678 protein-coding genes, 12 tRNA genes, 1 other RNA gene, 4 pseudogenes and 2 riboswitches are annotated in these 763784 nt (G+C 67.0%); of the genes and pseudogenes, 444 read left to right on the top strand and 251 right to left on the bottom strand.

Annotated features, from left to right (window positions below):
- The first annotated feature begins 279 nt into the window (after positions 1-279).
- Positions 280-687: a VOC family protein gene (locus tag AC1DDO_RS08205; protein WP_390204198.1), complete on the top strand. Its 408-nt coding sequence runs from the start codon at positions 280-282 to the stop codon at positions 685-687.
- 166 nt (positions 688-853) lie between these two features.
- Here the strand turns inward: AC1DDO_RS08205 and AC1DDO_RS08210 are convergent, their stop codons facing one another.
- The 4 genes from AC1DDO_RS08210 to AC1DDO_RS08225 all read right to left on the bottom strand — a co-directional run bounded on the left by AC1DDO_RS08210 (position 854) and on the right by AC1DDO_RS08225 (position 4350).
- On the bottom strand, positions 854-1756 hold the full coding sequence (locus AC1DDO_RS08210; RefSeq protein ID WP_476971735.1) for a DUF427 domain-containing protein: 903 nt from the start codon (positions 1754-1756) through the stop codon (positions 854-856).
- Between the two features lie 63 nt (positions 1757-1819).
- Complete coding sequence (locus AC1DDO_RS08215; protein ID WP_441409731.1) at positions 1820-2425, bottom strand: TetR/AcrR family transcriptional regulator; 606 nt, start codon at positions 2423-2425, stop codon at positions 1820-1822.
- A gap of 31 nt (positions 2426-2456) precedes the next feature.
- Positions 2457-3782, bottom strand: a complete 1326-nt coding sequence (gene paaK / locus AC1DDO_RS08220; protein WP_476866811.1) for a phenylacetate--CoA ligase PaaK — start codon at positions 3780-3782, stop codon at positions 2457-2459.
- 16 nt (positions 3783-3798) lie between these two features.
- Positions 3799-4350: a hotdog fold thioesterase gene (locus AC1DDO_RS08225; protein WP_476971736.1), complete on the bottom strand. Its 552-nt coding sequence runs from the start codon at positions 4348-4350 to the stop codon at positions 3799-3801.
- Between the two features lie 91 nt (positions 4351-4441).
- Between AC1DDO_RS08225 and pta the strand changes: the two are divergent.
- From pta to AC1DDO_RS08240, 3 genes and pseudogenes are all read left to right on the top strand, one after another.
- Positions 4442-6413 (top strand): annotated as a pseudogene (gene pta / locus AC1DDO_RS08230) (phosphate acetyltransferase).
- Between the two features lie 8 nt (positions 6414-6421).
- Positions 6422-7591 carry an acetate kinase gene (locus AC1DDO_RS08235; protein ID WP_476866809.1) on the top strand — a complete coding sequence of 390 codons (1170 nt, stop codon included), beginning with the start codon at positions 6422-6424 and terminating at the stop codon, positions 7589-7591.
- Positions 7592-7651: 60 nt separating this feature from the next.
- A complete protein-coding gene (locus AC1DDO_RS08240) occupies positions 7652-8215 on the top strand; it encodes a GNAT family N-acetyltransferase (protein WP_476866808.1) in 564 nt (187 codons plus the stop codon).
- A gap of 31 nt (positions 8216-8246) precedes the next feature.
- On the opposite strand, the gene AC1DDO_RS08245 is transcribed toward AC1DDO_RS08240, so the two are convergent.
- The 7 genes from AC1DDO_RS08245 to AC1DDO_RS08275 form a co-directional block, all read right to left on the bottom strand.
- On the bottom strand, positions 8247-8873 hold the full coding sequence (locus AC1DDO_RS08245; protein WP_476866807.1) for a dihydrofolate reductase family protein: 627 nt from the start codon (positions 8871-8873) through the stop codon (positions 8247-8249).
- 274 nt (positions 8874-9147) lie between these two features.
- Positions 9148-11706: a hypothetical protein gene (locus AC1DDO_RS08250; protein WP_476971737.1), complete on the bottom strand. Its 2559-nt coding sequence runs from the start codon at positions 11704-11706 to the stop codon at positions 9148-9150.
- Between the two features lie 7 nt (positions 11707-11713).
- Positions 11714-12481 carry a peptidoglycan-binding protein gene (locus AC1DDO_RS08255; protein ID WP_476866805.1) on the bottom strand — a complete coding sequence of 256 codons (768 nt, stop codon included), beginning with the start codon at positions 12479-12481 and terminating at the stop codon, positions 11714-11716.
- Between the two features lie 382 nt (positions 12482-12863).
- Entirely contained in the window at positions 12864-13304 is a 441-nt protein-coding gene (locus AC1DDO_RS08260; protein ID WP_476866804.1) for a hypothetical protein, read from the bottom strand.
- Positions 13305-13617: 313 nt separating this feature from the next.
- A complete protein-coding gene (locus AC1DDO_RS08265; protein ID WP_476866803.1) occupies positions 13618-15846 on the bottom strand; it encodes a S9 family peptidase in 2229 nt (742 codons plus the stop codon).
- 27 nt (positions 15847-15873) lie between these two features.
- The gene (locus AC1DDO_RS08270; RefSeq protein ID WP_476866802.1) at positions 15874-16995 is read right to left on the bottom strand and encodes an LCP family protein; all 1122 of its coding nucleotides are present in this window, start codon (positions 16993-16995) and stop codon (positions 15874-15876) included.
- 76 nt (positions 16996-17071) lie between these two features.
- Positions 17072-18139 (bottom strand): LCP family protein, encoded by a 1068-nt coding sequence (locus tag AC1DDO_RS08275; RefSeq protein WP_476971738.1) that lies wholly within the window; start codon positions 18137-18139, stop codon positions 17072-17074.
- A 500-nt stretch (positions 18140-18639) separates the two neighbouring features.
- On the opposite strand from AC1DDO_RS08275, the gene AC1DDO_RS08280 reads away from it, so the two are divergent.
- On the top strand, positions 18640-18894 hold the full coding sequence (locus AC1DDO_RS08280) for a hypothetical protein (RefSeq protein WP_476866800.1): 255 nt from the start codon (positions 18640-18642) through the stop codon (positions 18892-18894).
- A gap of 84 nt (positions 18895-18978) precedes the next feature.
- Here the strand turns inward: AC1DDO_RS08280 and AC1DDO_RS08285 are convergent, their stop codons facing one another.
- A complete protein-coding gene (locus AC1DDO_RS08285; RefSeq protein WP_476866799.1) occupies positions 18979-19215 on the bottom strand; it encodes a hypothetical protein in 237 nt (78 codons plus the stop codon).
- A 325-nt stretch (positions 19216-19540) separates the two neighbouring features.
- On the opposite strand from AC1DDO_RS08285, the gene AC1DDO_RS08290 reads away from it, so the two are divergent.
- Complete coding sequence (locus tag AC1DDO_RS08290) at positions 19541-20824, top strand: M23 family metallopeptidase (protein ID WP_476971739.1); 1284 nt, start codon at positions 19541-19543, stop codon at positions 20822-20824.
- A gap of 13 nt (positions 20825-20837) precedes the next feature.
- Here the strand turns inward: AC1DDO_RS08290 and AC1DDO_RS08295 are convergent, their stop codons facing one another.
- From AC1DDO_RS08295 to AC1DDO_RS08310, 4 genes are all read right to left on the bottom strand, one after another.
- The gene (locus tag AC1DDO_RS08295; RefSeq protein ID WP_476971740.1) at positions 20838-22187 is read right to left on the bottom strand and encodes a permease prefix domain 1-containing protein; all 1350 of its coding nucleotides are present in this window, start codon (positions 22185-22187) and stop codon (positions 20838-20840) included.
- Complete coding sequence (locus AC1DDO_RS08300; protein ID WP_476866796.1) at positions 22187-22549, bottom strand: PadR family transcriptional regulator; 363 nt, start codon at positions 22547-22549, stop codon at positions 22187-22189. Before AC1DDO_RS08300 ends, AC1DDO_RS08295 begins: the two co-directional genes overlap by 1 nt.
- Before the next feature lie 70 nt (positions 22550-22619).
- Entirely contained in the window at positions 22620-23900 is a 1281-nt protein-coding gene (locus AC1DDO_RS08305; protein ID WP_476971741.1) for an amidohydrolase, read from the bottom strand.
- Between the two features lie 111 nt (positions 23901-24011).
- Positions 24012-25241, bottom strand: coding sequence for an FAD-dependent oxidoreductase (locus AC1DDO_RS08310; RefSeq protein ID WP_476971742.1), 1230 nt, complete (start codon positions 25239-25241; stop codon positions 24012-24014).
- Positions 25242-25351: 110 nt separating this feature from the next.
- Here AC1DDO_RS08310 and AC1DDO_RS08315 point away from each other — a divergent pair, with 110 nt between their 5' ends.
- The 8 genes from AC1DDO_RS08315 to galU (AC1DDO_RS08350) all read left to right on the top strand — a co-directional run bounded on the left by AC1DDO_RS08315 (position 25352) and on the right by galU (AC1DDO_RS08350) (position 31887).
- Entirely contained in the window at positions 25352-25819 is a 468-nt protein-coding gene (locus tag AC1DDO_RS08315; protein WP_476866793.1) for a MarR family winged helix-turn-helix transcriptional regulator, read from the top strand.
- A gap of 104 nt (positions 25820-25923) precedes the next feature.
- Positions 25924-26955: a 1,2-phenylacetyl-CoA epoxidase subunit PaaA gene (paaA, locus tag AC1DDO_RS08320; RefSeq protein WP_476866792.1), complete on the top strand. Its 1032-nt coding sequence runs from the start codon at positions 25924-25926 to the stop codon at positions 26953-26955.
- Positions 26952-27311: a 1,2-phenylacetyl-CoA epoxidase subunit PaaB gene (gene paaB / locus AC1DDO_RS08325; protein ID WP_476866791.1), complete on the top strand. Its 360-nt coding sequence runs from the start codon at positions 26952-26954 to the stop codon at positions 27309-27311. The genes paaA and paaB overlap by 4 nt, the downstream gene beginning before the upstream one ends.
- Positions 27308-28255, top strand: a complete 948-nt coding sequence (gene paaC / locus AC1DDO_RS08330) for a 1,2-phenylacetyl-CoA epoxidase subunit PaaC (protein WP_476866790.1) — start codon at positions 27308-27310, stop codon at positions 28253-28255. Before paaB ends, paaC begins: the two co-directional genes overlap by 4 nt.
- A gap of 11 nt (positions 28256-28266) precedes the next feature.
- Positions 28267-28839 carry a 1,2-phenylacetyl-CoA epoxidase subunit PaaD gene (paaD, locus tag AC1DDO_RS08335; protein ID WP_476866823.1) on the top strand — a complete coding sequence of 191 codons (573 nt, stop codon included), beginning with the start codon at positions 28267-28269 and terminating at the stop codon, positions 28837-28839.
- Between the two features lie 15 nt (positions 28840-28854).
- On the top strand, positions 28855-30081 hold the full coding sequence (paaE, locus tag AC1DDO_RS08340) for a 1,2-phenylacetyl-CoA epoxidase subunit PaaE (RefSeq protein ID WP_476866789.1): 1227 nt from the start codon (positions 28855-28857) through the stop codon (positions 30079-30081).
- Between the two features lie 38 nt (positions 30082-30119).
- The gene (locus AC1DDO_RS08345; protein WP_476866788.1) at positions 30120-30899 is read left to right on the top strand and encodes an enoyl-CoA hydratase/isomerase family protein; all 780 of its coding nucleotides are present in this window, start codon (positions 30120-30122) and stop codon (positions 30897-30899) included.
- 97 nt (positions 30900-30996) lie between these two features.
- The gene (gene galU, locus AC1DDO_RS08350) at positions 30997-31887 is read left to right on the top strand and encodes a UTP--glucose-1-phosphate uridylyltransferase GalU (protein ID WP_476866787.1); all 891 of its coding nucleotides are present in this window, start codon (positions 30997-30999) and stop codon (positions 31885-31887) included.
- Here galU (AC1DDO_RS08350) and AC1DDO_RS08355 read toward each other — a convergent pair.
- Positions 31884-32348 (bottom strand): Lrp/AsnC family transcriptional regulator, encoded by a 465-nt coding sequence (locus AC1DDO_RS08355; RefSeq protein WP_476866786.1) that lies wholly within the window; start codon positions 32346-32348, stop codon positions 31884-31886. The two genes, galU (AC1DDO_RS08350) and AC1DDO_RS08355, sit on opposite strands and share 4 nt — an antisense overlap.
- 159 nt (positions 32349-32507) lie before the next feature.
- On the opposite strand from AC1DDO_RS08355, the gene pdhA reads away from it, so the two are divergent.
- From pdhA to AC1DDO_RS08370, 3 genes are read left to right on the top strand one after another with little or no spacing between them, the layout of a single operon-like run.
- On the top strand, positions 32508-33755 hold the full coding sequence (gene pdhA, locus AC1DDO_RS08360; protein WP_476866785.1) for a pyruvate dehydrogenase (acetyl-transferring) E1 component subunit alpha: 1248 nt from the start codon (positions 32508-32510) through the stop codon (positions 33753-33755).
- Positions 33752-34864 carry an alpha-ketoacid dehydrogenase subunit beta gene (locus AC1DDO_RS08365; protein WP_277526417.1) on the top strand — a complete coding sequence of 371 codons (1113 nt, stop codon included), beginning with the start codon at positions 33752-33754 and terminating at the stop codon, positions 34862-34864. Before pdhA ends, AC1DDO_RS08365 begins: the two co-directional genes overlap by 4 nt.
- Positions 34865-34866: 2 nt before the next feature.
- On the top strand, positions 34867-36480 hold the full coding sequence (locus AC1DDO_RS08370; RefSeq protein ID WP_476866784.1) for a dihydrolipoamide acetyltransferase family protein: 1614 nt from the start codon (positions 34867-34869) through the stop codon (positions 36478-36480).
- A gap of 47 nt (positions 36481-36527) precedes the next feature.
- On the opposite strand, the gene AC1DDO_RS08375 is transcribed toward AC1DDO_RS08370, so the two are convergent.
- Entirely contained in the window at positions 36528-37205 is a 678-nt protein-coding gene (locus tag AC1DDO_RS08375; RefSeq protein ID WP_476866783.1) for a TMEM175 family protein, read from the bottom strand.
- 231 nt (positions 37206-37436) lie between these two features.
- Between AC1DDO_RS08375 and AC1DDO_RS08380 the strand changes: the two genes are divergently transcribed.
- From AC1DDO_RS08380 to AC1DDO_RS08395, 4 genes are all read left to right on the top strand, one after another.
- Positions 37437-38252, top strand: coding sequence for an MBL fold metallo-hydrolase (locus AC1DDO_RS08380; protein WP_476971743.1), 816 nt, complete (start codon positions 37437-37439; stop codon positions 38250-38252).
- Positions 38253-38369: 117 nt separating this feature from the next.
- Positions 38370-39659, top strand: a complete 1290-nt coding sequence (locus AC1DDO_RS08385) for a MinD/ParA family ATP-binding protein (protein WP_476866781.1) — start codon at positions 38370-38372, stop codon at positions 39657-39659.
- Between the two features lie 49 nt (positions 39660-39708).
- Positions 39709-40446, top strand: a complete 738-nt coding sequence (locus AC1DDO_RS08390; protein ID WP_476866780.1) for a GAF and ANTAR domain-containing protein — start codon at positions 39709-39711, stop codon at positions 40444-40446.
- 38 nt (positions 40447-40484) lie between these two features.
- Positions 40485-41699, top strand: coding sequence for an MFS transporter (locus AC1DDO_RS08395; protein ID WP_476971744.1), 1215 nt, complete (start codon positions 40485-40487; stop codon positions 41697-41699).
- On the opposite strand, the gene AC1DDO_RS08400 is transcribed toward AC1DDO_RS08395, so the two are convergent.
- Positions 41693-42715, bottom strand: coding sequence for a phosphatase PAP2 family protein (locus AC1DDO_RS08400; protein ID WP_476971745.1), 1023 nt, complete (start codon positions 42713-42715; stop codon positions 41693-41695). The genes AC1DDO_RS08395 and AC1DDO_RS08400 overlap by 7 nt on opposite strands.
- A gap of 376 nt (positions 42716-43091) precedes the next feature.
- Between AC1DDO_RS08400 and AC1DDO_RS08405 the strand changes: the two genes are divergently transcribed.
- The 4 genes from AC1DDO_RS08405 (at position 43092) to menD (ending at position 50012) form a co-directional block, all read left to right on the top strand.
- Positions 43092-44156: an o-succinylbenzoate synthase gene (locus AC1DDO_RS08405; RefSeq protein WP_476971746.1), complete on the top strand. Its 1065-nt coding sequence runs from the start codon at positions 43092-43094 to the stop codon at positions 44154-44156.
- Between the two features lie 54 nt (positions 44157-44210).
- Complete coding sequence (locus tag AC1DDO_RS08410; protein ID WP_476866776.1) at positions 44211-46307, top strand: PhoX family protein; 2097 nt, start codon at positions 44211-44213, stop codon at positions 46305-46307.
- Positions 46308-46461: 154 nt separating this feature from the next.
- Positions 46462-48285: an arginine--tRNA ligase gene (argS, locus tag AC1DDO_RS08415; RefSeq protein WP_476866775.1), complete on the top strand. Its 1824-nt coding sequence runs from the start codon at positions 46462-46464 to the stop codon at positions 48283-48285.
- Positions 48282-50012, top strand: a complete 1731-nt coding sequence (gene menD, locus AC1DDO_RS08420; RefSeq protein WP_476971747.1) for a 2-succinyl-5-enolpyruvyl-6-hydroxy-3-cyclohexene-1-carboxylic-acid synthase — start codon at positions 48282-48284, stop codon at positions 50010-50012. Before argS (AC1DDO_RS08415) ends, menD begins: the two co-directional genes overlap by 4 nt.
- An 81-nt stretch (positions 50013-50093) precedes the next feature.
- Here menD and AC1DDO_RS08425 read toward each other — a convergent pair whose 3' ends face one another.
- From AC1DDO_RS08425 to AC1DDO_RS08440, 4 genes are all read right to left on the bottom strand, one after another.
- Positions 50094-50870 carry an amino acid ABC transporter ATP-binding protein gene (locus AC1DDO_RS08425; protein WP_476866773.1) on the bottom strand — a complete coding sequence of 259 codons (777 nt, stop codon included), beginning with the start codon at positions 50868-50870 and terminating at the stop codon, positions 50094-50096.
- Positions 50867-51838: an amino acid ABC transporter permease gene (locus tag AC1DDO_RS08430; RefSeq protein WP_476866772.1), complete on the bottom strand. Its 972-nt coding sequence runs from the start codon at positions 51836-51838 to the stop codon at positions 50867-50869. Before AC1DDO_RS08430 ends, AC1DDO_RS08425 begins: the two co-directional genes overlap by 4 nt.
- 35 nt (positions 51839-51873) lie before the next feature.
- On the bottom strand, positions 51874-52827 hold the full coding sequence (locus AC1DDO_RS08435) for an ABC transporter substrate-binding protein (protein ID WP_476866771.1): 954 nt from the start codon (positions 52825-52827) through the stop codon (positions 51874-51876).
- Between the two features lie 277 nt (positions 52828-53104).
- The gene (locus AC1DDO_RS08440) at positions 53105-54487 is read right to left on the bottom strand and encodes an isochorismate synthase (protein ID WP_476866770.1); all 1383 of its coding nucleotides are present in this window, start codon (positions 54485-54487) and stop codon (positions 53105-53107) included.
- Positions 54488-54639: 152 nt separating this feature from the next.
- Here AC1DDO_RS08440 and AC1DDO_RS08445 point away from each other — a divergent pair, with 152 nt between their 5' ends.
- The 4 genes from AC1DDO_RS08445 (at position 54640) to AC1DDO_RS08460 (ending at position 59340) form a co-directional block, all read left to right on the top strand.
- Positions 54640-55434: a demethylmenaquinone methyltransferase gene (locus AC1DDO_RS08445; RefSeq protein WP_476866822.1), complete on the top strand. Its 795-nt coding sequence runs from the start codon at positions 54640-54642 to the stop codon at positions 55432-55434.
- Between the two features lie 12 nt (positions 55435-55446).
- Complete coding sequence (locus tag AC1DDO_RS08450) at positions 55447-56853, top strand: geranylgeranyl reductase family protein (protein ID WP_476866769.1); 1407 nt, start codon at positions 55447-55449, stop codon at positions 56851-56853.
- Positions 56850-57950 carry a polyprenyl synthetase family protein gene (locus tag AC1DDO_RS08455; RefSeq protein ID WP_476866768.1) on the top strand — a complete coding sequence of 367 codons (1101 nt, stop codon included), beginning with the start codon at positions 56850-56852 and terminating at the stop codon, positions 57948-57950. Before AC1DDO_RS08450 ends, AC1DDO_RS08455 begins: the two co-directional genes overlap by 4 nt.
- A gap of 568 nt (positions 57951-58518) precedes the next feature.
- Positions 58519-59340, top strand: coding sequence for an endonuclease domain-containing protein (locus AC1DDO_RS08460; RefSeq protein ID WP_476866767.1), 822 nt, complete (start codon positions 58519-58521; stop codon positions 59338-59340).
- A gap of 166 nt (positions 59341-59506) precedes the next feature.
- Here the strand turns inward: AC1DDO_RS08460 and AC1DDO_RS08465 are convergent, their stop codons facing one another.
- A complete protein-coding gene (locus tag AC1DDO_RS08465) occupies positions 59507-59935 on the bottom strand; it encodes a hypothetical protein (RefSeq protein WP_229995872.1) in 429 nt (142 codons plus the stop codon).
- A 20-nt stretch (positions 59936-59955) separates the two neighbouring features.
- Positions 59956-60621 carry a trimeric intracellular cation channel family protein gene (locus AC1DDO_RS08470; RefSeq protein WP_476866766.1) on the bottom strand — a complete coding sequence of 222 codons (666 nt, stop codon included), beginning with the start codon at positions 60619-60621 and terminating at the stop codon, positions 59956-59958.
- A 60-nt stretch (positions 60622-60681) separates the two neighbouring features.
- On the opposite strand from AC1DDO_RS08470, the gene AC1DDO_RS08475 reads away from it, so the two are divergent.
- From AC1DDO_RS08475 to AC1DDO_RS08530, 12 genes are all read left to right on the top strand, one after another.
- A complete protein-coding gene (locus tag AC1DDO_RS08475) occupies positions 60682-61428 on the top strand; it encodes a sirohydrochlorin chelatase (protein ID WP_476866765.1) in 747 nt (248 codons plus the stop codon).
- Between the two features lie 131 nt (positions 61429-61559).
- Positions 61560-63299, top strand: coding sequence for a nitrite/sulfite reductase (locus AC1DDO_RS08480; RefSeq protein ID WP_476866764.1), 1740 nt, complete (start codon positions 61560-61562; stop codon positions 63297-63299).
- Positions 63296-64039 (top strand): phosphoadenylyl-sulfate reductase, encoded by a 744-nt coding sequence (locus AC1DDO_RS08485; protein WP_476866763.1) that lies wholly within the window; start codon positions 63296-63298, stop codon positions 64037-64039. The genes AC1DDO_RS08480 and AC1DDO_RS08485 overlap by 4 nt, the downstream gene beginning before the upstream one ends.
- A complete protein-coding gene (cysD, locus tag AC1DDO_RS08490; RefSeq protein ID WP_476971748.1) occupies positions 64036-65103 on the top strand; it encodes a sulfate adenylyltransferase subunit CysD in 1068 nt (355 codons plus the stop codon). Before AC1DDO_RS08485 ends, cysD begins: the two co-directional genes overlap by 4 nt.
- Positions 65103-66527 carry a sulfate adenylyltransferase subunit 1 gene (locus tag AC1DDO_RS08495; RefSeq protein ID WP_476866761.1) on the top strand — a complete coding sequence of 475 codons (1425 nt, stop codon included), beginning with the start codon at positions 65103-65105 and terminating at the stop codon, positions 66525-66527. Before cysD ends, AC1DDO_RS08495 begins: the two co-directional genes overlap by 1 nt.
- Before the next feature lie 281 nt (positions 66528-66808).
- The gene (locus tag AC1DDO_RS08500; RefSeq protein WP_476866760.1) at positions 66809-67984 is read left to right on the top strand and encodes an ABC transporter substrate-binding protein; all 1176 of its coding nucleotides are present in this window, start codon (positions 66809-66811) and stop codon (positions 67982-67984) included.
- Positions 67985-68031: 47 nt separating this feature from the next.
- Positions 68032-68757 carry an ABC transporter ATP-binding protein gene (locus AC1DDO_RS08505; RefSeq protein ID WP_476866759.1) on the top strand — a complete coding sequence of 242 codons (726 nt, stop codon included), beginning with the start codon at positions 68032-68034 and terminating at the stop codon, positions 68755-68757.
- Complete coding sequence (locus tag AC1DDO_RS08510; RefSeq protein WP_441407731.1) at positions 68747-69697, top strand: ABC transporter permease; 951 nt, start codon at positions 68747-68749, stop codon at positions 69695-69697. Before AC1DDO_RS08505 ends, AC1DDO_RS08510 begins: the two co-directional genes overlap by 11 nt.
- Positions 69698-69877: 180 nt before the next feature.
- Complete coding sequence (locus AC1DDO_RS08515; RefSeq protein WP_476866757.1) at positions 69878-70174, top strand: putative quinol monooxygenase; 297 nt, start codon at positions 69878-69880, stop codon at positions 70172-70174.
- A 162-nt stretch (positions 70175-70336) separates the two neighbouring features.
- Positions 70337-71620 carry a uroporphyrinogen-III C-methyltransferase gene (gene cobA / locus AC1DDO_RS08520; RefSeq protein ID WP_476866756.1) on the top strand — a complete coding sequence of 428 codons (1284 nt, stop codon included), beginning with the start codon at positions 70337-70339 and terminating at the stop codon, positions 71618-71620.
- An 88-nt stretch (positions 71621-71708) separates the two neighbouring features.
- Positions 71709-73175: an FAD-dependent oxidoreductase gene (locus tag AC1DDO_RS08525; RefSeq protein WP_476866755.1), complete on the top strand. Its 1467-nt coding sequence runs from the start codon at positions 71709-71711 to the stop codon at positions 73173-73175.
- 147 nt (positions 73176-73322) lie between these two features.
- Positions 73323-74324 carry a DNA topoisomerase IB gene (locus tag AC1DDO_RS08530; RefSeq protein WP_476866754.1) on the top strand — a complete coding sequence of 334 codons (1002 nt, stop codon included), beginning with the start codon at positions 73323-73325 and terminating at the stop codon, positions 74322-74324.
- A 15-nt stretch (positions 74325-74339) separates the two neighbouring features.
- Here AC1DDO_RS08530 and AC1DDO_RS08535 read toward each other — a convergent pair whose 3' ends face one another.
- The 6 genes from AC1DDO_RS08535 to AC1DDO_RS08560 form a co-directional block, all read right to left on the bottom strand.
- Complete coding sequence (locus AC1DDO_RS08535; RefSeq protein ID WP_476866753.1) at positions 74340-75200, bottom strand: DUF1206 domain-containing protein; 861 nt, start codon at positions 75198-75200, stop codon at positions 74340-74342.
- 85 nt (positions 75201-75285) lie between these two features.
- A complete protein-coding gene (locus AC1DDO_RS08540; protein ID WP_476866752.1) occupies positions 75286-78054 on the bottom strand; it encodes a cation-translocating P-type ATPase in 2769 nt (922 codons plus the stop codon).
- Between the two features lie 29 nt (positions 78055-78083).
- Positions 78084-78914, bottom strand: coding sequence for a polyphosphate kinase 2 (gene ppk2 / locus AC1DDO_RS08545; RefSeq protein ID WP_476866751.1), 831 nt, complete (start codon positions 78912-78914; stop codon positions 78084-78086).
- 420 nt (positions 78915-79334) lie between these two features.
- The gene (locus tag AC1DDO_RS08550) at positions 79335-80015 is read right to left on the bottom strand and encodes a FadR/GntR family transcriptional regulator (protein WP_476866750.1); all 681 of its coding nucleotides are present in this window, start codon (positions 80013-80015) and stop codon (positions 79335-79337) included.
- On the bottom strand, positions 80012-81304 hold the full coding sequence (locus AC1DDO_RS08555; RefSeq protein ID WP_476866749.1) for an MFS transporter: 1293 nt from the start codon (positions 81302-81304) through the stop codon (positions 80012-80014). Before AC1DDO_RS08555 ends, AC1DDO_RS08550 begins: the two co-directional genes overlap by 4 nt.
- A gap of 103 nt (positions 81305-81407) precedes the next feature.
- On the bottom strand, positions 81408-82850 hold the full coding sequence (locus AC1DDO_RS08560) for a PucR family transcriptional regulator (RefSeq protein WP_476866748.1): 1443 nt from the start codon (positions 82848-82850) through the stop codon (positions 81408-81410).
- A gap of 148 nt (positions 82851-82998) precedes the next feature.
- Between AC1DDO_RS08560 and AC1DDO_RS08565 the strand changes: the two genes are divergently transcribed.
- Together AC1DDO_RS08565 and gabT are read left to right on the top strand one after the other, a co-directional pair.
- Positions 82999-84429, top strand: coding sequence for a gamma-aminobutyraldehyde dehydrogenase (locus AC1DDO_RS08565; protein WP_476866747.1), 1431 nt, complete (start codon positions 82999-83001; stop codon positions 84427-84429).
- A gap of 98 nt (positions 84430-84527) precedes the next feature.
- A complete protein-coding gene (gene gabT, locus AC1DDO_RS08570) occupies positions 84528-85883 on the top strand; it encodes a 4-aminobutyrate--2-oxoglutarate transaminase (protein ID WP_441407742.1) in 1356 nt (451 codons plus the stop codon).
- Positions 85884-86041: 158 nt separating this feature from the next.
- Here the strand turns inward: gabT and AC1DDO_RS08575 are convergent, their stop codons facing one another.
- A complete protein-coding gene (locus AC1DDO_RS08575; protein WP_476866746.1) occupies positions 86042-86812 on the bottom strand; it encodes an AMIN-like domain-containing (lipo)protein in 771 nt (256 codons plus the stop codon).
- A 191-nt stretch (positions 86813-87003) separates the two neighbouring features.
- Between AC1DDO_RS08575 and AC1DDO_RS08580 the strand changes: the two genes are divergently transcribed.
- On the top strand, positions 87004-87876 hold the full coding sequence (locus tag AC1DDO_RS08580) for a universal stress protein (RefSeq protein WP_441407744.1): 873 nt from the start codon (positions 87004-87006) through the stop codon (positions 87874-87876).
- Here the strand turns inward: AC1DDO_RS08580 and AC1DDO_RS08585 are convergent.
- From AC1DDO_RS08585 to rarD, 4 genes are all read right to left on the bottom strand, one after another.
- Positions 87873-88787, bottom strand: coding sequence for a class I SAM-dependent methyltransferase (locus tag AC1DDO_RS08585; RefSeq protein WP_476866745.1), 915 nt, complete (start codon positions 88785-88787; stop codon positions 87873-87875). The two genes, AC1DDO_RS08580 and AC1DDO_RS08585, sit on opposite strands and share 4 nt — an antisense overlap.
- A complete protein-coding gene (locus AC1DDO_RS08590; protein ID WP_476866744.1) occupies positions 88784-90322 on the bottom strand; it encodes a putative bifunctional diguanylate cyclase/phosphodiesterase in 1539 nt (512 codons plus the stop codon). Before AC1DDO_RS08590 ends, AC1DDO_RS08585 begins: the two co-directional genes overlap by 4 nt.
- Positions 90309-90713, bottom strand: coding sequence for a DUF7793 family protein (locus tag AC1DDO_RS08595; protein WP_476866743.1), 405 nt, complete (start codon positions 90711-90713; stop codon positions 90309-90311). The genes AC1DDO_RS08590 and AC1DDO_RS08595 overlap by 14 nt, the downstream gene beginning before the upstream one ends.
- A 93-nt stretch (positions 90714-90806) precedes the next feature.
- Complete coding sequence (gene rarD / locus AC1DDO_RS08600) at positions 90807-91841, bottom strand: EamA family transporter RarD (RefSeq protein ID WP_476866821.1); 1035 nt, start codon at positions 91839-91841, stop codon at positions 90807-90809.
- Between the two features lie 120 nt (positions 91842-91961).
- On the opposite strand from rarD, the gene AC1DDO_RS08605 reads away from it, so the two are divergent.
- The 9 genes from AC1DDO_RS08605 to AC1DDO_RS08645 all read left to right on the top strand — a co-directional run bounded on the left by AC1DDO_RS08605 (position 91962) and on the right by AC1DDO_RS08645 (position 102522).
- Complete coding sequence (locus tag AC1DDO_RS08605; RefSeq protein WP_476866742.1) at positions 91962-93398, top strand: FAD-dependent oxidoreductase; 1437 nt, start codon at positions 91962-91964, stop codon at positions 93396-93398.
- Between the two features lie 77 nt (positions 93399-93475).
- Positions 93476-94246, top strand: a complete 771-nt coding sequence (locus AC1DDO_RS08610) for an ion transporter (RefSeq protein WP_476866741.1) — start codon at positions 93476-93478, stop codon at positions 94244-94246.
- 247 nt (positions 94247-94493) lie between these two features.
- Positions 94494-95945: an amidase gene (locus AC1DDO_RS08615; protein WP_476866740.1), complete on the top strand. Its 1452-nt coding sequence runs from the start codon at positions 94494-94496 to the stop codon at positions 95943-95945.
- Positions 95946-95981: 36 nt separating this feature from the next.
- Positions 95982-96272 carry a hypothetical protein gene (locus tag AC1DDO_RS08620; RefSeq protein WP_476866739.1) on the top strand — a complete coding sequence of 97 codons (291 nt, stop codon included), beginning with the start codon at positions 95982-95984 and terminating at the stop codon, positions 96270-96272.
- A 113-nt stretch (positions 96273-96385) separates the two neighbouring features.
- Positions 96386-97765 carry a GAF domain-containing protein gene (locus AC1DDO_RS08625; RefSeq protein WP_476866738.1) on the top strand — a complete coding sequence of 460 codons (1380 nt, stop codon included), beginning with the start codon at positions 96386-96388 and terminating at the stop codon, positions 97763-97765.
- Between the two features lie 146 nt (positions 97766-97911).
- Positions 97912-99435, top strand: a complete 1524-nt coding sequence (gene exaC, locus AC1DDO_RS08630; protein WP_441407754.1) for an acetaldehyde dehydrogenase ExaC — start codon at positions 97912-97914, stop codon at positions 99433-99435.
- 137 nt (positions 99436-99572) lie between these two features.
- Entirely contained in the window at positions 99573-99980 is a 408-nt protein-coding gene (locus AC1DDO_RS08635) for a DUF779 domain-containing protein (RefSeq protein WP_476866737.1), read from the top strand.
- A gap of 174 nt (positions 99981-100154) precedes the next feature.
- The gene (locus AC1DDO_RS08640; RefSeq protein WP_476866736.1) at positions 100155-101723 is read left to right on the top strand and encodes an amino acid permease; all 1569 of its coding nucleotides are present in this window, start codon (positions 100155-100157) and stop codon (positions 101721-101723) included.
- A gap of 193 nt (positions 101724-101916) precedes the next feature.
- Entirely contained in the window at positions 101917-102522 is a 606-nt protein-coding gene (locus tag AC1DDO_RS08645) for a TetR/AcrR family transcriptional regulator (RefSeq protein ID WP_476971749.1), read from the top strand.
- 45 nt (positions 102523-102567) lie between these two features.
- On the opposite strand, the gene AC1DDO_RS08650 is transcribed toward AC1DDO_RS08645, so the two are convergent.
- From AC1DDO_RS08650 to AC1DDO_RS08660, 3 genes are all read right to left on the bottom strand, one after another.
- Positions 102568-103203, bottom strand: coding sequence for a DUF2461 domain-containing protein (locus AC1DDO_RS08650; protein WP_476866734.1), 636 nt, complete (start codon positions 103201-103203; stop codon positions 102568-102570).
- 138 nt (positions 103204-103341) lie between these two features.
- The gene (locus AC1DDO_RS08655; RefSeq protein WP_476866733.1) at positions 103342-104841 is read right to left on the bottom strand and encodes a catalase; all 1500 of its coding nucleotides are present in this window, start codon (positions 104839-104841) and stop codon (positions 103342-103344) included.
- A 22-nt stretch (positions 104842-104863) separates the two neighbouring features.
- Positions 104864-105331, bottom strand: coding sequence for a Fur family transcriptional regulator (locus tag AC1DDO_RS08660; RefSeq protein ID WP_441407760.1), 468 nt, complete (start codon positions 105329-105331; stop codon positions 104864-104866).
- 101 nt (positions 105332-105432) lie between these two features.
- Between AC1DDO_RS08660 and AC1DDO_RS08665 the strand changes: the two genes are divergently transcribed.
- Both AC1DDO_RS08665 and htpX read left to right on the top strand, forming a co-directional pair.
- A complete protein-coding gene (locus AC1DDO_RS08665; protein ID WP_476866732.1) occupies positions 105433-106704 on the top strand; it encodes an MFS transporter in 1272 nt (423 codons plus the stop codon).
- 68 nt (positions 106705-106772) lie between these two features.
- Positions 106773-107642, top strand: coding sequence for a zinc metalloprotease HtpX (htpX, locus tag AC1DDO_RS08670; RefSeq protein WP_476866731.1), 870 nt, complete (start codon positions 106773-106775; stop codon positions 107640-107642).
- A gap of 146 nt (positions 107643-107788) precedes the next feature.
- On the opposite strand, the gene AC1DDO_RS08675 is transcribed toward htpX, so the two are convergent.
- Positions 107789-108280 (bottom strand): YajQ family cyclic di-GMP-binding protein, encoded by a 492-nt coding sequence (locus tag AC1DDO_RS08675; protein ID WP_018773569.1) that lies wholly within the window; start codon positions 108278-108280, stop codon positions 107789-107791.
- Positions 108281-108477: 197 nt separating this feature from the next.
- Between AC1DDO_RS08675 and AC1DDO_RS08680 the strand changes: the two genes are divergently transcribed.
- From AC1DDO_RS08680 to AC1DDO_RS08690, 3 genes are all read left to right on the top strand, one after another.
- Positions 108478-108732, top strand: a complete 255-nt coding sequence (locus tag AC1DDO_RS08680; protein WP_476866730.1) for a hypothetical protein — start codon at positions 108478-108480, stop codon at positions 108730-108732.
- Between the two features lie 150 nt (positions 108733-108882).
- Positions 108883-108964 (top strand) — tRNA-Tyr (locus AC1DDO_RS08685).
- Between the two features lie 500 nt (positions 108965-109464).
- Positions 109465-111522, top strand: a complete 2058-nt coding sequence (locus tag AC1DDO_RS08690; RefSeq protein WP_476866729.1) for a hypothetical protein — start codon at positions 109465-109467, stop codon at positions 111520-111522.
- A gap of 147 nt (positions 111523-111669) precedes the next feature.
- On the opposite strand, the gene AC1DDO_RS08695 is transcribed toward AC1DDO_RS08690, so the two are convergent.
- Positions 111670-112239 (bottom strand): LysM peptidoglycan-binding domain-containing protein, encoded by a 570-nt coding sequence (locus tag AC1DDO_RS08695; RefSeq protein WP_476866728.1) that lies wholly within the window; start codon positions 112237-112239, stop codon positions 111670-111672.
- Between the two features lie 120 nt (positions 112240-112359).
- Between AC1DDO_RS08695 and AC1DDO_RS08700 the strand changes: the two genes are divergently transcribed.
- From AC1DDO_RS08700 to AC1DDO_RS08715, 4 genes are all read left to right on the top strand, one after another.
- Positions 112360-112959, top strand: coding sequence for a DinB family protein (locus tag AC1DDO_RS08700; protein ID WP_476866727.1), 600 nt, complete (start codon positions 112360-112362; stop codon positions 112957-112959).
- Between the two features lie 70 nt (positions 112960-113029).
- Positions 113030-113407 (top strand): META domain-containing protein, encoded by a 378-nt coding sequence (locus AC1DDO_RS08705; RefSeq protein WP_476866726.1) that lies wholly within the window; start codon positions 113030-113032, stop codon positions 113405-113407.
- 135 nt (positions 113408-113542) lie between these two features.
- The gene (locus tag AC1DDO_RS08710; RefSeq protein WP_476971750.1) at positions 113543-113719 is read left to right on the top strand and encodes a DUF1059 domain-containing protein; all 177 of its coding nucleotides are present in this window, start codon (positions 113543-113545) and stop codon (positions 113717-113719) included.
- Positions 113716-114867 carry an EAL domain-containing protein gene (locus AC1DDO_RS08715; RefSeq protein WP_476866725.1) on the top strand — a complete coding sequence of 384 codons (1152 nt, stop codon included), beginning with the start codon at positions 113716-113718 and terminating at the stop codon, positions 114865-114867. The genes AC1DDO_RS08710 and AC1DDO_RS08715 overlap by 4 nt, the downstream gene beginning before the upstream one ends.
- Before the next feature lie 16 nt (positions 114868-114883).
- Here AC1DDO_RS08715 and AC1DDO_RS08720 read toward each other — a convergent pair whose 3' ends face one another.
- Positions 114884-115369, bottom strand: coding sequence for a DUF1810 domain-containing protein (locus tag AC1DDO_RS08720; protein WP_476866724.1), 486 nt, complete (start codon positions 115367-115369; stop codon positions 114884-114886).
- A gap of 143 nt (positions 115370-115512) precedes the next feature.
- Between AC1DDO_RS08720 and AC1DDO_RS08725 the strand changes: the two genes are divergently transcribed.
- The 6 genes from AC1DDO_RS08725 to AC1DDO_RS08750 all read left to right on the top strand — a co-directional run bounded on the left by AC1DDO_RS08725 (position 115513) and on the right by AC1DDO_RS08750 (position 120375).
- Complete coding sequence (locus tag AC1DDO_RS08725) at positions 115513-116457, top strand: ABC transporter ATP-binding protein (RefSeq protein ID WP_476866723.1); 945 nt, start codon at positions 115513-115515, stop codon at positions 116455-116457.
- On the top strand, positions 116450-118042 hold the full coding sequence (locus AC1DDO_RS08730) for an ABC transporter permease (protein WP_476866722.1): 1593 nt from the start codon (positions 116450-116452) through the stop codon (positions 118040-118042). Before AC1DDO_RS08725 ends, AC1DDO_RS08730 begins: the two co-directional genes overlap by 8 nt.
- A gap of 155 nt (positions 118043-118197) precedes the next feature.
- Positions 118198-118929 carry an MgtC/SapB family protein gene (locus AC1DDO_RS08735; protein WP_476866721.1) on the top strand — a complete coding sequence of 244 codons (732 nt, stop codon included), beginning with the start codon at positions 118198-118200 and terminating at the stop codon, positions 118927-118929.
- Complete coding sequence (locus tag AC1DDO_RS08740; RefSeq protein ID WP_476866720.1) at positions 118913-119365, top strand: DUF1801 domain-containing protein; 453 nt, start codon at positions 118913-118915, stop codon at positions 119363-119365. Before AC1DDO_RS08735 ends, AC1DDO_RS08740 begins: the two co-directional genes overlap by 17 nt.
- Before the next feature lie 48 nt (positions 119366-119413).
- Positions 119414-119956 (top strand): GNAT family N-acetyltransferase, encoded by a 543-nt coding sequence (locus AC1DDO_RS08745; protein ID WP_476866719.1) that lies wholly within the window; start codon positions 119414-119416, stop codon positions 119954-119956.
- Positions 119956-120375, top strand: a complete 420-nt coding sequence (locus AC1DDO_RS08750) for a VOC family protein (RefSeq protein WP_476866718.1) — start codon at positions 119956-119958, stop codon at positions 120373-120375. The genes AC1DDO_RS08745 and AC1DDO_RS08750 overlap by 1 nt, the downstream gene beginning before the upstream one ends.
- A 12-nt stretch (positions 120376-120387) precedes the next feature.
- Here AC1DDO_RS08750 and AC1DDO_RS08755 read toward each other — a convergent pair whose 3' ends face one another.
- Positions 120388-120822, bottom strand: a complete 435-nt coding sequence (locus AC1DDO_RS08755) for a DUF7144 family membrane protein (RefSeq protein WP_441407776.1) — start codon at positions 120820-120822, stop codon at positions 120388-120390.
- 134 nt (positions 120823-120956) lie between these two features.
- Between AC1DDO_RS08755 and AC1DDO_RS08760 the strand changes: the two genes are divergently transcribed.
- The 3 genes from AC1DDO_RS08760 to trxA all read left to right on the top strand — a co-directional run bounded on the left by AC1DDO_RS08760 (position 120957) and on the right by trxA (position 122769).
- Positions 120957-121685, top strand: coding sequence for a Type 1 glutamine amidotransferase-like domain-containing protein (locus AC1DDO_RS08760; RefSeq protein ID WP_476971751.1), 729 nt, complete (start codon positions 120957-120959; stop codon positions 121683-121685).
- Positions 121686-121731: 46 nt separating this feature from the next.
- Positions 121732-122277, top strand: coding sequence for an acyl-CoA thioesterase (locus AC1DDO_RS08765; protein WP_441407778.1), 546 nt, complete (start codon positions 121732-121734; stop codon positions 122275-122277).
- 78 nt (positions 122278-122355) lie between these two features.
- The gene (trxA, locus tag AC1DDO_RS08770; protein ID WP_018773584.1) at positions 122356-122769 is read left to right on the top strand and encodes a thioredoxin; all 414 of its coding nucleotides are present in this window, start codon (positions 122356-122358) and stop codon (positions 122767-122769) included.
- A gap of 131 nt (positions 122770-122900) precedes the next feature.
- Here the strand turns inward: trxA and AC1DDO_RS08775 are convergent, their stop codons facing one another.
- On the bottom strand, positions 122901-123179 hold the full coding sequence (locus tag AC1DDO_RS08775; RefSeq protein WP_390203660.1) for a putative quinol monooxygenase: 279 nt from the start codon (positions 123177-123179) through the stop codon (positions 122901-122903).
- A 111-nt stretch (positions 123180-123290) separates the two neighbouring features.
- Between AC1DDO_RS08775 and AC1DDO_RS08780 the strand changes: the two genes are divergently transcribed.
- Entirely contained in the window at positions 123291-124967 is a 1677-nt protein-coding gene (locus AC1DDO_RS08780) for an AMP-binding protein (RefSeq protein WP_476866716.1), read from the top strand.
- Positions 124968-125003: 36 nt separating this feature from the next.
- Here the strand turns inward: AC1DDO_RS08780 and AC1DDO_RS08785 are convergent, their stop codons facing one another.
- A complete protein-coding gene (locus AC1DDO_RS08785) occupies positions 125004-125984 on the bottom strand; it encodes a DNA-3-methyladenine glycosylase family protein (protein ID WP_476971752.1) in 981 nt (326 codons plus the stop codon).
- A gap of 163 nt (positions 125985-126147) precedes the next feature.
- On the opposite strand from AC1DDO_RS08785, the gene AC1DDO_RS08790 reads away from it, so the two are divergent.
- Positions 126148-126570 (top strand): VOC family protein, encoded by a 423-nt coding sequence (locus AC1DDO_RS08790; protein ID WP_476866714.1) that lies wholly within the window; start codon positions 126148-126150, stop codon positions 126568-126570.
- Between the two features lie 58 nt (positions 126571-126628).
- Here AC1DDO_RS08790 and AC1DDO_RS08795 read toward each other — a convergent pair whose 3' ends face one another.
- A complete protein-coding gene (locus AC1DDO_RS08795) occupies positions 126629-127762 on the bottom strand; it encodes an SLC13 family permease (RefSeq protein WP_476866819.1) in 1134 nt (377 codons plus the stop codon).
- A 142-nt stretch (positions 127763-127904) separates the two neighbouring features.
- On the opposite strand from AC1DDO_RS08795, the gene AC1DDO_RS08800 reads away from it, so the two are divergent.
- From AC1DDO_RS08800 to AC1DDO_RS08825, 6 genes are all read left to right on the top strand, one after another.
- Positions 127905-129290: a cystathionine beta-synthase gene (locus tag AC1DDO_RS08800; RefSeq protein WP_476866713.1), complete on the top strand. Its 1386-nt coding sequence runs from the start codon at positions 127905-127907 to the stop codon at positions 129288-129290.
- 17 nt (positions 129291-129307) lie between these two features.
- On the top strand, positions 129308-130516 hold the full coding sequence (locus AC1DDO_RS08805; protein WP_476971753.1) for a cystathionine gamma-synthase: 1209 nt from the start codon (positions 129308-129310) through the stop codon (positions 130514-130516).
- A gap of 93 nt (positions 130517-130609) precedes the next feature.
- Positions 130610-131137 (top strand): winged helix-turn-helix transcriptional regulator, encoded by a 528-nt coding sequence (locus tag AC1DDO_RS08810; protein WP_476971754.1) that lies wholly within the window; start codon positions 130610-130612, stop codon positions 131135-131137.
- Positions 131134-132519 carry an MFS transporter gene (locus AC1DDO_RS08815; protein ID WP_476866710.1) on the top strand — a complete coding sequence of 462 codons (1386 nt, stop codon included), beginning with the start codon at positions 131134-131136 and terminating at the stop codon, positions 132517-132519. The genes AC1DDO_RS08810 and AC1DDO_RS08815 overlap by 4 nt, the downstream gene beginning before the upstream one ends.
- Before the next feature lie 101 nt (positions 132520-132620).
- A complete protein-coding gene (locus AC1DDO_RS08820) occupies positions 132621-133979 on the top strand; it encodes a glycosyltransferase 87 family protein (RefSeq protein ID WP_476866709.1) in 1359 nt (452 codons plus the stop codon).
- A gap of 63 nt (positions 133980-134042) precedes the next feature.
- A complete protein-coding gene (locus tag AC1DDO_RS08825; protein ID WP_476866708.1) occupies positions 134043-134804 on the top strand; it encodes an SDR family oxidoreductase in 762 nt (253 codons plus the stop codon).
- An 88-nt stretch (positions 134805-134892) separates the two neighbouring features.
- Here AC1DDO_RS08825 and AC1DDO_RS08830 read toward each other — a convergent pair whose 3' ends face one another.
- A complete protein-coding gene (locus AC1DDO_RS08830) occupies positions 134893-136092 on the bottom strand; it encodes an acyl-CoA dehydrogenase family protein (RefSeq protein WP_476866707.1) in 1200 nt (399 codons plus the stop codon).
- 131 nt (positions 136093-136223) lie between these two features.
- Here AC1DDO_RS08830 and AC1DDO_RS08835 point away from each other — a divergent pair, with 131 nt between their 5' ends.
- From AC1DDO_RS08835 to AC1DDO_RS08865, 7 genes and pseudogenes are all read left to right on the top strand, one after another.
- Positions 136224-136877: an MOSC domain-containing protein gene (locus AC1DDO_RS08835; protein WP_476866706.1), complete on the top strand. Its 654-nt coding sequence runs from the start codon at positions 136224-136226 to the stop codon at positions 136875-136877.
- A gap of 410 nt (positions 136878-137287) precedes the next feature.
- A complete protein-coding gene (locus AC1DDO_RS08840) occupies positions 137288-139432 on the top strand; it encodes a DEAD/DEAH box helicase (protein WP_476971755.1) in 2145 nt (714 codons plus the stop codon).
- A 233-nt stretch (positions 139433-139665) separates the two neighbouring features.
- Positions 139666-139737 (top strand) — tRNA-Thr (locus AC1DDO_RS08845).
- Between the two features lie 62 nt (positions 139738-139799).
- A tRNA-Met gene (locus AC1DDO_RS08850) sits at positions 139800-139873 on the top strand.
- Positions 139874-140103: 230 nt separating this feature from the next.
- Positions 140104-140892, top strand: a pseudogene (gene yidC / locus AC1DDO_RS08855) (membrane protein insertase YidC); the annotation flags it as partial.
- 20 nt (positions 140893-140912) lie between these two features.
- The gene (locus AC1DDO_RS08860) at positions 140913-141566 is read left to right on the top strand and encodes an NAD(P)H-binding protein (protein WP_476971756.1); all 654 of its coding nucleotides are present in this window, start codon (positions 140913-140915) and stop codon (positions 141564-141566) included.
- Between the two features lie 141 nt (positions 141567-141707).
- Entirely contained in the window at positions 141708-143279 is a 1572-nt protein-coding gene (locus AC1DDO_RS08865) for a Na+/H+ antiporter (RefSeq protein WP_476866703.1), read from the top strand.
- Between the two features lie 55 nt (positions 143280-143334).
- On the opposite strand, the gene AC1DDO_RS08870 is transcribed toward AC1DDO_RS08865, so the two are convergent.
- Complete coding sequence (locus AC1DDO_RS08870; protein ID WP_476971845.1) at positions 143335-144516, bottom strand: ROK family protein; 1182 nt, start codon at positions 144514-144516, stop codon at positions 143335-143337.
- A 104-nt stretch (positions 144517-144620) separates the two neighbouring features.
- On the opposite strand from AC1DDO_RS08870, the gene AC1DDO_RS08875 reads away from it, so the two are divergent.
- From AC1DDO_RS08875 to AC1DDO_RS08895, 5 genes are all read left to right on the top strand, one after another.
- Positions 144621-146327: a glycoside hydrolase family 13 protein gene (locus AC1DDO_RS08875; RefSeq protein ID WP_476971757.1), complete on the top strand. Its 1707-nt coding sequence runs from the start codon at positions 144621-144623 to the stop codon at positions 146325-146327.
- A gap of 74 nt (positions 146328-146401) precedes the next feature.
- Entirely contained in the window at positions 146402-147346 is a 945-nt protein-coding gene (locus AC1DDO_RS08880; RefSeq protein ID WP_476971846.1) for an aldo/keto reductase, read from the top strand.
- 168 nt (positions 147347-147514) lie between these two features.
- On the top strand, positions 147515-148381 hold the full coding sequence (locus tag AC1DDO_RS08885) for an HpcH/HpaI aldolase/citrate lyase family protein (protein WP_441407794.1): 867 nt from the start codon (positions 147515-147517) through the stop codon (positions 148379-148381).
- Between the two features lie 28 nt (positions 148382-148409).
- A complete protein-coding gene (locus AC1DDO_RS08890; RefSeq protein ID WP_476971758.1) occupies positions 148410-149357 on the top strand; it encodes a DUF2797 domain-containing protein in 948 nt (315 codons plus the stop codon).
- 128 nt (positions 149358-149485) lie between these two features.
- Entirely contained in the window at positions 149486-149710 is a 225-nt protein-coding gene (locus tag AC1DDO_RS08895) for a DUF3188 domain-containing protein (RefSeq protein ID WP_476866700.1), read from the top strand.
- Here AC1DDO_RS08895 and AC1DDO_RS08900 read toward each other — a convergent pair.
- Positions 149700-151397 (bottom strand): SulP family inorganic anion transporter, encoded by a 1698-nt coding sequence (locus tag AC1DDO_RS08900; RefSeq protein ID WP_476971759.1) that lies wholly within the window; start codon positions 151395-151397, stop codon positions 149700-149702. The genes AC1DDO_RS08895 and AC1DDO_RS08900 overlap by 11 nt on opposite strands.
- On the bottom strand, positions 151394-151819 hold the full coding sequence (locus AC1DDO_RS08905; RefSeq protein ID WP_476971760.1) for an ArsR/SmtB family transcription factor: 426 nt from the start codon (positions 151817-151819) through the stop codon (positions 151394-151396). The genes AC1DDO_RS08900 and AC1DDO_RS08905 overlap by 4 nt, the downstream gene beginning before the upstream one ends.
- A 186-nt stretch (positions 151820-152005) precedes the next feature.
- On the opposite strand from AC1DDO_RS08905, the gene AC1DDO_RS08910 reads away from it, so the two are divergent.
- Genes AC1DDO_RS08910 through AC1DDO_RS08925 form a run of 4 tightly spaced genes read left to right on the top strand, consistent with a single transcriptional unit; the run spans position 152006 to position 155420 of the window.
- Complete coding sequence (locus tag AC1DDO_RS08910) at positions 152006-152497, top strand: FAS1-like dehydratase domain-containing protein (RefSeq protein WP_476971761.1); 492 nt, start codon at positions 152006-152008, stop codon at positions 152495-152497.
- A gap of 2 nt (positions 152498-152499) precedes the next feature.
- The gene (locus AC1DDO_RS08915; protein WP_441407800.1) at positions 152500-152952 is read left to right on the top strand and encodes a MaoC family dehydratase; all 453 of its coding nucleotides are present in this window, start codon (positions 152500-152502) and stop codon (positions 152950-152952) included.
- 45 nt (positions 152953-152997) lie between these two features.
- Positions 152998-154296 (top strand): MFS transporter, encoded by a 1299-nt coding sequence (locus tag AC1DDO_RS08920; protein WP_476971762.1) that lies wholly within the window; start codon positions 152998-153000, stop codon positions 154294-154296.
- 56 nt (positions 154297-154352) lie between these two features.
- A complete protein-coding gene (locus AC1DDO_RS08925) occupies positions 154353-155420 on the top strand; it encodes a UDP-N-acetylmuramate dehydrogenase (protein WP_476971763.1) in 1068 nt (355 codons plus the stop codon).
- A gap of 54 nt (positions 155421-155474) precedes the next feature.
- Here the strand turns inward: AC1DDO_RS08925 and AC1DDO_RS08930 are convergent, their stop codons facing one another.
- Positions 155475-156014, bottom strand: a complete 540-nt coding sequence (locus tag AC1DDO_RS08930; protein WP_476971764.1) for a hypothetical protein — start codon at positions 156012-156014, stop codon at positions 155475-155477.
- A 115-nt stretch (positions 156015-156129) separates the two neighbouring features.
- Here AC1DDO_RS08930 and AC1DDO_RS08935 point away from each other — a divergent pair, with 115 nt between their 5' ends.
- Positions 156130-157236, top strand: a complete 1107-nt coding sequence (locus tag AC1DDO_RS08935; protein ID WP_476971765.1) for a winged helix DNA-binding domain-containing protein — start codon at positions 156130-156132, stop codon at positions 157234-157236.
- A 14-nt stretch (positions 157237-157250) separates the two neighbouring features.
- Here AC1DDO_RS08935 and asd read toward each other — a convergent pair whose 3' ends face one another.
- The 10 genes from asd to AC1DDO_RS08985 form a co-directional block, all read right to left on the bottom strand.
- Entirely contained in the window at positions 157251-158393 is a 1143-nt protein-coding gene (gene asd, locus AC1DDO_RS08940) for an aspartate-semialdehyde dehydrogenase (protein WP_476971766.1), read from the bottom strand.
- 54 nt (positions 158394-158447) lie between these two features.
- Positions 158448-158666, bottom strand: coding sequence for an NF038396 family protein (locus tag AC1DDO_RS08945; protein WP_390203629.1), 219 nt, complete (start codon positions 158664-158666; stop codon positions 158448-158450).
- Positions 158666-159253 (bottom strand): dihydrofolate reductase, encoded by a 588-nt coding sequence (locus tag AC1DDO_RS08950; RefSeq protein ID WP_476866691.1) that lies wholly within the window; start codon positions 159251-159253, stop codon positions 158666-158668. Before AC1DDO_RS08950 ends, AC1DDO_RS08945 begins: the two co-directional genes overlap by 1 nt.
- Positions 159250-160053 carry a thymidylate synthase gene (locus AC1DDO_RS08955; RefSeq protein ID WP_441407807.1) on the bottom strand — a complete coding sequence of 268 codons (804 nt, stop codon included), beginning with the start codon at positions 160051-160053 and terminating at the stop codon, positions 159250-159252. Before AC1DDO_RS08955 ends, AC1DDO_RS08950 begins: the two co-directional genes overlap by 4 nt.
- Before the next feature lie 34 nt (positions 160054-160087).
- Positions 160088-160519 (bottom strand): GntR family transcriptional regulator, encoded by a 432-nt coding sequence (locus AC1DDO_RS08960; protein WP_476971767.1) that lies wholly within the window; start codon positions 160517-160519, stop codon positions 160088-160090.
- Entirely contained in the window at positions 160516-162183 is a 1668-nt protein-coding gene (locus AC1DDO_RS08965; RefSeq protein ID WP_476866688.1) for a hypothetical protein, read from the bottom strand. Before AC1DDO_RS08965 ends, AC1DDO_RS08960 begins: the two co-directional genes overlap by 4 nt.
- A gap of 78 nt (positions 162184-162261) precedes the next feature.
- Positions 162262-163239, bottom strand: a complete 978-nt coding sequence (locus AC1DDO_RS08970; protein WP_476971768.1) for an NUDIX hydrolase — start codon at positions 163237-163239, stop codon at positions 162262-162264.
- An 11-nt stretch (positions 163240-163250) separates the two neighbouring features.
- Entirely contained in the window at positions 163251-165515 is a 2265-nt protein-coding gene (locus AC1DDO_RS08975) for an RNA degradosome polyphosphate kinase (RefSeq protein ID WP_476866686.1), read from the bottom strand.
- Positions 165516-165653: 138 nt separating this feature from the next.
- Complete coding sequence (gene mshD / locus AC1DDO_RS08980) at positions 165654-166628, bottom strand: mycothiol synthase (RefSeq protein ID WP_476971769.1); 975 nt, start codon at positions 166626-166628, stop codon at positions 165654-165656.
- A gap of 315 nt (positions 166629-166943) precedes the next feature.
- A complete protein-coding gene (locus AC1DDO_RS08985; protein WP_390203621.1) occupies positions 166944-167642 on the bottom strand; it encodes a winged helix-turn-helix transcriptional regulator in 699 nt (232 codons plus the stop codon).
- 244 nt (positions 167643-167886) lie between these two features.
- Here AC1DDO_RS08985 and AC1DDO_RS08990 point away from each other — a divergent pair, with 244 nt between their 5' ends.
- From AC1DDO_RS08990 to AC1DDO_RS09020, 7 genes are all read left to right on the top strand, one after another.
- Entirely contained in the window at positions 167887-168621 is a 735-nt protein-coding gene (locus AC1DDO_RS08990; RefSeq protein WP_476866684.1) for a permease, read from the top strand.
- A 167-nt stretch (positions 168622-168788) separates the two neighbouring features.
- Complete coding sequence (locus AC1DDO_RS08995) at positions 168789-169403, top strand: nitrobindin family protein (RefSeq protein WP_441407814.1); 615 nt, start codon at positions 168789-168791, stop codon at positions 169401-169403.
- Positions 169404-169540: 137 nt separating this feature from the next.
- Entirely contained in the window at positions 169541-170218 is a 678-nt protein-coding gene (locus AC1DDO_RS09000) for a flavodoxin family protein (RefSeq protein WP_476866816.1), read from the top strand.
- A 22-nt stretch (positions 170219-170240) separates the two neighbouring features.
- Entirely contained in the window at positions 170241-171323 is a 1083-nt protein-coding gene (gene ygfZ, locus AC1DDO_RS09005) for a CAF17-like 4Fe-4S cluster assembly/insertion protein YgfZ (protein WP_476866683.1), read from the top strand.
- Complete coding sequence (locus AC1DDO_RS09010) at positions 171320-171793, top strand: ankyrin repeat domain-containing protein (RefSeq protein ID WP_476866682.1); 474 nt, start codon at positions 171320-171322, stop codon at positions 171791-171793. Before ygfZ ends, AC1DDO_RS09010 begins: the two co-directional genes overlap by 4 nt.
- 109 nt (positions 171794-171902) lie before the next feature.
- Entirely contained in the window at positions 171903-172466 is a 564-nt protein-coding gene (locus AC1DDO_RS09015) for a PadR family transcriptional regulator (protein WP_476866681.1), read from the top strand.
- An 86-nt stretch (positions 172467-172552) separates the two neighbouring features.
- Entirely contained in the window at positions 172553-174133 is a 1581-nt protein-coding gene (locus tag AC1DDO_RS09020; RefSeq protein ID WP_476971770.1) for an MFS transporter, read from the top strand.
- 17 nt (positions 174134-174150) lie between these two features.
- Here AC1DDO_RS09020 and AC1DDO_RS09025 read toward each other — a convergent pair whose 3' ends face one another.
- The 5 genes from AC1DDO_RS09025 to AC1DDO_RS09045 all read right to left on the bottom strand — a co-directional run bounded on the left by AC1DDO_RS09025 (position 174151) and on the right by AC1DDO_RS09045 (position 178319).
- Positions 174151-174861, bottom strand: a complete 711-nt coding sequence (locus AC1DDO_RS09025; protein WP_476866679.1) for a GNAT family N-acetyltransferase — start codon at positions 174859-174861, stop codon at positions 174151-174153.
- A gap of 117 nt (positions 174862-174978) precedes the next feature.
- Positions 174979-176004 carry a 6-phosphofructokinase gene (locus AC1DDO_RS09030; protein ID WP_018773638.1) on the bottom strand — a complete coding sequence of 342 codons (1026 nt, stop codon included), beginning with the start codon at positions 176002-176004 and terminating at the stop codon, positions 174979-174981.
- 178 nt (positions 176005-176182) lie between these two features.
- Positions 176183-176437, bottom strand: a complete 255-nt coding sequence (locus AC1DDO_RS09035; RefSeq protein WP_390203610.1) for a PspC domain-containing protein — start codon at positions 176435-176437, stop codon at positions 176183-176185.
- Between the two features lie 3 nt (positions 176438-176440).
- Entirely contained in the window at positions 176441-176704 is a 264-nt protein-coding gene (locus AC1DDO_RS09040) for a hypothetical protein (RefSeq protein ID WP_441407821.1), read from the bottom strand.
- Between the two features lies 1 nt (position 176705).
- Complete coding sequence (locus AC1DDO_RS09045; protein WP_476866677.1) at positions 176706-178319, bottom strand: PspC domain-containing protein; 1614 nt, start codon at positions 178317-178319, stop codon at positions 176706-176708.
- Positions 178320-178443: 124 nt separating this feature from the next.
- Between AC1DDO_RS09045 and AC1DDO_RS09050 the strand changes: the two genes are divergently transcribed.
- Positions 178444-179841, top strand: coding sequence for an ATP-binding protein (locus AC1DDO_RS09050; RefSeq protein WP_476866676.1), 1398 nt, complete (start codon positions 178444-178446; stop codon positions 179839-179841).
- Positions 179842-179906: 65 nt separating this feature from the next.
- Positions 179907-180539: a LuxR C-terminal-related transcriptional regulator gene (locus tag AC1DDO_RS09055; protein ID WP_390203688.1), complete on the top strand. Its 633-nt coding sequence runs from the start codon at positions 179907-179909 to the stop codon at positions 180537-180539.
- 83 nt (positions 180540-180622) lie between these two features.
- Here the strand turns inward: AC1DDO_RS09055 and AC1DDO_RS09060 are convergent, their stop codons facing one another.
- Positions 180623-181840: a pyridoxal phosphate-dependent aminotransferase gene (locus tag AC1DDO_RS09060; protein ID WP_476866675.1), complete on the bottom strand. Its 1218-nt coding sequence runs from the start codon at positions 181838-181840 to the stop codon at positions 180623-180625.
- A gap of 278 nt (positions 181841-182118) precedes the next feature.
- On the opposite strand from AC1DDO_RS09060, the gene AC1DDO_RS09065 reads away from it, so the two are divergent.
- The 10 genes from AC1DDO_RS09065 to AC1DDO_RS09110 all read left to right on the top strand — a co-directional run bounded on the left by AC1DDO_RS09065 (position 182119) and on the right by AC1DDO_RS09110 (position 191148).
- Positions 182119-182191, top strand: a tRNA-Trp gene (locus tag AC1DDO_RS09065).
- 79 nt (positions 182192-182270) lie between these two features.
- Positions 182271-182555 carry a preprotein translocase subunit SecE gene (gene secE, locus AC1DDO_RS09070; protein WP_441407825.1) on the top strand — a complete coding sequence of 95 codons (285 nt, stop codon included), beginning with the start codon at positions 182271-182273 and terminating at the stop codon, positions 182553-182555.
- A 113-nt stretch (positions 182556-182668) separates the two neighbouring features.
- Positions 182669-183523: a transcription termination/antitermination protein NusG gene (nusG, locus tag AC1DDO_RS09075; protein ID WP_476866674.1), complete on the top strand. Its 855-nt coding sequence runs from the start codon at positions 182669-182671 to the stop codon at positions 183521-183523.
- Between the two features lie 129 nt (positions 183524-183652).
- Complete coding sequence (rplK, locus tag AC1DDO_RS09080; RefSeq protein WP_018773647.1) at positions 183653-184084, top strand: 50S ribosomal protein L11; 432 nt, start codon at positions 183653-183655, stop codon at positions 184082-184084.
- 184 nt (positions 184085-184268) lie between these two features.
- Positions 184269-184976, top strand: a complete 708-nt coding sequence (rplA, locus tag AC1DDO_RS09085) for a 50S ribosomal protein L1 (protein WP_091251962.1) — start codon at positions 184269-184271, stop codon at positions 184974-184976.
- Between the two features lie 179 nt (positions 184977-185155).
- Positions 185156-186364, top strand: coding sequence for an N-acetyltransferase family protein (locus tag AC1DDO_RS09090; RefSeq protein ID WP_476971771.1), 1209 nt, complete (start codon positions 185156-185158; stop codon positions 186362-186364).
- A 186-nt stretch (positions 186365-186550) separates the two neighbouring features.
- The gene (locus AC1DDO_RS09095; RefSeq protein WP_441407828.1) at positions 186551-187660 is read left to right on the top strand and encodes a GNAT family N-acetyltransferase; all 1110 of its coding nucleotides are present in this window, start codon (positions 186551-186553) and stop codon (positions 187658-187660) included.
- Positions 187661-188014: 354 nt separating this feature from the next.
- Positions 188015-188608: a 50S ribosomal protein L10 gene (gene rplJ / locus AC1DDO_RS09100; protein ID WP_441407829.1), complete on the top strand. Its 594-nt coding sequence runs from the start codon at positions 188015-188017 to the stop codon at positions 188606-188608.
- A gap of 77 nt (positions 188609-188685) precedes the next feature.
- Entirely contained in the window at positions 188686-189063 is a 378-nt protein-coding gene (gene rplL, locus AC1DDO_RS09105; protein ID WP_441407830.1) for a 50S ribosomal protein L7/L12, read from the top strand.
- Between the two features lie 231 nt (positions 189064-189294).
- Positions 189295-191148: a bifunctional metallophosphatase/5'-nucleotidase gene (locus AC1DDO_RS09110; RefSeq protein ID WP_476971772.1), complete on the top strand. Its 1854-nt coding sequence runs from the start codon at positions 189295-189297 to the stop codon at positions 191146-191148.
- Positions 191149-191273: 125 nt separating this feature from the next.
- Here AC1DDO_RS09110 and AC1DDO_RS09115 read toward each other — a convergent pair whose 3' ends face one another.
- Together AC1DDO_RS09115 and AC1DDO_RS09120 are read right to left on the bottom strand one after the other, a co-directional pair.
- Positions 191274-191762 (bottom strand): aminoacyl-tRNA deacylase, encoded by a 489-nt coding sequence (locus AC1DDO_RS09115; RefSeq protein ID WP_476866671.1) that lies wholly within the window; start codon positions 191760-191762, stop codon positions 191274-191276.
- Positions 191763-191823: 61 nt separating this feature from the next.
- The gene (locus AC1DDO_RS09120; protein WP_476866670.1) at positions 191824-193023 is read right to left on the bottom strand and encodes an acetyl-CoA C-acetyltransferase; all 1200 of its coding nucleotides are present in this window, start codon (positions 193021-193023) and stop codon (positions 191824-191826) included.
- 450 nt (positions 193024-193473) lie between these two features.
- Between AC1DDO_RS09120 and rpoB the strand changes: the two genes are divergently transcribed.
- The 7 genes from rpoB (at position 193474) to AC1DDO_RS09155 (ending at position 206297) form a co-directional block, all read left to right on the top strand.
- Positions 193474-196989 carry a DNA-directed RNA polymerase subunit beta gene (rpoB, locus tag AC1DDO_RS09125; protein ID WP_476971773.1) on the top strand — a complete coding sequence of 1172 codons (3516 nt, stop codon included), beginning with the start codon at positions 193474-193476 and terminating at the stop codon, positions 196987-196989.
- Positions 196990-197106: 117 nt separating this feature from the next.
- Positions 197107-201006, top strand: coding sequence for a DNA-directed RNA polymerase subunit beta' (locus AC1DDO_RS09130; protein ID WP_476866669.1), 3900 nt, complete (start codon positions 197107-197109; stop codon positions 201004-201006).
- 548 nt (positions 201007-201554) lie between these two features.
- Positions 201555-201929 carry a 30S ribosomal protein S12 gene (gene rpsL, locus AC1DDO_RS09135; protein WP_018773658.1) on the top strand — a complete coding sequence of 125 codons (375 nt, stop codon included), beginning with the start codon at positions 201555-201557 and terminating at the stop codon, positions 201927-201929.
- A gap of 1 nt (position 201930) precedes the next feature.
- Positions 201931-202401 carry a 30S ribosomal protein S7 gene (gene rpsG, locus AC1DDO_RS09140; protein ID WP_011692813.1) on the top strand — a complete coding sequence of 157 codons (471 nt, stop codon included), beginning with the start codon at positions 201931-201933 and terminating at the stop codon, positions 202399-202401.
- Between the two features lie 69 nt (positions 202402-202470).
- A complete protein-coding gene (fusA, locus tag AC1DDO_RS09145; RefSeq protein WP_441407836.1) occupies positions 202471-204585 on the top strand; it encodes an elongation factor G in 2115 nt (704 codons plus the stop codon).
- A gap of 265 nt (positions 204586-204850) precedes the next feature.
- Positions 204851-206041 (top strand): elongation factor Tu, encoded by a 1191-nt coding sequence (tuf, locus tag AC1DDO_RS09150; RefSeq protein WP_441407837.1) that lies wholly within the window; start codon positions 204851-204853, stop codon positions 206039-206041.
- Between the two features lie 130 nt (positions 206042-206171).
- Positions 206172-206297, top strand: a complete 126-nt coding sequence (locus tag AC1DDO_RS09155) for a hypothetical protein (protein ID WP_476866668.1) — start codon at positions 206172-206174, stop codon at positions 206295-206297.
- A gap of 17 nt (positions 206298-206314) precedes the next feature.
- Here the strand turns inward: AC1DDO_RS09155 and AC1DDO_RS09160 are convergent, their stop codons facing one another.
- Complete coding sequence (locus tag AC1DDO_RS09160; protein WP_476866667.1) at positions 206315-207739, bottom strand: GH1 family beta-glucosidase; 1425 nt, start codon at positions 207737-207739, stop codon at positions 206315-206317.
- A 406-nt stretch (positions 207740-208145) separates the two neighbouring features.
- Between AC1DDO_RS09160 and rpsJ the strand changes: the two genes are divergently transcribed.
- The 23 genes from rpsJ to map all read left to right on the top strand — a co-directional run bounded on the left by rpsJ (position 208146) and on the right by map (position 221377).
- Positions 208146-208454 carry a 30S ribosomal protein S10 gene (gene rpsJ / locus AC1DDO_RS09165; RefSeq protein ID WP_003803825.1) on the top strand — a complete coding sequence of 103 codons (309 nt, stop codon included), beginning with the start codon at positions 208146-208148 and terminating at the stop codon, positions 208452-208454.
- A gap of 17 nt (positions 208455-208471) precedes the next feature.
- On the top strand, positions 208472-209122 hold the full coding sequence (gene rplC, locus AC1DDO_RS09170) for a 50S ribosomal protein L3 (protein WP_476971774.1): 651 nt from the start codon (positions 208472-208474) through the stop codon (positions 209120-209122).
- 4 nt (positions 209123-209126) lie between these two features.
- A complete protein-coding gene (gene rplD / locus AC1DDO_RS09175) occupies positions 209127-209747 on the top strand; it encodes a 50S ribosomal protein L4 (protein WP_476971775.1) in 621 nt (206 codons plus the stop codon).
- On the top strand, positions 209744-210049 hold the full coding sequence (gene rplW, locus AC1DDO_RS09180; protein WP_018773664.1) for a 50S ribosomal protein L23: 306 nt from the start codon (positions 209744-209746) through the stop codon (positions 210047-210049). The genes rplD and rplW overlap by 4 nt, the downstream gene beginning before the upstream one ends.
- Before the next feature lie 29 nt (positions 210050-210078).
- Positions 210079-210918, top strand: coding sequence for a 50S ribosomal protein L2 (gene rplB, locus AC1DDO_RS09185; protein WP_390203585.1), 840 nt, complete (start codon positions 210079-210081; stop codon positions 210916-210918).
- A 12-nt stretch (positions 210919-210930) separates the two neighbouring features.
- Positions 210931-211212, top strand: a complete 282-nt coding sequence (gene rpsS, locus AC1DDO_RS09190; RefSeq protein ID WP_018773666.1) for a 30S ribosomal protein S19 — start codon at positions 210931-210933, stop codon at positions 211210-211212.
- A gap of 38 nt (positions 211213-211250) precedes the next feature.
- Positions 211251-211616, top strand: coding sequence for a 50S ribosomal protein L22 (gene rplV / locus AC1DDO_RS09195; RefSeq protein WP_003803798.1), 366 nt, complete (start codon positions 211251-211253; stop codon positions 211614-211616).
- Positions 211617-212450, top strand: coding sequence for a 30S ribosomal protein S3 (gene rpsC / locus AC1DDO_RS09200; protein ID WP_441407840.1), 834 nt, complete (start codon positions 211617-211619; stop codon positions 212448-212450).
- Positions 212451-212867 carry a 50S ribosomal protein L16 gene (gene rplP, locus AC1DDO_RS09205; protein WP_018773668.1) on the top strand — a complete coding sequence of 139 codons (417 nt, stop codon included), beginning with the start codon at positions 212451-212453 and terminating at the stop codon, positions 212865-212867.
- A 2-nt stretch (positions 212868-212869) separates the two neighbouring features.
- Entirely contained in the window at positions 212870-213199 is a 330-nt protein-coding gene (rpmC, locus tag AC1DDO_RS09210; RefSeq protein ID WP_066436863.1) for a 50S ribosomal protein L29, read from the top strand.
- A complete protein-coding gene (gene rpsQ / locus AC1DDO_RS09215) occupies positions 213196-213507 on the top strand; it encodes a 30S ribosomal protein S17 (protein WP_441407841.1) in 312 nt (103 codons plus the stop codon). Before rpmC ends, rpsQ begins: the two co-directional genes overlap by 4 nt.
- Before the next feature lie 581 nt (positions 213508-214088).
- Positions 214089-214457 carry a 50S ribosomal protein L14 gene (rplN, locus tag AC1DDO_RS09220; protein ID WP_003803789.1) on the top strand — a complete coding sequence of 123 codons (369 nt, stop codon included), beginning with the start codon at positions 214089-214091 and terminating at the stop codon, positions 214455-214457.
- Positions 214458-214460: 3 nt separating this feature from the next.
- Positions 214461-214820 (top strand): 50S ribosomal protein L24, encoded by a 360-nt coding sequence (rplX, locus tag AC1DDO_RS09225; RefSeq protein ID WP_024366125.1) that lies wholly within the window; start codon positions 214461-214463, stop codon positions 214818-214820.
- The gene (gene rplE, locus AC1DDO_RS09230; RefSeq protein ID WP_018773672.1) at positions 214820-215401 is read left to right on the top strand and encodes a 50S ribosomal protein L5; all 582 of its coding nucleotides are present in this window, start codon (positions 214820-214822) and stop codon (positions 215399-215401) included. Before rplX ends, rplE begins: the two co-directional genes overlap by 1 nt.
- 94 nt (positions 215402-215495) lie before the next feature.
- Complete coding sequence (rpsH, locus tag AC1DDO_RS09235) at positions 215496-215894, top strand: 30S ribosomal protein S8 (RefSeq protein WP_441407842.1); 399 nt, start codon at positions 215496-215498, stop codon at positions 215892-215894.
- An 18-nt stretch (positions 215895-215912) separates the two neighbouring features.
- Positions 215913-216449 carry a 50S ribosomal protein L6 gene (gene rplF, locus AC1DDO_RS09240; RefSeq protein WP_011692797.1) on the top strand — a complete coding sequence of 179 codons (537 nt, stop codon included), beginning with the start codon at positions 215913-215915 and terminating at the stop codon, positions 216447-216449.
- Between the two features lie 2 nt (positions 216450-216451).
- Positions 216452-216835, top strand: coding sequence for a 50S ribosomal protein L18 (gene rplR, locus AC1DDO_RS09245; protein ID WP_018773674.1), 384 nt, complete (start codon positions 216452-216454; stop codon positions 216833-216835).
- Between the two features lie 26 nt (positions 216836-216861).
- Positions 216862-217542 carry a 30S ribosomal protein S5 gene (gene rpsE, locus AC1DDO_RS09250; RefSeq protein WP_377985280.1) on the top strand — a complete coding sequence of 227 codons (681 nt, stop codon included), beginning with the start codon at positions 216862-216864 and terminating at the stop codon, positions 217540-217542.
- A 3-nt stretch (positions 217543-217545) separates the two neighbouring features.
- Positions 217546-217752, top strand: a complete 207-nt coding sequence (gene rpmD, locus AC1DDO_RS09255; RefSeq protein WP_160664304.1) for a 50S ribosomal protein L30 — start codon at positions 217546-217548, stop codon at positions 217750-217752.
- A complete protein-coding gene (rplO, locus tag AC1DDO_RS09260; RefSeq protein ID WP_441407843.1) occupies positions 217753-218244 on the top strand; it encodes a 50S ribosomal protein L15 in 492 nt (163 codons plus the stop codon).
- A gap of 187 nt (positions 218245-218431) precedes the next feature.
- Positions 218432-219742 carry a preprotein translocase subunit SecY gene (gene secY / locus AC1DDO_RS09265; protein ID WP_441407844.1) on the top strand — a complete coding sequence of 437 codons (1311 nt, stop codon included), beginning with the start codon at positions 218432-218434 and terminating at the stop codon, positions 219740-219742.
- A 5-nt stretch (positions 219743-219747) separates the two neighbouring features.
- Entirely contained in the window at positions 219748-220317 is a 570-nt protein-coding gene (locus tag AC1DDO_RS09270; protein WP_441407845.1) for an adenylate kinase, read from the top strand.
- 232 nt (positions 220318-220549) lie between these two features.
- Positions 220550-221377 (top strand): type I methionyl aminopeptidase, encoded by an 828-nt coding sequence (gene map, locus AC1DDO_RS09275; RefSeq protein WP_476866666.1) that lies wholly within the window; start codon positions 220550-220552, stop codon positions 221375-221377.
- Positions 221378-221499: 122 nt separating this feature from the next.
- Here the strand turns inward: map and AC1DDO_RS09280 are convergent, their stop codons facing one another.
- From AC1DDO_RS09280 to AC1DDO_RS09290, 3 genes are all read right to left on the bottom strand, one after another.
- Positions 221500-222846: an ABC transporter substrate-binding protein gene (locus tag AC1DDO_RS09280; RefSeq protein ID WP_476866665.1), complete on the bottom strand. Its 1347-nt coding sequence runs from the start codon at positions 222844-222846 to the stop codon at positions 221500-221502.
- A gap of 88 nt (positions 222847-222934) precedes the next feature.
- Positions 222935-223795, bottom strand: a complete 861-nt coding sequence (locus tag AC1DDO_RS09285; protein ID WP_476866815.1) for a carbohydrate ABC transporter permease — start codon at positions 223793-223795, stop codon at positions 222935-222937.
- Positions 223796-223875: 80 nt separating this feature from the next.
- Positions 223876-224826, bottom strand: coding sequence for a carbohydrate ABC transporter permease (locus AC1DDO_RS09290; RefSeq protein WP_476866664.1), 951 nt, complete (start codon positions 224824-224826; stop codon positions 223876-223878).
- 231 nt (positions 224827-225057) lie between these two features.
- On the opposite strand from AC1DDO_RS09290, the gene AC1DDO_RS09295 reads away from it, so the two are divergent.
- From AC1DDO_RS09295 to AC1DDO_RS09330, 8 genes are all read left to right on the top strand, one after another.
- Entirely contained in the window at positions 225058-226014 is a 957-nt protein-coding gene (locus AC1DDO_RS09295) for a P1 family peptidase (RefSeq protein ID WP_476866663.1), read from the top strand.
- A 188-nt stretch (positions 226015-226202) separates the two neighbouring features.
- A complete protein-coding gene (gene infA, locus AC1DDO_RS09300; RefSeq protein ID WP_009358723.1) occupies positions 226203-226424 on the top strand; it encodes a translation initiation factor IF-1 in 222 nt (73 codons plus the stop codon).
- Between the two features lie 69 nt (positions 226425-226493).
- The gene (gene rpmJ / locus AC1DDO_RS09305) at positions 226494-226607 is read left to right on the top strand and encodes a 50S ribosomal protein L36 (RefSeq protein WP_009358722.1); all 114 of its coding nucleotides are present in this window, start codon (positions 226494-226496) and stop codon (positions 226605-226607) included.
- 173 nt (positions 226608-226780) lie between these two features.
- A complete protein-coding gene (rpsM, locus tag AC1DDO_RS09310) occupies positions 226781-227155 on the top strand; it encodes a 30S ribosomal protein S13 (protein WP_003803743.1) in 375 nt (124 codons plus the stop codon).
- Between the two features lie 52 nt (positions 227156-227207).
- Positions 227208-227609: a 30S ribosomal protein S11 gene (rpsK, locus tag AC1DDO_RS09315; RefSeq protein WP_066436904.1), complete on the top strand. Its 402-nt coding sequence runs from the start codon at positions 227208-227210 to the stop codon at positions 227607-227609.
- 133 nt (positions 227610-227742) lie between these two features.
- A complete protein-coding gene (locus AC1DDO_RS09320) occupies positions 227743-228753 on the top strand; it encodes a DNA-directed RNA polymerase subunit alpha (protein WP_018773683.1) in 1011 nt (336 codons plus the stop codon).
- 77 nt (positions 228754-228830) lie between these two features.
- A complete protein-coding gene (rplQ, locus tag AC1DDO_RS09325) occupies positions 228831-229397 on the top strand; it encodes a 50S ribosomal protein L17 (protein WP_476866662.1) in 567 nt (188 codons plus the stop codon).
- Positions 229398-229428: 31 nt separating this feature from the next.
- The gene (locus AC1DDO_RS09330; protein WP_476866661.1) at positions 229429-230319 is read left to right on the top strand and encodes a tRNA pseudouridine synthase A; all 891 of its coding nucleotides are present in this window, start codon (positions 229429-229431) and stop codon (positions 230317-230319) included.
- Between the two features lie 133 nt (positions 230320-230452).
- Here AC1DDO_RS09330 and AC1DDO_RS09335 read toward each other — a convergent pair whose 3' ends face one another.
- The gene (locus AC1DDO_RS09335) at positions 230453-232222 is read right to left on the bottom strand and encodes a sensor histidine kinase (protein WP_476971776.1); all 1770 of its coding nucleotides are present in this window, start codon (positions 232220-232222) and stop codon (positions 230453-230455) included.
- Between the two features lie 179 nt (positions 232223-232401).
- On the opposite strand from AC1DDO_RS09335, the gene AC1DDO_RS09340 reads away from it, so the two are divergent.
- Entirely contained in the window at positions 232402-233163 is a 762-nt protein-coding gene (locus AC1DDO_RS09340) for a response regulator transcription factor (RefSeq protein ID WP_476866659.1), read from the top strand.
- 55 nt (positions 233164-233218) lie between these two features.
- On the opposite strand, the gene AC1DDO_RS09345 is transcribed toward AC1DDO_RS09340, so the two are convergent.
- The 19 genes and pseudogenes from AC1DDO_RS09345 to AC1DDO_RS09435 form a co-directional block, all read right to left on the bottom strand.
- Positions 233219-233734 (bottom strand): Hpt domain-containing protein, encoded by a 516-nt coding sequence (locus tag AC1DDO_RS09345; protein ID WP_476866658.1) that lies wholly within the window; start codon positions 233732-233734, stop codon positions 233219-233221.
- A gap of 132 nt (positions 233735-233866) precedes the next feature.
- Complete coding sequence (locus AC1DDO_RS09350) at positions 233867-234751, bottom strand: type II secretion system F family protein (protein ID WP_476866657.1); 885 nt, start codon at positions 234749-234751, stop codon at positions 233867-233869.
- Positions 234752-234758: 7 nt separating this feature from the next.
- The gene (locus AC1DDO_RS09355; RefSeq protein ID WP_476866656.1) at positions 234759-235694 is read right to left on the bottom strand and encodes a type II secretion system F family protein; all 936 of its coding nucleotides are present in this window, start codon (positions 235692-235694) and stop codon (positions 234759-234761) included.
- Positions 235695-235701: 7 nt separating this feature from the next.
- Complete coding sequence (locus AC1DDO_RS09360; protein ID WP_476866655.1) at positions 235702-237255, bottom strand: CpaF family protein; 1554 nt, start codon at positions 237253-237255, stop codon at positions 235702-235704.
- Positions 237256-238446: a CpaE/TadZ family protein gene (locus tag AC1DDO_RS09365; protein WP_476866654.1), complete on the bottom strand. Its 1191-nt coding sequence runs from the start codon at positions 238444-238446 to the stop codon at positions 237256-237258. It lies immediately after the preceding gene.
- Complete coding sequence (gene cpaB / locus AC1DDO_RS09370) at positions 238443-239207, bottom strand: Flp pilus assembly protein CpaB (RefSeq protein WP_476971777.1); 765 nt, start codon at positions 239205-239207, stop codon at positions 238443-238445. The genes AC1DDO_RS09365 and cpaB (AC1DDO_RS09370) overlap by 4 nt, the downstream gene beginning before the upstream one ends.
- A 2-nt stretch (positions 239208-239209) precedes the next feature.
- The gene (locus AC1DDO_RS09375; protein WP_476866652.1) at positions 239210-240172 is read right to left on the bottom strand and encodes a pilus assembly protein TadG-related protein; all 963 of its coding nucleotides are present in this window, start codon (positions 240170-240172) and stop codon (positions 239210-239212) included.
- Between the two features lie 5 nt (positions 240173-240177).
- On the bottom strand, positions 240178-240552 hold the full coding sequence (locus tag AC1DDO_RS09380; protein WP_476866651.1) for a TadE/TadG family type IV pilus assembly protein: 375 nt from the start codon (positions 240550-240552) through the stop codon (positions 240178-240180).
- A gap of 71 nt (positions 240553-240623) precedes the next feature.
- Positions 240624-240761: pseudogene (locus AC1DDO_RS09385) on the bottom strand (Flp family type IVb pilin); the annotation flags it as partial.
- Positions 240762-240810: 49 nt separating this feature from the next.
- Entirely contained in the window at positions 240811-241023 is a 213-nt protein-coding gene (locus AC1DDO_RS09390; protein WP_476866649.1) for a Flp family type IVb pilin, read from the bottom strand.
- A 276-nt stretch (positions 241024-241299) separates the two neighbouring features.
- On the bottom strand, positions 241300-242700 hold the full coding sequence (locus AC1DDO_RS09395; protein ID WP_476866648.1) for a pilus assembly protein TadG-related protein: 1401 nt from the start codon (positions 242698-242700) through the stop codon (positions 241300-241302).
- Between the two features lie 53 nt (positions 242701-242753).
- Positions 242754-243209: a TadE/TadG family type IV pilus assembly protein gene (locus AC1DDO_RS09400; protein WP_476866647.1), complete on the bottom strand. Its 456-nt coding sequence runs from the start codon at positions 243207-243209 to the stop codon at positions 242754-242756.
- Positions 243210-243284: 75 nt separating this feature from the next.
- Positions 243285-244166, bottom strand: coding sequence for a type II secretion system F family protein (locus tag AC1DDO_RS09405; RefSeq protein ID WP_476866646.1), 882 nt, complete (start codon positions 244164-244166; stop codon positions 243285-243287).
- 12 nt (positions 244167-244178) lie between these two features.
- A complete protein-coding gene (locus AC1DDO_RS09410; protein WP_476866645.1) occupies positions 244179-245123 on the bottom strand; it encodes a type II secretion system F family protein in 945 nt (314 codons plus the stop codon).
- 5 nt (positions 245124-245128) lie between these two features.
- Entirely contained in the window at positions 245129-246577 is a 1449-nt protein-coding gene (locus AC1DDO_RS09415; RefSeq protein WP_476866644.1) for a CpaF family protein, read from the bottom strand.
- Positions 246574-247767, bottom strand: a complete 1194-nt coding sequence (locus AC1DDO_RS09420; RefSeq protein WP_476866643.1) for a CpaE/TadZ family protein — start codon at positions 247765-247767, stop codon at positions 246574-246576. Before AC1DDO_RS09420 ends, AC1DDO_RS09415 begins: the two co-directional genes overlap by 4 nt.
- On the bottom strand, positions 247764-248492 hold the full coding sequence (gene cpaB / locus AC1DDO_RS09425) for a Flp pilus assembly protein CpaB (RefSeq protein WP_476866642.1): 729 nt from the start codon (positions 248490-248492) through the stop codon (positions 247764-247766). The genes AC1DDO_RS09420 and cpaB (AC1DDO_RS09425) overlap by 4 nt, the downstream gene beginning before the upstream one ends.
- A gap of 149 nt (positions 248493-248641) precedes the next feature.
- Positions 248642-248848 carry a Flp family type IVb pilin gene (locus tag AC1DDO_RS09430; RefSeq protein ID WP_476866641.1) on the bottom strand — a complete coding sequence of 69 codons (207 nt, stop codon included), beginning with the start codon at positions 248846-248848 and terminating at the stop codon, positions 248642-248644.
- Between the two features lie 269 nt (positions 248849-249117).
- On the bottom strand, positions 249118-249819 hold the full coding sequence (locus AC1DDO_RS09435; RefSeq protein ID WP_476866640.1) for a prepilin peptidase: 702 nt from the start codon (positions 249817-249819) through the stop codon (positions 249118-249120).
- A 319-nt stretch (positions 249820-250138) separates the two neighbouring features.
- Between AC1DDO_RS09435 and rplM the strand changes: the two genes are divergently transcribed.
- Positions 250139-250582 carry a 50S ribosomal protein L13 gene (rplM, locus tag AC1DDO_RS09440; protein WP_015937805.1) on the top strand — a complete coding sequence of 148 codons (444 nt, stop codon included), beginning with the start codon at positions 250139-250141 and terminating at the stop codon, positions 250580-250582.
- Between the two features lie 36 nt (positions 250583-250618).
- Positions 250619-251128 (top strand): 30S ribosomal protein S9, encoded by a 510-nt coding sequence (gene rpsI / locus AC1DDO_RS09445; RefSeq protein WP_018773707.1) that lies wholly within the window; start codon positions 250619-250621, stop codon positions 251126-251128.
- A gap of 81 nt (positions 251129-251209) precedes the next feature.
- Here rpsI and AC1DDO_RS09450 read toward each other — a convergent pair whose 3' ends face one another.
- Positions 251210-253057 (bottom strand): glycosyltransferase family 39 protein, encoded by a 1848-nt coding sequence (locus AC1DDO_RS09450; protein WP_476971778.1) that lies wholly within the window; start codon positions 253055-253057, stop codon positions 251210-251212.
- Between the two features lie 74 nt (positions 253058-253131).
- Complete coding sequence (locus AC1DDO_RS09455) at positions 253132-254487, bottom strand: bifunctional glycosyltransferase family 2/GtrA family protein (RefSeq protein WP_476971779.1); 1356 nt, start codon at positions 254485-254487, stop codon at positions 253132-253134.
- 79 nt (positions 254488-254566) lie between these two features.
- On the opposite strand from AC1DDO_RS09455, the gene glmM reads away from it, so the two are divergent.
- Positions 254567-255928: a phosphoglucosamine mutase gene (gene glmM, locus AC1DDO_RS09460; RefSeq protein WP_476866637.1), complete on the top strand. Its 1362-nt coding sequence runs from the start codon at positions 254567-254569 to the stop codon at positions 255926-255928.
- 237 nt (positions 255929-256165) lie between these two features.
- On the opposite strand, the gene AC1DDO_RS09465 is transcribed toward glmM, so the two are convergent.
- Positions 256166-257107, bottom strand: a complete 942-nt coding sequence (locus AC1DDO_RS09465; RefSeq protein ID WP_476866636.1) for a M15 family metallopeptidase — start codon at positions 257105-257107, stop codon at positions 256166-256168.
- 5 nt (positions 257108-257112) lie between these two features.
- Positions 257113-258078, bottom strand: a complete 966-nt coding sequence (gene coaA / locus AC1DDO_RS09470) for a type I pantothenate kinase (protein ID WP_441407875.1) — start codon at positions 258076-258078, stop codon at positions 257113-257115.
- Between the two features lie 180 nt (positions 258079-258258).
- Here coaA and glmS point away from each other — a divergent pair, with 180 nt between their 5' ends.
- The 8 genes from glmS to AC1DDO_RS09510 all read left to right on the top strand — a co-directional run bounded on the left by glmS (position 258259) and on the right by AC1DDO_RS09510 (position 271119).
- Entirely contained in the window at positions 258259-260151 is a 1893-nt protein-coding gene (gene glmS / locus AC1DDO_RS09475) for a glutamine--fructose-6-phosphate transaminase (isomerizing) (RefSeq protein ID WP_476971780.1), read from the top strand.
- Positions 260152-260155: 4 nt separating this feature from the next.
- Positions 260156-260503, top strand: a complete 348-nt coding sequence (locus AC1DDO_RS09480) for a holo-ACP synthase (RefSeq protein WP_306915841.1) — start codon at positions 260156-260158, stop codon at positions 260501-260503.
- A 68-nt stretch (positions 260504-260571) separates the two neighbouring features.
- Complete coding sequence (locus tag AC1DDO_RS09485) at positions 260572-262113, top strand: NAD(P)H-hydrate epimerase (protein ID WP_476971781.1); 1542 nt, start codon at positions 260572-260574, stop codon at positions 262111-262113.
- Between the two features lie 89 nt (positions 262114-262202).
- On the top strand, positions 262203-264665 hold the full coding sequence (gene glgX / locus AC1DDO_RS09490) for a glycogen debranching protein GlgX (protein ID WP_476971782.1): 2463 nt from the start codon (positions 262203-262205) through the stop codon (positions 264663-264665).
- Positions 264662-266986, top strand: coding sequence for a malto-oligosyltrehalose synthase (gene treY / locus AC1DDO_RS09495; RefSeq protein WP_476971783.1), 2325 nt, complete (start codon positions 264662-264664; stop codon positions 266984-266986). The genes glgX and treY overlap by 4 nt, the downstream gene beginning before the upstream one ends.
- Positions 266987-267031: 45 nt before the next feature.
- Complete coding sequence (gene treZ / locus AC1DDO_RS09500) at positions 267032-268804, top strand: malto-oligosyltrehalose trehalohydrolase (protein WP_476866631.1); 1773 nt, start codon at positions 267032-267034, stop codon at positions 268802-268804.
- A gap of 27 nt (positions 268805-268831) precedes the next feature.
- A complete protein-coding gene (gene mgrA, locus AC1DDO_RS09505) occupies positions 268832-269869 on the top strand; it encodes an L-glyceraldehyde 3-phosphate reductase (protein WP_476971784.1) in 1038 nt (345 codons plus the stop codon).
- 164 nt (positions 269870-270033) lie between these two features.
- Positions 270034-271119: an inositol-3-phosphate synthase gene (locus AC1DDO_RS09510; protein WP_441407882.1), complete on the top strand. Its 1086-nt coding sequence runs from the start codon at positions 270034-270036 to the stop codon at positions 271117-271119.
- 95 nt (positions 271120-271214) lie between these two features.
- Here AC1DDO_RS09510 and AC1DDO_RS09515 read toward each other — a convergent pair whose 3' ends face one another.
- From AC1DDO_RS09515 to mshA, 3 genes are all read right to left on the bottom strand, one after another.
- Positions 271215-272132, bottom strand: a complete 918-nt coding sequence (locus AC1DDO_RS09515) for a DUF559 domain-containing protein (RefSeq protein ID WP_476866628.1) — start codon at positions 272130-272132, stop codon at positions 271215-271217.
- A gap of 132 nt (positions 272133-272264) precedes the next feature.
- Positions 272265-273998 (bottom strand): formate--tetrahydrofolate ligase, encoded by a 1734-nt coding sequence (locus tag AC1DDO_RS09520; protein ID WP_476866627.1) that lies wholly within the window; start codon positions 273996-273998, stop codon positions 272265-272267.
- A gap of 77 nt (positions 273999-274075) precedes the next feature.
- Complete coding sequence (mshA, locus tag AC1DDO_RS09525) at positions 274076-275341, bottom strand: D-inositol-3-phosphate glycosyltransferase (protein WP_476866626.1); 1266 nt, start codon at positions 275339-275341, stop codon at positions 274076-274078.
- A gap of 148 nt (positions 275342-275489) precedes the next feature.
- Between mshA and AC1DDO_RS09530 the strand changes: the two genes are divergently transcribed.
- A complete protein-coding gene (locus tag AC1DDO_RS09530) occupies positions 275490-276107 on the top strand; it encodes an N-acetyltransferase family protein (RefSeq protein WP_476866625.1) in 618 nt (205 codons plus the stop codon).
- Between the two features lie 58 nt (positions 276108-276165).
- Here the strand turns inward: AC1DDO_RS09530 and AC1DDO_RS09535 are convergent, their stop codons facing one another.
- Entirely contained in the window at positions 276166-277596 is a 1431-nt protein-coding gene (locus AC1DDO_RS09535) for a family 4 glycosyl hydrolase (RefSeq protein WP_476866624.1), read from the bottom strand.
- An 81-nt stretch (positions 277597-277677) separates the two neighbouring features.
- Here AC1DDO_RS09535 and AC1DDO_RS09540 point away from each other — a divergent pair, with 81 nt between their 5' ends.
- The 6 genes from AC1DDO_RS09540 to tsaD all read left to right on the top strand — a co-directional run bounded on the left by AC1DDO_RS09540 (position 277678) and on the right by tsaD (position 283201).
- Positions 277678-278769, top strand: a complete 1092-nt coding sequence (locus tag AC1DDO_RS09540) for a carbohydrate kinase family protein (RefSeq protein WP_441407888.1) — start codon at positions 277678-277680, stop codon at positions 278767-278769.
- 209 nt (positions 278770-278978) lie between these two features.
- A complete protein-coding gene (gene alr, locus AC1DDO_RS09545) occupies positions 278979-280199 on the top strand; it encodes an alanine racemase (RefSeq protein WP_476866623.1) in 1221 nt (406 codons plus the stop codon).
- Positions 280196-280897, top strand: coding sequence for a tRNA (adenosine(37)-N6)-threonylcarbamoyltransferase complex ATPase subunit type 1 TsaE (tsaE, locus tag AC1DDO_RS09550; RefSeq protein WP_476971785.1), 702 nt, complete (start codon positions 280196-280198; stop codon positions 280895-280897). Before alr ends, tsaE begins: the two co-directional genes overlap by 4 nt.
- The gene (gene tsaB / locus AC1DDO_RS09555; RefSeq protein WP_476866621.1) at positions 280897-281568 is read left to right on the top strand and encodes a tRNA (adenosine(37)-N6)-threonylcarbamoyltransferase complex dimerization subunit type 1 TsaB; all 672 of its coding nucleotides are present in this window, start codon (positions 280897-280899) and stop codon (positions 281566-281568) included. Before tsaE ends, tsaB begins: the two co-directional genes overlap by 1 nt.
- Positions 281569-281621: 53 nt before the next feature.
- Entirely contained in the window at positions 281622-282089 is a 468-nt protein-coding gene (rimI, locus tag AC1DDO_RS09560; protein WP_476866814.1) for a ribosomal protein S18-alanine N-acetyltransferase, read from the top strand.
- Complete coding sequence (tsaD, locus tag AC1DDO_RS09565; protein ID WP_476971786.1) at positions 282086-283201, top strand: tRNA (adenosine(37)-N6)-threonylcarbamoyltransferase complex transferase subunit TsaD; 1116 nt, start codon at positions 282086-282088, stop codon at positions 283199-283201. The genes rimI and tsaD overlap by 4 nt, the downstream gene beginning before the upstream one ends.
- Before the next feature lie 68 nt (positions 283202-283269).
- Here the strand turns inward: tsaD and AC1DDO_RS09570 are convergent, their stop codons facing one another.
- Positions 283270-284421, bottom strand: coding sequence for a glutamate--cysteine ligase (locus tag AC1DDO_RS09570; RefSeq protein WP_476971787.1), 1152 nt, complete (start codon positions 284419-284421; stop codon positions 283270-283272).
- Positions 284422-284717: 296 nt separating this feature from the next.
- Between AC1DDO_RS09570 and AC1DDO_RS09575 the strand changes: the two genes are divergently transcribed.
- Positions 284718-285551, top strand: a complete 834-nt coding sequence (locus tag AC1DDO_RS09575; RefSeq protein WP_476866618.1) for a shikimate 5-dehydrogenase — start codon at positions 284718-284720, stop codon at positions 285549-285551.
- Positions 285552-285593: 42 nt separating this feature from the next.
- Here AC1DDO_RS09575 and AC1DDO_RS09580 read toward each other — a convergent pair whose 3' ends face one another.
- Positions 285594-286826: a class I SAM-dependent methyltransferase gene (locus AC1DDO_RS09580; protein ID WP_476866617.1), complete on the bottom strand. Its 1233-nt coding sequence runs from the start codon at positions 286824-286826 to the stop codon at positions 285594-285596.
- A gap of 66 nt (positions 286827-286892) precedes the next feature.
- Between AC1DDO_RS09580 and AC1DDO_RS09585 the strand changes: the two genes are divergently transcribed.
- The 4 genes from AC1DDO_RS09585 to AC1DDO_RS09600 all read left to right on the top strand — a co-directional run bounded on the left by AC1DDO_RS09585 (position 286893) and on the right by AC1DDO_RS09600 (position 292096).
- Complete coding sequence (locus tag AC1DDO_RS09585; RefSeq protein ID WP_476866616.1) at positions 286893-287327, top strand: hypothetical protein; 435 nt, start codon at positions 286893-286895, stop codon at positions 287325-287327.
- A 452-nt stretch (positions 287328-287779) separates the two neighbouring features.
- Positions 287780-288076 (top strand): co-chaperone GroES, encoded by a 297-nt coding sequence (gene groES, locus AC1DDO_RS09590; RefSeq protein WP_028275747.1) that lies wholly within the window; start codon positions 287780-287782, stop codon positions 288074-288076.
- An 80-nt stretch (positions 288077-288156) separates the two neighbouring features.
- Complete coding sequence (groL, locus tag AC1DDO_RS09595; protein ID WP_223980133.1) at positions 288157-289767, top strand: chaperonin GroEL; 1611 nt, start codon at positions 288157-288159, stop codon at positions 289765-289767.
- 250 nt (positions 289768-290017) lie between these two features.
- On the top strand, positions 290018-292096 hold the full coding sequence (locus AC1DDO_RS09600; RefSeq protein WP_476866615.1) for an acyltransferase family protein: 2079 nt from the start codon (positions 290018-290020) through the stop codon (positions 292094-292096).
- Between the two features lie 47 nt (positions 292097-292143).
- On the opposite strand, the gene AC1DDO_RS09605 is transcribed toward AC1DDO_RS09600, so the two are convergent.
- A complete protein-coding gene (locus tag AC1DDO_RS09605) occupies positions 292144-292365 on the bottom strand; it encodes a DUF389 domain-containing protein (RefSeq protein ID WP_476866614.1) in 222 nt (73 codons plus the stop codon).
- A 679-nt stretch (positions 292366-293044) separates the two neighbouring features.
- Here AC1DDO_RS09605 and AC1DDO_RS09610 point away from each other — a divergent pair.
- From AC1DDO_RS09610 to AC1DDO_RS09620, 3 genes are all read left to right on the top strand, one after another.
- Positions 293045-295135 carry an acyltransferase family protein gene (locus AC1DDO_RS09610; protein WP_476866613.1) on the top strand — a complete coding sequence of 697 codons (2091 nt, stop codon included), beginning with the start codon at positions 293045-293047 and terminating at the stop codon, positions 295133-295135.
- Positions 295136-295349: 214 nt separating this feature from the next.
- Entirely contained in the window at positions 295350-296861 is a 1512-nt protein-coding gene (gene guaB, locus AC1DDO_RS09615) for an IMP dehydrogenase (RefSeq protein ID WP_476866612.1), read from the top strand.
- Positions 296862-297030: 169 nt separating this feature from the next.
- Entirely contained in the window at positions 297031-298881 is a 1851-nt protein-coding gene (locus AC1DDO_RS09620; protein WP_476866611.1) for an ABC transporter ATP-binding protein, read from the top strand.
- Here AC1DDO_RS09620 and AC1DDO_RS09625 read toward each other — a convergent pair.
- Entirely contained in the window at positions 298868-299500 is a 633-nt protein-coding gene (locus tag AC1DDO_RS09625; RefSeq protein WP_476866610.1) for a hypothetical protein, read from the bottom strand. The genes AC1DDO_RS09620 and AC1DDO_RS09625 overlap by 14 nt on opposite strands.
- Positions 299501-299554: 54 nt before the next feature.
- On the opposite strand from AC1DDO_RS09625, the gene AC1DDO_RS09630 reads away from it, so the two are divergent.
- The 7 genes from AC1DDO_RS09630 to AC1DDO_RS09660 all read left to right on the top strand — a co-directional run bounded on the left by AC1DDO_RS09630 (position 299555) and on the right by AC1DDO_RS09660 (position 310868).
- Complete coding sequence (locus AC1DDO_RS09630) at positions 299555-300691, top strand: GuaB3 family IMP dehydrogenase-related protein (RefSeq protein ID WP_476866609.1); 1137 nt, start codon at positions 299555-299557, stop codon at positions 300689-300691.
- Between the two features lie 92 nt (positions 300692-300783).
- Positions 300784-302535, top strand: a complete 1752-nt coding sequence (locus tag AC1DDO_RS09635; protein WP_476971788.1) for a glycerol-3-phosphate dehydrogenase/oxidase — start codon at positions 300784-300786, stop codon at positions 302533-302535.
- An 89-nt stretch (positions 302536-302624) separates the two neighbouring features.
- On the top strand, positions 302625-303113 hold the full coding sequence (locus AC1DDO_RS09640) for a PTS sugar transporter subunit IIA (RefSeq protein WP_441407904.1): 489 nt from the start codon (positions 302625-302627) through the stop codon (positions 303111-303113).
- Between the two features lie 76 nt (positions 303114-303189).
- A complete protein-coding gene (locus tag AC1DDO_RS09645) occupies positions 303190-304125 on the top strand; it encodes an SURF1 family protein (protein ID WP_476866607.1) in 936 nt (311 codons plus the stop codon).
- Positions 304122-304631 carry a DUF3817 domain-containing protein gene (locus AC1DDO_RS09650; RefSeq protein ID WP_476866606.1) on the top strand — a complete coding sequence of 170 codons (510 nt, stop codon included), beginning with the start codon at positions 304122-304124 and terminating at the stop codon, positions 304629-304631. The genes AC1DDO_RS09645 and AC1DDO_RS09650 overlap by 4 nt, the downstream gene beginning before the upstream one ends.
- A gap of 141 nt (positions 304632-304772) precedes the next feature.
- Positions 304773-306362 carry a glutamine-hydrolyzing GMP synthase gene (gene guaA / locus AC1DDO_RS09655; protein ID WP_476866605.1) on the top strand — a complete coding sequence of 530 codons (1590 nt, stop codon included), beginning with the start codon at positions 304773-304775 and terminating at the stop codon, positions 306360-306362.
- 315 nt (positions 306363-306677) lie between these two features.
- Complete coding sequence (locus AC1DDO_RS09660; RefSeq protein ID WP_476866604.1) at positions 306678-310868, top strand: AAA family ATPase; 4191 nt, start codon at positions 306678-306680, stop codon at positions 310866-310868.
- A gap of 13 nt (positions 310869-310881) precedes the next feature.
- Here AC1DDO_RS09660 and AC1DDO_RS09665 read toward each other — a convergent pair whose 3' ends face one another.
- The 3 genes from AC1DDO_RS09665 to AC1DDO_RS09675 all read right to left on the bottom strand — a co-directional run bounded on the left by AC1DDO_RS09665 (position 310882) and on the right by AC1DDO_RS09675 (position 312977).
- On the bottom strand, positions 310882-311793 hold the full coding sequence (locus AC1DDO_RS09665) for an RcpC/CpaB family pilus assembly protein (protein ID WP_476866603.1): 912 nt from the start codon (positions 311791-311793) through the stop codon (positions 310882-310884).
- A 138-nt stretch (positions 311794-311931) separates the two neighbouring features.
- Positions 311932-312186 (bottom strand): FmdB family zinc ribbon protein, encoded by a 255-nt coding sequence (locus AC1DDO_RS09670; protein WP_476866602.1) that lies wholly within the window; start codon positions 312184-312186, stop codon positions 311932-311934.
- A 155-nt stretch (positions 312187-312341) separates the two neighbouring features.
- Positions 312342-312977 (bottom strand): 5-formyltetrahydrofolate cyclo-ligase, encoded by a 636-nt coding sequence (locus AC1DDO_RS09675; RefSeq protein WP_476866601.1) that lies wholly within the window; start codon positions 312975-312977, stop codon positions 312342-312344.
- A 106-nt stretch (positions 312978-313083) separates the two neighbouring features.
- Between AC1DDO_RS09675 and galU (AC1DDO_RS09680) the strand changes: the two genes are divergently transcribed.
- The 7 genes from galU (AC1DDO_RS09680) (at position 313084) to AC1DDO_RS09710 (ending at position 318678) form a co-directional block, all read left to right on the top strand.
- Entirely contained in the window at positions 313084-314001 is a 918-nt protein-coding gene (galU, locus tag AC1DDO_RS09680; protein WP_476866600.1) for a UTP--glucose-1-phosphate uridylyltransferase GalU, read from the top strand.
- Positions 314002-314006: 5 nt separating this feature from the next.
- Positions 314007-314627 carry a GNAT family N-acetyltransferase gene (locus AC1DDO_RS09685; RefSeq protein ID WP_476866599.1) on the top strand — a complete coding sequence of 207 codons (621 nt, stop codon included), beginning with the start codon at positions 314007-314009 and terminating at the stop codon, positions 314625-314627.
- A gap of 142 nt (positions 314628-314769) precedes the next feature.
- Entirely contained in the window at positions 314770-315771 is a 1002-nt protein-coding gene (locus tag AC1DDO_RS09690) for a hypothetical protein (RefSeq protein ID WP_476866598.1), read from the top strand.
- 107 nt (positions 315772-315878) lie between these two features.
- Positions 315879-316691: an SDR family oxidoreductase gene (locus AC1DDO_RS09695; protein ID WP_476866597.1), complete on the top strand. Its 813-nt coding sequence runs from the start codon at positions 315879-315881 to the stop codon at positions 316689-316691.
- Between the two features lie 46 nt (positions 316692-316737).
- Positions 316738-316810, top strand: a tRNA-Ala gene (locus AC1DDO_RS09700).
- A 617-nt stretch (positions 316811-317427) separates the two neighbouring features.
- On the top strand, positions 317428-317955 hold the full coding sequence (locus tag AC1DDO_RS09705) for a hypothetical protein (RefSeq protein ID WP_476866596.1): 528 nt from the start codon (positions 317428-317430) through the stop codon (positions 317953-317955).
- A gap of 108 nt (positions 317956-318063) precedes the next feature.
- On the top strand, positions 318064-318678 hold the full coding sequence (locus tag AC1DDO_RS09710) for a GNAT family N-acetyltransferase (RefSeq protein ID WP_476866595.1): 615 nt from the start codon (positions 318064-318066) through the stop codon (positions 318676-318678).
- Positions 318679-318693: 15 nt separating this feature from the next.
- Here the strand turns inward: AC1DDO_RS09710 and AC1DDO_RS09715 are convergent, their stop codons facing one another.
- Positions 318694-319197 carry a hypothetical protein gene (locus tag AC1DDO_RS09715; protein ID WP_476866594.1) on the bottom strand — a complete coding sequence of 168 codons (504 nt, stop codon included), beginning with the start codon at positions 319195-319197 and terminating at the stop codon, positions 318694-318696.
- A 177-nt stretch (positions 319198-319374) separates the two neighbouring features.
- Between AC1DDO_RS09715 and AC1DDO_RS09720 the strand changes: the two genes are divergently transcribed.
- The gene (locus AC1DDO_RS09720) at positions 319375-321048 is read left to right on the top strand and encodes a phosphodiester glycosidase family protein (protein WP_476866593.1); all 1674 of its coding nucleotides are present in this window, start codon (positions 319375-319377) and stop codon (positions 321046-321048) included.
- Positions 321049-321072: 24 nt separating this feature from the next.
- Here AC1DDO_RS09720 and AC1DDO_RS09725 read toward each other — a convergent pair whose 3' ends face one another.
- A complete protein-coding gene (locus tag AC1DDO_RS09725; RefSeq protein ID WP_476866592.1) occupies positions 321073-321933 on the bottom strand; it encodes a glycosyl hydrolase in 861 nt (286 codons plus the stop codon).
- Positions 321934-322221: 288 nt separating this feature from the next.
- On the opposite strand from AC1DDO_RS09725, the gene AC1DDO_RS09730 reads away from it, so the two are divergent.
- From AC1DDO_RS09730 to AC1DDO_RS09750, 5 genes are all read left to right on the top strand, one after another.
- A complete protein-coding gene (locus AC1DDO_RS09730; RefSeq protein WP_476866591.1) occupies positions 322222-322605 on the top strand; it encodes a hypothetical protein in 384 nt (127 codons plus the stop codon).
- 25 nt (positions 322606-322630) lie between these two features.
- Positions 322631-323101 (top strand): GatB/YqeY domain-containing protein, encoded by a 471-nt coding sequence (locus AC1DDO_RS09735; RefSeq protein ID WP_476866590.1) that lies wholly within the window; start codon positions 322631-322633, stop codon positions 323099-323101.
- Positions 323098-324690, top strand: coding sequence for an ABC-F family ATP-binding cassette domain-containing protein (locus AC1DDO_RS09740; protein ID WP_476971789.1), 1593 nt, complete (start codon positions 323098-323100; stop codon positions 324688-324690). The genes AC1DDO_RS09735 and AC1DDO_RS09740 overlap by 4 nt, the downstream gene beginning before the upstream one ends.
- A 167-nt stretch (positions 324691-324857) precedes the next feature.
- On the top strand, positions 324858-325661 hold the full coding sequence (locus tag AC1DDO_RS09745; RefSeq protein WP_476866588.1) for a hypothetical protein: 804 nt from the start codon (positions 324858-324860) through the stop codon (positions 325659-325661).
- A gap of 57 nt (positions 325662-325718) precedes the next feature.
- Positions 325719-326042 carry a hypothetical protein gene (locus tag AC1DDO_RS09750; RefSeq protein WP_441407924.1) on the top strand — a complete coding sequence of 108 codons (324 nt, stop codon included), beginning with the start codon at positions 325719-325721 and terminating at the stop codon, positions 326040-326042.
- A gap of 34 nt (positions 326043-326076) precedes the next feature.
- Here AC1DDO_RS09750 and corA read toward each other — a convergent pair whose 3' ends face one another.
- A complete protein-coding gene (corA, locus tag AC1DDO_RS09755) occupies positions 326077-327072 on the bottom strand; it encodes a magnesium/cobalt transporter CorA (protein ID WP_441407925.1) in 996 nt (331 codons plus the stop codon).
- A gap of 7 nt (positions 327073-327079) precedes the next feature.
- Positions 327080-327619 (bottom strand): Lrp/AsnC family transcriptional regulator, encoded by a 540-nt coding sequence (locus AC1DDO_RS09760; protein WP_441407926.1) that lies wholly within the window; start codon positions 327617-327619, stop codon positions 327080-327082.
- A 176-nt stretch (positions 327620-327795) separates the two neighbouring features.
- Between AC1DDO_RS09760 and AC1DDO_RS09765 the strand changes: the two genes are divergently transcribed.
- A complete protein-coding gene (locus AC1DDO_RS09765; RefSeq protein ID WP_476866587.1) occupies positions 327796-329037 on the top strand; it encodes an MFS transporter in 1242 nt (413 codons plus the stop codon).
- Between the two features lie 18 nt (positions 329038-329055).
- Here AC1DDO_RS09765 and AC1DDO_RS09770 read toward each other — a convergent pair whose 3' ends face one another.
- Positions 329056-329553 carry an Lrp/AsnC family transcriptional regulator gene (locus AC1DDO_RS09770; RefSeq protein WP_476866586.1) on the bottom strand — a complete coding sequence of 166 codons (498 nt, stop codon included), beginning with the start codon at positions 329551-329553 and terminating at the stop codon, positions 329056-329058.
- A 133-nt stretch (positions 329554-329686) separates the two neighbouring features.
- On the opposite strand from AC1DDO_RS09770, the gene AC1DDO_RS09775 reads away from it, so the two are divergent.
- Complete coding sequence (locus tag AC1DDO_RS09775; protein WP_476866585.1) at positions 329687-330850, top strand: trans-sulfuration enzyme family protein; 1164 nt, start codon at positions 329687-329689, stop codon at positions 330848-330850.
- A 48-nt stretch (positions 330851-330898) separates the two neighbouring features.
- Here the strand turns inward: AC1DDO_RS09775 and AC1DDO_RS09780 are convergent, their stop codons facing one another.
- Positions 330899-332266: an MFS transporter gene (locus AC1DDO_RS09780; RefSeq protein WP_476866584.1), complete on the bottom strand. Its 1368-nt coding sequence runs from the start codon at positions 332264-332266 to the stop codon at positions 330899-330901.
- A gap of 91 nt (positions 332267-332357) precedes the next feature.
- Between AC1DDO_RS09780 and AC1DDO_RS09785 the strand changes: the two genes are divergently transcribed.
- Positions 332358-333386, top strand: coding sequence for a LysR family transcriptional regulator (locus AC1DDO_RS09785; RefSeq protein WP_476866583.1), 1029 nt, complete (start codon positions 332358-332360; stop codon positions 333384-333386).
- A 159-nt stretch (positions 333387-333545) separates the two neighbouring features.
- Here AC1DDO_RS09785 and AC1DDO_RS09790 read toward each other — a convergent pair whose 3' ends face one another.
- Positions 333546-334607 (bottom strand): nitronate monooxygenase, encoded by a 1062-nt coding sequence (locus tag AC1DDO_RS09790; RefSeq protein WP_476971790.1) that lies wholly within the window; start codon positions 334605-334607, stop codon positions 333546-333548.
- An 87-nt stretch (positions 334608-334694) separates the two neighbouring features.
- Between AC1DDO_RS09790 and AC1DDO_RS09795 the strand changes: the two genes are divergently transcribed.
- The 9 genes from AC1DDO_RS09795 (at position 334695) to AC1DDO_RS09835 (ending at position 343724) form a co-directional block, all read left to right on the top strand.
- Positions 334695-335597, top strand: a complete 903-nt coding sequence (locus AC1DDO_RS09795; protein WP_476866813.1) for an N-acetylglucosamine kinase — start codon at positions 334695-334697, stop codon at positions 335595-335597.
- Positions 335598-335632: 35 nt separating this feature from the next.
- Positions 335633-336088 (top strand): NUDIX hydrolase, encoded by a 456-nt coding sequence (locus AC1DDO_RS09800; protein WP_476866581.1) that lies wholly within the window; start codon positions 335633-335635, stop codon positions 336086-336088.
- 426 nt (positions 336089-336514) lie between these two features.
- Positions 336515-337630 carry a ribosome small subunit-dependent GTPase A gene (gene rsgA / locus AC1DDO_RS09805; RefSeq protein ID WP_476971847.1) on the top strand — a complete coding sequence of 372 codons (1116 nt, stop codon included), beginning with the start codon at positions 336515-336517 and terminating at the stop codon, positions 337628-337630.
- A 238-nt stretch (positions 337631-337868) separates the two neighbouring features.
- Positions 337869-338972: an ABC transporter ATP-binding protein gene (locus AC1DDO_RS09810; protein ID WP_476866580.1), complete on the top strand. Its 1104-nt coding sequence runs from the start codon at positions 337869-337871 to the stop codon at positions 338970-338972.
- Positions 338972-339712 (top strand): ABC transporter permease, encoded by a 741-nt coding sequence (locus tag AC1DDO_RS09815; protein WP_476971791.1) that lies wholly within the window; start codon positions 338972-338974, stop codon positions 339710-339712. The genes AC1DDO_RS09810 and AC1DDO_RS09815 overlap by 1 nt, the downstream gene beginning before the upstream one ends.
- Positions 339709-340455 carry an ABC transporter permease gene (locus AC1DDO_RS09820; protein ID WP_476866578.1) on the top strand — a complete coding sequence of 249 codons (747 nt, stop codon included), beginning with the start codon at positions 339709-339711 and terminating at the stop codon, positions 340453-340455. Before AC1DDO_RS09815 ends, AC1DDO_RS09820 begins: the two co-directional genes overlap by 4 nt.
- A complete protein-coding gene (locus tag AC1DDO_RS09825; RefSeq protein ID WP_441407314.1) occupies positions 340452-341417 on the top strand; it encodes an ABC transporter substrate-binding protein in 966 nt (321 codons plus the stop codon). Before AC1DDO_RS09820 ends, AC1DDO_RS09825 begins: the two co-directional genes overlap by 4 nt.
- A gap of 162 nt (positions 341418-341579) precedes the next feature.
- Positions 341580-342800, top strand: a complete 1221-nt coding sequence (locus AC1DDO_RS09830) for a pyridoxal phosphate-dependent aminotransferase (protein ID WP_441407315.1) — start codon at positions 341580-341582, stop codon at positions 342798-342800.
- A 69-nt stretch (positions 342801-342869) separates the two neighbouring features.
- Positions 342870-343724, top strand: a complete 855-nt coding sequence (locus AC1DDO_RS09835) for a polyphosphate kinase 2 family protein (RefSeq protein WP_476971792.1) — start codon at positions 342870-342872, stop codon at positions 343722-343724.
- Between the two features lie 48 nt (positions 343725-343772).
- Here the strand turns inward: AC1DDO_RS09835 and AC1DDO_RS09840 are convergent, their stop codons facing one another.
- Positions 343773-344003 carry an exodeoxyribonuclease VII small subunit gene (locus tag AC1DDO_RS09840; RefSeq protein WP_441407317.1) on the bottom strand — a complete coding sequence of 77 codons (231 nt, stop codon included), beginning with the start codon at positions 344001-344003 and terminating at the stop codon, positions 343773-343775.
- 75 nt (positions 344004-344078) lie between these two features.
- Complete coding sequence (xseA, locus tag AC1DDO_RS09845; RefSeq protein WP_476866576.1) at positions 344079-345362, bottom strand: exodeoxyribonuclease VII large subunit; 1284 nt, start codon at positions 345360-345362, stop codon at positions 344079-344081.
- 258 nt (positions 345363-345620) lie between these two features.
- Between xseA and AC1DDO_RS09850 the strand changes: the two genes are divergently transcribed.
- Both AC1DDO_RS09850 and AC1DDO_RS09855 read left to right on the top strand, forming a co-directional pair.
- Positions 345621-346481, top strand: coding sequence for a hypothetical protein (locus AC1DDO_RS09850; protein WP_476866575.1), 861 nt, complete (start codon positions 345621-345623; stop codon positions 346479-346481).
- A 9-nt stretch (positions 346482-346490) separates the two neighbouring features.
- Positions 346491-347579 (top strand): 4-hydroxy-3-methylbut-2-enyl diphosphate reductase, encoded by a 1089-nt coding sequence (locus AC1DDO_RS09855; RefSeq protein ID WP_441407320.1) that lies wholly within the window; start codon positions 346491-346493, stop codon positions 347577-347579.
- Between the two features lie 123 nt (positions 347580-347702).
- On the opposite strand, the gene AC1DDO_RS09860 is transcribed toward AC1DDO_RS09855, so the two are convergent.
- Positions 347703-348941, bottom strand: coding sequence for a DNA recombination protein RmuC (locus AC1DDO_RS09860; protein WP_476866574.1), 1239 nt, complete (start codon positions 348939-348941; stop codon positions 347703-347705).
- Positions 348942-349142: 201 nt separating this feature from the next.
- Here AC1DDO_RS09860 and ychF point away from each other — a divergent pair, with 201 nt between their 5' ends.
- The 4 genes from ychF to AC1DDO_RS09880 all read left to right on the top strand — a co-directional run bounded on the left by ychF (position 349143) and on the right by AC1DDO_RS09880 (position 355227).
- Positions 349143-350228, top strand: coding sequence for a redox-regulated ATPase YchF (gene ychF, locus AC1DDO_RS09865; protein WP_441407322.1), 1086 nt, complete (start codon positions 349143-349145; stop codon positions 350226-350228).
- 338 nt (positions 350229-350566) lie between these two features.
- The gene (locus AC1DDO_RS09870) at positions 350567-352348 is read left to right on the top strand and encodes an ABC transporter family substrate-binding protein (protein WP_441407323.1); all 1782 of its coding nucleotides are present in this window, start codon (positions 350567-350569) and stop codon (positions 352346-352348) included.
- Between the two features lie 177 nt (positions 352349-352525).
- On the top strand, positions 352526-354067 hold the full coding sequence (locus AC1DDO_RS09875; protein ID WP_476971793.1) for an ABC transporter permease: 1542 nt from the start codon (positions 352526-352528) through the stop codon (positions 354065-354067).
- A gap of 26 nt (positions 354068-354093) precedes the next feature.
- Positions 354094-355227: an ABC transporter permease gene (locus AC1DDO_RS09880; protein ID WP_476971848.1), complete on the top strand. Its 1134-nt coding sequence runs from the start codon at positions 354094-354096 to the stop codon at positions 355225-355227.
- Between the two features lie 25 nt (positions 355228-355252).
- Here AC1DDO_RS09880 and AC1DDO_RS09885 read toward each other — a convergent pair whose 3' ends face one another.
- Positions 355253-355882 carry a PH domain-containing protein gene (locus AC1DDO_RS09885; RefSeq protein WP_476971794.1) on the bottom strand — a complete coding sequence of 210 codons (630 nt, stop codon included), beginning with the start codon at positions 355880-355882 and terminating at the stop codon, positions 355253-355255.
- Between the two features lie 77 nt (positions 355883-355959).
- On the opposite strand from AC1DDO_RS09885, the gene AC1DDO_RS09890 reads away from it, so the two are divergent.
- The 5 genes from AC1DDO_RS09890 to AC1DDO_RS09910 all read left to right on the top strand — a co-directional run bounded on the left by AC1DDO_RS09890 (position 355960) and on the right by AC1DDO_RS09910 (position 363711).
- Positions 355960-357786, top strand: a complete 1827-nt coding sequence (locus AC1DDO_RS09890; protein WP_476971795.1) for an ABC transporter ATP-binding protein — start codon at positions 355960-355962, stop codon at positions 357784-357786.
- A 410-nt stretch (positions 357787-358196) separates the two neighbouring features.
- Entirely contained in the window at positions 358197-359837 is a 1641-nt protein-coding gene (locus AC1DDO_RS09895; protein ID WP_441407327.1) for a peptide ABC transporter substrate-binding protein, read from the top strand.
- A 223-nt stretch (positions 359838-360060) separates the two neighbouring features.
- On the top strand, positions 360061-360990 hold the full coding sequence (locus tag AC1DDO_RS09900) for an ABC transporter permease (RefSeq protein WP_476869489.1): 930 nt from the start codon (positions 360061-360063) through the stop codon (positions 360988-360990).
- On the top strand, positions 360980-361978 hold the full coding sequence (locus AC1DDO_RS09905; RefSeq protein WP_476971796.1) for an ABC transporter permease: 999 nt from the start codon (positions 360980-360982) through the stop codon (positions 361976-361978). Before AC1DDO_RS09900 ends, AC1DDO_RS09905 begins: the two co-directional genes overlap by 11 nt.
- 11 nt (positions 361979-361989) lie before the next feature.
- Positions 361990-363711: a dipeptide ABC transporter ATP-binding protein gene (locus tag AC1DDO_RS09910; RefSeq protein WP_441407330.1), complete on the top strand. Its 1722-nt coding sequence runs from the start codon at positions 361990-361992 to the stop codon at positions 363709-363711.
- A gap of 255 nt (positions 363712-363966) precedes the next feature.
- Here the strand turns inward: AC1DDO_RS09910 and AC1DDO_RS09915 are convergent, their stop codons facing one another.
- Positions 363967-364869 (bottom strand): SGNH/GDSL hydrolase family protein, encoded by a 903-nt coding sequence (locus AC1DDO_RS09915; RefSeq protein ID WP_476869487.1) that lies wholly within the window; start codon positions 364867-364869, stop codon positions 363967-363969.
- Positions 364870-365151: 282 nt separating this feature from the next.
- On the opposite strand from AC1DDO_RS09915, the gene typA reads away from it, so the two are divergent.
- The 3 genes from typA (at position 365152) to AC1DDO_RS09930 (ending at position 368587) form a co-directional block, all read left to right on the top strand.
- Positions 365152-367080, top strand: a complete 1929-nt coding sequence (gene typA / locus AC1DDO_RS09920; RefSeq protein WP_441407332.1) for a translational GTPase TypA — start codon at positions 365152-365154, stop codon at positions 367078-367080.
- 48 nt (positions 367081-367128) lie between these two features.
- Entirely contained in the window at positions 367129-367485 is a 357-nt protein-coding gene (locus AC1DDO_RS09925; RefSeq protein WP_476869486.1) for a hypothetical protein, read from the top strand.
- A 292-nt stretch (positions 367486-367777) separates the two neighbouring features.
- Positions 367778-368587, top strand: coding sequence for a type IV toxin-antitoxin system AbiEi family antitoxin domain-containing protein (locus tag AC1DDO_RS09930; protein WP_476869485.1), 810 nt, complete (start codon positions 367778-367780; stop codon positions 368585-368587).
- Between the two features lie 415 nt (positions 368588-369002).
- Here AC1DDO_RS09930 and AC1DDO_RS09935 read toward each other — a convergent pair whose 3' ends face one another.
- A complete protein-coding gene (locus AC1DDO_RS09935) occupies positions 369003-369251 on the bottom strand; it encodes a putative acetyltransferase (protein WP_476869484.1) in 249 nt (82 codons plus the stop codon).
- Between the two features lie 152 nt (positions 369252-369403).
- On the opposite strand from AC1DDO_RS09935, the gene fdxA reads away from it, so the two are divergent.
- The 6 genes from fdxA to AC1DDO_RS09965 all read left to right on the top strand — a co-directional run bounded on the left by fdxA (position 369404) and on the right by AC1DDO_RS09965 (position 373988).
- Positions 369404-369730 (top strand): ferredoxin, encoded by a 327-nt coding sequence (gene fdxA, locus AC1DDO_RS09940; RefSeq protein ID WP_026266493.1) that lies wholly within the window; start codon positions 369404-369406, stop codon positions 369728-369730.
- A gap of 12 nt (positions 369731-369742) precedes the next feature.
- A complete protein-coding gene (dapC, locus tag AC1DDO_RS09945; RefSeq protein ID WP_476869483.1) occupies positions 369743-370891 on the top strand; it encodes a succinyldiaminopimelate transaminase in 1149 nt (382 codons plus the stop codon).
- A gap of 228 nt (positions 370892-371119) precedes the next feature.
- Positions 371120-372403, top strand: a complete 1284-nt coding sequence (locus AC1DDO_RS09950; protein WP_441407337.1) for a citrate synthase — start codon at positions 371120-371122, stop codon at positions 372401-372403.
- Between the two features lie 26 nt (positions 372404-372429).
- A complete protein-coding gene (locus AC1DDO_RS09955; RefSeq protein WP_476971797.1) occupies positions 372430-372648 on the top strand; it encodes a hypothetical protein in 219 nt (72 codons plus the stop codon).
- A 9-nt stretch (positions 372649-372657) separates the two neighbouring features.
- A complete protein-coding gene (locus tag AC1DDO_RS09960; protein WP_476869482.1) occupies positions 372658-373329 on the top strand; it encodes a TetR/AcrR family transcriptional regulator in 672 nt (223 codons plus the stop codon).
- A gap of 47 nt (positions 373330-373376) precedes the next feature.
- Positions 373377-373988, top strand: coding sequence for a hypothetical protein (locus AC1DDO_RS09965; RefSeq protein ID WP_441407339.1), 612 nt, complete (start codon positions 373377-373379; stop codon positions 373986-373988).
- Positions 373989-374008: 20 nt separating this feature from the next.
- Here AC1DDO_RS09965 and AC1DDO_RS09970 read toward each other — a convergent pair whose 3' ends face one another.
- The gene (locus AC1DDO_RS09970) at positions 374009-374860 is read right to left on the bottom strand and encodes a hypothetical protein (protein ID WP_476869481.1); all 852 of its coding nucleotides are present in this window, start codon (positions 374858-374860) and stop codon (positions 374009-374011) included.
- Between the two features lie 111 nt (positions 374861-374971).
- On the bottom strand, positions 374972-375982 hold the full coding sequence (gene dapD, locus AC1DDO_RS09975; protein WP_476869480.1) for a 2,3,4,5-tetrahydropyridine-2,6-dicarboxylate N-succinyltransferase: 1011 nt from the start codon (positions 375980-375982) through the stop codon (positions 374972-374974).
- A 134-nt stretch (positions 375983-376116) separates the two neighbouring features.
- On the opposite strand from dapD, the gene dapE reads away from it, so the two are divergent.
- Entirely contained in the window at positions 376117-377283 is a 1167-nt protein-coding gene (gene dapE, locus AC1DDO_RS09980) for a succinyl-diaminopimelate desuccinylase (RefSeq protein WP_476869479.1), read from the top strand.
- Between the two features lie 99 nt (positions 377284-377382).
- Here dapE and AC1DDO_RS09985 read toward each other — a convergent pair whose 3' ends face one another.
- The 4 genes from AC1DDO_RS09985 to AC1DDO_RS10000 all read right to left on the bottom strand — a co-directional run bounded on the left by AC1DDO_RS09985 (position 377383) and on the right by AC1DDO_RS10000 (position 380664).
- The gene (locus AC1DDO_RS09985; RefSeq protein WP_441407343.1) at positions 377383-378219 is read right to left on the bottom strand and encodes an amino acid ABC transporter permease; all 837 of its coding nucleotides are present in this window, start codon (positions 378217-378219) and stop codon (positions 377383-377385) included.
- Positions 378216-378866 carry an amino acid ABC transporter permease gene (locus tag AC1DDO_RS09990; protein WP_441407344.1) on the bottom strand — a complete coding sequence of 217 codons (651 nt, stop codon included), beginning with the start codon at positions 378864-378866 and terminating at the stop codon, positions 378216-378218. The genes AC1DDO_RS09985 and AC1DDO_RS09990 overlap by 4 nt, the downstream gene beginning before the upstream one ends.
- A 98-nt stretch (positions 378867-378964) precedes the next feature.
- On the bottom strand, positions 378965-379849 hold the full coding sequence (locus AC1DDO_RS09995; RefSeq protein WP_476869478.1) for a glutamate ABC transporter substrate-binding protein: 885 nt from the start codon (positions 379847-379849) through the stop codon (positions 378965-378967).
- 59 nt (positions 379850-379908) lie between these two features.
- Positions 379909-380664: an amino acid ABC transporter ATP-binding protein gene (locus AC1DDO_RS10000; protein ID WP_090575726.1), complete on the bottom strand. Its 756-nt coding sequence runs from the start codon at positions 380662-380664 to the stop codon at positions 379909-379911.
- 202 nt (positions 380665-380866) lie between these two features.
- On the opposite strand from AC1DDO_RS10000, the gene AC1DDO_RS10005 reads away from it, so the two are divergent.
- The 4 genes from AC1DDO_RS10005 to AC1DDO_RS10020 all read left to right on the top strand — a co-directional run bounded on the left by AC1DDO_RS10005 (position 380867) and on the right by AC1DDO_RS10020 (position 383946).
- The gene (locus tag AC1DDO_RS10005) at positions 380867-381736 is read left to right on the top strand and encodes an LOG family protein (RefSeq protein ID WP_476869477.1); all 870 of its coding nucleotides are present in this window, start codon (positions 380867-380869) and stop codon (positions 381734-381736) included.
- A 63-nt stretch (positions 381737-381799) separates the two neighbouring features.
- Positions 381800-382153 (top strand): DivIVA domain-containing protein, encoded by a 354-nt coding sequence (locus AC1DDO_RS10010; RefSeq protein ID WP_441407347.1) that lies wholly within the window; start codon positions 381800-381802, stop codon positions 382151-382153.
- A complete protein-coding gene (locus tag AC1DDO_RS10015; protein WP_476869476.1) occupies positions 382150-383523 on the top strand; it encodes a hypothetical protein in 1374 nt (457 codons plus the stop codon). The genes AC1DDO_RS10010 and AC1DDO_RS10015 overlap by 4 nt, the downstream gene beginning before the upstream one ends.
- Positions 383524-383778: 255 nt before the next feature.
- Positions 383779-383946, top strand: coding sequence for a DUF3117 domain-containing protein (locus AC1DDO_RS10020; protein WP_079550332.1), 168 nt, complete (start codon positions 383779-383781; stop codon positions 383944-383946).
- Between the two features lie 72 nt (positions 383947-384018).
- Here the strand turns inward: AC1DDO_RS10020 and AC1DDO_RS10025 are convergent, their stop codons facing one another.
- Positions 384019-384651, bottom strand: a complete 633-nt coding sequence (locus AC1DDO_RS10025) for an O-methyltransferase (RefSeq protein WP_476869475.1) — start codon at positions 384649-384651, stop codon at positions 384019-384021.
- A gap of 271 nt (positions 384652-384922) precedes the next feature.
- On the opposite strand from AC1DDO_RS10025, the gene sigE reads away from it, so the two are divergent.
- The 3 genes from sigE to AC1DDO_RS10040 all read left to right on the top strand — a co-directional run bounded on the left by sigE (position 384923) and on the right by AC1DDO_RS10040 (position 387291).
- Positions 384923-385573, top strand: coding sequence for an RNA polymerase sigma factor SigE (gene sigE, locus AC1DDO_RS10030; RefSeq protein WP_441407349.1), 651 nt, complete (start codon positions 384923-384925; stop codon positions 385571-385573).
- Positions 385574-385692: 119 nt separating this feature from the next.
- On the top strand, positions 385693-386820 hold the full coding sequence (locus tag AC1DDO_RS10035) for an anti-sigma factor (protein ID WP_476971798.1): 1128 nt from the start codon (positions 385693-385695) through the stop codon (positions 386818-386820).
- 81 nt (positions 386821-386901) lie between these two features.
- A complete protein-coding gene (locus AC1DDO_RS10040; protein ID WP_441407351.1) occupies positions 386902-387291 on the top strand; it encodes a twin-arginine translocase TatA/TatE family subunit in 390 nt (129 codons plus the stop codon).
- A 27-nt stretch (positions 387292-387318) separates the two neighbouring features.
- Here AC1DDO_RS10040 and AC1DDO_RS10045 read toward each other — a convergent pair whose 3' ends face one another.
- Genes AC1DDO_RS10045 through AC1DDO_RS10055 form a run of 3 tightly spaced genes read right to left on the bottom strand, consistent with a single transcriptional unit; the run spans position 387319 to position 390540 of the window.
- On the bottom strand, positions 387319-388446 hold the full coding sequence (locus AC1DDO_RS10045) for an Mrp/NBP35 family ATP-binding protein (RefSeq protein ID WP_476868639.1): 1128 nt from the start codon (positions 388444-388446) through the stop codon (positions 387319-387321).
- Between the two features lie 11 nt (positions 388447-388457).
- Entirely contained in the window at positions 388458-389264 is an 807-nt protein-coding gene (locus AC1DDO_RS10050) for a DUF1003 domain-containing protein (RefSeq protein WP_476868638.1), read from the bottom strand.
- Positions 389257-390540, bottom strand: coding sequence for a magnesium transporter MgtE N-terminal domain-containing protein (locus AC1DDO_RS10055; RefSeq protein WP_441407354.1), 1284 nt, complete (start codon positions 390538-390540; stop codon positions 389257-389259). The genes AC1DDO_RS10050 and AC1DDO_RS10055 overlap by 8 nt, the downstream gene beginning before the upstream one ends.
- 77 nt (positions 390541-390617) lie before the next feature.
- Here AC1DDO_RS10055 and AC1DDO_RS10060 point away from each other — a divergent pair, with 77 nt between their 5' ends.
- Positions 390618-391505 carry a YflT domain-containing protein gene (locus tag AC1DDO_RS10060; RefSeq protein WP_476868637.1) on the top strand — a complete coding sequence of 296 codons (888 nt, stop codon included), beginning with the start codon at positions 390618-390620 and terminating at the stop codon, positions 391503-391505.
- Positions 391506-391636: 131 nt separating this feature from the next.
- On the opposite strand, the gene AC1DDO_RS10065 is transcribed toward AC1DDO_RS10060, so the two are convergent.
- A complete protein-coding gene (locus AC1DDO_RS10065) occupies positions 391637-393220 on the bottom strand; it encodes an aminopeptidase P family protein (protein ID WP_476868636.1) in 1584 nt (527 codons plus the stop codon).
- Between the two features lie 113 nt (positions 393221-393333).
- Here AC1DDO_RS10065 and AC1DDO_RS10070 point away from each other — a divergent pair, with 113 nt between their 5' ends.
- The gene (locus AC1DDO_RS10070; protein ID WP_441407357.1) at positions 393334-394179 is read left to right on the top strand and encodes a PHP domain-containing protein; all 846 of its coding nucleotides are present in this window, start codon (positions 393334-393336) and stop codon (positions 394177-394179) included.
- 95 nt (positions 394180-394274) lie between these two features.
- Here the strand turns inward: AC1DDO_RS10070 and AC1DDO_RS10075 are convergent, their stop codons facing one another.
- The 3 genes from AC1DDO_RS10075 to AC1DDO_RS10085 form a co-directional block, all read right to left on the bottom strand.
- Complete coding sequence (locus AC1DDO_RS10075; protein WP_476868635.1) at positions 394275-395147, bottom strand: DNA-methyltransferase; 873 nt, start codon at positions 395145-395147, stop codon at positions 394275-394277.
- A gap of 8 nt (positions 395148-395155) precedes the next feature.
- Positions 395156-396904, bottom strand: a complete 1749-nt coding sequence (locus AC1DDO_RS10080) for a DEAD/DEAH box helicase (RefSeq protein WP_476868634.1) — start codon at positions 396902-396904, stop codon at positions 395156-395158.
- A 339-nt stretch (positions 396905-397243) separates the two neighbouring features.
- The gene (locus tag AC1DDO_RS10085) at positions 397244-398782 is read right to left on the bottom strand and encodes an RNB domain-containing ribonuclease (protein ID WP_476868633.1); all 1539 of its coding nucleotides are present in this window, start codon (positions 398780-398782) and stop codon (positions 397244-397246) included.
- Between the two features lie 41 nt (positions 398783-398823).
- Between AC1DDO_RS10085 and AC1DDO_RS10090 the strand changes: the two genes are divergently transcribed.
- Positions 398824-399495 carry a ferritin-like fold-containing protein gene (locus AC1DDO_RS10090; protein ID WP_476868632.1) on the top strand — a complete coding sequence of 224 codons (672 nt, stop codon included), beginning with the start codon at positions 398824-398826 and terminating at the stop codon, positions 399493-399495.
- Positions 399496-399565: 70 nt separating this feature from the next.
- Here AC1DDO_RS10090 and AC1DDO_RS10095 read toward each other — a convergent pair whose 3' ends face one another.
- The gene (locus AC1DDO_RS10095) at positions 399566-400273 is read right to left on the bottom strand and encodes a thiamine phosphate synthase (protein ID WP_476868631.1); all 708 of its coding nucleotides are present in this window, start codon (positions 400271-400273) and stop codon (positions 399566-399568) included.
- Positions 400274-400299: 26 nt separating this feature from the next.
- Positions 400300-400420, top strand: a riboswitch (TPP riboswitch).
- On the opposite strand from AC1DDO_RS10095, the gene thiO reads away from it, so the two are divergent.
- From thiO to AC1DDO_RS10115, 4 genes are all read left to right on the top strand, one after another.
- Positions 400414-401739 (top strand): glycine oxidase ThiO, encoded by a 1326-nt coding sequence (gene thiO, locus AC1DDO_RS10100; protein ID WP_476868630.1) that lies wholly within the window; start codon positions 400414-400416, stop codon positions 401737-401739. (Overlaps the previous riboswitch by 7 nt.)
- Positions 401736-401972, top strand: a complete 237-nt coding sequence (thiS, locus tag AC1DDO_RS10105) for a sulfur carrier protein ThiS (protein ID WP_390204050.1) — start codon at positions 401736-401738, stop codon at positions 401970-401972. Before thiO ends, thiS begins: the two co-directional genes overlap by 4 nt.
- A gap of 5 nt (positions 401973-401977) precedes the next feature.
- Positions 401978-402802 (top strand): thiazole synthase, encoded by an 825-nt coding sequence (locus AC1DDO_RS10110; protein ID WP_441407364.1) that lies wholly within the window; start codon positions 401978-401980, stop codon positions 402800-402802.
- A 101-nt stretch (positions 402803-402903) separates the two neighbouring features.
- Complete coding sequence (locus AC1DDO_RS10115; RefSeq protein ID WP_476868629.1) at positions 402904-403575, top strand: 4a-hydroxytetrahydrobiopterin dehydratase; 672 nt, start codon at positions 402904-402906, stop codon at positions 403573-403575.
- A 3-nt stretch (positions 403576-403578) separates the two neighbouring features.
- Here AC1DDO_RS10115 and AC1DDO_RS10120 read toward each other — a convergent pair whose 3' ends face one another.
- The 3 genes from AC1DDO_RS10120 to AC1DDO_RS10130 form a co-directional block, all read right to left on the bottom strand.
- A complete protein-coding gene (locus AC1DDO_RS10120) occupies positions 403579-403881 on the bottom strand; it encodes a hypothetical protein (protein ID WP_476868628.1) in 303 nt (100 codons plus the stop codon).
- A gap of 100 nt (positions 403882-403981) precedes the next feature.
- Positions 403982-404206, bottom strand: coding sequence for a DUF3107 domain-containing protein (locus AC1DDO_RS10125; RefSeq protein ID WP_441407367.1), 225 nt, complete (start codon positions 404204-404206; stop codon positions 403982-403984).
- A gap of 61 nt (positions 404207-404267) precedes the next feature.
- Positions 404268-404915, bottom strand: coding sequence for a TetR/AcrR family transcriptional regulator (locus tag AC1DDO_RS10130; protein ID WP_476868645.1), 648 nt, complete (start codon positions 404913-404915; stop codon positions 404268-404270).
- A gap of 187 nt (positions 404916-405102) precedes the next feature.
- Here AC1DDO_RS10130 and moeB point away from each other — a divergent pair, with 187 nt between their 5' ends.
- Positions 405103-406326 (top strand): molybdopterin-synthase adenylyltransferase MoeB, encoded by a 1224-nt coding sequence (gene moeB, locus AC1DDO_RS10135; protein ID WP_476868627.1) that lies wholly within the window; start codon positions 405103-405105, stop codon positions 406324-406326.
- 30 nt (positions 406327-406356) lie between these two features.
- Complete coding sequence (locus AC1DDO_RS10140) at positions 406357-407391, top strand: SDR family NAD(P)-dependent oxidoreductase (RefSeq protein WP_476868626.1); 1035 nt, start codon at positions 406357-406359, stop codon at positions 407389-407391.
- Between the two features lie 82 nt (positions 407392-407473).
- Here AC1DDO_RS10140 and AC1DDO_RS10145 read toward each other — a convergent pair whose 3' ends face one another.
- A complete protein-coding gene (locus AC1DDO_RS10145) occupies positions 407474-408847 on the bottom strand; it encodes a glutamyl-tRNA reductase (protein WP_476868625.1) in 1374 nt (457 codons plus the stop codon).
- A gap of 170 nt (positions 408848-409017) precedes the next feature.
- On the opposite strand from AC1DDO_RS10145, the gene hemE reads away from it, so the two are divergent.
- The 10 genes from hemE to hemL all read left to right on the top strand — a co-directional run bounded on the left by hemE (position 409018) and on the right by hemL (position 420362).
- A complete protein-coding gene (gene hemE / locus AC1DDO_RS10150; protein WP_476868624.1) occupies positions 409018-410187 on the top strand; it encodes a uroporphyrinogen decarboxylase in 1170 nt (389 codons plus the stop codon).
- 4 nt (positions 410188-410191) lie between these two features.
- Positions 410192-411697 (top strand): protoporphyrinogen oxidase, encoded by a 1506-nt coding sequence (hemG, locus tag AC1DDO_RS10155; RefSeq protein WP_476868623.1) that lies wholly within the window; start codon positions 410192-410194, stop codon positions 411695-411697.
- Positions 411698-411938: 241 nt separating this feature from the next.
- Positions 411939-412715 (top strand): hypothetical protein, encoded by a 777-nt coding sequence (locus tag AC1DDO_RS10160; protein WP_476868622.1) that lies wholly within the window; start codon positions 411939-411941, stop codon positions 412713-412715.
- A 173-nt stretch (positions 412716-412888) separates the two neighbouring features.
- On the top strand, positions 412889-413635 hold the full coding sequence (hemQ, locus tag AC1DDO_RS10165; protein ID WP_476868621.1) for a hydrogen peroxide-dependent heme synthase: 747 nt from the start codon (positions 412889-412891) through the stop codon (positions 413633-413635).
- Complete coding sequence (locus tag AC1DDO_RS10170) at positions 413632-414927, top strand: ferrochelatase (RefSeq protein WP_476868620.1); 1296 nt, start codon at positions 413632-413634, stop codon at positions 414925-414927. Before hemQ ends, AC1DDO_RS10170 begins: the two co-directional genes overlap by 4 nt.
- Positions 414924-415922, top strand: coding sequence for a hydroxymethylbilane synthase (hemC, locus tag AC1DDO_RS10175; protein WP_476868619.1), 999 nt, complete (start codon positions 414924-414926; stop codon positions 415920-415922). Before AC1DDO_RS10170 ends, hemC begins: the two co-directional genes overlap by 4 nt.
- 20 nt (positions 415923-415942) lie before the next feature.
- Positions 415943-416899, top strand: coding sequence for a uroporphyrinogen-III synthase (locus AC1DDO_RS10180; RefSeq protein WP_476868618.1), 957 nt, complete (start codon positions 415943-415945; stop codon positions 416897-416899).
- Positions 416896-417879 carry a porphobilinogen synthase gene (gene hemB, locus AC1DDO_RS10185; protein ID WP_476868617.1) on the top strand — a complete coding sequence of 328 codons (984 nt, stop codon included), beginning with the start codon at positions 416896-416898 and terminating at the stop codon, positions 417877-417879. Before AC1DDO_RS10180 ends, hemB begins: the two co-directional genes overlap by 4 nt.
- Complete coding sequence (locus AC1DDO_RS10190; RefSeq protein ID WP_441407379.1) at positions 417876-419000, top strand: LLM class flavin-dependent oxidoreductase; 1125 nt, start codon at positions 417876-417878, stop codon at positions 418998-419000. The genes hemB and AC1DDO_RS10190 overlap by 4 nt, the downstream gene beginning before the upstream one ends.
- Positions 419001-419030: 30 nt before the next feature.
- Complete coding sequence (hemL, locus tag AC1DDO_RS10195) at positions 419031-420362, top strand: glutamate-1-semialdehyde 2,1-aminomutase (protein ID WP_476971799.1); 1332 nt, start codon at positions 419031-419033, stop codon at positions 420360-420362.
- A gap of 78 nt (positions 420363-420440) precedes the next feature.
- Here the strand turns inward: hemL and AC1DDO_RS10200 are convergent, their stop codons facing one another.
- From AC1DDO_RS10200 to AC1DDO_RS10215, 4 genes are all read right to left on the bottom strand, one after another.
- Positions 420441-421178, bottom strand: coding sequence for an amino acid ABC transporter ATP-binding protein (locus AC1DDO_RS10200; protein WP_476868615.1), 738 nt, complete (start codon positions 421176-421178; stop codon positions 420441-420443).
- Positions 421175-421939 carry an amino acid ABC transporter permease gene (locus tag AC1DDO_RS10205; RefSeq protein WP_476868614.1) on the bottom strand — a complete coding sequence of 255 codons (765 nt, stop codon included), beginning with the start codon at positions 421937-421939 and terminating at the stop codon, positions 421175-421177. Before AC1DDO_RS10205 ends, AC1DDO_RS10200 begins: the two co-directional genes overlap by 4 nt.
- Before the next feature lie 3 nt (positions 421940-421942).
- Positions 421943-422878 carry an ABC transporter substrate-binding protein gene (locus tag AC1DDO_RS10210; protein ID WP_476868644.1) on the bottom strand — a complete coding sequence of 312 codons (936 nt, stop codon included), beginning with the start codon at positions 422876-422878 and terminating at the stop codon, positions 421943-421945.
- Positions 422879-423326: 448 nt separating this feature from the next.
- On the bottom strand, positions 423327-424037 hold the full coding sequence (locus AC1DDO_RS10215; RefSeq protein ID WP_476971800.1) for an exonuclease domain-containing protein: 711 nt from the start codon (positions 424035-424037) through the stop codon (positions 423327-423329).
- A gap of 96 nt (positions 424038-424133) precedes the next feature.
- Between AC1DDO_RS10215 and AC1DDO_RS10220 the strand changes: the two genes are divergently transcribed.
- The 3 genes from AC1DDO_RS10220 (at position 424134) to AC1DDO_RS10230 (ending at position 431520) form a co-directional block, all read left to right on the top strand.
- Positions 424134-424550, top strand: a complete 417-nt coding sequence (locus tag AC1DDO_RS10220; protein WP_476868612.1) for an MGMT family protein — start codon at positions 424134-424136, stop codon at positions 424548-424550.
- Positions 424547-427900 carry an ATP-dependent helicase gene (locus tag AC1DDO_RS10225; RefSeq protein WP_476868611.1) on the top strand — a complete coding sequence of 1118 codons (3354 nt, stop codon included), beginning with the start codon at positions 424547-424549 and terminating at the stop codon, positions 427898-427900. The genes AC1DDO_RS10220 and AC1DDO_RS10225 overlap by 4 nt, the downstream gene beginning before the upstream one ends.
- A 122-nt stretch (positions 427901-428022) precedes the next feature.
- Entirely contained in the window at positions 428023-431520 is a 3498-nt protein-coding gene (locus AC1DDO_RS10230; RefSeq protein WP_476868643.1) for an ATP-dependent helicase, read from the top strand.
- Here AC1DDO_RS10230 and AC1DDO_RS10235 read toward each other — a convergent pair.
- Positions 431517-433004: a macrolide 2'-phosphotransferase gene (locus AC1DDO_RS10235; protein WP_476868610.1), complete on the bottom strand. Its 1488-nt coding sequence runs from the start codon at positions 433002-433004 to the stop codon at positions 431517-431519. The two genes, AC1DDO_RS10230 and AC1DDO_RS10235, sit on opposite strands and share 4 nt — an antisense overlap.
- 187 nt (positions 433005-433191) lie before the next feature.
- On the opposite strand from AC1DDO_RS10235, the gene nudC reads away from it, so the two are divergent.
- The 3 genes from nudC to AC1DDO_RS10250 all read left to right on the top strand — a co-directional run bounded on the left by nudC (position 433192) and on the right by AC1DDO_RS10250 (position 437277).
- Positions 433192-434292, top strand: coding sequence for an NAD(+) diphosphatase (gene nudC / locus AC1DDO_RS10240; protein WP_476868609.1), 1101 nt, complete (start codon positions 433192-433194; stop codon positions 434290-434292).
- A 202-nt stretch (positions 434293-434494) separates the two neighbouring features.
- Positions 434495-436597: an ATP-dependent DNA helicase UvrD2 gene (locus tag AC1DDO_RS10245; protein WP_476868642.1), complete on the top strand. Its 2103-nt coding sequence runs from the start codon at positions 434495-434497 to the stop codon at positions 436595-436597.
- The gene (locus AC1DDO_RS10250; protein ID WP_476868608.1) at positions 436597-437277 is read left to right on the top strand and encodes a M48 metallopeptidase family protein; all 681 of its coding nucleotides are present in this window, start codon (positions 436597-436599) and stop codon (positions 437275-437277) included. Before AC1DDO_RS10245 ends, AC1DDO_RS10250 begins: the two co-directional genes overlap by 1 nt.
- 20 nt (positions 437278-437297) lie before the next feature.
- On the opposite strand, the gene AC1DDO_RS10255 is transcribed toward AC1DDO_RS10250, so the two are convergent.
- Positions 437298-438824, bottom strand: coding sequence for a zinc-dependent metalloprotease (locus tag AC1DDO_RS10255; RefSeq protein ID WP_476971801.1), 1527 nt, complete (start codon positions 438822-438824; stop codon positions 437298-437300).
- Between the two features lie 251 nt (positions 438825-439075).
- Here AC1DDO_RS10255 and AC1DDO_RS10260 point away from each other — a divergent pair, with 251 nt between their 5' ends.
- The 4 genes from AC1DDO_RS10260 (at position 439076) to AC1DDO_RS10275 (ending at position 444013) form a co-directional block, all read left to right on the top strand.
- On the top strand, positions 439076-440224 hold the full coding sequence (locus AC1DDO_RS10260) for a YlbL family protein (RefSeq protein WP_476868606.1): 1149 nt from the start codon (positions 439076-439078) through the stop codon (positions 440222-440224).
- A gap of 215 nt (positions 440225-440439) precedes the next feature.
- Positions 440440-443439, top strand: coding sequence for a UPF0182 family membrane protein (locus tag AC1DDO_RS10265; protein WP_476868605.1), 3000 nt, complete (start codon positions 440440-440442; stop codon positions 443437-443439).
- 174 nt (positions 443440-443613) lie between these two features.
- Positions 443614-443687, top strand: a tRNA-Met gene (locus AC1DDO_RS10270).
- A 249-nt stretch (positions 443688-443936) separates the two neighbouring features.
- Positions 443937-444013 (top strand) — tRNA-Met (locus AC1DDO_RS10275).
- A gap of 179 nt (positions 444014-444192) precedes the next feature.
- Here the strand turns inward: AC1DDO_RS10275 and AC1DDO_RS10280 are convergent.
- The 3 genes from AC1DDO_RS10280 to AC1DDO_RS10290 all read right to left on the bottom strand — a co-directional run bounded on the left by AC1DDO_RS10280 (position 444193) and on the right by AC1DDO_RS10290 (position 448795).
- Positions 444193-445617 carry a cryptochrome/photolyase family protein gene (locus AC1DDO_RS10280; protein WP_476868604.1) on the bottom strand — a complete coding sequence of 475 codons (1425 nt, stop codon included), beginning with the start codon at positions 445615-445617 and terminating at the stop codon, positions 444193-444195.
- 173 nt (positions 445618-445790) lie between these two features.
- On the bottom strand, positions 445791-446582 hold the full coding sequence (locus AC1DDO_RS10285; protein ID WP_476868603.1) for a PspA/IM30 family protein: 792 nt from the start codon (positions 446580-446582) through the stop codon (positions 445791-445793).
- 161 nt (positions 446583-446743) lie between these two features.
- A complete protein-coding gene (locus tag AC1DDO_RS10290; RefSeq protein ID WP_476868602.1) occupies positions 446744-448795 on the bottom strand; it encodes a TPM domain-containing protein in 2052 nt (683 codons plus the stop codon).
- 296 nt (positions 448796-449091) lie between these two features.
- On the opposite strand from AC1DDO_RS10290, the gene AC1DDO_RS10295 reads away from it, so the two are divergent.
- The 6 genes from AC1DDO_RS10295 to AC1DDO_RS10320 all read left to right on the top strand — a co-directional run bounded on the left by AC1DDO_RS10295 (position 449092) and on the right by AC1DDO_RS10320 (position 455809).
- Positions 449092-450858 (top strand): S1C family serine protease, encoded by a 1767-nt coding sequence (locus AC1DDO_RS10295; RefSeq protein ID WP_476868601.1) that lies wholly within the window; start codon positions 449092-449094, stop codon positions 450856-450858.
- Between the two features lie 343 nt (positions 450859-451201).
- A complete protein-coding gene (locus AC1DDO_RS10300) occupies positions 451202-452002 on the top strand; it encodes an electron transfer flavoprotein subunit beta/FixA family protein (RefSeq protein ID WP_476868600.1) in 801 nt (266 codons plus the stop codon).
- Positions 452003-452017: 15 nt separating this feature from the next.
- Entirely contained in the window at positions 452018-452971 is a 954-nt protein-coding gene (locus AC1DDO_RS10305; RefSeq protein WP_476868599.1) for an electron transfer flavoprotein subunit alpha/FixB family protein, read from the top strand.
- A gap of 4 nt (positions 452972-452975) precedes the next feature.
- Positions 452976-453755, top strand: a complete 780-nt coding sequence (locus AC1DDO_RS10310) for a PIG-L deacetylase family protein (protein ID WP_476868598.1) — start codon at positions 452976-452978, stop codon at positions 453753-453755.
- 75 nt (positions 453756-453830) lie between these two features.
- A complete protein-coding gene (locus AC1DDO_RS10315) occupies positions 453831-454361 on the top strand; it encodes a gluconokinase (RefSeq protein ID WP_441407399.1) in 531 nt (176 codons plus the stop codon).
- Between the two features lie 53 nt (positions 454362-454414).
- Positions 454415-455809 (top strand): GntT/GntP/DsdX family permease, encoded by a 1395-nt coding sequence (locus AC1DDO_RS10320; protein ID WP_476868641.1) that lies wholly within the window; start codon positions 454415-454417, stop codon positions 455807-455809.
- 155 nt (positions 455810-455964) lie between these two features.
- Here the strand turns inward: AC1DDO_RS10320 and AC1DDO_RS10325 are convergent, their stop codons facing one another.
- The 4 genes from AC1DDO_RS10325 to AC1DDO_RS10340 all read right to left on the bottom strand — a co-directional run bounded on the left by AC1DDO_RS10325 (position 455965) and on the right by AC1DDO_RS10340 (position 459257).
- On the bottom strand, positions 455965-456849 hold the full coding sequence (locus tag AC1DDO_RS10325; protein WP_476868597.1) for an anti-sigma factor: 885 nt from the start codon (positions 456847-456849) through the stop codon (positions 455965-455967).
- A 10-nt stretch (positions 456850-456859) separates the two neighbouring features.
- A complete protein-coding gene (sigK, locus tag AC1DDO_RS10330) occupies positions 456860-457465 on the bottom strand; it encodes an ECF RNA polymerase sigma factor SigK (RefSeq protein ID WP_441407401.1) in 606 nt (201 codons plus the stop codon).
- A gap of 325 nt (positions 457466-457790) precedes the next feature.
- On the bottom strand, positions 457791-458258 hold the full coding sequence (locus tag AC1DDO_RS10335) for a tRNA (cytidine(34)-2'-O)-methyltransferase (RefSeq protein WP_441407402.1): 468 nt from the start codon (positions 458256-458258) through the stop codon (positions 457791-457793).
- Between the two features lie 24 nt (positions 458259-458282).
- Positions 458283-459257 (bottom strand): J domain-containing protein, encoded by a 975-nt coding sequence (locus AC1DDO_RS10340; RefSeq protein WP_476868596.1) that lies wholly within the window; start codon positions 459255-459257, stop codon positions 458283-458285.
- 141 nt (positions 459258-459398) lie between these two features.
- On the opposite strand from AC1DDO_RS10340, the gene AC1DDO_RS10345 reads away from it, so the two are divergent.
- A complete protein-coding gene (locus AC1DDO_RS10345; protein WP_476868595.1) occupies positions 459399-460298 on the top strand; it encodes a diacylglycerol/lipid kinase family protein in 900 nt (299 codons plus the stop codon).
- A gap of 18 nt (positions 460299-460316) precedes the next feature.
- Here the strand turns inward: AC1DDO_RS10345 and AC1DDO_RS10350 are convergent, their stop codons facing one another.
- Positions 460317-460742, bottom strand: coding sequence for a hypothetical protein (locus AC1DDO_RS10350; RefSeq protein ID WP_476868594.1), 426 nt, complete (start codon positions 460740-460742; stop codon positions 460317-460319).
- Between the two features lie 91 nt (positions 460743-460833).
- On the opposite strand from AC1DDO_RS10350, the gene AC1DDO_RS10355 reads away from it, so the two are divergent.
- Positions 460834-461583: a helix-turn-helix transcriptional regulator gene (locus AC1DDO_RS10355; RefSeq protein WP_476868593.1), complete on the top strand. Its 750-nt coding sequence runs from the start codon at positions 460834-460836 to the stop codon at positions 461581-461583.
- Here the strand turns inward: AC1DDO_RS10355 and AC1DDO_RS10360 are convergent.
- Entirely contained in the window at positions 461525-462445 is a 921-nt protein-coding gene (locus tag AC1DDO_RS10360) for a DMT family transporter (protein ID WP_476868592.1), read from the bottom strand. The genes AC1DDO_RS10355 and AC1DDO_RS10360 overlap by 59 nt on opposite strands.
- A gap of 140 nt (positions 462446-462585) precedes the next feature.
- On the opposite strand from AC1DDO_RS10360, the gene AC1DDO_RS10365 reads away from it, so the two are divergent.
- Complete coding sequence (locus AC1DDO_RS10365) at positions 462586-463827, top strand: cysteine desulfurase family protein (protein WP_476868591.1); 1242 nt, start codon at positions 462586-462588, stop codon at positions 463825-463827.
- Here the strand turns inward: AC1DDO_RS10365 and AC1DDO_RS10370 are convergent.
- Entirely contained in the window at positions 463824-465062 is a 1239-nt protein-coding gene (locus tag AC1DDO_RS10370; RefSeq protein WP_476868590.1) for an NAD(P)/FAD-dependent oxidoreductase, read from the bottom strand. The two genes, AC1DDO_RS10365 and AC1DDO_RS10370, sit on opposite strands and share 4 nt — an antisense overlap.
- 222 nt (positions 465063-465284) lie before the next feature.
- Here AC1DDO_RS10370 and mnmA point away from each other — a divergent pair, with 222 nt between their 5' ends.
- The 7 genes from mnmA to AC1DDO_RS10405 all read left to right on the top strand — a co-directional run bounded on the left by mnmA (position 465285) and on the right by AC1DDO_RS10405 (position 473873).
- Positions 465285-466397, top strand: a complete 1113-nt coding sequence (gene mnmA, locus AC1DDO_RS10375; protein ID WP_476971849.1) for a tRNA 2-thiouridine(34) synthase MnmA — start codon at positions 465285-465287, stop codon at positions 466395-466397.
- A gap of 311 nt (positions 466398-466708) precedes the next feature.
- On the top strand, positions 466709-468337 hold the full coding sequence (locus tag AC1DDO_RS10380) for an ABC transporter substrate-binding protein (RefSeq protein ID WP_441407410.1): 1629 nt from the start codon (positions 466709-466711) through the stop codon (positions 468335-468337).
- 134 nt (positions 468338-468471) lie between these two features.
- On the top strand, positions 468472-469563 hold the full coding sequence (locus AC1DDO_RS10385) for an ABC transporter permease (protein WP_441407411.1): 1092 nt from the start codon (positions 468472-468474) through the stop codon (positions 469561-469563).
- Between the two features lie 2 nt (positions 469564-469565).
- On the top strand, positions 469566-470579 hold the full coding sequence (locus AC1DDO_RS10390) for an ABC transporter permease (RefSeq protein WP_476868132.1): 1014 nt from the start codon (positions 469566-469568) through the stop codon (positions 470577-470579).
- On the top strand, positions 470576-472279 hold the full coding sequence (locus AC1DDO_RS10395; RefSeq protein ID WP_277522784.1) for an ABC transporter ATP-binding protein: 1704 nt from the start codon (positions 470576-470578) through the stop codon (positions 472277-472279). Before AC1DDO_RS10390 ends, AC1DDO_RS10395 begins: the two co-directional genes overlap by 4 nt.
- 131 nt (positions 472280-472410) lie before the next feature.
- Entirely contained in the window at positions 472411-472827 is a 417-nt protein-coding gene (locus tag AC1DDO_RS10400; protein WP_476868134.1) for a chorismate mutase, read from the top strand.
- Positions 472828-472829: 2 nt separating this feature from the next.
- Positions 472830-473873, top strand: coding sequence for a uroporphyrinogen decarboxylase/cobalamine-independent methonine synthase family protein (locus AC1DDO_RS10405; protein ID WP_476971802.1), 1044 nt, complete (start codon positions 472830-472832; stop codon positions 473871-473873).
- 38 nt (positions 473874-473911) lie between these two features.
- On the opposite strand, the gene AC1DDO_RS10410 is transcribed toward AC1DDO_RS10405, so the two are convergent.
- Positions 473912-474619 (bottom strand): DUF4166 domain-containing protein, encoded by a 708-nt coding sequence (locus AC1DDO_RS10410; protein ID WP_476971803.1) that lies wholly within the window; start codon positions 474617-474619, stop codon positions 473912-473914.
- A gap of 181 nt (positions 474620-474800) precedes the next feature.
- Here AC1DDO_RS10410 and mtrA point away from each other — a divergent pair, with 181 nt between their 5' ends.
- The 7 genes from mtrA to secA all read left to right on the top strand — a co-directional run bounded on the left by mtrA (position 474801) and on the right by secA (position 485385).
- Positions 474801-475475 (top strand): MtrAB system response regulator MtrA, encoded by a 675-nt coding sequence (gene mtrA / locus AC1DDO_RS10415; RefSeq protein WP_026538469.1) that lies wholly within the window; start codon positions 474801-474803, stop codon positions 475473-475475.
- A gap of 64 nt (positions 475476-475539) precedes the next feature.
- Entirely contained in the window at positions 475540-477612 is a 2073-nt protein-coding gene (gene mtrB / locus AC1DDO_RS10420; RefSeq protein WP_476971804.1) for an MtrAB system histidine kinase MtrB, read from the top strand.
- On the top strand, positions 477609-479333 hold the full coding sequence (locus AC1DDO_RS10425; protein WP_476868138.1) for an LpqB family beta-propeller domain-containing protein: 1725 nt from the start codon (positions 477609-477611) through the stop codon (positions 479331-479333). The genes mtrB and AC1DDO_RS10425 overlap by 4 nt, the downstream gene beginning before the upstream one ends.
- Positions 479334-479401: 68 nt before the next feature.
- A complete protein-coding gene (locus tag AC1DDO_RS10430; protein WP_476971805.1) occupies positions 479402-480400 on the top strand; it encodes a ComF family protein in 999 nt (332 codons plus the stop codon).
- A 170-nt stretch (positions 480401-480570) separates the two neighbouring features.
- A complete protein-coding gene (gene hpf / locus AC1DDO_RS10435) occupies positions 480571-481296 on the top strand; it encodes a ribosome hibernation-promoting factor, HPF/YfiA family (protein ID WP_441407420.1) in 726 nt (241 codons plus the stop codon).
- A 32-nt stretch (positions 481297-481328) separates the two neighbouring features.
- Positions 481329-482543, top strand: a complete 1215-nt coding sequence (locus AC1DDO_RS10440) for a winged helix-turn-helix domain-containing protein (protein ID WP_476868140.1) — start codon at positions 481329-481331, stop codon at positions 482541-482543.
- 103 nt (positions 482544-482646) lie between these two features.
- Complete coding sequence (gene secA, locus AC1DDO_RS10445; RefSeq protein WP_476868141.1) at positions 482647-485385, top strand: preprotein translocase subunit SecA; 2739 nt, start codon at positions 482647-482649, stop codon at positions 485383-485385.
- 173 nt (positions 485386-485558) lie between these two features.
- On the opposite strand, the gene AC1DDO_RS10450 is transcribed toward secA, so the two are convergent.
- Together AC1DDO_RS10450 and AC1DDO_RS10455 are read right to left on the bottom strand one after the other, a co-directional pair.
- Entirely contained in the window at positions 485559-486041 is a 483-nt protein-coding gene (locus AC1DDO_RS10450; protein ID WP_476868142.1) for an Rv3235 family protein, read from the bottom strand.
- Positions 486042-486181: 140 nt separating this feature from the next.
- Positions 486182-487009 (bottom strand): LysM peptidoglycan-binding domain-containing protein, encoded by an 828-nt coding sequence (locus tag AC1DDO_RS10455; protein ID WP_476868143.1) that lies wholly within the window; start codon positions 487007-487009, stop codon positions 486182-486184.
- 281 nt (positions 487010-487290) lie between these two features.
- Here AC1DDO_RS10455 and AC1DDO_RS10460 point away from each other — a divergent pair, with 281 nt between their 5' ends.
- Positions 487291-487860 (top strand): hypothetical protein, encoded by a 570-nt coding sequence (locus AC1DDO_RS10460; protein ID WP_476868144.1) that lies wholly within the window; start codon positions 487291-487293, stop codon positions 487858-487860.
- Between the two features lie 25 nt (positions 487861-487885).
- Here the strand turns inward: AC1DDO_RS10460 and AC1DDO_RS10465 are convergent, their stop codons facing one another.
- Positions 487886-488107, bottom strand: a complete 222-nt coding sequence (locus AC1DDO_RS10465; RefSeq protein WP_018775212.1) for a helix-turn-helix domain-containing protein — start codon at positions 488105-488107, stop codon at positions 487886-487888.
- 153 nt (positions 488108-488260) lie between these two features.
- Here AC1DDO_RS10465 and AC1DDO_RS10470 point away from each other — a divergent pair, with 153 nt between their 5' ends.
- From AC1DDO_RS10470 to AC1DDO_RS10485, 4 genes are read left to right on the top strand one after another with little or no spacing between them, the layout of a single operon-like run.
- Positions 488261-488905 (top strand): CpaB family protein, encoded by a 645-nt coding sequence (locus AC1DDO_RS10470; protein ID WP_476868145.1) that lies wholly within the window; start codon positions 488261-488263, stop codon positions 488903-488905.
- Positions 488902-490236, top strand: coding sequence for a CpaE/TadZ family protein (locus AC1DDO_RS10475; protein ID WP_476971806.1), 1335 nt, complete (start codon positions 488902-488904; stop codon positions 490234-490236). The genes AC1DDO_RS10470 and AC1DDO_RS10475 overlap by 4 nt, the downstream gene beginning before the upstream one ends.
- Positions 490237-490293: 57 nt before the next feature.
- Complete coding sequence (locus tag AC1DDO_RS10480) at positions 490294-495168, top strand: NAD-glutamate dehydrogenase (RefSeq protein WP_476868147.1); 4875 nt, start codon at positions 490294-490296, stop codon at positions 495166-495168.
- 35 nt (positions 495169-495203) lie between these two features.
- Positions 495204-496673 (top strand): sensor histidine kinase, encoded by a 1470-nt coding sequence (locus tag AC1DDO_RS10485; RefSeq protein WP_476868148.1) that lies wholly within the window; start codon positions 495204-495206, stop codon positions 496671-496673.
- A gap of 88 nt (positions 496674-496761) precedes the next feature.
- On the opposite strand, the gene AC1DDO_RS10490 is transcribed toward AC1DDO_RS10485, so the two are convergent.
- Positions 496762-497010, bottom strand: coding sequence for a WhiB family transcriptional regulator (locus tag AC1DDO_RS10490; RefSeq protein ID WP_003804966.1), 249 nt, complete (start codon positions 497008-497010; stop codon positions 496762-496764).
- A 428-nt stretch (positions 497011-497438) separates the two neighbouring features.
- Here AC1DDO_RS10490 and AC1DDO_RS10495 point away from each other — a divergent pair, with 428 nt between their 5' ends.
- Positions 497439-497834, top strand: a complete 396-nt coding sequence (locus AC1DDO_RS10495) for a hypothetical protein (protein ID WP_476868149.1) — start codon at positions 497439-497441, stop codon at positions 497832-497834.
- On the opposite strand, the gene AC1DDO_RS10500 is transcribed toward AC1DDO_RS10495, so the two are convergent.
- Positions 497802-501944, bottom strand: a complete 4143-nt coding sequence (locus tag AC1DDO_RS10500; RefSeq protein ID WP_476971807.1) for an FtsK/SpoIIIE domain-containing protein — start codon at positions 501942-501944, stop codon at positions 497802-497804. The genes AC1DDO_RS10495 and AC1DDO_RS10500 overlap by 33 nt on opposite strands.
- A 215-nt stretch (positions 501945-502159) precedes the next feature.
- Here AC1DDO_RS10500 and glf point away from each other — a divergent pair, with 215 nt between their 5' ends.
- The 6 genes from glf to AC1DDO_RS10530 all read left to right on the top strand — a co-directional run bounded on the left by glf (position 502160) and on the right by AC1DDO_RS10530 (position 509748).
- Positions 502160-503347, top strand: coding sequence for a UDP-galactopyranose mutase (gene glf, locus AC1DDO_RS10505; RefSeq protein ID WP_476971808.1), 1188 nt, complete (start codon positions 502160-502162; stop codon positions 503345-503347).
- A complete protein-coding gene (locus AC1DDO_RS10510) occupies positions 503344-505335 on the top strand; it encodes a glycosyltransferase (RefSeq protein WP_476868152.1) in 1992 nt (663 codons plus the stop codon). The genes glf and AC1DDO_RS10510 overlap by 4 nt, the downstream gene beginning before the upstream one ends.
- Positions 505336-506205: an ABC transporter permease gene (locus AC1DDO_RS10515; protein WP_476868153.1), complete on the top strand. Its 870-nt coding sequence runs from the start codon at positions 505336-505338 to the stop codon at positions 506203-506205. It begins immediately after the preceding gene.
- A 1-nt stretch (position 506206) separates the two neighbouring features.
- Positions 506207-506959, top strand: a complete 753-nt coding sequence (locus tag AC1DDO_RS10520; RefSeq protein WP_476868154.1) for an ABC transporter ATP-binding protein — start codon at positions 506207-506209, stop codon at positions 506957-506959.
- A 274-nt stretch (positions 506960-507233) separates the two neighbouring features.
- Entirely contained in the window at positions 507234-509036 is a 1803-nt protein-coding gene (locus tag AC1DDO_RS10525; protein WP_476868155.1) for a hypothetical protein, read from the top strand.
- Between the two features lie 10 nt (positions 509037-509046).
- Positions 509047-509748: a hypothetical protein gene (locus AC1DDO_RS10530; protein ID WP_476971809.1), complete on the top strand. Its 702-nt coding sequence runs from the start codon at positions 509047-509049 to the stop codon at positions 509746-509748.
- Here the strand turns inward: AC1DDO_RS10530 and AC1DDO_RS10535 are convergent.
- Complete coding sequence (locus AC1DDO_RS10535; protein WP_476868157.1) at positions 509745-511814, bottom strand: DUF6541 family protein; 2070 nt, start codon at positions 511812-511814, stop codon at positions 509745-509747. The two genes, AC1DDO_RS10530 and AC1DDO_RS10535, sit on opposite strands and share 4 nt — an antisense overlap.
- A 78-nt stretch (positions 511815-511892) precedes the next feature.
- Positions 511893-512762 (bottom strand): glucose-1-phosphate thymidylyltransferase RfbA, encoded by an 870-nt coding sequence (gene rfbA, locus AC1DDO_RS10540; protein WP_390203977.1) that lies wholly within the window; start codon positions 512760-512762, stop codon positions 511893-511895.
- Positions 512763-513014: 252 nt separating this feature from the next.
- Here rfbA and AC1DDO_RS10545 point away from each other — a divergent pair, with 252 nt between their 5' ends.
- Positions 513015-514019, top strand: a complete 1005-nt coding sequence (locus AC1DDO_RS10545) for an acyltransferase family protein (protein ID WP_476868158.1) — start codon at positions 513015-513017, stop codon at positions 514017-514019.
- Between the two features lie 32 nt (positions 514020-514051).
- Here the strand turns inward: AC1DDO_RS10545 and AC1DDO_RS10550 are convergent, their stop codons facing one another.
- The 7 genes from AC1DDO_RS10550 to AC1DDO_RS10580 all read right to left on the bottom strand — a co-directional run bounded on the left by AC1DDO_RS10550 (position 514052) and on the right by AC1DDO_RS10580 (position 520455).
- Positions 514052-514945: a glycosyltransferase gene (locus AC1DDO_RS10550; protein WP_476868159.1), complete on the bottom strand. Its 894-nt coding sequence runs from the start codon at positions 514943-514945 to the stop codon at positions 514052-514054.
- 17 nt (positions 514946-514962) lie between these two features.
- Positions 514963-516057 carry an NAD-dependent epimerase/dehydratase family protein gene (locus tag AC1DDO_RS10555; protein WP_476868160.1) on the bottom strand — a complete coding sequence of 365 codons (1095 nt, stop codon included), beginning with the start codon at positions 516055-516057 and terminating at the stop codon, positions 514963-514965.
- A 24-nt stretch (positions 516058-516081) separates the two neighbouring features.
- A complete protein-coding gene (locus AC1DDO_RS10560; protein WP_476868161.1) occupies positions 516082-516969 on the bottom strand; it encodes a glycosyltransferase family 2 protein in 888 nt (295 codons plus the stop codon).
- Position 516970: 1 nt separating this feature from the next.
- Positions 516971-517462, bottom strand: a complete 492-nt coding sequence (locus AC1DDO_RS10565; protein ID WP_476868162.1) for a DUF2304 family protein — start codon at positions 517460-517462, stop codon at positions 516971-516973.
- 2 nt (positions 517463-517464) lie between these two features.
- Positions 517465-518214 (bottom strand): glycosyltransferase family 2 protein, encoded by a 750-nt coding sequence (locus tag AC1DDO_RS10570; RefSeq protein WP_476868163.1) that lies wholly within the window; start codon positions 518212-518214, stop codon positions 517465-517467.
- Positions 518215-518291: 77 nt separating this feature from the next.
- Complete coding sequence (locus AC1DDO_RS10575) at positions 518292-519233, bottom strand: glycosyltransferase (RefSeq protein WP_476868164.1); 942 nt, start codon at positions 519231-519233, stop codon at positions 518292-518294.
- On the bottom strand, positions 519220-520455 hold the full coding sequence (locus tag AC1DDO_RS10580; RefSeq protein ID WP_476971810.1) for a polysaccharide biosynthesis protein: 1236 nt from the start codon (positions 520453-520455) through the stop codon (positions 519220-519222). The genes AC1DDO_RS10575 and AC1DDO_RS10580 overlap by 14 nt, the downstream gene beginning before the upstream one ends.
- An 87-nt stretch (positions 520456-520542) precedes the next feature.
- Between AC1DDO_RS10580 and AC1DDO_RS10585 the strand changes: the two genes are divergently transcribed.
- A complete protein-coding gene (locus tag AC1DDO_RS10585) occupies positions 520543-521295 on the top strand; it encodes a glycosyltransferase (RefSeq protein WP_476868166.1) in 753 nt (250 codons plus the stop codon).
- A 22-nt stretch (positions 521296-521317) separates the two neighbouring features.
- Here the strand turns inward: AC1DDO_RS10585 and AC1DDO_RS10590 are convergent, their stop codons facing one another.
- Positions 521318-523147, bottom strand: a complete 1830-nt coding sequence (locus AC1DDO_RS10590) for a GH25 family lysozyme (protein WP_476971811.1) — start codon at positions 523145-523147, stop codon at positions 521318-521320.
- A gap of 151 nt (positions 523148-523298) precedes the next feature.
- Here AC1DDO_RS10590 and rfbB point away from each other — a divergent pair, with 151 nt between their 5' ends.
- Together rfbB and AC1DDO_RS10600 are read left to right on the top strand one after the other, a co-directional pair.
- Entirely contained in the window at positions 523299-524297 is a 999-nt protein-coding gene (rfbB, locus tag AC1DDO_RS10595) for a dTDP-glucose 4,6-dehydratase (RefSeq protein WP_476971812.1), read from the top strand.
- 3 nt (positions 524298-524300) lie between these two features.
- A complete protein-coding gene (locus tag AC1DDO_RS10600) occupies positions 524301-525725 on the top strand; it encodes a sugar nucleotide-binding protein (RefSeq protein WP_476971813.1) in 1425 nt (474 codons plus the stop codon).
- A gap of 132 nt (positions 525726-525857) precedes the next feature.
- Here the strand turns inward: AC1DDO_RS10600 and AC1DDO_RS10605 are convergent, their stop codons facing one another.
- The gene (locus AC1DDO_RS10605; protein ID WP_476868170.1) at positions 525858-527531 is read right to left on the bottom strand and encodes a DUF2142 domain-containing protein; all 1674 of its coding nucleotides are present in this window, start codon (positions 527529-527531) and stop codon (positions 525858-525860) included.
- Positions 527528-528532: a substrate-binding domain-containing protein gene (locus tag AC1DDO_RS10610; protein WP_476868171.1), complete on the bottom strand. Its 1005-nt coding sequence runs from the start codon at positions 528530-528532 to the stop codon at positions 527528-527530. The genes AC1DDO_RS10605 and AC1DDO_RS10610 overlap by 4 nt, the downstream gene beginning before the upstream one ends.
- Before the next feature lie 296 nt (positions 528533-528828).
- Here AC1DDO_RS10610 and AC1DDO_RS10615 point away from each other — a divergent pair, with 296 nt between their 5' ends.
- Complete coding sequence (locus tag AC1DDO_RS10615; protein ID WP_476971814.1) at positions 528829-529275, top strand: GtrA family protein; 447 nt, start codon at positions 528829-528831, stop codon at positions 529273-529275.
- Here the strand turns inward: AC1DDO_RS10615 and AC1DDO_RS10620 are convergent.
- A complete protein-coding gene (locus tag AC1DDO_RS10620) occupies positions 529272-530798 on the bottom strand; it encodes a DUF2142 domain-containing protein (RefSeq protein WP_476868173.1) in 1527 nt (508 codons plus the stop codon). The genes AC1DDO_RS10615 and AC1DDO_RS10620 overlap by 4 nt on opposite strands.
- Before the next feature lie 476 nt (positions 530799-531274).
- Between AC1DDO_RS10620 and AC1DDO_RS10625 the strand changes: the two genes are divergently transcribed.
- The 15 genes from AC1DDO_RS10625 to AC1DDO_RS10695 all read left to right on the top strand — a co-directional run bounded on the left by AC1DDO_RS10625 (position 531275) and on the right by AC1DDO_RS10695 (position 543185).
- Positions 531275-532498 (top strand): CpaF family protein, encoded by a 1224-nt coding sequence (locus AC1DDO_RS10625; RefSeq protein ID WP_476868174.1) that lies wholly within the window; start codon positions 531275-531277, stop codon positions 532496-532498.
- Positions 532498-533352 carry a type II secretion system F family protein gene (locus AC1DDO_RS10630; protein WP_476868175.1) on the top strand — a complete coding sequence of 285 codons (855 nt, stop codon included), beginning with the start codon at positions 532498-532500 and terminating at the stop codon, positions 533350-533352. Before AC1DDO_RS10625 ends, AC1DDO_RS10630 begins: the two co-directional genes overlap by 1 nt.
- 8 nt (positions 533353-533360) lie before the next feature.
- On the top strand, positions 533361-534290 hold the full coding sequence (locus AC1DDO_RS10635) for a type II secretion system F family protein (protein ID WP_476868176.1): 930 nt from the start codon (positions 533361-533363) through the stop codon (positions 534288-534290).
- Positions 534291-534478: 188 nt separating this feature from the next.
- Positions 534479-534730 carry a hypothetical protein gene (locus AC1DDO_RS10640; RefSeq protein WP_476868177.1) on the top strand — a complete coding sequence of 84 codons (252 nt, stop codon included), beginning with the start codon at positions 534479-534481 and terminating at the stop codon, positions 534728-534730.
- A gap of 39 nt (positions 534731-534769) precedes the next feature.
- A complete protein-coding gene (locus AC1DDO_RS10645; protein WP_476868203.1) occupies positions 534770-535159 on the top strand; it encodes a TadE family protein in 390 nt (129 codons plus the stop codon).
- On the top strand, positions 535140-535589 hold the full coding sequence (locus AC1DDO_RS10650) for a hypothetical protein (RefSeq protein WP_476868178.1): 450 nt from the start codon (positions 535140-535142) through the stop codon (positions 535587-535589). The genes AC1DDO_RS10645 and AC1DDO_RS10650 overlap by 20 nt, the downstream gene beginning before the upstream one ends.
- Entirely contained in the window at positions 535586-536032 is a 447-nt protein-coding gene (locus AC1DDO_RS10655; RefSeq protein WP_476868179.1) for a pilus assembly protein TadG-related protein, read from the top strand. The genes AC1DDO_RS10650 and AC1DDO_RS10655 overlap by 4 nt, the downstream gene beginning before the upstream one ends.
- Before the next feature lie 140 nt (positions 536033-536172).
- Positions 536173-537288: a peptide chain release factor 2 gene (gene prfB, locus AC1DDO_RS10660; RefSeq protein ID WP_018775243.1), complete on the top strand. Its 1116-nt coding sequence runs from the start codon at positions 536173-536175 to the stop codon at positions 537286-537288.
- A 192-nt stretch (positions 537289-537480) separates the two neighbouring features.
- Positions 537481-538302, top strand: a complete 822-nt coding sequence (gene ftsE, locus AC1DDO_RS10665) for a cell division ATP-binding protein FtsE (RefSeq protein ID WP_476868180.1) — start codon at positions 537481-537483, stop codon at positions 538300-538302.
- On the top strand, positions 538299-539213 hold the full coding sequence (gene ftsX / locus AC1DDO_RS10670) for a permease-like cell division protein FtsX (RefSeq protein WP_390203939.1): 915 nt from the start codon (positions 538299-538301) through the stop codon (positions 539211-539213). The genes ftsE and ftsX overlap by 4 nt, the downstream gene beginning before the upstream one ends.
- 26 nt (positions 539214-539239) lie before the next feature.
- Positions 539240-540643, top strand: a complete 1404-nt coding sequence (locus AC1DDO_RS10675) for a peptidoglycan DD-metalloendopeptidase family protein (protein ID WP_476868181.1) — start codon at positions 539240-539242, stop codon at positions 540641-540643.
- A 112-nt stretch (positions 540644-540755) separates the two neighbouring features.
- A complete protein-coding gene (gene smpB / locus AC1DDO_RS10680) occupies positions 540756-541226 on the top strand; it encodes an SsrA-binding protein SmpB (protein ID WP_090581234.1) in 471 nt (156 codons plus the stop codon).
- 103 nt (positions 541227-541329) lie between these two features.
- Positions 541330-541699, top strand: a transfer-messenger RNA (tmRNA) gene (gene ssrA, locus AC1DDO_RS10685).
- Between the two features lie 489 nt (positions 541700-542188).
- Positions 542189-542479 (top strand): hypothetical protein, encoded by a 291-nt coding sequence (locus AC1DDO_RS10690; RefSeq protein WP_476868182.1) that lies wholly within the window; start codon positions 542189-542191, stop codon positions 542477-542479.
- Positions 542460-543185 (top strand): site-specific integrase, encoded by a 726-nt coding sequence (locus AC1DDO_RS10695; RefSeq protein ID WP_476971815.1) that lies wholly within the window; start codon positions 542460-542462, stop codon positions 543183-543185. The genes AC1DDO_RS10690 and AC1DDO_RS10695 overlap by 20 nt, the downstream gene beginning before the upstream one ends.
- Before the next feature lie 31 nt (positions 543186-543216).
- Here the strand turns inward: AC1DDO_RS10695 and AC1DDO_RS10700 are convergent, their stop codons facing one another.
- The 4 genes from AC1DDO_RS10700 to AC1DDO_RS10715 form a co-directional block, all read right to left on the bottom strand.
- On the bottom strand, positions 543217-543459 hold the full coding sequence (locus AC1DDO_RS10700) for a hypothetical protein (RefSeq protein ID WP_476868184.1): 243 nt from the start codon (positions 543457-543459) through the stop codon (positions 543217-543219).
- Positions 543460-543811: 352 nt separating this feature from the next.
- Positions 543812-544192, bottom strand: a complete 381-nt coding sequence (locus tag AC1DDO_RS10705) for a hypothetical protein (protein ID WP_476868185.1) — start codon at positions 544190-544192, stop codon at positions 543812-543814.
- Positions 544185-544667, bottom strand: coding sequence for a hypothetical protein (locus tag AC1DDO_RS10710; RefSeq protein WP_476868186.1), 483 nt, complete (start codon positions 544665-544667; stop codon positions 544185-544187). Before AC1DDO_RS10710 ends, AC1DDO_RS10705 begins: the two co-directional genes overlap by 8 nt.
- Positions 544668-544799: 132 nt before the next feature.
- The gene (locus AC1DDO_RS10715; RefSeq protein ID WP_476868187.1) at positions 544800-545816 is read right to left on the bottom strand and encodes an ATP-grasp fold amidoligase family protein; all 1017 of its coding nucleotides are present in this window, start codon (positions 545814-545816) and stop codon (positions 544800-544802) included.
- Positions 545817-546903: 1087 nt separating this feature from the next.
- On the opposite strand from AC1DDO_RS10715, the gene AC1DDO_RS10720 reads away from it, so the two are divergent.
- Entirely contained in the window at positions 546904-547056 is a 153-nt protein-coding gene (locus AC1DDO_RS10720; protein ID WP_476868189.1) for a hypothetical protein, read from the top strand.
- 77 nt (positions 547057-547133) lie between these two features.
- On the opposite strand, the gene AC1DDO_RS10725 is transcribed toward AC1DDO_RS10720, so the two are convergent.
- From AC1DDO_RS10725 to AC1DDO_RS10795, 15 genes are all read right to left on the bottom strand, one after another.
- A complete protein-coding gene (locus tag AC1DDO_RS10725) occupies positions 547134-547496 on the bottom strand; it encodes an SHOCT domain-containing protein (protein ID WP_476868190.1) in 363 nt (120 codons plus the stop codon).
- 38 nt (positions 547497-547534) lie between these two features.
- On the bottom strand, positions 547535-548005 hold the full coding sequence (locus AC1DDO_RS10730; RefSeq protein WP_476868191.1) for a DUF6325 family protein: 471 nt from the start codon (positions 548003-548005) through the stop codon (positions 547535-547537).
- Between the two features lie 197 nt (positions 548006-548202).
- Complete coding sequence (locus AC1DDO_RS10735) at positions 548203-548337, bottom strand: hypothetical protein (RefSeq protein ID WP_390203933.1); 135 nt, start codon at positions 548335-548337, stop codon at positions 548203-548205.
- Between the two features lie 47 nt (positions 548338-548384).
- Positions 548385-548756, bottom strand: coding sequence for a hypothetical protein (locus AC1DDO_RS10740; RefSeq protein ID WP_223979876.1), 372 nt, complete (start codon positions 548754-548756; stop codon positions 548385-548387).
- Between the two features lie 58 nt (positions 548757-548814).
- Complete coding sequence (gene crcB / locus AC1DDO_RS10745; protein ID WP_476868192.1) at positions 548815-549183, bottom strand: fluoride efflux transporter CrcB; 369 nt, start codon at positions 549181-549183, stop codon at positions 548815-548817.
- Positions 549183-549632 carry a fluoride efflux transporter FluC gene (locus AC1DDO_RS10750; protein ID WP_476868193.1) on the bottom strand — a complete coding sequence of 150 codons (450 nt, stop codon included), beginning with the start codon at positions 549630-549632 and terminating at the stop codon, positions 549183-549185. Before AC1DDO_RS10750 ends, crcB begins: the two co-directional genes overlap by 1 nt.
- A 12-nt stretch (positions 549633-549644) precedes the next feature.
- A complete protein-coding gene (locus AC1DDO_RS10755; RefSeq protein WP_476868194.1) occupies positions 549645-550361 on the bottom strand; it encodes a metal-dependent transcriptional regulator in 717 nt (238 codons plus the stop codon).
- A gap of 16 nt (positions 550362-550377) precedes the next feature.
- Complete coding sequence (locus AC1DDO_RS10760; protein WP_476868195.1) at positions 550378-551664, bottom strand: Nramp family divalent metal transporter; 1287 nt, start codon at positions 551662-551664, stop codon at positions 550378-550380.
- Positions 551665-551808: 144 nt separating this feature from the next.
- Positions 551809-552582 (bottom strand): class I SAM-dependent methyltransferase, encoded by a 774-nt coding sequence (locus AC1DDO_RS10765; protein ID WP_476868204.1) that lies wholly within the window; start codon positions 552580-552582, stop codon positions 551809-551811.
- Positions 552583-552752: 170 nt separating this feature from the next.
- A complete protein-coding gene (locus AC1DDO_RS10770) occupies positions 552753-554186 on the bottom strand; it encodes an aminotransferase class V-fold PLP-dependent enzyme (protein ID WP_476868196.1) in 1434 nt (477 codons plus the stop codon).
- Between the two features lie 34 nt (positions 554187-554220).
- A riboswitch (SAM riboswitch) is annotated at positions 554221-554334 on the bottom strand.
- Positions 554335-554410: 76 nt separating this feature from the next.
- Positions 554411-555778, bottom strand: a complete 1368-nt coding sequence (locus AC1DDO_RS10775) for a glutamyl-tRNA reductase (RefSeq protein WP_476971816.1) — start codon at positions 555776-555778, stop codon at positions 554411-554413.
- Between the two features lie 116 nt (positions 555779-555894).
- The gene (hisN, locus tag AC1DDO_RS10780) at positions 555895-556707 is read right to left on the bottom strand and encodes a histidinol-phosphatase (protein ID WP_476868198.1); all 813 of its coding nucleotides are present in this window, start codon (positions 556705-556707) and stop codon (positions 555895-555897) included.
- 76 nt (positions 556708-556783) lie between these two features.
- Positions 556784-557899 (bottom strand): ribosome small subunit-dependent GTPase A, encoded by a 1116-nt coding sequence (rsgA, locus tag AC1DDO_RS10785; protein WP_476868199.1) that lies wholly within the window; start codon positions 557897-557899, stop codon positions 556784-556786.
- A complete protein-coding gene (gene aroA, locus AC1DDO_RS10790; protein WP_476971817.1) occupies positions 557883-559286 on the bottom strand; it encodes a 3-phosphoshikimate 1-carboxyvinyltransferase in 1404 nt (467 codons plus the stop codon). Before aroA ends, rsgA (AC1DDO_RS10785) begins: the two co-directional genes overlap by 17 nt.
- 7 nt (positions 559287-559293) lie before the next feature.
- On the bottom strand, positions 559294-559809 hold the full coding sequence (locus tag AC1DDO_RS10795) for a DoxX family protein (protein WP_441407466.1): 516 nt from the start codon (positions 559807-559809) through the stop codon (positions 559294-559296).
- A 248-nt stretch (positions 559810-560057) separates the two neighbouring features.
- Here AC1DDO_RS10795 and AC1DDO_RS10800 point away from each other — a divergent pair, with 248 nt between their 5' ends.
- Together AC1DDO_RS10800 and rsrA are read left to right on the top strand one after the other, a co-directional pair.
- On the top strand, positions 560058-560795 hold the full coding sequence (locus tag AC1DDO_RS10800) for a sigma-70 family RNA polymerase sigma factor (RefSeq protein WP_441407467.1): 738 nt from the start codon (positions 560058-560060) through the stop codon (positions 560793-560795).
- Complete coding sequence (gene rsrA / locus AC1DDO_RS10805) at positions 560792-561052, top strand: mycothiol system anti-sigma-R factor (protein ID WP_390203920.1); 261 nt, start codon at positions 560792-560794, stop codon at positions 561050-561052. Before AC1DDO_RS10800 ends, rsrA begins: the two co-directional genes overlap by 4 nt.
- Before the next feature lie 127 nt (positions 561053-561179).
- Here the strand turns inward: rsrA and AC1DDO_RS10810 are convergent, their stop codons facing one another.
- The 5 genes from AC1DDO_RS10810 to AC1DDO_RS10830 all read right to left on the bottom strand — a co-directional run bounded on the left by AC1DDO_RS10810 (position 561180) and on the right by AC1DDO_RS10830 (position 567516).
- Positions 561180-561254, bottom strand: coding sequence for a 50S ribosomal protein bL37 (locus AC1DDO_RS10810; RefSeq protein WP_104061284.1), 75 nt, complete (start codon positions 561252-561254; stop codon positions 561180-561182).
- A 117-nt stretch (positions 561255-561371) separates the two neighbouring features.
- A complete protein-coding gene (locus AC1DDO_RS10815) occupies positions 561372-562025 on the bottom strand; it encodes a PadR family transcriptional regulator (RefSeq protein ID WP_476868201.1) in 654 nt (217 codons plus the stop codon).
- Positions 562025-562855: a DUF4097 family beta strand repeat-containing protein gene (locus AC1DDO_RS10820; RefSeq protein ID WP_441407469.1), complete on the bottom strand. Its 831-nt coding sequence runs from the start codon at positions 562853-562855 to the stop codon at positions 562025-562027. Before AC1DDO_RS10820 ends, AC1DDO_RS10815 begins: the two co-directional genes overlap by 1 nt.
- 149 nt (positions 562856-563004) lie before the next feature.
- The gene (locus AC1DDO_RS10825; RefSeq protein ID WP_441407470.1) at positions 563005-563604 is read right to left on the bottom strand and encodes a GDSL-type esterase/lipase family protein; all 600 of its coding nucleotides are present in this window, start codon (positions 563602-563604) and stop codon (positions 563005-563007) included.
- A gap of 111 nt (positions 563605-563715) precedes the next feature.
- Positions 563716-567516: a multifunctional oxoglutarate decarboxylase/oxoglutarate dehydrogenase thiamine pyrophosphate-binding subunit/dihydrolipoyllysine-residue succinyltransferase subunit gene (locus AC1DDO_RS10830; protein ID WP_476971818.1), complete on the bottom strand. Its 3801-nt coding sequence runs from the start codon at positions 567514-567516 to the stop codon at positions 563716-563718.
- 307 nt (positions 567517-567823) lie between these two features.
- Between AC1DDO_RS10830 and AC1DDO_RS10835 the strand changes: the two genes are divergently transcribed.
- From AC1DDO_RS10835 to AC1DDO_RS10860, 6 genes are all read left to right on the top strand, one after another.
- Positions 567824-569296: a GuaB1 family IMP dehydrogenase-related protein gene (locus AC1DDO_RS10835; RefSeq protein ID WP_476971819.1), complete on the top strand. Its 1473-nt coding sequence runs from the start codon at positions 567824-567826 to the stop codon at positions 569294-569296.
- A gap of 328 nt (positions 569297-569624) precedes the next feature.
- Complete coding sequence (locus AC1DDO_RS10840; protein ID WP_476869815.1) at positions 569625-570998, top strand: hemolysin family protein; 1374 nt, start codon at positions 569625-569627, stop codon at positions 570996-570998.
- Positions 570995-572059, top strand: a complete 1065-nt coding sequence (locus AC1DDO_RS10845; RefSeq protein WP_476971820.1) for a hemolysin family protein — start codon at positions 570995-570997, stop codon at positions 572057-572059. The genes AC1DDO_RS10840 and AC1DDO_RS10845 overlap by 4 nt, the downstream gene beginning before the upstream one ends.
- Before the next feature lie 146 nt (positions 572060-572205).
- Positions 572206-573165, top strand: a complete 960-nt coding sequence (locus AC1DDO_RS10850; protein ID WP_476869817.1) for a metal ABC transporter solute-binding protein, Zn/Mn family — start codon at positions 572206-572208, stop codon at positions 573163-573165.
- A gap of 49 nt (positions 573166-573214) precedes the next feature.
- Positions 573215-574030, top strand: a complete 816-nt coding sequence (locus tag AC1DDO_RS10855) for a metal ABC transporter ATP-binding protein (RefSeq protein ID WP_441407476.1) — start codon at positions 573215-573217, stop codon at positions 574028-574030.
- Entirely contained in the window at positions 574031-574906 is an 876-nt protein-coding gene (locus tag AC1DDO_RS10860) for a metal ABC transporter permease (protein ID WP_441407477.1), read from the top strand.
- Positions 574907-575040: 134 nt separating this feature from the next.
- Here AC1DDO_RS10860 and AC1DDO_RS10865 read toward each other — a convergent pair whose 3' ends face one another.
- A complete protein-coding gene (locus AC1DDO_RS10865; RefSeq protein WP_476869822.1) occupies positions 575041-575520 on the bottom strand; it encodes a Fur family transcriptional regulator in 480 nt (159 codons plus the stop codon).
- A gap of 133 nt (positions 575521-575653) precedes the next feature.
- Between AC1DDO_RS10865 and AC1DDO_RS10870 the strand changes: the two genes are divergently transcribed.
- A complete protein-coding gene (locus tag AC1DDO_RS10870; protein WP_476869818.1) occupies positions 575654-576310 on the top strand; it encodes an MBL fold metallo-hydrolase in 657 nt (218 codons plus the stop codon).
- A 55-nt stretch (positions 576311-576365) separates the two neighbouring features.
- On the opposite strand, the gene AC1DDO_RS10875 is transcribed toward AC1DDO_RS10870, so the two are convergent.
- Positions 576366-577523: a PLP-dependent cysteine synthase family protein gene (locus AC1DDO_RS10875; RefSeq protein WP_476971821.1), complete on the bottom strand. Its 1158-nt coding sequence runs from the start codon at positions 577521-577523 to the stop codon at positions 576366-576368.
- Positions 577524-577570: 47 nt separating this feature from the next.
- Between AC1DDO_RS10875 and AC1DDO_RS10880 the strand changes: the two genes are divergently transcribed.
- Positions 577571-578470 (top strand): sulfurtransferase, encoded by a 900-nt coding sequence (locus AC1DDO_RS10880; RefSeq protein ID WP_476869820.1) that lies wholly within the window; start codon positions 577571-577573, stop codon positions 578468-578470.
- Positions 578471-578755: 285 nt separating this feature from the next.
- Here the strand turns inward: AC1DDO_RS10880 and AC1DDO_RS10885 are convergent, their stop codons facing one another.
- Complete coding sequence (locus AC1DDO_RS10885) at positions 578756-580369, bottom strand: HNH endonuclease (protein ID WP_476971822.1); 1614 nt, start codon at positions 580367-580369, stop codon at positions 578756-578758.
- A 433-nt stretch (positions 580370-580802) separates the two neighbouring features.
- Between AC1DDO_RS10885 and AC1DDO_RS10890 the strand changes: the two genes are divergently transcribed.
- Both AC1DDO_RS10890 and AC1DDO_RS10895 read left to right on the top strand, forming a co-directional pair.
- A complete protein-coding gene (locus AC1DDO_RS10890; RefSeq protein WP_476867790.1) occupies positions 580803-581993 on the top strand; it encodes an NAD(P)-dependent alcohol dehydrogenase in 1191 nt (396 codons plus the stop codon).
- Positions 581990-582418 (top strand): HIT family protein, encoded by a 429-nt coding sequence (locus AC1DDO_RS10895; protein WP_476867789.1) that lies wholly within the window; start codon positions 581990-581992, stop codon positions 582416-582418. The genes AC1DDO_RS10890 and AC1DDO_RS10895 overlap by 4 nt, the downstream gene beginning before the upstream one ends.
- A gap of 53 nt (positions 582419-582471) precedes the next feature.
- On the opposite strand, the gene hrpA is transcribed toward AC1DDO_RS10895, so the two are convergent.
- Together hrpA and AC1DDO_RS10905 are read right to left on the bottom strand one after the other, a co-directional pair.
- Positions 582472-586512, bottom strand: a complete 4041-nt coding sequence (gene hrpA, locus AC1DDO_RS10900) for an ATP-dependent RNA helicase HrpA (RefSeq protein WP_476867788.1) — start codon at positions 586510-586512, stop codon at positions 582472-582474.
- A gap of 193 nt (positions 586513-586705) precedes the next feature.
- Entirely contained in the window at positions 586706-586873 is a 168-nt protein-coding gene (locus AC1DDO_RS10905) for a hypothetical protein (RefSeq protein ID WP_476867787.1), read from the bottom strand.
- A gap of 93 nt (positions 586874-586966) precedes the next feature.
- On the opposite strand from AC1DDO_RS10905, the gene AC1DDO_RS10910 reads away from it, so the two are divergent.
- Entirely contained in the window at positions 586967-587932 is a 966-nt protein-coding gene (locus AC1DDO_RS10910; RefSeq protein ID WP_476971823.1) for a GlxA family transcriptional regulator, read from the top strand.
- 8 nt (positions 587933-587940) lie between these two features.
- On the opposite strand, the gene AC1DDO_RS10915 is transcribed toward AC1DDO_RS10910, so the two are convergent.
- The 6 genes from AC1DDO_RS10915 to AC1DDO_RS10940 form a co-directional block, all read right to left on the bottom strand.
- On the bottom strand, positions 587941-588240 hold the full coding sequence (locus AC1DDO_RS10915; RefSeq protein WP_476867785.1) for a protealysin inhibitor emfourin: 300 nt from the start codon (positions 588238-588240) through the stop codon (positions 587941-587943).
- A gap of 59 nt (positions 588241-588299) precedes the next feature.
- On the bottom strand, positions 588300-589373 hold the full coding sequence (locus AC1DDO_RS10920; protein WP_476867784.1) for a M4 family metallopeptidase: 1074 nt from the start codon (positions 589371-589373) through the stop codon (positions 588300-588302).
- A 195-nt stretch (positions 589374-589568) separates the two neighbouring features.
- A tRNA-Arg gene (locus AC1DDO_RS10925) sits at positions 589569-589641 on the bottom strand.
- A gap of 160 nt (positions 589642-589801) precedes the next feature.
- A complete protein-coding gene (locus AC1DDO_RS10930) occupies positions 589802-591361 on the bottom strand; it encodes an FAD-dependent oxidoreductase (protein ID WP_476867783.1) in 1560 nt (519 codons plus the stop codon).
- Entirely contained in the window at positions 591358-592230 is an 873-nt protein-coding gene (locus AC1DDO_RS10935; protein ID WP_476867782.1) for an FAD:protein FMN transferase, read from the bottom strand. Before AC1DDO_RS10935 ends, AC1DDO_RS10930 begins: the two co-directional genes overlap by 4 nt.
- A gap of 36 nt (positions 592231-592266) precedes the next feature.
- Positions 592267-592704 carry an FMN-binding protein gene (locus AC1DDO_RS10940; RefSeq protein WP_476867781.1) on the bottom strand — a complete coding sequence of 146 codons (438 nt, stop codon included), beginning with the start codon at positions 592702-592704 and terminating at the stop codon, positions 592267-592269.
- 206 nt (positions 592705-592910) lie between these two features.
- Here AC1DDO_RS10940 and argS (AC1DDO_RS10945) point away from each other — a divergent pair, with 206 nt between their 5' ends.
- The 10 genes from argS (AC1DDO_RS10945) to AC1DDO_RS10990 all read left to right on the top strand — a co-directional run bounded on the left by argS (AC1DDO_RS10945) (position 592911) and on the right by AC1DDO_RS10990 (position 605820).
- Positions 592911-594575: an arginine--tRNA ligase gene (gene argS, locus AC1DDO_RS10945; RefSeq protein WP_476867780.1), complete on the top strand. Its 1665-nt coding sequence runs from the start codon at positions 592911-592913 to the stop codon at positions 594573-594575.
- 5 nt (positions 594576-594580) lie between these two features.
- Positions 594581-596065: a diaminopimelate decarboxylase gene (gene lysA, locus AC1DDO_RS10950; RefSeq protein WP_476867779.1), complete on the top strand. Its 1485-nt coding sequence runs from the start codon at positions 594581-594583 to the stop codon at positions 596063-596065.
- Positions 596066-597382, top strand: coding sequence for a homoserine dehydrogenase (locus AC1DDO_RS10955; RefSeq protein ID WP_476867778.1), 1317 nt, complete (start codon positions 596066-596068; stop codon positions 597380-597382).
- The gene (gene thrC, locus AC1DDO_RS10960; protein WP_476867777.1) at positions 597383-598489 is read left to right on the top strand and encodes a threonine synthase; all 1107 of its coding nucleotides are present in this window, start codon (positions 597383-597385) and stop codon (positions 598487-598489) included.
- Between the two features lie 2 nt (positions 598490-598491).
- Positions 598492-599478, top strand: a complete 987-nt coding sequence (gene thrB, locus AC1DDO_RS10965) for a homoserine kinase (RefSeq protein ID WP_476867776.1) — start codon at positions 598492-598494, stop codon at positions 599476-599478.
- Positions 599479-599801: 323 nt separating this feature from the next.
- On the top strand, positions 599802-601955 hold the full coding sequence (rho, locus tag AC1DDO_RS10970) for a transcription termination factor Rho (protein WP_476867775.1): 2154 nt from the start codon (positions 599802-599804) through the stop codon (positions 601953-601955).
- A 228-nt stretch (positions 601956-602183) separates the two neighbouring features.
- Positions 602184-603257: a peptide chain release factor 1 gene (gene prfA / locus AC1DDO_RS10975; RefSeq protein ID WP_476867774.1), complete on the top strand. Its 1074-nt coding sequence runs from the start codon at positions 602184-602186 to the stop codon at positions 603255-603257.
- 16 nt (positions 603258-603273) lie between these two features.
- Complete coding sequence (gene prmC, locus AC1DDO_RS10980) at positions 603274-604161, top strand: peptide chain release factor N(5)-glutamine methyltransferase (RefSeq protein ID WP_476867797.1); 888 nt, start codon at positions 603274-603276, stop codon at positions 604159-604161.
- Positions 604162-604207: 46 nt separating this feature from the next.
- Positions 604208-605050: an L-threonylcarbamoyladenylate synthase gene (locus tag AC1DDO_RS10985; protein WP_476867773.1), complete on the top strand. Its 843-nt coding sequence runs from the start codon at positions 604208-604210 to the stop codon at positions 605048-605050.
- Positions 605047-605820 (top strand): WecB/TagA/CpsF family glycosyltransferase, encoded by a 774-nt coding sequence (locus AC1DDO_RS10990; protein ID WP_476867772.1) that lies wholly within the window; start codon positions 605047-605049, stop codon positions 605818-605820. The genes AC1DDO_RS10985 and AC1DDO_RS10990 overlap by 4 nt, the downstream gene beginning before the upstream one ends.
- Before the next feature lie 72 nt (positions 605821-605892).
- Here the strand turns inward: AC1DDO_RS10990 and AC1DDO_RS10995 are convergent, their stop codons facing one another.
- On the bottom strand, positions 605893-606789 hold the full coding sequence (locus tag AC1DDO_RS10995) for a glycosyltransferase (protein ID WP_476867771.1): 897 nt from the start codon (positions 606787-606789) through the stop codon (positions 605893-605895).
- Positions 606790-607094: 305 nt separating this feature from the next.
- Between AC1DDO_RS10995 and AC1DDO_RS11000 the strand changes: the two genes are divergently transcribed.
- From AC1DDO_RS11000 to AC1DDO_RS11065, 14 genes are all read left to right on the top strand, one after another.
- Entirely contained in the window at positions 607095-608219 is a 1125-nt protein-coding gene (locus AC1DDO_RS11000; protein WP_476867770.1) for an MraY family glycosyltransferase, read from the top strand.
- Positions 608220-608336: 117 nt separating this feature from the next.
- Positions 608337-608822: a hypothetical protein gene (locus tag AC1DDO_RS11005; protein WP_476867769.1), complete on the top strand. Its 486-nt coding sequence runs from the start codon at positions 608337-608339 to the stop codon at positions 608820-608822.
- Positions 608815-609177, top strand: coding sequence for a hypothetical protein (locus AC1DDO_RS11010; RefSeq protein WP_441407504.1), 363 nt, complete (start codon positions 608815-608817; stop codon positions 609175-609177). The genes AC1DDO_RS11005 and AC1DDO_RS11010 overlap by 8 nt, the downstream gene beginning before the upstream one ends.
- Before the next feature lie 91 nt (positions 609178-609268).
- Positions 609269-610069: a F0F1 ATP synthase subunit A gene (gene atpB, locus AC1DDO_RS11015; RefSeq protein ID WP_441407505.1), complete on the top strand. Its 801-nt coding sequence runs from the start codon at positions 609269-609271 to the stop codon at positions 610067-610069.
- 125 nt (positions 610070-610194) lie between these two features.
- Entirely contained in the window at positions 610195-610413 is a 219-nt protein-coding gene (atpE, locus tag AC1DDO_RS11020) for an ATP synthase F0 subunit C (protein WP_091559519.1), read from the top strand.
- Between the two features lie 48 nt (positions 610414-610461).
- Positions 610462-611013 carry a F0F1 ATP synthase subunit B gene (locus tag AC1DDO_RS11025; protein WP_441407506.1) on the top strand — a complete coding sequence of 184 codons (552 nt, stop codon included), beginning with the start codon at positions 610462-610464 and terminating at the stop codon, positions 611011-611013.
- On the top strand, positions 611013-611837 hold the full coding sequence (locus AC1DDO_RS11030) for a F0F1 ATP synthase subunit delta (RefSeq protein ID WP_441407507.1): 825 nt from the start codon (positions 611013-611015) through the stop codon (positions 611835-611837). The genes AC1DDO_RS11025 and AC1DDO_RS11030 overlap by 1 nt, the downstream gene beginning before the upstream one ends.
- A gap of 87 nt (positions 611838-611924) precedes the next feature.
- A complete protein-coding gene (gene atpA, locus AC1DDO_RS11035; RefSeq protein ID WP_441407673.1) occupies positions 611925-613562 on the top strand; it encodes a F0F1 ATP synthase subunit alpha in 1638 nt (545 codons plus the stop codon).
- 76 nt (positions 613563-613638) lie between these two features.
- Positions 613639-614532 carry a F0F1 ATP synthase subunit gamma gene (locus tag AC1DDO_RS11040; protein ID WP_441407508.1) on the top strand — a complete coding sequence of 298 codons (894 nt, stop codon included), beginning with the start codon at positions 613639-613641 and terminating at the stop codon, positions 614530-614532.
- An 82-nt stretch (positions 614533-614614) separates the two neighbouring features.
- Positions 614615-616069, top strand: a complete 1455-nt coding sequence (gene atpD / locus AC1DDO_RS11045) for a F0F1 ATP synthase subunit beta (protein WP_441407509.1) — start codon at positions 614615-614617, stop codon at positions 616067-616069.
- Between the two features lies 1 nt (position 616070).
- Positions 616071-616355 (top strand): F0F1 ATP synthase subunit epsilon, encoded by a 285-nt coding sequence (locus AC1DDO_RS11050; RefSeq protein ID WP_390206215.1) that lies wholly within the window; start codon positions 616071-616073, stop codon positions 616353-616355.
- Positions 616356-616365: 10 nt separating this feature from the next.
- The gene (locus tag AC1DDO_RS11055) at positions 616366-616797 is read left to right on the top strand and encodes a DUF2550 domain-containing protein (RefSeq protein WP_476867768.1); all 432 of its coding nucleotides are present in this window, start codon (positions 616366-616368) and stop codon (positions 616795-616797) included.
- Positions 616798-616802: 5 nt separating this feature from the next.
- Positions 616803-618209: an alpha/beta hydrolase gene (locus AC1DDO_RS11060; RefSeq protein WP_476867767.1), complete on the top strand. Its 1407-nt coding sequence runs from the start codon at positions 616803-616805 to the stop codon at positions 618207-618209.
- Entirely contained in the window at positions 618206-620791 is a 2586-nt protein-coding gene (locus tag AC1DDO_RS11065; RefSeq protein ID WP_476867766.1) for a bifunctional lysylphosphatidylglycerol flippase/synthetase MprF, read from the top strand. Before AC1DDO_RS11060 ends, AC1DDO_RS11065 begins: the two co-directional genes overlap by 4 nt.
- 215 nt (positions 620792-621006) lie before the next feature.
- Here the strand turns inward: AC1DDO_RS11065 and AC1DDO_RS11070 are convergent, their stop codons facing one another.
- Positions 621007-621210, bottom strand: a complete 204-nt coding sequence (locus AC1DDO_RS11070; protein ID WP_011692441.1) for a cold-shock protein — start codon at positions 621208-621210, stop codon at positions 621007-621009.
- 287 nt (positions 621211-621497) lie between these two features.
- Positions 621498-622193 (bottom strand): endonuclease NucS, encoded by a 696-nt coding sequence (nucS, locus tag AC1DDO_RS11075; protein WP_026266819.1) that lies wholly within the window; start codon positions 622191-622193, stop codon positions 621498-621500.
- Positions 622194-622264: 71 nt separating this feature from the next.
- Here nucS and AC1DDO_RS11080 point away from each other — a divergent pair, with 71 nt between their 5' ends.
- Positions 622265-622645: an ATP/GTP-binding protein gene (locus AC1DDO_RS11080; protein WP_476867765.1), complete on the top strand. Its 381-nt coding sequence runs from the start codon at positions 622265-622267 to the stop codon at positions 622643-622645.
- A gap of 36 nt (positions 622646-622681) precedes the next feature.
- Positions 622682-623491, top strand: coding sequence for an alpha/beta hydrolase (locus tag AC1DDO_RS11085; RefSeq protein WP_476867764.1), 810 nt, complete (start codon positions 622682-622684; stop codon positions 623489-623491).
- 3 nt (positions 623492-623494) lie between these two features.
- Here the strand turns inward: AC1DDO_RS11085 and AC1DDO_RS11090 are convergent, their stop codons facing one another.
- Positions 623495-624664 carry an AI-2E family transporter gene (locus AC1DDO_RS11090; protein ID WP_441407674.1) on the bottom strand — a complete coding sequence of 390 codons (1170 nt, stop codon included), beginning with the start codon at positions 624662-624664 and terminating at the stop codon, positions 623495-623497.
- Positions 624665-624998: 334 nt separating this feature from the next.
- On the opposite strand from AC1DDO_RS11090, the gene AC1DDO_RS11095 reads away from it, so the two are divergent.
- From AC1DDO_RS11095 to AC1DDO_RS11130, 8 genes are all read left to right on the top strand, one after another.
- A complete protein-coding gene (locus AC1DDO_RS11095) occupies positions 624999-626957 on the top strand; it encodes a hypothetical protein (RefSeq protein ID WP_476867763.1) in 1959 nt (652 codons plus the stop codon).
- Positions 626958-627014: 57 nt separating this feature from the next.
- Positions 627015-627986 (top strand): co-chaperone YbbN, encoded by a 972-nt coding sequence (locus AC1DDO_RS11100; protein WP_476867762.1) that lies wholly within the window; start codon positions 627015-627017, stop codon positions 627984-627986.
- Positions 627986-629086: an NADH:flavin oxidoreductase/NADH oxidase gene (locus AC1DDO_RS11105; protein WP_476867761.1), complete on the top strand. Its 1101-nt coding sequence runs from the start codon at positions 627986-627988 to the stop codon at positions 629084-629086. The genes AC1DDO_RS11100 and AC1DDO_RS11105 overlap by 1 nt, the downstream gene beginning before the upstream one ends.
- A gap of 154 nt (positions 629087-629240) precedes the next feature.
- Positions 629241-630053, top strand: a complete 813-nt coding sequence (locus tag AC1DDO_RS11110) for an ABC transporter ATP-binding protein (protein WP_476867760.1) — start codon at positions 629241-629243, stop codon at positions 630051-630053.
- Positions 630035-631606 carry a transporter gene (locus AC1DDO_RS11115; protein WP_476867759.1) on the top strand — a complete coding sequence of 524 codons (1572 nt, stop codon included), beginning with the start codon at positions 630035-630037 and terminating at the stop codon, positions 631604-631606. The genes AC1DDO_RS11110 and AC1DDO_RS11115 overlap by 19 nt, the downstream gene beginning before the upstream one ends.
- Before the next feature lie 85 nt (positions 631607-631691).
- Positions 631692-632474, top strand: coding sequence for a glucosamine-6-phosphate deaminase (nagB, locus tag AC1DDO_RS11120; protein WP_476867758.1), 783 nt, complete (start codon positions 631692-631694; stop codon positions 632472-632474).
- Positions 632475-632534: 60 nt separating this feature from the next.
- Complete coding sequence (locus AC1DDO_RS11125) at positions 632535-632852, top strand: DUF3039 domain-containing protein (protein WP_370122952.1); 318 nt, start codon at positions 632535-632537, stop codon at positions 632850-632852.
- Positions 632853-633094: 242 nt separating this feature from the next.
- On the top strand, positions 633095-634879 hold the full coding sequence (locus tag AC1DDO_RS11130; protein ID WP_476867757.1) for a DEAD/DEAH box helicase: 1785 nt from the start codon (positions 633095-633097) through the stop codon (positions 634877-634879).
- A gap of 121 nt (positions 634880-635000) precedes the next feature.
- Here the strand turns inward: AC1DDO_RS11130 and AC1DDO_RS11135 are convergent, their stop codons facing one another.
- The 3 genes from AC1DDO_RS11135 to AC1DDO_RS11145 all read right to left on the bottom strand — a co-directional run bounded on the left by AC1DDO_RS11135 (position 635001) and on the right by AC1DDO_RS11145 (position 637482).
- Entirely contained in the window at positions 635001-635348 is a 348-nt protein-coding gene (locus AC1DDO_RS11135) for a hypothetical protein (protein ID WP_441407522.1), read from the bottom strand.
- Positions 635349-635469: 121 nt separating this feature from the next.
- Positions 635470-636153: an isochorismatase family protein gene (locus AC1DDO_RS11140; RefSeq protein ID WP_476867756.1), complete on the bottom strand. Its 684-nt coding sequence runs from the start codon at positions 636151-636153 to the stop codon at positions 635470-635472.
- Positions 636154-637482 (bottom strand): nicotinate phosphoribosyltransferase, encoded by a 1329-nt coding sequence (locus tag AC1DDO_RS11145; protein WP_476867755.1) that lies wholly within the window; start codon positions 637480-637482, stop codon positions 636154-636156.
- A gap of 154 nt (positions 637483-637636) precedes the next feature.
- Between AC1DDO_RS11145 and clpS the strand changes: the two genes are divergently transcribed.
- The 6 genes from clpS (at position 637637) to rdgB (ending at position 641988) form a co-directional block, all read left to right on the top strand.
- The gene (gene clpS, locus AC1DDO_RS11150; RefSeq protein ID WP_390204619.1) at positions 637637-638002 is read left to right on the top strand and encodes an ATP-dependent Clp protease adapter ClpS; all 366 of its coding nucleotides are present in this window, start codon (positions 637637-637639) and stop codon (positions 638000-638002) included.
- Positions 637995-638561: a DUF2017 domain-containing protein gene (locus AC1DDO_RS11155; protein WP_441407525.1), complete on the top strand. Its 567-nt coding sequence runs from the start codon at positions 637995-637997 to the stop codon at positions 638559-638561. Before clpS ends, AC1DDO_RS11155 begins: the two co-directional genes overlap by 8 nt.
- A gap of 85 nt (positions 638562-638646) precedes the next feature.
- On the top strand, positions 638647-639699 hold the full coding sequence (gene murI, locus AC1DDO_RS11160) for a glutamate racemase (protein WP_476867754.1): 1053 nt from the start codon (positions 638647-638649) through the stop codon (positions 639697-639699).
- Complete coding sequence (locus AC1DDO_RS11165) at positions 639696-640493, top strand: MBL fold metallo-hydrolase (protein WP_390204622.1); 798 nt, start codon at positions 639696-639698, stop codon at positions 640491-640493. The genes murI and AC1DDO_RS11165 overlap by 4 nt, the downstream gene beginning before the upstream one ends.
- A 47-nt stretch (positions 640494-640540) precedes the next feature.
- Positions 640541-641299, top strand: coding sequence for a ribonuclease PH (rph, locus tag AC1DDO_RS11170; RefSeq protein WP_377985165.1), 759 nt, complete (start codon positions 640541-640543; stop codon positions 641297-641299).
- Positions 641296-641988 (top strand): RdgB/HAM1 family non-canonical purine NTP pyrophosphatase, encoded by a 693-nt coding sequence (rdgB, locus tag AC1DDO_RS11175; RefSeq protein WP_476867753.1) that lies wholly within the window; start codon positions 641296-641298, stop codon positions 641986-641988. Before rph ends, rdgB begins: the two co-directional genes overlap by 4 nt.
- Positions 641989-642099: 111 nt before the next feature.
- Here rdgB and AC1DDO_RS11180 read toward each other — a convergent pair whose 3' ends face one another.
- Positions 642100-642867 carry a VTT domain-containing protein gene (locus AC1DDO_RS11180; RefSeq protein ID WP_476867796.1) on the bottom strand — a complete coding sequence of 256 codons (768 nt, stop codon included), beginning with the start codon at positions 642865-642867 and terminating at the stop codon, positions 642100-642102.
- Positions 642868-642983: 116 nt separating this feature from the next.
- Between AC1DDO_RS11180 and AC1DDO_RS11185 the strand changes: the two genes are divergently transcribed.
- Together AC1DDO_RS11185 and AC1DDO_RS11190 are read left to right on the top strand one after the other, a co-directional pair.
- A complete protein-coding gene (locus AC1DDO_RS11185; protein ID WP_476867752.1) occupies positions 642984-644000 on the top strand; it encodes a 3'-5' exonuclease in 1017 nt (338 codons plus the stop codon).
- A 133-nt stretch (positions 644001-644133) separates the two neighbouring features.
- On the top strand, positions 644134-644730 hold the full coding sequence (locus AC1DDO_RS11190) for a DUF4395 domain-containing protein (RefSeq protein ID WP_476867751.1): 597 nt from the start codon (positions 644134-644136) through the stop codon (positions 644728-644730).
- Between the two features lie 655 nt (positions 644731-645385).
- On the opposite strand, the gene AC1DDO_RS11195 is transcribed toward AC1DDO_RS11190, so the two are convergent.
- Entirely contained in the window at positions 645386-646561 is a 1176-nt protein-coding gene (locus tag AC1DDO_RS11195; RefSeq protein ID WP_476867750.1) for an ADP-ribosylglycohydrolase family protein, read from the bottom strand.
- A 185-nt stretch (positions 646562-646746) separates the two neighbouring features.
- Between AC1DDO_RS11195 and AC1DDO_RS11200 the strand changes: the two genes are divergently transcribed.
- The 6 genes from AC1DDO_RS11200 to AC1DDO_RS11225 all read left to right on the top strand — a co-directional run bounded on the left by AC1DDO_RS11200 (position 646747) and on the right by AC1DDO_RS11225 (position 654683).
- Positions 646747-647103, top strand: coding sequence for a YidH family protein (locus tag AC1DDO_RS11200; protein ID WP_390204633.1), 357 nt, complete (start codon positions 646747-646749; stop codon positions 647101-647103).
- Positions 647100-647441 carry a DUF202 domain-containing protein gene (locus tag AC1DDO_RS11205; RefSeq protein ID WP_441407532.1) on the top strand — a complete coding sequence of 114 codons (342 nt, stop codon included), beginning with the start codon at positions 647100-647102 and terminating at the stop codon, positions 647439-647441. Before AC1DDO_RS11200 ends, AC1DDO_RS11205 begins: the two co-directional genes overlap by 4 nt.
- Positions 647442-647680: 239 nt before the next feature.
- Complete coding sequence (locus AC1DDO_RS11210; RefSeq protein ID WP_476867749.1) at positions 647681-648745, top strand: aquaporin; 1065 nt, start codon at positions 647681-647683, stop codon at positions 648743-648745.
- 92 nt (positions 648746-648837) lie between these two features.
- Positions 648838-650019, top strand: coding sequence for an exonuclease SbcCD subunit D (locus AC1DDO_RS11215; RefSeq protein ID WP_476867748.1), 1182 nt, complete (start codon positions 648838-648840; stop codon positions 650017-650019).
- The gene (locus AC1DDO_RS11220) at positions 650016-653105 is read left to right on the top strand and encodes an AAA family ATPase (protein WP_476867747.1); all 3090 of its coding nucleotides are present in this window, start codon (positions 650016-650018) and stop codon (positions 653103-653105) included. The genes AC1DDO_RS11215 and AC1DDO_RS11220 overlap by 4 nt, the downstream gene beginning before the upstream one ends.
- 108 nt (positions 653106-653213) lie before the next feature.
- Complete coding sequence (locus AC1DDO_RS11225; protein WP_476971824.1) at positions 653214-654683, top strand: MFS transporter; 1470 nt, start codon at positions 653214-653216, stop codon at positions 654681-654683.
- 117 nt (positions 654684-654800) lie between these two features.
- On the opposite strand, the gene AC1DDO_RS11230 is transcribed toward AC1DDO_RS11225, so the two are convergent.
- Complete coding sequence (locus AC1DDO_RS11230) at positions 654801-655517, bottom strand: IclR family transcriptional regulator (RefSeq protein WP_476867745.1); 717 nt, start codon at positions 655515-655517, stop codon at positions 654801-654803.
- A 220-nt stretch (positions 655518-655737) separates the two neighbouring features.
- Here AC1DDO_RS11230 and AC1DDO_RS11235 point away from each other — a divergent pair, with 220 nt between their 5' ends.
- The 3 genes from AC1DDO_RS11235 (at position 655738) to AC1DDO_RS11245 (ending at position 659312) form a co-directional block, all read left to right on the top strand.
- Complete coding sequence (locus AC1DDO_RS11235; RefSeq protein ID WP_476867744.1) at positions 655738-656271, top strand: flavin reductase family protein; 534 nt, start codon at positions 655738-655740, stop codon at positions 656269-656271.
- A 91-nt stretch (positions 656272-656362) separates the two neighbouring features.
- Positions 656363-657817 carry a 4-hydroxyphenylacetate 3-monooxygenase, oxygenase component gene (hpaB, locus tag AC1DDO_RS11240; protein WP_476867743.1) on the top strand — a complete coding sequence of 485 codons (1455 nt, stop codon included), beginning with the start codon at positions 656363-656365 and terminating at the stop codon, positions 657815-657817.
- Positions 657818-657977: 160 nt separating this feature from the next.
- Positions 657978-659312 carry an MFS transporter gene (locus AC1DDO_RS11245; protein WP_476867742.1) on the top strand — a complete coding sequence of 445 codons (1335 nt, stop codon included), beginning with the start codon at positions 657978-657980 and terminating at the stop codon, positions 659310-659312.
- Positions 659313-659405: 93 nt separating this feature from the next.
- Here AC1DDO_RS11245 and AC1DDO_RS11250 read toward each other — a convergent pair whose 3' ends face one another.
- The 5 genes from AC1DDO_RS11250 to AC1DDO_RS11270 form a co-directional block, all read right to left on the bottom strand.
- Complete coding sequence (locus AC1DDO_RS11250; RefSeq protein ID WP_476867741.1) at positions 659406-660233, bottom strand: alpha/beta fold hydrolase; 828 nt, start codon at positions 660231-660233, stop codon at positions 659406-659408.
- 4 nt (positions 660234-660237) lie between these two features.
- On the bottom strand, positions 660238-660567 hold the full coding sequence (locus AC1DDO_RS11255) for a biotin/lipoyl-containing protein (protein WP_091559612.1): 330 nt from the start codon (positions 660565-660567) through the stop codon (positions 660238-660240).
- Positions 660560-661543 (bottom strand): alpha-ketoacid dehydrogenase subunit beta, encoded by a 984-nt coding sequence (locus AC1DDO_RS11260; protein ID WP_476867795.1) that lies wholly within the window; start codon positions 661541-661543, stop codon positions 660560-660562. Before AC1DDO_RS11260 ends, AC1DDO_RS11255 begins: the two co-directional genes overlap by 8 nt.
- Positions 661544-661643: 100 nt before the next feature.
- On the bottom strand, positions 661644-662693 hold the full coding sequence (locus AC1DDO_RS11265; RefSeq protein WP_476971825.1) for a thiamine pyrophosphate-dependent dehydrogenase E1 component subunit alpha: 1050 nt from the start codon (positions 662691-662693) through the stop codon (positions 661644-661646).
- A 106-nt stretch (positions 662694-662799) separates the two neighbouring features.
- On the bottom strand, positions 662800-664218 hold the full coding sequence (locus tag AC1DDO_RS11270; protein WP_476867739.1) for an amino acid permease: 1419 nt from the start codon (positions 664216-664218) through the stop codon (positions 662800-662802).
- A gap of 183 nt (positions 664219-664401) precedes the next feature.
- Here AC1DDO_RS11270 and AC1DDO_RS11275 point away from each other — a divergent pair, with 183 nt between their 5' ends.
- On the top strand, positions 664402-664878 hold the full coding sequence (locus AC1DDO_RS11275) for an Lrp/AsnC family transcriptional regulator (RefSeq protein WP_476867738.1): 477 nt from the start codon (positions 664402-664404) through the stop codon (positions 664876-664878).
- On the opposite strand, the gene AC1DDO_RS11280 is transcribed toward AC1DDO_RS11275, so the two are convergent.
- Complete coding sequence (locus AC1DDO_RS11280) at positions 664875-665519, bottom strand: maleylpyruvate isomerase N-terminal domain-containing protein (protein WP_476867737.1); 645 nt, start codon at positions 665517-665519, stop codon at positions 664875-664877. The two genes, AC1DDO_RS11275 and AC1DDO_RS11280, sit on opposite strands and share 4 nt — an antisense overlap.
- A gap of 232 nt (positions 665520-665751) precedes the next feature.
- Here AC1DDO_RS11280 and AC1DDO_RS11285 point away from each other — a divergent pair, with 232 nt between their 5' ends.
- From AC1DDO_RS11285 to AC1DDO_RS11305, 5 genes are read left to right on the top strand one after another with little or no spacing between them, the layout of a single operon-like run.
- The gene (locus tag AC1DDO_RS11285) at positions 665752-666468 is read left to right on the top strand and encodes an NUDIX hydrolase (protein WP_476867794.1); all 717 of its coding nucleotides are present in this window, start codon (positions 665752-665754) and stop codon (positions 666466-666468) included.
- Positions 666465-667778: a quinolinate synthase NadA gene (gene nadA / locus AC1DDO_RS11290; RefSeq protein ID WP_476867736.1), complete on the top strand. Its 1314-nt coding sequence runs from the start codon at positions 666465-666467 to the stop codon at positions 667776-667778. Before AC1DDO_RS11285 ends, nadA begins: the two co-directional genes overlap by 4 nt.
- The gene (locus AC1DDO_RS11295; RefSeq protein ID WP_476867735.1) at positions 667775-669604 is read left to right on the top strand and encodes an L-aspartate oxidase; all 1830 of its coding nucleotides are present in this window, start codon (positions 667775-667777) and stop codon (positions 669602-669604) included. The genes nadA and AC1DDO_RS11295 overlap by 4 nt, the downstream gene beginning before the upstream one ends.
- Positions 669601-670572, top strand: coding sequence for a carboxylating nicotinate-nucleotide diphosphorylase (gene nadC / locus AC1DDO_RS11300; RefSeq protein ID WP_476867734.1), 972 nt, complete (start codon positions 669601-669603; stop codon positions 670570-670572). Before AC1DDO_RS11295 ends, nadC begins: the two co-directional genes overlap by 4 nt.
- Positions 670573-670580: 8 nt before the next feature.
- The gene (locus AC1DDO_RS11305; protein ID WP_476867733.1) at positions 670581-671738 is read left to right on the top strand and encodes a cysteine desulfurase family protein; all 1158 of its coding nucleotides are present in this window, start codon (positions 670581-670583) and stop codon (positions 671736-671738) included.
- A gap of 73 nt (positions 671739-671811) precedes the next feature.
- Here the strand turns inward: AC1DDO_RS11305 and AC1DDO_RS11310 are convergent, their stop codons facing one another.
- Both AC1DDO_RS11310 and AC1DDO_RS11315 read right to left on the bottom strand, forming a co-directional pair.
- Complete coding sequence (locus tag AC1DDO_RS11310; protein WP_476867732.1) at positions 671812-672297, bottom strand: GtrA family protein; 486 nt, start codon at positions 672295-672297, stop codon at positions 671812-671814.
- Between the two features lie 4 nt (positions 672298-672301).
- Positions 672302-672976: a DUF1684 domain-containing protein gene (locus AC1DDO_RS11315; RefSeq protein WP_476867731.1), complete on the bottom strand. Its 675-nt coding sequence runs from the start codon at positions 672974-672976 to the stop codon at positions 672302-672304.
- A gap of 112 nt (positions 672977-673088) precedes the next feature.
- On the opposite strand from AC1DDO_RS11315, the gene AC1DDO_RS11320 reads away from it, so the two are divergent.
- The 3 genes from AC1DDO_RS11320 (at position 673089) to AC1DDO_RS11330 (ending at position 676293) form a co-directional block, all read left to right on the top strand.
- A complete protein-coding gene (locus AC1DDO_RS11320; protein ID WP_476867730.1) occupies positions 673089-674525 on the top strand; it encodes a M20/M25/M40 family metallo-hydrolase in 1437 nt (478 codons plus the stop codon).
- 39 nt (positions 674526-674564) lie between these two features.
- Positions 674565-675413, top strand: a complete 849-nt coding sequence (locus tag AC1DDO_RS11325) for a hypothetical protein (protein WP_476867793.1) — start codon at positions 674565-674567, stop codon at positions 675411-675413.
- Between the two features lie 76 nt (positions 675414-675489).
- Positions 675490-676293 carry a transglutaminase-like domain-containing protein gene (locus tag AC1DDO_RS11330; RefSeq protein ID WP_476867729.1) on the top strand — a complete coding sequence of 268 codons (804 nt, stop codon included), beginning with the start codon at positions 675490-675492 and terminating at the stop codon, positions 676291-676293.
- A gap of 57 nt (positions 676294-676350) precedes the next feature.
- On the opposite strand, the gene AC1DDO_RS11335 is transcribed toward AC1DDO_RS11330, so the two are convergent.
- Together AC1DDO_RS11335 and AC1DDO_RS11340 are read right to left on the bottom strand one after the other, a co-directional pair.
- Positions 676351-676812, bottom strand: a complete 462-nt coding sequence (locus AC1DDO_RS11335) for a MarR family winged helix-turn-helix transcriptional regulator (RefSeq protein WP_476867728.1) — start codon at positions 676810-676812, stop codon at positions 676351-676353.
- A complete protein-coding gene (locus AC1DDO_RS11340) occupies positions 676812-677933 on the bottom strand; it encodes an LLM class flavin-dependent oxidoreductase (RefSeq protein ID WP_476867727.1) in 1122 nt (373 codons plus the stop codon). The genes AC1DDO_RS11335 and AC1DDO_RS11340 overlap by 1 nt, the downstream gene beginning before the upstream one ends.
- A gap of 209 nt (positions 677934-678142) precedes the next feature.
- Here AC1DDO_RS11340 and AC1DDO_RS11345 point away from each other — a divergent pair, with 209 nt between their 5' ends.
- The 4 genes from AC1DDO_RS11345 to AC1DDO_RS11360 all read left to right on the top strand — a co-directional run bounded on the left by AC1DDO_RS11345 (position 678143) and on the right by AC1DDO_RS11360 (position 687109).
- Positions 678143-679600 (top strand): MFS transporter, encoded by a 1458-nt coding sequence (locus AC1DDO_RS11345; RefSeq protein WP_476867726.1) that lies wholly within the window; start codon positions 678143-678145, stop codon positions 679598-679600.
- Between the two features lie 439 nt (positions 679601-680039).
- On the top strand, positions 680040-681311 hold the full coding sequence (ectB, locus tag AC1DDO_RS11350) for a diaminobutyrate--2-oxoglutarate transaminase (protein WP_476867725.1): 1272 nt from the start codon (positions 680040-680042) through the stop codon (positions 681309-681311).
- Between the two features lie 192 nt (positions 681312-681503).
- The gene (locus AC1DDO_RS11355) at positions 681504-682787 is read left to right on the top strand and encodes an aspartate kinase (RefSeq protein ID WP_476971850.1); all 1284 of its coding nucleotides are present in this window, start codon (positions 681504-681506) and stop codon (positions 682785-682787) included.
- 59 nt (positions 682788-682846) lie between these two features.
- Complete coding sequence (locus tag AC1DDO_RS11360) at positions 682847-687109, top strand: Pls/PosA family non-ribosomal peptide synthetase (RefSeq protein ID WP_476867724.1); 4263 nt, start codon at positions 682847-682849, stop codon at positions 687107-687109.
- A gap of 27 nt (positions 687110-687136) precedes the next feature.
- Here the strand turns inward: AC1DDO_RS11360 and AC1DDO_RS11365 are convergent, their stop codons facing one another.
- The 6 genes from AC1DDO_RS11365 to bcp form a co-directional block, all read right to left on the bottom strand.
- Entirely contained in the window at positions 687137-690364 is a 3228-nt protein-coding gene (locus tag AC1DDO_RS11365; protein ID WP_476867723.1) for an efflux RND transporter permease subunit, read from the bottom strand.
- A 121-nt stretch (positions 690365-690485) separates the two neighbouring features.
- A complete protein-coding gene (locus AC1DDO_RS11370; RefSeq protein WP_476867722.1) occupies positions 690486-691988 on the bottom strand; it encodes a malate:quinone oxidoreductase in 1503 nt (500 codons plus the stop codon).
- 78 nt (positions 691989-692066) lie between these two features.
- On the bottom strand, positions 692067-693722 hold the full coding sequence (locus AC1DDO_RS11375; protein ID WP_476867721.1) for an ABC transporter substrate-binding protein: 1656 nt from the start codon (positions 693720-693722) through the stop codon (positions 692067-692069).
- 243 nt (positions 693723-693965) lie between these two features.
- A complete protein-coding gene (locus tag AC1DDO_RS11380) occupies positions 693966-694640 on the bottom strand; it encodes a fasciclin domain-containing protein (protein ID WP_441407562.1) in 675 nt (224 codons plus the stop codon).
- A gap of 227 nt (positions 694641-694867) precedes the next feature.
- A tRNA-Leu gene (locus AC1DDO_RS11385) sits at positions 694868-694949 on the bottom strand.
- Between the two features lie 114 nt (positions 694950-695063).
- On the bottom strand, positions 695064-695537 hold the full coding sequence (gene bcp / locus AC1DDO_RS11390) for a thioredoxin-dependent thiol peroxidase (RefSeq protein ID WP_476867720.1): 474 nt from the start codon (positions 695535-695537) through the stop codon (positions 695064-695066).
- A 100-nt stretch (positions 695538-695637) separates the two neighbouring features.
- On the opposite strand from bcp, the gene AC1DDO_RS11395 reads away from it, so the two are divergent.
- Entirely contained in the window at positions 695638-696147 is a 510-nt protein-coding gene (locus AC1DDO_RS11395) for a MarR family winged helix-turn-helix transcriptional regulator (RefSeq protein WP_476971826.1), read from the top strand.
- Between the two features lie 19 nt (positions 696148-696166).
- Here the strand turns inward: AC1DDO_RS11395 and AC1DDO_RS11400 are convergent, their stop codons facing one another.
- The gene (locus tag AC1DDO_RS11400) at positions 696167-696796 is read right to left on the bottom strand and encodes a DUF2510 domain-containing protein (protein ID WP_476867719.1); all 630 of its coding nucleotides are present in this window, start codon (positions 696794-696796) and stop codon (positions 696167-696169) included.
- 120 nt (positions 696797-696916) lie between these two features.
- Positions 696917-697114, bottom strand: coding sequence for a hypothetical protein (locus tag AC1DDO_RS11405; RefSeq protein ID WP_476867718.1), 198 nt, complete (start codon positions 697112-697114; stop codon positions 696917-696919).
- A 184-nt stretch (positions 697115-697298) separates the two neighbouring features.
- On the opposite strand from AC1DDO_RS11405, the gene AC1DDO_RS11410 reads away from it, so the two are divergent.
- On the top strand, positions 697299-697490 hold the full coding sequence (locus tag AC1DDO_RS11410; RefSeq protein WP_476971827.1) for a hypothetical protein: 192 nt from the start codon (positions 697299-697301) through the stop codon (positions 697488-697490).
- Positions 697491-698286: 796 nt separating this feature from the next.
- On the opposite strand, the gene AC1DDO_RS11415 is transcribed toward AC1DDO_RS11410, so the two are convergent.
- From AC1DDO_RS11415 to AC1DDO_RS11445, 7 genes are all read right to left on the bottom strand, one after another.
- Entirely contained in the window at positions 698287-698967 is a 681-nt protein-coding gene (locus tag AC1DDO_RS11415) for a hypothetical protein (RefSeq protein WP_476867717.1), read from the bottom strand.
- A gap of 89 nt (positions 698968-699056) precedes the next feature.
- Positions 699057-699899, bottom strand: coding sequence for an oxygenase MpaB family protein (locus AC1DDO_RS11420; RefSeq protein ID WP_476867716.1), 843 nt, complete (start codon positions 699897-699899; stop codon positions 699057-699059).
- A 25-nt stretch (positions 699900-699924) separates the two neighbouring features.
- A complete protein-coding gene (locus tag AC1DDO_RS11425; RefSeq protein WP_476867715.1) occupies positions 699925-700890 on the bottom strand; it encodes a hypothetical protein in 966 nt (321 codons plus the stop codon).
- Complete coding sequence (locus AC1DDO_RS11430; RefSeq protein ID WP_476867714.1) at positions 700887-701372, bottom strand: hypothetical protein; 486 nt, start codon at positions 701370-701372, stop codon at positions 700887-700889. Before AC1DDO_RS11430 ends, AC1DDO_RS11425 begins: the two co-directional genes overlap by 4 nt.
- Before the next feature lie 261 nt (positions 701373-701633).
- Positions 701634-701709, bottom strand: a tRNA-Lys gene (locus tag AC1DDO_RS11435).
- Positions 701710-701826: 117 nt separating this feature from the next.
- Positions 701827-702888, bottom strand: a complete 1062-nt coding sequence (locus AC1DDO_RS11440) for a PQQ-dependent sugar dehydrogenase (protein WP_476867791.1) — start codon at positions 702886-702888, stop codon at positions 701827-701829.
- Positions 702889-702982: 94 nt separating this feature from the next.
- Complete coding sequence (locus AC1DDO_RS11445; RefSeq protein WP_476971828.1) at positions 702983-704020, bottom strand: sunset domain-containing protein; 1038 nt, start codon at positions 704018-704020, stop codon at positions 702983-702985.
- Positions 704021-704149: 129 nt separating this feature from the next.
- Between AC1DDO_RS11445 and AC1DDO_RS11450 the strand changes: the two genes are divergently transcribed.
- From AC1DDO_RS11450 to AC1DDO_RS11525, 16 genes are all read left to right on the top strand, one after another.
- Positions 704150-705088 carry a LysR family transcriptional regulator gene (locus AC1DDO_RS11450; RefSeq protein ID WP_476971829.1) on the top strand — a complete coding sequence of 313 codons (939 nt, stop codon included), beginning with the start codon at positions 704150-704152 and terminating at the stop codon, positions 705086-705088.
- Positions 705089-705217: 129 nt separating this feature from the next.
- Positions 705218-706939 (top strand): dihydroxy-acid dehydratase, encoded by a 1722-nt coding sequence (ilvD, locus tag AC1DDO_RS11455; RefSeq protein WP_476971830.1) that lies wholly within the window; start codon positions 705218-705220, stop codon positions 706937-706939.
- 454 nt (positions 706940-707393) lie between these two features.
- Positions 707394-709292, top strand: a complete 1899-nt coding sequence (locus tag AC1DDO_RS11460; RefSeq protein WP_441407574.1) for an acetolactate synthase large subunit — start codon at positions 707394-707396, stop codon at positions 709290-709292.
- Positions 709293-709294: 2 nt separating this feature from the next.
- On the top strand, positions 709295-709807 hold the full coding sequence (gene ilvN, locus AC1DDO_RS11465; protein ID WP_018773531.1) for an acetolactate synthase small subunit: 513 nt from the start codon (positions 709295-709297) through the stop codon (positions 709805-709807).
- 94 nt (positions 709808-709901) lie between these two features.
- Complete coding sequence (gene ilvC, locus AC1DDO_RS11470) at positions 709902-710927, top strand: ketol-acid reductoisomerase (protein ID WP_441407575.1); 1026 nt, start codon at positions 709902-709904, stop codon at positions 710925-710927.
- A 135-nt stretch (positions 710928-711062) separates the two neighbouring features.
- Positions 711063-712658 (top strand): phosphoglycerate dehydrogenase, encoded by a 1596-nt coding sequence (serA, locus tag AC1DDO_RS11475; RefSeq protein WP_476869497.1) that lies wholly within the window; start codon positions 711063-711065, stop codon positions 712656-712658.
- Between the two features lie 206 nt (positions 712659-712864).
- On the top strand, positions 712865-715651 hold the full coding sequence (locus AC1DDO_RS11480; protein ID WP_476869498.1) for an ABC transporter permease: 2787 nt from the start codon (positions 712865-712867) through the stop codon (positions 715649-715651).
- Positions 715648-716415: an ABC transporter ATP-binding protein gene (locus AC1DDO_RS11485; protein WP_414645550.1), complete on the top strand. Its 768-nt coding sequence runs from the start codon at positions 715648-715650 to the stop codon at positions 716413-716415. Before AC1DDO_RS11480 ends, AC1DDO_RS11485 begins: the two co-directional genes overlap by 4 nt.
- Before the next feature lie 9 nt (positions 716416-716424).
- Positions 716425-717984 (top strand): methionine--tRNA ligase, encoded by a 1560-nt coding sequence (gene metG / locus AC1DDO_RS11490; protein WP_476869499.1) that lies wholly within the window; start codon positions 716425-716427, stop codon positions 717982-717984.
- A 137-nt stretch (positions 717985-718121) separates the two neighbouring features.
- Entirely contained in the window at positions 718122-719174 is a 1053-nt protein-coding gene (locus tag AC1DDO_RS11495; protein ID WP_476869500.1) for a 3-isopropylmalate dehydrogenase, read from the top strand.
- 164 nt (positions 719175-719338) lie between these two features.
- Positions 719339-720451: a branched-chain amino acid aminotransferase gene (locus AC1DDO_RS11500; RefSeq protein ID WP_476869501.1), complete on the top strand. Its 1113-nt coding sequence runs from the start codon at positions 719339-719341 to the stop codon at positions 720449-720451.
- Between the two features lie 128 nt (positions 720452-720579).
- A complete protein-coding gene (locus AC1DDO_RS11505) occupies positions 720580-720954 on the top strand; it encodes a DUF1304 family protein (RefSeq protein WP_476869502.1) in 375 nt (124 codons plus the stop codon).
- Positions 720955-721026: 72 nt separating this feature from the next.
- Positions 721027-721818, top strand: a complete 792-nt coding sequence (locus AC1DDO_RS11510; protein WP_476869503.1) for an MBL fold metallo-hydrolase — start codon at positions 721027-721029, stop codon at positions 721816-721818.
- A 57-nt stretch (positions 721819-721875) separates the two neighbouring features.
- The gene (locus AC1DDO_RS11515) at positions 721876-722652 is read left to right on the top strand and encodes a fumarylacetoacetate hydrolase family protein (RefSeq protein WP_476869504.1); all 777 of its coding nucleotides are present in this window, start codon (positions 721876-721878) and stop codon (positions 722650-722652) included.
- Between the two features lie 129 nt (positions 722653-722781).
- Positions 722782-724320: a glutamate--tRNA ligase gene (gltX, locus tag AC1DDO_RS11520; RefSeq protein WP_476869505.1), complete on the top strand. Its 1539-nt coding sequence runs from the start codon at positions 722782-722784 to the stop codon at positions 724318-724320.
- Entirely contained in the window at positions 724304-725035 is a 732-nt protein-coding gene (locus AC1DDO_RS11525; protein WP_476869506.1) for an HAD family hydrolase, read from the top strand. Before gltX ends, AC1DDO_RS11525 begins: the two co-directional genes overlap by 17 nt.
- A gap of 28 nt (positions 725036-725063) precedes the next feature.
- Here AC1DDO_RS11525 and AC1DDO_RS11530 read toward each other — a convergent pair whose 3' ends face one another.
- Positions 725064-726449, bottom strand: coding sequence for a hypothetical protein (locus AC1DDO_RS11530; protein WP_476971831.1), 1386 nt, complete (start codon positions 726447-726449; stop codon positions 725064-725066).
- Positions 726450-726795: 346 nt separating this feature from the next.
- Between AC1DDO_RS11530 and AC1DDO_RS11535 the strand changes: the two genes are divergently transcribed.
- Positions 726796-726867, top strand: a tRNA-Gln gene (locus AC1DDO_RS11535).
- Between the two features lie 130 nt (positions 726868-726997).
- Positions 726998-727070, top strand: a tRNA-Glu gene (locus AC1DDO_RS11540).
- Between the two features lie 92 nt (positions 727071-727162).
- Here the strand turns inward: AC1DDO_RS11540 and AC1DDO_RS11545 are convergent.
- Positions 727163-727699, bottom strand: coding sequence for a DUF1697 domain-containing protein (locus tag AC1DDO_RS11545; protein WP_476869508.1), 537 nt, complete (start codon positions 727697-727699; stop codon positions 727163-727165).
- 47 nt (positions 727700-727746) lie between these two features.
- Positions 727747-728466, bottom strand: coding sequence for an IclR family transcriptional regulator (locus AC1DDO_RS11550; protein WP_390204725.1), 720 nt, complete (start codon positions 728464-728466; stop codon positions 727747-727749).
- 133 nt (positions 728467-728599) lie between these two features.
- On the opposite strand from AC1DDO_RS11550, the gene leuC reads away from it, so the two are divergent.
- Together leuC and leuD are read left to right on the top strand one after the other, a co-directional pair.
- A complete protein-coding gene (gene leuC / locus AC1DDO_RS11555) occupies positions 728600-730054 on the top strand; it encodes a 3-isopropylmalate dehydratase large subunit (protein ID WP_476869509.1) in 1455 nt (484 codons plus the stop codon).
- 73 nt (positions 730055-730127) lie between these two features.
- Positions 730128-730730, top strand: a complete 603-nt coding sequence (gene leuD / locus AC1DDO_RS11560) for a 3-isopropylmalate dehydratase small subunit (protein ID WP_476869510.1) — start codon at positions 730128-730130, stop codon at positions 730728-730730.
- 139 nt (positions 730731-730869) lie between these two features.
- Here leuD and AC1DDO_RS11565 read toward each other — a convergent pair whose 3' ends face one another.
- Positions 730870-731904 (bottom strand): Lrp/AsnC family transcriptional regulator, encoded by a 1035-nt coding sequence (locus AC1DDO_RS11565; RefSeq protein WP_476869511.1) that lies wholly within the window; start codon positions 731902-731904, stop codon positions 730870-730872.
- Positions 731905-732032: 128 nt separating this feature from the next.
- Here AC1DDO_RS11565 and AC1DDO_RS11570 point away from each other — a divergent pair, with 128 nt between their 5' ends.
- The 6 genes and pseudogenes from AC1DDO_RS11570 (at position 732033) to AC1DDO_RS11595 (ending at position 739280) form a co-directional block, all read left to right on the top strand.
- Entirely contained in the window at positions 732033-733454 is a 1422-nt protein-coding gene (locus AC1DDO_RS11570; protein WP_476971832.1) for an MFS transporter, read from the top strand.
- A 50-nt stretch (positions 733455-733504) separates the two neighbouring features.
- Entirely contained in the window at positions 733505-734659 is a 1155-nt protein-coding gene (locus tag AC1DDO_RS11575; protein ID WP_476971833.1) for an amidohydrolase, read from the top strand.
- Between the two features lie 179 nt (positions 734660-734838).
- Positions 734839-736164, top strand: coding sequence for a UDP-N-acetylglucosamine 1-carboxyvinyltransferase (gene murA / locus AC1DDO_RS11580; protein WP_028278332.1), 1326 nt, complete (start codon positions 734839-734841; stop codon positions 736162-736164).
- A 10-nt stretch (positions 736165-736174) separates the two neighbouring features.
- Positions 736175-736912, top strand: a pseudogene (locus AC1DDO_RS11585) (lysophospholipid acyltransferase family protein); the annotation flags it as partial.
- 167 nt (positions 736913-737079) lie between these two features.
- Positions 737080-738132, top strand: coding sequence for an NAD(P)H-dependent glycerol-3-phosphate dehydrogenase (locus tag AC1DDO_RS11590; RefSeq protein WP_476869515.1), 1053 nt, complete (start codon positions 737080-737082; stop codon positions 738130-738132).
- A 2-nt stretch (positions 738133-738134) separates the two neighbouring features.
- Positions 738135-739280 (top strand): D-alanine--D-alanine ligase family protein, encoded by a 1146-nt coding sequence (locus AC1DDO_RS11595; protein ID WP_476869516.1) that lies wholly within the window; start codon positions 738135-738137, stop codon positions 739278-739280.
- 7 nt (positions 739281-739287) lie between these two features.
- Here AC1DDO_RS11595 and AC1DDO_RS11600 read toward each other — a convergent pair whose 3' ends face one another.
- Entirely contained in the window at positions 739288-739788 is a 501-nt protein-coding gene (locus AC1DDO_RS11600) for a DUF3515 family protein (protein ID WP_476869517.1), read from the bottom strand.
- Between the two features lie 199 nt (positions 739789-739987).
- Here AC1DDO_RS11600 and AC1DDO_RS11605 point away from each other — a divergent pair, with 199 nt between their 5' ends.
- The 13 genes from AC1DDO_RS11605 to AC1DDO_RS11665 all read left to right on the top strand — a co-directional run bounded on the left by AC1DDO_RS11605 (position 739988) and on the right by AC1DDO_RS11665 (position 758026).
- Positions 739988-740638, top strand: a complete 651-nt coding sequence (locus AC1DDO_RS11605; RefSeq protein WP_476869518.1) for a hypothetical protein — start codon at positions 739988-739990, stop codon at positions 740636-740638.
- A gap of 5 nt (positions 740639-740643) precedes the next feature.
- On the top strand, positions 740644-741903 hold the full coding sequence (locus AC1DDO_RS11610; RefSeq protein WP_476869519.1) for a glycosyltransferase family 4 protein: 1260 nt from the start codon (positions 740644-740646) through the stop codon (positions 741901-741903).
- A complete protein-coding gene (locus tag AC1DDO_RS11615; protein ID WP_476869520.1) occupies positions 741903-743639 on the top strand; it encodes a glycosyltransferase family 4 protein in 1737 nt (578 codons plus the stop codon). The genes AC1DDO_RS11610 and AC1DDO_RS11615 overlap by 1 nt, the downstream gene beginning before the upstream one ends.
- Positions 743636-744529, top strand: coding sequence for an ABC transporter permease (locus tag AC1DDO_RS11620; protein ID WP_476869521.1), 894 nt, complete (start codon positions 743636-743638; stop codon positions 744527-744529). The genes AC1DDO_RS11615 and AC1DDO_RS11620 overlap by 4 nt, the downstream gene beginning before the upstream one ends.
- Positions 744516-745406, top strand: a complete 891-nt coding sequence (locus AC1DDO_RS11625) for an ABC transporter ATP-binding protein (RefSeq protein ID WP_476971834.1) — start codon at positions 744516-744518, stop codon at positions 745404-745406. The genes AC1DDO_RS11620 and AC1DDO_RS11625 overlap by 14 nt, the downstream gene beginning before the upstream one ends.
- A 66-nt stretch (positions 745407-745472) precedes the next feature.
- Positions 745473-747332, top strand: coding sequence for a CgeB family protein (locus AC1DDO_RS11630; protein ID WP_476971835.1), 1860 nt, complete (start codon positions 745473-745475; stop codon positions 747330-747332).
- Between the two features lie 6 nt (positions 747333-747338).
- The gene (gene wecC / locus AC1DDO_RS11635; protein WP_476971836.1) at positions 747339-748649 is read left to right on the top strand and encodes a UDP-N-acetyl-D-mannosamine dehydrogenase; all 1311 of its coding nucleotides are present in this window, start codon (positions 747339-747341) and stop codon (positions 748647-748649) included.
- Positions 748650-748662: 13 nt separating this feature from the next.
- The gene (locus tag AC1DDO_RS11640) at positions 748663-749478 is read left to right on the top strand and encodes a hypothetical protein (RefSeq protein ID WP_476971837.1); all 816 of its coding nucleotides are present in this window, start codon (positions 748663-748665) and stop codon (positions 749476-749478) included.
- Positions 749479-749482: 4 nt separating this feature from the next.
- Complete coding sequence (locus tag AC1DDO_RS11645) at positions 749483-751396, top strand: glycosyltransferase family 2 protein (RefSeq protein ID WP_476971838.1); 1914 nt, start codon at positions 749483-749485, stop codon at positions 751394-751396.
- 12 nt (positions 751397-751408) lie between these two features.
- Complete coding sequence (locus AC1DDO_RS11650) at positions 751409-753703, top strand: glycosyltransferase family 2 protein (RefSeq protein WP_476971839.1); 2295 nt, start codon at positions 751409-751411, stop codon at positions 753701-753703.
- A complete protein-coding gene (locus AC1DDO_RS11655; RefSeq protein WP_476971840.1) occupies positions 753700-754611 on the top strand; it encodes a hypothetical protein in 912 nt (303 codons plus the stop codon). The genes AC1DDO_RS11650 and AC1DDO_RS11655 overlap by 4 nt, the downstream gene beginning before the upstream one ends.
- 584 nt (positions 754612-755195) lie before the next feature.
- The gene (locus tag AC1DDO_RS11660) at positions 755196-757331 is read left to right on the top strand and encodes a glycosyltransferase (protein ID WP_476971841.1); all 2136 of its coding nucleotides are present in this window, start codon (positions 755196-755198) and stop codon (positions 757329-757331) included.
- Positions 757328-758026 carry a hypothetical protein gene (locus AC1DDO_RS11665; RefSeq protein ID WP_476971842.1) on the top strand — a complete coding sequence of 233 codons (699 nt, stop codon included), beginning with the start codon at positions 757328-757330 and terminating at the stop codon, positions 758024-758026. The genes AC1DDO_RS11660 and AC1DDO_RS11665 overlap by 4 nt, the downstream gene beginning before the upstream one ends.
- Before the next feature lie 1565 nt (positions 758027-759591).
- Here AC1DDO_RS11665 and AC1DDO_RS11670 read toward each other — a convergent pair.
- Positions 759592-760617 carry a glycosyl transferase family 90 gene (locus AC1DDO_RS11670; protein WP_476971843.1) on the bottom strand — a complete coding sequence of 342 codons (1026 nt, stop codon included), beginning with the start codon at positions 760615-760617 and terminating at the stop codon, positions 759592-759594.
- A gap of 858 nt (positions 760618-761475) precedes the next feature.
- On the opposite strand from AC1DDO_RS11670, the gene AC1DDO_RS11675 reads away from it, so the two are divergent.
- A complete protein-coding gene (locus AC1DDO_RS11675; RefSeq protein ID WP_476971844.1) occupies positions 761476-762453 on the top strand; it encodes a glycosyltransferase 61 family protein in 978 nt (325 codons plus the stop codon).
- Positions 762454-763784 lie beyond the last annotated feature (1331 nt).

The following is a 763784-nucleotide window of genomic DNA, read 5'->3' on the forward strand; positions in this document are numbered from 1 at the left end:
CCACACCCCCGAGGACCTCCGGCTGGTCGCCGCGAAACTCAACCGCCGGCCCCGGCCCACCCTCAACCTCGAAACCCCAGCCAGCCGGCTGAACCAGCTGCTGCACGCAGCCTAAACCCCGGCGTTGCTCCCACCAGTTGACTTTGCCGTCGAAATGGCAGCCACAAGTGATAGCTCAACCGGAGAGGGGCCGGGGCGGGCGGCACGTGTCTGCGGGCCAATTTGCAGGCTCTTTCCACCCCGCTGCGGCGTAAAATCTTGCTCGTAGGAGGTGGCGAAATGACCCTAGTACTCAACAAAGCCACAACAGTCCTGCCAGTCGATGATGCCGAACGCGCCCGGCGTTTCTATGCCGAGACGCTCGGCCTCCCGCACCGGGGAGTGGCAGAAGACGGAAGTGAATTGTTCGGCTCGGCAGGCGGCCCCATGCTGCAGCTCATGCCAGTCAAGGATGGTAAGCATTCAGAGCACACCACCCTGAGTTTCGAAGTCAGCGAGATCGAACGCACCGTACAGGAGATGGAAGCCAAGGGAGTCATGTTCCAGGACTACGACCTCCCGGATCTCAAGACCGAGAACCACATTTGTACGACGGATTCCGAGAAGTGTGCCTGGTTCATGGACTCCGAGCACAACATTCTGTGCGTGCACGAGGACATCACCACGGCGGCCGACTACCAGCTCTGAGCCCAGCCCTGGGTGGTCTGCCACAGAAGAAGCGCCACAGAAGTAGCGCCACAGGAGAAGCGCCCCSGCGAGAGCCGGGGCGCTTCTTCTCTGCCCGAGCCTGCCGGGCGGGGCCACATTGACGCGGACACGCCGATGTTTGCCGGCGAACAGCGGGCAGCAGTCGTCAAAGTGCCCCCGGACCGCCCGGACCGCCCGGACCGCCCGGACCGCCCGGACCGCCCGGAGTGTCCCGGCGGGACCAGGGCGTCACGGGGCGGGGCTGGAGGACGCCGTCGACCCTCAGGTCCACGCGCTCGTTGAAGAAGCTGATGAGGCCGTGGATCTGGGCGGCGTCGCGGTACCGGCGGTCGTAGCTCCACGCGACGTTCCGGCCCTCCACCGACCCCGGGAAGCTCCAGTAACTCGCCTGGCCTTTATAGGGGCAGACGGTCCGCTTTGCGCTCTCCTCCATCAGATCCAGCCGCACGTCCGACGGCGGGATGTAGTACCGCACCGGCAGCAGCGTCTCGTAGAGGAACTGTGCGCCGGTCGTCCGGGCGAGCGTCACGCCGTCGAGCGCCACCTCCACATCCAGGCCCGACGCGCGGATATCGACGCGGTGGAACGGGTCCCGGGGGTGGCCGATGATTTCCTCATCGTCTTCCAGCCAGTCGAAGGCGGAGAAATCCAGCACGACGTAGCCAGCCAGGTCCGGGTCCTCGGGCCGGAAGCCTGCCCGGGGGGCCGTTGCCTTCGCAGTCACGACGTCGAGTTCCTCGCCGGCGCAGGTGTGTTTGCCGAACTTCGTTCCGGGGTCCAGGGAGGTCCGTGCCTCGCCTTGCCGGAGTGCGAAGGCATGCTCCTGCACCGCGGCAGCCGGGAGGGCCGGTGGGGCGAGTTCCGCCAGCAGGTCCTGCTCCGGCACGGCGAAGATGGGGGTGACCCGGTGCGGTTCCCAGACCAGCCATGCCTGTGTCGTGTCGACGAGGGGGGTCCCGTCCAGGCTCGCGCGGATCCTTTTGGCAGTGGGTTCGTAGCGCAGGTGGGGGAAAGCGCCAATAAGCACCTTCGATAATCTGGTGGCCATCCTCACAGCGTGGACCCGGGGCGCCGCGGCGTCAATGCGACTCCGTGGCGCCACGGGCCAGGGTCAGCCGGGGACGTGGAGGCCGTGGAACGCCATGGTGATGACGTCGTCGGCCAGCTTCTCCGGGGAGAGCGAACCGCCGGGCTTGTACCATTCGACGATCGAGTTGATGGTGCCGAAAAGCAGGCGTGTGACCGTGCGGGGGTCGATGTCCTGGCGCAGCGAGCCCTCGTCCCGGGCCTCGGAGATCAGGGCGGCGACCTTGTGGTCGAAGGTGCGCCGGCGCTCCAGGGCGTTGCGCTCGATTTCGGTGTTTCCGCGCAGCCGCAGCAGCAGCGTGACGAACGGCAGGCGTTCCACCAGGACCGAGATGGTCTGGCGCACCACGAATTCCAGCCGGGCATCGGCCGAGCCGGTCTGCGCCTCGGGCCGGTCCAGGATGGCCTCAAGACCGCCGAGGGCGTGGTCCAGGGCGAGCTTGAGCAGATCGCCCTTGGACGGCACGTGGTGGTAGATCGCGGACTTGGAGATGCCCAGGTTCTCGGCGAGGATGCCCATCGAGGTGGCGTCGTAGCCGTGGCGGTTGAAGACGTCGACGGCGATCAGCAGGACCGATTGCTGGTCATAGCCGGGACGGCCGCGCTTGGTGGTGGGTGCTGTGGTGGGCATACTCGCTAGTTTCTCATGGTCAGGTGGTCACTCAGCCCTTGGGGCGCATGTCGTAGATCCGCCGCAGCTTGCCGTTGGACCGCTCCAGCGAGCCGGGGTCGACGACGTCCACGGCGCAGGAGGAACCGACATGGATCTTGATCTGCTGCTGCAGGACCTTGGCGGCGGCCGCCGCGCCCTCGACCGTGACGGCGTCGCGGCGCTCGATCTTGACGGTCATCTGGTCCATCCGCTGGCCCTCGGGCCGGGTCAGCTCCAGCTGGAAGTGCGGGCTGAGCTCCGGGATGCGCAGGGCGATCTCCTCGATCTGGGACGGGAACAGGTTCACGCCGCGCAGGATGATCATGTCGTCGCTGCGGCCGGTGATGCGGCCCATGCGGCGGTGCGAGGGGCGTGCGGTGCCCGGCAGCAGGCGGGTGAGGTCCTTGGTGCGGTACCGGATGATCGGCAGCGCTTCCTTGGTGAGCGAGGTGAAGACCAGCTCGCCCGGTTCGCCGTCGCCCAGCACAACCGAGGGGTCGAAAGCGTCGATGATCTCGGGCCGGAAGTGGTCCTCCCAGATGTGGCTGCCGTCCTGCGTTTCCACAGCTTCGCCGGCGACGCCCGGGCCCATGACCTCGGAGAGGCCGTAGATGTCGCAGGCCTTGATGTTCATGGTCACTTCGAGCTCGTGGCGCATTTCCTCGGTCCACGGCTCGGCGCCCAGGACCGCGTACTTCAGCGACGTGGAGGCCGGGTCGATGCCCTGCTTCATCATCGCGTCGGCAATGGTCAACAGGTACGTCGGAGTGGCCAGGATGGCGTCCGGCTTGAAGTCCTGGATCAGGGTGATCTGGCGCTCGGTCTGGCCGCCGGAGATCGGGATGACGGTGCAACCCAGGGCCTCCGCGCCGGCGTGGGCGCCCATGCCGCCGGTGAACAGGCCGTAGCCGTAGGCGTTGTGGACCTTCATGCCCGGCCGGACGCCGGAGGCGCGCAGCGAGCGGGCCACCAGCTTGGCCCAGTCGGCGAGGTCCTTCTTGGTGTAGCCCACCACGGTGGCGCGGCCGGTGGTGCCGGAGCTGGCGTGGATCCGGGCGACCTCGTGCTGCGGCACGGCGAACATGCCGAAGGGGTACTCGAGCCGCAGGTCCTCCTTGGTGGTGAAGGGGAACTTGGCGAGGTCCGAGAGTTCCCGCAGGTCTGTCGGGTGGACGCCGGCCTCGTCGAACTTGCGCTTGTACAGGGGAACGCGGTCATAGGCATAGGCCACGGTGTGCTGCAGGCGGCTGAGCTGGAGCGCCTCGAGCTCGTCGCGGGAGATGGTTTCCTCGCGGTCCAGGACAGCATCAGTGGTGGCGGCAGTTTCTTGGATCATCTGTGGTTCCCTGCTTCTATTTCTTGGAGATGGTGCGGCTGCGGCCGCGGAACTCGGCGATGAGTTCCCACGTGGGGGCGTCGGTGGCGGTATCGGTGGGGAGCTGGCCCGGGAGTGTGGCCGCGGGGGCCGCGCCTGCCGGTGCCGACAGCGGTGCCGCGGGTGTGGCCGCGCCGGGGTCGGCGGCATAGATCTGGATGTCGTACAGCCCGCTGCGTCCGGTGCTGGCGCGGCGGTTCGCGACGGCGGTCAGCATCTGTCCGCGGAAGGCGGGCTTCAGGAAATTGATGTCGACGCCGGCGGCAACGGTGATGGTGTCTGTGTTCATCCCGGCTGCGCCGGGCTGCGGGTTGGCCGGGTTGCAGGCCAGGGCGAAGGCTGTGTCACCGAAGGCGAAGATCATTCCGCCGTGGGCCATGCCGAAGCCGTTGAGCATTTCCTGCCGCAGCGTCATGCGGATCGTGGCATGCCCGTCGTCCAGTGCCAGGACTTCGATGCCCATCCATTCCGAGGCGTAGTCGTCTTTCAGGATGGGGTGGGTGACCCCGGAAACCGTCAGTTCAGCCATGCCTCGTTGCCTCCAGCTTTATTTACCGAATGTTCATTAGGTAATCCCATCTGGGTGCCCGCTGTCAAGGGGTGTAAGTATGCTGGGACACATGGCCAAAGGAATCTACGTCAGCGCGACCACCCCGGGCTCCGGCAAGTCCCTCATAGCGCTGGGCCTGGCGGACACCCTGCACCGGCACGCGGACCGGATCGGATTCTTCAAGCCTGTGGTGCATGGCAACGACGCCGCGGCGGACCCCATGGTGGCCCTGATGAAGGCCCGATTCGACCTCGATGACGAGCGCTGCCGCGGCGGCCTGACGTTTGCCGAGGTCCGGGCGCTGCTGGCCGAGGGGAACAGGGCGGAGATCGATTCCCGGTGCGTGGAGATCTTCGCCGAGATGTCCCGCCACTGCGACGTGGTGATCGTGGAGGGAACGGACCTTACCGGCCAGGACGCCGCCGTCGAGTTCGACCTCAACGCCCGCCTCGCGAACAACCTGGCGGCCCCCATCGTGGCCGTGGTGGGCGCGAAGGGGCTCACGGTCGCGGAGGCCGCCGACGCCGTCGAGGTTGCCCGCAAGGAACTGGCTGCGGAACGCTGCAGCCTCCTGGCGATCATGGTGAACCGTGCCGACCCGGAGAACGTGGACGGGATCGCAGCCGCCGTGAAGCCCGGCGCGTCCGGCCGCCCCGTGTACGTCTTCCCGGAGCTGGAGGACATCGCCCGGCCCACCACCGGCGAGGTGGCCTCGGCACTCGGGATCCGCCAGGTCGCCGGCCGGCCGGACATGGAACGCGACGTCCATTCCATCAAGGTGGCGGCCATGAACGTGGCCAACTTCCTGCACGTGCTCGACGACGGCGCCCTGGTGATCGTCCCCGGCGACCGTGCGGACGTGATGGTCGCGTGCCTCGCGTCCTCCTTCTCGCCGGAGTTCCCGGTGCCGTCGGCGCTCATCCTCACCGGTGGCCTCGGCCGTGGGGCTGTGGGCTAAACGCGTGGACGAGGCCGAGCTGGTGGAGCGGCTGCACCTGCCGCGGCTGGAGCGGATGACGCCGCTGCGGTTCCTGCACGACCTCATCGAGCGGGCCCGGCTGCAGCGCCGGCACATCGTCCTGCCCGAGGGGAACGACGTGCGGATCCTTCGGGCCGCCGAAATCCTGCACCGGCGGGACGTCTGCGACCTCACCATCCTGGGCAATGAGTCCTCGGTCCGGGAGCTGGCGTCCACCCAGGGCATCGACCTCTCCGGCATGAACATCGTTGACCCCGCGACGTCGGAGCTGCGCCAGCAGTTTGCCGAGAAGTACGCGGAGCTGCGGGCGCACAAGGGAGTGGACCTGGCCCGGGCATTGGAAGTCATGCTCGATGGCAGCTACTTCGGCACCATGATGGTCCAGCTGGGCGTCGTGGACGGCATGGTCTCCGGGGCGGCGCACACGACGGCACACACGATCAGGCCGGCCCTGGAGTTCGTCAAGACCCGGGACGGCGTGAAAATCGTTTCCTCGGTGTTCCTGATGCTGATGCCGGACCGGGTGCTGGTCTACGGCGACTGTGCGGTCAATCCGGACCCGAACGCCGAGCAGCTGGCGGATATCGCGCTGGCCTCGGCCGAGACGGCCCATCAGTTCGGCGTGGAGCCGCGGGTCGCCATGCTGTCCTATTCCACCGGGGGGTCCGGCACCGGGGAAGCGGTGGACAAAGTGCGGCAGGCCACCGAAGTTGTGAAGACACTCCGGCCGGACCTCGCCGTCGAAGGCCCCATCCAGTACGACGCCGCCGTGGACGCCGCGATCGCCGCGTCCAAGATGCCGGGCTCGTCCGTGGCCGGGCAGGCGACCGTGTTCATCTTCCCGGACCTGAACACCGGCAACAACACCTACAAGGCAGTCCAGCAGTCCTCGGGTGCTGTCGCCGTCGGGCCGGTGCTGCAGGGCCTGCGCAAACCGGTCAATGACCTCTCGCGCGGCTGCACGGTGGAGGACATCGTCAACACCGTGGCCATCACCGCCATCCAGGCCCAGTCGGCGGAGGACCAGCCGGCATCCGAACAGCCCGTCGAAGCCAAGGCTTAGGAGGCCCCATGCTTGTGCTCGTCATCAACTCCGGCTCGTCCTCGCTCAAGTACCAGGTGCGCGATGTCGAGGCCGGCAGCGTGCTCACCGAAGGCCTGGTCGAAAAGATCGGCATGGGGACCGGTGGTGAGGGCGACGGCCAGCCCGAGGGCCCGCGCGACCACGCGGAGGCGCTGGAACAGGTGGACGCGGCCATCCACGCAGCGCTGGGGGACCGGGTGCTCGACGCCGTGGGCCACCGGGTGGTGCACGGCGGGGAGCGCTTCGCCGAGCCGGTGCTGGTCAACAACGAGATCACCCGGGCCATTGAACGGCTGAACCCGCTCGCGCCGCTGCACAACCCCGCCAACGTCCTGGGCATCCGCGCGATCGCGAAGAAGTGGCCCGAGCTGCCGCAGGTGGCCGTGTTCGATACCGCCTTCCACCGCACCCTGCCCGAGCACGCCTGGCGTTATGCGGTGCCGGAGGAGCTCTACACGAACCACGGGATCCGCCGCTACGGCTTCCACGGCACCTCGCACGAATACGTTTCGCACCGGGCGGCGGCACTGCTGGATGTTCCGGTGGAGGAGTTCGACGCCGTGATCGCCCACCTGGGGAACGGTGCCTCGGTCACGGCGATTCGCGGCGGCCAGTCCATCGACACCTCCATGGGATTCACGCCCCTGGAGGGTCTGGTCATGGGCACGCGTTCCGGCGACCTCGATCCGTCCATCCTGGTGTTCCTGGGCCGGACCGGCTGGTCTCCCGAGGACCTGGATTCGATGCTGAACCGGCAGTCCGGGCTCAAGGGCCTGGCCGGGAACAACGACATGCGCTCGGTGGTGGAGGCCGCCGAGGAGGGGGACGCCAAAGCGGCGATGGCCCTGGCGGTCGCGTCCTACCGGCTCGCGAAGTACATCGGCGGCTACCACGTGGCCGTGGGCGGCGCGAAGGCCCTCGTGTTCACGGCCGGGATTGGCGAGAACTCGCACCAGTTCCGCGCCCTGGTGGCGCAGCGGCTCGGTGCCCTCGGCGTCGAGCTCGACGCGGGGCTGAACCGGGAGCGGTCCAGGGAACCCCGGGTCATTTCCACGCCGACGTCGGCCCTGCCCGTCCTGGTGGTCCCCACCGACGAGGAGCGGGCCATCGCCGAGGCGACCGCCGCCGTCGTCGCCCGGGCATCGGTTGCCCCCTAACGGCCCTTCTGGCGGCCCAAAACGGCGCGCATGGAGCAATCGATGGGTAGCGTTGGGGGCATGACCGAACCCAAACCCCTTCCCCCGCTGCCCCTCCGCACCGAACGACTGGTGCTGCGGCGCTTCGAAGCCTCCGACCTCGATGCCTTCCACGCCTACCACTCGCTGCCCGAAACCGCCCGATTCCTGCCTGGGGAAGCGAAGAGCTACACCAAGTCCATGGAAACCGTGGGACGGTACGCCAACTTCGAGTTCGAGAAGGAGGGCGACTGGGTGGCCCTGGCCATCGAGGCCGCGGACTCGCCCGGGCTGCTCGGCGAGGTGGTGCTGAAGTGGCTGGAGGGCAGCGGGCAGGCCGAGATCGGCTGGAGCCTGGCCCCGGAGGCGCGCGGAAAAGGGTACGCAGCGGAGGCCGCCGCGGCGATCCTCAAGCTCGGCTTTGAGGACCTGGGCTTCCACCGCATCGACGCCAAGCTCGATGCCCTCAATACCGCCTCGGCCGCGCTCTGTGAACGGCTCGGGATGCGGCTGGAATCACGGCAGGTGGACAAGTGGCACTACAAGGGCGAATGGGCCACGGAAGTGGTGTACGCCCTCATCGCGGACGAATGGAAGGCCCGGTAACCGGCCGCACCGGCCCGGAGACTCGACAGACTTAGCCGCGGGAGGAACCCGGGTCATAGGTCCCGTACGTCGGCTGCCCCGCCGACTCGTACACAAGAATCGCGAGACCGCCCGGCGTCGCCTCGGTGCGGACCAGGCGCAGGCCCGCCGGGGCGCCGCCCGCCGGAAACAGCCGCCTGCCGTGGCCCACCACCACCGGGGCGACCACCAGCCGCAGTTCGTCGATCAGCCCGGTGCCCAGCAGCGACTGGGCCAGCCGGGCACTCCCGTGGATCTGCAGCTCCCTGCCGGGCTGCCGTTTCAACTCAGCGACCTGTGCGGGGACATCCCCTGACAGGATGGTCGTCGGTGCCCAACCGGCCTCCGCCAGGCTGTGCGAGGCCACATACTTCGGCAACCCGTTCATCTTCCCGGCGAACGGATCATCCGGGTCTGTGATTCTGGGCCAGTCCCTCGCGAAGTTGACGTAAGTCCGGCGGCCGAACAGTAACGCATCCGCCGCACCGAGCCAGTCCGCCGCCCGCTGGATGAAATCCCCGTCCAGGTAGGGGACGAACCAGCCTCCTTGTGAGAAGCCGTCGCTGGTGTCCTCCTCAGGCGATCCGGGGCCCTGCGCCACGCCGTCCAATGTGAGGAACTCCGTCAGCGTCAGTCTCATCGTGTTGCCTCTCCCTGTTGGGGGCCGGTCCCCAACAACCTGGCCCGGCCTGCGCCTGGAATCACTGCAGGTCGAAAAATGGCACACCAAAGGGCGAATGGGCCACGGAAACGGTGTACACCATTCCCGGGGGTGAACGGAAGGCCCGCTGTCCCGCGTCCCAGAGCGGGCGCCGCGGGAACGCCGATCTGAGGTAGCGCCGATGTGACGCAGATGGCCGGAATGAGGTCTTTATTCCGGCCATCTGCGCCCGATCGCCGTTCGGGTCCCCGCGCTAGGGAGCCGGGGCCGGCGGGGTGGTCGCCGCGGGAACCGGCGTGGCAGTCCCCGCGGCCGGTGCCGTGGAGCCGGCCGGTGCCGTGGGCTGCCCTGCCGGCGTCGTGGCGCCCGAGCCGGTGCCTTCACCGGACGACGCCGTACCGCCGGCCGGCGCGGTCTGCCCGGCGCCGTCGGACGGCGCGGTCGTGCCGGAAGTCCCCGTGGCACCGCTGCCTCCCTGCGACGGCGCCTGCGTGGCGCCGGGGGAGGCGGTGCTGGCGGCCCCGGACGACGCACCCGGAGTGGCTTCGGACGACGCACCCGGAGTGGCGCCGGATGTTGCCGCCGGTGTCGGGCCCGCTCCGGAGGACCCGGCCGGTGTGGCGCTGGGATCGGCCTTGATGAGCGCCATGATCTGATCCCTGTACGCGCTGAGCCGGCCCTGGATCTCCGAGAGCGGCTGGTTCCGCAGATCCTTGCCGTAGGCGGCGATCTCCTGCCACAGCGCGTTGAGCCTGGCCGTGCCGTCGCTGCTCAGGGGCCCGTCGAGGGTGAGTACCAGTTGGCTGGCCAGGGCGTAGGTCAGGCACCGGAGGCAGTTGTAGTTGGCCGAAGCGGAGAGGTTTTCCGGGACGATTACATTGGTTTGGCCCACGATCAGGACCACCTGGAAGCCCACCGCCACGGCGGCGCAGTCCGCGCAGCTGGCAAAGGCGTAGGCCTCATTCCTGGTGTCCACGGTCCCGCCGTCGTCCGCCCAGACCAGGGCGAAGGCAACGTCGTAGACCACGGAACCGTCGGTGGTGTTGACCGCGAGGGACTGGTTGCCGTCGCCGTCGGGGGCGGCTGGCCTGTCGAAGGGAAACACCCAGGAAGGGGCAGTCGGCGCCACGGCGCCGGTCGTGCCAGGCGTGTCGGCCGCCCGGGGCACCAGGACCATGCTCAGCTGCGGCTCGTCGCGGGTGGGTTTCCGGGCGCCCTCCGGCCACAGGGCAACGGTCCGTCCCGGCCGGCCCTCTGCCATCCGGGCCGTGGACGCGGCCGGGAAGACCACCGTCGTGGCGTCTGCCAGGGTGCCGCGCTCGTAGGACTGGATCGGCCGGTAAGTGTCGGCGCCGGGCCACCAGGCCCAGGCGAGACCGGCCGCCACAGCCGCGACCGCAACGATTGCGGTAGCGCGCTGCAAAGCCTTGCCGCGGGTCTTCTGCCACAGCCCGGTGGCCAGCTGGCGGACCAGGCGCAGCAGAATGTAGAAGACGCCCAGCACCGGCAGTGCCAAACAGGCGATCGCGAGCACCCGCACGGCGGCGTCGGCGAAGTCGCCGGCGCCAATGCTGTGGGAGAGCATGGCCTGCTGCTTGAGGCCGTTGTCCCAGGCGGTGCCCAGCACGCGCGGCAGGGTCAGCACCATGGTGGCCATGCTGAAGAGCAGCAGGGGTACCGTGACCAGCACCCAAACGGTGACCACGGCCCGCGCCCACGGTTTCAGGAGCCTGGCTTCGGGGGCTGTCTTTCGCCAGGGCACCAGTGCCAGCAGGGTGGGTTTGATGCGCTGGAACAGGTCCGGGACACCGGTGGCGTCGGCCAGGATGTGATAGCCGTCAAACCGGACCAGCGGCATCAACTGCCGGACCATCTGCAGGATCTGGGTAACCACCACCAGCAGCAGTGCATCGAAGCCGGTGGCCCACCAGATGCCCATGATCGCGACGGCCACGATCGCGTTGAAGTACAGCCCGCCAAGATCGGTGCGCAGGCGGCCGCCCCGCCCCAGCCGGTAGGAATCGGTGACATCGGTGTAGAAGGCCGGCCACATCAGGTACAGGCCGGTGCCCATCGCGCCGGGTGTGGCTCCGCCGCGACGGGCGGCGGCGGCGTGGCCGAACTCATGGAACCCGGCCGAGAGCACCGTGACCAGCAGGATCAGAAGCACCAGTCCGGGGTTGGCGAACGCTTCATGCGTGGCGGAGGCCAACCCCTTGACCATCAAAACCCACCAGCACGTGGCCAGGAACGCGGCGGTCACAGCCACCACAATCAAGGGGTTGAACAACCTGGCGAACGGCGCCGTGAGCTTCCGGGTACGGTCCGGATCGGTCACCGAGTAGCGGAAACGCATCCCCAGCAGCGGATTCGATTTCTTCACCGCGGGCTCGGACCCGTCCGCCAGCCGCAGAAGGCCCAGGGGGAGCAGCTGGGAGCTGATCAGCGTCCTGACGTTCCCGGCACTTACCAGCCGTCCGAAGCTGTTGCTCACATGCCCGGCGATTTCTTCGGCGCCCCGCCGGCCGTCGATCGCCTCAAGCACCAGGTACAGCAGCCGGGTGAGCTGGATGGTCTGGCCGTCGGCGCGGCGCACCAGGGACGGCGGCTCCTTGTAGCCGGATCCCTTCGCCTCGCCGATCAGCTGGACGCCGGTGGCCAGCACCGGAACGTCCTGCACCGGAACGTCGTGAATGCTGACGGCAACGTTCGACGCCGGGCCGGCAGCTTCGGCGGCTGTGCCGACTCCGCTGGCGGCGGGCGGGACCGGAGGGCCGTCCTGCCCGGACGGCCCTCCGTGCGCACTGATCATCTGGGTGTTACTGCTTCAGGCCGGACTGCTGGTCAGCCGACGCCGTGGCATCGCCATGGATGTCCTGGTTGATGATGGCATCCTGGTGGGCGACGGCGAACGCGTTGCTGTCGATTGAGCCGATGTTGGCGCCGACGGCGGCGTCGATCGGTGCAGCCACGTTGGCGTTGGCGGCCACCGCACCGTTGATGGGCGCGGCGATGCCCGCATTGGCGTCCAGGTTCACGTCGACGTTGAGCAGGTTGCCGTTCAGGGCGCCGGCTCCGGCGGCAGCACCGGCTGCATCGGTGGGCAGCGCGCCGCCCAGGTCCGGGGCCGTGCCGCCGGGCAGGATGCCGCCGTCGGTAAGGGGGCCGGAAGCCGGGGCCGTACCCGCGGCGGCGGGCGCGGCGGTGGACGCTGCGCCGGGATCCGATGCAGCTGCGGCATCCGTGCCGGTGCCCTGGTCAATGACACTGTCCTGGGTGGAATCTGCTGTGGCGTCTCCAGTGACGCCCTGGTTGATGATGGTCCCCTGATCGGCGAGCGCCTGTGATTCGGACCCAAAGGAGAGAACGTTTGCCGACGCAGCCGCGTCAATCGGGGCAGCAACGTTGGCGTTGGCCGCGATGCCGAGGTCGATCGGCGCGGCGGCGCTGATGCCCAGGTTCAGGTCTGCGTTCAGGTCCAGGACGGAGGCGACCTCCTTGTCCGGGAGGGCCGTGCCGCCCTGCGCCATCAGCTCATCATCGGTCAACGGGGTCATTCCCTGCTCAACGCCCACAATAAACTCCATCTCCGGCACCCTGTGCCCGGTAAAAGCCTTCAAACGCCCCGCCCCCAGCGGACGGGTTCCACGTCGAATGCCCATCATGCCAGTAAATAGTAAGCATGATGACCAATTTTTCGGTAGAGGGCTCCCAGATGATCCGGGATGCGCCGCCACACCGCGTCCGCCCCCCTCCCGCCTCGAAGCCGCGTCCGCACCGATTCGACAAACTTGGCCGCCAAGAGGGTCTCATAGCGGCCATCCCTGTCGAATCGGTGAGGCGAATGGGTGAACGGGCGAGCCACCCGGCCACCCGGCGACCCGGCGACCCGGCGCGCCCGCGCGCTACTTCAGCGGGCTCCCGGCAGCAGTTCGGTGGGCGTCATCGCCGCAGCTCATCGCTTCGGGATCACCGTAGGCCAGGACCCCGCTTCTCCCTGGACAACCCGATCCCTATGACGATGATGACCGTCGTCGCCAGCAAGGGCGCAATGAATGTGGCGCTGTAGACCCCAAAGCCAAAGGCGACGATGAAAGACACCATGAGTGCGCATGAGCTCCAGCCCAGCAGCAAGACGGGCGCCGCGCGGAGCCGTTCGCGCCGCTTGACCAGGAGCAAGATAGCGGAGGCGAGCGTGCCGATCGCGGCCATCAGGAATAGGAAAGGAGCGAAGCCGGCCCCAACTGAGATGCCGGTGAGGAACAGCATGAAGAGCCAGACTCCCAACACGATCGCCACAATACTCGAGGCGACCCGGTAGTCGGAGGACCTGGGCTCCGTGGGGCCGGCAGGAACCCATTGGCCTGCCGGCGTGAACTGCTGTGCGGACGGGTAGGGAACGTACTGCATCTGCTGGTGGTTCGGCTGCTGACCGTACCCTGGCGGTGCATAAGGCGGGGCAAATGGCTGCGGCGCCGGCTGCTGACCGTACCCTGGCGGTGCGTAAGGCGGTGCGTAAGGCTGCGGCGCCGGCTGCCCATACCCCGCCGGTGGCTGGACTGGGTTCTGCGGTGCCGGTGGTGCCGGCGGGACCGGCGGTATGTTCTCAGTCAATGGTGCCCCCATGGTCATCGATCCGGTCGCCACAGGCTACACCAGGCCCTCGTCGGGAAACAGGCCACCATTGTGCGCCGTGAGGACCGGACGAGGACAGGGAACCGTTTTACTTCAGCCCGGCTCCGGGCAGCAGCTCGGTGGCGCCCACGGAATCGGCGACGAACGCGTAGTCCCAGGCCCGTTCACGCCACTGCACGTAACGGCCCGAGGCGCCGCCGTGGCCGCCCTCCATCTCGATCTTCAGGACGATCGGGTCGCTGCCGGTGTTCACCTCGCGCAGCCGCTGCACCCATTTGGCCGGCTCCACATAGAGCACCCGGGTGTCGTTGAAGCTGGTGACCGCGGCGATCTTCGGATAGGCCACGGCACGGACGTTCTCGTACGGCGTGTAGGACTTCATGTACGCATAGACCTCAGGGTCCGTGATCGGGTTGCCCCACTCCTCCCACTCCAGTGCGGAGAGCGGCAGTTCGGGGTCCAGGATGGTGGTCAGCGCGTCCACGAACGGAACGGCCGCAACAATTGCCGCGTACTTTTCCGGTGCCAGGTTGGCGACGGCGCCCATCAGCAGGCCGCCGGCGGAGCCGCCCATGGCCGCGATCCGGTCCGGGGCCACCCAGCCGGATCCCGCGAGCCAGTCCGTGGCCGCGATGAAGTCGGTGAAGGTGTTCTTCTTGTGCAGTTTCTTGCCGTCGTCGTACCAGTGCCGGCCCAGCTCGCCGCCGCCGCGGATGTGGGCGATCACGAACACGATGCCGCGGTCCAGCAGGGACAGCCGGGGGATCCCGAAGCCCGGATCCATGCTCATCTCGTAGGAGCCGTACCCGTACACCAGGCCGGCCGCCGTCGAATCCTGCCGGACGGAGGCGTGCCGCAGCACTGAGAGCGGAACCTTCGTGCCGTCCGCGGCGGTGGCCCACTCCCGGGTGGCGACGTAGTCCGACGGCGAGTAGCCGCCCAGCACCGGGCTCTCCTTGCGCAGCAGGAGTTCACCGGCCGGACGTTCCGGGGTGGGCAGCACGAAGTCGTAGACCCGGGACGGGGTGAAGTAGGAGGTGTAGCCCATCCGGATTACCGGGGCCTCGTAGTCGGAGCCCGCGACGCCGGCAGTGTAGAGCTCCTCGTCGAACGCGGGTTCCACTGCGGCGCCTTGCTCCGCGGTGCCGAGGCCGGCCAGGGGCAGGACCTGGACGCGTTCGATGGTGTCCTTGCGGATGGAGACCACCGCGTGGGTGGAGGTGACTCCGGCGCCGTTGACCCGGACCTGGTCGGAATGGGCGATGACGGTGTCCCAGTGCTGCTCGGCGATCGGCTTGTCGAGTTCGGCCGGGTCCACCAGCGAGACCATGGAATTGATGGCGTCCTTGTTGTGGGTCAGCAGGACCCGTTCCCGGCCAGCGATAGAGCCAGTGCCCTCGGCGTCCGCCAGCAGGAACGGTTCGGCCTCGTACAGGATGCGCTCATCGCGGGAGATCACGGTGCGCAGGCCGGCGTCGGGGTCATCGAAGCGCAGCAGGCGGGTTTCGCTGAACTCAGAGCAGCCGATGCTGAGCACCAGATGGCGCCGGTCGGCCGAGAGCTCGAAGCCGAGCCACATGGCGACGTCGTCCTCCTGGAAGATGACCCCGTCCTCGCTGACGGGTGTGCCCAACACATGGGACTTCACCTGGTACGGGCGCCAAGAGTCGTCCACCACGGTGTAGAAGATCCGGCTGCCGTCGGGGGAGAAGGAGATGCCGTAGAAAACGTTCTCGATCACGTCCGGGAGCAGTTCGCCGGTGCGCAGGTCTTTGATGCGGAGCGTGAAGCGCTCGTCGCCGGCGTTGTCCACGGCGTAGGCGTAGAGCGTGCCGTCGATGGTCGTGGCGGCCCCGCCCACGGCGAAGAACGGCTTGCCCTCGGCCTCGAGGTTGCCATCGAGCAAGACCTCCTCGCCGGGGATGGCGACGCCGGCCTCGACGGCCGGGGGAGTCCAGTCCGCGACGCGGTCCGCGGTTTCCTGGCCGCGGACGCGGCAGTGGATGCCGTACTCCTTGCCCTCGACCGATCGGGTGTAGTACCACCAGCCGTCCTTGCGGTTCGGGACGGAGAGGTCTGTTTCCTGCGTGCGGCCCTTGATTTCCTGGAAGATGGACTCGCGCAGCGTTTCCTGGTGCGCGGTCACGGCCTCCTGGTAGGTGTTCTCCGCCTTGAGCAGGTCCACGACCTCCGCGGATTCCTTGTCCCGCAGCCATTCGTAGTTGTCCTCGAACGCGTCGCCGTGGTGGGTGCGCACCGAGGGAACTTTCCGGGCGACGGGGGGCTGCGGGGAGGGCTGCGCGGGAGTCTGGGTCATGGACCCAATCTACCCAAAAGCGGCGCCTCAATTGCCGTTCTGCAGATTGTTGGCCGCCACGTACCCGGCGAGCGTTCCCGAGCCCAGCGCGGCGGAGACCGCGGCGGTTGCGGCCGGGGCCTGCAGGACAATCGACTGGCCGTCCCGGCTGAACCCGGTGCCGGCGGTCGGCAGTGTGAAGAAGGCGCCGCGGCCGGGGGCTGTGCTGCGGAGGCTGAGGGCGAGGTTTTCCAGCGACGCCAGGGTGAAGCTCGCGTCCAGTGTCACGTGCGGCAGCACCGTGGTGACGAGTTTCCGGACGGTGGCGTGGTCCGCCAGCGCGCCTTCGGAGGACAGCTTGGCGATGACGGCTTTCAGGAAGGTCTGCTGGTTCCGGACCCGCTGGTAGTCGCCGTCGGCGAAGGCGTGGCGCTCGCGGACGAAGGCCAGGGCCTGCACCCCGTTGAGCCGGTGGACGCCCGCCGGAAAATGCACCCTGTCATCCACCGTGCCGGTGAACGGCTGCTTGATGTCGACGTCGACTCCGCCGAGCGCGTCGGTCAGAGCCGCGAACCCCTGAAAATCGAGCATCACCGTGTGGTCGATGCGCTGGCCCAGGAGCGCGCCCACCGTCTGCGCCATCAGCGGCAGGCCGCCGAGGGACAGAGCCGAGTTGATCTTCGCCTGGCCGTGGCCGGGGATGTCCACCCACAGGTCCCGCATGATCGAGATGCCATAGACGCTTTGCCGGTCCGCAGGGAGGTGGATCAGCACCAGGGCGTCCGCACGCTGGTCGGAGACGCTCCCGGCGGCCGCCGCCGCACGCTGGTTGTCCCGGCTGTCGCTGCCGACCAGCAGGATGTTAAGCGCGACGGCGGGTGGTTCCGGCGTGGGAGTGGGGCTGGGCGGCGTCGAGGGCGTGGGTGCAGTCGACGGCGCGTGGCTGGCCGCCGCCGCGGGCGCGGCAGCCGGGGCGGCGGTTCCCGCCGGTACTGGGTCCGCGGGCCGCGGCCGGGAGAGGACATAGGCCGAGGCCCCGACGGCGACAGCGACGGCGAGCAGCGCCGCCAGGAACAGGATTATGCGACGTCGACGGCCGTGCGCAGGAGCCGGGGGAGGGGGCGGGGACGCCGCGGAAGCCGCGGCTGCTGGCTCCGGAGCGTTCCCCATGAACGGACGCTACCACCACTGCCCGCCCCGGAGGATGGGTCCAAGGGCCCGCTCCGGGGCGCACACGTGGCGGGAATCAGTTCCCGTTCTCGAACTTGTTCGCCGCGACGTACTCGCCGAGGGAGTCCGAGGCCATGGCTGCGGAGATGGCCTGGATTGCGGCGGGGTCGGTCAGCACGATCGACTGGCCGTCCGTGGACGTTCCGATCCCGCCGGTCGGCAGCGTGAACATCAGCGTGTTCTGCGCCCGGATGTCCTTGAGTTCGAGCGCCAGCCCTGCCACGGCTCCCGAGTCCAGGGTCTTGTCGACCGTGACGAACGGCGAGACGGCGCCCACCATGTTGTTGATTGTGATCGGGTTGCTCAGCGTCTGGCCGGCGATCGACTTCTTGATGATGGCCCGGAGGAACTCCTGCTGGTTGCGGACCCGCTGGTAGTCGCCGTCGGCGTAGGCGTGGCGTTCGCGCACGAAGGCCAGGGCCTCGGTGCCGTTGAAGGTGTGCTGGCCCGGGGCGAAGGACTGGCCCGGCAGCGCGGTCGAGGTGAACGGCAGCTTGAGGTTCACGCTCACCCCGCCCAGCGCGTCCGTGAGGCCCTTGAAGCCCTCGAAGTCGATCATGGCCACGTGATCGATGCGCTGCTGGAAGATCGACTCGACGGTCTGCACCATCAGGGGTGTGCCGCCCAGGGCCAGCGCCGCGTTGATCTTCGCTTCGCCGTGCCCGGGGATGTCCACCCAGAGGTCACGCATGATGGACATGGTGTAGATGTTCTTGCGGTCCGCCGGGATGTGCATCAGCATCAGCGTGTCCGCCCGCTGGCTCGTGGGCGTGCCGGCCGCCGAGTCGGCCTCGGTGGCGCCGCGGCTGTCGCTGCCCATCACCAGGATGTTCATCGCCGTGCCCGTTTTCTTCGGGCGGGTGGACTCGTCCGGGAAAGCCTGGTCAATCTTGCTGGAACCGGAGTCGAAGGTGTGCGCGAGGTTGAAGAGGTAACCGCCGGCAACAACCGCAACAAGCGCCACCACCACGGCGACGGCGATCAGCACCGTGCGGCCCCGACGCTTCTGCACGGGCCGCGATGGCCGGCGCTCGCGGAATTCCGTCCCGCGGACGTCGTCTGGGCTGTCGAAGGGGTTTGTCATGAGTTCCTCTACGTCGGCCGGGCCTGGTTGCCCGGTATCTAGGTGTCAGTATTTAGGCTGGCCACACCGGGGTTTTAGGCGCGAAACGCAGCACGGACGGGATGGTCGGCGCTGGCGTGTCCTGCATCCGGTGGCACAGATCCTCGCCACGGCGTTAGGGGGGCCGCAATGTCGCTCTCCGTTGCGTCCTGGACAAATGCCAAGTGCCGGAAGGTCGTCGTAGGGCCTCCTTTACAATACACCGGGCCCGCCGATCAACACTTTTCGGCGAACACACCGGCACATAACGCGAGGTTTCCCGGATATGAAGCGCACTGTTGCCTGCATCACACTCTCTGCCTAGGCTGGGATGCGGTCGCAGCGTCGCGGCCAAACCGGCCGCAGCGTCGCGGCCAAGCGGTACATGCACGAACAGGGGAATCGTTTTGAACCACAAACTCCGGGTTCTTGTCAGGCTTGACCTCGATTGCGGTCAGGCGGAAGTAGCAGCACAGGGACATGTGACGGCGCAGAGCCTCCAGGCCCTTTACGTGGTGGTCAAGCGGGCAAACCACCTGAAAGAAGGACTCCACCTCGTCCTGGATGTCAGCCACGCTGTCGTGGAGCCGGCAGCCATGGAGCAGCTGCGGGAATGCTCGGCCTCGCACCACCTGCCGGCAGCCATTGACCCGTTTCAGTCAGAATGCCAGCTCAGTATCGTGGCGCCGCTGGAAACGGCTGCGGTTCCCCGGGTCCGTCGGCTGGCGGCGGCGTAGGATCCATGTCACGCGTCCCGCAGGTGACGCCCGCATCGGTTGTCGTCAAGCAATGTTGTGACCCTTAGTTGCCCGGGCTCGTGCCTATCTGTGAGCCGCCGGATCTTCGCGCCGTTCGAGTGTCTGCCCGTAGGGGACATCCCTGCTGACGGCGACGGTGTAGGTGGTGTATCCGTGCTGGGTCACGAGGATGCCGTGGCGGCAATCCTTCATGGCGTGTTCGCGGGCGATCTCTTCGGCGGCGTTCAGGTCGTTCTCGACGGTGTCCGGGTCGTGGGCGGTGACTTCCAGGACGACATCTGAGTGGCGCTTGATCATCATGGTCTCTTTCTCGGCGGGATGTGCCGGGACTCTCGGCGGTGCGGGCTTCCGGGGCCGGTGCAGCCGGCGAGGCGGAAGCGGTGGTTCGAGAGGGGGTGCCCGGCATTCTCTGATGGGGCGGCAGGCCGGCCGAAGTGTCTGGCGGGCTGGATCGGCGGAAGGAATATCCTGCGGATCTGTAGTCAGTCTGGAGGATAGTCGGGGCAGGCGCAAGACAAAGGCCGAAAAATAGTCAGTGCCAGTGCCAGTGCTGGTGCCGCGCCCGACGTCGATGGGCAAGATCCGGGCAGGCCCCGGCAGCACCGCTAAGGACTAAACTTTCTCCATGGATGCGTCCGGCCGGCGCCGAATCATCGCCTTCGTGGCGGCGATCGGCGTCGCACTGGCGGTCGTTCTCCTTCTGGTCTCCTCTGGATCCGACCGGCCAGCCACTCCAGAGACGCAACATGGTCCGGACTCGAAGTCGCTCGAGGTCCCGTCCGCCGCTGCCGACGAATTCTCACCGATTACGGCCACCACCCTGGGCTCCTCGAGCACGGCGGTGCTTGGAACCGACGAGCGGTGGCACGTGGTCTACGAGCTTCAACTGACGAACGTCCGGCCGCAGCCAGCCACCCTGGCGGGCATCGACGTCGTCGACGCCGCCAACGGGAGCCGGATTGTCGAGGCATATTCGGGAGCTGACCTCCAGCACCGGTTGCGGACGCTGGGCTCGAGGCCCACGACGAACCTGGCGCTCGAGCCGAACGGAGCGCGCCTGGTGCTCATTGAACTCGACTTCGACCGGCGCGCGGACGTTCCGGGCGCGCTGGTGCACCGCCTCCATGTCCTCACGGCACCGGTCGACGGCGGCAGCGCTTCTGCTCCAACTGCCTACACTGCTGCGCCCTTCCCGGTCGACGGCGGCGCCACCGAGGTCGGGCCCCCACTGGTCGGCGGGGGCTGGGTGGCCGGGAATGGCTGCTGCTCCACCGACGGCGTGCACCGTGCCACGGTGCTGCCGATCAACGGAGCCCTGCACGCCGCGCAGCGCTTTGCCATCGACCGGATCCGCCTCGACAGCCAAGGCCGGCTGGTCAACGGCGACCCGGCCGATGTGGGCAGCTACACCGCATATGGTGCGGACATCGTTGCTGTTGCGGCCGGCACCGTGGTGGACGCGCTGAATACCCTCGACGACCAGGTCCCGGGCCGGCTGCCCGATCCCGGCACGATCACACTCGGAAACGTCCTTGGAAACCACGTCACGGTACGCCACAGCGATGGCCGGTACGCCACGTACGCCCACATGCAGAAGGGCTCGGTGGCCGTCGGGGTGGGCGGGAATGTTCTGCCTGGCCAGACGCTCGGCAGGATCGGCAACACCGGTAACACCTCCGCGCCGCACCTGCACTTCCAGATCACGGAAGGCAGATCGGTGCTCGGCTCGGACGGACTGCCGTTCGTCGTCGACCGCTTCAGGCTCCAAGGCCGCATGGACGCGCAGCGGTGGGCGGCTGCCACGACGCTGGAGGGCACATGGAACGAGGGGCTGCTCCCGAACCCGAGCCCGCGCAGCGCCGAGATTCCGCTCGACGTCGACATTGTGGACTTCGGGGACCGCCGCTGACAGCGACGATCGACTAGACGAAGCCGAAAAGGGGCGGGAAGGTCACCACCACAACTGTTGCCCAGACGCCGTAGACCGGCAGGTAGCGTGTTTGCCAGCGCTCGACCGCGGCGAAGGGACGGTGCCCGCGCAGGAATCCGACGGCGAGCCAGGCCGCACGCAACAAGTGCACCAGCAACAGCAGGTTCAGCCCGAGCGCGGCGATCTTATTGGGGCTGAAGCCGAACTCGGCGATGCGGGTCAGCATTGCGGTCAGCATCACGGCGTCGACCGCAAGGGCCGCGATGACCAGGGCCAACTGCACAGCATCGAACAATCCGGGCGGGGCGAGCGGGTCGCGGGCGGAAATCGAGTAGAGCAGCAGGCAGAGGACCAGCACGAGGATCGCGTCCATGAGGATCAGCAGGTTGCGGTCGATCCCGGCGAACCCGCCCGCGGTGGCAAGCACGGCCAGAAGGACCAGCAGCATCGCAACGGTCAGCGGCGTGAACACGCGGGTGAGGACGGGCGCAATATTTTCCACCACCTGCTGCTTGGCTTCGACCAGCCAGGTGGCGACCACGAGGGCGCCGGGCACGGCGAACGGCAGGACCCAACCGTCCAGGACCGGCTGGAAATCGGTTCCAACAACCCGGAGCGTCGCGAGGGTGAGCGCGATCAGGACTGCGCCGCCGAGCGCCAGCAGTGTGTAGTAGATCGCGAGCTCGCCGGTAAACCGGACAAAATCCATGCGCCGCTTGTCGGACCGCCATCTCCCACCGACATAGGCCATACCGGTCAGTACCCACAGGATGACCGGGGCGTGCAGGGCGGCGAGCATCCCGGTGGCACCGTCCGGGGCGAACGGGTAGAGGTTGAGCACCAGCGCAAGGGCGGCAAACGGGATGATCAGGGCCGCCGCAACCGCGCCGGTGAAACGCCGCTTCCACGCGAAATACGCCGCTACGAAGGGGAAAACGAGCAGGCCCAGATTGCGCAACAGGGCCGCGCCGTCCTCGATCCAGGCAGTGCCGGCCTTGACCGCCACTCCGGACCCGACGGCGAGCGCGAGGACGACGGCCAGCTCGCGCCATCGGGAAGTGTTGGCGTCCTCGGCGCCCTCCGGCACCAGGACGAGCTGCTTCCACAGCCGCTCGGAGTGCTCGCGGGCAAACTCGCGTGAGACGGCGTCCAGGTTGCCCAGCCGCTTGATGGCCACGAGGAAGGCCTCCTCGTCATCGAGGCCGGTCGCCTGCCGGTCGGCGATCTGCTCGCGCAGGTGGTCCTCCAGCTCGTCGACGTCGGCGGGGGAGATCGCCCGGTTGCGCTGGACGTATCCGCGCCACCGGTCGATCTGGGCCTCCAGCTCAGCGTGCGGCGCCATCACGCCCATCCCTCAGCCGGGGCCGCTGGTCCCTGAGCGGTCTGCCACACTTGGCGCAGCGCGTCCGCGACGACGGTCCACTGCTCCTGGCGGTCGGCCAGGGCGTCCCGGCCCGCCGGCGTGATGGTGTAGTGCTTGCGCCGGCGCCCGGCCTCGGATGTACCCCACAGCGAGGATACGTAACCGAGCCGCTCGAGCCGGTGCAGCAGCGGGTAGAGCATCCCGTCGGTCCACTGCATGCCGCCGCCCGAGAGCTCAGCGACCCGCTTGAGGATTGCGTAGCCGTACAGGTCGCCCTCGGCCAAAATGCCCAGCACCAGAGGTGTGGCCGAAGCGGCGACCAGGTCCTTGTCAATGCGCACCGCGCCTCCTATACCTAGAGCTGAAGGGTATCAGGCCTAGCAGCTCTAGGTATAGGAGGCGCGGCAATCTTCAGGACGTGGTGTCCTGCGGCGAATTGTCGGGGCGCAGCCAGGCGAGGGCTGCGGCGACGAGGGCTTCGGTTCCGGTCTGGAGGGTGGGCTGGAGGACGGGCAGGAACATCGGCGAGTGGTTCGCCGGAATGTCCTCCTGCACGCGGCCGGCCCGTACGGCGGCGCGGTAGGTTTCCGGGTCCGTTCCGCCGATGCCCCAGTAGGTGTAGGGAATGTTGCCGGCCCGCGGAATATCGCTGAAGTCCTCGCTGGCGGTCTGGAGCTCCAGGCTGCCGGCACGGTCGCCGAAATAGGCGCTGAACGCCCCGGCGACGCGCGTTGTTGCCGCGTCGTCGTTGACGGTGAGCGGGAAACTGTCGAAGATCTCGAATTCCGGTTCCTTGGGGGAGCCGCTGGCGGCGCACTCGGCCTGGACAATGCGCCGGACAGAGTCGAGAATCCGCTGCCTTGTGGCCTCGGTGTAGGTGCGCAGGTTCAGTTCCATCACTGCCGCATCGGGGATGATGTTGCTTTTGGTTCCGGCGTGAAGACTTCCCACGGTGAGGACGGCGGGCTCCGTAGGCGGGACTTCGCGGGAAATGATGGTCTGCAGTCGAACGACGATCACGGCGGCCAGGACCACTGGGTCCACCGTGTTCTGCGGCGTCGAGCCGTGGCCGCCGCGGCCGTGGACCGTGATGCGGATGCTGTCGGCGCTGGACAGGACCGGGCCGCTCCGGGTGGCGACGTGGCCCGCGGCGCCGGGCAGCACGTGCTGGGCGAGGGCGACGTCGGGCGCGGGGATGCGGTCAAGGAGGGCGTCGGCGAGCATGCCGCGGGCTCCGTCGCCGGTCTCCTCCGCCGGCTGGAACAGGGCCACGAGCGTGCCGCGCCACCGGTCCCGATGATCGGCGAGCAGCCGGGCGGCGCCCAGCAGGCATGCGACGTGAATGTCGTGTCCGCAGGCATGCATGACCGGCACGCGGTCCCCGCCCTGGTCCTCGGCTGTGACGGTGCTGGCGTAGTCGGCGCCGGTCCGTTCCCGCAGGGGCAGCGCGTCCATGTCCGCACGAAGCAGGACCGTTGGCCCGTCGCCGTTCTGCAGCACCGCCGCGACTCCCGTTCCTCCGATCCCGGGCTGCATCTGGAAGCCGTAGGAACTAATGCTGCGCGCCACCTTGGCGGCAGTGCGGTGTTCCTGGTGGGAGAGCTCGGGGTTTTGGTGAAGGTCCCTGTAGAAGTCCTCCTGTTCCGTGCGGATTGACTCGTAGTGCTGCAGTATCTGTGCGGTCGCGTCCACGGGGTCCACTTTCATCCGGCTCGAACGTCCTGCCCTGGCTCCTGCCCCAACCTACGCCGGGACGGGGCGGCCCGCCAGGAATTTCCCGGCCGCCTGTCGGGCCCTGCCGGATCACTTGGACTGTGCGACTGCTTCGCCGTGCGAGGGGCCCCATGCAATGTGGTGGCCGTAGACCCAGTCGAAGCTGTCGGCCGAGCCGCGCGAGAGCGAGCGGAAGACAATTCTGAGCGCCACGTCCTGGAAGACCCTCTGGAACTGGCCCCTGATCTTCGGTGCCGCATTCCGGCGCCCCCATTCGACTACCGCCTCGGCCCTGCCGCGGCGCTCCGCCTCGTAGCGGGCCAGGGCCGGGGCAATGTCGTCTTCCGCCGTGGCGCCCAGGAGGCCGCGGCCCAGCGTGACGGCATCCTCGATTGCCATGGAGGCGCCCTGGCCCGACGACGGCGATGCCGCGTGGGCGGCATCGCCCACCAGGACCATGCGGTCCCGGTGCCAGCGCGGAATGGTGGGAAAGTCATAGGTCATATACGGCGCGATGATGTCCTCCGTGGCTTCAATAATCTGCGCCATCGGCGTGCGGTCCCCGGCCGCAAGGCCCATCAGCCATGCCTTCAGTGCCGGAGCATTCAGCTCGGCAGGACTGCCGGAGGAGCGCTGCAGCGGGTTGGCGAACCACCAGATCCTGCCGTCCGGGTCCGGCATGTAGCAGTAGAAGCAGCGCTTGCCGAAGACCATCTTCATCCGGCCCGGCTGAACGTCCAGCGTTGGACCGAGGCCGGCGGGCACGATTCCGCCGGTATTGAGCAGGGGAATGCTCCTGGGCTGCGGGGAGGAAGGCTCAATGAGCGGCCGGACAGCGGAACGCAGTCCGTCGGCGCCGACCAGGAGGTGGCCGGAAGTGGAGGTGCCGTTCTCGAAACGGGCGCTCACGTCGTCGGGCCGTTCCTCAACCGACTGCAGGCGCCTGCCGTACTCGATCCGGGCGCCCCGCTCCAGCGCCTCGTTGCGGAGCAGGGTGTAGAGCTCCGCGCGGGTCATGGTGCGGGCGGTGGTTCCATCTGCCAGCGTGCCGCCGTAGTCGAAGTCAATGAGGTGCCTGCCGGAGCTGCCGAGATACATCGCCATACCGGGCGTGCTGAAGCCCAGGCGGCGGGCCGCGTCCTTGAGCCCGAGTGTGTCCAGGGCGTCGAAACCGTTGACGGCGAGCGTAAGGAATCCGCCCACGCCGTCGGACGGTTCGGGGTAGGCCTCGTAGACCGTGGCTGCATGTCCTGCTTTCTGCAGGGCCAGGGCGGTGGCGAGCCCGGAGATGCCGGAGCCGATGACCAGGCAATTCAACATGGCGATCCCTCTCAGGAAATTTATTTCGTTCGGATGAAAGAAATATAATTCCTTGAACACCGACGGTCAATCCCTTCGGTCAGGCGAAATAGTTTTGCTAGCCTCGGGGCATGGAAAGTGAGCAGCGAGAAGCCCTGTTGGCCGCGGTGTACGAGTCGGGCCGGGAGTTGTCGACGGCGGCTGTCATGTTCCACACCGTGCTGTCCGAACTGCGCGGACTTTCCGCCACGGAAAGCAAGGCGATCGACATCCTTATGCGGTTCGGCCCCATGACAGCCGGTGAGTTCGGTGAGCATTCCGGGCTCGCGCCGGCATCAGTGACCGGCCTGATGCAGCGGCTGGAGAGCAAGGGCATCGCGCGCCGGGTCCGGCACGGGGCGGACAAGCGCAAGGTCCTGATCGAGCTCGTGGGTGACCAGGCGGCCGCGGCGGCACCGTACTTTGTGGACTTCATGGGCGCACTGGCGGCGCTCCTCGAGGGGTACAGCGACGATCAGCTGCGCACGATCGCCGACTTTTCCACCCGGGCCGCCCGGATCCAGCAGGAGGCCGCCGGCCGGCTGGCCACATCACCCTAGGCGGGGACGGTGGTCTTGGAACCGTCCTTGACGCATCTCGGGCCTTCCGCATATCCTGAACGAACGGTCGGTAATTATTTATCGGAAATTCACTAGGAGCAACCATGGCATCGCAGACCCTGCAGTCAGTGCCCGCCGAGCCATCGCCGGAACGGCACGAACCGAGCCCCGAGAACGCGGCCCGGCGCGACGCCGAGGGCCAGGCCTACTTCGACAAGGTCATGGCCGAAGATTCCCGGATCGAGCCGCGGGACTGGATGCCCCCGGCCTACCGCAAAACGCTCCTCCGCCAGATCTCCCAGCACGCCCACTCGGAGATCATCGGCATGCAGCCGGAGGCCAACTGGATCTCCCGCGCCCCGAGCCTGAAGCGCAAGGCCATCCTCATGGCCAAGGTCCAGGACGAGGCAGGCCACGGCCTCTACCTCTACTCCGCGGCCGAGACCCTCGGCCAGCCGCGTGATGCGATGATGCAGGACCTGATGGACGGCAAGGCCAAGTACTCCTCCATCTTCAACTATCCGGCCCGCACCTGGGCGGACATGGGAGCCATCGGCTGGATGGTCGACGGCGCCGCGATCGCCAACCAGGTGCCGCTGTGCCGCGCATCCTTCGGCCCCTACGGCCGGGCCATGGTGCGGGTCTGCAAGGAAGAGTCCTTCCACCAGCGCCAGGGCTTTGAGATCCTGCTGGAACTCTCCCACGGCACCCCCGAGCAGAAGCAGATGGCGCAGGAGGCAGTGGACCGATGGTACGCCCCGGCCCTGATGATGTTCGGCCCCCCGGATGACGATTCGCCCAACTCCAAGCAGTCCATGGCCTGGAACATCAAGCGGTTCAGCAATGACGAGCTGCGCAACCGGTTCGTCGGCATGATGATGGAGCAGGTCAAGGTCCTCGGGCTGACGCTGCCGGACAAGGACATCCGGTTCAACGAGGACACCAAGAAATGGGAGCACGGGCCGCTGGACTGGGCCGAATTCCACGAAGTCCTGGCCGGCCGCGGCCCCTGCAACGCCCAGCGCCTTGAACGGCGCCGCGAGGCACACCAGAACGGCGCCTGGGTGCGCGAAGCCGCAGCGGCTTATGCCGAAAAACAGAGCCGCAAGCAAGCAGAAAAGGTATCCGCAGCATGATCCCCAACGACTCCCCAACCTCGCAAGCTCGGCCGGGGACCCCTGTCGCCGTGGCCCCCACCGAAACCCACGCAGGCAACGTCTGGCCGATCTGGGAAGTATTCGTCCGCTCCAGCCGCGGGCTGTCCCACGTCCACGCGGGATCCCTGCACGCACCGGACGCGGCCATGGCACTGCGCAACGCCCGCGATCTGTACACCCGCCGGAACGAAGGCGTTTCCATCTGGGTGGTCCCGGCCGACGCCATAGCCTCCAGCGACCCCGATTCCAAAGGTTCCTTCTTTGAATCCCCGCAGGGCAAGGACTACCGCCACGCCACGTACTACACCAAGAGCGAGGGCGTGAAGCACCTGTGAGCACGACACCTGAAAGTGCGGCCCCCGCAGAACCAGTAACAGACGGCCACGGCGAGATCTCCGTCGGTGTATCCGGTGCCGGCGCCAGCGGCGATGGCACCGCCAGCGCCACGCGCATCACCCCCGGCAACGCCCTGCGCCCCGAAGACATCGCGCTGTCCGTCAGTCGCGGCACCGCAAAGCCGAGCGAGGACGCCGCGGAGTTCGCCCTGCGCCTGGGCGACGACGCCCTGGTCCTGGCCCAGCGCCTGGGCCACTGGATTTCCCGCGCGCCCGAACTCGAAGAGGACGTCGCCCTGGGCAACATCGCCCTGGATGAGCTCGGCCACGCCCGGTCCTTCCTCAGCTACGCCGGCGGCGCTCTCGGAGAGAACGGCACAGCCCGAAGCGAAGATGACCTCGCCTACTTCCGCCGCGAGCACGAGTTCCGCTCGGCGGCCATCTTCGAACAGCCGAACGGAGACTTCGCCGTCACGATCGCGCGGCAGTTCGTGGTCAGCTACTACCAGTTCGAGCTCTACCGCCGGCTGGCGTCCTCCACCGACGCCACCCTGGCCGGCATCGCCGCCAAAGCGGTCAAGGAAGTGGACTACCACCGGGACCACAGCGCCCAGTGGGTCCTGCGCCTGGCCCTCGGCACCGACGAATCGCGCCAGCGCATGATCCATGCGTTCAAAGTCATCTGGCCCTACGTGGACGAACTGTTCCGCGACGACGAGCTCACCGGACGCCTCAGCGAAGCCGGCGCCGCGCCGCAGCCGTCCAGCCTGCGAGAGGACTTCGACAGGCTCACCGGCGAGATCCTGGCCGAAGCGGAGCTCGAGGTCCCCAACGTGCAGCCCTCACCGGGCGGAGGCCGCCGCGGCCTGCACTCCGAACACCTCGGCTACCTCCTCGCCGAAATGCAGGTGCTCGCCCGCGAGTACCCCGGAGCCAGCTGGTAGGCATCATGGAAATGTTCGTCTCGGACCCGGAAACCGCGGAGCGCCGCAACGCCGCCCAGGGCAACACCGCCCAACAGAAAGCCTGGGCGGTGGCGGCCACAGTCTGCGACCCCGAAATCCCGGTCCTCACCATTGCGGATCTCGGCATCCTGCGCGACGTCCAGGTTTCGAAGGAACCAAGCACCGACGACGACGGCATGGTCCCCGCGGTCCAGGTCACCATCACCCCGACCTACTCCGGCTGCCCCGCCATGGACGCCATCCGGGATGACCTCACCACGGCTTTCCACCGTGCGGGGTATCCGAGCGTCCGGGTCGACCTTGTGCTCTCCCCGGCCTGGACCACGGACTGGATGAGCGAGGCCGGCAAGGCCAAGCTCGAGCAGTACGGGATCGCCCCGCCGTCTGGCAACTCGGCTGCCACCCGGCACGCCGGGCCCGTCCGGCTCTCGCTCGCCGTCAAATGCCCCCAGTGCTCATCGCTGAACACCAAAGAACTCACCCGCTTCGGTTCCACCTCCTGCAAGGCCCTCTACGTCTGCCAGGACTGCAAAGAACCGTTCGACTACTTCAAAGTTTTGTAAGGAACAGGTGCCTCCATGAAGGTTGTCCGCCAGACCGCCGCGGAGTCGGCCACAGCCACCGGCCGCCGTCGTGCGTCCTTCCACACCCTGAGCGTGGACGAGGTCCGCCGGCTCACCGACGACGCCATCGAAGTGACGTTCGGGGTCCCGGCCGAACTCGCCGGCCAGTTCGACTACCTGCCGGGCCAGTACGTCGCGCTGCGCACCACCCTGCCCGACGCCGACGGCCAGCCGCACGAGATCCGCCGCAGCTACTCGATCTGCGCCGAACCGCGCAGCTTCGCGGACGGCTCCAGCGAAATCCGCGTGGCCATCAAGAAGGACCTCGGCGGACTGTTCTCCACGTGGGCCAACGCCGACCTGAAGGCCGGCGACGCCCTGGACGTCATGAGCCCCATGGGCGCTTTTGTCTCCAAGCACGGCCGCGACGGCAAAGCGGTGGAACAGAATGTCATGAACTCCATGAACCATCCGGAAGAGCTCGCGGGGGAGCCCGGCTCATTCGTGGCGATCGCCGCCGGCTCCGGCATCACCCCCGTGATCGCCATCGCCCGCACCCTGCTGGCGGCCCACCCGGAGACCCGCTTCGACCTCATCTACGCCAACAAGGCCGCCATGGACGTGATGTTCCTCGAGGAGCTCGCGGACCTGAAGGACAAGTACCCGGCCCGGCTGGCGCTGCACCACGTGCTCTCCCGCGAACAGCGGATCGCGCCGCTGCTCAGCGGCAGGATCGACGCCGAGAAGCTGCAGGCGCTGCTGGGCACCGCCATCCACGCGGACGACGTCGACGAATGGTTCCTCTGCGGCCCGTTCGAGCTCGTCCAGCTGTGCCGGGACACGCTCGCCGCCCGCGGCGTCGCCCCGGAGCATGTCCGCTTCGAGCTGTTCACCTCCGGCAAGCCGGACCGCCCCGAGGGCAACATCGGCCGGCCCGTGATCGAGGACGAGTCCAAGGAGACGTACAAGATCACGTTCAAGCTGGACGGCCTGCAGGGCGAAGTGTCCAGCCCCACCCACGCCCGTGAATCCATCCTCAACGCAGCCCTCCGGGTCCGTCCTGACGTCCCGTTCGCCTGCGCCGGCGGCGTCTGCGGCACGTGCCGGGCCAAGGTGGTCACCGGCAATGTCACCATGGACGAAAACTACGCCCTGGAACAGGACGAACTGGACAAGGGCTACGTCCTGACCTGCCAGTCCCACCCCACCACCCCGGAAGTCACGGTCGACTTCGACGTCTAGGTTATTTCGACGCCCGCCTTTCGAATCCAAGGAGTCCCATGATTTCCCTGTCCATCGCCGACGGCGTCGCCGAGGTAGTGCTCGACGCCCCGCACAAGCTGAACTCACTCGACGAGCACGCGCTGGCGGATTTGTCCCGGGCGTACGACGACGCCGCTGACGCCGCCGCCCGCGGCGAGGTCCGGGCACTGCTGCTCCGCGGCGAGGGGCGCGCCTTCTGCGCCGGCCGCGACATTGCCGGCGTGACCCCGGAGAGCGACGACGCGCAGGCCTACCTGGGTGGCCTCGTCCAGCCGCTGCTCAAGAAGATGAGCGCCTTTCCGGCGCCCACGTTCGCGGCGGCCCAGGGCGCCTGCCTCGGCGTGGGGCTGGGCCTGCTGCTGGCCACGGATGTGGTCTACGTGGCGGAGAACGCCAAGTTCGGCTCCCCGTTCGCCAAGCTCGGCGCGACCCTCGATTCCGGCGGGCACTGGTACTTTACCGAGCGCCTCGGCATGCACCGGACCCTGGACCTGGTCTACACCGCGGAGCTCATGAGCGGCGCCGACGCCGTGGCGCAGGGCCTGTTCAGCCGCGCGATGCCGGCGGCGGAACTGCTCGAGGCCACCCGGTCGATCGTCGCCAACGTTGCCACCGGCGCCACGGGTGCGTTCCGGGCCAGCAAGGAACTCGTTGCACACATCCGGGACCAGCGGCTGGGGCTGTGGGAGGCGATGGCTGAGGAGAACGCCGAGCAGGCACGGCTGTGCAAAAGCGATGACTACGCCGAGGGTTTCCGCGCCTTCCAGGAAAAGCGCAGCCCGGTTTTCAAGGGCTGAGGGGCGATCCCGCGGGGGTCCGCGGCGCGTAATACCCGTGTACTCGTCTTTGCCTCGCGCCATTCTCATTTCCGGAACCCGCTTGTAAAGTTCGGTTATGAGTCTGGGGAGATCTGTAACTAAAGCTGTCATACCCGCCGCCGGACTGGGAACGCGCTTCCTGCCCGCCACCAAGGCAATGCCGAAGGAAATGCTGCCGGTGGTCGACCAGCCGGCCATCCAATACGTTGTGGAAGAAGCCGTGCGGGCAGGGCTGACCGATCTGTTGATGATTACCGGGCGGCAGAAGCGCGCGCTGGAGGACCACTTCGACCGCGAACCCGCGCTCGAAAGCGCCCTCGAACGCAAGGGCGATGTTGACCGGCTGGAGGCAGTACGCCACGCCTCCAGCCTGGGCCCGCTGCACTACGTGCGCCAGGGCGACCCCAAAGGTCTCGGCCATGCGGTCCTGTGCGCCCGCCAGCACGTCGGCTACGAACCCTTCGCCGTCCTGCTGGGCGACGACCTGATCGACGAGCGGGATGAACTGCTGATCGACATGATGGACGTCCAGGCCCGGACCGGCGGCTCCGTCGTGGCCCTGATCGAGGTGGATCCGGCGGAAATCAGTGCCTACGGCTGCGCCGACATTTCGGCGATACCGGGCGAGGACCACGTGCGGGTCAACCGGCTCGTGGAGAAACCCGACGTCGCCGATGCCCCGTCCAACCTGGCCGTGATCGGCCGGTACGTCCTCCACCCGGAGATTTTCGACGTCCTGGAGGACACCCCGCCCGGCCGCGGCGGGGAAATCCAGCTCACCGACGCCCTGCAGACCCTTGCGGTGTCCGACTGCGAGGGCGGCGGTGTCTACGGCGTGGTTTTCCGGGGCCGCCGGTACGACACCGGGGACAAACTGAGCTACCTCAAGGCAGTCATCTCGATCGCCTCCGACCGGGTGGAATTCGGCGAAGAGCTGCGGGCCTGGATGAAAGAGTTCGTCAGCTAGCGCGTATCCACGTCTTCGAACACCAGGAACGTCTGGGTGTCCAGGACCCCGGGCATGGACTGCAGCTGGTCGAAGATCACCCGGCGCAGGTCGATGTTGTCCACGGCGCGCACCAGCAGGATGACATCGAAATCCCCGCCCACCAGCGCGATGTGGTGGACCTCCGGGATGGCGCGCAGGAGTTCGCGCAGCTCGCGCCAGGAATGCTGGCGCACCTTCAGCGTGACGTAGGCCGAGGACTTCAAGCCGGCTTTGATGGGATCCACCAGGGCCGTGAACTTGGTCAGGACCCCTTCGCTGGTGAGCCGGGCAATCCTGGTGTAGGCGTGGGCACGGGAAATATGGACGTTCTCGGCCACCTGCGTCACGGACATCCGGCCGTCCCGGGTCAGCTCCGAAATGATGTTCCGGTCCACATCGTCCAGCGGCACCGCCACCTGGCCCGGCTCACGCTCTGCCATTCGTCTACAACCCCCGCCGGTAATCCAGCTCACACTTACGATTTGTCTACAAGATTAGGGCAAATTTGTGGACTTCTCCACGATTCGCGGTTGAGGTGGATACGAAACATCGGCTGGCGGCATACTGGGAAAGACTAGTGGCTACAGAAGGACGGACCAATGACGATCTCCGCAGACCACGCTGCGCATCAGCCCGCGACAGCGGAGCCGGGGCAGGCGACACAGCCGGCCGCGCAGCAGGATCCAGCCAGCGAGGCCGTGAGCAAGTTCGGCATCACTGTTGAGGACTACATGCTCCCGGCCCGCCATCAGATCCAGATGGTCGGCCCGGACGGCACCCTGAATCCCCACACGGAGCAGGGCACCCAGCCCGGGCACGAATACAGCCTGCCTTCCGAGGCCGAACTGCTGGCCGCCTACGAGCAGCTCGTCGTCGGCCGCCGCGTCAACGACCAGAACTCCGCGCTGGTCCGTCAGGGCCGCATGGCCGTCTACCCCTCAAGCCACGGCCAGGAAGCCTGCCAGGTTGCCGCCGCGCTGTGCCTTGCCGAGGGCGACTGGCTGTTCCCCACCTACCGCGACTCCGTGGCCGTGATGGCCCGCGGCGTTGACCCCGTCCAGACCATGACGCTGTTCCGCGGCGACTGGCACGGCGGCTACGACCCCGCCAAGAACAAAGTCGGCATCCAGTGCACGCCGCTGACCACCCAGCTGCTGCACGGCGTCGGCGTTGCCCACGCCGCCAAGCTGCGCGGCGAGGACACCGTGGTCCTGGCCATGTGCGGCGACGGCGCCACGAGCGAAGGCGACTTCCACGAGGCCCTGAACTTCGCCGCCGTCTTCCACCTGCCCGTGGTCTTCTTCGTCCAGAACAACCAGTACGCGATCTCCGTGCCGCTAGCGCACCAGTCCGTCGCGCCGTCGCTGGCCCACAAAGCCGTGGGCTACGGCATGGCCGGCGAACGCGTGGACGGCAACGACGTCGTCGCCCTGCTCGCCGTCCTCGGCCGGGCCGTCAAGCTCGCCCGCGAAGGCTCCGGGCCGCTCCTGGTGGAGGCCCACACCTACCGGATGCAGGCGCACACCAACGCCGACGACGCCACCCGCTACCGGCAGGACAGCGAAGTCGCCGAATGGGTGGCCAAGGACCCCCTGAGCCGCATGAAGACCTACCTGACGGACCGCGGCCTGCTCGACGACGGCCGCGCCGCCACAATCGCCGAAAAGGCGGAGGCGGTTGCCACGCAGCTGCGCGAAGGCCTCGGCGAAGAGGTTCCGGTGGAGCCGCAGGACCTCTTCAGCTACGTCTTCTCCACCCCGACCCCGCAGCTGAAGGAACAGTCCGCCATGCTCGCCGACGAACTGGCCCGCGACGCCGCATCCACCGCAACGGAGGCCGGCAAATGAGCCCCACCATCACCACGTCCTCCGAGGCGAACGGCAACGTCAGCGCCGCGACCGCCCGCGCCGCCGCCAAGGCTGCTGCCACCGCGGAGCTGACCGGCCCGCAGACCATCACGCTGGCCAAGGCCCTCAACACCGCGATGGCCGACGCCATGCACGCGGACCCCTCAGTCCTGGTCTTCGGCGAGGACGTCGGCATGCTCGGCGGCGTATTCCGCATCACCGACGGGCTCACCAAGACCTTCGGCACAAGCCGCTGCTTCGACACCCCGCTGGCCGAATCCGGGATCGTCGGCATGGCCGTGGGCATGGCCATGAACGGCATGCGCCCGGTCATCGAAATGCAGTTCGACGCGTTCGCCTACCCGGCCTTCGAACAGATCGTCAGCCACGTCGCCAAGATGCACAACCGCACCAAGGGCGCCGTCAAGCTGCCCATGGTCATCCGGGTCCCGTACGCCGGCGGCATCGGCGGAGTGGAGCACCACTGCGACTCCTCCGAGGCCTACTACGCGCACACCGCCGGCCTGAAGGTCTTCACCCCCGCCACCGTGGCGGACGGCTACCGGATGCTCCGCGAAGCCATCGACTCCGATGACCCCGTCATGTTCATGGAGCCCAAGAAGCTGTACTGGTCCAAGGACCAGGTGGACCTGGACGCGCTGCGCGCCGAGCACGCCGCGAACACCGAGCGCGGCACGTCCTCCGAGGGCCGGGCCGCCGTCGCCCGCCCCGGCACCGACGCCACGCTGATCGCCTACGGGCCGTCCGTCCCGACGGCGCTCGCCGCCGCGGCCGCCGCCGCCGAGGAAGGCCGCTCGCTCGAAGTGATCGACGTCCGCTCGATCGTCCCTTTCGACGACGAAACCGTCTGCGCCTCGGTCCGCAAGACCGGCCGCGCCGTGGTCATCGCCGAGGCCCACGGCTTCGCGTCCGTGGCCTCTGAAATCGTCGCCCGGGTCCAGGAACGCTGCTTCCACCACCTCGCCGCACCGATCCGCCGCGTCACCGGCTTCGACGTGCCTTACCCGGCGCCGAAGCTTGAGCACTACTACCTGCCCGGCGTGGACCGCATCCTCGACGCCGTTGACGACCTCCAGTGGGAAGACTGACCATGAGCGAACCGAAAGTATTCCTCCTCCCGGACCTGGGCGAAGGCCTTACCGAAGCCGAACTCGTGAACTGGCTCGTGGCCGTGGGCGATGAGATCCGCGTTGACCAGCCGATCGCCGAAGTGGAGACCGCCAAGTCCATGGTGGAGGTGCCCTCCCCGTACGCCGGCACAGTGGCCGTGCTGCACGGCGAGCCGGGCCAGACGCTCGACGTCGGCAAGCCGCTGATCTCCGTGATGCCGGTTGGTGCTTCCTCGTCCGCCCCCGGTGGTGCCGGCACGGATGATGCCGCCCCCGCCCCTTCGCCGGACGGCATTGCTGCAAGCAGCATGCCGTCCGGCTCCGACAGGCCCGATGCCACTCCCGGGGCGGCATCATCCGCGCCGGCTGGTTTCGCTTCTGGCTCACCGGCATCGCCTGGTGTTGTTGCTGACACCCCGGCCGCTGCCGCGGCTGAGGCGTATCGCGAGGAGGAGAAGGCTGGGTCCGGGAATGTCTTGATTGGTTATGGGACTCCGGGCGGGCATGGGGTTGCCCGGCGGACTCGGGCTCCTAAGCGGGCCGCCGCCGCTTCTTCAGTCGCCGAGTCGGTTTCCGGGGTGTCGGCTGCCGAGAAGGCTGCCGATGACCTGGTGCTCATGCGGACCCGCGTGCCGGGGAAGTTGGGGGCCGTTATTTCTCCGCTGGTTCGCCGGATGGCGCGCGATCATGGGGTTGATTTGGGGGGACTCCAGGGGTCGGGGGCCAGCGGGCTCATCATGCGGCGGGATGTGGAGGCAGTGATCAAGCCGTCTCCGGTGGCGGAGCGGGCGGTGGCGGAGCCTGCCGCTCCTGCTCCTGTTCCTGCCGCTCCTGCCGCGGCGTCTGCTCCGTCTGCTACGGATGCGCGGACCGGGCTGGGTATCTCCGGGCGTACCGCCGTGCGGGGCGTGCGCAAGGCTGTGGCGGCGAACATGACGCGCAGCCGGTCCGAGATCCCGGAAGCAACCGTGTGGGTGGACGTGGACGCCACGGCGCTCGTGGAGATGCGTGCCGCGCTGAAGAAGGCCGACCCGCACAACACGCCGGGGCTGCTGGCTTTCATCGCACGGTTCGTCGTCGCGGGGCTGAAGAAGTACCCGGAGCTGAACACCAGGATCGTAACCACCGAGGACGTCGCCGGCGGCGCCATGCAGGAGATTGTGGCCTTCGACGGCGTCAACCTCGGGTTCGCCGCGCAGACCGACCGCGGACTGATGGTCCCGTCCGTGCGGAACGCGGACAAGCTCAGCGCCCGCGAACTGGACGCGGAGATCCGCCGCCTCACCGCCGTCGTGCGCGAGGGCAAAGCGACCCCGGCGGAACTGGGCAGCGGCACGTTCACGCTGAACAACTACGGCGTGTTCGGCGTGGACGGATCCGCCGCGATCATCAACCACCCCGAGGTCGGGATCCTCGGCGTCGGGCGCATCATCGACAAGCCCTGGGTGGTCAACGGCGAGCTCGCGGTCCGCAAGGTCACCGAACTGACCCTCACATTCGACCACCGGGTGTGCGACGGCGGCGCGGCCGGCGGTTTCCTGCGCTACGTGGCCGACGCGATCGAGAACCCGGGGTCGGTGCTCGCGGACATGTAAGGCGGGCGGGGACCGCACGGCCAGTTCTGTTAGTTCTGTGCGGTCCCCTAATTCTGTGCGGTCCCCGGCCTCCGCTCCGTATTTTTCTCCGCTTTTTTCGCAGTCTCCTTTTCTGCTTTCCGCGCCGTGGAGGCCGAAAGCCGCCCCGCCAGCCACGATGCCGGCAGGAGCAGCAGCCAGAAGAACGGCGTGTAGGAGTTGAGGGCGAATGCCGCCGGAATCGAGAGCAGGAAGACCAGCGCCACGGCCAGCCGCGCGTTGAAGATACGGCCGTGGACGTGGGTGGCCATCTCCCGGGCCATCAGTCCGGCATGCTTCGCATAGCCCCAGATGGCGGCCAGCATCAGGTAGACCGCACCAATGTTCGCGGCGTACAAAATGCTTGGCCACGGCGTGGGGTCGTCGCCGTAGTCGCTGAGGATCGAGGTCGGACCGGGCAGCATGGCGATGAAGAACAACAGGGCCAGATTCAGCCAGGCCAATTTCGCGTTGAAGCGGCGGATGAGGGCAAAGTCCGAGTGGTGGGACATCCAGGTCTTGGCGATGATGACGAAGGACAAGGCGTAAGCCAGCAACTGCGGCAGGGCCGCGACCAGGGCTTCGTCCACCTGATCTGCGGGGATGCCCTCGGGCAGTTTCAGGTCCAGGGCCAAAAGGGTCAGGGCGATGGCGAAGACGGCATCGCTGAAGAACACCATCCGCTCCAGGGAAGTGCCGGAATTCAACGGGAGCCACCCCCAATCGTTCGGTGGAGCCACTGGCTCAGCGATGGAAGTTGCCCACAGGCTACACCGCGGCGGGAGCCAAGACGAGGGCATCCCGGTACATCAACTGCCTGGACCGCACGGGCACGCTCCCCGGGAATTGCCAGCAGGCATGGGTAGAATCGAGGCCTGTACAAAGCACCAACTCCACCGCACTACAACGCCGGAAAGCGTCGGAAATACGGAGATTCAATGTCACGATGGCTCGAGGTCGGTCCGGACAACTACGTACTGACAACTCAAGGTTCCCTGCTCAACACAGGCCTGGTGGTCGGCACCGAGCGCGCCATGGTGATCGACACCGGCGGCGGCCCCCGGCAGGGCCGTGAGATCCTGGCCGCCGTGCGGGAAAAGACCGGGCTGCCGCTGGTGGTGGTCAACACGCACGCCCACTACGACCACTTCTTCGGCAATGCCGTCTTCGCCGACGACGGCGTCACCGAATTCTGGGCGCACGAGAACTGCGCAGCGGAAATCGAGGAGAACGGCGACGAGCAGCGCCGGCTCGTGGTCTCGGATGAGCCGGAAATGGCGGCAGGGCAGGGCACCGACGCTGAGGTGGTGGTACCGAATGCGATCGTGAAAGATCAGCCGGTACTGGTGGACCTTGGCGGGCAGAGCGTGACCTTGTTCTATCTGGGCCGCGGCCACACCGACGGCGACCTCCTGGTCGGCTCGGCCAGCACCCTCTACGCCGGTGACCTCGTGGAGCAGGGTTCACACCCATCGTTCGAGGACTCATTCCCGGAAGACTGGGCCGACGCCCTCCGCCACCTGTCCGCGCTGCGGCACCGCTACGAATTCCTGATTCCCGGCCACGGCGAACCGTGCTCGGACCAGTTCGTCAAGACCATGGCCAACACCATGACCACCGCGGTCCGGCAGGCTATCCAGGCCACCCGGGAAACCCCGGACGACGCGACGAAGGCCATCCCGATTTTGCCGTACGGTCCAGAGCAGTCGCGCTGGTTCATCAAGCGCCTGCAGGACACGCAGGCCAACCGCTAACCCAGGATTTTGGTGGCTGAGCGGCAGTGTGCCCGTCCCTGCCCCTAGACTTGTGCCTTGAACGATGTCAATCGAGCACTGCAGCGGTCTGCGCTGTGATCCCTGGGGGGAACAAACATGCCAGAACCGGTCGAGAACAAGACCGCCAACGCCCTCGCTGAAGCTGAAACAGCTGCAGAGCAGGGCCAACTCCCGCGCCGGAGAGACCGCCGCCGCGGTGATGACTCCGACGCCTGGACAGGAACCATGCCCATTATTTCCAGCAACCAGGCCGAACAACGCCCGACAGCACCCAGCAGTTCCTGGGCGGAGGCTGCCGCCGCCGCCGACGCGCCGCCCGCGCGGCCCCAGCCTGCAAAACCGTCCAAGGACCCTGCCATGAAGCCGCCTGCCCCCCAGGCCGCTCCCGCCGTGCCGGCCCAGCCCACCCGTTCCACACGCTCGGCCAGCAAGGCAGCCGCCCTGGCGGACGCCCCGGTGCCCGATTTCATCAGTTCCCCGGGTCTTTTTGTCCGCGAGCAGAAACCCCGGCCCGTCGGCGGTTTCCGCGGGGCCCTCTACAACCTGACCGGCGGCGGACTGAACCTGGGCCCGAGTGCCCGGCAGCGTGAAGAAGACGAGCTGGCACGGCGCATCTCCCGCCAGCTCCAGGGCAGCTACAACACGGCGGTCCTGAGCCTGAAGGGCGGCATCGGCAAGACCTCCACCACGGTCGGCGTCGGCCTGACCCTGGCCGAGTTCCGGGGCGATCCTCCCTGCGCGATCGACGCCAACCCCGATTCCGGGGACCTTGTGGAGCGTGCCCTCGGCGAGGGGATCTACCAGCAGCAAAGCCCGCGCACCATCACGGACCTGCTCAAGAACATCGAGTCCGTCGATTCCCTCACGGCGCTGGCCCGCTACATGCACCATGCCGGCCGGCTCCACCTCATTGCCGGTGAACAGGATCCCGAGGTATCGGATTCGCTGACGGCCGAGGCCTACCTGCGGATCCGCAAGCTCATCGCCGGCTACTACTCTGTGGCCCTGATCGATTGCGGCACGGGCGTGACGCACAACGCCATGAGCGGGATCCTGCAGTCGGCGGACAACCTGATTATCGCGGCCGGCTATGCCGTCAGCGGCGCTAAGCGGGCCCGCAGCACCCTGCACTGGCTGGCCAGCCACGGCTACGAAGACCTGGCCCGCAACGCCGTCGTGGTCATCACTGACAAGGACGAGGTGTCCACCCGGGTGGACAAGGACGCCATCGAGGAACACCTGTCCGGCATCTGCCGGCAGCTCATCGCCGTTCCTCACGACCGCGGAGTGGCCGACGGCGACCTCGTCACCCTGGACGTGCTGCGCCCCGATACACGGCGGGCCTACCGAGAGATCGCCGCGGCAATCGTCGACGGGTACAGCTGAGCCGTCCGGCCGGGCCGCCGCACCAGATTAGGGCGCGGTAGATTAAGGCATGGCCAACAACTTCATCGGGGATGACGCCGCACGCCACCTGCAGGACCTGCTTTTGGGGACCGACAACGTCGAGGACTTCCTGAACCGCCTCGCGGAATTCTCGGCCGCCACACTGAGCCACACCACCGGCGCCGAGGTTGAGTGCGGCGTCACGCTGCAGCGCCGCAAACGGACCATGACGGTCGCGGGCAGCAGCCCCCGGGCCGTGGTGCTGGACCGCATCGAACAAAGCCTCGGTGCTGGCCCCTGCATCGAGGCGCTGCGGACCAAAACCGTCATCCTGCTCGCGGATGTCGACGCCGACTCCCGCTGGCCCGACTACCAGCTCCAACTCGCAGCCAACGGCTGTCGCAGCACGCTCGGCGTCCCACTGGAAATCGGCGAGGACGCCGCCGCGGCACTGAACTTCTTCGGCGCGGACACCGGACTGTTCACCGAGGACATCATTGCGGAGGCGGCCGGATTCGCCGATCTCGCCGGTCGTGCCCTGCGGTTGGCCGTGCGGATCGCAACCGCCCAGTCCCGGGCGGAGGACATGCAGGCCGCCATGGAACGCCGGACCTCCATTGACCTCGCCTGCGGTGTGATCATGGCGCAGAACCGCTGCTCCCAGGACGAGGCCATGGCCATCCTGACCCGGGTGTCCAGCAACCGGAACCAGAAGCTCCGTGATGTGGCCGCTGACGTGCTGCGCAACCTCACCAGCGAAGAAGTCCGTACCCACTTCGACGCCTAGGCAAAGTTCGGCCGCGGAGGATGCCTAGGATGAACGGGATGACAACCACACGCCTCGCCCCCTTCAGCCTCCGCAGCATCGCCGTTCCCGCGTTCGGGCCGGCCCTCATGTTCAGCCTGGGTGAAGGTGCCATCCTCCCCGTGGTTGCCCTGTCCGCCCGCGACCTCGGGGCCTCCGTGGCCGGCGCTGCGTTGATTGTCACGCTGATCGGACTCGGATCCTGGTTCTTCAACTTGCCGGCGTCCCTGATCACGCTGAAGTTCGGTGAACGCTGGGCGATCGTAGGGGCCGCTGCCGCCAGCGCGTTAGCCCTCGCCGCCGCGGCCGTCGCCCCGCTGTTCTCCGGCGGCCTCTGGGTGCTGGCTGCGGCGATGGTGGTGGTGGGGATGGCCGCCAGCGTTTTCAGCCTCGCCCGGCAGAAATACCTGACCGAGGCCGTCCCGGTCATGGTCCGGGCCAGTGCACTGTCCACGCTCGGCGGCGTCAACAGGATCGGGATCTTCATCGGCCCGTTCATCGGCGCCGTCGTGATGCAATTTGCCGGCATCAGCGGAGCCTACTGGGCCGGCGTCGTGGCCATGGCCGCCGCCGCGGCGGTATCGGTCACCATCCCCGACCTTGAGGCGAAGCCGCTGCCGTCAAGCGACGTGGCGCAGCAGCAGCCCACCCTGCGCAGCATCGCGGTGTCCCACGCGGGGGTCTTCCTGAGTGTGGGCGCGGGGGTCCTGCTGCTGAGCGCGCTGCGGGCCTCCCGCCAGGCCGTCATCCCGCTGTGGGCCGATCACCTGGGCATGGACCCCACGCAGGCTTCCCTTATCTACGGCATTTCCGGGGCGATCGACATGCTGGTGTTCTACCCGGCAGGCAAGCTGATGGACCGCAAGGGCCGGCAGTGGGTGGCCGTGCCGTCCACGATCATCATGGGTACGGCCATGGTGCTGATCCCGCTCAGCACGGGCTTCGTCTCGCTCATGCTGGCGGCGCTCCTGATCGGCTTCGGCAACGGGATCAGTTCCGGCCTGAACATGACGCTCGGGGCCGACTTCTCGCCGGACAACGGACGTGGCCAGTTCCTGGGCATCTGGCGCTTCATGGCCGACGCCGGGTCAACCGGCGGGCCCGTGCTGCTGTCCGCCGTTACCGCCGTCGCCTCCCTGGGGGCCGGGGTTGCCGCGACCGGCGTGATCGGCTTCGCCGCCGCGGCAGTGTTCGCCGTGACGATTCCGCGCCTGAAGCACCGCCGGAACTACTGAACCCCAGAACTCTTGACGGGTCGGGCGGCCAGGCCGAACAACCACACGCCTGCGACGGTGGCGAGGTAGCCGGCAATAATGATCAGCGACGTTCCGGCCCAGAAATAACTGATGGTGCTGATCTGCCCGCCCGGGCCGATGCTCAGCAGGGCATAGGCGGCCACCGCGGCAGCTGCAAGGCCGGTGAGCACGGGAAGCGCCACCCACAGCCTGGCCGAGGCCCAGTGCGTGTTGTAGCCCTCCCAGACGTTCCAGCGGGGACCCCGGCGGATGATCAGCCAGCCGGCCGGGATCATGAAGGCTCCCACCACCAGGAAGGCTGCCACCACGTCGGCCGGCCGGTGCCACTGGTTGATCAGGGTCGAAACCCCCGTGGCGACGGCGAAGCTGCCGCCCAGGAACCCAGCCAGCGGCCGCCAGCGCGGCGAGACCATCAGGAACACGGCAGCCGCGGCGGAGGCCGCCATGGTGGTGTGGCCCGAAGGCAGCGAATTCAGTTCCAGCGTCTCCACACCCCGGTACGGCCGGACCGGGAGCAGGTCCTTCAGGATCTGCGTGGCCACATTGGCGCCCACGCAGGCCGCAATCGCAATCGCGGCCGCAGACCAGCGGCGCCGCAGGATGGTGACAAAGACCACCACGATCGAGGCGATCACCATGGAGAGCGCCGGCAGCCAGTCCAGCAGTTTGGTTGCGGCCTTGCCCGCGGTGCCGCTGAGCTCCACCGCCTCCACGAGGGCGGATTCGTCAATGAACTGCCCGGCGGTGGTCCGCACGAAGAACACATAAGTGGCGGCCAGTGCGGCGACGCAGAAAAGCGTGGCCAGCACGAACAGTGCGGCCGTTCTCTTGCCGGGGGACCGCCGCGCCTTCGGATCCGCCCGCGGATCCTGGACTTGGGATTCCGGGACCTGCATCTCCGGGACTTGGATCTCCTGGACCTGGGTCTTCGGAGTTGGGGTTTTCTGAATCTGGGCAGACGGGTCCCATAGGGTGCGTTCCTGCCGAAAAGTCATGCCATTAAGGGTCCCACAGAACCCTGCGCGCCAGCTGAAGGGCCGGTGCAGGGCCCGGCGCGGCGGGGAGTAGCGGCCGCCGAAAAAGCAGGTACCCACTACTCGTGCGGCTCCGGAAGGGAGTTCGTAGAGTCGGGTGTGCCGGCGTGGCTTGTCCCCGGCACTACGCTCCTTGAGCGGGGCCGGCGGAGACGAGTTTCCTGGAACAGGGACTCACCCCCAGTCGACGCCGGCCCAATCAAGGACCTTCGCCCCAGCTGACACTGCCTCCCTGTGCCACATCCCCATGCAGCTTCCCTGTGCAACATTCCCATGCAGCTCCCCATGCAACCTCCCCATGCAACATCCCGATTCGACACCCCAGTACAGTGGCACCATGCCCGCCCTCCCCACGCACCCCCCGGCACCCCTCGACACACCCCTGCCCGGCCTGGATGAGCTCCTGGCCGGCGCCTATGTTGTGAGCCTGCCGATGCGCGTGAAGTTCCGCGGCATCCTGCAGCGCGAGGCCCTGCTGCTCCGCGGACCGCTGGGCTGGGGAGAATTCGCCCCCTTCCCCGAGTACGGCGACGCCGAGGCCTCCCGCTGGCTGGGTGCCGCTGTCGAAGCTGGCTGGTCCGGGTTCCCGGCGCCGCTGCGGGACAGCATCCCCGTCAACGCCACAGTCCCTGCCGTGCCGTCGCACCAGGTGCCCGAAGTCCTGGCCCGTTTCGGCCGGGTAGATGCGGTCAAGATCAAGGTTGCCGAACGCGGCCAGACCCTGGACGAGGACGCCGCCCGGGTTGCCGCCGTCAGGGAGGCGCTGCCGGACGCCGCCATCCGGGTGGACGCGAACGGCGGCTGGGACGTGCCGGGCGCCGTCGCGGCACTCACACGGCTCGCCGCCGTCGGGCTCGAATATGCCGAACAGCCCGTGCCGGAGATCGCTGGCCTCGCCGAGGTTCGGCGGCAGCTCCGAGCTGCCGGAGTTCCCGTACTGATTGCCGCGGACGAGAGCGTGCGCAAAGAAGATGACCCCCTCAAAGTGGCGCGCGCCGGCGCCGCGGACCTGATCGTGGTCAAGGTCGCCCCGCTCGGGGGAGTACGGCGTGCCCTGGAGATCGTGGCGCGGGCCGGGCTGCCCGCCGTCGTGAGTTCGGCGCTGGACACCTCGGTGGGGATCCGCGCGGGGCTGGCCCTCGCCGCCGCCCTGCCCAAGCTGCCGTACGCCTGCGGCCTCGGCACAGTGTCCCTTCTCGCCGCCGATGTCACGGAAGATTCCCTGGTTCCCGACGACGGCGTGATCGCCCTCCGCGACGTCCGCCCGGCGCCGGAACTGCTGGCCGCACACGCAGCATCCCCGGACCGCCGGGACTGGTGGCTGGACCGGCTGCGGCGGGTGCATGCCGTGCTGGAGCTGAGCCGTTCATCGGATCTTCACCCGGGGGACGGGTCCGCGTAGTCCGCGGCTGGAAGGGTGGGCGCGACCGCAACTCACCCCATGGAAGGTCTCTCCATGTCTGTCTCCTCCGGACGCACGTTTTCCCTGCTCCCCATGCTCGGCCACACCAAAGGCAAGCGGAGCCCCGTCACCTGCGCGCTGAAATGCGACAACGCCTGCTCTGGCGAGGTCTGCAACACCAGTAGCAACAGCTACTTCCGTGACATCGCCTCCGCCACGATGTCCCGCCGTGCCGCCCTGGGCTTCGGCGCCGCCGGCGCTCTCGCCGTCGCGTTCGGGAACGCCGTGACCTCGGCCGGACCCGCCGTCGCCGATGGCGGGCCGGGCCTCGCGGCCGCCGCCAAGGACGGGTTTGGAAAGTCCAAGCTGCAGTTCACCGCCATCGCTCCGGTGGACGCCGCCGTCGACCAGCTCACCGTCCCCGCCGGGTTCACCTGGCAGCCGGTCATCCGCTGGGGCGACCCGCTCTTCAACGACTCGCCGGCCTTCGACATCGACCACCAGAGCGCCGCGGCGCAGGCCCGCCAGTTCGGCTACAACAACGACTACACGGACATCCTGCCGATAGATGGCTCCAAGGACCGCCGGGCCGTGCTCTTCACGAACCACGAATACACGAACGAGAACATCATGCTGCCGGCCGGGTTCGACGCCGCCGAGACCCGCGCGATCGGCCGGGCCGCCCATGGCCTGACGGTGGTCGAGCTGGAGCGCAAGAACACCAACAAGCCCTGGAGCTACGTCCGCGGCGCCGGACTGAACCGCCGCTTCCTGACGGACACCACCTACGAGCTCGACGGCCCCGCCGCCGGATCCGCGCTCCTGAAGACAGTCGCCGACCCCTCCGGCCGGGCCATCAAGGGCACGCTGGGCAACTGCTCCGGCGGAACCACCCCGTGGGGCACCATCCTGTCCGGCGAGGAAAACTTCAACGGCTATTTCGCCACGCCCGGAACCTCCGAGTCGGACAAGCGCTACGGGCTGACCAGCAAGCCCACCGCCCGCCAGTGGGAACTTGATGACCCGCGCTTCGACACCCGCAACCCCGGATACGGGAACGAGGCCAACCGCTTCGGCTGGATCGTGGAAGTGGACCCCTTCGACCCCTCCTCCACACCGCGCAAGCACTCGGCAATGGGCCGCTTCAAGCATGAGGGCGCCAACGTGATCATCGCCAAGTCCGGCCACGTGGTGGCCTACATGGGCGACGACGAGCGCTTCGACTACCTGTACAAGTTCGTCTCGGCCGGCACGTACCGGCCCGGCAAAACGGCGGCGGACCGCAAGAACAACCTCACGCTGCTCTCGGAGGGTGACCTGTACGTCGCCAAGTTCACGGGCAACTCCCCGGCGGCCGGGTTCGACGGCACCGGGAAGCTTCCGGCCGACGGAGCCTTCGACGGCGCCGGCGAGTGGCTGCCACTCGTGGTGGGCGGACAGTCCAAGGTGGCCGGGATGTCCGTGGAAGAAGTGCTGGTGTACACCCGCCTCGCCGCGGACAAGGTGGGCCCCACCAAGATGGACCGCTGCGAGGACGTCCAGCCCAGCCTGCACACCGGCAAGGTCTACGTGGTCTGCACCAACAACGCGGACCGCGGCAAGCCGGGCAAGGAAGGGGCCACCGAGGTCAATCCCCGAACCCTGAATCGTGACGGCCACATCGTCGAAATCACAGAGACCGGGGACCAGACCTCCACCACGTTCGGCTGGAACCTGCTGATGGTCTGCGGCGATCCGACCAAGAACTCCGCCGCGTACTTCGCCGGGTTCCCCGCCAGCCAGGTCTCACCCATCTCCTGCCCGGACAACGTGGCCTTCGACTCCGTGGGCAACCTCTGGATCTCCACCGACGGCGCGCCTTCCAGCATCGGCTACGCCGACGGCCTCTTCAAGGTGACCCTGGACGGTGCCGAACGCGGCCGGGTGGAACAGTTCCTCGCCGTCCCGCGCGACGCAGAGACCTGCGGCCCGGTCATCCACGACGAGGAACGCACCGTGTTCGTCGCCGTGCAGCACCCGGGCGAGGAAGGCACGTTCGCCGAACAGCACTCCTACTTCCCGGACTACGTCGGCGCGGGCACGACGCCGAAGCCGGGCCAGGTGCGCGCCCCGCGTCCGTCCGTGGTCCAGGTGTTCCGCACCAACGGCTAGCCAGCCGCCACAGCACCACGGCACCGCGGGGTCACTTCGCGCCCATGACTTTGGGGGCTCTGGATGGGCGCGATCTGACCCCGCGCTGCTTGTGCGGGCGGGCGGAGGGGCTGGGGAGGGCAGGGGGTGAGGCCCGAACTGATAATTTGGGACTGTGAATAATCCGGCCGAATTGGTTGTCCCCAGAGTCCAGGCTGCAATTGCCACCGCGTTCGGCGAAGAGTTCCGGCAGGCGGACCCGGTGGTCAGGCCCTCCCAGTTCGCCGACATCCAGATCAACGCCGCCATGGCCCTGGCCAAGAAGGCCGGCCTGCCGCCGCGGGACGCCGCCGCAAAGATCGTGGAGGCCCTGAACCTGGACGGCATCTGCACCAGCGTGGAAATCTCCGGGCCCGGCTTCATCAACCTGAGCTTTGACGGCACGTGGATCGAGGAACTGCTCAACGCAGAGTCGGTCCGGGCCGCGTCCCCGGCCACGGCAGTCACGCCCGCCGCGACACCGCAGCGCGTCGTCGTCGACTATTCCTCCCCGAACGTGGCCAAGGAAATGCACGTCGGCCACCTGCGCACCACAGTGGTGGGGGACAGCCTCGTCAAGGTGCTCGAGTCCCTCGGCGACACCGTGATCCGGCAGAACCACATCGGGGACTGGGGCACACCGTTCGGCATGCTGATCGAGCACTGGCTCGAGATCGGCGAGGACTCCCCGGAGGCGGCGCTGCTGGTGGAGGACCCCAGCGCGTTCTACCAGGCCGCGCGGGCCAAGTTCGATGCCTCGGCCACGGACGCGGAAGGCTTCGCCACCCGGGCCCGGCTCCGCGTGGTTGCCCTGCAGGGCGGCGACGCCGAGACCTTCGCCGTCTGGCAGCGGCTCGTCGCCCAGTCCAAGCGCTACTTCAACGCCATCTACTCCACGCTGGGCATCAGCCTCACCGACGACCACATCGCGGGCGAAAGCTCCTACGACGCGCATCTGGCACAGCTGTGCCAGGAGCTCGAGGACCGCGGGCTCGCCCGGATCAGCGACGGCGCCCTTTGCACCTTCCCCGAGGGCTTCAGCGGCCGCGACGGGCAGCCGCTGCCGCTGATCATCCGCAAATCCGACGGCGGCTACGGCTACGGCACCACCGACCTCGCCACCATCCGCTACCGCGTCCGCGATCTGGCCGCCAACCGGATCCTCTATGTCGTGGGCGCCCCGCAGAACGTCCACCTGCGCATGGTCATGGCCAGCGCCCGGGACGCCGGCTGGCTGCCGGACACGGTCGAGGCCGTGCATGTGCAGATCGGCAACGTGCTCGGCGAGGACGGGAAGATCCTCAAGTCCCGGTCGGGTGCCCCGGTGAAGCTCATGGCCCTGCTCGAGGAGGCCGTGGACCGGGCCCGGGCCGTCATCGACGCGAGCCGGCCCGAGCTCAGCGAGGAGGAACGCGCCGTGACCGCCCGCCAGGTGGGCATCGGCGCCGTCAAGTACGCCGACCTCTCCACCGGCCACGACACCGAGTACGTCTTCGACTTCGACCGCATGCTCGCCCTCAGCGGCAACACCGGACCCTACGTGCAGTACGCCGCGGCGAGGATCCGCTCCATCCTTCGCAAAGCCGGGGTGCTGGAGCAGATCACCAGCGGTCTCGACGGCGGCACGCCGGCATCCGCAGCTGCGGCGGCCGGCGCCACCGGCGAAAACGGGCCCGCGACGGCGATCGCCGTCGTCGAACCCGCAGAACGTGCCCTGGCCCTGCATCTGCTGGAGTTCGACGCGACGCTGAACAAGGTCCGGGAGGCGCTCGAGCCGCACCGGCTCTGCGGCTACCTGTTTGAGCTGGCGCAGCTGTTCACGGCCTTCTACGACCAGTGCCCGGTGCTCAAGGCCGAGGAATCCGTGCGGGACTCGCGGCTGGCCCTGTGTGCGCTGGCGCTGCGCCGCCTGTCCGGCGGCCTGGAGCTGCTGGGCATCGAAACGCCGGAGAACATGTGAGTCCGGCGGATTCCGCGCCGGCCTCGTCCACGCCAGGCCTTGCCGCGGTGGAGGCCGCACGGATCGCCGTCGACACCCTGCTCGAAGCCGGTGTGCGCCAGGTGGTGGTGTCCCCGGGCTCGCGTTCGGCACCCATGGCCTACGCCCTGGCCGAGGCAGAGGCCGCCGGACGGGTTGAGCTGCTGGTCAGGATCGACGAACGTTCGGCCGGTTTCACGGCGCTGGGCGTGGCCTTGTCCACCGGCGCCCCCGCCGCCGTCCTCACCACCTCCGGGACCGCCGTCGGCAACCTCCTGCCGGCCGTCATGGAAGCCAACCACGCCGCCGTGCCGCTCGTGGTCATCTCCGCCGACCGGCCCGAGGAACTGCGGGGGACCGGCGCCAACCAGACCACCGTGCAGCTGGACCTGTTCGGCGAGCACGTGCGGTTCGCCGCCGACGTGCCCGCGGGCAGCGATCCGCGGCGCGCCGTGGATACGGCCCTCAGCGCCGCCACCGGGGCCTTCGAGGACGCCCCTCCCGGTCCTGTCCAGCTCAACCTGGCCTTCCGTGATCCGCTGGTCCCGGCCGTGGGCGACGGGCTTCCCGCCGCGGCGGGCCGGAGCGTATACCGGGCCGCCCGGAACCCCCTGGCGCTGGACTTTCCGGCCGCGTCGGCGGCCCTGCCGGAGCGGCGCACCGTGGTGCTGGCCGGGCACGACGCCGGCCCGGTCGCCGAGGCGTTCGCCCGCGCGCACGGCCTGCCGCTGCTTGCCGAACCGTCCTCCAACGCCCGATTCGGACCCAACGCCGTGGGCCCCTACCGGCTGCTGATCGACCACTTCGGCACGGATTCGGCACAGCCGATCGAGCGCGTGGTCCTCTTCGGCCGGCCGACGCTCTCCCGGCCGATCAGCGCTTTGCTGGAGCGGGCGGATGTCCCCTCGGCCCTGTACCAGCCCGTCCCGGTGGCCTGGTACGAACCCGGCCGCCGCACCGAACTGCCGCTGGAATCCCTGGCGGACCTGGCCGAGTTCGCCGGCCGCGGAGCCGCCTCGTGGCTCGATGCCTGGCTGCTGGCAGGAGCCGCCGCGCAGCACGCCGTGGACCTCATCCTTGCCGCGTCCCCTGCCGCGACCGGACCGTCCGCGGGCGCCGAGATCTGGAAGCACGCCCGCGGACAGCTGATGCTGGGCTCCTCGAACGGGATCCGCGACGTGGACCTGGCCGGGGCACCGCCCGCGGAACCGCAGGCCACCATGTTCGCCAACCGGGGCCTGGCCGGGATCGACGGCACCACGTCCACCGCCACGGGGATCGCGCTGGGCGGGCGCCAGGAAACCACCGTTTTCATGGGGGACGTGACGTTCCTGCACGACGCCGGTGGACTCCTGCTCGGCGCCGGGGAGGCCGAACCCCAGCTGCGGATCGTGGTGCTCAACGACGCCGGCGGTGCCATCTTCGGGCTCCTGGAGCACGGCGCAGTGGCCGCGGCGGGGCGCTACGGCGACGCCGTCGAACGCCTCTTCGCCACCCCGCAGCGGGTGGACGTCGCAGCCCTGGCCGCGGCATACGGCGTCGGGCATCAGGCGGTGGGCACGACGGCGGAACTCGCCAAAGCGCTGTCCCAGCCTTTGGAGGGCCGCAGCATCATCGAAGTGCGCACGGACCGGCACCGGCTCGGGGAACTGCACCGCGCCATCCGGGCCGCCGTGGCCACGGCCGTGGAAGGCCTCCCGCGGACGTAGCCCAGGTTTCCGCTACAAAAAAGGACAGCCGCTACGTGGATCCACGTAGCGGCTGTCCTTAGTCGGTGCGGCATACCGGAATTACAGCACCCGGCTCAGGAACTCCTTGGTGCGGGGATGCTGCGGGTTGGCCAGGACTTCGCGCGGGTCGCCGGATTCCACAACCACGCCGCCGTCCATGAACGTCAGGCGGTCGCCGACCTCGCGGGCGAAGCCGATCTCGTGGGTCACCACGATCATGGTCATGCCGGACTTGGCGAGGTCCTTCATCACGTTCAGGACATCGCCCACGAGTTCCGGGTCGAGCGCGGACGTGGGCTCGTCGAACAGCATGAGTTCGGGGTCCATGGCCAGGGCCCGGGCAATAGCGACGCGCTGCTGCTGGCCGCCGGAGAGCTGGTTCGGGTAGTGGCCGGCGCGGTCGCCGAGCCCCACGCGGTCCAGCAGCTCCAGTGCCCGCTTCCGGGCCACGGCCTTCGACTGGCCCTTGACCTGGATCGGGGCTTCCATGATGTTCTGCATGGCCGTTTTGTGCGGGAACAGGTTGAAGCGCTGGAACACCATGCCGATCTCGCGCCGCTGGGCTGCGATTTCCTTGGTCTTCAGGTCATGGAGCCTGCCCTTGACCTCGCGGTAGCCGATCAGCTCGCCGCCCACGGAAATGCGTCCAGCGCTGATGGTCTCGAGCAGGTTCACGCAGCGGAGCATGGTGGACTTGCCGGAACCGGACGGGCCGATCACCACCGACACCTCGCCCTGGTTGACGGTCAGGTCGATGCCGCGCAGCACGTGGTGGTGGCCGTAGTACTTGTGAAGGCCCTCGATCTGGACCAGTGGTTTCTCAGTGGTGATCGTCATTTCGCCTCCTCCTCGGGGAAGTCCATTTTCAGGTCCGGCTCGGCCTCGGCGCTGGTAGCCACCGCCGCGGAGGCCTTGGCTGCCGCGGGGTTGATTGCCGCCGGAACCCGGTTGTCCACGCCCTTGCCGTAGTGCGCCTCAATGAAGTGCTGGCCCACCATCAGCAGGCTGGTCACCAGCAGGTACCAGAAAGCAGCAACAATCAGGAGCGGAATCGGAAGGTAAATGCGGTTGGCCAGGGCATTGGTCGCGAAGGTCAGGTCCAGCGTGAACGGTACAGCCAGAACCAGGGAAGTGGTCTTCAGCATGCCGATGGTCTCGTTGCCGGTAGGCGGAACGATGACGCGCATGGCCTGCGGCAGGATGATCCGCCGCATGATCTTGCCCTTTGTCATGCCGAGTGCCTCGGCAGCCTCACTCTGGCCCGTGTCTACGGACTTCAGGCCGGCCCGGAAGATCTCCGCGAGATACGCGGACTCATTCAGGCCCAGGCCAAGGATGGCCGGGATCAGGCCGTGCGTGGGATCCGAGGTCACCCAGGTGACGGTTGCAGGACCAAACGGGATTCCGAGAACGATCGTCGGATAGAGAACAGTTGCCAGTCCCCAGAAGAGCAACTGGGTGTACACCGGGGTGCCGCGGAAGAACCAGACCCAGGTCCAGCTGGACCAGCGGAACACAAAGTTCTCGGACTGCCGCATGAAGGCCAGGAGGATGGCCAGGACGATCGCCAGGACCATGGAGGCAAACGTCAGGAACAGTGTCCACATCACGCCCTGGACCACCTTGGTGTCCAGGATGTAGGTGCCCACGACGTCCCAGCGGAAGTTGGGGTTCGTGAACAGGCTCTGCAGGAAGGCGACAAGGAACCCGACGATGATGATGGCGCTGATCCAGCGGCCGGGGTGCCGCACCGGTACTGCGTTGTTCAGTACCGGTGCTGCTTCAGCGTCCTGATGGCTGTCCATCTGTTCCCCTGCTGTTGGTGGGGTTGAGGAGAGGCTCAAGATGTCGCCGCCGGGTTGACCTGGGACGTGGTGATGGCACCGTCAGCGGCGCCCCAGCCCTCAAGGATCTTCTTGTAGGAGCCGTCCTGCATCAGTTTGGTGACGGTCTTCTGGATGACGTCGGCCAGGGCCGTGTCGGACTTGGCGACGGCGATGCCCTGGGGTGCGGCGTCGTAGACCTCGCCGAGCTTTTCGAGCTGGCCGTTGGTCTGGGTCAGCGCGTAGCCGATGATGGGCGAGTCGGCGGCCATCGCATCGATGCTGCCGTTGACCAGGCGGGTGGTGATATCCGTCTGGGTCTTGAGCGTCACGATGTTGATGGGCTGCTTGCCCTCGGCCAGGCACTTCTTGTTGCGGCCGGAGAGGTCCGGGTCCTCCTGGATGGTGCCGGTCTGCACGCCGATGGACTTGCCGCAGAGGTCATCCAGCGAGACCTTCTTCGGGTTGCCCTTCTGCACGGCCCAGCCGGTGCCGGCCTGGTAGTAGCTGACCATGTTCACCGCGGCGAGCCGCTCCGGGTTGATCGTGAAGGAAGAGATTCCGAGATCGTACTTCGGGCCCAGGGCCGGAAGGATGCCCGTGAATTCGGCCGTCTGGACCTGGACCTTCAGGCCCAGCGCGGCGCCGATCGCCTTGGCGATGTCGACGTCGTAACCCACGGCGGTCTGGCCGTCGGTGCCGAGGAATTCCGCAGGGGCATAGGAGGTATCCGAGCCCACCGTCAGGGTGCCTTTGGACTTGACCGCTTCAGGCAGCATGGCGGCCAGCGCGTCGTCCTTCTGGACCGTGCTGGGGTCAAAACTGGCCGCGGCACTGCCGGAAGCGGTGGCCGCGCCGCCGGTCCCGGTCTCGGAGGCGTTCGTGCAGGCCGTGAGGGCCAATGCGCTCACGGCGAGGACCGTGGCGGCCTTGAGTGCGGGGTTGCTCAGGAGCGAACGGGAGATCTGCATTTTCTTACCTTTTTGTTGCAGGAGGGATGCGTATTCAAGTCGATATAAAAAGTGTATCGCCGACAAAGAGATGTACGTCACAGAAAACTAAGTTTCACTATTGGATAACTAAACCAGACCCGAATGCAATATCTCCAATACCCGATGTGTCTGTAATCCCGGATTCCTGCCGGTTCGGCGGCCTCTGCGGGCCCTGCCGTTTGGGCGTCACGGCCCCCGCTGGCCCCGCAGGCCTCCCGGGCCTCCCAGGCCCCGCAGACCCCGCGAGTCCCGCGAGCTAGCTGCTGATTCCCAGCGACTCCAGCATGGGGCGGAACTTCGCCCACGTCTCGGCGAGCTCGGTCTCGGGCACCGAGCCATCCACCACGCCGCAGCCCGCGTACAGCCGGACCGTCTGCGGGGATTCGATGACGGCGCCGCGCAGCGCGATGCCCCACTCGCCGTTGCCTGCCGCGTCCAGCCAGCCGACCGGGCCGGCATACGGGCCGCGGTCCAGGTGCTCAAGCTTGCGGATCAGGGCACCCGCCACGGTGGTGGGGGTGCCACAGACCGCGGCGGTCGGGTGCAGGGCGTTGATCAGGGCCAGGCAGGTGGGGACGTGGCCTTCCACCTCGGCCAGTTCGGCCTTCACATCCGAGGCCAGGTGCCACACGTTGGGCAGTTCCAGGATGAACGGTTCGCTGTGCGCGTTCATGGCCTCGGAAAACGGGGCCAGTTGCGTGGTCAGTGACTGGATGGCGATGTCGTGCTCGTGCCGCTGCTTCTCGGAGCCGGCCAGCACGCGCTCGGCGAATTCCAGCGGGGAGCCGTCCATGCCGTCGGCGTCCCGGCGGTCCAGGGTGCCGGCCAGGACGCGGGCCTGGGCAGTGCGGCCCTCCACCTGGATCAGCATTTCCGGCGTGGCCCCCACGAGTCCGTCCACGCCGTAGGTCCAGCACTCACGGTAGCGGGCGGACAGTTCACGCAGCACCTGGGCGGCATTGACGCCGGTGGGGACGGTGGCCACGATGTCCCGCGCCAGCACCAGTTTCTCCAGGGCGCCGGTCCGGATCTCCGCCACGCCCGCGGCGACGGCGGCCATCCAGGCTTCCTCAGTCAGGGAACCAGTGTGCAGGGTTGCCCCTGCAGCCAACGTCAATGGGCGTACGACGGCGCCACCCGCCTGAGCGGGCACCGGCGGCGGGTCGTCCACCACGGTGCTGCCTGCGCCGGCGCCGGCAGTGGCGCCGGCGCTGCCCAGCCACCGGTTCAGGGCGGCGCGCGCGCCGGCCTCGGTGAGTTCGCCGTCGTCGAAGGTCAATTGGGTGAGCCAAGCCTGGCCGTCACGGAGCCCCACAACGATCTCGGGGACCAGCAGGCGTGACTCGTGGGCGGAGGCTTTGGAGAAGGCGAACGAGCCAAAAGCGACCGGACCCGTGCCGGGACAGTCCACGGCGTCCTCGATGTCCGCCTCGAGAACCAGGTGACGCCACCAGATGTCGGCCTCAAGGAAGCGCTCGGCGCCGGTGGCGGTGAACCGGGCGATCTCGCCGAAGCCCACGAGTCCGGCCTCGCGGCGGGTCCAGCAGTGGACATCGTCCCGGACCAGAAACGACGGCAGGCCCCCGGGGAAAGTTTCGGCATCGAGGGGGACTGTCAAGGTGCGGAACGTGCTCGTCATGATGGCATAACACTAGCCCGTGATCGCCCCGCCGTGGATAATCACCGGCCGGCAGGGGCTGCGCGCGGCGGGCCCGTCCGTTGCCGCAGGTGAAAGCGGCGTTGATTGGCGGCCCGTTCGTGGGCGAGCCGATCATTTGAGACAATGGCATGGTGAACCGAGCATCCTTGGATAAGCGTCCGGACGAAGTAGCCACGATGTTTGACGACGTCGCACCCAAATACGACGTCGTCAACGATGTCCTGTCGATGGGGCAGACGCGGCGTTGGCGCAAAGTGGTGGTCGACGCCGTGGGCGTTTCGGCCGGCCAGCGAGTGCTGGACCTGGCTGCCGGCACGGGCACCTCCAGCGAGCCGTATGCCGACGCCGGCATCGACGTGATCGCCTGCGACTTCTCCCTGGGCATGCTCAAGGTCGGCAAGCGCCGCCGCCCGGACATCGACTTCATCGCCGGGGACGCCACGCGCCTGCCGTTCGCGGACAACACCTTTGATGCCAGCACGATCTCCTTCGGCCTGCGCAACGTCAACGAGCCCAAGAAGGCCCTGGCCGAGATGCTGCGCGTCACCAAGCCCGGCGGCCGGCTGGTCATTGCCGAGTTCTCCCAGCCCGTGGTGCCGCTCTGGCGCACCATGTACACCGAATACCTCATGCGGGCCCTGCCGGCCATCGCCGTCAAGGTCTCCTCCAACCCGGACGCCTACGTCTACCTGGCCGAGTCCATCCGTGCCTGGCCGGACCAGGACCACCTGGCGGCCTGGCTGCAGGAAGCCGGCTGGGAATCCGTCACCTACCGCAACCTCAGCGGCGGAATCGTCGCCGTGCACCGGGCCCAGAAACCGCTGGCCGGCCCCACAGGTGATCCCGCCAACGGGGCGGCAGCGCTGGCCGCCCACACCGGACCCGTGGCCAAGCTGCGCCGCAACATCACCCGGCCCGGGCGTTAGCCGATACGCGTCGTGAAAGTACTGATCGTCGGAGCGGGGCCGGCCGGTTCCACTGCCGCCTACTACCTTGCCAAAGCCGGCATTGACGTCACGGTGCTGGAGAAAACCAGCTTTCCCCGCGAGAAGGTCTGCGGCGACGGCCTGACTCCGCGCGCGGTCCGCGAGATCCAGAAGCTGGGACTCCCGCATCCGGAAACCGAGGGCTGGCGCCGCAACAAGGGCCTGCGCCTGATCGCCGGCGGCCGCACCATCGAACTGCCCTGGCCCGAGGTCTCCGACTTCCCGCAGTACGGGCTGATCCGGACCCGGCTCGGCTTCGACGAAGAACTGGCCCGGCATGCCCGGTCCGCGGGCGCCGTCGTGCTGGAACGCCACAGCGTCACCGAGGCGCTGCGCTCCGAGGACGGCCGGGTGACCGGCGTCCGCGCCGCGCTGCTGGACGAGTCCGGGCGCAAGACCGGCGAAACGCGCGACTTCAGCGCCGACGTCGTCCTCGCGGCGGACGGCAACTCCACGCGTACCGCCGTCTCGCTGGGCATCAGCAAGCGCGATGACCGGCCGCTCGGCGTTGCCGTGCGTACCTATTTCACCAGTCCCCGGCACGAGGACGACTGGATGGAAGGCTGGCTGGAGCTTCCCGGCCGCGACGGCAAACTGCTGCCCGGCTACGGCTGGGTTTTCGGCGTCGGCGACGGCACCTCCAACGTGGGCCTGGGCATCCTGAACTCCTCGAAGGACTTCGGCAAGCTGGACTACAAGCAAGTGCTGCGCGAATGGACCGCCGGCATGCCCGCCGACTGGGGCTTCGCTCCCGAGAACCAGGTGGGCGAGATCCGCGGCGCCGCGCTGCCCATGGGCTTCAACCGCACGCCGCACTACTCTCCTGGCCTGCTGCTGCTCGGCGACGCCGGCGGCATGGTGTCCCCGTTCAACGGCGAGGGCATCTCCTATGCCATGGAGTCCGCCCGCTTTGCGGCCGAATTCATCATCGACGGCGCCGCCCGGTCCGCGTCGGCAGGCTGGGGCTCCGGAGCGGAGGCCACCAGAGCCGCCGACGCGCACCTTTCCCGGTACGCCGATCATGTCCGGGAACAGTGGGGCTCGCACTTCACGCTGGGCCGGGCGTTCGCCGCCCTGATCGGCAAGCCGGCCGTCATGAAACTGGCCCTGCGGACGGGCATGCCCATCCCGGTGCTCATGCGTTTCGTGGTGCGGATGCTGGCCAACCTCACAGATCCCGCCGCCAAGGGCTTCGAGGACCGGGTCATCCGCGTCCTGGAATCCCTGGTTCCTGCAACTTCGAATCAGGCACCCTCGAAGCAGGCAAAGTCCAATCAGGCCACGCCCACCACGGACAGCGGTCCGCACACCGGCGCCAACTCCGCGGATTCCGCAACAAAAGTTAGGGTTAACCCGTGACCAACTCTGCAGACCAAAGCTGGACGCACGCCGGACACGGCCTGCCGAGCTCTGAACCCTCCCTCAACACCACGGCGATCGCCACGGGCCTCCAACTGCCGGCAGGCTTCGCGGCCATTGCCGGCGACCCCGAGCTGGGCCCCGCGCTGACCACCAACCTGGCCCGCGTCGAGAAAAGGCTGCGCGAAGCCATCGCCAATTCCGATCCCCTGGCTGATGCAACGTCGCGTCACCTCGTGGAAGCCGGCGGCAAGCGCATCCGTCCGCTCCTGACCCTGCTGTGTGCCCACCTCGGCGACGCCTCCCTGCCCGCCGTTGTGCAGGCCGCCGTCGTCGTCGAACTGACGCACCTCGCCACCCTGTACCACGACGACGTCATGGACTCCGCGCCGTTCCGCCGCGGGGCGCCGACGGCCCACGAGGTCTGGGGCAACTCCGTGGCCGTCCTGACCGGTGACCTCATCTTCGCGCGCGCGTCCATTCTGGTCTCCGAGCTCGGCTCCCGTGCGCTGGGCATCCAGGCGCGGACCTTCGAGCGGCTCTGCCTCGGACAGCTGCACGAGACCGTGGGACCCCGCCCTGACGAGGACCCCCTGGCGCACTACCTGTCCGTCATCGCCGACAAGACCGGCTCGCTCGTGGCGGCCTCCGGCCAGCTGGGTGCGATCTTCTCCGGCGCCGACGAGGCCTACGAGCCCATGCTGGTCGAGTACGGCGAAAAGGTGGGCGTGGCCTTCCAGCTCGCCGACGACGTCATCGACGTCACCGGGATCAAGGTCAAGTCCGGCAAGTCCCCGGGAACCGACCTGCGCGAAGGCGTCCCCACCCTGCCCGTGCTCCTGCTCCGCAACGCCGCCCGCGACGGTGACCAGTCCGCCGTCGAACTGCTCACCCTGATCGACGGTGACCTCAGCTCGGACGAGGCCCTGGCCGCGGCCGTGGCCGGACTCCGCGAGCACCCCGTCACGGCAGAGTCCTGGGTGGTGGCGCGCGCCTGGGCCGATGAGGCCATCGCCGCGCTTGCCCCGCTGCCCGAAGGCGTCGTCAAGGCCTCGCTGACCAGCTTCGCCCACGCGGTAGTGAACCGCAGCAGCTAACCTGCCGGCCTGGTTCTTGGGCCGGCCTCGGCGGGTTCGTTCGGCAATTCCGGCCGTGCCCCCGGCCGGTGCGTCAGGGCTGGCGCGGCGGCTGATCTTGCCTGGTTGGCCGTGCCGGGCTGATCTCGCCGGCTGATCTCGTCAGGTGGCCGCGCCGGGCTGATTTCGCCGGCCCTGCTGATTCTTAAACGGAATGGCCCCGGTTCCTCACAACGTTCGAGTCTTCCGTTGTGCCGAACCGGGTCCATTTCTCCGTTCGCATCAGATCCACCGGAGGCATTTGGTGAACCCAGAAATGACTCTATGACAGTTGTGTCATAGAGTCCAGCCCTTTCTGTTATTTTCTTGTCATAAAATTCTCAGGTCCATGCCAGCGTTGTCGCGCCGAGTTTCCCCACCTTTGGCCGGGCAGCTGCCGGACACGCCGGCCCGGCGGCGGGACACGCCGTCGGACGCCGTCAAAACTGGGGAAAGTCGGCGCCAAAGCCCGGGGGTGCCGGCGCCGGAATTTTCCACATAGATGCCAACAAGGCTGTTGGTGCGCTCGGGCCGGGACTGTGCTGGGCCCATGGACCTCACCACTTACCTCAAATACGCCGGCTCCGTGGCCCGGACGGGGACGCTGTTGCAAGCAGGCTTCTCCGAGCGGAGCATCAGGAATGCCGTGGCTGTGGGGGAGATGTCACGGCTGCGCCACGGAGTCGTGGCCCTGGAGGGCGCCAGGCCTGATCTGGTGGCCGCCGTGCTCGCGAACGGCACACTCTGCTGCGCCTCCGCCGCGCCGTTCCACGGCATATGGCGCCTTCATGAGCCCGAACGGCTGCACCTGCTGTGCGCGCACGGATCAGCGACCGGCGCCGTCATCCACCGCGGTACTGTAGTGCCCCCGGTGTTCCCGTTGCCGGTAGCCGGTCTGACGGACACCCTGCTCCATGCGCTGCGGTGCCTGCCCGCTGTCGAGGCCGCCGTCATGGTGGAAAGCGCCCTTCTCCAGGGCCGCACCACCCTCGACTACCTGCGGGAGCGGCTGCCGGGAAACCGGAACGGCGCCGCCCGCGCAGTCCTGGAGCTGGTCGACGGCACGGCGGGTTCAGCCATCGAGGTCGTTGCGAGGCTGCTTTTCCGGAGCCAGGGTATTGGCACCCAGACACAGGTGGCGCTGCCCGGGATCGGCATTGTGGATTTCCTGCTGGAGGGATTCCTGATCGTGGAGATCGACGGGAGCACCCATCTTGAGCAGGCGCAGGTAAGGAAGGACCGCGGGCGGAACAACGCCAGCACCCTGACGGGCTATGCCGTGCTCCGCTACGGGTATCAGGACGTGGTCCACACCCCGCAGAAGGTGGTTGATGAGGTGTGGCAGGTGCTCCGCGGCCGGATCATCCGCTGAGTTTCCCCAGGTATGACCGTCCGACGCCGAAAATCACCGGCGGTTTGCCAGGACACTCCGTCGGGGGAGGCCAATCATGGGGAGAATCCGCCGCGGGGCAGACAGCGCAGCAGGGCAGGCAGTGCAGCCGGCCGGGGAAGGCTGGAGGCGGGCGGCCAGCCCCGGCCTAGTCTTCGTCCTCGTCGTTGAAGGCCCACTCGAACATGTCGAAGACGAATTCGGAGAAGGTCCCCTCTTCGCTTTTCCACTGGCCGCGGGCGTTGTTGCGGCGGTAAACGATGGGATCGGGGATGCTGAGGTCCCCCACGCGGAAGCCCCAGGTGAACTGCTCCTCCTCGTCCTCGAGGAACATGAGGAAGCCTTCGTCGTCGACTTCGAGCTCTTCGGGGTCCCAGAAGTAGTGGTAGGCCTCCATGATGTCCTCGCACCCTCCGACGGCGAGGTAGAACTCGCGCAGGACCAGCGGGACTTGGAACTGGTGTTCGGCGAGGGCGGCGTCGAGCTCGTCGGCCGCCAGGCCATCTTCTTCCTGCCATTCGTCTTCGAGATACTTCGGGACAAGCGCGCGGAATTTCTCGAGGAACATGTCAGTCATGGTCTTATCCTAGCTAATCCTCAGCGGTCGTTTTCCGCCGGGTCCAGGCCCAGCCGGTGCCAGCCGCGGACGGCCAGCGGAACGTACCAGTGGCGCCGCCAGGCCGTGACCCGGAAGGCGAAAACGACGGCGGCGACAGCGCCGGCACTCACAGCTGTGAAAGCCCCCGTCAGGGACAGGATCACGGTCGATGCCGCCCCCGCGAACGCCGGCAGCGCGTACAGGTCCTTGGGGTCGAATAGCTGCGGCACCTCGTTCGCGGTGATGTCCCGGAGCAGGCCGCCGCCCACCGCCGTCGTGACCCCCAGCAGCACGGCCGCCACCGGGTTCATCCCGGCGGCCATGGCCTTCAGGGTGCCGGTGATGCAGAACAGGGCCAGCCCGCCGGCGTCGAACAGGACCAGCAGCGACGTGAAGCGCTGGACGCTGGAGAACAGGAAATACACCAGCACCGTGGCGAACAGGGGAGGCGCCAGGTAGGCCGGGTTGGTGAACGCTGCGGGCGGGCCCGCGTTGATGATGATGTCGCGGATGACGCCCCCGCCAAGGCTCACCAGCGAGGCCAGGAGCAGCGAGCCGATGATGTCGAACTGTTTCCGCGCCGCGAGCAGTGAGCCCGAGACCGCAAAGAAGAAGACGCCGGCAAGGTCAAGCCAGACCAGGACAAGGCTGAAAGAGAAGGTCATGAAGCGTCCCGGTCGATAACAAGGGGTGGATGGGGCGGCTCCAAGGTTACGCTAACGGCTATGAATAGCCCCATCCTGATCGCCTGCGCCCATGGCACGTCCAGCCCGAACGGAGCCGCGGAGGTCAACGCGCTCCGGGACGGGATCGCCGGGCTCCGTCCGGGACTGGACATCCGCGAGGCCTACGTCGACGTGCAGGATCCGGACCTGCCGGCCGTCGTCGCGGGGCTCCCGGCTGGGGAGCGCGCCGTCGTGGTTCCGCTGCTGCTCAGCGTCGGCTACCACGTCAAGGTGGACATCGCCCGGGCCGTGAAGAGCCGGCCGGACACCCTTGCCGCCGCGCCGCTGGGCCCGGACCCGCGCCTCGCGGCGCTGCTGGACCAGCGCCTGCGCGAGGCCGGCGTGACGGACAACGACGCCGTGGTCCTCGCCGCCGCCGGTTCCTCCGATCCCAACGCCTCGAAGAACGTCGAGGAGCTCGCCGACCAGCTCCGGGCGCTGCGGTCCAACCGGATCGTGGCGGGGTATGGCGCCTCGGCCAAGCCCTCGGTCCCCGAGGCCGTTGCCATGCTCCGCGAGGAGGAGGCCGGCGGCGCGGGTGCGGGGGAGTCGGCCGGGGCGGTGGACCTGGGCGGACGGGTGGTGATCGCCTCCTATCTCCTGGCGCCCGGCTTCTTCCATGACCAGCTGGCCAAGGCCGGCGCGGACCTGGTGACGGCGCCGCTCCTGCCCTCGCCCGTCCTCGCCGAAATTGCGCTGGAACGCTACGACGCGGCGCTGGCGGCAGCCTCCCAGCCACCGGACTGACCGTCCCCGCCGATGCACAGGCGCCCGGATCGATCAATGCTTTCGGGCGGTTCGTGACGAAATGTTTCCCTAGGTGACTTCCCGTTTCCGACCCTTTGTGACGGCATTACGGCCACCCCTACAGTCGATGCATGACTGATACAGCTCTAGCCGGAGCGTCCACGGACAAGCCCTCGCGCCCGGCCCGTGCCTCCCGGCCCGCCGCCAAGCCCCACGGCCAGTGGAAGGTCGACGGAACCACGCCGCTGAACGCCAACGAAACCTGGAAACAGGAAGACGACGGCCTCAACGTCCGCGAACGTATCGAGTCCATCTACTCCAAGGACGGCTTCGACTCCATCCCGGGCCAGGACCTGCACGGCCGCTTCCGCTGGTGGGGCCTGTACACCCAGCGCAAGCCCGGGATCGACGGCGGCAAGACCGCCACGCTTGAGCCGCACGAGCTCGAAGACAAGTACTTCATGCTCCGCGTGAGGATCGACGGCGGCGCGCTCACCACCGAGCAGCTGCGCGTCATCGGCAACATCTCGGTCGACTTCGCCCGCGACTCCGCCGACCTCACCGACCGCCAGAACATCCAGCTGCACTGGATCCGCGTGGAAGATATTCCCGAGATCTGGAAGCGGCTCGAAGGCGTGGGCCTGTCCACCACCGAAGCCTGCGGCGACGTTCCCCGCGTCATCCTCGGCTCGCCCGTGGCCGGCATCGCGAAGGACGAAATCATCGACCCCACCCCGCTCATCGCCGAGCTGGGCGAACGGTTCATCGGCAACCCGCTGCTGTCCAACCTGCCGCGCAAGTACAAGACCGCCATCACCGGCCACCCCAGCCAGGACGTGGTGCACGAGATCAACGACTTCGCCCTCGTCGGCGTCAAACACCCCGAACTCGGCATCGGCTACGACCTCTGGGCCGGCGGCGCCCTGTCCACCAACCCGATGCTGGGCAAGCGCCTCGGCGCCTTCGTCACCCCCGAGCAGGCTGCCGACGTCTGGCTCGGCGTCACCAGCATCTTCCGCGACTACGGGTACCGCCGCATGCGCACCAAGGCACGCCTGAAGTTCCTCATGGCCGACTGGGGCCCGGAGAAGTTCCGCCAGATCCTCGAGGACGAGTACCTCGGCTACAAGCTGGCCGACGGTCCCGCCGCGCCCAAGCCGTCCACCCCGGGCGACCACGTGGGCGTGCACGAACAAAAGGACGGCAAGTTCTTCATCGGCGCCACCCCCATCGCCGGCCGCCTCTCCGGCAGCCAGCTGGTGAAGCTCGCGGACACTCTCGAGGCCCGCGGCTCCCACCGCCTGCGCACCACCCCGCACCAGAAGCTCGTGGTGCTGGACGTGCCCAAGGACGAGGTTGAGCCGCTCGTGGCAGAACTCGACGCCCTGGGCCTGTCCGCCCGGCCGTCCGTCTTCCGCCGCGGCACCATCGCCTGCACCGGCATCGAGTACTGCAAGCTGGCCATCGTGGAGACCAAGGTCACCGCGGCCACCGCCGTCGCCGAACTGGAACGCCGCCTCGCCGACCTCGCGGACAGCGGCCAGCTGCCCCACGCACTGTCCCTGCACATCAACGGCTGCCCCAACTCCTGCGCCCGCATCCAGACCGCGGACATCGGGCTCAAGGGCATGATGCTCCCCACGCCCGACGGCGACCCCAGCCCGGGTTTCCAGGTCCACCTCGGCGGCGGGCTGGCGTCCTCGGACCGCGAAGAGGCCGGCCTCGGACGCACCGTCCGCGGACTCAAGGTCTACGTTGCGGACCTGCCGGACTACGTGGAACGCGTGGTGCGGAAGTTCGTGGCGGACCGCGCCGAAGGCCAGACCTTCGCCGAATGGGCCCACGCGGCTGAAGAGGGTGATCTGCAGTGACCGAGGCTCAGCCGCTGGCAGGCGGTGCCGCCCCCGTCGCACTCCGCTCCCATGAGGAGCTCAAGGCCCTCGCCGAGGCCGGCTCCGCCGAGCTCGGCTGGGACGCCCCGGCCCGTGACGTCATCGCCTGGGTGGCCCGCAACTTCGAGCTGCCCGCCGTCGCCGTCGCCTGCTCCATGGCCGACGCCGTCCTGCCGGCGCTGGTCGCGGACCAGCTTCCCGGCGTCGACGTCCTGTTCCTGGAGACCGGCTACCACTTCCCGGAGACGTACGCGACGCGCGACGAGGTCGCGGCCAACCTGCGCGTCAACGTCGTGGACGTCCTCCCGGAGAACACCGTGGAACAGCAGGACCGGCTCCTGGGCAAGGACCTCTTCGCCCGCGACCCCGCCCAGTGCTGCGCCCTGCGTAAAGTCGCGCCCCTGCGCCGCACCCTCGCCGACTACGAGCTCTGGTTCACCGGAGTCCGCCGGGACGAGGCCCCCACCCGCACCAACACCCCGCTGATCACCTGGGACGAGGCCAACGGACTGGTCAAGGTCAACCCGGTGGCGGCCTGGACGTTCGACCAGCTGGTGCAGTATTCCGACGACAACCTCCTGCCCGTCAACCCGCTGCTTTCACAGGGCTACCCGTCCATTGGCTGCCAGCCTTGCACCCGCAAGGTAGCGCCCGGCGATGATCCCCGCGCCGGCCGCTGGGCAGGAACCGACAAGACAGAATGCGGACTACACGTATGAGCACCCAAATCACCAACGAGGACCTGGAGCTGTCTGTGCTGGACAACGACGCTGCTGAGACGCCGATTGCCGCCCAGGGAGTGGCATCGGGCCTGTCGGAGCCGCGCGCTGGGCTGATCGAAGATCAGCCCAGCGGCGAAGGGGCGGGGGCGGCAATCGGCGACTCAAGCTCACGCCTCTCCAGCCTGGACACCCTCGAGTCCGAGGCCATCCACATCATCCGCGAGGTGGTCGCCGAGTTCGAGAAGCCGGCGCTGCTGTTCTCCGGCGGCAAGGATTCCGTGGTCATGCTGCACCTGGCCACCAAGGCCTTCTGGCCCGGCAAGGTGCCCTTCCCCGTGCTGCACGTGGACACCGGCCACAACTTCCCCGAGGTCATCGATTTCCGCGACCGCACGGTGGAGCGGCTGGGCCTGAAGCTGGTTGTCGGCTCCGTCCAGGAGTTCATCGACTCCGGTGAACTGGCCGAACGCGCCGACGGCACCCGCAACCCGCTGCAGACCGTCCCGCTGCTGGACGCGATCCAGCGCAACAAGTTCGACGCAGTCTTCGGCGGCGGCCGCCGCGACGAGGACAAGGCCCGCGCCAAGGAACGGATCCTGAGCCTGCGCGACGAATTTGGCCAGTGGGACCCCCGCAACCAGCGGCCCGAGCTGTGGAACCTGTACAACGGCCGGCACACCGTGGGCCAGCACGTCCGTGCGTTCCCGATCAGCAACTGGACCGAACTGGATGTGTGGCGCTACATCGAGCGCGAAGGCATCGAACTGCCCGGCCTGTACTACGCCCACGACCGCGAAGTCTTCGCCCGCGACGGCATGTGGCGCGCAGTCGGCGAGGTCTCCCAGCCGCGCGAGAACGAGGAAGTCATCACCAAGACCGTCCGGTACAGGACCGTCGGGGACATGTCCTGCACCGGCGCCGTGGAATCGGCCGCCGCCACCGTGCAGGATGTCGTCATTGAGGTTGCCGCCTCGACCATCACCGAACGTGGCGCCACTCGGGCCGATGACCGCATCTCCGAGGCCGCCATGGAAGACCGCAAGAAGGACGGCTATTTCTAATGAGCACGGAAACGTTTCTCCCGGACCCGGACCTGGTGTCCGCGGCGCTGCCCACCACCCTGTTCCGCTTCGCCACTGCTGGCTCGGTCGATGACGGCAAGTCCACGCTGGTGGGCCGGCTCCTGCACGACTCCAAGGCGATCCTCGCCGACCAGCTCGACGCCGTCGCCCGCACGTCCGCGGACCGCGGCTTCGGCGGGGCCGGGGCCACCGGCACGAAAGCGATCGACCTCGCACTGCTGACCGACGGCCTGCGCGCCGAGCGCGAGCAGGGCATCACCATCGACGTCGCCTACCGCTACTTCGCCACGGACCGCCGCAGCTTCATCCTGGCGGACTGCCCCGGTCACGTGCAGTACACCAAGAACACGGTGACCGGCGCGTCCACCGCGGACGCCGTCGTCGTGCTCATCGACGCCCGCAAGGGTGTCCTGGAGCAGACCCGCCGGCACCTGTCCGTGCTGCAGCTGCTGCGCGTGGCGCACGTGATCGTGGCCGTGAACAAGATCGACCTTGTGGACTTCAGCGAGGACGTGTTCCGCGAAATCGAGGCGGACGTCCAGCGGGTCGGGCGCGAGCTCGGGCTGGGGTCCGACGGTGTCGCCGATCTCCGGGTCATCCCGGTGTCCGCGCTCGACGGCGACAACGTGGTGGACGCGTCGGAGCGCACCCCCTGGTACACCGGGCCGGCGCTGCTGGAAGTCCTGGAGACGCTGCCGGCCGCCGACGAGCTCGAAAGCCACCTGGAGAGCTTCCGCTTCCCCGTCCAGCTGGTCATCCGGCCGCAGGGCGCGCTGGCGCCGGACGCGATCGCAGCCGGGCTCGACGCCGAGGCGTACCGCGACTACCGCGCCTACGCCGGGCAGATCACCGAAGGTTCGGTCAAGGTGGGGGACCAGGTCAGCATCCTGACCCCGGGCCAGGCCCCGCGCACCACCACGGTCACCGGGATCGACTTCGCGGGCAGCGAGCTCGCCGAGGCGGCCGCCCCGCAGTCCGTAGCACTGCGCCTGGCCGACGAGTTCGACGTCGCCCGAGGCGACACGATCGCCGCTGCCGGCACCGTGCGCGAAAGTAGCGCGGACCTGTACGCCGCCCTGTGCTGGCTCTCGCCCAAGCCGCTCCGCGAGGGCGCCAAGGTGCTGGTCAAGCACGGCACCCGCACGGTCCAGGCCCTGGTCCGGAATGTGACAGGCAAGGTGGACCTCGCCAGCTTCGGCCTGGAACCGACGTCCACCCTGGAGCTGAACGACATCGGGCACGCGCAGCTTCGGCTCGCCGCCGCGCTGCCGCTGGAGAACTACCTGCACCACCGCCGCACCGGGGCGTTCCTGGTGATCGACCCGCTCGACGGCAACACCCTTGCCGCCGGCCTGGTCAATGACCACCCGGGAGACCACGAGGACGAGCGCTACGCGATCTGACGCCCCTCCTCACGGGTGCAGCCTGTTTCCTTGCCCGCAGCAATTGCCGCGGGCCAGGAAACAGGCTGCAGTCTTTTTCGGCCGAATATGACGCTGCATGAACTTGCGTGACCCCCGGTTTCCGGGCCATTGAACCGCGTTTATGACACTCCCTATGGTGAATGAATGACGACGACGGAACGGTTCCACGGTCTTGTCGACGGGGATCTTCGGGGGCGATGTCGCCGGCGCTGACCACCCCGCCCGGCCTTTCCGCACAGACCCAGAACAGGATTCAGCCCATGTCACCCACACCCGAAAACCGTGAGCCCACGCAGCCCGGCACAACCCGGATCGTCGCCGGCGAGACCGGCAAACCCAAACGCAAGCGCACCCTGGAGATCGCCCTCGTAGCGGGACTCGTGATCCTGATCGGCGCCGGCGCAGCCGTGGCATCCTCGCTGTCCCGCGCCCCGGAAACCGCCCCGGCAGTGGCCGCCGGGGACACCAGCCCGGCCACCGAACTGCGGCTCGGCTACTTCAACAACATCACCCACGCCCCGGCCCTGGTCGGCGTCAGCAAGGGCCTCATCGCCAAGGACCTTGGCGCAACCAAGCTCACCACGCAGACCTTCAACGCCGGCCCCGCCGCGATCGAGGCCCTGAACGCCGGCGCCATCGACGCCACCTACATCGGCCCCAACCCGGCCATCAACTCCTACATCAAGAGCAAGGGCGAATCGGTCAGCATCATCGCCGGCGCCGCGGCAGGCGGAGCCCAGCTGGTGGTCAAGCCCGGCATCAACTCACCGGCCGATCTCAAGGGCAAGACGCTCGCGTCCCCGCAGCTTGGGGGCACCCAGGACGTGGCCTTGCGTGCCTGGCTCGGCCACCAGGGTCTGAAGACCTCCACCGACGGCGGCGGTGACGTCGCGATCAACCCGACCGAGAACGCCCAGACCCTGAAGCTGTTCCAGGACGGCAAGCTTGACGGCGCGTGGCTGCCGGAGCCTTGGGCCTCCCGCCTTGTCCTGCAGGCCGGCGCGAAGGTCCTGGTGGACGAGAAGGACCTGTGGGACAAGGGCGAGTTCATCACCACCGTCCTGATCGTCAACAAGAAGTTCGCGGCCGAGCACCCGGCCACCGTGCAGGCGCTCCTGAAGGGCCATGTTGAATCGGTCAACTGGCTCAATGCGGCGCCCGCCGCCGAGAAGGCCACCGTCCTCAACGACGCGCTCAAGGCAGCGGCCGGCTCGCCGCTTCCGGCCGATGTGATCGACCGGTCCCTGAAGAACATCGCCTTCACCACGGACCCGCTCGCCGGGACGTACAAGAAGCTGCTCCAGGACGGCGTCGACGCCGGAACCACCAAACCGGCCGACATCAACGGGATCTTCGACCTCACAGCGCTCAACAGCGTCCTGGCTGAGACTGCGGCGGGCCAGAAGATTTCCGCCGAAGGACTGGGCAAGGACTAGCTCCTTAGCCTCCAGCCGCCACCCGCAACAACAGTTAGGACCTGACCATGCCAGTCGTACTGGAAAACCTGGGCAAGCGCTTCGGCGACGGCGCCCCGGTGCTGGACGAGGTCAACGCCACCATCGGGCAGGGCGAGTTCGTCGCCCTGCTCGGTGCGTCCGGCTGCGGCAAGTCCACCCTGCTCAACATCATGGCGGGACTGGAGGCACCGACGTCGGGGGCCCTGGAAGTGCCCAGCGACGGCGCCGCCTTCATGTTCCAGGACTCAGCACTCTTCCCGTGGCTCACTGCCCGGGAAAACGTGGAACTGGCGCTGAAGCTGCGCGGGCTCGGGAAGGCCGAGCGGCGGACCAAGGCCGGCGAACTGCTCGACCTCGTGCACCTGGGCAGCGCGGGGGACAAACGCCCGCACGAGCTCTCCGGCGGCATGCGACAGCGCGTGGCCCTGGCCCGTTCCCTGGCCCAGGACCGGCAGCTGCTGCTGATGGACGAGCCGTTCGCCGCCCTGGACGCCATTACGCGCGACCTGCTCCATGACGAGCTGGAGCGCATCTGGAAGGAAACCGGCCGCACCATCGTCTTTGTCACCCACAACGTCCGCGAGGCCGTCCGGCTTGGCCAGCGCGTGCTGCTGCTCTCCTCCCGGCCCGGCCGGGTGGTGCAGGAATGGCACGTCACCGAAGAGCACCGCACCGACGCAGGCTTGGCCGGCCACCTGACCGGCGTCATCACCGCCCGGCTTCGCGAGGAGATCCGCCGCCATGCCAAGTAACCAACTACCCGTAGCCGAAGCTGTGGCGGACGCCCCCGCCGAGACCCGCAAAGTCCACGCGGCCCTGACCCGTTCCTCCACCGGCAAGGAAGACCTGCGGCAGCTCGAATCCGGGCTCGATTCGCTCCAGTCCGATGCTGTACGCAAGGCCGGCATCGACTGGAGCCGGATCCTGCTCCCGGTGGCTGCCCTGGTGGTGCTTGTCCTCATCTGGCAGGTGTACGTCTCCCTTGGCTACAAACGCCGGGACATCGTGCCCGGGCCAATGGATGTCGTTGGGCAGATCGGCACCCTGTGGGGTGAGGGCAAGCTGCAGCAGGCCGTCTGGACCTCGCTGCAGCGCGGCGTCGTGGGCTTCCTGATCAGCGTGGTCGTCGCGACTCCGGTGGGGCTCCTGCTGGCGCAGGTGGCCCCGCTCCGGCGCGCCTTCGGTCCGCTGATCTCCGGGCTGCAGGTCCTGCCGTCCGTGGCCTGGGTGCCCGCGGCCATTCTCTGGTTCGGCCTGACCGACGCCACAGTGTATTTCGTGGTGTTCATGGGCGCCATCCCCTCCATCATCAACGGGCTCATCTCCGGCGTGGACCAGATCCCGCCGCAGTACCGCAGCGTCGGCAAGGTCCTCGGGGCGTCCCGGCTGCAGCTGGCCCTGCAGATCATCCTCCCGGCGGCCCTGCCCGGATACCTCAGCGGCCTCAAGCAGGGCTGGGCGTTCTCCTGGCGCTCGCTCATGGCAGCGGAGATCATCGCCGTCGGCGGCACCATCGGCTTTGGCCTGGGCTCCATGCTGGACCAGGGCCGTGCCCTGTCCGACATGACCGTCGTGATGTCCGCGATCCTGCTGATCCTCGGCGTCGGCATCCTGATCGAACTGCTCGTGTTCGCCCCGATCGAAAAGCGGCTCCTCCGCCGCCGGGGCCTCCTGGCGGGCAGCACCCGCTAAGGCACACCACACCACCAGCAGGGCCCGACGGCGACCACCGCCGTCGGGCCCTGCTGCGTTCCCGGGAGGCATCCGGGACCTCCCTGTCGGGACCTCCTTGTCGGGGTTCCGGCAGGGGCCTACACTCACGCCTATGGGCCGGGTTGTGCCCATTCCACGACTGACTCCAAGGAGGTCGCTGTGGCAGCAAAATTTGGCGTGCTGGCCCTGCTCGAAGCCAAGGCGGGGAAGGAACAGGACGTCTGGGACTTCCTCAACGGGGGCCGCGAGATCGTGCTCAACGAGCCGGGAACCCGTACCTGGTACGCCTTCCGGGTCAATGAGAACACCTTCGGCATCTTCGACACCTTCGATACCGAGGAGGACCGTCAGGCCCACCTCACCGGCGCCATCCCCGCCGCCCTCGGCGAGCACGGTCCTGCCCTGCTCGCCAAGGACCCGGACATCAAACTGATCGAACTCATCGCAGTGAAATAATCGCAGTGAAATAATCCCAGTGAAATAGCAGTGACATCACCGTGAAATAGCGGCGCAGGGTCCCGGAATGGCCCGGTCCCCAATGTGACGTGGCGTTACCTTGCGTGAACTGGTGTTTCCGCACCGTTGTTCCGCAATGTGACGCCGCCCTATCGTCGATGCATGGCAATTCAGGACATTTACCCCACGGCGCTGCGCCTCCTCGGCCGTCCCGTGCTGGTGGTCGGGGCAGGACCGGTGGCCGCCCGGCGCACCAAGGGGCTGCTCGACGCCGGAGCCCGCGTCACCGTTGTGGCCCCGGTTGCCTGCCCGGCCCTGGCTGAACTTGCCGACGCCGGCCTCGTGAACTGGGAGCCCCGCCACTACCGCCCCTCCGACGTCGACGGCGTCTGGTTCGTCCAGACCGCCACCGGCGACGCCGCCGTGGATGCGCAGGTTTCGGCCGACGCCGAGGCGCAGCGCATCTGGTGCGTCAACGCCTCCGACCACGAAGCGTCCGCGGCCTGGACGCCCGCCGTCGCCGTGGTGGACGACGTGAAGATCGCCGTCAACGCCGGCGGGGACCCGCGCCGCGCCATGGCCCTGCGCGACGCCGTCGCCACCGCACTGGACACCGGGGACCTGCCGCTGCGCAGGCGCCGTGTCTCCGGCGCAGGCGCCACCGGATCTGTTGCCCTCGTGGGCGGCGGTCCCGGCGACACCGGACTGATCACCGTGCGCGGCCGCCGGCTCCTGGGCCAGGCCGACGTCGTGGTTGCGGACCGGCTCGGCCCCCGCGAACTGCTCAACGAACTCGCCCCCGACGTCCGCGTGATCGAGGTCGGCAAGAATCCGGGCCACCATCCCGTCCCGCAGGCGGAAATCAACCGGATCCTGGTCGATGAGGCCCTGCAGGGCCACCGCGTGGTCCGGCTCAAGGGCGGCGACCCGTACGTTTTGGGCCGCGGCGGCGAGGAAGCCGAATTCTGCCGGCAGCACGGCGTCGAGGTGGAAGTGGTTTCCGGCGTCACGTCGGCCATCTCCGTCCCGGCCGCCGCGGGCATCCCCGTCACGCACCGCGGGCTCGCCAAGGGCTTCAGCGTGGTCACCGGCCACGAGGAACTCTCCGAGGTCCCGGCCCGCGCCGACCACACTGTGATCCTGCTCATGGGCGTGGGCCAGTTGCGCGATTCCGCAGCCTCCTTGGCCCGCGCCGGTTTGCCTCCGGAGACGCCTGTTGGCATCGTAGAGAATGGATACCTGCCCAACCAGCGGGTGACCATTGGAACTCTCGGGACCATCGCGGATCAGGCGGAGGCCGCCGGCGTCGCGAACCCCGCCGTGATCGTGATCGGCGACGTGGTCCGCGTCAGCCCGTTCGCGCCGTCGCACTTCAGGACCGCGGACTACAGCACCACCTCCCCGAACGCTCCCCGCACCACCAAGACCCGCGTACTGACCCCGTAAAGTCCGTCGATTGCTCCATAACTGCCGTTATCAAGCCTCAAAAGGGCGTTTGTGGAGCAACGGATGCAGAAGAAAAAGGAACACAGCCGTGTCAACGAACACCCCTGTAGGAACTGCCGCCCGCCCGCTGCGCGTCGCCGTCGTCGGCTCCGGTCCCGCCGGCGTCTACGCCGCGGACATCCTGACCAAGAGCGAGGCCGTCAAGAGCGGCGAGCTCACCGTCAGCATCGACCTCTTCGACCGCTACCCGGCACCCTACGGCCTGATCCGCTACGGCGTTGCCCCGGACCACCCCCGCATCAAGGGCATCGTCAACGCGCTGCACAAGGTCCTGGACCGCGGCGACATCCGCTTCTTCGGCAACGTGGACTACGGCACCGACCTGTCCATCGATGACCTCCGCACCCACTACGACGCCGTCATCTTCGCCACCGGCGCCATCAAGGACGCGGACCTGAACATCCCCGGCATCGAACTCGAGGGCTCCTACGGCGGCGCAGACTTCGTCTCCTGGTACGACGGCCACCCCGATGTGTCCCGCGAATGGCCGCTGGACGCCAAGGAAATCGCCGTGATCGGCAACGGCAACGTGGCCCTGGACGTGGCCCGCATGCTCTCCAAGCACGCCGACGACCTCCTGGTCTCCGAAATCCCGGACAACGTCTACGCCGGCCTGAAGTCCTCGCCCGTCACGGACGTGCACGTCTTCGGCCGCCGCGGCCCGGCCCAGGTCAAGTTCACGCCCCTGGAACTGCGCGAACTCTCGCACTCCAAGGACGTCGACATCATTCTCTACGCCGAGGACTTCGAGTTCGACGCCGAGTCCGACCGGCAGATCCAGAGCAACAACCAGACCAAGACCATGGTGGGCACCCTCACCAACTGGATCGCCGAGCAGCCCGAGGACCTCTCCGAGCTCAAGGCCTCCCGCCGGCTGCACCTGCACTTCCTGCACAGCCCGGTGGAGGTGTACGACGGCGCCGAGACTCCCGGCCGCGTCGCAGGCATCAAGTTCGAGCGCACCGAACTGGACGGCACCGGCAACGCCCGCGGCACCGGCGAGTTTGTCGACTACCCGGTCCAGGCCGTGTACCGCGCCATCGGCTACTTTGGCTCCGCACTGCCCGAGGTCGAGTTCGACCACAGCAAGGGCGTTGTCCCGAACGACGGCGGCCGCGTCCTGGATGCCGCCGGCACCCACGTCCCGGGGATCTACGCGACCGGCTGGATCAAGCGCGGGCCGGTGGGACTGATCGGCCACACCAAGGGCGACGCCCTCGAAACCGTGACCTACCTGCTCGAGGACCGCGCCAACCTGCCGCTGGCCGCGGCGCCCGCCCCGGAGAAGATTGTCGAACTCCTGGAGGGCCGCGGCATCCAGTACACCAGCTGGGAAGGCTGGCTGGCGCTCGACGCCCACGAGCGCGGCCTCGGCGAGACGGCGACGGCGGCCGGCCCGTCCTTCGGGGTCGAGGTCACCCGTGAGCGCATCAAGGTGGTCCCGCGCGAGGAAATGGTGGCGATCTCCCGCGGCGGAGTGGCCGCGGAGGTCTAGCCTCAACAGCACAGCGCCCGAAGCGCACCAGCACAGAGCAACGCGGGGTCACTCCGCGCCCTTCCCGGACGGGATTATGGGCGCGGAATGACCCCGCGTTGTTTGTTGTGCGTGGAAACCCGGGTGATAGTCAGTAGGCTTACCGTCATGAGGCTCCGTCACAGCAACGCGTCCGGCCGCGGGTACCGCCGGGTACCCGCCGGGACCGGCTTCAGCTACAAGGATTTGGACGGGTCCACCCTGCCGCCGGGTCCCGTGCGGGACCGGCTTGAGGGCATCGGGATCCCGCCGGCCTGGACCGACGTCTGGATTGCCCCGTACGACAACGGGCACATCCAGGCCACGGGACTCGACGCGGTGGGCCGGCGGCAGTACATCTACCATCCGGGCTGGCGGGAGCGGAAGGACCGGCTGAAGTTCGACCGTTCGCTCCAGCTGGCCGAGACCCTGCCGGCCGCACGCCGCCTGGTGACCATGGACCTGCGCTCCGAGGGGCTGACCCGGGAACGCGTGCTGGCCGCCGCCTTTCGGATGCTCGACAGCGGGTCGCTTCGGGTCGGCTCCGAGCGCTACACCAACGAAAACGGCAGCCGTGGCCTCGCCACCCTGCTCTGCGCCCACGTCACGGTCCACAAGGACGAACTCCGGCTCAGTTTCCCGGCCAAGAGCGGCAAGACCTGGGAGTCGCGGATCGACGACGCCGACCTCGCCGCCGTCGTGCGCCAGCTCAAGCGGCGCGGCGGCAAGGCACGGCTGCTCGCCTACAAGGCCGGCCGCCGCTGGCATCCGGTGTCCAGCGCGGACATCAACGAGTACGTCAAGGAGCGCACGGGGGAGGACTTCACGGCCAAGGACTTCCGCACCCTGCGCGGGACGGCGACGGCGGCCGTCAGCCTGGCGCGCAGCGGCCCGCAGGCGAAGAAATCGACCCGGAAGAGGGCGGTCAGCCGCGCCATGGTTGACGCGTCCGCGGTCCTTGGCAACACACCGTCGATCGCCCGGAAAAGCTACGTGGATCCGCGGCTGCTGGACCACTTCGCCGCAGGGGAGACGATCGATGCCAGGCGGCTGGATTCCGCCGAATCCGAAATCCGGGCCCTGCTCTACCAGGAAGGCGACGTGGTTCCGCTGCGGAAGGCCGCAGGCTAGCCGCACCTGAAGAGGCTACATCCGGCCGAAGCGCGCCCGCACCAGGGCGAACGCGCCGTAGGCAATGAAGCCCGTGCCGATCGCCAGGAGCAGGTACGGGCCGAACGGGTGGTCCCGCAGTGCCTTGAGGCTGCCGTCCAGGCCGGTGGACGAACCGGGGTTGTTGGTGGCCGCGGCGATCACGAACAGCAGCCCGGTCAGGATCAGCGCCAGCCCTTTCGCGACGTGCCCGGCGACGCCGAGCATACTGATCAGCCTGCCGCGGCGGGTGCCCTCGAAATGGTGCAGCTCCTCCTTGAACTTCTTCCCGAGGCCCTTGGCGATGAAGTACACGCCGATCCCGATGATGACCAGGCCCAGGCCGACCAGGGCCGGAACCCCGAACGGGGACCGGACCAGCGCCGTGCTGAAGTCCCGCGTGGAGTCGCCGGAATCGCCGCGCTGGCCGAGCGCGAAGCCGGCGAAGCTCAACCCAACGCTGCCGTACGCGACGGCCAGGAAACCGGAGGAAATGAGCTTGCCCAGCCGCTCGCCGCGCGGCAGGTGCCGGGCCCGCAGGGTGGCCTCGCTCAGCTGCCAGAGCGAAAGCCCGGCGCAGGCCGCGCAGGAAGCCCACATGACGGCAGGACCCCAGGGGTTGGCCGCGAGTTGTTCGATAGCGCCGGTGGGGTCGGCCTGTCCGGGGACCCCCAACACCAGGGCGATGGCGATGGCCCCGATCACGATGTGAAGCAGCGCCATCACTGCGAAACCCGACCGTGCGGCGACGTCGAGCCAGATGCTGTTCGACGCCGCCTCGGCGGCGTCCGCGGCGCCGTCGATGACGGAATCGCTTCCTGACTTTTCCTCTGCCGTAGCGATGCCGCTTAACCTCATCCGGTCCGGTGAAACTCTCTTGTGCCCACGGCGCTGCCCACGGCGTTGCCTGTGGCCCTGATTCTACGCGCGGAGGCTCACAGCGTCAGGCAGGAACGGCCGGCGCCAGGACCTTGGCCCTGTCAGCACTATGCCGGGCCCGCAGGATCACCTTGAACAGTTCGCCCAGGAGCAGCAGCACCACGGCCGGCACCAGACAGATCAGCCACTGCGCCCCGTTGAGCTGCACGGTGGCGAACAGGTCCTGCAGCACGCGCATCTGGGTGATCAGCATCGAGCCGACCACTGCCCAGCCGAACGCCCAAAGCAGCTTCGGGTTGGACACGGTGGACGGGCCGAACGCGCTCTCCTCGGGGAATCGCAGGTTGAGGGCCACGGTAATGTTCATCAGCCCTAGGCCAACTATGGCCATGGTCTGCCCTACCTCCAGCGAACCGTAGCTGGCCTTGCCGATCTGCACGAGGACCAGGGTGGCGGCCGCCATGAACAGCCCGACGACGAACAGGCGCACCATCATCGACCGGACGATGATCGGCTGATTGAACGGACGGGGCTTCCGGTCCATGATGCCCGGCGTCGCGAGGTCCAGGCCCATCACGGCGCCGATGGGGGCGACGATCGCCATGTGGATCCACAGCACCTGGGCCGGGCTGAGCAGCGCGGTGCCGGCGATCGCGAACGCCGACGAGCCGATGAAGGCCAGGATGAACATGAACAGGTTGGCGACCTGGATACGGATGAACTTCTGCAGGTTGTCGTACACGAGCCGGCCCTGCTCGACCGCGGTCACGATCGTGGCGAAGTTGTCGTCGGCGAGGATCATTTTGGCCGCACCCTTGGCGACGTCGGTGCCGGTGATGCCCATCGCGATCCCGATGTCGGCCGCCGCGATGGCCGGCGCGTCGTTGACGCCGTCGCCGGTCATGGCGACGACGTTGCCCTTGCGCTTGAGCACTTCGACCAGCCGGACCTTGTGCTCGGGCGCCACCCGGGCGATCACGCCGATCCCATCCACCTGGCTGTCGGCCTCGGAATCGCTCATGGCCGCGAACTCGGCGCCGGTGACCGCGCGCCCCCGGATGCCGAGCTCGTCGGCGATCGCGGCCGCGGTGATGGCGTGGTCGCCGGTAATCATCCGGACCCGGATGCCGGCGTGTTTGGCCTTGGCGATGGCGGCCACGGCTTCGGCGCGCGGCGGGTCCACCTCGCCGATCAGCGCCGAAATCTCCAGGTCCTGCATCAGCGCCATGAGGTCGCCCGAGGGCTGGAACGTGGCCGGGTCGAATTCGCGCTGGGCCAGGGCGAGCACCCGCCGGCCCTGGCTGGCGATCCGTTCATTGGCGGCCAGCACCTTCCCGCGCATTTCCTCGGTGAGGGTCTCCGCCCGTCCGCCCGGCATCCGCCCGGACGAGGACCTGTTGAGGACGACGTCGGGTGCCCCCTTCACGTACGCCCGGATCACGGGCTTGCCGTCGGCGCCCGGCATCAGGTGGAACGTGGCCATGAACTTGTAGTCGGAGTCAAAGGGCACGGACGCCACCCGCGGGTTGTTCCTGCGGAACTCCCGGACGTCCACGCCGCCCTTCTGCGCGAGCACGTACAGCGCCGCCTCGGTGGGATCGCCGATGACCTCGCCGTTTTCGATATCGGAGTCGTTGCACAGCGCACACGGGAACATCACGTAATCCAGGTCGCGTTCGGCGTCGCCGGTGGTCCGCTGGATCTGGCCCTCGAAGCTGTAGCCCTCGCCGCTGACCGTGTAATGGTGCTGGACGGTCACGACTTCCCGCACCGTCATCTGGTTCAGGGTCAGGGTGCCGGTCTTATCGGAGTTGATGGCCGACGTGGAGCCGAGGGTCTCCACCGCGGGCAGGACCTTCATGATGGCGTTCTTCTTGGCCATGTTGACCGAGCCCACGGACAGGATTGTGGTGACGACGGCGGGAAGCGCATCCGGGATCGAGCCGACCGCCAGGGCCACGCCGATCCCGAACAGCACCGCGAAGCTTTCGCCCTGGGCCAGGCCCATCACCACGATCGCGACGAAGGCGAAGAGGGCCGCGATGATGATGAAGATCGTGAGCCGGTCCACCTGCTTGGTGAGCGGGGTCTTCTCCTCCTTCTGGCCAGAGAGCATGTGGGCGATGTGGCCGACTTCCGAGCCCATGCCCGTGGTGGTCACGAGGATCTCGCCGTGGCCCCGGGTGACGTTGGTGTTCATGAATGCCATGTTCACCCGGTCGCCGATGCCGACGTCGTGCCGGCTGATGGCCCCGACTTCCTTCTCGACGGCGACGCTTTCGCCCGTCAGCGCGCCCTCTTCGATCTGGAGGGTCGCGGCCAGAATCACCCTGCCGTCGGCGGGGACGCGGTCACCGGCGTCGACCACCACGATGTCGCCGGGCACAATCTGCTCGGAGGGGATCTCCGCCATGTCACCGTCGCGGCGCACCTTGGCCATGGACTTCATCATCTGCCCCAGGGAAGCGGCGGCCGCCTCGGCCTTGCCTTCCTGGTGGTAGCCCAGCCACGCGTTGAACAGCGTCAGCAGGGCAAGCCCGATCGCGGTCCCGTACTCCTCGATCAGCAGGCTCACCAGGGCGGCGACGACGAGCACGATCTGCATGTAGTCCCGGTAGTGCTTGAAGAACCGCTTCCAGACCGGCTCCTGCTTCGCGGCGGCCAGGGCGTTGGGGCCGTACTCCTGCAGCCGCTGCTCGGCCTCTGCCGCGCTCAGCCCGCTGGCCGGGTCCACCCTCAGCTCGGACGCCACGTCCGCTGGTGCCATGGAGTACCAGGTTGCGTCCGCTTCGGCCGCGGCCAAGTCTGCTGCTGCTCCGGGATTGTCGGTCATGACTTTCCTCCTCGTGGCCGGGACGGTGCTCAGAAAGGTGTCGGGATGTGCCGGACGGCCAGCGTGGGTTCGCGGTAGTCGCCGGCCTTCTGGCGCTTGGGGAGCTCGACGTCGAGGCCCGGGAACGGCTCATAGGGCACCTGGCTGAGCAAGTGGCTGATGATGTTGAGCCGGCCCCGCTTCTTGACGTCGTTGTGCACGACGTACCACGGCGCCCAGGCGGTGTCGGTCGCTTCGAACATGGCGTCCCTGGCCCGGGAGTAGTCGTACCAACGTTTGTACGACTTCAGATCCATGGGGGAGAGTTTCCAGGTCTTGCGGGGATCATCTATCCGGCTCTCCAGGCGCCGGGTCTGCTCGTCGGCGCTGACCTCGAGCCAGTACTTGATCAGGATGATTCCAGCATCGACCATCGCCTTCTCGAAGATCGGCGTCATGTTCAGGAACCTTTCGGTCTCCTCCGGGGTGCAGAAGTTCATCACGCGCTCCACACCGGCACGGTTGTACCAGCTGCGATCAAAGATGACCACCTCGCCGCCCGCCGGAAAGTGGGACATGTAGCGCTGGAGGTACATCTGGGATTTCTCCCGCTCCGTCGGGGTGGGGAGCGCCACCACCCGGAACACCCGGGGGCTCACCCGCTCGACGATGCGCTTGATCGTGCCGCCCTTGCCGGCCGTGTCGCGGCCTTCGAAGACGATGCAGACCTTGGCTCCCGTGGACTTCACCCACTCCTGCATGGCGACCAGCTCGCCTTGCAGGACGGCCATCTCCGCCTCGTACTCCTTGCGGGGCATTTTCTTCCGGGCCCGCTCGTCCTGTCCTTCGGCGCGCCTGGCCTTTTTCTTCTTCTTGCCCACCTTCGACCTCCTCGCGGCGTACTTGCTGAGGCAAAGCACAGCAGGCACCGCCGCACGCGGCGAGGCTGTCATCCGGCCGGACTGTCATCCGGCGAGACTGGCACCTTTGTCCGGGGACTGGGGTGCAAGCAGGTGACCCTTTTTCGGGCACCCTCGTGCAGCGTCCTACCACTCTTAGTGTTGACCGTGGCCGGGGCCCGGTCTACGGCACTAAGACCCTATTGACGGGCCGCTGAGCCCCCGCCGAAGTCGAGCCGGCCCCTGCTGCTGGGCGCAGGGACCGGCCGTCCGGACTCGGCGTTGAGGCCGACGGTGACGCGAATCCGCGTGCCCGCGGGCCAGGCTGTGAGGCCGGTGCGCGAGTGGCGGGCGCCACTGAGACAGAGCATCTTCCGGCCACCTTGGGAAAACCCTCGGCAACTACTCCTGCAGCCATTCGGCGCAGGAATTCAGGTTCCGCGTGACGCTCTCGACGGCGGCCGCCTCGTCGCCGGCGGCAATCGCGGCCACGAGTTCGTCGTGGCCCTCAAGCGGGAGGCCGTTGAATCCTGCTCGCCGCTGCTGGCGGAGCAGGTCATTGTGGAAAACTCCGCCGAAGCTGACATACAGCTCATGGAGCAGCGGGTTGGCGGACGCCTGCGCCACCCGCGCATGGAAGTCCCAGTCGGCGCGGGCCCAGGCTGCGTAGTCTCCGGCCAGCCAGGCGTCCCGGCGTGCCGTGAGCAAATCGCGCAGGGCACTGACGTCCTCGGCCGTCGCGTGGCGGGCGGCAAGGCGGGCGGCCTGGGTGTCCAGTCCGACCCGGACCTCGAGGATGTGCTCCTGGGAGTGGTCCTGGTACATCCGCTGCGTGGCGCCGGCGATCTCGCTGGTGGCGCGGACGTACGTGCCGTCCCCGCGCCGGACCTCAAGCATGCCGCTGTGCGCGAGCGCCTTGATGGCCTCGCGCAGGGTGCCGCGGGAAACCCCGAACGCGGCCATCAATTCCGGTTCGGCCGGAATGCGCTGCTGCAGTGGCCACTCGCCCGAGTGGATCAGTTCCCGGAGCTTGGCGGTGATTTCCTCCGCCAGCGGGGGCCGGTGCGAGGCGGTAAGAGTCATGGCCGGGTCCTTGCCTCGGAGCGCAGTTCGGCGGAGCGCCGTTCGGCGGCCCGCCGTTCCTTCTCGCGCATCTCTTTCGGCCCGGCCGACAGGAGATGGCCCACCACGATCTGGCCGAGGGCCACGGCCAGCAGCAGCGCCAGGGGCAGGGTCCAGGAGTTGGTGGCGCTGTGCAGCAGGCCCATGCCGAACGGCCCCAGCGTCGCCAGCAGATAGCCGGCGGACTGGGCCACGGTGGACAGCGCGGTGGTCTCGGCCGTGGTGCGGCCGCTGCGGCTGATCATCACCATGACCAGCGGGAAGATGCCGAGCCCGAAGCCCAGCAGCACCGCGGTCAGCGGAGCCCAGGTAGCCGGCAGGACCAGCATGGCCAGGACGCCGAGGGCCATGGTGACGGTGGCCAGGTAGAACGCTGTGCGAAGCATCCGGGGGCGCGAGCCGATGGCCACCAGCACCATGCCGGCGGGGACGGAGACGAGCTGCATGAGTCCGAACATGAGCCCGCTGTCAGAGGCGGTGAGGCCCATCGTGGCCAGCATGTAGGGGAACCAGCTGAGCACGGCGTAGGCCAGGAGCGCCTGCACGGTGAATCCGAGGGTAATCAGCGCGCCGGTGCGGGTCCGCAGCAGGGGCCACGGGGAAACCCTGGCGGCCTTGCCGGCGGTTGCGTTGCGGTGGGCGTGGACCGCGATCGGCACGAAGCCGAGGCAGGCGCCCAGGGCAAGGAGGCCGATTGCGCCGACGCCCGCCGATGGAGAGCCCAGGGCGGTGGCCATCGGAACGATCAGCACGGCGGTGACCGTGGCACCGGTGGTCATGGTCAACGTGTAGACGGCGGTCATGAGGGAGGTGCGGTCCGCGAAGTGCACCCTGATGAAGGACGGCATGGCCACGTTGCAGATAGCGAGCCCGGACATCCCCGCCACGGTCCCGGCCAGGAGCATTCCGGTGGACGGAACGCCGCGGAGCAGCAGACCCGCGGCCAGCATCACGAGGGAGAGCAGGATGGCTTTTTCCAGCCCCAGCTGCCGGGTGAGCCAGGACGTGGCAGCCCCGGCCACCGCGAAGCACAGCGTGGGGATCGAGGGGAGCAGGGCCGCGATGAAAGGCCCGTAGCCCAGGACGGCCTGCAGGTCGTGGAAGAGGGCGGCTGCGCCGGTGATCCCTGCGCGCAGGTTGAGCCCGATGAGCACGAGCGCCACGACGCCGGCCACGATCACCCCGCGCGGACGGCCGGCACCGGGTGGAGCTGTCTGGGAAAGTGCGGAAACCGCCGTGCTGCTAGCCATATCTAAAGGTTAGACGTTTGATGTTTGAGCGTCAGCCTTTAGTGGCGAATATCTCTGCGAGTGACAGCGGCTTGGGGGCCGGGGTCGAGCGGGGCGGTGTGCGTCAGCGCGGCTGCCGGGCGCTGAGCCGCTGCACCGCCAGCGCGAGCCAGAGCTGCACCCGGTCCGGTGTCTGGGCCGGGTCGTAGCCGGTGAGTTCGGTGATCTGCGCCAGCCGGTAGCGGACCGTATTACGGTGCAGGGTGAGTTCCTCGGCGACAGCCGCCACCGAGCCGTTGTTGACGAGGTAGCTCTCCAGCGTGGCCATGAGTTCGGCGCCGTGGGCTGCGTCAAAGGCCCGCAGCGGGTTCAGCGATTCGTTGGCCATGTCCGCCAGCGGGACGTCTTCACTGGCCAGCAGCAGCGAAGTCAGGCTCAGCCGCTCCGGCTCGTTGACCGGCAGGCCGTGGCTGGACGCGTCGCGGGCCTCGAAATAGCTCCAGCGCAGGCCGTTGGGTTTCGTGTAGGCCCCGCCAATGCCGATCGTGGCGTGGATCCCGGCTTCGGCCAGATGGTCGCTGAGGCTGCGGGCCAGGGCGCTGGCGCCGCTGCCGTCGTCGGGGATCACCACCACGAGGTCCTTCCCGACGGCGGCGCTGACCGCCGCCTCGAGCGGCTGGGGCAGGGAGGAACTCCCCAGCTGTTTCTGGTGGGCGGCCGACTCGGCGAGCAGGACCACGTTCTTGCGGGTGCTGTTGATCCCGACGCCGGCGAGGCGCCGGGTGGCTTCGCTGGACTCCAGCGTGCCGTGGATGACGTCGTCGAGGACCTGTCCGGCCAGGGCCCGCTGCGCCTGCCGCTGCTTGACCATGTTGTTCAGTTCAACGCTGATCAGGTTTTGGGCGTAGCCCACGATGCCCGAGTCCTCAAAGGGCTGCTTTACCCACAGCGTGCAGGCGTCGCGGCGGCCCGTGGGGATGGGGTAGGATGCCCAGCCCTCGGCCTTGGGCGCCGGGTGGCCGGGCACGCTGTTGTACAGCTGGGCGGTGAACTGGGTCAGGACGATCTCGGTCCGCAGCATCGAGCCCAGGTGCTTCAGGAGTTCGGCGAGGCCGCCACCGGTCAGCAGGGCCCGGGCCAGGATCTGGTGCCCGGCGATGAGCCGCTCAAGCTTCACCAGGTGGTCCGCGGACTGGGCGTCGGCCACGAGCTTACCGATCGCGATGAACGGCGTCTCGTAGGGCACTTCCACCACCGGCAGCCCCCACCGGTTGGCCTCGGCGATAAGGGCCGGAGGTACGGCGTCGTGCGTCAGTCCTACCCCGAACCCGATTCCCACGGCCCCGGCCCGCTGGACCTGCCGCACGAAGCGGCGCTGTTCGGCGGCGCTCTTGAGCCGCATTCCGGTGGTCAGGATCAGTTCGCCGCCGTTGAGGAACCGCTGCGGGTCCTCCTGTTCGGTGACGGCCACCCAGAGGATGTCCTGGTGCCAGGTGGTTTCGGCGAGGCCGGCCTTGGTGAGATTCAGGGAGGGAACTCCCAGCAGGGCAGCGAGTGAAATGGCCATGGATTCAGGATAGCCGGGTGCTGGTCAAGCGCACTAAACTCTTGCTGGCAAGGTGTGCAGGTGCCTATTCCCTGGCTTGCCCGGCTGGCATAGGCTCGTGACCAGTCACACACATCCGTCATTGGCAGTAAGAAAGAGGTTGTACACCGTGGTCCAAACCTTGCAGAACTTCATCAACGGCGAGTTCGTCACCCCCGCCGGCACAGGGATGCTGCCCATCGTCAACCCCACCAACGGCGACGTGGTGGCACAGTCGCCGATCTCGGTGCAGGCCGACGTCGACGCCGCCATGACGGCAGCCAGGAACGCCTTCAAGACCTGGAAGCACACCACGCCGGGGCAGCGGCAGCTCATGCTGCTCAAGCTCGCGGATGCCGTCGAGGCCAACAGCGACGAGCTCGTGGACGCCCAGCACCGCAACACCGGCCAGGTCCGCTCCCTGATCGCCTCCGAGGAAGTCGCCGCGGGCGCCGACCAGCTGCGCTTCTTCGCCGGCGCGGCCCGCATCATGGAAGGCAAATCCGCCGGCGAGTACTTCGAAGGCCACACCTCCTACGTGCGCCGCGAGCCGATCGGCGTCGTGGCCCAGGTGGCCCCGTGGAACTACCCGTTCCTCATGGCCATCTGGAAGATCGGGCCCGCCCTGGCCGCCGGCAACACCGTGGTCCTCAAGCCCTCGGACACCACCCCGGAGTCCACCCTGGTGCTGGCCCGGCTCGCCGGCGAGATCTTCCCGGCCGGCGTCCTGAACGTTGTCCTGGGCACCGGCGAGACCGGCGCCATGATGGTCGAGCACAAGGTCCCCGGCCTGGTCTCCATCACCGGTTCCGTCCGCGCCGGCATCGCCGTCGCCTCGGGCGCCGCCAAGGGACTCAAGCGCGCCCACCTGGAACTCGGCGGCAAGGCCCCGGCCATTGTGTTCGCCGACGCCGACATCAAGAAGAGCGCCGCGGCGATCGCCGAGTTCGCCTTCTTCAACGCCGGCCAGGACTGCACGGCGATTACCCGCGTCCTGGTCCAGGATTCGGTGCACGACGACGTCGTCGCCGCCATGGTCGAGCACACCAGGACCCTGCACACGGGCTCGCAGAACGATGAAGACAACTACTTCGGTCCGCTGAACAACGTCAACCACTTCAACGCGGTCACCTCCGTCGTGGAGCACCTGCCGGCGAACTGCAAGATCGAGACCGGCGGCCACCGCGCGGGCGAGAAGGGCTTCTTCTTCGAACCCACCATCGTCACGGGCGCCAAGCAGACCGATGACATCGTCCAGAAGGAAACGTTCGGCCCCGTCATCACGGTGCAGAAGTTCAGCACCGAGGACGAGGCAGTGGAACTGGCCAACGACGTCGAGTACGCCCTGGCGTCCAGCGTCTGGACGACCAACCACGGCACCGCCATGCGCCTGAGCCGTGACCTCGACTTCGGCGCCGTCTGGATCAACACCCACATTCTCCTCACCGCCGAAATGCCGCACGGTGGCTTCAAGCAGTCCGGCTACGGCAAGGACCTGTCCATGTACGGCGTGGAGGACTACACCCGCATCAAGCACGTCATGAGTGCGCTCGACGCATAACGCCGTCGCATAAACGCGGATGCAGAACACAGCAGCCGCATAACTCAACCTGACGCATAACTCGCGCGCCTCAACCGCACGCTTAGGAAGGCCTTCCCATGACCACCACCGCACATGACATCACCTACCGGCTCGAGCAGAAGCGCCGCGTCCAGGCCGACTTCCCGGGCCCCAAGTCCGTTGCCCTGACCGAGCGCCGCAAGGCGGTCGTCGCGGCTGGTGTCGCGTCCAGCGTCCCGGTCTTCGTGGCCGACGCCGACGGCGGCATCATCCACGACGTCGACGGCAACTCCTTCATCGACCTCGGCTCCGGCATCGCGGTGACCAGCGTCGGCGCCTCGGACCCCGCCGTCGTCGGTGCCGTGAAGGAAGCCGTGGAGCACTTCACCCACACCTGCTTCATGGTCACGCCCTACGAAGGCTATGTCGCCGTCGCCGAGCAGCTGAACCGCCTCACCCCGGGTGACCACGAAAAGCGCACGGTGCTGTTCAACTCCGGCGCCGAGGCTGTCGAAAACGCCGTCAAGGTTGCCCGCCTGGCCACGGGTCGGGACGCCGTCGTCGCGTTCGACCACGCCTACCACGGCCGTACCAACCTGACCATGGCGCTGACCGCCAAGGCCATGCCGTACAAGACCAACTTCGGCCCGTTCGCGCCCGAGGTCTACCGCATGCCGATGAGCTACCCGTTCCGCGAGGAAAACCCGGAGATCACCGGTGCCGAGGCCGCCAAGCGCGCCATCACCATGATCGAGAAGCAGATCGGCGGCGAGCAGGTTGCCGCGATCATCATCGAGCCCATCCAGGGTGAGGGCGGCTTCATTGTCCCCGCCGATGGCTTCCTGCCCGCCCTGGCTGCCTGGGCCAAGGACAAGGGCATCGTTTTCATCGCCGACGAGGTCCAGTCCGGCTTCTGCCGCACCGGCGAATGGTTCGCCGTGAACCACGAGGGTGTTGTCCCGGACATCATCACCATGGCCAAGGGCATCGCCGGCGGCATGCCGCTCTCCGCCATCACCGGCCGCGCCGACCTCCTCGACGCCGTCCACCCGGGCGGCCTCGGCGGCACCTACGGCGGCAACCCGGTAGCCTGTGCAGCCGCGCTGGCCTCGATCGGCTCGATGGAGCAGTACGACCTCAACGCCCGTGCCAAGCACATCGAGGAGATCGCCCTCGGCAAGCTCCGCGAACTTGCCAACGAGCAGTCCGTGATCGGTGACGTCCGCGGCCGCGGCGCCATGCTGGCCATTGAACTCGTCCAGGCCGGTTCCAAAGAGCCGAACCCGGAGCTGACCAAGGCCGTCGCCGCAGCCTGCCTCAAGGAGGGTGTCATCATCCTCACCTGCGGCACCTACGGCAACGTCATCCGGCTGCTGCCGCCGCTGGTGATCAGCGACGAGCTGCTGCTGGACGGCCTTGCGGTCCTGGCCGCGGCCATCAAGGCCAACGCCTGATCCACCCCTGAAACAAGCCGCCGGGAGGGCGATCCCTTCCCGGAGGCCGGCCTTCCGGTAGACAACGCAGGAGCCGCGGACACACCGTCCGCGGCTCCTGCGTTGTCTTATTTGGTCCCGCGTCTTCCGGCCCTGGCCCCGGGCTGGAATCTGCGGCGCTATTTCCAGGCCGACGAGTCCAGCTGGATCGCCACCACGTACAGGTGCTGGCCCTGCTCGATCTTTTCCACCTCAGAGACGCGAACCTTCGTCTCCGGGACCGTGTTCATCTGACGGCCGACGCCGATTCCGTAGCTCAGCACGCCCTCGAAGTCCCCGGCCGGCGCGTAGCTGGTGAGCGCCTGGTATCCGATTGCCGGTGGCGGCGCGCTGGTCACGGTGCTGGCCGTGCCGTCCGCAGTGTGCGACTGGGCGCCCCGGAACGTTACCTCCAGGATGGTGCCCGTACCGGGCATCGGAATGGGCAGGCCGCTGCCGTCGGCGACGAGTTCGGGGACCACTTCGAGGTCGTAGCTGGGGAATCCGCCGGAGAACCGGAAGCTCAGCTGGTCATACGGCGGGGTGTCGGAGGGGTGCTGGCCCGCGCCGATCGCGTAGAGGGCTGGCAACGGGGACGCCGGCGGAGGCGCGATAGGCACCGGGTTCTGGTGGTCCGTGTGGATCGGTGTGGTCGGCCCGGGCACCGACCAGTCGTGGGCGACCGTCGAGGAAATCACCTTGTCGCCAGGTTGCGGCGGTGCCGTTTCGTCAGCGTCGCCGGTCGGCAACGGCCTCGCGGTGGCCGTGGTTGTCGGGGACTGCGACGGCGGCGGGCTGCCGGCCGCGGGCTGCGGGGCCGGCGTCGTGCAGGCGGTCAGGACCACCAGGAGCGCCAGGGTTCCCAGCCCCGCTGTCCGCGACCCGGTCCTGCGGTTGCGGATGGCGTTCATGGTCCTCTCCCCTCGACCATCCCAGCGTAGGCGCGGAAGATTGTGCTGCTCAGGGCCATTGGTCACCACCTTTCGGGGGGCTGCTGGACTAGAGTCATCCATATCCACTGCAGGAACGCAGACCGGCCGACGTCGCCCGGAACCCCCGGGGCGCAGCTGGCATCTGCCACAGACCCATAAGGGGTTCATACATGCGATACGTAGTCGGCTATACCCCCACCGAACGCGGCGCGGACGCCGTTGCCCTGGCGTCGGCCATGGCCCGGGCGCAGGGAGCGCATCTTGACCTGGTCTATGTGGTGGACCGGCACACGCCCTATGTGGCGATGAATCCGGAAGGCAGCCGGGTCAGCACCGCCGAGCAGCAGGTTATCTCCGCGGAACGCCAGGGAATGGAACTGGTCCCCGAGGGACTGGAGGCACACTTCCACGTCCGCCAGGCGGAATCCTTCGCCGCAGGCCTTATCGACGCCGCCCTCGAATACCGGGCCGGCCTGATCGTGGTGGGGGCAGCAAGCAACGGGCTCTTCAAGCGGCACACCGTGGGCAGCGTGGCCAGCGCCCTCCTGCACGCCGCCCCGGTCCCGGTGGCACTGGCGCCGCGCGGTTACCGCCGGACCGAGGCCGTCACGCGGCTGACCCTCGCCGTGGGCCAACGCGTCGGAGCGGAGGCAGCGATCGACGTCGCGATTGAATCCGCCCAACGCCGCGGAGTGCCGCTTCGGCTGGTTTCCCTGGTGGAACTCGACGTGGAGGGCGACGGCGGGGAAAACGTCAACGCCGCCCACATCCACGCCAACACCGTCCTGGCAGCGGCCGCTCAGCGTCTGCCCGAAGGCCACCACGCCAGCGTGGAGGTGGCCCACGGCCGCTCGATCGAGGAAGCAATCGACGACCTGGAATGGGACGACGGCGAGGTCATGATCGTGGGGTCCTCCCGCCTGGCGGAGAAGTACAAGCTGTTCATCGGCAGCACTGCCAACAAGGTGCTGCGGGCACTCCCCGTCCCGATGGTCGTGGTTCCGCGCGACTACCAGCGGGTGGACACCTTCCCGGAGGTCTAGGTCCCGGAGGCCTGGGGCCGCGGCGCAAGGACCGCCCAGTACGCCGGAATGCTGCCGGGCGGTCCGCCGGGTTCCATCGGCACTGTCCTCAGGACGGTGGAGCCCTCAGCGATGAGGCTCCACCGGTCAGCGGGGAACACCCGCGCGCGCTGCCCGGCGCCGAAATGGCCCGGTTTTGGCAGGGCGGAAATGGCTTGGCGGAGAGGTCCCGGGATCTGCCCGCCCGTGGCGCCGAGGCCCCTGAGGTAACTTAGCGCGCCGCCCGGGACGTTCGTCTCGACGAGGTAGACCCGTCCCCGGGCGCCGAGGAGGGCTTCGATGGAGCCCGCCAGGCGGGCCTGCCGTCGCCGGCCCAGGACGTGGAACACACCGCGCACAAAGACGTTGGCGTCGCCGAGTTCGCGGGCCAGCGCCGCCGCTGCGGCCGGCCGCGTGGCATCCAGGCTCCGAAAACTGAGGCCGGGGATGTCCGGGTGCGCGGATTGTGCTGCCGCCACGGCCCCGGGGGAGACGTCCACGCCCAGGACCGCGGGGAAGATTTCGGTGAGCCGCCGGGTGATGGCGCCGTTCCCGCAGCCGAGATCGATCACCGGAAGGCCGGTGTCCATTGTGCCGGCCATCGTCTGCAGATGGTGCCGGACCTCCTCGTTGCCGTCGCCGGGGGCCGCATCCCAGATGATCGCTTCCGTGAGGGATCCCTGAGACACGCCGTGCCAGAAGGCGTCCCAGCGCCGGTCCGGGCGCCGCGGACTGTGCAGGGACAGGGCGGCGACCCTGGCCGCGAGCCGGATTGTGTCCGCAGCCCTGCCTATGGCGTTCCCGGTTATGCCCGTCCCGTGCGCGCCCGACCCGTGCGCGCCTGACTTCTCGGTGCCTGACTTCTGGACGCCCGTCTTCTCGGTTCCGCTCACGCGACGGCGCCGTCCCGGTGCGCCAGCAGATCCGTCATACCCTCGACGGGCAGCGGACGGCTGAAGAAGTATCCCTGGCCGAATTCGCAGTTCAGCTGCCGGAGCCTGTTCGCCTGCTCACTGTCCTCGATGCCCTCGGCGACGGCACCGAGGCCGGCCGAATGGATCAGTTGCAGGATGGCCGCGACGAAGGTCTCCTGTTGCCGGTCGGTGGTCAGCCCGTCGAGCAGGGACTTGTCGATTTTGGCCTGCGTGACAGGCAGCGTGCGCAGGTAGCTGATGGACGAATAGCCTGTGCCGAAGTCGTCAATCTCGATCCGGACGCCGAGGTCATTGAGCGATTTCATCGTGGCTGCCACTTCCGGACCGCCGCGCATGATCGCGGTTTCGGTGATTTCGATGGAGACATTGCGGGGTTCGACGCCGTGCCGGGCCAACAGGGTTTCGACGTAGGGGGCCAGGTCGACGTGGTGCAGGTCCGCCGGTGAGAGGTTGATGTGCGTGCTGAAGCCCGCCGGAAGCCCGGGTTCGGACTTCCATCTGCCGGTTTGGGCGATGGCGTTCCGGAGCACCCAGTGCCCGATTTCCACCGTGAGCCCAGCCTCGTCGGCGGCGTCGAGGAAGGTATCGGGCGCCAGCAGGCCCAGGGCGGGGTGCCGCCAGCGGATCAGGGCCTCGGCGCCGGCGATGGTGCCGGTGCGCAGATCCATGATGGGCTGGTATTCCAGTTCGAGCTGGTCCGTAGCGAGCGCTGTCCGCAGTTCCGCCACCTGGTGGACCCGCTGCTTGGCGGCCTCGTGCATCGCCGCGGAAAACACCAGAAGGGTGTCGCGGCCACGTTTCTTGGCCTCGTGCATGGCGATGTCGGCATCCCGGATAAACTCCTCGCTGCGCAGGCCAGGTTCCCCCAGCCGGACCCCGGTGCCGGCCGTGAGGGCGATCGCGACGCCGCCGGCGACGATTCTGGCCTTCAGCGATTCGCCGAGCCGGGCCGCGATCTGCAGCACGGCCTCCGGATCCTGGTCCGCCACGAGCACGGCGAACTCATCGCCGCTCAGGCGTGCGATCAGGTGGCCGGGCCCGGCCGCAGCGCTCAACCGCAGCGCCGCCTCCCGCAGCACGGCGTCCCCCGCGCCGTGGCCGAGGCTGTCGTTGATGAGCCGGAAGGAGTCGAGGTCCAGCAGGATGAGGGCCGGCTGGTGTCCGGCGCCGGTCTGGGCTCCGGCTACGGCCTCGGCCGCTTTTTCCTGCAGCAGCGAGCGGCTGGCCAGTCCGGTCAGCTCATCGGTATTGATGACGCGCCGGAGTTCGGCCTTGGCCGCTTCCAGCAGCGCGGTCCGTTCGGCGACCCGGACCTCCAGGTCTTCGTACATGCTTTGGAGTTCTTCGGCCAGCAGGTTGATGCCGGTCGTTACGGCGTCAATGCCGTCCCGTGCCGGGGACACCGGCAGGCGGTTCGACAGATCGCCCGAGGACAGTACGACGATGCCGTCCACGAGTTCCTCGAGGCGGCGGTCATCATCATTCCCCGTCATGGCCCTGCGAGGTCAGCCAGCGGACCGCCTCATCGCCGTTGGTGAAAAAGCGTGTCGGAACCGGCGCGGAATTGACGCCCAGGAAGAAGTTGGCCAGCACCCGGTCCACGGCGGAGGAGCCAAGGAGCGCGATGGCCGAGGCGTCGCAGCGCTTGGCGAACACGGCCCGGGCGGCCCGGCTGACGGACTGCGTGGTGGCCATGTCGATCAGCAGCGGCGTGGGCCGGCCGCCGCACAGTTCATTGACCCGGTCCATGGCCAGCTGTGCGTTGGGCGCATCAATCACGACGTCCCGGGCCCACTCCAGGCGCAAGATGCCGCTGTTGTCGAAGTCCAGGGACGAGATATCCCGTCCGCCTGGAGTTCCACGATCCTCTACTGGCACCAGCAATCCTCAATTCCGCCCCAAAGTGTCCATTCATGATGACACTAGTGCACGGCGGGCGTGGTGTGCAGGACGCCGGCCGGCGGAGTTGGGTACCGCCTACGCGGCGGCGCGGGCCCGTTTCCGGGTCACGGAGTTCTTCCGGGCAGTGAGCAGCATGTCCACGGTCAAGATCAGCAGGGCCAGCCAGACCACGCCGAAGCCGATCCAGCGGTCAAGTGTCATAGCTTCCTTGAACACGACGAGCGCCACGATGAACTGCAGGACGGGTGCGAAGTACTGCAGCAGGCCAATCGTGGTCATCGGCAGCCGGCGGGCGGAGGCGCCGAAGAACAGCAGCGGCACTGCGGTGATGACGCCCGATGCCACCAAGAGCCAAAAATGCCCGGCACCGTTGGAGGCCAGGCTTGCCGCCCCGCTGACCGCGAGGACGATCATGGTGGCCGCAGCCACCGGGGCCAGCACGATCGTCTCCACCGTGAGGCTGGTGATGGCGTCCGCTCGCGGGCCAACGCGTTTCTTGACGAATCCGTACAGGCCGAAGCTGAACGCCAGCGTCAGGGCGATCCAGGGGAGCTTGCCGTAGGAGACTGTCAGCACTCCCACGGCGATGAAGCCGATTGCGACGGCGGCCCACTGCAGCGGCCGCAGCTTCTCCTTCAGGACAAAGACCCCCAGCAGGACCGAGACCAGCGGGTTGATGAAGTAGCCCAGGGAAGCCTCGACGGCCTGGCCGGTGGTCACGCCGTAGGTATACGTCAGCCAGTTCACCGCGATCAGCGCCGCGGCGATGGCCAGCGGGCCGATCACCGTCCGGTTCCGGAACGCGGCGCCGAGCACCCGCCAGGACCGGGTGACGGTGATCAGCAGGATGCAGAAAATCAGCGACCAGACCACCCGGTTCGCCACGATTTCGACCGCGCCGGCCGGATGCAGGACGTAGAAGTACAGGGGCAGCAGCCCCCAGAGCCCGTAGGCGCCGATGCCGAACAGGATCCCCGCCGTCGTGTCCTTGTCTACCGGTGCCGGTCCCGCCGGCCGGACGGGGCCGGGGCCTGCGGCAGCGGCGGGGACGGGCGGCGCCGTCAGCGGGGCGGGGGAGAAGGATCCTTCGGGATTAGGCACAAGACCAATAACACCATCTGCGCTGCGCCTATTCCTGCCAATTGGGCGCAGGCGAGCCGGCGACATTTAGAATAGGGGCCTGTGCGCTGTATCTACTGGCGCTGTCCCTAAGGATCAGAAGGGCTCCCGGTGTCCAACTCGGCCGAATCCACATCCACCCGTCCCCTCCGCGTCGCGATTGTTGGCGCCGGTCCGGCCGGCGTCTACGCCGCGGACATCCTGACGAAGTCCAATGAGGTCAAGGACGGCGACTTCCAGGTCAGCATCGATCTCTTCGAGGCCTACCCGGCCCCGTACGGCCTGATCCGCTACGGCGTGGCCCCCGACCATCCGCGGATCAAGGGAATCGTCAACGCGCTGCACAAGGTCCTGGACCGCGGCGACATCCGGTTCCTCGGCAACGTCACGTACGGCCGGGACCTGACGCTCCATGACTTCCGCGCCTTCTACGACGCCGTCATCTTCTCCACCGGAGCCATCAAGGACGCGGACCTGGACATTCCCGGGATCGGCCTGGAGGGTTCCTTCGGCGGGGCAGACTTCGTCTCCTGGTACGACGGCCACCCGGACGTGCCGCGGGAGTGGCCGCTGGAGGCCAAGGAGATTGCCGTGATCGGCAACGGCAACGTGGCCCTGGATGTGGCCCGCATGCTGGTCAAGCACGCCGATGAACTCCTGGTCACCGAAATCCCGGACAACGTCTACCGGGCGCTGAAGGATTCCCCGGTCACCGACGTCCACGTCTTTGGCCGCCGCGGTCCGGCCCAGGTGAAGTTCACGCCGCTGGAGCTGCGCGAACTCAGCCACGCCAAGGACGTGGACATCGTCCTGTATCCGGAGGACTTCGAGTTCGACGAGGCCTCGGACGAGGCGATCCGCAGCAACAACCAGATCCGGACCATGGTCAACACCCTGACCAACTGGCTCGTCGAGGAGCACGCCGAGGCGGAGGAACCGTCCTCGCGCCGGCTGCACCTGCATTTCCTGCACAGCCCGGTGGAGGTATACGACGACGCCGCGAACCCCGGCAAGGTCGCGGGCGTCAAGTTCGAACGCATGCAGCTGGATGGCACCGGAAACGTCAAGGGCAGCGGAGAGTTCCTGGACTACCCCGTCCAGGCCGTCTACCGTGCGATCGGCTACCACGGCTCGCCGCTGGATGAGCTGGAATACGATGCCCGCCGCGGCGTTGTCCCCAACGAAGGCGGCCGCGTGCTCGACGCCGAGGGAAACGCCGTCCCCGGGATCTACGCGACCGGCTGGATCAAGCGCGGGCCCGTCGGGCTGATCGGCCACACCAAGGGCGACGCCCTGGAGACCATCGGCTTCCTGCTGGAGGACCGGCTGACGCTGCCCCCGGCGCAGAACCCGGACCCGCAGGCCATCATCGACCTGCTTCAGGAGCGCGGCATCGAGTACACCACGTGGGAAGGGTGGATCAAGCTCGATGCCCACGAGCTCGCCCTCGGCGCAGAGTGGTCCGCGGCGGAGTCCGCGAAGGGGATCGAACGGGAGCGCATCAAGGTGGTGCCGCGCGAGGACATGATCGAGATTTCCCGAGGCTAGGCATGCCGCCACCTTCCGCCGTGTGATGGCTGGAAAAAAGTGTCGGCACACAGACGCCTGCGTGCCAGAATCCTCACATGACCAAGGAACGCAGTGAACTGAAGAGCACCGGATACGAGATCTTCATCGGTATCCTCTCGATCCTGTCGATCGTCAACCTCGTGCTCCTGTATGTCGTGCAGGACGCGTCGCTCGATACCGTGCTCACCGTGATGAACGCCATCTTCAGCGTGATCTTCCTCGCCGACTTCCTCTACCGGATCTTCACAGCGCCCTCGGCGGGTGCCTATTTCTTCAAGCACTTCGGCTGGGCCGACCTGTTGGCCAGCGTGCCGGTTGCCCAATTCAAGATCCTGCGGATCTTCCGGCTGATCCGGGTGTACCGCCTGCTCCGCGAGGTCGGCGTCGGGACGATCCGCCGCGCGCTGATGAAAGACCGGGCCGGCAGCTCCCTGTACGTCCTGCTGCTCATGGGCATTTTGGTCCTGGAATTCGGAAGCTTTACGATGCTCCGCGTCGAGCAATACGCCCCAGGGGCCAACATCACCAGCGCCTCGGACGCCATCTGGTACACGATCGTCACGATCTCGACAGTTGGCTACGGCGACCAGTACCCGGTCACCGATCTGGGCCGTGCCATCGGGTCGGGCATCATCGTCCTCGGCGTCGGTATCTTCGGCACGTTCACTGGTTACCTGGCCAACTTCTTCCTGGCGCCCAAGGCTCCCGCGCCGCCCGTCGATGCGGCCGACACAGGTACGGCGACGGTGGAGGGACTCCGCCTGCGCCTGGATGCATCCGAAGCCAAGCTCACCGAAATCAGAAAGCTGCTCGTCGAGCCGATGTAGTGGCCGAACCAACCCAGTGAACGCCTGGTCCCTCCGGGATCCTGCCGCGGGCTCGATCCCTTCGAGGCACCTGAGGGGTCCCGAAGGGACCCGGCAAGGCCTGTCCCCGCCAGGGGTCCGGACGTAGAATCTTCACGGACACCGACGCTCGCGGCGGGCACCGGGCCGCCGCGATTCCCGCGCATAGTCCCGCGCCGTTCATGCCGTGCCGTTGGTCCCGCCCAGTTAGTCGCTTCGGGAGGTTGCCGTGGACGAACAACTCCGCTGGATGGATGCCACCGAACAGGCGAACCTGGTCCGCTCCGGCCAGGTCAGCGCCGCCGAACTCCTCGCTGAGGCGCGGGAGCGCGTCAGGGAAATCAACCCCGCCGTGAACGCGGTGATTGCCGAGCTGGACGGCAACTCCCCGGTTACCGGCAGTCCGGACGACGGCGCAGCGGCCGTGGCGGCCGATGACCTCCCTTTTCCCGGCGTGCCGTTCCTCGTCAAGGACCTTGCCCTGGAAATCGCCGGGACACCGTTCTCCGAAGGCTCCCGCTGGCTCGCCGGCAACGTCTCACAGCGCGACCAGGAGCTCGCGAGCCGCTTCCGCCGGGCCGGGCTGGCCATCATCGGCAAGACCAATACGTGCGAGTTCGGCCTCAGCCCCCACTGCGAACCGCTGCTGTACGGAGCCACGCGCAACCCCTGGGACCTGTCCCGGTCCACGAGCGGATCGAGCGGCGGGTCGGCCGCCGCCGTGGCAGCCGGGATCGTCCCGATGGCCCATGGCAACGACTTCGGCGGGTCGCTGCGCTATCCGGCGGCATGGTGCGGGCTTTTCGCCCTCAAACCGACCCGGGGACGGGTGCCAATGGGTCCGGAATACGGTGATGTGGTCGGCGGCCTCGCGGCCGAATTTGCCCTGACCCGGACAGTGCGCGACGCCGCGGCGCTGCTGGACGCCGTCGCCGGCCCGGCTCGCGGGGACCCCTACTGGGCACCGCCGCAGCAGCGCCCGTACGTGGCCGAAACCGCGACGCCGCCGGGACGGCTGCGGATCGCCGCCACGGCCACGCCCAACAGCGGCCAGAGCGTCCATCCCGACTACCTTCGGACCTTCGACGCCACCGTGGAGTTGCTGGGCAGCTTGGGCCACGACGTCGAAGAGGCGCACCCCGAGCCCCTTGACCAGGCCGGGCACCGGGCCATCCGTGCGGTCTACGCCGCCGCAGCCGCCTGGATCGAGGGGTACTGGACACGGCGGTTGGGCCGCGGGCCGGATCCTGGCGAGCTGGAACCGCACACGGAGGTCCTGTTCGGGCGCGGCCGGAAGGTCAGTGCCGGAGACTACCTTCAGGGCGTGGAGGAACTGCAGCGGTTCAGCCGCCGGGTAGCCGGCTTTTTTCGGGTCTACGATCTCTGGCTGACGCCGACGGTGGGTTGGCCGCCGGTGCCGCTGGGCACCCTGACGCCGACGGCGGAGGACCCCGTCCGCGGGGAACGGGAGGCCGGCCGCTTCCTGATGTTCGACGGCGAGTACGCCAACATCACGGGCGGCCCGGCCATGTCCGTCCCCCTGGGCGCCGATTCGGCGGGACTTCCCGTGGGCATGTCCTTCCTCGCCGGCTTCGGCGCCGAAGCGACCCTCTTCCGGCTCGCCGCCCAGCTGGAACAGGCCAGGCCGTGGGCCGGACGGCATCCCGTGGTGCCTGTATAGCGATATCGCGCAGCGTAGTCGATGTGAAGGAGAGCGATGATGTATTTGGGAATGTACAGCTTCCGCGGTGACCCGGCAGAGCTTCTGGCCGGCCACGACCGCATGCTGGCCCTCTTGCCGGCCGGCCAGTTGGACGTACACCTGTGCGTGCAAACGGAGGCGGGCATCGCCGTCCTGGACACTTGCCCTAACCGGGAGATCTTTGACCGGTTCAGCAGCGGCCGGGAATTCCAGGAGCTGCTCACGGCCGCCGGCCTGCCGCATCCCGATATCCGGCACCTGGGCGAGGTCAAGAGCTACGTCCTGCCGCCGGGAGCCGGCGCCTGAGCCGCCCGCAGGCTTGTACAGGCCGGTGCGTTTCCAAACTCCCCGGGCGGAACTAGACTGGGCCGGACGAGGCGGCCTTCGGCACGCCGTCGAGCCCGTCCGGTGGGAGTTCAATGAGGAATCTGGTCCATCCGGCAGCGCTGTTCCCGCCAGCTGGCGGGGTCACAGCAGCGCTGCGGCAGCAGCATGCCAGCGCCGGGCACGAGGAACTGGACTCGCGTGGACTCGTTTCCCCGGAGGCGCTCCAACTGCCCGGACTCAGCAGCCTGATCCAGGAGTCGTGGCGGCGGTCAGCCCAACTGCACGCCAACCCTGACAACCCCGAGGCGCCGCTGGCCCTGGACCGCGAAGAACTCGAAGAATACCGCCGGCAGCACCCGCTGGCCGCCATCATGCCCGTGATCCATAAGCTCCTGGTCCTGCCCAGCCATGACAGCGGCATGCTGGTAGCCGTGGGGGACGAGGTCGGCAGGCTGCTCTGGGTGGAAGGCGACGCCGAACTGCAGCGCCGGGCGGAAGGCATGATGTTCGTCCCCGGCGCCGACTGGTCCGAGGCGACAGTCGGCACAAGCGCCCCCGGCACCGCCCTGGCCCTAGGCCGGGGAATCCAGATCTCCGGCGCCGAGCACTACAAGCGCTCGGTGCATCCGTGGAGCTGCACGGCTGTGCCCTTCCACGATCCCGATTCCGGCGCGCTGCTGGGGGTCGTGGACATCACCGGCACCGAGTCGGCCGTGGCCCCGCACACGCTGTCGCTCGTTGAGGCCACAGTCGCCGCGGCCCAGGCCCACCTGCGGGTGGAACGGCTGCAGCTGGCCGCCGCCCGCGAGTCCTCGCCGTCCCGGCGGCGCAGCTCGGCGCCCAGACCGTCCGGGGCGCCGGCCGCCAACAGCCTCTACCGCGACAGCCTCCAGCTGCTCGGCCGCGACCAGGCCCTGCTCAGCATCGACGGCCGCACCGTTGCACTGTCCGCCCGGCACAGCGAGATCCTGGCGCTGCTCAGCACGCACCCCGCAGGGCTGAACGCAGAGGAACTCTGCGCCCTCCTGTACCCGGGGGACGCCTCCACCATGACGCTGCGCGCGGAGATGGTGCGGCTGCGCAAGGTACTCCACCAGCTCAACCCCGGCGCCGTCCCGGAGTCACGCCCCTACCGCCTGCCGCTGGACCTCGTTCCCGACGCCGGACAGGTGCTGGACTGCCTGCAGCGCGGCGCCCACCGGATAGCGCTGGAACTCTACCGCGGCGCCGTGCTGCCACGCTCCGAAGCGCCCGGCATCGTGGAGTTGCGGGGCAGGGTCTCCGCGCTGATGCGCGAGGCCCTGCTGACGGACGGCAGCGCCGAATCGCTCCTGAAGTACGCTGCGCTGCCCGAGGCAAAGGACGACGTCGAGGTCCGGATCGCCGCGCTGAAGCTGCTGGCGCCCCGCTCGCCCAAGCGCGCCGCCGTCGTCGCCGATCTGGAACGGCTGGACAAGGAACTGAGCGCCTGACCCCGGCGCGGGAAGCCAGGACGCCCGACAGGTGACCTGGCTCACTTAGGTTGCAACCTGATTGCAACCTATGCGCGCCTACGCTGGGTGCAACGGGGGCCGGAAGCGCCTTGCTGCCCCCCTCTTGCACAGCAAAGGAGCTAGCAATGACTGTTTACGCCCAGCCCGGTACCGAGGGCTCGAAGGTCACCTTCAAGGACCGCTACGAAAACTGGATCGGCGGCGAATGGGTTGCCCCGGTCAAGGGACAGTACTTCGAGAACATCACCCCGGTGACCGGCAAGGCGTTCTGCGAGGTGGCCCGCGGCACCGCCGAGGACATCGAGCTGGCACTGGACGCCGCCCACAAGATCGCACCGTCCTGGGGCAAGACCTCCGTGGCCGAGCGCGCCGCGATCCTGAACAAAATCGCCGACCGGATCGATGAGAACACCGAGATGCTAGCCGTCGCCGAGTCCTGGGACAACGGCAAGCCGATCCGCGAAACCCTCAACGCCGATATTCCGCTCGCCGCCGACCACTTCCGCTACTTCGCCTCCGCAGTGCGCGCCCAGGAGGGCCGGCTGTCCCAGCTCGACGACGACACCACCGCCTACCACTACCACGAGCCCCTCGGCGTCGTGGGCCAGATCATCCCCTGGAACTTCCCGATCCTCATGGCCGTCTGGAAGCTCGCCCCGGCCCTGGCCGCCGGCAACGCCGTCGTCCTCAAGCCGGCCGAGCAGACGCCGTCCTCGATTCTGGTGCTGATGGAACTCATCGGAGACCTCCTGCCCGCCGGCGTGGTCAACGTGGTCAACGGCTTCGGCGTCGAGGCCGGCAAGCCGCTGGCCTCCAGCTCACGGATCCGCAAGATCGCGTTCACCGGTGAAACCACCACAGGACGGCTGATCAGCCAGTACGCCAGCCAGAACCTGATTCCGGTCACCCTGGAACTCGGCGGCAAGAGCCCGAACATCTTCTTCAACGACGTCGCCGACACCAGCGACGCGTTCTACGACAAGGCCCAGGAGGGCTTCACGCTCTTCGCCTTCAACCAGGGCGAGGTCTGCACCTGCCCGTCCCGGGCCCTGGTCCAGGACGGCATCTACGATTCCTTCATGGCCGACGCCATCGCCCGGGTGGAGAAGATCATCCAGGGCAACCCGCTGGATACTGAGACACAGCTCGGCGCCCAGGCCTCCAACGACCAGCTGGAGAAGATCCTCTCCTACATCGACATCGGCAAGCAGGAGGGCGCCAAGCTGCTCACCGGCGGCGCGCGCGCCGAACTGCCCGGTGACCTTGCCGGCGGCTACTACGTGCAGCCCACCGTGTTCGAGGGCCACAACAAGATGCGGATCTTCCAGGAGGAGATCTTCGGCCCCGTGGTGTCCGTGACCCGCTTCAGTGACTACAACGACGCCATGGGGATCGCCAACGACACCCTGTACGGCCTCGGCGCCGGCGTCTGGTCCCGCAACGGCAACGTCGCCTACCGTGCCGGCCGCGAGATCCAGGCCGGCCGCGTGTGGGTCAACAACTACCACGCCTACCCGGCCGGCGCGGCGTTCGGCGGGTACAAGTCCTCCGGCATCGGCCGCGAGAACCACTCGATGATGCTGGACCACTACCAGCAGACCAAGAACCTCCTGGTCAGCTACAACGAGAACAAGCTCGGCTTCTTTTAAGCCGCATTGACCCGGGCGGGGCGGATCGGCAGTGATCCGCCCCGCCCGCACCATTTCCCGCCAGCCCCGATTTCCGCCCGCCCCGACTTCCGCCAGCCCCGACTTCCGCCCCACCGACTTCTGAGGGAGTACTTCCCATGTCCCAGGCCAGGCTCGACGCCGCCATCACCCGCAACGGCGAGGACTTCTCCCGCGTGGCGCTCACCCCCGAGTCCGTCGAGTTGCTGCGAAAGCTCTGGGCACTGCACGGTCCACTGATGTTTCACCAGTCAGGTGGCTGCTGCGACGGCTCCTCGCCGATGTGCTACCCGGCAGGGGAGTTCATCACGGGGGACTCCGACGTCCAGCTGGGCCTGTTCGACATCTCCGACGGGTTGCAGCCCCAACCGCTGGAATTCTGGATGTCGCGGGAGCAGTTCAACTATTGGAGCCACACTCACCTGACCGTCGACGTCGTTCCTGGCCGGGGGAGCGGGTTCTCGGTGGAAGCGCCGGAAGGCAAGCGATTCCTGATCCGCTCGACGCTGATGGACTGGCCCGTCTAAGGCTCATCCGTGGCCCGTCTGAGGCTGATCAGGGTGGGATTTGAGGCTGCTCCGCGGCCGCTCCCACTCGCTGCAGCGTCTCACTATGTGGGACAAATCTGGCCGTCCAGTGGATGGACACTACGATAGATAGGTCTGTTTCCAAACCTGTTATCGAGATTGCGGACTTTCCTAATGAATCTTTTCCGGACCAAATCCATCGAGCAGTCCATGTCTGACGCCGATGAACCCGGACGTAAGCTGAAACGCTCGCTCAGCACGTGGGACCTCATGATCATGGGGGTCGCCGTTGCCGTGGGCGCCGGGATCTTTTCGGTCGGCGCCAAGGCCGCCGCGAATTTCGCCGGCCCCGCCGTGACCATCTCCTTCCTCGTGGCCGCCGTCACCTGCGCGCTCGCCATCATGTGCTACGCCGAGTTCGCGACAGCCATCCCTGTGGCAGGCTCCGCCTACGTCTTCACCTACGCCACCATGGGCGAGATCCTGGCGTGGATCATCGGCTGGAACCTGATCCTCGAACTCTTCACGGCCGGCGCCGTGATCGCGAAGTACTGGGGCATCTACCTCAGCAAGGTCTTCGCGCTCATGGGCGTGGACATTCCGCCGTCGATCTCCCTGGGCGGCATCGACCTCTACTGGGGCGCCTTCCTGATCGTTGCGATCTTCACCGTGCTGCTGGTCCTCGGAACCAAGCTCTCTGCCCGCGTGGGCAACATCTTCACGCTCATCAAGATTGCCGTGGTCCTGTTCGTGATCGTGGTCGGCTTCACGTACATGAAGGTCGAGAACTACGCCCCGTTCGTCCCGGCGTCCGAGCCGACCGGAGGCACCGGAACCGCGGATGTCCTCAAGCAGTCCTTCTTTGGCTTCCTGACCGGTGCGGCCCCCGCCCAGTACGGAACCCTCGGAATCTTCGCCGGCGCGGCCCTGGTCTTCTTCGCCTTCATCGGCTTCGACGTCGTCGCCACTTCGGCCGAAGAGGTCAAGAACCCGCAGAAGACGCTGCCCCGCGGCATCTTCGGTGGCCTGGCGATCGTCACGGTGCTGTACATCCTGGTGTCGCTGGCACTGACCGGCATGGTTTCCTACACGCAGCTGGCCGAGGCCAAGAACCCGACGCTCACCACCGCGTTCGAGGCCGTCGGCAATACCGACGCCGCCAAGATCATTGCCTTTGGCTCCCTTGTGGGCCTCACCACCGTCATCATGGTGCTGCTCATGGGCCTCTCGCGCGTGGTCCTGGCCATGAGCCGCGACGGCCTGCTTCCGCGTTCGCTGTCCAAGACCAGCACGGTGCGTGCGACGCCGGCCCGCCTCCAGATCATTTGCGGCGCCGCAGTGGCCCTCGTGGCCGGACTGACCAACGTGGACCTGCTGGAGGAAATGATCAACATCGGCACGCTCTCCGCCTTCGTGATGGTGAGCCTGGGCATCCTGGTGCTCCGCAAGAAGCGCCCCGACCTGAAGCCGGCCTTCCGCGTCCCGTTCGGCAAGGTGCTCCCTGTCGTCTCGGCTGTGCTGTGCCTGTACCTGATGACCAACCTCGCCGTGGAAACCTGGATCTTCTTCGCGATCTGGCTGGTTATCGGCATCGCGATCTACTTCGCCTACGGCCAGCGTCACTCCCGGCTGAACGAAAAGTTCGCGGAGGCACGGGCCTCAGTGAATGGCCCCGGTCAGGGAAGCGCCGCCACGACGGCCGGACCGGCTGCCATGGATGACGAGGACGCGCTCACCCGCTGACCGCACTGCCGGTTCCCGATCGGGACCGTCGGGTTCTGGGATGTCCAAGTCGCCGGAGCCGTGCGAAGTCGCTGGAAATTTCCGGGGGCCTGGCACGGCTCCGGCGATTTCGGCGTTGTCCGGGAAGGAGCCGGCGCGGGTTGGCCTCCGGCTGCGGACGCGGGAGGGGCGGGCTGCTCCCTAAGATGGAGGCATGGCCCGCCCCGCACGACCGGAACGCAAAACAGAGTTGTTGTCCGCGATTCTCGATTACCTGATGGACAAGTCGCTGGCGGAGCTCACGTTCCGGAGCCTCGCCGACGGGCTGGGCGTCAGCAGTTACGTCCTGGTGTACCACTTCGGCCACCGGGAACAGCTGATCAACGAGATCATCCGCGGTATCGAATCCCGGCTGGACAGCATTCGTGCCACGGACGTCCGGGACATCGACAGGGACGCGTGGCGTGCCTTCCTCCTTGAGTCCTGGCAGTGGACCATGGCGCAGCGCAACCGGCACCTGGCCCGGCTTGAATTTGAGGCCACAGCGCAGGACGTGGTGGCGGCGGTACCGCGCGGCACCGCCCAGGAGCACTTCCGGATGCTGCACGAGAAGTCCCGGGACTGGCTCGTCCTCCAGGGCATCCAGCCCGAGTTTGCCGACACGGACGCCCGCCTGTTCACCGCCGCCTTCTATGGGCTGCAGTTCGATTTCGTCGTCAACAACCAGCCCGAGGAAGCCAGCGAGGCCTTTGAGCTGATGATGCTGGTCTTCTTCAACAACCTCGACAGGCGCCTGGCCACCGACGGCCAGCACATCTGATTCGCAGGAAGCGGCTGATGCCTAGGGAGCGGCGCAGCTGACCCTTCAGGGAGCGGCGTAGCGGCCCTCCCATTCCACAAGGGGACGCAATTCCTCCCAGCGCTGTGCCACTTCCTCCACCGCGCCGGGGCCGGCAAGCCAGTCCGGCTGGCCCACGTTGACCCCGGCCGTGAGCGATTTGTGCTTGAGCAGCTCCGCCCTGGGATGGTCCTTGTCGAAGCCCCGCGGCACCGTCTTGAGGCGTTCGCCCTCCACCGCGAACCCTGCTGCCTCGACTTTGCGCACGATCTCCCTCAGGGCCTCGCCGCTGGCGGGATCATCCACCGCACCGCGAAAGCGCGCCAGCTGGGCCGGGGTGTAGGTGTGGCAGCCGCCGCCGATGAGCAGGCCGTCGGCGCTGAGCTGGATATAGAAGCCCAAGCCCTCTTCCAGCTCGGCGAAGGCGCCCTGGGCGGTCTTGTAGGGCGACTTGTCCGGCGAGAACCGGACGTCCCGGTTGGGGCGGAAGATCTTGGCCGGGCCGAAGCGTGGCTCCAGCTCGGCCAGCAGCTGGGTGAGCGGGCCTTTCACGGCAGCGTCGTAGACCGGCTTGTGCTCCAGCCACCAGTCGCGGTTGTTGTTCTGTTCAAGATCTGCGTAGAACCGGAAGGCGTCATCCGGAATGCCTGCAAATGCGGTCATGCCCAAATCCTACGGATCCGCTGTCCGTGGAGGCGAGGGGCACGCGCACGCATGTGGATAACGCACAACGCCCCGCCACGGAGATCCGTGGCGGGGCGTTCACCGTCGAGCTGACGGCGCAGGTCGACTCAACCGGGACTAGACCTTGTTGGCGGCCTCGGCGTCGGACTCAAACTGCCCGGCACCCAGGTTGGCGCGCAGCTTGGCGCCGAAGTCGGCGTCGACGTTGGTCCAGTACGCGATGGCGCGTTCCTTGATGTCGGCGCTCTTCACGCCGCCGACGGCGCCGGTGACGGTCTCCAGCAGGCGGGCCTTCTCGCCGTCGTTGTAGACCTCGCGGTACAGCGCGCCGGCCTGGCCGAAGTCGCTGTCCTCGGCGTGCAGGGAGTGCGCGGAGAGCGTGAGCTCGCCGTCGTTCTCCCAGCCGCCGCCGGCAACGGCGGGCTCCACGGCAGCGGGGCCGGCGACGGAGTTCGGTGCGTAGACCGGAACGGACGGAGCGTTGAAGTGGAAGCGTCCGGCGCCGTCCTGGCTGTAGTTGTTGACCTGGCTCTGCGGTGCATTCACCGGGAGCTGGGCGTGGTTGGTGCCAACGCGGTAGCGGTGTGCGTCCGCGTAGGAGAAGATGCGGGCCTGCAGCATCTTGTCCGGGGAAGCGGCGATGCCCGGCACGAAGTTCGACGGCGCGAAGGTGGCCTGTTCGATCTGCGCGAAGTAGTTCTCCGGGTTCTTGTTCAGCTCCATGGTGCCGACCTTGATCAGCGGGTAGTCCGCGTGCGGCCACACCTTGGTCAGGTCGAAGGGGTTGAAGCGGTAGGTCTTGGCGTCCTCGTACGGCATGACCTGCACGTGCAGGTCCCAGGACGGGAAGTTACCGGCGGCGATGTTCTCCTGCAGGTCGCGGATGTAGAAGTCCGCGTCCGAGCCGGCCAGTGCCTCGGCCTCATCGCCCGTCATGGACTTGACGCCCTGGTTGGACTTGAAGTGGTACTTGACCCAGAAGCGCTCGCCCTCGGCGTTGATCCACTGGTACGTGTGCGAGCCGTAGCCCTGCATCTCACGCCAGGAGGCCGGCAGGCCGCGGTCGCCCATGAGCCAGGTGACCTGGTGGGCGGACTCGGGGGAGAGGGTCCAGAAGTCCCACTGCATGTCGGCGTCGCGCAGGTGGGTGCCCGGGAGGCGCTTCTGGGAGTGGATGAAGTCCGGGAACTTGATGCCGTCGCGGATGAAGAAGACCGGGGTGTTGTTGCCGACGAGGTCGTAGTTGCCCTCGGTGGTGTAGAACTTCACGGCGAAACCGCGGGGGTCGCGCCAGGTATCGGGGGAACCGTTCTCGCCGGCGACCGAGGAGAAACGGATGAGCATGTCCGTCTCAGCACCGGGCTGCAGGAACGCGGCCTTGGTGTACTTCGAGACGTCCTCGGTGGCCTTGAAGGTGCCGAATGCGCCGCCGCCCTTGGCGTGCACGACGCGCTCCGGGACGCGCTCGCGGTTGAACTGCGCGAGCTTCTCGATCAGGTAGTGATCGGTCAGGATGATCGCGCCGTCGGCACCGACGGACTTGGAGTGGGCGTCGGAAGTGACGGGAGCGCCGGACTGTGTCGTGGACACTGCGGGCGCAGAGATGTTCTCGGTCATCGTTCTCCTTTGGTTGGATTTCTTAGTTTCGTTCGGAAGGAAGCTGTTGGGTGCGCTGACAGTCCTGGCAGATGCCCTGGTACAGCACATCCGCGATCTGGATGGTCATCGGCTTGGCGTCCGCGTCCCAGTGCGGGGTCAGGCAGGGCGCATGGCCCACGGCGCATTCGACGTCCTCCACGCGGCCGCAGCTGATGCACACTGCGTGGTGGTGGTTGTCTCCGACCCGGGTCTCGTACAGCGCGGGGGAGTGCGGGGGTTCGAACCGGCGCAGCATGTGCAGGTCGGTGAGGTCCCCCAGGACCACATAGACGGACTGGGCGGTCAGGTCCGGCAATTCCTGCCGGGCGGCGGCAAGGATTGCCTCGGCGGGGGAATGCGGGTGATGTTCGACGGCGGCCAGCACGGCCAGGCGCTGCTTGGTCACCCGGCGGCCGTGGGCACGCAGGGCGGCTGCCCATGCATCGTGGGTGCCCGAGGAATCCGTCATACCCTCATTGAAGCACTTATTATGACTGTCTCACAATAAGGCAGGGCTAAGAATGTCCGTCCGTGTCACAGCCCGTCCCCGGCCGCCGCTAGAGTTGCCCGGTGGAGAATCTTCTGGCGGACATCACCCCCGTGCGCGAAAGTCCCGCCTTCCGCCGCCTGTGGCTGGGCTCAGCCGTCTCCGCGCTCGGCAGCCAGCTAACACTGGTGGCCGTCAGCCTCGAGGTCTACCGGCTGACCCAGGACAGCCTCTACGTCGGGCTGCTGAGCATCTTCGCCCTCGTCCCCCTGATCTTCGGCGGCCTCCTGGGCGGCTCGATCGCGGACGCCCACGACCGCCGCACCGTGGCCCTGCTGGCCTCGTCCGTGCTGTGGCTGAGCACCGCCGCGCTGGCCCTCCAGGCATGGCTGCAGGTGGGCAATGTGTGGCTGCTGTACGCGATCGTGGCGGTGCAGAGTGGAGCCCAGGCCATCAACCAGCCGGCCCGCAGCGCTATCATCCCCGCCCTGGTGCGCAAGGAACTGCTTCCGGCCGCCAACGCCCTGAGCATGATGACCTTCGGCCTGACCATGACGGCCGGTCCGCTGCTGGCCGGCGTGCTCGTGGCGTGGATCGGATTCGGCTGGACCTACACGATCGACCTCGTCACCTTCGCCTTCGCTTTCTGGGCGCTACTCAAGCTGCCGCCCATGCCTCCCGGGCAGCATGCCAAGCCGGCCGGACTGCGTTCGGTGCTCGAGGGCTTCCGATTCCTTGGCACCCGGCCCAACGTCCGCATGACCTTCGTGATCGACCTCGTGGCCATGATCTTTGCCCAGCCGCGGGCCTTGCTGCCCGCCATCGCTGCACTCATGATCGGCGGCGGCGAGGCAACCGTTGGCATCCTGCTGGCCTCCACGGCCGTGGGTGCCTTCCTGGCCGGATTGTTCTCCGGGCCGCTGGGCGGTGTCCGCCGCCAGGGGACCGCCGTCGTGTGGTCCGTGATGGGCTGGGGCGCCTCAATCGCGGCGCTCGGCCTGGTGGTGGTCCTCGCCGGTCAGTCCGGCGGCGGTGGCGCGACGGTGTGGCTGCTGCCCGCGGCCCTGTGCTGTGCACTCGCCGGGATCGCGGATTCCGTCAGCGCCGTCTTCCGGACCACCATCCTGCAGGCCTCCACCCCGGACCACCTGCGCGGGCGCCTGCAGGGCGTGTTCGTGGTGGTCGTCGCGGGCGGGCCCCGGATCGGAGACATGCTGGCCGGCGGCGCGACTAAACTTTTGAACGAGGGATGGGTCCTGCTGCTCGGCGGGGTGTTGTGCATTGCCGTGGCCTGGACGCTGGCCCGCCGACAGTCCGGATTCCTGCAGTATGACGCGCGGAACCCGGTACCGTAGCGGTTCGTTTTTATGGGTACGTATCGAGGTTCGCGACATCCGGAAATACAGGGCATATAGGAGGACCAGTGCACCAGCATCACAACGGACTGAAAACCGCGGCCCTGTTCGGAGTCCTGTGGGCAGTCCTGCTGGGCCTCGGGGTGTTCATCGCCGCCGGGACGCGCAGTGCCGCGCCCATCGTGATCATGGCCCTGATCGGCGTCGCCACCACGGCCTACGGCTACTGGAACAGCGACAAGATCGCCATCCGGTCCATGCAGGCCTACCCCGTCACGGAGGCCGAGGCGCCCCAGCTGTACCAGATCGTCCGCGAGCTCTCCGCCCGGGCCAACCAGCCGATGCCACGGATCTACGTCTCGCCCACCATGGCGCCCAACGCCTTCGCCACCGGCCGGAGCCCGAAGACCGCGGCAGTGTGCTGCACCGAGGGCATCCTGAGGCTTCTGGACGCCCGCGAACTGCGCGGCGTGCTTGGCCATGAGCTGATGCACGTCTACAACCGGGACATCCTGACCGCGTCGGTGGCCGCCGCCGTCGCCGGCGTCATCACCTCGGTGGGGCAGATGATGCTGCTGTTCGGCGGCGGGGACCGCCGCAACGGCAACCCGTTCGCCGCGATCGCCATGGCCCTGCTGGCCCCGTTCGCCGCCTCCCTGATCCAGATGGCCATCTCGCGCACACGGGAGTACGACGCCGACGAGGACGGATCCTCGCTCACCGGCGATCCGCTGGCGCTCGCCTCCGCCCTGCGCAAGATCGAGCAGGGTGTCCAGCTGGAGCCGCTGCCCCAGGACCAGCGGCTCGTCAACGCCTCGCACCTGATGATCGCCAACCCCTTCCGCGGGGCGGGCGTGGCCAAGCTGTTCTCCACCCACCCGCCGATGGCCGAGCGGATCGGCCGGCTGGAGCGGATGGCGGGCCGTCCGCTCAGCTAGAACGCTCACGGCTTGGCTGGCGCCGGGCGGCTTGGCTGGCGACGCGGCATTTGCTCCGCGACACGCAAAAGGGACGGCGACACCGGAATTCCGGTGTCGCCGTCCCTTTTGCGCGTCGCGAGGAAGCGTCCGCAGCGGACGGGCCGCTAGCTGCGGAAGTTCACAAACTGCAGGTCGGCCTCGTCGAAGCCCTTGAGCAGGTTCATGGTCTCCTGGAGGTCATCGCGGGATTTTGACGTCACCCGGAGTTCGTCCCCCTGGATCTGGGACTTGACGGACTTGGGGGCCTCGTCCCGGATCAGCTTGTTGATCTTCTTGGCAAGGTCCTGGGCAATGCCCTCCTTGATGGAGGCCTCGAGCCGGAACTCCTTGCCGGAGGCGTAGGGCTCGCCGGTGTCGAGGGACTTCAGCGAGATGCCGCGGCGGATGAGCTTGGACTGCAGCACGTCCAGGACCGCCAGGACGCGCTCCTCGGAGTTGGCCTTCATGAGGATCTTCTCGCCGCTGAAATCAACCTCGGCGCCGACGCCCTTGAAATCGTAGCGCTGCGCAATTTCCTTCTGCGCCTGGTTCAGCGCGTTGGCGACTTCCTGCTTGTCTACCTTGCTGACGACGTCGAACGTGGATTCGCCTGCCATGACTGTCCTCCTGGTGGTTGCCGGGGGCCTCAGGTGAGGCCGGGATCTCTGCATTCCAGCCTAGTACGGATGCCCCGGATGTGGCGGCCGGCAGGTGCGGCTACGTTTCACAGTCCGCTCATAGCTCAATCATGGCGGGAACGAAGCCGGGGCGCCCAGAGTTGCAAGGGTTGGAACCCCCGCTGAAAGGCAAGAACATGCACCACAAGGCCGTCCGCTACGTCACCCGCACCACCGCCGCCGCTGCCAGCACCCTGGCGACGACGGCGAGCTCCGTTGCCGCCGCTGCCCTGGCGGCCTCCATCATCCTGAGCCCGACCGCCGATGCGTCAGCCCGCATGGACGGTGTCCACGCCGACCTGGCCCGCGCCGTCCAGCTGAACCAGGTCACCGCGGAGCAGGCAGCACGATTCGAGGAACGCCTGGCCGGACGCATTCTCGGAGAGGCCTGATTTTCCGGGGATTTCGGCCCTCTCCGGCGCCGATTCGATTCTTCGGCAGAAGTTCTGTAAAGTTGTCTTGCCCGCGGGTGCTGGAAGCGGAACGGACTGGAAACAGGCGTTCTGGGACTGGAAACCGCGAGTGATCTTCTTTTGAAGTTCGGCAGATTACCCGAGCGGCCAAAGGGGGCTGACTGTAAATCAGCTGGCAACGCCTACGGGGGTTCGAATCCCTCATCTGCCACCCTTGCAAAGGGCTCTATTTCCTAGCAGTAGCTAAGGAAATAGAGCCCTTTGTTGTTTTCTCGAGAATCCTGTCTGGGCACATTTTGAACACACTTGAGTGTGAAACGGCTCGATCCAGTGTGCGGCCGCCCCGTCCAGATGCTCATCCACCAGGACCGCGTGGATGTCCAGAGCGAGGCTCCCGTGTTTGCGCGCAATGGTGCCAGCCATATCAGGGCCCCGTGAGCACCGTTCTGCGTGCCGCAACAACCAGGCCGCGCCGTCGACCGCGTTTCGTGCTGCCTCGCCCGCCCCGCGCGCGTATAGTTCCCGCGTGTCGGGCAACGCCTCTACCTAACGTCCTCGATCCTGGCCCAAGTGCCCAAGGCCCCGAGATTCTCGCCAACGAGCATTGCGGAGCCTTTGAGTAGCGCCGGGCGACGGATCTGGCCGTCCCAAGGGCAGGCACAACCGACGACGCCTACACCGACGAGCCATGAATCACGCAAAGGACTTCCATTGGGGACAGAGACAACACTGCGCGGCCTTAAGACGCCTGACGAGAACGAACTGCTTCGCGGCGGCAGTCACGTCATCCCGGCTAACGCCCAGAAGGCCCAGCAGGAGAACAACCTCGCCCAACTATTGGACCCACTGCGACACAACCTGCTGGCACGCACCCGCCCCATGCCCTCCGGCAAGTGCTTCCTCCGCCGCACGTCAAAGTACAAGTACTGGATGGGCTACCAACTGGATTCGCTGCGGTGGATGGTTCACACCTTCAGTAACTCCCCAAACACTGACGGCGGCGCCGAGGCCAGGCAACTCGTGCAGTTGAACAATTTCGCCGCCTACCGCGCCGGCCTGTACACGAACTGGGACGCGGCGGACTGGACGTGGAAGGGGGCGAGCTGGGAGGACTCCACCCCGTTAGCCGGGCGTCGGGCAAGGACCCGCAGGGAATACGCCCGGTTCACCTTGCCGGTGGGCAGCCGCGCGGCCCTAATGCGCTATACCGCGCACTCGTCCAACGGGATTGCCGAAGTCCGCATGACGGATGATCTGGGCATGACACACACGCCGTCTGATCTGCTGTCGGGCCGGGAGATGCTGGAAGCCGGACTGGTCACGCAGTGCGATATCGATGCGGGGAACATCAGTACCAGCGCCTACTACATCAGCCAGCACACGTATGGGGTGAGCTGCCTCGCGGACCGTGTCCTGTCCACGAACCTCGACACGCAACGGACCTACACCGTGACCGTTCTGGGGACAGGCGTGCAGAGAGCCGGTTCCATCCCGGTCCACCTGGTTGGCAATCCGTCGGCCGAAGTGGAATTTTCGGAGGGCGAAGCAACAGGCGCCTCACTGTCGAGGGTGGCAGGCGCCGCTCCGGCCCAGGGCGGTGCATACTACCGACTGACCGTCACGGACAACACTGCTGGTACCCACAACCAGCAGGTGGATATTTCGCCTCGCGTTACAGTTGTCCCCGGTCTGCCACACACCATGTCTGCCTACGTTCGGGCGTCTGGAAATGTAGGCGTATCCCTGCAGATGTCCTTTTACGATTCTGCCGGGGCCGCAATCGGCAACAGTTCCTCATCGCCCACCATCACCGGCGCTACTTTTGCCTGGACTTCCGTAACTGCAACAGCCCCAGCCGGGACAGTAAGCATGCTTCTTCGGATCGGCAATGCTGACGCTGCTGCCGTCGGCGACACGATTGACTTTGACGGCGTGGTGCTCGAGCAGTCGGACATGCCAGGCCCCTGCGCCGAAGGGGTGCCGGCGCCGTACGTGACGGTGGCCGCCATCGGCCGCGACCACCCGACCCCGAATAGTCAGACGACGTGGGTCCTTGATGAGCAGTTGGGCGGCGCTGGACGGAGCGACCCGTCGGCGTGGGAATACGCCTTGGGTGTTGCCATCGGCGGCACTGACGCGTTCATCGGCAACCAGCACGGTTACGACCGCCCTGCGTCTTGGAAGGTTTACGCCGAGGGCAAGACTCTCACTCCGCCAGTGGACTCCATCTACACCTCGAACGGGTTCACGATCGAGCGGCTGTCGGATCTTTACCACCCTGGCAGCGAGAGCAAGGTGGGGACCGCGCGGGTCGTGTACAGCATGACTGCAGCGGGAGGATTGCACGTTCACCGAAAAATCACGTGGGCGACAGACGGCTGGTACTACTGCCCCTACATGGTGATGTGGCCGACCACGCTGCAGCGAGTGTCGTGGGTCGGGGCCAACCAGACCTGGACCGCGGACCAGAATCTCGGCAAGGCGCCTGGCGGCCAACTCGGCAAACTCCCGTACCAGTTGTGCTATGCCTGGAACCCGGACGGGAACTATGTTGCCCTGTGCGACTCCGGAATTGAGGGCTTCCGCTCCTTCGCATCGGGGGCAGCCTACGCGTACTACGAGGACCGCAGTGCCACCCTGAAGAAGCTCTACGTCGCCCCGATCACGGACGGTGCACGGCACCAGTTCATCGCCGGCGACACCTGGGGAGCTGCCAGCACGTATTCGGCCGGCAGGGTATCCAGCCCGGAGGTAACGCTGAAACGCTAGCATCCGCTTCGGAGACGGGCTCCGAAGCCTCCTGAAGGACCGTGCGTGCCTTTCGTCCGGTTACTCCCTCGGGGGGCCTCCGGAACCAATCAGTTCCGGAGGCCTTTTCTTTCCCCGCCGTTCTGTAGTCCCCAAGAACGCCGCGGCTCAGTTGGTCGTTGGACTCGGGATGGTGACCGTGGTGCCGGCGGGCGGTATCCACTCGTGGCCGGTCAACAGGTTCAGGTTGGCTATCCGCAACGCATAGAGCGGGACTCCGTAGCGGCTCGCGATCCCAGAAGGGGTGTCTCCTGCGATCGTCTCGTACAGGAGCCGCCCCTGCCCGTCCTGGCCGGTCACGCTTCCGCCGGCCCCCAGCTGCGGCACGGCCACGCCTCTGAGGTCGATGACTTCTCCCGCGGTAATGGACACCGCTTCGTTGAAACTCCTGAGGATCTCGGGAGTCATCCTGAAGTGGGCGGCGATGCCCTCCCAGGTGTCTCCGTCGACAGCCGTGTAGCGCATCGGCTGGAAGAACCCGTTCGTTTCGGTCGTCCCCTGCAGGCCCCCGGCCGCCGGGGTCGTTGCAGGGGCAGCGGCCGCGGGGGATTCGCCCTGGGCTGCCGCGCCTGATTCGCAGGCTGCCAGCAGGACGGCGAGGACTGCAGCCAGAAGAACCACGGCCAGAAGAACTGCGGCGGCTGGCGGGACGCGCTTTACACCGGAACTGTGACTCACGTTGGGTGTCCTGTCAGTCGGGGCCTCCCCCCGAGGCCCGTTGCCGCTGATTATTCCATACGTTTTATGAAACCGAGATTTCCGCAGGCCGCAGCCCGGGGGTTCGGTATAGTGCCGGTCATGGATGAAAAGGCGATCTTGCACACCTACCTGCGCACCCGAAGGGCCAGCCTGCTGGCAAAGCTCGACGGGCTCAGCGAGTACGACGCGCGCCGGCCCCTCACGGCCACGGGCACCAACCTGCTGGGCCTGGTCAAGCATGTGGCCAGCGTAGAGCTCGGTTACTTCGGCGAGGTCTTTGGCCGGCCCAGCGACCTGGAACTGCCATGGTTGGCCGAGAATGCGGAGCCCGACGCTGACATGTGGGCTGCCCCCGGCGAGACGCGGGAGCAGATCGCAGAGCTCCACCGCGTCTCTGCCGCGCACAGCGACGCCACCATCGAGGAGCTCGCCCTGGACGCGCCCGGCGTGGTGCCTTGGTGGCCGGACGAGCGCAAGCACGTGACCCTGCACCAGATTCTTGTGCACATGTGCGTGGAAACAGCCCATCACCTCGGCCACGCGGACATCCTGCGCGAGCTCATCGACGGCAGCGCTGGCCAGCGCCCGGGGGATCCGAACTTGTCGGTGCGTACGCCCGAAGAGTGGGCTGTCCACCGGGCCCGGATCGAGGCGGCCGCCGTCGCCGCCGAAGCGGGGGCACCGGCTGCCGGCCGCTAGGAGTCCGAAGGCGACCCGGAGAGGCGGAATGATCCTTCCGTCCGGGAGATAGCTCAACTAGCATGGCGGCATGAGTCGGTTGCGCCGAAGCGGTCTGCTGGTTGTTGCCATGCTGGTTGCCGGCATGGCGCTGGCGGCACTCACGGGGTGCTCCGGTCCGGCCCTGAAATCGTTCGCCGGAAGTTGGGGGCAGACCGTCAAAGGTCAGCCCAACCTCACGATCACCGACGACGGCTCCTTCCAGGGAACGGACGGCTGCAATCGTTTGACGGGCAAAGGATCGATTTCGGCCGATTCCTTCGACTTCGGCCCGATCGCATCCACCATGATGGCCTGCAGCGACGTCGACACGTGGCTGTCGCAGGCGCACACCGCCAAGGTGGACGGGACTGTGCTTGTCGTCTACGGCAACAGCGGTAGCAAGATCGGGACCCTGGCCAAGCAGTGACATTGCCGGCTTCGCGCTCTGTTGGCGTTCGTGTTCCGGCAACACCCCGCTTTTCTGCGAGCAAAATCTCAGTTTTCGAGGCACCGCCATCGTACTGTTGTCCGGTCCGCTGTCGAAGAAGTAAAGGGAGAATTCGTGAAGTCGTTTGCCTGTGGTGATGTGGTTCCCGGTTGTGAAGCACGCTGGGTGTGCAGTACGGAAGATGAAATTCTGGTCAATGTCGCCGCTCACGCTGCGTCTTCGCATGGGCTGGAGGAGCTGCCGGCCGACGTCGTGCAGGCCGTCCACAGAGCCATCGTTCCCGTTAGTTGATTCACGAGGCAGGCGGCCTCCGGCCCCACGCCGGGGCCGTTCCCGGCCCGGACTGGAACGAGCAGCTGGCGGCCGCCTGCCGGGGTGTCGGCCTTTCCGCGGCCTACCAACCCATCGTTGATACTGCCCGCGGAACGGTGGTGGGCTACGAGGCCCTGGCGCGATTTCCGGGGTTCGCCGAAAAGAACCCCGAAGTGTGGTTTGCCGCAGCGCGCACTCATGGCCTGGCGGCCGAGCTTGAGGCTGCTGCCTTGCGGGTTGCCCTCGCGGCACGTCCCACCCTGCCTGCGAACTGCTTCCTGACCCTCAACGTCTCGCCGGAGCTGCTGCTCACGGACGATATCCGGGAGATCTGGCGCCGCCAGGGAAACCTTGGCGGACTGGTGGTTGAGCTGACGGAGCAAACCCCGATCGACTCCTATCTGGAGCTCGAGCCCGACCTCAACCAGCTGCGCGCCGCCGGCGCGCTGATCGCCGTCGACGACGCCGGAGCCGGCTATGCGGGGCTCCGCCACCTCCTGGCGCTGCGGCCCTCGCTGATCAAGATCGATCGCGAACTCGTCCAGGACCTCGACCGTGACGAGGCCAAACGGGCCCTGATCTCCATGCTCGGAACCTTTGCCAGTCGGGTCGACGCCTGGATCCTGGCCGAGGGAGTGGAACGGGTGGAGGAACTGGACGCCCTGGTGGCCCTCGGCGTGCCGCTTGTCCAGGGGTATTGCCTGGCCCGGCCGGGACCGGCCTGGGTGCAGATCGATCTTGACGTCGCCCACCGCCTGGCGTCCAAACCCCCGGTGACGCAGCGGAGCACTATTCGGGACATCGCGGAACCCGCGACAACGGCCACCACGACGGCGACGGCGGCTGCCGCCTTTGATGCCAACCCCGCCCTTCAGTCCGTGGTGCTGATGGAGGAACACCTGCGGCCGGTCGCGGTGCTCGATCCCGTCGCGGCGGCCATGGGCATGGTGAGCCCGGGAATGCGGGTCAACCTGGACACGCCGATCGGCGAGGCGCTGGCGCGTTGCATGACGCGGACTCAGGGCAACAGGTTTGACCCCCTTCTGGTGACGGACAACGCCGGCCGCTTTGCCGGCGTCGCGCGCATGGAGCGGATGATCACCGCCCTGGCTGCGCCGGACAGCTAACCGTCCGCCCGGACGGCTAACCGTCCGGATCGCCTGGCTGGTCCGCGTCGCCGGACTGCCCCGCCGGCAGCTGTCCATCCAACAACTGTCCCGTGCCGGGGTCCTCCCTGCCCTCGAAGTAGCGGTCCAGGACATCGCGGAACACGGATTCACCCGGGTCTGCAAGCCGGAACAGCGTCATGGACGAGTGCAGCTTCCGCGCGTCGATGCTGCCAAAAATCTGCACCGCAGACCGGCCCTCCAGGGAGGCCACTGTGGCGGCAACTTCCCGCAGGCGGGGACCAAGGAGGTCGTGCCGAATGTAGGCCCGGGCCTCGTCCAGGGAGGAGATGGCATATTTGCGGGCGGTTTCGCTGTGGCCCAGGCCTGCGAGCTGGGGGAAAACGAACCACATCCAGTGGCTCCGCTTCATGCCCGACCTCACCTCCGCCAGGGCGTGCCCATAGGTTCCGCCTGCATCTTGGGCGACCACGAACCGTTCAAGATCGTAGGGGTCTTCCATGTTCGTTAGGCTACGTCGCCGGATCGCGAAGCGACAGGTCCGTGGAAGCGACAGGGCCGTGACAGGGCAAAGGCAGCGTGCCCTGAGGTGACAGGCCTTTCGGCTGGGATCAAATTGTCGGTCTCAGGCGTATTGTGTCCCCCATGGCGAGCGTGGTGGAGATGGCCGGGGTTGTAAAGCGCTTCGGGCCGGTGGTTGCCCTGAACGGGTTGGACTTTTCAGTTGAGGCCGGCGAGGTGCACGGGTTCCTAGGCCCGAACGGTGCGGGCAAATCGACAACGATCCGCCTGCTGCTGGGCATGCTCCGGGCCAACGCGGGTTCCATCCGGGTGCTGGGCCTGGACCCGTGGCGCGACGTCGCGAGCCTGCACCGGCGCCTGGCCTATGTTCCAGGGGACGTGGCGCTCTGGCCCAACCTGACCGGCGGCGAGGTGATCGACCTCCTCGGCCGGCTCCAGGGCGGCCAGGACGTGGACCGGCGGGACCGGCTCCTTGAGGCATTCGACCTCGACCCCACAAAGAAGTCCCGGGCGTACTCCAAAGGGAACCGGCAGAAAGTTGCCCTGATCGCGGCACTGTCCACCGACGCTGAGCTGTTCTTGCTGGACGAGCCCACCAGTGGCCTGGACCCGCTCATGGAGGACGTTTTTCGCGGCTGTATCCGGGACCTGCGGAACCAAGGCCGCACGGTGCTGCTGAGCAGCCACATCCTCAGCGAGGCCGAGGCGTTGTCCGACCGCGTCAGCATCATCCGGGCGGGCCAAGTGGTGGACTCCGGGCGGCTTGAGGAGCTCAGGCACTTGACCAGGACCACCGTCACGGCCGACGTCTCAGCGGTGCCGCCGGGTTTGGACATCCTGCCGGGGGTCCACGACGTCGTCATAACAAACCACCGCGTCAGCGCGCAGGTGGAACCGTCCGGCCTGGCCCCGCTCATGCGTGCGCTGACCGACGCGGGCCTCCTCGCGCTGACCAGCCAACCGCCAACCCTCGAGGACCTCTTCCTCCGCCACTATGGCTCAGCGGTCCCCGCGGCCGCGGCAGTGTCCGCAGCCGAGTCCGGCAATGGGCGGTCCGGTGATGCGTGAAACGTTGGCGGGTACAACGGTCCTGGTCCGGCTCGGACTCCGGCGCGACCGCTGGCTGCTGCCGGCATGGATCGCAGGATTCGCCCTAACGACCTATTCCACCGCCGCAGCCGGCGCCGAACTGTACCCCGACGTCGGGAGCCGGGTCGAAGCCGCGACGGCCCTGAACGCCACGGCCTCGCTCGTGGCGCTATTCGGCCGGGTCTATGACCCCACATCCCTGGGAGCGCTGTCCCTCATCAAGTACACAGCCTTCATGGCAGCCATCCTCGCCGTCCTGATGGTGAGCATCACCGTCCGGCACACCCGCAGCGACGAAGAGTCGGGGCGGCTGGAGTTGCTCGGGGGAGGGCGGCTGGGTCGCGACGCCCCACTCGCAGCCGCCCTCGCCATCAGCTTCGGATCGAGCCTGGTCCTCGGACTGGTAACGGCGTTGTCCCTGGCCGCCGGCGGACTTCCTGCCGCCGGGTCACTGGCGTTCGGACTCGGCTGGGCCGCGACCGGCATGGCGTACAGCGCCGTGGCCGGGGTCACCGCCCAGGTCACCGCCAGTGCGCGGGCCGCCACCGGAATGGGCGTCGGCGTCGTGGCAGTGACCTATGCGCTGCGGGCCGTGGGGGACCTCGCCGAACCCGGGCCGTCCGCCATGTCCTGGCTTTCACCGATTGGCTGGAACCAGCAGATCCGGGCCTTTGCCGGGGACCAATGGTGGGTGATCGCCCTGCCGCTGTCACTGTGCGTTGTCCTGGTGCCAGTGGCCGTCGGCCTCCGCGCCCGCCGTGACCTTGGCTCGGGTCTGCGGGAGGAGCGCCCCGGCCCGGCGCGAGGTTCCCTCCGCGGTGTCTGGGACCTCGCCGTGCGGCTCCAACTAAGAATGCTTGCAGCGTGGGCGGTGGCGTTCGTGGTGTTCGGCGTGGTGATCGGATCGCTGGTCGGCAACGTCACGGACTTGCTGAGTTCCCCAAACGCCCAGGACCTGATCAAGATGCTGGGCGGAACCCAGGCCATGACGGACGCCTTCATTGCCGCGGAGATCAGCATTATGGGGCTGCTGGCCGCCGCCTACGGGCTCTCGGCGGCCAGCCGGCTCCGCGACGAGGAGACAGACGGCCACGTCGAGGCTCTGCTGGGCACGGCCACCACCCGGCCGCGCTGGGCCACCAGCCATTTCGCCCTGGCGCTCGCCGGCGTCGCCGTGCTCATGCTGCTGGCCGGGTTGTCGGTCGGAGCCGGCGCAGCGGCGGTGCTGGCCGACGGAAACCAGCTTGGACGCGTCACCGTGGCCGCCGCCGCCCAGATCCCCGCGGCCTGGGTCATGACATCAGCGGTACTGGCCGTGTTCGGCTGGGCACCCCGGCTCACCGGGGCTGTCTGGGCCCTGCTGCTGTTGTTCGTGGCCCTGGGCGAGTTCGGCGTACTGTGGAACGCCCCGGAGTGGCTGATGGAACTCTCCCCGTTCCGGCATTCGCCGCTGCTTCCGTTGGATTCCGGCGCCGTGGGGCCGTTGCTGGGACTCACCGTGACGGCTTCTGCGCTCGCCGTAGTGGGCTACTCCGGCTGGCGCCGCCGCGATCTCGCGGCCTGAGCGGAACAGACCCGCCCCTGTTCGCCGCCCCCTACTCCCAGCAAGGGGGCGGCGGTACGATCAACATCAAGGGAGTCGTTGGCGTACCTCAGAGTTGGCCGGAGCCGCCGGCGTCCGGAACGGGGCGCCACTCTCGGGCCGGGCCGGAGAGCGGGATGCAGGACGCATATGGGATATATACCCCAACCACACTGGTGGAAATCGGGCTGCTGCTGGCGACATTTGTCCTCTGTTCCCTGATTGGTACCGAGCGGCAGGTCCGGCAAAAGGTCGCGGGCTACCGCACCCACGTACTCGTCGGTCTGGGATCGTGCACCTTTACTCTGATCTCCGCCTACGGTTTCGCCGCCGCTCAGCCCCCCGGGGGCACCATGGACCCGGCCCGCATTGCGGCCCAAATTGTCAGCGGCATCGGCTTCCTCGGAGCCGGCGTGATTTTCAAGGGGCGGAACGTTGTCCGGGGCCTGACGACGGCCGCGAGCATTTGGGTTTCGGCCGCCGTCGGCATGGCGTGCGGGGCCGGAATGCTGTCCCTGGCCGTTTCACTGACTGTTTTCCACCTCATCACGTTGTACGTCGTCTCTCCCTTCATCAGGAAGATACCGACCCCGGACGCCCACCGGGTCCTGCATCTGGGCTACGACGACAACCAGGGCGTGCTGCGGCAAGTGTTGGAGATCGCCACCAATATGGGCTTCAGCTCGTCGATCCTGAGCACCAACAAATCGGGAACCGAGCAAAAACCGATCGTCCTCATGGACATCCGCTTCCACGGGCATCTTCCGCTGCGGGACCTCGTCCCCTACCTTCTGGATGTGCCCGGCGTGAAGAGTGTCACCGTTCGCGGCGCCGACCCGAACGAGGAGGACGATGACTCCAGTTCCTGAAAACCCGCAACGGGACCCCCGAGTGGACGCCTTCATCGCGGCGCTGCCGGAATGGCAGCAGGATGTCTGCGCCCAGGTGCGTGAACTGGTCCATGCCGCCGACCCGGCGGTTACCGAGACCATCAAGCGCACCACGCAGCCCTATTTTGTCCTTGACGGCAACATCTGCGCGTTCCTGGCGGCCAAGGACCACGTCAACGTCTTCCTGTACGACGGCGGAATAGTCCCGGATCCGGAGGGCATCATCACGGGCGGGCACGACAACAAGACCGCGCGCACCGTCGCCTTCACCCAGGGAGAAGCCATCCCCGCCCTGGCCCTCACGGCGATGTTCCGGCAGATCATTGCGGACAACCGGGCCGGTGGCTGGCGGAAACTCAAGCCGCTCCGATTGAGTCAGGCCGCTCAAGCCGGGCCGATCGATCCAGGCCCCTGAAGCTGGCCTCTGATTGAAGCCGTTCCGGATGACCGTTAGAGTCTGCGGATGACCGAGAACAGCGCCGCCTTGACGGATACTGTGCGGGTGCGGGTGCTGCGCAGGCCCGACGCCAGCGCCCTGGCCGATGCCTACCTGCGGAACCGGGAGCACCTGGCGCCCTGGGAGCCCCTGCGGTCCGAGGATTTCTTCACCGTCAACGGACAGTCCGCCAGCATTGAGTCCAAGCTCGGGCTGTTCATCGCGGGATCGGACGTGCCATGGGTTCTTGTGGAGGGCTCCCGCATCGTCGGGGTGATGAACCTCAGCGGGATTGTCCGGGGGCCCTTCCTCAGTGCCCACCTCGGCTACTGGGTGGATAAGGACATGACCGGGCGGGGGATTGGCTCGGCAGCGCTGGAGTTCGCAGTCCAAGCCGCGCGGTCCGAGCTGGGCCTGCACCGGTTGCAGGCCGCCACCCTCCCGCACAATACCGCGTCACAGCGGATCCTGAAGCGGGCGGCTTTTGAGGAGATCGGCCTGGCGCCACGGTACCTTCAGATCGCCGGTTCATGGCAGGACCACGTCCTTTTCCAGCGGATCCTCTTCTGATGGCAGCTGTTCCGGATACGCCTGCGGACTTTGGTGCGCTGCACCATGTTGAACTCTGGGTGCCGGACCTGCAACGCGCCAGGGACCAGTGGGGCTGGCTGCTGGGCCGGCTGGGCTACGAGCCTTACCAGGACTGGGCCCACGGATGCAGCTGGCGTCGCGGGCCAACCTATATCGTCGTCGAGCAGTCCCCGGCCCTCAGCGGAACCGAACACCAGCGCACGGCTCCCGGCCTGAACCATCTGGCCTTCAGCGCGGGGACCCGGGAGCACGTGGACGCCATGGCGGCCGAGAGTCTGAGCCACGGCTGGGCCGAGCTGTTCCCGGAGAAATACCCGCACGCGGGCGGTCCAGGCCACTTCGCCGCCTACCTTGTCAACACGGACGGCTACGAAGTGGAGCTGATCGCTGCGGACTGAGCGCCCGGCGGCCTACGGATTGCTTGCCGGAGGTGCTTGTTCAGCCTTCAATTCCTCGCCGTGGGCGATGATCGCGTAGATGATCAGCACGTTCATGGCGATGACGATGAAGGCCCACCACGGCTGCTGCGGGATGAGCATCAGCTGCACCACCGCGCTGATGCCGGCCAGGACGACGCCAACCACCCGGGCCCACATTGCGCCTGAGAAGAGCGCGACGCCGGTGAGAATCAAGAGCACTCCGATCGCCAGATTCCACCAGCCCCACCCCTTCGCATCGAAGAGGAACAGGCTTCCCGGCGTCGATAGGTAGTAGGTGTCCGGTCCGGTGAGCGCGACGAGTCCTTGAAGACCACTGAAGACGCCGTTGATGATCAGAATGACTCCGGCGAAGCGGACCCAACCGGTCCAGCCAGTCGAAGCGACAGGATGATGGACAGTGCTCATAATGCCGACCGCTTTCCGTTTGAATGCTCTGCCGTCGGCCTCATGGTCGGCGCAGTCGTGTCACGAAGCTAGTACCGATTCCGATTATGTTCCTCACGCTCAGCGCCGGTCAATCGCTGCGGGTACTTTGAAGCATGACCATCTTGCTTGTCGGCGGAGGCCCGGACACCGTCACCACTCCCGTCGTCTTCGACCGGTTCGTCAGGGAACTCCGGTTCCGGGCCCCTGGGAGGGTTCCGCGCGTCGCCGTGGTTCTCTTTGACCATGAGGGCAGCTCGGAATATTTCCTGCCCGCCTATCTGGAGCCGCTGGAATCCCGAATCGCCTGCGAGGTGGTCCCGGTCCTTCTCCGCTTTGACAAGGGCGCGGCTGGTGCCGCGTTCGACCACGTCGATGGGATCGTGGTGGGCGGCGGCCCGACGCCGGGCTACCTGGAAGGTCTCCTGTCGTCCGCGGAGGCCATCCGCCGGGCAGTCTCCGATGGTGTGCCGTATATGGGGTTCTCTGCCGGGGCGATGGTGGCGCCGGCGAGGTCGATCGTGGGAGGCTACCGCATCCGCGGCACCGAGGTATGCCCGGTGGATTGGTCGGAGGGTCTCGAGGAAGTGGAGATCCGCGACGGGCTCGGATTGGTGCCCTTCGCTGTCGACGTCCACGCCGCGCAGGCCGGGACGCTCAGCCGGGCCGTCGCCGCGGTGGCGAAGGGCCTCGTGGACCGCGCGGCTGCCGTGGATGAGAACACTGCCCTGGTCCTGCACCACACGGACCTGGACTCCGTGGAGGTGATCGGCATTGGGAACTGCTGGACGATTCGCGGCACCGGCCCCAAGGCCACGGTCTCGGTCCTGTCGGCGCATGGCTAGCCCGCCCCCCTTGGCACGAGTTGTTACTCGCGAGTAACATTGCCTTATGCACCTTCTGTTCCGCACCCTCCTGCTGCTGTTCACGTCCTCGCGCCGCTCGCCGCTGAGCATTTGGGACAACTCATCGCTGCCCTTGCGGGTCCTGCCCACTGACATTGACATCGCCATGCACGTCAACAACGGCATGTACTTCTCGCTCATGGACCTGGGCCGCTTCGACCTCATGGCCCGCAGCGGAACGTGGAAGAAGATGCGCCGCCGGGGCTGGACCCCGGTGGCGGCGGGGGAGACCATCGCCTTCCGCCGCTCGCTGCAGCTTTGGCAGCGGTACACCATCGAATCGAGGATCATCGGGCTCGACTCGAAAGCAATCTACTTCGAGCAGCGGATGGTGGTGGACGGCGAGGTCTATGCGCGTGCGTACATCGCCACCCGGCTGGTCAGCAAAGGCAAGCCCGTCAGCCAGGAGGAAATCATCCGCGAGTTCGGCGCCCCGCCGGCGGATCTGGAACTGCCCGGGTGGATCCATGAATGGCGCGAAACCAACGCCCTGCCCGGCGCCAGGCGCCCGGCTCCGCACGCCTGGGCGTGACCTCCGTACCCGCCTGCCCGGATGTGCCAACAGCGTAATGCCGGGGACAATCCGCGCCTGCTCCCGTACCGTTGACTCATGGCTACCGTAGACATCACAGGTGAACAGTTCGCATCGACAGTCGAGGATAACGACATTGTCCTCGTCGATTTCTGGGCCGAATGGTGCGGCCCGTGCAAGCAGTTTGGCCCCACGTACTCCGCGATCTCAGAGAAGCACCCGGACGTCGTCTTCTCCAAGGTGGACACCGAGGCTGAGCAGCAGCTCGCCGCCGAGGCCGGCATCACCTCGATCCCCACGCTGATGGCCTTCCGCGAAAAGGTCCTGGTGTTCTCCCAGCCCGGCGCCCTGAATGCCCAGCAGCTGGAGCAGGTGGTCGACGCCGTCAAGGCCCTGGACATGGAGGAAGTCCACGCCCATGTGGCCCGGTCCCAGGCCGAGGCCGCCGCAGCGGCGGCCAAGCAGGACGGGACCCAGATTCCGGAAGCCTGAGGCTCCACGGCCTCCTCGGAAACTTAAAGTAACGCGGGGTCACTCCGCGCCCATGAATCCCTCGCAGGATGGGCGCAGAGTGACCCCGCGTTGTTGTGGCGTTCTTTGTGGCGTTGTGGAGGGCGGGGCGCCTAGAGCGTTTCCAGTTTGACCGGCTCGGCCAGCAGTGCGCTGAGGGATTCGTTCAGGTCCTGGACGGCCGTGCCCTTGGAGTGCTTGTCCAGGTCTGCCTGGCTGGCCCAGCGTTCGGTCAGGACGAGCTTGTCCTCGCTGGCCTCCGTGAGCTCGTAGCGGATACAGCCGGGCTCGTTGACTACCTCGTCAATCGCGATATCCAGGGCGAGCTTCACGCGGAAGAATTCGCCGTCGTTGGGGATGAATATGGCCTGAAGGTCAACGGGTGCAGTCATGGCAATTACCCTACCGGGCCGCTGCGCAGCGGCCGGAAGATGACCCAAGATTTCATAGGACTTCCAAGCTTTGCTCTTCTTTTGCCCCCGGTCAGTTGGTAGCGTCACTTCATGCGTGCTTACACAGCCGGGGACACTGACGTCCCGCTGCTCGAGGAAACCATTGGTGCGAACTTCGAACGGATCGCGGCGCGGTTCCCGTACCAGGACGCCCTGATCGAGGCGGCCGCGGTGCCCGGCGAAGAGGCCCGGCGGTGGAGCTACACCAAGCTGAACGACGACGTCGACCGCCTCGCGCGTGCGCTCCTCGCCTTGGGCGTTGCGAAGGGCGAGAGGATCGGCATCTGGAGCCCCAACTGCGCCGAATGGACCATCCTGCAGTACGCCACCGCGAAGATCGGGGCGATCCTGGTCAACGTCAACCCTGCCTACCGCAGCCACGAGCTCGAGTTCGTGGTCCAGCAGAACGGCATGCGCATGCTGGTCACCGCGCCCTCGGACCGGAACAGCGACTACACCGGGATGGCGCGGCAGGCATTGGCGGCGTGTCCGGAGCTGCGCGAGCTGGTCTTCCTCCCCGATGCCGGTCTGGCCGGGCTGAGAGCCGGCGACCCCGGCAACGAGTCGGAGCGCACGTACGCCGAGCTGCTCAAGCGGGCTGACGACGTCGCACATTCCGCCCTGAAGGCGCGCATGGCGGACCTGGACGCGCACGATCCCATCAACCTGCAGTACACCTCGGGCACCACGGGTTTCCCCAAGGGCGCCACGCTGACGCACCACAACATCCTGAACAACGGCTACTCGATCGGCGAGCAGCTGGGGTATACCGAACACGACCGCGTGGTCATCCCGGTGCCGTTCTATCACTGCTTCGGCATGGTGATCGGAAACCTGGCGGCCCTTAGCCACGGCGCCGCCACCATCATCCCCGGCCGGGCGTTCTCACCGGCCGCGGCGCTGGAGGCCGTGCAGGACTTCGGCGGGACCTCGCTGTACGGCGTGCCGACCATGTTCATCGCCGAGCTCGCCCTGCCGGACTTCGCCTCCTACGACCTCTCGACACTGCGCACAGGCGTCATGGCCGGATCGCTGTGCCCGATCGAGGTGATGAACCGGGTCATCGGCGAGATGAACATGAACGACGTCGCCATTTGCTACGGAATGACCGAGACCTCGCCGGTGTCCACCATGACCCGGAGCGTGGACCCCATGGCCCAGCGGACCGAGACTGTCGGCCGGAGCATGCCCAACCTGGAGAGCCGGATCGTGGACCCGGTGACCGGGGATGAGCTGGAACGCGGCGGGATCGGTGAACTGTGCACGCGCGGCTACGCCGTGATGCGGGGGTACTGGAACCAGCCGGACAAGACCGCCGAGGCGATCGACGACGACGGCTGGATGCACACCGGGGACCTCGCCCGGATGGACGCGGACGGCTACATCGTGATCGAGGGCAGGATCAAGGACATGGTGATCCGTGGCGGCGAGAACATCTATCCGCGGGAGATCGAGGAATTCCTCTACACCCACCCGGACATCCAGGACGTCCAGGTGATCGGCGTCCCGGACGCCAAGTACGGCGAGGAACTGATGGCCTGCGTCATCCTCAAACCCGGCGCCGCGCCGCTGGACGCCGCCGGCCTGGCCGAGTTCTGCCGCGGCAAGCTGGCGCACTACAAGATCCCGCGCTACGTGGACGTCCGAGAAAGCTTCCCGATGACCGTCTCCGGCAAGATCCGCAAGGTGGACATGCGCCAGGAGGCCGCGGCCCGGCTGGGCCTCTAAAAAACCGACGCCTGACGGCAACGCGGGCAGGGCGGGTCAGTGGCGGCGGTGGTCCTGGATGGTCATGCGCGGGCCGAAGGTCGGTTTGCGGAAGCCGCTCAGGCCGATCATCCGGACCACCCGCTGCCGGTGCCCTGCCCAGGGGGCCAGCAGGGAGAGCATGCCGGCGTCGTCGGTCCGGCGGCCGGTCAGTGCCGCGCCCACGTAGGCCGCAAGGTGGTAATCGCCCACGGCGATCGAGTCCGGGCAGCCGTGCGTGCGTTGGACCACCTCCGCCGCCGTCCACACCCCGATCCCGGGAAGGGTCTGCAGCTTGGCCCCCGCCTCCACTGCGGGGAGGGCGGCGAGCCGTTCGAGTGCGACGGCGGACCGCAGGGCCCGCATGACGGTTGCCGAGCGCTGCGGGCCCACGCCGGCCTGGTGCCATTCCCAGGACGGAATGTGCAGCCACTGCGCGGCCGTCGGCTGGACCAGCAGATTGGCGGGAGCGACCGTGCCGGCCCCCGGCGCCGGCGTCCCGAAGCGGTACATCAGGTAACGGTAGCCGCGGCGGGCCTCGATGACGGTGACCTTCTGCTCCAGGATGGTCGGCACCAGTGAGTCGATGATCCGGCCGGTGGCGGGCAGGCGCAGCGCGAGGTTCCGGTGTCGGGCTTCAACCACCATGCGCGGGAGCGTGGCATGGAACGCGGGCTCATCGAACCCGGACCAGTCGTCCTCGCTGCCGAGCATGCGCGGGACGGAATCGATGGCGTCCACTGCCCCGGGCCCCCAGGCCTGTGCGTCCACTGCCGGGTCCGCCCGCGGCCCCGCCGTCGCAAGGCGCAAAGTGGCCGGGCCGTGCGGTGTTGTAAACGCGAGCCAGACCCCGTCCGGGGCGGTGCGGATGGCCGGGTCGCCGTGGCCGCGCAGGAGCGGGCCGATGGTCTGCATCAGGTCGAACGGACCACCCGGGTGCCACCGCAGTGAGGCGTCCGCCGCGGCGGCAAGGCCTGCGGGGACGTCGGCAACGGTCATTCAAACATGTTCCCACGGCCCCCTGACGGCGGCCGCATCAGCCGGCGCGGAGCATGGGCCATAGGGCCCTTAACCTCCCGGGCTGCGGGGGCTAGACTCCGGCTGGGGCGTGGCGCGCCGGCGCCCGGATCGTGGCCCGAATCCTTGTTCTTGGGAGAGTGTGATGGCTGGTGGAGTTGTACATTTTGAAATCCCCGCGGACGACGAGAGCCGCGCACGGGAGTTCTACAGTTCGGCGTTTGGCTGGCAGGTCAGCGTCATGCCGGAGATGAGTTACTCCATGATCAAGACGACGCCGACGGATGCGACGGGCATGCCCTCCGTTGCGGGCTCCATCAACGGCGGCATGTTCCACCGCGAAGGAGACCTCACGTCCCCGGTGGTCACCGTGGATGTCGATGACATTGACGCGGCGCTGGAGAAGATCAACTCCTTGGGCGGCACCACGGTCCTGGCGCGGCAGGAGGTCGGCACCATGGGCTGGGCCGCCTACTTCAGGGACACCGAAGGCAATGTGGTCGGTCTCTGGCAGAGCGCCCCGCGTGAGGGTGGCGCCGACGCATCGGCGGATGACATCGGCGCCTGAGGAGCTGCCTGGGACCGGCGCCCGACACCTGCGTCGTCCCCCTTCCACGCACCAGGAATCAGGGCATCCCCGTGGTGAGCCACAGTGCCACCACCGCCAGCGGGACCGTGAGGACGACGGCGACTACGCCGGCCAGGGCGAAGCCTCCCCAGCGGATCTCCACGTTGAGGGCGCGGAGCCGTTCGTGCCACAGAAGCGTGGCCAGGGACGCCCACGGCGTCACCAGCGGGCCCAGGTTTACGCCGATCAGCAGGGCGGCCAGCCGGGCCGGGGAGCCGGCCACCGGTTCCAGGGCCAAATAGGCCGGCAGGTTGTTGACGGCGTTGGCTGCCCCTGCGCCCAGGCCGGCCAGCTGAAGGAGCGCCGGAAGGCTCTCGCCCGTGCCGGCGATCCCGGACAGGAACCCGGCGAGGCCATTGGCGTGCAGGGCCTCCACCACCATGAAGAGCCCGGACGTAAGCATGAGCGGGCGCCAAGGAATCATGGAGCATCGCAGCACGGAGCGCCGCCGCCAGAGGAACAGCAGGAGCAGGGCCGCGGCCGCCGCGATCGCGGGGATCTGCACCGGAACTCCGGAGACCAGCGCCGGCAGCAGGACCACCATGACGCCGGATGCCGCGTAGAGCAGCACCCGGTCCCGCACCTTATGGACCGGCTGCGGGCCGTACTTGCCCCGCAGATCCTTCCGAAACGCCAACCACAGGAGCACCAGCGGCACCAGGATCCCCACCAGGGCAGGCGCCCACACCAGGGCGGCGAACGCGGCGGGGCTGAGCTTGAGCCGGTCCTGTGCCAGCAGGTTGGTCAGGTTGGAGACCGGCAGCAGCAGCGAGGCCGTGTTCGCCAGCCACACCGTGGTCAGCGCGAACGGCAGCGGCGGGATGCGGGCGTGAATGGCCAGCAGCACCACGACGGGAGTCACCAGCACCGCCGTCGTATCCAGTGACAGGAACACCGTGGAAACGGTAGCGAGGGCGATCACGAGGAACCACAGGAGCAGGACCCGGCCGCGGCCCAGGGCGGCCAGCCGCTCGGTGACCACCCGGAAGAGCCCGGCCTCATCCACGAGCTCGGTGACCAGGGACATCGCCACCACGAACGCCAGCACCGGCACTGTCCGTGCCGCGAGTTCCTGGAAAGCCGGCACGGGCAGGAGCCCGGTCGCCAGGGCCACGCATCCGGCCAGCAGCATGCCCCCGGGCAGAGCATAACTCTTGAGCTTCTTGAGCCGGGCGATCCACTTCACCGGCTAATCCTCGCACCCGCCGGAGCGGAACGAGGAGCCGTGGCCCCGTCGACATGGCTGCCGCGCCGGAGACGGTAACTTAGTACCCATGAAGTACGCCCAGTCCATCCTGGACCTCATCGGCCATACGCCGCTCGTCAAACTCAACCACGTGACCGACGGCATCGCAGCCACCGTCCTCGTGAAACTCGAATACCTGAACCCCGGCGGTTCGATCAAGGACCGCATTGCGGCCAAGATGATCGAGGAGGCCGAACGCACCGGCAAGCTCCTGCCCGGCGGCACGATCGTGGAACCGACCTCGGGCAACACCGGCGTGGGCCTGGCGCTCGTGGCGCAGCAGAAGGGCTACCGCTGCATCTTCGTGGTTCCGGACAAGGTCGGCGAGGACAAGCGGGCCGTGCTCCAGGCCTACGGCGCCGAAGTGGTGGTCACACCCACCGCCGTCCCGCCGGACAGCCCGCAAAGCTACTACGGCGTCTCCGACCGGCTCGTCACCGAGATCCCGGGCGCGTACAAGCCAGACCAGTTCTCCAACCCTGCAGCCCCGGCGAGCCACTACGAATCCACCGGTCCCGAGATCTGGAACGACACCGACGGGCTCATCACGCACTGCGTGATCGGCGCCGGGACCGGCGGCACGATCACCGGCACCGGCCGGTTCCTCAAGGAAGTTTCCGCCAAGCGGCCCCAGGCCGAGGGCGGCGTCGTGAAGATCATCGGCGCGGACCCCGCGGGCTCGGTGTACTCCGGCGGGACGGGCCGGCCCTACTTTGTCGAGGGCGTCGGCGAGGACATGTGGCCGGCCAACTATGACAAGTCCGTCCCGGACGACGTCATTGCCGTCAGCGACGCCGATTCCTTCGCGATGACGCGCCGGCTGGCCCGCGAGGAAGGCCTGCTGGTGGGCGGGTCCTCGGGCATGGCCGTCGTGGCCGCACTGGAGGTCGCCAAAGACCTCCCGGCGGACGCCGTCGTCGTGGTCATCCTGCCGGACTCCGGCCGCGGCTACCTCGCGAAGATCTTCAACGACCAGTGGATGCGCTCCTACGGCTTCCTGGCCAGCGGAGACGAGGCGTCGGTCGGCGAGGTCCTCAAGGCCAAGACCGGCGAACTCCCGGACCTCGTGCACATCCACCCCAACGAGTCCGTCCGCGATGTCATCAACATCATGAACGAGTACGGCGTCTCGCACATCCCCGTCCTGTCCCAGGAACCGCCCGTGGTCATGGGCGAGGTGCTGGGCGCCGTGGACGAACGCACCCTCACGGCCAAGCTCTTCCGCGGCGAGGCCAAGCTCTCGGACAAGATCTCCGAACACATGGAGGCACGCCTCCCCGTGATCGGCTCGCTCGAATCGATCTCGACCGCCCGCGAACTCCTCTCCGAGACCGACACCCTCATGGTGACCTTTGTCGGCGCTCCGGTGGGGATTCTGACCCGCCACGACCTCCTCGCCTACCTCAGCAACTGACCAGTTCAAGGAGTCCCATGTCCCAGCCAGAAAACTCTTCCTCGTCCAGCCAGGGGTTCAACACCCGCGCCATCCACGCCGGCCAGGCCTTTGAGCCCCGCACCGGCGCGGTGGTGCCGCCCGTGCACTTCTCCTCGACCTATGCCCAGGACGGCATCGGCGGGCTGCGCGCCGGGTACGAATACGGCCGGGGCACCAACCCCACGCGCGACTCGCTGCAAGAGCAGCTGACAGCACTGGAAGGCGGGACCGCCGCGTTCTCCTTCGGCTCCGGCCTGGCCGCCGAGGACTCCATGATCCGCGCCCTCACCCGCCCCGGGGACCACATTGTGCTCGGCAACGACGCCTACGGCGGAACGTACCGGCTCATCAGCCGGGTTCTGGGGGAGTGGGGCATCGGCAACACCCCGGTGGACATGTCCGACCTCGACGCCGTCGCGGCAGCCGTCGCGGCAGGCGGCGCGTCCGACGGCGGCGGCAAGACCCGCCTCGTGTGGGTCGAGACGCCGTCGAACCCGATGATGAAGATCACCGACATCGAGGCACTCGCCAAGGTGGCGCACGACGCCGGTGCGCTCCTGGTGGTGGACAACACCTTCGCCTCGCCGTACCTGCAGACCCCGCTGGCACTCGGCGCCGACGTCGTGGTGCACTCCACCACCAAGTACATCGGCGGCCACTCCGACGTCGTCGGCGGCGCGATCGTCGTCAACGACCCGGAGCTGGCGGAGAAGATCGGCTTCGTCCAGTTTGCCGTCGGCGCCGTGTCCGGGCCGATGGACGCCTTCCTGACCACCCGCGGCCTGAAGACCCTCGGCGTGCGCATGGACCGGCACAGCGACAACGCCCAGGCTGTGGCCGAATGGCTGCTGGAGCGCCCCGAGGTCGAGGCCGTGCTGTACCCGGGCCTGCCTTCCCACCCGGGCCATGAGCTGGCCAAGAAGCAGATGAAGAAGTTCGGCGGCATGATCTCCGTGCAGTTCAAGGGCGGCGAGGCCGCGGCGCGCAAGGTGGCCGAATCGACCTCCGTCTTCACGCTGGCCGAGTCCCTGGGCGGGATCGAATCGCTGATGAACTACCCCTCGGAAATGACGCACGCCTCGGTCAAAGGCACCGAACTGGCCGTCCCGGTCAACCTGATCCGGCTCTCCTGCGGCATCGAGGACGTCGAGGACCTGATCGCGGACCTCGACGCCGCGATCTCCTCCCTGGATGCCGGCAGCTAAGCGGCAGCCAGCTTTACCCGGCGCAGGCGTCATCTGCGCTGCATTCATCCGGCCACCCTAGCTTTCTCTAAGAGAGTCAGCTAGGGTGGCCGCATGGCACTCCGATCAGACTGGTCCCAACGGACCTGCAGCATGGCCCGCGGCCTCGACATCCTGGGCGATCCCTGGAGCATGCTCGTCCTGCGCGAGGTGTTCTTCGGCAACGGCCGCTTCGACGCCATGAAACAGAGGCTGGGGGCGGCCGATTCCGTGCTCACCAAACGGCTCGCCGCGCTCCTGGACGCCGGTCTCCTCACCCGGCGGCCCTACGACGACGGCGGCCGCACCCGCCAGGAATACGTCCTCACCGCCAAAGGCGAGGATGCCCTCCCTGTGCTCAACGCCGTCGTGATCTGGGCCGAAAAGCACCTCCCGGCTCCTTCCGGGCAGGCGCACATGTTCGTCATTCACAGCGGCTGCGGGGAAAGGACCTCCTCGGCCGACACCTGCACGGCCTGCGGGGAACCGCTGACGGCTTCGAACACGAGCTGGCACAGCCTCACCCGCACCGCGGACCCCGTGCCCCTGGCCTCCGCCGGCACGGAAGCCCCTGCCCACCCCCAGAACGGAACCGCCGCATGAGCGCCCCCAAAACCACCATGACCCCCGCGCCCGTCCGCCGCCGGATCCACCCGGCATGGATCGTCGCCGCCGTGGCCTTCCTCGCGCTGGTCGGCGCTGCCGGGTTCCGCGCCGCGCCGGGCGTGCTGATGGTGCCGCTGCAGAACGAGTTCGGCTGGTCCACCACCGTGCTCTCCGCCGCGGTCAGCATCAACCTCGTGCTTTTCGGGCTCACGGCACCGTTCGCGGCAGCCCTCATGGAACGCTTCGGCATCCGCGCCGTCACGGCCGTGGCCCTCGTGCTGATCGGCGCGGGCAGCGCCCTGACAGTCTTCGTGACCCAGTCCTGGCAGATCCTGCTGACCTGGGGACTGCTGATCGGGCTCGGTACCGGATCCATGGCGCTGGTCTTCGCCGCTACGGTCGCCAACACGTGGTTCGCCAAGAGCCGGGGCCTGGTGATCGGCATCCTCACCGCCGGCAGCGCCGCCGGGCAGCTCGTGTTCCTGCCGTTCATCGCCGTCCTGGCCCAGGACGCGGGCTGGCGGCAGGCCTCGCTCCTCATCGCCGCCGGCGCCCTGGCCGTGGTGCCGATGGTGCTGATGTTCCTGAAGAACTCACCGGCCGACGTCGGTGTGCTGCCGTACGGGGCGACGCCGCTGGCCGCGGAAGCGGTCACGGAAGCAGCCACGGAAGCGGCCCCCGGGGCGGCCGCCGGGGCAGCGGCCACCGGGCCGGCAACAACCGGGCCGGCAACGGCGGAGCCGCGCCGGAATGCTGCCGTCCGGGCCCTGCAGGTCCTCAAGCGGGCCAGCAAGGTCCGTACCTTCTGGGCCCTCGTGGCCGGTTTCGCGATCTGCGGCGCGACGACCAACGGGCTGATCGGCACGCACTTCATTCCCTCCGCCCATGACCACGGCATGCCGGAAACCACCGCGGCGGGCCTGCTCGCCGTCGTCGGCCTGTTCGACATCGTCGGCACCATCGCCTCCGGCTGGCTGACGGACCGCTTCAACCCGCGGATCCTGCTTGCCGTCTACTACCAGTTCCGCGGGATCGGGCTGCTGGTCCTGCCGCTGCTGCTCAGCGCCACCGTCCAGCCCAGCATGATCGTGTTCGTGGTCATCTACGGACTGGACTGGGTGGCCACGGTGCCGCCGACCGCCGCGATCTGCCGTCAGGTGTTCGGCGCCGACGGGTCCGTCGTGTTTGGCTGGGTCTTCGCGGCCCACCAGCTCGGCGCGGCCGCCGCGGCACTGGCAGCCGGGGCTGTCCGCGACGCCACCGGCCAGTACACCTACGCCTGGTTTGCTGCCGCCGCCATGTGCACCATCGCCGCCGTCATCAGCGCCACGATCCGCAAAGACGCCCGGAAGCCGGAGTCCATCCCGGTCCCGGCCTAGCTGTTCGGTAGACTGACCCGACAGCGAGGGCGCGTTTCCGCCGCCCCGGACGGAACCGACCAAACGGCCAGCGTCTCACCAGCAGCCCGATTGGGGAATTCATGTCAGTGCTCGATTCCGACCGCAGCCCGGCGCGCCCGTCACCCCTCCCGCAGCTGATCCGGCTCTCCGCGCTCCTGGCTATCGCCGGAGTGGGCTACTTCCTCTGGGTCTCGCTCGGCGTCTGGGCCAAACAGGGCCTGGACTTCAGCGTCTACTGGTACGGCGGGAAGATCCTCAATGACGCCGGCGCGGCGCCGTCCCAGCTGTACGCGGGTAATGTCGACTGGGCCGGCGGGCCGAAGCTGATGTTCACCTACCCGCCGTTCGCCGCCATGGTCTTTGGCCTGTTGGCGCGGCTGCCCCAGACTGCGGCGCTGACCCTGTTCAACGCGGCCGGAGCCGGCGTGGCGGTCCTGACCACGGTCCGCGCGGTCCGGTACTGGAACTCCAAGACCAGTTGGCGCGCCACCTTCCGGGCTCCCGGCAACGTCTGGGCCGCCGCCGTCCTGGTCCTGGCGGTGCTCAACCTCGGCCCGTGGCGCGAGACCCTCGTGTTTGGCCAGATCAACGCCCTGCTGATGGGCCTGATCGCCGTGGACCTGCTGGCCCGCAACCCGCGCTGGACCCGCGGATTCCCCGGCAGCGGCTTCCTGGTGGGCGTCGCGGCCGGCATCAAGCTGACGCCACTGGTGTTCGGACTGTACTTCCTGGTCCGCAAGGACTGGCGTGGACTGGGCAACATGGCTGCCGGCTTCACCGCCACCGTGGTGGTCGGCTGGCTGCTGCGCCCCGCCGAATCCCTGCAGTTCTGGCTCGAGATGCTGCCGGACACCTCCCGGATGGGGGGAGCCGGCTATGTGGACAACCTGTCGCTGAAGGGCGCCCTGCTGCACTTCGGCGTCCCGGAGGCGCACGTCACCGTGCCGTGGCTGGTGCTGAGCCTGGCGGTGGTGGCCCTGGGCGCCGGCGTAATCAAGGCCGCCAGCGATCAGGGCGCGCGCGTGGTCGCGGTGTCGGCGACGGCGCTCACCATGCTGTTGATCAGCCCGGTCTCCTGGTCCCACCACTGGGTGTGGGTCGCGGCCGTCTTCCCGGCCTTCGCCTGGACCTTGCGGGAAGCCCCGCGCCGCTACGCCGGGATGCGCTGGACCATGGGTGCGGTGCTGGGCATCTCGATCCTGGTGTTCTTGTTCTCGCCGAAGACCATCGGCACGGCCCTGGGCGCGGAAAACCTCGATATCCAGACGCCCGGCCTCTGGATCATGGCCTCCAGCGCCGGCGTCTTCTGCGCCCTGGCCCTGCTGGTGTGCTGGCTGGTGGCCCTGCGGCGGGACTCGCTGGCGCCGGGGCTCGACCTCACGTCCGGGCCGGTAGCCGCACAGGACGCCCGGGCCGCCGTCTCCGCTACCTCTTCCTAGGCGCCTCTTCCCGGGTGCGGCTTCTCAGATGCCGTGACGGCCGCCACCGCTAGGCTGGTCGGCATGACTTCCTCAACTCCGCGCAAAACCGCCCTCGTCACAGGTGTCGGCCGGCTCGCCGGAATCGGCGCCGGCATCGCGCGCCGCCTCGCCGCCGACGGCTGGGACCTCGTCCTGACGTACTGGCAGGACTACGACGCGAGGATGCCGTGGGGAGTCCAGCCCGACGACGTCGAACGCCTCACCGCCGAGCTGCAGGCGATCGGCGCCGCCGTCGTGGCCCTGCCGGCGGATTTCGAAGATCCGCAGGCCGTGGACCGGCTGATGGCCGCCGCCGCGGCGGAAGCCGGACCCCTGCAGGGCCTGGTGCTCAGCCATTGCGAATCCGCGGACTCCGGCATCCTGGACACGACCCTGGAAAGCTTCGACCGGCACTTCGCGGTCAACACCCGTGCCAGCTGGCAGCTGATTGCCGCCTTCGCCCGGCAGGCAGGTCCCGACGGCGGGGCCATCGTGGCCCTCACCAGCGACCACACCGCCTTCAACCTGCCCTACGGCGCATCCAAGGGCGCCCTGGACCGGATCGTGATCGCCGCGGCCCGGGAACTCGGCCCGCTCGGGATCAGCTCCAACGTCCTGAACCCGGGACCGGTGGACACCGGCTGGATGGACGGGCCGCTCCGGGACGATCTGGCCCGTCGGCACCCCGGCGGCCGGCTGGGCACCCCGGCGGACGTGTCCGGCACGGTCGCGTTCCTGCTCTCGCCCGAGGGCCGCTGGATGTCCGGCCAGCTGGTCAAGGCCGACGGCGGCTTCTCCGCCTGAGCCGGAACTTCCACCCGGAACCCCGTCGAGAAGGCACATCACGGCAGTGTCGGCGGCAAACACTGCCGCGACGTGACATCTCGCGCCGCTAGCGGAAGGCGGGGAGTCCCGTGATGTGCTGGCCCAGGATCAGGGTGTGGACCTCGTCGGTGCCCTCGTAGGTCCGGACGGATTCCAGGTTGGCGGCGTGCCGCAGCGGGGAGTAGTCCAGCGTGATGCCGTTGCCGCCCAGGATGGTGCGGGCCTCCCGGGCAATCCCGATCGCCTCCCGCACGTTGTTGAGCTTGCCGAGCGAGATCTGCTCCGGACGCAGCCTGCCGGCGTCTTTGAGCCGGCCCAGGTGCAGTGCCAGCAGGGTGCCCTTCTGGATTTCCAGGAGCATGTTCACGAGTTTCTCCTGCGTCAGCTGGTATCCGGCCAGCGGCTTGCCGAACTGCAGCCGTTCCTGGGCATAGGCCAGGGCAGCCTCGTAGGAATCCCGGGCGGCGCCCATCGCGCCCCAGGCGATCCCGTAGCGGGCCTCGTTGAGGCAGGAGAAGGGTCCGCGCAGCCCCTGAGCCGCGGGCAGCAGCGCCTCCGGGCCCAGCCGGACGGCGTCGAACGTGATATCGCACTGGATCGAGGCGCGCATTGAGAGCTTCTGCCCGATCGGCGTCGCGGTGACCCCCGCGGTGCCGGCCGGGACCAGGAATCCGCGCACGCCGTCCTCGGTCATGGCCCACACCACCAGCACATCCGCCACGGACGCGAGCCCGATCCAGCGTTTGGCGCCGTCCAGGATCCAGCCGGCGTTGGCGCCCGTTCCGTCGGGGCGGGCAAAGGTTTTCATGGACGCCGGATCGGATCCGGCGGTCGGCTCGGTCAGCGCGAACGCGCCGATCAGCTCGCCGGCGGCCATCCGGGGGAGCCACTCCTGCTTCTGGTCCTCGGAGCCCCACTTGTGGATGGCCGTCATGGCGAGGGAGCCCTGCACGGAGACGAACGTGCGGACGCCCGAATCGCCGGCCTCCAGTTCCATGGCGGCGAGGCCATATTCGACGGCGGAGCGGCCGGGGCACCCGTAGCCCTCCAGGTGCATGCCGAGCACGCCGAGCTCGCCAAGTTCCGGGGCAAGGTCCAGGGGGAACACGGCGTCCTCGTACCAGCCGGCGATCCCGGGCCTGATCCGCTGGTTGGTGAAGTCGCGGACACGCTCGCGCACGGCCAGCTCCTCCGCGCTCAGCAGCGAATCGATCGCCAGGACATCGGAAACGTCGGAAACATCGGACAGGCCGGCCTCATTGCTCATGCCAGCATCCTACGGCCGCACCCGCAGTGCCGCGCCCCGTGCCGGGTGCGGTGCCGCGGCCCGTGGCCGCCCTGCGCAGGGTGGCCGCGCCTGGTCCGGTGCCCGGCGGGCGGCAGGCCTACACTGGTGCCATGGAAACCGCATCTGTCCTTGCTGTCTGCAGGGTTCACCAGCTGCTCGAGGATCCCGGCAGCGTTGGGGTCACTGCGATCGACAAGCGCGCCGTGGACGGACCGGTCCGGGTCCACAAACTCGGCCTGCGCGGTGATGTCCAGGCCAGCAGGATCGACCACGGCGGCGAGGACCAGGCCCTCTACGCTTACTCGCAGGACGACGCCGACTACTGGGCCGGTGAGCTCGGACGGGACATGCCGCCGGGCATCTTCGGCGAAAACCTGCGGATCACTGGCCTCAACGCCTCCACCGCCGTGATCGGCGAACGCTGGAAGATCGGACTGGACGTGGAGGTCGAAGTCACCTCCCCGCGCGTGCCGTGCGCCACGTTCCAGCGGCGGATGGGGGAGCCGCACTGGGTCAAGAGGTTCACCGAGGCGGGCAGGGTGGGCACTTACCTCCGGGTGGTCCGGACCGGCAGCATCGAGGCCGGCGACCACATCCACCTGCTCTTTGTCCCCGCCCACGGCGTGACGATTGCCAAGTGGTTCGCTGATCCCTCGCTGGAGGACATAGAGGCCCTGCGCGACGCCGACGCCGACGGCCAGATCCGCCTCCAGCCCGAGTACCACCAGCGATTCGAGCAGCTGGAGCGCCGCCTCGGCGTCTAGCCGTACGGCGTCGGAATGCACCGTCCGGTGCGCCGGTGTGCGCAAGCTCACCGGCCGCCGTCGGCCTCTCAACTACCACTGTTCTGTTCCATGCCCTACACTTGAAATATCCCCCACTCCGGAAATCCCTTATTCCTGCCCAATTCTTGAGGCAGGACTGGTAAGTGTTGGGGCCCGCAAATGTGATGCGGGCATTTTCATAGGGAGAGCCGGCAAAAGAAAACGCTGTACAGACTGCTGGGATAGCAGCCAAGAGATGCAGCGGGAAGTCCTGCCACGGGATTGCGAAAGCGCCGGACTTCTGTGACCCGCCGGTCAACCGTACGCCCGGCATTTCGTGTCACGCGTACTGCGGCTCCGCTCACCTCGGGTTGTGCCGCTTGGCCCCTATGGATGAGGAAATTTCACCTATGCCCGAAAATCAGAACAACTCCGTCGACACCGAACTCGCCACCGAGCACAGCCAGGCCGACGTCGAGACTTCTGAAACGGCTGCCCCCGCAGCCGGCTCCGCCCCGGAATTCACCGAGGCTCCTGCGGACTTCGTAGCACCGGCGGCTGTTGAAGCCGCTGCCGAGGCTGCCCCGCAGGCCGACACCAAGACCGAGGCGACTTCCGCCCCGGCCAAGGACGACGACGCCGAGGAAGAAGGCGTGAAGTTCGCCGATCTCGGCATCGATGGCCGTGTCCTCGCCGCACTGCAGGACGTCGGCTACGAGAAGCCGTCCCCGATCCAGGCAGCAACCATCCCGCTGCTGCTCGAAGGCCGCGACGTCGTGGGCCTGGCCCAGACGGGCACCGGTAAGACTGCAGCATTCGCAGTACCGGCGCTGTCCCGCCTGGCCGAGCTCCACGACCTAAACGGCCCGTCCCGCAAGACCCAGGCCCTGGTTCTCGCCCCGACCCGCGAGCTTGCGCTCCAGGTTGCCGAGGCCTTCACCTCCTACGCCAAGCACATCGACGACTTCACGGTCCTCCCGGTGTACGGCGGCTCCGCCTACGGCCCGCAGCTCGCCGGCCTGCGCCGCGGCGCCCAGGTTGTTGTCGGTACCCCCGGCCGTGTGATCGACCACATCGCCAAGGGTTCCCTGGACCTCTCCGAACTTCAGTACCTGGTGCTGGACGAGGCCGACGAAATGCTCCGCATGGGCTTCGCCGAAGACGTGGAGCAGATCTTCCAGCAGACCCCGTCGGACCGCCAGGTCGCGCTGTTCTCGGCCACCATGCCGAGCCAGATCCGCCGCATGTCCAAGCAGTACCTGAACAACCCGGCCGAGATCTCGGTGAAGTCCAAGACCACCACCGGCGCCAACACCCGCCAGCGGTACCTGCAGGTCATGGGCCCGCACAAGCTGGACGCGCTGACCCGCATCCTCGAGGTCGAAGAGTTCGACGGCGTCATCGCCTTCGTGCGCACCAAGATGGCTACCGAGGACCTGGCTGACAAGCTGAAGTCCCGCGGCTTCCAGGCCGCCGCCATCAACGGTGACATCCCGCAGCAGCAGCGCGAGCGCACTGTCGATGCACTGAAGGAAGGCCGCATCGATATCCTCGTGGCCACCGACGTGGCGGCCCGCGGCCTGGACGTTGAGCGCATCAGCCACGTGGTCAACTACGACATCCCGCACGACACCGAGTCCTACGTGCACCGCATCGGCCGCACCGGCCGTGCAGGCCGTTCCGGCGACGCGATCCTGTTCATGACGCCGCGGGAGAAGTACCTGCTGCGTTCCATCGAGAAGGCGACCCGCCAGCCGGTGGAGCAGATGCACCTGCCCACGGCCGAGACCGTCAACACGCTGCGCCTGGGCAAGTTCGCCGAGCGCATCACCGAGACCCTCGAGTCCGAGGACGTCGCCGCGTTCCGCGACCTCATCTCCTCCTACGAGGAAGAGCACAACGTCCCGGCCTCGGAGATCGCCGCAGCACTGGCCGTCATGGCCCAGGGCGGACAGCCGCTCCTGGTCAAGGAACTGCCGGCCGCTCCCGAATTCCAGAAGCGCGAGCGCTCCAAGGACGGCTTCGGCTCACGCGGCCCGACCCGCACCCTGACCGAGGGCAACGCCACCTACCGGATCGCCGTCGGACGCCGCCAGCGCGTCATGCCCGGTTCGATCGTTGGCGCCATCGCCAACGAAGGCGGCATCTCCTCGGCCCAGATCGGCGGCATCGACATCCGCTCGGACCACTCCCTCGTGGAGCTCCCGGCGGACCTGAGCCCCGATCAGCTGAAGGCCCTGTCCCGCACCCGGATCGGCGGCGAGCTGATCCACCTCGAGCTGGACAACGGCCGCAAGCCCTCGGGCGAGCGCGGCGCGTACCAGGGCAACCGCGGCGGCGACCGCGGTGGGGACCGTGGCGGCTACTCCGGCGGCAGCGGCAACTTCAAGGGCAACGGCGGCTTCAAGCGCGAATTCCGCAAGGGCGACGGCGAGCGGTCTTCCGCTGACCGTGGCGGCCGCTCCTTCAGCGAGCGCTCCGAGCAGCGGACCTTCGGCGCGGACACCCGCAAGCCGCGCCACGAAGGCGGCTTCAAGCCCCGCAACAAGTGGTAACCACTAGCATTTCCTGAGAACGGGCCGGCTCTTGAGCCGGCCCGTTCTTGCCTAAGCATTTCGCCAGCGTGTTCCCTTCGTCACAGCGGCGGCGGGCGGGCCTCCCCGGGGAGCCTGTTTTGGCATCCCGGACCCTGCTGGGAGCCCGGATTTGCGCTGCTTTTGGCGGGTCCGGCGTCGTCCGGCCGCCGATTTGTTGGTGGGCGAATCTTCCGGTAGAGTATTTACTCGTTGCCCCCCTAGCTCAGTGGTAGAGCGCGTTCTTGGTAAGAACGAGGTCACCGGATCGATTCCGGTGGGGGGCTCTGAATGAGGGCCTGTGTCAAGGCGGTTTTTGACCGGCTTAGCGCAGGTTTTCCTCATTTATGGCGGTGTAGCTCAGTTGGTTAGAGCGCACGACTCATAATCGTGAGGTCGGGAGATCGAGCCTCCCCACCGCTACAGGCAAGACCCCCGGAATCCGCAAGGTTCCGGGGGTCTTTCTGTTTCTCCCCTCATCTGGATTCCCAGCCACCGGACCACCCGTTGCCCTGTCACTTATGGTCCTCATCGAGGCCTGATGGCAACCAAGAGTGATAGCGCAACCGGGTGCGGGGCGCGCTGCAGGCCGCGCCCGTGACAAGCGGCCCGTTTCGCCGTAGTTTTGCCTCACCTGACAGATGGGGATATCAGTGGACTTCTTGGGCACCATCATGGCCCCGTTCAAATGGTTGGTCTCGGCCATCATGGTGGGCTTCCACGACGGACTCAGCGCCCTCGGCATGCCGCCGGCCAGCGGCTGGACCTGGACCCTGTCCATCATCGGGCTGGTGCTCGTGATCCGTGCCGCCCTGATCCCGGTTTACCTGAAGCAGGTCAACGCCCAGCATCGCATGGGGCTCTTGCAGCCGGACCTGAAGAAGCTCCAGGACAAATACCGGGGCAAGACCGATCCGCTGTCCCGCCAGGCCATGGCCCAGGAACAGATGGCGCTGTACAAGGCGCACGGCACCAACCCGTTCTCGGCCTGCCTGCCCCTGCTGATCCAGACGCCCTTCTTCTTCGCCCTGTTCCAGGTGCTCTCCGGCATTAGCGCGGCGGCCAGCCAGGACCAGGGCGTCGGCGCCATGAGCGCCGAACAGGTCCGGCAGTTCGACGAATCCACCATTTTCGGCGCCCCGCTTTCGGCGTCGCTGCTGCACGGCGGGGGCAACCAAACGGCCGTCTGGATCCTGTCCATCACGATGATCCTGGCCATGACGGCCGCACAGTTCATGACGCAGCGGCTCATCATGCAGCGGCAGATCACGGCCATGAACACCTCCGAAGAGGCCCTGGCGAACCCTTTCATGCGCCAGCAGAAGATGATGCTCTACATCCTGCCGGTCGTGTTCGGTGTGGGCGGCATCGTCTTCCCCATCGGCGTCCTGATCTACTGGACCACCACCAACTTCTGGACCCTGGGGCAGCAGTACGTCATCCAGTGGGACAGAATGGGTCCATGACGCGAATCGCAATCATCGGCGGCCACGGCAAGGTGGCTTTGGAACTGTCCAGGATCCTCGCAGCGGACGGGCAGGACGTCACGTCCTTCATCCGCAACCCGGAGCAAGCGGCCGACGTCGCGGCCACTGGAGCCACGCCGTCGCTGCTGGACGTGGAGAACGCCACGACGGCGCAGATCGCCGATGCCCTGCGGAACCACGACGCTGTGGTGTTCTCTGCCGGGGCCGGCGGCGGCAGCCCCGAGCGCACCTACGCCGTGGACCGGGACGCGGCCATCCGTTCGATGGACGCCGCGGCTGAAGCCGGCGTGGGCCGCTACATCATGGTGTCCTACTTCGGCGCGGGCCCCGACCACGGGGTCCCCGCGGACAACGGCTTCTTCGCCTACGCCGAGGCCAAGGCCGCGGCGGACGCGTACCTGCGCGGCTCGGGCCTTGACTGGACCATCCTGGGGCCCGGCACGCTGACGTCCGGTCCGGGCAACGGGATGATCGACGTCGACCCCGCCGACACGTCGGAGGGCACCGCTACCGCCCGCGCCAACGTCGCCCTGGTGGCGGCCGCGGTCCTCGGCCTGCCCGCCACGATCGGGCGCACCATCGAGTTCCGGGACGGCACACTGCCGCTCGCCGCGGCCCTGCAGCCATAGACCCAGGTCCCTAAGCCCAGGCCCGGGCCTCAGTCCCGCAGCCCAGTCCCGCAGCCCAGGCACCGGGCCGATAGGGTGGTGGGGGGCGGTCCGTGCATCCACCCGGGATGCAACAGGTCCGCCTCCGGGGAAAGCAGGCACATGGACCAGTTGGCGCTCATCGTTGGACTCCTGCTGGCCACTGTGGTGGCCGTGGGCCTGGGCGACCGGCTGAGGCTGCCGTACCCGGTGCTGATGCTGCTGCTGGCCGTGGCACTGACGTTCATCCCGGGCTTCCCGGAGGTCCAGATCGCGCCCGAGCTGATCCTGCCCATCTTCTTGCCGCCGCTGCTCTTCGCCACGGCCCAGCGCAGCTCGTGGGCCGTTTTCCGGGTCCGCTGGCGCACGCTGCTCATGCTGGCCGTCGCGCTCGTGGTGGTCTCCACGGCCGTGGTCGCCGGCGCGGCCTGGCTCATGATTCCGGGCATCGGCATTCCGGCCGCGATCGCCCTGGGCGCCATGGTGGCCCCGCCGGATCCCGTGGCGGTGGACTCGATCGCCAGCCGGGTCCACATGCCGCGGCGGCTCATCAACGTGCTCCAGAGCGAAGGCCTCTTCAACGACGCCGCCGCCATTGTCATCTTCCAGGCGGCCGTGGCGGCCGCCGTCGCCGGCACCAAGATCGCCTCCGACGTCGTCCTCCAGTTTGTCCTCGGAGCCGCGATCGCGGTGGTCGTGGGCATCGGCATGGGCTGGCTGACCAGCCTGATCACCCGCCTCGTGAGCTCCATGGTGGCCCGCAGTGCCGTCACCCTCGTGGTGCCGTTTGCCGCCTACATCCTGGCCGAGGAAGTGCACGCCTCCGGGGTGATCGCCGTCGTGGTCACCGCCCTGGAAATACAGCGCCACTCCCGGCCCGAGGACGCCGCCGAGCGAGTCACCCGCACCGCCTTCTGGGACGTCGTGGAGCTGCTGATCACCGGCCTGGCGTTCGGGCTGGTGGGGCTGGAAGTCCGGCAGGTCATCCATGACGAAGGCACCGGCGTGTTCGGCATGATCGGGACGGCCGCCGTGGTCTGCGTGCTCGTCTTCGCGGCACGCTTTGCCTGGCTGGCCATGATGTCCGGCCTGTCCCGGGCCAGGAAGGACGTCCTGCGCCCTACCTCGGCCAAGGACGTGCTGATCCTTACCTGGTGCGGCATGCGCGGCCTGGCCACCCTGGCATTGGCGCTGGCCCTTCCGCTGACCATCGCGGACGGCACGCCGTTCCCTGCCCGGAGCGAACTGCTGGTGATCGCCTGCGCCGTCCTGCTGGCCACCCTGGTGCTGCCCGGGCTGACGCTGCCGTGGCTGATGCGGGTCCTGAAAGCGTCCGAGGACGGCACCGAAGAACGCGACGCCGCCCGCGTGCTGGCCCGCCGTGCCCAACAGGCAGCGATTGCCGCGCTCAAGGACAACGAGCTGATGAAGGAACTCCCGGCCGAGAAGGTGGCGCTGGTGAAGGAGAAAATGACCCGGCTGCACGCCGAACTGCTGGACGGGAGCCTGCGGAACGAGAGCCCCGGGGAGAAACGCCAGCGCGGCCGCGAACTGGCCATCGCGGTGCAGACGATCGCCCTCGACGCCGCCCGCCAGGAAGTCGTGGCCGCCCGGAACGAGCCGGGCATGGACCCGGAAGTCGCGGACCGGGTGCTGCGGCAGCTGGACCTGCGCACCATGATCATGCCGGAATAGGGACCACGTAGCGGGTGGGCCCGAATTTCACGCAGCGGTTAGGCCCGAATTGGGGTCAGGCCGGCGCGGGCAGGACCAGCTCCAGGGCATTCGCCTCGACGTAGTCCAGGGCGTGCCGGACCGCGCCGGCCGTGACGATTCCGTCGCCCAGGGGCGAGACCGTCACCCGCGGGGGAGTCGCGGTGAATCGGGGGAGCAGCGCCGTGATGCCTGGCAGGAGCGCCCCGGCGGACTCGGCGACGGCGCCGCCGATCACCACCTGTTCGGGGTTGATCAGGCTCGCGATCGAGGCGATGACGCGGGCCATGCGCTCCGAAATCCGGTCCAGGATTGCCAGAGCCGTCGCGTCTCCGGCCTCCGCATCCGCAAAGACCCGCGGCGCACTGGCAGGTCCGCCCGCGGACGGCCCGCCTTCTGCCGCGGACCACTGCCGCACCAGGGCCGCGATGCCGTCGCTGGAGCCGACGCCTTCCATCATGTCCAGGTAGCCCATCTCGCCGGCGGCGCCGCCGCGGCCGTGCAGGAGGCGCCCGGATTCCATCACCCCCGCGCCCAGGCGTTCGCCGGCCAGGAGCACCACGAGGTCGTCGACGCCCGTTCCGGAGCCGCGCCAGCGCTCACCGAGCGCGGCCAGGTTGGCGTCGTTTTCCAGGAGCACGGTCCAGCCGTGCAGCTCCTTCAGCGCGGAGCGGAGCCCGACGTCGAACAGGCTCCAGAACCGCTGGGTCACGAGGACGTTGCCCTCCCGGTCCACGGGGGCGGCGATCCCGGCGCCGACGGCCAGGACCTTGCCCGGGTCCGTGCCCGCGGCGTCCAGTGCCTGGCGGCAGGCGAGATCGATGACGGCGATCCGCTCCTGCGCCGGGATGTCCGCCGCGCGGAAGCTCTCGCTGGACCGGCCGATGACGGTGCCGCGGAGGTCGGCGACGGCGGCGATGGTGGTCGCGGCGCCGATGTCCAGGCCCAGCACGACGCCGGCCTCCCGGTTGAAGGCGAAGCGCCGGGCCGGGCGGCCCTTGCGCGGACTGGCGGGGTCCGCAACGGGCTGGTCCGGCTCCACGATCCAGCCCCTGCCGATCAGGTCCTCGCAGACGGCGATCACCGAGGCCCGGGTGAGCCCGGTCAGGGCCATCAGCTCGGTTCCGGTGGCGACGTCGGCGTCGCGGACATGGCGCAGCACGGCCTGGGCGTTGACGCGGCGCAGCAGCTGCGGCGTGGCGGCGGCTGCGTGCTGCATCACTTCTTGACCTCTTCTGTCCTGCGGACCCATAATTGTTCAGGCAATATATTTAGCTTGTATCTAAAATACCAGAAGCCCTCCCAGACCCGAAGGAATCTCCTTTGACCAACACCGCCACTCTGGCAACCCTGTCCGGTTCCGACCTCGCCGCCGACCCCAACTGGTGGCGCCAGGCATCGGTGTACCAGATCTACCCGCGGAGCTTTTCCGACTCCAACGCGGACGGCCTGGGCGACGTCAAGGGCATCACGGCCAAGGTCCCGTACCTGAAGGAACTCGGCATCGACGCCGTCTGGCTCTCCCCGTTCTACCCCTCGGCGCTGGCTGACGGCGGCTACGACGTCGACGACTACCGCGACGTGGACCCCAAGCTGGGCACCCTGGCTGACTTCGATGAGATGTCCGCCGCGCTGCACGCCGCCGGCATCAAGCTCATCGCCGACATCGTCCCCAACCACTCCTCGAACCGGCACGCCTGGTTCCAGGAAGCCCTGGCCGCCCCGCGCGGCTCCGCCGCCCGCGAGCGCTACATCTTCCGCGACGGCCTTGGCGACAACGGCGAGATCCCGCCGTCGGACTGGGAGTCCGTCTTCGGCGGCCCGGCCTGGGAGCGCATCACCGAGCCCGACGGCACGCCCGGCCAGTGGTACATGCACATCTTCGCGAAGGAGCAGCCGGACCTGAACTGGGCCAACCGGGAAATCCGCGACGACTTCCTCAAGACGCTCCGCTTCTGGTCCGACCGCGGCGTGGACGGCTTCCGCGTCGACGTCGCGCACGCGCTGACCAAGGACCTCACCGAGCCGCTGATCTCCAAGGTGGAGCTCAGCGTCGCCAACACGGGCACCGACGGATTCCCGGACGGCTCGCACCCGTTCTGGGACCGCGACGAAGTCCACGAGATCTACGCCGAATGGCGCGAGGTGTTCAACGAGTACAACCCGCCGCGCACCGCCGTCGCCGAAGCCTGGGTGCACGCCACCCGCCGCGCCCGGTACGCCAGCCCGGCGGGCCTGGGCCAGGCGTTCAACTTCGACCTCCTTCAGGCCGACTTCAACGCCGTCGAGTTCCGCGAAATCATCACCCGGAACCTCGCCGAGGCCACGGAATCCGGCGCCTCCTCCACCTGGGTCTTCTCCAACCACGACGTCGTCCGCCACGCCACCCGCTACGGCCTGCCCCAGGGCGGTGGCAAGCACGCCAGCGGCCAGGACGGCAAGGGCTGGCTACTGGCCGGGGCGCCGGCCGAGGAACTCGACGCCGAACTCGGCCTGAGCCGGGCCCGCGCGGCGACGCTCCTGATGCTGGCCCTGCCGGGATCCGCGTACCTGTACCAGGGCGAGGAACTGGGCCTGCAGGAAGTCACGGAAATCCCCGACGCCGAGCGCCAGGACCCCACCTTCTTCCGCAACAAGGGCGTGGAGATCGGCCGCGACGGCTGCCGCGTGCCGCTGCCGTGGGCCCCGGAGGGCACCTCCTTCGGCTTCGGCGCCGGCGGGGCACACCTGCCGCAGCCGGCATGGTTCAGCCGCTTCGCTGTGGCAGCCCAGGACGGCGTGGAGGGCTCCACCCTGGAGCTCTACCGCACGGCCCTGAAGCTGCGCCGCGAACTGCAGACCTCGGAGGAACTGCAGTGGCACGAATCCGGCAGCGCCGATGTCCTGCACTTCAGCCGCCCCGGTGGCTGGCAGACGGTGACCAACTTCGGCGACGCACCGGTTGACCTGCCCGCCGGCGAGGTGCTGGTCAGCAGTGGCCCGCTGGTTGGCGGACTGCTGCCCGCCAACACCACCGTCTGGCTGCGGTGAGCCCCGCCTTGAAGGATCTGTCCGGAACGCCCGCCCCCGACGTGAACAACGGCGTGAGCCCCAACGGCGCCGGCCTGGCCCAGGAACTCGTCTACGGCTGCATGGGCCTGGGCGGCGGCTGGACGGCGGAGCCGTACTCGTCCGCGCATGTGGACGAGGCGGCCGCCGCCGTCGACGCGGCCCTCCAAGCCGGCATCACGCTCTTTGACCACGCGGACATCTACACCAACGGCAAAGCCGAGGCCGTCTTCGGCGAGGTCCTGGCCCGGACACCGGGGCTGCGGGAGAAGATCCGGCTGCAGACCAAATGCGGCATCCGGCTGAACGAGCAGGGCCTGGAGGCGTACTACGACCTCAGCCGGGACGGCATCCTGGAGCGCGTCAACGAAAGCCTGGCCCGGCTCCGGACCGACTACGTGGACGTGCTCATGCTGCACCGCCCCGACCCCCTGATGGACCCGGCGGAGGTGGCGTCCGCCGTCGGGCAGCTCATGGCCGAGGGCAAGGTGCGCGCCGTGGGCGTGTCCAACATGTCCGGCCCGCAGATCGAGCTGCTGCAGGACCGGCTCGAGGCGCCTGTGGTGGCCAACCAGCTCGAAATGAGCCTGTTGAAGCGTGCCTGGCTCGAAAGCACGGTGCTGGTCAACCATGCCGAGGGCACGGACTACAGCTTCCCGCACGGCACCGTGGAGCATTGCGTCCGGAACGGCATCCGGCTGCAGGCGTACGGGTCGCTGGCCCGTGGCCTGTACACCGGGGCGCCGGCCGCCGCGCCGACGCCGGCTGAGGAGGCCACCGCCGCCCTCGTCGCCGGCCTGGCCGCCGCGAAGGGCACTACGGGGGAGGCGATCGTGCTCGGCTGGCTCATGAAGCACCCGGCCGGGATTGCGCCCGTGATCGGCACCGCCAACCCGGACAGGATCCTCGCCTGCGCCGGCGCCGCCGAGGTCGCCGCGGCGATGACCCGCGCCGAGTGGTACGGCCTCTGGGTCGCGGCCAGGGGAAGCAACATCCCCTAGCCGCTCCCACCGCCCCACCCAGCTGGCTGGCAGCTGAGGCCGTTTTGAGCGCTGAGAACGGCTTCTGCTGCCAGTTAGTTGGGTGCGGAGGTGATTTTGGTCGTAATGGTCACCCCTGAGGGCCGAATCGCTTAGCGGCAAGTGCCTCCGGGCGGCTAGCGTAGATGCATGACCTCTACAACCACCACCGCCGAATCACTTCGGCCCCAGCGCAAAATCCCGGCCGACATCGCCCGCTCCTGGCTGCTGGTCAATGCGATGAAGACCGACCTCTTCGACCAGTCCGCCGTCTCCCGGGCCGATGCGATCATCCTCGACATCGAAGACGCGGTGGACCCCTCCCAAAAGGACAAGGCCCGCGGCAACGTCGTGAACTGGCTGACCGCCGGCGGCAGCGCGTGGGTGCGCATCAACGATGCCACCAGCCCGTTCTGGGCCGACGACCTCGCCGGCCTGCGCGGCACCCCCGGACTGCTCGGCGTCATGCTCGCCAAGACCGAGTCCGCCGACCAGGTCACGGAGAGCTTCCACCGGATGGACGGCAAGACCCCGGTGATCCCCCTGGTCGAGTCCGCCGTCGGCATCGAGGAAGCCAACAACATCGCCAAGGCACAGGGCGCCTTCCGCCTGGCCTTCGGCTCGGGCGACTTCCGCCGCGACACCGGCATGGCGGCCACCGCCGAGGCTATGGCCTACCCGCGCGCCAAGCTGGTGGTGGCCAGCCGCGTCGGCAACCTGCCCGGCCCCATCGACGGCCCCACGGTCGGCACGAACCACCCGATCCTGCGCGAACAGACCGGCATCACCGTGATGATGGGGATGACCGGCAAGCTCTGCCTGGCGATCGACCAGACACCGGTCATCAACGAGGTCATCAGTCCCACGCCGTCCGACGTCGCCTGGGCCACGGACTTCATGGCAGATTTCGAGGCCAGCGGCCGCGTCATCCGGGACGGCTCCGACCTGCCGCGCCTGGGCCGCGCCGAGAAGATCATGAAGCTCGCGGTAGCCTTTGGGGTGCAGCCGGCCCTGTAGCCACACCCGTACCAGACCAGGAGACCCCGTGACCGATACCCGCTATATGGTCCACGGGGTCTTTTGGGATGGTCCGGCGCCCGCTCCCGACACCGCATCTGGACAGGGCGGGCTCCCCGTGATGCGCCTCCAGGACCCTGACGGCACGCTCACCGAACTAGCGCTCGACGCCGGAACCCGGCTCGGATTCCGGCTCGCTGCCGAGGGGAAGTCCTGCCTCGGCCACCACAGGGTCCACGGGCCCGCCGACCGAGACCACGTCCTGTGTCCGGCGCTGGCACCGGCCGTGAAGGGCAGCCAGTGCGAGCGGTGCTTCGTGCTGGACGATTCCCGGCTCATCCACGACTTCCACCGCGGCGGCCGGGTTCCGCCGGGCCTGCGCGCCTACCTTATGCAGCCGCACTGGCTCTATGTGGCCACATTCGCGGGCGGAGCCAGCAAGGTCGGAACCGCGTCCCACCTGCGCAAATGGAACCGGCTCGCCGAGCAGGGCGCCGTCGTCGCCCGGTACGTCGCCCGCGCGGGGGACGGCCGGGTGGTCCGGATCCTTGAAGACATGCTCACCCGCGACGCCGGTCTGCCGCAGCAGGTCCGTGCGGCCGCCAAGGCGGCCGCGCTCGTGGCTCCGGCAGCCGCCGTCGAACTCGATGCCCTGAACGCACAGCTGGCCGAACACGCCCGGACCCTTCTGGCCGGTGCCGGCGGGGAGGGGTTCGAAATCGTGGACGAGCGGTGGGCCCGGCCGCAGCTCTCCGCCGGCGCCTGCGCACAGGCCACCCGGCACGCCTACCCGCACGACCTCGGTACCGGAACGCACGGGTTCCGGATCGACTCGCTGAGCGGCAGCATTGCGCTCGCGGCACTGGACGGCAGCGACCTGGAATTCGTGGTGAACCTCGGACAGCTCAAGGCCCGCGTGATCGAACTCGGTGACCACGGCTCGGAGGTCCCGGCGGTGCAGGAATCCCTGTTCTGACGCTGGAAAAGCCCCGCGACGCGGAAAATACCGGACGCGCCCGTATTCCGGTAGCGCCAGGTAGTTAGCGTGTCGCCAGGGATTTAGCGGCTCGCAGCGTTGCCGGCGCGCCCCGGTAGACTGGCACGGTGCTGAATGAATTCTGGGCCACCGCGTCAACCACCTACAAGGTGCTCGTCTTCAGTGCCATGGGCCTGATCGCCCTCGGGATCGTCCTCAACGTGGTGGGCAACACCACCGGCAACCAGGCACTGGCGCTCGCCTCGCTGCCGGTGATCGGGCTCGGCCTGATCCTGCACATCGCCGGGCTTGTGGTCCGCGGCCAGACGATCCGGAAGAACCTCAAGCGCTAGCGGTCGCGTTCCGCAGCACATGGCTCCGGGCATGTTCCACGGCGTCCGGGAGGGACGTGAACAGGTGCTTGTGATGCCGCAATGAGCGGATAACCCCCACGTTGGTCACGAGCTCCAGATGCTGCGGCTGGACCCCTTTCAACAGGACCGTGACGCCGCGCAGCTCCAGCGCGGAGATCACCTCGACGAGCATATGGGCGCCCGTAGCGTCCAGCATCCGCAGCTGGGAAAGCCGGATGATGGCCACCTGGACGTCCTTGACCTGGCTGATCTCCTGCAGGACCCGCTCCGCGGCGCCGAAGAACATGGCACCGTCCAGCCGGAAAATGGCTATGTGCTCGTCTCCCGGAACCGGCGCCCCGGGGATGTGCTCGCGCCGGACTCCGCTCAGGGACGCGAACGTCCGCAGCGCGAACACGGCAGCCGCGGCGAGTCCGATCTGGATGGCCACAATGAGGTCGAAGGTGACCGTGATGAGGGCCGTGATCACGAACACCGCGGCGTCCGCCCGGGTGGACCGGAGGATCGCCGTCACCGTGTGCCGCGAGACCATGCGGGTGGCCGTGACCATGAGGATGCCGGCCAGCGCCGCCAGGGGAATTCTGCCGACGAGTCCCGCCGCCAAGTAGATGATGGCCAGCAGCACGAGGGCGTGCACCACCGCGGAGAGTCGGGTCTTGGCCCCTGAACGGACGTTCACGGCGGTCCGGGCAATCGCGCCCGTGGCGGGCATGCCGCCGAAGAAGCCGGCAGCGATCGAAGCCAGTCCCTGGCCGGTGAGCTCCCGGTCCGGGCTGTACGGGCCGGACGGACGGCCGTCGGGACCGACCATGCCGGCGGCCACCCGGGCCGAGAGCAGGGATTCGATGGCGGCGAGCGTCGCGATGGAGATGGCGGGCATCAGCAGGCCGCCCAGTGCAGCCGGATCCACAGAAGGCATGGCGGGGGCCGGCAGGGAGTGCGGAAGTGCGCCGATCCGGGGTATGTCCAGCGCCAGCAGCTCTGCCGCCACGGTAGTGAGCAACACGGCGATGAGGCTCGCGGGCAGGGACTTATTGAGCCTGGGCAGCACATACATCAGGGCCGCGACGGCCGCCACCACCGCGAGGGTCTGCAGCACGGTGGGCACGGTTGCCTGCGATGCGCTCTCGACGGCGGCCAGGAGTGTGTTGTGGCCCGGTATTCCCGCGGTACCGGTGGCCAGGGGAACCTGCTGGAGGAAGATGATGGCGGCAATGCCGAGCGTGAAACCCTCCACGACCGGCCAAGGGATGAACGCGACGGCCCGGCCCAGCCCGCTAGCTCCCAGAACCATGACGAGCAGCCCGGCCAGGACCGAGACCAGGGCAATGCTGGCGACGCCGTGGGTGGCCACCACGGGGGCCAGTACCACCACCATGGCGCCTGTCGGGCCGGAAACCTGGACGTTGGATCCGCCCATGACGGCGGCGACCAATCCTGCCACCACCGCGGTGATGAGTCCGGCCTCCGCCCCGACACCGGAGCTGACCCCGAAGGCCAGCGCCAGGGGGAGCGCCACGATGCCGACCGTGATGCCGGCGAACAGGTCAGTCTTCCAGGCGGACCGCAAGAGCTCGTAATCGCGGCGGGACGGCACGAACCGGGCGAGGCGTGTCCGGAGCGTGTCAGGCGCCCCGGCCGGACTTAATGCCTGGGCCGCGCTCACGGCGCAGTGTTGTCGAGATGGCCAGTGTTGTCGAGGTGGCCGGTGCCCTCGAGGTGGCCCTCGAGGTGGCCGGCCGGCAGCTCCTGCGCTATCCGGAGCTGTTCGCTGGAACCGGCCAGCGTGTCCAGCAGGAAGGTCCGGGCGATCGCGAGAAGCTCTTTGATCTTGGGATGAGCCAGCCGGTAGGTCACCACATTCGCAGTCCGGACCGACGTCACCACTCCGTGCCGGCGCAGCGTCGCCAGATGCTGGGACAGATGCGAGGGCTCCAGCCCCGTCTCGGCGAGCAGGTAACTGACCGGGGCTTGCGTGTCCGGCGCGGCGGCCAGAAGCTCGAGGATCCGGATTCGGGCCGGGTGGGCCAGGGCCTTGAACAGGTTGGCCTTGATTTCGTACAGGGGGGTCTGCGCGGCGGAGATCATGGCAGGAGGACACTTTCTCGCATCCGCTCGCGGTGCGGCCCGGCGGGACAGCGCCGCCCTGCGGATTGATGAATTGATGTTTTCATCATATCGCGCGAGTCAAGACCAGTACATCAAGACCGGCCCGGGCCCGGTGCGAGTTGTCACGAAGCCGGACGGCCCGGGGCGTGGCGATAGGCTGGAACCATGACTATCAATCCGGACCTGCAGGGGCGCAGCTACCCTGCCGCAGAGGTGTATGACGTCGGCCGCGAGAAGATCCGCGAGTTCGCGCGCGCGGTCAAGGCCACCCACCCCGCCCACTTCGATGTCGCCGCCGCCGAGTCGCTCGGCCACAGCGACCTCGTGGCGCCGCCGACCTTCGCCATCATCGTCGCCCAGCGCGCCGACGCGCAGCTGATCGAGGATCCGGATTCCGGCATCGACTTCTCCCGCGTGGTCCACGCCGACCAGCGGTTCACCCACCACCGCCCCATCGTCGCCGGCGACCGGCTGGTCGCCGAGCTGCACGTCGACGGCGTCCGCGCCATGGGCGGGGGAGCCATGATCACCACCCGCTCGGAAATCTTCGCGCTTGCCCCCGGCGTCGCCCCCGGCGCTGCCGGTGACCCAGCCGGTGTCCGCGAACCCGTCGCCACCGCCACGTCGTCCATCCTGGTCCGCGGAGAGGGACAGTAGCCATGAGCACTGCATCTTTTGCTCCCAAGTTCGCGGATCTCGCGGTGGGCCAGGACATCGGCAGCCGCAGCATCACCGTCACCCGCACCGACCTCGTCAAGTACGCGGGCGCCTCCGGTGACTTCAACCCGATCCACTGGAACGAGGCGTTCGCCACCGGCGTCGGCCTGCCGGGCGTGATCGCCCACGGCATGTTCACCATGGGCGCCGCCGTCCAGCTGGTGACCGACTGGGCTGGTGACCCCTCCGCCGTCGTGGACTTCCAGACCCGCTTCACCAAGCCGGTGCCGGTCGCTGACACCACGGGCACACCCGAGTCCGGGGCCGTGATCGAGGTCAGCGGCGCCATCGGAGCGCTCGACGCCGACGCCGGCACCGCCCGCGTGGACCTCACGGTCGTCTCGGCCGGCCAGAAGGTCCTCGTCAAGGCCCAGGCCGTCGTCAGGCTGGCCTAGCCCCATGGCGCTGCAGTGAGACGAACGGCTGCGAGGCGAACGGCTGTGAGCAGGGATGTCTTCGTCCCGGCCGCCGAGATCACGCACTGGCGGAACGCGGTGGTGGTGGCCTACGCCGCCAGCGGCATCGCGTTTTCTACGTGGGTGTCCCGGCTGCCCGCCATACGCGACGGCCTGGACCTGACCCCGGGCACCATCGGGGTGCTCCTGCTCTGCCTGACGGCGGGGTCCTTCGTGTCCGTGTCCGCCTCGGGCCTGATTGTCCTGCGGCTAGGCTCCAAGCGCACCATCCGGATCGGCGCCATCATGGTCGGGTTCGGCCTGGTCCTGGCAGGCTTCGGCACCTCCGTGCTCGCCAACCCGGTGGCGGTCGCCGCGGGAATGGCGATCATCGGGCTGGGCACGGCCAGCTGGAACACCGCGTCCAATGTTGAGGGCGCCGCCGTGGAACGCGCCGTCCGGCGGCACATCATGCCCCGGCTGCACGGCTCCTTCAGCCTGGGAACGGTGGCAGGAGCCGGGCTGGGCGCCTGGGCTGCCGGCGCCGGAATCCCGGTCCTCTGGCACTTCGCCGCCGCCGGCCTACTGGTGGCCGGCTCGGTGACCATCGCTGCGGCGTGGTTCCGCGCCGACATCACGCCGGTCGAGGGCGAACGGCCCTTCAAGGCATCCGGGACCGATACCTTCGAAGATCCCTCCACCGGGCCCATCCCCATCGTCCGGCAGACGGACGCGGTCCCCGAACAGCCGCTGGACAACAAACGCCAGATCGCCCAGGCCTGGCGCGACCGGCGCACGCTGCTCCTGGGCGTGCTGGTCCTCGGACTCGCCCTCGCCGAAGGCGCCGCGGGGGACTGGGTAGCCCTCGCCCTGGCGGACGGCCACGGCCAGACCGACGCGGCCGGAGCCGCCGGGTACGGGCTGTTCGTCACCTTCATGACCATTGGCCGCTTCGCCGGCACCCTGGTCCTGGACCGTTATGGCCGCGTCCCGGTGATGCGCTGGTGCGCCGCACTGGCTGTTGTGGGCCTGGGCCTGTTCGTCTTCGCCCCGGTCCCGTGGCTGGCCTACGTTGCCCTGGCCATCTGGGGACTCGGCGCCTCGCTCGGTTTTCCGGTGGGCATGTCCGCCGCGGCCGACGATCCCGTCAAGGCCGCCGCCCGGGTCTCCGTGGTGTCCACGATCGGGTACGGAGCGTTCCTGTGCGGGCCGCCGCTGCTGGGCCTGCTGGCCGAGCACGTCGGCATCCTCCACTCGCTGCTGGCCGTCATGGTGATGCTGATCGCCAGCTTCCTGCTCTCCCCGGTGGCACGCAAACTCCCCTCGCCCGTCCGGGCGAGCTAGAGGAGTGCAGGTAGTCCCGGCTTAGCCGGGCCGATGATCCCGGCTAGGCTGGTCAGGTGACCCAGATTCAGCTCTCCGCCCTGACCACCTCCGCTGTCGGCGGGCCCGCCGGCAGCTACATCGAGGCCAACAGCGAGGCCGGGATCATCGACGCCGTGCGCACGGCGGACGCCGCCGGCCAGCCCCTGCTGATCATCGGCGGAGGCTCCAACCTACTGGTCTCCGACGACGGGTTCCCCGGTACAGTGTTGAAGATCGCCTCGGAAGGGTTCACAGTCAACGCCGAGGACTCCTGCGGCGGCGTGGCGGTGGTGGTCCAGGCCGGCCACAACTGGGACGCCTTCGTCGATCACGCCGTGAAGCACGCCTGGTCCGGCGTCGAGGCGCTCTCCGGGATCCCCGGCGCCACGGGCGCCACTCCCGTGCAGAATGTCGGCGCCTACGGAGCCGACGTGTCGCAGACCATCGCCGCGGTGCGCACCTGGGACCGGGAACGCAATGCGGTGAAAACCTTCACGAATTCCGAACTCGGGTTCGGCTACCGCGACTCCATCCTGAAGCAGACCACCGTCAACGGCTCGCCGCGCTACGTGGTGCTCACGGTGGAATTCCAGCTCCCGCTCGGCCGGATGAGCGCCCCGATCCGCTACGCCGAGCTCGCCCGGTCCCTCGGCGTCGAGCAGGGCCGGCGGGCCTACTCCAACGACGTCCGGCGCGAAGTGCTCCGGCTGAGGGCGTCCAAGGGCATGGTCTGGGATGCGAAGGACCGTGACACCTACTCCACGGGATCGTTCTTCACGAACCCGATCGTGTCCCAGGACGTCGCCGCACGGCTGCCGCAGGAGGCCCCCCGCTACCCGGGTGGGGCGGATGGGCTGACCAAGCTCTCGGCGGCCTGGCTGATCGACCAGGCCGGGTTCGCCAAGGGCTTCGGGCTGGAGCCGGGCAGCGTCTCGGGCGGCCGGGCATCGCTTTCCACCAAGCACACGCTCGCCATCACCAACCGGGGAGGGGCAAGCACCGCGGACATGCTGGCCGTCGCGCGCGAGGTGCGCCACGGCGTCGTCGAACGTTTCGGCATTGAACTGCACCCGGAACCGTTGCTGATCGGCGTCGCCCTCTAAGGGGAGCCTTCTCGGAAGGCTAGTTCTCCAGGAAAAGCGGTCCGTCAGCGGGGCCTAGCTGCCGTGGCGGGGGGTCACCTTGCTGAAAAGCATGAAGGTGAAACCGGACGCGGCGGCCCCGAGCAGGAAGACCTGGCAGAACGCCACGGACTGGACGCTGGGACCGCTCTGCAGGACCAGTCCGGCGCACGCAAACGCTATGGCGCCGGCGAGCAACACCAGCGAGCCGAGCAGGAACGCCTGTACGGTGGCCGGAAATTCGCCCGCGTAATCGAAGTGGAGGTCCCGGCCGCGGGGGGCACCGCTTCCGCGGTTCACGTTCTCCTGCGTCAGTGTTTGAGAGCGTGTTTGAGAATGTGCCTGGGACCGTGCGCGCGGCTGCAGCGCCGCGGCCATGACAAAGCTGGCCACAGACACTGCCATGCACAAGCCGGCCACCAGCTGCAGGGTACTCATCATCGGCGAAAGCCGGGTCCCGCTGGCGATGGCGACGGCGAGACCGGCAGCCATGCCGGCGGCGCTGGAGGCCCAGCCCAGCAGGGCCAGCTTCCGGCACAGGGGCCGCAGCTGCGGCCACACCTCACTCATCGTCATGCTTCAAGGGTAGGCAGGCCCGCTGGAAGACGGCTGGGAACAGCCGGGCAACAGCCCGACAACTGGCGCGCCGCCCGCCATGTGCCTCTTGCTGTGGGCGTCTTACCATGGGTCCATGGCAACAACGTCAGGCATCCGGCTGAGTCCCGGGATCATCGGCAGGCTGCGGCTGGCCTCGCAGGGGCTGCTGGGAGACGGGTTTGAGTCCGTCCCCGAAGCGGTCCGCACCATGACGGCGATGCAGGCCCAGGACCTGCAGGCCGCCCTCTGGGCTGTCGGCCAGCGCGTGCCCGGTGCCCGGGTTGGCGATGTCCGCGGGGCGCTGGACCGGGCCGAGATCGTCCGCTCGTGGCCCATGCGCGGCACCCTGCACGTGCTGGCCCCGGAAGATTTGAAGTGGATGCTGTCGATTACCTCTGATCGGCTGATCCGTGGCATGGCCGGGCGCCACCGGGAGCTGGGCATTGCTGCCCGGGACGTCGAAGCAAGCCGTGACGCGGCCCTGGAACTCGTCCAAGGTGGCCGGTCGGCGACACGCCAGCAGCTTTTCGCGGCCTTCGAGGCCGCGGGGCAATCGACGGCGGGCCAGCGCGGCATCCACCTGCTGGGGATGCTGTGCCAGCGGGCCTGGCTGGTCCAGGGACCGCTCGAGGGGAACCAGCAGCTCATCAAAGCGTTCGACGAATGGATTCCGAAATCGCGCGAACTGGACCGTGCCGAAGGCATCGCCGAACTGCTGCTGCGGTACATGCTCAGCCACGGCCCCGCCACGGAGCGGGACTTCGCCTGGTGGTCGAACACGCCGCTGACGGAGGTCCGGACCGCCCTGGCCCGGGTGAGGGACCAGCTGGTGGGGCTGGAGTTCGGGGGAGCCACCTACTGGTTGTCGCCGTCCACCGCGGCGCTGCTCGAGGACGCGGTGCCCGGGCAGCGGACCGTGCTTGCCCTGCCGGGGTTCGACGAGTTCCTGCTCGGTTACACGGACCGGTCCCTCGTGCTGCCGCCCGAGCACGCCGAGAAGATCGTCCCGGGCGGCAACGGCATGTTTAAGAAGACCATCGTCTCCGGCGGCCAGGTGGTTGGCACCTGGGCGCGGGCGGGCGCCGGGCGGGCTGCCGCCGTCGTGCCTGAACCGTTTGACACGGTTAACGGGCTGCGGCCTGCCGCCCAAAAGTCCTTTGAGCTGCAGGCCGCGAAGTACCTAAAATTCTTAGGCGGCTGAGGATCCCGGTAATCCTAGAGATTGCCCGTGGCGATGCGGAGCATGCGCCGCAGCGGCTCGGCGGCGCCCCACAGCAGCTGGTCGCCCACCGTGAACGCGCTGATGTACTCCGGACCCATCTCCAGCTTGCGGATGCGGCCCACCGGAATGTCCAGGGTGCCGGACGCCGCCACGGGCGTGAGCTCAGCCATCGAGGCTTCCTTGGTGTTCGGCACCACACGGGCCCACTCGTTGTCCGTGGCGAGGAGCTTCTCGATCTCGGCCACCGAGAGGTCTTCGCGCAGCTTCAGCGTCAGGGCTTGGGAGTGTGAGCGCATGGCACCGATCCGGACGCACAGGCCGTCCATGATGACCCGGTTCCCCGCCGAAGTGCCAAGGATCTTGTTGGTCTCCACCCCGGCCTTCCATTCCTCCTTGGACTGGCCGTTGCCGAGGTCCGCGTCGATCCAGGGGATCAGCGAACCGGCCAGCGGAACGCCGAACTGCGTGGCGTCGACTCCGGTGCGCTGGTGCGCCAGGACCTTCCGGTCGATCTCCAGGATCGCCGACGCCGGGTCGTCCAGTTCGCTGCTGACCTCGGCGTTGAGGCTGCCGAACTGGTTCAGCAGTTCACGCATGTGGCGCGCGCCGCCGCCGGACGCCGCCTGGTAGGTCATGGAGGTGCCCCACTCGACGAGGTCGTTCTTGAACAGCCCGCCGAGTCCCATCAGCATGCAGGACACGGTGCAGTTGCCGCCGATGTAGTCCTTCACGCCGCCGGAGAGCCCGGCGTCGATGACGTCACGGTTGATGGGGTCCAGCACGATGATGGAGTCATCATTCATGCGCAGCGTGGAGGCGGCATCGATCCAGAGGCCGTCCCAGCCGCGGCTGCGCAGTTCGCCGTGGACCTGCTTGGTGTAGTCGCCGCCCTGGGCGGTGACAATAATGGGCAGCTTCGCCAGGGTCTCGAGGTCAAATGCGTCCTCGAGCTTGCCGGCGGCGCCCGCGGCAGCGCCGGCAACGGCGGGGGCGGCACCGCCCGCGTTCGAGGTGGAGAAGAAGACCGGGTTGATGTTGGCGAAGTCGCCCTCGTCCTGCATGCGCTGCATCAGGACGGAACCGACCATGCCGCGCCAACCGACGAGGCCGACAGACGGGGTAGCTGCTGTAGTCATGGGCCCAGTTTAGACTTCACGGGCCGTCTGACGCAGTCGGTTACGTCACTTGCGCTAGTCGCCGCGCGGCTCTTCCAGCAGCGCGGACTTCCGCCGGCGCAGCGCGAAGACCGCCCCGAAGGTGAAGACCTGGGTCACCACCACCAGCACAATCGCGCCGATGATCTTGTTGCCGCCCAGGATCATGGTCAGTCCCACGATGGCCGAGAGCAGGGCGAGCAGGGGCAGGAGCATGTACCCCAAGACAAAGAGAGTCTCGGGCTTGCGCAGCATTACTTGGCCTCCGTCCGGCGCCACATGGTGAACCGGTAGCGCGTTCCGCTGGCGGACGTGAGCCAGCCGGTGGCCGGCTCACTGGCTGCCAGCTTCCATTCGTAGGTCAGTTCGGGCGCGTAGGTGTCGCCGTCTGTTTCGGAATCGATGAACGTCACCACCGCGACGTCGGCGATGTCCAGGGTCTGCGCAAAGATTTCCCCGCCGCCGAGCACCCACACGGTCTCGTGGCCGGGAGCGAACTGGGACTCCAGCAGCGCGTCGTCGAGCGACTTCACTGCCAGTGCTCCCTCCGCCTCGGAGGTATCGCCCCAGCCTTCCTGCCTGGTGACCACAATGTTGGTGCGCTCCGGCAGCGGACGGTACTTGTCCGGGAAGGACAGCCAGGTCTTGCGGCCCATGATCACCGGATGCCCGGTGGTCAGCCTGGTGAAGTGCTTCATGTCTTCGGGAAGGTGCCACGGCATGTCGCCGTCCTTGCCGATCACCCCGGCCGTGGTCTGCGCCCAGACCAGGCCAAGGCCGGTGGTGCCGGCAGCGATTTTCTCGGTGAAGGCCATGGGATCCATGGCGTCGTCGGTGCTCATACGGCTATCGGGGCCTTAATCGTCGGGTGGTGCTGGTAGCCGACCACTTCGAAGTCCTCGAGGGTGTAGTCGAAGATGGAGTCCGGCTTGCGGGTGATGTTCAGCTGGGGGTATTCGTAGGGTTCGCGGGCGAGCTGCTTGAGGACCTGGTCCATGTGGTTGTCATAGATGTGGACATCCCCGCCGGTCCAGACGAATTCGCCCGGTTCCAGCCCGGTCTGCTGCGCGATCATGCGCGTCAGCAGGGCGTAGGAGGCGATGTTGAACGGCACTCCCAGAAAGGTGTCCGCCGAGCGCTGGTACAGCTGGCAGGAGAGTTTGCCGTCCGCCACGTAGAACTGGAAGAACGCGTGGCACGGGGGCAGCGCCATGTCCTTGAGCTCGGAGACGTTCCAGGCCGAGACGATGTGCCGGCGCGAGTCCGGGTTGGACTTCAGGTTCTCGATGAGTTCGGCGATCTGGTCGATGTGGCCGCCGTCGGGCGTGGGCCAGGAACGCCACTGCACCCCGTACACGGGACCGAGTTCGCCGTCGGCGTCGGCCCATTCGTCCCAGATCGTCACGCCTTGGTCCTGCATCCATTTGACGTTCGTGTCGCCACGCAGGAACCACAGCAGCTCCACGGCCACGGACTTGAAGTGCACCCGCTTGGTGGTGATCAGCGGGAAGCTTTTGCTCAGGTCGAAACGGAGCTGGCGGCCGAAAACGCTGATGGTGCCGGTGCCGGTGCGGTCCGATTTGTGCGTGCCGTGTTCAAGGACGTCGCGCAGGAGGTCTTCATAGGGCGTAGGAATGCTCACGGTTCCAGTCTACTGAGTAGTCGCTGGCTCTCCCTTATCCGTCTTGCTGGCTGAGCTGAGCGCGCAGGACCGCCAGCAGGGCAGCGTCGTCCAGTCCTGCTGCGCGGCCGACAGCAATGTAGCGGTCGACGGCGGCGATCACCTCCGCGGGAGCCGCCTGTGCGTCCGCTTGCCCCGCCGGGGTTTCCGGGACTGCCGCGGTTGCGGGGACTGGCCGGGCAGTTGTCCCCGCGACCACTGTGCCGTTGCGCCGCCGGGTCTCGACCAGTCCCGCCAGTTCGAGCTCCTTGTAGGCCCGGGCCACGGTCCCGGCCGCCAAACCCAAGTCCGAGGCCAGGCTGCGGACGGTCGGCAGCCTGGTTCCCGGTGCCAGCGTCCCGGCGGTGATCAGGGAAGCGATCTGCGCCCGGATCTGCTCGAAGGGCGGAACGGGGGAGCGCAGGTCGACGGAGAGCCCCGCCGTCACGTGGCGGGTTCCTTGTCCGGCCGCGGAGCTGGCGTGGGCCGGTCCCGGGCCAGCATGCGGACGGGGATCACGGCGATGACCACGGCGACGCCGCCCAGGACGGAGCCGGCCAGGGTCGCCGGCCACCAGAATCCGGCGGCCGGCGGGACGCCAGCACCGAAGGCGTCCGGCCCCAGCACCGCCGCCCACACCTGGCTTTGGGTGAGCAGCAGGACCGCGGCCTGGGCGGTGAGGGCAGCCGCGAGGGTCCGCACCACCCTGTGGACAGTGATGGCGCGCAGGGCCGTGTCCACCCCCGCGGGAAGGCCGGGCACCCCCTGCCGGCGCCGGGCAACAAGGAGTGCAGGCACCGAAGCGGCCGCTGTGCCGGCCATGAACAGGGCGGCCGGAACCCAGTCCCGCTCCTCGGCCGGGAGTGCGGACCCCGCGGCGGTGACACCTAGGACGGCCAGGAAGACCAGCAGGGCCAGGACAGCCGTGGTCAGCAGGGCGGGGCTCACCGCTTGCCGGGGCCAGCGGCGCGGCGCTTCCGGACTTCCGTAGTTGCGCTGCAGGAGCAGCTCACCGCCGGTGATGGCCAACAGCACCGCGCTGGCCATCAGGGCCACGACTACCGCGAGGCCCAGGCTGGCGGGCGCCATGACCACAGGGGTGAGGAAGATGCCGGCCACGAGCGGCAGGGCAGCCGCGAGGCCAAGGAGTGCTCCGAGCGAGGCGATCAGCCGTACCGCCGGGTGCCGGGGTCCGGCGGCGAGCCCGGCTTCGGGCCGGTTCCGCACGCCCAGGCCGGCAGCCGCGAGCCGAGGGGGCCGCCACCACCACATGACCAGGAGGACCGCGGTTGCCGCGATGCCGGCGTAGTTCGTCCACGACGTCAGCCCCTGGGACGGATCGGGACGGGCGGCGAAGTTCCCCGCGATGACGGCAAGCCCGGCAGCCACTGTGGACACCGTGCGCAGCAGCCGGTTCATCGCGATGCTCCGCAGCACGGCGTTGTCGGCGGCGTCGAGGGACTCCAGCTGGCGGCGGCGGGCAATCAGCCACAAGACCAGCCACGTGCCGACGGCCAGCACCAACAGGGCGCCCCCGAGCCAGGCGGCCTCTTCCGGTCCGGGGATGCGGCCCTCACCGCCGCCGCTGTTGTAGCTGTAATCACCGTGGTTGATGGTCGAGGGGGCGACGGCCGCGAATCCGGGCAGCGTGGCGGCCCGGGCGATGGCCGCCGCGGCCGAGACGAAGATCGCAGCCGTGGTCACTGCCAGCCGGCGGGGAAGGAAATCCCGGATCCGCCGCACCGACAGCACGGCCTGGCGCCGCATTCGCCGCGGACCCGGGTAACTGACCTGGCCCAGGGCGTGCACGGCCAGGCAGCCCAGGACCGGCCATCCCAGTGCGGGGATAATCGCCTCGGCGCTCACGACGGCGCTCACCCCAGCACTGCTGGCCGACGGGTTGGCCGGGATGATGCCCAGGGTCATGGCGCCCTGGAGGGAGCTCGCCAGCCAGCCGATCACGCCTACCCACAGCCCGTGCTCGGACACGCTCTGTGCCGTCGTTCCCGTCCCGGGGGCCCAGATCACCCACCGCAGCACGGCATAGACCAGCAGCGCCGCGATCGCCGGACCCAGCAGCAGCATGGGCGGAACGTAGAACTGGACCGGCATGAAATCCCCCAAGATTCAGCAGTTATGTATCAAGCTTTTGATACAAACTAGTGGCTTGGGACTTCGAGGGTCAAGGTGTCAGTCGTCGAAGGGCTTGAACCGCTCCACGGCAACCACCTTGTTCTTGGTGCCGCGCGCCACATGGCAGACCACGATCTCGCCAGGCGCGAGATAGGGGTCCGAGGACGGCAGCAGATCCCGCAGGCGGGAGCTCATGTGCTTGCCCAGCTGCTTCAGCACGGTGGGCAGTGCCGGGCGGTGCGTGCACACGGCCACGGCCCGCTGCTTGTCGAACAACGCCTCGACGACGGCCGCCGTCTTGTGCGGGCTGCGGCCGTGCCGGTGCTCGGTCAGGGCCTCGTTGAGCTTCACCTTCGCGTCGGCCGCCTTGGCGTACGGTGCGATGGTGGCCACGCACCGCAGCCACGGGCTTGAAACGATCCGCGCGGGCTTCCACGCCTGCAGGAGCCGCCCCACCGCCTGGGCCTGCCGGGCTCCGGTGGCCGCGAGTGGGCGGTCACCTTCGGCCTTCGTCCACGAGGAGCGCGGTTTGGCCTTCGCATGGCGCACGATCAGCAGCGGCCAGGTTGCCAGTTCGCCGCGGTCGTGGGCGTTCACCAGGTGCTGCAGCGGTTCGATGTCGCCGGGGTTGCTCAGGAGGCGGGCGGCCTTCTCGGGCGGGCACCACATGACGCTGTCGACTTCCGTGCCGTCCGGCACCAAGGCGGCGCCATCGACGTCGACCGCCCAGTAGTGGACCACCTTCAAACCAGCCGGCACGTGGTAATGGATGGGCGGAAGCGGGATTCCCAAGGGAGCGGTGAGGCCGATCTCCTCCTCCACCTCGCGGACGGCGCACTCCGGGATGGTCTCGCCGGCGTCGATTTTTCCCTTCGGCCAGGACCAGTCGTCATACCGCGGGCGGTGGATCAGCAGGACCTCGAGCTGGTCCTTGTTGGCCGAATTGAGCCGCCAAGGGATGGCGCCCGCTGCCGTAACGGCAATCTCTTCGTCCGGACGGTCGGTCTGATCCTCTACCAGTGCATCGCTGCTCACACTCACGGTCCCTACCGCAGGGTGGTCGAGCGCTGACGCGAACGGGAGGCGAGCAGCCAGGACTGGACGTCCTGGAGGTTCCCGCCATCTTCTGCCAGGTGATGGCGGGTCCATTCGCCCTGCTTGTCCAGGTGCCAGCTGGCGGTTTCCGGAACCATGTAGCGGTCCAGCAAATCCAGGACATAGCTCGTGTCATTGCCGCTCGCCAGCTGCACCAGGGCCTCCACCCGGCGGTCGAGGTTGCGGTGCATCATGTCGGCCGAGCCGATGTACACCACCGGGTCGCCGGCGTTGGCGAAGGCGAACACGCGCGAGTGCTCAAGGAAGCGGCCCAGCACGGAGCGGACCGTGATGTTCTCGCTGAGGCCGGGAACACCGGGACGCAGGGAGCAGATGCCGCGGACAATGACGTCCACCCGCACTCCGGCCTGGGACGCACGGTACAGGGAATCGATGATGGCCTCGTCCACCATGGAATTGACCTTGATCTGGACGCGGGCGGCGATGCCGGCCTTGGCGTTCCGGATCTCGGTTTCGATCCTGTCGATCAGTCCGGACCGGACCGAGCGCGGCGCCACGAGCAGCCTCTTGAACGTGGACTTCGGCGCGTAGCCGGAGAGCTGGTTGAACAGCTTGGAGAGGTCCTCGCCCACTTGCTCGTTTGCGGTCAGCAGGCCCAGGTCCTCGTAGTAGCGGGCCGTGCGGGGGTGGTAGTTGCCGGTGCCGATGTGGCAGTAGCGGCGCAGGCCGTCCACTTCCTGGCGGACCACGAGGGAGAGCTTGCAGTGGGTCTTCAGGCCCACGATGCCGTACACCACGTGTACGCCGGCCTGTTCCAGTTTCCGGGCCCAGGAGATGTTGGCCTGCTCGTCGAAGCGGGCCTTGATCTCCACGAGGGCCAGGACCTGCTTGCCGGCCTCGGCGGCGTCGATCAGCGCATCGACAATCGGGGAATCCCCGGACGTGCGGTAGAGGGTCTGCTTGATGGCCTGGACCTTCGGGTCCGCGGCCGCCTGTTCCAGGAACGCCTGGACGGAGGTGGAGAAGGAGTCATACGGGTGGTGCAGGAGGATGTCCCGGCGCCGCATGGCGGCAAAGACGTTGGCCGCCTTGGAGGTTTCCGATTCGTTCAGGTACCGGGAGGTGTGCGGGACGTGCTTCGGGTAGTGCAGGTCTGCCCGGTCGATCCCGGCAATCACCGACAGGCCGCGCAGGTCCAGCGGGGCCGGAACGGAGTAGACCTCGGATTCCTCGACGCCGAGCTCGCGGATCAGCAGGGCGCGGATGTTCGGGTTGATGTCGTTGGTGACCTCAAGCCGGACGGGCGGGCCGAACCGGCGGCGCAGGAGTTCCTTCTCCAGCGCCTGCAGGAGGTTCTCGGCGTCGTCCTCTTCGACCTCGACGTCCTCGTTGCGGGTCACGCGGAAAATGTGGTGCTCCAGGACCTCCATGCCGGCGAACAGCTGGTCCAGGTGCACGGCGATCACTTCTTCGAGCGCGATGAACCGTGCCACCCGTCCGGCGACGGAGCCGGCGCGGGCGCCGTCGATGGAGATCAGGCGCGGCAGCTGGTCCGGGACCTTGACGCGGGCGAAGAGCTCCTTGTCGCTGACCGGGTTGCGGACCACCACGGCCAGGTTCAGGGACAGCCCCGAAATGTAGGGGAACGGGTGGGCCGGGTCCACCGCCAGCGGGGTCAGGATCGGGAAGACCTTCTCCGCGAACATGGCGCTGAGCTGGTCCTTGGCCTGCGAGTCCAGCTCCTCCCAGTGCATGAGGTGGATGTGCTCGTAGGCCAGCGCCGGGCGGATCTGCTCGGCGTAGACCCGGGCGTGGCGCTGCTGGAGCCGGTGGGCCTCCTCGCCGATTTGCTCCAAAACCTGCATGGGGCTCAGCCCGGCCGGGGAGGGGACCGCGAGGCCGGTGGCGATGCGCCGCTTCAGCCCGGCCACCCGGACCATGAAGAACTCATCCAGGTTGGAAGCGAAGATGGACAGGAAGCTGACGCGCTCCAACAGGTACAGGTTGGGGTCCTCGGCGAGTTCCAGGACCCGGGCGTTGAAGGAAAGCCAGCTGAGCTCCCGGTCCAGGAACCGGTCGGGGCTGATGTCGCCTTCCGGTTCCAGGTTCGGCGCGAACTCCGGAATGTCGATCCGGTCCTGGGTGGCGCGTGAGGCCGGCACCTCGGAGGAGCCAAAGCGGGCTCGTACCGGACGCGCCCCCTTTTCCGACGTAGCTGGTTCAGACGTGGATGTCCGGGCAGTATCCCGTGGCATGGTGTCTCCTCAATGCTGGCGCGATGTAGGTTCAACCTTACAAGCAATCGTGGCCAGATGACCCCAGATTGCGGCCCGGGCGGGACGGTCATCCGCCGACTTGACTAACGGCCGTCGAAGGGGTCCCGCGGCGGCCGGTCAGTGCTGCTGCGGCAGCGGCGCGTACATCACGTCGACATCCCAGCGGGTGAATCCGAGCCGCCGGTAGAGGGCCACAGCGGGGGCGTTGTCAGCATCGACGTAGAGCATGACGGCGCGGAGGCCGAGGCCTTGGAGGTGCGTTATTCCGGCGACGGTGAGCGCCTTGCCCAGCCCGGAGCCCTGGGCCTCCGGGGTTACGCCCACCACATAGACCTCGCCGATCGCGGGGTGATCGCCGTGCCGGGGGTGCACCTTGGTCCAGTGGAACCCCAGGAGCCGGTCCGCCGGGTCCACGGCCAGCAGGAAACCTGCCGGATCAAACCACGCTTCGGCCATCCGGGCGTCCAGGTCGGCGCGCGTCATGTTGCCCTGCTCCGGGTGGTGGGCGAAGGCGGCCCTGTTGGCGGCCAGCCAGGCGTCCTCGTCCCGGCCGGGCTCGAAGGCGCGGAGCCGCACGCCCTCCGGGAGCCGGACCTCCGGCAACGCCGCCGCGGCCGTCATCAGCCGCATCTTCCAGAGTTCGCGGACGGCGCCGTAGCCGTAGCGGGCCGCAAGGTCCGCGGCGGCCTCATGGTTTCCGTGGGACCAGGCCTTCAGGCCGGCGAAGCCGCGGACGCTCTGCAGTTCGCCCACCAGGCGGTCGCCGACGCCCTGGTTGCGGTAGCTGGGGTGGACGGCGACTTCCAGGACGCCTGTGCCGTCGGGTTCTTCGATCACGACGGCGACGCCGGCCAGGTCCTGCGCGGTCGCCGGATCCAGCTGGTCGTCGGGGGCGTACAGGGCGAGGGCCAGCACCGAATGCTCGCCCGCGTCGGCGGCGCGCAATGTGACAAGGGTTTGTTCGGACAGCGGCGGATTGCCGTCGGACTCTTCTGCCGCAGCCACAAGGGCGGCGACGTCCCGCAGCAGCCTGCTGTCCACGGTTCCTTTGACGGCGAGTACGGGCCAGTTTTCCGGGTGCGCAGGGCTCATGGTGCAAGGGTATCGGGTTGGGGCAAGGCTATCCGGTGCCCGGGTGTCAGCGGCCGATTTTGTTGAACTCCGGGCGTCGGCGTATAGTCGATATCTCGTCCGGCGTTGAGCCAGATGCGAGGGGGATCCACCACTGGGGTGGCCTCGATACGTTCGACCCGTATGTCCTCCACCAATAAACAGCAGCACTGAATACCGCAGCATGAAGGCCCCGGACTCTGGATTCCAGAGTCCGGGGCCTTCCGCGTTTGGTGCAAATGTCGTTCGGTACCCAAGTGCCCGTTTGCCCGGACGCTTCTGTCTCGGGCGCGCCGGTCAGGCCTCGGTGAGTTCGTCCTCGGGCTGGCGGACCAGGGTCAGGCGGTAGCCCACGTTGCGGACCGTGCTGATCAGGTTCTCGTGGTCGGCGCCCAGTTTGGCGCGGAGCCGCCGGACGTGGACGTCCACGGTGCGGGTGCCGCCGTAGTAGTCATAGCCCCAGACTTCGGTCAGCAGCTGCTGGCGGGTGAACACCCGTCCGGGGTGCTGAGCCAGGTATTTCAGCAGTTCAAATTCCTTGAAGGTCAGGTTCAGCGCGGCGCCGTTGACCCGTGCGGTGTAGCTGGCCTCGTCAATCACGACGCCGGCGGCCCGGATTTCGGTCGGGACATCCTCCTGCTCGGGAACGGCGCGCGCCACACCGAGGCGGATCCGGGCTTCGACTTCTGCCGGGCCGGCGGATTCGAGGAGGATGTCGTCCACGGCCCACGCCGAGGACACGGCAGCCATTCCGCCTTCGGTCAGGATGAGCATCAGGGGAGCGCTGAGGCCGGTGGCCTTGAGCAGTTGGGTGAGGGAACGTGCGCCCACCAGGTCCTTGCGGGCATCCAAAAGGACAATGTCGCAGGGGTCGGTTTCGAGCAGGGCCGTGGGCTCGGCCGGAAGAATGTGCACCCGGTGGTTCAACAGTTCCAGAGCAGGCAGGACGTCCACGGATGTTCCGGTGCTGTTCGTCAAGAGCAGGATGTGCGACATTGTTCCTCCAAGGGGTGTCCGCGCATCATTGGGCGTCTGTGTTGCTGATCATGAGTATACCTAAAGGCCCCTTTCCGGCCATGGTCCCGTCACCTCCGGCCGGTCCATTTGCGACACATACCGTTCATATAGGGCAGGATTGAACAGTCAGGGCCCGCGGCCCGTCGAAATTGAGCCGAGTCGAATTGGGGTCCGCAGTGAGCGAAGGTACGACCATGGCGGGTCTGCCGATGGCGAGCCAACGGTGAAGCCGTGGAGCGTCGGGATCATTGGCCTGGCCGGTCTGGTGGCCATCGTTGCCGGTGCCTATGTCTCTCCTGAGGCCCTCCTTGCCGTCGGGGCCCTCAGCGCCGCCGGCATCGGCATTGGCTGGCCCTATTTCCTTGGCATCCCCGCCAAGAAGACCCTCGCGGTCCTGATTGGCCTGCCCGGCGTCGGGTCGGCGGTGGCGGCGACCTATCTTCCGGCTCCCGGTTTCCTGGACTGGACGCCGTCGTTCATGGCAGTCGGGGTCATGGCCATCTTCGTCATGCAGCTGATCCGGGGCACCGGCCAGGCCCAGCGCCTCGAATCCACCCTGGGCTCGTGCTCGGGGGTCCTGCTGTCCTGCCTGGGTGCCGGCTGGATTGCGAGTTCTCGCCTCAACGGGGTCCGCGAAATGATCCTCGTGGCCGCCATCAGCGCGGCGATCGCCCTGATGGCGGGGCTGATCCGCTGGCCCGACCGGATCGTGGCGCCGCTGGGCATCGTGGCCGCGGGGCTCGCCGGGCCGCTGGCCGGCCTGGTGTTCTCCGACATCGCCGTGATCCCGGCCGCCCTCGTCGGCGTCGTGGTAGGCGCGGTGCTGGTGAGCTTCCGCCGCCTGGTCATTCTCAATGGCGAGGGTCTGACCGTTTGGGCGGCCGTGGGCATGGGCATTGGCCCGGTGTCGGCCGTCGGTTCCCTGGCCTACTTCATAGACAAACTACTCATCTACTAGGCGTTAGGATGGCATCATGTCCGTACTTGCATATGAGATTTTCTTCCTTGTCCTGCTCGGCGTGGCCAGCCTGTCCATGGCGTGGTTTGCCGGCTTTGTCGTGTACCGCCTCTTCAAAGGCCAGAAGTAACACGTTCCAGAACCCGTAGCTTCCAGAGGTAGATGCTGTGCCGATTGAAATCCCTACTGATCTGACCCCCGAAATCGTTCCGCTGTCCTGGCTCATCGGTGAGTGGGAGGGCAGCGGCCGGCTGGGAGCCGGGGACGAGGACTCCGAGCACTTCGTGCAGCACGTCTCGTTCACGCACAATGGCCTGCCGTACCTGCAGTACCGCGCCGAGAGCTGGCTGACCGACGACGAGGGCACCAAGCTGCGTCCCCTGACGGTCGAGACCGGCTTCTGGGCGCTGGAGCGCAAGCAGCGCGAGGAAGACGGCGGCCCCGGCCTGATCCCGGCCGACATCGTCCCCGTGCTCAAGAGCGCCGACGAGGTCGAGGCCCTGCGCAACAGCGACGGCGGCTTCGACATCTCCGTCTCCATCGCCCACCCCGGCGGGATTTCGGAGCTGTATTACGGCCAGATCAAGGGTCCCCAGATTCAGCTCAGCACCGACATGGTGATGCGCGGCAGCCACTCCAAGGAGTACACCGCGGCCACCCGGATCTTCGGGCTTGTCGAAGGGAACCTGCTGTGGCGTTGGGATGTGGCCACGGGCAAGGGTTCGACGGCGGGCGGCGGCTTGGAAGCCCATGCGTCGGCCATCCTCGCCAAAGTAGGCTAACCACACGGTCTCACTGATTTTTCCGTTGTCTGCATCGACCAAGGAGAAACCCCGTGAATGACTCAGCCACCGGTACGGGCGCCGGCACCGACGCCAGCAACGACGCCGGCAAGACCAGCTACGCCGACCTCAAGGCCGTGTACTTCAACGGCACCCTCAAGAAGTCCCCGGATGTCTCCAACACCGAAGGCCTGATCGAGGTCAGCCGCCGGATCATGGAGAAGCAGGGTGTCACCACCCGCGTGATCCGCACCGTGGACCATGACATCGCCAGCGGCGTCTACCCGGACATGCGCGAACACGGCTGGGCCACGGATGAATGGCCGGAACTTTACCCGGCCGTCCAGGACGCGGATATCGTGGTCGTCGCCGGGCCGATCTGGCTGGGGGACAACTCCTCCCAGACCAAGAAACTCATCGAGCGCCTCTACGCCCACTCCGGGCAGCTGAACGCGAAGGGCCAGTGGGCCTACTATCCGAAGGTGGGCGGCTGCCTGATCACCGGCAATGAGGACGGGATCAAGCATTGCGCCATGAACGTCCTGTACAGCCTCCAGCATGTCGGCTTCACCATCCCGCCGCAGGCCGATGCCGGCTGGATTGGCCCCGTCGGGCCGGGGCCGAGCTACCTTGACGAGGGGTCCGGGGGCCCCGAGAGCGATTTCACCAACCGCAACACCACCTTCATGACCTGGAACCTGCTGCACCTGGCACGGATACTCAAGGACGCAGGCGGCATTCCGTCCTACGGAAATCTCCCCGAGGCCTGGAAGGCCGGCACCCGCTTCGACTTCGAAAATCCGGAATACCGCTAAAGCTAAGGACGTTCCCTTCAGTATGACTATCACTAGCCCCCTGTTGTCGCGCCCGGCCGCCGTTGAAGCCGGCGGCGCCGACGCCGGCGTCGCCGCCCACTACGGCGAGCCGCTCCGGGAGCAGCGGGCGCTGGCCGCCGGCACCGCCGTCGTCGATCTCTCCTGCCGCGGCGTGGTCACGGTCAGCGGACCTGACCGCCTGAGCTGGCTCAACACCCTGTCCTCCCAGCAGCTCACTTCCCTGGCCCCCGGCCAGTCCACCGAGCTGCTGTTGCTGAGCGTCCAGGGCCGGATCGAGTTTGATGCACGCGTGGTGGACGACGGCGCCACCACCTGGCTGATCGTCGAAGGAGCCGAGGCGGCACCCCTGGCCGAATGGCTGAACAAGATGAAGTTCATGCTGCGGGTCGAGATCGCCGACGTCTCCGCCGACTGGGCCGTCCTCGGTTCCACCCGGCGGATCCCGGAATGGACCGGGCTGCAGGTCTGGGAAGATCCCTGGCCGCACGTCGGCGCCGGCGGCTACTCCTATGCGGTAGTGGGCGAGGACGCCCACCCCGGACTGGAGCGGCCGTGGTTCGAGTACCTTGTCCCCGCGGCTGAGCTGGTCGCGACGGTGGGGGACCGTGCCCTCGCCGGCACCCTGGCGTCCGAAGCGCTGCGGATCGCCGCATGGCGGCCCCGGTGGGGCGCGGAAACCGACGACAAGACCATCCCGCACGAGCTCGACCTCCTCCGCACCGCCGTGCATCTGGCCAAGGGCTGCTACAAGGGCCAGGAGACGATCGCGCGGGTCCACAACCTGGGCCACCCGCCGCGGCGGCTCGTGTTCCTCCAGCTCGACGGTTCCCAGCACACCCTGCCGGCGGCCGGCAGCGAGGTGCGCGCAGGCGACCGCAAGGTGGGCTCGGTGACCTCCGTGGCGCAGCACTACGAAATGGGCCCCGTGGCCCTGGCAGTGATCAAGCGTTCGGTCGCCCCGGAGGACGTCCTGACCGTTGTTGACGGCGACGAGCCCTATGCCGCGGCCCAGGAGGTCATTGTGGCCCCCGACGCCGGCCAGGTAGTGGGCCGCCAGACCGGCTTCCTGCGGGGGACCCGATGACCGGTTCTTCCCCGCTGGGTTCTTCGGCACCGGATTCATCGGCACAACAATCTTCCGCCGAGGATTCCTCCGCGCCTGACAACGCGGGAGCGGCGCCCCACGACGAGACGCTGGCGCTGGCCCACGTGCTGTTCGGCGCGGCCCGCGAGGGCAACTCCGAACTGCTGGGCGGCTACCTTGCCGCCGGCGCCCCGGCCACGCTGACCAATGCCTCCGGCGACTCGCTGGTCATGTTGGCGGCCTATCACGGCCACGCCGCCACAGTCCGGCTGATCCTCACGCACGGCGGCGACGCCAACATGCCTAATGACCGCGGTCAGACGCCGCTGGCCGGCGCCGTCTTCAAGGGTTACACGGACGTCGCCCGGGAACTGCTGGCAGCCGGGGCCGACCCCGACGCCGGCACCCCCTCCGCGCGGGCCGCCGCCGAAATGTTCGCCCGCACGGACATCCTGGCGCTCCTCGGCTGACCCGGCCTGCCGTCGGCCGGCGCAGGATTCGGGAACAATTGCGGCCAAATACTCCACGTGGAATAATCGGTGTGGAGTAAGAGCAATTTAGACCGCAGAGGACAGCACCATGGCCCGGGCAACCGCATTGACACCGCTGGGTGTCGCCGCACTTTCCCTGCTCGTGGAGGAACCCATGCATCCCTACGAGATGTACCAGCTCCTGATCGCCCGGCACGAGGACCGGCTGGTCAAGGTCCGGCCGGGAACGCTCTATCACGCCGTCGGGAGGCTCGAAGAGCAGGGTCTCGTCGCGGCAACGGGAACCGACCGGGGAGGCAACCGTCCGGAGCGCACCACGTACACGATCTCGGCAGCCGGCCGCGAGGCGTTCACGACGTGGCTCCAGGACGTGCTCGCCACCCCCGTCAATGAATACCCGTCCTTCCCGCTGGCCATCTCCGAGGCCTACAACCTGCCCGCCGACCTCGTCGTCGAACTCCTGGACCGGCGCCTCCAGGCATTGCGTGAACAGCTCGCCTTCCTGCTCTCCGGTGAGGAACTGCTCAAGACCAAGGGCGTGGACCGCAAGTACTGGGTTGATGTCCTGTACCAGCAGAGCATGATGCAGGCCGAAATCGCCTGGATCGACGGCCTGCAGGACCAGCTCCGCTCCGGCGAACTGCCGTGGTGACGCCCAAGCACAACCGGCGGCCGGACCCTGGCCGCCAACGAAACATCGACCATCCAGCATTCACGCACCAGACCCTAAGGAACCCCATGGAAAACGTAGCCCGGCCATGGCCGGCACTCTGGTCCCTGGTGATCGGCTTCTTCATGATCCTGATCGACACCACCATCGTCTCGGTGGCCAACCCGAGCATCATGAAGGGCCTCAACACTGACATCAACGCGGTCATCTGGGTCACCAGCGCCTACCTGCTGGCCTATGCCGTGCCGCTGCTCATCACGGGCCGGCTCGGGGACCGCTTCGGGCCGAAGAAGCTCTACCTGTCCGGCCTGGTGGTCTTCACCCTGGCCTCGCTGTGGTGCGGGCTCTCCGGCAACGTCGAGACCCTGATTGCGGCCCGCGTGGTCCAGGGCCTGGGCGCGGCCATGATGACGCCGCAGACCATGGCCGTCATCACCCGGATCTTCCCGCCGGACCGGCGTGGAGCGGCCATGGGCATCTGGGGCGCCACGGCCGGCGTCGCCACCCTGGTCGGACCGATCCTCGGCGGTGTGCTGGTGGACGGCCTCGGTTGGGAATGGATCTTCTTCATCAACGTCCCGGTCGGCATTGCCGGCTTCATCCTCGCGATGCGGTTCGTCCCGACACTGAGCACTCACCCGCACAAGTTCGATATCCCCGGCGTGCTGCTCAGCGCCCTTGGCCTCTTTCTGCTGGTCTTCGGCATCCAGGAGGGTGAGACCTACGACTGGGGCACCATCGTCGGCCCCATCACCGTTTGGGGCCTGATTATCAGCGGCATCGCCGTGCTGGTTGTCTTCGTCCTGTGGCAGAAGTTCAACAAGGGTGAACCGCTGCTGCCCCTGTCCCTGTTCAACGACCGGAACTTCTCGCTCGCCAACATCGCGATCACCACCGTCGGCTTCACCGTCACGGCGTTCACCCTGCCGCTGATCTTCTACTACCAGATCGTCCGCGGCCTGACCCCCACCGAGTCCGCGCTCATGATGGTGCCGATGGCGCTGATCTCGGGCGGCCTGGCCCCCGTCGTCGGCCGGATCATCGACAGAGTCAACCCGAAATTCATCACCGCGACGGGACTGGTCCTGATGTCCGTGGCGTTGTTCTGGAACTCGCTGCTCATGCACCCGGACACACCCATCTGGCTGTTCCTGCTCCCGAGCGCGGTGCTGGGCTTCGCCAACGCGGGCATCTGGGCCCCGCTGAGCTCCACGGTCACGCGTAACCTGCCGCCGCGGCAGGCCGGCGCCGGCTCGGGCGTCTACAACACCACCCGCCAGATCGGCGCGGTGCTCGGCAGCGCCGCGATCGCCGTTCTCATCCAGTCGCGGCTGGCGGCCGAGCTTCCCGCCCGTCCCGGGGCAGGCGGAGATGCCAGCCCCATGGGCTTCGGCGGAGCGCTGCCCGAGGCACTGCGTGAGGGGTTCTCGACGGCGATGGGCCAGTCCATCCTGCTGCCGGCGGCCGTCATCCTGCTCGGCGCCGCCGTGGCGCTCTTCTTCGCCAAACCCAAGCCGGTCCAGGGCTGGGGCGCACCGGACGACGTTGCCGCGTCAGAGGCGGCGGAAGCCGCAGGCATGTCCGGCACGGCTGCCGGCACGGACCAGGCCATCGGCCGAACGGACAACGCTGCCGCGGAGCGGCGCTAGACCGGCCGGCATCCGGGTCAGCCCAGCAGCACGCTGGTCTGGATGCCGCCGGCGGAGAAACCGAGGCTGCGGGCCAGCGCCAGCGACCCCTTGTTGCTGACTTCGGAACGCCACTGCAGCGTCAGCCCGGCGGCTAGGGCCTCGTGGGCGGCTATTGAGGCGGCCAGCTTGCCCAGCCCGCGGCGCCGCCACTCCGGCGCAACCAGCACGCCCAGATGCGCCAGGAGCCCCTCCCATTCGGCGTAGGCCCCGCAGGCCACGGGCGTCCGGCGTCCGTCTTCCACATGCAGGACAGTGAAACGGTGCTCGAGGTCCGCGAGGCCCACCTCGTTGACGTCATCGGGCGGGCAGAACGACTCCAGCTCGATTGCTTCCGGATTCCCGTGCGAGACGGTCAGCTCCTCGGAAGGCTGCTGCAGGGGAAGGTCGTCGGCGAAGAAAAGTGCGGCGGCGCCTAGCCCGTGGCCACCGTGCGCGCGGGTGATGGTCAGAAGCGTCACGTGCTGGGCCAGTTCCTCGTCGGCGAGGCCTTCGGCGGCGTCGAGCGCCCATTGCGGGCCCACCAAGGCGGAGTTGCCGAACAGGCGGACAAACTGCACGGCCCGGGCCGTCTCGTCGGCCCGGGTGAGCCGTACCCCTGCCGCGGCCGCGAAGGCGCCGTCGTCGAACCCCAAGCGGCGCGCCCACGCGAGCTGGACAATTTCAGCGGAACCGGGCTCAAGAGTCATGAAACAACCCTACCCACCGCCGGACCGCGGTTCCGGTCACAGCCAGCAGGCGCAGCCGGCAGACACAGCCTGTGGGCACCGCCCGCGGGCGGTGCGCACGTTGCCCAGGAGACCTCATTAGCCGAAGAGGACTGCGGCCTCGTCATAGCGGCTCTGCGGTACGGACTTGAGGTTGCCCAGGGCGGCGTCGAAGCCCACATGCACAATGTCCGTGCCGTGCAGCGACACCATCGTGCCCCAGCGCTTCTCCACCACCGAATCGATGGCCGCCATGCCCAGCCGGGTGGCCAGGACGCGGTCGAACGCTGTCGGGACACCGCCGCGCTGGATGTGGCCAAGGACCGTCGCGCGGGTCTCGATGCCGGTGCGTGCTTCGAGCTCGGGCGCCAGCATTTCTGCGATGCCGCCGAGGCGGGGGCGGCCAAACGTGTCCAGTCCGCGCTCCGAGTGCGGGGACTCCTGGCCCTCGGGCACGAACCCCTCGGCGACCACAAGCAGCGGGGCACGGCCACGGTCATGGGCGGAGACAACCCACTCGGCGATCTGTTCCATGGAGGCCTTTTGCTCCGGGATCAGGATGGCGTGGGCGCCCGAGGCCATGCCGGCGTGCAAGGCGATCCAGCCCACATGCCGTCCCATGACCTCGGCGATCATGCAGCGGTGGTGGGACTCCCCGGTGGTGCGCAGCCGGTCAATTGCCTCGGTGGCGATTTCCACGGCAGTGTCGAATCCGAAGGTGTAGTCCGTGGCGTCGAGGTCGTTGTCGACCGTCTTGGGCACGCCCACGATCTTCAGGCCGGCGTCGGTGAGGCGCTTGGCGGCGGCCAGGGTGCCCTCGCCGCCGATGGCGATGATGGCGTCGATCCCGAGCCGGTCCATGTTGGCCTTGATGACCTCGGGGCCGCCGCCGTTCTCAAAGGGGTTGGTGCGGGACGTGCCGAGGATGGTGCCGCCCTGCTTGGCGATGCCGCGGACCATGGTGCGGGGGATCTCCACGATGTCACCCTCGACAACGCCGCGCCAGCCATCCTTGAACCCTACGAACTGCTGGCCGTGGACCGCGATTCCCTTGAGGACGGCGCCACGGATGACGGCGTTCAGTCCGGGGCAGTCTCCGCCGCTGGTGAGGATTCCAATTTTCATATCTTGGCTCAAATCCTGGTTTGAAGGGGTACAGGCAGAGCGCCACGCTGAGCTCACCTAGAGTCTAGTGGCGGGTGTGGGGCAGGACACAAACGGTTACAAAAATGCCCCCGCCGTGAAGGCAGGGGCATTTTTGCGTGATGTTGGGCGGGGCCTGTGGCCAGCGTCAGGGTCGGAATCAGGGCCGGGAAGAACGCTTCGAGAGGAAGCTCTGGAGGACGATTGCGTTGCGCTGGTCCGGGAGGAGCAGCCACGCGGCAAGGTAGACCACGAACGCCGGTCCCGGGAGCAGGCTCAAAAGCAGGTAGGCGATCCGGACATAGGCCACATCAACATTGAGTTTGGCGGCGATTCCTCCGCAGACCCCGCCAAGCCAGCGCTGCGGACCACGTTTCAGGCCGAAGCCCCGGATGGTGTCGAAGAATTTATCCATGGTTCAAGACTTCCCTGTTGTGGGGTTCTTGTCACGCCTGCGGGCCGAGACCAGCCCGCCGATGATCAGGGCGGCACCCGCCCCGATCATCAGGCCAATCAGCACGTACGTGCCGTTGAGGGCCACGATGCCGAGGCGGGAAATGATGAGCAGCGCGGCCAGGGCCACCACTATCAGCCCCCAGACCACCGTGCCTACCCGGGCCGGGGAACCGGCCTGTTCAAGGTCCTGCCCAGCGTCGGGCCGGGAGTCGTCATAGCTGCTCATGTCAGTTTCCTTCCTTGATGGTCACGTTGCTCACGGTGCCGGAGACCTGCAGGACCAGCCGGGCGCCCGGCTTCGAGGTGTTGTAATCGCTTTGCTGCTTCGTGATGCCGCCGCGGTCCTGATTGCCGTCGTGGAGGCTCCCCATGGTCATGTCCGCCTGGACCTGCACGGGGACGGTAGTGGGGATGACGACAGTGAGGTTGCTGGCCGTCGCGTCGATCGGCACAACGACGTCGGAGCCCAGCGGCGGATTCAGCGCCAGCTTGGTCAGGTCCACAGTTCCGGCGCCGCCGGTGATCTCGAAGCCGCCGCGGGCCTGTTCAATGCTGGCCGGTGTCCAGTCCGCGTTCTGGAAACGGAACCGGTCCCCGTGCGGAACCACACTGAAGATTCCACCGATCAGCAGCGCCACGACCGCGAAGAAGCTCAGGATCCCGGAGGTCCGGCCCCGCAGCCCTGCAAAGAGGATTCCCAGGCCCAGGATGGCCGCGCCAATAGCCCAGACCAGGGCATTGCCGGCGTCGCCGAGGTCGATCACGTGGGCGGCGTCGAGGGCCTTGATGCCGCCGCCCACCAGGAGGGCGGAACCGACTGTCACGGCAACTGCCGGAGCGCCGGGACCAAGATTACGGGGCGCAGCCGGTGGAGGGGGTGTTGCACCGGGCCCATAGCCGCCGGGGGGAATGGGGCCGGTGGGGCCGGGCGGGATGGAGCCCGACGGCGGAGGCGGACCCCAGACGGGGCCGGCGCCGGAGACTCCCGAGCCGCTGACGGGCTGGCCATAGGCCGGGCCGCCGGACTGGGCGAATCCTCCGGTGGCGAAGCCTGCATCGGATTGCTGACCGGCGTCAGTGCGGGAGGTGCCCGCAAAGGCCGCCGTGCCGGCCGGACTGCTGTAGTCGTAGCGCGTTGGCATGGGAGTGGCTCCGTTCCGGGTCTTGTTGCGTTGGGTCAGGTAGTAGACGAGGTAGATTGCGCCGCCCACCCAGAACACCGTCCAGAGGAAGGCGCCAAAGCCGTAACGGTCCCAGCCCCAGACGCCGGTGCCGAGGCTGGGGAAACCGATGACCGTGGCGATGAGGGAGCCGGTCATGCCGGCCGTCCACCGGCCGGCGGCAGCCTCCTGGACGTGAATGCGGCCGTCAGGCTCTGGCAGCAGTGCCCAGGCCAGACCGTAGGCGAGCACGCCGATTCCGGCGAAGACAGCCAGGACGATCAGGACACCGCGAATGATGAGGGGGTCGACGCCGAGCCGGTGGGCGATGCCGCTGGCCACGCCGCCGACCCACCGGTCCCGTCCCCGGTAGATGCGATGGCCCCGGATCCAGTCGAAGAAGTTCTGGGACTGGGGCGCGGGGAGCGGTCCGTCCGGGGCCGGGTAGAGCCGCGGCGGCTCCGGCTGCTGCCCGCCGGCCGGTCCGGCGTTGACCGGCTCGGAACCGGCCGGCAGGGCGTTGAAAGGCTCGGAGCCGGCCGCAGCGGAGGCAGGCTGGCCCGTGCCGGAAACGTCGGTGTCAGGGTTTTCTGTGCCGGGACGTTCCGTGTCTGGATTGTCCGTGGCCGGCCGGACTGCGGAGGCCGGGCCTTCATCGGGGTGCGGAGTGTGCGGATTCATACTTCGATCCTTCCCGTTCCCGGCGCCGGGCTCTACTGGGGAACACCCTGAATGGTCCCTGAGTGTCCCCCGGCCGGGCCCCGAAACGCGTCCGGGGAACCCCGATCCATGCTTGGATTGATGCATGAGTACCCCACCCGCCCGCCCGCCGCTGGTCCGCAGCAGCGACCGCGTGATTGCCGGCGTCTGCGCGGGCCTCGCCAACCACCTGGGCTGGCCGGTGCGCATGGTCAGGATCGGCATGGTGGTGGCTGCGCTCGCAGGCGGCGCGGGGGTGGCCTTTTACGCCTGGCTCTGGATCATGGTCCCCACGGCGGACGAAAGCGCCCGGCGCAACGCCCGCCGCCCGGCGTCGCCGATCGCCCCGGCGGTAAGCCTCCCGGACGCCCCCGGAGCCACGGGCACCGCGCGGGCTCCCGGCACGCCCGGAACCCCGGGCAGGCCGGGATCCCGAGGCGCGCGCGGCATGGCACCGCAGGGGTCCTGGTGGTCCAAGGTGCCCGGCATGCCGTTCGGCAAGGAGATCCTGCTGGGCGCCGGCTTGTTGCTGGCGGCCGGGATCCTGATCGCCCGGCTCCTCGGTGTTGACGTCCCGCTGGGCACCCTGATTCCCGTGGCGGCGATCCTGGGCGGTGCCGCGATCGCCTGGATGCAACTGGACGAGACCCGCCGGGCCGGGCTCGTGGACAAGACCAAGGCGGACCAGGCCGGCGGCTGGGCGCGGCTCGCGGCCGGGCTTGCCCTCGTGGTGGCCGGCGTGCTGGTCATGGTGTCCGGCTCGGGGTCCTGGGAACAGACCTGGCTGGCCCTGCTGGCCTCGGTGGCGGTGCTCGGCGGCGTGGCCCTGGTGCTGTTGCCCTGGGGGCTGAAGTTCTGGCGTGACCTGGAGACCGAACGCGCGGGACGGGTGCGCGCCACCGAGCGCGCCGAGATCGCAGCCCACCTCCACGATTCCGTGCTGCAGACGCTCGCCCTGATCCAGCGCCGTGCCGGCAACGAGCACGACGTCATCCGGCTTGCCCGCGCACAGGAGCGCGAACTGCGGGGCTGGCTGTACCGGGATGCCGGCAAGGAGTCCGGCCAGCTGTCTGAGGGCATCATGGCCGCCGCCGCAGAGGTCGAAGACTCATTGGGGCACGCGGTTGAAGTGGTCAGCGTCGGGGACTGCGCCATGACCCAACGCCATGAGGCCCTCGTCCAGGCGGCCCGCGAAGCCATGCTCAACGCCGCCCGGCACGGAGGCGGAGCCGTGTCCGTGTATCTGGAAGTCACCGACGCCGCCGCAGAGGTTTTCATCAAGGACCGGGGCCAGGGCTTCGACCCGGAGTCGGTTCCGCCGGACCGGCTCGGTGTCCGGGAATCGATCATCGGGCGGATGAACCGCCACGGAGGCACCGCCGCCATCATCAGCAGCCCGGACGGCACCGAGGTGCGGCTGCGGCTGCCCGCCGTCGCCACGCCCGCATCTGGCGGACCCGCGGCGGCTGCCGCCAACAACGTCAACGGAGAGGCCAAGCAGTGACCAGCCCAGCACCAGGAACCCCGGCGCACGACAACCAGTCACCAGGAAATGCGGCCCACGTTCGGGTGGTGATCGTCGACGACCACGCCATCTTCCGTTCCGGGCTGAAAGCGGACCTGGACCCGGACATCGTCGTCGCGGGGGAGGCCGGAACCGTGGAAGAGGCGATCGCCGTCATCGCAACGCAGCGCCCCGACGTCGTGCTGCTGGACGTCCATCTCCCGGGCGGCCGGGGTGGCGGCGGGCGCGAAGTCCTGGCCGGCTCGGCGCCGCTGCTGGGCACCACCCGGTTCCTGGCGCTGAGCGTCTCCGACGCAGCGGAGGATGTGGTCTCCGTGATCCGGGCGGGTGCGCGCGGCTATGTCACCAAGACAATCTCCGGCGCGGAAATCAGCGGCGCCGTCCGCCGCGTGGCCGGCGGCGACGCCGTCTTCTCGCCCCGGCTGGCGGGCTTCGTGCTCGACGCGTTCGGCACGGCCCCGGCGGACATCGCCGATGACGAACTGGACAAGCTCTCGGCGCGCGAACTCGAGGTGATGCGCCTCATCGCCCGCGGCTACAGCTACAAGGAAGTGGCCAAGGAATTGTTCATCTCGATCAAGACCGTTGAAACCCATGTCTCGGCCGTGCTGCGCAAGCTCCAGCTCTCCAGCCGCCACGAGCTGACCCGCTGGGCCGCCGAGCGCCGCCTGCTTTAACCCAGCGATGCGCTATCACTTGGGGTCCTCTTGCCGGGGGCAAAGCAACCACAAGTGATAGCGCATCGGGGGTTTGGGGCGGGCTACTTCGCCTTGCCGAGGAAGTCCTGGAGGCGGGCGACGCCTGTGGCCAGGTCCTCGTCGCCGAGGGCATAGGACAGGCGCAGGTACCCGGACGGGCCGAACGCCTCGCCGGGAACCACTGCGACCTCCACCTCATCCAGGATGAGCGCCGCAAGTTCGGCGGAGGTGGCCGGCCGCACCGGACCGTTCGCGGACGGGAATTCCTTGCCCAGCAGCGCGCGGACGTCCGCGTAGACGTAGAACGCGCCCTTCGGCGTCGGGCAGTCAACGCCGTCAATCGCGTTCAGGCCGGCGACGATCGCCTTGCGGCGGCGGTCAAAGGCCACCTTCATCTCGTCGACGGCGGTCAGCGGCCCGGAAACGGCGGCGAGAGCGGCCATTTGGGGAATATTGGAGACGTTCGACGTCGCGTGGGACTGCAGGTTGGTGGCGGCCTTGATGACGTCCGCCGGTCCGATCATCCAGCCCACCCGCCAGCCGGTCATGGCATAGGTCTTGGCGACACCGTTGAGGATGACCACCTTGTCGCCCAGTTCCGGTGCTGCGGTGGCGATCGAGGTGAAGGGCGCGCCGTCGTAGGTCAGGTGCTCATAGATCTCGTCGGTGACCACCCATAGGCCCTTGGACGCCGCCCACTGGCCGATCTCCTTGACCTGCTCCGGGGAGTACACGGCGCCCGTGGGGTTGGAGGGGGAGACGAACAGGAGGATCTTGGTGCGCTCCGTGAGCGCGGCTTCCAGCTGCTCCACTGTGACCAGGTAGCCCTGCTCCGGGCCTGCGAAAACCTCCACGGGCACGCCGCCGCTCAGCCGGATGGCCTCGGGGTACGTGGTCCAGAAGGGGGTGGGAACAATGACCTCGTCGCCCGGATCCAGGAGCGTCGCGAAGGTGTTGTAGACGGCCTGCTTTCCGCCGTTGGTCACCAGCACCTGCGCTGCCGTGGCCTTGTATCCGGAATCGCGGAAGGTCTTGTCCGCGATGGCCTGCTTCAGTTCGGGAAGGCCGCCAGCGGGGGAGTAGCGGTGGTACTTCGGCTGGCTGGCGGCCTCGATGGCTGCCTGCACGATGTAGTCGGGAGTCGGGAAATCGGGTTCCCCGGCGCCGAAGCCAATGACCGGCCGGCCGGCTGCCTTCAGCGCCTTCGCCTTGGCATCGACGGCCAGAGTGGCGGATTCGGCTATGGCGGAAATGCGCCGGGAAATGCGGGCAGAAGACATGGGCGGGTCCGTTCTTCGCTTGCAGCTGGAAGGCTGAATATGGGAATCGACGAAATCTACTCTATGCTGTTCACCGGATCCTCCGGGGTGCCTGAACGCAAATGTGACTGACTGCTGTCAGCCCGTTTGCGCAGGTCCGCAGGGGTCCGGAAGAGGGCCGGTTCGACGTAGGCGCAGTTGTTGCGTAGACTGGTTCTCCGGTGTTGAAAACACGATGATGGTCTGCGCCTCAGGGAAGCCTGGGGAAAAACGTCGGCCGGAGCGGATTTTCGCCCCGAAGGGTAGTGGCGCAATTGGTAGCGCAGCGGTCTCCAAAACCGCAGGTTGCAGGTTCGAGTCCTGTCTGCCCTGCGCATGCTGTTCCGGGAATTCCGGGACCAGCGCAGCAACCATGGTTCAGTTCAGAGCCGGGTATCCGATCATTGCGAGGATGAGTGAGGACCAGGTGACCGAAACAGCTGCCAGCAGCTCCAAAGGCCGCCCCGCCAAGAATGCCGTCAAGCCCGGCTTCTTCGCTCGCATCGCGATCTTCATTCGCCAGGTCATTGGCGAACTGAAGAAGGTCGTCGCACCGACCCGTAAAGAACTGATCAACTACACGCTCGTGGTGCTAGTGTTCGTGACCATCATGATGGTGATCGTCACCCTGCTCGACTTGGCCTTTGGGACCGCGGTCGGCTGGGTCTTCGGCGGCAGCGGCCCCACGGACCGCTAAGGGGACCGGTCCGCAGACTGCGTGGATGCCCCGGGAAACCGGAGGTTCCGCGGAGTGTGCGGAATTGAGTCATTTAAATAGGCATGTTAGGCAATGAGGAAGCAGGAGACCAAGTGTCTGAGCAGGAGCTCGAGGTAACTGAGACTGAGCTGGATAAGCGCCAGGACGCCGCGGTGGAAGCCACGGAAGAGTCCGAGGCCGCGTCTGCTGCGCCCGAATCCGACGTCGCTGACGAGGCCGTAGTCGCGGAAGAAGACGCCGAAGCCGGCGACGCTGAAGATACCGACGCTGAAGATACCGACGTTGAAGACGCCGAAGAATCCGACGAAGATACCGACGCGCTGGCAGCCGCGGCCGCCAAGGCCGAGGTCGACCCTGCCGAGGAATTCAAGGGCAAGCTGCGCCGCCAGGAGGGTGACTGGTACGTCATCCACTCCTACGCAGGCTACGAGAACCGCGTCAAGGCCAACCTTGAGACCCGCATCCAGACCCTGGACATGGAAGATTACATCTTCGAAATCCAGGTTCCGATGGAGGAAGTCGTTGAGATCAAGAACGCTCAGCGCAAGGTCATCAACCGCGTCCGCATCCCCGGTTACGTCCTGGTCCGCATGGACCTGACGGACGCCTCCTGGGGCGCCGTCCGCCACACCCCCGGCGTCACCGGCTTCGTGGGCAACGCCCACAACCCGGTCCCGCTGCGCCTCGATGAGGTCTTCTCCATGCTCGCCCCGGTCTTCGAGGAAGAGCAGGCCGAGAAGGGCAAGCCCGTCAAGCACGCCGCCGCCCAGGTCGACGTCGACTTCGAGGTTGGCGAGTCGGTCATCGTCAAGGAAGGCCCGTTCGAGACCCTCCCCGCCACGATCTCCGAGATCAAGATCGATTCCCAGACCCTCGTGGTGCTGGTATCCATCTTCGAGCGCGAGACTCCGGTCACCCTGGCGTTCAACCAGGTCAGCAAGATCTAGCTGTTCCCACAGAATTCGCCCCGGACTGCCCGCTTAGCAGTCACGGAGCGGCCGGCCGCCTTGCCATGGCGGCCACCAACCTGAGGCACGCTCCTGTGCCCCAGGACGTATTTGAGAGAAGGACCTACATTGGCTCCCAAGAAGAAGGTCACCGGCCTCATCAAGCTGCAGATCCAGGCAGGTGCCGCTAACCCGGCCCCGCCGATCGGTCCTGCGCTTGGCCAGCACGGTGTCAACATCATGGAATTCTGCAAGGCGTACAACGCTGCGACGGAAGCCCAGCGCGGCAACGTTATCCCCGTGGAGATCACGGTCTACGAAGACCGTTCATTCACGTTCATCACCAAGACCCCGCCGGCTGCAGAGCTCATCAAGAAGGCTGCAGGCGTCGCCAAGGGTTCGGCTACCCCGCACACCGTCAAGGTTGCCAAGCTGACCCAGGCCCAGGTCAACGAGATCGCCACCACCAAGATGGAAGACCTCAACGCCACGAGCCTCGAAGGCGCAGCGAAGATCATCGCCGGCACCGCCCGCTCCATGGGTATCACCGTCGAGGGTTAATTCCCGTCCGCTGATGGGCCGGGTTCGGGTACCCGATCACGACGCCGTCAGCACCGCCGGCCAGCCGGCACCACCTAAACATTGAAAAGCGGAATTCCGGAACAGATAATCCAGCCGGGATACCGCCTGTGGCAGGGCCCAGCGCGGTCCGCAGACCACAACTGCACAAGGAGAAATAAGCAGCATGGCAAAGCGCAGCAAAGCATATGAGGCAGCCGCCGCCAAGATCGACGCGGAGAAGTTCTACGCGCCGTTCGAGGCAGTGACGCTCGCCAAGGACACCAACCCGTCCAAGTTCGACGCCACCGTTGAGGTCGCTTTCCGCCTGGGCGTTGACCCTCGCAAGGCCGACCAGATGGTCCGCGGCACCGTCAACCTGCCGCACGGCACCGGTAAGGTCGCCCGCGTCCTCGTCTTCGCAACGGGCGACAAGGCTGAGGCTGCAATCGCAGCCGGCGCCGACTTCGTTGGCTCCGATGACCTGATCGAAAAGATCGCCGCCGGCTGGACCGACTTCGACGCCGCCGTCGCCACCCCTGACCTCATGGGCAAGGTTGGCCGCCTCGGTAAGGTCCTGGGTCCGCGTAACCTGATGCCGAACCCGAAGACCGGCACCGTGACCGCTGACGTCGCGAAGGCTGTCAACGACATCAAGGGCGGCAAGATCGACTTCCGCGTCGACAAGCACTCGAACCTGCACTTCATCATCGGCAAGGTTTCCTTCGACGCCATCAAGCTGGCCGAGAACTACGCGGCAGCACTGGAAGAGGTCCTTCGCCTCAAGCCGTCCGCTTCCAAGGGCCGCTACATCCAGAAGGCCACCGTCGCCACCACGTTTGGCCCGGGCATCTCGGTTGACCCCAACGTCACCAAGGTCCTGACCGAGGTCTAGTCCTCACCGGATCCACGGCGCCACCAGCCCCACGGCGCCTCCAGTTCCAAACGAAAGGCCGTCCCGCACCAGCGGGGCGGCCTTTCGCCGTTTCGGCGCCCGGGAACCCCCGCCGTCCCGGACTCATTAGCCGTCCCGGAGCCCTTGGAGCGGCCGGACTTGCCGGTTAGGCTGTCCCGGTGACTACGCCGTCGTACCTTATCGAGCCCCTTTCCCTGCCTGCAAGCCTTGACGGCGCCCGCGTTGATGCCGACGCAGCGGACTTCCTGGAATTCATGGCACTCTCCGATGAGCTCGTGCTGCAGACGTGGGGCAACCTTGACCGGGCCACGTCCCCGGCAGCGCGTCTTCAGTACTGGCGGGACAGTCCCTACACCCGGGTGCGGCTCTTTTTCGTCCGGGTCGACGGACGCATGGTGGCCAGCTCCTGGGTCCGCTTCGAATTGCAGGACAACCTCAGCAGCGCGCTTCTGCACGTGAGTGTCCTGGATGCCTTTACCGGCCGGGGGATCGGCCGGGCACTGCTGGAGCACGCCGAAGCGGTTGCAGCTGCCGACGGACGGACCATACTGCAGACCTTCACGGAGCACCCGGCCGATTTCGACGTCGACGGCCCAAACGTCATCAGGCCCGCCACGGGCACCGGGGCGCTTCCCGCCGCCGCGCCCGGCGTCCGGTTCGCCGGACACGCCGGCTACCGCCTCGAGCAGGTGGAACGGTTCAGCTCCCTCGACCTCCCGCCCACCGCCGACACCAACGCAGAGGACCCCAACACAGCGGACCTCAACACCGCGGACCTCAACACCGCGGACCTCAACACCGCGGACCTGGACGTTCTGGAACGGGATGCCGTGGCCCACGCGGGGGACTACGAGCTCCTGCACTGGTGGGATGCCTGCCCCGAGGAACACGCCGCCGGGCTCGCGGTGCTGATGTCCCGCATGAGCACCGACGCCCCCAGTGGCGCGCTGAGCTACGAGCCGGAGACCTGGGACGTCGCCCGGGTCCGCCACGTCGAGGACATCTGGCGGCGGGCCGGCCAGTCCTCCCTGGTGGCGGCGGCACGGCACCGGGCCACCGGGGAGCTGGCCGCCTACACGGTCCTCCAAACTGAACCGGACAAACCCTGGCTGGCCAGCCAGGACGACACCCTGGTCGCGGCGAACCACCGCGGCCACCGGCTCGGCATGCTCATCAAGATCCTCAACCTGCGCCAATTGCGGGAACAATTCCCTGCGGTGCGGCGTGTGCTGACCTACAACGCCGCGGAAAACGATCACATGCTCAGCATCAACATCGCACTGGGCTTCAAGGCGGCCGGTTACGACGGCGAGTGGCAGCGGACCGCGGCCCCCGCGGGCGCAGCTGGTCGCGGCGGCCGGAACTGACCTCCCGCGGCGGACGGGAAGCCACTGGAGCGAAACCGTCCGCGTCACCAACGGACCCGCGTCACCAACGGACCCGCGTCACCAATGGAAGAGTGGCCCAAACCGGCATATGCTGGCGGTTGAAGGCCCGGTGTGAGCCGGGCCGGACCGATGGTGGATGGCACAACGGCTGGGAAGATGCCCTCTATGGCAAACGAAGTACGGATTGAGCAGCTGTGGATCCCCGATTCCCTTGACGCGCCCGATGCCGCGGATTTTCTGGCCGCCGTCGAGGTGGGAAGAAGAGTCCGGATGCAGACCTGGGGCACCGACGACCTCGCCTATGCGCCGCAGGAGAAGCTCCTCGAGATGGCGGACCCCTACGAACGCCAGGTGATCCTTGTCGCCAAGATCGACGGCGTGATTGTCGGGACGGCGGACATCGCGCTGCCGCTCGTGGACAACCTCGACCTCGCCGAATTCACGCTGGACATCCTGCCCGAATTCCGGCGCCAGGGCGTGGGGCGGCAGCTGCTGGAGGCCGCGGAGCACCTGGCCCGGGACGAGGGCCGCCACACCATCCTGATCGACACCAACCACCCGGGATCCACCCTGAGGGACCCGGAAGCCGAGCAGCTCGTGCCCGGCAGCGGCGTCGGATTTGTCCCGCTGGGAAGCCGCGACGTCGAATTTGCCCGTCACACCGGCTACACCCTGCAGCACATCGAACAGTTCAGTTCCTGCGCACTTCCGCTGGACAGCAAACTCGTCGCCGAACTCGAGGCCGAGGCCGAGGAAGCCAATGGCGGCCGCTACCGCCTTCACCACTGGACCGACCGGTGTCCTGACCAGTGGCTCGAGGCTGTCGCCGCCCTGGAGAACCAGGCAGGCGAGGACGAAGTGCCCGGCCCGGACGCCCAGGAGATGGTGTTCGACGGCGGAATCCTCCGGGAGGCGGAAGAGGTCACCATCGCCCAGGGCCGCCGGACTGTGGTCACCGCCGTCGAGCACATCGCCAGTGGAACGCTCGTTGGCCTGACCACCATCAGCGTCCTGGCGCTGCGCCCGGATGTCGTCTTCCAGGATGACACCGTGGTGCTGCAGGAACACCGCGGCAACAAGCTCGGGCTGCTGATCAAGGTTGCCAACATGGAGCGGCTCAGCGAACAGTTCCCGGACGCCCGTGTCCTGTACACCTGGAACGCCCCGGAGAACCGCTACCTCCTGAAGGTCAACCAGCAGCTCGGATTCACGACGGCGGGCGTCACGGGCCTCTGGCAGAAAGAGCTCCCCGACTTCGGCCCGAGCGTCAGCTGAGGGACAGCGGACTCTTTCGGCCGGGCCTGTCCGGCCCTGTCCGGCGGGCTCCTGCCCGCCCGATTTGGAACCCGCGCCCGGTGTCCCGTAAGCTGGCATGACCAAAGACCGTCGGTTGTTGGAAATCCACTCTCCCAAGCAAGACTCAATTCTGCAGTCGCGCCGGGAGAGCGCAGTGGATTTCCGGACGAAGGACCCTGAACATAGGGCGGCCGGCGCAGGTGAACGAAGCAAAGCTCCGTGGTCATGGACCGCGTCGAGACAAGCCCCGTGCATCTGCGCGGGGCGTTTTTTAGTTTTAGCTCTCTTGAGCGGGGCCCCGGACATACCGGCACTATCCCCGGAAGGAGGGTTATGGCAACGCCTAGCAAGGTTTCAGCAGTAGCTGAGATCACTAACGATTTCAAGGAATCGAACGCCGCTGTCCTGACCGAATACCGTGGGCTCACCGTTGCACAGCTCAAGCAGCTGCGTGTTTCTCTCGGCCAGGAAACCAAGTTCTCGGTCGTCAAGAACACCCTGACCGCCATTGCAGCCAAGGAAGCTGGTGTCGAAGCATTCGACGGTCAGCTTGCCGGCCCCACTGCAATCGCGTTCATCAAGGGTGACGCAGTTGCCGCTGCCAAGAGCCTGACGGATTTTGCCAAGGCCAACAAGCAGCTGGTCATCAAGACCGGTTACTTCGAGGGCAAGGCTCTGAACGCCACCGAAGTTGCTGCCCTGGCAGCACTCGAGTCCCGTGAGCTGCAGCTCGCAAAGGTTGCAGGCATCCTCAAGGCTCCTGCTGCCGCTGCTGCACGCATCATTGACGCACTGCGCCTCAAGCTTGAAGAAGAGAACGGTGCCCCGGCAGCAGCCGAAGCACCCGCCGCTGAAGAAGCTCCCGCAGCAGATGCAGCAGCCGAGGCCGAAGCACCGGCCGAAGCCGCAGCCCCCGAAGAGAACTAGTCCTCTTCTCCATAAGACTCCGGTGCGACAGCGAGCCTCAGGCCCGCCGGGCACCACTATAGGAAGGACGCCACACCATGGCGAAGCTCACCAACGAAGAGCTCATTGAAGCTTTCAAGGAACTGACCATCATCGAGCTCTCCGAGTTCGTCAAGCTCTTCGAAGAGACCTTCGAAGTTACCGCTGCTGCTGTTGCCGTTGCCGGCCCCGCCGGTGGCGCTGCCGCTGAGGAAGCCGAAGAGAAGACCGACTTCGATGTCATCCTCGAAGCTGCTGGCGACAAGAAGATCGCAGTGATCAAGGAAGTTCGCGCCATCACCTCCCTGGGCCTCAAGGAAGCCAAGGACCTGGTTGACAGCGCACCCAAGGCTGTTCTCGAAGGCGCCACCAAGGAAGCTGCCGAGAAGGCAAAGGCTCAGCTCGAAGAAGCTGGCGCCCGCGTTACCCTCAAGTAACTCCTGCCGTCCGGATCCATCGCGATCCGCACTGCTCGAAGGAAACCCCGTCCACTCAGGTGGGCGGGGTTTCCTGCATTCCCGGCCCGGGCATACACATCCCGGGGGCGCGGGTGAACGGCGCCCAAGGATTTGGCAAAGTTTTTCTGATACCCCTGTCGCACTTGATGGCTCGACCCTAGACTTTGGATTTGTGCCCACCGGCCCCCAACGTTCAGGAGTTCACCCACAATGACGGACCCAAACACTTCCCCCTCCCGCCGCGCCATGCTCACGGCGGCCCTCGTAGGCGGAGGCGCAGCCGCCGCCGCGCTGGCCGGCAGCCCGGCAGCACAGGCGGCCGGCGAACAACCAGGAGGGGGCCAGCCCGGCAGCAAGAAGCAGTTCACGCTGACGGTCCTCGGCACCACGGACCTGCACAACAACGTCTTCAACTGGGACTACTTCAAGAACACCGCCTATGCCGACGCCGCCGGCAACAGGATCGGTATCGCGCAGGCCGCCACGTTGATCAACGCCATGCGGGCCGAGCGCGGCGCGGCCAACACGCTGACCATCGACGCCGGGGACACCATCCAGGGCACGCCCCTGGCCTACTACTTCGCCAAGATCAAGCCCATCTCGGCAACGGTGAAGCACCCCATGGCGCTGGCCATGAACGCGATCGGCTACGACGCCGTGGGGCTGGGCAACCACGAGTTCAACTACGGCATTCCACTTTTGCGGACCTGGGAGAAGCAACTGGATTTCCCGCTCCTGGGCGCGAACGTCCACGACGCCGTCTCGGGCAGGCGCGCCTTCACGCCCTACGTCCTGAAGCGGATCAAGACGGACAGCGGCTGGCTGATGGTCGGCCTGGTCGGCTTCGTGACGCCCGGCTGCGCACTCTGGGACCGCGACAACGTCCAGGGCAAGCTCGACTTCAACGGCATTGTCGAGGAGGCCAAGACCGTCATCCCGCAGGTGAAGGCCGCCGGGGCCGACGTCGTGATCGTCACCAGCCATTCCGGGGCGACGCCCGGATCCTCCTACGGCGACGCCCTGCCCTTCCCCGAGAACGCGTCCACCCAGCTCGCCGAGGAAGTCCCCGGCATCGACGCCATCCTGGTCGGGCACGCCCACCTGGAGATCCCGGAGCGCTTCGTCACCAACAAGGCCACAGGCAAGCAGGTGCTCCTGACCGAGCCGCTCAAGTGGGGCATGCGCGTATCGGTCATGGACCTCGGACTCGCCAAGGAAAAGGGGAAGTGGAGCGTCACCTCAGCGCATTCGCTCCTTTTGGACGCCAAAACCGTCGACGCCGATCCCGCCGTCGTCCGGGCCGTGCAGGCCGGGCACGAGGCCACCGTGAGCTACGTCAACGAGGTCATCGGGACCTCCACCGCCCCGCTCAGCACGGCCACCGCCTGCTGGGAGGATTCCGCCGCGATCGACGCCATCAATTACGTCCAGGCCAGCACCATCAAGGCCGAGCTCGCCAACGGTCCCGCGGCCGGGCTGCCCGTCCTGTCCATTGCAGCGGCCTTCTCCCGGGCAGTGGACGTCAAGGCCGGACCGCTGACCATCCGCGATGTCGCCGGACTGTATATCTTCGACAACACGCTGCTGTCCATCAAGGTCACCGGGGCGCAAGTCAAGGCCTACCTCGAGTGGTCCGCGCAGTACTTCAAACCGGTGACCTCCACCACGGCCAGGGCCCAGGACGTCACGAACGCCGTCACGGCCGCGGCCCCGAACGGCACCCCGGACTACAACTATGACGTCGTCTACGGCCTGGACGCGCCGCTGGACTACGAGATCGACCTCGCCCGGCCGGCGGGGGACCGGATCGCCAACCTCAGCTACGGCGGCCAGGCGCTGCGGCCCGAGCAGGAATTCGCCCTGGCCATCAACAACTACCGGCAGAGCGGCGGCGGCAATTTCCCGGCCGTCAAGAGCGCACCGGTGCTCTCGAACAGCCAGCAGGAGATCCGGCAGCGCATCATCGACTACGTCGTGGACCGCGGCACCCTGGACGTCGCCACCTTCAGCCAGGCCAACTGGCGGCTCACCGTCAACGGGGCGCCGCTGACCGTCACGGCCTAGCACTCCCGCCACCCCAACACGCACACCAAGGAACGCGGGGTCACCTGCGTCCCATCCTGACCGCCGGATGGGCTGTAAGTGACCCCGCGTCGCTTTTAAGAGGTGTTGGTTTTAACCCGCGCGGGCTAGTTGGGTTCGGTGATGTCCGCCCTGACGGCGCCAAGGGCCGCCGTCAGGGCGTCGGCGTCCACGAAAGCGCTGTAGCCGTGTTCCCCGGCACCCATGGAGATCCGCCGGCCCGTGATGGTCCGGTCGGCGTAGACCGGCCAGGGGCGGATGCTGCCCAGCGGCGTAATCGTGCCGCGCTCGTACCCCGTGGCCTCGAACGCGGTCTCCGCCGCCGGGAGCGAGAGTTTGTTGACGCCCAGCAGCGCCCGCAGCTTGGGCCAGGAGATCTGGCGGTCGCCCGGGACCAGGGCGAACAGGAAGCTCCCGTCCTTGTGCTTGACCACCAGGGACTTCACGATATCCGCGGGTTGGATTCCCAGGATTCCGGCCGCCTCCTCAAGGCTCCTGGCGGCGAGGCGTTCCACGATCTCGACGTCCAGGCCGCGGGCCGCGGCGTCGGCCAGGAACCGCTCGCGGCCGCCGCTGGTTGTCCGTTGTTCCACCATCCGCGTCAAGCCTTTCCTGCTCCTGGTCGTTGCCGGTTCTCTTGGGTCTGCGGGTGGCGGTTCAGTCGCGGTACAGCAGCAGGGCCTCGCCCTGTCCGCCGCCGCCGCACAGGGACACGGCCGCCTTGCCGGTGCCGCGGCGTTTGAGTTCGTGGGCCGCGTGCAGGGCCAGTCGGGCGCCGGAGGCCCCGATCGGGTGGCCCAGGGCGATTGCACCGCCGTGGATGTTGCACTGCTCCAGCGGATAGTCGAGGTCCTTCAGGGACTGGACCGCCACGGAGCCGAATGCCTCGTTGATTTCGATGAAGTCGAGGTCGGCGACGGACCAGCCGGCCTTGTCCAGGGCGTTCTTGATGGCGTTGGACGGCTGGGAATGCAGCGAGTTGTCCGGACCGGCGACCTGGCCGGGCTTGCCGACGACGGCGAGGTAGTCCAGGCCGTTGTCCTCGGCGAACTTCCGGCTGGTCAGCACCAGGGCGGCGGCGCCGTCGGACAGGGGAGAGGAGTTGCCGGCTGTGATGGTTCCGTCCGTGACGAACGCGGCCCGGAGACCGGCCAGCGATTCGACGCTGGTCTCCGGCCGGATGCCCTCGTCGGAGGTGACGGCGATCGGATCGCCCTTGCGCTGCTTGACGCTCATCGCGGCGATCTCGCCGTCGAAGACCCCGTCCTTGGCGGCCCGCGCCGCACGCTGGTGCGACTGGGCGGCCACCCGGTCCTGGGAAGCCCGGTCGATGCCGAGGGTCAGGTTCTTGCTCTCGGTCGAGAGCCCCATGGACTGGCCGTCGAAGGCATCGGTCAGGCCGTCGTGCGCGGCCACGTCGAGGGCCTGGACCGTGCCGTACGCCCAGCCCTGCCGGGACCCGGGCAGCACGTGCGGTGCGCGGGTCATGGATTCCTGGCCGCCGGCGACCACCACCGTGGCGTCACCGCTGCGGATCATCCGGGCGGCGTCGATCACCGCGGTGAGGCCGGAGAGGCAGACCTTGTTGATGGTCACGGTGGGGACGTTCCAGCCGATGCCGGCGCCGATCGCGCTCTGGCGTGCCGGGTTCTGGCCCGCCCCGGCCTGCAGGACCTGGCCCATGATGACGCTGTCCACCTGGTCGGCTTTGACGCCGCTGGCGGCAAGGGCCGCCCGGATGGCGTGGCTGCCGAGCTCGACGGCGGTGAAGCTGGCCAGCTGCCCGTTCAGGCGTCCCTGGGGGGTGCGGGCGGCGGAGAGGATGACAACATCGTTGTTGTCTGCAGGATTGCTCATGGTTTTTTCTTCCGATCTACGTCGACTTATGTCTACGTTATCGTGAGCCCCGTCACCTATCCATTCGGCCCGGTCCCGGCCCTCGCCGCCGCCGACTGGCGAGACTGAGGCAGCGCTGCAACAAGACTCAACAGAACCCCCAGTAGATCCCTGCCGGATCCCCGCCGGAACTTTGTGCTTGCAATCCCGGCGGAAGTGGGGTAGACAAGTAGGTTGCTTTGCCGTATCGTAGATATTTGCGTCTTCCCTGTTTACCTTCAGCCTTCATATAGCGGTGGGCTTAGCCTGACAGCTGTTCTATCAATGTGCCGTCAATAACGTGCACCAGCATGGACAGCGCGGGTCCCGGGTCATATAGCGGAACCGGACTGGTAGCGCTGCGGAGTCATTCTGCAGAGTGCATAACGGGGGAGATCTGACAACGCCTGAAGGTCTGTGGAAGGATCCCTCTTGGTCGCCTCGAGCACCTCTAATGTAAACAACGCTACCGCTATCAATGCCGACAGCACCGACGGTGCAACCCGCCGGCTCTCATTCGCAAAGATTCACGAACCCCTTGATGTTCCGAATCTGCTCGCCCTGCAAACCGACAGCTTTGACTGGCTGGTCGGAAACGAACGCTGGCAGGCGCGCGTTGCGAAGGCCGTCGAAGAAGGCGACCTCAGCGTCGCCACCTCCTCGGGTCTGTCCGACATCTTCGAAGAGATCTCCCCGATCGAGGACTTCCAGGGCACCATGTCCCTGAGTTTCTCCGAGCCGGAGTTCGCTGACCCCAAATACACCATGGCTGAGTGCAAGGACCGGGACGCAACGTACTCGGCTCCGCTGTACGTCAAGGCCGAGTTCATGAACAACAACACGGGCGAAATCAAGCAGCAGACCGTGTTCATGGGTGACTTCCCGCTGATGACCGAGAAGGGCACCTTCGTCGTCAACGGCACCGAGCGTGTCGTCGTCTCCCAGCTGGTCCGGTCCCCGGGCGCCTACTTTGAGCGCACCGCCGACAAGACCAGTGACAAGGACATCTTCACCGCGAAGATCATCCCGTCCCGTGGCGCCTGGTTCGAACTCGAAATCGACAAGCGCGACCAGGTCGGCGTCCGTCTTGACCGCAAGCGCAAGCAGTCCGTCACCGTGCTGCTGAAGGCCCTCGGCTGGACCGAAGGCCAGATCCTCGAGGAATTCGGCCAGTACGACTCCATGCGCGCGACGCTGGAGAAGGACGCCACCGAGACCCGCGAAGACGCGTTGCTGGACATCTACCGGAAGCTGCGACCGGGCGAGCCGCCCACGGTTGAGGCTGCCCAGTCCCTGCTGGACAACCTGTACTTCAACTCCAAGCGCTACGATCTGGCCAAGGTTGGCCGTTACAAGATCAACCGCAAGCTTGGCATCGACCGCTCCCTTGGCGACAAGGAAGCTTCGGTCCTGCACGTTGAAGACATCGTGGCCATGATCAAGTTCCTGGTTGCGCTGCACGCCGGCGAGAAGACCCTCACGGGTAAGCGCGACGGCCAGGACCACGAGCTCCGCGTCGAGATCGATGACATCGACCACTTCGGCAACCGTCGCATCCGCGCCGTCGGCGAACTCATCGAGAACCAGGTCCGCACCGGCCTGTCCCGCATGGAGCGCGTCGTCCGCGAACGCATGACGACCCAGGACGTCGAGGCCATCACGCCGCAGACCCTGATCAACATCCGTCCCGTCGTGGCAGCCATCAAGGAGTTCTTCGGAACTTCCCAGCTGTCCCAGTTCATGGACCAGAACAACCCGCTGTCGGGTCTGACCCACAAGCGCCGCCTGTCCGCGCTTGGCCCGGGTGGTCTGTCCCGTGACCGTGCCGGCATGGAAGTTCGTGACGTGCACCCGTCCCACTACGGACGTATGTGCCCCATCGAAACTCCTGAAGGCCCGAACATTGGTCTGATCGGTTCGCTGGCATCCTACGGACGCATCAACCCGTTCGGTTTCATCGAGACCCCGTACCGCCTTGTTGCCGAGGGTGTCGTCTCCGATGAGGTCAAGTACCTCACGGCCGACGACGAGGCCGAGGTCCTGATCGCACAGGCCAACGCCCCGCTCGACGAGAACAAGCGTTTCGCGGAAGAGACCGTCCTGGTCCGCGCCCGCGGTGGTGGAGGCGAGCCCGTGCTGGTTCCCGCCGCCGACGTCGAGTTCATGGACGTTTCCCCGCGCCAGATGGTGTCCGTGGCTACCGCCCTGATCCCGTTCCTCGAGCATGACGATGCCAACCGTGCACTCATGGGTGCCAACATGCAGCGCCAGGCCGTGCCGCTGGTCCGTTCCGAGGCGCCGTTCGTCGGTACCGGCATGGAACGCGCCGCAGCTGTCGACGCCGGTGACGTCACCATCGCCAAGAAGGCCGGTGTGGTTACCGAGGTCTCCGCTGAGCTGGTCATCATGCTCAACGACGACGGTACGGAAACCAACTACCGCATCAACAAGTTCGCCCGCTCCAACCAGGGCAACTGCTATAACAACCGTGTCCTGGTTAACGAAGGCCAGCGCCTGGAAGTTGGCGGCATCATCGCTGACGGCCCGGCAACGGACCAGGGCGAGCTCGCCCTCGGTAAGAACCTGCTTGTGGCATTCATGTCATGGGAAGGCCACAACTTCGAGGATGCCATCATCCTGTCCCAGCGCATCGTGGCCGAGGACGTCCTGTCCTCCATCCACATCGAGGAGCACGAGATCGATGCCCGCGACACCAAGCTTGGTGCCGAGGAAATCACCCGTGACATCCCCAACGTGTCTGAGGAAGTCCTGGCAGGCCTGGACGAGCGCGGCATCATCCACATCGGTGCCGAGGTTGAAGCCGGCGACATCCTGGTCGGTAAGGTCACCCCCAAGGGCGAGACCGAGCTGACCCCGGAAGAGCGCCTGCTGCGCGCCATCTTCGGTGAGAAGTCCCGCGAAGTGCGCGACACCTCCCTGAAGGTTCCGCACGGCGAGTCCGGCACCGTGATCGGTGTCCGCGTCTTCGACCGCGACAACGACGACGAGCTGCCCCCGGGCGTGAACCAGCTGGTGCGCGTCTACGTGGCTGCCAAGCGCAAGATCACCGACGGCGACAAGCTCGCCGGCCGCCACGGCAACAAGGGTGTTATCTCCAAGATCCTTCCGATCGAGGACATGCCCTTCCTTGCCGACGGTACCCCCGTTGATATCGTCCTGAACCCGCTGGGTGTTCCGGGCCGTATGAACGTCGGCCAGGTGCTCGAAACGCACCTCGGCTGGGTTGCCAAGACCGGCTGGAAGATCGAGGGCGAGCCCGAGTGGGTCAAGCAGCTGCCGAACCTGCCGCGCGAGAGTGGCCAGACCACTGTGGCGACGCCGGTCTTCGACGGTGCGCGTGAACTGGAAATCACGGGCCTGCTCGATTCCACCAACGTCACCCGCGACGGCGACCGCCTGATCAACTCTTCCGGCAAGACCCGTCTGTTCGACGGCCGCTCCGGCGAGCCGTTCCCGGATCCGATCTCGGTCGGCTACATGTACATCCTGAAGCTCCACCACCTGGTGGACGACAAGATCCACGCCCGCTCCACCGGCCCGTACTCCATGATCACGCAGCAGCCGCTGGGTGGTAAGGCACAGTTCGGTGGCCAGCGCTTCGGTGAAATGGAAGTGTGGGCGCTCGAGGCTTACGGCGCCGCCTACACGCTCCAGGAGCTCCTCACGATCAAGTCGGATGATATCCACGGTCGTGTGAAGGTCTACGAAGCCATCGTCAAGGGCGAGAACATCCCCGAGCCGGGCGTTCCTGAGTCCTTCAAGGTCTTGATCAAGGAAATGCAGTCGCTGTGCCTGAACGTGGAAGTGCTTTCCACGGACGGAACCACAATTGAAATGCGTGACTCTGATGACGCAGTCTTCACGGCTGCGGAAGAACTGGGCATCGATCTGTCTCGTGCAGAGCCCAGTTCCGTAGAAGAGGTCTAGCAGAGCGCCCGGAGAAAAGCAGCCGGCCCCGCCGCGCTGACTTTTCTCCGGGCCTCTCGGCCTCTTCCCGTAACCCAAGACTTCAGAATTTAGAGAACAAGAGAGAACAGGGACCATATGTCCAGCGAATCCTCCTTCGGCCTCATGCAGATCGGCCTCGCTACCGCGGAAGACATCCGTGGCTGGTCGTACGGCGAGGTTAAGAAGCCGGAAACCATCAACTACCGCACGCTCAAGCCCGAGAAGGACGGCCTCTTCTGCGAGAAGATCTTCGGACCGTCCCGCGACTGGGAATGCTACTGCGGTAAGTACAAGCGCGTGCGCTTCAAGGGCATCATCTGTGAGCGGTGTGGCGTTGAGGTCACCCGCGCCAAGGTCCGCCGTGAACGCATGGGCCACATCGAGCTGGCTGCCCCGGTCACGCACATCTGGTACTTCAAGGGTGTTCCGTCCCGCCTGGGCTACCTCCTTGACCTGGCACCGAAGGACCTCGAAAAGGTCATCTACTTCGCCGCCTACATGATCACGAGCGTCGACGCCGACAGCCGCCACGAAGAACTGCCCAACCTCCAGGTTGAGCACGACATCGAGAAGAAGCAGCTGATCGACAACCGCGACTCGGACATCGCCACGATCGCCCGCGACCTCGAGAACGAGCTTGCCCGTCTCGAAGGCGAAGGCGCCAAGGCTGCCGACAAGAAGAAGGCCCGCGACTCCGCCGACCGCCAGATGGCGAACGTCCGCAAGCGCGCCGACGCCGAAATCGAGCGCCTCGAGCAGGTCTGGGACCGCTTCAAGAACCTCAAGGTCGCTGACCTCGAAGGTGACGAGGGCCTGTACCGCGAACTGCGCGACCGCTACGGCATGTACTTCGAAGGCTCCATGGGTGCCGAGGCCATCAAGAAGCGTCTTGAGAACTTCGACATGCAGGCCGAGTCCGACATGCTGCGCGACGTCATCGCCAACGGCAAGGGCCAGCGCAAGACGCGTGCCCTGAAGCGGCTCAAGGTGGTCAACGCGTTCCTGACCACCAACAACAGCCCGCTTGGCATGGTTCTGGACGCCGTCCCGGTGATCCCGCCGGAACTGCGCCCGATGGTCCAGCTGGACGGTGGCCGCTTCGCGACCTCCGACCTCAACGACCTCTACCGCCGCGTGATCAACCGCAACAACCGCCTCAAGCGCCTGCTTGACCTCGGTGCTCCGGAGATCATCGTCAACAACGAGAAGCGCATGCTTCAGGAAGCTGTTGACAGCCTCTTCGACAACGGCCGCCGCGGCCGTCCGGTCACCGGACCGGGCAACCGCCCGCTGAAGTCCCTGAGCGACATGCTCAAGGGCAAGCAGGGTCGTTTCCGCCAGAACCTCCTCGGCAAGCGCGTCGACTACTCCGGCCGTTCGGTCATCGTCGTCGGCCCGCAGCTGAAGCTGCACCAGTGTGGTCTGCCCAAGCAGATGGCCCTGGAGCTCTTCAAGCCGTTCGTGATGAAGCGCCTGGTTGACCTCAACCACGCACAGAACATCAAGTCGGCCAAGCGCATGGTGGAGCGTTACCGTCCGCAGGTCTGGGACGTCCTCGAAGAGATCATCACCGAGCACCCTGTGCTGCTGAACCGTGCACCTACCCTGCACCGCCTCGGCATCCAGGCGTTCGAGCCGCAGCTTGTTGAAGGCAAGGCAATCCAGCTGCACCCGCTGGTTTGTGGCGCCTTCAACGCCGACTTCGACGGCGACCAGATGGCAGTGCACCTGCCGCTGAGCCCCGAAGCCCAGGCCGAGGCCCGCATCCTGATGCTGTCCTCGAACAACATCCTGAAGCCGTCCGACGGCCGCCCGGTGACCCTGCCTTCGCAGGATATGATCATCGGTCTCTACCACCTGACCACCAAGCGTGTCGGTTCAGCTGGCGAAGGCCGGATCTTCTCCTCCGTCGCGGAAGCCATCATGGCCTACGACCTTCACGAGCTGCACCTGAACTCCAAGGTCAAGATCCGCCTCGAGGGCTTCGTGCCCTACGCCGGCTGGGAAGCCCCGGAGGGCTGGGAGCCCGGTCAGACCACATTGGTCGAGACCTCCCTCGGCCAGGTCATCTTCAACCAGACGCTGCCCGCGGACTACCCGTGGGTTGAGAACGTTGCCGACAAGGGCGAGCTGTCCACGATCGTCAACGACCTCGCCGAGCGCTACCCGAAGGTCATCACGGCGGCAACGCTGGACAACCTGAAGGATGCCGGTTTCTACTGGGCCACCCGCTCGGGCGTCACGGTTGCCATCTCCGACATCGAGGTGCCCACGGACAAGCCGCGGATCCTCGCCGGTTACGAGACCATGGCCGCCAAGATCCAGGGCCAGTACGACAAGGGCCTGATCGACGACGACGAGCGTCGCCAGGAACTGATCGAGATCTGGAACAAGGCAACCAACGAGATCGCCCAGGCGATGCGTGACAGCCTGTCCCCGATGAACACCATCAACCGCATGGTGTCCTCCGGCGCACGTGGTAACTGGATGCAGGTCCGTCAGATCGCGGGTATCCGTGGCCTGGTGGCCAACCCGAAGGGTGAAATCATCCCGCGTCCGATCAAGTCCTCCTACCGCGAGGGCCTGTCGGTGCTGGAATACTTCATCGCCACGCACGGTGCCCGTAAGGGTCTGGCTGACACCGCCCTGCGTACCGCCAACTCGGGTTACCTGACCCGTCGTCTGGTGGACGTCTCGCAGGACGTCATTGTCCGCGAAGAGGACTGCGGTACCGAGCGCGGCCTGATGACCGCGATCGCCGTGGCCGACGCCAACGGCGTCCTCGTCCTGGACGAGAACGTCGAGAACAGCGCCTACGCCCGCACCCTGGCCGTGGACGTCGTCGACTCCGCGGGCAAGGTCCTGGCAGCGGCCGGCACTGACTGCGGCGACGTCGTCATTGCCGAACTGTTCGCAGCCGGCATCACCGAGGTCAAGGTCCGCTCCGTACTCACCTGTGAGTCCAGCGTCGGCACCTGCGCCCTGTGCTACGGCCGTTCGCTGGCCACTGGCAAGACCGTCGACATCGGTGAGGCCGTGGGCATTATCGCCGCACAGTCCATCGGTGAGCCGGGCACCCAGCTGACCATGCGTACGTTCCACACCGGTGGTGCAGTTTCGGCCAGCGGCGGCGACGACATCACCCAGGGTCTGCCCCGTATCCAGGAGCTCTTCGAAGCCCGTACTCCGAAGGGTGTCGCACCGATTGCTGAAGCAGCCGGCCGCATCACCATCGAAGAGTCCGAGCGCCAGATGCGCCTGGTCATCACCCCGGATGACGGATCTGAAGAGATCGCCTACCCGGTGCTGCGCCGTTCACGTCTCCTCATCGAAGACGGCGATCACGTCAGCGTTGGCCAGAAGCTCATCAACGGCCCGGTCGACCCCAAGCAGGTGCTGCGCATCATGGGCCCCCGTGCCGCGCAGAAGTTCCTGGTGGACGAAGTCCAGGGCGTGTACCGCAGCCAGGGCATCGGTATCCACGACAAGCACGTCGAGGTTATCGTCCGCCAGATGCTGCGCCGCGTCACGGTCATCGAGTCCGGCGAATCGGACCTGCTGCCCGGCGAGCTCGCCGAACGCAGCCGCTTCGAAGAGGCCAACCGCCGCGTTGTGTCCGAGGGCAAGACGCCGGCTTCCGGCCGTCCCGAGCTCATGGGCATCACCAAGGCGTCCCTGGCGACCGAGTCCTGGCTGTCCGCAGCTTCCTTCCAGGAGACCACCCGCGTCCTGACGCAGGCGGCCATGGAAGGCAAGAGCGATCCGCTGCTCGGCCTCAAGGAAAACGTCATCATCGGTAAGCTCATCCCGGCCGGCACGGGTCTCCCGCGCTACACCGAGGTCACGGTGGAACCGACTGAAGAAGCGAAGGCCAACCTGTTCACCGGCCCGAGCGCATTCAGCGACTTCTCCTACGACACGCTGGGCGGCGACGGAGCTCCTGAGTTCCACGCCATCCCGCTGGATGACTACGACCTCGGCAGCGACTTCCGCTAACGGGCAGGGCGGGCCCTTTCGTGTCGCGTTCCGCGCCACGTAGGGACCCGGCCGCCCTGCCCTTGCAGCTCGACGTCGGGCCCCGTCACCACTCTGCTTTTCAGCGGAGCGGGGGCGGGGCCCTTCCTTTTGACCCCGTTCAACGATCGATTGCTGAGCTATGGCCCTTTAGACCCTTCAGAAGGGCCGTACCTCAGCAATGGACGGGAATCCGCGCCGATTAAGGGCTGGGACCCGTCCGTGTTAGACTTGAGACTAATTGTTATTGTGGCAGTGGATGAGTGCGCCGGTCTTAGTTAGACAGCTTGCAGCTGTAGGGCTTGACCAGGACGACGTTTCCGGTTTGCAGGGTTCTTGTGCAACGTATGCCACATTTTCGCATGCCTAGGGGCAGTTCAGGTCGAAAGTCCTTGGACCCCGGCGTGCGGTCCGACTATTAAGGCTTCGCCTCAGCTGCTCTGGAGAGAACTTCAAAGCTCGGGCGGCGAGGCGCAGCGACAAGAGAGCGGCCGCCAACGGCCGCTCCGGATAAAACGGAGAACACGAGAGTGCCTACGATTAACCAGCTGGTCCGCAAGGGCCGCACGCCGAAGGTCAAAAAGACCAAGGCCCCCGCGCTTAACGGCAGCCCCATGCGCCGCGGTGTCTGCACCCGCGTGTACACGACGACCCCGAAGAAGCCGAACTCGGCTCTGCGTAAGGTTGCTCGCGTGCGCCTCAACGGTGGCATTGAAGTCACCGCTTACATCCCCGGTGTAGGCCACAACCTGCAGGAGCACTCCATTGTGCTCGTTCGCGGCGGCCGCGTGAAGGACCTTCCGGGTGTCCGCTACAAGATCGTCCGTGGCGCCCTCGATACCCAGGGTGTCAAGAACCGTAAGCAGGCTCGCAGCCGCTACGGCGCAAAGATGGAGAAGAAGTAATATGCCTCGCAAGGGTCCGGCCCCCAAGCGGCCGCTAGTTCTAGATCCCGTTTACGGCTCCCCGCTGGTCACCCAGCTCATCAACAAGGTGCTGGTTGACGGCAAGAAGTCCACCGCAGAGCGCATCGTTTACGGTGCACTCGAGGGTGCTCGCGCCAAGTCCGGCGGCGACCCCGTTGCAGCCCTCAAGAAGGCCATGGAGAACGTCAAGCCTTCGCTTGAGGTCCGCTCCCGCCGCGTTGGTGGCGCCACCTACCAGGTTCCCGTTGAGGTCAAGCCGGGCCGTTCCACGGCCCTCGCCCTCCGCTGGCTGGTTGGCTACTCCAAGGCCCGCCGCGAAAAGACCATGACCGAGCGCCTCCAGAACGAAATCCTGGATGCCTCGAACGGTCTCGGTGCCGCTGTGAAGCGTCGCGAAGACACCCACAAGATGGCCGAGTCCAACAAGGCCTTCGCACACTACCGCTGGTAATACTTCCCGGACGCCGCCGGCTCGAAAGAGCCGGCGGCGAACGTGCAGTCCATCCGAAAGGGAGACACCGTGGCACAGGACGTGCTTACCGACCTTAGCAAGGTCCGCAACATCGGCATCATGGCCCACATCGATGCCGGCAAGACCACTACTACCGAGCGCATCCTGTTCTACACGGGTGTGAACCACAAGATCGGCGAAACGCACGACGGCGCTTCGACGACTGACTGGATGGAACAGGAAAAGGAACGCGGCATCACCATCACGTCTGCCGCCGTGACCTGCTTCTGGGAAAACAACCAGATCAACATCATCGACACCCCCGGCCACGTTGACTTCACGGTCGAGGTTGAGCGCTCCCTGCGCGTCCTCGACGGCGCTGTCGCCGTGTTCGACGGCAAGGAAGGTGTGGAGCCGCAGTCCGAGACTGTTTGGCGCCAGGCCGACAAGTACAACGTTCCGCGCATCTGCTTCGTCAACAAGATGGACAAGCTCGGCGCTGACTTCTACTTCACCGTCGACACCATCATCAGCCGCCTCGGTGCCAAGCCGCTCGTCATGCAGCTGCCGATCGGCGCCGAGAACGACTTCATCGGCGTCGTCGACCTCCTGTACATGCGTTCGCTGGTTTGGCCCGGCGACTCCAAGGGTGACGTCACCATGGGTGCCAAGTACGAGATCCGCGAGATCCCGGCTGACCTCCAGGCGAAGGCCGAAGAGTACCGCGCAACTCTCGTTGAGACTGTTGCCGAGGCCTCTGAGGAACTCATGGAGAAGTACCTCGAGGGCGAAGAGATCAGCATCGATGAGCTCAAGGCCGGCATCCGCAAGATGACGATCAACTCTGAGCTGTACCCGGTCTTCTGTGGTTCCGCGTTCAAGAACCGCGGCGTCCAGCCGATGCTCGACGCCGTCGTGGATTACCTGCCGAACCCGCTCGACGTCCCGCCGATGATCGGTCACGATCCCCGCGACGAAGAGAAGGAACTCACCCGCAAGCCGTCCTCTGAAGAGCCCTTCTCCGCACTGGCCTTCAAGATCGCCGCGCACCCGTTCTTCGGTCAGCTCACCTTCATCCGCGTGTACTCCGGTCACGTGGAAGCAGGCTCGCAGGTGGTCAACTCCACCAAGGGCAAGAAGGAGCGCATCGGCAAGCTGTTCCAGATGCACGCCAACAAGGAAATGCCCGTCGAGGGCGCTACCGCCGGCCACATCTACGCAGCGATCGGTCTGAAGGACACCACCACGGGCGACACCCTGTGCGATCCGTCCAACCAGATCGTCCTCGAGTCCATGAGCTTCCCGGAGCCCGTGATCTCGGTTGCGATCGAGCCGAACACGAAGGGTGACCAGGAGAAGCTCTCCACGGCCATCCAGAAGCTCTCCGCTGAGGACCCGACCTTCCAGGTCTCCCTCAACGAGGACACCGGCCAGACCATCATCGCCGGCATGGGCGAGCTCCACCTGGACATCCTGGTGGACCGCATGCGCCGCGAATTCAAGGTTGAGGCGAACGTTGGCAAGCCGCAGGTTGCTTACCGCGAGACCATCAAGCGTGCTGTAGAGCGTCACGACTACACGCACAAGAAGCAGACCGGTGGTTCCGGCCAGTTCGCAAAGATCCAGATCGCGATCGAGCCGCTGGACACTGCGGAAGGCGAGCTGTACGAGTTCGAGAACAAGGTCACTGGTGGCCGCGTTCCGCGCGAGTACATCCCGTCCGTCGACGCCGGCATCCAGGATGCGCTCAACGACGGCGTCCTGGCCGGTTACCCGGTTGTCGGCATCAAGGCGACGCTGATTGACGGCGCTTACCACGATGTTGACTCCTCGGAAATGGCGTTCAAGATCGCCGGCCGTATGGCTTTCAAGGAAGCCGCACGCAAGGCGAACCCTGTTCTGCTCGAACCGCTGATGGATGTCGAGGTCCGCACCCCTGAGGAATACATGGGTGAAGTTATCGGTGACCTCAACTCCCGCCGTGGCCAGATGCAGTCCATGGAGGATGCCCAGGGCGTCAAGGTTATTCGCGCGCACGTCCCGCTGTCCGGCATGTTCGGCTACATCGGTGACCTGCGGTCGAAGACCCAGGGCCGCGCTGTGTACTCCATGACGTTCAACAGCTACGCCGAGGTCCCGAAGGCAGTTGCCGACGAGATCATCCAGAAGAACCGCGGCGAGTAGTCCCTAGGACGCATCGCAGCAACGAAAACTCGGATGGGCCTCCGCCAGCGGAGATTCATCTGGTGCAGGCGGCCGGACTCCGGTCAGCTGTAGTCCGGCCAGGCCGGAGTGCGGCCGTCTGCACGAACAGGCTCTAGGCACTAGCATTAGTACCTGAATCTGCAATTTCACCAATCCAAAGCCCCCCAAGTAGACTTACTGGAGTTTCTGTCGCGACAAGCGCGGCCGAAGGGTAAGTCATTTGAAAACGTTCTAGGAGGAACCTGTGGCAAAGGCAAAGTTCGAGCGGACTAAGCCGCACGTTAACATCGGTACCATTGGTCACGTTGACCACGGTAAGACGACGCTGACGGCCGCCATTTCCAAGGTGCTGTACGACAAGTACCCGACTCTCAACGAGAAGCGTGACTTCGCGTCGATTGACTCTGCTCCCGAAGAGCGTCAGCGCGGCATTACCATCAACATCTCCCACGTTGAGTACCAGACCGAGAAGCGCCACTACGCACACGTAGACGCTCCGGGTCACGCTGACTACATCAAGAACATGATCACCGGCGCTGCTCAGATGGACGGTGCAATCCTCGTGGTTGCCGCCACTGACGGCCCGATGGCACAGACCCGTGAGCACGTTCTGCTCGCCCGCCAGGTTGGCGTTCCCTACCTGCTGGTCGCGCTGAACAAGGCTGACATGGTCGATGACGAAGAGCTCCTCGACCTCGTCGAAATGGAAGTTCGTGAGCTGCTCAGCTCGCAGGGCTTCGACGGCGACGAGGCTCCCGTTGTTCGCGTTTCCGGCCTGAAGGCCCTCGAAGGCGACCCCGTCTGGGTCAAGTCCGTTGAGGACCTCATGGCAGCAGTCGACGAGTCCGTTCCGGACCCGGTACGCGACCGCGACAAGCCCTTCCTGATGCCGATCGAAGACGTCTTCACGATCACCGGCCGTGGCACCGTTGTTACGGGCCGCGCCGAGCGTGGAACCCTCGCGATCAACTCCGAGGTCGAGATCGTCGGCATCCGCCCGGTCCAGAAGACCACGGTTACCGGTATCGAGATGTTCCACAAGCAGCTCGACGAAGCATGGGCCGGCGAGAACTGTGGCCTCCTGCTCCGCGGTCTGAAGCGCGACGATGTCGAGCGTGGCCAGGTTGTCGTCAAGCCGGGTTCCATCACCCCGCACACCGACTTCGAGGCTAACGTCTACATCCTCTCCAAGGACGAAGGCGGGCGTCACAACCCGTTCTACTCCAACTACCGCCCGCAGTTCTACTTCCGCACCACGGACGTAACCGGCGTTATCACCCTGCCGGAAGGCACGGAAATGGTTATGCCCGGCGACAACACTGAGATGACCGTTGCGCTCATCCAGCCGATCGCAATGGAAGATGGCCTCGGCTTCGCTATCCGCGAAGGCGGCCGCACCGTTGGTTCGGGACGCGTCACCAAGATCATCAAGTAGTACTTGCTGATCATGGTTATCCTGGCCGGTTGACGGTCACGGAAAACCAAAGAACAGCCCCGCTGCACACGCAGCGGGGCTGTTCTTTTTAAGTTCCTGATACCTTTACAGGAGGGGAAAGGAGCTCACCATGGGCTGGTTCATTTTTCTGCTCATCGTCGTCGCGGCAGTCGTCGTGTTCTTTTGGGCGAAGCGGCACTTCCGCCAGGAGATAGAGCGCGCCAAGCGCATCAACCGGGCGAACCGCAACCAATAACCCTGCGGGGGAGGAACTCAGGCGCGCCGGGCCCGCGCAAGCGCCTGGTACCAGTAGTACGAGTCCTTGGGCGTGCGCTGGAGCGTCTTGAAATCCACATGCACCAGGCCGAAGCGCTGTGAGTAGCCCGCCGCCCATTCAAAGTTGTCCATGAGCGTCCAGACGTAGTAGCCGAGCAGGTCGACGTCGTGGGCTATTCCGCCGGGTGAGGTGGCGTCCACCGCCTGGGCCAGGTGTGCGGCGAGGTAGCTGATCCGTCCGGCGTCGGGGATGGGGCCGGTGACGTGGTCCGGTTCGGGGAAGCTCGCGCCGCTCTCGGTGATGTAGAGCGGCGGCAGGGCCTCGCCGTATCTGTCCTTCAACTCCCGCAGCAGGATCCCCAGATGGTCCGGGGCGACCGGCCAGCCGAATCCGGTGCGCTCGTACTCCGGGAACGCGGCGAGATGGAACGGGATCTTCAGCAACTCCTCCACGGTTCCCGAGGGGGTGTTGACGCCGCGCCCCGTGGCCACCTTCACGGGGTAGTAGTAGTTCAGGCCATAGAAATCCAGCGGCTGGTGGATCGTGGCCAGGTCCGCATCGGAGACTCTCCCCAGGGACCGGAACCACGGCCGGGCGATCAGCGGCGGCTTGGGAAAGCGGCCCAGGAGGATCGGGTCCGCGTAGAGACGGTTCAGCACGAGGTCGAACACCCTGGCCAGCAGCCGGTCCGTCAGCGACCCGGAAGCCGGCCGGACGGGGGAATGCAGGTTCGTCACGCCGACGCCGCCGCGGACCCCCGCCGCCCGCAGGGCCTGCACCGCGAGGCCATGGCCCAGGAGCTGATGGCGCACTGAGGGCAGGGCATCGAAGAGCAGGCCGCGGCCGGGGGCATGGATGTCCATGGCGTAACCGTTGAGCGTGACCGAGGCCGGTTCGTTCAGCGTCACCCACTGCGCGACGCGGTCGCCGAACCGCTGGCCTGCCGCCGCACAGTACTCGGCGAACCGCTCCGCCGTCGAACGGTTCATCCAGCCGCCCCGGTGCTCGAGGGGGAGCGGGGTGTCCCAATGGTAGAGGGTGGCCATGGGGGAGATGCCGGCGGCGAGCAGCCGGTCGATCAGGCGGTCATAGAAGTCCAGGCCCGCGGCGTTGAACCGGCCGGTGCCCGCAGGCTGGACCCGCGGCCATGAGATCGAGAAGCGGTAGGAGTCGATTCCGAGCTCGCGCATGAGCCCGACGTCTTCGGCCGCCCGGTTGTAGTGGTCGCAGGCGACGGCGGGGGAGTGGCCGTGCAGGATGTTCCCCGGCTTCTCGGCAAAGGCATCCCACCCGGAGGGCCCGCGGCCGCCGGCCGCGAGGGCGCCCTCGATCTGGAAGGCCGCGGAGGCAACTCCCAGGGTGAACCCGGGGCTCAGGCGTGCGGCGAGAGCCTGAACTGCTACAGAGTCCTGCACAGTCATGCCCCTATCATCCATTCGATGGCGGTTCAGGACAACGACCCAAGGTCAGCTGCCTGCAGTGACTGCACTGCCGTGCAGCGCCCTGATTCGCTTCTGCCCATAAAATCCGGCATACTAGATGAGTTGTTCAAGCGCTCTTTCGCGTCCCGATCCGGATAATGCCGGGTGCCAGGGTCCAGGTAAGAGACCAAACATAACCCACTCCCCACGGAATTGCGGACGAGTACGTGTGAAAACGTGCGACACGCCCGACCGCGGGGGTCGGTTACGCCGGCAGGTTGAGGAACCCGGATTTTTCCGGATTCAGCTTGTGCGGCGGGTGGTAGTCACGACTTCAAATGCTTCGGCAGCCACATACAACAGGTAAGTAAACAGAGCAGCATTTACTGAAAGAGAGTCAGGCGACATGGCGGGACAAAAAATCCGCATCCGGCTGAAGTCATACGACCACGAGGTCATTGACGTTTCAGCACGGAAGATCGTTGAGACGGTCACGCGCGCAGGCGCAACGGTAGTCGGCCCCGTGCCGCTGCCGACGGAGAAGAACGTTTACTGCGTTATCCGCTCTCCGCACAAGTACAAGGACAGCCGCGAGCACTTTGAAATGCGCACGCACAAGCGTCTGATCGACATCATCGACCCCACGCCCAAGGCTGTTGACTCGCTTATGCGTCTCGACCTGCCGGCCGACGTGAACATCGAAATCAAGCTGTAGGGAGGTGCTGAGAGACTATGACCGCAAACCGTAACGTAAAGGGCCTGCTGGGCACGAAGCTCGGCATGACCCAGGTCTGGGACGAGAACAACAAGCTCATCCCCGTCACTGTGGTCCAGGCTGACTCGAACGTCATCACGCAGCTGCGCAATGCAGAAACTGATGGCTATGTCGCCGTTCAGATCGGCTACGGCCAGATCGATCCCCGCAAGGTCACCAAGCCGCTGGCTGGTCACTTTGAAAAGGCAGGCGTCACGCCTCGCCGCCACGTCGTAGAACTGCGCACTGCAGATGCTGACTCTTACGAGCTGGGCCAGGAGCTCTCCGTTGAGCTCTTCGAAGCCGGCCAGAAGATCGACGTCGTTGGCACCACCAAGGGTAAGGGCTTCGCCGGTGTTATGAAGCGTCACGGCTTCCACGGCGTTGGAGCTTCCCACGGTGCCCACAAGAACCACCGTAAGCCCGGTTCAATCGGTGGCGCATCCACCCCGAGCCGCGTCTTCAAGGGCATGAAAATGGCCGGCCGCATGGGCGCCGTTCGTCACACCACGCTGAACCTCACGGTCCACGCGGTTGACGTCGAGAAGTCGCTGCTCCTTATCAAGGGCGCCGTTCCCGGTGCCCGCGGCCAGGTCGTACTCGTACGCACCGCCGTGAAGGGAGCCTAGTTCAATGACTAGCACTGTCAAGGTTGACCTGCCTGCAGAGATCTTCGACGTACAGACCAACGTGCCGCTGCTGCACCAGGTCGTCGTTGCCCAGCTCGCTGCTGCTCGCCAGGGTACCCACAAGACCAAGACCCGCGCCGAGGTTTCCGGTGCAGGTCGCAAGCCGTTCAAGCAGAAGGGCACCGGCCGCGCCCGTCAGGGTTCCATCCGTGCTCCTCACATGACCGGTGGTGGCGTTGTCCACGGCCCCACGCCGCGTGACTACAGCCAGCGCACCCCCAAGAAGATGATTGCTGCTGCACTGCGCGGCGCACTCTCGGACCGCGCCCGCAACGGCCGCGTCCACGTCGTTGCTGACCTGGTTGCCGGCTCCAAGCCGTCCTCCAAAGAAGCACTGGCAACCCTGCGCGGAGTTTCCGAGCGCAAGAACCTGCTCGTTGTCATTGAGCGCGCCAACGACGTTGCTGCACTGTCCGTGCGCAACCTCCAGGAAGTTCACGTTCTGTACGCAGACCAGCTGAACACCTACGACGTGCTCGTTTCCGACGACGTAGTCTTCACCAAGGCTGCCTACGAAGCATTCGTTGCTGACAAGGTTGCAAAGAACGAGGAGGATGCCAAGTGAGTGCAGCCACCATCAAGGACCCGCGCGACGTCGTGCTTGCACCCGTTGTCTCGGAAAAGAGCTACGGCCTGATCGATGAGGGCAAGTACACCTTCCTGGTGGACCCCCGTTCGAACAAGACCGAGATCAAGCTGGCCGTGGAGAAGATTTTCTCCGTCAAGGTCGAATCGATCAACACCATCAACCGTGCCGGTAAGCGCAAGCGCACCAAATTCGGCTGGGGTACCCGCAAGAACACCAAGCGTGCCATTGTGAGCCTCAAAGAAGGCACTATCGACATCTTCGGCGGTCCGCTTTCATAGCGGAGACCACTTTAACGAGGAAATAAATTATGGGAATCCGTAAATACAAGCCGACTACCCCGGGCCGTCGCGGCTCGAGCGTAGCGGACTTCACTGAAATCACGCGGTCGACGCCGGAAAAGTCGTTGGTACGTCCCCTCCCGAAAAAGGGTGGCCGTAACAACTCCGGTAAGATCACGACCCGTCACAAGGGTGGTGGACACAAGCGCCAGTACCGTCTGATCGACTTCCGTCGCCACGACAAGGACGGCGTCAACGCCCGCGTTGCCGAAATCGAGTACGACCCGAACCGCACGGCTCGGATCGCCCTCCTGCACTACGTTGATGGCACCAAGCGTTACATCATCGCCCCGAACAAGCTGTCCCAGGGCGACTTCGTAGAGGCCGGCGCCGACGCTGACATCAAGCCCGGCAACAACCTTCCGCTGCGCAACATCCCGGTCGGTACCGTAATCCACGCAGTCGAACTGCGTCCGGGTGGCGGCGCCAAGATGGGCCGCTCCGCCGGCGCATCGATCCAGCTCGTTGCAAAGGAAGGCCGTTTCGCCCAGCTGCGTCTGCCTTCCGGCGAAATCCGCAACGTTGACGTGCGCTGCCGCGCAACCGTCGGCGAGGTCGGCAACGCCGAGCAGTCGAACATCAACTGGGGCAAGGCTGGCCGTATGCGCTGGAAGGGCGTTCGCCCGACCGTCCGTGGTGTCGCCATGAACCCGGTCGATCACCCGCACGGTGGTGGCGAGGGTAAGACGTCCGGTGGACGTAACCCCGTCAACCCGAACGGTAAGCGCGAAGGCCGCACCCGCCGTCCCAACAAAGAGAGCGACAAGCTTATTGTTCGTCGCCGTCGTACTGGCAAGAACAAGCGATAGGAGCCTGGACACATGCCACGCAGCCTGAAAAAAGGTCCTTTCGTTGACCAGCACCTCTTTGTGAAGGTAGCCAGGGAAAACGAAAAGGGCACCAAGAACGTCATCAAGACCTGGTCCCGCCGCTCGATGATCGTCCCCGACATGCTCGGCCACACGATCGCCGTACACGACGGACGCAAGCACATCCCCGTGTTTGTCACTGAGTCGATGGTCGGGCACAAGCTCGGCGAATTCGCTCCCACGCGGACATTCCGCGGCCATGTCAAGGACGACCGTAAGGGCAAGCGCCGCTAGGCGCCTGCACTTACGTCAAAGACGAGAGAAGGAAAGCAATGGAAGCCAAGGCAATTGCGCGTCACATCCGCGTAACGCCTATGAAGGCCCGGCGCGTCGTCAACCTTGTTCGTGGTAAGCAAGCGAATGAGGCTCTGGCAATTCTGAAGTTTGCCCCGCAGGCAGCTTCGGAGCCGGTATTCAAGGTAGTTCAGTCGGCAATCTCCAACGCCCGGGTCCTCGCGGACCGCGACGGCGTGGCGTTTGACGAAGGTGACCTCATCATCAGCGAAGCGTTTGTTGATGAAGGCCCGACCATGAAGCGGTTCCAGCCGCGAGCCCAGGGTCGTGCATTTCAGATCAAGAAGCGCACGAGCCACATCACCGTGGTAGTCGCTACCCCGGAGAAAGAGGAGGCTCGCTAAGTGGGACAGAAAGTTAACCCGCACGGGTTCCGACTCGGCATCACCACCGATCACGTATCGCACTGGTTTGCTGACAGCACCAAGGCCGGCCAGCGGTACAAGGACTTCGTTCGCGAAGACATCCGTATCCGCCAGCTCATGTCCACGGGCATGGAGCGCGCCGGTATCGCCAAGGTCGAAATCGAGCGCACCCGCGACCGTGTCCGCGTGGATATCCACACGGCACGTCCGGGCATCGTCATCGGCCGCCGCGGCGCTGAAGCAGACCGCATCCGCGGCGAGCTCGAGAAGCTCACGGGCAAGCAGGTACAGCTGAACATCCTCGAGGTCAAGAACCCCGAGATGGAAGCCCAGCTTGTTGCCCAGGGCGTTGCAGAGCAGCTGACTTCCCGCGTGGCGTTCCGCCGTGCGATGAAGAAGGCCATGCAGTCCGCACAGCGTGCCGGTGCCAAGGGCATCCGGATCGCTTGCTCGGGTCGACTGGGCGGCGCAGAAATGTCCCGCTCGGAGTTCTACCGCGAAGGCCGTGTGCCCCTGCACACCCTGCGCGCGAACATCGACTATGGCTTCTACGAGGCCAAGACCACCTTCGGCCGCATCGGCGTGAAGGTTTGGATCTACAAGGGCGACGTCACTGCCAAGGAACTGGCTCAGCAGGCAGCTGCTGCTCCGTCCCGTGGCCGTGCCGGCGACCGCCCGGGCCGCCCGGGTGGCGCCGACCGTGGTGACCGCCGCCGTCGTCCCGACCGCCCCGCAGCTGAGGCAGCTCCGGCTGCCGCCGAAGCTCCGGCAGTTGAGGCTGCACCTGCTGCAGTAGAAGGAGGACAGGCTTAAATGCTTATCCCACGTCGAGTCAAGCACCGTAAGCAGCACCACCCGGGTCGTTCCGGCGCTGCTACGGGCGGCACCCAGGTCTCCTTCGGTGAGTGGGGCATCCAGGCTCTGAGCCCGGCCTACGTCACGAACCGTCAGATCGAATCTGCCCGTATCGCGATGACCCGCCACATCAAGCGTGGCGGAAAGGTCTGGATCAACATTTACCCGGACCGTCCGCTGACGAAGAAGCCTGCTGAAACCCGCATGGGTTCCGGTAAGGGTTCTCCGGAATGGTGGGTCTCAAACGTCAAGCCGGGCCGGGTTCTCTTCGAACTCTCCGGTGTCAGTGAAGAGGTAGCTCGCGAGGCCCTGCGCCTGGCAATCCACAAGCTGCCGTTGAAGGCACGCATTGTGCGTCGCGAAGGTGGTGAGTAGAAATGGCAGTAGGATCCAAGGAACTTGCATCCGCACAGCTGGACGGTTTCGACAACGAGCGTCTCGTTGAAGAACTCCGCAAGGCCAAGGAAGAGCTGTTCAACCTGCGTTTCCAGTCCGCCACCGGTCAGCTGGAGAACCACGGTCGTCTGCGCGCGGTAAAGAAGGACATCGCCCGCATCTACACCGTTCTCCGTGAGCGCGAGCTGGGCATTCGTGCCGAGGTTGCCGCACCGGTTGTGGAAGCCAAGGAAGAGAAGAAGTCCAAGAAGGCTGCAACCAAGAAGGCCGAAAAGGCTGAAACGGTTGAAACCGAGGAGGATGCCAAGTGACTGAAAAGAAGGACGAGAACGTGACGGAAACTGTTTCCGACGCAGCCAAGGCTGACGAGCGCGGTTACCGTAAGACGAAGCGCGGCTACGTCGTCTCGGACAAGATGGAAAAGACCATCACTGTCCAGGTCGAAGACCGCGTGAAGCACGCCCTCTACGGCAAGGTCATCCGCCGCAACGCCAAGATCAAGGCTCACGACGAAGAGAACAGCGCCGGCATCGGCGACCTCGTGCTCCTCGCCGAGACCCGCCCGCTGTCCGCTACCAAGCGGTGGCGCCTGGTCGAGATCCTCGAAAAGGCCAAGTAGCACCTGCAGCTTTGCTGCTTGTTGATACAGCAGAAGCCCTCGTTCCCCTTTGGGGAGCGGGGGCTTCCGCGTTGCCGGGGACTGCCCAGAGTGGCGGTACCGCCGGTGGCGTCACGCTGGGCAGGCTTTGAGGAGGCGTACGACGCCGTCTGGGCGGGTTTCCGGGGGCCACCCGCGGCCGGTGGGCCCAAAGACTGTCCTGCGTGACGCCGTCGGGCGCTGGCGGACGGCCGCAGCGCATGGCGCGGCGTGCCGGCGCCATAGACAGGCCCCGGCTGGCGTGTGCCGGCGGCAAGGCTGTGATATGGGGATACGCCCAAAACGTGCTAAGATTTTGAGTTTGTATGGCGCCTTTTGCGCGCCGTCATCAACCTCGTAAACAATCGTGCCACGGCATAGTGCCCCCTTGCGCCCCGACTCGTCGGAAACCGCCTGGGAAGCAAATGTTTTTGGCACGGGCGTTTAGGCCTGGTCTGGCAAAATCCAGGCAGGTCAAGAGACACCCCGATCAACCGTTCCGCAAGGCTCATCCCGTAGGAATAATTTCGGTCTGAGAACCAGCGCGACGCAAGGAGTAAATAGTGATTCAGCAGGAGTCGCGACTCAAGGTCGCCGACAACACGGGTGCTAAGGAAATCCTTACCATTCGCGTTCTCGGTGGATCTGGCCGTCGCTACGCAGGCATTGGCGACGTAATCGTCGCTACCGTCAAGGACGCAATTCCGGGCGGCAACGTAAAGAAGGGCGACGTCGTCAAGGCTGTCATCGTCCGTACCAAGAAGGAACGCCGCCGTGCGGATGGTTCCTACATCAAGTTTGACGAGAACGCAGCCGTCATCCTGAAGAACGACGGTGACCCCCGCGGTACCCGTATCTTCGGACCGGTTGGTCGTGAACTTCGCGACAAGAAGTTCATGAAGATCGTTTCTCTGGCTCCGGAGGTGCTCTAGTCCATGGCTAAGATCAAAAAGGGTGACCTCGTTCAGGTCATCACTGGCGCCAAGGCTGAGCGCGGCGGCGACAAGGGCAAGCAGGGCAAGGTTCTGCGCGTCTTCCCCGAGACCAACCGCGTGTTGGTCGAAGGCATTAACCGCGTAACCAAGCACACCAAGGTCGGTCAGTCGCAGCGCGGCACCAAGACCGGTGGCATCGAGGTCGTCGAGGCTTCAATCCACATCTCCAACGTGGCTCTGGTTGACCCCTCCACCAAGAAGCCCACCCGCGTCGGTTTCCGCACCGAGACCGTTGAGCGCGATGGCGTGAAGCGCGAAGTGCGCGTCCGCGTGGCCAAGAGCTCAGGGAAGGACATCTAATGACTGAGACTCTCGAGACTCCGGCAAGCAAGATCGTTCCTCGTCTGAAGACCAAGTACGCCGATTCCATCAAGAACACGCTGACTGAGGAATTCAAGTACCAGAACGTCAACCAGGTTCCCCGCCTGGTCAAGGTCGTTGTGAACATGGGTGTTGGAGATGCCGCCAAGGACTCCAAGCTGATCGACGGCGCTGTCCGCGATCTGACCCTGATCACCGGCCAGAAGCCGCAGGTCACCAAGGCACGCAAGTCGATCGCTCAGTTCAAGCTGCGCGAAGGCATGCCGATTGGTGCACACGCAACCCTGCGTGGAGACCGCATGTGGGAATTCCTGGACCGTCTGGTCACGCTGGCCCTGCCGCGTATCCGCGACTTCCGTGGCCTCAGCGGCAAGCAGTTCGATGGCAACGGCAACTACACCTTCGGTCTGACCGAGCAGGTTATGTTCCACGAGATCGACCAGGATTCCATCGACCGCGTTCGCGGCATGGACATCACCGTCGTGACCACTGCCAAGACCGACGACGAAGGTCGCGCGCTGCTCAAGGCGCTTGGCTTCCCGTTCAAGACCGAAGACTAATCTAGCTACGTAAAAGGTCCGTCCGCGCTGGTCCCGAATTCTGTTCGGATATGCAGCACGGCGGAAACCGTTATGAGGAAGGGCAAGAGCCCACATGACAATGACAGATCCCGTCGCAGACATGCTTACGCGTCTGCGCAACGCTAACTCGGCATACCACGACTCCGTGACCATGCCGTACAGCAAGCTCAAGGCACGCGTTGCCGACATCCTGAAGGCTGAAGGTTTCATTGCCTCCTGGAAAGAAGAAGACGCTGAGGTTGGCAAGAAGCTGACCCTCGAGCTCAAGTTCGGTCCGAACCGCGAGCGTTCAATCGCTGGCGTTCGTCGTATTTCCAAGCCGGGACTGCGCGTTTACGCAAAGTCCACCAACCTGCCGCACGTGCTCGGTGGCCTGGGTGTCGCAATCCTGTCCACCTCTTCCGGCCTCTTGACTGACAAGCAGGCCGGCAAGAAGGGCGTGGGCGGCGAAGTCCTCGCTTACGTCTGGTAACGGGAAAGGAAGAGAATAATGTCACGTATTGGACGTCTCCCCATCACCGTTCCTGCCGGCGTTGAGGTCAAGGTTGACGGCTCTGTCGTCAGCGTCAAGGGTTCCAAAGGCGAGCTGAGCCACACTGTGGCCAGCCCGATCGAGGTTTCCCTGGAAGATGGCACCCTGACTGTCGCCCGCCCGAACGACGAGCGCGCCTCACGTTCGCTGCACGGCCTGACCCGCACCCTGATCGCCAACATGATCCAGGGTGTCACCGCAGGCTACGAGAAGAAGCTTGAGATTGTCGGTACCGGTTACCGCGTCCAGGCCAAGGGTTCTGACCTGGAGTTCGCTCTGGGCTACAGCCACCCGGTTAACGTCTCGGCACCGAACGGCATCACCTTTGCAGTTGAGACCCCGACCAAGCTCTCTGTTTCAGGTATCTCCAAGCAGCAGGTCGGCGAGGTTGCTGCCAACATTCGCAAGCTGCGGAAGCCGGACCCCTACAAGGGCAAGGGCATCCGTTACGCAGGCGAAGTCATCCGCCGCAAGGTCGGAAAGGCTGGTAAGTAACCATGGCGATCGCAATTAACAAGAAGCGTACGAACAAGAGCAAGTCTGCCCAGCGCAGCCGCCGCCAGCTTCGTATCCGCAAGCGCATCTCCGGTACGGCTGTACGCCCTCGTCTGGTCGTCAACCGCTCCGCACGTCACGTATTCGTCCAGGTTGTCGATGACACCAAGGGCCTGACCGTGGCAAGCGCCTCCACATTGGAAGCCGACCTTCGTGCATTCGACGGTGACAAGACCGCCAAGGCCAAGCGCGTTGGCGAACTGGTCGCCGAGCGTGCCAAGGCTGCCGGTATCGAAGCAGTTGTCTTCGACCGCGGTGGTAACAAGTACCACGGCCGGATCGCCGCCGTCGCTGACGGCGCACGTGAAGGTGGGCTGGCACTGTGACCGAAAATAACGAAAAGGACATTCAGGTGACTGAAGCTGTAGCTGCTCCGGCAACTGAGACCGCTGCGCCTGCTACCACCGACGACCGCCGTGGTGGCGCCCGTCGTGGCGAGCGTGGCGACCGCGGCCAGGGCCGTGGCGACCGTGGCGGCCGTGGTGGCCGTGACGGCGGCCGCGAAGCCGAGAAGAGCCAGTTCGTAGAGCGCGTTGTAACCATCAACCGCGTTTCCAAGGTCGTCAAGGGTGGTCGTCGCTTCAGCTTCACCGCCCTCGTCGTCGTCGGTGACGGCAACGGCATGGTCGGCGTTGGCTACGGCAAGGCTAAGGAAGTTCCTGCCGCTATCGCGAAGGGCGTTGAAGAGGCCAAGAAGTCCTTCTTCCGCGTTCCCCGCATCGGCAACACCATCCCGCACCGCGTTCAGGGTGAGGCCGCCGCAGGCGTCGTCATGCTGCGTCCGGCTTCCGCCGGTACCGGTGTTATCGCCGGTGGCCCGGTCCGTGCAGTACTGGAGTGCGTGGGCATCCACGACATCCTCTCCAAGTCGCTCGGTTCCTCCAACGCCATCAACATCGTTCACGCGACCGTTGATGCCCTGAAGCGCCTCGAAGAGCCGGCAGCAGTGGCAGCACGCCGCGGCCTCCCGCTCGACGAGATCGCTCCGCCGGCAATGGTGAAGGCTCTCCTGAACCAGAAGGCAGGTGTCTGAGTCATGGCTAAGAACGTGCTTGTTTCCGACGCTCAGTTGGAGATCACTCAGATCAAGTCCGCCATTGGCGGCAAGCAGAACCAGCGCGACACCCTTCGGTCCCTCGGCCTGAAGCGGATCGGACACACCGTTGTCCGCACCGCCGACGCCGTGACCGTTGGAATGCTCAACACGGTTCCGCACCTGGTAAAGGTAGAGGAGGCGAAGTAAATGGCAGAGAAGAACACCGCCGAAAAGGCACAGGGCGCCGCTGAGAAGCAGAACGCACTGAAGGTTCACCACCTGCGTCCCGCCCCGGGTGCCAAGACCGCCAAGACCCGTGTTGGTCGTGGTGAAGGTTCCAAGGGTAAGACCGCTGGTCGCGGTACCAAGGGTACGAAGGCCCGCTACCAGATCAAGGCTGGCTTTGCCGGCGGCCAGCTGCCGCTGCACATGCGCCTGCCGAAGCTGCGCGGCTTCAAGAACCCGTTCCGGGTCGAGTACCAGGTTGTAAACCTGGACCGGCTCAACGAGCTGTTCCCGGAAGGTGGCGCAGTCACCGTGGAGAACCTGGTCGAAAAGGGTGCCGTTCGCAAGAACCAGCCCGTCAAGGTGCTGGGCACCGGCGACATCACCGTCAAGGTTGACGTCACCGTCCACGCATTCTCGGCCAGCGCCGCAGAAAAGATTGCCGCAGCAGGCGGAAGCACCACCGCCCTCTAACGAGGCGGCGGGGCAGTTGCCCGTTGTTGAAACTCCCGGTATCAGGGGCTCAGGCCCCCGGTGCCGGGAGTTTTTTTCATTTTCCGGGCCCCGCCGATTGTTCGCCGCACGCATCCACCGGTTAGACTCGGTTGTTGGGTTTATTTGACCTATCTCACACGACTTTACTTATTACTCAGGAGGACGCTTGCTTAGCGCATTTGGCCGGGCCTTTCGCACGCCTGATCTGCGACGCAAGTTGTTGTTCACGCTGGGAATCATCACAATCTTCCGCTTGGGTGCCTTCATCCCCTCGCCGGGTGTGAGCTACCAGAATGTCCAGCAATGCTTGCAGAACGGTCAGACCTCGGGCGGCATCTACCAGCTCGTCAACCTGTTCAGCGGCGGTGCATTGCTGCAGGTCTCCATCTTTGCCCTCGGCATCATGCCGTACATCACCGCCAGCATCATCGTCCAGCTGCTCCGGGTGGTCATTCCCCGCTTCCAGCAGCTGTACGAGGAGGGAGCATCCGGGCAGTCGAAACTGACCCAGTACACGCGCTACCTCACGATCGCCCTCGGCCTGCTCAACGCCACCACGCTGGTGTCGCTGGCACGCTCCGGGCAGCTGCTGCCTAACTGCCAGCTGCCGATCATTCCGGACAGCTCGATCGTCACCACGGTCCTGATCATCATCACGCTCACGGCCGGCACCGGCCTGATCATGTGGATGGGCGAGCTCGTGACGGAGAAGGGCGTCGGCAACGGCATGTCCCTGCTGATCTTCACGTCCATCGCGGCAGGCTTCCCCGGCTCGCTCGGTGCGATCTGGAAGGCCCAGGGCCCCGGAACCTTCTTCCTGGTCCTGATCATCGGCCTGCTCACCGTGGGCCTTGTGGTCTTCGTGGAGCAGTCCCAGCGCCGGATCCCGGTGCAGTACGCCAAGCGCATGATCGGCCGCCGCACCGTCGGCGGAACCAGCACGTACATCCCCATCAAGGTGAACATGGCCGGCGTCGTGCCCGTCATCTTCGCCTCCTCCATGCTGTACCTGCCGGGGCTGATCTCACAGTTCAACCAGCCCAAGGCCGGCGAACCGATGCAGCCCTGGGTTGAGTGGATCAACAACAACCTGACCAAGGGTGACCACCCGATCTATATGGCACTGTATTTCGCCATGATTGTGTTTTTCACCTACTTCTATGTTGCGATTACTTTCAACCCTGAAGAGGTCTCGGACAACATGAAGAAGTACGGCGGCTTCATTCCGGGCATCCGCGCCGGTAAGCCGACGGCGGACTATCTTCAGTACGTCCTATCCCGGATCACCCTGCCCGGAGCCTTCTACCTCGGCTTCGTGGCACTGATCCCGCTGGTTGCACTCGTCCTGATCAACGCGAACCAGAACTTCCCGTTCGGCGGCACCTCGATCCTGATCATGGTGGGCGTCGGTCTGGAGACCGTGAAGCAGATTGATGCGCAACTACAGCAACGTCACTACGAAGGGCTTTTGCGATGACGAGAATGTTGATTATCGGACCTCCCGGCTCCGGCAAGGGAACGCAGGCGGAACGCATTTCGGAGCGCCTCGGCGTCGTTGCGATTTCCACCGGCGACATCTTCCGCGCCAACGTCAAGGGTGAGACTCCGCTCGGCGTCGAAGCCAAGAAGTACATGGATGCCGGCGACTTCGTCCCGGACAGCGTCACCAACAAGATGGTGCGCGACCGCCTCAGCGAGGACGACGTCGAAAACGGCTTCCTGCTCGACGGCTACCCCCGCACCACCGCGCAGGTGGACTACCTCGATGCGATCCTCGCCGACGCCGACCAGAAGCTCGACGTCGTCCTGCAGCTCACCGCGGACGACGAAGAACTGGTTACGCGCCTCCTGGGCCGTGCCAAGGAAACTGGCCGCAGCGACGACAACGAAGGTGTTATCCGTCACCGGCTGGACCTGTACCACGAGCAGACCGAACCCGTTGTGGCCAAGTACGCCGATCGCGGCATCCTGACCCAGGTGGACGGCATCGGCGCCATCGACGACGTCACCGAGCGCGTCATGGAAGCGATCAAGTCGGCCCAGACCGCCTGAGCCATTCCGGCTAAGGCACTCTTGCCGACGCACTTCTGAAGGGCGCGTTCCGTACCATCGTGTACGGGACGCGCCCTTCGCTGTTGGGTGGCGTTGGCTTTCCTGGCGGCGGCCCGTTCGGGGCTGCTGTGCCAGTGCGGGAGAATAGAGCATGAAGACGTGGGTTGAAAGCCCATGGTGGAGGCCCGGGCTGAAGTGCACCCGGTCCGCGAGAGAAGATTCTGAGGTTCAGATGGCATTCGGCCAGGCACGCACTGAATACAAGACCAACGCCCAGATGCGCACGATGCATGAGGCCGGGCTTGTCCTGAGCCGGGCACTGGATGCGGCCGTTGCCGCGGCCGCCCCGGGCGTCACCACGGCCCGGCTGGACGAGGTCTTCGCCGCGGTGCTGCAGGACGCCGGCGCCAAGTCCAACTTCCTCGGCTACCACGGGTTCCCGGCGACAATCTGCACCTCGGTGAACGAGGAAGTTGTCCACGGCATCCCCGGCGGCCGGGTACTGCAGGACGGCGACATCATCTCGATCGACGGCGGCGCGATCGTGGACGGCTGGCATTCCGACTCCGCGCGGACCGTGATTGTCGGAACCGCCGATCCCGAGGACGTGCGCCTGTCCGACGTCACCGAGGAAGCCATGTGGCGGGGCATCGCCGCCCTGGCCACCGGCAAATTCGTGGGCGACGTCGGCAACGCGGTGGACGACTATGTCTCCTCCGTGCCCGGCAAGCCGCTGGGCATCCTGGAGGACTACGTGGGCCACGGCATCGGCTCCGAGATGCACATGGCCCCGGACGTGCTGAATTACCGCACCAGCCACCGCGGGCCGAAGATCCGCCCGGGGCTGTGCCTGGCCATCGAGCCCATGCTGGTCCGCGGCAGCATCGACACCGCGATCCTCGAGGACGACTGGACCGTTGTCACCACGGACGGCAAGCGCTCCTGCCAGTGGGAGCACTCCGTTGCCGTGCATGAGAAGGGCATCTGGGTCCTTTCCGCGCCCGACGGCGGCGCGGCGAAACTTGCGCCGCTTGGCGTCGTGCCCGTCCCGATTCCCTAAACCCCGGTACGCGGCGACTCGCAGGTTTTCCGGCGACACGCAAAATCCCTGGCGACACGCAAAATCCCTGGCGACACCGGAATTCCGGTAGCGCCAGGGATTTTGTGTGTCGCCAGTGGAAGCTAGCTCTTCAGCTTCGGCTTCACGTCCTTGGTGTAGATCCCCTCCAGCGTTGCCTTGAGGCCCGTCATGGTGGCCTTGACGTCGCCCTGCTGGGTCAGGATCGCCGCGGCGGCCTTGGCCATCTCCTGGTCCGCGCCGGGCAGGAAAACGCGGGCGTTGTCCTGGACGCGGGTCACGGCGAGCTGGTCCATGGCGGTCTTGATCTGCGGGGTCTTGGCCAGCACGGCGCCCATGTCAGCGGACACGCGAGTGGGCATGTAGCCGGTGGCCGCGGAGAACGCCGCCGTGTTTTCCGGTTCCGTCATGAACTTCAGGAACGTGGCGGCCGCCAGCTGGACTTCCTTGCTCACACCGCTGGGAATGCCGAGCCCCGCTCCACCCGTGGGGCAGACGCCGGTCTCCGACTTCGGGCCGCCGGGGAGGTAGCCGACGCCGACGTTGAACTTCGCGGACTTCAGGACGCCGAGCAGCGATCCGGTCGAGGAGATGGTGGTCGACGTGATGCCGGCGGCGAAGTCGTCCGCGGCTTCCTTGGAGGACACCCCGGCCCACTTGTCCTTGTAGATCGAATCCTGGACCCACTGCAGGGCCGCGACCGACTCGGCGGAATCGCACGTGAAGGTCCACCCGTCCGACCAGCTGCCGCCCCATCCCCACAGATTGTTCTGCAGGGTCCAGCCCGCGTAGCCGGCCAGCGCCGGGTACATGTAGGCGTACTCGGCCCCGGAGCTGGCCTTGAGCTTGGGCGCCCACTCGCCGAACTCCTGCCAGGTCTTGGGGGCGCGGTCCGGCAGCCCCGCCGCCTTGAAGTGGTCCTTGTTGTAGTAGAACAGCGGCGTGGAGCGGCCATAGGGGAGAGCCCACTGCTTGTTGGCGTACTGGTAGTCCGCCACGAGTGACTTCTGGAAATCGTCCACCTTGATCTCGAGCTGCTTGATCAGGCCGTCGAGCGGAATGATGTTGCCGTTGGTGAAGTAGCGGAACCACCAGACATCGGAGAGGACCACCAGTCCGGGAAGGGCCGACTTCGCGGCCTGCGAGGTCTGGAACTTCTGCGCGATTTCCTCGTAGTTGGCTCCCGCGGTCACGAGGTTGACCTTGATGTCGGGGAACTTGGCGTGGAACTTCTCGATCACCGACTGCTCCACGTCCTGGGATTTCCCGGGGTGGTTCGTCCAGAAATCGAACTGCCCGGCGGCCTTGACACCGCTGAAGTCGATGTCGGCGGCGCCGGTAGCGGCGGCCGTCCCGGCGGTCGACGGACCGCCGCACGCGGCCAGGGTAGCTGCTCCTGCGCTGGCGCCGGCCAGGCCCAGGAAATGCCTGCGGTCAAGATTGATTGCCACGATGGATCCTCTCAAAGGTACGAAATTCGTTGGTTCTGATGACGGAGATGATGGACGGGAACTGAACGGGCCCAGCGCAGGGGCAGACTCAGCCCGTGACGCTGCCCTGGGTGAGGCCGGCCACGATGTAGCGCTGCAGCGCCGCGAAGACCAGCAGGATGGGGACGATCACGAGGACGGCTCCGGCCATCAGGATGCCCCAGCCGGAGCCATTGCCCTCGGAGTTCTGCAGCAGGGTCAAGCCGACTGGAAGGGTCATGGTCTCGGGCCGGTCGGTGATGATGAGCGGCCAGATGTAGTCGTTCCACTCGCTGACCACTGTCACCAGGGCGACGGTGGCGATGGAGGGAACGGAGACCGGCACCACGACCTGCCAGAGCCGGCGCCAGTGGCCCGCGCCGTCGATTTCGGCCGCCTCGAGGATGGAACCGGGCAGCGTCCTGAAGTGCTGGCGGAGCAGGAACGTGCCGAAGGCGGTGCCCAGTCCCGGGAGGATGATTCCCCACAGGGTGTTCTTGCCGCCCATCCCGGCGATCAGGATGTAGTTGGGCAGGATGGACACCTGCGGCGGGACCATGAGGGCTACGAGGATCAGCACGAAGATGGCGTTCTTGAACGGGAAGCGGACAAACACGAGGGCGTAGGCCGTCAGGACGGCCAGGATCACCTTGACGGTGGAACCCACCGCCGTGACGATCAGGCTGTTCAGGAAGAACTGGCCGAACGGCACCGTGGTCATGGCCGTCCTGTAGTTCTCCAGGTTCACGCCCTCCGGGAGGAGCTTCAGGTCCATGGTGATGATCTCGCCCGGCTGCTTGAAGGAGCTCAGGAGCATCCACAACAGGGGCAGGAACACCACCAGGGTGGCGAGAACCAGCGGGACGTAGCCGCCGGCGATCGTCTGGACCAGGTTGGTGCGCGAGAACGGAGCAGGGCGCCGGGGCGGCACCTCGGGACCGGAGCCCGCGGCGCCGTCGGAAGGGGGAGTGCCCGTGACGCCGGGACCGGGACTGACGGGCAAGAGCGTGCTCACGAGTAGTGCACCTTCCGTTCGACGAACCGCAACTGGAGGACGGTGATGATGAGCAGGATTGCGAAGAGGACCACGGAGATGGCGGCTGAGTAGCCGGCCCGGTTGAAAGCACCAAAGGCCTGCAGGTAGGCCTCGTAGATCAGGGTGCTGGTGCCGTTGCCCAGCGGCGTCATGATCCGGATCAGGTCGAAGGCCTGCAGCGAGCTCAGCATGGTGGTGATGAGCAGGAAGAACGTGGTGGGCGAGAGCAGGGGCAGGGACATGTTCAGGAAGCGGCGGAAGCCGTTGGCCCCGTCCAGGGAGGCCGCTTCCATGACGTCCTGCGGCAGGGACTGAAGGCCGGCGAGGTAGACCACGGCGCAGTAGCCGAGGTTTTTCCAGATGTAGACGACGATCACCATGACCAGGGACAGTTGGGGATCGTTGATCCACTGCGGGCTGGCCTGGCCGATGCTGCGCAGCAGCCATGCCAGGACTCCATACCCCGGGTCGAAGATGAAAAGCCAGACGAGGCCGACGCCCACGCCGCTCAGTACGTAGGGCGCGAACACCGCCGAGCGGGCAAATGTGGTGCCGCGTACTTTGGAATTCAACGCCAGGGCCACCAGAAGGCCCAGCACCATGGACCCGCCGACGGTGACCACGGTGAAGACGGCGGTGGTGCCCAGGACCTTCGCGGCGTCGGGGCTGGTGAAGAACGTGGCGTAGTTGCCCAGGCCCACCACGGTGGCGGAATCGGAACCGAGGGTCCAGTCCAGTGTGGAGTAGTAGATGTTGTTGATCAGCGGCAGGTACGTGAACACCGCGATCAGCGCGAGGTTGGGCAGGGCGAGGGCCAGGAAGACGAAGAAGTCCCTGCGGGTTCGGCCCGACCAGCGGGGCCGCTGCGGATGGGCGGTGCGGGCGTGGGCGACGGCGGTCGGCCGGTCAGCCAGTTGTCTTGTCATTCGGGTCTCTAACGGATCCGGGCCGGCCAAAGGCAGCAGGCGGATTGGTGGGGGTTCAGGGGTGGGGGTACAGGCAGGGGGTCCAGTCACACTTCACCACAGGCCAGAGGCGTGAAATCCCGCATCTGGGCCGTCCCGGAAATTGTTGCCGGAGGCTTCTGCGGCCGTTCACAGCAAGTTCGCCGAAGGATTCCATAACGTTTGTTTTGCGGGGGAGCGCACAATGGAGCCATGACAGCAACAGGGGCGATCACCGACGTCGCCGGGATCCGGGTAGGACACGTCCAGAAGACAGGCGACGGCTGGCTGAGCGGGGTGACGGTCATTCTTCCGCCGCCCGGCACGGTGGGCTCCGTCGACGTCCGCGGCGGCGGCCCCGCAACGCACGAGACGGACTCGCTGGATCCCACCACATTGTCCTCGAACGTGGACGCCGTAGTCCTGACCGGGGGGAGCGCCTACGGCCTGGCAACGGCGGGCGGGGCCATGCGCTGGTGCGAGGAGAACGGCCGAGGGTTCGCCGTCCCGGGCGGCCTCGTTCCGATCGTTCCCGCGGCCGCAATCTTCGACCTGGGCCGCGGCGGCGACTTCGCGGCCCGCCCCGGCGAGGAGATGGGCTACGCGGCCACAGTGGATGCCGCGTCCCGCCAGGAAGGGCACGACGTCGAACGCGGCAACGTCGGCGCCGGCACGGGAGCAGCAATCGGCCGTGGCACCTACAAAGGGGGAGTGGGCACAGCCTCCCTCACCCTGGACAATGGGGTCACAGTTGGCGCCATTGCAGTGGTCAACGCGCTGGGGCTACCTTTTGGCACATCGGGCGAGCCAGAAACAGGAGCGAGCACGCGGAGGGTTTCGGATTTGCCGCCCTTGAACACCACTCTGGTCGTCGTGGCGACTAATGCCGTCCTGGACACGTCCGACTGCAAGCGCACGGCCTCGGCCGCCCACGCCGGACTGGCCCGGGCCCTGAACCCCAGCCACACCCTTGCCGACGGAGACACCGTGTTCGCGCTGGCGACGGGCGCCGTCGCGCTTGACCGCAGCACCCCGACGGCCCGGCAGATAAGCCTCATTACGCTGCAGAGCGCAGCCGCCGACGTCGTCCGGCTGGCCATCCTCGACGGGATCGCACAGGCGGAGGCGGTGACGACGGCGGCGGGCACGCTAGGTGCGTACGGACGCTGAGTGCGCTACGATGGCTGGATTTAACTCTCGATTTAACAATCTCGCCGCAATGGCGTAGTGTTGTCTGTTGGTTGTCTGCCCCGTTGTGCCCTTTTGTGGTCGGGTGGCACCAACCAACCAATCAAAAACGTCCGCGGTCATGACCGGTGCAAACCGGGAGGCTGCGGCAACAACAGTTAGCGGAGGGTATGGCCAAGAAGGACGGGGTCATTGAGATCGAGGGCGTTGTGACCGAGGCGCTGCCTAACGCGATGTTTCGCGTTGAGCTCACCAACAAGCACATCGTTCTGGCACACATCTCTGGAAAGATGCGCCAGCACTACATCAGGATCCTCCCCGAGGACCGCGTAGTGGTGGAGCTGAGCCCTTACGACCTGACACGTGGTCGTATCGTCTACCGCTACAAGTAAACACTGGGCGGCCAGGGCAATAGCCAAGGGCCGGTCCAGCTGACCAACTGCAACACGCAAAGGAACGCCATGAAGGTCAAGCCGAGCGTCAAGCAGATCTGCGAAAAGTGCAAAGTGATCCGCCGTAATGGCCGGGTCATGGTGATCTGCGAGAACCCGCGCCACAAGCAGCGCCAGGGCTAATTTCCTTCACAGGAAATCCTGGGTTGCTAACCCACGCAAGTAAATAAAGGCAGCACAAGCTGAATTGGGACGTATGGGCCCGGACAGCTAACCCCTGGTCGGAGGCTGGGGCCGCACTGAAAGTGCGGGTGTACTGCCTACGACCTCCGGTTTATACAAGGAGTACTGCCAATATGGCTCGTCTCGCTGGCGTAGACATTCCCCGCGAAAAGCGGCTGGAAATTGCGCTTACTTACATCTACGGCGTGGGCAAGACCCGTGCACACGAAACCCTGGCTGCTACCGGCATCAGCGCTGACGTTCGGGTCAAGGACCTGACCGACGCACAGCTGGTTGAGCTGCGTGACTACATTGAAGGCAACTACAAGGTTGAGGGTGACCTTCGCCGCGAGGTAGCCGCTGACATCCGCCGCAAGGTTGAGATCGGCAGCTACGAAGGCCTGCGTCACCGCAAGGGCCTGCCCGTACGCGGACAGCGTACGAAGACCAACGCCCGTACCCGCAAGGGCCCGAAGCGTACCGTCGCCGGCAAGAAGAAGGCCCGTTAATCCCTGAGGGATTAACTCGGTTTTCCCCCGATAACTTTCTGTAGGAGAAAAAATGCCCCCGAAGACTCGTGGCGCGGTTCGCAAGCCGCGTAAGAAGGACAAGAAGAATATCGCGCTGGGCCAGGCGCACATCAAGAGCACCTTTAACAACACCATCGTGTCCATCACGGACCCGAGCGGTGCTGTCATCTCCTGGGCTTCGTCCGGTGAGGTTGGCTTCAAGGGCTCGCGTAAGTCCACCCCGTTCGCTGCCCAGATGGCCGCCGAAGCCGCCGCAAAGCGTGCACAGGAGCACGGCATGCGCAAGGTTGACGTGTTCGTCAAGGGACCGGGTTCCGGACGCGAAACCGCCATCCGTTCGCTGCAGGCCGCTGGCCTCGAGGTTGGCTCCATCCAGGACGTCACCCCCAGCGCCCACAACGGCTGCCGTCCGCCGAAGCGCCGCCGCGTCTAAGGCTTTCCAGCGCCCAGGAGCTTGCCCGGACCCTTAACGGTCCGGGCAGGCCCGGCCGCGTTAAGTCTTCAGACCGATCTTTCCACCACCTGTGTTGCGTCATATAGCGGATGCTCGCCGAAAGGAAACCTAAGTGCTCATTGCACAGCGCCCCACCCTCTCCGAAGAGGTCGTCTCCGAAAACCGCTCCCGGTTCATCATCGAACCGCTGGAGCCGGGCTTTGGTTACACCCTCGGAAACTCCCTCCGCCGTACCCTGCTCTCCTCCATCCCCGGTGCCTCTGTAACGAGCATCCGGATCGATGGCGTGCTGCATGAGTTCACCACGGTTCCGGGTGTCAAGGAAGATGTCACTGAGATCATCCTGAACATCAAGAACCTGTCGGTTTCCTCCGAGCACGACGAGCCGGTTGTTGCTTACCTGCGCAAGCAGGGCCCGGGAGTCGTCACCGCCGCGGACATCGCTCCGCCGGCCGGCGTCGAATTCCACAACCCGGATCTGCACATTGCCACGCTGAACTCGAAGGGCAAGTTCGAACTCGAACTGACCATCGAGCGCGGTCGCGGCTACGTTTCGGCAGCTCAGAACAAGTCCGGCGATTCCGAGATCGGCCGCATCCCGGTCGACTCGATCTACTCGCCGGTCCTGAAGGTTACTTTCCGCGTGGAAGCTACCCGTGTTGAGCAGCGCACTGACTTCGACAAGCTCATTGTCGACGTCGAGACCAAGCAGGCAATCGCCCCGCGCGACGCCGTTGCTTCGGCAGGTACCACCCTGGTGGAACTGTTCGGTCTGGCCCGCGAGCTGAACACCGCAGCTGAAGGTATCGAGATCGGTCCGTCGCCGACGGACGCTGCCCTGGCAGCGGACATGGCTCTGCCGATCGAGGATCTGGACCTGACGGTCCGTTCCTACAACTGCCTCAAGCGTGAGGGCATCCACACCGTGGGTGAACTCGTTGCCCGCTCCGAGGCTGACCTCATGGACATCCGCAACTTCGGCGCGAAGTCCATCGATGAGGTCAAGGCCAAGCTGGTCGAACTGGGCCTGTCCCTCAAGGACTCCCCTCCCGGTTTCGATCTTGCAGCACGTGCCGCAGCCATCGAAGAGGACGACGCCGCGTTCAGCGACGACGAGCTCTAACCAACAGATCTTGGCCGGCTGGCTGGATGCACCATGGTGTGCGCAGCCCAACGGCTTCCATATGAGGAGAAACTATTATGCCTACCCCCGCTAAGGGTCCGCGCCTCGGAGGCGGAGCGGCTCACGAGCGTCTTATGCTCGCGAACCTGTCCGCCGCACTTTTCGAGCACAAGCGGATCACCACCACGGTGACCAAGGCCAAGCGCCTGAAGCCGTACGCCGAGCGCCTGGTGACTTTCGCCAAGCGTGGCGACCTGGCTTCCCGCCGCCGTGTACTCGGCCTGATCAGCAACAAGGGCGTCGTCCACGAGCTGTTCACCGACATTGCACAGGCAGTGGAGAACCGCGATGGCGGCTACACCCGCATCACCAAGATCGGCAACCGCAAGGGCGACAACGCTCCCATGGCTGTCATCGAACTGGTTCTCGAGCCGGTTTCCGCGAAGCAGGCCGTTGTAGCCGAGGCTACCTCCGCTGCCAAGAAGGACGCAGAGAAGAAGGACGCCGCCAAGGCCGAAGCAGCTCCGGTTGCCGAGACCGAAGAGGCTCCCGAGGCTGAGGTCGTTGAGACTGAAGCCGTAGCAACCGAAGAGGCTCCGGCCGCTGAGGAAGCAGCCGTCGAGTCCGAGAAGGACGCGAAGTAATTCGCTAAAACCTTCTTATAGACTTAAGTCTATGAACGAGCTCAAACCCGCTGCCCCCGTCTTGGGGGGCGGCGGGTTTTTGCGTATCCGGATGGATGTGGCGTACGACGGCGGCCCCTTCAGCGGGTGGGCGGTGCAGCCTGAACTGCGCACGGTCCAGGGCGTCCTGGAGGAGGCCCTCGAACTGTTGATCCGCCGCCCCGTCCGGGTCACGGTGGCCGGCCGCACGGACGCCGGCGTGCACGCCCGCGGCCAGGTGGTCCACCTGGACCTGACCGAGGCGGAGTGGCTGGGCCTGAACCGGGGCGCTGAACTGGATCCCGCCGTCGCCCTGCTCCGCCGTATCCGCGGCGCCCTGAGCCGGGGCCTGGGGGACCTCAGCGGGGCGATCGAGGTGCACAGGGTGAGCGTGGCGCCCGTTGGGTTCGATGCCCGCTTCTCGGCCCTCTGGCGACGCTATTCGTACCGGATCGCGGACGGCCCCGCGCTGTGGGATCCGCTGGGCCGCGCGTTGACTCTCTGGCACAAGGTCCCGCTGGACGTCGGGCTCCTCAACGAGGGCGCCGCGCGGCTGCTGGGGCTCCAGGATTTCCGCTCGTACTGCAAGCCCCGCGAAGGCGCCACGACCATCCGTGAACTGCAGCGCTTCGAATTCGCGCGCGGCACCGACGGGGTCATCGTCGCAACCGTCCAGGCCGACGCGTTCTGCCACAACATGGTCCGGTCCCTGGTGGGCTCGGCGCTGTACGTCGGGGAGGGCGTGGAGGCCGCGGGCTGGCTCTACGACCGGCTGCTCGCCCGGCAGCGCGACGCCAAGTCCGTGCTGGCTGCCCCGCATCCGCTGGTGCTTGAGGAAGTGGCCTACCCAACGGACAGCGGCCTGCTGGCCCGCGCCGAACTGACCCGGGCACTGCGCGCCTAAGACCGCCGGTCTTCCCCAGTTTCGACGACACGAGACCGCTGGAAGGCGGCGGTTCGGAGCGACACGTCGGCCGGGGCTTCCGAAGGTGGGGAAACTCCGGCGCAGCCGGCAGCTGGTGACGGCGAACGTAACGCTAGGAGGCGGCCGGGTGCCCGTCGGCGGGAAGCTCAAGTGTGAACGTGCTGCCGTGTCCGGGCCGGGTGCGGCAGGAGATGGATCCGCCGTGCCGTTCCATGATGGCTTTGGTGATGGACAGTCCCAGGCCCGCGCCGGGAATGGAACCGTCGCGAACGGCCGGGCTGCGGAAGAAGCGGGTGAAGACGCGGTCGGCGTCGGCGGCTGTCATGCCCATCCCGGTGTCCTCGACGTGGAGGCGCACCAAGCCGTCGCCGGTAGTGGCGGAGACCCGCACCGATCCGCCGTCGGGTGAGTACTTGATCGCGTTTGAGACGAGGTTGTCCAGGGCCTGGCTGATCCGGAGCGGATCCACGTGCGCCCAGAGCGGGCCCCGCACTTCCATGGCGAGGGAGACGCGGGACGCCTGGGCGTGGGGCTGCGCCGAGCCGAGGCTCGCCTCCACCAGCCCGGCGAGGTCGGTCCTGCGGGGGTGGACATGGAGGGCGGCGCTGGCGGACATGAGCAGGTCCGACACCAGCGCCAGCAGCCGTTCCGCGTTGCGCTGCGCCACTTCGACGCGGCGCACCACCGGGCTGTCCAGGCCCTCCGTGTCGGCGAGCACCAGATCCAGGTTGCCAATGATCGAGGTCAGCGGCGTGCGGAACTCGTGGGAGACAGTGGAGACCACCTCGTCTTTCGCCGCGAGGGCGTCCACCAGGCCGGTGACCTCATTGAAGACCACCACAGCGCCTCGGAAGTCATCGGCGTCGTCCTTCAGGGGCCGGGCCCCCGTTGAGACGACCCGGCTGGCCGGCCCCTCGCCGAAGCAGACCAGGTAATCGGCGAAGGACTCGCCGCCCAGCGCCCGGCGGATAGGGCGGCGCTCCAGGGGCAGCGGCGTGTTTCTGTCCTGCCCGGTCAGCACGAGCCGGCCTTCTTCTTCCGGCACTGCGTCCAATGGCGACGCCGACGGCGGGTGCGCAGCCGCCGGCACGGCCACCGGCGCGGCCGCGGTGGGGTGGGGCGCGGAGGCCGCGGACTCCTCCAGCTGGGCCTGCCAGCTGTTGGTCAGCAGGCGGCGGCCGTCGGCGTCCACTGCCACGATCCCGACGTCGACGGTGTCAAGAATCGTATTCAGAAGCCGCTCACGCTCGCGGCTGTCCGCAAGCAGGACTTCCAGTTCGGCTTCCTTGGACTTGATCCGCCACTGCTCGTGCCGCAGCCGCGCTCGGGCGAAACGCATGGCCAGGGAGACCGCAAGCATCATCAACGGCACCAGCACGGCGTCGGCGATGCGGGCCGCAACCGGTGCACCCCGGTCCGCAAGGAGCCAGGGCGCGGCGGCCAGCAGCGGGACCGTGAAGCTGAGCCAAAGGCTCGCGGGTGCGGACAGGCTGGACGCCGAAATCCACACCACGGGCAGCACAGAGAGCACACCGGGATCCGGCAGGCCAGCCGAACTGCCGTCACGAAGGAGCCCGATCGCGACCAGGTCCAGGACGGGGATGGCGAGCGGCGCCAACCGCCCGAGGCGCTGCCAGGGAACGGCGACGCAGGCCACCAGGAGCGCGGCCTGCAGGCTCAGTGCATACCGACACAAGGTGCTGTCCGTAAGTCCGGGCCAGGCGGCGGGGGCAGCGAATACGACGGAGGCCATCATCACTGCCAGCGGCAACTGGCACACAAGGACCCGGGCGCGCGGCCCCAGGGCCTTGCCGTATCGATCCACACCGCGGATCAGCCGCTGTCTAAGCAAAGACGCCGCGCTCCCTTCCCGTTGACCCATTTTTACACCTTGTGTCACGCAAAATTGACACAAATCGAAGTTTTACCATTTGTCTTAGCTGGCAGCGCAGAATTTGCCCCGTAGGGTGGGTATTCTGACAATGCCGGCTGGGGCCGACGGGATCAGTGTTGCCGCCGCATCCGCGGGCGGCAACGTAGCGTGCCACGTGAGGGGGGGCCATGACCGACCTTGGAGTCGCCGTCGTCGTAGAAGACGACGAGGATGTTCGGAACCTTGTCGAAGCCGTATTGAGCCAGGCGGGTTTCGAAGTTCATTCCGCGGCCGGCGGCCGGGAAGGCGTCGACGTCGTCAGGGCGCAAGAGGCGAACGTGGTCACCCTGGATGTCGGGCTGCCCGATATCGACGGTTTCGAGGTGCTGCGCCGGATCCGGCAGTTCAGCGACGCATATGTGGTCATGTTGACGGCGCGCACCGATGAACTCGACACCTTGACGGCATTTCACACCGGAGCCGATGACTTCCTGGCGAAGCCTTTCCGGCCCCGCGAATTGCGCGCCCGCGTGGGCGCCATGATGCGCCGGCCCCGGTACGACATCCGGGCCGGGCAGGCATCCAATCCTGAGGCTCCCGCCGCCGTGGAAGCGACCCTCAGTCCCGTGCTGCGCCACAACGGGCTGGACCTGAACCCCGAGACGCGGACCGTAAGCGTCGACGGCGTGGCTGTCAGCCTGACGCGCAGCGAGTTCGACCTCCTGCAGGCCCTCCTCAAAGGCGCCGGTGCCGTTCGGTCCAAAACCGAACTGGTGCGGGTGGTCCGCGGCGATTACTACCGGGCGGATGCCTTCATCAGCGAATCCGACGAACGCGCCGTCGAGGTGCATATCGGCAACCTTCGGAGGAAACTCGGCGAGGACCCGGTGGAACCGCGCTGGCTGCAGACCGTCCGCGGCGTGGGCTACCGGTTGGCGCCGCAGCGGTAGCACGCCCGCTCTCGGGCGTGCGGGCGGCCTGACGGGGCCGGTGGTCCGGGTGGAGCTAGCTGTCCCACAGGACATAGCTGAACTGGAGCTCGTCGACCGTTTCGTCGCCGCGCTCGGCAACGTCGCGCAAGAGCACCAGGGCATGGCCCATGTCGCCGGCCCTGAGGGCAGTCTCCAGTTCGCCGGCGAGCTGGGCCAGGCGCAAGCCGCCGACCATTTCGGAGGATGTCTTCAGGCTCAGTACCGCGTCCATGGACCGTGCAAGGTCCCCGTTCTCGAGGGCTGAGGCCAGCGTTTGGTAGCGCTGGTCCCACATCTTGGTGTAATCCCTGGCAAATCCCTTAGCCACGGCCGGGCTGTCGAGTTGGGCACCCAGGTCCTGGAGCGCGGCCGGATCCACAAGCGGTGGCGCCGTCGGAAGGGCTGTGGGGTCCACCGTGGGGTCCGCGAACGGAGTGGGCGCAGCAACACTGGCCGCCGGCAGGACAGTCTCCGGCTGTCCGGGAGTGTCCGTGTGAGCGAGGACGACGCTCGCATTGCTCTCGTCGGGGCTGGCACTGGGTAGAGGCATGGGACCACGCTACTTGCTGATATGGCCGATGCCTTGCAGCCCGGCCTATCCTGCGGAAACCCTGAGGCTTTCCGAAGGGGAACCAGCCACGCCCGCTATTGCCAGCCATGGACTCGGCTGTGATGCCGGCCGCTACTGGCCGCTGAACGTGTCTATTGCGTTGATGACAGCCGGGCCCAGGATGGCGATGAAAAGCACAGGAAAGATGAAAAACAACAAGGGGAACAAGATGGTGACGGGCAGCTTCATGGCCTTCTCCTCGGCCCGCTGCCGGCGTTTGACCCGCATGACCTTTGCCTGCACCCGCAGCACCCGGCTGATGGCGATGCCGTAGGCGTCGGCCTGGACCACCGCCTGGACGAAGCTGCGCAGCTCAGGCACGTTGGTCCGTTCCGCCAGCGCAATATACGACTCGCGCCGGCTGCGACCCACCTGCATGTCCTGCAGGGTCCGGATCAGTTCGTCTGCAAGCGGGCCCTTGCCGTTTTCGCCCGCCCGGGCCATGGCCCCCTCGAAGCCCAGGCCGGCTTCCACGGAGATGAGCATCTGGTCCAGAGTGTTGGCCAGTTCCAGCTGCATCGTCTTCTGGCGCTCCTGCCCCTTGCTGTAGAGCAGGAGGTCAGGGATGAAGTACCCCAGCAGGAACACAAAAATACCCACGAGCTTGAGGATCGGCGTCGGGCCGTTGGCGCTGATCCAGAAGCCCAGGAGCGCGCCCACCAGACCAAGGAGCGGCTTTGTCGCGAGCACCCTGCCCAGCGGCAGCGAGGCGGGGCGCCCGGCGAGGGACAGCAGCTTGTCCAGCCTGCGGATGTACGCCTTGGGCGTCAGCCGGCGCCCGACCGCTTCCAACAGGCCACTGCGCGCCCGCTGGGTGAGTTCGGCGGGGCCGGTGCCCAGGGCGAGCAGCTCCCGGAGGGCGCGCTGTGATTTGCGGTCGACGGAGAGCAGGGACCACACAAGATAGCCGAGCGGCAAGGCCACCAGGAGCATGGCAAGGAGAACAGCAGGTGCCATGGCTGCCTCAGAACTTCAGGTCGATGATCTTGCGCATCCACAGACCACCAATGGTCATCAGGATGACGGAGGCGACGATCATGACCCAGCCCAGCAGGTGCGTGAACATGACGTTCATATAGCCGGGGTTGACCAGCATCAGCATCACGACAATTCCGATCGGCATGGCCATGAGGATGTAGGCGGAGAACTTGCCCTCGGCAGCGAGGGACTTGATGTGTCCTTTGATCTCGCTGCGCTCGCGGATGGTCTCGTTGACCTGGTCCAGGACTTCGGCCAGGTTCCCGCCTACCTCGCGGTTGATCTGGATGGCCTGGGCGATCCAGACAAAGTCCTCGTTCCGCATCCGGCCTGCGGTGTCGCTAAGGGAAGCCAGCAGGTCGCGGCCCAGGCTGGTCTCGGTAACCACCCGGCGCATCTCCTCCGACGTCGGGCTTTGCGATTCGGTGGCTGCGGCGTCGATGGCGCGCAGGATGCTGTGCCCGGCCCGGAGCCCGCCGGAGAGCAGTTGCAGGGTGTCGCCGAGCTGCTGGTCGAACTTGCTCCGGCGCTTGCCGGTCAGGTAGCCGATCACGAGGTGCCCCACCACCGGTGCCAGGAGTACCAGCAGGATCGCCAGCAAAGGTCCAGCGACGACGAAACCCGCGAGGCCCCCGGCAAAGGCACCGGCCAGGAGCAGGACGTAGAAATCGGCCTGGCCCAGGCGCAGGCCGGCCTGTTCCAGCGACTCACGGCTGAAGAGCCGGACCTTGCGGGCCGAGAAGAATCCGTCCACCAGGTGCACGGCCGAGCCGGCGAACCGAGTGAGCTGCGAGTCTGGCTGGCGCTGGACTGGCCTGCGCCGGTCCAGGGGGACGTTCACCCCGCCAGGGGCGAGCAGCACGATCCCCAGGACCACCACTGCAATGAAGAGCAGGCCGACGCCGATGGACAGCAGGGTCATAGACGGATCACGCCCTTCCGGCCGACATCAGCGGCGCGGCAAACACCGCGGGGGAGACATGGATGCCCAGGTCCTCGAAACGGTCGATGAAGCGCGGGCGGATGCCGGTCGGGACCGGCCGGCCGAGGAACCGGCCGTGGGCATCGACGCCGGCCGCGTAGTCAAACACGAAGGCGTCCTGGAGCGTCACAATGTCTCCCTCCATGCCCTGGACCTCGGTCACGTGGGTGATGCGCCGGGTTCCGTCCCGCAGCCGGGAGATCTGGATGATCAGGTTGACGGCCGAGGCGATCTGTTCCCGGATGGCGCGCAGCGGCAGGTCCATCCCGGCCATGAGCACCAGCGTCTCCAGGCGGGCCACGGCATCGCGCGGCGAGTTGGAGTGAACGGTGGAGAGCGAACCGTCATGGCCGGTGTTCATCGCCTGGAGCATGTCCAGCGACTCCCCGCCGCGGACCTCGCCCACCACGATCCGGTCCGGCCGCATACGCAGCGAATTGCGGAGCAGCTCGCGGATGGTGACCTCGCCCTTGCCCTCGGTGTTCGGCGGCCGGCTTTCCAGCCGCACCACGTGCTCCTGCTGGATCTGGAGTTCGACGGCGTCCTCGATCGTCACGATCCGCTCGTCGTGGGGCAGGAAGGAGGACAGGACGTTGAGCAGCGTCGTCTTGCCGGTGCCCGTGCCGCCGGAGACGATGATGTTGAGTTTGGCCTTCACACAGGCATTGAGCAGTTCCGCCATTTCCGGGGTCAGCGTGCCGAACTCGATGAGGTTCCGGACCGTCAGGGGCACCTTGCTGAACTTTCTGATGGTCAGTGACGAACCGCCGACGGCGAGTGGCGGGATGACGGCGTTGACGCGGGACCCATCCTCGAGGCGGGCGTCCACCAGGGGCGAGGACTCGTCGATCCGCCGGCCCACCTTGGAAACGATGCGCTCGATCACCTTCCGGAGGTGGTCCTCGGAGCTGAAACGCGACTCCGTCAGGGTCAATTTCCCGTGGCGTTCCACGTAGATCTGGTCCATCCGGTTGACCATGACCTCCGTGACGGCGGGATCGTCGAGGAAGCGCTGCAGGGGCCCGTAGCCCAGTACGTCGTCGGCCACGTCGCGGACCAGCCGGGAGCGCTCTTCGACGGACAAGGGGACCTGTTCGGCGTCGATGATGCGGGTCAGTTCCTCCCGCGCGGACGTGCGGAGGTCCTCTTCCTTGGTTGCCGAATCGTTGAAACGGGTTCCCAGGCGTTCGAACAATGCGGTGGCTGCGCGCTCTTTGAGGGCCGCGAAGGCATCCACGGGCTGCTGGCCCCGGGCTCGGGCTTCGTGGGGCTCCGTGAAACCCGGCAGGGGTGTGGGGCTGCTCTTTTCGAGCACGACGGCGGCCGGCAGCGCCGCCGTCGTCCCGCTTCCCCGGATGGGGGAGCCGGGCAGCGGTGCGGCGTGCAGGGTGGATGCGTGCAGGGTGGATGCGTGCTGGGTGGATCCGTGCTGGGCGGATCCGGCGAGGGTGGCGCCGCCGGGTGTTCCCTCGGCGGAGCGGAGCCGTTCGGAGAGTTTCACCTAGACCACCACCCGCCGGTGGAGTTTCCTTTGGGCAGTGGCGCGCCAGGCGGGATCAAACCGGTTGACGAGCTGTTTCAGTCCCTTGATGGCCGGGTCCTTGCGCCCGTCCTGGAGCACCGGAATTCCGCGGTTGGTGGAGATGGCGACTGCCTTGGACCGGGGAATGCTGACGTCCACGGGCGCCCCGATGGTCGCCTCGACGTCCTGGACGCTCAGCCCGGACTTGGAGTCGGCCATGTTCAGGACCACGTGGCGGGTCTCGGGCAGCAGGTCCAGCCGCCGGAGGATTTCCAGGCCGGAGCGCAGCCCGCGGATGCTGGGCACGTCCATGGCGGTTACCCAGACGGCGTCCGTGCATTGCTCCAGGGCGGCGAGCCCGATCTCCGGGAGCCCGGGCGCCGTGTCGACCACGACGTACTGGAACTGTTCGGCCAGTTGATCGAGCAGCCGGGTGACCTGCTGCGGTGTGATGTCGTCAGCCTCCTCGGGCGTCCTGGGGGCGCAGAGGGCGTAGATGTTCCCGGGGTGGACGGTGAGGAAGGCTTTGAGCACGAGGGAATCGTGGCTGGCCGAGGTCGAGACGGCGTCTGTTACGGTGTGCTCCGGGTTCAGGTACAGGCCCGAGGCGACGTCCCCGAACTGCAGGTCAAGGTCCACGATCACCACGCCCATGGGCGCGACTTTGCCGAGCCCGATCGCTATGTTGGTGGCAATCGTCGTCTTGCCGACACCGCCCTTGGGGGAGAAGACTCCGATCACCAGTCCCTTGGCGCTGTCCGGCTGGCTGGCGGCCGAGGTCCGGTTGCGGGTGGCGAACGACTGGCAGGCCCGCTCGAGCAGCACCCGGATCTGGGCGGGGTCCGCCGCCGGGCTGAGGATGTCGCGGATGCCGGCCCGCATGGCCAGCAGGACGAAGTCCGGCTCAGCCTCGCCAACCAGGATGACGCTCAGTTCGGGAAGCTGGACGTCGAAGACCGTCGCCAGGCGCAGGGCGTCCTCCACCGGGACATCCGGTCCCAGGATCAGGACTTCGGGCCGTTCCTGGTTGAGGTTCGCGAAGAGCTCCGCCGGGTTCGCGGGATTGACGAATGCGAAGGTCTGCAGGCCGCCCGGGAGGCCCCCGGCCAGTGCCTGGCGGACGCGGGCATCGAAGTCCGTGTTCGGGGAAATCAGGACAAAGCGGCTCACTTGTACACCTCTGGTCTCGTCATGATTCCGGGCCGGCCGCTGTCCTTGGCGTTGAGCGGTTCCTTGCTCAGCCAGATCTTGGCGAATTCGGCAGCGTAGACAATCTTGGTGGCATCCACATCGTTGACGGCGACTGTCAGCAATAGCGACCCGGTTGGCAGCGACGTGTCCTCAGCCGTGGCGGCAGCGCCGGCCGTTGGTTGCGGAGACGGTTCGGTCGAAGGCGCCCGCTGCACCGAGGTCACGAGGACCTTGTGAATTGTCAGCTGAGTGGTTTGTTTGTCCGGTTTGGCTTCGAGCCCTTCTTTATCAAGGTTGATGAAGACCCCGACGTGGTCGCCGGCGGCGATCCGTCCGCCCACGACGCGCTGCGGTTCCAGCTGGAAGGACACCTCCTGGAGCCCCACCGGGATGTCCACCGATCCGCTGGTTTTCAGTTCTTCGGGGGCGATCAGGCGCTCCGCGACGAGCTGTTCGCCGGGGAGCAGGTCGACGGCGGTGACCTTGTCGGCCAGCCCGTCCAGGTTCTTCAGTGCGGTCTTGGCGACGGCCGTGCCCGGAAGTTTTTCGGTGGCGAGGAAGGGCTGGAGGGTCTCCACGGACGTGCCGGCGGGTATGGCTTTAGACACCACGAGAACGTCCTGGGGATCCAGGCCCTGCACGGCCCGTGCGTCGGCTCCTTGCGCGTAGCTGACCACCAGGACGGCTCCGACGACGGCCAGCACCAGGGCCGCGATTCCTGCCAATAAGCGTGACTTCACTGTTAGGGCACTCCAATGGTTAGGCGGACAATTGAGGTCCCGTAGTCCGGTGCTGCGCCGAGTTCGAAGGCGTCGGACAGAGAAACGTATCGGACGAAATAGCCCTTGATGGTCTTGTTCTTGAGCGTTCCGCTCAATGACCAGCTGTAATTGGAAAACCGGTAGCCAGTGACATGGAAGGCGGCAAATCCCTTCACGTAGTACTTGCCGCTGGAGCCGTTACCGGTGGCCACGTCGTACAGCGGGAAAAGTACTGTTTGGTCATTCATCTTGCTCATGTCCGCAGCCGTGCACTCGCTTGGTGCGCTCGCGCCCGTGTTGCTGGTGAACCATGCGCCAGCACTGTTTGCCTGTCCGGCGGTCAGGGTGACTCCGCATTTTGCATCGCTATCGGAAATCCAGCCGAAGCCACCCGGGATCTCGCCACAGCCGCCAGAATCCATGTCAAGGACCTGTTCGGCGCCGGCCAGCGAGCCTGGCGTCAGGTTGAGTTTGCATTGGGCAATCGCCAGAGGCAGAAGGATCGTACCCGTGGACGGCGTCCCCCACTCCACCCGGGACGTGGCTGTTACTTCCGCGCTTGAAAAACCCAGGGCACGGGCGAAGAAGAGGGAAACCCTGTTGGGCGTCTTACCTGCTTCCTGGGCCCCCACCGTGACTTTCACCGTGCGGGCGGTTTTGTCCAGGACGAGGTCAGCGATGTTGCTCGCGCCGTCGCCGGCGTTGCCGTTGGCGAGGCTTCGGGCGAGTGTGGAAGTGGTGGAGCAGTCGGCGTCGTTGATGTCGCGGGCACATTTCTGGGCAATGGCAATGGCCGCGGCATCGGCCCCGTTACGCAACTGGGTCCGTTCTGCATAGAGGACCCCCGTGTCGACGGCGAGGGCTGCGAAACCCAAGAGGACCACCACTAGGATCGCGACCAGCACGCTGACCGCGCCGCGCTCGCCGTTTCTATCCGCGCTCACCTTGCCTAGCCGCCGCATACCATCACTCCCTTGCCTTGCATCGGGAAGGGCCCGGCTATGCCTGTCATCGTGGAGAGGGTGTAGGTGATCGTAAAAGTCACTTGCACTCCGGTGGAACACGTGGCTGGACTGACGGTGATATTGGCGTCCGTCAAGGTGGGCTTCAGAGCCGTGGCCACGTTCTTAGCCGCAGTACGCGCGGCCGCGGTGTCGTTGCCAATTGCCATCACGCGGACGCCCTCGCGGGCTGCGCTGGAGAGCGAAATCTGCACGTTGTAGGCACGGCCAAATTCCATGATGCCCAGCAGCAGCATGACAAGAACCGGAGCCAGGAGTGCGAACTCCACGGCGACGGCCCCCCGTTCTTTTGTCGTGGACATAGGGGCGCCTTTCTACCTGTGGCTTGCCGGAGATGGCCGTGTGGTGGCGGCTCAGAGCCGAACGTGTCATGCAAGGTGCCTCCGAGGAGCGTGACGGCCGCGATGATCACGACCGCTATCAACGAGACCATGATCCCGTATTCGACGGCGGTAGCGCCGCGCTGGTCGCGGCAAAGACGGGCAGCGATGTTACTGAAGAACGAACTCATGAATGCCTCCTGAACGGACTTGCTAGCGGAGAAGTACCTTGGCGGGGTGCTACGCGCAAGTCGACGTAGCTGCTGTCCAGGTCTTACCCGAGACTTGGCACTGCACCTGGCTGAACGTGTTCTTCATCGTGGTGCCGAGGAGAGTCACGGCGACGATGATGACGACCGCGATGAGGGAGACCATGATGCCGTACTCGACGGCGGTGGCGCCGCGCTGATCTCGGCGAAGGCGGGCTGCGAAGCTGGAGAAAATAGAACGCATTGGTGACTCCTGAGCGAGTTGGGAGGCTGGCCCTGCACCAGCACTGAGAGGAACTTAGCAACGGACGACACGCCGACGATTCGCCTTTGACGCATCCTGTGCTAAGGCTTCCCAAACTGCACGTTTCCTGTACATTCCCTGCGCTCATCTTGCGCTTGAAATGCAACATTGCTGTCGCCGGGCCCAAGGAAGGACCCCCTTGGCTCTGGTCCAAGGGGGTCCGGTTTCTGGGGCACGAGCCGCGGTTGGCGGCTTCCTGCGCGGCTGATCGAAGGGTCAGCCGGGAATACGTATCAGCCGGGAGTTCGAGCTGATCGCATTGATCGCTGAGACAAATATCGGACCGAGGTCCGCTCCGTTTGACGCGCAGAAGAAGTAATCCCCGTCGGAGTTCTCCGCCGCCGCGAGAGCCGGCGTTGAACAATCGTTGCTGGCAGTGCTTGGGACCCCTGTGGATTTTTCGGAGGCAGCGGCAGCGAGGACGTCGCGCACATACGCTGAACCGCTGCCGCCGCATCGGGCTGACGTTGCTGCGTTGTACGCGACAGTGACGATCAGGATGTTCCGCGCCTTTGCGTCGGCTGCAACGGCTTTCAGATTGTTGCAGGCAATCACCGGGTCTGAGTTCTTGACGTCGGCAGGATCACTCACCGAGGTGGTTCCTCCGGTGCCCGTCTCGTTTGGTTGACCATCCGTCTCCAGGACAATGGCCTTGCGGGGTGTTCCTGAGCGGGCCGGCAGGCTCCCCAGGTTGTTGGCATCCATGCCAAGCAGATACCGGGCCGCGGCCTTCATGGGCGAGGCCAAATACGTGCCGCTGCCCGAGTGCGCCAGGCATTGCACACCCTTGACGAGTGCGCTGCTGTTGTTGAGCGCAGGCGGTGTGCCTGTGGTGGTGTAGTCATTGGAGAACGGGACGGGAATCCAAGGGCCACTCGTGGCCGAGCCCGAAGGGTTGGTGACGCAGCCGCTGGTGGGGCTGCTCCGGCCGATAGTTCCCAGAGCTACGTACTGCTGGTCCTTGGTCATGGTCTTGAGCGTGGTCTGAATGGCGGTTTTCATACTGGAAAGGTCAGTGTCGCTCATACTGCCGGTCCGGTCGGCCACCAGTGCGACGTCCATGGGGTTCGGTGTCTGGGAGCCGCAGGAGCCCTTGCAGGCATCTGACGCCAGCGAGCCGGTGTTGCCGCTATTGATCCCGATCACGGGCGCGAAGCTGAATGCTACGTCCTTATCGTCGGTCACTGTGATCGAATTACAGGCGATACTACCCCCTGGGATACAGGGGATTGCGCAGATGGTTTCGTTGCATCTGGCGCCGGCGATTGTTCCGGGATTGCAGACGCTCGGAATCTGGCTGGTGACCACAGTCCTGCCCGTACCTGTTGACGCCACCACGCACCAGAAGGTGACCGTGGGTGCCGCTTCCGGGTCGTTGGCCCGGGCGAATGATGCCGCTGCGTTGCGGGCAGCCACCGGGTCGCCGGGGAGGTATGACGCGCCAGCCAGCGCGGCGGCGTCCAGGGCGTTGCTCAGGTGCTGGCGCTCATAGACCAACTTGCCGACGTCGAGCGCCATCGCAAGGGCTCCGAAGAGCACAGGAACCATCAAGGCGAAAATGACGGTCGCCGCCCCGCGCTGCCGGAGTGCTTTGCTGCGCTTGTTCTTGCGGTTCACTGGCTCCTGGTTGCTACGGACGCGACGTTGCCGCTTAAGGAACGATCCTGATGTCAAGGCGTGCATGATCCTCCGGTCCAACGCTGTGCACCCGAGGCCACGGCGGCCGGGCTTTCCATTTTCATGACGGCTTTTGCTTCGAAAACGCCCCCGAGCGCCCACGAATAGAAACCGGTCAGGGACGACTGGGGGTAGCGCAGGCACACGACCATGAGCCCCGGGGCCCCTGCTGACGTGTCGACGGCAAATCTGACTTGGAGCTGGCTGGTGTCCAGCGAACCTCCGGCGCGGTTGGCGGAGGCAATGACGTCACCCTGAGTCACCCCCTGCCTGGCGCTCTCGCGGGCCGCTCCCTGCAGACTGACGCTTTGCCCGAAGGCCATCCCAAAGTCGATTACGCCAAGCAGCATGGACACGAGCAAGGGAAGCACCAAAGCAAATTCAACAGCCGTGGCACCGCGCTCCCGGCCATCCCGAACCGTTCGACGTCCCGTCCTGGACCTAAACATCTGTTGCTCCTTCAATCTTGGGATTCCTGCCCACTCCGGCGAGGTGAGGGATGAATTGCGTGCCGACTAGATGCGTTACCGGCCCGAAAAGGTGGCGATTGCGTTGATAACAGCGGGACCAAGGATGACGATAAACAGCGGTGGAAAGATAAAGAGAAGCAACGGAAAAACCACGGCGACCGGAAGCTTCATTGCTTTTTCCTCTGCCCGAAGACGTCTCTTGATTCGCATCTGGTCTGCCTGGGGTTTTAGGACCCGGGCCACTGAAAGGCCCTGCACATCGGCCTGGATGACAGCACCTACGAAACTCTTCAAATCCCTCACCGTGGACCGGGCGGCCATGGCCTTGTAAGCCTCACGGCGGGTACGGCCGGCCTGGATGTCCTGCAGCGTGCGTACCATCTCTTCCGCCAGCGGACCCTTTCCACTCGTGCCCACGCGAGCCATGGCAGTTTCAAAACCGAGGCCGGCCTCGACTGAGATGAGCAACTGGTCAAGGACATTGGGCAGATCCAGTTGCAACCTCGCCTGGCGTTTTGTTCCGCTGTTGTAGATCAGCAGGTCAGGGAGGAAGTAGCAGGCTGCCGTAAAACAAACTGACAGCAGAGCTGCCTGAGGACTCTTTGTTCCGCCGAAAAGAAGCGCCAGGACAACCCCGCCAAGGGCCGCCAGAGCTTTCAGGCTCAAGAGGCGGTCCAACGGCATTGAGGCCGGCCGTCCGGCGTTCCCGAGCATCCGGTCCAGACGGGACACATAGGACGTCGGCGTGAGCCTGCGTGCAAGACGGACCAGCCAGTGCGGTCCGGCAGACGAGACATCCGCTTGCGGGGCCGAAGCGGCAGCCAGCCTCGATTGGATCAAACGGCCGGAAGCTCTGTCGACGCCGATCAGGGACCAAGCGAAGTACGTCAAAGGAAGGATGATAGTGGCGATCAGCAGCCAGACTGTGGTGTTCATGTCCTCAGCTCCTCAGAATTCGATCTTGACCATGCGGCTGATCCAGAAGGACCCGATGGCCATCATGACCACGCTGGCTGTGATGAGGACCCAGCCCAGCGCCGTGGTTGTCAGGACCGACATGTATCCCGGATTGACGAGATTGATGAATAGTGCGACGAAGAACGGCAGCGCAATCAGGATGTATGCCGAGAACTTTCCTTCTGCCGCCAATGCACGGACCTGGCCCTTGATCTGAGCCCTTTCGCGCACGGTCTCTGCAACGTGGTCGAGAACCCCGGCCAAATCGCCGCCAACCTCTCGGTTGATCTCAATCGCTTGGCTGAGCCACTGGAAGTCCTCGCAGCGCATCCTATGACCCACCTCGGCCATAGACTCCGACACGGGTCGGCCAACTCTTTCCTCATTGACGATCCTGGCGAGTTCCTCGCCCATCGGAGCCGGCATCTCGACGCTGGCCGTGTGCATGCTCTGGGCGATGCTGTGGCCTGCGCGCAGGCTGCCAGAGAGGGACATAAGCATGTCGCTGAGCTGCTCGTCGAATTCGGCTCGCCGGCGCCCGGTCTTGAAGGAGAGCAGCGCCCTCGCGCCCACCGGACCAATGGCCGCGAACACGACGGCGAGAAGCCAGCCCTGTAGCACGTAGCCCACCAGGCCCAGAACGAAGGAAGCAACCAAGATCAGGACGACGAATTCGGAGGGCCGGACTTTCAGTCCCGCCCCGCCGAGTGCGTCGCGGCCAAAGGGGCCGCCACTTCCTTGTCCGACTCGACGCTCAACGACCGCGACGGTGACGCCGCTCAGCTTCGAAATCATGGAGGAGTTGGACTCCGCCTGAGGCCTTCTCCGGTCGACATGGATGTCGGTGTACCGGGGCCTGAACGCAACGAAAAGGGCGAGAGACACGGCGAGCAGAATGAGAACGGTTCCGGCCAGCAACGCCGAATCATGAGTCATGGTGCTCACCATCCCGATTTGGGGGAAGCAGGGACGAAGATTTCGCCGGGAACGCTGATTCCCAGGTCGGCGAACCGTTCGACGAAGCGTGGGCGGACACCAGTGGGAATGGGCTTGCCGATGAATCGACCATCCTGGTCAACGCCCGCCGCGTAGTCGAAGACGAAAGCATCCTGTAGCGTCACGACGTCGCCCTCCATGCCGAGGACTTCGGTGATGTGGGTGACTCTTCGGGTGCCGTCCTTCAGCCTGCTCAACTGGACGATCAGATGGACTGCGCTGGCGATTTGTTCACGGATGGCCCTTAGCGGAAGATCCATGCCTGCCATGAGGACCAGGGTCTCCATGCGGGCTATGGCGTCCCGGGGCGAGTTTGAATGCACCGTGGAGATGGATCCGTCATGGCCGGTGTTCATGGCCTGGAGCATGTCCAGGGCTTCCCCGCCCCGGACTTCGCCCACCACGATCCTGTCCGGCCGCATACGGAGAGAATTTCGCACGAGGTCGCGGATGCCAACGGCGCCGCGGCCTTCGATGTTTTCCGGCCGGCTTTCCAAACGGACCACGTGCTCCTGCTGCAGTTGCAGTTCCACGGCGTCTTCAATGGTGACGATGCGTTCATCGTCCGGTATGAACGAGGAAAGAACGTTGAGCAGTGTGGTTTTTCCAGTGCCGGTACCGCCCGAGACGATGATGTTCAGGCGTGCCTGGACGCAGGCGTGGAGCAGCTGCGCCATGGCCGGTGAGAGAGAGTCGAACCTGATCAGGTCCTCGACGGTCAGCGGTACGGCGGAGAACTTTCGGATAGTCAACGACGGGCCGTCCACCGCGAGGGGCGGGATGACGGCGTTGACTCGCGAACCGTCCTGGAGCCGCGCGTCTACCAACGGCGAGGACTCGTCGATACGGCGCCCCACCCGGGAAACGATCCTCTCGATGACCCTGCGCAGGTGGGAATCCGAACTGAATGTTGTGCCGGTCAAGTGCAGCCGGCCGCCGCGCTCCACATAGATTCTGTTGGCGCCGTTGACCATGATTTCGGACACCAGCGGGTCGTCCAGGAGCCGCTGTAGCGGCCCAAGGCCCAGGACTTCGTCCACGATCTCCCGGATAAGGCGCCGCCTTTCTTCCGGCGTCAGGGGGACCTGCTCGTCATCGATGAAGGAGCCAAGGGCCTCGCGCACCATGCGCCGCACGTCGCCTTCGTCGAGGCTGCTGTCAGTGATGCGATTGCCAAGACGGGCTGTCAGTTCTTCGGCCGCGCGCTTCTTGATCCCTGCCAGGGCGTCCGAGGAGGCGGCTTGAGGTGCCACGGCCAGGGTCCCCAGCAGATTTTTGCCGGCGGGTTCGGCCGCCGGGACAACGGAAACCGGGGCGGTGCCGGGCGTGTGATCCGGCTGGGTGGGGCCGTCCGTGGCCATCCGGACGACTTCAAGTCGGTCTACGAGACTCATGGCATTTCGCCCCTTCGGTTCAGGTGCTTATTGGCGGCGGAGGACGAATTTGGCCCCAAGAGCGCGATTAGGCTTTTCAACCCTTTCAAGGCCGGATCCCGGCGGTTGTCCTGGATCAGCGGGACGCCGGCATTCGTTGAAAACGGCAATGTGCGGGACCACGGCAGGATGATGTCCACCGGCAGACCAACCGTGGCTTCCACATCCTGGACAGTTAGTCCGCTGCGCTTGTCGGCGAAGTTGAGGACAATCGTGTTCGACGGGGGCATGAGGTCCAGTTGTCGCAGCACGTCCAGTCCGTGGTTGAGGCCCCGGATGCTGGGAATGTCCATTCCGCAAACCCAGACGCCGTCGGTGGCCAGTTCCAGGACGGCCAAGACCTCTTCCCCGAGACCTGGCGATGTATCCAAAATGACGAACGGGAACTCCAATGACAGCTGGTTGATCAAAGTTGTCACGTGCGCCGGCTTGATGAGGTCGGCATCTGCCGGACGACGCGGCGCACACATGGCGTATGCCCCGGACGGATGCCGGCTGAGGAACGCCTTCAGCACCATGGCGTCACTTGAGGCGGCACCCGAAACTGCATCATTGATGGTGTACTGCGGCTCCAGGCCCAGCCCCGAGGCCACATCTCCGAATTGAAGGTCGAGATCGACAATCACAGCGCCCATCGGTGCCAGTTTGGCCAAACCAACAGCCAAATTAGTGGCAACGGTGGTCTTCCCCACCCCGCCCTTCGGGGACATCACGGAGATCACCCGCCCGCGGACCCGATTCTGGCTGGCATCATCGGATACAACCTGCTTGCGGCTCCTGGACGTTTCCGCAGCGTATTCCAATGCCTCACGCAGGAGTCGGGCCTCCGTGTCCGGCGGCAGGACATCGCGGATGCCGGAACGCATGGCGGCCAGAGTGAGTTCGGGTGTCACGACTGCTGCCAGCACGAGCACTACATCCGGGAAAGCGTGCTCCAGGCCTGCCGCCAAGGCGAGCATCTGCTCGGTCCGGACGTCGGGGCCCAATACCATCACATCGATGGGCCCGCCCAGATTTTGGGCCATCAGATGGCCCGGGCTGCCGCCCGCGGCTTCGGAGGCAAGGACCTGGATCTCGTGCGCGTCTCCCAGAGCTGCCGCGAGATGCTGCTCGAACTCAGGGGTCGACGTCAGGACTAGGAAGCGGCTCATTGGAAGATCCCGCTGGTGGTGACGGCTGTGCGTTGGCTTGCGGGTGTCTTCGCCGTCTGTTTGGTCAGCCAGATATTGCCCACACGGGCACTGAGAATGATTTTGGCGGAGTCAGTGGAATTGCGGGCCAGGGTCACAAACGAGGAACCGGTGGGAACAGCAGATGTTCCATCCGCCGTGTTTCCATTGCTGGGCGGCGCCTGCTGGATTGCAGTCACCAGAACCTTGTCGAAGACCAGTTGGGTGCTCATGACTTGCGGAGCCGCAGGATCTCCCTGGGTGACGTAGAGTCCCACGAGGTCTCCGGCACGGAGCGTGCCGCCGACCACACTTTCCGGGGGCAGCAGAATGGTGACTTCCTGCATGCCGGCGGGGACCTCCACTGCACCCGGGGTAACCCGTTGGGACGGGTCCACCAGCCGGCTTGCCAGCAGCTGTTCCCCCGGTTCCAGGGCGACGGCCGTGACCTGACCCGTGAATCCGTCCAGCGAGGACAGAGCGCCGTCGGCCTTGGCCGCATCCGGAATGGACCGGAGCCGGACGTGCAAACGGAGGTCTTCCACAGCGGTACCGGCAGGAACCGCTGAATCGATCACGACGACGTCGACGGGCTGGAGGGATTCCTGTGCCCGGCGGTCTGCATTCGACACGTAATTTACCAACATCAGGGTGCCGGCGATCGCCAGGACGAGCGCAGCCAGCCCAGCGATTAAACGAGATTTCATGACTAATTCCTCACCTCTTGGAAAACCTCAAGATTGCTTGAGCGCACATTAGAGCGTCAGCGTGGGCGCGGCTTGCCGCTGCCGAAACACTCCTGCCGGCTGCCCGGTGTTTCGGACAGCCGGCAGGAGAGCGAGCGGTTAGCGAGGAATTAGGCCGGCGGCGCGAGGTGGGTGGTTACGCCAGTGAAGACGTCGCGGAGGCTTGTCCCGAAGGCGGTCACGGCGCCGATAATGACGACCGCGATCAGAGCGACCATGATTCCGTATTCAACGGCGGTGGCGCCCTTTTCCTCGTCCGAGAGGCGGTTCTTGATTCCAGAGACAAAAGCGAGCATTGAGACCATGAGACCAGTCATTTTCTTATTCCTTTTCCAGAGTTATGAATAGTGAACGAATTTCCAGCAAATCCCCTTTGCCTATTTGCTGGAGCTTCGTTGGAACAACATTTGCACGGCTGTTATCGGCGGCGCAATGAATGTTGATACTCGACTTTTGGAAGGAAAATTGGGGCACCACCTACCCGCAAATGAGAGGTGTACTCAGTTTCCAAGTAGGGGCAGGGCCCGACTACTTGGTTTGATAAGCCGTCTTACTGAAACGTCGCCCGTGGCCGGACGGAGGCTACCTAGGGCAACAGCAAGATAACGGCCAGGCCGGCTGCCAGCATGGAGGGCCCGTAGGCCACTTCCTTTGGCTTGTTTCCGCGGTTTTTCAGCATAATAACGGCCGAGCCGAGGCCTCCGACGACGAATCCCAGTGCTCCGCCGTAGAACAAGTGGGGCCAGCCTAGGTAGCCCAAGTACAGGCCAAGTGGCGCGGCGAGCTTCACATCACCCATTCCGAGGCTGTTTCGGCTGGTCAGGGCAAGAAAGAGGTACAAAACGAACAAAATTAAGGCGCCGGCAGCTCCCCGTAGCAGGCTACCTGCCTCGCCGGACACCCCTGCGGCGACCCCGAGAAGCGCCAGGCCGGCCCCCAGCAGGGGCAAAACCATCCGGTTGGGCAGTAAATGGTGCAAAAGGTCGATTCGCGCCAGCTGGACGCCGGCAACCGCCAGTAAGGCATAGGCGGGGAGCTCAGGGGAGAGCCCGAAGCGCCAGGCCAGCAGGGCTGAGAATACAAAGGTGGCCGCCGCCGTCGTAATTCTCAGTCGTACCGTCAGCGGTCCGCCGACATGGGGGAGTGCGCGCCCGATGAGGAGCTCTGCCAACTGGCCCAGGCACGCTCCCAGGAGGCCAACGCCGGCTATGAAGAGGATCCCGGTTGACGGTCCGACAGGCTGTGCGAGCAGCAGGGAGATGGAGTCGGCGGTGACGGGGTGGGACACGGTTCCTCCAGGGATGCGGCGGGCCGGCACGGGAAAGTCTGCGCAACGAGGGGCAGACAGGATGCATCCGGACACCCCATTTTGACCCAAGAGGCCGCCGTCGGCTATTCTTGGTAGTCGTTGTGCGTGTCCTATCTCGATGGTGCGTGCCCGCTTGAGAATCCGGTTGCAGGATAGCTACTCAACGTGCACATTCGAGACCTCAGGATGACTGGTTACATAGAGCCCTCACCTCTGTTCCGGTAGCGCATAGATAGTAGGTGCACCGTAAGAGTGACGCCTAAAACAAGAACGCCAGAACAAGAACGAGGCAAACACCGTGCGTACGTACACCCCGAAGCCCGGCGATATCAACCGCCAGTGGCACGTCATTGACGCCACCGACGTTGTCCTTGGTCGTCTTGCCAGCCAGACCGCAATCCTGCTGCGCGGCAAGCACAAGGCCACCTTTGCGTCCCACATGGACATGGGCGACTTCGTCATCATCATCAACGCTGAAAAGGTTGCCCTCACCGGCGCCAAGCTGGAGCAGAAGCGCGCATACCGCCACTCCGGCTACCCGGGCGGCCTGACCTCCGTCAACTACGCGGAGCTGCTTGAGTCCAACCCGGTTCGCGCCGTGGAGAAGGCCATCAAGGGCATGCTCCCGAAGAACTCCCTCGCTGCACAGCAGCTGGGCAAGCTGAAGGTGTACCGCGGTGCAGAGCACCCCCACGCCGCCCAGCAGCCCAAGACTTTCGAAATCACCCAGGTCGCCCAGTAGTCCTGGCCACCAACCAACTTTTTATCAAGGAGAATCGTGGCTCAGAACGAAGAACTGACCACCGAAGCCGTTGAGGCTGAGGAAAACCTGACCAGCTACACCTCGGAGAGCGGTGCTGCGGAAGCAGCTGCGCCGAAGAAGGAACGCCCGGCACTGACCGTTGCCGGCGCTGCAGTTGGCCGTCGCAAGGAAGCCGTCGCACGCGTTCGCGTTGTGCCGGGCTCCGGCAAGTGGACCATCAATGGCCGCGAGCTGGCGAACTACTTCCCGAACAAGCTGCACCAGCAGGATGTCAACGAGCCCTTCAAGATCCTCGATCTTGACGGCGCCTACGACGTCATCGCCCGTATCCACGGTGGCGGCATCTCCGGCCAGGCCGGTGCCCTGCGCCTCGGCATCGCCCGTTCGCTGAACGAGATCGACACCGAGAACAACCGCGCCACCCTGAAGAAGGCCGGTTACCTGCGTCGTGACGCCCGCGTCATCGAGCGTAAGAAGGCTGGTCTCAAGAAGGCTCGCAAGGCTCAGCAGTACTCCAAGCGCTAATCCCGCTTGGGGCGCAAAGCGCCCCTCCGAAAGCCCGTTCCGCCACCCGGCGGGGCGGGTTTTCGCCGTTCCAAGGGCCCCTTATTTGGTGAGTTGGAAGTACTGTGCGCCGTCGATGTCCTTGGCAACGAACCGCTGCCTGACCCATTCGACGATTCGAGCTGACTCGCCGCGCCCTTCAAGCGTGAGCGGCGGCAGACCCTGGATCACGACAGATCCCACACGCCCCTCCTCTACCAGGACTTTGAACTGCTCGAGGGTCGGGAAGGGGTCTGTGCCATCGAAGCCGCCGAGTGGCAGCACTGCCCGGCCCAGCTCCAGTTGATAGTTGGCCGCCGACTCTGAACCCACCACGGCTGCCGCCCACGCAGCGGACGAGGGCGACTGGCGGAGGCGTTCCAACAGTGCCGGTGTCGGCACGTCACCGAACACAACCGTCAGGAGGCTTGAGGGCGTATCGGGGGATGAGCGGGACCGGTCGTCTGTCCGAAACCCGAAGATGCTGGGTCCGGCGTTAACTCCTGCTCCTGTGTGAGAGTTCAGAACTGTATTCATCGACCAGGTGACGGGCCCGGTGAACAGCGCGGCCACGATAAGAAGTGAGGACGCTTTTGCCACTCGGGGCCCCGGGGCCCGAACGAAGACTGCAGCGATGGCTAGGCCCCATAGGCAGAGCATGGCGACCGGCATCCACGGAAGCTCCTTCACCGAATAGGCGGCGGTGATGCAGGCAAAGGCCATGCTCACGATCAAGGTGAGGCCGGTCAGAATCCGAATTCTGGTCCGCTGCAGGCCACGAAGGAAGTGCATCAAAGCAACCGCGGCCAGGACGCACAGGGGCGGCACTGCCGTGAGTACGTAGTAGGGATGCACGATTCCCGACATGAAGGCCAGCACAGTTGCTGCGCAGACAAACCAGATGCCGCAGGCCAGGAGAAGCGCGCGTGCCCCGGGCCGCCCCTGGCGCCGCCCCAGATACCAGACGGTCACGCAGAGCCCCGCAATGGCCAACGGAAGGAACCAGCCACTTTGACCAGAGAACTGCGGCTGGAGGAACCGTTGGAAGCCAGCGTCCAGCTTGTCGGCGGTCCCCGCACCCGGAGCCATTGTCCTGCTGGCATCGGCGCCAGTGAGGCGGTCCAACCCGTTGTAACCAAGGGTCAGTTCGATAACGCTATTGTTCCTTGATCCCCCGATGAACGGTCGCTGGGAGGGGCTCGTCAGCTGGACCACAAGCAGCCACCATCCCCCGGCCACGGCGGCCGCCCCCAGCGCTCCCAGCAGGTGCAAGAGACGCCTGGGCAGTGAGGCGCGGGCGAAGGAAAAGTAAGCAACCCCCACGGCCGGCAACACCAGCAGGACTTGGAGCTGTTTCGTCAGGAAGCCCGCGCCCGTAAGAACTCCAGCCAGCAGGAGCCACCGGAACCTTGAGGTCTCCACGGCCTCGAGGGTCAAATAGACAATGCCAATCATCAGCAGCGTCAAGAGTGCATCGGGGTTGTTGTAGCGGAACATCACGGTTGCAACTGGAATGACTGCCAGGAATGCGCCGGACAAAAGTGATGTCGCGGCATCGAAGCGCTTGCGGACCATGCGGTAGAGGAGGTAGACGCTGATGACGCCCATGAGGGCCTGAGGGAGCAGCAGACTCCAGGAGTTGAGTCCGAATATCCGGACCGATAGTGACATGACCCAGAGGCTGAGCGGGGGCTTGTCCACGCTAATGGCGTTGTTCGGATCGGATGAACCGAATAGAAAAGCCGTCCAGTCGAGCGAGCCGGACATCGCCGCCGCTGAATAGAACGAGTTCGCCCATCCGTTACGGTCAAGCCCCCAGGTGTACAGCAGCGTCGTCAAGGCAATGAGCGCCAACAAGGCCGGCCGCTCCCAGACGGGATCCACCAACCGGCCGCGAAGAAATTTGGCCACAGGTGCCGGTGTCCGGTGCTGTCGCCTGACGCCGCGTGTACCGGTTGCACCCGCGGTGTCAGCTGCGACGCGGCTCACTGGGCTGCTCCTTGGGCCGGCGCCAGGGCGAGTGCGGCGGTCCGGCCGCCGCTGCGACTGTCGCGGAATACCCAGACTTGCAACAGCACGAATCTCATCAGGGTTGCGAGAACATTTGCCCCGGTAAGGATTATCAGTTCAAGGTTCGGAGGGGCGTCGGCGTTGACCGTGTGGAGGATGGCCAGCGAGGACGACGTCATGGTCCACGCGAGGAGGAACACGACCAGACCCTGGATTTGCTGTGTGAACAGCTTGACCGGCCCGCTAATGCCAAACGTAAAACGGCGGTTGGCCGCTGTGTTGCCGATGGCGGTCAGCAACAGGGCCATGAAATTGGCCTGCTGCGCACCGAACGGCGCCTGAAGGACCAGGTACAGCAGCGCAAAGGCGATTGTGGATAGCGCCCCGACGATTCCGAACCGGAGTACTTGGCCAAAGAAGCTGGGCCGTCCCGGAGGGGCGATCGGCCTGCGACCCAGTTCCGCATAGATGGCTTGAACCGGGATGGTCCCCTTGAAAAGAGCTCCGGCAACGCGGACCAGGCCACGAAGATCATCAATGGCAGTCTGCTTGATATCGACTCGGCTGTCGGGGTCGTCAATCCAGTCCACGGGAATTTCGTGGATCCGCAGGCCGGAGCGCTCGGCGATGATCAGCATTTCCGTGTCGAAGAACCATCCGTTGTCCTCGATGTGGGGGAGAAGCCTCCTGGCGACGTCTGCGCGGAGGGCTTTGAATCCACATTGGGCGTCGGAGAACTTCACCTGAAGGGTCCGTCGGAGCAGATAGTTGTAGGACCGAGAAATGAACTCGCGCTTTGGCCCGCGGCTCACCCGGGAACTCTGCCCCAGTCTGGTTCCGATGGAAATGTCCGAGTGACCCGACAGCAGCGGAGCTACGAGTGGGGGCAGGGCGGCGAGGTCCGTTGACAAATCGACATCGAGGTACGCAACGACGTTGGCCGAGGATGCGCTCCACGCATCCCTCAGCGCGAACCCGCGTCCCTTGACCTCAAGCCTTCGGTGAACAACATTTGGCAACTGCGCCGCTAAGCGTTGGGCAATAGTCGAAGTATTGTCCGTGCTTGCATTGTCCGCAATCGTAATTTGCCACGTCGAAGGCATTTCTTGCGATAAGTAATTCGCGAGCTTAGTGATGCTGCTTTCAAGTACGGCCTGTTCATTAAAGACCGGTACTACGATTTCGAGCGCCAAGCCCCCAGAGCTAGGTTTCATGCCACGAAGCCTAAACGCATCCTGGAAAAGGCAGTAGGTTTTTGGGGAAAGTAGAGTACAAGAAACTTCAAAACCAAGTAGTCGGCCAACCCGCTTGGCTTGGGTGGCCATTTCCATGTGCCGGGATCGTCACCTCTGCAGCGGATTGATGGCGTGCACCCCCTCGTGTGGCCGGCCATCGACTAAGCTTGGTCCGATGTCTAGATTATTTGGAACCGATGGAGTCCGTGGCCTGGCGAACGGGTTGCTGACCGCCGAGCTCGCCTTGCAGCTGGCTCAGGCCGCCGCCGTCGTACTTGGCCATGACCGCAACACGACCGGGAAGCGGCCGATCGCCGTGGTGGCACGCGACCCCCGAGCCAGCGGCGAGTTCCTCGCTGCCGCCGTGGAAGCGGGGCTCTCAAGCTCGGGAATCGACGTCTATGACGCCGGCGTCCTCCCCACCCCGGCCGCCGCCTACCTCGTGGCCGACCTTGACGCCGACTTCGGCGTCATGATCTCCGCCTCCCACAACCCCGCGCCGGACAACGGCATCAAGTTCTTCGCCCGCGGCGGCCAGAAGCTGCCCGACGACGTCGAGGACGCCATTGAAGAGCAGCTCGACAAGGAACCCTTCCGGCCCGTCGGCGGTGAGGTGGGGCGGATCCAGCGCTTCTCCGACGCCGAGGACCGCTACATCGTGCACCTGCTCGGCACGCTTCCGTACCGCCTGGACGGCCTGAAGGTAGTGCTGGACTGTGCGCATGGTGCGGCCAGTGGCTGCTCCCCGCAGGTGTTCAAGGACGCCGGCGCGAACGTGGTGGTCATCGGCGCCGAACCGGACGGTCTCAACATCAACGAAGGTGTCGGCTCCACCCACCTGGGCCCGCTCAAGCAAGCTGTCCTGGATCACGGGGCGGATCTCGGAATCGCCCACGACGGCGACGCCGATCGTTGCCTCGCCGTGGACCACGAGGGCAACGAGGTGGACGGCGACCAGATCATGGCCATCCTTGCCGTGGCGCTCAAAGCCTCCGGAAAGCTCAAGGACGATGTCCTGGTGGCCACCGTCATGAGCAACCTCGGCCTGAAGCTCGCCCTGCGCGACGCCGGGATCAGCCTGCGTGAAACGGGGGTGGGGGACCGCTACGTCCTCGAGGAAATGCGCAACGGCGGCTTCAGCCTTGGCGGCGAGCAGTCCGGGCACGTGATTTTTGCCGACCACGCCACCACCGGCGACGGTGTGCTGACCGGCCTGCAGATCGCCGCTCAGGTGGCTCTCACGGGGCGCCCGCTCAAGGAGCTGGCCACGGTGATGACCAAGCTGCCCCAGGTCCTCATCAACGTCAAGGGCGTGGACCGCACCCGTGTGAAAGGCGATGAAGTAGTCGCAGCGGCCGTTTCCGTGGCCGAAACAGAACTCGGCGACACCGGACGCGTCCTCTTGCGGCCCTCCGGTACCGAGCCGGTGGTGCGCGTGATGGTGGAAGCCGGAGACCACGAAACCGCCCAGGGCGTCGCGGAGCGGCTGGCCCAGGTGGTCCGGACCGAACTGGCCCTGGCGCTCGTCCCCGAATAGCCCCGGCCCCGAATAGCCCCGTCCGGAATAGCCCGGCCCCGAATCGTTAGCCTGCGGGTCCGTGGGCGCGTCGCAGTGGCCGGCGCCGCCGGGGTTCCCACGTTTCCCGGCGGCCGACGGCGTGTCGGCCGGTTGCGCCGGAGTGTCCCGGCGCCGTGGTGCCAAAGGTGGGAAAATCCGGCGCGGTCTTACGCCCAGGCAGACCTAGGACTCAGGCTTAGGACCTTGAGCCAGGCCCTACAAATACGCCGGCGCCGGCTCCAGGCCGAAGTACTCCTCCAGCGTGCCGATGCCGCGGGTGGACATGTCCATGGCCGCCTCGGTGCCGATGAAGCGCAGGTGCCAGGGCTCGTAGTAATACCCGGTGATTTCGTGCAGCATCCACGGGTAGCGGACCACGAAGCCGAAGCGGTGGGCGTTCGCCTTGGCCCAGATCGCCGCCGGCCGGTCCTTGAACTGTGGCGTGAAGCTGTCCGCCCCGCTGCCGTCGCCGATGTCGAAGGCCCACCCCGTCTGGTGCTCCGAATAGCCGGGCCGGGCGGAGGCAGTGTCGGCCTCGGCCCTGCCACGGGAGTTCACGTAACTGCCGTAGGTCGCCCGCTGGGTCGTGAAGGAACGGTATCCGCTGGCCAAGGTGATGATGACGCCGTCGGCGGCCGCCGCCGCGAACATCTTTTCCGCCGCGGCCGCCGTCGTGCTGTTCAGCAAGGCCGCCTCGCCGGAGGTGGCCAACCGGACGGCCGGCCGGACCAGATCCGGCGGCACAAACGTGGCGGGGGAGAGCGGGCGGTGCTTGTTGACGATCACCCAGGGGCTGGTGGGGTCCGAGAGTGAATGCTGCGGCCCCGGCGCTGCGGCTGAAGGCGGGCGTGCCGCTGCCGAAGGAGGGGGCGCCGCGGCCGACGGCGGGACGGCAGCCGCCGTCGTCGGGGTCGCCGACGGTGAGCCTGCCGGCGAGCTGGATGCCGCCGCGGCGGCTGGCGGCGTGGCACTGCCGATGCGCGGGGCCGGCGTCGGTCCCGGCGTGCCGGATGGCGTGTAGGGCTGGGCCGGTGTGCAGGCGGACAGCGCAGCCAGGCCGGTGCCCGCCAGCAGCAGGCGGCTGAAGGCCCGGCGGCTGGGCGAATCCGGGCCGGCCGCCGGCCGCCCCAACTCTCCGTCTCCGCCGTCGTAGCACATCTGTGCTAGACCTTCCTCAGCAGCATTCGCCGGATGGAGTGGTCCGCGTCCTTGGTCAGCACCAGCTGCGCGCGGCCCCGGGTCGGGAGGACGTTTTCCTCGAGGTTGGGCTCGTTGATGCGCTTCCAGATCTCACGCGCGGTCTGTTCGGCCTCGGTGTCGGAGAGGGTTGCGTACCGGTGAAAGTACGATTCCGGCTGGGCGAAGGCCGTGCTCCGCAGTTTGCGGAACCGGTCCACATACCACTCCTCGATGTACGAGGTCTTCGCGTCGACGTAAATGGAGAAGTCGAAGAAATCACTCAGGGCAAGGCCCTGCCGGCCGTCCTGCCGCGGCCTGGCCGGCGCCAGGACGTTCAGGCCCTCGACAATCAGCACGTCCGGCCGGCGTACCACCACTTCCCTCCCGGGGACGATGTCGTAGGTGACGTGGGAGTACCAGGGGGCGCGGACTTCCTCGGCGCCGCTCTTGATCTCGCTCACGAAGCGCAGCAGGGCCCGGCGGTCGTACGACTCCGGAAAGCCCTTGCGTTCCAGCAACTGCCGGCGCTTGAGTTCGGCGAGAGGGTAGAGGAATCCATCTGTGGTGATGAGCTCCACGTTGGGAGTGCCCGGCCAGCGCCGCAGCATCTCCCGCAGGACGCGGGCGATGGTGGACTTGCCGACGGCCACCGAGCCGGCCACGCCGATCACGAACGGAGTGCGCTGGGTGCTCTCGCCGAGGAAGGTGGTTGTGGCCGAATGCAGTTGCCCTGCGGCTTCCACATAAAGGTGCAGGAGCCGGGACAAGGGCAGGTAGACCTCGCGCACTTCCTTGATATCGAGGGGGTCCCCGAGGCCACGGAGACGGAACACGTCCTCTTCATTAAGGGGCTGCTCCATCTGGGCAGCGAGCCGGGACCAGGTCTGCCGATCCAGCTCCACGAACGGTGAGACACCTTCCCCGTTCGCTTCATTGCGTTGCAAAGTCACCCTAGAGATTCTGCCCTTCACGGCGCCGAGAGCGAAATGGACGGGCCGGTGGGAGCCCGAATGAGCCCACCGCAGGCCAGTGCCCTGGCCGGTCGCGGCTGCCCGCCGTGGCGTCCGCACTGGCGGCCGCTCGCCGCCATCCCACGTCCTCCCTCCGGGAAACCCGCTAGGCTTATGACCATGTGTGGAATCGTTGGATATGTGGGCCACTCAGATGGCCGGGTAAATGCTGGACACAATGCATTGGACGTTGTCCTAGAAGGATTGCGGCGCTTGGAGTACCGCGGCTATGACTCCGCGGGCATTGCAGTGGTTGCCGACGGCACCATTTCCTCCCGCAAGAAGTCGGGCAAACTGAGCAATCTGATCAACGAGCTGGACTCCAGCCCGCTGCCGGATTCCCTTACGGGCATCGGCCACACGCGCTGGGCGACGCACGGCGGCCCGACGGACCAGAACGCCCACCCGCACCTGGCCGACGACGGCAAGCTGGCCCTGATCCACAACGGCATCATCGAGAACTTCGCCGAACTCAAGCTGGAGCTCCTGCGCAAGGGTGTCACCTTCGCCTCCGAGACCGACACGGAGGTAGCCGCAGCCCTCCTGGGCGACATCTACCGCAACCAGCTCGGCGGTGACACGGTCAACGGCGGCCTTACCCGGGCCATGCAGCTTGCCTGCCAGCGGCTCGAGGGCGCCTTCACGCTGCTCGCCGTCCATGTCGACCAGCCGGACGTGGTAGTCGCAGCCCGCCGCAACTCCCCGCTGGTCGTCGGCCTCGGCGAGGGCGAGAACTTCCTCGGCTCCGACGTCTCCGGCTTCATCGACTACACCCGGCGTGCCGTGGAACTCGGCCAGGACCAGATCGTCACGATCACCGCCGACGCCGTGGAGATCACGGACTTTTACGGCGCCCCCGCCGAGGGCAAGGAATACCACGTCAACTGGGACCCTGCCTCCGCCGAAAAGGGCGGCTTCCCGTCCTTCATGGAAAAGGAAATCCACGACCAGCCGGACGCCGTGCTGCAGACCTTGCTGGGCCGCTCCGACATCCACGGCAAGCTGACGCTGGATGAGCTCCGTGTCGATCCGGAGCTGCTCAAGAGCGTCGACAAGATCATCGTCCTGGCATGCGGCACCTCCGCCTATGCCGGCCAGGTTGCGAAGTACGCCATTGAGCACTGGTGCCGGATCCCCACCGAGGTCGAACTCTCGCACGAATTCCGCTACCGGGATCCGATCGTGGACGAGAACACGCTGATTGTCTCCATCTCCCAGTCCGGCGAGACCATGGACACCCTCATGGCCGTCCGCTACGCCAAGGAACAGGGCGCCAAGACGGTCTCGATCTGCAACACCAACGGGTCCACCATCCCGCGCGAATCCGACGCCGTGCTCTACACGCACGCCGGACCCGAAATCGCCGTGGCCTCGACCAAGGCCTTCCTGGCCCAGATCACGGCCGCTTACCTGCTGGGCCTCTATTTGGCACAGCTGCGTGGCAACAAGTTCCAGGGCGAGATCAAGGACATCCTGGCCGACCTGGGCAAGATTCCTGCCAAGATCCAGCACATCCTCGACAACGAGGCACAGATCAAGGAACTCGGCGTCTCCATGGCCGACGCCAAGTCCGTGCTGTTCCTGGGCCGCCATGTCGGATTCCCGGTGGCGATGGAAGGTGCGCTCAAGCTCAAGGAGCTCGCGTACATCCACGCCGAGGGCTTCGCCGCCGGCGAGCTCAAGCACGGCCCGATCGCCCTGATCGAGGAAGGCCAGCCCGTCTTCGTGGTGGTCCCCTCCCCGCGCGGCCGCGACTCGCTGCACTCCAAGGTGGTCTCCAACATCCAGGAAGTCCGCGCCCGCGGCGCCCGGACGATCGTGATCGCGGAAGAGGGAGACGAGGCCGTGAAGGCGTATGCCGAGCACGTCTTCTACATCCCGGAGACCCCCACGCTCCTGGCACCGCTGCTCGCAACGGTTCCGCTGCAGATCTTCGCCCTCGCACTCGCCTCGGCCAAGGGTTACGACGTGGACCAGCCACGCAACCTGGCCAAGAGTGTGACCGTAGAATAACGCCATGATCGTTGGCATAGGCATAGACGTCGTAGACATTGAACGGTTCGGCCGGCAGCTCGAGCGCACCCCCGGGCTGCGCGACAGGCTGTTCGTCCCCGCCGAACGGGAACTGAACACGCGCTCTCTCGCCGCGCGGTTCGCGGCGAAGGAAGCCGTGGCCAAGGTGCTCGGGGCGCCGGCGGGCATGAACTGGCAGGACTGCTGGATCGGGCTGGACCAAAACGGGCCCACCATCCAGGTCAAGGGCACCGTGCTGGCCGTAGCGGAGTCCAAGGGCGTCAAACGCTGGCACCTGTCGATGAGCCACGACGGCGGGATTGCCACTGCGACGGTTCTCGCCGAAGGCTGAGGCGGCCGTCCACGCAACACCGGCCCAAGCGCCAGGCATTCCCCAGCGACCGCGAATGGACTGAAACCATGATCAGCGCCTACACCGGAACCCAGGTACGAGACGCCGAGAAGCCATTTCTCGACGACACCCTGGGCTCCGGTGCGGGCGCTGTTCTCATGCAGCGGGCCGCGTACGGCCTCGCCAACGCCGTGATCAACAGCCTGCGCGGCCGCGGGCAACGGCTGTACGGCTCCAGCGTGGCCGTGCTGGCGGGCAAGGGCAACAACGGCGGAGACGGGCTGTTCGCCGCCGCGCTGCTGGCTGGCCGCGGCATGCGGACGACGGCGGTGCTCACCGCCGGCTCGGCCCACGACGCCGGGCTGGCCGCGTTCCGGAAGGCCGGCGGCCACGCCGTCGCCCTCGCCGCGGACAACGTGACCGAACTCGCCGCGCTGGCCGGCGGCGCCGACGTCGTGATCGACGCAATCCTCGGGACCGGAGCCCAAGGCGGGCTGCGGGGACCGTCCGCCGAGCTGATCAACGCCCTGAAACGTTCCCGGCCGGGCTCGCGTTCTCCCTTGGTGGTGGCCTGCGACATCCCCAGCGGCGTCGACGCGGACACCGGGGAAGCGAACGCGCCAGTGCTGGCCGCAGACATGACGGTCACCTTTGGTGCGGCCAAGGCCGGTCTGCTGGCAGACCCAGGAGCGGACTTCGCAGGCCGGGTTCAGGTCATTCAAATAGGAATCGAAGGAGCGCTGCCATGGCCCGCCCTGCGGCGGCTCGAGGCGGCAGACCTTTCCGCGTTGCTTCCCCGCCCGGAGCGGCGGGCGCACAAGTACACCAGGGGAGTGCTCGGGGTAGTTGCAGGCACCGGCGCGTATCCCGGCGCCGCGGTGCTGGCCTGCAGGGGCGCCCTGGCCGCCGGCGTCGGCATGGTGCGCTATCTGGGTCCGCCGGACGTCGCCGACCTGGTCCGGCAGGCCTGCCCCGAGGTGGTGTGCAGTACCGGCACCGTGGCCGATACACACGTGCAGGCCTGGCTCGTGGGGTCCGGGCTGGATGACTCCGATGAGCAGCAGCTCCAGCGCGCCCGCGACGCCGCAGACTCGGGCCTCCCCACGATCGCCGACGCCGGCGCACTGCCGGCCCTGCCCGAGGTGCTGGCCCCGCAAGTGATCCTGACACCCCACGCCGGCGAACTGTCAGCGTTGCTTCAGCGCCTTGGGGTCGCATTGGACCGCTCGGCGGTAGAGGCATCTACGCTCAGCGCGGTGCGGCAGGCCGCCGGCCTGACCGAAGCCACGGTGCTGCTCAAGGGCGCCACCACCCTCGTGGCCTCGCCCTATCAGGACTTCTTCAGCCAGGCCGAGGGCACGCCCTGGATCGCCACGGCCGGCAGCGGCGACGTTCTGGCGGGAATTATCGGTGCGCTGCTTGCACAACTGGGTGCCGACGTCGTGCGGTTCGGGGACCATGGCATCGATCCGGACGCCAGGTGGGCGGCGATCGCCGCGATGGCAGCGAGCCTCCACGGTCACGCCGGAGTCCTGGCCTCCCGAGGGGGGCCCGTGACGGCAACGGCCATCGCCCGAGCGGTTCCGGAGGTGATGCGGGAGTTGTCATAAACCGGCGCGCTCACTGCGGCCGAGCAAATACTAACCATACTTACAAGTAGTCTGTCTAGAGAATATTTCGTCGCGCACGAGGAGTACACATGGAAGTCTGGCCCGGAACGGCTTACCCGCTGGGAGCCACTTTTGACGGCACTGGCACCAACTTTGCCCTGTTCAGCGAACGCGCCGAACGCGTGGAACTGTGCCTCCTGGCTGACGACCTGTCCGAAACCCGGATCGAACTGACCGAGGTGGATGGCTACGTGTGGCACTGCTACCTGCCGCAGGTCCAGCCCGGACAGAAGTACGGCTACCGCGTCCACGGCGAATACGAGCCGGACAACGGCAACCGGTTCAATGCCAGCAAGCTGCTGCTGGACCCGTACGCCAAGGCCATCCAGGGCGAGATCGACTGGGACCCCGCGTTGTTTTCCTATAACTTCGGCGACCCCATGTCCCGCAATGACGCCGACTCGGCTCCGCACACCATGCACGGCGTCGTCATCAACCCCTTCTTTGACTGGGACGGCGACCGCCAGCTGCGCATCCCGTACCACGAGTCCGTCATCTATGAAGCCCACGTCAAGGGCCTGACCGAGCTGCACCCGGAAGTCCCGGAGGAGCAGCGCGGCACGTACGCCGGCGTGGCGCATCCCGCCGTCGTGGAGCACCTGAAGAAACTCGGCGTTACCGCGGTGGAATTGATGCCCGTGCACCAGTTCGTCAACGACGGCACCCTCGTGGAGAAGGGCCTCAACAACTACTGGGGCTACAACACGATCGGATTCTTCGCCCCGCAGAACACCTACAGCTCCTCGGGGGACGTCGGGCACCAGGTGCAGGAATTCAAGGCCATGGTCCGGGACCTGCACAAGGCCGGCATGGAAGTGATCCTGGACGTGGTCTACAACCACACCGCCGAGGGCAACCACCTAGGCCCCACCTTGTCCTTCAAGGGCATCGACAACGCCGCCTACTACCGGCTGGTGGACGATGACCTGAAGCACTACATGGACTACACCGGCACGGGCAATTCACTCAACGTCCGGCACCCGCACTCCCTCCAGCTGCTCATGGATTCCCTGCGCTACTGGGTCACCGAGATGCACGTGGACGGGTTCCGCTTCGACCTCGCCTCCACCCTGGCCCGGGAGTTCTACGACGTCGACAAGCTCTCCACCTTCTTCGAACTGATCCAGCAGGACCCGATCGTCTCCCAGGTCAAGCTGATTGCCGAGCCGTGGGACGTGGGTCCCGGCGGCTACCAGGTGGGCAACTTCCCGCCGCAGTGGACCGAATGGAACGGCAAATACCGCGACACCGTCCGTGACTTCTGGCGCGGCGAACCATCCACGCTCGGCGAATTCGCCTCGCGCCTGACCGGCTCGGCCGACCTCTACGAGAGCTCCGCCCGGCGTCCGGTGGCGTCCATCAACTTCGTCACCGCCCACGACGGCTTCACCATGCGCGACCTCGTGTCCTACAACGAGAAGCACAACGACGCCAACGGCGAAGGCAACAACGACGGCGAATCGCACAACCGCTCCTGGAACTGTGGCGCGGAAGGCGAAACCGAGGACGACGCCGTGCTGACGTTGCGCGCCCGCCAGCAGCGCAACTTCATCGCCACCCTCCTGCTCTCCCAGGGCGTCCCGATGCTTCTGCACGGCGACGAGATGGGCCGGACGCAGCAGGGCAACAACAACACCTACTGCCAGGACTCCGAACTCAGCTGGGTGCACTGGGACGCCATGGACCAGCCGCTCGTGGAGTTCACGGCCGTGGTCAACAAGATCCGCCGCGACCACCCCACCTTCCGGCGCAGCCGCTTCTTCGACGGCCGCCCGGTACGCCGCGGCGAGGGCGAGAAACTGCCGGATATCGTCTGGCTCAACACCGATGGCAAGGAAATGCTGCCGGAGGACTGGGACAGCGGATTCGGCCGGACCATCGGCGTGTTCTACAACGGCCACGGCATCCAGGAACAGGATTCGCGCGGACGCCGTATCACCGACGACAGTTTCCTGCTGGCCTTCAACGCTCACGATGACAACGTCGACTTCCTGCTCCCGGCCGAGGAATACACCCCGTTCTGGGACCTCCTCGTGGACACCGCCGACTCGGCGGACACCGGCCAGCCGCTCAAGGCCGGCAGCGTCCTGAAGCTGGCGGCGAAGTCCCTGGTGGTGCTGCGCGCCTACTCGGGCCCGGAGGTGGAGGTGGACTACTCCGCCGCCGCATCCCTGGCCGCGAGGGCCGAGGTTCCCGCGGAGGCAGCCCCCGCCGCACCGGCTGAGCAAGTGGCCGAGGTTACCGAGGTTCCTACCTCTGCTGAGTCACCTGCGCAGGCCGCTCCTGCTGAGGCGGCGCCTGCAGAGCCTGATACGGCCCCCGAGCCGGCCCCCGAGCCTGCACCCGAGCCGGCCCCTGAGCCGGCCCCCGAGCCTGTGACTGCACCTGAGCCCGCACCTGAGCCGGCGAAGCGTGCCCCGGGCAAGCGTGCTCCGGCCGGGAACTCGAAGGGCGCCAAGAAGCCGCGGTCCAAAAAGGGCCCGGCCTCATGAGGACGCCCGTCTCGACGTACCGGCTGCAGATCCGCCCCGGCTTCACGCTGCAGGACGCCGCGCAGACGGTGCCGTACCTGAAGTCGCTGGGCGTGGACTGGATCTACCTGTCGCCGATCCTCACGGCGGAGCGGGGTTCGGACCACGGCTATGACGTCACGGATCCCTCCGCCATCGATCCGGACCGGGGCGGCGCGGACGGGCTGCTGGCGGTCTCGACCGCCGCGCGGGAGGCCGGCATGGGCGTGCTGATCGACATCGTGCCCAACCATGTCGGCGTCGCGACACCGGTCCAGAACACGTGGTGGTGGTCCCTCCTGAAAGAGGGGCAGCAGTCCCGCTACGCGCAGGCGTTCGACGTCGACTGGGACTTTGGCGGCGGCCGCGTGCGGATCCCGGTGCTGGGGGCGGACTCGGACGTGGACGCACTCCAGATCACGGACGGGGAGCTGCGCTACTACGACCACCGCTTCCCGCTCGCCGAGGGCAGCTACACCGCGGGTGACGATCCGCGTGAGGTCCACGACCGGCAGCATTACGAGCTGGTCGGCTGGCGCCGGGCGGACACGGACCTGAACTACCGCCGGTTCTTCGCTGTCAACAGCCTGGCCGGGATCCGGGTGGAACTCCCCGAGGTCTTCGATGAATCCCACGCGGAGGTTGTGCGCTGGTTCCGGGAAGGGCTCGTAGACGGGCTGCGGATCGACCACCCGGACGGCCTCGCCGATCCGGAGGGATACCTGCACCGGCTGCGCGAAGTTACGGGCGGCAGCTACCTGCTGATCGAGAAGATCCTGGAACCGGGCGAAACCCTGCCGGCCGGCTTCGAGTGCGAGGGCACCACCGGCTACGACGCCCTCGCGGACGTGGACCGGGTGTTCGTCGACGCCGCCGGCCAGGGACCGCTCGACGCGCTCGACGCCGAACTGCGCGGCGGCGCCGCCGACTACGAGGAGATGATCCGGGGCACCAAGCGAGGGATCACGGACGGGATCCTGCATTCGGAAATGCTCCGGCTGGCACGCCTGGTCCCGGCCGGAGCTGGGCTGGCCCAGGACGCCGCGGCGGACGCGTTGTCCGAGATCATCGCCGCGTTCCCGGTCTACCGCAGCTACCTGCCGGAAGGTGCGGACGTCCTCAAGGAGGCCTGCGAACTCGCTGTCCGCCGACGCCCCGAACTGGAAGACGCCGTCGGCGTGCTCCTTCCGCTTCTGCTGGATGCTGGTCCTGACGCCGGCGCGGAGCTGGGGATCCGCTTCCAGCAGACCTCCGGGATGGTCATGGCCAAGGGCGTGGAGGACACCGCGTTCTTCCGCTACACCCGCCTGGGTACCCTGACCGAGGTCGGGGCGGACCCCACGGAGTTTGCCGTGGCGCCGGAGGAATTCCACGCCCGGATGGCCCGCCGCCAGGCCGAGCTGCCGCTGTCCATGACGACCCTCAGCACCCACGACACCAAGCGCAGCGAGGACACCCGGGCCCGGATCTCGGTCCTCGCGGAACTCGCGCCCGAATGGCAGGCCTCCCTGCAGCGGCTGCAGAAACTGGCGCCCCTGCCGGACGGGCCGCTTGCCAACCTGCTGTGGCAGGCTATCGCGGGGGTCTGGCCCGCGGACCGCGACCGGGTGCAGTCCTACGCGCAAAAAGCCGCCCGGGAAGCCGGGAACTCGACCAACTGGTTCGATCCGGACGAGGCCTTCGAGGCGAAACTTGTGGACGCCGTCGACGCCGCCTTCGACACCCCGGAGGTGACGGCGGAGCTGGAATCCCTCGTGGCCCTGCTGGAGCCGTACGGAGCCGTCAACTCCCTCGGCGCCAAGCTCGTGCAGCTGACCATGCCCGGGGTGCCGGACGTGTACCAGGGCACCGAGTTCTGGGACCGCTCGCTGACCGATCCGGATAACCGGCGGCCGTTCGACTTCGGCGCCCGCCGGCGCGCCCTCGCCGCGCTCGACGCCGGCGAGCGTCCGGCGTCGTTCCTGGACGAGGCAGCGAAACTCCTCGTCACCTCGCGGGCCTTGCGCCTGCGGCGGGACCGGCCGGAGCTGTTCACCGGGTACACGCCGGTCACGGCCACGGGCGCCGCCGCCGCGCACCTGCTCGCCTTTGACCGCGGAACCACCGGCGCCCCGGGCGCGCTGACGCTCGCCACCCGGCTGCCGCGCGGCCTGGAGCAGCGCGGCGGCTGGCAGGACACGACCATCGAACTCGCCGCGGCCATGGCCGATGAACTGACCGGTTCCACGCACGGTCCGGGCACTGTAGCCGTGGGGGAGATCCTGCGGGACTACCCGGTGGCCCTCCTGGTGCCCACCGCGTAGAAGACGGCCTGGAAGCACGCACAGAACCACCGATAGGGGACGGACATGAACACGCCTGGACACGACAGCGCACGCTTTGATCTCTGGGCGCCGGAGGCGGGCACCGTCACCCTGCTCGCCGACGGCCAGGAATACCCCATGAGCCGGCGCAGCGGTGAGCACGGCGGCTGGTGGACCGCTGCCGGGGCGCCGGCGGCCGGGGACGTGGACTACGGCTACCTGGTGGACGGAGACCCCACGCCGCTGCCGGACCCCCGGTCCCGGCGCCAGCCCGCGGGCGTCCACGCGCTCTCCCGCACGTTCGACGCCGGTCACCACGAGTGGGCCGACGGCCAGTGGACGGGACGGGAACTGAAGGGCGCCGTCATCTACGAACTCCACGTGGGCACCTTCACCCCGGAGGGAACTCTGGACGCCGCGGCCGGGAAGCTGCAGTACCTGGCGGACCTCGGCATCGACTTCGTGGAGCTGCTGCCGGTCAACGGGTTCAACGGCACCCACAACTGGGGATACGACGGCGTCCTCTGGTACGCCGTGCACGAAGGCTACGGCGGGCCCGCCGCGTACCAGCGCTTCGTGGACGCGGCCCACGCCGCGGGCCTGGGTGTCATCCAGGACGTGGTCTACAACCACCTCGGCCCCAGCGGCAACTACCTTTCCCGGTTCGGGCCGTACCTGAAATCGGGGGAGGGCAACACCTGGGGCGACTCCGTGAACCTGGACGGCCCGGAATCGGACGAGGTCCGCCGCTACATCCTGGACAACGCCGCGATGTGGCTCCGGGACTACCACGTGGACGGGCTGCGGCTGGACGCCGTGCACGCCTTCAAGGACGAGCGTGCCGTGCACCTGCTGGAGGACTTCGGTGCCCTGGCGGACCACATCTTCGCCGAGACAGGACGCCCGGCCACCATGATCGCGGAATCGGACCTGAACAACCCGCGCCTGCTCTACCCGCGGGATGCCAACGGTTACGGGCTGGCCGGGCAGTGGAGCGATGACTTCCACCACGCCGTGCACGTCAACGTCAGCGGCGAGAGCACCGGCTACTACGCCGACTTCGACTCGCTGGCGGCGCTGGCCAAGGTCCTGCAGCGCGGATTCTTCCACGACGGCAGCTACTCCAGCTTCCGCGCCCGCCACCACGGCCGGCCCATCGACAGCGAGCTGGTCCACCCCGCCGCCCTGGTGGTGTGCAGCCAGAACCACGACCAGATCGGCAACCGTGCCACGGGGGACAGGCTGTCCCAGACCCTGGGCTACGGGCAGCTGGCGCTCGCCGCCGTCGCCACCCTGACCTCGCCGTTCACTCCCATGCTGTTCATGGGCGAGGAGTACGGCGCGACGACGCCGTGGCAGTTCTTCACCTCGCACCCGGAACCGGAGCTTGGCAAGGCCACGGCCGAGGGGCGGATCCGGGAGTTCGAACGGATGGGCTGGGACCCCGCCGTCGTTCCCGATCCGCAGGATCCGGAGACGTTCACCCGGTCCAAACTCAACTGGGCCGAGGCCGCCGACGGGGACCATGCCCGTCTGCTGGAGCTGTACCGGGCGCTGATCGCGCTGCGCCGCGCCACCCCGGACCTGACGGAACCCGGCCTCGGCGACACCGGGGTGGAGTTTAGCGAGGACGAGGGCTGGCTGGTGCTGCGGCGCGGCAAGGTCCAGGTGGCGATGAACTTCTCCGGCGTGCCGCGCCGCGTCGCCGTCCGCGGCACCGCCCTGCTGCTGGCCACGGACGACGCCTTGCGGCCGGAAGCCGTCGCTGCAGGCCACCTCGACCTCCCCGGCCACAGCGCCGCCATCGTTTCCGAATAAGTATTCGACTAAGGCAGGATATGACGTATGACATATTTGGCAGCTGACACCCGCTACGACTCCATGCCCTACCGCCGCGTGGGACGCAGCGGCCTGAAACTCCCCGCCATCTCCCTTGGCCTGTGGCACAACTTCGGCGATGACAAGCCGTTCGAGGTCCAGCGCGCCATCCTGCGCCGCGCCTTCGACCTCGGCGTCACCCACTTCGACCTCGCCAACAACTACGGCCCGCCCTACGGCACCGCCGAGACCAACTTCGGCCGTCACTTCAAGGACGACTTCGCACCGTACCGCGACGAACTGATCATCTCCACCAAGGCCGGCTACGACATGTGGCCCGGTCCCTACGGAAACTTCGGTTCCCGCAAGTACCTGCTGGCCAGCCTGGACCAGTCGCTGGGCCGGATGGGCCTGGACTACGTGGACATCTTCTACAGCCACCGCCCGGACCCCGAGACCCCGCTGGGAGAGACCATGGGCGCCCTGGACCAGGCCGTGCGCTCCGGCAAGGCCCTCTACGCCGGCATTTCCTCCTACACGCCGGAACAGACCCTCGAGGCGGCCCGGATCCTGAAGGAACTCGGCACCCCGCTGCTGATCCACCAGCCCAGCTACTCCATGCTCAACCGCTGGACCGAAAACGGCAGCCCGAACCTCTACGAGGCGCTGGAGCAGGTGGGCGCAGGGTCCATCGCGTTCTCGCCGCTGGCGCAGGGCATGCTCACCGACCGCTACCTGCAGGGCATCCCGGCCGACTCCCGCGCCGCCCAGCACAAGTCACTCGGCGAATCCATGATCACCGAGGACAAGCTGAGCCGTGTGCGCGGGCTCAACGGGATAGCCGAGGGCCGCGGGCAGACCCTCGCGCAGCTGGCCATCGCCTGGATCCTCCGCGAGCAGGGCAAGGGCTCGTCCGTCACGTCCGCCCTGGTCGGCGCATCCAGCGTCCGGCAGCTCGAGGACACCCTGGCCGCCGTTCAGAACCTGGATTTCACGGCCGAGGAGCTGGACGCGATCGACGAGTTCGCCGTCGAATCCGACATCAACCTGTGGGCCCAGAAGTAACCGGACCCTCCACCTGTCACAGAAAGCCGGGGCCGCGGGAACAACCGCGGCCCCGGCAGTGTTGACTAGACTACTAAGGGCGCCTAGCGGCGCCGTGTCCGCCTGCCGCCGGAGCACAACAGAGTGCTGCCGCGCCGGGCACCCTTGTTCTCAAAAGGAGTTCCGTGTCTTCACATCCGATTCGTGTTGCAATCGTCGGCGTAGGTAACTGCGCCACCTCGCTGGTCCAGGGCGTCCAGTACTACAAAGATGCCGACCCCAAGGCCACGATCCCGGGCCTGATGCACGTGGAGTTCGGCCAGTACCACGTCGGCGACGTCGAGTTCGTTGCAGCGTTCGACGTCGACGGCAAGAAGGTGGGCCAGGACCTGTCCGCCGCCATCCTGGCCAGCGAAAACAACACCATCAAGATCGCCGACGTCCCGCCGACCGGTGTCACCGTCCAGCGCGGCCACACCCTGGACGGCCTCGGCAAGTACTACCTCGAGACCATCGAGCAGTCCCCGGAGGAGCCGGTCGACGTCGTCCAGGCCCTCAAGGACGCCAAGGTTGACGTCATGGTCTGCTACCTGCCGGTCGGCTCGCAGGAAGCAGCCGAGTTCTACGCCCAGTGCGCAATCGACGCCGGCGTGGCGTTCGTCAACGCCCTGCCGGTGTTCCTGGCCGGCACCAAGGAGTGGGCGGACAAGTTCACCGCCGCGGGCGTGCCGATCGTGGGCGACGACATCAAGAGCCAGATCGGTGCCACCATCACGCACCGCGTCATGGCCAAACTGTTCGAGGACCGCGGCGTCACCCTGGACCGCACGTACCAGCTGAACGTCGGCGGCAACATGGACTTCAAGAACATGCTCGAACGCGACCGCCTCGAGTCCAAGAAGATCTCCAAGACCCAGGCCGTCACGTCCAACGTCGAGGCTGAGCTCGCCGCCAAGGACGTGCACATCGGCCCGTCGGACTACGTCCAGTGGCTCGATGACCGCAAGTGGGCCTTCGTCCGCCTCGAAGGCCGCAACTTCGGCGACGCCCCGGTGTCCCTGGAATACAAGCTCGAAGTCTGGGACTCGCCCAACTCCGCCGGCGTGATCATCGACGCCATCCGCGCCGCCAAGATCGGCCTGGACCGCGGCATCGGCGGCCCGCTGGTCTCGGCGTCGAGCTACTTCATGAAGTCCCCGCCGGAGCAGTTCAACGACGACCTCGCCCGGGAAAAGGTCGAGGCCTTCATCCGCGGCGACCTGGAGCGCTAAACGCCTCCTCCTTCCCCCGGTTGCCCTATCACTTACGGCTCCCAAACCTCTGGTTTGGCCGCTGTAAGTGATAGGGCAACCGGCGTTTAAGGGGGTCAACGGGGACGAAGGGCGGAGCGGACTATTTGGGCCGCGCCGCGGAAGTCATCTGCAAGATCGTCGGCGTTGAATTTGAAATACCGCCAGCCGGCCGCGTTGAACGATTCGTCGCGGCGGTTGTCCCGGGACTGCTGTTCGCGGGTCAGGTGGTGGCCGCCGTCGTACTGGATGGCCACCCGCTGCCGGCGGTAGCCGAGGTCCGCGGCGGGGGAGTAGGGGTCTTCCGGCACAATCCGGAGCTGCAACTCCGGCTCCGGTAGCCCGGCCGCGGTCAGCGCCAGACGCAGGAATGTCTCGGGGGCAGAGTCGGCGCCGGGCCGGATCAGTGCCGTCGCCTCGCGAGCTCTCACGATCCCCTTCAGCTTTGGGTGGCGCTTCAACATCGTGTCCAGCTCGGGAAGGGTGGCCCACGGCTCCGCGCGGTTCTCCAGTTCAGGGCGGGGACGCCGCACCAGCTGGTCGCCCACCGCCACGAGATCCTCCAGCGGCAGGATGCGGGCAAGGTCCAGCCAGGTCCGGGCGGGTGTTGAAATTCGGATTCCGTCCAGGACCATGAGCTCGTCGTCGAACGCAAGGACGGTATGCCCGACTACTCCCGCACGCCGGACCGGCGGCAGGGCCCTGCGCTTGCTCAGATGCAGTTCGCGGCAGCCGCGGTACCAGGACGGAAGCCACAGCCCCAGCAGTACAGCCGCCGTGAGGTGCGAAATCCACGCGCACGGCGTCGCGGCAGACAGGGCACGGGCCAGGCTTCGGAGTTCAAACTCCCAACCCGTCGGCACATGGATCAGCCGGCCCGCCGAGCTGAGATCGGAGGAACGGAGCCGGGCACTGCCCAGGCTGGCGGCCCGCGCCTCATAGACCGTGAACGGGGCCGTGGAAAGGTGGGCCGGCAGGGGTGCTGGTGGGTGCATGCGGACCATTCTGGTCCGAATGCCGGGTCCCCGCTCCGGTTATCCACAGGGCCCCGGTTGCGCTATCACTTGGAGCGGTCAACAGCGGTCAAAAGACCGGAATGGCAGCCCAAAGTGATAGCGCAACGGGGGCTAGAAGAGGCCGACCGGGTTGCCGGCGTCGTCGACGTCCATCCTCATCGCGGCGGGGACCTTGGGCAGGCCGGGCATGGTCATGACCGCGCCGGTGAGGGCCACGATAAAGCCGGCCCCGGTCTTGGGGATGAGGTCCCGGACGTGGATGGTGAAGCCCTTGGGGGCGCCGAGCCGGGTGGCGTCGTCGGTGAAGGAGTACTGGGTCTTCGCCATACACACTGGCATCCCGGACCAGCCGTTCTTCTCGATCTCCGCCAGCCGTTTGAGCGCGGGCACCGAGAAGTCCACGCCGTCGGCGCCGTATACCTCCTGCACGATGGTCCGGATCTTGTCCTCAACGGACATGTCCAGCGGGTACAGGTGGCGGAAGCTGTGCGGGCTGTCAATCGCTGCGGCCACCTTCGCCGCGAGCTCGTCCCCGCCGTCGCCGCCCCCGCCGCGGCCCCAGACGTCGGCCACCGCGGCCTGGACACCCTCGGCGGCGCACCACTCGAGCAGCCAGTCCAGTTCCTCGGCGGTGTCCGTGCCGAATTTGTTGACCGCCACCACCGGGACGATGCCGAACTTCTCGACGTTGCGGATGTGGCGCTGCAGGTTGGCGACGCCGGCGGCGAGGGCTTCGACGTTGGGTTCGGTGAGCCGGTCCTTCGGCACGCCGCCGTGCATTTTGAGCGCCCGGACGGTGGCGACGATGACGACGGCGGACGGGGCGACGTCGGCTATCCGCGACTTGATGTCCATGTACTTTTCGGCACCGAGGTCCGCGCCAAAGCCCGCCTCGGTGACCACGATGTCCGCAAGGCTGCGGGCCGTCTGCGTGGCGATGAGGGAGTTGCAGCCGTGGGCGATGTTGGCGAAGGGCCCGCCGTGCACAAGGGCCGGGGTGCCGGCGATGGTCTGCACGAGGTTGGGCTTGATGGCGTCCTTGAGCAGCATGGTCAGGGCGCCCTGGACGCCGAGGTCGGCCACTGTGACGGGCTGGCGGTCATAGGTGTAACCGAACGTGATCCGGCCCAGCCGTTCGCGCAGATCGTTGAGGTCCGTGGCGAGGCAGAACACGGCCATGATTTCCGAGGCTACGGTGATGTCGAAGCCGTCCTGCCGCGGCGTGCCCTGGGCCGGTCCGCCGAGTCCGATCACGACCTCCCGGAGGGACCGGTCGTTCATGTCCAGGACCCGTTTGAAGGTCATCCGGCGCGGGTCGATGTTGAGCTCGTTGCCTTGGAAGATGTGGTTGTCCACGAGGGCCATGAGGGCGTTGTTCGCCGAGGTGATGGCGTGGAAGTCGCCGGTGAAGTGCAGGTTGATCTGGTCCATCGGCAGCACCTGGGAGTACCCGCCGCCGGTGGCGCCGCCCTTCATGCCCAGGATGGGTCCGAGGGAGGGTTCGCGCAGGGCGATCATCACCTTGTGCCCGGCCCGGGCCAGGGAATCGGCGAGGCCGACCGTGGTGGTGGACTTGCCCTCGCCCGCCGGGGTGGGTGACATGGCCGAGACCAGCACGACCTTTCCGGGAATCCGGCCGGCGCGTGCCGGGGCTCCGTCGGTGGCGCCCGGCGCGCTCGTCAGCTTCGCGGGATCGATCTTGGCCTTGTATGGCCCGTAGAGTTCCAGCGCGTCCGGGTTGATGCCGGCGGCCGCGGCAATCTCCACGATCGGCTTCATGACGGCCCGCTGGGCAATTTCAAGGTCGCTGGGCACGTTGTTCCCGGCAGTGGTGGTCTCAGACATCGTTGTCCTTCGGCTCGTGGCTTCGGCGGGGTTGTCCCACTCCGGTGTTGCCGGGCGGGGGTCGGGGCGGATCCGGTTCAGGGCGTGTGGCCCACCGGGATGGTCAGGCTTCCAAAATACTGGCTCACGGCAGTGCGGTAGCTCTCCAGCGTTATCGCGGCGGTGCGCTGCCAGCCGAAGTCCTGGGCGTGGATCGCGGCGGCGCGCCCCATGTCCGTGCGCGTTTGGGTGTCATCGAAGAGCGCTTCGAGGGCGTCCGCCCAGTCGCTGGCCTTGTGGCCCTCAATCAGCATCCCCGTGCGCCCGTCCTGCACGGCGCGGGAGAGGCCGCCCACCTTCGTGGCCAGGACGGGCGTGCCGCAGGCCTGTGCTTCCAGGGCCACCAGGCCGAAGGACTCACTGTAGGAGGGCATCACCACGACGTCGGCCGACCGGTACCAGCCGGCCAGCTCCGGGGCGTTCACGGGCGGGTGGTGGGTGGCGACGTCGTCCATTCCGGCGGCGCTGATCAGCGACTTGAGGTTGAAGTCCTTGGCGCCGCTGACGGCCCCCAGAATGGTCAGCTGCAGGTCGATATCCGGGCGCCGGGATCGCAGGAGCGCGGCAGCCTTGACCAGGATCTGCGGGCCCTTCAGCCGCTGGATCCGGCCCGCGAACAGCAGATGGAACTTGCCCGGGGCAATGCCATGCTGGGCCCTGGCACGGTTCCTGAAGGCCGGCGTGAAGACCGCCAGGTCCACGCCCGGCGGGGCGACGTCGATGCGGTCGATGTCTGCGTTGTAGTGCGAGACCAGCTCGGCCGCCTCGGTGCCAGTATTGGCGACCAGTCGGGACGCGCCGTCGACAATCCGCTGCTCGCCGTCCTCGCGCCGCCGCGGCTCGGGCTGCTCGCCGGACTCCAGGAGCTGGTTCTTGACCTTGGCCATCGTGTGCATGGTGTGGATGAGGGGCAGCTGCCACAGCTCCGCGAGCTCCAGCCCGGCCACCCCGGACACCCAGTAGTGGGAATGGATGACGTCATACCGGCCGTGCGGCTGGAGGTGCCGGATGCGGTCGATCTCGGCGACCATGCTGTGCAGCAGCTCCGGTAGCTCCTCCTTGGGCAGCTTCCTCGGCGGGCCGGCGAGGACGTTGTGCACGCACACGCCCGGGGAGGGGTGTTCGACGGCGGGCTGCGAGGCTGAGGTGGAGCGGGTGAAGATCTCCACTTCCACGCCCGTCTCGGCCAGGGCCGCCGCCAGCGCCCGCACGTACACGTTCATTCCGCCGGCGTCGCCGGAGCCGGGCTGCTCCATGGGCGAGGTGTGCAGGGAAAGGAATGCGACGCGGCGGATCAGCGACACGGTTCCCCTTTCCCTTCCGGAGTGCATTGTCTGTGCACAATTTCCACTGCAAAATGCGTTTCGATAAAACACTACTCCTGAAGTGCCGGCCGGTTCACGGGTCCGCGCTTTGACCCATACCGGGCGGCAACCTGGCCGTGCTGCTAACGTGGCCGCTGTGAGCGCAACTACAGAATCTGGTCCAGCAGCCGGGTGGACAATCAGGGAGGCCCGCCCGGAGGACTGGCCGGGCATCTGGGCGATCCTGGAACCGGTCATCCGGGCCGGGGAGACTTTTACGTGGGACCGGGACACCGCCGAGGACGAGGCCCGCGGACGCTGGTTCAAGCAGGCGCCGGGGCAGACCTTCGTCGCGGTCGCCGCCGTGGCCAGTGACGTGCCCGGTGACCTGGCCGGTGACCTGGCCGGTGACCTGGCCGGTGACGTGTCCGGCAACGGCGACCAGGCAGCGGGCGCCGTCCTTGGCACCGGCGAGCTGCACCCGAACCAGGGCGGCGGCGGCAGCCATGTCGCCAACGCCGGCTACATGGTCCACCCCGCCCAGGCCGGCCGCGGACTGGCCCGGGCCCTCTGCGCTTATTCGCTTGAGGCCGCGCGCGACGCCGGCTTCCGGGCCATGCAGTTCAATGCAGTCGTCGAGAGCAACGTCCGGGCCGTTGCGGCCTGGAAGTCCATGGGTTTCGAAGTGCTCGCGACCATTCCCGAGGCGTTCAACCACCCGGAGCTGGGCTATGTGGGACTGCACGTGATGTACCGGAAGCTGTAGGGGACTGCCCGCTGGTGGCGGGCCGTTCCTGCCGGCGACCGCTACTGGCCACCGGTCGTTACCGGCCGCCCTGCCAGAGGCGGCCCAGCTCCGGGAACGCGGCCTCGTAGCCGGCGAGCAGTTTGCCGGCCAGGTCCGCCGAATCCACGAGCGGATGCCGGGCGAACGCGGCGAGGGCTGCCTCCCGCCGGCCCGTGGTCTCCGCCTCCACGACGAGCCGCTCGACGTACTTGACGCGCCGCATCAGTTCCAGCTGCGCCGTGCCGGGACGATCCTGCGGGACCGGCGCGGCGCCGTCGCGCGTCACCCTGCACGGAACCTCGACGACGGCGTCCGCCGGCAGTCCCGGGACGGCAGGCACCGCCGGTGTCGCCGGCGCCGCGAACCCCGCACCGGCATCACGCGCCGGACCGGTGGCGCCGCGGACCGTGTTGAGGGTGTTGAGGATCAGGCTGGCCGTGCCGCCTCCAGACAGGGCCCGCATCGCCGCCAGGGCCACCCGCTCGTAGCCGCCGCCGGCGAGGTCGGTCTCGTCACGGTGTTCGCCCGAGGCGCGGGCCTCCGCGAGATAGCCTTCCTCGCGGGACCGGCGGCCCGCATCCCAGAGGGCGAAAGCGTTGGGTCCGGCGGCAGCCAGCCGGGGATAGAGATCGGCCTGCTGCCGGTCGATGGATTCCCCGCGGGTCAGGTCCGCACCACGCATGCCGGCGACCGCCCGGGCGGTGCAGTAGTAGTAGAAGAGGTACTCGTTAGGCAGGCAGCCAAGGCCGGCGAGCATCTCCGGCGGAAACAACCGCCCTTCCTCGAATCCGGCCAGCGCCGCAGGGTCCGCGAGCAGCTCCGGGAGGGCGTCCCGGCCTCCGGCCTCGAGCCGGTACAGCCAGCCGAGGTGGTTCAGGCCGTAGTAGCCCACGCCGTCGAGCGTGCCCTCCGGCAGCGCGACGCCGGCAGCCCGCGCCGCGCGGTGCACCAGGCCGCTGGCCGAGTCGCAGATCCCGATCACGCGGTGCCCGAGGACCGGGACGAGGGCCTCGGTGACCATGCCGGCCGGGTTGGTGAAGTTCAGCAGCCACGCCTCGGGGCAGCGGCGGCGCATCTCCTCGGCGAGATGCAGCATCGGCGGAATGGACCGCAGCGCGTAGGAGATGCCGCCGGGGCCGGTGGTTTCCTGGCCCAGGAGCCCGAGGTCCAGGGCCACCCGCTCGTCGGCGGTCCGCCCGGCGGTGCCCCCTGGCCGGATCGCGGCGAAGACCATGTCGGCGCCGTCGAGGGCCTCGGGGAGGGAGGACACGGCACGGACACTCGGGCCGGAACCGGGCGGGCCGTGCCGGGCCAGAGAGGCCAGGACCGCCTCGATGGCCGCCAGCCGGGCCGGGTCGACGTCGTAAAGCACCAGCTCCCGCACCAGCCCCGCGAACGGGCCGGCAGAGAGCGCCCGGTAGACCAGCGGGACCCGGAACCCGCCTCCGCCGGCGATCGTGAGCCGCATGCGGAACAGTCTATTCCCCGCTGGTCGCGGCCCGGCTTCCCGCAGTATCCCTCGACGGAGGTACAGCGTAGTGTGCCGTATATGGACGCGAACCCGACGCGGCGCTTTGACCCCCTGTCCGCCGTCCGCAGCCCCGCCGCGGACGGGTTCGATCTGCTCCTGACCGGCACCGTGTTCCAGGACATCATCTTCACCGGGCTGCCCCACGCGCCCGAGCCCGGGACGGAAATCTGGAGCGACGGGATGGGCAGCTGCCCCGGGGGTGTCGCCAACCAGGCGATCGCCGCGTCCCGGCTGGGGCTTCGGACCGGCCTGGCCGCCGTGTTCGGCGACGACGGCTACGGCGACTACAACTGGAAGATCCTGGCCGCCCAGGAACATGTGGACCTGTCCCTCTCGCGGCGCGTGCCGGGCTGGCATTCGCCCGTCACGGTGTCCTTAAGCGTGGAGAAGGACCGGTCCATGGTGACGCACGGGCATCCGGCACCAGTGTCCTCCAGCGAACTGGTCGGCTGTCCGCCGCCGGCGCTCGCAGCCGTTGCCGAGCTGGGAGAAGAACTCGAACCGTGGGCCGTCGATGCGCAGAAGAATGGCGTCCGGTTGTTCGGCGACGTCGGCTGGGACCCCACCGGCGCGTGGTCCTCGTCCCGGCTGGACAACCTGCGGTATTTCCACGCTTTCATGCCGAACCAGCATGAAGCCATGAACTTCACCGGCCGCGACGACCCGTGGTCCGCGTTGTATTCGCTCGCGGACAGGGTCCCGGTGGCGGTGGTCACGCTCGGCGCGCAGGGGTCCATGGCCGTCGATTCCGAAACCGGGGAGGAGGAGTGGGTCCCGTCTCTGCCAGTCCGGGCCTACGATCCCACGGGTGCCGGGGACTGCTTCGGCGCGGCGTTCATTGTCGGATCCCTGGCCGGCTGGCCGCTGGGCGACCGGCTCCGCTTCGCCAATCTTTGTGCCGCCCTGGCTGTACAGGAGGTTGGCGGCTCACTTGCCGCACCCGGTTGGGGGGACATTGCCGACTGGTGGCAGCGGGCCAACGCCCGGAAGGAACGCCAGGGCAGTCAATGGCTGCGCCGCTACCGCTTCCTGGAGGACATTGTGCGCGACGTTCCGCCCGGGGCACAGCGGCGGGCGACGGCGACGATCGCGCATCTGTCCGACGCGTAGCTGCGCTCCCGGAGCATGGCCTGGCGCGGCCCTCGGGTCCGTGTCACCACTGGACATGTTCCCTGGCGTGGCCAGGGCGAGGGCACGCACGTGTTGTGCCCCGTGGTTGGTGTGAGGAATGGGCATGTCCCGCGGGAAGGGAGGGCATGTCCAGCGGTGGACCTGCCCGCGGATTATTCGGCCCGCGGCGCCGCGCCTAGAATCGTTAAGTGACTTACCAAGCATCAACAGGCGAACTCCTGCCCGGTTCGGCGGCAGTGCCGGCCCACGCTGAGGAACGCTCGGCAGTAATCGACCTCGACGCCATCCGACACAACGTCCGCCACATCGCTGCAGTGGCCTCACCCGCGCAGGTGATGGCCGTGGTCAAGGCCGACGCCTACGGGCACGGCGCCGTCCAAGTGGCCCGGGCGGCACTCGGCGCGGGCGCCAGCTGGCTGGGCGTCGCCCACATTTCCGAGGCCCTCGCCCTGCGCGCCGCCGGGATTGAGGCGCCGCTGCTGGCCTGGCTGCACACCCCGGACAGTAACTTCGGCGCCGCGGTGGCCGCCGGCATCGACATCGGCTGCTCGGGCTGGGAACTGGACCGGATTGTCGCCGCCGCCCGCGAACAGGAACGGCCCGCCCGCGTCCACCTGAAGGTCGACACCGGGCTCGGCCGCAACGGCGCCACTCTCGACACCTGGGACAGCCTGGTGGGCGAGGCCATGGAATACCAGGACCAGGGCCTGCTCCGGGTCGTGGGGATCTTCTCCCACCTGGCCGTCGCCGACGAACCGGAACGGCCCGAAACCGATGACCAGCTCGCCGCGTTCCGGCAGGTCCTCGCCATCGCCCAGGACGCCGGCGTGGACCCCGAGGTCCGCCACCTGGCCAACACCCCGGCCACCCTTTCCCGGCCGGACACCCATTTTGACCTGGTCCGCGTGGGGCTGGGCCTGTACGGGCTGTCCCCCTTCGAGGGACAACGCCCGGCCGAACTTGGGCTTCGCCCGGCCATGACCGTCCGCACCGTGGTGTCGCACTGCAAGGACGTGCCCGCTGGGCAAGGCGTTTCCTACGGGCTGAACTACCGCACCGACGGGGTCAGCACCCTCGGACTCATCCCGCTGGGCTACGCCGACGGCGTGCCGCGCATCGCCACCGGCGGCCCGGTTCGGGTCGAGGGCGTGAACTATCCGGTGGTGGGGCGTATCGCGATGGACCAGATGGTGATCGACCTCGGACCGCGCCATGTGGCGTCCGGGGGCCAGAGTATCCTCGGGGCCGAGGCGGTGCTGTTCGGCGACGGCGCCGACGGCGGACCTACGGCGGATGACTGGGCCCGGGCCGCCGGCACCAACAACTACGAAATCGTCACCCGGATCAGCCCCCGGGTGCCGCGGCGCTACCTTCACGAAGAACCCTCCACCGTCGAAGAGCGGCCGTGAGCAGGCCAGCGTGGGAACGAAGCCTTGAGGTCCGGACGGCGGCGGAGACGCACGCGCTCGCCGCAGCCCTCGGCGCCGTCCTGGAACCGGGAGACCTGCTGGTCCTGACCGGCGAGCTTGGTGCCGGCAAGACCACCTTCACGCAGGGACTGGGGGAGGGGCTGGGCGTGCGGTCAGGCATCATTTCGCCGACGTTCGTCCTGGTGCGCATCCACCCCAATCTGCCTGGCGGACCCCGGCCCGGTGGTCCGGACCTGGTGCATGTGGACGCCTACCGGCTGGAGTCGGCCGCCGAAATCGATGACATCGACCTTGAAAACACCATGGACAGCGCCGTGACGGTGGTCGAGTGGGGCCGCGGCCGGGTTGAACACCTGAGCGAGAGCCGGCTCGAGGTGGAACTGCACCGCCCCCGCGGCGGCGCCGCCTGCGTGCCCGCCGTGACGCACCCCGCCGGCGCACCCCAGGCGCCCGCCGATCCCTCAGCCGATCCCAGCGTGCTGGACTTTGACACGGACGACGACGACGAACCACGGTCCGTCGTGATCCGCGGCTTCGGCCCGCGCTGGGCCCAAGCCCCGGCGCTGCCCGGCGGCGAGACCCTGTCGAAGGGCGGTTCCCTGCCCGGCGCCGAGACCCTGCCTGAGCCGCAGCCAGACCCACTGACCGCGCCCCAGACCCCGGAACGGAACTCCTGATGCTCATCCTCGCCATCGACACCTCGGCCGTCGCCAGCGCCGCGCTGGTCTCCGATGACGCGCCGGAATCGTTGCTCGCCAGCTTCGCCACCGAGGATACGCGCACCCACGCTGAGGTCCTGGCCCCGGGGATCGACGGACTCCTGGCCGAGGCCGGAGTCAGCGGGAGCGACGTCGACGCAATCGTCACCGGCGTAGGTCCCGGACCGTTCACGGGGCTGCGCTCCGGGATCGTCACCGCCCGCACGCTTGCCTTTGTCTGGGGGAAGCCGCTTTACGGGGTCATGAGCCTGGACGCGATCGCCCTGGAAGTGGCCGAATCCACCGACTCGGCCGCGGAGTTCATTGTGGCCACCGATGCGCGCCGCAAGGAGGTCTACTGGGCCCGGTACACCTTCGCCGATGCCCAGCTGCCGCACCTGGCAGACGGCCCGCACGTGGGCTTCGCCGCGGACCTGCCGGATCTGCCGGTCTATGGCGCCGGGGCCGGAATCTACTCCGACGTCGTCAAGGCGGTCGCCGAATTCAGCACCCGGCAGCCGGAGGCCCTCTCCCTGGGCCAGTTCGCACTCGCCCGGCTCGCCGCGGGCGAACAGCTCCTGGACTCCACGCCCCTGTACCTGCGCGAGTCCGATGCCCAGGTGCCCGGACCCCGGAAGCGTGCCCTGTGAGCGCGGAACACACCACACCGCCCAGGCTGCCCGGCGGGGTCACCCTGCGCGACATGGACGCCGCGGACATCCCCGCCGTCCACGAACTGGAGCGCCGGCTGTTTCCCGTGGATGCCTGGCCGCTGCAGATGTTCCACGACGAGCTGGCGCAGGCCGACACCCGCCGCTACCTCGTAGCGGAGATCCACGGCGGGATCGTAGGCTACGCCGGGCTCATGTGCATCGAACCGATCTCCGACGTCCAGACCATCGCCGTCGTGCCCGAGCAGGAAGGCAGGGGCATCGGCTCGGCGCTGCTCACCGAGCTGATCGTGGAGAGCAAACGCCGGCGCGCCCAGGACGTGCTGCTGGAGGTCAGGGCGGACAACCCCCGCGCCCAGCAGCTCTACCGGCGCTTCGGTTTTGAACAGATCCACATCCGCCCCCGCTACTACCGCGACGGCGTCGACGCCCTGATCATGCGGCTCCAGCTGCCCCGCGAACCGCTCAGCCCCCAGCCAGAGGAAGCAGGCCGACCTTGAACCGCACCCAGCCACTCGTGCTCGGCATCGAGTCCTCCTGTGACGAGACCGGCGTCGGCATCGTCCGGGGGACCGCCCTGCTGACGAACACCGTCTCGTCCTCCATGGACGAGCACGTCCGCTTCGGCGGCGTGATTCCCGAGATCGCCTCCCGCGCCCACCTCGACGCCTTCGTCCCCACCCTCGAGGAAGCGCTGGCGGAGGCGGCCGTGTCGCTGGCCGACATTGACGCGATCGCCGTCACCTCCGGCCCTGGCCTGGCAGGGGCGCTGATGGTGGGGGTATGCGCGGCCAAGGCGCTCGCCGTCGCCACCGGCAAACCGCTTTACGCCATCAACCACCTGGTCGCGCATGTCGGCGTCGGGCTCCTCCAGAACGGCGCCGGCACAATGGCTCCGGCCGGCGAACCGTCCCAGCAGCCGCCGCTGGCGCTGCCGGAGAACATGGGCGCGCTCCTGGTGTCCGGCGGCCACACCGAGATCCTGCGGATCAGGAGCATTACGGACGACGTCGAGTTGCTGGGTTCCACGATCGACGACGCCGCCGGCGAAGCCTACGACAAGGTGGCGCGGCTCCTGGGCCTGGGCTATCCGGGCGGTCCGGCCATCGACAAGCTCGCGCGCACCGGCAACGCGAAGGCCATCCGGTTCCCGCGCGGCCTGACCCAGCCCAAGTACATGGGGACCGCCGAGGAGCCCGGGCCGCACCGTTACGACTGGTCCTTCAGCGGGCTCAAGACCGCCGTCGCCCGCTGCGTGGAGCAGTTCGAGGCGCGCGGCGAGGCCGTTCCCGTCGCGGACATCGCCGCGGCTTTCCAGGAAGCCGTGGTGGACGTCATTACCTCCAAGGCTGTGCTGGCCTGCCGCGAAAACGGCATCACCGAGGTCCTCCTGGGCGGGGGCGTCGCCGCGAACTCGCGGCTGCGCCAGCTCACCGAACAGCGCTGCCGTGCCGCCGGGATCCGGCTGACGGTGCCGCCGCTGCCGCTGTGCACGGACAACGGCGCCATGGTGGCCGCACTCGGGGCACAACTGGTCATGGCCGGGGTGGAACCGAGCGGGATCGGATTTGCCCCGGACTCCTCGATGCCGGTCACGACGGTTTCCGCCTGATCCTTCGACCGAGCGAAGCTTCGACCGGCTGAAACTACGCCTCCATGGAGGCTGTTGGCGCGCAGAACCTAGGCGTCGGGCCCCTGCCGCATCTGCTTGACCAGATCCAGGACGACGGCGCGCAGGTCCCCGCCGTGCTCGGCGGCCACCCGGCGCTGACGCTGGTAGCCGGCGCCACGCTGGATGATCTTCTCGACGTCGGCCAGCTCGGCGCTGCAGCCCAGCTTCGCCGCGACGGGCTCAAGCCGCTTGAGGGTCTCGCGCAGGTGCTCCGTGACGAGCTGCTCGTTGCCTTCGGCGTCGAGGATGATGATTGCCTCCAGGCCGTACCGGGCCGCCCGCCACTTGTTTTCCTGGACGTGCCACGGCGGCATGGTGGGAATGGTGCCGCCGTTCTCCAGCGTGGTGGAAAATTCGTCGACAAGGCACTGCGTCAATGCAGCGATGGCCCCGACGTCCTCAAGGGTCGCCAGGCCGTCGCAGATGCGCATCTCGATGGTGCCGAGGGCCGGGACGGGCCGGATGTCCCAGCGGATCTCGGAGAGCGTGTCGATCACACCCGTGGTGAACATGTCCTGCACGTAGGATTCGTAATCCTCCCAGCTGGCGAACTGGAACGGCAGCCCGGCGGTGGGCAGCTGCTGGAACATCAGGGCACGGTGCGAGGCGTAGCCGGTGTCCTCGCCACCCCAGAACGGGCTGGAGGCCGAGAGCGCCTGGAAGTGCGGGAAGTAGTTGACCAGGCCGTCCAGAACCGGAAGGACTTTGTCCCGGCTGTCCAGCCCGACGTGCACGTGGACGCCATAGATGACCATCTGCCGGCCCCACCATTGGGTCCGGTCAATGAGCTTGGCGTAGCGTTCTTTGTCCGTGACGGGCTGCAGCTGGGGCGGGCTGAACGGATGGCTCCCGGCGCAGAAGACCTCCACGCCCATGGGATCGGTGACATCCCGGACAGCCGCGAGGGAGCTGTTCAGGTCCGCCTTGGCTTCGGCGACGGTGGTGCAGATGCCCGTGACGAGTTCCACGGTGTTCAGCAGCAGTTCCTGCTTGATGTGCGGGTGCTCGTCGTCCTCGTTGAGTTCGGGGTGCCGGGAAGCGACTCCGCGGAGCACCTGGTTCGCCACGGAGGCGAGTTCGCCGGTTTCGGCGTCGACGAGCGCCAGCTCCCATTCCACGCCCAGAGTCGACTGCTTGGATGAAGCGAACTCGATCTTCATGTGGTCCCTTCACTGTTTTGCTGTCACTGGCCGTGGTCCTGATGGGACATGCGCTGGCTGATACCCTCGGACGCGCCCCTGGACGTGCCACCGGCGGTGCCACATGCCATTCCCACACCAGGGCGCCGGCCGGGAGGGCTGGCAGGGCTACGGGTGGTCCAAGTCTAGTGCAGGGGCAGCCCCGGGACGGTGCCTAAGTTACCGCTGGTGCGTGAGTGTGTTCACAAACGTTGCTGGATACTGACGGTTTGCGTGGCGGCCGCGGGACCGGACCCGTCCTGGCGTTTAATGGAGCTGTGCCCATTCTGAACAAAGACATGACCCTGTGTATCTCGCTCTCGGCCCGGCCCAGCAACAACGGGACGCGCTTCCATAACCACCTGTATGAGCAGTTGGGCCTGAACTGGATCTACAAGGCCTTCGCCCCCACCGACCTCGCCCAGGCGATCGCCGGCGTGCGCGGCCTCGGCATCCGCGGCTGCGCGGTGTCCATGCCCTACAAAGAAGACGTGATCGCCCTCGTGGACGTCATGGACCCTTCGGCGAAGGCCATCGATTCGGTCAACACCATCGTCAACGACGCCGGCCGGCTCACGGCCTACAACACCGACTACACGGCAATCGAGCAGCTCCTGCAGCGCAACGCCGTGCCCACCGACTACTCGGTGCTGGTCCTGGGCTCCGGCGGCATGGCCAAGGCCACCGTGGCCGCGCTGCGGGATGCCGGCTTCAAGGACGTGACCGTCGTTGCCCGCAACGAAGCCTCCGGCCGCGCCCTGGCCGACCAGTACGGGTTCGGCTGGAGCGCGGAACTGGGCTCCGCGGAGTCCGGCAAGGGCACGGCCGACATGATCATCAACATAACCCCGATCGGTATGGCCGGCGGACCGGACGCCGAGTCGTTGTCCTTCCCGCAGGAGACGATCGACGCCGCGAAGGTGGTGTTCGACGTCGTCGCCCTCCCGGCCGAGACGCCGCTCATCAAGGCCGCCCGCGCGGCCGGCAAGAGTGTGATCACGGGCGCCGAGGTGGCCACGATCCAGGCGCTGGAGCAGTTCGTGCTCTACACCGGGATCCGTCCCACGGATGAACAGGTCAGGGCCGCCGAGGACTTCATGCGGGCCCAGTAGCTGCCGCGGTGCCCCAAAACCGGCGCCTGCGCGCCGACGGGGCTAGACGGGCTCCACCGAGATGGCCACCCGGTCCTCGCCGATCCTGGTGAGGACCAGGGTGGCTGATTTCTTGCCCTTCGCCTTGGAACCGGCCGGTTTTCCGCCGGGCAGGAGCTGCTTGCGCAGCTCCTCCGGCGTGACGGCCGTGCCGCGCTTCTTAATGTCCAGGACTCCGATTCCGTGCTCCTTGACCCAGGACTTGAGGGCCTTGACGTTGAAGGGCATCACTTCGAGGACCTTGTAGGCCTTGGCGAACGGCGTATCGCGCAGATCCGGGGCACAGATGTAGGCGATGTGCTCGTCCACGAGGTGTCCGCCCAGCTGGAGGGCGACGTCGGCCACCAGCCCGGCGCGGATGACCGCGCCGTCGGGCTCGTACAGATACCCCTCCACGGGACCCACGGGCGCCGCCGGGCCGCCGTCGAAGTCCTCGGCGCTGGTGAGTTCGGCAGCACCCTGCGGGCCGAGCAGGAGGGCCGCGCGCCGCACCCCGGGACGCCGCACCGCGTTGAACCACAGGGCCACCTCGGTCACGTCCCCGCCGACCGAGACCCACTGGGCCTCGCAACCCGCGGGCACGGAATCGTGCGGCATGCCCGGCCCCATCTTCACCCCGACGGCGCGGCCGGAGCCGGCCAGCGACTCCGCGAAGGACAGCGGAGGGGAGAAATCCTCCGGATCCCAGATCCGTTGGGTTCCCGATGTCGACGTGGTGCGCCGGGCCGGGTCGAGCCAGACGCCGTCGACCCCGTCGAGCGGCACCGCGGTGGCATCCGAATGGACCACCGTGGCATTGCGGAACGGGATCAGGTTCATGGTGGCGCAGGCTGCCGTGGCCTCGTCCATTTCCACCGCGGTGACCACCAGATCCAGGGACGCCAGGGCCATTGCATCGGCCCCCAGCCCGCAGCCCAGGTCAGCGACGTGGCCGATCCCGGCCTCCGCGAACCGCTGCGCGTGCCGTGCCGCGACGGTGAGCCTGGTGGCCTGCTCCAGGCCGGCCTTGGTGAAGATCATCTGCCGGGCGAATTCGCCGAATTTGGCCTCGGCCTTGGTCCGCAGCCTGGATTGCGTGAGCACGGCCGAGACGAGCTCGGGGGAGTGGCCGGCCTTGCGCAGCGCGGCGGTGAGGCGGAAGGCCTCGTCCTCGCGGTACGGGCCCAGCGACGCCAGCAGCTCCCAGCCCTCGGGGGTGAGGATCGGGGCAATATTTTCCTGCGGTGCGTCAGTCATGCCATCCAGCGTAGTTGAGCCCCGCCGGCACGCTGTGACCGGACCACGGGGGCTAGGCTTGACGGCATGGAAGACAGCGGCACAGGCGACAGCATCTCAGAGGACACAGCCGGGCAGAACACAGCCGGATACGACGACGACGGGCAGGAGCGCACGAGCCCGCAGGGGCTGGCCCGCTACGCCAAGCCGGCGCTGATCGCCGGCGCTGTGATCGCCGTCGTCTGCATCGCCTTGCTGGTGATCATTTTCTTCCTCGATTCCTTCAATGCCACCGTGTATTCGGTGGGCGGCAAGAACGTCCAGGACGCCACGGACGAGGCGCGGGCCATCCGCGACACCTATTCCGGTGCCCGGCTCGGCGGCATCATCTTCCTGATCGCGGGCGTGCTCCTCGCCGCTGCCGGCGCCGTGCTGACGTACCGGCACCGAAATGACGAGGGCCAGGACGCCGACCCGGACGACGGCGAGGACGTCGACTTCGAAGACCTCGCCGGCCAGTAGCCGCAGGCCGGTTCCCGCGTCCGGGGTGGTGCTAACGTGCATCCCCCGGGCGGGACATGCCCGTTTCTCGGTTCGAACAATGGGCATGTCCCCTGTGGCAGGGCTAATGCGTTGCACATGTCCACGGCCCGGCTCTACCAATGAGCATGATGCCCGGGTGCCCACGGGCCGCGACGAAGAATGGGCATGTCCCGCGAGAAGGCCCGGACCCGGCGGCGAAGAATGGGCATGTCCCGTGGGAAAACATGTTCACCCGGAACGAATTTCTGGCACTCGCCTTGACCGAGTGCTAACCATGTACATAGAGTCGTCATTAGCACTCTCCCTAGGAGGGTGCTAACACATGAAGCGCGTTCCGCCAGGCTCGCTGCCGGCACCGCGACGACGGTCTGTGCGCCATGGCATCGCCGCTTCATAGTCCACGAATTTGCTGACGAAAAGGAGAGGTCCGAGTGTCGGTCTCTATTAAGCCTCTTGAGGATCGTATTGTTGTCCGCCCGCTCGAAGCCGAGCAGACCACGGCTTCCGGCCTGGTTATCCCGGACTCCGCGCAGGAGAAGCCGCAGGAAGGCGAAGTTGTTGCAGTAGGCCCCGGCCGCTTCGATGACAACGGCAACCGCGTTCCCGTTGACGTTGCCGTCGGCGACGTCGTCATTTACTCCAAGTACGGTGGAACCGAAGTCAAGACCGGCGGCACCGAGTACCTCGTGCTCTCCGCCCGCGACGTTCTGGCGATCGTCGTAAAGTAACTCTCTTGGACCCCCGCGCAGCCGATCCTTCGCATTGAATGGATCAGTTGCGCGGGGTTCTGTCTTGAAAGGACAAAACCATGGCAAAGCAGCTTGCGTTTAACGACGCTGCCCGCCGGTCGCTTGAAGCCGGCATCGATAAGCTCGCCAACACCGTCAAGGTCACGCTGGGCCCGCGCGGCCGCAACGTCGTACTGGACAAGAAGTGGGGCGCCCCCACGATCACCAACGACGGCGTGACGATCGCCCGTGAAATCGAGCTGGACGACCCCTACGAGAACCTTGGCGCGCAGCTTGCCAAGGAGGTCGCCACCAAGACCAACGATGTTGCCGGTGACGGCACCACCACCGCCACCGTTCTGGCCCAGGCCCTGGTCAAGGAAGGCCTGCGCAACGTGGCTGCAGGTGCCGCACCGGGCGAGATCAAGCGCGGCATTGAGGTTTCGGTCGAGGCCGTCGCCGCCCGCCTGCTGGAGAACGCGCGCCCCGTCGAAGGCACGCAGGTTGCCAACGTTGCCGCCATCTCCGCCCAGAGCGACGAGGTCGGCGAGCTGCTGGCCGAGGCGTTCGGCAAGGTCGGCAAGGATGGTGTGATCACCATTGAGGAGTCCTCCACCACGCAGACCGAACTGGTCCTCACCGAGGGCATGCAGTTCGACAAGGGCTACCTGTCCCCGTACTTCGTCACCGACGCGGAACGCCAGGAGGCAGTCCTCGAGGACGCCCTGATCCTGATCAACCAGGGCAAGATCTCCTCGGTGCAGGACTTCCTGCCGCTGCTGGAAAAGGCGCTGCAGAGCTCCAAGCCGCTCTTCATCATCGCCGAAGACGTCGAGGGCGAGGCCCTGTCCACGCTGATCGTCAACCGCATCCGCGGCACCCTGAACGTCGTCGCCGTCAAGGCGCCGGGCTTCGGCGACCGCCGCAAGGCCATGCTGCAGGACATCGCCACGCTCACCGGCGCCCAGGTTGTCTCCCCGGAGCTGGGCCTGAGCCTGGACACCGTTGGCCTTGAGGTGCTCGGCACCGCACGCCGCATCACGGTCACCAAGGACAACACCACGATCGTCGACGGCGCCGGTTCGGCCGAGGACGTCGCCGCCCGTGTTGCCCAGCTGCGCGCCGAGCTGACCCGCACCGATTCGGACTGGGACAAGGAAAAGCTGCAGGAACGCCTGGCCAAGCTGGCCGGCGGCATCGGCGTGATCAAGGTCGGCGCTGCCACCGAGGTTGAGCTGAAGGAAAAGAAGCACCGCATCGAGGACGCCGTGTCCTCGACCCGCGCCGCCCTCGAAGAAGGCATCGTGGCAGGCGGAGGCTCCGCCCTCATCCACGCGCTGAAGGCGCTTGACGAGGACGCTGCGGTCCAGGCCCTCGAAGGCGACGCGGCTGCCGCCGTCGGCATCGTCCGCCGGGCCCTGACCCAGCCGCTGCGCTGGATCGCCCAGAACGCCGGCTTCGACGGCTATGTTGTCGTTGCCAAGGTGGCCGAATCCGCCGTGAACCAGGGCTTCAACGCCAAGTCCGGCGAATACGAAGACCTGATCGCCGCCGGCGTGATCGACCCCGTCAAGGTGACCCGCGCGGCTCTGCGCAACGCGGCCTCCATCGCGGCCCTGGTCCTCACCACGGAAACCCTCGTGGTGGAGAAGCCGGCTGACGAAGACGAGCACGCAGGGCACAAGCACTAAGCTCAGCCCGAGTAGAACGGACGGCCCGGCATCCTTGCCGGGCCGTCCTTTTTTCTGCCGCCGCATCTTCGGCGTCGCCGGGCTCGCGTTCGCCCCACCCCCGCCTCGACGCGTCCCCTTGCCAGGCCTTCACTGGAAATTCCCAACTTGGCATGCCTCAATGGAGGTCTATGGCCTCGACGGCGATTGGCCATGAAAATTACGTTTTGGTAACATGGACGCTTTGGTTATCTGGTTGAGGGGTTGTTCTATGACACAGCAAAGGACCCTGCCCCTGCCTGCCCGCCACAGTGCCGCGCACAGGGCGGGCCAAAGCGCCGAACGCAAGGACGGCCGAAAGTCCACGTTCAGGCCCGAAATCCAAGGGCTCCGGTCCCTGGCCGTCCTGATGGTCATGAGCTACCACATCTGGCTCGGCCGGGTCTCCGGTGGCGTGGACGTATTCCTTTTGATCTCGGCGTTCCTCATGACGCTGCAGTTCGTCGGCCGCTACGAGCAGGGCCGCCCCATGGCCCTCCTCAAACATTGGCTGCACCTGTTCCGGCGCCTCGTCCCGGCTGCCGTCACCGTCCTGGTGGCCGTACTCGCCGCGAGCATCCTCTTCCTGCCCCGGACCCGCTGGCTGGAAGTCATCAACCAGGGCTGGGCCTCCCTGTTCTACGCCGAGAACTGGCTCCTGCAATCCCAGGCCACGAACTACTACGCCTCGGACCACAGCCAGGCCAGCCCCTTCCAGCACTTCTGGTCCCTCTCGATCCAGGGGCAGATCTTCATCCTCTGGCCGCTCATCTTCGCAGGGGCGGCGCTCCTCGCCAGGCGCTTCAAGCTCCGCTACCGCGTGCTGCTGTGCTACATATTCGCCGTCGTTTTCCTGGCTTCTCTTGCCTACTCAATTGTCTTCACCCAGGCGAGCCAGACCGAGGCGTACTTCGACACCTGGGCACGGCTGTGGGAGTTTGCCCTCGGCACCCTCGTGGCTTTGGCCCTTCCCTCCATGCGGTTGTCCCGGGGCTGGCGGCTGGCACTTGGCTGGCTGGGTATTGTGGCCATGCTCAGCTGCGGCATCCTCCTGAATGTCCAGGCCTCCTTCCCCGGCTACGTGGCACTCTGGCCCACTCTGGCCGCAGCGTGTGTCATCGCCGCCGCCCAGTCCGGCAGCAAGCTCGGCGTCGACCGGATCCTCAGCTCCAAGCCCCTCGTCAGGCTGGGCGATATCTCCTACGCCCTGTACCTGTGGCACTGGCCGGTCCTGGTCATCGCGCTGGCCGCGACGGACAGGGACCACGCGGGCCCGATCGCGGGCGCCGTCATCGTCGCCGTTTCGCTGGTTCTCGCATATCTCACCACCCGCTTCGTCGAGAAACCCTGGCGGGAATGGAAGTGGCCGGAGGTGCGCCGGCGTCGGGCCGGCGTGGCCATCGCAGCGGCCGTGACAATCGCCGCCGTGCCGCTCGCCGGCTGGCAGCTCCAGATCAATTACGCCATGGCGGCCGCCTCGAGCCAGGCCTGGGCCAACAATCCCGGTGCCCGGTCCCTGGACCCCGGCTACGTCGACGGCTCTGACAAATCCGCCCCGCTGCTTCCCACCCTGGCCACGGCCGCGGAAGAATGGCCCCAGTACGCGGGCGGCTGCACCGCGGATGAGAAGGAACTCACGAACGTCTGCAACAACGGCAAGGAACATGCCGCCAAGACCGTCCTGATCATCGGCAACTCCCATGCCCACGTGTGGGCGACCCCCATCCTGGCGATGGCCGAGAAGTACGGCTGGCGGGTGGAGGCCATCACCAAGGGCTACTGCCCGGTGACGGTGGGCCCGGCCAACGGGCTCTCGGACGGCTGCCTGGACTTCAACAAGGACACGCTGAAGAAGGTGCTCGAGATGAAGCCGGATGTCGTGGTAACAACCAGCACCCGGACTGACCCGGAGCCGAGCAACACCGAGTTCATGGACCCGGGGTGGGTTCCGCCGATCAAGTCCATCAACGACGCCGGCATCCCCGTCGTCGCGCTGCGGGACACCCCGCGCATGCACGAGGCCGTCCCCGCGTGCCTCGAGAAGAATCCCGACAACTACGCCGCCTGCGGATCGACCACTGCCGAGAACTATCAGGCCGCTTCGCCCGACGCTGCCGTGGCCGCGCAGTTGCCTGCCACTAAGTTCCTCGACTTCAGCCGGTACTTCTGCCAGGACGATGTCTGCCCGGCCGTCATCGGCAACGTGATGGTCTACAAGGATGACAACCATGTCACCCGGACCTACATGGAGAGCCTCGCCCCGGACTTCGAGACCGAGTTCATGGCAGCAACCGGCTGGAAGGCCGGGTAGGGGCCGCGGCTGTCCTTCCCGGCCGGCTGCGGGCACCCAGCCGGCCGTCAGTGCCGTGAGCGGTCGGCCGTGAGCCGCAGCCGCATTGCGGCATCCGGCGGCAGCCGCTTGGTCACAAGACGATAAAAAACCAGGACCCCGACGGCGGCCACCACGATTCCCACAAGGTTCAGGAAAAGCTGGAGCGCGGAGCCGGCCGCCTTTTGATACTCGCCCAGGACCAGAGCCACGGCCACAAACCCGGCCGCCGGCACCGTGGTGACCGACATGAAAACTCCGATCAGCGCGGCCGAGCGCCGGCTGGAAGCCGACACTGAGGGCCAGCGCCGCGTCGCGTCCGAGCGTGCGCTGGCGCCGGACCACGGCCACGGCCAGCGCAGCCAGCGGCCCGAACTCCGGGCCCACGGCCATGGCACCGACGATCGCAATCGTCTAGTTCGTCACGATGCCGATGGCCGCCAGCTGGGTCGCCAGGACCAACAAGGAGAAAAGTCCACGTCAGGCGCGAATCTTCGCCGGTCTGCCGGGACACCTCGTCCCAGGTCACAGCGTCCGCGCCCTCGCCGGGTGCCTCCGCCTCCGCCCGGTCGGACCGGTCCGAGAGCACCAGGTCAGGCTCGAGGACCGAAATCGATCCCTGCTGCTGGACATCGAGGACGTGGAGCTTCTCCACCAGCGCCTCCACGGATTCGCGCGCCAGCAGGACTTGGACCACGTCCCCGGGCGGCAACACGGATGCACCATTGGCCAGCGCGACCTCCGAGACGCCGACGTGACTTGTTCAACTTTCGACAACAACTCCGGACAACTCACCGGGGACACAAATGCGCAGCTGCACGATCACTTAGCAGAGCCTATGGAGGGCTTCCGAGGGGCATCCGGCAATTGGCCAAGAAAGTTACGTTTCGGTAACATTGATGTTTTAGAAGCCGGCCTGAAGGGTTACTAGTGTCGATCTCGCGAACCACAGCCACCCCGCCAACAGCGGATGCGGGTTCACGGACGAGCCGGAAAACAAGTTACCGTCCCGAGGTCCAGGGCCTGCGCGCCCTCGCGGTGCTCATGGTCGTCACCTACCACGTGTGGCTGGGCCGGGTCTCCGGCGGCGTGGACATCTTCCTGCTCATTTCGGCATTCCTGATGACGCTCAGCTTCACGCGGAAGGTCGAAAGTGGTGCGCCGCTCCGGCTGCTGCACCACTGGCTGCATCTGCTCAAGCGCCTCCTGCCCGCCGTCGTCGTGGTGGTTCTCGGCGTCCTCGCCGGCACCTGGGCCATCCTGCCGCAGAGCCGCTGGCCCGACGTCCTGGACCAGGCCTGGGCCTCCCTGCTGTACCGGCAGAACTGGCTCCTGGCCGACAGCGCCGTGGATTACTACGCCCAGGACCACTCCGGCGCGAGCCCGCTGCAGCACTTCTGGTCGCTCTCGATCCAGGGCCAGGTGTTCGTGCTCTGGCCGCTCGTGTTCGCCGGCATGGCACTTCTTGCCGGCCTGCTCCGTCGGCTGCGCCGGACCGGCCAGGTCCATGTCCTGCTGCGTTACCGCTCGCTGCTGGCCGCGGCCTTCGGCGCCATCTTCGCAGGGTCCCTGGCCTACTCGATCCAGCAGACCGCCACCAACCAGGCCCACGCCTACTTCGATACCGGCGCCCGGCTCTGGGAGTTTGCCCTCGGCTCGCTGCTTGCCCTCGCCCTGCCTTACCTGAAGCCGGGCAGGATGCTGCGCGTGGTGCTGGGCTGGGCCGGCCTGGTGGCCATGCTCTCCTGCGGGCTCCTGCTGACCGTGGACCGTTCGTTCCCCGGATTCATCGCGCTGTGGCCCACGCTGGCCGCCGCCGCGATCATCACCGCCGGTCAGAGCGGCAGCCGCTTCGGCGTCGACCGCTTCCTGACCTGGAAGCCCCTGGTGGCACTGGGGGACAACTCCTATGCGCTCTACCTTTGGCACTGGCCGCTGCTGGTCTTGGCCCTCGCGGGGGCGGGCATCACGGCGCCAAACCTGTTCCAGGGGCTGTGCATCGTGGCCGCATCCCTTGTCCTGGCAGTGCTCACCACGCGCTTTGTCGAGAAGCCGCTGCGCGAGTGGCACTGGCCGAAGCGGCGCGCCTGGCGCACCGCCGTCGTGATTGCCGCCTGCGGTGCCTTGATGGCGGGTCCGGTCTCGGTGTGGCAGAGCCAACTCGTCGCCGACGAGGCGGAGGCGGCCTCCCAGCCCAGGGAGCTGACCCCCGGCGCTGCCGCCCTGGCGCCGGAAAACGCCGGCAAGCCCACGCCGGAGGCGAAGATCATCCCCGCGCCGGCCGCGATGAAGAATGAGTGGGCCGACATCGATGGCCTGTGCACGGACGAAAACACCACCAGCGACCCGCTGCTGCAGGGCTGCCTGCAGAACAACAAGCCGGACAAGGTCAAGAAGCGGATCGTGGTGCTCGGTGACTCGCACGCCCAGCAGTACATGGCGGCGCTCGGACCCATCGCGAAGAGCCACGACTGGGAAGTGGTCACGCTCCTGAAGGGCAACTGCCGCTTCGGCGGGGAGTCCCTGGAACGGGACGCTGACTGCAACGCCTTCAACAGCGCCAGCACGCAGTACGTCCTGGACCACCGCCCCGACGCCGTGTTCACGGTGGCGTCCCTGACGCACAAGGATGCGCCGTTCGAGACCGAAGTGCCGCAATACCTGGAGGGCATCAAACCCTTCACCGACGCCGGCATGGACGTGGTGGGCATCCGCGACAACCCCCGCTTCAATGTCAACATGCCCGAGTGCGTCCAGAAGAACGGCAAGGACGCCACCGAGTGCAAAGTGCCGGTGCAGGAATCGCTTGCGGGGTCCTCGCCACTGGATGCCTACCGCGGCCAGGTGCCCCGGCTGTCCCTCATGGACATGAGCGATTTCATCTGCGCCGACGGGACCTGCCCCGCGGTGGTCGGCAACGTGTACGTCTACAAGGACGACAACCACCTGACCAAGACATACGTGCAGACCATGATCCCCATGTTCGAAAAACGGCTGCTCGCCGCCACCGGCTGGAAATAGGCCCCGGCGCTCCCGGCGGAGCCTCGCGGGCATGGGACTGCTCACATTCGCGCCCACATTACCGCCCCGGAATATGGCTATCGCCGCCAAGGTTCTACTATTTATTCAACACTTCTGCATGACCTTCTGCACAGGCCAGACCCGTAATGACGGGCTGGTCATCAGTTGCAACCCCTACCCGTGAACCCCGTAACCCAAGGTAAGAGGCGCACTCATGACCGAGCCCGAACACAATCCCTTCGCCCTCATCGGCCTGACCTACGACGACGTCCTGCTCCTGCCAGGCCACACCGACGTGATCCCCTCGGAGGCGGACACGTCCTCGCGCATCTCCAAGCGCATCACCGTCCAGACTCCGCTGCTTTCGGCCGCGATGGACACCGTCACGGAGTCCCGCATGGCCATCGCCATGGCACGCCAGGGCGGCCTCGGCGTCGTGCACCGCAACCTCTCCATCGCCGACCAGGCCGATCAGGTGGACCGGGTCAAGCGCAGCGAATCCGGCATGATCACCAACCCGCTGACCATCGGCCCCGAGGCCACGCTCGCCGAGCTGGACGAGATCTGCGCCCGCTACCGCGTCTCCGGCCTTCCGGTCGTGGACGAAGGCAACAGGCTCCTGGGTATTGTCACCAACCGCGACACCCGCTTCGTGCCCGAATCCGACTTCCCGCTCCGGCTGGTCAGCGACGTCATGACCAAGATGCCGCTCGTCACAGGACACGTCGGCATCAGCCGCGAGGAAGCCTCGCACAAGCTGGCCACGAACAAGATCGAAAAGCTCCCGCTCGTTGACGAGCAGGGCCGGCTCAAGGGCCTGATCACCACCAAGGACTTCACCAAGGCCGAGCAGTACCCGCTCGCCACCAAAGACGAGGAAGGGCGCCTGCGCGTTGGCGCCGCGATCGGCTTCTTCGGCGACGGCTGGGAGCGTGCCATGACGCTCATCGACGCCGGCGTGGACGCCCTGTTCGTGGACACCGCCAACGGCCACTCCCAGGGCGTGCTGGAGATGATCCGCCGGCTCAAATCCGATCCCGTAGCCGCGCACGTGGACATCATCGGCGGCCAGGCCGCCACCCGCGAGGGCGCCCAGGCCCTGATCGACGCCGGTGCCGACGGCATCAAGGTCGGCGTCGGTCCCGGGTCCATCTGCACCACCCGCGTGGTGGCAGGCGTCGGCGTCCCGCAGATCACCGCCATCTACGAGTCCGCGAAGGCGGCCATCCCGGCCGGCGTTCCGCTGATCGCCGACGGCGGCCTGCAGTACTCCGGCGACATCGGCAAGGCGCTCGTCGCCGGCGCCGACACCGTGATGCTCGGCTCCCTCCTGGCCGGTTGCGACGAATCCCCGGGCGACCTGATCTTCGTCAACGGCAAACAGTTCAAGAGCTACCGCGGCATGGGCTCCCTGGGCGCCATGCAGACCCGCGGCAAGAACACCTCCTACTCCAAGGACCGCTATTTCCAGGCCGACGTCTCCGGCGATGACAAACTCATCCCCGAAGGCATCGAGGGCCGGGTCGCCTACCGCGGGCCGCTGTCGTCCGTGGCGTACCAGCTGGTCGGCGGCCTCCGCCAGACCATGTTCTACACCGGAGCCCCGACAATCCCCGAGCTGAAGGCACGCGGCAAGTTCGTCCGCATCACCGCCGCCGGGCTCAAGGAATCGCACCCGCACGACATCCAGATGACGGTCGAAGCCCCGAACTACGGTTCGCGCTAAGACCGCCACGGCGTGAACCGGGTGAGCCCGCTGAAACCACAGTTTCGGCGGGCTCACCCGTTTCCGGACTCACCCGGTTCCGGGTGCGGCCGGTTCCCGCGCCAATGCCGGGCCGTTCCGGCGGGGCACTGCCCGCGCCGGCTCCGGATCCCGGAACTAGGCTGGAGGCATGTCCGAACTCCTGCCGGCACGCGAGCCCAAACGCAAGCTCGCGCTCAGGCCCTACGCCCGGGCCGTGGCCCAGGTTCTGCGCGTGAGCTTCCGCGCCTCGCCGGCCGCCGTCGTCATGAAGGTCCTCGGCTCGCTGATCTCGGCCGTCCTGCCGCTGGTCACGACGTACTTTGCCGCGCTGACCACCACGTCCCTGGCCGCCGCCTACGCGGGCAACGCCGCCGCCGGCAGCCAGGCCATCATCTACGTCATCATCACCGCGGTACTCGGGCTCTTTTGGGGATCGTTCAGCAGCCTGGACCGCTACATCCAGCAGCTGATGAGCTTCCGGGTCGGCGCGATCGTCGGGGACCTCATGTACGAGCGCTTCCTGACCCTGGACTTCTGGCGCTACGACGACAAGGAGACCGTGGACCTGTACGACCGGGCCAAACGCTTCTCCGACTCCTATGCCCGGGTGCTGGACCGGATCGCGGCCATCTTCACCCAGCTGGTGTCCGTGTTCCTGGCCATCGGCGCGCTGCTGCTGGTCAGCTGGTGGATCGCCGTGATCGTCCTGGTGGCGATCGTGCCCAGCGTCTACCTGCAGTTCAAGCTCTCCCGCGAACAGATCGCGCACTGGAACACCCAGGTCGATTCGCGCAGGCAGCGCAGGATGATCGAGACCAACCTCCTGCGCCCGCAGCACATCGCAGAGATGCGGCTCTACGGGATCGTCGGCCACCTGATGGGACTGCGGTCCCGGCTGCGCGACGCCGACGAAAAGCGCCGGCTGGACTTCCAGAAACGTTACATTCCCAGGCAGCTCGCGGCCGATGCCCTGCAATACGGCGCCGAGGTGGTCTCGCTGATCTGGGTGGTGGGCCAGATCATCGCCCGGGCCCAGCCGGTGGGGCAGTTCCTCTATGTCCAGCAGATCGTCAGCCGCGCCCTGTCCACCGCCAACAACCTCGTCTCCTCGCTCAGCTCGATCGATGAGGACCTGGCCAACCTCAAGGACTACGAGCTGTTCATGGCGCTGCCCGTGAAGTCGGACCACGCGCCGCCCCTGCTGCGGGCGCCGGAGACGGTGGAACTGCGCGACATCCGTTTCACCTACACCGGCAGCGAACTGGAAGTGATCCGGGGTATTTCAATGACCATCAGGCAGGGCCAGCACATCGCGATCGTGGGGGAGAACGGCGCCGGCAAGTCCACCCTGATCCGTATCCTGGCCGGGTTGTACCGTCCCGATTCCGGGCAGGTGATGCTCGACGGCATGGACCTCGCCGCCGTCGACGTCACGTCCTGGCACCGGCACCTGGCGGTGCTCAGCCAGGAGTTCCTGAAATACGAATTCGCCACCGCGGCGGAGAACATTTTCTTCGGCGACGTCGATTCGCCGCGCGACGACGGACGGATCCGCCGTTCCGCCGCGGATGCCGAGGCCCTGGAATTCCTCAACAAGCTGCCCAACGGCCTGGACAACCACGTCAGCAACTGGATGGAGGATCCGCGCGGCCGGAAGGGGTCCGGCCTGTCCGGCGGCCAGTGGCAGCGCCTGGCAATGGCGCGGAACTTCTACCGCGGCGCCACGTTCATGGTGATGGACGAGCCGACGTCGGCCATCGATGCTCTGGCGGAGCACCGGATCTTCACCCGGCTTTTCGCCGACCGCAGCAGCACCATCATCGCCATCAGCCACCGGCTCGCCACGATCGAGAAGGCTGACGTCGTCTACATGCTGGAGGACGGCCGCATCGTCGAACAGGGCACCCACAAGGAACTCGTGGCGCTCCGCGGCCGCTACTTCCGGATGTTCGAGTCCCAGCTGAGCGTCCCGGACGCCGAGAACGTCAGCGGGGAGTGAGCGGGGCTCCCTCGATGGTGGTCCGCACGCGGGCCAGGCTGGGTTCGGGCGGGACACTGCTGAAGCCGAAGCCGACGGCGGGCCGGACGGCGGCGAGCGGTCCGGCGTCGTCGCCCTCCCAGCTGACGGCGGCGGCGTCGATCCGGTGCAGATCGGTGACCCCGTAATACTCCCGCCGGCCGCCCTTGGCCGTGCCTGCGGTGCGCGCGCCGGGGACTATGAGGGCCGCCACGGGGCTGACCGCGCGCAGCCAGCGCGGATCCACCGCCAGGGCCCGGGGGAGCCGCCGGGCCACGGCACCGAGCCGGGTGCGGGACCCGAGCCGGGCACGGATCCGCAGCGGACCGGCGTCGACGGCGAGCTGCCCGGCCTCACAGGCGGAGGCCACGGGCAGGATGCGGGTTTCGTCGAAGTTGTAGACCGCGCCGATGAAGTCGCCGGCCTCGACACTTGGAGCGAGCAGGATCCGGTGGCCCGACGGCAGCTGGACCATCGCATCGGTGAAGGGCCCAAACGGGGACCGCATCCACAGGCCCACCACCGCGCGCAGGCCCGATCGGGTGCCGATCCCGGCAACGTGTCCCTCGAAAATCCAGCGCTGTCCGTGTCGCCAAAGCATGACGCCACAGTACGTCGAAGCGGCGCCCCGCGTCTGCTGGGATAACCTAGAGCAGTGACTTACGAGATTGAGATTGGCCGAGGCAAGCGTGGGCGTCGTGCCTACTCCCTGGATGACATTGCGATCGTCCCCAACCGACGTACCCGTGACCCCAAGGACGTCTCCGTCTCCTGGCAGATCGATGCCTACAAGTTCGACATGCCGGTCATCGCGGCGCCGATGGATTCGGCCATGTCGCCGGAAACCGTCATCGCTCTGGGCCGCCTCGGCGGACTCGGTGTGCTCGACCTCGAGGGCCTGTGGACCCGGTACGAGAACCCGCAGTCAGTGCTGGAAGAGATCGCAGGCCTCGCGGACGAGACCAACAGCCCCGCCGTCACCCGGCGCATGCAGGAGCTCTACCAGGCACCGATCCAGCCCGACCTGATCACCTCCCGCCTCGCCGAAATCCGCGCCGCCGGCGTCACCGTGGCCGGCTCTCTGACACCCCAGCGCACGCAGGAACACTACAAAACCGTGGTGGCCGCCGGCGTGGACATCTTCGTCATCCGCGGCACCACCGTCTCGGCAGAGCACGTCTCCAAGGACCACGAGCCGCTGAACCTCAAGCAGTTCATCTACGAACTCGACGTCCCCGTGATCGTCGGCGGGGCGGCCGGCTACACCCCGGCCCTGCACCTGATGCGCACCGGCGCCGCCGGCGTCCTGGTCGGCTTCGGCGGCGGCGCGACCACCACCACGCGCCGCGCCCTGGGCATCCACTCGCCGATGGCCTCCGCCATCTCCGACGTCGCCGCGGCCCGCCGGGACTACATGGACGAGTCCGGCGGACGCTACGTCCACGTGATCGCCGACGGCGGCATGGGATCCTCCGGTGACATCGTCAAGGCCATCGCCATGGGCGCCGACGCCGTGATGCTGGGCAGCGCCCTGGCCCGCGCCGACGAGGCGCCCGGCAAGGGCTGGCACTGGGGGCAGGAAGCCCACCACCTCGAACTGCCCCGCGGCGACAGGGTCAACGTGGGTACGGTCGGGCCGCTCGAGGAGGTCCTGTTCGGACCGGGCCACCACACGAACGGCACCTCCAACCTGATCGGTGCGCTGCGCCGTTCAATGGCAACCACCGGCTATTCGGACCTGAAGGAATTCCAGCGCGTCGACGTCGTCGTCTCGCCGTACGCCGGCAACTGAACCCCAGTTGGGCGTTGTTTGGCCCTGCCCATCCGGGGGACTTGGACGTAGTCTGGTGCCCTAACGAGGTTTGACCCGGATGGAGGCGTGACATGAACAGTTTTCCCGGCGGTTCAGCCGTGGCCGGAGGTGCCCTGGGGCCTGCCGAACGCGAGGCATCAATCTCTGTGCTCAGGGGCAGCACAGCCCCGGGTAAAGAGCTCGACATCCTGATCGTGGGCGGCGGCATCGTGGGCGCCGGCGCTGCCCTGGACGCGGTCACCCGCGGGCTCAGCGTAGGCATCGTGGAGGCCAACGACTGGGCCGCGGGAACGTCGTCGCGTTCCTCGAAGCTCATCCACGGCGGCCTCCGGTACCTCGAAATGCTCGACTTCGGCCTGGTCAAAGAGGCCCTGCACGAGCGCGGCCTCATCCTCTCCGTGCTGGCACCGCACCTGGCCCGTCCCGTCCCGTTCCTGTACCCGCTGCACAAACCGTTCCTGGAACGGCCCTACATCGGCGCCGGCATCGCGCTCTACGACGCGATGTCCATCACCGGCGGGCACAGCCGCGGCGTTCCCTTCCACAAGCACCTGACCCGGCGCGGAACCCTGCGCGCCGCCCCCAGCCTCAAGGACGACGCCTTCGTCGGCTCGATCCGCTACTACGACGGTCAAGTGGACGACGCCAAGTACGTCGCCAACCTCGTGCGGACCGCGGCGCACTACGGCGCCCACGCGGTCAACCAGATGGCTGTGGTCGACTTCCTGCGCGAAGGCGAGCGTGTGGTCGGCGCCAAGGTGGTCAATCACGAGGACGGCTCGAGTTTCAACATCCGGGCCAAGCAGGTCATCAACGCCACCGGAGTCTGGACCGACGAGACCCAGGCCATGGTGACGGACCGCGGGCAGCTCAAGGTGCGCGCCTCCAAGGGTATCCACCTCGTGGTGCCCCGCGACCGGATCCAGTCCACCGTGGGACTGATCCTGCGGACCGAGAAATCCGTGCTGTTCGTCATCCCGTGGGGCCGGCACTGGATCATCGGGACCACGGACACCGACTGGCACCTCGACAAGGCCCACCCGGCGGCGTCCAGCAAGGACATTGACTACCTGCTGGAGCACGTCAACAAGGTCCTCAAGCGCCCCCTGACCCGCGAGGATGTCGAGGGCGTCTACGCGGGGCTGCGTCCGCTGCTCGCCGGGGAAAACGATTCCACCGCGAAGCTCTCCCGGGAGCACGTTGTTGCCCACCCGGTGCCGGGACTCGTGGTGGTGGCCGGCGGAAAATGGACCACCTACCGGGTCATGGCCAAGGACGCCGTCGACGAGGCAACGCGCAGCATGGACGAGCGCGTCCCGGCCAGCTGCACCGAGTCCATTCCGCTGCTGGGGGCGAGCGGCTTCAAGGCCGCGTGGAACCAGCGGAACCGGATGGCAGAGGAGACCGGCGTCCACGTCGCCCGGATCGAACACCTGCTCAACCGTTACGGCGCCATGGCCCCGGAGGTGCTGGCGCTGATCGCCGGCAACCCGGAACTGGCCGAGCCGCTGCCCGGCGCGGACGACTACCTGGCCGCCGAAGCCGTCTACGCTGCCACCCATGAGGGCGCCCGCCATGTCCAGGACGTCCTGACCCGCCGCACCCGCATTTCGATTGAGGCGTGGGACCGGGGTGTGTCCGCCGCTCCGGTAGTCGCTAAACTGATCGGAGACGTTCTCGGTTGGAGTGATGCGCAGCGCGAGGGCGAAATCAAGCACTATCTGGCCCGGGTCGATGCCGAGCGCCTGAGCCAGCAGCAGCCGGACGACGAATCCGCCGATGCCGCACGGCTGGGCGTCGAGGACATCGTGCCCCTGCGCTGAGCCTCAGCGCGGGCCGGCGGTGCGGACTACATCGTTAGTCATTGGACTGCCGGCCGGCGTGCTCTGACGCCACTTCGAAGGGACATCTCTTGGCGGAACCACTGGACCGGTACGACGCCGAGCTCACCACACCGGACATGGTGATCCTGGAAATGGACGCCGCGGACAAGCTCGACGCCACTTCCCAGCTCGCGGAACGCATGCATGCGGCCGGACGGATTGCCGATCTTGAGGGCTTCCTCAAGCAGGTCAACGCCAGGGAACACCAGCTCGCCACCGGCCTGCCCGGCGGCGTCGGACTGCCGCACGCCCGCAGCGAGCTCGTCTCCCAGACCTCCATCGCGGTCGGCATCACCAAGTACGGCAGGGCGCTGGACTTTGGCGCGGCGGACGGTCCGGCCACCGTGATCCTGCTCATCGCCACCCCGGCCAGCTCTTTTTCGGACCACCTTGAAGTGCTCGCGACGCTGGCTCGCTCCCTGTCGAAGGAGTCCTTCCGCGAGTCGCTGCGCCGTGCCTACGACGCCGAAGTGATCGCAGAACTCATCAATTCCAGCCTGGTGTTCTTCGACCACTGAAAAAGTGAGGACCCGGCTGCCCACTCTGATTTGGCCCGTTTCGCTGTTCTACACGGGGACGAAGTACGGTTAAGAGGTGCTGAAAACTGCCCTCAAACCCCGCTGGATCGCAGGACTCGTGTTCGCGATCGCCATTTCCGGGGTGTTTGTGCTGCTCAGCCAGTGGCAGTTTGGCCGTTCGACGCAGTCTGAAGCCCCGGTCTCCACCACCACGGAGGAAACGCGCCAGCTCATCTCGGTCCTGCAGCCGGGCGGCTTCTTCCCCGGATCAGTCGCCGACCAGATGGTCTCCGCCACCGGCAGCTACGACCCCCAGAAGCAGGTCCTGGTGCCCGGCCGCCTCAACGACGGGGCGAAAGGCTACTGGATTGTCTCCGCGTTCGCCGTCAAGGGCGCCCCGGCCCTGGTGGGCGGCGGGGCCACGCCGCAGACCTGGATTCCGGTCGCGCGCGGCTGGGTTGCGAATCCTTCGGACGCCGTGGCGCCGCCGTCGGGCACCATCGAACTGACCGGGCGGCTGTTGCCGTCCGAGTCCCCGCTGCCGCAAACCGATCCCGGACCCGGCCGCGCCAGCGCCGTCTCGGTCGCCGAGCTCATCAACGACTGGAACGTCAGCAGCTACCCCGGCTTTGTCGCCGCGACAACCGAGCTGTCCGGCGGGACCGACGTCGGGCCCCTGGCCGCTGGCGGCGACGTCAAGCCCCTCCGGATCGGCCCGCAGCCGCCCGCCCAGCAGGTCAACTGGCTGAACCTCTTCTACTCCGTGGAATGGGTGGTCTTTGCCGGCTTCGCGTTGTTCATCTGGTGGCGGCTCGTCAAGGATGACTACCGCCGGGACCTCGAAGACGCGCTCGACGAGGAACTGGCCGGGGAAGCGGCCAGCCCCGACCCCGGTGACGCCGCCGAAGAGCCCGCCTCCGGCTCGCCCGCAGACCCAACACCCGCAGACCCGAATCCCGCAGACCCGCACCCCACAGCCCCCTACCCCTCAGACCCGAGAGTGCAATCATGATCGAGCCCCAGCCCGCCATCCAGCCGCAGTCAACCAACGGCACCGGGACAGCCGGCAAGAAGCGCCGCTTCGGCGGCACCGAGGCCCAAATCCGGTCCGCCCTGAAGTTCTACAAGGTTCTTGCCTACCTGACAGGCTCCATGCTGCTCCTGCTGTGCGCCGAGCTGGTCGCCCGGTACGGCTTCGGGCAGTACCTCTTCGCCGGCGGCACCAACGCCCTCACCGGCCAGCCGTTCGGTTTCGGATTCGCCGACGCCGAACCGGCAGGAGTGATCGGCGGCGTCAACCTCTCCGTCACGGTCCTGATTGTGCACGGCTGGATGTACGTCGTGTACCTGATCTCCAACTTCCGGCTGTGGTCCCTCATGCGCTGGCCGTTCGCCAAGCTGGTGGTCATGGCCCTGGGCGGCGTCGTACCGTTCCTGTCCTTCTTCGTCGAGAAGAAGTTCCACGCCGAGGTCGAGGCCGAACTCGCGGCCAACCCGCAGGCGCCCCAGCGCTACTGAGCCCCAGCGGCAGGGGCAGGGGACCGTACGACGGCGACTGCCGCAGTCGGGCGTGTGAGATCGCTTACCTCACCCCCGATTCGGGGCCTGCGCCGGCTTCTCAATGTGCGGGCGGGCAGCGGCGCAAAGTAGTCTAGTGGGGTGACTACTCCCACTTCATCCCAGACGTCCCACAGGCCGGTTCTGGTTGTTGACTACGGTGCCCAGTACGCGCAGCTGATTGCCCGCCGCGTCCGGGAAGCGAATGTGTATTCGGAAGTGGTTCCGCATACGTACAGCACCGAGCAGCTGCTGGCCAAGAACCCCGCCGCGATCATCCTCTCCGGCGGCCCCGCGAGCGTCTACGCCGACGGCGCCCCCAGCGTCGGTGCCGACCTCTTCGAAGCCGGTGTCCCGGTCTTTGGCATCTGCTACGGCTTCCAGGCCATGGCCAACGCCCTCGGCGGCAAGGTGGCCCAGACGGGGCTCCGCGAATACGGCGCCACCGAGACCACCACCCTCGGCGAGGGCCGCTCCATCCTGGCCGGCATGCCCCAGCACCAGAGCACCTGGATGAGCCACGGCGACTCCGTCCACGAAGCCCCCGAAGGCTTTGAGGTCCTCGCGACGACGGCCGGCGCCGAGGTGGCAGCCTTCGCCAACGAAGAGAAGTGCCTCTACGGCGTCCAGTGGCACCCCGAGGTCAAGCACTCGGCCTACGGCCAGCAGGTCCTGGAGAACTTCCTGTTCAAGGGCGCCAAGCTGGAACCGAACTGGACCGCAGGCAACATCCTGGAGGAGCAGGTCGACCGCATCCGCGAGCAGATCGGCGACGCCCGGGTCATCTGCGGCCTCTCCGGCGGCGTCGACTCCGCAGTGGCCGCCGCCCTCGTCCAGCGCGCCGTCGGCGACCAGCTGACCTGCGTCTTCGTGGACCACGGACTGCTGCGCGAGGGCGAGGCCGAACAGGTCGAACGTGACTTCGTGGCCGCCACAGGCGTCAAGCTCTACGTCGCCAACGAGCAGGAGCGCTTCCTGAGCGCCCTCGCCGGCGTCAGCGATCCGGAGACGAAGCGCAAGATCATCGGCCGCGAATTCATCCGTGCGTTCGAGGAAGCCGAACTGGCGATCATCGCCGAGGCAGCTGCGCACGGTGAAAAGATCAAGTTCCTGGTCCAGGGAACCCTGTACCCCGACGTCGTCGAATCCGGCGGCGGCGAAGGTGCGGCGAACATCAAGAGCCACCACAACGTGGGCGGGCTGCCCGAGGACCTGCAGTTCGAACTCGTGGAACCGCTGCGCGCCCTGTTCAAGGACGAGGTCCGCGCGGTCGGTGCTCAGCTCGGCCTGCCGCAGGAAATCGTCGGCCGCCAGCCCTTCCCCGGCCCCGGCCTGGGCATCAGGATCGTCGGCGACGTCACCAAGGAACGCCTGGACCTGCTCCGCAAGGCCGACGCGATCGCCCGTGCCGAGCTGACCGCGGCCGGACTGGACAGCGAAGTCTGGCAGATGCCCGTGGTGCTGCTGGCGGACGTCCGCAGCGTGGGCGTCCAAGGCGACGGCCGCACCTACGGACACCCGATCGTGCTGCGTCCGGTGTCCTCCGAGGACGCCATGACCGCCGACTGGTCGCGGCTGCCCTACGACCTCCTGGCCCGGATTTCCAACCGGATCACCAACGAGGTGGACGGCGTGAACCGCGTGGTGCTGGACGTGACCAGCAAGCCGCCGGGAACCATCGAGTGGGAATAGCAATGTGAATGGCCGGCCTTTCGAGGCCGGCCATTTCATTTTGTTGCTGGCAATTCGGGCTATTCCTGGCAATTCGGGCTGAATTTTGGCCGCCCCAGTGTTGCGGCCCCGCACGTGCGGAGGATTCGGGCTACCCTCGAAAGCATGCCGGTATGGTCCAAGGCGTCCCGCGCGAGCCAGACAACCGCGAGCACACACTACGTGGCCTGGGAAAGCGCGGACGCGACACAGACGAGCGTTGATGCGACGAACGCGCTAGAGTCGAGCCCGCCACGGTCCGGCCCAGAGAAGTCGAGCACAGAAAAGAAGGCAGCAGTGTCAGTTGGTCAAGGCCACCCCGAGGGCTCCGAGGAGTTCAGGAAATGGCTGTCGGGGCTCAAACCCGTCACCGGAGCAGACACCATGCTGCGTTTTACCAAGACGCCCGAAGGCTCGATTGACCTGACAAACGCCCATCCGTCAGGGCTTGCCCAGCTGATGGCAGGCCGGCGGACCCGGCTCTCCACGCTGATCCGCGACCGGCAGCAGTACATTGTGGCGGCCCGCGCATCGCGCAACCTGCGCTCCAAGATCTTCGAACTCGCCAACGACCGCGGCATCGACGCCGGGTATTTCTCCGCCGGCACGGTGGTCTGGACGTCCGCCGTCGGGGGCAAGCCGCAACGGATCTCGGCCCCGGTCATGCTCACGGCCATCTCTCTGACGGTGCGGCCCGGCGAGGACGATTACGAACTGCAGTTGACCGAACAGGCACAGATCAACCCGGCGCTGGTCCGGCACCTCAAGTCGGTCCACGGCATCGTCTTTGACGTCAACGCGGTGACCCGGATGGCCTACAGCACGGCCCGGTACGACCCCCAGCCCGTCCTGGACCGCCTGGGCACCCTGGTCCAGCCGATTCACGGCGGCGAGGTCGAGCACAATCTGCTCGTCTCCACGTTTGCCGACCTCTCCGGCAACCTGGACGATCCGTGGATCAACGAGAACAACCCCCTCGTCACCGCACTGGCGCGGTCCGGTTCCGGTGAACGGGTGGAGGTGCCCGTCCTTGAGCCCGGCCGCTTCCCCAGCACGGATGAGCGGGACCCCGCCGAGGAGCTTTTGCTGCTCGACGCCGACACGGACCAGCAGTATGTCGTCGACGCCGTCCGGGCGGGCGACTCGCTGGTGGTCAGCAGCCCGCCGGGAACCGGCCAGACGCAGACCGTCATCAACACCATCGGCGCACTGGTGGACGGGGGCAAGTCCGTCCTGGTTGTGGGCGACAGGCGGGCCAGCCTGGCCGAGATCTCCGCCCAGCTGGAGGGCCTCGGCCTGGATTCGGTGCTCTTGCAGCTGACCGGCAACGCCAGCCCGCTGCAGCTCAAGGGCCAGCTGGTCCGGGCGATCGTCCGCAACGAGAAATCGCTCGAGCCGCAACTGAGCAACCTGCACACAACGCTGACCGGGCACCGCCACGCCCTGATGGACCATGTCGCTTCGCTGCACAATGTCCGGGCCCGCTGGGGCTGCTCGCCGTATGAGGCCATGCAGTCGCTGGCAGAGCTGACCTCCATCCAGCCGGCGCCGTCCACAACCGTCCGGCTCAAGCGCAGCGTCCTGGACAACATCCGGGACCGCGAGGAACTCGCTGGTCGACTCCGCCGCGCCGCCGAGCTTGGCGGCTTCAGCCGCACGTCAACCACCAGCCCCTGGCACGGCGCGCGCCTGCTCACGCGCAAGGAGACCCAGGAAGCGCAGAGCGTTGCCAGGACCGTGGCGGAGAAACTGCCTCTGCTGCGCGGCCGCATGGAGGCAGTGGCCGAACACGCAGAGATCCGCCTCGGCGGAACGTTCGCCGAATGGGGCGAGCAGATCGAACTGCTGGTGGCCGTGCGCGAAAGCCTCGATAAATTCACTCCCGACATCTTTGACCGGCCCGTCCACGACCTGATCTCCGCCACGGCGTCCTCCGCCTGGCGCCGGGAGCGGGGGATCGAGATGCCGTCCATGCAGCGCTCCCGCCTGCGCAGGGTGGCGAAGGAATACGTCCGGCCCGGTGTGCACATCGCGGACCTGCACAGTTCCCTGCTCCTCGTCCAGGAGCAGCGCGCCGCCTGGTCCGGCTACGCCACGACGCAGCGGCACCCTGCCGTGCCGTCCGGGCTCGGCGAAATCACCGGCCTGTACCGCGAGCTGGCAGCGGAACTGGACGAACTCGGCCAGGCGGTCAAGCACACTGCCGCCGGCGGCGATCTGGACCGCGCGCCCTACGCGGAACTCCTGGCCCGCGTGCAGCGGCTGGTCGCCGACACCGCGACCCTGGAAACCCTGCCCGAACGTACCCTGCTTGTCGAGAGCATGCGCGAGCACGGCCTGGGCGAGCTCCTCGCAGACCTCGCCGAGCGCGAGGTTCCGGAGGGATCGGTGACCGCCGAACTGGAGCTGGCCTGGTGGCAGTCGGCCCTGGAAGCCATGATCAGCGGCGATGACTACCTCGCCATGTCCGACGGCGACGCCCTGCGCCAGCTCGAGGCCGAGTACCGTCTCGCGGACAACGCCCACATCGCCAGCGGCGCTGCCCGGCTGCGGTGGAACCTGTCCGAAAGCTGGCGCACTGCCATCGCCGAGTACCCCCGCCAGGCCGAGCTGCTGCGCAGCCTGCTGAAGGACGGCCGGGTCACCCTGGCAGCCCTGGGCGGCCAGGCGCAGGAACTGCTGCCCACACTCGTACCCGTCTGGTCCGTCAGCCCCTACCTCATGACCGGTCTCCTGCCGATCGATCAGACCTTCGACGCCGTGGTGATCCTTGACGCGGAGACGACCTCGCTGCAGGCGGTCCTTCCGGCCATCGCAAGGTCCCGGCAGGTGATCGCCTTCGGCGACGAACAGATCGCCAGCCCCCGAACCTTCACCGTCGGTGTCGAGCGGCTCGCCGTGGGGGAGACCTCTTCCCAAGGCGTTGAGAGCTCATACGCGGCACTCGCTGCCGTGCTTCCCGTCCGGAACCTGAGGACCGTTTACCGCGCGGTCGATGAAGACCTGGTGCGCCAGCTCAGCAAGGGTTTCTACGCCGGAGAACTCACCCGGCTCCCCGAAGGACAAGCCGCCACGGGCCTTGACCGCTCCCTCAGCGTGGAATACCTCCCCGACGGCACCGGGCTGCCCAGCGCGGACCACGACGGCGTTGAATCGGTGGTCGCCGAGGTGAACCGCGCGGTGGAACTCGTCTTCGAGCATGCCCGGCTCCGGCCGCGGACCTCGCTGGCTGTGGTGACCGGCAGCCTTCGCCACGCCGCCCGGATCGGCGAGGCCATCAGGGCGCAGCTGCCCAACTACCCCATGCTCGGCAGCTTCTTCACGGCGGGGGAGGAGTCCTTCCGCGTAGTGGATCTGGAACGGGCCCAGGGCCTGGTCCGCGACCACGTCATTTTCTCCCCGGGCTATGGCCGTACACCGCACGGGCGCACCCTCCACAGCCTCGGCCCGCTCTCCGCCGACGGGGGACGCGCCAAATTCGCCCTGGCGATGACGCGGGCACGCCGGTCCCTGCACGTGCTCAGTTGCTTCCGTCCCGAAGACCTCGACGTCAGCCGCCTCAGCCATGGCGCCGTGGACTTCTACGAACTGCTGGACCGTGAGATCGCGGGCAATACCGACCTCGGCAGTCCCGCGTCCCGGGCCGCGGCCAGCGAACAGGCGCTCGGCGCCGATCCGCTCGTGGCCGACCTTGGCGACCGGCTCCGGGCCCGCGGGGCACGGGTGTGGCACCAGTACGACGGCGTCCTGAACATGGTGGCCGCCGCCGACCCGATGACCACGATCGGCAGGGACGACGCGGAAATTCCCCGTCCGGTGGCGATCGAGTCAGACGGGACCGGCCACTACCGGCGGATGAGCGTCCGGGAACGGAGCAGGCTGCGGCCGCAACTTCTGGAGCGGCTTGGCTGGCGTTACATGCCACTATGGACCATAGAGGTCTTCACCGACCCCTCGGCCTGCGCTGACCGGATTGGCGGCTACCTCGGGTTGGAGAAGCCTGCCGTGTCGAGCCGGCTGCTGACATCGCACGGGTTCTTCGATGACGACATCGAGCACCTGGCAATTGACGAGGCGCGCGCCGCGGAAAACCACCTGGCTGCCGAGTTCGCGGAGCGCACATTCGGCGGCCACGAGTCTTCGGCGCAGGAACACCGCCAGGGGCCGGCAACAGCAACAGCAGACAGTACAGGCAGTAAGGAGGCCGGCGGCATGAAAGCGGACAGCAACATCCAGAACAACACCGGCGATAACCAGGGCGACGCGAGGGGCACCTCCGGGCCGAAGCCGGGCGAAGTGACCGAAACCGGCGCGGAGCAGGAAGCGGCCAAGGAAACGGCCCGCCGTGCCGAGGCGCAGGCCACGGTCCCCGACGGCGTGCTGCCGAACAAGGCGGCGGAAGACGATCCCCGCCGCTGGGGCGACCAGCCTGACAACTACGATCACGACGCATGGCTCCAGGAACAGAAGCCGCCGCACTGGGGGTAAGGACGCAACGGCCCTAGCCCGGCGCGGCCGCCACGAGCACGAAGAACAGCTTGCCCTGGGTAGAAGCGCCCGCCAGCCTTCGCGCCTGGTCTGCCGACGCCGCTACGACCACCAGCCCCTCAGCCTCCGTGCTGGCTGGCCACGGTCCGGCGCTGCCGCCCTGCGCGGATGTCCAGAGCACCGGGACGGCAACAGCGAGGATTTGGCTTTCGGCGGATTGTTCAAAGCCGTTGCCACCGGTGAGCACCACGTTGACGAGCTGTCCGGGGGAGACCAGCTGGATCGAGGCAGGGTCAGCCATTCTCAGCGGCACCGCAGCGGAGCCGGGCGGGGTTCCGGCGAGCAGGCCCGGGCCGAGGACCTGGGCGTCTGTGAGGAGTTGGCCCTTCCGCAGCGGCGCAGCCAGCTGTTTTCCCTCGAACGCGGTCTCGCTGCCGGGGCTGCCGGCAGGCACGATGCCGGGCGGCACGCTGATCCGGTTGACGTCGCCGGGTCCCAGGGTCTTCCCCGCGGGAAGATCCGACGCCGCGGCGAAAGCAACAACAGTTTCGGCGGGCGCGGGGGTGAGTTGCTGAACCGTAAGGCCGGCGGGGATGCAGAACAGGAGCGAGGCAAAGAGCCGCCGATTCCGGTTCAGCCAGCTGCGCAGGCGGCGCCGCGACGGACGGCCGCGAGGCGGTTGCTGACTGCGGGGCTTGCCGGGGCCGTTCCGGCTCCGACTGGAGCGGCCGGCCGTGGACAACGTGGCCGACGGAAGGCGGGCAGCGCGGATCCCGGTGCGGTTCCAGCGTGCGGAGTCCTCGGCGGGCCGTCGCCGCGACCGTGTGGAAAAAATCCCGGGCGAAGCCGCGTAGGGAAACCCGCCCCACGTCGCGAAGGGCAAACAGAACGACGAAGGGGACAGCGGACTGAGGGAAAGGGCCATGCCGCCACGCTACGGACCCGCGGAGGGCGGCGAGAGCCTCGAAGTGGCCTATGTGGACAAATTCGCAGGCGTCCAAGCGATGAGGCAGGCCTAGCCTGAGGGGGACCCGACGGCAGCGGCGTCGGTCCGGTGGGCCTTTTACGCCGCGGGGGCCGGAGCCGGTGCGGGGGTGGCCGCAGGTGCTGCAGGAGCAGCGGAAACCGTGCTGCCCTTGGTGTCGCGGGAATCGTTCCGGTAGAACCCGGAGCCCTTGAACACGACGCCGACGCTGTTGAACTTCTTGCGCAGCGTGCCCTGGCACTCGGGGCAGGACGTCAGGGAGTTGTCGCTGAACGACTGCACGATCTCGAAGGCGTGGCTGCAGTCCTTGCAGGCGTATGCATACGTGGGCACTGGAAATCCTCACTCTGGGACAAACGAGCAGGTCCCGTGCTGTCGAGTCGTGACCGCTGCCGGGATGGTTACCGGCGGGGTCCGTGCTTAGCAGTCGCAGGGCCTGAGTGCCAATTCTATCACCCTGACTTGAACCCCCATCCACCGGGCCGGTATCAGCCGAGCCGGATGATTCCGCCCGGGGTCAGCGCCGCGTCGACCTTACGGTCGAACGACTCGGCGGGGATACTGTCCGCGGGCAGCACCTCCGTGTCATAGACGACGGCGGCAGTCGGCAGCGCCGCGGCGTCGGACGCCTCGCCGGCCGCCTCCCCGGATGAAAGGGACAGGGCGGACAGGGCGGCAAGGAACTTGTCGTAATAGCCGCCGCCTTGCCCGATGCGGTTGCCGGAGAAGTCCAGGGCGGTGGCCGGAAGGATGATTGCGGTAGCGGCGCGCATGACGGCGGTGCCGTGGCGCTCGCCGACAGGTTCCTGGATGGGGGCGAAGCTGCTCCGGACAAACACTGACTGCGGGGTCCAATAGACCCAGCTGAGCCCAAGGTTGGGCTCGCACACCGGAAGCAGCACCCTGTGTCCGGCGTCGGTCAGGGCCGTCAACAGCGGCAGTGTGGGCGGTTCGGTGCCCACGCCGAGGTAGGCCGCGAAGGTGCCCCGGCGGCCGCCGGCCAGCGCCGAGGCCCACTGGAGCCCATGGCGGGCGATGCCCACCGCGGCGGCATCAAGCTCGGCCACCGGGAGTTCGGAACGCTTCGCCCGGTGGCTGGAGCGTATTTGGTCTTTTGACGCCATGCTGGCCCGTCCTCTGCCTATTGCGGCCACGACGGCCGGGGGGAAGGTCCGCCGGCGGTTCGATTAAGAATTACGCAATGATTGGTCCCTCCGTTAGATTAGTCGAGTGAATACACCCAACGCTTCCGTTCGCAAGGCCGTCATTCCCGCCGCGGGCCTTGGTACTAGGTTTCTTCCGGCTACTAAGGCCATGCCCAAGGAAATGCTCCCCGTCGTTGACAAACCGGCTATCCAGTACGTCGTTGAGGAGGCCGTGAACGTCGGCCTGAACGACATCCTGATGATCACCGGCCGTAACAAGCGGGCGTTGGAGGACCACTTCGACCGCGTGCCGGCGCTGGAGTCCACCTTGAAGGCGAAGGGCGACACGGCCAAGCTCGAGTCCATCCAGGCCGCCAGCAACCTCGGTGACATCCACTACGTCCGCCAGGGCGATCCCATGGGCCTTGGCCACGCCGTCCTCCGGGCCAAGCAGCACGTCGGGCAGGAGCCGTTCGCCGTCCTCCTGGGCGATGACCTCATTGACGCCCGCGACGAACTCCTCAGCACCATGATCGAGGTCCAGGCCAAGACCGGCGGGTCCGTGGTCGCACTGATCGAGGTGGATCCGTCCCAGATCAGTGCATACGGCTGCGCCGACATCGAGGCGATCGGCGGTGAGGACTACGTCCGCATCAACCAGCTCGTGGAGAAGCCGGACGTCGAGGACGCCCCGTCCAACCTGGCCGTGATTGGCCGCTATGTCTTGCACCCGGCCGTCTTTGAAGTGCTTGAGCGCACCGCGCCCGGACGTGGCGGAGAAATTCAGCTCACGGACGCGCTGCAGGAACTCGCGGCCGGCACCGGCGAGGGCTACGGCGTATACGGCGTGGTCTTCCGCGGCCGCCGCTACGACACCGGCGACAAGCTCAGCTACCTCAAGGCATGTGTCCAGCTCGCCTGCGACAGCGATGACCTTGGCCCGGGCCTGCGCGAATGGCTGCCTGGCTTCGCGTCCAGCCTGGCCCCCAGCCTCACCAAGTAACTCCCGTGGGGGGCAGCTTCAACTGGCCGGTGACTCTGGAGAGTGGCGACATCGTGTTGCGCCCGATCCGGTACCGGGACCGCAGGGAGTGGACAGAACTTCGGTCCCGTAACTGCGAGTGGCTGGCCCCCTGGGAGGCATCAAACCCGGTGCCCGGCGGTGGGCTGCCGGACTACCGGCAAATGGTCCGCTCACTCAAGGTCCAGGCTGCGCAGGCCACGGCCCTGCCCTTCGTGATCGCCGAATGGACGCCGGGCCACCAAGCGCCGGTGATCGTAGGGCAGCTGACTGTCTCCTCGATCGTGTGGGGTTCGGCCATGATGGCGACCCTTGGCTACTGGGTCGACAAGGGACGGGCTGGCCACGGGATAGCCCCCACCGCCGTGGCCATGGCAACGGATTATTGCTTCGGCACCCTCGGCCTGCACCGCATGGAGATCAACATCAGGCCGGAGAATGCCCCGAGCCTGAGGGTGGTGGAGAAACTCGGGTTCCGGGACGAGGGATACCGGCCCAGATTCCTGCATATCAACGGCGAATGGGCCGATCACCGTACGTTCGCACTCACGGCTGAGGAAGTGCCGGAAGGCTTGCTCGCACGGTGGCTGAGAACCCGCCAGGCCTGAGCCCGTGAGTGCCGTCTGACCAGCCACGACGCCCGGCCGGAGCCCAGCCGCCGCCACGCCCGCGACACACCCCTGACAATGCGGGGCAGTACCCCATATACCTCATACGGTTTTGAGTGTGGACTTCCCTCTTAGCAGCTCTGTGATACTTGTCATTGCTGTTGCGCTCTGGATCGTGTGGGTGGCGCCTTACGTTCTCCGGAACGGGCGCCACCAGCTGCAGCCTGCGGGCGAATTCCTGGCGGACGTCATTGACATGGAACCAGCAGATCCACATGCGGGGAAGGTTATGAAAATGGCGGCGCAGCAGGAGAAACCCATGATCAGCACCCAGCGCGCAGAACCGGCCAGCGGCTTCGCTGGTAGCCGGGTCAGTACTGGCGCGCCCGGAGTGGCGACGCCTATTGCCGGTGCTTCTCCGGCCTTCAAGATTCGGTGGGGGCGGCTGGTGCTTGCGATGGCCGGCCTGATGTTCCTGCTCACGGGGGTCGTGTCCGGGGCCCTTCGACTTTTCGGGTTGGGGTCCGGCTGGCTGCCGGTGACGGCCCTGCTGGGCGCTGTCGCCGCCGTGGCCATGCTCCGCCGTCTCGCTGTCCGTGACCGCCGGCGAAAAATGAACGCCGCCTTCCGCGCAGCAATGGGCGGCCCGCAACGTACCACCGCCCGGTCTTCACGGCCCGAGCAAACCCCCTCCCGGCCTGCTGAGAGTCCCGGCGCACGGCCGGAAAGCCCTCTCTTCGACGCCGAAGCGGGCCCCTCAACCCAGGAACAGAAACCTGCTCCCAGGCCGCTGACCGCGCTGGAGCTCCGCCAGGCCGCCCTCGCCGAGGCCGCAGCCTCGGGGGATACCTCGGCCGCTGTGGCAGCCGAAACGGTGGCAACTGCTGCGGATTCCAGCTGGGAGCCAGTCGACGTTCCCAGGCCCACGTACGTCGAAGCGCCGAAGGCCGAGCGGGCGGCCCCCATGCCCCTCGACCTCCCCGAGGCGCCGAAAGCCCTGGGGAAGCCCTCGCTCAAGCAGGCCTCCGCGCGGCCGGCCGCGTCCGATCCGCGGACCGCAGAGGATTCCGAGACAAAGCAGCTCAGCAAGGCCCAGAGCGCCCTGAGCAACCTGGACGATGTCCTCCAGCGGCGCCGCGCCTGATCCGGTCCCTCTGAAAAGTTTTCACCCCGGGCAGCCACCGATGGCTGCCCGGGGTTTTCCTTTCCCCGAAGCGTAGCCGCCACGGTTGGTTGCGGTAGCCTCGGGTCATGACAAGGATCTGCGTGGCCGGCGGAACAGGGCAAGTGGGCCGCGAGGTAGTGCGGCAGGCCGTCGACGCAGGACACTCCGTGGCGGTCCTGAGCCGCAACCCGCCGCCCGCAGGCGCCTCCGGCCGGGTCGGGGGAGCGGAATACTTCCGCGCGGACGTGACGACGGGCGAAGGCGTGGCGACCGCCGTGGGGGGCGCCGACGTCGTGATTGACTGCCTGGAGGGACGCTCCGGGAAGGCGCGGAAGAACTTCGCCGACGGCGGCGCACGCCTTCTGGCCGCCGCCCAGGATGCCGGGACGGCCAGGGCCGTCATGCTGTCCATCGTGAACTGCGATCGCAGCAGCGCAGCTTTCTACCGGTCGAAGGCTGCGAAAGAACAGGTTTACGAGCTGTCCGGGCTTCAGACTGTGGTGCTCCGCGCCACCCAGTTTCATTCGTTGCTGGCGATGATGTTCGGCGCCGGCTCCAGAATTCGGATCATCCCCGTGGTGCGGGGCAGCCGGTTCCAGCCCGCGTCGCCGGCTGACGTGGCTGGGATGCTCCTGGAGGCCGCGCTGGAGCCGGCACCGGTTCCAGCGGCGGGCCCGCCGCACCGGGTGCTGGACTTCGGCGGTCCCGAGTCCAAGGACATGGCCGACTTTGCCCGTGAATGGAAGCGGGCCAGGGGCGTGAAGGGCCAACTGGTGCGCCTGCCGTTGCCCGGGCCGATGGGCCGCTACCTTCGCGAGGGGCTGAATTTGGTACCGGACGCACGACACGGCAACGAGACATTCCGGGGCTGGCTGGAAAACAACGCGGATAGTTTGTAGCCTAGGGACACCGGCAACGCCGTTCCCTCAGGACCGGCGTTGCTTCGGGGCTATAGCTCAGTTGGTAGAGCGCTTCGTTCGCATCGAAGAGGTCAGGAGTTCGAATCTCCTTAGCTCCACCGATTTCGGGGATTCTCTGGTGCCGTTCTTAAGAGCCTCCACGTTGCCCGGATCCCATTCGCGGACTTTCTGCCAGTGATCTTCAGGGGCACCATGCGTGCGGCTTGGGTCCCTCGGTTCCCCGGATACACGAAGAGGGTCCCCCAAGGACCCTCTGCCATGCGGCCCGCGGCTGCAGGCCATCCGTTCGCGCACCACTACCATAAGCATGCTTAGGGTCGCGTGTCAGCCTTGCGGCCGAATATGGCAAAGAACTTTCTCCGGAAAGCGGGCTCCGGAGCGGCTTCGCATGTTAGGTTTGCGGCAAAGCCGCGGCCATTGCCGGCAGCTTCCGTACTCTTGGGGGAGAGTGACGATGATCCGGAACCACAGACAGCTCACAGGCCTCATGGCCGCCGCTACCCTGACGAGCCTCCTGCTCACTGCCTCGGCGTGTGCCGTTCCTCAGGCGGGCACGGAGCCGAACGCCACGCAGTTGCTTGAGTCGGCAGCCACCGTGGAGCCGTCGCCCTCCGCGACAGCCACAACCGCGTCAACCGCCGCCTCGGCGCCGGCTGCCAGTGAGACGGGCGCGCCGCCTCAGACGCAGGCACCGGAGACCCGCCAATCTGCGCCTATGGAGACATTCACGTTCCCGGACGGCCACATTTCCTTCACCTACATGGCCGACTGGTCCGTCACGGTCAAGCCCGGTCCGGTGAACAACGCCGAAGAGCAGAAGATCTCCTTCGAAGCGACCGTCAAGGACGCGTCCGGCGCAGTTCTGGCCCGGGTTTACAGCGGCAAGTACGGCGACGGCGCCGTCGCCCCGGTCCAACGGACCGTCTTGGACCACAGCCCGGTGTCAGGCATCACCAACACCGTGGGGGAGGCCGGTGAGTTCGGTTTCGCCTATGACCAGTATCTGGACGGCAGCTACTACTACTTCATGGATGTCCGGAATGCCAAGGAATTCCTGGCAACAATCGACTCTTCGGGTTCCAACCAGATCGCACTGCCCGACAGGATCATGAACGCATACGTCGTCCTCACCGATTCGCCGTCCGAGCAGGCCTTTCCGTCACCGGCCGCCGCGAAAGCCTGGATGGCAACCGGACGTTATGCTCAGCTCAAGACGATGCTGCTCAGCCTGGAATATTCATAGCCGCAACAGCCGCAGAACGCCCCGGCAGTGCTACCGGGCCGTCCGGGGCAGTGTTGCCTGCCCCAGACGCCGCCACGGTGCGCGGCCACCCGTCAACCAAGGAGCAACATGACAATCACTGCGACCAGGACCCCGACGGCGTCGAACGTCAACCTGCATGTAGGCGCCCCTGGGCCCGCCGTGGCCACCGAAACGGCAGCCCTCTTGAACGAATCCCTCGGCTCTGGATTCGTCCGCCCAAGTGACCTGGCCGAGCTCACGGGGGGCCGCCGCGGAGTCCTCGTCCGGGCCCGAAACCGCCCAGGCCAACTGCTTGGCGCAGCCACGGCCCGCGTCCTGGGCCGGGAAAGCGTCGATGCGCTGCGCGACCGGCTCAGCCGTGCCGGCATCGAGGCCGGCTGGGACGTGCACGGGGTCGGTGAACTGAAATCCATTGTCGTCGCTCCGACAGCCCGCGGCATGGGCCTCGGCACGGACATGCTCGCGGCCAGCATCGACTTTCTGAAGGCTTCCGGCTGCCGCTATGTAGTGTCCGCGTCATGGGTTTCAGCCGATCCGCAGCAATCTTCTCTGAGGATGTTGGAACGGGCCGGATTCGCTCAAGTGGCCACCATTCCTGCCTTCTGGGCGGACGACCAGGACGCGGCCGGTTACCTGTGCCCCGAATGCGGCGCCCAATGCGTCTGCGCGGCCACCATCCTGGTCCTCGACTTGGATGCCTGACAGGGCTGGGAGCGGCTAGAGCTCCTCCTGGGCAAGGGCCTTGGTCCGGGCTGGTGCTGGCCGTCCAAGGCGCTCATCCAGAGTCCAGCGCAGCCTGGCGGCGGCGACCTGAACCCGGTGCTGCGAGGCGGTCGGAGAGAAAACTTTCGCCGGGACGTGGTCGGTAATGTCCCCAGGCCCGTTCACGGACTTCCATGCGATGTCCAAGAGTTCGAGTTCCTCGTTCCGGGCCAACTCGCTGCGGGCAAGCACACCCAGCGTTGCCAGCCCCAAGGCCTTGATGTCCTGTTCCTCATCCAGAGCGCGGTCAAGTGCCCATTGCGTCCGTTTCCACCACTCGGCCCGGTCGTCCGCAGTGGCCTTCTGGCGGAGCGTCTGCCAGGCCATGAACGCTCCGACGGCTGCCGCTATGAGGACCGCCACCGGTGCAAGGGCAGCAACAATCTGCCACCACTCGGCCGGACTTGGGTGGAGGATGACTTCAACCGGAATCGGAGCAGGGGCAGGCGTTGGCGGCATGCGACCAGCCTAAGCCGGGGCCCGGACAATGGCAGGCGACGAGGCCGATGCGGCGTGCTCTCTGTGCCCGCAGTCGACCACGGCGGCCGTGAACGGGCCGCCAAGATTCGGCCAACAGGTGGCCAACCGCGGATGGAATGGGCGGATTCCGCCTGCCCGCTTGTCTACGGTGGACGCATGAAAGCCTCACCAAAGCACCGCAGCGCCCTGACCGCCGCCCTGGTTCTCACGGGCTGTTTTGCGTTCCTCAGCCCCGTGGGACCTACTCTGGCGGACAACGGCCAGAGTGTAGACACCCGGGCCAATCAGGGCCCACACCTCAACCTTGGCGCCGCTGTCCTGCCGGAAAACCGGACATTGACGACGCTCGCGCCGGGCGTCACCCTGACGAGGATCAGCCGCGGCGCCTCGGACTCTTCATTCTTATGGACAGCCGAAGTGGCCATCCCTTCCGATTCACCGGATCCTGACGCGCCTGCCTCGGCACTCTCCAGCCAGGCCACCGCGGAGCGCGTCGCCGAGAAACTCAAGGCGAACGGAGTCGACGCCCGCATCGAACATGTCCAGTCCCCGCAGCTGGCCGACGCCGGCGGCGACCTTGGGTACCGGGTCCGCGCCGGTCACCTCGCCACCAAGGCCGACGGAGACGCGGTTGTCGCGCGGATCAAGGCGGCCGGGCTAGCCTCCTCAGTGATCTATACCGGCTGGGACGGGGATGTGGGCACAAGCGCGAAGGACCGCGGGCCGTGGAAGCTTGAGGTCATCACCATCGATCCGGAGAAATACTATGGCCAGCTGTCCGCCACGTTCGGCCCGGATCTGGAGAAGCGGGAGACCACCAGCGAGCTGGCTAGGGACGCGCGCGCCATCGCTGCGGTTAACGCAGGCTACTTCGTCTTCGACCCGGCGGCTGGCGCCGAGGGTGACCCGGCCGGAGTGGGTGTCTATGATGGCCAGACCCTTAGTGAACCCATCGCAGACCGACCGGCCCTGGTCATTGACGGCAACAAGAACAGCACCAGCATCAAGCGGCTGACCTGGGCCGGTTCCGTCTCCTCCGCGTCCGGTGAGGCGACCTTGGACGGCATCGACCGTGTCCCGGGCCTGATCCGCAATTGCGGCGGAGCCAACGACCTGCCCACCCCGCTCGCACTCCACGACGTCACCTGCACCAATGCCAACGAGCTCGTGACGTTCACTCCCGAATTCGGAACCTCCACCCCGGCTGGTCCGGGCGTGGAAGTGGCGGTGGACAGCCACAACATCGTCACTTCAGTCGCCGAGACGCGCGGCATGGCCGTGCCTGCCGGTGGTCACACCGTCCAGGCCACCGGGACCGACACAGCACGGCTCCGCGCACTGGCCCCGCTGGGCGCCACGCTGAAAATCGGCACCGGCCTGCTTGGCCAGGACGGAAAGACTCTCCGGACAGACAAGTCCACCAGCGTGGTCAATGGCGGTCCGCTGCTGGTCAAGGATGGTCAGGAACACGTCACTGCCAAGCGTGACGGCATGGTCCACCCCCACGACGGGAACAGCTTCTACTACGGCTGGGTCCACAAACGGAACCCGCGGACTTTCGCCGGCACTGATGCCCAGGGGAAAACCTTGCTGGTGACCGCTGACGGCCGCTCTACCGCCTCGCTGGGTCTGAGCCTGAAGGAAGAGGCCGACGTCGCCTCGTCACTTGGCATGGTTCAAGCGATCAACCTCGACGGCGGCGGATCAACAACGGCCGTTGCCGGAGGAACGGTCCTGAACACCCCTTCCGGCGGCGCGGAGCGAGCCGTCGGTGACGCCCTCCTCGTGCTTCCCACCCGTAAGGATGAGCAGGACAGCTCCGGCAAGTAGCCGCCACTTCCTGGGCTGGGGACATCAAAGTGAGGCGTAAAGCCTCCCGATTGATGTCAGCTGGCCGTTCGTTTTGAAGAGAGCGGACGGGCCCATGGCGGGGTCTGAGGGTTCCCGGGATTTCCACGCAAACCGTTCGACGAAGGGCATCAGGCGCATGCCGGCGACCGCAGCCTGCATGAAATACCCGACCTCCCGGGTAGTGTACCTGGACGGCCGTGCGGGGGATGCCGACCAGTCGGCCACAGCAAATTCCGTTACCCAGATCGGACGTCCATACCTGTAATGCAAGTACAGGACCTTCGCGAGGAAGCTCTCCGGGTTCGGCGGCGTATAGGAGTGCATTGTCATGAAGTCGACGCGAAGGTTCGCCTGCCTCGCCCGGGCCATGAACTGTTCCAGCCACGGGCTCCTGACGCCGACGGTGGCGGGGGATCCCAGCCGCAGGCCCGTGGACTGAAGGTGGGGCCACAGCCGGATGGCCTCATCGACTGACATGTTGGACTGGCCTGGGTGGTCCGGCTCGTTGAATGCGAGTAGGTGTTTGGTCCTTGTCGCTGGAAGTTGTCTGGCCACGTCGCCGAGGGCGTCCTTTTGGATTAAGGCATTGGCGCTCCAGACCATCGGGACAAAGGCCGGGCTCGTAGTGACCGTATACGCCGATCCCCAGGAGTAGTACCAGCTGGCGTTCAGACTTCGGATCTGTCTCAATGCCAGCGCATCGTCACCGCCGTGAGCTGCGCCCTTGAGGGCCCGGGGTGAGGATAAAGCCGCGTGGGTAGTCGAAGGTGCGAACGGGGCCGGGACCGGTCCCGAGGCTGCGAAACTCGTCCCGGCCGCGGCCGGGGCAGCCAACACAGCAGTGAGAAATGTCCGGCGATCCATGGGGGTTCCCTCTTTCGGAGCGAAGGGCCGATGCGATTCCTCAACCAAATGTGACGAGGGTCACGCTACGCCCTTCCTTGGGTATTTGGAACAGCCCAAGGGCACTGTGGCACCGGCCTTTCGGTACGAAGGGGGGAGGGGTTTCATGAGATCGTGAGTACATACGTGATCGGCGCCGTGGCCGCGCCGACGCAGCAATCTGGGTGGCGAGAACCAGGATGGCTAAGCCGGCGAATCCGCAGCTGACATCGAGTGCAGACATCCAGAGTGCAGACAGGGCCACTATCCATGAAGACCACCGCGATCGCGCTTGGCGTGCTGACGCTACTACTGACTGCCTCTTGCTCTACCTCGCCGGATCCTGCCTCCCCGAACCCCGGGCCGTCGGCCGGGACCCCGTCCGCTGGCCTGTCGGCGTCGCTTCCCACACCGAACCCGGCCCAGAAGGAAGCGCTTCTGGCCGCGCTCGCCAGGATCAACCCCCGCCTGCAAAGCGACCAGGCAGTCGACAAGGCCCGCGGCCTGTGCGGCCGCCTCTTGGGGCTGTCGCCGGCCGAACAGCTCATCGCCGCTGCAAAGGCGGAGTTCAGCGGCGGGGACGTCCCGGCGGTTTCGGATGAGGACGCCCAGCGGATTATCTCGGCGATCGGTGCCAACGGGTTCTGCCGCTAGCCTTGGTAGTAACACGAGGAGAACTATGACCACCCTGAAAGAACGCCTGCACGCCGACGTCGTGAGCCACATGAAGGACCGCAACAAGGTAGCCCTCACCACTGTGCGCAATGTCCTGGGCGAGATCGAAACCCGCGAGAAGTCCGGCAAGACGCCCATCGTGCTGGACGACGCGCAGGTGACAGCCCTTTTGCAAAAGGAAGCCGCGAAGCGCCGCGACACGGCCCGCATCTACACCGAAGCCGGTGAAGCCGAGCGTGCCGCCGCCGAAATCGCCGAGGCAGAGGTGATCGAGGCCTACCTGCCCAAGCCGCTCACTGCAGCCGAGGTCGAGTCGATCGTGGACGAGACAATCACGGCCCTGAAGGCCGACGGCGTCGAGCTTTCCATGCGTCAGCTGGGGGCAGTGATGAAGCCTGTCACCGCCACGGTGGCCGGACGTTTTGACGGCAAGGCTGTCAGCGAAATCGTCCGCAACCGGCTCGCGCAGCAGTGAGCCTGATCCGGCTCCACGACGTCGCTGTCCGTTTCGAGAACACACAGATCCTCCGCGAGGCGTTCTTCCGCCTCGAAGCCGGGGACCGGGTCGGCCTGATCGGCAAGAACGGCTCCGGGAAAACCTCCATCCTCAAGCTCATCCTGGACCACGTCTCCCCGGATTCCGGAACGGTCAGCGTGGAGCAGGGGACCAGGGTGGGGTACTTCTCCCGGTTTTCCGAGCTGGACGGCGAGGCGACCATCCTCGAGGTCCTTGACGGCCTTTTCGTCGAGATCAAGGCTGCCGAGGCCGAGCTGGCGGCCATCGACGCCGCCATTGCGGCAGACCCCGCCGAAGCAGAGCTGGACCGGCTGATCAGCCGCCAGGCCGAGCTGTTCGAGGACATGGACCGTCTCGACGGATGGGACTACAAGCGGCGGATCGACACTGTCCTGACCACGCTGGGGTTCAGCGAGGCTCACCGCGCGTGCGCGATTGACGAACTCTCCGGCGGGTGGCGCAACCGCGCCGCCCTGGCCAAGATCCTCTTGGAGGGTCCGGACGTCTTGCTGCTGGATGAACCCACCAACTACCTCGACGTCGCCGGCGTCGAATGGCTGGAGAGCTGGTTCCGCGACTTCCGTGGGGCCGCGATCGTGGTCTCGCACGACCGGAAGTTCCTCGATGCCGTGGTCACCCGGATCATCGAGGTGGAGAACTTCCACCTGCACGAATACCCGGGAAACTTCGCCGAGTACGTTGTCCAGAAGCAGTTCCGGCTCAAGACGCTCGAGGCGCAGTTCGTCCATGAGTCCGAGCTCCTGGCCTTTGAAGCGGAGGGCATCGCTGACCGCCGCGAGGCCGCTAAGGCCGCCAGCCGCGGGCTGGGGAACCAGCTGGCCAAGATCAAGAAAGCGCGGACGCCCCGGCCCGTCGACCAGATCGTCACGGAGATCTATGGCGGCCTGCACGTGAAGGATATTCTCTGCCGGGTCGAAGGGCTGGGAAAGTCCTTTGGCGAGAAGGTGTTGTTTGAGGACCTGAGCTTTGAGATCCGCCGTGGCAACAGGATTGTGGTCCTGGGCTCCAACGGCAGCGGCAAATCCACGCTGCTCAAAGTGCTGACCGGCGAGGAACCGGCGGATTCCGGCGATGTGGTCTGGGCCAAGGGGCCGGGCTTTGTCTCGTACAACAAGATGCTGGAGGATCTCGACGACGCCGACACCGTCTCGCACGCGGTCAACGCACTGCCGGACAGCCTGGCGTTCAGCGCCACGAAGAAGTCCGTCAACAGGTTCCTCGCGATGTTCCAGTTCTCCGAGGCTGACCTCAAGCAAAAGATCGGGAACCTCTCCGGCGGTCAGAAAGCACGCGTCGCCATGGCGCAGTGCCTGCTGTCCGGGGCCTCGGTGCTGCTCCTGGATGAGCCCACCAACCACCTGGACATGTCCAGCACCCAGGTGATGGAACGGGCACTGCTTCATTTCCCCGGGGCAGTCCTCGTGGTCAGCCACGACCGGTTCTTCACCGAGAAAATCGCCAACCGGCAGCTGGTCTTCGGCAGCGACGGTGCGGAAGCCGGCGAGGTGGAAGTCCGCGCCGCCTAAAACAACGCGCAAGTGAACGCAGGCTCAGTGTTTGCTCAGCATTTGATCAGGATGCGGCGGAAGCGGTCGAAGGGCCACAACACGGGGGATTCTGGGCGGTAGTGTAGCGCTGGCTGCCGATGGGGGACGGCAGTGGTCTCTCTACCCGCTTTTGAAAGGAATTCCCCATGGCAGGAATCATCGGATGGCTCAGCGCGCTGGGCACCACAGGCAAGGCCGTAGTAGTGGCCTCAGTCGTTGTCACCGGCGGCGCCGGCGCGACGGCTGCCACAGCGACCAGCAATCTTCCGGCTGAAACGACGTCGACCACGACGTCGACCGGCACCGCGAGCTCTGAGCCGGGGGACCCGGCAGAGTCGGAGAAGCCAGTAGCGGACGGCCGGGAATCCAGCGACGAGGAATCCGCCGAGCCGGGAGATCCGGCTGAGTCGGAGACTCCGGGAGCGGACGGCCGGGAATCCAGCGACGAGGAATCCGCCGAGCCGGGAGATCCGGCTGAGTCGGATGACCAGGAAGCCGGCGATCAGGGTGCGGGAGATCAGGGCGCCAATGATCAGGGTGCGGATGATCAGGGCGCCGATGATCAAGGCTCGAAAGAACAGGGACCCGCAGCCCAGGCTCCTGCCCCGACGGCTCCGGAGTCTCCAGCCGCACCGGCACCTGAGGCTCCCGCCCCGGCGGCCCCGGAGTCTCCAGCCGCACCCGCACCCGCGGCTCCCGCCCCGGCGGCCCCGGCGGCTTCCGAAGATGACGCGGCCGACGCGCCTGAAACCGATGGGTCCCATGCCTCGAACGGCAACGGCGGATGGGCACACCAGAACGCCGCAGAGCACCGTGCCGCCGGCCAGGCCAACGCCTCCGTACACCGTTCCGACGTTGAGGACCACGGAGGCGAACACACCGGCAAGTCTGACTGGCACGGCAAGTCCAACGGGCACGGTGACTCGGGCGAGCACCGCCACGACGACTAGCCCGAACATCACTGAAGCGGCGGCCCGGACCATTGGTCCGGGCGAGATAATAAGAACATGACCAACAAGGAGCAGGACCGCGACCCGTGGGAGGAGTTCGACCAGCTCAAGCCCGCTGGCCCGGACCGGGTTGCCGGCTACCCCGGCGGGGAACCGCAGGGCTTCGGCTTCCGGACCGGTGTCCGCAGCGCCCGGGTTGCCCTCGGATTTGCTGTCTACTCCCTCGCGCTGGGAAGCCTCCTGGTCTTGACCGGCGCCATCGTCTTCATCGAAAGCGGCAAGTGGCTGCTGCTGGGACTCATGGTGCTGATCGAGGTCGTTTTTATCCTCGCGTTCCGGCGGCTCATGGTCCAGGTCCGGGACCGCCGGGCATCCAGCTAAAGCCAGCGCGTCCAGCTAAGGCCGGCGCATCTGGCTAGAGCCAGCCCTTCCGCTTGAAGATGGCGTACATGAGCCCCGCCGTGGCGGCCATGAGTCCGATCGCCATTGGGTAGCCAAGTGACCAGTGCAGTTCGGGCATGTTGTCGAAGTTCATCCCGTACAGGCCGGCCACGAAAGTCGGCGCGAAGAAGATCGCGGCCCAGGAGGAGATCTTCTTGACCTGTTCGTTTTGTTCCGCGCTGGCCTCGTTCTGGCGGTTGGCGGTCAGGGTTCCATCGAGCGTGAGAGCGTTCTGCAGCAGGTCACGGAACGAATCGGCACGCGAGATCAGCCGCTCCACGTGGTCCTCGACGTCGCGCAGGCTGTGCTGCAGTTCCGAATCGACGCGGTACTTTTCGAAGCCCCGCCGGAGCTGCTGCATCATTGCCGGCAGGGGGTGGATGGCGCGCTGGAAATGGATGACTTCCCGGGCGAGTTCGTAGATCCGCCGCGAGACCAGCGGGTCGCCGCTGAAGAGCTGGTCCTCGATCTCGTCGATGTCGTTTTCCAGCCCGGCCACCACGGGTCCGTAGTCATCCACCACCTGGTCCATGAGGGCGTACAGGACGGCCTCGGGCCCGTGGCGCAGCAGATCGGGTCGGCTCTCCATCCGCCGCCGGACCTGGCCCACCACTTTCGTCTCTGCATGCCGGACGGTCACCACGAAGTTTCGGCCCGTAAACACGTGCAGTTCGCCGAACTCGACCGTCTCCGTCTCGTCCAGATACCTGGCGGGCCGGAGCACTGTGAACAGGTTGTCGTCGTAGCGTTCCAGCTTGGGCCGCTGGTGGGCAGAAATTGCGTCTTCCACCGCCAGCCCATGCAGGTTGAATTCGGCCGCGACTGCCGCCATTTCGTCGGGCGTGGGCCGGTAGAGACCGATCCAGGCCATGCCCCCGCGCTCGGTGAGGGTCTCGAAAGTCTGCTCGAGGTTCCGCGGTTCGGCGCTGCGGATTCCGTCAACGTAGACGGCGTTGTCGATGATAGTCACCGGGACATTATCCTTCGTTCACCTGATGTTCAGCGGAACCGGCCCGGCGCGGGGCGGACCGGCCCGGAGCCAGCGCGTTGCCCTGGGCGAGCCGGCTGATCAGCGGCTCGGTTCGGTAGGGGATATGGGTGTGCAGCGCCAGCACAGTCTCGGTGCGGATGACTCCCTTGATCCGGAGGATGGAGCGGAGTGCCGCCTGGAGGTTGTGGGTGTCCGTCGCCACCACGCGGCACCATACGTCGCCGCGCCCGGAGATCTCGTGGACTTCCAGGACCTGGGCGATCAGCCGCAGGGCCCCTACGACGCCGTCGAGCTCGCGGTGGTTGACCTCGATCGTCACGAACGCGACGACGTCGTATCCCACCGCCTCCAGGTCGATCTCGCGGCCGCCGTCGTGCAGCAACCCCGAGCGCAGCATGCGCCGCACGCGCGACTGGGCGGTGTTCCGTGCAATGCCCAGGACATCGCTGAGCTCGCCGATCTGGATCCGCGGATCCCGGATCAGTTCCAGCAGGATCTTCAGGTCGGTCGGGTCCAGACTGTTCAAATCATCACTCCGGTTCACTTCGACAGTCAGAGATTGACTGTTTTGCTCAATTTTGGCACGAAACTTGGCCGTGAAGATCATTGATGCCGCATTCTGTAGGTACCAATCTTCGACCGGGCCGGGCGGTTCCCCCACAACAGGGAAAGCCCGGCCCTGCACTTTGCAAGGGCACGGACATGACAGTCTTCAGTGAACTCCGCATGCGCCCGGCCACAGCTGACCGCTGGGGTTGGGACGCTTCCACCACCGCACGGCTCGTGATGGCCGGAGTAGTGATCTTCACGCTGCTCGTCGGCGCGAACCTGGCGACGCCGCTCTACCCCCTGCTGCAGGCAAAGCTGGGGATCACGGCGCTCGACGTCACGGTGGCGTTCTCCGCCTACGTCCTTGCGCTGGTGGCCACCCTGGTCCTTGCCGGTCACTGGTCCGACCACATTGGACGCCGCGCGGCCCTTGTACTGGCCGTCCTGGTGGGTCTGGCCGGCGGCTTTGTCTTCGCCACCGCGAGCAGCCTCGTGGCGCTCTGCGCCGGCCGCGCGCTGCAGGGTGTGGCGGTGGCGCTCGCCACGGGCGCCAGCTCGGCTGCCCTGCGCGAGCTCCTGCCCAGCCGGCCCGAGTGGGCGTCCCGGTTCACGCTCCTGGCCTCGGCCGGGGGAGTTGCTGCGGGCCCCGCGATCGGCGGCATGCTCTCGCTCCTGCCGGGCCCGACGTCGACGCCGTACTACGTGCACTCCCTCGTCCTCGCCGCAGTTCTGGTGCCCCTCTACCTGCTCAAGGCGCGGCCCGCCATCAGCCTGCATGCCGGCCCCCAGCCGCTGCGCGTCCTGGCGCCGCGGCGGCCGTCGGTCTCCAGCGACGCGCGGGGGGCCTTCTGGCTGGCCTCCTCGGTGGGCTTCCTGAGCTTCACGGTCTTCGGCTTTTGCCTCTCGCTCGCACCGGGCTATTTCGCCCAGATCGTGCACGCCGACTCGCGGCCACTGATCGGCCTGCTGGCAGGGCTGACTTTGGGATCTTCAGCCCTGAGCCAGCTGCTGGCCATCCGGGGGCGTTTTGCCGTCCCCGCCGGCCTGGCCGTCCTGGGCTTTTCCGTCCTGCTGATGGCCGCGGCCGCCGCCTGGAGCAGCCCGTGGCTGCTCATCCTGGCCAGCATCACGGCCGGCGTGGGGCAGGGGGTGGCCTTCCGGACCGTGTTCAACGACGTCGCCGGCAAGGTGGAGGCCGCCCGGCATGCCCAGATCATCAGCACCGTCTACGTCATCACCTACCTCGGCAGCGCCTTGCCGGTGATCGGGCTGGGGCTCGCGGCCGGGGCCGTGGGGCTGCAGAGCGCCGTCGCCGGTTTTGTCACGGTGTGCGCTGCCGCCGCGCTGGCACTGGCCGCCGTCACCCTGCGGACGTCGCTGCGCCGGCAGGCCTGAGTGCGCCGTTGCCCGCTGTTACGGCAGCGGGCCGTGGTTGCCCTGGATGTGGTCGAAAACCAGCGTGGTCTCGGTGTGGCCCACCACGGGGTCGGTGGCCAGGTTGTCCAGCACCCAGTCCCGCAGGTCCTCGGTGGTGGCCACGGCGATGTGCAGCAGGTAGTCCACTGACCCGGACGTGTGGAACGTCGAGAGCACTGCCGGGAGGTTGGGCACCCGGGCTGTGAAGCGGTCGATCTGCTCGCGGTCGTGGGCCCGGAGCCGGACAGCAATGAGCGCCTGGACTGAGCGCCCGATCGCGGACAGGCTCAGATTGGCCTCGAAGCCCTCGATGATTCCACGCTCGGACAGGGCACGGGTGCGCATCAGCGCGGTCGACGGCGCGATCCCCACGAGCTCTGCCAGCTGCTTGTTCGAGATGCGGGCGTCCGCGACGAGGGCAGCGAGCAGGCGCTCGTCGATCGCGTCCAGCGGCTCGCTGGCTCCCGGCCGAACATTCTTCGCACTGCTGCTCACGGATCCTCCTTGTTGGGTTGTCCGTTCATCATAAACGGCATAATCCGACAGTTCCATTCAGAACCTCTACAAAAGCTCGAATTATTGCCAGATACTTGCGGAATTCAATGGCGAATATTCGTAAGGAGTTAGGGTGCTTTCACAAGATTCACTGGCGGTCCACGCAGGCCGGAACGGGCTCACGGAACTGGGCGTGCACGCGGTGCCCATCGATCTGTCCACGACTGCGCCGCTGCCGTCCGTGCACGACGGCGGCCTGGCCTACGAGCACATGGCCACCGGCGGGTCGCATGCCGAAGGCCAAAGCACCGTCTACCAGCGGCTGTGGAACCCCACCGTGGCACGCTTCGAAGAAGGCGTCGCCGTCCTGGAAGGCACGCCCGAGTCGGTCGCCTTTGCCACCGGCATGGCGGCACTCAGCGCCGTGCTCCTCGCTGTGGTTGCGGCGGGCAAGAAACATGTTGTCGCCGTACGGCCCCTCTACGGCGGCAGCGACTACCTGCTCGCCTCCGGGGTCCTGGGCAACGAGGTCACCTTCACGACGCCGGAGGGCGTCCGCGGTGCGCTGCGTCCGGATACCGGCCTGGTGATCCTGGAGACGCCGGCCAACCCGACCCTCGAGCTCGTGGACATGGCCCGGGTGGCCGCCGACGCGGACGGAGTGCCGCTCCTGGTGGACAACACGTTCGCCAGCCCGGTGCTGCAGCAGCCCTTCAAACATGGTGCGGCCATGGTGCTGCACAGCGCCACGAAGTTCCTGGGCGGCCATGGCGACGCGATGGGCGGCGTGGTGGCGGCAGGCTCTGAATGGGCGGTCCGCCTGCGCCAGGTCCGGGCCGTCACCGGCGGGATCCTGACCCCGTGGCCTGCCTACCTGCTGCACCGCGGCCTGGCGACGCTCCCTGTCCGGGTCCGCGCCCAGCAGGGCGGCGCCGAAAAGGTCGCGGTGGCCCTGGCCGGGCACGGGCTCGTGAAGCGGGTCTACTACCCGGGACTGGCTGAATGCGATCCGCAGGGCCTGGTCGGCACGCAGATGTCCGGGCCGGGATCGCTCATGGCCTTCGAGCTCGCCAGCGCCGAGCACGCCGAGCGGATCCCGGCCGCCGTCGGCATGATCACGCACGCCGTTTCGCTTGGCGGGATCGACACCCTGATCCAGCACCCGGCCGGCCTGACCCACAGGCCGGTCGAGGCCGCGGCGAAGCCGCACGCCAGCCTGTTACGGATTTCGGTGGGGTTGGAGGACCCGGCCGACATTGTCGCGGATCTCGTGCAGGCGATCGAGTCGACCCGGTAGCGGGACTGGACGCCTAACCGGATCCGGCGCCGAGCCGGACGCGGCAGTCTAAGCGGACATCGCCGCGTTCCCTGATGCCGCCTTGCCGGTTCCTGCCGCCGCCTTGCCGGCGGCGGGAGCGGCAGGTCCGGCTGCGGGCGCCGAGGCGGGATGCGCGACGGCGGTGATTGCCGCCGTCGCGCATGCCAGTCCGATGACCGTCAGGGCGAGGGCCGTCCAGCCGAGCCCCTGGAAGATCAGGCCGCCGGCCCAGCCGAGCACGCTGGAGCCGAGGTAGTAGGCGAGGTTGTACAGCGAGGCGGCCTGCGCGCGGCCTGTCGTGGCGATCACGCCGGTCCAGCCCGAGCCGATGCTGTGGGCCGCGAAGAAGCCGGCGGTGAACAGCAGCAGTCCCACGAGGATCAGGGCCAGTAGCTGCGTGAGCGTCAGGGCCAGGCCGGCCGCCATCAGCGCGGTGCCGGCAATCAGGACGGTGCGCCGGCCGAACCGGGAGGTCAGCCCGGCTGCCCAGCGCGCCGAGACGGTTCCGGAGAGGTAGGCCAGGAAGATCAGGCTGATTGCGGTGGCCGGCAGGCTGAATGGTTCCCCGGACAGCCGGAAACCGAGGTAGTTGTAGACAGCCACGAAACCGCCCATGAGCAGGAACGCCTGGACGTAGAGTGCCAGCAGCCGGGGATTGCGGGCATGCCCGGCCAGGGTGGCCATGGCACCGCGGAATCCGGCCGCGGACGCGGCGGTGAATCCCTGTGCCCGCGGGACGAGGACGAGGAACAGGACAGCCGCGCCGGTAGCCAGGACGGAGACGGCCAGGGCGGCGGCCCGCCATCCCCACAGTTCGCCGACAGGCCCGGCGACCAGCCGGCCGGCCAGGCCGCCCAACGTGGTCCCGGCGACATAGCTCCCGGCAGCGAGCGCGGCGTGGGCCTTGTTGACCTCTTCGTTGAGGTAGGCGATCGCGATGGCGGGGATCCCGCCAAGGGCCATTCCCTCAAGCATCCGCAGGCACAGCAGCACGGGGAAGCTGGGGGCCAGGGGGACCAGCAGGCCCAGGACAGTGGCCGCCGAGATGCCCCACATCATCGCCCGGACGCGGCCGATCCGGTCAGCCAGGAAGGACCATGGCAGAACGGTCAGGGCCAGCCCCACCGTCGCCAGGGAGATCGTCAGAGCGGCCTCCGCTGCCGAGATCTTCAAGTCCGTCGCCAGGAGCGGCAGGACCGCCTGGGTGGAGTAGAGCTGGGCGAAGGTCGCGACGCCGGCAAAGGCAAGCCCGGCGAGAATCCGGCGGTAGGCCGCGGAGCCTTTCGGATGCCCGGCCCACGCAGCAGCGCCGGCCTTATGACCAGCTGCAGGAGCGGCCGCGAGATTGGCCACGGGACTGGGACCGGCACTGGAGCGTGCGGAAAAGCGTGGCATACCCTCAGGCTAGAACGTGTCCAAGGGATGCTTCCAATGCATCATTTCCATAGAATAGATAGCAAATATGGAACGATGCCGCGGAGGCCGCATGGACGTCGAACACAAGCAGCTCGTGCAGTTGCTGCCCCTCCTGCCGCTGCTGGCAGAACTCGGGCGGACGGAGCACATCACCGAGACTGCCGAGCTCCTGGGTGTGCCGCAGTCGACGGTGAGCCGTGCCATTGCGCGTGCCAGCGCCATCGTGGGGACGGAGCTCTTGGTCCGGGACGGCCGCGGCGTTCGGCTGACGCCGGCGGCGAAGGCTCTCCTGCCCCACATAGACGCCGCCCTGGGTGAATTCCAGACAGGACTCGACCTTGTCCGGCACGAGTCCGAAGTGGTCCGCGGCCGGGTCGCCGTGGCCTTCCAGCACACCTTCGGCGAGGCGATGCTGCCGCTGCTCATCAGTGCGTTCCGGAGCCGGCACCCGCAGACAGCCTTTGACCTCAGCCAGGGCGCACGGGACGGCTGCCTGGCTGAACTGGCCGCGGGTTCCGCAGACCTGGCCCTGACCGCGCCCGTTGCCACCCCAAGCAGAACCATCAGTTCGGCCGCGCTCTACCGGGAACCTCTGCGCCTGGTGGTGCACCACCGTCATCCCCTGGCCGGCCGCCGTCGGGTCCGGGTTGCCGAGATCCGGCAGGAGCCGTTCGTGGCGATGGGTTCCGGCTATGGCATGCGCTCGCTGACCGATGCGTTGTTCCGGGAGGCCGGATTCCGCCCCCGCATTGCCTTCGAGAGCCAGGACTCGCACACCGTCCGTGGACTCGTCTCGGCCGGGCTCGGCGTCAGCATACTGCCGCCGGGAGGCTCCGCACCCGGCAGAGCCGTACCAGACAGCCAGGACCCGTCGCCCGGGACCGGGACCGGAGCCGACGACGGCGGGCCGGGGTGGGTGGAGATTGCCCTGGATTCGGCGCTGGCGTTCCGTGAGATCGGCCTGGCGTGGCGGGAGCCGGTCTCGCGGAATGCCAGGGCCGATGCCGAGCCCGACTCCGTGCGCCTGTTCCGCGAACTCGTGCTGCGCGACGGGCCTGCGCTCCTGGCAGGCTTCGTGCGCGAACGCTCGGCAGGCTGAGCCGGGCCGACTTGTGCGCCGGGGCCGCCCAAGCCCCTGAGGCCGCCCAGGCCGCTGAGGTCGCCGGAAGCGTGCGAAATCGCCGTAAGACATCCGCGGTTTCGCACGCTTCCGGCGATTTCGACGCCGGTGTGTCGGTGTGTGTGGGTGCGTCGGGCGTCAGCGGCCGGCGAGCAGTCCGCGCACGACGTCGGCCACGGGGCCGGCCTGGGCCTGCTGCCAGCCCGTGCCCGCCCACAGGTTCAGGCGCTCCGCGTCTCCCGCTGCGGCGGCCGCGGCCCGGATGGGGGCCGTGAGGTGGTGAATGGCCGGGTAGCCAACAGGTGCCTCGGGGTGGTCGCGGACAAATTCGTTCTCCAGGGAGCGGGCCTGCCGGCCGGTGAAGGCGCGGGTCAGCCGGGTCCGGCTGAAATGCGGATCGGCCAGGGCATCCTTGTGCAGCCGCCGGGTGCCGGCTTCATCAGTGCGGAGGAACGCCGTGCCCAGTTGGGCGGCAACCGCGCCCGCGCGCAGCACAGCATCGAGCCCCGCAGCATCCATGATGCCGCCCGCGGCCACCAGCGGGAGGCCGACGTCGGACCGCACCTGGGCGACCAGCTCCGCCGTCGTGCCGGCCGCCTCGGATCCGCTGGCCTGGGATCCGCCAGCTTGCAATCCCAAGGCCGGAAGGAACGCCCCGCTGTGCCCGCCGGCGCTCGCGTGCTGCACCACGAGTGCGTCCACCCCCTGGTCTGCCGCCTGCAGGGCCTCGGCCACGGTGGTGACAGTGGCAAGCACCGCCGAGCCCGCCCGCTGCAGGGCGGTGACGACGTCGGGACCCGGGAGGCCGAAGGCGAAACTCACCAGCTCCACCGGGTCCGCCAGCAGGGCCTCGATCTTGCCCTGCCACTGGTCATCGTCATCGAGCCGAAGCTGCGGGAGCTCCACGCCGTAACGCCGGGCATCGGCCACCAACTGCAGCCGGTAGTCCTCGAGTTCCGCCAGCACCGATGCCGGCGACGGCAGCTGGGCCGGGTCCGGAACGAAGACGTTCATGCCGAACCGGGCTCCGGACGCCCGGGTAGCCCGGATATCCGCCTGCATGGCACCCACGCTCTTGTACCCGGCCGCCAGGAAGCCCAGCCCGCCGGCGCGGTGCACGGCCTCGACAAACGCCGGCGTGGAAGTTCCTCCGGCCATGGGCGCCGCGATGACGGGTGTGCCGACAAGATCGTAGGGCAATGCGGGCTCCTTGCAGCGATTCAGTAACCTGTTCGAGTGACTAACACTGATATGCCGCCGGCGGCGGACTCCGTTCCATCTTCCACCATGCCATCCGACGCTGCGGTGACGGGTGCCGTGATTGGCCTGGACATCGGCGGCACCAAAACCCGGGGCGTCCGGTTCGAAAACAGCGCGCCCGTGGCCGACGAATCAGTGGGCAGCTCCAACGTCCAGAACGTCACGCCCGAGGAAGCGGCCCGCAACCTGGCAGAACTCTTCGCCAGGATCGGCGGGGGAGACGTCGCCCAGGTCTACGTCGGAGCCGGCGGGATCGACACTGACGACGACGCCGCGGCCCTCGCGGCACTGATTGCCCCCCACGTGCCCGGCGCGCGGATCACGGTGGTCCACGACACCCGTCTGCTGCTTGCTGCGGGCGGCGCCAGCACCGGCGTCGCAGTAATCGCCGGCACTGGCTCGGCGGCGTGGGGCAGGAACAGCCGCGGCGGGGAAGCCCGGGCCGGCGGCTGGGGCTACCTGCTCGGCGACGAGGGCAGCGGCTACTGGCTGGGCCGGGAGGCCGTCCGCCACAGCCTGCGGCGGATGAACCAGGGGCTGGAACCGGACGAACTCAGCAGCGCCCTGCTGGCATCCTGCGGTGTGGACCACCCCAACATGCTGATCGCACTCTTCCACTCGCCCGCGACCGGACGCCGCTTCTGGGCCCAGCAGGCCCGGCTCGTGGTGGAAGCTGCCGGCGCCGGCCACGCGCCAAGCCAGGCCCTCATGGACCAGGCCGGGAGCGACCTCGCCGAGCTCGCCGCGCAGACCGTCCGGCAGCTCGGCCTCGAGGGTCCCGTCATCCTGGGCGGCGGGCTCGGCATGAACGTGCCGCGCCTGCAGGAGTCCTTCCGCGCGGCACTTGCCGCCGCGGGGATCACCGATGTCCGGGTCCTGGAGCAGGAACCCGTCTTTGGAGTGCTCCAGTTGGTGGCCGAACAGCAGTAGCAGGAGCGAATCCCTCCGGCTACTACGCTGGAGGGATGAGCATGCAATTCGATACCCGGCCCGCCGCCTACGCTGTCATCATCCGTGATGCCGAGATCCTCCTGGCGTACTGGAAGCAGGACGGCCGCGAGGGCTGGACGCTGCCCGGCGGCGGGCTGGACCTGGCCGAACACCCGGTGGACGGCTGCCGCCGCGAGATCCACGAGGAAACCGGCTACAACGCCGAGGTCGGCGTGATGCTGGGCATCGACGTCGGCCACTGGCCGTCGGAGGTCCGGCTCGACGGCGGCGAGCGGGACTTCCAGTCGCTCCGGCTCGTCTACGAGGCGACGATCACAGGCGGGGAACTGCGCCACGAAGTAAATGGCAGCACCACCCACGCGGCCTGGATTCCGCTGGATGCGGTGGCCGAGCTGAACCGAGTGTCGCTGGTGGATGCCGGACTGCGTCTGTACCGCGAGAGGCCGCTGAACGGAAAACTTTCCGGCTAAATTGCTGGCCAGGCGCGGGCGCCTTGGCTATTCTGTAGAAACCGCCCGGCCGCGGACGCCACAGCAGGCCACAGCAGGCCACAGCAGGCCGGCAAACGATGGGGAGGTGGAAGCAATGAATGCGATATTTCTGAGTGCTCAGCGCACCGAATCAAGCCACGTCATTACTCCTGCCCCGTCCCACGGCGCGGCCTAGCCATTCAGCGCTAGTTTCCACGCACCCGCGGCACACGCCGCCCGCAGCGTATCTGCGCCGCACCACGGGGCCCCATCAAAGGGTTTTCGTTGATCATTCATGCTGCATCCCAGGGCGCCCGCAGCGCCCAGTCCACTGATTCCGCATCTTCCCTTGAAGGGCTTTCCCCTGAAGGATCCGCCTATGAGGACAGCCCCGCCGGCCCTGTCCGTTACGGCTACACGGCCGGAATCGCGGAGCGGTTCGCGGCCCATCCCGTGTCGGGGGGCCACCGCCCGGGCCGCGTCATCCGGGTAGACCGCAACCTTGTCCTGGTGGCCGACTGCGACCGGACCGCCCACCTGCCCTACCCTCGCGGAGGGGACCTTCCCGCCACCGGGGACTGGGTCTGGCTGGGTTCGAATGCGGCGGGGGAGCCCGCCATCGTAGGCATCCTGCCGCGCCACTCGGAGCTGAGCCGGAAGCGTGCCTTCGAGTCCTCCTCCGAGGCGCAGGTCCTTGGCGCCAACATGGACGTCGTCGGCATCGTCGTCCCCGTGGACCGGCCGCTCACGCACAACCGCCTGGAACGGACGCTGGTTGCCGCGTGGGACTCCGGCGCCAAACCGCTCGTGATCATCACGAAGGCGGATCTCGCGGATCTCGCGGACGACGTCGTGGGGACGGTCGTGCGCCAGGCGGCCGGCGTTGACGTCGTCACCACCTCCGCCGAGTACGGCGACGGCCTGGACGAAGTGCTGGGCCATCTGCCGCCCGGCGGCACCCTGGTGCTGCTGGGACCATCGGGTGCCGGCAAGTCCACGCTCATCAATGCGCTCGCCGGGGTCCAGGCCCAGGAGACCGGGGCAGTCCGCGCCGGCGACGGAAAGGGCAGGCACACCACCACCTCCCGCGAACTGGTTCCCCTGCCCGGCGGTGCCGTCCTGATGGACACCCCGGGGGTGCGCGGCTTCGGGATCTTCGACGCCGAGGAAGGCATGGAAGAAATGTTCGGCGACCTCGAAGAACTCTTCGGCCACTGCCGGTTCTCCGACTGCGCCCACGGCGGGGAACCCGGCTGTGCCGTCCAGGCCGCACTCGCCGACGGCGTCCTGGATGACCGCCGGTGGGCCAGCTACCTGAAGCTGCAGCGCGAGCTCGCCGCCCTGGCCCGCCGCCATGACGCGGCGGCCCGGCGGGCCTACCAGCGCGAATGGCACCAAAAAATCGCGGTGGCGGGCAAGAGCCAGCGGGCAGCCGAACGGGAAAACCACGAAAACGGTCCGGGCCACGGCAAGAACAGCGGCAAGGGCGGCAACGGCAAAGGCAAGAGCGGGGCCAAGAACGGCCGGCAGCGGCCCCGCTGAGGCAACCGGCGCTGCCCCAACGCTCCGGGTGCCGCGCCGGAGGCATTTTCGGCGTGGCACCCATCCGGATTCGTTGTGCTTCCGAAGCCTTACGGGAGCCGCGGCGCCGCTGACTGCATTTCCATGACATTGTCATGAGTGCTGGTTAGTCTAAGTGCTAACTGCTTTATGGCCAGCACACTGATGAAGTTGGCTGGTCCCTGTCGATGTTGCCACCAACAGTTAGGTAAGCCCGGAAATGGCCGAAGCCATGATCGAGTTCCAGAACGTCACGAAGCAGTACCAGGGTGGCCAGCCCGCCGTCGACGGGCTGACCATGTCCATCGACAAGGGCGCCATCACCGTGTTCGTGGGACCCTCCGGCTGCGGAAAAACCACCTCCCTGCGGATGATCAACCGCATGGTGGAGCCCACCTCCGGCGTCATCACCGTCGACGGCGCCGACGTCACCTCGGTGCCCGCCGCGCAGCTGCGGCGGTCCATGGGTTACGTCATGCAGTCCTCCGGGCTGATGCCGCACCGCTCGGTGCTGGACAACATCGCCACCGTTCCCCGGCTGAACGGGGTATCCAAAACCGAAGCCCGCAAGCGCGCCCAGGAACTGCTCGACGTCGTCGGGCTGGCTTCCTCGCTCGGCAAGCGGTACCCGTCTCAGCTCTCGGGCGGCCAGCAGCAGCGCGTCGGCGTGGCCCGGGCGCTCGCGGCCGATCCTCCCGTGCTGCTCATGGATGAGCCCTTCAGTGCCGTGGACCCTGTGGTCCGCGACGAACTCCAGAAAGAGCTGCTCCGGCTCCAGCATGACCTGGCAAAGACGATCGTCTTCGTCACCCACGACATCGACGAGGCCACCGTCCTGGGCGACAAAGTTGCCGTCTTCGCCGTCGGCGGCAAACTGGCGCAATACGCCGCCCCCGCGGAGATCCTGCGGGCTCCGGCAAACGAGTTCGTGGCCGCCTTCGTGGGCCGCGACCGCGGATTCCGGCACCTGGCCTTCAGCCCCTCCGACGGCGTCACCATCCACCCCGTCCGGACGGTCACATCCGAACTGCTCCAGCAGGAGGGGAGCTCCGATGAATGGCAGCTGGTGGTCGATGACACGCTGCGCCCCCTCGGCTGGGCCGGGCCCGGCACTGCCACCGGTGCCGGTCCGGCGATGGTTCCCGGCGGCTCCCTGTTCCGCAAGGGGGACACGCTCCGCCGGGCCCTGGACGCGGCGCTGTCCTCCCCGTCCGGTCTCGGCGTCGCCGTGGACGACGACGGCCGGGTGGCCGGCGTCATCGCGGCCTCCGAAGTCCTCGCCGTGATCGAGTCTGACCGCAGCATCCGGCACAGGGGGCTCTGATGCAGTGGTTCCTGGCCAACAGCGCACAGGTCTTCAGCCTCGCCGGCCAGCATCTGATCCTGGCCATCCTGCCGATGGTGTTCGGGATCCTCATCGCGGTCCCGCTGGCCCAGCTCGCCCGGCAGAACCGGGGGCTTCGGTCCACGGTGCTCACAGGCTCCTCGCTGCTCTACACGATCCCGTCCCTTGCGCTTTTCATCATCCTGCCCACCATCATCGGAACCCGGATCCTGGATCCCGTCAACGTGGTCGTGGCCCTGACCATCTACGCGGTCGCCCTGCTGGTGCGCGCCGCGCTGGATGCCTTTGACTCGGTGGACGAGGACCTGCGGCAGGCCGCCGTCGCCATGGGTTTCAAACCCTTCGCCCGCTTCATGCAGATCGACCTGCCGCTGTCCCTGCCGGTCATGTTCGCCGGGCTGCGAGTGGTCTCGGTCAGCAACATCTCGCTGGTCAGCGTCGCGGCGCTCCTCGGCATCGGCAACCTCGGAATGCTCTTCACCTCTGGGCTGCAACGCGATTTCGTCACCGAAGTGGTGGTGGGCATCATCGCCATCCTGATCCTCGCGCTGCTGATGGACTCCATCCTGGTCCTTCTCGAATGGCTGCTGACTCCCTGGACCCGCGCGGCGGGGGCCAAGGGTGCCGGTGCCGATTCGGACGCCGGCCAGGACAAGACGGGTGCCCCTGCCGCGGCGATGCGGCTTTCGCGTCCCAAGACCGGAGGGGCAAACGCATGAGCAATGTCGTCACGGACACCTTTGCCTGGCTCACCGATCCGGCGAACTGGTCCGGCAGCGCCGGAATACCCACCCGGCTGGCCGAACACCTGTTCTACACGGGCCTGGTGATGGTGATCGCCACGGCCATCGCCGTCCCCATCGGCCTGTACGTCGGGCACACCGGCCGCGGGCGGGTTGCCATCGTGGCACTCGCCGGCGCGCTGCGGGCCCTGCCCACGCTCGGCCTGCTCACGCTGTTCGTGCTGCTCGCCGGCATCGGCCTGATGCCGCCGATCTGGGCCCTGGTGATCCTCACGGTGCCGCCCCTGCTGGCCGGCACCTACGCCGGGATCTCCAGTGTGGACCGCAATGTGGTGGACGCCGCCCGCGCCATGGGCATGACCGAATGGCAGGTCCTGTTCCGGGCGGAATTCCCCAACGCGCTGCCCGTGATGTACGGCGGCTTCCGGACCGGGGTGCTCCAGGTGATTGCCACGGTCTCCGTGGTCGCCTACATCAACCTGGGCGGCCTGGGCCGCTACCTGTTCGACGGGCTCGCGCTTTCGGACTTCCCGCAGATGCTGGGCGGCTCACTGCTGATCGCGGCCCTCGCCATCGCCGTCGACCTTGTCCTTGCCCTGATTCAGAGGCTGTTCCTGTCACGGGGCGCCTCGTCACAGCCAAACCGCAGCCAGCAGGCTGCGGTTGATCTCACAGATCCCGTACTCGCGGGGACTGTTGTTCAAGGAGGTACGTCATGAAGGAATCCCGCCCACCAGCCCTCGGCAGGCGCGCATTCGGCGCCGTGGCCGCCGGCGTCGGACTGGCCATGGCCCTGTCCGCCTGCGGAGGCTCATCCAACCCGCTCAGCTCGGCCCCGGCCAGCAGCGGTGCCGCCTCCGGTTCCGGCGGCGCCCTGGTGATCGGTTCCGCCGATTTCCCGGAGAGCCAGATCCTGGCAGAGGTCTACGCCGGCGCCCTGAACGCCGCGGGTGTCACCGCCAGCACCAAGCCGAACATCGGCTCGCGCGAGGTCTACATCAAAGCAGTCCAGGACGGCTCCGTGGACGTCGTTCCCGACTACAGCGGCAACCTCCTGCTGTACGTAAACAAGGACGCCACCGAGGTCTCCGCAGAGGACATCGCAAAGGCCCTCCCCACCAAGCTCCCACAGGGCCTGGCCGTGCTGGACGCCTCCAAGGCCGAGGACAAGGACGCCATGGTGGTCACGAAGGCCACCGCCGAAAAGCACCAGCTGAAGTCCATCGAGGACATGGCCAAGGTATGCGGCGATCTCGTGATTGGCGCCCCGGCGACCTTCGCCGAGCGCGCCTACGGGCTGCCCGGGCTGGCGAAGAACTACAACTGCGTGCCGAAGAAGCTCGAACCGTTCAGCGACGGCGGCGGCGCCGTCACGCTTAAGGCACTGCTCTCTGACCAGGTCCAGGTCGCAGACATCTACACCACCACCCCCTCCATCCCGGACAACGACCTCGTGGTGCTGGAGGATCCGAAGAACAACTTCATCGCCCAGCAGGTGCTGCCGCTGTACAACACGGCCAAGATGACGGACAAGGCGAAGGAAGCCCTCAACTCCGTGTCCAAGGTCCTCACCACCGAAGACCTCATCAACCTCAACCGTGCCGTGAGCGGCAGCCAGAAGCAGAACCCGAAGGATGCCGCAGACGCGTGGCTGAAGGAAAAGGGCATCGTCAAGCAGTAGCGAGACTTTTGACTGCCGACGACTGACTGCAACCGTTTGGCTGCCACCGACGCCGGTGTCCGGGCCCACAGCCCGGACGCCGGCGTCGTTGTTGTTACTGCCCGGTCAGCGTGTGAGTCATGTCTCAACGGAAGTACATCCGCCATATGGCATATTTGATGAATGGCAGAATTCAAGCAGTCCACCAAGCTTCATAATGTCCTTTACGACATCCGTGGACCGATTCTTCAGGCCGCCCAGCAGATGGAGGCGGAGGGTCACCGGATCCTCAAACTGAACATCGGTAACCCGGCCCCTTTCGGGTTTGAAGCGCCGGACGCCATTTTGGTGGACATGATCCGCCACCTGCCGCATGCCCAGGGCTACAGCGACTCGCGCGGCATTTTCTCGGCCCGCACCGCCGTCTCGCAGTACTACCAGACCCGCGGGATCCAGAACATCCACGTGGATGACATCTATCTCGGCAACGGTGTCAGCGAACTGATCACCATGTCGCTCATGGCCCTGCTCGACGGCGGCGACGAGGTCCTGATCCCCACCCCGGACTACCCGCTATGGACGGCCTCGGTTGCCCTCGCCGGCGGCAAGCCCGTGCACTACCTCTGCGACGAGGAAACCGGCTGGCAGCCCGACCTCGAGGACATGGAAGCGAAGATCACCCCGCGCACCAAGGGCATCGTGATCATCAACCCCAACAACCCCACCGGCGCGGTGTACCCGGAATCCACACTGAAAAAGATCGTCGCCCTCGCCGAGAAGCACGGCCTGGTGCTCTTCGCCGACGAAATCTACGAGAAGATCCTGTACGAAGACGCGGTGCACGTGAACCTCGCCGCCCTCACCGGCGACGACGTCCTGTGCCTGACCTTCAGCGGACTCTCCAAGGCGTACCGGGTGTGCGGATTCCGGGCCGGCTGGATGGCCATCTCCGGGCCGAAAAAAGACGCCGCGGACTATCTTGAGGGCATCAACCTGCTGGCCAACATGCGCCTGTGCGCCAACGTGCCGGCCCAGCACGCCATCCAGACTGCCCTCGGCGGCTACCAGAGCATCAACGACCTGATCCTGCCCGGCGGACGCCTCCTGGAGCAGCGGAACAAGGCCTACGACATGCTCAACGCCATCCCGGGCGTCAGCACGCAGCAGGCCCGCGGGGCCATGTACCTGTTCCCGAAGCTGGACCCCGAGGTCTTTCACATCCGCGACGACGAGAAATTCGTGCTGGACCTGCTCCGCGAACAGAAGATCCTGCTCTCCCACGGCCGGGCGTTCAACTGGGTCCGGCCGGACCACTTCCGGATGGTGACACTGCCAAACGTCAAGGACCTCGAGGAAGCAATCAACCGGATGGCGGACTTCCTGAGCCGATACAAAGGGAACTAGGCTTCGTCTCAGCAGCGCTGCTGGTCGAACGCCCGGCAGGCGGACTGCCCAAACCGGAAAGAGGCTTTGATGGCAGATGTCGTGGACTTCGACGAACACCCTTCCGAAACCCTGAAGACAGGGAAGAAGTTCAGCCTCCAGGACGTCGACCCCGGCTCCACACCGGGCTACGACGGTGACAAGGCTGCCGGGGAAAAGCTGCTCAGTGAACTCGACGGCAAGCTGACGCAACTGCAGGAGCAGCTCTTCGCTGAGTCCCGGACCGGCGGGAAGAAGCGTGTGCTGCTGGTCCTGCAGGCGATGGACACCGCGGGCAAGGGCGGAATCGTCAACCATGTGATGGGCCAGATGAATCCCCAGGGCGTGCAGCTGAAGTCGTTCAAGGCGCCCACCCCCGAGGAGCAGTCCTACGACTTCCTCTGGCGGATCGAAAAGGAAGTGCCCGCTGCCGGCATGGTGGGCGTCTTTGACCGCTCCCACTATGAGGATGTCCTGATCCACCGGGTGCACCGCTGGGCGGACGCCGAGGAACTGGAGCGCCGCTACCGGGCCATCAACGAATTCGAGGCCCGGCAGACGGCCGCCGGAACGAAGATCGTCAAGGTCATGCTGCACATCAGCCGCGGCGAGCAGCAGGAACGGCTGCTCGCCCGTCTGGAGGATCCAGCCAAGAGGTGGAAGTACAGCAGCAACGACCTTAAGGAACGGGCCTTCTGGGGCGACTACATGGACGCTTACCAGGCCGCGTTCGAGCAGACCAGCTCCGAGCACGCGCCCTGGCACGTCGTCCCGGCTAACAAGAAGTGGTACGCCCGCATCGCCGTGCAGCAACTCCTCCTGGAAGCACTCGAAGGCATGAATCTCCAATGGCCGGTTCCGGACATGGACCTTGACATGGAGCGCGAACTGGTCCAGCGCTCCTGAACTGCGCTTTTAGAGGGCCGGTGACAGCCGTCTTTGCAGGGCTGGTGCCTAGCTCTTTTCGGCGGCGTGGTCCCGGGCCGCGGCGAGCCGCTTGCGGGCGCCTTCGAGCCATTGTTCGCAGCGCTTGGCCAATGCCTCGCCGCGCTCCCAGAGTGCGAGGGATTCCTCCAGGCTGGCGCCGCCGGCCTCCAGCTTGCCGACCACGGCGACGAGCTGCTCGCGGGCGTCCTCGTAGCTGAGGGCCTCGATGTCGGCGTTGGGGATTGATTCTGCTGCCATGTGCGTGCTCCTTGGTTGGTGCGGTCTCTGCTTCCGCAATGTCTTTTCCTGCAGTGGTTAGGCGTGTCCGCCGGGTCACTCCTCGGCCGGCTCCTGGCCGCCCGTGGACTGGGCGGTGAACCGGCCGCCTGCCACCCGTACCGTGAGGTCCGTGCCTGCGGGCGCCTGCGAAGGGTGCCGCACCACGTCCCGGTGCGTCGCCGCGGCTGTTCCATCGCCGGCGAGCTGGACCACGGCGTAGCCTCGATCCAGCGTTTTCTGCGGCGAGAGCGCGCGCACCTGCGCCTTGAGGTGGACCAGCTGGTCCGCGGCCCGGACGACGGCCGTACTGATGGCCGCATGCGCACGGCCCTTGAACCTTTCAACGTCGTCGTGGCGGTGGGTGATCATGACGTCGGGGGAGAGCAGCACCGGGCGGGAGCGCAAGGATGCCAGCCGGTCGCCCTCGCGCTCGACGAGCCGGGTAACCCCGCGCCTGAGCTGGTCACGTGCCTGCCGGACCCGGACGAGCTCTTCCGCGACATCAGGAACGATCCTCTTCGCGGCATCGGTGGGCGTCGAGGCCCTGAGGTCTGCGACGTCGTCGAGGATGGGCCGGTCCGCTTCGTGCCCGATCGCACTCACCACGGGGGTGGAAGCGTCCGAGACGGCCCGGATGAGCTCCTCGCTGCTGAACGGCAACAGGTCCTCGAGCGCGCCTCCGCCGCGGGCAATGACGATGACATCGACGACGGGGTGGGCATCAAGCTCCCGCAATGCCGCGACCATCTGGGCTACGGCGGTGTTGCCTTGGACGGCGACCTCGCGGATCTCGAATTCGACGGCCGGCCAGCGGAGGGCAGCGTTGCGCAGCACATCCTTCTTGGCGTCAGAGTCCCGCCCGGTGATCAGGCCGATCCGGTGCGGGAGCAGCGGAAGCCGCTTTTTGCGGGAATCGGCAAAGAGCCCTTCGGCGGCGAGGGCCTGGCGCAGCCGTTCGATCCGCGCGAGGAGGTCGCCGAGCCCCACGGGACGGATGTCCTTCACGGACATGTTCAGGCGGCCCGTCTTGAGCCAAAATTCGGCCTTGATCAATGCCACAACCCGGGAACCGCGTTCCAGTGGAGCGGCCTGACGGTCCAGAACGGTGGTCCAGACCGACGCCGGCAGCGAGATTTCGGCGTCGATGTCCCGCAGCGTCAGGTAGGCGTTGCTGCCGCGCCGGTTCAGCTCGATCACCTGCCCCTCAATCCATGCCGAGGGTGCGCGGTCGATGTGCATCTTGAGCTTCTGGGACAGCAACTGCAGCGGCCACGGGTTGTCCGGGCTGGTTTCAGCTGCGGTGGCCGGCAGTGTCGTGGCCGCCGCGTCCTCAGGCATGCGAGGGTTCCATGGCCCGGAGTGCCTGCGGGAGTGCCTTGTAGGGGGCCCTGTGCATATGTGTGCGTGTCCTTTGCTGCGTGCCCTTGTTGGGGGGACTGCCGGCGGCCCCGCTTTTGCGGCGGGTGGGTGCCGGCCGGCAGCCGGAAGTTGTCACTTTCAACTCTATCCATAGCTCTACCACCGGGGCCCGACTTTATGGCCGCGCCCGGACCCGTCCTAGGATGGGAGGGACGCCATCAACCTCCTAGGAATCCTTTGCGCACTTTTGTCTCCGCCGCCGCCGTCCTCATCGGGCTCGTGATGACCGCCGTCGCGGTTCCAGCCATGTGGGTGGACCGGAACATCGTCCAGGAAGAGGGCTTCGTGGCGCTGACCGCGCCGCTGGGCAAGGACCCGGCCTTCCAGCAGCGGCTGGCCAGGGCCGCCGTCGCCGGCGTGGCCTCCAGCGCCGGCATCCCCGAAGCCTTGACGGAGTTGGCACGCCCGGTCCTGGACAAAGCGGCCCAGTCACTGACGGGACTGCCCGGCTACTCGGAGGCCTGGGCTGAAACCCTGCGCAAGAGCCACCGCCTCACGTTCGCCGACCCCAGCACGCTGCCGCCGGAGGTCGATGGCACCTCTTCGCTCACCCTCGATGTCGCGCCGCTTGCCGGGCTTGTGGCCAAGCAAGTCGCCGACGCGACCACCCTTCCGCTGGAGGCCCCCGGACAGGTGCTGATCCATATCGGGCAGTCCGACCAGCGCCAGTGGATTGAACGTGTCACCGTCTACGCCCCGATGGGGTACGCCGTTGCCGTCGGCGCGGCCATCGCTTTCGCCCTGGCCTTTGTCGCGGCCCGACGCCGGTGGACCGTCCTGGCCGGCATGGGCCTTGGTGCGCTGGTGCTTGCCGGTGCGTGGAAGCTGGCCGGCGATGCCGCCGGGGCCGCCGTCGCCCGGACCTCGAGCGGCAACGATGTGGCGGAGCTCTTCAAGAACGAATTTGTCGCCGCATGCTCGGCCAGCTTCGGCCAGTGGATTGCCGCGACCGCCGTGGCGGGCGGTGCCCTGCTGGTCGCCGGACTTGCTGTCCGCGTTCTCGGGGGCCGCAAAAGGGCCAACATTGAACACCGGTAGCATGGGAGCATGACCACCACCGCTGTTTCCGTTCCGATGCCATCCGTACCGCGCCGACGGCGTTCACCGGAAGACGTCCTGGCGGCGGCCCCCGTCGCCGGACCGAAAAAGGTCCTGCTCGCGGCCCCGCGCGGCTACTGTGCCGGCGTTGACCGTGCAGTCATCGCGGTGGAAAAAGCCCTGGAGCACTACGGCCCGCCGGTCTACGTCCGCAAGCAGATCGTGCACAACGTCCACGTGGTCAGCTCCCTTGAAGAGAAGGGGGCCATCTTCGTCGACGAAACCGACGAGGTCCCCGAGGGCGCCCTCGTGATCTTTTCCGCGCACGGCGTCTCGCCCGCCGTCGTCCAGTCCGCCGAGGACCGCGGCCTGCGCACCATTGACGCGACCTGCCCGCTTGTCACCAAGGTGCACCGCGAAGCCGTACGCTTCGCCAAGGACGACTTCGACATCCTGCTGATCGGCCACGACGGCCATGAGGAAGTCGAAGGCACCGCCGGCGAGGCCCCCGAACACATCCAGATCATCAACGGCCCGCACGAGGTGGACAAGGTCACGGTCCGCGACCCGGAGAAGGTCATCTGGCTCTCGCAGACAACCCTCAGCGTGGACGAAACCATGGAGACCGTCCGGCTCCTCAAGGAGCGGTTCCCCACCCTGCAGGACCCGCCCAGCGACGACATCTGCTACGCCACCACCAACCGCCAGGTGGCCATCAAGAAGATCTCGCCCCAGGCGGACCTCGTGATCGTTGTGGGTTCCGCCAACTCATCGAATTCCGTCCGCCTTGTGGAGGTCGCCTTGGAATACGGCGCGAAGGCCTCCTACCGGGTGGACTTCGCCAACGAGGTCGATGAGGCCTGGTTCGAAGGCGTGGCCACCGTGGGCGTGACCTCCGGGGCCTCCGTCCCCGAAGTGCTTGTCAAGGACGTGCTCCGGCTGCTGGCCGACTATGGCTACGGATCCGTAGAGGAAGTCGTCACCGCCGAGGAAGACCTCCTGTTCTCCCTGCCCAAGGAGCTCCGGGCCACCCTGAAGCAGGCCGGCGACGTCACGCGCGCCCTCGGCGGCCGCGGCACCCGCCCGGAACAGTCCTAGTCAACAGTCGTAGGGGCTGAACCGTCCTCGGCCGGTTCAGCCCGTGCACTGAACAGCCCTGTGCACTGAACAGCCCCGTGCACAGAACAGCCCCGTGCACAGAACCGTCGGACCTGATCAGTCCTAGGCCGCGGACTCTTCGGTCTCGTCACGGGATTGCAGCTCCGGGGCCGCGACCGCCCGCGGCGCCACCTCGACTGCTGGGGGAGTGGCCAGGCCGGCGGCTTCCAGGGCGTTGAGCTTCCTCGCTGTGGGCAGGACCCTGGCCTCCAGGGTCCCGACCATCGAGTTGTACCGCTCCACCGAGGTCTTCAGCGAGGACCCCAGCTTGGTGACGTTCTCGCCGAGGGTACCCATCCGGTCGTAGAGCTGCCGCGCGAGCTCGAAGAGTTCCCGGGCGCTGTCCGTCAGCACGTCCTGGCGCCACGTGAACGCCACCGACTTGAGCACCGCCAGCAAGGTGCCGGGGGAAGCCAGGACCACGCTCTTGGACAGCGCGTAATCCAGCAGTGCCGGGTCCGCCGAGAGGGCGGCCGCCAGGATGGACTCCGCCGGCAGGAAGCAAACCACCAGCTCCGGCGAATTGCCGGGGATGTCCCAGTACTTCTTGCTGCCCAGCGCGTCCACGTGGGCCTTGAGGGCCTTGGCATGGGCGGCCAAGTGCACCTGCTGGCTGCCGGGCAGCTGGGATGACGGCTGGCCTGCCTGCGCTGCGCCAAGGTCCTGGGCAGCCAGATACGAAGCCAGGGGAACCTTCGCGTCGACAACGAGCTGCTTGTCACCGGGCAGCTGGACCACGAGGTCGGGCCGGAGGCTGCCGTCGGGGCCGGCGCCGTGGGCCTGCCCGCTGTGGACCTGTTCGTGGAAATCCACATGCCGCAGCATGCCTGCCGCCTCGACCACCCGGCGCAGCTGGACCTCCCCCCACTGCCCGCGGGCGCTGTTGGAGCGCAGGGCGGACTCCAGCGCATGGGTGGACCGCAGCAGCTGCTCGTCGGACAGCCGGGCCTCCTGCAGCTGCTGGGCGAGCTGTCCGTACTGTTCCAGCCGGTCGCGTTCGAGCAGCGACACCTGTTGCTGCACCGCCGTAAGTTTCTCCGCCACCGGAGCCAGCGCCCGGAGCACACTGCCGTCCTGGTTCCGTGACTCGCCCAGCTCCCTGTTCTGGGCCGCGAGAAGGCGCCTCTCGGCGTCGGCGGCGGCGAATTGGGCGCTGACCTCGGACAGCCGGGCCGAGACGGCGTCGAAGTCGTGTTCCACGGCCACATTTTGCCGGCGGAGCAGGACATAGACGGCCCCGGCGCCGGCAACGGCGCCCGTGAGCAACATGAGCAGGGCGAGAATCAGTGCAAAAGCATCCATGGCTTCACTCTGGCATGCCCCTGTGACAGTTTTGGCTTCGACGCCCGGGAGCGCGCCGAACACGCAAGGGCCGACGCTCCGGCCGCTGCCCTGCTTGCCGGCCGCGCACAGGGCCGCGCACAGGTCTGGGCGCCGGCCTGCGCGCCGGTCCGTGCCGGCCGCCGCAAAGATCTCCCGCGGGTGCGGGTAGAATATATGCTCGTGGCACTTACTATTGGCATCGTCGGACTGCCCAACGTCGGCAAATCAACCCTTTTCAACGCACTGACCCGCAACCAGGTCCTCGCGGCGAACTACCCGTTCGCCACGATCGAGCCCAACATCGGCGTCGTGAACCTGCCGGACGCCCGGCTCGAAAAGCTCGCCGGCATCTTCGGCTCCGCGCGCCTGCTGCCCGCCGCCGTGTCCTTCGTGGACATCGCAGGCATCGTCAAGGGCGCCTCCGAGGGCGAAGGCCTGGGCAACCAGTTCCTCGCCAACATCCGCGAGGCCGAGGCCATCGCCCAGGTTGTGCGCGTGTTCGATGACCCGGACGTCATCCACGTCGACGGCAAGGTCGATCCCAGCTCCGACATGGAGACAATCAACACCGAACTGATCCTGGCCGATCTGCAGACGATCGAAAAAGCCATCCCCAGGATCGAAAAAGAAGTAAAGATCAAGAAGCGGGAGGCGGCCGAGCTGGCAGCCATACTGGCGGCGCAGGCCGTGCTGGAACGCGGCGACACCATTTTCTCCTCCATCAAGAGCGACAAGCTGGAGATGGAGCACCTCAAGGAACTCGGCCTGCTGACGGCCAAGCCCTTCATCTACGTCTTCAACGCCGACGAGGGAATCCTCGGCAACCCGGAGAAGCAGGCTGAACTGCGTGCCCTCGTGGCCCCGGCTGACGCCATCTTCCTGGACGCCAAGCTCGAGTCCGACCTGGTCGAGCTCGACGAGGCGGAAGCCCGCGAAATGCTGGAAATGAACGGCCAGGATGAATCCGGGCTGGACCAGCTGGCCCGCGTCGGCTTCCACACCTTGGGACTGCAGACCTACCTCACGGCCGGCCCCAAGGAAACCCGTGCATGGACCATCCGCCAGGGCGACACCGCCCCGCAGGCGGCCGGCGTGATCCACTCCGATTTCCAGCGCGGTTTCATCAAGGCCGAGGTCGTCTCGTTCGACGACCTCATCGAGGCCGGCTCCATGGCTGAGGCGAAAGCCCGCGGCAAGGTCAGGATCGAAGGCAAGGAATACATCATGGCCGACGGCGACGTGGTCGAATTCCGCTTCAACGTCTAACAGCTCACCGCCCGGCGGAGCGGTAATTCAGCCAAGTAATTAAGGATTAACTGGAGGCCCCGATTTTCGGATCGGGGCCTTTTCCTGTGTCCGGCTCTTTTATCCTTTTGTTACGCCGCCGTCAACGCTTTTGTGGAAAGCTGGCCTTGCGGAACTTGCCCAATGTTGCAGCTCGGTAACGAACTTTACAGTGAGTCAACTTTGGTGGCTCCGAGTGGCATTTGGGGATTACGCTTCATGCCATGTGAGACGGGCCACACTGCCGCTGGGGGAGTGTGGACGTCTGTCTGGTGCCTTTGGCGCCGGTCTCACCCACACCACAGAAACAAGGAGGCGGAATGCGCTTGGGTCGTATTTCCAAAGCAGTGGGCGTGGCGGCAGCAGCTGCCATCGCCCTCAGCGCCTGCGCAGGCAACAGCGGCGGGACAACCCCGACCACTGCGGCCGCAGCAAGCAAGCAAGGCGGATCGGCAACCGTAGTAGAGGTCAACGCGTTCAACACGTTCAACCCGAACACGGCTGACGGAAACACTGACATCAACTCGAAGATCAGTTACGCCACCCACTCGGGCTTCTTCTACATCGACAACAAGCTCAACGTTGTCCGCAACGAGAAGTTCGGCAAGATGGAAAAGGTCTCTGACGATCCGCTGACGGTCAAATACACCATCAACGACGGCGTGAAGTGGTCAGATGGAACGCCCGTCACCGCAGCCGACCTTGTGCTGCAGTGGGCCGCTTTCTCCGGCTACTACAACGACGCCGATGCGGCCGCGAAGACCGGAACGTCCTACTTCTCATACGCCGGTGACCCCACCGGCATTGGCCTCACCGACTTCCCGGAACTCGGCGACGATGGCCGCAGCATGACGCTGAAGTACTCCAAGCCGTTCGCGGACTGGGAAATCGCCATCGGCGGCCCCGGCATCGACATCCCGGCCCACGTCCTCGCCAAGAAGGCCGGCCTGGCCGACACCAAGGCGTTCATCGACCTGCTCAAGGGCATGCCGCGCGGCGACTCCAAGGCCCCGAAGCCGGCCAACGCGCAGCTGAAGGCCATGGCGGACATGTGGAACACCGGCTTTGACACCAAGACCCTGCCGGCCGACCCGAGCCTCTACCTCTCCAACGGCCCGTTCATCGTCAAGAGCGTCAACCAGGACCAGTCCCTGACCATGGTAAAGAACAAGGACTACAACTGGGGCCCGGAAGCCAACCTGGACGAAATCACCGTCCGCTACATCGGTGAGGCCCCGGCCCAGGTCCAGGCACTGAAGAACGGCGAAGCCGACATCATCGCCCCGCAGGCATCCGCCGACACCGTGGAGCAGCTCAAGGCCCTCGAAAGCCAGGGCGTGACGGTCGACGTCGGAAACCAGCTTGCCTACGACCACATCGACCTGAACTACTCGGGCCCGTTTGCCGACAAGAACGTCCGCGAGGCGTTCATGAAGGCCGTCCCGCGTGCGGACATCGTCGACAAGATCGTCAAGAAGCTTGATCCGAAGGCTGCACCGCTTGACTCCCAGCTGTTCGTGCCGGACCAGGCGCCGTACGCCGACTCCGTCAAGAACAACGGTTCCTCCGCCTACCAGGGCGTGGACATCGACGGCGCCAAGAAGCTCCTCAACGGTGCCACCCCCGAAGTTCGCATCATGTACAACAAGGACAACCCCAACCGTGTTGACGCCTACTCCCTGATCAGCGAGTCCGCCACCAAGGCCGGCTTCAAGATCGTCGACGGCGGCCTCGGCAAGTCTGACTGGGGCAAGGCCCTCGGAAACGGCAGCTACGACGCCACCATCTTCGGCTGGAGCAACTCCGGCGTCGGTGTCTCCGGCGTTCCGCAGATCTTCAAGTCCGGCAACGACTCCAACTTCAACCAGTTCAGCGATCCCGAAGCCGACAAGCTGATGGACGAACTGATTGTCACCACCGACAAGAGCAAGCAGGACGGCCTCGTTGCGCAGATCGACAAGAAGATCTGGGATTCTGCCTACGGCCTTCCGCTGTTCCAGTCGGTTGGCGTGGACGCGTACAGCGACCGCGTCACCGGTGTGAAGTACATGCCGAACCAGACCGGCGTTTGGTGGAACTTCTGGGAATGGGCACAGAAGTAGCCCGCGACCCTAAGTAACACTGCTGGAAAGGCGTCGGGACCACTGTTCTTCGGTCCCGACGCCTTTCTGGCGATATCCTGGCGATGCCGTGGTCCCGCCGCCACATCGGCGGGAACCGGCCAAACTCCGCGACCGGTCCGGGCAATCCCCGGGCCCGAATTCCGAGGTTCTATTCCAATGGTGACCTACATCTTCCGGCGGCTTGTGACTGCCGCCCTCATTCTTCTCGGTGCGTCCTACTTCGTGTATCTCCTGACAGCGGCGTCCGGCGATCCCCTGGAGGAATTCCGCGCCAACAACTCGCCGCAGAAGCAGCAGCTCATCGATTCGAGGACCGAGCTCCTGCAGCTGGACACCCCCGCCCCGCTGCGGTATTTCAAATGGTTCGGCGGCGCGGTCCAGTGCCTCATCCCGTTCGCCAACTCCTGTGACCTCGGGAAAAACATCGCCGGCCAGCCCGTCACCGAGGCCCTCGGCTTCGCGCTCGTCCAGACCCTGACCCTGGTCACCGCGGCCACCGTGCTCGCCATCCTTGTCGGCATCACCCTGGGCATCGTCACCGCCCTGCGGCAGTACAGCACCCTGGACTACGGTGTCACGTTCATGGCCTTCCTGTTCTTCTCCCTGCCGATCTTCTGGGTCGCCGTCCTGCTCAAGGAATTCGGCGCCATCGGCTTCAACAACTTCCTGCGAAACCCCGACGTGCCGCTGACGACGGCGCTCGGCATCGCCGTCGTCGTCGGCGCGGTGACAGCCGTGGCGGTGGGTGGAGCGATGCGCCGCCGGCTCCTGGCCGGCGGGGTCGCCTTCGCCTTCGTCACCGCGGTGCTCATCTACTTCTCCGCCACCGAGTGGTTCAAGACGCCGGGGCTGGGCCCTGTGGTCATCGCCATCGCCGGCGCCGGCATCGCCTTCGCCGTGACACTGCTCTCCGCCGGACTGAAAAACCGCAAGGCCCTGCACTCGGCCCTCATCGCCGTCGGCGTCGGCGTCGTTCTGTACTTCGTCCTCCAGCCGCTGCTTAACGAGGCCACGTTCATCATGATCGTGCTGCTGGCGGTCGCCTTTGTCCTGATCGGCGTGGGCATCGGCTACCTGGTGGGCGGTTATGACCGCGGGCAGTCCATGCGGGCGGCAGCCATCACCTCGTTCCTGGTCGGGTTCCTGATTCTGCTGGACCGGTACATGCAGGCCTGGCCGACCTACTTCAACAACAGCCGTGTGCGGGGCCGCCCCATCGCCACCATCGGTGCCACTACACCGAACATTGAGGGTGACTTCTGGGTTCTGAGCCTCGACTCCTTTACCCACCTGATCCTGCCCACCGTGGCCCTGATCCTCATTTCGCTGGCCAGCTACACTCGGTTCACCCGCTCCTCGATGCTGGAAATCATGAACATGGACTACATCCGCACGGCCCGGGCCAAGGGCCTGAGCGAGCGGACCGTCGTCATGCGCCACGCCTTCCGCAACGCCCTGATCCCGATCGCCACGATCGTCGCCTTCGACATCGGAGCACTGATCGGCGGTGCCGTCATCACCGAAACCGTCTTCTCGGTCCGCGGCATGGGCTTCCTGTTCCTGGACGGGATCGCGCACGTCGATCCCAACCCGGTCATGGGCGTCTTCATCTGCGTCGCCATCACGGCCATGGTTTTCAACCTCATCGCGGACCTGGCCTACTCCGCACTGGATCCGCGCGTAAGGGTAAAATCATGAGCCAGCCAAGCCAGCAGGAAGTCATCATGGCCGAAGATGCAGCCTCGCGGACATCGCCCGCGGCCGGCATTGAGCCGGTCCTCGAGGCCAAGGGCCTCAGCCAGGGCCAGATCGTCCGAAAGCGGTTCCTCGGACACTCCGGCGCCATCATCGGCCTCGTGGTGTTCTCCTTCATTTTCATCCTGGCCTTCACCTCCGTGGGCTTCATGGGCATCCCAGGCTGGTGGAAGTACACCCACGAGCAGGTCTCACCCCTGGTCAACGACGGCGCACCCACCTCCTCATTGTGGCCGTTGGCCTGGGGCGAACATCCGTTCGGCCAGGACCGGATCGGCCGTGACCTGTTCGCCATGACCATGCGCGGCGCGCAGCAGTCCATCACCATCATGCTCGTGATCGGCCTCCTCGCCGGCCTGATCGGCGTGGTAGTCGGGGCCATCTCCGGCTACTTCCGGGGCTGGGCCGAAGCCATCCTGATGCGCCTGACCGACGTCATCATCATCATTCCCGCACTGTTGCTGGCCGCCGTCATGGCGCAGCTCGCGGGCCGCCGGGACCAGGGAAGCTGGTTCGCCTCCTTTGCCAGCACCAACGGCGTCCTGGCCCTCGGTATCTTCCTGGGCTTGATCAGCTGGGTTGCCCTCGCCCGCCTGATGCGCGGCGAATTCCTTTCACTGCGCGAACGCGAGTTCGTGGATGCGGCCCGGATTTCGGGCGCCAGCAACGCCAGGATCATCTTCAAGCACATCCTGCCCAACGCCGTCGGAGTGCTGATCGTGAACGTGACCCTGACGATGTCCGCCGCGATCCTCACCGAAACGGCGCTGAGCTACCTCGGCGTCGGCGTCCATGCCCCGGACACCTCACTGGGCCTGCTCATCTCCCAGAACCAGCAGGCCTTCTCTACCCGGCCCTGGCTCTTCTGGTACCCGGGCCTGTTCATCGTGCTCATCTGCCTCAGCATCAACTTCATCGGCGACGGCCTGCGGGACGCCTTTGACCCGCGGCAGAAGAAGTTCAACGCCAAAAAGGCCAAGGCCGTGGCAGCCCCCGCGGTGCAGGCAGGCGCCCTCACGGACCTCGACGGAACTGAAGCCGAGGAAAGCAGGTCCGAGGGATTCCGGCCCGGGCCTCCGGCTGATGGATCAAAGGGCCTCTAAGATGCAGGCCCCGTGCAGGACCACGCTACCTGGCGGTCACCGCCAGGTAGCTGGCCGCGAGGAGCAGTACGACGGCGCCGATCGCCACCCAGCGGACCGTGACTGTCACGGCGGCGCTGGCGGCGTCGCCGTCGTCGAGCTTCCCGCCCTCCACCAGATCATGCCATCGGGCCCGCACCAGCATGGCGGCCTGGCCGGAGTCCGTGGTCTTCAGGTCGCCGGGACGGACCGACTTGCCGGGACCGTACGTGGTGGCCGGCAGGCCGCGGAGATCTTCCGGGCGGGCGTGGCGCCCGCCCCAGATGCCCGGGGCGGGTGCTGCCCAGGACGTGTAGCTCTTCCCGGCCGTGACCAGGGTCAGCGCGAAGCGCGTATCGACGTGCACCAGCGCGGCCCACGGGACCTCGATCGAGCGGAACGGATTTTCCAGGGTGACCCCGGCGTCGTGGACCACCACGGACGGCATCCAGAACAGCAGCCAGCCCATGAAGGCAACAAAGGCCAGCGGGGCGATGCCCGCCAGCGCCCCCGGACCTGCCATGACGACCGTTGCCACGACGCCGAACCCGGCCACCGCCCAGGACAGCCACGCGAACCATTTGTTCGTGCGTGCTTTGAAGACTTCAACATTTCCGGCATGCGGCGCAGAGCTCATGCCCCCAATAATTCAGTATTCCGAGCCGCAGCACTAATCCCCGGTGCACCGGCGGCCCGGCGGAAGGATAGCCCATCATGACTGACTTCATCACCCTCGATCCGCCGGCAGCACCCGCGCCCGGCAAAGGCGACGCCGTCCTGGAGGTCCGGGACCTCAGCGTGGATTTCGGCGTGGACAAAAAATGGGTTCCGGCCGCGATCGGACTCAACTACGAGGTCCGGGCCGGTGAAGTCCTCGCCATCGTGGGGGAGTCCGGGTCCGGAAAAAGCGCCAGTTCCATGGCGCTGCTGGGCCTGCTGCCCAGTAACAGCCGTGTGACGGGAAGTGTCAAGCTCGCCGGCCGGGAACTTTTGGGGAGCAACGCGGCCAATATCCGTGCCGTGCGCGGCAAGGACGTTGCAGTGATCTTCCAGGAGCCGATGACGGCCCTGAACCCGGTCTACACCGTCGGGGCCCAGATCGTGGAAACTGTGCGCCTGCACAACGAGGTTTCGCCGGACGAAGCCCGACTCCGTGCCCTGCGCATGCTCGAACTTGTGGAACTGCCCGATCCGGAAAAGGCCTTCCGGTCCTACCCGCACCAGCTTTCCGGCGGCCAGCGCCAGCGCGCCATGATCGCCCAGTCGCTCTCCTGTGACCCCAAGCTGCTCATTGCCGATGAGCCCACCACGGCCCTGGACGTGACTGTCCAGGCCGAGATCCTTGACCTCATGCGCAACCTGCGGAACAAACTGGACAGCGCCATTGTGCTCATCACCCACGACATGGGGGTGGTGGCGGACCTCGCCGACCGGATCGCCGTCATGCGCAAGGGCCTCATCGTGGAAACAGGGACGGCAGCGCAGATCTTCCACAACCCGCAGCACGAATACACCCAGGCCTTGCTGGCCGCGGTCCCTCACCTGGGCCAGGGCGGCTCGGATTCCGTGGCGGACGTGGACGTCACAGCCGCCCTCGCCGCCGCGACCCACGCCGAGATCCTCTCCATCCCGGAAGACGAGCTGATCCGGCGGGAGCGGGCGAACGCCGCCGCACTGGCCTTGGCCGAGGCGGCCAAGCCGAAGGGCGAACCGGTCCTGGAGCTCACCGACGTCGCCATCGAGTACCCGAAGCAGGGCCGGGTGCCGGCCTTCCGTGCCGTGGAAGGTGCCAACCTGGTCATCTACCCCGGACAGGTGGTAGGCCTTGTCGGCGAGTCGGGTTCGGGCAAGACCACGATCGGCCGGGCCGCCGTCGGCCTGCTCCCGGTGGCAGCAGGCACCATGAAGGTCGTGGGGCAGGACATTTCCGCCGCCAAGAAGAACGGCCGCCAGCTCCAGGAAATGCGCCGGCACGTCGGCATGGTGTTCCAGGACCCGTCGTCCTCCCTGAACCCGAGGCTGCCCATCGGGGAAAGCATCGGGGAGCCGATGTTCCTGTCCGGAGTCGCGAAGGGCGCGGAACTGCAGCACCGGATCGAGGCACTCCTGGACCAGGTGGAGCTCCCGCGGGACTACCGCAACCGCTACCCGCACGAGCTCTCCGGCGGGCAGAAGCAGCGCGTGGGGATCGCACGCGCCCTCTCGCTCAAGCCGAAGCTGATGGTCGCCGACGAACCCACCTCTGCCCTGGATGTCTCGGTTCAGGCCAGGGTGCTCGATCTCTTCCAGAACCTGCAGAAGGAACTGGGGTTCGCCTGCCTGTTCGTCACCCACGACCTCGCGGTGGTGGACGTGCTCGCGGACAGGATCTGCGTCATGCAGCGCGGCAGGATCGTGGAACAGGGGACCCGGGACCAGATCCTCCGCAACCCGCAGGAGCCCTACACCCAGCGGCTCCTGGCGGCAGTTCCGCTGCCGGACCCGGACAAGCAGCGGGAGCGCCGCGAACTGCGCGCACAACTGCTTTCCGGCGCCAGCTGACGGAGCCTGCGGCGGGTTTGCTGACGGGGCTTGCTGACCGGGAGCCCACTGAGAGGGTTTAAAGCGGGTCCTTCGGGGGTCCTGCGGAGGTACTGCCGGCGGGCTCCGCCGGCGGTCCCCCGCAGGGCCCCCGGCCCATTCCGGGCACAAATTCCAGTTAATTGAGGGTAACCGGGATCACACGCGGGCGTATACTACCAGCCGGTAGCGTGTGACTTGAAATACGTCGCGCTTGACGTTAACCGTCATGAAATTGTCGAGTCACGGTTTGGCAACGGAGTTCCAACATTTGGACAGTTAAGGGCTAGGCTACTTCCATATGAAGCACGTCACAGGGGATACCCCTGTGCCTGCTTACGGGGAAGCATAAGTTTTTCCCTCACGAACTCCCACAACTCATAGGAGGCGGAATGCGTTTTTCGCGCACTTCCAAAGCACTGGGCATGGTGGCTATCGCCGCCCTCGCCCTGACCGGATGCGGTGCCAGCGGCTCCGCAACCGGTAGCGGCAGTACCGGCGGAGACACCACCAAAGTGATCCTCGCCGATGGCTCCGAACCCCAGCGTCCCCTCATGCCGGCCGACACCAACGAGGTCGGTGGCGGCAAGGTCATCGACATGATCTTCGCGGGCCTGGTCAGCTACGACCCCAGCGGCAAGCCGGTCAACGAACTCGCCGAGTCCATCGAGGGCAAGGACGGCCAGCACTTCACCATCAAGGTCAAGAAGGACCAGAAGTTCACGAACGGCGAGGCCATCACGGCCAAGACCTTCGTCGATTCCTGGAACTTCGGTGCAGCAGCCAAGAACGCTCAGCTCAGCGGAGGCTTCTTCGAAAGCATCAAGGGCTACGACGAAGCCAGCGCAGAAGGCTCCACCGTCGACACCATGTCCGGCCTGAAGGTCGTTGACGACCAGACGTTCACCGTCGAACTGAAGCAGCCGGAATCTGACTGGCCGCTTCGCCTGGGATACACCGCGTTTGTTCCGGTTCCCTCCGGCGCGCTGAAGGACCCGAAGGGCTTCGGCGAGAAGCCGGTCGGCAACGGCCCGTACAAGCTTGCGGACGGCGGCTGGCAGCACAACGTGCAGATCCAGCTCGTTCCGAACCCGGACTACAACGGCCCGCGCAAGGCCAAGAACGCCGGCGTGACCTTCAAGATCTACCAGAACGACGACTCGGCGTACCAGGACCTGATGTCCAACAACCTGGACATCCTGCAGACGATTCCGACCAGCGCTCTGAAGAACTTCAAGTCTGACCTCGGCGACCGCACCATCAACAAGCCGTACGCAGGCAACCAGACCATCGCCATCCCGGAATACCTGCCGGAGTGGAGCGGCGAGGCCGGCAAGCTCCGTCGCCAGGCCATCTCCATGGCCATCAACCGCGATGAGATCACCAAGGTGATCTTCAACGGTGCACGCCAGCCTGCCAAGGACTTCACGGCTCCCGTGCTTGACGGCTACAGCGACGCGGTCGCCGGTGCCGATAACCTCAAGTTTGACGCCACCAAGGCCAAGGAAGCCTGGACCAAGGCCGACGCGATCCAGAAGTGGGACGCCAACGAGACCTTCACCATCGCCTACAACGCCGACAAGGGCGGACACAAGGCCTGGGTTGAAGCAGTGGTCAACCAGCTCAAGAACACGCTCGGCATCAAGGTTGAAGGCAAGCCGTACGCCACCTTCAAGGAAGCCCGCAACGACGCTACCGCCAAGACCCTCACCGGCTCCATCCGCGCCGGCTGGCAGGCAGACTACCCGTCGCTGTACAACTTCCTCGGCCCGATCTACAAGACCGGTGCCGGCTCCAACGACGCTAACTACGCCAACCCGACGTTCGACAAGGCCATCTCCGACGGCCTGAACGCCTCCTCGGTCAGCGACGGCAACAAGGCCATGAACAAGGCCCAGGAGATCCTTCTCCAGGACCTGCCGGCCATCCCCCTGTGGTACCAGGTTGCCCAGGGCGGCTGGAGCGACAAGGTCACCAACGTTGACTACGGCTGGGACGGCGTCCCGCTGTACTACAACGTCACCGGTAAGTAACAACTAAGCGACGGCGGGGGCCGCCCTTACTGGGGCCTCCGCCGTCGTCGTGTTTTCCCTTCAATTTATTTTCTTTATGCCCGGCACTTCGGGCGAACTTTTCGCAGCCCTGCCGCCGTGAGTGAACCGGCGCCGGCCTGCATCCATAGTGAAAAGGTTCTTTGATGAACAACTCCGCCGCATCCCTGGACAGGATGCCTGCCAACGAGGGTGTGACTCGCTGATGTCGACATACATCCTCAAGCGTTTCCTGCAATTGATTCCCGTCTTCCTGGGCGCAACACTGCTGGTCTACTTCCTGGTCTTCAGCCTGCCCGGAGACCCCATCGTGGCACTGTTCGGCGACAAGCCGGTGAACGAGGCCGTGGCAGCCAAGCTGCGTATGCAGTACCACCTGGACCAGCCGTTCTGGATGCAATACCTGCTCTACCTCAAGAGCATCTTCACGTTCGACCTCGGCCAGGACTTCTCCGGACGCCCCATCGCGGCCGTGCTTGGCGAGGTCTTCCCCGTCACGGCGCGTCTGGCCATCATGGCCCTGATCTTCGAGGCATTTTTTGGCATCATCTTTGGCCTGATCGCAGGCCTGCGCAAGGGCAAGCTCTTTGACGCCACGGTACTGGTCGCTTCCCTGATCGTGATCGGTATCCCGATCTTCGTTCTGGGCTTCCTGCTGCAGTTCACCATCGGCGTCCAGCTCGGCTGGGCCAAACCGACCGTCAGTTCCGCCGCGACCGTCCCGGACCTCATCCTGCCGGCGATCGTGCTCGGCCTGGGATCCTTCGCCTATGTCCTGCGCCTGACCCGCACGTCCGTCATCGAAAACATGAACGCCGACTACGTGCGCACCGCCACCGCCAAGGGCCTCTCCCGGTTCCAGGTGGTCCGCACCCACATCCTGCGCAACTCCCTGATTCCCGTCATCACCTTCCTTGGTGCCGACCTCGGCGCCCTGATGGGCGGCGCAATCGTCACGGAAGGCATCTTCAACGTCCCGGGCGTCGGCAACCGGCTCTACCGGGCCGTGCTGTCCGGTGAAGGGCCCACGGTGGTCTCGATCGTCACCGTCCTGGTGCTGATCTACTGCCTGTCCAACCTGCTCGTTGACCTGCTTTACGGCTGGCTTGACCCGAGGATCCGTTATGACTCCTGATAACACCACCACTACCGCACGCCACGCCGCCGGCACCCGTCCGGTCCGCCGGTCCGAGCACTTCGTGGCCGATGTTTCCGAGACCCCGCTCCAGGTAACGGACCGGGTCAAGGACGAAGCCGCACCGCTGAGCCTTTGGGGCGAGGCCTGGAAGAACCTGCGCAAGCAGCCGCTCTTCCTCATCTCCGCATTCCTGATCCTGGTGGTCGTGGCCGTCTCCCTCTTCCCGGGCCTCTTCTCCCCGATTGACCCGTCCTCGGAGGCATGCCAGCTGGCCAACTCCGACGCCGGCCCCGCCGCAGGCCACCCGCTGGGCTTTACCCAGCTCGGCTGCGACGTCTACGCCCGCGTCATCTTCGGTACGCGGTCCTCGGTGACCGTGGGCCTCTTCACCACCATCGGGGTGCTGCTGATTGGCGGGATCCTGGGCGCGGTGGCCGGTTACTACGGCGGCTGGATCGACTCCATCCTTGCCCGCATCAATGACATCTTCTTCGCCCTGCCCCTGATCCTGGGCGCGATCGTGCTCATGCAGCTGCCGATGTTCCGTACCAACCGTACGGTCTGGACGCTGGTGGTCATCCTGGTTGCCTTCGGCTGGCCACAGATCGCACGCATCACCCGCGGCGCCGTCATCGAGGTCCGCAATGCCGACTTCGTCACGGCCGCCCGGTCCCTGGGCGTCTCGAAGTTCGGTGCCCTCATGCGCCACGTCCTGCCGAACTCGCTGGCCCCGATCATCGTCGTGGCCACCATCTCCCTGGGCACGTTCATCGTGGCCGAATCCACGCTGTCCTTCCTCGGCATCGGGCTGCCGCCCAGCGTCATGTCCTGGGGCAACGACATCCAGGCGGCGCAGGCCTCGCTCCGGTCCAACCCGATGCCGCTGCTCTACCCGGCCATCGCCCTGTCCATCACCGTCCTGAGCTTCATCATGCTGGGCGACGCCCTGCGTGATGCCCTCGATCCCAAAGCGCGCAAGCGATGAAAGGGGACACCATGAGCGCCTCTGTTGGATTCCAGGAGGCGGAGTACGCCACCGAGCGTCCGCTGCTGGAAATCAAGGACCTCGCCATCGGTTTCACCACCAGCAACGGCCCGGTCAACGCCGTCCGCAACGCCCACCTCACCATCATGCCGGGCGAAACCGTCGCGATTGTGGGCGAGTCGGGCTCCGGCAAGTCCACCACCGCGCTGGCGGCCATCGGCCTGCTGCCGGGCAACGGCCGCGTCACCGCGGGCCAGATCTTCTTCGACGGCGAGGACATCTCCAACGCCAGCGAAAAGCGGATGATCGAACTGCGCGGCAACAGCATCGGCATGGTCCCGCAGGACCCGATGTCCAACCTCAACCCGGTGTGGAAGATCGGCGACCAGGTCCGCGAGACGCTGAAGGCCAACGGCCTGCCCAGCGGCCCCGACGACGTCGCAAAGGTCCTGTCGCAGGCCGGGCTGCCGGACGCCGCCAGCCGGGCCAAGCAGTACCCGCACGAGTTCTCCGGCGGCATGCGCCAGCGCGCGCTGATCGCGATCGGGCTCTCCTGCCAGCCGCGCCTGCTCATCGCGGACGAGCCGACGTCGGCTCTCGATGTCACCGTGCAGCGCCAGATCCTCGATCACCTGGACAAGATGACCACGGAACTGGGCACCGCAGTGCTGCTGATCACCCACGACCTCGGCCTCGCCGCCGAGCGCGCCGACCAGGTAGTGGTCATGTACCGCGGCCAGGTTGTCGAGTCCGGGCCCTCGCTGGAGCTGCTGCAGAACCCGCAGCACCCCTACACCCAGCGGCTGGTCGCCTCGGCGCCGTCGCTGGCGTCCCGGCGCATCCAGGCCGCCAAGGAACTGGGCGTGGAAACCGACGACATGCTCGCCCCGACCGAGACCGGTGTGGTTGAACCGTCCAAGACCGATGACGTCCTGCAGATCCAGAACCTGCGAAAGGTCTTCAAGCTGCGCTCGGGCCTGGGCAAGTCCTTGGACTTCACCGCCGTCGACGACGTCTCCTTCAATGTCAAGCGGGGAACCACGACGGCGATCGTGGGGGAGTCGGGCTCCGGCAAGTCCACCGTGGCCCAGATGGTCCTGAACCTCCTGACGCCGACCTCCGGCAAGATCATCTTCGACGGCGTGGACACCTCCACGCTGAACAGCAAGGAGATCTTCGCCTTCAGGCGCCGCGTGCAGCCGATCTTCCAGGACCCGTACGGTTCCCTGGACCCGATGTACAACATCTTCAGGACCATCGAGGAGCCGCTGCGGACCCACAAGATCGGGGACAAGGCCAGCCGCGAGAAGAAGGTCCGGGAACTGCTGGACCAGGTGGCGCTGCCGCAGTCCACCATGCAGCGGTACCCGAATGAGCTCTCCGGCGGCCAGCGCCAGCGTGTCGCGATCGCCCGCGCCCTGGCCCTGGACCCCGAAGTGATCATCTGCGACGAGGCCGTGTCGGCACTGGATGTGCTGGTGCAGGCCCAGGTGCTGAACCTGCTCGCCGAACTGCAGTCCCGGCTCGGCCTGACCTACCTGTTCATCACGCACGACCTCGCAGTGGTCCGGCAGATCGCCGACCACGTGTGCGTTATGGAGAAGGGCAAGCTGGTGGAGACGGGTTCAACGGACGACGTCTTCGAGTCGCCGCAGCGCGAGTACACGAAGGCGCTGCTCAACGCCATCCCCGGCGCGGGACTCATGCTTCCGCCGGAAGTGGAAGTGGCCTGAGCGCCTGCTTTTCGTAGGGCTTGACCAAGTCTGTCGTTAGCAGCAAGGAGCCGGTGTCCGACCCGTTGGGGGCGGACACCGGCTCCTTTGCTGTGCGGGGCGCTGCGTTGACTCTTGCTGTGCGGGCCACGATCCCAGGGCTTGGCTGCCTGGCGTCTGTGCCGGTGCTGTCCGACGTCGGCGGTTCCTTCGCCGGCTGGTCCGGCTGGGTTGGTCCGGCTGGGTTGGTCCGGCGCCGGCTGGGCTGGTCCGGCGCTAGCGGGATAAGTCGGAGAGCGTGCCGGGGGCCCGGTACTGAAGTCCCATGGACGCCAGTTGCTTGCCGAAGACGACGCCGAGGGCCGTGTGGCCCTGCCTGTTCAGGTGGACACGGTCCGCCATGGAGCCGGTAAGGCTGTAACGGGTAAGCCAGTCTCCGGCGCTGACGAACGGCAGTCCGTGCCGGGCCGCAACGTGGCCGAGGAGCGTGTCTACCTCGGTGCGGCGTCCGCCGCCGTAGTGGGCGCCGCGCGCAAGCGTGCCGACCATGAGCACCCGGGCGGCGGGGTAGCGCTGCTGGATGCTGGTGATCAGCCGCTCGGCGTTGGCGACGATCTGCGCGTCAGATGCGCCGCGCGCGGCGTCGTTCCCGCCGCCTTCGATCACGACGAGCGGGGGCGTGCCGTACGGAAGTTTCCAGTCGCCGCGCTGGAGCGCATCGATGTAGTTGCCGGTGGTGCCGTTCGACGCCACGAAGCCCGTGCCGCCGCGGCCGCAGAAGAAGACCTTGTACCCCGCCGCGGCCAGCCCCTGCCTGGGCCAGCCATAGGCCGGTTCCGATTGTGAGTCGCCGATCAGCACGGCGGTAGTGCTGGTGTCCTTGACAATAATCTCGGTGCGGCCGTTGGCAGGATTGCGGTAGCTCGAACCGCCGGGCAGATTCGCGGGATCGATGCTGGCCCCGATCCGGGTCTTCGCCGCAGAGCCAGCGGCCACCGGCATGCCGGCGCCATTGGAGCCGGCGGAAGATCCGGCGCCGGAGGAACCGGCGCTGGACGAGCCCGCGCCGAAAGAGCCTGCGTCAGGCGCAGGTGAAGAGGTCTGCCCGCAGCCGCCAAGAACTACGCCTACGGCGATCATCGTTGCGACGAAGCGGGACAGAGCCGAGGCGTTTCGCATGAATGTCTCCGGGCTTGCTTGCTGCTATCAGAGCAATGATGGGCCATGGGCGCACGAAAATCCAGTGACTTTACTCACAAGTAATAATCCAATTCCGCGCGTCCGTCATCCCGCGGCGACGACGCAAGGGCCGGCCGCCGGATCGCATTTTAGGCCAATAAATGACCTAGCGTTTAGAATGGTAGTAGGTGCCCTGTGCCAAAGGGACTTATCCGTCGTGCGTTCCGGTTGGAAATGTCGCGATACCACAGCTGACTTCACCACTGAATCGAGCAATAACGCATGTCTGAAACCACCACCAACACTGCGGTAGCCACTGCATCGCGCAGTGACCTGCGCAACGTCGCGATCGTGGCCCACGTTGACCACGGCAAGACCACGCTGGTCGACGCCATGCTCAAGCAGACCAACTCCTTTGCCGAGCACAACCACCTCGAAGACCGCGTCATGGACTCCGGTGACCTCGAGCGTGAAAAGGGCATCACCATCCTGGCCAAGAACACCACGGTGGCCTACAACGGACCGTCCTCCAAGGGCGAGACCATCACCATCAACGTCATCGACACCCCCGGCCACGCCGACTTCGGTGGCGAGGTCGAGCGCGGCCTGTCCATGGTCGACGGCGTCGTCCTCCTCGTTGACGCCTCTGAGGGCCCGCTGCCCCAGACCCGCTTCGTGCTGCGCAAGGCCCTCGCCGCGCACCTGCCGGTGATCCTGCTGGTCAACAAGACCGACCGCCCCGACGCGCGGATCGAAGAAGTTGTGCACGAGTCCATGGACCTGCTCCTGGGCCTGGCCTCCGACCTCGCCGACGAAGTTCCGGACCTCGACCTGGACAAGATCCTCAACGTTCCGGTCGTCTACGCCGCCGCCAAGGTTGGCCGCGCCTCCCTCGAGCAGCCCGCCGACGGCTCCGCGCCGGAGAACGAGGACCTGGAACCGCTGTTCCAGGCCATCATCGAGCACATCCCGGCGCCGACTTACAACCCGAACGGTGTCCTGCAGGCGCACGTCACCAACCTGGACGCCTCCCCGTTCCTCGGCCGCCTCGCGCTGCTGCGCATCTACAACGGCACCCTGCGCAAGGGCCAGACCGTTGCCTGGGCCCGCGCCAACGGTGAGCTGAAGAACGTCAAGATCACCGAACTGCTGGCCACCAAGGCCCTTGACCGCGTCCCGACCGATTCCGCCGGTCCCGGCGAGATCGTCGCCGTCGCCGGCATCGAGGAAATCACCATCGGTGAGACCCTGACGGACGCCGAGAACCCGCAGCCGCTGCCGCTGATCACCGTTGACGACCCGGCCATCTCGATGACCATCGGTATCAACACCTCCCCGCTGGCCGGCAAGGTCAAGGGCGCCAAGGTCACGGCCCGCCAGGTCAAGGACCGCCTCGACAAGGAACTGATCGGTAACGTCTCCATCAAGGTGCTCCCCACCGAGCGTCCTGACGCCTGGGAAGTCCAGGGCCGTGGCGAGCTCGCCCTTGCCATCCTGGTCGAGCAGATGCGTCGCGAGGGCTTCGAGCTCACCGTCGGCAAGCCGCAGGTTGTCACCAAGACCGTCGACGGCAAGGTCCACGAGCCGATGGAACACATGACCATCGACGTGCCCGAAGAGTACCTCGGCGCTGTCACCCAGCTGATGGCTGCCCGCAAGGGCCGCATGACCAACATGGCCAACCACGGCACCGGCTGGTGCCGCATGGAGTTCATCGTTCCGGCCCGTGGCCTGATCGGGTTCCGCACCAAGTTCCTCACGGACACCCGCGGCGCCGGCATCGCAGCGTCGATCTCTGAAGGCTACGAGCCGTGGGCCGGCCCGATCGAATACCGCACCAACGGTTCGATGATCGCCGACCGCGCCGGTGTTGTGACCCCGTTCGCGATGATCAACCTTCAGGAACGTGGCTCCTTCTTCGTCAAGCCCACCTCCGAGGTCTACGAGGGCATGATTGTTGGCGAGAACTCCCGCGCCGACGACATGGACGTCAACATCACGAAGGAAAAGAAGCTCACCAACATGCGTGCCGCTTCCTCGGACACCTTCGAGAACCTGACGCCGCCGCGCGACCTGACCCTCGAAGAGTCCCTCGAATTCGCCCGCGAAGACGAGTGCGTCGAGGTCACCCCGGATTCCATCCGTATCCGCAAGGTCATCCTGGACACCAACGAGCGTGCCAAGGCCAACCGCGCCCGCGCCAAGGTCTGATCCCGGTCTCCGGGCTTCGGCTGAAACGTGACTAGGAGAGCTGCCGGTATGGCAGGCGGCATTGCCGCCGCCGTGCCGGCAGCTCTTTTTGTTGCCCTGGCCGGCACTGCCCTGCACCGGCACGATCTGGTGCTGGGCGGCATGGACATTCCGTGGGGAGCGGCGGCAGCCCTGCTCCTGCTGGGATCGGTCCAGCTGTGGCTCGGGGCCGCGTTCCGTTCACTGGTTCCGACGGCGGTGTGCGGAGCCCTCTGCTACGCATTGGCCGGCTGGTGGTCCACCCTGGAAACGGGCAAGCGCCTGGTTATCGGCGATGCCGCGGGCAACATCTGGGTCTTCGGCATCGCGGGCATCACTATGCTGATGCTGGCCTGGTGCCGCCGGTACCGGCAGCCGCCCGGCTAGTTCCGAGCCCTTCCTTCCTCCGCGCCTCCCCTCCTTCCCACCCCTTCCCCCACGGGACATGCCCATTTTTCGGCCGCTCGAGCGGGCACAGTGACATCATGTCCAGTGCGCAGGTAGTGCGGGGGACATGTCCACTCTTCACGACGGGCAAGTCCGGCCCGGCTCCCGACGGCGGGGCATGCCCATTTTTCGCCCGGACAAAGTTCCTGCGGCGACTCGTCCGGCAGGCGCAGTTTTCCACATAGCGCGGGATTCGGTACGCGCGGACGTTTGGCGGTCTCACCATGGGTGAATGGCCAACATTATCGAGGTGCTCTCCAAGTACGACGGCGTCGCCCGCGCCAAATACATCGCCGCGGCTGGGGTTGCCGATTCCCAGCTTAAGTCGGCAATGGCGTCGGGATCCGTATCCCGGGTAGCCCGTGGCGTCTATGCCCTGCCCGGTGCGGACGAGCAGCTGATCAACATTCGCTCGCTCCCGGCCGAACCGGCGTGCGTCACCGCGGCCCACTACGGCGGGTTGTGGGTCCTCGAAACCCCGTCTCAACCGCATGTGGCCCTCACCCACAGCAGGAGCTACCCGGGCTTCGTCTGCCACAGGACGCCCCGGCCGCCGACGCTCCTCGACACCGTCATCCAATGCCTGCGGTGCCTGCCTGAACCCGACGGGCTGATCATCGCCGAATCCGCCGTCGTGCTCAAGGGACTTCTGTTGGGCTCGCTGCGCGGGCGGCTCGACGGCCGTAACGACTCCCGGGAGCGCCGGATCGTGTCGGCGATCGTCCCGCAGTCCCAGTCCCTCATTGAGTGTCTGGCCCGGTTCCTCCTGCGGCGTGCCGGATTCCATGTTGAATCGCAGGTCAACGTTCCGGGCATGGGACACCTGGACCTGATGGTCGATGGCCGTCTCGGCATCGAGACGGACGGTGCCGGGTTCCACATGGACCTCACGAGCTTCGAGGAAGACCGGCGGCGCTGGAACGTCACGACGCGCCGGGGAATCCCGACACTGGTTGTTACCTACCCACTGCTAAGGGATCATCCGGAAGAATTCATCACGATGGTCCGGGAAACGCTGAACAGGCTGTCTGCCGCCGCGTAGGGCCGGTCCCGGCTTCACCTCGCCGTGCCACCGCACTCCGGCACCGGCCGCTACGCCCCTGCAATCTAGCGCCTCTGGACACCACAACCTTGTGCCCGCCCACCACTGGACATGTCCCTTGCTCCGTCGATTCACCACTGGACATGTCCCGCGCCGTCCGGCGGGGACGGGCATGCTGCTGAGATGTCCGTCGCAGGCGATCAGCGGAGGGCATGTCCATTGGTCGCGGAGGGGGCGGGTGGGCATGCGCCCGGACGGCCCTCAGTGGGGGACCTGTCCACTCGTGGGGTGCGAGGGAGGACATGTCCATTGGTCGCGGAGGAGGCGGGTGGGCATGTGCCCGGGTGGCCCTCAGCGGGAGGACATGTCCACTCGTGGCACTCAGGGGAGGGTATGTCCCGGCGGGAACCGCGCCTCAGGGGCCCTGCACACGCGGGGCTCGGCGGGGCGGGGCTGGCGGGACCTCCTTGGCAGCCACTACAAGCGGGAGGGCGATGACGACGTCGGAGCGGCGGGTGCGGACGGTGCAGGAGCCGTCGGCGCGTCCTACGAGCTCGCCAAGGGCATCCGTCAGGCCTCCGTCGATCCGGTACCGGACCACAACGCGTGTGCCGAGCGGGGCGCCGGAGAGGAACTGCTGGGGCAAGGGCAAAGGCGTGCTCATCAGATCATAGTAAGACGCGGAGCGTGTATGACGTCCCCGCTAGGTTCGCGGGAACAGGCTGGGAGATAATAGGCTCAGAAGTCAGCAACCCGGCGCTCAGGCCGGAAAACCATCCGGCCGGTCGCCGGAACCAACGTGGAGAGGCCAGGGACGTGACGTACGTAATCGCGCAGCCGTGTGTAGATGTCAAGGACAAGGCATGCATTGAGGAGTGCCCCGTCGATTGCATCTACGAGGGTGAGCGTTCCCTGTACATCCACCCAGACGAGTGCGTGGACTGCGGTGCCTGCGAGCCGGTCTGCCCCGTCGAGGCGATCTACTACGAAGACGACACCCCCGAAGAGTGGGCCGACTACTACAAGGCCAACGTCGAGTTCTTCGACGAGCTCGGTTCTCCGGGCGGTGCCGCGAAGGTCGGGAACACCCACACCGACCACCCGATGATCGCCGCACTGCCGCCGCAGAACCAAGACAACTAGGACGGCGCTACGGTGACATCCGCGGTGCGCACCTTCGGCCTGAGCCTGCCCGATTACCCGTGGGAGGCCATGGCACCGTATCTTGCCACGGCAGCCCGGCACCCTGCAGGAGCCGTCAACCTTTCCATCGGAACCCCCGTGGACCCGACGCCGGCCCTCATCCAGGACGCCCTCCGCGCCGCCGCGGACGCCCCCGGCTACCCCACGGTCCACGGGACACCGGCCCTGCGGGAAGCCATCGCGGGCTGGTTTGCCCGCCGGCGCGGCGTCCCGGGGCTCGACCCGCAGAATGTGATGCCGACCGTGGGTTCAAAGGAACTCGTCGCGTGGCTGCCGTTCCTGCTCGGCCTCAAACCGGGCGACGTCGTTGTCCGCCCCACGGTTGCCTACCCCACCTACGACATCGGCGCCACGTTCGCCGGTGCCGAGCAGATCGCCGCCGACGACCTCGACGAGCTCGACGCCGGCACCCGCGCCCGCGTGCGGCTGATCTGGGTCAATTCACCGGCCAACCCCACCGGCAGCGTCCGCGACATCGGATCGCTGCGGCGGATCGTCCGGCAGGCCCGCGAGATCGGCGCCGTCGTCGCGTCCGACGAATGTTACGCCGAACTCGGCTGGGGGGAGTGGGACGTCCAGCGTGGTGGCACGCCGGTCCCCAGCATCCTGGACCCGCAGGTCGCGGAAGGTTCCCACGATGGCCTGCTCGCCGTCTATTCGCTCAGCAAGCAGTCCAACGTGGCCGGCTACCGGGCAGCCTTCGTCGCCGGCGACCCCGCCATCATGGCCAACCTGGTCAACAGCCGCAAGCACGCTGGGATGATCGTTCCCTACCCGGTCCAGGAAGCCATGCGCGTGGCCCTCGGCGACGACGCCCAGGTCCAGGCCCAGAAGGACCTGTACCGGGGCCGCCGCGAACGGATTGTCCCGGCGCTTGAGGGCTTCGGCCTGAGGATCCACGAGTCCCGGGCCGGACTCTATCTGTGGGCCACCGCCGGCGAACCGACGTGGGACACCGTGGGCAGGCTCGCCGACCGCGGAATCGTCGTCGGACCCGGTGTTTTCTACGGCGACGCCGGGAACGGGTTCATCCGGGTGGCGCTCACCGCAAGCGATGAGCGGATCGACGCCGCCGCGGCGCGGCTGGCCACGGGAGCGTAACAATCCTGTGGTGCGCACCACATGTGTCGCGTTTTAGGCCATTTCGAGGCCTCCCGGATTAGTGCCACCCGCGAAGTGACGGTACTTTTTAACTGACGATCAATGGTGGCTTTCCACAAGAAGGCAGCGCAGCCTTTGGAAATCCTGTCCGCACAGGATCCGCGGGCAGCTTCACCAGATGTTGGACCAGCTTTCGACAGAGGCCCCGATGCCTCATGAGGAGACTCCATGACTGAAACCACCAGCGCAACCCTGCGCCATGCCGGCGGCGAGCTCGAACTCCCGCGCATCAAGGTTGTAGAAGGAAACGAAGGCTACGACGTTTCCAAGCTGCTGAAGCAGACCGGCGCCGTCGCCTTCGACCCCGGTTTCATGAACACCGCGGCCACCACCTCGGCCATCACCTACATCGACGGCGACGCCGGCATCCTGCGCTACCGCGGCTACCCGATCGAGCAGCTGGCCCAGCACTCGAGCTTCCTGGAAGTCTCCTACCTGCTGATCTACGGCAACCTGCCGACCCCCACCGAGCTGGAATCCTTCGACCAGCGGATCCGCCACCACACCCTGCTGCACGAGGAGCTCAAGGGCTTCTTCAGCGGCTTCCCCCGCGACGCCCACCCGATGCCGGTGCTTTCCTCGGCCGTGTCCGCGCTCTCGACCTTCTACCAGGACTCGCTGGATCCGTTCAACGCCGAGCAGGTGGAAGTATCCACCATCCGCCTCATGGCCAAGATGCCGGTCATCGCCGCGTACGCCCACAAGAAGTCGATCGGCCAGCCCATGCTGTACCCGGACAACTCGATGAACCTGGTGGAGAACTTCATGCGCCTCAGCTTCGGCCTGCCGGCCGAGCAGTATGAGGTGGACCCGGTCATCGCCAAGGCCCTGGACCTGCTGCTGATCCTGCACGCGGACCACGAGCAGAACTGTTCCACCTCGACCGTGCGCCTGGTCGGATCATCGAACGCCAACCTTTTCGCGTCCGTCTCCGCCGGCATCAACGCCCTCTTCGGCCCCGCCCACGGCGGCGCCAACGAGGCCGTGCTGAAGATGCTGCGCCAGATCCAGGCCGACGGCATCAAGCCCGAGGACTACATGGAGAAGGTCAAGAACAAGGAAGACGGCGTCCGCCTCATGGGCTTTGGGCACCGCGTCTACAAGAACTACGACCCCCGCGCAAAGATCATCAAGGCCACGGCCCACGAGGTCCTCAGCAAGCTCGGCGGAAACGACGAGCTGCTGGACATCGCCATGCGCCTTGAAGAGAAGGCCCTGGGCGATGACTACTTCATCCAGCGCAAGCTCTACCCGAACGTGGACTTCTACACCGGCCTGATCTACAAGGCCATGGGCTTCCCGGAAAAGATGTTCACCGTGCTCTTCGCGATCGGACGCCTGCCGGGCTGGATCGCCCAGTGGCGCGAGATGATCAGCGATCCCAACACCAAGATCGGCCGCCCGCGCCAGCTCTACGTCGGCGAACCGGAACGCAACTACCCGGCGCTGTAGTCCGCCGGAGAGCCACGGCACTTGCCGTGCAGGAAGTACGACGCCGGCCGCGCACCTACTTGGGGTGCGCGGCCGGCGTCGTTCCCGGCGGGCGCCGCACCGCCCTGGCCGCCGCTGCGGACACCGCCGCTGTATTGGCCACTGCCGCCGTTGCCAATACCGCCGTGACCTGCGCCGTTGTGACCCCTGCCACGCCAGCGGGGGAATCGGTGTGGCCCGCGGCGGTGGCGACACAGACGTGCTAAAAAAGACCAGTGCCTAAATTTGTCGACGCCGTCATCCGGCGCCAGGAAATAGTTGACGCAGTCTTCAGGATCATCGCCGTGGATGGTCTTGAACGGGCCTCCCTCCGGGAAGTTGCAGACGAAGCCCAACTGGCGGTCGGCTCCGTGCGGCACTATTTCGCCAGCAGCGACGAGCTGCTGACCCACGCCTTCGCCATGGTGGTGGACCGCATCGTCGGCAGGCTCACCGCCGCGGACTCCCTTCTGGGGGACCTGTCGCCAGGAACAGACGCGCACCACACGGCCGTGATGGCACTCTTGGGCGAGGTGCTTCCGCTCGATGAGGAACGGGCCGTTGACGCATGCGTGTGGATGGCCTTCAAGAATGCAGCCCGGACCAAGCCGTTCCTGGCCGCCGAGGCGGACCGAAGCCACCGTGCGGTGGCCGCCGTCGTGGGCCGGCTCATCATGGGCCTTGCCGTTACCGATACCGATGACACCGACGGCTTGGCCGGCATCGACCAGCACGTGCTCGTCACCGAGGCGGAGCTGCTGCTGGCCGTGCTGGACGGTCTGACGATGCATGCCCTCCTACAGCCGGAGTGGATGACGGCCCAGATGTGCAACGATGTGCTGGAAGTCCATCTTGAGGGCCTGAACCGCCGGATATCGGGCCGGGCACCAGCCGTTAACGCGTCTTAGCAACAGGAATAGACTAAGACCGTACGTCTTGCCAAGGAGGCAATTGGATGCACCACACCGGCGGACCTGGCTGGCGGATCACGATGGATACTTCTGGTCCCATGCTCATCGCCCTGTACGTTCGTGACGCAGCCGGTCTGGACACCGCGGGTCATCCGGCACTGTGTCACGTGGCACCGAAGATCCGCGCCGCGGACCACACCCATCTGATTGCCGAAGTTGGCGGCCCGGCTGCGCTCAAGACCGAATGGGAGGCCTGGTGGGAGCAGCTGCTGAAGGCCCACCCGGAGATGTCCCCGGAACTCTCCCCGCCCGGCTTCCGTGCGTTCAGCAATTCCCCGGCCCTGCGTCGGGTGCTGCAGGCCCATTTCGGGGCGGCCCTGACGTGGGCCAGGGAACGCCGCGGGGAATACGTGGCCCTCGAAGCGGAGCGCGAGACCAACGGCCACAACGAGCTGCTGGCCGACATGGTGGAGGACCGCCTGCTTGAGGTGGGACGCGCCTCGAATGACTTTGGCCTGACGATAATTGAACTCCCGCTTGCGGAGCCGCGCGCCTGGTTCCTGGAGCCGGACAAGATCCTCATGAGCCACGAGCTGTTGTCTCAGCCGGAACTGTTCCGCAGCTACGTGCAGCCTGTGGTTGATCTCCTGGTCTAGGCCCGCGTGTTGTTGGGCGCTCAGGTCCGCGGGGCGTCGGCGACGGTGACCCTGACCTGGCCGGCCGGGACCTGGGCAGGCTGCCAGCCGTCGCGGGACTGCCGGTTCCAGGCCCGGCCGTCGACCTCGACGCTGGTAATGGACAGCTCCTTGGCGTTGGCCACGGCCCACTGCCCGACAGCCCAGGCCTGGGCGCCTTCGGCATCCACCTGCAGCGTCCGGCCGTTCGTGGACGACTGGACATCACCGAGGGCCGTGGCCAGCTCCGCGGCGACGGCAGCCGGATCCCCGGCACTGTCGGGGGACCGCAGCGAGCAGTCGAGGCCGGCGGGCGTCTGGCCGCTCAGGGCCGAAGCGAACGCGCGGGCCATCCCCTCGTGCTGGGCATAGGCCTCCGGGTACGCCGAGCGCTGGACCCGCTGGGCGGCATCGGTGATCTCCAGGGACTGGTACCCGGAGATCTTGACGAGCGCATCGTAGAACGCGTTGCTGGCATGGTACGGGTCCATCACCTGCGCCGTGGTGCCCCACCCCTGGGACGGGCGCTGCTGGAACAACCCGCGCGAGTCCGGGCCGGCCTGGTCGCCGTGGCCGATGTTGCGCAGCTTGGATTCCTGCATGGAGGTGGCCAGCGCGATGCTGGCGGCCCGGGCGGGAAGCCCACGCCGGACCGCGACGGCGGTGATCAGGGAAGCGTTGGCGGCCTGGTCGGTGGCGAGGTCATCGCCTCCGCTGCCCACGGCCGTGCAGCGTTCGGTGATCAGCGTTTCCGAGCGCTGCAGGAACGCCACCGCAGTGTAGATCGCGCCCGCGACCATCGCAAGGGTCAGCAGAAGTACGATCCGGCGCCGCCAGCTCCCTCGTCGTGCCACGAAACTTACTCCCTCAGGCCCCAGCGGGCTGCATCATCGGCTGCTTCATCGTTCGGAGTCGGCCCGGCCTGACGGCCTTCGCCGCCCGCCATACCGTACCAGCCGGTGCGGTCAGTTGGCGTGCAGGTCCGCGTTGAGCTCCACGGTCTGGCCCTTGCGGGGCAGAGCCTCGACGGCGCCCGTGGCGGAATTGCGGCGGAAGAGCAGGTTCGGGACGCCGGACAGCTCCACGGCCTTGACCACCCGGCTGGTGTCTTCACCCTCGGCATCCCGCGGGCTAATGACACGCACGCGCGTGCCGGCGGTGACGTAGAGTCCGGCCTCCACCACCGAGTCATCGCCGAGGCTGATTCCCACGCCGGAGTTGGCACCGAGGAGGACGCGCTCACCGATGGCGATCCTTTCCTTGCCGCCGCCGGAGAGGGTACCCATGATCGAGGCCCCGCCGCCGACGTCGGACCCGTCACCGGCGACGACGCCGGCCGAGATCCGGCCCTCGACCATGGAGGTGCCGAGCGTTCCGGCGTTGAAGTTCACGAAGCCCTCGTGCATGACCGTGGTGCCTTCGGCCAGGTGCGCACCCAGCCGGACACGGTCGGCGTCGGCGATCCGGACGCCGGAGGGAACGACGTAGTCGACCATGCGGGGGAACTTGTCCACGCCGAAGACGGTGACGGCGCCGCGCTTGCGCAGGCGCGCACGCGTGAGTTCGAAGTCCTCCACGGCTGCGGGGCCGAAGTTGGTCCACACGACGTTGGGGAGCTTGCCGAAGATGCCGTCGAGGTTGATGGTGTTGGGCTGGACCAGGCGGTGGGAGAGCAGGTGCAGGCGAAGGTAGGCGTCCGCCGTGTCGGCCGGTGCCTCGTCCAGGTTGATCTGGGCGAAGACAACCTGCTGCTCGGTGCCCCGGTCCGCGTCGGTTCCGTTGGCGGCAATGTCGGCCAGTGACTGGTCCGCGTTCTCCACATCACGCAGGTGCTCCGCGGCGACTCCCAGCGCCGGGGCCGGGAACCATACATCCAGCACGGTGGCCTCACCGTTGCGGGTGTAAATGGTGGCCACCCCGTATCCGTAGGCGGAGCGGGCGTCGGCGGGCACAGCAGAAGCAGCAGTTTCAGTCATGCCCCAAGTCTAACGAGAGCGTCGGCGGCCACTGAAACGTGAGTCGTCCAAGTGACAGGAGAGGTTTGTCATTCGACCGCCCGGGATGGCGGCTGCTGCGACCGGGCGCGAAGGCGAACGGATAAAGTGGGACCGTGACCCCCACGAACCCGCGCACCCCTGCCACTGCTCCCGCCGGCGCTCCTGTCCGCACCCCAGGCCATTTGGACCTGCGCCAGGACGTCGCCCTGCTCACGGCCGCTCTGATTGACATCGACAGCGTCTCCGGCAATGAGAAGGTCCTGGCCGACGCCGTCGAGCAGGCCCTCCGCCTGCTGCCGGAGCTGGATGTGGTCCGCGACGGCGATTCGATCATTGCCCGCACCAACCTTGGCCGGGCCGAGCGTGTGATCCTTGCCGGCCACCTGGACACCGTGCCGCTGCCCATCACCGAGGGCTCGCTGGGGACCGTTCCTGCGTACTGGCCTTCCGGGGCTCCGGGGGAGGGGGTGCTGTATGGCCGCGGCGCCACCGACATGAAGGGCGGCGTCGCCGTGCAGCTGGCACTGGCGGCCACCATGTTCGACGGCGGGGCGGCCCCGGACAAGGACGTCACGTTCGTCTTCTACGACCACGAGGAAGTCGAGGCCGTCAAGAGCGGCCTCGGCCGGCTGGTGCGCAATCACGGATCCCTGCTCGGCGGGGACTTCGCGATCCTGCTGGAGCCAACCAACGGGACGGTGGAGGGCGGCTGCAACGGCACCAGCCGCTTCGAGGTCACCACGCACGGCGAGGCCGCCCACTCGGCCCGGGCCTGGATGGGCAGCAACGCCATTCACGCGGCGGCCCCGATCCTGGCCCGGCTGGCGGCGTACGAACCGCAGACGGTGACGGTTGACGGCCTGGACTACCGCGAAAGCCTCAATGCCGTGAAGATTCACGGCGGCACGGCCGGAAACGTCATCCCGGACAAGTGCGTCGTCGAAATCAACTACCGCTTCGCGCCGGACAAGACCCCGGACGGTGCCGAGGCCGTGGTCCGGGAACTGCTGGACGGATTCGAGGTCGTGCGCACCGACGCCGCGGCCGGGGCGCGGCCGGGACTGCACCACCCCGCCGCCGCGTCCTTCGTCGCCGCCGTGGGCGCCGAGCCGAAGCCCAAGTACGGTTGGACCGACGTCGCCCGGTTCAGCGAACTCGGCATTCCCGCGGTGAACTTCGGGCCCGGCGATGCGCTGCTGGCGCACAAGGACAACGAGCACGTCGAGGCGGACGCCATCCGGGAATGCCTGCGGGCACTGCGGAGCTGGCTCAGCGCCTGACCCCGCGAAAGCCGCACGGCACACCGGCCAACGCACCCCCGCACGCAGAAAGGGTCCGGAACCTCAGGGAGGTTCCGGACCCTTTGCGGTTGACGGGTGTTACTTGGCTGCCGGGAGTCCGGCAACCGGCACGTGCGCCACGCCGCCGGCGGCCCGCTTGGAGCCGCGGCGTTCGAGCCAGATGGCGAGGCGGGAGACCGCAAGGTCGATCGCGATGTAGATGGCCGCTGCCACGAAGAACACCGGGAACAAGTACTGCGGGCCGAGGAAGTCGGCCATGACCTGCACGGCCCGGAGCAGCTCGCCGTAGGCGACGATGTAGCCCAGCGAGGTGTCCTTCAGCAGCACCACGAGCTGCGCGACCAGCGAGGGCAGCATGCGCCGGATGGCCTGCGGCAGCTCGATGGTCAGCCGGGACTGGAAGCTCGTGAGTCCGATCGCCAGGCCGGCCTCACGCTGGCCCTTGGGCAGCGACTGGACGCCGGCGCGGATGATCTCGGCAAAGATCGCCGAGTTGTACAGGACCAGGCCTGCCACCACGGCGACGAACGAGCTGGTGGCGAACACCAGCAGCACGAACAGCATCATCAGCACCACGGGCATGCCGCGCAGGAATTCCAGCACGATCCGCGTGGGCACCCTGATCCAGGCGTTGTCCGAGATGCGCATCAGGCACAGGAGCAGGCCCAGCGGGAACGCGATCACCGCTGCCACCGCGGCCGCGGCGAGCGTGGCGCCGATGCCCGCGGCGATCAGGGCCCAGACGTCGGGCAGCTGGAAGACCGCCCAGCGCTTGGCGTCGAAGATTCCCTGCTGGGCGAGGGTCATGACTGCCAGGACCAGGAGGCCGCCGATCACGATGACGCCGATGATGGAGCCGATCAGCGATATCCGGCGGGCTTTGGGGCCGGGGACGTCGTAGAGAACAGAGCTCATCGCGCGATTGCCACCTTTCGTTCAACGACGCTGGCGAGGTAGCCAAGCGGGATGGTTATCAGCAGGTAGAAGAACGCGACGCCGACCAGGACCCACACGACGGCATCGCCGTTGGCGTTGGCCAGCTGCTTGCCCTGGCCGAAGAGTTCCAGCACATAGAACGCGCCGGCCACGGATGAGTTCTTGACCAGGGCGATCAGGATGTTGATCAGCGGGGGAATCACGGTCCGCAGGGCCTGCGGCAGGATGATCAGGGAGAGCACCTGGGTGAACTTCATGCCGATGCTGCGGGCGGCCTCCGCCTGGCCCACCGGGACACTGTTGACGCCGGAGCGCACGGCCTCGGCGATGAAGGCCGAGGTGTAGGCGCTCAGGGCGATGATGGCGGCGACCTCGAACTGCTGGAACGTGACGCCGAGGCGGGGCAGCACGACCGCCGCGAAGAAGAATGCGATGGTCAGCGGGGTGTTCCGGACGATCTCGACGTACACCATGCTGAAGCCGCGCAGCGCGGCGACGGGTGAGACGCGGGCGGCCGCCAGGATGGTGCCGAAGACCAAGGCGATAATCCCCGAGACCACGGACAGGAAGAGGGTTCTGAGAAAACCATCCCAATACTGGGGGAGGTTTTCAATGATGACGTCCATAAGTTCCTTCAGCTGCGTTGAGGGGATTCCAGGCGAAAAACGGGCGTGGCGGCTGCCGGGCTGCGGAAGATCCGCTGCCTGACAGCCGCCACAGCCGGCTAGTAGCGGTCGATCGTGGGAAGCGCGGGCGTGGTCTTAATGACCGTGCCGGCGGTGTCTTCCCAGGCCTTCTTGTAGGAGCCGTCCTTGTCGGCAGCCTCCAGCTGGTCATTGATCCACGTGCGGAAGGCAGTGTCGCCCTTCTTCAGGCCGATGCCGTAGGGCTCCTTGGTGAAGGTCTGGTCCGATGCCAGCTTGAAGGCGTCCGGTTCCTTGGACACGAAACCGGCGAGGATCACGTTGTCGGTGGTCACCGCTTCGACCTGCTTGTTCCGCAGCGGTTCCAGGCAAGCGGAGTAGGTAGCGGCCGGAACCAGCACCGCTCCGTACTTCTCGACGATCGTCGCGGCCGGGGTGGATCCGGTCACGGAGCAGACGTTCTTGCCCTTGACGTCCTCGGGCTTGGTGATGGAGTTGTTGTCCTTGTTCACCATGAGCGCCTGTCCGGCCTCGTAGTACGGGCCGGCGAAGTCGACTTCGGCCTTGCGCTTGTCATTGATGGTGTAGGTGGCGACGATCATGTCCACCTTGCCCTGCTTGATGAACTGCTCGCGGTTGGCGGAAACAGTTTCAACCCACTCGATCTTGTCGGCGGGGATGCCCAGCTTGGCGGCGATCAGCTTGCCGATTTCGACGTCGAAGCCGACCGGCTTGCCGTCCAGGCCCTTCTGGCCGAAGAGCGGCTGGTCAAACTTGGTACCAATGGTGATCTTGCCCGCGGATGCAAGCTTGGCCATGGTGGAATCGGCGGCAAAGCTCGGCTTCTCGGCGACGGGCGGGTTGGTGGTCGTGGAGGTGCTGCCGCCACAAGCACTCAGGGTGAGTGCCAGTGCTGCGGATGCGGCAACCAGAAGGGATTTCCTTCGGGTCAAAAATGCCTTCATGACATTCCTTTCATTGGGCGGCCGCCGTCCGGCGGCCAGAGTGCGAACTCGTAGCGGGCTCAGTGCGTCAAAAGCTTGGACAGGAAGTCCTTGGCCCGGCTGCTCTTGGGGTTGGTGAAGAATTCCTCGGGGGTCGCGTCCTCGACGATCTGGCCATCGGCCATGAACACGACGCGGTCCGCCGCCTTGCGGGCGAAGCCCATCTCGTGGGTGACCACGATCATGGTCATACCTTCCTTGGCGAGCTGGACCATGACGTCCAGGACCTCGTTGATCATTTCCGGGTCGAGGGCCGAGGTGGGCTCATCGAAGAGCATCACCTTCGGCTTCATCGCCAGGGCGCGGGCGATGGCAACGCGCTGCTGCTGGCCACCGGAGAGCTGGGCCGGAAGTTTGGGGGCCTGATGCCCAACGCCGACGCGCTCCAGCAGCGCCATGGCGTCCTTGTCGGCCTCGCCCTTGGAGACACCCTTGACCTTGATGGGGCCCAGGGTGACGTTTTCCAGGATGGTCTTGTGCGCGAAGAGGTTGAATGACTGGAAGACCATGCCGACGTCGGCGCGCAGCTTTGCAAGTTCCTTGCCCTCGGCGGGCAGTTCCTTGCCATCGATCTTGATATCGCCGTCGTCGATGGTCTCTAGGCGGTTGATGGCGCGGCAGAGCGTCGACTTTCCCGAACCCGAGGGGCCGATGACAACAACAACCTCACCCTTGCGGACGTTCAGGTTGATGTCCTTCAGGACGTGCAACTGGCCGTAATGCTTGTTCACGGCCTTCAGGGAGACGAGGGCATCGCCGGGCACTTGAGTAGTCATACAAAGAATCTAGCGAAGATTGGCGCAATATGACCGCAATCACTCTCATTCGTGCAGATCGTGATTCAAGAGATACCTGCACGTCAGCGTCTCTTGCCGGGCCGTCGCCCGGCACCCGCCGGGATCCCCGCGGCCCCTTGCTGCCACCAAAGCGCCGACGCGCCGACGCGGCAGCGCCGCAGTTCCGCGCTAGCCTATGGGCATGAGTACCGATCCGCAGCGCAGCCCCAAGCAAGATGCCGAGCAGACGCCCGCCGGCAAGCCGACCCGCGAGGCCCGGAGCACTCCGGCGCCCAACGGAATCCGCCACAAGGGCCCGCTTGAACTGCGCCGGAAGGCCGCCAAAGTCACCATGTCCGACCAGACGCTGTTGGACACCAAGGGCCCTGGCCAGTTCGTCCACACCGACCCCTGGCGGGTCCTGCGGATCCAGAGCGAGTTCGTGGAAGGGTTCGGCGCCCTGGCCGATCTCGGTCCGGCGGTCAGCGTCTTCGGCTCCGCCCGCACCGTACCGGGGAGCCGGAACTACGAGCTCGGTGTCGAGGTGGGACGCCAACTGGCCGAGGCCGGACTGGCCGTCATCACAGGCGGTGGTCCCGGGTCGATGGAAGCCGCGAACAAGGGCGCCGTGCAAGGCAACGGCGTCTCGGTGGGGCTCGGGATCGAGCTGCCGTTCGAACAGGGCATGAACCAGTGGGTGGACCTGGGCATCAACTTCCGGTATTTCTTCGCCCGCAAGACCATGTTCGTGAAGTACGCCCAGGGATTCATCGTGCTCCCCGGCGGTCTCGGCACCCTGGACGAGCTCTTCGAAGCCATGGTCCTGGTCCAGACGCGCAAGGTCACCTCGTTCCCGATCGTGTTGGTGGGCGTCGCCTTCTGGGGTCCCCTGCTCGAGTGGGTCCGGGACACGCTCGTCGCAGAGGGAATGGTGTCCGAGGAAGATCTGGACCTGGTGCAGGTAGTGGACGACCCCGCGCTGGCCGTCGCGCTGGTGGTGGAGGGGGCCGCGCGCCACCGGAACCCGAACGGCGGCAACATCGGCGGCAGCGCCCCCAAGGGAAACGGTTAGGGAACGCAAGGCTGAAACGTCCGGCTGAGCGCTCCGGCGTCCGGCTTCTGGCACGATGGTCTAGTGAGTCTCTTCCTGGTTTTCCTGGCGATAGCGCTGATCGGCGTCGCCGTCCTCCTGGGTGCCGGCCTGGTGCCGAAAATCCTCCACCGAAACCGGGACGGGGGTGCCGGTTCCTTTGACGACGGTTTCGACGAGCCGGTCGCATCCCTGCCGCCGGTCCTGCTGCCCGAGCGCGCTGCCGCGGCGGACATCGACCGCCTGCGCTTCGCCGTCGGGCTCCGCGGCTACCGGATGGACCAGGTGGACCAGGTCCTCGATGATCTGCGGGAGCAGATCATCGCCAAGGACGAAAAGATCGAGGCGCTCGGAGAGGAACTGGAACGCCTCCGCCCGCCGGCCGAGCCCGGGCCGTGAACCACGTGGAAGATCCGGAGGCCGTCGCGGAGCCTGAGGCCCTGGAGCCGCAGGGACTGAACGCGGCGGTGTGGAGCCGCATCGCGGCCGCGGGCGCCCGGATGGCGCGGTGGCCGTGGTGGACGCAGGTCGCCGGGCTGTACATCGCCGCCCGGCTGGTCAGCGCCTGTATTTTCATGGCTGCGGCCCTGCACCAAGGCGTGAATCCGTGGTTTCCCGCCAAGCCGGACTACTGGAACTTCATCAATATCTGGGACGCGCGCTGGTACGCCGAGGCGCTCCAGACGGGGTATCCGGCGCTTCTTCCGACCGACGACGCCGGCACTGTCCAGGAGAACACGTGGGCGTTCTACCCGCTGTTTCCCGTGCTGGGCCGCGTGCTGTCCGGGCTCACGGGCACGGGCCCGGCGTGGTCGCTGACGGACATCGCGCTGGTCTCCGGACTGGGGGCAGCCCTGGTGGCGTACAAAATTTTCAGGCACCGGGCCTCGCACCGCACGGCGCTCTGGGGAACCGTGTTCCTGGCGACCTTCCCGGTGGCGGCAGTGCTGCAGGTGCCGTACGCCGAATCCCTGAACCTGCTGTTGCTGGGCGGCGCGCTGCTGCTGGTCATGGAGCGCCGGTACGTCTGGGCGATGCCCGTCGTTGTCCTGATGTGCCTTTCCAGGCCCACCGGTGTCCCGTTTGCGGCGATGGTGGGGCTGCTGTTGCTCTACCGTCTCTGGCAGCACTTCGGTGTGATGCGACGCAAAACGCAACAGCTGGCGGAGTACCTCCCAACACAGCACTTCCCAACGGAGCATGTCCCAACACAGCACCTTCCAACACAGCACCGGGACGGCGCTGCCGCCCACAGCAGCGCCCAGCTCTGGGCCCTCGGCGGTCTCACCGCCGTCAGCGGGATCGGCGCGCTGCTGTGGCCCGCCATCGCCTGGGCGGTGACCGGTGACCTTGGCGCCTATACCAAGACCGAAACAGCTTGGCGCGGCGATGACCTGGTGCCGTTCAAGCCATGGTTCGACGCCGGCATCATGCTGTTCGGGCCGACGCTGGGAGTGCTGGCGCCCTTCGTGTTTTTTTCCGCGTTCACCCTGCTGATGATGTCCAGGCCCGTGGTGGCGCTGGGCACCGAGCTGCGGCTGTGGTGCTGCTGCTACATGGGCTATCTGCTTGTCTTCCTGCACCCCCAGACCAGCACGTTCCGGATGCTGCTGCCGCTGTTCCCGCTCGCCCTCAGCGCAGCCCTTCTCTCACGCTCCCGCGCGTACCGCGGTGCCGTAGTGGTGATGTTTGTCCTGCTGCAGATTGTGTGGATTGTGTGGCTGTGGGCATGGGCGCAGTTGCCCGGCGGAGGGGACTACCCGCCGTGACCCACAGCACCATTTCCGGGCCCCGGCCCGGCGTGGCGGGACGCGCTTGAAAGTCCAACGATTAGCTACGGGCGCATTGTTACGCGATAATAGAGGATAAGCAAGGACAAGAAGCGCACAGAATTCGTAAGCGGTCTATTTGTGAGTTTGCCTGTCATGGCGGCCTCTTGGAGTGCTGCCGGGCGGCTTGATTGGCCAAGCGGACGCAGCCCGGCCGGGCTGGTATGTCAGGGACTAATGGAGGGGATTTTCCTTATGGCGGCAATGAAACCACGCACCGGCGACGGCCCTATGGAAGTGACGAAAGAGGGACGAAGCCTGATCATGCGTGTTCCGCTCGAAGGCGGAGGACGGCTCGTGGTCGAACTCAATGCTGCTGAGGCGACAAACCTCAAGGAATGCCTCGTCGGCGTCACCGAATAGCATCACGCCAAGAGCTTCGCAGAGGGCGGGGTCCCGGCCACCAGGCCGCGGACCCCGCCCTTTTCCGTGCCGCTACTTCTTGACGGCGATCAGCAGGCCGTCGCCGGTAGGCAGCATCGCGGAGGCCAGGCGGTCGTCGTCGCGGATTGACTTGCCGATCTGGCGCAGCACCACCGTGGTGGCTTCCCGGGAGGCCGGATTCGCCACCCGGTCCTTGTCGAGGGCATCGTTGACAATCAGCAGGCCGCCGGACTTGAGCAGCCGGACGGCCTGTTCGACGTAACTGGGGTAGCTGGGTTTGTCGGCGTCGATGAACACCAGATCGTAGGCCCCGTCCGTCAGCCGGGGCAGGACATCGCCGGCCCGGCCCGAGATGGTGCGCGTACGGTTGGCGGGGCTGCCGGCTTCCTGGAACGCCTCGCGCGCCGCCTTGAGGTGCTCGACGTCGACGTCAATGGTGGTCAGGACGGCCTGCGGGCCCAGCCCGCGCAGGATGCACACACCGGACACCCCTGCGCCGGTGCCGATCTCCACCGCGGTCTGAGCCTTGGACGCTGCCGCCAGCACCGTCAGCACGGCGCCCACGCCGGGACCGATCGGGGTCACGCCAAGCTCGAAGGACCGTTCGCGCGCGTGCAACAGGACCTCATCCTCGGCAGGCAGATCTTCTGCGTAGGACCAGCTCGTGGACTTATCGGCGCTCATGGGATATCGCTTTCTGGGCGGCAGGGGAGTGTTCCCTACAGCGTACTGTGTCCGGCGGGACGGGACACGGAGGCGCAAGCGCCGTGGCCCCGGCAGAAGTCGGCGTTCTGCCTTTGGCGGAAGAGCCGCCCGGATCAGGAAATTCCCAGCTTATTTTGAAATGATGGGTATCCGCTCATCCGCGTGGTGATCGGCGTCGAATGAAGGGTGCAGGAACCTGTGCGAGCAGGCACAATTCAGGCGTAGGTACCATCCACGAGGGGAGTGGACGATGTCGATTCTGGCACCTGTCCCGGCAACTGAGGCAACAGATTCAACCGGCCAGTCACGGACCGCGGCGGAAGCCGAATGGGTCCGGCCGACCTGGGAGGAAGTGGTGACGAACCACTCCGCCAAGGTCTACCGCCTTGCGTACCGGCTGACCGGAAACAAGTACGACGCCGAGGACCTCACCCAGGAGGTCTTCGTCCGCGTGTTCCGTTCGCTGGAGAACTTCAAACCGGGGACGCTGGACGGCTGGCTGCACCGGATCACCACCAACCTGTTCCTGGACCAGGCCCGGCGCAAGAACAGGATCCGCTTTGACGCCCTGGCCGACGACGCCGAGTCGCGGCTTCCGGGCCGGGAGCCCGGACCGGAGCAAAGCTTCGAATTCAACAACCTCGACGTCGACGTTCAGGCCGCGCTCGAGGAACTTCCCCCGGACTTCCGCGCCGCCGTCGTGCTGTGCGACCTCGAGGGACTCTCCTACGACGAAGTTGCCGCCGCACTGGACATCAAACTCGGGACCGTCCGGTCCCGGATCCACCGCGGCCGGACCATGCTGCGCGAAAAGCTCGCGCACCGCGACCCGCGTCCGGCGCAGGCCAAGCAGTCCCTCAAGCCGCGGCTCAAGATGCCGCGCATCGCCGGCCTCCTCTGAACCAGTCGATGGGTCTGCTGAGACGATTACTGGGAGGCTCTGGCTGCAGGTTCTGGGACAAGGCCGGCCGGGGCAGGATCGGCGCTACCCGGAATTGGGCTGCCAGCCGTCATGACCATGTGGCATCGTGTCCCGAATGCCGTGCCCGGCAACAGCGTGAGCGCCAGTATCTGGAAAAGCTCCGCGGCGCCGCCGTGCCCGAGGCCAGCGAGGACCTGACCGCCCGGCTCCTGGCGCGGACCGGGCAGTTGGCCGCGGAGCGGTCGGCCGCGGAAGGTGCGGCAACCAGCCCGGAAGAGGCAACCCCGGAATGGGCCGCAGCCGACGAGCCGGCCGCCGCTCCGAGGTTTGCCGGCGACCGCTCCGCTGCCGCGCCCCCGCACGGCGGACGCCGCCGCGGCCTGCGGCTGCCGGCGCTGGCAGTCGGCGGAGCCGTCGCCGCCCTGGCCCTCGTGGCCGGCACCGGCTACGCCATGGGAGGCGATCCATTGGTCCCTGCCGACGGCGCCGACGCCTCCGCTGCCGCGCACCCGGAGACCGGCGGGCAGGCCGGCAGCGGCGCACCGCTCGGGGCGGGGGACATGTTGGACGCCAGCGGATCGGGCACCGCCGGCGTTCCCGGAACCGAGGCAACCGGTCCCCGTGTCGGGCTCGGCCTGGGCGGTGAGCCCGACTTCACCCCCACCGGAACCCTGAGCGCCGGGGAGCTGGCCGTGTTCCGCTCACAGGGGTGGACCTGCCCGGAGCTTCGCGACCTCGGATTCCACCTCATCTGGGCCCGGGCCGGCGTCATGTCCGGGGATGAGGTCCTGGAGGTTCGCCTCACGGACGGCCAGCACTTCGCAACGGTCCTCGAACAACACGTATCCCCGTCACAGGCGGCCGGCACATCCCCCGGCACGCCTACCGCACCGGCCCGGGCCGAAGATTCACCCATCAACGTGCTGACCGGGCACAGAGCCGACGCGGACGGCTTCGCCCCGGCCAAAGCCGGCACGCCGTCGGCTGCCCGCGTGTCCGGCACCGGCAGGCTGTGGGTCAATCCGACGCCGCCCTACCGGGCCATCTACCAGACGAACGCGGCCACGTACACCTACATTTCGGACCTGCCGGCCGAGCAGGCGGACGACGGCGTGACCGCCCTCACCCGGGTCAGCAGCGGCACTGCGGTGGCAATCTCCCGCGACGGAATTCCGGAGCGGATTGAGCGCGGACTGAGCCGAATCCTGGAGCATCTGGCTCCGTGAGGCAGGACCGGGCAGGACATGGTCGGCATTGGGACTTCGCGAAGTCGTCGCCAGCCCGAACGAGAGGGTAATCTTCCTAAAGTGCTTGGAATCAATGGACCGGAGTTTTTACTTCTGCTGATCATCGGCCTTCTGGTGATTGGTCCCAGCAGGCTGCCCGAATACACCCAGAAACTTGCCAATATCGTCAAGGAAGTGCGCCGGATGGCGTCCGGTGCGCGGGAGCAGATCAAGGAAGAAGTCGGCATCGATATCGATGAAGTCGACTGGAAGAAGTACGATCCACGCCAGTACGATCCCCGCCGGATCATCAAGGAAGCGCTCCTCGAGGACGACTCGAAGCCGGTGAGCTCCGGGGCCCCGGCCGCCGTGTCCACAGCCGCCACAGCGGCTGCGGAGTACCGCCAGGCCCGGGTTGTCGAACGGCTGCCCGAAGGCGAAGCGGCGCCCTTCGACTCAGAGGCGACCTAGGCTTCCCGCCGTTCAGCGGGGCTCCGTTCAGCGGGGCTGCAGACCCAGCGGCATGCCCTTGAGCCCACGCGGAACCGACGCCAGCCTGCCGGCGATTCCGGTCAGGGCCACGGCCGCAGGCGTCTCCGGACGGCCCAGCACCAGCGGCACGCCGGAATCCCCACCCTCACGCAGCAGGACTTCGAGGGGAATCTGGCCCAGCAGGGGCACGTCCCCACCCACAGTGGCCGAGAGACGCTCGGCGAGCACGGCGCCACCGCCGCTGCCGAACAGTTCCATCCTGCCGCCGTCGGGCATCTCAAGGTAAGACATGTTTTCCACGACCCCGGCCACGGTCTGGCCCGTCTGGGTGGCGATCGCACCGGCCCGCTCGGCAACATCCGCGGCGGCCGCCTGCGGGGTGGTCACGACGAGGATCTGCGCCTTGGGCAGCAGCTGGGCGACGGAGATCGCGATGTCGCCGGTGCCCGGCGGCAGGTCCAGGAAGAGGGCGTCGAGGTCGCCGAAGTAGACATCGGTGAGGAACTGCTCCAGTGCCCGGTGCAGCATCGGGCCGCGCCAGGCCACGGGCTGGTTACCGGTGACGAACATGCCGATGGAGATGACCTTGACCCCGTAGGCCACGGGCGGCAGGATCATGTCGTCCACCCGTGTGGGGGCCTGCGTGATGCCCATCAGCCCCGGAACGGAGAAGCCGTACACATCCGCGTCCACGATCCCCACACGGAGCCCCTGCGCAGCCAGGGCGCACGCCAGGTTCACTGTCACCGAGGACTTGCCCACGCCGCCCTTGCCGCTCGCGACGGCGTACACCTTGGTCAGCGAGCCGGGCGCGTTGAACGGGATGCCGCGCTGGCCGCCGGCCCCGCGCAACCTCTCCTTGAGGGCGTCGCGCTGCTCCTGTGTCATGACCCTCAGGTCCACCTCGACGCCGGTGACGCCCGGGACGGCTGACAGCGCCGCCTCGGTGTCGGCGGTGATGGTGCCGCGCAACGGGCAGCCCGCGATGGTCAGGAGCACCACGATCCGCACGTGGCCGCCGTCGGCGATCTCCACGGACTCCACCATGCCGAGTTCGGTAATGGGGCGGCGGAGTTCAGGATCGATCACGGTGGCGAGTGCGCTGTGCACTGCCTTCTCCAGCGGGGTGCTCATGCGGGCGATGCTCAGCTTTCGGGGGTGGTGCGGTGTGCGGGCAGGCGGGCGGGATCGGCTGCGGCCCCTGACGTGTCCGCTGACGGCTCCTTCGGCGGGTTCGCAGATGGGTTCGCCGAGGGGCCCTTCGGCGGGTTTGCGGCGCCGTCCTCCCGTTTTCCGCCGGCCTTGACGCGGGGGATCTGCTGGGTCCGGGGGCCGCGCTTGTCGCGCCGCTCCTTCAGCTTCTCCTTGACCTTTTCCCGCGGGGTCTCGTGGGCGCCGTTGGAGGGATCGTGGGTGCGCAGTTCCTCCTGGGCCTCCAGCATGTCCTCGAGCAGGCTGCGCAGCTCGGTGCGGACGTAGTCGCGGGTGGCGACCTCGCGCAGCGCGATGCGCAGGGACGCAAGTTCCCGGGTCAGGTACTCGGTGTCGGAGAGATTGCGCTCGGCCCGCTGGCGGTCCTGCTGGAGCGAGACCTTGTCCCGGTCGTCCTGGCGGTTCTGGGCCAGCAGCAGCAGGGGCGCGGCGTAGGAGGCCTGCAGGGACAGCATGAGGGTCAGCAGCGTGAAGCCCAGCGCCCGTGAATCGAACTGCCATTCCTCCGGCGCCCACGTGTTCCAGCCCAGCCAGAACAAGCAGAACACCGTCATGTACATCAGGAACGCGGGGGTGCCCATAAACCGGGCGAAGCCCTCCGTGGCGTGGCCAAAGGCGTCCGGGTCCGGACGGAAATTGGGCAGGATCCGCTGCCGGCCGCTCAGCGGCGTGTCGAGCCCGCCTGAGGCCTTGCCGGCCGGACGGGTGCCGGAGCCCCGTGGTGCTGTGGAATCAGCCAATGCGGCCTCCGAGCTTCCTTATCGGGGCGTCGTCCTCGTGGGCGCGCCAGTCGTCCGGCAACAGATGATCAAGCACGTCATCAACAGTCACCGCCCCCACAAGCCGTCCGTCGTCGTTGACCACGGGGAGTGAGTTGAGATTGTAGGTGGCCAGGGCACGGGCCACCTCGCTGATGTGGGCCTGGTCCGAGACCGGTTCCAGGCTCTTGTCCACCAGGTTGCCCAGAGGCTCCGGCGGCGGATAGCGCAGGAGCTGCTGGATATGGACGACGCCGAGGAATCGTCCCGTCGGCGTCTCCAGCGGGGGCCGGGCGACGAAGATCGAGGACGCCAGGGCAGGGGAGAGTTCCTCCCGGCGTACGTGTGCGAGTGCCTCGGCGACGGTTGCTTCCGGGGGCAGGATCACCGGAACCGGCGTCATGAGCCCGCCGGCGGTGTCCTCGTCGTATTCGAGCAGGCGGCGGACGTCTTCGGCGCCTTCGGGTTCCATCAATTGCAGGAGTTCTTCCGCCTGGGCGCTGGGCAGTTCGGCAAGGAGGTCGGCGGCGTCGTCCGGATCCATTTCCTCCAGGACATCGGCGGCGCGGTTGACGTCCAGGGCGGAAAGGATTTCCACCTGGTCGCCCTCGCGCATCTCCTGAAGGACGTCCGCGAGCCGTTCGTCCTGGAGTTCGCTGGCAACCTCGAAGCGGCGCTTGTCGCTCATTTCCTGAAGCGCTTCGGCGAAGTCGGCCGGTTTGAGGTCCTCGTGTGTGGCCACGAACTGGGTGGCGGCCTGCGGCTCGGTCTTGGCGCCTTGCCGGGCGTCGGCCCAGTCGATGATCAGGGTTTCATTGCGGCGCAGCCGGCTCAGCGGCGAGAACGAGTGGCCGCGGCGGACGAAGAGTTTGCTGACGAACCAGTCGCCGGAGCGGTGCCGGTCCATGGCGATGTCCTCGATGGTCGCATCGCCGCTGCCGTCCGCGAGGGTCACCCGGCGGTCGAACATCTCGGCGACCACAAGGGTTTCCGCGCCGCGCTGTTCGAAACGGCGAAGATTGACCAGGCCGGTGCAGATGACCTGGGTCTGGTCGATGGAGGTAATCCGGGTCATTGGCACGAAGACGCGCTTTTTGCCTGGGACTTCGACGACGATGCCCACCACGTGCGGGGCACCCCTGGTCCCGCGGGAGAGCACCACGACATCGCGCAGCCTGCCCAGACGGTCGCCCAATGGGTCGAAAACGTCCAGGCCGAGGAGGCGCGCGACAAACACTCGCGAAAGATTCGTGCTCACTCATACAGGCTACCGAGTCTGCTCTCTTTTAGCTGAATTTCCAGCCGGAGACCAGTCGGATAGGTGAGAATGGGCATATGTCAAACATTTTTGGTGCTCCCAGGGCCGGTGCCCCCGGCTCGGACGAGGCCCGCGCCGTCCCGAGAGGCGACGTCGTCGGTTCGTACAACTCCTACCTGGATGCCCAGAAGGCGGTGGACTACCTGGCAGACCAGCAGTTCCCCGTGCAGATGGTGTCGATCGTGGGCAACGACCTGAAGATGGTGGAGCGGGTGACCGGCAGGCTGACCTATCCCCGGGTGGCCCTGTCCGGCGCCCTCAGCGGCATGTGGTTCGGCCTGTTCGTCGGCGTGATGCTGTCCTTCTTCTCCACGACCCCCGGTTATTTCTCGATTGTGACGTCCGTGCTGATGGGTGCCGCGTTCTTCATGCTCTTTGGCATCGTCACGTATGCCATGCAGCGCGGCAAGCGGGACTTCACGTCTACGAGCCAGGTGGTGGCGACCAACTACGACGTGGTGGTCTCCTTCGAGGCCGCCGGTGAGGCGCGGCGCCTGCTCCACCAGCTCCCTATGACGCCGCATGACGCGTCCGGGGCAACAGCGGGCAGCTACGTCCAGCACGACTACCGGCAGCAGGAACCACAGCAGCCCAGCCCGCAGCAGCCCGGGCAGCAGGGCCACGCGCCGCAGCGCCCCGCGGGCTGGAACGATCCGTACGGCCAGCGGGCGCCCGAGACCGGCAACGATCCGGCCGGACAGTACCAGGGCGGTGCGCCGCAGCAGGCAGGAGCCGCAGGCCAGGCCCCGGCGGCATCCGGCGGTGCGGCGGAGGAGACAGTCCGCCCGGCCGGCAGGGTGTCCGGCGTGAGCTACCCGGACCTCCCGGACGGCCGCCCGCAATACGGGGTCAGGGTCACGGACGGCGACAAGCCCGCGCCGGGCCAGGACGGCCAGCAGCCCTAACTGGCGGCACGCCGTAGCCGCAGAGAAGTAGCCACATAAAAAGTAGCTCCAGAAAAGTAGCCACAGAAAAAGGGAGGGTCCACGCGGACCCTCCCTTTTTCGGCGCTTCTATCGTCTCCGCAGGACGGACGTTACGGCGTCTGGCTGTCGGCTTCCAGGTAGATGCCCGCCATCCAGGACTCGACGTCGTCGGCCTTGCGCGGCAGGGCGGCGCTGAGGTTGACCGGGCCGCCGGCTGTCATGAGGATGTCGTCCTCGATCCGGACGCCGATGCCACGGTATTCCTCGGGGATGCCGATGTCCTCGTTCTTGAAGTACAGGCCCGGTTCGATCGTGAACACCATTCCGGGCGTGAGCACGCCGTCGAGGTAGAGTTCCCGCTTCGCCTGGGCGCAGTCGTGGACGTCGAGGCCGAGGTGGTGGCTGGTGCCGTGCGGCATCCAGCGGCGGTGCTGCTGGCCCTCGGTGCTGACGGCTTCCTCCAGGGAGACGGGCAGGAGGCCCCATTCGGCGAGGCGTTCCGCCAGCACTGTGGTGGCTGCGGTGTGGATGTCCCGGAACTTGGTGCCCGGCTGGGCGGCGGCAAAGCCGGCGTCGGCGGCGTCGAGCACTGCCTCGTAGACCTTGCGCTGGATGTCGGTGAACTTGCCGTTGGCCGGCAGCGTGCGCGTGACGTCGGCCGTGTACAGCGAGTCGGCCTCGACCCCTGCATCCAGGAGCAGCAGTTCGCCGGCGTTGACCTTGCCGGTGTTCCGGGTCCAGTGCAGCACGGTGGCGTTGTTGCCGGACGCGGCGATGGTGTCGTAGCCGAGCTCGTTGCCTTCCTCACGGGCGCGGGCGAAGAACGCCCCTTCCACCACGCGCTCGCCGCGGTGGTGGGTCAGCGCCCGGGGGAGCGCCTTGACGACCTCCGTGAAGCCGGCCACGGTGGCGGCGACGGCGGTCTTCATCTGCTCGATTTCCCACTCGTCCTTGAGCAGGCGCAGTTCCGAGAGGGCCTCGCTGAGCTTTTCGTCCAGGGCGTCCAGCACGCTCAGGTCAAGATTGTCCGGGTCCTTGGCCGTGTTGTAGCGGGCGGTGTCAACCAGGGCGTCGATGTTCTCGTCCACCTTGCGGACCAGCCTGATGGAGATTCCGCCGATCTCGGTCGCGCCGACGTTCTTGGTGATGGCGAGTTCGAGTTCGGCGATGTCCGCCGTGTCCAGGCCGAGCTTGGCCTTGAACTCCTCCAGGGTCGGGCGGGCGCCGATCCAGAACTCCCCGGACCGGGAGTCGGCGTAGAACTGCTCGGTGTCGCGGCCGGCCAGCGGGCGGAAGTACAGGGTGGCGTGGTGGTTGCCGCCGTCGTCGCCCGTACCTTCGGCCACCGGTTCCAGGATCAGGACCGCGTCCGGCTCGTGGTCCAGGCCGAGGCCGGTGAGGTGCGCGAAGGCCGAGTGCGGCCGGAAGCGGTAGTCGCAGTCGTTCGAGCGGACCTTCAGCGGGCCGGCGGGGATGACCAGGCGTTCACCTTTGAACAGGCCTGAGATGGAGCGGCGCCTGGCTGCGGCGTGACCCGCGACGGCGTCCCGTTCGGGGAGCTGCTGCGTGGCCGGCGCCCAGTTGCTGGCCATGAAGGCCTTGAAAGCGTCCGAGCTGGGCCGCTGCGAGCGGTTGTTGACGCGCTCTTCGAGGGGCTGGGAAGCGGAGATTAGGGTGTTATCTGCATCGTTCACCGTCCCATAGTCTCACCAGCGCCGCGGCTTAGGCCAACGGCGCGCCACCGCCGCCGGGCGACCGGGCCGGTGGAGGCCGAGGCTTTGATCCGGCCATCTACTACGCTGGTGAGGTGAGGATTGACTTGCATGCCCACTCCAACGTTTCCGACGGCACCCAGGCACCGGCCGATGTCATTGCGTCCGCCGCCGCTGCCGGGCTCGACGTCGTGGCCCTGACCGATCATGATTCCACCGCCGGGTGGGCCGAGGCCGCCGCCGCGGCCCGGAAAACGGGGGTCGCCCTGGTCCCGGGCATGGAGATCTCGTGCCGGACGGCGGAAGGCATCAGCGTCCACCTGCTCAGCTACCTCCACGACCCCGCGCATCCCGGGCTGCTTGAGGAAATCACCAAGTCCAAGGATGCCCGGCGCACGAGGGCCCAGAAGATGGTCACCCTGCTCTCGGAGGACTACCCGCTGACGTGGGACGACGTGATCCACCACGTCGCGCCGGGCGCCACCCTCGGCCGCCCGCACATCGCCGACGCGCTTGTCGCCGCGGGCGTGGTGGAAGACCGGGCCGAGGCCTTCGGTTCCATCCTGACCGGACGCTCGCGCTACTGGGTGCAGCACTATGCGCCGGAGCCGGCGCTCGCCGTCGCACTGGTCCGCGCAGCCGGGGGCGTGCCGGTGTTCGCCCACCCCGTCGCTTCTGCCCGCGGCCGGATCGTGGGGGAGCAGACCTACCGGGAGATGATCGATGCCGGGCTGGCCGGCCTGGAAATCTACCACCGGGACAATCCCGAGGAGGGCCGGACGTTCCTCCGCCGGATCGCCGAGCAATACGGCCTGCTGGTCACGGGATCCTCCGACTACCACGGCACGGGGAAGCCGAACCTGCTGGGCGAAAACCTGACCAGCCCGGAAGTCTTTGCCCGCATCGAGGACATGGGGACCGGCTCGTCCGTGGTGCGCTGAGGCTGCCCCGAACCCAGTTGCGCTATCACTTAGCGTCCCTCAGGGGCCGGAATAGCCCCGAATGGCAGCCACAAGTGATAGCGCAACCGGCGGTGTCAGGGCGTCGGGAACGACGTGAACTGCGCTTTCGCGGCGAGGCGCTTGGCCATGACATCGACGGCGGCCAGGTTCTGGTCCACGCACACGAACCTGCGGTCGAGTTTCGCGGCCACCGCTCCGAGCGTGCCGGAGCCGGCGAAGAAGTCCAGGCACCAGTCGCCCGGCCGGCTCGAAGCCGCAACCACGCGGCGGATGAGCCCCTCCGGCTTTTGCGTGGGATACCCGGTTTTCTCCTTGCCGGTCGGCGAAACAATGGTGTGCCACCAGACGTCGGTGGGAAGCTTGCCGAGCTCGCGTTTGGCGGGCGTGACGAGCCCGGGCGCCATGTACGGCTCACGGTCCACCTCGGCGCTGTCGAAGTGGTACTTCGCCGGGTTCTTGACGTAGACAAGGATGTTGTCGTGCTTGGTGGGCCAGCGGTACTTGGCCCGGGCACCGTAGTCGTACGCCCAGATGATCTCGTTCAGGAAGGATTCCCGGCCGAAGATGGCGTCCAGCATGACCTTCGCGTAGTGCACCTCGCGGTAGTCCAGGTGCAGGTACAGGGTGCCGTCGTCGGCCAGGAGCCGCCAGGCCTCCACGAGCCGGGGCTCGAGGAAGGACCAGTAGTCGCTGAAGGCGTCGTCGTAGCTGTGCAGGGCGCCCTTGATCGTGTCATAGGATCGGCCCTTGAATCCGACGCGGTCGCCCTCGCCGCCGGCATTGAGCACCATCTTGGTTTCCTGGCGCTTCTGGACCCGCCCGGTGTTGAAGGGCGGATCCACGTAGATCAGTGTGAAGGCGCCGTCCGGCAGCGTGGGGAGGTATTCCGCGTTGTCCGCGTGAACCACCAGGTTGCTGCCGTCCGGCGCCCAGACGGTGTCAGTCATGGAGGGGATTAGGCCTCGGCGCCGCTCGGCTGTGCGTCGCCGCCTGCAACAACCTCGCCGTTGCGCCGACGGGTGCGGGTCCGGCGGCGGGCACGGGTTGCACGGTCCACCTCGGTGGGAGCGCTGGCCGAAGCGGCCCGCGCAGACGCGGCCGACGCGGGGGCCTGGGCCGAAGCCTCAGCCGGGGCGGCGGAAGCGGAGTCCGTGGCGGCCGGACGGCGACGGCGCGAAGCCGGGCGTCCGCCGTTTTCGCCGGCCGGGGCGCCGCCGCTGCGGCGGTTCTCGCGGCTGCCTTCACGGGAGTCGCGGCTGCCGGAGCGTGCGCCGTCGCGGGAGGAGCGTCCGCTGTCCTTTGTGCTGGGGCGTGAGTTCTTCTTGCCGGTCTCGCCAAGGTCCTCGAGGACCTCCGCGTCGACGCCGGCCAGCACACGCTTGTCGCGGGGCAGCCGGCCCTTGGTGCCCTCGGGGATGTCGAGTTCCTCGAAGAGGTGGGGTGAGGACGAGTACGTCTCCACGGGCTCGGGGTAGCTCAGGCCCAGGGCCTTGTTGATGAGCCCCCAGCGCGGCATGTCGTCCCAGTCGACAAAGGTCACGGCCGTGCCCTTGTTGCCGGCGCGGCCCGTGCGGCCCACGCGGTGCAGGTAGATCTTTTCGTCTTCGACGCACTGGTAGTTGATCACGTGGGTGACGTCGTCGACGTCGATGCCGCGGGCGGCGACGTCGGTGGCCACGAGGACGTCCACCTTGTTGTTGCGGAAGGCACGCAGTGCCTGTTCGCGGGCGCCCTGGCCGAGGTCGCCGTGGATGGCGGCCGCAGCGAAGCCGCGGTCCACGAGTTCCTCGGCCACCTTCGCGGCGGTGCGCTTGGTCTTGGTGAAGATGATGGTGCGGCCACGGCCGCGGGCCTGCAGGATTCGGGCTACGACCTCGACCTTGTCCATGCTGTGCGCACGGTAGATCAACTGGCGGATGTCGCGCTTGGTCAGGCCTTCGTCGTCCGGGTCCGCGGCGCGGATGTGGGTCGGCTGGGTCATGTAGCGGCGGGCCATGGCGATGACCGGGCCGGGCATGGTGGCGGAGAACAGGAGCGTCTGGCGGACGGCGGGCGTGCCGGCGATCAGGGTTTCCACGTCCGGCAGGAAGCCGAGGTCCAGCATTTCGTCGGCCTCGTCGAGGATGACGATCTTGACGTTCTTCAGGCTCAGGTGCTTCTGCTTGTACAGGTCGATCAGGCGGCCGGGGGTGCCGACAACGATTTCGACGCCGTTCTGCAGCGACTCGACCTGCGGCTCGTAGGCGCGGCCGCCGTAGATCGTGGCGATGCGGGCGTTGCGCTTCTTGGCGGCGTTCTCGAGGTCCTTGGCCACCTGGACGGCGAGCTCGCGGGTGGGCACGATCACCAGGGCCTGCGGGGCGCCGGGAACGGCCAGTTTGTCGAAGCCGGCGTCGTCACGGCCCACGACGCGCTGCAGCGCCGGGATGCCGAAGCCGAGGGTTTTACCCGTACCGGTCTTGGCCTGGCCGATGATGTCGTGCCCGGCCAGTGCGACCGGAAGCGTCATGGCCTGGATGGGGAAGGGGTGGGTAATGCCGGCGTCGGCCAGCGATTCCACGATGTCCGCACGGACGTTGAAGTCGGCGAAGGTCTTTTCGGCAATCTCGTGCGGCTTTTCGTCCGAGATGATGGTTTCTTCGGGCTCGATGGTCTCCGTGCCGGAATCATCGATCAGAAGCTGGTGCGTGTGCAATTCACTCACAGGGGAGTTTCCTTATTCATTTTGGGCTGCGCTGCTTGCTCAACGGGGCCGGCCATTGGCCGTTCCGGAGCACGCTCGGGCGCGCAAGCAAATCCAGTGGAAGCCGATCGCGGGCTATCTAAATGCTGGCACTGGGGACCAGCGGGTGGATCTCAAGATCGCGTAGGGGCGGGCTTGTTGAATTCAAAAATCATGGAAATCAACGACCGGGCATCCATTTCTACCTCTCCAGTCTAGCTGTACCACGGGCGGATCCTCGACTGGACCCATGAACGGACCCGTGGACTGACCACGGGAGCCCGCCCGGCACGGGACGGTCAGGGCGCAGGCAGTGGACCGTCAGCCCACGAGCTCCAGCTGGATTTCGCGGGTGGCGATGTCCGAGGACACCACCCGGACCCGGACTTGAGTGCCCGGTTCAAGGTCGCCGGGGCAGCGTGCGGTCACGGCAGGTTCGGCGATCTGGACCATCCCGGACGGGCCGTTGCCGTTTCCGTTGGACTTGCCCCCGTTCCCGTTGCCGTTCGCCTTGCCGGCCGTGCCGCCGTTCCCATTGCCGTTCCCGTCGCCGCCGGTGGTGCTCTTCGCCGGCTTCGAACCGGAGATGACCACGGCGTCGAATTCCTGGCCGATGTGGTTGACCAGCAGGGCAGCCTCCACGGTGTCCAATGCCAGCCGCTCCAGCTTTGCGGCGAGCTGGTCCGAGGTGCCCATGATCGCCGGAAGGGACGGCAGGGCCGCCCGGGCCCAGTCCGGAACCTCGGTGCCGCTGCTCAGGGCTTCACAGATCACCAGCACGAAGCGGTCCACCAGCCGCCGCAAAGGCGCCGTGGAATGGGCGTAGGCGGCGCCGATGGCTGACTGTACGGCGGCTTGGGGTACCGTCCCGTCGAAGTGCGTGTACCCGGCGCCACGGAAAAGCATGCCGGCCGAATGCACAATGGCCAGCTGCCGGGGGTCGGTGGGGTCCAGGGTCCGCAGGTACTCGCCGTAGCCCATTTCTCCGTCCCAGGGCTTGCCAAGGGCGTGGGTCTGGCGGTGGAAATGCCGCAGCGACGCCTCGTCCGGGGCGGGCATGGTCCGCAGGATGCCGACCTTGCCCTGGAGCATGAGCGCGGCGGCCGCCATTCCGGTCATGAGGGAAATCTGGGCGTTCCAGTCCTCCACCGGCAGCGGCGGGGCCGCCACGATCCGGTAGCCGCCGTCGGGCAGTTGCTGGATTTCCTGTTCGGGCATGTTCAGGCTTGCCCCGCCGCGCAGGCGTTCGAGTTCCACCCGCTTGATGCCTACCTCTTTGAGCAGCTGCAGCACGGGCGTGGCCGTGCCGGCGTCGAGGTCGGCCTGGACGGCCTTGTAGCTGAGTTTTGCGCGGCTGCGGACCCGGGCCCGGCGCACAAGGACCGATGTCACCTCTGCCGCGGCGTCGAGCCCGAACTCCCAGACGAACGCGGAGCACAGCTGACCTGCGAGCAGGCTGCCGGCGGCCTCGCTGATGATCTCCGGATGCAGCGGAATCCTTCCGTCGGGGGTGTAGAAGGTCTGCCCGCGGCGCCGGGTCTCGGCGTCGAGCGCCCCGCCCGGGGCGACAAACGACGGGACGTCGGCGATGGCGTAAAACACCTTGTAGCCCTCGTCATCCCGTTCGATGAACAGGGCCTGGTCGAGGTCGGTGGACGATGCCGGGTCGATGGTCACGAACTCGACATGCGTGAGGTCCAGGTCCGGGAGCTTGTGCTCGGCCACGGCCGCCGCGGCGTCGCGCAGCACGTCCTCGGGGAACGGGCCGGGCAGTTCCAGCGTGGTGCGCAACGCCTTGAGGGCCCCGGCCAGCTGGTTCTGCTGCTCGTGGACACTGGGGGTCAGGCGATGATGGGACACGAAAATCAGGGTAGCCCGATTTCCGCCATTAGTCTTGGATCATGAGCGCAACTCCGGAGGATCCTGCCCTCTACAACAGCTTCCTGGCGGATCTGCTGGGAGTGATGGCGTACGGCGAGCTTTCCGCCTTCGAACGGCTCTCTTCCAGTGCCGGATATTCGCCCACGCTGCGTGACCGTGCCGTGCTGGGCAGGATGGCGGTGGCCGAGTTCCAGCACTACGAACTCATCCGGGCCCGGCTCGAGGATATGGGCCTGGACACGGAGGCTGCCATGCTGCCGTTCCAGCCCTCGGTGGACTTCTTCCATGAGCGCACACGCCCGGCGGACTGGTACGAAGCGCTCATGAAGGCCTACGTGATCGACACTGTCTCCGCGGACTTTTACAGCGCCGTCGGCGTGTACGTCGACGCCGGGACCCGGGAGCTGATCGCACAGGTCCGCTCCACCGGCGAGTCCACGGGTGTGCTGCAGGAGCGACTCAAGGCGGCCCTGGCCGATGACCCCCGGCTGGCGTCACGCCTGGCGCTGTGGGCCCGGCGCCTGCTGGGCGAGGTCCTGACCCATGCCCAGCGGGTGAGCCTTGAGCACGCATTCCTGGGCGGGCTGTCGGGACTGGACGACGCGGACGCCAGGGCGCTGGTGGTGGGCCTGACGGCCGAGCTCGCAGCGAACCACGCGCGAAGGATGGCGGGACTGGGGCTCCCCGGCTAGGTTCACTGCCCGGGACGGCCCGGTTCATGGCGGGGAACCTGCTCAGGAGTCAGCGTTCAGGAATCAGCGTTCAGGAGTCAGTGGCGTCCAGCGCCGCCAGCAGTGCACCGGCCGCGTGGGCCGGATCGTCGGCGTCGGTGATGGCCCGGACCACCACGATCCGCCGGGCGCCGGCGTCGACTACCTGCTCCACGTTGCCGAGGTCGATCCCGCCGATGGCAAACCACGGCAGCAGGCTTTCCGTCGGGCCGTCGGGGTTTCCGGCACCCTCGGCGTTCGCCTGGCCGGTCGCCTGGGCGGCGTAACGCACCAGGTCGAGGCCGACGGCGGCGCGTCCCGGCTTGGTGGGAGTCGCCCATACTGGCCCCACACAGAAGTAGTCCAGTCCCTTGCGGCCGGGAGAAGCAGCCACGGCTGCGTCCACCTGTTCAGGGGTGTGGGTGGACAGGCCGATCACGGCGTCTTTGCCCAGGAAGCCGCGGGCTGCGTCCAGCGAAATGTCCTTCTGGCCGATATGGAACACCGGGGCCCCGGACAGGGAGGCGATGTCCGCCCGGTCGTTGACGGCCCACAGCCGTCCGTGGCGCTGCGCCGCGGCGTGCAGGACTTCGAGGAGTTCCAGTTCCTCGGCCGCCTCGAGCGACTTGTCGCGCAGCTGGATGATGTCCACTCCGCCGGCGAAGGCGGCGTCCACGAAGTCCTCGAAGTCGCCGCGGTCCCTGCGGGCGTCGGTGCACAAGTAGAGGCGGGCGGTGGTGTGGAGGTGGTCCTGGCTCATGGGACCAGCCTAGTTCCTCTAAACTGGGCGCATACCGCGGGAGCCCGCAGCAGCCATGGAGCCGCTGCCCGGCTGAGAGGGCGTCAGAGCCGACCGCTTGACCTGATCCGGCTAGTACCGGCGTAGGGAAGGAATTTTTCATGGGCACGCAAGTAGGCTCACAAGCCGGCCGTGAAGCCGTGGCCGCAGATGACGCCACCGCCCGGGATTGTTACACCGGAGCCGTATCCACTGACGGAATCACCGCAGGGGACGTCACCGCAGACGTTGCCGTGATCGGCGGCGGGGTGATCGGCCACGGCATCGCCTTCGAGGCCAGCCGCGCGGGCCGGTCCGTGGTCCTGATCGATGATGTTCCCGGTACAGGAGCGAGCTGGGCCGCGGCCGGCATGCTCGCCCCTGTCAGCGAGCTGCACTACCAGGAGGAGCAGCTGCTGGAACTGATGCTCGAGTCTTCCCGGCTGTGGCCCGGATTCGCGGCCGGGCTCGACGCCGGTCCCGCCGGCCAGGACTCCCGGACGGGTACCGGGTATTTGACGACCCCGACCCTCGCCGTCGGGGCGGACGCGGCGGACCGGCGCGCGCTCGCGGACCTGAGGGAAGTCCAGAAAGCCTCCGGCCTCAGCGTGGAACCGCTGACAGTGCGCGAGGCACGGGGCCGGGAGCCCCTGCTGAGCCCCGGCATCTCGTGTGCCTTCGACATCCCGGCCGACCACCAGGTGGATCCCCGCCTGCTGATCGCCCGGATTGCCGGCGTCCTGGCCGCGGAGGACCGCGGCAGCTTCATCCGGCGGCGCGCTGCAGGGCTGCTGTGGCAGGACGGCAACGTTGCAGGGGTCCGCCTCGATGGCGGCGGTACCGTACGCGCCGCGGAAACCGTGGTCGCCAACGGGCTCGGCGCCGCCGATCTTGATGAATTGCCCGCCGGGCTCACCCTGCCGCTGCGGCCCGTCTACGGTGACATCCTCCGGCTCCGCGTGCCCGCGCACCTGCAGCCGCTGCTCACTGCCACCGTGCGGGGGATGGTGCGCGGGGTCCCGGTGTACATCGTGCCCCGCCAGGACGGCACCGTGGTGATTGGCGCCACCCAGCGCGAGGACGGCCCGTCGGATCCCCAGGCCGTGTCGGCCGGCGGCGTCTACCAGCTGCTGCGGGACGCCCAGCAGCTGGTGCCCGCCGTCGCCGAACTCGAGCTCCTGGAAGCCACGGCGCGGCCCCGGCCAGGCACGCCGGACAACGCCCCGCTGCTGGGCCGGGTTGCCCGCCCGGACGGCGGGGATGTCCCCGGACTCATCATCGCCACAGGTTTCTTCCGGCACGGCGTCCTGCTCACCCCGGCGGCTGCCGCCGTATGCCGCCAACTCATGGACGGGACGCCGGACCCGCGCTGGGCCGGTTTCCGCCCCGACCGTTTTTCCCGCATCCCGGACACGTCCGGGGACAGTCCCAAGAAGGAAGCAGCATGAACATCAGACTGAACGGAACGGAGCAAAGCGTCGCCGACGGCGCCTCCGTCAGCACCCTCGTCAGCCAGCTCACGGGCCGGAGCATCGGCCCCGACGGCCAGGCCGCCGACGGCCGGAAACTCGGTGTCGCCGTGGCCCGCAACGCCGAAGTGGTGCCGCGCAGCCAGTGGCACGCCACGGCGCTCGCCGACGGCGACGACGTCGAACTTGTCACGGCAGTCCAGGGAGGATGACCAGCATGAACGAGACCACACTGGCAGGAACACCGGCCGTGCAGGCGCGCGGGGCGGTGGCCGATCCATTGGTGATCGATGGCGTGGCGCTTGGGTCCCGCCTCATCATGGGCACCGGCGGCGCGCCGAGCCTGGACGGGCTGGGTGCGGCGCTTGTTGCCTCCGGAACCGAGCTGACCACGGTGGCGATGCGCCGCTATTCGCCGGCGGAGACGGGCTCGCTGTTCCAGCTGCTCGAGGACCAGCAGATCCGGGTGCTGCCCAACACGGCCGGCTGTTTCACCGCCAAGGACGCCATCCTCACAGCCGAGCTGGCCCGCGAAGCCCTGGAAACGGACTGGGTCAAACTCGAAGTCATTGCCGACGAGCACACCCTGCTGCCGGACGCCGTCGAACTCGTGGACGCAACCGAACAGCTTGTCGCCCGCGGCTTCAAGGTCTTCGCCTACACCAATGACGACCCCGTGCTTGCCCTCCGGCTGGAAAACCTCGGCGCCACGGCCGTGATGCCGCTGGGCGCCCCGATCGGTACCGGCCTGGGCATCCTGAACCCGCACAATATCGAGCTGATCGTCTCGCGGGCGTCCGTGCCGGTGGTCCTGGATGCCGGAATCGGCACGGCCTCGGACGCGGCGCTGGCGATGGAACTTGGCTGCGATGCCGTGCTGCTGGCAACGGCCGTGACCCGGGCCCAGAACCCCGTGCTCATGGGGGAGGCCTTCAAACACGCTGTCATCGCCGGTAGGCTGGCAAAAAAGGCCGGCAGGATTCCGCGCCGCGAGCACGCCCTGGCGTCCTCGGCGATGGAGGGCCGGGCCGAGTTCCTGTAGGCGATTTCCTGTAGGACAGGGTCCGGCTTTGCCTCCGGCCCATTCGCCGCCAGTTCATTCGCCGATCCAGTTCATTCGCCCAACCAGCACAGGAGCCTGCAGTGGCAGCCACGGACGACGTCCTTACCCGGCCACAGATCGATCAGGCCCTGGCGGGCCTTCCGGATTGGCGGTACCGCCTGGGCGGCCTGGTGACGGTCTACAAATGTCCGACGTCGGCCGCGGCGCTGGAGCTTGTTGCCGCCGTCGGGCGCGTGGCCGAGGACCAGAACCACCACCCGGACCTGGACTGGCGCTACAACCGCGTGTTCCTGCGCTTCACCTCGCACGACGCGGGCACGGAGGTCACGTCCCGGGACGTCCGGGCCGCGGCGGCAGTCAGCGGGGCGGCCCAGGGCGTCAGTGCCGCCGCAGAGCCGGGCCTGTACCGGACGGTGGACATCGCCATCGATTCGGAGGACCCCGCCGGAGTTTCGGAGGTTTGGCGGATCGCCCTCGGCTACCGCAAGGGCCGGTTCGGCGACCTCGTGGACCCCTACGGACGCGGGCCCGGACTGTGGTTCCAGGAGACCTCCACCCCGAACGCCAACCGCATCCACCTGGACATCCACCGGAGCAAGGCCGAATCCGGGCCCGTCCTGGAAAAGACTGCGGCGACCGGGGCCTTAATGAACCGTGACCACGCACCCAAGTGGGTGGTGGTCACGGATGCGCAGGGTAACCGGCTGTGCCTGTGCACCGAGGACGGCCACGGGCCGGACCTGCCGGCGTAGCGCCTAGAGCTTCAGGATGGCGGTGAGCCGATCGGTGTCCTGCCGGGTCCGGGATTTGCCCAGGTAGATAACGGCCGCGATCGACGCCGCCGCGCCGAAGACCATCGGCAGGATCCACGGGATCCAGGTCAGGCCCGGCTGGTAGCCAAACCCGGCCGCCATGAAGATGATCCAGCTCAGCATGCCGACGGCCGTTGCAACTCCCGCCGGGACGCTGATCCCGTATTTCGTGTGCCGTTTGTCGTTGGCCCACACCACAAAGCCCGCAGCAACGGTCACCATGGCGACCACAATCAGGGAAAGCATTCAGGACACCTCGCGCTAGTCAAGAAAACGGCTGTGAAACGGTTTGGAAAACCGGCTGTGAACGGGTTGTGAAGCCGCTCCAACGCCGGCCGGGCTGAGCCTAGAGTGCGCCGAAACCGACGCGGCGGGCTTCTTCTGCCCCGATTTCAACGTAGCCCAACACGTTGGCGGGGACGATCACCAGGCGGCCCTTGTCATCCTTCAGACGAAGTTCGCCGCCCTTGGCGATCGCGTCGCCCACCACCTTGGCGACGGCGTCGGCGTCCTGGGCCGATTCGAGGACAATTTCTCGGCCAATGTTCTGAATACCAATCTTTACTTCCACAGCAAGGCCTCCCAGCCAGTCAAAACCGAATAAACGTCTAAGGTCAATCTCTAGTTGTACTCTAGGTCTCTTTGGGGAAGCGGGAGATTCCGCGCCAAGCTAAACGGTAGATCAGGTCGCTGGCCACATCGAGGTCCAGGTTTCCGTCCGTTTCCAGCCAGTACCGGGCGCTCACCTGGGCCAGCCCGGCCAGTCCGCGGCCCAAAAGCTGGGATTCCAGTTCCGGAAGCTTGGTGTCCTCGGCGATGACGCGCGCGACGGCGTCGGCAAAGGTCTTGTTGAAGGCTTCCAGCCGTGCGCTGACGTCGGGATCGTTGATCAGGTCAGATTCGAAGACGAGCCGGTGCGCCTGGTCGTCGTGGGCGATGAAGCGGAAGTAGGCGCGCATGACCGCCTGGACGCGTTCGTCATTGTCCGTGGTGGAGTTCAGGGCGCCCAGCAGGAGGTCGATCAGCTTGCTCAGGTGGCTGTCCAGCAGGGCCAGGTAGAGGTCCCGCTTGGACGGGAAGTGCTGGTACAGCACCGGCTTGCTGACATGGGCGGTCTCGGCGATCTCATCCATGGCGGCCCCGTGGTAGCCGTTCGCCACGAAGACCTCCTGCGCTGCCGCCAGCAGCTGCGCCCGGCGTTCATCACGGGGGAGCCGTGCCGAGCGCTGTCCGCTCCGCGTTTGCCCGGCCGGCGGTTTGCCGGTCTCGTCCCGCTCCACCGGTGCCTGATGAACCACTGTCGGCCTTCTTTCCCTCTACATCCACTTGCCCGCAGGGCACTCAACTGAAAAACACTCAACTGAAAAGAACCCTACGGAAAAGCACTCAACTGCTGTGCACTGCATTCAACTACACTTTACGCGCGGGTAATATGACCTGGCGGTATCTTCGGGCATAGATTGAAGTATGGCTTCCAAGTTCACCGCCCCCGGTGCCCCCGCAACGCCCCCGACGCAGCTGGATCCGCTGCCAGGACCGCTGGTTGACCCGGCATCGGAGCTCAGCCTTGCGGAGGTGGAACGCTATTCGCGCCACCTGATCATTCCCGAGATCGGCGCGATCGGCCAGCGACGCCTCAAGAACGCGAAAGTCCTCGTGATCGGGGCAGGAGGCCTGGGATCCCCGGCCCTGCTGTACCTCGCCGCCGCCGGTGTCGGCACACTGGGCATTGTTGACGACGACGACGTCGACCTCAGCAACCTCCAGCGGCAGATCATCCACGGCGTCGCGGACGTGGGCCGGCCCAAAATCGAGTCCGCCCGCGATGCCATTGCGGCCCTTAACCCGCTGGTGGACGTCCGGCTCCACAACGTCCGCCTCGACGCGTCCAACGCACTGGAACTCTTCGCCGACTACGACCTCATCCTCGACGGCGCCGACAACTTCGCCACCCGCTACCTCGTCAACGACGCCGCCGCCATCCTCGGCAAGCCCTACGTCTGGGGATCGATCTTCCGCTTCGACGGCCAGGTAAGCGTCTTCTGGGAACAGTTCGGGCCCACGTACCGGGACCTCTACCCGGAGGCGCCCCCGGCCGGATCCGTGCCCTCCTGCGGCGAAGGCGGCGTGTTCGGCATGCTCTGCGCCGCTGTCGGAGCGCTGATGGTGACCGAGGCCGTCAAACTGATCACCGGCGTCGGCCGGTCCCTGCTGGGCCGGCTGGCCCTCTATGACGCGCTGGGCGGGACCTGGCGCGAGATCAAAGTGGCCCGGGATCCCGCGGCCGAGCGGATCACCGAACTCACCGATTACGAGGCGTTCTGCGGGATCACCCCGACGGCGGACGCGGGAACCGAGCACACTGTCACGGCCACCCAGCTCGCCACGATGCTGGCCTCGCGCAAGGCCGGGCTCAAGGACTTCCAGCTCGTGGACGTGCGGGAGCAGGGGGAGTACGAGATCGTCCGCATCGACGGCTCGGTGCTGATCCCGCAGGGCCGCATCCTGGCCGGGGAAGCGTGGCCGGAACTGCCGCAGGATGCCGATATCGTCTTCCATTGCAAGGCCGGAACACGGTCCGCCGCCGTCCTGTCCGCCGCCCGTGCCGCCGGGTACCAGCGCGTCAGCCACCTCGAAGGCGGCATCCTTGCCTGGGTGCGCGACGTCGAACCCGGGAAGCCGGTGTACTGAGCCGGTGTACTGAGCCGTTTTACTGAGACCATGACCCAGAACAACAGCGAGGAACCCACCATGACATCCCAGCGCAAGATTGGCTCCGGCTTTGGCCGGGATTCGACGGCGGCCGAGGTCATTGCCGGCATCGACCTGACCGGGAAAACCGCGATAGTCACGGGCGGCTACTCGGGCCTGGGCCTGGAGACCGTGCGGGCCCTGGCCTCCGCCGGCGCCAGCGTTGTGGTGCCGGCCCGGCGGCCGGAGCACGCCCGCGATGTCCTGGCAGAGGCCGGGTTGTCGCCGGAAACCGGCGGCGGCGATGTCAGCGTCGCCGCACTGGATCTTGCCGACCAGGCCAGTGTGAAGGAGTTCGCCGCCGGCTTCCTGGCCGGCGCGGCGCCTGGCACGAGCCGCGGCCTGGACATCCTCATCAACAATGCCGCCATCATGGCAAGCCCGGAGCACAGGGTGGGTCCGGGCTGGGAAGCGCAGTTCGCCACGAACCACCTTGGGCACTTTGCCCTCACCAACCTGCTGTGGCCGGCACTCTCCGCAGCGCCGGGAGCCCGCGTGGTCTCGCTGTCCTCCACCGGCCACAAGCTCTCGCCGATCCGCTTCGATGACATCAACTTCGACGCCGGCTACGACAAGTGGCGGGCCTACGGCCAGGCCAAAACGGCCAACGCGCTCTTCGCCGTCCAGCTCGACGCCCTGGGCCGTGACTTCGGCGTGCGCGCCTTCGCTGTGCATCCCGGCGGGATCATGACCGAACTGCAGCGCCACCTGCCGCGCGAGGAGATGATCGCTGCAGGCTGGATGGACGAGCACGGCACGCTCGACCCCCGGTTCAAGACACCGGCGCAGGGCGCCGCCACCTCAGTTTGGGCCGCGACGGCGCCGGCCCTGGAGGGGATGGGCGGCGTCTACTGCGAGGACTGCGAGATTGCCGAACCCACGGTGACGGGATCGCCCGCAGCCAGGATCAGGGGCGTGGATGCCCATGCCGTGGACCCGGAAGCCGCCGCACGGCTGTGGCAGGTGTCGGCCGAAATGACCGGGATCAACGCTTTCCCCGGGTAAACCAGTTGAACAGCGTAGGCGGGTAAACCAGTTAAACCGGGTAGGCGCGGGAGCCGGTGGGCCGTGGAGGCGCGGGAACCGGCTACGCGGTTTCGCGGATGTCGCCGGCGCCGTGGTTCCCAGGGTTGTGGTCCGCGGTGCCGGGGCCCGCATCGGTGTGATCCACGGGGCACGCGGCCGCGGTACCGGGAGCACCGGCGGAGGGCTCCACCGTGATGCCGTACAGCGCCTCCAGGGCGGCAACGTAGGCGTCCTGCTGACCGTTGGAAGCCAGCTCGCGTGCCCGGACGGTGGGGACGTGCAGCAGTTGTTTCACCATGCGGCGCAGGGCGAACTCGACTTCCTCCGCGGCGGCGGTGCAGCCGTGCCGGGCGCGGACCTTTTCCATTTCCGCGTCCAGGACGTTCATCGTGTGGCGGCGCAACGCGACAATCGCCGAGTCCACCGACCGGGCCTCGCGCTCCTGTTCGAAGGCGCTGGCCGCCCCGGACACGATGCTGCTGGCCTGTTCGAGCGACTCCGCCTGTTCCTGCGGCGCCGCGAGGCGTACGGATTCCAGCGTGAGGAGTTCGACGCCGTCGAGGTCGCCCACGGCGGGGTCAAAGTCATGGGTCAGGGCGAGGTCGATCGCGATGAGCTGCTGGGGCGAGTTCGCCCGGATCCGGGCGAGTACGTCCGCTTCGACCCGGCTGTCGGAGCCGCTGCAGCCGATCATGACGTCGGCCGCGGCCACGGCCACCGGAAGCGTCGCCTCGTCCAGGGCAGTACCGCCCCGGGTGGCAACGAAACCTGCGGCGCGGCCGGAGGAGGAATAGACATGCACATCGGTGCAGCCGCGTTCGCGCAGCAGCGACATGGTGGCTCCGGCGTAGGCGCCGGTCCCGAAGACGACGGCTTTCTTGGCGGACCAGTCAGGGTTTTCCGAGAGGTCCGTGGCCAGATCCAGCGCCACGGAGACGATGGAGAGGCCGCGCGAACCCAGCGCCGTCTGGGCGCCGACGTCTTTGGCGGTTTTGGAGGCGGCCTGGAACAACCGGACCAGGCCGGAGCTGGCGGTGCCCTCGTGCTGGGCGGTGATCAGGGCGCGGCGCACCTGGCCGGCAATTTCGCGTTCGCCGACCACGGCGGAATCCAGCCCCGAACTGACCGCGAAGAGGTGCTGGCTGACCTCGGCGCCGGTCCGGGTGCTGAAGGCGCGGGAGACGAGCTGATCGTTGAGTCCGCTGGCACCGCTGATCTGCGTGATGAGGGCTGCCCGGGCTGCGCCGACCGCGTCGGCATGGGGGGCCTCGCCATAGATTTCCAGGCGGTTGCAGGTGGCAAGGACAACGGCACCCGCCACGGCCGGCGATCCGGCGAGGGCGGATGTGGCGAGCCCTGAAGCGCCGGTGCTCAACTGAGCAACGGTTTCGAGGTCGATGTCGGCGTGTGTAGCCACCAATGAAAAAAGAACCACAGCATCACCATCATAGCTTTTTCGTGCCCGTGTAGAACAACTGTCCGGGAGTGGGCTCAGGCACGCTGGCCTGTGATTCCCGCCACGGCGCAGCACTCGTGGCCAGTGTGAGAGTCGGCGTGACAGGCTGTCGTTATCTTTTGGACACAAATTTGGGCACAATCGAAGTCATGACTCCAAGCGCTGCGGCACGTGCCGGCACGACAAATTCCAGTACGTCCGAGACCGGTGCAGCAGACAGTGCTGCCAACAAGGGCGCCGTCGCCGGTGGCGCCAGCGGCCTCGATGCCGGCCACCCGCTGATGGACGGCCGCACGGCGGATTCGCCGCTGATCACCGCCTACCGCGGCGGCAAGCCCTCCCGCCGCCCCGTCTGGTTCATGCGGCAAGCCGGCCGCTCGCTGCCCGAATACCTCAAGATCCGTGAGGGCGTGGCGATGCTGGACTCGTGCCTGCGCCCCGAGCTGGCGTCCGAGATCACGCTGCAGCCGGTCCGCCGCCACGACGTCGATGCCGCCATCTTCTTTTCGGACATTGTCATCCCGCTCAAGCTGGCCGGCGTCGGCGTGGACATCGTGCCCGGCGTGGGCCCCGTCCTGGACGTGCCGATCCGCACGGCCGCGGACGTCGCCGCCCTGCCGCAGCTGACCTGGGAGGCCCTGGAGCCCATCCGCGAAGCCGTCCGGCTCACCGTGGCCCAGCTCGGGAGCACCCCGCTGATCGGTTTCGCCGGCGCGCCCTTTACCCTCGCGGCCTACATGGTCGAAGGCAAGCCGTCCCGCGACCACCTCGGCCCGCGCACCATGATGCACGCCGATCCGGAAACCTGGACTGCGCTGGCCAACTGGGCCGCCGACGCCTCCGGCATGTTCCTCCGCGCCCAGCTGGAGGCCGGGGCCTCGGCCGCGCAGCTCTTCGACTCCTGGGCCGGTTCACTGGGACTGGCCGACTACCAGCGCTTCGTTGCGCCGGCGTCGTCCCGTGCCCTGGACCATGTGCGCCACCTCGGCGCACCGCTGATCCACTTCGGCACAGGCACCTCGGAACTGCTCGTCGCGATGCGCGACGTCGGCGTCGACGTCGTGGGGGTCGACTACCGGCTGCCGCTGGACGAAGCCAACCGCCGCCTCGGCGGCACCGTTCCGCTGCAAGGCAACATCGACCCGGCCCTGCTCTCGGCACCATGGGAGATCCTCGAAGCGCACGTCCGCGACGTGATCGCGGCCGGTTCCGCCGCGCCCGGGCACGTGGTGAACCTCGGTCACGGCGTGCCGCCGGAGACCGATCCCGACGTGCTGACCCGCGTGGTCGAACTCATCCACTCCATCGCTCCGGAGTAACGGCGTGGACGCAGGCGCCGCCGGGGCGCCCACGCAGCGTACCGCCGTCGTGATCGGGGGCGGGATTTCCGGCCTGCTGGCGGCCCGGGAGTTCGCCCGCGCCGGCGTACCCACCACGGTCCTGGAAGCCAGTGATGTTTGGGGCGGCTGCGTCGGCAGCCATGCCGTGGCCGGATTGACCCTGGACAGCGGGGCGGAGTCTTTCGCGACCCGCACGTCCGCGGTGGCCGATCTTGCCGCGGAGCTTGGGATTGCCGGCGAGATCGTCGCGCCGAACCCCGGCGGAGCCTGGGTCCAACTGCCGGACGGCCCGCGTGAACTGCCCAAGACGGGGGTGCTGGGCATCCCGGCCAGCCCGTGGGACCCGGAAGTCCGCCGGTCACTGGGTCTGCTGGGTTCCCTCCGCGCCTCCGTCGACGCCGTACTGCCGGCCTCGCTGGGCACGGGGGCCGAGGCCACGAGCGTGTCCGAGCTTGTCCGCCGCAGGATGGGCAGGCGTGTGCTGGACCGGCTCGTCGCACCGGTGGTCGGCGGTGTCCACTCGGCCGACCCCGCAGTGCTCGACGTCGACATGGTGGCCCCCGGGCTGCGGGCCGGGATCCGCCAGCACGGTTCCCTCGCCGCCGCCGTCGCGGCGCAGCGCCGGGGAGCGCAGGTCCAGCCCGCAGGGCTGCAAAAGACCGAGTCCGCAGGGCTGCGGAAGGCCGGCTCCGCCGTCGCGGGCCTCCGCGGCGGAATGCATACCCTCGTGGCCGCGCTGCTGGCCGATCTGCGCCAGCGCGGCGTCACCCTGCTCAGCGGCACACCCGCCCGGTCCGTTCGGCGCACCGCCGACGGCTGGCAGGTCGTCACGGACGGGGCCACGTTCGACGCCGGTCTCCTGGCCGTTGCGCTGGACGGTCCCGCCGCCGTCGCGCTCCTGGCCGGATCCCTGCCCGAACTTGACCGGCTTCGCCCCGATGCAGGACCCGACGTCAGCCTGGTCACCCTCGTGGTGGATCTCCCGGCCCTGGACGCGGCGCCACGTGGCACCGGCGTCCTCGTGGCCCCGCAGATCCTTGGCCTGCAGGCCAAGGCGCTGACGCACGCCACCGCCAAGTGGGCCTGGCTGGCGGACCGGACCGGGCCCGGAAGGCACGTGCTTCGGCTCTCCTACGGACGGGCTGATACTCCCCGGGCTGTTGTTCCCCGTGCCACGCCCGAATCCCGTGGCGGGGGAGCCGCGCCGGCGCCTCGCACGGACCAGGAACTGTTCCGGGCCGCGCTGGCTGACGCTTCCGCGCTGCTGGGCGTGCCCGTCAGCGCGGACGATGTGGCGGGCTGGGACGTGGTCCGTTGGGCCGGGGCGCTGCCGTTTGCGTCCCTCGGCCACAGGCAGCGCGTCGCGGCCGTCCGGGGCATCTGCGCCGCTGACGGCACGCTTGCCGTCGTGGGCGGCTGGCTGTCGGGGAACGGCCTGGCCGCGATCGTCGCCGACACACCGGCGCAGGTCAGACGCCTGTTGACGTGAAATTGCCGGCCGCGGAGGCGTTTCTGCCAGCCCCTGGCGCACCCTCAGCCACAGGAACCACAACGGCTCCAAAGACACCCTGAACCACTCCGCCCCCATGGGTTACTTGCCGGTATTCCGCGGTTTTTGGCAGGTTTTCCCTCGCCGTGGATTCCGGCTAGGCTCGATGACCATGGTTATTTTCAGGTCCAAGGTGTCAACAACGAAGACCAGAGGCCATAGGAGCCTCCGACGCGGCGCAGTGGCAGCCGCACTCGGGGCGGTATTGGCTGCAACCGCGGGCGTTCCGGCCTCCCATGCGGCCACGGAATTGTCCGCGGCGGCGTCCACTCCGCCGACGGCCCAGGGCTCGCTGACCCTCGGCCTGGACGACGTGCTGGACAGCCTGCTGGGCTCCTCGACGACGCCGAGCTCCTCGCCGTCTGCCAAGTCGGAGTCCACCCCGTCAAAGTCGCCCTCGCGCAGCAGCAGCCCTCAGCCCACGATCCCCGAGTCCTCCAGCCCCGCCCCGAGCAGCCCCCAGCCCAGCACTCCGGAACCCACGGCCTCGGGCACCGGCGCCCCGCCGGCCAGCACTCCGTCCGCCACAGCCGCACAGCCGTCGGCGCCGCAGGGCCCCGGCGCGCCGGTGACTGCCCCGGAGACGGGTGTGCCCGCCGCAGGCGGGGCGGCCGGATCCGTTCCGACGCTGCCGGGCAGCGGACAGGCTGACGGCCAGCCGGCCGGGAGTGGCAGTGGTGCCGAACAGGCGTCCGGGTCCCAGCCCGGAGCCGCTGCGCCGGCCGCCGGCACCCCGGCGTCGACCTCGGCCGCAGCGCGGCCTTCCTCGACCGGTTCAACCACGGCGGAATCGACCAGTGCGCGCACCACGGGCAAGGGGCATTCGGGGAATTCCTCCCTGCAGGCCACGGCAGCAGTGGAACCCGCAGGACCGTCTCCGCTGATCGGCTGGGGCATCTGCCTGGTGGCGGTCTCGATCGGCGCCGGCGTTGCAGCCGTTCGGATGCGCCGGAGCTGACCGCCCGCCTGCCGCGCACACGACACCGCACCCGGCAGCCCACTGCACCGCGCACACCAAGCACCGCGCTCCCCACTGCACCGCACCCGCCTCCGTGTGAAATAAAGCACTTCTACAGCTCGTAGAAGTGCTTTTTTTCGACTTAGCTGGAGAGAGGAGGCACACTGGTATGCATGAGCCACACTTCTGCCGAATCTGTCACTAAAACCGGAATGTCAGCCCCCGGAGAATCAGTCGCCGGGGCATCGGCGTCCCAAGATTCAACTGAGCAGTTCTTCACCCTCTGGACCGTTTTCAAGCGGTCCGCGGACGTCCTGCGCGGCGCCGACGCAGCCGAGGACTTCGAATCCCTCATGAAGAGTCTCGCCGAAGCCGGCGTCGTCCACCGCGGCAGCTACGACGTTTCCGCCATGCGCGCCGATGCGGACATCATGGTCTGGCTGCACGGCCCCCGGCCTGAAGCGCTGCAGCGCGCGGTCCGGGACATCCGGCGCAGCAAGCTGTTCGCCGGCACCGAGATCGTCTGGTCCGCCATGGGCGTGCACCGCGAGGCCGAGTTCGCCAAGAACCACACCCCGGCATTCTCCCGCGGCGTGGAACCCGCAGAGTGGCTCTGCGTCTACCCCTTCGTCCGCTCCTACGAGTGGTACCTCCTCCCGGACGCCGAGCGCGGCGCCATGCTCCGCGACCACGGCATGCTGGGCCGCGACTTCCCCCAGGTCATCTCCAACACCGTCTCCTCCTTCGCCCTGGGCGACTGGGAATGGATCCTCGGACTGGAAGCGCCCGAACTCGTCGACCTCGTGGACCTGATGCGGCACCTGCGCGCCACCGAAGCCCGCCACCATGTCCGGGAAGAGATCCCCTTCTACACGGGCCGCCGCGTCACCGCCGCCGAGATTGCCGAGGTCCTTGCATGAGTCCGCTGGATCCCCAGGAATCCGCCGCCTCAGTAACCGCCACGAACACCGTCACCGATGCCGGCCGGATGGCCCCCAAAGAGTATGACGCTGTCCTGCTCGCCTCCTTCGGCGGGCCCGAAGGCCAGGAGGACGTTATCCCGTTCCTCCGCAACGTCACCCGCGGCCGCGGCATCCCCGACGAACGGCTCGAGGAGGTCTCGCACCACTACCGGGCCAACGGCGGCATCAGCCCCATCAATGGACAGAACCGCCAGCTCAAGGCCGCCCTCGAGGCCGAACTTGCCGGCCGCGGCATCGGGCTGCCCGTGTTCTGGGGCAACCGCAACTGGGACCCGTACATCCCGCAGACCCTGCAGGAGATCTACGACGCCGGCCACCGCAAGGTCCTCATGCTCACCACGAGCGCCTACTCCTGCTACTCCAGCTGCCGCCAGTACCGTGAGGACATCGGCCTGGCGCTGACGGAAACCGGTCTCGACGGCAAGCTCGAGGTCGACAAGGTGCGCCAGTACTTCGACCACCCCGGCTTCGTGGAACCGTTCATCGAGGGCACCGCCGCCGGACTCGCCGACGTCCGCGCCCAGCTGGCCGCGGCCGGCACCCCCGACGCTCCGGTGCACATCGTGTTCGCGACGCACTCCATCCCGACCCGCGACGCCGAGGCAGCCGGGCGGTCCGAGGGCGAGCCCCGCCAGTTCGAGGAAGATTCCGCCTACGCCGCGCAGCACCTGGCCAACGGGAGCGAGATCATCCGCCGGGTGGAGGCCGGGACGGGCCTCACCGCGCCGTGGTCCCTCGTCTACCAGTCCCGTTCCGGGGCCCCGCACGTGCCGTGGCTGGAACCGGACATCAACGACGCCATCGAGGAGCTCGCCGGCCAGGGCGTCAAGGGCATCGTGATTGTGCCCCTGGGCTTTGTCAGCGACCACATGGAAGTCGTCTGGGACCTGGACACCGAGGCGCTGGAGACCTGCGCCAAACTGGACCTCGCCGCCACCCGCGTCCCCACCCCCGGAACGCACCGCAAGTTTGTGGCCGGTCTCGTGGACCTGATCTGCGAACGGACCACCGCGAACAACATCGCCGAACGGCCCCACCTGACCGATCTCGGCCCGTGGTACGACATCTGCCGCCCCGGCTGCTGCGCGAACTTCCGCGGCGACAAGCCCACCATCGCCGGAGCCGACACCACGGTGGGGACGGGTCACGCGCCCTACCCGGCCACACCCGCGGCTGAGGACACGGCTGAGGACATGGGTGCACGGGCGGCGGGCCGGGGGACCCCATGACCGTCCGGATCGGCACCCGCGCCAGCAAGCTTGCCCTGACCCAGACCCAGCAGACCGCGGACCAGCTTGCCGCCGTCGGCGGGTTCCCTGTTGAACTGGTCCACATCCGGACCGAGGGCGATGTCCTGAAAGGCTCGCTGTCCCAGATGGGCGGAACCGGCGTCTTTGTCGCCGCGCTGCGCGATGCCCTGCTCCAGGACAAATGCGACGTCGCCGTGCATTCGCTCAAGGACCTCCCGACGGGTCCGGCCCTCGGCCTGAGCCTCGCGGCCACGCCGAAACGCGGCGACGTCCGGGACGTCCTGTGCGCCCGGGACGGGCTCAAGCTCGCCGACCTGCCAAACGGTGCCAGCGTCGGCACTGGGTCTCCCCGCCGCGCGGCCCAGCTCCGCGCCGCGCGTCCTGACCTGGACATCCGGGACATCCGCGGCAACGTGGACACCCGGCTGGGGCGCGTCCCCGGGCTGCCGGGCAACACGACCGACGCCGTCGTCGACGGCAAGTCCTGCGACCTCGACGCCGTCGTGCTCGCCGCCGCCGGGCTGCACCGGATCGGCCGGCTCGATGCCGTCAGCGAGTACCTCGAAACCGACGTCATGCTGCCCGCCGCAGGGCAGGGTGCCCTGGCGATCGAATGCCGCACCGCCGATGCGCCCCGCCGGGCCGGTTCCACGGCGGGCTCCCAAGGGGTGCTGGCGCAGGCCCTCGCGGCCCTCGATGATCTTGACACCCGGCTCGCCGTGACGGCCGAACGCGCACTGCTGGCCCGGCTCGAAGCCGGATGCGCCGCCCCCGTGGGAGCCTACGGCTACCGCAAAGGCAGCATGCTTTACCTCGAAGCCGTAGTCTGCGCGGTCGACGGCACGGCAACGGTCCGCGACAAGAAAGCCACCGACGGGCTCACCGAAGTCGGGGCGACGCTGCTGGGGATCGAGCTGGCGGAAGTCCTGCTGGCCCGCGGCGCCGCCGACATCGCGGACCTGGCCGCTTCCTGAACCGCGGATTCCACGACTTCATGGGACGGCACAGCGACCGCAACCACACGGACGGGCCATCAGGCATGAGGGTGCCGGACGGTGCCCGGGTGCTGGTTGCCCGCGGCCCGGACCGCGCGGGGGAGCTCGTCACGGCCCTGCGCGGTGTCGGAGCCGAACCCCTGCTCCTGCCACTGATCGACTTCGAGCAGGCCAACGACCAGCACTCCCTCGACGTCGCCTTTGACGCCCTCGGTGCCGGGGCCTACACGTGGCTGGTGATCAGCAGCGTGACCACCGTCCAGGCCCTCGAGGCGAAGGCCGCCGAACGCGGCACCTCGCTCAGCGACTGGCTGCCCGGCCGCCTCCTCGTGGCCACGATCGGCCCGGCGACCCGCCGGGTCCTGGAATCCCGGGGCATCAGCGTCGACCTTGCACCCAGGGGACAGCAATCCGGAACCGGCCTGCTCGACATCTGGCCCGAGAACCAGGGCAGCGTACTGCTGCCCCAGGCGGACATTGCCGACCCGCGGCTCCGCAAGGGCCTCGAGGCCCGCGGCGCCTCCGTCCAGGCCGTCACCGCCTACAACACTGTCGACTATCCGGCCGACCCGCGCCGCGCCTTGCCCGCCTGCCCGGTGGCCGTGCCCCAGGCCTTGGCACAAGAGGGCAGTCCAGCCGGGGAGGACGCACCCGTGCTCACTGCGGCCGAGGCGAAGGTGGAAATCGGTGCCGGCCGGCTGCACGCCGTCGTCGCCGCCTCGCCCAGCGCCGCCCGCCGCATCCACGCGGACCTCGCCCCGCTGGGCAACTGCCGCTTCGTCGCCATCGGGCGCTCGACGGCGGCCGAGGCGGAGTCCCTCGGACTCACCGTCGCCGCTGTCGCCCAGGAACCGACGGCGTCGGGCCTGGTCGCCGCCGTCGTCCGGTCCCTTGACCACCAGCCCCCCTCACCTCATCCGTCAGTCGCAGAGCCCTCAGCAAAGGACACCATATGAGCTTCCCGACCCACCGGCCACGCCGGCTCCGCACCACCCCGGCCATGCGCCGGCTGACGGCCGAACACCGGCTCTCGGCCTCGGAGCTCATCCTGCCGGCCTTCATCCGTGAGGGCCTGACCGAGCCCAACCCGATTGCCTCAATGCCCGGCGTGCAGCAGCACACCACCGAGTCACTCAAGCGGGCCGCCGCCGAGGCCGTGCAGCTGGGCGTCGGCGGCATCATGCTCTTCGGCGTCCCCGCGGTCCGGGATGCGCGCGGGACGGCCTCCCTGGACCCCGACGGCGTGCTGAACAAAGCCATCCGCGACGTCCGCGCCGAGGTCGGCGACGAGCTCGTGGTCATGAGCGACGTGTGCCTGGACGAATTCACTGACCACGGACACTGCGGTGTCCTCGACGCCAACGGCTACGTCGACAACGATGCCACCCTGGAGATCTACGGCCAGATGGCGGTCGCGCAGGCCGAGGCCGGCGCCCACGTCCTGGGCCCCTCCGGCATGATGGACGGCCAGGTCGCCGTGATCCGGCAGGCCCTCGAGGACGCCGGGCACGCCAACACCGCCATTGTGGCCTACGCCGCGAAGTACGCCTCCGCGTTCTACGGCCCGTTCCGCGAGGCCGTGGACTCGCAGCTGACCGGCGACCGCCGCACGTACCAGATGGACGCCGCCAACCGGCGGGAAGCCATCCTCGAGGTGGACCTGGACCTGGCCGAAGGCGCCGACATGGTCATGGTGAAGCCGGCCATGAGCTACCTGGACATCCTCGCCGACGTCGCCGCCATGAGCCCGGTCCCCGTGGCCGCCTACCAGATTTCCGGCGAGTACTCGATGATCGAGGCCGCCGCCGCCAACGGCTGGATCGACCGCCGGGCCGCGATCACCGAGTCTGTCCTGGGCATCAAGCGCGCCGGCGCCAACATGGTGCTGACGTACTGGGCGAGCGAGCTTGCCGGCTGGCTGAAGGAGTCCCGGTGAGCACGGCCCCCGAGCCCCGGGTCTCCGCTCCCGTTTCCACGCCCACGGCCCCGGTGGGACCCAACCGCATCCTGCTGGGCCTGAACACCTTCGGCGACGTCGGCGTCTTCCCGGACGGGCACCCCGTCCCGCACGCCCAGGTCCTGCGCCAGCTCCTGGAACAGGCCGAGCTCGCGGAGGAGGTCGGCCTGCACGCCTTCGCCGTGGGGGAGCACCACCGCCGCGATTTTGCGGTGTCCGCACCCGAAGTCTTCCTGGCCGCCGCGGCCGCCCGCACCAAGCACATCCGGCTCGGTTCCGCCGTGACGGTCCTCAGCTCCGATGACCCGATCCGGGTTTTCCAGCGCTTCGCCACGGTGGATGCCATCTCCAACGGCCGCGCCGAGGTGATGCTGGGCCGCGGATCGTTCATCGAATCCTTCCCGCTGTTCGGCCTCGACCTGGCCGACTACGAGGTCCTCTTCGAGGAAAAACTTGAGCTCTTTGACAAGGTCCGGGCGCAGAAACCGGTCCATTGGGAGGGCCGCACCCGGCCGGCCCTCAGCGGACTGAGCGTCTATCCGCCGCTGGAACACCACCTTCTGCCGACCTGGATCGGCGTCGGCGGCACTCCCGAGTCGGTGCTTCGGTGCGCCGAGTACGGCTACCCGATCATCTTCGCGATCATCGGCGGCCAGCCGCGGTCCTTCGCGCCCCTGGCCAACCTCTACCGCGAGGCGATGGCCAAGTACGGCCACCCGATGCAGCAGATGGCCACGCATTCACCCGGCCACGTCGCCGCCACGGACGAGGAAGCCCGGGAAGAGTTCTTCCCGCACTGGCTCGACCAGCGGAACCGGATCGGGGCCGAACGCGGCTGGGGTCCGGCGAGCCGGGGCGAATTCGACGCGATGTGCACGCCCGAGGGAGCCCTGTACGTGGGCTCGCCGGAGACCGTGGCCGCGAAGATCGCGCTGCTCAAGAAGAACCTGGGCGTGGACCGGTTTGACCTCAAGTACAGCAACGGCACCCTGCCGCACGCGGCCATGATGCGCTCCATCGAACTGTTCGGCACCGAAGTGGCGCCCCGCGTCGCGGCGCTGCTGGCCGGGCCGTCTGCCGGTTCGCCGGCGGCGCACTGACCGGGCCGGCGAACTGAAAGAATAGGAACCATGACTTCCAGCATGCCTCGCAACGAGGAACTCTTTGATCGCGCCCGCCAGCTGATGCCCGGCGGCGTGAACTCGCCGGTGCGCGCCTTCGGCTCCGTGGGCGGGACGCCGCGGTTCATGGTGTCCGCCAAGGGCGCCTACCTGACCGACGCCGACGGCGCCGACTACGTCGACCTCGTCTGCTCCTGGGGCCCGGCGCTGCTGGGACACGCCCACCCGGCGGTCCTCGCCGCCGTACATGCCGCCGTCGACCGCGGACTGTCCTTCGGCGCATCGACGCCGGACGAGGCCAACCTCGCCGCCATCGTCAAGGAGCGCGTCCCGGCCGCCGAACGCGTCCGGATGGTCTCCACCGGCACCGAAGCCACCATGACCGCCGTCCGGCTGGCACGCGGCTTCACCGGGCGGAACCTCATCATCAAGTTCGCCGGCTGCTACCACGGCCACCTCGACGGCCTCCTCGCCGCCGCAGGCTCCGGCCTCGCGACCCTTGCGCTGCCCGGCTCGGCCGGCGTCACGGCCGCGACCGCCGCCGAAACCCTCGTGCTGCCCTACAACGACCTCGACGCCGTCGAAGCCGCCTTCGCCAAGCATGGTGACAGCATTGCCGCCGTCATCACCGAGGCCGCTCCCGCCAACATGGGCGTGGTGACCCCTGGCGAGGGCTTCAACGCCGGCCTTGCCCGGATCACCCGCGAGCACGGTGCCTTGCTGATCCTCGACGAGGTCCTGACCGGCTTCCGTACCGGCTACTCCGGCTACTGGGGCCTGACCGGAGGTGCCGCCGACACCGCCGAACCGTGGACGCCGGACCTGTTGACGTTCGGGAAGGTGATTGGCGGCGGCATGCCGACGGCGGCCCTCGGCGGACGCGCCGACGTCATGGATTACCTTGCGCCCGTGGGCCCGGTCTACCAGGCCGGAACTCTGTCCGGTAACCCGGTGGCCATGGCAGCGGGCGTCGCGACCCTCACCCACGCCACACCTGAGGTGTATTCGTTCGTGGACGCCCGCTCCCTGGAGCTCTCCGCGGCGCTGTCTTCCGCGCTCGATGCGGCCGGCGTGGACCACTCCATCCAGCGCGCGGGCAACCTGTTCTCCGTAGCCTTCGGCACGGCCGCCCGGGGCGTCCACAACTACGACGACGCCCAGGGCCAGGAAGTGTTCCGCTACGCCCCGTTCTTCCACTCCATGCTGGACTCCGGGGTCTACCTGCCGCCGTCGGTCTTCGAGGCCTGGTTCCTCTCGGCCGCGCACGACGACGCCGCGATGAACCGGATCTTCGACGCCCTGCCGGCCGCGGCGAAGGCGGCGGCCGGCGCAAAGCCGTAGCCGGGTCCTTAAACGACTAATGGCACCCGCCGCGGCGGGTGCCATTAGTCATTTAACGCTGCCAGGGCAGCCGGCGAACTAGAGGACGTCGGAGAGGAATCCCTGCAGCCGTTCGGTCCGCGGGCTCGTGAAGATCTGTTCCGGCGGACCGGATTCCACCACCACGCCGGCGTCCATGAACGTGACCGTGTCCGAGACGTTGCGGGAGAAGCCCATCTCGTGGGTCACCACCACCATGGTCATGCCGCCCTTGGCGAGGTCGGCCATCAGCGCCAGGACACCCTTGACGAGCTCCGGGTCCAGGGCCGAGGTAGCCTCATCGAAGAACATCACTTCCGGCTTCATGGCCAGGGCGCGCGCAATGGCGACGCGCTGCTGCTGGCCACCGGAGAGATTGGCAGGACGCGCTTCGGCCTTGTGCTTGAGCCCCACCAGGTCGAGCTGCTCGAATGCCTCGGCCCGGGCCTGGTCGGCCGGCAGCTTGCGCAGCTTCCGCAGCGCCAGGGATACGTTGTCCACCACGGTCTTGTGCGGGAACAGGTTGAACTGCTGGAACACCATGCCGATCCGCTGCCGCAGCTCGTCCGGGTTGTCCTTCAGGACCGAGCGGCCATCCAGCAGGATGTCGCCCTGATCCGGTTCGATCAGGCGGTTCATGACCCGCAGCAAGGTGGACTTGCCGGATCCGGAGGGGCCGATCACCGACGCGGTGGTGCCCGTCTCGACGTGTAGGTCGATGCCGCGCAGGACGTGGTTCGAGCCGAAGGACAGGTGCAGGTTCTTGCCGGAGAGTGAACCGGAAGCGAATTGGCTCATGCCTGTGCTCCCTTTCCGATCAGGGCCGCGGCGTCGTCGGGCTGCCGTTTCTCCGGACGGCCGGTGCGCAGGCGGTTGTCGATGTAGTTGACCAAGTGCGTGAGCGGAACGGTCAGGATGAGGTACATGATCGCCGCGGCAACCAGCGGCGACAGGTTCCCCGTGTTGGCCGCGGCGTCGTTACCGATGCGGAAGATCTCGCGCTGGCTGGCGACCAGGCCCAGCAGGTAGATCAGGGACGAGTCCTTGATCAGGGTGATGAACTGGTTGACCAGGGCCGGAAGCACGCGTCGGATGCCCTGCGGAATCACCACGAGGCGCATGGAGGAGTTGTACGTGAAGCCCAGGGCGCGGGAGGCTTCCAGCTGCCCCTTTTCCACGCTCTGGATGCCTGAACGGAAGATCTCGCCGATGTAGGCCGCCGCCATGAGCGTCAGGGCGAAGATGGCGAGCGGGAACGGGTTGGTGGATCCGGTCGTTACCCGGATCACGGGCCCCAGCCCGAGGCCGATCAGGAGGATGACAACAATCGCCGGGACGCCGCGGAACACGTCTGTGTAGATCCGGGAGAGCCACCGCAGGGCAGTGACGCGGGACGTGCCCATGATGGCCAGGACCATGCCCAGGATGCACCCGAGCACGCCCGAGGAAACCGCCAGGATCAGCGTGTTTGGCAGGCCGACCATGATCATTTTCGGCAGGACGGCCGCCATCGCCCCCCAGTCAAAGAAGGTGTTCGCGAGTTGATCGAGTGCATCCATGGACTAGGACTTCGGAACGGTGACGGCCTTGGAACCCGGGGACCACGTGGCCGGGGTCTCGCGGTCCGGGTACCACTCCTTGGTCAGCTTGGACCAGGTACCGTCGGCGATGACGGCGTCGAGGCCGGAGTTCAGCGCGTCAATGAGCGGCTGGTTTTCCTTGTTGACGGCGTAGGCGGTGAAGTTCTGCGTGTTCACAACCGACTCGGCGATGACCGTGCCGTCGCCTTCCTTGACCTGGCCGGTGGCCTGCTGGGACGGTGCAACCCAGGCGTCAACCTGGCCGCTCTTCAGGTTGGCGTAGGCGGTGTTGTAGTCCTCGAAGCGGACGGGCTCGATCTGGAGCGTGTTGGTGACATAGTCATCCTGCACGGTGCCCTGGACCACGGCAATGCGGGTGTCCTTGGTCAGATCCTTGAAACCCTTGACGTTGGAGTCCTTCTTGGCCACCACGGCCATGTAACCGAAGTCGTAACCGTTGGTGAAGCCGACGGTCTTGCGGCGGGCGTCAGTGGTGGAGATCGACGAGGACCCGAGGTCGAACTGCTTGTTCTGGACCTGGGCAAGTAGCGACGCGAAGCCGGTTGCCTTGAACTCCACCTTGAGGCCCAGCTTGTCCGCAATGGCGCGCAGGAGCTCGTTGTCGTAGCCCGTGAACTTGCCGGACTGGTCGATGTAGATGTTCGGCGGGGCGTCCGACAGGGTTCCTACCGTGAGGGTTCCATCGCTGATCAGGCCCAGCTTGGACTTGTCGATCTTGTCCAGGGGAGTGACGTCCTTGGTGGTGTATTTGTCCGTGGATTTCTGGTCGCTGCCCTGGAGGGCATCGGACGGTGACGCCGTTGTCTGCGCCGCGCCGCCGCCGCACGCTGCAAGGGAGACCGCCACGGCGATGGCCACGGGAACGGTAGTCAGCCACTTCAAGGCTTTGCTTTTCATCACGCAATCACTTTCGTCTGAAATTCAGTGGGTCGCGGGAGGCTCATCGGGCCCCAGGCTGCTGGCTTGGGCGCCGGGTGGAGCAGGCACACCGCGAAATATAATTGTGTCACCCGACATGGACGCCTTTTCAATTCGAATGAATCGGGGATCGGGTGCACATTTTGCGAAGTATCTTCAGGAAGCGGCGTGATCGACGGTGATCCGGGTGGCGGCGGAAGGGCCGGGCGGAATCATCGGCGCGGGATCATGCGGCAGTCGGGAGCGCCGGCCGGTGTGACTTCGGTCCCAATTGCTGGAATTGCGTGCAGCGGGGGGCTAGTTGGGTCTTACCGAAGGCGAACGTTTCCTTTTAAGAAGTCAGCCCGCACGCGCGGGAAGTGCGTCCGGACCCACAGGAAGTGTGCCCGCACCCGCTTCCGGGCGTCCGGAAGCGGGGCGTAGAAATCTAGAAGTCGCCGCGGCTGGCGTCCTCAGGCGGCAGGACGGGCCAATCGCCTTCGATCACTGCAGCCGGCTTCGTCTTGCGCAGGTAGCTCTGGAAATCAGCGGCCTGCGACGAGGCCCATTCGACCTGGAACTGGTGCAGGTTGCCCGCCGGCATCCTGAGCTTGGGGAATTTTCCGGCCATGGCATCGAGCATGCGCAGCGTTGCCAGGGCATCGGCCGCCGATGTGTGGGCGTTGTCCAGGCTGACGCCGTACTCCTCGCACAAGGCGGTGAGCGTGCGCTTGCCCTTGCGGTACCGGTCCACCTGCTTGTTCATGATGTAGGGGTCCAGGACGGGGAACCGGCTCAGCTGCGGAACGCCGTAGCGGGCAGACTCCGCAGCGAGCACGGTGAAGTCGTAGCTGGCGTTGAACGCGATGACGGGCACGCCGGTGTCGAACAGCTCCTGCAGCACAGCGGCGAGTTCGCGCGTCACCTCCACGGCGGGCCGGCCGTCGCGGCGGGCCTGCTCAGTAGTGATCCCGTGGACGTCGCTGGCCTCGGTCGGAATCTCCACGCCGGGGTCGGCGAGCCACTCGTGTTCCTTGATCACTTCGCCGCTGGAGTCCACGACGGTGACCGAGGCGGTGACGATCCGCGCCGAGCGGGAATTGCGGCCCGTCGTTTCGAGGTCGAATGCTGCGCGGGGAAGGCTGTTCCAGGTGCTCATGCTTCAACGCTACCTGCTGCCTCCGACAGTTCTTGACCACCGTGTCGGCGTGCCTTCAAGGCTTGGGGACGGGCCTGCAGCGGCTAGGCTGGATCGATGCGGACGGAGTATGTGGAGGCGGTGCTGGAGCTCGTGGCGTTGATCCCGGCCGGCGCAGCGGTGGCCTACGGCGACGTCGCGGAACTCCTCGGCGCCGGCGGCCCGCGCCAGGTCGGTTCGGTCATGAGCCACCATGGAAGCAGCGTGCCCTGGTGGCGTGTCCTGAGGTCCAGCGGGGACGCCCCGCCCGGCCTCGAACACGAGGCGCTTGCGCTCTACCTGCAGGAAGGGACGCCCCTGCTGGGCAGGTACCAGGATTTCCTCCGTACCGGAGATGGACGGTGGCGCGTTGACTTGGCCTCCGGCCGGTGGGCGCCCACCGACGCCGACTTCGACCGGATCGACGCGATCGCCGAGCGCCTTGAGCGGGCGTCCCATAAGTTGTCGGTCCCCGATGATGAAATGACTGTGTGAGTACCTCCAGCACAGCACTGCGCCTCCTACCGCCCCGGACCCACCACAGCGCAATCCCCGTGCTGTCGCCGGACCAGCTCGACGCCGTCGAGGTCCCGCCCGGCTCCGGGCCTGTGCTGGTGCCCGGCGCACCCGGCACCGGCAAGTCGACGGTCCTCGTCGAGGCTGCCGTCCGCCGCACCCTGCGGGACGGCCTGGACCCGGAGCGGATGCTCATCCTCGCTCCCGGAAGGCTGGCCGCGGATACCCTCCGTGACCGCTTCACGGCCCGCCTGGACCGGAGCCTGAGCACGACGCCGGCCAGGACCTGGGCGTCATATGCCTTCGATCTGATCCGCCGCGCCAAGGCCGAAGGCATCCTCCCGCTGCCCCGCCAGCCGAAGCTGCTCTCCGGCCCGGAACAGGACCTGATCATCAAGGAACTGCTGGAGGGGCATGCGCTGCCCGGCCTCGAACTGCCGTGGCCGGAGGACCTCGACGCCGCCCTGCAGACCCGCGGCTTCCGGCAGGAAGTGCGCCAGCTCTTTGACCGGATCATCGAGTCCGGGCGGACGGCCGAAGATCTCGTGGCGTTGGCCAGGAGGTGCAACCGGCCCGACTGGATTCCGGCGGCCGCCCTCTACTCCGAGTACCGCGACGTCCTGGACCTGCGCATGCCCGAGGCCTTCGACCCCGCCGGCATCATCACCGCCGCGCGCCAGATCTTCCAGGACTTCCCGGATTTCCTCGCCGCCGAACGCGACCGCCTCCAGCTGATTCTCGTGGATGACATCCAGGAGGCGAACCCCGCCGTCTTTGAATTGCTTGCCGATATCGCCGCAGGCAAGGACGTCATCGTCACCGCCTCGCCGGACACCGTGGTCCAGGGCTTCCGCGGGGCACGCCCCGATCTCGTGGCGGAGCTTCCCCGCCTCCTGGCGGCCGACGGCGCAATTCTGGAGCGTCCGCTGTGGACCACCCACCGGCAGGCACCGGCCGTGGCGGAGGCCTGGTTGTCGGTCGCTGGGCGCATCTCCCGCAGATCCGGCGGGCAGTCCGCGCGCCGGCTAGAACAGCCCGGATCGGTCCCGACGCCGGACGGGCCGGACAGCGTGGACGGCCCAGCCCACGGCCTTGCAAACAGCGCAGCTGACGGCCGAGGCGGGACTGTCGAAGCCCACCTGCTGCCGTCGCCGGTCCACGAACTGCGGTACGTGGCGCAGCGCATCCTCGAAGCCCAGCTGAACGACGCCCGGGAACTCGGGGACATCGCCGTGATCGTTCGCAACGGCGGCCAGCTCAGCCAGCTGCAGCGGTATCTGGCCGGACAGGGGATTCCGGTCCGGATTCCCGTCGCTGAATCCGCTGTCCGTGACGAGGTCGCGGTCCGTCCACTGCTGGACGCCTATGCGGTGGCCCTCGACCCCGCCGCGCTCACGCCCGAGTCAGCCGTGTCCTTGCTGACGTCCCGGATCGGCGGCGCCACGTCGATTGAACTGAGGAGGCTGCGGCAGTCGCTGCGCCGGGAGGAACTCCTGGGCGGCGGCGGGCGCACCAGCGACACCCTCCTCGTCGAGGCCCTGCTGGAGCCCGGGGCGCTGGCAACCCTGGGCATCGAGGGTCACTCGGCCCGGCGGATCGCCAGGATGATCCGGGCGGGGCGGGACGCCGCAGAGGCCCCCGGCGGGAACGCCGAGACGGTGCTCTGGGCGCTCTGGCATTCCACCGGCCTCGCCTCCCGCTGGACCGAGGCCGCCCTCGCCGGAGGATCGGCCGGCGCCCGGGCCGACCGTGACCTCGATGCCATGATGGCGCTTTTCCATACCGCAGAACGCTTCGTGGACCAGCTCCCCGGTTCCGGACCGGAGCAGTTCCTTGAATACCTGCTGAGCCAGGAACTTCCCATGGACACCCTGGCAGCCAGGGCACAGCTGGAAGACGCCGTGGAGCTCATGACCCCCGCCAGCGCCGCCGGCCGGGAGTGGCCGGTAGTGATTGTCCCGGGGCTTCAGGAAGGCGTGTGGCCCAACACGCGGCTGCGCGGCGAGCTGCTCGGCAGCACATTGTTCGCCGATGCCGTCGAACACGGCGTGGACTATGCCATGCGGCTGGATCCGCTCAGCAGACTGCGGGAAATCCGCTACGACGAGCTCCGGAGCTTTTCGACCGCGGTGTCCCGGGCCCGGCAGGTGCTGATCTGCACGGCCGTGTCCTCCGAGGATGAGCAGCCCTCCTCGTTCCTGGACTATGTGGCGCCGCTGCGGCACGGACAGGACCGCAGGGGCTTTACCCCGGTGGAGCGTCCGCTGACCCTCCGGGCCCTGGTGGCGGAACTGCGCCAGCACGCCCAGCTCGACCCCAAGGCTGCCGAATCTGCCGAGGCCGCGGCAGTGCTGGGAGTCCTGGCCACCGCCCGGCCGCCCGTTCCCGGCGCCCACCCCGCGAGCTGGTGGGGGCTGGCCGAGCTGACCTCCGAAGAGCCGGTCGTTCCGCCGGGCGGTACCGTGTTCGTGTCGCCCTCGAAGGTCGAAACAGTTCAGAAATCGCCGCTGGACTGGTTCGTCCAGGCCGCGGGCGGGGAAGCCGCGACGGATTTTGCCCGCAGTTTGGGAACCCTGGTCCACGCCATCGCGCAGGACCTCCCGGACGCCTCGGGCGGCGAATACGTCGCGGAGCTTGTCCGGCGCTGGCCCACACTGGGAATGAAGGACAACTGGGAAGGCAAACTGGACTTCCAGCGTGCCGAATCCATGGTCCGAAAACTCGCCCAGTACGTCCTCGTGATGCGCAGCGAGGGCAGAAGCCTTGTCGGCGTCGAACAGGACTTCGAGGTCAAGCTCCCGGACGTCACGGCGGAGGCGGTCGCCTCCGCCGTGCCGGTCGGGCCCGCGGTGCCCACCGGCGCCGAGGCCGGCGAGGGCATCGGGCCGGCGCGGCCCGCGGTGCTCCGGGGCCAGGTCGACCGGCTGGAGATCGACGCCGAGGGCCGGCTGGTGATCGTGGACCTCAAGACCGGCAAACGCCAGCCCGGCAAGGCGGATCTGGACCGTCACCCGCAGCTCGGCGCCTACCAGGCTGCCGTGCTGGCCGGTGGTTTTGCCGGTCCGGACGACGGACCCCCGCCGCTTCCCGGCGGGGCCGTTCTGGCCCAGCTTGGGACCACCACCAAGAGCCCAGGCATCCAAAGCCAGGCTCCACTGGACCCGAACGAGAACTGGGCGCTGGAGATGGTCGGTGACGCTGCCCGCGTCATGTCCGGCAGCACTTTCCAGGCCCGCCATGACCCGTCCAAGGGAGGCCACGGCGGCCACGGCTGCCGGCTCCCGGAAGTGTGCCCGCTGTGCGTGCGGGGAAAGCAGGTTACTGAATGACCCCCGAGGCACCGGCGAACGGCCCGGCCGACCAGCATCCCGCCCCGGACGCCGGCCCCCTTCCCGAGCCGCTCCCCAAACTGCCTCCCCAACCACGGTTCAGCCCGGAAGAGCTGTCCGCGATGCTGGGGGAGAGCAACAGCCCCACTGCCGAGCAGTCCCTGATCATTTCCTCGCCGCTCACGCCGAGGCTCGTGATCGCCGGCGCGGGTTCGGGAAAGACTGCCACCATGGCGGACCGGGTGGTATGGCTTGTCGCCAACGGCTGGGTCCGGCCGGAGGAAGTCCTCGGCGTCACCTTCACCCGCAAGGCCGCCGGTGAACTCGCCTCGCGGATCCGGGCCAAGCTTGCCTCGCTGCAGCGCATCGCCGCGGCGGACACCGGCAACACCGTCTTCCCCGCAGGGTTGCTGAGCACGGACGCGCTCGAACCCAAAGTCTCCACCTACCACTCCTATGCGAGCGGCATCGTGTCCGACTATGGCCTCCGCCTCGGCGTCGAACGCGACGTCGTGTTGCTCGGCGGCGCCCAGTCGTTCCAGCTCGCCAGCGAGGTCGTGGAAGCCTTCGACGGCGACTACGAACACTTCCGGTCCGCCAAATCGACCCTCGTCAAGGCCGTGATCCAGCTGGCAGGAGAATGCGCGGAGCACCTGCAGGACCCGGCCCAGGTCCGTGCCTGGCTGCTGGAGCGGATCGCCGAGTTTGACTCCCTACCGTACGTCGCGGACGCCAAGAAGAACCCCGCCCAGGCCGCAGGCGAGCTCGGCGCGATGCTGCGCACCCGGGCCAGCGTCGCGGACATGGTGGGCCGTTACTCCGTGGCGAAGCGCGCCCGCGGTGCCCTGGACTTTGGCGACCTCGTGGCCCTGGCGGCGCGGGTGGCCAACGAGATTCCGGTCGCCGCCCAAACGGAACGCCAGCGCTACAAGGTGGTGCTGCTTGACGAGTTCCAGGACACGTCCCACGCCCAGCTGGTGCTCTTCTCCAGACTCTTCGGCGACGGCCATGCCGTCACCGCGGTGGGCGACCCGAACCAGTCCATCTACGGATTCCGCGGAGCGTCCGCCGGACAGCTCTTCCACTTCGTCCGCGAATTCCCCGTCCGCGTCGGCGGCGACGATACCGACACAGGCCAGGGCGACGGCGATGAACAGGGAAGCGGCCAGGCCGCGGCGGCAGGACGCTATGCGGTGGCGCCGACCTCGTACCTGACCACCGCGTGGCGCAACGGGCGCAACATCCTGGCCACGGCAAACCTCATTTCGGCGCCGCTGAGCAAGGCCGCGGCGACCCTCGGCGCCGCAGGGGCGAGGGACAATGCCGATGCCGTCGAGGTCCCGCCCCTGCAGCCCAGCCCGGTCGCGGTCCAGGGCAGGGTGGTGATGGGCCGGTTCACCACGGACGAGGCTGAGGCCGCGGCGATCGCCGGTGACGTGCTGAAATTCCGTGTGACGGACTTCGACGCCCGGCCGGCAGCCGATCCTGTGCCGCCTGCCATGGCCGTCCTTTGCCGTCGCCGCGCGCAGATGGAATGCATTCGCCGGGAGTTCGAACTCCGTGGCATTCCCTATGAAATCGTCGGGCTCGGCGGGCTGCTGGACACCCCCGAAATCATCGATCTTGTCGCCACGCTCCGGGTCCTGGCCGACCCCGGCCGCTCGGACTCCCTCATGCGCCTGCTGGCTGGCGCGCGGTGGCGGATCGGCCCGGCGGACCTGATGGCCCTGCGGGACTGGTCCAGTTACCTCGCCCGCCGCCGGGGCCGTCCCGGCAGCAACGACGACGACGACGCGGAGGACACAGTTGATGACGCCGTGGTTGAGGGCGACATCACGGACGCCGCCAGCCTGGTCGAGGCCCTGGACTGGCTGCCCCGCGACGGCTGGACTTCGGCGCACGGCCGCAGGCTGAGCCCCGAGGCCCGGGACCGCCTGCAGCGGCTTTCGGAGGAGCTGCGGCAGCTGCGCAGCTACATGGGGGATGACCTCACCACCTTGCTGGGCGAGGTCGAACGGGCCATGCTCCTGGACATCGAAGTTGCGGCGCGGCCCGGGATCAGCATCCACCAGGCGCGCCGCAACCTGGACGCTTTCCAGGACGCTGCCGCCGGGTTCCTGCACACCTCCCAGCGGGTCGACGTCCTGGCGTTCCACGCGTGGCTGGAAGCCGCCGCGGCCGAGGAGAACGGCCTGGACGCCGCCGCGCCCGAGGTGAACCACGAGGCCGTCCAGCTCCTGACGGTGCATGCCTCCAAAGGCCTGGAATGGGATGTCGTGTTCGTTCCGGGACTCAACTCCGGGGCGTTCCCCAGCAGCAGGGACTCGCGGTGGAGCAGTGGCAGCGCGGCCCTGCCGTGGCCGTTGCGCGGTGATCGCGCCGACCTGCCCCAGTGGGACCTGGACCAGCCGGACCAGAAGGGCTGGCTCGACGCCGAGAAGGAGTTCAAGTCCGCCGTCCAGACGCACGGTGAAGCCGAGGAACGGCGTCTGGCCTACGTGGCGTACACGCGAGCCAAACACGTGCTGTGGATTTCAAGTGCCGCCTGGGTGGGATCCCGGGCCGGTTTGGCCGAGATGTCGCCCTTCCTCGCCGAGCTCGAGGGCCTCACCGCGGACGGCGGAGCCGAAATCCACCCGCTGTCCGTCAGCGAGGACGCGCTGCCGGCGGAAAGCCCCCTGACTTGCGAACTCGAAGTCGCCGCGTGGCCCTATGATCCCCTCGAAGGCCCGCAGGACCCCCGGACGGGGAAGCGGCTTCGGCTTGTTCCGGGACGGCGGGCCGCCATGGAATCCGCCGCGGCCCGTGTCCTGCAGGCGATGGACGCAGACCCGGACAGCCACATGGACCCCACGCCGGACGGCCACCCGGCTGCGGCCCTGCCGCATCCGAGTGTCGACGACGTCCGGCGTCCCGTCCTGCGCGGCCCCGCAGCCGGGTGGGCAAAGGAGGCAGCCACGCTGCTGGAACGCCGGTCCCGGCGTTCGGTGGTCCAGGACGTGCATCTGCCCGGCCATATCTCGGCGTCCACCCTCGTGGACCTGGAAGATGACGCAGGCTCCGTCGTGGCCCGCCTGCGGAGGCCGGTCCCGCGCGAACCGGGGATGTCCGCCCGCAAGGGCACGGCCTTCCACGCCTGGGTGGAGGAATACTTCGGCGCCGCCGGCATGCTGGACCTTGGCGAGGCTGCCGGCGCTGACGACCACATCGATGAGGCCTATGGCCTGGATTCCATGGTGGAGACGTTCCGCCAGTCCGAATGGGCGCACCGCGCCCCCGCCCATGTTGAAGTCCCGGTCGAGACCCGGATTGGCGACGTCGTGGTCCGGGGCAGGATCGACGCCGTGTTCCGCGACGCCGACGGCGGCTGGGACCTCGTGGACTGGAAAACCGGGCGCCGCCCCTCGGCGGCGCAGCTGAAGGTGAAGGCTGTCCAGCTCGCCGTGTACCGCCTGGCCTGGGCCCGGCTCAAGGGGGTCCCGTTGGAGGACGTGCGGGCCGCGTTCTACTACGTGGCCGACAACCAGGTGGTCCGTCCTCATGACCTCGGATCAGCAGAAAAGCTGGAGGAAATCGTGGCCGCGGCGCTGGGGAGGCCGGCGGCGGCGACGGGCTCCTAGCGGGTCGAGGTGTCGACCACCGTGATGGCGGCGGTCGAGGTGTCCTCGCCCGAATCGGGCGCAGTTGCGGAACCAGGCCGCACCACCGCGATCGACTGCGTCGAGGTGTCGTCGACGGCGGGAGCCGCAACCTCGGGGTCAGAGTCCTGGGCCGCGGCCTGCGGGGCGTCCTCCGCCGGGTCAGCGGAGTTGGATTCGGAGTTGTCAGCGGCAACCATCGCTGCGTCAGGCCTAGTCTCTTCAGCCTCCGTCGCTTCAGATTCCGTCGCGTCAGCCTCCGCCTCGCGGGGGATGGGCGTGACGTGCACAGCGGGCGTGGCACTGATCTCCGCAGGGGCAGCGGCAGGGGCAGCGGCTGCCGGTACGGCATCGGGGACCGGCTCCATGGGCAGCAGCGTGACCTTACCGACGGCGGGCGGTGTCCCCCCGGCCGGAGCGGCTGTGGGGGCTGAGGCTGCAGGGGCCGCCGGAGCCACCGTCGGCGCTTCGTCACCGTCACCGGACTGGCCTGCCCCGGGTTCGTGGGCCGCGACCGGCTGCGGGAGCGGCTCAACGCTGATGGGCTGGCCGCCGTGTTCGGCCACGTCGTCGGCCAATGCGGCGAGCATGGACTCTGCCTCGTCGATCATGTCCTCGTTGCCGGCGGCCAGGCCCTTGACCAGGTACTGCGCCAGGGCGAATTCGGCGGACAGTGCCGCCCGCCGCAGCAGGTGGGCATCGGGCACGTCGCGCCGGCTGGAGGTGTAGTGATCCAGGACCGCGTTGACAAAGTCCTGCTCGTTGGACGCGACCAGCCAGGCCATGTCATCCGCCGGGTCGCCGATCCGCAGGTCGGTCCAGCCCGTCACTGCGGTCACGCGGTCGCCGTCGACCAGCAGGTTGTCCTCGTGGAGGTCGCCGTGGACAACGCAGGGATTGAAGCGCCAGAGCGAGACGTCTTCCATGGCGTGTTCCCAGCGCCGCAACAGCAGCGGCGGGATTTTTCCGGTCGTGGCGGCCTGGTCGAGTTCATTGAGGCGCCGTTGGCGGAATTCGTTGGGCGTGTAACTGGGCAGGTCGGCATTGCTCACAAGCGACCGCGGCAGGTCATGGATCGCGGCCAGCGCCGCCCCGATTTCACGGGCCACGCCGGGCGATCCGCTGCTGAGCTCGTCCAGGGAGCGCGTGGCGCCGGCCAGATGGGAGTAGACAAAGGTGCTGAGCTGGCCCTGCCGGACTGTTCCCGCCACCGTGGGCATGAGGAATGGCAGCTCGGCGCGGATGCCGGGAGCGAAGGCCCGCAGGACCAGGAATTCGGTTTCCAGCCGGGCACTGGCTTCGGCGTGCCGGGGGGAGCGGACGCGCCAACGCTTGCCCTCGGAGTCCAGCAGGAGGGCAGCGTCGAAGTCCGCCGGATCGTCGGGCGCAGAGCTGACGGCGGTCGGGGTCAGGCCGGGTACCGCCGCCGTTGCCACGGCTGCCAGTTCGATAGGTTTCCTTCTCACCCTTCCACGGTAGATTGAGCGGCGCTTAAGACGGCGATGCACTCCGGCGAGTCTTGAGATCTGCGTCAAATGAGGGGCAAATGTCGGATAAATCAGCGGCAAAGGGCCCCTTCCGCGCCGGCCTTCCAGCGCGCGGCCGCGTGGGCGGCAAATGTCAATTGTCTGCCCGAGTCAGTACGGTGGGTACATGAGTCTTGCGGAGTCACCGGCACCTTCTGAAGGATCGTCACAAGCGTCAGGGCAAACCCCCTCCGAATCACCGGCACCCGAAGCGGCGTCGCCCGTGCAGCTCCTGCCGGCAAACCACCTGATGGAGACGGTCCTGCCGGTGCTCCCGGCGCTGATCGACCGCGGATCCGCCGCCCGGCAGAAGCCCGGAATGCTGGAGGAGCTGGTCGGCGCGGGCTCGGCGCAGGCCGTGGTGCTCTCCGGACGGCAGGCGCTGGTCAGCGGCAACAGCCTGGTACTCCTGAATGCGGCCGAGCTCTCCGGGCACCTGGCGAACACCCCGTACGCCCCGGAACACGTGATCTACCTGGGATCGGCCCTGCCCGGTTCGGACCTCGACGCGGGCACCGAGCTCGTCCTCTTCGTCCTCCCGGCCCAGTTCGAAGTCCGGGCCGAGGAGTTCGAGGCCCACGTGGCGGGCATCCCCGGCGATGCCCAGTGGGCGGGGTTCCGCGAGGTCGCCGCACGCTTGGACGCCACGGACACGGCACTGTTCATCGAAGCCAGTGCCATCGCCAACTGGCACGCCACCCACACCCACTGCCCGCGCTGCGGGACGCCCACGCAGCCGGAAGCCGGCGGCTGGGTCCGGCGCTGCCCGGCGGACAACTCCGAGCACTTTCCCCGGACGGATCCGGCCATCATCGTGACCGTGGTGGGTGCCGACGGGAGGCTGCTCCTCGGCGGGGGCGGCCCTCTTGACGCCAAGAACTATTCGACCCTCGCCGGCTTCGTCGAACCGGGGGAGTCGCTTGAACAGGCGGTCAAGCGCGAGATCGCCGAGGAAGTGGGCGTCCGGGTGACAGCCTCCCAGTACCTCGGATCGCAGTCCTGGCCCTTCCCCGCGTCCCTGATGCTCGGATTCACGGCCACCACGGAGGACACCGAAGCCCGGCCCGACGGCGTTGAGGTCACCAGGGCGCGCTGGTTCAGCCGGAGCGAACTGCAGGCCGCCATCCTCAGCGGCGAGATCGTCATTTCCAGCCGGCTCTCCATCGCCCGGTCCCTCATTGAACACTGGTACGGCGGCATCATAGCGGACGCCGCGGACAGCGCCTGACATTGTCTTTCAGGCTGACACTGCCTGCCTCCCCAACCGCAGGACACCGACTACCGACTGAGCAGCAAAAGTGACCCCAGAAAAAGTGACCCCAGAGAAACTGAACTTCAGCACTGTTCCCGGCTTGGAGACATCCGACACCGCCGCATCCGGCGCCCCCGGCGGCACGTCCGACGTCGCCCTCGAACCGGACTCCCGCTCGCTGGAGGAACGGATCCTCGGCGGCCTCGACGCCGAGCAGCGCGAGGTCGCCAGCGCCCTGCAGGGACCCATGTGCGTGCTGGCCGGTGCCGGCACCGGCAAGACCCGCGCCATCACGCACCGGATCGCCTACGGCGTCCACTCCGGGGTGTACAGCCCGCAGCGGCTCCTGGCAGTCACCTTCACGGCCCGGGCGGCCGCCGAGATGCGCAGCCGGCTCCGTGACCTCGGGGTCGGCAATGTCCAGGCCCGGACCTTTCACGCCGCGGCGCTGCGCCAGCTGCAGTTCTTCTGGCCGCAGGCCGTCGGAGGTGCCCTGCCCAACCTGCTGGACCACAAGGCACAGATGATCGCCGAGGCCGCGAGGCGGCTCCGGCTCAGCACCGACCGCGCCTCCATCCGCGACCTCGCCTCCGAAATCGAGTGGGCCAAGGTGTCCATGCTGACCCCGGCGAACTACCTGGAAAACGCCCAGGGCCGCGGCAACCCGGGCGGCTTCGACCTGACGGCCGTGGCCCGGGTCTTCCAGTCCTACGAGGACGTCAAGACCGACCGCAACGTCATCGACTTCGAGGACGTGCTGCTGATCACCGTGGGTATCCTGCAGGAGGATCCCAAGGTGGCGGCGACTGTCCGGGAGCAGTACCGGCACTTCGTGGTGGACGAGTACCAGGACGTCTCGCCGCTGCAGCAGCGGCTCCTGGAGCTGTGGCTGGGCGGACGCGACGAGCTCTGTGTCGTGGGCGACGCCAGCCAGACCATCTACTCCTTCACCGGCGCCTCCCCGAAGCACCTGCTCGGCTTCAAGGGGATGTATCCCGAGGCCCACGTCGTCAAGCTGATCCGGGACTACCGCTCCACGCCCCAGGTTGTCAGGCTCGCCAACGACCTCCTCGCGGGCCGGCGCAGCGGAGGCCCGGCGGCGGACGCCGCCTGGGCCACGCCGCTGCAGCTCGTGGCGCAACGGCCGGCGGGCCCGGTGCCCCGGTTCACCGAATGTTCGGACGACGAGGCGGAGGCCGCCACGGTGGCCGCCCGGATCCGCGAACTCCTCGACGCCGGAACCCCGGCCAGCCAGGTCGCCGTGCTTTTCCGCACCAACGGGCAGTCCGAAGCCTACGAACAGGCGCTGGCCTCGGCCGGGATCGGGTACCAGCTGCGCGGCGGTGAGCGGTTCTTCGCCCGCAAGGAGGTCCGGGACGCCATCCTGCAGCTTCGGGCCGCCACCCGGGCGGTCGCCGAAACCGCCTCGCCCGAGCCGCTCGGGCAGCTTGTCCGCGACATTGTCGCTTCCCTCGGCTACACCGACGCGGCGCCGCACAGTGGCGGTGCGCTCCGGGAGCGCTGGGAATCGCTGGCCGCCCTCGTGGCGCTGGCCGACGAACTGGTCATCAGCAGGGGCCCGCAGTTCTCACTCTCGGACTTCGTCAACGAGCTCCAGGAGCGGTCGCTGGCACAGCATGCACCGACCGTTCAGGGAGTCACCCTCGCATCGCTGCACGCCGCCAAGGGACTGGAATGGGACGCAGTCTTCCTCGTGGGGCTCAGCGAAGGGCTCATGCCCATCTCGTTCGCGGACAGCCCGGAGGCGGTGGACGAGGAACGCCGGCTCCTGTATGTGGGCATCACCCGTGCCCGCGAACACCTGTCCCTGTCCTGGTCCACCGCCCGGACGCCGGGCGGCCGGGCCAACCGCAAGCCCTCCCGCTTCCTGGACGGACTGCGGCCCGACTCGGTGGCCAGCTCCCAGCTCCGGGGCAAGGGGGCGGCGCCGCGCCGGAAGGCGGCCGTTCCGGCGTCATGCCGGGTCTGCGGCAGCATGCTCTCCAGCGGTGCGGAGCGCAAGGTGGGGCGCTGCAACCAGTGCCCGCCCACCTACGAGGAACAGACGTTTGACGCCCTGCGGCAGTGGCGGAAAGAGGTGGCCCTCGAGGCGGACGTCCCGGCTTTTGTCGTGTTCACCGATGCCACGCTGACCGCCATCGCCGAGGCGCGGCCCGACTCGCTGGAACAGCTGGCCAAACTCGCCGGCGTGGGTCCGTCCAAGCTGGAGAAGTATGGCGAGGCCGTCCTGGCGGTCCTGGCCGAGAGTACGGTGCAGTGATGTCCGGTGCAAAAACGTCCGGCCAATCCGGGTCGTCGGGCTCCGGCGCCGTTCCGGCGGCCACGCCGCTGACCACCGCCGACGGCGCCCCGGTGGTGGTCCGCCGGTCCGCCCGCCGACGCCGGACCGTTGCCGCGTTCTGGGAAGACGGCACCGCCGTGGTCGCCATCCCCGCGTCCTTCAGCAGGGCCCAGGAACGGGAATGGGTGCACCGCATGCTCGAAAAGCTGCGGCTCCAAGGGGCCCGGGGCGCGCGCGGCACCGGCCGGCGGCGGCCCCGCAGTGACGCCGACCTTGCCGCCCACGCCGCCGAACTGTCAACGAAGTACTTCGGCGGCAGGGCAGTGCCCTCCTCGGTCCGCTGGGTCACGAACCAGAATTCGCGGTGGGGCTCGGCGACACCGTCCGAAGGAACCATCCGGCTCTCGGCGAAGCTGCAGCCCATGCCGCAGTGGGTCATCGACTACGTATTGCTCCACGAGCTCGCCCACCTCCTGGTGGCGGGCCACGACGCCGCATTCTGGCGGCTGCTGGAGGCGTACCCTGAGACGGAGCGTGCCAAGGCCTTCCTGGACGGGGTCTCGTTTGCGACGTCGCGCGGCTTGGCTCCCGCTGACGCTGCCGGCGGCGGATACGACGAAGCCCCGGACGGAACCGAAGTCCCGGCCGGGGCCCCCTAGCGCTCGAACCGCCTCAGGCACTAGGCCTTGGGCTTGCCGCCCTCTTCCGGTCCGCTGTCGTTCCGTCCGCTGTCGTCCGGTTCGCCGTCCTCTGGTCCGCTGTCCTCTGTTTCGCCGTCGGGGCGGTCCTCGTCGCTGGCCGCCTCGTCGTCGTTGGCTGCCGGTTCCTGGCCGGTGCCGGCGGGCTCGGTGCCGGCGGGCTCGTCGAATCCTCCGTTAAGGAGCTTCTGCAGGGCGTCATCCACTTCGCTGTCGCTGGCCTCGGCAAGTTTCCGGCGTTCGCTGAAGCCCTGCGGATCGTCCAGGTCCTCGGCTGTGGGCAGCAGGTCAGGGTGCTGCCAGACGGCGTCGCGGCCCTCTACGCCGCGCTCGTTCTTGAGCGAGGCCCACAGCGTGGCCGCTTCCCGGAGCCGGCGCGGCCGCAGTTCGAGCCCCACCAGTGAGGAAAACGCGTGCTCCGCGGGGCCCCCGGTAGCCCGGCGCCGCCGGACCGTTTCGCGCAAGGCAGCGGCGTTAGGCAGCAGCTTTTCCGTCGCGCCCCAGCTCAGTTCGTCCACCCAGCCTTCCACCAGCGCGAGGGCCGTCTCGAGCTTTTCGAGGGCCTGCTCCTGGGCGGGCGTGCGCTGCGGCATGAAGACACCCTGCGAGAGCGCTTCCTGGATGCCCTCGGGGTTGCTGGGATCGATCTCCCGGGCGAGTTCTTCGATCTTGGACGTGTCGATGTGGATACCGCGGGCGTAGGCCTCGATCGCGCCCAGCAGGTGTCCGCGCAGCCAGGGGACCTGGACGAACAGGCGGGCGTGCGCCGCTTCACGCACGGCGAGGAAGAGCCGGATGTCGTTCTCCGGCAGGCTGAGACCCTCACCGAACTTCGCCACGTTGGCCGGCAGGAGGGCCATCTCGAGGTCTGCCAGGGGCACACCGATATCGGTGGAGCTGACCACTTCGGCCGAGAGCGCGCCGATCGCCTGGCCAAGCTGCATGCCGAAGATCGCGCCGCCCATGTTCTGGATCATGGAGGAGGGGCCGCCCATCATGGACTTCATTTCCTCGGGCATCTGCTCGGTCATGGCGGCGGAGAGCGCATTGGCAATGCTGTTGGCCACGGGCTCGGTCAGCCGCTTCCATGTTCCGAGGGTTTCCTCGACCCACTCGGCCCGGGACCACGCCCGGCCGATCAGGCCGGTGGCGGGAAGCCCGGTGACCTGGTCGAGCCAGAGTTCGGCCAGGCGGAGGGCCTCATCGACCTCCCTCGACTGCTGGGCGGTGACCGAGGGATCGGATCCGCTGGCGGCCACCCGCCGGGCGTTCTCGTGCGCCAGCTGCCAATTGACGGGCCCTTCGGAGGGGGCGCTCATCATCGCCTGGACCTGGGAGAACATCTGGGCCAGGAGGTTGGGATCGTCCGGGAGGCCGGCGGCCTTGGCTAGTTCGGCGGGGTCGATGTTGCCCATGCCCTGGCCGCCCATCAGGTTCTTGAGCATTTCGGCCAGGGGATCCTTGGGTTCCTCGTCGCCATTGGACGGATTGAGTGGGTTGGAGGTCATGATCCCGCCGATCGTCGGTGTGGCTGCTTCTCAACTTTCACGGTACCCCCCGGCGAGAGCGGCTGTCTGCCGAAACCGCGCCACGTTCGCTGTAGGCAAAGAGCGGTCCGGGGTGCTAAGCGCGTAGGCTTGGAAGTTGGAATATTTGCACGCGGCAGCCTCGCGGTAGGCTGTGGCCTTGGTGCGTGGTCGCGGTGTCCTGTCAGGCTTGTCAGGGCCGCCCCCTCGTGCCGGCACGGAGAGGTCGTTCAATGACAGTCACCCAAGGTGAACAGCCCGCCAGCGACCCCGCGGCCGGCCCCGTCCGGGGCAGGAGGGCGCGGCTGGCTGGCATTCGTGCGCCCCGCAAACGCAACAACCGGTCCTCGGCCATGCTGGTCTCGGGGCTGCTAACCGTGGCCCTTGGCATCACTGCGGTAAGCCTGCCGGTGCCGTACGTGGTCGAATCTCCCGGGCCCACCTTCAACACCATCGGTCAGGACAACGGCAAACCGGTCATCAGCGTTACCGGCCATGAGACGTTTCCCGCCAAAGGCAGCCTGGACCTCACCACCGTCTATGTCGACGGCGGCCCGAACGGTCCGGTGACCGTCTTCGAGGCGTTTTCGGCATGGCTGAACGGCACGAAGGCCGTCTACCCCCAGGAGCTCCTGTTCCCGACCGGCGTCACCAAGGAACAGTCCCAGCAGGAGAGCGCCACCGCGATGACGACCTCCCAGGAGAACGCGATCGCCTCGGCAATGAAGGAACTGAATATTCCGTTCGGGCAGAAACTGCAGGTCGCGGGCCTCCCGGACGACTCCGCCTCGAAGGGCCTGCTGCAGGACGGAGACGTTCTAGTCTCCATCAACGGCAAACCCATCACGGCGCTGGCCGTCGTCCAGGCCGAACTGGCCGCCGGGAACGGAAAGCCCGTCAAGGTCGTCGCGGAACGCGCCGGCGCGCAGGTGCCCGTCACTATCACCCCGGCCAAAAACAGCGCGGGCCGCTATATCCTCGGCGTCCTGCTGCAGTACAAGTTCACCTTCCCCTTTGATGTCACGATTTCCCTCGACAAAGTCGGCGGCCCCAGCGCTGGCATGATGTTCGCGCTCGGCATCATCGACACCGTCACCCCCGGTGACCTGACCGGGGGCAAGCACATCGCGGGAACCGGAACCATCACCCCGGACGGTGCCGTGGGTCCCATCGGCGGGATCGCCCAGAAAATGCACGGGGCGCGGTCCGGCGGCGCCACCATGTTCCTGGCCCCAGCGGCCAACTGCGACGACGTCGTGGGCCACATTCCCGACGGCCTGCAGGTGGTCAGGGTCGAGAACCTCACCGAGGCCCGCAAAGCGGTGGAACTGGCCGCGTCAGGCGGCGACACATCGGGCCTCCCGGTCTGCACCAGCAACTAGACTGGCCGCGGAACTAAGCACCGGCCCCAGTCGTGGCACTTATGACGGTCGCCGCCGTCCCGCCGGGACCCTGCTGCAGGGCCCTGACGGAACGGCAGCGGCGGCCGCTAGAATGCATCAACCCGGCACGGCCGGCACTTAGTCGCAGGACTGAGTTACAGCAGCGACTAATAACTAAAAACCAGCAGTAGACGACCAGCTATGAGGTACCGAGTTTGTCCCGTCCCGCCAGCACTGTCCCGCCCGGAAGACCCCCGACACGACGCGGCGCCCTGACGCCGACGCTGATCATCGTGGCCTTGATAGTGGTCGGGTTCATCTTCTTCGCCAACGTTTGGACGGATGTCCTCTGGTATCAGCAGCTGGGCTTCTTCGAAGTGTTCATGACCGAGAACCTGGCCAGGATCGGGATCTTCCTGGCAGGGTTCGCCGTCATGTTTACCGCCGTCTTCTTCGCCATCCGCGTGGCGTACCATGCGCGGCCGGTGTACGCGCCCGATTCGGAAATCCGGGACAACCTGAACCGCTATCAGGCCCAGCTCGAACCGGTCCGCCGCGTGGTGATGGTTGGACTTCCCATCCTCTTTGGCCTGTTCGCCGGCAGCGCCGCCGCAAGCCAGTGGCAAAAAGTCCTGCTGTTCCTGAACCAGGAGCCCTTTGGCCAGAACGATCCCCAGTTCGGCCTGGACATCAGCTTCTACCTCATGACCCTTCCGTTCCTCGGTTTCGTCACCGGGTTCCTCATCAGCGTCACGGTGGTCGCGGGCCTTGCCGGCATCCTCACCCACTACCTTTACGGCAGCATCCGGATCATGGAACGCGGGATCTTCACCAGCCGCGCCGCCCAGATCCACCTGGCTGTCACGGGCACAGCCTTCCTGCTGCTGATGGGCGTCAACTTCTGGCTGGACCGCTATTCCACAGTGCAGAACAACAGCGGGCGTTGGGCGGGCGCGCTGTACACGGACGTTAACGCCGTCATTCCGACCAAGGCCATCCTGGCAGTGGCCGCTGCGATCGTCGCCGTGCTGTTCATCGTCGCCGCGGTGATCGGCAAGTGGCGCCTTCCCGTGATCGGCACCGCCATGCTCATCATCACGGCCATCCTGGCCGGCGGCGTCTACCCGTGGGTCATCCAGCAATTCCAGGTCCGGCCTTCGGAGCAGACGCTGGAAAACCAATACATCCAGCGGAACATCGCCATGACCCGAGCCGCCTACGGCCTGGATAAGGTCCAGGAAAAGCGGTACAACGCCACCACTGCCGCCACCACCGGCGCGCTGGCCCCCGATGCGCAAACCACCGCCAACATCCGTCTGCTGGATCCGAACCTGATCTCGGATGCCTTCTCCCAGCTGGAGCAGTACCGGCCCTATTACCAGTTCCCCAGCGCCCTGAATGTGGACCGCTACGAGATCGACGGCAAGATCCAGGACACGGTCATCGCCGTCCGTGAACTCAACCCGGACGGGCTGGCCACCAACCAGCAGTCCTGGCTGAACCGCCACGTCGTCTACACCCACGGCTATGGCGTCGTTGCGGCCAAGGGCAACAAGTTCACCGTGGACGGTAAACCGGACTTCCTGCAGTCCGGCATCCCGTCCAACGGCGCACTCGGCAACGATTCGACGTACCAGCCCCGTATTTACTTCGGCCAGGACTCACCCGACTACTCGATCGTGGGCGCCCCGGCCGGCGCCGCGCACCGCGAGCAGGACCGGCCCGCGGGCAAGGAAGGCGACGCCGAAACCCAGTACACCTTCACCGGCAACGGTGGCCCGAACGTCGGCAGCTTCTTCAACAAGATCCTCTACGCGATCAAGTTCCAGTCCTCGGACCTGCTGCTTTCGGACGGCGTGAACGCAGAATCCCAGATCCTCTACGACCGCAACCCGCGGGACCGCGTCGAGAAGGTAGCGCCCTACCTGACCGTGGACGGCAACCCCTACCCCGCCGTCGTCGACGGCCGGGTGAAGTGGATCGTGGACGGATACACCACGAGCCCGTACTTCCCGTACTCGCAGCAGGAGCAGCTCTCCGCCGCCACGGCCGACTCCCAGACCGCCGCGAACCGGACGGTAGCCCTGCCGAACAGCACGGTGAACTACATCCGCAACTCGGTCAAGGCCACAGTGGATGCCTACGACGGCTCCGTGACCCTGTACGCCTGGGATGACCAGGACCCGGTGCTGAAGGCGTGGGAGAAGATCTTCCCGACGTCGGTGAAGCCGTATTCGGAGATGTCCGGTCAGCTCATGAGCCACGTGCGGTACCCCGAGGACCTGTTCAAGGTCCAGCGCGAGCTCCTGGGCCGCTACCACGTGACCAATCCGGACAGCTTCTACACCAACATTGATGCCTGGTCCGTTCCGAACGACCCGACCGTCAAGGACGAGGTCAAGCAGCCGCCGTACTACATGTCACTGAAGATGCCCGACCAGGACAAGCCCGCGTTCCAGCTGACCTCCTCGTTCATCCCGCAGGTGGTCAACGGCAACGCCCGCAACGTGCTCTACGGCTTCCTGGCCGCGGACTCCGACGCAGGCAACCAGAAGGGCGTCAAGGCGGACAGCTACGGCCAGCTCAGGCTCCTGCAAATCCCGCCGGAAACCCAGGTCCCCGGCCCCGGCCAGGCGCAGAACAAGTTCAACTCCGACCCCACCGTTTCGCAGGCCCTGAACCTGCTGCGCCAGGGTGCCTCCGCGGTGCTCAACGGCAACCTCCTGACGTTGCCGGTAGGCGGCGGCATGGCGTACGTCCAGCCCGTCTATCTGCGCTCTACGGGTGAAACCTCCTACCCGACGCTGCAGCGCGTCCTGGTGGCGTTCGGCGACAAGATCGGGTTCGCACCCACGCTGGATGAGGCACTGAACCAGCTGTTCGGTGGAAACTCAGGTGCCGCGGCAGGGGACTCGGCCAACAAGGGGCAGACCCCGGCCACGCCCACCACGCCCGGGGGCACGCCGGCAGCGCCTGGCACCACCGACGCGAAGGCGGAGCTGAAGGCCGCCCTGGACGACGCCAGCGCCGCGATAAAGGCCGGCCAGGACGCCCTGGCGAAGGGTGACTTCGCGACCTACGGCGACCAGCAGAAGAAGCTGGCCGCGGCGCTGCAGAAGGCGCTCGAGGCCGAGGCGAAGCTGGAAACCCCTGCGCCGGCCGGTACAGCCACGCCGGCGCCGTCCGCCAGCCCGTCGGCGACGGCGGGCGGCTAGCCCCGCGCGGAGCCGGTCCCAGGCCGTACGCAGACCACAGGCCGGGTTTGCCCTCCACAGAGAGGGCAGGCCCGGCCTGTGGCGTTCGACGGCGGCTACCGCGGGCGGCGAGATGCACATCACGTCACCTCGATTTGGCCTCAAGTTCACCGGCAGGTAGAGTTGATCTTGCGACGCGGGGTGGAGCAGTTCGGTAGCTCGCTGGGCTCATAACCCAGAGGTCACAGGTTCAAATCCTGTCCCCGCAACTGGAGAAAAGGTCCGGAACACTGGAAACAGTGTTCCGGACCTTTTGCTTTAAGCGCCGTGGGCCCGCCCCGGATGCGGTCCGGGGGCACTTTTGGCACGGACGCGCCGAGGAGGCTGGACGCAGGGGCCGGAATGGTGTCCAAAGGAGCCCCGGTCGGCCGGCGGCCATCCCCGATTGCGCCCACCAGGGCTAGGAATGGGGCAGTGGTCAGGGCGGCCCGGAAACTAGGGTAGAGTTGATCAAGCGACGCGGGGTGGAGCAGTTCGGTAGCTCGCTGGGCTCATAACCCAGAGGTCACAGGTTCAAATCCTGTCCCCGCAACCAAGGAACACCAGCAGGACAAACTGGAAGATAAAGGATAAGGCCCGGATCTGATGATCCGGGCCTTTCCTGTTGCCCCCGCGGACTGCTACCTCTGCAGGTGGCCACTTCTTCCGCGCGGCGCAACCCGGTCCGGAACTCATGGGCCCGGGTTGCCGGTCGTCTGCCGGTCGTCAGCGTCGTCAGCCGTCCTTGAGCCGCTGATATGTGGCCAGGGCACGTGCCCGGGTCTCAGCAAGGTCCACGATGGGTCCAGGGTAGCCGTTGGCGGCGTCAGGGGCCTTCCAGGGCTCGTGGACCGCCTTGTCGTCCAGGCCGGCCAGCTCGGGGATGTATCCGCGGAGGTAACGGCCGGCGGCGTCGAACTTCTTGCTCTGCGTGACCGGGTTGAAGATCCGGAAATACGGCGAGGCGTCGGCACCCGAGCCCGCCACCCACTGCCAGTTGGCCGGATTGCTCGCGGCGTCGGCGTCCACCAAGGTGTCCCAGAACCAGGCCTCGCCCAGCCGCCAGTCCGCCAGCAGGTTCTTCACCAGGAAGGACGCGGCCGCCATGCGCACGCGGTTGTGCATCCAGCCGGTCTGCCAGAGCTGGCGCATGCCGGCGTCAACCAGTGGATATCCCGTGTGGCCCTGCTGCCAGGCTTCCATCTCGTCTCCCGACGGCGGCTGCCACTGAAAGCCGTCGAATTCCGGCCGGTAGTTCCGCGTCGCCAGGTCAGGATTCTCGTACAGCAGCTGCCAGCAGAACTCCCGCCAGCCAAGCTCGGAGCGGAAGACGCCGACGTCGGCCGGTGCGCCCGGCGGAAAACTGTCCCGCAGCGTGTGCCAGATCCGGAAGGGGCTGATTTCGCCAAAGCGCAGATGCGGGGAGAGCCGGGACGTGCCTTCGACCCCGGGAATGTCACGGCCGGTGCCATATTCCGCTGCCGGCCCCTCCACGAAATCCATCAGGCGGCCGTGGGCGCCGGCTTCTCCGGGTGTCCAGGTGCCAGCCAGCCCCGTGCTCCAGTCGGGGTCGCGGGGGAGCAGGCCCCAGTGCTCGAGCGTGTCACCGGCCGGTGGTCCGCCGGCACCGCTGGCTGCCGGAGCAGGCAGCCGGTCCGGGGCGGCCAGCGGTTGCCGGGGCTCGGCGCCGGCCAGGCAGGCCTTCCAGAACGGCGTGAAGACTTTGTAGGGCCCCCCGCTGCCGGTCCGGACGGTCCATGGCTCAAACATGAGGTTGGCTTGGAAGCTGGTGGCCCTGATGCCCTCCTCAGCGGCCCAGCTCTTCAGGCCGGCGTCGATGCTGCGCTCGGGCTCGCTGTACCGGCGGTTCCACAGCAGCGTGTCGGCAGAGGTGTCCGCGGCGAGGTCTTTGATGATCCCCTCGGCCGGGCCGCGACGGAGCACCAGCCTGGACCCCAAGGCCTCCAGCGCCGCGGCGAGCCCGGCCAGGGAGTGGTGGAGCCACCACTTGACCGCCCCGCCCAGGGGCCGGACGCCGGGAGACTCCTCATCCAGGACGTAAACGACGGTCAGTGGCGTGCCCAGGGACGCGGCCTCCGACAGTGCGGGATTATCGTCCAGCCGGAGGTCGTCGCGGAGCCAGACAAGGGTCGAAGACATGAAACCACGGTACACGCGCGGCCGCGGGTACCGTGCAATGGCGGTAACGGTGCGATGGCAAGGGCCGGCCCCCGGCGGGCGAACCTGGAGTCAGGCTCACCCGTCGGAGACCGGCCCTGGGTCTAACGTGCGTGCGGGAGGCACTTCCGGCAAAGTCCGCCGGAGGGTTCAGGTCAGAGCTTGTCGAAGTCTGCCTCGTCCACCGTGGAGTCGGACGCAGCCTGGGTGGCGCCCGTGCCGATGGCTGCGGGGGAGCCGCCGGACTTCAGCGCCGCCAGCCGGGCTTCGATCTCGGTCTGCTCGCCCAGGTCCTCCAGTGAATTGAACTGGGCGTCCAGGCTCGAGGCGGCGAGCTCCTGCTGGCCGCGGACCTTGGCTTCCTCGCGGCGGATCTTCTCTTCAAAGCGGCCCACCTCGGACGTGGGGTCCATGATGTTGATGCTCTTGAGGGCGTCGTGGACCTGGCTCTGTGCCTCGACGGTCTTGGACCGGGCCACCAGCTCATTGCGCTTGCTGGTCAGTTCGTTGAGCTTGCCCTTCATCTGGTCCAGGCCCTGCTTGAGCTTGTCCACCACCTCGGACTGGGAGGCGATGTTCGGCTCGGCGGCCTTGGCCTCGTTCTCGGAGGCGATCTGGCGCTGCAGCGCAACTTTGGCCAGGTTGTTGAACTTCTCGGCGTCACCGGCGTCGCCCTTGGCGCGGTATTCATCGGCTTTGCGCGACGCGGCGAGGGCCTTGTTGCCCCAGTCGTGGGCGTTGCGGACGTCCTCGTTGTAGTCGTCCTGGAGCATGCGCAGGTTGCCAATGGTCTGGGCCACGGCGGACTCGGCCTCCGCGATGTTGTTCGTGTAGTCACGGACCATCTGATCCAGCATTTTCTGCGGATCCTCGGCCTGGTCCAGCAAAGAGTTGATGTTGGCCTTTGCCAGCTGGGCCATTCGGCCGAAAATGGACTGCTTAACCATGGTGTTACCTTTCGTCCTGCTCCGATATTTCACTGAATCCAGTGATCAGATGATGTGTGTCGCTTCTAGTCGCTGTCCGCCGGTTGTGGCCGGCGCGTGGTCTGTGGTGAATCGCATTCCTGTTTCCCGTTGCTGTTTCAGGTCCGGGGGCGGCAACGGGGTCAGAAACTCCCGGAGTCGCCGCCGCCAAAGTCGCCGCCGCCGCCAAAGTCGCCGCCGCCACCCCAGCCTCCGCCGGAATCGTCGCCGCCCCAGCTACCTCCGCCGCCACCCCAGCCTCCACCGCCTCCGCCGTGGAGGATTGAGTTGATGAGGATTCCGCCGAGGATCGCCCCGCCGAGCCCGCCTCCGCCGCTGCCACCGAACATCCCGCCACGGCCATAGCCCTGGTTGGTGTAGCCGCCGAACTGGTCAACATCGGACTGGGCCAGCTGCGCGGCCTGGGCCGCCAGCGCGTAGGCCTGCTGGGCGTACTGCAACGCGGTGACCGGGTCGGTGCGGGAGATGGACAGCGCATAGTCCAGGTTGCGCTGGGCTTCCGCCAGGCGTGTGCGGGCGTCGGTGCCCACGCCGCCGCGGCGGGCGGTGATGTAGTCCGACGTCGCGCTGATCTGGGCCTGGGCCGACATGATGCTTTGCTGCAGTGACGCCTGGGCGCGGCGCGCCTGTTCCTGCTGGTCGCGGATTCCGCCCAGCGACTGGTCGAGTGTCTGGTGCGCCGCTTCGACGCGTTCCAGGGTGGCGATGGGATCGATCTTGCCGCCCTGGATTTCTGCCTTCACCTGGGCCAGCGCTGCCTCCACTGCGGCCACCGGACCGGAAAGCTCCGGATGGGCGCCCGACTGGAGCATCGCTTTCGCCTGGGCCAGGTCCTGGGCAGTGTCGACGACGGCGGATTCCAGGCCGCTGCGTGCCTCATCGAGGCTGCCAGCCACCTTGGTGATGGCCCCGATCAGCACGTTGGTCTGGTGCAGGCTCTCCTCGGCCGCACGCACAGCCACCGCGGCAAGGCCGTTCTCGCCGGCGGCGAGCTTTTCCTGCGCCGCGGTTGAGGCGTTCTGCACGAATTCGAGGCGTTCCTTGGCCTGCTTGATATTGTCCGCAACCTGGACCAGGGCGCTCTCGGCGTACTTGGCGCGCAGGTCCGTCAGCGATTGTTCGGCGCTGGCGATCTTGGCCTCGGCTTCGGCGGCTCCGGCACCGACGGCGGCAAGGGCCTGCGGGGCGTTTTTCTCCAGCTCCCGGAGGGAATCGAAGTCCGCCTTTTGCTCCTGCAGCGATGCCAGGGCTGCCTCGGAGCGGCGGATGATTTCGCCAAGCCAGCTCCGTTGCTGCTCTTCGGTGTCGGGGATGTGGTCGTCCAGCTGCTGCTGCAGCTTGAACGATTCCGTCATGTGCCCCTTGGCCTCCTGCAGCGCCTTGGTGAAGTTGCCCACCGCCGAGTCACCGTATTGGGCCTGGGCGAATCCAAGTTCCTGTTCGCTGGACTTGATGGCGTCATCGGCCTCGATCAGCAGCGAATCGCTCTTGCGGCGTAGTTCAGCAACGGTCAGGCCCGCCAGTGGATCGAGCTCTGCACCCTGGGGTCCGTAGGACGCTCCGGCACCCTTGCCGGCCTTTTTCCGGCGGTTGCGGAAGTACAGGTAAGCTCCGCCACCTGCCGCGGCCACGACGCCGACTCCCACCAGGACGGCGCTGCCCGCGCCGGCGTCGGAGGGCACAGTGCCGCTGCCGCCGCCCGCCGCGTCGCCCACCGCACCAGCGGTATCAATGGCCGCCTGCGCGAAGTCGCGCTTCCCGCCGGCCAGGTTCGGGACTATGGCGTTCTGGGTGATGTTGGACGTCTTGGGGTAGATCGCACTGGTCTTGGCGGGGGAGAAGTAGTAGTGCCCGTCGTCGGACATGGTGAGGATGACGTCGGCCTTGCCCATGCCCTTGTTCGTGGCAACGGCCGTGGCCCACGCCGTGGGGTCGGCAGGGTTCTCGAAGGTCTTTGCCGTAATGACATAGAGGTTGTACTTGTGGTCCTTCAGGAGCTTCTGGATGGCGTCCTGGACCTCGGCCTTGCGGCCGCCGAGCACGTTGCCGCTGTCCACGATGTTCTGCCCGGACGGAATAGTCACCGGATCTTCGGCCAAAGCTGGAGCGGCGGGGAGCGCCAGCAATCCAGCGACGCCGAGGACGGCGAGGAAACGATTCAACTTAGACCGCATGTGCAACCCTTCAGCACTTCTGGGACCGGTTCGGTCGAACCAGCCGTCACAGAAAGCAGCAGCGCCCCCACGCAGATGTAAAGCCGCAGGTCGCTGTGGCATTTCCATTTGATTCTATGGTGCACCCAAATGGCAGTCCACCTAGGGGAATATGCCACCAGCGAAACGCGCCTAAACTGGGAAACACAGGCCTGCAGGCCGCAAGCTATCCGTTCAGGAACCTCCCAGCAAATGTCCGCTCTAGTGTCAGCCAGAGCGTCCATAGTTATAGGCAGACGAGGATGAAAGGAAGTCTCATGACTGAGAACCCAGTGCCGGGTGCGTCACCGGAGCCGACACCACAGAACCGGGAACCGGCGGCAGCGCAGGAGGGATCACCGGAGCAGACGCATGCTGTTGGTGCGTCCGAGGCGGCGCCCGGTAGCCCGGCGAGCCCGGCACCTGAGAACCCGACCCTCCGGCTGGACCGCGCCGAGGACGGCGCGCCGCGTCCGGTCTACCAGCAGCAGCCCTCCGAGCCCCAGCGCTCCGCCGCGGATACCCAGCAGTTCGGCGCACCCGCCCAGCAAAATTCAGCCCAGAATACTCAGGCCCCGATCAATCAGGCCCAGCAGACGGGCCCTTACGGCGGATCGCCCCAGCCCGGCCAGGGACACGGCCAGCCCGACCAGCCCACCCACCCGCCTTACGGCCAGGCCCAGTACGGCCAGGCCCAGTACGGACAGCCGCAGTACGGCCAGTCCCAGTACGGTCCTGCACCCTACGTTGCCCACTCCGGTGGCCAGCCGCCGCAGGGGCCGTCCTATCCTTCCGGCTCGAGCTTTGCGAACAACCCGGCGCATGCCCCCAAGCGCAAGGCAGCCTTCGGCGTGCCGACCCTCGTGGCCAGCATCGTGGCGGCCGGCCTGATCGGCGGCGGCGTAGTGGCCGGCGGCAACGCCCTGCTGGCGGACCGTTCGTCCACGGCGGCCACAAGCAGCACCACCCAGGCAGGGCCGGTGATCGTCAACAACCGCGAAGACGTCAACGCCATCACCGCCGCCGCCCTCAAGGCTTCTCCCAGTGTTGTGACCATCAAGGCAACCAGCGGCAGTGACGGCGGCACCGGCAGCGGAATCATCCTCGACGCCGAGGGCCACGTGCTCACGAACACCCACGTCGTCACCCTCGACGGCAAGGCCGCTAACGCCACCGTGGAGGTCCGGACGAGCGAGGGCAAGGTTTTCTCCGCGAAAGTCGTCGGCACTGATCCGCTCTCTGACCTCGCCGTGATCAAGATCGATAATCCCTCGGGCCTGGTCCCGGCAACGCTGGGCGACTCCGGGAAGCTCAACGTCGGGGACACCGCCGTCGCCATCGGATCGCCGCTTGGACTCACCGGCACGGTCACGGACGGCATCGTCTCGACCCTGAACCGGACCATCAGCGTGGCGTCCTCGGCCGCGCCGAAGAACGGTGCGGACAATTCCCAGGGCGGTGACCAGGGCTTCCAGTTCGCGCCTCCGGGCGGCGGCCAGACCCCCAGCACCGCTGATCAGGGATCCATTTCGATCAACGTCATCCAGACCGATGCGGCCATCAACCCAGGCAACTCCGGCGGCGCGCTGGTGAACACCAAGGGCGAAATCATCGGCGTCAACGTCGCGATCGCCTCCGCCGGCGGCGACTCGGCCACCGGCAGCAGCAGCGGCAACATCGGCGTGGGCTTCAGCATCCCGATCAACAACGCCAAGCGCGTGGCCCAGGAGATCATCAGCAACGGCAAAGCCTCGCACGGGCAGTTCGGCGTCAGCGTGAAGGCCAAGGCCGCAGGCTCGTCCTCCTCAGGGTTCTCGGTGGGCGCCGAGGTCGCGACCGTCGAGTCCGGCTCGGCCGCTGACAAGGCCGGCGTCAAGGTTGGCGACGTCGTGACGAAGTTCCAGAACCTGACCATCAGCGATCCCAACCAGTTGACCGCAGCAGTGCGCGAACAGGCGGCCGGTGCCACGGTCAAGGTCACGGTCCTGCGCGGCGGCCAGCAGAAGGATCTCGACGTTACCCTCGGCACTGCACCAGAACAGTAGAACCAGAACAGTAGAACCAGAACAGTAGAACCAGTGCAGTAGAACCAGAAAAGTAGAACCACTGCAGTAAAAAGCACGGCAGGCAGTGACAGCAAGGCCGGGCCGCACCGAATGTGAAATGGTGCGGCCCGGCCTTTTTGCGTGCCGGTCCTCTGCCGGTGGGGACTGGTGGTCCGGCTTGCCCGTCGGGGCGCTGACACAGGCGTTAACCGTGGCCGCGTTGCAGGGCAGCTATATGGTTAGCTAGGAACAGCCCGGCTGCCGGGCGTTCCGTGGCCATGACCCCGCCAGGGGCGGCTATCCACCCGCATGGAAGGCTGCTGTAGACACAGTGGAAGAAACTTTGAAAATCATTGTGCTGGTCAAGCACGTCCCGGATGCGCAGTTCGACCGCCACCTCACCGGCGGGGCCAACACCGTGGACCGCTCCGAAAGCATCCTGTCCGAGCTGGATGAGTACGCCCTGGAGGCTGCGCTGCAGCTGACCGAGGCCCGCGGCGGGGAAGCTGCCGGCAACAAGGTCATCGCCCTGAGCATGGGCCCGGCCGGGGCCGTCAATGCGGTCAAGAAGTCCCTCCAGATCGGCGCCAGCGAAGGCGTGCACCTTAGCGATGAGGCCCTTGCCGGTTCCGACGCCGCGGCCACGTCGCTGGCCCTGGCCGCCGCGATCCGCCACCTTGGCGCGGACGCCCCGGCGGACCTCATCATCACCGGCATGGCCTCCACGGACGGGGAGACCTCGCTGGTCCCTGCCCAGCTCGCTGAGCGGCTGGGGCTTCCGCAGGTCACCTTTGCCGCATCGCTGGAGCTCGACGCCGGCAAGCTCACCGCCCGCCGCGACGGCGACACGCACGCGGACACCATTGAGGCCGACCTGCCCGCCGTAGTGTCCGTCACCGACCAGATCAATGATCCCCGGTATCCGAACTTCAAGGGCATCATGGCGGCGAAGAAGAAGACCATCACCACCTTGAGCCTGGCCGACATCGGCGTTGACGCGGCCCAGGTGGGCGCGTCCGGTTCCTGGACCGTCGTCGAGACCGCAGAGGCCCGCCCGCCGCGCACGGCCGGCACCATCATCACGGACGAAGGCGACGCCGGCATCCAGCTGGTCGAGTTCCTGGCCGCCCAGAAGCTGCTCTAAGGGGATTAACCGAATATGGCAAAAGTACTCGTTTTCATCGACAACCCCGGCCAGGCGCTGAAGAAGTCCAGCCTGGAACTGCTCACGATCGCCCGCTCCCTGGGTGAGAGTGTTGCCGCCGTCAACGGCGAACTGCACGACGACGCCGCCTCGGCCTTGGCGGCCTACGGCGTAGGGGCGCTGTACGTCCCGTCCGCGGCTGACCTCGATGACTACCTCGTGGGCCCCAAGGCATCCTTCCTGGCTGCCGCCGTGGGCGCTGCCGGGGCAGACGTGGTCCTGGCCGAGAACTCGGCCGAGGGCAAGGAGATCGCCGCCCGGCTCAGCATCAAGCTCGGCGCGGGTGTGATCACCGACGTCGTGGCCGTGGACCCGGACGGAACAGCACATAAATCGGTGCTTGCCGGCTCCTACACCACCACGGCGAAGGCCACGACGCCCGTTTCGGTGCTGACCGTGAAGCCCAACAGCGTCGCGCCCGAGCCCGCGGTCACCGCCACGGCGCCGGAAAGCATCACCGTGCAGGTTCCTGCAGATGCCACCGCGGCCGCCGCCCGGGTCACGGCACGCAGCGAAAAGCCCGCCAGCGGACGCCCCGACCTGACCGAGGCCCGGATCGTCGTGGCCGGCGGCCGAGGCGTGGACGGCGACTTCGGTCCGGTGGAGGAGCTTGCCGACGCCCTGGGCGCGGCCATCGGCGCCTCGCGGGCCGCCACGGACGCCGGCTGGATCGGCCACGACGCGCAAATCGGCCAGACCGGCAAGACGGTCTCGCCGCAGCTCTACATCTCCGCGGGAATTTCCGGCGCCATCCAGCAGAAAGCCGGCATGCAGACCGCGAAGGTGATTGTCGCCGTGAACAAGGACGCCGAATCGCCGGTTTTCGAGATCGCGGACTTCGGCGTTGTGGGCGACCTCTTCCAGGTCCTGCCGCAGGCTACCGCGGAAATCAATAAGCGCAAAGGCTGACCGCATGAACACCAACGCCGTTCCGGCGCAAAGCCCGTTCGACCCGGAAACCTCCCGGATCGAGCGGGTGCTTTGTTTCACGGCCCACCCTGACGACATCGACTTCGGCGCCGCCGGCACCGTGGCGGCCTGGACCGCCGCCGGAGTCCAGGTCAGCTACTGCATCATGACCGACGGCGACGCCGGGGGCTTTGATCCCGGGCAGCGCGAGGAAATCGTGCGGCTGCGCATTGCGGAGCAGGAGCGCGCCGCTGCGCTGGTCGGCGTCACTGACATCCATTACCTGCATCAGCGGGACGGCTACCTCGAACCCTCGCATGAGGTGATGCGCGAGGTGGTGCGCCTGATCCGTCAGCTGAAGCCCGACGTCGTGGTGTCCATGCATCCGGAACGGAACTGGAACCGGATCCAGAAGAGCCATCCGGATCACCTGGCCGTGGGGGAGGCTGTGACCCGGGCCGTGTACCCCGCGCTGGAAAACCCCTTCGCGTACCCGGAGCTGGCCGAAGCCGGGCTGGAGGCCTACAAGCTGCCCTGGCTGTGGCTCTTCGCCGGGCCGCAGGAGCGCGAAAACCACTTCGTGGACGTCTCGGAGCACGTGGACAGCAAGCTTGCCGCCATCCATATCCACGTCAGCCAACACCCCGACGTTGACGCCATGGAGCGCACGGTCCGCGGCCTGATGCTCGGCACCGGGGCCCGCGCCGGACTTCCCGCCGGACGCAGCGCCGAGGCGTTCCACGTCGTAACAGTCAACGGCCAGGGGACCATCGCCGGGTTCTAGTGTTGCCGCAGCGCAACCTCTGCCATAAGCTGGCCTCTGTTTAAATCATATTTATTTGATGGAAGGCAGACTTTGATGGCGAAGACTGCGCAACACCCCGTTCTTGTGATCATGGGCGTCTCCGGATCCGGCAAATCAACTGTCGCCGGACTGCTGGCCGGCCGGCTGGGCTGGGACCTTGCCGAGGGCGACGACCTCCACCCCGAATCAAACGTGGCGAAGATGCACGCAGGCCAGCCGCTGACCGACGAGGACCGGTGGCCCTGGCTGGAAAGTATTGCCGACTGGATCCGTGCCCATACAGAGGCCGGGACTCCCGGCGTCGTGACCTGCTCGGCGCTTAAGAAGCGGTACCGGGACATCCTGCGCGGCGAAGGGGTGGTCTTCGTGTTCCTCGAGGGGTCGCGGGACAAAATCTCGGACCGGCTGGCCTCCCGTCACGGGCACTTCATGCCCCCGGCCCTGCTGGAGTCCCAGTTCGACGCGCTCGAAGCGCCCACGCCGGACGAAAACTCCATTTCCCTGTCCGTCTCCGCAACGCCTGCGGAAGAAGCCCAGGAAATCATCACCCGACTTAATCTCGACGCTGCCGACGCCAGGCCCTGAGCCTTCCCGCGTTCTGCCGCGACCAAGGAATTTTTGTGAAATCTCTGATAGCAATGCAGCTTCCGGCTGCCGTTGAAGCCGGGTCCGGCGTCAACACCCAACTACTGATCATCGCGGGCCTGGGCATCGCCCTGCTCGTTGTGCTGATCGCCAAGTTCAAGTTCCACCCCTTTCTGGCCCTGATTCTGGGGTCCGGTTTCGTCGGCCTCGCCGCCGGCGTGGAACCTGCGAAGGTGATCGTCAACTTCGAAGACGGTGTGGGCGGCGTCCTGAAGGAAGTTGGCCTGCTGGTCGCGCTCGGCGCGATGCTGGGCAAGCTGCTCGCTGACTCCGGCGGCGCCAACCGGGTGGTCGACACCCTCCTGGCCAAGGCCACCGGAAACAAGCTGGTCTGGTCCATCACCCTCGTCGCAGTCATCATCGGCCTGCCGATGTTCTTCGAGATCGGGCTCGTCCTGCTCCTGCCGGTGATCGTCCTGGTCACGCAGCGTTCGAAGATGCCGCTCATGCGCATCGCCATCCCGGCGCTGGCTGGCCTGTCCGTGCTGCACGGCCTGGTGCCCCCGCACCCGGGACCGCTGATCGCGATCAGCGCCGTCAAGGCCGAACTCGGCACCACGCTGGCCCTCGGCATCCTGGTTGCCATCCCCACGGTGATCATTTGTGGTCCGCTGTTTTCGCGCCTCGCGGCCAGGTGGGTGCCGGTTGGCGCCCCCGCCGTCGCCGGCGGCGTCGACACCGTGCACGGCGCGGACATGGAGGGCGTCAAGCGCCCGCCGAGCTTCCTCGTCACGCTGCTGACCATTCTCTTCCCGGTGGTGCTCATGCTCCTCAGGGCGGTCGTGGACATCATCTGGCCGGACCCCAAGACGGCCCCCGCCATCCGGATGTTCTTCGACTTCGTCGGCCAGCCGCTCGTGGCCATGACGCTGGCCGTCCTGCTGGCCATGGTGACCTTTGGCTACGCCGTGGGACTCAATGGTGCCTTGATCACGAAAAAGATCAGCGCCAGCCTCGGCCCGATCGCGGGAATCCTGCTGATCGTCGGCGCGGGCGGCGGCTTCAAGCAGACGCTGATCGGCGCCGGCGTCGGGGACTCCGTGAAGGCCTGGGCGGAGGGGACCAACATGTCCGTCCTTGTGCTGGGCTTCATCGTGGCCGTTGCCCTGCGCCTGGCGACCGGTTCGGCCACCGTCGCGACCGTGACCGCCGCCGGTATCGTGGCACCGCTGGCGAGTTCACTGACGCCGACCCACGCCGCTTTGCTGGCCCTCGCGATCGGCGCCGGCTCGCTCTTTTTCTCGCACGTGAATGACGCCGGGTTCTGGCTCGTCAAGGAGCTGTTCGGACTCAGCGTGGGCCAGACGTTCAAGACCTGGTCGGTCATGGAGACGCTGATCTCCGTGATCAGCTTCGGCCTGGTCATGCTGCTCTCGACGGTCTTATAGCTGTAGGGGCGGGGCAGCGACGCCGTCGTTTGATGCCTTAAAGACGACAAAGCCGCCCGGCCTTGGCACCCTTCTACGGAAGGAGCCAAGGCCGGGCGGCATTGTCGTCTCAGGGATACCTGGAGCCGTGCGGCTCCGGGTATCCCGCCGGACTGCTAGGCGTTCAGCGGCGCTGCTGCCACGGTCGGCAGCGTTGGCGACGCGGATCCGCCCTCGGGTTCCACGGTAATGCCCAGGGCTGCGGCGGAACCGATGCCCTTGACCACGGCGGGCTTGGCCAGGGCTTTGGCGTCCATGAGGCCCTGCGATATCGGTGCCGAGCCGTCCTTGGGGATCAGCCACATCTGGTAGACCTTGCCCGCGGGCGGAGCCGGGACGCCGTTCATTTTGACGACGGCGGCGTCCCTGGACGCGGAAATCGTGACCGTCGCGGTACCGCCTCCGTTGACCTCAACGGTGGCCTGGCGGACATCGCTGGCCTGCATCACCTGGTTCAGCGGATCGTTCTGGTTGGCCACATACGCGCTCACTCCCACCCCGCCGAGTGCGATCACGCCGGCAGCGGCGACGCCGACAAGCCAGTTCCGCATGCCCTGCGGCCGGCGGCGTTCTTCCCTGCGCTTGCGGGCAGCACCGAGCTCGTCAGTGGCGGGCACTCCGGAGCTCTCGCCAGCCGGATTCGGCATCACTGGCGCGGTCCCCGGTCCCGTGCCGGGCAAAGATACCACCAGGGGGGACTGCACCGATGTCTGCGCCGGCAAGGTGGACATGATCCGGTCCAAGAGGCCCGGCGGGGGCTCTTCCTCGGCGGTGAAGCTGGCGGCCAGGGTCTCCCGGGCCTGCCGGACACGCTCGTTGAAGGCATTCTTCTCTGCTGCCGGTGCGGAGGCGAGGAAGTGCTCGATCGCGGCGCGTTCGGCGTCGTCCACGGCGTTGAGGGCGTATACCTCGGCAAGGTCCACGAGGCGGCCGGAAGCCAGATCAGCGGAGATCTCTGCGGTGAAGCCGCCGGGGAGGCGGCTGTTGTCATTCGGATTCATGTCGGTCAATTCAGCTCACCCCCAAGCAGGTCTTCAATCGGATTAGTCCATCGCGGATGCGGGACTTGATGGTAGGAACCGCGGCGTTCAGGCGCTCGGCCACTTCGCGGTAGGTGAGGCCGCCGTAGTATGCCAGGCGCACGGACTCCTGTTGCGTCTCGGTGAGCGTCTCCAGGCACCGGACCACGGCCTCGGCCTCGAGCCGGCTGCCGACCTCGTCAGAGACGGAATCGTGGTCGATTTCCTGGCTGCTGGCGCCGTACTTGGCTTCGCGGTCGGTGGCGGACTGCGATGAGCGGACCTTGTCAACGGCCCTGCGGTGGGAGATGGTCATCAGCCAGGCGAGCGGGCTGCCGGCCGCGGGATTGAACTTGGAAGCGTTCTGCCAGACCTGCAGGAAGACTTCCTGCGTGGTGTCCTCGCTGAGTTCGGTGTCGATCAGGACCCGGCGGGCCATGCCGAATACGCGCCTCGAGGTGAGGCTGTAGAATTCCGCGAACGCTGCCTGGTCGCCCTGCGCAATCAGTTCGAGCAGGCTGCCGAGCCGGCCGTTGATGTCGGCTGAGGTACCCGCAGGTGCTGCGGCCTCGGGGTTCGGGGCATTCGGAGTATCCATCACCCCCAAGCATAAGGCGCCAATGGGCGCCCGCGGGCCAACCCGCGGGCCAAGAGGTGCTGCATGCGGCGAGGGGCCGGGCCCTGCCTCCCGCTCAGGGTGTCTATCCACCGGGGCTCGTTCCAGATGTACTGTTCTCACCCGCCTCTCCTCGCTTCCTTCCGTTTTGTCCCCAAAAAACGTGCTGAGTTGACGGTCTTGTGTCCGCCTTCAGAAGTGATTCGGTGCGACCCTGAACCCGGATGGGCGGTGCCTGCAGGATTCTTTGCCGCGGGTTCCTCACCCGGGGGGCCAACGGTCCTGCCGGCTCCCCGCGGTGGACCCGTTACAGCTTGGCGCCCGCGAACCCGTTCTGCCGCCACGCCTCATAGACAGCGATGGACGCCGCGTTGGCCAGGTTCAGCGAGCGGAGAGCCGGCAGCATCGGCAGGCGGACGCGGGACGTCACCCGCGGACTGTATTTGATCTCCTCGGGCAAGCCCACGGATTCAGGACCAAACAGAAGAACATCGCCCGCGCGGTATTGGATGTCGGTGTACGTCGTTTCGCCGTCGGAGGTGAAGGCAAAGACCCGCTCCGGCTGCAGCGCCGCCCAGGCCGCGTCTATGTCCGGGTGGACGGTTACGACGGCGAGGTCGTGGTAATCCAGGCCGGCCCGGCGCAGCTTGGCATCGGAAAAATCAAAGCCCAGTGGCTCCACCAGATGCAGTTCGGCGCCCGTGATGGCTGCCAGCCTGATGGCGTTTCCGGTATTGCCGGGGATTTCGGGGGTGTGGAAGAGGATGCGGAACACCTGTCCATCCTAGCGAGCCGCCGGCTAGTGCATTCCACCCAGCAGGCGCGCCAGCACGGGAACGTTGACCGTGTTGGGTGCCGGTCCCGAGCTGAGGAACTGCTTGAGGCCGCGGGCCAGTCCCGCGGCGTTGACCACCTCGACAAGCCCCGAACCCTCTGCGTACCCGCCGCCCTGGCCCCCGGCTGTACGCCGGTGCCGGTCGATCACCGGCTGGTGGAGATTGCCGTCCGTGCTGTGGACAACAATCCAGCCCGTGACATTGAGCTCGGGAAATATGTCCTGCATCCGGCGCACCACGTGGGCCAGCTGGGGCGGGGCGACGGATCGTCCGCCGTGCGTCAGCGTGCTGCCGTTCCAGGCGTACGCGCCCGGCGGCAGCAGCATGGACCCGATGATCGCGAGCCGGTACCCCGCCAGGACGGCGTGGTCGATGTGGCTGTTGTCCGCCGGGGACTGCAGCCCGTTGATCAGGCGCGCCGCCGGAATGGTGGCCAGTATCTGCCTGCTGATCAGCTGCACGGTGCGCATCTCGCGCTGGATCCGGGCCTCGGCCCCGAAGATCCCGCGCTTTCGGGGCATTCCGTGGACCTGCTGCCGGGCCACGCCGGCGGGAATCAGGGGTACCGCGGCCGACGCGTCGAACTGCTCGAACGGGGGAACATAGACGGGCGGGTCCGCCGCCGTATTCCGCGGCGTGTTGGGGCGGCGCACGTTGGCCGAGGCGCGGCTGCCTGCGGCCGGCGCGTCGAAGTGGGCGCCCTCGTCACCGGCCGGAGCCGAATATGCGCTGCCATAGGAACGGTCGTAGTCCGCACGGCGCTTGGAATCGATAAGCGTCTCGTAGGCCAGGGTGACGCGCCGGAACGCTGCGGGATCGCCGCCGTGGTCCGGGTGGGCGAGCCGGGCGGCCTTGCGGTACGCCACTTTGATGTCCTTCTCCGTCGCCGTCACGGGGATCCCTAGGACCTGGTAATGCGAGCTGCTGCCCTGCGTCAAACAGAGATCCTTTTCATCGTTGGTGCCGGCGCTGAGGATGCCGGACCGTTCGCGGGCGCCCGGCGTGCCCAGTTTAACCGGCTGGAGGAATAACGAGCGCGCGCACCGGGATGGTTCCCGGCGGCTGGCATAATTGCGCGCATGATAATCGCGGTCGCCGTCAACCCGCGCGCATCCTTTGGCCGGGGGCGGCATGCCGGGAAGGAAGCGGCGGCGCATTTCCGGACCGCCGGAGCGGATGTCCTGCTGCTGTGCGAGGAGAGTTATTCAGAGCTGGCGCAGGCGGTCGAGGGAGCGCTGGCATCGGGAGCGGATGCCCTGGTGGTGGTGGGCGGCGACGGCATGGTCCACCTCGGGCTCAACGCGCTCGCCGGTGCGGGGGACGGCGGCCGGGTTCCGCTGGGCATCATTCCCACCGGGACCGGCAACGATATGGCACGGGCGCTGGGACTACCGCTGCGCAACCTCCAGGCGGCCTGCGAACGGGTGCTGCAATCCCTGGCCGACGGCGGCCGGATGATCGACGCCGGGAGGATCACCGCCGGAGGAACTTCCTGCTGGTTCGCGGGCGCCGTCTCGGCGGGGTTCGATGCCGCCGTCAACGAACGGGCCAATGACTGGCGCTGGCCGCGCGGCAAGATCCGCTACCAGCTCGCCATGCTTCGCGAGCTGGCCTCGTTCCGGGCCATCGAGTACACGGTGACTGCCGACGGCGAGCGGTGGCGGCAGCGGGCCATGCTGATTTCCGTGGCCAACGGCCAGTCGATCGGCGGCGGGATGAAGATCGTTCCGGAGGCGGTGCTCGATGACGGCCACCTGGACCTGTTTGTTGTCAGCCGGTTGTCCCGGGCCGGCCTGCTAGCCGTGTTCCCCAAGGTCTTTTCCGGCAGGCACGTGGGCCACCCCGCCGTGCACATTCGCCGGGTCCGAACGGTGGAACTCGCGGCCAGCAATATTGTGGCCTACGCCGACGGCGAGCGGATCGGGGCGCTCCCGATGACCATCGAGGTCGTTCCACGCGCCGTCTGTATCCTGGCGTAGCAGCAGGGCAAACCTGCCCTACTCAGCCGCCTGCGCGGACCTGCGCGGGGACAGCCTGTTCAGGGCCAGGGCGCCCACGAGCAGCCCGAAGTCACGCAGCGCGACGTCATAGAAGCTGCCGAGGACAATCAGGTTGATGATGATGCCCAGCAGCCAGGCGGCCACGAGCGCCGACCCGAAGCGCGGGCGCAGCGCCACCATCACCCCGGCGAGGATTTCGACCACGCCAACGATGTACATGATGGTCTGGGCCGGAAGCGGGACTACCGACGTCGCCACCGGAGCCAGATACATGGTCCAGTCGGTCAGCAGGTTCGTGAACTTGTCCAGGCCGAACAGGATCGGCGCCACCGTGAAGACGGTCCGCAGCAGCAGGAAGGCCTGGCGGTGCGGGTCCGCCTTGAGCTGCTGGGCCGACGTGGCGAGGACTGGGGAAGCTTTCATGGCACGCTCCTTCTAAAAGTTGATATCTAGATTTTAGAACCCTGCCTGATGATTAAGCAATGATTCTTGTTTTTAGAGATATTCTTGGTTCATGACCAAACTTCCGTGGAATATCCGGCTCGCGGCGGTCGCGTCCCTGGGCGACGAGACCCGCAGGAGGCTGTTCGACTTCGTCACCTCGGCGGCAGGAGCCGTCGGCCGGGACGACGCCGCCAAGGCCGTAGGCCTGGCCCGGAGCACAGCGTCGTTCCACCTGGACCGGCTGGTGAAGGACGGGCTGCTGGCCGTGGAGTTCCGCAAGCTCGGGGGCCGGGAGGGCCCCGGCTCGGGCCGGCCCGCCAAGCTGTACCGGGCCGCCGTGGACGAGGTGGCGGCCTCCGTCCCGGACCGCCACTATGACCTCGCCGCAGAATTGCTGGTTTCGGCGATCGAGGCTGCGGGCAGCGACGGCGGATCTGCCCGGGATGCCCTGCTGCGGGCGGCCCGCGCCAAGGGGGAGTCGGCGGGTGAAGAGGCAGCCCGCGCAACCGGAGACGGGGCGGCGCCGGAAGCCGCCGGCCCGCAGGGCGGTGCCACCCCGTTCGCGGACTTCCTGGCGGGGCAGGGCTACTGCCCGGCGGACGACGGCGCCGGGGGACTGGTGTTGTTGAACTGCCCGTTCCACCGCCTCGCCGCCGGCCACGCGGACGTGGTCTGCGCGATGAACGGGGCCTTCCTCGGTGGGGCCACTGCGGCCCTGGGAATCGACCCGGGCCGGGTGGAGGCGCTGGCCATCGAAGATCTCAGGAAGCAGGGGGGCGCGCAGCCCGGGCAGTGCTGTGCCCGGATTCTTCCAGCGTGACCGATGGCGTGCCCTTGGTTCCGGTCAGCAGGACGCCGGCGACCACCATGAGGCCGCCGGCGATCTGCGCCAGGCTGAGCGGTGTCCCCAGCATCACGGTAATGATGGCTGTGAAGACAACCATCAGGTTCAGGTAGTTTCCCGCGGTTCCCGGCGGCGTGGTCTTCAGCGCCAGGTTCCAGAAAAGGTAGGAACCCAGGGACGGGAACAGTGCGATATACGCCAGTGACCAGCCTTCGGCCGAGGTATCGGGGAACCGCACGTTCAGGGCGAGGGCGAAGGGCGCCAGCGTCACGGCCGCAATCACCACCTGCACGGCGGTGGCCGAGATGGCCGGCACATCCAGCCGGCGGGCAATGATTGTGTAAAAGCTCCAGACGAGGATCGCGCCGGTCATCATGAGTTCGCCGGTGTTGATGGAGAGGCTGAACACCCGTGCCAGGTCACCCCGGGTCAGTACGGTCAGCACACCCAGCAGGCCAAGGCAGATGCCGAGCCAGCCCAGTCGGGTGGTCCGCTCCCGCAGCAGGAGAAACGCCATCACCACGATCAGGGCCGGGTTCGCGGCCGTAATGAGGGCAGCGTTCATAGCGGACGTGTACCCGAGCGCGCCGTAAAGGAGAAGTGTGTAGCCGATCATGCCCAGGACGCTCAGCACCAGGAGCGCGGGCCAGCGGCGCAGCACCGCGCGCCAGTCCGGCTTCTCGACACAGTGGGCCAGGAGCAGCAGCGGCGCAGCGGCCAGGGTCCAGCGCCAGAAGGTTAGTTCCAGGGGCGTCATCGAGGCGGCCGCAGCGTGTCCGACCACGAAATTGCCGGACCAGAACAAGGTGGCCAACACCAGGTAGAGGGACGCTTTCACCGCACGAATCTACACCCCCAGGCGCCCCCTCCAGGTGCCCTGCCGGCCAGGCTTCCGGGTGCCCGTCCCGGCGCCTCCGCCCCGTGCGGCCGCGACGGCCACGCAACGCCGCGTGCAGGACCCGCGGGTAGAATTGGGCTGTGCCTGTATACCTCGACCATGCCGCCACCACCACGCTCGCCCCGGAGGCGCTGGCTGCCCTGACGCGCGAGCTGGCCCGGACCGGCAACCCTTCCTCGCTGCATGGATCGGGCCGCCGTGCCCGGCGCTCTGTGGAGGACGCCAGGGAGGTGCTGGCGGCCGCCGCTGGGGCACATCCCTCGGAAGTCATCTTCACCTCGGGCGGGACCGAGGCGGACAACCTGGCGGTCAAGGGCCTGTACTGGGCCCGCCGGGCCGGGGACCGGACGCGCACGCGAATCCTGTGTTCTGCCGTCGAGCACCATGCGGTGCAGGACACCGTCGAATGGCTCGAACGCCACGAGGGCGCCGAGGTCTGCTGGCTCCCGGTGGACGCCGCGGGCGTCGTCGACCTCGCCGTGCTTGAGGCCGAGCTGTCCCGGGACCCCGCGACGATCGCGCTGGTGACCGTCATGTGGGCCAACAATGAGGTCGGAACCATCCAGCCGGTCGCCCGGATCGTGGAGCTGGCACACGCCGCCGGCGTGCCCGTCCACTCCGACGCCGTCCAGGCGTTCGGGTCCGTGCCCGTGGACTTCCGCGCGATTGGCCTCGATGCCATGTCTGTCTCCGGGCACAAGATCGGAGGCCCGGTCGGCGTCGGCGCGCTCATCCTGGGCCGAGCGGTGAAGCTGACCCCGGTCCAGCACGGCGGCGGGCAGGAACGCGACGTGCGCTCCGGGACCCTGGACACTGCGTCGATCGCCGCTTTTGCCGCGGCCGCCGAGGCCGTCGCCGCGAAACTCCCCGACGAGGCCGCCAGGATCGGGGCCCTTCGGGACCGTCTGATCCAGGGCGTCCTGCAGGCCGTGCCCGAGGCCGTGCTGCGGGGCGCCCCGGGCGCAGGGCGGTTGCCTGGCAACGCGCACTTCACATTCCCCGGCTGCGAGGGAGACTCGCTGCTGTTCCTGCTGGATCTTGCCGGCGTCGAGTCCTCCACCGGCTCCGCCTGCACCGCAGGTGTTCCAAGGCCCTCCCACGTGCTGCTCGCCATGGGCCTGGATGAGGACACGGCGAGGGGTGCCCAGCGATTCACCCTCGGGCATTCCTCGACCGACGCCGACGTCGATGCCCTGCTTGCCGCGCTGCCGGGCGCCTATGCCCGGGCCCGCCAGGCCGGCATGGCCGGACACGAATCCAGCATCCAGACCGCGGGAACGGTTGCCCGTGAATCCGCGCGGCAGGCCTCCACCGGCAGCTAAGCCAATAGCTGGTCCAGCGGGGTAGAGGCGTCCGCGAGTAGCTCCGGGCTGACGGCAGCGCGTGCGCCGATGAGCGCCTTGATTGCCTTTTGCGGCTTGGCGGCGCGGGGCCAGTTCACGTTCATCCCGGCCACCACCTGGCCCTCGCGCTGCCAGAAGGCCAGGAACTCCCTGTCCGCCAGCGAGCCACGGATCACCGGCGCCCCGGCAACGAGCGTCGGGAAACCCGAGTACTCCATGCTGACCTCGAACTGGTCCGTATAGAAATACGGGATCGTATCCAGGGCGGCATCCAAGCCAAGCATGGCCCGGGCGGCGACTTTGCCGCCGTTGAGGGCGTTGGACCAGTGCTCGCTGCGGTGGTGCTCGCCGGTGAACGGGTGCAGGGCATTGGCGGCGTCACCTGCGGCGAAGATCCCGGGCGCCGAGGTCCGCAGGGACGCGTCCGTGAGGATACCGTTGCGAACTTCGATCCCGGCCGCCTCGGCCAGCCCCACCTCGGGCACCACGCCAACGGCAATGACCACAAGGTCCGCCGGGAGGAGCTCGCCGGTGTTGGTGCGGACACCGGTCACCCGTCCGGACGTCCCCGTGATTTCCGCGGCCGAGGCCGGCAGCCGGAACCGCACTCCGTGGGCCTCGTGCAGCCCGCGGAAGAAGCCACCCAGGTCCGGGCCGATCGCCGCCTCCAGCGGCACCTCTTCGAGTCCCATCAATGTGACGGTGTTGCCGTAGCTGCTGGCGGCGGCGGCCAGTTCCATCCCGATCCAGCCGGACCCGACCATGACCACATTCAGGCCGCCCTCGGCCAGACGGGCACGCAGGCGGCGGCTGTCCTCCACCGTGCGGAACGTGCTGACGCCGTCGAGCCCGCTGCCAGGCAGCGGGATGCTGCGCGGCCGCGCTCCCGTGGCGAGCAGCAGGGAAGCGTACTCCAGCCGCCCGCCGTCGCCCAGGACCACGGCCCGGCCGCCCGGGTCTACCTCCGTGACGTGGGCACCGAGCCGGAGCTCGACGTCGTTCTCCGCGTACCAGTCCGCGGGCACCACCGGGAGGGCATCCTCGCCCGCCTTGCCGAGCAGGTACTCCTTGGACAGCGGCGGCCGCAGGTACGGCGCGTGGGACTCGGAAGCGAGCACCGCAACCCGGCCGGAGAAGCCCTCGGCGCGCAGCGTCTTGGCCGCCGTGGCGCCCGCGAGGCCGCCGCCCACGATCACGATGTCGTCATTGGCCATGGTCTGCTCGATTCCGCGTCTGTGCGCATCAGGTTCTAAACCGGCTTCTGTTTCTAAAACTGCTTGCTCTGACGCTAGAAGCGCGAAGCTGCGCCGTCAAGGCTTTTGGGCGAGGATTCGGCGTGGCGATAGAATGGCGTGGCAGGCATTGTGCTATCTCCGCGGACCCAGCGTCAGTGACAGTGGGTGCCTGCGACCCCCTGAACCCTAAAGAAAGACATGATGCGAGTTCTTGCAGCCATGAGCGGCGGCGTCGATTCCGCCGTTGCCGCCGCCCGCGCCGTCGAGGCGGGGCACGACGTCGTCGGCGTCCACCTCGCGCTGTCCCGGATGCCGGGCACCCTGCGGACCGGCAGCCGCGGCTGCTGCACAATCGAGGACTCCCGTGACGCCTGGCGCGCCTGCGACATCCTCGGGATCCCGTACTACGTATGGGATTTTTCCGAGCGCTTCAAGGAAGATGTGGTCCAGGACTTCATCGATGAATACGCCGCCGGGCGCACCCCCAACCCGTGCATGCGCTGCAACGAGCGGATCAAGTTCGCGGCTCTGCTGGAGAAGGCGATCGCGCTGGGCTTCGACGCCGTGTGTACCGGCCACTACGCCAAGGTCATCACCGACGCCGACGGCAATCCCGAGCTGCACCGCGCCGCCGACTGGGCCAAGGACCAGAGCTATGTGCTCGGCGTGCTCACCCACGAACAGCTCAAGCATTCCATGTTCCCGCTCGCGGAGACGCCGTCCAAGGCCGAGGTCCGCGCGGAAGCGGAGCGCCGAGGACTCTCTGTGGCCAACAAGCCCGACAGCCACGACATCTGCTTTATCCCCGACGGCGACACCGCCGGCTGGCTCGCCGAGAAGATCGACATGACCACCGGTGACATCGTGGATGAGTCCGGCGCGAAGGTCGGCGAGCACCCGGGCGCCAACGCATTCACCGTGGGCCAGCGCCGGGGGCTCAAGCTCGGCACGCCGGCCGCGGATGGCAAGCCGCGGTTCGTGCTGGAGATCCGGCCCAAGGAAAACAAGGTAGTGGTGGGCCCGGAGGCGCTGCTCGCCATCGATGAGATCCGCGGCATCAAGGTTTCCTGGGCGGGGCTGCCCATCGCAGAAGTGGCCACGTGCGAGGAATTCGACTGCTACGCCCAGGTCCGGGCCCATGGCGACCCGGTCCCCGCCCGCGCTCACATGGCCGGTGACGAGCTCGTGGTCACCCTCGCCGAGCCGTTGCGCGGCGTGGCCCCCGGCCAGACTGTGGTGCTCTACCAGGGCAGCCGTGTGCTGGGCCAGGCCACGATCGATGCCGCCCGCTCGCTGCAGCGGGCCGCGCTCTAGGCGCCCGCCACACCCAGTCCCCACGCAATCAAACGAAGGGCCCCGCCACGTGGCGGGGCCCTTCGTCGCGTTGCCCCGGCTTGCCGCGGGCGTTGCAGATGCGCCCGCTACCTGTCGAAGATCCGGGCAGAATCCTGAAGAAAATGAGAGAAACCTTCGAATCGTGTAAATTTTGTGTCTCAACTCACAAAATGCAACGATTCACCGAATGGTTGTCTGGTTGAATCTAGGAATCAGCAAAGCGTGCCGCCCATCGAGTCATTCGTTTCACTTTGGGCTGCGCTAGAACGCATCGAACAGAAAGTTCACAGATGGCAATGAACAAAAAGGCCTGGCAGAGCGTCATCGCGCTGGCCGGGGTTTCCGCCTTTGCACTGACGGCCTGCACAGGGCCGACCGGCGGCGCTGGCGGGTCATCAGCCGCAGCAAGCGGTCCGATCGCCTACGGCACCACGGACAAGGTCACCGCCTTGGATCCTGCGGGCGCGTATGACAACGGTTCGTTTATGGTGATGAACCAGATCTACTCTTTCCTCCTCAACTCGAAGCCCGGCAGCGCAGATCCCGTGCCGGACCTGGCCGAGTCTGCGTCCTTCACCTCGCCGACCGAGTACACGGTCAAGCTCAAGCCGGGCCTCAAATGGGCCAACGGGCACACGCTCGACTCCAAGGACGTCAAGTTCTCCTTCGACCGGCAGACCAAGATCAACGATCCCGCCGGCCCCGCCAGCCTGCTGACCAACATCGACAGCATCACCGCCCCCGATGCCAACACCGTGGTCTTCAAGCTGAAGCAGGCAAACGACCAGACGTTCGCTCAGATCCTCAGCAGCCCCGCCGCGCCGATCGTAGACGATGAAGTCTTCCCGGCCGACAAACTGCTTGACGACGACTCGATCGTCAAGGCCAAGGCGTTCTACGGCCAGTACGTGATCGACACGTACAAGAAGAACGAGCTGGTCAGCTTCAAGGCATTCCCTGACTACCAGGGAGTCCTCGGCAAGCCGGCCAACGATGCCGCCACGATCAAGTACTACGCCGACCCCACCAACATGAAGCTGGACATCCAGCAGGGGAACATCGACGTCGCGAACCGCAGCCTGAGCGCCACCGACGTCGATGACCTGAAGAAGGACTCCAAGGTCAAGGTCAACATTGGCCCCGGCGGCGAAATCCGCTACATCACGTTCAACTACGACACCATGCCGTTCGGCGCGAAGGCTCCGGATGCAGATCCGGCCAAGGCGCTCGCCGTCCGCCAGGCCATCGCGAACCTCGTTGACCGCCAGTCCATCGCGGACCAGGTCTACAAGGGCACCTACCTGCCGCTGTACTCCAACGTTCCCAGCGGTTTCCTCGGCGCCAACGAATCGTTCAAGGACGCTTACGGCGACGCCGGCAAGCCCAGCCTGGACAAGGCCAAGAAGGTCCTGGCCGACGCCGGTGTGACGACTCCCGTCTCGATGAACCTGCAGTACAACCCGGACCACTACGGCAAGTCCTCCGGCGACGAGTACGCCATGATCAAGGACCAGCTGGAGAAGTCCGGTTTGTTCAAGGTCAACCTGCAGTCCACGGAATGGGTCACCTACAGCAAGGCCAGCCGGGCCGATGAGTACCCCCTGTTCCAGTTTGGCTGGTTCCCGGACTTCAGCGACGCCGACAACTACCTGACCCCGTTCTTCCCGGAGGGCGGCTTCCTGAAGAACCACTACAACAACCCGACCGTCAACGACCTGATCAGCAAGCAGCTCACCACCGTTGATAAGACTGAACGCGAGTCCACGATCAAGGATGCGCAGAATGCCCTCGCCAAGGACATCTCCACGCTTCCGTTGCTCCAGGGCGCGCAGGTTGCCATTTCCGGCAGCGGTGTCAAGGGTGTCGATTCCACCCTCGATGCCTCCTTCAAGTTCCGTTTGGGAACTATTTCCAAGTAAGGCTGCATCCGTGCTGTCCTGACCAGCCTGCGAGGCGGGGCGCCCTGAAGGCGCCCCGCCTTTGCTGGTCATTGCCGCACCCCGCAGTTCACGCCGGCCCGCCCAAGGCCGCGACAGCACAATCTTAGGTACCAATGACAACATTGACTGAGGCGCCGCTAAACGACGCCGACGGACTTCTTCCGTCCAAGAAAAAATCCTCGGGTGGGGGCTTGGGGACCTACATCCTGGTCCGGTTCTTCCTGATCATTCCGACCATTTTCATTTTGGTGACTTTGGTCTTCTTCCTGATGCGGGTCATCGGCGACCCCATCACCGCAGCGCAGGGCGGCAGGCTTCCCCCGGAGGCGCTCGCGCAGCGCATCCACGACGCCGGCTACGACCGCCCGATCCTCGTGCAGTACCTCGAATACGTTGGCCAGGTGGCGACCGGCAATTTCGGCACCACCATCACCGACCGCCGGCCCGTTGTCGAAATGATCATCACCTTTGGCACGGCAACCCTGGAACTGGCCATCAATGCCCTCATCGTGGCGCTTTTGGTCGGCATCCCGCTCGGGCTCATCTCCGCCTACAAACGCGATAAGGCGCCCGACGCCGTCCTGCGGTTCTTCGCCATCCTCTGCTATGCCACCCCGGTATTCTTCGCCGGCCTGCTGATGAAGCTGGCCTTCTCCGTCTGGCTCGGCTGGCTGCCCGTCGCAGGACGGGCCTCCACCAGGACCGAACTGGCCATGGGAAGCCTGGCCGCACCGACCGGGATCTACTGGCTGGATGCCTTGCGCAGCGGCAACATGGCTGCGTTCGGCGACGTCGCGTCCCATTCAGTCCTCCCCGCACTCACTCTGGGGCTGCTGACGGCAGGGGTCTTCCTGCGGCTGGTCCGCACCAACGTCATCGGAACACTGGGCAAGGACTACGTCGAGGCCGGCAGGTCCCGCGGCGTCAGCAATTTCCGGCTCGTGACCAAGCATGCCTACAAGCCTGCCCTGATTCCGATCATCACAGTCATGGGGCTCCAGATTGCCCTCCTGCTCGGCGGCGCCGTTCTCACTGAGTCCACCTTCGAGTGGAAGGGCCTCGGCTACCAGCTGGTGCAATACCTGAACGCCCGCGACTTCGTCGCCGTCCAGGGAATCGTCGTGATGCTGGCGGTTATCGTTGCCGTCACGAACTTCATCGTGGACGTCGTCGCAGCCCTGATCGACCCGCGAGTGAGGTACTAACCATGAATGCAACCAAAGTAAGCGGGCGCAAGCAGCCCCTCTTCTACCGGCTGCCGGTGATCTCGCATTTCCGCTCGAGCGTCGGGCTGCAGCGCGGCATGCTCGTCACCGGCCTGGTCCTGTCCGTCGTCTTCCTGCTCGTCGCCGTGTTTGCGCCGTGGATCGCGCCCTACGGGTTTGCCCAGCTCAGCGACGCAGCGGGTCCCTTCCCGACACAGCAGCCCCCCAGTCCGGCCCACATCTGGGGCACCACGGTGGGTGGCTATGACGTCTATTCCCGAGTGCTCTGGGGCGCCCAGACGGCCGCGGTGGTCATCATCGTCGCCGTGGCCATGTCAATCTTCCTCGGCGTAGCCCTCGGCCTCGTCAGCGGGTACTTCGGCGGCTGGCTCGATCGGTTGCTCGTGGTGATCGCCGATGCGATCTACGCATTCCCGTCCCTGCTGCTGGCCATCGTGATGTCAATAGTCATCAGCCACGGCCAGTCCAGTTTCTGGGGAGGCATTGTTGCCTGCTCCATCTCCATCTCGGTGGTGTTCGTCCCGCAGTACTTCCGCGTCATCCGGGCCGAGACCATCCGGCTAAAGGCGGAGCCGTACGTCGAGTCAGCCAAGGTGGTGGGTGCCTCAAGCGTTCGCATCATGGGTCGGCACATCTTCAAGAACGCAACCCGCACGCTGCCATTGATTTTCACGTTGAATGCGTCCGAGGCCATCCTGACCCTGGCGGGCCTCGGCTTCCTCGGGTTCGGCATCGAACCGACCTCTGCCGCCGAGTGGGGCTACGACCTGAACAAGGCCATAGCAGACGCCTCCTCGGGCATCTGGTGGACCGGTGTTTACCCCGGTACGGCGATCGTCCTGACCGTGCTTGGGCTGACCCTCGTCGGTGAGAGCATCAACGACCTCAACGATCCCCGCCTGCGGGGCCGGAAGAAGGCTGTGGCAGGCAAGGGCGGACCTGACTCCACCGCCGGTGCCCAGGCTGCACTCGAAGCAGAATCGAGAGTTCTATGACCATCAACATCGACAAGCCTGGCCAGGGCGCGGGCCCGGTCCTGGACATCGACCGCCTCAAGGTCACGTTCGCCACTGATGCCGGGGACGTGTACGCCGTCAAGGACGTCAGCCTCCAGGTCAACCCCGGCGAGGTTGTGGCCATCGTTGGCGAATCGGGATCCGGCAAGACTGTAACGGCCAAGACCATCCTGGGACTCTTGCCGGAGACGGCTATCAGTCAGGGCGCGGTCCTGATCAACGGCAACAACGTCATCAGCGTCAGCGAGGCGAAACTGCGGGAGATCAGGGGCCGCGATGTGGCCATGGTGTTCCAGGAACCATCCACCGCCCTTAACCCGGTCTTCACCGTGGGCTGGCAGATCGCCGAAGGAATCCGCGCACACGCCGGCACTGGCGGCCGCAGCAAGGTCTCGGCCAAGGAAGCCAAGGCGCGGGCAATTGAAGCCCTCCGCAAAGTGGGCATCCCGGACCCGGAAACGCGGGTCAACTACTACCCGCACCAGTTCTCGGGCGGCCAGAAACAGCGCGTTGTGATTGCCGCAGCGCTGGCCCTGAACCCTGGCCTCATCGTGGCGGACGAGCCGACGACTGCCCTGGACGTCACCGTGCAGGCCGAGATCCTTGAACTGCTGCGGGACCTGCGCGACAACTACGGAACGTCCATCGTTCTGATTACGCACAATATGGGCGTTGTCGCCGACCTCGCCGACCGCGTCGTGGTCATGTACCAGGGCGACGTTGTGGAGGAGGCATCCTCACGGGTGCTCTTCGCCCAGCCCAAGGAGGACTACACCAAGAAGCTCCTCGCCGCTGTGCCGCACTTGGGCCGCAACTCCGCGTCGGAGGGTATGGTGGAGCGCGCCCACCAGGGCGGCAAAGTGCTGGTTGAGGCCAAGAACCTGACCATCGAGTACCCGGGGCGGCTGGGCAGCCCGGCCTTCAAGGCCGTTGACGGCGTCAGCTTCACCGTGTCCGAAGGCGAAGTTTTCGGTCTCGTGGGGGAGTCCGGTTCCGGCAAGACCACCATCGGCCGGGCGATCGCGGGACTCAACCGGACCACGGGCGGCAGCCTGAATGTGCTGGGTTACGAAATGCTGAACTTCAAGGAGCGCACCTTCAAGCCGCTCCGCAAGGAGATCGGCTTCGTATTCCAGGACCCGGCGGCCTCGTTCAACCCGCAGCTGACCATCGGCGACTGTGTGGCGGAACCGCTGATCATCCACTCGAACCCGACCGCGGCTGAGGCGCGCAAGCGGGTCGGTGAGCTGCTCGAGTCAGTGCAGCTGCCGGCGTCGTACGCTGACCGGTTCCCGCACGAACTCTCCGGCGGGCAGCGCCAGCGTGCCTCCCTGGCGCGGGCGCTCATCCTGAACCCGAAGCTGCTTATCGCGGATGAGCCGACCTCGGCCCTGGACGTGTCCGTGCAGGCCGTGGTGCTGGAACTGTTCAAGGAAATCCAGCAGGAGTTCGGCTTCGCGGCCCTGTTCATCAGCCATGACCTCGCCGTGGTGGACATGCTCTCCCACTGGGTCGGGGTGCTCTACAAGGGCAAGATGGTGGAGCAGGGCCTCGGTAACCAGGTGATGGGCAACCCGCAGCACGACTACACGAAGAAGCTCATCGCTTCGCTGCCTGTTCCGGATCCCGACGAGCAGGCCAGGCGCCGCGAGGCGTTCAAGGCCGTGCTTCACAGCTAGGCCCACCGCCAAGGGACATGCCCACCGTTCACCATGAACGGTGGGCATGTCCCTTTTGCGTGCCGGGCCAGGCCCCTGCAACGGCGCTTAACAGCCGAAGGCATTAGCCGCCGTGCCCCTAGACTGGATCAATGACCGAGCAGAACCTCAATCTTCCTGAAACCGATTCCTACGACCCGGCGGCAAGCTCCCTGGCCGGTTCCGTGGACCCCGCGGTGATGGCGGAGCTGTTGTCGATCCGCTCCAGCATCGACAACATCGATGCCACCCTCGTCTTCCTCCTGGCCGAGCGCTTCAAGGCGACCCAGAAGGTCGGCTTCCTCAAGGCCGCACACAAACTTCCCGCCGGGGACCCCGGCCGGGAAACGGCCCAGATCGCCCGGCTGCGGCACCTCGCCGCCGAGGCCCACCTCGACCCGGCATTCGCGGAGAAATTCCTGAACTTCATCATCGGCGAGGTCATCCGCCACCACGAGGCCATTGCCGAAGACCACCAGGCCGCCCAGGCCTCCGGCTCCGCGGACGCAGCCCGCACCGCAGACGCCTGACCATGGCCGGAACAGACTCGCCCGCTCCGGGGCAAGTGACCGCGACGGGCCTGGGCCCGTGGCCCGGCGAGGACCCGGCTGAGGCCGCCCGCATCATCCGCGGTGAACTGGGCACCCCGCACCTGCCGTTCCTTGCCGAACTTCCCGACCGCGGCGTCGGCTCCGATGCACTGGGCCGGACAGCGTCCCTGCTCGTGGAGCTGGCAGTCGACGTCCAGCCGCATGGCTGGAGGTTCGTGGACCGTCCCGGCAAGGACCTGCAGCGGGCAAAATCCGCCCTGTCCACCGACATCAACATCCTGGCGGACGTGATCGGGGCCGAGGAAGCGCCGTCGGAGGATATCAAGATCCAGCTGCGCGGGCCGCTCAGCCTTGCCGCCGGCCTGCACCTGCACAACGGGGAACGGGCCCTGATCGACTTTGGTGCCCGCCGCGAGATTGCGGCTTCGCTGGCAGCGGGTGTGGAAGGTTACCTCAAGCGGGTGGCAGAGGCTGCCCCCGGTGCCCGGATCGTGGTCCAAATCGACGAACCTGAGATTTCCTCCGTGCTGGCCGGCACCATTCCCACCTCCAGCGGTTACCGGACCCTGCGCTCGGTGCCGGGCCGGGAAGTCACCGAGTCCTGGCAATTGGTCATCGACGCGCTCCGGGCCGCCGGCGCCGTGGAAACCGTCGTGGCCGTCTCCGAGGTCGAGGCGCCCTTCGAGTGGATCCTGGCGGCAGGCGCCGACGGAATCGCCGTGCCGCTCCGGGCCCTGACCTCGCGCCAGTGGGAGCAACTCGCGGGCGCGGTGGAGGCCGGCAAGCGGCTCTGGGCCGGCGCGCTGGACGTGACGGATCCCGGCGCGAGGCTGCCAAGGGTTGGCGACGTCGTGGAAAACGTGTGGCGCCCGTGGCGGCAGCTGGGTTTGCCGGCGTCCACGCTGGGTGCGCTGAGGGTCACGCCGTCGGAGGGGCTGGCGCTGCACACACCGGCCGCGGCGAGGGCGGTCCTGACCCGGCTGACCCAGGTGGCGGACGGACTCAACCAGCTCGCCCTCGGCTAGCCAGCGCCCGGGTCCGCCGGTGACGCCGGCGTCCCGACTCAGATCCTGCTCTCCCAACCGTCCGGACGTGCGTGCCCGGGAAGGTAGCCCGGCGTCGCCACACCGCCGGGATAGGGCTCGAGTCGGTAGTCGAAGCGGCCGGCGTACACCAGGACCAGGCCGAGCTGGGGCTGGATCACCTTGACCTGGATCCGGTGGCGGCCGCCGTCCTGCGGCTCCCACCACTGCTCGGCATAGGCCTTGGCGTCGAGCGCCGTCGGCAGCGGAATCCGCAATGGACCCAGGAACAGCCGGGAGGCCTCGGACACGCCGCGGAGCCTGCCCTCGGGCGTCACGCTGAGATTGAGGTCGGTGGTGAGCCGCCGGAACCTGCCCACGTAATCCACGAGCCGCGGCCGGCCCCCGGATTCGTCAAGGCTGGTGGTGTCGTGGAACAGCCGGGTGGTTCCGGGGAAGAAGATCTCGCGCCGGGCCGTCAGGCTTGACCTGCCGAACGGGTCCAGGTGGGCGTGGTTTTCGATCCGGAAGCGGACGCCCTCGCCGTATTCGGGGAAGAAGGCCTGCTCGCCGGCGGTGAGCCGCAGCAGGGGCCTCAGCCAGGCCTGCCGGCAGCCGACGACGTCGAAGACCCCCTCGCCGACGCCATAGTGGCCGGACCCCGGCGCCAACGCGAAGTATTCTTGGAGTTCCGGCTGCAGCCGGGCAAAGTCAGGGCCCAGGGCGCGCTTGTAGATGGGGGTGTTCACGGGTTCCTCCTGCGGTCCGGGCCGGTGTAAGGGGCTTTTCCACAGCATGCAGGACATGGCGGCAATTGTCACAACTTTCCGGCGCCTCGGCGCGGTCCGGGCCGCCACGGCACGCCCGCCTGCGCCATGCCGGTGGGCCGCCCGATACGACAAAGCCAATTCAATGGGGGAATATATAACTATGAAGGCACGCATTCTGGTAGTGGACGATGACGAGGCGCTCGCCGAGATGATAGGTATTGTGCTGCGCAATGACGGCTTCGAACCCGTCTTCTGCGCCGACGGAGCACAGGCGCTGGACGTGTTCCGCTCCTCCAAACCGGACCTCGTCCTGCTTGACCTGATGCTTCCGGGCATGGACGGCATTGAAGTGTGCCGCCAGGTCCGTGCCGAGTCAGACGTCCCGATCGTGATGCTGACCGCCAAAGCGGACACCTCGGACGTGGTCCGCGGCCTGGAGTCCGGGGCCGATGACTACGTGCCGAAGCCTTTCAAACCCGCCGAGCTGGTCGCCCGCGTCCGGGCCCGGCTCCGCCCGGGCGACCAGAAGGCCCCGGAAACGCTGCGGATCGCCGACGTCACGATCGACGTCGCTGGCCACCTGGTCAGCCGCGGCAACGACCGGATTTCCCTGACGCCGCTGGAATTCGACCTCCTTGTCGCCCTGGCCCGCAAGCCGTGGCAAGTGTTTACGCGTGAACTGCTCCTGGAGCAGGTCTGGGGCTATCGGCACGCCGCCGACACCCGGCTGGTCAATGTCCATGTCCAGCGGCTGAGGTCCAAGATTGAACGCGATCCAGAAGCCCCCGAAGTTGTATTGACGGTCCGTGGTGTCGGCTATAAAGCAGGTTCCTGAGCCTGCGGACCGCAGTGTCCCGCAGCGCATAGCGACGGCGGAGTCGCCGGAAATGACGCCGGAAATGACGCAAGACACGGCGCCGGCAGAGTTGTCCGCTGAGCCGTCCGCCCTGCCCACCGTCGACCTCGACGGCGAGCCCGCCATCGTGCCCGAGATCCTGCACGAGCCCGGGACGCCCCCTGCCGGCGGCGGACCGGGTCTTTGGCGCGGATTCGCCTTCCGTACCCGGCTGTGGGCCAAGCGCGCGAGGATCGTTGGCGTCCGGGTCGCACGCCTGGTCCGGACCGGGGGACGGCGCTTCTGGCCCGGCGTCCTCTACCTGCTCCGCTCGGTGCAGAAGAAGTGGCGGCGTTCGCTGCAGTTCCGGACCGTCCTGACCACGCTCCTGCTGGCCATCGGCTCGTTCGCGGTCGTTGGCGCTTACCTGTCCAACCAGATCGCCAACAACCTGTTCCAGGAGCGGCTCGCCCAGGCCGAATCGGAGACGCGCTACAACGTCAAGCAGGTCCAGGACACGTTCGACGGCGCCCAGGTCACGGACCAGTCCAGCGTCATCACGCTGGTCTACGACACCCTGAACGCCGTCGAGGGCCGCGGGTCCGTGATCCAGCGTCGCTACGTCTTCGAGGCCATGCCGGAGCAGACCAAGCCGCGCAACCGCTGGGTTGAATCCCGGGCCTCCGACCAGCTCACCATCGGCGTCATCCCGCCGGACCTGCGCAAAGCCGTGCAGGACTCCGGCAAGGACCAGTACTGGGCCTCCACGCAGTTCCCCGTGGGGACCGAGGACCGACCCGGCATCGCCGTCGGCAACAAGGTGACCTTCAACGGCACCGTCTACGAGCTTTACCTCATCTACGACCTCAACACGGCGCAGAAGACACTGGACGAGATCCAGAACGTCCTGCTGGCCGGCGGTGCCCTGCTGGTGCTGATGATCGGCGGCGTCGCCTGGTATGTCACCCGCAACGTGGTCAGCCCGGTCAGCCATGCCGCCGTCGTTTCGGAGAAGCTCGCGGCCGGACAGCTGCAGGAACGCATGGTGGTCAAGGGCGAGGACGAGGTCGCCCGGCTCGGTGCCTCCTTCAACCACATGGCGGCAAGCCTCCAGGAGCAAATCACGCAGCTGGCCACGCTCTCGCAAATGCAGCAGCGCTTCGTCTCCGATGTCTCCCACGAGCTCCGCACGCCGCTGACCACGGTGCGCATGGCCGCGGAAGTCCTTTATGACGCGCGCGAGGATTTCGACCCCATCAACAAGCGGTCCGCAGAGCTGCTCTACAACCAGGTGGAGCGCTTCCAATCGCTCCTGGCGGACCTCCTGGAAATTTCCCGCTTTGACGCGGGCGCGGCCACCCTCGACGCCGAACCGACGGACATTGTGCAGCTCGTGGCGCACGTCATTGAGGGGGTGGCGCCGGTCGCCGCCGAATATGGCTCAGCCGTGACCCTCAACACTCCGGCCGGCAGCATCATTGTCGACATGGACGACCGCAGGATCGATCGGATCCTGCGTAACCTCATCCTGAACGCCCTTGAGCACGGCGAGGGCCGGCCCGTCAACGTCTCCGTGGCCGCCAACGGCACTTCGGTAGCCGTGGCCGTACGGGATCACGGCATCGGCATGACCCCGGCTGAGGCCGCCCGCGTCTTCGACCGCTTCTGGCGCGCCGATCCCGCCCGGGCCCGCACCACGGGCGGCAGCGGCCTGGGCCTGTCCATCGCCGCGGAGGACACCAAGCTCCACGACGGCTGGCTGCAGGCGTGGGGGAGCAAGGGCCACGGCTCGAACTTCCGCCTGACCCTTCCGCTGCGCCGCGACGAGCCGATCACCAAGTCCCCGCTCCAGCTCGAGCCGGTGCATGTCGGCCTCCCGGCGGCGGGCACCCAGCGGACCGTCGTGCTGCTGGACCCGCCGCGAACCGCGGAAGCCTCGCCGGGGACCGCGGAGACCGGCGTCGCCCGCGGGGCGGAGGCAGACGGCTCTGCGGATGATATTGCTGATGACTTCGCTGGCGACTTCACAGATGACTTCACTGGCGACGGCGACGGCGACGGCGGCGCCGTCGGCGGGGCAAACCCGGACGGCGGACCGGCCGGCCCCCGGGGAACTGGGACGGAGGGCAGGGCATGAGCAGTGTTTCCATGTCGGGAAAATTCACCCGGGTGGGGGCAGCGTTGCTTGCTGTGCTCCTGCTGCTGTTGACCTCATGCGCCCAGATTCCGCGCTCCGGGCCGGTGGGCAAGAGCACTGACGAGAGCGCGGGAAACCCCAACGCCCCGGTCTTCTTCCCGTCCGCGCCGCGTCCGGGTGCGGGACCCGAGGCTGTCATCGAGGACTTCTACCTGGCCGGCAGCGGCTATGAGGACGACTACGCCGTGGCCCGGCAGTACCTCACCCAGGGTTCGTCGGTGACCTGGAAACCGGACCAGCGGGCCCTCGTTTTCCGAAAGGCCACAGTGGTGGCCACCGGCGTCGAAAACGTCTTCAACTACCAGCTCGACGTCGCCTATTCGGTGGACGCCGACGGCGTGGCCACGCAGCTTCCCGAAGGCACCACCGAGAGCATCCCGGTCACGCTGACCCAGGTGGACGGCGAGTGGCGGATCTCCGATCTCCCGGACGGGACGGCCATTCCGGAAGAGACCTTCAAGGTCATCTACGGCGCGTACCCGATTTATTTCTACGACCCCACGTTCACGTACGCCGTGCCGGACGTCCGGTGGTTCATCCGCAAGAAGACCGTCAAGGCCATGACGAGCGCCCTGCTGGGCGGACCTGCCCCGTACCTCAAGGGCGCCGTCGTCAGTGCGTTCCCGTCCGGCATCAAGCTGGCCCGCGAGTCCGTGCCCGTGGTCTCCGGCGCAGCGCAGGTCGATCTCACCGCCAAGGACCTCGTCGACGCCTCCAACGAGGACCGGCTGCGGATGCAGACCCAGCTGGCCCTGACGTTCCGCAGCCAGCCGGATGTCATCAATGTCGAGCTCCGGGCAAACCAGGACCTGGTGCGTGTCGAGGACAACGGCACGGTCCTGCCCCCTGTCCGGGATGAAAGTATCCCCGCCTACCAGATCGCCGTCAGCAACAACGACCTGGTCCGGTACGAGAACAACCGGCTCTCACCGCTGCCAGACATCCAGTCCGTCGCGGCCCTCTCGCCGCGGGCACCTGCGGAGTCGACCGAGTCGCAGGCCGCCGCGTTCCTCAACGCCGCCCGCACCACGCTGTACTCAATCGTTCCGGGCCAGCCTGCCAGGGCACTGACCACGCGGGCCTCGCTGTCCAGGCCGTCCTTCGGCCGGTACGACTGGGTCTGGACCGCCGGACCGGGCGCGGCCGGAGCCACGGAAGTGGTGGCCTACCGGCCCGTCGGCGTGGCGGAGAGCGCCACCGTGCCCACCGTCACCCTGACGCCGGGTTGGCTCGCCGGCAGGACCGTCAAGGAGTTCCGGATTTCCCGGGACGGCACGCGCGCGCTGGTCATTTCGGAGCAGAACGGGAAGAGCAAAGTCCAGATCACCGGCATCATCCGTAACGCCGACGGCACGCCAAGGGACCTGACCGTGCCCCTGACGCTGCTCACCCCCCGGGATCCTGACCAGGGGGTCTGGGTGGATGACACCACGGTCGCGGTCATGAAGGCCTCCGCCAGCGATGCCGTCACCCCCGAGCTCTTGTCCCTGACTTCAGCGGAGCCGCAGCAGCTGGCGCCGTGGCCCGGTCTCACTGCCCTCAGCGCAGGCAACGGCACATCCGAGATCTACGGCCAGTCAGCGGAAGGGATCTTCCAGCGGCTGGGCAACGGCTGGTCACCGCAGCTCAAGGGACCGATCGACCCGTCGTTCCCCGGCTGACCGGGGAGTTGTCCACATAGCGGCCCGCGGCGCTGCCACCGACGCCGTCCCCGGTCCAGGATCGGACGATGAACAGCCACGCAGCCCGGCAGGCAGCCCGGCGGACAGCCCAGCAGACAACCCCGCACACCGGACAGGACATCGGGCACGGGCGGCCGGCCGCGGATCCGGACCTTGCCCCGGCCGCAGCCACATCGGCGCGGCACCGCGGCAGTTACGCCCGGCCGCTGGCGAGACTGTGCGACCGGACGGCCGAGGCAGCGGCGGAGGTGGTCGCCCTGGCCATTCCCGTGGACTGCGTGTGCTGCGGCGCGGAAGACTCGGCGCTCTGCGGCGCTTGCTCCCGGCAGCTCCGCCTGCTGACGCTGAAGCCGTTCCGGGCCGAGGCCCAGGCCCCGGCCCTGATGGACATGGACGGGTCGGTGCTGTTGCCCGTGGTGGCTGCAGGGGCCTACCGGGCAGAGCTGGCCCAGTGCCTGCTGTCCTTCAAAAGCCATGGGCAGCAGCGGCTGGCCGGCGAGCTGGCCCGGGGCTTGGCGCGGGCTCTGCACGCCGCGGCCGGGCAGGCGCAGGGTCTCGTCCTCGTCCCGGTGCCCACAAGCTCCGCCGCGTACCGCAAACGCGGTTTCAGTCCCGTCCATCTCCTGCTCCGCCGGCTCGTCCGCGGCGGCGGAATCCCGAGCTTCACCGTCGCCGATGCCCTGCGAAAAACGCGGCCGCCGGCGGTGAGTTGGATGCCGCTCGAACTGCTGCGGTCCCGCCGGAACGGGGAGCGGTACCTGCGCGGCGGACAGAAAGGACTGGACCGCGGTGCCCGCGCTTTACGGGTCCGCGGGTCCATGCGGGCCCGAGCCGGCCCCTGGTCGCCGCAGGTCTGGGGACGGCCCTGCATCATCGTCGATGACGTGCTGACCACCGGCGCGACCCTGGCGGAGGCGGCCCGCGCGCTGCGGGCTGCGGGGGCCATTGTCAGCGGTGCCGTGGTGGTGGCCGCGACACGCCCGCCTGCCCCTGCCGACGTCGGCGTCGCCAGGCCCGACATGGCGGGCGTAAAGGGCGGGACGTAAAAAAATAAACCGTAAAAGGATGAATAACAGGTGTCTATGAACTAACGTCGATGATGGGTACCAAGAACAGATGTACCTGTCGATAGCGGCTCGGAAAGGGGCTCGACTGTCAGTCAGATCGGCCCCGGGAAGTACCGCCGTCGTGTCACCGAAGTCATTTGGAGGGCACCATGGAGTTCATGATTAGCGGACGCAACTTGACGGTCTCAGACCGATTCCGCGAATATGCCGACGACAAGATCTCAAAGATCGCGTCGCTGGGAGACAAGGTCCAGAGGGTAGACGCGAAGGTCACCAAGGAGACCAAAGCCCGCCAGACCGCCGAATCGCTCACGGTTGAGTTGACAGTCCTGGGGCGCGGCCCGGTTATCCGCGCAGAAGCGAGTGCCGCCGACAAGTTCGCCGCGTTCGACCTCGCCTACAACAAGCTTCTTGAACGCCTGCGCAGGGCCAGGGACCGCAGGAAGGTCCACCACGGCCGGCACACCCCGAAGTCCGTCACCGAGGCGACAGCAGCCCTCGAACCGGCCAGCCCCAGCGAACCTCTTTACGTGGAGGCGGCGCACCAGCAGGAGACCCAAACGCCGGCGGCCGAGAAGTCCCCCTACGATGTCGAGAACGATATTCCGGCCGGCGATTCGCCCGTGCTGATCCGCCGGAAGGTATTCCCCGCGGCCCAGATCACCCTCGATGACGCCGTCGACAACATGGAACTTGTGGGTCACGACTTCTACCTTTTCGTGGACAAGGAAACCAAGGCGCCGTCGGTCGTTTACCGGCGCGAGGGCTGGACCTACGGGGTCATCTCCTTGGACCAGACGTGCGAGCCCGGACATTCGAGTCTGGAAGAGAAAATCCTGGCCTACCGTTCAGAGGATGAGCCCGCCAGCGCATAAGCTGGGGCAAAACATCCGACGAAGGGACTAACGTGCAAGCATCGCTGAGCCTGTCACAGGCACGGCGGATCGCATTGGCAGCCCAGGGATTGGACAAAGTACGGCCCGCCGGACCCGTGAGCGCACGGGCGGTGGGCCGTACCTTTGCCCGGCTGCACTTGGTCCAGATCGACTCCGTCAATGTGGTGTCCCGCAGCCACTTCCTGCCATTCTTCTCGCGGCTGGGCAACTACGACCGCACCATCCTGCAGCGGATGGCCGGGACCCACCCCCGCCGGATGATCGAGTACTGGGCCCACGAAGCGTGCTTCATCCGCCCGGACCACTTCCAGGATCTCGTGCAGTGGCAGAACCGCAAATGGGTGGGCGCGCACACCATGGACCCGGAACTGCGCAACGGCGTGGCGGCCCGGGTGCTGGAAACCCTGGCGGCCGGCAAACCAATGACAGCGGGCGAACTGACGGCCAGGCTCGGCCACGTGGAGGACCGGCAGCAGGACAACTGGGGCTGGAACTGGAATGTGGTCAAGAGGGTGCTGGAACATCTGTTCGAAGAGGGCCTTGTCTCCGCATCGTCGCGGACCGATTCCTTCGAACGGCGCTATATGCTCACCGCCAGGGTGCTGCCCGGGCCGGGAGGAACGCCGGAGCCCGAACCGGACGCGGCCGTCGCGATGGACCGTTTGATCGACGCCGCGGCCCAGGCCCACGGCATTGGGACGGTGCGGTGCTTCGCGGACTATTTCCGGACGCCGCAGAAAGCCGCCGCCGTGTCAGTCGCGAACCTCGTGGACACCGGCCGGCTGCAGCCGGTAAAGGTCGCCGGCTGGGACCGGCCGCTGTACCGCCACGCAGAGGCCAAACTTCCGCGTTCAGCCACCGGCCGGGCGCTCCTGAGCCCCTTCGACTCCCTGGTGTTCGAACGCCGCCGGCTCGAGGAACTGTTCGGGTTCCACTACCGGATCGAGATCTACACTCCGGAGCCGAAGCGGAAGTACGGCTACTACGTCCTGCCGTTCCTGCTCCGCGACGGGATCGTCGCGCGGGTGGACCTCAAGGCGGACCGGGCCGGCGGCCGGCTCCTGGTCAGGGCCGCCCACGCCGAACCCGGCGCGCCGGCGGACACCGCCGTCGAACTGGCCGCGGAACTGCACCTCATGGCAGAGTGGCTGGGACTGGCCGGGGTTGTTGTCTCGCCAACGGGGGACCTCGCGCCGGCGCTCGCCGAAGCCGTGGCTGCCCGGTAAACAGCAGTATCCGCTGTGAGGGAACAGGCGCCACCGGCCCTGCGTCTCTCCCGTAGACTGAACACGCCAGAATTCGGCAGATTGAGACTGGGAGCAATTTCACGTGGCATCACTTATCGAAAAACTTCTCCGCACGGGTGACAAAAAAACCCTGCGGCAACTGCGGAACTATGCCGATTCCATTAATGCCCTGGAGAGCTCCTTCCAGACCTTCACGGACGCCGAGCTCCGCGAGGAGACGGACCGTCTGCGCGAACGCCACCAGGCCGGCGAAAAGCTCGACGATCTGCTGCCCGAAGCGTTCGCTGCGGTACGCGAGGCCTCCTCCCGTACCCTGGGCATGCGCCACTTCGACGTCCAGCTCATGGGCGGTGCCGCCCTGCACCTGGGCAACATCGCCGAGATGAAGACCGGTGAAGGTAAGACCCTGGTGGCCACTGCTCCGGCCTACCTCAATGCCCTCTCCGGCAAGGGCGTCCACGTAGTCACCGTGAACGACTACCTCGCCGAATACCAGTCCGACCTCATGGGCCGCGTCTACCGTTTCCTAGGCCTGACCAGCGGCTGCATCCTCTCCAACCAGGACCCCGCGCTGCGCCGCGAGCAGTACGCCGCGGACATCACCTACGGCACCAACAACGAATTCGGCTTCGACTACCTGCGCGACAACATGGCGTGGGACAGTTCCGAACTCGTCCAGCGCGGCCACCACTTTGCCGTCGTTGACGAAGTGGACTCGATCCTCATCGACGAGGCCCGCACCCCGCTCATCATCTCTGGCCCCGCCCAGGGCGACACCAACCGGTGGTACAGCGAATTCGCCAAGGTGGTCACCCGCCTGCACGCCGAGACCGACTACGAAGTCGATGAGAAGAAGCGCACCGTCGGTGTCCTGGAGGCCGGCATCGAAAAGGTCGAGGACTACCTCGGCATCCACAACCTCTACGAGTCCGCCAACACGCCTCTGATCGGCTTCCTGAACAACGCCATCAAGGCCAAGGAACTGTTCAAACGCGACAAGGACTACGTCATCCTCGACGGCGAGGTGCTGATCGTCGATGAGCACACCGGCCGCATCCTCGCCGGCCGGCGCTACAACGAGGGCATGCACCAGGCCATCGAAGCCAAGGAAGGCGTCGAGATCAAGGCCGAAAACCAGACCCTCGCCACGGTCACACTGCAGAACTACTTCCGCATGTACGACAAGCTCGCGGGCATGACCGGCACGGCCGAGACCGAGGCCGCCGAGTTCATGAGCACCTACAAGCTCGGCGTCGTCGCGATTCCCACCAACCGCGACATGACGCGTATTGACCAGGCCGACCTCGTCTACAAGAACGAGACCGTCAAGTTCGACGCCGTGGTCCAGGACATCGCCGAACGCCACGAAAACGGCCAGCCGGTCCTCGTGGGCACCACCAGCGTCGAGAAGAGCGAATACCTCTCCCGGTTGCTGGCCAAGGAAGGCGTCCGGCACGAGGTCCTGAACGCCAAGAACCACGCCCGTGAAGCGTCCATTGTGGCCCAGGCCGGCCGCAAGGGCGCCGTCACCGTCGCGACCAACATGGCCGGCCGCGGTACCGACATCATGCTCGGCGGCAACGCCGAGTTCACCGCCGTCGCCGAACTGGCCAAGCGGGGCCTGGACCCGGAGGAAAACTCCGAGGAATACGAGGCCGCATGGCCCGAGGCGTTCGAGTCTGCCAAGCAGGCCGTCAAGGACGAGCACGAGGAAGTCCTGAACCTGGGCGGGCTCTACGTTCTGGGTACCGAACGGCACGAGTCCCGCCGCATCGACAACCAGCTCCGCGGACGTTCCGGACGCCAAGGTGACCCGGGCGAGTCCCGGTTCTACCTCTCGCTGACCGATGACCTCATGCGCCTGTTCAACTCCGGCGCGGCCGAACGGCTCATGAACAGCTCGGTGCCGGACGACGTCGCGCTCGAATCCAAGCTCGTCTCGCGTGCCATTGCCTCGGCCCAGGGCCAGGTGGAAGGCCGCAACGCCGAGCAGCGCAAGAACGTGCTGAAGTACGACGACGTCCTGAACCGCCAGCGCGAGGCCATCTACGGTGACCGGCGCCGCATTCTGGAAGGCGACGACCTCCACGAGAAGGTCCAGTACTTCCTGGAAGACACCATCAACGCCTTCATCGATGCGGCCACGGCCGAGGGCACCGGCGACGACTGGGACTTCAACCTGCTGTGGTCCAACCTCAAGACCCTCTACCCGGTGAGCTTCACGCCGCGCGACGTCATTGACGAAGCCGGCGGCAAGTCCCGCATCACCGTCGACTTCCTCCGCGAAGAGATCCTCTCCGATGCCCGCCTGGTCTACCAGGCCAGGGAACAGGCGATCGGCTCCGAGAGCATGCGCGAACTGGAACGCCGGGTGGTGCTGTCCGTCATCGGGCGGAAGTGGCAGGAACACCTCTACGAGATGGACTACCTCAAGGAGGGCATCGGGCTCCGCGCCATGGCCCAGCGCGATCCCCTGGTCGAGTACCAGCGCGAGGGCTTCATCATGTTCCAGGCCATGATGGAGGCCATCCGCGAGGAGAGCGTCGGCTTCCTGTTCAACCTCGACGTCGAAGTGACGCCGGCCGAGGACGTTGTTGTCGCGGACGCCGAGGGCCAGCACACCGAACACCACGAGCCGCAGATCCACGCTGCCGGACTCGAAGCCCCGGAGAAACCCGCGCAGCTGCAGTACACCGCCCCCGGCGAGGACGGCGCCGCCCAGACCCGGATCGAGGCCAAGAGCTCCGGGCGATCGGGAAACCCGGCCAAGGCCGCCGCGCAGGACATCGGCCGCCGCGCGGCAAAGAAGAAGCGGCGCTAGGCACGAAGCCAACGCACGGGAGGACCGGAGCAACTGCTCCGGTCCTCCCGTATTTCCGCCTCCTTTCCTGACAGGCCCGGCCCGGTCAGGGACGGCCCGGTTCCTGCCTGTTGCTGGCTGTTGGGGGCTGGTTCTGCCCTCGGCTCCGCTGCCTTGGATTACGTCCCCGCGGTTCAGCCGATTTCCAGCACGGTGACGCGCCAGGCAACCGTGCCTCGCTCCAGTCGCAGCGCGACGGCGCGGACCCGTGCTTCCTCGACCACCACAGCGCTGGCCTCGTAGATGCCATCAGACACGCGGCAGGCCCGGACGGTCCGCACGGAAGGGTTACGGTGCAGCCGGCCCGCTGTTGGCGAGCTGCCGGAGGCGACCCGGCGGGTCAGCGCGGCGCGGTGCTGCAGGGCCGCCAGGCAACGCGGATCCAGGCGGCGGGAGAGCTGCTGGGCCGGCCGGGTGCCGGCCAGCACCTCTATGGCGGCCTGCACGGTGCTGCGCGAGATCGCACAAATCTCGCGGGCTTCGTCAACGACCTGCAGCGGCGGAGCGGCCGCGGCGGCGTGGATGGCCGGCGTTGCCGTGCCGGACACAACCCGGAGGGCAGGGACGTGCGGGACTGGGGTAGCCGCGGCCGGGCGGATCCCGGTGACTGCGTTCATGACGGTTCCTTTGCTTATAGCGGGTGACGGATGGAGGCGATTCTTCTGGGGGTGAGGCTCCTGCGGGTGCGGGTGCTGATGTTCGTGCGGATTGCTGGTTCTGGGTGTTCGGCCGGCCTTGTCGCGGCGCGGCCGGTGACTTAGCCTCCCGGCGGGAGGATGAGGACCTGTCCGGGCCGCAGCAGATGCGGGTTGGGTCCGATCGCTTGGCGGTTGCCCGCATACAGCCGGGGCCACTCCCGGGCGATGTCGGCGTCGGACGCGAACGGCCCCAGCGACGCCGCGGCGATGCTCCACAATGAGTCGCCGGACCTGACCGTCACCTCCCTGCGGGCGGCAGGAGTGTCCTGCGACCGCACGGGGCGTGCGGTGAGAGGGCCGGCATCCACGATCGGACTCAGCGGCTTCCATCGTGGATCCACCCCCGTAGTGGCGCCTGGACCTTGCGGCTCCGGCACTGGAGCCTGCCCGGGTGACGGTGTCCACGACGCCGATACCGCTGCCTGGGCGGGCCCGCCCGGGCCGGACCCGTCGGGTGCGGTGGCCGCGGTGGCCAAAGGTGCGGTCAGCAGTTGCAGCCCGACGGCGGCGAGAACCAGCCGTCGCATGAACGCCGGACTGAACCGGCCCGTGGCGGCCGCCGCGCGGGTCCTGCCGAGTCGGTCGAGCATTGCCGCTGCGACGGCGATGCCGAAGGACATCACCCACCAGGTGATGACGATCAGCCCGGCGGTATTTGCCGCGATCCCGAGCTGGTCCTCGAAGGAAAGCGACTGCTGGCGCGCCGAAGCCGACTGCCACCGCTGGACGAGGAAACTTCCCGTGGCCGCGAGGAAGATCCCCAGCAACAAAATGACCGCGGCCATGGCCGCGTCGGCCCGAACCGTTTGCCGGACCCCGGGCAGGGCCACCCCCACGGCCCCGGCCTGAGACTGGGACTGGGAATGCGTTCCTCCTGTCCGGTCCATGGCTCCTGCCTCCTTTCGTTCAACATCGTTTGATATCATTTGATGTTGTTTGGTTACTTTTAATGCTCTTGAGGGAAGTCTGGTCCCGTAAGGATCCGTTTGTCTAGATGCTTTCCATTGCCTGTGGATTGTCGGCCAGCTGTGGAATCCCGGACAGCGGTGGACTGAGTGGTGGGCTGAGCGGTGGACACCAGTGGATTGACGGGTGGACTGAGCGGTGGACTGACCCCTGGATTCACCTGCCGATTGACCGGTGCGGTAGGCGCGCCTACGCTGGCGCCATGCGGTGGGACGCCCTGTTTGACGACATGGAGGCACAGCTGGCTGCGCGCCAGCGGCTGGATTTTGAGGCGGAAGTTGCCGAACGCGCACTCGTGGACTCGGCTGGGGTGGAGCTCGCGGACCGGCTCCGCGGGTCCCTCGGGCTGAGGATCCGCGTGCAGGTGTCCTCAGGGGCGTCGTTCGAGGGCGAGCTCAGCCACGCAGGCAGCGAAGCCCTGGTGCTTGATGAGTCCCAGCATCAGGTGCTCATTCCCTACGCGGCGGCCGCACAGTATGTGGGTCTTTCACGGGTGGCGGTCACCGAGCCGTCCGCCGTCCGCCGGCGGCTCGGTTTGGGCAGCGCCCTGCGCGGGCTCGCCAGGAACCGTGCACGGGTAACAGTTTTTGTTGCGCGCGGGCGGGCAGAGGCGGGGCTTCACGGCGCCATTGAAACGGTGGGCCGGGACTTCCTGGACCTGGCCGTGACCCGCGAGGGCCAGGAGCGGGCTCCGGCAAGCGCCCGGCAGGTGGTGAGCATTCCTTTTGGCGCCCTCGCGGGCATCAGGTCCGCCGGAGCCGCGGGCGGCTAGCCGGTCGCCAGCAAGGGCAGTGGGCTCAACTCCCGGCAGACTTCGCCTTCGCCTCTTCGATCATCCGGCTGGCCTCGGCATAGCGTTCCTGGATGTACTGCTCCAGCATTTTCTCCTCGACGCGCCACTGGCCGCGTCCGCCCACCTGGATGGCCTTCAGCTCGCCGCTGCGAACCAGCGCGTAAGCGGCTGGGGAGTTGATCTGGAGCTGCTCGGCAACATCTGCGAGAGTCAGGAATCGGGGCATGAGTCCATTTTGCCACCGTTGATGCCTCTTGGTGCCGTTATCCACAGTTTGCGTCTGTTTGGCCGTGGATCTTCCGCCCGGACCGCCCGGGCGTAACAATAGGGGATGTCCGGCATCCCGGGAACGGACGGCGACGACAGGGGGAGCGGACGCATGAGTGGAAGCGCGGCAGCCGAAGGGGCCCGTTTGAAGAGGCCGTCCTGGAAGGACCCCCGGCTCCTCGTCGGAATCCTGCTGGTCCTGGCATCCGTGGTGGGCGTTGTCTCGCTGGTCGGCGCCGCGGACCAGACCACCGAGGCGTACGCGGCGCGCGAGCCGATCGCCGTCGGCGAGACGCTGACGCTCGAGAAGGTGCACCGGGTCAAAGTACGGCTCGGCGACGTGGAGGAGCACTATCTGACCCCGGAGGCCGGCCTGGAATCCGGGCTCGTGGCCGTGCAGAGGATCGGCAAGGACCAGCTGCTGCCGCGCGAAAGCGTCGGCCGGCTCGATGGGCTGGACCGCAAGCCCGTCGCCGTCACCGTTGAGGATAATCTCCCCGCCCAGGCCGTGGCGGGCTCCCGCGTGGACGTCTGGGTGGCGTTGCCGGACACCCGCAACGGTTTCAGCGAGCCCACCCTGCTCCTGTCCGGCGCAGAAATTGCGCAGGTCACCGTGGGCAGCAGTGCCCTGGGGTCCTCCCGGTCCACAGTGGTGATGGTGCTCGTGCCGGACGCCCAGATGCCCAAGCTGCTGGGAGCCCAGGCCAACAAAGCAAAGATCGCGGTCGTGTGGAATCCGGGCGGTGCCGCCCGATGAGCATTCCCGTCGTGACTGTGGGGGATTCCCGCGACGATCTGGTCGGCGGTTTGGAGCGGCTGCACGGACCCGTCTCCGTTGTCCGGCGGTGCGGCGAACTGGCTGAACTGCTGGCAGCCTGCCAGAGCGGGCTGGCCCGCGCCGCCGTCGTCGCGACGGGAAGTGAAGAGCTGACGGCCTCGCTGGTGGACCGGCTGTCTGCCGTCGGGGTGGTGGTCATCGCCCTGACCGACAATCCGGAGGAAACGTCCCGGCTGCGGACCATCGGAGTGGCCGCAGAAGCCCGTGCCGTTGATGCCGCAGCCCTGGCGTCGCGGATTTCTGCAGCGGTGGCCCAGCTCAGCGGCGACGGACACCGCCAGGAGCCAGCCGCGGCCGACGTCGACGCCGCCTCCTCCGCCGCAGCCACAGCCGCTGGACAGGCGGCGCGGCCATCCGGAGCGCGCGCCGCAGGCACCCGCAGCGCTGCCGCGAAGGGCCGGATCATAGCGGTCTGGGGCCCGGCCGGCGCGCCGGGCCGCACCCTGGTGGCCGCCAACATCGCAGGTGAACTGGCCGCGGAAGGACAATCCGTGCTGCTGGTCGACGCCGACAGTTACGGCGCCAGCGTGGCCGCCCTCCTGGGGCTGCTCGATGAGGCTGCCGGGCTGGCGCAGGCCTGCCGGCTGGCGGACCAGGGGCTGCTCGACGCCGAGGCCCTGCTCAGGATCGCCACCACCGTGGCGACCAAGGCCGGGACGTTCCGCGTGCTCACCGGGATCACGCGGGCGGACCGCTGGACCGAACTGCGTGCCGCGGCGCTCACGCTAGTCCTGGAGCGGGCACGCGAGATCGCCGATGTCACTGTGGTGGACACCGGTTTCTGCCTCGAAGCCGATGACGAGCTGGGCTTTGACGCGGGTGCGCCGCGGCGCAATGCTGCGACCCTGAGGAGCCTGGAATTGGCCGACACGGTCTTTGCCGTCGGAGCGGCCGACTCCATAGGAGTGCCGAGGCTGGTCCGCGGCCTGGCCGAGCTTCAGGCAGCCGTCCCGCAGGCATCACCCCAGGTGGTCATGAACAAAGTCCGCGCCGCCGCCGTCGGCCGGTCGCCGGAACGCCAACTCCGGGCAGCGTGGGAGCGCTACGGCCCGGCGGTGTCCCTGTCGGCGTTCCTGCCGTCGGACCCGGCGGCGAGCGATGCGGCGCTGCTCTCGGGGGCGCTTTTGCTCGAAGCGGCCCCCGAATCCGAGCTGCGGCGGGCGATCGCCAAACTGGTTTGTGCACCTGACCAGCGAAACACGAAATCCTTTGTCTTTTCTTCCACAGCACGGCGCCGGACAAACAGTTAGGGTCATCGTAAGGGCCGCAAAGAGGCGGCTGTGAACTTCTTTTATGGAGGCGTTTCGATGTCGTCTGGGTCCAGCGTGGAGGATCAGCCCGTTTCGATCAGTGGTAGCAAGAGCTACCTCGGGGATTACTACGAGCACCTCGCGGAGGAGGACTTCCGGGCATATCCGGAGGAAGTCCTGACGGCAAGGGCCGATACCCACCGCCAAATCGCGGCGACCCGGCTGCCCGGCGTCGCGAACATTGCCATCCACGACGAGGCCGACTGCACCGTCCTGTACATCGTCACCGATGACATGCCCTTCCTCGTGGATTCCGTCAATGCCGAACTGGTCCGCCAGAACGCCCCCATCCACCTCGTGCTCCACCCGCTTTTCGTGGTGACCCGCAACCGCGAGACCGGCGAACTGGTCAAAGTCGCGCGCGTCCCCTCCCACCTGGGCATCTCCAGCGGAGACACCGCGGCCATGCCGAACCTCTCCCACCTGATCGCCGAGGGCGACAACGCCTCGCACATGGAGTCCTGGATCGCCGTCGAAATCGACCTCGCCGGCGAGGACAAGCGCGCGGAACTCGTCAAGGGAATCTCCAGGGTGCTCGGCGACGTCCGCGCCGCCGTCGAAGACTGGCCGAAGATGCGCACCAAGGCCCTTGAAATCGCCGCGGACCTGGACCGGCTGGCCAACCGGGCGCAAATTGCCGAGCTCCGCCAGGCCCAGGACCTGCTCCGCTGGCTCGATGACGGAAACTTCACTTTCCTCGGCTACCGCGAATACGACCTCGTGAACGAGTCCGGCGAGGATGTGCTGGAACTGCGCGAGGAAAGCGGACTGGGCCTGCTCCGCGCCGGCGCGGACACCCGTCAAATCCAGCACCTCACCGAGGCCGGCAGGAAGAAGGCCCGCGAGAAGCGCGCCCTCGTCATCACCAAGGCAAACTCGCGCTCCACCGTGCACCGCCCGGCCTACCTGGACTACATCGGCGTGAAGAGCTTCGACGCCGCGGGCAACGTCAACGGCGAGCGGCGCTTCATCGGCCTCTTCGCGACGACCGCTTACGCCGGATCCGTCCGGGACATCCCGGTGGTCCGGGAAAAAGTGGCCGCTGTGCTGCACGACGCCGGCTTCCCGCCGGATTCGCACTCGGGCAAGGACCTGCTGGGCATCCTCGAAACCTATCCGCGCGACGAGCTCTTCCAGATCGAAATCCCGGACCTCGCCGCCATCGCAACTGGCATCCAGCGGCTTCAGGAACGCCGACGGACCCGGCTCTTCCTGCGCCCCGACATCTACGGACGGTTCATGTCCGCCGTGGTCTACCTGCCGCGCGACCGCTACACCACCAACGTACGCCTGCGCATTGAGCAGGAACTGCGGGAGACGTTCAACGCAGTGTCCATCGACTACGAGGCGCGGATGACCGAATCCGCGCTGGCCCGCCTGTTCTTCCGGATCCGGCTGCCGAAGGACGCCGACGTCAGCCACGTCAACAGCGATGAGCTGGAGAAGCGCCTGGTCCGGGCCGCCCGTTCCTGGGGCGAAGGCATCTCCGAGGTCCTGCGCGCCCGCGCCGACAGCGGCGGGTCCGGCGTCAGGGAGGACGGGTCCAAGGAACTGGCCGCTGTCTGGGCCGAGGCGTTCCCGGCCAGCTATCGCGTGGACTACGAGATCGAGGACGCGCTGGAGGACATCGACCGCTTCGAGAAGTACGGCGCCGCGGCCGAACGTGCCGCGGAGGCCGCCAAGGAGCTGCCCGGCGTCCACGTGTACCTGCCCGAAGGTGCCGGAGCCACGCTGGAAGAGGACGCCCGGGTCAAGCTCTACATGCTCGAGCCAAAGAGCCTGAGCCAGATCCTGCCGTACTTCCATAACCTGGGCCTCGAGGTCCTGGACGAACGCCCGTTCGAGATCGAGACCGCGGACCACCGGGACTTCTTCCTCTACGACCTCGGCCTCAAGTACCCCGCCGGAGTGGATCCCCGCGCCACGGGCCAGCTGCTGGCCGAGTCCTTCGGCGCCGCTGTCACCGGCGCCGTGGAGTCGGACAGCTTCGACCGGCTGGTGCTGCGCGAGGGAATGCACTGGCGCCAGGTGGTGGTGCTCCGCGCCTACGCCAAGTACATGCGGCAAATGGGCAACACCAACTCCTTCGGCTTCCTGGCCGACACCCTGCTGGCGAACCCGGATGTCACCCGGGGACTCAGCGCCCTGTTCGCGGCACGCTTTGACCCGGCGCTCAGCGACGCCGACCGCGTGCTCAAGGAGATCGAGGTCCTCGCCGGACTGGATGAGGCGATCGAGCAGGTCGCGACCCTCGACGCCGACCGGGTTCTGCGAACGTTTAAGAACCTGATCCAGGCCACGCTTCGGACCAACTACTACCAGAACAAGGCCCACCTGAGCTTCAAACTGGATCCTTCGCGGATCGAGGGCCTGCCGTTCCCGCGCCCCATGTTCGAGATCTGGGTCTACTCTCCCCGGGTCGAGGGTGTCCACCTCCGCTTCGGCAAGGTGGCCCGCGGCGGGCTGCGCTGGTCCGACCGGCGGGAGGACTTCCGCACCGAAATCCTGGGCCTGGTCAAGGCGCAGACCGTCAAGAACGCCGTGATCGTCCCCACCGGCGCCAAGGGCGGCTTCTACGCGAAGCAGCTGCCGGATCCGGCCGCTGACCGCAGCGCCTGGATGGCCGAGGGCATCGAAAGCTACAAGACCTTCATCCGCGGCCTGCTGGACATCACGGACAACCTCATCACGACGCCGGAAGGCGAAACCCTGGTGCCGCCGGCCGACGTCGTGCGCCATGACGACGACGATTCCTACCTCGTGGTGGCAGCGGACAAGGGCACGGCGTCCTTCTCCGACATCGCCAACGGCCTGGCCGCGGAATACGGCTTCTGGCTCGGCGACGCGTTCGCCTCCGGCGGCTCGGTGGGCTATGACCACAAGGCCATGGGCATCACCGCCCGCGGCGCCTGGGAGTCGGTCAAGCGCCACTTCAGCGAGCTGGACCTCGACACACAGTCCGAACCGTTCACGGTCGTGGGCGTCGGCGACATGTCCGGAGACGTGTTCGGCAACGGCATGCTGCTCTCCAAGCACATCCGTCTGCTGGCAGCCTTCGACCACCGGCACATCTTCCTGGACCCCACGCCGGACGAGGCAACGTCCTACGCGGAGCGCCTGCGGCTCTTTGAACTGCCCCGGTCATCCTGGGACGACTACAACAAGTCGCTCATCAGCGAAGGCGGCGGCGTCTTTGCCCGGCAGGCCAAATCGATCCCCGTGTCGGCACAGGTCCGCGCCGCCCTCGGCCTCCCGGAGGGCACCACGGAGCTGAGCCCGCCGGAACTCCTGCGCGCCATCCTCCTCGCGCCGGCGGACCTGCTCTACAACGGCGGCATCGGCACCTACGTAAAAGCCAGCACCGAAACGAATGCCGAGGTCGGCGACAAGGCCAACGACTCCATCCGTGTCGACGGCCGCGAGCTGCGGGTCAAGGTGGTCGGTGAGGGCGGAAACCTGGGCATGACCCAGCGCGGACGCATAGAGGCAGCGCTCCAGGGCGTCATCCTCAACACCGATGCGATCGACAACTCGGCCGGCGTTGACTGCTCGGACCACGAGGTCAACATCAAGATCTTCGTGGACCGGATGGTCGCGGCCGGCAAGCTTGACCCCGCCGAACGTGCGGACTTCCTGGCCTCCATGACCGAGGAAGTCGGCCGGCTGGTGCTCGAGGACAACATCGACCAGAACATCCTCCTGCTCAACGACCGCATGCGGGTCTCCGAATGGAGCCCCAGCTACGAACGGCTCATGGACTGGCTGGAAAAGTCTGCCGACCTCAAGCGCGACCTCGAGGCGCTGCCCACCACTGCCACGTTGCAGGAGCGCCTGGAACAGGGCCAGGGGCTGACGTCCCCGGAACTTTCGGTCCTGGCCGCTTACGCCAAGATCGAACTTGCCAGCGCGCTGCGCGACAGCGACCTCGCCGATGACCCGTGGTTCCGCACGACGCTGCGGGCCTACTTCCCGAAGCAGCTGCGGGAGAGGTTCGACGCCGAACTCGACACCCACCCGCTGCGCCGCGAAATCATCGCGACCGTGGTTGCCAACGACATGATCAACCTCGGCGGCATTACCTTCGCGTTCCGCACGATTGAGGAAACCTCGGCCACTGAATCTGCCGTAGCCAAGGCGTTCGTGGCCCTCCGCGAGGTCTACGAGCTGGACATCATGGTCAAGGAACTCAACGAACTTCCGGCGTCGTTCCCGACCGAACACTGGAGCACCGTCCACCTGGACATCCGGCGGCTCCTGGACCGCGCCGTCCGGTGGCTCCTGGGCCAGGGCTCCGCGTCCCGTCCCATCGCCGACATCGTGGCCGAATTCAAGCCGCTCATGGATCCCATGCGGGCCCGGCTGCTGGACTACCTCCGCGGCGACGACCGCGCCCGTGTGGCCGAATGGCTGGAGAAGGCGCGCGGCTGGGACCTTCCCGAGGACCTGGCGCACCGCTGGGCGGAGCTGTTCGAGAGCTTCGTGCTCCTGGACATCGCCAAGATCGTCCATGTCAGCCCGGAATCCGTGGCCGACATTGCCCACGTGTACTACACGGTGTTCAACCGCTTCCACGCAGATTCGCTCCTCGAACGCATCACCAAGCTGCCGAGGGCGGACCGCTGGCAGGCGTTGGCCCGTGCAGCCCTGCGCGATGACCTCTACTCCACCGTCTCGGACATGACGATGGCGGTCCTGGAGAGCACTCCTGCCGGGACACCCGCGGAAGAGAGGCTGGTGGCCTGGGAAGGCCAGAATGTGGAGCAGCTCGGCCGGGCGAAGTCCATGTTTGACGAGGTCAATGCCCTCGAGGCCGATGACATGGCCTCGCTGTCGGTAGCATTGAGGCTCTTGAGGTCAATCGTTCGACGCTAGGGGCTGCCGTCCCCAGTGTCGCAAATGGAGGTGCTGTGGCAATCTTTACGGACCCTATCAGGGAGCATGCTGATTTTGGGCCGGGGGACGCCGAGTGGCTGCACCTCCTGGTCGGCGACTGGCAGATGGTCGCCGACCTCGCGTTCGCCGACCTTGCCCTGTGGTTCCCGCATCCTGAGTTCGGCTACGTGGCTCTCGCCCACGTCCGCCCCTCCACCACGCACACGGTGTTCCACGCCGACTTCGTGGGGGAGGGGATCAGGTCGGACCTGCAGCCGCTGGTCGACAAGGCCTGGGAGAGCCGCGCGATCGAGCGCTCCAACGAGACCAACTGGAGCAGCGACATGGCCCTGCGGGTCGAGGCGGTCCCGATGGTCCGCAACGGCCGCACCCTTGCCGTCGTGACCTCGCACATGGACCTCTCCAGTTCGCGGATGCCCTCGCGCCTTGAGCTCACCTACCGCCAATGCGCCTACGATCTGCTGCGCATGGGAACCCTGGGGCTGTGGCCGGACTTCGCGTCGCCCACGGGCTCGCGGCGCGGCGCCCCCCGCGTAGGTGACGGCCTGATCAGGCTCGACGCCGAGGGGATCGTGCAGTACGCCAGCCCCAACGGCGTTTCCGCGTTCCGCCGCCTCGGCGACGGGGAGTCCCTCGAGGGCCGGTCCCTCGCCGAGGTGACCGCCGGGCTCCTGAAGGACCGGCGCATGGTCGATGAGACACTGCCGCTCGTCGTCACGGGCCGCATGCCGTGGCGCAGCGAAATTGAGTCGCGCGGCGTCAGCCTGTCTTTGCGGGCCATCCCGCTGCGCGACGAGCAGCAGCGGTTCGGCGCCCTGGTCCTGTGCCGGGACGTTTCGGAGCTGCGTCGCCGGGAGATGGAACTGGTCACCAAGGACGCCACCATCCGCGAGATCCACCACCGGGTGAAGAACAACCTGCAGACTGTGGCCGCCCTGCTGCGGATGCAGTCGCGGCGCATGGTCAGTGACGAGGCCAAGCAGGGGCTCGAACAGGCCATGCGGCGGGTGGCGACCATTGCCCTCGTCCATGAGACGCTGTCGCAGGGCCTGACCCAGAGCGTTGACTTTGACGAGCTGATCGGCCGCCAGTTCCGGCTTTCGGCCGAGGTCGCCTCACCCTCGCAGCAGGTCAAGACCCAGCGTTCTGGACTCTTCGGGGACCTGCCGAGCGACTTCGCCACCCCGTTGGCCCTCGTCATCAACGAACTGGTCACGAACGCCGTCGAACACGGGCTCGAAGGCCGGACCGGTACTGTCTGGCTGCTGGCCGACCGCTCAGAAACCGAGGACGGCGACGAACTTCTTACCGTGAGGGTGGAGGACGACGGCGTCGGGCTGCCCGACAAACCGTACACCGAGGGTCTTGGCCTGCAGATCGTGCGCACACTGGTCATGAGCGAGCTTGGCGGCACCATCCACTGGCAGGCCAGGGAGGGCGGGGGAACCGCAGTCCAGATTGTCCTGAGCCTTACGGCGCGTTGAGGGCTTAAACGGGCAATGGCCGCGGACCCGTGGGTCCGCGGCCATTGCTGCGGTTTGGTGCTTGGCGGCCGGTATTCCGGCAGCGGGATCAGGAAGCGCGCCGTGCCCGTGCTGCGCGGCGCTTCAGGGCGCGGCGTTCGTCCTCGCTCATGCCGCCCCAGACGCCGGCGTCCTGGCCGGACTCCAGGGCCCATTGCAGGCAGGTGTCCACGACGGGGCAGCGCCGGCAAACGCTTTTCGCTTCCTCGATCTGCAGGAGGGCAGGGCCGGTGTTTCCTACGGGGAAGAACAGCTCCGGGTCCTTGTCAAGGCAGGCTGCGCGATTACGCCAATCCATGCTGATCAGTCACTCCATTCCTGGGAACTCGTTAAATGCCTTTGTGAAATTATTCACTAGAGGCTTCATAAGAAAAGGGCCCATTGGGGCCCCCTCGGTCATCTGGATTAAGCGTGTCATGTTAACGCTGTGTAAACAAGGGGTAATAGAGGTCAAGATGCCTCGAGACCGTGAGCGATGCATCACATTCAGTGGCGGCGTCCTCACATCTAGACGACTATGTCCGGTAGTGTGCCAGTGTGTCAAGGCCCCCTGTGAACCCTGAAGACCCGCGTGAAAATGCCGGTGAAGACCCGCGTGAAAATGCCGGTGAAGACCCGCGTGAAAATGCCGGTGAAGACCCGCGTGAAAATGCCGGTGGAAATTCGCTCCCGAGCCCAGCCGGCGAGCCGGCCGGAGCCGCCGCCGGGGACTCTGCCGGAATCTCTGTGCGGCCACGCGGAATTATTGTCGTCGCGGTCGTCGTCGCGCTGGAGGCCGCGGCGCTGCTCGTGGCCGGCGGCTGGTACGGAACTCAGCTCCTGACCGGCGCGCCTGTCCACTCCTTCTGGGGCGCAGTCTTCACGCTGTGCCTGCTCCTGGCGTTCTCCATATGGCTCTTTGCCGTGGCACGCTTTTTGCTGCGCGGGTTCCGTTGGCCGCGGGCAGGTGCCCTGGTGGCCCAGCTCTTCGTACTGACCATTGGCTTCCCGACCCTGACAGGCGGCTATCCGGTGGCCGGTCTGGCTATGCTTATCCCCGCTGTGACCGCGATCGTGCTCCTGTTCGACAAGCGGGTCATAGCCTTCGCCTCACGGGCCGCCGGAGCCCCGCCCGCTCTCTAGTGGGCCGCCGCGGGCCGCATGCTGCCCGGGGAGCAAGCGGAGCTGCCCGCCGGCAGGCCACGCCGCAGCCAACTGGACCGGGGTCGCCCGGCCGTCGGAAATGACGACGGCGCGTCCCGGCGGAGGGCTGTCTTCCGCGTCAAACCGGACCCCAAACGGCTCTCCATCCATGAGCCCCCGCGGACAAATCAGGATCGCCCGTCCCTGGCTGCGGGCGATGGCAGCGAGGACCACCCGTTGCCCGAAGGCCGGGCCGAATCCCGCAGCGAGGATCACGCTCCACCCAAGACTGTTCAGGGCCGCCAGGGCGCTGTTGGCCTCGTGTGAAAGCAAGTCAGCGTCGTCTGCGAGCGCTATCGCTGTGCGGTCCAGGACGCCCCTGAGCGCGCTGGCGTGGACATCGGGCCAGTACTTGCCGGGATCGGTGCCCGGCTGCGGCGCGAGCCAGGTGCGGCCAGGGTTCATCCGCGGGAGCGCAGCCAGCAGGCTGCTCTTTCCGGATCCGGGGCCGCCGAGGACCGCGAGAACGCCACCGTCCGGCAACCGAACTGCCTCCGTCCGAAGTTCGTCGCCGCCGACCCCGAGGAGCAGCGGTGCTGCCGGCTGGCCCGGGCCGGAGCTGCCGCCGCGGGCCAGCACCTCGTCCACGGTCACCAACGGAGGCAGCGGGTCCACACGGAAGGGCCTCGTCGCGATTGCCCCGCCAGTGGGGTACGGCGCGCCGGTGACCGCTGGTTCAAACAGCTGGGCCGCGTGGCCGCTCGCCAGGGGGCCCTGCACAAAGGCGCCGAACACAGCGACGCGGCCGGAGACCGGTTCCAGCGCCGGCAGCCGCGGCCATGCAAGTCGGCCCTCTTCGGTGGAACCTGCGGGAAAGTAGATCCGGTTTGGCAGGCCAGCGAAAAACCTGGCAGTCACGAGCTCGCGCCCGCCGGAGGCGATGACCGTAATCGCCGCCCTGGAACCGTCCCGCACGATGTCATGAACCAGGTCTTCGGCCCACGCCAACGGCCCGGAACGGAAGGCCGAAACCCAGGCACCCCAGCCACTGAGTACCAGAACGAGCCCGGGCCGCGGTCCGGCCTCGGGTGCACTCAACCGTGATGTGACCTCTTCGGCGACCCGCCGCAGCACCCGGGCGGCGCGGCGCACTTCGTGCAGGCCGGCCACGGCGCCGACCCGGGGGGCCGCTGCGGCGGCGCTGAAGGCACCGGCGGCGTCGAGTATGTATAAGTGCGACTCCACGGTGCGGTTCAGGAGCTGATCGACAGCGAGGACCACGGCGGGGTCGGCGGTGCCCGCGCCAGCCTCGACAAAGCCCAGATGCCCATGCCCGGCAGGGCTCCAGTCCAGCGCAGCGACGCATTGGAGTTCCGGCAGGTCCACCCGCCCCAGCCGGACCGTGTTTCGGTCGCCGGACCAGGAATCGGGACATGACAACTGCAGCGGCAGGGGATCTGCCACCGGCCGGCGGGGCCGCCGCCCGCCGGAATCCTGCCACAGGCGCACAACAGTGTCGATGAGCGGCGCCGCCCCCTGGGCCGGAGTCATGACCGGGCCGCCGCCGGGAGCATCGTGGCCGGGGGAGTCACCGGGGCGAAGCCCGGCAACGGCCTGCGGCCGCATCAGATGCTCCGTGACCGTACGGACAGTGACCGCTCCGTCCGTCAGCGCGGCGACCCCGGGCGTCAGCGTGGCCGTCTGGAACTCCTCCGGGTCCTGTGCGCCGCGGCTCAGGAACGCCCGTCCTGGTCGGGTGATGGGGATGGCGGACGCGAGCCCAGAGCCCATGACATCAAACGATTCGGGCCCGGACTGGACACGGAGGGCAATGGAGGAGGTGACATTGGCCCTGATGTCGGCGTTCAGTGCTCCCTGCGGGCGCTGAGTGGCCATGATCAGATGGATCCCCAGGGACCGGCCGATGGCGGCAATCCTCATGAGCTCGGAGAGGGCGCCGGGCACTTCATCGACCAGGATCCTGAACTCGTCTATGAAGATGACCAGATAGGGGACGGGCGGCCCGGCCGCCTGCGACGACTCATACGCCGCGAGATCCGGAGCCAACGCCCGGGCAAGGAGCTCCTCCCTTCGCCGGACCTCGGCCCGCAACGAAACAAGCGTCCGCTCCACCTCCGCGGCGCCCAGATCCGTCAGCATGCCGACGCAGTGCGGAAGCCCTGCCAGCGGGCCAAGACCCGAGCCGCCCTTGAAATCGATAAAGAGAAGGTTGACGCGGTCCGGTGAGTGGCTGGCCGCCAGGCCCGCGGCCAGAGTCCGCAAGAACTCGGATTTCCCTGAACCGGTGGTTCCCGCGACCAGGAAGTGCGGACCGTCCGCCTTCAGATCGATCCGCAGAGTCCCGAGGATCCCTGCGCCAACGGGCGCACCGAGTCCGGCGTCCGGACCGCTCCGGGACCAGCGCCGGGAGACTTCCCGCGCTCCGAGGGGAAGGACGTCAGCCAGGTTGCGGCGATCCGGGACGGCCGGCGGGGGAGTCGCCGTGGTGCGCGGTGCAGCACCGAAGCCCCGGCAGAAACGGTCAAAGACCACGGCAGGGACCAGATCGGGGATGAAGACCCTGGGCGGAGTCCCCGCTGTGACGAGGAAGCTGCGCCGGCCGAGGACAATTCCAGGGTCTTTTCCGGGGCGCTGCTCCGGCGAGCACTCGATCACTCTCCACCCGTGTGCTGTGGCAAGGGACCGGAACGCCGGCCCCTCACCGGCCGCCCGTGTCCTCGCAGCTGTCCCCGGCAGTCCGGGTGAGTCCCAAAGGATGAGGACTCCGCGGTCGAATCCGCCGCCGGGACCGCCGGTACCGCCAGTTCCGCCGGGACCGCCGGTCAAAATGGCAACGGTGCTGGCGTCATGTGCCGACAACGTGACGCCCGGCAGAAAACGCGCCGACAGCGGTAGCGTATCCGCCGGGCCATGCAGGAGCATGCGGGTGCTGCCGCAGGCCGGATAGGCGGCCAGTTGCAAGACGAACGAGCGCACCAGCCCGGCCATGGCGGTCGCGGGACCAAGGATGGATACCACCTCCGGTGCCGGGTCCAACATCAGGGGCACCTGCCCCAGAGGCGGTGGCCGGAACGCGGAATCCGGTGGTTCAATCCGGATATTCGCCGCCTGATCAGCCAACCCGAGCCGCAGACAGATGTCCGATGACTGCCCCTCGGCTGTGCGGCCCGCCGCGATCAGTCCCGCCGCGCAGGCCACGGCCAGGTCGGCCGCGGAAGGGGCGGCCTGCCGGCGGCGTTCCCCGTCCTGCACCGCGGCCTGGGCAACTGCGGCGATCAGTTCGCGGCGCTGGCGGCGCCCTGACAGCAACGGGACGAGGACGGAGACGGCAGACACGGCGGTGAAGGCCAGAAACATCCACATGCCGGTAAGAAGCGCCAGCCCGACGCCGACCAGCAATGGCAGCGCCGCGGCCAGGGCCATGGCGACCCGGTGGCCGGGGGCGGCCGCGCCGCGGACAACCAGCGGGGCGGCAACGCTGGAGCCCGCGAGAGCCGTCACGGAGTCCGCGGCATTCTCAGGCACGGACGGCGGCCCGAGGCGGAGCGAAATCGTGGAGTCGCCGCACCTGATCGAGGACGCCGTGCTCACCGCCGCGGTCCGCACTCTCCGGCCGTCGACGCTGGTTCCGTTCGCACTCCCGAGGTCCACGATCGTGACCTTCGAGTCTGACACGTCCAGGCGGGCGTGCTCCCGCGAGAGGGTGGCATCCGGGATCACGATCTCGGTGCCGCTGCGACCGATCCGGAACCGCCCCCTGTACAGGGCAACAAGCGTCCCCGCGCCGGGCCCGCTGTCCACCGTGAGCAGCAGCGTGGCGGTGCGCGGCCGGCCTTGACGGGGGAGGGATGCTCCAGCGCCTTCAACCAGCACGGCACCCTGGACCAGGGGAGGCACGCCAACGCTCATGGCGGCAACCGGCGCTCCCCGGACGGACAGCCCGCCGGTCCCGTAGCGCCGTGCGATGGCGGCCTCCAGGTCCGCGCCCGGACAGCGGTCGGGAACCTGGACGGCCAGCTCAATGAGCTGCCCGTCCGGCGTCGAACCTGACGTGAGGGCGCACCGTGCGAGAGTGCAGTGCAAGATCATCCGGGCATCCTTTCCTAACGTGGCCGCCCGGTTCCACGTTAGGGATGCCCGGGCCCGGCTGCGCGCGGGGAAATGCGCCATGTGGATAACCAGGAGGCAGCCGTGCGTGGACCGTGCGGCAAGGGCCGGGCGCCGACTGCAAGGGAGCCTCGGGTAGGCTTGTTCAGCAGACAATGCGCAACATTGGGCTGCCCGCATTCGAATCAGGAGAGTTTGTGACCGCTGACCTCGTCATCGTAGGGTCGGGCTTCTTTGGCCTGACAATCGCAGAACAGGCCGCCACTGAGCTGGGCTTGAAGGTAGTCGTCATCGACCGCCGCCACCACATCGGCGGCAATGCCTACAGCGAAAAGGAAGAGCAGACCGGCATCGAGGTGCACCGCTACGGTGCGCACCTTTTCCACACGTCCAACGACCGCGTGTGGGAGTACGTGAACCGCTTCACCACGTTTACGAACTACGTCCACAAGGTGTACGGCGTGCACAAGGGCGAGGTCTACTCCCTGCCCATCAACCTGGCCACGATCAACCAGTTCTTCCGCGCCAACCTCACTCCCGGCGAGGCACAGGACCTGATCAAGGAACAGGCCGGCGAACTGGCGGGCACCGATCCGCAGAACCTGAACGACAAGGGCATCCAGCTCATCGGACGGCCGCTCTACGAGGCGTTCATCAAGCACTACACCGGCAAGCAGTGGCAGACCGATCCCAAGGGCCTGCCCGCGGGCATCATTTCCCGCCTTCCCGTCCGGTACAACTATGACAACCGGTACTTCAACGACAAGTACGAGGGCCTGCCGACCAACGGCTACACGGCCTGGATCGAAAAGATGGCCGAGCACCCGAACATCGAGGTTCGGCTGAACACGGACTTTTTCGACGAGTCGCACGAGTACAGCAAGGACAAGGTGGTCGGCAACATCCCCGTGGTCTACACCGGGCCTGTTGACCGCTACTTCGACTACGCCGAGGGCGACCTTTCCTGGCGCACCATCGATTTCGAGGAAGAAGTCCTCGACGTCGGCGATTTCCAGGGCACCTCCGTGATCAACTACAACGACGACGACGTGCCGTTCACGCGCATCATCGAGCCGCGGCACTTCCATCCCGAACGCGAATACCAGACGGAAAAGACCGTCATCATGCGCGAGTTCTCCCGCGCGGCGGAGAAGGGCGACGAGCCCTACTACCCGATCAACACCGCCGCGGACCGGGAACGGTTGCTCAAATACCGTGACCTCGCGGCGGCCGAGAAGGACGTCCTTTTCGGCGGACGCCTCGGCACCTACAAGTACCTGGACATGCACATGGCCATCGGCTCTGCCCTGACCATGTTCGAGAACAAGATCCGGCCGCATTTCGAGGCCGGCGCCACGATTGAAAGCGGAGGAGTGGACGCATGAGCGCCGCTGAAGCGACACCCGGCTGGAACCCGATTCAGCGGGTCATCCTGCCATCGACGGACCAGACCGACACCGTACCCCTCTACGCCGATGCCGGGACCGCCAGCGGCATCCGGCTCCGGGAGAACGACGAGTTCGCCCGCAACCCGAAACTGCTCGAAGACAAGCTGCAGATGTTCAGCTCCGAGAGCCGGGTAGCGCACTTCGAGGACCTCCTGGGCCGTCACTCCATGCGGGTGCGCTCGGGCGAGCAGCTCTCCTTCGGTACCTATTTCAACGCCTTCCCGGCCAGCTACTGGCGCCGGTGGACCTCGGTGCGGGACATCCGACTGGTCGTTGAAACCAGCGGCCCGGGAACGGTCACGGTCTACAAGTCGAACGCCCGCGGGTCGGTCCAGCGCGTCGACGGCAAACACGTCGACGGCGAGGCCACCTCCACGTTCGAGCTCTCCCTCAAGCCCTTCGGCGACGGCGGCTGGTACTGGTTCGACCTGGCCGCCAGCACCGGGGACCTGGTCCTGAAAAATGGTGCGTGGGAGGCCACGGGCGGTCCCGCGACCAAGGGCCAGGTGACCCTCGAGATCACCACCATGAACAAGCCCGACTTCTGCCTGAACAACGCCCGGATCCTGGCGGAGAACCCGGACGTCCTGGCAAACGTCAAGGAAATCCTGATCGTTGACCAGGGCACGCAAAAGGTCGAGGACCAGGAAGGCTTCGCCGACGTCCGGGACGCCCTCGGCGGCAAACTCCGGGTCATCAACCAGGCAAACCTGGGCGGCTCCGGAGGCTTCGCACGCGGCATGTTCGAGGCGGTCGAAAACGGCAGTGACTACGCCCTGCTGCTCGACGACGACATCGTCGTCGAACCCGAAAGCATCGTGCGGCTCCTGGCCTTCGCCGACCACTGCCGCAAGCCGACGATCGTCGGCGGCCACATGTTCGACCTCTACAACCGCAGCGTCCTGCACACCTTCGGCGAGGTCGTGGACCCGTACCGGATCGTCCCGGCCCTGCCCCACGCCGACATGGAAACGCGGCACGATTTCTCCGTCGCGAACCTGCGCCAGACCCCGTGGCTGCACCGCCGCGTGGACGTGGACTACAACGGCTGGTGGATGTGCCTGATCCCCACCAAGGTGATCCAGGAAATCGGGCTGTCCCTGCCGCTGTTCATCAAATGGGACGACGCCGAATATGGCCTGCGCGCCCAGGAAGCCGGCTTTGCCACGGTCTCGATGCCCGGTGCCGCCGTCTGGCACGTGTCCTGGATCGACAAGGACGACCTCGTCGGCTGGCAGGCCTACTTCCACGCGCGCAACAGGCTGATCACCACGCTGATCCACAGCCCGTACCCCAAGGGCGGCCGCGTGCTGCGCGAGTCGTTCCAGTCCGACGTCAAGCACCTCGTCTCGATGCAGTACTTCACCGAGCACGGCCGGATCGACGCGCTGCGCGACCTCCTGAAGGGCCCCGACGACCTGCACAAGGTGCTCGGCACCAAGCTGCCGGAAATCAACGCCCTGAAGGCGCAGTACCCGGATGCCCAGCTGAAGGAAGACGTCGATGACTTCCCGGCGCCGAAGATCGGCCGCGGGCCGATGGGCGGGACCGTCGTGGGGCTGCCCAGCAAGAAGCAGCTGATCCCGTGGGGCATCAAGACCGTGGCGCGCCAGCTGATCAAGGCGCCGGGACCGGAAAGCGCCGAGCGGCCCCAGGGCTTCCTGGCCCACCGGGACAACCGGTGGTACCGGGTGGCGCACTATGACAGCGTGGTGGTCTCCAACGCGGAGGGCACCGGCGCCTCGTGGTACCAGCGCGACCCGAAGAAGCTCAAGGCGATGCTGACGGAGGCGACCATGCTGCACGCGAAGCTGTTCCGGGAATGGGACAGCCTTGCCGAGCAGTACCGCCGCGCGGTGGCCGAGATCAGCTCGATCGACGCGTGGAAGAAGACGTTCGAGGCGAATTCCGAGGACGGCAGGTAGATGGCTGGCCAAACCGACCAGCTGATCAAGCCCGGAACCGGGCACGGGCTGCTGGACGTCTACGGGGACCGCTTCCTCCTGAAGCTGCTGGTACGCAAGGAAATCAAGGTGCGCTACCGCGGCTCCGTGCTGGGCCTGCTGTGGTCCTACGTGAAGCCGCTCGTGCAGTTCCTGATCTACTTCGTGGCGCTGGGCATTTTCCTGAACCTCCAGCGGGGGACGCCGAACTACGCGATCTATCTGTTCTCCGGCATAGTCCTGGTGAACTTCTTCACGGAATCGCTGTCCAACGCCACCCGGTCGATCGTGGACAACCGCGACCTGATCCGGAAGATCTACCTGCCCCGGGAACTGTTCCCGGTGGCCACCGTGTGGGTGTCGGCTGCGCACTTCCTGCCCCAGCTGCTCGTGCTTGTCGGTGCATGCGTGATCGTGGGGTGGGCACCCTCGCTGCTGCAGCTGGCGGCGGTGGTCCTGATCTTCGTGATGGTGGCCGTCCTCGGCACAGGCCTCGGCCTGCTCTTCGGTGCCGTCAACGTCTATTTCCGCGACTCCGAAAACATCGTGGACATGATCGTCATGGTGGTCACGTGGGCCTCCCCGGTCCTCTACCTCTGGTCGATGGTGCAAAAGGTGATGGGCGACTGGTTCTGGATCTACCAGCTGAACCCGATGACAGTCGCCGTCGAGGTCTTCCACTGGGCCTTCTGGGAACCGACGCTCAAGCCGGACCAGATGGTCAACGACGCCTCGCCTCCGGGCATGCTGACCCTCTGGCTGCCCGTGGCACTGCTGATCACAATGGCGGTGCTGTTCCTCGGCCAGCTGGCCTTCCGCCGGCTGTCCGTCCACTTCGCACAGGAGCTCTGACATGACCGCGCACGGCCACGTGGCCATCATCTGCACCGACATCCGGAAGCAGTTCGTGCTCCGCCACACCCGTTCCCTGAAGGAAGCCCTCGTCTGGCTCGTGAAGGGCCGCAAGGGTGACCTCTCCAAGAAGTTCCTGGCCCTCAAGGATGTCTCGCTTGAGGTCAAGCAGGGCGAGACCGTCGCGCTCATGGGGCTCAACGGTTCCGGAAAATCGACGCTCCTGAAGCTCATCTCCGGCGTCCTGCAGCCCGACGGCGGAATCGTGCGCACGCGCGGCCGTGTCGCCGGGCTGATCGAAGTCGGCGCAGGCTTCCACCATGACCTCAGCGGCCGGGACAACGTCTACCTCAACGGCGCCATCCTGGGAATGACCGAGAAGCAGATCGATGAGAAGTTCGATTCGATCGTCGAATTCTCCGAAATCGGCGAGTTCATCGACACCGAGGTGAAGTTCTATTCCTCCGGGATGTACCTGCGTCTGGCGTTTTCGATCGCCGTGCACACGGACCCGGAGGTCTTCCTGATTGACGAGATTCTCGCCGTGGGCGACGAACCTTTCCAGCGCAAGTGCATCGCGAAGATCAAGGAGCTCTCGGAGATGGGGAAGACCCTGTTTGTCGTGAGCCATGACCTGGATCTGGTGGCCACCGTGTGTGAGCGCGGCGTGCTCCTGGAACACGGCGAAATTGTCATGGACGGCGAAGTGCACGACGTCGTCGGCGAGCTCCGGCGCAGGTCCCTCGCCCTGTAGAGGCACCGTGGCGCCCTGTGGCGCCCCGTGGCTGCCGGGTGTAACTGCTAGGTGTAACTGCACAGTGCAGCGTCACTGCGCAGCCGCACCGCGTGGCGGCGAGCCCGCCCCGCTCCCGGACCGGGCGTCCGCTAGGATGAGCCCGGAACGGGGGCTCAGCCCCGTACTGGGGGACGCGGGGGAGCAAAAAATGACAGCTGTGGGGTCCAGCGAGCGGCGAGACAGGCGGCGGGGGCCCTCATGGGCCGGCCCGCTGCGGACAATGACCAGGGCAGTGGCTATCGCGGCCGCAACCGGAATCGTGGCGGCAAGCCTCGCTCAGGGAGCCTCCGCGGACAGCTCCCCGTCCCCGCAGGCAACAGGGCAGCCGGGAGCATCGCCCGCGGCCGGCACCTCCGAGCCGGCCGCACGGTTCACCACCTCGCCGTCGGCGGCGGCCACCGGGGCCCCGACCCGCCCGGCAGCATCGAAGCCGACGCCAGGGCCCTCACCCCAGCCGACAGGTAAGGCGACGACGCCGGCCGCGACGACGCCGGCCGCCGGACCAACAGCAAAGACCCCTGATGTGGCACAGGCGCCGACCACTTCCGCCGCCAGGGCAGCTGCGGAGGCCGCCATCCGCGTCCCCGGCGCCATCGGCGTCGAATACGAGCGCCTCGGCGGCTCGGCGGGACCCGTCGGCCCGGCCACGGCCGGGCAGAAGTGCGGGCTGGCCGGCGGCGGCTGCCAGCAGGGCTTCGCCCACGGAACCATTGCCTGGAGCCAAGCCAGCGGCGCCCACCTCTTGACCGGGGGCATCGAAAATGCGTGGCTCAACGCCGGCGGCGTCACCGGCCATTTGGCCTACCCGCTTGGAGCAGCGGCCTGCGGGGGAACACCCAAGGTCTGCCAGCAGGCGTTCCAAAGCGGCAGCCTGTACAGCGTCGCGGGGAAGGGAACCTATCCCGTCTGGGGCGCCATCAGGGCCACCTACGACTCCCTCGGCGGCCTCAAGGGATACCTCGGCTACCCGGTAGGGGTCGAGACGTGCGGCCTGGCCGGCGGGGCCTGCTCGCAGCGCTTCCAGCGGGGCACCGTGTACTCTGCCCCCGGCGCCGGCACTTTCCCGGTGTGGGGCGCCATCAATGCACGGTATCTTGCCCTGGACGGCAGCCGCGGCTACCTGGGTTACCCGACGGGAATGGAAAAATGCGGCCTGCGCGGCGGGGGCTGCTCCCAGGCCTTCCAGCGCGGACGCATCTACTATGCGGCAGGCGCCGGAACCCAGGCGGTGTGGGGCGGACTCGGACAGTTCTATACCGGCCGCAAGGCCCAGGACGGCGCCCTCGGGTATCCCGTGACGGCCGAAGCCTGCGACCGGAGCGGGTACTGCAGTCAGTCCTTCCAGTACGGCCGCCTCCAATGGATCCCGGGAGCCGGAGTCCGCTACCGGCTGACCTCGGCCGCCTACTGCCCGGCCATCAATTCCGGGGCCGTGAAGTACCGCACCGCCGGCGCCTCACGCGTGTCCTTCGCGATCGCCGACGACTACAGGTCCACCCGGATCACCTTCGTCACCTGCGTCCGCCAGCCGGACGGAAGCTACGCCAAGGAGTGGGGCGCGCTGGGCCACGCCGGCGAGTCCGGCTTCGCCGCGCCCGGCGTCGCCACCGGACCCACCTGGCAGATGTTCTCCCCGACCGGATCCTTCACCGTCACCCAAGCCTTCGGCCTGGGCAACCCCGGGACGGCCCTGCCGTACCGGACCCTCAACCCCTATTCGCGCTGGGGCGGCCGACTCAACGCCAACTACAATAAATACTTCGAGTCGAGCTCGGACGTCTTCCCGGACGAGAACATGTGGTACTTCGCAACACGGCCATCCCATGACTATCGGCAGGGCGTCGTCATCAACTACAACCGGCCACCAGATGCGCCCATCACCATGAATGCGGGATTCGCGATTTTCCTCCACGGCAACAACCTCCCCACCTGGGGATGCATTTCGCTCAACGATGGCGACCTCCTGCAGTACCTTCGGACGGCCCATTCCGGGGACCGGTTTGTTATGGGGGTGGCGAATGACATCTTCAACTAGTCCAGCCACCATGAGTCCAGCCAGCCCGGCTGCATCAGGGCCCACCACCCCGGGCCGCCGGCGCCCGGCGCGGAACACCTGCCTGCTCGCCCTCGCGGCAACCCTGGCCCTGGGCGCCTGCACAGCGGCTCCGGCTCCCGCGCCTTCAGCTGCGGTCACGACGCCGGAACCGTCGGCCCCCGCCGCGGCCCCCACCCCGACGGGGACCGCCGGCGTCGCCCCCGGCAACGAACCATTGACACACGACGGCCGGACCGTGGTGCCGGCGCCGGGCTCCGACTGCGCGCAGCCGGCACTGGCGGAGATCCGCCGGGTACTGGGCACGGTGGCTGGCAGCGTTCAACCGGCCGACGTTCAGGCCTCCACCAAGGACGGCGTTGACGAACTCGTGTGCACCTTCGCTTTGGCCCCGGTCGGTGCCGGGCAGGCCGCCGACGTGGGCAACGCACTGATCGTCTCGAGGACCACGGTCCCGGACCAGGCGGGGCTGGACAGCCTCAAGCTGCCGCGGCTGATGATGACGCCGGAGCCGGTCCCGGAGGCCGGCGCCAAGGCGTGGTATTCGGTCAACCGCCTGACCGGGACCACGGAATACGTCCTGGAGATGGTGGATGGTTTGTCCGTGGTCAGGGCCACGCTTGCCCTCCCGGCGGACGCGGCCGAACCCGAGGCAATGAAAGGCAAACTGGCCGAAGTGGCAAGGCTCAGCTAGCGGCAGGCCGTGACTTCGTACAGCCGGGCGGCGCCCTCCGCCAGCACCAGCCGGACGGCCAGCGAGTTGTTCAGGTTCTCCAGCCCCGGGAAGGGGTGGTCGCCGAAGTGGACTTCGTTGGATCCAAAGTCCAGGACGTAGCGGACGCCGGTCGCCTTCAAAGCGGCGCAGACGGCCGGATCGGTGTCGGCGTTCCGGAGGTCCCGGTTGAGGGTCTCGACGTCGGCCGTGTTGGCCGTCAGGATGTGCTTTGCCGTGGTCTCTCGATGGGCGATGGCATACGCCAGCGCCCCGCCCGTCCACGGGTTCACGGCGATGGCCGCGTCCGCGGGAACAATCTGGTCCAGCTTGTCGATGATCTTCTGTTCGTCCGTTGAGATAAGCAGCGAATGCTCGGTCTCGAGGTAGCTTTTGCGGGCCGAGCCGATTGCGAACCTCATCGAGGGAATCTGGGAAGCAGCGACCGCCAGGGCGAGCGCGCTGCAGATGACCGCGTAGGCAACCGTGCTGCCGTGGCCGGGGCTTGCATGATCCTTGACGGGCCGCGCCGACCCGGCCGATCGTGACTGTGCCAGCCGGTCCAGCCGGCGGCGGAGCCAGCAGGCGACGGAATCGACGCCGACGGCGGCAAACGGCAACGCGGTCAGCGGCAGGAGCGCAGCGAGCCTGTTGCTGTCGTTGTACCAGATTCCCGTCAGGGCGCTGCGCAGATCGCTTTTCATGGTGCCGGAGACGACGACGTACAGCACGGCGATGATCACAAAGCCGGCAATCATCCATGTCCTGCCGCCGCGCCGCCAGCACAGGAACAGGCCGATCAGCATGAGGACGCTGACGCCGATCGCGGCGGGGCGGTCAATGGCGCCGTTCACCAGGACATCCCAGACCGCACCGCGGGGTGTCTGCAGCGGCTCCCAGAACGCGGCGTCCTCCGGCGGCCGGATCGTGGTCCACAGCGCGTAGAGGGCCACTGCGCCGAGGCCGAGGCCGACAGTGGCAAGGATCCAGGGAGTCCGGTGCCGGGACCGGTATTCCCGGTTGCCGGCGAGGCGTGCGTACGCCTGCAGGATGATCGGAACCGAGAGGGCCACCAGCGACATGAAACCGTTCGGGTGGGCCAGGGCCAGTCCCGGAAGGACCAGCAGCGGAAGCGTGAACCTGGGCGCCGGTGGCCATTCCAGCTGCCGCGCCACCCGGAACAGGAGGGCAATGCTGGCAAGGACGGCCGGCAGCATGCTGATGGCCAGGAAATTCGGATACAGCACGCCGAAGTCCAGCAGCAGGATGGGGAAGGGAGCGAACAGGGCAGCCAGGACCGCTGCGGCCCCCACTGCCACGGGCCGGTTGCCCGCCACAGTCCGTGTCAGCATCATGCAGCCCAGCGGCCAAACGAGGGCCGCGATAGCCATGTTCAGGACGTTTACGGCCACCGTAAGGGGCAACCCCGTCAGCTGGATAAAGGCCGCAGCCAGTCCGTGCCACGCCGCCGGATAGAAGTAGGGGGCCGCGTCGCCGCTGGTCATCTTGGACATCGTCAGAGAGGAGGCGCTGCCCGTATCCAGGACGTACCGCACGCCGTTCAGGTGGAACACGTTGTCAAAGGTCTGGGAGAAGTTCTCCGGGGAACCAAAGGCCAGCGCGAGTTCCACCAGGATCATCGCCGCCCCCACGGCGAACGCCGCGGCGACCCACGCCCCGCTCCGTGGACGGCTCGCCGGCGACTGGGTGGCCGGAGACTCGGACGCCGGAGACTGGGAGGCCTCGGTGCGCCAGGGGAGGAAGGCCTGCCGCAGACTGCAGCCCGCGCGCCGGATTCCGCGGAGCCGGATCCCGGCGATCACGGCGGAGAGCAGGAGTCCGCCGGCGAGGACGGCAGCAGGGGTCCACGGGATGGACGCGAACGGGAGGAGCACTGCCAGCACCGCCGCGATGGAAATCGTGACCGGTCCGGCCAGGGCCGCCGCGGAGAGCCCCCTCAGGCCGAGGCTGGCAGTCACGAGGGCTCCGGGCAGCAGGAGGAACAGCATCGCCTCAAGCACATACGGCAGCGTCTGGAGCCAGTTCAACGTTTCAGTCCGGGACAGATGCGGGCACCGGTAAGTAGCGGCCCGCCGCAGGCGGGCGCGTCAGGAGAGCCGGGCACGTCAGATGGTCTGGTCCAGCAGTCCCAGCAGATAGGCTCCATAGCCGCTCTTGACCAGGGGTTCCGCGCGCTGGCGAAGTTCGTCGTCGGTCAGGAAGCCCAGCCGCCAGGAAATCTCTTCCGGAGCGCCGATTTTGAGGCCCTGGCGGTTTTCCACCGTGCGGATGAAGTTTGAGGCGTCGCTGAGATCATCGAAGGTTCCGGTGTCCAGCCAGGCAGTTCCGCGGGGGAGGATCTCCACCTGCAGCTTGCCGCGTTCCAGGTAGGTCCGGTTGACGTCGGTAATTTCCAGCTCGCCGCGGGCCGAGGGCTTTAGGTTCTTGGCGATGTCAATGACGTCATTGTCGTAGAAGTACAGGCCCGGCACGGCGTAGTGGCTGCGCGGCTTTGCGGGCTTTTCCTCCAGCGAGAGGGCCTTGCCGTCGTCGTCGAATTCCACAACGCCGTAGGCCTTGGGATCCCGGACCCAATAGCCGAACACGGCACCGCCGTCGATGTCGGCGTGCCGGCGCAGCTGCGTGCCCATGCCCTGGCCGTAGAAGATGTTGTCACCGAGGACCAGTGCCACGGTCTCGTTCCCGATGTGCTCGGCACCGAGCACGAACGCCTGCGCCAGACCGTCAGGCGAGGGCTGCTGGACGTAGGTCAGGTTGACGCCGAACTTGGACCCGTCGCCCAGCAGCCGCTGGAACTGTTCCGCGTCGTGCGGCGTGGTGATGATGAGGATGTCCCGGATGCCCGCGAGGATCAGCGTGGACAAGGGGTAGTAGATCATCGGCTTGTCATAGACCGGGACCAGCTGCTTGCTGATGCCAAGGGTTATCGGGTGAAGCCGGGAGCCGGTACCGCCGGCCAGGATTATTCCACGCATGGGCCCAATCCTCCCGTACCTTAGCCGGTCACAGCAAACCCGGCACCGCTTTCAGTGGGCCCGGGGGAGGCGCTCGGCGGCCGGGGCCGGGGGCACGCGGGAGGCCGCGCAAGGTAGAATTACGGGTCTGGACTACGTAACGGGTCTGGACTACGCAACGAAGGATACCGGGATTTGAGCTCAGCTGTACTGACACCCAACGCAAAGCCGGCTCCGGCAGTGGGGAGCCGGCTGGACCCGAGGAAGAACAGCTTGAACCTCATCAGGCTGATTCTGGCGTTTTCGGTCCTGCTGGCGCACAGCTGGCATGTCGTCGGCGCCGGCAACGGCTGGGGGTTCCGCGGTGAAAACCTCGGTGGCTGGGCTGTGGCCGGATTCTTTGGCATCAGCGGTTATCTCATCACCGCCAGCCGGTTTGGCAGCGGGATCGGCCGGTACCTGGTCCACCGCGTCGCGCGCATCTTCCCGGCCTTCATCGTCTGCCTGGTCTTCATGGCGTTCGTCTTCGCCCCGATCGCCTACGTGATCCAGCACGGTTCGCTGCACGGCTTCCTGCAGACGGCCACCACACCTTTGAATTCCATCTTCGCGAACCTGTCCCTCCGGATTGTCAGCTATGACATTGCCGGCACCCCGGCCGGGGTGCCCTATCCGGGCGCGTGGAACGGCTCACTGTGGACCCTCTATTTTGAGTTCATGTGCTACCTGCTGGTCGCGATGATGGGGTTCATCCCGTTGGTCCGCAAGACCCCGTGGCCCATCATCGCCGCATTCATCGCCAGCGTGGTCCTCTGGGCCAACATCGGTGTCCTGAAGCCCTACTTCCAGTCGAACCTGGATTTTGAACTCGCTGCACGCCTGGTCCCGTACTTCCTCGGCGGCGCGGTGGTGCAGGTGCTCAGCAGCAAGATCGGCATCCACAAGGTCGCGGGGCCGGTCGCGATCGTGCTGGCTGGCCTGTCGATCTTCTTGGTGGACGGATTCGGCGGCCAGCTCGCCGCCCCCTTCATCGCCTACGGCCTGCTGTGGATCTCCACCTGGCTTCCCCAACCGGCCATTGTGGCCCGTCACGACATTTCCTACGGCGCCTACATCTACGCGTTCCCCGTCCAGCAGATGCTGGCCGTGTTCGGGGCGTACCACTGGGGCGTGCTGTGGTTCACCGTGGCGGCCACGCTGTGTACGATCCCGCTGGCAGCGGCCAGCTGGTTCTTGATTGAGCGCCCGGTCATGAGGCGGGCCAAGAAAGCCGGCTGACCGGCACGCAGCCCCTGCCGAAACGCCAGGCGCTAGCGGCGCGCGCGGGGGCCCGAGACGCCGCGCACGCCGTCGGCCACCCCGCGGAGAGCATTTGCCAGCCGGATGCCGCGGCCGGGGGCCAGCAGCGTGACGATCGCCAGGTGACGATAGTCGGCCAGCAGGCCCTTGAGCGTCCACAGCGGAAAGCGCCGGCCGTACTGGCGGGCGAGCAGGATCCGGTTCCGGAAGAGGTAGTAGTAGCGCCAGTCCGCGGCCGTCCTGACCTTCAGCGGACGGCCCGCGACGGACACGTCACGGCCAAAGACGTTGGCCGCTGCCGGGCTGCCCAGGGCGTGGTTGAGCGAAGCGTCCGGCGCCAGTACGGTGCGCAGCCCTTCGGCCTCGCAGCGGAGGAAGAACTCGCTGTCCACGCCGTCGATGAACAGCGTGCCCTGGAAGAGGCCGAGCCGTTCCAGCACCGGTACGGGCACCAGGAGTCCTGACTGGATGGGCTCGCCGCCGAGCTGGATGCCGTTGAGGACCGGGCCGCGGCGCACCGGCAGGCCTCGGACCGACGCCGGTGCGACCATGCCGACCTCGACGCCGGCGTGCCGGGCGGCCGCCGCGGCGGCGAGGAGCGCACCCACATACCCGGCACCCAGGAGCGAATCCTGGTCCATGGTCAGGATGTAGTCCGGCTTCGGCTCAGCCGCCAGGGCGGCGGAGATTCCGGCGTTGAGCGCCGCGGCGATGCCGGAATTCTCCTTGAGCCGCACCGGTATGCAGCCCATGGACTCCAGCTCGGCCAGGATCCGCGCGGGGTCCTCGGGGCTGCCGTCGTCGACCACCACCACGGCATCCACCTGGGCGAGCAGCGCGGCGGCGTTGGCCAGCACGCCCTCGTCGGGGTTGAACAGCGAGACGACGGCGGCAGTCTGGGGCACTGGGGTGTCCGTCCGGGTCAGGCGGGCTGGACGTCGGGCTGGGCGTCGATCCAGTTGGCGAGCCGGTCGATGCCCTGGGCCAGGTTGTACTGCGGGGTCCAGCCGAGCACGGCCTTCGCCGCGGTGATGTCTGCCCAGGCGTGCCGGACATCGCCCTGCCGGTACTGGCCGGTGACGTGCGGTTCGGGGGCGTTGTAGTGCTTTGCGATGAGCTGCGCCGCGGTGCCGATGGTCTGGAACTCGCCGGATCCGATGTCCATGGGCGCGCCCTGGACCGTGGCCGAGAGCGCGCCGGCGACAATCGCGGAGGCGACGTCGTCAATCAGGATGAAGTCGCGGCGCACTTCGCCGTCCTCATACAGCGGAATGGACTTGCCGCCCATCGCCATGCGGCAGAACAGGCTCATGATGCCCGTGTACGGGTTGATCAGCGACTGGCCGGGACCGTAGACGTTCTGCAGCCGCAGGATGACCGTCTCAACACCGTAGGACTTTGCCCAGGCCTGCAGGACGTGCTCCTGGGCCAGCTTGGTGGCGCCGTAGACGCTAACGGGGGCCGGGAACGTCTCGGAGGCCTTCATGGGCAGCGGGGTGGCGCCGGGGAAGTCCCACTGGGACTGGTCCAGGGTGGCGCTGGTGCGCTGACCCGGGTAGAAGGCCTTGCCATCGGCTTCGCTCCAGGCGCCCTCGCCGTACACGGCGCGGCTGGAGGACAGGACGATCCTGCGCGGAAGCTTGCCGTGGCGGTTGAGGCCGTCCAGGAGCTGGGAGGTGCCCACGACGTTGACGTGCGTGTGCCGGGTCGACTCTTCCAGCGACTGGCCCGTGCCGGTCTCGGCGGCCAGGTGGATGACGACGTCGGGGGTGTGCGCGGCCAGGACCTTGTCCCAGGTCCCGGCTTCGGCGACGTCGGCCACGATCAGTTCGGCCCGCGCGTCGAGCTCCGCGGGACGTTCGCCCGTGGCATGGATCTGCGGGTGGAGGCTGTCCACCACAATCAGCGAATCGAAGGCGTCTGCGAGGGAGGCGGAGATGGCGCAGCCGATGAAACCGGCGCCGCCGGTGACAAGGACGGTTCCGCCGGGGCGTGCGGAGGTTTCGGAAGAAGTCACAGCGGACCTTTCGTTGCGGGGCGTTTACTTGCCGAAGGAGTGGCGCACGAGGGCGCTGACGGCTGTGGAGTTGCGGTCCAGGACGGCCTGCGGAAGCAGGGAGAGCGCGTGGGCGCGGGACGTGAGCCTGAGCTGGGCGGCGCGCTTGGCCCGGTTCCAGCCCAGCGCGTCGGCCTGTTCCGCGGAGAGGGCGAAGTACTCGCGTTCGCCGGCGAATCGTGAGCCGTCCACCAGCTTGGTTGAGGAGGCGCTGTTGGAGTGCCGGCGGTACTGGAAGCACACCGTGGGCTCGATCAGCAGCTGGTCGCCCTTGTAGATCATGTCCATGATGAGGGCGAGGTCCTGGATGATCGGGAACCCGTCGCGGAAGTCCACTTCGCGGATCTTGTCGGTCCGGAACGCCAGCGAGGGCCAGTAGAGCCAGTCGCCGTGCATGAGGTTGCTGGCGATGGCCTCGCCGGCGATCAGCTGCTTGCCGCGGCCCCGGGGGCGGACGAGCTTCTGCTTGACGGAGTCCGCGAGCGTGGCCACCACCTGGCTTTGTTCGTCGATGACCTGCACGCCGGGCTGGATGATTGCCGCGTCGGGAAACCGCTGGTGGGCGGCCAGGATGACGTCTACGTAGTTCGGCAGCAGGACGTCGTCGCAGCCGAGGATGACCATGATTTCCTGGCTGGCCATCCCCACGCAGGTGCGGTAGTTCTCCGTGATGCCGGCGTTGACGTCCTTGCGGATGTAGCGGACCCGCTCGTCCTGGATTCCGGTCATGTACTCGGCGATTTCCGTGCCGGGGTAGGCGTCGTCAACCACGGTCAGGAGCCAGTCGCCGTTGTCCTGGGCCAGGACACTGCGGACGGTTTCCTTCATGAAATCGGGGTCGCCCCAGTAGGGAATGAAAATATCGAGGGGCATCTTAGGCTTCCGAGCTTTCGGCGGGACGGTCGGTGGTGTGCGTGCCGGCCGGGGCGGCCGGGGCGGGCGCGCCCGCATGGGGAGCCGGGAGGGGATCAGGCCGCGGCGCCGCATGGGGCGCCGGGCGGACCGTGTCCAGGGTTGCCAGGTGGCGGTGCTGCTCGAGCGACTCGAGCTGGGTGCGCAGGATGGCGACTTCCTCGGCCAGGGTCCTGGTTTCGTCCTCCACGACGGAGATTTCCCATGACAGGTGCAGGCAGACGCCCAGCAGCATGAGGATGCTCATGGCGAAGAGCAGGTTGGAGGGGATCTGGACGCCGACGTATTCGGCGACGATGTTCAGGAGCCGAGGGAAGGCGGCGAGGACCAGCGTGGCGACACCGACGATCAGCCAGAGGACAGCGTACTTTTCCCGCAGCTTCTTGCGCCGGAGCATTTCGATGACCAGGGCAACGATGGCAAGCGCCAGCAAAAAGGCGGCGATATTTCCCATTCCTAGGCTCCTGCGGGTTCAGCGGCCCGGGCGGCCAGTCGTGTGGGCTTCCGGGTGAGGGCGAAGAGCAGGGCGAACACGGACCTTCCGAGATAGATGGCGGCCTTGACCGGGTTGTGGCTGGGTTTGCCGCCCTGGCGTGCCCGCATCTCCACGGGCACCTGCGTGACCGTGCAGCCCGAGCGGATGGCCACGACGAGGGAGTCGATGGTGTCGCCCAGGTATTCGGCGGGGTAATGGTCGAGGTACTGGGCGACTGCGCGCTCGTTGGCGGCCCGGAAGCCGCTGGTGACGTCCGTCAGGCGCGTCTTGGCGAGGCCGGAAATGACCTTCGCCAGCAGCTGCATGGCCCACTTCCGGGGACCGGTGACCTTGTATTCGCCGCGGTCGGCGAAGCGGGCGCCGATCGAGATGTCCGCATGCTCGAGGCCCGCGAGGACCTCGTCGATGTTCCGGGGATCATGCTGGCCGTCCGAGTCCACCTGGATGACCTGGGCGTAGCCGAGGCGCTGGGCGTACTTGAAGCCGGCCCGCATGGCGCCGCCGACGCCGAGGTTGAAGGGCAGGTTCAGGACAGTTGCGCCGGCAGCTGCTGCCGAGTCCGCCGTCGAGTCCGTTGAGCCGTCATTGACGACCAGTACGTCGTAGCGGGCATTCGTGTGGAGGACTTCCCGCACGGTGCTGCCGACTACGTCGCCTTCATTCCAGGCAGGCATGATCACCAAGACGCGCGGGGAGGGTAGGGCTTCCATATCGTCCAAACTATATCAATTGCGTTCAGGTTCCTTGCTGGCGGGGGCCGCCCAGGCGGGGCAGGGCGGCCAGCCCGTCAGAGCAGGCGCCGTTCCAGCTCGGCCGGAATGCGCCCGGTCGAGCCCCGGAACGCGTCCGCGAATCCGGCGGCGGCAGCCCGCAGGAGCTTGCCGCGGCCGGGGCTGAAGGCAAAGCGCAGGACGTGCGCCTTCAGCTCCTCCACCAGGCGCCGTAGCACCCAGCCCGGATATCTGCGCAGGTAGCGCAGGGTCAGCAGGGTGCCGTTCCGGCTGATGTAGTAGACCCGGCTCGGGGAGTGGTAATTGTACGAAATTTCCCGGCCCAGGACCCGCAGCGGGCGGCCGAAAAGCCGGCCGGGTTCGCGCTGTCCGAGGTCGTGGGCGATGTCGCAGCCCTCGCCCACGAGTACGGCGAGCCCGGCGGCGCGTGTGCGCATGGTGAATTCGGAGTCCACGCCGTCGATAAACAGGGCCTCCTCAAAGGGGCCGAGCCGGTCCACGGTGGCGGCCGGGATGAGGAATCCGGACTGCATCGGATCGAAGGCGTGAACGAACCGGCCATCGGCGTGCAACACGGGGATGGGGTGTCCGCTGTACGAGGCGGCCGTCACGAACCCGACGCCGACGCCGGCCGCGGTGGCCTGCGCGTAGGTGGCCAGGCCCCGCCGGACGTACTCGCCGGTGGGACGGGAGTCCTGATCCAGGGTGAGATAAAAGTCCGGGTTCCAGCGGGTCCGGGCATCCGCCACTCCGGCGTTCAGCGCGGCAGCGATTCCGGAATTCTTCGGCTGCCGGACCACCAGGGCGCCGGCGTCCGCGAGACCGGCCAGCACGGATTCGGAGCCGGCGGGAGATCCGTCGTCAACCACGACGACGTACTGCACCTGCTGCTGGAGGGCACGCACCGTGTCGGTCAGCGATGGATCGGGCCGATAGGCGGCGACGACGGCGACAACGGTCTGCGACGGATCATTTGGCGACGGATTATTTGGCGGCAACTGCGTCCATACTTTCTTTGGCAAGCACTTTCGACCCCGGGATCAGTAGAGTCACGAACAAAATGGCTTCGCTGAGGGCCATGCCCAGCGCGATGCCCGGGGCGTTTCCCCTAGACCCGGCAAAGATCATGGCCGCGACCCCGAACACGGCCGAAATCAGCGTCCAGCGCAGCACCAGGCCCTGCTGGCCGGCCGGGATGAGCAGGTTGCGGATGAACGGCGTGCTGGCGCTCAGGAAGAGGAACGCGAGCCCATAGTAGAGGCACAACTCGGTAGTTGCCTGGGCCTGCCCGGCAAAGAGGAGGCTGCTGACAAACGGTCCGGCGGCCGTCAGGACCGCCGCGCCGATCACGCCGAGGCCGATGTGGGACCAGATGGCTGCCAGGTGGCGCCGCTTGCGCCCGGACGCATCGCGCTCCAGGGTCCAGCCCTGGAAGGCATTGCCGAGGGCCACCACCGTGAACAAGCCGAACCGGTAGAGGGTGTCGGCCGTCGCCAGGGCAGCCGATGCCGCCGGGGCTGTGGTGGCGGTCGCAATCGGGGTGGGCGTGGAGGCGTAGGCATTGCCCGCGAGGCTGATCCCCGCAGTCCGGCCCTGCCCTCCCAGTTCGCGGACGGCGCCGCGGAGATCGCGCGGCCACCAGTTGCCCCCGGGGGAGTAGGTCCGGTGAAAGAAGATCAGCGAGACCAGGGCCGTGGCCGCGATCAGTGCCGTGTAGTACCACAGCTGATGGGTGATCAGCAGGACGGGAACCGCCAGGGCAGTGGCGATGAAGCGCGGGACGGTGTCGTAGACGGCCAGCAGCCGTGGCTGGCCCAGGCCGATGCAGAACCACGCCGGCGACATCCCCGCGATGGCGACCGCCCAGGCCATGGCCACGGCGTCCCACCGGAATGCGGGTACGGCCACGAATGCGGCGACGACGGCGGCGGCGGGCAGGGTCAGGACGAGCAGCAGCAGCCGGGTCCGGATGCTGCGCAGGTAGACACTGGCCCGCTCGGTGCTGGTGGCTGCCCGGGCGACGGCGACGGGCCCGTCCACGTTCCAGCCCCACATCAGCACCGTGGCGGCGAAAGTGCCGATCGCCTGTCCGGAGATGACGCTGGAGATTCCTTCGCCGCCGACGAATCCGGAGATGACCGGGATCAGCAGCAGCGGGGTTATCAAGGACAGCAGGGGCAGAACGGTGAACCCTGAAAGTCTTAACAGTATGGTTCTCATTCGAGCCGGAATCCTTGTTTCTGAGACATCGTCCTTCGATCCTACGGGATGCCGGGGCGCTGCCCGGGGTCCCCTAGGATGGTGCAGATGAACGATCAGAACCAGTTGCCCGACGTTCCGCTCCGCGCCAGCATCTGCATGGCCACCTACAACGGCGCGGAGTTCGTGGGGGAGCAGCTCGCCTCGATCCTGGCCCAGCTGGGCCCCGACGACGAGGTCGTGATCGTCGACGACGCCTCCAAGGACCACACCGTGGCGGCCATCCGGGAGCTCACAGATCCCCGGATCCGCTTGATCGAGGCCGCCGCCAACCAGGGCTACGTCCGTTCCTTCGAGCAGGCCGTGCGGGCCAGCCGTGGAGCGGCAATTTTCCTTGCGGACCAGGACGACGTCTGGATTGAAGGGCGGCTGGACGCCATGCTGGAGGCGCTTCAGACCCACGCCGTCGTGGCCAGTAACTTCGATGTGCTCGGCGGCGGCGAACGTCCCCGGATTCCCCGGCTCCGCGCCGCCGACAGCGGCCGGCACCGCGCCAATCTCTGGGGCATCCTGGTGGGCTACCGCGCGTACTACGGCTGCGGGATGGCCTTCCGCCGGGAAGTGCTCGGCAGTTTCGTCCCCGTTCCCGCCTACCTGCGCGAGTCCCACGACCTGTGGCTGGCGATCCTGGGCAACACTGCCGGCTCGATCCGCCACCTGGACGCCCCGACCTTGCTGCGACGGCTGCATGAGAGCAACGCGACCCCGCGTGGCTGGCGCTCGCTCCGCGTGATCCTGGCTGCCCGGGTGGTGCTCGTGCGCCTCATGGTCGAGGCCCGCCGGAGGCTCCGGCAGTCCTAGCCGCCCGGGCCTGGCGGCCCTCCTAGAAGTAGGAGACGTCCACTGTCCGCTTGGTCAGGCTGTTGGTCAGCTGCCAGCTGTTGCCGCGCACAATGCCCACAGTGGTCAGCTTGTCCCCGTTCCAGTCCCCGGTGATGGGACGGTCGGAGCCGACCCCGAAGGCGATGAAGTTGGACACCACAGGGGACTTGATGCGGTTGCTCAGCCACCACTCTCCGTTGCGCCACACCCCGATGCTGGTTTTCCCGTCCCCGTCCCAGTCGCCGGCGATCGGCGTATCGGAAGGAACGCCGAAGCCGGTGTACTCATTGACCACCGGGTTGTTGACGTTGTAGCTGACCTGGAAGCTGGCGTTGCGCCAGATGCCGATTCCGTCCCGGCCGGAGCCGCTCCAGTCGCCCACGATGGGTGTGTCGGATCCGACGCCGAAGCCGACGACCTTTGTGATGGCCCGGGTGTTGATGTCGTCCACGAGCCACCACATGCCGTTCCGGAAGACCCCGATCCCGGCCCGGCCGTCCCCGTTCCAGTCGCCGACGACGGGCTTGTCGCCCGGGCTGCCGTAGCTGAAGCAGCGCCGCGGCGCGGAGGGCATCTGCAGGCACCAGAATCCGTCCTTGAACCAGCCGGTGTAGGACTTGCCGTCTCCTGCCCATTTGCCGCTCAGCAAGGTAGCGCCCGGGATCAGGCCGATGGGATAGGTGTCAGGCGTGGAGGCGAATTTCCGCAGCTGGTCCATCGAGCCGTTGAAGACGTTCTGGTCGCCAGGGAACGTGGCCCTGGTGGTCTGGGACGCGTCAGCGAAGGCGTTGGCGTACTGCCAGGCCGTATAGGTGGGCCAACCGCCGGGAACGGCGGGCGAACTGGTGTAGTAGGAGGCCAGCCAGAGCGGGTTCACCTGGCTGAACTCGCTGGTGTTGCCCAGGCAGTCGCGCCAGAAGTAGTAGCTGGTGTAGATCATGGCCTGTTTGTTGGTCATGCGGTACACGGTCTGGGTGAAGTCGCGGACCCAGGTGGCCAGCTGCCCCGGCGAGGCGCCGTAGCAGCGGTTTAGGCCGGCATAGGGGTTGTCTTCGATGTCCAGGACCGGGGGCATCGTGATGCCGTCGGCGGACCAGCCGCCGCCGTTGTTGACGAAGAACCGGGCCTGGGCGGCGCCGTCGGAAACATCCGGCCGGCCGAAGTGGTAGGCGCCGCGGAGCAGCCCGACAGAACTCGCCCCGGTGTACTGGGTCCCGAATTCGCTGTTGCGGTAGGTGGTGCCCTCCGTGGCCTTGACGTAGGCGAAGCGGGCGCCGTTGGCCTTCACGGAAGACCAGTTGACGCTTCCCTGCCAGGAGCTGACATCCAGGCCCAGCGGCTGCCCGCGGGTGAAGGAGGGCTGCTCCGCCACCCAGGGCTCGGTGGCCTGGGTGATCGGGACCTGCTGTGTCCTGGCCATGGCAGCCGAGGCCGACGCCGGGTTGAGCCCGGCCCGGCCCATGCGGGCCTGGCCCTGTTCCGGCGCGGACTCCGCGGCGGTTGCCGCCTGCACCCGGGCGGACGGCGACGCCGGGGCGGTGGCAGCTGCGCTGGCCTGGGCCGGCGCGGTTGCGGGGGCCGTGACGGGGGCGCTGGCCGGCGCGGTTGCGGGTGCCGTGGCAGCAGCGGTGCTGCTGGCCGACGTCGCGGCCGGTTTGGGAGCGGCAGTTTTGGGGGTGGCGGCGGGCGCAGGGGCCTTAGTGCTGGCCGCGGGGGACGGGCTGGGCGCTGGTGCCGCAGAAGCAGGATTAGCCCAGGTCAGCGCCAGCGCGAAGGGAAGGCAGAGTGCCGCCGCGGTCCGTAGTTTGTGGATTCTAGTTGTCTTCACCATTACTCCGGAGGGTCTGGACAGAGGCCAAGATCACCCCCGCATGTGCGTAAAGAGTAACCAATTGCCCCCATTGATACCACTGTGGCCAATGTTGCGATTGGTGTGTCAGTCCCGGCGAAGGGAGATTTTTGGCAGCCGGTAAGCTGGCTTAATGCAGAAACTCCTTGTCACCGGCGGTGCCGGATTCATCGGTTCCAATTTTGTCCACTACGTACTGGAGAACACAGACCACCACATCACGGTCCTCGACAAGCTCACCTACGCGGGCAATGTGGAATCACTGGCGGGCCTGGCTGCAGACCGCTTCACGCTGGTGCAGGGCGACATCTGCGACGCCGCTGTGGTTGAAAACCTGGTGGCCGCGGCCGACGTCGTGGTCCACTACGCGGCCGAATCCCACAACGACAACTCCCTGCACGATCCCCGCCCGTTCCTGGACACGAACATCATCGGAACGTACACGCTGATCGAGGCCGCGCGGAAGCACAACAAGCGCTTCCACCACATTTCCACCGACGAGGTCTACGGCGACCTCGAGCTCGACGACCCGGAGCGGTTCACCGAGAGCACGCCGTACAACCCCTCCAGCCCGTACTCCTCCACCAAGGCGGGTTCGGACCTGCTGGTCCGCGCCTGGGTGCGGTCCTTCGGCCTGCAGGCGACCATCAGCAACTGCTCGAACAACTACGGCCCGTACCAGCACGTGGAGAAGTTCATCCCGCGCCAGATCACCAACGTGATAGACGGCATCCGGCCCAAGCTGTACGGCACGGGCGAGAACGTCCGCGACTGGATCCACGCCAATGACCACTCCTCTGCCGTCCTGGCGATCATCGCCAAGGGCCGGATCGGGGAGACCTACCTGATCGGCGCCGACGGCGAGAAGAACAACAAGGACGTCGTCGAGCTGATCCTCAAGCACATGGGACAGGCCCCGGACGCGTACGACCACGTGGTGGACCGGCCCGGTCACGACATGCGGTACGCGATCGACTCCGCCAAGCTCCGCGACGAACTCGGCTGGGAGCCGCAGTTCTCCAACTTCGACGCCGGCATCGAGGACACTATCGCCTGGTACCGGAACAACGAGGACTGGTGGCGGCCGCAGAAGGCCGCGACGGAAGCCAAGTACAAGGAACAGGGCCAGTAGATCATGTCGATCGAGTTCTCGAAGAAGCTCACAGCACACGAAACCCCGATTCCCGGCGTCGTCCTCTACGACCTTCCGGTCCACGGTGACAACCGGGGCTGGTTCAAGGAGAACTGGCAGCGCGAAAAGATGGTGGCGCTGGGCCTGCCGGACTTCCGCCCCGTGCAGAACAACATCTCGTTCAACGAGTCGGCCGGCACCACCCGGGGCATCCACGCCGAGCCGTGGGACAAGTTCATCTCCGTGGCCACCGGCCGGATTTTCGGCGCCTGGGTGGACCTGCGCGAAGGCCCGACGTTCGGGGCGGTCTTCACCGCCGAGATTGATCCCAGCCAGGCCATCTTCATTCCCCGCGGGGTGGGAAACGCCTTCCAGACGCTGGAGGACAACACCGCCTACACCTACCTGGTCAACGACCACTGGTCCGCCGACGCCCAGGGCCAGTACACGTTCCTGAACCTGGCCGACGAGACCGCCGCGATCAGCTGGCCGGTGCCGCTGGACCAGGCCGAGCTCTCGGAGAAGGACAAGGCGCACCCGCGCCTGGCCGATGTCACCCCGATGCCTCCGAAAAAGGTCCTGGTGGTCGGCGCCAACGGCCAGCTCGGCAAGGCATTGCGCAAACAGTACGACGGCGATGCGTCCGTTGAGTTTGCCGGCCGGGACGCGTTTGACCTCGGCAGCGAAGACGCCTTCGCCGGAAGGAACTGGAAGAACTACTCCGCCATCATCAACGCCGCGGCCTACACCGCCGTTGATGCCGCCGAGTCGGCAGAGGGCCGCGCCGCCGCCTGGGCGGTCAACGTCACGGCGGTGTCCCGGCTGGCCCGCACCGCCGTCGAGCACGACCTCACGCTGGTGCACGTGTCCTCGGACTATGTCTTCGATGGCACGCGCGCCACGCACGACGAAGCGGAACCCGTCGCGCCGCTGGGCGTGTACGGCCAGACCAAAGCCGCGGGCGACGCCGTCGTCTGCGTGGTGCCCCGGCACTACATCGTGCGCACCAGCTGGGTGATCGGCGAGGGCAACAACTTCGTCCGCACCATGGCCTCGCTCGCGGAGCGCGGCATTGAACCCTCGGTGGTGGATGACCAGATCGGGCGGCTGAGCTTCACCGAAGACATTGCCGCCGGCATCGCGCACCTGCTGGAATCGGGCGCCGATTACGGGGTCTACAACCTCAGCAACGACGGCGAGCCGCAGTCCTGGGCGGACATCGCCGCCGACGTCTACGAGCTTGCCGGCAAGTCGCGGGACGCCGTGACCGGTGTCAGCACGGAGGAGTACTTCAAAGGCAAGGCCGTCTCGCCGCGCCCGTTGAACAGCGCCCTCGAGCTGGACAAGATCAAGGCCGCCGGGTTCGTTCCGCCGCTGTCCTCCGAACGGCTGAAGCAGTACATGGGCGCAACGGTTTCCCAGCACTGAGCAGGCACCCAGAACTGAATCACCCCTGAATGCAAAGAAGACCCGTTCACTTCGCGTGAACGGGTCTTCTTGGCGCTCCGGGCGTCCCGGCCTAGCCGGCTCTGCCGGCGACGCTGCGGCGGGCGGTTCGGCTCAGCCGGCTTCCGTTGCGGCGACGGAGCGCTTGGCTGAACGCTTCGTCCTGAACCGCAGGGCCCGCTTCGGAAGCAGCGCATGGCCGGGGAAAAGATAGCTGAACAGCTTGGACGCACAGAACAGCACCGCGGCCGCGAAAGCCAAGGTGAGGACCTCCCACGTCAGCGGCGGCTGCCAGCCGGGCACGGTGAACATCGTCTGCCAGTTGGCCGTCTCCTGCAGCCCCACAACGTAGCGCCGGAGCACGTTCACGAAGGCGTAGGTATGCGCGATGCAGCCGGCCAGCAACAGGATCCGGGCGATGGTCCGGCTCTGCGGGCGCCGTCCAAACGGGCGGAACCGCATGGCGAGGCCGGCCGAGATGATCGCGATGGTGAACAGCGGCAGGCTGTACCGGCCCTGCCAGATGAAACCGGCGGTGTTGATGAGGGCAGCCTGCACCACGGCGGGGACCACCGCCAGCAACCCGACCGCCACCCAGAACGCCGCCTGCAGCCGGTAGGGCCGGACCAGCAACACCGTGAGGATCAGGCCGAACAGCAACATGTTCCAGAACATGTGCACAGCCTGCGGAACGGGAGCATCCAGCCACCCCGCGACGCCAATGTACTGGCCGGCAAAGTCAAAGGACTTGTCCATCATAGTCAGGAACGCGTTGTAGGGCCGCACCTCGCCGGCGACGTTCGAGATCCCGGCCGGGGCTTCGCCGGCGGAGGCCGGCGCCCTGAACATCAGGAAATTCCACGCTATGCCCAGGACGATTCCCACGGTGGTCAGCGCCGTCACCGCCAGCACCACCCGGTTCTTGAAGATGGCGAAGAGGTCCGCGCGGCGGAAGAAGAGGCAGGCAACGATTGCGCCGCAGAGCAGCCACAACAGGGACACATTGCGGGTGTTGGCGAGCGTCGCGGCCGCGATGCCGACGGTCAGGATGCCCGGGCGGGCCCGCTCGAGGTGCCGCGAATTCTCCAGCACGGACACCAGCCCGCAGAAGGCGGCCATGGAGGCCGCGATTTCCAGGGAATTGGGATTGATGCCGCTGGCGAGGAACAGGACCATCGGCGTCGTCGCAATGGTGGCGGCGATCAGCGGCCACTTCGGGTGCCGCATGCGGGACAGCGCGGTGAAACCGGCGGCGTAGAAAGCCGCGGACAGCAGCCCGCTGACGATCCGCATTGCGAAGATCGCCGGCGCACCGGACATGAAGAGGCTGGGCAGCCCGACAAGCCAGTAGTAGAAGGGGTTGTAGAGCCCGGCAGATGTCACGCCGATCGTGAGGTCGTTGTCATCCATGGGGATCGCCGGGGCGCAGCCGGCCGGTTTCGTCACCTGGAAGGGGAAGCACATCTGCGACTGCACGTTGGCGATGTAGGACGGAACCTGCACGTGGACGCCGTGGCCATAGGATTCGCCCGGACCCGGGAAGAACTGGCCCCGGGCCACTGCGGCCGCCTTGATGGTGTGCGAGGGTTCGTCCGGGTAGGCCATGAGCGGCGTGGCCAGGATCCACAAGGTGATGAGGATCGAGAGCAGCCCAAAAACGGGGAGGAAGAAGCCCCTTCCGCCGCGGGTGGTCTGGGACAGCGCGAACCGCCGCGCCTTTCGGCCGGGCTGGGTGCCCGCCGCGGAGCCTGTGGGGGAGGGACGTTCCGCCTCGGTTGCGTCGATCACTGTGCGTCCCCGATCGTGTCAATCAATCTCTTGGATTCCCGCACGGCCTCTTCACTGGGGGAGGTGACGTTGGCGAAGTACGTTGAGGTGACCTGGCCGTCCGGGCTGAGGACATAGTCCCCCCAGGACTTTACGAGGGTGCTCAGTTGGTGGTTTGAATACTCGCTGCAGAACGCCTGGTAGCTGACGACGCCGAGGGCGTAGCCCTGCCCGCTGGTCTCGGGCAGCGTGAACTCCACTCCCGTGGGCAGCTTCCGGGTGCTGCCTTCCTGGGCGGCCACCGTGGCCGAGTCCTTGGACATGCGGACGTAGCCGCCGCCGAAGGAGAGCAGCGCGGTTTCGAAGCGGCTGCCGATCGAACCGAGGTCCATGAAAGCAATGCCGCCGGCAGTCTTGTCGACCTTGTCTGCGAGGTCGGAGTGCTTCTTGACCGTGACGGCGTTCTCGGCCTTGGGCCAAGTGGCGGAGACTCCCGAGGTCCACGCTGCGTCGGCGCTGAGGTACTTTGTGGCCGCCTCGGTTTCGATGCTGGGTTCCGTGGCCGTGATGGGAACGATGTCATCGGACGGGAGGGATGTCCCCGGATTGATGTCCGCGATTTCGGGTGCGTCCCAGCGCTTGATGGAGCCGGAGAAGATCCCGGCCAGGACTTCGCGGGAGAGCCTGACATTCCGAAGGCTGGGGTTGTTGAGGGCGACGCCGATCGAGGTCACGGAAACGGGGACGGAAAAGGCGCCCTCGGGGCCGCAGACGTCCTTCGTCTGGTTCTGCTGGTCCGGGGTGAGGGGGCCGTCCAAGGCCGCGAAGTAGGCCTGGCGCGTTGCCAGGGCGGTCAGTCCCACGTTGGATCCGTCCGGCGAATAGTTCAGCGACGTGGCGGTGAGGTCCTTGCTCCAGGCATTGCTCCAGGCGCCAATCGGGTCCTTCTGCACGGGCGTGCCGATCGCGGTGAGGGATCCCCGGACCTCGCTGACGGGCGCGCCGCTGGAGCAACTGGTCACTCCTATTCCCAACAGCAGAATGCAGGCGAGAGCTCCGCCAGTGGACCGATTGCGCAAAGAATTTCCCTTCCCGTTCCGGAATGCCTCCAGAACCCTTCCCTCTTACCCTAACCGGTCCCGGTGTGTCGATGGTTATCAGATCATGCGGCAGGGCAGTCCACAGGGCGGGCGGTACTGGACTAGACTTGCCGGATGTCCCCGCTAAATACGATGCCCGGACACGTTGGCGTTTATAGGCGGTATGTTCGAACAATGTGGATGGAACCGTGAGCCTTGCTCGCCGCATAAGGACATCCGTGCGCGACGGCTTCCTGGTTAAGTTCCTGGTGGTCGGAGGCCTTTCCTTCGCCATCGACCTCGGACTCCTGGCCCTCCTCCACGAGGTGGGCGGCGTCGATCTGTGGATCGCCACCCCCATCGCCTTCCTGACCAGCCTGGTCTTCAACTTCTTCGTCCAGAAGAACTTCACCTTCCAGTCCGGGGCCCGGGCACACGTCAGCTTCCTCAAGTACGGCGCCCTCGTGGTGTTCAACGTCGTGGCCACCGACGTGATTGTCAATCTCATCGCGGTTTCCGGCCAGTCCTATGCGCTCGGCAAAGTGATCGCGACCATCGTGACTACAGTGTGGAACTTCCTGCTCTACAAGCACTGGATCTTCAAAGCCGCACCGGCGAACGGCGGCGACACGGTTGACCTGGACGCCTCGGCGACTCCCGCCGGCGGCGCCCACAACCGCCGCTAGCGCAGGCTTGCTCCGGCCGTCACAGGTTCTTCGGGCCGGGACTGGCCAGCGGACAGCTGGCGGTAGAGCAGGAATCCCGCCAGCGCGGTCACTCCCAGATAGGCAATGGTCAGTGGGAGCCAGCCCAGCGGGGGCTCCCACTTGGTCGCCCCGAACATGTCGCCCCAGTTGGCCTCGTTGAACGTTCCGACACCGTACCTGCGCAGGGCGTTGGCGAACACCGCCGTGTGCGCGGCCGCGGTGAGCCCGATCGTCCAGGCGGCGATCCGCTTTGCGAAGGCCGTGTCCGGAAAAGGATGGGAGCGCAGGGCCAGCCCGGCGGCCAGCAGCATCGGAACCACCACGGGCAGGAGATACCTGCCTTGCCAGATGTAGCCAAGCTCCGAGACAACCTGTGCCTGAAGTACGGGCGGGATGATGATGGTGGCGGCGAACAGCACGATGAATCCCAGCCGCGGCCGCCAAGCTTTGGTGGACACCGCGGCAACCATGAGTGCGCCGGTGAGGCAGGCCCACCAATAGAACACTCCGGTGGGGCCGTTGGTGTCCAGCCATCCCAGCTGGGCCACGTAGGAGGCCGCGATGTCGAACGTCCGCTCGAGCATGGTGGCGAAGGCCTGCTCGGGGGTGACCGCGCTCGGTGTGCCCAGCAGGCTGGCGAGCGTGTTGGACGACTTGAGCCAGAGGAGGCCGCAGGCTGCTGCGACCGCGATCAATCCAGTCATGGCCAGGACGAGCTTGTCCTTGAGCAACAGCAGCAGATCCCGCGCGGGGACCATGAGCAGGGCGGCAATGACCGCGAGCGCGAGCCAGAGCAGTGACAGTGCCCTGGTGTTGGCTAGGACGGCGGCGGAGATCCCCACAACAACAACGTTGAACCGGACCCTGGACAGGTCCCGCACATTTTCAAGGACCAGGCACAGGTTGACGAACACCGCCGACGTCGTGACGATCTCCAGGGCGTTCGGGTTGATCGACCCGCTGAGGTAGAGAACCATGGGGGTGACGGCGATCCCCGCCGCCACCACAGGCCAGCGCCGGTTGGCGAACTGTGTTGTCGCGAAGATCGTTGCGGCCAGGAACAGGGAGCACAACAGGCCGCTGAGGATCCGCATGGCATAGATGGCCGGCTCGCCGCTCAGGATCCGGGAGGGCAGGCCCGCAGCCAGGTAGTAGAGGGGGTTGTAGTTGCCCGCTGATGTGCCGCCCGGCGTCGGCTGCCGGTCTTCGGCGTTCAGCCCGGGGGAGCAATCGGCGGTGACGTTTACCTTGAACGCGAAACAGGTCAGCGCCCCGGTGTCGGCGATGTACTTGGGGACCACGACCATCAGTTGTTCGCCCTGGTTCTGGCCCGACGTTCCCAGGAACTGCCCCCGTGCCACTGCGGCGGCCTTGACCGTGTGCGCCGGTTCGTCGGGAATCGACATCAGGGGCGAAGCGAGGCTCCACAGGGTGCTGAAGAGTGACAGGATCAGGAAAATCGCGCCGAAACGCCGGAGCGGAGCGGGGATCCTGGTCTGCACGGGCTTAGTGTCCGCAGGCTCCGTTTCCGCGGGCTCAGTCGGGCGGGGCCGCAGCGCTCTGCGCAAGGGAAGACTCATGGGTTCAGTGCACCATTTCACAATGAAAGACGCGTCCTGCGCCGTCGAAACGCCGCGGCGGAATGCTGCCGGTCAGGATTTGGCAGAGCACGGTGCCGGGACGCTGGGGCCAGTCGGTCCCCCGTCGATCGTAGGGCTATGAGGCGCCGCTATCAAAGGCAGGGTAGGGGCACAGTTTTAAAGCGCGGCTCAAAAGCGCGGCGCGCGCGATCGGATGCTTTGGCTGGAGCGATTGGGACCAGTGGGCCTGTTGTGGCCAATGGGGCAGGTGTTAGGCGGCCATTGGCGGCTGTTATCCACAGACGGCGATCAATCCCTTGCCCAGCCGGTCTGTGCCGCCTAGGTTTAAGCCACTTTCACCGCCCTGGCACTGGGGCGGAAGTCATATGGGGGGCCGCGTGGAGGCTGTACGCATTGTCGAGGACGAGGTCCGCGAGCTGATCCGCCGGCGGGGCCTCGACCCCCTGCGGCAGACCGGAGAAGTCCGTCGCCTCGTCGAGGCGGCGGTCAGCGACTACGACGAGCGGGCCCTCCTGGCGCCGCTGCCTCCGTTGGGCCCGTTGGAGTCCGCCCGGAGATTTGTCTTCGACGCCGTCGCGGGCTTTGGCGCACTCCAACCGTTCCTGGACGACCCGGGCATCGAGGAAATCTGGCTCAACGCGCCAAATGAAATCTATGTGGCGCGCAACGGCGAATCGGAACTGACCTCCGTGTCGCTGACGGACCAGCAGGTCCGGGACCTTGTGGAGCGGATGCTGAAAAGCTCCGGTCGTCGCCTGGACATGTCCTCACCCTTCGTGGACGCTTCCCTCCCGGACGGCTCCCGTCTCCACGTGGTGATCCCGGACGTCACCCGGCGTCACTGGGCCATCAACATCCGCAAGTTCGTCGTCAAAGCCAGTCGGCTGGAGCATCTCGTGGAGCTGGGGACGCTGACGCCCCAGGCGGCCAGGTTCCTCGGTGCGGCCGTCGCCAGCGGGCTCAACATCCTGGTCTCGGGCGCCACACAGGCCGGCAAGACCACCATGCTCAACTGCCTCGCCGCCAGCATCGGCACCCGGGAACGGGTCATCACAGTGGAGGAAATATTCGAGCTGCAGCTGCCGCTCCGCGACGTCGTCGGTCTCCAGTGCCGGCAGCCGAATCTGGAGGGTCAGGGGGAGATTCCGCTGCGCCGGCTCGTCAAGGAGGCCTTGCGCATGCGGCCGGACAGGCTGGTGGTCGGTGAAGTCAGGGAGGCAGAGAGCCTGGACATGCTGATTGCTTTGAATTCCGGGCTTCCCGGGATGTGCACCGTCCATGCGAACTCCGCGCATGATGCGGTGACGAAAATTTGTACGCTGCCGTTGCTCGCCGGCGAAAACATCTCCAGCGCGTTCGTCGTACCCACGGTCGCGTCCTGCATCGACCTGGTGGTCCATTGCAGCAGGCACGCCAACGGCCGCCGGCAGGTCACGGAGATCCTCTCACTGGGCCGCCGGGTGGAAAACGGGATCATCGAGTCTTCCATGGTGTTCACGATGTCGGACGGGCAACTGCTGCCCAAGGCCAACTCCATGCCGGCCGCGGAAAAGTTTGCCCGCTCCGGGTACGACGTCGCGGCGCTGCTGGAGCCGCGCTGATGGCGCCGCTCCTGGGGATGCTGGGCGGGGCAGGCCTCCTGCTGATCTGGTGGTCCGCGTGGGAGAAGCCCGGGAGTGCGCGGCGCAAGCCTCGGACCAGCCGGCTCGAGGACCTCTTGCGGTCGGCGGGCATTGAAAAGGTCAGTGCGGCGGGGCTGCTCGCCTCCTGCCTTGGCGTCGGGGCGATCACGACACTCGCATTCTTCGCAGTGACCGGTTCATGGGCGATCTCCGGATGCTTTGGCCTGTTTGGCGGCTGGCTGCCGATGGCCATGGTCCGGTGGCGTGCACGGAAGCGCACCGCTGTCCTGCGCCAGCTCTGGCCCGACGTCGTTGATCACCTCCGCTCAGCCATCAGAGCCGGACTGTCCTTGCCCGAAGCTCTTATCCAGCTGGGCGACAAAGGCCCCGTTGAGCTTCGCCAGGTGTTTGTGGACTTCGGTTCCGACTACCGTTCGGGAGGCCAATTCGATCCGTCGCTCACCCGGCTCAAGGACCGGCTGGCCGATCCCGTGGCGGATCGGATCGTCGAGGCCCTCCGGCTCACCAGGGAGGTGGGCGGCTCGGACCTCGGGCGCCTGCTGGGCACGCTCGCCGAGTTCCTGCGGGAGAGTGCCCGGACCAGGAGTGAGCTGGAGGCAAGGCAATCCTGGACAGTCAATGCCGCGCGCCTGGCCGTGGCTGCGCCGTGGATTGTCCTGGTGTTGCTGGCCAGCCGTCCCGAGGCCGTGATGGCCTACAACACCCCGCTCGGGGCGGCAGTTCTCCTGGGCGGCCTTGCTGTTTCCCTGGTGTCCTATGCGGTCATGCTGCGAATTGGTGCGCTGCCGGAAGAACAGCGGGTCCTCCGGTGACGGGGCTGATGGCGGGCGCAACGGTGTGCGGGGCCGTGCTCGGGGCGGGGCTCTGGCTGTTCCTCGTCCGGCTTCCCTTCATGCGCCCGACAACGTTTGTCGAACGCATCGGCCCGCAATTGAGAACCCACAACCTGGAATCCCGGCTCCTGCGGACCGCGCCAAGGAATGTCACCCCGTTTGGGCCGCTGGAACGGATCCTCCGCCCGGCGATCCGGGACGGCGTAGGATCCCTAGGCCGGATCAACCTTGGCGCCACCGCGTTGAACCGCAGGCTGGCGCGCGCCGGCAGCGCCAAGACGGCGGTGGACTTCCGGGCCGAGCAGCTCCTGTGGGCTGCTGCCGGATTTGTCCTCGCCGTCGGTGCCGTGGCGCTCGCGGGCTCGGCCGGCCGCTTCAGCCCGTTCGTGGCGGTCGTGGCCGTAATAGGGAGCGCCGCTGGCGGGTTCCTGCTCCGGGATTACTTGTTGGGCGCGCACATCAAGAGGCGGGAGGCACGGATGATGGCGGAGTTTCCCAGCATCGCCGAACTCATGGCCCTGGCTGTCAGCGCCGGCGAAAGTGCCACCGGCGCGCTGGACAGGGTCTGCCACAGCGCCAGGGGTGAGCTGGCGCAGGAGTTTGCTCGTGTGCTCGCCGAGACCCGGTCCGGCAAACCACTCGTCGAGGCCCTGCACGAGTTCTCGTCCCGGACCGACCAGGGGGCGCTGGTGCGTTTCGTTGACGGAATGATCGTCGCGGTGGAGCGCGGAACGCCCCTCGCCGACGTCCTTCGGGCGCAGGCACAGGATGTCCGGGACACAGCCAAGAGGGAGCTCATGGAGTCCGCCGGCAAAAAGGAAATCGGCATGATGGTGCCGCTGGTCTTCGGGGTCCTCCCGCTGACGGTCATCTTCGCGGTCTTCCCTGGCCTGGCCGCGATCAGTCTCGGACTCTAGGAAGCCGGATCCAAGAAAAGTCATATGACGAGGGAACAGGATACGAGAACGTCCCGCACGCCCGGACGGGCAAGCCTGGGCTGAAGCGCACGCTCTGCCAGCGAAGCATCACGAAGTATCGGATCCGAAATATCAGGACTGCAGAAAACTGAAAACCAAGTAACCAAATAACCAGGAAAGAGGACACGGTGAAGAACTTCGGAACTCGGGTGGCGCTGGTGGCCTGCGCTCTCGGCATGTTGACCTGGTGGTCTCCTGCGTCGCGGTTGAGGCAGGAGGACCACTCCGAAAAGGGCGCCGATCATCCCCAGCGAGGAGACGTCCCCGGCTGGGTGATGATCACCCTCATGTCGGCGGTTCTCGTGGCCGCCCTGCTGGCCCTCGCCGGCCCGGCACTCGAGGGACTCTTCAACCAGGCCATGGACAAGGTCGGACAGTAGCCAGTGGCAGCCCGGGGCGAGGGGAGCGGGCGCCACGGCATCGAGCTTCAGGGCAGCCGAGGAGCTGAGCGCGGCGCCGCCGTGGTGGACTTTGTGCTGATCGGCTCGTTGCTCACCTTGCTCTTCCTCGCGATCGTCCAGCTCACTCTGGTCATTCACGTCCGTAACACGCTGATTGATGCGGCCGCCTCGGGCGCCCGATATGGAACGTTGGCCGACCGCAACGACGGGGACGCCAGGGACCGGACCGTCCAGCTGATCACGGCGGCGCTCAACCCCGACTTCGCGCGGGATGTGGCTACCAGCGAATCGACGTACCAGGGCATCCGCACGCTGGAGGTGACCGTCCGGGCGCCATTGCCGGTCATCGGCTTCATCGGTCCCCGGGCGCTGCTGGAGGTGAAGGGCCATGCGGCAATCCAGCCCTGACCTTGAGCGCGGCACGTCGCCGGAACAGGGAAACGCCGTGATCGAGTTCGTCTTCCTCTCCGCGCTGCTGATGGTGCCGCTGGTGTACTTCATCATCACCGTGGGCCAGATCCAGGGCGGCTCGTTCGCGGTGGTCGGCGCCGCCGACCAGGCCGCCAAGGTCTACGTGGCCCAACCGGATGCCGCAACCGGCCGGGCCGCCGCCGAGCAGGCCGTGCTCCTGGCGCTCGCCGACTACGGTCAGCCGGCGGAAAATGCGAGCATCGACACCCGCTGCGCGCCTGCTGACTGCCTGGCTCCCGGCTCGGCGGTGACGGTCACAGTCCGCCTGACGGTTCCCCTGCCCTTCGTGCCCTTCAGCGACGCGCTGCATCTGAATGCGAGCGAGCTCAGCGCGTCGGCAACCCAGCTGGTGGGCAGGTTCCGGTGAGGATCGAAATCCGCCGGCAGGAGGGCCAGGTGCTCGTGCTGAGCATCGGCTTCATCCTGATTGCCTTGCTGGTCGCGACAGTCGTGATGGCCGCCTCCAGCGTCTACCTCGAACACAAGAAGCTGCTCTCCCTCGCGGACGGGGCCTCGGTGGCCGCCGCGGACAGCTTCACTCTCGGCCAGCTGGGCAACGCCGGCGGAACGCCGTCCGCGGTCCTGAGCGGGGCCCGGGTGCGCAGCGCCGCCGTCGACTATCTGGGCCGCAACGGCTCGTTCGGACACTTCAGCGGCCTCACCGTGGCGCCGTCCACGGGCAGCCCGGACGGCGCCACCGCCGTCGTGGTGCTCAGCGCAGCCGTCCACCCGCCGGTCGTGAACTTCCTGGTTCCCGACGGCATCCGGATCGAGGCGATGTCGACGGCGCGGTCCCGCCTCTCCCGCTGAACTGCCCCATCACCCCCTGTTGCCCTGTCACTTTGGGTTGCCAAACGGCCTTTTGGCAACCCAAAGTGATAGGGCAACCGGCTACAGGGCAGCGCGGGCGGGTCAGGGGGCTAGGACACATAGCGTAGGCTTAAAAAACCATGGCAAACATTGATTTTCCCGCTGAAATCCGCGCGCTGCGGGCCACCTATGCGTCCATCGAGAACGTCTCGAACGTCGAGGCGCTCAAGGAAGACATCGCCGAGCTCAGCGAGCGGGCCGGTGAACCCAACCTCTGGGACGACCCCGCCGCGGCGCAGGTCATTACCTCGAAGCTCTCGCACAAGCAGACAGAGCTCGAGCGGCTCAACAAACTGGTGGCCCGGATCGATGATCTCGAGGTCCTGGTGGAACTCGGCCAGGACGAGGACGACGCCGACTCCATGGGCGAAGCCGCCGCGGAGCTTGAATCCGTCCGCAAGGCCCTGGCCGACCTCGAAGTCGTCACGCTGCTCTCCGGCGAATTCGACGAGCGCGAAGCCGTGGTGACCATCCGGGCCGGCGCGGGCGGGGTGGACGCGGCGGACTTTGCCGAAATGCTGCTGCGGATGTACCTGCGCTGGGCCGAACGCCACGGCTACCCGACCACCATCATGGACACCTCCTACGCCGAAGAGGCCGGGCTGAAGTCCGCCACCTTCGAAGTCAAGGCGCCCTACGCCTTCGGCACGCTCAGCGTCGAGGCCGGCACGCACCGCCTGGTCCGGATCAGCCCGTTCGACAACCAGGGCCGCCGCCAGACCTCCTTCGCCGCCGTCGAAGTGATCCCGCTGATCGAGCAGACGGACTCCATCGACATCCCGGACAACGAGATCCGCGTGGACGTGTTCCGCTCCTCCGGCCCCGGCGGCCAGTCCGTCAACACCACCGACTCCGCGGTGCGCCTGACCCATATCCCCACCGGCACCGTGGTGTCGATGCAGAACGAGAAATCGCAGCTGCAGAACCGCGCGGCAGCCCTGCGCGTGCTGCAGTCCCGGCTGCTGCTGCTGAAGAAGGAACAGGAGGACGCCGAGAAGAAGGCGTTCGCCGGCGACGTCAAGGCTTCGTGGGGCGACCAGATGCGCTCCTACGTCCTGAACCCCTACCAGATGGTCAAGGACCTGCGCACCGAGCACGAGGTCGGCAACACCTCGGCCGTGTTCGACGGCGAAATCGACGATTTCATTGACGCCGGCATCCGCTGGCGGACGGATAACCGCAACGCCGAGAAGTAGGCCCACGAGTCGATTGGCGCCCCTGCTGGGAGGTCCCTGACAATCGCGCGACACGCCCCGCCGCTCCGGCGGTTCCGCCGGGGCCCGTGCGTATAGTCGAGGGGCCGGAGCTCTACTTCCCCCAAACGAAAGCCCTTGCCCCGGCGGCAGAATCGGGCCTCCACGGCCTCCTCCTGCAGGGTACTTAGGGCCATGATCCGTTTCGAAAATGTCACCAAGGTCTATGACCAGAAGGCGCGGCCGGCGCTGGATTCGATCAACCTTGAGATCGACCGTGGCGAATTCGCCTTCCTCGTCGGCGCCTCCGGCTCCGGCAAATCGACGTTCCTGCGCCTGGTCCTCAAAGAGGACCGCGCCTCCTCCGGCGCCGTCTACGTCGCCGGCCAGAACGTCGCCAACATCTCCAGCTGGCGCGTGCCCCGGCTGCGCCGCGGAATCGGCGTCGTCTTCCAGGACTTCCGACTGCTGCCGCAGAAGACCGTCTTCGCCAACGTCGCTTTCGCCATGCAGGTCATCGGCAAGAGCCGCAGCGTCATCCGAGACACCGTCCCCGAGGTCCTCAAAACCGTGGGCCTTGAAGGCAAGGAAAACCGGCTGCCGCACGAACTCTCCGGCGGCGAGCAGCAGCGCGTGGCGATCGCCCGCGCCGTCGTGAACCGTCCCGGCATCCTGCTGGCCGACGAGCCCACCGGAAACCTGGACCCCACCACCTCCATGGGCATCATGGGCGTGCTGGACAAGATCAACCAGAACGGCACCACCGTGGTGATGGCCACGCACGACGACGACATCGTCAACGAGATGCGCAAACGGGTGGTCGAACTCAAGAACGGCGTCGTGATCCGCGACGAGGCCAAGGCCCTCTACACATCCATGATTCCCGTGGTCGGCCAGTCGCGCCGCCTGCGCGACGCCAGCGGCCGGGATGAACCTGCGCCCGCCGCGCCGCCACGCGCCGGATCGCGCGCCGAAGCCCGCGCCGAGGTCCGAGCCGCAGGGGAGGCCCAGGCGTGAGGCTTGCATTCGTCCTGAGCGAGATCGGCAGCGGCCTGCGCCGCAACCTGTCCATGGTGATCTCCGTGATCCTGGTGACCTTCGTGTCGCTGACCTTTGTCGGCGCCGCCGGCATGCTGCAGCTGCAGATCAACCAGATGAAGGGCTACTGGTACGACAAAGTCCAGGTGGCCATCTTCCTCTGCAGTGACGGTTCGACGGCGCCCGGCTGCGCCACCGGCCCGGCCACGCCGGAGCAGGAGGACAACCTGCGCAAGCTCCTGCAGTCGCCCGCGGTGGCCCAGTACGTCAACGACTTCCAGTACGAGTCCAAAGACGACGCATACAAGCACTTCAAGGAACAGTTCTCCAATTCCCCGATCGTTGACTCCGTGACCCCGGACCAGCTTCCGGCCTCGTTCCGGATCAACATGAAGGACCCGGAGAAGTACGAGATCATCAGCGAGACCTTCTCCTCCCAGGCCGGCGTGGAGACCGTGATCGACCAGCGGCAGCTGCTGGAGCGGCTGTTCTCGGCCATGAACGCGGCGTCCCTGGTGGCCGTCAGCATCGCCGGCGTCATGATCATTTGCGCCATCTTGCTGATTGCCACCACCATCCGGCTCTCCGCCTTCAGCCGCCGCCGCGAAACAGGCATCATGCGCCTGGTGGGCGCGTCCAAGATGGTCATCCAGCTGCCGTTCATCCTCGAAGGCGTCATCGCCGCGGTGATCGGCGCGGCCCTGGCCTCCGGCACCCTGTGGGCCGTGGCCCACTTCTTCCTCGGCGAGGTCATGTCCAAGCAGTATCCGGACACCGCGTTCATCTCGCCCGGGCAGACCCTGATCCTGGCACCTGCCCTGATTGGCCTGGGCGTCGTCCTGGCCGGAATTTCCTCCCTGCTGACCCTCCGCCGGTACTTGCGGGTCTAGCTTTGCGCAACGAAAAGGGAATGCTCATGACACCGATGGCCCGCCGCCCACTCCGGCAGTCCCTCCGGCTTCGCCTGGTGGGACGCCGCAGCCGGATGGTCAGCGCCACCCTGGCGCTGGTCCTGGCCGGGACCATGGGGGCCTCCAGTCCCGTGGCCTTCGCCGACAGCCTCGAGGACCAGCAGGCCGCGCTCCGCGACGAGGCAGCCCGGGTCCAGCACTCCCTGGAGTTCGTGGACGGAAAGATCGCACAAGCTGCGGCGGACCTGGTCCTGTACCAGGGCCAGCTCCCCGGAGCCCAGCAGGCCCTCGTGGATGCCCAGGGCAGGGTGGCCGGAGCGGTCCAGGAAGTGGAGGCCCTCGCGGCCCGCGTGGACCTGGCACAGCAGAACAAGGCAAAAATCACCCAGCAGCTCGAATCGGACAAGCAGAAGATCGCGGACACCCGGAAACTGATCGGCCAGATCGCCACCCAGGCGTACAAGTCCGGCGGTGTCCCGTCCAACCTGTCTCTGTTCTTCGGGTCGAACCAGGGCGGCAGCCTCACCGACACGATCGATCTCGCGGACCAGGCCCTTCGCAGCCAGAACTCCGCGATGGACAAGCTGACCCAGCAGAACGCCACCAACGTCAACGCCCAGGCACGCCTGGCGGCCGTCGAGGCGGAAATCACCGACCTCAAGGCCAAGGCCGACGCCGCGCTGGCACGGGAGAAGGCCGCCCGGGATGAGGCCCAGGCCAAGAAGGCCGCGGTGGACAAGCTCATCGCCGACACCACGCGGCTCGACGCCGAGCTCCAGGCCGCCAAACCGGGCATCCAGAACCAGCTCGCCCAGGTCAAGGCGCAGCAGGACGCCGTCGCCGCCGAAATCGCCGAACGCGACCGGAAACTGCGGGAGGCCTGGCTGGCCGAGCAGCGCCGCATCGCCGAGGCCGCTGCGGCCGCCGCCCGTGCGCAGGGCCAGGCCGTGCAGCCTTACGTCCCGCCGGCGCAGGGCTCACCGTCGGCCTTTGGCCTGCAGCACCCGTTCCCGGGCAATATCCCGATCACCTCCGGGTTTGGCTGGCGTGCGACGCCGCCGGGCACCATCGACTTCTACGGCCAGGGCGGCTACATGCACACCGGCATTGACTTCGGCGCCCCTTGCGGCACGCCCGTCTACGCCGCGGCGGCAGGCACCGTCTTCTCGGCAGGCTGGGCCAACGACGGCGGCGGCAACAACGTCAAGATCTCCCACGGTGTCATCCAGGGCAACTCGCTGACCACGATCTATTACCACAACACGTCCGTGGCGGTTTCGGTCGGCCAGCACGTTGAGCGGGGCCAGCTGATCGCCTATTCGGGGACCACCGGCAACTCCACCGGATGCCACTCGCACTTCGAGACCTGGCTCAACGGCCGGGCCGTGGACCCGATGAACCTGCTGTAGAACGGCCCTGCCCGGCGAGGGTCCGCGGCTGCGGCGTCTGCCCTGCCGTAAACTGGAAAGGCTCCGCACCATTTGGCCGGAGTGAACCACAAACAAACCTAGGAGTACTACCGTGCCCAAAGAAAGTGGCCGTAAGGTAGTGGCCACCAACCGCAAGGCCCGGCACGACTACCTCATCCTTGACACCTATGAGGCCGGCATTGCGCTGATGGGCACGGAAGTGAAGTCCCTGCGCGAAGGCCATGCCTCGATGGTGGACGGCTTCTGCACCTTCTACAACGACGAGCTGTGGATGGAGGGCATCCATATCCCCGAGTACCACCAGGGGAGCTGGACCAACCACGCCGCGCGCCGCCGTCGGAAGCTGCTGCTGCACCGCGAGGAGCTGACGAAGATCTCGCACAAGATCCGCGAGTCCGGGTTCACGATCGTGCCGCTGCAGCTGTACTTCGTGGACGGTCGCGCAAAAGTCGAGATCGGCGTCGCCCGCGGCAAGAAGGAATACGACAAACGCCAGACGCTGCGCGAGCAGCAGGACAAGCGCGAGGCGCAGCGGGTCATGCGCGAACGCAACCGCCGCTAGCGGCCACGGGCCCGCAGGGGAATGTTTCCTGGAGGCCGTGCGTTATGATTGGTAGTCCGGGAAGGATACGAAAGTGTCAGGTCCGGGTTTGATAAAAAAATACGGGGATGATCGGTTTCGACGATGTAAGTCGCGACAGGTGAAGCGGGCCGAGGATGCAGAATTATCTCGTAAACGCTGTCTGCAAACCAATAAGTGCCGAATCAAAACGCACTGACTTCGCTCTCGCTGCCTAAGCAGTAAGACCAGTCCGTCAGCCCGAGGTTGCTATTGCCCCGGATCCTGGCGTCATTTAGATAGCCACTGCTGTTTACCTCCGTCATCGGGGTAAGCGGGACTCTTAGATGACTGGGCCCGGATCAGCCAGCTGTTTGCAGCATGGCTGGGGCCGAGAAACTCCAACGCAAACTGCGCCCGGAGAAGCCCTGACAACACGACATCGGACGGGGGTTCAATTCCCCCCATCTCCACCTAAGTTAGCCCCTAGATCCTTGTGATCTAGGGGTTTTCTTTTGCCTGTTGGCGAGAACCCCGATTTTGTTGGCGAGAAACGACTTTGCTAGGGGACAGGCATGGAAGCGACACAGCATAGAACGGAATCGCGCGACGTACTCTGCGCTGACTACGTCTGGATCGGCCTGGCGTCCGCATACGAGTGCCCGGCCCCGGCGCCGACGGGTTCGACATTCTGTGCCGGGCACTCAACAGCAGCGGGGGCGCGCCGTGGCTAGCATCCGTACGCGCGAGCTCACCAAGGGCGGGTCCTCGCACACAGTCACGTGGCGGGATCCAGGGACAGGCCTCAAGACGCGCACATTCTCCGACAAGGACTACGGGCCCGGGGAAGCGCGCGACAATGCGCTCGAGCTGAAGGCATTCCTTGATGCCAACGGGAACAGCTACAAGCTGGCAGCCACTGCGAAGGTCCGAAAGACTCGACCGCGCCGACCGTCTATGAAGTCGTGGTCCGCCACATCGACCTGTTGCGCAAACCCCAGCCGGGCACGATCGCGAAATACCGGAACATGGCGGCCGCGCAAATCGCGTCCAGCGACCCGGGCCGCACGCCCGTGGGCAAGGTCAACAAGGCCGCGGTGATCGACTGGCTGGACGGGCTAACGGTCAAGCAGGGCGCCAACCAGACAGTCGATCAGCCACTCTCGCGGAAGACCCAAGCAGAACATCCATGCGCTGCTCTCCGCCGCGTTCGTCACCGCCATGGACGCCGAAACCATGACCCGCAACCCAGCTAAGGGAGTCGCAGAGGCAGACCTCAACGAAGCTCGCGAGGCCGTCTACCTTTCGCCCGAAGATCTCGTCATGCTCGCCGACCGCATCGACCCGCACTACTGGCTGTTCATCCGATTCCTGGGCGGCACGGACCTCCGCTACTCCGAGGCCACAGCGCTCCGCCGGCGGGACATCACCATCAGGGACGGGCGCGCCGCCGTGCGCGTCAACCGGGCATGGAAGTCCAAGGGCAAGGGCGAAGAGATCGGGCGCCCGAAGACCAAGAAAGCCAACCGCACTGTCACGTGCAACGCGAGTCTTTCCGCCGCCCTGGCCGATCGCCTGCAGGAGATCGAGCTCGACGACTTCGTTTGGCCAGACGGCGACTACATCAAGAACTCGCGCTTCCACAAGGAGGTGTGGCAGCCGCTTATTGGGGAGCTGGTCGGCAAGGAGCTGGAGCGCAAACCGTGGATTCGCGAGATCCGGCACGCGCACACCACGCACCTGCTCGACGCCAACGTGCCCGTGCACGTCGTGCAGGCCCGGCTCGGGCATGAGGACCCCCAGACCACACTCCGTGTCTACGCCCCCTTGCCAAAGCCTCTGACGCCGCAGCTGCGGACGCGCTGGGTATGGGCGATGGCGGACAATGACCTTCTTGAAGCGCGGTCGACTATCAACCGTGTCGGGGGACTGATTGAACACGAAAACCCCCGTCAGTCGTGATGAACTGGCGGGGGTTCTCTGTGCGTGGTCGTTAGTAGCGGACGATGTACGTCCTGCTGAACCGGTAGCTGACCTTGCCGTTCAATGTGCCCTTGACGCGGACCACGTACTTATCGCCTTTGCCGTAAGGGCCCGGAGGCCCCCAGACCCTAGTGGTTTCATGCCAGCCGCCCGCGAAGACTTCGCCGTTCAAGAACCAGCGGTATTCCAGCTTGGTGCCCTTAGGCCAGCCGTACTTGTTCGCCCCCAGGATTGTTCCCGGGGTGACGTACACGGTGGACGCGCCGGCTGTGCAACTCGCGGTAGTTTCGGCACATGACGAGGGGCACCGATTGAATACCGGTGGACAGGTTGCGGCGCTGGCCGGGGCCGCCGCCGTGAGCGCTCCGGCTCCCAGGGCGACGGATAGGGCGGCAGCGGCTGCTGCTTTACGGAGGATCGATCGTTTCAATGCTGGCACGGTTCCCCGCACCTCCTGTCGGTGGTTGGCAGATAGTTTTGGCTGCTGAACGCTTCCGACATACACCGTCTAAGGCGCCCCCAAGCCCTGAGTATAACCACAAGGGTCCCACTGGCATCAAGGGCACCCCTTCCTAGGCAGGCAGGAAGTCTGGGAGCCGGTTCCTTCATTGGAAGATGCGGACCAGCTCGTACACGAAGTCGATGAGGATGGTGCGCTCTCGCTGGTAGCCCTCGACTTTCGCGTTGAGTTGCTCCAGGCGGGTGTCCAGCGCGGTGATCTTGGTGTCGCGCTCTTTGAGCATGTCTTCGAAGCGTTTCAGGAGGCGTTGGTCTGCTTCGAAGCCGATCTTGCGGTCTTCGCGGACGTCGGCGGGGGTGCGCCAGCGTTTGGCGATGGCGGCGATGAGTGCGGTCAGGACCGCGCCGGCCAACCCCACGATGGATAGCAGCAGCGGCAGGGGGAGTGGAAGGTTTGGGTCTACGGGGTCGTCGGCCATGCTGTCCAGGCCGAGCGCGAGGGTCAGGGGCGAAGGAGGCTCAGTCATCGCCTTCCTCCAGGTATCGGAAGATCACGGTGCGTGACTTCGCCGCGGATTTGACCATGACCATGCGCGCCAGGATGAATGAGGCGATTACGTAGTAGAGGGCGATGGTGACGATGCGCTGCTGGCCGGTGGTGTACCAGATCCCGGCCTGCATGAGGATGAACACGACGGGCCCGGACAGCAGGAGGATCAGGCCGCTCACCTCACAGCGGAAGCCGCGGCGTCGGGTCTCATACTTCTGCGCGGACATCACGAGGCCGACGACGCTCACCCAAAACCCTGCGAAGGTCGTCGCGAACCAGACGGGCACGAATACCTGCGTGAGGTTGTCCCGAACGGAATTGAGCTGCACGAGAGGGATCATGTGTAGGAAGCCCAGGGCCACCTTGGCGTGAATGAATGCCCAGTCGGTGCGCGTCAGCCTGCCGAGCGATCGCCAGAGCGTAGCGCCGAGGGTCAGGGCCCGGTCAATCATGGGGGACTTTCATATGCGCCTCCTTGGGGGCATGGGTGCAGCCCCGGGCCACACGAATTTAGGCACAAAAAAAGACCCGGTAGCGGGTCTTGAGGAGTACGGTGGGACACCGCAGTTGTTCTGCGGTGTCCCTCAGCGGTTCAGCGGGCTGCGGCCCAGGCGGATGAGTGCCCTCTCCCACATTTGGCCCATGAGCATGTCCTGCTTCTGAGACGGGACAAAGTATTTGCCGAAGTAGAACCCTCCCGGCACCAGCGTCACCTCGCCCAGAAGTGGGCCTCGGGTGGAGGAGTACATGTCAAAGCTGCCGAAGGCAGTCGGGGTCGCCAGCGAGGCGCGACGGGCCAGATCCAATAGGCGATCCCAATCGGCAGGCTGATCATGTTCCTTCTTGTTGAAATACTTTTCGTTGGTCCACACCCGGTCGTCCGTGACGGGCATGAAATCGCCGTCGTACCAGGCGAGGGATGGTCTGCCGCCGTTGCGGTCAATCTGGAGGATCAAAGCGATGTCACCATGGAAGGCGTACGCCTTGAAGTCGTCCGGGATTACCTTCCCGGAAAGGTCCTGGATCTTCTCTTCCACGATGGTGAACTTCTGAGTTCTGGGGTGATCGTCGTGGATCAGGAGCTGGTGCTCCATGATCTGATCGAAGGTCCAATCCTTCTTCGTCATGGCGTCGAAGAAGACATCGTCGTCCTTCCGGGCGAGAACCATAACGCCGATGGAGGAAGAGTGGTACGCCGGCTTGAGCACGAACTCGTCCGGCAGCCCGTCAAGGGTGATGTCGCTGGGGTGGGCGAACTTCTTCAGAACCCGTACCGTGGGTAGCCCGACCGCCTCACAGAAGTCGTAGCATTTGAGCTTGTCGTGGAGGTACCACGGCGGCGGAGGTACCTCTTCATGTTCGCCACGTGCCCTTAACTGCTCAATGAACTTCAACCGCAAAACCTCCCCCAGGTGACCACCGGCCACACGCCGGGGCCAAATCATCCTACAATATGAGATCCAGTGCCCCGGGAGCACCTTGACGACGTCGTTGTGGGAAGCCCTCGGGATGAGACACCCCGTGAACACCAGGTAAAACATGGAGAGCGCCGTCGCGATGGGCGACGAGATGCCCACCCATGCGGGGATGCCGTCAATCATGGGGGACTTTCATGTGCGCCTCCTGGACGGCAGGTGAATGTTACGGTGCGCAGAAACTGCGGAAAACATGCGTGTAGACTCACGTCACCGCGCATGGGGCGCGGAGCGTAATTCTTTGGGGGAACCGTGGCTGACCAGCGCAAACACTTGGATGGGGAATACGACTGGCTCGTTGAGCACTACGAAATGCCGCCGCTGATCGAGCGCATCCAAAATGTGTTGGACACTAACGGTGTCCTGACCGTTGCGGACTACCGGAGAGAACTATCGGCAGCCCGCAACGAGGCTCAGGGGCACTCGGCTTCCTACGGCTCTTAGGACAAGTAGGCGAATGGGATATTGCCGTTCGCCGATATTGTTGCTGCCGTGCTTGGAGTCGACGCGGCATTGGTGAGCGCCGCAAAGATACCTGTCCAAGCGCCTTCGTGACGAGGTCGCGTTCACGGCGAACGACGTCGAAGCAATTTGCGCGGCCCTGGGCGAGGATCTGCTTGAAGTGTTGCGCGCCGCCGTCCTGGCGTCACGCCCCGGCGGCACCGGCCGCCGGCCGCGCAGCTGAGTAAACGACAAAAGAGCCCGACACTCGGATGATCCGAATGTGGGGCTCTCTTTGGGTTGGAATCTTTGTTGGCCTCGCCAACACAACCTAGAACGACGTGGACAAAACCTAGGCAAGAACTGCGGAATGTAGAGGGAGCCTAGCTACAACGATTGTCCAGAAAAGTGGCATAACGGGTTTTCAATTCCCCCCATCTCCACATGGGAGCCCCGACAAGGGTGCTCCACCCCGTATCGAGAACTCAAAACTCCCTGCTGACTTCGGTTGGCGGGGAGTTTTGTGCGTTAACACGGCCGCCCTGGTCGCGGGCCTGCAACGTAGTACCCGCGGTGATTGGTGCGGGCCAGAATCCGAAGGCCCCTTACGGCTCGCGGACGGATTCTCCCTACTTAGCTGGCACGCACTTGTGAAGGAAGGGCATCGTGTTTTCCAGCATCAATGACATTCCGTGGACGGAAATTTTGAAGCAGAAGCATTTCCACCCGTCGCCGCGGGACTGGGAGGACCAGGTGATCCAATTCCTGCTGATTGACCGATTTTCCGATCAAATGGTTCCAGTGCCTCTATTCGACCGACGCCACCAAGGTGGGCTCGCTGGTTGCCGCCGAGCCGCGCAATGGCCTGGCGATCAGGATCGCGGTTCACCCGGCAGGATTCGTCGTCCCGGCGCAGTACACCTAGAACGATCGTGACAAAGGAAAGGGAAGCGCCTCCCGGCGCCTCCCTACCCGTTTGACCGGAACCCTGTGTGATCGGAACTACGTGCCGAGGATCTTCGCCTTTTGGGCAACGAACTCTTCCTCGGTGAGGATGCCTTGTTCCTTCAGCGCGCCGAGCTCCTTGAGCTGCTGGATGGCGTCGTCGGTGATGCCTCCGGCCGGGGCCGGAGCGGCTGCCGGTGGAGGCGGCGGCGGCTGCTGGTAGACAGGTTGCTGGTAGACCTGTTGTGGGGGTGGCTGCTGCTGGGCCATTTGCGCGTCGTAGGCCTCCTGCTGCTTGGCCGCGGTCGCGGCGTCCTTCTCGGCAAACTTATTGGCCTGCCGGCGCTGGACGCGGCCGCTGACCGCCGATGCCGTCCCGGCAACCACCGCTGTCCTCGCCATGCCCCTAAGAAGTCCCATTATTCTGCTCCTGTCACGTCTCGTCTTGTGCGTCAGTGTTACGCGTCGGCCACCGGCGGCGCGGCGTCGACGGCCTCCAGGGCGTCGAGCGCTTCCATCACGTCCGGTGCGGGGATCCGGGTGCTCGCGATGAGCTCGCCTCCGCTTTCTCGAACGGCGGCGACGAACGGTGCCGCCCAGGTGTTCTCGTAGACAATCAGCGCGGCCACCGTGCCTGGCAGAAGCGTGGCCGCGGCCTCCGCAATGTCGTCATCGCCAAGCAACCCGGAGCGTGCGCCGTCGAAGTAGGCGAATCCGGCCGCTGGACCGCCGGGGTCTGTCAGTTCGAGCACCTCCACCGTGCCGTCCTCGTTCTTCATGACGACCAGGAGGTCGAAGAGGCGGACCACGCCCTGCTCGACGAGCTTGACGAGTTCTTCGCTGGCCCGTCCCGTCAATCCTGCAATGGGGAACTCGAGGAGTACGAAGTCGACCGGCCCGTGGGCCTCGGTCTCCGGTGTGGTAGTCACTGGCTTTCCTCCGGTCTGTTTCGTGCGCACCGTCCAGCGCGCCTCTCTCTTGCTGTGGGGCAGGATCCCGGCTTTCCCGACGAGGATCTCAAGTCCACTAAAGCGCCACCGGGAGTCCCGCCGCATCATCCGTTTCGGGTGAGCCCACAACACAGCAAAAAAGGCCGGAAGCAACGGCTTCCGGCCTTTTCGCTGTGTCAGCGCTTCTTGATGTGCGACACCTGATCGGTGTGGGCGTCGACGATGTGCTTCGCCTTTTTCTCCGCCCGTTTCTCTTTGATCGTCTTGACCGACTTCTTCGTCGTACTCTGGTGCGGCGTCTTGTCAGGCATGGTGCTCTCCCTCACGGCAGGGGCCCGGAGTAGCCCCGCCTTTTACGCTACGCCTCGGGGACGGCGGCGTCCACGATGCCCGCGAAGCGGCTGCCGACGCCGTCGTAGACACTGCGCACGAGCCCCGGCCCCAGGACAGGGATGTCGCGGGCTTCGTGGTGGGCGCAACAGACATACGTGAAGTCCGGCCACCACTTCTTGGGCCGGGCAGCCTCGGAGAACCCGCAGACCGCGCAGGTGAGCTGGACCCAGACGGGCCGCTTGCCGGTCCGGTTCGCCTTGGACTGGACCAGCCATGCAGGGGGATTGTCCAGCAGCTCGCCGAGCTCGGCCTCGGACAGTCGTGAAGGGATGCCGTGACGGTGCGCCATTTCCAGCGGAATGTCGAGGATCTGGGCTGCTTCACGTCGGGTAACCATCCTTCAACTTTACGGGAACGACGGCGGCCCGTAGCCACCGGGAGCCGGCAGAGGGTCCTCAGCCGGCGAGGTAGATGCCGAGCGCCGCGGCGGCGAGACCCGCGAGCAGGTTGGAGCCTATGTTCAGCGCCGCCGCCCGGTAACGCGTTTCGCTGACCAGGCGAACCGTCGCGGTGCTCCATGAGCTGAAGGTTGTCAGCCCGCCGGCGAGTCCGGTCGCGATGGCTGCGTGCCAGTCGGCTCCCAGCTCCAGGTGGCCGGTCAGTCCCACGGATAAGCCGATGATGAACGAGCCGGCGACGTTGACCGCAAACGTGGCCCACGGCCAGTGCGGACGGGAGCCTTGGTGGTGCGCGAACCAGGAGTCGACGGCGAACCGCAGGAGCGCTCCCGCCACCCCGAAGACACCGACCAGGAGCGCCGTCATCATCGGGCGCCTCCGCGAAGGTCCGCAATTGCCTTGCCGGTTTTCCAGCCGACAGCGGCGGCCCCGAGGCCCAGGACGAGCGAGAGCGCGAGGTAGGCCAGCCAGGTGGAGTGGAAGCCGGCAATGATCTGCTGGTCAATGGCCATCACCAGCGCCGAAAAAGTGGTGAAGGATCCCAGGATGCCCGGACCGATGCCGGCACGCAGCCAGAAGGCCGTCTGTGGCCGGGCGATCCAGAGGGTGGTCAGGGTGGCCAGGATGAAGCTTCCGGCCACGTTGATCGCCAGCGTGGTCCAGGGGACCGCGCCGGTGCTTTCGGGGAAGACCAGGCCGGCGCCGTAGCGCAGTTCCGTTCCGATCAGCCCGCCGACGGCGACGGCGGACCAGGCCTTCCAGCCCGGAACGCCGGGGCGGGGCACGGTGTGGCGCTGGTCCAGGGCACTCCTCACTCAGCGCACGTTTCAGTCATGGGCGGGGACGCTGCAGCCCGAGTGCGCGGCATCGCTGTGGACCCAGAGTGCGGAGGCGACTTCCTCGGCCAAATCGAATTCGCGCGGTGCCGCGGCTGAACCGATCCGTACCACCATGGGGCCGCCGAAGGGCCGGCGGCCCACCACTTCCACTTCGGCGTCGAGGACGATGTCCTCGGCCGCGAGGTAGCGCAGGAGCTCGGGGTTTTCGTCGCTGATCCGGGTGATCCGGCCGGTATGGCCGTCGTCGAGGTCGCTCAGGCGGTGGGCGGCCGGCACCAGGACGGAGCCGTCAGCGGCCGGGATGGGATCGCCGTGCGGGTCCCGGGTAGGGTTCCCCAGCTTGGCCGCCATCCGTTCAATGAACGTGTCGGAGACGGCATGCTCCAGGAGCTCGGCTTCGTCATGGACCTCGTCCCAGCGGTACCCGAGCTCCCGGACGAGGAACGTCTCGATCAGCCGGTGCCGCCGGACCATGGACAGGGCGAGCCGGACGCCGTCGCTGGTGAGCGTGACGGCGCTGTAGGGCTTGTGGTCTACGAGGCCTTGGTCCTTGAGCTTGCGGACCATTTCCGAGACCGAGGAGTTGGCGACGCCTAGGCGCTGGGCCAATTGCGAGGAAGTGATGGGCTTCCGCTGCCACTCGGTGAAGGAATAGATGACCTTGACGTAGTCCTCGATCGAGGAGGAGGGCGTACTGGTCTTCACAGACCTAAGCCTACCGTCAGCTCTTCCCGGAGAACGTGAGCCACAGCAGGACCAGATTTAGTGCCACGACGAGCACGACGCTGATGATGGCTGCGATTCGGAGGGCCATGCCGTCGGCAAACTGGCCCATCAGGGCCTTGTTGCTGGTCAATACCACGAGCGGGACCAGGACAAAGGGAATCCCGAAGCTGAGGACCACCTGGCTCAGGACGAGCGCCCACGTGGGGTCGAAGCCGACGGCCAGCAGGACAATGGCCGGAATCAGGGTCACGACGCGGCGGGCCATGACGGGGATCCGGATCTTGAGCAGGCCCTGCATGATGGTTCCGCCTGCGTAGCAGCCCACGGAGGTGGATGCCAGGCCGGACGCGAGGAGCCCGACCGCGAAGACCACCCCGACGATGGGGCCCAGGTTGGCGGTGATGGCGGCGTGGGCGCCCTCGATCGTGTCCGTGCCGTCCTCGCCCCCGAGGGTGGAGGCGGCGAGGAGCAGCATGCCGATGTTGACGACTCCGGCGATGGCCAGCGCGGCCCCGACGTCGAGTCGTGTGGCCCGGACCAGGTGGTCGATGGCCGACGGGGGGACATGCAGGTGTTGGTCCGGGCGGTGCCGGTCGCGGGACAGCGCCGAGTGGACGTAGATGGCGTGCGGCATCACGGTAGCGCCGAGCATGCTGGCGGCCAGCAGGACGGTGTCCGGGCCCTGGAAGCCGGGCACGAGGCCGGCCAGGGCGGCCCCCGGATCCGGCGGGCTGATGAACAGCCCGGCCAGGAAGCCGATGGTGATGATGCCGAGCAGGAACATGATGATGAATTCGAAGGGCCGCTGTTTTTCCCGGGCCTGCACCGCGAGCAGGAGCATCGACACCGCGCCCACAATCACGGCGCCAAGGGGGAGGGGGAGCCCGAAAAGCAGGTTCAGGGCGATTGCTCCGCCCACCACTTCGGCGAGGTCGGTGGCGGCTGCCACGATTTCGGCCTGCAGCCAGAAGGCGCGGCGGGCGAGCGGTTTGAGCCGCTCGCCCAGGATCTCCGGGAGGCTCTTGCCCGTGACGATCCCGAGCTTGGCGGACTGGTACTGGACCAGTACGGCCATGATGTTGGCGGCCACCAGGACCCACACCAGCAGGTAGCCGTACTGCGCGCCGGCGGTCAGGTTGGCGGCCACGTTGCCAGGGTCCACGTAGGCGATCGACGCCACGAATGCCGGCCCCAGCAGTCCGATCAGCGCCCTGCGGGCACCCGGATGTTTGTAGGTGCGTGCGTCCTGCGGCGGTTGTTCGTGTCCCTTGACGTCCAGCACTGCCTGCTCCTGTGGTTGGTGCGTCGGCGTTGACGCGATGATCGGCACCGGCAGGGGCCGGCATCAAAGTTACGGATGCCTACAAGTAATTATTAGGCATACCGAAACAATAAGCCCAGCAGGCCCTGCATGCAATCCGGGGCGTCAGGTCCGCGTCGCCCGCCACGTCTGGGTCAGGTAGGGGAGTTTGAGGACGTCGCCGGGGGCGTGCCCCAAATGCTCGTGCAGGTACCAGTCGAGGTTGGCCATGACTTTTGCCCGGGTCGGCTCCGATGCCGCGAGGTAGTAGCTGCGGGACTTGGTCAGCTCCTGGATGTCCTCCGTGGTGACCGGATCCTCCCACCGTGTCAGATGGCTCTCCAGGCCCGTGAACTCAGGGCCCACAGGCGGCCGGAAGTGCGGTTTGTGGACGTCCCCGGCATGCATGATGCGTGAGAGCCGGTGCACCCACGGCACCGCCGTGTCGAGCTGGTTCCAGACCAGGCCAAGGACGCCGTGCGGCCGCAGGATCCGGGCGATCTCGGTACTGGCCACACGGGGGTCGCACCAGTGCCACGCCTGGGCAACCGTGACCACGTCGAAGGACTCCGGTTCAAGTCCGGTGTCTTCGGCGCGGCCTTCGACGGCGGTGACAGCCGGCAGGGTCCGGCGCAGCTGCCCGAGCATGTCGGCGGAGGGGTCAACGGCAACCGTGTGCAGTCCCCGGGCGACAAGCAGCGCGGTGAACTTGCCCGTGCCGGCGCCAATGTCTGCCGCGTCACTGGCTCCCGCCGGGATCAGCCAGTCGGCCGAATCCTGCGGATAACCGGGGCGGACACGTTCATAGTGCTCCCCGCCGTCCTGGAAGCTCTGGCCGAGTTCCTGGCGCCGTTCACCGCGCAGTTTGGGACCGGTGTGCAGTTTCGATGCGCTGTGCAGTTTCGGTCCGCTATGCAGTTTCGATGCGCTGGGCAGCTTGGGTTCGCCGCGTGGCACGTGCGATCTCCTTCGGAAAGGTCCTGTTGGTTCAGATACCTTTCGAATTTACCGCACCCGCGCCGGGCCCTAATTCCGCAGGCCTGGTAGTCCACACGGCCAGCTCGACGCCGCTAGTCCAGGTTGCAGGGGGCGGCACCGGCGGTGCCGGGGGTGTTCGGCGCCCAATGCGGGTAGGTGCGGGTGTCGTGGGCCGGTACCCAGCGGCCGGCATCCACCACGTAGTCCCAGCCGAGTCCGGTTTGCCGCAGTTGCTGCAGGCCGGCCAGCAGGCGCTCGGCGTCCTCCAGCCGTGAGCCGAGGCCGAAGCTCGCGCGCAGGGAGCCGGCGGGCAGGCCGAGCCGCTTGAGCAGCGGGTGGGCGCAGAAGCGGCCGTCGCGCAGGCCGATGCCGTGTTCGGCCGACAGGTAGGCGGCCACCAGCCCGGCGTCGTAGCCCTCGACCGAGAAGTTCACGACGCCGATGGTGCCGGTCTGATCGCCCGCTTCGGAATCGGCAAATATCCGGTGCACGGTCACGCCCTCGATGCCTTCGAGACCCTCGACCAGGAAGGACCGGATGGCGTCCTCGTGGGCCTGCCACTGCTCCGGGTCCAGTGCCGCGATGACCTGGGTGGCGCGGGCCAGGGCGGCAGCACCCAGGACGTTCGGCGAGCCGCCCTCGTGCCGGGCCGGCCCGGTGGTCCAGCTGACGGAGTCGAGCCGGGCGTCACGGACGGCGCCGCCGCCGGCCAGGTGCGGGGTGCCGGCGTCGAGCCAGTCGGTCCGTCCCACCAGCACGCCGGAGCCGAACGGGGCGTACAGCTTGTGCCCCGAGAAGGCGAGGTAGTCGACGTCGTCCGCGGCGATGTCAATCCGCCGGTGCGGGGCCAGCTGCGCGGCGTCGACGACGATCCTGGCGCCGTACTCGTGCGCCAGTGCGGCGAGGGCCCGGATCGGCAGGATCTCCCCGGTGACATTCGAGGCGCCGGTGACGGCGAGCAGGCTGACGCCGCCGCGGGCGAGTTCGTCCCGGAGGCGGTCCACCGTGGCTGCGAGGGTGGGAGCGGCCACGACGCTGCGGTGCGGGACGTTCTGCCAGGGCAGGAGGTTGGCGTGGTGCTCGATGTCGAGATAGAGGACCTCACCGGCGGGGCGGCCGTCGCGCAGCGGCAGGCAGCCGGCCAGCAGGTTCAGTGAATCGGTGGTGTTGCGGGTGAAGATCACGGAATCGTCCGCACGGCCGCCGACGAAGTCCCGCACAATGTCCCGGGCGTTCTCGTAGACGGAGGTGCTGATCTGCGATGCATAGCCGGCGCCGCGGTGCACACTCGCGTAGTACGGCAGGATTTCGTTCAGGTAGGCCGAGACGACGGACAGGGCCGGTGCGGAGGCGCCGTAGTCGAGGTTGGCGTAGCGGGCGTGGCCGCCTGTGATCAGCGGGGCCTGGATTTCGGCCCCGGTGACGGCGGCCAGCGGCCGGGCCGCGACGGCGCGGCGTCCGTCAGGGCGCGCTGCGTCGGAGCCGGCGTGGAATTCGGGGGCTGCGGGGAAAATGGCAGTTGTCATGGGACCTCACTCGACCAGGACCCCACATGGTGGGAATCCGCGCTTGCCGGGTCCGTTCCGGACCGGCCAGGTCGTCACCCGGGGCACCCCACCGCGAAAGGAGGGTTGCCGGCCAGCAAACCGGGGTTTAGCGCTGGCACTCGTGACCTGCATCGAGCGTAGGACATCAGCGCAGCCGGGGAAAAGGCGCCGGCGATTGTGAAGCGGATTATTACGGACCAGGCCTACGAAGCACGCGGATCCGCCGCAACACGCGTCAGGGGAGGCAAGGTGCGGGCGCCGGCGGGCTGGACACTGAGGCCGAACAGGGCCTCCACTGCTGCCGCGTAGTCGTGCTGCCGGCCGTCCGCGGCCAGTTCCCGCGCGCGGACTGTTGGAAGGTGAAGCAGCCGGCGGACCATTCGGCGCATCGCCAGGTTCACATCCTCAGCCTGGGCGGCGCTGCCGTGTTGCCGCAGGACGCGCTCCATTTCAGCTTCGAGGACCTGGTGGACGTGCCGGCGCAGGGCCACGATTGCGGCGTCGGCTGCGCGCAGTTCCTCGCGTTTTTCGAAGCGGTGCGCCGCCTGCCGGACCATGGCGCGGGCGAGGCGGAGCGCCTCGGCGTCCGCCGGGGGAGCGGCGGATCCAACAGAGTCCAGGGTGATCAGTTCAACGCCCGGCAGATCCGCCACACCGGGGTCGAAGTCATGGCTGGGAGCGAGGTCGATGACGGTGAGGGGATGGACGGTGCCATCCCGCCAATCCGCCAGTTGGGCTGCCCCGATGCGCTTCTCCGTGCCGCTGCAGCCAATGATGATTTCTGCCCGCGCAACGGCGGCGGGCAGCTCCCGGTCCGTCAGCGGCGTGCCACCCCGGCTTGCCACAAACGACTCCGCCCGGCCGGATTGGGAGAAGACGGAAATGGTGGGGCATCGTTTGCTCCTGAGGATCTCCGCGACGCACGCGGCGTAGGAGCCGGTGCCAAAGAGGACCACGGACGCATCGGCCAGGGACGGCTGTGCTCCTCCGGCGGTGGCCAAATCAAGGGCCACGGATGCTATGGACCTGCTGGTGCTGCCGAGCGCGATCCGGGCCCCCACAGCCCTGCCGGTGCGGGACGCCTCCTGAAACAGCCGGACCAGAAGCCCGCCCGCAGTACCCGTAGCCTGTGCTTCAGCGAGGGCGCGCCGGACCTGGCCCGCGACGTGGCGCTCGCCCACCACGACGGAATCCAGGCCGGCTGCAACGGAGAAGAGATGTTCCGCCGCCGACGCCCCGGAGAAGTGCTCGAACAGGCACGCAAGCCGCGCCGCGGGGAGGTTCGCGCAGAGGCGGACCGTACCCAGGGCCTCGGAACAGGCGGCTGCTACGTGCTCCCCGGACGCCACCTCGCAGTAAATCTCGAAGCGGCTGCAGGTGGACACGATGACGGCTCCGGACACGGCGGAACTGCCGGCGAGCAGATGCTGGCCCAGTTCCGGGGAGACGGCGTGGAGCCTGGCGGCGGACTCTATGTCCAGGTCCCGGTACTTCGCAATGAGGACCAGCAGGACCGGACCGACGCCGGGGTCGGGGGTTTCGGGATCCGCGGGGTGAACCGATCCAGACATGGCTGCCCTCCTGCCACTCGATGCCCGCTCCGCGCCATGACTGACAGCGCCATGACTGACAGTGAAGCTGGGGACAGAGTCGTACAGGGGCCCTTGGGAATCCTTGAGGGTGGAGCCTAGAGGAGGTCGTCGAGCCCTGGGTTGAGCCGCTTGAGCACTTCCGAGTGGAGGATTGAGTTGGTGGCCAGGGCGTTGCCGCCGAAGGGGCCGTCCTCGCCCTCGAGCGAGGTGAAGCGGCCGCCGGCCTCGGTCACGATCGGCACCAGCGCGGCCATGTCGTAAAGGTTCAGTTCGGGTTCGCAGGCGATGTCAACGGCACCCTCGGCCACGAGGCAGTACGACCAGAAGTCGCCGTAGGCGCGGGTCCGCCAGACCTCTTCGGTGAGGCCCAGGAACTCGTCCAGGTTCCCGCGCTGCTTCCAGCCGCCCAGGCTGGAGTAGGACAGTGAGGCGTCCTCGAGCTTGGATACGTTGGAGACCTTCAGCCGTGTGGCGGCGGCGAGCGAGCGGCCCGTGTAGGCGCCTGCTCCCTTCGCAGCCCACCAGCGCTTGCCCAGTGCCGGCGCGCTGACGACGCCGACCACCGGCTCGCCCTCGTCGACGAGGGCGATCAGGGTGGCCCAGACGGGCACGCCGCGGACAAAGTTCTTGGTGCCGTCGATCGGGTCGATGATCCAGCGGCGGGAGCCATGGCCCGAGCTGCCGAATTCTTCGCCCAGGACCGCATCGCGCGGACGGGAGCGGGAGAGCTGGCCGCGGATGGCCTCTTCAGCCGACTTGTCGGCATCGGTGACGGGGGTGAGGTCCGGCTTCGTCTCGATCCGAAGGTCGAGCGCCTTGAAGCGGCTCATGGTCTGGGAATCGACGGAATCTGCCAGTACATGGGCAAGGCGCAGGTCATCGTTGTAGCTTGAAGCGGATTGGCTCATGGTTCCAAACTACCGTCAAAGCGGCCCGGCCGCCGGGAGGCCGCGGCACTGCGCCGCCGCCCGCGAACCCGGCTGGCTAGGACACGGTGCCCAGTTCCTTGGTTTCCTGCGCTTCCATCCGCGGGTCAGTGCCCAGCAGCCGGCGTAGGGACGCGAGCCGGGCGGGTCCGGAGGGTCCCGCGTGCCCGGCCGCAACCCACTTGTCGACGCCGCAGTTGACGGCGGTGGCGTCGTGTTTGCAGCCGCGTTCGCAGTCATCGGTGCCCGGTTCCAGGTCCGGGAAGGAACGCAGGATCCGGTCGGGGTCCACGTGGGCCAGCCCGAAGGACCGGATGCCGGGGGTGTCGATGATCCAGCTGCCGGCCGGGGCGTCGTTGACCTTCAGTGCCAGCGCGGAGGAGGAAGTGTGGCGGCCGCGGCCGGTCACCGCGTTGACGCCTCCGGTAGCCCGCTCGGCCCCGGTCAGGGCGTTGACCATGGTGGACTTGCCGACGCCGGAATGGCCCAGCATCACGGTGACCTTGCCATCGAGATAGCCGCGCAGCTGGGACACCGCGTCCTTGTCCAGCCGGGCGGAGAGCCCGTCGTCGGAGCGGGCGTCAATGCCGGAAGCGGCGGAGTCCGCCGTTTTGGAGATGATGACGGGGAAGTCGAGGTGCTGGTAATTGGACAGCAGCTCTGCGGGATCCTTGACGTCTGCCTTGGTGACGAGCAGCAGCGGCTCAATGCCGGCGTCGTACGCGGCCACCAGAGCGCGGTCGATGAAACCGGTCCGCGGCTCGGGGTTGGCGGCGGCGACCACCACCACCAGCTGGTCGGCGTTGGCCACGACGGCGCGTTCGATCGGATCGGTGTCATCGGCACTGCGGCGCAGCAGCGTCTTGCGGTCCTGGATCTTGACCAGCCGCGCGAGGGTGTCCGGCTCGCCGGTGACGTCCCCCACCAGGGAGACGAAGTCGCCGGCCACCACAGGATTGCGGCGCAGTTCCCGGGCCCGCGCCGCGATGATCTTGCGTTCGCCGGGGGTCCCTTCATCGACGACGGCCGTGTAGCGGCCGCGGTCAACGGTGATGATGCGTCCGGTGACGGCGTCGTCGTGGGCGGGCCGGTCCTTCGTGCGCGGCCGGGTGCCCTTCTTGTTCGGGCGGATCCGGACGTCGGACTCGTCCCAGGAATCAGTGCTGCGTGCCACCGGCGGTGTCCTCATCTGCGGCGGGTCCCTGTGCCAGCATCGCTTCCCAGAGCTGCGGGAAGTCGGGCATGGTCTTGGCCGTGGTCGCGATGTCCTCGACCTCCACGCCGGGCACGGCAAGGCCAAGGATGGCGCCGGCGGTGGCCATGCGGTGGTCCGCGTAGCTGTGCACCACGCCGCCGTGCAGCGTGGCCGGGCGGATGATGAGACCGTCGGCGGTCTCTTCGGCGTCGCCGCCGAGGCGGGTGATTTCGGCGACGAGGGCGGCGAGCCGGTCCGTTTCGTGGCCCCGGAGGTGGGCGATCCCGGTCAGCCGCGAGGGACCCGCGGCCAGTGCACAGAGCGCCGCAACAGTCGGGGCGAGCTCGCTGGTCTCGTCGAAGTCGCCGCCCTTGATCTGCGGCCCGCCGGTGACGGTCAGGGTCCCGCGCTCCACGCTCACGCCCGCGCCCATGGCGGTCAGGATGCCGCGCCAGAGGTCGCCCACTTGGGTGGTTTCCGCGGGCCAGTTCGGGATCCGCACGGTGCCGCGGGTAGCGAGGGCAGCCGCCAGGAACGGTCCGGCGTTGGAGAGGTCCTGCTCGATCCGCTGGTCGAAGGCGCGGATCGGGCCCGGCGCGACAACCCAGTGGTTCGGCACGGAGTCATCAACCGCCACGCCCACGCCCCGCAGCACGGCCACGGTCATGTTGATGTGGTCCAGGCTTGGCACGGGCTTTCCGACGTGTTCGAGGTGGAGTCCCTCGGTGAAGCGTGCACCGGCCAGCAGCAGGGCCGAGACGAACTGGGACGACGCGCTGGCGTCGATGACGAGGTGTCCGCCGCGCACTTCGCCCGTGCCGTGGACGGTGAAAGGCAACGACGACGTCGTTCCGCCGTCGGGCGCGCTCACCGCGACACCCAATCCGGTCAGGGCCTCGATGATGGTGCCCATCGGGCGTTTGCGGGCGTGCGGGTCGCCGTCGAAGCGGGATTCGCCACGGCGCAGCGCCGCGACCGGGGGCACAAAGCGCATGACGGTGCCGGCCAGGCCGCAGTCGATCGCGGAGTCCATCGCCGCGGCGTCCAGGCTGATCGGACTGATTTCCAGGTCGGGGCCGAAGGCGCCGTCGCCGGGAACCTCGGTGACTGTGGCTCCCAACTGCCGCAGGGCCTCAATCATCAGGGCCGAATCCCGGGAGTGCAGGGGAGCGCGGAGACGGGACGGCCCGTCCGCGAGGGCCGCGAGCACGAGGTACCGGTTGGTCAGGGACTTGGAGCCCGGAACGGTGACGGTGGCATCGACCGGCCGTGCCGCGAAGGGCGCAGGCCAGTGCGGACCGGTGTCGGGAGTATCCAGGCCGGCAGAGTGGGAAGGGGCCGCTGCGGAGGGGGTGGTGCCAGTCATTACCGTCTTAGGCTCCGGCTGTGTGGTCGACGGCCTTGCGGACGACTTTGTCGGCCTTTTTCAGCTGTTTGTTGGTTGTCTTCCGGGCGTCCGCGGCCAGGTGTCCGGCCCGCCAGGCCAGGCTGGGCTTGCCGGCGGTATCGACCGCGGCGAGGAGGACGCCGCCGGTGAGGGAGACGTTTTTCAGGAGCTGCTTGCGGCGGGCGTTGCGGGCCTCCTTGGACGTGATGTCCGCGCTGCGCCATTCGACGTAGGTGTTAAGGACCGAAATCACGGCGAGCACGGTGGCTGCCAGCCGGGCGGACTTGCCCAGAGCGAAGCAGACGCCGGCGCCGACCTGGGTTCCGCCGATCACCCGGGCCAGGACTTTTTCGTTGGGCTGGAACGGCAGCGAGTCGGCCGCGCGGCGTACCAAAGGGGACAACTGTGTGGCGGTGTCGTCCGCGTTCTTGAGCTTGTCCATGCCGGCGAGCACGAAACTGGAGGCGAGCATGGGCCGGGCGAGAAAGCGGACAAACGACATGAATTTCCTCCTGGATGGACGAACCGCGGCTTCACTGCGGGAGAACCGGTTCTAGTCTTGCACTTTTGCGGAATATTTGCCCGCAGCGCGTGGTTGTGAAAGGCAGATCCCAGCAGGCTCAGGAAGGCGGACATTTGACGCGGGTGTTGGACAGGGCGGAACTGGAAACCGGTTCGGGACAAACGTGGGGCCTCGCGCTTCCGGCTGTTCCGGGTGCCCGGCAGAAGGTAACAGTAGACTTGAACGCAATGAGCACCATGGACCCGGCCGTTGCGGCCATGCACGAGGTTGCCGGAAACGACGCCACGCCCACGAAAAGTTCTGCCGCCTTGGAAACCGAGGTGGACGGAAAGCCCCTGGACGTCTCCACCGAGTCCGCGGAAGAGCGCCGCGTGCGCTTTGAGCGTGACGCCATGCAATATGTGGACCAGTTATATTCGGCGGCCATGAGGATGGCGCGGAATCCCTCCGACGCCGAGGACCTGGTCCAGGAGGCGTACACGAAGGCGTTTTCCGCGTTCCACCAGTACAAGCCCGGAACCAATCTGAAGGCCTGGCTGTACCGCATCCTCACCAACACCTACATCAACCTGTACCGGAAGCGCCAGCGCGAGCCGCTGCAGTCGAATTCGGACACCATCGAGGACTGGCAGCTTGCCCGCGCCGAGTCGCATACCTCGTCCGGCCTGCGGTCGGCGGAGGCCGAGGCCCTGGACCACCTGCCCGATTCTGATGTGAAGCGCGCCCTGCAGTCGATTCCTGAGGAGTTCCGGCTGGCCGTGTACTTCGCGGACGTCGAGGGATTCGCGTACAAGGAAATTTCAGAAATCATGAACACCCCCATCGGAACCGTCATGTCCCGGCTGCACCGCGGCCGGAAGATGCTGCGGGACATGCTTGCGGACTATGCCGCCGAACGAGGATTCAGGGCCGCCACCGAGTCAAACGACGCGGCCGACAGCAAGAAACAGGAGAACAGGAAATGAGCGACTGCCAGGGACTGGGCGATTGCGACGACGCCCGGATGCAACGTATCTATGAGTATCTGGATGGCGCACTCACGCACGAGGACATCGCAGAGATCAAGAACCATCTGGACAGTTGCCCGGAGTGCCTGGAGCAGTACGACCTCGAATGCGTCATCCGCGTAATGGTCAAGCGTTCGTGCACCGAAGCGGCTCCGGAAAACCTCAAGAACTCCATCCTGGACCGGATCCACTCGATCCGGACTGTGGAAGCCTGAGCCCTGCACCGCTCACTGCCTGAGGCTCGCGGCACGGCCTGAGGCTCTCCTCACTGCATAAGCCAAAGACCCCGGAACCGCTAGGTTCCGGGGTCTTTCGCTCAAAGCATTCAATCCAAGCTTTTGCTTAGGCGTTGGGGCGCTTACCGTGGTTCGCGCCGCCACGCTTACGGTCACGACGTTTACGTGCACGTTTGCTCATAGCTGGCCTCCTTAATCTTGGTACTCAAAAGAGCTGCCCTCAAGTCTCCCACATCACGGCACGTGCCGCGAACCGGGGGCGCCGTGCGACGGGCCGCGGCCGGGTTGGCCCCGGGGGTCAGGCATTGAGCGAATTACGGATCGAGATCCGGGCCTGGTCCAGCACCGTCTTGACGGTTTCGAGCGTGACGGCCGTGACGGGGCTGCTCCCGGCGTGGCGCCGCAGTTCCACCCGCATGTCGTCACGGAAGGCCTGCACCAGCAGCTCCGCCTCCTTCAGCCGCCGTTCGCCCTCCGGGGAGTACCACGGGCTGCCAGCGCCGGCGGCAGAACCAGTGGCGCCGGCGGAACCGGTTCCGCTGGCAGAACCCGCACGGGCCGAGGTCCGCGCCGCCTCCGCCGTCGCCGCGAGGTCGGCCCGGAGGCCGCGCATGTTGACGCGGATGTCCTGGCGAAGGTTGTCGGCGAGCCGGCGCACAGAGGCCGAGATGTCGTTCTCGACGCCGGCGAGTTCGTCCCGCCGGCTGTTCAGTTCCAGGAGTCCCGCCGGGGTGATGCTGTAGTTGGTGCGGCGGCCCTCCGTGTGGGTGGCCACCAGCCCTTCCTCCTCGAGCTTGCCCAGGCGCGGGTAGATGGTGCCGGCGCTGGGGGAGTACGTGCCGCCGAAACGCTCGCTGAGGGCCTTGATGAGCTCATAGCCGTGCTTGGGGCCGGACTCGAGCAGGGCGAGCAGGTACAGCCGCAGCGCCCCGTGGGCGAAGACGGGAGGCATCAGCCGGCCGTTTCGGTGTCCACGGTGGGCTGGCCGTGGAAGATCGACGTCTTTCCCGAGACCGAGTTGGTCCGGACCAGCATCAGCTTGGTGTCCGGCCCCGCAATGGTCTGCACCGTGCCGCCGGACTGGTGGGCGTACTTTTGGTCGTCGATAACCACCGCGCCGCTGGCGGACTTGGCGATGATGTCCACTCCGACGTCGTGCGGAAGCCGGATGGTGACGTCACCGGAGACCGAATTGGCGCCAAAGTCCTGGGTGAAGCCGTGCAGGTCGAAGTTCAGGTCGCCGCTGACGGTGTTCGCGCGGATATGGCTGAATTCGCCCGAGGCCGTGACCTCGCCGGAGACGCTCTTGGCAGTCAGGACGCCGCGGTGGTTGCGGGCGATCACCTCGCCGCTGACGGTCTTGACCGACAGGTCCCCGGAGGTGCCGTCGGCCAGCACGGATCCGGAGACGGTGTTGAGCCGGGCGTGGCCGCTGGTCCCGGAGACCATGCCGTCGCCGCTCACCGTCCCGGCCTCCACCTCGACGCCGGCCGGCAGGGCGATGCTGATGACCACCGAATTGCTGCTGCCGTTGTTGACGGTGTCCATCAGGTTCTTGAACCAGCCCTGCGGCCCGTGCAGCTGGTGGCGGACTTCCAGGCGGCCGTTGATGACAGAAACCGACAGCGGGTCGCCGTGGATTTCGGACACCTCGACCCGTGCCACATCCTCGTCATGGGTGACGATGTCGAAGCGGCCGCGGACGATGCCGAGCTTGAGGGAGCGGACGTCATCGACGTCGATTGTCTGCGGGCCGGTCACGGTCCACGAGTTCTCTGACATGGTTCCTCCGGAAAGCGAAAGGTGGCTGGGGACTAACGATATATCGCGACTATGAAGTCACGATATATCGCGCCTGCCGTCAGGTCAAGATATATCGCGAAAATCCCGGAAGGGTGGAACCAGCAGCTGGCCTGCCGCCGCCGGCGGGACTATTCCGGTGCGTCCAGGCCGAGCCACTGGAACCAGCCGCGGTGCAGCACGAGCCACGCCATCAGGCCATACCCGGCCTGGCCGGGCGTGCCGCCGTTGGCCGCGAGATCCTGGCGCCACTGCTCGTGGTTCAGCAGCGGCGAGAAAGTGTCGACGTACAGGTGCTTGCGGCGCGTGGTGACGTCGGCGAACGCGGTGTTGAGTTCGCCGAGCCTGCGGTTTTGCGCGGGGTCAAGCGTGGGCGGCGGCCCCACGACAAAAACCTCGATCTTGTTCTGGGAGGCGGAGTCCAGGATGTTGGCGAGGTTCAGGCGGCTGCGGGCCGTTGACAGGCCGAACTCAATGTCGCGTCCGGACAGGCCGATCACCAGGCGGTTTTCGTGGTTGTTGCCGAAGCGGCGGCCGGCCTCCTCGAGCCAGCGCGCGGCGATTCCCTCGGTGCCCTCTTCCGGGCATGGCAGGGAGTAGCACTCCAGGGCCATCCCGTCCTGCGGTGTGCGGGCCAGGACCCGGCCCCACCAGCCCAAGGCGCGCGGATCACCGAGCCCGGCCAACAGCTCGTCCCCAACGGCTGCGATCCGCAGCTTCCGATCTTCCACGACTACCTCTTCACTTCAACGCTGTCCATCAAGCTGACCACTAATAGTCCATTAAACAGAACTGCCCGGCCGGAGTGTTGTGTTTCAGTCTCCGGCCGGGCAGTAATGACGCTATTTACGTGCGAATGCCTGCTTGAGCAGGGCGTCCTGTTCCGCCGCGTGGCGCTTCATCGACCCTGCCGCGGTGGAAGCCGAGGCGGGGCGCGAGATGAGGCGGACCCGGCGGTCCAGGGCGTCGGGCAGGTTCAGGCCAATGAACGGCCACGGACCCTGGTTGGCCGGCTCGTCCTGCGCCCAGACCACTTCGGCGTTCGGGTATTTGGCCAGCTCGGCAGCGATCTCGGCGACCGGCAGCGGGTAAAGCTGCTCGACCCGCACGATCGCCGTGGTGGTGTTCTCGGTCTTCTGTCGGGTGGACAGCAGATCGTAGTACAGCCGGCCGGAGACCAGCAGCACGCGTTCGACGGCGTCGGACTGCAGCTGGGCGTGCTCCGGGATGACGGGGCGGAACGAGCCGGTGGTGAAGTCCTCCACCGAGGACGCCGCGGCCTTCAGGCGCAGCAGCTGCTTCGGCGTGAAGATGATCAACGGCTTGCGCGGCTTGCTGTAGGCCTGGCGGCGCAGTAGGTGGAAGTGCGAGGCCGACGTCGTGGGGTTGGCCACGATCATGTTCTCCTCGGCGCACATCTGGAGGAACCGCTCGATGCGGGCGGAGGAGTGGTCCGGGCCCTGGCCCTCGTAGCCGTGCGGCAGCATGAGGACCAGCGAGGAGCGCTGGCCCCACTTCTGCTCTGCGGAGGAGATGAACTCATCGATGATGGTCTGCGCACCGTTGACGAAGTCTCCGAACTGTGCTTCCCAGAGCACCAGGGCGTCCGGGCGCTCCACGGAGTACCCGTATTCGAAGCCCATGGCGGCGTATTCGGAGAGCAGGGAGTCGTAGATCCACAGCTTGGCCTGGTTGTCCGAGAGATGGGACAGGGGCAGCCATTCGTCGCCGTTGGCGCGGTCGTGGAAGACGGCGTGACGCTGCACGAAGGTGCCGCGGCGCGAGTCCTGGCCGGCGAGCCGGACGGGGACGCCTTCCATGGTGAGCGAGCCGAACGCGGCAAGTTCGCCGAAGCCCCAGTCGATGCCGCCTTCGCGGGACATCGCTTCACGCTTCTCGAGCAGCTGCTTGAGTTTGGCGTGGACGGTGAAGCCCTCCGGGATTTCGGTGTGGGCCTTGCCGATGCGTGCCAGGGTCTCCGCGGAGATCGCGGTGGAGGCCGGGGCGCTGACACCGGAATCGGACTGCTGGGCCATGGGGCGTTCGAGATCGGACACCGCGGCGGAATCGGCCGTGATGATCGGGATCGGGGACGTCTGGGCCGCGTGCGTTTCGGCGAAGACGCGCTCCAGGCGTTCCTGGTAGTCGCGCAGCAGCTGCTCGGCTTCTTCCTCGGTGATGTCACCACGGCCGATCAGCGATTCGGTGTACAGCTTGCGGACGGAGCGCTTGGCTTCGATCAGGTTGTACATCAGCGGCTGGGTCATCGAGGGGTCGTCGCCCTCGTTGTGGCCGCGGCGGCGGTAGCAGACCATGTCGATGACAACGTCCTTGTGGAACCGCTGGCGGAACTCGTAGGCGAGCTGGCCGATGCGGACCACGGCTTCCGGGTCGTCGCCGTTCACGTGGAACACCGGTGCCTGGATCATCTTCGCGACGTCCGTGGAGTACGTGGAGGAACGCGAGGACGACGGCGCGGTGGTGAAGCCGACCTGGTTGTTGACCACGATGTGGATGGTGCCGCCGGTGCGGTAACCGCGCAGCTGGGAGAGGTTGAGCGTTTCGGCCACAACGCCCTGGCCGGCGAAGGCGGCGTCGCCGTGCACCATGATCGGCAGCACGGGGAAGGCCTCGCCCTGGTCCAGGCGGTCCTGCTTGGCGCGGACGATGCCTTCGAGGACGGAGTCGACCGCCTCGAGGTGGGACGGGTTCGCGGCGAGGTAGACCTTGGTCTCCTTGCCGTTGTCCGAGGTGAAGGTGCCCTCGGTGCCGAGGTGGTACTTCACGTCGCCGGAGCCCTGGACCGAACGGGGGTCCTGGGTGCCTTCGAATTCGCGGAAGACCTGGGCGTAGGTCTTGCCCGCGATGTTGGTGAGCACGTTGAGCCGGCCGCGGTGGGCCATGCCGATCGCCACTTCGTCGAGTTCGTCGTCGGCGGCGTCGGAGATAATGGCGTCGAGCAGCGGAATCAGGGATTCGCCGCCTTCGAGCGAGAAGCGCTTCTGGCCGACGAATTTGGTCTGCAGGAAGGTCTCAAAGGCCTCGGCCGCGTTGAGCTTGGAAACGATGCGCAGCTGCTCGTCGCGGCTCGGCTTGGAGTACGCGTGCTCCAGCTGGTCCTGGAACCACTTGCGCTCGGCGGGGTCCTGGATGTGCATGTATTCGATGCCGGCGGTGCGGCAGTAGGCGTCGCGGAGGACGCCGAGGATGTCGCGGAACTTCAGCATCGGCTTGCCGCCGAAGCCGCCGGTGGGCCACTCGCGGTCCAGGTCCCACAGGGTCAGGCCGTAGGTCAGGACGTCGAGGTCCGGGTGCTTGCGCTGGACGTACTCGAGCGGATCGGTGTCCGCCATGAGGTGGCCGCGCACGCGGTAGGCGTGGATCAGCTGCTGGATCCGGGCGACCTTGTTGATCTCGTCGGCCGGGTCCACCTGCAGGTCCGGGCTCCAGCGCACGGGCTCGTACGGGATGCGCAGGGCCTCGAAGATCTCGTCGTAGAAGTTCTGGGCGCCCAGCAGGAGCTGGTGCACGAGCTTGAGGAACTCGCCGCTGCCGGCACCCTGGATGACGCGGTGGTCATAGGTGGAGGTCAGGGTCAGGACCTTGCTGATCGCGTTCTGCGCAATGATCTTCTCGCTGGCACCCTGGAACTCGGCCGGGTAGTCCAGTGCGCCGACGCCGATGATGGCGGCCTGGCCCTTGGACAGGCGGGGCACCGAGTGGACGGTGCCGATGCCGCCGGGGTTGGTCAGGGACACGGTGGTGCCGGAGTGGTCATCCGCCGTCAGCTTGCCGTTGCGGGCGCGCTTGATCAGGTCCTCGTACGTGTGCCAGAACTCGGCGAAATTGAGGGTCTCCGCCTTCTTGATGTTCGGGACCATGAGCAGGCGGGTGCCGTCAGGCTTGGGCATGTCGATCGCGATGCCGAAGTTCACGTGTGCCGGCTGGACAGCCACCGGCTTGCCGTCGATCTCGTCGTAGTAGACATTCATCGACGGGAACTGGGACAGGGCGCGGATCACGGCGTAGCCGATCAGGTGCGTGAAGGAGACCTTGCCGCCGCGGGCGCGGGCCAGGTTGGAGTTGATGACCACGCGGTTGTCGATGAGCAGCTTTGCCGGGATGGCACGCACGCTCGTGGCGGTCGGCACTTCCAGGCTGGTGACCATGTTCGACGCAATGGCCTTGGCCGGGCCGCGCAGGACGGAGACGACGTCCTCTTCCGGCGCCGTCGGGGCCTTGACGTTCTTGGGCAGCTGCGCCGGGATCGGCGCCGTGCCGGGGCCGGCGTCGGAGGTCCTGGCGCCGTCCCGGGCGGCGGTGGCCGGGGCCCGCTTGGCTGCGGGAGCCGGGGCGGCGGGCGCAGCCGCGGCGGGAGCGGGGGCAGCCGGTGCAGGTGCTGCCGGCGGTGCGGCGGCGGGCGCTACAACGGGAAGTTCACGGGTGGCAGGATGCACAGCTGTCGCGGTGCCGGACGTTCCGTTGGCGGAAGAGGCGTCACTGGCTTCGAAGGATTCGAACAGCGGCCACCACTTGGCGTCAACCGTGTTCTTGTCCTGCTGGTAACGCTCGTACAGTTCGTCAACGAGCCACTCGTTTCCGCCAAATTCCTCTGGTAGACGGTGGCTTGGCTGCTCTGGCACTTGAAATACGCCTCTTCCATGAGTTTGATTCCCTCTGGCTTCCACGGTGCCTCGGCACAACGATTGAGCCAGTCTCTGCGTCCAGTGAACCCAGACCCATGCCAGTCTAGTGAGGATTCTTGCCAAACCGCCAATAAGGGTGACCCAAATCATGATCCGCCCCATCAGCCGCCGAAATGGAGTGAAGAAGTGGTCCGGAATCGGCCGGAATGACGTGCCGGCGGGGCCCGGGACCCGCCCTAGAATCAAAGGAGAACCCGCATGGCGCCAAGGGCGCCAGCCACAGGGTGCCAGCTAAGGAGCAACCGTGCGTTTCCTGAATGAGCCCACCACCGACCTGACGTACTCCGACCTGTTCCTGGTACCGTCCCGCTCGGATGTCACCTCCCGCCTGGACGTCGATCTCACGGCCGACGACGGGACCGGCTCGGCGATACCCCTGGTGGCGGCGAATATGACGGCGGTGACGGGGAAGCGGATGGCCGAGACCATGGCCCGCCGCGGCGGCCTTGGAGTCCTGCCGCAGGACGTCCCGCTCGATGTCATCCGGGACGTCACGGCCTGGATCAAGGGGCGCCACCCGGTCCTGGAGACCCCGGTCACGCTCGCGCCCACAGACACCGTCATAGATGCCCTCCACCTGATGGGCAAGCGGCCGCACGGGGCCGTGGTGGTGGTGGATGAATCCGGCGCCGTCACCGGTGTGGTCCGGGCCGCCGACTGCGAGGGCCAGGACCGGTTCGCGTCCCTGGCCTCCGTCGTCCGCCACCAGCCGCTGGTGCTGGACGCCGCACAGCTTGGGAACGGGTCGGCCGCCGCCGCGGCGGATGCCGCGCAGGCCCTCCTCCGCGCCTTCGAGGCGATGGATGCAGCCGGAACCGACTACGCTCCGGTGCAGCAGGACGGCGTCCTGGCCGGCGTGCTCACCCGCAAGGGCGCCCTCCGCTCCACGCTCTACCGGCCCTCCCTGGACGAGGACGGCCGGCTCAAGGTGGCTGCCGCCGTCGGAATCAACGGTGACGTGGCCGGGCGGGCGGCCGAATTGCTGGCCGCCGGCGTAAACGTGCTGGTCCTAGACACCGCGCACGGCCACCAGCAGAAAATGTTCGACGCCCTGGCTGCCGTGAAGGGACTCAACCCCGGCGTCCCTGTGGTGGCCGGCAACGTCGTCACCGGCGGGGCCACGCGTGAACTCATCGAGGCCGGTGCGGACATCGTCAAGGTCGGCGTGGGTCCGGGCGCCATGTGCACCACCCGCATGATGACGGCCGTGGGCCGTCCGCAGTTCAGCGCCGTCCTGGAATGCTCCGCCGCCGCGCGCGAAGCCGGCGGCCGGGTGTGGGCCGACGGCGGGGTCCGCTACCCGCGCGACGTCGCCCTGGCCCTGGCCGCCGGTGCCAGCCAGGTGATGATTGGCTCCTGGTTTGCCGGAACGCACGAAAGCCCCGGGGACCTGCAGCTCGACGCTTCCGGCCGGCAGTACAAGGAAAGCTTCGGCATGGCCTCCGCCCGGGCGGTACAGAACCGGAACCAGCGCGAGGGCGCGTTTGAGAAGGATCGCAAGGCCCTGTTCGAGGAGGGCATCTCCACATCCCGCATGTATGTGGACGCGGCGCGGCCCGGCGTCGAGGACCTGCTGGACATGATCACCGCCGGGCTGCGCAGTTCCATGAGCTACGCCGGCGCTGCCGATCTCCCCGCCTTCCGGGAACGTGCCGTGGCAGGCATCCAGTCCGCGGCAGGCTATGAGGAAGGCCGGCCCGTCCCGCAGAGCTGGTGATTCCCGCACACCCCAAGGACGCGGGCGGGCGGGGGTTGGCGGCGGCTGCTCCTGTAGACTGAAATTCTTATGGACAGTAAATCTAGGTGCCGGCCTGGGGGCTGTCAGCGGAGAACGGAAACCGTTACCGCGCAGTCCACCCGCAGAGCCGGCAAACCCCGTTCACGCGCCCATCATTCTCCGGCCACCCGCCACCCCGGAGCCTTCCAGGAAACAGGGTCGGCCGCCGCCGACCATCCTCCGCCAGGCAGGCCCTTCCAGCACCTACGGCCCCTGCGACGGCCGTTAATTTCCGCCGCCGCCGCTGCCGTGGAAGCAGGCTGCTGACATGGAATGGCTATTCCTCGCAGCAGGCCTCCTGCTCATCCTTGGCACAGGGTTCTTTGTCGCCGTGGAATTTTCCCTCGTCGCCTTGGACCAGTCCACCGTGCAGCGCGCCGTCGATACCGGCGACACCGCCGCCGAGCCCCTGCTCAAATGTCTCAAGTCACTCTCCACCCAGCTCTCCAGCTGCCAGCTGGGCATCACCATGACCACCCTGCTGACCGGCTACGTCATGGAACCGTCCGTCGGCAAACTGCTCGAAGGCCCCCTCACCGCCCTGGGCGTCCCGCCCGCGGCGGCCGCCTCCCTGTCCCTGATCCTCGCAATGGCGCTGGCCACCCTGCTCTCCATGCTGATCGGCGAGCTGGTGCCAAAGAACATGGCCATCGCACTGTCCTTCCCGGTCGGCAAGGCCGTTGCCCGGCCACAGCTGGTGTTCACCGCCATCTTCAAACCCGCCATCGTGGTGCTGAACGGCTTCTCCAACAAGGTCCTCAACGTCTTCGGTCTGGAGGCCAAGGAGGAAATCTCCGGCGCCCGCACCCCGGCCGAACTGGCCTCGCTCGTCCGTCGCTCCGCGGCCATGGGCACCCTCGACGCCGGGACGGCCAACTTCATCTCCCGCACCCTGAAGTTCTCCGGGCGGACCGCCGCGGACGTCATGACCCCCCGCATCCGCGTGGAGACCATCGACGCCGACCAGCCGGTCTCGGATATCGTCGAGGCCGCCAAACGCACCGGATACTCCCGCTTCCCCGTGATCGGCGAGTCCTCCGATGACATCCGCGGCGTGGTGCATATCAAGAAGGCCATCGCCGTCCCCTCGGACCGCCGCGCGAAGCTGCAGGCAGGGGCCATCATGACCGATGTGCTCCGCGTCCCCGAAACCATCCACCTGGACGCCCTCCTGGCCGAACTGCGCGAGGGCAACCTTCAATTGGCGGTCGTCCTTGACGAGTACGGCGGAACCGCCGGCGTCACCACCCTGGAAGACCTCGTGGAGGAAATCGTCGGGGAAGTGGCCGACGAACACGACAAGGTCCGCCCCGGCCTGCTTCAGAGCGCCTCGGGGGACTGGTACTTCCCCGGCCTGCTCCGGCCCGACGAGCTCTCCGAACAGATCCCGGGCCTGACCGTGCCCGATGAGGCTGCCTACGAAACGGTGGGAGGCTACCTCATGAGCCAGCTCGGCCGCATCGCGGCAGTCGGCGACACAGTGGACGTCGACGGCGGGACACTCAGCGTGACCCGCATGGACGGCCGCCGCATCGACCGGATCTGTTTCCGGCCGGCCCGGGAACCCGGCGACGGCGAGCCCGGCGGCCAGCCCGGCAACGAGCCCGGCCCCCAGTCCGGCAGCCAGGCAGGTGCCGCATGAGCGACTGGGCCGGAATTTTGTGGCTTGCCCTCCTGCTGGTGGCCAATGCCTTCTTCGTGGCGGCTGAATTCGCTGTCATGTCCGCGCGCCGCAGCCAGATCGAACCGCTGGCCGAAGCCGGCTCCAAGCGGGCCCAGACCACGCTCCGGGCCATGGAAAACGTCTCGCTCATGCTCGCGTGCGCCCAGCTCGGGATCACAGTCTGCTCGCTGCTGATCCTGCTGGTGGCCGAACCCGCGATCCACCACCTCCTGGCTGTACCGCTGGAAGCGCTGGGCGTTCCTGCGGAGGCCTCCGACATTGTGGCGTTCGCCGTCGCACTGCTGGTGGTGACATTCCTGCACGTCACGTTCGGCGAAATGGTGCCCAAGAACATCTCCGTGTCGGTCGCCGACAAGGCGGCGCTGCTGCTGGCACCGCCCCTGATGTTCATCGCGCGCGTGGTCAAGCCCTTCATTGCGGCCCTGAACTGGTCCGCGAACCATATCCTGCGGCTCATGCGGATTGAGCCGAAGGATGAGGTGACGTCCTCCTTCACGCTTGAAGAAGTGCAGTCGATCGTGCAGGAATCCACCCGCCACGGACTAGTGGACGACGACGCCGGACTCATTACCGGAGCGCTGGAGTTCTCCGAACACACGGCCTCGCGGGTGATGGTCCCGCTGGGAAAGCTCGTCATGCTCAAGGCGGCCACCACGCCGGCTGAATTCGAAAAGTCAGTGAGCCGGACCGGGTTCTCGCGCTTCCCGATGCTCGATGACGACGGCATGCTGGCCGGCTACCTCCACATCAAGGACGTGCTGTCCATTCCGGATGCCGGGTACCACGAGCCGATTGCGGAAAGCCACATCCGGTCGCTGGCGAACCTGGCCATGGACGACGAAATCGAGAAGGCCATGTCCGTCATGCAGCGCACGGGCTCGCATCTGGCCCGCGTGATCGGCCCGGACGGACTGACCCAGGGGGTGCTGTTCCTGGAGGACGTGATCGAGCAGCTTGTCGGCGAAATCCGTGACGCGACGCAGGCCACGGGCTACCGCAGGCTGGGCCAAGACCAGTAAGGGACAGCCCAGCAACGGACACCCCGGTAACGGACAGGTGCGCTGTGGCCCGCCGTGTATCCCTAAATAGGAATGATTCCTATTTAGGGATACACTCGGGCTGTTGCTATTGCTCCTGATTCTCAATAACAGATCCGAGGTTTCCCGTGCGTCGTCCCGCTGCCCGAGCCATGCTGGCTGGTTTTGCCGGCTTAGGCCTCCTGCTCACCGCGTGCAGTCCGACGGCGGGCGGCTCGCGGGGGACCGCGGGCGACGGCGTGATCGACGTCGTGGCATCCACCAGCGTCTACGGCGACATCGTCTCGAGCATCGGCGGCGACAAGGTCCGGGTCACCTCGATCATCAACCGCACCAGCCAGGACCCGCACTCGTACGAGGCAACCACGCAGGACAAGCTGGCGGTCTCCAAGGCGGAGCTCGTGGTGGAGAACGGCGGGGGATACGACGCCTTCATCGACACCCTCGCCACCGACACGGGGCTGGACCACGGCAACATCATCAACTCCGTGGACGTCTCCGGCCTTGCCACCGGAAGTCCGGCACCGGCAACAACTGACGCCGCCGCCCACGCGCACGAGCACGCCGGGCTGAACGAGCACGTCTGGTACAGCCTGCCGGCCATGTCCCGCCTCGCGGACGCCGTCGCGGACAAGCTGGGTTCGCTGGAACCTGGCTCGGCACAGACGTTCCGGACCAACGCTGCGGCCTTCAAGGACTCTCTCGGCGGACTGGAAACCAAGCTCGCCGCCATCAAGGCCTCGGCGGGCCATTCGCCCGTTGCGGTCACCGAACCCGTCCCGCTGTACCTGCTCGAGGACGCCGGACTGGAGAATCAGACCCCGGAGGAGTACACGGCCGCGATCGAGGAAGACGCCGATGTGCCGCCCGCCGTGCTCAAGGCCGCCGTCGACCTCGTGGCATCCCGGGGCGTGAAGCTGCTGGCCTACAATACCCAGACGGAGGGACCCCAGACGGTGACGCTGAAAAAGGCCGCCGAGACCGCCGGCGTCCCGGTAGTGAATTTCAGCGAGACCCTTCCGGACGGCCAGTCCTACCTGCAGTGGATGACCGGGAATGTCGAGAGCATCGGCAAGGCCCTAGGATGATCGGAACAGCGGGAGCAGCAGTCTCCGCGGAAAATCGAGGAAACCCCCTTTGACACCGGTAGTGAGCCTCCGTGGTGCCTCCTTGGCGTTCGGCCAACGGACGCTCTGGGAGGGCCTGGACCTGGACATCAACCCGGGTGAATTCTTTGCCGTGCTCGGTCCCAACGGCAGCGGCAAGACCACCTTCCTGAAGGTCCTGCTGGGGCTGCAGGAACTGAGCACGGGAACTGCCGTGCTCGGCGGCCGTCCTGTTGAGCGGGGTAGCCGCAGGATCGGCTACGTGCCGCAGCAGAAATCATTTGACCCCGACACGCCCCTGCGCGCCCGCGACCTCGTGGCCCTCGGCGTCGACGGCCACCGCTGGGGCATCCGCCTGGGCGGCGCAAAAGTGAACCGGAAGGTCGATGAGCTCCTGGACCTCGTGGGCGCCACTGACTACGCCAAGGTGCCGGTGGGGCAGCTCTCCGGCGGCGAGCAGCAGCGCCTGCGCGTGGCCCAGGCCCTCGCTACGGATCCCAACGTGCTGCTGTGCGACGAGCCGCTGCTCTCCCTTGACCTTCAGCACCAGCAGGCCGTCAGCGCCCTGATCAATAAGCAATGCCGTGAGTCGGACAGCGCCGTGGTGTTCGTGACCCACGAGATCAACCCGATCATGGACTACGTGGACCGGGTCCTGTACCTGGCCGGCGGCCGGTTCCGGGTGGGCACACCCGAAGAGGTCATGACCACCGAGGTGCTCTCGGATTTGTACGGCAGCCACGTTGAAGTCATCCAGGCCAACGGCCGGCTGATCGTGGTGGGGCTGCCGGATGCCACGACGCACCACCACCAGGACGCGCACTCCGTCGCGGGCGAGGTGGGCTAGGTGGATCTGGGCAACCTGCTGCATTCAATCTTCAACTTCGAAAACTACGGCGAGCTGCTGGTCCTGGTGCAGAACTCGATCTGGGCCGGCGCCGTCCTGGGGCTGCTGGGCGGACTCATGGGCACCTTCGTGATGAAGCGCGACCTGGCGTTTGCGGTCCACGGCATCTCCGAGCTCTCCTTCGCCGGGGCAGCTTTCGCGCTGCTGATCGGCGCGAACATCATCCTCGGCTCACTGGCGGGATCGGTCCTGGCGGCCGTGGTGCTGGGGGTGATGGGCGTCCGCGCACGGGACAAGAACTCGATCATCGGCGTCATCATGCCCTTCGGGCTGGGCCTGGGCATCCTCTTCCTGTCCCTGTACGAGGGCCGGGCAGCCAACAAGTTCGGCCTGCTCACCGGGCAGATCGTGTCGGTGGGAACGGTCCAGCTGCAGGTCCTGGCGTTCGCCGCCGTCGTGGTGATGCTGGCGCTGGTCGCCATTTGGCGGCCGCTGACCTTTGCCAGCGTTGACCCGGACGTCGCCACCGCCCGCGGCGTGCCGGTGCGGGCCCTGGCCCTGGGTTTCATGGTGCTGCTGGGAATCAGTGTGGCGCTGTCCATCCAGATTGTCGGCGCGCTGCTGGTGCTGGCCCTGCTGATTACGCCCGCGGCGGCGGCCATGCGGGTCACGTCCTCGCCCCGGCTGGTGGTCACACTGAGCATCCTCTTCGCCATGGCGGCCACCGTGGGAGGCATCCTCCTGGCCCTCGGCGGCCGGCTGCCGATCAGCCCCTATGTGACCACGCTGTCATTCCTGATCTATGTGGCTTGCCGGGTGATCGGCGGCGCCCGGGCCAAGCGGGGGCTCAACGGCAGGGTGTTGCGGGCCGCCTAAGGCCTCCGTACCGCGCCCGGTGACGCCCTGGCGGATTTTCCCCATGTTTGGCGACGACCTCCGGCGAGTCCCGGCGACCTGCCGGTCAATACCGGTCCATGGGGTCCAAGGTGGGGAATTTCCGCAGCCCTGGGCTACTGGCCGGCTTTCAGGGCCGTGCATTCGGGGCACAGCCCGAAGATTTCCACGGTGTGCTCCACAGCCGTGAAGCCGTGCTCCTGCGCGATCCGTGCGGCCCAGGCTTCGACCGCAGGGGCCTCCACCTCCACGGCCTTGCCGCAGTTGCGGCACAACAGATGATGGTGGTGCCCGGTGACGGCGCAGCGCCGGTAAACCGCTTCGCCGTCGGCGTTTCGCAAGACATCCACCAGCCCGTCGTCGGCGAGGGACTGCAGGATTCGGTAGGACGTGGCGAGGGACACCGCAGTGCCGCGCTCCTGGAGGATGCGGTGCAGTTCCTGGGTGCTGACGAAGTCCGCCAGATCGTCCAGGGCGGCACTGACGGCGAGGCGCTGCTTGGTGACGCGCTGTTCCTTGCCCTGCACGGGTGCCGAGGCCTCTGCAGGTGCCGAGGCCGGAACCCGGCTGCTGCCGGCGGTAGCGCCTTGGGACATCATGGAACTCGCTTCGTCAAAGTATTCGCGGGGGTCTCGCTGCGGGGTGGTGGCAATGTCCAAGATTACCAGCGTGCAGGATCGCCGGCAGAGCTCCGTGGACACCGTGACGGCGGGTGCCTAGGCTGACCGGATGAAGCTGACCAAATTCACGCATGCCTGTGTCCGTCTCGAGCAGGATGGCCGGGTGCTCGTATTTGACCCGGGGACTTTCTCGGAAACGGACCAGGCCCTGGCCGGAGCACATACGGTGCTCATCACCCACGAGCACGCGGACCACGTGGACATTGACGCCGTCGCCGCCGCGTTGCAGTCCAATACAGCGCTGGAACTGTTCGCTCCGGAGGGGGTGGCCGCGGCGCTCCGCGGAAAGGCGCCCGACGCCGGGAGCCGGATCCACGCGGCGGCTGCTGGTGAGGAATTTGAGACCTCCGGCTTTGCGGTCAGGACGTTCGGCGGCCAGCACGCGCTCATCCACCCGCAGATCCCCGTCGTGGCCAACGTCGGCTACCTTGTCGATGCCAACGTCTACCACCCGGGGGATTCCTTCGCGATTCCCGACGGCGTGGACGTGAAGACGCTGCTGGTGCCCATCCACGCCCCGTGGAACAAGGTGGGTGAAGTGGTGGACTTTGTGATCGGCGTCCGCGCGCCGCAGGCCTTCCCGATCCATGACGCGCTCCTGAACGACATGGGCCGCGGCCTCATTGAAGGGCACGTGACCCGGATCGGCGCCAAATACGGCACCGAGTACCGGCACCTCTCCAGCGGCGACTCAGCGGAGGTCTAGCCGACGCCGGCCGCAGCCTGCGCTGTTGCGCCTACGCGGGCGCGCTCTACTTCTTCTACGCTGGTGCACTGGCGGCCGAGTCCGGCCATATGCCCGTGTGAAAGAATTCGTGCAGCACAGCTTCGTGGGGCTCGGGGTCCAGGCCGTGGGCCTCGAGCCACTCCGGGTTGTAGTAGTTCCCGGCGTAGCGGTCCCCGGCGTCGCACATCAGCGTCACAATGCTGCCCCGCCGGCCCTCGACGATCATCGCTGCGATCAGCTGCCACACGCCCCAGAGGTTGGTGCCGGTGGACGGGCCGGCGTGCAGCCCGGCGTGTTGTTTCAGGTGCCGCATGGCCGCCACGGACGCGGCGTCGGGAACCTGGATCATGTGGTCGATCACGGCGGGCACAAAGCTCGGCTCCATCCGCGGCCGGCCGATGCCCTCGATGCGTGACGGCCCTGCCGTTGCGCTCCCGCCAGCGGCTGCCCCGCCACCAGCCGCCCCGCGGGTGGCGGGCATCCCGCCGTCGGGCCGGCTGTCCCGCCAGCCCGGATAAAACGCGGAGTTTTCCGGATCGACGACGGCGAGCCTGGTCTCGTGGCAGTGGTACCGCAGGTACCGGCCGATCGTGGCGCTGGTCCCGCCGGTGCCGGCCCCGACCACCACCCAGCGGGGGATCGGATGCTCCTCAAGGGCCAGCTGGCCAAAGATCGACTCGGCGATGTTGTTGTTCCCGCGCCAGTCCGTGGCGCGTTCGGCGTACGTGAACTGGTCCATGTAGTGCCCGCCGGTGCTCCTGGCCAGATCCGCGGCGGCGTCATAGACCTCAGAGGCGTGGTCCACCAGATGGCACGAGCCGCCGAACTGCTCGATCAGGGCGATCTTCTCCCGGCTGGTGGTCCGAGTCATCACCGCGATGAAGGGCAGTCCGAGCAGCTGAGCAAAATAGGCCTCGGAGACGGCGGTGCTGCCGCTGGACGCCTCAACGATCGTGGTGCCCTCCCGGATCCAGCCGTTGACGAGGCCGAAGAGGAACAGCGAACGCGCCAGCCGGTGCTTGAGGCTGCCAGTGCGGTGGGTGGACTCGTCCTTCAGGTACAGCTGGACGCCCCAGTGTTCGGGGAGCGGCACCGAATACAGGTGCGTGTCGGCAGAGCGGTTGTTTTCGGCGTTGATCCGGCGGACGGCTTCGTCGGCCCAGGCCCGGTCCTGCTGATGCGCGGTGTTCACCGCTACAGCCTACCGGGGCGGCGGGACGCCGCAGATAGAGTGGGCGGATGGACACCATTCTTACTGCTGCTGCCCTCAAGGGCCGACTGGACGGACTGGACGGGCTGGACGGACTGGGCGGGGCCCGCGAAGCCGGCCAGCAAACCGTGCTCCTCGATGTTCGGTGGGCGCTGGGGGATCCCCACGGCCACGACCACTACCTTCGCGAGCACATCCCTGGAGCCGTCTTCGTCAATCTGGCCACCGAACTTGCCGGACCAGCGGATCCGGGACGCGGAAGGCATCCGCTGCCGCCGCTGGAGCAGTTCCAGGAATCAGCCCGCCGCTGGGGCATCAACGACGGCGACACGGTCGTAGCGTACGACGACAGCGGCAATATGGCCGCCGCCCGGCTGTGGTGGATGCTACGCAATGCGGGTTTCCGCGAGGTTTACCTGCTCGACGGCGGGTTGGCCGCCTGGCGGTCCGCGGGATTCGAAGTGGCGGCGGGATCGGAACAGCCGGCGCCCGGGAACGTCACCTTGTCCGAGGGCCACATGCCAGCGATCGACGCCGAACAAGCCGCTACCTGGGGCCGCCAAGGACTGTTGTTTGACGCCCGGGCGGCCGAGCGGTACCGAGGGGAAATCGAACCAGTGGATCCGCGCGCGGGCCACATTCCGGGGGCTGTGAGTGCCCCGACCACCGCGAACCTGGAGACCGACGGACGCTTTCTTGGCGCGGCAGAGCTGCGGGCGCGCTTCGAGCGGCTCGGCTACCAGGAAGGCGTCCCCGCTGCCGTTTACTGCGGGTCCGGGGTGACCGCCGCCCACGAAATCGCCGCCCTCGAGATCGCAGGCTTTTCGGCTGCCCTGTATCCGGGATCGTTCTCGGAGTGGTGCCACAGTGCCTCCAACGATGTGGTCACCGGGCCGGAACCGTATGGCGAGGACAAGGTTTCAAAGTAGTCGCCTGAACCGGCTCCTGCCGGACATCGATGTTGAGCGCGCGAAGCTCGGGGGCCCGCGGCTTCAGCGGCTTCCGCGACTTCCGCCGATCCCGAGCTGGAGCCTGAGCCCCTGCCCAGGCCGGAGGTTGAGCCCGAGCCCCAGGAGGTCGGCGCGCGCTGACACTCGCAGCCTGCCGCCAAGTTGCAGGGAAGCCGCCCGCTGATCGATTCGATCGGCGGGCGGCTTTTTCGTGCGGGCAATTTCATCGTCCAGTACGGGATGGCTTGTGGATCAGTCCCTCGTTCAGGCCGCTAGTGAGCCTGTGGGCCGCACATGCTTGAGCTTCTTCGCGTGGTGGCGGAGTTGGCGTCGTTGACGGGAGCCGGGTTGTTCCGGGGCTGGTGGGCGTAGCGGGGTTCCGGGCAGGGGTGGTGCGGTGGAGTGGTAGGTGTGGCCAGTGGGAGTGGTGAGCTCGAGGGTGTGGCGTGGTTCTGGGATGGCCCGGGCGGTCCAGCCGCGGGTTTCTTTGGTGTGGTTGCAGGCTTCGCAGAGTCCGGCGCCGTTGGCCGCGGTGGTAGGTCCGCCGTTGTGGTGGGAAACGATGTGGTCCAGGTGCCGGATAGGGGCGTCGCAGTATGGAGTACGACAGGTGTCGTCCCGGGCCTGGATGAAGCGTCGGAGCCCTGGCGGGAAGATCCGGGCGCGAGAGTCCATGCCGATCAGCTCGCCGGTGCCGGGATGGGTGTACAGCCTGCGGAGCCAGACCTTGAACGCGGCTTCATCACCGAAATCTCCGGACGTGTCTGCGCCGCTAGGGGAACCGCCGGACCTGCTGCCGGATCCTTGTGATCCATCGGGCGGAGCGCCGGTACCTTGGCCCGTGGCCGGCTCCGGGTCCACGGAACCGCCGGCGGGGCCGTCAGGTTCCAACGAGTCGGTGGGCCCGGTGGTGACGAGGGTGCGGGCCCATTGGGCGGGAACGGTGCCGTAGCCGGGAAGGCGGGCCGGTTCGCTGTCGGCCTGGAAGAGGGTGCGGTCGGTCATGACGAGCTGGATCTCAACCCCGGTGATCCCGCCGGGGGTGCCGGCGGCGCGTTCGACGAGGGCATCGGCCATCAGTTGGCCGCGGCTCCTCGGATCCCCGGCGGCGCGTTGGGTGTCGGCGTTCCGGGCCAGGGCGGTGTACACGGCGACGGCCTGGGCGACGGGCAGCAGGGCGGTCAGATAGGCCATGGTGTCCGGGGCCGGGCGGAGGCTGACGTGCCGTTCGGTGGCGGCGTGCGCGGCCCGGTCCGTCACGGAGCGAGGGTCGCACCGGTAGGAGGCAGCCCGGGCTGCGGCGGTGATGGCCCGATCGCCCATCCCGGCAAGGGTGCCGGTGTCCGGGGCGAGTTGGGCGTCGACGGCGGTACGGTCGGCGGCGCTCAGGCAGGCGGTCTCGCGCACGAGGAGGGTGGCGCGCCATTCATTCAGAACCCCGGTTTCCATTGCGGTGAGGGTGTGGGGCATCTCGGTGACTAAGGCTTGGGCCAGCCCCAGGAGGCGGCCGCCTTTGGCGGGGGATTCGCGCCGGGCCAAAGCGATCTGCGCGCCGATCCCGGCCCCGAGATCCTTGGCGGCCACGCCTTGGCTGGCCTGGGCGCGGCGCTGGAGCAGGTCGAAGGTCACCGCGATCCGGGCCTGCGCGGCGGCCGCGGCCGACTTCACGTCCTCGAGTTCCCGGAGCTGGTCGATCATTCCGGCACTGTCCGTGGCCGGGCGGAGGGCGGACACCATCCGCACCAGGTCACCGGCGGACGCCATCAGCGGTGGGTCCGGAATCGCGTCCGGAACGGAAGCAGGAGCGTGCCCGGCGCGGCCGAAGCCGGTGCCGCCGTGCCCTGCCGGAACCCCTTTGGGCCCCTGATTGCCGTCCATAAATCCAGTCTCCCAAAGGGGTCCGACATTGAAGGGAAGGTGTCGGATTGGTGTTGGAGAGATGCAGCCGGTGGAGTAATTGGGGAATCATTGTGACCGAACCGTGTGGAGTGCTTCCGGAGGAGTTCGCGCGCAGGGCTGCGGCGGCCCGGGTCCATAATTGCGTTGAAAGCCCGTGGAGTAGCTGCCGGAGGGTGTGGCCGTGATCGAACCCCGTAGTGCTCCCGCGGCGGCTTAGCCCGCAGTGTGGCGGACCGCCGCAGGGCAATAGTGCCTCGGCGGCCGGCGTCATATGTTCAGCGTGCCGGGTCAGACGCCCGCGGCCCAGGGACCGGAGTGACGCCCGGGGCCCGTGGACCGGTCAACAGTGCCCACACCGCGGCTGGCCCCACCAAAGTGGAATACGGACCGGGACCGGGGGTAGCGTCAACGTATGACACCTGGACGTCCCGTACCCCCGCCCCTCGCCAAGCCGCTGCCGGATTCCGAACCCACTTCCGGCACCACCGAGCACACCACCGCGGGCAGCGTGGCGCAAACCGCCGGCCCCACCCTGGCCGCCGCGTACGGTGCCACCGCACCGGATAGCGGACTTGTTCCCTTGACCGTGTCCCGCCGGGCGCCGAAGGCGGACGATGTCGAGATCGCCGTCGAATTCTGCGGACTGTGCCACTCGGACGTGCACGCCACCCGCGGCGAATGGGGCGGCGACACCTATCCGTTGATCCCGGGCCACGAGGTCGTCGGCCGGGTCACCCGGCTTGGCTCCGCCGTCGATGACTTCACGGTGGGTGAGCGCGTGGGCGTGGGCTGCATGGTGGATTCCTGCCGCGAATGCGAAAGCTGCCTGGACGGCCTCGAGCAGTACTGCGAAAACGGCCTGGTGGGAACCTACGGCGCTAAGGATCCCCGCAACGACGGCGCCATCACCCAGGGCGGCTACGCCACCTCCATCGTGGTGGACCGGAGCTATGTCCTGCGGGTCCCGGAGACCCTGGATCCTGCCGCCGCCGCGCCCCTGCTGTGTGCAGGCGTCACCACGTATTCGCCCCTGAACTACTTCGAGGTCGAGGAAGGCGACGTGGTCGGCGTCGTCGGACTGGGCGGCCTCGGCCACATGGCCGTCAAGATCGCCAAGGCCATGGGCGCCGAGGTCAAGGTCTTCACGACGTCGGAGAACAAGTTCGCCGCGGCGCGCGAGCTGGGCGCCGACGACGTCATCCTCTCCACTGATCCGGCCGCTATGGACGCCGCGAACCGCAGCATCGACGTCATCATCGACACCGTCGCCGCGCCGCACGACCTCAACCCCTACTTCCGCACGCTGCGCCGCGACGGCGCGCTGTTCCAGCTGGGCATGCCCCCGACGGCGATGCCGTCCGTCAATCCCGGGGCGCTGATCCGGCGCCGGATCGCGTACGCGGGGTCGCTGATCGGCAGCATCGCCGAGACCCAGGAGATGCTGGATTTCTGCGCTGAACACGGCGTGGTGTCCGACGTCGAGGTCATCGGCGCGGACCAGCTCAACGAAGCCTACGACCGCATGGTGGCCGGCGACGTGAAGTACCGTTTTGTCCTGGACGCCAGCACACTGGGGTCACCGGCAGAAAAGGCAGACGCGTGAGCACTCTCTTCACCAAAATCATCAAGGGCGAGATCCCGGGCCGCTTTGTATGGCGCGAGGACGACGTCGTGGCATTCCTGACCATGGGCCCGCTGGCCGACGGCCACACCCTCGTGGTGCCCACTGAGGAAGTGGACCGCTGGACGGACGCCTCGCCGGAGGTCCTCGGCCGGGTCATGGAAGTTGCCCGCAAGATCGGTGCCGTCCAGGTGGGCGTGTTCGACGCCTCCCGGGCAGGGCTCATCGTGGCCGGCTACGAAATCAACCACCTGCACGTCCACGTGTGGCCCTCCAACTCGATGGCGGACTTTGATTTCGGCTCGGCGGACCAGCACCCGGATCCGGCCAGGCTGGACGCCAACGCGGAAAAGCTCCGCGAAGGCCTCCGCGCGGCCGGCCACGCCGAGCACGTCCCGGCCGCCTAGAAACGACGCCACCCACGGCCGCCAACTGGCGCCGGCGCAGCACCCCAAGGGGTTTACGCCGGCGCCAGCACTTTGTTGAGCGCCGCCCGGATGCGCTTCTCGGACACCGAATAGGCGGTCCCGAGTTCGACGGCGAAGAGGCTCACCCGCAGTTCTTCGATCATCCAGCGCACGTGGGTTAACTCGGCGCCGGCCCGCCGTCCAGGCAGCAGCGCGGAGACGGCGTCGTCGTAGTCGTCCTCGAGGGCCTGGACGGCCGCCATGTGCTGGGCGTCCCGCTGGACGTTGCCTGCCAGCTTCTCGAGGCGCTTCTCGATCGCCGTGAGGTAGCGGGGCAGCTGGCTGAGCTGGGCGTAGCCCGTCCGTGCCACAAAACCCGGGTACACGAGCTGCTCCAGCTGGCTCTTGACGTCATTGAGCGCGCTGATCAGGGCCAGGCTCGTGGTGCCCTTGAGCTGCTTTTCGATCCGGCCCGTGCTGGCCAGGATGCGCTCGACGACGGCGGTCACCGTGAAGACCGTATCGATCAGCTCCGCCCGGACAGTCTCGTAGAGCGCCTTGAACGATGCCTCGTCCCAGGGCAGCCCGGCCGGCGTGAGCTTGTCGATGGCGGCCAGGGCGCAGTCAGCGATCAGGGCAGTCACGGAGCCGTGCGGGTTCTGGCTGAACGTCAGTTTCTCGGTGTTGTTCAGGTGCTCCAGGACGTACCGGTCCGGTGGCGGCACCTTGAGGGCCAGGAGCCTGATGACTCCGCCGCGCATGGCTTCCTGCTGCTCGGACGCAGTCTGGAACAGCCGCAGGGCCACGGAAGTTCCCTCGTCCACCAGGGCGGGATAGCCGGTGACGGTGTGCCCGCCCACGCTGCCCTGGACCTGGCGTTCGACGGTTCCGAACGTCCAGTCCTTGAGCCCGGACTTTTCTGTGAACCCGCCAGGGGACGCGGCCGCACCGAGGAGAGGCGCCGACGTGCCCGCCCGAGCCGTCCGGGTCGTTTCCTTCCCGTTCGAGGTCCCGTTCGTGGCAGCTTTCCCCCTGGCCGCAGTCCCCTTCGCCGGGGCGGTGGTGCCAGGTGTGGCGCCGAGGGATTCCGCGATTGCCCGGCGGGTGGCAGGGGCAAGCCGCTCCTGCAGCGCGCTGAGGTCTTTGCCCTCATCCAGGACCTTGCCGCGGGAGTCGACCACCCGGAAGCTGACGCGCAAGTGTGCCGGCACGGCGTCCCAGTTCCAGGAACCCGGCGGGATGACCTGTCCGCGAATCCGGCGCAACACGAGCTCCAGGGAAGACTCGAGCTCGTCCGTTGCGGGATCGAAGTCGGCTTCCAGCGCCGCGACGGCCTGGCGGGCCACGTCCGGCGCCGGGACGAAGTTCTTGCGGATCTGCTTGGGCAGCGACTTGATGAGCGCCGTCACGAGTTCCACACGCTGCCCGGGGATCAGCCAGCGGAACGCGGCGTCGTCGAGCTGGTTCAGGAACAGCACGGGGACCTCGGCGGTGACGCCGTCGGACGGATTCGGCGGCGAGCCGGGCGCAACGGGGTGGAACTCGTAGCTCAGCGGCAGTTCAAAACCCTTGTGCAAGAGCGTCTTGGGATAGGCCGATTCGTCCAGGGCCGCGGCGTCCTCGCTGATCAGCAGGGACTTCTCGAAATCGAGCAGCGCCGGATCCTGCTGCCGGGCATCCTTCCACCACTTGTCGAAGTGCCGCTCAGAAACGACGTCAGCGCCGATCCGGGCATCGTAGAACTCGAACAGCGTCTCGTCGTCCACCAGGATGTCCCGGCGCCGCATCCGGGCCTCGAGCTCCTCGACTTCGTGGAGGAGTGCGCGGTTGCGGTGGAAGAACTTGTGGTGGGTCTGCCAGTCACCTTCGACCAGGGCATGGCGGATGAAGAGCTCACGGCAGAGCTCCGGTTCCACCTTGCCGTAGTTGATGCGCCGGCTCGGGATGATGGGCACCCCGTACAGCGTGACCTTTTCGTGGGCCATCACCGAGCCCATCTTCTTGGACCAGTGCGGTTCGCTGTAACTGCGCTTGACCAGGTCCGGGGCCACCTGCTCGGCCCAGAGCGGATCGAACTTCGCCGCGACGCGGGCCCAAAGCCGGCTCGTCTCGACGAGTTCGGCGGCCATCACGAAGGTGGGTGACTTCTTGAACAATGCCGAGCCCGGGAAGATCGCAAAGCGGCTGCCGCGGGCGCCGGCGTACTCGCGCTTGCGCTCGTCGAGGATGCCGACGTGGCTCAGCAGCCCCGAGAGCAGGCTGATGTGGATGCCGTCGTGGTTGCCCACCGGATCGGCAAGGCGCTTGTTGTCCAGGCTGATGCCCAACGGCCGGGCCATCTGCCGGAGCTGGGCGAACAGGTCCTGCCACTCCCTGACCCGGAGATAGTTGATGAATTCAGTGCGGCAGAGCCGGCGGAACGCCGTGGAGGAGAGCTCCTGCTGCTTCTCCTGCAGGTAGTTCCACAGGTTCAGGTAGCCGGTGAAGTCCGAGTTCTCGTCCCGGAAGCGGGCGTGCTTCTCCGCCGCGAGCTGCTGCTTGTCGGTCGGGCGCTCACGCGGGTCCTGGATGGTCAGGGCGGCGGCCAGGATCATGACTTCGCGGACGCAGCCGCGCTTTCCGGCCTCCACGATCATCCGGCCAAGCCTGGGGTCCACCGGCAGCTGCGCCAGCTGCTGCCCGACGGCGGTGAGTCCGCTTCCGGGGCGGCCGGAACCGCGGCGCTGCCCGCCGTCGCGCTGCCCGACGTCGTCCGTTGGCTCCTGCTGCCGGGCGGCGCTGAGGGCGCCGAGTTCGCGCAGGAGGCTGACGCCGTCGTTGATGGCGCGCGAATCCGGCGGCTCGACGAACGGGAAGTTCTCTACATCCTTCGGTCCGCGGGCCACGCCCATGGCGGTCATCTGCAGGATGACGGCCGCGAGGTTGGTGCGCAGGATCTCCGGGTCCGTGAACGGCGGCCGAGACTCGAAGTCCTCCTCGGAGTACAACCGGATCGCGATACCGTCGGAGACACGGCCGCAGCGGCCCGAGCGCTGGTTGGCCGAGGCCTGGGACACACGCTCGATCGGCAGGCGCTGAACCTTGGTCCGGTGCGAGTAGCGCGAGATGCGCGCGGTGCCGGTGTCGATGACGTACTTGATGCCGGGGACAGTCAGCGAGGTTTCGGCGACGTTGGTGGCCAGCACGATCCGGCGCTTGCTGCCGGGGTGGAAGACCTTGTGCTGCTCCTGCAGGCTCAGCCGCGCGAACAGGGGAAGGACCTCGGTGCCGGCCAGGCGCCGGTTGGACTGGATGCGGGTGTTGAGTGCCTCCGCCGCGTCGCGGATTTCGCGCTCGCCGGAGAAGAAGATCAGAATGTCGCCCGGCGCCTCCGTTGCGAGTTCGTCGACGGCGTCGCACACCGCGTCCAGCGGGTCCCGGTCCTCCTCGAGTTCGTCGTCCGCAGCTGCGCCTTCCCCGGCTCCGTCTTCGGCGCCGCCGGCGGGCTGGGACAGCGGGCGGTAGCGGATTTCCACCGGGAATGTCCGGCCCGAGACCTCGATGATGGGGGAGGGCTCTTCCTCGCTGCCGAAGTGCTTGGCGAAGCGCTCCGGATCGATGGTGGCCGAGGTGATGATGATCTTCAGGTCCGGGCGCTGCGGCAGGATGCGCTTGAGGTAGCCGAGGATGAAGTCGATGTTGAGGCTGCGCTCGTGGGCCTCGTCAATGATGATGGCGTTGTACCTGCGCAGGAGCTTGTCGCGCTGGATTTCCGCCAGCAGGATGCCATCGGTCATGAGTTTGACCTTGGTGGACCGGCTGACCTCGCCGGTGAAGCGGACCTGGAAACCCACTTCTTGGCCGATCTCGACGCCGAGTTCCTCCGCAATGCGCTCGGCCACCGTGCGGGCCGCCAGCCGGCGTGGCTGGGTGTGCCCGATCAGTCCGTTCTCGCCCAGGCCGAGTTCCAGGCACATCTTGGGAATCTGGGTGGTCTTACCCGAGCCTGTCTCGCCGGCGATGATGGTCACCTGGTTGGCCGCGATGGCGGCCATCAGATCTTCGCGGCGCTCGGAAACCGGCAGGTCGGCGGGGTAGGAAATATGAAATGTCATGGCTGGAGACAGTCTACTGGGGCGGGCTGTCTACCGGAGTGGCGACGGCGGACGTTCAGTCACCCTGTTCTGGCACGCTGGGCCGTCACACGGTTGAACTCGGGTGGTCGCCTGCGCTGCTAAGTCCTGGCGCATGTCGAGGGCCCGGTCGGTGACCGGGCCCGATGGGCAGGTGGGCAATACGTGCGCGGACTCAGAAGTTCCGGAGGGTGTAATTGATGCTCGGCAGGTCCCGGGCCATCCAGTATTCATCCGAGCGGACGGGAGGAGTGTGGCCGAGGCCATCCTTGCGGAGGGCGGCGATCGTGGCGGTGACGCCGGCAAGAACCAGGATGATGAGGGCGAATCCGAGGAGTTCCATACCTCTATGGTTCTCCGGTTCGGCCTCTTAAAAAAGTGGCAGAAATGACCAAAAAGCTATAATTTCTGCCACTGTTTCTGCCACAATGGAGTCATGATCAAATCAGTGGCAATGATCGTGGTCCCCAACTTCTCGATCTTCGAGTTTGCGACCGCCTTTGAAGTCTTCGGCATAGACCGGTCGGACCGCGGAAACGGCGTGCCAAGCTTCGATTTCCGCGTCTGCGCTCCGGAGCCCGGCGACGTCCCGCTCAAATCCGGCCTGTCCATGCACGTTGGTCTCGGGCTGGAAGCAGCCGCGGACGCGGACCTGGTGGTGATGGCGCCGTACGGCCGCGACGAGGATGTTCCCGAGTCCGTCCTGGACGCATTGCGGGCGGCGCATGCCCGCGGCGCCTGGGTGATGTCCATCTGCTCCGGGGCCTTCGCCCTGGCCCGCGCGGGGCTGCTCGATGGCCGGCGCTGCACCACGCACTGGCACTACTCCCAGGAGCTGGCCAGCCGGTACCCCGCTGTCCTGGTGGATGAAATCGTCCTCTACGTCGAGGACAGCCGGATCATCACCAGCGCCGGCACGGCCGCCGGGATCGATGCCTGCCTGCACCTGATCCGCGTCGAGTTTGGTGCAAAAGTGGCCGCCGCCATCGCCCGGGACATGGTGGTCCCGCCGCACCGGGACGGCGGCCAGGCCCAATACATCGACCGGCCCATTCCGCAGTGCGGCTCGGAGCCCATGGAACGGCTGCTGCAGTGGATGGTGAGGCATCTGGACGAGGAACACGCGGTCAACGAACTGGCAGCCCGGGTCCATATGTCGCCGCGGACGTTCGCGCGGCGCTTCCGCGCGGAAACAGGAGCCACCCCGGCGGCATGGCTCAATTCCCAGCGGGTGCTGCGCGCCCAGGAGCTGCTGGAGACTACGGAGCTCAATATCGACGAAGTGGCGCGGGAAGCCGGCTTCGGGCATTCGGTGCTGTTGCGGCACCACTTCGCAAAGGCGCTGGACACCAGCCCCCAGTCCTACAGGCGAACGTTCCGGGGACACCTGGCCACAGCCTAGTCCGCGGGTCAGTCAAGGCCCGGCGGAGCCGCCTCCTCTTCGGCCGCGGCCCGGGCGCAGTCGACGAGGTCGCGCCATGGTCCTGTCAGTTCACGCTCCGGCAGGACCGCCCGGCGCTGATCGGCCCGGATGCTGTACATGAACCGGTCCGGCTGGCCGGCTGCTCCCACAGTCCCGCCGACGGCGTCCCATGGGCAGGCCTCGATCAGCGGCTGCCACCGGTCCGTGTCGTCCGGCGGCTCGGGCCGGACAGTCCACGTCAGTTTCATGCCGGCCACGCCGCCGCTGCGCTGGACAGTGATTTTCATTCGACTCGGATCTTCATTGGACTCGGATCTCAATCGGACTCGATCCGCAGGGGCCTGGCTTATCGTCGGGCTCCCGGGAACTTGACCTTCACAGTTTCCCACGCGGAGCGCACGGCGTCATGCTCTTTGGAATCCTCCCCGAAAAGCTCCTTGGCTGACGCGGCAGTGGCCTTGGCGAAGGCGCCGAACGTGGCATTGGGGGATAGTGTGCCGCCCGTCAGGGTCTCGTACCAGATCCGTGCCGGCGCATCCCAGGCATTGCCGCCGAGGGAGGTGGCAACCAGGCAGAACGCACGGTTCGGGATGCCGGAGTTGATGTGCACTCCGCCGTTGTCCGCACTGGTGCGCACGTACCCGTCCATCGAGTCCGGCTGCGGGTCCTTGCCGAGCACGTCGTCGTCGTACGCCGTCCCCGGGGCCTTCATGGACCGCAATGCGGACCCCTGCACCTGGTCCGTGAAGAGGCCCTCGCCGATCAGCCAGCTGGCCTGCGCCGTCGACTGCTTACGGAAGTACTGCTCCACGAGAGCCCCGAAGACATCGGACATCGACTCATTCAGGGCGCCGGCCTGATTGCGGTAGAGAAGCCCGGCAGAGTACTGGGTGACCCCGTGGGTCAGTTCGTGGCCGATCACGCTGAGGGATTTCGTGAACCGCTCGAAGACCTGGCCGTCGCCGTCTCCGAAGACCATTTGCTGGCCGTCCCAGAAGGCGTTGTCATACAGGCGGCCGTAGTGGACGCTGGCATCCAGGCGGAGGCCCTTGCCGTCGATCGAATTCCGTCCGAAGGCTTCCGCGTAGAGCCGGTGCGTGTGCCCCAGGCCGTCATAGGCCTCATCGGCGGCGGGATCGCCAGTGGGCGGTTCGCCTTCTTTGCGGACCACGCTGCCGGGCAGCTGCTCGGCGAACTTGGCGTCGTAGACCGTCCGTTCCGGCGGAGAAGGCTTGATCTCCCGCAAGCCAGGCTGGCCGCCGGGCCCGGGCACGGTGCGGGAGGCCTGGAAGCCAGGCACGTGCTGCAGGGCTTGCTTGGCCGCCCGGGCGGCCAAGGAGAGCTCAGGCTCGCGCTGTGCGGCCAGGCGGCGGAGCATATAGGGCGGAATGATGGAGCAGTACGGAGTTGGAACGAACATGAGAGACCCCTTCACGCTACGGGGCGTGCCGGATAGCCGCCACCGATGACATCAGACTACGAGCGGGGACTGACATTCGGCAGGGTCAAAACCGCTGGATTTGCGCGTTTTTCGCCGACCTCAGGCGGATCGGGAAACAAAAAACCCCGCCGTTTCAGTGAAACGGCGGGGTTTTCCGGCGATGCCGGTATTTTGTGCCCTCGATAGGATTCGAACCTACGACCTTCTGCTCCGGAGGCAGACGCTCTATCCCCTGAGCTACGAGGGCATCCAGGGATCCTGCCGTTACCGGCGGGACGTCCTAGAGCTTAGCAGGAAGGTGGCCTCCAACGGAAAATCGCCACTCATTTGTGGAGCCACGTGCATGCCAACTGCCCAAAATGCCCGTGAAACTCCGGGGCGGATCCGGCCCCTCGGCAGCCGGTCTCTCAGTAGCCGGTGAAGGAATCCACATGGACGCGGCGGGCACCCGCGCCACGTGCCGCGGCCCGCAGCGAGCGCACGCTGGCGGGCGAGCCGGAGACGAAGACCTCCCGGCCGCCGATGTCCGGGACCAGCTCCTTGAGGGCCGCCGCGTCAATCCTCCTGGCGCCCGCGTTGTGCATGAAGGCCGGCGGCGCCGAACCGTCGGCAAGGCGCGCCAGGACTCGCGCGCCGCAGCGCTGCAGCTCCTCGGCATAGGCCAGTTCTTCGGGATTCTTTGCCAGGTACAGCAGGACCGTGTCACGGTCAGTTGTCGGCGCCCCGGCCAGCTGGGCCATGTAGGGGGTGATCCCGATTCCGGCCGCGATGAGCAGCACGGGGGCGGCCGGGTCCCGGGGCAGGACGAAGTCGCCGCCCACGGTGGTCGCGGTAAGAGAGTCGCCAGGTGCAAGGGCCAACAGCGAGCGCTTGGCGGAGGACACCGGCTCCGCCGTCCCGACGCCGATCGTCAGCAGGGGTGCGCCGGGGGCGCTTGTCAGGCTGAACACGCGCCGGATTCCCTTCCCATCGCCCTTGCCGGCACGCCGGTCGCGAGCTTTGTCCGGCGGCAGGTGCAGTTCCAGGGACTGCCCGGGGGTAAAGCGCACCTGGCGTTCCGGGCGGAAGCTGAACTCCGTCGTCGTGGGCGTCAGCACCCGGGAACCCTCAAAACGCAGCCGCACCGCGCCCCGCTGCCCGGCGGCGAAGGCGAGCACATTGCCCACCAGCAGTGCCAGTTCGGGGGAGTTGGCCACGAACCCCAGGTTGTACGGAACGGCGAACAGCACCCCGACGACGGCGGCCAGTGCCAGTTGCTGCCAGCGCCGCGGTGGCAAGGTGAGCGGTTCGGTGAGCATGAACCCGACGAAGAACAGCACCGGACGCTGCGCAAAGGTCTGCCATAGCGCCTCGGGAACGTCCAGCCCGGCCCGCAGCAGGTCCGCGGCCACGATGGAGACGGCCACGACGGTGAAGACGGCGGCCATGGTGACTTTGCGGGTCCGGTACAGCACCAGCAGCACCCCCGGCAGCACCAGCAAGAGCATCGACGATGTGGCCGCCCACCAGGTGGCAATGTTGAGCCCGGTCAGTCCGGCGAGGAAGGCGCCGGCCGCGGCCGGGTTGAAGATGTGGCGGCCGCGCCAGGCCAGCGCATACTTCGAGGCCGAGGCCAGGACGCAGGCCAGGGCGACGCCGCCGATTTCGGCCACCTGGAGTCCCTGGGTCAGCTGGCTGGGCCAGAAAAGGAAGTACAGCAGCAGACCGGTGATGAGCGAGGACTCCGTGTGCGGACGCACGTGGAAGAGCGCGGCCAGCCCCTGGCTGGAGGCGTACGTCAGGCCAAGGCACAGGACCAGGTGGGCCAGCATTTCCGGCAGCCCGAACGTCAGCCAGCCCAACACATTGAGCAGCAGGCTGTAGCCGGCCAGGACGGCCAGGACCCACAGCACCAGCCTGTACATCGTGAGCCGGCCCAAGGCGGTATCCAGCCTCGAGCCGATCGGAGTGGTGGTGATGGCAGTCATGAAAACAGCGCCCCTTCAAATTCGGCTGAATATTCCGCGTGCCCGTCCGAATAGGCCGTGAGCCAGGCGAAATCGAACTCCTGCTCCAGCCGCGGACCGTCGACAAAAAACAATGCTGTGGCGAGCGCATCGGCCACCATCGCCGTCCCGGCCATGGCCCAGCTGGCGACGACGGTGCGCACCGGCGCTCCCGTGGTGCCGTCCAGGACGTGGTGGAACCCGTCGCCCCAGACCCGCCGGTTCGCGGCGGAGGCGCACAAGGCGCCGGCCTCCAGCCGGACCGTGCCAATCGCCTGGGTGGGATCGTAGGGGTGCTCAAGGGCCACCACTACAGGATCCGGCCCCGGGTTCAGGAGGTCTCCGCTGGCATCGATGAAGTGCTCGGCGATGCCGTCCTCCCGCAGTTGCGCGGAGAGCAGATCGGCCAACTGCCCTTTGCCGGCCGCGCCGACGTCGATCACCACCGGTGCCGAGGTGGTGAGCACGGTGCCGCGCCAGTCCAGTACATCCTCCCACCGCGGCGCGGGAAGCGGCGCGCCGCCCGGGCGCAGTGAGTAGTTGGCGTCATAGCCCAGGCGCTCCAGGCTGCCGCCGATCAGCGGGGTCATCGCGCCGTCAGTGAGCCGGTACAGCGTGCCGTACAGCTCGGCCAGGGCGGCTGATTCTTCGGGCAGCTCAACGCGGCCAGGCGTTCGGGCGGCGTCCGCAATGAGTGAGTCGGGCCGGAACCGGGACCACGCGGCGTCGTACGTCTCCACCGTGGCGAGCAGTCCACGGCGGTGTTTGCCGGAGAGCCGGGACGGCGTGGAAATCTCCCAGCGGGTCCCGATCCCGTCAAAGCTGAAGTGCGACCAGCCCGGATGAGGCACGATTCCTCTGTTCCTGCTCCTCTGTCCCCTGCAGGGTTACTGGGCCTGTGTCTTGATATCCGCCACGGCCTGGTTGAAGCCGCCGCTGGTCAGCGAGGATCCGGCCACTTTGGACACCTTGATCTCGTCCAGCTTCTTGCCCACCACCTGGGCCTGGATGCCGCTGGCGAACTCGCCCTGGAACTTGCGGGTGTTCGGATTCGACGGGTGCGGCGTGATCTTTACATCGGACACCGAGCCGCCGGCCAGGGTCAGTTCCACGCCGACAGTCTCGGTGCCGTTGGGCGAGGTGTAGTGGCCGTCGGCACTGTACGTGCCGTCCTTGTAGGACCCGGTGGTTGCGGCGGACTCGGACGCCGGAGCCGCGCCCTGTGCAGCCGGCGGCTGCGCGGCCGGGGCGCAGCCAGCCGCGGTTCCGGCGACGGAGAGGCCGGCGATGCCGACGAGGACGCTTTTACGGAAGGCGGAATTCATGCGGGACTCGATTCGTTGCAGGATCGGACAGCCAAAATATCGTGGCACTGACAGAGTTGACGACGTTGTTTTTAGGGTAACGGTTCACCCTTGGTGCGAAGCACTGAAGACCTTGGGTTTTCCCGGACGCTGCCGTTTCCCTCGCGCAGACGTCATGCCGGGCGCGGAATTCCGCCGCACCACGGGCCCACCGGTAGGCTAGAAGTGTGACCCCAGAAGAACTCTCCCTCGCCATATCCGCCTGCCTGAAGGACGCCGTCGCGGCCGGTGACATTGCCCTCTCCGCGGCCGACATCCCGGCTGAGGTGCGCGTGGAGCGCCCGAAGAACAGGGACCACGGGGACTGGGCCACGAACGTCGCCCTCCAGCTGGCCAAGACGGCCGGCACCAACCCGCGGGAGTTCGCGTCCGTCCTGGCCGCCCGGCTGAAGACGATCGAGGGCGTGTCCGCGGTGGACATCGCCGGGCCAGGCTTCCTGAACATCACCGTGGACGCTGCCGCTGCCGGCACCCTCGCCAAGGCGATTGTCGAGGCCGGACCCGCGTACGGCACCAACACCGCGCTCGCCGGGCACGTGGTCAACATGGAGTTCGTCTCGGCCAACCCCACCGGCCCGCTGCACATCGGCCACACCCGCTGGGCCGCCCTCGGCGACGCGATCGCCCGCGTCCTCCGGGCCTCCGGCGCCGACGTCACGGCCGAGTACTACATCAACGACGCCGGTTCCCAGATGAACGTGTTCGCCAACTCCGTGTTCGCCCGGCTGCACGGCAGGGACGTGCCTGAGGGCGGTTACCCGGGCCAGTACATCGCGGACCTCGGCCACGAAGTGCTCACCGAACACCCCGACATCCGCGAACTCACCGAAGTCGCGGCCCTGCCGGTGATCCGCGGCGCCGCCTACAAGGCACAGATGCACGACATCAAGCAGACGCTGGCCGGGTTTGGCGTCGACTTCGACGTGTTCTTCTCCGAGCAGGAGCTCCACGACGCCGGCGCGATCGAAGACGCCGTCGCCCGCCTGCGCGAGCAGGGCCACGTGTTCGACGACGGCGGCGCGGTCTGGCTGCGCACCACCGACTTCGGCGATGACAAGGACCGCGTGATGATCCGCGCCAACGGTGAGCCGACGTACTTCGCCGCCGACGCCGCCTACTACCTGTCCAAGAAGGACCGCGGCTACACCGAGAAGATCTACCTCCTCGGCGCCGACCACCACGGGTACATCAACCGGCTCAAGGCCATTGCGGCCGCCGCGGGGGACGACCCCGAGGTCAACATCGAGGTCCTGATCGGCCAGCTGGTCTCGGTCAACGGCGCCAAGCTGTCCAAGCGCGCCGGCAACATCATCGAGCTCAAGGACCTCATCTCCTGGCTCGGCAAGGACGCCGTCCGGTACTCGCTGGCCCGGTTCCCCGCCGACTCGCCGCTGACGCTGGACCCTGAGCTGCTGAAGAAGCACAGCAACGAAAACCCGGTCTTCTACGTCCAGTACGCCCACGCCCGCTCCCGCGGTGCCGCCCGCAACGCCGTGGCCGCAGGGGTGGAGCGCCGTGTGGACGGCAAAGACAGTTTCAACGCCGCCCTGCTGGATCACGCCACCGAAAACGAGCTGCTCTCGCACCTGGGCAGTTACCCCTCGATCGTTGCCAAGGCCGCCGAGCTGCGCGAGCCGCACCGCGTGGCCCGCCACCTCGAAGTCATCGCTGGCGCCTACCACCGCTGGTACGACGCCTGCCGCGTCGCGCCCCAGGGCGAGGAACCCATCACCGACACCAACCGCACCCGGCTGTGGCTCAACGACGCCACCAGCCAGGTGCTGGCCAACGGACTGGAACTGCTGGGCGTCTCGGCGCCGGAACGGATGTAACCGCCATGACGTCAACACCCAAACAGCAGGAAAACCCAGGGCAGTCCCCGCTCGCGCCGGCCTGGCTGGAGGTCCCCGCGGACCTCAACGCCCTCCACGAACCGCTGTGGGCGGGCGGGGTTGCGCGGAACGAGGACGGCGAGCTCACCATCGAGGGCCTGAGCGTCAGCGAGCTGCAGCGCCAGTACGGCACCCCGCTGTTCGTGCTGAGCGAGACCGACTTCCGGGCCCGGGCCCGGGCGTTCAGCGACGCCTTCAACGATGCCTTCGCCGACATCTGCGGGGGAGTGGACGTCTACTATGCCGGCAAGTCCTTCCTGTGCACCTCGGTGGTCCGCTGGGTTGAAGAGGAAGGCCTGCGACTGGACACCGCGTCAGGCGGCGAACTCGCCGTCGCCGCGCGCGCCGGCATTCCCGGCGCCGACGTCGCGCTGCACGGCAACAACAAATCCGACGGCGAAATCCACCGTGCACTGGACATGCAGCTGGGCCGGATCGTGGTGGACAGCCTCGACGAGCTCGAACGCGTCGCGGCGATCGCCGCCAACCGCGGCGACACCGCCAGGGTCATGCTGCGGCTGACCCCCGGGGTGCACGCCCACACCCACGAATTCATCGCCACCGCCCACGAGGACCAGAAATTCGGCCTGTCCATGGCCGGGGACTCCACTGAGAAGGCCGGCCTGTCCGCCGCCGAGGAAGCTGTCGCCGCGGCGACCGGGCACGCCAGCATTGAGCTGCTGGGCCTGCACTGCCACATCGGCTCGCAGATCTTCGAACCGGACGGCTTCGCCCTCGCCGCGGAGAAGCTGCTGGACTTCCTGGCCGCGATGCAGGCCAAGTACTCGATCGTGCTGCCCGAACTAGACCTCGGGGGCGGCTACGGCATCGCCTACACCCCTGTCGACACCCCGCGCCCGCCCGCCGAGATCGCGCAGGCGATGGCCGCCGTCGTCCGTTCCAAGTGCGCCGCGCTGGGCATCAGCGCCCCGCGGATATCGATCGAACCGGGCCGCGCGATCGTCGGAAGCACCACGTTCACGCTGTACGAGGTCGGCACGCTCAAGACCGTCCGGGTGGATTCCGCCGCCCCGGAGGGCCACCACGCCGCAGAAGACGTTACGTACCCCCGCCGGTATGTGTCGGTGGACGGCGGGATGAGCGACAACCCCCGGCCGGTGCTGTACGACGCGGATTATTCGGCAATTCTCGCCTCCCGCAGCTCCGAAGCGGGGCCGCAGCTGTCCCGAGTGGTGGGCAAACATTGCGAGAGCGGCGACATAGTTGTTAGAGATGTATATCTGCCCGAGGACGTGGCAGCCGGTGATCTGCTTGCAGTACCGGGGACCGGCGCCTACTGCTGGGCCCTGTCAAGCAACTACAACTATCTGGCCCGGCCGGGCGTTGTCGCTGTCCGCGACGGATCTGCCCGGCTCATTGTCCGCGGGGAAACCGAAGAAGATCTGCTCAACCGCGACATGGGAGTCTGAATGACCGAATTGCGAACCCTGAAAGTGGCCCTGCTGGGCTGTGGCAACGTTGGGGCCCAGGTTGCGCGGATTCTCATTGACGACGCCGACGCCCTCGCCGCCCGCACGGGCGCACGCCTGGAACTGAGCGGCATCGCGGTGCGCAACCTCGCAGCCGAGCGCGACGTCGAACTGCCGCAGGAGCTGTTCACCGCGGACGCCGAGACCCTCGTCAAGGACGCCGACCTCGTCATCGAGCTCATGGGCGGCATCGAGCCGGCCCGTTCCCTGATCCTGACCGCCATGCGGCACGGTTCCTGCGTTGTCACCGGCAACAAGGCGCTGCTGGCGCAGGACGGCCCCACGCTGTACGAGGAAGCCGACAAGGCCGGGGTGCAGCTCTCCTACGAGGCCGCCGTCGCCGGTGCCATCCCCATCCTGCGCCCCATCCGGGACAGCCTCTCCGGCGACCGGATCACCCGGGTGCTCGGGATTGTCAACGGCACCACCAACTTCATCCTCGACCAGATGGACTCCACCGGGGCGCAGTTCGCCGATGCCCTGGCAGAGGCCCAGCGCCTTGGCTACGCCGAAGCCGATCCCACCGCCGACATCGAAGGCCACGACGCCGCCGCCAAGGCCGCGATCCTTGCCTCGCTGTCCTTCCACACGCGGTTCGCCCTGGAAGATGTCTCGTGCGAGGGCATCACCTCGGTCACCGCGGCAGACATCGCCGCCGCCAAGGATGCCGGCTTCGTCATCAAACTGCTGGCCATTGCCGAGAAACTGGCTGACGAGGACGGCAAGACCGGCGTCTCCGTCCGCGTCCACCCCACGCTGCTGCCCCGCGAGCACCCCCTCGCCGCCGTCCGCGGCGCGTTCAACGCCGTCTTCATCGAGGCCGAGAACGCCGGCGAGCTGATGTTCTACGGCCAGGGCGCCGGCGGCACCCCGACGGCGTCCGCCGTGCTGGGCGACCTCGTTTCCGCGGCCCGCCGCATCGTCCTGGGCGGCCCCGGCCGGACCGAAACCACCACCGGGCACGTGCCCGCGCTGCCCATCGATGCGGCCGTCACGAGCTACTACATCGGACTCGACGTCGCGGACCAGCCCGGCGTCCTGGCCCGGATCGCCCACCTCTTCGCGGAGCACGGCGTGTCCATTGAAATCATGCGGCAGACCATCCACCGCGACGCCGACTCCAACGTGGAGTCGGCCGAGCTGCGGATCGTGACCCACCAGGCCCGGGAATCCGCACTTGCAGCAACCGTCGAGGCCGTCAGGCGCCTGGACGTCATCAATTCCGTCACATCCGTACTGCGGGTAGAAGGGGTCTAAGTGGCTCACCAATGGCGCGGTGTCATCCGCGAATACGCTGATCGTCTTCCTGTCACGGAAGCCACTAAGGTCATCACCCTGGGCGAGGGCGGCACCCCGCTCGTGCACGCCCGCCACCTCTCCGAGCTGACCGGCAGTACCGTCTACCTCAAGGTCGAAGGCATGAACCCGACCGGTTCGTTCAAGGACCGCGGCATGACCATGGCCATGACCGCGGCGGTGGCCTCCGGCGCCAAGGCCGTGGTGTGTGCCTCCACCGGCAACACCTCTGCATCTGCCGCGGCCTACGCGACGGCGGCAGGGCTGCAGTGCGCGGTGCTGGTCCCCGAGGGCAAGATCTCCATGGGCAAGCTCAGCCAGGCCGTCGCCCACGGCGCCACCCTGCTGCAGGTGGACGGCAACTTCGACGACTGCCTCGACATCGCCCGCAAGCTCGGCGAGTCCTACCCGGTGTTCCTGGTCAACTCCGTCAACCCCGCCCGGATCGAGGGCCAGAAGACCGGCGCCTTCGAAGTGGTGGACGCCCTGGGCGATGCCCCCGACTTCCACGTGCTTCCGGTGGGCAACGCCGGCAACATCAGCGCGTACTGGAAGGGCTACAAGGAGTACTCCGCGCCGTTCGAGTCACCCACCGCCGGGTCGCTGCCCGCCGTCGCCACCAAGACCCCGGTCATGTGGGGCTTCCAGGCCGCCGGCGCTGCCCCGTTCGTGGCCGGCCACCCCATCACCGAGCCGGACACCATCGCCACCGCCATCCGGATCGGCAACCCGGCCTCCTGGGACACCGCTGTTGCGGCCCGGGACGAATCCGGCGGCGTGATCGAGGCCGTCACGGACGAGGAAATCCTGTCCGCGCACCGCTGGCTCTCCGCCCGGGAAGGCGTCTTCGTGGAACCCGGCTCCGCTGCCGGCGTCGCCGGACTGATCAAGAAGCATGCGGCCGGTGAAGTGCCGGCCGGCAAGACGATCGTGATCACGGTGACAGGTCACGGCCTCAAGGACCCGCAGTGGGCCCTGCGCACCGAGGACGGCAGCGACGTGCAGCCGGTCAGTGTCTCCAACGATGTCGTCACCGTCGCCGCAGCACTGGGACTGGAAGAAAGATAACGTTGGAAACAACCCTGACCATCCCGGCCGAATCTGCTGCCGGCTCGCCGGCTGTTCCGGCGGGCCAGGTTGTCACCGTCCGGGTGCCGGCCACCAGCGCCAACCTGGGTCCCGGGTACGACAGCCTCGGCCTGGCCCTCTCGCTCCATGACACCCTCACCGTGGAAACGCTCGCCAGCGGTGAGCTGGAATTCGAGCTCAGCGGCGAGGGCGCCGAATCGCTGCCCCGCGACGCCACGCACCTGGTGGTCAAGGCCCTCACGGAGGCGCTTCACCGCCTCGGGTACCGGCACGAAGGCCTGCGGATCACGGCGGACAACGTCAACCCGCACGGGCGGGGCCTTGGCTCTTCGGCCTCGGCCGTGGTGGCGGCCGTCAGCGCAGCGAATGCCCTGGTGCCGGAAATATCCCGGCGCGGCCGGGACTGGATCCTCCAGCTCACTAGCGAAATGGAAGGCCACCCGGACAACGTTGCACCCGCCATTTTCGGCGGACTGGCGCTGTCATGGCAGGACAGTGACCAGTACAGCAGCACGAGTGCGTCCGTGGCCGCTGCGGTGGTCCCGGTCGTCGCGGTGCCGGACTATGAGCTCTCCACGGAGGCGGCCCGGGCACTCTTGCCGGCCTCGGTGGGCCACCATGCCGCGGCCATGAACTCCGGGCGTGCCGCCCTGCTGATCCATGCCCTCACCGCCAACCCGGAGTTCCTGCTGCCGGGCACCGAGGACTACTTGCACCAGAGCTACCGCGCCCAGGCCATGCGGCCCAGCGCGGAGCTCATCGGCGCGCTGCGCCGGGCAGGGCACGCCGCCATCGTCTCTGGCGCAGGACCCACGGTATTGGTCCTGGCCAACGGGGAAGCGGAAGCCGATGAAGTCGTAGACTTCATCGCCGCCCACACGGCGGGCAACACGCCGGAAGTTGGCTGGCGTGTGATGAAGCTGGCCGTGGACGTCGAAGGTGCTAAAGTGGAAGTGCACCGGCGGTAAATACGCAGGCGGTAAATTTAGTAACCGTTGTAAGACCGCGATGTTGGCCACGTAGCCTCTCTCATCTTTCACTGCGCAATATTATCCGGTGCCACCTGCTTTCGGTCTGACGCAGGACTCAGCAGATTTTCTCTGCCCCCTCATACGTCAGCCCGCCGTTCCTCATTTCTCGGAATCGTGCATGGTGAAGCAGTATCCGGCCCTGCTGGTCGAAATCCATCCGGCAAGGCCGAAAATCCCGGCTGCAGATCTGAACTGCAGCCCAGATCAAATCACCGCGTCCAGCTCTTAGTCTGGACGCCGTCGAGGGGGAAGGATCCTTCGTGACCGAAACCACTGAGCTGTCTCCGGCTGTGGATACATCTTCTGCTGCCGGATCTTCGGCAGCACCCGCCAAGAGCAGCGGCCTTGCAGGCCTCAAGCTCGCCCAGCTCCAGGCTCTCGCCAGCCAGCTTGGCATTTCCGGCGGTTCCCGCATGCGCAAGGGTGATCTGGTCACGGCCATTTCCGCCCACCGCGCAGGCACTCCGGTAAGCAAGGCTCCGGCCCGCGCTGCCGAAAAGGCGAGCGACAACGGCACCGTTTCCCAGGCGTCAGCCCCGGTAACTGCGCACGCAACCGCGCCCGCAGCTGCCGCCGAGGAAGCCCCGGCGCAGGAAAGCCCCCGCGCCCGCCGCGGCCGCAGCCGCCGTGCAGGCAGTGACGGAGTCGTCACGACGCCCGCCACCGAGGCGCCTGCCGCAGCCCCGGCCGAAGCTCCCGCCGTTTCCGCTGAGTCCGGCACTGCTGACTCCGGGACGCAGGCTGGCTCTGCCGTTTCCGCGCCGGAAACTTCCGACCGCACCCGGCAGCCGCGCACCCGCAACCGCCGTCGCGGCGAGGCCGCCGCGCAGGCTACTGAGGCAGGTGGCCAGGGCGCTGAGGCGCAGGCCGAACAGCCCGCCGCCGAACAGCGCACTGAGCAGCGTGCAGAGCAGCGCGAACAGCGCACCGAACAGCGTGACCAGCGCACCGAGCAGCGCCAGGGCGAGCCGGGCAGCGAAGACGGCCAGCGCCGCGACGCCACCCGCACCCGTGGCGGCCGCGACGAATCCGCCGGCACCCGCGAGAACACCCGCGACAGCGACGATTCGGATGGCGGAAGCCGCCGGAACCGGCGCAACCGTCGTGACCGCAACGACCGTGGTGACCGCCAGGGCCAGCAGGACAGCCGTGACAACTCCTCGCGCAACGACCGCTTCCGCGATCGCAACGACCGCCGCCGCGGGCGTCAGCAGGGACCGGACGTCGACGACGTCGAGGTCACCGAGGACGACGTCCTGCTGCCGGTCGCCGGTATCCTCGACGTGCTGGAGAACTACGCGTTCATCCGCACCTCGGGCTACCTGCCGGGCCCGAACGACGTCTACGTCTCGCTCGCCCAGGTCAAGAAGTACAACCTGCGCAAGGGCGATGCCTGCGTCGGTGCCATCCGTGCACCGCGCGAAGGCGAAGACCGCAGCCAGCAGTCCGCGCGCCAGAAGTTCAACGCCCTGGTCCGTGTGACCTCGGTGAACGGCAAGACGCCGGAAGAACTCAAGGACCGCGTCGAATTCGCGAAGCTCGTCCCGCTGTACCCCTCCGAGCGCCTGCGCCTCGAGACGGACCCGAAGAAGATCGGCCCCCGCGTAATCGACCTCGTGGCCCCGATCGGCAAGGGCCAGCGCGGCCTGATCGTTTCGCCGCCGAAGGCCGGCAAGACGCTCATCCTGCAGTCCATCGCCAACGCCATCACCACCAACAATCCTGAGGTCCACCTCATGATGGTGCTTGTTGACGAACGCCCCGAAGAAGTTACGGACATGCAGCGCACCGTCAAGGGCGAGGTCATTGCCTCCACCTTCGACCGTCCAGCCGACGACCACACCACCGTGGCCGAGCTTTCCATCGAGCGCGCCAAACGCCTCGTGGAAATGGGCATGGACGTTGTAGTGCTCCTTGACTCCATGACCCGCCTGGGCCGTGCCTACAACCTGGCAGCACCGGCTTCCGGCCGCATCCTGTCCGGTGGTGTGGACTCCGCCGCGCTGTACCCGCCGAAGCGCTTCTTCGGTGCAGCCCGCAACATCGAAAACGGTGGCTCGCTGACCATCCTGGCAACCGCGCTCGTCGAGACCGGTTCCAAGATGGACGAGGTCATCTTCGAGGAGTTCAAGGGCACCGGCAACATGGAACTGCGCCTGTCCCGCCAGCTCGCGGACAAGCGCATCTTCCCGGCCGTGGACGTCAACGCGTCCGGTACGCGCCGCGAGGAAAACCTGCTTTCCCCCGAGGAAGTCAAGATCATGTGGAAGCTGCGCCGCGTCCTCTCCGGACTCGAAACGCAGCAGAGCCTTGAGCTGCTGACCAACAAGATCCGGGAGACCCAGAGCAACGTCGAGTTCCTCATGCAGGTGCAGAAGACGACGCTTGGTGCGAAGTCCGATAACGACAAGTAGTTGACGTAGGGGTGGGGCCGTCTGTTGTTTAGCCGGCCCCGCCCCTTTGTCGTTCGGTTTTTTGCCGCCCCCGCCCCTACGCGTGGAGGCTCGATCCTGACGGATCAGAGCCTCCACGCTCCGGCAGGCCCCATGCCACTCCCGGGGCGGCAAAAACAGAACGACTTGCACTCGTCCCACCCAACGCACGGCGTTACTAGACTTGAGAGAGTCGAAAGAGGTTTGAAAATGTTTGAGTCCGTACAGGGCCTGTTGGATGAGCACGACTCTATCCAGGCCCAGCTGGGGGATCCTGCTGTTTATGCCGACCAGCGGCTGGCCCGGAAGCTGGGGCGGCGTTCTGCCCAGCTGAACGGCATTGTGGAGGCCTACCACCGCTGGGAAGCCATCAGCGATGACCTGGCGGCTGCCAAGGAAATGGCGGACGAGGACCCGGAGTTCGCCGCGGAGGTGCCCGAGCTGGAGGCTGCGCTGGAGACGGCGGCGGCCAAGCTGCGCCGGCTGCTGATCCCGCGCGACCCGGACGATGCCCGCAACGTGATCCTCGAGGTCAAGGGCGGCGAAGGCGGCGACGAGGCTGCGCTGTTCGCCGCGGACCTCCTGCGGATGTACAGCCGTTACGCGGAATCCCGCGGCTGGAAGACCGAGATCATCTCCGCCACCGAATCTGACCTGGGCGGCTACAAAGACGTCCAGATGGCCGTCAAGGGCAACTCCAACGATCCTGCAGAGGGCGTCTACGCCCGGCTCAAGTTCGAAGGCGGCGTGCACCGGGTGCAGCGCGTGCCCGTCACCGAATCCCAGGGCCGCATCCACACCTCGGCCGCCGGCGTGCTGGTGCTGCCCGAAGTGGACGAGCCCGAGGAACTCGAGATCAACCAGAACGATCTCAAAATCGACGTCTACCGCTCCTCGGGGCCCGGCGGGCAGTCGGTCAACACCACCGACTCCGCGGTGCGCATCACCCACCTTCCCACCGGAATCGTCGTCGCGATGCAGAACGAGAAGTCGCAGCTGCAGAACCGTGAAGCCGGCATGCGCGTGCTGCGCGCCCGCATCCTGGCCCACCAGCAGGAGATCATCGACGCCGAAAACTCCGCGCAGCGCAAGTCCCAGATCCGCACCATGGACCGCTCCGAGCGCATCCGCACGTACAACTACCCGGAAAACCGGATCGCGGACCACCGCACCGGATACAAGGCCTACAACCTGGACCAGGTCATGAACGGCGACCTGGAACCGGTAATCCAGTCGGCCATCGAACTGGACGAGCAGTCCCGGCTCGACGCCATCGGCGAATAGGCGCGGCCCACCCGTGATGACAGCAGGTGATGGTCCGAGCCTCGCGGAGGCCGTCAGCGAGGCGACGGCGGTCCTCGCCGCCGCCGGCGTGCCCAGCCCACGCGTGGACGCCGAGCTCCTCGCCGAGCACCTGCTCGGCGTCGGGCTCGGCCGGCTGCGCGCGCTGATGCTCGGCGACGCGCCGGCCCCGGCGGGCTATGCCGACCTCGTTGCCGAGCGGGCGCAGCGCATCCCGCTGCAGCACATCACGGGCGTGGCGCACTTCCGGTACCTCGAACTCGCCGTCGGTCCCGGCGTGTTCATCCCGCGCCCGGAAACCGAGTCCGTGGTGCAGCTGGTGCTTGACTGGCTCAAGGGCAGGGCCGGATTGGCACACCCCAAAGTGGTGGACCTGGGCACCGGATCCGGCGCGATCGCAGGCTCGATCGCGCACGAGGTACCCGGCGCGGAAGTCCACGCGGTGGAATACAGCGAATTCGCGCATGCCTGGGCGGCGAAAAACCTGTTGCCCCTGGGCGTCCACCTCATCCGCGGCGACATGCGCGACGCGCTGGGCGAACACAACGGCACGTTCGACGTCGTCGTGTCCAACCCGCCCTACATACCCGCCGAAGCGATCCCGAACGAACCCGAAGTGGCGCTGCACGACCCGCCCGAGGCACTGTACGGCGGGGGAGCGGACGGGATGGAACTTCCGACGGCGGCGGCGGCCTCGGCTGCCCGCCTGCTGGTGCCCGGCGGCTACTTCGTGATGGAGCACGCCGAAGTCCAATCGGAATGGATCGCCGCGATGCTGAAACGCACCGGGGTGTTCTCCGAGGTCCGGACCCACCGCGACCTCAACGGCAAGGACCGGGCCACCAGCGCAGTGCTGACACAGTCAGAACAAACACTGCAGCACTGAGGCCCCCGCAAAAAAATCGTGTGACAAGTGATGAAAGAATAGGCCAGTGACGACTAGCTACGATTGCACGGCAGCTGAGCAGCGCGCCGCAGGACTTGAACACGCCCAGCGGGCCATCCGTGAGAGCAAGTGTGTGGTCTTCCCGACCGACACCGTCTACGGTATTGCCGCCGACGCCTTCTCGCCCCTCGGCGTGACCCTGCTGCTTGCGTCGAAGGGCCGTAGCCGGAAGATGCCGCCGCCGGTGCTGATCCCCAGGCTGAACGCCCTCGATGGCCTCGCCACGGACGTCCCGCCCGAGGCGCGGCGGCTGGCCGAGGCGTTCTGGCCCGGCGGACTGACCCTGATCCTGCATGCCCAGCCGTCATTGGACTGGGATCTTGGTGAAACCAAGGGGACCGTTGCGCTGAGGATCCCGGCCGACGAGATCGCCCAGGACCTGCTGACGCTCACCGGCCCCCTCGCCGTGTCCTCCGCGAACCGCACCGGGCAGGCGGCGGCGCGGACCGCAGCGGACGCCGAGGCGCAGCTGGCGGAATCCGTGGAGGTCTACCTCGAGGGCGGACCCCGGCCCGCCGAGGGTGCCGAAGCCCTCGCCTCAACTATCGTCGATGCGACGGTGCAGCCGCTGCGGGTGGTCCGTCAGGGAGCCATCAGCCTCGAACGCCTGCGCGGCGTGGTTCCCGGCCTCCTGGACGTCGACGGCAACGCCGCCGAAGGTGAGGACGCTGCCGAAACGGTTGTTGAGCCGGCTGTGCCTGAGGCTGACGCGGCTGTTGAGGCGACCGTGCCTGAGGCTGACACGGCTGTTGAGGCGGCCGTGCCCGAGGCTGATGCTGGGCCCGAGGCCGCACCCCGGCCCGCCGCGCCTGAGCCCGGCTCGGCATGACGCTGGAGCGCCAGCGCGTCCCCTTCCTCGACGTCGACGCTACCCCCGTGACCGTGTCCGAGCTGACAGCCGTCCTTACCGCCTACGTGGCCGAGGGCCGGACCCGGACCGTGGTGGGGCACAACCTGCACAGCGTCACGCTGCTGCACTCCGATCCCGGCTTCCGTTCCTTCTACGACCACAGCGACGTGGTGCTGATCGACGGCGCACCGGTGCTTTGGCTCTGGGCCAAGACGGGCGAAGAGGACGACGGCAGGGGTCCGGTGATGGATTACCGGCTGGGATCGACCGACTGGATTCCCGCGCTGGGCAATGTCGCGGGGCTGCAGCGCATTGCGGTGATCGGTGCAGGCGCCGTGGCCAACGCCGGCGCAGTGGCCAAACTGCGGGAGATTGTCCCCGGGGCGCGGGTGGACGGCATGCCCGGCGAAGACTGGGACCAGGACGTTGAGGACGCCGCCGTCCAATGGCTTGCCGGGCTCCGCCCGCAGCTTGTGCTCCTGGGCCTCGGGATGCCGCTGCAGGAACAGGTCCTGGCGCGGCGGCTTCCCGTGCTCCCGCCGGCCGTCTACTGCGCCGTCGGCGGCGCCATCGAACAGATTGCCGGCGTGCAGAAGCTGGCGCCGCGCTGGATCGGGCGGCTCGGCCTCGAGTGGGCCTGGCGGCTCATGCTCCACCCGCAGCGGGTGGCCTACCGGGTGTTCGGCGAGCCGTGGGTGCTGCTGGGTTTGCTGCTGCGCCGCCGGCTGGGCCGGCAGGCCCAGAGCTAGCAACCCTAGCGCCAGCAGCCCTGGCGTCCGCAACCCTGGCGCCAGCAACCCGGGCGCCTGCGGCGCGGACGGTCAGAACTTCTGGTCCTCCAGCGGACCGAATCCCTTGCCCCGGAGCCCGGCGGAAAAGGCGCGAAACCAGTCTGCAAGCCCGCGGAGGTCTCCGCTGCGCAGGAAGTAGCCAAGGTAGCCGCCCACATCAGCGACGAAAGACTTGACCCGGAAATGGCGGCGGATCATGTAGCCGCGGTTCCGGTAGTAGAAATAGCGTTTGAAGGCCGAATCCGGCACGATCACGTGCCACCGCGCGCCGAAGACATGCTTGGTTTCGGAGAAGGCATGCGGGTGGGTGATGGCAGCGGTGGTCACCGTGCCGAAACGGATCCCGGCCTTCCTGAGGCGCAGCGTGAAGTCCACCTCGTCGCCGCGGATGAACAGGCGCATGTCCGGCAGGCCCACTTTGAAGAAGACATCGGAGCGGATCAGGGCGCCGTTGAAGAAGTGACCGTCGCCGGGCAGGAACCCGACCTTCTCCACCTCGGCACGCTCATGCGTGACCTTGCCGTTGAGCCGGAAGAAAAAGGACAGCTGGTCCGGGTGGCCGGGAGCCACCACCAGGGGCACCACGGCGTCCAGGCCGCGGTCCTGCGCCTCGCGGAGCAGCGTGGCAAGGCAATCGGGGTCGGCCGGCTCGGCGTCGTCGTCCATCATCCAGATCCAGTCGGCCCCGCTGGCCACAGCCTTGAGGATGGCAAGCGAGAATCCGCCGGCCCCGCCGAGGTTCGCCTCGGACCTGACATAGTCCACGTTGGCGTGCCGGTCGGCAACATCTTTCGAGGGCACGGTGCCGCTGTCGATGAGGCAAATGGAGCGCACATGGGCGGTCTGGTTATTGATGGCGTCCAGCAGGACCGCCAGCTCCCGGGGACGGTCAAACGTCACGGCAGCGACTGCAACCGAGGGGGTCATCGCGGGGTCCTTTCAGCACGACCGACAGTGGTTTTCCCGCCGGCGGAGGGCCGTGTGACGCGAAGACAGGTGGCCGTTGGCATTAGTATCTTGACTAGAGTCCACTGTAATACAGCCCTGTCAGGCACTACGCACTGCCTGCCCTGCGCACGGCGACGGAGAAGTTTCATTTTTCGAAAGACTGTTCCACGGCAACTTAATTCCCCCCATTTCCGCAGCTCACCGGTGCCTCCGCCGCTGCGGAGCGTGCCGCCGTGTCTTGCCTGCGCGGACCGCGCTGGCAATGCCTGGTTGGTGGTCTTCCCGTGATCATGTACCTGCTCATGATGCTGACGGCAGCGATCGTGAGCTACGCGGCTACATGGGGCGCCCGGCTGGTAGGCAACAGGCTGGAACTGTATTCGCCGATCCGCAGCCGTGACATGCATTCCACGCCGATATCCAGGCTCGGCGGCCTGGGCATCTTCGCGGGGGTCCTGGTCGCATTGGTTACGGCGAGCAATTCGTTCTTCGTCAAGGACATCTTCCGGAACAACACCGCTCCCTGGGGGATTCTCGCCGGGGCCGCCGTGATCGTGCTGGTCGGTGTGGCGGATGACCTGCTGGATCTGCGGTGGTGGATCAAGCTGATCGGCCAGAGCGCCGCGGCACTGGTCGTGGCCACCTGGGGAGTGCGGATGACGATCATCCCGTTCGTCCCCGAGCCGTTAGTGATTCAGAACGAGGCCGTGAGCATCGTGCTGACCGCCGGGCTGATCGTGACCACAATGAACGCCTTCAACTTCATCGACGGACTGGACGGCCTCGCCGCCGGTGTGGCGATCATCGGGGGAGCGGCGTTCTTCCTCACGGCTTACTGGGTGCACCGCACGGCCGTCCTGCTGGACCGTTCGGACCTGGCGACCCTCCTGACCGCCATCGTGGTCGGCAGCTGCGTCGGGTTCCTGCCGCACAACTGGTTCCCCGCGAAGATCTTCATGGGCGATTCCGGGGCCATGCTGATCGGCCTGATCATGGCCTCGGCCGGCATCGTGTCCACCGGCCAGATCAGCTCCGGCCTCTACGACCGGGCCAACGGTATCCCCACGGTCATCCCGATCCTGCTGCCGTTCGCCGTGCTGTTCCTGCCGCTGCTGGACCTGGGCCTTGCGGTGGTCCGGCGCACCGCGCTGGGCAGATCGCCGTGGTCCGCCGACCGCGGGCACCTGCACCACAAGCTGCTGGACATCGGGTACTCGCACCGCGGCGCCGTGGTGCTGATGTACCTGTGGACCTGCATTCTTGCCTTCGGCGGCCTCGCGTTCGCGATCTTCCCCTGGCACATTGTCCTCGCCGTCGATCTGGCCGCCGCGGTCATCATGGCCGCGGTGACGGCCTGGCCGTACCTGCGGCAGCGAGGGCCCGGAGCAATGGCCAGCACACCCGAGTAACCATTGCCGCCGCCGTCCGACGCGCTTTTCCGAATAATTTCTATCTAATGTAGAATTCAGGGGCGGCGCCACGCCGACCACCTTGACCAGCATCACGCCATCGACGATTGGGATCTCATGACCTCCAACGCCGAACCCGGACCCGCTTCCGGCAACGGACCAGTTGGTGTCTCTGGCCCCACAAAATCCCTGTGGCTCAAACTGCTGGCCTGGAGCTCGGCCACTTCGGCCGTCGCCTTGGTCCTGACCGGCATCGCCGCCTTCGTCTTCAACGGCGCGGTCGGGTTCTGGTCCTCCCTCTTCGGGGGAGCCCTGGTGATGGCGTTCTTTGCCATCAGCCTCGCGGTGGGCCACTTCGTTGGCCGCAACAACCCTTCCGGAGCGATCGGACTGTTCGTCGCGACGTACTTCGTCAAAGTTGTCGGCTTTGCCGTGGTCCTCTTCGCCATCGGGACTCCGGCCTGGCTGCACGGCCGCTGGTTCCTGATCGGCGCCGTCGTGACTGTCGTGTTTTGGCAGGCAGCCGAAATTTACGGTTTCAGCAAGGCCAGGCTCCAAATTTACAACGACCCCGAAACCCGAAAAGACGGCACCGATGTTTAGCCGCAAAAAGGGCCAACGGCCAGTCACCGGACCGCTTGCCGGACAGATTAACAAGCCAGCCAAAACACCTAAAACCACAGCCGGTGCCCCCGGCGTATCGACGGATGGCAGCGACGGCGGATACAACGCCGGGATCGCCGTCTTCAGCTACATTGTTGGCGGAATCATCGTCTGGAGTTTGATAGGGTGGGGACTGGATAATCTGTGGGGAACCCGCTGGATTGTGCTCGCAGGCGCTCTGCTTGGAGCTGCGGGAGGGTTCTATCTTTCTCATATGCACGGCCTCACCAGTAACAGAACTTCAGCTGATGACGGCGATGCTGCACGTGGCCCGTCCCAGGACGAGGAACAGTAATGCCAAATAATTTCACAGGGGGAGAGGCGGGCAGTGATGTCGCCGGTCCCCGACCAACGCCCAATGATGGACACTGCAGAGAGGAAACGCGTTGATCGCGCTTGCGCTCCCGGCCCAAGATTCAGGAACCTTCACGCCTCCTGGAATTGAAGAACTTCACCTGCCGGCTATCCTGCCTTGGGGTGCGGCCGAAGGATTTTCCAAGCAGATGCTGCTGGTTATCCTCTCGGTCGTCATTATCGCTACATTCTTTCTGCTAGCTGCACGGAAGCAGCAGCTCGTCCCCGGCAAGCTGCAGTTCGCAGGCGAGGCCGCTTATAGCTTCGTCCGCAACGGCATTGCCAAGGACATCATCGGCGGCCGGGACTTCATGAAGTACGTCCCGCTGTTGTTCACCCTCTTCTTCTTCATCCTGGTGAACAACATCTACGGTGCAATCCCGCTGATCCAGCTTCCGACCTTCTCGCACGTCGGCGGTGCCTACGTGCTCGCGGGGATCGTGTACGTCACCTGGATCGCCATCGGCGTCAGGAAGAACGGCCTGAAGTACTTCAAGCTCGCTACGGTTCCTACCGGCGTTCCCTGGTACATCCTCCCGATCGTTATCCCGATCGAGATCATCTCCAACTTCCTGGTCCGCCCGGTCACGCACAGCCTCCGTCTGTTCGCCACCATGCTGGCCGGCCACCTGATCGTCATGATCGCGGGAGCGGGCATTGAGTTCCTCGTGATGCAGGAAAGCGTCCTCATGAAGGGCGCGTCCGTACTCGTCCTTGGTGGCGCCATCGCGATGTACATGCTCGAAGCGCTGATCATGGTGCTGCAGGCCTACGTCTTCACGCTGCTGACCGCGATCTACATCGAAGGCGCGCTGCACGCCGACAGCCACTAGGCACCCTGCCAGCAGGCGCGACGCCAACAGGCACCACGCCAGCAGGCACAACATAGTCTTCCCCTCACGGGGATGAAGCAACCCAAACAACCTGCCACATGGGTGGCATCTTGAAAGGAAGAAAAATGGAAGGCTCCATCAACGGCTCCATCAACCTCGTCGGCTACGGCCTCTCCGCCATCGGCGGTGGTATCGGTGTGGGTCTCGTGTTCGCCGCTTACATCAACGGTGTGGCACGTCAGCCGGAAGCCCAGCGCGTCCTGCAGCCGATCGCATTCCTCGGCCTCGCGCTTACTGAAGCCCTCGCCATCCTTGGCCTGGTCTTCGCGTTCGTTCTCAAGTAAACAGAACAACCGAACATCCAGAACCGAGTAGATAAGGACGGGTGAAATATGAATCAAGCGATCATCTCAGCCGCCACTGAAGGCGGTACTAACCCCCTTGTTCCCAATCCCTGGGAAATGCTTGTTGTCTTCGCCGGCTTTGCTCTCCTCATGTACATCGTGGTCAAGTACGTTGTCCCGATGTTCGAGAAGACCTTCGCGGAGCGGGCCGAAGCCATCGAAGGCGGCATTGCCAAGGCCGAACAGGCCCAGGCCGAGGCCTCCGCAGCCCTCGAAGAGTACAAGCAGCAGCTCACGGAAGCCCGCGCCGAAGCCAACCGCATCCGTGAGGAAGCACGCGCCGAAGGTGCCCAGATCCTTGCAGAGCTGAAGGAGAAGGCGGCTGCCGAGTCGGCCCGCATCACCGCACAGGCCCACGCGCAGATCGAATCCGAGCGCCAGGCGGCCGTTGTGTCGCTCCGCGCGGAGGTCGGCACGCTGGCCACGACGCTGGCAAGCCGCATCGTCGGCGAAGCACTGAGCGACGATGCACGGTCGGCCCGAGTGGTGGACCGCTTCCTGGCAGATCTGGAGAACCAGAACGCGGGTGTAGCTAAGTAATGGCAGGTGTATCGAGCGAATCGCTGGCCGCTGCGCTGGCGGCCTTGGAAGCAAAGCTTCCCTCCGCGTCGCTGCAGTTGGCAACGGAACTGTTCGGAATCCTGGGGACCGTGGACAGCTCCGCTGGTTTGCGGCGGGCCCTGACTGACCCGTCCCGCAGCGGTGACGAAAAGTCGGCGCTGGTCAAGCAGCTCTTCAGCGGGAAAGTATCCGCTGACGCTGTTCAGATCGCTGCCGGACTGGCCAGCTCCCGCTGGGCATCCGCACGGGATATCGGCGATGCACTCGAGACTCTTGCCGCTTCGGTGGTCATCGCTGTTGCCGAGAACAAGTCGGCCGTCTCTGCCTCCGGGCTCACCGGACTGGAAGCGCTGGAGAACGATCTGTTCTCCTTCAACCAGGCCGTCGAGTCCAGCCACGAGGTCCAGCGTGCTCTGTCCGAGCCGCAGGCCAGCCCGGCCGCCAAGGTGACCCTCGCGGAAAAGCTCGTACCTGGTGCGAGCGAGGAAGCGAAAGTCCTGATCGGACAGGCCGTCACGGCACCGCGCGGGCTCAAGGTCACCAAGCTGGTTCGCCGTTTCGCCGAGCTCGCCGCCAAGCGCCAGCAGCGCTGGATTGCAACGGTCAGCGTCACCCGTCCGCTGACGGCGACCCAGACCAGCCGCTTGCAGCTGGGGCTGAACGCCCTCTACGGTCGCGAGCTCAAGATCAACCTGAACGTTGACCCGGCACTTATCGGTGGAATCCGGATCCAGGTTGGTGACGAAGTGGTTGACGCTTCCGTCGCCGCCCGCCTGGGCCAGCTCCAGCGCCAGATCGCCTAGCCAGCCGGACAAGCACAACCTAACGACAAGAAACCCCGGTCATCGTGAGCAACGATGATCACGAAAACAGGAGAGCAGGGACTGCAGATGGCCGAATTGACCATCAACGCCGACGACGTCCGTAATGCGTTGAACGAGTTCGCGGCGTCCTACGAACCCGGAAACGCAGAGCGCGTAGAGGTCGGCCGTGTAACAACCGCAGGTGACGGCATCGCCCGTGTTGAGGGCCTTCCCTCGGTCATGGCGAACGAGCTGCTTCGCTTCGAAGACGGCACCCTGGGCCTGGCCCAGAACCTCGACGTCCGCGAGATCGGTGTCATCATCCTCGGTGACTTCACCGGAATCGAAGAAGGCCAGGAAGTCCACCGCACCGGACAGGTTCTGTCCGTGCCGGTTGGCGACGCCTTCCTCGGCCGCGTGGTTGACCCGCTGGGCCAGCCCATCGATGACCTCGGCGACATCAAGGCCGAGACCACCCGTGCCCTGGAACTCCAGGCACCGGGCGTGACCCAGCGTAAGTCGGTCCACGAGCCGATGCAGACCGGGCTCAAGGCTATCGACGCCATGATCCCGATCGGCCGCGGCCAGCGTCAGCTGATCATCGGTGACCGCCAGACCGGCAAGTCCGCCATCGCCATCGACACGATCATCAACCAGAAGGCCAACTGGGCTTCGGGCGACGTGAAGAAGCAGGTGCGCTGCATCTACGTAGCCATCGGCCAGAAGGCGTCCACGATCGCGGCCGTCCGCCAGACCCTCGAGGACAACGGCGCACTGGAATACACCACCATTGTGGCTTCCCCCGCGTCCGACCCCGCAGGCTTCAAGTACCTGGCACCGTACGCCGGCTCGGCCATCGGCCAGCACTGGATGTACGGCGGCAAGCACGTCCTCATCGTGTTCGATGACCTGTCCAAGCAGGCCGAGGCCTACCGTGCAGTGTCACTGCTGCTCCGCCGCCCGCCGGGACGCGAAGCCTACCCGGGCGACGTCTTCTACTTGCACTCCCGCCTGCTGGAGCGTTGTGCCAAGCTCTCCGACGAGCTCGGTGCAGGCTCGATGACCGGCCTGCCGCTGATCGAGACCAAGGCGAACGACGTTTCCGCCTACATCCCGACCAACGTGATCTCCATCACCGATGGCCAGATCTTCCTGCAGTCGGACCTCTTCAACGCCAACCAGCGCCCCGCTGTCGACGTCGGTGTGTCCGTCTCCCGCGTCGGTGGCGCCGCACAGGTCAAGTCCATGAAGAAGGTCTCCGGTACCTTGAAGCTGGAACTGGCCCAGTACCGCGACATGCAGGCCTTCGCCATGTTTGCCTCGGACCTGGACGCCGCATCGCGCCAGCAGCTGACCCGTGGTGCCCGCCTGATGGAACTGCTCAAGCAGGGCCAGTACTCGCCGTTCCCGGTCGAGAACCAGGTCGTCTCCATCTGGGCCGGCACCAACGGCTACCTGGACGACGTTCCGGTTGAGGACATCAACCGCTTCGAGACCGAGTTCCTGGAGCACCTGAAGCACAAGTCCTCCATCCTGACGACGCTGGCTCAGACCAACGTCATGGACGATGACACCGCGGAAGCGCTGAAGACCTCGATCGTGGCCTTCAAGAAGGGCTTCTTCGGCGAGGGCGACAACCTCCTGGTTGGTGCGGGGCACGAGGAGCACGCCGCCATCGACGAGGCTCAGGTCGACCAGGAAAAAATCGTCAAGCAGAAGCGCTAGTTTCGCTGGCAGGGACTGCCGGAACCCCGAGGGGTTCCGGCAGTCCCGGCCACCGGGATCTTAGGAAAGGATAAGTATGGGAGCCCAGATTCGGGTCTACCGCCAGAAGATCAGCTCGACGACGTCGATGCGCAAGATCTTCAAGGCGATGGAACTGATCGCTACCTCGCGCATCGGCAAGGCCCGCGCACGCGTAGCGGCTTCACTGCCTTACGCAAACGCGATTACGCGTGCCGTTTCTGCTGTCGCAAGCCAGAGCGAAATCGACCACCCGTTGGTCACCGAGCCCGAGCAGATCCGCCGCGCCGCCGTCCTGGTGATCACCTCGGACCGTGGCCTTGCAGGTTCCTACTCGGCCAGCGTGCTCAAGCAGGCCGAAGGCCTCACCGAGCTGCTGCGTGAGGAAGGCAAGGAAGTCAAGACCTACGTACTCGGCCGCAAGGCACAGGCGTACTTCGACTTCCGCAACCGTCCCTACGCGCGGGTATGGACCGGCAACACGGACGCACCGGAGTTTGCTACGGCGCAGGAAATCGGCGCCGCACTGCTCGAGGATTTCGCTACGGCATTTGAAGAGGACGGCGTGGACGAGATCCACGTTGTCTACACCCGCTTCAAGTCGATGGTCACCCAGGAGCCGACGGTCGTCCGCCTGCTTCCCCTCGAGGTTGTCGAAGAGCAGGCTGCGTCCGAATCGGACCTCCTGCCGCTCTACGAGTTCGAACCGGAAGCCGAGCAGGTTCTCGACGCCCTGCTTCCGCGCTACATCGAATCACGTATTTTCGCCGCCATGTTGCAGGCAGCAGCTTCCGAGCTGGCAGCCCGTCAGCGGGCGATGAAGTCCGCCGGCGACAACGCCACGGACCTCATCAAGAAGTACACGCGTCTGCGCAACACTGCCCGCCAGGCTGAGATTACGCAGGAGCTTTCCGAAATTGTGGCCGGTGCCGACGCCTTGAGCGCGTCCTAGCCAGCACGGTTCCGGATCCAGCTGTACCTGCACCAAAAGATAAACTTAACCCCCACGCCATCTACTGAGTGAAGTGAGAGAGATGACTGCCACCGCTACCGAACACGTAGCCGCAACGACCGGTGCTACCGGCCGCATTGCACGTGTTATTGGCCCGGTTGTCGACGTCGAATTCCCGGCTGACGCAATCCCCTCGATTTACAACGCACTCACCACGGAGATTACTCTCAACGGTGAGACCAAGACCATCACGTTCGAGACCGCCCTGCACCTGGGTGACAACCTCATTCGCGCCATCTCCCTGCAGGCCACCGACGGACTCGTCCGCGGCACCAACGTAGTGGACACCGGCTCGCCCATCACCGTTCCCGTCGGCGACGGCGTCAAGGGCCACATCTTCAACGTCCTCGGCAAGCCGCTTGACGTTGACGAGTCCGAGATCCAGGCTTCGGACCACTGGGCGATCCACCGCAAGGCTCCCGCCTTCGCGACACTCGAGGGTTCCACCGAAATGCTGGAAACCGGCATCAAGGTCATCGACCTCCTCACCCCGTACATCAAGGGTGGAAAGATCGGCCTGTTCGGCGGCGCCGGTGTCGGCAAGACCGTTCTGATCCAGGAAATGATCACCCGTGTTGCCCGCAACTTCGGTGGCACCTCGGTGTTCGCCGGCGTCGGCGAGCGTACCCGTGAAGGCAACGACCTCTGGGTTGAAATGGAAGAGGCTGGCGTCCTCAAGGACACCGCCCTTGTATTCGGCCAGATGGATGAGCCGCCGGGAACGCGTCTGCGCGTGGCACTGTCCGCCCTGACCATGGCGGAGTACTTCCGCGATGTGCAGAACCAGGACGTGCTGCTCTTCATCGACAACATCTTCCGCTTCACCCAGGCAGGCTCCGAGGTTTCCACCCTCCTCGGCCGCATGCCGTCGGCCGTGGGCTACCAGCCCAACCTGGCTGACGAGATGGGCCTCCTCCAGGAGCGCATCACGTCCACCAAGGGCCACTCCATCACCTCGATGCAGGCCATCTACGTTCCCGCAGATGACTACACCGACCCGGCTCCGGCCACGACCTTCGCACACCTGGACGCGACCACGGAACTTTCCCGTGAAATCGCTTCCCGTGGTCTGTACCCGGCCGTTGACCCGCTGACGTCGACCTCCCGAATCCTGGACCCCCAGTACATCGGCAAGGACCACTACAACACGGCTGTCCGCGTGAAGCAGATCCTGCAGAAGAACAAGGAACTCCAGGACATCATCGCCATCCTTGGCGTTGACGAACTCTCTGAAGAGGACAAGATCGTCGTGTCGCGTGCACGCCGCATCCAGCAGTTCCTCTCGCAGAACACCTACACCGCCAAGCAGTTCACCGGCGTCGAGGGCTCCACCGTGTCCATCAAGGACACCGTCGAAGGCTTCACCGCGATCTGCGACGGCGAACTCGACCACGTGGCAGAGCAGGCGTTCTTCAACGTCGGCGGCCTGGACGACGTCGAGCGCCAGTGGGCCAAGATCCAGGAACAGACCAAGTAATATGGCTGAGCTTGAGGTTGAGATTGTCGCAGCGGACCACTTCGTGTGGTCCGGAGCGGCCAAGATGGTCAAGGCCCGCACCAGCGATGGTGAAATCGGAATCCTGCCCGGCCACTCGCCCCTGCTGGCGATTCTGGCCGAAGGTGAGCTGGCAATCGAGCCGGTGTCCGGTGACCGTATTGCTGTAACTGTCGACGGGGGATTCTTCTCCGTCGACAACAACAGGGTGGTCATTGTTGCTGACAACGCCCAAATGGGCGAATCGGCTACTGCGGGGATCCGCTAGCACGACCTTGATGAACGATATTGGTTTGCCGTTCATCGTCCTGGCAACGGCGTTTGCGTTGCTGGCCTTTGCGCTGTGCCTTGCGGGGGTGCGCCGCTTCAATCTGCGGCGTGCCCTCGGCACAGTGGACGCCTCCATTTGCACGGCTGGAAAAAGCTGGCAGATGGGGGTTTGTCGTTATCAGGACAACGACCTCGAATGGTTCCGCCTGGCCTCATTGAGCGTCCGTCCCAAACACACGTACCGGCGCAGCTCCCTGGAGCTGCTGGGCCGGCGCAAACCCACTGAATCCGAACTCCTCAAGGTCCAGCCCGACGCCGTAATCGTGGAGCTCCGCTACGAGGGGCAGCCGGTCCTTCTCGCCATGCGGTTCGACGCCTACACAGGGTTGTCGTCCTGGCTCGAGGCCGGACCCGTCATCGGCGTCGGGACCTGGCGCTAGCCCCCGTGGACTACCTCAATGACCTCCGCCTGATTGACGGGCCGGTGGTGTGGTTCACGTGGTTCGCCGGTGCGGCCGGCCTGGCCTACCTCCTCTGGCACGCCGTTTTCCGTCCCGCCTCTTTCCGGAACACCGCTTTTCGGCCCACCTCTTTCCGGGAGGTTCTCCGGCAAGAAGGGCAGCACCCGCCCCTTCCGGCCGCCGTCGTCGTGGCTGCCGTGATCCTGCTCGCCGCGGCGCTGACTGCGGCCGTGCACTGGTTCCTGATCTACGCGATCTCCGTGTTCGCCGCCGAGCTGCCGGCGGAGCCCCTCGCCTGGTCCGTGGCCGCCGTCGTCGCCCTGCTCTTATGGCTCATGGGCCTCGCCGGCCTGTGGGCGCGCCGGGGCAGCCGCACCAATCGCTGGCGCCCAAGCGCCGCCGCCACGGCCGCCGTCCTGGCCGTCTTCCTGCTTGCCGCGGCCCAGATCAACATCTATTTCGGGTTGAACCACACCGTCAGTGACCTCACCGGCACGGCCGTGGCCCGGATCCAGCCGCTCGAGGCCGGCCTGACACGCGCGGCCGGCGGCCCCGCCGCAATCGGGCTCGCCCACTGGCAGGCGCCCGCGGACCTTCCCGGCGGCGTCGTCCGCAGGGCTGTCATCCCCGGCACGCTCTCCGGCTTCCAGAGCCGGGAGGCGTACCTATACCTGCCGCCGGCCTACCAGAGTTCGCCCCGCCCCGCGCTGCCGGTACTGGTCCTCTTTTCCGGCCAGCCAGGGTCGCCGTCAGACTGGCACACCGGGGGAGCGCTCCGGGGCCGGCTGGACCGGTTCGCCGCACAGCACGCCGGGGTGGCGCCTGTGACGGTGGTGGTCGATCCGAACGGGTCGCCGTCGGGAAACACCCTGTGCATGGACAGCCAGATTGCCCGGGCGGACACCTTCTTGTCCCGTGACGTTCCGGACTGGATCAACCGCACCCTCGACGTCGATCCGGATTCCCGGCAGTGGGCCGTGGGCGGGTTTTCCTTCGGCGGCACGTGTGCCATGCAGATGGTGACAAGGCATCCCGACGTCTACAACGCGGCGCTGGCCTTCTCCAGCGAGAACGAGCCGGCCCTCGCGAAGGAACGCGCCAAGACCATCGAGGCCTCCTTCGGCGCCGACACCGCGGCCTTCGACCGGCAGACTCCGCTGAACCTCATGGCGGAACAGCGGTTCGACGGCCACGGGGTGTACTTCGCCGCAGGAGACCGGGACCCGGAATTCACCGGCTACATGGACCTGCTCTCCGAAGCTGCACGCCGCGCCGGCTTCAGCGTCGAAGCCCACCGGATCGCCAACACGGGGCACTCCTGGGACACGGTATCCAACGGCCTGCCCGGCAGCCTGGACTTCCTGGCCCGGCGCTGGGGGATCTCGCCATGAGCCAGGCCAACACCGGCAGCACGCGGACCGCCGCGGGCAAGGGACCCCAGGGGGCGTCGTTGCTGGGCGTCGGACGGCAGGGCCTGCGCCGGACACTCGCGCATTTCCGTGCCGTCCCGTTCACGCTGGCGGTCCTCGCGGCGTTCCTGGTCATCGGGGCGCTCACGGGCAGTTTCCTCTCCGGGCCGCCGCACGCCCTGCTGCCCATCGCCTCGGTCACGGCGCCGGGGCTCATGGCGGGGCACTGGTGGTCGATGTTCACCTCCCTGTTCTTCGCCACGAATCTGCTGGCCTACCTCGCGGCGTCACTGATGATCCTGCTGCTCCTGGGCCTCGCGGAGCGGCATCTGGGCACGCTGCGGACGGCCGTGTTCTTCTTTGTGGGCCAGTTTGCGGCTGTGACGCTGTTCCTGCTTGTGACGCAGGTGGCCCGGTATATCGGTGACGGCTGGCTTGGACTCATGGTCAACGCTCGGCTGATCGGCCCGTACGCCGCGGTCCTGGCCGTTGCGCTGGCCGCCAGCGGGCTCCTGCCCGCACTGTGGCAGCGGCGGCTGCGGACCGCCGGGCTGTCGGCGTCCCTGCTGCTGGTGCTCTACGTCGGGCACCCGGAGACGGTCGTCGGGCTCTGCGGAGCCCTCGCCGGACTGGCCGCGGGCTGGTGGATCCAGGACGACCGGGGGACCCTGCACCGCCACCGTTCCACCGGACGGGAAACGCGCAACCTGCTGGCGCTCACGGTCGCGATCTTTGCCGTGGGACCGATCCTGACGGCCGCCGTCAGCAGCCCCACCGGCCCCCTGGCCCTGTTGCGCGACGTCGTCGTGAACCCGCTGCCCACGCTGGGCCAGCTGGAGCAGAACTGCGGCGGGACGGTTGATGTCAGCTGCCTGGAGGCCGGCCGGGCGGGATTCGCCGGTCCGCTGGGCCTCGCGCTGGCGGTGGTCCCGGTGGTCCTGCTGTTGATCTGCGCGGACGGCATGCGGCACGGCCGCCGCCTTGCCCTGCGGATCGCCATCATCGTCCAGCTGGCCGTGACCGCCCTGGCCGCCGTATACCTTGCCCTGTTCGCGCGCATTCCGCACTACCCCAACCGGCCGCGCACGGCCGTGATGGGTTCAGGCTTCGTCCACGTCCTTCCGCTCGTGGCCGTTCCCTTGCTGCTGGCAATGCTGCTCTGGCTCAACCGCAGGCAGTTCAGGGTGGAGACGGCCCCGCGGACACGGCAGATTCTGGGCATGGTGGTCGGCGGGACGTGGCTGGGGCTCGCCGGGGCCTACACGGTGGCGTGGCTGGCAGCCGGCGGGATGGACCGCGACGGCGGACTTCTGGGCCTGACGGCGGAACTCACCCGACAGTACCTGCCGCTGCCCATTCCCGGCGTCTACAGCCGGCTCTTCCAGAACCGCTACCCCGTGGAGTCCTTTCTGTTCGCCTTCGCCGGGATCATCTTCTGGGGCGTCGCCCTCGCAGCGGTCTGGTTGGTCCTGCGCCGACGGCTGCACGGTACCGGGATGAACAGCACCGACGTCGGCTCCGAGGACCGGGACACGGCCCGTGAGCTCATCCGCCAGGGCGGAGACTCGCTGTCCTGGATGGCGCTCTGGGAACCGAACAAATACTGGTTTACGCCGGACCGGCGCGGCGGAGTGGCCTACCAGCAGCACGGCAACGTCGCCCTGACCCTGGCGGGCCCGTTCGGACCCGCCGGGCTCCATGAGGCGACCGCGGCGGGGTTCATGCGCTACTGCGCCGAGCACGCCCTGATCCCGTGTTTCTACTCCTGCACCGACCAGCTGTGGCCAATGCTCCGCGCCCGCGGTTTCCGCCGTGTGGCCGTGGCCCAGGAAACCCGGCTCGCCGTGCGTGAACTGGAGTTCAAGGGCAAGGAATGGCAGAACGTCCGCACCGCGCTGAACCGCGCGGCCAAGACCGGCGTCGAGGCCGTGTGGGGGCGCTACAGCGATTTCCCGGCGCCGCTGCGGACCCAGCTCAGCGAGGTCTCCGAAGAATGGGCCGCGCAAAAGCAGGTCCCGGAAATGGGTTTCACGCTCGGCAGCATGGACGAGCTCGACGACGACGAAGTGCTGTGCTGCCTGGCGGTGGAGGCCGAAGGACGGGTGCACGGCGTGACGAGCTGGCTGCCGGTGTACCGGGACGGGCAGCTGGTGAGCTGGACCCTGGATTTCATGCGCCGGCGCGGTGACGCCTTCCCGGGCGTGATGGAGTTCCTCATTGCCTCGGCCGTGCAGGAGCTCAAGGGTACGGTCGAGGTGATCTCCCTGTCCGGCTCGCCGCTGGCGAAGGATCAGACCGGAGACGACGCGGGGGACATTGGTGACACCGGAGCGGAGGGCCTGGCGGGGATTCTTGATGTGGTGGGCCGGGCCCTGGAGCCGGTCTACGGCTTCCGCTCGCTGGCAACGTTCAAGTCGCGTTTCAAGCCGGACTACCGCACGCTTTACCTTTACTACCAGGATCCGCTGCAATTGCCTGCGATGGGCCGTGCGCTGAGCCGCGCGTATCTTCCCGGGTTGTCCGTCCGGCAGAGCGCACGCCTGCTGCGCACCCTGGTTCGATAGCAGGGTTCGTTAGCCTGGTTCGTTAGCCTGGTTCGTCAGCCTGCGGCGTTTCCCCTTCGCGGGGCCGGGCAATTCGGAGCAACAATGCATCCGGGCCAAAAGCGCAGGACGGGAACACCGCGCCCAACAATGCACAAAAAACGATCCCCGGCACAAATGCCGGGGATCATTTTTGATGCCGGAAATGCCCTAAAGCAGTTCCTGGCGGACGAAGACTAGACCAGCGTTACGCCGGTAGCCTGGGGGCCCTTGGCGCCCTGGCCGATCTCGAACTGAACGCGCTGGTTCTCGTCGAGGGTCTTGAAGCCGCCGGTCTGGATCTCGGAGTAGTGAACGAAGACATCGCCGTCGGAGTCATCCGGGGTGATGAAGCCGAAGCCCTTTTCTGCGTTGAACCACTTGACGGTTCCCTGTGCCATTTGTTTCTCCTCATTGTGGATCTTGAATAAGTCCGGCGCACTTCGCACCGCACTTGGTCACTCTGCGAGAAGAACCTTTGGCGTCGGCCGGATTTCCGGACCTTGGCGGCAGGAGCTTCACGCTCGCAACATGTCTTGCGAGCATGAAAAAACACCTACACAAAGACTCGTATAAGAATTTCATGACACTTGCGTCAGGTCAACGGGCGAACGGGAGAATTGCATAAATTTTGTGCAAAGAACCGCTTAACGCGAATCCTCGCCCTGCAAAGCCCCTCGCCGCGTGCCTAGAAGAGCCTGGATTCGCTGTCGTCAACGCCGCGCATGGCGTCGTAGTCCAGGGTCACGCAGTCAATTCCGCGGTCCTTGGCGAGGACTTTGGCCTGCGGCTTGATCTGCTGGGCTGCGAAGATTCCCCGAACCGGGGCCAACAGCGGATCCCGATTGAGCAGTTCCAGGTACCGGGTGAGCTGCTCAACGCCGTCGATGTCGCCGCGCCGCTTGAGTTCAATGGCCACCGTGGCGCCGTCCGCGTCGCGGGCAAGGATGTCCACGGGGCCGATCGCGGTGAAGTACTCGCGGCGGATCAGCGAGAACCCGGTGCCGAGCAGTTCGATCTGGGCGGCCAGGAGCCGCTGGAGGTCCGCCTCGACGCCGTCCTTGATCAGTCCGGGGTCCTGGCCCAGTTCATGGGACGTATCGTGCAGCTGCTCATGAATGTTGATGATGAGCCGGTCGTCGGTCTTGGCGGACTGAACCGTCCACTGCTCGACGACGCCGACCTCGACGTCGACCTCGTCCGGCGTGGAGACCCGCAGGGACGCGGGAGGGCTCATCCAGTTCAGGGGTTTGTAGGATCCGCCATCGGAATGGACCAGGACGGAGCCGTCCGCCTTGACCAGCAGGAGCCTTGTGGCCAGCGGCAGGTGGGCTTTGAGGCGGCCGACGTAATCAACGGAGCAGCGGGCTATGACTAAACGCACCCGGTCCACTCTACCGTCTGCGGATCGGTCCCCGGGCTAGGGCTGGCGTCCGCCTGGGGCAGAATGGAGTCATGCCCCGTTCCAACCGTCCCCGCCGCGCAGGCTCTGCCAAGACAGGTTCTGCAAGGACAGGTGCCGGCAAGGGCGCAGCCGGAAAGGGCAACGCCGGGGCCAGGACCGGCCCGGCGCCGGAGCTTGACCTGGAGCGAGCCCGCTCAGGGTTCGCCCGGCGGGAAAGCGCTCCGGACGGTGAATGGATGGTCCGCTCCATGACCGCGAGCCGTGCCGAGAAGACCTACATCTGCCCGGGCTGCTCCACCGCCGTGCTGCCGGGGATCGCCCACCTGGTGGTCTGGTCCGAGGACCACCTTTTCGGCGCCGCCGCGGGCCTCGCCGAGCGCCGCCACTGGCACACCAACTGCTGGACCTCGCGGAGCTACCGGTATCGCTGACAGGTACCGCTAGGCAGTTTCGCTAAGGTGGGGGGCATGACTTTTGATCCCGCGTCGTACGTCTTCACCCAGCCGTCCGCGCCGACCGCCATCCGCGCCTCCACCGTCCTCCCGGCCCGCCGCGAGAACGTCGAACTCCGCACCTCGGACGGGCACCGGCTGGTGGGCGAGCTCGCGGTCCCGGAGTCCGGCGAGATCAAGGCAACACTCATCACGCTGCACCCGCTGCCGACGCACGGCGGCTTCATGGATTCGCACGTCTACCGCAAGGCGTCCTACCGGCTGCCGGCCCTCGCCGGGATCGCCGTGCTGCGCTTCAACACCCGGGGCACCTCCTCGCCGCGCGGAACCAGTGGGGGAGCCTTCGAGGAAGGCATCGGCGAGCGTCTCGACGTTGAGGCCGCCGTGCGGTTCGCCGTGGACCGGGGCCTGCCGAACCGGTGGCTCGTGGGCTGGTCCTTCGGCACCGAGCTTGCCCTGATGTACGGCGCCACGGAGCCCGTCGCCTCGGAGATCGAGGGGGCCATCCTGCTCTCGCCGCCGCTGCACCGGGCCACGGACGTACACCTGAAGGACTGGGCGCAGGCAGGCAAGCCGCTGAAGGTGCTGGTCCCCGAGCACGACGACTACCTGCAGCCGGCGGCTGCGGCGGCGAGGTTCGCGCTCGTGCCGCAGGCACAGGTGATAGGGGTCGACGGCGCCAAACACCTGTGGGTGGGGGAGAAGCACGCCGGACGGGTGCTCAACGAGATCGTGGACCAGGTTCTCCCCGGCAGCGCAGGAAATGGAAGCGCCGGGAGAGTGCTGCCGCAGGAATGGGACGGGCCGGTCGCCACCGCGCACTGACTGCTAGCGGCTGTCCTGGCGGGCGATGTAGATTTCCTTGACCAGCAGCATAATCGCCGCGGCTGTGGGGATGGCGATCAGGGCGCCGAGCACGCCGAGCAGGCTGCCGCCGGCGATCACGGAGATGACGGCCACGGCCCCCGGCACCGCCACGGCCTTCTGCATGATGCGCGGTGAGATGAAGTACGCCTCGAACTGGAGGTAGGCGAAGTAGCAGATCGCGAAGACCAGCGCCGTCTGCCATCCGGCCGTCAGCGCCACGAGCGTCACCAGGAACCCGGCAATCATGCCGCCCACGAGCGGGATGAACGCCAGCAGGGCCACCACGAACGCCAGCAGCGTGGCGAACGGCACCCCGATGATCGACATCACGATGAAGGCGAAGGTGGCGTTCAGCACGGCGACAGCGGCCTGGCCGATCACGTAGTTGCCGACCGAACCGGTGATTTCCTCCGCCAGGGCCTGGACCCGGGGCCGGCGCGAGCGCGGCGCGAGACGGTAGCCCCACTTCTTCATGGCCGGAAGCGCGGCGAGGAAGTACAGGCTCAGGACCAGTACGATCAGGGCGCCGAACAGCCCGTTGGCCACGGTGGAGCCGAAGCCGACCACGCCGCCGAAGATCCCGCCCATGGCCTCGGGGTTGTTGACGAACTTCTCCAGCTCCTGGGAGATGCGGTCCCGGATGCCGAACTGGCTGTCGACGTTCCGGAAGAAGTCCGAGTCGATGAACTCCTGGACCCATTTGGGCGCCTGCTGCACGATTTGCGTGACCTGCTGCACGATCGTGGGGATCAGGGTGGCGAAAAATGCGGCGACAGCCACTGCCAGGGTGGAAACGGACAGAAGGATGCCGGCGGCCCGGGGGACATTCCTGCGTTCGAGCCAGCGCACCACCGGGTCCAGTCCCAGGGTGATGAAGAGCGCCGTGACGATCCACAACAGCAGCTGGGTCGTGTTCGAACCGATCCAGTAGACCAGGAGCGCGACGCCGACGCCGACCGTGCCCATGAAACCCATGTACAGCGGGTGCTGGGCGGACATCCGGGGACCGGGACTGCCGAAGGGGGCATCGGACCCGGCAGCAGCCTCGGCCTCGTGCTCCGGCGGCATCTCGAAGCGGATCCTCGGCTGGGCCCCCGGCAGTGGCTGGCGCAGGCGCCGGGCCGCGGACAAAAGGAGGTTGGCCGCGGCATTCCTGGGACTGGCGGCTGATGGCCGGGGGCCGGAATCAGATGGCTGGGGCCCGCGTTCCTGGCTGCCGGATTCCTGGGCTTCATCTTGTCCGGCGGCGGACGAATCCGTGTGTTCAGTCACTGCGTTGAAGGCCCTTAATTCTCTGCGGCGCCCCTGGGGCGGCGCTGGTGTGATGATCACCGCAAACACTATCAGCAGGCTTGTCAGCACAAGGGCGGAGGCCAGGCGCGGGGGCCGTCGATAGGGGCGGGCCGGGCCGCCGATCTGACTCGCGGGTAACAAAATGGTTACTATTGAAGCTAACTGTCCGCTGATGATAGGTAGTATTTTGCGTTTCAAGACTGCAGTCGCCCTGGTGCTGCTTGGCCTCCTGACCCTCCTGGCCGGAATTGGCCAGAAGACGTTCTGGGCTCCACCGGAGACCATCACGGCCACCGCACAGGCCGGTACTGCCGCCCCGCTGACCGTTTTCGACGAGAAGCTCAGGACGCTGCATCCCGGGACCGTGAAGATCCAGGTCAAGGGTGAAGGTGCCTTCATGCTGGCCGCGGGCCGGCCGGACGACGTCGACGCCTGGGTCGGCAAGACGGCGCACAATACTGTCGCCGGCGTCTCGGATGACGGCAAGGCGCTGCAGGTGACGCACACCGACGGCGATGCTGCCGCGCCGTCGCCCGCCGGATCCGATCTCTGGGTCAGCACCGAGAACGCCACCGGAGACATGGACTACTCCTGGAACCCGCCGGCCGACGGCGACTGGTCCCTCCTGCTCGCGGCGGACGGCACCAAGCCCGCCCCCAGCTCCATCACCATGACCTTCCCGAACGACACCTCCACGCCGTGGGCCATTCCGTTCATGGTGCTCGGCGGACTCCTGATCATTGCCGGCGGCGCGATGCTGGTCCTCAAGCCGAAGGGCAACAAGCCAGGGACCCGGACCGGCGGCGGGGACGGCGGCGCGGGCGACAGCTCATTCGCCCGCCGTGTGCAGGCCAAGGCCGCGGCGCGGCGCGGGGGACAGGGTTCGGCTGCCGGCACGCAGGAGCCTGGCGCACCTGAATCCACGGCAACCGCAGCACCTGAAACGACTGCACCGGAAACCACGCCGCAGCCGACTGTGCCCGGCAAAACTGAGCCCGGGAAAACCGTGCCCGGGAAATCCAACGCGGAGAAGGCAGCCCCCGAGCAGCGCAGGGGCTCCGTTCTCTCCGGCGGGATGCGCCGTTCCGGCATCGTGGTTGCCGTGCTGACGGCCACCGCCGTCGCCGGAACGTCGGTGGCGGCCCAGGCCAGCCAGACGCCCGCTCCGTCACCCAGTGCTCCTGCCGCCAGTGCTCCGGCTTCGGACGCGGCGGCCCCGGGCGCTGCCGCCGAGGGGCAGGCCGGCGACGCTCCGGTGCTGCTGGACGCCCAGTTCCGCCGCGTCCTGGAACAGGTTGCCGGTGCCGTCGACGCAGGAGACGCTGCCAAGGACGCAGCCAAGCTGGCGCCGCGGGTGGCGGGCTCCGAGCTGCAGGTGCGCACGGAGAACTACAAAATCCGCTCGCAGGCGGCCTCCGTTGAGGCCCGCATGCCCGTCCGCGCCACCAAGCTGCTGACCACTGTGGTCACCAACAAGCGCAGCTGGCCCCGCTCCGTGATGGCCGTGACACAGGGCGACGGCAACGTTGTCCCGCAGCTGCTGACCCTGACCCAGACCTCCCCGCGGGAGAACTACAAGCTGGTCAGCAGCACGCCGCTGCAGCCGGGCGCCACCTTCCCGGCGATCGGGCGTGCCGGCACGGAGACGCTCGCGTCCTCGGACAAGGCCGGACTCCTGTACAGCGGTGACGAGGCGATGGCCGGGCTTGGTGACCGCCTGACCACAGCCGACTCAGCCTTCAAGGACAAGCTCGTCGAAGGACAGTCCTCCCCGTACATCGCGGACACGCTCGCCTACCAGGCCGACGTCGTCAGCTCGGGCGTCAACGGCACGTTCGCCTTCACGCATAAGGTGGCCCCCGAGAACACTGTCGTGTTCCGTACAGCCGATGGCGGGGCCCTGGTCCTGGGGCGCCTGAACTTCGCGTTCGACGGCACTCCGAAGGCCGACGGGGACAAGCTCACGATCGGCGACGACGCGGCTGCCCTGGCCGGCGGCAAGGAGACCAGCACCGGCATGGTGCTGAACTTCGCCGAGTCCGTGGCTGTCTACGTTCCGCCCGCCGGTTCCAAGGATCCGATGAAGCTCGTGGCCGCCACCCGCGGCCTGGTCGGGGCGGCTTTCAAGTAGCCGACGCCGGCGGGCGCTGGTGGCGCCTGGCGGGACTTCAATGGCTAGAGTGGAGCTATGACAACGCCAGCTTCCCGCCCGGTCCCGCCAGTTGCCGCCAGCCCGCTGAACCTGCGCGGCGCCGTCGATCTTTCCGCTTTGAAACAGCGTCCCGCCCCCGCCGCGGCGGACGCCGGCGCCGCCGAGCAGGGCCGGCCGCTGCGTGTGGACGTGACCGAAGGCAACTTCCAGGAGCTCGTGCAGCTCTCGGCCCAGGTGCCCGTGGTGATCGCCCTCTGGGCCTCCTACTCGCCGGGTTCCGACCAGCTGGTGGACGTCCTCGAACGCATCGTCGAGAGCTACGACGGCCGCCTGGTCCTCGGGGCCGCCGACATCGACGTCTTCCCGGAGCTGGCCCAGGCCTTCCAGGTCCAGGCCGTGCCCACCGCCGTCGCCGTCGTCAAGGGCCAGCCCGTTCCGCTCTTCCAGGGCGGCGCGGACGAGCAGCAGGTACGCAGCCTGTTCGACGAACTCCTCAAGGTCGCGGCCGCCAACGGCGTGACCGGGCAGATCGGAGCCGGCGCCGCCGGCAACGGGAATCCCGCCGGGGAACCGGAGGCCCCGCCGCTGCCGCCGCTGCACCAGGAAGCATTCGACGCGATCGAGGCCGGCGACTACGCGGCCGCCGCCGCGGCCTACCGGCAGGCGCTGACCGAGATGCCCACCGACGCCGAGGCCAAGGCGGGCCTGGCGCAGGTGGAACTCATGGAGCGCCTGCAGTCCTTCTCCGGGCCCGAGGCAGATGACCTCCGCCGGCTCGCCGCCGATGAGCCGGACAACCTCGATGCCCAGCTCGGCGTCGCGGACCTGGACATCGCCGGTGGCCACATCGAGGACGGCCTTGGCCGGATCGTGACGTTCATCGGCCGGAACTTCGGCCCGGAACGGGAGACCGCCCGGGTCCGGCTGCTGGAACTCTTCGACGTCGTCGGCACCGGTGACGAGCGCGTCGCCAAGGCCCGCCAGGGACTGGCCCGGGTGCTGTTCTAGTGGGATCGGCCCTCTTCGCGCCGCTGGACCTGAGGTCCCTGCGGCTGCAGCACCGCGGCTGGGTGTCCCCGATGTGCCAGTACAGCTGCGAGACGGGGACCGGCGAGGGGGTGCCCACCGACTGGCACCTCATGCACCTGGGCTCCTTTGCCACCGGCGGAGCGGCCCTCATCCTCACCGAGGCCAACTCCGTGAACGCCGCAGGCAGGATCAGCCCCCGCGACGCCGGCCTCTACAACGATGACCAGGCCGCGGCCTGGGAACGCATCACCGCCTTCGTGCACCGCCACGGCACCGCAGAGGCCAAGATCGGCACACAGCTGGCGCATGCCGGCCGCAAGGCGTCCTCCTACTGGCCGTTCTCCGGCAAGACGGGCAGCGTGCCCGGGTCCGAGGGCGGCTGGGACACCGTGGGGCCAGGAACCGGTGCGTTCGACGGGTACGCGCCGCCGTCGGCCATGACCGAAGCGCAGATCGACGGCGTGATCGCCGACTTCGCCGCCGCAGCCGTACGGGCCGTCGATGCGGGGTTCGACACGATCGAAATCCATGGCGCCCACGGCTACCTGCTGCACCAGTTCCAGAGCCCGCTGGTCAATGACCGCACGGACCGCTGGGGCGGGGACGAGACCGGCCGGAACCGGCTCACGCTTGCCGTGGTGGACGCCGTCCGCGCCGTCATTCCGGACTCCATGCCCCTGTTGCTGCGGATCTCGGCCTCGGACTGGGCGCCGGGCGGCATCGAGGCCGAGGCCTCGGTCCGGATGGCGGGCGCCGCCGCGGAACGCGGAGTGGACCTGGTGGACGTTTCCAGCGGCGGGGCCGTTGCCCACCAGCAGATTCCCGTCGGCCCCGGCTACCAGACCGGGTTCTCGGCCCGGATCCGGCGCGAAACCGGGGTCAAGACCGGCACCGTGGGGCTCCTGACCTCGGCCGGGCAGGCCGAGCACGCGGTGGCCACCGGCCAGGCCGACGGCGTGTTCATCGCCCGGGCCGCGCTGCGGGACCCGCACTGGTGGCTGCGGGCCGCGTTCGAGCTTGGCCATGACCTTGCCTGGCCGCCGCAATACGAGCGCGCCAGGCCCCGGCACTCCTTCTAGCGCAGTCCAAGGCGGTACCTTCAGGGCTGTACGTCTTAGGGGCCTTACGTCTTAGGGCAGTAGGTCTTAGGGCAGTAGGTCTAAGGGCAGTACTCCAGGAACTTACGCCTTGCGGACGATCCTTTTCGCGCGCCGGGACGGTTAGTCTGGCGTCATGACTTTCCAGCCTCCGCTGCCGCCTGGCCCGTCGTCGCCGCCGGCGTCTGTCCTGCAGGTGCCTGCCTTGTCCCTGATCGGCCTCGCCAAGCGCTTCGGCGACAAAATCGCCGTCGACGGCATTAGCCTGGACGTCCCGGCCGGGTCCTTCTACGGGGTGGTCGGCCCTAACGGCGCCGGCAAAACCACCACGCTGTCCATGGCCACGGGCCTGCTGCGCCCCGACTTCGGGACCGCACTTGTTCACGGCGTCGACGTCTGGCAGCATCCCCTGCAAGCCAAGAAGCTGATGGGAATCCTGCCCGACGGCGTCCGGCTGTTCGACCGCCTCAGCGGCGAACAGCTGGTCACCTACGCCGGCCTGCTGCGCGGGATGGACCGGGAAATGGTGGCGTCGCGGGTGGCGGAACTGCTCGCCGCGCTGGACCTCGGCAACGACGCCGGCACGCTGGTGGTGGACTACTCCGCCGGCATGACCAAGAAGATCGCGCTGGCCTCGGCGCTGATCCACGCCCCGCGGCTCCTGGTCCTGGACGAGCCGTTCGAATCGGTGGATCCCATCTCGGCGGCGAACATCCGCGACATCCTGGAACGCTACGTTTCCTCGGGCGGAACCGTCATCGTCTCCAGCCACGTCATGGACCTGGTCCAGCGCATGTGCGACCACGTTGCCGTCGTCGCCGGCGGCCGGGTGCTGGCCGCCGGCACCGTGGAGGACGTCCGTGCCGGGGCCAGCCTCGAGGACCGCTTCGTGCAGCTCGTGGGCGGCCGGAACCACACGGAAGGCCTGGAATGGTTGCGCACCTTCTAAGGCTCAAACTGACCCTGCTGCGCAACAGCGTCCGGCGCAGCCCGTGGCAGCTGGTAGGCCTCGGAATCGGTGCCCTGTATGCCCTGGGTTTGGTCGGCATTTGCGCGGCCGGGCTCCTGGTCCTCCGCGGCCAGGAAATCGAGCTCGCGCAGACCGTGGTGGTCCTGGGCGGCGCGGCGGCCCTGCTGGGCTGGGCCATCATCCCCGTCGCGGTCTCCGCGGCAGACATGACCCTGGACCCGGCCCGCTTCACCACCTTCGCCGTGCCCATGCCGCAGCTGCTGGCGGGGCTGGCGCTGGGCGGCCTGATCGGCATACCGGGCCTTGCGACCTCGCTGGTGGCGCTCGCCACCGTGGGCACGTGGTCCCGCAGCGTGCCTGCCGCGGCCGGCGCGCTCGTCGGCGCGGCACTGGGCGTGCTGAGCTGCGTGGTGCTCTCCAAGGTCGTGACCACCGCGACAGCCGGCCTGGCCAGCTCCCGGCGCTTCAAGGACATCAGCGCCGTCGCCTTCCTGATTCCGCTGGTCCTGACGGGCCCCATCCTGGCGGGGATCGCGAAGGGAATTGCCGATTCCGGCGATTTCCTGGCCGGACTGGCCCGGACACTGTCCTGGACGCCCGCCGGGGCCGCGTTCTCGCTCGGCGGCGAGCTGGCCGCCGGCCATTACGGTGCGGCTGCCGCGAAATTCCTCATCGCCGTGGCCACGCTGGCTGGCCTGGCCGTGGCGTGGAAGGTCCTGTTGCAGCGGGCCCTGGTGACACCGCCCTACGCGGGGACCTCCAAACGGCGGACCGGTGGCGCGGGCCTGTTCAGGCTGCTCCCGGCGACGCCGGCCGCCGCCGTCGCCGCCAGGTGCCTGTACTACTGGCTCCGGGACCCCCGCTACGCCGGCGCGCTGGTGGTGGTTCCGCTCCTGCCCGTGCTGTTCCTGTTCCAGGGCAGCCAGAGCGGGTTCTATGGCCCGTTCCAGTTCGTGGGGCCGCTGACGGCCTTCCTGCTGGCCTGGTCCATTTCCACGGACGTCTCCTATGACAGCACCGCGTTTGCCCTGCACGTGGCCACCGGTGTGCGCGGCGCCGACGACCGGCTTGGCCGGGCACTGGCGTGCCTGAGCTTCGCGCTGCCCGTGGTGCTTATCTTCAGCGTCGGCCCGTTCTTCGTCACCGGCGACTGGGACAAGCTGCCCGCTGTCCTGGGCCTCTCGCTCGGCGTCCTGTTCACCGGCCTGGGCCTGGCCTCGGTGATCTCGGCGCGCTACACCGTCAGCGTCCCGCTGCCGGGGGACAGCCCCTTCAAGAAGCCGCCGGGAAACGTGGCCCAGACACTCGCCGTGCAGTTCGGCGGCATGGGCATCCTCATGGTCCTCGTCGCGCCCGAAGCGGCGCTCGTAGCCGCGCAGTTCATCACCGGCAGCCCCGTGCCGGGCTGGATCGCGCTGGTCCTGGGCCCCGCGCTGGGCCTGGCCCTGTTCACCGTCGGTGTCCGGGCCGGCGGAGCATGGCTGGACCGGCGGGCACCGGAGCTGCTGGCACAACTGGCCGTCAACCGCTGACGGGTGCATGCTGGGAGTGCGCAGCATCGGGACTGTGCAGTATCCGGACAGCGCAGTCTCGAGCACCCGGCAAAAGGCAGGGACCATGGAAGTTGTGATCCTTCCCGCCAGCAAGCAGATCGCGTCGCTGGCGGCGGATGCGGTGGAGGCCCTTCTTCGCCGCAAACCCGACGCCGTGCTGGGCCTGGCCACGGGGTCCACGCCGCTGCCGATCTACGGTGAGCTGGCCCTGCGGCACGAGCGCCACGGCCTGGATTTCAGCCAGGCTCAGGCCTTCGCCCTGGACGAGTACGTGGGCCTGCCGGCGGGCCACCCGGAGTCCTACCGTGAGGTGATCGCGCGCGAATTCACCGCGCGGGTCAACATCAGCCCGGCCAACGTCCACGTGCCCGACGGCGCCGCGGAGGACATCCCGGCTGCCTGCCGGGCCTATGAGGACGCCATCCGCGCCGCCGGGGGCGTTGACCTGCAGCTGCTCGGCGTCGGAACGGACGGCCACATCGGCTTCAACGAGCCAGGCTCCTCCCTGACCTCCCGGACGCGGATCAAGACCCTGATCGAGCAGACACGCCGGGACAACGCGCGTTTTTTCGGCAGCCTGGCCGATGTGCCGCATCACGTCCTGACCCAGGGCCTGGGCACCATCCTGGATGCCCGCCACGTCATCCTGGCCGCCACCGGTGCGCAAAAGGCCCAGGCCGTCCGGGATCTCGTGGAGGGCCCCGTCGCCGCCATCTGTGCGGCGTCCGTGCTGCAGCTGCACCCGCATGCCACCATCCTCGTGGACGAGGCGGCGGCGTCGTCGCTGCGGCTGGCGGACTACTACCGCCACAGCTATGAGCACAAACCGGCCTGGCAGGGCCTGTAGGCTCGCGCGGCGCGGTCCCGCAGGTCCGGCGGGGCCCATCCAACGGCTAAGATGGGTGTCATGACTAGCATGACCGATCCTCTCGAAAACGATCCGATGCGCGAGCTCTCCGGAGCCGGGACGTCAACGGCCACGATCGAGCGCGAGGAACTGCGCCAGGAAGTGGAACCCGGCGACCGGGAACGCTTCTCGCACTACGTGCGCAAGGAAAAGATCATGGAATCGGCGCTGACCGGTGAACCGGTCATCGCGCTCTGCGGCAAGGTCTGGACACCGGGCCGGGACCCGCAGAAGTTCCCCGTCTGCCCCGAATGCAAGGAAGTTTACGAGGGCCTGCGCCCCGGAAACGACGGCGGCAAGGGCTCCGGCGACAAGTAACGCTTCGCACGGGATCCGCTAGCCGTCCCTGGTCCGGCGTCTTTTGACGGCACTTCCTCTTGGCACGTCTTTTTTGCGCTTCTTCAGGTGCGTTGCCGCGCCGCTGTGTTCTTCCTGTTCTCCTGTTTCCGGTCCCTGCTGTCCGGTTTCTGCCTTACGGTCCATCCGAAAAAGATTGGTGTTTTTGTGCTTAATTGGGTTTCCCCGTCGGCTGCAGCCAGGCGCGGATGGAGGGCGCCTCAATGACAGAGACACTTTTCGGCGGCCCCACCCTTCCTCCCGCGTATCCCGAGCGGGCAGCCTGGGGCACCGCCCCCAAGCTGCGCGCCTGGCAGCAGGAGGCGCTGGACAACTATTTCAGCATCCATCCCAAGGATTTCCTCGCCGTCGCGACCCCCGGCGCGGGTAAGACGACGTTCGCCCTGCGCGTGGCGTCCATGCTCATCGACTCCGGTGTGGTCAACCGCGTGACCATCGTGGCGCCGACCGACCACCTGAAGCGCCAGTGGGCCGACGCGGCTGCCAAGGTGGGCATCGCGATCGACCCGAACTTCAAGAACGCCGACGGCCAGCACGGCCGCGGGTTCATCGGCGTCGCGGTGACGTACGCCCAGGTGGCCAGCAAGCCCATGCTCCACCGGGCGAAGACCGAAGCCGCGCGCACGCTGGTGATCCTGGACGAGATCCACCACGGCGGCGAGGCCCTCTCCTGGGGTGACGGCCTCCGCGAGGCGTTCGACCCCGCGGCCCGCCGGCTCTCCCTGACCGGCACCCCGTTCCGTTCCGACACCTCGCCCATCCCGTTCGTGGAGTACGCCGAGGACCGGGACGGGATCCGGCGCTCCAAGGCCGACTACACCTACGGCTACGGCAAGGCCCTGCGCGACCACGTGGTCCGCCCGGTCATGTTCATGGCGTACTCCGGCCAGATGCGCTGGCGCACGAGTGCCGGAGACGAAATGGCCGCATCGCTCGGCGAGTCGGCCGTCACGAAGGACATCACCTCACAGGCCTGGCGGACCGCGCTGAACCCGGCCGGCGAATGGATCCCCGCCGTCCTCGCCGGCGCGGACAAACGGCTCAGCGAAGTCCGCCGCAGTGTCCCGGATGCCGGCGGCCTGGTCATCGCCACCGACCACGAGGACGCCCGCGCGTACGCCGGGCAGCTGAAGAAGATCACCGGCGAGTCGCCCACCGTCATCCTTTCCGACGACGCCAAGGCCTCCAGCAAGATCGAGGAATTCACCGCCAGCGAGAAGCGCTGGATGGTGGCCGTCCGGATGGTCTCCGAAGGCGTGGACGTCCCGCGGCTGTCCGTCGGCGTCTATGCCACCTCGACGTCCACCCCGCTGTTCTTCGCCCAGGCCGTGGGACGTTTCGTGCGTGCCCGCAAGCGCGGCGAGACGGCGTCGGTCTTCCTGCCCTCCGTCCCGCAGCTGATGGCGCTGGCCAACTCGATGGAGGCCGAGCGCGACCACGCCCTGGACCGCCCCGAGAAGGAGGACAGCGACGGGCTGTTCAATCCCGAGGACTCGCTCATGGAGGAGGCGAACCGCGAGGAAAAGGCCTCCGACTCGCTGATGAAGGGCAAGTTCGAGGCCCTGGACTCCCAGGCGTCCTTTGACCGGGTGCTCTTCGACGGTGGCGAGTTCGGCACGGGCGGCGAGGTGGGCTCGGAGGACGAGCTCGACTTCCTCGGAATCCCGGGCCTGCTGGACGCCGACCAGGTGGGCACGCTGCTGCGCCAGCGCCAGCACGAACAGCTCAACCGGAAAAACAAGCGCACCCCGCAGGCTGGCGCCGAACCGGCGGCCCCGGCCGTGCCGGACCACCGGATGCTCATGGACCTGCGCGCCGAGCTGGCCAAGAACGTGGCCGCGTGGTCGGCCCGGACCGGGACCCCGCACGGCGTCATCCACACCAAGCTACGGACCGTCTGCGGCGGCCCCGCCGTCGCGCAGGCCAATGAGGAACAGCTGCAGACCCGCCTGCGGAAGCTCCAGGACTGGTTCATCGGCCGGAAATAGCCGCCGGCCAACGCACAGGGCCAACGCGCAGGTCCACAGCAAAGCTCGAAAGTACAGCGCAAAAGCAGAGGGACCAGGCCGACGGCCTGGTCCCTCCGCTGTGTCTAACGGGGCGTGTCGGCTACTGGCCGCTGCCGCAGACCTGGCCGTATTTCTGGCCTGCCGCGGTGTAGTCCGCCTTCATGTCCTCGAGCTTGGCTGTGTCCGGTGAGGGCTTGGCCGACTCGTCGAAGTATTCGATGATGGTCTGCAGCGGCGCCCGCAGGTCATCGGAGGCCGCCGCCTTGATGGGCCGCAGCTGGTTGGCGACCCTGGTCATGCCGGCCTTGTCCGACGTCGCCGACTGGGCAGAGACCACGGTCTTGACCCGGGCGCAGGTTTCCTCGTTGCTCAGCTGCGGCGCGGCCGAGCAGCCGGCCGCGCCGAGCAGCGCGCCAGCGGCAATCAGAACGGTCAGGGTCTTCTTCATGGTGTACTCCGGGGTTCTACGGGTAAGACGATAGGGCAACGGTTTCGAGTCTACTTTGGCGGCGGCCTTTTCCCGCCAGCTGTTGCGGGCCGCACGGCCCGGGGGAGAGGAGCGCAGGCGCTCAGAGGACATCGACGCCGCCGAGCTCCATCTCGGCCACGGCGTCGTCGAGGTCGTCGGAAATACCGACCGTCAGGCCGCGCAGCACCGTGACGGAGTAGCCGGCCTGCACCGCATCCAGGGCGGTCGCCTTGACGCAGTAGTCCGTGGCGATTCCCACCACCACGATGTCTTCCACGTCGTGGCTCTGCAGCCAGTCATCCAGCCCGATCGCCTCCTCGCCGGCGGCGAAATCAGTGCCGGCGAAAGCACTGGAGGCTGAAGAACCCGGGGCGTCCTCGGTGCCGGTTCCGGACACGGGCATGGCGCCGGGTTTCCGGTCCCCGGTGGGGACATCGTCCTCGGGGGCCAGCAGCCCTTCGAAGCCGGAATACGCCGCGGCGAACTGGCCCTTGCGGAAGTAGGCCTGGATGTATTCGGGATCGAGGTCCGGATGCAGTTCGGCACCGCGGGTGCCCGCCACGCAGTGCGGCGGCCAGCTGTCCACGTGGTCGGGTTCCTCGGAGAAATGCGCGCCCGGATCGATGTGCCAGTCCTGGGTGGCCACGACGTGGTCGAACTGGCCGTGGTGGGCGTCAACGTACTCGCTGATCTCGCCGGCGAGTTCCGCCCCGCCGGTGACGGGCAGGGCGCCTCCCTCACAGAAATCGTTCTGGACGTCGACAATGATCAGGGCGCGGGACATTCAGTCCTCCTCGTAGATGGTGGGGATGGCCGCTTCGCCGCGCTGGAGCCGGTTGACCACAGCGGGGAGCTCCTTCATGGTCTCCGCGTGGCGCCGCCGGGCGCGCTGGACCCCTTCGGGTCCGGTCCACCCCGGCAGGACCTCGCCGTTCTTGACGAACTGCTGCAGCAGCGGACGGTCGTTGCCGTCGTCCTCCGGGTGATGGCCGACGCCGACGATTTCGGCGGTGGCGGTCCCGCGTTCGTTGAGCTTGCGCAGCGCGTACTTGCGCCCGCCCTTGCTGGCCTTGTTCTTGGCTGCTTTGGCGACGGAGATGAACTCGCCGTCGCCGTCGGTGCGGCTGACAAGCTTGTAGACCATGCTGGCCGTCGGTGCCCCGGAACCGGTGACGAGCGAGGTGCCCACGCCGTAGGAGTCCACCGGCGCGGACTGAAGCGCGGCGATGGCGAACTCGTCGAGATCCGAGGTCACCACGATCTTGGTGCGGTCGTTGCCGAGCTCGTCGAGCAACTGCCGGACCCACTGGGCCTGGGCCACGAGGTCACCGGAGTCCAGGCGGACTGCGCCCAGCTTGTCCCCGGCGAGGTCGACGGCGGTGCGGACGGCCGCTTCGACGTCGTACGTGTCCACCAGGAGTGAGGTGTCCGGCCCGAAGGCGGCAATCTGGGCCTCGAAGGCCTCGCGTTCGGAGTCGTGCAGGAGGGTGAAGGAGTGGGCGGCCGTGCCGACGGTCTTCAGCCCGTAGCGCAATCCGGCCTCCAGGTTCGAGGTGCTGTCGAACCCGGCGATGACCGCGGCCCGGGCAGCTGCGGCCGCCGACTCCTCGTGCGTCCGGCGCGAGCCCATCTCGATGCACGGGCGGGTGCCGGCGGCGGAGATCATCCGGGAGGCGGCGGAGGCGATCGCGCAGTCGTGGTTGAGCACGGAGAGCAGGTAGGTCTCCAGGATGCAGGCCTCGGCAAAGGTGGATTCGACGATCAGCACGGGGGAGTTCGGGAAGTACGCTTCACCCTCCGGATAGCCCCAGATGTCGCCGGAAAAGCTGTAACCGGCCAGGTAGTCCAGGGTCTGGTCGTTGACCACCTTGGTGCGGCGCAGGTAGTCCAGTTCCGGCTCGCCGAAGCGGAAGTTCGCGATCCCCTCCAGCAGGCGGCCGGTGCCCGCCACGATCCCGTAGCGGCGCCCGTCCGGCAGCCTCCGGGCAAAGGCCTCGAAGACGGATTTCCGGTGTGCCGCGCCGGACTGCAAAGCACCCTGCAGCATCGTCAGCTCGTAGTGGTCGGTGTACAGGGACGTGCGGGGACGGTCCCAGCCAGCTGAGGTACTCACAAATTCACTCTAGTCCCCACCGGCTCCCGCGTCTCGCTCCGCTTCGCAGCGGGGCCCTCGCCGGCGTGGGCCCACCCACCGGCTCCCTCGTCTCGCTTCGCTTCGCCGTGGGGCCCTCGCCGGCGTGGGCCCAGCCTCCCCATAGAATGGACAGATGACCCTCAGCGTTGCGCTCGGCCCCGACACACGGGAGAGCACCCAGACCGGAACAGTGACGTCAGGCGACGTCCTGACGGCCCCGGACATCCCTTGGAACCTCGTGATCTGGAACGATCCGGTGAACCTGATGAGCTACGTGAGCTACGTGTTCCGCAGCTATTTCGGCTACTCGGAGACCAAGGCCAACAAACTCATGATGGAGGTCCACAAGAAGGGACGCTCGATCGTGGCGCACGGGAGCAAAGAGCAGGTGGAGCAGCACGCCGTAGCCATGCATGGCTACGGCCTCTGGGCGACGGTGGAAAAAGCCACCGGCGGCAGCGGGAGCGGTTCGGGCAAAGGCAAAGGAAAACGTGGCTAAGGCATTCAAGTACGGGCTCAAGGGCATCCGGGGCTTTCTCGAGCCGGCCGAGCGGGAGCTGCTGCGCAGCCTTTTCGACGACGTGATCTCCATGCTCGAGCCCGAGGAGCGCGCCAACGAGGACCCACTGGCCGCCCTGGTGGGGCTGGACGCAGAAGCCCGCGAACCCTCGGACCGCGCCCTGCGGCGGTTGCTGCCGAACGTGGTGAAGAACGACGCCGACGCCTCCCTGGAGTTCCGCCGCTATACGGAGCGCTCGCTGCGCGAAAGCAAGATCGGCGCGCTGAAGGCGGCCGCCCTGAGCCTGGACCGGGAGGACCTCGTGCTGACCCAGGCCGACGCCGGGCACTGGGCCACCGCACTCAACGATGTCCGGCTGGTGCTCGCCGAACGCCTCGACATCCGCGACGACGCCGACGCGGACAACGTCCACCTCATGCAGGACTGGTCCCAGGCCGAGGACGTCGAAAGCTACCTGGCCCTGGTGTACAACTTCACCACCTGGCTGCAGGAGTCGCTGGTCCAGGCCATGGTGCACTCGCTCGATGCCCGGCGCTGAGCGCGAGGGTGTGACCTACGAGACACGAGTTGAGCGCCACAATGTGATGGCCGCTCCGCAAGCGTTGTCCTATCCTCGAATAATCATGACTTCAGCATCGAATATGGATCCGGCAGGGGCTGCTGCGGACTCCCCAGCCCGCAACAACGCAACGGCCCCCACCGGGCCCGAACCGGCTTTGGAGCTGGGGTCGCGGCCCATTGGCGTCTTCGACTCCGGCGTGGGCGGCCTCACCGTGGCCCGGTCCATCATCGACCAGCTGCCCAACGAATCTATCCTCTATGTCGGGGACACGGCGCACGGCCCCTACGGGCCCCTTCCCATCGCCGAAGTCCGGGCCAACGCCCTCGGTGTCATGGACGAACTCGTGGATTCCGGCGTCAAGCTCCTGACCATTGCCTGCAACTCTGCATCCGCCGCCGTGCTGCGCGACGCCCGCGAACGCTATACGGCCCGCTACGGGATCCCGGTCATCGAAGTGATCCAGCCGGCCGTCCGCCGCGCCGTCGCTGCCACCCGCACGGGCCGGGTGGGCGTGATCGGGACCTCGGCCACGGTGGGCTCGCGCGCCTACGAGGACACCTTCGCCGCGGCTCCGGACCTGGAGATCACGTCCGTGGCCTGCCCCGCGTTCGTGCCATACGTGGAGGCCGGGATCACCACGGGACCGGAACTGCTCGCCGTCGCCCGCGAGTACCTGGCGCCGCTCATTGCCGCCGGGGTGGACACAGTGGTGCTCGGCTGCACGCACTACCCGCTGCTGACCGGCGTGATCTCCTTCGTCCTGGGCGAGGACGTCACATTGGTTTCCAGCGCCGAGGAAACGGCCAAGGACGTCTACCGGGCCCTGGCCTCCCGGGGCCTGGAGCGCACCGACGCCACGGCCCCCGAACACAATTTCATTGCCACCGGCGACGCCGCCCAGTTCGAGCACCTCGCCCGGCGCTTCCTTGGCCCCGAGGTCCTCAGCGTCCGCCACGTGGACCACGTCGCGGCGCAGTACCCCACCGGCAGCCTCGCCCGGATCACCCCGGAAATGATTGCCGCGGCGCAGTCCGCCGCCGCGCAGGCCGGTGCCGTCCGGCCGCGGATCTCGAACTTCGTGGGCGGATCCGCGGGCGGGGGAACACTGCTGTGAAGCTGACTATCGTGGGTTGTACCGGGTCCTTCCCGGGGCCCGGCTCGCCGGCGTCGTGCTATCTGCTGACCGCCAACGACGGCGAGCGGAACTGGAAGATCGTCCTGGACCTCGGCAGCGGGGCGCTCGGCGCCATCCAGCGCTACACGGACCTGGAGGACATCGACGCCATTTTCCTCACCCACCTGCACCCGGACCACTGCATGGACCTGTGCGGGCTCCACGTTGCCGTGCGCTGGAAGCCAGGCGGCTGGGGACGGGGCAGGATCCCGGTGTGGGGACCGGCCGCGACGGCCGACCGGATGGCCACGGCGTACGGCCTGGACCTGGATCCGGGCATGCACGAGGAATTCGACTTCAGCAACTGGTCCGAGCGCAAGCCGGTGACCCTCGGCCCGTTCACCGTGACGCCCTACGCGGTGAACCACCCGGTCGAGGAGGCCTACGCCCTACGTGTGGAGGTCACCGAGCCCGCCAAGGACGGCACGCCCGTGACCCGCATCCTGAGCTACTCCGGGGACACGGATTCCTGCGCGGGCCTTGAGGACTCCGCCCGCGACGCCGATCTCTTCCTGTGCGAGGCGGCCTTCGAGGAAGGCCGCGACGACGCGATCAAGGACGTCCACTTGACCGGCAAGCGGGCGGGGGAGGCCGCCGTCGCCGCCGGGGCGCGGCGGCTGCTGCTGACGCACATTCCGGTCTGGACGTCCCCGACCACCGTCATGGCCGAGGCCAAGGAGGTCTTCGGCAAGGACGTGGCCGTCGCCGTCGCGGGCGTGCACTACACCGTTTAGCCGGCCGCCCGCGCGGGCGGCACCGGGCGAGTCGATAAGCTAAAGGCATGACTTCCCAAGCTCCCAGTGTTCCCGTAATCCGTGCCGACGGCCGTACTCCCGACCAGCTGCGTCCGATCAGCATCACCCGCGGCTGGTCCAAGCAAGCCGAGGGTTCGGCCCTGATCGAGTTCGGCAACACCAGGGTCCTGTGCACGGCCTCCCTGACGGAGGGCGTTCCGCGCTGGCTCAAGGGCGAAGGCCGTGGCTGGGTCACCGCCGAGTACGCCATGCTGCCCCGGGCCACGAACACCCGGTCCGACCGTGAATCGGTCAAGGGCAAGATCGGCGGCCGCACCCACGAGATCTCACGGCTGATCGGCCGCTCGCTGCGCTCCATCATCGACACCAAAGCCCTGGGCGAAATCACCATCGTGCTGGACTGCGATGTCCTGCAGGCCGACGGCGGCACCCGCACCGCGGCCATCACCGGCGCCTACGTGGCACTCGCGGACGCCATCCGCTTCGCCCGGGAGAAGAAGATGATCGGCCGCAACGCCGAGCCCCTGATCGACACGATCGCCGCCGTGTCCGTCGGCATCATCGACGGCGTACCGATGCTCGACCTGCCCTACGTCGAAGACGTGCGCGCCGAGACCGACATGAACGTGGTGGTGACCGGCTCCGGCAAGTTCGTCGAAGTCCAGGGCACCGCCGAGGGCGCACCGTTCGACCGTGACGAGCTGAACAAGCTGCTGGACCTGGCGCTGCTGGGCACCGAGCAGCTCGCCGCCATCCAGCGCGACACCCTGGCGGAGGCCCCGTGACGGACGCGCCGTCCACGGGAGCGCCCGCTGTGGGCGGCCCGGCCGCTGACGGCCCCGCCCCGCGGCTCGTGCTCGCCACCCACAACAAGGGCAAGCTCCGCGAACTCCGCGAACTGCTCCGCGGCCAGGTGCCCGGGCTCGACGTCGACACGCAGGTGGTGGACGCCGGCGCCGTCGGGGCCCCCGACGTCGCCGAAACCGGCGTGACTTTCGCCGAAAACTCGCTGCTGAAGGCGCGGGCCGTGGCCGAGGCCACCGGGCTGGTGGCGATCGCCGACGACTCCGGACTTTCCGTGGACGTCCTCGGCGGAGCGCCCGGGATCTTCTCGGCGCGCTGGTCCGGCCGGCACGGCGACGACGCCGCGAACCTCCAGCTCTTGCTCGCCCAGCTGTCCGACGTGCCGGACGAATACCGGGGGGCCGCCTTTGTCTGCGCCGCAGCGCTGGCCGTGCCCGGGTCCTCGCCCGACGGCGGCCGGGAAGTCGTCGAATACGGGCAGCTGGAAGGGACTCTCCTGCGGGAACCGCGCGGCGAGGGTGGCTTCGGCTACGACCCCGTCCTGCAGCCGAGCGGGCTGGACCGCAGCTGCGCCGAGCTCAGCTCCGAGGAGAAGAACGCCATCAGCCACCGGGGCCATGCGTTCCGGGCACTGCTGCCGGCCATCGTCGAGGCCCTGTCCGGGAAATAGCCTGCAGGCGTTCTCGCGGCCGGCATCAGACGGCGGCAGGCCTTAGACGAAGGAAGGCGCCCCACATAGTGGGGCGCCTTCCTTCGTTTACAGCGTTGCCATTGAGGGCGCTTAGGGGGTCTTGCGCTCTTCTTCCGGTTCGTGCTCTTCGATGAACTCTTCAACGACGTCCGTGCCGTACTCCTCGGACTGCCGCCTGGCGATGATGCCGCGGATGACTTCAATGGCGATCGGGATGACCGAGACCAGCACGATGGCGATGAAGATGATGTCGAGGTTGTCCTTGACCCATGGCACCTTGTCCCCGAGCAGGTAGCCGAGGAGCGTGACGCCGCCGCCCCACAGCACGGCACCGATCACGTTGTAGGTGAAGAATTTGCGCTTGCTCATCTGCGCGACGCCGACGATTACCGGGACGAAGGTGCGGATGATCGGGACGAACCGGGCCAGGATCAGGGCCTTGCCGCCGTGCTTTTCGAAGAAGGCATGCGCGCTATCCACGTTTTCACGCTTGAACAGCTTGGAATTGGGCCTGTTGAACAGGGCAGGTCCCGCCTTGGACCCAATCAGGTAGCCCACCTGGTTGCCGATGATCGCGGCGACGATGATGAGCGCGGTCAGGACCCAGATGTTGACCTGGATGGTGCCGGTTGCCACGAGCAGGCCGGCCGTGAACAGCATGGAGTCCCCGGGCAGGAAGAAGCCGATCAACAGCCCGGTCTCGGCAAAGATGATGCCGCAGACAAGGAGGACCACCCACGGCGCGAAGGCCGGATTTGCGAGGAAGACCTGCGGGTTGAGCCAGTCGGGCAGGAAGGAGGCCAGATGCGGCTGGACGGGGCCGGCGCCGCCGAGGGCGGACACGGCGAGGTCGCTCATTGCTAGTACGTTCACCCGTTAAGGGTACTTGACCGGTGACGGCCGGGCCTCGGAGCCGGCTTCCGGTGGCCGTGCCACGGCGGGAGGCGGAGCCGGCGGGCGGTAATGTTGGGGCCGTGGGTTTGGACTTTACGGCGATCGACTTTGAGACCGCAAACGGCTTCCGCGGTTCGCCGTGTGCTGTTGGCCTGAGCAAGGTCCGCGGCGGCGTCGTCGTGGAGGAAGCCTCCTGGCTCATGCGGCCGCCGGAAAACCATGACGCCTTCGATCACCACAACGTCAGGATCCACGGCATCCGGCCGGAGCAGGTGGCGGGACTGCCGCGGTTCGGGGAACTCTTTCCCGAGATCGGCGCGTTCATTGGCGGTGACGTGCTGGCGGCCCACAATGCGGCGTTCGACCTCGGCGTGATCCGCTCCGGCCTGGAAGTCTCCGGGCTGCCCGGACCCGCCTATGACTACGTGTGCACGGTGATGTTGTCCCGGCGCTGCTATTCCCTGGTGTCCAACTCGCTGCCCTACGCGGCCGAGGAAGCCGGCGTGCCGCTGGTGAACCATCACGATGCCGCCGAGGACGCCCGTGCCTGTGCCGGCATCCTGATCGACATCGCCGCCCGCAACGGGGCGGCGAGTATCGCGGAACTCTATCTGTCACTGGGCCTAGCGGTGTCGCGCCAGCCGGCCTTCGACCCCCGGCGCGACCCGTTGTCCAAAGCCACCGTCGCCGCGCTCGAGGCCCTCGCCGGTGGAAATGCAGCTGCGCCGTCACGCCGGCCGTTCGCCTCCGGGTGGCCGGAGGAAGGCCCCAACCCGGTGCCCAATGCTGCGGCCAGCCCGGACCACCCGTTGTTCGGCCAGACCGTCGTTTTCACCGGCGAACTGGCGATTCCCCGCCCCGAAGCCAAGGTCCGATCCGCCGAGCTTGGTGCCAGGCCGGAAAGCCGGGTCACGGCCCGCACCACCGTCCTGGTGGTGGGGGACGGCTTTGTGGCCGCGGATCTGCGCTCGGGCCGGCTCACCGGCAAGGCCCGCCGCGTCCTGGAACTGCACGACCGCGGGCAGCAGATCGAAGTGCTGTCCGAGGGCGAATTCCTGCAGATGGTCGGCGGGCACGTGGCCGCCGTCCCCGCCTGAGCCCGCCTTTATTAACGGGCCTGCCTGACTCGCCTGTCTGACTCGGTCCTGTCTGAACCGGTCCTGTCTGACTCGCAGTCACACGGCGCAACAATGATTCCCAGCATGGCGGGCCCGCTCGTAGCCTTGGCGGATGAGCAAACTGCCGGATGCACAGACCCCCGCTGTCCCGTCGAAATCAGGGCAGTCAAAGTCGGTGCCGTCGCAGGCGGTGCTGTCGGATGGGGTGCCGTCGCAGCGCGGTATTGACTGGCGGAAGGTGTTCGCGTTCCCGAACCCGGTGAACGAGTACTCCGCCCGCATTACCGCCGCCCTGGTTGTGGCGCTCTCCGCGGTCACCCTGCTGACCGGATTCGGCTGGGGGCTTGCCATCATCGCGGCGGGGTTCTGGCTGCGCGTGCTCTTCGGCCCCCGGATCTCGCCCCTGGCCCAGTTCTCGGTTAAGGTCCTGACGCCCTGGCTCGGCCGGACCCGCCTCGTTCCCGGTCCGCCTAAGCGATTCGCCCAGGGCATGGGCGCCGCCATGTCGACTGCCGCCGCGCTGCTGCTGGCGGCCGGCCTCGCTCCGGCGGCGTGGGTCCTGCTTGCCGTGCTGATCGCGGCTGCGTCCCTGGAGGCATTCGCCGGGTTCTGCCTGGGCTGCACCATCTTCGGCTTCCTGCAGCGCCGCGGCCTCATTCCCGAGGACGTCTGCGAAGCCTGCAACAACATCTCTCTCCGCCGCGCCTAGGATCCGGCCGGCCAGGGATCCGGCGGGCCTGGGACCCGACCGGCCAGGGATCCGACGGGCCAGGGACCCGGCGAGTCTGGGTTTCGGCGGGTCTGGGTTCCGACGGGCCAGGGATCCGACGAGTCTGGGTTTCGGCGAGTCTGGGTTCCGACGGGCCAGGGATCCGACGATTCTGGGTTTCGGCGAGTCTGGCTCTGGACATGTCCTCGGGAGGCCCTGACCGGTGGACATAGTGGCATTATGTCCAGTCCTTGCCCCCGCGAATGCGCATGTCCTGAGCTGCTGCTGCCCAGGGATGGACATGTCCCTCACACTGACAGCGGACTGGGCATGTCCTGGGTGCCCAGCAGTGGCGGATGGACATGCCCCTGGCAGGGATGCGCGACTGGGCATCTCCGGAGGTGTGCGGCAACCGGAATGGACATGTCCCTGGCAGGGGTGCCCGACTGGGCATGTCCGGTGAGGTGCGCGACTGGGCATGTCCGGTGGTGTGCGGCAACCGGGACGGACATGTCCCTTGCGGCGAGGCACAACGGGGCATGTCCCGTGGAGAAGCCGGCCCACATAACGGCAGAAGGACGTCCCGCCCTGCACGAACGCCGGAAGCACGAATGCCGGAGACCTGGCGCCTAGCGGACAGGCCGGCGCAGTACAGCTAGGTGCCGGTGACCTCCGCCAGCTTCGATGCCATGCCTCGGATGACCTCCGGCGCCTGGAGCTCCGCAAGCCAGTCGGCCGGCAGGCACCGCTCGCCGTAGTACGCCCCCAGGATGTTCCCGGCGATCGACGCCGTCGAGTCGCTGTCCCCGCTGTGGTTCACTGCCACCGCAATGGCGGCACGGAAATGGTTCTGGGCCGGCACCCCGACGATGCCGGAGTCCGCCGCTGTTTCTGTCCCGGTTCCCGGGGCAGTGGCCAGCACGGCGTAGAGCGCGACGGCGAGGGCTTCCTCGGCCACCCACCCCTCACCGAGTTCGCTGACCAGGTCCTCGGGGCTGAGCAGGCCGCCGGGGCCCGGTACGTCGCCCGCCAGCTGCAGGGCTGCCTCAAACCTGGCAACCACGTCCGGATCCGGCTCTTCGCCCTTCCGCAGGACGCCGCCGCGCAGGTGCCCGAGGGCGGCCTGGGCCGCTTCGCGCAACCCGAGTCCGGAGGCCAAGGCATGGATGAGCAGGCTGAAGACGCCGGCGCTCTGCCGCGCCGCGGGGTGGCCGTGGGTCAGGGACGCGGCGTCCGCGCTGAGCTTGTAGACCAATTCGGGCCCGAGGTGCGGGATCAGGCCGAACGGCGCTGAACGCATCACGGTGCCGCAGCCCTTGGCCTCGGGATTGACCGGCCGCTGCACGGTACCCATCTCGCCCGTGGCGAGCCCGCTCAGGCAGGCGTTGCCGGGCGAGCGCCTGCTCTTCAGGACGTCCTGGGCATCGATCCAGCGCGGCGGCTGGAAAGGGGCCGACGGCGGGACGGCGACACCCTGGGTGCCCAGCCAGCGCAGGTACGCGAGCCACAGGCACGCGTTGATGTCCGCCGCCACGCCGTCGTTCGCCCATTCCAGCGCCTCGAGGAGGCCGTCCGCGGTGTAAAGGGTCATTTGCGTGTCGTCCGAGAAGGGGCTGCCGGCGTCGAGCGCGGAAAAGTCCTGCAGTCCCGCGGGGCCGAACCGGGCGCGGATCGCGGCAATGTCATCGAACTCCACGGCGTAGCCCAGCGAATCGCCGAGTGCACCTCCCAGCAGGCAGCCGTGGATCCGCGAACCGTGGGCCGGGGCGGGGGAGTCCGGCTGGCCGGGTGTTGGGGCTGATGCGGGAGTGGTCCCGGGCTCGGTGCTCATGTCCTCAAATTTACCCGGCGCCGCCCCACCCGTTGCACCGCACTCTGCAGTGCCGTAACTGTGCAATGCAGTGCAGCGCCGGACGGGCGGCGGATGCGGAACGCCGGTAGGGTGCTGTTAGGACCCGTCCAGCGGTCAGGCGAAGCAACCGCCGGCGGCGTATCCGTCGGCAGCGGAGGAATCGAATGCGCGAACCAGCGTGGCGGAAGACCGGGAACACGCCGGATTACAGATTCTCCCTTGCCAACGAGCGGACGTTCCTGGCCTGGATCCGCACGTCCCTGGCCCTGATTGCCGGTGCCCTGGCGATCGACCAGCTGGCCCCGGAGATCGCGCCCGGTCCCGTGCGGATTGTCCTGTGCGTCATCCTCGCGTTCCTGGGGGCGGGCCTGGCGGCACTGTCCTACCACCGGTGGGGACTCATGGAGGCGGCCATGCGGAACAACCGGGAGCTGCCGTTTTCCGCCGTGATGCTGGTGATGACGATCGGCGTCGCGGCCGCGGCCCTGGTGTTCGCCATCCTGATCCTGGTGGCACGGTGAGCCCTGATCCGGCCCGGGATCCCGGACTGCAGCCCGAGCGGACATCCCTGTCCTGGCGCCGGACGATGCTCGCGCTGATCGTGGCCGACCTGCTGATCTGGCGCAGCTGGGCGCTCGCGGGGTCCCGCGGCGGCGGAGCGGTCCCCGTCGATTTCCTTGGAGTGTGCGCGCTCGTCGCCATGGCCGCCACGCTGGTCCTGGGTGTGTGCGTGCTGGTCCGAGGGCGGGAGCTCCGGCGCTCCAACGCCGCGCCGCCGGCGACGCTCCTGCGCTGGGCCGCCGCCGCCGTCGTGGCCCTTGCCGCCAGCGCTGTGACCGCGGTGGCCCTGGGGCACTGAACCGATGTCTGGGCAGGACCGATAACTGCACAGGGCCGATAACTGGACAGGCGGTTGGGCCGCTTGACGGGCACGGGCACTAGGCAAGAATCCAGCCAACATCCAGATTCCGCTGGAAGACTGCTGGCGGACCTATTCTCCGGGCGGCCTAGGCCTTCCCCGGACCACAACCCAGCGGCGGGCCGGACGCCGCAAGTGCAGCCCCAGGCACGCCGCCACCAGCAAAGGAAGTCCTGAACATGACCCTGCTTGTGCCAGCCCCCGAGTCCGTTGGCGTCCAGCCTCCGGCCGCCGGCGACGCTTCGCCCCGACCGGGACTCATCGCCCGGCTGTCCGCCGAGGCGTTTGGGACCCTGATCGTCGTCGTCGCAGGCCTGGGCGTGCCGCTGTTCACCATTCCGCAGTCGAATCCGCTGCCCGCGGCCCTTGCCGCCGGCCTGGCGCTGACGGCGGCGATGCTCGCCGTCGGCTACGTTTCCGGTGGCCACTTCAACCCCGCCGTCACCATTGGCAACGTCATCGCCGGCCGAATCCGCCTGGCCGCAGCCGCGGCCTACATCGGAGCCCAGCTTGTGGGTGCGGCACTCGGCGCCGTGGCCCTGTTCGGCGTCCTGCGCACCGTGCCGACGATCAATGACAGCACCGGCGCCTTCGCCACCGTGGCGGCCGGATTCGGCGAGCATTCCATCATCCAGGTGCCCATGGCCGGTGTCCTGCTCGTTGAGGTCCTCGGCACGGCCCTGCTCGTGGCCGTCTTCCTTGCCACGACGGCCAGCCGGAACCCCGCCAGGGCGGCGGCTCCTTTCGCGGTCGGCCTGACGACGGCGATGCTCCTGCAGCTTGGCCAGGCGCTCGGCAATGTCCCGTTCAACCCGGCCCGGGCCACGGCATCGGCCATCTTCAGCGGCCCGGACGCGCTCGGGCAGCTGTGGCTGTTCTGGGTGGCGCCCGTGGTCGGTGCGGCCATCGCGGGACTGGCTTTCCGCGGCTTCGCGCAGGGTGCCCAGACTGCCAAGACAACCGGCCCGGCCGGCGCAGCGTTCACGCCTGCCGAATCTAACGACGCCGATTTGGCTGGGTCCGACTTGGAGGACTTCGAGGTCGCCGACTTGGATGACGCAGAACTGACCGGCGCACGGTTGACCGGCGCACGGCTGGCCGGCCCACGGATGACCGGTGCAGCGGACGACGCCGACAAGGGCGCCCCCGCCGGGCGCAACGGCAAAGCGAAGGCTGCCGCTGCCACTGACACTGCCGAGAACGACGAGGCCCGCAGCTTCTTCGACAGCAAGGGTGGAAAGTAGCCACCCTTCACCACGATTACCCGTAGTTGACCTCCGTCACCCTTCCGGGGTGGTGGCGCAAGAGTGTCGGTGGCAGCCGATACCGTAGGAATATGCGGTTATTGCACACCTCCGACTGGCACTTGGGCCGGTCCTTCCACGGCATCGGCATGCTGGATGCCCAGCGCGCCTTCATTGACCAGCTCGTGACCTTCGTCCGGGAAGAGGCCGTGGACGTTGTCCTCATCGCCGGGGACGTCTACGACCGCGCGCTGCCGGGAGTCGACGTCGTCGGCCTGCTGGATGACGCCCTGGTGCGCCTCACCGGTACCGGCGCCCAAGTTGTCCTGACCAGCGGCAACCATGACTCCGCCATCCGGCTGGGATTCGCTTCGCGGCTGCTTGAGCGCGGGGGAGTGCATTTGCGCACGCGGCTGGACGAGCTTGACCATCCCGTGCTCTTTCCGCTTTCGGACAATACAGATGACGAAGCTGCGCCGCTGCTGGCCATCTACGGCATTCCCTGGCTGGAGCCCCGGCTTGTTGCCGAGCAGCTGGCCGTCCAGACCGCCAGCCACTTCGAGGTCACACGCGCCGCCACGGAACGGATCCGTGCAGACGTGCTGCGCCGCAGTGAGAGCCGGACCGTACATTCAGTGGTCCTGGCGCACACTTTCGCCAGCGGAGGCATCAGCTCCGACAGCGAACGGGATCTGAGCATCGGCGGCGTCGGCGCTGTCCCGCTGGATCTCTTCGACGGCTTTGGCTACACGGCACTGGGCCACCTGCACGGCCGGCAGGAGCTGTCACCGGCAGTGCGCTACTCCGGCTCGCCGCTGGCGTACTCCTTCTCGGAAGCCAAGCACCGGAAGGGAAGCTGGCTCGTGGAGGTCGACGCCGAAGGCATCGGCGATGTGCGCGAAGTGCTGTGGGACGCATCCCGGAATCTCGCCGTGCTCCGCGGAAAGCTGGAGGACCTCCTCGAATCGGAGGATTTCGCGTGGGCCGAGGGCGCCTATTGCCAGATCACGCTGACGGACACCGCCCGCCCGGCACAAGCCATGGACCGTCTGCGGTCGCGGTTCCCCGACACCCTGGTGCTCGGCTTCGATCCCGAAGGGACCGGCGCGGCGCCGAAGGCCAGCTACAGCAGCCGGCTTGCCGAAGCCGACGATGACCTCGCCGTCTGCTGCGGATTCCTCGATCACGTCCGGGGCCGGCCCGCTTCCGACGCCGAAGCAGCCGTTCTCGCAGAAGCGCTCGAGGCCGTGCGCCTGGAAGGGATATCCCTGTGAGGATCCACCGCCTGGAGATTTCCGCCTTCGGACCGTTCGCCGGCACGGAGCGGATCGACTTCGACCGTCTCAGCGCACACGGTCTGTTCCTGCTGAACGGCGCCACCGGCGCGGGCAAAACCAGCGTCCTGGACGCCATCTGTTTCGCCCTGTACGGATCGGTGCCCGGTGCCCGGCAGGACGGAAAGCGGCTGCGCAGCGACCACGCGGACACGGCCACAGAGCCGCGGGTCACCTGCGAGTTCTCCGCTAAGGGCCGGCATTTCGAAGTCTCCCGGGCGCCCGCCTGGGACAAACCGAGCGCTCGGGGCAAGAACGGCTTCACCCTCCAGCAGGCCAACACGCTGCTGCGAGAACGCATCGACGGCGCCTGGGTCGAAAAATCCGGCCGGAATGATGAGGCCGGCGCCGAGATCGCCGACGTCCTGGGCATGAACCGGGACCAGTTCACCCGGGTGGTCATGCTGCCGCAGGGCGACTTCGCGGCGTTCCTGCGCTCCAAGGCATCGGACCGCCTGGAGCTGCTGCAGAGCCTGTTCGGCACCCAGCGCTTTGAAGCCGTGGAACAGGAACTGTCCCGGCAGGCGCAGACAGCCAAAACCGAAGTTGCCAGCCTGACCACGAGGCTGGAGCTGCTGCTGGCCCAGGCTGAGTCCGAAACCGCGGCGCTGGACCTCGACCCCGCCGGGGCCCCCGGCAGGGACATGCCCGACGCCCTGTTGGCCTGGCTGGACGGCGCAGCGGCAACCGCCGCGCAGGAGCGGCGGACCGCCGCCGCAGCAGCCGAGCAACGGGCCGCCGAACAGGCCACCGTGCTGGAGGCCGCCAATGCGCGGGCCAACCGCCACGCCAGGCTTGCCGCCGCGGAACTGCGACGGATCGACGCCGACGCTGCAGCGCCGGTCCTGGCGCAAAAGGCCGTCACGCTAGGCCTGCACCGCCAGGCCGAGGTGCTGGGCGGCCAGTTGCGCGCCGTCGAAAGTGCCGCTGCAGCCCAGGACCTGGCCGAAAAGGCCCTGCTGGAGGCCGCCCGGCAGCTGCGGACTGCGGCAGCCACGGACCCCGAACTCGCCGGTCAGGACCTCCTCGACGCCGGCGCCGAGGACACTTCCATCGACGCTGACGCTGCTGGCCGGCGCGCCCCGCTGGACAGCGCGGCCCTGCGGAGCACCCTCGGACGGCTGAGGTCCCTCCGGGCCGTGCTCACCGAACGCCTGCCCGACGAATCCCGGCTCATCGCACTCACTGACCGCAGCAGCACGCTAAGCCTGCAGCTCCAGGAGCTGGAAACCGGGCAGCGGACAAGTGCCGCTGCCCTGGACGCGCTGCGCTTGGAATCGGCGGCCATCTCCGCCGGCATCCGTCCCCTCGAGGAACTCGCTGCGGAAGTCCAGCTGCGCACCAAGGAGGCCACTGCAGCCGACGAACTCGTGACCATCGTTGGCCGCTTCCTCGACGCCGAGGCCGAGTGCTCGGCAACCGCGGACCGGCATGCCGCGGCCCGGAACGTCCATCAGGACCGGAGGCAGCACTGGCTGGACCTCCGTGAGCAGCGGCTGATGAACGCCGCCGCCGAGCTCGCCACCCAGCTCCTCGCCGGAGTTCCCTGCCCCGTCTGCGGCAGCCCGGAACACCCCTCACCCGCCCCCGCCGCGGCCTCCGCGCTGACGGTCGCCGAGGCCGAGAAGGCCGCGCAAGAGGCCACCGACCTCGCCGAAGAGGCCTTCGCTGCCCTCGGCCGCGAGCTCGCCGACGCACAACAGCGCGTCGCCGTCCTGGCGGCGCAGGGCGGCAACACGCCTCCGGAGGAAGCCCGTGCGGAGGCGGCCCAGGCAGGGGAACGGGCGGATGAGGCCGGCCGCGCGGCCACGGACCTCGCCGCGGGACGGGCCCGGCTGGCCGAACTCGAAGCGGCCATCGCCGCCGCGGACCGGGAGCAGGCCGACGCCGCCTCCGGCATCGCCCAAACGCAGTCCACGATCACCGAAGTCGGTGAACAGGCCGGGGTCCTCGAACACGCCCTCGAGCAGTTGCGCGCCGGCCATGGCACCCTAGATCAACGCATCGCCGCCCTGTCGTCGACGACGGCGGTCCTGGAGCGGGGCGACGCCGCTCAGTCCGCCCTCGAGCAGGCCGCCGCCCGCACCCAGGAGGCACGCCGGCAACTTGACGAGTCGCTTCCCCCGGCCGGGTTCGGTACCGAGGCCGCGGCGCGGGAGGCACTCCTGCCGGCACCGGTGGCCAGCGGTCTCGAAACAGCCATCCGGGCGGGACAGGACGAGGCCGCCCGGATCCAGGAACTGTTCGCCGGGGAAGACCTCGCACTCGCGGCAGCCGAGCGGGCCGCAGGGGACCTCGTCAGCGACGCCGCCCTCGAACAGCTCAAAGCGGAGTCGGTGGCCGCCGAACGCACAGCCCGGGAAGCCGCACTTGCGGCCGGACTGGCGGAAAACTCGGTGAGGAACCTCGGACGCATAGCCGGTGACTACAAGGAACTTGCCGCCGCCGGCAGGGAACCCCGGGACCGGGCCGCACTGCTTGCCGCCGTGGCCGACGCGGCCAAGGGCGGAGGCGACAACACCTACCGCATGAGCCTGAACAGCTATGTCCTCGCGGCCCGGCTGGAGCAGGTGGCGGTCGCGGCCTCGGAACGCCTGATCGGGATGAGCGACGGCCGCTACACTCTTCAGCACACCGATGCGAAGGCCGCGCGCGGCGCGAAGTCCGGCCTCGGCCTGGAAGTCGTCGACGAGTGGACCGGCCAGCGCCGGGACACCGCCACACTCTCCGGCGGTGAATCCTTCATGGCCTCGCTGGCGCTGGCCCTCGGGCTGGCCGACGTCGTGCAGCACGAGTCCGGCGGTGTGGACATCGAGACCCTGTTCGTGGACGAAGGATTCGGCAGCCTCGACGACCAGGCACTGGAACAGGTTATGGACGCCCTTGAAGGCCTCCGCGACGGCGGCAGGGTGGTCGGACTAGTCAGCCACGTGGCGGAAATGAAGCAGCGCATTGGCACCCAGCTCCAGGTGGTCAAAGGCCGCAGCGGCTCCACCTTGCACATCAGCGACGACGCTCAAGTCTGAGCCAGGCCAACGGGTTGCCCGTCGCGGAATCAGCTATCATTGATCTGTTACCGGGTCGCGCGCATCGGGAGGAGGGACGATGCGCATTATTGAGCGAACCCGGAAACCATGAACCCTTCACCGTCTTCTCTGGCGTCCACTCTTGACGCACCCCTTTCGACCGACGCCCGGCCCGCCGCTGCACCGGCGCTTGCTCCTGCCACTGCACCGGCACCCGCCGCTGCCATTGAGCCGGCCAAGGGCGGCCGCTTCGCGCGGCTGCCGCTGCTCGCCGGCCGGAGCTTCATCCCGCTGGGGCTCTTCGCCCGCCTGCCGCTGGCCATGCTCACCGTCGGTGCACTGACGCTCGTCACCGCCGTCACGGACTCCTACGCCGTGGGCGGCGCCGCGGCCGGTGCCGTCGGCATCGGTTCGGCGCTGGGAGCCCCCGTCCTGGGCGTCCTCGCCGACCGGCTCGGCCAGCGCGGCGTCCTGCTCGTGTCCGCAGTCGCCAACACGGTGGCCATTGTTGCCCTGATCCTCGCGGCGTACCTCATCCCCGGGGCGAAGGACCTTGCCGCCGCCGTCCCCGTCCTGGCCGCCGCGTTCGTGGCCGGCGCAAGCTGCCCGCAGGTCGGTCCGCTGGCACGCGTGCGCTGGATGGCGCTGACTTCCCGGACCTCCGGGCCCGGCCGCAGCCCGGCGGCCAATTCCGCGGACCTGGACACCGCACTGTCCTATGAGAGCACCGCGGACGAGCTCACCTTCGTGCTCGGCCCGGCACTCGTCGGCATCCTCGCGAGCCTGCTCGCGCCGTGGCTTCCGCTGGCCCTCGCCGCGGTACTGACTCTCGTCCTTGTCCCGGCGTTCGCCGTCCACCCCACGCACCACGCGGTGGTCCGCACAGCGCGGCGCCCGGCCGCTGCTCCTTCAGGCGTGGCCGCCGCACCAGCCGCCGGATCAGCCGCTGGCCTCGCGGGCGACCCGCACCAGGAGACCCGCCGTGCGGCCCAGCGCGCCAGGACCCTGGCCGCCGTCGCGCTTCCCGTCCTGGCGATGGTGTGCATGGGCACGTTCTTCGGCTCCACCCAGGCATCCCTGAGTTCGTTTTCGGCCAGCTTCGCCACCTCCGAACTCGCGGGCCTGCTCTACGCCGTCATGGGACTGAGCTCCGCAGCTGCGGCCCTCTCGGTCGCGTACTGGCCCCGGCGCTTTAGCGTGAACGCCCGCTGGATCGCGTGCGCGGCCCTCATGGCCGGCCTTGCACCGCTGCTGTTGCTGCCCTCGACCGCGCTGCCGATGATCCTGGTCCTGCTGGTTCTGGGCCTGCCCGTGGGCCCGCTCATGGTCACCGTGTTCGCCATCGGCGGCCTCGTGGCCCCGGCCGGCAAGCTCGGCACGGTCATGACCGCCCTGGCCAGCGGCATTGTCGCCGGCACCGCGCTCGGATCCTCGATCGCCGGACAGCTGGCCCAGAACTTTGGATATTCGGCGGCGTTCCTGGTTCCGGTGTGTGCCGCCACGGCGCTCTTCTTGCTGGGAACGGCAGCCGCCGTCGTGCCCCGGCAGCGCGGAAGGAAGACGGCGCCGGCCGCCTAAGCCCCGCTAACCCGCCGTTGCGCTATCACTCTTGGTCCCTAAAACGGCGCCAAGAGGACATCTACTGATAGAGCAACGGGGGGAAGACGGCGCCGGCGCTCTTACCCCCGCCAACGCCTAGCCCAGTTGCGCCTCGATCCGCCGCGCCGCCTCCTGGAGGGCCCCGGCCACCTCGGCCGGATCCTGTGCGGCACGGATGTAGACGACGGCGAGGGCGGCCGGCCTGCCGCCCGGCACCCGCAACGGGACAGCAATGGAGGAAACGCCGGGGATCACCTCGTCATGGCTCGCGGCAAAGCCGCGGGTCCGGGCCTCGGCCGCCTCGGGCCGGTACGGGATACCCGGGGACAACGCGTGCCACTCCTGCTCATCGAAGGCGGACTGGATGGCGATGCCCGGCGCCCCGGCGCTGATGGGATGCCGCGACCCCGGGTGCTGGACCACAGCTGCTCCGCTGTGCCGCGGATCCACGGTCACCAGTGTCACGCACTGCTCCCGGTCCCAGACCGCCACGAAGGCACTCATCATCAAGGTGTTGGCCAGCTGGGTCAGTTCCGGCAGGGTTGCCGACTGCAGGTCGCGGGAGACGCCGCGCGCCAGGACGGCGAGGCCGGGCCCCGGCTGGACGCGGCCGCCGTCGTCGCGGACCAGCAACGAATGGTCCTCGAGGGTGCGCAGGATCCGGTAGGCCACGGAGCGGTGGACGCCCATGGCATCGGCGAGCTCGGCAATGGTGAGCGGTTGCTGGGCTTCGGCGAGTATCTCCAACGCCCTGATGCCACGGGACAGCGTCTGGGACGGGGAGGTCTGCGCAGTGCCGGCGTTCGGGGTCATGGGGTCCATCCTAGGGGCGGGATCGCTGGACGCCGGCCGATCATGCCGGATAGCCCTTGTGCTCTTGTACACGGTCGGCTAGCGTTCTATATGGGAATTACTTGTTCGATTATAGAACACGATCTGTCAGAAAGCACAGCTGGTTCGAAGCCCAGCTCATCCAAAACGCAGCTCATCCCACCACAGCCCAGGGAACCGCCACGACCGCAAGGAATCGATAATGATTGCCAAGCCGCGCGACCAGGCCGGGAACATCCCGGGCCGGGCTTCTGCCCCGCGGGCCAACCACTTCCGGGGCAGCCTCGGCAGGTTCGCCACCGGCGTCTCGATCGTGACCTTCGACGGGGTGACCAAGCGCCACGGCATCACCGTGAACTCCTTCACCGCGGTCTCGATGGAACCTCCGCTGGTGCTGGTAAGCATCGCCCGCACCGCCAAGGCCCACGACGAACTCGCCGGGAGGCCCTTCACGGTGAACATCCTCGGCGCCGAACAGCGGTACCTGGCGCTGCACTTCGCCGGACGCCCCGGCCCCGAGCCGCTGTGGGTGGAGGGAGACACCGCGCCGCGGCTGTCCAACGTGCTCGCCTATTTCGAATGCAAGCCCTGGGCAGCGTACGACGGCGGCGACCACACCCTGTACGTCGGCGAGGTCGTGGACTTCAACTACCGCAACGGCGACGCCCTGGCATTCGCCAACAGCACCTTCACCACCATCCCGGAAAGCCAGCTGGGCATGGAGGACCTGCTCTAGAGCACGCACACGGCGAATCAACTCAACAGTGACACCACATAACTGTGACACCACATAACGGCGAACCACTCGATGATGACTGGAGAATCCCATGGGTATCCGTACCGGACAGCAGTATCTGGCAAAGCTCAACGCCATGACCCCGCACGTGGTGATCGACGGCGAAGTGGTCAGCGAGAAAATCGCCGAGCACCCGGCCTTCCGCAATGTGGCCCGGTCCTACGCCAGGCTCTTCGACATGCAGGACGACCCGAAGTACCAGGAGGCCCTCACCTACGCCTCCCCGAGCACCGGGGACCTCGTCAACGCCTCTTTCCTGGTGCCGAAGACCATCGAGGACCTCCAGCGCAGGCGCCGCGCCATCTCCACCTGGGCTGAGTCCTCCAACGGCTTCCTTGGCCGCTCCGGAGACTACATGAACTCCGCGCTCACTGCGCTGAGCACGGCGGGGGAATGGTTCGCTCAAGCGGATCCGAAATTCGGCGAGAACATCCGCGACTACTACGAGTGGGCCCGGGAAAACGACGTCCTCGCCACGCACACCCTCATCCCGCCGCAGGTGAACCGCTCGGTCTCCGGGTCGGAGCAACTCGGCGGCCAGCTCTCGGCCCGGATCGTGGAGGAGCGCGAGGACGGGGTCGTCATCCAGGGCGCCCGCATGCTCGCCACCATCGCCCCGATCGCGGACGAGCTCCTCGTGTTCCCGTCCACGGTGCTGCGCGGCACTCCGGAAGACGCGCCCTATTCCTACGCATTCGCCATCCCCAACGATGCCCCGGGGCTGCGGTACCTCTGCCGTACCTCGCTGTACAACGGCGGCAGCACCCACGACGAGCCGCTGGCCTCCCGCTATGAGGAAATGGACGCCGTCGCGGTCTTTGACCACGTCTTCGTGCCCAGCAAGCGCATCTTCATGCTCGGCAACCCGCAGCTGTGCAACGCCTTCTACGCCGAGACCGGCGCCGGCGCGCTCATGACCCACCAGGTGGTCACCCGCACCATCGCCAAGAGCGAGTTCTTCCTAGGCCTGGCGTCGGAGCTGGCCGAATCGATCGGCATTGACGGCTTCCAACACATCCAGGAGGACATCGCCGAGCTGATTATCGACGTCGAAATCGGCAAGGCGCTGGTCCGCGCCTCCGAAGCCGACGCCGGGCTCAACGACGCCGGCGTCATGCTGCCGAAGTGGTCCACGCTGAACGCCGCCCGCAACTGGTACCCCAAGATCGCCCAGCGCTTCCCGCAGATCATCCGGAAGTTCTCGGCGTCGGGCCTCATGGCACTGCCCGGCGAGGCGGATGTCAACAGCGAGGCCCGGGCGGACATCGAGCTGTACCTGCAAGGCAAGAACCTGACCGGTCCCGAGCGCGTCCGGCTGTTCAAGCTGGCTTTCGATGCCTCGATCTCCGGGTTCGCCGGGAGGCAGTCGCTCTACGAGTACTTCTTCTTCGGCGACCCGGTGCGCATGGCCGGGGCCCTGGTGAACACCTACGACCGCGGGCCGGTCCGGGCCAGGGTCCGCGAGTTCCTCGCCCGCACGGACTGACCGGGCGGGGACACGTGCGGAAAACATGTGCGCGGAATCACATCTTCATAGTAGTATTTGGGATACTAACTGACCGTTCGATCAGTAATTCCAGCAGCATTCAGTTATCACTTCGCACCCACTTTGGGCAGTACCTCTGCCCCCGGACATGAAAGTTCCAATGACTGTAACTTCAGCCGTAGATTCCCAGGCAGGTCCCAGCAGCAAGCAAGAGGAACGCAAGGTCCTCGCCGGGACGCTGGTCGGCACCACCATCGAGTGGTACGACTTCTTCATTTTTGCCCAGCTGACAGCCACGCTGCTGTCCCCGCTGTTCCTCGCCCCGCTGAACGCCTCCAACCCGGGCCTGGCGCAGATCCTGTCCTTCGCCCTCATTGGCATCAGCTTCCTGTTCCGTCCGCTCGGCGCGATCGTCGCCGGCCACCTGGGTGACCGCCTCGGCCGCAAGGCCATGCTGGTCTTCACCCTGGTCATGATGGGTGCCGCCACCGCGCTGATCGGCATGCTGCCCACCTACGCGCAGATCGGCGTCTGGGCCCCGATCCTGCTCATCACCCTCCGCGTCATCCAGGGCTTCTCCGCCGGTGGCGAATGGGGCGGCGCTGCCCTGATGGCCGTTGAGCACGCACCCAAGAGCAAGCGTGGCCTGTTCGGCGCCTACCCGCAGATCGGCGTGCCGGTCGGCATGATCCTGGCGACGGGCCTGCTGTTCTTCCTCAACACCAGCATGTCCAAGGAAGACTTCGCGGCCTGGGGCTGGCGGGTTCCGTTCCTGCTCTCCATCGTGCTGATCGTGGTGGGCTACCTGATCCGCCGCGCCGTCGCCGAGAGCCCCGTCTTCAAGGAGATGCAGGACCGCAAGGAAGCCAGCAAGGCCCCGCTCGGCGAGCTCATCCGGAAGCACAAGAAGGCCGTCCTTTACTCCACGATGATCTTCATCGGCAACAACGCTGCCGGCTACCTGCTGATCGCCTTCTTCATCTCCTACGCGACGAAGACGCTCAAGATGCCCACCCCGCAGATCCTGCTGGCCACCACCCTGGCCTCCTTCGGCTGGCTCGTCTTCACCCTGGTCGGCGGCTGGCTCTCTGACAGGATCGGCCGGGTCAAGACCTTCCTGATCGGCTACGGCATTGTCTTCGCCTGGATGATCCCGATGTTCGCGCTGATCGACACCAAGGACATCCTGCTCTACGGCGTGGCGCTGTTTGTCCTCACGATCGGCCTGGGCCTGTCCTACGGTCCCATGTCCGCGATGTACGCCGAGATGTTCCCGGCCAATGTCCGGTACTCCGGGATTTCCATCGGGTACGCGTTCGGCGCCATCCTGGGCGGAGCGTTTGCGGCCACCATCGCGGAGGCGCTCCTGCAGGGCACCCACTGGACCGGGTCGATCGGCATCTACATCATGGTCCTCTGCGTCATTTCCGCCGTCGGAGTCCTGCTGGCCGGGGAAACGAAGGGCCGCCCGCTCGGCCTCAGCAGCCACCACTAGGCTGAGGTTCCGGCAGGTAGAGCACGACACAAAAGAGGCACGGACCGCGGTCCGTGCCTCTTTTGTGTTGGCCTGTGGTGCGGCTTCCTCGGCTTAGACGCCCAGGAAGCTGATGGCACCTTGCTTGAAGGCGCGGCTGGTGATCGCGTTGGTGTGGTTGCGGGCCGGCAGCACGAGCTGTTCGACCATGGCGCCGGCCTTGGCGCCGAGGGCGGCCAGTTCCGGCATGGACGCTGCACGGTCGTCCTTTTCCCCGGCCACAAGGAGAATGGGCATGTGCGGGATGGCTTCGGCGGGATCGTACGGTTCGGTCTTGATCGCCTCGATCAGCGAGAGCAGCGCGAAGATGTTGTTGCTCGGCAGCAGCATGGCCATCTTCAGCAGTCCCGCGGTCGATTCGTCCGCGATCGGGGTGCCGTCGGCCAGGTACCGCTGCGCGGCGATCAGGTCGAAGTCCGCCAGAGGGTCCGCGACGTTCGGGCCTCCCAGGACCAGCCGGTGCACGAGCTCATGCTGGGTGGCGCCGAACTCCCACGCAAGCCGGGATCCCAGCGAATAGCCGATCACGTCGAGGCCGCTGGACGGGTCCCCGTCGCGCAGGGGCCGCGCACCGGCGTCGAACACGATCTGCAGCAGGTCCGCGCGGATCCGGCTGGGGGAGTAGGAGTCCATGTCCTCCGGCGCCCCGCTGCGGCCGTGGCCGGGCAGGTCCACGGTGATGACGCGGCGGCCGGCTTCCAGGAGCGCGGTGAGCCAGCCGCTGTCCTCCCAGTTGAGCTTGGAGGAGGAAGAGAAGCCGTGCAGCAGCAGGACGGGACGGAGCCCGGCGTCGTTCTGGGGCTCATGCACCTGCACGTACAGCTGGGGGTCGGTGCCCTCCACGGTGTGGGAATGCAGTTCGCCGGTGTGTCTGCCGCTCATGCTCTCAGTCCTCATCAAGTACGGCGCTCAGGCGGACCCGGCGCTTAGGTGCCTCTTCCTTCGGGACGGTGCCCACGATGCCGGCGGTGTTGTCCGGCACCTCAAACACAATCAGGGGCTCGCCGACGTTGATCTTGTCGCCGGGCCCGCCGTAGGTACGCACTACCTTACCCGCCTGCGGGCTGGGCAATTCAACGGCCGACTTGGTGGTTTCGACCTCCACCAGCGGCTGGTTGCGCTCCACCTGCTCGCCCGGCGAAACCAGCCATTCGAGCACCGTGGCCTCGATCAGGCCCTCGCCGAGATCCGGCAGCGGGAAGGAAATTTCAGCCACGTTTGTACTCCAATACTCGCTGGATGCCGAAGAGGATCCGGTCAATGTTCGGGATGTATTCATCTTCCAGGTCGCCGGAAGGGTACGGGACGTCGAAGCCGGTGACCCGTTCCACCGGCGCCTTGAGCGTATCGAAGCAGCTCTGGGTGATCAGCTGCGCCACCTCGGCGCCGAGGCCTGAGGTCAGCGGCGCTTCGTGGACGACGACGGCGCGGCGCGTCTTGCGCACGGAGGCGGCCAGCGCCTCGGCGTCGATCGGCTTGAGCCAGCGCAGGTCCAGGACCTCGATGTCGATCCCGTCCTCGGCCGCGAGTTCGGCCACCTGCAGGCAGCGCGCCACCATGGCGCCCCACGCGACCAGCGTCAGGTGGCGGCCCGTGCGCATCACCTTGGCGCCGGTGGGGGAACCGCCGGCTGCATCGTGCCGGGCGGCATCCACCTCGCCCTTCTGCCAGTACCGCGACTTCGGCTCCATGAAGATCACCGGGTCCGGCCGCGTCGCGGCGTACTTGAGCAGGTGGTAGGCCTCGTGCGGGTTCGACGGCGAGACGACCTTGAGCCCCGGGACGTGGGCGAAGAGCGCCTCGAGGCTTTCGCCGTGGTGCTCGGGGGCCCGGATGCCGCCGAAACTGGGCACCCGCAGGGTGATGGGCATCGGCATGGTGCCCCGGCTGCGGTAGTTCATCCGGGCGATCTGGCAGACGATCTGGTTGATGGCCGGGTAGGCGAAGCCGTCGAACTGGACCTCGGGGATGGGGTGGAAGCCGGCCATCGCCAGGCCCACGGACATGCCCAGGATGCCCGATTCCGCCAGGGGCGTGTCGAAGACGCGCTGTTCGCCGTGCTTGGCCTGCAGCCCGTCGGTGATCCGGAAGACGCCGCCGAGCCGGCCGCAGTCCTCGCCGAAGATGACGGCCTTGGGGTTTTCTGCCAGGACCTCGTCGAGGGCACGGTTGAGCGCCTGCTGCATCGACATCACGATGGCGGAAGCCGGTGCGTCTGCGCTGTTGGCAGTGCTCTCGGCGGTGTTGTCGGCAGTGCTCTCGCTGCTAGCGCTTGCGCTTTCAAGGATCGAGTTAGACATGTTCGGACTCCTCACGCCAGTTGGCGGCCTGGGCCTGCAGGGCAGGGGTGGTTTCCTGGAAGACCAGGTCAAACATTTCAGTCCCGGGACGGGAGCCCAGAGCCTGGATGCCGGTGCGGATCTGCTCCTCTTCGGCCTTGGCCGCCGCCAGCACCTTGGCAAAGAACGCCTCGTCCGCGATTCCGTCGGCCAGCAGCCGCTGCCGGAGGCGTTCCAGCGGGTCGATGCCGGCGCCGTCGCGTTCCTCGTCGAGGGATCGGTAGCGGCCCGGATCATCGGAGGTGGAGTGCGGGCCGCGGCGGTAGGTCATCGCCTCGATCAGCACCGGGCCGCCGCCGGCGCGGGCATGCGCGAAGGCGCGGCGGGTCGCCTCGAGGACCGCGACGACGTCGTCGCCGTCGATCTGCAGCGCCGGGATCCCGTAGCCGGCGGCGCGGGCGGCGACGGAGCCGCCGGCCACCTGGCGTTCGGTGGGGACCGAGATGGCCCAGCCGTTGTTCTGGACGAAGAACACCACGGGCGCCTTCATGACGGCGGCGAAGTTCATCGCCTCGTGCACGTCGCCCTGCGAGGAGGCGCCGTCGCCGAAGTAAGTCAGGGCGACGCCGAGCTCTCCGTCGGCAGTGCCGGCCAGCGTCTGGCCGTGGGCCCAGCCGACGGCGTGCAGGACGGACCCGGCCACCACCGCCTGGATCGGGGCAAGCCGGGATTCCATCGGGTTGTACAGCCCGCCGTGCCACGTGGCCTTGTGGGTGGACATGTAGGCCACCATGTCAACGCCCATTGCCCGGGCGACACCCATCTCGCGGTAGGTGGGGAAGACGAAGTCACGGGTGGTGTCCACGGCGTAGCCGCTGCCCACCTGGGCCGCTTCCTGGCCGAGCTCGGGGGCGTAGCCGGGAATGATGCCCTGCCGCTGCCAGGCGATGGCAGAGGTATCGAGGTGGCGGACGGCCACCATCAGCGTATAGAGCTCGCGGAGCTCGTCGGCAGTGAGGGGCCCGGCTTCGCCGCCGGAAGCCACAGGGAGAAGTGTGTCCATGCCTGTGACCCTAGTCACCGGCGGGAGAGTGTGCAATCAGCCTAGAACGAGGTGCCCAGACTGCACAGTTATGCCGCCCCTACCGCCGGCGAGCTTGGCAATTTGTCTAGCGAGCCTGCTGGTCGGCCTCTACGCCTGCGCGGCGGTTGCGGGTGAGCCGGGCGCCGATCCAGCAGGCGGCGGCGATGCCGGCGACCAGGGCCATCGTGCTGAACAGCTGCTTGCTGCTCTCCGCGCCGGTGAAGCCGACCGCGAAGATCAGTGCCAGGAGCACGAGCCCGAAAATCGTCAGCCCGGGGAACCCCTTCATCCGCAGCGGCAGCGCGGTGCCCTCGCGGTCCGCACGGCGCCTCAGAATCAGCTGGGACACGAGGGCAGTACCCCACACCACCAGGCAGGTGGAGCCGACCAGCTGGAACAGGGCGGGCAGGATCTTCTCCGGGAACAGCAACTCGAGCACGGTGGCGATGAAGCCGAAGGCCACCGAAACGCCGACAGCCACCACGGGGACCCGGGACTTGTTCAGCTTGGACAGGAACCGCGGGGCCTCGCCACGCTCGGACAGCGAGAACACCATGCGGGAGGCGCCGTAGAGGTTTGCGTTGAGGGCCGAGAGCAGGGCGACGACGGCGACGAGCGTGATCGCGGCGCCGGCGCCAGGGATGCGGGCGGCGTCGAGGACTCCCGCGAACGGGGACTTCAGCGCCTCGGATGTGGCGGGAAGGACGGCGGCGATGACGAACACGGAGCCGATATAGAAGACCAGGATCCGCCAGACGACGGTGCGGATGGCCTGGGCGACGCTGCGCTCCGGGTTCTCGGTCTCGGCGGCGGCCACGCTGACGATCTCGGTCCCGCCGAAGGCGAAGATCACGACGAACAGGGCGGTGGCGATGCCGCCGAGGCCCGCGGGGGCGAAGTCGGAGGTGATGTTGCTCAGTCCGGGGGAGGGGACCTCCGGCAGCCAGCCGAACAGCAGGGCCGCGCCGATTGCCAGGAAGATCACGATGGCGGCCACCTTGAGGATGGCGAACCAGAACTCGAACTCGCCGAAATTCTTCACCCCGGCGAGGTTGATGGCCGTGAAGAGGACCATGAAGACCAGGGACAGCGCCCAGACGGGGATGACCGGCCACACCGTGAAGAGGAGCCCGGCGGCACCGAGGGCCTCGGCTGCGATGACGACGACGAGCTGCAGCCACCAGAGCCAGCCGACCGTGGCGCCCGCCGTCGGTCCCATGGCCTTTTGCGCATAAACCGAGAAGGCCCCGCTGTTGGGGTTGGCCGCCGCCATTTCACCAAGGGCCCACATGACGAGGATGATGAGCGTTCCGGCGACGAGGTAAGAGATCAACACGGCCGGCCCTGCGGCCTGGATTCCCGCCCCCGAGCCGAGGAACAGGCCGGCGCCGATGGCACTGCCCAATCCCATCATGGTCAGCTGGCGTGGCTTCATGCTGTGGCCCAGGACCAGGGCCGGGGCCGGGAGCGTTGTGGGTGACGTCGCGGTGGACTTCGTTGTCATGGCGAACCTTCGTGTGGTCTGGATCTGTGAGTCCTTATGGGACCTATTGAATTTACCGTCTTTGGGCCGGCCCCACGGATCGCCGGGGCGCCGCCGTCGTGAGAATATGGTGGCAGTTTGCGCACTGAATCGGGGCATCGGAAGCGGTTTGTCAGGTCCGGGCCACTTGGGAAGGAAAAATTCATGGACGTTGATCCGCTGGATGCAAAAATTGTCCGATTTTTCACGGATTCCCCCCGGGCCTCGGTGCTGGAGGCCTCCCGGGTGCTGAAGGTGGCCCGAGCCACTGTCCAGTCCCGGCTGGACCGGATGCAGGACGGCGGTGTGATCGGCTCGTGGGTGCCGCAACCCGATCCGGCGCACTTCGGCTACCCGGTGGTGGCTTTTTGTTCCCTGACCATCAACCAGGACCTCGGGCATGACGCCGTCGTGGAGGCCCTGGCGCGGATCCCCGAGCTGATTGAGATCCATACCGTCTCCGGGAGTTCGGACCTCATGGCCCGCATAGCCGCGCGCTCCAATTCGGATCTCCAGCGTGTCCTCGATGCCATGATCGCCACCCGGACGGTCCTGCGGTCCTCCTCGGTGATCGTCCTCAATACCCACTTCCAGGGGCGCACCCTGCCGCTGCTGGAAGCCGCGGCCGCAGCAAGGGGCTAGAGAACGCTCAGGCCCTCGGGCAGGCCGGTCCGGCCGGTGACCAGGAGCAGCAGCTCGCCGGCGGACGGCGACCGGGATCCGATAGCGCCAGCGAGCTCCAGGGAGGCCGCGACCGCCGGGGCCAACAGGGCGGGCGGGGGGAGCCCCAGGGCGCGTGCCAGGTCCAGCGTGTGTACGGCCAGTTCGAAGGTCCGGGTCGGCAGGTAGTCGATGAGCCGCATGGCCCCGGCTGGGGTGGCCACCAGGGCATCGTCCGGCGTCTTCCCGAGAAGTGCTGTGACACGTTGGACCAGCTCCCGCACTGCGGAGGCCGGGTCCTCGCCCAGGGCCGTCCCGGTTTCCTTTCCTCGCTGGGCGATCGCGTCCGGCGAAGTGGCGCCCCGGACGGCTAGGAAGTATTCGACCGGACCTGCCAGCAGTTCCCCGGTAGCCGGGGTGGCGAGATAGGTCTCCACCGTTGTGAGGGCACGGCTCGTGTGGCCGGTCAGCGCCCGGACATCCCATACACCCAGTGCCTGCCGCGACCACGCCTGGTCCGGTATCTGTCCGGCGAGCTCCAGGAATGCCTGCGCCGCTCCCGCGTAACGGGCCCTGGCTGCCGCTGCGGCCCCACCCTCCAGGTCCATGTCTTCTGCTTCCATAGCCCCGATTAATACCGTTGTCCGCAGCCGCGGACAAGGTCGGACCGAATGCCCGGCCCGGGGCCCCGGCCCGCCAGCGGCTCTCCTGCATGTGACCTGAAACATTTTGCGCTGGGCCAGCGTCGTCGTATCATTAGTTCTAGTCAATCTGACTATAACTAATCCGGCGGTCGGGCCGGAGACGTCCGGGCAGTCCACAGCGGACCCGGCCGGGACTTCAGAAGGCGGGTGGATCACCGTTTACACCGCAGCAGCCAACGTCTCGGAGCGCCAGACCGCTCCGCCGTCGCTGGCCATCTCCACCGTGATCTTTGCGCTGCGTCCCAGCGAGAAGTCCGGGCGCCCCACCCTCTGGATCCCGCTGGTGCGCCGGATCCGCGAACCGTTCAAGGGCCTCTGGGCGCTGCCCGGTGGTCCGCTCACGCACTCCGAGTCACTCCAGGACGCTGCGTCGCGGAATCTGCGCGAGACCACGGGCCTGGACCCGAACTACCTGGAACAGCTCTACGCCTTCGGCGGACTGCACCGCTCACCCACCCAGCGCGTGGTCTCCATTGTGTACTGGGCCCTCGTCCAGCCCACGGAGGCAGCGCTCGCGGACGAATCGGAGAACGTGCGCTGGTTCCGCGCCGACCGGCTCGGCGAGCTCGCCTTCGACCACAACGCGATCGTCGACTACGCCCTGTGGCGGCTGCGCAACAAGATGGCCTACGGATCCATCGCCTACCACCTGCTGGGCGAGTACTTCACCCTGGCCCAGGTCCGCGAAGTCTACGAGGCCGTCCTGGACCGCGAACTGGATCCCGCCAACTTCCGCCGGCAGGTCAAGGCCACCCCGGAAATCGAAGAAACCGATCAGTACCTGCAGGGCGGTAAACACCGCCCGCCCCGCCTCTACCGCTTTACCGGCCGCCCAGGCCTTGACCCAGACAACAGGAGCACACCATGAGCAGCGTTAACACGGCAATCCAGCTGATCACGCGCGAGCAGGCCACCGCCAGCACCAAGGGCCTTGCAGCAGCCGCCTCCACCTGCAGCCCGGCGCTGGCCCGCGGGCCCTGGGACTATGACCTCGCCGAGGCCCTCGCCGGAACGCCCGCCTACGGACCGGGCGCCTCCTCCGCCGACGTCGCGCCGGTCTCGACCCCGCGGCAGGGGCAGCTGCCGGAGGAGTACAAGCTGGCCAGCGATGCCGAGCTCGACGCCCGGATCCGGGCCGCCAAAGCGACGCTGGGGGACCGCGCCGTCGTCCTGGGGCACTTCTACCAGCGCGACGAAGTAATCGAATATGCCGACTTCGTGGGCGATTCCTTCCAGCTCGCCAATGCGGCGCTGACCCGGCCGGACGCGGAAGCCATCATCTTCTGCGGCGTGCACTTCATGGCCGAGACCGCGGACATCCTGTCCCGGCCGGACCAGGCAGTGATCCTGCCCAACCTCGCCGCGGGCTGCTCCATGGCGGACATGGCGGACATCGACTCGGTCACCGAGTGCTGGGAACAGCTTGAGGAAGTTTTCGGCACGGAGCCCGACGCCGACGGCCGGGTCCCGGTCATCCCGGTCACCTACATGAACTCCTCCGCAGCCCTGAAGGGCTTCTGCGGCGAGCACGGCGGGATCGTCTGCACGTCCTCGAACGCCGCGACGGTGCTGGAGTGGGCGTTTGAGCGCGGCCAGCGGGTGCTGTTCTTCCCGGACCAGCACCTGGGCCGCAATACCGCCAAGGCCATGGGCGTGCCGCTGGAGCAGATGCCGATGTGGAACCCGCGCAAGGACCTCGGCGGCAACGACGAACAGACACTGCTCGATTCCCGGGTGATCCTCTGGCACGGCTTCTGCTCGGTCCACAAGCGCTTCAACGTGGGCCAGATCGAGAAGGCCCGCGCCGAGTTCCCCGGCGTGCAGGTGATCGTGCACCCGGAATGCCCTATGGAGGTGGTGGACGCCGCCGATTCCGCCGGGTCCACCGACTTCATCAAGAAGGCCATTGCCGCGGCCACGGAACCCACCACGTTTGCGATCGGCACCGAGATCAACATGGTGAACCGGCTCGCCGCGGAATACCCGCAGCACACCATCTTCTGCCTGGACCCGGTGATCTGCCCCTGCTCCACCATGTACCGCATCCACCCCGGCTACCTTGCCTGGGTCCTGGAGGCACTGGTCCGCGGCGAGGTGCTCAACCGAATCACCGTGGACGAGGGCGTCGCCGCCCCGGCACGTGTGGCGCTTGAACGCATGCTGGCGGCGCGGCCGTGACCAGGCGGCTTGTGATTGTCGGCAGCGGGGTTGCGGGGCTCTACGCCGCGCTGCTCGCCACCGACGCCGCCACCGCCGGCGGCCGTGACATCGAGGTGGTCCTCCTGAGCAAGGGGACACTGGAGCAGAGCAACACTTTCTATGCCCAGGGTGGCGTCTCCGCCGTCCTGGGCCCGGAGGATGCCGCTCCCGGAGATTCCGTGGCAGCGCACATCGCGGACACGCTCGCCGCCGGTGCCGGGCTGAACGACGCCGAGGCGGTCCGCGTCCTGTGCACCGAAGCCGTCCGGGACATCGCCGGCCTGGGCCGCTACGGCGTGCATTTCGACGTGCGTCCCGACGGCGGACCGGCCCTGGGCCTGGAGGCGGCGCATTCGGCGCCGCGCATCCTGCACGCCGGCGGCGACGCAACGGGCGCCTGCATCTCGCGCGGGCTCGTCGCAGCCGTCCTGGAACGCGCCGTCCTGGATCGTGCCGGCCGCGGCCGGCTCCGGGTGGAGACCAGCGCGTTCGTCACCGAACTCCTGACGGAGCCCGACGTGCACTCGGAATCCCTGTCCGGGGCGGAGTCTCTGTCACGGCCCGGCAGCGAGCCCCCGACGCCGGCCCGGGTCACCGGCGTGGCCTACCTGGCCGGCGGCCGGCCCCAGCGGTTGGCCGCCGACGCCGTCCTGCTCGCCACCGGCGGCGCCGGCCGGCTCTTTGCCCGCACCAGCAATCCCTCCGTCGCCACCGCCGACGGGCTGGCCTTGGCCTGGCGCGCCGGCGCCGCGGTGCAGGACCTCGAGTTCTTCCAGTTCCACCCCACCACGCTTGCCGCCGAGGAAGTCCCGGGCGGCCCGCCGGCCCTGCTCATCTCCGAAGCCGTCCGTGGCGAGGGGGCCATACTGCTGGACTCAGCGGGGTACCGCTTCATGCCGGACTACCACCCGGACGCGGAACTGGCCCCCCGCGACGTCGTCTCCCGCAGCATCGCCCTGCACCTGGCCGCCACTGGGGCCCCCGCGGACGCTCCCGTATACCTGGACGCCCGCGGCATTGAGGCCGACCGGGGCGCCAGCTTCCTGGCCCGGCGGTTCCCCACGATCAGCGCGGCCACCCGGGCCGCCGGCTACGACTGGACGGCAGAGCCGGTCCCGGTGTCCCCGGCCGCCCATTACTGGATGGGCGGCGTGTGCACCGGCCTGTCGGGCCGCACCTCCGTACCCGGGCTGTACGCCGCCGGTGAGGTCGCCCGGACCGGTGCCCAGGGGGCAAATCGGCTGGCCAGCAACTCGCTGCTGGAGGGGCTGGTCTTCGGACGCCGGGCGGTCGAGGACTTCCTCGCCGACGAAACGGGCTGGATGGTGGCCGGGGCGTCGTCCGACGCCGTTCCTCCGCGTGCTGTCTCGGCCGCTGGCGGCCTCCCCTTGACGCACGCTTCCGGAACGCCATCGAACGACGGCATGCAGGCAGCTCTGGGTGCCGGCCGGGAATATCACCCGGCCAGCTTGCCCGATGGTGTTTCGAGGACTGAGATTGGTCCCGGGCCGTTTTGCCGCGACGCTCTTCGGCGGTTGATGACTGCGGACGCAGGCGTAATCCGCAGCGGGGAGCAGTTGCGGAAAGCGGAGCACGTGCTTGCCGCCTGGGCAGCCGAGGTCCACCCTGAGAGCGCACCGGACACGGCGGACCAGGCCGCCCACGAGGACCGGAACCTGCTCCTCGCGGCCCGCCTTCTCGTGGCGGCGGCCCGGCAGCGCACGGACTCAGTCGGCGCGCACTACCGGGCAGACGCGGACCACGCCCCAGCCCTCACCCATTCCATGCAAAGGATTTCCTCGTGACCACCACTGCCCACGCAACTGCTGCTCCGGAAACGGTGCCCGCCCTTACCGCGGCGCTCGCCGGGAGCCTGCCCGAGGCCGCCGTCCTGGCTGTCCTGCGAATGGCACTCCAGGAGGACGCCCCCTACGGGGACATCACCTCGCAGACGCTCATCCCCGCGCAGGCGCGGGCGACGGCGGTGCTCAATGCCCGGGTTCCCGGCGTGCTGAGCGGTGGGGAAGTGTTCGCCGCGGCGATGAAGCTGACTGACCCGGGCGACGTCGTCGAGCTGCTGGTCAACGACGGCGAGGCCTTCACCGCCGGAACCGCCCTGGCCCGGGTGACCGGCAACGCCCGCGCGGTGCTGCTGGCCGAACGCGTCGGACTGAACCTGGTCCAGCGGATGAGCGCCATCGCCACCAGGACTGCGGAGTATGTGGCGCTCGTGGACGGCACCGGGGCCCGGATCACCGACACCCGCAAGACGACGCCGGGACTGCGGGTGCTCGAACGCTATGCCGTGCGCTGCGGCGGCGGCGCGAACCACCGCTTCAGCCTCTCCGACGCCGTCCTGGCCAAGGACAACCACCTGGCAGTCCTCACCGGGGGTGACCCGGCCAAGCTGACCTCGGTGCTGCGCGCAGCCAAGGCCCAGCTTGGGCACACGACACACTTCGAGGTCGAGGTGGACACCATGGAGCAGATCGAGCCCGTCCTGGCGGCCGGGGTGGACACCATCATGCTGGACAACTTCTCCTTGGCCGAGCTGGCCGCCGGCGTCAAGCTGGTGGGCGGCCGGGCCCGTGTTGAGGCCAGCGGCAACGTCAACCTCGCCACCGTGGCGGACATCGCGGCCACAGGCGTGGACGTCATCTCGATCGGGGCCCTGACCCACAGCGTCACCGCCCTGGACCTCGGGCTCGACATTGAGTTGGACGTTGAGCCCGACCTCGAGCCCGTCCCCGGCCCGGACCAGACAGCCGGCTGAAAACCACCATGATCTTCCTGGACGCCGCCGCCACCACCCCGGTCCGCCGCGAGGTGCTTGAAGCCATGTGGCCCTACCTCACGGGGGAGTTCGGCAACCCCTCGAGCCACCACTCCCTCGGCGATGCCGCGGCCTCGGCACTCGCCGGGGCCCGGGCGGCGACGGCCAAGGCCCTCGGCTGCCGCCCGGGCGAGGTCACCTTCACCTCCGGTGGCACCGAAGCGGACAACCTGGCCGTCAAGGGCATTGCCCTGGCCCGCCGGGCCGCCGACCCGAGGCTGGACCGCGTGGTGATCAGCGCCGTCGAGCACCCGGCCGTGGAGGAATCGGCGCGGTATCTCGAACGGGTGCACGGCTTCGCTGTCGATGTGGTCCCCGTGGACCGCTACGGCCGCGTCACTGAGGAAGCCCTCGCCGCGGTCCTTAGGCCGGAGACAGCACTGGTGAGCATCATGTACGCCAACAATGAGGTGGGCACGGTCCAGCCCATCGCCCGGCTCGCCGCGCTGGCCCGCGCGCAGGGCATCCCGTTCCATACCGACGCCGTCCAGGCCGCCGGCTGGCTGCCGCTGGACACTGCCGCGCTGGGCGTGGATGCGCTGAGCATCTCCGGCCACAAGCTGGGGGCGCCCAAAGGCAACGGCGCGTTGTTTGTGCGCGGCCGGGTCCTGGTTGAACCGCTGGTCCACGGCGGCGGCCAGGAGCGCGGCCGCCGCTCGGGCACCGAAAACGTCGCCGGAGCCGTGGCGCTGGCGACGGCCCTGGCCCTGCCCCGGGAAACGGACGCGGCACTGCACGTCTCGGCACTGCGGGACGGGTTTATTGACGCCGTCCTTGCCGGTGTTCCCGGCGCGATCCTCACCGGCCACCCCACCGAGCGGCTGCCCTCGGTGGCGTCCTTCTGTTTCCCGGGCACCAGCGGCGAGTCAGTGCTGCTGGAACTCGAACGCCAGGGAGTCATCTGCTCGAGCGGCTCCGCGTGCGCGGCCGGCTCGGACGCGCCGTCACCCGTGCTGCTGGCCATGGGCGTCGAGCCCGAGACCGCCCAGACGGCCGTGCGGTTCAGCTTTGATTCGACCATCACCGCAGCGGAGCTGCAGGAGGCGGCGGCCGCGGTCCGCACCGCCGTCGGCAGCGTCCGCTCCCTCGGCACCCCCACCAGTTGATCTGTCAACAGATGTCCTTATCGGGCAACTATGGCCGCCTCAACTGATAGCTCAACCGGGGGATCAACCGGAGCTAGCGGTGGCGGGCGCGCCGGAAGATCCAGTGCCGCAGCATCGTGAACCGCACGGCGGTGGCGGCGAAGCCGGAGAGGGTGGTGGTCCACAGCTCCTCGGCGACAGTGGCATCCGGGTTGACCCAGTGCAGGATGGCCAGGCTGCCGCCGGTGATCAGCAGCGCCACCAGGATCACAATCAGGCCGTTAAGGTGGTCCCGCTTCATCCGGCGGCGTTCGGTGATCTTGAACGTTAGTCGCCGGTTGAGGGCGGTATTCATGAACGACGTCAGGATCAGGGCCGCCGCGTTGGCCGGCTGGGCCCCGAGCCACGGCCGGGACAGGGCGTACAGGGCCAGGGAAGTCAGCGTGCAGACAATCCCGACGCCGGTGAACCGGATGAGTTGCCGGACCACGGGGTAGCGGAGGACTCCCCGGTAGCGTTTGGCGTTCTGCCCGCGGACGACGGCGGGAGCAGGAGCCTGCTGTTCGAGCTGGGACTCCATCCGCTCAGTACAGCTCGCCCACGGGGATCTCCACGGCCAGCCGGTTGGCCGGACCCGCAAGGGGACATGCCCAAGCTTCGTTGTAGGCGCAGGAGGGGTTGTAGGCGAAATTGAAGTCCAGGACGAATTCGGCCTGGGGACCGGAGCCGCGCACGCCGTGGAAGGCCCCCTTGATGGTGTCCAGGAGGTAGCGTCCGGCGCCGTAGCTGCCGCCTGGCTGGCCGGCGGTGGCGTCGCGGAACGGCACGAAGATGCCGCCGCCGTAGCCCCTGAGCTTCCAGACCGCGAGCTGCCCCATTTCGGGCAAGTCGAAGGTTCCCAGCCTTACGAAGCGGACCAGGCCGTCCGTCCCGGTCTCCACATTCATCTCCCGGCCGGCACCCTCGAGGGTCAGCGGGACGTGGAAACGGTAGATCGGATCGTAGTCCGCTGTCTTTAGGCCGCCGAAGCTGGCCTTGGCCTCGGGAGTCAGCGCGGAAGCCGGGTGGGTGCCGAACATGCGGTCCCGCTCCTGGCGCCAGTAGGAGTGGGCTTCCGCAGGGCTGTCCGCGGCGATCTTGCGCGTGGTGGCATAGAGGGCAAAGGTCCGCAGCCGCCAGTCCGCGATATCGAGCGCCGACATGCCTGCCACGTCACCCTGGTCACCAAGATGCGTTCCGTCAAAGTGCTGTTCGGCCATGCCCCCAGCGTATCCGCTTTCCCGGGACTGAAATTTTGCCCGGGATTCCGGGGCAGGACCCGCGCGCCGGATAATCCGTTCGGCCGGGACGTCCAGCCGTAGACTTTCGCCCATGCGCAACCCCCTGCAGAACACCGTCCGCGGCAATGCCCTCAAAAGCACAGGCGAAACACCATCCAGCAGCAGCGACACCCAGGGCAGGAGCCGGCGCGCGGCGGCCTCGCTGGCGGAACTGGTGACGTACCGGACCGTCTCCATCCGGACCGGGGAGGAGGCAACCGCGGAGTTCGAGGCCTTCATCGCTGCACTGCCCCGGCTGTATCCGGCGGTCCATGCTGCCCTCGAAGTGGAGCGGGTCAACGGGCACGCCCTCCTGTACCGCTGGCCCGGCCGCGCCCTAGCGGAAGACCCAGCGGAGGACCCGGCGGCGCCGGCGCGCCCGTCCGTGCTGATGGCGCACTACGACGTCGTCCCGGCCGGCGACCCGGGGGAGTGGACGCATGCGCCGTTCTCCGGCCACAACGACGGGACCTTCCTGTGGGGCCGCGGAACGCTCGATGACAAAGGCCAGCTCGTGGCCATCCTGGAAGCGGCCGAGAGCCTGCTCCGGACAGGGTATGCGCCGGCGCATGACCTCTACTTCTCGTTCGGCAACAACGAGGAGACGGCCGGGGACAGCGCGGCAGCTGCCGCAGATCTGCTGGCCGGCCGTGGCGTGGAGCCCTGGCTCGTGCTGGACGAGGGCGGCGCTGTCGCGGGCGGCGCCTTCCCGGGAGTGAGCCGGGCCGCCGCCGTCGTCGGCGTGGCCGAAAAGGGAATCCTTGACGTGGAGCTGCTGACCCGGGACCCGGGCGGACACGCCTCCACGCCGCCGCGGATGGGCGCGACGGCGCGGCTGGCCCGCGCCATCACCCGGATCGAGCGCAGCCCGTTCCCGCAATCCCTGCCGGACGTGACCGCGGAGATGCTGCGCCGCTTCGGCCCGCACACGCCGGCGCCGCTTCGTGCCGTGTTCGCCCAGGTGGTCCTGCTCAGGAAACCGATCACCTGGCTGTTCGCGCGGCTCGGCAACGAGACCAATGCGATGACCCGAACCACCGTCGCCATCACCACGCTCGAAGGCAGTTCCGGGGCGAACGTCCTCGCCGCCACGGCCAAGGCGAACGCGAACATCAGGGTGGCGGTGGGAGAAACCGTCGAGGGCACCGTGGCACGGCTACGGAAAATCATCCGCGATCCGAAGGTTGAGCTGCGGGTCGTGGAGGGCAACGACCCCTCCCCGGTTTCCCCGTCATCCGGGCCCCAGTGGGAACTGCTGGCAGGGTGCATCGGACAGATCTACCCCGAGGCGATCATCACTCCCTACATCATGATGGGCGGCACCGACTCACGCCGCTTCACCGGGATCTGCGGCAACGTGTACCGCTTCGCGCCGTTCTTCATGGACGTCCCGGCCCGCGGCTCGATCCACGCCTTTGACGAGAAAATTTCCCTGGACACGCTGGAGCAAGGCGTCCGCTTCTACGAAACACTGATGCGGGAACTCTGAGCCGGCCGGCGCCCCGGCTACGCTGGCACCATGACTGGGATGTCCCTCTCCAGAGGATCAGGCCCCGCCAGGGTCCGGGGCGCTGTGCTTCGCACCGGCCTGGCGCTCGCGGTCGCGGGAGCGGCCCTGGCGGGCTGCAGCAGCGACGGCAAGGGGACGCCGGTCTGGACTGCCGGGAGCAGCCCGGCGGACAGTGCCACACCCAGTACGGCGGGAAGCGCGACGTCGACTGACGGGCCGACGCCGGGACCGTCGGGCAGCGCTTCTGGCAGCGCTTCTGCCGCCCCGGGATCCAGTGCAGGTGCGACGGCCGCGGGCTGGAAAGTGTTTACCGATCCGGCCAAGACCGTCAGTTTTGAGGTGCCGCAGGACTGGATTGTCCAGTCCGTCGCTCCCGATCCGGGCACGCTTCCCGGCGCGCTGAAGATCACCGTCAAGGACGCCGACGGCGGGTACGTGGCCACCCTGCAGACCGGCCTTTCCCCGCAGGGTGCCCCGGCCTGCCCCGACGGCGCCGCACGGGACTACGTCGTGGTCAGCAGCGTTCCCGTTGACCTGCCGCACGCCGGCGGCGAGGGGACCATCGAACCCCACGTGGTGTTCCGGGTCATCCAGGGCTACAGGTACTTCGGCTCCTATGGCATCACCAATGTGGTGGGCGGCTCCGGCGGCAAGAGCTGCGCGCTGCACAATGTGGTCCGTGGCCCGGCAGGCAAGGGGGACTATTCGTTTGGGGACCTGACAGTGCTCAAGACGCTGGCCCCGGACCAGAAGGTCGCCCCCGCCAAGGCGTTCGACACTCTGGACCAGGCGGCTAAGTACGTCAACGAGGGTTCCGAATTCGCCAACGTCCAGCGGATGCTAATGTCTCTGGAGATCAAAAACTAGTCCCGCCCGCCCGCACATCCCCGGGCCGTTGACGGCGACTTCCCATCTGCCCCCCACCTCACATCCCCGGAGATTAATGGAACGCGCCGTAGCCGCCCGCCTGGCCTTCAAGACCGTTGCCGAGACGAAGGTGGCGATGGCCGTGGCAGTGGCCCGGAACGCCGGCTACGACTCCCTGGAGGAGTCGCTCACGGTGACCGCGGATGGCCAGGACGTGCCGCTGACCGAACTCACGGACCATCACGGCGGGCGCTTCCACTACATGGAATTCGCCGAACCCACCGACGTGCTGGTCGAATACTCGGCCACCGTCACTGGCTTCGCCGTGCCCGAGGAACCGGGGCTCATGGAACTGATCCGCTACGTCCGGCCCAGCCGTTACGCCGAGTCGGACCGGCTCCTGCCCACCGCCTATGCCGAATTCGGGGGACTCCAGGGCGAAGAGCTTCTCCATGCTGTCCGCAACTGGGTCTTCGGCGAACTGCGCTACGTCAGCGGATCCTCGCGCGGGACTGATGGCGCCGTCGAAACGCTGCTGCACCGCCGCGGCGTCTGCCGGGATTTCGCCCACCTCGCCATTGCCCTCCTGCGTTCCAAGAACGTCCCGGCCCGGCTCGCCGCTGTCTACGCCCCCGGCCTGACCCCGATGGACTTCCACGCCGTGGCCGAGGCCCACATCAACGGCGCGTGGCACGTCATCGATCCCACCGGGCTGGCGCCGCGGGAGAGCATGCTGCGGATCACGGCCGGGCGCGATTCCTCGGACACGGCCTTCCTGTCCACCGTGGGCGGCAGCCTCTCCCTGCAGGAGCTGAGCGTCACCGCGGTTGTCGATGAGCTGCCGGTCGAAGACCCGTCGGAGCTCGTCGCCATCCACTAAGCGCCGTCCGGCCCGCCTCCTGCGTGCGATTGCCGGCGGCCGGGCCTGGGCCCGCGCTCAGCGCACGGTGACCGAGGCGCGGAGTTTCTCGGTCAGCCGCAGCAGTTCCTGCTGTTCGGCGGCGGTGAGGGCCGGGCCCACGAGCGCGGCGATGTCGCGGACGTGTTCCCGGCCGATCTGTTTCTGCAGGTCCCGCCCGGCGTCGGTGAGCCGGATGAGGATCCCGCGGCCGTCGTCGGGGGCCGGTGTCCGTTCCAGGAGCCCGCGCTTTTCGAGCCGCTCCACCAGCCGGCTCAGGCTGGACTGGCTCAGCAGGACGTTGTCGTTGAGCTCGTTCAGGCGCAGCCACCCGGAGGGGCACCGGGAGAGCGTGAAAAGGACGTCGTATTCATTGAGCGCCAGGGCCTTGAAGGCCGGCGCCGCCTGCAGCTTGCGCATCACCGCCACCTGGGCCCGGAACAGGGATTCCCAGGTTTCTGCGGCCAGGCGCACCGGCGATTCCGAGGTCTTGGCGGACATCACGCGTCCTGGCTGGTGGACTCTGCGGCGGCGTCCGCGGTGCCGGCGGCCATAGCGGCGGCCACCCGGCCGGCGTGCGTCGGCGGTTCCGGGACATGTGCGGGCTTGAGCGCGGCATATTCCTTGCGCAGCACCGGCAGGACCTCTTCGCCGAAGAGGTCCAGCTGTTCCAGGACGGTCTTCAGCGGCAGGCCGGCGTGGTCGATCAGGAAGAGCTGGCGCTGGTAGTCGCCGAAGTACTCCCGGAACGTCAGGGTCTTCTCGATCACTTCCTGCGGGCTGCCGACGGTCAGCGGGGTCTGGGACGTGAAGTCCTCCAGGGACGGTCCGTGGCCGTAGACCGGGGCGTTGTCGAAGTAGGGGCGGAACTCCTTGACCGCGTCCTGGGAGTTCTTCCGCATGAAGAACTGGCCGCCGAGGCCCACGATGGCCTGGTCCGCCTTGCCGTGGCCGTAGTGCTCGTAGCGTTCGCGGTAGAGGCCGATCAGCTGCTGGTAGTGCTCCTTGGGCCAGAAGATGTTGTTCGCGAAGAAGCCGTCGCCGTAGTAGGCCGCCACCTCGGCGATCTGCGGCGTGCGGATGGAGCCGTGCCACACGAAGGGGGCGACGCCGTCGAGCGGGCGGGGCGTGGAGGTGAAGTTCTGCAGCGGGGTGCGGTGCTTGCCGGACCAGTTGACGGTGTCCTCGTCCCAGAGGCGGCGCAGCAGGGAGTAGTTCTCGATCGCGAGCTCGATCCCGTCCTGGATGTTCTTGCCGAACCAGGGGTAGACGGGGGCGGTGTTGCCGCGGCCCAGCACCAGGTCCACGCGTCCGTCCGCGAGGTGCTGGAGCATCGCAAAGTCCTCCGCGATCTTCACCGGGTCATTGGTGGTGATCAGCGTGGTGGCCGTGGACAGGATGATCCGCTCGGTCTGGGCGGCGATGTACGCGAGCGTGGTGGTGGGGGAGGAGGAGAAGAACGGCCGGTTGTGGTGCTCGCCGAGGGCATAGACATCCATGCCGATCTCTTCGACCTTCTTGGCGATCGCCACGGAGGCTTTGATGCGTTCGTGCTCCGTGGGGGTGCGGCCCGTGGTGGGGTCGGTGGTGATGTCGCTGACGCTGAAGACGCCGATCTGCATGATGTGCCTTTCCGTGGCCGGTCTGATCCGGGAACTGCTTTTCACTATACCCGATTTACATGCATTTGCATGTATCGATGGCTATAACATCCGACACGGCCGAATATTCCCGGCACTTCCGGCCGGGTTTGCCACCCGCGCCGGAGCAGGGGCCTAGGATGCAATCAATCGGCTGGCCATGAGGTGCCTGCCCGCCCGGAAGGCCTCCCTTGCGACGTGTCGTAGCTTTTCTGTGTCTGGTAGAGCTCACGAGCGGAATCCTGCAGGGCTACTACACGCCCATCCTCACCGACATCGCCCGGCACCTGGGGATTCACGACGCCGACGTCAACTGGTTCGAAGCCGCCCAGCTCATGGTCAGTGCCCTGGCCGTGCCGGTGCTGGCCAAGCTGGGAGACATGTACGGGCACCGGAAGATCCTGCTGGTCTCAACCCTGGTCACCGCCGCGGCCTCCTGGGGCGTCGCGCTCGCCCCGGACTTTTGGACGTTCCTGGCCGCGTGGGCGGTCCAGGGCTTCTACGTGGTCTGGCTGCCGCTGGAAATCGCGCTGATCTTCAGCCGCGTCCATCAGCTACCCGACGGCGCCGCCCGGACCCGGCGGGCGGCCGGTGTTCTGGTCGGGGCACTGGAGGCCGGTGTCATCGCCGGGGCACTCGCGGCCGGCGCGCTCGTGGAAGTGTTCGCCGGGCAGCTGCAGCTGGTGCTCCTGGTTCCGGCGGTTGCCGTATCCGCGTGCTGGTTCGCCATCCGGTTCGGCGTGCCGGAGTCCCGTGAGCGCAGCGGTGGCCGCGTGGACACCCGCGGGTTCACCCTGCTCGCGCTCGGGCTCCTGCTCATCACCTCTGGCTTGACGTTTATGCGCCTCAACGGACCCGGCACGTGGTGGCCGTGGGCGCTGGTGGCGGCAGGGATCCTGGTGTTCATCCCGTTTGCGCGGTTCGAGCTGCGCACGGCAGATCCCCTCGTGGACATCCGGATGCTGCGGGGCAAGTCCATGTGGCCGGTCCAGCTGACCGCCGGGCTGTTTGGCGTCTCGGTCCTGGGCGCACAGGCTCCGTTGTCCACCTTCGCCAGGACCGACCCCGCGCTACACGGCTACGGCCTAGGGCTGCGCGCCGGGCAGGTCTCCATCATCATCGGCGTGTACGTGCTGGCACTGCTCGTGGGCGCACTCCTGTACCCGGTGATCACACGCCGGCTCACGCCACGCTGGACGCTCGTGGGCGCCGCCGCACTCGTGGGGCTGGGCTATCTGCTGTTCCTGCCGTTCCATGGCAGCCTCGCCGAGGCGCTGGCGAACATGGCGGTCGCCGGCGTCGGCTCCGGGGCACTCGTCGCGGCGCTGCCCTCGGCGGCCGCCGCGGCCGCGCCCCTCAACCGCACCGCCATGGCCACTGGCCTGACCAACACCACCAAAACCATCGGCGGGGCCTTTGCCTCCGCGGTGTTCGGCATCGCCCTGCTCAGCCACGTCCTCGCCGACGCCGGGGCCGGACCGGGGGACTCCGTGCAGACCGCGGCGCCGCTCGCCGGGTACCTCACGGTATGGACCATCTGCGGGGTGACCGGGCTGGCCGCGGCCGCCGCACTGGTACTGGTGCCGCGGCTGGCATTCTCCGACCCGGCCACGGCCGCCGGTGCGCCCCTCCCCGCCGGCTCCCGCTAGCCTGTTCCGTGCACTGAAAATCCATGACATAGAGTACCGACGTCGAGTACCGGCGCCGGTATGCCGGCAGCACGTCCACGGATTGTCGAGTGCCGTCGGCTTCTTCTAAGTACCCGGGATCGCGATTACCACAGGCTCTCCGGAGAATCGGGTAGTTTGACCGCCTTTTGGGCGGAAAAAACAGGTACCGGCTACTGAGGTGCCGTAAGTTTCCTGAGAATAAGATAAGAACCGATAAGCGTACGGGCAGACCCAGCTGATCTGCCCAGTTCACGTATAGGCAACGTCGATACGTGACCAAATACGGGCCCCGCGAAAGAAAAACCCAGCGCGCCACGGAAGTTGCGCTGTCTCCTTTCCATGCCCGTAATCAGGAAAGCCCGAGCGGTGTTTACACTTGGGAAACTTCGCCAGTCGGAAGTGCGGGGGACATTGACAGATGGATATCTTTGAAAGCTTGGAGTCTGAGGTTCGCACCTATTGTCGCAGTTGGGACACGGTGTTTGAGCGAGCGGCTGGCAGTAGCCTGTACAGCGAGGACGGCAGAGAATATCTGGACTTCTTTTCCGGCGCCGGAGCACTGAACTACGGACACAACAACCCGGTGCTGTTGCAGCCGCTGGTGGACTATCTTCTCTCCGGCTCAATCATTCATTCACTCGACATGAAGACGCCTGCCAAGCGGCGGTTCCTGGAAACATTCCAGGAGTTGATCCTCAAGCCCCGGAACCTGGACTACAAAGTCATGTTCCCCGGCCCAACGGGAACGAACTCCGTAGAGGCGGCCCTGAAGCTCGCCCGTAAAGTCACCGGCAGGCAGCATGTCCTGAGCTTCACGAATGCATTCCACGGAATGACCCTTGGCTCATTGTCGGTTACCGGCAATTCAATGAAACGGCAGGGAGCCGGCGTTCCGCTAACGAATACCTCGAGCATGCCCTACGACGGATTTTTCGGCGGTCAAGTGCCGGACTTTCTGTGGCTCCGGCAAGCCCTGGAGGACAGGGGCTCAGGACTCGACAAACCCGCCGCGGTGATCGTGGAAACCGTCCAGGGCGAGGGCGGGCTCCGGGCCGCCCGGGCATCCTGGTTGCGGGGCCTTGCGGAGCTGTGCCGCCAGCACGAGATCCTGCTGATCGTTGACGATGTGCAAGCAGGATGCGGACGGACTGGAACCTTCTTCAGTTTTGAGGAGGCGGCCATTACTCCGGATATCGTCTGCCTGTCCAAGTCCATCTCTGGCTTTGGACTGCCTTTGGCACTGACATTGTTCAAACCCGAGTTGGACATCTGGAAGCCTGGCGAGCACAACGGAACATTCCGTGGGCACAACCCGGCGTTCGTCACGGGGGCAGCCGCCCTGGAACACTACTGGCAGGACGGCAGCTTCCAATCAAACGTCGCGGGACTCATTGCGCAGCTGCACGAAGGCCTCGGACAGATCGCGGCAGCCGTCGAAGGCGCCACCGTCCGTGGACGGGGACTGCTCGCGGGAGTCTTTTACCCCAACCCTGCGACGGCGGAGAAGATCGCGGCCGAATCGTTCGCCCGTGGCCTGCTCGTGGAAACGTCGGGACCGGAAGGCGAGGTCGTCAAAGCGATGCCGGCGCTGACTATCAGTCCTGCGGATCTGCAGAAGGGGCTCGATATTCTCGCTGCCGCGGCGGTCTCAGTGACCGGAGAGCCGGTGGTCTTGGGATCAACTGTTTAGGCATTAGCTGTAGGGGGCTCATAGGGGGAGTACCGCTCGCAAAAATCGAAGCAGATTTCGGGGAGAGAAATGGGTACCCGCAAAGCAATAGCGGTTTATGAGGGTGATCTAGTTGAAATCGACCCGGCGATTCGCCCGGGTAGCGTCATCGTACAAAAATTTGGTGGTTCGTCCCTGGCTGATGCCGCGGGCATCCTCCGTGCAGCTGAACGCATAGCCAAAACGCGGGCCAACGGATACCGGGTCGTGGCGGTAGTGTCCGCCATGGGGGACACCACTGACGAACTCTGCGACCTAGCCGCCGAGGTTTCCGCCCGGCCGCTTCCTGGTGACCTCGATGCCCTCCTGAGCATCGGCGAACTTGTGTCCTCGGCCCTGCTGGCGATCGCGCTCGCGGATCTTGGCCAGGTGCCGCGCACATTCACCGGCAGTGCGGCCGGCCTCATTACCGACAACATCCATGGCAAGGCACACATCACTGATGTCAGGCCGGACCGCGTCCGCACTAGCTTGGCCCACGGCGAAGTCCCCATCGTTGCAGGATTCCAGGGCAGAACGAAGAAACGGAACAAGGTGACCACACTCGGTCGCGGCGGCTCCGATCTCACCGCCGTCGCGCTGGCAGCAGCACTTGGGGCAGATATTTGCGAAATCTACACGGACGTCGACGGCGTCTACACCGCGGATCCCCGCGTCGTCCCGACAGCCCGAAAGATCGAAGTCCTCTCGAGCGAGGAAATGCTGGAGTTCGCGGCCTCCGGGTCCAAGGTGCTGCATCTGAGGTGTGTTGAATACGCCCGCCGGTTCGGTATCCCGATCCACGTCAGGTCCTCGTTCGTGCCGGACCCTGGGACGCTGATCCTGCCTGGCCTCGACCGCCATCCAGTGCACCAGCCCGCGCGGGAGCAGCCCGAGGTGACCGGAGTAGCCGGAGTCAACTCGGCCTCGAAAATCACCGTCGTTGGAATTCCGGACGAACCGGGCAGCATGGCGCGCATCCTCAGTGTGCTGTCGCGGTCCGGGGCGCACGTCCAGAAGATTGTCCACAACACGGCCAGCCCGGGCTCAAGCCGCTCCAACGTTGCCCTGATCGTTCCTGCTGCCCAGGCAAATTCCGCGCTGGCCGTGCTGCATGCCGAAAAGGCAACCATCGGATTCCGCGGCCTGCAGCACGACGGCCAGGTGGGCAGGGTGTCCGTCACAGGCCTGGGCATGCGGTCGTCACCGGAAATCTTCTGCACATTCCTCAAGGCCCTGTCCGACGCCGATGTGGACCTCGATCTCGTGGACATCTCCGAGACGTCCGTTGGGGCCATCACACAAGCCGACCGGCTCGCCGATGCCGAGCGGGCCGTCCGGCTGGCGTTCGGCATGGCCCCGGCGGAGGAACACGCCGGAACGGGTCATTACGACAACCTCGCGCCCGCTGTTTACCCCCGGCCGGCAAACGGACTGCGATCTCTGGCAGGGATATGACCCCTGCCCCGCAGGGTGGCAGAACCATGGCACGTGACGTAAAGCGAAGGAGCGAAACGATGGGCAAAAGCGCGAGGACCGGCAGCGGCCCCACCCTCCCGCCGGAGCTGCGTGGCAAAATGTCGCTGAACGGCGGCTCGACGGGGGGAACAATCCTGACTTCGGCCGCGCCGGATCAGACGGCCCGCTGGCATCGGGGCGAACGGCTGGACCAGCTGTTCGAGGATCGCTGTGACCTCTTGCGGGACGAGGGGCTCGGTACGCAGGTCGCCGTCGATGCGGGCACCATCGTCTTGACGTATGCCCAGCTGGACGAGCGGGCTAATCAGCTCGCGCGACATCTGCTGCTGTGCGGCGCCCGGCCCGGCGACCGCATTGCACTGCTGTTTGACCAGCCGTGGCGGGCCTACGTGGCGATGCTCGCCGTGTTGAAGATCCGCGCCGCCTATGTTCCCCTGGATCCGGGATTCCCTCCTGACCGGCTCAAGTACATTGTCGAAGACGCCGATGCCACCATGGTCCTGTCCCTGTCGCATTTGCGGGATCTGCTGCCTGAGGTGGCCGCCGTCACCGTGTGCCTTGATGGTGTGCGGGACCAAGTCGATGCCAAGGACTCTTCGCGGCTGGACCATACGGACATGGGCGGAACCCAAGACGAACTGGCCTACATCATCTACACCTCGGGTTCTACCGGCAGGCCCAAGGGCGTCGCCGTGGAACATGCCAGCATCTGCAACTTCGTCCGGGTCGCCGCCGCGCACTACGGCATCCAGGCAACGGATCGCGTGTACCAGGGCATGACCATCGCGTTCGATTTTTCGGTCGAGGAAATCTGGGTCTCGTGGATGGCCGGAGCCACCCTGGTGCCCAAGCCAAAGGGGCCCAACCTGCTTGGCGCCGACCTCGCCGAGTACCTGACCGAACATAAGATTTCGGCCCTTTGCTGTGTTCCGACGCTGCTGGCGACCATCGACGAGGACCTGCCCGGCCTCAGGTTCCTGCTGGTCTCCGGCGAGGCATGCCCGAAGGACCTGGTCACGCGCTGGCACCGCCCGGACCGGCGCTTCCTGAACGTCTACGGGCCGACCGAGGCGACGGTTACCGCGACCTGGGCCCTGCTGGATCCGGACGGACCCGTCTCACTGGGCGTGCCGCTTCCCACGTATTCGGCGGTCATCCTCGACCCCGATGGGTGCCGTGCGTTGCCCCACGGTGAATCCGGGGAAATAGGCCTTGCCGGAGTGGGCCTGGCACGGGGCTACGTGAACCGGCAGGACCTGACGGAGCGGGCCTTTGTCCCGGATTTCCTCGGGATCGACAACAATCCCTCCGGGCGGATCTACCGCACAGGAGACCTGGGCAGGATCAATGACCGCGGGGAACTGGAGTACTTCGGCCGGATCGACACGCAGGTCAAGATCCGCGGGTACCGGATCGAGCTGACTGAAATCGAATCCTGCCTCCTGCAGCTGCCCGGAATCGCGCAGGGGGTTGTTCAGACCTTCGAACCCGAGCCGGGAGTGGTGGAACTGGCCGCGTATTACACCCTCCGCCAGGACATCGAGAGCATTGATGCCCAGGACCTCCACCGGATGCTGCGCACCAGGTTGCCCGGCTACATGGTTCCGGCATACTTCGAGGAGCTGGACGCCATTCCCATGATGCCCAGCGGCAAGGTGGACCGGAAGCTGCTGCCCCGGCCGGCGCGCAGGCTCAGCCTGGCTGCCGCCGGGTCCTACACCGCCCCGACAAACGACGCTGAGGAAGCCCTGGCCGGGCAGCTCGGCACAGTGCTGGGGCTCGAGAAAGTGTCCGTCGATGCGCACTTTTTCAACGACCTGGGCGCCGACTCCCTGCTGATGGCGCACTTCTGCGCCCGCGTCCGGAAGGACACGGACCTGCCGTCGGCGGCGATGCAGGACATCTACGAAAACCCCACGGTCCGCCAGCTCGCCGCGTACCTCCAGGCTCTTCAGACCAGGCAACTCGAGTCGGCACTGGCCCATTCGACGCCCGAGGACGGTCCGGCGGCCCCCAAACCGGTGCCGCCGCCGAGCACTTTCCAGTTCGTCATGTGCGGAGTAGTCCAGCTGCTGATATTTCTGGGGTACACCACGTATGCGGCCGGCCTGCTGATTGTCGGCTACCAATGGACGTCCGGAGGAACCAACCTGTTTGACATGTGGTTGCGGTCCATCGGTTTCGGCGCCGCCACATTCCTCGTCCTGTCCGTGACACCGATCCTCGTCAAGTGGGTCCTGGTGGGGCGGTGGAAGCCGGAGCAGATCCGAATCTGGAGTCCGGGCTACCTGCGGTTCTGGGCAGTGAAGACCCTGACCCGCGCTAATCCCCTGGTGCTGTTCGTGGGCTCGCCTCTCTATGTGCTGTACCTGCGGCTCCTTGGGGCAAAGATCGGCAAGGGGGTGGTGATCCTCTCCCGGAAGGTGCCGGCCTGCCCGGACCTGTTTACGGTCGGCGACAACACTGTCATCCAGAAAAACTCCTCGTTCCTCTGCTACCGGGCACAATCGGGCGTGATTGAGACCGGACCGGTGACGCTGGGCAACAATGTCCTGGTGTCGGAGAAAACCACCCTCGACATCGGCACTTCGATGGGAAACGACACCCAGCTCGGACACAGCTCGTCGCTGCAGACGGGGCAGGCCGTACCTGATGGACAAACCTGGCACGGATCGCCCGCGGCGCGCACCAACACCGACTACCGGCGGGTCCCGGCCATGACCTGCAGCACCCGCCGGCGAGTCATTTTCAGCCTGCTCCAGCTCTTCAACCGGCTCGTCCTGGTGGTACCAGCCGCCGTCCTCGGGCTGGCGGCGCTCCTGCCGTCCTATCTTGGCAGCGGGCACCTGCAGCTGGGCAACGCGAGCTTCTTCCTCGACGTGGTCGGCGTGACGCTGGTGCTGTACGTCGTCGGCCTGGTCACGGGCCTGATCGTGGTGTTCACCGTCCCGCGTCTGCTCAACCGCTTCCTCAAGCCGGACAAGGTCTATCCGCTGTACGGCGTGCACTTCACCATCCAACGCATGGTGTCCCGCACATCCAATGTCAGGCTGTACAAAGACGTCTTTGGCGACAGTTCCTACATCGTGCACTACCTGCGCGCGCTGGGGTACAAACTCGGCAAAGTGCAGCAGACCGGATCAAACTTCGGCCCTACCCTGGCCCACGAGTCGCCGTACCTGAGCTCAGTGGGGACAGGGACCATGGTCGCGGACGGCCTCAACATGATGAACGCCGACTTCACCAGCACCTCGTTCCGCCTCTCGCAGGTCCGCATCGCCGGCCACAACTTCCTCGGCAACGCCATCACCGTCCCCATCGGATCCCGCGTGGGGGACAACTGCCTGCTGGCCACGAAGGTGATGATCCCGATCGACGGTCCGGTCCGGACGGATGTTGGCCTGCTCGGCTCGCCGCCCTTCGAGATTCCCCGGTCTGTCCAGCGTGATGCCCAGTTTGATGAAAAGAAGATGGAGGAGGCCAAGAACAGGGCCCTCCCGGCAAAGAACCGGCACAACATCCTGAGCATGGTGCTGTTCCTGGCCGTCCGGTGGGTCCTGCTGTTTATCGCCACGCTCAGCGGCGCCGTTGCCGTGTCCGCCTTCAGCGTCCTCGGTGTGTTGTCCGTCGCCGCCATGATGCTCGCCATGCTGGTGTTCCGGGTGCTCATCCTGGTGCTGGTGGAGCGCTCGGTCATGGGTTTCCGCCATCTGAAGCCGCAGTACTGCTCGATCTACGACCGCTACTTCTGGCGGCACGAACGGCTGTGGAAGCTGCTGGCCATGCCCGGGTTCAACGGGACGCCCTTCAAGCCCCTGATCTGGAGGATGTTGGGCGTCAAGGTTGGCAAGCGGCTCTACGATGCCGGCGCCAACATGCCGGAGAAGACACTCGTGACGATCGGTGATGACGGCGCCTTGAATGAAGGGGCAACCATTCAGGGCCACTCCATGGAAGACGGCGCCTTCAAGTCGGACCGCATCCGTCTCGGCGACCGGTGCACCGTCGGCGTGGATGCATGGATCAATTACGGCGTGACGATGCAGGACGGTGCAGCCCTGGGGGCCGATGCCCTGCTCATGAAAGGCGAAGACGTCCCGGAAAATGCAACTTACACGGGCAACCCGGCGCGCGAGGTGATGATCCCCACCAACCCGGAGCCGCGCCGTGCCGGGACCATCGGTGCCGGGACCATCAGCGGGCCACGCCACCGGGATCCACTCGCCTCACAGGGCGGGCTCCTGAGGCTTCCGAGGGTGGCCCACGGGGCACACCGGTCAGCGCGGGCCACCACGCACTGACCGGGCAGGATCCCAGCCCCGGAGTCCCTAGTGAGATCCGGTTGGCAGGGGGGCGTCTTCGGGGAAATCGTCCGGGAAGTCCGCGGCCGCGGCTGCCGGTGCGGAGTGGCGACCGCGGGGCAGGGACTTCTGCAACGCCTTGCGCTCACGCCGTCCTTCCACGAGCCGGTACAGTACCGGCACCAGGATCAGCGTCAGGGCCGTGGAGGAGATCAGGCCGCCGATGACCACGATCGCCAGGGGCTGGGAGATGAAACCGCCGCCGCCGGTCAGGCCCAGTGCCATTGGCGTCAGAGCGAACACCGTGGCCAGGGCTGTCATGAGGATCGGGCGGAGGCGCTGGCGGGCGCCGTGCGTGATCGCGTCCGCCACGGCCATCCCGGGCTCGCCGTTGCGGGGCTGGCGGTACTGGTTGATGAGGTCAATCAGCACAATCGCGTTGGTCACCACGATGCCAACGAGCATCAGCATGCCGATCAGTGACGGCAGTCCCAGCGGCACCCCGGTCACCACGAGCAGGGCGATGGCCCCGGTCGCCGCGAACGGGATGGAGACCAGCAGGATCAGCGGCTGAATGAGGGATTTGAACGCAGCCACCATGATCACGTAGACGATCGCGACGGCGGCCAGCAGCGCGAGCCCCAGCTGCCGGAACGAATCGGCCTGCTGCGTCGTGGCGCCGCCGATCGTGGCGGTGACCCCCGGCGGCAGCTGGACCGACTTGAGGCGGTTCTGCACTTCAGTGCTGACCGCGCCGAGGTTGGCGCCCGACGGCGTCACGGAGATCCGTGCGGTGCGCTGCCCGTTGCTGGCGGTGATGGAGACCGGTACGTCCACCTGTTCCACGGAAGCGATGCTGCCCAGCGGCACGGTGCCGGCCGCCGTCGGGAGCGGGATCGCGCGGACAGCGTCGATGCTCGTGAAGCGGGTACCGTCGCCAATCCGTACCGGGAAGTCGTTGGTGTCGATGCGGACTGTGCCGGCCGGGATCGGGCTGATCGTGGCGGCCAGGACCCCTGCCACGCGCTCTTCGTTCAGGCCGGCAGCGACGGCCTTGGCCCGGTCCACCTTGACCTGGACCACCGGCTGGCTGGCGGCCAGGTTGGTGGCCACCTCGCTGCTGCCGGGCACCCCGTCCATGGCCTTGACCATGGCGTCACTGGCGGCCCGGAGATCAGCCGTGGTGGCCGCCTTGAGGGTAATGTCCACGGTCGAGGACGTGCCGAAGCCGCCCTGCTGGGATCCGACGGTGATCTTGCCGGCGTCGCCGAGCTGGGCGAGCTGGCTGCGGACGGTGTCCTGGAGCTTGCCCTGGTTGGCCTTTTCGTCCGTCACCACCGTGAACGTCGAGTTCGACGCGCCGCTGGAGAGCAGGGCCGAGAAGCCGGTCTGGGCGTTGCCGGTAGTGGACTGGACGTCCTTGATCCCGTCGATGCCCCGCAGGACATCCTCAACCCGGATGGCCGAGGCGCTGGCCTCGGTGAGGCTGGTGCCGGCCGGCAGGACCTGCTTGACCGTCATGCTGTTCTCACCGGAGCGGCCCAGCAGGTCGGTGGCGAGCAGCGGGGACATCGCCACGGTTCCGCCGAGCACCAGGGCCGCGGCGATCAGCGTGAGGACCGGGTGCCGCTGGGTTCCGGCGAGGACGGGCAGGTACCCGCGCTGCAGGAGCGTGCGCTTCTCGGCCTCGTGCGCCCTGGCAGCAACGCCAGCGGCAGAACCGGCGCCAGCACCAGAACCAACGCCAGAATCAGCGCCAGAGCCGGCGGCGGAACCGGTGCCGGCGGGCGTGCGCAGGAACCAGTACGCCAGCACCGGCACGATGGTCAGGGAGACCAGCAGCGAGGAGATCAGGGCGATGGTCACCGTCAGGGCGAACGGCCGGAACAGCTCGCCGGCCAGATCGCCGACGAAGGCTATCGGCAGGAAGACAGCCACCGTGGTCAGTGTGGAGGCCGTGATGGCTCCAGCCACCTCGCGGATGGAGGTCAGGATCGCCGTGATCTTGGTTTCGCCGTAGCTCAGATGCCGTTTGATATTTTCGATGACCACGATCGAGTCGTCCACCACGCGGCCGATCGCGATGGTGAGCGCGCCCAGGGTCAGGATATTCAGCGAGTAGCCGGTGGCCGAGAGGCCGATGAACGTGATCAGCAGTGACAGCGGGATGGACACGGCCGTGACAAGGGTGGAGCGCACGGACATGAGGAACACCAGGATCACGGCGACGGCGAAGCCCAGGCCCAGCAGGCCCTCGGTGGTGAGATCCTTGATCGATTTCTCGATGAACGGCGCCTGGTCGAAGACCGGGGTGAACTTGGCGTTGGAGCCGAGCTCGGCCTCCAGTTGCGGGATGGCGTCCTTGACCGCGTGGGAGATCCCAACCGTGTCGCCGTCGGGCTTCTTGGTCACGGACAGGGCAAGGGTTTCCTTGCCGTTCGTGCGTGTGATGGACGTGCGGGCGTCCTCGACCAGGCTGACGTCGGCCACGCTGCCAATCGTCGCCGCATCGCGGGCCGAACCCAGCGGGAGGGCCTTGATGGCGTCGAGGGAATCCACCGGGCTGCCGATCTGCAGCGAGAGGGTCTTGCCCTGTTCCTCGACGGTGCCGGCCGGAACCAGCGCACCGTTGTTCTTCAGCGCGTCACTGATGGACTGGAGATTCGCGCCCGACGCCGCCAGGTCCCCGGGGCGCGGCAGGATCCGGATGTGCTCGGTGGCGCCGCCGGTGACGTCGGCGCCCCTGACGCCGTCGAGCTTCTGCAGCCGGGGGACACTGAGCCGGGCGAGGTCGGCGTTCAGTTCGCTGAGCGGCTTGTCCGAGGACACGGCCAGGAACACGATCGGGAAGTCGCTGATGCTCCCGGCGATCGCCTGCGGCTGGACGTCCTTGGGCAGGGCCTGCTTGGCGTTGGAGATGGCGCGGTCGATCTGGTTCCGCGCGCGGTCCAGGTTGGTGCCGTACGTGAACGCCAGGGTGATCTGGGAGACACCGTTCCGCGAGGTCGAGGACGTCGACTCCAGGCCCTCGACGCCGTTGAGCGCCGTTTCCAGCGGAGCGCTGATCTGCTTGTCCACGACTTCCGGCGACGCGCCGGGCATCGAGGAGATGACCGTGATCTGCGGGAACTCGATGGACGGAATGAGCTCCTGCTTCAGCGAGGACATCGTGATCACACCGAAAACCGACGCGAACACCGTGATCAGCGCGATCAGGGCCCGGTTGGCGAGGGACAGCTTTGCGAGCCGGAACATCTCATGGTCTCCTGGTGGGTCGGCGACGTCCTGCACTACAGGCCATCAAAGCGCAGGGACGTCAAAGAGTTGCAGCGGTCCCAAACCAGCAGTGTAAACCAGCCGCCGCCCCGCCCCGGACTTAGTTGTGGGCGGAGACCTGTTCGAGTTGCAGCGTCTTGGCCGTCTCGGCCTCCAGCTGTGCGGCGAGCTCAGGGTTGTCGTTGAGCTTGATGCCGTAGCCGGGCATCATGTCCTTGAGCTTCGACTGCCAGCCCTTGAAGTTCTTGGGGAAGGACTTCTGGAGCAGTTCGATCATGATCGGCACGGCCGTGGACGCGCCCGGGGACGCGCCAAGCAGGGCGCCGATGCTGCCGTCGCGTCCGGCGATGACCTCGGTGCCGAACTGCAGCACGCCGCCCTTCTTCGGGTCCTTCTTGATGATCTGGACCCGCTGGCCGGCCGTGATGAGCTCCCAGTCGCCGTCCTTGGCCTCGGGGTAGTACTCCCGCAGGGCCTCGACCTTGTCGCCGTGGCGTTTGGCGACCTCCTTGACGAGGTAGGCGGTGAGGTCCATGTTGTCCTTGGCCACGGCCAGCATCGGGATGATGTTGGAGGGGCGGATGGACAGCGGCAGGTCCAGGTAGGAGCCGTTCTTGAGGAAGTTGGTGGAGAACCCGGCGTAGGGGCCGAACAGCAGGGAGCGCTTGCCGTTGACGTAGCGGGTGTCCAGGTGCGGCACGGACATGGGCGGGGCGCCGACCGATGCCTGGCCGTAGACCTTTGCGCTGTGCTGGGCCGCGAGGCTCTCGTCGGTGCAGCGGAAGAACTGGCCGGAGACCGGGAAGCCGCCAAAGCCCTTGCTTTCCGGGATGCCGGAGGCCTGGAGCAGGTGCAGGGCGCCGCCGCCGGCACCGACAAACACGAACTTCGCGTGGATGGAGCCGTGTTCGCCGCTCTCGGGGTGCTTGAGCGACAGGTCCCAGCCGCCGTCGGACGCCCGCTTGATGTCGCTGACGTTGTGGCCGTAGTTGATTTCCACGCCGTTGTTGCCCAGGTAGGTGGTCAGCTCCCGGGTCAGGGCGCCGAAGTCGACGTCGGTGCCCTCGGCGGCGCGGGTTGCCGCGACCCGCTGTTTGGGGTCGCGGCCCTTGACGATCAGCGGGGCCCACTTGGCGATCTGGGCGTGGTCCTCGGAGTACTCCATCGAGCGGAACAGCGGGTTCGGCTTGAGTGCCTCGTAGCGGGTGCGCAGGAACTTGGTGTGGTCCTCGCCGATCACGAAGCTCATGTGCGGAACGGTGTTGATGAAGCCCTTGGGGGAGCCGATCAGGGAATTCGAGACCAGGTGGGACCAGAACTGGCGGGACAGCTGGAACTGCTCGTTGATGTTCAGGGCCTTGCCGGGGTCCACCGAGCCGTCTTTGGCTGCGGGGGAGTAATTAAGCTCACACAGGGCCGCGTGGCCGGTGCCGGCGTTGTTCCAGGGGCCGGAGCTTTCCAGTCCCGGCTCGTCGAGCTTCTCGAACAGGGAGATGGTCCAGTTCGGCTCAAGCTGCTTGATGAAAGCACCGAGAGTGGCACTCATGATGCCGCCGCCAATCAGGACGACGTCGGCATGTTGGGTCTTGGAAATGAAAGTCACAATCAGTCTCCGATAGCAGCGGCTCTGGCTGTCACAGAATATCCCGCACCGCCCACTAACTGAAATTGGCCCCGGGCGTCAAGGCTTTAGCTCGACCTTTGTGAAAACTTCATTAAGCACCGGGGACGCCGGGTACTTCAGGACCCTGTCTGAGAGCGCCAGAGCGGAGATCGGGTACGCGATGGGAACCGCCGGCACCGTGGCCGCGATCTGGGCATTGATCGTCTGGTATTCGGACGTGCGGTCCTTGCCGTCCGGCAATCCCCGGGCCCGGGCGATTTTGGAGAAGACCTGGGGATCCTGGTAGCCGAATTCGCCGGTGTTCTCGCCAAAGAGCGGGCCCACGAAGTTGTCAGGGTCCGAATACGAGCCGTTCCAGCCGAGCAGGTGGAGGGCGTGGTCACCCGGGGAGGTGACCTTCTGCAGGTAGCCGTCGGCCCAGTCCACGGGCACCGGCTTGATGTTGAGTCCGACGGCGGTGAGTTGCCGGCTGATTTCGGCGTACACCTTTTCGGGCGTCGGCAGGTACGGCCGGGTGACGTTGAGCGGATAGTAGAACTTCAGCTCCTCGCCCTTGTAGCCGGCTTCGGCGAGGAGTTCCTTGGCCTTATCCGGGTTGTAGCCGAGCGCGGCGGCGTTGTTGTTGAAGCCGCTGAGCTTGGGCGGAACAAACTGGGACGCCTGCGCTGTGTTGTCGATGAAGAAGCGGCGGATCAAGGTGTCCTTGTCCAGCGCCATCTCGATCGCCTGGCGCACCTTGAGGTTCTGCAGGATGGGGATTTCCTGGTTCATGCCCAGGTACATGACGGAGAAGGGGTCCCGCTGGATGATCTGTTTTCCACTCTTGACCAGCTGGTCGAAGTTGCCGACAGTGACGGCGTCGTAGGCGTCGATCTTGCCGTCCAGCAGTGCCTGCATCCGGGTCTGCGGGTGATCGTAGGTCACGAACTTGATGGTTCCGATCTGTCCCTTGTCCCCCCAATAGTCTTTGTTGCTGGTCAGGGTGATGCTGCCCGGGTCCCAGGAGCCGAAGACATACGGTCCGGTGCCCACCGGGTGGAGGCCGTAGGCGGACACCGGCTGGCCGCCGCGGCTCTGGTCCAGGACGTCCGCGTGCTGCGCGGCAAGTGCCTTGGGGGAAGAGATCGCGAAGGCGGGGAGGGTGAGGGCCTGGAGAAATCCCGTGAAGGGCTGGGTCAGGTCGATCCGCACATTGTCCGGAGCCACAGCGGTGCAGCCTTTGTAGATGGACAGGGGCGCCTGGTCCGCATGGGCCTTGAACACGCCCTTGAACGTGGTGCCGCTGGCCTCCTGGCGGAGGGCAGGAGAGAAGTTGAACCAGCGGTTGAAGTTGGTGCAGACGGCGGCGGCATCGAACGGCGTCCCATCCTGGAAGGTGACGTGCTCGCGCAGCTTGAACCCGTAGGTCCGGCCTTCATCGCTCTGGGACCACTCCGTGGCCAACAGCGGCGTGGGCTCGCCCGTGGTCTGGTCGACGCCCACAAGCCCCTCCAGGACCTGCCGAGTGACGCGATAGGACTCGACGTCGGAGACAAGGGCGGGATCGAGGCCCAGCGGATCCGAGCCGGTGCCGAAGGTGAACGCGGCGGTGGGCGCCGCGGCAGGAGCGGATGTGGGGGTCGCGGAGCTGGGTGCCGGGCCGAGGTTGCCCGTGCAGGACGCGAGCGGGAACACAAGGAGTGCGGCCCCGATGCTGGCGGCAATCTGCCGCATTGTCCTGCTGGGCACTGTACTGCTGGGCACTGAAAGAATCACCTCTGGGGAACTGGTTGGGCCGCCGGCTGCGGAACAGCCCCAGTCTAGTTGACAGCGGAGTCCGCCAGCTTTTGTGGCGCACCGGCACGCGCAGCACGTGCTTGCCAAAAGCGAAGGCCCGCACCTGCTGGTGCGGGCCTTCGCTTCTCCTAGTGGTCCAGGGAGTCAGGCTGGAGCCGGGACAGGAGTGCTTGAGTTTGACTACTTGGGCATCAGGACAGAGTCGACCATGTAGACCGTTGCGTTGGCGGTCTGGACGCCGCCGCAGACAACGTTGGCGCCGTCGACCTTGAGGGCGTCCTTGGTGCCGGTAACGGTCACCGAACCGCCTTCTACGGTCTTGTGGGTGCCGACGATCTGGTCCGGGGTGATCTTGCCCGGGACCACGTGGTAGGTCAGGATCTTGCTCAGGGTGGCGTCATCCGTCTTCAGGGCCTCGATTGTGGCCGGGTCGATCTTCTTGAAGGCGTCATCCGTCGGGGCGAAGACAGTGAATTCGCTGCCGTTCAGGGTGTCCACCAGGTTGACCTTGGGGTTGAGCTTGCCGGAAACGGCGGCGGTCAGCGTGGTGAGGATCGGGTTGTTGGAGGCGGCGGTGGCTACCGGGTCAAGGGCCATGCCCGAGACGGAGCCGGCACCGCTCGGAACCTGGGCGGCGTAAGCTGCGCAGCCGGGGCCGACGAGGTTGGCGGCCGGATCCATGGCTGCGGCGGAGGCGGTCGCCGACGGCGCCATGCTGGATGCCGACGGCGCGGCGGACGGTGCCGCAGAAGACGGTGCCGAGGAAGCGGAAGATCCGCCACAGGCCGTGAGGCTGAGCATAGCGGCAGCTGCGATACCTGCAACGGCGAACGTGGTGCGCTTGATGTTCTGCATTTTGGTTTCTCCTTTATTGTGCCGAATGTTGCCTGCGGCGGACGTTGCCGCTGTGGCCTTTCCCGACTGTTGGGCACCGACCCTTGGTTGGTGTCTCAATGGGTATTCGGCTGCTCGGAGGAAACGGATGGGTGGGGAATTGAAATTCTTTTTGAACACCCCCGAATGCCCTGAAAACCGCTGGAAAACACGAGAACCCCGGTCCGAAGACCGGGGTTCTCTCTGTGTGCGCAAGGGGGGACTTGAACCCCCACGCCCGAAGGCACAGGAACCTAAATCCTGCGTGTCTGCCAATTTCACCACTCGCGCGCGGCGCCGTCGTCGTCCGGGAATTGAACCCCGGCGGCTGGCGCCAGGCTCCATTGTACCTATTACCCGGTACCGATTACCCTCACGCTTTACTAGTGCGGCGTACGGCGTAGGTCAGGCGTCCAGCTTCAGGTCGCGGCGAAGTTTGGCTACGTGCCCGGTGGCGCGGACGTTGTACTGCGCGAGGGCCACACGCCCTGCGGCGTCGACGACGATCGTGGAGCGGATGAGGCCCTGGTAAGTCTTGCCGTAGTTTTTCTTCTCGCCCCACGCCGCATACGCGTCGGCGACGGAGTGGTCTTCGTCGGAGAGCAGCGGGAAGGTCAGGCCTTCGGCGGCCGCGAACGCGGCAAGCTTTCCGACGGGGTCGGGGGAGATGCCCACCACGTCGTAACCGGCGGACTGCAGGGAGGCGAGGGAGTCCCGGAAGTCGCAGGCCTGCTTGGTGCATCCCGGGGTTGAGGCCGCAGGGTAGAAGTAGATCACGGTCTTCCGGCCCCGGAAATCGCGCAGGCTGACGTCCTGTCCTTCGGCATTCTTGAGGGTGAAATCCGGTGCTGTGGCACCGGCGATGAGTCGCTCAGGCACGGGGGTCTCCTAGATCGGTTGGGTCGCAATACGGGCTGACCATCCAGCGTAGTGAGGCGATCGGCCCACGACGAATCCGCTGCTCGCTATACTCTTGGGTATGCCTGATATGGATCGCTGGCCCACGGGCCGCCTATTGTCCACGGCAGCACGTCTCGTAGAACACTCCTGGAACGAAAAATTGGGCGCCATTGGGCTGACCCATGCCGGGGTGATCGCCATGGAGGTGCTCTCGGCGAATGGGCCGATGACGCAAGCCCAATTGGCCCAACTCGTGCGGGTCCAGGCCCAGACCATGGGCAAGACGCTGAGTCGCCTGGAAGCGCACGGCCACATTTCGCGGCAGCGCAGCGCCTCTGACAGGCGCAGCCATGTGGTGTCGCTGACCGACCAGGGACGCCAAGCCGTGACAGCGGCCGCCGACATGGAACGCTCGGTGCTCGCCGCGACGCCCATTGACCCCGACGTGCTGCGCCAGGAACTCCAGGCCGTGGTCAGGGTGCTGGCAACAAGGTCAACTTCCGTGGAGGCCAAGGCCATCGTCACGTCCGCGGACCCGGCCGCCGCGGCCAATCCCGGTGCCGCGGCCGAGGCCGCCCCGCTTAACTAGCCGCTTATTAACTAGCCGCTCAGATTGTCACGGCCTGGTTTGCCAGGGTGGCCACGATGGCTGACATCTTGAGGCCCGTGAGCACCACCGTGAGCAGGGTGACGCCGATCATTGCCCAAAGCGGTGCGAGCCCGCGCCGCGGTGCCACTTCATGGACAATCACGGAGCGGCCGATCACGTAGAGCGCAAGGCTCAGGAAGACCCATGCCCAGTGGAACGGACGGACCACGCCGTCCTTGCGCAGCCTGTCCCAGTCCAGGTACGCCAGGAGCGCGGACACGCCATAGATCACGAAGCTCGTGGCCACCAGGATGAAGTAGGGAGCCGTGAAGATCGACGCCGGATCGAGCGTCTGGATCTGGCGGGGGCCCACGGTGCGCAGCCGGAATACCGGGTTCCAGAACATGAGCAGAATGAGCGACACGAGCGGAAGGGCCACAATGGTCCAGATGTACGCGTTGTAGACCGGTGTCTTGTCACTGATGCGCCTCCGCGGTGCCACCAGGCCTTGGGGCGGTGTCGCCTGGAACTGGCCTGCGTTCAACTGTCCGGTCCACGCCGTCCCGTTCCACCACCGAAGCCGGCCGGAGCCCGCGGGGTCTGGATACCAGCCGGGGCCAGGGGATGAAGCGTTGGGCGGGACGGTCATGGCGTTTCATCCTTTGCGGCGCGGCGCGTTCGCTTATTCAACGCACTCTTCGGTTCTGACTGGGTGCACATCTAGGACAGAGAGTACATGGGCGCGGCCGCAACGGCGGGTCAAGGGCCGTCAGCGGCGGTGGCCGGTGTTGTCAAGGCCGACGAAGTGCGACAGGCCGCTGGTCCTCCCGCGCCGGAAATCCCTGAGGGCCCTTTCGGACTCGGCGTTCGAGACCGTGCGCCGACGCCTGGATTTGTGCCGCACGTCACGGACGATGGTTGCGATCACGACGAGTGCGGCCGCGCCGCCGAAGATAAGCAACTCCAAGGTTCCCCCTTATGTTGGAGCGTTTCTCGATTCTAGCCGCGGGCCATGGCGGCCGGTAGGGGACCCGGACGTCTGGCGGGTCCCCTTGAAGGCCTGGCACTTACGCGGAAATGTCCAGCACCGAAGTATCGACGCGCCACCGGATCGGGAGGACGATTAAAGGGCCACACCATCAAGGAGGTCAATGATGTGCTACCCGTACAACAGGGATTTCCGGCGGGACACCACGAAGGATGCCGCGCGGGAAACTGAGGAACGCCCGGAGCCCCGGGTGGAGGCAAAGGAATCCGGGTTCTGGGGCTTCCCGCGCCGCAGCAAGGAGTTCACAGTCGAAGAGCCGGAGACAGTGGTCGACCGGCCCCGCGAGAAGGTCTAAGGACACGATGTGACCCGACCGGCCGCTGAACCACACATTTAGCTGAGACAGTGAAAATGTGGGTTCGGCGGCCGCTTCATGGCCGGGCCGGCCGGCGGAGGCCAATCGCCGCGGAGAGCCCAAGCAGGAGGCCACTGACCGCCAGCAAGGATCCGGCGACGCCGATCTGCCCGTCCGGTCCGGGATCACCAGCGCCGGCCGCGTCCGGCGGCTGCTCCGCTGAGGGGCCCGGACCCTGCCCCGCATCCCCGGTCGGGGACGCAGTCGTCCCCGACCCGGGAGCGGGCGTGGCTGTAGTCGGGACGGACGTCGTCGCAGGTTGAGCAGGCTTGCCGTCGCCCGCCGTCGAATCCTTGGGGCCTGAGGTTGGTGTCGCGGGTACCGGCGCGGGCTGGGCGGGTTGCCCTGCGGACGGTGTCTGTGACGGCGCCGGAGGCGGAGCGGCCCCGGAGGGTGACGGCGAAGCGCCGCCCGGACGCTTCGGGCTGGGCGCAGGGGAGGCAGGCGGCGGACTCGGCGTCGGCGAAGACGGACAGAATTTCACCGGGAGAAGGCCGGCCGGCCCACAAGGATCGGCCACTGCGGGCAACCCCAGAACGAGCGGCGCTGCCGCGAGCACGAGTGCCACGGCGGATGTATATGAGGCCTTCCGGATGGAGTTCATCCACACCATCGTATGGTTCCACCGACGGCCGGCTGGGAATCTCAACCCGGTGAGGCTCCTTTTCGCTGACAAAAAGGAACGGCAGAGGCCCGGCGGCCACGGTGGTCGCCAGGCCCCGAGCGGCGGTGGGCGCTAGCGCTGTCCGGGCGCTCCAGGCTCCTGTGGGTACGGCGGCTGCACCGGCTGTCCCTGGGGCGGGTACAGCCCCTGCTGTGGGTACTGGCCCTGCTGCGGATACGGGCCTTGCTGCGGCGGGTAAGGCTGGCCCTGGGCGTAGGGGAACTGGGCAGGTCCCTGTGGCTGCTGCACCGGGGCGTATGGCGCCTGCATGGGCATCCGGGCGAAGGTGGCCTTCCTGTCCTCCTCCCGTGCCCTGGCGCGGGCTTCGACTGCCCGCGCGGAGAAGAAGCGCTGGTGCCCGAGGTACACCACGACGAACAGGCCCACGGCCACGGAGAAGAACGCTACTGCCGTCACGCCGGACGTCAGGCCGCGCATCAGGCCGTAAATGAGGGTCAGCATGCCGCCCACGAGGAACCCGCCGGCGAACAAGGGCTTCCTCGACTCCGTCCAGATGCTGGCCCCCAGGATCAGGAGTGCGGAGGCGAGCGCCGCGATGGTCACGTTCCGGTTGTAGTCGTGCACCGCCGACTGGTGGGCTTCGATGGCCGCCTGCCGGGCCGCGGAGTCGAGATTAACCATGGAGGAGAGCTCGGGGGCCGGATAGAAGGTGGCGATGCCGAGGCCGACGAAGAGCACGATGATGATGCCCAGGCCGATCGAGTAGAGGACGCGCAGGGATTTTTCGGTCATAGCCCTATCATGCTTAGGCAATCAGGCGGAGTGGGGCAGGCGCGCCTTTTGCTTGGCTTCCCTCTGTGTGCGGCGGGCCGCCTCATACGTCAGTTTGCGCGCGGCCCGATCATGTCCAAGGTGTACCCGTCCGGGTACGCGGACAGGCTGCCGCCGGGCACAAATTTGGGCTCGGTCGGCAGGGGGCGCCGCCTGGCCTTGAGGGCCTGGAACCGCAGCACCGCGTTGAAGGGTAGGCGCAGCGCCGCCGGGGCAGGTTTCAGACCCAGAGCAACCGCGACCTGGGGTTTGTCCATCATCAGCGCCAGGATGGTCGGGGTGAACCGGCGAAGCCAGGTGGGGAAACGTCTGGCGAGGGCCGCGGCCGTCGCCTCGAGCAGCATTGCACCCTCGGGGCTCGGGCCCATGTTCCGGTCCTCGTACTCGTCCAGGAACCGTTCAGCCTCTGCGAAGGTGGCCGGGACGCCGTCGAGCCCCATCTGCCGGCCCAGCTCGACGTAGAAGTCCGTGGCGGCCCGCTTCTCCAGCTCGGTCAGCCGGCGCCAGCCGTGTCGATCGGTCCAGCGCAGCGGCAGGACAAGCATGGTCGTGAGGACGTAGACGAAGTCGTCCTGGGTGCCGGGCACTCCCCTGTGTACCCGGCGGAGCAGTTCGATCATGGCCTGGCTGCGTTCGTGGTCGAAGCCGTTGGCGATGATCTCGTGGATGACGATGCCGGTGTCGTAGGAGCGCTTCATTGGCCGGGACTTCATCTCCCCGGTCGCCGCCAGGGTCCGGGCTGTGGAGGGGATGGCGAAGTTGCGGTAATAGGCGACGAAAAAGCCCGAATGGATTTCAGCCTTGAAATCGAAGAGGACCATGTTCCGGTAGATCCCGTACATGTCCGTACCGCTAGGGCCTTTTTGGCGGGTTGGGTGCGTCAGAAGGTGCATGGGGGCTTTCTGTAGCTGCCGCAGGTTATGCCCGGGCAGGGGAGACATGGAGTTTTGATTCGACGGCGAGCACGTAGCTGCGCTCCTCCGCGGTCAGGAAGGTCGCCGAAGTGCCGGCAGCGAGCTCGGCGTCCCAGATTTCGACAATCATCCGGTGCAGCCTGTCCTGAACCGGTGCCTGGGGGTCGGCCTCAAGGGTCCGGTCAAGAGACGTGCTCTGCTGTGCTTTGGCCCGGATGGACTCGACGCGTGCGAGGGTTTCGGTGTTCCAGCGGTGCTGGTTTCTGCGGGCAGTCCTGCCGGCAACTGCCGGGATCGTGAGTCCGGCGCCGGCCAGGACGGTCGCGACCAGTTCCAGCTGGTGGTAGGGGAAGTCGGGCCTGACCAGTACGGCCAGGAACGTCAGGTGCCGGGACAGCAGGGAGAGGCACATCTCGGCCATCACCAGGAAGCCCATGATGCAGCCGGCGCCCAGCATGGAGAATCCGACTCGGAACGAGGGGCTCATTCGCGGGACATAGCGGAAGCAGATCACAGCAATTTCCGCGCTCATCGAGCAGATGAAGAGGGTGAGCATCAGTGAGAATAGGAGCGCCGGGAAGCGGTCCTCGTAGATGCCCCAGGCGGGGGTCGTGGTGGTGGGACCGGTGAGGAGGAAGAACGCTGTTTGCAGGGTCAGCGTGAGCGTCAGAGGCAGGGACCGCGTCCACCAGGACCGGCGGCCGCGGCCTTCCGGGGCGATGGCGGCGAATGCAGCGAGGCGCAGATACCACAGAGAGATGATCATCAGGGAGTTCAGGACCAGTTTGACCAGGTTCATCCCGCCCAGGGCCGTGTCGACGGGGACGTAGACAATCGGGGACATGAGCAAAGAGCCCATGCCTCCGTACACGGCACAGGAGAACACCAGGTCGGTCCGGTTGCGGCGCAGGGCGGGAATGCGGGCGACGGCGAGCAGGACCAGGGCTCCGGCCATGAGGAGCTGCGTCATCCGAAGACCGCCCCGAAGTTGCCCGGCTGCGTGTCAGGCTTCCGGCGGGAGCGGCGGATGCGGGACGCGAGCCGGTCCGCGAGGAGTTCGGCCGTCACCTCGAGCTCGTCGAAGAAATCGGTTCGCTTGAGGGCTGTGACGACGCGCTCCGGGTCGAGGTCCGGGAAGAAGGCGCTGGCGTAGCCGTGTGACAGGACTTCCTGTTCGTGACGGAGGATCATATGCGCGAACTCGTGGAGCACGATCTGCTGGCGGTGCACCTCCGATGCGGCCCTGGCATGCAGGATGAGATCCATGTCGTCCAGCCCGAACCACAGGCCGCAGACCTTGTCCGTGGGGGTGTTGTTGATGGGCTTGATGACGATCCGGCGTCCCCTGGTGGCCTCCAGATGGGCCTGGATGGAATGCATGGAGACTGGCTCATGAAGCCGCAGGCCCTCTTCCTCATTCCGCGCTCGCTCGCGGGCGACACTGTAGTCCATGGGCGCTGATCCTTGGGATGGTCCAATAGGGTTGGGAGTTCTCCTCCTCCAATGGAGGAGCGTATCAGTCCTGCTCAGCGACCTGCCCGGTGACCTGTGTGTCGGAAGTAGTGAAGTTCCTCCCTGCCAGGACGCATCTGACGCACCCGGGATTTACACACGTTTTGTCCCATTAACCCAGATATCCCCTCGGAGGGATCAAGGCAAAAAGAAAACCCCGCCTTCACCGGCCGTTAGGCTGGTGAAGGCGGGGTTTCTCTATGGTGCACCCCCCGGGACTCGAACCCGGAACCCATTGATTAAGAGTCAATTGCTCTGCCAGTTGAGCTAGAGGTGCATCTGTTGTTTTCGTTCATCGTGGGCTTTTTATTTCCCGCGTTGTTCTCCGCAACGACATGAAACTCTACACGAGTTTGGCTGTCGTGTGAAATCGAGCGGCGCGGAGTGGGTGCGGCTATCCGGGAAGGTCCAAAATCAGCGCGAAATCAGGGTTTTGGTTGTTGATGAGGAGCCACAGCCGGCCGTCAGGGGCGAGCGAAACGTTCCGGACCCGGCCGTACTTTTGCGTGAAATAGCTCACAGGTTCGTCGACGAATTCGCCCCGGAGGGGAACAACCCACAATCTTTGACCGCGCAGGGCACCCAAGTAGGCGGTGCTGCCGACAATTTCGAGGCCGCTGGGTGACGAATCCGCCGTCGACGGCCACACCACCTTGGCGTCCAGGAAGCCGGAGCGGTGCGGGGCGCCTGTCACTTCCGGCCAGCCGTAGTTGCCGCCCGGCACTATCAGGTTGAGCTCGTCGTTGACGTCGGGGCCGAATTCGCTGGCCCAGAGCCGGCCGGCGCTGTCCCAGGCAAGTCCTTGCACGTTCCGGTGGCCAAGGCTGTAGACCGGGTTATCGCCAAACGGGTTTCCCGGTGCCGGCCGGCCGTCTGCTGTGAGGCGGAGGATCTTTCCGCCGAGCGCCCTGCTGTCCTGTGGCTGCTCGCGGCGCTGGGAGTCGCCCGTCCCCACATACAGGAAGCCGTCCGGTCCAAAGCGGATTCGTCCGCCGTTATGCGTTCCGGCCTTCGGAATGCCCGTGAAAACTGTCTCCAGGGCACCGAGCTCCAACCGGCCGTCACGCTGCTCCAGCCGCATGCGGGCGATCCTGTTGTCCGTCGCCGCGGTGAAGTAGGCGTAGAGATACCGGTCCGCGGCAAAGTTTGGCGAAAGGGCAAGGCCCAGGAGGCCGCCTTCTCCGCCGGGTACGACGCCGGGCACCTGGCCAAGCGTTCCCAGCGCCCCGCCGCTGACGGTCCGGAGCAGTGCGGTGTCGCGTTCGGAGATGACCGCGGTGCCGTCGGGAAGGTAAACCGTGGACCACGGCAGGTGCAGGCCGTCGATCCGGCCCGCAACCTTGGGCTCGCCCGCTGCGCCGGCTGTGGCGGTCGCGGTGCGGTCTCCTGGCTGAACCACGGGAGGGGAGGTGCCGCTGCCAGTACAGGCGCTGAGGAAAAGCAGGACAACAATCAGGGCAGTCACCCGGGCCGTTGCCCTCACAGGGAAGCTTGGGGGCGTAACCAAACTGCGGGGCGCCTCAGGACCGGACGCCGGCCCGGACGGCCAGCTACTGCCGGGTCCGGCGCGGAGGCCGAAAGCCGGCTGCTTCGGCATGAGCGGCCGAGAGGAACCACACCTCTGCCCGAGTTTCCTCATACGAAGGACTGGTCTCGTCGTGGTAGACCATCGACGATGCATTGCCCTTGACTGTGAAGCCCTCAGGACCACTCCCATCGGCCGCCGGTGCCGCTGATCCTTCACCATAGGGCTGCTCAGTGGCCAGGTGGCCGGTGGGCTCGGCCGTGTGGCTGGCGGAGGCCTCCGCCGCCGCGGACGAGGCGGCCATCTGCCGGGTTTCTGCGTCAGCGAGGGGCGCTGCCGGAGCCTCGGGGACGGGGGCTTCAGCCATCGCCGGTTCCGGCGTGCTAATGCCAGTGCCAGTGCCAGTTCCGGTGTCCGCGGCGGTTCCAGTGGCCTCGTCCTCGCCCGGTTCCGCGGCTGCCGATTCTGCTCCGGGCAGGGTCGGCGCGTGGGGTTCGGTGTATTCGGGATGGTGGACGGGGAGGCCCTCCGCTGGAGCCGTTTCCGCGGCCGCTCCGGGTTCGGCTCCCGCCGCAACGTGTGCGCCGCGGGTCGGATCGATATGGGCCGGGGCGGCATGCGCATCCGACGGCGGAGCAGTTTCGGACCACTGCGTCTCCCACTCGGCGTTCTCCGGGGTTCCGGCCGCTTCTGCGGCTGGTCCGGCGGCCGGCTCGCTCGAAGGCGCGGCTGTGGCCGCCGCGGCTGCTTCCGGCGCCACCAGAGGGGCCGCCTGGGGCTCTGCCTCCTCCGGGGCGGCCGCGGCCGGCTCGGGCGCCTGCGCCGCAGCCGGCGCCGCCGCAGCCGACGCCGCCATGGCAGCCGCGGGACCTGCCGCCGCCGTCGAACCGGCCACCGCTCCGGAATCGGCCGCCGCGGTCGGGCTGACCGCAGAGCCGGAAGCGGCACCGGTGCCTGCGGCGGATCCGGAGTCTGCGCCCGGGCGGCTCTTCTTGCGGTTCAACAGCCACCAAACCACAGCGACCACCACGATGATGACGACGAGCCAGACGATCCAGTCCATAGCAGAGCCTTTCAGTCCAAGTTCAGTCCGTATTCAGCCTATGAAGCATGGGTGCCGATGCTTGACGTTACGTCCGGGCGAAGCCGGCTGTCCAGCAATCAACCGTGCTCCGACGTGTAGCCTCGCCTCATGGATTTCAAGCGACTGCAGATTCTGCGCGAACTCGCAGACCGCGGCACGGTCGGGGCCACAGCGGAGGCCATGAAGGTCACGCCGTCGGCCGTATCGCAGCAGCTCAAGACCCTGCAAGAAGAACTGGGTGTAGTTCTCGTGGAGAAGTCCGGCAGGGGAGTGCGGCTCACGGAGGCAGGACTGGCCATGGCGGGCGCCGCTGCCGACGTCTCGACGGCCATGGCGCGGGCCGAAGCGACGATCGACACGTACCGGCGCGGCTGGCAGACACGGGTGGTGGCGGCCTTCTTTCCCAGCGCCGCGGAGATGTTCCTTCCCGGCATGCTCCATCGGGTCAAGGAGGTCGAGGGGCTGAGGTTCGAAGCGCATTTCGAGGACCCGGGTGTTGCCGGATTCGCCGGGCTGACGGCTGACTACGACATCGTCCTGGCGCACAGTGTCGACGGTCCCGAAGTCTTCGGCGGCCAGGGCCTGACGGTGGTGCCGCTGCTGGACGAGCCGCTGGATGTGGCGTTGCCGGCCGGGCACGCTTTGGCCGGCAAGACCGCGCTGTGTGCCGAGGACGTCGTCGGCTTCCCGTGGATGGGTGTTCCCGAGGGCTTTCCCTTCGACACGGTGCTGCGCCAGATCGAGGTGCGGGCCGACTCGCAGGCCCTCCGTGCCCAGCAGTTCCCCGATCTGCGGGTGCTGGAAGCCCTGGTCAGCGCCGGCCACGGGCTGAGCCTGCTGCCGCGGTACACGGCGGTCAGCAACCAGGACCGGGGGTTCGTCCTGCGTCCGCTTGAAGGCGTGAAAGCGAGCCGCAGCATTGTTGCGCTGGCCCGTCCCGACGTCGCGGCCCGGACCACCATCCAGCAGGTCCTGGCGATGCTCCGGGCCGAAGCGCAGGGTGTCGCCGAAGCCCCTGAATTGCGTGACGCGGCTCACCAGGCCTGAGCCAACCGGCCCCCAAGGTTCATGATGTGAGACGAGAGTCCACTATTTGATCGACATATTCCCGGTTTTCCGCTTAACGCTCCCTTGCCGGGTCGTTTGCGTCTGTGGCGGAGCCCTAGACTTTGAGCCATGAGTCAGGACACCCAAAAAGCAACAGACACCAAGCCGGACATCAAGCCCCGCAGCCGGGTCGTTACCGATGGAATCCACGCCGCCCCCGCGCGCGGCATGTTCCGGGCGGTCGGCATGGGCGATGACGACTTCGCCAAGCCGCAGATCGGCGTCGCGAGCTCGTGGAACGAGATCACTCCCTGCAACCTTTCGCTGAACCGGCTCGCCCAGGGCGCCAAGGAAGGCGTCCACGCCGGCGGCGGGTTCCCCATGCAGTTCGGCACGATTTCCGTCTCCGACGGCATCTCCATGGGCCACGAGGGCATGCACTTCTCCCTGGTGTCCCGCGAAGTCATTGCCGACTCCGTCGAAACGGTCATGCAGGCCGAGCGGATCGACGGCTCGGTGCTCCTGGCCGGCTGCGACAAGTCCCTGCCCGGCATGCTGATGGCAGCCGCGCGCCTGGACCTCGCCAGCGTGTTCCTCTACGCCGGCTCCATCATGCCCGGCTGGGTCAAGCTTGAGGACGGCTCCGAAAAGGAAGTCACCCTCATCGACGCGTTCGAAGCCGTCGGTGCCTGCGCCGCCGGCAAGATGAGCCTCGAAGACCTGACCCGCATCGAAAAGGCCATCTGCCCCGGCGAAGGCGCCTGCGGTGGCATGTACACCGCCAACACCATGGCCTGCATCGGCGAGGCGCTCGGCATGTCCCTGCCCGGCTCGGCCGCTCCGCCGTCGGCAGACCGCCGCCGCGATGAATTCGCCCGCAAGTCCGGCGAGGCAGTGGTCAACCTGCTGCGCCTGGGCATCACCGCCCGCGACATCATGACCAAAAAGGCGTTCGAGAACGCCATCGCCGTGACCATGGCCTTCGGCGGCTCCACCAACGCCGTGCTGCACCTGCTCGCGATCGCCCGCGAAGCCGAAGTTGAGCTGACGCTCGATGACTTCAACCGGATCGGCGACAGGATCCCGCACCTGGGCGACCTGAAGCCCTTCGGCCGCTACGTCATGACCGACGTCGACAAGATCGGCGGCGTTCCGGTCATCATGCGCGCACTGCTCGACGCCGGCCTGCTGCACGGCGACTGCCTCACCGTCACGGGCAAGACGGTTGCCGAGAACCTCGCGGCGATCAACCCGCCGGATCTGGACGGCAAGATCCTGCGCGCGCTGGACAACCCGATCCACAAGACCGGCGGCATCACCATCCTCCACGGTTCCATGGCTCCCGAGGGCGCCGTCGTGAAGAGCGCAGGCTTCGACGCCGACGTCTTCGAAGGCACCGCCCGCGTCTTCGAACGCGAGCAGGGCGCCCTGGACGCGCTCGACAAGGGACAGATCAAGGCCGGCGACGTCGTCGTCATCCGCTACGAAGGGCCCAAGGGCGGCCCCGGCATGCGCGAGATGCTCGCCATCACCGGCGCCATCAAGGGCGCCGGCCTGGGCAAGGACGTCCTGCTGCTGACCGACGGACGGTTCTCCGGCGGAACCACCGGGCTGTGCATCGGCCACGTCGCGCCGGAAGCCGTCGACGGCGGACCCATCGCGTTCGTCAAGGACGGGGACCGGATCCGCGTGGACATCGCGGCCCGCACCTTCGACCTCCTGGTCGATGAAGCCGAGCTCGAGGCCCGCAAGGTCGGCTGGGAGCCGCTCCCGGCCAAGTTCACCAAGGGCGTCCTGGCCAAGTACGCCAAGCTCGTCCACAGCGCCTCCACCGGCGCCTACTGCGGCTGATCCTCCGGCCTGGGTGACCAGGCTTAATAAGGGAAGCTCCGAGGGCCCCCGAACGCACGGCGTCCGCGCCGGGCGTTCGGGGTAGGAGATTCCCGTCTGCCGCCAAGGCTGCAGGGCCAGGGGAAACCGGAGGACCAATCCGTGGACAACGCCGTCCAAATAGTGAGACAGTCGCCGGGCTCGTTGACACCTGTCTCACTCAGAGGGAAAACTGAACGCATGATCGAGATCGTTACCGCCGGCATCACTGAATGTGTCTCCGTCGTACTTACCAAGCGCGTGGCTCAATAGCCTCTCGGTAACGAACCGTCACGCGCAACCCCTCGAAGAGCCCTCCGGCTGAGGGGTTTTTTTATTTTCCGCAGCACCAGCAGTACCCATCACCAGCAGTACCCATTACCAGCAGTACCCAAGAAGTTCCACGATCACCGAAGATCCACAAAGGAAGAGTCCGATGAGCAAAGGATCGCCGATCAGCCCCTCGCTGATGGCCACCAAGTCCACTGGAGCCCACAAGGCTCCGGAACGCGTCGATCGTCCGGCTGACGCCGGCGTCGACACTGCTGCCGTCTCTCCTGTCCTCGGACCGAACAACGTCGTACCCCCGACCGTTATGACCGGTTCGCAAGCAATTGTCCGCTCGCTCGAAGAACTCGGCGTCCAGGACATTTTCGGTTTGCCCGGTGGCGCGATCCTGCCCACCTATGACCCCTTGATGGCCTCCAAAATGAACCACGTTCTGGTCCGTCACGAACAGGGAGCCGGCCACGCCGCGCAAGGCTACGCCATGGTCACCGGACGGGTTGGCGTCTGCATCGCCACCTCGGGCCCGGGCGCCACCAACCTCGTTACCGCCATCATGGATGCCCACATGGACTCCGTGCCGATTGTGGCCATCACCGGCCAGGTCTCCAGCGGGGTGATCGGCACCGACGCATTCCAGGAAGCGGACATCGTCGGAATCACCATGCCGATCACGAAGCACTCGTTCCTGGTCACCGACCCCAACGACATCCCGCACGTGATGGCCGAGGCCTTCCACCTGGCCTCCACCGGACGCCCGGGCCCGGTCCTCGTTGACGTCGCCAAGGACGCCCAGCAGGGCCAGATGACGTTCTCCTGGCCGCCGAAGGTCGACCTCCCGGGCTACCGGCCGGTGGTGCGCGGACACAGCAAGCAGGTCCGCGAGGCCGCCCGGCTCATTTCGGCCGCCAGCAAGCCCGTCCTGTACGTCGGCGGCGGAGTGGTCAAGGCGCACGCCTCGGCCGAGCTGCGCGAACTGGCCGAGCTGACTGGCGCCCCCGTGGTGACCACCCTGATGGCCCGGGGCGTGTTCCCGGACTCGCACCCGCAGCACGTGGGCATGCCGGGCATGCACGGCACCGTTTCCGCCGTGACCGCCCTGCAGCAGTCCGACCTGCTGATCACCCTCGGCGCCCGGTTCGATGACCGCGTGACCGGCATCCTGAAGTCTTTCGCCCCGAACGCCAAGGTCATCCACGCGGACATCGACCCGGCGGAGATCTCCAAGAACCGCACGGCCGACGTTCCGATCGTCGGCTCGGTCAAGGAGATCATCCCCGAGCTGACCGAGGCCCTGCGCCTGCAGTTCGAAGCGTTCGGCACCCCGGACCTGACCCCCTGGTGGGCCTTCCTGAACAACCTCAAGGAAACCTACCCGCTTGGCTGGACCGAACCCGAAGACGGGCTCAGCGCCCCGCAGCGCGTCATCGAACGCATCGGCGCCCTGACCGGCCCCGAAGGCATTTACGTCGCCGGCGTCGGACAGCACCAGATGTGGGCTTCACAGTTCATCAAGTACGAACGCCCGCACGCCTGGCTCAACTCCGGCGGCGCCGGCACCATGGGCTACGCGGTCCCGGCGGCCATGGGCGCGAAGGTGGGCGAACCGGACCGCGTAGTCTGGGCGATCGACGGCGACGGCTGCTTCCAGATGACCAACCAGGAACTGGCGACCTGCGCGATCAACAAGATCCCCATCAAGGTCGCAATCATCAACAACTCCTCGCTGGGCATGGTCCGGCAGTGGCAGACCCTGTTCTACGAGGGCCGCTACTCCAATACCGACCTCAACACCGGGCACGACACCGTCCGCATCCCGGACTTCGTGAAGCTCGCGGACGCCTACGGCTGCGCTGCCTTCCGGTGCGAACGCGACGAGGACATTGACGCCACCATCCAGAAGGCACTGGAAATCAACGACCGCCCGGTGGTCATTGACTTCGTCGTGAGCCCGAACTCGATGGTGTGGCCGATGGTCCCCGCCGGGGTCAGCAACGACCAGATCCAGGTTGCCCGCAACATGACCCCGGAATGGGAAGAGGAGGACTGAACATGACCCGCCACACATTGTCCGTACTGGTCGAAGACAAGCCCGGTGTGCTGACCCGCGTTGCCAGCCTCTTCGCCCGCCGGGCCTTCAACATCAATTCCCTGGCCGTCGGCCCCACCGAGGTCCCGGGCATGTCCCGGATGACCGTGGTGGTCGACGCCGATGGCGAGCTGATCGAACAGGTCACGAAACAGCTGAACAAGCTGGTCAACGTGATCAAGATCGTCGAGCTCACCTCCGAATCTTCCGTACAGCGCGACCACATCCTGGTCAAGGTACGTGCGGATGCCGCGACACGTCTGCAGGTCACCCAGGCCGCAGACCTGTTCCGCGCTTCAGTGGTCGACGTCTCCACAGAGTCGGTGGTCATTGAGGCAACGGGCCACCCCGAGAAGCTCACGGCACTGCTCTCAGTGCTGGAGCCATTCGGCATCCGCGAAATCGTGCAGTCCGGCACCTTGGCCGTTGGACGGGGATCCCGCTCCATGAGTGACAGGGCCCTACGCTCCGCGTAAGCGGCGGCGTGAGGCGCGGGGCGGGACGCAAAACCCGCCCAGTACCGCAGCACCACAGACAACATCGAAAATCCACTCAAGAGGAGTTACGCAAGTGACTGAAATGTTTTACGACGACGACGCAGACCTGTCGATCATCCAGGGACGCAAGGTTGCCATTGTCGGCTACGGCTCCCAGGGCCACGCCCACGCGCTGAACCTGCGCGATTCCGGCGTCGAGGTTGCAATCGCGCTCAAGGAGGGCTCGAAGTCGATCGCCAAGGCCGAGGACGCCGGCTTCACCGTCAAGAACGTTGCCGACGCCGCCGAATGGGCCGACGTCATCATGATCCTCGCGCCGGACCAGTACCAGCGCTCGATCTACAACGACTCCATCAAGGACAAGCTGACCCCCGGCAAGGCCCTGGCCTTCGCCCACGGCTTCAACATCCGCTTCGGCTATATCGAGGCACCGGAGGGCGTTGACGTCATCCTGATCGCCCCGAAGGCTCCCGGCCACACCGTGCGCCGCGAGTTCGAGGCCGGCCGCGGCATCCCGGACATCATCGCCGTCGAGCAGGACGCTACCGGTTCCGCCTGGGAGCTGGCCAAGTCCTACGCCAAGGCCATTGGCGGCACCCGCGCCGGCGTCATCAAGACCACCTTCACCGAAGAGACCGAAACCGACCTCTTCGGCGAGCAGGCTGTCCTGTGCGGCGGCGTGTCCCAGCTGGTCCAGTACGGCTTCGAGACCCTGACCGAGGCCGGCTACCAGCCGCAGATCGCCTACTTCGAGGTGCTTCACGAGCTCAAGCTCATCGTTGACCTCATGTGGGAAGGCGGCATCGCCAAGCAGCGCTGGAGCGTCTCCGACACCGCAGAGTACGGCGACTACGTCTCCGGCCCGCGCGTCATCACCCCCGAGGTGAAGGAGAACATGCAGGCAGTCCTGAAGGACATCCAGGAGGGCGTCTTCGCCAAGCGCTTCATCGACGACCAGGACGCCGGCGCCCCCGAGTTCAAGGAACTGCGGGCCAAGGCAGAACAGCACCCCATCGAGGCCGTTGGCCGCGAGCTGCGGTCCCTGTTCGCCTGGCAGCAGCAGGACGTGGACTACGTCGAGGGCTCTGCAGCCCGCTAGTCAATGCCCGGCAGGGGAGCCGGACACCATTTCTGGGGTCCGGCTTCCCTGCTGTCCAGCACCACCCGCACCACCAGCATCACCCGATTCACCAAAATCCCCACCAGATACACAAGAGAGCTAAAGAGGTCACCGGTGACAAGCACCAAACCTGTCGTACTCCTCGCTGAGGAACTTTCGCCCGCCACCGTCGAGGCCCTCGGCCCGGACTTTGAAATCCGCCAGACAGACGGCTCCGACCGTTCCCAGCTGCTCTCCGCGATCGCCGACGTCGACGCGATCCTGGTCCGCTCCGCCACCCAGCTGGACGCCGAGGCCATCGCTGCCGCCAAGAACCTCAAGGTCATCGCCCGCGCCGGCGTGGGTCTGGACAACGTGGACATCAAGGCCGCCACGCAGGCCGGCGTCATGGTGGTCAACGCGCCGACCTCCAACATCGTCTCTGCCGCCGAACTGACCGTCGGACACATCCTGAGCCTCGCCCGCCACATCCCGCAGGCCAGCTCCGCCCTCAAGGACGGGGAGTGGAAGCGCTCCAAGTACACCGGCATCGAGCTCTTCGAGAAGAAGATCGGCATCATCGGACTCGGCCGGATCGGCGCCCTGGTCGCCGCCCGCCTCAAGGGCTTCGACACCAAGATCCTCGCGTACGATCCCTACATCACCTCCGCGCGGGCCGCCCAGCTCGGCGTCCAGCTGGTGACTCTCGACGAGCTCCTGGCACAGTCGGACTTCATCACCATCCACATGCCCAAGACCCCGGAAACCGTCGGCATGCTCGGCGCCGAGGCCTTCAAGAAGATGAAGAGCACGGCGTACGTCGTCAACGTCGCCCGCGGCGGCCTGGTGGACGAGGAAGCCCTTTACACCGCGCTGCAGGCCGGTGACATCGCCGGCGCCGGCATCGACGTGTTCCATAAGGAACCCAGCACCGACCTGCCGTTCTTCAAGCTCGACAACGTCGTGGTGACCCCGCACCTGGGCGCCTCCACCGACGAAGCCCAGGAGAAGGCCGGCGTTTCCGTCGCCAAGTCCGTCCGCCTGGCCCTGGCCGGCGAACTGGTCCCCGACGCCGTCAACGTCGCCGGCGGCGTCATCGCACCCGACGTCCGCCCCGGCATCCCGCTGATTGAAAAGCTGGGCCGCATCTTCACCGCATTGACCCACGCCTCTCTGACGCAGTTCGACGTCGAGGTGGCGGGCGAGATCTCCTCGCTCGATGTCAAGGTTCTGGAACTCGCGGCGCTCAAGGGGATTTTTGCCGACGTCGTGACCGAACAGGTCTCCTACGTCAACGCCCCGGTGATCGCAGAGCAGCGCGGCATCAACGTCCGGCTCATCACCACGCCGGACACCGAGTCCTACCGCAATGTCCTGACCCTGCGCGGAGCCCTCAGCGACGGCAGTCAGATCTCCGTCGCCGGCACCCTCACCGGCCCCAAGCAGATCCAGAAGCTCGTGGGCGTCAACGGCTACGAGGTGGAGATCCCGATCAGCGAACACCTCGTGGTGGTTGCCTACACGGACCGCCCCGGCGTGATCGGCACGATCGGCCACATCCTGGGCATGAACAACATCAACATCGCCGGCATGCAGGTGGCACGCCAGGCAGAGGGCGGCCAGGTGCTGGCCCTGCTGACCATCGACAGCTCCGTTCCGCAGCAGGTCCTTGACGCGATCAAGGCCGGGATCGGCGCTGACATGGTCCGCGAGGTTGACCTCGAGGACTAAAAGTCCTGCCCCCGGGGCCCCGGCGGCGGCATGACCGCCGCCGGCGGCCACGAGCGGGCGGCCGGTCTGCGTACAATGGCTAGGACCGAATTTCGGGTCTTGGCCGGCAGACCGGCCTTTACTTTTGCACGCCCGGCAGGGGACGCCTTCAATTCCGCAGGAAATGAACTGTGGCGTGCGCACGCAATCCAGCTTTCAGGAGCCCAATGAACGCCGTCCAGAGGTTCATCAGAAGCAGAGTGCTTTTGCTGACCGCGTCCATTTTGATCGTGGCCATGTGCCTGTCCGTGCTCGTCCAGGGTCAGTCCCAGGCGGCACTGAGCAGGACCGTGGACCAAAACTCCCGGGGGCTCTATGACGTCCTGGTCCAGGCCAAGGCGGGGGATAACGGCGGCCTGATGCAGCCGGACATCGCCACCGGCCAGGGCGGCATCAGCTTTGATCAGCTGGATTCGATCCGCAAGCTCTCCGGCACGTCGGTGGCCGCGCCCATCAGCCTGGTCTCGCGCGTGACGCAGAACCTTGAGTCGCCGCGCCTTGACGCCACCGACTACCTGGGCTTCAACGCCGGCCTCGCGGGCACCGCGGGCGACCCGACCGCCACCGACCCGAGCAAGTGGCCGGCCGCGGAATCGGTCCTGAGCGACACGCCGAAGAAATACCGCCTCACCGCCAGCGCCGTCAGCTCCGACGGCCACTCCGACCAGACGCTGTTCAAGACCACGGCTGAGGGCTCCCTCGGCAAGGCGAAGCTGGTCCAGGAACAGGTCGAGGGCGGCCAGAACGTCCGCATCCAGGGCCCCGAGGGCGAGACCGGCATCAAGTTCCCCACGCCGGCCGGCGGCTCCGAGCACAACCTCTTCAACCTTTCCGTATCCCTGCCCATGGCGCCGCAGGTCACCGAGTCCGTGGTCGCCGTCGACCCCGTCTCCGAACGCGCGCTGCTGGGCACGGCCGGTGACTTCCTGTCCCCGCTGGAGAAGGCCCCGCCCGCGGACGCCCGCAATGCCGGCGCGATCGGCCGGCACTTCGAAAGTCTCTTCACCAACGGCATCAGCATGGACGAACTCAAGGAAGGCCCGGACTTCCTTGGCGTCAAGCTCAAGTACTGGGCACCGCTGATGACCCAGTACCAGCAGGCCAAGCGCGACGGCCAGCTCACCGCCGATTCGCAGGCCATCCCGCTGATCGTCCGCTCCGGCACCGCCCTGGACCTGAAGTACTCGGTCAAGATCGAGGAAATCGACGACTCCGGCAACGTCACCAAGGACGTCGGCACGGTGTCCCGCTCGCTGGACAAGGACTACCTGCCCTTCGTTTCCAAATCCCCCTTTGCCCTCGCCTGGCCCGGGTCCAAGGACCTCTCCCAGCTCATGGGTGACACCGGATCCTTCAGCCAGGGCCTCTACAACCCGGCCACCTGGACCACCAACTTTGCCGCCGCCCCCGCGTACAAGGACGGCGACGCCGCCGCCAACGGCGCCGCGAACAAGAGCGCCACGCCCGGCGACTGGGTCACCGTGAACCGGCTGCCGGACAAGGCCGCCAACGGTGCCGCCGTCGACCAGACCCAGCGCAACCCCGTAGACGAGCGCTCCTACCGGCAGAACCTTGAAACCGGCAAGAAGCTGGCCACCCCGCTGGCCATGGTCTACGGCACCTTCGACCCCGCGGCCGTCAAGAACGCCGCCGGCGACGTCAACCGGCTGCCCCTGGGCGGCTACGACCCCGCGCCGTTCACGCTGACCAAGGACGCGTCCGGCACGGATGCCAACACCGAGCTCAAGCCCTCCCTGAGTGCCACGGGCCTGGTCAGCCAGTCCGCCGGCGCCATCACCGACTACTACGGCCTCGCCGCCGCCCGCGGCTACGAGAAGAACGCCTCCGTGATCGACGCCGTGCGCGTCCGCGCCAAGGTCCCCGGCAGCTGGAAGCAGGCGCAGCCCGAGGTGGAGAAGCTCGCCAACGAGATCCGCGACATGGGCCTGCAGGCCACCGTGGTGGCCGGTTCGGCCCGCGAGGACGCCAGCATCGCAGTTCCCGGTTACTCCAAGGACGACGCCGGCAAGGAATCGCCGCTGGGCACCGTGCAGCAGTCGTGGGTCCGGCAGGACGCCGCGGACGCCGTCTCCGGCTCCCTGACGGCCACGAACCTGACCCTGCTGTTCCTGACCCTGTGTGGCGCAGCCCTGCTGACCGGAGCCTCCACCGTCAGCTACATCCGGAAACGGCGCAGCGAGGCCGGCACCCTGCGTGCCATGGGCTGGACACAGCGCAAGATCCGCTCCTGGGTGCTGGCCGAATTTGGCGTCGGCGCCGCGCTGCTGGCTATCGCCGGCACTGCCCTGAGCCTGATCAGCTGGAGCACCGCCACCGCGGTCGTCTCGGCGTCGGTCCTTGTGTTGTACGTGGGTGCGGCGTTCGTCGCGGCCCAGCAGCTGCGCCACCGCGACGAAGTGGACCAGGAGCCGCAGCACGATGAACGGCTGATTGCGGTCGATTCCCCGCTGACCTTCGCCAACCGGCAGCTGAGCACCAACAAGTTCAACACCATCTCGCTCGCCGTGGCCGTCGGTGTCTTCGCCGCCGCCGTCGGCGGACTGGTCGCCCTGCTCATCGACATTCCCCGGGCCGCGGGCGCCAGTGCCCTCAGCGGGCTGGCCGCGGCCAGCATCGCGCTCCCGAGCATCATCCTCGCCGTGTCCGGAGTGGCCGTCGGCCTGCTCCTGACCATGGTCACCGGCCGCTTCGAGCTGCAGGCCAAGCGCCAGTACCTCGGCACGCTGCGGGCCATGGGCTGGAACCCGGACATGCTGGGCCAGGTCCGATTCTTTGAAAATGCCATGGTGGGAACCGTCGCGCTGCCGCTGGGCGTCGTGGGCGCCCTCGGCATCGGCCTTCTCCTCGCCCCCTATGCCGCACTGTGGGCCGCAATTGCTGGTCTCGTGGCTGTACTTTGCTGGATTCCGATTGCAACGAAAGTGGTCCAATGACTAACGAGCTGAACCTTGACCGGGAGGCACACGACCGGATGACCGCCAGCACCCGTCGCGGTGCGCACAAGACCCGCGCCAACACCATCGTGAAGGCCACGGACCACGCCACCCCGCTGGAACTGAGCAACATCACCATCCACTACGGCGGCGGCAAGGGCGGTGCCGAGGCCGTGAACGTCGTGGACGACTTCAACATGACGCTGCACGCCGGCGAAATGCACTGCGTCGCCGGCCGTTCCGGCTCGGGCAAGACCAGCATCCTGACCGTCGGCGCGGGACTGACCCTGCCGACGTCGGGCCGGGTGTTCTGGGAAGGCGACTCGCTCGAGACCATGGGCGACGACGAGATCGCCGACCGCCGCCGTGCCCTGATCGGCTACGTTGACCAGGGCGGTGCCCTGATCGACGGGATGAGCGCGCTCGAGAACGTGCTGCTTCCGGCGGTGCCCGACGGCGAGGTTGAGCAGCGCCGCGACATGGCCAAGGACCTCCTGGACCTGGTGGGCCTGGGCCGGCGGATGCGCCACCGCCCGGCCCAGCTGTCCGGCGGTGAGCGCCAGCGCGTGGCGATCGCCCGCGCCCTGATCCTCGGCACCCGGGTGCTGGTGGTCGACGAGCCCACGGCCAGCCTGGACCGGGCCGCGGCCAACCGCATCATCAGCATCCTCAAGGACACGACCTCGGACGGCATTGCCGTGCTGGTCGCTTCACATGACCACGAACTCGTCCGCCAGAGCGATACCCTCACAGAACTGATCTAGATTTAGACCGTGACTTCTTCTGAAAAAACCCCGTTCTACATCACCACGGCCATCACGTACCCCAACGGCGTGCCGCACATCGGCCACGCCTACGAGTACATCGCCACCGACGCGATGGCCCGCTTCAAGCGCCTGGACGGGTATGACGTTTTCTTCCTGACCGGAACCGATGAGCACGGCATGAAGATCGCCCAGGCCGCCGAGAAGGAAGGCGTCACGCCGAAGGAGCTGGTGGACCGGAACGCCGAGATCTACAAGGCGGCCCACGCTGCCCTGGGTGTCTCGTACGACCGCTTCATCCGCACCACCGACGCCGACCACTACGCGGCGTCGCAGGCCATCTGGAAGAAGATGGAGTCCAACGGGGACATCTACCTGTCCAAGTACGAGGGCTGGTATTCGGTCCGTGACGAGGCCTTCTACGTCGAGGACGAGACGGTCGTCAAGGACGACGGCGTCCGCTATTCCCGCGAATCGGACACCGAGGTGACGTGGACGGCCGAGGAAAGCTATTTCTTCCGGCTCTCCGCATACCAGGACAAACTGCTCGCACTCTACGAGGCCCACGCTGAGTTCGGCGCCCCGCAGTCGCGCTTCAACGAGGTCATCAGCTTCGTCCGGCGCGGGCTGGAGGACCTCTCCATCAGCCGCACCACGTTCGACTGGGGCGTCCCCGTGCCCGGCAATGACAAGCACGTCATGTACGTGTGGGTGGACGCGCTGACCAACTACCTGACCGGCGTCGGCTACCCGGACGTCGATTCGGAGTCCTTCAAGAAGTTCTGGCCGGCCGATGTCCACGTGATCGGCAAGGACATCTCCCGCTTCCACGCCATCTACTGGCCGGCGTTCCTCATGAGCGCCGGGCTGGAGCTGCCGAAGCGGATCATGATCCACGGCTTCCTGCAGAACAACGGCGTCAAGATGTCCAAGTCGCTGGGCAATGTGGTGGCGCCCGCGGACTTCGTGGCCCAGTACGGCCTGGACCAGGTGCGCTACTTCTTCCTGCGCGAGGTCCCCTTCGGCGCGGACGGCAACTACAATCACGAGGCAATCGTGGGCCGGATGAACTCGGACCTGGCCAACAACTTCGGCAACCTGGCCCAGCGGTCCCTGTCCATGGTGGCGAAGAACTGCGAGGGCCGCGTGCCGGCGCCCGGCACGTTCACCGCCGAGGACACCGCGCTGCTCGAGCAGGCCAACGGCCTGCTGGACGCCGCCCGGGCAGCGTTTGAGAAGCAGGAGTTCAGCCGCGCGCTGGAGGCCATCTGGACCGTCCTGGGGGACACCAACGCCTACTTCGCCGAGCAGGCCCCGTGGGTGCTGCGCAAGACCGACGTCGAACGCATGAACACCGTGCTCTACGTAACGCTCGAGGTGCTGCGGATCGTCGCGATCCTCGCCCAGCCGGTCATGCCGACGGCGACGGCGGCGATCCTGCACACGCTCGGCCAGCCCGAGGGCGGGGCACGCCAGTTCGCGGCCGTCGGCACGCCGATCGCCGCCGGCGCCGAACTACCGGCCCCGGCTCCGGTGTTCCCGAAGTACGAGGAACCCGCCGAGGCCTAAGCCCGCAAGCCACTGACGCTCCCGCACCCCTGAACCGGGTGCGGGAGCGTTTTTCGTCCCGAGCGTTTCGTCGGGACGGGCGTTCGAATAATGAGACGACTTGACCAGAATGTGGATGACTTAGCTACGCTGAAATCATGAGCGCATCCACGATTGATCTGGCAGTCATCCCGGGCGACGGCATCGGCCCGGAGGTCACGGCCGAAGCCCTGAAAGTCCTCGAGAAGGCCGCGGCCGCCGAGGGGATCGTGCTCCAGCAGACCCACTACAAGCTGGGTGCGGAGCACTGGCTCGAGACGGGGGAGACCCTGCCCGCGGCCACCCTCGCCGATTTGCGCACACGCGACGCCATCTTGTTCGGCGCCGTCGGGGCGGCCCCCGGCGATACCCGGATCCCCTCCGGCGTCATCGAGCGCGAACTGCTTCTGAAGCTGCGCTTCAGCCTGGACCACTTCGTCAACCTGCGGCCCTCGCGCCTGTACGCCAGCGTCGGCAGCCCGCTCGCCAACCCCGGCGAGATCGATTTCATCGTGGTCCGTGAAGGCACCGAGGGCCCCTACGTAGGCAACGGCGGCACCTTGCGTGCCGGCACCCCCCACGAGGTGGCCACCGAGGTGTCCCTGAACACCGCCCACGGCGTGGAGCGCGTGGTCCGCGACGCGTTCCGCCGGGCCAGCGAACGCCCCCGCAAGAAGCTCACCCTCGTGCACAAGCACAACGTCTTGGTCTTCGCCGGCCAGCTCTGGAAGCGCACCGTCGAAGCCGTGGCCCAGGAGTTCCCCGAGGTCACCCACGACTACCTCCACGTCGACGCCGCCACGATCTTCATGGTCACCGATCCGGCCCGCTTCGACGTGATCGTCACCGACAACCTGTTCGGCGACATCATCACCGACCTCGCGGCGGCCGTGACCGGCGGGATCGGCCTGGCCGCCTCCGGCAACCTCAACATGGACCGCACCGCGCCGTCCATGTTCGAACCCGTCCACGGTTCCGCCCCGGACATCGCCGGGCAGCAGAAGGCCGACCCCACAGCCGCCATCCTCTCCGCGGCACTGCTGCTGGACCACCTCGGCTTCACCGCCGCCGCCCGGAAGATCGAGGCCGCCGTAACGGCCGACGTCGAGGCCCGCGGCGGCGCCTTCCGCAGCACCAGCGAGGTCGGCGACGCCATCGCGGCGGCGCTGTAGGCGCTGCGTTCCAGGGTGCGGGGCGGGGTACGGTCCAGGGTGCTCTGCGGGGGCCGCAAAACCCCGCTGCCAACGGGCGTAAGCTTGTTTCGAATCACCAATATGCTGCCGTGGTCCGAGGGTGAACCACGTTCCCACACCAGGCAGCCGATCGTGGAGGAACCATGACTCAGACTGCCCATGGCGTCGAATTCACCCAGCACCCCTCGGAGACCCCGAAGTCTGCTGAAGAGCGTGCAGCCATCCTGGCGAACCCGGGATTCGGCGACTATTTCACCGACCACACCGCCATTGTCGACTACAGCGTCGACGCCGCAGGCAACGGTGGCTGGCACGACGCACGGGTTGAGCCCTACGGCCCGATTTCCCTGGACCCGTCCGCCGCAGTGCTGCACTACGGGCAGGAAATCTTCGAGGGCCTCAAGGCCTACCGCCACGCCGACGGCTCGATCTGGACGTTCCGGCCCGAGGCCAACGCCGCCCGGCTGAACCGGTCCGCCCGCCGCCTGGCCCTGCCCGAACTCCCGGAAGAATACTTCCTCGGCGCCATCCGCGAAATCGTGGCGGCCGACAAGGACTGGGTGCCCTCCGGCGACGGCGAAGCCCTGTACCTGCGGCCCTTCATGATCGCCACCGAGGCGTTCCTTGGCGTCCGGGCAGCGCGTGAGGTCTCCTTCCGCGTCATCGCCTCCCCGGCCGGCAACTACTTCGGCGGCGAGCTCAAGCCCGTCTCCATCTGGATCTCCCGCGAATACGCCCGCGCCGGCCGCGGCGGAACAGGCGCCGCTAAGTGCGGCGGCAACTACGCCGCCTCCCTGATCGCCCAGCAGGAGGCCGAGGCGCACGGCTGCAAGCAGGTCCTGTTCCTGGACCACTTCAACGACGACGCGGTCGAGGAACTCGGCGGCATGAACGTCTTCTTCGTCATGAAGGACGGCTCGCTGGTCACCCCCGCGCTGTCCGGAACCATCCTCGAAGGTGTTACCCGGATGTCCGTGATCCAGGTGGCCAAGGACATGGGCCGGGAAGTCACCGAGCGCAAGATCACCCTGGATGAGTGGCGCGACGGCGTCGCCTCCGGCGACATCGCTGAGGTCTTCGCCTGCGGGACCGCCGCGGTCATCACCCCTATCGGCGTGCTCAAGGACGCCACCGAGTTCATCGGCTCCGAGGACGCCACGGCGGGGGAGACCACCATGGCCATCCGCGCGCAGCTGCTCGGGATCCAGACCGGCACCGTGGAAGACACCCACGGCTGGCTGACCCGCCTCGCCTAGAGAGACTGAAATACGGCACGACGGCGGCCCCCACCTTCCGGTGACGGGCCGCCGTCGGCGTCTGCAGTCCCAGACCCGGCCCCCGTAGGGCCCTTCTCACCCGGCCGCCCGCAGTGCACAATGGGCACATGACGGGGCTGATCCAAGTTCTGGGCGTGGTCTTCGGCGTCCTGCTCATCAGTGTCGGCATCATGGAGTCCTTTTTCATCAGGGACCAGCGCCTGCACCGGGTGTTCCTCCTCCAACCGGATGACGTCGAAACAGTCCGGCTGTGGACGTTCAACCTCGGCTTCTACAACGTCATCTGGGGGATCGGTGCCATTGCCGGCGCGATTGCCCTTGGCGGAGCCGACGCCGCGGCCGGCCAGGCGCTCCTGATGTTCACGTGTGCGGCCCACGTGGGCCTGGGCCTGATCCTGTTCCTCTCCGAACGGCGGCTCTGGGGAAATGCCATTGCCGAGGCCGCCCTGCCGCTGGTCATCGGCGTCCTGCTGCTCGTCTAGGGGTGAGGGACCGTCGAGGACACCGGTGCAGGGTCTCTTCAGTGCAAGGTCGCTCAGTGCAAGGATGGTGGAGTGACTTCCCAGAACTCCAGTGGCATTGTCCGCAGCAGCGAGCTGACCCGGTTCCGGCTCGCCCCGAACCCGGGCCCCATGAGCCTGGCCGGAACCAACTCGTATCTCATTTCCGCCCCGGGGGCCGAGGGCAGGGTGGCCGTCGATCCCGGGCCCCTCGATGAGCCGCACCTGCAGGCGCTGGCCGGCGACGGGCCGGTCGAGCTGATCCTGATCACGCACCGGCACGCGGACCACACCGCTGCGGCGGCGAGGTTTTCTGAGCTGACCGGGGCGCCGATCCGGGCCGCGGATCCTGCCCACTGCCATGGCGCGGCCCGGCTGCTGGACGGCGAAACGATCCGGGCGGCCGGAACGGAGATCAGGGTGCTGGCGACCCCGGGCCACACTGGGGATTCGCTGTGCTTCCACCTGCCGAAGGACGGCCCGCACGGCTCGGTCCTGACCGGTGACACGATTCTGGGCTCGGGCACCACGGTGCTGGACTACCCCGACGGGACCCTCCGCGACTACCTGGAATCGCTGGACCGGCTTGAGCGTGTGGGCCCGGCCACGGTTCTGCCGGCGCACGGGCCGGTGCTGCCCGCGCTCGACGCCGTCGCCCGTGCCTACCGGGACCACCGGCAGGGCCGGCTCGACCAGGTCCGGGCAGCCCTCGTTGCGCTGGGCGCCGACGCAGGCGTCGCCGCCGTCACGGACGCTGTGTATGCCGACGTCGATCCCTCCGTCCGCCGCGCCGCGGAACTCTCCGTGGCTGCCCAGCTGGACTACCTGCGCAGCGGACGCCGCTAGACCCGGGGCTACTGTCGCAAAAGCCCCGGAGGCTGCCGGGACGGTAGGGTAGGAACCATGCGTATCGCCCGGTTTGTAGTCGATTCTGATCCCCTCTACGGCATCGTGGAAGGTGAACCCGGCAGTGAGGAAGTCACTGTCATCAAGGGTGACCCCTTCTTCCACGGCGTCGAACGAACCCCCACGAAGCACAAGCTGGAAGACGTCCGCCTGCTGGCACCGATCATTCCGCGCAGCAAGGTGATCGGCGTGGGCCGCAACTTCGCTGAGCATGCCAAGGAGCTGGGCAACGAGGTCCCGGAGCAGCCCCTGCTTTTCCTCAAGCCCAACACCTCCGTGATCGGGCCCAACGATCCCATCGTCCTGCCCGAGTTCTCCGAGGACGTCTCTTTCGAGGCCGAGCTGTGCGTCGTCATCGGCCGGATCTGCAAAGACGTGCCCGAGGACAGGGTGGAGGACGTCATCTTCGGCTACACCTGCGGCAACGACCTCACCGCCCGGGACGTCCAGAAAACGGACCTGCAGTGGGCCAGGGCCAAGGGCTTTGACACCTCGGCCCCGCTCGGCCCGTGGATCGAGACCGAACTGGACACCGAAGACCTGCAGATCCAGGGCCGGCTCAATGGCGAACTGCGCCAGGACGGCAGCACGAACCAGATGATCCGCGGCGTCCGGGAGCTCGTCTCCATCGTCTCGCAGGCCTTCACGCTGCTGCCCGGCGACGTCATCATGACCGGCACCCCGGCCGGCGTCGGCGCCATCCAGGCAGGGGACCGCTACGAGGTCGAAATCGAGGGCATCGGACGCCTCTCCAACCCGGCGGTCCGCCGCTAACTGCTCCGCCAGGAAGAAGCCGCACCGTTTTCCGGCAGCCGCACCGTGGATCCACGGTGCGGCTGTCCGTTTTCGTAGCGGTATTCCGGGCGAGTAGTGATGGCAGGGATTGGTAATGTTGGTACCACTATGACTACTGCTTCCGCGTCCGACGCCGTTTCCAGCTCCGCCCCGCTTGCCGCCCCCGCCGGTGAAGTCACCGCTGACACCCCGGTCCGGGTGCGGTTTTGCCCGTCGCCCACGGGCACCCCGCACGTCGGCCTGATCCGCACCGCCCTGTTCAACTGGGCCCACGCCCGGCACACCAAGGGCACCTTCGTGTTCCGGATCGAGGACACGGACGCGGCACGCGACTCGGAGGAGAGCTACCAGCAGCTGCTTGAGGCCCTCAAATGGCTCGGCATCACGTGGGAAGAAGGCGTGGAAGTCGGCGGTCCGCACGAGCCCTACCGCCAGTCGCAGCGGCTGGACCTCTACAAGGACGTCGTGGCCAAGCTGATCGACGCCGGCTACGCCTACGAGTGCTACTCCTCGCCGGAGGAAGTCGAGGCCCGCCACCGCGCCGCGGGACGCGACCCCAAGCTTGGCTACGACAACTTTGACCGGGAGCTCTCCGAAGAGCAGCTCGCCGCGTTCAAAGCCGAGGGCCGTCAGCCCGTGCTGCGCGTCCGCATGCCGGATACGGACGTCACCTTCACGGACATGGTCCGCGGCGAGATCACCTTCAAGGCCGGCAGCATCCCGGACTACGTCATTGTCCGTGCCGACGGATCCCCGCTGTACACCCTGGTCAACCCGGTGGATGACGCCCTCATGGGGATCACCCACGTGCTCCGGGGCGAGGACCTGCTCTCCTCGACACCCCGCCAGGTGGTGCTGATCCGTGCCCTCATGGACATCGGCGTGGCCAGCTACATGCCGGTCTTCGGCCACCTGCCGTACGTCATGGGCGAGGGCAACAAGAAGCTCTCCAAGCGCGACCCCCAGTCCAACCTGTTCCTGCTCCGGGACCGCGGCTTCATCCCCGAAGGCCTGCTCAACTACCTGTCCCTGCTCGGGTGGAGCCTCTCCGCGGACGAGGACATCTTCACCGTGGACCAGCTGATCGAGCACTTCGACGTCAACGACGTCCTGGCCAACCCCGCCCGCTTCGACATCAAGAAGGCCGAGGCCATCAACGGCACCCACATCCGGATGCTGGACCCCGAGGACTTCCGCGGCCGCCTGGTGCCCTACCTGCAGGCCGCCGGCCTGGTTGGGGAGAGCCTCACCGCCCGCGAGGAGGAGATCCTGGCCGAGGCCGCCCCGCTGATCCAGGAGCGCATTTCGCTGCTGGGCGAGGCCCCCGAGATGCTCGCGTTCCTGTTCAAGGCAGACGACGCGATCGACGTCGCCGACGACGCCCGCAAGGGGCTGCCGGAGAACCTCACCGAGGTGCTCGACGCCGCCTTGTCCGCGCTGGAGCCCGTTGCTGACTGGACGGCCGAGAACATCCAGGCCGCCCTGAAGGAGGCCCTCGTGGAAGGCCTGGGCGTCAAGCCGCGCCTGGCCTTCGGCCCGGTCCGCACGGCCGTCTCGGGCCGGCGGATCTCCCCGCCCCTGTTCGAATCCATGGTCATCCTGGGCAAGGATTCCTCCCTCGCCCGGCTGCGTGCCTTCCGCGGCTGACGTGCTGGCAGCACGGCTGGGCGCGGGAGTTGTCCAAGGGATCCTCTTTGACATCGACGACACCCTGGTGGACCTCGAATTCTCCATGACGTCCGCGCTCCGCGACGTCAGCGAGCACCTCCTGCCCGGCCTTGACGAGGCCGGGTGGGAGAAGTTCGGGCGGATCTTCACCCACGAGACAACCCACTTCTACGACCGGTACCTGGCCGGCGAGATCACATTCAACGAACAGCGGCTGCTCCGCGGCCGGGCAGCGCTGGGCTACTTCGGCGTCGAACTGGCCGACGGCGAGCAGGCCCACCATTGGGTGAGTTCCTACGCGAGCCGCCAGCACGGCTACATCCGGGCGTTCGACGACGTCGGCCCCCTGCTGGACGCCCTGGACGCCGCTGGCATTCCGTACGGTGCCGTGAGCAATAACGTCCATGATTACCAGCGCGTGAAACTGGACGCGGCCGGGCTGGAACGGATCACCGTCCTGGTGGGCACAGATACCGTCGGCGTCGCCAAGCCTGACCCTGCCATCTACCTCGAGGGTGTCCGGCGCATCGGTACCGGACCTGGCCAAACGCTGTACGTCGGGGACAACCGGCTGCTCGACGCGGAAGGCTCGACGGCGGCCGGCCTTCTGGGTGTCTGGCTGAACCGCGGCGGGGAGCCGGCCCCGGGCTTCGTTGGCCGCGAGGTCGGCTCCCTGCTGGAGCTGCTGGCGTAGCCGCTCCGCACGGAACTGGTGCCAGAACCTACGAGGCGCCGGACTGCTTCTTCCGCAGCGCCAGGAAGGCGCCCACGGAACCAAGGGCCAGCACAGCCACGAGTCCCAGTGCCGTGGCGGCGTCGGACTGCCGGATCATGCTGGTGGGCGATACCGCCGCGGCCCCGGAATACAGCGTTCCGGTGCCGTCAGCAATCCGGGCGTTGCCGTCGGCGAGCTTGTCCGCCCCGGTGGCCAGCTGCGAGGAGCCGGTCGCCAGCTTGGTGTTGCCGGCCGAGAGCTGGGAGGCCCCGGACGCCAGCGCCTGGGATCCGTCGAGCAGGCCCGGATTGGCCGGATCGCCGGGAACGCCCTTGATGCCGGAGTTCAGTGCCACGGTTCCGTCGGCAAGTCGGGAGGTGCCGTCGGTCATCCGTGCGGCGGCTTTCAGCAGGCCGGGGTGTTCGGGATCGCCGGGGACGCCGTCCATCCCGACACGGATCTTGGATGTGCCCTCGGCCAGGAGCCGCGTTCCCAGGACGACGCCCGGGCTTGCCGGGTCCTGGCTGTTGAGCTTTCCGGCCAGCGTGGCGAATCCCGCCGTGAGTTTGCCCGTTCCGGCGTGCAGCTGGCCCGCGCCGTCCCGCAGACGCTGCGCACCGGCCTGAAGCTGGCTGGCGCCGGCGTCCAGCTTGTGTGCGCCGGCGGTGATCTTGGCGATCTTGTCCTTCACCACGGACAGCGGCACGAGGCCCTGGACCGGATCATTCGCCGCTGCCTGCAGCAGTTCCATGGCCTGCGCCAGCGCCGCTGTCCCGGTTCCGGCCTCCGGGTTACCGTTGGCGCCCCGGTAGCCCTTGAGCTGGTCTGTTCCACCTGCCAGGGCAACTGTGCCCCCGGCCAGCTGGGCGGCGCCGCCGTCGAGCTGAGTGGCTCCGTCTGCGAGGTTGTTCTGGGCGTTGCCCGACGGCGTAGGGGTCAGCGCGGCGGACAGCTGCACGGCCCCCGCCGCGAGCTTCTGCGCGCCGTCGTCGACTTTGTAGACGCCCGGTGCCAGCTTGCTGTTCACATCCGTTTGGATCTTGACGGCACCTGCGGCCAGGTCGCCGGCACCGGCCTGGAGCTTGTCCGCTCCCGGTGCCAGTTTGGTGCTGATGCCCGAGTAGATCTTGTCCGCCCCCGCGGAGAGCTTGCCGGCCCCGGTATCGGCTTGGCTGGCGCCGTTGGCGAGTTTTCCGGCGCCGTCCTCTAGCTGGCCGGCTCCGGCTGAAGCTTGGGCGGCCCCGTCCTTGAGTTTCGCAGAACCGTCCGTTATCCGGCCTGTGACTAGGGTATAGAACCCCAGCAGGGCGATGAGCAGCAGCGCCAGGGTGGCGATGGCGAATTGCTGCGCACGGGTCCGGGTCTTGCTTGTGGCGGCACGACTCAGTGACACAGGTGATTCCTCTCGACGTTCTCGCCGGCAGCGGCTCTGCTGCCGGCCACCCCGGCCGGTGTGATGCAGCTAACACTGGAAATTGAGCGCAAAGCTGCCCTCGGTGGCGTGGGGGAGGGGTGGTTACTCGTTGGTAACTTACCGAGCGTAAACTTGTTTCGCCCGGCTTGGCAAGGGTGGACCGGGATTTTGCCGCGGCTAAAGCGGGGTTCGGCGTCCCCGGCCCGCCCGGCCCGCGGCCGCTCGCCCGATTTGTGCAAGTGAAAACTCTCGGGTAAAGTAATTACTCGTGCTGAGGCGCCGGGAGCGAGGGTTTAGACCCAAACATCCGGTCCTGAAGTGCCATTGGGATATGGTGTAATTGGCAACACTACGGTTTCTGGTACCGTCATTCTAGGTTCGAGTCCTGGTATCCCAGCTCTAAAAATTCGCGGATTTCCGCGGGTGTTTGGAAGTTTCAAAGCGGCTTGACCGATTTGAAACAACAGCCGATTGTATGAAACAATCATTTGGCTTGGATGGCAGGAATGCTGTTCTGGAGAGTATGCGGCCCCATCGTATAGCGGCCTAGTACGCTGCCCTCTCACGGCGGTAACGCGGGTTCGAATCCCGCTGGGGTCACAATGAAAACGGTCCCGGGCATTAGCCCGGGGCCGTTTTGTTTTGCCCGGATCCCGCGGCGCCTCCGTCCCCCGGCTAACGTCCGATCGCGGCTAAATCCCGGCAGCGGCGTCGCGGACCTTGATCATGGTGCGGAGATTGCGGGTGGTGGTGGTTGCCTTGTACTTGGCCTTCGAGGAGAGCTTGCTGATAGGGCTCTCCAGGGTTCCTCCGGTGGGGGCGAGCCATGCCAGGGCTTCCGGACCCAGCCGGGTGAGCTCGGCACCGTCCAGGGCGCTGCCCGATTCAAAGAGCTCCGAGAGTGCCGCCTCATCCGAGGCTAGTGTCAGGTAGGTGTGGGTGGACGCGTCGTCGGCCGGGTAGGGGCACGCCTCGACGAGTGCCGCCACGCGGTCCGAGGTCAGGACCACCACCCAGGCGTCGTAGCCGAAGGTTTCCCGTAGGCAGGCCTCAAACTCCCGCTTAACACCGGCGGGATCCAGCTCGCTGGCCAGCACCACATTCCCGCTGGCCAGCAGCGTCTTAACGTCCGAAAACGGCCGAGACTTCAGTGCGACTTTGAGGTCGGCCATCTTGATGTTGATGCCGCCCACATTGATGCCCCGGAGGAATACCGCATAGCTGTTCATGGGCACAGCATACTTAGTCTTTGTTCTTGCCTAGTCGTTGGTCTTGCTCAGTCGTTGGTCTTGCGCAGTGCCTCGGTCAGGATGCGGCCGGCGTTGCAGACCACTTCGGCGTGCAGCCGCCCCGGCTGGCGGGTCAGGCGCTCGATGGGGCCGGAAATGGACACTGCGGCAATCACGCGGCCGGACGGTCCTCGGACCGGGGCCGAAACGGAGGCGACCCCCGGCTCGCGTTCGCCCAGGCTCTGACCCCAGCCCCGGCGTCGTACTCCCGCCAGAACGGTGGGGGTGAAGCGGGCCGACTGGAGGCCTTCCAGGAGCCGGTCGTGGTCTTCCCACGCCAGCAGCACCTGGGCGGCCGAGCCGGCCTTCATGGACAGCTGGGTGCCAACGGGAATTGTGTCGCGCAGGCCGATGGGGCGCTCGGCGGAGGCAACGCAGACGCGCCAGTCGCCCTGGCGTCGGAAGATCTGCGCGCTCTCGCCGGTGGCGTCGCGCAGCTGCATCAGCACGGGGCCGGCGGAGGCGATGAGGCGGTCCTCGCCTGCGGCGGAAGCCAGTTCCACCAGGCGGCTCCCGAGCACGAACCGGCCCTGGATATCGCGGCTCACCAGCCGGTGGTGCACCAGGGCGAGAGCCAGCCGGTGCACGGTAGGCCGAGCCAGCCCCGTGGCCGCCACCAGCTGTGCCAAGGTGGTGGGGCCGGCCTCAAGTGCGTCAAGCACATGGGCCGCTTTATCGATGACACCGACTCCACTAGAATTGTCCATGTAATGATATTGACGTCTCATTATCTGAGATGCAAGTCAACGCGCTGGCGTATTACTTGGCTGTGCTGGTTCAGTGGAACTAACAGCCCGCGTAGGGACGCACATTTACTTACCGCAGTGAAGGGAGCAGGCCGTGGCAAAGACACTGGCCGAGAAAGTCTGGGACGCGCACGTAGTGCGCAAGGGGGACGGCGAAGGAGCCAACGCCCAGCCGGACCTCCTCTTCATCGACCTCCACCTGGTGCACGAGGTGACGTCGCCGCAGGCGTTTGAAGGCCTGCGGCTCGCCGGGCGCAAGCTGCGCCGGCCGGACCTCACCATAGCCACAGAGGATCACAACACTCCCACGCTGGACATCGACAAGCCAATTGCCGATCTCACGAGCCGGACCCAGATCCAGACCCTGCGCAACAACTGCCAGGAGTTCGGCGTCCGCCTGCACTCGCTCGGTGACGCCGAGCAGGGCATCGTCCACGTGGTCGGACCCCAGCTGGGCCTCACGCAGCCGGGCATGACCGTGGTCTGCGGCGACTCGCACACTTCAACCCACGGCGCCTTCGGAGCGCTCGCCATGGGCATCGGCACCTCCGAGGTGGAGCACGTCATGGCCACCCAGACGCTGTCCCTGAAGCCGTTCAAGACCATGGCCATCAATGTTGAGGGCACGCTGCGGCCCGGTGTGAGCGCCAAGGACATCATCCTGGCCGTCATCGCCAAGATCGGCACCGGCGGCGGGCAGGGCTACGTGCTGGAGTACCGTGGCTCGGCCATCCGTGCCCTGTCCATGGAAGCCCGGATGACCATCTGCAACATGTCGATCGAGGCCGGCGCCCGCGCCGGGCTGGTGGCCCCGGACCAGACCACGTACGACTACATGTACGGCCGCCCGCACGCGCCCCAGGGCGCCGAGTGGGATGCCGCCGTCGAATACTGGAACACGCTGAGCACCGACGGCGGCGCCGCGTTCGACGTCGAGGTGGACCTGGACGCCAACACCCTGGAACCCTTCGTGACCTGGGGGACCAACCCGGGCCAGGGCGTGTCCCTGTCCGCGAAGGTGCCCTCGCCGGAGGACTTCGGCGACGAGAACGCCAAGGCTGCCGCCGAACGCGCCCTGCAGTACATGGGCCTGGAGGCCGGCACGCCGATGAAGGAGATCCGGGTGGACACCGTGTTCCTGGGCTCCTGCACGAACTCCCGCATGGAGGACCTCCGGGCCGCCGCCGACATTGTCCGGGGACGGACCAAGGACCCGGCCGTGCGCATGCTGGTGGTGCCCGGATCCGCCCGTGTCCGGCTTGAGGCCGAAGCCGAGGGCCTGGACAAGGTCTTCAAGGACTTCGGTGCCGAGTGGCGCTTTGCCGGCTGCTCCATGTGCCTGGGCATGAACCCGGACCAGCTGGAGGTGGGGGAGCGCTGCGCCTCCACGTCCAACCGCAACTTTGAGGGACGCCAGGGCAAGGGCGGCCGCACGCACCTCGTCTCGCCTGTTGTCGCAGCGGCGACGGCGGTCCGCGGCACGCTGAGCTCGCCGTCGGATCTGGACCCCGCCCCGGAGTCCGCGGCGCTCCGGGTCGACGCCCTTTAACCCCGGCCGCGCAGCCTCCGCCGCACGGCCCGATCCACTTAGCCCTGATCCATACAGTCCCGAAGGATCCGCCATGGAAAAGTTCACCACCCACACCGGAATCGGTGTCCCTCTGCGCCAGAGCAACGTCGACACGGACCAGATCATCCCCGCCGTATACCTCAAGCGCATCACCCGCACCGGCTTTGAGGACGCGCTCTTCGCCGCCTGGCGCAAAGACCCGTCCTTCATCCTGAACCAGGCGCCGTTCAGCGCTGGATCCGTTCTGGTGGCGGGCCCCGACTTCGGCACCGGCTCGTCGCGCGAGCATGCCGTCTGGGCACTGAAGGATTACGGCTTCAAGACCGTCCTGTCCTCCCGCTTTGCCGACATCTTCCGCGGCAACTCCGGCAAGCAGGGCCTGCTCGCCGCCGAGGTCGCCCAGGACGACATCGAGCTCATCTGGAAGGAACTCGAGAACGCACCCGGCACCGAGGTTACGGTGGACCTCGTGTCCAAGACCGTGCAGTGCGGCAACATTGTGGCGCCGTTCGAGATTGACGATTACACACGGTGGCGCCTCCTCGAAGGCCTGGACGACATCGGGCTGACGCTGCAGCACGAACCCGATATCACCGCGTACGAGGCCACCCGGCCCTCCTTCAAGCCCAAGACGCTTCCTGCCCGGTTGTCCTGAGGCCCAGGGCTGAGCCGCCAGGGCTTCTGGCAGCAATCGCGTAGTGATGACGTGCCGCCGTCGAGTTGAAAGACTCGACGGCGGCACGCTCTTTTTGGGATGGGCTGGTGCTCCGCAGGTTATGGATTTGTGCGTCCGTTCAGGAGTCATCGTGGCGACGCAAGGCTTGCGTCGAGTCCTCCCGCCACAGTGGCAGGGGGACAACATCCTGGCTTCGCCCTGACTCATCCAACAGATGTCCGAGCCGTTTATACGTGCGAACCACCGCCTGCCGGGTGATTACCGTGCTTCCCGGCGCCCGGGCTGCCAGCTCCCGCTCGTGCCCCTGGACTTCTAGATAGTCGCGGACCCACAGTGTCACCAAAAGGTTCTGGGTACCTAGTACCTGCGCGCTCAAGCGGCAGCTTGGCAGTCCCGCGAAGTATCGGCCGATGGAGTCCACATGGGTCGCCGGAACGTTGAGGCTCAGGCTCACCTCCCGCAGGCCCTGCTGGCCGGCGACGGAAGTATCGCACCTCATCGTCATGTAGCCGGAGGCCAGAAACCGTTCCACCCGCCGTCGGGCCGTCTGGGGCGACACGCCGGAGGCGGCGCCCAGCTCTGCCCAACTGGCCCGACCATCGCGAGCAAGCTCCTCCAGCAGGGTGGCGTCCAGCCCGTCGGGGGCGTAGGCGGGCGGTGGCGGAGTAGAGTCCTTCGCCATGAGCCGCGCCCGCGCTGGTTCCAGGGTTCCGCTGCGCCACTCCGAGGCCTGCCGATAGAGCTGTGTAACGAAGACAACCTCCCTGCGCGTCACACCTGGCAGGTCCGCGAAGGCGCCCGTGACGATCGCCATGAGCTCCTCATGGCTTGATGCGAAACAGTCCACGAACAAGTCGTGGGCTCCTGACACAAGGGAAACTGTCCCGAAAGCGGGTTCCGCGCAGAGCCGCTGAATGAGGGCCTCGTGCTCGCCCGGCACCGAGGACAGAAAGATAAAAGCGGACCAGCCGGCACTGAGGTACCGCGGTCCTGGAGACGGGGTGATCCACGCGAGTCCCTGTTCCGCGAGTGCGTTCCAGCGCCGGGATACGGTGGGGCCGGAGAGGCCAAGGACGTCCCCCACGCGGGCCCAGTCGGCCCTCGGATTGATCTGCAGGGCGTTTACGATTTCGAGATCCAATTCAGAGATCATGGCTGATTCTTTCAAATTTCTCGATGCGTTGGGGATTTAGAGCAATATCGTGGGCGTAGATGGGGCCGAAGCTAACGTTGTGACTCGCATCACTCCAAGTCAGGTGTCCCGAGTCCCAAGGAAGCAATATGACAAGCAAGACAGTCCCACCGACGACGGCGGCGATCACCCGCCGAACGATCGCCGGCATGGTCGTGGCGATGGCCGTGATCGAATCACTCAGTGGCGTCACCCAGGGGTACTTGAACCCCATCCTGCCCGCCCTCGGGCCCGTCTTGTCCATCGATGATCCGACCATCAACGGCATCTTCCTGATCTCCAACGTCAGTTTCGCCGTGCTCACGCCCATCATCTCCCGGCTCGGAGACAGTTACGGCTACCGGCTGGTGCTCCGCTGCTCAACTGCGGTGGTCGCTGCGGGAGTGCTCATGATGGCACTCTGGCCGTCCCTGGCCACCGTGACCGTGGGCGTCGTCCTGCTCACCTGCGTCGTGGGCTTCATCCCCCTCATGATGGGAATCCTGCGGGTCAGCAGCCCAGCTCACACCCGTACCGGAGTCAGCGTGATGATAGGCATGCTCATGATCACGGTCGGTGCAGGTGGGCTGCTGGCGGGGATTGTGGGCGTCAGCGACCCCACGCTCGGATTTTGGGTGGCGGTTCCGTTCGCCGTCGCGGCACTGTTCTCTTCTTTCCTGTTGCCCGACGCCGGAACTCCCACCCGGGAGGGAATTGCCCTGGTGCCATTGATGGCCTGTTCCGTCGGCCTGATCGGCTTCGTCGTCGCCCTTTCGATGGGGCCGGACTGGGGCTGGCTCGATGCGCGGACGCTCGGATCCGGCCTGGTTGGACTGGCGCTGCTGGCCTTCTGGGCCCGGATAGATGCAAGGGGCCCTGAGCAGGGAAAGAAGTTCGTGGATCTGCGCATGCTTGCAAACCCGCGTATCCGCGCAGTCTCGCTGGCCACCTTCTTCTTCGGCTTCGCGTCCATCAGCTACTTCGGCACCAACGGCATCTTCCTGCACGCCAACCCCGACAAGACCGGCTATGGATTCGCCCTCAGCCCACTCATGATCGCCATCGTCCTAGCCGCCGCATCCGTGCTCTCATTCGCGTCGTCGATGTTGACCGCGCGGGCGCTCAAGGCGTTCGGCGAGCGGGCCACGCTGGTCTTCGCCGGACTGCTGCTCGCGGGTGGTTTCGTGGTGATGATCTCTGCGCACGGCTCCCTGGCCGGGTACTGTGTCGGATTCGCCATGTTCAACTTGAGCCTCGGCATGTATCAGGCCGGGACCCGCTCGCTTTCCGTCGAGGGTGTCGCGCTGGAGGAGACCTCGACTGCGGCCGGACTCAACGAGCTGGCACTGTCGGTTGGCATTGCGGTGGGTGCCGCCGTCGTCAAGCTCCTCTCGTCATCGTCGGCGGAGTCCGGGCGCATCACCGAGGGTGGCCTCGTATCCATCTGGGGAGTGCTCGCAATGGCTGCATTGATCGCGGCGGCTGCCTCAGCACGCTATCCGCAGCGTCAGTCCGCGGAGGTCCTTCCGTGAACCCGGCTGCGCTGACGCAGGCAGGCCCTGCCCCCTCCTCCATTGCCTCCATGTCTGGGATCCACGGCCGCATCTCCGCGGCGTTGGACCGCTGGCAGCCCAAGATTCTTCGTCTGAGCCATGCGATCCACGCCGATCCGGAACTCAGCGGCGACGAGTTCCGGGCCGCCAAACGGGCCGCCGTGCTGTTGCGGGCCGCGGGCTTCAGCTTTGACGGCCCCCAGCCTGCATTTCCGACCGCTTTCAGTGCCCGGTACGGAAACGGTCAGCTTGTAGTGGCCCTCTGCGTCGAATACGACGCACTGCCGGCCATTGGACATGCCTGCGGACACAACGTGAACGCCGCCAGTGCCGTGGGGGCGGCGCTGGCACTGGCGGCCGTGGAAGACGACCTTGGCATCACCGTCAAGGTGCTCGGCACCCCCGCCGAGGAGACGACTGGCGGAAAGGTGGATCTCATCGAGGAGGGCTTCTTCGACGACGTAGCTCTGGCGATGATGGCCCATGCGGGTGCCGAGGACGTCATCGGTGGTTCATCCTTGGCCATGTGCATGTGGGACGTGCTGTACGAGGGGCGTCCGGCCCATGCAGCAGCGGCGCCGGCCGAAGGTATCAACGCACTGGACGCACTGGTGGTCGCCCAAACGGCGATTGCCCTGGCCCGGCAACAGCTTCCGCCGGGATCCATCGTGTCGCTGATCGTCACGGAAGGCGGGAGCGCCGTCAACGTTATCCCTGAGCGTGCCCGGGCCAGCGTGGAAATGCGCTCGCCGAACCTTGCGTCACTCCGGGTGATCGAGGAAAAAGTCCGGCGCTGCCTGGAGGCCGGTGCTCTTGCCAGCGACGCGACGCTGAAGGTCACGCCGGCCGGGAACGCCTATGCCGAGCTGAGGCAGGACAGTTTCCTCTCCGAGGCCTACCGCGCAGCGATGGCCGTCCGGGGGAGGGACGTCACCTTCAACGCCAAGCCGGTGGCTTCCACGGACATGGGAAACGTCTCTCAGCTGGTGCCGAGCATCCACCCGCTGCTTGGCTACGACGTGGGCGGCGCGGCCCATCACACGGCGGAATTCGCCGCCTACGGGTCCTCCGCTTCTGCGGATCGGGCGGTGCTGGACGGTGCGTTCGGCCTGGCTGCGGCGGCCAGCGCCGCGGCAGGGGATCCCCGGCAACGTGCCCGCCTGCTTTGCGGCGACTCTCGCTGACACTGCGGTCCGTACGGCGCCGCGCATGCGGCGCCGTACGCCTCGCCATATCCGCTCAGCCGAACCCAACACGCGGCCCTTCGAACCGCTCTGTATTTCAGATCGGTAACGGATGCTCCTATGCTTAGCTGGAGCCTTTGTAAGGATTTGGGGGCGAGTAGTCGTGAGGAAACCGGTATATGAGTAGTGTTCTGACAATCCGCGGAGGCGTCCCGCTGACTGGCCGCGTCACCGTTCGCGGGGCCAAGAATCTTGTCCCCAAGGCCATGGTTGCCGCCCTTCTGGGCAACGAACCGTCGGTGTTGCGCAACGTGCCTGAAATTAAGGACGTCGAGGTTGTCACAAGCCTGCTCCAGCTCCACGGCGTCAGGGTCGACAAGGACCCCGTCACCGGCGACCTGACCCTTGACCCGAAGGGCGCCAAGACCGCCTCCAGCACGGCCATCGACGCCCACGCCGGCGATTCGCGCATCCCGATCCTGCTCTGCGGGCCGCTGATCCACGCGATCGGCGAGGCATTCATCCCCGACCTGGGCGGCTGCAAGATCGGCGACCGCCCGATCGACTACCACCTGAACGTCCTGCGCCAGTTCGGCGCCGTCGTGGAAAAGCGCCCCGGCGGAATCCACATCTCCGCGCCCAACGGGCTCAAGGGCGCGAAGATTGCCCTGCCCTATCCGTCCGTCGGCGCCACAGAGCAGGTCCTGCTGAGCGCCACCCGCGCCGAAGGCATCACCGAGCTCTCCGGCGCGGCCACCGAGCCGGAAATCGTTGACCTCATCGCCGTGCTGCAGAAGATGGGCGCGATCATCAGCGTCCAGACCGACCGCACCATCCGGATCGAAGGCGTCCGGGACCTCGGCGGATACAACCACCGTGCCCTCTCGGACCGCAATGAATCGGCTTCCTGGGCTTCTGCTGCCCTGGTCACCCGCGGCGACATCTTTGTCGAAGGCGCCACGCAGCGGGACATGATGACGTTCCTGAACACCTACCGCAAGGTTGGCGGCGGAATGGACATCGGCGACGACGGCATCCGCTTCTACCACCGCGGCGGCAAGCTCAACCCGCTGGTCCTCGAAACGGATGTTCACCCCGGCTTCATGACGGACTGGCAGCAGCCCCTCATCGTCGCCCTGACCCAGGCCGAGGGCGTATCGATCGTCCACGAGACGGTGTATGAGAACCGGTTCGGCTTCACCGATGCGCTGATCCGCATGGGCGCCAACATCCAGGTCCACCGCGAGTGCCTCGGGAGCGTGCCCTGCCGCTTCGGCCAGCGCAACTTCCTGCACTCCGCCGTCATCTCCGGACCCGCGCAGCTCAAGGGCACCGACATTGACGTCCCGGACCTGCGCGGCGGATTCAGCCACCTCATCGCTGCTCTGGCCGCCACCGGTACCTCGCGCGTCACGGGAATCGACATCATCAACCGCGGCTACGAGCGCTTCACCGAGAAGCTCGCGGGCCTCGGCGCCGATTTCGACATCACGTCAGCCAAGTAGCGGGGGCCTGGTGAAGGAATCGGCCAAGAGCCACGCCACGTTTGTGGCCGTCGCCGGGATCGTCCGGCCTGTGATGAACCTGTTGATGAACAAGAAGTGGGAAGGCCTTCAGAAGCTGCCCGCAGGGGGCTTCATCGCCGCGCCTAACCACTGCACGGAGATCGACCCACTGGTGGTGGGGCACATGCTCTACAACCAGAAGCGGATGCCGCACTTCCTCGCCAAGGCCGGCCTCTTCAAGGTGCCCGTTTTGGGCGCGGTGCTGCGGTCCACCAAGCAGATCCCGGTGGAACGCTCGACGACGGGGGCGAACCGTTCGCTGCAGCTCGCCAAAGAGATCGTCAACGAAGGCGGCGCGATCATTATCTACCCCGAGGGAACCCTGACCCGGGACCCGGCTCTGTGGCCGATGAAGGGTCACACCGGTGCCGCGCGCATGGCCCTGGAGAGCGGCATTCCCGTGGTGCCCATGGCCCATTGGGGCGCCCAGGAGGTCTTCCCGCGGTATGCGAAGCGTTTCTACATCTTTCCCCGCAAGACCTCCCGCCTGGTGGTGGGGGATCCCGTGGACTTGAGCGCCTTCGAAGGCCGCCCGCTGGACAGGCAGACGCTCACGGCAGCCACGAATGTCATCATGGACGCCATTACGGCCCTTCTGGCGGAACTGCGCGGCGAACAGCCGCCCGCGCAGCGCTGGGATCCCGCCGCGCACAACCAGTCCACGCACGGCCGCATGGTCGAGCTTGGCACAACGCCAGGAACAGCTAAGACGGCAAGCAAAGGTCCCGACGCCGGCGCTGATGTCGCGCCGGAAGCAGCCGCCGGGACAGGCGCCAACCCAGCCGAGGGCTCCGGCAAGAACTCGGATGCTGCAGGCACAACCGCCGCCACGGGAACTGACCCGGACGGCACCGCGTGACGGCGGCCAGCCGCGGATCCGATTCCGCCACCACCGTGGCCGTCCTGGGAGCGGGCTCCTGGGGCACCACGTTCGCCAAGGTCGTCGCCGACGCCGCCACCGCCTCCGGGGTCGAACGAAGCGTCCGCCTCTGGGGCCGGCGCCCGGAAGTCGTGGAGCAGATCAACACCGTGCACCGCAATGAGCAGTACCTGAAGGGCATCTCGCTGCCGTCCACCATCACCGCGTCCACGGACGTCGCCGAGGTCCTCGCCGGCGCGGAAGTGGTCATCCTGGCCGTTCCGGCGCAGACCCTGCGGCCCCAACTGCAGGCCTGGAAGCAGCATTTGGCGCCCGGCGCCGTCGTCGTGTCCCTCATGAAGGGCCTCGAGCTGCACACCGATGCCCGCATGAGCGAGGTCATCTGCGAGGAACTCGGTCTGCCAGCCAACCGGGTGGCCGTGGTTTCAGGTCCCAACCTGGCCATGGAGATCGCCCGGGAAGAGCCAACGGCGTCCGTTGTGGCCTGCACGGATCCGGTCGCGGCCGGCTGGATCGCCCGAACATGTACCGCACCCTACTTCCGCCCGTACACCACGAACGATGTGATCGGCGTAGAAATCGGGGGGATCGTCAAGAACGTCATCGCCCTTGCTGTGGGAATCTGCGAAGGCAAGAAGATGGGGGACAACACCAAGGCCTCGGTCATCACCCGCGGCCTCGCCGAGACCTCCCGGTTGACACTGGCCCTGGGCGGGGAGGCCCGCACCATGGCTGGGCTCGCCGGCCTGGGTGACCTCGTGGCCACTTGTTCGTCCCCACTGTCCCGAAACCACACGGCCGGCAGGCTGCTAGGCAAGGGGCTGACACTCGAGCAGGTCACCGCCGAAATGAAGCAAACGGCTGAAGGCATCAAGTCCAGCCAGGCGGTTCACGAACTCGCCGGGAAGCTCGGCGTCGACATGCCCATCACGGCAGCCGTCGTCGCCGTACTGGCCGGAAAATTGTCCGTAGATGAACTGGGTCCGCTGCTGCTGTCCCGGGACCTGAAACCCGAAGGCGACTACTGAGCGTGTCAGAGAAAAATGTGAGCACTGAAGGCCGTACGGGCCAGTCCAAACCCCGCGTCGCGGTGCTTTTTGGCGGCCGTTCCAGCGAGCACGCCGTCAGCTGCGTGACAGCCGCCGGTGTCCTGGGCGCCATCGACAAGGACAAGTACGACGTCATCCCCATCGGCATCGCCAAGACCGGCCAGTGGGTCTTGGCTTCCGGCGCCACCAGCGAGTGGTCGCTCTCGGCGTCGTCGCTGCCTGAAGTGGCGCCTTCGACGCAGACCGTAGCCCTGGCCGAGATCGGCGGCGAGCACCAGCTGATTGTGGCCTCCCCGAACGCGGTCCCGCAAGAGCTTGGCGCCGTCGACGTCGTCTTCCCGCTACTGCACGGGCCGTTCGGCGAAGACGGCACCGTCCAGGGCCTGCTGGAGCTGTCTGACACCCGCTACGTGGGTGCCGGCGTGCTGGCGTCCGCCGTCGGCATGGACAAGCACTTCATGAAAGTGGTCTTTGAATCGGCCGGTCTCCACGTGGGACCGTACATCGCCGTGACCGACCGCCAGTGGCGCAATGATCCGGAGTCCGTCCGCAAGCGCGTGGACCAGCTCGGCTTCCCGGTGTTCGTCAAGCCCGCCCGGGCGGGCTCTTCGATGGGCATCTCCAAGGTGGATTCCCTCGAGGGCCTCGACGCGGCAATCGCGGCGGCCCGCGAGCACGATCCCAAGCTGGTCATCGAGGCCGGCATCATGGGACGCGAAATTGAATGCGCCGTGCTGGAAGGCCGGGGGACCGATGCCCCCAGGACGTCCATGCCGGGCGAGATTTCCGTGGCCGGCGGCGGGCACGAATTCTACGACTTCAACGCCAAATACGTGGACGACGCCGCCGCGCTGAGCTGCCCGGCCGACCTCCCCGATGAAGCGATCACCCGGGTCCGGGAACTTGCCGCGGTCGCCTTCGACGCCGTCGGCGGTGAGGGACTGAGCCGGGTGGACTTCTTCTACACGCCTGAGGGCGAACTGATCATCAACGAGATCAACACGATGCCCGGGTTTACGCCCAAGAGCATGTACCCGCAGATGTGGAAGGCCTCAGGCCTGGGATATGCGGAGCTGATCGACGAGCTGATCCACCTGGCGCTGCACCGCAAGACCGGCCTGCGCTAGGCCCGGCCTATTTGCTGGAAGGCAGGTTCTGCAGGTCTTCCTGGCCCACGCAGTTCCGGGTTGCCTTGATCTTCTGCGCAGCGTTGGCGAGGTCTGCCAGTACGGTGGCCGAACTGATCTTGTCCGGATCCATCAGGATCTCCGTGGCCGGTTCGCGGCCGAACGTCGTCAGCGTCCACACCGGGTTGCCTTCCTTGATGACCCAGTCGACACCGTTGACGCTTACGCAGCGGTCCGTGGTGGGCCCCGGAACGTTGACCCCGCAGCGAAGGATCACCGCGGACGGATCACCCCACGCCGCCGTGGCCTGGGCGTTGGTCTTGCGCAGCTTGGCATCACCGATTGCGTCCGGAAGGGCCAGCATCATGGGTGCGCACGCCGCATTCGCGGCATCCTTGGCGGGCGTTACGTCCACCACCGGGGAACATGACGTCAAGGCCAGGCTGGCTGCGGCGGCCGCCGCAACCAGGGCCATGCGGGCGGAAATACGGCGGCTGAACTGGAGCATTCATCCAGCGTAACCCGGTCAGCGTGGCGCTCTGGACGCACTTTCGGATCGGCGGGTAGCATCGCTTTGAACAGCCTGACTCTTACCTTCGAGTAGACTGGGACCTCGTGCACCTCTGGGGCTCTGCCGACAAGGACGTTAGTGTTGGCCGCATAACGCACACCTGATTCAATCTCGCACTGTGGGGGAGGGACTGTCGATGACGTCGTGCAGCCGAAAGAAATCCATAAGCACCGGGCTGGGAGCGCTGCTCCTGGCCGCTTCGGTCATGGGCACGGCGACAGCCGCCAATGCCGATGACCTGGTGGTCCCTAGCCCGTTGCAAACGGCGGTTTCGCCGTCCCCGACGCCAACCGAACCGGGGCCGGCACCCACGCCGACTACACCGACCGAACCCGTCTTCACTCCACCTCCGGTGGAAACCCCGCCGCCGGCCGTTGAGACACCGCCCGCGCCGGTGGCAACCATCCCGGCGCCCGTGGTCCCGCCCGTAGCGCCGCCCGTTGTGGCCCCCGTAGTCCCGGCGCCCGTTGTCGAAACGCCGCCGGCGGTGGCCCCTGTAGTCCCGGCGCCCGTAGAAGTTCCCGTGCAGGAAGCGCCGGTGGAGACGCCGACTCCCTCGCCCACTCCGACAATGGCGCCATCCACGGCCCCCGCAATCATTGCTACGCCCACCGAACCCCCCGTGATGGTGAAGTCCGAGGTCCAGGCCGCGGTTGCCGTAGCTACCGGCAGCCCATTGGCCGTGCAGGCCATCACCGTGCTGGTCCTGCTGGGCCTGGGCTTTGCCTACTTCCGGTTCATAGGCTCCAAAAAAGCCACCGGCGTTCCCCGCACCGGTAAGTCCTGACCTCCATGCAGGATGAAGCCCTCGTGGAGTCAACTGCGCCGAAGTCCGTGAGAGAGAACCTGCAGATCACTCTCATCACGCACTCTTACTGGCCTGAACAGAGTCCGCCGCAGCGGCGCTGGACCGCCATGATTAAGGAGTTCGCCCACTCCGGCTGGGGCGTCGACGTCGTGACTCCGGTGGCGCACTACCCTTTCGGCCGACGAGCGCTCCCGCGCTGGATGGCAGGGAGGCCATTCCGCCTGCGCAACGGCCAGTTCACCGAGAAGATTCTCCACGTCCCTTACCTGCGCCACGGCAACTCCCGTGCCGCACGGCTGTTGGACCAGTGTTTTTCGGCCGTGTTGTCGATCCCCGCCGGAATGATGGTCCGCAAGCCCGACGTCGTCATCGTCACCGCCCCCGGCCTTCCTTCGCTTGCTGCCGGCTATGCTGTCGCCAGATTGCGCCACGTCCCGCTGATCGTTGAGATGCGGGATGCTTGGCCGGACCTGGCCCGCGATGCCCGCCTGGTCCAGGGCAGCGTCAAAAGCGTCGTGGAGCATGTGGTGGACTTCGTCCAGCACCGGGCGGACCTTGTAGTCACGGTGACGGAGGGATTCGCAGCCACGCTGCGATCACGCGGAGTCCGCAACGTGGCCACCGTCAGCAACGGCGTCCACCTGGACGCCATTCCGGTAGTGGGCCCCCCGGAACCGGAACGGGATGTCTTCGAGGCGCTGTATCTGGGAAACCACGGTGAGAGCCAGCGGCTTGATGTTGCCATCCGCGCCAGCGCCCTGGTCGGGGACTCCATGCACCTCCACATGGTCGGCCACGGCACCCAGCGCCCCGCACTGGAAAAGCTGGCACGCGAGCTGAACGCCCCTGTCACCTTCCACGCACCTCTCACCGGCGACGCCATGCTGGAACGCTACTCCTCGGCGGACACGTGCATCGTCTCCTTGCGGGACGACTGGAAATCCTTCGAGACCACCGTGCCGTCCAAGACCTACGAGGTTCTGGCGATCGGCCGGCACATCACCGCTGTGGTGAAGGGGGAAGCCGCGCGCATCGTCACTGACGCTGCGGCCGGAGACATCGTGGTGAGTGACCCGGAGGAACTCGCCGCACTGTGGCGCGAACTGGCTGCCGACCGCGGGCGCCTGGTCCGCAACGGTGACAGCCGCCAATGGGTCAAGGCGAATGCTGAGTACGAGCAACTCGCTGGCCGCTACATGGAAATCATCACCGAACTGCTCGCGGAAACCCGCACTAACCGATGATGCAAGTGATCAAAAACGTCCGGCTGGCCCAAAGCGTCGTGCGCCAGCACCTGACGGACGATCCCGTCATCCTGTTCCTGCAGCTTTCGCGCAGGCTGCCCTCGGCGGTGCTTCCGCTCGCCAAGCGCCTGTGCCAGCTGGCTCCGAAGAACTCCACGTCCGCGGCGGTGTTGTTCGCGGCACTCGCCGCCGGTGACGACGCCGACGTCGAACGTCGCCTCCGCGTCGCTGCCGACGGATCCGTCGACGGGGACAAAGCGCGGCGCCTTGCCGACATCGCCATCGCGGCAAACCTCCCAGCGGTCTCGGATGCCTTCCTCGCCAAGGCGGGTACGGCCCGGCACGCGAAGCAGGCCCGGGCACGGCGGCTTTGGTACGACGGCGACGTCAGCGACGCCGTCGAGGCGCTCGACGGCTCAGGACCCGCGGGACAGCGGCAGCGGGCCCGGCTGGCGGCCGAGGCGGCAATTCTGACCGACGCATCGCCGTCGCTCGCGCCCCGTCCCTATGAGCCTGTTCCCGGCCGGATCCTTCACCTCCTGACTAACTCCTTGCCACACACCGCGAGCGGCTACGCCCAGCGGTCCCACTCCACCCTGCTGGCTCAGCGGGCGGCCGGCTGGGATGTTCTGGCGGTCACCAGGATGGGCTATCCCGTGCAGGTCGGGAAACTCCTTGCCAAGACCACCGACACCGTGGATGGGATCCGGTACCGGCGGATCCTGCCTGCAAAGATGGCCCAAACCATTGACGCCCGGCTGCAGCAGCAGGCGGAGGAACTGCTCGCCGTGGCTCTGGAGTTCAAACCGAGCGTCCTGCACACCACTACGCACTACGTCAACGGGCTGGTGGTGCGCGCCGTGGCCCAGGCCCTGGGGATTCCCTGGATCTACGAGGTCCGCGGCCAACTGGCCGACACGTGGGCATCCACCCGCGGACCTGAGGCCCGGACCAGTGAGAAGTATCGGCTGTTTCAGAACCGCGAAGCCGAAGTCATGCAGGACGCTGACCTGGTGCTGACCCTCGGCAAGGCCATGAAAGCCAACATCGTCGCGGCCGGAATCCCGGTCAATAAGGTCCTCATTGCCCCCAACGCTGTTGGCGGTGACTTCCTCGCCGAGCCCCTGGACAAAGCCTCTGCCCGGCGTGAACTCGGTCTCCCGGAAAACGGCCAATTTATCGGCACCGTGAGCAGCTTGGTACCCTATGAAGGGATCGAGCACCTCCTGGCCGCGTTTGAATTGCTCGCGGCGGACATGCCTCAGCTCCGTCTCCTGATCGTCGGAGACGGTTCTTCCATGCCATCGCTGCAGATTCAGGCGCAGCGGAGCGGCTACGACGGCCGCATCATCTTCACGGGCCGTGTACCCCGGAGCCAGACGGCCTTGTACCATCAAGCGCTGGATGTATTCGTTGTGCCGCGCAAGGACCTGGAGGTGACCCGTTCTGTGACACCGCTCAAGCCCGTGGAAGCCATGGCGTGCGCCAGGCCGGTAGTGGCCAGCGACTTGCCGGCACTGGCAGAAATCGTCGACGACGGCGTGACCGGCCTCTTGGCGGCCGCCGGAGACCCTGAATCGTTCGCCACGGCGGTCCGGAATATGCTCTCCAACGTGCCGCTCGCAGCAGAGTTTGGAGCTGCCGGCAGGGAACGCGTGTTGCAAGAGAGAACATGGGCCGCCAACGCGGTTGCCCTGGCACGAGAGTTGGAAATGCTGGGAGTAACTAATAGATGAGCATCAAGGAACAGACCCAGGCGGAAGAGACCAAAGCGCCCACCGTCTCAGTGCCCGTCAACCTTGTCCGGCTGAGCAAGGTTGGGCAGCGGCCAGACTTTCTCGACTATCTGGTCCAACTGTGGGACCGGCGGAGCTTCATTTTCTTCGACGCCCGGGCACGGGTTCAGAGCAGCCACGACAAAACAAATTTGGGAACTGCCTGGCTGGTCTTGACACCTGTACTGAGCGGGCTCAGCTACTACCTGATCTTTGGTGTGTTCCTGAGCACCAGCAAAGGCATTGAGAACTTCATCGGCTACCTGATCATCGGTGTTTTTACCTTCCAGATGTCCACGCGCTCAATCCTGGGCGGGTCCAAGTCGCTCACCAGTAACACGTCCATGATCCGGGCCTTCCAGTTCCCCCGGGCGTCCCTGCCGATCGCCTTGAACGTGCGGGAACTCATCTCCAACATTCCCGTGACAATTGTCATGCTGCTCTTCGTCATCCTCACGCCACCGGCCGAGGAGATCACGTGGCGGTGGCTGCTGATCATTCCCGCGATTCTGCTCCAATTCCTGTTCAACCTGGGGATCGGCATGCTGCTGGCACCGGTGATCCTCAAAGTCCCGGACCTTAGCCACCTGCTCTCTTTCGTCATCCGTTTCTTGATGTACGCCTCCGCCGTCTTCTTTGCCGAGGACCGCTTTGGCAAGTACCCAGTCATGAAGACAATTATGGATTTCAACCCGGTGTTCCAGGTCATCAAGGTCATTCGCGACTCCGTGCTTTACGACACCACGCCGTCCTGGCGGTCGTGGGCCGTTTTGCTCTTGTGGGCGCTGGGATCGGTGGGCGCGGGGCTGTTTGTCTTCTGGCGCGGAGAGGAAAGCTATGGACGTGTCTGACATGACAAGCGGCCACATCGCGGAGCCAACAGTGGTGGTGGACGACATTTCGGTGGTCTACCGGACGAAGAACCAGACACCCGGGCGGACCAATGCCCGGACCTCCTTCATGAAGAAACTCCGCACGCCACGCCGCGGCGATACCGTGGTACGCACCAAGGCGTTGAGCAAGATCTCCTTCGTGGCCAACCAAGGCGACTCGATCGGCATCATCGGCCGCAACGGCTCGGGCAAGAGCACCCTCATGAAGGTCCTTGCCGGGCTGATCATCCCCGACACTGGCAGTGTCTACGCCTCGAGTACCCCCATCCTGCTCGGCGTCAACGCAGCGCTGATCAGCTCCATTTCGGGTGCCCAGAATATTCGGCTTGGTTGCCTGGCCATGGGCATGAGCCACGCTGAAATCGATGCCAAATTCGATGACATTGTGGAGATGTCCGGCCTGGAGCACGAGGTCTACCACCCGATGAACTCCTATTCCTCGGGTATGGGCGCGCGCCTCCGCTTTGCCATCGCCGCCGCCGTGGACCCCGAGATCCTCCTCATCGACGAAGCGCTCAACACCGGCGATGCCCAGTTCAAAGACCGCTCGAAGGCGCGGATGGAGCGCGTGACCGAGCAAGCCGGAACCGTGTTCGTGGTCAGCCACAGCCTCGGTACCATTACGGGCATGTGCAACCGCGCCATCTGGATCGACAAGGGTGACTTCATCATGGACGGGACCCCTGACGAGGTTGCGAAAGAATACCGGAACTTCATTTGGCGCATGAACGAGGGCAACGCCGATTACGGACGTCAGATCCGGGCCGAGCTGATGGCAAGCCTGCCCGAAATGCGGACCACGCTGCTCCCCAATGGCTGGAAGCGGTCCAGGTAACGCATGGGTTTTCGAGACAAGACGGCGTATTGGCGCCGCGCGTTGTGGCACGCCCGTCAAGGCGGCATGGGACAGGTCAAGAGCTACCTGCACCGCAGCACGGCCGAGCGTGATGAGGCAAGCCTGGCCGGAGTCCGCGGCGCGGAAGGCGCCTGGCGCGGCTTGGGCCGCGGCCGGCACCTGATCTTCCGGGAAGCGGCCGTTGGCATCGCTGAGCCGCGTAATCCGCAGCTGCGTGTGGGCATCATCATGGATGATTTTTCCGCGGCCGCATTCTCCGCCGAGTGGTCGGTGGTCGCGCTCAGGCCTGACAGCTGGGAACAGCAGCTGCGCGATGAAGCCTTGGACTTCGTCGTCGTTGAATCCGCCTGGGCGGGCAACACCGGTCTCTGGCGGGGCAAGATCACCGGCCCGGCCGGCCCTTCGGCGGTGTTCCGTGAACTCGTTGAGGGATGCCGGGCCGCCGGCCTCCCGGCGATTTTCTGGAATAAGGAAGACCCGCCGCATTATGAAGACTTCCTGCCGGCCGCGAAACTGTTCGACCACGTCTTCACCACCGACGCCAACATGCTTCCCCGCTACCGGGAGAACCTGGGCCACGGCCGGATTTCCGTGCTGCCTTTTGCCGCACAGCCCCGCATCCACAACCCGGCCCGGCCACGGCACGGCTGGCACGCCCGCGAGATCGCCTTCGCGGGAATGTACTTCGCGCATAAGTACGAGGACCGCCGGCGGCAGATGGAGTACCTCCTGGGCGCTGCCGTGGACGCGACTGCAGGCAAACGCCCCGGCTTTGAGATCTTTTCGCGGCAACTGGGCAGGCAGCCGCAGTATCAGTTCCCCGGAATCCTGAAGAAGCACGTCGTGGGGTCCCTGTCCTACAAGCAGATGCTCACCGCGTACAAGGCCTACAAAGTCTTCCTCAACGTCAACTCCGTCACGGACTCGCCCTCGATGTGCGCCCGGCGGATTTTCGAGATTACCGCTGCTGGCACCTGCGTTGTCTCCACACCCAGTGAGGCCATCACGGAATTCTTCCCCGGCAACGAAATTCCCACGGCAGACAACCGTGACGATGCCGCCCACCTGCTTAGGGCGCTGACCGCCAACCCGGACTACGCCCAGCGACTCGTCCACAAGGCCCAGCGCAGGATCTGGTCCGAGCACACTTTCAGCCACCGGGCACAATCCATCGCGGCGGCGGCACGGCCTGCGTTGGCTGCCCCGGCGCCCACGGCTCAGGTGTCGGTCCTCGTTTCAAGTTTCCGTCCGCAACAACTGGAACATGTCATTGCCGGCGTGGCTGCCCAGCAGGGCGTGGACGTCCAGTTGGTGTACCTGGCCCACGGTTTTGAGATCGACAAAACCGCGTTCCGTCGAAAGTGCCTGGAAGCAGGGATTGCCGACGTCGTCGTTCTGCAGGAGCCACAGGAGACCCTGCTGGGGGAGTGCCTCAACGCCCTCGTGGCGCAGGCCGACGGCGGGTTCGCCACCAAATGGGACGACGACGACATCTACAGCCCGCTGTACCTGGGCGACCAGGTCCACGCCATGATGTATTCCGAGGCCGAGGTAGTGGGCAAGCGGGCGCATTACATGCACCTTGCCGGGGCTGGTGCTACGATCCTTCGCAACCCGCAATTGGAACACCGCTATGTGGAAGCAGTCTCCGGACCCACGATTTTTGCCTCCGTTGACACCTTCAGGCGCTTTCCCTTCCAGCAGCTGCAACGCGGGGAGGACTCGCGCTTCCTCAGCGACGTCATTGACGCTGGCGCCCGGATCTACTCGGCGGACCGTTTTAACTACTGCCAGATGCGCGGCGCCAATGTGTCCTCGCACACCTGGCCCATCACCAATGAAGAGCTTCTGGCTACTTCAAAGATCCAGTTCTTCGGCTCACCCGAAGACCACATTTTAGTTTAGGGAGACATGGACGAGACGATTTTTGATGTTGCCGTCATCGGACTTGGCTATATCGGCCTGCCCACCGCGGCCAGCTTTGCCGCCAAGGGCAAGCTCGTGGCCGGCGTCGATGTGAAGCAGTCGACGGTCGACGCCGTCAACCGGGGAGAGGTTCCCTTCGTGGAACCCGACATGGGTGTGGTGGTCTCAGGGGCGGTGAGTCTCGGGAACCTCGTCGCCATGACCACAGTGCCTTCGGCCGACGCGTTCATCATTGCCGTGCCCACCCCGCTCGCGGAGGGCAACGGCGCAGACCTCTCCTACCTCCGCAGCGCCCTCGAAGCACTCGCGCCAAAACTTCGCGGCGGCGAACTCGTGGTCTTGGAATCGACGTCGCCTCCGGGCACCACTGAACGCCTGGGTGCCTACCTTATGGAACTCCGGCCGGACCTGTCGCTAGACGCTGCCCCCGGGCGGAACCATGTCCATATTGTGCACTCCCCGGAGCGCGTCCTGCCGGGCCGGATCATGGTCGAAATGGTCACCAACGACCGTGTGATCGGAGGCCTCACCGAGGAGGGCGCCCAGCTGGCCAAGCGGCTGTACGAGGTGATCTGCCAGGGCGAGATCCTGCTCACGGATGCCACCACCGCTGAGATGACTAAGCTCGTGGAAAACACCTTCCGCGACGTCAACATCGCCTTCGCCAACGAGCTCTCGCTGATTTGCGACACCCTGGGCATCGACGTCTGGCGGCTGATCGAGCTGGCGAACCACCACCCCCGCGTGAACGTCCTTCGCCCTGGCCCCGGCGTCGGTGGCCACTGCATCGCTGTGGATCCCTGGTTCATTGTGGACGCCGTCCCTGAGCACTCCGGCCTGATCCGGACCGCGCGTGAAGTCAATGACTCCAAGCCGCACCACGTGGTTCGTCAGGCAATTCAGACACTTGCCGGGCAGCCTGGCGCCACCGTGGCTGTCCTGGGCCTGGCCTTCAAAGCCAACATCGACGACGTCCGTGAGTCACCATCGGTGACGATCGTCCACGAACTGGTCCGGCAGCTGCCGGACAGCACCATCCTTGTGGTCGACCCGAACGTCGAGGAACTCCCCGGTGCGCTGGCGGCATCCGGCCTCACCCGGCTCCACGATATGGAAGAAGCGGTAGCCGCGGCGGACCTCGTCATGCTCCTGGTGGACCATGATGAATTCCTGACCCTTGATCCGGAGACCCTGGAAGGCAAACTGGTCATTGACACCAAGGGCCTGTGGAACCAGCAGGAGCCTGCCGATTCCACCCGGGCGCACATCCCCGTGGGGGCCAGCGTAATTGGATAGGGGAAGCCAAACAGTGTCAGCGTCCATTGAAGAAGAGCTGCGCGATGCCGGCTTTGCACTCAAGGCCTTGCACACGCCGCGGCGGAAAACCCCTCTTGTCCGGATCCTGATCGGGGCCGCGAAGGCTGCGGATCTGGAGATTGCCGGGACCGTCGCCTCGCTTTTGGGCTCCGCATGCCAGGACTTCGCCGTCGACATTCTTGTAGAGGACGGCCGCCGGTCCAAGTTGGAGGAGTGGCTGGCCACTGACGGCCGTTTTTCGTTCGTCCCGACCGACGAACAACAGATTGCTGATGCCGCCTACACCCTGGTGCTCAGTGCCGGAACGGCCTTGGGCCTGCACTCGCTGGAGGCGATGATCGACAGCCTGCGCCAGACGCAGGCACTGGTCCTCAGGGCCCTGGTGGACGGCCAGCCCGGCGCGATCGAACTGTGGCAGACGGCCACGCTTCGGGAGCTGGCCGAAACCGGAGACCCCGAGAAGTCTGCGCGCAGCGCCGGCGGCGAACGGTGGGTCTCCGGCAGTGCTCTGGGCCTGCACGACTTTCGCCGCCCCAAGCCCAAGCTCCATCTGCGCAAGGGTGCAGCGGCAACCCTAGACCTGAATATCGTGGTCCGGGACCTCGCGGACAGCGCCACACGCCTGGACTATGAGCAGCAGATCCGGCAGCTTGAGGCACGGCTGAAGAAGTCCGAGATCGAACGCCGCCGCCTTGAACAGGGTCTTGCCCAGAACCGGGGCATCTCCCGTGCCCGGGCGATTGCCCGCAAGGGCCCGGCTTACATCCTAGGCCGGCTCAAGGCCCGCACCGGACGGGCCGGGAGCTAGGAGCATGCAGATCAACAGCGTCCTGGTTAGCTCCACGGACCATTCCATGGCTCAGCTGGCCCTGGACCTTGGACTGGATTACGCCCGCACGGACTGGGAACGCCGTGATCCCCGGACCGGGGCCGACTGGGAGCACGCCGTCCCTGCGGACCAACTCTGGTGGGCCAACTACGTTGTGCACGCGGAGTCGCTGGCCGAGGCCAGGTCAATTCTTCCCCTGTTCCGCAGCGAGGGACGGGCGCAGCGCTTTGTGCTTGTCATCCGGGGACTCTTCCCTGCCGCCGATCTCCCGGTCTGGACTCCACGCAGCCTCCAGGTCAGGGCCGGCTCAACAGCACTGACCGTGCCTGGGCTTGGTTTCGCCGTGGTGGTTGAAGGCGGCAAATGGGTGAACGTGCATGCTGCGGCACTCGCCGCATTGGGCACCTGCGCGCCTGCTGCGCCGCGGCCGGTGCTTGGCGGACTGCGGGTTGGCATCACCGAGCCGGCGGCCAGTGCCTGGCTCGCCGGGGACGCCCTGGGCAGCTTCATGACGGAGCAGCTCCTGCGGCCCGAGCCGGATGACATCTACTCCGTCGACGTGCTGATCGGGCGCGGCGAGCTCAAGCAGCAGCTCAGCGAGCAGACAGCAGACAACCCCGGACGCGTTACCCCGGCGGTCTGGACACCGACGGGGACCTTACTGCCCCCGGTAGATACCGCCGTCGTCTCACCCATGGGCTTCCTGCCGTACCCGGAGAAGCCGGTGAGGGCGCTCGAGCCGGGCGAGCTCGGGTGTGGGGGAGAGCTGAGCGAAGCCGGTCTCGCAGCCCTGCGCCCGCACGGCTACCTTGAGGTTGACGGCACCCGCTTTGCCGGCTTGGACTGGCAGCTGGCACGGCGCCTCAGCCACCTCGCCGTCGCGGGCGTGCCGCTGCTGGCGCGAGGTTTGGCTGCCCCCGTGCGTGCCCTGCTCGGCGACCGGCTCCTGAACTGCATCCAGGCGTTCGACGCCGGCGACCCGCCGGTGTTGCGGGAATCGAAGTCGATCGAGCTCCGCCGCACGGCACTGGACCTCTACAGCCCGCGGGCCGTCTGGAACGGACTGCTGGGCCAGCTGCGCAAGCCGGCCTTGCCCGTGCCTTCCGTGAGCGTGGTCTTGGCTACCCGCCGGCCCGAGAAGCTGGCATCCGCGCTGGGACAGCTGGCACGCCAGAGCTGGGACGCCCTGGAAGTGGTGGTGGTGCTGCACGGCTTCGACGCCGATCTGCCCGAGGTCCGGCACGCCGTCGAGGCCTATCCCGGCGAGCTGCAGCTGCGCTCCGTTCCCGCCGACATGATATTTGGCGAGGTGCTCAACGCCGGTGTCCGCGCCGCCAGCGGCGATCTGGTCTGCAAGATGGACGACGATGACTGGTACGGCCCGCACCACCTACGGGACCTCGTCCACGCCAAGGACTTCAGCGGCGCCACCCTGGTAGGGGCACAAGTTGAATTCGTGTACCTGGAGAGCCTGGATATCACCACCCGCCGGCCGCCACTCGGCGAGCAGTACTCGGACCACGTTGCCGGCGGCACCATGATGCTCGGCCGCGGCGACCTGCGGCAGCTGGGAGGATGGCGGCCCGTCCACCGCGCCGTCGACCGCTGCCTCCTGCAGGCCGTCCAGGCAGCCGGGGGACTCATCTACCGCGCCCATGGCCAGAACTACATGATGCAACGTCACTCCGGGGCTGATTCACACGGCGGCCACACCTGGAACCCGGACGACAGCATCTTCCTGCAGAGCGTGGCCGAACAATGGGACGGTTTTGTCCCGCCACCGCAGATCGGCGCCGTTTCTCGTCCCGCAGGGGCACGGCTCGACGCCATGCGGAGCCACTTCGCTGCCGATCAACTCTCAACTCCGCCCGCCCATACTACTTATCCGCATATTTAGAAGGCTCAGGGAATGAAATTTCAACAAGCTCTCCGCAGAATTGCGCGCCTGTCCCCGAAGAAGAAGGCGGCAGCCGCGTGCTTCGCCGCCCTCTTCGCCCTGGTTGTGGTGGCTGCCTATGCACGCAACCCCTGGCTCCTGGGGCTGGTGGTGGTGGTGTTCGCGGCCGCGATTGCCGTCGGCGCGCTTTATGCGGACAGGCTACTGACTACGTCCAGGCGGGCGACCAGGCGCGCCATCGTGGCCCAGTCCAAGCTGGCCGCGACTCCGCCGGCCCCGCGTCCAGGTGCCCTCGTCGAGTGGGGTGCGCGTTCCCGGATCCCGGAGGCGCGGCTTGCCCAGCGTTTGACCAAGTTGCATTCCGTCGATGGCCGCGACGTGCTGGTGAGCGCGGCAACCATGGGCCGGTGGGGCTGGCGGGACATGTCGGCCGCCCTGGAAATGTACCGGATCGGAGGGAAGAGCCGCCGCAGCGTTGAGCCCGTCTTCGACAAAGCCCCTCGTTCCGCCCTCCTGCTTCTGGGCGATCTGTGCTTCCGTCAGAACATTCTCCAGGACGACATCCTGAACGCTGCCACGCTGTACAAGTACGCCTACCAGCGCCTCGGAGCAAAGCCCTTCGGCACGAAACGGCGCGGGGAGTTCTTCCTGGACGCGCTGGCCCGGACCGGGCAGGGCGGGGAAGTCATCAGGCTTCAAGGTCTATACAAAGCCGACGAAGAGAATGGCAACGACCTCCACCTGTACCGTGCCAACGCTGCCAACCCGTTCAAAGACAATTCAGTCGACGCAGACCAGTGGCTCGCCGAGATCAACGACATCTATATGCGGGCAGGGCTGTCCCAGCTTTCGCTGGCTGAAGGGTCTGCCCCCGCATTTCTCCGCCTGAAAGCAGAGACGCCGACTCCCGTGACGGACGGACCCCTCGTCAGCATCGTCATGCCCGTTTACAAGCCGGACGATTACACGGATCTCGCTGTCCAGTCGGCCCTGGACCAGAGCTACCGGAACATCGAAATCATCATCGTTGACGACGGCTCCGGCGGGGATGCCGCCGAACGGCTCAACAAGTGGCTGGCTGTGGACAGCCGCATCAAGGTGGTGCTCAACGAGCCCAACGCCGGTGCCTACACGTCCCGCAACATCGGTTACACCATGGCTCAGGGCGAGTTCATCACGATTTTTGACGGCGATGACTGGCAGCACCCGCAAAAGATCGAGCGACTCGTCCGGGGGGCCCAGCAGCAGAGCGATGGAAGGCTTGTTTCCGCACCCTGGACGCGCGCGGACGAGGACCTCTTCTTCCATTACCGCGGATGGCGCGGAGCCTTCATCACTCCGGCCCACGTATCCACCATGTTCCACACTGCCACCATCCGGAAGCACTTGGGCCATTGGGATTCCGTCCGTAAGGCCGCGGACACGGAGTTCATTCTCCGCTACATGGCCCTGGTCAATGACAACGAGCCCTTCGAAGTCTGCGAGGCTCCATTGACCCTGTCGCTCGTTGGATCCTCGAACCTTTCCATGGAGGATTTCCGTCTCGGTTACAGGTCGCCGGACCGGGTGTCCTACCGCGACTCGTACGAGCACTGGCATAAGAAGATCCAGGCTGGCGAGCACTCGGGCTACTTGGACTTCCCGCTTGCCAAACGCGCGTTCCCGGCACCGTCGCGTTTCCTGCCGTCCGGCGCTAATCAGCAGGACGTGGAACTTGATATCCTACTTGTCGGCGATTTCGGCGCTGACTCCTTGGCAGCCGTGCTGATGCTTGAGCATCTGGCAACTGCGGCCGCGAAGGGACAGCGGGTTGGACTCATGCACTATCCGAGCCTTCTGCACACGAGTTCCATCGATACGTCGTACTCTGACGAACTCATGGAGGCCTTCCAAGACGGGCGTCTCGTTCGGGTCGAGGTGACGGACCGCGTGCGGTCCGGGGACGTCAATGTCTACGACCCCACGGCGTTCCAGTACAGCCGCGAGCTGCGCAGCGGGCACACGGCAGACTCTGTGTCCGTTTGGACGGATGAGCCGCCCTACAACTGGGAGACGGATGAACACAAGTACGAGGTCGGGACAGTGGAACGCAACCTGTTATCCGTGTTTGGCGGCCCCGTGAGGTGGTATCCGCTCAACGAACGGACCTTCCGGGTTATCGCCGAGTCCGGGCATGGACAAAAGTCCGTCGGTGACCACGTAGCCCAGCCGGAAACTCTAACCATTCCCGATACCCCGGCGGAGGAAGCTCCGCTTGCACTGACAGGCTCCAATGTGGGCGCCTTTGAAACAGGAGAGACTCCGTGAATTCGCAAGAAGCAACCACCACCAACACGGCCTGGGACGAGCGGAACGCTGTAGAGATCCGCCGCGTCAACTCGGCCAGCGAGATCGACCACAAGGCATCGCAGCATTACGAGTACGTGGTGCCGTCCCCTTCCGGCGGCCCCCTGGACATCGTCGCCCTGTACGCTCCCAGGGAGTCCAAGACGCTGATTGTGAGCTTCCATGGCTCGCTGGTGCGCTCCAAGTTCCAGCTCCCGCGCTTTGAATGGCGCCGGACGCTCGGCAACCTGGATGCCGGCGTTCTTTTGATTGCCGACACCACCCTCGAACTGGGGGAGAAGATTCCCCTCGGCTGGTACATCGGCACGAAGGAGCAGGACCTTGCCGATGACATTGCTGCAGTTGTCCAGCAGGTGGCGGCCGACGGCGGCTACGAGCACATTGTCCTGGCCGGATCGAGCGGTGGCGGGTATGCGGCCATGGCTATTTCCCGCCGCATACCGGGGTCGCTGGCTGTGAGTTTCTCGCCGCAGACTCGTGTGGGTGACTACATTCCCTGGGTTGCCAAAGTCTTGGCGAATGCTGCGTTCCCGGGCTACGAAACGATTGATGACGTGGAAGCGGAATTTGCGGAGCGAGTCAACCTTCGCCGGCTCTATGCCGAGCAGGAGATTCCCAACTACGTGCGTTATGTCCAGAATTCAAATGACCTGAATCACATCGAGGAACACTACGCACCGTTCGCTGAGGTGCGTTCAACTGATCCGGCAACAGGAGGGATGGACCCAACGGGACGCCTCCGATTCGTGCTGGAGCCGATGTCCAAAGGCCACGAGCCGCCCGCGCGGCACCGCTTCCTTCGGAACATCCAGGAAGCACATCAGGAGTTCTTCGGCGAAGAGCTTGCGGTCCTATCCGACGGGGTTTGACGGCGCGGGGTGGGAGGTCCACATTATCCGTGGGCTGCCTCGTTCGCCATATTTCCGCGGCGACGGAAATGACGCTGTGAGTATCCCGATAGAATCGGAGTCAGGAAGTAAGCTGCTCCGACGTCGACGGTAGCGTCAATTTTTCTGCCTAGTTTAAAGGAAACAATGAGTTCTGAATGTGAATATGTATTCAAGGTAGCGCATAAGGCGAATGAGATTCAGCTTGCCTTGTTGTATGGGCAGCCGATCGGTGATCGGGGCGCCATCCTCATCGTTCGGCTCTATGACGCGGCAGGTAAGCGAGTAGCTAGCAAAAGTCTCCTCCAATCGGATGCTGTACCGAAGCCATTCCTCTTCATTCCACCGCAGGCTGAAGCAGGGCTTCACCGGATTGGCCTCATCACGGCTACTCAGGCCGTCGCGACAGTCAAAGTGGCTGCGTTGGCGTGGCCGACTCTTGAGCCTTTGAGTATGGACTCGTTTCCGAAGTCATACCTCACGTTAGAACGCTCTGCCCTTGATGTGGCCCCCGGTGAACGAGTGCGAACGAACATTATCCCAGGAAGGCCTAACGGTTCCTCTAAATGACCCTAAACGTGGATGTATCAGTTGTAATCGGTTTCAAAGATTGGGGCATCGGCCGCCTTCGAATGGCAGTTGAAACTATTCAAGAATCCTTCGGTTCTCTTACCGGTGAAGTAATTGTTTCCGATTATGGATCGTCTGAGTTCTTGGAAACACGGAAGGCAATGGAGGACATCGGTGCCGTCTATGTCTACACGCCAACGGACGGGGTCTGGTCGCGCTCAAGGGCGCTGAACGCAGGATTTGCCGTGTCCTCCGGACGCGTGCTTATCTCCACCGACGCCGACATGATCTTTTCTCCCAAAGCAATGGAGATAGTGGGCAAGGCAATCCTGGATGACCCGAGTCTCGCTCTAGTACTTCAGTGCAGGGATTTGCCGGCGGGCTACTCCGACGTTGAATTGGATGCTTCCAGCCTTGACTGGCGGCTCTTGGAGAGCGTCTCCCGTTTGCGTCCCAGGTGGGGAATGGGTGGCATGATGGCTGCCAGCCGCAGCAAATTCCTGCAAATCCGAGGTCTGGATGAGCGGATGGAAATCTACGGGGGCGAGGATATTGACTTCGCCAACCGGCTCAGGCGTGCCGGCGCTCGCCTAGAGTGGGTCGTCGACGTCGAAGTGCGCATGTATCACATGTGGCACGCCCCCTCTCGGAAGCTTGCGAACGAGACGCCAGAGGGGCGAAAGGCCATTGAATTGAATCGGCAGATTCACGTTGAGGACAAATCATTTGTCAGGAACACACTCACCTGGCGGCATAGCCCGGCGGACGCTGAACTGCCCGTAAGTGTGGTCATATCAACTTACAACCGTGGGAAATATATCGCTGAGAGCATTAAATCCGTTCTGTCCCAGTCCATGCCTGATTTCGAGCTCATCATCGTGGATGATGGTTCTACCGATGGCACCAAAGAAGTTGTGGCGTCATTCCGGGACCCGCGCATCCGGTATTTTTACCGCGAAAATGCTGGAATTGCGGCCGCTCGGAACTTTGCTGCATCCGTGAGTCGGGGTAGGTACACGGCTGTGCATGATGACGATGACATTATGTTGCCGTGGCGCCTGGAAAGGCACCTTGAAGCCCTTCGCCCCGGGTATCACGGATCCTACGGTGCGTGGGCTGATTTTAGTAACCAAACTGGAGAAATGTTCTTGCAGCCTGGGAAGGATGCGAGCCTCGGAGCGCTCTTGAGCACGAGCAAGGTGTACCTGCATCCAACCCTCATGGTGGAGACTGACGTGATCCGACGTCTTGGCTACGATGAGTCCTTGCGGAGCGGGTCTGACTACAACTTGGGAATCCGGATGATGAGGTCTGGTCTGCGGCTTAACCACACAGGACATGTCCACACCCTTCGTCGGCTCCACGACGGGCAAATTACTGAAACGGACTCTGTCGTCCAGCAGACGTCGGCCGTCCTGAGTTCAACGATGGCCAGGGCCCCGATGTCCGGTGCGGAAGTTCGAGCAATGACGAAGGATTACTCGAAGATACCGACGCGGAACTTCGGGAATCATCAAGACGTGTTAGCTGATTTGGCAGAATATTTGCCTGGTCATTTGATTCGCTGGTCTGCCGTCGCTCGTCGCCAGGCGACAGAGTCAGCGGCCACCCTGAGTGCACTCAACATGGCCGAACGAAGTCTCGTTGAGCACGATTGGGATGGGAATGTGATAGCCCAAATCGGAGTCTTCCGCGACGTTACGGCAGAATATATCTCCGACCTCAGGGATGAAGGAATGTCGGTTGAAGTGGGCAAGCTCGCTGTCGTCGATTCTCCGGGACACCTCCTCCTCATGGCCGTTGAGGCCTTCGTGACTCACCTGCGCGAAGCGTCTCCGGTGAACACCGACCCGATACTAAACTTCATTTCGGCGAAAAGCCTGGATTGGCTGCTGAGGGTGGTGACGGGGCGCTTCCCTGACGCGATCGTCCACAGGCGGATGTTGAGTGACCACGACTCGCAAACTTGCGTTCTGCACGTTGCCGGCCTTCCGATACAGGATTTGGAGTGGCTTGCTATCCACGCCGGTAGGCAGGACTTGTCCCTGCGTTCATGGATCGACTTTGCCGGTGAATTTACTGACTTGTCGTCTTTCTATTCAGTAGCCCAGAATGGGGAACTAGTAAAGTGAAATACGAATGGCAAGGGAATTCTGAAGCCGGCGGTTCGGCGATCATGGCCTCTCCCGAGCGTTATGATGCCATCCCATATATAAGCGAACTCATGATTGACGGGCGGCCGAGAGTAGTCAGCTCTGACAGATTGGCTGTCGCGGCCACCCTCGCGTTCGGGCCCGACTCCAGTGGAAGCATGGAATTGCCCCTTCCGATTGGGGCGGCGACAGCGCAGGCGATTCAGGCGTTCCTGGCTCCAACCTGGACGACGGTAGGACCTATCGATTTCGTCCCCAGGGCCTTGCCCGTCGGTGTGACCCGCATGCACCTGACTATGGACTCGTCGGCTGAACGATTGATTGCGAACAGGTTTGACGAACAGCGGACAGTCCATTTTGATCTCCGCCGGTCGGACCGTTTTGCCGGCCAACTCATGTCGCTGGACCGCCACATCGTTGTCAGTAACGCGTGGGCCTTCGGCGAAGCCGATTCAAAGAGGTCGCTTATGGCTGCCCTAGCTGTCGGAGTCCTTTTCGCTGAAAGTCTGCAGACGGACATTATCGAGTTCCCGCAACTGTCGCGAGCCCTGCCGGGGACGGCCGAATCGGTCAACACATTGCTGAATTCTTGTCGCCTGGCCCTTGAACTTGGAGAGCCTATTGAGTCGCAGGTGCCTGAAAATCTAGTCCGGGACCGACATCTGCAAAAATGACTACTCTCTGCAGGAAGCTTCGGTGCGACCTTACTATCGATAGGCAACTGCTCCCACTGAACTGAAGCCGGGTGTGGACGAAAAGCTGAGCCTGCTGCCTTTCCTACGCTTGACGAGCTGAGGAAAGGCGGCCTCGCGACAGATCTCATTTGAAGCGGCGAAGACCTCGGTCACCCTGTGCTTTGCCGTGACCTTCGCGCCGGAAGACAGGAGCAGCATCGGTGGGACCTAGACATTGTCGATGCCCCGGGGTGAACTGGTCCCCGAAAGCTGGACTGGGTTAGGAGGACCCTAGCCACGAGGGCCTGAGCACGGTATTGCAGCGGGCTTAGGCCCTCGAGCTAGTAACGACCTCTGCCCGCAGGCGCTCGTTGTCGCGGCGCAACGGCTGCAGCTCTGATTCAGGCATTCCGGGAGTCCCGGGGTTTGTTTTCGCGCGCAGACCGTCTTCGCTCTCCGCCCGGTACTGGCGCGCCACTTCTCGATCAACTCCGGGGAGGACAGCTGTAGCTCTTTGCCGGGCAGGTCCTCGGAGTGGTCGACGGTCGCGACCACAAAGGCGTCGGTGAGTGGCTCTTCAAACGCCCGCTGGAATGGTGCCTCGGCGTGCAGGCCCCGGCGATCGACCCGTCCGCGGCATTCCGGAGGGCCCTGCGGATGTGGCTGTCGCGCACAGCTGTCTCGGTTGCCGCCCTTCCACCTGGTCCTGCTCGGCAACAACAAGCCCACCGAAGTCCGGCGGCGCTTGACCCAGGGGCCGGCGCGGACGTGGCACCGACCCGGTCTGGGCGAACCGGAGGCTGCTGCGAGCCGGAGGAACACTCTCTGACCGCGGCCGGGACCGGGTCAGCCAGGTCTTCGACCTCGATGACCCGACCGGCAAGCTGCAGGCACCGTGGAACGTCAAGGAGCAGCTGCGCGCCCTCCCAAGCATCTGCTCACTTCAGGACGCCGCCGCAGCGAAGGCCAGGCTCGGGGAACTCGTCGGAATCGCTGCCCCGCCCGAAACGAACAGGTTCTGGCGCACGGTCTTCCGATGGTGGAAGGAATTCGATGTCCTCATCGTCACCGGCGCAACTACGGCGAAGGTCGAAAGCAAACAACACCGCCATCAAGCACCTGGAACGCACGACACGGGCTTCGTCAATAGCCGGAGCTACACGACCTGCATTATGCTCAGAAGCGCCGCCCGAACAGCGGCCTGATCATCCATTGCGCAGCGGAAATCACCACGAACCGCGGAGAGCCGCTTGATGCGCGGCCTGGAGCCGGGCGAACCAGTCGATGGTCGTCGCGAGCAGGCCCGGTGGCCTAGCTGGGTGGCGCACGGCCCCAGACTGGTGGCGAGGTGGGTTTTGCCGGTTCCGGCGGCCCGAGCAGGACGATGTTGGACGCCTTGACGAGGAACGCGCCGGTGGGGAGATGCGCGATGCTGCCCCGATTGAGACCGGGCTTGTCTCGCCGCAGGTACTCGCTCGTTGCCCGATCGTGGGTGAACGATGTGGCGTCATCCTAGCTGGACACTGAAAATCACCGCGAGGCGGAGGTGATGGATTGTACACAGGCTACATCAGGGCGAGACGGTTCAGGACTTCCATTTCGGCGTTTTTCCAAATCGTCGGGTCAATCATCTGACCATACGCCTGGTTCGCATTTTCAATAATTCTCTTGCACATGTCAGGCCTGCTCTCGCAATATTCAAATTTCTCCTGCAAATCGGCAAATCCATTCGCGATTGGTACATAGTGCACCCAGGGTTTGAGGAAATAATCGGGGAGGACCTCGTAGCTGCAGTCTTCCTTGAAGGCAACACTTTGGGATGAAAGGACCCAATAGAGGTTGGACGCCACGTCATTCCCGTTGGGGCACAACATGTACTTGTGTTCAAGCTGCTGAGCGGGCCGCACGACATCGCCGAGAACGCCGAGTTCGTCGAGCCAAGGCTTGGCTTCGAGTGCGGAGGCTGGGCCCGTCAGCTTGAAGTCGAAGACTGTCGAACTCTCGGAGAGCAGTACAGCCTTGATACGGGAGAAGTGTGGAGCCAGTTCTTTGAAAGCCGCAGGGGAGTTGATCGACAGCGCTCCAACGCGTCGGTGCGGATCAGGCCATCGGCTCCCCGAGATTGCCCCGCGCCAGTAGACGACTGGCTTCTTGTCTTCGAATTGGAGGTCGTCCTCGACCCAACCACCATGTCCGATGCCTCGTGACGGTTCGAAATATGAGCTCAGTCGCCATAGGACAGCGTACCGACTTCCAATGCGCCTGTTGTATTGGAAGACGTTGAGATCTTTGCCCGTGAATACTCGGCTGTCAAATGCCCGACCATCGTCCATGTCCCACAAAATAGGTTGCTTGGGGGCGGAGGGAAGGGAGTCGATGAACTGGATATTTCTATTGGACTTGTAGTCCATGGCCAGGGAGTCCGGAGTTAGTTCCTCAACGCCGACGCTAAGTGTCCCGTCAATAAGCAACTCATTATGGTACGGGTCATACCCGGCGAAGAGCCTGCTGGGGGGAACGATATTGGCGAGCTCCGTCAGTCGGAACGACTCGGTCGAGACCTGTGGCAGCATGAAGTCCGCTAAACTCATCAAAAAATTCCTTATAGGCGATGATCCCGGAGACGGGGCCTCGCTATCATACAAGGCGCAGGGCGGTATAGGGATTGAGCCTACGCTTTGGGAACTGGCGACAGAAGAGGCCGCCCGCCGGGCACGGGCGGGCGCTGGTGCTTGCTCGCGAGGTTGTTTGCCGGTGCCGGCCGTCGGGAGCTGCTCAGGATAGACGTTTGGGCCCGACTGCCTGCCACGGGCTTCCCCGCGCCCGTGGGCTTCAATGGGTCCGACGAGAGTCCGGATGAGCTAGTCCGGCAGCCGGGGTTCCGGCCGACCTACGGCTTACCACGCGGCGACAATGACCGCCGTCGGCCCGGTAGCGCTCCTCTTTGTGAGTTTTCGTTCCTCCCGGAGTAGTTGATCTGCTGGTGGAGTCCGTGGGGAACCACTTCTCTGGGTGGTAGGCGTGTCGCCGCGTCTTGAGGAGCCCGGCAACAAAGGGGAGTATCGCCGGCAGATTCGAATGAGGGCGACAAGGCGAAGACTGAACTGGCTGACCGGGATTGCCCCGGGGCCGCACAACAGATCAGCATGGCGAAGCCATGGAATCGCGCCCGCCCGCAACAGCCACCAGCAGCAGCCATGGAGCGCTGTGAAAATTCCTGTTCCCGCCCAACAAAAGCATCCCGCCCAGGCCTGCACGAGTACATGGCCGATGGTGCCTTTTAGACTACGGGCGTGTCCAGCATGATTGCTGCTCCGTGCACGATGGACTGCTTACGCGGCTCCTGAACGCGGAAACATATTCTATATAGAGCATTGTGCACCTCCGCCTCCTTGGCGGCATTGAGTCAGGGGCCCCAGGGGTTGTGGTTGCTGGGGTAGTATCAGCGGATGCCAAGCCTGAGAAGCTATGACAACGCACTCCTTGCGGCCATGCGCCTCAATGACGAGACATGGGAGGTTTCCGGTGGCCTTGTCACACAATCTGGTGATCTTGTTTCGGAGACACTGCGTCACGTTGACCGAACGGATAACCCTTGGACACACACCGTCCAAGAAAACAACACACGTAACCCAGGGGTTGTTGGAAAGTTCAAGGTTGAGGGTGTCGATTACTTTCTGGACGAGGGCATTTGGGGCGGTCATCTTTTGTCAGGCTGGGGGCATCTCATCACGGAAACCATCGCTACAGCGTGGGCGTCCGACAAGTTGCCCGACGCGCCGCTGATATTGATCCCGTGGGGGCGTATGTGGGTGGCAGCTTTTCCGCGCATCATTGAGACGTTGCGGCTCGCCGGATGGGATGAGCGTCGCATCGTGGTGTCCACGGGGGACATTGCGCTAGGTCGCGTACACGTCCCTGAACCGCTCGTGAACATTCGCGGCCTCATGGACGAGGGCGAGCTGATCGATCCCGCCCTCAATGTCGTTTACGACCGCATGATTTCTAGGAGTGGCACGTCCAGTTCTGGCGGCTCCAAGATTTTCCTGCCGCGTCCGGAGGGTCACAGACGAGCACACCCGCACGAACTCGCCGTAGAAAAGGCTCTGGTGGAGGACGGTTTCACCTCCGTCCGAGGGTGGGATATGACCGTCGAAGAGCAGGTAGCTGCCGTGAACTCGGCCGCCGTGATCACAGGGTTCACCGGGTCGAATCTGCATAACTCCGTCTTCGCCGAGCGCGGCGTCCCAGTGGTCGAGATTAGGGACAGCCGCGCCCAGCTTGACGTTCTTGACGGCGTGAAGCGGATTCAAGGGCCGCTGTGCCTCCTCCGTGACCAGCCCTTTTCCGAGCTGGACGGGTATTTTGAGGGACAGCCTCGCCCGGTTTCCGACATAGTGGGCGACGTCAGGGTGCTAATCGGGTAATACTCTACGCCGCAGGGCCATTCTCGTCCTCAGTCATACGACCTTGCATATACGCCGGAGGCACTTGGAACGCATCTCACCGCCGTACTGCGGGCCGTCCTTGAAACATGAGATGACCTAGAGGTGGCCACTTTGCACGACGAGATGTGGCACGCGGCCGACGTAACTCTCTCGGTCTTAGCGGCGGGGGGGGTGTCCCAATAACGGTGGATCAGGGTTCGGCTGACACGCCACGCTTGGGGGGTGTCGCTTGCTCCGTGTGGCGCAACTGGACGATCTCCGCCTTCATTCTTGATTGTCTCTAGTACATGAGTCGCAAAAAGCGAGAACCGGGACCATCGTAGGTAGGTCTTCTGGCACTCTGCGGCCTTGTTTGTCGCGGCCAGGGGGCGGCAATTGCCGCTCAGTTTGCCGCTCTGAGCCTAACGCGGTCTTTTGTCCATGGTTCATTCTGCGGTTCGCGGCTCACGCCGCCTTCAGCGATTTGGCCCAGAAACGCGGCGTGGTCAGGCGTGGCAGGCCGTGACATGAGTTGTCTGCCATCTTCACCTGGCCGATGCTGAGCGGCGGCGGCGAGTTTCCCCTTGGACACTCGTCTCCGATTCACTACCACAACGGTCTCTCATGACGAAACCTTCACAAAACCTTGGAACAGCCGAAAGCGGACTTTTCAGGGGGACCCCTTAAGCGCATACTTGACTGCACAAAGATTTTTGTCTATTGGATTCTGGATTATCAATGGGCGAGTGATCAATTTCGCACTTTTATTGGGTGTTCATTTGCTCAGGGGTTTATTAATTGTCTCTGCAGGTTGTGAGGATGGCGGCCGGTCTACCGAAATAGTTAGGGACAATTCCGGTTAGGAATCTCTTGGGCACGCGAGCCGGGAGACCACGCGGCCACCGGGCCGCGGGAATCCGTGGGGATAGATTCCATCCTCGATCGTCTGAGGGTGCAAGGAGAGGCGTAGATGTTTCCCATAAGGCAAATTCCCCTCGACCGCCGGGCATTTTAGGGGTGGCAGCTGCGGTACCCCTCACTCAGGTACCGCTGCGTGCTGATCAGTTGCCCAAGCACAGTCCGGGAACGTTAAACGGGTCGGCTCCGATGCTCATTACTGCCGGCGTTTCGGCTGCCCAGTTCGCGCCGAATGGTGTTGGTTTCGGCGGCGGAGCTGTCATCTGAGTATTTGAAGGTTTGGAAGCCACTCGATATTGCCTTCCGGGGCCAGTGATATTGCCGGTGGGGGCCAGCGGGCGGGGTTGTGGGGGCCACTGGCCCCCACCGACGTTTTCTTACTGCTTCATGGTGGCGTGTTGGCGCATGTTGTG

Source organism: Arthrobacter sp. 10N43, assembly GCF_056394525.1.

Bases quoted from the DNA above. Each gene is read 5' to 3' on its own strand.
- AC1DDO_RS08720 (WP_476866724.1), bottom strand. From the start codon at position 115,369: ATGGAAGACCCCTACGATCTTGAACGGTTCGTGGTCGCCCAAGATGCA.
- AC1DDO_RS10205 (WP_476868614.1), bottom strand. From the start codon at position 421,939: ATGGATGCACTCGATCAACTCGCGAACACCTTCTTTGACTGGGGGGCG.
- map (WP_476866666.1), top strand. From the start codon at position 220,550: ATGGCATTCGGCCAGGCACGCACTGAATACAAGACCAACGCCCAGATG.
- AC1DDO_RS08465 (WP_229995872.1), bottom strand. From the start codon at position 59,935: ATGACTGACATGTTCCTCGAGAAATTCCGCGCGCTTGTCCCGAAGTAT.
- murI (WP_476867754.1), top strand. From the start codon at position 638,647: ATGACTTCAGCATCGAATATGGATCCGGCAGGGGCTGCTGCGGACTCC.
- AC1DDO_RS10290 (WP_476868602.1), bottom strand. From the start codon at position 448,795: ATGCGGTCTAAGTTGAATCGTTTCCTCGCCGTCCTCGGCGTCGCTGGA.
- AC1DDO_RS09620 (WP_476866611.1), top strand. From the start codon at position 297,031: ATGTCCGAACTCCTGCCGGCACGCGAGCCCAAACGCAAGCTCGCGCTC.
- cysD (WP_476971748.1), top strand. From the start codon at position 64,036: ATGAGCACCCAAATCACCAACGAGGACCTGGAGCTGTCTGTGCTGGAC.
- AC1DDO_RS10430 (WP_476971805.1), top strand. From the start codon at position 479,402: ATGAACAGCCACGCAGCCCGGCAGGCAGCCCGGCGGACAGCCCAGCAG.
- AC1DDO_RS08830 (WP_476866707.1), bottom strand. From the start codon at position 136,092: ATGAGCAATGAGGCCGGCCTGTCCGATGTTTCCGACGTTTCCGATGTC.
- AC1DDO_RS08820 (WP_476866709.1), top strand. From the start codon at position 132,621: ATGTCAGTGCTCGATTCCGACCGCAGCCCGGCGCGCCCGTCACCCCTC.
- AC1DDO_RS11335 (WP_476867728.1), bottom strand. From the start codon at position 676,812: ATGTCCGCCAAGACCTCGGAATCGCCGGTGCGCCTGGCCGCAGAAACC.
- AC1DDO_RS08210 (WP_476971735.1), bottom strand. From the start codon at position 1,756: ATGGCCACCAGATTATCGAAGGTGCTTATTGGCGCTTTCCCCCACCTG.
- AC1DDO_RS08805 (WP_476971753.1), top strand. From the start codon at position 129,308: ATGTCCCAGCCAGAAAACTCTTCCTCGTCCAGCCAGGGGTTCAACACC.
- AC1DDO_RS08975 (WP_476866686.1), bottom strand. From the start codon at position 165,515: ATGCCACGGGATACTGCCCGGACATCCACGTCTGAACCAGCTACGTCG.
- AC1DDO_RS09570 (WP_476971787.1), bottom strand. From the start codon at position 284,421: ATGAAGATCGAGTTCGCTTCATCCAAGCAGTCGACTCTGGGCGTGGAA.
- nudC (WP_476868609.1), top strand. From the start codon at position 433,192: ATGAGTCTTGCGGAGTCACCGGCACCTTCTGAAGGATCGTCACAAGCG.
- AC1DDO_RS08935 (WP_476971765.1), top strand. From the start codon at position 156,130: ATGGCAACAACGTCAGGCATCCGGCTGAGTCCCGGGATCATCGGCAGG.
- AC1DDO_RS08840 (WP_476971755.1), top strand. From the start codon at position 137,288: ATGCCCGAAAATCAGAACAACTCCGTCGACACCGAACTCGCCACCGAG.
- AC1DDO_RS10800 (WP_441407467.1), top strand. From the start codon at position 560,058: ATGAGCACCATGGACCCGGCCGTTGCGGCCATGCACGAGGTTGCCGGA.
- AC1DDO_RS08205 (WP_390204198.1), top strand. From the start codon at position 280: ATGACCCTAGTACTCAACAAAGCCACAACAGTCCTGCCAGTCGATGAT.
- AC1DDO_RS09535 (WP_476866624.1), bottom strand. From the start codon at position 277,596: ATGCGGCTCACGATCGCCGGCGGAGGCGGGTTCCGGGTCCCGCTGGTC.
- AC1DDO_RS09010 (WP_476866682.1), top strand. From the start codon at position 171,320: ATGACCGGTTCTTCCCCGCTGGGTTCTTCGGCACCGGATTCATCGGCA.
- AC1DDO_RS08235 (WP_476866809.1), top strand. From the start codon at position 6,422: ATGCTTGTGCTCGTCATCAACTCCGGCTCGTCCTCGCTCAAGTACCAG.
- paaB (WP_476866791.1), top strand. From the start codon at position 26,952: ATGATCCCCAACGACTCCCCAACCTCGCAAGCTCGGCCGGGGACCCCT.
- AC1DDO_RS11325 (WP_476867793.1), top strand. From the start codon at position 674,565: ATGTCCCTCTCCAGAGGATCAGGCCCCGCCAGGGTCCGGGGCGCTGTG.
- AC1DDO_RS11600 (WP_476869517.1), bottom strand. From the start codon at position 739,788: ATGCTCCAGTTCAGCCGCCGTATTTCCGCCCGCATGGCCCTGGTTGCG.
- AC1DDO_RS09605 (WP_476866614.1), bottom strand. From the start codon at position 292,365: ATGTCGGTCACCACGGTGCCGGCGGCCGGGTTTGTGGCCGTGGCTCTG.
- AC1DDO_RS11320 (WP_476867730.1), top strand. From the start codon at position 673,089: ATGCGCAACCCCCTGCAGAACACCGTCCGCGGCAATGCCCTCAAAAGC.
- rplB (WP_390203585.1), top strand. From the start codon at position 210,079: ATGGGAATCCGTAAATACAAGCCGACTACCCCGGGCCGTCGCGGCTCG.
- AC1DDO_RS09480 (WP_306915841.1), top strand. From the start codon at position 260,156: ATGATCGTTGGCATAGGCATAGACGTCGTAGACATTGAACGGTTCGGC.
- AC1DDO_RS10715 (WP_476868187.1), bottom strand. From the start codon at position 545,816: ATGATTGACGGCATCCCCGCATGGGTGGGCATCTCGTCGCCCATCGCG.
- AC1DDO_RS09485 (WP_476971781.1), top strand. From the start codon at position 260,572: ATGATCAGCGCCTACACCGGAACCCAGGTACGAGACGCCGAGAAGCCA.
- ectB (WP_476867725.1), top strand. From the start codon at position 680,040: ATGGATATCTTTGAAAGCTTGGAGTCTGAGGTTCGCACCTATTGTCGC.
- AC1DDO_RS09995 (WP_476869478.1), bottom strand. From the start codon at position 379,849: ATGAAGGCATTTTTGACCCGAAGGAAATCCCTTCTGGTTGCCGCATCC.
- AC1DDO_RS08645 (WP_476971749.1), top strand. From the start codon at position 101,917: ATGGCCCGCCCCGCACGACCGGAACGCAAAACAGAGTTGTTGTCCGCG.
- rplR (WP_018773674.1), top strand. From the start codon at position 216,452: ATGGCGATCGCAATTAACAAGAAGCGTACGAACAAGAGCAAGTCTGCC.
- AC1DDO_RS08795 (WP_476866819.1), bottom strand. From the start codon at position 127,762: ATGCTGCTGGCCGGATGCGTGGCCCTGGCGACCGGGCTCCTGCCCGTG.
- rpsK (WP_066436904.1), top strand. From the start codon at position 227,208: ATGCCCCCGAAGACTCGTGGCGCGGTTCGCAAGCCGCGTAAGAAGGAC.
- AC1DDO_RS08410 (WP_476866776.1), top strand. From the start codon at position 44,211: ATGTCTGTCTCCTCCGGACGCACGTTTTCCCTGCTCCCCATGCTCGGC.
- sigK (WP_441407401.1), bottom strand. From the start codon at position 457,465: ATGGATACTCCGAATGCCCCGAACCCCGAGGCCGCAGCACCTGCGGGT.
- AC1DDO_RS11365 (WP_476867723.1), bottom strand. From the start codon at position 690,364: ATGTTCCGGCTCGCAAAGCTGTCCCTCGCCAACCGGGCCCTGATCGCG.
- infA (WP_009358723.1), top strand. From the start codon at position 226,203: ATGGCCAAGAAGGACGGGGTCATTGAGATCGAGGGCGTTGTGACCGAG.
- AC1DDO_RS09890 (WP_476971795.1), top strand. From the start codon at position 355,960: ATGACTGACTTCATCACCCTCGATCCGCCGGCAGCACCCGCGCCCGGC.
- AC1DDO_RS08365 (WP_277526417.1), top strand. From the start codon at position 33,752: ATGAGCCCCACCATCACCACGTCCTCCGAGGCGAACGGCAACGTCAGC.
- glmM (WP_476866637.1), top strand. From the start codon at position 254,567: ATGTCTAGATTATTTGGAACCGATGGAGTCCGTGGCCTGGCGAACGGG.
- AC1DDO_RS10110 (WP_441407364.1), top strand. From the start codon at position 401,978: ATGAACGAGACCACACTGGCAGGAACACCGGCCGTGCAGGCGCGCGGG.
- AC1DDO_RS11265 (WP_476971825.1), bottom strand. From the start codon at position 662,693: ATGGACACACTTCTCCCTGTGGCTTCCGGCGGCGAAGCCGGGCCCCTC.
- AC1DDO_RS08315 (WP_476866793.1), top strand. From the start codon at position 25,352: ATGGAAAGTGAGCAGCGAGAAGCCCTGTTGGCCGCGGTGTACGAGTCG.
- AC1DDO_RS08790 (WP_476866714.1), top strand. From the start codon at position 126,148: ATGGCTGGTGGAGTTGTACATTTTGAAATCCCCGCGGACGACGAGAGC.
- AC1DDO_RS11025 (WP_441407506.1), top strand. From the start codon at position 610,462: ATGAATCAAGCGATCATCTCAGCCGCCACTGAAGGCGGTACTAACCCC.
- AC1DDO_RS10005 (WP_476869477.1), top strand. From the start codon at position 380,867: ATGAGTACCGATCCGCAGCGCAGCCCCAAGCAAGATGCCGAGCAGACG.
- AC1DDO_RS08700 (WP_476866727.1), top strand. From the start codon at position 112,360: ATGGATGAAAAGGCGATCTTGCACACCTACCTGCGCACCCGAAGGGCC.
- AC1DDO_RS09695 (WP_476866597.1), top strand. From the start codon at position 315,879: ATGACAAGGATCTGCGTGGCCGGCGGAACAGGGCAAGTGGGCCGCGAG.
- AC1DDO_RS11080 (WP_476867765.1), top strand. From the start codon at position 622,265: ATGCCCCGTTCCAACCGTCCCCGCCGCGCAGGCTCTGCCAAGACAGGT.
- AC1DDO_RS10500 (WP_476971807.1), bottom strand. From the start codon at position 501,944: ATGATCTTGCACTGCACTCTCGCACGGTGCGCCCTCACGTCAGGTTCG.
- rpsJ (WP_003803825.1), top strand. From the start codon at position 208,146: ATGGCGGGACAAAAAATCCGCATCCGGCTGAAGTCATACGACCACGAG.
- AC1DDO_RS10770 (WP_476868196.1), bottom strand. From the start codon at position 554,186: ATGACAACTGCCATTTTCCCCGCAGCCCCCGAATTCCACGCCGGCTCC.
- AC1DDO_RS09665 (WP_476866603.1), bottom strand. From the start codon at position 311,793: ATGGCCCTTTCCCTCAGTCCGCTGTCCCCTTCGTCGTTCTGTTTGCCC.
- AC1DDO_RS10460 (WP_476868144.1), top strand. From the start codon at position 487,291: ATGCGGTGGGACGCCCTGTTTGACGACATGGAGGCACAGCTGGCTGCG.
- AC1DDO_RS11190 (WP_476867751.1), top strand. From the start codon at position 644,134: ATGAGCAAACTGCCGGATGCACAGACCCCCGCTGTCCCGTCGAAATCA.
- galU (WP_476866787.1), top strand. From the start codon at position 30,997: ATGAGTCTGGGGAGATCTGTAACTAAAGCTGTCATACCCGCCGCCGGA.
- nadA (WP_476867736.1), top strand. From the start codon at position 666,465: ATGAGCAGCGTTAACACGGCAATCCAGCTGATCACGCGCGAGCAGGCC.
- AC1DDO_RS08800 (WP_476866713.1), top strand. From the start codon at position 127,905: ATGAAGTACGCCCAGTCCATCCTGGACCTCATCGGCCATACGCCGCTC.
- AC1DDO_RS11400 (WP_476867719.1), bottom strand. From the start codon at position 696,796: ATGACCGTCCCGCCCAACGCTTCATCCCCTGGCCCCGGCTGGTATCCA.
- AC1DDO_RS11380 (WP_441407562.1), bottom strand. From the start codon at position 694,640: ATGCAGAACATCAAGCGCACCACGTTCGCCGTTGCAGGTATCGCAGCT.
- moeB (WP_476868627.1), top strand. From the start codon at position 405,103: ATGGCTTCCAAGTTCACCGCCCCCGGTGCCCCCGCAACGCCCCCGACG.
- AC1DDO_RS11070 (WP_011692441.1), bottom strand. From the start codon at position 621,210: ATGGCACAGGGAACCGTCAAGTGGTTCAACGCAGAAAAGGGCTTCGGC.
- AC1DDO_RS09045 (WP_476866677.1), bottom strand. From the start codon at position 178,319: ATGAATCCGCACACTCCGCACCCCGATGAAGGCCCGGCCTCCGCAGTC.
- AC1DDO_RS10870 (WP_476869818.1), top strand. From the start codon at position 575,654: ATGAAGCTGACCAAATTCACGCATGCCTGTGTCCGTCTCGAGCAGGAT.
- rplF (WP_011692797.1), top strand. From the start codon at position 215,913: ATGTCACGTATTGGACGTCTCCCCATCACCGTTCCTGCCGGCGTTGAG.
- AC1DDO_RS11215 (WP_476867748.1), top strand. From the start codon at position 648,838: ATGCGGTTATTGCACACCTCCGACTGGCACTTGGGCCGGTCCTTCCAC.
- rplO (WP_441407843.1), top strand. From the start codon at position 217,753: ATGGCAGAGAAGAACACCGCCGAAAAGGCACAGGGCGCCGCTGAGAAG.
- AC1DDO_RS11110 (WP_476867760.1), top strand. From the start codon at position 629,241: ATGACTTTCCAGCCTCCGCTGCCGCCTGGCCCGTCGTCGCCGCCGGCG.
- AC1DDO_RS10310 (WP_476868598.1), top strand. From the start codon at position 452,976: ATGAACACCAACGCCGTTCCGGCGCAAAGCCCGTTCGACCCGGAAACC.
- AC1DDO_RS10585 (WP_476868166.1), top strand. From the start codon at position 520,543: ATGAACGATCAGAACCAGTTGCCCGACGTTCCGCTCCGCGCCAGCATC.
- AC1DDO_RS10120 (WP_476868628.1), bottom strand. From the start codon at position 403,881: ATGCTTTCCCTGATTGTGGTCGCCATGGTGACCGTTGCTGCGGGCTTT.
- AC1DDO_RS08620 (WP_476866739.1), top strand. From the start codon at position 95,982: ATGATGTATTTGGGAATGTACAGCTTCCGCGGTGACCCGGCAGAGCTT.
- AC1DDO_RS10510 (WP_476868152.1), top strand. From the start codon at position 503,344: ATGAGCGCCGCTGAAGCGACACCCGGCTGGAACCCGATTCAGCGGGTC.
- AC1DDO_RS11425 (WP_476867715.1), bottom strand. From the start codon at position 700,890: ATGACGCAGCTCCTCATGGCCGGAGCCCTGGTCCTGCTCGCCGTCGCC.
- AC1DDO_RS08775 (WP_390203660.1), bottom strand. From the start codon at position 123,179: ATGACTGCACCCGTTGACCTTCAGGCCATATTCATCCCCAACGACGGC.
- AC1DDO_RS08650 (WP_476866734.1), bottom strand. From the start codon at position 103,203: ATGACCGCATTTGCAGGCATTCCGGATGACGCCTTCCGGTTCTACGCA.
- AC1DDO_RS09925 (WP_476869486.1), top strand. From the start codon at position 367,129: ATGGCAGGCGGCATTGCCGCCGCCGTGCCGGCAGCTCTTTTTGTTGCC.
- AC1DDO_RS09705 (WP_476866596.1), top strand. From the start codon at position 317,428: ATGGAGACATTCACGTTCCCGGACGGCCACATTTCCTTCACCTACATG.
- AC1DDO_RS11310 (WP_476867732.1), bottom strand. From the start codon at position 672,297: ATGGAGTCCCAGCTCGAACAGCAGGCTCCTGCTCCCGCCGTCGTCCGC.
- AC1DDO_RS11495 (WP_476869500.1), top strand. From the start codon at position 718,122: ATGAGCGCATCCACGATTGATCTGGCAGTCATCCCGGGCGACGGCATC.
- AC1DDO_RS09015 (WP_476866681.1), top strand. From the start codon at position 171,903: ATGGCCCGGGCAACCGCATTGACACCGCTGGGTGTCGCCGCACTTTCC.
- AC1DDO_RS10795 (WP_441407466.1), bottom strand. From the start codon at position 559,809: ATGTCGTTTGTCCGCTTTCTCGCCCGGCCCATGCTCGCCTCCAGTTTC.
- AC1DDO_RS08355 (WP_476866786.1), bottom strand. From the start codon at position 32,348: ATGGCAGAGCGTGAGCCGGGCCAGGTGGCGGTGCCGCTGGACGATGTG.
- AC1DDO_RS09780 (WP_476866584.1), bottom strand. From the start codon at position 332,266: ATGCCACGCTTTTCCGCACGCTCCAGTGCCGGTCCCAGTCCCGTGGCC.
- AC1DDO_RS10600 (WP_476971813.1), top strand. From the start codon at position 524,301: ATGTCGATCGAGTTCTCGAAGAAGCTCACAGCACACGAAACCCCGATT.
- AC1DDO_RS10815 (WP_476868201.1), bottom strand. From the start codon at position 562,025: ATGCCTCCCGTCTTCGCCCACGGGGCGCTGCGGCTGTACCTGCTCGCC.
- hisN (WP_476868198.1), bottom strand. From the start codon at position 556,707: ATGAGCCAATCCGCTTCAAGCTACAACGATGACCTGCGCCTTGCCCAT.
- AC1DDO_RS08635 (WP_476866737.1), top strand. From the start codon at position 99,573: ATGTCCCAGGCCAGGCTCGACGCCGCCATCACCCGCAACGGCGAGGAC.
- rimI (WP_476866814.1), top strand. From the start codon at position 281,622: ATGGACGCCGCGGACATCCCCGCCGTCCACGAACTGGAGCGCCGGCTG.
- AC1DDO_RS11340 (WP_476867727.1), bottom strand. From the start codon at position 677,933: ATGCAGATCGGCGTCTTCAGCGTCAGCGACATCACCACCGACCCCACC.
- crcB (WP_476868192.1), bottom strand. From the start codon at position 549,183: ATGACGGCGCTCCTGGTCGGTGTCTTCGGGGTGGCGGGAGCGCTCCTG.
- AC1DDO_RS11500 (WP_476869501.1), top strand. From the start codon at position 719,339: ATGACTCAGACTGCCCATGGCGTCGAATTCACCCAGCACCCCTCGGAG.
- AC1DDO_RS10995 (WP_476867771.1), bottom strand. From the start codon at position 606,789: ATGACCCCCTCGGTTGCAGTCGCTGCCGTGACGTTTGACCGTCCCCGG.
- AC1DDO_RS08440 (WP_476866770.1), bottom strand. From the start codon at position 54,487: ATGACGAGCACGTTCCGCACCTTGACAGTCCCCCTCGATGCCGAAACT.
- AC1DDO_RS10200 (WP_476868615.1), bottom strand. From the start codon at position 421,178: ATGAGCCAATTCGCTTCCGGTTCACTCTCCGGCAAGAACCTGCACCTG.
- AC1DDO_RS08500 (WP_476866760.1), top strand. From the start codon at position 66,809: ATGTCACCCACACCCGAAAACCGTGAGCCCACGCAGCCCGGCACAACC.
- AC1DDO_RS09725 (WP_476866592.1), bottom strand. From the start codon at position 321,933: ATGGATCGCCGGACATTTCTCACTGCTGTGTTGGCTGCCCCGGCCGCG.
- AC1DDO_RS08290 (WP_476971739.1), top strand. From the start codon at position 19,541: ATGGATGCGTCCGGCCGGCGCCGAATCATCGCCTTCGTGGCGGCGATC.
- AC1DDO_RS10405 (WP_476971802.1), top strand. From the start codon at position 472,830: ATGGCCGGAACAGACTCGCCCGCTCCGGGGCAAGTGACCGCGACGGGC.
- pdhA (WP_476866785.1), top strand. From the start codon at position 32,508: ATGACGATCTCCGCAGACCACGCTGCGCATCAGCCCGCGACAGCGGAG.
- AC1DDO_RS08610 (WP_476866741.1), top strand. From the start codon at position 93,476: ATGACCAAGGAACGCAGTGAACTGAAGAGCACCGGATACGAGATCTTC.
- AC1DDO_RS10345 (WP_476868595.1), top strand. From the start codon at position 459,399: ATGATAATCGCGGTCGCCGTCAACCCGCGCGCATCCTTTGGCCGGGGG.
- AC1DDO_RS08590 (WP_476866744.1), bottom strand. From the start codon at position 90,322: ATGACGGGGAATGATGATGACCGCCGCCTCGAGGAACTCGTGGACGGC.
- AC1DDO_RS08370 (WP_476866784.1), top strand. From the start codon at position 34,867: ATGAGCGAACCGAAAGTATTCCTCCTCCCGGACCTGGGCGAAGGCCTT.
- AC1DDO_RS08930 (WP_476971764.1), bottom strand. From the start codon at position 156,014: ATGACGATGAGTGAGGTGTGGCCGCAGCTGCGGCCCCTGTGCCGGAAG.
- AC1DDO_RS10210 (WP_476868644.1), bottom strand. From the start codon at position 422,878: ATGAAAAGCAAAGCCTTGAAGTGGCTGACTACCGTTCCCGTGGCCATC.
- AC1DDO_RS10370 (WP_476868590.1), bottom strand. From the start codon at position 465,062: ATGGCCAATGACGACATCGTGATCGTGGGCGGCGGCCTCGCGGGCGCC.
- AC1DDO_RS08535 (WP_476866753.1), bottom strand. From the start codon at position 75,200: ATGAGGTTAAGCGGCATCGCTACGGCAGAGGAAAAGTCAGGAAGCGAT.
- AC1DDO_RS10385 (WP_441407411.1), top strand. From the start codon at position 468,472: ATGACAACATTGACTGAGGCGCCGCTAAACGACGCCGACGGACTTCTT.
- AC1DDO_RS10580 (WP_476971810.1), bottom strand. From the start codon at position 520,455: ATGAGAACCATACTGTTAAGACTTTCAGGGTTCACCGTTCTGCCCCTG.
- clpS (WP_390204619.1), top strand. From the start codon at position 637,637: ATGACCCTCAGCGTTGCGCTCGGCCCCGACACACGGGAGAGCACCCAG.
- AC1DDO_RS09895 (WP_441407327.1), top strand. From the start codon at position 358,197: ATGCGTTTTTCGCGCACTTCCAAAGCACTGGGCATGGTGGCTATCGCC.
- AC1DDO_RS08950 (WP_476866691.1), bottom strand. From the start codon at position 159,253: ATGAGCACCGACGACGCCATGGATCCCATGGCCTTCACCGAGAAAATC.
- sigE (WP_441407349.1), top strand. From the start codon at position 384,923: ATGTCGATTCTGGCACCTGTCCCGGCAACTGAGGCAACAGATTCAACC.
- AC1DDO_RS09295 (WP_476866663.1), top strand. From the start codon at position 225,058: ATGACAGCAACAGGGGCGATCACCGACGTCGCCGGGATCCGGGTAGGA.
- AC1DDO_RS10490 (WP_003804966.1), bottom strand. From the start codon at position 497,010: ATGGATTGGCGTAATCGCGCAGCCTGCCTTGACAAGGACCCGGAGCTG.
- AC1DDO_RS08755 (WP_441407776.1), bottom strand. From the start codon at position 120,822: ATGAGCACTGTCCATCATCCTGTCGCTTCGACTGGCTGGACCGGTTGG.
- mgrA (WP_476971784.1), top strand. From the start codon at position 268,832: ATGACATATTTGGCAGCTGACACCCGCTACGACTCCATGCCCTACCGC.
- nagB (WP_476867758.1), top strand. From the start codon at position 631,692: ATGGAAGTTGTGATCCTTCCCGCCAGCAAGCAGATCGCGTCGCTGGCG.
- AC1DDO_RS11670 (WP_476971843.1), bottom strand. From the start codon at position 760,617: ATGAGTTTAGCGGACTTCATGCTGCCACAGGTCTCGACCGAGTCGTTC.
- AC1DDO_RS10320 (WP_476868641.1), top strand. From the start codon at position 454,415: ATGCAGCTTCCGGCTGCCGTTGAAGCCGGGTCCGGCGTCAACACCCAA.
- AC1DDO_RS09585 (WP_476866616.1), top strand. From the start codon at position 286,893: ATGGAAGACAGCGGCACAGGCGACAGCATCTCAGAGGACACAGCCGGG.
- AC1DDO_RS08310 (WP_476971742.1), bottom strand. From the start codon at position 25,241: ATGTTGAATTGCCTGGTCATCGGCTCCGGCATCTCCGGGCTCGCCACC.
- mshD (WP_476971769.1), bottom strand. From the start codon at position 166,628: ATGAGCCCTGCGCACCCGGAAAACTGGCCCGTACTCGCCGTCAAAGGA.
- AC1DDO_RS10695 (WP_476971815.1), top strand. From the start codon at position 542,460: ATGACCCGCAACCCAGCTAAGGGAGTCGCAGAGGCAGACCTCAACGAA.
- AC1DDO_RS09060 (WP_476866675.1), bottom strand. From the start codon at position 181,840: ATGTCTTCTGCCCGCATTTCCCGGCGCATTTCCGCCATAGCCGAATCC.
- AC1DDO_RS10280 (WP_476868604.1), bottom strand. From the start codon at position 445,617: ATGTCTTCGACCCTTGTCTGGCTCCGCGACGACCTCCGGCTGGACGAT.
- murA (WP_028278332.1), top strand. From the start codon at position 734,839: ATGAGTAGTGTTCTGACAATCCGCGGAGGCGTCCCGCTGACTGGCCGC.
- AC1DDO_RS10885 (WP_476971822.1), bottom strand. From the start codon at position 580,369: ATGGACGGCAATCAGGGGCCCAAAGGGGTTCCGGCAGGGCACGGCGGC.
- glmS (WP_476971780.1), top strand. From the start codon at position 258,259: ATGTGTGGAATCGTTGGATATGTGGGCCACTCAGATGGCCGGGTAAAT.
- AC1DDO_RS09735 (WP_476866590.1), top strand. From the start codon at position 322,631: ATGACCACCCTGAAAGAACGCCTGCACGCCGACGTCGTGAGCCACATG.
- AC1DDO_RS11115 (WP_476867759.1), top strand. From the start codon at position 630,035: ATGGTTGCGCACCTTCTAAGGCTCAAACTGACCCTGCTGCGCAACAGC.
- paaE (WP_476866789.1), top strand. From the start codon at position 28,855: ATGAAGGTTGTCCGCCAGACCGCCGCGGAGTCGGCCACAGCCACCGGC.
- cpaB (WP_476866642.1), bottom strand. From the start codon at position 248,492: ATGAAATCTCGTTTAATCGCTGGGCTGGCTGCGCTCGTCCTGGCGATC.
- AC1DDO_RS10305 (WP_476868599.1), top strand. From the start codon at position 452,018: ATGGCAAAAGTACTCGTTTTCATCGACAACCCCGGCCAGGCGCTGAAG.
- AC1DDO_RS11230 (WP_476867745.1), bottom strand. From the start codon at position 655,517: ATGACCCCGAACGCCGGCACTGCGCAGACCTCCCCGTCCCAGACGCTG.
- AC1DDO_RS09400 (WP_476866647.1), bottom strand. From the start codon at position 243,209: ATGTTTAGGTCCAGGACGGGACGTCGAACGGTTCGGGATGGCCGGGAG.
- AC1DDO_RS11485 (WP_414645550.1), top strand. From the start codon at position 715,648: ATGACTAACGAGCTGAACCTTGACCGGGAGGCACACGACCGGATGACC.
- AC1DDO_RS11480 (WP_476869498.1), top strand. From the start codon at position 712,865: ATGAACGCCGTCCAGAGGTTCATCAGAAGCAGAGTGCTTTTGCTGACC.
- AC1DDO_RS11095 (WP_476867763.1), top strand. From the start codon at position 624,999: ATGATAGGTAGTATTTTGCGTTTCAAGACTGCAGTCGCCCTGGTGCTG.
- AC1DDO_RS08965 (WP_476866688.1), bottom strand. From the start codon at position 162,183: ATGCCGGTCCAGTTCTACGTTCCGCCCATGCTGCTGCTGGGTCCGGCG.
- AC1DDO_RS08430 (WP_476866772.1), bottom strand. From the start codon at position 51,838: ATGGACAGCCATCAGGACGCTGAAGCAGCACCGGTACTGAACAACGCA.
- AC1DDO_RS08400 (WP_476971745.1), bottom strand. From the start codon at position 42,715: ATGACTTTTCGGCAGGAACGCACCCTATGGGACCCGTCTGCCCAGATT.
- rplV (WP_003803798.1), top strand. From the start codon at position 211,251: ATGGAAGCCAAGGCAATTGCGCGTCACATCCGCGTAACGCCTATGAAG.
- AC1DDO_RS08225 (WP_476971736.1), bottom strand. From the start codon at position 4,350: ATGGCTGAACTGACGGTTTCCGGGGTCACCCACCCCATCCTGAAAGAC.
- AC1DDO_RS09455 (WP_476971779.1), bottom strand. From the start codon at position 254,487: ATGGAAATGGCCACCCAAGCCAAGCGGGTTGGCCGACTACTTGGTTTT.
- AC1DDO_RS08505 (WP_476866759.1), top strand. From the start codon at position 68,032: ATGCCAGTCGTACTGGAAAACCTGGGCAAGCGCTTCGGCGACGGCGCC.
- guaB (WP_476866612.1), top strand. From the start codon at position 295,350: ATGACCGAGCCCGAACACAATCCCTTCGCCCTCATCGGCCTGACCTAC.
- AC1DDO_RS08295 (WP_476971740.1), bottom strand. From the start codon at position 22,187: ATGGCGCCGCACGCTGAGCTGGAGGCCCAGATCGACCGGTGGCGCGGA.
- AC1DDO_RS10470 (WP_476868145.1), top strand. From the start codon at position 488,261: ATGAGTGGAAGCGCGGCAGCCGAAGGGGCCCGTTTGAAGAGGCCGTCC.
- AC1DDO_RS10250 (WP_476868608.1), top strand. From the start codon at position 436,597: ATGTCCGGTGCAAAAACGTCCGGCCAATCCGGGTCGTCGGGCTCCGGC.
- AC1DDO_RS08435 (WP_476866771.1), bottom strand. From the start codon at position 52,827: ATGCAGATCTCCCGTTCGCTCCTGAGCAACCCCGCACTCAAGGCCGCC.
- AC1DDO_RS08785 (WP_476971752.1), bottom strand. From the start codon at position 125,984: ATGACCGTTGCCGACGTCCCCGCAGGCCTTGCCGCCGCGGCGGACGCC.
- exaC (WP_441407754.1), top strand. From the start codon at position 97,912: ATGACTGTTTACGCCCAGCCCGGTACCGAGGGCTCGAAGGTCACCTTC.
- AC1DDO_RS08260 (WP_476866804.1), bottom strand. From the start codon at position 13,304: ATGCAGTACGTTCCCTACCCGTCCGCACAGCAGTTCACGCCGGCAGGC.
- AC1DDO_RS10285 (WP_476868603.1), bottom strand. From the start codon at position 446,582: ATGGTTAAGCAGTCCATTTTCGGCCGAATGGCCCAGCTGGCAAAGGCC.
- AC1DDO_RS09710 (WP_476866595.1), top strand. From the start codon at position 318,064: ATGACAATCACTGCGACCAGGACCCCGACGGCGTCGAACGTCAACCTG.
- secE (WP_441407825.1), top strand. From the start codon at position 182,271: ATGAGTGAGGACCAGGTGACCGAAACAGCTGCCAGCAGCTCCAAAGGC.
- AC1DDO_RS09270 (WP_441407845.1), top strand. From the start codon at position 219,748: ATGTTGATTATCGGACCTCCCGGCTCCGGCAAGGGAACGCAGGCGGAA.
- AC1DDO_RS09040 (WP_441407821.1), bottom strand. From the start codon at position 176,704: ATGAGCAGCTATGACGACTCCCGGCCCGACGCTGGGCAGGACCTTGAA.
- AC1DDO_RS08750 (WP_476866718.1), top strand. From the start codon at position 119,956: ATGGCAGCTGTTCCGGATACGCCTGCGGACTTTGGTGCGCTGCACCAT.
- AC1DDO_RS08870 (WP_476971845.1), bottom strand. From the start codon at position 144,516: ATGCAGCACGCAGCCGCCGCCACGCCGCAGCTGCTGCGCCGCGTCAAC.
- AC1DDO_RS09335 (WP_476971776.1), bottom strand. From the start codon at position 232,222: ATGGGTCAACGGGAAGGGAGCGCGGCGTCTTTGCTTAGACAGCGGCTG.
- AC1DDO_RS08860 (WP_476971756.1), top strand. From the start codon at position 140,913: ATGACGCGAATCGCAATCATCGGCGGCCACGGCAAGGTGGCTTTGGAA.
- AC1DDO_RS09950 (WP_441407337.1), top strand. From the start codon at position 371,120: ATGACTGAAACCACCAGCGCAACCCTGCGCCATGCCGGCGGCGAGCTC.
- atpD (WP_441407509.1), top strand. From the start codon at position 614,615: ATGACTGCCACCGCTACCGAACACGTAGCCGCAACGACCGGTGCTACC.
- AC1DDO_RS10465 (WP_018775212.1), bottom strand. From the start codon at position 488,107: ATGCCCCGATTCCTGACTCTCGCAGATGTTGCCGAGCAGCTCCAGATC.
- AC1DDO_RS09910 (WP_441407330.1), top strand. From the start codon at position 361,990: ATGAGCGCCTCTGTTGGATTCCAGGAGGCGGAGTACGCCACCGAGCGT.
- AC1DDO_RS09430 (WP_476866641.1), bottom strand. From the start codon at position 248,848: ATGACTGGTCTCATGGTCTCAATGCTCGCTTTTGTCTCTGGAATCAAG.
- hemB (WP_476868617.1), top strand. From the start codon at position 416,896: ATGAGCTTCCCGACCCACCGGCCACGCCGGCTCCGCACCACCCCGGCC.
- AC1DDO_RS11675 (WP_476971844.1), top strand. From the start codon at position 761,476: ATGCCAAGCCTGAGAAGCTATGACAACGCACTCCTTGCGGCCATGCGC.
- AC1DDO_RS08735 (WP_476866721.1), top strand. From the start codon at position 118,198: ATGCAGGACGCATATGGGATATATACCCCAACCACACTGGTGGAAATC.
- AC1DDO_RS08240 (WP_476866808.1), top strand. From the start codon at position 7,652: ATGACCGAACCCAAACCCCTTCCCCCGCTGCCCCTCCGCACCGAACGA.
- AC1DDO_RS11315 (WP_476867731.1), bottom strand. From the start codon at position 672,976: ATGGCCGAACAGCACTTTGACGGAACGCATCTTGGTGACCAGGGTGAC.
- AC1DDO_RS11065 (WP_476867766.1), top strand. From the start codon at position 618,206: ATGAGCCAGGCCAACACCGGCAGCACGCGGACCGCCGCGGGCAAGGGA.
- AC1DDO_RS08385 (WP_476866781.1), top strand. From the start codon at position 38,370: ATGCCAGAACCGGTCGAGAACAAGACCGCCAACGCCCTCGCTGAAGCT.
- prmC (WP_476867797.1), top strand. From the start codon at position 603,274: ATGACAGCAGGTGATGGTCCGAGCCTCGCGGAGGCCGTCAGCGAGGCG.
- AC1DDO_RS10095 (WP_476868631.1), bottom strand. From the start codon at position 400,273: ATGAGCCAGGACCACCTCCACACCACCGCCCGCCTCTACTTGTGCACC.
- AC1DDO_RS10740 (WP_223979876.1), bottom strand. From the start codon at position 548,756: ATGGTTACCCGACGTGAAGCAGCCCAGATCCTCGACATTCCGCTGGAA.
- AC1DDO_RS09110 (WP_476971772.1), top strand. From the start codon at position 189,295: ATGACGGACCCAAACACTTCCCCCTCCCGCCGCGCCATGCTCACGGCG.
- paaA (WP_476866792.1), top strand. From the start codon at position 25,924: ATGGCATCGCAGACCCTGCAGTCAGTGCCCGCCGAGCCATCGCCGGAA.
- AC1DDO_RS11430 (WP_476867714.1), bottom strand. From the start codon at position 701,372: ATGGACTACAGTGTCGCCCGCGAGCGAGCGCGGAATGAGGAAGAGGGC.
- AC1DDO_RS10710 (WP_476868186.1), bottom strand. From the start codon at position 544,667: ATGATTGACCGGGCCCTGACCCTCGGCGCTACGCTCTGGCGATCGCTC.
- AC1DDO_RS10390 (WP_476868132.1), top strand. From the start codon at position 469,566: ATGAATGCAACCAAAGTAAGCGGGCGCAAGCAGCCCCTCTTCTACCGG.
- AC1DDO_RS11100 (WP_476867762.1), top strand. From the start codon at position 627,015: ATGACAACGCCAGCTTCCCGCCCGGTCCCGCCAGTTGCCGCCAGCCCG.
- AC1DDO_RS08270 (WP_476866802.1), bottom strand. From the start codon at position 16,995: ATGGGGAACGCTCCGGAGCCAGCAGCCGCGGCTTCCGCGGCGTCCCCG.
- AC1DDO_RS09795 (WP_476866813.1), top strand. From the start codon at position 334,695: ATGCCATCCGACGCTGCGGTGACGGGTGCCGTGATTGGCCTGGACATC.
- AC1DDO_RS08550 (WP_476866750.1), bottom strand. From the start codon at position 80,015: ATGACTCTTACCGCCTCGCACCGGCCCCCGCTGGCGGAGGAAATCACC.
- AC1DDO_RS09340 (WP_476866659.1), top strand. From the start codon at position 232,402: ATGACCGACCTTGGAGTCGCCGTCGTCGTAGAAGACGACGAGGATGTT.
- AC1DDO_RS11460 (WP_441407574.1), top strand. From the start codon at position 707,394: ATGAGCAAAGGATCGCCGATCAGCCCCTCGCTGATGGCCACCAAGTCC.
- gltX (WP_476869505.1), top strand. From the start codon at position 722,782: ATGACTACTGCTTCCGCGTCCGACGCCGTTTCCAGCTCCGCCCCGCTT.
- AC1DDO_RS09880 (WP_476971848.1), top strand. From the start codon at position 354,094: ATGGCCGAAGATGCAGCCTCGCGGACATCGCCCGCGGCCGGCATTGAG.
- AC1DDO_RS09720 (WP_476866593.1), top strand. From the start codon at position 319,375: ATGAAAGCCTCACCAAAGCACCGCAGCGCCCTGACCGCCGCCCTGGTT.
- AC1DDO_RS10355 (WP_476868593.1), top strand. From the start codon at position 460,834: ATGACCAAACTTCCGTGGAATATCCGGCTCGCGGCGGTCGCGTCCCTG.
- AC1DDO_RS11085 (WP_476867764.1), top strand. From the start codon at position 622,682: ATGACTTTTGATCCCGCGTCGTACGTCTTCACCCAGCCGTCCGCGCCG.
- AC1DDO_RS10215 (WP_476971800.1), bottom strand. From the start codon at position 424,037: ATGAGCACCTGGAACAGCCTTCCCCGCGCAGCATTCGACCTCGAAACG.
- AC1DDO_RS08390 (WP_476866780.1), top strand. From the start codon at position 39,709: ATGGCCAACAACTTCATCGGGGATGACGCCGCACGCCACCTGCAGGAC.
- AC1DDO_RS10075 (WP_476868635.1), bottom strand. From the start codon at position 395,147: ATGACTGACACCGTCTGGGCGCCGGACGGCAGCAACCTGGTGGTTCAC.
- AC1DDO_RS09355 (WP_476866656.1), bottom strand. From the start codon at position 235,694: ATGACCCTGCTGTCCATCGGCGTCGGCCTGCTCTTCATTGCAGTGGTG.
- glgX (WP_476971782.1), top strand. From the start codon at position 262,203: ATGGAAGTCTGGCCCGGAACGGCTTACCCGCTGGGAGCCACTTTTGAC.
- AC1DDO_RS08675 (WP_018773569.1), bottom strand. From the start codon at position 108,280: ATGGCAGGCGAATCCACGTTCGACGTCGTCAGCAAGGTAGACAAGCAG.
- AC1DDO_RS09835 (WP_476971792.1), top strand. From the start codon at position 342,870: ATGGCAGATGTCGTGGACTTCGACGAACACCCTTCCGAAACCCTGAAG.
- AC1DDO_RS09405 (WP_476866646.1), bottom strand. From the start codon at position 244,166: ATGAACACCACAGTCTGGCTGCTGATCGCCACTATCATCCTTCCTTTG.
- AC1DDO_RS09035 (WP_390203610.1), bottom strand. From the start codon at position 176,437: ATGGATAAATTCTTCGACACCATCCGGGGCTTCGGCCTGAAACGTGGT.
- AC1DDO_RS10515 (WP_476868153.1), top strand. From the start codon at position 505,336: ATGGCTGGCCAAACCGACCAGCTGATCAAGCCCGGAACCGGGCACGGG.
- AC1DDO_RS11280 (WP_476867737.1), bottom strand. From the start codon at position 665,519: ATGGAAGCAGAAGACATGGACCTGGAGGGTGGGGCCGCAGCGGCAGCC.
- AC1DDO_RS08705 (WP_476866726.1), top strand. From the start codon at position 113,030: ATGAGTCGGTTGCGCCGAAGCGGTCTGCTGGTTGTTGCCATGCTGGTT.
- AC1DDO_RS10000 (WP_090575726.1), bottom strand. From the start codon at position 380,664: ATGACTACTCAAGTGCCCGGCGATGCCCTCGTCTCCCTGAAGGCCGTG.
- AC1DDO_RS08265 (WP_476866803.1), bottom strand. From the start codon at position 15,846: ATGACCCAGACTCCCGCGCAGCCCTCCCCGCAGCCCCCCGTCGCCCGG.
- AC1DDO_RS09625 (WP_476866610.1), bottom strand. From the start codon at position 299,500: ATGCTTTGGCGACACGGACAGCGCTGGATTTTCGAGGGACACGTTGCC.
- AC1DDO_RS08285 (WP_476866799.1), bottom strand. From the start codon at position 19,215: ATGATGATCAAGCGCCACTCAGATGTCGTCCTGGAAGTCACCGCCCAC.
- AC1DDO_RS09635 (WP_476971788.1), top strand. From the start codon at position 300,784: ATGAACAGTTTTCCCGGCGGTTCAGCCGTGGCCGGAGGTGCCCTGGGG.
- AC1DDO_RS11200 (WP_390204633.1), top strand. From the start codon at position 646,747: ATGCGCGAACCAGCGTGGCGGAAGACCGGGAACACGCCGGATTACAGA.
- AC1DDO_RS09815 (WP_476971791.1), top strand. From the start codon at position 338,972: ATGCAGTGGTTCCTGGCCAACAGCGCACAGGTCTTCAGCCTCGCCGGC.
- AC1DDO_RS08255 (WP_476866805.1), bottom strand. From the start codon at position 12,481: ATGGAGTTTATTGTGGGCGTTGAGCAGGGAATGACCCCGTTGACCGAT.
- AC1DDO_RS09390 (WP_476866649.1), bottom strand. From the start codon at position 241,023: ATGCGTTCTATTTTCTCCAGCTTCGCAGCCCGCCTTCGCCGAGATCAG.
- AC1DDO_RS10480 (WP_476868147.1), top strand. From the start codon at position 490,294: ATGTCGTCTGGGTCCAGCGTGGAGGATCAGCCCGTTTCGATCAGTGGT.
- atpA (WP_441407673.1), top strand. From the start codon at position 611,925: ATGGCCGAATTGACCATCAACGCCGACGACGTCCGTAATGCGTTGAAC.
- AC1DDO_RS09410 (WP_476866645.1), bottom strand. From the start codon at position 245,123: ATGACTCATGATTCGGCGTTGCTGGCCGGAACCGTTCTCATTCTGCTC.
- AC1DDO_RS11505 (WP_476869502.1), top strand. From the start codon at position 720,580: ATGACGGGGCTGATCCAAGTTCTGGGCGTGGTCTTCGGCGTCCTGCTC.
- AC1DDO_RS09115 (WP_476866671.1), bottom strand. From the start codon at position 191,762: ATGGTGGAACAACGGACAACCAGCGGCGGCCGCGAGCGGTTCCTGGCC.
- AC1DDO_RS10530 (WP_476971809.1), top strand. From the start codon at position 509,047: ATGAGTCCAGCCAGCCCGGCTGCATCAGGGCCCACCACCCCGGGCCGC.
- AC1DDO_RS09675 (WP_476866601.1), bottom strand. From the start codon at position 312,977: ATGGCGTCAAAAGACCAAATACGCTCCAGCCACCGGGCGAAGCGTTCC.
- rplA (WP_091251962.1), top strand. From the start codon at position 184,269: ATGGCAAAGCGCAGCAAAGCATATGAGGCAGCCGCCGCCAAGATCGAC.
- AC1DDO_RS10570 (WP_476868163.1), bottom strand. From the start codon at position 518,214: ATGGAAGCCCTACCCTCCCCGCGCGTCTTGGTGATCATGCCTGCCTGG.
- AC1DDO_RS08765 (WP_441407778.1), top strand. From the start codon at position 121,732: ATGCACCTTCTGTTCCGCACCCTCCTGCTGCTGTTCACGTCCTCGCGC.
- AC1DDO_RS10565 (WP_476868162.1), bottom strand. From the start codon at position 517,462: ATGGGAAATATCGCCGCCTTTTTGCTGGCGCTTGCCATCGTTGCCCTG.
- cobA (WP_476866756.1), top strand. From the start codon at position 70,337: ATGGCAATTCAGGACATTTACCCCACGGCGCTGCGCCTCCTCGGCCGT.
- AC1DDO_RS09820 (WP_476866578.1), top strand. From the start codon at position 339,709: ATGAGCAATGTCGTCACGGACACCTTTGCCTGGCTCACCGATCCGGCG.
- AC1DDO_RS10635 (WP_476868176.1), top strand. From the start codon at position 533,361: ATGGCGGGCGCAACGGTGTGCGGGGCCGTGCTCGGGGCGGGGCTCTGG.
- AC1DDO_RS11005 (WP_476867769.1), top strand. From the start codon at position 608,337: ATGACCTCCAACGCCGAACCCGGACCCGCTTCCGGCAACGGACCAGTT.
- rplC (WP_476971774.1), top strand. From the start codon at position 208,472: ATGACCGCAAACCGTAACGTAAAGGGCCTGCTGGGCACGAAGCTCGGC.
- AC1DDO_RS10025 (WP_476869475.1), bottom strand. From the start codon at position 384,651: ATGAGCGCCGATAAGTCCACGAGCTGGTCCTACGCAGAAGATCTGCCT.
- AC1DDO_RS08810 (WP_476971754.1), top strand. From the start codon at position 130,610: ATGGCACTCCGATCAGACTGGTCCCAACGGACCTGCAGCATGGCCCGC.
- AC1DDO_RS11610 (WP_476869519.1), top strand. From the start codon at position 740,644: ATGCAGGATGAAGCCCTCGTGGAGTCAACTGCGCCGAAGTCCGTGAGA.
- hrpA (WP_476867788.1), bottom strand. From the start codon at position 586,512: ATGACATTTCATATTTCCTACCCCGCCGACCTGCCGGTTTCCGAGCGC.
- dapD (WP_476869480.1), bottom strand. From the start codon at position 375,982: ATGACTGAAACTGCTGCTTCTGCTGTGCCCGCCGACGCCCGCTCCGCC.
- AC1DDO_RS11575 (WP_476971833.1), top strand. From the start codon at position 733,505: ATGTCTGGGATCCACGGCCGCATCTCCGCGGCGTTGGACCGCTGGCAG.
- AC1DDO_RS11125 (WP_370122952.1), top strand. From the start codon at position 632,535: ATGACTAGCATGACCGATCCTCTCGAAAACGATCCGATGCGCGAGCTC.
- AC1DDO_RS11630 (WP_476971835.1), top strand. From the start codon at position 745,473: ATGGGACAGGTCAAGAGCTACCTGCACCGCAGCACGGCCGAGCGTGAT.
- prfB (WP_018775243.1), top strand. From the start codon at position 536,173: ATGGCAAACATTGATTTTCCCGCTGAAATCCGCGCGCTGCGGGCCACC.
- AC1DDO_RS11395 (WP_476971826.1), top strand. From the start codon at position 695,638: ATGCCTGATATGGATCGCTGGCCCACGGGCCGCCTATTGTCCACGGCA.
- rsrA (WP_390203920.1), top strand. From the start codon at position 560,792: ATGAGCGACTGCCAGGGACTGGGCGATTGCGACGACGCCCGGATGCAA.
- AC1DDO_RS10255 (WP_476971801.1), bottom strand. From the start codon at position 438,824: ATGACCTCCAACCCACTCAATCCGTCCAATGGCGACGAGGAACCCAAG.
- AC1DDO_RS08480 (WP_476866764.1), top strand. From the start codon at position 61,560: ATGACTGATACAGCTCTAGCCGGAGCGTCCACGGACAAGCCCTCGCGC.
- AC1DDO_RS09985 (WP_441407343.1), bottom strand. From the start codon at position 378,219: ATGAGCTCTGTTCTCTACGACGTCCCCGGCCCCAAAGCCCGCCGGATA.
- AC1DDO_RS08540 (WP_476866752.1), bottom strand. From the start codon at position 78,054: ATGACCGACAATCCCGGAGCAGCAGCAGACTTGGCCGCGGCCGAAGCG.
- AC1DDO_RS08555 (WP_476866749.1), bottom strand. From the start codon at position 81,304: ATGGCTAGCAGCACGGCGGTTTCCGCACTTTCCCAGACAGCTCCACCC.
- AC1DDO_RS10400 (WP_476868134.1), top strand. From the start codon at position 472,411: ATGACCGAGCAGAACCTCAATCTTCCTGAAACCGATTCCTACGACCCG.
- hemE (WP_476868624.1), top strand. From the start codon at position 409,018: ATGACTCCAAGCGCTGCGGCACGTGCCGGCACGACAAATTCCAGTACG.
- AC1DDO_RS10450 (WP_476868142.1), bottom strand. From the start codon at position 486,041: ATGAACGCAGTCACCGGGATCCGCCCGGCCGCGGCTACCCCAGTCCCG.
- AC1DDO_RS10840 (WP_476869815.1), top strand. From the start codon at position 569,625: ATGGAATGGCTATTCCTCGCAGCAGGCCTCCTGCTCATCCTTGGCACA.
- AC1DDO_RS11055 (WP_476867768.1), top strand. From the start codon at position 616,366: ATGAACGATATTGGTTTGCCGTTCATCGTCCTGGCAACGGCGTTTGCG.
- AC1DDO_RS11615 (WP_476869520.1), top strand. From the start codon at position 741,903: ATGCAAGTGATCAAAAACGTCCGGCTGGCCCAAAGCGTCGTGCGCCAG.
- AC1DDO_RS09730 (WP_476866591.1), top strand. From the start codon at position 322,222: ATGAAGACCACCGCGATCGCGCTTGGCGTGCTGACGCTACTACTGACT.
- AC1DDO_RS11360 (WP_476867724.1), top strand. From the start codon at position 682,847: ATGGGCAAAAGCGCGAGGACCGGCAGCGGCCCCACCCTCCCGCCGGAG.
- treZ (WP_476866631.1), top strand. From the start codon at position 267,032: ATGAACACGCCTGGACACGACAGCGCACGCTTTGATCTCTGGGCGCCG.
- rpmJ (WP_009358722.1), top strand. From the start codon at position 226,494: ATGAAGGTCAAGCCGAGCGTCAAGCAGATCTGCGAAAAGTGCAAAGTG.
- AC1DDO_RS09025 (WP_476866679.1), bottom strand. From the start codon at position 174,861: ATGACTCTTGAGCCCGGTTCCGCTGAAATTGTCCAGCTCGCGTGGGCG.
- gabT (WP_441407742.1), top strand. From the start codon at position 84,528: ATGACCACCACCGCACATGACATCACCTACCGGCTCGAGCAGAAGCGC.
- AC1DDO_RS09465 (WP_476866636.1), bottom strand. From the start codon at position 257,107: ATGTGCTACGACGGCGGAGACGGAGAGTTGGGGCGGCCGGCGGCCGGC.
- rplQ (WP_476866662.1), top strand. From the start codon at position 228,831: ATGCCTACCCCCGCTAAGGGTCCGCGCCTCGGAGGCGGAGCGGCTCAC.
- AC1DDO_RS10140 (WP_476868626.1), top strand. From the start codon at position 406,357: ATGACCCAGAACAACAGCGAGGAACCCACCATGACATCCCAGCGCAAG.
- AC1DDO_RS11515 (WP_476869504.1), top strand. From the start codon at position 721,876: ATGCGTATCGCCCGGTTTGTAGTCGATTCTGATCCCCTCTACGGCATC.
- atpE (WP_091559519.1), top strand. From the start codon at position 610,195: ATGGAAGGCTCCATCAACGGCTCCATCAACCTCGTCGGCTACGGCCTC.
- rpsH (WP_441407842.1), top strand. From the start codon at position 215,496: ATGACAATGACAGATCCCGTCGCAGACATGCTTACGCGTCTGCGCAAC.
- AC1DDO_RS09050 (WP_476866676.1), top strand. From the start codon at position 178,444: ATGAGTACCCCACCCGCCCGCCCGCCGCTGGTCCGCAGCAGCGACCGC.
- thiO (WP_476868630.1), top strand. From the start codon at position 400,414: ATGGGCACGCAAGTAGGCTCACAAGCCGGCCGTGAAGCCGTGGCCGCA.
- AC1DDO_RS09965 (WP_441407339.1), top strand. From the start codon at position 373,377: ATGCACCACACCGGCGGACCTGGCTGGCGGATCACGATGGATACTTCT.
- AC1DDO_RS08250 (WP_476971737.1), bottom strand. From the start codon at position 11,706: ATGATCAGTGCGCACGGAGGGCCGTCCGGGCAGGACGGCCCTCCGGTC.
- AC1DDO_RS08495 (WP_476866761.1), top strand. From the start codon at position 65,103: ATGAGCACGGAAACGTTTCTCCCGGACCCGGACCTGGTGTCCGCGGCG.
- prfA (WP_476867774.1), top strand. From the start codon at position 602,184: ATGTTTGAGTCCGTACAGGGCCTGTTGGATGAGCACGACTCTATCCAG.
- AC1DDO_RS09130 (WP_476866669.1), top strand. From the start codon at position 197,107: ATGTCCAGCGAATCCTCCTTCGGCCTCATGCAGATCGGCCTCGCTACC.
- AC1DDO_RS08745 (WP_476866719.1), top strand. From the start codon at position 119,414: ATGACCGAGAACAGCGCCGCCTTGACGGATACTGTGCGGGTGCGGGTG.
- AC1DDO_RS11270 (WP_476867739.1), bottom strand. From the start codon at position 664,218: ATGACAACGAAGTCCACCGCGACGTCACCCACAACGCTCCCGGCCCCG.
- AC1DDO_RS11650 (WP_476971839.1), top strand. From the start codon at position 751,409: ATGAAATTTCAACAAGCTCTCCGCAGAATTGCGCGCCTGTCCCCGAAG.
- AC1DDO_RS10475 (WP_476971806.1), top strand. From the start codon at position 488,902: ATGAGCATTCCCGTCGTGACTGTGGGGGATTCCCGCGACGATCTGGTC.
- AC1DDO_RS08680 (WP_476866730.1), top strand. From the start codon at position 108,478: ATGCACCACAAGGCCGTCCGCTACGTCACCCGCACCACCGCCGCCGCT.
- tsaB (WP_476866621.1), top strand. From the start codon at position 280,897: ATGCTCATCCTCGCCATCGACACCTCGGCCGTCGCCAGCGCCGCGCTG.
- ftsE (WP_476868180.1), top strand. From the start codon at position 537,481: ATGATCCGTTTCGAAAATGTCACCAAGGTCTATGACCAGAAGGCGCGG.
- AC1DDO_RS10890 (WP_476867790.1), top strand. From the start codon at position 580,803: ATGACACCTGGACGTCCCGTACCCCCGCCCCTCGCCAAGCCGCTGCCG.
- AC1DDO_RS09885 (WP_476971794.1), bottom strand. From the start codon at position 355,882: ATGAGCTCTGCGCCGCATGCCGGAAATGTTGAAGTCTTCAAAGCACGC.
- AC1DDO_RS08560 (WP_476866748.1), bottom strand. From the start codon at position 82,850: ATGGCCATTTCACTCGCTGCCCTGCTGGGAGTTCCCTCCCTGAATCTC.
- AC1DDO_RS10060 (WP_476868637.1), top strand. From the start codon at position 390,618: ATGTCAAACATTTTTGGTGCTCCCAGGGCCGGTGCCCCCGGCTCGGAC.
- AC1DDO_RS10260 (WP_476868606.1), top strand. From the start codon at position 439,076: ATGACAGTCACCCAAGGTGAACAGCCCGCCAGCGACCCCGCGGCCGGC.
- AC1DDO_RS10425 (WP_476868138.1), top strand. From the start codon at position 477,609: ATGAGCAGTGTTTCCATGTCGGGAAAATTCACCCGGGTGGGGGCAGCG.
- AC1DDO_RS10560 (WP_476868161.1), bottom strand. From the start codon at position 516,969: ATGCCCCTCGATATTTTCATTCCCTACTGGGGCGACCCCGATTTCATG.
- AC1DDO_RS10905 (WP_476867787.1), bottom strand. From the start codon at position 586,873: ATGGAACTCCTCGGATTCGCCCTCATCATCCTGGTTCTTGCCGGCGTC.
- hpf (WP_441407420.1), top strand. From the start codon at position 480,571: ATGGAGTTCATGATTAGCGGACGCAACTTGACGGTCTCAGACCGATTC.
- AC1DDO_RS10775 (WP_476971816.1), bottom strand. From the start codon at position 555,778: ATGTCTGGATCGGTTCACCCCGCGGATCCCGAAACCCCCGACCCCGGC.
- AC1DDO_RS08215 (WP_441409731.1), bottom strand. From the start codon at position 2,425: ATGCCCACCACAGCACCCACCACCAAGCGCGGCCGTCCCGGCTATGAC.
- AC1DDO_RS11330 (WP_476867729.1), top strand. From the start codon at position 675,490: ATGGAACGCGCCGTAGCCGCCCGCCTGGCCTTCAAGACCGTTGCCGAG.
- AC1DDO_RS10325 (WP_476868597.1), bottom strand. From the start codon at position 456,849: ATGAATCCGAATGACAACAGCCGCCTCCCCGGCGGCTTCACCGCAGAG.
- rplL (WP_441407830.1), top strand. From the start codon at position 188,686: ATGGCGAAGCTCACCAACGAAGAGCTCATTGAAGCTTTCAAGGAACTG.
- aroA (WP_476971817.1), bottom strand. From the start codon at position 559,286: ATGACTGGCACCACCCCCTCCGCAGCGGCCCCTTCCCACTCTGCCGGC.
- AC1DDO_RS09830 (WP_441407315.1), top strand. From the start codon at position 341,580: ATGGCAGAATTCAAGCAGTCCACCAAGCTTCATAATGTCCTTTACGAC.
- hemL (WP_476971799.1), top strand. From the start codon at position 419,031: ATGACTTCCAGCATGCCTCGCAACGAGGAACTCTTTGATCGCGCCCGC.
- AC1DDO_RS10380 (WP_441407410.1), top strand. From the start codon at position 466,709: ATGGCAATGAACAAAAAGGCCTGGCAGAGCGTCATCGCGCTGGCCGGG.
- thiS (WP_390204050.1), top strand. From the start codon at position 401,736: ATGAACATCAGACTGAACGGAACGGAGCAAAGCGTCGCCGACGGCGCC.
- AC1DDO_RS10725 (WP_476868190.1), bottom strand. From the start codon at position 547,496: ATGGGACTTCTTAGGGGCATGGCGAGGACAGCGGTGGTTGCCGGGACG.
- rplE (WP_018773672.1), top strand. From the start codon at position 214,820: ATGACTGAGACTCTCGAGACTCCGGCAAGCAAGATCGTTCCTCGTCTG.
- rpmD (WP_160664304.1), top strand. From the start codon at position 217,546: ATGGCTAAGAACGTGCTTGTTTCCGACGCTCAGTTGGAGATCACTCAG.
- AC1DDO_RS11245 (WP_476867742.1), top strand. From the start codon at position 657,978: ATGACTGTAACTTCAGCCGTAGATTCCCAGGCAGGTCCCAGCAGCAAG.
- AC1DDO_RS08885 (WP_441407794.1), top strand. From the start codon at position 147,515: ATGACCTCTACAACCACCACCGCCGAATCACTTCGGCCCCAGCGCAAA.
- AC1DDO_RS10920 (WP_476867784.1), bottom strand. From the start codon at position 589,373: ATGTTCGTTCCAACTCCGTACTGCTCCATCATTCCGCCCTATATGCTC.
- AC1DDO_RS10990 (WP_476867772.1), top strand. From the start codon at position 605,047: ATGACGCTGGAGCGCCAGCGCGTCCCCTTCCTCGACGTCGACGCTACC.
- AC1DDO_RS10955 (WP_476867778.1), top strand. From the start codon at position 596,066: ATGACCGAATTGCGAACCCTGAAAGTGGCCCTGCTGGGCTGTGGCAAC.
- AC1DDO_RS08395 (WP_476971744.1), top strand. From the start codon at position 40,485: ATGACAACCACACGCCTCGCCCCCTTCAGCCTCCGCAGCATCGCCGTT.
- AC1DDO_RS08835 (WP_476866706.1), top strand. From the start codon at position 136,224: ATGGAAACCGCATCTGTCCTTGCTGTCTGCAGGGTTCACCAGCTGCTC.
- AC1DDO_RS09330 (WP_476866661.1), top strand. From the start codon at position 229,429: ATGAACGAGCTCAAACCCGCTGCCCCCGTCTTGGGGGGCGGCGGGTTT.
- paaK (WP_476866811.1), bottom strand. From the start codon at position 3,782: ATGATCCAAGAAACTGCCGCCACCACTGATGCTGTCCTGGACCGCGAG.
- rfbA (WP_390203977.1), bottom strand. From the start codon at position 512,762: ATGCGTGGAATAATCCTGGCCGGCGGTACCGGCTCCCGGCTTCACCCG.
- AC1DDO_RS09600 (WP_476866615.1), top strand. From the start codon at position 290,018: ATGACACAGCAAAGGACCCTGCCCCTGCCTGCCCGCCACAGTGCCGCG.
- hemC (WP_476868619.1), top strand. From the start codon at position 414,924: ATGACCGTCCGGATCGGCACCCGCGCCAGCAAGCTTGCCCTGACCCAG.
- AC1DDO_RS11550 (WP_390204725.1), bottom strand. From the start codon at position 728,466: ATGGACAATTCTAGTGGAGTCGGTGTCATCGATAAAGCGGCCCATGTG.
- typA (WP_441407332.1), top strand. From the start codon at position 365,152: ATGTCTGAAACCACCACCAACACTGCGGTAGCCACTGCATCGCGCAGT.
- AC1DDO_RS09860 (WP_476866574.1), bottom strand. From the start codon at position 348,941: ATGGATGCTTTTGCACTGATTCTCGCCCTGCTCATGTTGCTCACGGGC.
- AC1DDO_RS09415 (WP_476866644.1), bottom strand. From the start codon at position 246,577: ATGAGTCTCGTAGACCGACTTGAAGTCGTCCGGATGGCCACGGACGGC.
- AC1DDO_RS11210 (WP_476867749.1), top strand. From the start codon at position 647,681: ATGACCCTGCTTGTGCCAGCCCCCGAGTCCGTTGGCGTCCAGCCTCCG.
- AC1DDO_RS08580 (WP_441407744.1), top strand. From the start codon at position 87,004: ATGCGATACGTAGTCGGCTATACCCCCACCGAACGCGGCGCGGACGCC.
- groL (WP_223980133.1), top strand. From the start codon at position 288,157: ATGGCAAAGCAGCTTGCGTTTAACGACGCTGCCCGCCGGTCGCTTGAA.
- AC1DDO_RS08575 (WP_476866746.1), bottom strand. From the start codon at position 86,812: ATGAACGCCATCCGCAACCGCAGGACCGGGTCGCGGACAGCGGGGCTG.
- AC1DDO_RS11445 (WP_476971828.1), bottom strand. From the start codon at position 704,020: ATGGACTGGATCGTCTGGCTCGTCGTCATCATCGTGGTGGTCGCTGTG.
- AC1DDO_RS09030 (WP_018773638.1), bottom strand. From the start codon at position 176,004: ATGAAAATTGGAATCCTCACCAGCGGCGGAGACTGCCCCGGACTGAAC.
- AC1DDO_RS09870 (WP_441407323.1), top strand. From the start codon at position 350,567: ATGCGCTTGGGTCGTATTTCCAAAGCAGTGGGCGTGGCGGCAGCAGCT.
- AC1DDO_RS09350 (WP_476866657.1), bottom strand. From the start codon at position 234,751: ATGGCACCTGCTGTTCTCCTTGCCATGCTCCTGGTGGCCTTGCCGCTC.
- hpaB (WP_476867743.1), top strand. From the start codon at position 656,363: ATGGGTATCCGTACCGGACAGCAGTATCTGGCAAAGCTCAACGCCATG.
- AC1DDO_RS11375 (WP_476867721.1), bottom strand. From the start codon at position 693,722: ATGCGGCAGATTGCCGCCAGCATCGGGGCCGCACTCCTTGTGTTCCCG.
- AC1DDO_RS08475 (WP_476866765.1), top strand. From the start codon at position 60,682: ATGAATAGCCCCATCCTGATCGCCTGCGCCCATGGCACGTCCAGCCCG.
- hemQ (WP_476868621.1), top strand. From the start codon at position 412,889: ATGAGCCACACTTCTGCCGAATCTGTCACTAAAACCGGAATGTCAGCC.
- AC1DDO_RS11305 (WP_476867733.1), top strand. From the start codon at position 670,581: ATGATCTTCCTGGACGCCGCCGCCACCACCCCGGTCCGCCGCGAGGTG.
- AC1DDO_RS11050 (WP_390206215.1), top strand. From the start codon at position 616,071: ATGGCTGAGCTTGAGGTTGAGATTGTCGCAGCGGACCACTTCGTGTGG.
- AC1DDO_RS08470 (WP_476866766.1), bottom strand. From the start codon at position 60,621: ATGACCTTCTCTTTCAGCCTTGTCCTGGTCTGGCTTGACCTTGCCGGC.
- AC1DDO_RS11140 (WP_476867756.1), bottom strand. From the start codon at position 636,153: ATGTCCCGCGCCCTGATCATTGTCGACGTCCAGAACGATTTCTGTGAG.
- AC1DDO_RS09380 (WP_476866651.1), bottom strand. From the start codon at position 240,552: ATGTCCACGACAAAAGAACGGGGGGCCGTCGCCGTGGAGTTCGCACTC.
- AC1DDO_RS10090 (WP_476868632.1), top strand. From the start codon at position 398,824: ATGAGCGCAACTCCGGAGGATCCTGCCCTCTACAACAGCTTCCTGGCG.
- AC1DDO_RS08510 (WP_441407731.1), top strand. From the start codon at position 68,747: ATGCCAAGTAACCAACTACCCGTAGCCGAAGCTGTGGCGGACGCCCCC.
- AC1DDO_RS08275 (WP_476971738.1), bottom strand. From the start codon at position 18,139: ATGACAAACCCCTTCGACAGCCCAGACGACGTCCGCGGGACGGAATTC.
- AC1DDO_RS09825 (WP_441407314.1), top strand. From the start codon at position 340,452: ATGAAGGAATCCCGCCCACCAGCCCTCGGCAGGCGCGCATTCGGCGCC.
- AC1DDO_RS08730 (WP_476866722.1), top strand. From the start codon at position 116,450: ATGCGTGAAACGTTGGCGGGTACAACGGTCCTGGTCCGGCTCGGACTC.
- AC1DDO_RS11415 (WP_476867717.1), bottom strand. From the start codon at position 698,967: ATGACCGAAAAATCCCTGCGCGTCCTCTACTCGATCGGCCTGGGCATC.
- AC1DDO_RS09915 (WP_476869487.1), bottom strand. From the start codon at position 364,869: ATGCGAAACGCCTCGGCTCTGTCCCGCTTCGTCGCAACGATGATCGCC.
- AC1DDO_RS09745 (WP_476866588.1), top strand. From the start codon at position 324,858: ATGGCAGGAATCATCGGATGGCTCAGCGCGCTGGGCACCACAGGCAAG.
- rplX (WP_024366125.1), top strand. From the start codon at position 214,461: ATGGCTAAGATCAAAAAGGGTGACCTCGTTCAGGTCATCACTGGCGCC.
- AC1DDO_RS11180 (WP_476867796.1), bottom strand. From the start codon at position 642,867: ATGAGCGACCTCGCCGTGTCCGCCCTCGGCGGCGCCGGCCCCGTCCAG.
- rplP (WP_018773668.1), top strand. From the start codon at position 212,451: ATGCTTATCCCACGTCGAGTCAAGCACCGTAAGCAGCACCACCCGGGT.
- AC1DDO_RS11565 (WP_476869511.1), bottom strand. From the start codon at position 731,904: ATGATCTCTGAATTGGATCTCGAAATCGTAAACGCCCTGCAGATCAAT.
- AC1DDO_RS11660 (WP_476971841.1), top strand. From the start codon at position 755,196: ATGACCCTAAACGTGGATGTATCAGTTGTAATCGGTTTCAAAGATTGG.
- AC1DDO_RS09120 (WP_476866670.1), bottom strand. From the start codon at position 193,023: ATGAGCAATCCTGCAGACAACAACGATGTTGTCATCCTCTCCGCCGCC.
- asd (WP_476971766.1), bottom strand. From the start codon at position 158,393: ATGACTACAGCAGCTACCCCGTCTGTCGGCCTCGTCGGTTGGCGCGGC.
- AC1DDO_RS10170 (WP_476868620.1), top strand. From the start codon at position 413,632: ATGAGTCCGCTGGATCCCCAGGAATCCGCCGCCTCAGTAACCGCCACG.
- AC1DDO_RS08625 (WP_476866738.1), top strand. From the start codon at position 96,386: ATGAGGAATCTGGTCCATCCGGCAGCGCTGTTCCCGCCAGCTGGCGGG.
- AC1DDO_RS11260 (WP_476867795.1), bottom strand. From the start codon at position 661,543: ATGTCGATGCAGCAGGCGCTCAACCGTGCCCTCGACGAGGTCCTGGCA.
- AC1DDO_RS08740 (WP_476866720.1), top strand. From the start codon at position 118,913: ATGACTCCAGTTCCTGAAAACCCGCAACGGGACCCCCGAGTGGACGCC.
- AC1DDO_RS10315 (WP_441407399.1), top strand. From the start codon at position 453,831: ATGGCGAAGACTGCGCAACACCCCGTTCTTGTGATCATGGGCGTCTCC.
- AC1DDO_RS10675 (WP_476868181.1), top strand. From the start codon at position 539,240: ATGACACCGATGGCCCGCCGCCCACTCCGGCAGTCCCTCCGGCTTCGC.
- rplJ (WP_441407829.1), top strand. From the start codon at position 188,015: ATGGCAACGCCTAGCAAGGTTTCAGCAGTAGCTGAGATCACTAACGAT.
- ilvN (WP_018773531.1), top strand. From the start codon at position 709,295: ATGACCCGCCACACATTGTCCGTACTGGTCGAAGACAAGCCCGGTGTG.
- AC1DDO_RS09875 (WP_476971793.1), top strand. From the start codon at position 352,526: ATGGTGACCTACATCTTCCGGCGGCTTGTGACTGCCGCCCTCATTCTT.
- trxA (WP_018773584.1), top strand. From the start codon at position 122,356: ATGGCTACCGTAGACATCACAGGTGAACAGTTCGCATCGACAGTCGAG.
- AC1DDO_RS11450 (WP_476971829.1), top strand. From the start codon at position 704,150: ATGGATTTCAAGCGACTGCAGATTCTGCGCGAACTCGCAGACCGCGGC.
- AC1DDO_RS11030 (WP_441407507.1), top strand. From the start codon at position 611,013: ATGGCAGGTGTATCGAGCGAATCGCTGGCCGCTGCGCTGGCGGCCTTG.
- wecC (WP_476971836.1), top strand. From the start codon at position 747,339: ATGGACGAGACGATTTTTGATGTTGCCGTCATCGGACTTGGCTATATC.
- AC1DDO_RS09800 (WP_476866581.1), top strand. From the start codon at position 335,633: ATGAGCATGCAATTCGATACCCGGCCCGCCGCCTACGCTGTCATCATC.
- AC1DDO_RS11135 (WP_441407522.1), bottom strand. From the start codon at position 635,348: ATGAAGAAGACCCTGACCGTTCTGATTGCCGCTGGCGCGCTGCTCGGC.
- AC1DDO_RS10230 (WP_476868643.1), top strand. From the start codon at position 428,023: ATGCTGGGGGAGAGCAACAGCCCCACTGCCGAGCAGTCCCTGATCATT.
- AC1DDO_RS10705 (WP_476868185.1), bottom strand. From the start codon at position 544,192: ATGACTGAGCCTCCTTCGCCCCTGACCCTCGCGCTCGGCCTGGACAGC.
- AC1DDO_RS08460 (WP_476866767.1), top strand. From the start codon at position 58,519: ATGGACCTCACCACTTACCTCAAATACGCCGGCTCCGTGGCCCGGACG.
- AC1DDO_RS10910 (WP_476971823.1), top strand. From the start codon at position 586,967: ATGATCAAATCAGTGGCAATGATCGTGGTCCCCAACTTCTCGATCTTC.
- lysA (WP_476867779.1), top strand. From the start codon at position 594,581: ATGACGTCAACACCCAAACAGCAGGAAAACCCAGGGCAGTCCCCGCTC.
- AC1DDO_RS08910 (WP_476971761.1), top strand. From the start codon at position 152,006: ATGACTATCAATCCGGACCTGCAGGGGCGCAGCTACCCTGCCGCAGAG.
- AC1DDO_RS10045 (WP_476868639.1), bottom strand. From the start codon at position 388,446: ATGAGCACCCCGCTGGAGAAGGCAGTGCACAGCGCACTCGCCACCGTG.
- rpmC (WP_066436863.1), top strand. From the start codon at position 212,870: ATGGCAGTAGGATCCAAGGAACTTGCATCCGCACAGCTGGACGGTTTC.
- AC1DDO_RS09855 (WP_441407320.1), top strand. From the start codon at position 346,491: ATGACCACCACCGCTGTTTCCGTTCCGATGCCATCCGTACCGCGCCGA.
- AC1DDO_RS09840 (WP_441407317.1), bottom strand. From the start codon at position 344,003: ATGGCAGCAGAATCAATCCCCAACGCCGACATCGAGGCCCTCAGCTAC.
- rfbB (WP_476971812.1), top strand. From the start codon at position 523,299: ATGCAGAAACTCCTTGTCACCGGCGGTGCCGGATTCATCGGTTCCAAT.
- AC1DDO_RS09765 (WP_476866587.1), top strand. From the start codon at position 327,796: ATGACAGTCTTCAGTGAACTCCGCATGCGCCCGGCCACAGCTGACCGC.
- mtrA (WP_026538469.1), top strand. From the start codon at position 474,801: ATGAAGGCACGCATTCTGGTAGTGGACGATGACGAGGCGCTCGCCGAG.
- AC1DDO_RS10455 (WP_476868143.1), bottom strand. From the start codon at position 487,009: ATGGACCGGACAGGAGGAACGCATTCCCAGTCCCAGTCTCAGGCCGGG.
- AC1DDO_RS10915 (WP_476867785.1), bottom strand. From the start codon at position 588,240: ATGAAAATCACTGTCCAGCGCAGCGGCGGCGTGGCCGGCATGAAACTG.
- AC1DDO_RS08660 (WP_441407760.1), bottom strand. From the start codon at position 105,331: ATGACGGATTCCTCGGGCACCCACGATGCATGGGCAGCCGCCCTGCGT.
- AC1DDO_RS11625 (WP_476971834.1), top strand. From the start codon at position 744,516: ATGGACGTGTCTGACATGACAAGCGGCCACATCGCGGAGCCAACAGTG.
- AC1DDO_RS08915 (WP_441407800.1), top strand. From the start codon at position 152,500: ATGAGCACTGCATCTTTTGCTCCCAAGTTCGCGGATCTCGCGGTGGGC.
- xseA (WP_476866576.1), bottom strand. From the start codon at position 345,362: ATGCCTGAGGACGCGGCGGCCACGACACTGCCGGCCACCGCAGCTGAA.
- AC1DDO_RS11235 (WP_476867744.1), top strand. From the start codon at position 655,738: ATGATTGCCAAGCCGCGCGACCAGGCCGGGAACATCCCGGGCCGGGCT.
- AC1DDO_RS08245 (WP_476866807.1), bottom strand. From the start codon at position 8,873: ATGAGACTGACGCTGACGGAGTTCCTCACATTGGACGGCGTGGCGCAG.
- AC1DDO_RS08655 (WP_476866733.1), bottom strand. From the start codon at position 104,841: ATGACCGAGAACATCTCTGCGCCCGCAGTGTCCACGACACAGTCCGGC.
- AC1DDO_RS10520 (WP_476868154.1), top strand. From the start codon at position 506,207: ATGACCGCGCACGGCCACGTGGCCATCATCTGCACCGACATCCGGAAG.
- AC1DDO_RS11195 (WP_476867750.1), bottom strand. From the start codon at position 646,561: ATGAGCACCGAGCCCGGGACCACTCCCGCATCAGCCCCAACACCCGGC.
- AC1DDO_RS08815 (WP_476866710.1), top strand. From the start codon at position 131,134: ATGAGCGCCCCCAAAACCACCATGACCCCCGCGCCCGTCCGCCGCCGG.
- AC1DDO_RS08905 (WP_476971760.1), bottom strand. From the start codon at position 151,819: ATGATCTCCGCCGCGCAGACCCCCCTGTACGAAATCAAGGCCAACCTG.
- mnmA (WP_476971849.1), top strand. From the start codon at position 465,285: ATGCGAGTTCTTGCAGCCATGAGCGGCGGCGTCGATTCCGCCGTTGCC.
- AC1DDO_RS08945 (WP_390203629.1), bottom strand. From the start codon at position 158,666: ATGCTGCGCAAGCCCGAGACTCTCTTTGTCTTGGGGTACATGCTCCTG.
- AC1DDO_RS10220 (WP_476868612.1), top strand. From the start codon at position 424,134: ATGCGGACGGAGTATGTGGAGGCGGTGCTGGAGCTCGTGGCGTTGATC.
- AC1DDO_RS09785 (WP_476866583.1), top strand. From the start codon at position 332,358: ATGGACGTCGAACACAAGCAGCTCGTGCAGTTGCTGCCCCTCCTGCCG.
- AC1DDO_RS09935 (WP_476869484.1), bottom strand. From the start codon at position 369,251: ATGAGCACGCCTTTGCCCTTGCCCCAGCAGTTCCTCTCCGGCGCCCCG.
- AC1DDO_RS10865 (WP_476869822.1), bottom strand. From the start codon at position 575,520: ATGTCCCAAGGCGCTACCGCCGGCAGCAGCCGGGTTCCGGCCTCGGCA.
- AC1DDO_RS10735 (WP_390203933.1), bottom strand. From the start codon at position 548,337: ATGCCTGACAAGACGCCGCACCAGAGTACGACGAAGAAGTCGGTCAAG.
- AC1DDO_RS11570 (WP_476971832.1), top strand. From the start codon at position 732,033: ATGACAAGCAAGACAGTCCCACCGACGACGGCGGCGATCACCCGCCGA.
- AC1DDO_RS11545 (WP_476869508.1), bottom strand. From the start codon at position 727,699: ATGAACAGCTATGCGGTATTCCTCCGGGGCATCAATGTGGGCGGCATC.
- AC1DDO_RS09990 (WP_441407344.1), bottom strand. From the start codon at position 378,866: ATGGACGTCATCATTGAAAACCTCCCCCAGTATTGGGATGGTTTTCTC.
- AC1DDO_RS11410 (WP_476971827.1), top strand. From the start codon at position 697,299: ATGATGTGCTACCCGTACAACAGGGATTTCCGGCGGGACACCACGAAG.
- AC1DDO_RS08865 (WP_476866703.1), top strand. From the start codon at position 141,708: ATGGACCAGTTGGCGCTCATCGTTGGACTCCTGCTGGCCACTGTGGTG.
- rph (WP_377985165.1), top strand. From the start codon at position 640,541: ATGACTTCCCAAGCTCCCAGTGTTCCCGTAATCCGTGCCGACGGCCGT.
- AC1DDO_RS09750 (WP_441407924.1), top strand. From the start codon at position 325,719: ATGACCAACAAGGAGCAGGACCGCGACCCGTGGGAGGAGTTCGACCAG.
- rpsG (WP_011692813.1), top strand. From the start codon at position 201,931: ATGCCTCGCAAGGGTCCGGCCCCCAAGCGGCCGCTAGTTCTAGATCCC.
- AC1DDO_RS09155 (WP_476866668.1), top strand. From the start codon at position 206,172: ATGGGCTGGTTCATTTTTCTGCTCATCGTCGTCGCGGCAGTCGTCGTG.
- AC1DDO_RS10880 (WP_476869820.1), top strand. From the start codon at position 577,571: ATGGACACCATTCTTACTGCTGCTGCCCTCAAGGGCCGACTGGACGGA.
- AC1DDO_RS09715 (WP_476866594.1), bottom strand. From the start codon at position 319,197: ATGCCGCCAACGCCTGCCCCTGCTCCGATTCCGGTTGAAGTCATCCTC.
- AC1DDO_RS09580 (WP_476866617.1), bottom strand. From the start codon at position 286,826: ATGACTGACGCACCGCAGGAAAATATTGCCCCGATCCTCACCCCCGAG.
- AC1DDO_RS10295 (WP_476868601.1), top strand. From the start codon at position 449,092: ATGACTGAGAACCCAGTGCCGGGTGCGTCACCGGAGCCGACACCACAG.
- AC1DDO_RS11130 (WP_476867757.1), top strand. From the start codon at position 633,095: ATGACAGAGACACTTTTCGGCGGCCCCACCCTTCCTCCCGCGTATCCC.
- AC1DDO_RS08760 (WP_476971751.1), top strand. From the start codon at position 120,957: ATGACCATCTTGCTTGTCGGCGGAGGCCCGGACACCGTCACCACTCCC.
- AC1DDO_RS09900 (WP_476869489.1), top strand. From the start codon at position 360,061: ATGTCGACATACATCCTCAAGCGTTTCCTGCAATTGATTCCCGTCTTC.
- AC1DDO_RS08425 (WP_476866773.1), bottom strand. From the start codon at position 50,870: ATGACGATCACCACTGAGAAACCACTGGTCCAGATCGAGGGCCTTCAC.
- paaD (WP_476866823.1), top strand. From the start codon at position 28,267: ATGTTCGTCTCGGACCCGGAAACCGCGGAGCGCCGCAACGCCGCCCAG.
- AC1DDO_RS11250 (WP_476867741.1), bottom strand. From the start codon at position 660,233: ATGAGCGGCAGACACACCGGCGAACTGCATTCCCACACCGTGGAGGGC.
- ilvD (WP_476971830.1), top strand. From the start codon at position 705,218: ATGAGTCAGGACACCCAAAAAGCAACAGACACCAAGCCGGACATCAAG.
- AC1DDO_RS11225 (WP_476971824.1), top strand. From the start codon at position 653,214: ATGAACCCTTCACCGTCTTCTCTGGCGTCCACTCTTGACGCACCCCTT.
- AC1DDO_RS09905 (WP_476971796.1), top strand. From the start codon at position 360,980: ATGACTCCTGATAACACCACCACTACCGCACGCCACGCCGCCGGCACC.
- AC1DDO_RS10940 (WP_476867781.1), bottom strand. From the start codon at position 592,704: ATGAATTCCGCCTTCCGTAAAAGCGTCCTCGTCGGCATCGCCGGCCTC.
- AC1DDO_RS09520 (WP_476866627.1), bottom strand. From the start codon at position 273,998: ATGTCTGAGACCACCACTGCCGGGAACAACGTGCCCAGCGACCTTGAA.
- treY (WP_476971783.1), top strand. From the start codon at position 264,662: ATGAGGACGCCCGTCTCGACGTACCGGCTGCAGATCCGCCCCGGCTTC.
- AC1DDO_RS08380 (WP_476971743.1), top strand. From the start codon at position 37,437: ATGTCACGATGGCTCGAGGTCGGTCCGGACAACTACGTACTGACAACT.
- AC1DDO_RS10590 (WP_476971811.1), bottom strand. From the start codon at position 523,147: ATGGTGAAGACAACTAGAATCCACAAACTACGGACCGCGGCGGCACTC.
- AC1DDO_RS08985 (WP_390203621.1), bottom strand. From the start codon at position 167,642: ATGTCGCACATCCTGCTCTTGACGAACAGCACCGGAACATCCGTGGAC.
- AC1DDO_RS09095 (WP_441407828.1), top strand. From the start codon at position 186,551: ATGGCAAACGAAGTACGGATTGAGCAGCTGTGGATCCCCGATTCCCTT.
- AC1DDO_RS09160 (WP_476866667.1), bottom strand. From the start codon at position 207,739: ATGACTGTGCAGGACTCTGTAGCAGTTCAGGCTCTCGCCGCACGCCTG.
- AC1DDO_RS10650 (WP_476868178.1), top strand. From the start codon at position 535,140: ATGCGGCAATCCAGCCCTGACCTTGAGCGCGGCACGTCGCCGGAACAG.
- AC1DDO_RS10845 (WP_476971820.1), top strand. From the start codon at position 570,995: ATGAGCGACTGGGCCGGAATTTTGTGGCTTGCCCTCCTGCTGGTGGCC.
- AC1DDO_RS11275 (WP_476867738.1), top strand. From the start codon at position 664,402: ATGGACGTTGATCCGCTGGATGCAAAAATTGTCCGATTTTTCACGGAT.
- leuD (WP_476869510.1), top strand. From the start codon at position 730,128: ATGGAAAAGTTCACCACCCACACCGGAATCGGTGTCCCTCTGCGCCAG.
- AC1DDO_RS09345 (WP_476866658.1), bottom strand. From the start codon at position 233,734: ATGCCTCTACCCAGTGCCAGCCCCGACGAGAGCAATGCGAGCGTCGTC.
- rpsM (WP_003803743.1), top strand. From the start codon at position 226,781: ATGGCTCGTCTCGCTGGCGTAGACATTCCCCGCGAAAAGCGGCTGGAA.
- AC1DDO_RS10350 (WP_476868594.1), bottom strand. From the start codon at position 460,742: ATGAAAGCTTCCCCAGTCCTCGCCACGTCGGCCCAGCAGCTCAAGGCG.
- AC1DDO_RS10395 (WP_277522784.1), top strand. From the start codon at position 470,576: ATGACCATCAACATCGACAAGCCTGGCCAGGGCGCGGGCCCGGTCCTG.
- mtrB (WP_476971804.1), top strand. From the start codon at position 475,540: ATGACGCAAGACACGGCGCCGGCAGAGTTGTCCGCTGAGCCGTCCGCC.
- AC1DDO_RS10820 (WP_441407469.1), bottom strand. From the start codon at position 562,855: ATGTCAGAGAACTCGTGGACCGTGACCGGCCCGCAGACAATCGACGTC.
- AC1DDO_RS09020 (WP_476971770.1), top strand. From the start codon at position 172,553: ATGGAAAACGTAGCCCGGCCATGGCCGGCACTCTGGTCCCTGGTGATC.
- AC1DDO_RS09810 (WP_476866580.1), top strand. From the start codon at position 337,869: ATGGCCGAAGCCATGATCGAGTTCCAGAACGTCACGAAGCAGTACCAG.
- rpsS (WP_018773666.1), top strand. From the start codon at position 210,931: ATGCCACGCAGCCTGAAAAAAGGTCCTTTCGTTGACCAGCACCTCTTT.
- AC1DDO_RS08725 (WP_476866723.1), top strand. From the start codon at position 115,513: ATGGCGAGCGTGGTGGAGATGGCCGGGGTTGTAAAGCGCTTCGGGCCG.
- AC1DDO_RS09540 (WP_441407888.1), top strand. From the start codon at position 277,678: ATGGACGCGAACCCGACGCGGCGCTTTGACCCCCTGTCCGCCGTCCGC.
- AC1DDO_RS11645 (WP_476971838.1), top strand. From the start codon at position 749,483: ATGCAGATCAACAGCGTCCTGGTTAGCTCCACGGACCATTCCATGGCT.
- AC1DDO_RS08345 (WP_476866788.1), top strand. From the start codon at position 30,120: ATGATTTCCCTGTCCATCGCCGACGGCGTCGCCGAGGTAGTGCTCGAC.
- AC1DDO_RS09930 (WP_476869485.1), top strand. From the start codon at position 367,778: ATGGCCAACATTATCGAGGTGCTCTCCAAGTACGACGGCGTCGCCCGC.
- AC1DDO_RS11010 (WP_441407504.1), top strand. From the start codon at position 608,815: ATGTTTAGCCGCAAAAAGGGCCAACGGCCAGTCACCGGACCGCTTGCC.
- AC1DDO_RS09420 (WP_476866643.1), bottom strand. From the start codon at position 247,767: ATGAGCCGCTTCCTAGTCCTGACGTCGACCCCTGAGTTCGAGCAGCAT.
- AC1DDO_RS11605 (WP_476869518.1), top strand. From the start codon at position 739,988: ATGACGTCGTGCAGCCGAAAGAAATCCATAAGCACCGGGCTGGGAGCG.
- AC1DDO_RS09515 (WP_476866628.1), bottom strand. From the start codon at position 272,132: ATGCACCCACCAGCACCCCTGCCGGCCCACCTTTCCACGGCCCCGTTC.
- AC1DDO_RS09290 (WP_476866664.1), bottom strand. From the start codon at position 224,826: ATGACAAGACAACTGGCTGACCGGCCGACCGCCGTCGCCCACGCCCGC.
- AC1DDO_RS10930 (WP_476867783.1), bottom strand. From the start codon at position 591,361: ATGACTGCCATCACCACCACTCCGATCGGCTCGAGGCTGGATACCGCC.
- AC1DDO_RS08780 (WP_476866716.1), top strand. From the start codon at position 123,291: ATGCGTGCTTACACAGCCGGGGACACTGACGTCCCGCTGCTCGAGGAA.
- AC1DDO_RS10630 (WP_476868175.1), top strand. From the start codon at position 532,498: ATGGCGCCGCTCCTGGGGATGCTGGGCGGGGCAGGCCTCCTGCTGATC.
- AC1DDO_RS10180 (WP_476868618.1), top strand. From the start codon at position 415,943: ATGGGACGGCACAGCGACCGCAACCACACGGACGGGCCATCAGGCATG.
- AC1DDO_RS08530 (WP_476866754.1), top strand. From the start codon at position 73,323: ATGAGGCTCCGTCACAGCAACGCGTCCGGCCGCGGGTACCGCCGGGTA.
- rplD (WP_476971775.1), top strand. From the start codon at position 209,127: ATGACTAGCACTGTCAAGGTTGACCTGCCTGCAGAGATCTTCGACGTA.
- AC1DDO_RS08825 (WP_476866708.1), top strand. From the start codon at position 134,043: ATGACTTCCTCAACTCCGCGCAAAACCGCCCTCGTCACAGGTGTCGGC.
- AC1DDO_RS11620 (WP_476869521.1), top strand. From the start codon at position 743,636: ATGAGCATCAAGGAACAGACCCAGGCGGAAGAGACCAAAGCGCCCACC.
- AC1DDO_RS08640 (WP_476866736.1), top strand. From the start codon at position 100,155: ATGAATCTTTTCCGGACCAAATCCATCGAGCAGTCCATGTCTGACGCC.
- AC1DDO_RS09650 (WP_476866606.1), top strand. From the start codon at position 304,122: ATGATCGAGCCCCAGCCCGCCATCCAGCCGCAGTCAACCAACGGCACC.
- ygfZ (WP_476866683.1), top strand. From the start codon at position 170,241: ATGACTATCACTAGCCCCCTGTTGTCGCGCCCGGCCGCCGTTGAAGCC.
- AC1DDO_RS08405 (WP_476971746.1), top strand. From the start codon at position 43,092: ATGCCCGCCCTCCCCACGCACCCCCCGGCACCCCTCGACACACCCCTG.
- AC1DDO_RS10020 (WP_079550332.1), top strand. From the start codon at position 383,779: ATGGCGGCAATGAAACCACGCACCGGCGACGGCCCTATGGAAGTGACG.
- AC1DDO_RS11420 (WP_476867716.1), bottom strand. From the start codon at position 699,899: ATGCACCTTCTGACGCACCCAACCCGCCAAAAAGGCCCTAGCGGTACG.
- AC1DDO_RS11040 (WP_441407508.1), top strand. From the start codon at position 613,639: ATGGGAGCCCAGATTCGGGTCTACCGCCAGAAGATCAGCTCGACGACG.